Below are 914,006 nucleotides of genomic sequence, written 5' to 3'. Positions count from 1 at the left end.
TCAAGGGGTACGAGGACATCCTCTAGCCCGCACCTTTCCGGCGGGAACGGCAAGCAAAGACCCCGGCGCCGACGGCGTCAGGGTCTTTGTCGTTCCGGGGGGCGGGCCCGCACCGGCCCTGCCCGCTCCGGCCCCGCCCGTTCCGGCGCGATCCCGTTCGGGTCGCCCTGCCCGCCCGTCCCGAACCCCGCCTCGACATCCGTCCCTCCGGGCCCGCCGGACCCGCCGCCCGGCCGCAGCGCCGTGGACACGGCAAACCCCGCCCGCCGGAGTTCGGCGGCCGTGGGCAACCCTTCCTTCTGTTCGCTCCTGATGATCACGGCAAGACGCATGCTTCCCCCCGGATGCCCGGCCGTCCCTTCCGGGCGGTAAGGCGTTGTTCGATAATTATAGATGGAACGATGCGAGAATAGGAATGAGTGGGCAAAATGTCCAGTAAAAACTCACAAATTTAGCATGTAATGTCCTATTTTACTTTGAAAAATTAGTTAAATATAATTTAAAGTTTTACTATAAAAAATGTTTTATAGGCGATTCGCAATGGTGTTGCATTCATACTGCCGTCAAACATAATGCAATTGTAGTATAACAATACGTAAAAAGCCGCGTCATGCAGAGTGAGACTATGCATGACGCGGCCTGTTGCAGAGCGCTGTCTGGGTCGTCTATTGGTCCGGGGTCTTGAACACGTAGAGCGGGAGCCGTGCCTGGACATCCCAGTCGCCGTCGGTCCGCACGGCCACCTCCAGGGTGTGCCGTCCCTCGCCCTCGACCCGGAGGCCGGGCAGCTGGAAGTTCATCTTGTGCAGCATGGTCCCGGTGGGGGCGATCTCCTGCACGCCCAGGGTGACGGGTTCGCCCTGGGGCGGGACCAGGCGCAGGGAGATGGTGAACGGCTCGTCCCCCGCCCCTTCCAGGTCCCACATGCTGGCGAAGAAGATGGACGGCAGGGTGGCCGGAAACTCCGGGACCACCGCGTGTTCGATGGTCCGGATGAACGAGGTCGAGCTCGAATCCTTGTCGATGATCAGGTCCGAGCAGATAAGTGCGTAGATCAGTTCGGGCATGGTGCCTCCGTGTCAGTTCAGGTGAATGGCGCCGCCCAGGGACCGGCGCAGGTCCTCGGGCAGGGTGTGCGCCAGGTCGGGGTCGATGCCGGTCAGGAGCAGGGCCGCAGCCGCGCGCTGGCCCTCGGTGCCGGTGGCCAGCGCGGCGCGCAGGGCGGGTTCGGCCTGGTCGCCCATGCGGGCCAGGGTGTACAGGGCCATCTGGCCCATGGGCGTGCCGGGCCGGGCCAGCAGCCGGACCAGGGCGGGCGCGGCGGCCGCGCCCAGGCGCGAGAACGGCAGGTTGCGTCCCTCGCTGCCGAGCAGGGTCATTTGTCGAAATACCAGGGCCGGGTCCGGGCCGATGAGGTCCAGGGTCTCGGCCAGGACGTGGACCAGGCGCATGTCGTCGGTTCGTAGGGCCCGGATCAGGGCCGGGGCCGCGGGCAGGGCCTCGGGTCCCATGGTCCCGAGCAACCAGGCAGCCTTGGCCTGGACCGGCGGGTCGTCGCGGCCCAGCAGCCGGGCCAGGGCCGGGACCGCGTCCGGACCCATGCGGCTCAGGCACAGGGCCGCGGCCACGCGGACGTCGTTGCTCGGGTCGGCCAGCCGCCGGGCCACGTCGGGCGCGGCCAGCCCGTCCAGGCGGGCCAGGGTGTGGGCGGCCAGGGAGCGCACCGTGGGGTCCGGGTCGCCCAGGGCCCGGAGCAGGCCGTCCAGGGCCAGGCCGGGGGCGGGTTGCAGGGCCAGGCCGATGACCGCCCCGCGCCGGACCTCGGCGGAACTGTCGTCCAGGGCCGCGAGCAGGCCGGGCAGGACCGTCTGGCCGCAGCCGTGCAGGGCGGACACGCCCGTGGCCCGGACGGCCGCGTCCGGGCTGCCGAGCATGGCCGCCAGGGACCGGGCGTCCTGCCCCGCTCCCCTGGCCGTGGCCGGAAGCAGGGCCGCGGCCAGGACGAGCAGCAGGACCGGCAGGCACCGATTGTACGCAACAATGTGTCGAACGTCCAACATCGTCTCTCCTTGTCTCGAAAAATGGCTATTTCCGGGTCATGTCGCTCCAGGCCCAGACCACGTTGCCGCCGATGGCGGCACGGATGTCCCCGCCGAAGTCCCGGCCGAGCCGGAAGGTGGCGGGCGGATATTCGCGGCTGTTGTCCGAGTAGTAGATCAGCTCCACATCGTCGTCCAGCCGCCGGGTGCTGACCCGCCGGATGCGCACCGGCCCGTTCTCGCCCGGCTCCCGGACGAGCATGATCCTGCCCGCCGGGCAGGGGTCCCGGTCGTCGCGGTCCACCAGGACGATGTCGCCGGGGTGCAGGGTCGGGGTCATGGACTGTTCGCCGGGCCGGACCTCCACGGCCACCAGGTTGGAGCGGAAGCGGATGGACTCCTGGTGCCGCCAGACCAGGACCCAGCCCTCCACGCTTTCCTCGGGCACGAGGGCGGCCGAGGCGGCCACGGCCGGGGCGGCCAGTGGCACGGCCAGGTAGTCGTCGGCGCGCGGCTCGGGCGCGCCCGGCCCGGCCCTCCCCTTGTCGGGCGGCCGGAAGCAGACCTCGCGGGCCGCGTCCGCCGGTTCGTCGCAAAAGGCCAGGGTCACGCCCACGCGGTCCAGGATGTGGCCCAGGGAGTCGCTGTTCAGGCCGCGCTCCCGCTTGAGGAACCGGTTCAGCTGCGACGGGTCGACCCCGAGTTCGTCCGCCATCCGTTTGTTGTTGGAGTATCGCTTGCCCGGCCCGATCCTGTCGAGGAGCGCCTGGCGCACATTGTCGGTGAATCCCATATCAACCCCTTTTCCGTGTAATGGTTGTGCACCCTTATACATGAAAATTGGCAAATGTCTAAACAGAAATGCGGAAAATGGTTGACTAGCAAATAGACAAATGACTATACATAGTCGGAACGACTTGGTCAGAATGCAATATTTGAGGAGTAACCAATGAAAAAAGTGGACATTATTCGGTTGGAGAAAAGCGATGCGGGGACCTTCGGCGTGCTCCGTCTGGACGGTCGGGTGCAGTGCGTCACCCTGGAGCCGCCCGAGCGCGGCAACCGGGTGGGCGCATCCTGCATCCCGGCCGGGACCTACACCTGCCGCCGCGTGGACTCGCCGACCTTCGGACCGACCTTCGAGGTGGCCGACGTGCCGGGGCGCACGGCCATCCTCTTTCACCAGGGCAACGTGGTCCGGGACACCCACGGCTGCATCCTGCTCGGCAGCCGGTTCGGCCGCCTGGGGCCGGAGCGCGGGGTGCTCGACTCGCGCGCGGCCTTCCGGGAGTTCCTGGCCGACTGCGGCGACGAGCAGGCCTTTTGTTTCGAGATCGCGGAATAGGGGCGGGGGCGCGCATGTCGGAAATCTGTCTGAAAGGGGCGAAGGACATCTGCGAGGCCGTGGGCGAGAACCCGCGCAACATCACGGAGCTGGTCCGGGACAAGGGGCTGCCCGCCTGGAAGCGGGACGACAAGGGGTCGTGGCGCGCCCTGCCCGAGGATCTGCAACGGTGGATCCGCGAGCAGCGCGACCGGCACATCAGCAACTACGTGTTCAGGGAGCGGCCCGACGGGGGCCTGGGCTGACCGGCCCGGTCCCCGACCGGGGGGAGCGAGGAAGTCGTCGAGAACGAGTCCATGGCGGGCGCGGTGTACGTGACCGGCAAGCGCAGGGAGCTGCCGCCGTTCACGCCCTGGGCGCACGGGTCGCCGTCGCACGGCGGCACGGACAGGCGCAGCCCGACCTCGCTCCGCGACAGGTAGAGCCGCTCTGCCTGGGCCAGCCCGCTTTCCAGCCGGTCCAGTCTGGCCAGCAGCGGGTCCGGCTCATGGACGACGTAGGTGTGGGCCGGGACCGTCCGGCGCGGCACGGGCGCGATCCGGTTCGGGACGGGCCGGGCCGGGGCCACGGCGGCGACCGCGCGCTTCGGCGCAACGGTATGATTTTTCACGGGTATTGTGGCGGCCACGGCGACCGGTTCGGCGACCGGTTCAGCGACCGGACCGGTCCTGTTTCCTGTCTTGGGGGCCGCCTTGGCCACTGCCACTGCCTGCGGCGCGTCGGCCTGGGTCGGGCCGTCCACGGTGCGGCGCAGGGCCCCGGCAAAGGCCGCCGGGGCGGGCTCGTTCCCCTCTCCGTCCTCCAGCAGCCAGTCGAACTTGGCCAGGAAGACCTGGTCCGGGGTGCGGTCGTTGACCCCGTACTCGTAGGAGCACTCGGCCACGGTGTAGGCCGCCCCGGCCAGCTGGGCCACGGGCGGGCCCATGAGCCCGAACACGCCCAGGGCCGCGTTGGCGGCCAGGCAGCCTGGCAGCAGGGTCAGGGCTCCCAGGAGCAGGAGGCGGCGGTAACTGGCGTGGTTCATGGCCGTGCCGATGCATGGCCCGTTCCCGCCGGACCCAAGGCATGGGAAATCAGGCCGTTGCACGGCCCGGTTCCGGCCGCGCTCCGGGCCGCGTCAAAAACCGGTCGCGCCGGTCAGGGCAGGGTGTTCAGGGAGCGGACCGCGTGCAGGAGCACGCCGTCGGGCCGGGCCAGGTCGCGGAGATTCAGCCCCGGTTCCAGGGTGGTGATGACGGTCCGGCCGATGATGGCCCGCCCCTCGGTCCCGCCCCGCCGGGTCTTGAGCCCCCAGGCCGTGTGCAGGACCACGGGCTCGCCGCGCCATGAGCCGATGTAGAGCATGATGTGCCCCGGCTTGCGCACCAGGGTCAGGAAGGGCACGCTCTCCTCCAGGATGCGCGCCTTCTTGGCCGCGTCGTCCCCTCCGTCCAGGGGCTCCACCCAGCCGAGTCTGGCCTGCTGGCTCGAATTGCGCGGCAGGAAGATGCCGAAGGCGGCCATCAGGTCCATGGTCGTGGCCGAACAGTCGCGGTCCCCGTACAGCCCGCCCCAGCCGTAGGGCTGGCCGAGCATGCGGTTGGCCAGCCGGGCGAAGTTGTCCGGCGTGGGCGCGAGCGGCGCGGGCTCGGCGTCCCCGGCCTGGAGCCGGGCGTGCCGGATGACCGCCCGCCCCTGTTCGTCCCTGGCCGGGACCAGGACCGTGAGCCCGCCGTTTTCCGTTCCGCCCTCCGCGCCCCCCTGGGGCGTTTTGGCCACGGGCAGCAGGGAGCCGATGGACCCCATGCAGCGGAACACGCCGTCCTCGTCCACCAGGGGGACCCCGTCCCGGACCACGGCGGCGTAGGTCCCGGTCCGGAACCGGTCGGCGAAGTCGCCGTTCACCCAGGCGACGTCCCGGACCCGCACCCAGCCGTAGGCGAAGCGCGACTCCACCAGCACCCAGGCGCGGTCCGCGCTCTCGTGGGTGGCCAGCAGCGGGGTCCCGGCCAGGACCAGGGAGTTCTGCGCGTAGTCGAAGGGGAACCCCTCGCCCGCCTGCCGGGGGTCGTAAAACACGGGCCTGTCCGTGGGCAGCACGCGCATGGCGGTGTCGGTCACGGCGATGGCCCGGCGGTTCAGGCTCGGGTAGTCGCCCACCCGCGAGGCCTCGGCCATCTCCCCGAGCCAGGCCGGGTCGCGCTGAAGCGTGTTCTCCCCGTAGAGCGGCCGGTCCGCGAAGGCGGTCAGCCCCCAGAAGACCTTTTCCGCCGGATACTCGGGCCGGGTCCGCTCCCAGGGGTCGAAGTGGCGCATGAGCAGGTCCGACCAGGCCGTAGCCTGGACCTCCGGGCTCATGAGCAGGGCGTCCCCCGGCAGCCCGTGGTACGCACCGGCGTCCTGGGCCAGGGGCAGGGCCACGGGCTGCACGGGCCGTACCGCGCACCCCGCCCCGATCAGGAGCAGGGCCGCAAGCAGAACGGCGCGAGGCGCGGTGAGGCCGGGGCGGCGCATGGCCTAGTCCTTCTTGATGTACTTTCTGCCCATGTCGAACCCCTTGCCGACCTTTTGGCCCACGGTGTGGTAGACGCGGGTGCCGGGGGAGAAGATCAGCGGCAGGACCTTTTCCGGGTCCGGGTACTTGCCGTCGGCCAGCTTGTCCTCGTCGCACTTCACGTCCCGGATCTCGCCCACGAACATGACGTGCGCGTTCAGGTCCACGGTCTCCCGCAGCTCGCACTCGATGACCAGCGGGAACTCCTCGATGTACGGGGCGTCCACGAACTCCCCTTTGACCGGGGTCAGGCCCGTGACCGCGAACTTGTCCACTTTGTCGCCCGAGACCATGCCCAGGTAGTCCGCCTCGGCCGCCACCGCCACCGAGCTCACGGACACGGTGAACGCCTTGTGCTTCAGGATGCCCGCATAGGTGTGGCGCGTCGGGCGCACGGACACGGTCAGGCAGGCCGGGTCCGAGCCGCAGATGCCGCCCCAGGCCGCGATCATGGCGTCGGGCTTGCCGTCCTCGTCGTAGGAACCCACCGCCCAGACGGGGGTGGGCTGCGCCAGGGTATTGGGACCAAGGGATTTTTTCATGGGTATGCTCCTTGTATGGAATTATGGCCGCCGCTTGCGGCGGACCGGGGAATGGCGCGCTCAGCGCGTAAAATCGGGCAGGCCGGGGTCCGTTCGCTCGGCGATGCGCCCGGCCAGGGCCGCGCACAGGCCGCAGGCCCGGCACGCCTTGTCGCAGGCCGTGACCTGCTCGAAAAAGTCGGCGGGAAGGCCGTGGTTGGGGATGTGCACCCGGTCGGCCAGGTCGCCCATGGCGTCCATCAGGTCCAGCAGGTTGCCCACGTACCGCTCTTCCACATAGGCGGCCACCGCGCGCAGCAGGAAGTCCGCGCCCCGGTTGCGGCCGCAGATCTTGAGCCCGTGGACCAACCCCTCGTAGCGGCCCGCGTCCTCGGGCCGGATGAACGGCGAGGCCAGCATCAGCCCCGGCTCCTCGAGCATGCGCCGCACGCAGCCCAGCTCGCGGTTCAGGGCAAAGGTCCGGTCCCCGCACAGCCCCTCCACCACCAGGGCCAGGTGCGCGTCATGGGCCGGTTTGTACGGGCACTGGTACAGGCATCCCTCGTTGGCCAGCAGGAACAGGCGGACGTCCACATGCCGGGCGCGCAGCCCGTGGGCCAACGCGCTCAGTCCGTCCAGGTCGCGGTTCAGCGCCCGGTCCGCCACCAGCCTGGACGGCTGCCGGAACGCGGTCCCGGCGATCATGTCCAGCTGGGCGAAGACCTTGGCGGGCGTGTCCGGCACGGCGTTGACGCTCGGCACCGCCTCCAGCCGCTCGCACACCCCGGGCCGGGCGTCGGACAACGCCTGAAGATAATACGGGTCCGCAAAGATCACCCCGGTCAGCCCGGCCTCGTCCGCGAGCCGCTCCATGAGGTCCGCGGCCCGGTCCAGATCCGCCCGGTCGAAATAGCGCTCCGGCCGGTGCACCCGCCCGTTCATGAGCAGGAACCGGTCCACGCCCGGCAGCCGGTTCAATCCCCGGACGACCGCCTCGACGTGCTCCGTCCCGAGCCGCTGGCGGGCGTCGGACACGCGCGGGTCGCCCAGCGAGAAATGGACCGAGGCGAGCCGGTCGGACCGCTCGCGCAGGAAGGTGACATAGTCGTCATGGGGCAGAAAGGGGACGTCCAGGAGCATATCTTCTTCTCACCCCTCGGCGTGCTCGCGTCAAGCGTCCAGTCGCAACGCCCGGTCCAGGTCCGCCTTCAAATCCTCCACGTCCTCGATGCCCACGGAGTAGCGGATCAGGCTCTCGGGAATGCCCATGGCCGCGCGCTCCGCTTTGGTGCACTCCACGTGGCTCGTGGTCGCGGGCGGACCGGCGATGGTCTCCACCGCCCCCAGGTTGGCCGCGCGCCGCGCCAGCTTCAGCCGCGACAGCACCCGGCAGGCGTCCGCATAGGTCCCGCCCCTGGCCACGAAACTGAGCATCCCGCCGAAGCCGCGCATCTGCCGACAGGCGATCTCGTGCCCCGGATGGGATTCCAGGCCCGGATAAAACACCTTCTCCACCCCCGGATGGCCCTCTAAAAACCGGGCGATCTCCAAGGCGTTGGCGTTCTGCCGCTCGATGCGCAGATGCAGCGTCTTCATGCCGCGCAACAACAAATAAGCGCTCATGGGCTCCAACACGTTGCCCACGATCTCGCGGTACGAATAGATGGTCTTGATCAGCTCGGCGCTGCCCACCGCCACCCCGCCCAAGGCGTCGGCGTGCCCGCCCAGGTACTTGGTCGCGCTGTGCAGCACCAGGTCGGCGCCCAGGGCCAGCGGATTCTGGTTCACCGGCGTGGCGAACGTGTTGTCCGCCATGACCACGGCCCCGGTCGCCTTGCCCGCCCTGGCCAGCCGCTCGATGTCCAGCACCTTGATGGTCGGGTTGGTCGGGGTCTCCAGGTACAGCACCGTGCACCCCTTGGCCACCTCCGCCTCGATGGCCGCATGGTCCGTGGTGTCGCACAGGGTCACGTCCACGTTCACCCTGGGCAGAAATTCCGTGAACATCCGGTTCGTGCCGCCGTACGTGTCCTTGACCGAGACCACCCGGTCGCCCGGCTTGAGCAACGCGAACAGGGCGTTGGAGATGATGCCCATGCCCGAGGACGCGCTCGTGGCCGCCTCGCCGCCCTCCAGCAGTCGGACCTTCTCCTCGAATACCGCCACCGTGGGGTTCGTGTTGCGGCTGTAAATGTGCCCCGGCCGGTTGCCCAGGGCCACCTCCAGCCACTCGTCCATGTCCTCGTACCCGAACGAGACGCTGTGCACCACCGGCACCTGCGTGGCGTTGCCCTCGAACAACCCCTCCTCGCCGCCCCAAACCGCCTCGGTCCCCTGACCGTACTTCCGCTCCTGGCTCATAAACACTCCTGAATCGATTGAAAAATACTCGTGCAGAAATACCAGACCCGGCCATGGGAAACAAGCGCGGCCGACCGGCGAGCGGGGGAGGCCTCCGGCGGCCAAAGAACCCTTTGGAAAGGGTTCTCTGGACTCTCCCAAACTTTTTGTGTGCCTTGGGCAGGGGCGTGCGGGCGCGGGGGGATGTGCGGGTTGGATGGGGAGGAAGGATGGAGAGCGTTGGCGGAGGGATTGGTTTGGGGCGGGCAGGCGGTGTCCCGAAGGGTTCGCGCGGGACTGCCACGGGCTCCGGAGGGCCGCCCGGCGCGAACCCTTCGGGACGTTGGCCCAACGCCGCCGGGGGGCAGGCGGAACCCATCAAGCCGGTTTTGCGGCGTTGGTAGAAGGCGGGAAAAATAGTGCTTCTTGGGGCGTTATCCCCTTCTTGAAAAACAAAAACATGCGATTTCGGGCAGAAAAAACGACGTGCTTTGTTTCGTTGAGAAGCACGCCGTTTCATCCGTTTTTTCTGCCCGGAATCGCACATCGGCACGGCGGAAGGCGTCCCGCGCCGGCCTTCCGCCGCCGCACGCATCTGAGCGCAGCGAACATGGGGGTGCAGGGGGCTTTGCTCCCTGCCGGGTCCAGGGCAGCGCCCTGGTCTCCCCGAAGGGGCCGCCGGAGGCCTTCTCCGCTCCGCCCTTCCGCCGCAGCTCCCTACACGTACTGTCGGGTCCAGCCCACGATGTCGCGGGCGTTCATGGCGCCGGGTTGGCGGGCTATTTCCCGTCCGTTACGGAACAGGACGAGGGTGGGCACGGCGCGGATGCCGTAGCGGGCGGCGATCTGTTGTTCGGCGGCGGTATCGATCTTGGCCAGGCGGACCTGGGGGAAGAGGGTTTTGGCGGCGTCGGCGAACTGGGGGCCCATCATGAGGCAGGGGCCGCAGGTGGGCGAGTAGAAGTCCACGAGGGTGGGGACTTCGGATTTGGCGATATGGCGGTCGAAGGTCGTGCCGACGAGTTCGAGGGGGTGGTCTTCGAAGACCCGGGCGTGGCATTTGCCGCAGGTGGCTTCGGCCTCGCGGCCGGTGTGAACGCGGTTGACCGCCCCGCAGTGGGGGCAGACGATGAGTCGGTTATCGGTGGTCATGGGTATATTCCTCCGTGGGTTGCATACGGAGGAAAATAAGCATGAAACCGCGCGGGGCAAGGGGCGGCGGGTCAGGCCGGGCCTGGCCGGGATGGCCGGATCAGGCCAGGAGCAGGAACGAGGCCGTGGCCCTGGCCACTTCGCGGTCGTCGCTCGATACGGCGGCTTCGACGAACAGGACGCGGCCGCCGCGTTTGACCACGCGGGCCTCGCAGGTCAGGTCCGAGCCCGGCTTGACCGCGCGCAGGTAGCTGACGGACAGGTCCACGGTGGTGGTGCGCTCGCCGGGCCGGTTGCCGCCGAGCACGGCGTGGGCCATGGTTTCGTCGAGCAGGGTGGCGAGCACGCCGCCCGCGACCATGCGCGCTCCCTGGGTCAGTTCCGGGCGGAACGGCAGGCGCAGCACGGCCCGGTCCGGTTCGATGCTGTCCACGACGATGCCGAGGAAGGCGAAGAGGTTGTTCACGGTCTGGTCGGGGCGGCGGATCTCGTCGAGGTAGGCTTGGGGCATGGGTCAGTCTCTTTGGCCGGTTGTCAGCCGCGCCTCCATGTGTCGGCGCAGGGTGGTCAGCATGTGCACGGTGCCTTCCGCGTCGTCCGGGAAGGCGCCTGGTTCCAGTTCGAGGGTAATGTATCCGGCGTAGCCCCGTTTGCCAAGGCGTTCGAGGAAGGCGTCGAGGGGCAGCGCGCCCCGTCCCGGCGCGAGGTGTTCGGTGTAGCCCACGGCGTCGGAGAAGTGCACGTTGTAGAGCAGGTCGAGGGGCACCCTGTCGATGGCGTGGAGCACGTCGCGGCCGGACACGCCCATGTGGCAGACGTCGAAGGTCAACCCCACGTTCTTGTCCCGGCACTGGGCCATGAGCTTGTCCAGCGGGTCGCGGCCGAAGGGCGATCCCTCGGCCCAGGGCATGTTTTCCAGCGAGAAGCGGATGCGCCCCTTGGCGTCCAGGAGCAGGGGCAGGTCCACGGCCTTTTCGAACCAGCGGTTCTGGATCATGTTGGCCAGCCGCGAACCGGGCGGGTGCATGACGATGTGGTCCGCCTCGGGCAGGGAGTTGGCCAGGGCCGTGGTCGCCTTCCAGGCGTTGAGATGCCCGCCCCAGGCCGCCCAGTCGCGGAACGGCGCGTGCAGGCTGCGGATGGGCAGGATGTCGTGGATAGCGCCGAGCCCGGCCTCGGGCGTGAGCTTGGGCGAGTTCATGATCAGCTCCATGCCCGCAAACCCGGCCTCCCGGCCCATGCGCGCCACGAGCTTGAGCGGCAGGTGAAACAGACACCCCGCCGACAGCAGAATATGCGGGCCGCCCCGGCCGACTTCGACTTCTCCCATGCCTGCACCATACGACCCCGCCCGGTCCAGGCAATACTTTATCGGGGAAGGGCGCAATCCGGCTGGTAAACGGCAAAAAACCGCACCCGGCGTTCACGCGGTCCGAAAACCCGCCCGTCCGCCCACCGCCTTTCGCCGCCCGCGAACCGCACCCCCGCGCCCCGCCTCCCCCCTGCCGCCAAACCGGCGTCAGGCCCGGAAACCCGGCCGTGCGCGAAGAGCCAGCGACGCAATCGGCACCGTTTAATTAACTCAATTTATAATGAAAATGGATGTCGGTCGCTTGTCGACCATCATTTACTGGGGGACTTCTCGATGAGGTCGACCAGGACCAGGGCCCAGGCCATGTCGCGCTTGTTGTCCTCGGTCATGGCGTCCAGAAGCCATTCCTTGAGCGGCTTGACCGCCGCCTTGAGCCGAGCCGGGCCGCGGTCCTCCACGTGATAGGCCGCGTCGAGCGCGTTCAGGCACAGCTGGTCGAACGCCCGCCCGGACCCGTCCGCATGCCGGGCCGCGCGCAACGACGCATGGTAGGCCGCGATCTCCCGGACCTTCAACAGCCCGAAAACCACCGCCTCCAACTGCCTGTAGTCGCGGCCCCATATCTCCGCTCCCCGGATCTCCGGACGCGGCACCACCGGACCGCGCTCCTCGCGCCGATCCAATGCCCGCCGAAATTCGTCCAAGGCCACCACGTTGCCCATCAACCGCTCCTTCATCGCAATAGTCGTCCCCCTGTATCGGACATTCTTCGCGTTTCTTAAGGTATGCCCCGGCATTTCAGCCGGGAAACCGAGCCGGGAATGCCTCCGGCGGCCGGGGCGCTGCCCCGGACCCCGCTGGGGCTCTGCCCCAGGCCCCGCCAAAGAACCCTTTGGAAAGGGTTCTCTGGACTCTCCCAAACTTTTTGTGTGCCTCCGGCAGGGGCGTGCGGGCGCGGGGGGATGTGCGGGTTGGGAGGAGGTGGAAGGGGGGGGAGATTGTTCGCGGGGGAATTGGCTGGGGGCGGGCAGGCGGTGTCCCGAAGGGTTCGCGCGGGGCGGCCACGGGCCCCGGAGGGCCGTCCCGCGCGAACCCTCCGGGACGTTGGCCCAACGCCGCTGGGGGGCAGGTGGAACCCATCAAGCCGGTTTTGCGGCGTTGGTAAAAAGCGGCAAAACAGAAGCTATTTCCGCGCTATCCCCCTCCTAAAAAAATAAAACCCGCGATTTCGGGCAGAAAAAACGGCGTGCTTCTTTTCGTTAAGAAGCACGCCGTTTCATCCGTTTTTTCTGTGCGAAACCGCACACCGGCACGGCGGAAGGCGTCCCTTGCCAAGCCTTCCGCCGCACGCACCCCGAGCGCAAGCGAGGCAATGGGATTCTCAAGGCCCTCGGCCTTGAGCGGGTGCAGGGCAGCGCCCTGCCCGCCGGAGGCGCCGCCCGGCGAGGGCTCTCCCCGAAGGGGCCGCCGGAGGCATTCCCCGCTCCTCCCATCCAGCCCCGCCAGCCGTCCGCGTCACTGGAAAAAGGGCACAAAAAAAGTGCGCTGGCCGGATTACCCGGTGGTCCCTGGCGTTGATTGCCTCGGGGGTCCATGCGCACACTATGCTTTGCGGGAGCGCGACTCGGTTCGCTGTTTTATGGTTTTTGCGAGGATCAATCCACATCACCCTCCGTTACGGTTCCTGCCATATATGTCATGGGGCCGATCCCTTGCGGGCAAATCCCTTATGGCCATCTTTGGCACTATAGAAGTAAGCATCCCGGCGGCTTTGTCCAGGGGTCGGGGGGCGAAATCCGGTGTGGAGGGGCCGGATTTACGGGGCGGGGCGGGTTATTTGACCTGTTTGACGGTTGCGCCGTGCTCGCGGTCCGGGGTGAGGGCGTAGATGCGGTCGGCGGACCCGGCGAAGAGGTCGAGGGGGTGGTGGCTGATGACCAGGAGCTGGATGTCCAGGCGGGCGGCGATCTCCTGAATGAGCTTCATGAATTTGGGGATCAGGCCGGGCTTGAGCCAGCAGTCCTGTTCGTCGAGCACGAGGAAGGGGCGGTGGGCGGCCTCGGGCAGCTGGGACAGGGCGATGAGCCGAAGGCCCACGGACAGGATGTTGCAGACCGAGCCGCCCTGGCCGGTCATGATGTCCTCGACCTCGTCCTCGCGGCCCTGGTTGCGGATGAGAAAGTGGATTTGGAGACGGTTGTTCTTGACCTCGCGCTCGGTGACGACCACCCGGTCCTGGCCCAGGATCTCGCGGATGGCGTGGGTCAGGTTGGCCTCCACCTCGTCGAGGATGCGGCCGAACAGGGCGGTGGACAGCTCCTCGAGGGTGTCGCTCGCCCTGGGGGCGAGGTCCAGGAACGCGCGCACCTCGGCGAGCTTGCGGCGTACGCGGCCGTGCTCGGCGTGCCACTGCTCGCCCAGGGCGGACAGGCGGTGCAGCCTGCCCTCGGCCCGGCGGCGTTCGCGGCGCAGTTCGTCCAGTTCGTTGGCCGGGGCCATCTAGTCGCCCTCCACCGCGTTTTCCACCTGGGCGAGGTCGGCCCGCACCTGTTGGATATGTTCGCGGTACTTAGCCACAACTTCCTCGTTTTGCTGCCGTTTCTCTTCGAGAAGCCGTTGCAGTTCCTTGAGGTCGCTGGTCCCGTACTCGGCCTCGGCCTGGGTCTTGAGGGTTTCGAGCTGGTGGGTCAGCTGGGCCACGGCCTCTTCGGTGCGCACCTTGCGGTCGCGCAGCTGTTCGTATTGGCGGCGCAGGGCGTCCAGCTCCTGTTCCACCTGGGCGTCGCGGTTCGTCCCTGTTTGGTTGGGGTTGTTATTCACCGTGTATGACCTCCTCGTAGAGTTCCCAGATGAGTTTGCCTTCCGGGGTTTCGCTGCTCAGGTTTTCGGTCAGGAACTGCCTGAGGCCCGTGCCCTCGTGGGTGCGTTGCCAGGCGAGCCGTTCCAGACCCTTGATGAAATTGGATTCGCCTTCGGTCTCCTGCTCCTCGGGCGGGAGTTCCTGGTCCGGGAAGACCTGGTCGAAGGGCAGGTGCGGGACCACCCACGGTTCAAGCTCGGCGCAGCCGGGCGTCCAGACGGCGGCGGCGGGCTGACGGACCATGGACCGGCGGGAGAAGGTCAGCCGGGTGATGTTGCCGGGGTTGGCCCAGGTGGTTTGGCCCTTGGTCACGGTTGGCTGGGGGCGGTGGATGTGGCCGTTGATCAGCCAGTCGATGCCGGGCAGCTCCTTGATGGAGTAGGCCCGCTCGATGAACTCCGGGAAGCGGATGTTGTGGTGGGTCAGCCAGATGACCGTGTCCGGGTCGCCTTCCGCATGGTCGTGGCGGGCGGGCAGGGGCGCGCCGTCCGGGCTGGCGCAGACCAGGGCCGGGCCGTCCGGGGTGTCCAGGACGAACTGCGGGCCCTCCTCCTTCATGAGCCGGACCACGCCCGCGCTTTCGAGCACGGCCAGGGACACGTCGTCGGTGAAGCGCGACTGGTACTTGTCGTGGTTGCCCACCAGGGCGAACACGGTTTTGTCGCCGGTGCGGCCGCCGAACAGGCGAATCAGCTCCACGAGCATGCGGTTGGAGTTGTCGCGCGGCCAGTGGAACAGGTCGCCGAGCAGGACGAAGGCCATGCCCAGCTCGTCGGCCCGGTTCAGGCAGGCGGTGAGCTTGGCCAGAATCTGGTCCAGGTACCCTTCCAGCCGCTGGCCCGGCGGGTTGTCGGCCAGGTGCGGGTCGGCCACCAGGAACAGGCCGTTGGCGCGGATGTGCTCAAGCGCCATGGCGGCACCCGTGGTCCAGGAAGGAGTCGGTGGTCAGGTCGCCGCCGCAGACCGGGCAGCAGCCGATGGCGCGGATGCGCTCGTCCAGTCCGTCCACAACGGACCGCAAGTCCGCGTCCAGACCGTCCAGTTCGGCCTGTCGCTTGAAAATTTGTGTCGTCAGTCCGGCGAGTTGCGTGACCATATCGGTCAGCCCGCCCAGGGGCTCTGGCCGGGGCGGTTCCGCAACCTTCTCCAAGGTGGTCTCCAAGCGGGCCAGCCGGGCGGACCGGGCGCGCAGGATGAGCAGCTCGTCCACCGTGCGGGTCAGCCGGGCGGTCTCGGCCGGGGCGGGCGGACCGGCCAGCCGGGCCAGGACCGTCAGCTGGTCCGTGTCCCGGCGCAACCCGTTGCGGGTGGCGGCGAGCTCGTCGAGCAGGCGGCGCAGGGGCGCGGCGTCGGCCAGGGGCGACGGGGCATGGAGCCCGGCCAGGGGTCCGGCGGTGCGTTCGGCCCGGCCCAGGTCGGCGTTGACCGCTTCCATGGCCGCGATGTGCCGCTTCAGGCGGGCCACGTCCAGGACCGGCGGCGGGGGCTGGGTCCCCTTGAGGGCCTCGCCTGCCGCCTGTTCGCGGGTCAGGGCGCGGGTCAGGTTGCGGTATTCGGCCAGGGCCGTTTCCAGGGCCGGAATCTGCTGTTCCAACCGCACGGCGTCGGCCTCCAGGGTCTCGGCCATTTCCATGCGCAGGGCGATGTCCGGCAGGGCGGCGAGGCGGTCCAGGTCCCCGGCCGCGCGTCCGGCCTGGTCGGCCAGGTCGCGCTCCTCGCGTTTGGCGTCGCGCACGCGCATCTTGAGGGCGTTCTGCATGGCCAGCAGGTGGGCGGATTCCGTGGAGGCGGCGAAAAATTCGGCCATGACCGAGTCGGGCTGGTTGAGCAGGAAGACCGGGTCGCGCTGGTTGCCGAGGTGCACGTCCACGGCCTCCCGGCGCGTCTCGAGCTCCACCTGGTCCAGGCGCAGGGCCCTGGCCACGTCCTCGGGCACGCGCCCCTGGAGCTTGTGGTACTCCTCGGGCTCCTCGGCCCCCGGCGTCCACAGCTCGTACTTGGCCCAGCGCTTGGTGCGCACCCAGGCCACGCGCGTGCCGTCGTCCACCTCCACCTCCACGCGCGCCTCCTTGGCCCCGTGGCGGATGTACAGGGCCGGGTTGGGGCTGCGCGCCGGGTTGGTGGCCAGGCAGCGCAAGGCCTCGACCACGGCGGACTTGCCGGTGTTGTTCGCGCCGGTCAGGATGGTCACGCCCGGCCCGAGCGTCAGCTCGGTGTGCTCGTGGGCCATGAAGTTATCGATAGTGATCTTGGTAATCATTGCTTATGGATATCTCGGCTTATCCTTGAGTTTCCGATACCATGCCGCCGGGCCGCTCTCGCGCATCCGCTCGTTGTTCTTCCGCCAGATGGCGGCCAGCCGGTCCGGCAGGCCGTGTTCGTCGCAGGGGAAGCTCGCGCACTGGAAACAGTAGTCCACGCCGTGCGCCCCGGCGCAGTCGGCCACCTTGCAGGCCTGGAACAGGCAGCCCTGCTCCCGGCACCCGGTGCACGACCCCTCGGCCAGGAAGTCGAGCAGCGCGGCGAAGTCCGGGTATCCGGCAAAGGCCGGGTTCATGGCCGCGAACCGCTCGGCGTAGGCCGCGAAGTTCGGCCCGAGCCGGTCGCGCAGCTCCCCGGCGGCCCGTTGTATGGGACCATGGGCAAAGGCCGCGCAGGTGCCGCAGACCAGACCGCACGGGGCCAGCCTCGATTTGACGAAGTCGGCCTCGTCCGGAAGGTAGCCGTGTTCCCGGAGAATGGAAAGGGCGGTCTCGGCCGCGAACACGGCCATGCGGTAGCACTCCAGGCGCAGGTTCTCCCGGCGGTAGCGCGCCTGGTCGTCCGGGTCGGCGAAGTCGCACTGGATCAGCTCGAAGCAGTTGGTGGACCCGTAGCGGTCCTCGAACCGCGAGAGCAGCTCCTGGACCAGGGCGTAGCAGGACTCGTGGTCCTCGCCCGGCTCGCCGCGCCCGGCGTACAGCCCCAGGCCCATGATCGCCCCGGACACGGCCCCGCACTGGCCGCGCGAGCGCGACACGCCGCTGCAAAAGCCCGTGGCCGCGCGGACCGCGTCCCGGCATTCCCGGCCCCCGGCCTCGGCCACGACCTGGAGCACGGACTCCGCGCACAGGAATTTCCGGTCGCCGAACAGCTCCAGGAGCCGGTTTTTCACGAAATCGTTCGCCATCTACTCACCTTCTTTGGGGTTGCAGGCCAGGAACGGGCAGAATTCGAGGGCCTGGCCGCTCAGGCGGGTCCCCTTGCCCTCCCCTTCATGCAGGATCAGGGGCGGCTCCACCCGCAACCCCTGGGCGGCCGCCTTGACCGCCTCCACCAGGATCATGCGCGCCTCCTGGTCCGGCTTGCCGTGGACCAGGCGCATCCGCTTGGGGGTCAGCCCGGCCCCGGCCAGGTCGGCCAGGAGTTCGGCCAGCCGCTCGGGCAGGTGCACGAAGGTGAACCGGCCCCGCGTCTTCAGGGCCAGGGCCGCGCACCGGGCAAAGGCGGCGAAGGTCCCGGTCGCTTCGAACCGGGCGGCCCTCCGTTCCTCGTCCGCGCTTGGCCGCCCCTTGCCGAGCTTGCGGTAGGGTGGGTTGGCCACCACGAAATCCACCACCCCGTCGGGCTGCCAGTCGGCCACGTCGCCCTGGATTATCGATAACTTGTCGGAAAAGTGCAGGCTGGCCGCGTTTTCCTCGGCGGCCCTGACGGACAGCGGGTTCAGCTCCACCCCGGCGAGGCGCAGTCCTGGCTGACGAAGGAGCAGTCCCAGGGCCACCACCCCGCAGCCGCAGCCCAGGTCCAGGCCGGTCTGGCCGCGCGTGACGTTGGCGAAGGCGGCCAGGAGCAGGGAGTCCAGGGAGAAGCGGTAGCCGCCCCCGGGCTGGACCAGGCCGCGCGGGAAATAGGCGCGCCGCTCGAGGATCGCCCGGCTGTCCACGGGGCTCATCGGGTCCCCGCGAGCTTGCGCCGCATCCGGGAGCGGAACATGTCCGCGAACAGGCGGGCCTCCTTCAGACCGAGGGTCAGGGCCAGGAACATGTAGACCGCCACCCAGACCGGGATGAGCAGGACCCACCACGGGTGCCAGCTCGCGCTGAGGTAGGCGCCCCCGCCGATGAGCGCGGACAGCAGCAGGATGCGCAGGGCCGCGCCGAGCGGCATGGGCGACGTGCCGCGCTTGCGGGCCAGCAGGACATAGAGCAGCGCGAAGTTCAGCAGGGAGGAGGCGCTCACGGCCAGGGCCAGCCCCACGTGGGCCAGGAACTGCATGAGCAGCACGCCCAACCCGATGTTGGCCGCCAGGCAGAGGACCGCGATCTTGACCGGGGTGCGCGTGTCCTCCAGGGCGTAGAACCCGGCCACCAGGGGCCGCGACAGGGCGATGAACGGCAGCCCCGCGGAGTAGGCCACCAGGGCGTTGGCCGTGGCGGTCACCGCCTCGGGCGTGAACGCCCCGCGCTCGAAGAGCAGGCCGATGACCGGCCCGGCCAGGCCGATGAGCCCGGCCGCCGCCGGCAGGCTGATGAACAGGGTCAGCCCGAGCGACGCGGACAACGCCTCGTCGTACTCCTCCATCTCGCCCTTGGCCGCCAGCCTGGACAGGGACGGCAGGGCCGCCGTGCTGATGGCGATGCCGAACACCCCCAGCGGGAACTGGACCAGCCGGTCCGCGTAATACAGATAGGACACGGACCCCACCGGCAGGAACGAGGCCAGCAGGGTGCCGAGCACGATGTTCAGCTGGTACACGGCCGCGCCGAAGACCGTGGGCAGCATGAGCATGCCCATGCGCGCCACGCCCTGGTTGCGCCAGGACCACGGTCCGCGCCAGGAGAACCCGGTGCGGCGCAGGAAGGGCTGTTGCAGCAGCCACTGGGCCGCGCCGCCGACGAGCACGCCGTAGGCCATGCAGTAGGCCACGTTGAACCCCGCGAACCAGCCGAACAGGGCCGCGCCTATGAGGGCCAGGTTCAGGGCCACCGGGGCCAGGGCCGGGGCCAGGAAATGGTTGCGCGAGTTGAGGATGCCCATGCACAGGGCCACCCCGCAGATGAGCACCACATAGGGGAAGCAGATGCGCACCAGGTCCACGGTGACCGCGAACTGCTCCAGGTTGTCCAGGAATCCCGGCGCGATGGCCATGGTCAGCGGGCGCGCCAGCAGCTCCACCACCACGGTGATGGCCACGAGCACCACGGCCAGCCAGGCCATGGCGGACCGGGCCATGGCCTGGGCCGCCGCCTCCCCCTCCTCCTCCAGCAGCCGGGAATAGATGGGGATGAAGGCCATGGTCAGCGAGCCCTCGCCGAACAGCCGCCGCAGCAGGTTCGGGATGCGGAAGGCCACGAAAAAGGCGTCCGCGAACAGCCCCGCGCCCAGGGCGAAGGCCACGATGATGTCCCTGACGAACCCCAATATGCGCGAGACCAGGGTGGCTCCCGCCACCACCGCCGCGTTCCGGGCTATGCGCCTGCCGTGATCGCTCACTCGGTCCACCGTCCGATTTCGTTTCGCCGCCGTTCGAATTCCTGCACAGGGTAAACTCTAGAGAAAGTATAGAAAATTGTCTTATCCACCGGAATGACTGCCTGTTTTATCCACAGCCCGGGACGGTCCCGATCCGCCGATGCACCACTGATCGCTCCACCCGCGCCGCCGAACCCGGCCGACCGCAACCCTCTTTCGCGGACCGTTGCGGTTCGACCTCAGCGCCTGCGCTGGCATCTGGGGCAGAAGGTGGAGGTCCTGCCCGCCACGGTCACGGCCCTGAGCGTCTCGCCGCAGGCCCGGCACGGCTCGCCCTTGCGGCCGTACACGTTGAAGCTGTTCTGGAACGCCCCGGCGTCGCCGTGCGCGTTGACATAGTCCGAGATGGAGCTCCCGTTCTCGGCAATGGCCTGCCGCAGCACCGCCTGCAATGCCGTGAACAGCCTGACCGCCCGGTCCCGGCCCACCCGGCTGCCCCGGGTCTCGGGGTTGATGCCCGCCCGGAACAGGGACTCGTCCGCATAGATGTTGCCCACGCCCGCCACCACCGACTGGTTGAGCAGCAGCGCCTTGATCGCGCAGTTGCGCCCGGTCACCCGCTCGGCCAGCGCCTCGGGCGCGGTCTCCAACGGCTCGGGGCCGGCCTTGCACAGGAAATCCCAGCAATCCAGCTCGTCCGCCGCAAAACACCGCACATACCCGAACTTGCGCATGTCCGCGAAATACAACATGGACCCGTCGTCCAGATGAAACAGGATCCGGTCGTGCCGCTGCGCCGCGCGCTTCGGCCCGTGCACCACGCGCCCGGTCATCTTCAGATGAAAGGCCAGCGTGGACCCGTTGTCCAGCTCCACCAGCAACACCTTGGCCCGCCGCCGCACGTGCGTGATCGTCCGCCCCAGCACCTTGGGCACCAGGGTCTCCTCGGGCTCGCTCAAACGCGTCAGGCCAGGCACCTCCACCGACTCGATGGTCCGGCCCGTCACCGACGCGTCCAGCCCGCGCGCAATTACTTCCACTTCAGGTAGTTCCGGCATGGTTTGGTGAGTACCCGAAATCCGCCCGCCTGAAAAGCGCCCCGCCCGGTCCCGCCATCGGAAGTTCGGATGGCGGGATCGGCCGACCGGCGAGCGGGGATGCCTCCGGCGGGCCCTCGCCGGGCGGGCGCCTCCGGCGGCCAAAGAACCCTTTGGAAAGGGTTCTCTGGACTCTCCCAAACTTTTTGTGTGCCTTCGGCAGGGGCGTGCGGGATGGGAGGGGGCGGAAGGGTGGAGATGGTTGGCGGGGAGATCGGCGGGCGGCGGCAAGGCGGTGTCCCGAAGGGTTCGCGCCGGTTGCCCAACGCCGCAGGCGGGGGGGCGGAACCCGTCAAAACGGTTTTGCGGCGTTGGTAGAGGACGGCGGAACGGTCCTTTTTAGCGGGTTATTCCCTTCTTAAAAAATAAAACCCCGCGATTTCGGGCAGAAAAAACGGCGTGCTTTCTCTCGTGAAGAAGCACACCGTCCGGTCTGTTTTTTCTGCTCGAAATCGCACACCGGTACGGCGGAAGGCGTCCCGCGCCAAGCCTTCCGCCGCCGCACGCCCCCCGAGCGCAGCGAGGCGATGGGGGTCCAGGGGGCTTTGCTCCCTGGCGGGTGCAGGGCAGCGCCCTGCCCGTCGGAGACGCCGCCCGGCGAGGGCTCTCCCCCGGAAGGGGCCGCCGGAGGCATTCCCCTATCTTGACCGTGGCGGGGGCGGGGGGTTGTGTGCTATGGGGTTGGGCATGCGAAAAATAATCATGAACATATTGTCGGTCGTTCTGTTTGCGACGGTGCTGGCTGCCTGCGGGCAGGACGCGCCGGTGGTGGTCAAGAAGGGTGCGGGGTACGAGCCCGGGGCCACGGTCGTGGCCGAGCGGGCGGTGTTGCCGCGTCTGTTCGACGCCGTGGGCACGGTCCAGGCCAAGACCGACGTCCGGGTGGAGGCCCAGGTCACGGGTCGGGTGCTCGAGGTGCTGGTCCGGCCCGGCGACCGTGTGGCCAAGGGCGACAGGCTGGTGGTGTTGGACAGCCGCGCGTCCCAGACCCGGCTGGAGCGGTCCAAGCAGGCGTTGTTTTCGGCCCGCAGCCAGGTGGCCCAGGCGCGCGACGGGCTGGCCTCGGCCAAGGCCGCGTACACCAAGTCCGAGTCCACGTATCGGCGCATGAGCCAGCTTTTCGAGCAGAAGGTGGTCACGGCCGAGGAAGTGGAGAAGGCCGAGTCCGCCTATTTGCAGGCCAAGGCGGCGTTAAGCCGGGCCGAGCAGGGCGTGGCCGGGGCCGAGGCCCAGGCGCGCGAGGCGGACAAGGTGGTCCAGGAGGCCGACATCGACCTCGGGTACACGACCATCATGGCCCAGGAGCCGGGCGAGGTGGCCAGGCGGCTGGTGGAGCCGGGCGACCTGGCCTTTCCCAACAAGGAACTTTTGACCCTGCACACGGGCGGGTCCATGCATCTTGAGGCCATGGTCCGCGAGGCGCTCATCGGGCGCATCAAGCTCGGCGACTCCCTGTCCGTGATCATCACCGCCCTGAACGACAAGGAGCCGCTGGCCGGCGTGGTCCAGGAGATCGAGCCCCTGGCCGATCCCGTGACCCGCTCCTTCCTGGTCAAGGTCCGGCTGCCCGAGCGGCCCGGCCTGTATCCCGGCATGTTCGGGCGGCTCCTGGTGCCGCTGGGCGAGCGCGAGACCGTGCTGGTGCCGAAGGACGCGGTCCGCCGCGTGGGCCAGCTCGAGACCGTCATGGTCCGGAGCGGCGAAACCTGGCATCCGGTCTACGTGCGCACGGGCGAGACCGTGGGCGGCAAGGTCGAGATCCTGTCCGGCCTGTCCGGCGGCGAGACCGTGGGGCTGACCACGGAGGGAGCCCGCTGATGCAGCCCGATCAATCCAGGGTCCGGGGCGCGCTGCCGTCCTTTGTCCGCTATTTCCTGACCTCGCAGATGTCCATCATCCTGGCCCTGGCCTCGCTCCTGGTGGGCGTGGCCGCCATCCTGGTCACCCCGCGCGAGGAGGAGCCGCAGATCGTGGTCCCCATGGCCGACGTCATGGTCCAGGTGCCGGGCGCCTCCGCCGAGGAGGTGGAGAAGCTCGTGACCACGCCGCTGGAGCGGCTGCTCTGGCAGATCGACGGGGTGGAGTACGTCTACTCCACGTCGAGCAAGGACCAGACCGCCGTGACCGTGCGCTTCTATGTGGGCGAGAACCGCGAGGACTCGCTCATCAAGCTGTACAACACCATCATGAAGAACCAGGACCTGGTCCCGTCCGTGGTCTCGGGCTGGGTGGTCAAGCCGGTGGAGATCGACGACGTGCCCATCGTCACCCTGACCCTGCACGCCGACCACGACCACGCGGGCCGGTACACGGACTTCGACCTGCGGCGCATGGCCGAGGAGCTGTTCCACCGGCTGGCCGAGGTCGAGGACGTCTCGCGCGTGCGCCTGTATTCGGGCCGCTCGCGCGAGGTGCGCGTGGAGTTGCACCCGGACCGCATGGCCGGGTTCCACGTCTCGCCCCAGGAGATCGCCAAGGCCCTCAGGGGCGCGGACAGCTCCCTGGCCGCCGGGCACTTCATGGCCGGGGACAGGGACACCCCGGTGGTCAGCGAATCCTTCCTGCTGTCCGCCGAGGACGCCGCCTCCCTGGTGGTCGGCGTGTTCGACGACAAGCCCGTGTACCTGCGCGACGTGGCCGACATCATCGACGGTCCGGCAGAACCGGCCAGCTATTCGCGCATCGGCTTTTCCGACCTGTACATGACCGAGCGGGGCAAGAAGCCCGAGGACGTGTCCCGGCCCGCCGTGACCATCGGGCTGTCCAAGAAAAAGGGCGTCAACGCCGTGGGCGTGGCCGAAGCGGTCATCAATCGCGCCCATGAGCTCGAACGCGACGTCCTGCCCGAGGGCGTGACCCTGACCGTGACCCGCGACTACGGGGCCACGGCCCACGCCAAGGTCAACGACCTGCTCTCCTCCCTGCTCTTCGCCATCGTCACGGTCATCGCCCTGCTCGCCTTCACCCTGGGCTGGCGCGAGGCCCTGGTGGTCGCCCTGGCCGTGCCCATGAGCTTCTCGCTCGCCCTGTTCGTCAACTATCTCATGGGCTACACCATCAACCGCGTGACCCTGTTCGCCCTGATTCTCTCCCTGGGGCTGGTGGTGGACGACCCCATCACCAACGTGGACAACATCCAGCGGCACATCCGCATGGGGCTGCGCGACCCGCTCGAGGCCACCCTGGCCGCCGTGAAGGAGGTCCTGCCCCCGGTCATCCTGTCCACCCTGGCCATCATCGTCTCCTTTGCGCCGCTCTTCTTCATCACCGGCATGATGGGCCCGTACATGGCCCCCATGGCCGCCAACGTGCCCCTGACCGTGTCCTTCTCCACAGTGGCCGCCCTGACTGTGGTCCCGTGGATGGCCTACCTGCTGCTGCGCAACCGCAAGTTCAAGACCGCCCCCGTCTCGGACGGGGCCGCCCAAAAAGGCACTCGGCTCCAGCGCTGGTACGGCGCGATCATCACCCCGTTCCTGAACAAAACGCGCAACCGCTGGCTGCTCCTGTTCGGCATCCTGGCCGGGCTCGGCCTGTGCGGGGCCCTCGTGCTCATGCGGTTGGTGCCCCTCAAGATGCTGCCCTTCGACAACAAGAACGAGTTCCAGATCCTCGTGGACATGCCCGAAGGGACCACCCTGGAGCGGACCGACCGGGCCGTGCGCGACTTCGAGGCGTATCTTCGCACCGTGCCCGAGGTGACCGACTTCGTGACCTACTCGGGCCAGCCCTCGCCCATGGACTTCAACGGCATGGTCCGCCACTACTACTGGCGCGAACAGCCCAACCTCGCGGACATCCGCGTCAACCTGAAGGACAAGTCCGAGCGTTCCATGCAGTCCCACGCCATCGGCCTGCGGTTGCGCAATGATCTCCAGGCCATCGCCGACAGGAACCACGTGCGCATGAAGCTCGTCGAAACCCCGCCCGGCCCGCCGGTCATCGCCACACTCACGGCCGAGATCTACGGCACGCCCGGCATGGACTACCGCTCCCTGATCCAGGGCGCGCGCCACGTGGAAAAAACCATGGGGACCCTGCCCGGCCTGGTGGACCTGGACGACTCCTCCGAGACCGACCGGACCATGTACGACTTCGTCCTGGACAAGGAAAAGGCCGCGCTGCACGGCGTGACCACCGCCGACGTGGTCGAGACCCTGCGCCTGGCCCTGTCCGGCTCCACCCCGGCCAACGTGCACCTGCCCAACGAGCGCCAGCCCCTGCCCGTGCGCCTGGTCCTGCCCGTGGGGTTGCGCACCGGCCCCGACACCCTCGGCGAACTGCGCATGAAGACCGCCTCCGGGGCCATGGTCCCCCTGGCCGAACTCGGCTCCTTCCGCCAGGTCCCGGCCGAACAGCCCATCTATCACAAGAACCTCCAGCGCGTGGCCTACGTCTACGCCGAAACCGCGGGCATCCCGCCCGGAGAAGCCGTCCTGGACCTCCAGTCCATGCTCGGGAAAGACCCCCTGCAACCCGGCCTGACCACCCAGTGGGCGGGCGAGGGCGAATGGAAGATCACCCTCGACGTGTTCCGCGACCTCGGCCTGGCCTTCGCCGCCGCCCTCGTCGGCATCTTCATCCTGCTCGTGGGACAGACCGGCTCCTTCATCATGCCCACCCTGATCATGTCCGCCATCCCGCTCACCCTGCTCGGCATCCTGCCCGGCTTCTGGCTGCTCAACCTTATCGCGGGCACCACGGTCGGCGGGTTCGGCGACCCGGTCTTCTTCACCGCCACCTCCATGATCGGCATGATCGCGCTGGGCGGCATCGTCATCCGCAACTCGCTCGTGCTCATCGAGTTCATCCAGTCCGAGGTCAAGGACGGCAAACCCCTCAAGGAGGCCATCGTCCGGTCCGGCGCCGTGCGCATGCGACCCATCGTGCTCACCGCCCTGACCACCGCCCTCGGCGCCTGGCCCATCACCCTCGACCCCATCTTCTCCGGCCTCGCCTGGGCCCTCATCTTCGGCCTGGTGGCATCGACCCTGTTCACCCTGGTCGTCGTGCCCAGCGGCTATTACGCGCTGTACGGCGGCAAGGAGACGGCGAAGTAGAGGAGCGGCGTTGGGGATGGAAAATCCTGCGGGGGATGCCTCCGGCGGGCCCTCGCCGGGCGGCGTCTCCGACGGGCAGGGCGCTGCCCTGCACCCGCCAGGGAGCAAAGCCCCTTGGACCCCCATCGCCTCGCTTGCGCTCGGGGGCGTGCGGCGGCGGAAGGCTTGGCAAGGGACGCCTTCCGCCGTGCCGGTGTGCGATTTCGGGCAGAAAAAACGGACCGGACGGCGTGCTTCTTCACGAGAGAAAGCACGCCGTTTTTTCTGCCCGAAATCGCGGGGTTTATTTTTTAAGAAGGGAATAACCCGCTAAAAAGGACCGTTCCGCCGTCCTCTACCAACGCCGCAAAACCGTCAAGACGGGTCCCGCCTGCCCACCCCCGGGTAATCCCTGCGCCAACCATCTCCGCCCTTCCGCCTCCTCCCAACCCGCATGTCTCCCCGCGTCCGCACGCCCCTGCCGAAGGCACACAAAAAGTTTGGGAGAGTCCAGAGAACCCTTTCCAAAGGGTTCTCTGGTCCCCCCGACAAATCCGCAGGACAACGGATTTGGACCGCGCCTGGAAAGGCGCGACCCCGCAGGGGTGAGCCCCAGGACGGGGCGAATCAAGGGGCCGCCGGAGGCATTCTTCGCTCATCCCTCCGACGCCCCGACGGAGGCCTTCCCTGTCCCCGACCGTTATTTCACGATCATGACGGAGTTGCGGGCTTTTTCGGCGACTTCGTGGGAGACGCTGAAGCCTTTGGCGAACCAGGGTTTGAGGGATTCGGAGGCGAGGATGAGGGAGAAGTCGTAGCCGATGGTGGTGATGGTTTCGACGGGGTCGCCGACTTCGACGAGGATTTCGGCGGGGGTGGTGCCGAGTTTGCCGAGGATTTCGGCGGCTTCCTGGGCGGCTTTTTGGGCCGAGGCGAGGTCGGCCTCGGTGGGGGCCACGGACAGGATGGACACGGGGTATTGGCAGGACTGGAAGTAGCGGCTGACCATGGGGAGCATGGCCCGGGACTGGTCGGTATCCTGGACGCAGACGAGGTGGTTGCGGCCGGGTTCGAGGTTGCGGGCGAGGATGACGGAGCAGCGGACGTGGGCGGCGATCCGGAGGGCGAGGGGTTTGCGGGAGAAGAGTTTCTTGAGGCCGGTCAGGGGTTCGGGGGACGCGCCCACGATGACCACGTCGGCGTTGAACCGTTTGGCCTCGTCGGACACGGCGGTGGTCACGTCGGCGGCGGTGCGCAGGCGGAGCGAGACGAGGCCGCCGCAGGGGTTTTCGTAGTCGCGGACGTATTCGCCTGCCGGGTCGCCCGTGATTTCGCGGTATTTCCATTCGCGGCTGTGGCCGGGTTCGATCTCGCCCAGTTCCACGAGGATGTCGCGGGCGCGTTTAAGCTGGCGCAGTCCGGGCAGTTCCAGGCCCCAGTCCAGGACGTTTTCGCGGGCCACGCGCACTTCGAGGCCGCCGGAGTTGAGGCCGCTGTCCAGGGGGCGGACGTAGAGCAGGGTGATGTCGGCGCAGGAGGTTTTGCTTAGTCGGACGGCGTAGCGCAGTCCGGCGTAGGCTTCGGGTCCGCCGCCGATGCAGATGAGGATTCGCAGTTTGTCGTCCTGGGTCATGGGCAGGTTCCTAGAGGCCTATGATCGGCCAGTACAGTTTGGATGCCGTCAGGAGCACGATAAAGGACATGAGGGCCATGCGCCAGCCCACTTTCATGAAATCCGAGGGGCGCAGGTAGCCCGAGGAGTAGACGATGGTCGAGGCCGGGGTGCCGATGACGGTGAAGTAGGCGAAGGCGCTGGATATGGCGGTGACCATGCCCACGGCCAGGGGGTTGGTCTCGGTGGCCAGGGCGATGGTCAGGACGATGGGTCCGAGCACGGCCACGGCCGCGCCGTTGCTCATGGTATTGGTGATGAAGGTGGTCAGGAGCATGACGGCGGCGAGCAGGCCGAGGCCGGAGTTGAGGCCGAAGGGGGCGAGCGCGTCCATGAACATGCCCGCGACCCAGGCGGCCGCGCCGGTGTCGCGCATCTGGACGCCGAGGGAGATGGCGGCGGCGTAGAGCAGGACCACGCCCCAGTTGACGCCGGAGTTGAGGTCCTGCCAGCGGACCAGGCCGGTGACCAGGAAGAGGACCGCGCCGAGCAGGGCGATGGTGCCCATGCCGAAGCGGGAGGAGAAGCCCACCCAGCCGGTCAGGGTCAGGAGAAAGAGGGCGATGGCCACGTAGTGGCGGCCGGTCAGGGCCCCTTCGCTGCCCACCTGTTCCTTGAGTTTTTCCACGGCCGGGCCGAGGTCGTGCAGGTCGGTCCTGAAGGTGCGGCGCAGGATGAGGTGCATGAGCGGCAGCTGGATGAGGAAGATGGGGTAGGCGTAGATCATCCAGTGCAGGTAGGAGACGGAGTAGTGGAAGGTGGCCGGGTCGTCCGGGGCGTAGAAGAAGTCGCGCAGGTAGTCGATCATGATGGCGTTGCGCGCGCCGCCCGACGGGGTGCCGATGCCGGCCATGGCGCAGGCGTAGGAGATGGAAAAGAGGAAGAGCACGGCCAGGGCGCGCTGTTGGTTCTGGTCGTCGGTGGCCAGCTGGACCAGGGACAGGGCCACGGGCAGCATCATGGCGGCCACGGTGTGTTCGCCGATGAAGGAGGCGAGCAGGCCGGAGAACACGGAGATGCCGAAGGCGATGGAGTAGGTGTTGGAGCCCGTGACCCGGATGATCAGCAGGGCCAACCGCTTGTCGAGTTTCTGTTTGACCAGGGCCACGGCGAGCATGAGGGAGCCCATGATGAACAGGACCGAGTCCTTCATCAGGGACTTGGCCACCAGGGAGGAGTCCAGGCCCAGGAGGAAGACCTGGCCCAGAACGATGAGCAGGGCCACGGCGGGCAGGGGGATGGGCTCGGTGATGAACAGGATGGTCGCGCCCACGGTCATGACCAGCACGCGCCAGCCCTCGGGCGTGACGCCTTCGGGCGCGGGCAGGAGCAGCATGGCGGCCTGAAGGGCCAGGGTGAGGAAAAACCACCGTTTTTCGCGCAGAAAATGGATCACGATGGACCCACCATACACGCCCCGGAAGGTTGTTGCCAGTCGAAAGCGTTGCGGTGCCGTCGGAAAGGGGGCGGCCGGTTCAGGGCCGGGTCACGACGATGGCCTTCATGTACTTGCTGGAATTGTGGAACCGCAGGACGGTTTCCACCTCCTGCGGCGTGCAGCCGAGCAGTATCTTGATTTCACTGTCCTTCTTCAGCAGGTCCACGGTGCAGGCGATGGCCACGGGCTCGGTCGAACCGGAGCGTCCTCGCCAGACGTCGATCCCGCCGCCGTCCATGGACGCCGTGTCCGCGAGGTACCCGTAGTCCAGGGGGTAGGTCACGTGACGGTATTTCGGATGGTGCGATCCCGCAGGCCGGTCGATGACCAGCCTGGAGTTGTTGACGATCTCGTCGATCGCCCGCCAGAAGGCGGCGGGATCGTCTGCCGCAAGGGCCAGGTCCGGAACGGGTTCGGGGGGAAGGGGAGCCATGCGGGGACGATAGGTCTTCGCCGGGACACGGTCAACGACTTGCACCGGCCGTCGGGCACGGCCGGGAGCGGCTCGCAGAGATTTGCAATGGGCCGAGTATCGCGTATTGTGCTTGGGCGCGGAAACCCGCGCACGCCAACCGCAACAAGGAGATTCCCCTTGAAACGCACATTGTCCGCCCTGTGCCGCAACGAGCCCGGCGTTCTGGCCATGATGGCCCGCGAGTGCGGCAAATACGACGCCAATATCCTGTCCCTGGCCGCCGGGGAGACCGAGAACCCGCAGGTGTCCCGCATCGTGCTCTGCGTGGACGGGGATGACGAGGCCATCGACAAGGTGGGCCGCTACCTGGAGTCCCTGGACGCGGTCATCCAGCTGGACGACCTGTCGCGCAAGGACTTCGTGGACCGCGAGCTGGTCATGATCAAGGTGGCCATGGAGCCCGCCCAGACCAGCCAGCTGATGCAGGTCTTCGAGGTCTTCCGGGCCAACGTGGTCGGCATGGGCCAGACCACGGTCACCGTGGAGCTGTCCGGCGACCAGGAGCGCGTGGACGGGCTGATCAAGATGCTCGTGCCCTACGGGATCAAGTCCATGTGCCGTTCCGGGATGATCGCGCTCAAGCGCGGGGATGAGTAAGTGTCGGAATTTCAGCCCATAACCAGTTTGGACGGGTTGGTCCAGGCGGCCCTGGACCTGGGCCGGTCCGGGGACATGCCCAAGGTGGCCATCGCCCGGTCCGCCGAGGGGTTCGTGCTCCGGGCGGGCATCGAGGCCTATGAGCGCGGCGTGGCCGAGCCCATCCTCGTCGGCGACATGGAGGAGACGAAGCGCATCGCGGACGAGCGGGGCCTGGACATCTCGCCCTTCCGGCAGGTCCACGCGGCCGACGACGGGGCGGCGGTGTTCGAGGCGGTCCGGCTGTTCCGCGAGGGCGAGGCCCAGCTGATCATGAAGGGGCTGGTGCCCACGGCCACCCTGCTCAAGGCGGTGCTCAACAAGGAGACCGGCGTCCCGCACGGCGGGCGCATCCTCAGTCATCTTGCGGTGTTCGAGTCCCCGGTGGACGGGCGGCTGATGATCATGACCGATCCGGGCGTGAACATCGCCCCCTCCCTGCAACGCAAGGTGGAGATTCTCAGGAACGCCCTGGACGTGGCCCGGATGCTCGGCATGGAGGGTCCCAGGGCGGCCATTCTGGCGGCCACGGAAAAAATCAACTATCCGGCCATGCCCGCCACCCTGGACGGCGACATCCTGACCAAGATGGCCCGCCAGGGCCAGTTCGGCGACGCCCGCGTTCTCGGGCCCCTCTCCCTGGACCTGGCCGTGTCCCGCAAGGTGGCGGCCACCAAGCGGTTCGACAGCCCGGTGGCGGGCAACGCGGACATCCTGGTCACCCCGAACATCGAGGCGGGCAACGTGCTCTACAAGTCCCTGTCCACCCTGTGCGGCTGCGTCATGGCCGCCGTGGTCGTGGGCAGCCGGGTGCCGGTGGTGGTCCCGTCCCGGGGCGACTCGGACGCGTCCAAGTTTCACTCCATCGCCCTGGCCTCGGTCCTGTCCCGGAGGAGCCGCTCGTGAGCATCCTGGTCATCAATCCCGGCTCCACGTCCACCAAGGTGGCCCTGTACAAGGGCGGCGACACCCTGGCCGCCGAGGAGCTTCAGCACGCCCGCGAGGACATGGCCGGATTCGTCCGGGTGGCCGACCAGTTCGACTTCCGCATGCGCCTGGTGGGCGAGTTCCTGGGCAAGACCGGCACGGACCCGAAACGCATCCGGGCCGTGGTCGCGCGCGGCGGCCTGCTGCACTCGCTGGAGGGGGGCGTTTACGAAGTGTCGGACGAAATGGTCGACGACCTGCAAAACGCCCGGTATGGCGAACACGCCTGCAACCTGGGCGGCATGCTGGCCCTGGCCCTGGCCCGGCAGTGGGGCGTGCCCGCCTACGTGGTGGACCCGGTGGTCACGGACGAGATGATGGACAAGGCCCGGCTGACGGGGTTGCCGGGGCTTGAGCGGCGGTCCATCTTCCACGCCCTGAACCAGCGCGGGGTGGCCCGCATCGCGGCCGGACGGCTGGGCGTGGACTACGCGCGCTCGAATTTCATCGTCTGCCATATGGGCGGCGGGGTGTCCATCGGGGCCCACCGCCGGGGCCGGGTGGTGGACGTCATCAACGCCCTGGACGGCGAGGGGCCGTTCACCCCGGAACGCACCGGCAGCCTGCCCCTGGTGCCGGTCCTGGACATGGTCCACCAGGGACGGCGCGAGTACGCCGAGCTGCGCACCACCATCCTGCGCCAGGGCGGCCTGACCGCCCACCTGGGCACCAACGACCCGCGCGAGGTCCTGGCCCGCATGGACCGGGGCGACGAGCGGGCCGGACTGGTCTTCCGGGCCATGGCCTACGGCATGGCCCGGTACGTGGTCTCCATGGCCCCGGCCTTGACCGACGAAGAGGGTCGCCTGGATCTGGCCGCCGTGGTCCTGACCGGCGGGCTCTCCCGGAGCGCGGCCCTGGTGGACGAGATCACCCGCCAGGTGCGCTTCCTCGGCCCGGTGGAGGTGGTCCCCGGCGAGGTGGAGATGTCCGCCCTGGCCGAAGGCGCCTCGCGCGCCCTGTGCGGCCGGGAACCGGTCCGGACCTACCTGCGCGCCTAGCCCGCGCCCCGTTATATTCAACAATTTATACTGGCCTTGGCCCGACCATGTGCAGTAATGCTCACGCTGGGATAACGGCCCATGGACCGGGCCGGAAAACGGCGCATGAGTACATTATTCAGTAAATCCACATCGCTGCGGAAGGGCGTCAAGATCACGGACCAGGAGTTCGTGGACCTGCGCGACTTCATTTACGACAAGAGCGGCATCTATGTGGACGAGAAGCGCAAGTACCTGTTCGAGAGCCGCTTTTCCCGGCGGCTGGGCCAGCTCGGCCTGACCAGCTTCAGCGACTACGTCAAATACCTCAAGGTGGACCGGGGCCAGGAACTCCAGCGGGTCTTCGAGCTGGTCACCACCAACGAGACCAGCTTCTGCCGCGACACCAAGCAGCTCGACTCCTTCCGCGACAACCTTCTCAGGGAAATCCTGGACCGCCAGCGCAAGGCGGGCAGGCTGGAACTGAATATCTGGTCCGCCGGATGCTCGTCCGGCGAGGAGCCCTACACCCTGGTCTTCCTCCTGCTCGAGACCCTCAAGGCCGAGATCGCCCGCTGGAAGATATCCATCACCGCCGTGGACCTGTCCGAGGAGATGATCGACAAGGCCCGGGCCGGAATCTACTCCGAGTACGCCTTCAAGACCACGCCCGACGAGATCCGCAAGCGGTACTTCAAACCGGTCGAGGGCGGCTGGGAACTCGACCCGCGCATCCGCAAACTGGTCAACTTCCAGCCCCTGAACCTGAACGACGCCCTGGCCGTGAAGCGCGTGCCGCGCTCCCACATCGTCTTCTGCCGCAACGTGATCATCTATTTCGACGACGCCATGAAACGCAAGGTCGTGCAGGCCTTCTACGACAACCTCCTGCCCGGCGGCTACCTGCTGGTCGGGCACTCCGAGTCCCTGCACAAGATATCCCAGTCCTTCCGGCCGGTCCTCAACGCGGGGGCCATCGCGTACAAGAAGGAGGAATAGGCCATGAGCATGAAACGCTTGGACGAACTCAAGGCGGGCATGATCCTGGCCTCGGACCTGGTCGCCAGGGACGGCAGACTGCTCTTCCGCAGCGGCACCGAACTGGCCGACCGCCAGCTGGAACTGCTCCGGCGCACGGGCGTGACCGAGGCCGACGTGGCCCCGGACCTGTCCGACCTGTCCGAAGACGACCTGCTGGCCATCGAGGACTACGTCCGCGAATTCTTCCTGTACGTGAACCCGGACCACCCGGCCGTCATCGAGATGTTCCACATCGCCCTGGAACTGACCGCCCGCGCCGTGGCCGACGGCTGGAAACTGCCCGACCCGGACGAGCGCCGCGCCGCCAACGTCGAACACCTGGACGACATCTTCACCCAGGGCATGGGCTCCCCCGAAACCATCGTCGAGCACGAGACCGAACTGGCCAGCTTCCCGGACATCTTCTTCCGCATCAAGGAGGTCCTCGAAGACAACGCCGCCTCGGCCGACCGCGTGGCCAAGGTCGTCAGCACCGACATGAGTCTGTCCGCCAAACTCCTCAAACTCGTCAACTCGCCCCTCTACGGCTTCCCCCAGACCATCGACTCCATCACCCGCGCCGTGGCCCTGGTCGGCGGCAAGGAGCTGTCCACCCTGGCGCTCGGCATCTCGGCCATCAACTATTTCAAAGACATCCCGCCCGAACTCGTGGACATGCCGTCCTTCTGGCGACACTCCATCACCTGCGGCATCTTCGCCCGCATGCTCGCCGGGACCCAGTCCGGCCTGTCCCCCGAACGGTTCTTCATCGGCGGCCTGCTCCACGACGTGGGCCGACTCATCCTGTTCAAGAAACTGCCCTACGCCTCCACCGAGGCCATGCTCTTCGCCCGCGAAAACTGCCTGCCCCTGGTGGACGCCGAACAGACCGTCATGGAGTTCAACCACACCGACATCAGCAAACCCCTGCTCGCAGCCTGGAAATTCCCCGAAAGCCTGGCCGTCATGATCAACTACCACCACAACCCCATGGCCTACCCCAACCCCCTGGAACCCGCCGTCATCCACGTGGCCGACAACCTGACCAATGCCGTGGAAATCGCCCAGGGCGGCATGTACGTCATGCCCGGCCTCGACGAACAGGCCTGGGAACTCCTCGGACTCGACCCCGAAATCACCCTCCACCAGGCCGTCAGCCAATACGCCGCCCAAATCGACCTGGTCATGAGCGCCTTCTTCTAGACAAGCCGGGGAATGCCCCCGGCGGGCCCTCGCCGGGCAGGCGCCTCCGGCGGCCAGAGAACCCTTTGGAAAGGGTTCTCTGGACTCTCCCAAACTTTTTTGTGTGCCTTCGGCAGGGGCGTGCGGACGCGGGGGGATGTGCGGGTTGGGAGCGGGGCGGAAGGGGGGAGATTGTTGGCGGCGGGATTGGCCGGGGGCGGGCAGGCGGTGTCCCGAAGGGTTCGCGCCGGACGGCCACGGGCCTCGGAGGGCCGCCCGGCGCGAACCCTTCAGGACGGTTGCCCAACGCCGCCGGAGAGGTCGGCGGAACCCGTTTTGACGGTTTCGCGGCGTTGGTAAAAAGCGGCGGAACGGCACTTTTTAGCGGGTTATTCCCTTCTTAAAAAAACAAACCCCGCGATTTCGGGCAGAAAAAACGGCGTGCTTCGTTCGGTGAAGCAGCACGCCGTCCCATCCGTTTTTTCTGCCCGAAATCGCACACCGGCACGGCGGAAGGCGTCCCTTGCCAAGCCTTCCGCCGCCGTACGCCCCTGAGCGAAGCGAACATGGGATTCTCAAGGCCCTCGGCCTTGAGCGGGTGCAGGGCAGCGCCCTGCCCGTCGGAGACGCCGCCCGGCGAGGGCTCCCCCCGAAGGGGCCGCCGGAGGCATTCTTCCGCCGAGCCCTTGGCCGTCGTGCCGCCCCCTACAAACCGAGTTCCGCCGCCAGGTGTTCGGCCTGGCGCAGGTCGTCGGGGGAATTGACGTTGAAGAAGGAGACGTGGTGGGGGTCGCCGTGTTGGAGCAGGGCGACCGGGACTTCCTTGACCCGGACCTGGTCGAAGAAGCTGATGATGCGGAAGTTTTCCTGTTCGAGCTGGGTTTCGATGTGGGGCAGGCAGCGTCGGGAGTAGATGGCGCAGAGCGGTTCGAGGTAGCCGTCCTCCTTGCGCGGGATGATGACGTCGTCGTCGGGCTCGGCCTGGTCGAGGAGCGCGCGGACCAGACCGGGCTGGAGGAACGGGCCGTCGCAGGCGGCCATGAACCCGTGGCCGGCCCGCATGGCGCTCAGTCCCGCGTGGATGCCGGTCAGGGACGAGCGGGCGGGGTATCTGTCTTCGGCCACCGGGTAGTCATACGCGCCGTAGTCGTTTTTGTCGCGCGCGGCGATGAGGATTTCCGGGAACAGGGGGCGATACACGGCGAGCAGCCGGTCGAGGATGGTCCGGCCGTTGATGGTCAGGAACGCCTTCTTGACGTGGCCCATGCGGGTGCCGAGGCCCCCGGCCAGGATGATGCCTGCGATGTCCATGGGGGCAAAATAGAACAAGGTCCGGAAAATGGAAAGGGTGCACAAACGCGCAAGGTGGTGGTATGGTGCGCGCATGTGGACGATGTGGGACATGGTTGCGGCCGCGTTGGCGGTCTATGCGGGCATTGCGGCCTGGGTGTTCCTGACCCAGCGCGGGCTGGTCTATTGTCCGCGTCGGGCGCTGGCGGCCACGCCGGACCAGGCCGGGCTCGGGTATGAGGACGTCCGGCTGGTCAACGGGCTGGGCACGGAAATTCATGCCTGGTGGCTGCCGTGCGAAGGGGCGGAGCGCGTCCTGCTGCTCTGCCACGGCAACGGGGGCAACGTCTCGTATCTGATGGAGACGTATGGGATATTTCACCAACTCGGGCTGTCGGTGCTGGCCTTCGACTATTCGGGTTACGGGTTGAGCGGGGGCAGGCCGTCGGAGAGGGGCACGCGCAGCGACGCCTTGGCGGCCTGGGACTGGCTGGTGCGCGAGAAGGGGTTTGCCCCGCGCGACGTGGTCCTGTTCGGGCGCAGCCTGGGCGGGGGCGTGGCCGCGCGGCTGGCGGCGGACCTGACCGAGGCGGGCACGGAGCCGGGCGGGCTGATCCTGGAATCCACGTTCACCTCGGTGGCGGACATGGGCGCGGCCCAGTACCCGTGGTTGCCGGTCCGCTGGCTGATCCGTCACCGTTACGACAGCGAGCGCGCCCTGGCCGGGGTGCGGGTGCCCGCCCTGTTCCTGCACAGCCCGGAGGACGACCTGGTGCCCTATGCCATGGGCCGCAGGCTGTATGACGGATACGGCGGCCCCAAGCTGTTCTGGGCCCTGTCCGGGGATCACAACTGCGGCTTCCTGAGCACCTCGGGCTATGCCGACGGCCTGCGCCGGTTCCTGCGCGGGCTGCCCGGACCGGGCCGATGACGGGTCCGGCCCCGGCCCAGTGGGCGGACGCGGTCCTGGCCGTCCATTTCGCCGTTGCCCTGTTTCTCGTGCTGGGGCTGCCCCTGGTCTGGATCGGCGCGGCCCTCGGGTGGCGGTTCGTGCGCAACCCGTGGTTCCGCTGGACCCATGCGGGGCTCATGGGGTTCGTGCTGGCCGAGACCCTGGCCGGAAGACTCTGCCCCCTGACCGTGTGGGAGACGGCCCTGCGCCGGGCGGCCGGGCAGACGTCCGATGAACCCGTCTCGTTCGTGGCCCGCTGGCTCGGCCGGATGCTTTTTCCTGAATTTGATCCGGCCTGGTTTGCGGCGGCCTATGGCCTGTTCTTCGTCCTCATCGTCCTTACCCTGTTCCTGGTTCCGGTCAGCCGGGCGGCAAAACCTGCCGCACCGCACGACGATAAAAACGATAATATGCTGGATTAAGGGTATATTTTTTGTGGAGCACGGGTTTTGCTGTAGTTGTGGCAGACTACGCGAAGGAGACGAATATGCCCGCTATCCAATCCGTGGGGACCCAGAATGATGTCGCCGGGGTCGCCCGTGAACGCATTGAGCAACTCAAGGCCCGTGCCGGGGAAAGCCTGGACGAGGCCATGACCGCCGTGACCCGCAACCTGGGCCGCCGGGAAGCGGCCGAGGCCGACCAGAGCCTGGGCGAGCTGGGCCTGGACCTGGCCGCCGAGGGTTCGGACGCGCACCTCCTGGACCGCGCAAGGGTCCTGGACCTGATCAGCGATCCCTTCGAGGACGCCTAGCCCTTTCGGGGCGCAACACGGCCTCGGGCACCCGAAAACAGGGGTGCCCGTCTTTGTGCTTGCCTTTTGTGCGCGGGCACAATATCTTGTCATAATTGGCCTTTCCGCAAAAAGCCTGTCCCTGCCCGGTGACCCGGTCCGCCTTCCGACAAAATTGCATTTTTATCTCCAAGCCTGACCGGAGGTTGCGGCCCATGTGACGGTTTGTTCGCCGCGGCCCCTTGCGCCCCTTTTCCGGGGGGCGTATATTTGAATCAACGGTAGAGGTCCTCATGAAAATGAGGGGAACGGCAAACTCAGACGGAGGGTGGGAGGAAATAGACATCGATTTCTTCGATACCACATGTGGCGAATGGAGTCGCCCCGCTCACAGAAAGAGCACCGTGCGCCAAATATAAAAGCACCAGGCCGTCATAAAGCGATATTTTGAAATGTCAGGTCCTGATGCCCGCCGGGCCACCCGGCAAGGCGCACTTTTTTATGCCTTTTTTCCCCCTTTACACTTGAATGGAAGCGACGACGGATGCTATCAAGCCGATGAGGCGGCTTGTTGCCCGGCCGGATGCGTGACCGGCCTTTCGGAGTCCTTCAGCCCGGGAAACCCGACCATGTCCAAAAGCTCGAGCGAGATCGACCGGTTTTTCAGGACCCTGCATGAGCGCGACAATCCCCACGAGGCGGAGTGGATGGCCGTCATCCTGTTCGTGCGCAACCTGCTTCCCCGCCTGACCATCTATTCCGACGAAAAGAAATCCGAGATTCAATTCGAAATCTGCGAACAGCTCATGGAGAACGACTTCTCCGAAAATCGGCTGGACACGGTCATCGCTCTGCTCGACGGGTACCTGTTGCAGACCATCGGGGCCCTGGAGCTGGAGGAGGCCCTGACCCAGGAGAAGCGCACCGCCGGGCTGCTCATCAACGAGATGGACGAGATGATCTCGACCATGCACGGGGCCAACGAGCGCCAGGACAACCGGTTGAACACCTTCCGGGAGGAGACCGTGGGGGTCATCCGGGAGGGCACCCAGAAATCCCACATCCTGTCCACGGTGCGCGGCATGTTCCAGGAGCTCATCGAGGAGTTCCGCGAGGAGGCGCGCCTGCTCAACGCCAAGGCCGAGCACTTCCGCATGACCGCCGACTTCGACCCCCTGCTCACCGAGCTGCACAACCGCCGCTCCCTGGAGGCCCACCTCAAGAGCGTGGCCCAGGAGTTCGCCCGCACGGGCGCGCCGCTGTGCCTGATGATGATCGACGTGGACCACTTCAAGCAGGTCAACGACACCTACGGCCACCAGGCCGGGGACGACGTGCTCCGCGCCCTGGCCCGCATCGTCAATACCCACGCCATCCAGTACGACGGCTTCGCGGCCCGCTACGGGGGCGAGGAGCTGGTCGTGGTCGTGCAGGGCATGGACCTGAACCGGGCGGCGGTCAAGGCCGAGGCCCTGCGGGCCGACGTGGAGCGTTATGACTTTCGCGTGCGGACCGACGGCAAGCTCGGCGACACGCCCGTCAACTTCACCGTGTCCATGGGCGTGGCCCGCATGAAGGTCGGCTGGACCGCCTCGGACCTCGTCGGGGCGGCGGACGCCGCCCTGTACCAGGCCAAGGACACGGGCCGCAACCGGGTCTGCATCGCCCCGAAATAGGTTGGATCAGACCCGCCGCATCGGCAGTTTTCGTTAACTGACGATGGAGAATCACTTGCAAAAGTCATTGGTTACACACTTCCGATTGACGGCCGTCCTGGCCCTGGCCGGGGTGTTGTTCTGCTGCGGACCGGCCGGTGCCGCCGAGGTGCTCCTGCTCCATTCCGGGGCCGGACCCACCCCCTGGAACCAGCGCCTGGCCTCGGGCTTCATCGAGGGGCTCGGCAGCGCGGCCTCCGTGCGTCAGGCCTTTCTCTCGGCCGAGGGCACGGACGAGGACGCCTTTGACGCGGCCTACGACCGGCTCGCCGGGACCCTGGCCGGAGCCGCGCCCGACGTCGTGGTGGCCGAGGGCGCCGCGGCCTTCGCCTTTGCCCGCAAGTTCGCCAACCTCTTTCCGGACGCCCCGGTGATCTACTGCGCCATGGCCCGGCCCGACCCGGCGGACCTGTCCGAGTGCGGCAACTGCACGGGCGTGGCCATGACCTCCGCCGTGCGCCGCAGCGTGGCCCTCATCTTCGCCATGCGCCCGGAGACCCGGCTGCTGGTGGCCATTGCCGACAGGACCCAGGAATCGGCCCGGCTCATGGACCGGGTCAACGAGGCCATGCGCCTCTTCGACGACCGGGCCCAGGTCCTGTTCCCCGGCTTCGAGCCGGGCGACGACAACGGGCTCGACCTCAAGACCCTGGGCGACACCCTGGCCAGCGTGCCCTCCACGGGCGTGGTCCTGTTCCTGGGCTTTTCCGAGGACCGGGACGGCAACCCGGTCACCGACGAGGCGGTGGCCGCGCTCATCCGCGAGCGCGCCGCCGCGCCGGTCTACCTTCTCGGCGACGAGGTTTTCGGCAGCGGGGCCGTGGGGGGGTGGATGACTTCCGCCAAGGCCGTGGGCGCGGACGCGGCCAGGGTGGTCCGCAGGGCCCTCGACGGCGAGGACGTGCGCGAGCTGCTGCCTCCGCCCACCAGGCCCGTGCTGCGCTTCGACGGCACGGCCCTGGCCCGCTTCGGCCTGCGCGCCCCGGACAAGGCCGAGGTGGTCAACCCGCCCGCGGGCACGGTCGAGGAACGTCCGGTGGTGCCGGTCACCGGCCTGATCTGGGTCGTGGGCCTGGCCGCCGCCGTCGTCCTGATCGCGCTCCTGCGCCGCCGCTACAGGCCGTAGATGATCGAGGCCTGGGCCGCGATCATGACCAGCACCGCCGCGCCCGCCACCAGGGTCATGCCGCGTTTGGTCGCCTGCGCCGACCGGCACAGGTCGCGCAGTCCGGCGGCAAGGAATTCCCGCGTATAGATCCGGTGCGCGTACCAAAGCATGTCGGACTCCTTGTTGGCCTTTCGAGGAGAAAAGGCGGATGAGGAAGGCCGCTTCGCGGCGACAGTCGGGTGATTTCGCCTTGATTCGCCCCTTCCATGGGGTTCCCACTTCGGGGCGTTGCGGAAAGACCGCAACGTCCGAATCCGCTGTCCTGCGGATTTGTCGGCGGGCAGCACCAGCTCTTGGCGAGTCTTCGAGCCTTAGAGATGGCGACGGCAGCGATGGGGCTCGCACCCCTGCACCCCATGTATGCGCCTGCGGCGCGGAGTTCCTGACCGTCCGGTGGCGATTACCCGACGGCTGCGCGACTATTGGGCGTGGCGCACGTCCACGGCCAGGACCGAGAGGATGTTCCCCCCGCGGTCCTTCACGGGCGTGGCCACGGTCAGGCAGTAGTCGTCGATCTTCTTGGAATAATAGATGTTCGAGATGAAGCTTTCGCCCGTGCGCAGGGGCTCGCGGAACCAGTCGCGGTCGTCCCACCGGGTGCCGGGGCCGCCCTTGGAGGGGTCGGCCTTGCCGTGGGCCATGGCGAACTCCGTCACCTGGACGCCGCGCGGGTCGATGACCCAGGCCATCTCCAGGCTGGGGTTCTCCCGGACCACCCGCTGGAGCAGCCCGTGCTGCCTGGACGGGGTCCCGGTGATGATGTCCGGGGCCTTGGCCAGGGACTCCACCTGCTTCTGGACCACGCCCTCGCCGAGCAGCATGAACAGCCCGTAGAGCTTGGACAGGGTCTCGATCTGGCCGGTCAGCTCGCCGATGGCCCCGCCGGTCTGGGCCACGGCCTCGGCCGTCTGGGAGGAGACCGCGTCCACCTCGCTCACGGCCAGGTTGATCTCCTCGCCCGCATGGGACTGCTGGGTGGAGGCGGCGGCGATGGCCGCCACCTGGCCGGTCACGGTCTCGAAAAAGGCCATGATCTCGTTCAGGGCCTGGCCCGATTCCCCGGCCAGCCGGTTGGCCTCGTCCACCTGGGTCGCGGCCCGGTCCATGCCCTTGATATTCTCGCGCACGTCGGCCTGGATGGCCGCGATGGAGCCGCCCACCTCGCGGGTGGCGGCCATGGTCTTCTCGGCCAGCTTGCGGACCTCGTCGGCGACCACGGCGAAGCCTCGCCCGGCCTCGCCCGCCCTGGCCGCCTCGATGGCCGCGTTCAGGGCCAGGAGGTTGGTCTGGTCCGCGATGTCGGAAATGACGTTCATGACCTTGCCGATGGAGTCGGCCTTGGTCCCCAGGCTGGCCACCTGCCCCTTGAGTTGTTCGGTCATGACGTGCACGTCGCCGATGGAGTCCACCGTGCGCCGGACCACCTCGGACCCCTCCTGGGCGCGCTGCCGGGCGTTGCCCGCCTCCCTGGACGCGGTCTCGGCGTTGTCCGCCACCTCGCGGATGGACCCGGCCAGCTCCTCCATGGACGCGGCCGTGGTCTCCACCCTGGCGCTCAGGCTGTTGGCCCCCTCCATGATCCGGTCGGACTCCTGGTTCACCGTGGCCGAGGCCTCGCGCATGCCCGAGACCACGGTCTCCAACATGCCCGCGGCCTGGAGCATGCCCTCGCGCTGGGCGCGGGCCGCGTCCGTGCGCGCCCGCCGCTCGCCCTCGGCCCGGACCGCGGCGGCCTCGGCCTCGGCGGCCCGGCTGCTCGCCAGGCGCGAAGCCTCCTCGGCCTCGCCCATCTTCTCGCCCAGGTTGCGGACCATCCGCTCGATGGCCTCGGTGACCTCGCCGAGTTCGGCCTTGAACCGGCCGCGCGGCCGGGCCGCGAGATCGCCCTCGGCCACCCGGCCCGCGTAGACGCGCAGCTCCTTGAGCGGCTTGAGCAGGACCACGCGCAGGAAGAGCAGGGTGATCAGGACGATGCCCGCCACGGATGCGCCGGACACGACCAGGGCCGCGTTTTTCAGGTTGCGCACCGGGGCCAGGGCCTCGGATGCGTCGATCTTGGCCACCAGCCCCCAGTCGGTGTCGCCCACCTTGACCGGGGAATAGGCGGCCAGGACCTCGCGCCCCCGGTAGTCCACGCTGTCCATGCGCCCGCTCTCGCCCGCAAGGGCGCGTCGGGCGGGCTCGGAGCGCATGCCGCCGGACCGGGAGTCCGCAAAGGAGGCGACCACGCTGTGCCCCTCGGGGTCGGAATACAGGTCCGAGCGCATGCGCCCGTCCCGGCCCACCAGGTAGGCCTCGCCGGTCTCGCCCAGCCCGGCCCTGGTGCGCATGACCCGGTTCACGGCCTCGATGGGGATGCGCAGCACGGCCACGCCCTCGATGCCCTCGCCGTAGCGCCGGATGGGCGCGGCGATGAAGGCGCAGGGCTGCCCGTCCAGCGGCTCGTAGGGGGCGAAGTCCACGAACGCGGTCTCGCCCTTGAGGGCCTGTTTCCAGGCGGGCAGGAGCCGGCTCTTGGCCAGGGGGCCCTTGGCGATGTCCTCGCCCAGCTCCCGGCCACCGGCCAGGGAAAAGACCACGCGCCCGGTGTCGTCCAGGATCAGGGCGTCGGCATAGCCGCGCACCTTGATCCACGGCGTGAAGTCCGGGGCGACCCGCTTCAGGGCGTGGGCGTAGTCCTCGTTCTTCAGGTCCATGGGCTGGCCGGGCTGGGCCGCGTAGAAGATGATGTCACGGAGCCGGACCAGGGCGCTGTACACGTACTTGGCCTCGGAATACATGGTGATGTCCCGGTTCCACAGCTCGGTCAGGCCGTCCAGCTCGTGGGACTTGGCCTCCTGCAGGGAGACCAGCTTGCTGAAGGACTGCTCCTTCAGGCTGACCGAGGCCGTGTGCAAACTGTAACCAGCCATGCCCGCCAAGGGCACGATCCCCGCCAGCAGGCAAAACAAGATCATCTTCACGCTGAGTCGCATCATCCCCCCTGATCACGGCGCCGCCGGGCCGTGCCGGTCTGTGTGTCGGAAGGGGAGAGCCTACCCCGGGCAACGATTCGGGCGACCCGATTTGTTACAGGGGCGTCACACTCGCGTGAACATTGGAGGGATTTTGCGTTACGTTGACAATCGTAATGATTATCATGAGATGGAAAGGGTCAGGCGAGGAGGATGACGTACAGGACGGCCAGCAGCCAGAGGGCGGCGCAGGTGGTGGCCGTGACCGGGATCATCCACCACTTGAGCTGCACGGCCCGTCCCCGGAGCTTGAAGGCCGCGCAGCAGCGGAACAGGGACAGGACCATCTGGACGAGCAGCCCGGACGCGGCCAGGGCGGGCAGGGCCAGGACCCAGAACAGGGGATCGGACATCCAGTCGGCGCGCATGGTCGAATGCCGGGCTCCCGGCTAGCTCATGACCCACTCGGCCAGCAGGGGAGGCCGCCGCAGGCCGCAGATGTGCTGGAAGTGGCAGAGCGCGGTCAGTTCCACGCCGTCCTTGATGATGGACACGGGCCGGTCGGCGGACACGACCACGACCACCAGGTCCTCGTGCTCGGCGGTGAAGCGCAGGGCCGAGTTGAAGCGCGCGCCCCGGGCCCGGTTCTCGCCGGGCACGCTGCGCCCGTCCATGAGGCAGGCGAAGCCGTGCAGCTTCAGGTCCCGGCCGATGTGCACGGCCCCGTCCAGCTTGGCCAGGGAGCAGGCCAGCTTGAGGTGGCTGCTCCTGGTCAGGTCCAGGGGCTCCTCCAGGTGCTGGCCGGACATGGTGATGGGCTCGCGGCCCATGTCCACCACCAGGGTGCAGCCGTGCTTGCGGTCGCGCACCCGGTTGACCATGGTCGAGGCGATCTTGAACAGGGCGTTCTGCTTTTCCGGGGTCATGTCGCTTTCGAGCATCTGCTCCTCCAGCTGAACCAGGTTGGCCCGCAGGTTGGAGGAGCGGAACCGGCCGTCGGAAAAGCTGCACAGCAGCTGGTCGCGGATCCACAGGAACCCGTAGGTCCCGGAGAACTGGGCCGCCAGGTACGCGCCGGGCATGGGCCCGATGGCGATGCCCAGCACCGAGGTCCCGTTGGAGACCAGGACCCGGCCCGAGTCCTCCACGGCCTGCAACAGCTTGCGCACGTGCTTGAAGTTCGCGGTCTGGGGCTGTTCGTTCTGGGGGAAGCGGCAGATGAACCGGACCTGGTCCAGCTGGTTGGGCTCCACCACCACGATGCGCCCCCTGGGCGACGCCCCTTCCTCCTTGGTGGCCGACACGCCCAGGATGGCGTCCAGGAAGGGGTAGACCCGGATCTGGGTGTCCAGCCAGCCCATGCGCGAGCGCTCGTCCACGATGAAGTCGCGGATGGCGTGCACGCCGCAGTGCTGGAGCATGAATCCGGCGGTGTCCAGCCCCATGACGTTGCCGATGGCGAAGTGTTGGGAGAGCAGTTCGGCCGCGTATTCCAGCCAGCTCCGGGTGGGCCCCAGGGAGCACAGGTCCGGGTGCTCCTCGGTGAACCACATCTGGTAGCTCAGGGAGCTGGACCGCGCCGCCAGGGTGATCAGCCCGGCCAGGTCCAGGCCGACCTCCTCCTGACGGAGGACGCGCAGTCCCTCGATGAGTTCGTCCTTGCCCCGCCAGCGGTTCGAATAGAGAAAATAATCCTGCAGCTTGGGCTCGTGCCCCTCGAGCAGCCCCTGCGGGTCGCAGATGCGCGGCGGCTCGCCCCGGCCCACGGCGTAGACCACGGCCACCCGGCTCGGGGAGGAGAAGTGGGACAGCCCTTCCCGAAGGCCGTCCAGGATGTGGAATATGCAGATGTTCTCGAAGGATGCTTGCGACATGGTTCCCGCTCCCGCTGACGAATTGCTGCGCCCGACCTTGGCCCATCCCTAGACCAAAAGTCTCGAAATTGTCCAGAACAGGATGAATAAGCGACCGGTCCGGAGAGGGCCGACCGTTGACGTCGCCAGCCGGAAGGAGCACGCTTTGGTGACATCCGGCCCGGACGGTTGAACAATTGTCCGGATATCGCATAGACTGTTCCCGGCGGACCCGGTCCGGTCGGAGCCCTGTTTCCGGCCGCAAGGCCGCCGGTTTGACGATCCTGCCCGTTCAAATGGAGATCCCATGAACCAAGCGAAACTGTTTTTCTCCCTGATCCTGGTGGTGTTGCTGCTGATCTTCGGCGCCTGGCTGGTCTTTTTCTTCCAGTGGTCCGCGCCCATGCCCCGGTCGGCCACCCCGGCCACGGTGGGCGTCGCCCCGGCCCCGGCCGCCCCGGCCGTAGCGCCCGCGCCGCTCGCGCCGGTCTTCAACCCCCCGGCCCCCGAGGACGCCCCGGAGCAGATCCGGCCCATGGTCATGCTCGGCTACAAGATCATGACCGAGACCAAAAAGTACGCGCCCGAGTACGTGGGCAACGGCATGGCCTGCACCAACTGCCACTTCGAGGGCGGGCGCAGCAAGGACACCATCTCCCTGGTGGGCGTGGCGGCCAAGTATCCCCTGTACCGGGCCCGCCGCGAGTACACCGCCGACCTGGCCCTGCGCACCCAGGGCTGCTTCGAGCGCAGCATGAACGGCAAGGCCCCGGCCGCGGACAGCCAGATCATGCAGTCCCTGCTGGTCTACTACCAGTGGATATCCAAGGACATTCCCATTTACTCCACTCCGCCGTGGACGGTCCTGGCCCACCACCTGGAGAACGACCACAAGCCCGATGCCGAGGCGGGCGCGACCGTGTACAAGGACGTCTGCGCCCGCTGCCACGGCGACGACGGCCACGGCACGCCCATCGCCCCGGCCCTGTGGGGCGACGGGGCCTACAACGACGGGGCCGGCATGCACCGCATCCGGACCTTCTCGGTCTTCGCCTGGCGGTTCATGCCCAAGTCCAGCCCGAGCCTGAGCCAGGAGGAGGCCCTGGACGTGGCCGCCTACGTCCATGAGCAGCCCCGGCCCAAGTTCGTGGCCACCCACCCGAACAAGATCGAGCGGGTCATTCCGCTGCCCGGGGAGGCCAAGCAATGACCTTTCCCCTGATCCACGTTCCGGTTCTCGGCGACGGCATGACCATCGCCCTGAACGCGGTCCTGCACGTGCTCATCAGCCACGGCGTGGCCATCGGCATGACCATCCTCATCGTTCTGTTCCAGAACCTGGGGGCCACGGGCCACGGGAGCTTCTGGGAGAACGCCGCGCGCGCCCTGCTCAAGCCGGTGGTCGTCGTCACCACCTCGGTGGGCGCGGTGACCGGCGTGGGCATCTGGTTCATCACCGGCATTCTCGCTCCCGAGGGCATCGGCTCGCTCATCCACCTCTTCTTCTGGCCCTGGTTCATCGAGTGGTGGGCCTTCACCACCGAGGTGGTCTTCCTGCTCGTCTACTACTTCCTCTGGGACCGCCTGGCCCAGCGCCGCCCGCGCCTGCTCATGGTCGTGGGCTGGGGCTACGTGGCCGTGGCCCTGAGTTCCGCCGTGCTCATCTCCGGCATCCTCGGCTTCATGCTCACCCCGGACGGCTGGCCCCAGGGCGGCACCTTCACCCAGGCCTACTTCAACCCGACCTTCGTGCCCCAGTTCATGCTGCGCATCTCGGCGGGCATCGCCCTGGGCGCGCTGCTCATCCTCGGCTGGACCGGCTGGCGGTTCAAGGGCACGGCCAACGAGCGCGGCCGGGTCCTGCGCCTGACCGGCCTGGTCATGCTCGCGGCCATGGCCGCAACGGGCCTGTTCGCCTGGATCTACTTCTCGCGCATCCCCGAGACCTACCTGACCCACTGGAAGTTCTCGGTGGCCACCTCGGCCTGGTCCCAGGTGCCGTACCTGCTGCCCGCGCTGAACGCCGCGGCCGTGGCCTTCCTGGCCCTGGCCGCCGCGGCCGGGCTGCTCAGGCACCGCAAGACGACCATGCTCCTGTTCCTGCCCGCCCTGATCCTGTCCGTGGGGCTGGTGGCCGAGTTCGAGCGCGTGCGCGAGTTCGTGCGCGGCCCGTACCTCCTGCCCGGCTACATGTACGCCAACCAGTCCCGACTGGTCCGCCACGAGGCGGCCAAGGCCGAGGACCGCCCGCTCCTGGCCACCCTGGACTGGGTCAACGCGACCACGGACCAGGCCCCTGACGCCCGGGCGGGCCGCGCCCTGTTCGACGCCAACTGCGGGGTCTGCCACACCATCGGCGGGATCAACGACATCACCGTGCGGCTCAGGGGCCGGACGCTCGAGAGCGTCAACGCCCTGACCGCCATCACCGAGAGCATGGTCCCGTTCATGACCCCGTTCAACGGTTCCGAGGCGGAGCGGCTGACCATGTCCACCTATCTGTATTCCCTGGCCAACAAGGACACCCTGCCCAGACCGCAGCTCCAAGGGGAGGTCAAGTGATGACGCCCTGGAAAGACCTCTTCCTCGCGCTGCCGCTCCCCGAGCCCTGGCTGCGCACCCTGCTCTTCGTGACCTTCGGCCTGCACCTGCTCTTCGTCCTGCTCATGCTCGGCACGGCCATGCTCGGCTTCGTCTTCTTCCTGCGCGACTGCTGCGGGTCGGACCGGAGCGCCATGGACTGGAACCAGCGGGTGGTCAAACCCCACCTGGGGCTCAAGAGCCTGGCCGTGGTCCTGGGCGTGGGCCCGCTGCTGATCATCCAGGTCATTTATTCCCTGGGCTTCTTCACGGCCACCGGCCTGCACGCCTTCACCTGGCTCGCGGTCATCCCGCTGCTGATCCTGGCCTTCCTGGCCATCGAGCTGTTCGAGCACAAGATGCTCTCCAGCCCGTGGCTGCCGTTTCTGAGCGGGGTCATCGGGCTGGCCGCCCTGCTCACGGTCCCGGCCATCTTCACCGGGGCCCTGTCCCTCATGGAGCGGCCCGACCAGTGGACCGCCTTCGCGGCTAGGACCCTGTCGCCCTCGGGCGAGTACCTGCCGCACTGGCTCCTGCGCTACCTGCACGTGCTCGGCGCGGCCGTGGTCTTCGGCGCGGCCTTCCACCTGTTCTTCAGCGCGGGAAAAGACCAGGTCCGGCGGAACCGGTTGCGGGCCTGGCTGTTTGGCGGCATCCTCTTCCAGGTGGCCGTGGGCGCGCCCCTGCTGTTCACCGTGAGCGGCGTCTTCAACTGGCCCGTCATGACCGCCGTGACCCTGGGCACGTTCTCGGCCATGGTCATGGCATGGACCATGCGTCCGGCCCCGGCCCGGTCCCTGCCCGACACCTCCATCCGGGGCGGCCGGACCCTGCTCCTGCTCCTGCCGGTGGTCTTCGTGTCCATGCTCGCCGCGCGCCAGTCCATTCAGGACGCCACGCTCATGACCCTGCACCGTGAGGCCCGCGCCGAGCTGGCCAGGGAGTCCGCCGACCTCGACCGTTTCCGTGAACCGGCCCTGGAGACCTTCCGGGTCAAGCTGGCCACGGTCTACGACAACGGCGCGACCCTCTACGAGAAGAGCTGCCGGCCCTGCCACGGCGTGGGCGGCCTGGGCGACGGCCCGGCGGCCCGGCGGCTGCTCATCCGTCCCGAGGACCTGGCCGCCGTGCGCGCGGACCGCGACTACGTCCGCTCCATGGTCCTGCTCGGCGTGCCCGGCTCGGGCATGCCCTACTTCACGGTCTTCGACAGGGACAAGATCGACGCCCTGCTCGACCGGCTGGACGAGAGCTTCACCATGTTCGGCCCGACCACCGTGCCGCAACGCCCGGTCGGCGATCAGGCAAGGGACATCTGGAAGAACACCTGCGCCACCTGCCACGGCCAGACCGGCCAGCCATCGGCGTTCGGCCTGACCCTTCAGCCCGCGCCCCCGGACCTGTCCCGGTTCTCGCTCGAGCCCGAGCGGTCCCTCGCGATCATCACCGACGGCTACCCCGGCACGGTCATGCAGCCCTACCGGGCCCTGCCCGAGGACGTCCGCCTGGACCTGGTGTCCATCACCGCCAACCTGCGGCGATAACGGGCGATCAACCGACAAAAACGGCCCGCCCGGCGACATGCCGGACGGGCCGTTTCCATTGGCTGAACGGGAACCGCTATTCCAGGGTCTTGATGAAGGCGTCGGCCTCGGCGATGGACTTGTCCATCTCCTTGATGAGGGAGTCCACGTCCGTGCGGATGGAGGTCAGCTCGCCCTGGAGCGAGGCGATGGCCTTGGCGTTGAGATTGTGCTTGAGGTACAGGACCTGGTCGTGGAAGGCGCCGAGTACGGGCTGCATCTTCTTTTCCGCGTTGCGCATGGCCCGGATCAGGCCGTTGTACTTCTTTTTGGTGGCGACCAGTTTCTGTTCGCTGGACCGGCGCAGCTTGGCGCTGGAGTACTGCTTGATCTCGGTGCTCCATTCCTCGAACAGGGCGTCGGCCACGTCCTCCACGGAGTCGATGCGGCCCTTGACGTCGTCCGCCCGGTCCTTGCAGTCCTCGTATTCGTCATTGAGTTTGTCATACACTTCCTGGAGCTTGCCGCCGTCGAAGTTGACCACGGACTTGAACTGCTCCAGGGCCGAGGCGAACTGTTCCTTGGCGTCCTTCTGGGATTCGCGGGCCTTCTCCACGCGGTCGGACAGGATCTCGCGTTTGTCGTAGCCCATGGATTCCATGGTCGAGTAGTAGGCGCCGGAGCAGCCGTAGGCGAGGAAGAGGGTGAGGGCGGACAGGATCAGGGCGAACCGTTTCATGCGTGACTCCTTGAAAGGCGGCGGATGTTTTTCCGGTGCATACAACAAAGGGGTGCGATGGGCAAACCTAGGGCCGCTGGGCCAGGAGGGCGCGCGCGCCCCGGACCAGGGCCTCGGTGAACCCGGCCAGGCGGACGGATTCGAGGTTCCAGCACTGCCAGTGCAGGCGCACGGTGAAGACGTGGCCGGGCAGGAGATCGACGATCTCGCCGCGCGCCAGGTAGGGCGCGGCCTGCTGGTCCGGGAGCATGCCGCAGACCCGGCCCGTGGCGATGGCCGGGGCGAATTGCTCGGACGACGGCAGGTAGAAGGGCGCGAGCAGGGCGGGCGACCGGCCCAAGGCCCCGGCCAGCAGGACCTCATGCATGACGTCCTTGCGGTTGAAGATCAGGATCGGGGCCGCCTCCACATCCTCCAATACCGCGCCGTTCTTGTACCATTTCATTTTGTATGACGGAGTTGCATACAATCTGTAATCCATATCGCCCAGGTATTCCGCGCGGCAGCCCTGGACCGGCTCGGCGCGGTCGGCGATGCAGCCGAGGACCCCGCCGGTCTTGAGGAGGGTGAGGGTCTCGGCCTGGTCGTCCACGGACAGGTCCAGGAGTACGGGTTCGGCGTCCAGGTAGGCGTTGACGGCGGGGAAGAACCATGTGGCCAGGGAGTCGGCGTTGAGGCCCACGGCCAGGGTGTCGAACGCGGCCCCGGCCCGGCCCAGCCCGGCGTCCAGGTCCTCTTCGAGCCGCCGCACCTGTCGGAAGTGCTTGAGCATAGCCTGCCCGGCCGCAGTGGGCCGGGGCGGCGAGGAGCGCACCAGGAGCACGCACCCGGCCTGCTCCTCCAGGAGCTTAACCCGTTGGGACACGGCCCCCTGGGTCAGGTGCAGGACCCGCGCCCCTTTCTCGAACCCGCCTTCCCCGACCACGGCGGCAAAGGCCTCGACCAGTTTGTAATCCAGCATGCTTCATCATTAACATTCCTAATGAACCATGAAAACAATTAGTTTTACACACGCGCTCACCCCTCCTACAACATCTCAAACAACAACCGACCCCCCGCCCCTCTCACCCGCGAAGCGGCATCAAAAAGTTTGGGAAAAGGAGGGGGTGGGGGTCCGGGGGAAGGGGAGGAAAGAACCCTTTTCAAAGGGTTTTTCCTCCCCTTCCCCCGGCCGATCGCTGCTGTCCTCATCCGTAAGGCTCGAGGACTCGCGAACGGCTGAAGCCCGGAGGCGAGCAATGACACCATTCATACAGGGGTACGCCATGGGGGGCGGGCTGATCGTGGCCATCGGGGCGCAGAACGCCTTTGTTTTGACCCAGGGGGTCCGGCGCAACCATCATCTGGCGGTGGCGGCGTTGTGCATCCTGTGCGACGGGCTGCTCATCGGGTTGGGCGTGACAGGCGTGGGCACGGCGGTGGCGGCCAACCCGACGTTGGGCGTGATCGCGGCCTGGGGCGGGGCGGCGTTCCTGGCCTGGTACGGCCTGGGTGCGTTGCGGGCGGCCCTGCGCGGCGGGTCCATGGAGGCGCGCGGTCAGGTGGCGCGGGACTTGAAGCGCACCCTGATCCTGACCCTGGCCGTGACCCTGCTCAACCCGCACGTGTACCTGGACACCGTGGTCCTCATGGGCTCGGTCAGCGGCCATTATCCGGGCGAGGCGCGCTACCTGTTCGGCCTGGGCGCGTTCGCGGCCTCGACCACCTGGTTCCTGGCCCTGAGCCTGGGCGGCCAGGTCCTGGCCCCGCTGTTCTCCCGCGACCTGACCTGGCGCATCCTGGACGGCGCGGTCTGCCTGACCATGTGGTCCATCGCGGCCTCGCTGCTCCGCCCCGTGCTTTTCGCCTAGTGCCGGAAATCGGCTCAGAACAACAGATAGCCGACTATCTAACGAGGCGACAAAAGCAGGAAAAGGGGTGTATAATCAATCTGTTCCACTGTCGTCCGGGCGACCGTGGAGGAAGAGGCGTTCCCAATCCAGGGGGACGAGGCTGCGGCTGTTGCGCCACTGGAGGTAGGCCCAGCCCTCGGCCGGGATTGTGCGCACCAGGACGTTGTTGACGAACTGCTTGCCGTCGTCGCCGCAGCATTTGCAGGCCCAGCCGCAGATGTCGCAGGTGCACCCGCCGGTCTTAACCATCTCCTTGGCGGTCCCGGAGTTGTCGCAGCAGGCGTCGCACAGCCGCAGGTGGGGGGCGTCAACAGTCTTGCTCATACCCCGAATCTACCATCCTACCCCATCCCGTTCAACCCGCACGCCCCCCGCGCCCCTCCGGGCTTAACCCGTTCACCCCCCCCCCCCGCCCGCACGCCCCTGCCGAAGGCACCCAAAAAGTTTGGGAAAAGAAGGGGATGGGGGTCCGGGGGAGGCATTCCTTATCCGCCCTCGACCAGAAACGGCGGGTCGGGTATAGGTGGGGTGGAGGTCCTGGCATGAGCATTCGTTGCAAGACACCGGAGCGCGCGTTGCGCGGGGAGCCGGACCGGAAGGAGCCGGATGGGGGCGGGCGTGGTTCGGGCGAACGGCCGGAGGATCGGCGGGAGCCCGCGGAGTCGGAGACCGGCGGGGTGCTGGTCTGCCGGGCATGCCGCAGCCGGATCACCCGGCGCGATCTGGGCATGGAGATCAACGGCCGCCATCGGCACGTGTTCTTCAACCCGCAGGGACTGGTTTTCGAGCTGGGCTGCTTCGCCTCGGCCAGGAACCTGACGCCCGCCGGGCCCGAGACCGACGAGTTCACCTGGTTTCCGGGCCACCGCTGGCAGGTGGTCCTGTGCACGGGCTGCTCCACCCAGCTGGGCTGGCGCTTTTCGGGCGAGGAGGGCGGCTTTTTCGGCCTGATTCTCAAGGCCCTGCTGGAGGAGGAGGCCGGTATCCGCTAGGGCGCGGGCTCCCCGGATTCCTCCTGTTCCAGCATCCATCGCTGTATGCGCGCCTGTCCTTCCCGGAGGTTGCGTTCCCGCTCGGCCCGGTTGCGCTGGTCGTCGGCCCGCTGCTTGCCTGCGTAGGGCGAGGCGTTGGTGACCTCGGGCGTGTAGCCGAAGCGGAAGCTGAAATTCAGACGGATGCCCGGGTCCGCCCGCCAGTCGCGCTGGTCTTCGAAGACCAATTGCGGGATGAGGCTGGCGTAGAACCAGTCCCGCCACTGGCGACGGTACTCCACCTCGGCCGCGACGCGGTTGAGCTGGAACGGGGTGTGCGTCGAGGTCACGAATCCGTTGCGCAGCCGGTACATGAGGGCGCGGCGGGTGGTCAGGTACTGGAACAGGGTCAGGTCGAGGTCGTAGGAGGTGTCCGGGTTGTCCACCCGGAACAGGACCGCCCCGGTGGAGCGGAACAGGAACCGGTGGGACAGGGGCCAGTCCGCGTCCAGCCGGGACTTGAACTCGGCGGGTTCGTCCGTGTAGATGCGGAAGCGCTGGGTGGCCCGCAGATCCCAGTGTTTGAAGGGCCACAGCTCCACCCAGGAAAAGGTGCCGTACAGGGCCAGCCGACTGGTGCTCAGCTTGATCCCGCCCCCGGTGGACACGTTGCGGGTCTCGGTGTGCTGGAAAAAGGTGCTCAACCCGGCGTAGGCGTTGGCCTTGTCGCTGCGGTCCGTGTTCCGCTCCTCCTCTTCCAGGGTGGTGGAACCGCTCAGCGTGCCCTGGTCCGGGGAGCCGCCGACGTTCAGCAGCCACCGCTCGGTGTTGGGCAACTGGAGGCGGAGGTCCGTGTCGACCTTGAACTGCACCCCCCGGTGGTCGTAGGACGGTTTCAGGCTGAAGCGCAGGTAGGTCTTGTTGGAAGTGGTCTTGTACAGGCCGTCGTCGAAAAACGCGTCCATCCAGGTGGCCGTGGAGAGGACCTGCTCGGACCAGCTCCGCTGCGTTTCGTCCAGGGCGTCGGACGTCCGTTCCCCGGTCACCTCCTCCTCAAGAGGGATGGGCAGCCCGCCGGGGGCCTCCGGTCCGGCCTGCGCCCGGGCGAGGGACGCGCACAGGACCGTCGCGCACAGGACCGTCGCGGCCAGGGCCGCAAACAGCCCCGCCGACAGCCGTCCGGGCACTAGCGGCCCGAGCACTGCGTCCCTCTCCTGCACATGGCGGCCACGATCACCCAATACGCGCTTTTGTGTCAAACCCCATTCCTCCTGGCGGGCCGGGGCCGGTTGCGCTACAACACCCGCCATGGACGCACGCATCAGGCAAAGCCTTACGTGGCTCGTGACCTTTGGCCGGGCCCACGCGGACCGGGCCCGGGGCGGAGTGCGTCCCCTGGTCCGGCGCAAGATCGCCCACACCATGCGCGTGCTGGCCCACGTGCGCCGCATCCTCAAGGAGGAGCGGCCCGGCCCGGACCTGGCCCTGGCCGCCGTGCTCGCGGCCATCCTGCACGATACCGGGCGGTTTCCGCAGCTGGCGGACCGGCAAACCTTCGACGACCGGGCCGGGTACGACCACGGCGAGGAGGGCGCGCGCATCCTGGCCGGGAGCGACATCCTGGACGGGCTGGACGGCCATTGGCGCGCGGTGGTCATCGAGGCGGTGCGGCTGCACAACCGGGCCGGGTTGCCCGAGGGCATGAACCCGGACGCGCGGCTGGTGACCGAGATGGTCCGGGACGCGGACAAGCTGGACGCCATCCGCAACAGCCTGGGCGGCATGCTCCGCCGGACCCTGACCGGCAGGGCGGTCAAGTACGGCATCACCTGGGACGACACCGCGTTCTCGCCCGAGTCGGTCCGGTTGGCCGGGGAGGGGAAGTTGATCCCGTTCTCGGCCATGCGCTGGTCCAACGACTACGTCCTGTTCCTGTGCGCCTGGCTGAACGACCTGCACTTCGCCTACGCCTACAATTTCCTGATCCGCTCCGGCTGGTTCGAGCAGCTCCTGGGCATGCTCCCGGACCACGGTCCGTTCCCGGAACTCAAGGCGCAGTTGCGCGCGGACCTGCACCGGCTGGCCGGATCGCGGCCCGGAACGGGCCGGGGTTGACCCGCCTTCGCGGGCCGGGCTACACCGGCCCCATGCCGGACCGATACCCCATCCCCGCCGCCACCCACCGGGTGGAGGAGACCATCAGGCGCAGCCGGTTCGTGACCACCCTGGCCCACGTCCCGGACGCGGAATCCGCCCGCGCCTTCGTGGCCGCGGTCAAGGCGGAGTTTCCCGACGCCACGCACAACTGCTGGGCCTTCAACGCCGGTCCGCCGGGCGACACGGCCTTTGTGGGCGCGAGCGACGACGGCGAGCCGGGCGGCACGGCGGGCCGCCCCATGCTGAACGTCCTGCTCCACTCGGGCGTGGGCGAGATCGCGGCCGTGGTCAGCCGCTGGTTCGGCGGCACCAAGCTCGGCACCGGCGGGCTGGTCCGGGCCTATTCCGGCATGGTCAACCTCGGCCTGGCCACCCTGACCGTGCGCGACATGGTCGTGACCGTGCGCCTGGCCGTGTCCCTGCCGTATCCCTGCGTGACCCTGTTCAAGCGGCTGACGCCCGACTTCGAGGGCGAGGTGGTCGAAGAGACCTTCGGCGAGACCGCCGGGTTCACCGTGGAGCTGCCCGAGGAGCGGGCGACCGGGTTCGCGGCGGCCGTGACCGAGCTGACCGGCGGACGCGCGGAAATACATGAAAAATGATGGCGCCAGCGGTTGCGGACCTGTCGGAAAATGGGCTAGCCTAAATCAGGCTTAAGATAATCCGGGGTAACAGCAAGGCGAAAAGCAGGTTCCATGTCCACACAGAAATTGCGAGCGATCTATAAGCAACTTACCGATAAAATTGAAATTTCAAGAGAGAAGGCCCTGTTCGAGATCAAGGAGCTGAAGACAGACCTCAACGAACTCCAACGACATCTCTCCGGGCGCAAGAAGGAGACGGACATCCAGCCGGAGGACCTCATGCGGTCCGTCTACGAGATCGCCCAGTTCCTTCGGGACATGCGCAAGCGGGAGGAGATCCTGGCCGAGATGGAGGGGGTCGCGGCCGAGACCGAGGCCGAGGAATACCTGCTCTCGCGCGGGGCCAGGCTCCTGACCCGGCCCTCGGGCTGGCACTTCCAGACCTCCAAGGAGCGGTTCCTGCTGCACGGGTCCGACACGGTCAAGGCGGCGGCGGAGCTGCGCAAGCTCCTGGCCGCGGGCAAGCGCCTCAAACGGCCCGCCAAGAAGAAAAAACAGCCGGAATCCCGGTAACCGCGCCCGGACCGCCTTGACTTTCGCGCTGCCGGACGCATCTACATGCCCATGAAGACAACCCCAACCCGATCAAGGGGAAACCACGCCATGTTCAAACGATTCGTCACGGTCCTCGCGGCCCTGTTCATCGCCACGTCCCTGGCCGGCTGCGGCTACAACTCCATGCAGCAGCAGGAGGAAGAGGTCTACGGCGCCTGGGCCAACCTGGAATCCGCCCTGCAACGGCGCGCGGACCTGATCCCCAACCTGGTGGAGACGGTCAAGGGCGCGGCCGCCCATGAGAAGTCCACCCTGACCGCCGTGGTCGAGGCCCGGGCCAAGGCCACCCAGACCAAGCTCACCCCGGAGATGCTGACCGACAAGAACGCCCTGGCCAATTTCCAGGCCGCCCAGGGCGAACTCTCCTCGGCCCTGTCCCGGCTCATGGTCGTGGTCGAGCGCTATCCCGACCTCAAGGCCAACCAGAATTTCCTGGCCCTCCAGCACCAGCTCGAAGGCACCGAGAACCGCATCAACGTGGCCCGTCAGCGCTACAACGAGACGGTCAAGACCTTCAACTACTCCATCCGCAAGTTCCCGAACTCCCTGACCAACTCGCTGCTGCTCCACCTGGAGCGCAAGGAGTTCTTCGAGGCCGAGCCGGCCGCCAAGACGGCCCCCAAGGTCAACTTCGGGTCCGAGTCCTAGGCGGTACCGCCCGGTGCGCTTGCTCCCGAACCGCTCGTCAGGCCTCCTCGCGGCCCTGGCCCTCCTCATGGTCCTGGTCACGGCCGCCGGGGCCTTCGCCCTGGACGTGCCCCCGTACACCACGCGGGTCAACGACCTGGCCGGGATGATGTCCCCCGAGACGCGGCAGACCATCGAGGACCGGCTGGCCGACCTGGAGCGCACGGACTCCACCCAGGTGGCCGTCCTGACCGTGCCCTCGCTCAAGGGCGACTCCCTGGAGGACTTCTCCATCCGCGTGGCCGACACCTGGAAGGTCGGGCAGCAGGGCTTCGACAACGGCGTCATCCTCCTGGTCAGCAAGGAGGATCGCCGGATTCGCATCGAGGTGGGCTATGGCCTGGAAGGCCGGCTCACCGACGTCCTGGCCGGGCAGATCATCGACAACATCATCACCCCGCAGTTCAAGGCCGGACGGTTCGACCAGGGCTTCCTCGACGGCGTCACCGCCATCTCCGGGGCCGTGCGCGGCGAGTTCACCGCCCTGCCCAAGAAGCCCCGGAGCAAGCTGAACATCCTGGCCATCCTCCTCGGCCCCATGATCTTCTTCATCCTGCTGACCGAAAAGTTCGGGCGGCCCCGGCCCCCTCGCGGCCCCGGTTCGGGCGCGACCGGCTCCGGACAACGCGGCCCCGGCATGATCTTCCTGCCCGGCCCGCGCATCGGCGGCGGGTTCGGCGGCGGCTTTGGCGGAGGCGGCGGGTTCGGCGGGTTCGGCGGCGGCGGATTCGGCGGCGGCGGGGCCTCCGGCGGCTGGTAACAACGAGGTTTCTACCATGAGCAGCAACGCGGAAACTTTTCTCACCCAGGCCGAACAGGACGCCCTGGTCCGGTGCGTCCAGGAGGCCGAAGCCACGACCTCCGGCGAGATCGTGCCGGTCATCGCGACCATGAGCTACGACTACCCCCGGGCCGGGCTCATCGGCAGCCTCCTCGTCGCCGCCCTGGCCGCCGTGGGCTTGACCCTGGCCCTGGGCCGCGAGGACATGTGGGTCTTCCTCCTGCTCTTCCTCGCCCTGTTCCTCGGCTTCTCCCGCCTGTTCGACGCCTTTCCGGCCCTCAAGCGGCCCTTCCTGTCCAAACGGGAGATGCGCGACGAGGTGGCCGAGGCCGCCTTCACCGCCTTCCACGCCCACGGCCTGCACAACACCCGCGACAAGACCGGGATCATCCTCTACGTCTCGGTCTACGAGCGCTCGGTCCAGGTCCTGGCCGACAAGGGCATCAACGACCTGGTCAATCCCCTGGCCTGGGAGGAGGTCGTCACCCTGGTCACCGACGGCATCCGCGCGGGCAAACCCGGCGAGGCCCTGTGCGCGGGCGTGCGCCGCTGCGGCGAGATGCTCACCGAACGGTTCCCCATCAAGCCCGACGACACCGACGAGCTGCCCAACCTGATCATCGAATCCTCGGACAGGTAACGTCACCCAAGGGTCACGCGCCCTCCATACTCCCGTAACGCCGGTCTGGTCTCCTGTGCCGAACCTGGAGGTCCGTCATGTGTGCCGCCGTTCCGGTCGCGCTCCTGCTGCTCGTCGTCCTCGCCGCCCTGACCGTCCTGCGCCTGTTCAAGCCCGCGCCCAACGCCCGGCTCCTCGCCGGGCTGCTCGATGCCCTCGGCCGCACCCCCGGCCATCCCGACACGCCGCCTCCCGCTCCGACCTCCGCCACAAGTTCCGGCCCCGTCCGCACGGACGGGATCAAGACGGCCTGATTGCCCGTCCCCGCCCCGCGCCGACCCATCGGGCACCCACATTTCGGGCATGAAAAAACCCGCCTCACCGATAAGCGGCGGGGCGGGGCGTAACGTCCGTTGCCTGGGGCCTATTTGGAGCCGGTCCAGTCCGTTTCGGGCACGGCCTGGTCCACGAGCATGATGGGGATGTCGTTCCGGACCGGGTAGACGACCTTGCATTTGGGGCAGGCCAGGCCGTCGCCCGCCGGGGTGGGCGTGAGTCCGCCCTTGCACTTGGGGCAGGCCAGGATATCGAGCAGATCTTTGTTGAGGGTCATGGCGTTCTCCTTTGGATGCAAGGCAGGATAGCCTCGGGCGCGGGGATTGGCAACCGTTCCGGGCTTTACCTCGCGGCGCGGAGCCTGTACCTTCGTGATTTGCGCAACCGACAACCATACGGGACACGACCATGAGCATAGATCTGCACACGCACACCACGGCCTCGGACGGCACGCTGTCGCCCACCGAACTGGTGGAGTTGGCCGGGGAAACCGGGCTGGACGCCATTGCGGTCACGGACCACGACACCTTCCAGGGCGTGGCCGAGGCGGTCGAGGCGGGCAAGCGGCTCGGCGTGGAGGTCATCCCCGGCGCGGAGCTGAGCCTGGAGTCCCCGGAGGGCGCGGGCTGGATCCACGTGGTCGCCCTGTGGGTGCCCGAGCGGGCCGACGCCCTGCAAAAGGCCTTTGACTGGGTCATCGAGGGGCGCGCCAACCGCAACCACGAGATCGTGGCCAAGCTGCGTTCCCTCGGCGTGAACATCACCTACGAGGCCGTGGCCGCCCGGGCCAAGGGGACCATCGGCCGCCCGCATTTCGCCCAGGAGCTCATGGCGCTCGGTGTGGTTTCGTCCATGGACGAGGCCTTCAAGGTCTGGGTCGGCGACCACGGCCGGGCCTACGTGCCCAAGCGCAAGCTCACCCCCGAGCAGGCCTTCCCCATCCTGAAGGATATCGGGGCGACCTCCATCCTGGCCCACCCCTTCGCCCTCAAGCTGAGCTACCCCGAGACCGAAAAGGTGGTCCGCCGCCTCATGGACCTGGGCCTGGACGGCATGGAGGTCCTCTACTCCGAGCATTCCCCCGCGGACACCAAGGCCTTCGGCGAGATGGCCGACCGCCTGGGCCTGCTCAAGAGCGGCGGTTCGGACTTCCACGGGACCAACAAGCCGGAAATCCGGCTCGGCGTGGGCCGGGGCAACCTGAACATCCCCAACGAACTGCTGGATAAAATGAAGGCGGCCCGCCGGGCCAAGGGACTGCCCGTCTAGGCCCGGTCCCCGCATTTTCCCTTGGCGAAACCAACCCCCATCAGGTAATCCGCGACCATGCCCGACGCCCCGTTCATCCCGGAACTGCTCGCCCCTGCGGGCGACATGGAAAAACTCGAGACCGCCATCCTGTACGGCGCTGACGCCGTGTACCTGGGCGGCGAGGGCCTCAACCTGCGCGCCGGAGCGGGCGGGTTCGACCGCCAGGCCCTGGAACGGGCCGTCACCCGCGCCCACCAGGCCGGGGTCAAGGTCTACTACACCCTGAACGTCTACCCGCGCCAGTCGCACATGCGCGCCCTGCGCGAACAGCTCGACATCCTCGGCGAGCTCAGGCCGGACGCTGTCATCGCCGCCGATCCCGGCGTCATCCGGCTGCTCCGGCGCGAGCTGCCCGCCATCCCGGTGCACATCTCCACCCAGGCCAACACCTCCAACGTCGAGGCCGTGCGCTTCTGGCGCGAGAACGGGGCCAAACGCGTCAACGTGGCCCGCGAGCTGCGCTCGAACGAGCTGGGCGAGATGCTCGACGCCTGCCGCAAGCAGATGCCGACCATGGAGCTGGAGGTCTTCGTCCACGGGGCCATGTGCATGGCCGTGTCCGGGCGCTGCTACATGTCCGCCCTGCTCAACGACCGGCCCGGCAACCTCGGCCAGTGCTCCCACCCCTGCCGCTACGAGTACCGGCCCGTGTCCATGACCTTCGAGGAACGCACCCGGCCCGGCGAAAAACTCTGGGAAATCCGCGAATACGACAACCCGTTCACCGAGGACTTCACCTTCGACGCGCCCGAGGAGTTCGCCTTCTCCACCCCGGACCGCGACGGCCCGCCCTCCCAGCCACCGGCCGACCGCGCCCTGTCCGCCGCGCTCGACACCGACAACTGGACCAAGTTCTTCGCCGCCGAAGACCTCTGCCTGCTCCACTACCTGGAATGGTTCCGGCGCATGAGGGTCGCCTCCCTCAAGATCGAGGGCCGCACCAAGAGCTCCGCCTACCTCGCCCAGGTCGTGGACGCCTACAAGACCGCCCTGAACCACGCCGCCGCCGGCCGGTTCCAACCCGAACCCTTCCTGGCGGAACTGGTCAACGCCGCGTCCCGGCCCCTGACCACCGGCTTCTTCGACCCGGCCTGCCGGGGCCCCATCGCCCAGCCGCCCGACGAAACGGAAAAACGGCCCGTGCTCGCCCGCATCCTCGCCCCCCTGGCCTCGGGCCGCTGGCTCGTCCAGACAAAGGCCCGCTGGGATGCCGCCGAACCCGTCGAAGCCCTGGTGCCCGGCCTCATCCGGCCCCGCATCGCCGCCCAGGACTACGGCCTGGTGGACGAAAAGGGCCAGTCCGTGGACGTCTCCCACCCCGGCCAGCGCGGCGTCTTCATCTGCGACCACCCCGAACTCAAGACCGGCATGTTCCTGCGCAAACCCCCGCTCCCGCACGCCGCCGACTAGGCCCGGCCCACTCGTCCGCCTACTCCCCGGCCAGGGTGAACCGCCAGGCGCAGGCCCACTCCTCGGGATGGGCGTCGGGCGGGCAGCCGATGCACTCGCAACGCAGCCGGGAATCCATCTCTCGCGCAAACCCCGTGTACTCGGTCACCCCGCCGGATTTGCAGGGATAATCGGCCAGCCCGCGCCGCTTGCGGGCCGTCTGCACGCGGCAGTCCGTCATGCGGAAAACAATCGACGTCGCGGTCTCCTCGGCGAACTCCCAGCGGTTCAGCCGCCCGTACATGCGTGCCGCCAACCCGGCCTTGAGGGCCGCGATCCCGCCCCGCTCCGGCAGCCCGAGCAACGCCTTGACCCGCCGGGCCTCCAAGGGCGCGAACCGGGCCCAACACGTGTCGTTGACCCGCTTGGCCGCGTCCATGCCCGCCGCCTTCTCCACCGCCTGGAACCAGACCCCATCCGCCGCCAGCCAGCCCGTCCGCAACGCCTGGGCCACGTCCGCCAGCACCGCCGGGTCCAGCCCCTCCGCCAGTCCGCCCGGCTCACGCCCCAACGCGCGCTCCAGCTTGCCGAGCAATATCCCCTCCAGCCGGTCCCCGGCCTCGCCCTCCGCGTCCAGGGCCGCCTCCAGACCCAACTGGTGCACGCTCTCCGCCAGCCACAACCCGTAATGCGCCGCCAACTGCCGGATCACCCCGGCCAACTCCTTCAATCCGTCCGTACTCGTCTCGCTCACCACGACCTCCCGGTTTCCGCCAGCACTACACGCCAACACGCGCCCGAGGCAAGGGGCGGCGGTCGCTGTGCGGGAGGGTGGGGGATGGGGAATGCCTCCGGCGGGCCCTCGCCGGGCGGGCGCCTCCGGCGGCCAGAGAACCCTTTGGAAAGGGTTCTCTGGATTCTCCCAAACTTTTTGGGTGCCTTCGGCAGGGGCGTGCGGGTGCGGGGGGATGTGCGGGTTGGGAGCGGGGCGGAAGGGCGGAGATCGTTGGCGGGGGTCTTGGCAGGGGGCGGGCAGGCGGTGTCCCGAAGGGTTCGCGCCGGACGGCCACGGGCCTCGGAGGACCGCCCGGCGCGAACCCTTCGGGACGGTTGCCCAACGCCGCCGGCGAGGTCGGCGGGACCCGTTTTGACGGTTTTGCGGCGTTGGTAGAAGGCGGGAAAAGGCGTGGTTCTTGGGGCGCTATTCTCTTCTTAAAAACAAAACCCCGCGATTTCGGGCAGAAAAAACGGCGTGCTCACTTCGGTGAAGCAGCACGTCGTTGCATCCGTTTTTTCTGCCCGAAATCGCACACCGGCACGGCGGAAGGCGTCCCTTGCCAAGCCTTCCGCCGCCGCACGCATCTGAGCGAAGCGAACATGGGGGTGCAGGGGGCTTTGCTCCCTGCCGGGTCCAGGGCAGCGCCCTGGTCTCCCCGAAGGGCCGCCGGAGGCCTTCCCCGCGCCATTCAGTCCACGGTTAGGCTGGCGGTCTGGAAGACGCACATGTCGGAGAAGCCGTAGAGGCGGGCGAAGCGGAAGAGGTTGTTGTCGAATTGGCCCTGGTCGTTGGCGCGGACGCCCATGATTTTGGGGAGGTGGAGTCGTTTGGCTTCGGTTTTGAGCCATTCGAGGTCTTGGGCCAGGGTCCGGCGCGTGGCCGGGCCCCAGCGGCTCATGGTCAGGTGGAGTTCGAGGTAGTCGGGTCGCGGGGCGATGGCGCAGACGCCGTAGGGGCCGTCGGCGTCGGCGAGTTCGAGCCAGCGGTAGGGGCCGTTTTCCGGGAAGTGGGCCAGGGGGTCGGGGCGGGTGGTGGTTTCAGTCACGGGCATGGGTATCTCCGAACGGGTTGTAGTTATTGGCGGAGCGGGCCGGACGCGGGCCGGGTTCGGGTTGCCGGAAGCCCACGGCGAAGTAGCGGAAGCCGTCGGCGGCGTGGCTGGTCCAGTCGTGGATGGGCCGGGTGGAGAAGTCGGCGGTTCGGTCGTTGAAGGAGCGGCGGTAGTGGCGCAGGGCCTCGATGCCGGGCGCGCAGCGGGTTTCGTCGAACCAGCAGCGGGGCAGGATGGTGCGCACGGCGTTGATGCCGTCCTGGATGGGGATGTTGGCGGCGATGTCGAAGCGGATGCCCAGGGAGCGGGCGGTTTCGAGGCGCGACTTGCCGGTGCCGAGTTCGCGCACGCGGATGTCGTGGGGCGCGATGTGGGTGCCATATTTGTAGCCTTTGTCGTCGAGGATTCTGGCGTAGTGGTCGAGGCCTTCGCCGCAGGCCTCGTAGTAGTCGATGACGGCGAAGGTGCCGCCTGGCCGGGCCTGGACGAACCAGATGGAGGTGGAGTCGGACATGCCCAGGTCCCAGGCGGTGTGCACGGGCATGGACGGGTCGGCGGGCACGTCGGTCATGCGGCCCTCGCGGTCGGCGTCGGCCAGGAGCTGGCCGAAGTAGGCCCCCCGGATGGCGGCGGTGAAGGAGCATTCGAACTCCTGTTCGTATTCCTCGGGCGACATCTCGCGGGCACTGGCCTCGAGTTCCTCGACGGGCAGGATGCCGGTCTCGGAGGCGCGGTACATGGCGGCCAGCCAGTCCGGGTCGGTCTTGCCCTTTTCCCATATCTCGTACAGGGCGTTCTTGCCGCGCGGGGTGCCGATGAACATGGCCCAGCCCTTGCGGTCGGACAGGGCGGGCCGGATGACCTCGGTCCAGACGCGCAGGGGCATCTGGGCGACCTCGTCGAAGACCACGCCGTCGAGGTACATGCCGCGCAGGGAGTCGGGGTTGTTGGCACCGAACAGGCGGATGCGCGAGCCGTTGTCGAAGTCGGCGCGCAGTTCGGTCTCGTTGAATTTGACGGTGCAGCCGTCGAGGCCGAAGCCGCAGTATCGTTTGAGTTCGTCCCAGACCACGGTCTTGGCCTGGCGGTAGAGGGGGGCGATGTAGGCCCCGCGCCAGTCGTCGCGGCGGGTTTCGCGGGCCGCGTTGATGAGCCGGTTCACGGACAGCACGGTCTTGCCGAACCGGCGGTGGCAGACCAGGACCGCGAACCGGCCGAGTTCGGCCTCGATGCGGGCCTGGTGTTCCCTTGGTACATACAGGTCATTGGACATTGTTTCCTCGCTTATGTTGACGGGCGGCGCGGGCCGAGGGTATCTGACGGCCATGCGAATCCACGCCCTGATTGTTGTTGTCTGCCTGTTGCCGGCCGTGTGGGGCTGCGCCGGAAGTGAGGGGCCGCCGCCCGTTCCGCCCACCGCCGAGGAGCTGGCGGTGCAGCGCCGCGAGGCCCGTGCGGCCGAGGCGCTGGCCGAGGCCATGCAGCTTCGGCACGACGACGGATTCCTGGACGAGGACGCGGCCCTCGGCTACCTGGACCAGGCGCTGGAGCTGGACCCTGACCTGGCCATGGCCCGCTACTACCGGGCGAGCATCCTGTTTTCCCAGGGGCGGGCGGACGAGGCTCTGGCCGACGTGGACCGGGCCATCGAGCTCAAGCCGGACCACGTGCAGGCGCACTACATGCGCGGCTCCATCCTGTTGAATCAGGGGCGGTACCGGGAGGCGGCGCGGGACTTCACCGAGGTGGTCAAGGGGGACCCGTCCATCGCCGAGGCGTTCGTCCGGCGCGGGCTGTGCTATCTGCGGCTGAACCGCGACGACGAGGCCATCGACGACTTCGGCAGCGCGCTGGCCATCGACCCGGCCGACCAGGACGCCAGCTACAACCGGGGCATGACGTACCTGGCCCGGCATGACTACGAGGCCGCCCTGCGCGACCTGTCCCAGGCCTACGTGCTGGACTCGGACAACGTCCGGCTGCTCACGGCGCGGGGCCAGGCTCTGCTCAAGCTCAAGCGGTACGGGCGGGCCGCCGCGGACTACCGGCGGGCCACCGAGCTCGAGCCGGGGCAGAGCGCCCTGTACGGGTTGCTGGGCGAGGCCCTGGCCGGGGACGGGCGCATGCGCGAGGCCGTGGCGGCCGTGGAGCGGGCCCTTGCCCTGGCCGTGGCGCGGGGCGACGAGTTCCTGGCCGCCCAGTACCGGGCGCAGCTCGCCCAGTACCGGGACGCGGCGCTTCCCTAGGGCTTTCGCCGGATTCATGGCCGGGGTCATCGCAGGGCCTCGAAGAGGATGCGTCCGCCCAGGGCGGCCACGCCCGCCAGGCTGCCCCAGACCAATCGTTCCAGAAAGCGGATCTTTTCGCGGTTCCCGGCGCACTGCCGGGCCTCGTTGATCTCGCGGATGGCCACCTGGATGGCCTTGACCCGTTCGTCGATGCGCACCAGGAGGTCCTGGAGGTCCTGCCGTTCCATGGCCGTCATTTTGGACCTCCCAGGGCGTCCTTGAGGCCGCGCACCGCGCCGGGCAGGTAGTCGCCGATCTTCTTGACCCCGAGCACGGCGGCCACGATCCAGAAGGTGATCTGGAGGAACCAGTCGGGCAGGGCCTCCCAGGAGGCGATGACCCGGCCCGCGCCCTCGGGGTCCACCCCGGACCAGATGAAGAAGCCGATCCAGGCGAAGAAGAGGACGTCGTCCTTCCAGCCCGAGTTTTCGAGCTGTTTCATCTCCCAGTCGTGGTTGAATTCCTGGTCCGACCGGGCCAGCCGCACGCGGTTCTCCAAGACCGCCTTCTTGAGTTCCTGTTTGCCCTTGAAGTGGTCCGAGACCCCTTCCACCACCGTGGTCAGCAGTCCCGCCACGGCCGAAATGATAGGTATCATGTCGTTCTCCGAATCCTAGAGGGTTGCGCGAGCCACCCCGGTCTGGGGGGGAGCATAGCCCCTGATTTTCGGGAAACCGGGTTTCGGGGGAGATTGGTAGGGAAAAGCGGCCGAAAGGCATAAAAAAACATCTTGACGGGTTTTGCGCCGCCGGGGTAGCGGACCCGACCCCGGTCCGCGCGCGAAAAAATCGTTGCGGGGCTAGCCAAATGGCGCGGGAAACGTTAAGAATGACTCGGAATATCGACAGTATCCGGCCGGGCGAGGCCGGTTAACCTAAGGAGGAACACCCAATGCTGGTAGCCAACTGGATGACCAAGGACGTCATCACCATCACCCCGGAACGCTCCATGATGAAGGCCTCCAAGCTGATGAAGGACAAGGCCATCAGCCGTCTGCCCGTGGTGGACGAGAGCGGCAGGATCATCGGCATCGTCTCGGACCGCGACATCAAGGACGCTTCGCCGTCCAAGGCCACCACCCTGGACGTGCACGAGCTGTACTACCTCCTGTCCGAGATCAAGATCGCGGACATCATGACCAAGAAGGTGGTCACCATCCGCGACACCGAGACCGTGGAAAAGGCCGCGGTGCTCATGCTTGAGGGCAACTTCGGCGGCCTGCCGGTGGTGGACGAGAACGACCACGTGGTGGGCATCATCACGGACACGGACATCTTCAAGGTCCTGGTCGAGATCTCCGGCATCTACGAGGGCGGCGCCCAGTTCTGCCTGCGCCTGTCCACGGCCGCCGGCAGCCTGCGCCCGGTGCTGGCCTTTCTCAAGGATCACGGCGCGCGGATCATGTCCATCATGACCCACAACGTGCCCGAGTCCGAGGGGTTCAAGAACGTCTACATCCGCATCCGCGACATGGAGAAGCCCGAGTTCAAGCGCCTCCAGCAGGGGCTGGCCGAGAACTTCGACGTGGTCTACTGGGCCATCGACTCGGTCCACAACGTCATCTAACGCGCCGAGCGCCCGGAAAGGCCGCGCGAAGGAGCGCTTTTTTCGATAAAACTACGATAAGTTACTTGATCTATATCCGCATGTAATATAGTCATATCTTACCGACGATCTCTGCCTTTTCAAAACCAGGAGGCCGCCCCGCAATGGGGCGGCCTCCTGCCGTCTGGCGTGCCGGAAAGGGAGGGCGGATCAGGCGTTGCCGACCACGATGTCCCCGCCGGTCCGTTCCGGGGCGTCGAAGTTCAGGATGATCCGCGAGGAGTTGTCGAACACGTAGGTCGGGTCCTGGTTCGTGACGAACAGGGTCCGGCCCGCGTCGATGTTGTTGATCTCGGAGGAGCCGCCGTCCACGGTCTCGAAGGTGTTCACCCGGTTGATGGTCGTGGAGTTGTCCGCCTCCACCACCCGCGTCTCCGGGTAGGCCACGGAGGAGTATAGCTCGGTGGTCGCGTCGATCCGGGAGTTGTCCACCTCGGTCCGCTCCACGATGTGGTTTTCGGTGGTGCTTTGGCTCGCGTCCACGTTGCGCACCTCGGTGTTCTCGGTGGTCAGGGTGGTCTCGCGGCGCTCCTCGTTGGTGAAGCTGCGCGAGTTGTCCTGCTCGTTGACCACGGTGGTCTCGGTGGAGAACCGGTTGTCGCGGTTGAAGTTCTGGACGATGTCTTGGGTGTTCTCGGTGGTCCGGTCCGTGGACAGGTCCAGGTTGCGGGTGGAGGAGTTGTCGAACTCGTTCCGGGTCACGTGGCGGTCGCTGCGCTCGATGACCGAGTTCATGGACTGGTCCAGGGTCTGGTCCACGTTCTGGTTGTAGGTGGCCGTGCGGTTCTGCTCGATGTCCTGGGACTGGTCGATGCGCATGGAGTACTCGGAGCGCATGTCGATGGGCGCGCCTCGCCCCATGTCCTGGGCGAAGTCCACCTTGGGCAGGGAGAAGGGCTCGGCGTAGCCGTCGGCCGTGGGCACCCACGGGGCCATGGGCACGGAGGGCGGCACGTACGGCGCGGTGTGGCTCGAGTGGTGGAAGACGTCGTTGGGCCAGTGCTGAGTGTGGCCGAAATAGGTGCCGTGCGGGTTGGTCATGCGGTGGGCCATGATGGTCCCGGCCGGGGAGATGGGTACGAACCCGGTCAGGGTGGGCATGGAAAAGCCGACCTTCGGGGCGATGGACACGCTGCCCGCCGGGGACACGGGCTGCACCCCCAGGGCCGGGGCGATGGCCACGTTGCCCGTGGTCATGGCCACGGGCGATCCGGCCCGCTCCACGGGGCCGCCGCCCACGGGGCCGCCGGTGGACCCGCCCGTTGCCTGGGCGATGGCCGGGCGGCCGCCCTCGGTGGAGATGGGCACGTTGGCCCCGCCCGAGACCTGGCCGCCGCCGGTGCTCTGGCCGACGGCGTTGCCCGAGCCGGTCTGGCCGGAGCTGCCCATGCCGGTGACGCCGCCCACGGAGCCGCCCGAGGAGCCGCCACCGATGTGCGCGGAGGAGGTGCCCGGCGTCATGCCGCCGCCCCCGCCGCCTCCGGCCGAGGCCGCCCCCGCAAAGGCGTGGGACAACCCGCCGCCCGTGGGGGCGGCGTAGGGAATCCGGGCCATGGACGTGTCGATGGGCACGCGCGCGGGCGTGGTGTCGATGGGGACGTGGCCGGGCTCGCCGATGGAGACCTGTCCGGGCGCAACCGCCTGGAAGGAGCCTGCCGGGCCTGCGGTGACCTGACCCGGAGGGCCGGCCACGATGAAGTCGGTAACTCCCATGGACATGGGACGTTTCTCCCTGCCGAGCCGACCTTCCATGGTCCGCGATCGCCCGCTGACGGGCCTTCCGGCATATATTTACAATATACGAGGGAGAAAAAGGGCGTCAAGGGGGATATTCCGCCGCCCGCGCGGGGCGGGGAGCGGGGGGTTCGGTGTCGGGACAGTGGGGGGCGCCGCGTGGGCGGGACGTCGGCCGGAGACGGGCGGCGGTCAGGGCGTCCCCTGTCCGCCGCCGGGTCGATCCGGTCAGCCCTCGGCGGAGGACGACTCGAGCAGTTCGGACTGGGCCTCGAGCAACTGGCCCTGCAACTGCGTGAGTTCGCTCTGCTTGTTCTGGATCTGGACCTGCTTCTGGTCGTCGGGCAGGGACTCGTCGTCCTTGAGCTCCTCAATCTCCTGTTCGAGCTTTTCGATGCGGTCCTGGAGGTCCTCGATGGTCTGCTCGGTCTCGGAGGTGTCGCTGTCGTCGGATTCGGAGGAGGCCCCGGAGGCGGACGCGGTCTTGGTGCCGCCCGTGGCGGACATGGCGCCCGACAGGGCCTTGGCCTCCTCGGAGATGCTCACGGTGTCGCCCTGGTCCGAGGTTCCGTCACCGGCCGCGGTGTCGCCGGATGCGGTCTGGGTCTTGATGGACAGGGAATCCACGAAGGCCGATTGGTAGGTCAATGCTTCTATGGTCATGACAAGGCTCCTTGAAGTGTGTTCGCGTCTCCCTGCGTGGTCTATCGTCCGCAGTCCGGAAATCCTTTAGCGCGCGGCCGGTTTTTTTCGGCCGCACGAAAACGGGCGCGACGGGAGTCCCCGTCGCGCCCGTCCCGGCGGAAAATGTCGTTTCGGATCAGAAGGTCCCGGCGGTGTTGCCGAAGCCGTTGGCCCTGGTGCCGCCGCCCTCGGCCATGCCGTCGGCCTTGAGCTTGGTCTGCTGGGCCTTGAGCAGCTGGTCCCGCAGGTCCATGAGCATGTTCTCCTTCTCCTGGATCTGCGTCTGCTTGCGGTCCTCGGGCAGGTCCCCGTCCTCCAGGGCCTTGATCTCCTCCTCCAGCTTCTGGATGCGGTCCTTGAGGGAGTCGATGGTCTGGTCCATGTCCGTTTCCTGGTCGGACTCGTCGTCGGACTTGCCCAGGCTCTCCATGGCGATCAGGGCGCGGCCCTCCTCGGAGATGGTCACGGTGTCCCCCTGCTCCGGGGTGACGGCGTCCTGGGCCACCTCGGTTTCGGTCTTGACCGTGGCCGCGGGCTTGACGGTCAGCGTGTCCACGAACACGCCGGTCTGCTGCATCAGCGATTCGATAGCCATGGTGCGCACTCCTTTGTTGCCTGCATGGACATCCCCTCACGGACCCTATCGGATGTCCCATGGAAAACTTTAGGTTTGTCTATGGTTCTTGAGGTCCGACGACCGGAAGGGGAGGGCGCCGGGCTCCGGGAAACGGGCGGTCCGCGCGTCCATTCTGCGGTTGCCTCATGGCGGCAAAAGGCGCTATCCTTTGCCTAAATCGCTTCCGACACGCCACCCCAAGGAGCCACATGAGCGTCACCAACCTCGAATATCTCTTCAAGCCCACCTCCGTCGCGGTTATCGGGGCCACCAACGATCCGCGCAACGCGGGCAATATCGTCATGCGCAACATCATGGCCGGTGGATTCCTGGGGCCGGTCATGCCGGTCTCGTCCCAGGCCGAGGCCATCGCCGGGGTGCTGACCCATCCCTCGGTCCGGCACCTGCCCAAGACCCCGGACCTGGCCGTGGTCTGCTCGCCCCTGGAGGAGGTCCCGGAGGTCATCCACTCCCTCAAGGAGCGGGGCACCCGCGCGGCCGTCATCATGGGCGCGGGCTTCGCCTCCATGTCCTACGAGGAGAGCCAGGACATCAAGTCCACCATCCTGTCCATCGCCCAGCCGCCGGATATCCGCATCCTCGGGCCCAAGTCCCTGGGCTTCATGGTCCCGTCGCTCAACCTGAACGCCTCCCTGGCCCACGCCCGGGTGGAGCCGGGCAAGGTGGCCTTCATCTCGCAGTCCGACTCGCTTTTCGCCACGGTCCTGGACTGGGCCATCGACAAGGGCGTGGGCTTCTCGCACATGGTCGCCCTGGGCAGCCGCATCGACGTGACCTTCGCCGACATCCTGGACTACCTCGGCTCCGACCCCCTGACCCGGTCCATCATGCTCTACGTGGAGTCCATCAAGGACGCCCGCGAGTTCATGTCCGCGGCCCGGGCCGCCTCGCGCAACAAGCCGGTCCTGGTCATCAGGCCGGGCCAGGCCCTGGACACCGTGCTCGGCGACCTCAAGCTGCGCGAGACCGGCGACGGCCGCCATTCCGACGAGATCTACGACGTGGCCTTCCGCCGGGCGGGCATGCTCCGGGTCGAGGACATCGACGGCCTGTTCGACGCGGCCCAGACCCTGTCCACGCCCCGCCAGGTCTTCGGCCGCAGGCTGGCCATCCTGACCAACGGGACCAGCGCGGGCATCCTGGCCGCCGACCGGCTGCTGGTGGGCGGCGGCGAGATGGCCCCCCTGTCCGAGGAGACCATCAAGGGCATCGACGGGGTCCTCGGCGAGGGCAACTGGTCCCGGGCCAACCCCGTGGACATCCCCTTCAACGCCGACGGCAAGGCCTACTCCGAGGTCCTCAAGCTGCTCATCAAGGACAAGAATTCCAATGGCATCCTGGCCATGCACGTGCCCTGGGCCGCCCAGCCCGACGTGGAGGTGGCCGAGGCCATCCGCGACTCCCTGAAGCGGGTCCGGCGCATGGTCCTGACCGCCTGGCTCGGCTCGGGCAAGGCGGGCCAGGCCAGGGAGATTTTCCGCAACGCGGACATCCCCACCTATGAGACCCCCACCCAGGCGGTCCAGGCCTTCCTGTACATGGCCGAGTACCTGCACAACCAGGAGATGCTCATCGAGACCCCGGACTCCCTGCCCACGGACTTTTTCCCGGACACCTCCAGGGCGCGCGACATCGTGCGCAAGGCCCTGGACACCGGGCGCAAGGCGTTGACCGAGCCCGAGGCCAAGGACATCCTGGCCGCCTACGGCATCCCGGTGGTCGAGACGCGCATCGCCGTGTCCGCCAAGGAGGCGGTCATCGCGGCCGACGCCCTGGGCTACCCCGTGGCCCTGAAGCTGCGCAGCCCCCAGGTGCCCCAGCCCTACGACGTGGGCGGCGTGCTCCTGGACCTGGAGACCCCCGAGCGCGTCTGGGAGGGTGCGGCCTCCATCCTGGCCCGCTGCACCCGCGAGCGGCCCGACGCCTACATCGAGGGGTTCACGGTCCAGAGGATGGGCCGCCGCCCCGGCGCGCACGAGCTGTCCGTGTCCGCCCGCCTGGACCCGGTCTTCGGCCCGGTCCTCCAGTTCGGCCACGGCGGCATGGCCCGCGAGATGATCCAGGACCAGGCCCAGACCCTGCCGCCCCTGTCCATGTCCCTGGCCCGCGAGGTGGTCTCGCGCACGCGCATCAGCACCCTGCTCAAGGGCACCCCGTCCCACGTCCCGGCGGACATCGACGACATCTGCCTGACCCTGATCCAGATATCCCAGCTCATCGTGGACGTGCCGCAGATCACGGCCATCGACATCAACCCGCTCTACGCCGACTCCGAGGGCGTGCTCGCCCTGGACGCCAAGATCGACATCGCCCCGTTCGAGGGCGAGGGCGAGTCCCGGCTGGCCATCCGGCCCTATCCCCGCGAGCTGGAGGAGTGCGTCACCCTCAAGTCCGGCCGCCAGGTCACCCTGCGGCCCATCCGGCCCGAGGACGAGGAGACCCACCGCGCCTTCCTGGCCAACCTGTCGGACGAGGACCTGCGGCTGCGCTTCTTCGGCGTGGTCCAGCGCGAGTTCGACCACAAGGACATCGCCCGCTTCACCCAGATCGACTACGACCGGGAGATGGCCTTTATCGCCACGGCCCTGACCGAGCGCGGCGAGCCCGAGACCCTGGGGGTCATGCGCACCAACACCAAGCCGGACAACTCCGAGGCGGAGTTTGCCATCGTGGTCCGCTCGGACCTCAAGGGCGAGGGGCTGGGTTCCATGCTCTTTTACAAGGGCATCCGCTACACCAAGGAGCGCGGCACCAAGGTGCTCATCGGCCAGACCATGCTCGAGAACAAGGCCATGCAGGGGCTGTCCCGGAAGTTCGGCTTCGAGATCGCGCCCGATCCCCACGACCCGGACCTGGTGGACATGATCCTGGACATGGACACGGTGGACCTTTAGGCCATGAAGCTGCCCCCGGTCCATCACCACACCGGCCTGGAGGCGAGCGGCGGGGCCACCCGCGTGGCCCGGCTGCTCCTCGAAGGGCTCGGGCGGCGCGGGGTGGAGACCTGCCTGTCCTTCGAACTGGCCGAGGAGGCCGACGGCGCGGCCATGCAGCCCGAGGAGTTCGGCGCGCGCCTGCCCGAGGGCACCGTGGCCCACGTGCACTGCACCGGGGATTGGCCCGCCCTGCTCGGGTCCATCCCCACCGGGACCAAGGTGGTCGTCACCCTGCACGACTGCGAGCTGTTCACCGGCGGCTGTCCCTATCCCCTGAACTGCCCCATGCGGGAGGACGGCTGCGCCGACCCCTGCCCGCGCAATTTCCCGGACGCCGAGGGGCTGCGCAAGCGCAAGCTGGCCGAGGTCCGGCGGCTGGAGCCTGCCCTGGTGGCCCCGTCCCGCTGGCTGGCCCGGCTGGCCAGGACCCACCTGCTCCGGCCGGTCCGGGTCATCCCCAACGGCATCCCCTGGCCCACCGGGCTGCGCACCAAGAACGACGCCCGCCGGGCGCTCGGCATCCACCCGGCCGCGCGCGTGGCCCTGTTCGCGGCCCACGGCGGCATGAACGCGGCCTACAAGTCCGGCGACACCTGGCAGGACATCTGGGAGCGCCTCAAGAAGGCCCTGCCCGACCTGGTCTGCTTCGCCGTGGGCGGGGACCGCGAGGAGCGGCGCGACGACTTCATCCTCTGGCCCTACGTGGACCGCGCCAAGCTCGCCCTGCTCATGACCGCGTCCGACGCCCTGCTCTATCCCACCCGCGCCGACAACCACTCCCTGGTCGTCCTGGAGGCCATGGCCGCCGGACTGCCCGTGGTGGCCTACGGCGTGGGCGGCGTGCCCGAACAGATCGTGGACCGCCTGACCGGCATGCTCGTGCCTCCCGGCGACCGCGACCGCTTCGTGGACACCGCCCTGTCCGTCCTGTCCAGCCGCTCCCTGGTCCGCCAGCTCGGCCGCGAGGCGTTCCTGTCCGGCGGCCGGAAATTCACCGCCGAACGCATGGTCGTGGACTACGCCCGGCTGTACGCGGGGTTGTAGCTCTCCTGTCCGTTCGCCCAAGCAAAATCAGAAATAGAAGGCCGCTTCGCGGCGATTGCCGGGTGGTTTCGCCTCCGGCGGGCGAGGGTTCGCCCCCTTGCATCCCTCCATGGCGCCTTTGTCGCGGATGCGTATTCGCTTCGCGGGGAGGTGTCCGATGAAAAAGCCCCCGTACCTGTTGGTACGGGGGCTTTTCGTTCGAGTGTGTGAGGAGGGGCTAGCTGAGTTTCTTGCGCAGGTGCGAGCGGAGCATGATGGCCACCAGGTTCATGCCCAGGACCAGGGCCACCAGGACCAGCGACGTGCCGTACTGGAGGGGCAGGGTGGCCTCGGGGTCGGTGGAGGAAACGGACAGGGAATAGATCTGGTAGGGCAGGGCCATGACTTCGTCGAAGATGGAGCCCGGCAGGGTCGGGTTGTAGCTGGCCGCCGCCGTGAACATGATCGCCGCGGTCTCGCCCGCCGCGCGGGAGATGGACAGGATCGAGCCGGTCAGCACGCCGGGCATGGCCGAGGGCAGGACGACCTTGAAGATGGTCTGCCACTTGGTCGCGCCCAGCCCCAGCGAGGCCTCGCGGTAGGTGTTGGGCACGCTCCGGAGCGCCTCCTCCGAGGTGCCGATGATGACCGGCAGGATGAGCACGGCCAGCGTCATGCAGCCCGAGGCGATGGACACGCCCATGCCCAGGCCGCCCAGATCGCGCCCGGCCACGAAAAAGGCCATGCCGAACAGGCCGAAGACCACGGACGGCACGCCCGCCAGGTTGTTGATGCACAGCCGGACCACGCGCATGAACGGGCCGGGTGCGGCGTACTCGTGCAGGTAGATGGCCGCGGCCACGCCCAGCGGCAGGGCCAGGGCCATGGACCCCAGGGAGAGGTAGAACGTGCCCACGATGCACGGGAAGATGCCGCCCGCCAGGCCGCCCTCGGTGGGCTGTGTGGTCAGGAAATCCCAGCTGATGGCCGGGAATCCGTAGTAGATCATGTAGCCCACGATGATGAACAGGGCCAGGGCGTTGATGGCCACGGCGATCCGGAACAGGCTGAACCAGACCTCCTGGGTCGCCTTGCGCCGGAAGCGCAGGCCCGGGGTGTCCGGGATGTTGGAATCGTTCATGGTCATTTCGGTGCTTGCCATTTCGGTCATGTCCTTTTCCTAGAGGCTGGCCGAGCCGACCTGCTTGTATTTGTGGGCGATGTGGTCGGCCAGGAGGTTGAACAGAAAGGTGATGATGAACAGGACCATGGCGATGGCGAACAGGGCGAAGTAGTGCCGCTCCAGGCCGAAGCTGGTCTCGCCCATCTCGGCGGCGATGGACGCGGGCATGGGCCGGACCGGATCGAAGATCGAGGTCGGGATGCGCGCCGCGCCGCCCGCCACCATGAGCACGACCATGGTCTCGCCGATGGACCGCGACATGCCCAGGATGACCGCCGTGGACAGCCCGGACAGGGACGAGGGCAGGACCACGCGCCAGATGGTCTCGAACCGGGTTGCGCCGAGCGCCAGGGACCCCTCGCGGACCTCGTCCGGCACCGAGTGGATGGCGTCCTCGGCAATGGAGGTGATCGTGGGCACGGCCATGAAGGCCAGCATGATCGAGGCGTTGAGCATGTTCACGCCGAAGCGGATGTTGAACATGTTGAGCAGGATCGGGGCGACCACGACCATGCCGAAGAAGCCGATGACGACCGACGGCAGGGAGGCCAGCAGCTCGACCATGGGCTTGACGATCTCGCGCACCTTGTGGGGCGCGATCTCGGCCAGGTACACGGCGGTCATGATGCCGAGCGGGATGGCGATGAGCGAGGAGAGCAGGGTGACCCAGAAGGAGCCCATGATCAGCGGCAGGATGCCCCAGCGCGGATGCGAGGAGATGGGCTTCCACTGGGTGCCGAAGATGAAGTCGAAGAAATTCAGTCCGCTGATCTTTTCGCCCATGGCGTCGAAGCCGGTGAACGTGGGCAGCGCCTCGGAGATCAGGAAGTACATGATCAGCCCGAGGGCGATGATCGAGGCGCTGGCGCAGAGCAGGAACATGCCCCGGATGAGCTTTTCCTTGTTGGACCGTGAAACGAGCATATGCTGTCCGCCTTTGATGCGTGATCCCGTCGGGGCGGTAAGCCGCCCCGACGGGAAGTTGCGTTCGTCTTTGGTTGCCGTTCGGTCTAGTTGACGGGCACGAAGCCGACTTCGGCGATGATCTTCTGGCCGGCCGGGGACATCACGAAGTCGAAGAACTTCTTGACCTCGCCGGTGGGCTGGCCGCCGGTGTACAGGTTGAGCTTGCGGGCCAGCGGGTAGGTGCCGTCGGCGCCGGTCTTGACGGAGGGCACGATGCCGTTGACGGCCAGGCCCTTGACCTTCGGGTTCAGGAAGCCGAGGCCCACGTAGCCGATGCCGTTCTTGTTGCCGGCGATCTTGCCGGCCATGGCGGCGTTGGAGGGCATGCGGGAGACCAGGTCGTTCTCGTCTTCCTTGTCCATGACCTTCTCTTCCCACACTTCGTAGGTACCGGAGTTGGTCTCGCGGGAGAACAGGGCGATCATGCCGTCGTTGCCGCCGATTTCCTTCCAGTTGCGGACCTTATCCTGGTAGATGTCCTTGAGCTGGGCGGTGGTCAGGGCGCTGACCGGGTTGGAGGGGTGCACGATGGGCACGATGCAGTCCAGGGCGATGATGGTGCGCACGGGCTCGATGCCGTTGGCCTGGCATTTCTTGACTTCGGCGTCCTTCATGGGACGGGACATCATGCCGATGTCGGCGGTCTTGTTGATGATCGCCTTGGCGCCGTCGCCGGAACCGGTGGCGGAGATGGAGAAGTTCACGCCCGGATTGGCGGTCTGGTAGGCGGCCACCAGCTTTTTCATGGCCGGATCAACGGTGGTGGAGCCCTTGACGCGGATCTCCGCGGCGAAGGACAGAGCGGAAACGCTCAGGACGGCCAGGGTCACGAAAGCAATGAGCAATTTTTTCATCAGAAGTACCTTCCTTAAAAATTTATGAAAAAAACCATTCCTCGTCGACGTGTGCCGTAGTGATAGACCCACCGTGTTACATCTTCGTGACGGCCTATCGAAAGCTCCGTGACAGTTTTTGGGGTTGGTCTTCGGGTGGGGAGCGGCTTCCGATAGCGGGCCATCTGCATTTTTCCCAGAGGGCTTTTATCATCACGTATACCCCAAATACGCTGCGGTGAAAGCCCCCAGGAAGAAAATGCACAGCTGACCCACTCTCGAAAGCCTATTCCGAGGGCGGGGGGGGCGACGGGGGGAGAGCCGCTGTCGGGTGGCTGCGCCACCCGAATCGCTCCGGGGGGTGGTGGGGGTTGAGCGCACGGTGCTCAATGGCACCCTGTTTGCCGGGTTGACGCGAAAGTCAATGTGCCCGGTCGCGGGCCGGAATATCAAGCTCGCACCCCGCGAAGCGGCGATAAAAAGTTTAGGAAAGGATGGGGATGGGGGTCCGGGGGAAGGGGAAGGAAAGCCCTTTTCAAAGGGTTTTCCTTCCCCTTCCCCCGGGCGTCGCAGGCGCTCCTAGAACAGCGTGGTCAGTATCTCGGTTTCGTCGCCGGGGGTGATGGTCTGGCCGCTTTGCAGGACGGCGAGGCCGTGGGCCTGGGCCAGGCCGAGCATGGGCGGCACGGTCTTGCCCGCAAGAGGGGTGGCGGTCAGGGTGGAGCCTTGGATTTCGAGGGCGCACTGGACCAGCCATTCGGAGCCGGGCCGGGCGTTGATGGCCTGGGTGAATTGGGCCGTGCGCGGGGTCTCCGGGTCGGGCAGGCCGCGCAGGCGGCGGATGACCGGCAGGATGATCGCGTGGAAGCAGGCGTGGCCCGCGGCGGGCGGGCCGGGCAGGCCGAAGAGCAGGGTCTGGTTGCGCACGGCCGTGAACATGTTCCGGCCGGGCCGGATGTCGATGCGGTGAAAGACGGGCGTGAACCCGGCCTGTTGCGCGGCCTCGAAGGCGAAGTCCCGTTCACTGTTGCCCGTGCCGCCCGTGGTGACCAGGATTTCCGGCAGGTCGGGCGCGGACAGGGCGGCCACCAGCCGGTCCCGGTCGTCCGGGATGACCCCGGTGCGCTCGACCACCGCCCCGGCCGCCTCGAACAGTCCCCGTTGCAGGACCAGGTTGTCCGCCGGAAAGTGCATGGTGCCGGGGTGGTCGCCGTCGTCCTCGGCCGCGCCCGGCTTGGCCAGTTCGCTGCCCAGGGCCAGGAGCCGCGTCCGGGGTCGGGGATGGGCCGGGACGGACGCCACCCGGGTGCGGGTCATGATGGCCGCGGCCTGGGGCGTGATCGGCGCGCCCGCCGGGGTGATCACGGTGTCCCGGGCGATCTCGCCGCCCGCCGCGCGCACGTACCAGCCGGGACGCACGGGCTCGCGCACCAGGATATGACCGTCCGTTTCCTCGACGTCCTCTTCCGCGAAGACCGCGTCCGCGCCGGGCGGCACCGGGCCGCCGGTCAGCACGCGCACGGCCGTGCCCGGCTCGATGGACGGCGGGTTCGCGGACTCGGCGCGCAGGCAGCCGTTCACGGCCAGGCGCACCGGGTCCAGCGACCGGGCACGGGACACGTCTTCGCTGCGCACGGCGTATCCGTCGCGCACCGAACAGGCGTGCTCGGGCACGTCGCACAGGGCGGCCACGTTCCGGGCGGCCACCAGGCCGATGCCGTCCTTGGGCGGCACGGCGCGCGCCTCGACGGGCCGGGCGAGCCGGAGCAGTTTGCGGACCGCGTCCTGGCGGGAGATGGGTGCGGGCATGGGCGTCCTCGGGGTGTTTGCGGGTGGTCTGATGGCATAGTGTCACCCGCTACGTTTGTTGTAAAGGATTGCACCCATTGGCCCCTTAATATATGATTAATGTCTGTCGTCACGTCGTGCCCGGCGCTGTTGCGGACATCCGGGCGCTTTTCCGCATATCAACCATAAGGATCTGAAATGGCGCAGCATATACTTTGCATTGTCGGCAAGAAGAAGTCCGGCAAAACCACCTTTTTGGAGAAACTTCTGCCCGAGTTGCGCAAGCTCGGGCTGTCCGTGGGCGCGGTCAAGCACGACGCCCATTCCTTCGAGATGGACGTGGAGGGCAAGGACTCCTGGCGGCTCAAACGCGCCGGGGCCGAGACCGTGGTGGTCTCCTCGCCCGACCGCGTGGCCATGATCAAGTCCGTGGACCGGGAGCGGTCCCTGGAGGAGCTGGCTGAGACCCTGTTCGCGGACAAGGACCTTGTCCTGGCGGAGGGGTATTTCAGCGCGGACCAGCCCAAGATCGAGGTCTACCGGGCCGACGCCCATGCCCAGCCCCTGTGCGACCGCTACAACCAGCAGGCCAGGAAGCTCATCGCCATGGTCACGGACCGCGGCGTGGACGCCGACGTCCCCAGGTTCGGCCTGGATGACGCCGCCGAGGTGGCGGCCCACATCGCCCGCAAGTACTTCGGCTGGGTCTACAACGGCATGAACACGCACGACTAGGCCGCCGCACCCCGTCTTCCGACAAAAAAAGAGCCGCCCCGAGGGGCGGCTCTTTTCGTTCCGCTGCGTGCGGCCTCAGTCCTCTTCGATGGCCACGCCGTCGCAGACGAAGGAGATGCCCTGGCCCGAGGCCGTCCCGATCATGACCGCCTGGATCACCGGTACGGCCGTGTCCTTCTCGGCCTTCCACTTGACCGTGAAATTGGCCCCGGACCCGCCGGTCAGGTCCCCCTCGGACACGTAGACCTCGCGGGTGGCCATGGGCTTGATGACCACGGGCTCGGCGAAGTGGTCCTTCACCATGGTGCCGTTGTTGTCGTAGTATTTGACCGAGGTCACGGTGATGGCGTGGTTTCGGTCCACGTTGCGGATGGAGAGCAGGGCGGACAGGTTGTACGGCTTGCCCTTGGGCCCCTGGTAGATGTGGGAGTAGATGGGCACGTACACGGTCTGTCCGGTCGAGACGTTGAGCTTGCGCCCGGCCAGGGCGGGCAGGCTCAAGAGCGCCACGGCCAGAACGGCCGCGATCAGGCGAAGGAACGTGGTGCGCATGGGAGGGCTCCTTGGGTATCCGGTTTATGCGGGATAATAGGCCGGTTCGGGGCCGGAAGGCAAGAATTACAGGAAGGCGCGGAGGATCAGCCCCAGGCCGAGCACGCCGATGAGGGCGAAGACGACCCGGCGGTAGGCGGGCTCGGGCAGCCGGTGCCGGACCTTGCTGCCGACGAGGATGCCCAGGAAGACCGGGACGAGCCCCGCCACGGACACGGCGAGGACCTCCATGGAGACCAGGCCGAGGCGGTTCAGGCCGACGAGCATGATCACCGAGGACAGGGTGAAGGAGGTGTTGATGGCCTGGACCAGCTGGTCCTTGGTGATGTCCAGGGACATGAGGTAGGGCAGGATGGGCATGATCTGCGAGCCGGTCAGGCCGTTGACCGCGCCGGTGACCAAGCCCACGGCCGTGTCCAGCAGCGGGCGCTGGACCAGTTGCAGGGTGCCGCCCCACAGCCCCCAGCCGCCGTACAGGAACATGGCCGCGCCCAGGACCAGGCGGGGCGTGGCCGAGGAACTGCCGCCCAGCAGCCACAGGCCGACGAACAGGCCCGGCAGGGTGGCCAGGAGCATGAACCGGAAGCGGCGCAGGATGGGCAAGAACCCGCCCGCGTCGATCATGACCAGGGCGTTGGACAGCACGGACGGGATGATCACCAGGGGGATGGCCTGGCGCACGTCGAGGAACGCGGCCATGATCCCCAGGCAGGTGGTGGCGAAACCGAGCCCGGCGGTCCCCTTGAGGAAGGCGGCGAAGAAGAACGTGGCGAACACGAGGGCGAGGGTGAGCGGGTCCATGGCCACCGGCATACGCCCGCGTGCGGGGAGAGGCAACCACTTCCCCCTTTTCAGCGGCCCGACTCTGCGTTATGCCTGTGGTCGATTCGAAAACAGCATCCGGAGAACCCGATGAAAATACCCGTTGGATACCGCTTCGCCGCGGCGTCGGCGTCGTTCAAGAAGCCCGGCAAACTCGACCTGGGGGCCATCGTCAGCGCGACCCCGGCCGTGGCCGCCGGCGTGTTCACCACCAATAAATTCAAGGCCGCGCCCGTGCTCCAGTGCAAGGAGATGCTGGCCGACGGCCGAAGGATGTCCGGCTTCCTGGTCAACTCGGGCCAGGCCAACGCCTGCACCGGCGACCAGGGCCGTGCCAACTGCCGCGAGACCCTGAACCTGGCGGCGCAGGCCCTGGACGTTCCGGCCGACGAACTGCTGCCCGCCTCCACCGGGGTCATCGGCGCGCAGTTCGACATGCGGAAGTGGGCCGCCGTCATGCCCGCCCTCAGGGAGAGCCTGGCCACGGCCGGTCCCGAGGACACGGCCAGGGCGATCATGACCACGGACACCATGCACAAGCTGGCCGAGGCCTCCTTCGAGCTGCACGGCGGCGAGGTCCGGTTGCTCGGCATGTGCAAGGGCGCGGGCATGATCTCGCCCAAGATGGCGACCATGCTCTGCTTCGTGGTCTGCGACGCGGACGTCTCGGCGCAGGCGTGGCAGGCCATGCTGGCCGACTGCGTGGACCTGACCATCAACCGCGTGACCGTGGACGGCGACATGTCCACCAACGACACGGTCCTGGCCCTGGCCAACGGCGCGTCCGGCGTGGCCGTGGAGTCCGAGGACGATTACGTGGAGCTGCGCAAGCACCTGCTCTCGGTCCTGGAGGAGCTGGCCTACAAGATCGTCATGGACGCCGAGGGCGGCACCAAGGTGGCCTTCATCGAGGTCTCGGGGGCGAAGAACGACGTGGACGCCGAGAAGGTGGCCCGGGCCGTGGGCAACTCGCCCCTGGTCAAGACCGCGCTGTTCGGTTCGGACCCCAACTGGGGGCGGATCATCTGCGCGGCGGGCTACTCGGGCGCGGACTTCCGGGCCGAGGACCTGGTCCTCAAGATCGGCGGCGTGCTGGTCTTCCGCAACGGCACCCCGGAGCCGGGCGACATGGACCACCTGCTCAAGCCGATCATGAAGGAGCGGGACATCGTCATCCACATCGCCGTGGGCAACGGTCCGGGCTCCTCCATGCTGCTCGCCTCCGACCTGACCCGCGACTACGTGTCCATCAACGCGGACTACCGCAGCTAATAAATATACCGATCCCCTGTTCACCCACCCCGCGAAGCGGATATAAAAAGTTTGGGAAAAGAGGGGGATGGGGGTCCGGGGGAAGGGGGAGAACGAACCCTTTTCAAAGGGTTTTTCTCCCCCTTCCCCCGGCCGCCGGAGGCAACATGGCTGACATGAAAGGGCGTGGCAGGTTGACCAGGATCGTTGACTTCTTCAACGAGTGCGGGATGTTGCGCAAGACGCCGAGGACCGGGTACCAGTTTCTGGGCACGGGTTCGGAGAACGTGGCCGAGCATTCCTTCCGCACGGCGGTCATCGGTCACGTGCTGGCCCTGATGGCCGGGGCGGACGTGGCCCGGACCACGTACATGTGCCTGTTCCACGACCTGCACGAGGCGCGCACCGGGGACTTCAACTACGTGGCCCACATCTACAACAAGTCCAGGCGCACCGAGGTGCTGGAGCACGCCACCGAGGGCACGGGGCTGGGCGAGGAGATCCTCGGCTACTGGAAGGAGCTGGAGGAGACCGAGACCCTGGAGGCCAGGCTGGCCCAGGACGCGGACCAGCTGGATTTCATGCTTAATTTGAAGGAAGAGCTGGACCTGGGCAACCGCTACGCCGGGCAGTGGCTGGAGAGCGCGGTCAAGCGCGTGCGCACCGAGTGGGGCCGGGATCTGGCGCAGACCATCGTCGAGACCGACCACAAGGACTGGTGGTTCCTGGGCCCGGACCGGGACTGGTGGGCGCGCAAGAACGGCGGCCCGAACGGGAAATGAGACTTGTCGGAATCGGGAAACTATCCTGATTGTTATGATTACTATATCTAACGGTCTTGCCGTTTAGATTCATATTCGTTAATGATGCCAGAGTAGCAAGCTACGCAACCCGTGCGCCGAGGGCGGCGGGTGCGGTTGTCGGGGTCGGCGGGAGCCGCCGTTCAAGGGCGGGGAGCCATTCGTATGACGGAGAAAACACGCGGGGCGGCCGCGCCTCTGTTTCCCTGCGGGATATGCCGTGAGGTCGTGGACGAGATCGGGAGTCTGACGCTCTTTCTCCTCGATTCCATGCGGCTTGTCTTCGCGGGCCTGGGGCAGTTCCCGAAGATCGTCCGCCAGATCTATTTCATCGGCGTGCAGTCCGTGTCGGTCATCGCCCTGATCGGGCTGTTCACCGGCATGGTCATGGGCATGCAGCTTTACTACGCCCTGTCCGTGTTCGGCGCGGACGGGTTCCTGGGCACGGGCGTGGCCCTGTCCATGGTCCGCGAGCTGGCCCCGGTGCTGACCGCGATCATGCTCACGGGCCGGGCCGGGTCGGCCATGACCGCCGAGATCGGGGTCATGCGCATCTCCGAGCAGATCGATGCCCTGACCATCATGGACATCAACCCCATGCGCTACCTGGTGGCCCCGAAGATGGCCGCCTGCCTGATCAGCTTCCCCATCCTGACCGCGTTCTTCAACCTCATCGCCCTGTGGGGCGGCTGGCTGACCGGCGTGAAGCTGCTCGGGGCCAACGCGGGCGTGTACTGGTCGCGGGTGTCCGGCTCCCTGGACTGGGACGACATCGAGGGCGGCTTCATCAAGTCCATCGTCTTCGGGCTGCTGGTCTGCACCATCTGCTGTTTCGAGGGGTACAACACCCACCTGCGGTCCGGCCACGCCGGGCCCGAGGGCGTGAGCCAGTCCACCACCAGCGCGGTGGTCAAGTCCTGCGTGATCATTCTGGCCGCCGACTACATCCTGACGTCGCTGTTGTGGTAGGGGAGAGGCGTGAGCACGGCACCGAGCATACGACTGGAGGACCTGACCGTGGGGTACGGCGTCACGCCCGTGGTCAGCGACCTGAACATCGAATTTCCCGGCGGGCAGCTGTCCATGATCGTGGGCGGCTCGGGGTGCGGCAAGTCCACGCTGCTCAAGCACATCCTGGGGCTGCAACCGCCCATGGGCGGGCGCATCCTGATGGGCGGCCGCGACCTGGGCGGGATGACCGCCCGGCAGGCCCACTGCATGCGCCAGCGCACGGGCGTGCTCTTCCAGGACGGCGCGCTGCTCGGTTCGCTCAAGCTCAAGGACAACATCGCCCTGCCCCTGCGCGAGCACACCCGGCTCAAGGAGCCCGAGATCATGCGCATCGTTCAGGACCGGCTCGACATGGTCGACCTGGGGCACGCCATGGACCTGTTCCCCAACGAGCTGTCCGGGGGCATGCGCAAGCGGGCCGGGCTGGCCCGCGCCCTGGTCATGGACCCGCAGGTGCTCTTCTGCGACGAGCCCACCTCGGGGCTGGACCCGGTGCTCTCGGCCGAGCTGGACCAGCTGCTGCTGGAGATGATGTGCCATTTCGACATGACCATGGTCGTGGTCACCCACGACCTGGCGAGCATGCGCGGCCTGGCCGACTTCGTGGTCATCCTGGGCGAGCGCCGCTGCCTGTACCAGGGGACCATTGAGGAACTGGAGAAGACCACGGACCCGTACCTGCGCCGGTTCCTGGACCGGCGGGCCCCGGAGCGCGACGCCCCGAGGCTGACCATGCCGCCCATCGACGATTCCATGATGCGGATCGACTGCACCACGGCCCTGGGAGAGAAACTGACCATCCGGAAGGACGACCGATGTTCAAAATAAGGAAAGAGACCGCTGTGGGGATCTTCGTGATCCTGGGGCTGCTGGCCGTTGTCTACATGAGCGTCAAGCTCGGCAACGTTCAGCTCTTCTCGGACAAGTATTACGCGATCAAGGCGAATTTCACCGACATCTCGGGGCTGAAGGTCAACGCCCCGGTGCAGATGTACGGCGTGGAGATCGGCTTTGTGGGCGAGATCGGCCTGGACCAGGAAAAGGGCGTGGCCGCCGTGACCATGATGCTCCTCAAGGAGGTCCAGCTCACGGACGACGCCATCGCGGCCATCAAGACCAACGGACTGATCGGCGACAAGTATGTGAAGATCGTGCCCGGCGGGCTCGGCGACCCGGTCAAGCCGGGCGACACCCTGTTCAACACCCAGCCCGCCATCGACCTCGAGGACCTGATCAGCAAGTTCGCCTTCGGCTCGGTATAGCGGGCCGGGGCGCAACGGAAATAGGAAGCGTATGATTTTGAAACGAATCGCATTGGCCCTTGTCCTGGTCTGCCTCGTGGCCGTCGGCGCATCCGCCGCCGTGGCCGGGCAGTCCCCCACGGAACGCGTGCACGAAGGGGTGGACAAGCTCGTCGAGATGCTGTCCGACCCGGTCATGCAGGACCCGGCCCGGCACGACGAGGCCATTGCCCGGCTGCGCGCCGTGGCCGAGCAGTACATCGACTTCGGCCTGGTCACCATGTACGCCGTGGGACGGCCCTGGCTGGACATGTCGCCCGACCTGCGCACCCGGCTGGTGGACGCGTTCGTCAAGCTGCTCGAGCGCTCCTACCTGAAGCGCATCCCGGCCTACGGCGGCCAGGACGTGAACTACACGCGGGAGGAGATCGCCGGCAAGAACGCCAAGGTCCAGACGGAAATCATTGACAAAGACAAAAAAATAATAGTTGAATTCCGCTTGAAAATCGTTCAAGGGAAATGGATGATTTACGATGTCATCGCCGAGGGCGTGAGCCTGGTGATGAATTATCGCAGCCAGTTCGCCGAGGTCCTGAACAAGGGCACCGGCGAAGATTTGCTGAAAACCATCCAGGATCGCATCGAACAGATCGATCAGGGCAAAGAGGAAGAACCGGCATCGTGATGAGGGCTGAAGAAACGGGCTTTCGCCTGCTGGCCGTCGTGCTGACCGCCGCGCTCCTGCTGGGAGTCGCGGGGGTCTGTTTTGCCGCCGATTCCCCGGCCGGTTCCGTGCAGGTGGCCCAGTTCGGCGGCGAGCCCGCCGCCGCGCCCGACTCCAGGGATGCGGCCACCGACTTCGACGAGTTCGACGCGGCCTACGCCGACCAGCCCCTGGTCAGCGATCCGCTGTCCGGCTGGAACCGGTTCTGGTTCCAGATCAACGACTCCCTGTACCGGGGCGTGTTCCGGCCCATGGCCCAGGGCTATGCCTGGGTGCTCCCGCCCCGGCCCCGCACCTGGGTCTCCAACTTCTTCACCAACCTGCTCTTCCCGGTCCGCTTCCTCAACGACCTTTTGACCGGCAAGTGGGACGCCGCCTACATGGAGACCTCCAAGTTCGTGGCCAACACCTCGTTCGGCGTGCTCGGCCTGGGCGACGTCACCGAGGGCATGCCCAGGAACTGGGAGCCCGAGCGGCCCACGGCCGACGGCTTCGACCAGACCCTGGGCAAGGCCGGGTTCGGCACCGGCATCTACCTGGTCTGGCCGTTCATCGGCCCGAGCTCCATCCGGGGTTCCGTGGGCTGGCTGGCCGACGCCTATTGCGACCCGCTGACCTACGGCCGGTTCACCTTCGTCGAGTTCCTGGGCATCCGCGCCTACAAGAACCTGAACGAACTCTCCCTCCAGCTCGAGGGCAACGAGTACGAGACCCTGACCGAGGGCGCGGTGGACAAGTACGCCGCGGTGCGCGACGCCTACATCCGGTTCCGCGCCAAGAAGGTCGCCGAATAGCCGCTTCTCCCCCTTTCCGGACCATGCAGATCGCCGTCATTTCGGACACCCACATGGGCACGCCGCCCGCCTGGCTTGACGCGGTCTACGCCCGCTGGCTCGGCCCGTCGGACGTCCTCATCCACTGCGGGGACATCACCTCCTCGGCGGCCTGGTCCTACTTCCTGCAACACGACAATTTCCTGTGCGTGCGCGGCAACTGCGACTGGGACCCGGAACTGGCCGAGCGCCTGGAGCCCATGCTCACCGCCCAGGTGGGGCCGCTCAAGGTCGGCGTGACCCACGGCTGGGGCCCGCGCTCCCAGGTGCCGGTCCAGGTGGCCCGCGCCTTCGGGCCGGATTTCGACCTGGTCTGCTACGGCCACACCCATGCCCGGGACTGGTCCGTGGTCGAGGGCGTGCGGGTCTGCAATCCCGGTTCCCTGGGCGAGAACGGCTCCCTGGCCCTGGTCCACGTGGACCGGGACGGCGGCCTGCGTTGCGAATTCATCGACGCGCTCTAGGCCGACCCCGGAGCCGGGCCGCGTTCGTCCCCTTTTCCGGGCCGGAACGAGCCCGTTCGCCCCTTCGGAGACCCTCCCGCACCGGTTGCACTTTCATGCCAGGAATGGCATGAAGCTAGCGTGGATAAATTGAGGAAAATACTGCCCGTTGCAGCCCTGTTCGCGCTGCTCGTCGTGCTCTTGCGGCCCGCGCCGGTCCCGGCCGGGACCGAGGCGGACCGCGAGCTGGTCTTCGGCATGTCCGCGGCCTTCACCGGGGCCAACGGGGAACTGGGCATCGAGTACTACCGCGGGCTCATGGCCTACATCGAATACTACAACGCCAGGGCGGGGGAGCACGGCCGGACCATCCGGGTCAAGCCCGCCAACGACGGGTACAACCCCGCTCCCTGCTTCCAGAACACGGTCAACTTCATCGTCCGCGACCACATCTTCGCCCTGGCCGCCTACGTGGGCACGCCCACGGCCACCCACGTCCTCCCCCTGCTCCAGAAGTTCGAGGACCGGCACGTCTGCATGCTCTTCCCCTTCACCGGGGCCCAGCCCCTGCGCGCCGAGCCCTTCGGCAAGTACGTCTTCAACCTGCGCGCCTCCTATTTCGACGAGACCCGCGCCCTGGTGGACCACCTCCTCGACGTCGGCCGGGACCGCGTCGGCGTCTTCTACCAGTCCGACGCCTACGGCCGCACCGGCTGGGACGGGGTGCGCCGCGCCCTGGCCGCCCACGGCCTGCACATCGTGGCCGAGGCCGCCTACCGCCGGGGGGCCGCCTTCGGGCAGGACTTCACCTTCGAGGCGCGGCACCTCATGGACGCGGGCGTGGACGCCATCATTGTGGTCGGGACCTACGCCTCCCAGGCGGCCTTCATCCGTGACGCCCGCAACCAGGGGTGCGGCCTGCCCATCGCCGGGCTGTCCTTCACCGACAGCGACAAGATGCTCGACCTGCTCAAGGCCGAGAGCGAGCGGACCGGCACGGACTACACGCGCGACCTGATCCAGTCCCAGGTGGTCCCGAGCTATGAGGAGACCGACCTGCCCGGCGTGCGCTTCTACCGCGAGGTCATGGGCAAGTACGAGGGCGGGATCATGCCCTCGGGCGAGCCCTATTCCCCGCGCCGCTACAGCTTCGTCAGCTTCGAGGGCTTCCTGAACGGCCGGTTGCTGGCCGAGCTGGTCCGGCGCATGGGCGACAATCCGTCGCGCGAGCGCATCCCCGAGGTCATGGAGTCCATCCGCGACTTCGACCTGGGCATCGGGGTCAACGCCCGCTTCGGGCCGGGCCGTCACCAGGGGCTCGACGCCATCTATCTGACCACGGTCCGGGACGGCCGGTTCCGGTCCATCGGCAGCTGGGAGAGGTGGCGCAAATGAAGGCCCCCAAGCTGTTCGTCAAGCCGCTGCTGTTCATGGTCGTGGTCTTCGGCGTGATCGCGGTGGTCACCTCCATGACCTTCTCCCACCGGCTCAGGCGCGAGATGACCCGCGAGTACGAGTCCAAGGCCCTGGCCCTGGCCCGGTCCGTGGCCGAGTCGGACATCGCCACCATCCTCAGCCAGGACGCCGGGTCCCTTCAGGGCCGCATCGACCAGTACCTGACCATCAACGCGGTCTCCTACGTGCTCGTGGCCGATGAGAACGGCAACGTCCTGGCCCACACCTTCGTGCCGGTCATCCCGGACAGGATCATGCGGTTGGTGGCCGAGACCCCCAGGGTGGAGACCCGCGAGGAGCACATCCTGCGCGACGTGGTCCTGGACGGCAAACGGTTCCTGCACGTGTCGAGCCCCATCCTGTCGGGCCTGGCCGGGGACGTGCACATCGGCATGGACTACGCGGTCATCGACCAGAACATCCACGAGGCCGTGCTCGAACAGCAGGTGGTCATGCTCATCCTGTTCGGGGCCAGCCTGCTCCTGGTCTTCCTGTTCATCATCAACATCTCCAAGCCGCTCCGGCAGCTGACCGAGTACGCCGGACGGGTGGCGGTCAAGGACTTCGGTCCGGTGCCGTCCATCGAGTCCGACGACGAGGTCGGGCAGCTGGCCAGGGCCATGGAGGCCATGACCGGCCAGATCTCCGAGCTGGTCGGCAATCTCGAGGACCGGGTCCGGCAGAAGACCCGCGAGTTGCAGGAGGCCCGCGACGCCCTCAAGCAGAAGGTCGAGGAGCGCACCAGCGAGCTGATGCGCACCAACACCCAGCTCAAGATCGAGATCGCCGAGCGCAAGGTCATCGGCGATGCCCTGCGCAAGGCCGAGAAGAAGTACCGGACCATCTTCGAGAACGCGGTGGAGGGCATCTACCAGTCCTCCTATTCGGGCCGGTTCCAGGACACCAACCCGGCGCTGGCGCGCATCCTCGGCTACAAGTCCCCCGAGGACCTGATGAGCTCCATCTACGACATCGGCACCCAGATGTACGTGGACCCGGACCGGCGCAAGGAGTTCCTGCGCCTCATCGAGGAGCGCAACGAGGTCAAGAATTTCGTGTCCAAGGTGCGCAAGCGCGACGGCCGGATCATCTGGGTCGCGGAGAACGCGCGCAAGATCGTGGACGAGAACGGCAACATCGTCTGCTTCGAGGGGTCCATCGAGGACATCACCATGCGCAAGAAGGCCGAGGACCAGCTCAAGCGCCAGGCCTTCCACGACCCCCTCACCGGCCTGCCCAACCGCGCCCTGTTCCTGGACCACCTGCGCATGGCCATGGAGCGCTCAAGGCGGCGCAAGCACATGTTCGCGGTCCTGTACATGGACCTGGACCGCTTCAAGGTGGTCAACGATTCGCTGGGCCACGACGCGGGCGACGAGCTGCTGCGCGGGGTGGCCCGCGTGCTCGAGCAGTGCGGCCGGTCCGTGGACACCATCGCCCGGTTCGGCGGCGACGAGTTCGCCATCCTCCAGGAGGAGATCTCCGCGCCCAAGGACGCCATCGCCATCGCCCGGCGCATCCTCGAGGGCGTGCGCCAGCCCTTCACCATCGGCGGCAACGAGGTCTTCACCTCGGCCTCGCTCGGCATCGTCCTCAAGACCGACGGCTACGACCGGCCCGAGGCGCTCCTGCGCGACGCGGACACGGCCATGTACCGGGCCAAGGAGCTGGGCAAGTCGCGCTTCAAGGTCTTCAACCGCAAGATGCACGACCAGGCCCTCCAGCTCATGGAGCTGGAGACCGACCTGCGGCGCGCCGTGGACCTGCGCGAGTTCGAGGTGGTCTACCAGCCCATTGTGGAGCTGGCCACCCGGCGGGTCTGCGGGTTCGAGGCCCTGGTCCGCTGGCGCCATCCCGAGCACGGGATCATCGGGCCGGGCGACTTCATCTCCCTGGCCGAGGACACCGGCCTGATCTACGCCATCGACAACCTGGTCCTGGAGGAGGCCTGCGCCCAGGTGCGGCGCTGGCAGACCCTGGTCGGGGTCACGGACGGCGGCGAACTGACCGTGAACATCAACATCTCGGGCAAGCACTTCGGCCAGTCCATGCTCGCCGGGCAGATATCCCGCGCCCTGGACGACTCCGGGCTGTCCGCCGACGCCCTGAACATCGAGATCACCGAGTCCGCCCTCATGGACAACCCCAACGTGGCCGAGGACATACTGCAGCAGCTCAAGGATCTCGGCGTGCACATCTGCATTGACGACTTCGGCACGGGCTACTCGTCCCTGTCCTACCTCCAGCGCTTCCCCATCGACGTGGTCAAGGTGGACCGCAGCTTCATCGTGGCCGTGGACACGGACCAGGACAGCCAGGCCATCGTGCGCACGGTCTTTTCCCTGGGCGAGTCCATGGGGCTCAAGATCGTGGCCGAGGGCGTGGAGACCTCGGGCCAGCTGGAATTCCTGGAGCGGGAGGGGTGCCGCTTCGTGCAGGGCTATTTCTTCTACAAGCCCATGAGCGTGGCCGACGTGGACCACCTGCTCGAAGGCCAGCGGCGCGTCTGAGGCGCGGCGGCGGAAACGGAGGCCGGACATGCCCATACGCGACTACATCACCTGCGGGGTGGAGCCCATCGAACAGGTGCTTATGCCGTTCCATGAGTTCTTCCGCTCCAAGTCCACGGGCGGGGTCCTGCTCATCGCCAGCGCCCTCGTCGCCCTGGTCTGGGCCAACTCCCCCTGGGCCGCCTCCTACGACGGGCTGTGGCGGACCGAGTTCACCGTGGGCTTCGGCGCGGCCGCCCTGTCCAAGCCGGTCATCCTGTGGGTCAACGACGGGCTCATGGCCCTGTTTTTCTTCGTGGTCGGGCTGGAGATCAAGCGCGAGTTCCTGGTGGGCGAGCTGTCCTCGCGCAGCCAGGCCGTGCTGCCCATCGCCGCGGCCGTGGGCGGCATGGTCGTGCCCGCCACCCTCTACGCGCTGGTCAACCACGGCGCGCCCTCGGCCCCTGGCTGGGGCATCCCCATGGCCACGGATATCGCCTTCGCGCTCGGCATCCTGGCCCTGCTCGGCGACCGCGTGCCGTACCAGATCAAGATCTTCCTGACCGCCGTGGCCATCGTGGACGACATCGGCTCCATCCTGGTCATCGCCCTGTTCTACACGGCGGATATCTCGCTGACCATGCTCGGCCTGGGCGCGGCCTGCCTGGCCCTGGCCTTCGGGGCCAACCGGCTGGGCGTGCGCACTCCGGTCTTCTACGCCCTGGCGGGCTGCCTGCTGTGGTTCTTCGTGCTCAAGTCCGGAGTCCACTCCACGGTGGCTGGCGTGCTCATGGCCCTGACCATTCCGGCCCGTTCGCGCTGCGACGCCGAGGCCTTCTCGTCCAACGCCGACCGGCTGCTCGCGGACTACCGCAAGGCGGCCGGACCGGGCCAGACGGTCCTGACCAACCGCGACATGCACTCGGCCCTGCTGTCCATGCAGCGCATCGTCACCCGCGCCGAGACCCCGCTGCAACGGCTGGAGCACGCCCTGCACCCCCTGGTGGACTACGTGATCATGCCGGTCTTCGCCCTGGCCAACGCGGGCGTGGCCCTGTCCGGCGGCATCGCCGCCGAGGCCGTGCCTGCGGCCCTGGGCACGGCGCTCGGCCTGGTCCTGGGCAAGCCCGTGGGCATCGTGCTCATGGTCCTGCTGATCGTCCGTTTCTCCGAGGGGTACCCGCGCGGCGTGACGCTGCGGCACTTCATCGGGGCGGGCATGCTCGGCGGCATCGGCTTCACCATGTCCCTGTTCATTGGCGCCCTGGCCTTCGGCAATGAACCGGCCCTGCTGGCCGGGGCCAAGACCGCCGTGCTCGGCGCGTCCCTGCTGGCGGGCGCGGGCGGCTACCTGGTCCTGCGCACCGCGCCCAGGCCCGAGCCGCCGAAGGCGTAGAACGCTTCCTATCGGGCCCGATCCGTTGTATCCTTCCCGGAAGACCGCGGCCGACTCCTGTTTCAAACCCGCAAGCCACCGGACGACGAGGGACAATGCAGAGCGAACAAGGACCCATCGAGGGCGTTTTTTCCATCGAGCGCATGGCCAAGATCGGCACGGGCACCACGGCCCGGCGGGTCAGCCAAGCGGCCCTGTACTACGTCAGGGAAGTGGAGGACGAGAGGATCGAACTCCAGGGGCTGAACAACAGGCACGTGCCCTTCGGCCCGGTGGAGACCATCTCCAAGGACGAACTGCTGTCCGACTACCTGCCCATGCCCCAGCTCTTCAAGGAGGTGGTCGGCAACCTGCGCATGGTCCAGAAGTCCGTGGCCCGGGGCGACAAGTTCCGCAAGCGCGGCGAGAACTTCACCGCCGAGTACGAGTACGCCAACGCCCTGAACCTGGACGAGCAGAACGTGCGCGCCAACTTCGGCATCGGCCTGTGCCTCCTGTCCCGGGACGAGGAGGACAAGGCCAAGAAGGTCTTCGACCGCATCCTCGGCCTGGACACCGCCTTTTCCGACGACCACAAGCACCTCTTCAACGAGTACGGCATCGCCCTGCGCAAGAAGAAGCTCTTCGGCCAGGCCGTGGACTACTACCGCCGCGCCCTGGAGCTCTCCAACGACGACGAGAACCTCTGGTACAACCTGGCCCGGGCCCAGTTCGAGCGCCGGGAGTGGGGTGCCTGCGCCGAGGCCCTGGCCAAGTGCCTGGGCCTGGCCCCGGACCACGAGGAGGGGCGCAAGATGATGGATTTCCTGACCAGGAAGGGTCTGGTCTAGGGGGGCGATGGTGAGCGCGGTCAAGGGGTTCGTCATCGCCGGAACGCACAGCGGGTGCGGCAAGACCTCCATCTCCCTGGGGCTGATGGCCTCTCTGGCCCGCCGGGGCAGGCGGGTCCAGCCCTTCAAATGCGGCCCGGACTTCATCGACCCCGGCCACCACGCCCTGGCCTGCGCCGTGGACGGCCACCCCGTGCCGAGCCACAACCTGGACGGCTGGATGCTCGACGAGGCCACCAACCTGGACCTTTTCAACCGCTACGCCGCCGAGTGCGACGTGGCCGTCATCGAAGGGGTCATGGGGCTGTTCGACGGCATTTCGGGCACGGGCGACGCAGGGTCCACGGCCCAGATGGCCAAGATCCTCGGCCTGCCCGTCATCCTGGTGGTGGACGCGCGCTCCATGGCCCGGTCCGCCGCGGCCCTGGTGGCCGGATACGCCGACTTCGACCCCGCGGTGACCATCGCCGGGGTGATATTCAACCGCGTGGGCAGCCCGGCCCACGCCGAGCTGCTGCGCGAGGCCATGACCCTGGTGCCGGACGTGCCCGTGCTCGGCGTGCTCGGCCGCGACGAGGACATCTCCACCCCGTCGCGCCACCTGGGGCTGGTCACGCCCGAGCAGGACGGCCCGGACATGGACCGCTACCAGCGGCTGGCCGACTGGGTCGAGACCGGCCTGGACCCGGACGCGCTCCTGGCGCGCCTGCCCGAGGTGGAGGCCGTGCCGCCCTTCGAGCCCGTGCCCCAGCTGCCGCGCGTGACCATCGGCCTGGCCAGGGACGACGCCTTCTGCTTCTACTATGAGGAGAACCTGCGCCTGCTGCGCGAGGCGGGCGCGCGCCTGATCGAGTTCTCCCCCCTGAACGACCCGCACCTGCCCGAACACCTGGACGGCCTGTATCTCGGCGGCGGCTACCCCGAGCTGTACGTCTTCGAGCTCGGCCAGAACACGCGCATGCGTCGCGACATCAAGGAATTCTGCGAGTCCGGCCGCCCGGTCTACGCCGAGTGCGGCGGGTTCATGCTGCTCATGAACGACATCATCACCGGCCGGGGCCGCTACGCCATGGCCGGTGTCTACCCGGTGCGCGCCGAGATGAACGAGAAGTTCCGCGCTCTGGGCTACCGCGAGATCACGGCCCGCGAGGCCACCCTCCTCGGCCCGGCCGGGACCACGGCGCGCGGCCACGAGTTCCACTATTCCTCCATCCAGGACCATGACCCCGAGCTCTTGCACCCTGTCTATGCCATGGCCGGGCGCAAGGGCCCCCTTGAGGAGCCGGAGGGCTTTGTGACGTGGAATGTGTTGGGGTCTTACGTCCACCTTCATTTCGGGTCTAATCCGGAAATCCCGAAGGCATTCGTTAAGGCGTGCATGGACGTTGCGCGGTAAGCGGCTTCCGATAGCGGGCCATCTGCACATTTTTTCCGGCCGCGCCAATTCTCACGTAGACGGCTATCGCTGCTGTCGTCATCTCTAAGACCGAGCAAGCTCGGCCTAAGAGCTGATGCACGCTGCGGTTGTCGCGGCCGGAAGAAAATGCACAGCTGACCCACTCTCGATAAATCCGCAGGACAGCGGATTTGGACGTTGCGGTCTTTCCGCAACGCCCCGAAGGGGTGAGCCCCAGGACGGGGCGAATCAAAGCCTAGTGCGAGCGCGGTAAGAAAGCCGCTGTCGGGTGCTGCGCACCCGAAACGCTCAAGAAAGAATGAATACAGGACCTTTGACTCGGTGGGGGGACAGAGGCCTTTTGTTGTGAATTGCCCCGCGAAGCGGCGATAAAAAGTTTGGAAGGGGGGGCCAGGGGGGAAACTTTTTCAAAAGTTTCCCCCCTGGCCGATCGCTGCTGTCCTCATCCGTAGGGCTCGAAGACTCGCCAACGGCTGAAGCCCGGAGGCATCCCCTTAACAAACGGGGCGGGACCGGGTAAAATTTGAAAATGCGGACGTGGATACTTCATATCGACATGGATGCGTTTTTCGCTTCCGTGGAGCAGATGGACAACCCGGAGCTCAGGGGCAAGCCTGTGGCCGTGGGCGGGACTTCGGACCGCAGTGTGGTTTCGGCGGCCAGTTACGAGGTGCGCAGGTACGGGGTGCACTCGGCCATGTCCGTGGTCAAGGCGCGCAAGCTGTGTCCGGAGATCATATTGGTGCCGGGGCGCATGGGCCGGTACAAGGAGGTCTCGCACCTGGTCATGGACGCACTGCGGGAGTTTTCACCCACGGTGGAGCAGGCCAGCGTGGACGAGGCGTATCTGGACGGCACGGGATTGGAGCGGCTGTTCGGGCCGGTGGACGAGATCGGGCGGCGGATCAAGGCGCGGGTGAAGGAGGCCACGGGGCTGACCTGTTCCGTGGGCGCGGCCCCGGTTCGCTTCCTGGCCAAGATCGCCTCGGACATGGACAAGCCGGACGGCATGTTCATCGTCCGCCACGAGGAGGTCGCGGAATTTCTGCAAACCCTGCCCGTGGGCAAGATTCCGGGGGTGGGGGCCAAGCTGCTGGAGGTGCTCAAGCGGCTCGGGGTGCGCACCTGCGGGGACATCCTGCTCAAGCCCGGGGAGTACTGGGAGGAGCGGCTGGGCAAGTACGGCGCGGCCCTGTACGACCGGGCGCGCGGCATCGACCCCACGCCGGTCACGCCCTGTGAGGCGGCCAAGAGTTGCAGCGCGGAGAACACCTTCCGCGAGGACACCACGGACCGCGCCCTGCTCAGGAAGTGGCTCCTGGCCCAGTCCGAGCGGGTGGGCGAGGACCTGCGCCGCCACGGGTACAAGGGACGCACCGTGACCCTGAAGGTCAAGTACGCGGACTTTTCCCAGATCACCCGGTCCCGGAGCCTGGAGGCGCGCACGGACAACACGGCGGTGATCTTCGAGACGGCCTGCGGGCTGCTGGAGCAGGTCAAGCTGCCCAGGGCCGTGCGGCTCATCGGGGTGGGGGTGTCCAACTTCGGGGCCCGGCCCCGGCAGGTGACCCTTTTCGAGGAGGCCCCCCGGCGGCAGGAGGCCACCAGCGAGCTGGACAAGGCCGTGGATCGGGTCCGGCGCAGGTTCGGCGGCCAGGCCGTGACCCGCGTTGAGCTGCTGGGCTTCAAGAAAAAGCCAACCAATTCGGCGGATTGATCCGGCCGGGCGGGAATCGGCGGTTGCGACTTGCCAAAATTGGAGAACATTACTACATAGAAGCATTGAGGGAATGAACGCAACGCCCACCGACTGCGGGCATGTCCAGACAACAACTATTTGTGAGTATTATGGAAAATATGAAACAGCCCCGTTTGTCGGGCATCCCGGCCCTGGTGCTCGCGCTGTTGGCGCTGTGCCTGTTCGCGGCGTCCGCCATGGCCGAGGAAGAACCCAAGGGACTCATGGACGTGGACCTCTCGTCCAAGCCCGCGCCCCTGGCCGGGGACGTGGAGAAGGGGCTGGACCAGCTCTTCGCCGTGCTCGAGGACCAGTCCAAGACCCTGTCCGTGGCCGCGTTGCAGCCCATGCTCGACTTCGTGGTCAACGTGGACGCGGACCCCAAGGACATCGAACCGGCCAAGCGGTTCGGCGGCCGGGGCATCTGCCTGCGCCGCGACGTGTCCACGGACCTGACGCGCATCCTCAAGTTCTTCTACAACCCGGACATCCCCAACTACCTGCTCTGTCCGGCGGTCCTGCGCATGTCCGGCTGGCACCAGGGCTGCGAGTTCCTGACCCGGTCCAAGGGGCTGTGGGAGGAACTGCCGTCCCTGAACGAGACCACGCCCGTGGTGGTCCGGGGCCGCGAGTACGAGGTGACCACGCCCGACTCCTTTGCCGAGGCCTACTACGGCTACGACCTGAACCGGCTCATCGTCCTGGTCCGGTACCAGGGCAAGAACGTGCTCATTTCGGTCTCGCAGCAGGACGGCAAGTCCGAAGTGGGCCGCAAGGGGGCCATCCTGGACGACACCCGCTGGGATTATTTCTACTCCGGCCAGGAGGGCCTCAACCGGGGCATGATCGGCTGGATGGACACCTTCACCTACGCCTCGGGCTCGGTCCAGGTCTTCGTGGAGCAGGACGCGGCCGCGCCGCGCAGCACGGTCTTCCTGTTCAAGTGGCTCAAGGCCGGCTGGGCGGGCATGAACGTGGTTCAGCGCTCGCACATCTATGACGGCACCCTGCGCTACGTGCGCAGCTTCGCCAAGGTGGTGGAGTCCCCGGACCTGACCCCCGAGTACCTGGCCGAGGGGCTGCACACAGTGCTGACCATGCCGGACAGCCGCATGGACGGCCTGATCCGGGAGTACGCCCGCAACTTCGAGGCCCGCTTCAAGGACGCCCCCAAGCTCCAGAGCAGCGACTATGCCAAGGTCATCCGCGACGGCGGCTACGCCGAGGTCCTGGACGACAAGGCCCGCCGTTCGGTGCTGGCCCTGGAAAAGCTCAAGTCCATGCTCGGCATGGAGACCCTGATCACCCTGGGCGACGAGACCCCGCGGCCCGTGGCCCAGGCCCCGGCCGATGCCCGCCCCGTGGAAGTGGCCCAGCACCGGGCCGTGCCCGGCAGCTAGCCAGCGGCCCGGATACACGCTATATTGACGGCGCGCCGACCGGTTCGGCGCGCCGTTTTCATTGGCCGCGCCCCGGCCCAGCCCAAGGAGTAGCGCAGTGCTCGTACACGTGGATGACGCCAAGTTCCTGTTCTGTCCCCTGCTCATGACCCACGACGACCGCATGAAGATGTGTCAGGTGACCCAGTGCATGATGTGGCGCTGGGTGGACCGGGAAAAGGGCACGGGCTACTGCGGCATGGCCGGAAAGCCCGCCGGGGCGGACGCCTAGCCAGGCCGTCCGGGCACGGGGGAGCGTATGGCCAGGCCGTTTCACTTCAAGCTCGACAAGGTGCTCGACTACCGCGAGCAGTTGGAGGAGCAGGCCAGGGGCGCCCTGGCCCGGGCCCAGGTGGCCCGCGACGCCCAGGCCGACAGGCTGGCCGACCTCGAACGGCGGCTTGCGGCCCACCTGGCCGCCCAGGCCGAGTCGCGCACCTCGGCCAACGACATGTGGCTGTGGCGGCAGTACCGGGACGCCCTGTCCCAGGATGTGTCCATCGCCCGCGTGGAACTGAACGGTTTGGAACTCAAATTGCAACGTTGCCGCGCGGAGGCCGTGGAACGGTCCAAGGACAGGAAGCTTCTGGAGAAGCTCAAGCAAACGCAAGCCAAGAGGCATCATGACCAAGAAAACGCCCGCGAAGAAAAGGAAAACGACGAGATGGCAACGCTCCGGTACGAGCCTCACGATCACTAAGGTCCTTGTCAGCCTCATCTTCCTGGCCCTGCTCAAGCTCGCCGTGTTCGGCCTGTTGAGCGTCGATTCCCTGACGCTCAAGGCGGTGGAGACGGTGCTGCCCGACGTATTTTCCGGCGAGACCGCGTCGGCCCAGGACAGCGGCGCTCCCGCCGCCCCGGCCGCGTCGTCCACGCCCGTGGCCGACAAGGCGGACTCCGCGGCCAACCGCGCGGCCAAGGCCGAGACGGCCATGGATCAGGCCGCGTCCGAGAAACGCACCGAGGCGGACATGCCCTCGGAGTGGAAGGCCCTCAAGAAGAAGGAAGAGGAGCTGGCCATCAAGGAGCGGACCCTGAACGAGATGGAGGCCTCCATCAAGGCCGAGGCCGAAAAGGTCCAGAAGCTCCACGACGAGATCAAGTCCATGCTCGACGAGGCCAAGCAGATCAAGGACCAGCGGGTCAAGCAGCTGGTCGACATGCTCTCCAACACCAAGGCCAAGAAGGCCGCCGAGATCCTCCAGGACATGGACGAGGACCTGGCCGTCAAGGTCCTGTCCGGCATGCGCGGCAGGCAGGCGGGCGAGATCCTGTCCTTTGTGGAGTCCAAGAAGGCGGCCAAGCTCTCCGAGGCCCTGACCAAGCTCCAGATTCCCTTCCAGCAGTAGCGCGACTTCGTATGAAACAGGCGGGCGGTCTTCGGGCCGCCCGCCTTTTTTTGCGCCGTTGAACTGCGCACCGGGTTCACGTATAGCATGCCCATGACGCGCATCCGACTGACGCTTGCCTACGAGGGCACGGATTTTTGCGGCTGGCAGGTGCAGCCCGCGGACCGCACCGTGCAGGGCGAGGTGGAGCGGGCCCTTGCGACCATCCTGGGCCGCGCGGTCCGGGTGCACGGCTCGGGCCGCACCGACGCCGGGGTCCACGCCCTGGGCCAGGTGGTCCACTTCGACTGCCCGGACGGCCGCACCGGCTTTCCCTGGCAACGCGGCCTGAACGGCATTCTGCCCAGGGACGTGCGCGTGCTCGACGCGGCCGAGGTCCCGGACGACTTCCACGCCCGGTACGGGGCCGTGTCCAAGACCTACGAATACTGCCTGTGGCACGAGCGGGGGTTCTGCCTGCCCCAGCGCCGCCGTTTCGTCTGGAACTGCGGCCCCGTGGACTTCGCGCGCATGGAGGCCGCCGCCGGACTGCTTCTGGGCGAGCACGACTTCGCCGCCTTCCAAAATGTGGGCACGGACGTGGACTCCACGGTGCGGACCGTGACGGAGATTTCGCGCCACGCCGGGCCGACCGCGCACGAGTCGGTCTGGCGGTTCACGGCGGACGGGTTCCTCAAGCAGATGGTCCGCAATCTGGTGGGCTGTCTGGTGGCCTGCGGCCGGGGGAAGCTGGACCTGGACGGGGTCCGGGTCATCCTTGAGGCCGGGGACCGCACCCTGGCCCCGGCCACGGTGCCGCCCCAGGGGTTGACCCTGGTCCGGGTGGCCTACGGGGAAGGCTAGCGGCAGAGGATGTCGCGCTTTTCCGGGTCCCAGTAGAAGACCGGGGACGGGAGCCGCTTTTCGACCTTTTTCCGGATGGTGCCGAACTGGATCACCGTGCCGGGGTGGACGAACTTCTTCACCCGGATGGTGATGCCCTCCATCTCCTGCTGGCGGCGTTGGGTCAGGCCGTTGATTTTTTCGCTCAGGACGTCCCGGCGGCGGACCAGGGCCTCGCGGTGCTTGATGACCTCGGCCAGGGCGGCCCGCCGGGCCTCGGGCGTGCGGGCCAGGAGCGTCTCGGGCGGTTCGGTGCCCAGGGTGGCGTCGATCTTCTTGATGGACCGGACCACGCGCAGACGCTCCTCGCGCAGGTCCTCGTCCTCGGCCTCGTCGAGGAGGATGCCGACCACCGTGGCCACGCCCAGCTCGGAGCCGAGCTCGTTGACCTCGATCCCCCGGCGGGCAAGGATCTCGCCGCCCAGGACCGTGCCCTTGCCGGACAGGGCCGTGATTCGCCCGTCCGTGCGGATGGTCGAGTTCTGGACCTCGTTGGCGATGATCACGTCGTGCCGGGCCCGGATGCGCGCGTTGATGGCGTAGTTGGCGATGACCCGGCCGTCGCTGACGATCTCCCCGCCGTCGGGCATGAGGATGCCGCCCTTGACCTCCACCAGGCCGCCCGCATAGACCGTGGCGCTCTCGATGGACCCGTCCACCAGCACGTGGCGCGGGGCGGAGACCGAGAATCCGGCCTGGATCGAGCCCAGGACCTTGATCGAGCCGTGCTCCACCTTGACGTTGCCGGAGTTGAGATCCACGTTGCCCTGGACCACCAGGCACTGGGTCACGGACAGGGTGTTGCGCTCCATGACCGCCACGCCCTGGGCCTTGGCCGCGTAGGTCACGCCGTCGTTCTGCAACAGCACGTTCTCGCCCAGGTGGATCTTCAGCTCCCTGCCCGCGTGGGCCGGAATGGTCTTGCCGTAGATGTCGATGCCGCCCTCGCCCGCGGTGGGCGGGTGCAGCCTGCCGATGATCTGCCCGGTGACGACCATGGGGTAGAACCCCCGGTCGCGGAAGTCGAGCCGCCCCGAGGCGTCCTCGGTGCCGGTCTCCTCGCGGGTGGCCACCAGGGACTCCAGCCAGCCGTCGCGGCCCGGCACCGGGTGCGCGCCCTGGACCAGGACCTGGTTGGGCAGGGGCATGTTCGCGGCCGCCGCCTGCCTGAGCTTGATGAGCAGGGCCTCCAGGTCCACGGGGATGAGCACGCCCATGTCCCGCAGCTGCTTCTCGATACGCTCGGGGGTGATGGGCTCGCCCCGGAAATCCTTGTGGAAGATGGTCCCGACGATCTCCACCTCGTCGTGGGTGATGTGGGCCACGGGGTCCACGGAGACCACGTTGTCCCGGACCCGGACCATGCCCCAGACCAGGGAGTAGTAGGCCTCGGCGGCCGGGTCCCAGTCCGCGTTCTCGCCCCGTTCGACCTTGACGGGCTTGGGGGTGAAGGTGCCGTTTGGCTTGAGCGTGCGCCCGTCGATGGTCTCGCCTTCCGCGGCCTTGGTGGCCGGGCGGAACCGCAGGAAACGGTCGTCCGGGAAGACCGGGTATTCCAGATCGCCCAGGGGGGCCAGGGAGGCCTCCCTCGGCTCGCGCGGGGGGATGCCCCGGACCAGGGTGATGCCCCGGAACTCGCGCCCCTCGGTGACCGCCTCGACGATGCGCCTGGCGGCGTCCTCGTCCACGGGCAGCCGGACTCCGCAGGCGGCCACCTGGGCCCTGAGCAGGGGAACGCTCGGCTCCTTGCCCCCGTTGGGGGGAAAGTACCGGTTGACGCCGAGCTTCATGCCGTCCTCGGACATGCAGAAGCGGAAGGTTGCGTCAGGGCTGTCTTTCAGGGCCTGTTCGTCCGACATGGTTCACCGCGCGGTCGGAAAGGGAGTGCATATGGAAGCGCCACGGGGCCGGAACCGTCCGGGCCGCAGCGCATGCTTCGCCCCCAATCTAGCACGGGACCGGGCATCTGGCAATCGTCTGGAAAACCGGTGGGTTCAGGAATGATAACCGGATGCGGGAAGGGTTAGCCGCCAGTACAGCTCCTCGAGCATCCCGGCCAGGTCCGCGTAGATGCCGCCCGGCTCCGGGGGCAGGCCGAACAGGGCGCGCCGCTGCTCGCGGAGGCCCTCCTTGGAGACCGCGCCCGAGTCCGAGTGGAACACGGTCATGGCCAGCCGCTCGGCCAGGAGGTAGCCGGTCAGGCCGTTGCCGAGCAGGTCCATGAGCACCTTGAAGCGGTCGCGGTGCTCCCGCCAGAAGGCCAGGGCCGCGTCGTTCGGCTCGGCGGCCAGGGCTTCGCAGATGAGCGAATACAGGGTGTTCACGCCCGCGCCGGGGATGCCCCGCCGCCAGCCCAGAAGCCACGGGTTGCGCCAGAAGAGCAGGAAGTGGTCCGACCCGGTGCGGATGATCTCCTCCATGGTCCGGCGGGCGCGCATGAGCACCGCGTCCTCCCACAGGACCTTGCGGGCGGCCACGTCCCAGGCCGGGACCGGGCCGCGCGCGGCCACGACGGATTCGGGCTCGCGGAGGATGCGCCCGAGGATGTGCGAGAGCCAGCGGTTGGCCTGGTGCGAGGCGGGCGTCTCCAGGTGGGCGTAGCTCAGGATGACCCGGCCCCGGCCGAACCCGTTCATGGCCACCACGGGCGCGCCCTCAAGGAAGCTCGGGCTCAGGTTCACGCCGTACAGGGTCTCCCAGTCGGCCATGGTCCCCCTGGGCAGGGTGGCCAGGTTCAGGTCCGCCACCCAGAAGTCCGGGCCGGGCTCGCCGTAGCGGGCCAGGACCGTGACCGATGGGTCCACGGGGTCGAACCGGCCCGGCCACCAGACCGGCAGCAGCGCCTCGTCCATGCCGTCCGGGACCAGGTCTTGGGCCGCGTCCAGACTGGCGTGCACGTGGCCGGACAGGAAGTGATGCAGCCGGTTGCGGTACCCCTTGCGCGACCAGGGCGACAGCCCCAGGCCGAAGGGTCCGGACAGGGCCAGCCCGGCCCCGCCGCAGAAGCCGAGGTAGGTGCCGCCGCCGTTCACGTAGTCGCGGACCGCGTCCATGCCGCCCGGCCCCAGCCGGTCGGCCTTGCCCTTGGCCCGGCCGCCGGGCACGAGCAGCGCGGCCGGGACCTCGCCGAGCTTGCCAGCGAGCGCGCCATCGGCTATTTCTGAGCCGCGCACGAGCCGGTGGGGAATGTCCCAGGCCGTCAGGGCCCGGGCGGCCAGCAGCCCCCAGAAGTGCGATTCGTCCCAATATATATGTATGCTTGACATATGCGGCGCTCTTGACAAGTGTAGTCCGACGCTATCAAGCGCGGGCGTTGACCGCAAGAAAATATGGAATGATACTGCGGTGTTTCAAGCACCGCCCCGATACGAAACCAGACCCCCCGAAAACGATCCGGACTCCGCCGAAGGCGGCATAAAAAGTTTAGGAAGGAAGAGGGGATGGGGGTCCGGGGGAAGGGGAGAGGGAAAGCCCTTTGCAAAGGGTTTCCCTCTCCCCTTCCCCCGGCCGCCGGAGGCACCAATATGGCGCGGAAAGAGTTAGCCAAGGCCTACGAGCCGTGGGACGTGGAAGAAAAGTGGGAGTCCCACTGGGAAGCGGAAAAGACCTTCACCCCGGACCCCGACGGTCCGGGCGACCCCTATTCGATCGTCATCCCGCCGCCCAACGTCACCGGCGTCCTGCACATGGGCCACGCCCTGAACCTGACCCTTCAGGACATCCTCTGCCGCTTCAACCGGCAGCAGGGCAGGAACGTCCTGTGGGTGCCGGGCACGGACCACGCGGGCATCGCCACCCAGAACGTGGTCGAGCGCCAGCTCAAGGCCGAGGGCCTGACCCGCGACGACCTGGGCCGGGACAAGTTCATCGAGCGCGTCTGGGAGTGGAAGAAGGAGAAGGGCGACCACATCCTCAGCCAGATCCGGCGCATGGGGGCCAGCGTGGACTGGACCCGCGAGTGCTTCACCTTCGACGAGCAGCGGGCCAAGGCCGTGCGCGAGGTCTTCGTGGCCCTGTACGAGCAGGGGCTGATCTACAAGGGCGACTACATCATCAACTGGTGCAACCGCTGCCACACCGCCCTGGCCGACGACGAGGTCGAGCACGAGAACAAGCCCGGCCACCTGCATCACATCAAGTATTCCCTGGCCGACGGCTCCGGCGACCTGATCATCGCCACGACCCGGCCCGAGACCATGCTGGGCGACACGGCCATCGCCGTGAACCCGGACGACGACCGCTTCAACCACCTGATCGGCAAGACCGCCATCCTGCCCCTGGTGGGCCGCGAGCTGCCGATCATCGGCGATTCCTACGTGGACGTGGAGTTCGGCACCGGCTGCCTGAAGGTCACCCCGGCCCACGACATGAACGACTGGGAGATCGGCCGCAGGCACAACCTCGAGGTCCTCTCCGTCCTGGACGAGCAGGGCATGATCAACGACAACGCGCCCGAGAAGTACCGGGGCATGACCGTGCAGGCGGCCCGCGCCGCGGTCATGGCCGACCTGGAGGCCGAGGGCCGCGTGGTCGAGGTCGTTGAGCACGACCACTCCGTGGGCGTCTGCTACCGCTGCAAGTCCGTGATCGAGCCCCACGTCTCCACCCAGTGGTTCGTGTCCATGAAGCCCCTGGCCGAAAAGGCGCGCGCCGCCGTGCCGGACAAGACCCAGATTTTCCCGGAACACTGGACCAAGACCTACTACCAGTGGCTGGACGAGATCCGCGACTGGTGCATCTCCCGCCAGATCTGGTGGGGCCACCGCATCCCGGCCTGGACCTGCGAGGAGTGCGGCGAGCTCATCGTGGCCAAGGAAGACCCCACGGTCTGCCCCAAGTGCGGCTCCTCCCGCCTGGTCCAGGACGAGGACGTGCTGGACACCTGGTTCTCCTCGGCCCTGTGGCCGTTCTCGACCATGGGCTGGCCCGACGACACGAAGGAGCTGGCCAAGTACTACCCGACCTCCTGCCTGGTCACCGGCTTCGACATCCTCTTCTTCTGGGTGGCGCGCATGATGATGATGGGCCTCCAGTTCATGGGCGAGGTCCCGTTCCACCACGTCTACATCCACGCCCTGGTGCGCGACGAGCAGGGCAAGAAGATGTCCAAGTCCACGGGCAACGTCATCGATCCCCTGGACATGATCGGCAAGTACGGGGCCGACGCCCTGCGCTTCACCCTGACCAGCTTCGCGGCCATGGGCCGGGACATCAAGCTCTCGGAGCAGCGCATCGAGGGCTACAAGCACTTCATGAACAAGGTCTGGAACGCCACCCGGTTCGCCATGATGAACCTGCCCGACGTGATCCCGGACGCCGACGTGCACGAGGCCTCGGACCTGGCCGACCGCTGGATTCTGCACCGGCTGGAGGAGGTCAAGGAGACCGTGGCCTCGGCCACCAACGACTACCGCTTCAACGAGATCGCCCAGACCCTGTACAAGTTCATCTGGTCCGAGTTCTGCGACTGGTACCTGGAGATGATCAAGCCCGCGCTCTACGGCGAGGACGAGCGGGCCAAGGAGGCCACGCAGCGGGTCCTGTGGACCGTGCTCTCCGAGACCATGATCCTGCTCCACCCGGTGACCCCGTTCATCACCCAGGAAATCTGGAACGTCCTGCCCCGCCCGGCGGGCGACGACCGGAGCGAGGACATCGCCACCCTGCCCTTCCCGGACAAGCGGCCCGACTGCCGGGACGAGCGCGCCGTGGCCGAGATGGAGCTGTTCATGGGCGTGGTCTCCGGCACCCGGAACATCCGCACCGAACTGCTCATCGAACCGGCACGCAAGCTCGACCTGCTCGTCAAGACGGTCAGCGACGCGGACAAGGCGGTCCTGAATGCCAACCTGGACCTGATCAAGTCCCTGGCCCGCATCGAGAACCTGACCATCGGTCCGGACGTCAAGGGCCCCAAGGCCTCGGGCGCGGCCGTGGTCCAGGGCAACGAGCTCTTCGTGCCGCTGGAGGGCGTGGTCGATTTCGACGCCGAACTGGCCCGGCTGGACAAGAACCTGGCCAAGCTCGAAAAGACCATGAAGGGCGTGTCCGGCAAGCTCAAGAACCCCGGCTTCGTCAACAACGCCCCGGCCGAGGTGGTCGAGGGCGAAAAGACCAAGCTGGCCGAGATGGAAGAGGAAAAAACCAAGCTCACCCAGCTCAAGGCGCGGCTGGAAAGCGTGATGGGCTAGCCCGAATATCTGGAGAAGAACATGGCGAACGTATTCCTCGTCGGCGCTGGGCCCGGTGATCCGGGCATGTTGACCCTGCGGGCCAGGGAGATCATCGAGTCCTGCGACGTGATGATCTACGACTACCTGGCCAATGCCGAGTTCCTGAAGTGGTGCAAGCCCGACTGCGAGATTCTCTACGTGGGCAAGAAGGGCGGCGACCACACCCTGCCCCAGGACAAGATCAACGACCTCATCGTGGACAAGGCCCGGTCCGGCAAGATCGTCTGCCGCCTCAAGGGCGGGGACCCCTACGTCTTCGGGCGCGGCGGCGAAGAGGGCGAGGAGCTGGTCGAGGCGGGCATGGACTTCGAGGTGGTGCCCGGCATCACCGCGGGCGTGGCGGCCGCGGCCTACGCGGGCATCCCGGTGACCCACCGCGACTTCACCACCTCGGTCTGTTTCATCACCGGCCACGAGGACCCGACCAAATCCGATTCCGGCCACAACTGGGCCGTGTACGGGCAGTCCACCTCCACGCTGGTCTTCTACATGGGCGTGGGCAACCTGCCCATGATCGCGAAAAATCTCATGGACAACGGCCGCGCCGCCGACACCCCGGTGGCCCTGGTCCGCTGGGGCACGCGCTGCAACCAGACCTCGTTCGTGTCCGACCTCGAGCACGTGGCCGAGGAGGCCAAGGCGCGCAACTGGCAGGCCCCGTCCATCATCATCGTGGGCGGCGTCTGCTCCCTGCACGACAAGCTCGGCTGGTTCGAGAAGAAGCCCCTGCTCGGCAAGGGCGTCATCGTCACCCGCGCCCGCGAGCAGGCCTCGGGCCTGGTCGGCGTCCTGCGCGAACAGGGCGCGTGCGTGCGCGAGTTCCCGACCATCTCGGTGGAGCCGCTGGACGACTACGCCGAGGTCGAGACCGCCATCCTGCAACTGGCCCGCTACCAGTGGGTCGTGTTCACCTCGGTCAACGGGGTCAGATTCTTCTGGCGGCAGCTCCGGGCCATCGGCCTGGACGCGCGCATCTTCGGCGGCATGCAGATCGCGGCCATCGGCCCGGCCACGGCGGACGAGCTGCGCACGCGCGGCATCGAGCCGGACTTCATCCCGGACAAGTACGTGGCCGAACACGTGGTCAAGGGGCTGCTCGAACGCGGCATCCAGGGCTCGGACGTGCTCATCCCCCGGGCCAAGGTGGCGAGAGAGGTCCTGCCCCGCGAGCTCAAGGCGGCGGGCTGCAACGTCACGGTCCTGCCGGTCTACGAGACCCGCCTGGGCCAGGCGTCCGGCGACGAGATCATGGAGACGCTGGGCGCGGGCGACATCCGCTACGTGACCTTCACCTCGTCGAGCACGGTGGAGAACTTCTTCGAGCTGGTCCCGGCCGACGCCTTCAAGAACTACCCGGACGTGAAGATCGCCTCCATCGGCCCGGTCACCTCCGACACGGTCCGGAAATTCGGCCTGACCCCGGCCATCGAGCCCGAGGACTACACCATCCCCGGCCTGGTGGACGCGCTGCTCAAGGACGCGGGCGCCAAGTAGCCCCCGCAACACGGCAAAAAAAGAGGACCGGCTCGCAGTCTCGCGCGCCGGTCCCTTTTTTTCGGGAAAAGTCTAGGCGTCCACGATGTCCGTGGTCGGTCCGTTGGTCTTGACCGACTCGATGCCGTTTTCCATGGCCGATTTGGAGGAGTACATCTCGCTCTTGCCGATGACCTGGTGGTTGCCCGCCTTGAGCACGAAATAGGGCTGGCCGCTCTTGGACTCCTTGCGCTCGTAGCGCTCGTCCAGCGGGCTGTTCTTCTGTACGCTGGCGATGCCGTTGTCGCAGGCCGCCTTGGTGGTGTAGAGCTCGCTGGTCAGGATGACCTGGCTGTTGCCCGCCTTGAGATTGAACATCCACTGTCCGTCCTTGGCCTGTTTCCGTTCGAATTTGCCTGCCATGGAAAATCTCCTTGTGTATGCGAGGCGGGTTCGCGCCGACGCCGGGCCGGGAAGGAACGCCTCTTGTTGTCGCTAATGGTAATCCGTATCGTATCATGATTTTTTTTGCCACCTATTTAATACCCGAACGCGTTGGTCGGCCCGCCGCAGCCCGGCCGGGGGAAATCCGGCCTTGAAAAAGCGCGCGCTTTGGGCCAAATTCGGGGGCGGGGCCGACCCCGCCGTCTTCAACCATCCAAGGGAGCATCCATGGCAATGCCCATCGCCGTCCTCGTGTCCGGGGGCGGGTCCAACCTGCAATCCATCATCGATCGCATCGAAGCGGGCATGCTCGACGCCGAGATCAAGGTGGTCGTGTCCAACAGGGCGGACGCCTTCGGCCTGACCAGGGCGCGCAACCACAACATCCCCACCCGCGTGCTGCTGCACACGGAGTTTCCCTCCCGCGAGGCCTTCGACGAGGAGATGGTCCGGGCCATCCGCGAGTCCGGCGTGAACGAGACCGGCGTGGTGGCCATGGCCGGGTTCATGCGCATCGTCACCCCGGTCTTCCTGGAGACGTTCCGGGGCCGCGTGGTCAACATCCATCCGGCCCTGCTGCCGAGCTTCCCGGGCGTGCACGGCCAGGCCGACGCCGTGAACTACGGGGTCAAGATCTCCGGCTGCACCGTGCACTTCGTGGACGAACAGATGGACCACGGCCCGGTCATCATCCAGGCAGCCGTGCCGTGCCTGACGGGCGAGGACGGCGACGCGCTGGGGGCGCGCATCCTCGGGCTGGAACACCGCATCTACCCCCAGGCCCTGCAATGGCTGGCCGAAGGCCGCCTGGAAATGCGCGGTCGGTTCGTGCACCTCAAGCCGGCCAGCCGAAACCTGGCCCTGCAACCCGTGGCCGACGTGGACACCGACACCCAGGCCCTCGTCTGGCCGCCGCTGGAAGAAGGCTTTTAGAGAAGAATGCCTCCGGCGGCCAGGGGGGAAACTTTTGAAAAAGTTTCCCCCCTGGACCCCCCTTTCAAACTTTTTGTGTGCCTTCGGCAAGTGCGTGCGGGCGCGGGGAGGGAGCGGCATGAACGATATTTTTGGAGCAACCTGATAAGATTGAACCCATTCCCGAGTTCCTTCCCCGCCGAAGGCGCGCTAAAAAGTTTAGGAAGGGAAGGGGGATGGGGGTCCGGGGGGAGGGGGAAGGGAAAGCCCTTTTCAAAGGGTTTCCCTTCCCCCTTCCCCCGGCCGCCGGAGGCGCTTTATGCCCACATTGGACGACGTGCGGTTTGTGGCCATTGATTTCGAGACGGCGGATCCCAAGCGGGATTCGGCTTGTGCATTGGGCATCGTGGTGGTGGACCGGGGCGAGATCGTGGCCCGGGACTATCGACTGATCCGTCCGCCCAGGGCCAGGTTCAATCCGTTCTGCGTGCGTGTGCACGGCATCCATTGGGAGGACGTGTGCAACGAGCCGAGTTTCGGGGATCTGTGGCCCGAGCTGGAGGTCCATTTCCGGGGCGCGGACTTCCTGGTGGCGCACAACGCGGCCTTTGACAAGTCGGTCCTGCACACCTGCTGCAAGGAGTCCGGCTGGACCGCGCCGGAGCAGCCGTTCCTGTGCACGGTGCAGCTGGCCCGCAAGACCTGGGAGCTTTCGTGCAACAAGCTGCCCAACGTGTGCGAATACCTGGGCATCGAGCTGAACCACCACAACGCGGCCTCGGACGCCGAGGCGTGCGCGCTCATCGCTGTCAACGGCCTGCGCCGGAACCCGGACTTCATGAACAAGGTGCTGTGATGGCGGACGTGTATTTCATCGGGGCCGGGCCGGGCGACCCGGAGTTGCTGACCGTCAAGGGGCGGCGGCTCATCGGGCAGGTCGACCTGGTGCTCTATGCCGGGTCCCTGGTGCCCGTCGAGGTGGTGGCCGGGGCCAAGCCCGGCGCGCGGGTTGCCGATTCCGCGCCCATGACCCTGGCGGAAACGCACGAGCTCATGGCCGAGACCGTGGCCTCGGGCGGCACGGTGGCCAGGGTGCACACGGGCGACCCGTCGCTGTTCGGGGCCATCCGCGAGCAGATGGCCCTGCTGGACGCGGCCGGAATTTCCTACGAGGTGGTGCCGGGCGTGACCGCCGGGTTCGCGGCGGCTGCCGCGGCCAAACGGTCGTACACCGTGCCCGAGGTCACCCAGACCCTGATCTTCACCCGCATGGCGGGCAAGACGCCGGTGCCCGAGGGCGAGGCGTTGCGCGGGCTTGCGGCCCACGGCGCGGCCATGTGCATCTATCTGTCGGCGGGCGACCCCGAGGGCGTGCAGCGGGAGCTGCTGGCCGGGGGGCTGGACGCGGCCACCCTGGTGGTCATGGCCTGCCGCGTGGGCTGGCCGGACGAGAAGGTCGTGGAGACCGAGCTGGGCGCGCTGGCCCAGGCCGCGCGCGAAAACGGCTTCACCCGCCAGACCGTGTTCCTGGTCCTGCCCGGCCAGGGGCGCGAGGACGCGGGCACGGCCCGCTCGCTGCTCTACGACGAGCGCTTCAAGCACATGTACCGCGCCTAACGCGGGGGAGGACGCCATGGACACGTTGGAAATCCGCACCCACGACCGCGAGGAGCTGCTGGACATCACCCCGGCCGTGCGCCGGGCGATCCGCGAGAACGGATGGTCCGACGGGGCGTTGCTGCTCTACTGCCCGCACACCACCGGGGCCGTGACCATCAACGAGGGGGCCGACCCGGACGTGGTCCGGGACATCGTGGTCAACCTGCGCAAGCTGGTCCCGCGCCAGGGCGACTACCGCCACGCCGAGGGCAACTCGGACGCGCACATCAAGTCATCCATGTTCGGCTGCGATCAGCTGGTCATCGTCGAGGGCGGGGAGGTCCGGCTCGGGACGTGGCAGAAAATTTACTTCTGCGAGTTCGACGGCCCCCGCACCCGCAAGCTGTGGGTCAAGTGGCTGGGGGCCTAGGACGGGCCAGGTTGCGCGAAACGGCCGGGATGGGCTAGGCTGGGCCGGAGAACCGCAACCGGAGGAAACCATATGTCCACGGAAACCCGCGCCACCACCGTGAAGCGGAGCGAGATCCTGAAGCGCTGCATCGTCACCCTGGTCTGCCTCATCTTCTTCGAGGTCCTGACCCTGATCGTCGAGGTGGCCACCCTGTTCCAGTACGGCTACCTGCTGGCGGTGAAGAAGCGCAGCGAGCCCCTCAGGCGCTGGTGCAACGGCCTGTCGCAGTACGGCTACCGGATCATGCGCTACGCCACCCTGAACGACAACCGGCGGCCCTTCCCCTTTGCCGAGTTTCCCGGGGACGAGGATTGCGAGCCGCCCGTCAAGCAGGTACAGTTCCGCTGACATGAAAAACAGCCATCGATTCTTCTGCAACACGGACTGCGAGTACTTCCCCTGCCACAAGACCAAACGGCCGGAGCGGTTCAACTGCCTGTTCTGCTTCTGCCCGCTCTACTTCTTCGAGGAGTGCGGCGGCAACTACGTGATCCTGGATTCCGGGGTCAAGGACTGCACCACCTGCCTGATCCCGCACACGCCCGAGGGGTACGACCACATCCTGGGTCGGCTCAAGGCGCGCTTCGCCGAGATTCGGGGCGACAAGCCCGAGAACGCCTAGGCGCGCAGCGGGTCGTTGTTGATTCGGCGGGCTGAGGTCTAGGAGCGCCGGGCGCTGAAGGGCGAGTGGGTCAGGTAGAAGTTGATCTCGCGTTCGAGCCGGGCGCGTTCGCGGGCGGACCGCCGCTCCTGGGCCTCCAGGTCCAGGGAGGCGTCCTGGAACCGGGACAGGGCCACGAAGCAGTGCTTGATCCGGGCCAGCTCCTCCTGGCGGCGTTTCTTCCAGAAGTAGTAGGCCATGATCTTGGCCGCGCTCTTGACGTCCTCCTTGGAGTGGACCAGCCGCTGCTCGTCCAAGGGGAAGCTCTCGCCGTCCTCCACCAGGGCCAGGACGGGCACGACCACCTCCTTGGCCCGCTTCAGGGATTCGGGCGAGACCCGGTAGACCTTCACCTTGCGGCCCCGGCCGTGCCACCACTTGAGCCCGTAGAGCAGGATCGTCAGCACGATCACGCCAAGCCATATGTTCATGTCCAGCATCGGGTCTCTCCGGCGGGCGCGGGTCAGCGGGCGGTCAGGTAGTTCATCAGGTTCTTGCGGTAGGCCGAGGGATCGGCGCATTCCAGGATCTCGATGGGCCCGTCCCCCCCGTCCGGGGCGGTCAGGTCCACGTCACGGGTGCGGATGGGCTTCATCTCGCGGTCCATTATGATCCGGATCTTCGGGTTCAGCGGCTCGCGCGAGTTGGTCTCGAAGACCAGGGCGTACTCGCCGGTGTTCAGGCGCACGAAGCTGCCCGCCGGGAAGATGCCCAGGCACTTGATGAACAGCTGGACCTCGGTGGGGTCGAAGTCCTGGTCGCGCATGCCGTACATGATGCCCAGAGCCTTGTTGGGCAGGATGGCGTTCTTGTAGCAGCGGTCCGAGGTCAGGGCGTCGTACACGTCGGCCAGGCTGAGGATGCGGGCGAAGGCCGGGATGTCCTTGCGGGTCATTCCGGCGGGGTAGCCCGAGCCGTTGTGCCGCTCGTGATGGTGCATGACCGCGCGCAGGACCTTGGCCGGGATGTCGCTGTTGCGCTGGAGGATGTCGCAGCCGTACTCGGGGTGGCGGCGGACCTCGTCGCGCTCGGGCCGGGTCAGGGGGCCGGGCTTGTTGATGATCCGGGCCGGGACCGTGGTCTTGCCCAGGTCGTGCATCATCCCGGCCACGCCGAGCAGGACCAGCTCCTCGCGGGACATGCCGATATACTCGCCGAAGACCACGCTGATGGCGGCCACGTTGATGCAGTGGGTGTAGGTGTAGTCGTCGAACTCGGACAGCTTGGCCAGGCAGACCAGGGTGTCCGGGTTCGACACGGCCGACTCCACGATGGCGCTGGCCGTCTCCAGCGAGGTGGCGAAGTCCATCTTGCGACCGAGCTTGGCGTCCTGGACGATCTGCATGGCGTGGGCCATGGCGTCCTCGTAGGTGACCATGGCCGAGGAGATGGCCTCCCCGAAGGGGGTGCGCACGGGCCGTTCGCGGTCAAGCCTGGGTTCGGCCAGGAGCTGTTCCAGGTGGGCCTCGTCGGTCTTGCCCGCGGCCTCGTCCGTGGCCACGAAGGTTTCCCGGTAGCCCAGCTCCCTGAGCCGGGCCACCTCCTCCTCGGATTCGATGATGCCGGGTTCGGCGTACAGGTAGGGCAGGTGGTGCCAGAGGTCGTCGGCCACACGGACCACTTCCATGCCGGGCTTGAGCTCTTCGATGGGGATTTTTTTGATCATGTCGCAGGTCCGGTCGGTTGGCGCGTCAGTCTGCGCATTCTCTTCAGGTAGTTGCCTATACGTTCCTCTTCCGCCTCGTTCAGGTCGAGGAACATGGCCCCGATGGTGTGCAGGCCCTGTTCCCGTTGGATGTTGCGGACCACGATGGGCAGCTTGAGGGTGCCCTCGGTGCCCAGGTTGACGATGGCCACCAGGGTGTCGCCCACCTTGAGCCGGGCGATGGGGTCCCGCGCCCGGGCGCGGACCGAGACCTTGCACCCGGTGGCGCTGATGTTGACGATCAGGCATTCGTACTCGCCGTTCTCGGCCTGGAGCGCCCCGTCGATGTTGCACTCGGTCCGGGTGTCGCGGCGCAGCTCCACTTTTTCGATGACCGACGGATAGGCGAAGAAGACCAGGGAGGTGGGCGAGGTGACGGTGTTGTACGCGGTGGTCCGGAATCCGTAGATCGTGCCCTGGTGGATGTACTTGACGATCATCTGGCCGCCCAGGGCCAGCTGCCTGCGGATGCGGCCGGGCAGCCGGACCGAGGCGATGAGGTAGTCGTAGGGGTCGAAGCCCACGATGCGGCCCCGGTAGGAGTGGTCCGCACCCGGCACGCGGATGACCACATCCTTGCCCAGGGAGACGCGCAGCTGCACGCCCGGCATGGTCAGGACCTTGGTCTCTGCGGGGGCGATGCTGGCGGTCGTCTCTTTTTGGGCCTTGTCGGGCATGGTTGTCCTGCCTTCGGGCTGGCTGCGCTCCGGTGCGGCCCGATACTGGGCCGCACATTCATGGAACTAATCTATACACGATAATAAGTACCCCTGTCGATAGGAGATTTCTCTGCATTTCACAATTGACTAGAAGACCTCGGCCTCGAACCAGAAGATCGACGTGTCCGGGTCCCGCCAGGCGTTGGACGGCAGACCGGCCTTGAGGCAGGTCTGGGCCAGGAAGGTCTCGCGGTTCCAGTGCCACTCCACCGGCACCTGGGGCAGGAGCAGGCCGGACTGCATGCCCCGGCTCATGATCAGGCCGTGGCGGCCGACCTCCACCAGGGCCGGGTCCGGGCACGGCTCGATGGGGCTGAGGATGGAGATTTCGTATTCCAGCTCGGGGAACTCGTCCTCGGTCAGGGCCGGGAAGCGCGGGTCGCGGAAGGCGGCGGACCGGGCCATCTCCCAGACCGTGCGGTACAGTTCGCCCGATCCCTGGACGTTGCCGATGCAGCCGCGCAGCCGGCCGTGGAGCTTGAGGGTGACGAAGGCGCCCAGGTGCTCGCGCAGCTTGTCGGAAGGCGGCGCGGGCGGTCCGGACGGGCCGTCGCCCAGGCCCAGGCCAGAGGCGATGGACTGGACCACCAGCTCCTTGAGATATCCTTTTTCCCCGTCGGTCAACTCGAAACGGAAATCCGACATGATGCACTCCTTGTTGTTCTCGCCCGGCCCCGATGGCGTCAGGCCCGGTCACGCCCGGTCGCGGGTCGCCTCGGGCACGAAGAGCATGCCCGCGAGCCCGATGACGAACAGCCCGACCACGGCGGACATGCCCAGCCGCTGGCTGCCCGTGGCCAGGGTCAGCCAGCCCACCAGGAACGGCCCGAGGAACGAGGTCAGCTTGCCCGACAGGGCCATGAGCCCGAACATCTGGGTGCGCGCCTCGGCCGGGGCCGCGTGGGCCAGCCAGGACCGGCTCGACGCCTGGACCGGCCCCACGAATATACCGATGGCCAGCCCGAAAATCCAGAACAGGGTCTTGCTTTTCACCACCAGGATGGCCGCGCCCGGCACGGTCAGCCCGATCAGGGACAGGAGGATGGTCCGCCTCGGCCCGACCCGGTCGTCCAGCCAGGCGAAGGAGGCCGCGCCCAGCCCGGCCGTGACGTTCAGGCCGATGCCGAAGACGATGACCTCGCTCGAATCCATGCCGAAGGCGGCGGCCGCGTAGATGCCGCCGAAGGCGAACATGGTCGTCAGCCCGTCGTTGTAGAACATGCGCGCCAGCAGGAACAGGGCTATGTGCCGGTGGTTGCGCAGGTCCCGGAGGGAGCCGCGCAGCTGGGTCACGGCCCCGGCCACGGCCCGGCCCAGCGGGAGGCGCGCGGACGGCGCGTCCGGGGTGAACAGGAAGAGCGGCAGACAGAAGACCAGGTACCACAGGGCGGTAAGGGGCATGACCGCGCGCACGTTCAGGGCCTCCTCGCGCGGGATGCCGAACCAGCCCGGCGGCTGGACCAGGCCGTACAGGGCCAGGATGAGCAGGACCAGGCCGCCCGCGTAGCCCAGCCCCCAGCCCCAGCCCGACCAGCGGCCGATGCGCGCCTTGTCGGCCAGGTCCGGGAGCATGGCGTTGTAGAAGATCATGGCGTACTCGCTGCCGATGGTCCCGATCCCGGCCAGGAGCAGGGCGGGCCAGACCCAGACCGGGTCCGGCCGGACGCACCACAGCAGCGCCGTGGCCGCGATGCACAGGGCGGTGAAGGCGGCCAGCCACGGCTTGCGCCGCCCGGCGCGGTCGGCCACGGCCCCGAGCAGGGGGCCGCCCAGGCCGATGACCAGCCCGGCCACGCCCATCATGTTCCCCCACCAGGCCGTGCCCAGGGTCTCGTTTTCGGCCACGGCCCTGGCGAAATAGGCCGCGAAGACGAAGGTCTGGACCAGAGCGGCGAACCCGGAGTTGGCCCAGTCGTACAGGGCCCAGGAGACCAGGGCCCGGACCGGGGTGCGCGGCGGGGGGCCGCTTGCGGGGCGTGCGGCGGGGCGATCGGCATGGCTGTCGATGGACATGGGGGCACGGTAATACATGCGTCCCGGAGCCGCCACCACCGAGATGCCGGGAGGGGTGAAAAAGTTGCGGCAAAAACCGGGCGCGCGTGCTAGCGTGAGCCATGTTCCGGTTATCCGTCCCCCTTCCCGCGCTCCTCGCCCCGCTCCGGCCGTCCCTCGCGTCCGCGTTCGCGGCCATGCTCCTCGCGGTCCTCGCCGTGCTCGCGGTCCCCGGCGCGGTCCGGGCCGGGGGGCCGGTCATCCTGGTGACCGACGAATACCCGCCCTACGTCATAACCAGGGGGGAACGCCCCGGCCTGCTGACCGAGGTCGTCCGGGCCGCCTTCGCCCGTGTCGGGGTGGAGACCGAAATCCTGTACCGCCCCTGGCGTCGCTGCGCCCTGATGGTCCGCGAGGGCGAGGCCTTCGCGGCCTACCCCTACGGCCGCACGGACGCGCGCGCGGCCTACGCCCTGTTCAGCGACCCCATCTGGACCTGCCGCAACGTCTTCTTCTACCTCAAGGGGCGGCTCGGCGCCTTCGACTTCACCTCGCTGGACGATCTGCGCGGCCGCCTCATCGCCGGGACATCGGGCCATTATTACGAGGAAATCTTCAAGGAAAAAGGGCTGATGGTGGACTATGCGCCGGGCGAGGCATCGGGCGTGCGCCGGCTCTGGGAGCTGCGCGCCACCCTGTTCGCCGAGGACGAACTGGTGGGCTGGACCCTGATCAACCGCATCTTCCCCTCCCAGGCCGACCGTTTCGCCTCCACCCCCACGCCGTGGAATCTCAACCCGCAGCACCTCATGGTCTCCAGGGCCTACCCCGGCGCGGAGGCGCTCCTGGTTCGCTTCGACAAGGGGCTGGCGGCCATCCGAGGGGACGGGACCTACGACCGGCTGGTCCGGGAATACTGCGGCCCGGCCCACCGCCTGCTTGAGGGGCCCGGGGTGAAAATCCCCTAGGGCTTCTCGGCCCAGAGCACGAAAACGGGGTTCTGCGCCTTGAAGCGCAGGTCTCCGGCCAGGGAGTCCGTGGCCGAGGCCTGGAGTTGGGTCACGCCGAAGTGCCACCCCTGGGCCTGGAAGTGGTCCTTGGCCGTGTGCAGGGAGTCGAGCAGGATGCAGTGGACCACGATGCGGCCGCGCGGCCGGAGCCTGCGGCAGGCCTCGTCGAGCAGGGCGTTGTCCTGGTTGGATTCCCCGCCCAGTCCCCCGCCAATGAAGATGCGGTCCGGCTCGGGCAGCCCGTGCAGGGCCTCGGGCATGTCGCCGAGGACCACGTCCACCAGCCATGCCCCGGTGCGCCGGATGTTCTCGCGGATCATGGCCGCCCGCGTCTTGTTCCGCTCCACGGCGAAGACCCGCCCGCGCCGCGCCAGGTGCGAGGCCTCGATGGACACCGACCCGCAGCCAGCGCCCAGGTCCCAGACCGTGGAGTCCGGGGCCACGCCCAGGTGGGCCAGCCCGGCCGCGCGCACGGGCAGCTTGGTGATCAAATTCTTCTGATGCAGGTAGAAATGGTCCGGGATGCCCAGGGACAGGGGAATCTCCGGGGGGTACTGCCGTTCCAGGACCACCAGGTTGAGCGGCGAGAACTCCATGCCCCAGGTCTCCCACAGGGCCAGGGGCCGGATCTGTTCGTCCGGCGCGCCCAGGTTTTCGAGCACGGTCATGGAGAAGCAGTCCGCGCCGCGTTCGAGCAGGGCGCGGGCCACCTCGGCGGGGGTGTTTACCGCGTCGGTGAAGACCGCGATCAGGTCCGCGCGAACCAGGGCGGCGTAGAGCGGCGCGTAGTCGTCGCGCCCGTGCAGGGAGACGAAGTCCATGTCCTGCCAGGGCAGGGCCAGCCGGGCCGCGGCCAGCTGCACCGTGGACAGGCTCGGGTCGACCAACAGGTTCTCGCGCCCCAGTTCCTCGCCCAGCCGCTTGCCGATGCCGAAGAAGAGCGGATCGCCGTCGGCCAGGACCACCACCCTGCGCCCCTTGCGCGCGGCCTTGCGGATGGTCTCAATGACCGGCGCGAGGGACCCGGCGATGGCCAGCCGGTGGGCATGGGCCGGGATCAGGCTGTCCGGGCAGGCCGCGAGCAGCCGCTTGCCGCCCACCACCAGGTCGGCTTCGGCCAGGGCCGCGGCTGCGGACCCGGTCGGGGTGAGGGAGCCGGGCGGCAGCCCGACGATGTGCACGGGTTTCATCTTGGTCATTGAGCCTATGTAAACGAAAGCGGGCCTGGGGGGAAGGAGAATGCGCACTGGCTGAAAACGTGTGCCGGAGGTTTCCACTTTATTTTGTTTATGTTATGCCCGTTCCAACAACACCGGAGCATCCTGTCCGACCCCTAGGAGGAACCATGCAATTCTTTCTCGACACCGCCAACCTGGACCAGATCCGCGAAGTGGGCGAGCTCGGCCTGCTCGACGGCGTGACCACCAATCCCACCCTCATGTCCCGCGAGGGCGGCGACTGGCGCAAACAGGCCGCGCTCATCTGCGACCTGGTGGACGGTCCGGTCTCGCTGGAGGTCATCGCCACCAATCACGAGGAGATGATCAAGGAGGCCAAGGACCTGGTCTCCTTCGGCACCAACGTGGTGGTCAAGATCCCCATGATCCCCGAGGGGCTCAAGGCCCTCCGGGAGCTGACCGAGCGGGGCATCAAGACCAACGTGACCCTGGTCTTTTCACCTACCCAGGCCCTGCTGGCGGCCAAGCTCGGGGCCACCTACGTGTCCCCCTTCGTGGGGCGGCTCGACGGCCTCAGCCAGTCCGGCATGCAGGCCGTGGAGCAGATGCGGACCATGTTCGACAACTATGCCTTCGAGACCAAAATCCTGGTGGCCTCGGTGCGCCACCCCATGCACGTGCTCGAGGCCGGGCTGATCGGCGCGGACGTCATCACCCTGCCGTACTCCACGATCATGCAGCTGATGCAGCATCCCCTGACGGACAAGGGGCTGGCCACCTTCCTGGCCGACTGGGAGGCGTTCCAGAAAAACGCCTAGGCGATGAAAAAGCGGAAGGCCGTCCCTCGGGGCGGCCTTCCTCTTTTCCCGGTCTGATTAGGTCCTAGGGCTTGAGCTGGCTGAGGAGCATGCCGCCGAGCATCAGGCCGCAGCCGACCAGGCCCCGGGTGGTCAGGACCTCCCCGAGCATGATCCAGCCGCCGATGGCCGCGAAGACCGATTCCAGGCTGAGGATGATGGCCGCGTGGGCGGGCTGGGCGTCGCGCTGGGCGACCACCTGGAGGGTGTAGGCCACGCCCACGGACATGAGACCGCCGTAGGCGATGGCCGGTCCCGCCCCGACGATGCCCGGCAGGGTGATCTCCTCGGTGAGCAGCGCGCCGACAAGCGACAGGACCGCGCAGGCCGCGAACTGGATGGTGGACAGCTTGATGGCGTCCACCGCGTCCAGGCCGGGCGAGAGCTTGCCCACCAGGAGCACGTGCCCCGCCCAGAAGAACGCGCCGATGAAGACCAGCAGGTCGCCGAAGGAGATGGTCAGGTCGGAGGTCACGGACAGCAGGTACATGCCGACCACGGCCAGGGCCGCGCCGACCCAGGTGCCCCAGCCCGGACGCTGGGCCAGGAGCAGGCCGAAGATGGGCACCAGGACCACGTAGAGCCCGGTGATGAACCCGGCCTTGCCCGCGGTGGACGCCTCCAGGCCGAACCCGGCCAGCTGCGGACCGGCCAGGCCGATCTGTTGCAGGGAGGCCCCGATGAACAGGGCCAGGCCGAGCATCCCGCCGCCGATGGCCATGCGCCGCCTGTCCGCGCCGGCAAAGCCCGGCGTGCGCCGTTTCTCCAGGGCCAGGGTGAGCGGGACCAGGGCCAGGGCCCCGAGGGCGAAGCGGATGCCGTTGAAGGTCAGGGGGCCGACGTGCTCCATGCCCACGCGCTGGGCCACGAAGGCCAGGCCCCAGATGGCTGCGGTGAGGAAGAGCAGGACGTCGGCGCGAAGGGCGCGGGTGTTCACGGGGGGTCTCCTTACGGGAAAAACTTCCCCGGTGTACTGTATTCGGTGTCCGGCGGCAAGGCCGGTTCGCGCCTACTGGTCCGGCTCGTCGCCGCGCTCCGCCCTGGAGGCTTCGGCCTCGGCCTCGGCCTTGGCGGCCAGGGCCTTGAGCAGCTTGAGGAGATAGGGCTCGGCCTCGGGGGTGCCTTCGCGCGGGGCCCAGTCCGGCACGTCCTTGTCCGACTCCGGGGCGTAGGGGCCGGTCTTGCACTCGAAGACCAGGGTGTCCGGCTTGAGCGGCACGTAGGTGTGGTAGACGTGCGGGGCCACGTCCACGCCGAAGGTCTCGGTGCCGGGCTGGAGCAGGATCTGCTCGGCGATCTCGCCGTCGTCCGTGAAGCGGATGAAGAGCATGGATCCGGCCATGACCAGGACGGTCTCGTCCTTGGCCGGATCGAGGTGCCGGTGCGGCATGACGTAGGTGCCGGGCTGCATGGCGTTGAACATGCGGTGCGCCGTGGCGTCCAGGGACTTGTGCAGCTTCTGGAGCATGCGCTTGCGCGGGCTCTGCCGGGAGCGGGCGAGGAGCGTGCCCACCAGGCTGAGCGTCAGGGGGGTGACGTCGCCCGCGGGCGCTTCCAGGGCCGGGGAAGGGTTTTTTTCTTCGCTCATGCCCGCTCACTACCCTGCCGGGCGGTTTTGGGCAAGGGCGGTCCTAGTCGAGCTTGAGCCCGAGCAGGGAAATCTCGGAGTAGGCCAGGTCGATGTCCTTGGGCTGCACCCGGGCGGACTTGAAGAAGCGCGGCGACTTGATGATCTCCACCTCGCCCCCTGCGTCGTGGTTCGTGAACCGCCGGTCCGCGGCCAGGACGCACTCGTCGTCGGGCAGCAGGGCCTCGGCGATGTCCTGGATCCTGTCGGTGAACAGGGTCGGGTTGGAGCGGTAGAGCACGTCGTAGTAGACCACGCCGCCGTGTTTCACGGCCCTGGACAGGAAGAGCAGGCACTGGGTGCAGCGGGTCATGACCAGGACCGGGATGACCGGCAGCTCGTGGTGGTCGTCGAAGACGCGGATGTCGCCCTGGTCGCAGCACTGCCGGATCTTGGCCGGGTCCGAGACCAGTTCGAGGTTGTCGTACTCCTTGCCGGTGCGCCGCCACAGCAGCCGTTCCTCCTCGAGCACGCTCATGCCCAGGGTCTTGAAGAACGCGGTCTGCTTGGGGGACAGGGAAAAGACCGTGCAGGTCACCTCGGGGTCGGCGGAGGCCATCTCGACCATGGCCGAGCCCAGCCCCTGGCGGCGGTAGTCCTTGAGGATGTACCAGGAGGAAAAATTGCGGAATCGTTCGCGGTGGCCGTCGATGACCCGGTAGGAGCAGACGTGCCCGTGCACGCCCACGATGCGGCCGTTGTCCTCGGCCACGATGCCCATGTCGTGCTTCTCCCCGCACCAGGTCGGGGTGAACAACGCCCTCCAACGCCGAGCGGTGAAGTTCGGGTTCATGTTCTCGTGCAGAAGCGTGCAGACGGCGTCGATGTCCGCCGCCTTCATCGGGCGCAGTATAGCGGTCATGGCAATCCTCTGGGAAATGGTTCGAAAGGGACGGTAGATCGTTCGTTCGTCGTGTGCAAGCAGAAACCTGCTCAAGCTCTACTGAACGGGCGTTTTCGGGGGAAATCAGCCCTTGGCGGGCCAGATGGCGGCCGGGGAAACCCAGGAAGCGGCCGGATGGGCCGTGGTCGCCTCGAAGAGCGCCTCCACAAAACCCCAGGCCTCGGGGTCCATGGCCATGTGGTGGGTCAGCAGACAGGTGGGCTCCGAGGCGTCGGCCTCGCGCGTGCGCTTGTCGCGCAGGTGGTCCACCAGCAATTTCACACACTTCTCCGTACCGGCGAAGCGCACGTTCGGCTTGTCCTTCCAGTGGAGCACGTCGCAGTGGGCGTCGGCCACGCGCAGGTCGGCGGGCGGAGCGGAACGGTGCTTCTTGTAGCTGGCGGACAGTCCCCGGTAGCCCATGACCGGCAGGTAGGGCAGCAGTTCCGGGTCGATGCGGTTCCACGGCGGCACCAGGGCGGGCACGAACCGCCCCTTGAACAGCTGGGTCAGCTTGCCCATGCCCAGGCGAAGTTCGTCCAGGACCACGGACTTGGGCCGGTGGTTGCCCAGTTCCCACGCCCCGGCGCCCGACGGGGCGTGATTCTTGTGGGCGTAGCCGTGTTGCAGAATCCAGACGTGGTGGGCGTGGGTCACGGTCTTGCGCAGGGGCTCGCCCGCCCTGGCCGGGATCGTGGCCAGGCCGCAGGGCACGGCGAAGCGATCGGACAGGCGCATGAGCCGGTCCAGTTCCACGGCGGGTTCGGCCGCGTCGTCGTCGCGCCACCAGAATTCGGCGGTCTTGTCCGCGTCCTTCCAGGCGTCCAGTTCGCGCAGCAGGCTGTCCATCGGGTTTTTTGTCATGGGACGATTGTTGTAACAGAGCTCGACAATAAAAGCCACTCCCTCCGCTGGTATTTTCACGGACAATGTGGCAGGACATGCACGGAGGCCACGCGAGCATGAACGTCCCCTGCAACACCCTGATCTGGAACATGACGCGGAAATGTAATTTCCGCTGTGAATACTGCTATTTCCCCCACGACAACACCCCGGTGACCGAGACCCTGGACGCCCGCCGCATCAAGGCGTTCCTCGACGGCACGGGCCGGACCTGGAAGGTCGGCCTGACGGGCGGCGAGCCGTTCATCTACCCCGGCATCAACGACATCTGCGCCACCCTGACCGAGACCCACGTCATCGGCATCGACACCAACCTGTCCGCGTCCTCGAAGATCCGGGACTTCGCCGCGCGCATCGACCCGGCGCGGGTCCACAACCTCTACGTGGCCCTGCACATAGAGGAGCGCGAGCGGGTCAAGGGCGTGGACGCCTTCATCGGGAACGCCCGCCTGCTCCTGGACAAGGGGTTCGCCCTGATCGTCAACTACGTGGTCCACCCCACCCTGGAGGCCCGTTTCCACGACGACGTGGCCTTCTTCGCCGCACACGGCATCGCCATCACACCGCGCCCCTTCCGGGGGACCTTCGAGGGACGGCGCTACCCCGAGGCCTACGGCGAGCGGGGCAGGGCGATCTTCGCCGATCACCCGGAGCAGGGCAAAAAGGTGGCCTTCAACTTCGAGGGGCTGCCCTGCTCGGCGGGCCGCACCCTGCTGCGCATGGAGCCCGACGGCACGGTCTTCCGTTGCCCCGGCGACAAGACGGTCCTGGGCAACGTCATGGACGAGGTGCGCCTCTACGAGGGCTACCCGCCCTGCACCAAGAAGCGCTGCCCCTGCCGGGGGCTGGACCACGTGCGCCTGTCCGCGGGCCAGTCCGCCCTGGTGGAGGGCGTCCAGTACGCGGTGGTGGCCGACGACGACGCCTCGCTGACCGCCTTCGAGCGGGCCATGACCGCCGCCCCCGGGCATCCGTGCGGCGAGAACAACCTCGGCGTGCTGGCCTGGCGGCGCGGCGACTCGGCCGAGGCCGTTCGCCGCTTTGAACGCGCCCTGGAATCCCGGCCCGGCAACGCGCTCTACGCCGCCAACCTCGAAGGCGCCCGCGCCGCCGCCCCGGACTTCGATCCCGGCATCTGCCTGGACGTCAACGCCGACGTCGCCCCCCGGTGAGGCCGGGAAATCCGCCATTGCCCCGGCCCGGTTCTGGACAGAATCCACGCAAGCCTATACTGTGATCACGTGCCGGAGAAGATGGACTGTCCGGCCTTTTTTGTGACACGCGGAAACCCGATGGAATCGAAAGCCTACAATATCCTGATGTACTCCCACGACACCTACGGTCTGGGACACATCCGCCGCACCATGGCCATCGCCCGTAACCTGGTGGGGCCCGAGGTCAACATCCTCATCGTCACCGGCTCGCCCATCGTCGGCCGGTACACCATGCCCAGGGGCATCGACTTCGTGCGCATTCCCGGCATGATCAAGAAGACCAACATGGTCTACATGCCCCATTCCATCAAGGTCGATCCCAAGATCGCCATCTCCATCCGCACCAACATCATTTCGGCCACGGCCAAGAGCTTCAAGCCGGACCTGCTCATCGTGGACAAGGTTCCCACCGGCCTCAAGAGCGAGGTCCTGCCCACCCTCAAGTGGATGCGCAAGCACCTGCCCTGCTCCCGCGTGGTCCTCGGGCTGCGCGACATCCTCGACGACGCCGAGTCCACCCGCGCCGACTGGGCGCGCAAGAAATTTCCCGATGTCCTGCGCGACCTCTACTCCGAGATCTGGGTCTACGGCTCCAAGGCCATGTACGACCCCATCGTGGAGTACGCCTTCCCGGAAGACATCGCCGCCAAGACCGTGTTCACCGGCTACATCCCGCGCTTCGTGCCGAGCACCCGCAGGACCCGGCGCAAGCACAAGCAGGTCATCGTCACCATCGGCGGCGGCGGCGACGGCTACGTGGTCCTCGACACCTACCTCAAGATGCTCGAGACCAACGGCACCGTGGACTTCAAGACCCTGATGATCACCGGCCCGTTCCTCTCCCCGGAACGGCTCGACGAACTGGCCGACCGCGCCCGCGCCCTCAAGGTCCAGATCAAGCCCTTCGTGCGCAACATGGAGAAACGCATGGCCCGGTCCGACCTGGTGGTCTCCATGGGCGGCTACAACACCATGTGCGAGATTCTTTCCCTGAAAAAGCCGTCCCTGATCATCCCGCGCGACAACCCCCGCCGGGAACAGCTCATCCGCGCCCAGGTCTTCAAGGACCGCGGACTGTGCGACTACATCCCCTGGGGTCAGGTCTCGCCCGAAACCATGCGCGCCAAGATCAACGCCCTGCTCGAAGACCCCTCGCCCTACTCCTCGGCCCTGGACTCCTTCGCCATGACCGGCCTCGAAGTCATGCGCGAACGCCTTCAATTCTTCCGCGAGAACTGCTGATGCCCGCACCCGACGGACGAACGACCCTGGGCATGGTGCTCAAGGGGTACCCGCGCATTTCCGAGACCTTCATCTCCAACGAGATCCGACTGCTCGAGGAGATGGGCTTCAAGATCCACATCTACTCCATGCGCGCCCCGCGCGAGAATTTCTCCCACGAGTCCATCAAGCGCATCAAGGCCAAGGTCACCTACCTGCCCGAATCCATGATCTGGGGACTGCCCCGGCTGCTCTACCACAACATCCGCCTCTTCCTGCGCATGCCCGGCCGCTACCTCGACTGCCTCAAGATCATGAAGAAGCGCTTCCGCCTGGCCCCCAAGAAACACACCTGGGTCAAGCACATGCTCCAGGCGGGCTACATCGTCCAGAAATCCGTGCTCGACGACGGCGTGGACCTCGGCCACCTGCACGGCCACTTCGCCCACACCCCGACCACAGTGACCATGTACGCCGCCTTCCTGGCCGACGTCCCATTCTCCTTCACGGCCCACGCCAAGGACATCTACACCCAGGACCCCCGGCGCATCATGGACAAGGTCGAACGCGCCAGGTTCGTGGTCACCTGCACCCGCTACAACGAACAGTACCTCCGCGAACACGTGGCCAACGGCAACCCCATCCACTGCGTCTACCACGGGATCAACCTCGACCTCTTCTCGCCCAACGGCCGCGCCCCCGAGGCAAAACCGCCCTACAACATCCTCACCGTGGCCCGCTTCGTGGAAAAAAAGGGGATCGACACCGTGCTCCAGGCCCTGGCCGAACTGCGCGCCCAGGGACTCGACTTCCGCTACACCCTGGTCGGCGAGGGCAAGGCCAAATTCAACCGCAGGATCAAACACCTCGTCCATGACCTCGGCCTCGACGACGTCACCACCCTCACCGGCACCATCACCCACGACGAGGTCATCAGACTCCTGGACCACACCGACTGCTTCACCCTGGGCTGCCGCAAGGCCAAGGACGGAGACCGCGACGGCATCCCCAACGTCGTCGCCGAAGCCATGGCCACCGGCGTGCCCGTGGCCGCCACCGACGTCTCCGGCGTGCCCGAACTCGTCACCCACGAACGGACCGGCCTGCTCTGCCCGTCCAACGACCCCCGCGCCCTGGCGGAAATCATCCGCCGCGCCCTGACCGACAACGACCTGCGCCGGACCATCATTCCCGCCGCCGTCGAACGCGCCCACGCCGTGTTCAACAACAAGGTCCTCATCCGCCAACTCGGCGAAATCTACAAATCCCACGGCGTGCCCTGCCGGAAGTAGGGCAGGGGGAATGCCTCCGGCGGCCCCTCGCCGGACGGCCGTCTCCAACGGCCCCTTGATGCGCTCCGTCCCGGGGCTCACCCCCGCGTGGTCGCGTCTTTTCGGGCGCGGTCCGAATCCGCTGTCCTGAGGATTTGCCGGCGGGACCGGGGCACCGCACCGGGGCAGCCAGAGAACCCTCCGGAAAGGGTTCTCTGGACGCTTCCGAACCTTTTGTGCGCCTTCGGCGGGGGCGTGCGGACGCGGGAAGGGAAACGGCTACTCTCCGTCCCAGAGATTCTCGGGCGTGTACGGGGAGCCCGCCATCATCCAATGAGAGCCGTCGAGAAAACGGTAGCCCATGTCCATGGCCGCAATGACGTCCATGTCCGATGCGGCCAGTTCGAGATCGGCGGCGGCGAGGTTCTGCCGGAGCCTCTCCGGGTTGGTCGATTTGGGGATGACCGAGGTGCCCCGGGTCACGGCCCAGCCGAGCAGTATCGATGCCGGGGTGGTGCCCAGCCTGTCCGCCATGGCGAGGATATCCGGGTGGTCGAGCAGGCTCGGCTCGCCCTCCTGGTGCTGGTGGGCCGGGCGGTGTCTCGAACCCAGGGGGGCGAAGCCGGTGACGGCCATGCCGTTGTCCCGGCAGAATTCGCGCATCCGGTCCTGCTGCTGATAGGGATGCATCTCCACCTGGCTGACCGCGGGCTTGACGGAGCCGTTGTCGAGCAGGGGCCGGAGCTTTTTCGTGCTGAAGTTGGACGTCCCCAGGTGGCGCACAAGCCCGGCCCGGACGCAGTCCTCCAGGGCCCCCCAGGTCTCGAGCGCGTGCTCCGTGGTCCAGGGGATGAGGTCGTCCGGGGACTGCGGGAACATGACCGCGTGCGAGAGCTGCACGGGCCAGTGGACCAGGTAGAGGTCCAGATACTCGAGGCCGAGCGCCCCGAGGGAGCGCTCCAGCGCGGGCCGGACGTCCTCCGGGCGCTGGGCGTTGTTCCAGAGTTTGGACGTGATCCAGAGGTCCTCGCGTGGGACCGACGTTGCGGCCAGGGCTTCGCCGACTTCGGCCTCGTTGCCGTAGACGTGGGCGCAGTCGATGTGGCGGTAGCCGATGCGCAGCGCCTCGGTGACGGCGGCGGCCACTTCTCCCTTGGCCGCCTGCCACGTCCCCAGGCCGAGGGCGGGCATTTTCGCGCCGGTATGCAGCGTGAGATATTTCATGATCCACCTCGCAAGACCGGCTCCGCCAGAGTCTGACGGAGCCGGTCGTAATCATTGATGGTTGCGTATTATTGCCCAGCGCCGATGGCTGCCGGCAGCCATGTGCTGAGGAAGGGGCAGTAGACGACGATGATGATGCTTATCGTCAGGACGAGCAGATACGGCAGAACCGCCACCGAGATCCTCTCCACCGACAGGTTCGCGATCCGCGAGGCCACAAAGAGGTTCACCCCCAGGGGCGGAGTGAGCATGGCGACCTCGTTGGTGATGACCATGATCACGCCGAAGTGGATCGGGTCGATGCCGAGGCCCGTGATCATGGGCAGGAGTACCGGCGCCAGGATGATCATGGTGGACAGGGTCTCCATGAACATACCCAGGAAGTACAGAATGGCCACGATCATCAGCAGAACGATGGCCGGGTCCTTGGAGACCCCGAGGACCATGTTCGCCAGGCGCAGCGGCGCCTGCTCGTAGGTCAGGATCTTTCCGAACAGGGTGGACGCGCCCACGATGAACAGGACCGTGCCGCAGAGCATGGCCCCTTCCAACAGGGACAGCTTGATGTGCTTCCAGCGCAGGGCCTTGTTGATGACGATGCCCACGAACAGGGCCCAGACGATGGCGATGACGGACGCCTCGACGGGCGTGGCCATGCCGGAATAGATGGACCCCAGGATGATGAAGGGCGTGGCCAGGGCGAAGCCGCCTTTGGAAAGACTCTTCAGGAAGACTTTCAGGTTGAACGGCGGCTGCTCGGTGTCGGTTTTGACGCCTTCCATCTTCGCCTTGATCATGGCCATGGTGGTCATGAACACGGCCACCATGAGACCGGGCACGATACCCGCCGTGAACATGGCGGTGACGGACACGTTGGCCAGAATGGCGAAGATGATCATCGGGTTGCTCGGAGGCAGCAGGATGCCGATGGTACCGCCCGATGATGCCGAGGCGGCTGCATAGGACGGAGTGTATCCGCTGCGCACCATGGACGGGATCATCAGGGTGCCGATGGCGGCCACGGTTCCCGGTCCGGAGCCCGAGATGGCGGCAAAGAAGGTACAGGCCATGATGGTGGTGATGCCGAGGCCGCCGGGCAGGCGCCCGACGAGCTGCTTGACCACGTCGATGATCTGCTTGGTGATGTTGCCGTGCTCCATCAGGGTGCCGGCGATGACGAAGCAGGGAATGGCCAGAAGCGGGAACAGGTTCACACCATCGAACAACGAGTTGTGGATGATGGACAGCGGCAGATAGCCGCAGGTTGAGATGGCGATGATGGCCGAGATGATCAACGACATGAAAATGGGCATGCCGATGAAGAAACAGACGATCAGGGACACGATGGTTATGGCGAGGGTGGACACTATGCTTCCCCTCCGCCGATTTGGGCAAGACTCATCAGTTCATGATTCTTGACGAGATGCCAGTATTTCATGATCAGCCTCAGGTTCATCAGCAGGAAGCTGGCCGGGAGCATGGCCTCGACATAGCCCTTGACGATGCCCAGGGTCGGGGAGATCTCGGGGAATTCAAAGGCGCACTTCAGCACTTGAACGGACTGATAGGCGATGAAGAAGTTGGCAACGATCCAGATCGTATCCGTGAACATGAGCACGGCCACTCTGATTTTCGGAGGCAGGACCAGGAGCTGTGCCGTGATGCGGACGTGCTGCGTGTGCTTCACGGCCAGCACGCCGCCCATGTACACGGACCAGATGAAGCTGTATCGGGACAGTTCCTCGGTCCAGGCCAGAGACGAGCTGAGCACAAAACGCATGAATACTTGCAGCGTGAGGGCGAACACCATGGTCGCAATCAGAATCATGCAGGCGCCTTCCTCAAAGTTTGCAAAGAATTTTTTGATTATGGACATACTGGGATTACCGCCGCGGGAGATTGTGGGCGGGCCGCAGCCCGCCCGATTGCTTTCGATTCTAGTTCTGGCCCATGATCTTCAGGGCATTGTCGATCTTGTCCTTGCCGCCCACGGCGTCATAGTACTCGGGCCACAGGGCGCGCGCCTTTTCCATCCACACGTTCTCGTCGGTCAGTTCTTCGAGGACCATGCCGTGCTTCAGGCAGTTGTCCAGGGCGACCTGGTTCTGCTTGGCGACCCATTCCCATTCATACGTGCAGGACTCGGTGGCGGCCTTCATGACGAGCGCCTTGGTGTTCTCGGGGAGGCACTTGAACCACCTCTCGGAAACGAGCAGGGGACCGACCCAGAGCATGTAGTGCAGATCGGTGATGTACTTCTGCACTTCCCAGAACTTCTGGTCCTGGTTGATGGAGTGCGGGTTCTCCTGGCCGTCGGCCACGCCCTGCTGCAAGGCATTGAAGGTCTCGGACCAGGCCAGGGGATGCGGCTCCACGCCCCAGGCACGGAAGGAGTCGAGCTGAATGCGGACCTTGGGCACGCGAATCTTGAGGCCCTGCAGGTCCTCGATCTTGGTGATGCTGTGCTTGGAGTTGGTCAGCACGCGGTAACCGCCGATGAGCCAGCCCAGGGGGCGGGTCTGGCTCTGGGTGGCGACGGCGTCACCGAGTTCGGAGACGAACTGCCCATTGCCCAGAAGCGTGTAGGCGTTTTCGATCTTGGGGAAGAGATAGGGCAGGATGGTGATCGTGGCGGCCGGGGCGAAGGGCGTCAGGTTGCCCGCCGCCAGGACGGCGACGTGCAGTTCGGCGTCGCGGAGCTGCTTCACGTTCGCCTGCTCGGAGCCCATGGAACCGCCCAGGAAAAGGTTGACCCGGACATTGCCGTTGGATTCCTGCTCGACGATCTCCTTGAACTTTTCCAGCGCGACGGCGTGCAGGCTTCCGGTGGGATTGGCCGTTGCCGCCATGATCATGGTCTTCTGGTACTCTTCCGCAAAGGCGGACACGGAACATATCAACAATGCTGCGGTCATAACGAGGATCAAAGCTTTTTTCATCTTGAACTCCAGATTGACAGGTTAGAAGTAGGCCTTCCGGCTACAGGCTTGTACGGGTGATGCGGAGCATCACGGCTACCTAGTCATTCCATCGATTATCAACGTAACCCTGTTTCCGACGACCGCCTGGCGCGGGATGCGTTTGACCGCTTCTTCATTCCGGACCGTCGTCGGTGGCCATGTTCATGGCCGATCGCCTCGTCTTGGTTCGGGCTCCACACCGATGAGGAGGAGACGGAGGCTCAAGTCCGGCGGGTTCCTCAACCGCGCGAACCGAACCGGGAAGTGCAAGGAGGGTGCCTCTCTTGTGAAATCAGGAACAATACCGGACCAAAATCGGAGGTAATTTAATTAAGTGACAGTGATAACTGGATACATTATTGTCATAACGCGGCTAGAATGCAGATTTTACGCGCTGTGACGCTCAAAGAAGTGGCCGAAAACAGATTTTTTCGAAAAGACGCCCCGTCCGAAGGGTGGGGATTGTGAAATGTGGGGCAAGAGGGACAAGGCAAAAGGCTTCCCTTGTTTCAGCCCTGCAACAGACGTTGTGTCCGGCGGACCAAACAAATACTATTAATTTGAATTTATTGATTTAATATGTCTATTGTTGCGCTGTCGCAACGGTTGCGCCACGGCAACAACCCGTGGCAATCCGACTTAGCAGAGAGTGGCGGAACGGGCAACACGCGCGCCCGGAGGGCGTTCTTTCTGGCAATCGGGCGTGTTTTCCCTCCGAACGGGCAGCGCGATGGGCAAATAAAAAGGGGACGCTTTCGCGCCCCCTTGCAAAACGTGCGTGTATTCGGCCTGTTGGCTACAAACCCAGCACCTTCTGTGCATTTTTGAACATGACGGCCTCCAGGACGTCGTCCGGCAGGCCGAAGTTCTTGTACATGGCGATGGCGTCGCGAAAATCCGCGCCGGGATGGGCGCTGGCGAAGAGCAGCTTGTCGCCGATCAGGTTGATCGCCGCCTTCACATAGGATTCCCCGCCGGGGTGGCGTTCGTATTCGGACAGCTCCATGTAGACGTTTTCATTGCGCTCCGTGACCATGATGGCCTCCTCCACCCAGGGGTAGCCGCCGTGGCTGATGATGATCTTCAGCTCGGGGAAGTCGCGGGCCACGTAGTCGATGTAGCGGGGGGCGGCGTGCTCCATGACCGCGCCGGGCACCAGGGTGCCGGGACCGGTGGAGACGACGATGGGAATGTTCAGCTCGCAACACTTGGCGTAGATGGGGTAGTACTTGGCGTCATTAACGAAAATCTTGGCCAGGTACGGGTCGATGGCCGCGCCGTGCATGCCCTCTTCGGTGATCTGGCGGGTCAGTTCGTAGATGCCCGGCATGCCCTTGTGGGGATCGACGCCCATGAAGCCGAGAAAGATGTCCGGGAAGGCCTTCACAAAGGAGATCACCCCGCCGTTGTTGGCGGCCGCGTCATAGGTGGTGGAGCAGTCGCGCCCGGTGATGACGGCCTTCACCACGCTGTGTTTCTTGATCATTTCCACCACCTCGGGCACTTCCTGCGCCACTAGGTGGGTCAGGTCGATCTTGGCGAACATGCCCTTGAACATGGTGCTGTTGGTGAAGCCGTCGATGGTGGCCTGGGTGTTGGGACGGAAACGGAAATCGATTATCTGCACGGTTTTTCTCCTTGTGGTTGTGTGCATGCGATGGTGCGCCGGTTAGCAAGCGCAGTGCCATGCCCGTCCACGTCCGGCGGCCGCTTCCCCCGCCGTTTTCCGGCCCATTGCATACATCATGCGCCCGCCGGGCCGCCCCGTTTCCCCCTGTCTCCCGCCTCGCCGGACGGCCCCCCTTGTGCGCGGTTGCAACAAATCTCCGTGTGCAATCCTGCAACAGGTTTTATATCACGCTGTAATATTTTATTTTTCATGAATTTGTTGCGGTCGGGCAACGTTTGCCCCCCCCCATTCGGTCCGGGGCCGTTCGGGGGCGTTTCCAATGAATGGCGTGTTTATTCGAGATGTTATGATGTTGGCACCATAGTTGCTTATTCGTGGCCAGCGCTGTGAGCGTGTGGCTCCACCACCATTTGGTAGAAAAAAACAAACAAACGTTCATTGAGGAGAATACGAATGACCAATTATGATTGCTGTCTTTCCCCGCAGGAAGCACGCATTGCCAACAGCGTCGACACCCGTGCCGGACGTGAGCGCATCTACAAGATTTTGGATTCCTTCCACATGACCACGCCGTTCATCGACATCGAGCGCGCCCGGTATTTCACCGAGTCCATGAGGGCCACCGAGGGCCAGCCCATGGTGCTCCGCTGGGCCAAGGCGCTGAAGAATTGCGCCGAGAAGATGACCGTGTACATCACCCCCGGCTCCCTGATCGCGGGCCGCTCCGGCAAGCTCGGCCGCTACGGCATCCTGTACCCGGAGATCGACGGCGATTTCTATTCCATCCTCGGCGACCTGGACAAGCGCGAGAAGAGCCCGTTCAAGATCACCAAGGAAGAGGTGGACATCGTGGTCAACGAGATCGCCCCCTACTGGAAGGGCAAAACCTACCACGAGCACCTGAACGGGGCCATGCCCGACGACCTGCGCGGCGTGACCTACGATGACGACATGGGCCTGAAGTCCAAGTTCGTCGTCTCCGAGACCTCCTCCTACCGCTCCGCCCTGCAGTGGGTCCACGACTACGACAAGGTCCTCAAGCGCGGCTTCAACGACATCAAGCGCGAGGCCCAGGAGCGCATGGCCGAACTCGACGACCAGAGCCCGGTCCAGATGTGGGAGAAGCGGCCCTTCTACGAGGCCATGGTCATCATCTGCGACGCCATCGTGCTGTGGGCCCGCCGCCATGCCGCCCTGGCCCGCGACCTGGCCGCCAAGGAGACCGACAAGGTCCGCAAGGCCGAGCTGCTGGCCATGGCCGACCGCTGCGAGCGCATGCCCGCCGAGCCCGCCAAGGACTTCCGCGACGCCATACAGTCCCAGTGGTTCGTCCAGATGTTCTCCCGCATCGAGCAGAAGGCTTCCGCCATCATCTCCAACGGCCGCATGGATCAGTACCTGTTCCCGTTCTACGACCAGGACATCAAGGCGGGCATCCTGACCCCCGGCCAGGCCAAGGAGCTTCTCGAGATGATGTGGGTCGAGATGGCGCAGTTCATCGACCTGTACATCAACCCGACCGGCAACGAGTTCAACGAAGGCTACGCCCACTGGGAGGCCGTCACCATCGGCGGCCAGACCCCGCAGGGCGAGGACGCCACCAACGAGCTGTCCTACCTCTTCCTGGAGTCCAAGCGCGAGTTCCCGCTGAACTACCCCGACCTGGCCGCCCGCATCCACTCCTGCTCCCCGGAGCGGTTCCTGGCCGAGATCGCCGAGACCATCAAGGACGGCTCCGGCTTCCCGAAGCTGATCAACGATGAGGAGATCATCCCGCTGTACACCGCCAAGGGCGCTCCCTACGACCAGGCCATGGACTACTCCGTGTCCGGCTGCACCGAAGCCCGCATGCCCAACTGCGAGACCTACACCTCCGGCTGCGTCTACATCAACTTCGCCACCGCCATCGAGATGACCATGCACAACGGCCGCATGCTCAAGTACGGCGACCAGGTGATCGGCCTCGAGACCGGTGACGTGACCAGGATGAAGACCTGGGAGGAGTTCTACGACGCCTACCTCAAGCAGCACAACAACCTGCTCGTGAAGGCCTTCCGCCAGCAGTACATCGTCGATTCCCTGCGCCCGCAGCACTTCGCCACCCCGCTGGCTTCCGTCCTGCACGACCTGTGCATGAAGGAAGGCCTGGACCTCCAGAACCAGTTCATCCCGGGCGGCCTGGAATACTCCTACTTCGAGTTCCTGGGCTACGGCACCGTTGTCGACTCCCTGGCCGCCATCAAGAAGGTGGTCTTCGAGGACAAGAAGCTGACCATGGACGAAGTGCTCAAGGCCATCACCGCCAACTTCGAAGGCTACGAGGACGTCCGCGCGATCCTGCGCTCCGCCCCGAGCTACGGCAACAACGACAGGTACGCCGACGCCATCGCCAAGGAGATCGACGCGGTCTGCCAGCGCTATGCCCAGAAGTACTCCGAGGAACGCGGCGTGAACCTGGACGTCCGCTACGTGCCCATCACCTCGCACGTGCCCTTCGGCAAGGTCGTTTCCGCCCTGCCCAACGGCCGTGAGGCCTGGACCGCCCTTTCCGACGGCTCCTCCGCCTCCCACGGCGCGGACCACATGGGCCCGACCGCCGTCCTGATGTCCAACTACCACTCCAAGAACCGCGGCATGAAGAACCGCGCTTCCCGCCTGCTGAACGTCAAGCTCTCGCCGAAGGTCGTCGAGGGCGAGGCCGGCACCCAGAAGCTCGTCGACATGATCCGCACCTGGTGCGACCTGCACCTCTGGCACATCCAGTTCAACATCATCAACAAGCAGACCCTGATCGCCGCCCAGAAGGACCCGGACAAGTACCGCAGCCTGCTCGTTCGCATCGCCGGATACTCCGCCTACTTCTGCGACCTGTCCCGTGATCTGCAGAACGACATCATCAACCGCACCGAACACCAGCAGATGTAGCTGGTGAGACCAGGCGGGGGGCGGACGCGTCCGCCCCCCGCGCCCTGAAGCCGACCGTTTTCAACCGACGACTTTCCCCAGAGGATTCCGCCATGAGCGCCAATGAAGGCATCGTTTTCAACATCCAGAATTTCTCCGTCCACGACGGCTCCGGCATTCGTACCATCGTCTTCCTCAAAGGGTGTCCGCTCCGCTGCGCCTGGTGCAGCAACCCCGAATCGCAGCTTCTGAAGCCGCAACTGGCCTTCAACCCCATGAAGTGCCTGACCACCGAGAAGTGCACCCGCTGCATCGACAACTGTCCCCAGGGGGCCATCTCCCCCTCCGAGGATCACCTCATCGTCATGGACCCGGCCAAGTGCGTGCAGTGCCACACCTGCGCGAAGCACTGCGCGGCCAACGCCCTGAACGTCTACGGCAAGCCCATGACCGTGTCGGCTGTCGTCGACGAGGTGGAGAAGGAAGCCGCCTTCTATGCCCGGTCCGGCGGCGGCATGACCCTGAGCGGCGGCGAGGCCATGTCCCAGCCAGAGTTCGCCCTGGCCCTGCTCAAGGAGGCCAAGCGCCGCCGCATCAAGACGGCCATGGAGAGCTGCGCCTACGCCCGCTACGACGACCTCAAGGCGGCCTGCCACTACCTGGACGAGCTGATCATGGACATCAAGGCCTTTGACGACGAAAAGCACAAGAAGGGCACGGGCATCAGCAACCAGCGCATCCTGGAGAACATCCGGTGCGTGGTGGACGAGTTTCCGAACCTGCCCATCCTGATCCGCACCCCGGTCATCCCCGAGTTCAACGACACGGAGGAGGATATCCGGAGCATCGTCGATTTCATCCCGGTGCGGCCCAACATCACCTACGAGCTGCTGCCCTACCACCGCATGGGCCAGCCCAAGTACGCCTACCTGGGCATGGAGTTCCCGTACCTGGACAAGGCCCTGGGCGAAGGCGTGATGGACAGGCTGCGGCCCATCGAGAAGGCCGCCAACGAAAGATTCAGGAACGCATGACAACCGGCCCCCGCGACGGCGGGGGCAAGCCTCCCCCTAAAGAAGATGCGCCCCCGGTCTGGACATGATCGGGGGCGCATCGGCATTTCGGGGCGGCGGACGGGTCACTCGGCCTCGTATTTCTTGAGCTTGCGGAAGACCGTCGTCCGGTCGAGCTGCAGTTCCTTGGCCAGCTTGGCGATGTTGCCGACGCGCTCCATGCCGCGCAGGATGATGGACTTCTCGACCCCGTCGAGGATCTCCTTCATGGATTTTCCGGTGACCTCCATGCCGTTCGTCCCCTCCCCGGCGGAGAGGCGGACCTCGGCCGTGGTGGCGAAGGGCAGGTCGGACAGCTCGATGACGTTCTTCTTGGACGTGACCACGCAGCCGAGGACCAGGTTCTCCAGCTCGCGGACGTTGCCGGGCCAGTTGTGATTGAGCAGGGCGTTTTCGGCCTCCTGGGAAAAGGTCACGTCGCGCCGGTATTTCTGTGAGAAGAACTTCAGGAAGAGCCGGGCCAGGGACAGGATGTCCGCCTTGCGTTTCCGCAAGGGCGGAATTTCGATCACCGCCACCTTGAGGCGATAGTAGAGGTCGCTGCGGAAGCGGCCCGCCTCGACCTCCTTTTTCAGATTCTTGTTGGTGGCGGCCACGATGCGCACGTTGACCTTCAGCGGCGTCGTCGCCCCCACGCGGACGATCTCCCGGTCCTGCAACAGCCGCAGCAGCTTGGTCTGCATGAGCAGGGGCAGCTCGCCGATCTCGTCCAGGAACAGGGTTCCGCCCGAGGCCGCCTCGATGAGCCCGATCTTTCCGCCCTTGTTGCCGCCGGAGAAGGTGCCGGGCGCATACCCGAACAGCTCGGTCTCGATGAGGTTCTTGGGCATGCTGCCGCAGTCGGCCTTGATGAACGCCTTGTCGGAGCGGTCGCTGAGCCGGTGCAGCCGGCGCGCGAAGACGTCCTTGCCCACGCCGGTCTCTCCCAGGAGCAGCACCGTCGCGTCGGTTTCCGCAATGATGCTCAACTGGCCGAAGAGCTGCTTCATGGCCTTGCTCTGGACCATGGTCGGCATGTCGTCCATCGTCATGTCCAGGCTTTGCATCTTCTGGTAGGCCTTGAGCAGCTCCTGCTGCGACATCAGCTGCTCGCGCATTTCCGAAAGCTTGGTGACGTCGCGGAGATAGGTGATGACCAGCGCCACGTTGCCCTTCTCATCGAACACCGGATGTCCGTCCAGGACGAGCTTGTGACCGCTGGCCAGCTCCTGGACCTGGGTCTCGGGCTGCTTGCTGCGGAGAATGCCGGGGTTGAGGACGACGTCGAACAACCCTCGCCGCACGAGTTCGTGCACGGACTTGCCCATGAGCTCGTCGCCGGGGATGCCGGTCAGTTCCTCGTGCCGCCTGTTGGAGTAGAGAATGATGCCGTCCGGGTCGCTGATGGAAACGGCCTCGCCCAACGTCTCGATGATTTGGGACCAATACTTTCCGACTGTTTGCACATCGTGTTTTTTGATCATGTTGAAACCATTCGTTTAAGAGATGCCGGATGGATCGGCGGGGCGATGTTGCACGCCCGCAACAGCCGGGCTCACCCTCTCACAAACGATTCCGGCGGGCAAGCGGACGGATGCCGCCGGAACCGTTTGGCAGAGATATTGCTTGGCAGCGCTCCATGCATGATTCCCTGTTATTCTTTTTCGCATGGTTTTTCGCAGGGCTGGTGAACAACATCACCGGCTTTGGCGCGGCCATGGTGGCGATGCCGTTCATTGCAAATTCGGTACCTCTCGAAACGGCCGTCCCGGCCTCCACGCTCATCGTGCTGACCCTGAACCTCCAGGTGGGGTGGGCCTATCGGCGGCACATCAAATGGGGGCGGCTCGGCCACCTGTTCGTCGGCGGCGTGGCGGGAGCCGCGGCCGGGGTGTTGCTGCACCGGGCGGCGGGCAACGAAGGGCTCAAGCTCGGCATGGGGCTCTTCATGATCGGCTATGCGGCCTGTTGCCTCGCGGCCAGGGGCGGCGTCCCCCGACGGCTCGGTCCGGGGTGGGGCGTCGGGGCCGGATTCGCCTCCACGCTCCTGGGCGCGCTGTTCGGCTTCAACGGGCCACCGCTGGCCATGTACGTCGCCCGGTCGGGCTGGGCCCCGGAGGACGCCAAGGCCGTGTTCGGGGCGTGCTTCGTCATGACCGGGGCGACCATCCTGGCGGGTCAGCTCCTGGCCGGGATCCATAACGCCCAGACGGTCACCGGATATCTGGTGGGATGTCCCGGAGCGCTCCTCGGAGGGATGTTGGGACTTTTCCTTTCGCGCTTTGTCTCACAAAAAGCGTATCAAAGAGGAATCCTGGTTCTGGTCTTGGGTTCAGGCCTGCATATGGCTTTGTCCAGCCTTTGATTCGTTGGCTCCCCCCGTGCGTTGGTCGCCGACAAACGAATTCGGACAGACCCGTTCCGGAACGAACCGGATCACCTCACCTCGTGGGATGCGAACCGAGGACACAAGGGAACATCGGATGGTCAGGCAACTGTTCCTGAGGCCCTCGGTCTTGAGCGGGCCCGCCGGGGGCATCCTTACCCCCGCACCTTCTCCAGAAAGCCCGTCGTGGAGTAGCCTTCCAGCAACGGCAGGCTGAGGACCCGGCCGCCGGCCTTGGTGACGACGTCGTTGCCGACGATCTGGTCCACGGGCCAGTCGCCGCCCTTGACGAGGATTTGGGGGCGGCAGGCCTTGATGAGTTCGAGGGGGGTGGATTCGTGGAAGATGACGATGTAGTCCACGCAGGCGAGCCCGGCGAGGACGAAGGCGCGTTCCTCGGCGGTGTTGAGGGGCCGGTCCGCGCCTTTGCCGAGCATCCTGACGGACTCGTCGGAGTTGAGGCCGAGGATGAGCGCGTCGCCCAGGGCGCGGGCGCGTTGCAGCAGGTCCACGTGTCCGGGGTGGAGCACGTCGAAGCAGCCGTTGGTGAAGACGAGCCGGTGTCCGGGTTCGAAGTCCGCCTTCCGTTTGAGGAAGGTGCGGATGGACATGAGCTTGGGGTTGTCGGGCAGGGACATGGTCAGATTCCTTCGGGCCGGGTGCCCTTGCGTCGCAGGGGGACGTTTTTGGGCTTGAGTTTGCCGGTGTCCTGGAAGAGCACGAGTTCGAACCAGTCCATGGCAAAGGACAGGGCCACGTTTTCGTTGGTCAGGATGGCTTTCTGCCGTTTCTCGTCCACTTCGACGCGTTCGAAGAGCTGCATTTTTTGGATGAAGCCCTGGAACTCGTCGATCTTGTAGAAGGCGAGGATGGCCATCTGGCTGAGCTTGTCGGAGATGGGCCGGCCGAGGTGGCGGGTCCGCGAGAGGATGTTCATGTACCGGTCGTTGAAGGCGGTGTAGTCCTTGAAGCCCTGGTCCTGTTTCCAGGCCTCGCCGGTCCATTCGTCCTTTTCGAGGAACCCCTTGCAGTGGTCCTCCTTGACGATGAAGAACTGTTCGAGCACGCCGCCCTTGCCGTCGGGGCGGGTGGCGCGGCCCAGCGGGTACATGCGGCAGGCGCCGGGCCGGTCGGCGTAGATGCGGCACCCTTCGGGGGTGACGAAGGCGCAGGAGCGGCGGGCGTTGTCGAGCATCTTGAACTTGAACACCGGGAAGTTGGTGTCCGGCGCGTGGAAGCCCGTGGTGTGGACGCGCAGGAAGTCGATGGACGGCATGCTCAACGCGGCGCGCATGCGCAGGATGTCGTAGGGGGTCAGGACCATGTCCAGGTCCGAGCAGCAGGCGTTGAAGCATTCGATGCCGGGGTAGCATTTGAAGCAGTATGTCTTGCCCGCTTCCAGTTCCGGAAGCGAGTCCAGAAATTCCTTGGTCTCGTCGTGTTCCATGGTGGTTCTCCGGGGGCTTGCGCCCGTTTTGGCCGCCCGTGGGCGGCGGGCGTGAGTCCTCCTATCACTTGCGGGCGGGAAAGGCAAAGCGTGGCCGGACGCCGGGCGCGAGGAGGGTGCGCGGGTGAGTGCGAGGGGTTGGGAAAGCGGGTGGGTGTCGCACGATTGTCGCCCGGTCGTGATGGTTTTGACGGGCGGGCGGGCCGGGCTCGGGGTAGAACCTCTTCAGCCAGCACGGAAGATCAACTCCTTCCCTCCACTGCGGGGCGGGCCTCCCCATTGCAAACCCGCCCCGCAGCCTCTCCTTGCCAAACATGCCGGTTTGTGGTTCACAGAAAACGACCATGCGAACGTATATCTTTCTGCCGCCGGTCTCCAAACCGACCGGGGGCGTCACCGTGCTTAGGCAGATGGCCGACATCCTTCACCAATCAGGGCGTGAGGCCTTTCTTGTGGCCCGGGAAAAGGGCGGTTGGCGGCCCGAGGGGCTGGCCGACGCCGCGCCTGTGGTGGAGTGGGCCGACCTGAAACTGACCGAGTCGGACGCCTGGGTGGTGCCCGAGGGGTGGGTCAACGCCCTGGCTCCGGGGCTGTACGCCAACGCCCACTGCTTCAGCTACGTCCAGAATTGGGCCTACCTGTTCTCCTCCATGCCCGAGGGCGTGGACTGGCACAGCCTGCCCGTGGAGTTCCTGGCCGTGTCCGATCCGGTCTCGCGGTTCGTCAAGGAGACCACCTGCAAGGACGCCCCGATCCTGCGGCCGGGCATCGACCGGACCATCTTCTTCGCGCCCGACGCCAAGCCCGGCGGCCGGGTCAACGTGGCCTTCATGCCGCGCAAGAACAAGGCGTTGGTGGAGCAGATCAAGGCCATCCACGAGCACCGCTGCGGCACGCATCACGTCAACTGGGTGCCCATCGACGGCCTGGACGCCCACGGCGTGGCCGAGGCCCTGCGTTCGGCGCACATCTTTCTGGCCACGGGATTTCCCGAGGGGTGTCCCCTGCCGCCCCTGGAGGCCATGGCCTGCGGCTGCCTGCCCGTGGGCTTCGCCGGATTTGGCGGCTGGGACTACATGCGCCAGGTCCAGGCCGCGCCGCGCTACGTCCCGTGGATTCCCCTGCGCAAGGTCCCGTGGAAGGGCAACGGCATGTGGTGCGCCGACAGCGACGTGCTTGACGCGGCCCTGAGCCTGGGCGACGCGGTGGACCTGTTCAAGAACAGGGATTCGTCCCTGATGGCCGCCCTGGCCGCGGGCCAGAAGACCGCCAACGCCTATTCCCTCGACGCGCAGAGGACGGCCGTCCTCGAGCTGTGGGACCAACTGTGAGGCCGGACCCATGTCCAAGCACAATCGCCCCGAACCCGAATCCCTGGAGCTGCCTCCGGTAGGGGTGGACTCCCACGCCCATCTGGACCTGGAGGACTTCGACGAGGACCGCGAGGAGATTATCGCCCGGGCCCACGCTTCGGGCGTGAGCCGCATCGTCAACGTCTTTCTCGGGCCGGACGCCTACGAGCGGGGGCGGGGGCTGTTTGCGGCGCACCCGGAGATCAGCTTCATCATGGGCGTGCATCCCAACGACGCGGACCTGCTGACCGACGAGGTCATGGAACGCATGCGCGCCCATTTCAAGGCGGACCCGCGCCTCAGGGGCGTGGGCGAGATCGGCCTGGACTACTACTGGGAGCGCGTGCCCCACGACGTCCAGAAGGACGCCTTTGTCCGCCAGATCCACCTGGCCCGCGAGCTCGGCCTGCCCATCGTCATCCACTCGCGCGACGCCAACGGCGACACCGTCGCGATTCTGGAGGCCGAGGGGTTCCGGGACTATCCGCTGCTGTGGCACTGCTTCGGCGCGGGCATGGACCTGGCCGAGCGGCTGCTCGGCAACGGCTGGCACATCTCCATCCCCGGCCCGGTGACCTTCCGCAAGAACTCCGACGACGTGCAGGCGGCCGTGGCGCGCATCCCCTTCGAGCGGCTGCTGCTTGAGACCGACTGCCCGTACCTGGCGCCCGAGCCGTGGCGCGGCAAGCGCAACCACCCGGCCCTGTCCGTGTTCACCGCCCGGCGGGTGGCCCAGATCAAGGGCCGCTCCGTGGAGGACGTCTGGCGCACGGCGGGCGACAACGCCCGACGCTTCTTCGGGCTCTAGCCGCCCCTGTCCGGGACCTGGCCTCGGCCCGGGTCCGGCGTTATCGAAAAAAAGCTCTAACCCCCTTCCGCTGGCCGTTGTTTACGGCTACGGTGCCGGGTAATGTCGTATCCAGCCCACCCCACGACCCCCCCGAGGCCCGACCGCGCCGCCCGCCGCGTCCGGCAGATCCTGCTGGCGGTCCTGATCCTGTCGGCCCCGGCCCTTGCGGCGTGGCCGTCCCCGGCCCTGGCCGAACTCCACGGCATCAGCCACCGGCTGGTCTTCTCCACCTTTCCGCCGGGCGGCCTGCGCGAGCTGTTCGACCGCATCCTGACCGAGGCCTACGCCCGGATCGGCTATGAGGTCGAGTTGCAGAGCTATCCGGCCCAGCGCGCCCTGCTCATGGCCAACGATGGGCTGGTGGACGGCGAGGCGGGCCGCGTCAGCGTGGTGGAAAAGGGATACCGGAACCTCGTCCGGGTGCCCACCCCCCTGTACGTCAACCGCATCGCGGTCCTGGTCGGGGAGGCGGGCATGCGGCCCGCCGTGGACCCGGCCCGGGGCTGGGGCCAGTTCGCCGGTTGCCGGACGTGCATCCGCAACGGCTTCAAGTTCCTGGAGAGCAAGGTGGAGGGCGATGGTTGCCACAAGGTGTCCTCCTACGAAAAGATGCTCGAATTGCTCCGGAACGGCCGGGTGGACGTCGGTCTGGCCGAGTACTTCGACATCCAGCCCACCCTGGGCGCGGTGGGCCTTAAGGGGGTGCGCATCCTGGACGCCCCCATGGCCGCCAATCCCATGTACCACTACCTGAACAAAAAGCACGCGGCCCTGGTGCCCCTGATCGACGCCGAACTTCGGAGCATGGCCGAGGAGGGGCGGATGCTCGCGATCGAGCACGACATCCTGCGCGAGCACCACGTCGACCCCGCAAGTTTCCTGCCCCTGCCCGAGCTCGCCCGCTAGGCGATCCCGATTGTCCCCCGCCTGCCGGTGGCGGCCCTTGTCAGACCCGGTGCGCCGGGCGATTCCCCTTGACTCGCAAAGGAAAAGGCATAGTCTCCGGCCATGAATTTTCTGACCCCCGGCATGCGTTTCATGCTGCTCGGCACCTTCTTCTTCTCCTTCGGCTCCCTGTTCGTCAAATTGGCCGGGAGCCGGTTGCCCACCATGGAGATTCTCTTCGTGCGCGGGGTCATCGGCGTGTTCCTGTGCCTGATCATGCTGCGCAAGTCCGGGGCGGGCATGCTCGGCAAGCGCAAGGTCCTGCTGGCCGCGCGCGGCCTGCTCGGCTTCGGGGCCATGTTCGCCGACTTCTACGCCATCGTGCATTTGCCCCTGGCCGACGCCTTGGTGCTCATCTTCTCCCATCCCGTGACCGTGGCCCTGCTGGCCTGGCTGCTCATGGGCGAGACCCTGTCCAAGGGCGGCATGTTCGCCATCCTTACCTCCGTGGCCGGCGTGGCCCTGGTCTGCCGCCCGGACTTCCTGTTCGGGGCGGGCAGCCCGGACCTGGACACCTGGGGGCTGCTGGCCGCGCTGCTCAGCGTGTTCCTGACCTCCTGGGCCATCCTGGCGGTACGGGTCCTGGCCAAGACCGAACGGCCCGCCGTGGTCATGCTCTATCCGCCCATCGCCATCTCGCTCCTCTCGCCGCTCTTCGCCGACGGCGGCTGGGTCGTGCCGACCCTGGCCGAATGGGGCGTGCTCTGCGGGGTGGGGCTGTTCATGAACGTGGGACAGTTCTTCATGACCAAGGGGTACGCCATCGAGTCCGCGGCGCGCATCAGCGGGGTGTCCACCCTGGAGATCGTCTTCGCGGCCACGTGGGGCCTGATGTTCCTGGGAGAGGTCCCGGACTGGTGGACCATGGGCGGCGGAGCCCTGATCGTCTTCGGCGTGCTCGCCCTGGGACGCAGCGGGGTGCGCGAACAGGCCGCCCGGCGCGCGGCCCCGGAAGCCCCGGCGGGCTAGAACCGTTCGAAGACCCGCAGCAGTTCCTCGTCCACCTCTTCGGGATGCTCGGCGTTGAGCGTCACCAGCCGGTGCAGGAAGGTGAAGGACAGCTCGTCCATCTCCTTGAAGGCCATGGCCGCGTAGTTCCCCTTGATGCGCACGATCTCGCCGTTGACCACGATGCGGATGCCGGGCGAGAGCGGCAGGTGCAGCTCGCACTCGGTCCCGGCCACGCAGTCCTCGCAGCCGTACAGGAGTGCGCCCTTGAGGCTCAGGTTGCGGGTGGACACGGGCGTGACCACCTCGCCGATGGTGATGTAGGCCTCGAAATCGGCGTCGATGCGGGTGTTGTTGCGCTTGTTCCTGCCCATGGCGGACTCCCTTTTCGTCGACCCTACCACAACACGCGCGTTGGGCTCAATATCTCCGGGCACGGGCCGGGGACGTCCCGGGAGATCCGGCGGGGAAGGCCGCTTCGCGGCGGTGGACCGGGGAAGTCTTTTTACCATGAAAAAAGGCCGGTTTCCTGTGCGGGGACCGGCCTTTGATGATCTTGCGGGGGGCTGGGCCTAGTCGTATTCCACGGCCGAGAAGCGCATCAGCGTATCCCAGTTGTGGATGGCCTCCACGTAGCGGATGGTCCCGGTCTTGCCGCGCATGACCAGGGACGAGGTCTCGGCGCCGTGGCCGTGGTAGGCCACGCCCTTGAGGAAGGTGCCGCCGGAGATGCCCGTGGCCGCGAAGAACAGGTCGTCGGACTTGACCAGGTCGCTGACCGTCAGGACCCGGCGGATGTCCATGCCGAATTCGGCCAGGGCGTTCTTCTCGTTCTGCTTCTGCGGATCGAGCTTGGCGAACATCTCGCCGCCCATGATGCGGATGGCGATGGCCGAGAGCACGCCCTCGGGGGTGCCGCCGGTGCCCATCATGACGTCCACCTCGCAGCGCGGGTCGATGGCCATGAGCGAGCCGGTGATGTCGCCGTCGGTGTGCAGCTGGATGCGCGCGCCCGCCTCGCGGATGTCGGAAATGAGCTTCTTGTGGCGCGGCTTGTCCAGGACGAAGACCACCAGGTCGTCCACGTCCTTGTCCAGGGCGCGGGCGATGAGCTTCAGGTTGTGGCCGGTGGGGGCTTCGATGTCCACCACGTCCTTGGCGTGGGCCGGGACCACCAGCTTCTGCATGTAGAAGCTCGGGCCCGGATCGAACATGGCGCCCGCCGGGGCCACGCCGACCACGGAGATGGCGTTGGGGCGGCCGTTGGCCAGCAGGTTGGTGCCCTCCAGCGGGTCCACGGCGATGTCCACCTTGGGACCGTTGCCCAGGCCGAGCTTCTCGCCGGCGTAGAGCATGGGCGCGTCGTCCTTCTCGCCTTCGCCGATCTTGATCTCGCCCTCGATCTCCAGGGTGTTGAAGCACAGCCGCATGGCGTCCACGGCCGCCTGGTCGGCGGCGATCTTGTCGCCCTTGCCGAGCCAGCGGGCGCAGGCCAGGGCGGCGGCTTCGGTGACGCGAACCAAATCCAGTGCGAGGTTTTTCTGTGGGGCTTCCATGAGCATCTCCTAGTATTTCTCCCGGATCATCCGGGCGAAGTTCTCCGGGGTGAACCCGTACTTGTCGGACAGGACCTTGCCGGGGGCGCTGGCGCCGAAGTGGTCCACGCCGAGAACAACGCCGTTCAGACCGACATATTTATGCCACAGGGTGGTGCGGCCCGCCTCGGCCGCGGCCCGTGCGGTGACTTCGGGCGGCAATACGGCATTTTTATACGATTCGGGCTGATCGTCAAACAATTTGGCCGACGGCATGGAGACCACGCGCACTTTTCGCTGCAAAAGCTTGGCGGTTTCCAGGCAGAGGGACACTTCGGAGCCCGAAGCGATGAGAATCAGGTCCGGGGTGCCGTCGCAGTCCTGGAGCACGTAGCCGCCCTTGCGCGGGCCGTCCATGAGGGCCGGGTACTCGGCCGGGTCCAGGATGGGCAGCCCCTGGCGGGTCAGGAACAGGACCGAGGGCATCTTCTCCTGCCTGAGCGCGATGTCCAGGCAGACCTTGGTCTCGTTGGCGTCGGCCGGGCGCAGGTCGATGAGGTCCGGGATGAGCCGCAGGGAGCTGACGTGCTCGATGGGCTGATGCGTGGGCCCGTCCTCGCCCACCCAGAAGGAGTCGTGGGTGAAGACGTACAGGACCGGCAGCTCCTGGAGGGCGGACATGCGGATGGCGTTGCGGCAGTAGTCCGAGAAGGTCAGGAAGGTGGCCCCGAACGGGAGCAGACCGCCGTGCAGCTGTATGCCGTTCATGATCGCGGCCATGTTGAACTCGCGCACGCCGAAGGCCAGGTTGCGCGCGCCGTAGCCGTCCACGGCGAAGTCGCCGTAGGTGGTCCGGAAGGTGGCCGTCTGGTTGGACGGGTCCAGGTCGGCGGAGCCGCCCACCAGGGTGGGCAGGGACTCCATGACCGCGTTCAAGCACTTGCCCCAGGCCTGGCGCGTGGCCATGGACTCGCCGGGGGTGAACGCGGGCCAGTCGATCTTGAGTTCGGACCGGGACCGGGTCACGTGGGCCCACATGTCGGCGAAGGCGGCGTCGGACAGCTTGCCGTCCACCATGGCCCGCCAGTCGGCCGCGTTCTTGCGCAGGCCGTCGAAGCGCGCGCGGTATTCCGCGACCACGTCCGCGGGCACGTAGAACGGCTCCTCGGGCAGGCCGAGCTTCTTCTTGGTGGCCGCGATCTCGTCGGCCTTGAGGGGCTCGCCGTGGGTCTTGTGGCTGCCCTCCATGGTGGCGCATCCCTTGGCCATGGTGGTGTGGCCGATGATCAGGGTGGGCCTGCCGGTCTCGAGCCGGGCCGCCTCGATGGCCGCGCGGATCTCGCCGTGGTCGTGGCCGTTGACCTCGATGACGTGCCAGCACAGCCCCTCGAAGACCTTGCGGTGGTCGGTGCAGTCCGCCTTGCAGGTGGGCCCGGCCAGCTGGATCTTGTTGGAGTCGTAGTAGACGATGAGCTTGCCCAGGTGCCACAGACCGGCCAGGGAGGCCGCGCCCATGGCGATGGGCTCCTGGAAGTCGCCGTCCGAGGCGAGCACGTAGGTGTAGTGGTCCATGACGTCCGCGCCGAGTTTGTCGCGCAGGTACGCCTCGGCCGCGGCGAAGCCCACGGACATGGCCAGGCCCTGGCCCAGCGGGCCGGTGGTGGCCTCCACGCCGGGGGTCAGGTGGACCTCGGGATGGCCGGGGGTCAGGGAGCCGAACTGACGGAAATTCTTGATGTCATCCATGGAGATGAAGCCGTTCAGGTGGAGCAGGCTGTAGAGCAGCATGGACTCGTGCCCGGCAGAGAGGATGAAGCGGTCGCGGTTGAACCACTGCGGGTCGTCGGGATTGAAGTTCAGATACTCCGAAAAGAGGATGGTGGCGTAGTCGGCGGAGGACATGGCGCCGCCCGGATGGCCGGAGTTGGCCTTGGCCACGCCGTCCATGATCAGTCCCTTGACCACGGCGATGGTCTTGTCCGTCTGTGTCATTGGTGAATACCCTTTGTTGGTGAGGTTATTGGGAGACGGTGTCGATGAGATCGATGCGCCGCTGGTGCCGCTCGCCCTCGAAGCTCGATTCGAGGAAGACCTTGAGGATGCTCAGGGCCAGTCCCTGCCCGGTGACGCGCTCGCCCATGCACAGGCATTTGGCGTCGTTGTGCGCGCGGGCCATGCGGGCGTGAAATTCGTTGGTGCACAGGGCCGCCCGGACGCCCATGCGGTTGGCGGTCATGGTCATGCCCTGGCCCGTGCCGCAGATGAGCACGCCGAGCTTGTCCGCGTCCGCCTTGAGCTTGTTGCAGACCTTGGCCGCGTACACGGGATAGTCGCAGGAATCCAGGCAGTCGGGGCCCTCGTCCTCCACGCTGTAGCCCCAGTCGGTCAGGGCCTTGATGCACGCCTTCTTGAGATGATAGCCCCCGTGATCGGAGCCGATGACGATGGTCTTGCTCACTGTTCCTCCCCGTTATGCCGCGCCGCCGTCCTCACGGCGCACGCGCTTCATGCGTTCTTCGCGGTCGTTGGCCAGTTCTTCCCGGAGGGCCTCGATCTCCTCCTTGAGGAAGGCGATCTGCTTGATGCAGAGTTCCTTCTCCTCCATGCGGCCCCGGGGGGCCTCGGCGATGCGCCCGAGGATGCCATATTCCCGTTCCAGTTCTTTTTCAAGCCTGCCGACCTCGAACCGCCCCGACAGGGAGCGGGCCAGCCATTTCATCTCGGCCCACCAGGTCTTCAGGCCGAGCCAAAAGATGTCCATCACCGTTTCCTGCGGCTGCGTGCTCATTGCTTGTCCTCTCGGATCACGGGGAGTTCCCCGGTTTGCCCATCCGCATAGCCGTTGTCCAGCCGGATGGGGACGACGTCCCCGGGCAGTTCCAGGGCCAGGGACGCGGCGGGCCAGGGGGCCAGCATAGGCTCCCGTGACTTTATGTGCAAGACGCCGCGCTCCCCGTTGTCCATGGCCAGGGTCAGCTTGTCGGGCAGGGCGATCTGGTCCGGTCCGGCGTCCTCATAGCGGTCCAGGGTGAAGACCCAGCGCCCGGCGTCCTCCACGGACCGGACCGTGCGCCCCTCGAGCCGCACCGGGCGGCCCAGGCGGTCCAGGACGATGCGTTCGGCCTGCCCCCTGGAGAAGGTATAGACATAGTTCCCGCCCTCGACCGAGGCCTCGGCGTAGCGCCGGGGGGCCAGGCCGGAGAAGTCGCCCGCCAGGGCGTGGGCCAGGGTGTCCAGGGAAAAGGGAAAGGGCATGCCCAGCCGCGTGGCCCCGAGCACGGGATTCTTGTGGGCGTAGGCCCGGTTGTCCTCGGGGTAGAAGACCAGCAGCCCGGACCTGTCCTCGCGGATGTGGGCCAGCAGGGTGCCGATGGAGGCGGACACGTCGAGCCGCATGGGCCCGCCGAAGTCGCCCCACAGGGAGATCAGGGTCCGGTTGGTCCGCTTCGTGGGTTTGGTCCGCGAATAGTACAGGCTGGCCCGGACGCGCAGTCCGTCGCCCTCGGGCCGGGCGCAGTAGTGCTGCCGGAAGGCGGTCCAGGCCGCCTTGGGGGTGTCGAGCTCCATGCCCGGCGGAATCCGGGTGGCGCAGCCCGAGAGGACCGCCAGGATCAGGACGGCCAGGGTCGCCGCCGGAACGAGCGTCGGTCCGAGGCGGCTCATAGCTTCTTCAGCTTCTCCCGGACGGCCTTGGCTTCGGGCGAGTGGAACTTGAGGGCGAAGTTGTATCCCTTGCGCGCCTCCTTCTTCTTGCCCAGGGCCGCGGCGATGTCGCCGTAGTGCTCCCAGATGGTCGGGTCCTTGTCCACCACGTCCACGGCGTAGCCGATGTATTCCCAGGCCTTTTCCAGGTCCTTCCGCTTGAAGTGGACCCAGGCCACGGAGTCGAGGATGTAGCCGTTCTCCGGGTCCAGGGTGGAGGCCTTGGTCACCAGGACCAGGGCGCGGTCGAGTTCGCGGCCCTCCTCGGCCAGGGTGTAGCCCACGTAGTTCAGGGCGTTGGCGTGGTCCGGATGGGCGCGGATGACCGTCTCCATCAGGGCCAGCCCCTCGGGACGGCGGCCCATGGCCTCGTAGACCATGGCCAGCTCATAGGTCAGCTCGGGGTCGTTGGGCAGGTGCGTCAGCCCCTCCTTGAGGGAGGCCTCGGCCCCGGCCAGGTCGCCGCCGTGCTTCTTCAGCCCGGATTCGAGGATGTAGAAGATGGAGGCGTCGGGGTAGAGCTCCTTGCCCCTGGCGGCCATGGCCAGGGCCTCGTCGTTTTTGCCCTGGGCGGCCAGCAGCTGCGCCTTGAAGCGCAGGGCGTGGGGGTAGAGGCGGTCGCTTTCCTTGACCTCGTCGAGGTAGGTCAGGGCCTTGGCCGGGTCGTTCTCGCCCTCGTCGGCGATGACCGCCTTGTAGAAATAGTATTCGGCGGGCGCGGCGCCCCCGGTGGTCAGCATGTCGAGGACCGTGGACCCCTGGGCGAAGAACCCGTCGTTGATGAACATGAGCACCGCGTCCAGGATGAAGGACTTGGTCGGCGGACCGGCCAGGGCCAGGTCCAGCGCCTTGCCCGGATCGTTCAGCTTGAGGTTCAGGTTGATGAGCCGCAACCGCGCCTCGGGAAAGGAGTCGCTCTGTTCGAGGATGGAGCCGTAGATGGTCTCGGCGGACACGTAGTCCTTGGCCAGCTCGTACTGGTAGGCCAGCTCCACCAGGGCCTCGGTGAATTCCGGGTCCATGGCCACGGCCTTCTTGAGGTTGGCGATGGCCGCCTTGCGCATGCCCAGGTTCCCCTGGACCCGGCCCATGGCGTACAGGGCGTCGGCCGAGCGCTCCTTCTCGGGGATCTTCTTGAGCACGTCCAGGGCCTTGGCGTCCTGTCCGGCGTCCATGAGCATCTGGCCCAGCCGTTCGCGGGCCTCGATGTCCTGGGGGTGGCGCTCCAGGAAGCCGTTCATGATGGCGATGGCGTCGTCCGGGCGGTTGTCGGCCACGTAGGAGTTGGCCAGGTACACGGTCAGCAGCCGGTTGTCCGGGAACCTGTCCAGCCCCTCCTTGAGGGCCGCGCGGGACCGGCTGGTGCCCTCGGGATGGTTCCAGTACATGCCCGCCTTCTCCACGTACAGCTCGGGCGTGGGGGACTGGGCCAGGACGCGGTCCAGGGCGGCCACGGCCCGGGCGTGGATGTCGTTGACCTGCTCCTTGGTCAGGGTGGAGCGCTCGCCGTCCTGGACGTGCCGCTGCAACTGGTGCAGCAGGTCCTGGTAGACCAGGTAGTCGTAGTCGAGCTGCGCCGAGTCGGTCATGGGCGGCGCGGGCATGGGGCTGGTCGCGGGCGTCCGTGCGGCGCAGCCGGCCATGGCCAGGAGCGCGAACAGCGCCAGCGCGGCCAGTGCGGTGTGAGAGTCAGGCCTAGAGAATCGTTTCATCCGTGCGTCCCGATTGGCGTTGCCGCCGATTATTCGTGTTCCAGCACCCAGTCCCTGGAGAAATCCTTGACCTTGTCCGTGAGGTGCTCGCGGATCTTGGCCATCAGCCGGGCCTCGATCTGGCGCACCCGCTCCCTGGTCACGCCGAACTCCTCGCCGATCTCCCGCAGGGTCACGGGGTCGTCGGACAGCAGCCGGCGGTCGAGGATGGCCACTTCCTTGTCGTTCAGGGAGGCGCGTATCTCCCTGATGTTGTTCAGGAGCAGGTCGACGATCTGGTCGTTGGCGATGGACTCCTCCACGCCGGGCGCCAGGGAGGGCAGGAAGTCCATCCTGGTGGTGTCGGAGTCGTCGCCCAGCGGGGTGTTCAGGGACATGTCGTTCTTGGACAGCCGCTGGTCCATCTCGTCGATCTCGGCCTCGGACACGCCGAGCCGCTCGCTCAGCGCCTCGGTGGAGGGGTCGAACCCCAGGGTCTGCAGGCGCTGGCGCTCCTTGTTCAAATTGTAGAACAGCTTGCGCTGGGTCTGGGTGGTCCCGATCTTGACCATGCGCCAGTTGTCCATGATGTACTTCAGGATGTACGCCTTGATCCAGAAGGCCGCGTAGTAGGAGAACTTGATCCCCTTTTCCGGGTCGAACTTGGTCACCGCCTTGAGCAGTCCCACGTTGCCCTCCTGGATGAGGTCCAGCCCGTTCTGCATCCAGCGCCGCTGGAAGTCCATGGCGATCTTGACCACCAGGCGCAGGTGCGAGGAGACCAGCTTGAAGGCCGCGTCCTGGTCATTGTCCTCCTGGACGCGCTTGGCCAGGGCGTATTCCTCCTCCGGTTCCAGCATGGGGAACCGGGCGATCTCCTTGAGGTACAGCTGGAGCGGGTCGCGGATGCGCACCGCCTTGGACGGGGGGGCGAGCTTCAGCGCCGGCAGCCTGTTCCCCAGTCCGTCGGTCTTGGCCGGCACTCCGGCCGATATGTCGGTCACGTCGGTGTCGTCGTCGAAGCCGTCTCCGGCCAGGCCGTCTCCGTCGAAGCCGTCCCCGTCGAAGCCGTCGGCCCCGAACTCCTCGGCGTCGTCCTCGTTGAAGTCGGTCTCCTCGAAATCGTCGTCCTCGACGATCTCCGGCTCGACCACCGCGGTCGTTTTTTCAGATGTCATTGTGCAGTATGGATGCGGCGCAAGGGCGCCCGGTTCAATACAAATATAAGAGCAAGAAACCAACACTATAGATTTTGCCCGACCTTATCAATGTTTTTCAGGGAAGGGCAACATGTGCAAAACCGTGCGCTCCCCGCATCGGACGGGACCCTGGCCGAGCCAAGAAAAGGCTTGCATTCCGCCGTCTCCGCAGCTACATCAAGACATCTTGATATAAGAATACATCGGTCCGCGAGCGGCCGTCCCGCCGGGGAGGCCCCCTGCCCGGCCGCACGCCCGGATCTACGGAGGATACCCGTGCCCGACTTCAGGTCAATACTCGATGACGACAGGATCTACTATTTCGACGGCGGCTACGGCACCCTGCTCCAGAGCCGGGGGCTGCCCGCCGGGCTCTCCCCGGAGCTGTGGGGGCTCAAGGAGCCGGACGTCATCCGCGCCGTGCACCGCGACTACATCGAGGCCGGGGCGGACATCCTGACCACCAACACCTTCGGCGGGTCCCGCCCCAAGCTCGGCCTGGGCGTGGACCCCTTCGAGCTGAACCGGGCCATGACCGCCATCGCCCGAGAGGTGGCCGGGGACCGGGCCTTCGTGGCCGCCTCCATCGGCCCCACCGGCCATTTCGTCAAGCCGCTCGGCGAGATGACCTTCCGCGAGCTGGTGGACATTTTCAAGGAGCAGATCAGGGGGTGCGTGGCCGGAGGCGCGGACCTCATTCTGGGCGAGACCCACTTCGACCTGGCCGAGGCCAAGGCCGTGGTCGTGGCCGCGCGCCTGGTCTGCGACCTGCCCGTGGCCATCTCCATGACCTTCGAGGGCGAGGCCTCCCTGACCGGCACCTCGCCCATGACCTTCGTGGACACCATGCAGAACATGGGCGTGGAGCTCATCGGGACCAACTGTTCCGCCGGGCCCGAGCAGATGCGCGACACCCTGCGCGCCTGGGCCCCGCGCCTGTCGACCCCGACCTTTGCCGAGGCCAACGCGGGCCTGCCCGAGCTCAACGCCGAGGGCAAGACCGTGTTCCGCCTCCAGCCCGAACCCTTCGCCGAAAAGGCCGCGGCCTTCGTCGAGCTCGGGGCCAAGTTCATCGGCGGCTGCTGCGGGACCACACCCGAGCACATCCGCGCCCTGCGCGACAAGGTCGGCGACGCCCGCTGGCAGCGTCCGGTCAGGACCGACAACGCCCAGCTGGTCCTGACCTCCCGCTCGGTGTCCGTGCCCGTGGGCTTCGACCATCGCGGTGTGATCATCGGCGAGCGCATCAACCCCACGGGCAAGAAGCAGCTCACCGCCGAACTCCAGGAGTCGGTCTTTTCCGAGGCCCTGCGCCTGGCCGCCGAACAGGCCGAGCTGGGCGCGCCGGTGCTCGACGTCAACGTGGGCGCGCCCCTGGTGGACGAGGCCGCGCTCCTGCCCGAGCTGGTCACCGCCCTGCTGGGCCGCGTGACCACGCCCCTGGCCATCGACTCCAACGACCCGGCGGCCGTGGAGGCCGGGCTGTGGGCCTATCCCGGCTCGCCCCTGGTCAACTCCATCTCCGGCGAGCCCGGCAAGATGGAGCGCCTCGGTCCCCTGTGCAAGCTCTTCGGCGCGCCGTTCATCCTCCTGCCCATCGTGGGCCGCAAGCTCCCGGTGACCGCGGCCGAGCGCCTCAAGGTCATCGAGGACCTCCTGGCCCAGGCCGACGCCCTCGGCATCCCGCGCAGGCTGATCCTGGTGGACGCCCTGGCCCTGACCGTCTCGTCCAAGCCCGAGGCGGCCCGCCACTCCATGGAGGTCATGCGCCAGTGCCGCGACCGCTGGGGACTGCCCACGACCATCGGCCTGTCCAACATCTCTTTCGGATTACCGGCCCGCGAGCTGCTCAACTCCACCTTCCTGTCCCTGTCCATGGCCTCGGGCCTGTGCTCGTTCATCGGCAACCCCAACTCCGCGCGCATCCGGGAGACCCTGCACGCCGCCGAGGTCCTGCTCGACCGCGACCCCCAGGCCGCGCGGTACATCGACAACTTCTCCGGCTGGGTCGGCGGGGGCGGTGTCCAGGCCGCGACCAGTCAGGCCGCGCCCTCCGGGGCCGCGTCCCTGCCGCCGGTCCAGGCCGCCGTGGTCAAGGGCGACAAGGACAACGTGGTCCGTCTGGTGGAGGCCGAGCTGGACAAGGGCATGGCGGCCATGGAGATCGTCAACGACCTGCTCATCCCCGGCATTCTCATCGTCGGCGACAAGTACGAGACCAAGGAATACTTCCTGCCCCAGCTGCTGCAATCCGCCGAGACCATGCAGACCGCCTTCCAGCGCCTCAAGCCCCTGCTCGAGGAGGCCGGCGGCGCGGGCGCCCGGCCGGTCGTCGTCATGGCCACGGTGGAGGGCGACATCCACGACATCGGCAAGAACATCGTCTGTCTGATGCTCAAGAACTACGGTTTCGACGTGGTGGACCTGGGCAAGGACGTGCCCGCCGAGAAGATCGTGGCCGCCGCCGAGGAGCACGACGCCGCGCTCATCGGCCTGTCCGCGCTCATGACCACCACCATGGTGCGCATGGAGGACACGGTCAAACTGGTGGCCGAACGCAACCTCCGGGCAAAGGTCATCATCGGCGGGGCCGTGGTCACGGAAAAATTCTGCAAGGCCATCGGGGCCCACGGCTGGTCCACCGACGCCGTGGCCGCCGTCAAGCTGGCCCAGCGACTGACGCAGTAGGCCGGGCTTCCGGCTGAAGTCGAGGACCGGGCTTCCGGCTGACGCAGTGGACGCGCCTCCGGCGGCCGGGAGCACGCCGCGTCCCCGGCTGCGCCGCCCCCCGTAGGGGGCGCGGACGGGATCGGAAGGTCGCTACGCCTTGAAGCGGTAGCCGACCCCTCGGATCGTCTCGATCCAGGGGGCGTAGGGGCCGAGCTTCTGGCGCAGCCTGCGGACGTGGGTGTCCACGGTGCGGGAGTAGCCCTCGAAGTGGGTGTCCCAGACCGTGTCCAGGAGGTTGTCGCGGGTCTGGACCTTGCCCGCGCCGGACACGAGCACGGTCAGGAGCTTGAATTCCGTGGCCGTCAGGGCCGTCTCCTCCCCGTCGATGGTGATCTGGTGCGCCTCGAAGTCGATGCGCAAGCCCTCGCGCTCCCACAGCTTGGGGGCGTTGGGCTCGGGTGCGCCGTAGCGGCGCAGGATCGCCTTGATGCGCAGGACCAGTTCGCGCGGGGAAAAGGGCTTGACCACGTAGTCATCCGCCCCGAGCTCCAGGCCGACGATCTTGTCCACCTCCTCGCCCTTGGCTGTGAGCATGATCACCGGGATGCGGGCCGTGGCCGGATCGCCCTTGAGCTGGCGGCAGACTTCCAGGCCGTCGGTGCCGGGCATCATCAGGTCGAGCAGGATGATGTCGGGCTTGAAGGCGTGGGCCAGGTTCAGGCCGAGCTGGCCGTCCTCGGCGGCGGCCACGTCGAACCCGGCGGCGGTGAGGTTGTATTTCAGCAGTTCTCGCGTGTCTCTGTGGTCTTCGACCACCAGGATTTTCTGGGCTGACACTGTAGACTCCTTTCGGTGTGATGGGACTGCTATACCCCATGTCTGTAACAATCAGTGTTACATATGGGCAACAATTTCGCAACTTGGCATCCCTGCGGCATCGTTTTGGAAACAGGCCCGAAACAGGCCCTGCCCATCCCGGGGGCGACCGGCTAACCCGCCGGATTCACGGGGCAACAATCTTGGCGGCGGACATAAAGCGCCCGGCGGACCCGGCCGATAAGTAGGCAGCGGGAGAAACCATCAGGCACCACGGAGCGCGCCGCATGTATTACCACGGATTCGACAAGAAGTTCCCCTCGGGCAGCAGGTACTGGACCCTCTACGACGATCAGCTCATCGGCATGCTTTTCTCCAAGATCGTCAACAAGACCGCGAGTCTGGATGCGTCCGGAGCGAGCCGCGAGGCCATGGTGGACGAGATGGTCCAGAACCTCTTCGACCTCTGCTTCTACATCAACAAGGACTTCCACGACTGCTAGCCGTCGGCGACATGTCGAGAAGGGCCCGGTTTGCCGGGCCTTTTTCGTTGCAAGGCCGGTAATAATTGACTCGGGCCGCGACTTGGGCAAAGGTGACAACAGTGAAAAAAGCCTTGCCGATATGGTGAACCGGGGGACCCATCCATGCACATTCGAACCAAGCTGACCGCGAGCTACGTCGTCATCGGTCTCGTCGGCTGCCTGACGGCCGTCCTCGTTGCCCGGCAATGGATCCGCGGCGACTTCGAGGACTATGTCCTGCGCCAGGAATTCCGGGAGTTCCGCGCGGACCTGACGGACTACGCCGCCCGGCACGGCGGCCTGGACCGGGCTCTGCACGAAGAGCCGTTCAGCACCTTCGCGGCCCCGCTCGACGCGACCCGGCAATGGCAGGGCCAGCCGTTCCGCTTCCTGGTCATGGACCCGGACGGCACGGTCCTGTTTCCGGCCGGACGGTACAAGGCCGGGGACACCGTTCCCGGCGAGGTCCTGGCCGACGCCGAGCCCGTGACCGTGGACGGCAGGACCCAGGCCCTGGTGGCCCATACCGGCCTGGCCCGGCTGGTCAGGGAAGACGCGAATTTTCTCGGCATGACCGACGCCGCCCTGCTCGGCGGCGCGGCCTGCGCCGCCGTCCTGGCCGCGCTCCTGGGGTCGGCCCTTGCCTGGCGGCAGGGGCGGCCGACCTGCCGGCTGCTCGAATCCGTACGCCAGGCATGCGGCGAAGAGGGCGGCGCGCAGTGCATCGAGATCACCTCGGACGACGAACTGGGCGAACTGGCCGAGAACTACAACCTCATGAGTCGGGAGCTGGCCCGCTGCCGCTTCGAACTGAGCGAACTGGCCGTGATCGACCCCCAGACAAACCTGTACAACCGCCGCCATTTCGACGAGCAGGCCCGGCAGTTCTTCGAGAGCGCCAGGCGCTACGAACAGCCCATGTCCGTCATGATGGGCGACCTGGATCACTTCCGCGTCCTGAACGACAACTTCTCGCGCGAGGTCGGGGACATGGTCCTGGAAAAGGTGGCCGAACTGTTCACCAGGCACACCCGCAAGAGCGACGTGGTCGCCCGCTACGGCGGCGAGGAGTTCGTGGTCCTGTTCACCAACACCGCCCGGGACCGGGCCGCCATCGCCTGTGAAAACATCCGCCGGGCCGTGGAGGCCTACCCCTGGGACGAGTTCCACCCCGGCCTCAAGGTGACCATCTCCATGGGACTGGCCGACAACGTCGACCTGGACAGCGCCGCGTCCATGGTCTCCCGCGCCGACCAATACCTGTCCGCCGCCAAGGCCGGCGGCCGCAACCAGGTGGCCGGGACCGAGTAACTAAATCAGAAGTTGAAGGTCGCTACGCGGCGAGGGACGGGTGACTTGATTCGCCCCGTCCTAGGGCTCACCCCTTCGGGGTCGCGCCTTGTCGGGCGCGGTCCAAATCCGCTGTCCTGCGGATTTGTCGCCTCCGGCGGGCAGGGGCTATACCCCTGCACCCCAGTATGCGCCTTCGGCGCGGGACTCACACTATTCCAGGCAGATATTCACGGCCTTGATGACGTCGGCCACGTCGGCGTCGGTCAGCTTGGCCGACAGCGGCAGGCTCAGGGTCTCGCGGCCCAGGGCCACGGCGTGGGGGGTGTCCTCCAGCTTCCAGCCGTAGCGGTCCCGGTAGTAGGGGTGCTCGGGGATGGCCAGGTAGTGCACGCCCGCGCCGATGTTCTCCTTGGTCAGCCGGACCAGGAACTGGTCGCGGTCCAGCCCGCAGGCCACGGGGTCGATCATCAGGGTGTAGAGGTGCCGGGCGTGGCGGGTGTCGGGCTCCTCCGGGGCCGGGGTGCCCACGGGCAGGGCGCGGAAGGCCTCCTGGTACATGTCCCAGATCTCGCAGCGCCGCTTGAAGTTCTCCTCCACCCGCTCCAGCTGGTGGATGCCGATGGCCGCCTGGAGGTCCATCATGTTGTATTTGAACCCGGCGTGGATCACCTGGTAGTGCTTGTAGCCCTCGTCCGAGAACCGCTTCCAGGCGTCGGCCGACATGCCGTGCAGGCCCAGCACCTTGATGTCCTGGATGTCCGCCTCCTCGCGGGCGATGACCATGCCGCCCTCGCCGGTGCAGACGTTCTTGGTCACGTAGAACGAGAAGCAGCCGAAGTCGCCGAAGGTGCCCGCGTGCCGCCCCTTGTAGGTGGTCTCGATGGCGTGGGCGCAGTCCTCGACCACCTTCAGGCCGTGCTCTTCGGCAATGGCCATGATCGGGTCCATGTCGCAGGACCGGCCCGCGAAGTGCACGGGCAGGATGGCCCTGGTGCGCGGGGTGATCTTCTCGCGGATGCAGTCCGGGTCGATGTTCTGGGTGACCGGGTCCACGTCGGCCAGCACGGGCGTGCCCCCGGCGTGGATGATGGCGTTGACCGAGGCGCAGAAGGTCAGCGGCGTGGTGATGACCTCGTCGCCGGGCTGAAGCCCCAGGGCAACCAGGGAGAGGTGCAGGGCGGCCGTGCAGGAGTTGCAGGCCGCGGCGTGGGAGGCCCCGACATAGGCCGAGAATTCCTTCTCGAACCGGGCCACCTTGGGGCCGGTGCCGAGCCAGCCGGACTTCATGGAGTCCACGACCTCGTCGATCTCCTCCTGCCCGATGAGGGGCGCGCCGAAAACCAGAAAATTATCTTTGGAACGAACGGGCATGTCCGTGATCTCCTTGTATGGGTTGCGTGAGGCGTGGTTTAGCAGATTCCTGCCGGGGGGTAAACATTGACCGCCCGGCCCGGCGTCGGTTATCCGATACGGGTCGCCATCAACCCGAACAGGGGCTTCCCGTGGATTTTCTGCTCTTCCTCATGGCTGTTGTGCCGTCCGCCGTGCTGCTCTGGCTCTTCGTGTCGAGCGACAAGTATCCGGAACCGGCCGGGGCCCTGGTCTCGTCCTTTCTCCTGGGCGTGCTCATCGTCCTGGGCATCTACCTGCTCTTTCCCTTCCTGTCCCTGGTGGCCTCGGGCCTGCCTGCGGACAACCCCTACATTGTCGGCGCGAGCCACGCCTTTCTCATGGCCGCCCTGCCCGAGGAGGCCCTCAAGTTCATCGTGCTCAGGCGCTACTGCGTCAACCACCCGGCCTTTGACGAGCCCATGGACGGCATCGTCTACGGCGTGACCGTGTCCCTCGGATTCGCCACGGCCGAGAACCTGCTCTACGTCCTGGACGGCGGCCTGCACGTGGCCGTGGGCCGCGCCTTTCTGGCCGTGCCCTGCCACGCCCTGGTCGGCGCGGTCATGGGCTACCACGTGGGGCAGGCCGCCTTTTCGCGCGGCGAGCGCAGCGGGCTGTACGTCAAGGCCCTGCTGCTCTCCATCCTCTTCCACGGGCTGTACGACTTCGCGCCCCTGACCTTCCGGGCGGCCGCGTCCATGGACTACGCCATCCCCGAGCCCGTCTCCCTCGGCCTGGACGCGTTTTTCGTCGTGGTCCTGTTCGTCCTGGTCCAGTACGTGGCCGTGCTGACCCGGTCCATGAAGGCCCGGCAGCGCGAGCAGGCGCCCCCGAGCTTCGGCTTCAGCCGGGACCTGCCCAACCGGGTGGGCGCCCTGGACCCGACCGTCAGTCGCAGCCGGGTCGGGCGGTGGATCAAGGCCTGCCGGGACGAGACCGCGCCCATGGACCTGCTCTTTTCCGCCCTGTGCCTCATGGGCGTGTTCTGCGCCCTGGCGGGCGCGGCCCACATGGGCACCCCCGGCGACCCCCTTTCGCGCATCTCCCTGGCCGTGGCCGTGGTCTTCTTCGTCTACGGCATCGGCTTCGCGGCCCGGGGCATGGGCAAGCTCACGGTCAAGATGCTCCGGGAGCGGGACCGCCGATGACGATCGGGTGACGTCCGGGCGCGCAGGTTGCGCTTTGGCACGGCATTGGCTATATAGCCTGCCCCGGCCCAATCCCGGGCCGCTGAAACACATCTGATACGAGGTACCGCAAGTGATCAGACCCGATTTCGAGAAGATGAAAGGCCTTGTGCCCGCCATCGCCCAGGACGCCGAGACAGGCGAAATCCTGATGATGGCCTACATGAATGAAGAAGCCTGGAACAGGACCCTGGAAACCGGCGAGGCCCATTACTGGAGCCGCAGCCGTCAGGAGATATGGCATAAGGGCGGTACCTCGGGCCATACGCAGAAGGTGAAGTCCATCCGCATTGACTGCGACGACGACACCTTGGTACTTCTGATCGAACAGATCGGCGGTGCGGCCTGCCACAAGGGCTACCGCTCCTGCTTCTACCGCGAAATCAAGGACGGCGTGGTCAGCGAATGCGCGCCCCACGTCTTCGACCCCAAAGAGGTATATAAGAAATGAGTGAACAATTTCTCCGACTCGGCGTTCCCAAGGGCTCCCTCCAGGACGCGACCATAAAGCTTTTCGAAAAGGCGGGCTGGAAGATCAAGCTGCACGAGCGCAACGACTTCCCGGATATCGACGACAACCGCATCAAGTGCTCCCTGGCCCGCGCCCAGGAGATGTCCATGTACGTGGAGAACGGCACCTTCGACGTCGGCCTGACCGGCATGGACTGGATCCGCGAGAACAAGTCCGACGTGGTCGTGGTCGATGACCTGATCTACTCCAAGGTCAGCAACCGCAAGGCCCGCTGGGTGCTGTGCGTGCGCGGCGACTCCCCGTACCGGCGGCCCGAGGACCTGGAGGGCAAGAAGATCTCCACCGAGCTCATGGGCTTCACCAAGGAGTACTTCGAGTCCATGGGCATCAACGTGGACGTGTCCTTTTCCTGGGGCACCACCGAGGCCAAGGTGGTCGAGGGGCTGTGCGACGGCATCGTGGAGATCACCGAGACCGGCACGACCATCAAGGCCAACGGCCTGCGGATCATCGCCGAGCTGATGCAGACCAACACCCAGATCATCGCCAACAAGGACGCCTGGGCCGATCCCAGGAAGCGCCAGCTCATCGAGGAGATCAACATGCTGCTCCAGGGCGCGCTGCGCGCGGGCAAGATGGTCGGTCTCAAGATGAACCTGCCCAAGGACAAGCTGCCGGAGCTGAACGGCACCCTGCCGTCCTTGAACTCCCCCACCGTGGCCGAGTTGCAGGACCCCAACTGGCTGTCCGTCGAGGTCATGGTCGAGGAGAAGATCGTCCGGGAGTTGATTCCGAAACTTGTCGCCTTCGGCGCCGAGGGGATCATCGAGTATCCGTTGAACAAGGTTATTTAGTCGTCGTTCGCGACGGAGCGTAAAAACAGGACGCGGTCTGGTGTGACCGCGTCCTTTTTTTGCGCCTTGCGGGGGGAGAGAGCCGCTTTGCGGGCGAAGCCCGCTCGCTCCAAAGAACGCGCCTGCGGCGCGAGAGCCGTCGTGCGGGGCTGCGCCCCACACATTGCTCCATGCCCTCCCGGCGGGGTCCATTTTTTTGCTGGCCCAAAAAAATAGACGAAAAAAAAGGCCTTGGGGGGTAGCACGGCCGCCCGGGGAGGGGTCGCAAGAATCCGATCCGCTCGGGGCGGCTCCATCTGAGCAAAAGTATAGTGCGACTCCCGGAGCGGAATGGCCTCTTTTGGGGGAGACCGAGCCTCGAAGGGACAAGAGCCGCCACCCCTTCGCGGTCGGCTTCTACGCGCCCCCTCCAGGGCTGGTTGGGTGATTGAAGAGTGGCGGTGGGACGCGGGAGGGCGGGCCGGGGGGCGGGGCGGAGAGCCGCTGTCGGGTGCCGGGGGCACCCGAATCGCTCCAGTGGGCGCGGTTGGGAGGCTGTCGGATTGGAGGTAAGGCAGTAGGCGGAAATTTTCGTTGGAAGAGCCATGATAGGGGGAGGGGATGCGGGGGGCTTTCCTGAGCATCCTGCGACGCGCTTCACCTGCGTTTCGGTGGCCGTCGCCAAGGCGATCCGCCACACCCCTGTGGTGCGAGCGAGGTTAAACCAACGGCATCCCTTACAAGCGCCCACAGACGAGGCCCCCAACCTCAACCGCGCGAGCGCGGCCAACCTCACCGCCCCCCACCTCTTCGTACCCGGCCATCCGCCCCGGCCCACTCCCCACACCCGAAGAGCGGTAATCGGCGGCGGACCCTAGAGCCCGTGTCCGGCGGCGAAAGCGCGGGTTTGAGCGCGCCTGCGCGGCAGACATTCGCTCACAACCAGCGAAAGCCGCTTACGGGCTCTTGGGTCCGTCGGCGGGCGGCAGCACCGCAGCGCAGTTTTTGCTTCCTTTTTTCTGCGCCGGCAAAAAAGGAAGTCGCCGTAAAGGCGAAACACGATGTAACGAAAACAACCCAAAGCCCCGACGCGGATGCGCGGACAAATCCAAGGAGTCTCTCCCTCCCAAGCCTGCCGCAGGCGATCCGCCACAACCCCGCTCGCGCCAGCGCGGACAACTTCTCGACCTCAGACCTCTTCGTACCCGGCCATCCGCCCCGGCCCACTCCTCGCACCCGAAGAGCGGTAATCGGCGACGGACCCTAGAGCCCGTGTTCGGCGGCGAAAGCGCGGGTTTGAGCGCGTCTGCGCGGCAGGCATTCGCTCACAACCAGCGAAAGCCGCCTACGGGCTCTTGGGTCCGTCGGCGCGCGGCAGCACCGCAGCGCAGTTTTTGCTTCCTTTTTTCTGCGCCGGCAAAAAAGGAAGTAGCCGTAAAGGCGAAATGCAATGTAACGAAAACAACCCAAAGCTCAGTCGCGGATGCGCGGCCCGAACCAAGAGGTGGATCATCCACCGTCAGATGGGACGAGAGAAGGGGGGAGAAAGAAGCCGTTGCGGGCTCTCAGACGGAACCTGAGAGCCCGCGACGCAAAACTAGGCCCACCAGATGGAGCGGGCGGGGGGATTGCCGTAGGTGGTGAAGTCGTCGCCGGACTCTTTCAGTACCGCGTCCAACTCCTCGACGGTGAAATCATACCCATCCTCGGCGGCGGCGGCCACAAAGGCCTCCTTGCTGGCGATGGCGTTGTACTTGGCCTTGACGCTCTTATTCTCTCCGCCTGCGATCAGCAGACGCTCCACTTCCTTTTTGGACATGGCGATGCTCCTTGTTGGCGACACAATGGGGTAGGGCTCCAGTCGGATCAAACGAGACGGCTGGCATGGGAATGGACTCGCATGGGCCGGGCTCAGTCAATACCCTACTTTTAGCGTGGGGCTGATCGATCAGTCAAGCGTTCGCATAGGCTCGGGGTTTGCCGGGCGCGGCCGAGCGGGAGGCGGTAGCGGGAAGGGTGGGCCGGGCGGGCGATGGTCGCCGCGCGGCGGGGCAGGGGGGTCAGCTTTGGGCTGCCTGGCCCGTGGAGATGGTCCGGCCGTCCTTGGCCTTGTTCGGGTCGATGAACCGGCCGAGCATCTTCTCGACCACGGGCAGGGAGACCGTGGTGTCCAGGCAGGGGCCGTGGGGCCGCTCGTTGAGCACGCCGAAGACCGGCAGGGGGTAGGTGTCCTGGATGCCGGAGGAGAGGTCCCGGTAACAGGCCACGGCGATGATCAGCCGGGGCCGCAGCTGGACCACGATGCGCCGGGCCACGGTCCCGCCCGTGGCGATGGCCAGGTTCACGCCGTAGCGGTCGTGCAGTTCGAGCAGTCCGGCCATAGGGCACTTGCCGCAGCGCACGCAGTTGTTGATGTCGTAGGTCAGCCGCCGGTCGCAGCGGGAGTTTTGCAGGCAGTGGGGCATGAGCAGGAGGATTTCGCCGGGGGCGTACCGTCCGGCCTCGGCCAGGACCAGCTCGTTGTTCACCGAGATGAACGACAGCATGATGTGTTCCTTGCGTATGCCGATGGCCCGGCCCAGCAGGACCATGAGCGGCAGGAACAGCTTGATGGTCAGCCCCCGGAAACGGCGCGCGCCGGGCAGGGGCTTTTTGGTGACGATGTTCAGGAACAGCCCCCAGTAGGCCACGCAGACCAGGCCGATGAGGGCGATGACCAGCGCGCCGAGAACCCACTTGGCCGCCGGGTGGATGGTGTCCAGGCCGATGTACGGCACCACCCAGAGCAGGGCCAGGAACACGCACATGACCAGGCAGGAGACGCTGATCAATCCGACGAACAGGCGCTTGCGCGCCCGGTGCACGGACCGTGGCTGGTCCAGGGGGGCGACTACTTGCATTCCTTCATGTATCCGCAGGTGAAGGCCGTGGCGTCCATGCCCTTTTTGCCCTGCGGCTTGACCTCCGGGGTCAGGTATATCCTGTCCGCCGTGGTGATGGCCAGTTTGCCGTCCATCTCGCCCAGCACCGTGCCGGGCGCGACCTTGGGGGCCGACTCCTCGGAGATTTCGCCCGGCGTCACGAGCAGGCGCAGGACCTTGCCGTCCGGGTTGGTCCAGTCGAAGAACGCGCCGGGCCAGGGGTACATGGCCCGAATCTGGTTGTGGATCGCCTCGGCGGGCCGGTTCCAGTCGATCTCGCCTTCCTTCTTTTCCAGCTTTTTCGCGTAGGTGGCCAGGGCGTCGTCCTGGGGCTTGAGGTCGTAGGCCCCGGTCTGGAGCCGGGCCAGGGCCTCGCAGATGCAGATGCCGCCAAGCTTGGCCAGCTCGTCGTGGATGGTCCCCGCGTGGTCGTTGTGGCCGATGCGCAGGGCGCGCTGGACCATGACCGGGCCGGTGTCCAGCCCTGCCTCCATCTTCATGATCGAGATGCCGGTGACCACGTCGCCGTTCTCCACGGCCCGCTGGATCGGGGCCGCGCCGCGCCAGTGGGGCAGCAGCGAGGCGTGGATGTTCAGCGGCAGGATGGCCGGGATGTCGAGGACCGACTGGGGCAGGATCAGCCCGTAGGCCGCCACCACCAGGACGTCGGGCGCAAGGGCCGCCAGTTCGGCCACGTCCGCCGGGTCCTTGAAGTTGACCGGCTGGAGGACCGGGATGCCGTGTTCGAGCGCCACCCGCTTGACCGCCGACGGCGTGCACTGCCTGCCGCGCCCGCAGGGCCGGTCCGGCTGGGTGTACGCGGCCACCACCTGGGCGGCGTCGAACTTGAGCAGGATTTCAAGCGCCTCGGCCGCGAAGTCCGGGGTGCCCATGAAAACCACGCGCAGGGGCTTGAGGGCCACCGCGCCCCAGGACTCCGGCGAGCTCGTTCCGTTGGCTATCTCTTCCATCTCAGGGCCTTCTTGCGGTACATGGCTTTCTTCAGGCGGCCCGAGCGGTCGGCCAGGGTCACGCCCTCCAGATGGTCGATCTCGTGCTGCAGGATGATGGCCAGCAGGCCGCCGGTCTCCACGCAGATCTCCTTGCCCGAGCGGTTCAGGGCCTTGACCTTGACCCGCTCCTTGCGCCGGACCTTGAGGTTCAGCTCCGGGCAGCTGAGGCAGCCCTCGTCGGACTCCACCTCGCCGTCGCACTCGACGATCTCCGGGTTGATGAGCACCCGCAGGTCGCCGCGCTCCTTGGGACCGGTCTGGTCCACGCAGATCAGCCGGATGGACTGGTTCACCTGCGGGGCGGCCAATCCGACGCCGTCGGACTCGTACATGGTCTGGACCATGTTCTCGATGAGTTCGTCCAGTTCGGGCGTGATCTCGGTGATGGGTTCGGCCTTGGCCTCGAGTACCTCGTCGGGCCAGGTACATATCTCTAATCGCATCGTGGTTGCCTCCGGGCCTCCATCCTCTTCTTTTTATGGAAGTTTTATCGCGCCGCAGGGAGGATGGGTAGGGACATAGAGTCCGGTTGCGGCGTGATTGAAGTTATCTACTATCTCAATAAGTACGGAAATTCAAAAGGCCAGTTCCAAAAAGAAACCAGCCGGATTTGGTAGACTTTTCCGCGGTCCGCCCCATCCGCCGGAAGCGGGGGGCGCCGCGGGGGAAGGCGGGAGGGAAGCGGCGGGCCGCTTCCCTCCGGCACGGCGTACTATTCTTCTTTTTTCTTCTCGCGCAACCGGATGCCCAGTTCGCGGAGCTGCTTGTTCGGGACCTCGGACGGGGCCTCGGTCAGGAGGCAGGTGGCCTTCTGGGTCTTGGGGAAGGCGATGACGTCGCGGATGGACTTGGACCCGGTCAGGATCATGATCAGGCGGTCCAGGCCGAAGGCGATGCCGCCGTGGGGCGGCGCGCCGTAGCGGAGCGCGTTCATGAGGAAGCCGAACTTCTCCTCGGCCTCTTCCTTGCCGATGCCGAGCGCCGCGAACATGGCCTCCTGCTGCTCCTCGGTGTGGATGCGGATGGAGCCGCCGCCCACCTCGAAGCCGTTCATGACTATGTCGTAGGCCCGGGCGATGGCCTGGCCCGGGTCCTCCTTGAGGACCTGCATCTGCTCGGGCCGGGCCGAGGTGAAGGGATGGTGCCGGGCCACGAAGCGCTTCTCGTCCGGGTCCCACTCGAGGAGCGGGAAGTCGGTGATCCACACGGGCTTGAACTCGCCCTCGCGGATCAGGTTGAAGCGCTTGCCCAGCTCGCAGCGCAGGTTGCCGAGCGCGGCGTTGGCCACGTCGGCCGGACCGGCCTGGAAGAAGAGGATGTCGCCGGGCTTGCAGCCGGAGCGCTCGCGCAGGGTGGCGATCTCAGCTTCCGAGAAGAATTTGACGATGGGGGACTGCCACTCGCCGTCCTCCTTGACCTTGATCCAGGCCAGCCCCTTGGAGCCGTAGATCTCCACGAACTTGGTGTATTCGTCGATTTCCTTGCGGGACAGCTCGGCCCCGCCGGGCACGACCATGACCTTGACCAGTTCGGAGGAGGCGAAGACCTTGAACCCGGACTCCTTGAACACGTCGGTGATGTCGATGTGCTTGAGCTCGAAGCGCAGGTCCGGCTTGTCCACGCCGTAGTCGCGCATGGCGTCGGCAAAGGTCATGCGCGGGAACGGGTCGGGCAGGTTCACGCCGATGGTCTCCCGGAACAGGGTCCGGACCATGCCCTCGGCCATGTCCTGGATCAGCGCCTCGTCCACGAAGGACATCTCGATGTCGATCTGGGTGAACTCGGGCTGGCGGTCGGCGCGCAGGTCCTCGTCGCGGAAGCATTTGACGATCTGGAAATAGCGGTCCATGCCCGCGACCATGAGCATCTGCTTGAACAGCTGCGGGGACTGGGGCAGGGCGTAGAACTCGCCCTGGTTGACCCGGCTCGGCACCAGGAAGTCGCGCGCGCCCTCGGGGGTGGACTTGGTCAGCACCGGGGTCTCCACCTCGAGGAAGCCGAGTGCGTCCAGGTAGCGGCGGACCGACTGCGCGGCCTTGTTGCGCAGGATGAAGTTGCGGGCCAGGGAGGGCCGCCGCAGGTCCAGGAAGCGGTATTTGAGGCGCAGGTTCTCGGCCACCTCGACGCGGTCCTCGATGGGGAAGGGCGGCGTCTCGGAGGTGTTCAGCAGCTTGTAGTCCGTGACCTCGATCTCGATCTCGCCGGTGATCATGTTCGGGTTGGCCATGCCCTCGGGACGCGGGCGGACCCGACCCTTGACCGCCACCACGTACTCGGGGCGGATGGCGTGGGCGCGTTCGTGGACCGTGGCGTTGTCCTCGGGGTTGAAGACTACCTGGGTCATGCCCTCGCGGTCGCGCAGGTCCAGGAAGATCAGCCCGCCGTGGTCGCGGCGGAACTGGACCCAGCCCATGAGGCAGACCTCCCGGTCCATGTCGGCGGCGGTCAGCTCGTTGTTGTGGTGCGTGCGCCGCCAGCCAGCCAGGTCCTCTATGACGCGGAACTCGTCGTAATCTCTCTCTTGTTCGGACATTCTCTCTCCGGTGTCTCGTATTGTATGGCCTCCGGCGGCCCCTGCGGGGGGCTTGCCTCCGGCGGCTTAAGAGACCTTTTGAAGGTCTCTTAAGAATCTTCCAAAACTGTTTGTCGCGCCTTCGGCGGGCGGGGGGCGCCCTGTGAAGGCCCTAGCTCAACAACCTTGCGGCGGCGCCGCATACGGGATTCCAAAGGCCCTCGGCCTTTGGCCGCCGGAGGCGAAGTCACCCGACCCCGCCGCGCGGCGGCATCCAAATATCTCTACAGACTGGCCAGGTACAGGGCCCGGTCCAGGGTTTCCTGTTCCCGGTTCCCGGCCATGTCCTTGACGGTCACGGTCCTGTCGGCCAGCTCGGCCTCGCCCAGGATCAGGCAGGTCCCGGCGCCGGACTTGTTGGCCGCGCGCATGCGGGACTTCATGGACCCGCCCGCGAAGCTGACTTCGCCCCGGAGTCCCTTGTTGCGCAGGGCCTGGGCGAAGAGCATGGCCTCGTTTGCCGCCTCCGGGGCGACCACGGCCAGGTAGAAGTCCGGGGCCTCGGGCGCGACGTCGCCGAGCAGCAGGGCGAGGCGCTCCATACCGCAGGCGAAGCCGGTGCCGGGGCAGTCCGGGCCGTCCAGGCTCCTGATCAGCCCGTCGTAGCGGCCGCCGCCCGCCACCGAGGTCTGGGCCCCGATGTCGTTGCTGGTCACCTCGAAGCAGGTCCGCACGTAGTAGTCCAGGCCGCGCACCAGGCGGGGGTTCAGGACGTAGGCCACGCCCGCCCCGTCCAGCACGGCGCGCACGTCCGCGAAGTGGGCCCGGCAGTCCGGGCAGAGGTGGTCGGTGATGACCGGGGCGTCCTTGACCAGCTCCTTGCAGGTGGGCACCTTGCAGTCGAGCACGCGCAGGGGGTTGGTCTCCATGCGCCGCTGGCAGTCCTCGCAGAACTTCGCCTTGTCCTGGGCGTGGTAGTAGTCCACCAGGGCCTGCTTGTAGGCCGGGCGGCACTCGTGGCAGCCGAGCGAGTTGAGCTCCACGGTCAGGTCCCTGAGCCCGATGCGGCGCAGGAAGGCGGTCAGCATGAGGATCAGCTCGGCGTCGGCCTGGGGCTCGTCCGCCCCGAAGCACTCGGCATTGATCTGGTGGAACTGGCGCTGGCGGCCCTTCTGCGGGCGCTCGTACCGGAACATGGGGCCGAAGGTGAAGAATTTCGAGATGTTGCCCGGCTGATAGGTCTTGGATTCGATGAACGCGCGGACCACGCCCGCCGTGGCCTCGGGGCGCATGGTCAGGGAGCGGTCCTTGCGGTCCGGGAAGGTGAACATCTCCTTGCCGACCACGTCGGTGTCCTCGCCGATGGACTTCTGGAACAGCTCGGTCTTTTCCAGGATGGGCGTGCGCAGTTCACCGAAGCCGTAGCGCGAGAATATCTCGCGGGCGCAGGCCTCCATGAAGGTGTACTTGGCGGCCTCCTCGGGAAAGAGGTCCGCGAATCCCTTTATTTTTTGTACTTTCGCCATGTCGCGTTCAATATCCTTAGATAGATGTAGGGTCGCTGGAACCGAATCTGGTTAGACCAAACGCGTATGATTGTCAAAAAGAGTGTGGGGCGCGGCGCGGCGGGACGCCCCGGGTTGCCGACGCGGTCCCATCAGGCAGGCTGCCGAGAGGTGGCCGGCTGTCGGGCACAAGCAAAATCCAGGGTCGACGAGTGGTTGAATCCACGCGGAGGTCTGGATTTTCCGCGGCGCACCCTGGGCGTTGTACATTGGACGGCTAGGGCTCGCCCGCAATTCGCTTGACGACGCGGATGGCCGTTTGTCGGCGTCCCGCGGTCATCCGGTGGCCAGGCAGAACCCGAGGAACAGGGCGGCCAGGAGACCGGCCCACAGCCACGGGCCGGTGCGGGCGGCGGTCCGGCCGGCGGCCCAGAGGCATCCCGCCGGGGCCAGGAAGGCGAGCAGCCCTTTCGCGGCCAGGGGGAGGGGGGCCTGTATCAGGGCCGCCTGGACAAAGACGACCAGGGGCATGTGCCACAGGAAGATGTCGTAGGAGCTGGCGGACAGGGATTCCCGCCACGTCGAGGGCCGGTTCAGCCGGGATGCGGCGAGGTTGACCAGACATCCCGCGCCCGCCACGGCCGCCACGGCCCTGAGCGCGCCGTGGAGCACGGCCTGGCCCGGCGGGATCGGGGGCGGGGTGGTCATGAAGGTGCGTGCCATGACCAGGATGCCCGCCGTGGCGGCGGCAAAGGGGATCAGCCACGCCCACCATGGGCCGGGGAACGGGCGGGGACGGTCCATATGCGGCCGGGCAAGGATGCCGAATACGAACATGCCGAGGTAGACCGGCACGCGGGTGGGCTGGAACAGGACGAACGGGCCGAGCCGGGCCCAGGCCCAGTCCTGGACCAGGAGGTTGACGGCCGCGAACCCGAGGAGCACGGCCATGGCCGAGGCCGGGATGAGCAGGGTGCGCCCCACGGTGCGGGCGGTCGGGATCACGGCCCGCCACAAGGAATATCCGAGGAAGAAGATCAGGAGCAGGGAGATGAACCAGAGGTGGTGGGGCGAGAGCTTGTCCGCGTACTCGGCCCCCTGGCGCATGGTGGTGATGACCACGAACCGCCAGTCGTCGAGGGTCGCGGTCCAGTGCAGCCAGTATTGGAAAAAGTTCAGTGGTTCCGATGTCCTGCGCAGGTAGCCGACATAGACCATGGTGGGCAGGTAGAAGACCGGGAGGATGAGGACCGGCAGGCCGAGCCTGCGCAGCTTGTTGCGCAGGAAGCCCGCCGTGCCGTGGCGCTCGAACGCGCCGTGGGCGAACAGGCCGGAGATGAAGAAGAGTACCGGCAGGACAAAGCAGTCCAGGGTGAGGATGGTCACGTCGAAGAGGGGGGACTCGGCGTCCCGGGCGTGCCACCAGGGGATGCTCGGGGCGTAGGCGCAGGCCGCGTGCAGCAGCACGACGGCCAGGACCATCAGGGTTCGCAGGTTGTCGTAGGCGTGGTTTCTCGGCCGTGTGGTCATACCCCCTCCTGTTGTCTACAGGGGGGTGGTCCCCCCTTTCCCCAAGGCCTCCCGGGTTGCCCGCAGCCCGGCCATGGAGAACCGCATGATGTGCTCGATGAGCGGTTCCCTGTAGGCGGCGACGCCCGGGTGTTCCGGGTACACCCGGCTGAAGATCGGCCAGAACGCCATGTAGTAGAAAAGCTGGCCGCCCACGCTGGCCAGGGAATCCCGGACCACGGCGTGGGGCGCGTCCGGCCCGAGTATCTCCCGGATGATTCCGAACAGCTCGTCGTTGTCCGGCCGGGTGAAATTTTCCACCAGGGCGTCCAGATGCCCGGTGGGCGCGGTCATCTCCCGGAGCACGATGGCGACGACGTCCTTGCCCACGGGGTCGTCGCTGAACCCCACCTCGACCATGACGGTCAGGAACCGCCGCAGTTTTTCCTCGGGCGGGAGCCCCTCGGACGGCTGGTTCTTTTCCGTCTCCATCCGGCGGCGGCGATTCTCGGCGAAGACCACGTCCAGGATCGCCCGGTAGAGTTGCGCCTTGCCCCCGAAGTAGTAGTTCACGGCCGTGGCGTTGGCCGTTCCGGCCGCCTCGCAGATGTCCCGCACCGTGGCCCCCTCGAATCCGTGGCGGGCGAACTGGGCGATTCCCGCGAAAAATATCCGTTCCTTGGTGGACGGGTTGTCCGGCATACCCATGTCTTGACCTCTCTGAGTGCTTGCCGTGCAGTCTAGCCGCGCGTCCCGTCCGACGCAATGCGTTTGTATAATGCAACTGCATTAAATCGAAACCGCTGTCAAGGGGGCGGGCCGGGGGGTGGAAAAATGTGGGGTCGGGCATCGGCATTTACGATTTGACCTCTCCGGGCAAATTCTCCACTCTCCCGGCCAGGGGGAATGCGCATGAAGATCGTCACGGCATGCACCATGGATTGCGGCGACGCCTGTTCGCTGCTGGTGGACACCGAGAGGCGGACCGTCCGGGGCAACCCGAAACACCCGTTCACCAAGGGATTCTGCTGCAAGAAGGGCGCCCGCTACTTCCGGCGGCTGGACTCGGACGAGCGCGTGGTCGAGCCGCTCGTCCGGCGCGGAGAGGGTTTCGAGCCCACGGACTGGGACACGGCCCTCGGCCTGATCGCGGACCGTCTCGACGCGGCCCGGCGCGTGCCCGAGTCCATCCTGCACGTGCACGGCCACGGCTACCGGGGCATCCTGGGCACGGCCAGCACCAACTTTTTCGAGCGGCTGGGCGCGTCCACGGTGTACGGCTGCGTCTGCGACGACACCGGCATCGAGGCCTGCCTGCGCGACTTCGGCGTGCTCAACCACAATGACCCCGAGGACATCCTGAACAGCGACCGGGTGGTCAACTGGGGCCGGGACATGACCCGCTGCTCCGTGCACCAGCTCGCCCTGCTGAAGCAGGCGCGCAAGCACGGCACCGAGGTCCTGTCCATCTCGCCGGGCGGGGACGGCACGCCCGAGTTCTCCGACGTCAACGTGGTCATCCGGCCGGGCACGGACCGTTTCCTGGCGGCCGCCGTGCTCAAGCTCTTCCTGGAGGCGGGCGACCTCAACCCGTGGGTCCTGACCCGGACCGCGAACTGGCCCGCCCTGCGCGGCCTGGTGGACGGCCTGAAGTTCCGCGACCTGTGCGCTGCCTGCGACGTCCCGGCCGAGGACGCGGAGATGGTCTACGAGTGGTACGCCGAGCGCGGCAACACGGCCACCGTCGTGGGCTGGGGATTGCAGCGCCACCGCTTCGGCGGGGAGAACGTCCGCTTCATCAACGCCGTGGCCATGGTCTCGGGCAACATCGGCGTGCGCGGCGGCGGGGCCTACTTCAACATTTCGTCGGGCCGCAACCTCGGCTCCTGGGCGCACCTCATCGAGGGCGGCGAAACACCGGCCACGCGGCGGCGGCTGCTGTTGCAGGACCTGGGCGCGGAGCTGCGCCGGGCCGACCCGCCCGTGGACTTCGTCTGGATCGACGGCCACAACGTGGTCAACCAGGTGCCGGACGGCCTGGCCGTGGCCGAGGCCCTGGCCGCGCCGTTCACCGTGGTGGTGGACGGGTTCCTGAACGACACGGCCCTGTGCGCCGACGTCATCCTGCCGCCCGCGCTCATGTTCGAGCGGCGCGACGTGCTCGGCTCCTACGTGCACAACTACGTCAACCTCTGCGACCGGGCCCTGCCCCCGCGCGGCCTGGCCCGGCCGGATTTCGACATCCTGGCCGACCTGGGGTCGCGGCTGCGCGAGCCCGTCCGCCTGCCGGACGAGGAGACCTGCCTGCGCGAGGGGCTCAAGGCCTCGGCCGTGTCCTTCGACGAGCTGCTGGAGAACGGCTTCGCCCGGGTGAACCACCCCTTCGTGGCCTTCGAGAACCTGGTCTTCGGCCACCTGGACGGGCTGTACCGCTTCCCCGAGGCCCTGCACCCCGAGCCCGCGCCCGACCCGGACTTTCCCCTGCAGCTGCTGACCGTGGTGAGCGGCGAGTCCCTGCATTCGCAGATCCCCGAGGCGGACCAGCGCGGCGTGCCCACGGTCCGCATCGGACGGACCAATCCGGCCCTGGGTGTCCTGGACCCGCAGGGCGACGTATATCTGGTCACCGACCTCGGGGCCATGCAGGTCCGGGTGGAGGTCGAGGACGGCCTGCATCCCCGGGCCGTGCTCATGCGCCGGGGCGGCTGGATGAAATACGGCCAGGGGGCCAACGCCATCATCCACCCCTCGGTCACGGACATGGCCTTCGGCACGGCCTACTACAGCCAGGCCTGCCGCCTGGAAAATCGTCAACCATAAAGGATAGCTGAATGAAACTGCTGAAAAAGATCATTGTCGTCGCCTGCCTCCTCGCCTTCGTGACCGTCGGCCTGGGGTGCGGCGAGGAAGGGACCATGGAAAAGACGGGCAAGAAGCTGGACAAGGCCGCCCAGGACGCGGGCCAGCAGATGGACAAGGCCGCCGAGGACGCGGGCAACGCCGCCAAGAAGCTCTTCGAATAGCCATCGTCCCCCGGCGGCGGAATCGGCGCGGATTCGTCACGCCGCCGTCGGGCCGGCCCCCTTGCCAAAGGGGGTGTCCGGCGGGTAAGAGTCGGGGTATGCAAGCACGTTCCCCCAAGCCCCTGCCTGCCGCCAGGCGGGTGGCTCTCGAAGCCCTGTTCCGCTGTCTCATGAACAGGCAGGACATTCAGGCCTCCCTGGACGCGGCCCTGTCCTCGGGCGTGGACGACCCGCGCGATCTGGGGCTGGCCACGGAGCTGAGCTACGGCTACCTGCGGCTCAAGGGCCGCATCGAGTACGTCCTGTCCCGGTTCCTCAAGGACCCCGGCAAGCTCAATCCCAAGATGCGTCTGGCCATGGGCGTGGCCGCCTACGAGATCCTGTTCCTGGACAAGATCCCGGCCTACGCCTCGGTGGACTGGGCCGTGGAGTTCTCCAAGTCCAAGCCGGGCGCGCGCCTGGCCGGGCTGTTCAACGCCGTGCTCCGCCGGGTGGCCGAGCTGGACGGCGACGCCCACGACCCGGACTTCTTCCGCAAGGACGCCTCCCTGCCCGAATTTCTGTCCCGCTGGTACGCCTGCCCGCAGTGGCTGGTGGACCTGTGGTGGCGCGAGTACGGGGAAAAGACGGCCACGGACTACCTGGAGGCCCAGCTCAAGCCCCCGGCGCTCGGCTTCAACCTCTTCGGTCACCCCGAGGCGGACGCCCTGTACGCGGAGATCGCGGGCTGGCCCGAGCTGATCGACATCGAGGGCATGAGCTTCGCCCTGCCCGCGGGCACGAGCTTCGAGGGCGAGCCCGATCCGCCCCTGGCCCGGCAGTCCTTCGCCGCGCGCCAGGCCGTGGAGGCCCTGGACCCGGAGATGTGGGACGGCCCCGTCTGGGACGCCTGCGCCGGACGCGGGGGAAAGACCCGCATCCTGCTGGAAAAGGGGCTCGACGTGTTGGCCTCGGACCCGCACCGGGGCCGCCTGGCCGCGCTCTCGCGCGAGCTGCCCGGCGTGGAGATATTCGAGGCCAACGCGGCCACGGCCGAGCCGCCGCGCGTGCCCGGCACCATCCTCCTGGACATGCCCTGCTCGGGGCTGGGCGTGCTTTCGCGTCGGCCCGACACCAAGTGGAAGCGCAGGCCCGCCGACCTCGGCGACCTGACCCTGCTGCAGCGGGAGATCCTGGACAACGCCCTGGAACAGGTCCGGCCCGGCGGGCGCATCGCGGTCATCACCTGCACCCTCAATCCCGAGGAGAACCAGGGGCTGGTCGCCCGGTTCGTCGGGGACCACGAGCGGGTCGCGGTCGAGCGCGAGTGGACCACGCCGTCCGACTCGCCGCTGAACGAATTCTTTTACGCCGCTTCCTTGTCCGTCAAATAGCCTTCGGTTTGCGGCATCTTTCGGCGCGCGGCCCCGTGATCGGGCCGCGCGCCGTTGTTGTTTCGTCAGCCGCCGAGCTTGGCCCCCAGCCAGCCGGCCGGGGTCACGGACTCGGGCACGCCCTCGCGGGCGTCCACGCCGCGCGCCTCGGCCAGCTTCTCCTGGTAGGTCTTCCAGCAGGACTGGGCCAGGGCCGTGGACCCGGACAGGGGATAGGCCAGGGTGGCGGCCAGCCGCGCGGACAGGGCCTCGGACAGCAGGGCGTCGTACTTCTTGGGGTCGGTCTCGCGGCGCACGTAGGCGATGAAGATCGGGGCCTCCTCGTCGCACAGGATGATCCCGGACTGGATCTCCCAGTCCTCGACGTCCTCGCCGTCCACGCCGGTGATGGCGATGATCCGCAGGAAGTCCGTGGGCAGGACAAACTTGTACGCCCATTTCCACAGGGGGGCCGTGGTCCCGGCGGCCAGCTCGGCCTGGGCCATGGCGCAGTTCCACGGGTGGGCGCGCAGCACGGCGTCGCGCACCGCGGGCCAGCGGTGGTTGCACAGCCCGGCGGCCTTGGAGTCGTCCGTCAGGGACATGATCGCGTCCTCTCCCAGGTCCAGCAGGGCGTTGTTGCAGATTTCGATCACACTCGTTGCCATATGCGTGTTCCTCGCTTTGCTAGGGTTGCGGGCATCCCGGCCCGGCCAGCCTAGCACGGGTTTTCGGCCCGACACGGTTTCGGGAACGAATGACAAGGAAAAGCGTCCGATCGGCAGGAAAAATCAACTTGACACGGTGGCGCGGAAAAGGGGCCGGGGCCGGGCAGGCGCCCTGTCACCGGCTGTTGACAACCGCCGGCGAATGGGTTCCCATCCGGCTCGCGAAATATAATTGGCTGCGCCCGGCCGAACCGCGATGCTTCTTCCGGCCCTGCGGAAAAATACTCGAACAAAGCTCCCCTGACGGCGTGAAGGTTCCATGGAAGACGTCTCCCTCATCGACCTCGCCTGCGGCATCTCGTCCGCCCTCGACTACATCTCCCCCACGGTCACCGGCCACCATCGGCGGGTGGGGTTGGCCTCGGTCGCCCTGGGCGGACGCGTGGGCATCGGGGCCTCCTCCCTGGTGGACCTGCTCCTGGCCGGGCTGCTGCACGACATCGGGGCCTTTTCCATGGACCTGGCCCTGGACGGGCTGAGCTTCGACGCGGACCTGGAGGAGCACGCCGTGGTCGGCTATCGGCTACTCCGCGACCATCCCTTCCTGGAGCGCGCCTCGCGCATGGTCCTGTACCACCACACCAGCTGGCGGGACCTGCGGGTCATCCGCCAGGAGGGCGACCGCGAGACCCTGCTGCTGGCCAACATCGTCAACCTGGCCGACCGGGTGGACATCCTGCGCCGGGTGGGCAAGGCGGCCCATGAACGCCGGGACGTGGAACTGACCGTGGCCGGGTTCGGCTCGGACCTGTACGCCCCGGAGCTGCTGCGGGCCTTTGCGGAGCTGGCTGAGGGCGGCATCTTCTGGCCCCTGGTGGAGGAGATGGACCGGCCCGTGCGCGAGATGCTCTCCAGGGAGCTGCTCGACGTGCGCATCACTCCGGACCAGCTCATCGACTTTTCGGGCTTCTTCACCCGGATCATCGACTTCCGGAGCCGCCACACGGCCACCCACACGGCGGGCGTGGCCGAGACCGCGGTCCTGCTGGCCCGGCTGGCGGGCATGGACGAGCGGGAGCAGAAGGCCATGCGCCTGGCCGGGAACCTGCACGACATCGGCAAGCTGGCCGTGCCCACGGTCCTGCTGGACAAGCCGGGCGCCCTGGACGACGACGAGTACGTCAGGGTCAAGGACCACGCCACGGTTTGCGCCGAGGTCCTGCGGGCCATCCCGGGGCTGGGCGAGGTGGCCGACTGGGCCTGCCAGCACCACGAGCGGCTCAACGGCAAGGGGTATCCCCTGGGCCTGACCGAAAAGGACCTTTCCCTGGGCTCGCGGATCATGCAGGTGGCCGACGTGCACACGGCCATCACCGAGGACCGCCCCTACCGCAGGGGCATGACCCGCGAACAGGCCGTGTCCGTGCTCCGCTCCATGGCGGACGAGGGCTTCCTGGACCTGGACGTCGTCAACCTGGTCATCGAGAACCACGACAAGCTGGACGCGGTCCGGACCATGGTCCAGAGCCGCGCCCTGTCCGAGTTCCGGCGGTTTGCCGAAGCCTCCCGCTGACCCCTAGGCCTCTTCGAATATCTCGCGGATCGCGTCCGGGTCGCTGGTCAGCCCCAGGGCGCACATGAGCCGGATGCGGGCCTTGGGCCCGCCCAGCCGGCCGGCCAGGATGACCCCCCTGGCGTGCAGGTCGGCCCCGCCGCCGGGATAGCCGTACACGGGCCAGACCCCGCCCTCGATGCAGCGCGTGGTCAGGACCACGGGGATGCGCCGGGCCAGGCAGGCCTCGATCCCCTCGACCAGGGCCGGGGGCACGTTGCCCGCGCCGAATCCTTCGATGACAACTCCCTTTGCTCCCTCGCTTATTGCATGATCGAGAGGTTTCCGGTCAATTCCCGTATACGCGGTGATGAGCGGCACGTTGGTCTCGATGTCCGCCGGGTTGAACTTGCGCCGGGGCATGGCCAGGGAGTGCCGCCGGGCCAGGAGCACGGACTCTCCGGCCACGTAGCCGACCACGCCCGCCTCGCGCGACTCGAAGGCGTCCACGTTGAGCGAGTTGACCTTGACCGCCTCGCGGGCCGCGAAGATGCGGTCGGTCATCAGGATGCACGCCCCGATGCCGGGGGGCAGGGGGAGCAGGCAGGCGCGCACGGTGTTGGCCAGGTTGCGGATGCCGTCGTAGCCCGCCTCGGAGTAGTAGCGCATGGACCCGGTCAGGATGACCGGCTTGTCCGAGTGGACCACCAGGTCGCACATGTAGGCGGTCTCCACCAGGGTGTCGGTGCCGTGCAGGACTACGGCCCCGAGCACGGACTCCTCGCTGAGGGCCGTCTCCACGTCGCGGGCCAGCCGGAACATGTCCTCCGGGGTCATGTGCGGGCTCGGCTTGTCCGACCAGAGCACGGGCCGCAGGATCACGTCCGACTCCTGGGGCGAGAGCTGGTTGAGCAGCCCCTCGAAGTTGCCGCCGGGGGCCACGCCTTCCTTGCCTTCCACCGGGGACATGCCGATGGTCCCGCCGGTGAAGAAAATTACGATTTCAGCCTGTTGCGTCATAGTATCCCGCTTGTTGCGGTTCGTTGCTGTGTGTTGCGGTCTATTCCGTGCGCAGGGCCGCTTCCATGGCCCGGCGCAGGACGGCCTCGTCCACGGCCCCGGTGATGGGCGGCCGCCCCGCGACCACGAAGGTGGGGATGGCCGTCACGCCCGCGGCCCGCGCCCTGGCCGAGCCGTCGGCCAGCCGCGCGGCGTAGCGGTGGTCGGTCAGGGCCTCCTTGACCCCGGCCGCGTCCAGGCCGGAGCGCACGGCCACGTCCAGGACCACCTCCAGGTCCCCGATGTTCCGCCCCTCGGTGAAGCCCGCCCGGAACATGCGCCCGTGGAAGTCGTGGAACCGGCCCGCGTCCCGGGCGAACTCCGCCGCCTCCAGGGCCAGGCGCGAGTTGGCCAGCAGGGTCATGCGCGCGAAGCCGATGCCGTAGGGCTTGCCCCGCTGGTTGCAGGTCATGGTCACCTGGTCGATGTCGAAGCGGTCGAAGAGCTCGTCCACGGGCCGTCCCTCGGGCGGGGTCTCGGGGTGCAGCTCGTGGGGCAGCCAGGTGTCGCGGATGTCGAAGTCCCGGCGCAGGTGGTCGATGATGCCCGAGCCGACGAAACAGAACGGGCAGACGAAATCGGAAAAGATGGTCAGGTCGATGGGCATGGTGCATCCTCAAACTGGGGTCTGCCCACAGTCTACGGTCCGCCTTTGAAAAGTAAAGGGCTTTTACCGGGGCGCGGCCGCGTCCAGGAGGTCCCGGCGCAGGGTGTCCATGCGCGTCTCGTCCAGGAGCCGCTGCCCGTCCTGGGTGCGCACGTGGAAGACGTCGGCGGCCCGGCCCTGGATGGTCGTGATCATGGCCAGGTGGATGGACAGCCCGTGGGCGGCCAGGGTGCGGGCCATGTCGAACAGGAAGCCGATGCGGTCCGTGGCCGCCACTTCGACCACGGTGTAGAAGTCGCTGGCCCGGTTGTCGATGGTCACCAGGGGCTTGAGCTTCGGGCGGCCGCGCCCCCTGGCCAGGGGCGAGTTGCAGCGCTCGGCCAGTCGCGCGGCCAGGTCGAGCTTGCCGACCATGGCGTAGGCCACGGACCGGCCCACCCTGGCCCAGACCTCCTCGGCGTAGAGGTTTTCGGGCGGCTCGCCCACGGTGAACACGTCCACGGCCGTGCCGTCCTTCCAGGTGAAGATGTCGGCGGCCAGGATGTTCAGGCCGTGCAGGGACAGGGCTCCGGCGATGGTCGCGAACAGCCGGGGCTGGTCCACGGCCGCGATGGTCAGCCGGAAGGTCTTCTCGGCCCGGCCCGGCGCGGCCTCGATGAGGTTGACCCCCTTGCCGCCGATGGACGACGGCTTGCGCATGCGGTCCTCGGCCACGGCCGCCCACAGCCGTCTGACCAGGCGCACGTGCCCGGCCAGGGCCTCCGGGGTCAGGGCCAGGAAGGCGCGCGGCGGCATGGCCCGCAGGGCCGCGTCCACGAACTCCGGGTCCAGGTCCGGCAGGGCGGCCAGCACGGCCAGCCGGGCGTCGGCCAGCCGCCGGGCCGCGTCCGGCTCGGCCAGGGGCCCGTGGCGCAGCAGGTTGCGCACCTTGAAATAGAGCTCGGACAGCAGGGAGCGGGTCCAGCCGTTCCAGGCGCGCGGCCCGGTGGCCATGGAGTCGGCCGTGGACAGCAGGTGGAGCATGTCCAGCCGGGCCGTGTCCCCGACCACGGCGGCCACGTCCGCCACGGTGCGCTCGTCCGACAGGTCGCGCCGGGTGGCGGTCTTGGGCAGGAGCAGGTGGTGTTCCACCAGGAAGGCCGCGTCCTCGACCACCTCGGGCTTGCGGCCGTAGCGGGCCAGGACCTCGCGGGCCAGGTCCGCCCCGGCCGTGGAGTGGTCGGGCGCGCCCTTGGCCAGGTCGTGGAAAAACCCGGCCAGGACCAGCCCGACCCGGTCGGCCACGCGCGCGCCCAGCTCGCCGGTCCACTCGCCGTCCCCGCGCAGGAAGTCCGAGAGCAGGGCCACGGTGGCCAGGGTGTGCCGCCCCACCGGGTGGACGTGGTAGTCGTTGAACTGGATGAGGTGCTCGACCTCGGCGAAGGCCGGGAACAGGGCGGGCAGCAGCCGGGTCTCCAGGAGTCCGTCCAGGGCGGTGCGGCAGTGCGGGGCCAGGAATATCTCCACCAGCAGGGACAGGGTCTCGGGCCGGTCGGCCAGCCCGGCCGCGAACCGGGCCGGGTCCCGGCGGACGATGCGCCGCGCCCCCCAGGTCAGGGGCAGGCCGGTGCGCGCGGACTCCAGGAACGCGCCGAGCACGTTGTCCGGGTCGGCCTCGGACTGCCGCTTGAAGCGGATGCCCTCGGGCCCGGCGGCCAGGTTGCGGATGGACAGCTCGGGTAGGCGGCCCGTGCGCACCGGGAAGGCCTCCTGGAACAGGGCCTCGCGCATGGCCTTGATCCGGGTCATGGCTTGGTGCAGCCGGGACAGGAAGAACTCCACGGCCAGGCCGGTGTCTCCCGGCGAGGCGGTCCGGGAGGCGAAGCCCATGAGCCGCGCCGTGGGCGGCTGGAGATCGAAGTAGAGGCGGTCGGTCTTGCGTCCGGCGGCCAGGTGCAGGGCCGTGCGCACGCGGTTGAGGAAGGCCTGGTCCTCGCGCAGCCGCGAGAGCTCCTCGGGCAGGAAGATGGGGTTGCGCTTGAGGGCCTCGAGGACCCGGGTCAGCCAGGCCACCTGCTGGCCGTCGCGCAGGCCGCCCAGTCCGTTCTTGAGCTCGGGTTCGAGCAGGGCCGAGGCGTCGCCGTACTGCGCGGCGCGGGCCGCGTTGTGCTCGCGCAGGGACCCGGCGAAGGTCTCGCCGGACTTCTTGAGGACCTTGTCCGCGAAGGCCGCCCGAAAGGTCTCGAAGACCCCGGCCTGCCCGGCCAGGGGGCGGGCGTCCATGAGCGAGGCCAGGACCTGGAAGTCCTTGCGCGCCAGGGACACGCAGTCGGCCACGGTGCGCGCGCCGTAGCCCAGGTCCAGGCCCAGGTCCCACAGGGGGAAGAGCAGGGTCTTGATGAATTTCTCGGCCCCGGACGGGATGCGCTGGCGGAAGAGCAGGAGCACGTCGATGTCCGAACCGGGGCACAGCCGCCCGCGGCCGTAGCCGCCCACGGCCACGAGCACGAAGTCGAACCGCTGCGGCCCGGCCTCGCGGATGCGGTCCTCGAAGTAGTGGTCCACCAGGTGGGTGTATTCCCAGGCGAAACCGCCCACGGACCCGGCCTCGGCCCGGCCCCACAGGTCCGCCCTGGCCTGTTTCAGCCTGTGGGCGGATTCGGGGAGTTGGCTGTCCGGCGGCATGGGCGGCTCCTGGTTGACCGGCGGGGAAACGGGGGGCGGCCGGGAGAGGGAATAGCTCCCGGCCGCCGCCGGTCCGGCCGGACCGGCATCTGTTCGGGCGTGCGTCGGGACTCTCTTCCTCGCGGCCCGGATGGTTCTCGGATCGGGGCTAGATGGCCTCCACGCCGGTCTCGCCGGTGCGGATGCGGACCACCTCGTCGATGGTCGAGACGAAGATCTTGCCGTCGCCCACCTCGCCGGTGCGCGCGGCCGCGCGGGCCGCCTCGACCACCTCGGGCGCGAAGTCGTCCTCGACCACGGCCTCGATCTTGATCTTGGGCACGAAGTCCACCTGGTACTCGGCCCCGCGATAGACTTCCTTGTGGCCGCCCTGGCGGCCGAACCCCTTGACTTCGCTGACGGTCATGCCCTTCACGCCGATGCCGGAGAGGGCGGTCTTGACGTCGTCGAGCTTGAACGTCCGGGTGATGATTTCGATTTTCTTCATGTCGCTGTCTCCTTGACTACCACTGATAACCGGTCTCGGAATGCTCGGCAATGTCCATGCCCTTGTCCTGCTCCTCGTCGCTGGCCCGCATGCCGATGGTGGCGTCCACCGCCTTGAAGATGACGAAGGTCATGGCGAAGCAGAACGCCCAGGTGGCCACCACGGAGACGAACTGGACCCACAGCTGGTGGGCATTGCCCGCGATCAGCCCCTCGGCGTTGACCGTGGCCAGGAGGCCGGTGGCCAGGGCGCCGTAGGTGCCGCCCAGGCCGTGGATGCCGACCACGTCGAGCGCGTCGTCGTAGCCGAACTTGTTCTTGAGCATGATCCCGCCGTAGCAGAGCACGCCCGCGCCCAGGCCGAGGACGATGGCCCACATGGGCGTGACGAACCCGGCGGCCGGGGTGATGGCCACCAGTCCGGCCACCGCGCCCGAGGCCGCGCCCAGGGTGGTGGCCTTGCCGCCGTGCATCCACTCGGCGATGATCCAGGATAGGGCCGCGGCGGCCGTGGCCATGTGCGTGGTCACGAAGGCGTTGGCGGCCGCGCCGTCGGCGGCCAGGGCGGAGCCCGCGTTGAAGCCGAACCAGCCGAACCAGAGGATGGCCGCGCCCAGGATGGTCATGGGCAGGTTGTGCGGGATGAAGGCGGTGGAGCCGTGGCCCTTGCGCTTGCCGATGAGGATGGCGCAGCACAGGGCCGCCGCGCCCGAGCTCATGTGGACCACCGCGCCGCCCGCGAAGTCCAGGGCGCCCATCTGGCCCATCCAGCCGCCGCCCCAGACCCAGTGGCACATGGGGGCGTAGACCAGGATCAGCCACAGGGCGGAAAAGACCATGAACCCGCCGAACTTCATGCGCTCGGCAAAGGCCCCGGTGATCAGCGCGGGGGTGATGACCGCGAACATGCACTGGAAGATCATGAAGGTCAGGTGGGGCAGGTTCTCGGCCGGGGACCCCGCGTTGGTCATGCCCACGCCGTTGAGGAAGGCGAAGTCGAGCCCGCCGATGAGTCCGCCGATGTCCGAACCAAAGGACAGGGTGTAGCCGATCACGGCCCAGAGCACGGACATGAGCCCGAGCATGATGAAGGACTGCATGATGGTTGCGAGAACGTTTTTCGAACGGACCAGCCCGCCGTAAAACAGCGCCAGCCCGGGGGTCATGAACATGACCAGGGCAGCGCAGACCAGGATAAAGGCGTTGTCGGTGTAATTCATTGTTCAAACCTCCAGCGGCTCGATATGCAAGACTGAGGCCAAGGAAAAATCACGGTATTTGGGGAACATCCACACAAATGTATTTTTTTGGTTTGACAAAAGTGGTAATTTCGCCAAAATATTGTCAATATTGTTAATATATATGGCGGTAATTGTCGATTCGATCGAGCGGACGCCGGAACGGGCGTTGTTTGACCGGAAGAGGGCAAACCAGTAGGGTTTGCGGAGGAAATGGTACGGGCCTGCGGCCGGGGGAGGGTGACGGCATGACCATGAGGACCAAGAGCGCGCTGGTCGTGGCCACGGGGCTGCTGCTGTTGTTCTCCGTGATGGTCTCCTTCGACTACACGGGCAAGTACGTCAGCGACCGCTTCTTCAAGGCCCTGAAGGAGGCCCCGGCCGGGACCGGCAGGACCTTTTCCCTGGACGCCTTCATGGAATACTACGACTGGGATTCCGTGTGCCTGGTCCTGCCCGGCACCGAGCAGGACTTCTCCACCCGGTTCGGCCGCGAGTACGAGCCCAGGGGCGAGAAGCCGGGCGGCTGGAGCCTGGTCTTCCTCAAGGAGGGCAAGGTCCAGGCCGAGATCACCGTGGATCCGGCCGTGCTCGGCCCGCCCAACCGGCCCGACCCGCCCTGCCTGGAACGCTGGGCCGCCATCTTCACCCTGTCCCGCGACGGGCAGGGCAACCTCCACATGGCCTTTGCCGGACACTAGCCCATGTCGAACCACGCCCTTGCAAACGCCGCCGAGGTCCTGAAGACGGCCCGCTGCGCCATGGCCTTCACCGGCGCGGGCATCTCCGTGGAGTCCGGCATCCCGCCCTTCCGGGGGCCGGGCGGCGTGTGGTCGAAGTACGACCCGGACAAGTTCGAGAAGGGGTATTTCAAGCGCCATCCCGAGGAGGTCTGGCCCCTGCTCAAGGAGATATTCTTCGACATGCTCGGCCGGGCCCGGCCCAATCCGGCCCACCTGGCCCTGGCCGAACTGGAGGCCGCCGGGAAGCTCGCGGGCATCGTCACCCAGAACATCGATTCCCTGCACCAGGCCGCCGGGAGCCGGGTGGTCCACGAGTATCACGGCTCCACCCGGCGCATGCGCTGCCTGTCCTGCCTGACCTTCTTCGACTCCGCCGCCATCTCCCTTAAGACCCTGCCCCCGCCCTGCCCGGCCTGCGGCGGCCTGCTCAAGCCGGACTTCGTCTTCTTCGGCGAGGGCATCCCGAGCGACGTGCACGCGGCGGCCACGGACCTGGCCAAGCAGGCGGACGTCTGCCTGGTCATCGGCACGGGCGGCGAGGTCATCCCGGCCGGGCGCATCCCCCACGTGGTCAAGCAGCACGGCGGCACGATCATCGAGATCAACCTGCGGGACACCGCCTACACCTACAACACCACCGACTACTTCCTCGAAGGCAAGGCCGGCACGCGCACCCCGGAGCTGGTCCGGGCCGTGCTGGGCTGATGATCAGCCGCCGGTCTCGGCCCCGCCCCCGCCGTCCGCCGCCCGCCGGGGCCGGAGGATGAAGTCGTGCGCTGGGCGGAAGGCAAAGGCGGCCAAGAGCATCGCGTTCGCCAGGAATATGCCGCCGTAGAACAGATGGGTCGCCCCGTCCCACTGATTGAGCACGGTTTCACCCAAGGGGTATGCGGCAAGGAGGACGTTGACGGCCGCCGCCGCAATGGCCGGTTTTGCGGAGCCTGTCCGTCCCTCGATCCGGAGGCAGACATGCCGCACCAGCAGGAAGTGGGTGGCCCCCGCAGCCATGACGAACAGGACGAAGGGCCAGTTCAGGGATCGCAGTCGCGCGAAGTCGAGCGTCACCAGGTCGATGGCGGTGAAGAGCCCTACAAGAAAGACATACACGGCCACGGCGAACGCCTGGAGCGCCAGGTAGCCGAGGAGTATGATCCGAACGAGTAAGCGCATGGAATGTAACGGGGCCTAGACGCCGCCCGCCGCCCGCCGGGGCCGGAAGATGGCGTCGTGCATGGGGCGGAAGGCGATGCGTAGAAAGACCAGGGCGTTGGCCGCCGCCATCGCCCCGTGGATCGAGAGGGCGTTATCCCGCCAACTGCCTCCCAGATCGGCGAAGAAGAAATGGAGCGCCGCGAACAGCAGTACGCCGGAGTCGACCGAGGCGACGAGTCTGCCGGGCCTGAACCGGGTGCGGAGACAATAGGCGATCAGGCAGCGATGCGCCGTGAAAACGGACACGATGCCCGCGATCAATGACGCCGAGATGAGGAAAAAGGGAATCGCCTGAACGCAGAGGAAGGCCAGAAGCACCATGCGGCCCCATTCGGCGACCGGGGTGTCGAGGTCGGCGGGCTTCCCGCGCGCGGTGCTTCCATCCTTCATGGGCTACTTCTGTGGCCATTCCGGAAGAATGTCAAATATAGACTGGACGTTTCGCGGGGTCGCGGTCCACAATCCCATTGAGCCGCCCGCAGGCCGCCTACGGGGGCTCCTCGCCGGTTCGCTTGCGTGCCGAAGCGCCCCGGTCAGGACTGCATGCGGCCGATGAGTTCCTTGAGGGCGCCCGCCAGGGTGGACAGGCGGTTCAGGTCGGTGCGGGCCTCGGCCATGGCCTGGGCGGTCTCGCCGGAGATGGTGGTGATCTCCTCGGTGGCCCGGGTGACCTGTTCGCTGGTGGCCGACTGCTCCTCGGCGGCCGTGGCGATGGAGCGCACCTGGTCCGCGGTCAGGATGACGGATTGCCGGATGTTCTCGATGGACTGCCCGGCCCGGCCCGCCAGGTCCGTGGACTCCCGGATGGCGGCCACGGCGTCTTCCGTGGCCGCGACGTTCTCGCGGGTGCCGGTGCGGATGGACTCGATGGCCTGGTCCACCTCCCGGGTGGCGGTCATGGTCTTTTCGGCCAGCTTGCGGACCTCGTCGGCCACCACGGCGAAGCCGCGCCCGGCCTCGCCCGCACGGGCCGCCTCGATGGCCGCGTTGAGGGCCAGCAGGTTGGTCTGGTCCGCGATGTCGTCGATGACCTGCATGATCGCGCCGATGTCCTCGGTCTGCTTGTCCAGCCGGGTCATGGACTCCTTGAGGACCTCGGACCGGACGCCCACGCCCCGGATGGCCTCGACCACCTGGTGGACCAGCCCGGCCCCCTCCTCGGCCAGGTCGCGCATGTCGTCCGCGTTGTTCGAGGCGTCCCCGGCGTTCCGGGCCACCTCGAGCACCGTGGCGTTCATCTGTTCCATGGCCGTGGCCGTTTCCCCGGCCCGGTCGCGCTGGACGTCCGAGCCTCGGCTGGCCTCGTCCACCGTGCGCGCCAGGGTGTCGGACGCCTCGTCCAGCTCGCGGGCGATGGATTCGGCCTCGCGGGCGGCCTCACTGATGAGCTCGTGCTGGTGCAGGGCCTCGGTCTCGCTGCGCTTGATCTCCGTGGTCTCGGTCAGGATGGTGAAGGCCCCGATCATGTTGCCGTCCAGGTCCTTGATGGGCGAGATGTCCACCAGCAGGTGGTAGGGGCGGCCCTTGCGGCCCCGGCCCTCGGTGGCCTGGCCCGTGATGATCTTGTCCTGGCGCATGCACTCGCCGAGTAGGGTCGGCCGGGAGCGGTCGCCGTAGACGAACTCGGCCATGTGCATGCCGATGAATGCGGACGGCGGCTCGTCGATCTGGAGCAGGTCCAGTTCGGCCTGGTTCAGGAAGGTGATGACCTCGTCGGTGTCCACGACCACGCACGGCTGGGTCAGGCTGGTCAGCAGCCCCTGGGACATGCCCAGCCGGGTCTTGAGCTCCACGGTCATGTTCCGGACCGCGTCGATGGTCTCGCCGATGGCGTCGCGGGCCTGGTAGTCGATGGCCGCGCCGTAGTTGCCCGCCGCCACCTCGAGGGTATAGGCCGAGAGCTGGCGCAGGGGCCGGATCAGGATGCGCACCAGGATGAAGCTGCCGAGCAGGGCTCCGGCCACGCCCGCGGCCACGATGAGCGCGGCCACCAGCAGGACCCGGCGCTCGACCCCGGCCAGGACGGCCGGGTCCAGGTCCAGCCCGCCCAGGGCGTTGTCCAGCATGAGGAGGATGCCCCCGGCCAGGATCAGGGCGGTCAGGGTGACCATGACCACCACGCCGAGGATGAGCTTGAAGCGGAACGGGACGTTTCTGGGATCGATCATGCCTCATCCTCCGGGTTGCCGAAACCTGCGCACCAAAAGGCCCCACGCCGGGCGTTTTTTCTGGAAAATCTTTAAAATCTCTACGGGGGGCGGTCGATTCTGTCAATACGGCCGGATTTTCCGGCTAGAACAACACGGCCCCGAGTCCGGCCCCGGCCAGGACCACCCAGAGGATGTCCACCTTCAGGCGCAGGGCGGCGAAGGCGGCCAGGGCGAGGAGGGCCTGCCCCGGCGTCCAGTGGATGGACAGGGCGAAGCGCACGGCCACGGCGGCCATCAGCCCCACCAGGGAGATGAGGCTGCCCTTGAGCACCCGCCGGGCCACGGGCGAGCGGACCAGCCGGTCGGCGAAGGGCGTGGCCGCGCACAGGACGATGAGCGAGGGCGAGAACACGGTCACGGCGGCCACCAGGGCCCCGGCCAGGCCGGACACGGCGTAGCCCACGAAGGCCCCGGTCATGACGATGGGGCCGGGCGTGACCTGGCCCAGGGCGATGCCGTCCATGAACATGGGCTCGGTCAGCCAGCCGCGCACCTCGACCACCTCGTGGAGCATGAGCGGCACGGACACGTACCCGCCGCCGAAGGCGAAGCAGTCGATCTTGACCATGAGCAGCCCCAACCGGAACAGCTCGGGGGCGACCAGCCAGAGGACGGCCAGCAGGGCGAGGAGCGAGGCCAGGAGCAGCCCGGCGAAGCGCAGAGGACCGCGTCCGGTCCCTTCGCGGGGCTCGGGCAGCCCGCACTGCCCGTCGCGGACCAGGAACACGGCCAGGACGCAGACCACGGCCATGGCCAGGATGGGGTTGCCCCTGAGGCCGAGCCAGACGCCCGCCAGGCAGGCCAGGAGCTTGTCGGCCAGGCTGTCCAGGTAGCGCCGGGCGAAGTTCACGGCGGCGTCCAGGATCAGGGCGGTGATGACCAGTTGCAGGCCGGTGAAGGCCGCGGTCACGGCGGCCACGTCGCGGGCCGAGAAATAGAGCACGGTCAGGCCGAGCATGAGCAGCAGGGCGGGCAGGCCGAAGCCCACGTAGGCGGCCAGGGCCCCGGCCCCGCCGCGCGCCCGCAGCCCCACGTAGGCGGCCACCTGCATGGCCGTGGCGCCGGGCAGGAGCTGGGTCAGGGACATGCCCAGGGAGAAGGTCGGCTCGTCCAGCCAGCCTTCGCGCTCCACGGTCCTGGCCCGGATGAACGGGACCATGGCCGGGCCGCCGAAGGCGGTCAGCCCGAGGCGCAGGAAGACCAGAAAGATGCGGATCAAGGCGGGGCGCTGCATGGTTTCTCCCTAGTCGCCGAAGGCCAGCCGTTCGATGATCACGTTGGACACGAGCATGCCGTTCTTGGTCAGCCGCAGCCGACCGCCCGAGATGCGCACCAGGTTTTCGCGGTGCAGGGCGCTGATGAGCTGCTCCTTGCGCTTGACCAGGTCGAGGCCCGTACGCCTGCGGTACTCCTTCAGGTCCAGCCCCCTGGACGTTCGCAGGGAGAGCATGACCATCTCCTCCAGCAGGATGTCGTCGGTCAGTTCCTCGTAGTCGTTGCCGACCAGCTCGCCGCGCACATAGGCGTCGTACTCGTCCATGTAGCGCGGCACCGTGAACCGCCTGCGCCCCAGGGTGGACACGGCCGACGGCCCGAGCCCCAGGTAGTCGGACCCGTCCCAGTACCCGGAATTGTGCACCGAGGTGAAGCCCATGCGCGCGAAGTTGGAGACCTCGTAGTGCAGGTAGCCCACGGACTCCAGGTATTCGGCCCCGTACACGAACATGCGCCCCTGCTCCTGGTCCAGCGGCAGGGCCAGGTCTCCGCCCTCCCCGCAGCGCCGGGCCATGACCGTGCCCTCCTCCAGGGTCAGGTTGTAGGCCGAGATGTGCTCGGGCCGCATCTCCGAGACGATGCGCAGCTGGTCCAGCCAGACCTTGAGCCGCTGGCCGGGCAGCCCCCAGATGAGGTCCACCCCGATGTTGCCGAACCCGGCCCGCCGCGCCTGGTCGAAGGCCTGGTAGGCCATGGCCACGGAGTGCGGGCGGCCCATGACCTGCAAGTCCGCGTCCTTGAGGCTCTGCATGCCGAGCGACAGGCGGTTGAAGCCCAGGGACAGGAGCCCCCGGAAATAGCTCACGTCGTGGGCCGAGTCCGGGTTGGCCTCGATGGTCGTCTCAGCGCCCGGATTGAGGACAAAGGCCTTGCGCAGGGCGGCCATGATCCGGTCCAGCCCGGCCAGGGGGATCAGGGACGGGGTGCCGCCGCCGAAATAGACCGTGCGCAGCCTGGGCCGCTGGAGCCGCCGCCCCCACAACTCGATCTCCCTGAGCAGCAGGGACAGGTACCAGGCGAAGGTCGTCGGGTCGAAGGACTGGGAGTGGAAGGAGCAGTAGTGGCAGCGCGAGCGGCAGAAGGGCACGTGGATGTAAAGGAGCAGCCCCTTGCCGTCGTCCGCCATGCGCGCCGGGGCGGACCCGGCGTCGGGAAAGGCCGGGCGCGCGGGCACGTATTCGCCGTAGATTTTGCCCATCACGCCTCCCGGCGGCTCGACAGGACCGCCAGGGCCCCGACGACGAGATAGGCGGCCACGGCAAAGCCGATGGCGGCCACGCCGGGCGCTTGGGTCAGGCTCGACCAGGCCAGGAGCAGCCCCCCGGCCGCCTCGTAGAGCATGAGCACGGTGATGGCCCAGATGGAGATGACCCGCCCTGCCTGGGCGAAGCGGGCGATGATCCCGTAGACGACGAGGGTCAGGATGCCGAGTCCCCAGACCTCGGCCGTGCCTTGAGCAAGCCCGTTCACGACCACGGCGACGGCCTTGAGCAGCAGGAAGCCGGCGAGCGCGTGGCCGCGCGTGAACAGGAAGCGGAGCAGGGCGGTCATGGGCGGCTCATCAGCTCCCGCTTGTACCGCTCGTTTTCGCTGTACAGGCAGCCGCAGTACTGTTGGCGGTAGACACCCCACTCCTTGGAGACGTCGATGCCCTCCTGCCACCCCGCGCGGAAGTCGCGGTACAGGAATCTCGTCTTCGCCGACTCCAGGTCCCGGCCCAGCGCCGCGATCTCGTCGTGTTTCTGGTATTTCGAGTAGAGCAGGGTGGTGGTGAAACCGTCGAAGTTGCCGCGCCGGGCGATCTGCGTGGTGCGCTCCAGGCGCATGGCGTAGCAGTGGAAGCAGCGGTTGTTCTCGCGGTGGGCCACGGCCCGGAACCACTCCTGGGGCCGGTACTCGTCGTCCTTGACGATGACCTTCACGCCCAACCGCTCGGCCACGGCCAGGCAGCCGTCCCGCCGCTTCACGTACTCCGTGAGCGGATGGATGTTCGGGTTGTAGAACAGCCCCGTGACCTCGTGCCCCTCGGCCAGCAGGGTCCGGAGGGTGGTGATGGAGCACGGTCCGCAGCAGATATGCAGCAATACGTTCGGCATGGGCCGCAGTGTGCGCCGATTCGCCGTTATTTGTAAAGGGAGGATGGGCCGCCCTTCTCAATGCGGCGACCGGCGGGGCGGTTTGCCGGGTCGGCGGCAACACCCGGAAACGTTTGGTCTTTCGGACGGGCGCTGTAAAAAGATTCGACAGGATTTCCACACCGCTTTACACGCGACGCCATGGCGGGAAACATTAAGATAAGTTATTACAAACAGTTGTGGTTGAGCACGCTTTTTGCTAACCATTCTCAAAATTCAACCGCGTCCTCAAGCCCCCCGGGCCTGCGCATATTCATCCGGAGCATCCTGTGAAAAAGCATATCCCTGCCCTCTGCCTGGTCCTGCTGTTGTTCTCGGCCGCACCGGCCATGGCCGCATACATCGACCTCGGCGTGGCCGGGGAGTACAACGCGTTCATTCTCGGCGACTTCTCGAGCAGCAGCTCCGATACCCAGGGCCGCCTGGCCGTGGGGGGCAACGCCACCATGCAGTGGTACACCATCGGAGATACCCTGGCCGACGGCTACTCCGGCTACTCGCTGGTAGTGGGCGGAGACTTGACGTACAACGGCGGAGACCCGAGTTACAACGGCGGCGAAGTGAAACACGGCGACGTGGCCGTGGGCGGTTCCGCCGCTTCGTCGAACTTCACCCTTGTGGACGGGACCCTGTCCTCCGGCATCGACATCGACGGCATCATCGATTTCGAGGAACAGGCGGCCTACCTCCGGGCCCTGTCGGTCACTCTGGGCGGGTACGAGGCGACCGGCACGGACGTCCTGAGCGGGAACGTCCTGACCTTGACCGGCGACGGCACGTCGCTGTTGCAGGTATTCAACCTCGACGGCCTCGAACTCATGGGCAGCACCGAGCTGAGCCTCGACGGCGTGGCCGACGGATCGACCATCCTGATCAACGTCTCCGGCGACGTCTCCGGGCTGGTCGGCATAGGCATGGGAGATCTCACGGCCTACCGCGAGAACGTCCTGTTCAATTTCTACGAGGCCGACCTGCTGTATCTGGACAGCGTCGGCGTCCAGGGCTCCATCCTGGCCCCGTTCGCCTCCGTGAACGGCGCATACGGCGAGGGCAGCGGCTGGGGCAGCATCGACGGCACCCTCATCGCGGAGTCCTACTACGCGCACATCGAGCAGCACGACGTCCCGTTCAACAGCACCACGCCGGTGCCCGAACCCGGCACCTTCGTCATCATGGGGCTCGGCCTGCTGGCCCTGACGCTCTTCATGCGGCGGCGCGGACAGCGCGTCCAGGCGTAGACACAGGCCCCGGCCCCCGGTCCGGGGCTTTTTTCGCGCCCGGCCCGGACCCTGCCGCGTCCGCGTCCGGTTCTCCTTTCCTCCCTTCCCCGGCCATGGTAGCCTGCCCGGAAACCAAGCGAGGAGAACTCTCATGGCACGATATACCGGCATCAACCACCTGGCCATGGTCACCGGCGACATGGACGCGACCATCCGGTTCTGGCGGGACCTGCTCGGCATGCGGCTGGTGGTCGGCCTGGGCAGGCCCGGCTACCGCCACTACTTCTTCGAGATCGCCGAAAACGACATGATCGCCTTTTTCGAGTGGGACGGCGTGGAGCCGCTGGACGAGAAGGACCACGGCTTCCCGGTCAAGGGCAAGGTGGCCTTCGACCACATCTCCTTCGGCGTGGCCGCCGAGGACGACCTTTGGGAGCTCAAGGACAAGCTCGAGGCCGCCGGGGTGTGGTGCTCCGAAGTGGTGGACCACGGCTTCATCCACTCCATCTACGCCTTCGACCCCAACGAGATACCCATCGAGTTCAGCGCCCCGGTACCCGGCGTGGACATCCGCAGGACCCCGGTCATGGTCGATTCCGAACCGAGCGCCGAGGCCCGCAGGGGACCGGAGCCGCAGCCCGGCGTCTGGCCCGAGGTGACCGCGCCCACGCCGGACGCGGACAGGGCCGTGTACGAGGGCGAGGGCCACAGGATCGTCGAGGCCCTGGAGGCGCGCCGGGACGGGGAGTAGCCGGGACCGGGCCGCGTTTCCGCTGGCAAAAGCGCGGGAAATCGCCTAGAGCTTTTGATCCCGAGGAGAGACCGTGCCCAGACCCGTTGCCCGCATTCCCTTTGCCGCGCCCTGCCGCCGCGCCGCCTTTGTCCGCCGCATCAAGCGGTTCACCGTGGAGGCCGTGGCCCTGGACGGACCGGACCGGGGCGCGCTCCTCAAAGCCCACACCAACAACACCGGGTCCATGCTCGGCCTGCTCCGGCCGGGCGGCACGGCCCTGCTCTCGCCCGCGGCCAACCCGGACCGCAAGCTCCGGTACACCCTGGAGGCGCTCGATCTGGCCGGGGCCATGGTCGGGGTGAACACGCTGACGCCCAACCGCATGCTCCATGCGGCCTGGCGGGCCGGGGCCCTGCCCGAGATGGACGGCTACGAGCATTTTCAGAAGGAAGCCAAGGTGGGCGAGAGCCGCCTGGACGCGCACCTGACCGGGACGCGCGGCGATCTGTGGGTGGAGTGCAAGAACGTCACCCTGGTCGAGGAGGACGTGGCCCGCTTCCCGGACGCGATCACCGAGCGCGGCCAGAAGCACCTGCGCGAACTCATGGCCCTGGCCGTGACCGGGGCGCGCGTGGCCCTGTTCCTCCTGGTCCAGCGGCCCGACGGGCGCTGCTTCGGCCCGGCGGACTTCATCGACCCGGTCTACGCGGAACTCTTTTACGAGGCCCTGGACGCCGGGGTGGAGGCCTGGCCCTACGTGGCCGACGTGGACGAGACCGGCATCACCCTGGGGCGCAAGCTCAAGGTGGTGGCCCCGTGAGCGCTCTCTTCATCGGCGCGGTGCTGATCAGCTTTTCCTCGGTCATGGTCGTCCTGGCCGGGCTGCCCCCGGACGTGGCCGGGTTCTACCGGCTGACCGGCGGCGGGCTGGCCATGCTCGCGGTCCTGGCCCATGCGGGCAAGCTCCGGCTGTTCACCCCGCCCGTGATCAAGTGGGGCTGCGTGGCCGCCGTGTTCTTCGCGGGCGACTTCGTCTTCTGGCATCGGGCCATCGTCTTTGTGGGACCCGGCCTGTCCACCATGCTCGGCAACTTCCAGGTCATCCCCCTGGCCGTGGTCTCGGCCCTGTTCTTCAAGGAGCGTCTGTCCGGGCGCATGTACGCGGCCATCCCGCTGGCCCTGGCCGGGCTCTACCTCATGGTCGGCGTGGGCTGGTCGCACTTCACCGCCGACTACCGGCTGGGCGTGGTCTACGGGCTCCTGACCGCCTGCTTCTACGCCCTGTACATGCTCTCGCTCAAGTACGCCCTGGCCAAGGACCGCATGGACTCCCTGGTCCTGGCCTCGGTCGCGGCCCTGGCCACCGGCCTGATCCTCGGCGGCTTCGCCCTGTTCGAGGGCGAGTCCTTCGTCATCCCCACGCTCAAGTCCCTGGCCGCCATCTCCACCCTGGCGCTCGTCTGCCACGCCGTGGGCTGGTTCCTGATCACCCGGGGCATCCAGACCGTGCGCGGGGCCCTGGTCGGGTTGATACTGCTGTTGCAGCCGACCCTCTCCTTTGTCTGGGACATCCTTTTTTTCCACAAGCCGGTCAATCTGATAGAGCTATCCGGTGTGGCTCTGGCGCTCATAGGCATCTACATCGGCTCCCAGGGCGGGAAGAAGAAGCGGGTACGGTAGGCGGCTTCCGATAGCGGGCCATCCGCACATTTTTCGAAGGGGGATTTGACCGCAGTGTACACCCCGTACATGAGGATCAAATCCCCCTTCGAAAAATGCACGGCTGACCCACTCTCGAAAGCCTAGTGCGAGCGCGGAGAGCCGCTGTCGGGTGGCTGCGCCTCCCGAATCGCTCCAGAAAGAGAAAGAATATGGGCCGTTGACTCGGTGGTGGGTCGGAGGCCTTTTGGGTGTGTTCGCTCCCCGCGAAGCGGCGACAAGAAGTTTGGAAGGGGGAGTCCAGAGGGGGAAACTTTTTCAAAAGTTTCCCCCTCTGGCCGCCGGAGGCATTCAATCAAAAGGGCCGCTACAAGCGGCCCTTTTGATTGGTCATTGTTCCTGTTGGCGGCAGACCTTTTTGCCTTCCTCGAGTTCGCGTTCCTTCTTGCGCATCTCGCGGCGCAGTTCGGCTTCGCGGTAGCGGCGCTTGGCGGTCTCGGTTTCGAGCTTGAGGGGCGGGACCTCGGCGGGTTTGCCGTTGTCGTCCAGGGCCACGTAGGTCAGGTAGGCGGAGTTGGTGTGGCGGACCTCGCCGGTGCGCAGGTTTTCGGCCTCCACGCGCACGCCGATCTCCATGGAGGTGCGGCCCACGTGGTTCAGGCTGGCCTTGAAGATGAGCAGCTCGCCCATGTAGGCGGGCTGTTTGAAGGCCATGCGGTCGATGGATACGGTCACGGTGTTGCTGCGCGAGTGGCGTTTGGCCACCACGCCTCCGGTCGTGTCCACGTGCTTGAGTATGACGCCGCCGTGCAGGTTGCCTGCGGGGTTGGCGTCCTGGGGCAGGACGAGGTGGGTCATGATCACCTCGGACTCTGCTGCGGATTTCGCTTTCATATCAGTCCTCTCTGGATTTTCCGTAGTGTACGCGGGCCTCCCAGACCAGTTTCCCGATCTTGCGGCCCAGGTCGGCCTGGCGCGTCTTCATCAGCGCCTCGGCCGCCTCCTGGTTGCCCTGCTGCTTGAGCAGGGTGGCGGATTCGAGATCGCGCAAGTGGCTCTCGCATTCCCGGATTATACCCGAAAGGTTCAGAGTTTCCAATTCCTTGGGCACACGAACGCTGCGCACTTTCTTGCTCATGAAGCCACCCCCCCGGAGGTTTTCATTGTGTCATTCAAATTGATGACAGAGCGTGGCGCGGCGGTCAAGGTCCGGATTGCGGGCCGTCCGGGACGTCGGCGGGGGGTGGCACAAGGCGGCTGATGGCGGTATGGTGCGTCCTGTCGGGCCGGATTTGGCGGCCCGGAATCCAAATCGGAGCCTGCATGGAATTTACCGATCATCCCACCGGCAAACGACTGGCGGCCCTGTCCCTGGCCGCGCTGGGCGTGGTCTTCGGCGACATCGGCACCAGCCCGCTGTACGCCCTGCGCGAGTGTTTTCACGGCGAATACGGCATCGCGGTCACCCCGGAGAACGTCCTGGGCGTGCTCTCCCTGATCTTTTGGTCGCTCATGCTCATCGTCTCGTTCAAGTACCTGACCATGGTCCTGCGCGCCGACCACGACGGCGAGGGCGGGGTGCTCGCCCTGACCACCCTGGTCAAACCGCGCAAGGAGAACATGACCAGGGGGGCCTGGTTCCTGGTCATTCTCGGCCTGTTCGCGGCCTGCCTGCTCTACGGCGACGGCATGATCACCCCGGCCATCTCGGTCCTGAGCGCCGTGGAGGGGCTCGGGCACATCACGCCCCTGTTCAAGCCGTACATCCTGCACATCACCCTGGCCATCCTGATCAGCCTGTTCCTGCTGCAACGCCACGGCACGGCCAAGGTCGGCACCCTGTTCGGTCCGGTCATCCTCATCTGGATGGCCAGTCTGGCCCTGATCGGCCTGCACCAGGTGGTCAGGACCCCGTCGGTGCTGGCGGCCGTCCTGCCCTGGCACGGCCTGCATTTTCTCATCGCCAACAAGCTGCACGGCTTCGTGGTCCTGGGCGCGGTCTTCCTGGTGGCCACCGGGGCCGAGGCCATCTACGCGGACCTGGGCCACTTCGGCCGCCGCCCCATCCGGCTGACCTGGTTTCTGGTGGCCCTGCCCGCCCTGCTGCTCAATTACTTCGGCCAGGGCGCGCACCTCTTGTCCACGCCCCAGGACGCCTTCCACCCGTTCTACGCCATCGTGCCCCGCTGGGCGATCATCCCCATGGTCATCCTGGCCACCATGGCCACCATCGTGGCCTCCCAGGCGGTCATCACCGGGGCCTTTTCCCTGACCTCCCAGGCGGTCCAGCTGGGCTACCTGCCCCGGCTGCGCGTGACCCACACCTCGGCCTCGCACAAGGGCCAGATCTACGTGGCCCCGGTCAACTGGCTGCTGATGGTCTGCACCGTGGGGCTGGTCCTGGGCTTCCGCACGTCCAGCCGCCTGGCCGCGGCCTACGGCGTGGCCGTGACCGCGAGCATGCTCGTCACCGCCACCCTGTTCTACATCGTCATGCGCAAGCGCTGGGAGTGGAAGCTGCCCGTGGCCGCAGGGCTCACGGCCCTGTTCTTCACCGTGGACTTCTCGTTCTTCGCCGCGAACATGACCAAGATCACCCATGGGGCATGGTTCCCCCTGGTCATCGCCCTGCTGGTCCTGGTGGTCATGCTCACCTGGGAGCGCGGCGGCGAGATTCTGGCCGAGCGCGCCCGGGGACTGACCAAGCCCCTGGACGAGTTCCTCAAGGGCATCGCCGACGACCCGCCCAAGCGCGTGCCGGGCCAGGCCGTGTTCCTGACCCGCAGCCACAACACCGTGCCCGTGGCCATGATCCAGAACCTGCGCCACAACAAGGTCCTGCATTCCGAAGTCTATTTCCTGAACATCCGCACCGAGCAGATCCCGCGCGTACCCAACTTCGAGAAGATCGAACTGGAGCGGTTCGGCTCGGGCATCCACCGGATCATCGCCCACTTCGGCTACATGGAGGAGCCCACCGTGGCCCTGATCTTCACCCTGTGCCGGGACAAGGGCGTGAACGTGGACATGAACACGGCCAGCTTCTTCCTGGGCCGCGAAAAGCTGACCATCGGCACCCCCCCGGCCATGGCCCGCTGGCGTTCCAGCCTGTATCTCTTCCTGTCCCGCAACGGCATGGACCCGGCGGCCTTCTTCGACATCCCCTCCGAACAAGTCATCGAAGTAGGGGCTCGGTTGCAGATATAGGGGCCTTACGCGGCTTCCGATAGCGGGCCATCTGCACATTTTTTCCGGCCGCTCCAATCCTCACGTAGGCGGCTACGCTGCGGTTGTCGCGGCCGGAAAAAATGCACAGCTGACCCACTCTCGAAAGCCTAGTGCGAGCGCGGAGAGCCGCTGTCGGGTGCTGGCGCACCCGAATCGCTCCAGAAGAGTGAAAACCGAAGGCCTTTGACCGATACAGGGGCGGAGGCCTTTTTTATTGGGTTCGCTCCCCGCGAAGCGGCGATAAAAAGTTTGGAAGGGGGAGTCCAGAGGGGGAAACTTTTCCAAAAGTTTCCCCCTCTGGCCGCCGGAGGCATTAAAAAAGGTCGCGGCCCGCTTGAGCGGGCCGCGACCTTTATTGATGGTCTCAGGGGTGGTTACATGACGCGGCAGCCGTCTTCGGTGACGAGGACCTGGTATTCCCAGCGGATGCCGCCCCAGGCGGGGTCGTAGAGGCCGGGTTCGACGGTGACGACCATGCCGGGTTCGAGTTTGCCCTGGCCCGCGCGGGACAGGGAGGGCGGTTCGTGGGTTTCGAGTCCCACGCCGTGTCCCAGGCCGTGGGTGAAGAGGGCCTCGACGCCGTCCTTTTCGAAGACGGCGTAGGCGGCGCGGTAGGCGTCCACGCAGGACAGGCCGGGGCGGATGATGTCGATGGCGGCCTGTTGGGCGGCGCGCACCTGGGCCATGGTCTTTTGAAAGCGGTCGGACGGCTTGTCGCCCACCCAGAAGGTCCGGGTCTGGTCCGAGTTGTAGTCGAGCAGGCGGCAGCCGGTGTCGATGAGGACCATGTCGTTCTCGCGCAGTTTGGTGTCGCCGGGGATGCAGTGGGGCAGGGCGGCGTTGGGGCCCACGCCCACGATGGTCGAGAAGGCCAGTCCCTGGGCCCCGTGTTCGCGGAAGAATTTCTCCACCAGCCAGGCGATCTCCTTTTCGGTCCGGCCGGGGACGAGCTCGCCCTCGATGTATTCGAAGAGCTCGTGGTTCAGGCGCATGGAGGCGTCCATGCGCCGGATCTCGTCCTCGTCCTTGATGATCCGCAGGGACTCGACGATGTTCTCGGTGGAGATCAGGGTGAAGTGTTCGGCCAGCTTGTCGTAGTCGAAGAGGTGCAGGGCCTTGGGCTCGAAGCCCAGGGTGTCGATGCCGCGCCCGTGGAGGAACGCGGCGATCTCCTCGTGCTTGCGGGCGGTGTAGATGCCCAGGTCGTTCTCGTCCCAGACCTTGCGGGCCGCGTCCAGGTAGCGGGGGTCGGTGAACAGGCAGTCCCGGTCCGGGGTGACGACGAGCCAGCCGGACGATTCGTTGCACTGGGCGTCATGCAGCTCGAAGCCGCTCAGGTAATACCGGTTGGCCGCCAGGGACACGAGCATGGCGGACAGGCCGCGGGCGCGCATCTCGCTCTTGAGCTCCTCGCGGCGTTTTTCATAGACGGATGTATTCATGATGTTCAATCCACTGTGTAGGTTTTTTCGGGGGTGCCGAGGACCATGCGCTCGGCCCACTCCACGCCCTGCATGACCGAGTGGTCCATGTTGGACACCTCGTACTTCCAGCCGCCGAAGCGGCCGCGGGAGTGGATGCGCAGGGCTTCCAGGCCCGGTTGCAGGATGCGCAGCGCCTTGTCGCGCGTCAGGCTCGGCACGGGATAGCCGTAGTCCACGGCGATCTCCCAGCGGCTCAGGATGTCGTCCACCCCGTCCCCGCGCAACAGGGCGGAGTTTACCAGACCCCGCACGGTGCGGTCCATCAGTTCGTGGACGTTTTCCGGCTTGTGTTTCGAGAAGGAGGTCTCGCACATGAGGGCCAGCTGTTCGCCGGGCCGGGCCACGTTGTCGGGCGAGTAGTTGTGGAAGTTGGTCACCCGGTAGAAGGGGCTGTCGCTGTCCGGGAAATACATCCAGCAGCGGGTGTCGGGCGCGGCGCCGGGCTCTTTGTCCAGGCCGATGCCGGCCACATATACCGAGTTGTGGTCGAGGCCGTCCGCAGCGTCGCGCAGGGCGTCGGGCGCGTCGACGAGCCAGTCCCGGACCAGGAGGTCCAGGGGCGCGGTGTTGAGCAGGGTTTCGTATTCCACGGTCAGCCCCTGTTCCGTGGTGACGGTCTTGGCCTTGGCGTCGATGCGGGCCACGGACTGGCCGTACTCGATGCGGTCGGCCACCCGACCGGCCAGGCGGCGGAATATTTCGCCCGTGCCGCCGTGGAGGGGGAACCTGAAGGTGTTGTTCGGGCCCCAGGCCACGTCGTCGCGCTCCTGAATGATGTTGCGCAGGACCATCTTCAGGTCCACCACCGAGACCCGCTCGCCGATCCAGCCGAACTGCATCAGCTCGGGCGGGGTGGCCCAGACCTTGAAGTTGTACGGGTTCATGAAGTGGCGGGCGATGCCCCGGCCGAAGACGGTGTCGATCCACCGGGCGAAGTTCTCGGGCGGGGTCGTCGGGCGGTTACCGGGCAGCAGCCCCTCCACGCATTCCCAGCGGGCGTCCTTGGGCAGGTGGCGGATGTTGTTCTGGAACGGGTAGGGCACCCAGGTCCCGTTGGAGCGGACCCAGGACTCGCGCTGGTGCTCCAGCCGCTCGGCCCCGAGCAGGGAGTCCATGAGCGCGTCGAAGTAGGCGTAGTGGGAGAAGACCACGTGGCCGCCGATATCCCAGGTGAAGCCGTGGTCGTCGCGGAAGCTGGCGGCCAGGCCGCCCGCGTAGGGGTTGCGTTCGAGGACCAGGAAGTCGGCGACGCCGAGCTCCCGGAGCCGGTGGGCCGCGCCCAGGCCCGTGGGGCCCGCGCCGATGATCAGGTAGGTGGTTTTCACTGTGCGCCCTTTGTTGCGATGCCGCGATGGCAGTTTGTTCCGGTCCGGGGAACCGTATCAAGTTTGGTGCCAGCCCGCACCTTCCGCGTCAACCCCGCGTGGACGGGGGCTATTCCCAGCCCTTGGAAATAATAATTCCCCGCGACCGTCATCCCCTTGCCAAGCGCGGGTCCGAAGCTTACCTTGAAGCCATGACCAGGAAATTCGATCCGGAACTGTTGTATGTGGAATGTCACCGCTGCGGCCAGCCTATCCTCTGGAAGCGCGGCATGACCACGAAGCTCCTCAAATTGGCCAAGATCGATCCGTCCACCCTGGATGAGCGGTGCGTGATCCTCTCGGAGGGGTGCCCCGGCTGCGTGCCCGACGAGACCACCTTCACCACCCAGGTCATTCGCCTGAACCGGGAAAAGGACGAGCGGACCTCCATGCCGGCAGTGGCCAACTAGGACAGGCCGACATGCGGCGTGAAAAGCGCCTGTATTCCGTGTAACCGACCGGAATACAGGCGCTTTCGCTTTTTTTACGTGGACCGTGTCCCGCCCGGTCCGGTCCGGTCCGGGGCGAACAACCCCCTGTCCGCTTTTGCTTGTCGTTTACTGCCCGATCAGATGCCATTCTTCCCCGGAGGGTGTTTCGCGCCCCTCGGCCGCCGTATTTTCTTTGTACGCAACATCCTTGATTCGCAGGACAAGGTGAAACCGGCTCGCGGACGGCGGGGGCATCCCGGCCCGAAACGTCCGTCAAGCCGTTTTTTCATACCTCCCGGCTCCGCTCGGTACCCGATCGCCTCCCGGCCGAAAACCCGGGGCTATGCTCCTTCGCAAGCCCGGGGCGCGTCCCCGAAAACCAAGGAGCCGAGCAGACATGAGCATAGCCACCCCAGCGATCACCAATTTCACGGCGGGCGAGATATCGCCGAGGCTGGAGGGGAGGACCGACCTCTCCAAGTACTTCAACGGGTGCCGCACCCTGCTGAATTTCCACGTCCATCCCCATGGCGGGACCTCGCGGCGGGCCGGGTTCCGGTTCGTGGCCGAGTCCCTGGGCCAGGCCAAGCCGGTCCTGCTCATCCCCTTCGAGTACAGCGCGGGGCAGACCTACGTGCTGGAGTTCGCCGAGGACGCGGCCGGGCAGGGGCGCATGCGCGTCTTTTCCGGCCACGGCCTGGTCCTGTCCGACGGCGCGCCCTACGTCCGGGACATCCCCTACACGGCCGACGAGTTCGACGAGCTGGACTACGCCCAGTCTGCCGGTTCGCTCATCCTGGTCCACCCGGACCACCCGGTGCGCGAGATGGTCCGCGTGGACCACGACGACTGGACCCTGGAGGAGATGACCTTCCTGGGACAGCCCGAGGCCTGGGGGGAGAACGACTATCCCTCGGCCGTGTGCTTCTACGAGCAGCGGCTTGTCCTGGCCGCCACGCGGTCCCGCCCGGCCACCCTGTGGCTGTCGCGCACCGGGGAGTTCTCCGACTTCCGGCTGAGGACCCGCGAGGTGCCCCTGGACGGCTGGCGTGACCTGGAGATCGCCGACGCCAACGGCGACGGGCTGCGCGACGGCAAGGCCGGGGACAACGTGCTCCTTCTGGCCGGGAACGGGTTCGAGGCCCGGGACGCCCTCAAGGGGCAGCACCCGGACGGTTCCACCCGGTACTATCGCTACAAGGGGACTGGGAACTACGCCACCGTCAACAGCAACGTCACGCTGACCTTCGCGGCCGAGCCCGGCGCCAACCAGCTCGAGGCCATATGGGACGAGGACGGCGTGCTCGACGACGCGGCCTGGGACTGCTTCGGGGTGGGCGACCGGACCGACGGCCCGGCCGGGGCGGAGCCGCTGGAGGACGACGCCATCGAGGTCACCCTGTCCGGCCGCCAGGCCAACGCCATCGAATTCATCGTTCCGCGCCGCGCCCTGTGGATCGGCACGGCGGGCGGCGAATGGACCCTGAGCGCCTCGTCCAGCGACCCGCTCACCCCGTCCAACGTCAAGGCCGCCCAGGAGGGCACCGGCGGGGCGTCCGGCGTCCGGCCCGAGGCCGTGGGCTTCGCCGCCCTGTACGTCCAGCGCGCCGGGCGCAAGATCCGCGAGATGTCCTACCGCTACGAGTCCGACGCCTACGTGTCCAAGGACCTGACCCTGCTCTCGGAGCACATCACCGAGGGCGGGCTGACCCAGCTGGCCTACGTCCAGGAGCCGGACTCCATCCTGTACGGGGTGCGCGGTGACGGCATCCTGGTGGCCCTGACCTACGTGCCGGACCAGGAGGTGGCCGCCTGGTCGCGCATCGTCACCGACGGCGTGGTGGAGCGCGCGGCCTCGGTCTACAACGACGCGGAAAAGCGCGACGAGCTGTGGATCACCGTGTTGCGCACCGTCAACGGGGAGACCCGCCGGTACGTGGAGTACCTGGAGCGCCCCTTCGAGGGGACCATGGAGGACGCCTTTTTCGTGGACAGCGGCCTGACCTACCGGGGGGAGCCCGCGTCCGGCCTGTCCGGGCTGGCTCACCTGGCCGGGCGGACCGTGTCCGTGCTGGCCGATGGGGCCGTGCAGGCGGACCGCACCGTGTCCCCGGATGGCGCCCTGGTCCTGGACAGGCCCGCCTCGGTGGTCCACGCCGGGCTGCCCTACCGCTCCGTGCTGCAGCCCATGCGTCTGGACGCGGGCAGCCAGCGGGGCACGGCCCAGACCAAGAGGAAGCGCATCACCAAGGTGGCCGCCCGCTTCCACGACACTCTGGGCGGCCTCATCGGGCCGGACGAGACCCGGCTCGAACCCGTCTACTTCCGCTCCCCGGCCACGCCCATGGGCCAGTCCCCCGGCCCGTTCCGGGGGGACAAGATCGTCAATTTCCCCAAGGGCTGGGACCGCGACGGGCTGCTGACCATCGTGCAGGAGCAGCCCCTGCCCATGACCGTGCTCATGATCGTTCCGGAGCTCGTCATCAATGAATAACCAACGAACAACCGGGAAAACCCCCAACCATAAAGAGAGGATAACCATGGGAAACACCGCTTCTCCCCAGATGTTCCAACAGGGACTCTCCCTGTTCGACGACGTCACCGACTTCCTGGGCGAGCGCAACAGCGAAAAGGGTGCGTCCGATAGGGCCGAGGCCCGCGCGGGGCTCATCGAGACCGATGCCGCTGGCACGGCCCACGACCTGCGAAGGCGGGCCGAACAGGACGCCGCCAGGCTTCGGGAGGACCGGGAGCACTCGCGCTCCCTGGACAACGCCCGCTGGGGCGGCTCGGGGCTGGCCATGTCCGGGTCCACGGCGCTCGTCCGGGACGCGAACCGGCTCAAGGACCGCCAGGACGAGGAGGACGTCCTCGTCGAGGGCGAGCGGAACGCCCGTTCAGCCCTGAACTCCGCCCGCAACCAGGCGAACATGCTGCGCATCAACGAGGGCGGCTCGGCCGACAGGTCCATCCTGTCCCTGGGCTCCAAGATCTACGGGAGGAGCCGGGCATGACCATCGCCTCAACCGAAACCAAGGTCATCTACGGCGGCAACGGCTCCACCAGCGCCTTCGCCATCCCGTTCATGTTCCTGCGCAACGAGGACATCCGCGTGCTCCTCGTCGATGCCGAGGACGTGGCGTGGGTCCAGTCCGAGGGCACCGACTACGTCCTGTCCGGCGTCGGCGAGCAGACCGGCGGCGCCCTGACCATGGGCCTGCCGCCCGAGGCGGGCCAGACCCTGGTCATCCGCCGCGAACCGGCCATGGTCCAGGAGGTGGACTACGTGGAGAACGACGCCTTTCCGGCCGCCACCCACGAGGCCGCCCTGGACAAGCTGACCATGATCTGCCAGGCCCTGGCCGAGAAACTGGACCGGGCCCTGACCTTCCGGGTCTCCTCGGCCGTGACCGGGGTGAACCTGCCCGAACCCGATGCGGACCGCGTGCTGGCCTGGAACGGGACCGGCGACGACCTGGTCAACAAGGACGTCGTCGCCCTGGGCCTGGTGACCACGCCCGTGCCCATCAGCCAGGGCGGGACCGACGCGGACAATCCCACCGAGGCCCTGTTCAACCTCGGCTTCGGCGCGGTCGGCCTGACCGTGGCCGGGTGCGAGGAGGAGGCCGAGGCCCTGGCCGCCATCGGGGCGGAGCCCGCGGACGCGGCCATCCTCAAGGGCGACGTGCCGTGCCTGTTGCGGGCCGTGTACGGCGACGAACCCCAGGCCCACGCGGGCAGCGACCTGTCCGGGCTCACCGTGGCCCGCAACCACGTGGTCTGGACCCTGACGGCGGACAGCGCCTTCTCCGATGCGGCCCTGCCCTACGACGGGACCTACGTCTTCCACGTCTATCCCGCCGGGCACGGGCTGGTCCTGGCCGCGAGCTACAAGAGCGACGGCTCACTGCCGTCCCCCGATCCCGACGCCGGAGAGGTCCGCATCGTCGTGGAACAGTACAATGCGAGAAAAACCATTTTGTCCCTGCAAAATGTGGAGGCCTGACCATGCTGACCCCCAAGGAATCGGGCGTCGGAGGGAATGGGGTTTATCCCGAGACCTTACGATATTCGGCCCTGTGCGAATCCGGGTTTTCCTCCAGCGGAGCGGTGGCCGCCGACGCGACAATGGCGCTCGGTTGGAAGCCCACGGAGGTTGACAGCGCCTTCCCCCTGTGCGACCCGACTCATCACTACCTGCTGACAATTCGCAAGGCCGGGGACACCGTCACGGTCTGGAAGCAGGACGTCGAGTTGGGAAATCACGCCACCACCGCCGCGACCTACGCCGAGCTGCTGACCGAAACGCTCATTCGATACACCGGTGCTGTGAACGGATACGTCTCGCGGCTGGTCATTGTCGAAGCCGCGCTGGACCATACGACATTCTATCGGCAATCCCCCCCCGTTCCGGGGCTGTGGGTGCCAACCACTTTATAAATAAGGAGCATTATATGCCTGTTGGATTTTCAACCACCGTCCGGAACGCCCTGCTGGACCGGATCGTCGAGCTGATCGACGCCGACGAGGCCGCCGGAGCGCTGAACTTCTACGACGGCACGCAGCCGAGCAACGGCGGCGCGACAACGAACCTGTTGTGCACGGCCCCGCTGGCCTATCCCTGCGCGGAGGCAACGGCCGCCGCCGCGAGCCTGTCCCTCACGGCTCCCGCCGCAGTGCTGCCGTCCACCGCCGGGACCGCCACCTGGGCCAGGCTGACCACGAACGCGGGCACGTTCATCGCGGACCTCTCCGTGGGAGAGACCGGCAGCGGAGCGAACATCATCATCGGAGACGCCGATCTCGCGACGTCAGTGGCCGTGGACATCCAGTCCATCACCCTGACCGCCGGCAATGCCGGGGTGGTCTAACATGGTCACGCTGACACCCGTCACCGACTGCCGGACCGTGCTTGTCCTGCGGGCCGGTCCGGCCCACCGGGAATACGGCGATCCCTACGAGGTCGCGGCAACCATCATCCTGAAGCGCGGGGCGGCCTACGTCATGGGCATGTCCGGCTGTTTCCAGCGCGCCTACCTGACGGAGGGCGCATTGATCCTGCGGGCCCGCTTCGGCGTGCGCCGCCTGGAATGGGAGCGCAGGCACGGCAAGCGGATCAACCGCGTAACCATGGCGTTGGCCAGTTAGGAGGCAGCATGGAATTACTGATCGCAATGGAGGCCCGCAACGGCTACCTGGCCGGGGACGTCCTCGACGTCAAACCGGATGGTTTCCCGTGGGGGGACGAGGAGCACCTTGCCGGGAAGGCGTCCTTCCTGGTGACGACCGCGCCCGAAGCCCTGTCGCGGGAGGAGCTGATCCAACCCGTGGTCAACCTGTATCAGGATGAAGGCACGGGCGATCCGCTGTCGGTGGAGACGCTCTACAAACGGCGGTATTACATCGATCTGGCGCAGATTCCGCAGGAGACCATCGACCGGCTTCTGTCCGTGTCCTGGGAGGTCCTGTCGGCGGACGGCCTGCTGAGGAGCAGAGTGTAATGGCAACCATCACGACAACCATCAAGCCCGCGGGCGGGGGCGACTACACCAGCCTCGCCGCGTGGGACTACGCCGAGGCGGCCAACCTGGTCGGGGCGGGGAATACGCACGTCGCCGAGTGTTACGGCGGCGGCAATCTCGGACCCGTGACCCTGTCGTCCTGGACGACCGATGCGGCCAACAGGCTGGTCATCCAGGCCGCCGACGGCGAGCGGCATATGGGTGTGTACGACGAGGCTTACGCCTACGCCTCCGACAGCGGCAATCTGCTGCTGGCGGACCAGGCGGGCCTCGGCTGTCTGGATATTATCGGTTTGCAGTTCAATAAAACCGGAGGATCGTATTCCAACGGCATATATCTGCGCAGCACGTCCACATATATAGACAAATGCATATTCAAAGGCCCGGGCGGCGACTCCACGGGGGTCTGCGGCATCAACGGATCGCAGGATACCGCCACGCCCTCGTTCATAGTGACCAACACGATCTTCTATGACTTCACGGCAAGTTCCAACGCGTACACCGCCGGCATCAGGACGCAGACCGTGTCCGACGCCACGCTCTACAACTGCACGTTCATCAACTGCAGATACGGCCTCCGGGCGGATTCCGGCACCCCCCTGGTCAAGAACTGCATCTTCCGCTCCGCGCCGATCACGGGGACGCTCGATGCCGCGTCCGGCAACAACAGCACGTCCACCGGCATCGTCTTCGCCGATTACGACAATGACGACTTCGCGCTGGACGCCACGGACACCGTGGCCCGCGACACGGGGGCCGACCTGGCCGCCGACGGGACGTGGGCCTTCTCCGACGACATCCTGGGCGCCGTCCGGGAGTCCGGCAACTGGGACATCGGCGCGTTCGAGTACGTTGCGCCCGGCGGGAACAACGACGCCGTCGTCACCCTCGACGTGGCGGACGTCGTCGTCGCCCTGACCGCCGACGCCAACGCCCCCAATGCGGCCGTGGTCACGTCCGGCGTCGAGGGCATCGACATGTCCGTCACCGCGTGGCTGATCGCGCAGGGCCTGGCCGTCCACACCCTGCTGGACTTCTCGGACGCGGCCGATCTCGGCCACGACGCGTCCGGCAACGGCCACGACTGGACCCTGACCGGGGCCCGTCAGTCCGTGGACACGCCGACCAGCAACCACGCCACCCTGAATCCCATCAGGGGATTCGTCGGCAGCACCACAGGCACCCTGAGCGACGGGAACCTGACCTTCCGGTGCTATCCTAGCGAGGTCAACCGAAGCGTCTTCGGTACGGCGACGGCCGACTTCCCGTTCTACTTCGAGGTGGGCGACCCCAACCTCGGCATAGTGTACAAGACCTTCGGGGTGGCGTCCGCCGCCGCCTCCGGGCAGGAATACGGGTACGTGGTCGGCAACTTCGCCGGGTCCTGGGGGTTCCGCGTGCAGAGCGCCTCCTCGTTCCTCAAATACGCGGAGGGCGTCGGCGGGACCGACACCGGATACGCCGGGCCCTTTGCCGCGGGCGACGTCTTCGGCGTGGCCGTGGACCCGTCGGCCGGGAAAATGTGGGTCCGCCACAACGGCGCGTGGATCCTCGGCGGCAATCCAGCGACCGGGGAAAATCCCACCCTGACCTTTGCCCCGCAGTCGGTGGTTCCCGGGGTGGGCGAATACAACGGCGGCTACGTGTCGGTGGACTTCGGGCAGCACGGGTATGCGTACGCCCCGCCGGACGGGTTCCTCCCGCTGTGCGACGCCAGCAGACCCGAGCCCGCCGTCCTCGACACGTCGGCCCATGTGCTCGTGACCACGTTCACGGCCCCGGCCGGAGCACCCCGGGCCATCACCGTTGGCTGGGACGCGGAGCACACGGATTGGGGCCTGCGCCTCAAGAACCTGGATGCCGACGAGAACTGGCGGTACATCTCCACGGTCGCGGGGCTCGGGTACTCGAACGACGCCTATGCCTCGGCGAGCGGCGCCCCGAGGGTCGCACTGACCACCCCCCTGTCCGCGTCCGGCGGCGTCATCACCATTCCGGCGGACCTGCTCACGGACGGGGACACCTATGCCGTGGAGGTCCTCCGGGTCGGCCCGAAATCCGGCTTCGACATCGTGACCTACACCGGCACCGGGGCGGTGCGCACCGTGGTCCACGGTCTGGGGTCGGCCCCCTTCGCGGTCCTGATCATGCCCAACGACGCGACCGCCCACCCGTGGGTGTTCAACACCGACGCCCTGGGCTGGGGCACGAGCCTGGCCGCCCTGGCGACCGACGCGGCCACCACCTCCGCCACCTGCTGGAACGATACCGCGCCCACCGACGTGGGCGTGACCGTGGCCACCGACGCCGCGCTCAACGCGAGCGGGGACGCCTACCAGATGTGGGTCTGGGCGGACGCGGGAGTGTACCGGGAGATCGACTACACCGGGTCCGGCACCACCGGAGCCGGGGGCGCGGTCGCCCACCTGGGCGGGACGCCCGAGGCGGTCCTGTTCCTCAAGGACGCCGCCGGGGCGTACCATTGGCCCGTGCACTGGGCCGTGCGCTCGGCGAGCAACCCCGTGGACGAATACGTCAACTCCGACGTGTACAGTGCCGAAGCGGCGGACGACAAGATGGACTTCCTGTCCAACGGGTTCAAGATCATCCAGTCCGTGACCAACGGCTACAATGTGGGCGGCCACCGGCACGTCGGCATCGCCGTGGCCGGGAACGAGAAATACCGAAACGGTTATTAAAGGAGCATCATCATGTGGAGATACAATGACGGAACCATCCGGCGGACGCCCCCGGCCCGCGTCGAATACGACGGCTACGTCCGCGACTTCGCGGACCTGACCCCGGCCCAGCGCGACGAGCTGGGCTACAACGAGGCCATGCCCCTCAAGCGCGCGCCGTTCACCGTCTACCAGACCGAGTGGGTCAAGGGCGAGGACCTGGTCTGCCGGGAGACGGCGGTCAGCGCCGTGGTGGACGAGGCGGCCCGGGACGCGGCCGAGGCCGAGGCGATGCGCATGGAGCGCGACCGGCTGCTTGTCGCGAGCGACTGGACCCAGCTGGCCGACACCCCCTTGACCGACGGGGAGAAGGCGGCCTGGGCGGCCGTTCGCCAGTCCCTGCGCGACGTGCCCCAGCAGGCCGGGTTCCCGGCCGTCGTGACCTGGCCCGAGATGCCCGGAGCCTAGGCAACGAATCCCGCAGCCATCCCCATCTTCCCACCTCGACCGGGTGCGTCCCTTCCGGGGGGCGCACCCCCTTCCACGACGGATCGTCGGTGGCGAATCAAGTCGCCCGACAATCGCCGCGCAGCGGCAATGAATTTCTGATTGTTCCCCCTAAGGGGCGGTCAGCAAAAGAATCTCATCCCGGAAGTCCGGGTAGCGCGCGGCCAGGTCGGCCCGGAGGCCGTGGGCGTAGTCCGCGTATTCGAAGCCGGGGGAGACGGTGCAGCCCATGAGCGCGAAGTCCGCGCCCGGCAGCAGACGCAGTCCCTGCCAGGAGCCGCGAGGGACCGTGATCTGCGGGCGTTGTCCGGCGAGGACGTCGTTGCCCAGGACCAGGGTCTCGCCCGACCCGTCCGGGTGGAGCTGGAGCATGCGGCACGGCCCGCCCGCGTAGAAGTGGAAGGTCTCGTCGGATTGCAGGCGGTGCATGTGCGAGTACGTCTCGGGGGTGAGCAGGTAGTAGATGGCCGTGCCGTGGCGGCGGGGGCCGTCGTAGCGGGAGGGCAGGACCTCTTGGGGAAGGGTCTCGTCGGCCCGGTGGGTCTCCCGGAACCAGCCGCCCTCCTCGGGGTGGGGCGTCAGGCCCAGGCACTCGATGATTTCCCTGGCGGTGGGTGACATGGGGCTAGCCGTTGTAGTGCGGCGGCGGCACGTCCACCGGTCCGGCGTGTTCCATCTCCTCGTCCATGGCCCGGACCTTGCGGGCCAGCCGCTCCACGAGCCGGGTCAGGTCATCGATCTGCTTCTGCTGGTCGAAGAGCTGGTCGCTCAGTTTCTCCATGGTCCGGTCCTGGAGGGCGATGAGGCTCTCCAGCCGTTCTATCCTGTCGTCCATGCGGTCCTCCTTGGGAAAGACGAGTATGCGCCATGGGCGCGGTGTTGGCAACGGGGCGCGGGGCCGGTCGGGCCCGGGGATCAGGCCCGGTTGGTCAGGTACACGCCGGTGATGACCATGGCCCCGCCCACGCCCAGGGAGAGATGCACGGGTTCGCCCAGGACCAGGAAGCCGGTCAGCACGGCGAAGGCCGGGACCATGTTGATGAAGATGCCCGCCCTGGACGCGCCGATGACGCTGATGGCCCGGTAGTACCAGTAATAGGCCAGGGCCGTGGCCAGGAAGCCGAGGAAGACCACGCATCCCCAGTCCACGGGCCGGACGCGGCCGAGGTCCGCGATGAGCCCCTGGGCCAGGGCGGCGGGCAGGAGCATGAGGGTCCCGGTGAAGCTCGACCAGGCCACGGACGAGAGCGGGGGCAGCCGCTTCATGACCGCGCGCCCGCCCATGGTGTAGGCGGTCCAGCTGGCCACGCAGCCGAGGATCATGAAGTCGCCCCGGCTGACGCCCCCGGACAGCAGGGCCAGGGGATTGCCGTCGGCGATGACCACGGACACGCCCACCAGGGAGACGAGGGCCCCGAGGATGCGCAAAGGCCCGAACCTCTCGCCGCAGAACAGGGCCGAGATCAGGGCGATGCACACCGGGGTGCAGGCCACGATCAGGGCGGCCCGCCCGGCGGGGATGCTTTGCAGGCCGGTGAAGAAGAAATAGCTGTAGGCGAAGACCCCGGTGGCCCCGAGGAAGGTCACGGGCAGGATCTGGTCGCGCCGGAGCCGCGGCCAGCGCCCCTCGGCCCGTCGGCACATGTACAGCAGGATGATCGAGGCCAGGCCGAAGCGCAGCAGGGCCGCGGTCATGGGGTGCACGGACTGGGCCAGGACGCGCCCGGCCACCCAGGTGCCGCCCCAGAGCATCATGCTGACGACCAGCAGGACGTAGGTGTAGGTCGGGGATTCCTTCATGGTCGGCAGGATATACGCGCGAACCCCCGAATTATCCACCCCCCGGCCCCTGTTTTTCCCGAACCCCGTCCTCGGGAGGGACGATGGCGGAGGTGTCGCGTCCGTCGCGGGGACCGGCTAGTCCTGGCCGTCGCCCTTGCGCGTCCCGGCGTACAGCTCGTATTCGAGCAGGCGGCACTCGATCTTGGCGTTCCAGAAGACGCGGCGGCGCTTGGTGCGCAAGCCCACGCACTTGGCCAGGTCCATGTTGCCGGTGAAGATGAACCCGGACTTGCCGCCGCAGCGCTGCTTGAAGAAATCGCCGATGGCCCGGTAGACGGCCTTGAGTTCGGCCTGGTCGCCCAGCCGCTTGCCGTACTCCGGGTTGAGCATGACCACGCCCGGTCCCTCGGGTACTTCGGTCCGGGTGAAGTCGCAGACCGCGAACTCGATGAAGTCGCCCACCCCGGCCAGCCGGGCGTTGTCGCGGGCCGCCTCGATGGCCGCCGGGTCGTGGTCCGTGGCGATGATCCGTCCCTTGATCTCCGGGACCTCCGCGTCCTCGGCCGCGCCGAGCAGGTCGTCCCAGGCGTCCGGGTCGTAGCCGACCACGTGCGTGAAGGCGAAGTCGTCGCGCAGCAGGCCGGGCGCGCCGTTCATGGCCATGAGCGCGGCCTCGATGGCCAGGGTCCCGGACCCGCACATGGGCGCGATGAAGTGGCCGCCCTGACGGGCCAGCTCGGGCCAGTTCGCGGCCAGGATGCAGGCCGCGGCCAGGGTCTCCTGCATGGGGGCCTTGTGCGGCCGCTTGCGGTAGCCGCGCCGGGGCAGCGGCTCGCCCGTGGTGTCCAGGTACAGGGTCGCCCGGTTCTCGCGCCAGTGCAGGAACAGGCAGACCCCGCTGGTCTCCGGCCCGGAGTCCGGCCGCGACCCGGTGCGCTCGGTGAAGCGGTCGGCCACCGCGTCCTTGACCCGCAGCCCGGCGAAGCGCGCGTCGTTGACCGTGGTGTCGCGGATGGACGCGTCCACCCGGAAATACCCGTCCGCCGGGATGTACGCTTCCCAGGGAATGGCCTTGACCTCGCGGTACAGCTCGTCCGCGTCAAAGGCCCGGAACCGCTTCAGCTCGAAGAGCACCCGGTGGCCCGTGCGCACCCACAGGTTCAGGCGCATGCAGTCGTTCAGCGAGCCGCGCACCTCCACGCCCGCGTCCAGGGGCGTGGCCTGGGAGAAGCCCAGCCCGGTCAGCTCGCCGTGCAGGTACTCGGGCATGTCCCTGGGGCAGGTGACCAGGATCGGGGCCGTGTCGGAAAATTTCGTCATGGATGCCTCGGGGCTAGAGCGGTTTCAGGTCCCACTCGCGAACCAGATCGTCTTCGGGGCGGGCGTCGGTCGGGTCGGGGGATCGCGTCCCGTCCGGCCCGGCCAGGGGCGCGGCCCGGTACACGGACAGGGCCAGGAACAGGCCCAGCCCGGCCATGGCCCCGGTGGACGGTTCGTACAGGAGCGGCGTGGACATGCCCTGGATGAACAGGGCGGCGGCCAGGCTCGCGCCCATGCGCGTCAGCCGCCGGAAGACCAGGACGAAGAGCGCGACCAGGCAGGCCACGGGCAGGATTGCCCCCCAGCCCAGGAGGAAGCGCAGCCAGAAGGACTGCACCTGGCTCAGATACGCGCCGAACAGGGTGGGCGTGCCCGTGACCCGCTCCCAGATGGGGGCCATGTCGGGCGGGAAGGTGAAGGGCAGGGCCTGGTCCAGGGGCAGCCCGGCAATGAGCAGACCGGGTTCGCGCGAGAACAGGGCCAGGGACTTGGCCCACAGCCAGTAGTCCACGTACCGGCCCAGGTCCGAGGGCGTGAACGGCAGCCGGAAGCTCACGGCCAGACCCGCGAGGCAGGCCATGAACACCCCGGTGCGGAACCACCGTCCGCCCCGGCCGAAACAGAGGTAGATCCACCCGGCCGCGAACAGCCCGGTGCGCGACAGGGTGGCCAGCAGCCCGGCCAGGATCAGCACCCGGTAGATGCGCTTGCCCTGGTCCGGCTCGTACAGCCCGCCCTCGGCCGGACCCGGCCTGAGCGAGGCGCACAGGCAGACCAGCAGCAGCCCGGCCAGCAGGTCCGCGTCCCCGATCCAGCGCACCGACGGCGCGGCCCGGTAGATGAACACCTCCACGGCCAGGTCCGCCACGCAGAGCAGCCCGAGGACCGAGCCCCAGCGCTGGAAGGCCGCCCGGTCGGGCTGGCCGAAGGTCAGGACCCACAGCCCGCAGAAGCCGAGCATGATCACCGGGACCAGTTCGGGCACGATGGGCGTGAAATTCTCCAATTGATACAGGATGTCGCGGTGGTAGAGGACGACCACGGCCGACAGCGCGGCGAACATGCACAGCTCGGCGAAGAAGCGGGCCCGCAGCCGCTGCCCGGACCGCCGGAACAATATGGCGTGCACCGTGCCCAGGGCCGCCAGGATGACCCAGGGCAGGAACGGCGAACTCTCCGGCCCCGGCCCGGCGAACCTCGACAGCAGCGTCCCCACGGGCACCGCCGCACAGGCCACGGCCAGGGGCAGAGCCGCCAGCCTGGACCGGGTCCGTTTCTTGGGCTGTTCCTGTTCCATACGCACCGTCAATTACCTCTTTGGACAGCCCAGGTAAAGGCGGCCGTGCCCCTTGCCGCGCAGTTTTTTCAATGATTCCGGGCCACATTTTTTTCGCGCCCGGACAAAAACCGGCCTTTTCGTCGGCCTAAAAAGTCTAGATAATTTCTCGATATTATTAAGATATTTTGCGCAGGCAAAGCGGCATGCGGCAACCGGCTAAAATATTTTGCAAATATTGTCCGGCGTCGAGAAATGCTGTATGCTTGCGCCGTGTTGCCAAGCCTGGGGGGGCATGCGTGGACAGTTCGCAGTGACTGGAGAGTCCATGAAATCGGTTGCACAGACCCTGTCCGTCAAAACGGTCCTGTACGCGTTCCTCGTGCTGTTCGCGGCCGGACCGCTGTCCGGTTGCGCCGTGGTCGCCCCGCTCCTGAGCGTGGGCGGGGTGGCGTTCACGCCCCTGCAATACGTGTCCACCGCCTACACCATCGGCGAATACACCTACGAATACGCGGCCAACGACAAGACCCCCGACCAGGTCCTCGAGGCCAAGTACAACGCCATGGTCAGCGGCGAGGCCTTCGAGCTGCCCGACTACCTCCAGGCCGAACCCGCCGGACCCCAGCCCGTCCAGGTCGCCGAGGCCGCAACCCCCGAATCGCCCGCCGACCAGGACCCGGGCCTGTCCGAACAGGCCCGCCGCAAACGCATCGAAAACCTCCTCGGCCAACGCCGGACCCGGTTCGAGCGCCTCGAACTGCGCCGCATGGCCTTCCTCCAGGCCACCCAGCCCCGACGCCAGACCCTGACCCTCAACCAGCCCCCCCGGACCGCCGGCCTCGACCTCGTCCAGGCCACCAGCCCCCACGTCTCGCTGGATTGATCCCGCCGGGCCGACGGGTGGCCGGGGGATGCCTCCGGCGGGCCCTCGCCGGGCGGGCGTGAGCGGGGAATGCCTCCGGCGGCCCCTTCGGGGGGACCAAAGAACCCTTTGGAAAGGGTTCTCTGGACGCTCCCAAACTTTTTGTGTGCCTTCGGCGGGGGCGTGCGGACGCGGGGTGACGTGCGGATGAAGAGGGGTGGGGGAGGCCGCGCCACTCCACCCCGGACCGTACACTCGGACTCCGGACCTACGATATCTTCACTACCGCGATGGTCATGTCGTCCAACTGACCGGCGTTTCCGCGAAAGGCATCCAGGGCCTCGACAAGCCGCCCGATCAGTTGGGCCGAGGTGTCGCCGACTCCCTGCCGGATGACTTCCTTCAGCCGTTCCTTGCCGAACATCTCTCCGGACTCGGACTGCATCTCCCAGATGCCGTCCGTACCGATGACGATGCATTGGCCGGGCCTGAGATCTTCCCGGCTGCCCACCTCGAATGTGACGTCGTGCGTGACCCCCAGGGGCAGGCCGTCGCCCTGCAGGTCTTCGAACGCATCGGTTTCGGGATCATAGAGCATGGCGGGGTCGTGCCCGGCTCGAACCCATCGCGCTCCCCCGTTGACCAACTCCAGCAGAAAAAGGGTCATGAACCGGCCGGTCCCCTCCACATCGTCCGAGATCAACTCGTTGACGCGGGTTACGGCCTCGTCCAGGCCGGCTCCCCCGTGGAGTTGGCTGCGCAGATAGGCGCGGACGGAGGCCATGAGCAACGCGGCCTGCATGCCGTGGCCGCTGACGTCGCCCACGGCCACGACCAGGCCGTCGCCGGCATCGGTGGATCGGGGTATGAAGCCGTAATAGTCGCCGCCGGTCTCGTCACAATAGGAGCTGGTGGCCGCGACATCGACTCCGGGGAACGCCGGAGACTCCGAGGGGAGCAGGCTCTGCTGCACCTCCTGCGCGACTTCGAGAGCGTTCTTCAGGTTGACCCGTTCCTTGAGCTCCGGGATCATCCTGTTAAAGGCCAAGCCCAGTTGCCCCACTTCGTCCCTGGACCGGATCGCCGTGCGCACGTCGAAATTTCCCTTGGCGACGCTCCTGACGGCGTCGGCCAATGCGCTGATGTTCCGTGTAAGTACTCGGGAGAGCAGGAGCGATAGAATGAGAGCCGACACCGCGGCGAGAAGCACGACGTAACCGATGGTGTTGCTGTGCCGCTCTACCTGGGTCTCGACGTAGTCTCGGGCGGCCTGGGCGTCCCTGACGATATCGGATTTGGGCACGATCAAAAGCAGGACCGACCCCCGTTCATCAATGGGCGCAAAGGCCCAGAGAGCGCTTCGGCCGTTGAACGACATGCCGACCACCCCCGGCCTGGACGCCACGATCCGGGAGGTCATGATGTCGAACTGCATCTTGTCGTCGGACATAAGCCATACATTTTCCTGCGGGGCCCACCAATGACCGGGAGCGTCCGTCCTCTTGCGTTCGCTTGCCACGACCCGCACCCGGACGGCGCCGGTTTCGGCATTCTTTTCCGGACGGACCAGCATTGATTCGGCCTGGGTCGAGAACATGCCGATATGCTGGTTTTCCTTCAATATGGAGTCCACCGGTACGACCAGGGTCAGGTTGCCCTGCAGTTCGCCATGGGCCGTGCGAATGGGGGCGACGACCTCAAAGGCCATTCGTCCCGTCATGGGGTCCACCTTGGGCAGTGTCCAGGTCAGGGAATCACGCAACGGAGCCGGAGCGTCCATCGGCCCAGTCATGCCCCGCATGCCGTGCATGGTGCTGTCCACACGGGGATAGACGATATGCGAGCCTCCTCTCAGATCGACCAGCGTCCAGAGAACGAGGTCGGGATATTCCAACTTCACCGTACCGATCAGCGGCGCCAGCCTCTCCAGTACAAAACCAGGCAGTTCTCCGCGAACCCCGACACGGGAAAAATCGACCTTGAGGAGTTGTTGTCCGCCCCCCATATGCATGCGGAAATAGGCGGCGCCCAGCTCGTCCAGCGAGACGTCCGGAGGGATGAAGTCGCCCTGCTCCGGCATGTGCGAGTGGCCGGACAGCACGCCTTCGATCCGGGAAGCCAGCAGCATGGCCGTCGCCTCCAGCAACTGCCGCTCACGCTTGAGCACCCGGGCGTGGTCCTCGACAATGCGCTGCAACCCGGTGCTCGCCTTGTGCACCAGGGTATTTTCACTCCTTTCGGCCAGATTCTCTCCCAGCTTCGTCAGGTCGCGCCGGATGGTCGTCCGGACCACCAGCAAGGGGATCAGAGAAATGGACATAAGAAGAATCAACAACTTGAACTGAATGCGCATGCAACCTCACACATGATGACTTGCCCGTCCCAAGCAGCTTCCGTTCCACTTTCTGACAAGAACCTTCAATTGTGCGAATTATAATATTATACTTTTGTCCATTTTATATGATCAGGAACAGTCCTCGACTTTGCAGTTTTTTGCACATCATGTTGCACAATGCGTGCAATGGAATGTGCAATTCTGGACCTTCACGGTATGGAATTATTCTGAGTTAAATGAAAGTACATTGAAATTACAGCGAAACACAACATTGGCACGCGTATTGTTAACATTTGTTAAAAACCCGGAGCCAGGATGAACAAACACATAGCGACCATTCCCCTGACAGCGATCATGCTCGTGGCGTTGATGACGGGAGCGTACGCGGCAGAGGCGGAGATCCCCGTCGAAGACGAGGCAGCCCCTGGAAGTTACCTCGGCGACAGGAGGGAGTTGGACGATCTCAGGATGTTCCTCGTTCTGGCGGCCAAGAACAACAACGAGCTGCAGGCGGCCTTTCAGCAGTGGCAGGCCGCCATCAAACGGGCCATGCAGGCCGATACCCTGCCGGACCCCCGGTTGAACTTCGGCTACTACACCACGCCTCTGGAAACCCGCGGCGGTCCCGCCCGGTACAAGTACGGCATGTCCCAGACCCTGCCCTTCTTCGGCAAGCTCGGCTCCAAGGAGCGCATCGCCCTGCGCGAGGCGGACGGCCTCAAGGCCAAATTCGACGGCCTCAAGCTGACGACCTTCTTCGAAGTGAAGAAGATCTACTACGAATACGCCTACCTCGCCCGGGCCATCGAGATAACCAGGGAAAACATCGAACTGATGAAATACCTGGAGAGGATCGCCACCACCCGGTACACCACCGGCTCCGCCAAGCACTCCGACATCATCCGCCCGCAAGTCGAACTGGGCAAACTCGAAGACAGGCTCAACTCCCTCCAGGACCTCAAGTCCCCCCTGGCGGCCCGTCTCAACGCCCTGGTGGACCGTCCCGCCGACACAAGCATTCCCTTTCCGGACAGTATCCCGGTCATGTCCATCACCGACAGCGACGAGTCGCTGTCCGCCCGTCTTGGCGAATCCAATCCGCAACTGGCCTACTGGGAAACCGTCGCGGCCAAGGAAGAGGCCGGCAGGGATCTGGCCCAACGCAACTATTACCCCGACTTCACTTTCGGCCTGGACGTGACCGAGGTCGACAGCGCCCGCAATCCGGGCGTCATCGGCGACGGCCAGAATCCGGTCTTGGCCTCCATGTCGTTCAACGTCCCCCTGTGGTTCGGCGCACGCGCCGCGGCGGTCGATGAGAGCCAGGCCAAAATACTCGCGGCCAAACGCAGCCGGATCGGCCTGGAACGACGGCTCAAGGCGGACCTGGAACTGGCCCTGTACAAGTACCGGGACGCGGGCCGGAAAATCAATCTCTACAAGGACACCCTGGTTCCCAAGGCCGAACAGTCTCTGGGCGTGATCATGGAGACGTTCATGACCGGCTCCGGGACGTCCCTGGACCTCATCGACGCAGAACAGACCCTGCTGGAGCTTCAGCTCGCCTATTACCGCGCCCTGACCGACCAGGCGCAACGGCTGGCGGAAATCGAGACCCTGGTCGGAATCGAGCTGCCGTGCGAATTCCACGGCTCTCTGCTGAAGAGGAGCGGAAAATAGTGAAACGGACAACCTGGACAATCGTCGCATTCGTCCTGATCGCCTGCATCGCCTCGGTCATGCCGTGGGCGGCCGGACGGCTTCATGCCGAGCCGGGCAACCAGACGTCATGCCCTGTCATGGGCTTTGACATAAACAGGGATATTTTCACGGACTACAAGGCCAAACGAATATATTTCTGCTGTCCTTCATGTCCGCCCGAGTTCCGTAAGAAACCGGACTTCTACATCGCCGCGATGCAGGCCAAGGGCGTTCTCCCCGAAGACGCCCCGGTCGAGGCGTTCTAGCTCAACCAAGAGGATATCATGAACAAATTCAGAATCCCGCGGATGGTCATGGTCACCATCATCGTCGCCATCGCCGCCTTTGTTGCGGGCTACATGGCCAGAGGCGTCAACGTCGGCACCGGCGACGGAACCGCCGTGAACGCCACGGCGGAGAAGGAGCATGACCTCGATGCGCATTTCGACGAAGAGGGCAACGTGACCTGGACCTGCTCCATGCATCCGCAGATCAGACTGCCCAAGCCCGGCAAGTGCCCCATCTGCTTCATGGACCTCATCCCCCTCAGGCACGAGGAGGAAGGGGAGCGCACCAGCATCCGGGAGATCACCCTGACCGAGAGCGCCCGCAAGCTGGCGGGCATCGCCACCGATGAGGTCAGACGGCTCGACGTGGCCGTGGAGACCCGCATGGTCGGCAAGGTGGACTATGACGAGACGCGGGTCAGGAGCATCACCGCCTGGACCGGCGGCCGCGTGGACAAGATGTATGTCGACTACACCGGCGATCGCGTGAAGCCCGGCCAGCCCATGGTCTCCATCTACAGCCCGGAACTCCTCACGGCCCAGGCCGAACTCATCCAGGCGGTGAAGGCCCTGGAAGACCTCAGGAACAGCAACCTGGACCTGGTCAAGAACAGCGCGAGGCGCACCGAGGATGCCGCCCGCGAGAAGCTGCGCCTCCTCGGCCTGACCAAGGGACAGATCGACCGGGTCGTCAAGAACGGCAAGGCCTCCGACCACATCACGCTGTATGCCCCCCAGGGCGGCGTGGTCATCGGCAAGAACGTCAATGAGGGCCAGTACGTCAAGACCGGCACCTCCATCTACTCCGTGGCCGACCTCTCCACCCTCTGGGTCATTCTGGAAGCCTACGAGTCCGATCTCCCGTGGGTCGAGCCGGGCCGGCTGGTGGAGTTCCAGACCGAGGCCTATCCGGGCAAGGTGTTCAAGGGCAAGGTCGTGTACATCGATCCGCTGGTGAACGAGAAGACCCGGACCGTCCGGGTCCGCCTGGAGGTGGGGAACAAGGACGGCAGCCTGAAACCCGGCATGCTCGTGCGCGCCCGGCAGAAAAAAGGCGGCGACCGGACCGGAGGCGAATCCCCGCTCGTCATCCCGGCATCCGCGCCGCTCATCACCGGCAAACGGGCCGTGGTCTACGTGGCCAACCCGGACAAGGACGGGGCGTATGAGGGGCGCGAGATCGTGCTCGGTCCCCGCGCCGGGAACCACTACATCGTCAGAAGCGGCCTGAAGGAGGGCGAGCGGGTCGTCACCAAGGGCAATTTCAAGATCGACAGCGCCATCCAGATCGTGGCCAGGCCGTCCATGATGAATCCCTCGAGCGGAACCGAGGCCCTGCAGGACGAACTGCCGAGCCTGTTCACCTCCAAGCTGCGCCTGCTCGACGAATCCTTCGCCAGGCTGACCGAGACCGTCAAAACAGGTGAGTTGGACAAAACGCACCTCGCCTTCGGCAGCTTCAACAAGGAGTTGCGCCTGATCGACGGCTCCGCGCTGGAGGGAACTTCCGCCCTGCGCTGGAAGGAGCACGCCATGTTGCTGGGCAACGACGCCATCCTCGGCGCCGAAGCGACCGACGTCGAACGGCTGCACGGGATATTCACCGAAATGCAGGGCCACTACGCCGACCTCAAGGCGGACTTCAAACTGAGTGACGGCGAACGGTTGACCGCACCGAAACCGTTCAGGGAACAGCTCGGCCTGGTCTACGCCAGCTACGAACCCATGGCCGCCGCCCTGGCCGTGGACGACATGGAGGCGGCCAAGAAGGCCGCCGCCGAGACCTCCGCCGCCCTCCTGCTGATCAACGACTCCGACCTGAGCGGTCCGGCCCACAACGTCTGGCAGGAAGCCCTGACCAAGATGAACGACGGCCTGACCGCCATCCGCGAGGCCGACGACATCGTCGGCGTCCGCACCGGCTTCGAACCGCTTTCCGTGGGGCTGGCCCAGGCCATCCTCAAGCTCGGCATCGAGACCGGCGGCCCGCTCTATGAAATCTTCTGCCCCATGGCCTTCGACTACGCGGGAGCCACCTGGCTCCAGCGGGACCAGACAGTGCGCAATCCCTACTTCGGCACGGCCATGTCCTCCTGCGGCGAAGTCAACCAGCAGCTCAAACGATAGCAGGGCGGACAAATGGATACGAAACCCCGCATGGAAGCCAAGACCCTGACCGACAAGATCATCCGGTTCTGCCTGGAGCAGAAGCTGGTCGTCTTCCTCCTGGTCTCGGTCATTCTGGGCTGGGGGCTGGTCGTGGCCCCGTTCGACTGGAAGATCGAGGGGCTGCCTCGCGACCCGGTCCCGGTGGACGCCATCCCCGACATCGGCGAAAACCAGCAGATCGTCTTCACCCAGTGGACGGGCCGGTCCCCGCAGGACATGGAGGACCAGGTCACCTATCCGCTGACCGTGGCCCTGCTCGGCATCCCCGGCGTCAAGACGGTGCGCAGCTACTCCATGTTCGGCTTCTCCACCATCTACGTCATCTTCAACGAGGACGTGGAGTTCTACTGGTCCCGTTCCCGGCTGCTGGAAAAGCTCAACAGCCTGCCGCCCGGCACCCTGCCGCAGGGCGTCCAGCCAACCCTCGGCCCGGATGCAACGGCGCTGGGCCAGGTGTTCTGGTACACGCTGGAAGGGCGGGATGAACAGGGGAACCCCACCGGCGGCTGGGACCTGGACGAGTTGCGCTCCATCCAGGACTGGTACGTCCGTTATGCCCTGCTCGGCGCGGATGGCGTCAGCGAGGCCGCGTCGGCGGGCGGCTTCGTCAAGGAGTATCAGATCGACGTGGACCCGGACGCCATGCGCACCGCGGGCGTCACCCTGGAGGACGTGTTCTCGGCCGTGAAGCAGTCCAACCTCGACGTGGGTGCGCGGACCATTGAGATCAACAGCGTTGAATACCTCATACGAGGCATCGGTTTCGTAAAGAATCTCGGCGACATCGAAGAGGCCGTCATCAAGGTCTCCAACAACGTGCCCATCCGGGTGAAGGACGTGGCCCGGGTCACGCTCGGCCCGGCCCTGCGGCGGGGGGTGCTCGACAAGGGCGGCGCGGAGGCCGTGGGCGGCGTGGTCGTGGTCCGCTACGGGGAAAACCCGCTCCAGGTCATCAAGAACGTCAAGGAAAAGATAAAAGAGATATCTCCGGGGCTGCCGTCGAAGGTCTTGCCGGACGGCACGGTCTCCAAGGTGACCATCGTCCCGTTCTACGATCGCTCCGGACTGATCAACGAGACGCTCGGGACCCTGAACACGGCCCTGACCGAGGAAATCCTCATCACCATCATCGTCGTGCTCATCGCGGTCATGCACCTGCGCAGCTCGCTGCTCATCTCCTCGCTGCTCCCCCTGGCGGTCATGATGGTCTTCATCGGCATGAAGCTGTTCAAGGTGGACGCCAACATCGTGGCCCTGTCCGGCATCGCCATCGCCATCGGCACCATGGTCGATATGGGCATCATCATCTGCGAGAACATCCTCAAGAAATTCGAGACCGCCTCCCAGGATGAAAGTCGGCTGAAGGTGATCTTCGAAGGCGCATCCGAGGTGGGCAGCGCCATCATGACGGCGGTGGCCACGACCATCGTCAGCTTCCTGCCCGTCTTCGCCATGGAGGGGCCGGAGGGCAAGCTGTTCAAACCCCTTGCCTATACCAAGAGCTTCGCGCTCATCGCCTCCATCATCGTGGCCCTGACCGTGCTCCCGGCCATCGCACACCTCATCTATCGGCGAAAGGACACAAACGCCAAAAAGCGGATTTCCGGCCACCTTGTCGACGTGCTCTACATCGCGGGCGGCGTGGCCGCGTGCGTCTTCATCAAGTGGTGGGTCGGCCTGCTCCTGATCGCGCTCGGCCTGCGCCGGTTCTTCGGGCACCGCCTGCCCGCCGGAATGGAAAACATCTGGGCCAAGGCCGAGAACTGGGGCGTCATCGCCCTGGTGACCATCTTCCTGGCCTCCCACTGGCTGCCCCTGGGGCCGGAAAAGGGCGACCTGCGCAACATCATCTTCGTCTCGGCGCTCCTCGGCGGGCTGATGTTCTTCTTCCAGATGTTCCAGCGCGGATACAGCTCCATGCTGAGTTGGGTGCTGGACCACAAGGCGGCCTTCATGGCGCTCCCGGCTACCGTCATCCTCTTCGGCGGGCTGGTCTGGTTCGGCGGCGGCGCCATGACCTCCTGGCTGCCGGATTCCATCCGGGCGTCCGGCGCCGTCAGCGGGCTCATGCATGCCTTCCCCGGCCTGGGCAAGGAGTTCATGCCGCCCCTGGATGAAGGCTCGTTCCTCTACATGCCGACCACCATGCCTCACGCCTCCATCGGCGAAGTGCAGGACGTCCTGTCCAAACAGGACATGGCCATGCTGAACATCCCGGAGGTGGAGAGCGCCGTGGGCAAGCTCGGCCGCGCGGAAACCCCGCTCGACCCGGCTCCGGTCTCCATGATCGAGACGGTCATCAACTACAAACCGGAATACATCACCGACGAGTCCGGCAAACGACTCCGGTTCCGGTTCGACGAGACCCGGAAGGACTACTTCCGCTCCAGCGACGGCAAGCCTCTGCCCGCGGGCGACGGGCTGTCCTACCTCGTTCAGGGACTCTATCCCCGCGACGGGCACGGCAAGCTGATCCCCGATCAGGGCGGCAAGCCCTTCCGGCAATGGCGCTCACCGCTCGACCCGGACCTGAACCCCGGCAGAAGCGCATGGCCGGGCATCCGCAACCCGGACGACATCTGGGACGAGATAGCCCACGCCGCCGAGATTCCGGGCACGACGTCCGCGCCCAAGCTTCAGCCCATTGCCGCACGCATCGTCATGCTCCAGTCGGGCATGCGCGCCCCCATGGGCATCAAGGTCAAGGGACCGGACCTGCCGACCATCGAGCGGTTCGGCATGCAGCTGGAGCAGCTCCTCAAGGAGGTTCCCTCCATTCAGCCCGCGGCCGTGGTTGCCGACCGCATCGTGGGCAAGCCGTACCTGGAGATCGTGATCGACCGCGAGGCCATCGCCCGATACGGCATCAAGCTGCAAAAGGTGCAGAACGTCATCGAGGTGGCCGTGGGCGGCAAGATGCTGTCCACCACGATCGAAGGCCGCGAGCGGTATCCCATGCGCGTGCGCTACCTGCGCGAACTGCGCGACACCATGGAGGGGCTGGAAAACATCCTGGTGGCCGCACCGTCCGGGGAACAGATTCCGCTCAAACAGCTGGCCGAACTGCGTTACGTGCGCGGTCCGCAGGTCATCAAGAGCGAGGACACCTTCCTCATCGGCTACGTGCTCTTCGACAAGAAGCCCGGATTCGCCGAGGTCGACGTGGTGGAGCACGCCAGGGCGTACATCGACAGCAAGACAGACTCGGGCGAACTGACGGTGCCGAGCGGCGTGTCCTACGAGTTCGCGGGCAACTACGAGAACCAGATCCGGGCGCAGAAGAAACTGGCGGTCATCCTGCCGCTGGCCCTCATGGTCATCGTGGTCATCCTCTATCTGCAGTTCAAGTCCATCGCCACGACCCTGATGGTCTTCTCGGGCATCATCGTGGCCTGGTCCGGCGGGTTCCTCATGATCTGGCTCTACGGACAGGACTGGTTCCTGAACTTCAGCGTCTTCGGCACCCACATGCGCGACCTCTTCCAGGTGCACCAGATCAACCTGAGCGTGGCCATCTGGGTGGGCTTCCTGGCCCTGTTCGGCATCGCCTCCGACGACGGCGTCATCATGGCGACCTACCTCGACGAGAGCCGAGGAACCCGCGACATGAGCAGCATCCCGGCCATCCGCAAGGCCATCCTCGAAGGGGCCAAACGGCGTATCCGTCCGGCCCTGATGACCTCGGCCACCACCATCCTCGCCCTTATCCCGGTCCTGACCTCCACCGGCAGGGGGGCGGACATCATGGTGCCCATGGCCATCCCCTCTTTCGGCGGCATGACCATCGCCATCCTGACGGTGTTCGTCGTGCCCACGCTGTACTGCCTCGTGGAGGAGATCAAATTCCGCCACGCCCAAAAGTTCGGCATCCCCGGATCCGACAATGAATGACCATACAAACAAAGGAGATTACCGATGAAGAAATTGACCACCCTGACCCTGACCCTGGCCCTGACCCTGCTCGTTTCCGGCATGGCCTTCGCCATGCAGGGCATGGATCACGGCGACATGAAGGCAGGCGACATGACCGTTCAGCAGAGCATCAAGGTCATGGAGGACAACCTGGCCCTGATGAAGCAGGACGTGGAAACCATGAAGGATGAAACCCGGCGCGATGCGGCCATGGGGGCCATGAACACGCACATGACCGACATGCACCACGGCATGGCGGGCGTTGAGGCCCACGCCAAGATGAGCCAAAACAGCAAGATGGATGCGCTCCTGAAGCAGCTGGACAAGGAGATGATGATCACCATGAAGGGAATGGGTGTGGCCAAAAAGGACGCCGACAAGGGCATCCCCATGATGATGGACGGCATCAACAAGATGGAGAAGACCACGGCAAAGATGAAGAGCGCCATGTAACCCCGGCGGCCTTCAAGCCGAATGGCCAGGGTTGCACAATGTGCGGCCCTGGCCATTTTCATTCACGCCCGGCCCATGCATTACGGGCAATCGTCTTCCCCCTTCGCCATGCCGCCTTGCCCTCGCCTCGCTACTTGGCCCGCACCTGCAATATCTCTTCCCAGACGGTGGTGTATCGCGGGGAGCGCATGTCGCGCTTCATGCGCCAGTCGCGGGTAATGCCGGAGGCGGCGAAGGCGACGGTGTCGCGGCCCCAGCGGTGGTTGACGCGGTCCACGGCGCGCATGAGCGGGGCGTCGCCGGGGCGGTGGTCGGGGGGCAGGGCGAGGAGGTTGAGCCAGCGGCCGTGTTCGGGTTCGAGTCCGGAGAGCATGACGCCGCATTTCTTGTACTGGTAGCCGGGTTTGAAGATGCGTTCCATGGCGGTCTGGGCGGCGCGGATGAGGGTGGGGGTATGGTTGGTGGCCACGGCCAGGGGGACGGACAGGGTGTTGGCGTATTGCGGCTGGCCGAGTCTGAAGGAGTTGGTTTGCAGGTAGACGAGGATGGCGGAGGCCACGGACTGCTGCTTGCGCAGTTTTTCGGCGGCCCGGGTGGTGTACTGGGCGGTGGCCTCGAGCATGTGGTCCAGGCGCGTGACCGGGTGGCCGAAGGAGCGCGAGGAGACGATGGTCTTCTTGTCGGCCGGGCCGGAGGCGAAGTCGTGGCAGGGCAGGCCGCGCAGTTCGAGCAGGGTGTGCAGGCCGCTGACGGTCATCTTTTTTTTGACCCAGTCGCGGTCGAGCTCCCGGAATTGGAGGGCGTTGGTCACGCCCATGGCGCGCAGCCGTTTGGCGTGGCGCGGGCCGATGCCCCAGACGTCGCCGATGTCGGTCCAGCGCAGCACCCGGTCCGGGTCCGGGCTGGTGGTCAGGTCGAACACGCCCCGGCTGCGGTCCTGTTTCTTGGCGAACCGGTTGGCCAGCTTGGCCAGGGTCTTGGTCCGGGCGATGCCCACGGACACCGGGATGCCGGTCCAGGCGAGCACCGTGGCCCGCAGCCGCCGCCCGTAGGCCTCGGCCCCGCCCGGCACGCCGCTCAGGTCGCAGAACGCCTCGTCGATGGAGTAGACCTCCACGGCCGGGCAGAACCGCGTCAGGATGCGCATGACCCGGGCGGACATGTCCCCGTACAGGGCGTAGTTGGACGAGAACACGGCCACCCCGTGCCGTTCGAGCAGGGCCCGGCACTTGAAATAGGGCGTGCCCATGTCGATGCCCAAGGCCTTGGCCTCCCCGGACCGCGCGATGATGCACCCGTCGTTGTTGGACAGGACCACCACCGGCCGCCCGTTCAGCTCCGGCCGGAACGCCCGCTCGCACGAGGCGTAGAAATTGTTGCAATCCACCAACGCATAACAGGCCATACGAACCAACGCCTCCGGCGGCAGTAATTGTTCATCGGGACTTCGCGGGTCCGGCCGCCCGCCCCCATCCTATCCACCCCACCCACCGCCGCGCAAGCGCGGATCACCCCAATCGCGCTCCTCCCAGCCCCGCCGCCAGGCAACCCATCACACCCCCGCCGCGCGGCCGACGCCCGCGTCCCATCCTCTTCGTACCCGGCCAGCCGCGACGGCCATTCCCAACACCCGAAGAGCGGTAGTCGGCGGCGGACCCTGGAGCCCGTGTTCGGCGGCGGGAGCGCAGCATTGATTGCGTCTGCGGAGCAGCCATTCCATCAAACCGGCGGGAGCCGCCTACGGGCTCTAGGGTCCGCTGCCGGGCGCTCGCACCACAGCGCAGTTTTTGCTTCCTTTTTTCTGCGCCGGCAAAAAAGGAAGTCGCCGTAAAGGCGAAATACCTAGTAAGGATGACAACCCAAAGTCCGGTCGCGGATGCGCGGACAATCCCAATGAGCTATTCCTTCCTCCCGCCGCCAAGAAAGGGAATCGAACCTACCCCTGCTGGCCGTGCAACAGTAATTTCCAGCGCCGGGCCTCGTCCCAGTTGAACCCTCCCGGCACGCAGGGCCAGATGGAGTTGTTCTGGAAGAGCGGCTCCCCGGCCAGGGGGTACGGACTGGCCGCGCAGGCCGCGCCGAACATGGGCGACCCCGGAATGGGGGTGTAGTGCGCCAGGTGCGGGCGGAACCCGTAGCCGCGCACGTGGGCGACCGCCCGCTCCACGTTGCCGAGGTCCTGTCCGGGCAGGCCGAACAGGATGTACACCCCGATGTCGTCCAGCTCGAACCCCGCCGAGACAAGGTTTCTCGCCCCGGCCTCCCATTGCTCGCGGGTCAGCTTGACGTCGTGGCGGTGGTCGAAGTCCGTGGTCTCCAGCCCCAGGCGGACCGTGGTCAGTCCCGCCGCCTTGAGGCGGGCGCAGACCTCGGGGGTCAGGTGGCGCACGTGCATGGCGTTGGGCGTGTGCAGGCGCAGGCCCAGGTCTGCTGCGGTGATCCGGTCCAGGACCGGCCAGAGCCAGCGGTCCGGGTTGATGAGCAGGGCGTCGTCGTAAAAGGCGAAGTCGCGCACGCCCCGGCCGTGCTCGGATTGTATGGATTTCATGACCGCGTCGGCCGTGCCCTGCCGGAAGCGCGGATACAGGGCGTGGCTTGCGCAGTACTCGCAGTGGAAGGGACAGCCGCGCGAGCCGAGCAGGATGGAATAAGGCGGGTCGGCGTAGAGGTCGAGAGCCAATGAAAGCCCTGCGTTGCCGGATGGTTGCGGGGCATCGAAATCAATCAACCAGGACAGGCGCGACCAGTTCTCCGGGGTCTCCAGCGGGCCGGCCATGAGATGGGCGTCGGCGTGGCGCGCGGCGTGTTCCCCGCACAGGGTGGCGTAGGTGCCGCCGAGGAGGCGGGGGACGTCGGGCCACAGCTCGGCGCAGAGGTCCAGGACGTCCAGCGCGCCGGGGTACCAGTAGGTCATGATGGTCGTGACCAGCACGGCGTCCGGGGCGGGATCGAGGGCGGCCAGGGCCTCGGCGACCCGCTCGCGGGGCAGGCCGTAGCGCGAGTAGCGGCGGTCCATGAAGGCCAGCGGCGCGGGCGGCTCGATCTCCTCCTTGGGGTAGTGGCCGGTGCCGTATTTGCCGGGACGCGGCCACTTCAGGCCGAGGTCGGGGGCGGCCTCCCAGGTGGGGTCCAGGCAGTCCAGGAGGGCCACCGAGGCCCCGGCGGCGCGGAGCATGTCCAGACAGGCGAGCAGCCCGGCGGGCCGCGACCAGACGTTGAAGGCCGCGAAGTCGGTGATCCACGGGTTGACGCCGAGCACGCGCGGGCCGTTCTCCCGGCCGGGGAGGCTCGACCAGGGGATGTGCGGGAAAGCGGGCCGGGTCATGGATCAGTGGCGCAGGAAGTTGGTCAGGATGGACAGCCCGAGCATGACGATGACCACGATGAGCAGGATGTTGGTCAGCCGGTCGCGACGCGCCACGCGCTGTTGTTTGGACCGGGTGAATTGGCTGACGATCAGAAAGATCAGGCCGAGGATGATGATCAGTTTGAGGAGCAGGCTCATGGGCAGAGGTGTAGCGGATTTTTGGGGAAAAGTCTTGCGTTTGCCCGTCGGGACCGTCTATATCTGAAATGCTCTCGGCTGCTTCGGGGTGCGGACCATGTTCCCGAAGCGATCTCTTTCCCCTGCCCGGACACGCGCCGCCGGTCGCCGGTCGCGCATTTCGCCCGCCGTCTTTCGGTGCGCCCGCCGCACGCGAGGGGGCCTTTCATGCTGAGCTTCCTCAAGCGTCCCGAAGTGATCTACTGCCTGGTGGTGGCGGCCGGGTCCGTTGTCCTGTTCCCGCTCTCGGGCCTGCTCGGCGCCTATTATCTCTTTTTCTTCATCTTCCCGGTGCTCCTGGTCTCGGTCCTCGGCGTGTCGATCGCGGCGGGCGTGTTCGGCGGGCCGGGGCTCAAGGGCGCGGCCAAGTGGGGTTGGCTGACCGTGGCGGGCCTGGTGCTCGGCGTGGCCGCGGTCATGGTGGTGGGCCTGGCTCCGGGCTGGGCCGAGCGGAACCTGACCTGGGAGGACGCGTACACCTACCGGTTCATCATCGAGCTGGACACGGCCGACGGGATCAAGCGCGTGGACCGGCTGGTGCCCGTCGAGCGGAAGGCGTTTTCCCTGAGGGGGGAGCCAACCGGCGGGGTGGGGGCGCGGGACAGCCGGGACATGTCCAGCTATTTCAAGGTGGCCCGTGGCATCGACGTGGGGTTCCCCATGCACGAGAACCGCGTGTTCAGCAGCCTTTACACCGATACCCTGCGGCGGCTTAACCTGCCGCTGGACGGGGACTATGCGGGCCGGGAACTGGAGGTGGACAAGGAGCTCTTCCCCCGGATCACGGCAAGCCACCTCGCGAAGTACGACCCGGCGACCCTGGCCCTGTACCGGGATGCCCTGCGCGACGGGCGCTACCGGATTCTGGTGGAGCTGGTCGGCGGCACGCCCCAGGTGTCCAGGCCGTCGGACCAGGTCTGCCGGTACCTGCTGACGCTCGAAGTGGACACGCCGGACGGCCCCAGGCGGGCCGAGACCATGGTCCGAATCCTGCGTGACGTGAAGACGGGCGGCGGGCGGGAGTACGTCCGGGTGCGCTCCCGGTCCGGTTTCCTGAGGATTCCGCTTGCCGACGACCTGGGCATCGCGCTGCGGTTCGCGGCCGAGGAGCCGGTCACCCTGCCGCAACGGCTGCTCGCGGCCGGGGACCTGAACCGGCTGTCCGAGGGGGACCGGGTGGAGGTGCCCCGCGCGCTCATCGACGCGCAGCCTCTCGGCGGCCCGCTCCTGGTCGGCCAGGGCGTGGCCCGCGCCATCGGCAAATACCCGCTCCTGGTCGCGGGCAAGGCGAACTACGTCCTGCGCCTGGAGATGCTCGACGGGACCGTGACCCGGAACACGGACTGGAACGACCCGAAGTGGAGCCCCGGCGGCCAGGGGGGCGGCGAATGAGGGCGGGCAGGGTTCTCTTCGGCGTCTTCGCCGCGCTCGTCGGCCTGATCCTCCTGTCCCTGTGGAACCGGTCCCTGCACTGGAACCTGTGGATCGGCTTCCTGTCGCCGTGCCTCTTCCCGGCGGTCCTGCTGGCCGGGTTCGGCGGCGCGTACCGGCGCGGCGTGGAGGCCGGGCTGATCGCGGGCGAGGACGATTTCAAGCGGTTCATGAAGCGGCACAGGGCGGCCTATGCCGGGCTCCTGGGCGCGGCCATGGTCGCCCTGTGGTGGCGCGAGGGGTTCGAGGCCATTCCCTATATCCTGTTCTTCGGCCTGCCGTTCCTGATCGGCGGCCTCCTGGTGGCCACGGCCGTGATCGGCGTCCTGGGCTACTACCGCCCGGTGATCGGGACGCTTTTCGCCTGGCTCTGGCTGGGGCTCGGCGTGTGCTACGGCGCGTCCTGCCTGGCCATGGCGGCCAGGGCCTGGACCGCGATTCCCTTTCTCCTGCTGGTCGTCCTCGACCTGGCGCGCGACGGGCGCGGGCTGCTCGGGCTGTGGCGCGCCTCCCCGCCGTGGTGCCTGCTGGCGGGCGCGCTGACCCTGGGCTGGTGGTATTACGACGGATTCTGGAAATACCCCTGGCGGATGACGCGGGTTCCGTATGACCTGATCCCGTGGGCCGTTGGGGCCGGGGGTGCGCTCTGGGCGGCCCGCCGGTTCGGCGGCGGGGCGGTTCGGCGCGCGGCCGCGATCGGCGGCAAGGGGCTGGCCACGGCCGTGGTCGTGACCGTGCTCCTGTTCGCCGGGGCAGGCGGTTGGAGCTACCTGACCGAAACGTTCTTCTGGCGGGACCTGGCCAGCTACAGGGTCGTCTTTGAGGCCGAGAGCGCCAAAGGCGCCCGGCGGGAGACCTCGGTCATCACCGTGGAGCGCAAGGTCCTGGCCTCCGAACGGACGTATGCGGGGGCCTTGCGCGTGGAGGGCTCGCTCCCCTCCATGAATCTGCCGGGCAAGGGCGTCCTCCGGGCCGAGCTGCAAATGGACGACAAGCATCTCCGGGCGTTGCCGGTCATCGCCCGGAAGGCGCTCGAGGAGCGCTCCGGCGAACCGGTCCCGGTGACGGGCGCGCCCATGACGCTGGTGGGCAGGGCCCGGCCCGCCCTCTGGGTCGTCCCGGCCGACGATATCGGGTCTCGGCGCACGGTCTGGTATGAAGACAACGGCCTGGGCATCCGCTTCAGCGTCCGGATCGAGGTCCTGAAGGGCGGGGACGCCCTGAACAGGCTGTACGTCCTGCGCAAGGTGCCGGACTAGATGCGTGTTTCGCCCGGCGGCCTATAGCAGCGCGGCGGCCTCGTCGTGATGTTCCCACACTGCCCAGTCCCTGGGCACGTGGCCGTTGTTGTCCTCGATGGCCGGGTTCGCGCCCGCGTCCAGGAGCAGCTGGACGATGGCCGGGTCGCCCCGGAAGGCGGCCGCGTGCAGCGGGGTCAGGCCGGTCTTTTCCCGGGCATTGACGTGGGCCCCGCGGGCCAGCAGGTCGGCGATGAACGCCTCGGGCGCGGCCAGGCAGGCCTGGTGGAGGGGGGTGTCCCGGTTGGGGCCCAAGACGTTGACGTCCACCCCGTTGTCCAGGAGCAGGCGGGCCTCCTCGTAGCGCCGGCGGGACAGGGCGAAGTGCAGGGCGTTGGGGCTCTTGTCCGGAATCTCGGTTTTGGCCCCCAGCTTGAGGAGCGCCCTGGTGGCCTCCATGTCGCCGCTGCCGATGGCGTAGAGCAGCGGGGTGAGGTGGTCCTGGTCCACGATGTTCATGTCCGCCCCCATGGCCACCAGGGTGCGGAAGGAGGCCTCCTGGTCCGGGGCCTGGAGGGAGATGAGCTGGATGAGGATGTTCTGGCCGAAGGAATTTTTGATGTTGGCGTTGTCCGTGCGCTCGATGGCCAGGAGTATCCTGGTGGTGGTCACGTTGTCGGCCCGTTCGGCGATGGCCCTGAGTTCGGGATTTTCGGGCATGTCGGGCCGGGCCATCTGGAGCGCGTCCGCCTGGGCCCGCACCGGGGCCAGGGCCAGGAGGAGCAGGAGGAACATGTGCCAGGGGGCGCGGAAAAGTCGGTGTTGCATTGGACCCGTCCCGTAAAAGGTGATCTATATATGAATCATACATGGCCGGACGCCGCCCTGTCCACCCGGTCGCGGCAATCCGCGACGCCGAAGGAGAACCCATGCCCTTTGTGTTGATGTTCGTCGGATTTCTGGTGCTCATGATGGTGGCCGCCGGAACCGAGGACGAGTGGGAAGGGAAGATCAAGAAGCCCGTGGGCATCGCCCTGCTGGTCGTCCCGGGGACGTGGCTGTTCTGGTGGCTGGCCGACATCGCCGAAGGGACCGCCGTCATCCTCGGCTCCCCGTTGATCCTGCTGGTCATGGCCGTTCTCGTGCGGCTGTTCGCGCGCCGCGCGTTCAAGTGGTTCTGGTGGGGGGTGCTGGTCTTCGTCCTGGCCTCGGTCCTGCTCATCCCCATGGCCGGGCTGTTGGAGCGGGTCCCTTCCTGGAGCGGCTACGACGTGTCGGTGACGCTCGAGGCGGACACGCCGGACGGCCCCAGGAGCGCGTCGGGCATCTGCCGTCTCACGGGCAACCTGTTCGGGACCCTGGTCAGAGGGGGCGGCGGCGGGCATACCCTCTCCATGGACCCCCTGACCCTGGACCTGGGCGAGGGGCGGTCCGTGACCCTGACCCTCGGCCCGAATCCGGGAACGGTGTCCGTCCCCGGAAGCGGGGTGGGCGGGGCCGTCAAGCGCAGCCTCGTGAGCGGCAAGGACAGGGGCCGGTTCGTCAACGCCATGCGGCCGGTCCACACGGCCCGGAACGGGCGGGAGGTCCGGGTCATCCGGCCGCAGGACTTCGCGGCGTTCTTCGGGCCCGGCTACCGTTTCCAACGGATGACCCTGCGCTGGCCCGAGGAGTAGGCCTCGGATTCCCGGTCCTGACGAGCGGGCCGGGCGAACGTGCAATCAAAAAGGAGAAGGCGAGTCTTGGACAGGGAATACGAACATCGGCCGGAAGGGGGAGGGATCGCGCGGCATCCGATTCTCATGCTGGCGGTTTACGCCGCCACGGCCATGCTGATCCCGGCCGCGTTCGCCCTGGTGTCCAACGACCCCGTGGCCCTGTTGACGGAGGTGCCGCTTTACCTGCCTTTTCTTGGGCCGCTTTTCGCCCTTGGCCTCGCCTCGCTCCTGAAGAGTGGGAGGGACCCGCGTCCCCTGGGCGGCTGGCCGGTAAAGGTCGTCTACGCGGTGCTCGTCATCGCGTCCACGGCGGCGCAGTGGCGGGCTGGTACGATTCACGGGCTGATGCTCATCGTCACCGCCCTGGCCTGTGCCGTCGCCTGCATGCTGACGGGCATAGCCGCCTTCGCACTGGCCGACGACAGGGGGTGGAAGGGCGCTTTCGCCGTCTGGCTGTGGCTGTGGCTCGGGATTGCCGGGTATTACGCGGTCCTCTTTTTCGAGATGCGCTTCGCCGCGAAGATGGGGCTGCCGCCCCTTCTGTGCTGGTGAGCGGACCGGGCTATTTCCGGATCCAGATGATCCCGCACTGCCGTCCGGTCTGCCGGATGGGGCGGGCGCATGCCTTGCGGTAGGAGAAGAAGGTCTCCTCCATGGTCAGGGTGCACAGGTCCAGGCCGAAGATCTGCCGCTCCGGCACGCCCGCGTCCATGAGCTGGTCGCGGGTCAGCCGCCAGAGGTCCATGGTCCGTGTCTCGGGGTCGTACCAGGGCCGGAAGGCCGGGCCGAAGTCGGTCTCGAAGTTGACGAACTCGGCGGCCGTGGGGCCGAGGGACGGGCCGCGCACGGCAAAGACGTCCCTGGGTTTCAGGTCGTAGCGCTCGCAGAAGCGGCGCACGCCCGAGCCCGGAAAATCCATCCTGTTGCCGCGCCAGCCCGCGTGCAGCCCGGCCACGAAACGGCCCGAGCGGTGGGCCAGGAGGATGGGCTGGCAGTCGGCGGTCTTGATGACCAGGCCGTGCCCCGGCTCGGCCGTGGCCATGCCGTCGCCGTCCTCGCTCGCGTGGTCCTCGGGCGCGTGGGGCGCGGGGTCGAAACGGATGACGTCGCCGTGCACCTGGTTCAGCTCGCACCAGCCGGTCAGGCCCATGCGCTCGAAGACCAACCGCCGGTTGGCGGCCACGGCCTCGGGCTCGTCGCCCACGTCGAAGCTGATGTTGGCCGAGTCGTGGGGCGGCTCGGACACGCCCCCCTGGCGGGAGGTGAAGGCGCAGGCCACCTGCGGCACGTCCACGAACTCGAAGGGGAAAAAGGCTATGGCCGCCATAACTTCTCTTCGGTGCAGACCACGTGGACCGGCCTGTCCCAAGGCTGGACGGGCACGGCGTCCACGAGCTGGAATTCGTGGGCCACGCCGATGACCAGGGTGTCGCGCAGGGCGTCCGTGGCCAGCAGCCGGTCATAGTACCCGCCGCCGAAGCCCAGGCGGTTGCCCCTGCGGTCGAAGCCCACGCCGGGCACCAGGGCGATGTCCGGGCGGCACGTGGGCACGGGCGGACATTTGTCCGCGTCCGGCTCCATGATGGCGAAGGCGCCGGGCACCAGCTCGTGCTCGCCCGTTGCGCAGGCCAGGTCCATCTCGCCGGGCTGGTCCGGGCGGCAGCGGGGAAGCAGCACGCGGCTGCCGCGCTGCCACAGGTCGGCCATCAGCGGGCGCAGGTCGATCTCGCCGCGCACCGGCCAGTAGAGCAGGACCTCGCCCGCGTTCCTCCATTCGATCAGGGTGCGGATGAGCGACACGACCCCCTCGCTGGCCTCGGCCACCTCCTCGGCGGACAGGCCTGCGCGGCGCTCGATGAGCCGCTTCCGCAGCGCGTCTTTTTCCGTTTCAGGCATGGCTGCACGATACCATGGCCCGGAGCGACAATCCAGCGCCAAGCCGTGAAATCCGGGTGACGCCGACATGGGCCTTGGATTTCGGCCCGTCTTGGTCTATCGTCCGGTGTTGATATGAATTGGACAGCGCATCTGGAGACCGAATGGCCGCAAACATCCTGATTCTCGACGACGAAAAGAACTATCTGCTCATCCTGGAATCCATCCTGGAGGACGAGGGGTACAACGTGACCACCCTGTCCGACCCCGAGATGGGGTTGGCCTATCTCGAGGATTCCGAGGTGGACGTGGTCCTGACCGACATGAAGATGCCCGGCCTGACCGGCCAGGACGTGCTCGAACACTGCAAGAAGAACTACCCGCACATCCCGGTCCTGATCATGACCGCCTTCGGCTCCATCGAGGCGGCCGTGGAGGCCATGCGCATCGGGGCCTACGACTACATCACCAAGCCCTTCGCCAACGAGGAGCTGCTCCTGTCCATCTCCAAGGCCGTGCAGTACGCCGCCACCCAGCAGGAGAACATCCGCCTGAAGAAGGAGATTCGCGACCGCTACTCCAAGGACAACATCATCGCCCGGGGCAAGGGCATGGAGCAGGTCCTGGATATGGTCGACCGGGCCGCGCCCTCCAAGTCCACGGTGCTCATCCTTGGCGAGTCCGGCACTGGCAAGGAGCTCATCGCCCGGGCCATCCACACCTCCTCGCCCCGGCGCGAGGCCCCGTTCGTCACGGTCAACTGCATGGCCCTCAACCCCGGCGTGCTCGAATCCGAACTCTTCGGCCACGAAAAGGGCTCCTTCACCGGGGCCACGGCCATGCGCAAGGGCCGCTTCGAACAGGCCAACAAGGGCACCCTCTTCCTGGACGAGATCGGCGAGCTGACCCCCGAACTCCAGGTCAAGCTCCTGCGCGTGCTCCAGGAACACCAGATCGAGCGCGTGGGCGGCACCGAGACCTTCGACGTGGACATCCGCATCGTCGCCGCCACCAACAAGAATCTTCAGGACTCCGTGGCCAAGGGCGAGTTCCGCGAGGACCTCTTCTACCGCCTCAACGTGGTCTCCATCTTCATGCCGCCCCTGCGCGAACGGCGCGAGGACATCCCCCTCCTGGCCGCCCACTTCCTTGAAAAATACAACAAGGAAAACCAGTCGGCCATCACCGGCTTCACCTCGGCCGCCATGGATTACCTGACCGCCTACGAGTGGCCCGGCAACGTCCGCCAGCTCGAAAACGTGGTCGAACGCTGCACGGTCCTGGCCCGCCACGACGTCATCGACGCCGACGACCTGCCGCCCGAGATCAAGGACGAGGAGGCCCAGTTCAAGTCCGCCGTGGACCTCCTGCCCACCAAGCTCAACCTGGCCGACACCATGGACAAGATCGAAGGGGCCCTGGTCAAGCGCGCCCTGGTGCGCACCGACTTCGTCCAGGTCAAGGCCGCCGAGATGCTCGGCCTCTCCAAGTCCAACCTCCAATACAAACTGAAGAAATACGGCCTGACCGGCAAAGCGAAATAATGATCGTCCTCGATTACCCCTACGTCTCCCGCTTCCTCACGGACTCGGTCCTGGAGCTCGGCCAGGCCGTGCTCGACACCCCCCAGGCCCGCCGCCTGGCCGGGGACGCGCCCCTGCACTACATCGACGAGATCGAGTTCTCCGCCCGCCTCGCCCTGGGCGGCAAGGTCTACACCAACTCCGAGAACGGCCTCGGACACGTCCTGCGCTGCCGCTGCAACGAGGACCTCGCCCGCCAGATCGACATCTGCAAGGACAAGGCGCTCTTCCGCGAAAGCGTGGCCGCCCTGCACCCGGACTACCGGTTCCGGCGCGTGCCCTTCGAGGATCTGGCCGGGCTCGACGCCCCGGACGTGGACTATCCGTTCATCATCAAGCCCACGCGCGGCTTCTTCTCCCTGGGCGTGCACGTGGTCAACACCCCCGCGGACTGGCCCGCCGCGGTCCGGGCCATCGAGGCCGAACGCGCCGCCCTCAACGCCGAATACCCCGAGGCCGTCGTCAGCGGCGGCGAATTCATCATCGAACAGTCCATCGACGGCGAGGAATACGCCATCGACGTCTACTTCGACGCCGAAGGCAACCCCGTGATCACCAATATCCTGCACCACACCTTCCTGTCCGCCGACGACGTCTCGGACCGCCTCTACTACACCTCCGCCCGGATCATCGAGACCTGGCTGCTGCCCTTTACCGACTACCTCCGCGACGTGGCCCGCGAGTGCGGATTCCGCGACTTCGTCTCCCACATCGAGGTCCGCGTCACCGAAACCGGCGACATCATCCCCATCGAGGCCAACCCCCTGCGCCTCGCGGGCTGGTGCGTGGCCGACATCACCGCCCTGGCCTGGGGCTTCAACCCCTACGAGTGCTACTTCAAGGAGCTGCGCCCGGACTGGGACGCCATCCTGACCGAAAACCAGGGCATGGCCACCGCCATGGTCATCGGCGACCTGCCGTCCTCCCTCGACCGCACCCGCATCCGCGACGTGGACTATGAGGGATTCCAATCGCTTTTCGCCAACATCTTGGAATTACGTAAGATTGATTACCACCAGTACCCTGTCTTCGCCTTCGCCTTCGTCTCCCTGCCCGAAACCGAACTCCCGGCCCTCAAGCAGACCGTCTCCCAGGACTTCACCCGCTTCGTCGTGACGGAGTAGGAAAGGCCTCCGGCTGGCCCTCGCCGGACGGACGAGCGGGGAATGCCTCCGGCGGCCCCTTCGGGGGGACCAAAGAACCCTTTGAGAAGGGTTCTCTGGACTCTCCCAAACTTTTTGTGTGCCTTCGGCAGGGGCGTGCGGACGCGGGGAGACGTGTGTGTGGGGAGAAGAGGGCGGGGATCGGTGCGGCTTCGGTTGCGTGTGGCCGTTAGAGGAACAGGCGGCTGATGCGCATGATGGCCGGCGCCAGAAGGATGACCAGAATGACGCGCGTGATGTGGAAGGTCAGGACCAGGAAGATGTCCACGTTCAGGCCGCCCGCCATGCCGGTCATGGCCGTCATGGCGCCGGGGCTGGTGCTGATGAAGGCCGTTCCCGGGTCGATGCCCCAGAACCTGGTGAATATCACGGCCATGATGCTGCCCACGAGGATCAGCACCAGGGCCGAGATCAGGATGGGCATCGCGTAGTGCCTGAGTTGCTGGAGCATGTCCATGGAGAAACGCGAGCCGACCGTGGCGCCGACCACGATCTGGATGAAGAGCGACCACTGCCTGGGCAGGGCCAGGGGGGCCGCCAGGCACAGCTTCAGGACGATGACGCCGAGCATGGCGCCGATGATGACGCTGCCGGGCATGTTCAGGCGGCTGGCGAGCAGTCCGCCCGCGAGCGCAGCACCCATGATCAGGACGAGATGGGCAAATTGTTGCATTGTGTCACCGAAGGGCGGTGGCTTGTCCGCCGATTTTTGTTGCCCGCTCATTGCTTCAGGGCAAGGGCCGATTGCTGCCCGGGGTGCGGCGTCGGTCTCGGTTCCGGCGGCACCGGCGCGGGAGGGGGACGATCTGTAGTCCCGTCGTGCGTGGTTGGCAACCATTTTCCCGGCCCGGAACCGGGCGTCCCGGCCTCCGCCCCGCACGAAAACGACCCGGATGGAGAGAGCGGTTCCATCCGGGCCTGCGCGCCGGAGGCATTTCTGGCCCCGGCGGATCGTTCTCAGAACAGATCGATGCGGCCGTCCGTTTTTCTGTACCAGGTGAGGAAGCCGTCCACGCATTCGGGGCAGAGGAGTTTGCCGCGTTCCTCGGTGATGATTTCGGCGGCCACGGGCCGGGGCAGGGAGTCTCGGTGGGGGCGTTCGGAGATCATGGCGCAGTAGGAGTCGGCCACGGAGATGAGTCGCGCCAGTCGGGGGATTTCCTCTCCGGCCAGGCCGTTGGGGTAGCCCGAGCCGTCCCAGCGTTCGTGGTGGGCCAGGCAGACCTCGGCCACGTCGGCCAGTTGCGGGATGGGGGCGAGCAGGGCCGCGCCCAGGCGGGTATGTTCCTGGATGTGTTGAAATTCCTGTGGCGAGAGCGGGGTGGTCTTGCGCAGGACCGAGTCGCGGGTGCCGACCAGGCCGATGTTGTGCAGCCTGCCGGTGAGCAGCAGCCGTTCGAGGATGTTCTTGGGCCGGTCCAGGGCCTTGGCGATGCCGTGGGCCACGCGGGCGACCTTTTCGGAGTGGAAGGCGGTTGCTTCGGTGCGCGCCTCGGCGGCGCGGGCGATTTCGATCAGGCTGGCGAGGATGTCGGGCGGGCAATTTTCGGGTGTCATGGCGGGCTCCGGGGGCTGAACGGGTTGCTTGCCGGTCAAGTATGGGATGGCCGTTGGCAGGGGGCAATTATATTTCGCGTCTTGCCTCGCCCGGCGGCCCGGCGTAGGATTTCGGGGTGGAGAGCCCTGTCCTCGAATACGTCTCGGCCATGCTCGATTCCGAGCGCATGGCCCATCAGATAGCCCATCACCGCGTGGTCGAGGGCGCGGACGCCCGTTTCGGCGAGCCGCGCCGTCCATGGCCCGCGCCGTTGCAAAGCGCCCTGTCCCTGCTCGGCATAGAAAAGCTGTACGACCACCAGGCCGAGGCCGTGGACTATGTCCGCGCGGGCCGGCACGTGGTCGTGGCCACGCCCACGGCCAGCGGCAAGACCCTGACCTACAACCTGCCGGTCATGGAGCAGATCCTGGCCGATCCCGAGTCCAAGGCGCTGTACCTGTTCCCCTTGAAGGCCCTGGCCCAGGACCAGCTCAAGGGGTTCAACGAGCTGGCCGCGCTGCTGCCGCTCAACGGCCGGGAGGACCGGCGGCCCACGGCGGCCATCTATGACGGCGACACCTCGCCCCATTTCCGCAAGAAGATCCGCAACGCCCCGCCCAACGTGATCCTGTCCAACCCGGAGATGGTCCACCTGTCCATGCTCCCGCACCATGCGGGCTGGGCCGAGTTCCTGTCCGGACTGACGCATATCGTGGTGGACGAGGTGCACACCTACCGGGGGGTCATGGGCGGGCACATGGCCATGGTCTTCCGCAGGCTCATGCGGCTGTGCCGCTACTACGGGGCCAACCCGACCTTCGTGTTCTGCTCGGCGACCATCGGCAACCCGTCGGAATTGTGCAGGATGCTGACTGGGCTCGAGGTGCACCCCATCCTCGAATCCGGGGCGGCGCGCGGCGGGCGGCACATGATCTTCGTCAACCCGGACGGCAGCCCGTCCATGGCGGCCATCTCCCTGCTCCGGGCGGCCCTGGCGCGGGGTTTGCGGACCATCGTCTACTGCCAGTCGCGCAAGATGACCGAATTGATTTCCATGTGGGCGGCGGAGAAGAGCGGCGAGTTCAAGGGGCGCATCTCGGCCTACCGGGCCGGGTTCCTGCCCGAGGAGCGGCGCGAGATCGAGGCGCGCATGGCCGACGGCGAGCTGCTGGCTGTCATCTCCACCTCGGCCCTGGAGTTGGGCATCGACATCGGCGGGCTGGACGTGTGCATCATGGTCGGCTACCCCGGCTCGATCATGGCCACCCTGCAGCGGGGCGGGCGCGTGGGCCGCAGCCAAAGGGACTCCGCCGTGGCGCTCATCGCCCAGGAGGACGCCCTGGACCAGTATTTCATGCGCAACCCGGACGACTTCTTCGCCCGGCCGCCCGAGTCGGCCATGCTCAACCCGTTCAACCCGGTGATCATGGACCGCCACCTGATCTGCGCGGCGGCCGAGCTGACCCTGCGGCGCGGCGAGCCGTTCCTGGCCGAGCCCGAGGTGGCCCGGCGGGTGGAGCAGCTGGTCGCGGCCGGGGAGCTCTTCGAGGTGGAGCCGGACCTGCCGGGCCATCCGGTCGAGATCGTCACCCACCGCAAGCGCCCCCACCGCGACGTGGACCTGCGCGGCGCGGGCAGCCAGATGCACATCGAGGACATCACCGCTCAACTCCAATCGATTCAAAACGGTTCGAGCGCAAGGCGCGAAAATGATTCAGGCCCGCCGCGTAGTGAACCTACGCAAGGGGTTGAATCATTTGAAGCAACGAAGCGATCGGGCCGTTTTCAATCGATTAGGGCGCCGGTCATTGGCACTATTGATCAATACCGGGCCTACCGCGAGACCCATCCGGGCGCGGTCTACCTGCACCGGGGGCGGACCTTCGTGATCCGGGACCTGGACCCGGCCACCAACGCGGTCCATGCCGAGGCCCGGCGCGTGGGCTACTACACCAAGCCGCGCGGGTCCAAGGACACGGAGATACTGGAGGTTCTGGGCCAGAAGGCGAGCTTCGGCACGCGCGTCTATTTCGGGCGGGTCAAGGTCACGGAGATGATCACCGGGTACGAGAAGCGCTCGGTGCGCGGCGGCAAGCTGCTCGGCATCGTGCCCCTGGACCTGCCGCCCCAGGTCTTCGAGACCGAGGCCATCTGGTTCGAGATCGGCCACGACATCCGGCGGCGCTGCGAGGAGGAGTTCCTGCACTTCATGGGCGGCATCCACGCCTTCGAGCACGCGGCCATCGGCATGCTGCCGCTGCTGGTCATGACCGACCGCAACGACCTGGGCGGCATCTCCACGCCCCTGCACCCGCAGGTGGAGGGCCCGGCCGTGTTCATCTACGACGGCATGCCCGGCGGCGCGGGGCTGACCCGCCAGGCCTTCGAGCGGGCGGACGAGCTCATCGAGACCACGCTTTCGACCATCCGGGACTGCCCGTGCGAGCTGGGCTGCCCGTCCTGCGTCCATTCGCCCAAGTGCGGCTCGGGCAACCGGCCCATCGACAAGCGGGCCGCCCTGTTCGTGCTGGAGGCCATCCGCTCGGGCGACCCCCAATCCATAACCCCCAAGGAAATCGACGTGAACACGCTCCCCGGCATCGACACGAAGCGGCCCGCGCCCAAGCGGTACGGCGTCCTGGACATCGAGACCCGCTATTCCGCCGACGAGGTGGGCGGCTGGAACCGCGCCGACCGCATGGGCGTGTCTATCGCCTGCCTGTGGGATTCGGGCGAGGAGGCCATGTTCGACTACGAGCAGGACGACATGGACGCGCTGGTGGCCCATCTGCGGAAGTTCGACCTGGTCATCGGCTTCAACCACGTCAAATTCGACTACGCCGTGCTCGGCGGCCTGCACCCCTTCGGGTTCCGCTCCCTGCCCAACCTGGACCTCCTGGTGGAGGTCAACAACCGGCTCGGCTACCGGGTCAAGCTCGACAACATCGCCTCGGCCACCCTCGGCGCGGGCAAGTCCGCCGACGGGCTCCAGGCGCTGAAGTGGTGGAAGGAGGGGCGGCTCGACCTGATCACCGAATACTGCCGCCAGGACGTAACCGTGACCAGGGATGTGTATTTGTTCGGCCGGGAGCATGGCTATATCTTCTTCACCAACAAGGCCTCCCAAAAAGTTAAGCTGCCCGTTGAGTGGTAGGCGGCTTCCGAGAGCGGGCCATCTGCACATTTTTTCCGGTCGGGCCAATCCTCACGTAGGCGGCTACGCTGCGGTTGGCCCGACCGGAAGAAAATGCACAGCTGACCCACTCTCGAAAGCCTAAGCGGATCGCCGGGTATTGCCTGGGAATGGGGGCCGCGAGAGCCGCTGTTTGCCGCCGGGGGCGGCAAAGGCGCTCCATTGGGGTGTTATCCAAATATCGTTCGTGGGAATTTACACCGGAAAACAAGTGTATTATGGTGCGCTTCCGATGAGGCGGCGTTGTTGCCGCGCACATCGTTCGATTTTACCGGCCCCGCCCGGCGCGGCCTGAATCCCCCGACCTCCACGGAGGCCCATGCAGAACAAGGCCGCCCCTTCCCGCCACTACGGCTGGACCGTCTGCCTCACCGGGGCGGCCGTGGTCTTCGCCTGCCTCGGCCTGGGCCGGTTCTCCCTGGGCATGCTTCTGCCGTCCATGGGCGCATCCCTCAGCCTCGACTACGGGCGCATGGGGCTGATCAGCACCGGCAACTTCACCGGCTACATGCTCGCGGTCCTGCTGGCCGGGACCATCACCCAGTCCCTGGGCGCGCGTCGGACCATCGCCGCCGGGCTGGCCCTGGTGGGGCTGTCCATGGTCCTCATCGGCCGCGCCGATGGGTTCGAGCCGGTCCTGCTCCTGTATTTCGCCACTGGCGTCGGGTCCGGCCTGGCCAACGTGCCGCTCATGGGCCTCATTTCCCACTGGTTCCTGCGGGACACCCGTGGCCGGGCCGCCGGGATCATGGTCTCGGGCAACGGCGTGGCCATCATCTTCGCCGGGCTGTTCATCCCCTGGGTGAACCAGGGCTCCGGCGGCGAGGGCTGGCGCATCGGCTGGCTCGTCCTGGGGCTCATGGCCGTGGCAGTGGCCGTGCTGGCGGGCTGGTTGCTGCGCAACCATCCCCGCGACAAGGGGCTTGAACCCCTGGGCGGGGCCGCCCCCGCTTCCGCATCCCCCACCGGTCCCGCGTCCGCCGCCCGCACGCATCAGCCGGAGCGGGGCTCCCAGCGCGGGACCATGGTCCACCTGGGGATCATCTACCTGCTTTTCGGGGCCACGTCCGTGGTCTACGCCACCTTCATCGTCACCGCCCTGGTGGACGTGCATCACTACGGCGAGGACGCGGCCGGGCGGTTCTGGGCCGTGGTCGGCGGGCTTTCGGTCTTCTCCGGCCCGCTCTTCGGCTGGCTGTCCGACCGGCTCGGCCGCCGGTTCGGCATGATCGTGGTCTTCTCCCTGTTCACCGTGGCCTACGCCTTCGCCGCCCTGAACGGCTCGCCCCTGTTCCTCTACGCCTCGGTGGTCATCTTCGGCGTGGTCGCCTGGAGCATCCCGACCATCATGTCCGCGGCCGTGGGCGACTACATGGGCCCCAACCGGGCGGTCAAGGCCTTCGGTCTGATCACCCTGTTCTTCGGCGCGGGCCAGATCATCGGCCCCGTGGTCGCCGGATACCTGGCCGACCTCTCCGGCGACTTCAACGCCGCCTTCTGGCTCTGCGCCGCCCTCACCGCCTGCGCCGTGGTCCTGACCGCCCTGCTGCGGCAGCCGGAGTGAAATCAGGCGAGGAAAATCCCTTCGCGGTCCCTTGGTTTTTGACATCCACGCCGTTCCCGTATTAGGTCGGATATGGCGGTCCCGCATCCCAATACCGAGGTGACGCGCATGATCAAACGAACGATCCAGTTTTGCTTTTTCTTCGGCCTGCTCCTGGTCGGAATCCACTATTCCGCCTTTCCCGAGGTGGCCCACGACCTCAAGGCCGCGGCCCGGTCCGGCGACCCGGCGGCCCAGGTGGCCCTGGCGCGTCTGTATTTCGAGGGCGGCTTCGGCGGGCACGACCCGGTCTCGGCCGCGAAATGGCTGCAACGGGCCGCCGACCAGGGCGACCCGGACGCCATGAACATCCTCGGCCGGTTCTACCTGGCGGGCGTGGGCGTGGACCGCGACGGGGCCAGGGGGCTCGACCTGCTCCGGACCGCCGCCGACAAGGGCCAGCCCCAGGCCCAGGCCTACATGGCCTACGCCTACGGCAAGGGCGCCGGGGTCGAGCGCAGCGCCGCCCTGTTCCTGGAATGGACCCGCAAGGCCGCCCGGTCCGGCGACGCCCGGAGCCAGTTCAACCTGGCCATCCTCCAGCTCACCGGCAGCCTGGTCCCGCGCGACGTGCCCGAGGCCCGGCAGTGGCTCGAACGATCGGCAAACCAGGGGTTCACCGAGGCCCAGGTCGCCCTGGGCGAACTGCTCCTGCGCGGCGCGGACCAGCCCCCGGACCCGGTCGAGGCGTGCAAGTGGTTCGTCATCGCCGGAACCAAGGGCCACCCCAGGGCCGAACAGCGCCTGAACCAGGTCGTCGCGCACATGACCCAGGCCGAAGTAGATGAAGCCGCCCACCGGGCCAATGCGTGGCTTGAGAGCAGGGGCGGCTTCCGATAGCGGGCCATCCGCACATTTTTTCCAGTGGGCTTTCATCCTCACGTATGCCGCAATACGCTGCGGTGAAAGCCCACTGGAAGAAAATGCACAGCTGACCCACTCTCGAAAGCCTAAGCGGGTTGCGGGGGGTGGGTGAGTGAAGAGGCGGTTCGCGTTGGGGGGGGCGCGGAAACCCTTGGCGCGGCGGGGCCAGGGAAGGCGGCGGAGACGGGCTGCTTCACCAATCGGGAAGAAAATTACTAAACGACGACACGGCGGGGTTCGAGAGGGGGGCAGCCGTGCATTTTTCAGCCGGGGTTTGACCGCAGCGTAGCCGCCTACGTGAGGATCAAATCCCGGCTGGAAAATGTGCGGATGCGCCCCTCTCGGGCCCCGCCGCCGTTAGTTCATGGCGTAGCGTTCGATCTGGCTCTTGTAGGCCAGGACGCCGTCCACGATGCCGTTGGCAAGGTGTTCGCGGTACTTGTCCGAGCGCAGACGGGCGGCCTCGGTCTTGTTGGTGATGTAGCCGATCTCCACCAGGACCGAGGGCATCTTGGCGCCCATGAGCACGTAGAAGGGGGCCTCGCGGGTGCCCTTGTTGTTGATCGGGTAGGTCTTCTTCACCCGTTTGATGGTGCTGGTCTGCACGTCCCCGGCCAGGTCGCGGGACTCCTTGATCTTGGAGTTGATCATCAGGTCGGTCAGGATGAACTGGATGTCCGAGATGGCGTGCGGGTCCACGCCGTTTTCGCGGGCCGCGATGCGCACGGCCGCGTCGGTCTTGGCCAGGTTCAGGCTGTAGGTCTCCAGCCCGTTGACCTTGCGGCTGTGGTTGGCGTTGCAGTGGATGGACAGGAACAGGTCCGCCTTCTGGGCGTTGGCCATGGCCGTGCGCTTCTCCAGGGGGATGAACACGTCCGTGGTCCGGGTGTAGATGACCCGGAACCCCTTGGCCTCGAGCTTGCCGCCCAGGAGCCTGGCGAACTCCAGGTTGATGTCCTTTTCGCGCAGCCCGTTGGCCGTGGCGCCGGGGTCCTTGCCGCCGTGCCCGGCGTCGATCATGATCGTCCGGACCGTCAGGCCGAGCTGTTCGAGGAGGCTCCCGGCCATCTGCTTGCTGCCCTTGGGCGGGCGGTAGTCGGAATTGGCCGGGGTCTTGTGCGCGGGCTCGGCCGAGGCCACGGCCGGGGCGGGCGAATTGCCGTCGGGCGCGTACACGTCGATGACGATGCGGTAGGGGTTCTGCAGGGGAAATATCTTGTAGTCCTGCATGTTCAGGAAATCGAGGACCACGCGGGTGGTGTCCTTGGAGTACTGGCCGGTGCGGATGGAGCGCAGGATGCCGTCGGACACGGTGGTCGAGGCGGTCACGTCGTGGCCCAGGCGGGAGTCCTGGATGTCGATGTACAGGCGGTGGGGGCGGTTCACGGCCGGGTTGGGGCCGAGCACCTGGTAGCGGTACTTGACCTGGGCGTCGAGCTCCAGGACCACGCGGGTGTACTCGTCGCTGGAGGTGAACCGGACCACGTCGAGATGGGCCAGGCCGGACGGATCCCTGGGCGCGGCGGCCACGGGCTGCTGTTTGACCGGGGCCGGGGCCTTGGCGGCCGCCGAGGCCACGGCGTTCAGGCCGTCGCCCGACCCGCCCGAGACCTTGTTCACGGCCCACTGGTATTTGCCCAGCCGCTTCAGGGCGGCGTCGGCCTTGGCGCGCATGTCCGAGCGCGGGTAGTCCACGATGATGGTGGCCAGGTCCAGCCGGGCGGCGGTGGTCTCGTTGAGCCTGCGGGCGTAGACGTCGGCCCGCCGGAACAGACAGTCGTCGGCCCAGCCGTGGCGCGGGTACCGGGCCAGGACCCGGCCGTAGTAGTCCACGGCCTTGCGGAAGTCGGACTTGAGCCCGCTCTGCGCGCCCAGTTCCTCGTAGACCCGGCCGATGTAGTACAGGGCCTTGGGCGCATAGGGGCCGTTGGGCGCGGTCTTGAGGCAGAGGGAGAAGGTCTCCTCCACCTTCTGCCAGTTGGAGCGGTACTTGGCCTTGCGCGCGTCCTTGACCAGGGCGTGGAACTCTGCGTGGCCCGTGGTGAAGTAGGATTTGGCCGAGGCGGCGCGGGCCGGGGAAGCGCACAGCAGCAAGCCCGCCAGGGCGCAGAGCGCCAGGGCGGTCAGCAGGCGTATGTTTCCGACGTGATGCGGCTTCATGGCATATGGGACCGTTCGGGTCTTCCGCCCGACAGCGCCTTCCGAAGGGCGCGTCCGACAGGTTCATTAAGGTCGTATTTTTCAGAAGAATCTAAAAAAAGTCCAGAAAAAAAGGGGAAAGATTCCTGAATACGTGCCGCAGTGTGTCCGGAACCGGCCTAGGCCAGCCCCGTGGACAGCCAGCGCGCCCAGTCCCCGCGCCCGTTTTCCCGGGCCAGGCGGGCGGCGGATTCCCAGTCGTAGTCCACCTCCACAAACTCCGCGTCCCAGCCTCCGCCGGTGCGCCTGAGCACGGCGTAGGCCGCCCTGGGCGAGCCGCTGGCCATGACGTGGGGCGGATCGTCGTCATCGTAGGCGGGCAGCCCCACGCTGCCCGGATTGACCACGGTGACATCGCCCGCCACGGCCAGGCCCGCATGGTGGCTGTGTCCGGCCAGGACCAGGGAGCAGCCCCGGGCCTCGGGCAGGAGGTCGGCCAGGATCGCCTCGGGGGGGCGCGGTGCGGGCAGGCCCGTGGTCACGTCCTCCAGCAGGTAGGCGGCGTCGTCGCGGGGCGTGCCGTGGCAGACCAGGACGTCCGGCTCCGGGCGCAGGGTCGCGGGCAGCCCGGCCAGCCAGGCCAGGGCCTCGGGGCCGAGGGCCCGGCGCACGGCGGCCACGGCGGGCGGCGGCGCGTCGTCCAGCAGGATGCGGTCCTGGTTGCCGAGCACGGCGGGCATGTCCATGGCCCGCAGGATGCCCCAGGTTCCGGCCGGGTCCAGGGGGCCGTAGAAGGTGTCGCCGAGGTTGACGAACCGGGTCAGGCCGCGCGTCCGGGCATGGTCCAGGACGGCCTTGAGCGCGGCCGCGTTGCCGTGGATGTCGGCCAGGACGGCCAGGGGGGAGGTGTCGTGCATTGCCCGACTATGGGGGAATCGGGGCCGGATGGCAAGTGGGGCGGGCTTTACTCCGGGGCCGCCTGCATATATGGGCTGACCATGAACAACACGCTGGTCGTCGGCATCTCGGACATGAAGCTGTCCGCCAACCCCGGAGACGTCATCGTCACCTATTCCCTGGGCTCCTGCCTCGGGGTCGCGATCTACGACCCCAAGGCGCGGATCGGCGGCATGGTCCACTGCCTGCTGCCCACGGCCGCCGCGGCCAGGGAAAAGGCGCGGGCCAACCCGTTCATGTTCGTCAACACCGGGGTGGCCATGACCGTGCGCAGGCTGGTGGACCTCGGGGCGGACCGGAATCGGCTGGTCTTCAAGGCGGCGGGCGGGGCGAACATGCGCAGGGACCGCATCTTCGACACGGGCGTGCGCAACTTCAAGGCGCTCATGCGCCTGCTGGAGCACAACCACCGGCGGCTGGCGGCCCATGACGTGGGCGGAACCACCCCGCGCACACTCTTTCTGTACCTGGACACCGGTCGTGTGGTAGTGCGGGTCCTGGGGAAGGAGAGCGATCTGTGAGCCGACGAGAGGAGATCCTGGCGGCCTGCGCCAAAGTCGTGGCCATGCCGACCTGCGTGCGCAAGGCCGGGTCCCTGCTGGACGGCCCGGAGGCGGACTTCTCGCGGCTGGCCCGGATCATCGAGCACGACCCCGGCCTGACCGCCAACCTGCTCAAGGTGGTCAACGCTTCGGACCCGGTCGGAACCGGGCCGGTGCTGACCGCCCGCGCGGCCCTGGACGTCCTCAGGTCGCCCGACGTCCTGCGCTTCTTCATCTCCACGGGCGTGGCCCCGTACTACGTCCACGTCATCGCGGGCTACGACCAGGCCCCCAGCCAGTTCCTGCAACACTCCACCACCGTGGCCCTGGCCTCGCGCGAGCTGGCCCGGACCCTGGGCATGGACGCGCCCGATCACGTCTACACCGCCGGGCTGCTGTCCGGCATCGGCAAGCTCCTGCTCGGGGCCTACGTCCAGGTGGACCTGCGCGACATCCTGCGCCTGGTCTTTGACCGGGACCTGGCCTTCGACCGGGCTGAGGAGGCGGTCTTCGGCATCACTCACGCGGAGCTGGGCGCCGTCGTGCTCGAGCGCTGGGGGCTGCCCGAGTCCCTGACCAAGGTGGTCCGCCACCACCTGCGGCCGGACGGATATCCCGGCCTGGACCCGGTCCTGGACCTGGTCCACGTGGGCAACGTCCTGGCCAAGATGATCGGCCTGGGGCTCGGCGCGGACGGCCTCAACTACGAGGTCTCCAACGCTGTGGTCGAGCGGCTGGGCATCACCTCGGCGGTCCTGGACACGGTCGCGGCCAATGTGGTGGTCGAGTTGCGGTCCCTGTGGGACCTGTTCCTCGAATGTTCCGACGATTTTTGCAGCCTGTAGGCGTCCGCCTTCCCGTTACCTGGCCAGGTAGGCCTTCTTGAGGATCACGGGATTGACCGGGACGTCCTCCATGCGGCCCGCCCTGGCGGTCTTGACCTCGTTGATCTGTTCGACCACGTCCATGCCCCGGATGACCTTGCCGAAGGCGCAGTAGCCCGCGCTGGTCTTCTGGGAATAGGTGGACGCGCCGGTCAGGGAGGCGGACTGGGTGAAGTCCAGGGACGAGTTGTCCCGGACGTTGAAGAAAAATTCGCAGGTGGCCGAGTCGGGCGCGTCGGCCCTGGCCATGGCGATGGTCCCCTTGAGGTTTTCCAGGGCCGTGGACGACTCGTTGGGGATGGGCGGGAAGAGCGGGGCCTTGCGGTTCACCGGGAAGGTGTAGCCGCCGCCCTGGACCACGGCCATGCCCTGGCCGCCCTTGGCCCGGATGACCCGGTGGAAGATGGTGTTGTCGTAGAAGCCCGCGTTCACGTATTTCAGGAAGTTGGCCACGGTCTTGGGCGCTTCGGCGGGGTAGAGCATGACCATGATCCGGCCCATGGAGGTCTCCATGACCACCACCGGATTGGGCCCGGCCTGGGCCGGACCGGCGGACAGGGCCGGGAACAGGAAACAGGCCAGGAGCAGGGCGCAGGCCCAAAGGACGGGGGCGAAAAGGGAGCGGCGTTGCATGGGGATCATCCTCGTTGCTTGGGTTGTGGGGCCAGGAGCGACAGCAGCAGCCGCCGCGCCCCGGCCTCGTCCATGTCCCGCCCGGTCCACAGCCGGAACTGGGCCAGCCCCTGGTGCAGGAACATCTCGAGGCCCGAGACGGTGCGGCACCCGGCCGCTTCGGCCTCGGCCAGGAATCGGGTCCTGAGCGGATTGTACACGATGTCGTAGGCCACCGCACCCGCGGCGAATCGGGCTGCGTCCCACGGGGTCTCGCCCACCAGGTCGCCGGACATGCCCAGCGGCGTGGTGTTGCAGACCAGGTCCCAGGGAACGTCCATGCGTCCGGCCCAGTCCACGCATTTCACGCCGAAATCCCCGGCCAGTGCCTCGGCCTTGCTCCGGGTGCGGTTGGACACGGCCACGCGTTCGATGCCCAGCTCCAGGAACCCGGCCACGGCGGCCCGCGCCGCGCCGCCGGCGCCCAGCACCACGGCCGAGCGCGGCAGGGGGTCGAGCCCGCGCAGGGGGGCGACCACGCCGATGACGTCGGTGTTCTCGCCGCACAGCAGGTCCCCGTCCCAGTACACGGTATTGACCGCGCCGATGGCCAGGGCGCGGTCCGAGATGCGGTCGAGATGGGCCATGACCGCGCGCTTGTGCGGGATGGTCACGGACAGGCCGTAAATCGGCTCGGTGCGCACGCGCTCAATGAACGCGGGCAGGCCGTCGGGTTCGAGCGGCCATGCCTCGTAGCGGGCGTCCAGGCCGAGCTCGGCGAAGCCCCGGTTGTGCAGGGCCGGGGACAGGGTGTGGCCCAGCGGCCAGCCGATGATGCCGTAGGTCCGGGTCACGGGGCTACAGCTCCCCGGCCTGGGCCAGATTGCCCACGTTGAGGCCGGACCACTGCTCCGCCTCGTCGCCGAGGTTGGCCTTGAGCATCTTGAAGAGCACGCCCTTGGGCCCGACCTCGATGAAGCGGCGCACGCCGAGCGCCCACATGGCCCGCATGGTCTGGGTCCACAGGACCGAGGAGGTCATCTGGCCCTGCATGGTGGACAGGATGGCCGCCGGGTCGGGCTCGGGCAGGGCCGTGGCGTTGTGGAAGACCGGGAAGGCCGGCCCCTTCCAGTCGAGGGTCGCGAGGAAGACGGCGAATTCGTCGGCGGCCTCCCGGATGAGCGGGGAGTGGAACGCCCCGGACACGGCCAGCCGGATGGCCCGCCCCCTGGCCTCCTTGACCAGGGCTTCGGCCGCGTCCAGCGCCTCGGCCTCGCCGGAGATGACGAACTGGGCCGGGGTGTTGTAGTTGGCGATGCGCAGTTCCCGGCCGGCCTGCTCCACGGCCCGGGCCACGATCTCCTCGACCTTGTCCTGGTCCAGCTTGACCACGGCGGCCATGCCGTGCCCAGCGCCGCCGCTTTCGGCCATGAGCCGCCCGCGCAGGGTCACGGCCCGGACGCAGTCCTCCACGCCGAGGACCCCGGCCGCGCCCAGGGAGGCGAATTCGCCGAGCGAGTGCCCGGCCGTGGCCGCGGGGGAGAGCTTGTCCTTCACGGCCAGCCACAGGCTCAGGTTGACCACGGTCAGGGCGGGTTGCAGGGCGCGGGTGTCGGCCATGTCGGCCGCGTCGCCGTCCCAGTAGATTTCGCGCAGGGCCAGGCCGGACTCGCGCTCGGCGAGTTTCCAGAGTTCCAGGGCGGCGGGGTTCGCCTCGGCCGCGTCGCGGCCCATGCCCTGTTCCTGGGACCCCTGTCCGGGGAAGAGAATGCCGGTCTTGGTCATGTATGGCTCCTTGGTGCGCGCGGACGGCCCCTGGCGGCACCGGCCCGCGCGGCGGTGTCGGTTTTCGGTGGCAACGGGATAGCGCGGGGCGGAAGCCCGCGTCAAGCGTGTGCAAGGGGCGGCCGGGCGCGGTTGACACCGAAAAAGCAAAGCGGGTAGGTTCCGTGTCATGACCACCGCACCGGAATCCCTGGCCTTTCGCCGGGACGGGGCGGCAAGGGGGCGCGCATGAGAATAGTGATCATAGGCGGCGGGGGCCACGCCCGCGTGGTGGCGGACATCCTGCTGGCCGTGGAGGGCATGGAGCCCGTGGGCTTCGTCACGGCGGAGCGCGCGCCCGGCACACCCGGCCCCTTCGGCCTGCCCGTGCTCGGCGGCGACGACGCCGTGGACGACATCCCCCACGACGGCCTGGTGGTGGCCGTGGGCGACAACGGTATCCGGCGGCGGCTCTTCGAGCACTTCGCGGCCAGGGGCGAGACCTTCGTCAACGCGGTCCACCCCACGGCCATCCTCGCCCCGGACGTGGTCCTGGGCCGGGGCTGCATGGTCTGTCCGGGGGCCATCGTCAACACCGGGAGCGTCATCGGCGACGACGTCATCCTGAACACCGGCAGCGTGACCGACCACGACTGCCGCATCGGGGATCACGCGCACGTGGCTCCGGGCGCCAAGCTGGCGGGCGCGGTGCGCATCGGCGCGGGCGTGCTGGTCGGGCTGGGCGCGGCCGTGCTGCCGGGCGTGTCCCTGGGCGACGGGGCCGTGGCCGGCGCGGGCGCGGTGGTCCTGGGCGACGTGCCCGCGGGATCGACCGTGGTCGGGGTTCCGGCCCGGCCGAAAACCTGATATTTTTCCCCTGGTTCGGGGTATTTGCCCGCAATGGCGGACCTTTTCTCAATGGGCTTTACAACCATTTGAAATCGTTTCACAATTGATTCAAACAACGGTTTCAATCAGCCCCCGTCCGTCAACCGTCCGATTTTTCAGATTATATCTAGACTTCGCCGCAACCCTTGCCGCGCGTGGGTTTTCAGGAAATTGAACGAACTGACTTGATTTAACTGGATATCCCTTGTATGAATGCGAGTAACGGTCAAAAACTGTCATCGCACGACCGTGGATTCCATGCGCTTGAAACGTTTGGAATTCGGTTCCGACGGAGGGAAACGACGCATGTCCATTGTGGATTCCGAGTGTATTTTTTGCAAGATCGTGGCCGGGGAGATTCCCTGCGCCAGGATATATGAATCGGACACGGTCCTGGCCTTCCTGGACATCGCCCCCGTGCATCCCGGGCATGCCCTGGTCTTGCCCAAGGACCATTACCCCACGCTCATGGACATCCCGTCCGGGCTGGGCGAGGACCTGTTCCGGGCCCTGTCCGCCGTGGGCGGCGCGGTCATGCAGGCCACGGGCGCGGACGGGCTCAACCTCATGCAGAACAACTTCGAGGCGGCCGGACAGCTGGTTCACCACGCGCATTTTCATCTCATCCCGCGGTTCGCGGAAGACGGCCTGAAACTGTGGGGCCAGTCGTCCTACGAGAACCCGGACGACATGCGGAAACTCGCGGCCACCATCGCGGGATTGCTGAAGTAAGTTATTGAAAACCCTTTTTGGAGGCAATCGATGAGCACTCTCACCAAAGCCGGTATCGTGGACTACATCTACGAACGCACCGACAAGAACCGCGCCGAGATCAAGGACCTGGTGGAGATCATTCTCGAGATCATGAAGAAGTCCATCAAGAAGGACCACGCCCTGCTGATCTCCGGTTTCGGCAAGTTCGAGGCGTACGACAAGCGCGCCCGCAAGGGCCGCAATCCGCAGACGACCCAGACCATCACCCTGCCCCCGCGCAAGGTGGTCGTCTTCCGGCTGTCCCGGAAGTTCCGCGCCGAACTGAATCCCTAGGCCGAAGACGCGAAAAAAGGACCGAGTGACGACACCCGGCCCCGATGTTCGGCATATGCCGGACTAAGGCTTCTTCAGCACGAACCCCTTGGGGTAGTCCGCCTTCAGTTTCTCAAGGGCGGCCCCGGCCGTTGCCTCGTCAGGGAACGAACCCGCCTGCACGCGGAATAGCCCCTCGTCGGTTTTGACCATCACGGAGCCCTTGTAGCCGTCCGCAATGAGACGCTCAAGGGCTCTGTTCGCGTTCGTCACGTCCGAGAACGCGCCCACCTGCACATAGTACGGACCGCCCGCAGCCACGGCGGGAGCCGCAACCGGGGGCTCGGCCGGAGCCGCGACGGCGGCCGCGCCCGGCATCTCGGTCTCGTCGCCGATGCCGACCACCTCGTCCTCGGGGTTGGTCGGGGCCTTGACCGCCGGGGCGGCGGGGGCGGCCGGAGCGGCCTGGGCCGCAACCGGAGCCGGAGCGGCCTGGGCCGGGACAGCGGTCTTTGCCGGCGGGGTGCCCTGGGCAGCGGCGGCCTCGGCCTCGCGCTTGAGCTGGTCCGCGTCGGGCAGGGACTCCTCGGCCAGGTCGGCCTCGCCCACTGCCGGGGCTTGCTGTCCGGCCTGCTTGGCGGCGTCCACCTCGTAGACCTCCTCCACCGGCCCGTCCAGGGGCTTTTCGTCGCCGACCACGTGGGTCTCCTCGATGACGGGCTGGGCGGGCGCGGCCGTGGTCTGCGCGGGCTGGCGCACGGGCGGCGCGGATTCGATGTGCTGGCGGAAACAGCCGCCCAGGACGAGGGCGGCGGCAAGCGCCGCCAGGGCAAGTATGATTTTCTTCATGGGTCGGTCCCCCTGTTCGTTCTGTGTGGCCTGTATGTCTAGAGTATATCTAAAGTATACGTCAAGGGGGGCCTTGGCAAGCCGTCGGCGCAACGGAATCGCCCGCCCTTCCGGGACCGGGCGCGGCCGACCCCGTCAAGTTGATTTTTTATGCTTATCGGCTGTTTTTCCCTGTCATTCTCTCCCGAAACCGGGTTTGTGCGAAAACCGGGTGTAGGCTGTCCGGGACGTCCGGGGATCGGCCCCGGACACCATCCCGGTTAGGGGCGGGGACCGCTGTTCCCGCCCCGTCAGCCCAGGGTCTTGTAGCGGCTCAGGGCCAGGGCCAGGGCCGTGGACAGCTTGACCACCTCGCCGTTGGTCCGCCGGATGGTCGCGGCCATGCGCCGGGCCAGCCGCTTGAACAGGCGCACGCCCAGGGCGGGTTCACGCTCCAGGAAATCGAAGAAGCGGAGGCGGTCCGTGACCAGGAACCGGGACGGGACCAGGGTGCGCACCGTGGCCGAGCGGGTCTCGCGGTCCATGAGGGCGATCTCCCCGAAGAGGGGGTATTCGGACTGGTCCAGGGTGGCCAGGACCTTGCGCGGGCTGTCCATCTCGAGCAGGGGCAGGTGCATGCCCTCCAGGAGCATGGACTTGGTGATGCGCACGCGCCCCTCGATGAGGATGAACATCTCGTCCCCTTCCTCGCCCTCGCGGATCAGGTCCTCGCCCGCGTCCAGGGTGCGGACCTCGAAGATGGGCTTGACCTTGTCCAGGGCCGGGCCCGTGATGTCGGCGAACAGGGTGATGGCCGCCCAGTCGATGTCGGGGGTATTCATCGCGTCTCTCCGGGCTTGAGGAACAGGACCGCGTCGAAATTTTCGAGCCGCTCCGAGTCGGGCGGGTTGGCCAGCACGCGCGGGCCGGAGTCGCCCAGCCGGGTCTCCTGGCCCGAGGACTGGAACAGCTCCAGGATGAACTGGTCCAGGGCCGACCCCTGGTCCAGGACGTCCTCCAGGGAGAGCTCCCGGCTGGCCTGGGCCACGCCCAGGGGCAGGAGCCCGTCGGCCCGGAAGCGGGGCAGCAGCTCGCCCCAGGTCATCGCCTTCTCCTCCCCGGTCAGGGCCCGGACGTCCAGGCCGCCCGCGCCGCGCATGCCGAGCATGTCCTGGAGCAGGGTCCACAGGGAGGGGTTCGCGCCCATGAGGCCGAGGATGGTCGAGGTCAGCTGGCCGTGGACCAGGATCTCGTTGACCCCGGCGCGCAGCAGGTGCTTGCGGTTTTCGGGCAGGGCCACCTCGCCGTAGATGGGCACCTTGGGGGCCAGCTCGCGCAGGGTCAGGGCGCAGTACAGGGTGGCCTGGTCCGCGTCCTTGGGGTCGCAGTCGCGCGCCCCGGACAAAAGGTAGATGACCCGGGCCCGGTCGGGCTGGGCCTTGAGCAGGACCGACTCCTGGGCGGGCGAGCCCCAGACGAAGCGCAGCCGGTCGTCCATGTCGATCTGCAGGGCCAGGGTCTCGCGCTGGTCCGTGGTCAGCTCGTTGATCAGGACCAGGTCGGACTGGCCGCCCTCGCGGGTCCTGAGCACGCCCTTGTCGCGCAGGGAGTTGACGAGTTCCTGGCCGAAGTCGTTCCAGCCGATGACGATGACGTGGTTGGTCAGGTTCACCTTGAGCAGCCCCTTGCGCTTTTTGGCCTTGTGCTCCACCAGCATGGAGGCCAGGTTGCCTGTCAATGTGGAGACCAGCCCGATGCCGCAGATCATGACGATCAGGCCCATGACCTTGCCGCCCGTGGTGGCCGGGACCACGTCGCCGTAGCCCACGGTGGTCAGGGTGACCACGGCCCACCACAGGGCCCCGAAGGCGTCGTGGATGGTGCCCTTGGGATAGAGCTCGAAGAACCAGAACCCGCCGGTGGCCACCACCAGCAGGCCCGCGATGAGCAGGGTCAGTTTCCCGAAGGGGTTGCGGAACCAGCCGAAAACGGCGTCGCGCAGGGCCGGGAGCGGCCGGGGGGCTTCCACATTCTTCATGTCATCCTCTATGACGGACAACCTGTTCGGAGTCAAACGCGGGATGGACGCGGGCCGCCCCCTTGGGCTACCCTGCCGCATGCGCATCGGAAGGTATGACATACGCGGCCTGCTCGGCCGGGGCGGCATGGGCGCGGTCTACAAGGCGGCCATGCCCGTGACCGGCCGCATCGTCGCCCTCAAGGTCCTCAAGCCCGTGGAAATCCTGGAGGACCTGGTCGGTGCGGAGGCCCTGCGCGCCATGTTCTTCAAGGAGGCCTCGGCCATGGCCTCCATCAGCCACCCCAACGTGGCCGCCGTGCTCGACGTGGACGGCGGGGCTGACGGCACCTCCGTTCCCCCGCATTTCACCATGGAATACTTCTGCGGCAACCTCGGGGTGCTCATGGGCGAGACCTACGAGGTGGAGCGCGAGTCCAGGCCCCTCGGGGTGGAGACCTCCCTGGCCCTGGCGCGCGGCATGCTGCGCGGCCTGGACCGGCTGCACTACGAGGGCATCATCCACCGCGACGTCAAGCCGTTCAACGTCATGCTCGCCGAGGACCAGGGCGGGCCGGGCACGGTCAAGCTCATCGACTTCGGCCTGTCCAAGCTGCGCGGCGAACCCACCGTGCGCCACAAGGGCATGGTCGTGGGCTCGCCGTACTACGCCGCCCCCGAGCAGGAGGCGGACCCCGAGGTCGCGGACGAGCGCTCGGACCGCTACTCCGTGGGCGTGACCCTGTACCGCATGCTCACCGGCCGTCTGCCCGGCGAAAAGGACCTCCGCCCCATCCGCGAACTGCACGCCGACCTGGACCGGGCCTGGGACGACTTCTTCGCCACGGCCCTGGCCCGCGATCCCTCGGACCGCTTCCCGTCCGGCCCGGCCATGCTCGACGCCCTCAATGACCTCGAAGCCCGCTGGCTGGCCCGGCGCGAGGCAACCTGCGCGGCCCCGGACCTCCTGGCCGAGCCCGAACCCACCGTCTGCCCGCGTCCCCGGTCCGCGCCCCTCAAGGCCGGGCTGAAACAGGCGCGCGCCGCCTTCGGTCTGGACGAGCTGTGGCGGCCCGAGTGTTACGCCCACGGCGACTTCGCCGACCGGAACGACGGCACGGTCCTGGAGCGGACGCGCGGCCTGGTCTGGGAGCGGCACGGCTCCCGCTACCCGCTGACCTGGGAGCGCGCCAACGCCCACGTTGCCCGCCTGAACAAGAGCGCCTATGCGGGCCGCACCGACTGGCGGCTGCCCACCGTGGCCGAGCTGGCCACGCTCTTCACCGGCCGCACCGAGCCGGGCGAGTTCTGTCTGGAACCCGCCTTCGATCCGCAAAAGGCCCGCCTCTGGTCCGCCGACCGCAAGGCCTTCACCGCCGCCTGGTACGTGGATGCCGAACTCGGCTTCGTCTGGTGGCAGGACCTCACCTGCCGCTTCTTCGCCCGCGCCGTGGCCGGTTGAGGGGAGGAATGCCTCCGGCGGCCAGAGGGGAAACTTTCGAGAAAGTTTCCCCTCTGGACTCCCCTTCAAAGCTTTTTGGCGCCGCTTCGCGGGGGGCGTGCGGGCGCGGGTGGGTGTGCCGGGGGCGTGGTTAGTTTGTTTCGAGGAGCAGGCCGCCTCTGGTGAGCTGGCCCAGGCCGGAGGCGAAGTTGAGGGCGCGGCCATCAAAGTCGAATCCGTGGTAGATGCCGTCCGCCACGTCGTCGCGCTCCACAAACACCCCCACGTCCCGCTGGTTCAGAAAGACGAGGGCTTCATTGTCGCCAATGACGAACAGGGGGAATCGGGGCTGATCAAGCATGGTCCGGCCTCCTCTGCGGGAAGGGCGTATCTTGAGGACGATTGTCAGGAAAAAGCGGGCAAAGGCAACGAAACCAGAACCTGTTGCCGAACCGGGACAACCCCGGCGCGGCCAGAGATGGCGCGATGGTTAGTGCCAGAATATGCTTACAACAACAATTTGATATACGACAAATAGAGCAACAAAAAAGTATTTAAACTGATGGAAGCGGTTACCAACGGCAATCAAGTAACCGAATAATGTATAGACGGAGATGTTTATAGCATACGCTAGAACATCATATAGTATAATTAAAATAGAATCATATCCATATGTTGCCAAATGAATGTATGTATATGGATTTAATATGAACGGAATTTGATATGCAATTTTATTGCGTAACAAGATATCACTGATGCAACTCAGTAAAAATCCAATAGTCAAAAATGAGAGTATAAATTTTTTCATAATTAATGCTGGCGGTGGTTCCCCGCCGCCAGTGTTATTTGTCAAGAAGTTTTTTCCATTTGTCCATATATGTTGCTGGGTGAATGCCCTTTATCCCCTTAGGGGTATCCAAGCCACCTGACTCGAGTACGTCATTAACACCTTTGACACAGTTCCTATCTATCAAATCATATATGACACTATTACTTTTCTGGGCTCTATCCAGGTATTCTTTCATGTACGACTCTTGCTCTGGGGTAGTATCAAGTTCGATTGTTGAAATAGGAACCCCTGTTTCCTTTTTATAAACCCCTTTTGTCGCGCTCAATCCTTTTTCTCCGACAGGAGATTTTCCAACCGGGGTTCCCCCACCTGGAGCTACCGCGACGTGGCCTACTCGGCCGTCGTAATAGACAATATCTGTCCGAAGCCCCGCCGGATCAACCCCGTGCACCGGGTCGTCCAGGCAGTAGCCGTACCAGTCCGGGTCGCCGCCCTTGTCGCCGATGGGGTCCGGCGCGGTCCATCTGCCGGTCCGAACGTCATAATCCCGCCAGCCGAAGCGGACGAACTCCAGGTCCCGGTCGTGGAGGCCGCCCGCGAAGCCGAGGGGCAGGCGCAGGCTCGGGTTGGTGTCCTCGATGATCTCCCGAAGGGGTCTCTCGGAGCTATATCGAATCTATTCGTAATTCCTCATCGCAGCCCCCCCTGTCTGCACTATAGTTGGGCCGGATGCTGCATCTAATCTTGCCTGCATGTTCATTGAGAAAGGTCATGGGGGTATCTACTGTCAATTCCAGCGATACATCACTCCCTGCGCCGGGGAAGGGGAGATCGAATACCAGTATGGTTATTAAAGTAACCCCTCGATAAAGTGTGAGATGATTTCGTTCCGCTGGAAAGGTGAGTCCTTCTTTGATGATTTGACCTCTTGAAATGAACCGATACCTCAAAGCCCCTGGACCAACAATGCCACGATGAAAAATGTATTTATCAAGAACTCCCACATTCAATTCATAGCAAGTATTGAACTTGTGCTTGAGTGAAAAGGAAATCGTCTCCCCTTTTTTTGTCACATCGAATGGTACATCAACTATGTTCTCGTAAAAGCGGTTGTACAGGAAAAATGACTGAAACCAGTTGGAATTATAAAAAAACACGCCTCCGAGAACTAGGCAGAGAAGGAATACCTTTAACCCTTTCATAAAAATCCTTTTTCAGCCGGGAGACAATTGTCCCCCGGCTGTTGTTGCATCAGTGCTTTTCCGCAGTGCGTAAGAATCGATAACGTTCGCGCAGAGCATCGGCATAATCCTGGCAATTATTGGAGTTGCCTCCCCACTTGCACAGCTTGTAATCTCCCGGATCAAGACTCTCTTCAGCCTGTCTCATTCGTTTGTCGCCAAAGTGTGTTTCGTCAAGCGTGTATTTGGTGATATCTTGATCCCGTTTTAAACCATCTTTAAACAAACCGACATTGTCTCCCGTACCATCCTCATAGAAACCGTGCTCATGTTTGAGTTCATAGTTTCCTTTGTCTGCGGTAGAGCCGTCGGTGCCTATACCGGGCAGAATCCACAGTCCTTTTTTGCCGAATCGGAACAGCCCCAATGGATCAATTCCATTAATCGGGTCGTCCAAACAGTATCCTACCAGTCCGGGTCGCCGCCCTTGTCCCCGATGGGGTCCGGCGCGGTCCACCTGCCGGTCCTGACGTCGTAATCCCGCCAGCCAAATCGGACGAACCCCAGGTCCCGGTCGTGGAGGCCGCCCGCGAAGCCGATGGGCAGGCGCAGGCTCGGGTTGGTGTCCTCGATGATCCCGCCGAAGGGGTCGTACAGGATCTCCTTTATCACGTTGTCGTCCACGTCGGCAACCACGCGCTGGACTAGGAATGCCTCCGGGCCTTCAGCCGTTGGCGAGTCTTCGAGCCCTACGGATGAGGACAGCGGCTCTTTTACCGCGCTCGCACTAGGCTTGCGGGAGTGGTGCAGCTGTGCATTTTCTTCCGGCCGGGGCAACCGCAGCGTGCCTCAGCTCTTAGGCCGAGCTTGCTCGGTCTTAGAGATGACGACAGCAGCGATAGCCGTCTACGTGAGGATTGGCCCGGCCGGAAAAAATGTGCAGATGCGCCGCTATTGCAAGCCGCCTCCCGCACCGCTCACCGTCGCCAAACCGTTCACCTGCCCAATTTTTACCGTTCACCTAAAAAAGGAAGCGGTCCGCATGACCATTCACTAGAGGATGGGGTGTCACCGGCGGACAGCCGCCATGACTCGGCATTCCAGTGGGTTGCGGCCCGTGCCAGGCGGGCGAGGCGAAGAAACGTACAGATCAGGAGCATCTCGATGACCGAAGAAGAAAAGAAAATCGAAAGCATGCAAAAGGATGGACAGATATTTCAGCCCGACGCCTCCATGCAGGGCCAGGCGTGGATCAAGGACATGGCGGCCTACGAGGCGGACCACAAGCGGGCCCTGGACGACCCGGACGGGTACTGGGGCGAGCGGGCCAGGGATTTGATCGACTGGTTCACCGATTTCGACACCGTGCTGGAAGCGGACTACGACAAGCCCGAGTTCAAGTGGTTCGCGGGCGGCACGACCAACGTTTCGTACAACTGCCTGGACCGCCACCTGACCGACGGCCGCCGCAACAAGGCCGCGCTCATCTGGCAGGGCGAGCCCGAGGAGGACGTCCGGGTCTACACCTACCAGATGCTCCACACCGAGGTCTGCCGCTTCGCCAACGTCCTGAAGAAGAAGGGCGTCAAGCGCGGCGACCGCGTCTCCCTGTACATGCCCATGATCCCGGAGCTGGCCATCGCCATGCTGGCCTGCACCCGGCTGGGCGCGCCGCACTCCATCGTGTTCGCGGGGTTCTCGTCCATCGCCCTGCAATCGCGCATCGAGGACGCCGAGGCCAAGGTCCTGGTCACGGCCGACGCGGTCCTGCGCGCGGGCAAGACCATCCCGCTCAAGCCCAACGCTGACGAGGCCCTCAAGGACTGCCCGTCGGTGGAGCAGTGCATCGTGGTCAAGCGCGGCGGCAACGAGGTCAACATGGTCGAGGGCCGCGACTCCTGGTGGCACGACGAGATCACGGCCGAGGACATCACCTCGGACTGCGGCTATGAGGCCATGGAGTCCGAGGACCCGCTGTTCATCCTGTACACCTCCGGGTCCACGGGCAAGCCCAAGGGCGTGCTCCACACCACGGGCGGCTACCTGACCTACGCGGCCCACACCACTCAGATCGTCTTCGACATCAAGGACGACGACGTCTACTGGTGCACCGCCGACGTGGGCTGGATCACCGGCCACTCCTACATCGTCTACGGCCCGCTGGCCCTGGGCGCCACCTCGGTCATGTTCGAGGGCGTGCCGAGCTATCCCCGGCCCGACCGCTACTGGCAGATCGTGGACAAGTTCAAGATCAACATCTTCTACACCGCGCCCACGGTCATCCGCGCCCTCATGCGCGAGGGCGAGCAGTGGACCAAGACCTACGACACCACCTCCCTGCGGCTGCTCGGTTCGGTGGGCGAGCCCATCAACCCCGAGGCGTGGCTGTGGTACCACGACCACGTGGGCAACGGGAAACTGCCCATCGTGGACACCTGGTGGCAGACCGAGACCGGCGGCATCATGATCTCGGCCATGCCCTACGCCACCCCGCTCAAGCCCGGCTCCGCCACCCGGCCCCTGCCCGGCATCTCGGCCCAGATCGTTCGCCGCGACGGCTCCCGCGCCGAGCCCAACGAGGGCGGCCACCTGATCATCGACCGGCCGTGGCCCGGCATGCTGCGCAGCGTCTGGGGCGACCCCGGCCGCTACAAGTCCACCTACTTCGCCGGGTTCCCCGGGGCCTACGAGGCGGGCGACGGCGCGCGCGTGGACGAGGACGGCTACTTCTGGATCATGGGACGGCTCGACGACGTCATCAACGTGTCCGGCCACCGCATGGGCACGGCCGAGATCGAGTCCGCACTGGTGGCCCACCCCGACGTGTCCGAGGCGGCCGTGGTCGGCATGCCCCACGACATCAAGGGCGAGACCATCTACGCCTACGTGACCCTGCGCTCCGGCGTGGAGCCCACGGACGACATGGTCAAGGAGCTGAAGGTCTGGGTGCGCAAGGAGATCGGACCCATCGCCACCCCCGAATTCATCCAGTTCGCCGACGGCCTGCCCAAGACCCGCTCGGGCAAGATCATGCGCCGCGTGCTGCGCAAGATCGTCGAACACTCCACGGACTTCGGCGACACCTCGACCCTGGCCGATCCGGGCGTGGTCACCGATCTGGTGGAAGGCAACAAGGATCTGGTCGGGTAACGGCGGCTTCCGAGAGCGGCACGTCTGCGCCGGGAACTGCGCGGAGCGCTTGAAGGCCTCACCGGGACAATGACGAAAAACGGCCCCCGTACTTGCGTGCGGGGGCCTTTTGGTTTGGAGGCTTGTGGGGTATGCAGGGCGAAACCATGGAGGACGGATGAGCGCCATCGACAATCCCTTTCCGGACGGCACCTGTTTCTTTTGCGGCCCGAACAACCCGTCCGGGCTGAAGCTGACCTTCCACCGCGACGGGCAGGGCGGGGTGTACGCCGACTACACGCCCGAGGCCGTGTATTGCGGCCAGGGGGACATCTTCCACGGCGGTCTCCAGATGGGGCTTCTGGACGAGGCCATGTGGTGGGCCGGATACGAGGCCACCGGGGTCATGGAGGCGGTCACGGCCAGCGCAAGCTTCCGCTTCCTGCGGCCGGTCTACATCGGCTCGCCGGTGCGGGTGGTCTGCGCCCTGGCCTCCCGCGAGGGCGCGGCCCTCAAGCTCAAGGGGCGCATCCTCAACGCGGACGGCAAGCCCTGCACCACGGTCCGGGGCGAGTACCGGATCATCTCCCGCGAGCGCTACGAGGCCATCCTCGCGGCCCGGCCCTGACCCTCTCCGCCCCCTGCATTCCCCCGCACGCAACCGACAAGGGCGCGCCATGACCCCATGGCGCGCCCTTTTTTCGTCCCCTGCGGGAATCGTGCCCGAAAAAGCCCGTTCCCGCCAACGGTTGCGCGTTGCGTGCGGCTCGGGTCCCGAAAATCGGCACTAAATGCTATCGATTACTATTTAGCTGTGGTATGTTCCCCGGAACCATAGCCGAAAATCGGGAACTTTTCCCATGTCCTTAACGCGAACCAGGAGACAACCATGCCGAAAAGCAAGAAAAAATTGACGAGCGCTTTTGGTTGCCCCGTGGGCAACGACTTGAACACCATGACCGCGGGCGGGCGCGGCCCGGCCTTGATGCAGGACGTCCACCTGCTCGAAAAGCTGGCGCACTTCGACCGGGAGCGCATCCCGGAGCGGGTGGTCCACGCCAAGGGGGCGGGGGCCTACGGCTACTTCGAGGTCACGGCCGACGTGCGGAAGTACACCAAGGCCGCCTTCCTCTCCAAGGTGGGCAAAAAGACCGAGGTCTTCGCCCGGTTCTCCACCGTGGGCGGCGAAAAGGGCAGCGCCGACGCCGAGCGCGACCCGCGCGGCTTCGCCCTCAAGTTTTACACCGAAGAGGGCAACTACGACATGACCGGCAACAACACCCCGGTCTTCTTTATCCGCGACCCGCTCAAGTTCCCGGACTTCATCCACACCCAGAAGCGCGATCCCCTGACCAACCTCAAGAGCCCGACCATGGCCTGGGACTTCTGGTCCCTGACCCCGGAATCCATGCACCAGGTGACTATCCTCTTCTCGGACCGGGGCACCCCGGCCACCTACCGGAACATGAACGGCTACTCCAGCCACACCTACAAGTGGTACAACGCCAAGGGCGAATACTTCTGGGTCCAGTACCACTTCAAGACCGACCAGGGGATCAAAAACCTGACCGGGCCAGAGGCCGAGGCCATGCGCTCGGCCGACCCGGACCACGCCACCCGCGACCTGTTCGATGCCATCGCGCGCGGCGATTACCCGTCCTGGACCCTGGAGATGCAGATCCTGACCCCGGAACAGGCCGAGGACTTCGCCTGGGACATCTTCGACATCACCAAGGTCTGGCCGCACAAGGAGGTCCCGCCCATCACCGTCGGCAAGCTCGTGCTCAACCGCAACCCGGAGAATTACTTCGCCGAGGTCGAGCAGGCCGCCTTCAACCCGAGCAACCTCGTGCCCGGCATCGGCGTGTCCCCGGACAAGATGCTCCAGGGCCGTCTCTTCTCCTACCATGACACCCACCTGCACCGGCTGGGGCCCAACTACCACCTCATCCCGGTCAACCAGGCCAAGCACGCGCCGGAGATGAACTACCAGCGCGACGGCTTCATGCGCGTGGACCACAACGGCGGTTCCGGTCCCAACTACTGGCCCAACTCCTTTGACGGGCCCGCCCCGGACAACGTCAGCATCGAGCCCGACATCCCCCTGGAGGGCGTGGCGCAGCGCCATGTCTACACCCACCCCAACAACGACTTCGTCCAGCCCGGCACCCTCTACTCCGTGGTCATGACCGAACAGGACCGCAAAAACCTGGTCAGCAACATCGTGGGCTCCATGCAGAGCGTGCCCCAACCCATCCAGCTGCGTCAGTGCGCCCTGTTCTACCTGACCCACGAGGACTACGGCACCCGCGTGGCCAAGGGCCTCAAACTCAAACTCGCCGACGTCAGGAAACTCGCCCAAATGACCCAGGAAGAACGCGTCGCCGCGACTCCCGTTAAATAGCCTCCGGCGGCCAGGGGGGAAACTTTTGAAAAAAGTTTCCCCCCTGGCCCCCCCTTCCAAACTTTTTGGGTGCCTTCGGCAGGTCCGTGCGAACGCGGGAGAGCAGCCTGCTTTTTCTTCTTTGACGAGGACGCACGGTGTCAGGCTTTCGAGAGTGGTGCGGCTGTGCATTTTCTTCCGGCCGGGGCAACCGCAGCGTAGCCGTCTACGTGAGGATTGGCCCGGCCGGAAAAAATGTGCAGATGCGCCGCTATCGGAAGCCGCGCCCTGTAAAACCACCCCGCCGAGACAAAAAAAGGGCCGCTCCCAGGAGCGGCCCTTTTTTTGTCTCGGCGGGGTGGTTTTACAGGCTCAAGCCCATGGGCTTGAGGTAAAACTCGCCCTGGAAGGTCAGCTCGGCGGCGCCCTGGAGGAAGACCATGCCGTTTTCGAGGAACACGGTCAGGACCTCGTTGCCGGTGGTGGTCAGGTCGGCGTGATCACCGGTCAGGCCGAGGGTGTGGGCCAGGAGCTGGGTGGCGGCGGCCCCGGTGCCGCAGGCGTAGGTCTCGGCCTCCACGCCGCGCTCGTAGGTGCGCAGGAGCATGGTCTTTTCGTCGAGGACCTGGGCGAAGTTGACGTTGGTCCCGGCGGGCGCGAACCGTTCGTGGTAGCGGATCTTGGGGCCGAGGTCCATGATGTCCACGCTCTTCACGTCGTCCACGAAGACCACGGTGTGGGGCACGCCGGTGTCCGTGAAGTGCACGGTCAGCGGGCTGCCGTCCACGTCGATGACGATGTCGGTTTCGGTCCTGAGGGGCGGGGTCAGCTGAACCTTGACGCGGCCTTCCTCCGGGCCGTCCAGGAGGACCTTGGCCCGGATCGGTCCGGCGTCGGTGCCGAAGGCGAGTTCGGCCGGGGCCAGTCCGATGGCGTGGGCCAGCTTGGCGGCGCAGCGCGAGGCGTTGCCGCACATCTCGGCCCGGGAGCCGTCGGAGTTGTAGAAGTGCCAGCGGAAGGCCAGCGACGGGTTGTCGGCGTTTTCGAGGAAGAAGAGGCCGTCGGCGCAGACCCCGAAGGCGCGGGCGCACACGGCCTTGGCCCAGTCGGCCATGGCGGACACGGGCACCCCGAGTTCGCGGTTGTCGATGACGACAAAGTCGTTGCCGCACCCCTGCATCTTGTAGAAGGGCACGGACTCGGTGAATATGTTCATGGCGGAAACCTCGTGTTTTTCTGAATGGGTATACGGGCCGGGCGGGTATGGTCCAATTCTTTTTGCGTATGGATGGCGGGCGGCGCGGTCGGGCCTCGGTGCTCCGGGCCTCCTTGCCTTTCGGGAGGGGGGACGGTATCCCTTGTGAAACCGTATCCGAGGAGAACGCGAACATGTCCAAACCGTGCGTAGGCTGCGGCTGGTGCTGCCTGCAGGACCCCTGCATGGAGTCCCACCGGCGATACGGCTACATGCGACGCTGTCCCGACCTGTTCTGGGACGAGGCGGCGGGCCGGTACCTGTGCCGGTTGATGCTCGACCCCGAGACCGCCGAGCAGGTCAGGCGGTCCCAGCACGCCGGGCAGGGGTGCTACGCCCCGCTCAACGCCTGGCGTGACGACGTGCGCAATCGTGATGACGATTAGGCCCTTCTTCTTTCGCTTTCCCGCCGTTTCTGCTAAATGGTATCCTCTTTGGAGAACGTAAGACAACGGAGCAGCCAATGCGTGTGACTTTTGTCGGGGTGGGCGAGGCCTTTGACGAACGGTTGCCGAACACGTCCCTGCTGGTGGAGCACAACGATTCGTCCATCCTGCTGGACTGCGGCTTCAACGTCTCCTGCGGGTTGTGGCGGTACGCGGCCCGGCCCCTCGACCTGGACGCGGTCTACGTGTCCCACTTCCACGCCGACCACTATTTCGGGCTCCCGGCCCTGATCGTCCGCTCACTGGAGGAGGGCAGGACCAAGCGGCTGACCATCCTCGGCCCGAGCGGCATCGAATCAAGGGTCAACCGGCTCATGGAGCTGGCCTATTCCAACGCCCTGGCCAAGGCCGGTTTCGAGATTTTCTTCATCGAGTGCGTGCCCGGCGAGGACTTCAAGCACGGCGGTTTCCGCTTCCGCTTCGCCCTGAACGACCACTCCATGCCCTGCCTGGCCGTGCGCCTGGACGCCGGGGGCAAGTCCCTCTACTACTCGGGCGACGGCAAGCCCACGGACGCCACCGTGGACCTGGCCGAGCACTGCGACCTGGTGGTCCACGAGGCCTTCACCCTGGACGAGATCACCACCGGCCACGGCGACGTGGGCACCTCCCTGGACATGGCCCGCCGGTCCGGGGCCGGGGCCTGCGCCCTGGTGCACATGAAGCGGACCATCCGGCACACCATGATGGACGTCATCCGCATGGCCGTGGAGACCGAGACCTCGGTGCACGGGTTCGTGCCCGAGCCCGGGGACGTCCATGAACTCTGATTCCTCCATCCCCGAAGGCGATTTATCATTCCCTTTTGTCCTGACGCATGCCATTCTCGGCGTCGCGTCCCGGCGGTAAAGGGGCGCGCAGAGATCATCGTCGCCCGGCGCGACCAGGGGAGAACATGGCCGGTAAATACGATTCCATCGTCTACGATTATTTTGAAAAGACAAACGGTTCCATCGTCCTGATCAGCGAGGACCCGCTCTTCAAGCGGATGCTGTCCTCGACCATCTTCAAGATCATCGGCACCAAGCGCGACTGCCTGTCCGCCCTGGAGACGGTCCACGCCGGACTGAAGAAGGTCCAGGCCATGCACAAGACCGGGCAGGACTTCATCGTCTTCATCGAGCGCATGATCGGCGGCAGCACCAGCACCGACACCATCATGACCCTCAAGAGGCTGCTCCCGGACCTCAAGATCATCGTCCTGGTGGGCGAGACCAAGCGCGAGAACATCGCTTTCTTCTACGAGATCGGCGTGTCAAACGTCATCTCCAAGCCCGCGTCCATGAACAACATCATCGAGAAGCTGGCCTTCACCGTGAAGCCCCAGGGCAAGCTCAGCGAGTACATGCACCTGGGCAAGAACTGCCTGGCCGCGGGCAAGCTCATGGAGGCCATGCAGATCGCCAGGAAGGTCCTCGAACTCAAGCCTGAGAGCCCGGCCGGGCTGATGCTCAAGGGCGACGTGCACATGGCCCAGAACGAGCTGGACAAGGCGCTCGACAGCTACCACCGGGCCCATGAGAGCTCCAAGATCTACCTGGAACCCATCAAGAAGCTGGTCGAGGCGTACCGGGGCGTGGACGAGGATGAAATGCTCAAGTACATGAAGAAACTCGACCGCTTGAGCCCGCTGAACGCCCAGCGCAAGACCGAGATCGGCAAGGTCCACGCCCGGCGCCGCGAGATGGACAAGGCCGAGGTCTATTTCGACCAGGCCATCGAGACCGTGACCCGCGAGGCCATGGGCCTGATCAGCGCCGTGGCCGAGACCATCTCCGAGGCCGTGGCCGACGATCCGGGCATGTCCGAGAAGTACCTGACCAAGGTCCTGGAGGCCAAGGGGTCTCGACTGGACAAGGAGGACATCGCCCTGTTCAACAAGCTCGGCATCGCCCTGCGCGGCCAGGGCAAATGGCGCGAGGCCATCGACAACTACGCCTCGGCCCTGCGCATCTCCCCGGAGGACGAGGGGCTGCACTACAACATGGGCATGGCCTACTACGACGGCGGGGACAAGCGCCGGGCGGGCCAGTGCTTCCAGAAGGCCGTGGACCACAACCCCGACTTCTACAAGGCCAGCGAAACCGTGTCCATGAACCTCGGCTCCCTGTTCGCCGACCTGCGCGAATACGAGTACGCCATCCCCTGCTTCGAAAACGTCCTGCGTCTCAACCCCGAAAACGCCACCGCCGCCCGCAAGCTCGCCGCCCTCAAGGCCGCCGTGGGCTGATTTTGGATCTTTTCCCCTGACGCTAGGGGAAATCAGTGTCGGATGCCGCTGCGCGGCGTTTGACGGGTGATTTCGCCTCCGGCGGGCAGGGGCCCGCACCCCTGCACCCCATATGGCGCCTGCGGCGCGGGGTTTTTGTTCGCTTCGCGAAGCGGGGGCGTGGAAAGCCCTTTCCCGCCGCCGGGTTGACCGTTTTCCCCCACTTCACGTAGGGTACGGTCGTGGGCCGGAACGCCGTCCCGCCACCGCAGCCAGGGGGGGTGCCCATGCCGCCGGAAACCGCCGACGCCGTGGTCCGCAGGTTCATCGAAAAGGACGGGGGCGTCGTCGTCTACGTCTCGGACGACTACGGGTTCACCCGCGCCCTGCGCAACATGGTCTCGCGGGTCATCGGCCTGCGCGGCGAGGTCCTCCTGCCCTACACCTCCATGGACGCGGCCGTGGACAAGTGCGTGGAGCTGCGCGAGCAGGACATCCCCTTCGTGGTCTTCATCGAGCGCATGATCGACAACCGCCCGTCCACGGACTTCATCATCCGCCTGTCGCGCGAGTGCCCCGAGGCGCGCATGATCGTGCTCACCTGGGAGGCCACCCAGGAGACCGTGGCCTACTTCTTCGAGCTGGGCGTGTCCCGCGTGCTGGTCAAGCCCGCCTCGGCCAACAAGGTCATCGAGGAGCTGGCCGCCGCCATCTCCCCGCCCATGGAGCTGCGCCGCCAGATGGAGCACTGCCGCAGCCTCCTGGACGCCCACAACTATGTGGCCGCCCTGGCCGCCTCGGACCGCATCCTGTCGCTGAGGCCGGACTCGGCGCGCGGCCTGGCCATGCGCGGCGACGCCCTCATGGGCACCGGCCGGGTGGACGCGGCGGTCCAGGCCTACATGGCCGCCCACGAGGCCAACCCCATCTTCATGGCCCCCCTGGCCAAGCTGGCAGAGGCCTTCCGCGACATGGAGGACGAGCGCGCCCTGGCCTACCTCAAGGAGCTGGACACCCTCTCGCCCCTCAACCCGGAGCGCAAGATCGACATCGCCGAGCAGCACCTGCGCCAGGGCCAGCACGAGCAGGCCGAGCGCTACCTGGACCAGAGCGTCCAGGCCGCCGAGCGCGAGACCCGCTCCATGGTCGGCGACCTGACCGAGCGCATCGTGGACGCCGTGTCCGGCATCGCCCCGGACCTGGCGGTCAAGTACCTGAACCGGGTCATCGACACCAAGCGCGTGCTCGGCCGCGACGACCTGGTCCACTTCAACCGGCTGGGCATCCTCCTGCGCGGCGAGGGCCGCTGGGCCGAGGCCGTGGAGGTCTACAGGAAGGCCCTGACCATCGCCCCCGAGGACGCGGTCATCCATTACAACATGGGGCTGGCCCACTGGGAGGGGCTGGAGCGCATGACCGCCCTGGACTGTTTCGAAAAGGCGCTCGACATCGACCCCGACTTCTATGCGGGCAGCGTGGGCGCGGCCCTGAACATCGGCTCCCTGTACCTGGACCTGCGCTACCCCGACGACGCCATCCCGTTCTTCGAGCACGTCCTCTCCCTGGACCCCGAGAACGACCTGGCCCACGCCAAGCTCGACCAGGCGCGGCGTCTGGTCGCGAGCCGACCCGAGTCCTCCCGTCGCTACCGCCAGGACGAGAAGATTCTCGATCTCGACAACCTGCCCGAACCGCCCAAAAAGAAGAAGAAACGGAAGCGCAAGCCGTTCACCAACCTGGAGCTGTAGCCCGCCCGGCGGCGGGAAATCCGACCTTTCCTCCCCCTCGGGCGGCCCCGCGGGACGTCCGCCTGCCCTCCACGGCACGCCGGAGTATTCCCCGCGAGTCCTCGTCCGACCCGTTTTTTTTCAATTTTATGCTGACATTCGATGGGATTAGGTGTAATTGTGCATAGTACATCAACCGCGCTGTATTGTGTACACTCTACCTCGACCATGACCGCCCCCGCTCCACGCAATTCACTGCTGCTGCGCACCGACGCCCTCGAACAATGCCGCTACCTGGACCGGTCGCACATCCGGGTGCTTTCGGTCACGGCCCAGGCGGGTTCCGGCAAGACCGTCCTCATCTCCCAGTATGACGAGACCTCGGACACGCCCTTCGCCTGGGTGACCTGCTCGGTGCGGCACGCGGACCCCCGCGTGCTCTTCGAGGACGTCGCCCGGACCCTGGAGAAGTCCTGCCCGGCCCTTGAGAGCGAGGCCGTGCTCAACATCTTCGAGCAGCCGCTGAGCACGGACGAACTCATCGACCTCGGCGTCCACCGGCTGCGCGAGGCCCTGGAGGCCCTGGACACGCCCCTGACCCTGGTCATGGACGATGCCCACCGGCTGCTCGGGCACGACGCGGCCCTGCGGCTCATCCGTCGCATTCAGGACGACACCCCGCACTCCCTGCGGCTGATCGTCATCTCCCGCCTCCCGTTGCGGCTGGCGGGCGGGGCGCTCTTCGCGCCCGGCGAACAGCTGGTCGTGGACCAGTCGATCCTGGCCCTGAACCGCGAGGAGATCGCCAGCCTGTACTGCGGCGTGTTCGGCATCCCCGTCAGCACGAAGCACATCGACCGGCTGTTCGAGACCACCGAGGGGTGGGTCGCCGCCCTGGTCCTGCTGCGCAACACCGAGGACCCGACCATGCTCAAGTCCCCGGCCGAGGTGCGGGCCGTGGGCCGGTATTTCGATGAACTGACCGTGTCCATGGACCCGGACGCGGCGCGGGAGCTGCTGCTGGCCGCGTCCCTGGACGCCATCGTCCCGGACGTGCTGGGGGACCTGCTTTCCCCGGCCCTGCTGGACTGGCTGACCGCCATGGCGGCCAACAACCTGTTCGTGCGCTTTGGCGTCGAGAGCGGCCGGACCATCCTGCGCCTGCACCACCTCTTCCAGGCCCACCTGGCGGAAAAGGGCGGGGCGGCCGTCCCGGCCGAAGAGCGGCGGGCCTATCTGGCCCGCTGCGGCGCGGCCTTCCTGAACGCGGGCGAGGTCAGCATCGGCCTGGACTATCTGGTCGCGGCCGGTGCCTGGGTGGAGGTCGAGGGCGCGCTGAAGGCCCACGGCCTCGCCATGGTCGCCGACAATCTCCACTGGACCCTGCTCAACCTGCTCGACGCCGTGCCCGGCCCGGTCCTGGCGGCCAGCGGCTGGATGACCCTGGTCCACGGCATCGTCCTCCTGAACGTCCGGCCCAAGGACAGCGCCGATTCGCTGCGCCGGGCCATCGACCTGCTCCGGGAGGAGGGCGACCCGGTGGGGGAGCTGATCGCCACGGCCATGCTGAACACCTGCAACGTCATGATCCTGGGCCGGTTCGGGCGCCGGGCCAACCTGGTGCGCCGCGCGGTGGAGCTGTTCGAGCCCATGAAGGACCGGCTGCCGTCCCCCCTGATCAAGCTGGTCGCGCAATCCCTGTCCCTGGGCTACGCCTATCTCGAATCGGACCTGCCCATGGCGGGCCGCTACTACGAACTGGCCCTGGCGCACACGGAGGGGAAAAAGGCGGACACGGACCCCGAGCTGCTGCTCTGCCGACTGCTGCTGCTCGTGCTCGGCGGCGACGTGAACGGCGCGCTGGACGCGCTGTCCCCGTTCTTCCCGCTGTCCAACGACACCATGATCAGCCCGACCGTGCGCTACTGGCTGGACATCGTGCAGGCGAACTATCTCCTCATGGCCGGGGACATCGCCGGGTACCGGCACATGCGGGCGTGCATCGGGACCAAGTGGGGGGATAAGCCCGACCGGTCGTTCATCGCCGTCTTCCTCGTGGTCTGGGACCTGGACAGGCTCATGACGGAAGGGCGCTATGCCGAGGCCCACGCCCTGGCCGCCGGTTTCGACGCCGCCCATCCCGAGACCCTTCCGCACATGCGCAGCCAGATCCTGCACTACCGGATGCTCGCCGCCGCCCATCTGGGGAAACGGGAGGAGGCCCTGCGGGTCATGCGCGCGGCCCTTCGCCAGCGGGCCATCGGGGGCGGCATCTGGTTCAGTCTGCTGACCCGCTCCCTGGTCGGGGCCGCCCTCTCCCTGCTGGGCGAAACCCGGGCCGCCGAACGCGTCTTCCACGCCTGCCTGAAAGGCTATCGGGACAGGGACATCGTCCATCCGCATACCGTCTATGCCTACCGGGCCGCCATGCGTTTCGGGACCGGCCGCGACCAGGAGGCCTTGCGGGACCTGGGCGCCCTGCTCGGGCTCATGCGGCGGCGCCGGGTTCCGCATTTTTTCGGCTGGTCGCCCCGGATAATGGAGCGGCTGCTGTGCCGGGCGGTCAGGGATAACGTCGAAAAGCGCTACGCCCTGGACCTGGCCCGCGACCGGCTGGGACTGGACATCCTCGACGACGGGACGCCCGTCCCGCTGTTGCGCATCGAGTGCGCGGCGACCCTGCGGCTGTCCCTCGGGCCGGTGAGCCTGTCCGAGGACGAGCTGTCCCCCATGTGGCGGAAGGTCCTTCGGCTGCTGGGCGAGTCCCCCCGCCGGGTGCTCGGCGTCGAGGCCCTTCAGGAGGAGTTGTGGCCGGGCAGTTCCCCGGAAAAGACGCGCTCCAAGTTCGACACCATGCTGTCGCGCCTGCGCGCCAGGATCGGCGCGGTCTTCGGCGAGGATGCACGGCAGCGCTACCTGCAGCTCCACGGCCAGAAACTGTATCTCAGGCATTGCGCCATCGACCTGCACCAGGCCCTGCGGTACGCCGGGGAAGGCCTGGAACACGCGGCCCGGGACCGGTACTGGCAGGCGCAGACCGCGTTCACGCACATGCGCGGCCGGTTGGGCGCGGCCTACGAGCAGCCCGCGGCCTGGGCGGCCGGGCAGGAGGCCAGGGAGGTCATCATCCGGGCGCTGGTCGCCTGGTCGGCCCTGCTGGTCCGGTGCAACGCCCCGAGGCAGGCCCTGGAGGTCGTGGACAAGGCCCTGGCCCTGGACCCCATCAACGACACCGCCCAACGGCGGCGCTACGACCTGCTGGCCTCGCTCAAGCGCACTGCGGAGGCCTGGAAGAGCATCAAGCGCTATCGCACCGCCCTGGCCGAGGAGGGCTTCGACGAGCAGGAGATAGCCCAGGCCATCGACAACATCTTCGTCTCCTGAGCCTCGTCATCCCGCGCCCCGCGTCGTCTTCGGCGGGGCGCGCAAAAAAGACGGTCCGCATCGCGGGATGACCACGATGCGGACCCTGTATCCGGAAAATGCAGGCGGCGTGCGGCCGCGCGCAGTCGGCGCGGTTCGGGCGCTAGAACTTCATGCCCAGCTTGAACATGGCCCCCAGGGTGTTGTGGTACACCTGTATCCCTACCACCTCGCCGGTGGAGTAGGTGTAGGCCACGTCGAGGCCGGTGTAGTAGGTCTCGTTGATGTCGTAGTCGTAGCCGACAAAGGCGCTGAGGGTCGGGGCGAAGGTCTCGCCGCGCTCCTGGGAGCCGCCGTCGACGGAGATCTTGCCGTTCATGTAGCTGAAGCCCAGGCCCGCGCCGATGTATGGATGGATGTCGCCGTCGTTTTTGCGCGCGGCGGCCTTGATCTGGAAATCGTTCATCATGATGTCCGTGTTCATGCGCTGGGAAGTGCCGCCGGAACCGGTGGTGTGGTAGTTCATCTTGTTGGAGCGGAACGAATACGCGGCGCCCAGGGAGAACCAGTCGGCGAACATCCGGTCTTTCCACAGGTTCACGGCGCCGGTGAAGCCGTTGCCCGTGCCGATGGAACCGTCCACTTCGGTGCCGTTGATGTTCTCGTCGCGGGCGCCCGCCTCGCCGTAGTTCAGGCCGACGGCGCCTTCCAGCCGCCAGTCCTCGGCGGCCGCCAGGGCGGAGAGGGACAACACCAGGGCCAGGGCCAGAGTCAGAGTCAGAAATGTTTGTCGCATGAGCAGCTCGCTTGCAGATGAGGTTGAACAAGGGGTCGTTTTTCAGGTCCGCAGTACGTAAACCACGCCTTCATACATTTTTCTTACATAAGGAAATTAGAGGGATATCGTATCCGGGCCGGGCGCTGAAACGGCTCCGCCCCGATGCCCGCCCAGGTCCGGCGGATTGCCTTTCCCCCCGGCCTGGGCCATGATCGGGCCATGTCCGCGCCCGCCCGCCAGGAAACCAGCCACGTCGCGACCCTGCCCCTGTGGGGCGGGGTGGAGTTGTTGCGCGCGCGGTTCGTGACCCAGCGCTTTTCCCGGCACTTCCACGAGGGGTTCGCCGTGGGCTGCATCGGGGACGGGGCCATGCGTTTCCGCTATCGCGGCGAGTCCGTGGTGGCCGCGCGCGGCCAGGTCAACCTGGTGGTGCCGGGCGAGCCCCACGACGGCCAGGGGGCCGGGGAGGGCGGCTGGGCCTACCGCATGTTCTACCTCTCCCCGGCCGCGCTCATGGCCGCCGCGCGCGAGCTCAGGGATCAGCCCGACCTGCCCCATTTCCGGGCGGGCGTGCTCGACGACCCGGCCCTGGCCGAGTGCATCACCCGCACTCATCGCTGCCTGGAACAGCCGGAGACCCCGCTCATGGAAAAGGAGACCCGGTTGCTCGGGCTGCTCGCCGCCTGGATCAAGCGGCACGCGGACGACCGCCGGGGCGGGGTCCGGGCCGGGCGGGAGCACCGCGCCGTGAACCGGGCGCGGGCCGTCATCGAGGACCGCTTCGCCGAGGACCTGCCCCTGTCCGACCTGGCCCGCGAGGCTGGGCTGTCGCCCTTCCACCTGGTGCGCGTCTTCGAGGGACAGCTCGGCATCACGCCCCACGCCTACCTGACCCAGGTCCGGGTGGAGCGGGCACGCGGCCGCCTGGCCGGGGAGGGCCGCGTGGCCGACATCGCCATGGACTGCGGCTTCGCGGACCAGGCCCACCTGACCCGACTGTTCAAGCGCCAGACCGGGATCACCCCCGCCCGATACCGCAAGATGCTTCAAAACTCCTGAGCCGGACTGGGGCATGGTCCGCCCATGCCCAAACAATACCTCGCCCGTCTCAACCTCTCCCTGGCCATGATCCTGGTCGGCAGCTCCGTGGTCGCCGGCCGGATCATGGTCGAGGAACTGCCCGTGTACCTGGCCTCGGCCCTGCGCTTCGCCCTGGCCCTGGCCATCCTCCTGCCCATGCTTAACGCACGCGAGGGCGGCCTGCCGAGCCTGTGCCGGAGGACCTGGCTCAAGCTGGCCGTCCAGTCCCTGTGCGGCTCCTTCCTGTTCACCGTGTTCCTGCTCCACGGCCTGACCCTGACCGGCCCGGCCTCGGCCGGGATCATCACCTCCACCACCCCGGCCTGCATGGGGCTCATCGCCTGGCTCTTCCTCAGGGACCGGCCGTCGCGCCGGGTTCTGCTCGGCATCTGCCTGTCCGTGGCGGGCGTGCTGGTCATCAATCTGGTCGGGACCGCCGGGCCGGGCGGCGCGAACCCCGTGGTCGGCAACCTGCTGGTCCTGGCCGCCGTGCTTTTCGAGTCCCTGTTCCTGCTCATCCGCAAGACCGTGCCCGAACCCCTCTCGCCCCTGGCTGCGGCCACCGTCATCTCCCTCTTCGGCTTGGCCTGGTTCCTGCCCATGGGGGTCGTCGAGGCCGCGCGCACCGATCTCGCGGCCATCTCCGCCACCGGCTGGCTGGTGATCGGCTACTACGGGGCGTTCGTCACCGTGCTCGCCTACCTCTTCTGGTTCGCGGGCGTGACCAAAGTCCCGCCGTCCACGGCCGGGGTCTTCACCGCGGTCATGCCCGTGTCCGCCCTGGTCCTGTCCGCCCTGGTCCTCCACGAGCCCGTGGGCTGGCAGCAGCTCACCGGCTGCGGCTGCGTCCTCGCGGGCATCGTGCTGATCTCGCGCTGACGGATAGGGCGGGCCGCCGATCTCTTAGGCCGCTCTATCCGACTTCCTCCTTTCATTTGATTTTTCGTTTTGACTCTTTGTGTTACCAATTATTAATTAGTATGCAACATTCACATACTAATTTTTTTGGAGGAACAACATGTCTCGACGTATCGCCCTGCTGTGCGCGGCCCTGTGCCTGGTGGCCGTCACCGCGATCTCCGCCTCGGCCCACGAATTCATCCTGGTTCCGCAGAGTTGGAAGACCTATTCGCCGGGTCAGGAGGTGCCTTTTTCCCTGGTCTCGGCGCACGTGTTCATGAAGAGCGAGGAGCTGGAGAACCCGGCCAACGTGAAAGCCTCCTACCTGGGCAAGGACATCCCCCTGGCGGTCGACCAGGCGTTCAAGTCCTTTACCGGTACGGTCACGCTGGGCCAGCCGGGCGCGGCCCTGCTGCACGGCCACCGGCTGGGCGAGGTCTGGAGCAAGACGCCCAAGGGCGTGCTCAAGGGCGACCGCTCCACCCTCAAGGGCGTGGTCTGGTCGCGCAACTACGAGAAATTCTGCAAAACCCTCATTCCGGTGGGCGGCCGGACCCAGGGCTGGGACGTCAAGACCGGCGACGCCCTGGAGATCGTGCCCCTGAACAACCCGCTGGAGCTGAAGGTGGGCGACACCCTGACCGTGCAGATCCTGCTCGACGGGAAACCCGTGTCCCCGGACGCGGTGACCGCCACCTATGCGGGCTTCACGGACACCCCCAATGCCTACGCCTACTTCACCGAGCCCTACGGCGAGGGCAAGGCCGACATCACCATCTCCGCCCCCGGCTTCTGGATGGTCCGCGTGCAGTACGTCGTGGACGAGAAGGGCGCCAACTACGAGCAGCACGCCATGCGCAGCGTGCTGGCCTTCCCGGTGAAGTAGCATGGGCAGGACGGTGTTCGCGGCGCTGTGCGCCATGCTGCTCCTCTCCTCCCCGGCCTGGGGCCACGGCGTGACCTACGGCGTGATCCCGGACCACGCCGTGGCCGTGCGCTTCGCCTATGCCGGGGGAGAGCCCATGTCCTACGCGGAGACCAAGGTCTTCGGCCCGGACAGCCCGCCGGACCTGGAATACCAGAACGGGCGCACCGACGCCCGCGGCGTGGTCAGCTTCGTGCCGGACGCGCCGGGCACCTGGACCGTGACCGCCTGGGACGAGTCGGGCCACAAGGGCGCCCTGGAGGTGCCCGTGACCGGCTCGGAGGCGGGCCTTGCCGCCCAGGCCGCGTCCGTTCCCCAGGGCGGTGGGGCGACCCCGGTATCCGTGGGCCTCGGACTGAGCCTCCTGGCCAACCTGGCCCTGCTGGTCATGGTCCTGCGGCAGCGCAAACGGGCCGGATAACGGTTTCCCGGCACTCGAAGGCGACCAATCGGACGGCGCGCTTCTCCGCAAGGAGGGGCGCGCCGGTTTCTTCCCCCCCGCGATCCTGAAACGGGCGGGGAGCGGGAGCGGGGTCCGGGGAAGGCTCCGCTTCTCTGCTTGGATTGCGTGGGGTTTCGTGCTAGAGCGTGCCGCACGAGCTTTGTTTAAGGAGAATATTCGACGATGAGAGCGAAGATACATCTGGAAGGGGCGCTGAAGCAGGCGCTTGAGGGACTGGGCCTGCCGTGGCCGGACAAGGCGGTCATCGAGCCGCCCAAGGACAGCGCCTTCGGCGACATGTCGGCCAACGTGGCCATGCTGCTGGCCAAGGACGCCAAGAAGGCGCCGCGCGCCGTGGCCGAGGACATCAAGGCGGCCCTGGCGGGCGATGCGCTCATCGAGAAGATCGACATCGCGGGGCCGGGTTTCCTGAATTTCACCTTTGCTCCGGCCTTCTGGCGGGAGACCGTGTCCGCGATCCTGGACCAGGGCGAGGCCTACGGCTCCTCGACCCTGGGCAACGGCACCAAGGTCCAGGTGGAGTACGTCTCCGCCAACCCCACCGGCCCCCTGCACATCGGGCACGGGCGCGGCGCGGCGCTCGGCGACTCCCTGACCCGCATCCTGGAAAAGGCCGGGTACGACGTGGAGGCCGAGTACTACATCAACGACGCGGGCCGCCAGATGCGCATCCTGGGCGGCTCCATCCTGTACCGCGCCCGGCAGCTCGGCGGCCTGAACCCGGCCGAGCCCGAGGACTACTACCGGGGCGAGTACATCACCGACATCGCCCGCGATTTCATGGCCATGCGGCCCGACCTCCTGGACCTGCCCGAAGCGGACGCCGTCGAGGCCTGCAAGGAATACGGCATGGGCGTCATCCTCCAGGGGATCAAGGACGACCTGGCCGCCTTCCACGTGCGCCACGACATCTGGTTCTCGGAGAAGTCCCTGGTCAACGACGGCAAGGTGGACGAGACCTTCGCCGACCTGACCGCCTCGGGCATGGGCTACGCTGCGGACGGCGCCTTCTGGTTCAAGTCCACCCTGCTCGGCGACGACAAGGACCGCGTGCTGCGCAAGAGCAACGGCGACACCACCTATTTCGCCTCGGACATCGCCTACCACGACAACAAGTTCAAGCGCGGCTTCGACCTGGTCATCGACATCTGGGGCGCGGACCATCACGGCTACGTGCCGCGCATGATGGCCGCCTGCGAGGCGCTGGGCAAACCGGGCGGGCTGTCCGTCATCCTGGTCAACCTGGTCAACCTGCTGCGCGACGGCCAGCCCATCGCCATGAGCACCCGCGCGGGCCAGTTCGAGACCCTCAAGGACGTGGTCGACGAGGTCGGCTCGGACGCGGCCCGGTTCATGTTCCTGTCGCGCAAGTCCGACTCCAAGCTCGATTTCGACCTGGAGCTGGTCAAGCAGAAGTCCATGGACAACCCGGTCTACTACGTGCAGTACGCCCACGCGCGCATCCGCTCCCTGGACAAGAAGGCCGAGGAAGCTGGCATCCGGCCCGCCGCAGTGAGCCCGGCCTCCCTGGCCCTGCTCGACACCGAGTGGGACCTGGAGCTGCTCAAGCTCCTGGACCAGTACCCGGACTACGTGGAGGCCGCCGCGCGGACCCAGAGCCCGCACCTGATCTCCATGTATTTGCAAGAGCTTGCCTCGACGCTCCACAGGTACTATACCAATTGCCACGTGCTCAGCGCCGAGCCCGACGTGGCCTCGGCCCGGCTCATGCTCCTCGACTGCGTGGCCGGGGTGGTGGCGAACGGCCTCGGGCTGCTGGGCGTGAACGCCCCGGAATCCATGTAGGGGCGCGAACTCCGAGGGAAGGACCATGGCGGAAAATCTGGAACCGAAATACAAGCTCAAGGTGCCCAAGCTCAACGCGACCAAGCGGAAGTACGACATCTCCCTGTCCCTGCCCGGCATGATCAGCCTGACCGGGGTGGGCGTCCTGGCCCTGACCTTCTTTTTCGTCATGGGCATCCTCATCGGGCGCGGCTACCGGCCCGAGGCCGACGTGCCGCCCCTCCAGGAGATCATGCCCGGCGCCGAGCACGGCCAGACCGTGGCCGAGGCCAATCCGCCCAAGGTCCTGACCCTTGAGGAACTGGACTACCAGGACCGGCTCAAGGCCTCGCCCCAGCAGATGCTCGACAACACGGCCGAGGACGTCAAGCCGGCCCCCGCGCCCAAGCCCGAGCCCAAGCCGGAACCGGCCAGACCGACGGCCAAGCCCGCCGCCGAACCCGCCCAGCCCGCGCCCGCGGCGTTCACGCCGACCCCGGCCCAGCCCGGCGAACCGGTCTACGACTACGTCTACCAGGTGGCCTCGTTCCGCAAGGTGGAGATGGCCAAGGCCCTGAGCGGCAAGCTGGCCGGAGCCGGATTGAACGCCCGTGTGGAGTCCGGTGAGGCCAAGGGGTCCACCTGGCATCGCGTCCAGGTCCTGCACCACGGCACCCCGGCGTCCACCTCGGAGATGAAGGCGGTCCTGGCCAAATACGGCATCGACAAGCCGCTGCTCAAGAAGAAGACCGCCGCGAACTAGGCGGCGCGAGATATTCCCAAGGGCTGTGCGGTGATCCGGACAGCCCTTTTTCTTTCCCGATCCTTCCCGAAGCCGAGGAGAACGCCCATGCTCGATCCCACCGCCCGCCACCCCATGGTCCTGCCCGACGGAACGGTCGTCAAGACCGTGGTCAACCTGAACCAGGTCGTCGATCACCCGCGCATGGAGATCGGGGACTTCAGCTACTATTCCAACTTCAACCCGGTGGAGGACTACGCGGCGGCCATCGCCCCGTACCTCTTCCCCCTGAGCCCGGAACGACTCGTCATCGGCCGGTTCGTCCAGATCGCCCACGGCGTGGTCTTCATCACCAGCTCGGCCAACCACGACATGCGCGGCTTCTCCACCTACCCCTTCTGGAACTTCACCATGACCCCGGAGACCGGCTTCGACGAGGTTAAGGCCCTGTTCAACCTGCCCGGCCGCAAGGGCGACACCGTCATCGGCAACGACGTCTGGCTCGGCATGGAGGCCGTGGTCATGCCCGGCGTGACCATCGGCGACGGCGCGATCATCGGGGCCCGGTCCGTGGTCGGGTGCGACGTGCCCCCCTACGCCGTGGTCGCGGGCAACCCGGCCCGCGTCATCCGCATGCGCTTCGACCAGCCGACCATCGACCGGCTCCAGGCCGTCCGCTGGTGGGACTGGCCCCTGGACAGGATTCTGGCCCGGCGCGAGGCCATCTCCGGCGCGGACCTGACCGCCCTGGAAGGCTGATCGCCGACCGCAAAACATGGCCGTATCCAGGTCCTTTTGCCGGTTGAGAGCTGCGTAGCGACGAGCCATTGCGCCGCAGGCGCGGAAGGGGGATGCAAGGGCGCGAGTCCTTGCCCGCCGGAGGCGAAATCATCCGACGTGCGCCGCGAAGCGGCTTTCGACATCTGATTTTTCCCGTCAGGGAGTTACGGGGATAGTTCCCCAAAAAAAAGGCCGCCGGAACCTTCCGGCGGCCTTTTTGTCACGGCAATGAGTTTCCGCTAGGCGGACTGAACCTGGCGCTGCTTCTCGAACAAATGCTTGGCCAGGTAGATGAACGGGGTGTCCAGGGCGGCCACGGCCACCTTGATGATGTAGGTGGACAGCAGGATCTCCATGAACACGTCCATGGGGAACACGCCCCAGAAGGCGATGGTGCAGAAGATCACCGAGTCGAGCAGCTGGCTGACCATGGTCGAGGCGTTGTTGCGCAGCCACAGGAGGCGCTCGCCCGTGCGCGCCCGGATGGCGTGGAAGGCCCAGACGTCATGCAGCTGCGAGACCAGGTACGCGGCCATGGAGGCCAGGGCCACGCGCGGCAGGAACCCGAACAGCGCCTCCAGGTGCGGCTGGGCGAAGTCGGACGCGGCGGGCTGGAAATAGAGCGCGATCTGCATGTATCCGACCATCATCAGCAGGGTCACGAACCCGAGGAGCACGCCCTTGCGCGCCTCCTTCTTGCCGTAGAACTCGCTGAGCAGGTCCGTGGCCAGGAACACGCTGGCGTACAGCACGTTGCCGAGCGTCGTGGTCAGCCCGAACAGCTCCACGGTCTTGAGCACCTGGATGTTGCACAACAGCAGGTTGAAGACCATCAGCCCGAACAACCCCACCTTGCCGAACAACCGGTAGACCACCAGGACCATGCACAGGTCCACCAATGCAAACAGTATCCATAATGTTTCGTTCATGCAGGCTCACTTGCCTCCATTTTCGCCCGAGGTCAAGCCTCGCGGCGCGAGATGCCTCCGGCGGCCCCTTCGGGGGGACCAGAGAACCCTTTGAAAAGGGTTCTCTGGACTCTCCCAAACTTTTTGTGTGCCTTCGGCAGGTCCGTGCTGGTGCGGGGTGACGTGTGAGTTGAGGGGGTGAACCGTGGCGCTTCACAGGAGAATCGGCTGCTCACGATCGGTCGGCGTGCGGACGCAAAAAAGGCGCGGCTTGCCACGCAACCCGCGCCCGATTTCTTCTGGAGCGATTCGGGTGCGCAGCACCCGACAGCGGCTCTCTCCCCCGCGTTCGCACTAGGCTTTCGAGAGTGGGTCAGCTGTGCATTTTCTTCCAGGGGGCTTTTACCGCAGCGTAGCCGTCTACGTGAGGATGAAAGCCCCTCGGAAAAAATGTGCAGATGGCCCGCTATCGGAAGCCGCTTCCCGCTACCCTTTAGTCACCAACCCGTAGTTCTTTTTGCCTTTGCGGATGATGAGGAGTTCCCCGCCGATGAACTGGGTGTCGGTGATCTCGTCGCCGTCCTCCACGCGCTCGCCGTTGATGTACACGCCGCCGCCCAGGATGTCCTTGCGGCCCTGGCCCTTGGACTTGACCAGGCCGAGGTCCACGAGCATCTGGGGCAGGTCCGGCACGTCGCCGGGGGCGTAGCGCACGGCGGGCGCGGATTCGAACGCGGCGCGCAGGGTGCCGGGGTCGATGGCCTTGATGTCGCCCTTGCCGAAGAGCGCCTCGGTGGCCGCCAGGACGCGTTCCAGCTCGTGCTTGCCGTGGATCATGGTCGTGACCTCTTCTGCCAGCCGCTTCTGGGCCGCGCGCAGGTGCGGGGCCTCCTCGGTCTGCTTCTCCAGCTCGGCGATCTGCTCGGGCGTGAGGAAGGTGAAGAGCTTGAGGAACTTGATCACGTCCGCGTCGTCGGTGTTGATGAAGAACTGGTAGAAGGCGTAGGGCGTGGTCAGGTCCGCGTTGAGGTACACGGCGTTGCCCTCGGACTTGCCGAACTTCTTGCCCGAGGCCGTGGTGATCAGCGGGAAGGTCAGGGCGAAGGCCTCGGCCGATTCCCCGTCCACGGCGTAGCGGCGGCGGATGAACTCGCAGCCCGCGGTGATGTTGCCCCACTGGTCGCCGCCGCCGATCTGCAACCGGCAGTCGTAGTTCTTGTACAGGTGGTAGAAGTCGTATGCCTGGAGGATCATGTAGGAGAACTCGGTGTAGGAGATGCCGGTCTCCTCGCGGCCGATGCGGCCCTTGACCGACTCCTTCTGGAGCATCCAGTTGATCGTGAAGTGCTTGCCCACGTCGCGCAAAAGCTCGATGCAGGACATGTCCTTGGTCCAGTCGTAGTTGTTGACGATGTTCGGGCGCTCGCCGGTGTTGCGTTCCACGAAGCGGCGGACCTGGTGCTTGATCATCTCCAACCGCTCGTCGAGCTTGTCGGCGTCGGACAGCTCGCGTTCCTTGTCCTTGCCCGAGGGGTCGCCGATGCGCCCGGTGGCGCCGCCCATGAGGTACAGGGGATGGTGCCCGGCCCGTTTCATGCGCACCAGGCAGAGCAGGGGGACGAGGTTGCCCACGTGCAGGCTCTCGGCGGTGGGATCGAAGCCGCAATACATGGTGGCCCCGGGCTCGGACAGATAGGCGCGCACCTTGTCCTCGTCAGAAACCTGATTGATCAGCCCCCGCCATTTCAACTCGTCGTAGATATTCACTTTCTTCCTCATTCATGTGGTTGGAGAGTGGGCGAACCTAGCCGTCACGCCGAAACGTGGCCATGGATGTCGCCCTGCCGGTGGTATCATCTATGTCAAAAATCGCGCCTTGTAAAATCCCAGGACCATTGGCCGCCTCCAGTTGCCGGGGCAGTCCCGTGAGGTAGCGGTCCAGGATGATTTCCGGTTTCATGCCCAGGCAGGAATCCGCGGCCCCGCACATGCCCAGGTCGGTCAGGTAGCCGGTGCCGCCGGTCAGGACCTTGGCGTCGTTGGTCTGGACGTGGGTGTGGGTGCCGACCACGGCCGAGACCTTGCCTTCGAGGAAGTAGCCCATGGCGATCTTCTCGCCAGTGGCCTCGGCGTGGAAGTCCACGATCTGCACCGGGATGTCGGCGGGCAGCGCGTCGAGCACGGTCTCCACGGCCGCGAACGGGCAGTCGATGGGCGGCATGAAGGTCCGGCCGATGAGGTTGATGACCGCCACCGGGGGCAGCCCCGCCTTGCGGAAGACGCGCACGCCCGAGCCGGGCAGCTGCTCCGGGTAGTTGTGCGGCCGGAGGATGCGGCCGTCGTCGTCGAGCAGGGCGTAGAGGTCCTTGTACTTCCAGATGTGGTTGCCGCCGGTGATGCCGTCCAGGCCCGCCTTGAGCAACTCGTGGGCGTGCTTTTCCTTGAGCCCGTAGCCGCCGCTGGCGTTCTCGCCGTTGGCGAAGATCAGGTCGATGGACTCCTCCTCGCGGATGCGGGCGAGGTTCTGGATGACGGCCTTGCGGCCGGACAGGCCTACGATGTCGCCGAGAAAGAGAATGCGCATGACGCTCCTTGGGGTGATGCGTGAGGGTTGCCGCCTTCGGGCCGGGTGGCGGGCCGGGTGGCGGAGGGGGCGGTCAGAGCCGCTGGAAGACGGTGGGGGCCACCTGCCGGATGGGCAGGGTCATGCCGGACAGGCTCTCCGAGTGGCCGATGAACAGGTAGCCGCCGGGCTGGAGGTTTTCGCAGAACTTCCGGAAGAGCACTTCCTGGGTGGGGCGGTCGAAGTAGATGACCACGTTGCGGCAGAAGATGATGTCCTGCCGGTTCTGGAGCCGGAAGTCCTCCATGAAGTTCAGGCGCTGGAACGAGACCTTGTTGCGCAGCATGGCGTCCATCTTGACCAGCCGCTGGTCCTTGGACTTGAGCATGTACTTCTTCTTGTACTGCATGGGCACGTCCGCCACCTTGTCCATGGCGTACACGGCCCGCTTGGCCTCGGTCAGGATTTTCTGGGAGATGTCCGTGGCCAGGATGGTGAAGTCGAACCCCTGGCACCGGGCGCTCCACTCGTGGAGCACCATGCCCAGGGTGTACGGCTCCTCGCCGGAGGAGCAGCCCGCCGACCAGATGCGCAGGGCCGAGGAGCGGCCCACGCCCCGGTCCCACAGCTCGGGCAGGACCATGTTGTTCATGATGTCCCAGTGCTTGGGCTCGCGGAAGAAATGCGTGGTGTTGGTGGTGACCACGTCGATCAGGTGCATGCGCTCCTGTTCGCGTCCGGCGTCGGAGAAGACGTAGTCGCAGTATTCCTTGTAGCTGGACATGCCCAGGGCGCGCAGCCGCTTCTGGAACCGGGACTGGAGCAGGACCTTCTTGGTGGGCGGCATCTTGATGCCGAGTTCGGACTGGATGTGCTCGCTGAACCGCTTGAATTCGGCGTCGCCCATTTCCGAGCGCACCAGGTTCATGGACTGGTCCATGGCCTGCTTGAGTTTCTCCGGGGCGGGGTCCGAATTGCGGTTCATGTCTCGTGCGACTCCATAGGCTGCCGGGTGCAGTGAGGTAACCATAGAGGATCATGGTTCTCATGAGCTATGATTTTTTGCGGACGGGAGCGCGCCGGAAAGAAAAGCGCACCCGGCGGGGGGCCGGGTGCGCCTTCGGATTGCCTATTTGGCGTAGCCCACGGCCCGTTTCTCGCGGATGACCGTGACCCGGATCTGGCCGGGGTAGGTCATGTTGTTCTCGATCTTCTCGGCGATGTCCTTGCAGAGCACGTAGGTGTTCTCGTCGCCGACCTTCTCGGAATCAACCATGACGCGGATTTCGCGGCCCGCCTGGATGGCATAGGCCTTCTGCACGCCGTCGAAGCCGGTGGCCAGCCCCTCCAGCTCCTCAAGGCGCTTGACGTAGTTCTCAAGCAGCTCCTTGCGCGCGCCGGGCCGGGCGCCGGACAGGGAGTCGGCGGCCTGGACCAGGTTGGCCAGGATGGTCATGGGCGGGGTGTCCTCGTGGTGGGCGGCGATGGAGTGGATGATCTCCTTGGACTCGCCGTGCTTCTTGGCCAGGTCCGCGCCGATGATGGCGTGGGGGCCTTCGATCTCGTGGTCCACGGCCTTGCCGATGTCGTGCAGCAGCCCCGCGCGCTTGGCCTCCTTCTCGTTCAGGCCGAGCTCGGCGGCCATGACGCCGCACAGGAAGGCGACCTCCATGGAGTGCTGGAGCACGTTCTGGGAGAAGCTGGTGCGGTAGTGCAGCCGGCCCAGCAGGTTGATCAGTTCGGGGTGGATGCCGTGCACGCCCACGTCGAAGGTGGCCTGCTCGCCGATCTCCTTCAATTTGGTGTCCATCTCGCCCTCAACCTTGCGCACGATCTCCTCGATGCGGGCGGGATGGATGCGGCCGTCGTGGATGAGGCGTTCGAGCGCCTGCTTGGCCACCTCGCGCTTGAGCGGGCTGAAGGCGGACAGGACCACGGTCTCGGGGGTGTCGTCGATGATCAGGTCCACGCCGGTGGCCGCTTCCAGGGCGCGGATGTTGCGGCCCTCACGGCCGATGATGCGGCCCTTCATGTCCTCGGAGGGCAGGGTCACGGCGGTCACGGTCTGCTCGCCCGCGTAGTCGCCCGCGTAGCGCTGCAGGGCCAGGGAGAGGATCTCCTTGGCCTTCTTGGAGGCGTTTTCCTTGGCCTCCATCTCGATGTTCCGGATCATCTTGGCGGCTTCGTGACGGGTGCGGGACTCGATCTCCTTGAGCAGGTTCTCCCTGGCCTCCTCCACGGTCAGGCCGGAAATCTCCTGGAGCTTGCGCTCGTGCTCGTCGGACTTCTGGGTCAGATCCTCCTCCAGTTCGCTCAGGTGCTTTTCCTGCTTGATGAGCTGCTTTTCCAGCTCCACCACCTGAGCCTCCTTGTCGGCGACCTTCTCCCGCTTGGCGTCGAGGCGCTCCTCCTTGGAGTGGAGGCGCTTCTCCTCGCTCTTGAGCTGGCTCTCGCGGTCCTTGAACTCCCGCTCCAGCTCCTTCTTCTGGTTGAAAATCTCGTCCTGCGCCTGGAGACGCGACTCCTTTTTCAGGGCCTCGCTTTCCTTGCGCGCCTCCTCCACGATGCGCTCGGCCAGCCCCTTGGAGTCGGAGACCTTTTTGTCGGAGATGTATTTGAAGAGAATGATTCCGGCTCCGAGGCCGAGGATCAGTCCACCGCCGACCATGGCGATTTCGGCTAACATTCGGTTGCTCCTTATTTATGTTAACAGGCTTTTCAATCAGGCGGCCTGTTTCCGCCGAGCCGTGACTTGAAGAGCGCGCGACAAGACGCACTCTGCTCTGAAGAGAAGAGAGGAGGGTGGTTTCGGATATGGCTGTAGGGTATATATCGCCGCCTGAAAACGCCGGTCATGGCCGGTCAGGCGGAGGTTTAAATCCCCGGGAAGCCGTGTTGCCTGTATGTTTTGAACCTGGCATGTCCAGGTGGGCTTGGCTCGCGCGCCTTCAGGCTTCCCGGTCGGACCGGGCCTGCTCACCAGCACGCTGAAGTCGTCGCCCTTTTTCAGAGCATTGGCTCAATAACACTCCGGGCAATCACGCACGCCCCAGGGTAATTCCTTGCCGACCTCGGTCCCGTCCAGTTATCGGCCCGGGTCCGTTGAGGTCTTTTCCAAAATCTCTCCGATCTTCCCTTCCAGCCGCCTCAGCTTGGCCTCGGCGACCAGATAATCGTCCGCCAGGCTCAGGAGCAGATAGGTGAGCAGCTTTTCCTTGCTGATGTCACCAGCTCCGGCAACAAGCTCCTTGTGCTTGTTCTCGATAAACGCCTGGGCGGCCTCGATGCGGACATTGTCCGCATCCGTCTTGAAGGATATCTCGAGTCCCAGCAGGGTCAGCGTGTAGCGAGGCATCGTAACCCACTATCATTCCAGCTCGTTCTGAATCTTCTCGAGCAGCGTGTTGATACGGGCTTCGATGTCCTGGCGCAACTGCCTCTCGGACTCGGCCTCCTCCTTCAAGCGCTGATTTTCTTCTTTCAGTTCCGCAATTTTATTCAATAATCCGTTGAAACGCTCTTCAAGCTTGGCAACTAATTCCATATCTTTTATCTATGCTTTTTTCGGGTCCAAGGCAAGATTTCTTTCCACAGTTATTTAAAGGGTTTTCCACCACATCCCTAGTTTTTCTTCAGGCTCCGTCTGAGGTTGACCTGCTTGCCCCTGGCGATGCCGGTCTGGTTGTCCGGCACGTCCTTGGTAATGGTGGACCCCGCCCCGATCAGGGCGTTGTCGCCCACGCTCACCGGGGCGACCAGGGCGGTGTTGGAGCCGATGAACGCCCCCGCGCCGATCCTGGTCGTGAATTTGTTCTTCCCGTCGTAGTTGCAGGTGATGGTCCCGGCCCCGATGTTGGCCCCGGCCCCGACCTCGGCGTCGCCCAGGTAGGTCAGGTGACTGGCCTTGGCCCCTTCGCCCAGGACCGCCTTCTTCATCTCCACGAAATTACCGATGCGGGCGTTCTTTTCGAGCCGCGCGCCGGGCCGCAGCCGGGAGTACGGACCCACGGTCGCCCCCTCGCCCACGGCGGCCTTTTCGATGTGGTTGAACTCGCGGACCACGCAGCCGGGCGCGAAGGTCGCGTCGGTGATGTGGTTGTACGAGCCGAGCCGGGCCCCGGCGGCCACCCTGGACGCCCCGTAGATCTCGCAGTGGCCGAAGATCTCGGCGCCGGGCTCGATCTCGACCCTGGGCCCGATGATCACGGTGCCGGGGTTGTGGATGAGCACGCCCCGATCGATGAGTTCGTCCACGATGCGCGCCCGCAGGGTGGACTCGGCCGCGATCAGCTCGCGCGGGGAGTTGATGCCCATGAGCGAGACGTCGTTGCCCGCCTGGACGCCCTCCACGCACAGCCCCTGGTCCACGGCCAGACCGACCAGGTCGGTGATGTAGTATTCGCCGGACTTGTTGGCGTTTTCGAGCTTTTCGAGCAGGGGGCCGATGGTTGCGACCTTGAGCAGGTAGATGCCCGCGTTGACCTCGCCCGTGACCGGGCCGTGCTGGGAGAAATCGTAGTCCTTGGCCTCGACGATGGCGCGGACCAGCCGCTCCCGGTCGCGGACCACCCGGCCGAAGGCCCCGGTGTCGCGCGGGGTGATGGTCATGAAGGCCAGGTCGCAGCCCTCGCGGGCGGTCATCAGCCGTTCCAGGGCCTCCACCGTGACCAGCGGGGTGTCGCCGTTGATGACCAGGCAGTGGGTGGCCCCGGTCTTCTCGACCGCCTCCCAGGCCACCTGGAGGGCGTGGCCCGTGCCGAGCTGTTCCGCCTGCATGACGAAACGGTCGGCCATGGCCGGGAAGGCCGCGGCCACGCTGTCGGCGTCGTGGCCGACCACGGTCAGGACGTCGTCCCGCACGATGGGCGCAAGGGCCTCGTACACGTAGAAGAGCATGGGCTCGTTGAGCAGGGTCTGCAGCACCTTGGCCCTGGCCGAGCGCATGCGCGTTCCCTTGCCTGCGGCGAGCACCAGGGCGGTGGTCTTGGTTTCGGGCATTCTGATCTCCGTATTGGGTTCCTTGTACCGTTATGCCGGGCACAAATTACCCGCTCGCAAGGGAAAGAACAAGGCCCCTTTGCAAAATGGCGTCAAGTTGTCGGGGGTTGGCGTTATTTTGCCTCTGGCGGGCGTGGGGGGGGGATTGCGGCTTGCAGCCGCGCCGCTGAAGACCGCGCCTGCACCGCGCCACTGAAGACCGCGCCTGCTTCGCGGAGAGCCGCGTTGGAGCCTGCGGCTCCTCGCTCCGGGAACGCGCCATCGGCGCGGAGAGCCGGGAGGGAGCTGCGCTCCTCCCTCCGAGAGCCAGTGAGGCGGTTGCACCGCCTCAGCCTCCATGCCCTCCCGGCGGGGTCCATTTTTTTGCTGGCCCAAAAAAATGGACGAAAAAAAGGGCCCTGGAGGGGGCGCGGCCGCCCGGGGAGGGGGCGCAAGAATCCGATCCGCTCGGGGCGGCTCCATCCAAGGAAAGGTATCGGCCTGCTCCCGGAGCGGAATGGCCCCTTTGGGGGAAGACCGAGTCTCGGCGGGACAAGAGCCGCCGCCCTTCGCGGTCGGCTTCTACGCGCCCCCTCCAGGGCTGGTTCGGCGTGGGCAAGAGGTGCGGCGGGACGCGGGGGGGCGTGCCGGGGTGCGGGACAAAGAACCGCGGTCGGGTGCCGGGGGCACCCGAATCGCTCCAAGGGGCGTGGGGGAAGGGGCCGCCAGGGACGCGGGAGGGCGGGCTGGTTCTTCCTTGCTGAGAGCCTCGGAGCCTGCGGCTCCTCGCTACGATGCTGGGCCTGCTAGTAAGCCAGTCGGCCGAGGGACTTCATGATCAATGTGCAGCCCATGGCGAACATGCCGGTCAGGCCCATGCCGCAGGAGAAGCCGGCCAGCAGGACCGGGGCGTAGTGGCGCCACTTGGTCCCGTATTTTTTCAGGAAATAGAAGCGCCCGAGCAGGCCGCCGATGACCTCGAGGAGCATGCCGTGGGGCGTGGACTGGCCGAGCCCCCGGACCACGCCGTAGACCAGGAGCACGGGCAGTCCCAGGACGTTGAGGACCGAGTAGAGGATCAGCCCGAGGCCCAGGCCGGACAGGACCACCGGGCCGGACAACGCTTCGAAGAACAGGGAGTTGCCGTCCAGGGTGGAGGTCTGGAGGAGCAGGGTGTTCAGGGCCTGGAGGTGCCACAGCTCCTGGGCGAAGGGGTACTCGGGCGAGGGGATGGGCGCCAGTTGCCAGAGGAACTGGGAGAAGAACAGGGAGGAGACCATGACGATGGGGAAGACCAGGATCTCGGCCTTGATGATCCCGCGCAGGCTGGTGCCGGTCAGCTCGATCTGGCGGAACTGGACCGTGGCCTCGCCGTAGTTGTGGAACGGGATGGGCGCGTACCATATCTCGAGCCCGTGGTAGCCGAAGAACTTGGCCCCGGCGATGAACGAGAACTCGCGGACCATGGGCAGGGCCACGAACTGCCCGGCCACGCCCTCCATGCGCGCGGAGATGTACGAGATGACCGGGGTGTAGATAAAGCCGTAGAGGACGAAGAAGATCCACGGGAAGCTCGGCACCAGCCACAGGCAGAACCCGATGTAGCACAGGGTGGAGAAGACGTAGATGCCGATGGACACCCAGAAGTTGATGTCCCCGCGTCCCTGGGGCGGGTTGAACAGGGCCGAGAAGTCGAGCCCGCCGCTGGCGCTCCGGAAGGACCGGACCACATGGTAGACGCCCACCGCGCCGATGGCCAGGCCCAGCCCGATGCCGAAGCTCATGTAGAAGTCGAAATTGTTGGCGAAGACCGTCTCCACGGTGGCCATGCCGGGATGCCAGCGGTGCAGGATGCCGTGGGCGTAGAGGATCGGGTTGGCCACGATGGTCACGATCAGGCCGACCAGGCCGCCGATGACGGCCCAGAACGGCAGGACCATGCCGAGGAAGACCAGGCCGAGGTCGAACTGGATGCCCGTGGCCACGGCGGGCAGGGCGTTCTCGGTGTACTGGGTCAGCTCGATCCACGGAATGGGGATGAGACGGATGGGCTCGGTGAAGAGCAGCCCGGACAGGGCGGGCAGGAGCACGTAGAAGAAGCCGAAGGCCAGGCCGATGACCCCGCCGATGGAGAAGACCCGCCACTTCCAGCCGGTCTTCTTGTCCTCGGTGGACTCGGCCAGGGCCATGGTGCCGAGCGCGCCAACCGGGGCCATGGGGAAGGGCAGCTTCTCCACGTCCGAGGTGAGCCGGTAGAGGGAGTAGCCCAGGCCGAAGTGGTCGATGCGCTGGACCAGCTGCGCCCCGATGAGCAGCAGGATGGGGATGAGCCAGTCGCGGTGCATGAAGGTCCGCTCCAGGTAGGAGCCGGAGCCCAGGGCCGGGGCCACCCAGTGGGGGATGAACTCGGTCAGGCCGAGCATGCGCGCCGCGTCGGACTGGACCAGGTACTGGTTCCAGAGAAGCCCCTGGAAGGGTGAGGCCAGGGCCGCGCCCGCCATGTAGTAGAGCAGGAATATCTCCTGTTCCTTCAAGTGGGTGTAGGAGCGCTTGGCGATCTCGGCGAAGAGGATGATGGTCACCCAGCGGGCGGCCGGGCCGATGCCCTGGCCGATGACCAGCTGGAGGTACATGGAGCCGGGCATCATCAGGAAGCCGATGAACACGGCTCCCACGATGGTCTTCCAGTCGAACCCCTCCTCGAACTTGTCGGGCGGTTTCAGCAGGTCCCGGTATTCTTGCAGTTCCTTGTCGTCGTACATGAGTCTCGCTCCGGCGTCTCCGGCTTAACGGTATCGGTCGAGTATGGCCTTGAGGCTGCCGTCCCGCTTCATCTCCCGAAGACGGCGGTTGAACAGGTCGATGACGGGTTCCCAGCCCCGCCCCTTTGGAAAGACGAAGCGGTAGTGGGCCCGGCCCACCGGGGTCTCGTCCATGCGGAAGCGATGGGGCTCAAGGCCTTCGCGGTTTCTGAACATCCACAATATCTCCGTGCGGTTGACCAGCACGGCGTCGGCCCGGCCCAGGGCCAGCAGCTCCAGCAGGGCCTCGGGGGTGGTCGTGTCCAGGCGGATGATCCCGCCCGGCCCGAAGTGGGATTCCAGGGCCGGGTAGACGAACCCCTTGATGCCCGCCACGCGCATGCCGTGGAGGGATTCGGGCCCGTCGTAGGCGAAGGCGCTGCCCGCGCGGTAGAGGAGCACGTCCTCGTTGGGCATGAAGGTCCCGGTCCACAGGAAGCGGTCCGGCTCGGGAATCCACTCCCTGGCCGTGGCGTAGACGTCCACCCCGCCGTATTCGAGCATGTGCCAGCCCCGCTTGTCGGGCAGCCGCCGGGGGACGGCCTCGTAGCCCAGCGGTCCGGCCACGGCCCGGAGCACGTCCATGAGGATGCCCCTCCCCTGTCCGTCGGCCGTTTCCAGGTAATAGGGCGGCACGTCGGCGTGGGCGATGAACATGACCAGTTTGACGGGTGCGGGTGCCTCCCCGGCCTGGCCCGGCATGGCCCCCGCGCCCTCGGCGAGGAGCAGGATGAGGGAGAGGGGGAGTATCTTGAGGAGCAGTCGCATGGACACTTCCGTCTACAGGGGAAAGACGCTGTACGCCTGGTTGGAGAACATGCCGATGACGGCGTACACGCCGCCCATGAGGAAATCGCCGAGGATCAGGCCGATGAACAGGAAGCGGACCTTGTTGTAGAGCCGGGTGCCCCCGTAGTGCAGGACCAGGTGGTTGCACAGCCAGCCCAGGAAGAACGGGCACCACAGGATCTTCATGCCCGCGGAATAGGCCGCCAGGTAGCCGAGCGGGTGCAGGGGCCACCAGGGCAGCTTGTAGTAGCAGTAGATGAGCACGAACATGACCAGGGCCCCGAAGCCCGCGTAGGTCAGCAGCCACTCGTTCGGGCCGGTGGGCTGGTCCACCAGCCGCTGGGCGTTCTCGAAGTTGGCCAGCACGGTCTGGGTGGCCCACTCCAGGCGCAGCTCGCGCAGGCCGTAGCGGTGGCCCAGGTAGAGCATGGTCGCGAAGGCCGCGGCCAGGGCCAGGACCAGGGAGATGCCGATGGCCAGGAGGACCAGGCTGCGCCGCTCCGGCGCGGCGGACTCGCGGATCTTGGCCCCGTGGAACAGGGTCGGGGCCACGGCCTCGCGCACGTCCAGGAACAGAACCTTCTGCATGATCGCGGTGGCGGCCACGCCCGCCGAGCCGAGCACGCCCGTGCCGAACAGCCCCATGAGCCCGTCCGAGGGCGCGGCGGTCAGGGTGAAGTAGGGCAGGCCGCCCTGGCAGACCAGCCGGCTGACCACGAGCATGACCAGCATGAAGGCGAACGGCAGGAGCAGGGCCCCGGCCCAGGGCAGGCCGAACCAGCGGCACCAGGCGATCAGGAAGGCCATGCCCAGGACGAGCCCGATCAGGGGCCAGGCGGGCGGCGTCCACTCCTTGGGCGGCGCGCTGAAGCCGGTCTTGTGCAGGAGCTCTCCGCCCTTGCTGAAGGGCCGGATCAGGCAGCCCACGGTCTCCTTCAGGTGATGCCGGGCCAGCCAGAGCAGGAAGATGAAGAACACGGCGTAGGCCCCGATGGTCTGCGCGCCCTCGGGCCGGGCCAGGTCCGGGCCCAGCGTGGTCCCCAGGGCGGCCTCGGGCAGCTGCCAGCCGAGCACGTAGAGCAGACCGAAGAGCAGCCCGGCGGCCAGGTGGAAGAACCACATGGAGAAGGATATCTGCCGGGTGGTCAGGAAGGCGAAGCCGACAAAGGCCGGGATGAAGTAGAGCTTCAGCTTGTAGAACCCGGAGAACAGCCCGAACTTGGGGAAATAGGATCCGGCCAGGACCAGCGTGGGCAGCTGGGGCACGGACGGATAGTAGAAGTGCAGGCCGTTCAGCAGGTGCAGGGCCCCGGCCAGGATCAGGCCGGTGAGCAGGAAGCGGTCTGTCCACCAGGAGGAGAGCCGCCGCTGGTCCAGGGCCTCGCCCATGAGCAGGGGCACGCGCAGCAGGGGGAAGTTGACCCGCTCGTTGACCACCCACTGGCGGCCGAACAGGGCGGTCAGGCAGACCATGACGAAGTAGGCCCCCAGGATGAACAGGGACCAGACGATCAGCGGCGGCAGCCAGACGCCCCAGGGGATGGCCGACAGGACCTGGAGCGCGGACATGTCCCGGCCGCCCTTGAGCCCCTGGAAGAGCTGGCGAACGGCCTCGGCCGAGTGCGGGAACCATGATTCGGGCAGCAGCGGGCCGAGGACCTCGGTCCAGCGGTAGGCGTCCTTGGCGTAGCGCTGGGGCGCGGTGATGTTGACGAAGAAGGTCTCGGTCAGCCCGGCGTAGCCCACGGCCGTGAACAGGGTCATCATCAGCCAGACGACCAGCAGTTCCACCCCGGAGAGCACGGGCGGCCGCTTGGTCAGGCGGGAGACCCCGGCGTCCAGGATGAAGAGCCAGGCCAGGATGAAGAACGGGGCCAGGGGGAAGTGGCCGCCGCCGAGCGGCACGCCGCCCAGGACCGCGTTGTTGTACGGGGTGTAGACGCACAAAACCAGGCCGAGGAGGAGCCCGGTGAGCAGCGCGCGCAGCCTCAGTCGTCCGTTCATGCCGCGTCCTCCCCTGCCTGCGCGTCCTTGAGCCGCAGTTCCTCGGCGTCGAGGTCCTCGGCGTAGTGGTCCACGGCCTCGTTGTCCAGGGAGCGCCAGGCCAGCAGCTGCTTGCGCAGGTCGTTGATGAAATTGCGGTTCAGGTTCTCCCAGGCGGTGACTTCGCCCGCCTCGCGGTCGATGAGCACCTTGATCTGCCGGAAGCCCGTATAGACCTCCGACGGGCAGAAGACCAGCTTGACCTTCTGGCGCACGCCGAAGTCGAAGGGCGCCAGCCAGACGCGCAGGTCCATGGAAAAGCACAGGTCGTCGGGCAGGGGGATGTCGCGGCCGGCGCCGGTCAGCAGGCCGGTGGCCAGCTCCTCCCGCTCCAGGTCCAGGAAGTTGCAGCGCATGTCGTCGGTGCAGAAGGTCCCGTGGGACACGTCGTGGTGGGCCAGGTAGTACTGGCGCAGGAATCCGCCCGCCGAGCGCATCTCGTCCATCTTGATCAGGAAGGGCAGGATCACGGTCATGCGGTCGCCCTCGGCCTTGGGCATGGTCCAGGACCTGTTCACGTCCGGGATGGCGATGTTGGCCGCCACCCGGGCCGGGTAGATGGCCGAGATCAGGACCACGCCGATGACCAGGACCATGGCGGCCACGCCAGCGGTGGACGAGTAGTTGGCGGTCATGCCCGCCCACAGGGGCGTCCCGGCCAGGAAGGCGCTGGACGTCTGGGCCAGGATGTAGCCGACCACCACGGAGATGATCGCAAAGGCCAGGGATTCGGCGATGAACAGGAAGGCCACATGGGGCGGGGCCAGCCCGACCGAGGTGTAGACCGCGATCTCCGGGCGGCGTTCGTAGACCGAGCCGATCATGGTGTTGAGCACGATCAGAATGGAGATGGCCAGCGGAATCAGGATGTTGGCCACGCCCGAGTAGTTGACCGCGTCCGAGGCGTAGTACAGGGACGTGCCCTCGGGACCGCCCTTGAACAGGAGCAGGCCGAAGCGGTCGCCCAGGTCGTCGCCCACCCGGTGGCCGGTGTCGGGGTGCACGGCGATGCCCTTGAGCCGTCCGGCGGACAGGGAGAGCAGGGTCCGGGCGGGCACGATGACGGTCTCGAAGCCGGGGATGTGCTGGTAGCGGGACTCGGCGGCCATGACGTCGTCGCCGTTCTCGATGGCCTCGGCCTCCACCTCGGACAGCTGGGTGGCCGCCTGGTTGGGGAAGACGATGGGCGTGATGGGCTCGCCGTCCAGGTCCGGGTGGTCGCGCAACCCGTCGTCGCTGAACACGCCCACCAGGGTGAAGGGCACCCCCCAGAGGACCACCTTGTTGCGCGCGGGATCGTCCGGGTCGGCCCCGATGCGCTCGGCCATGCGCTGGGGCAGGAGGATGGCCTCCCGCTCGTCCTGCCTGAACCAGCGGCCCTTGACCAGGATGCGGTCCAGCCCGCTGACCTGCGGCTCCCGCCAGGACAGGCCGATGAGGCCGCGTCCCTGGGCCTCCCGCCCGTCGCGGACCACCGGGATGAGCGGGGCGCGCGACTTGTCCGAGGTGAACCCGGTGTCGTACCAGACGCGCGGGGCGACCACCCCGGTGCCGGCGAAGGCGTTGTGCATGACCGACAGGGCCTCCACCGGGATGTCCTGCCAGTTGAGGTACTTGACCATGAGCCCGTCATAGGTGGCGTGGTCGCTGAACTTGGCCCACCCGGCCTGACGCACGGACTTGACCGTGGTGAAGTTCATGATCGTGAAGGTCAGGATGACCAAGGTGGCGAAGGTCAGGAAGGTGCGCACGGGCCGCCGCTTGAGGTTGCCCACGCCCAGCACGAAGGCGGCGGTGAAGGCGGCCATGGGGCTGATCCCGGTGAGCTTGACGTGGGACGAGCGCTTTTGCAGCTCGACCATCTCGCGCTCGAAGCGGAAGAAGATGATCAGCGAGACCAAAAGCGACAAGGCCAGGATGAAGAAGGCCAGGATGACCACCAGGGGCGAATAGGTCAGTTGGAAGGCCGGGTGCACCAGGTAGATGATCCCGATTATCAGGACCAGGAAGCCGAGGAAGGCCCCGATCCGTTTCTTGATGTCCACGAAGGAGAAGAACAGCCGCTCCATGCAGTAGGCGAAGGGCACGAACAGGGCCACGTAGAAGAGCACGCCGAAGAGCACGTCGCGCTGGGTCTTGTCCACGTCGTTGTAAACCCGGCTGGCCTTGGACAGGGAGGCGCGCGAGGCCTCGACGAACTTGTCCCATTGCATTTCCTGCCGGTATTGCACGGCCTGGGCCAGCTGGGCGTCGCCCTCCCGGCGCAGCAGCCGGATGCGGTCGTTGACGATGCCCTTTTCCTCGAGGTTGTCGATGCGCGGGCCGAGCAGGGACCACATGTCCCGGGCCGCGCGGAACTCGGTCAGGGGAATGACCGGCCACTGGCGGGCGATGAAGCCCAGCCCCTCCGGGTGGGCCTTGTCCGCGTTCAGGAGCAGGACCTTCTTGTCCAGGACCGTGTCGGACAGGGTCAGCTTGACCGGGGTGTCGGGCTCCAGGAACAGGGTGCCCAAGGTGGACGAGCGGGTGTCCAGGCGGCTGTACCAGTAGCTCACGGGCGGGGCCTCGGTGCGGCCGTCGATGAGGGTCGGCCTGTACAGGTACTTGAAGGTCCTGGGCTCGAACATGTCGAACAGGGTGGTCTGGGTGCAGGCGAACAGGATCAGGTCCGTGGCCTGGACCGCGCGGGCCAGCTTCAGGCGGTAGGCGTCCTTGCCGGTCTTGGGCTTGTCGATGGCCCAGTCGGCCAGGCCGGTCTCGTCGTTGAACTTGAAGGCCTCGATGACCGCCTTGTGGTAGCTGACCTTCTTGCCCGCCAGGCCGGGGATGCGGAAGTTGCCCTGGGTGTCGACCATGCCGTAGTTGCGCGTCTGCCACTGGAAGGCCAGGACGACCAGGCCGGTGCCGGGGCGGTCCGGGAAGATCTCGCCCTTGCGCAGCAGGTTGGCGCGGCCCTCCACGGTGACGAAGTTGTTCTTGTCCCGCTTGCCCGCGTCCGCGATGGGCTCGTCGGCCAGGGCCCGGACCAGGCTGCGGACCAGCCGGGACTGCCGGGCCAGAAAACCGAAATTCACGCGGCCGGGCCGGTCGTAAGGCGTGCCCCAGGCCGGGCGCACGTCGTGGACCGTGGCCAGGGTGAAGCCGGGCAGTCCGGCCAGGGCCATGGGCTCACCGCCCAGCTTGGGCCGGTCGGGCAGATAGCTCTGCCAGGCGCGCTTGCCGGGCCGGAGCGTGTCGCGGAACAGGTGCGCGGTTTCGGGGTCGGTCGTTTTCAGCCGCTCCACCGCGCCCTTCATGACCGTGTCCAGGGGCCGGAAGAAGCCGGTCCGGTTGACGTCGGGCTTGAGGTCGATGAGCCACCCCTGGTCGAACCCGCCCAGGCCGTCGCCGTGGGACGAGAGGTACAGGGAGACGTGGGCCGCGACGGCGGTCTCGCCCAGGGCCTCGCGCACGGACCGGGCCGAGCCGATGTCGTCGAGCTGGCCGGAGCCGTCGGCCAGGATGGCCGCCTGGAGCTGTTCGGCGGGCCGGAAGAACCGTTGCAGGACCGCCCGCTCATCGTCGGGCAGGGGGTAGTCGCCCACGGTGGAGCTGATCCAGGTCAGCCGCTTGAGCTTGATGCGCTCGTCGGCCAGGGCCTGGATGCGCTGCTGGGTGGCGGCCTCCCCTTTGATGGACGGGCCGTCCTCCCCTCCGGTCAGGAGGCGCAGGCGCATGAGTTCGCCGGTGATGTCGTCCTCGCGGTTGCGGACCACGGCCTTGAGGGCCTTCTTGAGCAGGGCCGCGTCCGCCGGGTCCGCCAGGTTGGCCGGGGCCAGCGGTCCGGGTGAGCGCAGCAGGGCCAGGGTTCGCTTCGTGTCCTTGACCAGCGCCTTGAGTTCGTCGCGCCGCGCCTTGAGGACCTTGCCCTTGGTCACCAGGGCCCAGGTGAATTCGCGCATGCCCGCCTGGGCCGAGGACTTGCCCGCCGTGGCCAGGAACAGGACCGAGCGTTTGGGCCGGTGCGCGGCCAGGTCTTCGGCCAGGTCCATGAGGGCGGCCATGGACGCGCCCTCGTCCGCGCCGGGCGAGGTCCCCTCCACCAGGGCGGTGGAATCGTAGAAGGCCTCCAGGATGACGGTCTGCTTGGCCAGCTGGGGGTCGCTGCCCGGGATGCGGCAGTAGACGTTCTCGAGCCGCTCGTTGCGCCACTTGCCCTTGGAGGTCAGCGTGCCCCGGCCGAGTTCGTGGGGCCCCCGGGTCAGGAGGTCCGCGCCGAACAGGGCCTCGGCCCGCTCGCGGGAGAGCCAGAAGATGGGAAAGTCCACCGGGGTGAGCTCGAACTTGGCGTGGAAGCGGGGCCTGGGGGCCGCGCCGCCGTCGCCGCCCTCGCCCACGAAGATCAGTCCGCGCGCACCGAGCATGGCCGCGTTGTTCCAGTTCTTTTCCGAGTCCATGTCCATGAGGACCAGGGACCCCTCCACGGCCATGCCGTCGAAGTCGGTCAGGTAGCCCCGGCCCGCGTAGAGCAGCGGCCCGTTGATGCCGGGCGGGGCCACGGCGCCCGGCGACAGGGCGTTGGCCCGCAGCTGGCGCAGGGGCTCGACCATTCCGCTGGCCGCCACGGTCAGGGTCGCGCCCTCCTGGACCTGCACGGGCAGGTGGAAGGACTGGCGGCCCAGGGTCCCGTCCGGGAACAGACGCCTGAACTCGGCCTCGACCATGTCGGCGGCCTTGGCCACCCCCGGGCTGCCCGGCGACCGGTCGCCGAGTTCGCTCAACCGGCGTAGGAAGTCCGCCCCGTCGGCCAGGGCCGGACAGGCGGCCGCCGCGACCAGGAACAGGGCCAGGAGGGCGGTGAATATGTGCGGGCCGCGCCGGGTCATGGGCTAGACTCCGGGTTCCCTGTGGCCGGTCAGCTTCTCGCCGATGCCGCCGATGGAGATGTCCAGCTCCTCGCGCCGCTCGATGCGGTCCACCTGGCCGTCGCGCACCCAGACCACGCGGTCGGACACGTTGAGCATCTTGTAGTCGTGGGTGGCCGAGATGACCGTGACCCCGCGCTCCTGGGAGAGCATCTGCAACAGCTCGATGATCTCCTCGCCCGTGGACAGGTCCAGGTTGCCGGTGGGCTCGTCGGCCAGGACGATGGCCGGGTCGTTGGCCAGGGACCGGGCCACGGCCACGCGCTGCTGCTGGCCGCCGGACAGCTCCAGGGGCTTGTGCTGGAAGCGCTCGCCCAGCCCCACCAGCTTGAGCAGCTCGATGCCCTTGTCCTGGGCGTCGTCCGCGTTCATGCCCGCAAAGGTCATGGGCAGGGTGACGTTTTCCAGCGCGGTCATCACCGGGATGAGGTTGAAGGTCTGGAAGATGTAGCCGATCTTGCGGTTGCGGAGCCAGGCCAGCTCGAAGGCGTCCAGCTGGGAGATGTCCACCTCGTCGATGAAGACCTTGCCCTCGGTGGGCTTGTCCAGGCCGCCGATCATGTTGAACAGGGTGGACTTGCCCGAGCCCGACGGGCCCATGATGGAGATGTATTCCCCGGCGAATATCTCAAGGTCCACGCCCTTGAGGGCCTGGAGCTCGACCTTGCCCATGACGAAGGTCTTCTTCACGCCGATGACGCGGACGATGGTGCGTTTGCCTTCACTCATAATCTATCCTCAATGTTCCGCACGGATGGCCTTGATGGGGTCCATGCGCGCCGCCAGCCAGGCCGGGTAGAGCACGCCGAGCAGGCTCAGGCCGCAGCCCGCCAGGGTGGCCAGCCCCACGGAGCCGAGCACGGACGCGGGCGGCAGGCTTGAAAGGGACGCGAAACCGAAGCGCACGGCCCCGGTCAGCAGGGAAAACAGGCAGCCGAGCACCGCGCCCGCAAAGGCCCCGGCCAGCCCCTGCATGCCCGCCTCCAGCAGGAACAGGCGCAGGATCATGGAGTCCAGGGCCCCCAGGCACTTCATCACCCCGATCTCCGAGAACCGCTCGGTCACGGACATGAGCTGGGCGTTGACGATGCCCACGGTGCAGACCAGCAGGGACAGGATGACGATCCAGCGCTCCTTGGCCGACATGGCCACGGCCCCCTGGGCCAGGTCCACGTCGTAGCCCGCCTGGGAGAGCGCCCTGGCCGCCTCCTTGCCGCCGTGCAGGAGCATGCCCGTGGCGATGTCCAGGTTGACCAGGACGAAGCTCAGGAAGGATACGGCCAGGACCAGGCTGGAAACCGTGATCATGGAGCGGAAGAAGCGGACCTTCAGGCTCTTGTAGCTGATCTCGACGGATTTCGAGAAGGGCAGGGAGATGAGTCGTCCCGGTTTGCTCATTGATGTCCTTTCTGTTCGAACTGGCTGGATTCGTTCATTCTCAGCATACCGATTCAGGCCGCCGGAAACAAGCTGAAATAGGAATCAGTGTACAAAAATCACGCACCTGTCGTAAACGGCGTCGGGCCCGTCCGTCAACGGGGCGCGCCCTTGATCACCACCAGGGTCAGGTCGTCCTCGCGCCGCCCCGGCCCGGCGAATGCGAGGACGCGCTCGCTGAGGGCGGCGACGATCTCCCGCGCGCTGCGGTCCCGGTTGTCGCGCAGGATCTCGCGGATGCGCTCGCGCCCGAACATGGCCCCGTCGCGGTTGCGCGCCTCGCAGACCCCGTCCGTGCAGATGCACAGAATCCGGCCCGGCGCGGGCAGGTCCATGACCTGTTCGTGGTACGTCCAGTCCGGTTCCACGCCCAGGGGGATGTCCGCGCCCTTGAGCTCGTCGAAGGCATCCATGGCCGGGTCGTAGACCTGGGGCGGCGGGTGGCCCGCGTTGATCCAGGTGATCCTTTTCGTCAGCGGGTCGATGACCATGAAGAACAGGGTCATGAACCGGCCGGTGTCGCCGATGTCCCTGGCCAGGTGCAGGTTGGCCCGGCGGATGTTCTCGGCGGCCGGGCCGGGCGTGGCCGCGTTCTGGCGGATGACCGCCCGGCCCGCGGTCATGAGCAGGGCCGCGCCGATGCCGTGCCCGGACACGTCGCCCACGGCCACGGCCAGCTGGTCGCAATGGTTCAGGTCGCACTCGATGAAGTCGTAGAAGTCGCCGCCGGTCTCGTCCGAGAACAGGCTGACCCCGGCGATGTCCAGGCCCGGCATGTGCGGGGGCTTCCTGGGCAGGAAGTGCTGTTGGACCTCCTGGGCGATCCTGAGCCCCTCGCGCATGCGCATGCCTTCGCGCAGGCGCATGATCATGGTGTTGGTGTGCGCGGCGATGACCCCCATCTCGTCGGAGGTGGGCACGGGCACGCGGTGCGACAGGTCGCCCCGGCTGACGTTTTCCAGGACCCTGGTCTGGTTCTCGAAGATCATGCGCATGTTCCGGGAGTAGGAGATGACCAGGTTGGCGACCATGACGATGAGGAAGCCCATGACGATGAGGACCTCCGTCAGGATCGAGCGGCCGACCATGTCCAGGGTGTCGAGGTTCAGGGCCTGGGTGGCCAGCCAGCCCATGTTGCGGACCAGAACCAGGAGGATGACGGCCGTGGACAGGACCAGGATGAGGATGGCGAAGACCGTGAACTTGCGGGTCATGGTGCTGGGCCGGTCGGGCGGGGTGTAGAGGGCGTCGCCCGCGAGCGCCCGGCGGATGAGCTGGCGCTCTCGGGCCAGGGCCAGGTCCAGCCCGGCGAACAGGCCCGCGGCGAACATGCCCACGATCAGCATCAGCCCGCTCTGAACGAAGGGGTAGTGGTAGACCAGGGTCAGGATGGCCGCCGAGGCCAGTCCGGCGGCCAGGAACAGGGACATCTCCATCTGGAACTGGCGCAGGGCGCGGCGCAGGGGCCGGGCCCGCTCCACCACCCGGCGCTCGATGCTGCCGCGCACCAGCCAGGCCACGGCCAAGGGACCGAGGATGACCAGCCCGAGCTTCCAGGTCGGCAGGTGGGCCATGTAGGCGCAGACCTTGCCGCCGTAGACCGCGCCGCCGGCCACGGTCAGTGCGTAGTAGAGAGCGGGTCGCCATGCGGGCATGGCCGGTTCAGCTCGCATCCATCCTTCCCTCGTGGTTGCCTATTCCTTTGCCAAGCGGCATGATGTCGTTTAACCATAGGTGGTGTCCACCGTGCGGACAAGTCTTAAAGCAAGCAAAGTGAAGTACCCATGCGAAGAATACTGCTCCTGATCGTGACCCTGACGGCCCTGTGCGCGACACCCGCCCTGGCGGGCGAGGGCTTCCCCACCACCCTCGCCGGGTTCACCCTGGGCGAGTCGGTGGAGCGCTACGAGGATTACTGTCATATGGAACGGGCCATCCCCGTGTCCGACGCGCCGTTCCTGTCCGAAGTCCTGCTCAAGCCGGGTGCCCTGCCCGGCGTGCGCGGCGGCAGCCTGGCCTTCGGCAACTGCAAGAGCGAAGGGCGGCTGGTGCGCATCAAGCTCAAGTTTTATGAGCGCGGCCAGGACTTCTTCAGCCGGCTCAACGACCGCTACGAGGCCGTCTTCGGCAAGCCGGACAAGTACCTGGGCGACGCCTTCAAGAACGTCATCGCCTGGGAGTGGCTCTTCACCAACGGCAAGGGCCAGCGCGTTTCATTGGTGCTCATGTGGAGCCGCGACAAGGAGATGCGGCCCGGCGTGTCCATCAAGATGACCCAGGAGACGGACATGGACGAGGAGTACGCCTGCTTCAAGACGGAGCACGAGGAGCCCATGGAAAAGATGGGCATGAGCAAGGTCCGCTCCCTGGACGCCTACGTGCCGCACTAGCCATGCCCGCCATCGCCTGGAACGGTATCGGTCTGGCCGCGCCTCCCGGCTGGGAGCCCACGGCCGTCGAGCGTGACGGGCTCCTGCTGGCCGACACACTCGGCCCGGTCTGCGAACTGAAGTGGAACCGCGTGCGCGGTGCCTTCTCTTTCGACAAGCATATCAAGCGGTTGACCAAGGGCAACAAGGGGGCCGTGGTCCGGAGCGTGGACGACGCCGAGACCCCGGCCGCCTGGGCCGACGCCGTGGCCCGGCTGGCCGAGTCCGGCCTGCGCGCCCGCAGCTTCCTGTGGCGGGCGGACGACCGCCGGGGGCTGGGCGCGGCCCTGCACCATCCCGGCACCGGGCTGGCCTGTCTGGTCCAGTTCTTCATCCGCAGCCAGGCCGACGAGCCCGTCGCCGCCGGGGTCCTGGCCACCCTGCGCGACCACACGGCGGGCAAGACCGTGCCCTGGGCCCTGTTCGGCCTGGCCGGGCGCGTGCCCGCCGACTTCCTGCTGGACACCTTTTCCTTCCGGCCCGGCCACTACCGGGTGGCCTGGTGGCGGCCCGCCTCGGGCAAACGGCCCGAGCGCGCGCCCGTGGGCAAGGGGCCGGGCACGCACCTGGATTTCGAGCGCTTCGCTCCGGCCTCGGCCCTGCTCAGGGGCGCGACCCTGGAGGACTGGTGCCGCGAGCGGCTGGCCCACGGGCCGCCCGCCCGGGTCCCGGTGGACAACGGGCCGGGCTCCCTGGTCTGGCGCGGCGAGGTCAAAACCTCCCTGCTGCGCCGGGCCCTGCGCCGGGTGGTTCGCACCTGCGGCCGGGCCTGGACCACGGACCAGGGCAACGCCCTCCTGGCGGTCACGGCCACGGGCACCGCGCCCATGGACCCGTCCGCCTTCAACGACATCTGCGGGAGTTTCGTTCTTGTTCCGGAAGAAGCGGCCTGAACCGGCCATATCCCGCGCCGAGGCCCTGAACATGGTCCCGGTGCGCAACGAGGCCGTGGAGGTCCTTGAGCTGCCCGACGGCCCGGTCCGCCTGGCCTATCCCCTGGCGGTCAAGCCATGGTTCGGCCGGTTGGCCGACAAGGTCGGTCTGTGGGACGGCAGGCCCATGACCAAGACCGTGGAGCTGGACGAGATGGGCGCCTTTGTCTGGCGTCACATCGACGGCGAGCGCTCCGTGCGCGACATCGCCCGCGCCTTCACCGAGGCCTACCAGGTCCAGCCCCGCGAGGCGGAACTGGCGGTGACCGCCTTCATCAAAACAATAGGTCAACGCGGAATAATAGGGCTGAAGTAGCGCGGCCGACCCACTCTCCCAATCCTTTTACGGGCCGGGGAGGCAAGGAATGACGTTCGTTCGGAATCAGGATTCCTTGAGCGGGGCGGGCAGGATGTCCACCTTCATTTCGGTGGACGCGGCCTTGAGGAAGGTCTGCATCTCGCGTTTGAGGTGCGGGCTGTAGCGGAGCAGGAGAATCCCCTTGAATTTGTTGACCACGGTGAACACGCCGAGGTTGTCGTAACCCTCCATGAGGAAGCGGAAGAGGCCGATGTCGCTCGGGTCGATGCGGATGTAGGTCCGCGCGGACCATTGCGGGGGTGGGGGGCAGACCCTTTTGCGGGGTCTTCGACGCGATGGGGATGCCATGGAGGCTGTCTAGCCTCCACCAGATGAAAAGGCAAATTCGTTTTTTGGGGCGCGCCTGTGTGCCTTGCTTTTGATGAAGAGCGCGTCCGGGGCGCTGCGTTGAAGAGCGCGCCTGCGGCGCGGAGAGCCGGGGGGAGCTGCGCTCCTCCCTCCGAGAGCCAGTGAGGCGGTTGCACCGCCTCAGCTTCCCTGCCCTCCCGGCGGGGTCCATTTTTTTGCTGGCCCAAAAAAATAGACGAAAAAAAGGGCCTTGGGGGGGTAGCACGGCCGCCCAGGGAGGGGTCGCAAGAATCCGATCCGCTCGGGGCGGCTCCATCTGATCAAAAGTATAGACCCATTCCCGGTGCGGGATGGCCCCTTTTGGGAGAGACCGCGCTTCGGTGGAACAGGAGCCGCCACCCCTTCGCGGTCGGCTTCTACGCGCCCCCTCCAGGGCTCGGATGGCGCAGGGAAGAGGGGCGGCGGGCCGCGGGGGGTGTGCCGGAGTGCGGAACAGAGAGCCGCTGTCGGGTGCCGGGGGCACCCGAGTCGCTCCAGGAGGCGCGGGGTGGGGTTGAGAGCGGAAATTTGCGTCGGAAGAGCCGTGAAAGGGAAGGGAACGGGGAACTTTTCTGGGCCTCCCACGACGCGATCCACCAAAATTCAAATCTTGTCTTTTTTGAGCCGCTGCCAGTCGATCCACAACACCCTCGCCGCGCAAGCGCGGACAACTTCTCGACCTCCATCCTCTTCGTACCCGGCCATCCGCACCGGCCCACTCCTCGCAGCCGAAGAGCGGTAATCGGCGACGGACCCTAGAGCCCGTGTTCGGCGGCGAAAGCGCGGGTTTGAGCGCGTCTGCGCGGCAGACATTCGCTCACAACCAGCGAAAGCCGCCTACGGGCTCTTGGGTCCGTCGACGCGCGGCAGCACCGCAGCGCAGTTTTTGCTTCCTTTTTTCTGCGCCAGCAAAAAAGGAAGTCGCCGTAAAGGCGAAATACAATGTAGGGATGACAACCCAAAGCCCCGACGCGGATGCGCGGCCCACTCCAAGGAGCTACTCGCTCCCCAGGCCGCCGCAGGGCGATCTGTCATAAAAAAAGGGGCGCAAAGCGCCCCCTCTTCAAAAGAGCCTTCAGCAATTACAACAGAAACTTCCCGGTCACGCTCTCGGGATTCTCGATGATCTCCTCGGGGGTGCCCGAGGCCACGATTTCACCGCCGTGTTCGCCGCCGCCGGGGCCGAGATCGATGACGTGGTCCGAGGCCATGATCACGTCCGTGTTGTGCTCGATGACGATGACCGTGGCGTTCTTGTCCACCAGTTGGTGCAGCACGCGGATGAGCTTGCCCACCTCGTGCATGTGCAGGCCGGTGGTCGGCTCGTCCAAGATGTAGAGCGCACCGGGCAGGGAGCGTTTGCCCAGCTCGCGGGATATCTTGATGCGCTGGGCCTCGCCGCCGGACAGGGTGGTGGCGGGCTGGCCCAGCCGCAGGTATTCCAGGCCCACATCTGCCAGCACGTCGAGCTTGCGCATGAGCGCCGGGTGGTTGGCGAAGAACTCGCGGGCCTGGCGCACGGTCATGTCCAGGACCTCGGAGATGTTCTTGCCCTTGTACTCGACCTCCAGGGTTTGGGCGTTGTAGCGCTTGCCCTTGCACGCCTCGCAGGTCACGTAGACGTCGGGCAGGAAGTGCATCTCCACCCGAATCTGGCCGTCGCCCTTGCACGCCTCGCAGCGGCCGCCCTTGACGTTGAAGGAGAACCGGCCCGGCTGGTAGCCGCGCTTGCGCGACTCCTTGGCCCCGGCGAAGATCTTGCGGATCTCGTCGAATATTTTGGTGTAGGTGGCCGGGTTGGAGCGCGGGGTGCGGCCGATGGGAGACTGGTCGATGGAGATGACCTTCTCGATCTTGTCGACCCCCTGGATGCCGCCGATCTTGCCGGGATCGTTGGCCTTCTGGCCCTGGTGCAGGAGCAGATGCTTGTACAGGGAGTCCATGACCAGGGAGGACTTGCCCGAGCCGGACACGCCGGTCACGCAGGTCATGACCCCGAGGGGGAAGTCCACGTCCAGGTCCTTGAGGTTGTTGGTCTGGACCTTCTTCAGGGTGATCTGTCCCTTGGGCTTGCGGCGTTTCTCGGGCGGGGCGATGAACAGGTCGCCGCGCAGGTATTTGCCGGTCAGGGAGTCCGCCTTGAGCAGCTCGTCCACCGGCCCCTGGAAGACGATCTCGCCGCCGAGCCAGCCCGAGTTGGGGCCGATCTCGATGACGTGGTCCGCCTCGCGGATGGTCGGCTCGTCGTGCTCGACCACGAGCACGGTGTTGCCGCGCCGTTGCAGGGAGCGCAGGGTGTCCAGGAGCCGCTGGTTGTCGCGCGGGTGCAAGCCGATGGACGGCTCGTCGAGCACGTAGGTCACGCCCACCAGGCCGGAGCCCAGCTGGGAGGCCAACCGGATGCGCTGGGCCTCGCCGCCCGAGAGGGTGGCCATGTTCCGGCCGAGCGACAGGTAGTCCAGCCCCACGTTGACCATGAACCCGAGGCGGTGGACCAGCTCCTTGAGGAGCGGCTCGGAGATGAGCGTGTCGTGGCCGGAGAATTTCAGGTCCTGGAGCCACTCCAGGGCGCGCTGGATGGACATGGAGGTGAACTCGACCATGTTCTTGTCGGCCACGCGCACGGCCAGGGCCTCGGGCTTGAGGCGCGCGCCGTGGCAGGTCGGGCAGGGACGCGACTGCTGGAACCGGGCGGTCCAGTGGTCCCACACGCCCGCCTGTTCGCGGCCGTATTCCAGGATGGAGACCACGCCGGACCAGCCGGTCTCGCGGTCCCCGTAGAAGAGCGCCCCCCAGGCCTCGTCAGAAAACTGGTCCAGCGGCGTGTCCAGGGTGAAGCCGTGGCGCGCCCCGAGCTTCTTGAGCTGCGGCCCGTACTGGCGCTGGCGGGTGGCGTTGCTCCAGGGGATCACGCCGCCCTCGTTGAGGGACAAGCCCTTGTTGGGCGCGATCAGGTCGGGCTCGAAATACTCCACGGCCCCGATGCCGTTGCAGGTCGGGCAGGCCCCCTGGGGCGAGTTGAAGGAGAAGAGCTGCGGGGTCAGGCGCGGCATGGAGATCTTGCACGACGGGCAGGTGGACAGGGTGGACATGAAGGTGTCGCCCGCGTTTTCGCCGCCGACCACGGACACGATCATGCGCTCGTCGCCCTTTTCCAGGGCCAGCTCCACGGAGTCGGCCAGCCGCTTGCGGATGCCGTCCTTGAGGACCAGCCGGTCCACCACCAGGTCGATGGTGTGCTTCTTGTTCTTCTCCAGCTCCGGGACCTCGTCCAGGCCGTAGAGCTCGCCGCCCACGCGCACGCGCACGAAGCCGTCCTTCTTGAGCTTGGCGAAGAGGTCCTTGTGCGTGCCCTTCTGGTGCTCGACCAGCGGGGCCAGGAGCAGGAACTTGGTGCCCTCCTCCATGGCCAGGATGGTCTCGACGATCTCGTCCGTGGTCTGGGCAGCGATGGGCTTGCCGCAGGACGGGCAGTAGAACTTGCCCAGCCGCGCGAAGAAGACGCGCAGGAAGTCGTAGACCTCGGTCACGGTGCCCACGGTGGAGCGCGGGTTGCGGGTGGCGGTCTGCTGCTCCAGGGAGATGGCCGGGGACAGCCCCTCGACCTTGTCCACGTCCGGCTTGTCCATCTGGGGCAGGAACTGGCGGGCGTAGGCGGACAGGGATTCGACGTAGCGGCGCTGACCCTCGGCATAGACGATGTCGAAGGCGAGCGTGGACTTGCCCGAGCCGGACGGACCGCAGATGACCACCAGCTTTTCGCGGGGGATGTCCAGGGTCAGGTCCTTGAGGTTGTGGTGCCGGGCGCCTTCTATATGAATGGATTTGGAGTCGGTGGTGTGCATCGCCAGAGAGTAACCATTCCCGAGAGCAAGGCAAGCGGAGAGAGGTGACGAATCGGGGTCGGGACGCACCCCGGCGGGGCGGCCCGCCGGAGAGTCCGTCACGGGCCGAAGTGTTCCCGGCTGGTCCTTTACAGCTCCGCCCGCAGGGCGTATAGGCGGTAATAGAGAAACTGCCAAACCCGCCGCGAGGCGGGGACGGAAAGCCACGGGCCTCACGCAGGCAGCCGGGTTGCCTACGCTCCCACCGAGAAGACACCCCGCGCCCCGTTCGAGACCCCCGGCCTTCGGCAAGGAGAACGCATGGGCAACATCCCTTCCGCCGGCAACGGCGCACATAACGGCAAGCACGACGGAAAAGGCGACGGCCGGGGCATGGTCAAGGTCTCGCCCTTCATGGTCATCCCCTCCCGCGTGGGCGGCTTTTCCCTGTACCTGAAGCAGGGGGACCGGCTGGTCCTGTATGCGGAAAAGGGCGAACTGTTCACCGAGGAGCACAAGCAGCGGCTGACCCTGCTCGGGGTGGACCACCTCTACGTGCGGGCTGCGGACTACGACCAGTTCACCCGCTACGTGCAGGACAACATCCTGGAAATACTGGACGACGAGGCCATTCCCGTAACCGAGCGCGCCAGGGTCTGGAGCGACGCGACCACGTCCCTGGCCCGCGAGGCCTTTGACCGTTCCCTGCCCGCGCCCGTGGACAAGCGCCGTTTCCAGCGCATCCGCAAGCTCATCGCCGACTCGCTGAGGTTCCTGTCGCGCGACGACGCCCTCAAGGAGCTGGCCCGGTTCATCCGCGACGGCGAGGAGACCTTCCACCACGGCGTGGGGGTCATGGTCCTGACCGTGACCACCCTGTGCTCGTTCATGAAGGAGGACTCGGACCTGCTCGTGGCCGTGGGCATGGGGGCCATCCTCCACGACATCGGCAAGCTGGAGCTGCCGCCCGACCTCTTCACCCGGAAGTTCGACACCCTGAGCCGCGCGGACAAGGACCTGGTCAAGTCCCACCCGGCCCTGGGCGTGGGCGTGTGCTCGGCCCTGCCCCTGCCCCAGGAGACCCTGCAGTGCATCCTCTTCCACCACGAGCGCGAGGACGGCCTGGGCTACCCCTCGGGGTCCACGGGCCCGATGCTCCCGTCCTACGTCAAGGTGCTGATTTTGTGCAATGAATACGACAATCTGACGCGGCCCCGCAACGGCCGCCGCCTGACCCCGTTCGAGGCCCTGGCGCGGATCAAGGCCATGCGCAGCGCCTTTGACATGGACATGCTCCGGCGGCTGATCGAGGTCCTGGCCCGGGCCGACCTGACCTCGTGAGCGGGCGGCCTAGACCAGCCCCGAGAGGTCGTAGGTGTCGGCCTTCTCGATCTCCACGTCCAGGATGTCCCCCGGCCTGAGCGCGGTCTCGGGTGGCGCGCCCACATAGGTCACCCCGTCCACCTCCGGGGCCTGGAACCAGGCGCGGCCCACGTACAGGCCGGGCCACTCGTCCGACTCCCGTTCGATGACCACGGGCAGGGTCGCGCCCACGTATCCTTCCAGAATCTCGGCGCTGATCTCGGCCTGGAGGGCCATGAGCCGGTCGCGGCGGTCCAGCTTGACCTCGTCCGGCACCTGGCCGTCCATGGCCGCCGCCGGGGTGCCCTCCTCGGCCCAGTAGGGGAAGACGCCGAGGTGGTGGAAGCGGGTTTCCCGCACAAAGTCCATGAGGGTCCGGAAGTGGGCCTCGGTCTCGCCGGGATAGCCGACGATGAAGGTGGTCCGCAGGGCCGCCTCCGGGAAGAACCTGCGCACCCGCTCCACGACCTTTTCCGGGTTGCGGGCGAACGGGCGGCCCATGGACGCGAGCACGTCCGGGTGGGCGTGTTGCAGGGGGATGTCGAAATAGGGCAGGAACGGCGCGCCCGTGTCGCGCAGCAGGCCGAGCAGGGACTCGGTCAGCCCGGCGGGGTAGAGGTACATGATGCGCAGCCAGTGGAGGTCCGGGATGGCGGCCAGCCCCCTGAGCAGGGTCGGCAGGTCGTTGCCCGGCCCCAGGTCCGAGCCGTAGGCCGTGGAGTCCTGGCCGACCACGATGATCTCGGGCACCTGGCCCGCCAGCAGCCGCGCCTCGTTCAGCAGGAAGTCCACGGGCCAGCTCCGGTGCGGTCCCCGGATGGACGGGATGGTGCAGAACCGGCAGTTGTGCGAGCACCCCTCCGAGACCTTGAGGTAGGCGTAGGACGGGCCGGTGGACAGGCTGCGCGGGGTGTCGCCGGTCAGGCGCAGGGCCAGGGCGCGCGCGGCCATGGCGGGCCACTGCTCGATCTCCTCGGTGTTCAGCCACAGGTCCACCTCGGGCAGCTCGCTCCGGAGGTCCTCGCCGTAGCGCGAGACCAGGCACCCGGCCACGCAGATGAGCGGCCTGCGCCCGGTCCTGTCGAAGGTCTCGGCGGCCTCGCCGATGACGTCCAGGATGGTGGCCACGGACTCCTCCACGGCGGGCTGGATGAAGCCGCAGGTGTTGATCAGGACCAGGTCGGCCCCGGCCGCGTCGTCCGCCGGAACCATGTGCGGACCCAGGGCTCCGAGCAGCCGTTCGGTGTCCACGCGGTTCTTGGGACAGCCGAGGCTGACGGTGTATGTTCGCACGGCGGTGGCGGGGGTTTTCGGCATGTCATTTCCTTTGATAACGTTTCCTGAATGGGGTAGCCTTGAGTCGGTGCAAAGTCCAGCCCGGACGCGCGCGCAGATGAGCACAGGACGGGGAGGAGGTCAAATGATCGAAGGTTCCATCGTGGACGACAAACGATACATCATCGGCGTCATCGGAGACATCCCCGCGCTCCTGGCCTTCTGGGAGATGTTCAAGGACCAGGGCAACGACGAGACCCTCAAGGAGATCGGCGTGGTGGCCGTGGCCCTGCCGGGCGAGGCCGTGCTGCCCGAGGCCCACGACGCGGGCCGGATCATCCCCACCTACGCGGGCTACAAGGCCATGCTCGAGAAGCACCCCGAGATCAACATGGTCATCGAGGCCACGGGCCGTCCGGCGCTGGTCTACGAGCTGCGCAAGTACCTGCCGCCGTCCATCACCCTGGTGGAGCGCGGCGCGGCCCATTTCTTCATCAACCTGCTGGCCTCCAACCAGATGTGGGTGGCCTGCAAGGTGGACCTGCTGCAGACCCAGAACATGCTCAAGACCATCATCGACCAGATGGACCAGGAGATCCTGTTCCTGGACCGGACCGGCATGGTCATCGGCATGAACCAGACCGTGCTGAACCGCTCCGGCCTGCCCAAGCGGGTCCTGCTCGGCAGGCACTACTGCGAGATTTTCACCCGGACCAACGAGGGCGAGTGCGAGGAGTGGGAGGACCCCTTCGAGGCGACCATGCGCACCCACGCCCCGGCCGAGGCCACCACCAGCCTAGTGGACCCGGACGGCCGGGTCCAGTACTACCGGGTCTACACCAGCCCGGTGGCCGACGAGGACGGGTCGGTCAACCACGTGGTGGCCATGCGCCGCGACATCACCCAGCGGCGGGCCATGGAGAACCGGCTGCAACAGGCCGAGCGGCTGGCCTCCATCGGCGAGCTGTCCACCTACATGGCCCACGAGATCCGCAACCCCCTGTTTTCCATCAGCGGCTTCGCCAACTCGCTCATGCGCGACAAGGACGTGGGCATCAAGGCGCGCGAGAAGCTGTCCATCATCCTGGACGAGTCCCGGCGGCTGGACGAGGTCCTGCGCAGCCTGCTCAACTTCACCCGGCCCACCGAGGCCCGGGTGGCGGAGGTGGACCTGAACGAGGTGGTCTCGGCCACCATGGACGTCATGCAGCTGCCGTGCTCCAACCAGAGCGTGGAGGCGCACATCTCCCTGGACGAAGGCATGGCCAAGGTCCACGCCAACCCGGACCTGATCAAGCAGTGCCTCATCAACCTGGTCAAGAACGGCCTGGAGGCCATGCCCTCGGGCGGCAAGCTGTACGTGACCACGGCCATGAACCGCGACATGGCCATGCTCGTGGTGGAGGACACCGGGGTGGGCATCCCGCTGGACATCCGCGACAAGATCTTCAGCCCGTTCTTCTCCACCAAGGACAAGGGCGTGGGCCTGGGACTGGCCCAGATCCACAAGATCGTGGGCGAGCTGGGCGGTCGGGTGGACCTGGCCTCCATGGAGGGGTCGGCACCAAGGTGACCCTGTACCTGCCGCCCATCCTGGCGGTTGAAGATTCCGGCGAGTCCGCGTAGGTTCTTCCCCCTGAAACAACCACCGCAGGGGGAAATTCCAATGGACACCATCGTTCTGGCGACCAACAACAAGGGCAAGATTCGGGAGCTGTCCGTCATGCTCGAGCCCTTCGGCGTGGCCGTGAAGAGCCTGGCCGAGTTTCCGGAGATCGGCGACATTCCCGAGACCGGCGAGACCTTCCTGGAGAACGCCTTCATCAAGGCGCGCGCCGTGGCCCAGATCACCGGCCTGGTGGCCGTGGCCGACGACTCGGGCGTGGAGGTCGATGCCCTGGGCGGCCGCCCCGGCGTGTACTCCGCGCGCTATGCGGGCGAGCAGCACGACGACCACGACAACAACGAGAAGATGCTGGCCGAGATGCAGGACGTGCCCGAGGGCAAGCGCACGGGCCGCTACCGCTGCGTCATGGCCGCCTCCGCCCCCAACGGCGCGGAGATCCACGCGGACGGGACCTACGAGATCACCGTCGGCCACGGCTACAAGGGCCGCGGGGGCTTCGGCTACGACGTCATCGTCATCGACCCCGAGCTGGGACTGCACGTGGCCGAACTGGACCCGGAAGTGAAGAACGCCAAGTCCCACCGGGGCAAGGCCATGCGGAAGCTGCTGGAACAGTGGCCGGACTTTTGGGCGAAGGCCAACAGGTAGCCCCTCTCCGGCCCTTCCGGGGTGCGGATGAATATCGAAAAACGCCGCTCCATGTATCGCACATGGGGCGGCGTTTGTTTTTTCTTGTGGTTGGTTGTTCTTTTGAACGCGGGAAATGTGGCGAGGGAAAATACAGGAGTCGAGTCGTCCTGCGGTTCCTTCTTAGTTTTTGGGTTTCCATGGGCCTAAACATTAGTTACACCCCATGAGCAGGAGGCCTCTATGTCATGCACTAAAAATCTCCAATCTTGGTTGGACTGGCTCTATCCTCTCCGCTTTCTCGCCACATTAATCATAATTGGCTTTATTCACTTTGTACTGTGGCTTCACGTTGAAGTGCCCAATCGTCCTTTAGTCCACAAGTTCATAGCCTTCATAGGTCAAGTTGGTGGTGCAGCTATTATCTTCTATACAATCAATGGCACCCTTAATAGCTTCAAAGGGGTCAGCCTTGGTGGAATGTTTTTAGAATGGTGGAGAAAGGCTCCATGGCATCCTGGTCGTATATTCAATATTGAGTTAAGCGAAAGTGTTACAATTGGTGCCAGTATGCACACACTATTTACACCTAGTTTTACAACATTAGAGCAACGGGTAGATTTCATCCACAATAAGCTCAACGAGCTTGATGCGAAATTGTTTGAGCAAGGTCAAGATATGGATCGAAAAGTAAAGAAAGTCAAAGATGAATTAAATAAAAAAATAATAAATACATGTACATCTTTAGAAGTAAAAATTACTCAAACAGTTGAAGAAGAACTTTTGCACCAGCTGTGTGGATTTATGATGCTTATTTATGGCGTCGTTACTTCACTTGCGCTGTGACAGACTTATTCAAGTATAAAAAGCTATCCCTGAATTTTACAGCCTCATAGCACACAGATTACGTATCTCCCCGATTTGTGTTGGGGTGCGTTCGAAGGCCACTGTTAAATCGCTTCCCCGCATGCCTGCCCCGACGCAAACGCCCAGTGCAGGTTGAAGCCGCCCAGATGGCCGGTCACATCCAGGGTCTCCCCGATGACGTACAACCCCGGCACGTCGCGGGCCGCCATGGTCTTGGAGGAGATGCGGGCCGTGTCCACGCCGCCGACCGTGACCTCGGCCTTGGCGTAGCCCTCGGTGCCGGACGGGGTGACGGTGAAGCGGTGGATGGCCTCGCAGGCGGCCTCGGTCTGCGCCTTGGACAGCTGGCTGACCTGGGTCTCGGCCAGGGCCGGGGCCAGGAGCAGGGGCGGCAGCCGCTTGGGCAGGACGCGGGCGAGCAGGTTGCGCAGCTGCTGGTTGGAGGAGCGGTTGTCCGCCAGAAAATCCGTGAGCGCCAGGTCGGGCAGGAAGTCGATGGCCACGGGCCGGTTCTCCCGCCAGTAGCTCGACGCCTGGAGCACGGCCGGGCCGGAGATGCCCCGGTGGGTGAAGAGCAGGGGGTCGGTAAAGCGCATGGAGCCCGCCTCCACGGCGGCGGGCAGGGCGTTGCCCGCCATGTCCGCGCACAGGGGCTGGAGCTTCTTGGGGAAGACCAGGGGCACCAGGCCGGGCCGGGTCGGGGTGAGTTGCAGCCCGAATTGACGGGCCAGCCGGAAGCCGAGGTCCGTGGCCCCGACCTGGGGCCAGGACGGGCCGCCCAGGGCCAGGACCAGGCTGTCGCCGGTCACGGTCTCGTTGCCCATCTCGACGGTGAACGGCCCTTCGCCCGAGACCGCGCCGATCTCCCGGCCGGTCAGCAGGGCCACGCCCGTCCGGCCGCAGCGCTCCGCCAGGGCCCCCGCCACCTTGCCCGCGCCCTCCAGGGTGAAGAGCTGGCCGTGGTCGCGCTCCTCATAGCTGATGCCGTGCTCGCCCAGAAAGGCGACCACGTCCCAGGGCGACAGCCGGGCCAGGGCGGATTTGACGAAGTGGGGGTTGGCGCACAGGTAGTGGGCGGGCGAGACGTCGAGGTTGGTGAAATTGCACTTGCCGCCGCCGGACACGCGCACCTTGCGGGCGGTCTTGGCCCCGTGGTCGATGACCGCGACCGTGCGGCCGCGCGCCCCGGCGGTCATGGCGCACCACAGGCCCGAGGCCCCGGCTCCGAGGATGACGGCGTCGAAATGGTTCATGCGCCGGTTTTACGGCAAGGCCTGCGGATTGTCACCAAGCCGTGTTGACAAAAAAACGGGCGGGGCTATGATGGCGGAACCTGTATAAACTCTACCTTGGAGGAAGCAAAATGGCTGCCAAGAAAATACTGATGCTGGTCGGCGACTTCGTGGAGGACTACGAGGCCATGGTTCCCTTTCAGATGCTTCTGATGGTCGGCCACACCGTCCACACCGTCTGCCCCGGCAAGAAGGCGGGCGAGTTCGTGGCCACGGCCGTGCACGACTTCGAGGGGCACCAGACCTACTCCGAAAAACCGGGCCACAACTTCGGGGTGACCACCACCTTCGAGGAGATCAAGCCCGAGGACTACGACGCCCTGGTCATCCCCGGCGGCCGCGCCCCGGAATACCTGCGCCTGAACCCGGACGTGATCAAGTGCGTGCGGCACTTCGCGAACGCGGGCAAGCCCATCGCGGCCATCTGTCATGGCCCGCAGATCCTGACCGCGGCCGATGTCATCAAGGGCAAGACCTGCACGGCCTACCCGGCGGTCAAGCCGGACATCGACGGCGCCGGGGCCACCTGGTGCGAGGTCAACGCCACGGCCTCCAACGCCTGCGCGGACGGCAACATCGTCACCGCCCCGGCCTGGCCCGCCCATCCCGAGTGGATGGCCAAGTTCCTCAAGGTGCTCGGCACCCGGATCGAAGCCTAGCCGCCGCTCCATACGGAAACCGAAAGGCGGTCCGGGGAATTTCTCCGGGCCGCCGTACTTTCCTTCCCTCCGGGTTTCTGCTATGAGCAAGACAACAATTGCTTACATACGTGGAGGATGCGAACATGATGGGTTATTTCTGGTTTTTCCTGGGGCTGTGTCTGACCATCGCCGCGCTGGTCATGATCAAGATCAGCACCCCCAACGAGCACTAGTTTTCGCCGCGCACGCGGCATCAGGGGAATCGGCCCGGCCGGTTCCCCTTCGTTTTTTCACCCCCCTCCCTCGCGAAGCGCAACACCTTGCGCCGCAGGCGCACAAACGGGATGCAAGGGTGCGAACCCTTGCCCGCCGGAGGCGAAATCATCCGACCATCGCCGCGCAGCGGCATTCCCCTCCCGATTTCCCCTCTTTACTAGGAGAAAGCCCCATGATCATCTATTCCTGGAACGTCAACGGGTACCGGGCGGTGCTCAAGAAGGATTTCCGCGACTGGCTGGACGGTTGCGGCGGCGACGTGGTCATGTTGCAGGAGACCAAGGTCGAGCCGGACCAGCTGGCCCTGGACGAGCGCGAGCCGGATTCCTTTTCCAACCACTACTGGAACTGGTCCAAGAAAAAGAAGGGCTATTCCGGGGTGGCCTGCTTCGCCAATCCCGAGCCCATCCGCTGGGACACGGGCTTGCCCGACGACCGGTTCCGTGACGAGGGCCGGGTGCTGCATCTCGAATACCCGGACTTCCACCTGTTCAACATCTATTTTCCCAACGGCCAGATGTCGGACGAGCGGCTGGATTTCAAGATGGGCTTCTACGACACCTTTCTGGAGCACGCCCAGGCGTTGCGCCGGACCAAGCCCATCGTGGTCGGCGGCGACTTCAACACCGCGCACCGGGAAATCGACCTCAAGAACCCCAAGGCCAACAGCGAACGGTCCGGGTTCCTGCCCGTGGAACGCGCCTGGATCGACAAGTTCATCGAACACGGCTACGTGGACACCTTCCGCCTGTTCGAGGACGGCCCGCACCACTACTCCTGGTGGTCCTACCGCTTCAACGCCCGCAAGAACAACGCCGGATGGCGCATCGACTACTTCTTCGTGTCCGAGGAACTCAAGGACAAGGTCGTCCGCGCCTGGATCGAACCCGACGTCCTCGGCTCCGACCACTGCCCCATCGGCGTGGAGATCGACGTTTAAAGAATGCCTCCGGCGGCCGGGGGAAGGGGAGAAGGGAACCCTTTGAGAAAAGGGTTCCCTTCTCCCCTTCCCCCGGACCCCCATCCTCTCTTCCTTCCTAAACTTTTTATGTGCCTTCGGCAGGGGCGTGCGTCCGCGTGGGCGCGTGCGCTTTTGGTCGTTTTTAAAGCGGAGGTTGAACTTGTTGGGCGGGGAATGCGGCCAGGGGGGTGTGGATGGCTCCTTCCGGGGTGAGTACGCTCTGCCAGAGGGTGAAGTGGGGGACGGTGAAGGGCGGCCATTCCTGTGCGGCCGCAGCGTCGAGGATGGGTTGCCAGTCGCCGGGGGCGGGTTTTCTGATGCGGCCGAGGGTCAGGTGCGGGCGGAAGGGCTTTTTCTCGCGCGGGATGCCGATGGCCGTCAAGGCGTCCTCGATGGACCGGGCCAGGGTCGCGGTCTGCTCCCCGCCCTGGACCAGGCCGAGCCAGAGGACCTTGGGGCGTTTCGCGTCCGGGAACGCGCCCGTGCCCCCGGCCTGCACGGGGAAGGCGGGAAAATGGATGGCGGCCAGCGCCTCCCGGATGGCCGGAATGCGCGCCTCCTCGGTCTCGCCCAGGAACTTCAGCGTCAGGTGCCAGGTGTCGGGCCGGGACCAGTTGACGCTGGCATCGGTAAGTTTGGAAAGCCACTTCGTCAGGGCGTTGAGCGATTGCCGGTAAGTGTCCGGCAAGCCTATGCCGATGAACAGTCTGGGCATGGTCTAGTCGTGGTCCAGGCCGTCCAGGGCCTGGCCGAACAGGGTGACGTCGCCGAGGATGTCGGCCACGGCCCGGCGCAGCTCCGGGTCCAGCCCGTCGGTTTCGCCGATGGCCAGCAACTGGTCCGGGTCGATGCCGTTTTGTTCGGCCAGTTCGCGCAGTTCTTGAATGGTGGTTTCGTCCATATGCAAAGCATAGAGGACAACTCCCCCCAGCGCAACGCGCGTGCTCTCCGCGCCCGACAGGGCGTATAAACGGGATGCAAGGGTGCGAACCCTATCGCGGCTGTCATCTCTAAGGCTTGAAGACTCGCCAAGAGCTGGTGCTGCCCGGCGGAGGCGAAATCATCCAACAATCGCCGCGCAGCGGCATCCGCTATTCCAAAAAAAAGGCCGGGCAAGTTGTCCGGCCTTAATTATATGAAGCGTTGGTTCAACTAGATGTCGTACCCGAAGGAATCGACCACGAGCTTGGTGCGGGCCTTGGAGGCGATCATGCGCGCTTCGAGGTCCTTGGCGTACTGGTCGAGGTCCAGCTGAATCTGGGCCACGCCGGTGTCCATGGCGGCCTTGGCCACGGCCGGGGCGAGCCAGGTGAGAACGCGCGGGTCCAGCGGCTTGGGGATGATGTAGTTGATGCCGAACTCGAGCTTGTCCACGCCGAAGGCGTCGCAGATGTCCTGGGAGACCGGCTCCTTGGCCAGGCGCGCCAGGGCTTCGGCCGCGGCGATCTTCATCTCCTCGTTGATGGTCTTGGCGCGGCAGTCGAGCGCGCCCCGGAAGATGAACGGGAAGCCGAGCACGTTGTTGACCTGGTTGGGGAAGTCGGACCGGCCCGTGCCCATGATGATGTCCGGGCGCACTTCCTTGACCGCCTCGTAGGTGATCTCCGGGTCCGGGTTGGCGCAGGCGAAGATGATGGCGTTGTCGGCCATGGTCCTGACCATGTCCTGGTTGATGGCGTCCTTGACGGACAGCCCCAGGAACATGTCGGCCCCGACCATGCATTCGGCCAGGGTTCCCTTGTTCTCGGTCTGGGCGTAGGCCTGCTTGAACTCGTTCAGATCGGTGCGCCCGGCGTGGATCAGGCCGCGCGAGTCGAACATGAAGATGTTCTCGCGCTTGACGCCCATGTGCACGTACAGGTTGGAGCAGGCGATGGCCGCCGCGCCCGCGCCCGAGACCACGATCCTGATCTCGTCGATCTTCTTGCCCGAGATCTCCAGGGCGTTCATGATGCCCGCCGCCGAGATGATGGCCGTGCCGTGCTGGTCGTCGTGGAAGACCGGGATGCCCATTTCGGCCTTGAGCCGGGTCTCGATCTCGAAGCACTCGGGGGCCTTGATGTCCTCCAGGTTGATGCCGCCGAAGGTCGGCTCCAGCAGCTTGCAGAAGGCGACCACCTCGTCCGGGGTCTTGGCGCTGATGTTCAGGTCGTAGACGTCGATGTCGGAGAATATCTTGAACAGGACGCCCTTGCCCTCCATGACCGGCTTGCCCGCCTCGGGCCCGATGTTGCCCAGGCCGAGCACGGCGGTGCCGTTGGACACGACCGCCACCAGGTTGCCCTTGTTGGTGTAGTCGTAGACCTTTTCCGTGTCCGCGTGGATGGCGCGGCAGGCCTCGGCCACGCCGGGGCTGTAGGCCATGGACAGGTCCTTCTGGTTCCTGCACGGTTTGATGGAGATGACCTCCAGCTTGCCCTTGCGTTTGCTGGAGTGATAGTTGAGCGCTTCTTCCTTGGTGAACAATGCCATGATCAGGCCTCCCTTGATTCAGTTATGGCCCAGTCGTTGAAGAGCGGAAAAGTGGCCCACGGACCGGCGCGGCCCGTGACCGGAAACCTCCCGACAGACTGGTGTGACCGCAATACAGTTGACCATTGGTACGGGGGTTTTTCAATTTCCGTCAAGCAGTATCTCTCCTTGCACGGCAAGGGTTTGCGGGTCATTGCGGGGGGTCTGGTTGAGCGTCCAGTCAAATCAGCCGGTTGGGCCGTTTCCCCCTGCGAACGGGTCGGGGAAAAAATAGGACCTAGGGCATGAGGATGGGCGGAATCTCCACCCGGTGCTCGTCCCAGAAGCGGACCGCGCCGGGGTGCAGGGGGATGGACAGGCTGCGGATGCCGGTCTTGAGGGACATGTCCCGGGCCGCGCCGTGGGCCTGGCGCAGCTCTTCGAGCCGGGTTTCGGAAAACACCGCCTTGAGGCTGTCGTACACGATCCGGCTGTCCAGCCCGGTGCGCGCGCACCACAGGGCCGCGTCCTGGAAGGTCTGCACGGGCTCGTCCTGGCCCGTATAGGTCCCGGCCGGGATGGTCGCCTGCGAGTAGAAGGGATAGAGCTGGTAGAAGCTCGAGACCGTGGCCGCCTGGTGCAGGTCGAGCAGCCGCACCGGCACGCCCGCCGCCGCCTCGATGACCGCCGTGTTGGGCACGCCCGCCAGGACCCAGAACCCATCCACCGCGCCCGAGGCGAAGTCCGCCGCCGCCTCGGCATAGCCCACGGACCGATGCCTGATCCGTCCCCAGAGCTTGAGGTGGCGGAAGAACCGCTCGGCCGACAGGGCCGCGCCCGAGCCCGGATTGCCCACCGCCAGGACCTTGCCGCGCAGGTCGAGCACCGTGTGGATGGCCGAGTCCGCACGCACCACCAGCTGCGCCGGAGCTCCGTACAAGTAGGCCAGGGCCTGAACATCGGCGTATTTCTTGTGCGCGCAGTTCAACTTGCCCGTGCGCGCCAGAAAGGCGTCGCCCGCATTGGCGATGGCCATGTCCGCCGTGCCCGCGCACAGGGCCAGGAGATTGTCCACGCTCCCGCTCGACTGCCGCGCCAGCACGTCCAGGCCGGGCACGTCCTCGCTGATGACCGCCGCCATCTTGTTGGCGAAGTGGTTGAAGGTCCCGCCGCGCGGACCGCCGTTGAACAACAGGGTCCGAACCTTGGCGGGTTGCGTCGCGTGCGCCTCGCCCGGCATGTCCCACGCGCAGTCCGTGACCGCGAAAACGGCCAGGCAGCACAACGAAATCAGGATGACGGCCAGGCGGGACATCAGACCTCCGCAACCGAGGGATTCACGCCGCGTCGGGCGCAGCGTCCGGTTTGAACGACTTTTTGCCACACGTCGTCCGCGAATACAACGCACCACGCCCCTGCGTATGCAAATAATAATCCCTCGCGACAGTCCGCCGGGCAGGTCAGGGGTGGGGGGGCGAGGAGCGGAGCGAAGGGGATGCCTCCGGCGGCCCCTTCGGGGAGACCAGGGAACCCTTTGAAAAGGGTTCCCTGGACCCTCCCAAACTTTTTGTGTGCCTTCGGCAGGGCCGTGCGAACGCGGGGGGCGGTGTGTTGGCGGCGTGCCGGAACGGTGGTGTAAAAAATGTAATTTTACTAAATAGTACACCCCCCGCGAAGCGGCGCCAAAAAGTTTGGGATGGTGAGAGAGGGGGTGGGGGGGCCAGGGGGCATCCCGCAAGGGGCGGCTTGCCGCCCCTTGCGGGGTGATTGCGTGGGTTACGGTCAGGCCGGGGCCAGGCCGAGCAGGCGCTTCAGCGGCTTGAACCAGATGAAGCTCATGAACCAGGCGTATACGTAGACGATGACCGTGATGACGGCGAACCAGATGACGATCTGCTGCACGGAGGCGTCCAGGGAGAACGCCGGGATGTAGGCGAACAGGAACGGCGCCAGGTAGAGGAATTTAGCGAACTTGAACGAGGTGAACGCGGTCCGCCACATGTTGGCCCCGGCGATGGTCGCGCCCGCGAAGGCGGCGATGCAGACCGGCGGGGTGATGTTGGAGTCCTGGGACAGCCAGTAGACGATCATGTGCGCGGCGACCTCGTTGACCCCCAGGTGGGTCAGGGCCGGGACCGCGACCACGGCGGTGATCAGGTAGGCGGCGGTGACGGGCACGCCCATGCCGAGGATCAGCGAGGCCAGGGCGATGAGCAGGATGGTGTAGATCAGGTTGCCGTGGGCCAGCTCGATGACGATGTCGGCGAAGGTCAGCACCAGGCCGGAGTAGGTCAATACGCCGATGATGATGCCGATGACGCCGACGGTGGCGCCGATCTTGAGCGAGTTGATGGTGCCCATGCGGGACGCGACGACGAACCCGTGCAGTTCGTTCCGTTCGCCCCTGGGATAGGCGAAGACCGCCGCGGCGATCAGCAGACCGACCAGGAGGATTATTTCCTTGTTGAATATCGCGTTGAAGGACTTGGCGAATTCCGGGCTGATCATGGCCGGGACCGTGTGGACCAGGGTCATCAGGATGGAGACGCCCATGAGCGTGGCGACCACGACGAAGGTCTGGCCGCTGTCGTCCAACCGGCTCTTCTTCCGGTAGAAGAAGAACGCGGCGGCCGCGATCAGGCCGTAGAGCATGAGGATGCGGCCGGACATGAACGGCCGCAGCGCCGTGGCCGCCTCCTTGCCGCCCACCAGGCCGACCAGTTTGACCAGCCAGGGGCAGACGACCATGAAGGCCATGACGATGAGCAGGGTCGGATCGATGCGCTGGGTGTCGTCCTTGAAGGACAGGCCGATGCAGATGGCCAGGCCGACGATGGCCGAATAGCCCGGCGAGTAGCCGGCCAGCATGAAGATGGTGATGCCGATGAGCGGCAGGGTGTAGAGCCATTCCCGCTTGAAGATGGTCATGGCGTTTTCCTTGTACCGCTCGCCCACGATGTTCTCTTTCTTGGCCTCGTAGTGGACCATGACGAACACGGAGAAGAAGTACATGAACGCCGGGAAGATGGCGATGAGCATGATCTGCGAATAGGGCAGGCCGGTCATCTCGGCCATGATGAACCCGCCCGCGCCCATGATCGGAGGCATGAACATGCCGCCGATGGAGGCGGCGGGTTCGATGCCGCCGGCCACGTGGGGCTTGAAGCCCGCCTTTTTCATCATCGGGATGGTGAAGGAGCCGGTGGACACGGTGTTGGCGATGGCCGAGCCCGAGATGGACCCGAACAGGCCCGAGGCGATGACCGAGACCTTGGCCGGGCCGCCGATCTTGTGGCCCACGGCCGCCAGCGGCCAGTCGATGAAGAACCGCTGTGCCCCGCACTGCTCCAGGAAGGCCCCGAAGAGCACGAACAGGATGATGTAGGTGGCCAGCACGTTGGCCATGATGCCGAACACGCCGTCCGAGCGGTAGAAGATGGAGGTGCACAGGTCCGGGAAGCTCGCGCCCGCGTGGGCGATGAGCTCGGGCATGTGCGCGCCGTACATGCCGAACAGGAGCATGAGCACGCCGATGATGACGAAGACGTTGCCGACCACCCGGCGGGCCAGTTCGATGCCGATCAGCACGCCGATCATGGCCATGGCCTTGTCCCAGTCGTCCTCCCGGCCGATGCGGTAGTTGATGACCTCGAAGTTCAGGATCCAGTAGCCCACGGAGGTCAGGGAGGCGAGCATGAGCAGGTAGTCCACCACGCGCATGATCCGGCTCCTGGACTTGTAGAGCAGGAAGACGAGGATGTACGTAATGATCACGTAGACGCCCCGGTGGTACTGGGTCGCCGCCGGTTCGAAGATGGCCGACCAGGAGTAGAACAGGACCATGGCCACGGACAGGAAGTCGAAGAGAAACCGTTCGAATTTGTTTAATTTGTCGTACATTGCGCGCTCTCGGCCGCCCGCTGGGGGCGGGGGTTGAAAAATGTGTCGCGCCGGGCGCACGGGCCGGGGGCCGGAGGGCCGTGACCGAAGACCGGCCGGGCCGTGCGGGGCGGATCGGTTTCCTGCGCGCGGGCCCGGCGGGGACCGGAGTCCGCCGGGAACGCGCGGTGCGGGCGGGCCGTGCGGCCCGCCCGTGCACGATGTCGGGAGCGGGGGCCTACTTCAGGACGCCCATTTCCTTCCAGAACTTCTCCGCACCGGGGTGCAGGGGAGTCGCTGCCGGATTCACGCCCTTGAGACCGTCGGCCACGCTCATGGCCTTGAAGGTCTTCTTCTGCTCGACCATGTGCTTCAGGCCTTCCTCGGACCAGATGGCCTTGAGGAGCTGGTACACGTCCTCGGCCGGCACGTCGGCGTTGGCCACGAGCAGCGCGGAATCGAAGAAGGAGGGGGTGTCGTGATCCACCCCGCGGTAGGTGCCCGCCGGGATGGTCAGCTTGCCGAAGTAGGGATAGGCCTCGTAGTAGCCGGAGTTCTGCGCGTCGGCCCCGACATCCACCAGGTCGATGTCGTTGGTCTGGGCGGCCATGATCACGGCCCCGGACGGATAGGCGGTCAGCAGCCAGAAGGCGTCGAGCTGTTCGTTGCCGAAGGCCTGGGCCGCGTCGTTGTAGCCCATGGCGTTGCGCTCGATCTTGTCCCAGATGCCCAGGTGGGTGAAGAACCGCTCGCAGTTGGCGAAGGCGCCGGAACCGGCGTTGCCCACGCCGACCTTCTTGCCGGCCAGGTCCTTGGCGGACTTGATGCCCGAGCCTTTGCGGATGACCAGCTGGGCGGGCGCGCCGTAGAGGTAGCCCACGGTCAGGACCTTTTCGTACTTGTTCGGGTCGCCGGTCAGCTTGCCGTTGCGGCCCAGGTAGACCTCGCCAGCGTACACGGTGCCGAAGGCGCAGCGGCCCGCGTTGACCGTGCGCAGGTTCTCGGTGGAGCCGCCCGAGGACTGGGCCTTGATGGAAAAGTTGGGGTTGTCCTTGATGGGGGCGAAGACCTGGATGGCGTTGGCCACGATCTGGAAGGTGCCGCCGGCCGGACCGCCGCCGAAGACATAGCGCTTTTTGGCCTGCGCGTCGAAAGACATGCCGAAAAATACGGCAATGGCAAGGGCCAGGATGTAGATCCGTTTCATGTTTCCTCCTAAGGAACCACAGAAGTTAATAAGGACCGCAACTTTTTTCGCCGTGCCCACATTGCATGGGCGGCAAAACACACCCCCGGGGGGAAGACTATTCCACCCGGTATCCCCTTGTTGCACAGAATGACAAATATTTCAACGCAATTCTCCGGTGAGGCCACTCTCACTGCTTGAATTAATTATCTTTTACATAACCGGTTCTTATGTTTCCGGAGGCGGGAACCCCCGGCGCACGGGGGCTCCCGCGGGGCGCGACGGGTGTTTTGACATCCCTGGGGGGTGTGGTACATGCCTCGTCGTCAACGCCCAAGGAGGGTGCCATGCTGGATGAACTCGTGGTGGTCCTGTTCCGCCCCAAATACCCGGAGAATATCGGTTCCGCGGCCCGCGCCTGCCTGAACATGGGCGTGTCGCGGCTGGTGGTGGTCGATCCCTACAACTTCAACATGGACAAGGCCCTGCCCCTGGCCACGGCCCATGCCCGGCACATCCTCACGTCCGCGCGTATCGTGGACACCCTGGCCCAGGCCGTGGAGGGGTGCACCGCCGTCTTCGGGACCACGGCCCGCACCGGAGGCTGGCGCAAGGGGATCATGAACCCCGAGACCCTGGCGAACGTGGTGGACGACCGGCTGCGCACCGGCGGCCGGGTGGCCGTGGTCTTCGGCCCCGAGGACAAGGGGCTGACCAACGAGGAGACCTCGGTCTGCTCCGGGCTGGTGACCATCCCCACCAGCCGCGAGGACACCTCCCTGAACCTGGCCCAGGCCGTGGTCGTGGTCCTGTACGAGTGCTTCAAGCGCTCGCTGGCCGGTCCCTTCGTGCCGGACGGCCCGCCCGAGGAGCGCCCGACCACGATCAAGGAGCAGGAGGCCCTGTTCGGCAACCTCCAGGAGACCCTGCTGGCCATCGACTTTCTCAAGGACGACAACCCGGACTACTGGATGCTCCCGGTGCGCCGTTTCTTCAGCAAGATCAACCTGAAGCGCAACGAGTTCAACCTGCTCATGGGCGTCTGCCGCCAGGTGCGCTGGTTCGTGGACAAGTATGGCCCCCAGGCCGGTGGCGGCGCGAAGTAGTCCGTCCCGGACGCGGCCCGCGCCGTCCGAAAAGGCCCTGCCCGGTGTTGCCGGACAGGGCCTTTTTCGCGTCGGACGATGGCGCGGACGATAGGCGGGTGGAGGGGGGCGGACTATTCGTCGGGCTTGCAGTCGCGCCGGGCGGCCTCAACCTTTTCTCGTGTCTCCTCGGCGGTCCGGGCGGTGCGCTGCCGGAGCATCTCACGGGCCAGGGCCGCGTTCATGGGCTCGTGGAAGTAGAACCCCTGGACGCAGTTGCACGACAGGTTGAGCAGGGAGCAGAGCTGTTCCGGGTTCTCCACGCCCTCGGCGACCACGTTCAGGTCCAGCGAGTGGCCCAGGGCGATGACCGCCTTGACGATCTCCATGTTCTCCGGGTCGGTGCGCATGCGCGAGATGAAGGTCCGGTCCACCTTGAGGGTGTCCACGGGCAGTTGCTGGAGTTGGGACAGGGAGGAGTAGCCCGTGCCGAAGTCGTCGATGGAGAAGCGCACCCCGGCCTTGCGCAGCCGGTTCAGGATGCGCAGGGAGGATTCCGGGTTGCCCATGATGGAGGACTCGGTGATCTCGAGTTTGAGGCAGGACGGGGGCAGGCCGTACCGCTCCAGGGTCCGGACCACGATCTTGTCCAGCTCGATACGGGCGAACTGTTTGCTCGACAGGTTCACGGACATGAAGATGTCGTCCACGCCCGGGGTGTCGTTGCGCCACCCGGCCAGGGTGCGCAGGGCCTGTTGCAGGACCCACTCGCCCAGCTCGACGATCAGCCCGGACTCCTCGGCCATGGGGATGAACTCGGCGGGCGGGATGGCCCCCCGGTCCGGGTGGTCCCAGCGGGCCAGGGCCTCGAAGCCGACCACGTCCGAGCCGTTCAGGTCCATGATCGGCTGGTAGACCACGTGGAACTCGTCGTTGGCCAGCCCCCGGCGCATGTCGTTCTCCAGGGTCAGCTGGTCCACGGCGGTCTCGAGCATGCGCTCGGTGAAGACCTTGAAGCGGTTGCGTCCGGCCTCCTTGGCGCGGTGCATGGCGATGTTGGCGTGTTGCAGCACGTCCGGGGCCTTGCCGTCCACCACGGGGCTCAGGACGATGCCGAAGCTGGCCGTGGTCTGGACCTCGTTGCCGTTGAAGCGGAAGGGCTCGGACAGCCGCTCGCGCACGCGCTTGATGATCCGGATGGCCTCGCCGGGGCTGGACAGCTCGTCCAGGAGCAGGACGAACTCATCCCCGCCGAACCGGGAGACCGTGTCCAGGCCGCGCATCTCGCCGGACAGCCGGATGGCCGTCTCGGCCAGGACCATGTCGCCGAAGCGGTGGCCCAGGGAGTCGTTGATGATCTTGAAGCGGTCGAGGTCCAGGAAGACCACCGCGAAGAAGTAGTTCTCGCGCCGTTTGGCCCGGCGCATGGCCTGGCCCAGTCGGTCCAGGCACAGGGTCCGGTTGGCCAGGTTGGTCAGGGGGTCGTGCAGGGCCTGGTGGCGGAGCTGTTCCTCCATGGTCTTGCGGTCGGTGATGTCGCGGAAGCTCAGGCGCATGCCCAGGGGCTTGCCGCCGATGCCGGACACGGACCGGCCGACCACGCCGAGCCAGCGGACCTTGCCGTCCGCGGTCAGGATGCGGAAGTCGAGCGAGTCGCCCCGGTCCGAGTCGGCCTCCACCAGATAGGCGTCCCAGGCGTCCTGGTCGTCGTTGATGATGATCTCCCGGACCAGGCCGGGGTCCTCGAAGAACCGCTCGGGCGGGTACCCGGTGATCCGCTGGCAGGCCGGGGAGCAGTAGTGGATGGAGTTGTCCGTACCGATCCATATCTCCCAGTCGTAGCCGAAGTCCGCGATGGTCCGGTAGCGCTCCTCGCTCTCCTGGAGCACGCGGACCAGTTTTTCCCGCTGGCCCTGGATCTGGGCCTTCTTCATTTCGGTCATGCCCGCCTGGCGGACCACGTACAGGGAGAGCAGGGCGCTGGCCAGCAGGATGCCGAGGAAGATCAGGGCCACGTGGTTGCGGTACACGCCGATTTCGGCATGCACGTCGTCGGTGTACAGGCCGGTGCCGATAACCCAGCCCCAGGGGGCGAACAGACGCACGTGGGAGAGCTTGCGGGCGATGCGCTCGGGCTGGTCCTGCCACTGCCAGTAGTAGTCCACGAAGGCGTCCTGGTTGCGCCGGGCCGCGTGCAGGAACTCCATGAATATCCGCTTGCCCTCGCGGTCCCGGTAGTCGGTCAGGTCCTGGCCGTCCAGGTCGGGCCGGTAGGGGTGCATGATCATGCGCGGGGTCAGGTCCGTGATCCAGAAATAGGCCTTGGCCTCCGGGCCGTAGCGGGTGGTCTTGACGAACTCCGCGCCCAGCCGGTGGGCGTAGTCGAGGGATATCTCGCCGCGCTCGGCCATGTCGTTCAGGTGGACCAGGGTGCCGACCACGGTGTCGGTGATCTCCACGACCTTTTCCTTCTGGGCGTCGAGCAGGGCCGTCTCCACCGAGGGCAGAAGGTAGAGGAAGATGGAACCGGCGAAGAGAAGAAGCATCAGGGCCGAGGGGAGCAGGACCCTGGTGGGGGCGTATTTGAGATAGTGGGTGGTCTTGTCCTGCGCCATGGTTGCGGGCCGTCCTGTTCGGAGTGTCTGATTATCGCCCTCACCATATAGCGTAGAACCGGGAAAAAAGGAAATGGGATGGCGCGACTGTTCCCAAGGCTTCGGACCCGCCCCCGGACGGGGTCCGGGTCAGTAGGAAAAGAGCGGGACGCGGACCACGGTGACCTGGTTCCGGCCGCCGTTCTTGGACGCGGCCAGGCCCGCCTGGAGCCGCTGCATGAGGGTCTCGGCGGTGTCCTCCTCCTCGGCCTGGACCACGCCCAGGGAGAGGAACATGCGGACCTTGCCGCCGAACAGCTTGTGCCCCACGAGCATGCGGATCTTCTCGGCCACGATGGCCGCCCGGTCGATGTCCGTGTGCGGACAGAGGATGATGAACTTGCCGCCGTGCCAGCGGAACAGGAAGTCGTTGCTGCGCAGCTGGGCGTCCAGGTAGTGGGCCAGGTTGGCCAGCAACCGGTCGCCGGCGTAGTAGCCGTGGAGCTGGTTGATGGCCCGGAATCCGTCCACGTCGAGCATGATTCCGGACAGGTCCAGGCCGTAGCGCCGGACGTTGTCCAGCTCCCGGGTGATGATCTCCTCGAACTTGCCCCGGTTGTAGGCCTGGGTCAGGGAGTCCAGGACCGCCAGCCGCTCCACCAGCTCGGCCAGTTCGTCGGCGCGGGCCGCGTCCCGGCCCATGGGGGCCAGAATCTTCTTGAAGACCAGCAGCCCCTGGGCCGCGAGCACCAGGAACCCACCCGCCATGCACAGGTAGGCCAGGTGCAGGAGCCGGTCGCGGTCCGCGTCCGGATGGAGGCGCAGGCTGTAGACCACCCCGAAGCAGGCGCACAGGAGCAGGGCCAGGGCCGCGACGCTCAAGGCGTACAGCGCCTTGTGGCGCGCCGTGGGTCGTGCGGTGGCGGAACGGTCCATGGGGCGGATTATTGCAGGGCGCCTTCAAAGGTGTAGTAGAGGCTGCCGCTGTCCTTGTCGTTGTCGTAGTTCAGTTCGATGGAGAAATCGGGCCACATCCAGCCGTAGCGGAAGCCGATGCCCCGGCCCATGCCGTAGCGCTGCATGAGCATGTCCTTGAGGAAGAACTGGTTGACCCGCCCCTTGAAGGCGATGCCCACGCGGTAGAGCTTGTCCTGGCGGAAGTAGTAGGCCACGGACAGGATGTCGGCCTTGCCGAAGGTCTTGGGCTCGTCGCGTTTGAAGTAGGTGTTTTCGAAGCCGGGCTCCTGCACCGGGACCAGCCCCTGGGTCTCGGACAGGGCAGTGCCCCAGGCCAGGCCTCGGAAGCCGGTGGGGTGGGGGGCCTGGGCGTAGTCGGAGGCCATGGCCGGGATGGCCGCGGCCGCCAGGACGATCAGGAATGTCAGGGCGCGCAGTGTGTTCATTGCCGATGTCGTCTCTCTGCGGATATGGAAGCAACCGTGAACGCATTGTACGGATTTACGGGCGAAAGGCAAGGAGCGGGATGGCCGTCCGGGACCGTCCTTGCGCATTGTCAGCCCGCGAGGGGTTGTGGTATCGGAAGCCATGCGAAGGAGGCGCCCATGAAACGATTGGCTGCACTCGCCCTGGTTCTGGCCCTGTTCGCCTGCTCGGGACCCGGTCCCGATGCGGAGCGCGTGGATCGGCTGGAGGCCCAGGTCAAGTCCCTGGAGCAGGAGGCCGCCGCGCGCGACAAAGCGTTGCGCGAGGAACTGGCCCGCGTGCGCGGGAACCTCGAGGACATCCGCGCCCTGCTCGAAGCGGACAAGGATCGTTCCGGGGACGGCGGGGACGCCGGGTCCGGCGCCGCCCCCTCCGACGAGGAACTGGACGCCAAGGCCAAGAGCTTCGTGGGTGAGAATCTCGACCGGCTCATGGAACTGACCCGCAAGCTCCTGGACAAGATGGAGTCCCAGCTGGACGACACGCCCCCGGCAACCGAGGAACCGCCCGCCACGGGCGACCAAATCTGATGGAGATGAACGCGATGAAGACATATATGAAACGGCTGGTGCTTCCGGTCCTGGCCCTGGCCCTGCTGACCGCCGGATGCGCGGCGGGCAACGCGGTCAAGCTGAAATACGCCCTGATCTCCACCGACACGCCGTGCGTGGGCGAGATCACGGTCTACCGTTTCGAGGACAAGCGGCCCGCCTCGGCCCTGGGCAAGACCACGGACAAGGAGACCATCACCACCCTGTCCGACGTGGCCGAGTGGGTGGGCTGGGCCCTGTTCGACGAGCTGGAGAACGCCGGGTGCAAGCCCAAGTACCGGACCGCCACCCTCACGCCCGACGACAAGCTGGTCGTCACCGGCGAGGTCCTGGAGCTGACCCTGAACCAGACCGGCGTGACCACCTACAAGGGCCGCGTCTCGGTGCGCATCAAGGTCATGCGCGAGGACGAGACCGTGTACACCGAGAAGTACACCAGCGAGGTGGAGGACGTGGTCGTGCCCGGTTATTCCTCCGAGGCCGACATCCTGGCCGAGGCCCTGCGCGGGGTCATGTACGAGGCCATCCCGGCCATTGCCGAGGCCGCGAGGAAGTAGCCCGGTTCCGCCCGATTTTCCCCGGTCCGCCGGGCAGCCCCCCCGAGGAGCACACATGTTTGCCGACAAGGATATCTGCAAGCGCTGCGGCGCGTGTCTGGACGAGTGTCCCTTCGACCTCATCGTCGAGGACCGCGAGGGCTTTCCCAAGCTCCGACCCGCCGCCAAAAAAACCTGCATCAATTGCGGCCACTGCGTGGCGGTCTGCCCGGTGGGGGCCGTGACCCTGCCCGAGATGCCCGCCGTGACCCCGGGCCTGGCCCCGGCCCAGTGCGTCGCCCTCGACCGCGACCTGAAGCTGACCCCGGCCCAGGCCGACCAGTTCCTGGCCGGGCGGCGCTCGGTGCGCACCTACCGGGACAAGCCCGTGCCCGAGGAGGTCCTCAACCACCTCTTCTCCGTGTCCGCGTTCGCGCCCAGCGCCAAGAACGGCCAGCCCGCCCACTGGATCGTGACCCGCACGCCCCAGGCCACCCGGCGGCTGGCGGGCATGACCGTTGAGTACATGGCCACCAACTCCATCATGCCCGGCGTGGTCAAGAACTGGGCGCGCGGCGTGGACAAGATCCTGCACGGCGCGCCCCACGTGGCCGTGGCCCACGCCCCGGAGGACGGCTTCAACCCGGCCGAGGACTGCGCCCTGGCCGCCGCCTACCTCGAACTCGCGGCCCACGCCCACGGCCTGGGCGCCTGCTGGGCCGGCTTTCTCATGGAGGTCGCCGAGGGCTGCTGCAACATCCGCAGGGAACTGGGCATCCCGGAAGGACACGGGGTGTACGCCGCGCTGATGCTCGGCTATCCGAAGTACCGCTACAAGCGGATACCGACCAGGAAGACCGTCGAGATCGATTGGCTGGAGTAGTTAGGGACGGGAGGCGGCTTCCGATAGCGGCGCATCTGCACATTTTTTCCAGGGGGCTTTCATCCTCACGTATGCCGCAATACGCTGCGGTGAAAGCCCCCAGGAAGAAAATGCACAGCTGCACCACTCTCGAAAGCCTATCCCGAGGCCGGAAGTGCGGCGGGGAGAAGAGAATCGCTCCGATCCCCTTCATATTATGTGGTGCGTACACCTTGCAAAAAACAAGTGCCCTGCCCGACCATGTGTCGAGCAGGGCACTTGCCTTTTTCTTTGGTGCGTTTTCGGGGCGGAGCCCCGAACAGCGGCTCTCCCGAGCCGCTGTTGTTTCGGGCGCAAGAAATGAAAAAGGCCCCGTACGGGGCCCTTACTTCCGCAGCCGCTCGGGCTAGATATCGAGCAGCGCCGCCTTGATGTTCTTGCGCCCGAACTCGCGGGCTTGGGATTCGTCCCACATGAAGATGTCGATGCGCTGATGATAGCGCTTGTTCATGAGGTCGTTGATCTCGAAGATGCCGAGGCCCTCGATGCGGACCTTGCGGCCGAACACCCAGCCCTGGTCGAAGAGGTCGCGGGATACCGCGATGGTGCCGGTGCGGACCTTGCGCATGGACGCGGCCATGAGCGGGTCGTCGTCGCACTGGTCGGTGGAGGGATTGTAGGCGGTCACGGTCACCGTGCGAACCGGGGACATCTTGGCCTTTTGCAGGAGGCGGACCTCCTCGACCATGACCTTGCGCGCTTCGGCCGTCTTTTGGGCCAGTACCAGGCGGTGGGACAGGTCGTCGATCTTCTGTTGCTTGACGACGACCACCACGGCCATGATCACCAGGGCCGCGCACAGGACCGGGGTGATCGTGTAATTGAAGAGTATTCGCATACAGGATTGCTCCGTTGTCGTTTTCAGGTCCGAGGCATATAATGATCGGTCAAAACCTTGTCAACGCCTAAGTCTTTCCGGTGCAAGACCCGGACCCGTCACGTACAATATGCTGAATTAATGGGAAAAGTTTGAATATCGCTCTTTCGATTCCTCGCATGTGTCAAAAGAGAGACCAGGAAAAACAGCCTGTTGCGGCAGGGTGCATTTTTTCCATAAAATTATTTCTTGATATAGAAAACCGCTTTGAATATAGTGGAATCGAAATTCTGGCGGTAATCTCATTTCATCAAGGAAACAAATGGATTCGACGCTATTCAGAGTGCTCCCGGTGGACCGGGGCGAGGCCTGCCTGTTGTCCACGCGGCGTGGTGCCTATCTCTTCGACGGGGGCGGATTGACCGGGCGACTGCCCCGCCTGCTGCGCGAGCGGCGGGTGGGCAGGATTCGGGCGGCGGTGTGCACGTCCGCGTCGCCCGAGCGGCTGGGCGGCATCCTGGATCTCATGGACGCCGACTACCCGGTGGGGGAGTACTGGCTGCCCGAGGGGCTGCTCGACCTGGCCGGGGCGGCGGGCGCGTTCGACGGCGGCTTCCCGGACTGGCTGGTCCGCTGCGGCTGGCCCGTGCCCGTGGAGGCGTCCTTTCCCGTGCCCGACACCCTGCCTCCGGTGGGCGGCGGGGACCTGAGCGCGGGCGCGACCATGGCCCTGCTCGGGGCGGCCGCGTGCACGGGCCGGTTGCCGGTCCGGCCCCGGCCCCTCACGCCGGAGTCCGCCTTTGCCTCGGTCACCGAGATGCTCCTGGCCGGGACCGCGAACCGGGGGGGCGGCGAGCTTTTGTCCCTCTGCCTGGACGGCCTGAGCCGCGCCGCTGACGTGGACCCCGGTACGCGGGCCGTGCTTTGCGCCCGGCTGCTGGCCTGCCGGGCCGAGGGGCTGGCCGTGTCCACGCACGCGGCGGCCCGCGAGATGGCGGGCGTCCTGGCCCTGGCCGTGGCGGTCCAGGGACTGCTGTTCCGGGGCGGGGTCCGGGTGCGCTGGTTCCGGCAGACCGGGCGGCTCGAGGAGCGTCTGGTGCCCCGGCATCCGGTCATGTGCCTGAACGGCCTGCCCGTCCCGGAAGGCCGGGAAGGCGTTTCCGATCCGGTCCGGCCCGGCCGGGGGGAGGGCGCACCGGCCCGCGTGTCGGCCCCGGCCGTGTTCCAGGCGGTAAGGCGGCTGGGGGCGTCCGCGTCCGGCCTGGTCTTCCGCTACGGCGACGCCGAGTGCGGCGCGCTGTTGTGCGGCGAATCCAAACTTTCGTTCCTGGGGCGGCGCGGGACCCTGGCCCTGACCCGTCCCACGGTGGTGGCGGCCCCGCAGCTGGGCGGCCTGGGCGGGGAGGAGGCCTACGGCCGCATCCGCTCCGTCGCGCCCGAGGCCGACGTCTGGGTGCGTTCCCACGGCTCCCACGCCCGGCGTGTGGCCGAGGGGTTCCGGCACCAGGCGGTCCGCCTGTGCCTGCGCGGCTGCCGGGACCGCACCGTGCAGGAGATCCTGCTCGCCTTCCGCCAGGGACGCTGGGACCGGCTGTCCGGCGGGTCCTGCACCTGTCTGTAGACCGAAAGGCGCGATTTTCGGCGATCCAGCCCGGTTTTTGGGCAAAATTGCCGTCCTCGTCCCCCGCATGTCCCGGAAATCCCTTTCCAAGCCCATTCACGGATGGTACGTTGAAACGCGCATGGGGACTTGCAAGGGAAGGGGAAGTATCATGCGGGATTTGTTCGACAGCCAGCAGTTTCTGGCCAGTCTGGCCCACGACCGGGAGTTGGGCGTGGAACTCATCGACGCCTTTCTCGAGGACTGCCCCAGGCGCGTGGCCGAGCTGATCGAGGCCCTGGACGGCGGGGACGCGGTCCAGGCGACCAAGCTGGCCCACTCGCTCAAGGGCATGTGCGGCGTGGTCCGCGCCGACGTCCTGGTCGGGCTGGCCCTGGAAATGGAATATGCCGGGCGGGACGGGAACCTGGACCGGGTCCGCGAAAAGCTCGACGCGTTCACCGGCAAGCTGGACATGGCCAGGGAACGCATGCTCGATTTCCGGAACCTCGGCTGAGCCGTGTGCCGGAACGGAAAAAGGCCTGTCCACCGTGGGGTGGACAGGCCTTTTTTTGTGGCGTGTCGGGGTGGGCTATTCCGCGGCCTTGGCCGGGGCCTGGTCCGCTGCCGGAGCCGGGGCGGGCGCAGCCGCCGGAGCGGCCTGTTCGGCCGCCGGGGCCGGAGCCTCGGCCTTGGGGGCCTCGGGCAGGGAGAAGTCCATGGTGACCTTGTTCATGGCGGCCACGATGTCCTTGGTGATGTCCACGGCATCGTCGGAGGCGATCACGGCCTGCTTGCTCAGGATGGCGGTCAGCCCCTTTTCCTTGCGGTAGGTCTCCAGGACCTCGTTGAACTTGGCGTCGACCATGCCGACGATGCGCTGCTGCTCGGCGGTCATGGTGTTCTGGAGTTCACCCATGGCCAGCTTGTAGGCGGCCACGGTCTCTTCGGTCTGGTTGGCCTGCATGGCCTTGTACGCGGCCTCGGCCTTTTCCTGGAGGGGCTTGCCCATCTCCTGGAGGTGGGCCATGGCCTCGGTGGCCAGCTTGTTGTCCTTGAAGGCGGCGGCCTCGTCCACGATGCCGATCTTGGCCGACGGCTCCTGGTTGCAGGCGCTCAGTCCCAGGGCCAGGAGGGCGACGAAGAGCAGGGGAAGAATCCGTTTCATTACTATATCTCCATTAGTTTCGTTTGCTGTCACTCTGATCGCAAAGTCGCGCAAGACTACGCGCGGCGCCGGTATCTGGCAAGGGAAACATGTTCGGCCCCGGTCCGTCCGGTCCCGTCCGGCCGGGCCTCGCGGCATGGGGACCGGGCGTCCGGCAGGATGTGCCGCGCCCCGGCCGGGCTTTCCCTTCGGAAAGATAAAGTTTTCTCTGTGGCACGTCCCTTGCTCTTAATGTTTCCGAGAAGGACTTGGGAATTTCTTGCCGGGAATGGGTATCCCGGCGGTTCCCGCGCATCCGGCCCGCGCCGGATCGGAGGAAGTATGAGTTTCGGAAGCATGTACGTGGGCGCCACCGGCGTGATCGCCCACAGCCAGGGCATGTCGGTCCTGGCCAACAACCTGGCCAACGTCAACACCATCGGCTACAAGCGCTCGGACATCCTGTTCGGCGACCTCATCAGCCAGCAGGTGGCCACGGGCGGCGCCCTGTACGACAACGGCGACGTGCGCATCAACCAGATGGGCATGGGCGTGGCCGTGTCCGCCATCCGGGGCATCTTCACCGAGGGCGCCCTGTCCGAGACCACCGAGGCCACGGACCTGGCCATCTCGGGCCAGGGGTTCTTCGGGGTCAACGACCCCTCGGGGACCATCCGGGGGGCGTCGCACTACACCAGGGCCGGGGATTTCCGCTTCGACAACGAGGCCTACCTGGTCAACTCGGAGGGGTACCGGCTCCAGGGCTTCGCCTACGACCGGGAGACCGGCGAGTGGGCCACCGCCGTGTCCGACGTGCAGCTGCCCTACGAGGACGTCGACGTGGACGGCCAGACCGCCCGCGTGGTCCGCTCCCAGCCCTTCGCCACCACCTCGGTGGAGGTCGTCACCCGGCTCGACCATTCGGCCGCCAGCCAGATCTCCAACGAGGACAACCCGTTCTTCGCCATGCTGGAGGCGTACACCGCCAACCAGAGCAACGCGGCCTCGCCCTTCGGCGACGGCCTGCCGCAGTATTCCACGGCCATCGACGTGTACGACGAGGACGGCAACAGCTACGAGATGAACATCTATTTCGACCCGGTGGAGACCACCAACCTGTCCAACGCCGTGCCCGGCTACTCCTACTGGGAATATCTCATCGCCATGCCCGAGGACTCGGACGCGTCCGCGGCCTTCGGCACTTCGGCGGCCGGTCTGGCGGGGTTGGGGGTGCTGACCTTCAACGCCCAGGGTGCGCTCATCGACCAGTCCGCCTTCACCCTGGACCCGGCGGGCACCTCGGCGGCGGGCGGCACCAGCCTGTCCTCCTGGGTCCCGGCCACCTTCAGCGACGACGGGTTGCCGCAGTTCAACTACCTCTTCGGCAGCAACGGCGCGGCCACGGGCGGGGTCTCGACCATCGCCTACGATTTCGGGATCAATTCCGACACCGCCTCCTGGACCACGGGCGGGGCCAGCAACGCGGCGGCCGTGGGCACCAATGTGAACGCGCTCCCCGGCCTGGACGCCACCAACCGCGACGCCCGCGTGACCACCAGCTACGACCTGCCGTCCGCCACCCTGTACAACATCCAGGACGGCTATACCTGGGGTTACCTCAACTACGTCAGCGTGGACGAGGAGGGCATCCTGAGCGGCCACTTCACCAACGGACAGACCGAGGAGCTGTACCAGGTGGCGGTCTACAAGTTCAACAGTCCGTGGGGGCTCAGGCGCGACGGCGGGACCAACTTCGTGGCCACCGAGGCCTCGGGCACGGCCATGGTCGGCACGGCCGGGGACCGGGGGCGCGGGATCATCAACCAGAACTCCCTGGAGGAGAGCAATGTGGACATGAGCACGGAGTTCTCCAACATGATCCTGACCCAGCGCGGCTACCAGGCCAACACCAAGGTCATCACCACCGCGGATTCCATGCTGAACACGCTCATCTCCATCAAGCGCTAGGCGGAGTCATCCGAGCCTTCCGGGGCGCTGTCCGGCCGGTCCGGGCAGCGCCCTTTTTCGCGCGCCGCCTTGAATTCCCCCGGCAAACCGGATAGGCAGATCAGGATTTCCAACCAAGGAGCACGTTGTGACGGAGACATCCGACGCCCGCACCCATGGGGCCATCCTGGACCTGGTCCGGGAGGTGGAGCGGGAGGCCCCCGGCGGGGCCGAGACCCTGTACATGGCCGCCATGCTGGCCGACTCCCCCCTGCCCTACGACTTCGTCCTGTCCGTGGACGGCACCCCGCACAACCCGGCCCTGGTCAATCCGGCGGCCGCCTTTTTCGCGGCCACGGCCATCATGGACCCCCTGGTCAACCGGGGACTGGTGGAGGCGGACGCGGACGAACAGGCCTTTGCCCTGCCCGGGGACGTGCGCGCGGCCCTGCGCGCCGGGCTCGACCGCGAGCAGACGGCCGAGTGGGCCGGGCGGGCCGTCTACGCCCTGAACCTGTCCCTGCCCGACGCGGACCCGCAGAACTGGCCCCTGACCGAGTGGCTCCTGCCCCACGTCCTGGCCTGCCGCGACCTGGCCGTTGATCCCGGCGTGCCCACGGCCGCCGCCAACCGGGTCCTGCACCAGGCGGGCTTCTCCCTCCATTTCCAGGGCCGCCACCGGGAGGCCGCAGAGCTCCTGGAGGCGGCCATGGCCGTGGACGTGGCCGTCAAGGGCGGCCATCACCCGGATATCGCCGCCGACCTCGAGGGGCTGGCCACGGTCTACCGGGCCGGAGGGGACCTGGTCCGGGCCGAGGCGGCCTTCCGGGCCTGCCTGGACCTGCAGGGCGAGATCTTTACCGCCAACCATCCGGCCACGGCCCCGGTCCTGAACGGCCTGGCCCTGGTTCTCTGGGAGCGCGGCGATGCGGCCGGGGCCGAAGCCGCCCTGGACGGCTGCCTGGACGTGCTCCGCGCGGCGGGCGAGGAGCGCGGTCCGGCCCGGGCCGCCTGCCTGCACGACAAGGCCCTGCTCCTGGATGCGCTCGACCGGTCCGCCGAGGGGCTGCGTCTGGCCCAGGACTGCCTGGCCCTGACCACGGACCTGTACGGCGGGCACCATCCCGAGACCGCCGCGGCCCACGACCTGGTCGGGCGTCTCTGCCGGGGGCTGGGCCGGGACGACGAAGCCGAGACCCATTTCCGCGCCGGGGTGGACGTCCGCAGCCGCGTCTTCGGTCAGGACCATCCCGAGACCGGCCGGGCTCTGTGCGACCTGGCCCTGTTCCTGGATGAACGGAGGCGGGAGGCGGAGGCCCTGGACTGCTTCGAGCGCGGGTTCGAGGCCTGGGAGGAGTGGCTCGGCCCGGACCGCCCCCTGAGCGGGGAGGCCCTGGACCATCTGATCGCCTTTCTGGAACGGACCGCGTCCTCGGCCTCGCCCCTGCGCGAGCGGGCCCTGGCGCGTCTCAAACGGATCGTGGAGCAAGCGGGGTAGCCATGCAGCCGATACTCGCCGTGGGACTGGGGGAGATTCTCTGGGACGTCTTGCCGCAGGGCCGCCTGCTGGGCGGCGCGCCCGCCAACTTCGCCTATCACGTCAACGCCCTGGGCGGGGCCGGGGTGCCCGTGTCCAGGGTGGGCGACGACGACCTGGGCCGCGAGGCCCTGTCCCTGCTTGTCTGCCGGGGGCTGAACATCGACGCCGTGTCCCTGGACCCGGACCATCCCACGGGCACGGTGGACGCCCGGGTGGACGCCCACGGCGTGGCCACCTACGTCTTTCCCGACGACGTGGCCTGGGATTTCCTGACCCTGGACAAGGCCGCCCTGACCCTGGCCGCCAACGCGGACGCGGTCTGCTTCGGCACCCTGGCCCAGCGCGCCGAGGTCTCGCGCAAGGCGATCCACCGCTTCCTGGCCGGGGCGGACAAGGCCCTCAAGGTTTACGACATCAACCTGCGCCAGGATTTCTACACCCCGGAGCGCATCGCCGCCTCCCTGGACGCGGCCGACGTGCTCAAGATCAACGACGCGGAGCTCGACACCGTGACCCGGCTGTTCGACCTGCCGCGCGGCGAGCGGCCCGCCCTGCACGCGCTCATGGAGCGGCACGGGCTCGGCCTCGCGGTCCTCACGCGTGGCGACAGGGGCAGCCTGCTGCTCGCCCCGGACGAGGTTTCCGACCTGCCCGGCGAGCCCGTGGACGTGGTCGACACCATCGGGGCGGGCGACGCCTTCACTGCGGCCCTGGTCCTCGGCCGCCTCAAGGGATGGCCCCTGGACCGCATCAACCGCCATGCCGCCAGGGTGGCGGCCTGGGTCTGCGGCCAGCCCGGCGCCATGCCCGAGATGCCCGAGAAGCTGCGCGTGGACTAGGGGGCGTCGGCGGACGTCGCCGTATGGAAAAGACGGAAAAGGCCGCCCGGAAGGGCGGCCTTTTTTCGCGTGAAGGGTTCGGTCCCGGCTACTTGCCGAAGGGGCACTTGGGGAAGGAGCAGGTCTTGCAGTTCATGCAGAACCCGCCCTCGCCCAGCCGCGCCAGATCCTTGCGGCGCAGCTCCTGCCCGGCGAGCACGCGGGGCAGGACCACGTCGAAGGCCGTGGTCTTGTAGAACAGGGCGCAGGCCGGGACCCCGATGATGTCCGCCTTGCGGAGCTTGCCCACCAGGGTCATGGTGCCGGGCAGCATGGGCACGCCGTAGTGGTCGGCGTGCAGCCCGGCGTCCACCAGGGCCGCGCGGGTCACGTCGTCCGGGTCCACGGACATGCCCGCCGTGGTCACGATCAGATCGCACTCGCCGTTGAGCATGGCCTTGGCCGCGTTGGTGATGGCCTCGCGCTCGTCCGGCACGATGTCGGTCATGTGCACGGTGCAGCCGAGCTTGATGACCTTGGACGAGATGATCGGGATGAACTTGTCCTCGATGAGCCCCTGGAAGACCTCGGTGCCGGTGACCAGGATGCCGACCTTGGCCGCCTTGAGCGGCAGCACGGACAGGACCGGGCCCTCGCCCAGCGCGGTCAGGGCGCGCGAGAACCGGTCGCGGGAGATGTACAGGGGGATGGCCCTGGTCCCGGCCACGCCCTTGCCCTTGGGCATGAGCGAGCCGTCGTGCCGGGTGGCCAGCATGACGTCCGGGGAGAGGTTGAACCGGGAGAGGGCGTCCAGGTCGATGGACAGCATGCCGTCGCGGTCGGCGAAGAAGTTGATCTTGCCCTCCTCGGGATCGGCGTCATAGGTGATGCCCGGCCCGGCCATGCGTTTCGCGAACGCCTTGACCGCGTCGTTCTCGTGGACCCACTCGTCGCCGGGGATGGCCTCGGCGTCGTAGACGTTGAACTTGCCGATGCGCTGCAACCGGCAGACGTCGCCGATGCCGAGAATGTCGCCCGCCTTGGTGATGGGTCCCTTGGACTCGCCGGGCCGGATGCCGGTCATGTCGTGGACCGCCTTCCGGCCCACGGCCTGTTCCACGGGCATGACCTTGAGGTCCGGGGCGTCGTCGGCGCAGACGGCCCCCTCCATGGATTCATAGGGGGCCTCGCCCTGGCAGCCCCGGCAGATGGAGCCGTCCGAACTGGGGTAGGCCTCGCCGCAGACCGGGCAGACGTCGATGGTGGTCATGTGGCCGTGGCCGAGGTATTTCTTGGCGATGGTCACGGGCCGGATGGAGCAGATGGTGTCCCCGGCCTCCTCGATCTCGCGGAAGAGCCGTTCCGTGTCCTGCTCGGCCTTCGGCTTCTCCTTCATGAACCAGTCGTGGATCTCGGGCCAGAGCTTGAGTTTCTCCTGGTCGATGGCCACCCGGAACCCCTTGCCCGTGAACTTGTCGTACAGGGACACGGCGTAGCGCCCGAGCAGTTTGACCTTCATCCAGTTGTTGCCCGTGGAGCACAGGGTCAGGAGCTGGACCGCGTCGGGCAGGCACTTGCCGGACTCGACCATGGCCTCGAACAGGGTGCCCTCGGGCAGCCGGGCCTTGGCCGCCTCCACCATGTACCCGCCGATGAGCAGGCCCGGAGCGGGATAGCCGTGAAATTCCTTGGCCTTTTGCTTGAATTCCTCAAAGGTGTACTGTCCGATGTTCATGCTTGCCTCGCAGTTCGATTGAGTGCCCGGCGCGGCGCGCCGACCCCTTCCCGTATTTGCCGCCGGAAAAAGGAATGGCACTATGCCATGCCCGTGGCATTGGCGCAACACGGATCGACCTTGCGCGTTTCCGCACAATGCCTGAACAGGTATGGGACGGACCGGGCCAGCGCCGGGAAGGCGGTCCGGGCGGTGGACACAAAAAAGGGGCCGCTCCGTTTCCGGAGCGGCCCTGTTGCAGCCTTGAGCCTAGCGAGGTGACGTTGTTCGGCCAGGCTGTGCCGATCATCAGGCCTCGGCAGGGGCCTCTTCTTCGGTGCAGTCGCAGGCGTCCTCGGTGGAGCAGCCGCAGGCCATCCGCTGGGAATGGCCAACCTCTTCCTTGACGCTCGTGGCGATCTTGAAGAGCACGGTCACGATCAGCGCGCCGATGGCGTAGACCATCATGGACACCAGCAATTCCTGCGCGGTGGGCCAGTACGGCGTGACGGTCTCGAACGGGGTGGGGTTGAAACCACCGATCAGCAGGCCCAGGCCCTTGTCCAACCAGGTGGCGATGACCAGGATGACCAGGGTGTAGGGCAGCAGTTTCAGGTTGTTGCGGAACCTGGGCGTCACCAGCAGGGTGATGGAGATCGCCGCAAACGTGAGGAAGGTCCACATCAACGCCACCAGACCCGGGTCCGCGTGGGCGAACAGGTACAGGATCGGGTGCATGTGGCCCGGGATGTTCGAGTAGAACGAGGTGAAGATTTCCAACATGAAGAAGAACATGTTGATGCACATGGCGTACATGATGATCTTCACCAGGGTGCTCAGGGCGTTCTTGGCCATCTTGAAGGTCGTGACCTTCTCGGTGATCATCAGGACCAGCAAGAGGATCGCGGGACCGGAGCAGAACGCGCTCGCCAGGAAGCGGGCGGCCAGGATGGCGGTCAGCCAGTAGTGGCGGCCGGGCAGGCCCTGGTACAGGAACGCGGTCACGGTGTGGATGGAGAAGGCCCACAGGATCGATATGTAGATGAAGGGCTTGAGCCACTGCGGGTGGGGCAGGTGGACCCGGTCAGCCTGCAGGCAGGTCCAGCCCACGAGCAGGTTGAGGAACAGGTAGCCCATGAGAACCGTCATGTCCCAGAACAGAATGGAGTTCGGGGTGGGATGCAGTATGACGTTCAGCATGCGGGTGGGCTGCCCGACGTCCACGGCCACGAACAGCATGCACATGATGCAGGCGGCGATCGCCATGAATTCGCCGAAGATGACCATGTGCTTGTTGGACTTGTAGGAGTGGAAGTAGTTGGGCAGCACGATCATGACGCCGGAGGCGGCCAGGCCGACCAGGTAGGTGAGCTGGGAGATGTAGAATCCCCAGGACACGTCCCGGCTCATGCCGGTGATCTTCAGGCCGACCAGGATCTGATTGAGGTAGGCTATGGAGCCGATGCCGATGAGAACCAGGAGGAACGCGATCCAGCCGTAGTATCTCTTGGAACCTTTCAGAGCTAATTCAAGCATTCCGATTCCTCCTAAATGATGTAGTAAACACTGGGCTCAGTGCCTGCCGAGGGTTTACGACGAATGGTGAACTTCTCGCGAAGCACCTTGCGGACTTCGGAATCCGGGTCCTTCAGGTCGCCGAAGTACATGGCGCCCTCCGAGGCCTCCACGCAGGCGGGCTGCTTGCCCACGGCCAGCCGCTCGACGCAGAAGTTGCACTTCTCGACGACGCCGCGCATGCGGGTGGGGAACTCGGGGTTCAGCTTGGCCGTGTCCAGGCCGAGCCGGGGTTCGCCCCAGTTGAACGAACGGGAGCCGTAGGGACAGCCGGCCATGCAGTAGCGGCAGCCGATGCAGCGGTGGTAGTCCATGGCCACGATGCCGTCGGGCCGCTGGAAGGTCGCCTTGGTCGGGCAGACGCGCACGCACGGCGGGTTCTCGCAGTGGTTGCACAGCAGCGGGAAGACGCGCTCGTGGACCTCTTCGGCCAGGTGCGGGTTCTCCTGCTCGGGGAAGGTATGCGCATAGGTGTCGTGCCACAGCCACTTCACTTCCTGCTTGCCCTCGATCTTGGGCACGTTGTGGATGTGGTGGCAGACCGCGGCCAGCTTGTCGATGGCCTCGGCGGTGTGCAGCTTGGTGGTGTCGATGACCATGGCCCAGTGCTCGGCATGCACGGCCGTGGCGTTGGCCTTGACCGGGGAGTGTCCGCCGCTCGAGGCCAGGGCCGCTTTCGGGGCCACGGCCAGGCCGGCGGCAGCGATACCGGCAAGCTTGATGAAGGTTCTTCTGCTGTTCTTCATTATTTCAAACCCTCCGGCTGAACGTGGCAATCCCAGCAATAGGGAGAGACACCCGCGTCGTTGTGACACTTGTCGCAGAAGTCGGCCTTGCTGTTGTGGCACTTCATGCAGGTGTTCTGCAGGGAGATGGTGAACTCCTTGCCAGCGTGGTTGGTGTAGGTCCTCTTGCCGTCACGCAGGGCCCAGTCGCGCCACTCGTTCAGGAGCTGCATGTGATTGTTGCGCATCCATTCGGTGGCCTCGACGCACTCCTTCTCGCCCTTGGGCAGCTTGAGCTCGGGCTCCTTGTACTGCTTGGTCATGGTCCCGAGCGCAAACGGCGCGGTCAGCATGGCGAAGAAGATGACCAGCCCTGCGACGATCGCAAATCCATTGTACATTTTCATTTATGCATCCTCCTTGGTCGGGGGCGTCCAGTCGTCTTCTTCGTCCTCGAAGCCGGGGAGGGGTTCCTGGCGCATGTCCATGGTGCGGACCTCGCCCTCTTCGAGGACCAGGGCGTTGGCGACCAGCTCGTGGGTGCCTGCGATGGTCACGCCGGGAGCCCAGTAATCGGCCAGCGGGATCAGGGTCGCCCGGTCGATGGCGCAGATGCAGGCCATCAGGTTGACGCCGTGCTTTTCCTGCACGTAGCGCAGGGCGTTGCCGCGGGGCAGGCCGCCGCGCAGGCGGATTTCCATGATCTCGTCGGTGTTCAGGCCGGAGCCGCCCGCACAGCAGAAGGTCTGCTCGCGGATGGTCGCCGGGGGCATCTCGAAGAAGTTGTTGCACACGTGCTTGAGCACGTAGCGCGGCTCCTCGAGCAGGCCCATGCCGCGGGCCGGGTTGCAGGAGTCGTGGAAGGTCACGCGCAGGTGATCGTTGCGGCTCGGGTCGAGCTTCAGCTTGTTGTGCTTGATCAGGTCGGCCGTGAACTCGGTGATGTGCAGCATCTTGGTGGCCGCGGCGTTGTTGAAGACCGTGCCGGTGATGGGCGACTTCGGGGTGGTCATGCCGGACCACTGGTTGTCGCCGTTCATGGTGTCCATGTACTGGTGCACCACGCGCCACATGTGGCCGCACTCGCCGCCGAGGATCCATTTGCAGCCCAGGCGTTCGGCCTCGGCGTACATCTTGGCGTTGAGCTTCTTCATGACCTCGTTGTTGGTGAACGAGCCGAAGTTGCCGCCCTCGGAGGCGTAGGTGGACAGGGTGTAGTCCAGGTCGAGGTAGTCGAACAGGAGCAGGTAGCCCATGAAGGTGTAGATGCCCGGGTCGGCGAACACGTCGCCCGACGGGGTGATGAACAGGATCTCATGGCCCTTCTCGTTCAGGGGCGCCTTGACCCTCCGGCCGGTGACCTCCTCGATGTCGTCGACCATGAAGTCCACGATGTCCTTGAAGGCGTGGGGCTGGATGCCGAGGTGGTTGCCGGTGATGTTGCAGTTGGAGACCGGCTCCATGATCCAGTTGGTGTTCAGGCCGACCAGGTGCATGAGCTCCCTGGCCATCATGGTCATCTCGGCGGTGTCGATGCCGTAGGGGCAGAACAGGGAGCAGCGGCGGCACTGGGTGCACTGGTAGAAGTAGATGAACCACTCCTTCAGGACGTGCTCCTCCATGACCCGCGAGCCGGTGAACTTGCTCATGATCTTGCCGGCCAGGGTGAACTCGCCGCGATAGACCGAACGCATCAGTTCGGCGCGCAGCACGGGCATGTTCTTGGGATCGCCGGAGCCGATGAAGTAGTGGCACTTGTCGGCGCAGGCGCCGCAGCGCACGCAGATGTCCATGAACAGCTGCAGGGTGCGGAACTTCTTGAGCCGCTCGCGGAAGCCGTTGACCACGGTCTCCTTCCAGTTCGGGGGCAGCTTCCAGTCGGCGTCGGAGGGCAGCCACTGGCGCGGCTCGCCCCACAGGCCGGGCAGCTCCTTGTCCATGTAGGCGATCTTCTCGGGCTTGGCGGGGTAGCACCAATGGCCGGGCGAGAAGTCCACCGGGGTTTCCATCCAGCCGGTCAGCGGCGGATTGTAATCTATGCTCTTGAAGAGCTCGTCTGCTTTGGGAATGACGGACATATTCTTATCTCCTCGGATAAAGAAAGTATCACCGGGCGGTGAACCCTAGGCCTTGGTCTCGTCGTGCGGGACGCCGTTTGCGGGATTGTCCAGCGGCAGGCCGGCCTCGGCCATGGGCACGCCGAACTCCTCTTCGTATTCCGCGTAGGGATGGGCCTTGATGTTCGGATCGTTCCAGGGGTTCACGTGGTGCTTGGCGCGCGAGTCGTTCGGCAGGTTTCTCGTCGGGGACAGGAACACGCCCGGCATGTGCATGAGCTTGCTGAACGGGAAGTAGATCATGAGCACGCTGACCAGGAAGACGTGGATGAAGAAGGACACGGTGATGGCCTCGGGGACGACGTAGTGGAACGTCACCAATCCCATGGTCAGCTCCTTGATCGCGATGACATCGACCTTGGCGTAGTAGCGCATGTAGATGCCCGACAGGGCGATGGACAGGATCAGGAACAGCGGGAAGTAGTCCGAGACGTAGGAGATGTAGTTGATCCTGGGGAGGATCAGCCTGCGGCTCAGGAGCAGGAGCACGCCCGCCACCAGGCCGAGGTCGCTCAGGTACATGACCGGAGCGCCGATTTGCAGGATGCCGTCCACGAACTCGAGCGCGCCCACCGGGAGGAACGGGATCGGTTCGAGGAACAGGCGCAGGTGCCGCAGGGCGATGATGAAAAAGGAGTAGTGGAAGGTGATGGCGAAGAGCCACAGCCACTTGCTCGATTTGTAGGCCACCACGGGGTAGTCCTTGCCTTCGTACAGGGACACGGAGGTGTTCCTGAACAGGGAGCGGAAGGCGAAAATCTCCAGGACCATGCGGAAGAAGGTCTGGGCTCCGGTCTGGGGACAGTCCAGCTTGTTCTGCTTGAACAGCTCGGGATCGAAGGATTGGAACTGGCCGCCGGTTGTGGGGATGCGGAACGGCACGGCGCTCCGGCCCCAGGTGACGACTTTATAAATAAAGCCGAGAACGAAGATGATGAACGCCGTCGTCGGGATGCAGACACCGAAGAAAGTCCTCATGTGTGCCGCATCAACCCCGAACAACGGGATCAACACCAGGAGAAAGACGAACAGAAGTGAGTAAAGAGCATTCATCTACCGTCACCTCGCTTGAAGGTTGGACCGCCGGTTTTACCGTGACGGCCTGCCATTTTCGGGATGCCTCCGAGGGGCCGGTGCGAAGATGTTTCGAAGCTGTATGGTGAAGACGGATTCCCGCCCGAAAGGCCGAAACCCCCACCCCCTTTTCACGCTTCGCCCGGCTTCACACCGTGCGCCTCACCCGGCGCGTCCCTAATCGGCCGATTTCTCGGCCGTAACGTCCGCAACCAATCCGGCCTTCCTGAGCAGACTGCTCTGGGAGCGCTTCACTTCCTCCACGCGGAACCGGAACACCTCTTCGCGACTCTTGCAATAGATGTCGAAGGACATCATGGCCAGGTTGTCCACCTTGGCCTCGAAGCGGAGCAGCTCGTCCAGGGTGCCGTCCTTCTTCATGGCCTGAAAGAACTCGTCGCGAAGGAGTTTTTTCAGCAGGAAGACGAAGCTGATGGCCTGGGATGGCGTGAAGTCCTGCACCGCCCGGATGCGGATGAGCTTGTCCAGGCTCCGCGCGATGCGCTCCGCATCCTGCCACTCGATCAAATGATTCATCAGTTCCCCGGTGGCCTCGATGATGGCCGCCCCGACCGGGTTCTGGAATCTGTCTTTCTGTCGGGTCCAGACTTTCTGGGTTTCCTTGGGGTAGGTCCTGAGGACCAGTTCCGCCCACTTCTGCGACAGCTCGGCCTTGCGTTCGGCCAACGTGGATTCAAAAGTCATTAACAACCCGCAACAATCCGTGAAATGAGCCACTTGCGGACCCGGCCTCAAGGGCGCGGGCGGGCATTTCACGGACAGGCCTTCGATAAATTGTGAAAAACATCACGTAAAACTCAGAACCATATTCCAAACCCATGGGAAAACGTCAAGTTTTTTTCAAGGAAAAACCGGCCGATGAAAAGGGTTATCAGGGGCTGGCGGCCCCTCGGAACAGGCCGCCGGGCAACGCTTTTCCTCAGCCGCGCACCACCCGGTTCCGGCCCATGCGCTTGGCCTTGTACAGGGCCTCGTCCGCCCGGTTGAGGACATCCTCCACGGTCTTGTCCCCGGCGCATATGCGGGTCACCCCCATGGAGACCGTGAAGGTGATGGATTCGTCCCCCACCTCCACGGCGAGCCCGGCCAGGGTTTCCCGCAGCCGCTCGGCCGCCTCGGCCCCCTCGTCGATGTCGGTCTGGGGCAGGATGACCGCGAACTCCTCCCCGCCCAGCCTGCCGAAGATGTCCGAGGCGCGCAGGGTGGCCGAGACGGACGCGGACAGTGCCTTGAGGACCAGGTCTCCGGCCGCGTGGCCGTAAGTGTCGTTGATGGACTTGAAATAGTCGATGTCGAGCATGAGCACGGTCAGGGGCAGGGCGTACCGCTTGGCCCGCTGGACCTCCACCGCGCCCAGGGCGAAGAACTGGTGGCGGTTGTTGGCCCCGGTCAGGGCGTCCGTGGTGGCCAGCAGCTTCATCTCCCGCTCCAGTTCGATGCGCTTGGTCACGTCGTGGATGACCGAGTACAGGCGCTGGGACCCCTGGACCATGATCGGCCCGGAGTAGACCTCCACGTTGCGGATCTCGCCGTTGGCCAGCCGGTGGCGGAGGATGAAGTAGGCCCGGCCCTCGTCCATGGAGCGGCGCATCTCGGCGAACATCTCGTCCCGGTCCAGGGCGTTGATCTGGCTCAGGTTCATGGTCTTCATGACCTCGATGGGATAGCCGTAGAAGTCCTCGGCCGCCGGGTTGGCGTCGATGATCCGCTCGGACTTGGGATCGGTCAGGAGCATGATGGCGTGGTTGTTCTCGAAAAAGGCGCGGTACTGCTTCTCGCTCTCGCGCAGGACCTTTTCCGCCTCCATGCGCCGGGTGATGTCGCGGAAGGTTCCCTCCATGGCCACGGGCTCGTCCTGGTGGTTGAGGACCCGGTGGGCGTTGGCCTCGATGACGATGGTCGCGCCGTCCTTGCGTTTGGCGGTCAGCTGCAGGCCCCGCACGGCCCCCCTGGCGAACAGGCTCTCGCGCAGGCTCTCGCTGTCGTCGGGCCGCCGGTACACGGTGTCGATGTTCCGCCCGACCAGCTCGGACTCCTCGAACTGGAGCAGCCGACAGGTGGCCGGGTTGACCATGAGCACGGTCCCCGCCAGGTCCGTGACCATGTACCCCTCCTCGATGGTCTCGAAGATGCGCCGGAATTTTTCCTCGCTGCGCTTGAGATCGGCCTCGGCGTTCTTGCGGTCCGAGATGTCCCGGATGACGTTGACCACGCCCAGGGTGGACCCGTCGTCGCCCTTGATCAGGGAGACGGACTGGTCGGCCGGGAAGATCTCGCCGTTGCGCCGTTTCAGGGGCAGCTCGAACAGGGCGCGTTCCCCGGCCTCGAAGGCGGCCCTGGAGCGGGCCAGAAAATCGTCGTAGTGGTTCGCGCTGACGTGCAGGTCGCCCACGGGCAGCCCGGCCAGCTCGGCCTGGGTCTTCTGGAACATGGCCTCGGCCGCGGGGTTGGCGTCCAGGATCTCCATGCCGGGGGTGAGGATGAGCACGGCCTCGCCCAGGCCCACGAAGGTGCTGCGCAGCCACAGCTCCTTCTTGGCCAGGGCCTCCTCGATGGCCCGCTGCTCGGTGACGTCCGTGCCCGACACGAGCATGCCCACGGGCAGCCCGCCCCCGGTGGTCAGGAGCTGGCTCTGCCATTGGACCGTCCGCTCGCTCCCCTCGCGGGTGAGCACCCGGAAGGTGCGTTCGTCCTCTCCGCCGGCCTGGCCGGACAGGACCAGGTACAGGCAGTCGCGGATCTCGTCCCGGTCGGGCAGGGGGACCAGGGTGTCCACCCAGTCCCGGCCCAGGAGGTCCCCTTCGGCGTGCCCGAGCACGCGGCAGGCGGTCCGGTTGACCATGTCGATCCTGCCGGCGGCGTCCAGGGTGAAGACCATGGCCCCGACCACGTCCAGATAGTGGGCCGCCCGGTTGCGCTCGCGGGCCAGTTCGCGCTCCTCCCTGGCCCGGGCGGTGATGTCGTCCAGGACCACGGCGTAGCCGTCTTGGCGGTCGGAAAAATCGGCGGTCGGGGAGACCGAGACGTTGAAATGGCGCTCGCCGTGCCGCCGGGCCACGGGCACGTCCAGCTTGCAGGCCTCGACCCCCTCGCCGAGCCCCTCGGCCTCCAGGGCGCGGGCCAGCCAGGGGGCCAGTTCGGCCAGGGGCACGGGCGCGTGCTCGCCCCGGCACCAGCCCTCCAGGTCGCCGGCCCCGGTCAGCTCCACGGCCGCCGGGTTCATGACCTCCACCTCGAAGTCGGCGTTGAGCAGCAGGACCGGGGTGTGCAGGCTCAGGAACAGGGTGTGCAGCCGCGACGCCCTGGGGTCCGGGGGACAGTCGTCGCCGGACGGGGCCGCCTCGTCGTCCTCGGCCAGGACCTGCGTGCAGAAGGCCGCCCAGAACTCCACGGGATCATCGCCGTCCCGCAGGCGGGCGGCGTGCTCGCGGGCGCGTTGCCGGAGTCGATCCTCGGGGGTGGTGCGTCTGTTCTTCAAGCGCGTGTCCTCGGTGGGCGGGCGTTGTTCCAGGGCCGTGGTCCGCGTGGGCCGGTACGGGCGGACGGCATGCCGAATGCGGGCGAACACCATACTGCTTCGCGCCGCCGTTGTCGAGCCGGGGCGGGCAACATTATTTGTTACAAACGGCGGGCCCGTCGGGAGGGGAGGGCCGGGGGCGCACGGGGCGCGGGTTCCCGCCCGGCGGGGCGGAAGAAAAAGGCCCGCTGCGGGGAGCGGGCCTTGAAATGTCGGGGCTAGACCTCGAGGGCGTCGGGGTCGTCCTCCGTCACGGGGGCGTCGTCCGGGTCCTCGTCGGACAGGGCGCTGTCCGGGATGCCCTCGGGCTCGTCCCCGGGCAGGGGCTGGACCTCGGGCTGCTCCATGTACCGGGCGAAGACCAGGAAGCCGGTGTGGGCGACCATGCGGTCGTCCGGACGCAGCCGGTCGGCCACGGGCTTCCAGCGGCGGACCAGGATCTCCAGGACCTCCAGCTCGGCGAAGGGGCCGTCCTCCAGGCCGCGCAGCAGGTCGGACACCTGGTTGACCGTGGGCAGCAGGAAGCCGCACATGGCGCCGGGGATGACCGCGTCGGGGATGGCGCCGAGGTATTCCCAGGGGGTGCGCACGTCCAGGAACAGGGCGTCCGCGCCCGAGTGCAGGAAGCCGTCCTCGATGTTCCGGTTGACCTGCTCCACGCGGTGGGCCAGCCCGACGCGCTCCAGGTTCTTGCCCGCCAGCTTGTAGAAGTCGGCGCGCCGCTCATAGGTGATGACCTTGCCGGTGTCGCCCACGAACCAGGCGAGCGCCGTGGTCAGGCCGCCCGAGCCCGTGCCGGACTCGATGACCGTGGAGCCGGGGCCGATGCCCAGCTTCATCATCAGGTAGCCGATTTCCTTGGGGTACATGATTTGGGTCTGGCGCTTCACCCCCTTGATCAGGTCGTGCAGGGTGGGCTTGAGCACCAGGTACGACTTGCCCAGGTGGGTCTTGACGTACTGGCCGAAGCCGGCCTCGGCCACCTCGTCCATGAGCAGCTTGCCGTCATGGGTGTGGACCTCGCCGCCGGCCTCGAGTTTGCGCAGGTAGCGCTTGCCCTTGTGGCTGATGAGCAGAATGAGCTGTCCGGGTTCGATCATGGTTGTCAGGCCTCCTGAAAGCGATGGCCCTGAGTACGGTCCGCAAGGCCGGAAGTCAAGGAAAAGGGGCTCACGCGCCGGGCAGGGTCACGCGCAGGGTGGTCCGGTCCTCGGCGTCGGAGACCTCGAGGGCGATGGCCCCGCCCATGGCCGTGGCCGCCAGCCGGGCCGAATAGGTCCCCAGGCCCGTGCCGCCCTGTTTGCCGTGGGTGGCGTACTTGTCGAAGAAGGTCTCGCGCAGGGACCCGGGCACGGCCCCCGGATTGGCGATGACCAGGACGGTCGGGTCGCCCGGGGCGACGCGCACCGAGATCGCGCCCCCGTCCGGGGCGGCCTCCACGGCGTTGAGCAGCAGGTTGGAGACCATGGTCTCCAGGAGCAGGGGGTTGGCGGGCACCACCAGGGCGTCCCGCCCGTCGTCCGGGCGGCCGTCGAGGCTCACGGCCACGGTCTGGCCCCGGTCCGCGATCCGGCCGCCCAGGTTGCCCAGGGCCTCGCGGATCACGGCCATGAGGTCCGTGGGCTCGGGCTCGTAGGCGTAGGTCCCGGCCTCGATGCGGTACAGGGTCAGGGACAGGCCGATCAGGCGCAGGGCCTTTTCCGCCTGGTGCTCGATGAGGTGCAGCATCTCGCTCAGTTCGCCGTCCAGGCGCTCCTCCTCCATGAGCAGCAGGCGGCAGCCGTCGATGACGCCGATGATCGGCGCCTTGAGGTCATGGGTCACGATGCGGTCCACGTCCGCGCGCAGCTCTTCGAGCCGTTTCTGTTCGGAGATGTCCTGGACGCTGACCACCATGCTCTCGCGGCCGTCCACCACGGTGGAGACCATGTTCTTGAGCACCGGCAGCCGGGTGCCGTCCTTGCGGACCAGGAAGCTCTCCTCCACTTCCACGTGGCCATCCTCGGTCCGCCAGGGACATAAGTCGGTGTCCCCGCACAGGATGTCGCCGCAGGGCTGGCCCACCAGCTCCTGCCGGGTGTGGCCGCTCATGGCCAGGGCCTCGGGGTTGGCGTCAACCAGGGTGTGCCGTTTGAGATCGACCACGAAGACGCCCACGGGCAGGGAGTGGAGGATGCCCTTGAGGCGGCGCTTGGACCGGGCCAGGGCCTCGGCGCGCTCGCGGCTCTCGGTCTTGTCCAGGGCAAAGGCGTAGAAATAGTAGTTCTGGCCGTGGTGGTCCCGGGCCATGGCCATGTCCAGGCGGATCCAGCGGATGGCCCCGTCCTTGCGGCGCATGCGCACGGTCAGCCCCTGGACCGCGTCCTCGGTCCGGGCCAGGTTGACGATGCGCTCCTCGTCGGCCGGGTCCACCATGTGGGAGAAGGTGTCGCCCGCCAGGGCCTGGGCCTGGGCCATCTCCTCGGGGGAGTCGTAGCCGAGCATGCGGGCGTAGGCCTTGTTGCGCTCCACGAACCGGCCGCCCACGAAGCCGTGGGTGATGCCCACCGGGCTGTTCTCGAACAGGATGCGGCGGCGCTCGTCCGCGATGCGCCCCTCGGCCTCGGCCTTGCACCGCCGGTCCACCTCCTGCTCGAGGTCGCGGGTCCGGGCCAGGAAGTGCTCCTCCAGGTCGCTCCGGGCCCGGTCCAGCTCATCCCGGACCTCGTCCATGGTCCGGATGGACGGCAGCCAGAACCACAGCCCGGCCAGGAGCAGGATCGATCCGGCCAACTGGCCCAGGAGCTTGGCCAGGTAGATGTGCAGGTGCACGTCGCCGACCATGGCCCAGCCCGGGATGTCGAGCTTGTTGGTGATTTCCATGAAGATGCCGAAGAGGATGAGCAGGAAGCCGATCTTGATCAGCAGGAAGCCCCGGCGGCCGTAGGTCACGGTCCGGTCGGCGTGGATGAACAGGCCGAGCGCCACGGAGAGGACGCAGAATCTCAGAATTTCCAGGGTGATTTCCAGCACGAACGGTTCCTCCGGGACCAGGGGGGGCTCTGTTACACCCTATCCCGGCCGTTCCCGTGGTCCAATTATTAATTCCCCGTTTTGCCGAAACTGTCCCCCGAACTTGACAGAACGGCACGGGTACTTAATAAGCTGGCAAGGGTTAAGGACTCCTTCCAAGGAACGCGACAGGACATGGCATACAAATACGTCTTCGGCCCGGTCATGAGCGGGCGGCTCGGCCGCTCCCTCGGACTCGACCTGCTCGGCGACCGCATCTGTTCCATGGACTGCGTCTACTGCGAGGTGGGCGCCACCAGGAACCGGACCTGCGAGCGCAGGGTCTACGTTCCGGCGGCCGACATCCTCCGGGAACTGTCCCAGTGGAAGGAGGAAGGGCTGGAGCCGCCGGACATGATCACCCTCGGCGGCCTGGGCGAACCGTGCCTGAACGCGGACATGGAGCGGATCATCCTCGGGGCCAAGGCGCTCTTTCCGGGGATCCCCGTGGCCGTGCTGACCAACGCCAGCCTGATGACCGACCCCGAGGTGCGGCGCGAACTGTGCGCCGCCGACGTGGTCCTGCCCAGCATGGACTCCCTGGTGCCCGAGGAATTCACCAGGGTGAACCGGCCGGACGAGGCCATCACGCCCGAGGCCGTGGCCGACGGGCTCCTTGCCTTCAGGAATGAATTCAAGGGAAAGATATTTTTGGAAATTTTGCTTGCCGAAGGAATTAACGATTCCGACGAGAACCTCGGCAGGCTACGGATTTTCTGCCAACGGCTTGCCCCCGACCGGGTGGACGTGGTCACGCTGACCCGTCCCGGCACGGTCAAGGGGGTCCGCCCCGTGGACGGGGAGGTTTTAAGCCGTTGGCGCCTGGCGCTCGGAGGCGGGGAGACCCGCCCGGACGGGCGGCGGGCCCATGCGGGCAAGGAGATGAGCCTGGAGCGGATGACCGCTGCCGTGACCGCCTCCCTGAGCCGCAGGCCCCAGACCGCCGAACAGCTGGCCCAGGCCCTGGGCGCGGACCTCGAGAGGGTTCGCCAGGCCGTGGAAGCCCTCGAAAAAATGGGCGAAGTGACCCGCCGGGATGACCGGGGGGAGACATTTTACCACGGAACGGGCCATGTCATCGAAGACTGAGGGCGCGCCGGGATCAGACGCACACATTTCTCGTCAAGAGGTTTCCATGACCAAGAAGAAACGGCAGAAGATGTTCATCTCCGTGCTGCCGGGAGAACAGGTCGAGGTCGTCATCGCCGAGGAGGGCAAGGTCAACGAGTATTACGTTGAGATGGTCCACCAGGCCAAGACCAAGGGCAACATCTACAAGGGCTACATCCACAACATCGACAACGGGTTGCAGGCCGCGTTCATCAACTACGGGGCCGAGCGCAACGGCTTTCTGCAGATCGACGAGGTCCACCCCGAATACTACATCAACGAGGTGCCCACCAAGAAGGGCCAGCGCTTCCCGCTCATGCAGAAGGTGCTCAAGCCCGGCCAGGAGGTCCTGGTCCAGGTGGTCAAGGAACCCACAGGCAAGAAGGGCGCGTTCCTGACCTCCTACCTCTCCCTGCCCGGCCGCTGCTTCGTCTACACCGTGGGCCGCAGCCAGATCGGGGTCTCGCGCAAGATCGAGGACGAGAAGGAGCGGGATCGCCTCAAGACCGCCCTGGAGGGGTTCGAGACCGCCGAGGGCGTGGGGCTCATCGCCCGCACCGCGGCCGTGGGCCAGTCCAAGGCCGCCCTGGAGCGCGACTTCAAGTACCTGAACCGGCTGTGGACCGACATCCGGGCCAACGCCCAGAAGGTCAAGGCCCCGGCGCCGGTCTACCAGGAGCTCGGCCTGGCCGCCCGGGCCGTGCGCGACTACCTGACCCTGGACATCACCGAGATCTGGGTGGACGACAAGGAGACCTATGAGCAGGTCCACCAGTTCGTCAAGCTGGCCTTCCCGCGCAAGAACAACCTGGTCCGGCTGCACGAGGACAACGAGCTGTCCCTGCTGGAGCGGTTCAACCTGGTCAAGCAGGTGGAGGAGATCTACTCCCGCGAGGCGTCCATGCCCTCGGGCGGGCGGCTGGTCTTCGACGCCACCGAGGCCCTGACCGCCGTGGACATCAACTCCGGCAAGATCGGCGGCGAGAAGAATTTCCAGAAGATGGCGCTCAAGACCAACGTGGAGGCCGCCCGCGAGATCGCCCGCCAGCTGCGGCTGCGCGACATCGGCGGCCAGGTGGTCATCGACTTCATCGAGATGAAGAACCCCAAGGACTGCCGCGAGGTGGAGAAGGTCATGCGCGCGGAAATGAAGAACGACCGCGCCCGGACCGACGTCTCGCGCATCTCCTCCTTCGGGCTCATGGAGCTGGTCCGCCAGCGGCTGGGCTCCTCGGCCATCGCCATCTCCACCGAGCCCTGCCCCTGCTGCAAGGGCACGGGCATCCGCCGGAACATGGAATGGCAGGCCCTCCAGGCCCTCAAGGACATCCACCGCGACCTGCGCAAGCCCGGCTCCGACGAGGTCCAGTACGACTGCGAGGAGGAACTGGCCATCTACCTGCTGAACAACAAGCGCGGCATCCTCGCGGACCTGGAAAAGCGCTACGAAAAGACCATCCACATCGACATCGAGTACGAATACGACGAGTAGCCGTCCCCGGACAAGCAACGAATGCCCCCGCCCCGAATCATCGGGACGGGGGCGTTGTTTTTTCGGGGCGGCGAGCCTGGACCGGGCCGTCGTTCTGCCGCCGGGTAATACCTGGCCATTCCTTGGCAAATGGGTGGCCCAACAGTTAAACCGTCTGGTCCTCATCTTTCTGCGGCCGCCGCAAATACCAAGCAACCAAAGGGAGTGCGACGCCGATGGCGACAAGGAGATAGGCCGTCCACAAGGGTTGGGGGTAGCCATATACACCAGCCTTGCCTGCGCCTATTTCCAACGCACCGACTCCGACAAGCAATTCCCCCAACAGAATTTCAGACAATTTCACTCTCATTGTTTACTCCACTCATAGGCCTTGTTCACGGCGTATCCGGCTATACCCGCCTTGGTCATCGGCGGAGGCCCTGGGTCGAACGCTCCGGTTGCAAAATCAGTTGCCGCCTTGGACGCGACAGCCAATCTTTCCGGATGCTGCATGGCGGCTCCGATGGCCGCCGGCACCACTGCCGAGCCTGTCGCCGCCACGATGGGGAGAGCCCCCGCACCTAAGGCGATCGCCGTATATTTTTGCAAATCCTTGTTGGTGGCAAAGGCGTCCGCCGTTTTGCTCAATGCCTTGCCAGCCCCCTTCACGCCCTTGGTAACGGCCTCACCGATACCGGCCGGGGCCTTGTCCCACAGCTTGCCGAAGCCCGCTTCGATTTTCTTCACGCCATCCCAAAATCCGCCTTCCAACCCCGCCGGATCAACCCCGTTCACCGGGTCGTCCAGACAATACCCGTACCAGTCCGGGTCGCCGCCCTTGTCCCCGATGGGGTCCGGCGCGGACCATTTGCCGGTCCTGACGTCGTAATCCCGCCAGCCGAAGCGGACGAAGCCCAGGTCCCGGTCGTGCAGGCCGCCCGCGAAGCCGATAGGGGTGAAGAAACGCCCTGGAAATATGGTTCCCAGGGCGTTTCCTACCGTTATTTTTGTTTATTCCGAGTTGGTGACCGGAGGAACCAAGCCAGGACGGGGATCAACACACCTCCCCCCAGAATAATGTATTCAACCCAGGAGTATACGGGAAATCCCTTAAAGTAGGAATAATCATTCGTTATGCTCAGCAGGCTTGTTACTATCATCGCGGCACTCAGCACCATTTCCACCGGTTTTACTCTCATAATCACTTCTTTTTCTTGTGGATATCTTTCGCTTTTCCGAGTAGCCCTCCGAGATAGCCGGGCCAGGAAGGCGGCGGCGGGCCTTCGTCGAAGTATCCATTCGCAAAATCGACAGTCGCTTTTGACATGGTTGCGAGCGTGTCCGGGTGCTGCATGGCGGCTCCGATGGCCGCCGGCACCACTGCCGAGCCTGTCGCCGCCACGATGGGGAGAGCCCCCGCACCTAAGGCGATCGCCGTATATTTTTGCAAATCCTTGTTGGTGGCAAAGGCGTCCGCCGTTTTGCTCAATGCCTTGCCAGCCCCCTTCACGCCCTTGGTAACGGCCTCACCGATACCGGCCGGGGCCTTGTCCCACAGCTTGCCGAAGCCCGCTCCGATTTTCTTGACCCCATCCCAAAACCCGCCTTCCAACCCCGCCGGATCAACCCCGTTCACCGGGTCGTCCAGACAATACCCGTACCAGTCCGGGTCGCCGCCCTTGTCGCCGATAGGGTCGGGCGCGGTCCAGCGGCCGGTCCTGACGTCATAGTCGCGCCAGCCGAAGCGGACGAAGCCCAGGTCCCGGTCGTGCAGGCCGCCCGCAAAGCCGAGGGGCAGGCGCAGGCTCGGGTTGGTGTCCGCTAAAATTCCGCCCGACACTCGCCACAACAAATCAAACACGCCCGAGGCTTTTTCCTCGGGCGTATCGGTGAGTCTACAAGGAAGACAGGAAGATCAACGTCGCAAATGCACCAATGATTATACCTATTATTCCGTTGACAAGCTTTTCAAGGGGGTTCAGCCCTTCATCTCTGTTGAACCAACGTTTCCATGAAAATGGGCGAAGGTCTGTATGCCGGGTATAGTACCATTCTCGGATCAAAAATAACCCGCCAATGATGCATACTGCACCTGCAACAAACATGAAGACAATGCCTAACATCACTTTCCTTATTTTTGCTTGTCCAAAGCCTTGTTGAGCCAGTCGTCAGTCATCTCCGTGCCGACAGTTGAACTCACAACACTTCCAAGATTGCTCGCATCCTTGAGGGGTTTGGGGGGGATCGTCATGGAAGGTGTAATCCTGCCGAAGTTCTTTCCGACGCTCTTGCCGATCTTCCCGGCAGCCCCTCCGATTACTCCGCTCCCAGCAGCTGCAGCAACTTTCCCAACATCATCGACTTTGCCTGTCCTGATGTACTGGTTCCCAACTTCGTTCAAGGCGGCAGAGCCGCCACCAAGCAGAAGGGTTGAACCTATACCCCCGCCCATGGTGCTCACTGCGCCGGTTACAGCTCCCAGGCCAACGGATGTGGCATAGTCGCCTGTGCTCATCTTGCCGCTTCTCCAATCATCCCAATTGTCATAGGCATTGGAGCCTGCACCAATCGCGGCTCCTGCCAGCGGGATCCAAGCAAACAACCCCATGGGGTCATGCATGTTCACCGGGTCGTCCAGACAATACCCGTACCAGTCCGGGTCGCCGCCCTTGTCCCCGATGGGGTCGGGCGCGGTCCAGCGGCCGGTCCTGACGTCATAGTCGCGCCAGCCGAAGCGGACGAACCCCAGGTCCCGGTCGTGGAGGCCGCCCGCGAAGCCGATGGGCAGGCGCAGGCTCGGGTTGGTGTCCTCGATGATCCCGCCGAAGGGATCGTACAGGACCTCCTTTATCACGTTTCCGTCCACGTCGGCAACCACGCGCAGGGAGCCGACCTGGTCATATAAGAGCCCGGCCACGGTCCCGTCGTCCCGGCGCATGGCGTAGGGCGTGCGCTCGCCCTCGCGGTAGGCGAACTCGTAACCGTGCCGCCCGTCGTGGAACGCGGCCAGACGCACGAAGTCGAGCCACCGGTAGGCCTCGACCAACTGCCCGTTCAGGTACTTGGCCGAGCGCCGCCCGTCATCGTCGTGGTCAAAGGTCAAGGCCTTGTTCCGGCCCTCCTCCTCGGCCTTGAGCAGCCGGTAGTCCGGGCTGTACTCGTACAGGGTGTACACGCCCCTGTCCGACCAGATGGACCGGAAGCCGCGCTCGTCGTGGGAATACTGCCCGGACCCGGCGCGCATCAGCCGGTTGTCCTGAGTATACTGGTAATCCCGATAATTCGCCCCGGCCGTGGCGGGCAGATAGTCCCGCACCCGGCGGCCCTCCCGGTCGTACCAGCACTGGCAGATGACCCGCCCGTCCAGTTTGGCCTCGGTCAGCCGTCCGTCCCCGTCATAGGCGTAGGCCCAGACGGACTTCCGCCCCCTGACGGTCTCGGTTTTCTCCACAATGCGCCCGTCCGGGCCGCGCCTCGTCTCACACATATACGGTGCTGCCATGGCAACCTCTCTGGCTTCGTCCCCGAGGCCCATCCCCGGGAATCCGAACCAGCATACCCCCGGTTTTCGCCAACACCCTGTTTTGTTGAAGAATGACGCCCAAAAGCGCCCGATAAGCATAAAAAAGCAACTTGACAGGATGCGGGGATGCCCCCTGGACCCCCTTCAAGCTTTTTGTCGCAGCTTCGCGGGGTGGGCACCCCCAACAAAAAGGCCTCCGACTCAACATAGAGTCGAAGGCCCTGTCTTACCTCTTTGGAGCGATTCGGGTGCGCAGCACCCGACAGCGGCTCTCTCTCCCGTGCGCGCACTAGGCTTTGATTCGCCCCGTCCTGGGGCTCACCCCTTCGGGGCGTTGCGGAAAGACCGCAACGTCCAAATCCGCTGTCCTGCGGATTTGTCGAGAGTGGTGTAGCTGTGCATTTTTTCCGGTCGGGCCAACCGCAGCGTAGCCGTCTACGTGAGGATTGGCCCGGCCGGAAAAAATGTGCAGATGCGCCGCTATCGGAAGCCGCTTATTGCATCGCAGGCAAAGTAAATATGAAGGTGGAGCCTACGCCGACTTCGGACTCGACCCAGATGCGGCCGCCGTAGTGCTCGATGATCTCGCGGCAGATGGTCAGGCCCAGGCCGGTGCCCTTGGGCTTGTTGACCATGGTGTCGTCGGTGTGGGTCTGGTGGAACTTCTCGAAGATCTGGGACTGGTCCTCGGGGTGGATGCCGGTGCCGGTGTCCACCACCTCCACGCGCAGCTGGCTGAAGCGCGGGAAGGCGCGCAGGGTGACCGAGCCCTTTTCCGTGAACTTGGAGGCGTTGTTGAGCAGGTTGATGAGCACCTGCTGCATGCGGTCGCGGTCGGCCACAATGTGCGGCAGGCCCGGCTGGATCTCGGTGCGCAGCTCCAGGGTGGTCTGGGCGAACATGCCCGAGACCGAACTGGCGGCCACCTCGATGACCTCGTTCATGTCCAGCTCCTCGTCGCGCCAGCCCATGGAGCCGGACTCGATCTTGTTCAGGTCGAGGACGTCGTTGATCAGCCGGGTCAACCGTTCGCCCTCGTGGCTGATGATGGCCAGGTTCTCGCGGATGCGCTTGCCCTTGCGCGCCAGGGCGCCTTCCGGGCTGACCAGGGGCAGGAAGTTGCGCGTGAACTCCTTGTTCAGGAGTTTGGCGAAGCCCAGGATGGAGGTCAGGGGTGTGCGCAGCTCGTGGGAGACCGAGGAGAGGAAGGCGGACTTCATCTCGTCCAGTTCGCGCAGCCGCTGGTTGGCCTCCTCCAGCTCGCGGGCCTTGTTGACCAGGTCCTCGGTGCGCTCGCGGACCAACTGTTCCAGGTGGCGGTTCAGGTCGGCCAGGTCCTGCTCGGCCTTCTTGCGGTCGGTGATGTCCTCGAGGATGCCGTCCACGAACACGAAGTTGCCCCGCTCGTCGTGGATGGCCCGGGCGTTGAGGGAGCCCCAGATGGTCTTGCCGTCGCGGCGGTAGTACTCGGCCTCGAACCGCTTGACCTCGCCCTGGTCGCGCACGCGGTCGAAGAACCCTTGCATGTGGTCCGGGTTGACCATGATCCGGGAGCTCAGGGAGCGGACGTTGGACAGGAACTCGTCCAGGGAGTCGTAGCCGAAGATGCGGGCCATGGCCGGGTTGGCCCGGCGAAGCACGCCGTCCGGGGTGGCCTGGAAGATGCCCTCGATGGCGTTCTCGAAGATGGACCGGTATTTCTCCTCCGCTTCCTGGAGGGTCTTGTTCATGGTCTGGAGCTTGTTCTCGCGGCCCTCGATCTCGATGGACATGCGCCGGAATCGCTTGGCGATCTCCAGCAGTTCCGCGTGGTAGACCTCGCCGAAGTCGTAGGAGAAGTCGCCTTTGGCCACGCGGGCGATGCCGGACTGGAGGACCATGAGCGGCTTGTTCAGGAAGACGCGCAGGAGCAGGCCGGTGATGGCCAGGATGACGGAGATGGAGACCACGATGATGATGATCGAGACGAACATCTGTTCGTCCAGGCGCTTCTTCTCGCGCTCCAGGGTGAAGTCGATCTCGGCCCGGCCGATGGTGCGGCCCTCGAAGACGATGGGCCGGACCTGGCTGAAGTCCGCGGGCGTGCCCGAGAACTTCTCGTGGGCGAAGACCACCTCGTTGCGCGAGCCGTAGATGCGGATGCCCTGGACCATGTCGTCGTGGGTGTAGACCGAGCCGATGAGCCGGGCGTTGTCGTAGTCCAGGTTCCAGATGGGCACGGCCAGGATTTCGGCCACCGAGGAGATGGTGTCCTCGCCCTTTTTCTCGGCCGTGGCCCACATCTCCTGGGACTGCTGCCAGTAGATGAACCCGCCGAGGGCCGTGGCGATGATCATGACGATGACCACCAGGCTGAAGGTCAGGTCCCGCGAGATGGACCTGCTGGTCAGGAGAGGCCGTTTTCTCTTGGGGTTGTCTGCTCGCATCTGCTTTCCGGAAAAAATGGGGGGAAGGGGGCTCCCGAATCGTGCATCCTCCCGACAGCCTGTACACGACTCACCGCACCCTGTCATCACGGTTATAGGGGGTACTTGTCCCGCAGCCGGGCCACGCTCCCGTCCTCGATGAGCCGGTCCAGGGCCGCCTTCAGGCGGCCGCGCACGTCCTCGGGCAGCCGCCTGGACGCATAGACGCGCATGTCGTCCCGTCCCAGGACCAGCGGCTCTCCCAGGAAGCGGCGGCGCAGGCCCAGCCGCCCGGCCTCGGCGGTCAGCCCCTGGAGCGGGCCGAGCACGGCGTCCACGCGCCCGGCCATGAGCATCTTGAAGCCGAGCTCGTGGTTCTTGCACGGGAAGGGGATGAACTTGAACTTTTTGGCCTGGTCCAGCTCGTGCCGCGAGCCCCGGATCACGGCCACGGTCTTGCCGCCCAGGTCGCGGACGTCGCGCAGGGGGGTCTCCACCCGCGCCCAGGCCACCATGGTCACGGGCTTGACCCGGCCGATGTCCTCGGCCAGGTCGGCGATGTCCGCTTCCGGCGGCATGATGATCATGTCCGCCGCGCCCGAGGCGATCTCGTCCAGCCCCCTGGCCAGGGGCACGAGATGGTTGACCGGCTCCATGCCCGCCGCACGGGCCAGGATCTCGCCGAGTTCGTAACAGAACCCGACCGGGCGACCCTTTTCCAGGTGCCCGCACGCGCCCAGCTCCAGGGTCGCGATGCGCAGCCGCAGGGCCTGGGCCTGGGCCGGGACCGGGAGGGCCAGCAGGAACCACAGGAAACAGAGCAGCAGGGGCGGTTGATGGGAGATACGTGCCGAATCGCGGAACATGGCGCAATTTAGAACGCATTTCCCGAAAAAGCAACGTGCTGCGGGCGTTTCCGCCGGGAAACGGGCTTGCCATCTTCCCGGCTCTCCCTTATCTGTGCCGGAACCGACCATGCGCACGATCATCATCCTTCTCCTGGCGAGCCTGTGTTGTCCGGCCCTGGCCCCGGACCGGGCCGAAGCCCACCCGCACGTCTACGTGGACGTGTCCCTGACCTTCCGCCTGGACGACGCCGGGCTGTCGGGCGTGCACCAGAGCTGGCTCTTCGACGAGATGTTCACCCGGGCCATCCTGAGCGACCTGGGCCTGGACGCGGCCTCCCTGGCCACGCCCCAGGGCCAGGCGGCCGTGCGCGACGGGGCCTTCCAGTACCTGTCCAACTACCACTATTTCACCCTGGTCGAGGCCGGGGGCGAGCGGCTGCCGGTCCGGGTGGAGCACTTCCGGGCCGGGCTGAAGGGCAACCGCTTCGTCTACGACTTCGACGTGCCCCTCGACCTGCCCGTGGACCGGCTGGCCGACTTCCGCATGGCCGTGTTCGACAGGGACTATTATACGGACATGATCTACGCCGAGAACGGCGTGCGCTTCGACGTCCAGGGCGGCATCGCGGTCAGCCACGCCATGCGCCCGGCCAGGGACCAGACCTACTGGCGCTATATCGTGCCCGACGCCGTGCACCTGTCCGTGAGCGCGATCCCCGGCGCGTCCCCCGCCGTGGCGGAAGGGGAAACGGACGAGCCCGGCCTCCTCGCCCGGTTTATGGGCTTGGTCCGGTCCGCCCAGAAGGCGCTGACCGCGCGGCTCGACGCCTTCGGAGTCCAACTTGCGGACGACCCGTGGGGCCCGGCCCTGTGGATGTTCCTGGGGCTGTCCTTCGTCTACGGGGTGGTCCACGCCGTGGGGCCGGGGCACGGCAAGGCCGTGGTCTGCTCCTGGTTCCTGAGCCGCCCCGGATCGCTCATGACCGGCGCGCTCATGGGCAACGCCATCACCTTCGTGCATATGGGCTCGGCCGTGCTGGCCGTGGGCGCGGCCTATCTCGTGTTCTCCACGGGCATGGGCGGGTTCGCGGCCGCCAGCCGGGCCATCCAGCCCGCCGGGTACGGGCTCCTCGCCCTCATGGGGCTGTTCCTCCTGGTCAAGGCCGTGTTCGACCTGCGCCGGGGCGGGCTCCTCGCGGCCGACGCCTGCGCCCGCGCCGAACCCGAGGGCGAAAACCTGCGCTCCATCCTGGCCGTGTCCTTCGTCACCGGGCTGATCCCCTGTCCGGGCGCGGCCGTCATCCTGGCCTTCGCCATCGGCCTGAACATCCTCTGGACCGGCCTGGCCGCCCTGGTGGTCATGGCCCTGGGCATGGGGCTGACCACCACCCTGTTCGCCTGGTTCGCGGTCTCGGCCCGCAAGGCCGCCCTGACCCTGTCCGGCCGCAACCGCCGCCTGTTCAACGTCCTTCACGCCGGACTGTCCCTGTGCGGGGCCGCCGCCATCTGCCTGCTCGGCACGGTCCTGCTCGTCGGCTCCCTGACCGTCTGATCGCGTCCCGCGACGCGCCCCGGGGCCGCCGTCGGGCCTCGCCCGAACCGCCCCGGCAATCCCCCTCGCCACCGTCCCGGAATCGCCCTGCGGCACGCCCCGGAACCGCTTTCCGGGACCGGGCCCCTACCGCCGGGCGCACGTCGGAGGGACAGCCTTGTCCCGTTTTGCTGATGGCAAAAAATCATTGACAAGATTTTTTACTTTTAGGTAAAAAGAACCCTGTCACGCTTTCCAAATCGAAAATATGGACTGACAAAAATGAAAAACGAATTGGATTCCCAGGACAAGCGGCTGGTTGCCGAACTGACCCGCGACGGCCAGCTGTCGCCCGGCAAGATCGGGGCGGCCACGGGCGTGACCGCGCCCACGGTGCGCTCGCGGGTCAAGAACCTGATGCGCGCGGGCGCGCTCAAGGTCGCGGGCATGGTCAATCCCATGCGCGTCAAGGGGCTGACCGTGGCCCTGGTGGGCATCAGCCTGATGAGCCACGAGCAGCTCGGCGAGAAGCTCGACCAGATCGGGGCCCTGCCCAGGGTCAACTGGGCGGCCGTGGTCACCGGGCGCTACGACATCATCGTGGAGATCATCTGCCAGGAAGGCATGGACGATCTCTACCAGTTCCTGGATCAGGATCTTTCCAAGGTCGGCGGCATCAACGCCTCCGAATCGTTCGTCGTCATGAAATCACGGCGCAAGTGGCTGTTGTTGCCCGACGCTGTGATCGAAACCTTCACCAAATAACGTAGGGCCGCCGGAGAGGGCGGAGAGCTTTGCAAAGGAGCAACAGATGATTATCGGTATCCCCAAAGAAATCAAGACGTTGGAAAACCGCGTGGCCATGACCCCCGGTGCGGTGGAATCCCTGGTCCGCAAGGGCAACGAGGTGCTGGTCGAGGCCGGCGCCGGTCTGGGCAGCGGCCTGACCGATGAGGAATACGCCGCCGCGGGCGCCAAGATGGTCACCGCCGAGGAGGCCTGGGCCGCCGAGATGGTCATCAAGGTCAAGGAGCCGCTTCCGAGCGAGTTCAAGTACCTGCGCAAGGACATGATCCTGTTCACCTACCTGCACCTGGCCGCCGCTCCCGAGCTGACCAAGGCCCTGCTCGACGCCGGGACCACCTCCGTGGCCTACGAGACCGTCAAGTCCGCCGACGGCACCCTGCCCCTGCTGACCCCCATGTCCGAGGTCGCCGGCCGCATGGCCACCCAGGTGGGCGCGCACTACCTGGAGAAGACCCAGGGCGGCCGCGGCATCCTGCTCGGCGGCGTGCCCGGCGTGTACCCCGCCGAAGTGCTCGTCCTGGGCGGCGGCGTGGTCGGCACCAACGCGGCCCGCATCGCCATGGGCATGGGCGCGCGCGTGACCATCCTCGACCTTTCCCACCAGCGCCTCCAGTACCTGGACGACGTCTTCCAGGGCCGCATCACCACCATGATGTCCACCGAGCCCAACATCCGCCAGATGGTCCAGCGGGCCGACCTGGTCATCGGCGCGGTCCTGCTGCCCGGCGCCAAGACCCCGAACCTGATCACCCGCGACATGCTGCCCCTGATGAAGGAAGGCGCGGTCATCGTCGACGTGGCCGTGGACCAGGGCGGCTGCATCGAGACCACCCACGCCACCACCCACGACAACCCGACCTACGTCATCGACGGCGTGGTCCACTACGGCGTGGCCAACATGCCCGGCGCGGTGCCCCGCACCTCCACCTTCGCCCTGGTCAACCAGACCGCTCCCTACGCCCTGCGCCTGGCCGCCAAGGGCGTGGCCGCCCTCAAGGAAGACCCGGGCCTGGCCCTGGGCCTGAACACCTGGGACGGCAACCTGACCTGCCCGGCCGTGGGCGCGGCCCTGAACATCGAGTCCATGACCCCGGAAGAGGCCCTGGCCCAGATGTAGCCCTTACGGTACACGGAAAATGAAAAGGCCCCGGTCGCACGACCGGGGCCTTTTTTGTTGGGCGAAACAGGATCAGCCCAGGGGCGCGACCAGCCGCCGCGTGACCTTGACCACCGGGGGACTGGCCAGGAGCCAGGCCAGCAGCACGGCCGCTGGTATCAGGAGCCAGGCCCTGGAGCCGAGCACGCCGTAGGCGCCGGGCCACAGGCGGTAGGGCACGAGCAGCAGCGTGTGCAGCAGGTAGACGTGCAGCGAGTGGCGGCCGATGCGGGTCAGGGGGCTCTCGGCCCCCGGCGTCAGGGCCAGCGCGCCCAGTCCCAGGCCGAAGGCCGCCGCCAACTGCACGGCGCGGGCGGCAAATCCCACGCCCACCCCCGGCCCCAGGGCGGCATACGGCCCGTTGCCGTACAGCATGGGCTGGAAAGCATACCCGGAGAGCCATGCGGCCAGCAGCAGTCCGGTCGCCACCAGCGCCCCGCCCGTCAGTCGGCCGAACACGGCCGTGGGCGAGACACCCTTTTCCCTGAGCCGGTGCCCGGCCAGGAAGAACGGCAGCAGCACCAACGTCCGGGACAGGCTCAAATCCAGGCCGATGAACGGCACGAATCCCGCCGCCAGGGCCAGCGCGACGGACAAGGGCAGGGCCAGCGGCACGCGTCGCGCATAGGGCAGGACCATGCGCCAGCAGAACAGGCTGAGCAGGTACCACAGCCCGTACAATCCCTGGAGAAAGGGGTAGGGCTCCTGGCCCATGAGCCGCAGGATGAGCGCGTGCAGCGCCACGAAGATCACGTACGGGGCCAGGAGCAGTCGTCCGTTCCGGACCAGCGCCGCCCACCCCGTCTCCACCCGCGACAGCCAGCCCGAAATCAGGGCGAACATGGGCATGTGGAACAGGTACGCGAAGAAATACAGGCCGTCCGCCGGCCGGTCGCCGCTCGGCACCGGCCAGACCAGGTGCCCCAGGACCACCAGGATGATGAGCACGCCCTTGGCGTTGTCGATGCGCGCGTCACGTCCGGTCATGAACCCCTTGTACCAGGATCGCCCCGGCCGGGGAAGCCGCACCGCTCCACGGACAATTCTTGCATCCCGGTGCGCAGTTTGCGTGCGCAAGCCGTTGCGCACGTAAAAATTATTCCATTATTCCAAGCTGATGCGTCTGGCACACCCTATGCTCTCTTCCCATCGAGAGCAAGGCCGAGCGGCCGAAACAAGGAACGGCCCGCAAGGCTGCAAGGAGGAAAAAACCATGAAGAACGCCCTACTCAAGACCACTACGTCGCTGTTGCTGATGCTGACCCTGCTGGCGGGCTGCCAGACCACCCAAACCCAGAACGCCGCCGGGATCGGCACCCTGGCCGGGGCCACCCTCGGCGCGCTGACCTTCAAGAACAAGATCTCGGGCGCGGCCATCGGCGCGGGCGTGGGCCTGCTCGCCGGATACATCGTGGGCAATGAAATGGAAAAGGCCGACCAGGCGCACCTGGCCAATACCCTCGAATCCACGCCCTCGGGCTACGCCAACGAGTGGGTCAACCCCGATACCCGCACCCAGTACGAGGCCATCCCCGAACCGCCGCGCGAATACAACGACGGCCGCGTCGAACGCGACGTGACCATCCATGCCCGCATGGCCGACGGCTCCCGACAGACCGTCTACGCCAAGGCCTACCGCCAGCCCGACGGCTCCTGGCAGCTCGTCCAGTAGCTCGCCGATACCCCCCCCATACGAACGAGGCAGGGCCGTGAAGGTCCTGCCTCGTTGGCGTTGGCAAGGGTGTGGCGTGGGTGATGCCTCCGGCGGCCCTTCCGGGGGGCCCCTTCGGGGAGACCAGGGCGCTGCCCTGGACCCGCCAGGGAGCAAGGCCCCCTGGACCCCTTCGCCTCACTACGCTCGGACGTGCGGCGGCGAAAGGCTTGGCGGGGGGCGCCTTCCGCCGTGCCGGTGTGCGATTTCGGGCGGGGAAAACGGGTGGGAGAGCGTGCGTCTTCACGAAAAAGCACCCGCCGTTTTCCCCGCCCGAAATCGCGGGGTTTTTTTATTGAAGAGGGAGGAGAACGGGAATGATTGCGGGTTTGCCGCCGTTTCAGAACGCTGCGAACACTTCGGGACACCGCCGAGCCCGCGCCCGGCCCATCCCCTCGCGCTCCCACCTTCGCCGCAGGCGACCCAGGGATTCCAAAGGGGGCTCGCCCCTTTGGCCGCCGGAGGCGAAATCACCCGACCCATCCCGCCGAAGGCGGTTTCCCTACTGCTTTTTCTTCCCGAGCAGCCGTCCCAGTCCCCACGGCCTGAAGCCTGCGGTGCGGCGTTGGGCGTAGAGCAGGGCGCAGGCGGCGAGCATGGCGGCGTCGCGGAGGAAGGCGTGGAGGGGGCCGGTGGGGGCGTTGTCGGTGTTCTTGGGGTTGCCGAAGCAGCCGCAGTCGGCGTCGAGGCCGAGGTACATGGCGTAGAGCAGGACGACCATGAACCCCAACAACTGTGCGACAATGATCGCCAACGCGCCGCGCACGTCGAGGATCAGGCCGAGCCCGGACAGGATCTCCACGGTGGGGATGGCGTAGGACAGGAAGCCCGCCATTTTCCAGGAGACCAGCCCGTAGATGTTGATGGTCACGGCGAACCCTTCGGGGTGCATGAGCTTGAGCGTCCCGGCGTAGACGAAGAGCAGGCCGAGGCACACCCTGACCAGGGTGTAGAGCGTTTTGGAGCCGAGCAGTGATTGCATGTGCGTATCCCTTTAAGCCTGTCCGCCGGGGCGGCCACGCGACCATAAGGCGTTCCGCGCCCGAGTGCAAATCGGCTGCGGTCGTGGGCATTCTCTGTAAAAAGTCTAGAAAAATTCAAGAATATCAACCACAACAGGTTGCGGTTGGTTGTTGTTTTGAAAAATCTGTGTGAAATGAGTATGATGGAATCCGTTTTTTCTTGTCGGGAATCGATATTTCCGCTACTCCAATGAAAAACAACAAGGACCGCAAGCAAGCCAAGGGAGCGCGACATGACTGGCAAGAAGGTGTTGTCCGTGGCCGAGATCGCCCGCGAGCTCGACCTGCCCGAATCCACGGTGCATTACTGGAAGAACCGGTTCGCCCAGCATCTGCCGAGCGTGGGGCGTGGCCGCCAGAAGCGCTTCAAGCCCGAGGCCGTGGAGATTTTCTCGACCATTTCCCGGCTGCTTAAGGAGGGCCACACGGCCCGCGACGTCATGGAGCAATTGTCCCAGGACTATCCGTTGCAGGCGGACGCGGTGCCCGTCGCCGCCAGCGCGGCCGCGCCGGTCCAGGCGGCCGGGTCCATGGACCAGGTCATGGGCATGGCCGCGGCCATCGGGCTGGAGATCGCCCGGTCCGTGGGCGAGGGCATCCGTTCGGTGCTCGACGCCGGGAACGCGGACGGGCCGGACGTGTCCGAGGTGCGCCGGGGGCTGGAGGAGGCCGCCTCGCGCATCGGCGTGGCCGTGGAGGCCACCGAGGCGCTCCGGGCCGAGAACCGGGAGCTCAAGGAAAAGCTTGCGGTCATGGAGGCCGAGATGATCCGTCTGCGCAAGGATCGGCGCGAAATGGAAAAGTACCTCCTTGACAAGATCAAATCCGTATCTACTTAGAACAGGTTCCCGGGACGCCATTCCCGAACATACTCTCTCTATGAAAAAGTCCCGCCGGGTGCGCGAGAGCCGCGTACCCGGCGGGCGCACGTCATTCCTACGGAGGTATTTTTCATGGGCAAGAAAACCACCCATAAATTCAAGGCGGAAGTCAGCCAACTTCTCGATATCCTGGTACATTCGCTGTACACCAACAAGGAGATATTCCTTCGCGAGCTGATCTCCAACGCGTCCGACGCCCTGGAAAAGGCCCGGTTCAAGACCCAGGCCGAGGGCGCGGCCGACGAGCTGGCCCCGGAGATCCGCATCACGGCGGACGCCGAGGCCAAGACCCTGACCGTGACCGACACCGGCATCGGCATGACCCGCGACGAGCTCATGCGCAACATCGGCACCATCGCCCACTCGGGCACGGCCGAGCTGGCCCGGCTTGCCGAGGAGGGCAAGGAGTCGCTGGATTCGCTCATCGGTCGGTTCGGCGTGGGCTTCTATTCCGTGTACATGGTCGCCGACGAGGTGGATGTGACCACCAAGTCCATGGACGCCGCCGCCAAGGCCATCACCTGGACCTCGGACGGCCGCACCGACTACAAGTTGCAGGAGCTGGACGAGGACCGTCCGCACGGCACCGAGATCACGGTCCACCTGAAGGAGGACGTGGCCTCCCAGTTCACCAACCTGGCGCACATCAAGCAGGTGGTCAAGAAGCACTCCAACTTCATCAATTTCCCCATCTTCGTGGGCGACGAGCGGGTCAACACCATCCAGGCCCTGTGGCGCGAGCCCAAGTTCCAGATCAAGCCCGAGCAGTACGCCGAGTTCTACCAGTTCCTGACCTTCGACCCGGACGAGCCCTTCGACACCCTGCACACCTCGGTGGACGCGCCGGTCCAGTTCAACGCGCTCATGTTCATCCCCAAGCACGGCGACGATCCGTTCGGCCTGGGCCGCGAGAACCGGGGCCTGGACCTGTACGTGCGCCGGGTGCTCATCGAGAAGCAGAACAAGGACCTGCTCCCCGAGTACCTGGGCTTCGTCAAGGGCGTGGTCGACACCGAGGACCTGCCCCTGAACATCTCGCGCGAGACCCTGCAGGACAACCTGCTCATGCGCAAGATCAGCTCCACCCTGGTCAAGCAGGTGCTCGACCACCTGACCAAGATGGCCAAGGACGACGCGGACCGCTACGCCGAGTTCTGGCGCGCCCACGGCGAGCTGTTCAAGGCGGGCTACATGGACTTCCTGAACAAGGACAAGTTCGCCGGGCTGGTGCGCTTCAACTCCTCGGCCCTGGACGACGACAAGGCGCTGACCTCGTTCGCGGACTACATCACGCGGGCCAAGGAGGGGCAGAAGGAGATCTACTACGCCTACGGCCCGAGCCGCCAGGCGCTCAGCCTCTCCCCGCACCTGGAGGTCTTCCGGCGCAAGCACGTCGAGGTCCTGTACCTCTATGAGCCCATCGACGAGTTCGTCATGGACGCCATGCGCGAGTTCGACGGCTGCACCCTGGTCTCGGCCGAGCACGCGGACATGGCCAAGCTGGACAAGTTCGAGGACGTGGAAAAGGCCGAGCGGCCCGAGGCCCTGTCCGACGAGCAGAAGACCGAGCTGGACACCCTGCTCAAGCGCATGAAGGACGTGCTCGGCGACGCCGTGACCGAGGTCAAGGCCTCCACGCGGCTGTCCGAGTCCCCGGTCTGCCTGGCCAACCCGGACGGCAACGTGACCTCGTCCATGGACAAGATCATGCGCGTCATGAGCAAGGACACGTCCATCCCCCAGAAGGTCCTGGAGATCAACCCGGACCACCCGCTCATCCGCAACATGCTGACCATCTTGGAGAAGGACGAGAACGACCCGTTCATCGACCAGGCCGCCAACCAGCTCTACGAGTCGGCCCTGCTGCTTGAGGGCTACCTGACCGACCCCCACGCCCTGGTGGGCCGGGTCCAGGACCTGCTGACCAAGTCGAGCGGCTGGTACGTGGCCACCAAGTAGCTCCGGCGAACCATACGAAAAAGCAAAAACGGATTCGGGCGACCCCGAGTCCGTTTTTTTTTGCGCGCAGGGAAGTCGGGAGCGAGATTATAACATCCCTGTCGATCCCGGCATGCTATAATTCCGGTAATAGTTAAACCCTTACCTATGGAGAAACGACATGCCCAACATGGATTACCCCGGACCCTGCCCGAGTTGCATGGGAATAGACGGGTGTCCCACCGAGGCCGGAAAGGCCGAGGCGGTCGCCCACTATTGCAAGGGCCTTGAAATGGAAGTGAACGCATGGAAGGCGCGGCTGTACGACGTGCTCGCCTCGGACAAGAGCGAGGACCTCGCCGACGAAATCCGGCTCATCAAGTCGCTGGTCAGGGAAATCGAAGCCCTCGCCGCGGACATGCAGGCCGTCTGCCCAACGAGCCTGGGCAGCCAGGAAAAGATCGTCGGTTCCAAGCTTGCGGACCTGAGAGTCCATTACACCAAGGCGCTTGAGGTCATCTCTCCCGGCTGGTTCGGGGGCTGATGGAGATTCCCTGTCCGCATCCGTCACGGGAAAGGGTCTCCTCTCGGGAAACGGTCGGTCCCGGCGCGCCGTCGGGGCCTGCCGTTTTCTCGTCCAGCGCGGCGTCCTAGTACCCCAGGCCGAGAAACTTGCGGCACAGGTCCGTTGCGTAATTGTCGGTCATGCCGGAGATGTAGTCCACGATGGCCATGATGATCTTGTAGTGGCAGGACGTCTTGTCTTTCTTGATGATTTCCACTTTGTCCCTGCCGAGCAGCCGTATGATTTTTTCCTTGTTGGTGGATTCCTCGTCGGTGCAGACGCGGCTTGCCTCGGCCATGATCTGGTCCAACAGCACGCTGATGGCGTTGCCCGCCCCGATTTCCAGGATGGCCTTCCGCCTGGAATAGAAGAGGTCGTCGGAAAGCTCCTTGTAGACGGAATGAATGGTCTGGCAGACGCCCTGGGAGAGTTCCATCAGGCTCGCCTTCGGGTCCAGCGCGCCCGTCATGATCGCATCATGGTTGGCGGTGAACAACTCGACGACTTCCTCCGTGGCCAAGCCGATGAGCTTGGTCCGAATGCTGCTGTTGCGCTGTCTGTAATGGCGTCGGGCGTACTTTTTGTATTCGGCTTTGCGGGGGGACCATTCCAGAGCGGCCGCAAACTGCTTGAGCATGAAGTCTTCGGAAACGATACCCAATTCCGTGGCATCTTCCATGTCGATGGTGCGGTAGCAGATGTCGTCAGCGGCCTCGGCCAGAAAGGCAAGCGGGTGGCGCGCGAAGCGGTCGCCAAAAGCGATCAAGCCGAGTTTTCTGGCTGCCGCCTGGACGAGCTTTGCCTCCGTCTGGAAAAAACTGAATTTGTCTTTGCCCACATCGTAGGAGGAGGGCCAGGGATATTTCAGAGACGCTCCAATGACCGCATTGGTAGGGTTGAACCCCTCGCGATAGAACCCCGTATTGAGCAGGATGCGGATGGCCATGGCGTTTCCGTCGAATTTGGTGAAGTCCGAGCGGCAGTTGACCGGCAGCGGTGTGAGGGAACCGGGGTGGCCTTGAAACCAGTCCTTGATGGCGGATTCGCCGCTGTGCCCGAAGGGCGGGTTGCCGATATCGTGGGCCATGCAGGCCGCCTGGACGATCTCGCCGACACGTTCCGGCTGCATTCCCTCTGGGAGTTCGCCGATATCCTGGAGGAAGTTGCCGATGTGCACCCCCAGGCTCCGGCCCACGGAAGCCACTTCCAGGCTGTGGGTCAGTCGGGAATGGATGTGATCATTTTCATTGAGTGGGTGGACCTGCGTCTTGCGGGACAAACGGCGAAAGGCATCGCTGAAGGTGATGCGGTCGATATCTCTCTGGAATGGGCTGCGGACGTCCTTGCTCGGTTTGTTTTTTTTGTCCGGTTTGTCGATTTTCGGACGCGTGGCGTCGAGCAGCCTGTTCCAATCCATGCGGGGTGCGGAGCCCATGGGCGTTCCTCCGGTGGGGCGGTTTTTCGTGGTCTTCCGCAACTCACCAGATATTCATGGCCGGGTCAACCTCGCGGAGTCATGGCGGAAAATTAACGAGCCACGCCGCACCTGATCCCTCTTCCAAAAACAATGCGCCCCCCAGACGCAACAGGGCCGGAGCGGGACGTTCCCCGCTCCGGCCCTGCGTGCCGGGGTGTCGTGGCCTAGAGCGTCGGGTCCATGGCCGAGGTCAGCAGCCGGGCGATGTCCATGACGTCGGGCTCGTACCGGCCGGAGTTGACGGCCTCCTTGAGCCGGGCGATCTTGCGCGCCCGCTCCTCGGCGGTGTCCCTGTGGCGGCCGGTCTCCACCTCGTCGAAGCCGTCGAACACGCGCTCGGTCTCGAGGTGGGATGCGGCCTGTCCGCGACTGTCTTCATGCCCCTTCATTAACCCCTCCCTGGGTTATTGAAGTCAATGGGAAGGGCGCGCGTCGCACCCTCCCCAAGGTCTCCCCTCATCCGCTGCGACAGCCCTGATCGCGTCCCTGCGACCTTGTTCCACCGCAACCGTGCGGATGCGTTTCCCGACTCCCGGACCGGGTCCGGGGCGCTTGGTTGCTACTCTTATCGGACGCGGAACACGAATGCTTAGGGTTGATGGTCGGATTTCCTGGAATAATATTATCCTGTAATACTGAATGGATATAGGTTCGGCGCCGACCGCGTTGCCGGCCGCAAAGCCCCGCGCCGCAAGGGTTCCCGCCCGGTTTCGCATGGGCCGCGACCGGGGGCCGCGCCACCGGATCGTCACCCGTTCGCCATGACCGGAACCCGGCGGGTCGGGCATGTTGTATCTAGACTTTCTCGTGAAAACTGGTCATGGTTTGCCTAATGGTCATGAACCTGTAGCGGAGGCGCACAATGAAATTGATTCGCTGATTCCCGGCCACGGGAGCCACGTCGTGAGATGCACAGGAATCAACTCAAACCGCCGGACGGGGGATTATGGCCCAGAAGCACTTTGTCCTCGACACCAACGTCCTCATTGAAAACCCCAAATGCATCATCGCCCTGCGCAACGGGGTGGAAAACCAGATATACATTCCCTACACCGTCCTCGATGAGCTGGACGGCCTGAAAAAAGACCCGCGCATCGGCCACATCGTCTCCCAGGCGGTGCGGGCCATCCTCGAAGACGACGCCGTCAACATCTTTCCCCCTGACTTCGCCATGACCCTCACGGACACGATCATGGACGACCGGATTCTCAAGGAAATCCTCCACGTGGGGCCGGAAGAGGCGACGCTGATCACCAACGACCGCATCCTTCAGATCAAGGCCAAGTGCTACGGCATTCCGAGCGAGGAATACCGCGATTCCGACCCGTTCCGGTCCGAGTCCCAGCGCTACACCGGGTTCGTGGAGGAGGGCGAGGAGCCCGTGCGCAACTGTTTCCGGTGGGAAAACGGCATGCCCATCTTTTACGGGCCGGAGGGCCCCAAGGAGATCGCCTACACCCACGAGATATGGGGGGTGCGGCCGCGCAGCGTGTACCAGAACCTGGCCCTGGAGCTGATGCTCTGCGACGGCATCGACCTGGTCTCCATCCAGTCCGAGGCGGGCTACGGCAAGACCTTCCTGTCCCTGGCCGCGGCCCTGTACCTGATGCTCGAGCGCAAGGACAACCCCTACCGCAAGATCTACCTGGTCAAGCCCGTGGTGGAGATCGGGGCCAAGATGGGCTACCTGCCCGGCGACATCGAGGAGAAGATGCTGCCATACATCAAGTACATCCAGGACCTGCTCATCAAGCTGCACGACATCCGGCCGTGCAACCGCATCTGGCTCGACCCCCAGAGCGACTCCTTCAAGTTCAACCCCAAGAAGTTCGAGGTCCAGCCCGTGGCCTTCCTACGCGGCATGAACATCGAGAACGCGGTGGTCATCGTGGACGAGATGCAGAACCTGTCGCGCGGCGAGACCCGCGCCCTGCTGACCCGCATGGGCGAAGGGGTCAAGTGCATCTGCCTGGGCGACACCCGGCAGGTGGACAACCCGTACCTCAACGAGTCCAACAACGGCCTGAACTGGACAGTCCGCAAGCTCAAGGGGTACAAGAACTATGCGCACATGGTCCTCAAGGGCGACCGCTCGCGCGGCCCCATCACGGACATCGTGTTGAAATCTAAACTGTAATCGGCCGACGGGGGACCTCCCCCGCCCGGCCTCGACGGGAGCATACATGCCCAGGCGGCAGCCCGCTTTCCCGCTTGTCGCGGGACTGATCCTCTTCTGCTTCGCGCTGCTCGTCCCCGCGCCGTCACGCGCCGGGGACATCGAGATGCTCGCGCCCATGCAGACCGCCGCCTTCCCGTCCCTGGAGTCGGCCATCCGCATCAAGGGGCCGCTCAACTTCTGCGGCGAGTTCGTGCCCCTGCACCTGCCCGAGGTGCGCGAGCGGTTGGAAAAGGAACTCCTGCTCATGCTCTGGGACCGCGCCCAGGTCATCCTCTGGCTCAAGCGCACGGGCCGCTACTTCCCGCACATCGAGACCGTGCTCCGGGGCGCGCGCATGCCCGACGACCTCAAGTACATTGCGGTCATCGAATCCGCGCTCAAGCCCAAGGCTGGTTCCAGCCAGGGCGCGCGCGGCATCTGGCAGTTCATCGCCTCCACGGCGGGCAACTACGACCTGACCGTGGACCGCTTCATCGACGAGCGGCGCAACTTCTACTTCGCCACCAGGGCGGCCGTGTCCTATCTCAAGGACCTGCACGACCGGTTCGGCTCCTGGACCCTGGCCTGCGCGGGCTACAACATGGGCGAGCAGGGGTTGGAGAAGCAGATCGAGATGCAGGAGGTCAAGGACTACTACCACCTGCACCTGCCCGAGGAGACCCAGCGCTACGTGCTCCGGGCCATCGCGGCCAAGCTCATCCTGACCGACCCGGCGCGCTACGGCTTTGACCTGCACCCCGATGACTACTACAAGCCCGGCCGTTTCGACCGGGTCAAGCTGCGCGCCAAGTACCCCACGCCCCTGACCCTGGTGGCCAAGGCCGCGGGCACCTATTACAAGACAATCCGCGATCTGAACCCCCAGTTTCTGGGCGAGATCATCCCGCCCGGCCAGCACACCCTGTTTTTGCCCGAGGGCTCGTCCGGGGAGTTTGCCGAGCGGTATCATCCGCTCATGGCCAAGTACCGGGAGACGCTCAAGCCCGAGACCTATGTGGTCAAGCAGGGGGATTCCTTGACGGAGATCGCCCGGCAGCACGACATGAGTCTGTATCAGCTGTGCAAGCTGAACAAGCTGAGCAGGCGCGCGACCATCCACCCCGGGCAGAAGCTTCTGGTCCAGTAGCCGGAGGCCCTGGCCCATTCCTTTCTGAGAGAGCCGCTTTGCGGGCGGAGCCCGCCCGCTCCAAAGAACGCGCCCTCGGCGCGAGAGCCGCCGTGTGGAGCTGCGCCCCACACATTGCTCCATGCCCTCCCGGCGGGGTCCATTTTTTTGCTGGCCCAAAAAAATAGACGAAAAAAAAGGCCTTGCGGGGGGAGCGGCCGCCCGGGGAGGGGTCGCAAGAATCCGATCCGCTCGGGGCGGCTCCATCTGAGCAAAAGTATAGTGCGTCTCCCGGAGCGGGATGGCCCCTTTTGGGTGAGACCGAACTTCGGTGGAACAGGAGCCGCCACCCCTTCGCGGTCGGCTTCTACGCGCCCCCTCCAGGGCTGTGACGGTGCGAGGAAGAGGTGCGGGGGGACGCGGAGGGGCGTGCTGGGGTGCGGGAAAGAGAGCCGCTGTCGGGTGCGGGGCACCCGAAGCGCTCCAGGGGACGCGGGGTGGTCGCCGTTGAATCGGGGGTAAGGGCCGAGGGCGGGAGTTTGCGTTGGAAGAGCCATGAAAGGGGGAGGGAATGCGGGGGCTCTTCAATCTTCGTCAGAATTTTCTTTGCAATCGGTCGCGAAAGCGCGGCTCAATCCAACAGCGTCCCGCCTCTTCGTACCCGGCCATCCGCACCGGCCCACTCCTTCCACCCGAAGAGCGGTAATCGGCGGCGGACCCTAGAGCGCGGGTTTGAGCGCGTCTGCGCGGCAGACATTCGTTCACAACCAGCGAAAGCCACCTACGGGCTCTTGGGTCCGTCGCCGCGCGGCAGCACCGCAGCGCAGTTTTTGCTTCCTTTTTTCTGCGCCAGCAAAAAAAGGAAGTCGCCGTAAAGGCGAAATACAATGTAACGAAAACAATCCAAAGCCCCGACGCGGATGCGCGGCCATTCTCTCGCGCGCCCGCAGGGCGATTCACCCAACGCCGCATCGCGCAAGCGCGGCCACCATTTTCGGCCCCGTCCTCTTCGTACCCGGCCAGCGGCGTTGGCCCACACCTCGCACCCGAAGAGCGGTAGTCGGAAGCGGACCCTAGAGTCCGTGTTCGGCGGCGGAGCGCAGGTTTTATTGCGTCTGCGCAGCAGACTTTCCATCAAACCAGCGGGAGCCGCCTACGGGCTCTTGGGTCCGCTTCCGGGCGGCAGCACCGAAGCGCAGTTTTTGCTTCCTTTTTTCTGCGCCGGCAAAAAAGGAAGTCGCCGTAAAGGCGAAATACAATGTAGGGAGAACCACCCAAAGTCTGGTCGCGGATGCGCGGACAAATCCAAGGAGTCTTTCCTTCCCAGGCCCGCCGCCGGGCGATTCCCGTCAGCGACCGTTCTTGCGGGGGGCGGTGAAACCGCATTCCCCTGCCGCCGCGAGAGCCTGGGCAGACCCCAGCCCGGCCAGGGCGGCGCGGGCCTCCTCGGTGTTCCGGGCGACCGCGCCGTAGACCGGCCGCACGGCCAGTTCGGGGGGCAGGTCCACGATCGCCAACCCCGGATACCTGGCCAGGGCGTCCAGGGCCGTTGTCCGGTAACCCAGGAAGAGATCGACCTTGCCCGCCCGGAACAGTTCGATCACGGGCGACCCCGTGGGTGCGGTCGCGGGCGGCAGGCCGCCGCCGACCACGGAGCGGGCGCGGTCGCGGAGCATGGCCCGGCTGCCCGGCCGGACCCGTTCTGCCCGGTCGAAGACGGTCAGCGCGTAGTCCCCGCCGGGGTCCGCGCCGGGGGTGGACATGCCCAGGCGGCCGTCCGGGTCGAGCATGGCGCGCAGGGCGTCGCCCTCGGCCAGCAACTCCCGGCGGCCGAATAGGCAGACCAGATTCTCCAGGAAGGGCGCGGCCTCGCCGTAGTCGGCCAGCCGGGCCACGGCCCGGACGTGGCTCATGCTCGCGGACAGGAACAGGTCCGGGCGCAGGCCGTCCTCGATGCTGTTGCGCAGCAGCCCGGCCGGGCCGAAGCGGACGTCCAGGGCGAGCCCGGCGGCCTCGGCCATGGCGGGCAGGGCCTTGCGCAGGCTCCCTGCGGCCAGGACGGTCAGGGTCATGGCGTCACCCCCCGCACGGTGCAGATGGTCTTGCCGTTGTCCAGGCGGTGGATGTCCACGCCCAGGCCGTAGAGGGCGGACAGGGCCTCGGGGGACAGGACGTCCCCGGTGTCGCCCACGGCCTGGAGCCGCCCTCGGGCAAGCAGGGCGGTCTGGTCGGAGATTTCGAAGGCGTGGTCCGGGAAGTGCGTGGTCATGACCACGGTCAGCCCCCGGTCCGCCAGGGAGCGGATCAGGGCCAGGGTCCGGGCCTGGTTGCCGAAGTCCAGGTGCGAGGTGGGCTCGTCCAGGAGCAGGATGTCCGCGCCCTGGGCCAGGGAGCGGGCGAAGAGGATAAGTTGGCGCTCGCCGCCGCTGGTCTCGCTGTAGTCCATGTCCGCCAGATAGGCGATGCCCATGGTCTCCATGGCCGCGAGGGCCGCGTCGAGGTCCTTTTGGGACGGCGAGGCAAAGGGGCCCAGGTGGGGCGTGCGGCCCATGACCACCACGTCCAGGGCGCGGAAGGCGAAGACCGGCGCGTGGGTCTGGGGCACCAGGGCGATGGCCCTCGCCGTGCGGCGGCGCCCCAGGGTGGCCAGGTCGACGTCGCCCGCCAGGACCCGCCCGGAGCGGGGCGTGAGCAACCCGGCCAGGCAGTGCAGCAGGGTGGACTTGCCCGTGCCGTTGGGCCCGAGGATGGACAGGACCTCGCCGGGCCGGGCGGTCAGGGTCACGTCGGACCAGACCGGCTTGCGGCCGGGATAGGCGAAGCCCAGGGCGTCGGCGTGCAGGATCAGGCCCATCCGGTCCGTCCCCTGCCGAGGAGAATGGCGAAAAACGGCGCGCCCACGGACGCGGTCAGGATGCCCAGGGGAATCTCCATGGCCGTCAGGTTCCGGGCCAGGCCGTCGATGAGCACCAGGTAGCACGCCCCCAGGGCCAGGCTGGCCGGGATCAGGCGACGGTAGTCCGGGCCGACCAGCATGCGCGCCAGGTGGGGAACCACCAGTCCCACCCAGCCGATGATGCCGCTGACCGAGACCGCGCTGGCCGTGATGGTGGTCACGGCCACGATCACGCCCAGCCGCAGGCGGCCCGCCTCCACGCCCAGGGTCCTGGCCTCCTCGTCGCCCAGGGACAGGACGTTGAGCTGCCAGCGGACCAGGAGCAGGCCGAGCACGCACACGCCCATGGGCAGGACCACGGTCAGCAGCCGCTCCATGGTCATGGAGGACAGGGAGCCCATGAGCCAGTAGACGATGACCGGGAGCTTGTCGTCCGGGTCGGCCGTGTACTTGACCAGGGAGAGCAGGGACTGGAAGAACGCGCCGACCACCACGCCGGCCAGGATGATGATCATGGGCCCGGCCGAGCGGTACAGGCGGCTCATGGCCCAGGCCGCGGTCACGGCGAGCATGCCGAAGAAGAAGGCCGACCCCTGGATGAGCCAGGGGGAGTTCCACAGCAGGATGCCGAGCGCCGCGCCGAAACCGGCCCCGGAGGCCACGCCGAGGATATACGGGGAAACAAGCGGGTTGCGGAACAGCCCTTGGAAGGCCGCGCCGGATACGGACAGGCCGCCGCCGATGAGCATGGCGGCCAGCACGCGCGGCAGACGCACCTGCATGACCACGGTCTCCAGCACCCCCGGCCAGTCGGGCTCCACGGGCAGCCCGGCCGCGTGGGCCAGGATGCGCAGGAGCTCCCGCAGGTGCACGGGGTAGCGGCCCCAGGCCAGCCCGATGCAGAAGACGGCGGCCACGCCGCCCCACAGCGCCAGGGCGCTGAGGGACGGGCGCGGCCGCGCTGGATAAGGCTTATTCGGCAAAGGGAATCCCGTAGAATTCCTTGTAATAGGACTGGACCATGGCGTCCAGGTCCACGTCCTTGAACTTGTCCGGGTAGAGGGCCTTGGCCATCCACAGCTCGCCCAGGGCCATGGACTCGGGCAGGGCGTGCCCCCACGGCTTGACGTATTCGGGGGTGATGTAGAGCCGCCCGTTCTTGATGGCCGAGACCTGCTGCCAGGACGGGTCGTTGCGCAGCTCGTCGGCGGCGGAGCGGTGCCGCCACTGGATGAAGACCACCTCGGGGTTCCAGCGCAGGACGTCCTCCATGGTCACTTCCTTGAAGCCGGTGACTTCCTTGGCGACCACGTTGACGCCGCCCGCGCGCTCCATGATGACGCTGGTGTACTTGCCCGCGCCGTAGGTGTGCAGGTTGTTGCGGGCCATGTAGCACTTGATCCGCTGGTCCTCGGGGATGGTCCCCAGGTGGGACTTGAGGACGGCCTGGTTGGCGTCGACCACCTGCATGAGCCGCTCGGCGCGCGCCTGCTTGTTGCAGACCTCGCCGAGGAGCAGGACGGCGTCCCGCAAGCCCTTGTTGTAGGCCGCCTGGGCGTCCGCCAGCTCGGGGTTGAGCTTGGCGGCCTCCTCGCTGGCCGCGTCGAACAGGGAGACGGCCACCACCGGGATCTTGGCGTCGCTGATCTGCTGGATCATCTCCTTGGGCGCGTAGTGGGTGACGATGACCAGGTCGGGATTCAGGGCCAGCAGGGCCTCCATGTTCACGGTGTCCAGCCCGCCGGGGGTGGGCATGGAGCCGATGTTCGGCATGGTCTTGGCCGCGCCGGGCAGGTACTTGTCCCACTTTTCGAGCACGCCCACGACCTTGTCCTGGGCCCCGAGCTGGATCATGACGTCCAGGGACTGGTGCTGGAGGACGACCACGCGGGAGACTTCGTCGGGGATGGTCACGGTCCGGCCGAGCTGGTCGGTGACCGTGCGTTCGGCCAGGGCCGAAGAGAACAGCAACAGCACGAAAAGACAGGCGAGCAGGGGCGCTTGCAGGATTTTTTTCATGAAACAAACCTCTCCTTGAGATGGGGTGCAGCCCGGACGGCCGGCCTGCGCCCGCAGGGGGCGCAACGGTTCCGGCCCTTGGGGGCCAAAAACACACCATACCCGTCCGCAATATATTCGCAAAGAAAAAGGTGAACAGTCACGCAAAGTTGTATTCGCGTGATTGTTCAAAACAGGAAAATGCATCGAGGGGAAGGCAAGACGTTATCGGGCGGCCGTAAACGGCCCGTGCCGCGGGCGCGAAGAGGGGATGCAAGCGGTCGTCAAATCAGCCGAAAATCATCACGAAGCGGCCTTCGGCTCCCGATGCTGTCCGGAAGCCCGAGCGGCCGGGCTTCCTACACGTACTTCGGGTAGTCGGTGCAGAGCAGGTGCAGGGGAGCTTCGTCCTCGTCGATTTCGGGGAACCGGGCCTGGGGTTCGTGGAAGCGGTTGTCGGTGTTGTCGTCGTTGACGGACGAGACCTCGCCCACCAGGACCTTGCCCTTGCCGGGCTCACCGTAGAAGCGGTGGTACATGCCCTGTTCCAGGAAGATGGACTCGCCGGGGGTGAGGACGATTTTGCCGCCGGGCTGGACGATGCGCGTGAACCCGTCCACGGACACGGCCAGGGGTTCGTTGCCCAGCTCCTCGGCGGGCGTGGAGCCGTACAGTTCGATGACCAGGTTGCCGCCGCCCCGGTTGATGATGTCCTCGGTCTTGGACCAGTGGAAGTGCATGGGGCAGATCTGGTTTTCGCGGACGATCATGATCTTTTCCGCGTACTTTTTGGGGTGGCGGGCGGCCAGGTTACCGTTGCGGATGGTGAACAGGATCAGGCCCCGGCGGTCGAAGTCGCCGGCCCCGTAGTCGGTCAGGTCCCAGCCGAGCTGGTTGCGGACCACCTCGGAGTCGCCCTTGCCCTTCCACTGCTCCGGGGCCCAGAAGGCCCACGGCGGCAGGGCGAACCGGAAGGAGGCGAAGAAGTCCTTGGCGTCCTGGATGAGGGCGTTGATCTCGCTGCGTTTCATGCCCCCTATCTAGGTGAGCCGGTGGGGCGCGTCAAGGGGGGAGCGGCGCTGGACGACGCGTCCTTGCGGGACCGGCGGCTTCGGCGCAGGGCTCCGCCATGCGGGCCGGATGCCGGAATAGTCCAGCCCTTCCGGACGGTTCCCCTTGGGAAAAAAAAGTGGCTTTCGGCACCCGCCGGGTATATAGGAAACTCCTGCTCTGCTGTCAGGACCGCAACACGGGACGGCCTCGGCCGTCCGGGAAATGAACGAGGAAGACGATATGGGTCTCTTTTCCAGCAAGAACACCAAGGAAAACTCCGAATTGAACGCCTTTCTGGGCGTGGGCACCGAATACAGGGGCAAGCTCGAATTCGTCGGCACGGTGCGCATCGACGGCCGGTTCGAGGGCGAAATCTCCACCGAAGGCGTGCTCATCCTCGGGCGCAAGGCCTTGGTCGAGGGCGTGGTGCGCGTGGGCCAGCTCAACTCCTGCGGCGAGATCATCGGCGAGGTGCACGCCAAGGAAAAGGCCGTGTTCGAAAAGACCAGCGTGCTCAAGGGCAGCCTTGACACACCGGTCCTAGTTGTGGAAAAGGGCGCCGTGGTCGAAGGGACCATCAGCATGACCAGGGCGGCGGCGAGCGACGTCAAGCCCAAGGTCGTGTCCGCGAATTTCGGCGGCGTCGCGGCCAAGCCCGCCGCCAGGGAACTTGAGGTCGCCAAGACCGGCTCCGACGACAGCGGGGCATAACGGAGGTTTACCATGTTTGAACTGGTTATCGAAGACAATGGCAGGGAATACGTCGCGGCCCGGACCGAAGACGCCCGCGAGGCGGAACTGCTCCGCCAGCGCCACGTGCGCTCCCTGACCGACGGCCTGGCCTACATCCGCGAGACCAAGCCCGAAGACGAGAAGAAGTAACCGGCCCCGCCGGTTGCCCGAAAAGATCAGCCCGCCGACGCTGCTGCGCCGGCGGGCTGATCTTTTACGCCCTGTAATCGCGGCCGCCTAGACCACGTCGCGGGAGCGCATGCCGAGCAGGAAGAGGATGGCGTCCAGGCCCAGGGTGGAGATGGCCTGGCGCGCACCCTGCTTGACTTTGGGCTTGGCGTGGAAGGCGATGCCCAGGCCCGCCAGGTTGAGCATGGGCAGGTCGTTGGCCCCGTCGCCCACGGCGATGACCTGTTGCAGGGAAATGCCCTCCTGGTCCGCGATGGACTGGAGCAGCTCGGCCTTTTTCTGGGCGTCCACGATGTCGCCCACGGCCTTGCCGGTGAGCTTGCCGTCTTTGATCTCCAGCTGGTTGGCGTAGACGTAGTCGATGCCGTAGCGTTTGCGCAGGATGTCGCCGAAATAGGTGAACCCGCCGGACAGGATGGCGATCTTGTAGCCCACGTTCTTGAGGTTGGAGATGAGCTTCTCCGCGCCCTCGGACATGGGCAGCCGCTCGGCCACCCGCTTCAGCACGGACTCGTCCAGACCCTCGAGCAGGGACAACCGTTTGCGCAGGGACTGCTTGAAGTCGAGCTCGCCGCGCATGGCGGACTCGGTGATGGCGGCCACCTGGTCGCCCACGCCCGCCTCCTTGGCCAGCTCGTCGATGACCTCGGCCTGGATCAGGGTGGAGTCCATGTCAAAGGCCACCAGACGGCGGTTGCGGCGGAAGATGTTGTCCTCCTGGAAGCCGATGTCCACCATCATGCGCGAGGAGATGTCCAGGAACTGGGCGCGCAGCTCGGCCACGTCCCGGGGCGTGCCGCGCACGGTGAACTCCACGCAGCCGCGCGCGCACTCGTAGTCGTTGCAGTCGAGCGGCACCCGGCCGGACAACCGGTAGATGGTGTCGATGTTCAGTCCGGCATCGGAGACCACCTTGGTGATGGCCGCGATCTGCGCGGCCGAGACCGAGCGGGCCAGCAGGGTGATGATGTAGCGCGGCCGGTGCGCCTCGCCCACCCAGGACGTGTATTTCTCCTCGTCCAGGGGGTGCAGGCGCATGGTCACACCGAGCTCGTGGGCCTTGAAGAGCAGGTCCTTGAGCACCGGCTGGGAGTTGGCGGGCAGCCGGATGAGGATGCCGAGCGTCAGGAAGTTGTGGATGACCACCTGCCCGATGTCGAGCACGTCCACGTCGTATCCCGCCAGCACGCCGGACAGTTCGGCCGTCAATCCGGGCCGGTCGCCGCCTGTAACGTGCACTAAAATGATCTTTTCCATGAATTGGGCTCCCAGGTAAAACTTGGGCGGACCTTCTCATATATTGCCCGAACAGTAAACTGTGGGGGGATGGGGGGGCGGGGGGCGGCTTCCGATAGCGGCGCATCTGCACATTTTTTCCGGCCGGGCCAATCCTCACGTAGACGGCTATCGCTGCTGTCGTCATCTCTAAGACCGAGCAAGCTCGGCCTAAGAGCTGAGGCACGCTGCGGTTGGCCCGACCGGAAGAAAATGCACAGCTACACCACTCTCGAAAGCCTTGTGCGAGCGCGGGGGAGAGAGCCGCTGTCGGGTGCTACGCACCCGAGTCGCTCCATTTGTGGAAGAAGAAGGGAGGGGAGACCGGGATTATCGTGTTCGCAGCCCGCGAAGCGGCACCAAAAAGTTTGGGAGAGGCCAGAGAACCCTTTTCAAAGGGTTCTCTGGCCGCCGGAGGCGCCCGCCCGGCGAGGGGCCGCCGGAGGCATTCGTTCGCCGGGGCATCGTCACACAAGTGGGCGTTGTCTAAAACGGGGCGGGCTGGTAAGGAGGCGGATAGATTCGAATCCTTGCAGTTTTTTCAGGAGGGGCCATGTTCGAGAGCGGCAAGCCGTACACCCTGGATTCCGTGGTGCGGATGGTATTGGGGGCCGGGTTTTTCATCGGCATGGTCTGGCTGCTGGACTATCTGTCGGGCGTGCTGGTGCCGTTCGTGGCGGCCCTGCTGGTGGCCTATCTGCTCAATCCGCTGACCTGCTGGGTGGAGCGGCGGGTGGGCAATCGCGGGGTGGCCGTGCTGCTGACCATGCTGCTTCTGCTGGCGGCGGTGGCCGGGGTGGTCCTGTTGGTGGTGCCCATGATGGTCAAGGAGTTCGCCCACATGGGCCAGGTCCTTTCGCGACTGGTCTCCAACACGGAGTTCGCGGACAAGGTGGCCGCGCATCTGCCGCCGGACATCTGGGCCTGGGTGCGCGAGACCGCGCAGTCGCCCGAGGTGCGGGACCTGTTCACGGCCCAGGGCGCACTGAACGCGGCCAGGACCGTGCTCGGCAACGTGGTCCCCGGCATCCGGGGCGTGGCCGTGGGCGCGATCAACGCGGCGGCCGGGCTGTTCGGGGTGTTCGTCATCCTGCTCTACGTCATCTTTCTGCTGGCCGATTTCGGGCGCATCAAGGCCGGGTGGCAGGACTACCTGCCCGCGTCGTATCGCGAGGGCGTGGTCGGGTTCCTGGACGAGTTCGAGAGGACCATGGGGCTCTATTTCCGGGGCCAGATCATCGTCTGCCTGCTGGTGGGCGTGCTCATGTCCGTCGGCTTCGTGCTCATCGGCCTGCCCCTGGGACTGGTCATGGGCATGCTCATCGGCATCCTGAACATCGCGCCCTATCTGGGTGTGGCCGGGGCCGTGCCGGTCCTGTTCCTGGCCGGGCTGAACTCGCTGGAGGCGGGCGAATCCATCTGGCTGGGCATCGGCCTGGCCGTGCTGGTCATGGGCGTGGTCCAGGTCATTCAGGACGCGGTTCTGGTGCCGAAGATCCAGGGCGAGAGCCTGGGCTTGTCCCCGTGGCTCATCCTCCTGTCCCTGTCCATCTGGGGCCGCCTCCTCGGCTTCCTGGGCCTGCTCATCGCCCTGCCCATGACCTGCCTGTGCCTGTCCTACTACCGCCGCCTCCTGGCCAGGAAGGCGGCCGCGCTCGCACCGGAACGGGCTGTGGAAGCGGACTGATCCGCCGTCAAGGAAAGCATCGCGCCCCCGGACCGGCCTGGTCCGGGGGCGTTTTTGTTTGGTTCAGGGACCGGCGATCGTCCGGCGGGAAAAAACGTGAAGCGGCCTTCCGTTACGCCCGCTTCAGCGCCGCAGTCAGGATCCCCGCGCCGATCAGGGTGGTGCCGCCGATGCGGTTGATGGTCTTCATGGACCGGGGGTTGGCCACGATGCGTCGGGCCTTGACCGCGAGCAGGGCGTAGAACAGGGCCACGACCATGGTCAGGGCCTGGACGGTGATTTCGAGGAGGAGCAGCTGGGGCAGCTGGGGCCGGTCCGGGGCGATGAACTGGGGCAGGAAGGCGCACAGGAAGACGATGGCCTTGGGGTTGGTGGCCGTGACCAGACAGGCGTTGAGCAGGTGGGTCCGGTTGCTGGCCGGGCGCACGCAGTCCGGCCCGGTCCCGGCGGCGGGGTCGGCCCGCCAGGCCTTGACGCCCAGGTACACGAGATAGGCCGCGCCCGCCCACTTGAAGACCGCGAACAGCTCGGCGGACGCGGCGAGCAGCATGCCCAGCCCGGCCAGGGAGGCCACGGCGGCCACGAAGTTGCCGAGCCCCACGCCCAGCGCCAGGGGCACGGCGGCGCGCCGTCCCTGGGTGAGCGAGCTGCCCACGACCATCATCACGGTGGGGCCGGGAATGAGCAGCACCACCACGGTGGCGGTCAGAAAGACCAGATAGGTATCCAAATCCATGCGGGCTCCGGGGCTGAAGTGGGGTCGACTTGCGATTGGACAGGACCCGCCCCCGCTTGTCAAGCGGACACCCCCCCGCTCTTCTTCGCGCCCCACCCCTAACAACCAACAACCGCCCCTCCCCCAAACGCCCAGACCGAGGCTTGTGAGAGTGGGTTGGCTGTGCATTTTCTTCCAGGGGGCTTTCGCCGCAGCGTAGTGGGCCTACGTGAGGACGAAAGCCCCCTGGAAAAAATGTGCAGACGGCCCGCTATCGCAAGCCGCCGCCAACAAAATTACGTCTGCTCGAAGGGCAGGACAAAGGAGAACGTATTCCCGTCGGGGGTGTGTTCGTAGGAGACCTTGCCGCCGTGCAGCTCGACCACCTGGCGGACGAAGTAGAGGCCGCGTCCGGTGCCGGACTTGTGGGCCACGTTGCCCGCGCGGAAGCCGGGCTTGAACACGTCCATGGGCTCGTTCAGGTCCAGGGCGGCGCCCGAGGAGGTGATCCACAGCCGGATGCCGGGCTTGCCCGGGCCGAAGAAGTCTTCGAGGACCTTCCAGCCGTAGGTGGCGCGCTTTTCCTTCCGGCCTTCCGGGATGACAACCTTTTCCGTGTATTTCAGGGCGTTGGACAGGAGGTTGTCGAGGACCTGGGCGATCAGGCCCCGGTCCAGGACCAGGCGGATGACCTGGTCCTCGGCGCACTCCGTGGCCAGGATCAGGCGGATGTGCTGTTCCTCGAAGCGGTGGCGGAAACGCTCGATGACCGGATCGATGACCGTGGTCCGCAGGTTCACGTCCCGCTTGTCGAGCACGTAGCGGCCCTCCTCGAAGTGCCGCCGCCTGAGCAGGGTCTCCAGGAACATGGAGGTGGACTCGTAGTGGGAGTAGATCTCCTGGTACTGGGCCTCGATGCCCCCGGCGATCTCGGCCAGCCGGTTGCCCTCGGCGACCAGTTCCGGGCTGGCGCCCTTGTTCAGCTCGCCCAGGATGGAGGTGGTGGTCAGGTGCAGCTGCTCGATCTTGCGCTTGAGCCGGTTGAAATAGAGCTTGAAGTACATGTTGGGCACGATGACGTTGTGCCCGATGTCCTGGACCATGGACTTGATGAAGGCGATGTGCTCGCGGTTGCGGGCGCGGATGATCCGGTGGTGCAGTTGGTAGCCCACGCGGTTGACGTACTTTTCGAGGAAGAGCCGGGCATGGCCGGGCATGCCCGCGCAGGGGCGCATGACGAAGCTGCCGAGCACGTTGTGGGGCGGCTCGAAGGCGAGCATGTCGTTGAATTCCGGGTTGCCCCGGATGGGCACGTACATGCTCTCGCCCCGGATGGTCAGCCGCTCGTTCATGACGTCGCTCCAGGGCTGGGTGGACTCCTTGTCGCACTTGCCCGAGGAGCAGGCGGCCAGGGCGAAGGTCTCCTCGTCCTCGAGGATGTACATGGTCGATTCGAGGTTGAACAGGGCCAGGGGGATGGCCATGCAGACCGCGTAGAACATTTCGCGGCCGCGCATCTCCTGGGCGAGTTCGAAGAAGATGTTCAGGGCGAGGGTCTGGCGCCGGGAGAAGTCGTAGCCGTCATAGTCGAGGAACTTGGCCTCGATCCGTTCGACCACGCGGGCGATGCGCTCGTCATCGGTGAGTTCCAGCAGGTTGCCGCCGGTGAGGGCGTGTTCCTTGTCGAGGTCGTTCATGCGCACGTCCGGGCCGTTTGAGTATGCCGATTTGCCATATGCATACGCCGTTAGGGCAAATATGACAAGGAATCGGCCCGAAAAGACCGGATAAGGCGCGGCCTGCCCCAAAACGGGGAAAGGGCCGCTTGCGCGGCCCTTTCGAGGGGTTAGAGGTCTGCTTTTGAGGAGGGGTTTGAGGTTAGAAACTGCTTTTCAAGGGAGGTATGGTGTATGCTAGATGACCCGGTCCCTGCGTCGTTTCACCCGGACGGGATGGGGGGTTGTCGTCCGGACGGGCACGGGGACCCCGGCCGTGAAGCCTGAATCTTCCTCCACTTCCCGGACGCCGGGGTCGGCGTCCGGGTCGGTGAGGAGGGGCCGCCGCAACAACACGGCGACCAGGATGATGAGAGTGACGGTAACTGCATCAATCATGACCTGCTTTTAGCACAGGGCGTGCCAAACACTTGAAGTCAATGATTTCGGTGCGTTATACATTCGTTGCATGTTCAACATTTGTGCAATGTGATGTGCATTGCACAAATATTTGTGCAGCGTTGCACAAACCCGGACGGGATCAGTGCATGATCAGGGCGTAGACCGCGCCCACCAGGGCGATGGTCAGGCTGCGGGAGACCTGGTTGTAGAGGATAAGCTTGAAGGCCATGCGCGGCCGGAAGATGCCCGCGTAGTAGGGGAACTGGTGGCGGAAGGCGCGCACCGGGGAGGAGAGCACGTTGCCGAGCATGAGGGCCAGGATGACCTGCACCTGGGTCAGGGAGGTGTCGGCGATCAGCGCGCTGGCCACGGCCAGCCCGGCGGTGAACTCGGCGGCCATGTGGAAGGCCACGATGGACAGGGCCTCGGGCGGCAGGAAGGTGAACAGGGGAATCCCGCCCGCCATGGCCGACTGGAGCCAGGCGAACAGGCCGAGCTGCTTGAGCACGAAGAACAGGGCGTAGATGGGGCAGGTCAGGTAGAGGATCTTGGGCAGCCGTTTGGTGAACCGCTTCCAGGCCCCCCTGAGCGCCCGGGACAGGGTGGCGGCCAGCCTCCGGCCGAGAATGCGCAGGACCGGGCCGGGCCTCCGGCGCAGGCGGACCCAGGTGATCTTGACCCGGTGCCCGTTCCAGCGCTTGTCGATCTCGGCCAAGCGGCAGGGCAGGCATCCCTCGGGCAGGGGCGGGAGCAGGAACTTGCCCGCCAGGACGATGCCCATGGTCCGCAGGACCGAGGCCAGGGCGGTCAGCCCCACGTAGGTGTAGGCCGCCGAGCCGATGAACGGGCTGGCGATGAAGAAGATGGTCGGCAGGTGCAGGAAATAGGTGGGCAGGGAGTTGAACAGGTTGGACAGGACCAGCTCCCGGTCCGACAGTTCACCCTTTTCGTGGGCCTCGGCGAGCATGGTGTTGGCCGTCAGCCCGGAGAAGAAGGCCATGGTGAAGCTGGCCGCCGAGATGTCCTTGAGCCGGGCGCGCCGGGCCAGGGGCTCGGCCAGCTTGGCCGCGTAGCGGGTCCAGTTCAGGGACTCGATGAGGATGCCCACCATCAGGGCCACGGAGATATAGAAGGTCAGCCTGATCAGCGGCCAGAACAGGCCGTTCCAGAGGACCGGCCAGGAGAGGTCGAGGGTCATCTACTTCTTCTTGGGTTTGACCTTGATCTTGCGGACCTGCGCCAGTTCGGCCTCGGGCATGTAGAAGGTGTTCTTGTCGCCGGGGAAGGTGGTCTTGCGGACCTCGGCGCAGTACATCTCCACGGCCTTGCGCGAGGCCTCGCCCAGCTCGGCGAAGCGGCGCACGAACTTGGGCGTGAAGCGGTCGAACAGGCCGAGCGCGTCGTGGTAGACCAGGATCTGGCCGTCGGTCACGTTGCCCGCGCCGATGCCGATGGTCGGGATGGTCACGGCCTCGGTGACGAGCCGGGCGGCCTCCACGGGCATGGCCTCCAGGACCACGCTGAAGGCCCCGGCCTCCTCCACTGCCTGGGCGTCCTCGATGAGCACGCGGGTGGCCTCGGCGGACTTGCCCTGGGCCTTGAACCCGCCGAATTTGGCCACGTGCTGCGGGGTCAGCCCCACGTGGGCCATGACCGGCACGCCCGCCTCGACCAGGGCGGTGATCTGCGGGACCACGGCCCGGCCGCCCTCGAGCTTGACCGCCCGGGCCCCGCCCTCGCCCATGAGCCGGTGCGCGGTGCACAGGGCCCGCTCCACGGTGGCGAAGGACATGAACGGCATGTCGGCCACCAGCAGGGCGCGCCGGACGCCCCGGGCCGCGGCCCGGGTGTGGTGGACCATCTCGTCCACGGTCACGGACAGGGTGTCCTCGCGGCCGAGTACGACCATGGCCAGGGAGTCGCCCACCAGGACGAGGTCCACGCCCGCCTGGTCCACGATGAGCCCGGACGGGTAGTCGTAGGCGGTCATGCAGCAGATTTTTTCGCCGCCCTTCATGGCCTGGATGTCGGGCGCGGTGACGGGCTTGGCCTTGGCCTCGGTGGTGGTCTTCTTGGGGGTGCTCATGGCACGGAGAGTAGGGCCGCTTGCGCTTTCAAGTCAAGGGGACATGCGTCCGGGTGCGTTCCCCGCGCGTTTCGGGCGCAAAAAAAGGGCCGCCCGTTGTCCGGACGGCCCGTTTTTTCGTCTGACGAGGCCGGAATCCGCGCCTCGGCCTACATGGGGGCGAGGTTCTGCAGGACCCAGATGACCCGGCCCACGGTGCGGGCGTTCATCTCTTCGGCCGGGATGGTCAGGTCGGAATACTGGTCGTTGTCCGCCTTGAGCAGGAAGGTGTCCCCCTGGTGGAAGACCCGGCGAATGGTCAGGCCCTGGTGCGGGAAGTGGACCGCGCACAGGTCGCCGTCGGGATGCTCGCTCTGGTCGCGGTCGATGCCCACGAAGGCGCCGCGCGTGATGACCGGGTCCATGCTCGCGGAGTCCACCTTGACCACCAGCAGCCTGGGGCGGCAGAAGGACTCGGGCACGGACAGCTCCTCGATGGACTTGGGCTCCCAATCGGCGGCGTCCTTGTCCGCGCCGGCCATGGTGGAGACCGGCACCAGGCGGCCGCGGGAGTTCATCCGGCCGTAGGGGGCCGGGGTCTCGCGCAGCAGGGTGTCGGCCGGGACCTTGGCCTTGTCCGCATTGATGTACACGGGCTCCACGCCCTCGGACAGCCAGTCCGGGTCCAGACCGTGGCTGCGGTACAATTTCAAAAACCAGTCCGCGGGGATTGAGCATCGGCGCTTGGCGTCGGAAATGCTCGACTGTCTGACGTCGAGCACCTCGGCCAACTGGACCTGGGTACGGGCCCCGGTCGCCTTCTTGATGCGCTCAAGCGCTTCCTCGAACCACTTGAGCTGCGCTTCGTCACATCTCCGTTTCTTCTTGGGCATAGTCGCTCCTTAACGAGTGATGACGGCATGGGGGAGGCCTTCCCTATTATCGGGATATGGCAATCCTTGTATGTCCGCCATTATATTTTATCAAAGGGGGTAACCCCCGTACCAAACGACAGGTTCCACCGACAAAAAAGGTGCCGGGAAAATCTCCTGGCGACTTTGGGAGAATCTCCCGATAATGTCAATGATATCGTTTAAGGTTATTTTTGGCAAAAGAAAAAGGATGTGGCCCTCATGTGACCACATCCTCATCTTATGGTCTCGTCGTCTTTCTATTGCAGATGTTTCAGGAAGGGACTTTTCGGGGTCAGGATGAAGCGGGTGTTCTTGTCGAAACCGCGCCGGTAGGCGTCCAGGCTCCGGGTGAATTCGTAGAAGTCGGGATTTTGCCCCAGGGCCTGGGCATAGACCTTGGTGGCCTGGGCGTCGCCCTCGCCGCGGATGATCTCGGCCTGCTTCTGGGCGTCGGCCAGGATGATGGTCCGTTCCTTGTCCGCGTTGGCCTTGATCTTGGCCGAGGCCTCCTGGCCTTCGGAGCGGTACTGCTTGGCCTGGCGCTCACGCTCGGCCTTCATGCGCCCGTAGATGGACCGGGCGTTCTCCGCGGGCAGGTCCGTGCGCTTGATGCGCACGTCGAGGACCTCGATGCCGTAGGGTTCGAGCAGCTCCTTGGAGCGTTTGGTCACCGCGTCCATGATCTCCTGGCGCTTGTGCGAGACCACCTCGATCAGGGTGTAGCGGCCCAGCGCCACCCGGAGCTGCGAGCGGACGATGTCGTCCAGCCGGGCCCGGGCGCCCTGGATGGTGCGCACCTTGGTGTAGAAGGTCAGCGGGTCGATGATCCGCCACTTGGTGTAGGAGTCCACGTTCATGTACTTCTTGTCCGTGGTGGTGATCTCCTCGGGCTTGGCGTCGAAGTCCAGGATGCGCGCGTCGAAGAAGACCACGGTCTGGACCACGGGCAGCTTGAAGTGCAGGCCGGGGCCGAGCTGGCCGCTGACCGGCCGGCCGAGCTGGATGACGATGGCCTGCTGGGTCTGATCCACGGTGAAGGCCGCGGAGGTCAGGGCGAAGGCCCCGAGGACGATGACGATGCCGAGTATGATGGTCGTTTTCTTCATGTCGGACCTCCCCCTTTACTGTGCTTCCTTGGGAGCGGCCGGGCGCGGCTGCTTGTCCAGGGGGAGATAGGGTACGGATTGCTTGAGGGCGTCTTCGGACATGACCAGCTTTTCGGTGTCCGGGTTGGCCAGGATGGCCTCCATGGTCTCCAGGTACAGCCGCTCGCGGGTGATGTCCTTGGCCTTCTCGTACTCTCTGAGCACGGACAGGAACCGGGCCGCGTCGCCCTCCGACTTGCGGACCTTGGCCTCCTTGTAGGCCTGGGCCGCGTTGGTGATGCGGGCGGCCTCGCCGCGCGCCTTGGGCAGGATGTCGCGCTGGTACGCCTCGGCCTCGTTGATGTAGCGGCTCTTGTCCTCGCGGGCGGAGGCCACATCCTTGAAGGCCTCGATGACCTCGTCCGGCGGATGCACGTTCTGCATCTGTACCGCGACCACGGACAGGCCGGTCTTGTAGTTGTCGAGGATGCGCTGCATGAGCTCCCTGGTCTGGACCTGGATCTCCTGCTTGCCCGTGGTCAGGGCGTCGTCGATCTTGCCGTTGCCGATGACCTCGCGCATGGCCGCCTCGCCCGCGTGGGCCAGGGTCTGCTCGGGGTCATTGACGTTGAACAGGTAATTCTGTGCATCCTTGATCATGTACTGGACGATGAACTGTACGGAGACGATGTTCTCGTCGCCGGTGAGCATCAGGGACTCTTCCTTGACCTCGCGGCTGGACCCCTGCTGGAAGCTCTGCGTGACGGGCCCCACGGACCGGAAGCCGAACTCGATACGCCGGATCTGCGTCACCTTGGGGGTGAGCACGCTTTCCACCGGGTAGGGGATGTGGTAGTTCGGACCCGCGGTGGTGACGCGGTTGAACTTGCCGAACTGCTTGACCACGCCCACCTCGTCGGGCTCCACGATGTAGAACCCGCTGGCGATCCAGAGGAGGATGAAAATAGGAATGACGAACTTCCAACCGGGCAGCTTGAACTTCTTCAGTTTCTCGAGCTGGTCCTGGAAATCGTCGAAGCTCGGCGGCTTGCCGCCGGGGCGCCCCTGTTGCTGCTTTTGTAATTTGTCCCAATCCCAATTCATAATGACCCACAAGTAGGCATATTGCGTGTTCAGGTCAAGAAAAGCCGGAGGAAAATGCATGCGCGTCACCCCTTGGGGCGGCATCCGGGAGCGTCGGGCGTGAACCCGCTCGACTGGCTCGCCGGCCTCGACTCCCCGACCGGCCTGTTTCGCCGTTTCCGCTCCCGCGTCCTGCGCCGCGAGGTGGAGGTGGTCGGGCGGTGCACCCTGTGCGGCCGCTGCTGCCGGTCCGTGCTCCTGCGCGACCGGGGGCGCTGGCTGCGCAGCCTGTCCCAGTTCGAGCGGCTGGTGGCCGAGGCCCCGGAACACGCCCGGTTCCGCCCGAAAAAACGCAATGCGGACGGGTACCTGCTCTTCGACTGCGCCCTGCTCGGCGAGGACAACCTCTGCACCGATCACGACACCCGGCCCGCTTTGTGTGGAAATTATCCGTCCAAGTCGCTATATTACCATGGCGGCCGGTTGCCGCAGGGGTGCGGCTACGCCTTCAGGGCCGTGACCTTCCGCGACGTGCTCTTCGGCCGCAGGCCGTTCAAACCCGCTGATTTTTCCGCCATGCTGCGCCGGGAAATCGAACAGGAACAAGACAAGCAGACATGAAGAAGCTCATATTCATCCTCATCGCCGCGCTCCTCACCGGAGGCGGCGTCTGGTACTTCACCGCCGGACAGTCCACGGACAGGATCAAGGTTCTCAAGACCGCCAAGGTCGCCAGGGGCAGCGTCTCCAAGGTTCTGGAGGCCACCGGCATCGTCAAGGCCCAGGTGGGCGCCCAGGTCAAGATCGGGGCCCAGGCCACCGGCGTGCTCGAATCCGTGCCCGTCAAGGTCGGCGACCACGTCCGGAAGGGCGACCTCGTGGCCCGCATCGACGCCCGCGAGCTCAAGGCGCGCATCAGTGAGGCCAAGGCCAACCTCGACCTGGCCCAGGCCAAGCTCCAGTACATGGAGAAGAACCTGCCCCGCCAGCGCACCCTGGTCCAGAAGCGCCTGGAGGCCCAGGACTCCCTGGACGTGGCCACCCAGGACGCCCAGATGGCCCGCTTCAGCGTGGCCGCGGCCAAGGCCAAGCTCGACACCCTGCGCGTCCAGCTGTCCTACACCAGCATCTACTCGCCCATCGACGGCGTGGTCAGCCAGGTGGCCGCCCAGGAGGGGGAGACCATCGTCTCCGGCCTGTCCGTGTCCAACCTGATCACCGTGCTCAATCCGGAAATGCTCGAGATGTGGATCTACGTGGACGAGACCGACGTGGGCCGCGTCAAGGCGGGCCTGCACGTGCGCTACACCGTGGACGCCTACCGCGAAAAGGTCTTCGAGGGCGTGGTGGACCGCATCTACCCCGAGCCGGAAATCCGCGACAACATCGTCTACTACCGCACCCTGGTCAAGGTCACCCGCGAACAGGCCGACTTCCTGCGCCCGGAGATGACCACCCAGTGCAAGATCATCGTCCGGACCAAGGACGACGTGCTCGTCGTGCCCAACAACGCCCTCAAGTGGGTCAAGGACCGCCAGGTCTGCTTCCGCGTGACCGACCCCGAAAAGCAGCCCGAGGAGGTCACGCCCAAGCTCGGCCTGGTCGGCCTGGAGACCTCCGAGGTCCTGGACGGCCTGTCCGAGGGCGACGTGGTCGCCACCCAGCTCGTCCTGCCCGGCGCCAAGGTCGGCAAGAAGGGGCTGTAATGGAACCGGCCATCTCCCTGAACGGGATCACCAAGACCTTCCTCCAGGGCAAGGGCGACGAGTCCGACCCCGGCATCAAGGTCCTCAAGGGCATCACCCTGGACGTGGCCCCCGGCGAGTTCATCGCCCTGCAGGGCACGTCCGGCTCGGGCAAGTCCACCCTGCTGCACATCATCGGCCTGCTCGACCGGCCCACCTCGGGCGTCTACCATCTGCTCGGCCGAGACGCCTCCAACCTCGACGACGACCAGCAGTCCGACCTGCGCAACAAGGCGCTCGGCTTCGTGTTTCAGTCCTTCTACCTGATCTCCTACGCCACCGCCCTGGAGAACGTCATCCTGCCCGGCCTCTACTCCGGCAGGCCGCGCGCCGAACTGCTCTCAAGGGCCGAGGCCCTCCTCGAACGCGTGGGCCTGGCCGACCGCATGCACTTCAAGCCCTCGCGCCTGTCCGGCGGCCAGCAGCAGCGTGTGGCCATGGCCCGGGCCCTGCTCAACGACCCGCGGATACTCCTGGCCGACGAACCCACGGGCCAGCTCGACTCCAACACCTCGGCCGAGATCATGAAGCTCTTCCACGACGTGCACCGCGCCGGGCAGACCATCGTCCTCGTCACCCACGACGAGGACGTGGCCCGCGAGGCCGACCGCATCATCCGCCTCCACGACGGCCGCATCGCCGAGGACGTGAAAACAAATGCCTCCGGCGGCCAGGGGGGAAACTTTTGAAAAAGTTTCCCCCCTGGACACCCCTTCCAAATTTTTTATGTGCCTTCGGCAGGGGCGGAGGGAAGCGGAAGGACGGAGAGGGTATTTGGATACCCGGCATGAATTTTTGATAAGTTGATATATTTGTAATGTAAAAACAGACAAAAAACCGGCTCACCCTCCCGCGCAGCGGCGCCAAAAAGTTTGGGAGGGTGAGAGGGGATGGGGGTCCGGGGGAAGGGGAGAGAGGGAACCCTTTCCAAAGGGTTCCCTCTCTCCCCTTCCCCGGCCGCCGGAGGCGACACACGAATGATGCGGACTGTTGGCAGGGTGGTGAGCATGGGCTTGGAGGCGGTATGGGCCTTCAAGTTGCGGTCCGTTTTCGTGGTCTTGGGCGTGGCCTTCGGCATCGCCTCGCTGACGCTGATCGTCACGGCGGTGGACGGGGCCAACCGCATGGCCGTGGAGATGGTCGACATGTTCGGCCCGGACGCGGCCCTGGTCTTCGGCGGCAATTTCCAGAAGCGGGCGGTGGGCATGCGCACCCTGACGCTGAGCCGCGAGGACGCGGACCGCATCCGTGATTCCCTGCCCGGCGCGTACCAGGTGCTGCCCATGCGGGCCAAGAGCGGGCAGACGGTCAGGGCGGGCAGCCGCAGCTACCAGGACGTGACCATAGTGGGCACCACCCAGGACTACTCCAAGGCCTGGAACTGGCCGCTGAGCGAGGGGCGCGACCTGTCGGCCGAGGACGAGCGCATCGGGGCCAAAGTCGCCCTGCTCGGCGACACGCCGTCGCGGGAGCTGTTCGGCGACGAGTCGCCCGTGGGCCGGGTCCTGTACGTCTCGGGCATCCCGTTCCAGGTAGTCGGCAAGCTGTCCTATCGCGGCGTGACCTCGGGCGGGGGCGGCGACGTGGACAACCGGATCATCATCCCCCTGTCCACCCTGGTCCAGCGCTACAACATGGACCGCAAGTATTTCCGGGCGCTGCGGGTCAAGTTCGTGGAGCCGGACTACATGGCCGCGCACACCGAGAACCTGCGCTCCCTGCTCCGCCACCTGCACCACCTCAACCCCGAGGATGACGACGACTTCTCCATCCTGACCGCCGACGAGGTCCTCAAGTTCCTGGCCTTCTTCAAGGGCGGCCTGACCCTGTTCCTGGGCGTGACCGCGGGCATCGCCGTGCTCGTGGGCGGCTTCGTCCTGGCCAACCTCTTCTCCATCTCGGTTTCGGAGCGGGCCGAGGAGATCGGCCTGAAAAAGGCCATGGGCGCACGCAACTCCGCCATCATGCTGCAATTCCTGGTCGAGGCCTGCGCCCTGACTCTGCTCGGCGGCGTGCTCGGCCTGTTCCTCGGTCTGGGACTCGGCCAGTTCCTGTCGCGCCTCGACATCCTGACCATCAAATTCTCGTGGAAGGCCTTCTTCATGGCCCTGGCCGGCTCCCAGGCCGTGGGCCTGGTCTTCGGCCTCAAGCCCGCCCGTCAGGCCGCGTCCCTGGACCCCATCCAGGCCCTGCGCGGCGAAGGCTAGCCCCGTCCCGACCCGACAAGCGCGGGCGGCCCCCTTCGCCCTTGCCTGAAACCCGCCCGCACGATAGAAAGCGGAAATGCGTCGCATCACCATCCCCCGAGTGCACGGCTCCACGCACAGGGAAAAGCTCATCCGCTCCCTGGCGCTCATCCTCGTCTTCGCCGCCGTCATCTGGGCGTTCATGAAGAACAACGAGCACGTGGTCGAGGTTCTGAACCAGCAGAGCGCCGTCTACGACGAGACCAAGACCCTGACCAGGGACCAGAAGAAGATGATCGTCTCCTTCACCCAGACCCTGCGCGAAAAATGGGGGATGGACTGCAAGATCCAGATCTACGGCGGCGACTTCGTGGTCCCGGAACTGAACGACAAGACCATGTACATGGGACTCGCCCCGGCCATCAACGCGGCCGAACTGCGCTTCCCCCCGCTCATGCGCACCGCGCTGGGCCCGGAATTCATCGACTCCCTCAAGACCACCTTCCTGCTCCCGTCCTTCGACGACGGCGAGTGGCCCCTGGCCATCCAGGAGGTCCTGGTGGAAATCCTCAAGAAACTCGACTCATTGAACAAGGAGAATGCGCGTGAGTGATCGCGTGACCATGTATACGGACGGCTCCTGCCTCGGCAACCCCGGCCCCGGCGGCTACGGCGCCATCCTCATCCACGGCGAATACCAGGGCGAAAACGGTGCCAATTACAAGGAACTTTCCCAGGGCTACAAGCGGACCACCAACAACCGCATGGAGCTCCTCGCCGTCATCGTCGGCCTGTCCTCCCTGACCCGCCCCTGCACCGTGGACCTCTGGACCGACTCCAAATACGTCCAGCAGGCCATCACCCAACGCTGGCTCAAGAACTGGCAACGCAACGGCTGGAAAACCGCCGCCAAGAAACCGGTCAAGAACCAGGACCTCTGGCAACGGCTCATGCCCCTCATCGAAGAACACGACGTCACCTTCCACTGGGTCAAGGGACACGCCGGTCACCTGCTCAACGAACGCGTGGACGACCTGGCCAGAGGCGCCGCCTCGGGCAGAGGCCTGCTCGTGGACGAGGGCATGGAGTAGAAGAAGCCTCCGGCGGGCCCTCGCCGGGCGGGCGTCTCCGACGGCTGGGGCGCTGCCCCAGGCCCCGCCAGAGAACCCTTTGAAAAGGGTTCTCTGGACTCTCCCAAACTTTTTGTGTGCCTTCGGCAGGGGCGTGCGGACGCGGGATGGCATCCGGTTGGGTTGGGTGCTGCTTGGTGGAGGGCCTGGCTGTGCGCGGCCATGCGGCGTCCCGAAGGGGCCGCCGGAGGCATTCCCCGCTCGCCCTTTCACGCCCCCTTGCTACTTCGTCACGCCGAGCAGCCCGTTGATGGCGGTCATGACGGATTGTCCCTTGATCTGGTCGCGGTTGCCCTGGAAGTGGTATTTTCGGGCGCGTATGCCGTCGGGCCAGGCCCAGGCGATCCAGACGGTGCCCACGGGTTTGTCCGGGGTGCCGCCGGAGGGTCCGGCGATGCCGGAGATGGCCACGGACACGTCCGCGCCGATGGTCTTGAGCGCGCCCCGGGCCATGGCCAGGACGACGGGTTCGGAGACCGCGCCGTGTTCTTCGAGGGTGGCGGCGGGCACGTCCAGGAGTTTGTTCTTGACCGTGTTCGAGTAGGCGACCACGGACCCGGCGAACCATTCGGAGCTGCCGGGGGTATCGGTCAGGGTGCTGGCGAGCAGCCCGCCGGTGCAGGACTCGGCGGTGGCCAGGAAGTGATTTTGCGCGCGCAGGCATTCGCCGAGTTCGGCCACGGCCCGCGCGATGAGATAGGTGTCCATGTTTGTCCTCCGTGTTCCGGTTTTACAAAAACCCGTAATGGGTTGCAATGACGGCGAGGTCGTTTGTATGGTCGGGCGGGAGGAGTCATGGCCGTCACGCCGTCGTCGTTGTTTGCGCTCGCGTTGTCGAGACACCGCCAGCCGTGGAACTGGAGCCTGCATGCGGCGGCCCTGGTCCTGTTCGGCCTGGCCCTGTTCGCGCACGGCTATCTGTTGCTGGCCGCCTCGCTGATCCTGCTGGGCGCGGGATTTTTCGAGCTGGACCTGCCCGCGCCGCCGGAGAACTGGTGGTTCGGGCTGGCCCGCCGGGGCGTGGAGTGGGAGAAGAACTGGTCGGCCGCGCCGTGGAACCGGGTCAAGTGGTCGCGGCTGCTGGGCGCGCTGCTGCTGGCCGGGGTGCTGGTCTGGGGACTGTGGGTGCGCGAACTGGCCGCGCTGGGGCTGCTTTTCGGCTTCGCGGTGCTGGTCTGGGTGATGCGCCGGAACCGGGAGGACGGCATTGATCCGTAAGAGGCTGGACAGAACTCCAAGTGATACTTATTATCAAAAAATGGACAACACACTTTTGGAGGAAATATGAGCGACGACACCAACGCATGCAGGCAGTGGCTGAACGAAGTGAACTGGGACATGATCCACGAGGATGCCGTCACCCTGTACCTGGAATGGGGCAACAACAACTATCGCGACGCCATGCGTTCGCCGGTGACCACGTCCGGGGAATATTCGGTATATTTCGCCATGGACACCTGGGGTGAGCCCAAGGTGGTGCTCATGCGCATGGACAACTACGGATCGACCATCCTGTGTTCCAAGAAGATTCCCGAGGACCTGGCCAAGCAGCTGCTCGAAGACATCAAGGGCATCAAGGGCATCCTCGAGTTGACCCCGCCCATCAAGGAGTGGTTGATGAAGGAACTGGAGGCCTAGTCCCTTCGTTTGAAGAGGTGAAGGGCCGTTCCCCTGCCGGGGAGCGGCCCTTTTTTATGAAGAAGTGGGGCGCTTGAATATGGCCGCGCATCCGCGTGGGGGCTGATGACTGTCATCCCTACATCGTATTTCGCCCTTACGGCGACTTCCTTTTTTGCTGGCGCAGAAAAAAGGAAGCAAAAACTGCGCTGCGGTGCTGCCGCGCGTCGACGGACCCAAGAGCCCGTAGGCGGCTTTCGCTGGTTGTGAGCGAATGTCTGCCGCGCAGACGCGCTCAAACCCGCGCTTTCGCCGCCGAACACGGGCTCTAGGGTCCGCCGCCCATTACCGCTCTTCGGGTGCGAGGAGTGGGCCGGAGCGGATGGCCGGGTACGAAGAGGTCTGAAGTCGAGAAGTTGTCCGCGCTTGCGCGGCGGTGTTGTAGTGGATCGCCCTGCGGCGGGCCTGGGAGGGAGAGACTCCTTGGATTTATCCGCGCATCCGCGTCGGAGCTGAGGACTGTCATCCTCACATCGTATTTCGCCTTTACGGCGACTTCCTTTTTGCCGGCGCAGAAAAAAGGAAGCAAAAACTGCGCTTCGGTGCTGCCGCCCGCCGACGGACCCAAGAGCCCGTAGGCGGCTTTCGCTGGTTGTGAGCGAATGTCTGCTGCGCAGACGCGCTCAAACCCGCGCTTTCGCCGCCGAACACGGGCTCTAGGGTCCGCCGCCGACTACCGCTCTTCGGGTGTGGGGAGTGGGCCGGGACGAATGGCCGGGCACGAAGAGGCGGGGTGAGAAAAATTGGGCCGCGCTCGCGCGGTGGAGGTTGGGGGGCCTCGTCTGTAGACGGGCTTGAAAAGAGCACAGCGGGTTTGGCCGCACTCGCGACAGGGGGGTGGCGGACCGCCTTGGCGGCGGCCCTGGGAAAAATTGGGGACTCAGGAGAAACGCGTCGCGGGAGGTGTAGGAGCCCCCACATTTCCTTCCCTTTCATGGCTCTCCCAACGCAAACTCCCGCCTTCAACCCCCATCCCCAAGCCCACACTCCCCCAACTCGCACCCACTGGAGCGACTCGGGTGCCCCCGGCACCCGACAGCGGCTCTCGGCCCCACCAAAACGCACGCCCCGCCGCGTCCCCCCCCGCACCTCTTCACCGCACCGTCACAGCCCTGGAGGGGGCGCGTAGAAGCCGACCGCGAAGGGGTGGCGGCTCTTGTCCCTTCGAGGCTCGGTCTTTCCCAAAAGGGGGCATTCCGCTCCGGGAGTCGCACTATACTTTTGCTCAGATGGAGCCGCCCCGAGCGGATCGGATTCTTGCGCCCCCTCCCCGGGCGGCCGCTCCCCCCGCAAGGCCCTTTTTTTCGTCTATTTTTTTGGGCCAGCAAAAAAATGGACCCCGCCGGGAGGGCATGGAAGCCGAGGCGGTGCAACCGCCTCGCTGGCTCTCGGAGGGAGGAGCGCAGCTCCATCCCGGCTCTCCGCGCCGCAGGCGCGCTCTTCAGCGCGGAGCCGCAGGCTCCATCCCCCATCCCGCCTCTCATGTCATTGACACTCGATAATCGTACTCGTAGGCTCGGCGCATGCCGAATTACGCCACCTCCCTGACAGACGCCCACCGGGCGTTCCTGACCGATCTCTTCCCCGGCGACGGGTGCGTCCTCGACACCGAGGAAATGAACGCCTTTTCCACGGACGCGAGCCGCGAGCGGTCCATGCCCTGGGCCGTGGTCCGGCCCGAGAGCCGGGACCAGGCGGCCGAACTCCTGCGCTGGGCCGACGCCGAGCGCATGCCGCTCTATCCGCGCGCACGGGCCACCGGGCAGGTGGGCAACACCGTGCCGCTCCTGCACGGCGTGACCGTGTCCCTGCTACGCATGAACCGCATCCTCGACATCAGCGAACGCGACTTCGCCGCCGAGGTGGAGCCCGGCGTGATCACGGCGGACTTCCAGCAGGCATGCGCCGCGAAGAAGCTCTTCTATCCCCCGGACCCGGCCAGCGTGAAGATCTCCACCATGGGCGGGAACATCTCCACCTGCGCGGGCGGGCTGCGGGCCGTTAAGTACGGCGTGACCCGCGACTGGGTCCTGGGCATCGAGGCCGTGCTCCCCGGCGGCAAGGTCCTGACCATGGGCGGCCGGGCCCAGAAGGACGTGGTCGGCCTGGACCTGAAGCGCCTTTTTGTCGGCGCGGACGGCAAGCTCGGCCTGATCACCCGGGCCACGGTCAAGCTCATCCCCCTGCCCGAGACCTCCAGCTCCGTGCTGGTGGGCTTCGCCGACCTGGACGGGGCCATGAACGGGGCCATGGCCGTCTTCGGGGCCGGGCTCCTGCCCTGCGCCTGCGAGTTCATGGACGTGACCACCATCAAGGCCGTGCGCCTGGGCGGCGACATCCCCCTGGCCCCGCAGGCCCAGGCCGCGCTGCTCTTCAAGTTCGACGGCACGGCCGAGGGCGTGGCCGCCGAGATCCGACGGCTCGAGGCGGCGCTTGCGGCCGTGGGGCCGGTCTCCCTGGAGGTGGGCGAGGGCGAGGCCGAGGAAGCGGTCTGGGCCGCCCGCCGGGACATCTCGCCCGGCTCCTACCGGCTCCGGCCCGACAAGCTTTCCGAGGACCTGGCCGTGCCGCGCGGCCGCGTGCCCGAGCTGGTGCGCATCGCCCAAAAGGCCGGGGCCGACGCCGGGCTGCCCGTGCTCTGCTACGGCCACCTGGGCGACGGCAACATCCACACCAACATCATGCACGACGCGGCCCACCCCGAGGAGGTCCGCGCCGCCCACCAGGTCAAGGAGCGGCTCTTCCGGGCCGCCGTGGAACTGGGCGGGACCATCTCGGGCGAGCACGGCACCGGCCTGACCAAGGCCTCCTTCGTGCCCGAGCAGCTCGGCGCGGACCAGCTCCATTTCATGGAGACCGTGCGCCGCGTCTTCGACCCCCACGAGATCATGAACCCCGGTAAGGGGTGGTAGGCGGACCATGGCCGACCCCGTTTCCGAACACGTCTCCCACTGCATCCTGTGCGGCAAGTGCCTCCAGGCCTGCCCGCTGCTCAAGGCCACGGGCCGCGAGGAACTCGGGCCGCGTTCCAAGTCCGACCTCTGCCGGGTCCTGGCCGAGGACCCGGACAAGCTGTCCGAGACCGACGCCGCCCGGCTGGCCGGGCTCTGCCTGGGCTGCGGCCGGTGCCGCGAGGTCTGCTCCCAGGGTCAGGACGTGCCCGGCCTGGTGGCCGCCCTGCGCGGTGCGCACCCGAATTTCAAGTCCTGGCTGTGGAAGACCTGGCTGACCCGCGCCCGCCAGCTCTGGTCGCCCAGCTCCAAGGCCGCCGCGCTCATCCCCGAGCGGTTCCGCACCGAGAAGCTCGGGCCCATGCTCAAGATGCTCGCGGGCATGACCGGCGGGCCGGGCCTCGATCCCTTCCTCACGCCCAGGGCCTTCCCCGACGACTGGCGCGGCGAACGCATGCTCCTGTTCGCGGGCTGCACGGCCAACTACGTGCAGGGCCGCTGGCTCACGGCCGCCCTGCGGCTGCTGGACGGCCTGGGCGCGGACGTCCTGCCCGGCGACTTCGCCTGCTGCGGCTCGGGGCTGAAGGGGGCCGGGTTCGCGGACGAGGCCGGGGAGATGGCCCGGCGCAACGTGGCGGTCTGGCGCGAGGCCGGGCGGCCGCGCGTGGCCGTGTTCTGCGCCTCCTGCCTGGCCGGGCTGCGGGCCTACGACGCCTTCGAGTCCGACGGGGAAAAGGCGCAGTGGAACCAGGCGCTTTTGCCCTTGTCGGTGGCTGTACGGGGCATAGAATTTATGATATCCGACAATGCACCGGACCGGCTCGGCTACCACCACCCGTGCCACGCGGGCAAGGACGACCCGGACCGGACCTGGCTCCGGGCGCTCCTGGGCGACCGGCTGGTCAGGGTTACGGACGAGCAGTGCTGCGGCTTCGGCGGGGTCATGCGCCTGGCCGCGCCCGGCCTGACCGAACCGGTCAACCGCGCCTGCTGGGAGGCGCTCAAGGGTGCGGACGTGGTCCTCTCGGGCTGCTCCGCCTGTCTGGCCCAGCTCTCGGCCACGGCCCCGGACCGCGTGGAGGTGGGCCACTGGCTTGAAACCATAAGGTAGGTACTTGTGGCGGGAGACAGGATATCGCCCCTGGAAGTGGCCGTGGACGCCCTGCGGCTCATGCGGTTGCGCGGGCGGGTCTATCTGGGCGGGGCGCTGGGCGTGCTCGCGGCCGGGGCGCCCTCGATCTATCTTTCCGGTTCCGTGGATCCCGCCCAACCGTTCAACGGGCTCACCCTGACGGTCTGGCTCCTCTCCCTGCTGGCGGGGGCGGCCGTGTACGTGGTGGTGCTGCACGACTCCCTGTCGGCCCTGCGCGAACGCCCCGGCCTGTTGCCCGACCATTTCCTCGGCCGGTACCTGCGCTTTCTGGGCCGGGGGTTCCTGCTGATGTTCATGGTCATGGGGGCGGGCATGCTGTGCGGGGTCGTCATGGTGGCGGCGGTGGTCATCCTGTGGCCTGCGCCGGAAGGGGCGGAGCCGTCCTTCGCCATGACCCTGCTCACCGTGGCGGCGGTCATGCTGCCCCTGGCCTTTTTCTCGGTGCGCTGGTGGCCGGTTCTGCCCGCAACGGTCATGGGCGACGAGTCCTCCTTCCGGCTCTCCTGGCGCATGACCCGGGGCCATTCCCTGCGGATGCTCCTGTTCACCCTGCCGTTCCTCCTCCTGAATGGGGCCATGCAGGTCGTCAACGGCCCGGCCGTGGAGGCCCGGACCTTCGATCCATTCTCGCCCGCGAACCTGGGGTTCATGGTCGCGGGCACGGCCGTGATGTGGTTCACCTTCGCGGCCTTCATCATCTGGTACGAGAAGCTCCGCCTGCGCGCCGCCGGGACGCCGACGGACGCGCAACAACAGACCGCCGGGGAGGAATAGACATGTCGAACAAGATCTCGCCGTGGGCCGTGGTCAGGGAGTCCGTGGCCCTGAGCTGGAGGCGGAAATGGGCGTTCCTCGGACTGCTCCTGGTCAGCCTGGTGCTCCTGCCGACGGTCACGGTCCTGCCCGCGCTGGCGCGTTCCTGGTACGGCCCGGCCGTGGCGCTGTCCGTGGTCCTTCACGTCCTGGTCACGCTCTTCCTGATGACCGCGTCCAACCACCTGGCCGTGACCATGCAGCGGGGGGCGGGCACGGTCCTGCCGCAACCCTTCTGGCCCGCCATGGGCCGCGTCTTTGTCCGTGGCCTGATCATCGTGGCCGTCATGTTCGGCGTCATGCTCGCGGTCGGGGTGCCGCTGGCGGCCGTGGCCTATGCGGTCCTGCCCCACGATCCCGCCGATCCGGCCGGGTTCAACCCGTCCCTGCTCGCGCTGTTCATGGTCGCGGGGGTCGTGGTCTATGCCTTCGTCGTCGGCCTGATCCTGCGGCTCATGGTCATGATCCCCGGCGCGGCCGTGGGCCACGTGGTTGGGGTGCGCGAGGCCCTGGCCCTGACCAGGGGCCACGCCTGGCGTATGTTCTGGTCCATGCTGACCGTGGTCCTGCCGGTCATGATCCTGACCGGGCTCTTCGAGGTCGCCGTCATCGGTTCCGCCATGAAGGACGGGGGCGGGGGGATCGGCGCGGGGACCGCCGTGTCGTTCCTGGTCCTGCTGGTCCTCGACCTGTTCTCCTGGATCGTCCTGCTGGTCATGAACGCGGTCTGGTACGAGAAGCTCCGCCTGCGCGCGGCCGCACCGGGCGTCGGTTCCGGGGCCGCATTCCGGTTCTCCGCCGAGCCCGGAACCGCCCCCGGCCCGGCGCGCGGAGCGGGCGTGGGGCCGTACGCGGACCTGCCGGAGGACAGGTAGGCGGTGACGAATCCGTCCCCGTGGGTCGCGGCGCGACGCGCCCTCACGCTCCTCGCCGAACGCCGGCGGCTGCTGCTCGTCCCGTTTCTCCTTCTGGCCGCCATCGGCCTGGTCCGGGACTCCCTCGACTGGCTGCGGCCCGATGCCGACCTGCTGGAATGGTTCGTGTACGGCCTGCCCTTTTCCATCCTGCTCATACCGGTGGAGGTGGCCCTCCTGCACGCCCTGCTGCACGGGGAGGGCGACGCCCGCCGTCTGCCGCGGGCGTTCCTGAAAAAAGTTCCTGTTGTACGGGCTGTACTCGGCGGCGGTCTTCGCCCTGGTGGGCGTCTTCGCCGTCATTCTGACCCTCGCGGGCATGGCGGTCCTGGGGATGTTCCTGGACACGCCCCTTGCCGACGTGGGGTTCGGGACGCGCCTGGTGGTCACGGCCGTGTCCTGCCTGCCCGCCGTCTGGCTGGCCCTGCGCCTCATTCTGGTCCCGGCCGCCGTGGTGGACGGGCGCAAGTCGCCGCTCGAACGGTCCTTCCGGCTGACTCATGGGCGGGGCCTGGCCATGCTGCTGTCCGGGCTGCTTCTCCTGGGGGCGCCCTTCGCCCCGCTGGCGGGGCTGGACTGGGGCATGGCGCAGTGGTTCGCCTCCCCCGGCCCCCTGGCCTGGACCGTGGCCCTCTCCCTGCTGACCTCCCTGTTCGTCCCGCCGCTCTTTGCCCTGACGGTCGTGTGGTATGCCATCGCGGTCCGCGAAGACGCGGCGTCGAGTCCGGCGGAAGGGGGTTGAGCCCGTGTCCATCCCCTGGTTTCTGCAGGCCGAGGATGCCTGGCGGGCGTCCCTGGGGCGGATCGGCGGGGTCCTTTGCATGGTTGCGGGACGGTTGCGGGCCGACCCGTCGTTCTATGCCGTGAGCGCCGCGTGTCTGTACCTGTGGGCGCTCGCCTTCAAGCTGGTGCCGTTGGAGCGAATGACCGGGGTTCCGCTCTCCGTGGCGGCCGGTCGTGGTCCATACTGAGGATGTTGCTGCACCTGGGCCTGCTCGTGGTCGTGGCGAACGCCGTGCTGCACGGGGAGGGGGAGCGTCGGTTTTTTTGTCCGGACTTTTCGCGTCGGTTCCTGCGGGCGCTGCCCTACGCCTTCTGTTATTATCTCTGCTTCGACCAGGCCTGGGGACTGCTCGGCCGGGGTGTGCAGTGGCTGGCCGGGCCATTGTTCGACATGAACGTCTATCCGCTTTGGGCCGCCTCCTACCACCTGGCGGCCATGCCGCTGCTGCACCTGCTCGTCCGCTTCGGGTTCACCCTGGCGGGCGCGGCCGTGGGGGACCGCGTGTCCTTTCGGCGCTCCTGGGCATTGTCGCGCCCGGTCGCCGGGACGTTGTTCCTGACGGCGCTGCTGTGGTGGGCGGCCCGGCGGCTGCCCATGGATATCCCGCACACCGCGGCTCCCATGAGCCCGGTCACCGAATTCTATGCCCGGTGGCTCCATCTTCCGGTCCAGTGCGGCGTGTCCGTCCTGGGTTGGGCCGTGGGCGCTGCCTGGTACGTGCGCCTGCGCGGGGCCGCGTCCGTGGTGGACGGCGACCGCCCGGCCTGATTTCCCGCCCGGACCGGCCCTTTTACGCCCGACCCGGTTTGTGCTATCCCTGTTCGCGCCGGGCGAAAAGGGGCTTTGTCACGCGATTGTCGCGTTGACTTTCCCCTCCCCGACGTTATCTTGCACTACAGCGTTCGCGGCCGCGCTCTCCCCGGCCGCCAAAGATTTTCTGGAGAACCCATACATGTTCAAAAAGATCTTCGGTTCCAAGAACGACCGATACCTCAAGAAGCTCACGCCGATCATCGCGCGGATCAACGCGCTCGAACCGGAGATGGAGGCCCTGGCCGACATCGATTTTCCGGCCAAGGTCGCGGCCTGGAAGGGGCAGGTGGCTGCGGGCGAGAAGACCCTGGACGACCTGCTGCCCGAGTGCTTCGCCCTGGTCCGCGAGGCGGGCAGACGCGCCTTCGACCCGCCCATGCGCCACTTCGACGTCCAGCTCATCGGCGGCATCGTCCTGCACCAGGGCAAGATCGCCGAGATGAAGACCGGCGAGGGCAAGACCCTGGTCGCCACCCTGGCCGTGGTCCTCAACGCCCTGTCCGGCAAGGGCGTGCACGTGGTCACGGTCAACGACTACCTGGCCCGGCGCGACGCCGAATGGATGGGCCAGCTGTATAATTTCCTCGGCCTGACCGTGGGCGTCATCGTCCACGGCCTGAACGATCAGGAGCGCCAGGAGGCCTACCGGGCCGACATCACCTACGGGACCAACAACGAGTTCGGCTTCGACTACCTGCGCGACAACATGAAGTTCTACAAGGAGCAGCTGGTCCAGCGGCCGCTCAACTTCGCCATCGTGGACGAGGTGGACTCCATCCTCATCGACGAGGCCCGGACCCCGCTGATCATCTCCGGCCCGGGCGAGAAGTCGTCGGGCCTGTACCGCCGCGTGGACGCCATCGTGCCCAAGCTCGTCAAGTCGAGCCCCACGGACCCCGAGGACAAGGACGCCGTGCCCGACGGCGACTTCGTCCTGGATGAGAAGACCAAGTCCATCACCCTGACCGACGCGGGCGTGGAAAAGGTCGAGGGGCTGCTCGGCCTGGACAACCTCTTCGACCCGCAGAACATCGCCCTCCAGCACCACGTGCTCCAGGCGGTCAAGGCGCATCACTGCTTCCAGCGCGACGTGGAGTACATCGTCAAGGACGACCAGGTGGTTCTGGTGGACGAGTTCACCGGCCGCCTCATGCCGGGCCGCCGCCTGTCCGACGGTCTGCACCAGGCCATCGAGGCCAAGGAGAACGTCAAGGTCGAGGCCGAGAACCAGACGCTGGCGTCCATCACCTTCCAGAACTATTTCCGCATGTACGAGAAACTGGCGGGCATGACCGGCACGGCAGACACCGAGGCCGTGGAGTTCCAGCAGATCTACGGGCTGGAGGTCATCGTCATCCCGACCAACATGCCCATGGTTCGCGAGGACAACCCGGACTCCATCTACAAGACCCAGGAAGAGAAGTACAAGGCCATCGCCGAGGACATCGAGGACTGCCACCGGCGCGGCCAGCCCGTCCTGGTGGGCACGGTCTCCATCGAGAAGTCCGAGCTGATCTCCAACCTGCTGAAGAAGCTCAAGGTCCCGCACAACGTGCTGAACGCCAAGCAGCACGAGCGCGAGGCCGAGATCGTCCTCGAGGCGGGCCACAAGGGCAAGGTGACCATCGCCACCAACATGGCCGGCCGCGGCACGGACATCAAGCTCGGCGAGGGCGTCTGCGAACTGGGCGGCCTGCACATCATCGGCACCGAGCGCCACGAGTCCCGGCGCATCGACAACCAGCTGCGCGGCCGCGCGGGCCGTCAGGGCGACCCCGGCTCCTCGCGCTTCTACCTGGCGCTGGACGACGACCTCATGCGCCTGTTCGGCTCCGACCGCCTCAAGGGCATCATGGAAAAACTGGGCCTCGAAGACGGCATGGCCATCGAGAACAAGATGGTCTCCAACGCCATCGAGAAGTCCCAGACCCGCGTGGAAGGGCACCACTACGAGATCCGCAAGCAGCTCCTCGAATACGACGACGTCATGAACCAGCAGCGCGAGGCCATCTACGGCCTGCGCCGCGAGCTCATGGAGACCAAGGAAGTGGAGTCCATCGCCCGCGAGTACGCCGACGACCTCCTGGAGGACATCCTCGAGGCCGCCCTGGACGTCAAGGGCGGGGCGGACAAGGAGACGGTCGAGTCGGTGCGCGCCCGCCTGGAGGAGGTCTTCAATTTCGAGCGCTTCCCGGAGTGGGCCAAGTCCGGCCTGCCCGACATGGACCAGGCCCACAAGTGGGTGGACGACATCTTCGCCTACCTGCGTGCCTCCACCGGCGAGCACTACCAGGAGATTCTGCGCTATTTCCTGCTCGACTCCCTGGACCGCAACTGGAAGGAGCACCTGCTGAACATGGACCACCTGCGCGACGGCATCGGCCTGCGCGGGTACGGCCAGAAGGACCCCAAGCAGGAGTACAAGCGCGAGGGTTTCGAGCTCTTCTCCGAGCTGGTCTACACCATCAAGGAGAACGCCCTGCGCGCCTTCTCCCACCTGCGCATCCAGGCCGAGGTCAAGGACGACGAGTTCAAGCACGAGGACACCGACGACCTGCAGTACACGGACTCCGGGTCCGCCCAGGACAAGAAGCCCGTCACCGTGCGCAAGGACGCCAAGATTCCGCGCAACGCGCCCTGTCCCTGCGGCAGCGGCAAGAAGTACAAGAAGTGCTGCGGGGCCTGATCCCGCAGCGCGCAAGACGCATGTCCAGGCCCGGTCCGGCGCACGCCGCACCGGGCCTTTTTGCGCCCCGCGCCCGAGGGGGCGCTATTGCCTTCGCCAGGGCGACGGTGTATTTCTCGCCGCATGTTGCGCGCCCTCGTCATCCTCCTGATCCTGCTCGGCAGCGCGCCCTGCGCCCTGGCCGACACCGACCTGTCCATGGGCAACGAGCCCGGCTTCCTGGTGGCCGCGCCCACCAACGTGAATCAGGACCTGCAACTCCAGGCCGACCTCGGTTTCGTGGGCAATGCGGATTTCACCAACGGGCTGGGCAGCGTGACCGTGAACCGCGCCTCCATGTCCGCCGACTACTCCATCTTCCACCTGGCCTACCAGATCGACTATTTCGAATGGACCGACAGGGCCGCCCTGGCCCGGCGGTTCGGGGCCTCGGGCACGATCACCCCGTGGGATTCGCTCCAAAACATCTCGGTCCAGGCCCGGATGTTCAACAACCGGCTGGGCGACAATTGGCGGTACTGGGTCAACGGGGCGCTGGACTGCTCCTACGAGGACGTGGCCCCGGGAGCCGTGGGCGTGGGTTTCGACGGCGGGGTGGCCTATGACTTCTGGGACGGCTGGATGCTCGGCATCACCGCCCGGACCCAGGCCGTGTCGGCCCTGAGCAGCGACCTGTTCGGCGACCTGGAGCTCGGCCTGGCCGTGGCCGTGTCGCAGAAGACCCTGCGCCGGACCCTGGAGGCCGTGGGGCTGGTCAGGAACAGCAAGCCCGGCTCGGAGAACATCGGCCTGAACTTCGTCCTGTCCACCCAGGAGAAGACCTACCGGCTGTCCTCGGACAACCCGCTCTACGGCAGCGGCTACCTCGGCGTGGTCCGCTCCAAGATAGGCATCTACCTGGACTACCTGCCCAACAAGGCCCTGACCTTCAGCATCGGGCCGGAATACAACTATAATCGGAAGTACAAGCTGTACAACAAGGCGGGCACGTACAAGTCGTCCCACGACCTGGACAGCGCCCTGGGCGGCTACGCCCGGATTCTCTGGCGGTTCTGAGCCGGGACTAGTCCGTCGGGGCGGAATGTTCGCCGCCCATGGTGGTCAGCCGCCAGCGGGCCGCGCTCATGGGCCCGGCCTCGCTGCCCATGACGTCGCGGGCCAGGGTCCAGACCTCGTCCATCTCCTCGGGGGCGAGGGCGTAGCCCCGCTCCCGGATGTAGGTCTCCATGGCCGGGCGGTCCGTGAGGGTCATGGCCTTCCGGATCATGTCCGGGTCGGCCAGGGCGTCGCCCAGAAGCCGCGATAATTCGTCCCTGCTCATGACATGCTCCCCGTCATTTGACCCTGACGCAGGTGATGCTGTTTTTCGGCGAGCCCTCGACCACGCGGTCGCTGTAGACCATGTACACGAGGACGTCCCGCTTTTTGTCGTAGAACCGGACCACCTGCATGGACTTGAAGACCAGCGAGGTGCTCTTCTTGAAGACCTTTTCGCCGTCGGCCTTGCCGCTCGACACCCGCTCGGGCACCGAGATGTCCCCGGTGGCGATGCACATGATCGAGGCGTCGGACGGGTCCTCGGCCACGCCGATCATGCCCTTGACCCCGCCCTTGCGCGCCCGGCTCAGATAGCAGGTCACGCCGGACACGTCCGGGTCGTCGAAGGCCTCGACCACGATGTCGTCGTCGCGCGAGAACATGTGGAAGACCGTGTCCACGGTGCCGATGACCTCCGAGGCCACGGGCGCGGGAAAGGCCGCGCACAGCAGCAGGGCGAGCAGGAGCGCGCCCGGCAGGCGGGAAAAGGAGCGTCGTCTGTGATGGGGATGACCGAGTTTTCGCATTGGGGCAGCTGTAGCAAGGGGCTGCAAGAAATGCAAGAAGGAACTATTCCTGGCCCGGTCCCCGCCGCGCCGGGGCCGGTTTCCGGCGCTCGGCCCGGCCTCAGGAGCGGAAGATGAAATAGACCGCGCCGAGCAGGCAGCAGGCGGCCCAGAGGTAGTCGAGTTTGAGGGGCTGGTGCATGTACAGCAGGCAGAACGGCGCGAACACGGCCAGGGCGATGACCTCCTGCATGATCTTGAGCTGCGGCAGGGTCATGGCCGTGTAGCCCAGCCGGTTGGCCGGGACCTGGATCAGGTACTCGAACAGGGCGATGCCCCAGCTGACCAGGGCGGCCACGTACCACGGCCGCTGGTTCAGCTCCTTCAGGTGGGCGTACCAGGCGAAGGTCATGAACACGTTGGAGGCGGTCAGCAACAGGGCGGTGAACAGGGGGATGCGCATGGGTACCTCGGAGAGGAAGGGTGCCCGGCGGACCGGGCCCGGCCGAAAATAGGGCGGACCACCCCCGCCGGTCCAGCGAAATCCGTGCGGTGCGGCGATTTTTCCCGGACCCAAAAGCCTCGACGAACGGTCCGGCGCATGATACGGAACCCGAAAAAAGAGAGGGGCTTTCCGGTTTCTCCCTTTTCCCCGCCCGGCATACCCTGACTGTGTTGGTCAAGGCCATTTCCCACCGGGCGGTTTTTCCTTTGACGACCGGGAGCGTGTTTCCATGGACAAGTACGACAAGCAGGCGTTGCAGGTGGCCAAGGAAGTGGTCATCAAGTTCATCGAGGTGGGGCGCATCTCCCCCTCCAATTTCGGCCAGAATTTCGACGTCATCTACAAGGACATCATGCGCACCATCACCGGCGTGACCGCCGGGGACGGCTCGCGCGACGTGATCATCGAGGACGAGGCCGAATAATGGCCCGCCCCGAATGCGCGTCCCAAACCGGGGCCTCCACCCCCGCCGAGCACGGCAGGCGGGTGGCGGACATGTTCGGCCGCATCGCCGGGTGGTACGACTTTCTCAACCACGCCCTGTCCGGGGGCCAGGACATCTACTGGCGCTACCGGCTGGTCCGGGCGGCCCGTCCCGAGCCGGGCGGCATGGTCCTGGACCTGGCCGCCGGGACCATGGACGTGTCCGTGGAGCTGCTCCGGCAGTACCCGGACTGCAAGGTGGCGGCCCTGGACTTCACCCTGCCCATGCTCGAGAACGGCAAGGCCAAGAAGCTGAAGAACGGGCGCGAGGAGCGCATCTTCCCGGTCCAGGCGGACGGCCGCAACCTGCCCCTGCCCGACGAGTGCATGGCCGCGGCCACCATCGCCTTCGGCATCCGCAACATCCTGCCCCGCGCGGAGGCCTACGCCGAGTTCCTGCGGGTCCTCAAGCCCGGCGCGCGGCTGTGCATCCTGGAGTTCGGCACCGGCTCGAAAAAGGTCTGGAAGGGGCTGTACAACTTCTACCTGGACAAGGTCCTGCCGTTCCTCGGGGACCGCATCTCCGGCGATCCGGGCGCGTACCGCTACCTGGCCGAGACCATCAAGAGTTTTCCCGACGAACGGGCCCTGGGCATGGAACTGCTTGAAGCGGGCTTCGAGCGGGTCTACAACGTGCCCATGATGTCCGGCATCGTCTACCTGCACGTGGCCGAGAAGCCGGGCGGCGAGCGGACCGGGTCCGTGCCGGAACCGGCCCCCGAAGCGGAACCCGCCGCGCCGGAGGCCCCGCAAGGGGCGTCCCCGAAGAAAGGCGCCTCGAAGGCCGCCGGGACCGGGCAGGCGAAAAAGGGCTAGGGCCCGGCCTTGCCGGCGCGCCGCGCCCGTTCTGGACGCCCGGCCGTTAAAGGGATAATGAGCGGCCGAACGAGATGATCAGCAGGCCGAGGATGATGGCCACCAGGCCGACGAAGCGCAGGAATTTGGGCGGCTGGATCGCCAGCCGGGCCAGCAGGCCCGGCATGCGCTCGGCGAACAGGAAATAGGGGATGCCCTCGAAGACCAGGGCCAACCCCACGGCGGCGATGAGAAGCGACCAGTCGATGTTCATGCCGCCCAGTAAGCCACAGAACCCGATGGGTGTCCACCCGGACCCATGGTTAGGGAGTATATATGAGCATGATTACCTTTGATCGGCTGCAAAGCAGGGAAGACGCCATCGCCGTGGTCGGCCTGGGCTATGTTGGCCTGCCCCTGGCCGTGGCCCTGGGCCGCCATTTCAGGGTCCTGGGCGTGGACGTGTCCGAGCGCCGCGTGGACGAGCTGCGCCGGCGCATCGACCGGACCCACGAGGTGGATTTCGCCACCGTGGGCGACGACGTGGACCTGACCCTGACCTCGGACCTCTCCGACCTGGCCAAGGCCCGGCTCATCCTGGTGGCCGTGCCCACGCCCATCGACGAGTTCCGCACCCCGGACCTGCGCCCCGTGCGCGGGGCCTCCATCTCCGTGGGCAAGTACCTCCAGCCCGGCTCCGTGGTGGTCTACGAGTCCACGGTCTACCCCGGTCTGACCGAGGAATTCTGCGTGCCCCTGCTGGAGGCCGAGTCCGGCCTCAAGTGCGGCCCCGATTTCTGCGTGGGCTACTCGCCCGAGCGCATCAACCCCGGCGACAAGGTCCACCGCCTGGAGACCATCACCAAGGTGGTGGCCGGACAGGACGAGCCCACGGGCAGGCTGCTCCAGCAGGTCTACGGCTCCGTGGTCAAGGCGGGCACTCACCTGGCCCCGAACATCCGCACGGCCGAGGCGGCCAAGGTCATCGAGAACACCCAGCGCGACCTGAACATCGCCCTCATGAACGAGCTGGCCCTGATCTTCGAGACCATGGGCATCGACACCCTGGACGTGCTCGAGGCGGCCGGGACCAAGTGGAATTTCCTGCCCTTCCGGCCCGGCCTGGTGGGCGGCCACTGCATCGGCGTGGACCCGTACTACCTGACCTTCAAGGCCCAGGCCCTGGGGCTGCATCCCCACGTCATCCTGGCCGGCCGCGAGATCAACGACAACATGGGCAAGTTCATCGCCGAGGCGACCATCAAGAAGCTGATCCGGAGCGACTGCAAGATCATGGGCGCGCGCGTGGGCGTGCTCGGCCTGACCTTCAAGGAGAACGTGCCCGACCTGCGCAACACCCGCGTGGTGGACATCCTGGCCGAGCTTGCGGACTACGGCGTGGAGGTCCTGGTCAACGACGCCCAGGCCGACCCCGAGGAGGCCGAGCGCGAGCTGGGCGTGACCCTGCGGCCCCTGGACGAATTCCGCGACCTGGACGCCCTGATCCTGGCCGTGCCGCACGAGGCCTACCGGGCCATCGCGGTCCGGGAGCTCAAGGGCTGGTTCGCGGACCCGGCCAGGGCGCTGGTGGTGGACGTCAAGGGATTCTTCGACCGGGCCGAACTCGCGGCCGAGTCCGTGGCCTGCTGGCGGCTGTAGGGGCGGCTCCGTGCTCCTGGTCATGACCGCCACAGCCAACGAGATGCGGGCCGCCTTTCCCGGAGGGCCCGTTCCGGCCCAGGGCGGGACGGCCGCATACGAATTGGGCGGCCATGCACTGCTTCTGGCCGTGTCCGGGGTGGGGCTGGTCAACACCGCGCTCATGGCCGGATGGCTGCTCGGGCGGGCGGACGTGGCCGGGGCGGTCAACCTCGGCATCGCCGGAGGGTATGACCTGCAGCGTACGCCGCTGCTGCGCGCCTGTTTCGCCGAGGGTGAGGTCTGGCCCGAGTACGGGCTGCTCGGCGCGGACGGCCTGGCCGACGCCCGAGGCATCGGGTTCGCCCAGGGCCGTGTCCGGGGCGAGCAGGTCTGGGACCGCCTGGAGCTGTCGCCGCGCGAGGACGCCGAAGCCATGAACCTCGGCCTCGGCGCGGACTGGACGCCCGTGACCGGCGTGACCGTGTCCGGCGTGTCCGGAACCCCGGAGCGCGCGGCCCTGCTGCGCGAGGCCCGGGGCGGAGGCATGGAGAGCATGGAGGGATTCGGCCTGGCCTATGCGGCCGCCCTGGCCGGGAAGCCCTTCCTGGAGGTGCGGACCATCTCCAACCTGGCGGGTTCCCGGGGGGCCGGGGACTGGGACCTGAAAGGCGCGCTGCGCGCCCTGGCCGGGGCCACGGCCACCCTGTTCGCCGCGCAATCCGGGGCTTGCCCCGCAACCAGCAACCTGACATAGTACGCACATATGGACGAACTTCTGCGCTATTTTCAACGGGAACTTCCCGGAATCAATGACTTTCTCGACCGTGAAGCCGATCAGCTGAACGGTCTGGTCCGGGACGTCGCCAAGCACATCCTCGGGTCCGGCGGCAAGCGCATCCGGCCCCTGTTCACGCTCCTGTTCGCCCGGGCGCTGGGCTATGCCAAGGACGACTACCTGGCCATCGCCTGCGCCCTGGAGCTGCTCCACTCCGCCACCCTGCTGCACGACGACTACCTGGACGACGCCGAGCTTCGGCGCGGCAGGGCCGCGTCCCATCTGGTCTTCGGCCGGACCGAGACCATCCTGGCGGGCGACGCCCTGCTCGCCCTGGCCAACGAGATGGGCGCGCGCTACGGCAATCCCCGGCTGTCCTGGCTGCTGGCCAAGGGCATCATGGAGACGGCCACGGGCGAGATCGAGGAGATCGAATTTTCGCGCGCCCCGTCGCTGAACCGCGAGACCTACATGCGCATCATCGTCGGCAAGACCGCGCGGCTCATCGAGTGCGCCTGCCGGTGCGGCGCGGCCCTGGCCGGGGCCACCCCGGAGCAGGAGGACGCGGCGGGCGAGTTCGGCCTGAACGTGGGCATCGCCTTCCAGCTGGTGGACGACGCCCTGGACTATGCCTCGCCCACGTCCGAGACGGGCAAGCCCGAGGGCGGCGATCTCAAGGAGGGCAAGGTCACCCTGCCGCTCATCCTGCTCATGGAGGAGGGCGACGAGGCCGGGGCCGAGGTCCTGCTGGAGGCCCTGCGGGACGGCTCCCTGAGCGAGGCCCAGAGCCGCGACGTCCTGGAGCAGGTCCGGGAGGGCGGCTATTCGGAGAAGACCCGCGAGGAGGCCGCCCGGTATATTGAAAAGGCCAAGGCGTGCCTGGACGGCTACGAGCCCGGCGGGGAACTGACCGTGCTCAAGCAGGCCGCGGATTTTGTGTTGACCCGAACCAAGTGATTTTCAAGGCCGGTCGCCCCCAAGCGGGACCGGCCTTTCCGCTTTTTCATATCGAGAGGAGAGACCAGATATGCTTTGTCGTGTGATCGTTGGACTGAAGGAAGGCGTCCGGGACGTGCTCGGCGAGAAGATCGCCCGCAAGATCAGGAGCGAACTCGGCATGGACGTGCGCGACGTCCGCATCGTCAACGTCTTCACCCTGGAGGGCGTGACCGGGGAGCAGGTGGACCTGGCCATCGAGCGGGCCGCCCTGCACGACCCGGTCCTGCACGAGGTGTCGCTCGCGCCCCTGGCCCGCGACTTCGACTGGATCATCGAGGTCGGCTTCCGGCCCGGCGTGACCGACAACGAGGGGCGGACCGCCCGCGAGACCCTGGGCGTGGTCCTGGGATTGACCCGGGCCGAGCGCGAGGGGATCAAGGTCTACACCTCGCGGCAGTACCTGATCCAGGCCGACATGGACGAGGCGGGCGCGCACCGCATCGCCAAGGACCTGCTGGCCAACGAACTGATCCAGCGCTTCGAGTACAAGTCCGCCGCCCAGTGGGCCGAGGACCCCGGCTTCGCGGCCAAGGCCGCACGGGTCACGGGCCAGGCCTCGGACGAGGTCGGGATCATTCCCCTGTCCACCATGACCGACGACGAGCTGACCGACTTTTCCCGTGCCAACACCCTGGCCCTGTCCCTCAGGGAGCTGCACGACATCCGCGCCTACTTCGCGGACTCGGCGGTCCGGGCGGAGCGCGAGACCATGGGCCTCGCCGCCGATCCCACGGACGCCGAGATCGAGGTCCTGGCCCAGACCTGGTCCGAGCACTGCAAGCACAAGATCTTCTCGGCCAAGATCGAATACGAGAACACCGAGACCGGCAAGACCGTCGAGTATTCGAGCCTGTACAAGACCTTCATCCAGAACTCCACCAAGCAGATCCGCGCGCGCAACGCGGCCTCCCGCGAGGGCGGCGACTACTGCCTGTCCGTGTTCAAGGACAACGCGGGCGTGATCAAGTTCTCCGAGTCCATCAACGTCTGCGTCAAGATGGAGACCCACAACTCGCCGTCCGCCCTGGACCCCTACGGCGGGGCCCTGACCGGCATCGTCGGCGTGAACCGCGACCCCATGGGCACGGGCATGGGCGCGAACCTTTTGTGCAACACCGACGTGTTCTGCTTCGCCTCCCCGTTCCACGAGGGCGAGCTGCCGCCCAGGCTGCTGCACCCGCGCCGCGTCTTCGAGGGCGTGCGCGAGGGCGTGGAGCACGGCGGCAACAAGTCCGGCATCCCGACCGTGAACGGGTCCATCGTCTTCGACGAGCGCTACCTGGGCAAGCCCCTGGTCTACTGCGGGACCATCGGGACCATGCCGGTCATGGTCTCCGGCCATCCGTCCTATGAGAAATGCGCCCTGCCCGGCGACATCATCGTCATGTCCGGCGGCCGCATCGGCGCGGACGGCATCCACGGCGCGACCTTCTCGTCCGAGGAGCTGCACGAGGGCTCCCCGGCCACGGCGGTCCAGATCGGCGACCCCATCACCCAGCGCAAGATGTACGACTTTCTCATGCGCGCCCGCGACCTCGGGCTGTACCACGCCATTACCGACAACGGGGCGGGCGGCCTGTCCTCCTCCGTGGGCGAGATGGCCGAGGACTCCGGCGGCTTCGACATGGACCTGAAAAAGGCCCCGCTCAAGTACGACGGGCTGCGTCCCTGGGAGGTCCTCATCTCCGAGGCCCAGGAGCGCATGACCATGGCCGTGCCCCCGGACAAGCTCGACGAGTTCATGCGCCTGTCCGAGGAGATGGACGTGGAGTCCACCGCCCTCGGCACCTTCACCGAGTCGGGCAAGTACCTGGTGCGCTACGGCGACAAGCTGGTCACCTGCCTGGACATGGACTTCCTGCACCACGGCGTGCCCCAGATGGAGCTCAAGGCCGTCTGGAAACGGCCCGAGATCGCCCAGGACGCCGTGCCCGTTGCCGACGACCAGAACGCACTGCTCAAGGCCATGCTCGGCCGGCTGAACATCTGCTCCAAGGAATACGTGGTCCGGCAGTACGACCACGAGGTCCAGGGCAAGTCCGCGGTCAAGCCCATGGTCGGCGTCAAGGCGGACGGCCCGTCCGACGCGGGCGTCATCCGGCCCGAGTACGGCTCGGACAAGGGGCTGGTGGTCTCCCACGGCATCTGCCCGCAGTTCTCGGACTACGACACCTACTGGATGATGGCCAACGCCATCGACGAGGCCGTGCGCAACGCCGTGGCCGTGGGCGGCGACGTCTCCTACATGGCCGGCGTGGACAACTTCTGCTGGTGCGACCCGGTCCAGTCCGAGTCCACCCCGGACGGCCACTACAAGCTGGCCCAGTTGGTCCGGGCCAACCAGGCCCTGGCCCACTACTGCCTCGGCTTCGGCGTGCCCTGCGTGTCCGGCAAGGACTCCATGAAGAACGACTACAAGGGCGGCGGGCGCAAGATATCCATTCCCCCGACCGTGCTCTTCTCGATCATCGGCGTCATCCCGGACGTGAACAAGTGCCTGACCTCGGACTTCAAGAAGCCCGGCGACCTGATCTACCTGCTCGGCCTGACCCGGCCGGAGATGGGCGGCAGCGAGGTCGCGGACGAGCTCAAGTTCTCCGACGCCCGCGTGCCGCAGGTGGACCTGCTGACCGCGAAGAAGCGCTACGAGACCGTGTTCGCGGCCGCCCAGGAAGGGCTGATCACCGCCTGCCACGACTGCTCGGACGGCGGCCTGGGCGTGGCCCTGGCCGAGATGTGCATCGGCGGACGGCTCGGCGCCGAGGTGGACCTGGACCAGGTCCCGGCCTGTGGCGAGCTCAACCTGACCGGTCTGCTCTACGCGGAATCGGCCAGCCGCCTGCTGGTCACCGTGGCCCCGTCGAACCGCGACCGGTTCGAGGCCCTGTTCGCCGGACAGGCCTGCGCCTGGATCGGCGACGTCTCGGAGGAACCCGCGTTCATCGCCACCCTGGCGGACGAAAAGGTGCTGGATGCGCCCGTGGACGGGCTGGCCGCCGCCTTCAAGGAGACTTTGGCCTGGTAAAACATCGAGAAGGTCGATCCCCCAAGCTCCAACCCTTTACCAAAAGTGAATATTTCTCTATGGTGACGGCGTATTTGACCAGGCCGGGTTAAGGGTGCCCGGCCGGTTGCGGCACCGGGCTATATAGCTATGGGGGTTGGTTCATGTTCAACAGATCGTTGTGGATCAAGGGCTGCTGTGCGCTTTCGCTGGCAGCCCTTGTCGTTTTCGCGGTCCTGGCGGAGTCCGGTCGGGCAAATTCCGGCCGCTACGTCGGGTCCGAATCGTGCAGCGAATGCCACGAAAAGGAATACGGCAATTACAAGAAATTCGCGAAAAAGGCCCACTCCGGAGAGTCCGTCAAGATCATGATGGGCGACCTGACCAAGGAGGAGTTGGCCGAGTGTTACGGCTGCCACATGACCGGGTACGGCAAGCCGGGAGGATTCGTCAGCTTCGAGCAGACACCGAACATGGCCCAGGCCGGGTGCGAGGTCTGCCACGGGCCGGGCTACGACCACGTGGAGTCCGGGGGCGACCCGGACCTGATCAAGCGGAACCTGACCCTGGACGACTGTACGGTCTGCCACAATCCCGAACGGGTCGAGGCCTTTGACTTCAAGCCGCTGTTGTACGGCGGGGCGCACTAGGAGGGCGGCATGGACAATTTCATCACGCGCTCGCTGGGCGTCAAACTCATCCTGCTCTCGTCCCTGCTGACCATCCTGGCCTTTGCCGGGCTGTTCGCCTACACCTCCATCACGACCAAGGACCACACCCTGCATGAGGTGGCCGTGGCCGCGGAGCGGGTGGCGGACATGCTCTACATCGCCATCGAGGACCCCATGGCCAAGGGCGACAACGAGGGCACGGAGATCAAGTTCCTCCAGATGGCCGAGCGCTATCCGGACATCCAGGTCTACCTGACCGACTACAAGGGCGAGATCACCTATTCCACGGAGACCGAGGCCGAGCGCAAGAAGATCTTCGAGGTCATGCCCGAGGCCGGACTGCCCGACCTTGTGGCCCGGGGGCTCGAGGAGAAGGTGGCCGAGGGCAAGATGGAGGAGGTCGGCGGCAAGCGCCACTTCGTGGAGGTCAAGTCCATCGGGAACAACCCGTTCTGCTACCACTGCCATGGACGCAGCCGGGAGATTCTCGGGGCCATGGTCGTGGCCGTGGACATCAGCCCGCAGTACGGCGCGCTCAAGGACAACCAGTTCAAGTCCGCGGGCATCTCCCTGCTCGGGGTCCTGGCCCTGCTGGCCGCGCTGATCATCTTCATGCGCAAGGCCATCGTCAACCGCATCACCTCCATCGCCACCACGGCCAAGGACGTGGCCCACGGCAACCTGGACGCCCAGTTCACCGTGTCCGGGTCCGACGAGCTCGGCTCCCTGTCCCGCTACCTGGGGGCCATGGTCAACCAGATCAAGGACCAGCTCGAATACAACCAGAGCGTACTCGGCGGCATCGTGGTCCCGCTGTTCGTGACCGACGCCAAACAGACTCTGCAATTCGTCAACCCGCCCCTCCAGGCCATCCTGGACCTGACCGAGGACGAGCTCAAGGGCCGTGCCGTGGCCGAGGTTTTCGCCTGCGAGTCCGAGGACGGTTCCGCCTGCAACGCGGGCGAGGTCATCGCCCTGGGCGAACCCCTCAACGGGCGTTTCCTGTTCACCCGCCGGGACGGCACCACCTTCCCGCTCCTGTTCGAGGCCTCGCCGCTCAAGGACGCCGAGGGTGAGACCGTGGGCGTCATCTGCGTGCTCATCGACCTGACCCGCGAGGAGGAGGACAAGAAGAGCATCGAACTCCAGCGCCAGAGCCTCCTGGAAGTGGCCAACGAGGTCACCCAGGTGGCCAACAGGCTCAACGAGGCCTCCAACGTGCTGTCCACCCGGATGGACCAGCTGGCCAGCGGGGTGGACACCACCGCCGACCAGACCAGCCAGGTGGCCACGGCCATGGAGGAGATGAACGCCACGGTGCTGGAGGTGGCCAAGAACGCCGCCGAGACCGCCGAGGCCTCGGACCAGGCCAACAAGGTGGCCGCCTCGGGCGGCGTGGTGGTGGGCAAGACCGTGGAGGAGATCAACTCCGTGGCCGACATCACCGAACACCTGGCCGAGGCTCTGGCCTCCCTGTCCAGTCGGGCCGAGAACATCGGCAAGGTCATGGCCGTGATCAACGACATCGCGGACCAGACCAACCTGCTGGCGCTCAACGCGGCCATCGAGGCGGCCCGCGCGGGCGAGGCCGGCCGAGGCTTCGCCGTGGTCGCGGACGAGGTCCGCAAGCTGGCCGAGAAGACCATGGACGCCACCAAGGAGGTGGAGGGGGCCATCTCGCTCATCCAGCAGTCCACCACGGACGTGGTCAAGGAGATGGACACCGCCAAGAAGCGGGTCCTGAACACCTCGGGCATGGCCCAGGAGGCGGGCGGCGTGCTCGACGAGATCGTCAGGCACTCCAACTCCATCGCCGACATGGTCAACGGCATCGCCACCGCGGCGGAACAGCAGTCCTCCACCTCGGACGAGATCAACACGCGCGTGACCCAGATCAACCACCTCTCCCAGGAGGTCCTGTCCGGCATCCGCGAGTCCAACCGGGGTATCCAGGAGGTCTCGGAACTGGCCGGGGAACTGGCCGAACTGGTTTCCAAGTTCCGCGACTAGCGGCCCAACGCATGACGGGGCCCGGCTTCGGCCGGGCCCTTTTCCCTGCTCCGGGCGCGGCGCGCCGTCCGTGACGGGCGTAACTTGTCCAGCAAATCAAAGGTACTGCGGTCGACACAACCGGACCATTTGCAGTATTTTGTTTTCTGGGCTAATACGCCATGATTCCGCCTGCACGGATTCCTCTTGACAAGAATGGACCAGGGGAATAGTAATTGTTATCAAATATGGAGGACGTCCATGGCTCAGGAAATGGGTTTCAGGCTTTCCAAGCAGCGGAAAGTGATATTGGAAGAGTTGCGGAAAGTGAAGACGCACCCCACGGCCGACGAGGTTTACGACATGGTGCGCAAGATCATTCCCAGGATCAGCCTGGGCACCGTGTACCGGAATCTCGAGTTCCTGTCCTCCAAGGGACTGGTCCTCAAGCTGGGTGCGCCCGGCGAGCAGAAACGGTTCGACGGCACTCCTGAGCCGCATCCGCACATCCGCTGCGAGATCTGCACGGCCGTGGTGGACGTGGAGTGCGACATCGACATCCCGGACATCCCGGAGAGCTGCGCCGGCGGCTTCAAGATCCTGACCACCAACGTGGAATTCGTGGGCATCTGCCCCAAGTGCCAGGCCGCGCGGCAATAGACATTTCGGAAAATATCCGCATCCGCGGCGCAAGGCCGGTTGCCTCTCGGGGCAACCGGCTTTATTTTTTGATTCTATGGCCCGCACATCGCTTGACAGGGAGCGGGTTTATAATTAGTAATAATTCCCATCTTGGCAATAAGCCAATGCGCCGCCAGGATAAACGATGAAAGAACGAAAGACGCAACACCTTCTCACGGAATAATGCGACAAGCCCCCTGTTTTCGTGTACGGTGGCATCTGAATCGGAACACCAAGGATCCATTCCACAAGGAGGAATAATGTCCCTGAAAGGAACCCAGACCGAGAAGAACCTGATGTATGCATTCACCGGCGAGTCCCAGGCCCGCAACCGGTATACCTACTACGCCAGCGTGGCCAAGAAAGAGGGCTACGTGCAGATTTCCAAGATTTTCGAGGAGACCGCCGGACACGAGAAGGAACACGCCAAGCGGTTGTTCAAGTTCCTGGAGGGCGGCACCGCCGAGGTATCCGGCACCTTCCCCGCCGGGGTCATCGGCAACACCCTGGAGAACCTCAAGGCCGCCGCGGCCGGCGAGCACGAGGAGAACACCGAGATGTACCCCGGGTTCGCCAAGATCGCGCGCCAGGAGGGTTTCAACGAGATCGCCGCGGTCATGGAGAACATCGCCGTGGCCGAGCGGTACCATGAGGAGCGCTACAAGGCCCTCATCAAGAACATCGAGACCGACCGCGTCTTTTCCAAGGACGAGGAGATCGTCTGGCGCTGCCAGAACTGCGGTTACAATCACAGGGGCACCACCGCTCCCGTGAAGTGCCCGGCCTGCGACCATCCCCAGGCCCATTTCGAGATCAAGGACACCAACTGGTAATTTTTACGTCATCCAAGGAGGATTCGACATGGCTATCAAACTGGGCGAAGTGTACAAGTGTAATATCTGCGGCAACATCGTCATGGCCATTCACGAAGGCGGCGGCAGCCTGGTCTGCTGCGGCGAGGAGATGGTCCAGATGACCGAAAACACTGTGGACGCCGCCAAGGAAAAGCACGTCCCCGTCATCGAGAAGGACGGCGACAAGGTCACCGTCAAGGTCGGTTCCGTGGCCCATCCCATGGAGGAGAAGCACTACATCGAGTGGATCGAGCTCCAGGTGGGCGACGTGGTCCTGACCAAGATGCTCAAGCCCGGCGAGAAGCCCGAGGCCGAATTCTGCATCTGCGGCCTGTCCGGCCCGCTCAAGGCCCGCGAGTACTGCAACATTCACGGTCTGTGGACCGCCTCCGCGTAGGCGATCCCCTGTGCCGCGACGCCGCAGGGCGCGCGTGAGAGACACCCCGGGGTGGGCCGCAAGGCCCGCCCCTTTTCCCCCAGGGAGGCGACATGGCCCTGCCCGAAGAGATGTATCAGTGCCAAACCGTGAACTGCGGCTATATCTACAACCCGGACAAGGGCGACCGGAAGGGCAAGATCCCCAAGGGCACCCGGTTCGAGGACCTGCCGGACGACTGGCGCTGTCCCATCTGCGGGGGCACCAAGAAGTGTTTCCGCCCCCTGGCCGGTCCGGGTTCGACCCGGACGGATTGTGAATTGCCCGTTGAAACCGACCCCAAGAAGTTGACAGCGGCCGCCGCTGCTGCAAAAATACAAGTCCAAAAGGAGACCGATCCCATGCAGAAATACGTGTGCGAGATTTGTGGCTATGTTTACGACCCCGCCGAGGGTGATTCCGATGCCGACATCCCGGCCGGGACCAAGTTTGAGGACCTGCCGGACGACTGGACCTGTCCGGTCTGTGGTGCGGGCAAGGACAGCTTCGTACCCGAGGGTTAATTTTCGGCCCGACCAGCGGCCAGGGAGCGCGCACCCACGGTTCGCGCTCCTTTTTTTACCATAGCGGTTGAGCAACCGCTCAATGTGGAGAAGACCATGAGACCTGTTGAAATCAAGAAGGGCATTTACTGGCTGGGCGCGGTGGACTGGAACCGTCGCGACTTCCACGGCTATTCCAAGGCGCACAAGGGCACCACCTACAATAATTTTCTGATCGTGGACGAGAAGGTGACCCTGATCGATACCGTGGACGAGAGATTCTGGGGCACCCTGCAGTGCAACATCGCCCAGGTGCTCGGCGACCGGAAGATCGACTACGTGGTGGCCAACCACCTCGAGCCCGACCACTCCGGCTGCCTGGCCAAGGTCGTGGAGAAATACCAGCCCGAGAAGGTTTACACCTCGCCCATGGGCCAGAAGGCCATGAAGGCCCACTTCAAGTACACGGACTGGCCCGTGGAGGTCGTGCCCACCGGCACCGAGATCAAGATCGGCGCGCGGACCCTCTCCTTTGTCGAGACCCGCATGCTGCACTGGCCCGATTCCATGCTGACCTACTGCCCGGAGGACAAGATCGTCTTCACCAACGACGCCTTCGGCCAGAACTGGGCCACTTCCGAGCGCTGGGCCGACCAGGTGGACCGCTACCGGTTGGAAGAGCTCATGGCCAACTACTACGCCAACATCGTCCTGCCGTACTCCCCGGTGGTGCTCAAGACCCTGGCCGCCATCAAGGAGATGGGGCTGGAGATCGACACCATCTGCCCGGACCACGGCCTGCTCTTCCGGGGCGACGACTGCAACTGGGTCATGGAGACGTACCAGGGGTACGCCGAGCAGAAGCCCAAGAACAAGGCGGTCATCGTCTACGACACCATGTGGCACTCCACCGAGAAGATGGCCGAGGCCGTCGCCGCGGGCCTGGCCGACGAGGGCGTGTCCGTGCGCGTCATGTGCATGAAGAACAACCACCACTCCGACGTCATGGCCGAGGTCTTCGACGCGGCCGCCGTGGTCGTCGGGTCCCCGACCCACAACAACGGCATCCTGCCGCTCATGGGCGACATGCTGACCTACATGAAGGGTCTGCGCCCCCAGAACAAGATCGGTTCCGCCGTGGGCTCCTTCGGCTGGTCCGGCGAATGCGTCAAGATCCTGACCCAGTGGCTCGAGGACATGGGCATGGAGATGGTCGAGCCGGTCAAGAACCAGTATGTGCCCGACCATGAAGTGCTCGGCAAGTGCTACGAGCAGGGCAAGCAGATCGCCGCCGCGATCAAGGCGAAGTGGGGCTTCTAGTCTCCTTCTCATTATGCAATCAAGGCCCGGTCTCTTGGAGACCGGGCTTTTTTTGTGTGAAGCGGCTTCCGAGGACGGAGGTGCGGCGAAGAAGAGCCGCTGTCGGGTGCTGCGCACCCGAAACGCTCCAGGAAGAGGGAAGAGGGGGCTTCCGGTCGGTTTATTGGGCGAAGGCGGTGAAGCTGCAACCCTCCCCGCGAAGCGGCGACAAAGAGTTTGGGAAAAGGAGGGGATGGGGGTCCGGGGGAAGGGGAGGAAAAACCCTTTTCAAAGGGTTTTTCCTCCCCTTCCCCCGGCCGATCGCTGCTGTCCTCATCCGTAAGGCTCGAAGACTCGCCAACGGCTGGAGGCCCGGAGGCATCCTACTTCGTATTCCTGGTCAGGAAGCGGTCGAGTTGGTTGGTGAAGAGTTGTTTGTCTTTGGACCCGAGGGGGGCGGGGCCGCCGGGGGCGAGGTTGGCGGAGCGCAGTTCCTCCATGAGGTTGCGCATGCGCAGGAGGCTCTTGACGTTGTCTTCGGTGTAGAGTTCGCCGCGCGGGTTGAGGCCGGTGGCGCCTCGGGTCACGACGGCGTCGGCCAGGGGGATGTCGGCGGTGACAACCAGGTCGCCGGGTTGGACCCGGCGGGCGATCTCGTCGTCTGCCGCGTTGAAGCCCGCGCCCACCTGGATGGTCTCGATGAGCGGGGAGGGCGGCACGCGTAGCGGCATGTTGGCCACCAGGGTCATGGGGATTTGGCGGCGCAGGGCGGCCTTGAACAGGATTTCCTTGACCGTGTTGGGGCAGGCGTCGGCGTCCACCCATATGCGCAGGGCCACGGTCAGTCTCCCTGCTCGAGGATGGCCTTGACCCGGCCCACCCGGCCATCGGTCAGGCGGACCTTGATGCCGTGCGGGTGGGTGGGGGATTTGGTCAGCAGGGCGGCCACCGTGCCGCGGGTCAGCCTGCCGGTGGGCTGATCCTGCTTGAGCACGATGTCCACCAGCTGGCCGGGGTGGATGTCCTTGCGGGTTCTTCCGTCCATGTCTGTACTTCCTCGGGAGGTTGCCGGTTCCGGTGGACCCGCATCATGCGGGTCCGGGCCGGGTTTGTCCAGCCGCTACATGGGGATATCCACATTGTCCCGGATCAGGGTGCCGGACATGTTGCGCAGCCGGGTGAGGTATTCGGCGCTGAAGTCGATGGACAGTTCCACCCAAAGGGGCAGGTGGTCGGAGACCTGGAAGGTCCGCCAGGTCGTGAGATAGTAGTCCCTGAGCCCGGCCGGGTCGGCCAGCAGGGCATCGAGTTTGGCGATGCGCCTGTCCAGGGTGTCCGTGTCCTTGTGTCCGGCCAGGGCCTCGGCGCGTTCGGTCCGGGCCTTGTCGAGCTGACCTCGGACCGTGGCCTCCACGGCCTGCCGGTAGTCCGGGAAGCGGTCTTCGTCCATGACCGCCGAGAGCACGTCCAGGACGCCCTGGTTGCGGGCCGAGCGGGTCTGGCGGACCGTGCCCTTGCGCGGCAGCCAGGAGATCTGGTCGTAGAACTTGGTCCTGTCCGCGTTGGAGCCCACGTTGTTCTGGGCGGCCTGGAAGCCGTTGCGGATGAGGGCGTTGCCCGAGGGATCGCCCATCTTGTCGATGTTGAAGTCGCCCACCAGGATGTAGCTGCACGGCTCCTTTTCGGCGCGGGCCGCGATGTTGGCGGCCACGGCGTCGATCTCGGCCACGCGCCGGGCGTATTCCGGGGACCCCTGGCTCTCCTTGCCGAAATAGATGTGCACCGTGGTGAACAGGAAGCGGAACCAGCCCGCCTGGAACTCGCAGCCGAAGGGCGAGCGTGCGGGCTGGAGGTGTGCGTCGCCGTGTTCGATGAGGTCGCGCACCGGCAGGACCATCTCCCCGGCCACGCCCTTGAACCGGACCTTGGCCCGGTTGTAGATGAAGCCGAGCCGCTCCCGGTTGCCGCCGTCCTGTTCGGCCACGTCGGTGACGATGTAGTCGTACTGTGGGCCGAGCAGGCGCATGAGCTGGCGCAGGGGGCCGAGGTCGCGGCAGAGTTCCTGCACGGCCAGAACGTCGAAGGCCGAGATGGTCTCGGCCAGGAAGTACATGGCCTCCCTGATGCGCGGGCCGTGGCCGAAGCGGTTGTCGTCGAAGTTGCGGATGTTCCAGGTGCCGAGCACCAGGGTGTCGTGCAGGGAGGGCTCGGGCATGGCCTCGCCGATCAGCTTGCGCAGGCAGCGCAGCCCGTCCACGGTGCGGCGGCGCATGTCCGGGGTTTCGTACTTGAGCGGCCAGTAGTTGATCATCGTCGCCCCCTTGGCGGAAGGTGGCCGGCCGGGCGTTCCCGGACGGCGGGGATCAAACCCTGTATAGAATGGCGGCGCGCTCCTGGCAACCCGGCGCGGCCCCAGGCCAGGCGGGCGATGGGCGGACGATGGACGTGCGTCGAGAGCGGTGCGGACCGCCGGGGGAACGGGGAGCGGGTCGGCCTACTGCCAGGTGCCTTTCTTGTAGCTGAATATCTGGCGGTTGGGGATGACGGTCACGGGGGTGAACTCGGCGGCCCGGCAGGCGGCCGGGGACTCGCCCGTGGCCTCCATGACCAGCTCGCAGAAGCGCATGACGCCCACGAAGGGGATGGTCTTGGACTTGGAGCGGCTGACCTTGGTGACGATGGAGTCCATGTCGATGGCGTGGTAGCGGGCCAGGAAGGAGCCGTCGGCCTGCTTGATGATCTGCATGCGCGAGCGGGCCAGGCGGTGGTTCCGGTCCAGGGCCTTGGCCCGGACCCGGGCGAACTTGCTGAAGTCCGCGTTCTTGGCGACCAGCCCCTCGTCGAGGTAGAGGGGCATGTTCTTGGTGTTGATGTGGGTGGTGGCGTCACCCGGCGCGATGGCTGCGACGTCCTGGGCCCGGCAGGGCAGGGCGGAGGCCGCAAAAAAAGCCCCGGTCAGAAACACGGCCAACGTGGCATAAACGGTAAATTTGTGCATGGCGTTGAGTCCTTCCAACCAGAGCAGGAGGTTGGGCGGCGGCAGGGCACCGCCCAACCTTGATTTCCTATAGCGCTACTTGGTCTGGATTTCAACCCTGCGGTTCAGCTTGCGGCCTTCCTTGGTGGCGTTGTCATACTTGGGCGCGAGTTCGCCGTAGCCCTTGGCTTCCAGGCGGTCGGCGCTGACGCCGTTGTCGGTCAGCCACTTCATGACGGAGTTGGCGCGGCGTTCGGACAGGCCCTGGTTGTAGGCCTCGGTGCCGGTGGAGTCGGTGTGGCCGGAGATCTCGTAGGTGGCTGCGGTGTCTTCCTCGAGGATCATCTTGGCCTGTTCCAGCACGGGGACCATCTCATCGGTGATCTGGTACTTGTCGAAGCCGAAGTTCAGGTTGAAGGTGACCACTTCCTTGGCCGGGGCCGGGGCCACGACGACCGGAGCCGGGGCCGGAGCGGGCTCGGCCACGTCCTCATAGAAGACGGCCTTGGCGTACTGGTTCAGGGCGGTGGCGTCGGCGAAGGTCGCGCCGTTGGCGGCCACGGAGCACGGGAAGGCGGCGCGGATGCCGTCGACCACGGCCTGACCCTCGGCGGTGTCGGCGTAGCTGACCACGTGGACGCAGAGGTTGGAGCCGTACTTGGCGTACAGGTTCTTGGCCACGGCCACCGGGTCGGTGCCGTAGTTGGACTCGCCGTCGGTGAAGATGATCAGCGCGGTCTTGCCGGACATCTGGCCGACCACCTGGTTGATTTCATCAAGACCGGCGCCCATGGGGGTGCGGCGGTTGAAGATCTGGTACTCGGAGTCGATGGCGTTGACCGCGGCGGCCACGTTGGCGTCGGAATACGCCTTGGGCGCGCACTGGACTTCGAAGGGGGCGAACAGGACCACGGCCGAATTGTAGTCGAGCGCCGGGATAGCGGCGTTCAGGGCGAGCATGTCGCTCTTGGCCTTTTCGATTTTCTTGATGCCGTCGGCGTTGCGCATGGCCATGGAGCCGGACTGGTCAACGAAGAGGATGAAGTTATCGACTTTCTTGACCATCTTGGCATTTGCCGTGGCGGCGAACGCGAAGGAGAAAGTCAACATCGCGGCCAGCATGAACAAAAGCAGTTTTCTAGATTGTGTCATGATCTCACTCCTTTAGAGATTTCAGGCAAAGCATGGGTTCCTTATATGGGGACCATTAACTACCATATACGCAAAACGTATGTCCGCCGCAAGGGCGGACAGGGCAAATAGTAACAGAATGCGAAACGCTGTCCAGAAAAAGGGGCAACTCCTTGCGGTTGCGTCTCGACCTTGAACACAGTATGTAGAAGCGTTTGCGCCCCCGGGCGTCATCCAGGCAGCAAGGAGAAGCCATGTACATTGTCACCGGCGGCGCGGGATTCATCGGCAGCGCCATGGTCTGGAAGCTCAATACGATGGGCATCGACGACATCCTGGTGGTGGACAACCTGTCCACCAGCGAAAAGTGGAACAACCTCGTGGGGCTGAAGTATCAGGACTACCTGCACCGCGACCAGTTCCTCAAGTTCATCCTCGAGGGCGACGACCCGTTCGAGACCGAGGCGGTCGTCCACATGGGGGCCTGTTCCTCGACCACCGAGCTGGACGCGGACTTCCTCATGGAGAACAACTACCGCTATACACAATACGTCTGCCGGTTCTGCCTGGGTCACAACGCGCGCTTCGTCAACGCCTCGTCGGCGGCCACCTACGGCAACGGCGAGTTCGGCTTCGACGACAACGAGGCCGAGATCGGCCGGCTGCGCCCCCTGAACATGTACGGCTACTCCAAGCAGCTCTTCGACCTCTGGTCCAGGGACGCGGGCATCCTCGACCAGATCGTCTCCCTCAAGTTCTTCAACGTGTTCGGGCCCAACGAGTACCACAAGGACGACATGAAGTCGGTCATCTGCAAGGCCCACGCCCAGATCCTCGAGACCGGCAAGCTCAAGCTCTTCAAGTCCTACCGCGAGGAATACCCCCACGGCGGGCAGAAGCGCGACTTCGTCTACATCAAGGACTGCGTGGACATCATGGCCTGGTTCCTGGAGCACCGCGACAAGGGCGGCATCTTCAACGTCGGTACGGGAACTGCAAGGACCTGGAATGATTTGGCGAACGCGGTGTTTGCCGCCATGAACCGCGAGCCGGAGATCGAGTACATCCCGATGCCTGAGGTGATTCGTGATAAATACCAGTATTTTACCCAGGCGAATATGGACAAGCTCAGGGCGGCTGGCTGCACCGTCAAAATGACGAGCCTGGAGGATGGGGCCAAGGACTACGTCCAGAATTATTTGGACAAGGATGACAAGTACCTCCGGTCCAGGTAGCCGAAGGACGCTTTCTTGAGACGCAAGCTTTCGCGCATATCGCTGGCCGCCGGGACCCTGCTGGTCCTGTCGCTGTGCCTGCCGTGGACCATCATCGGCAAGACGCCCGACCGCAACAAGGTCAGGAAGTACGTGCCGGATGCGCCCGTGCAGGCCCCCGCGCAGGACGAGTGGACCTTTTCGGCCGACCGGGTGGTGGGCGACCACACAAGCGAGTACGTGGAGGCCTTCGGCAACGTCTCCCTGAGCCTGGGCGAGGACCAACTGCGCGCCGACTTCGCGCGCTACTACCAGGCCACGGGCTGGGTCTTTCTCAAGGGCAACATCCGGGCCCACTGGGGCGGCGACTTCCTCCAGGCGGACGAGGGCGAGTTCGACCTCAACAACATGACCGGCTGGCTCAAGAACGGCAAGCTGTTCATGGCCAAGCCCCACGTCTACGTGGAGGCCGAGCGCGTGGGCAAGGCCGTGGGCGACACCTACACCTTCAAGAACGCCAAGGTGACCTCCTGCTCGGGCGAGAAGCCCGCCTGGTCCGTGACCACGGAGGAGGGCGACGTGACCATCGACGGCCGCATCCACCTGTACCGCTCGGCCTTCCGGGTCAAGGACGTGCCGGTCTTCTACTGGCCGTACATGGTCCTGCCCGGCAAGGGGGACCGGCAGAGCGGCTTCCTCATGCCCTACGTGTCCAGCTCGGACAAGCTCGGCCTCCAGGTCAATCTGCCGTACTACTGGGTCATCAACGACGAGATGGACGCCACCTTCTACCAGAACTACATGAGCAAGCGCGGCTACATGCAGGGCGTCGAGTTCCGCCACACCGAGGACGCCTCGTCCAGGGGCATGTGGCAGGCGAACATCCTGAGCGACAAGGTCCGGGCCACCAGCGAGTCGGACGAGTGGGCGGACTACCAGGAGGACGGCCTGACCCGCTCCAACCGGGACCGCTGGTGGGTGCGCGGCAAGTACGACGGCTGGCTTGGCAGCCCCCAGTGGAAGATCAAGCTCGACCTGGACGTGGTCTCGGACCAGAACTACATGCGCGACTTCCAGTACGGGCCCGACGGGTACGAGAAGACCCGCGAGGAATTTCTGGACGTGTTCGGCCGCGACATAGAGAACAAGGACTCCCTGCACCGCTTGAGCAAGGCCTACGTCAGCCGCAGCTGGGACCGCTTCGGCGTGGTCGGCCTGACCCAGTACGACGAGAACCTGGCCTACCGCAACGGCAACAACCCGAGCAGCGAGGACCCGACCATCCAGATTCTGCCCGAGCTGAACGCCTACGCCTGGCAGCAGTCCCTGGGAGCGGGCTTCGAGGGGGCCGTGGACGCCAAGTACGACTATTTCCACCGCAACTACGGCGATTCCGGCCACCGTCTGATCCTCTCGCCCGAACTCAAGTACCCCCTGAAGAGCCGCTTCCTGACGGTCATCCCCTCGCTCTCCATGCAGGAAACCGCCTATTCCCTGAGCTCCCGCGAGGCCGTGGGCGACCTGGACGTGGTCGGCACGGGCGGCCGGGATTCGGTCATCGACACCACCAAGATCAAGGACGGCTTCCAGACCCGGACCCTCTGGACCGGCGGGTTCACGGCCTTTTCGGAGATGACCCGGACCTTCGCCCTGGGCGAGGCCCCGGCCGCGGACCCCGGCCTGGCCGGGACCTCCCGCTGGACCAGCCTGAAGAACTCGATCATGCCCCGGCTGGACTACACCTACAGGAACAACCTCACGGGCCAGGAGAAGCTTCCCTACTTCGACACCGACGACCGGGTGGAGGGGCTGAACCAGGTGACCTACTCCCTGACCAGCGTCCTGGACCGCCGCCGCGAGCGGGTGGTGCTCTCGCCGGGCTCGGACGGCGAGCCCGCGGCCCGGGTGGCCAAGGACTATCTCGACTTCCTGCTCTTCCGGGTGGAGCAGTCCTACGACATCCGCGAGGCCCAGCGCAACGACGAGCGCGACCTCTACGCGCGCAGGCCGTTCTCCGACGTCATGGCCGAGCTGAAGATCAAGCCCGCCAACTTCATGGAAATCCTGACCCGCAACTGGTTCTCGCCCTACATGGGCGACATGACCCAGAGCGAGAACACCCTGCGCTTCTACAAGGACGGACTGGGCGAGTTCTACGTGGGCTACGATTTCCTGAAGAGCCTGGACGAGTACAAGCGCACCCGCGACAACGACATGTCCATCATCAAGATCGGGGGCGAGTGGCAGGTCAACAACGCCGTCACCCTGGGGGCCCGCTACCGCCACGATTTCGTGGACGAGCAGGACCTGGAGCGGACCCTGTACATGGACTGGGCGGCCGAGTGCTACACCCTGCATTTCTCCTACAGCCAGAAGCCCGGCGACAACCGCTTCGAGGTCGGCTTCGACCTGCTCAACTTCTAGCCCGCGGCAACGCTTTCCGTGCCGCCGGGGTTGTGCCGCCCGGGCGGATGGTTATACTGAAGGGATATGACCGCATTGCCTGAAATCCGCGTACTGCCGCCGGGGCTCAAGAACCAGATCGCCGCGGGCGAGGTGGTCGAACGCCCGGCCAGCGTCGTCAAGGAACTGGTGGAGAACGCGCTCGACGCCGGGGCCACCCGCGTGGACGTGACCATCGAGCAGGGCGGCCGCGCCCTCATCGTGGTCCAGGACAACGGGTCCGGTATCCCGGCCAGCCAGCTGGCCCTAGCCGTGACCCGCCACGCCACCAGCAAGATCCGCGACTTCCACGACCTGTCCGACATCGGCTCCTTCGGTTTCCGGGGCGAGGCCCTGCCGTCCATCGCCTCGGTCTCGCGCTTCACCATGACCTCCCGCGCCGGAGGGGTGGAGGGGCCGGACGAGGGTCCGGCCGAGGCCGCCTTCATCGAGGTCCGGGCGGGCGAGGTGACCGCCACCGGCCCGGCGGCGCTGGCCTCGGGCACCCGCGTGGAGGTCCGCGACCTGTTCGCCGCCACCCCGGCCCGGCTCAAGTTCCTCAAGGCCGAGACCACCGAGAACCGGCGCTGCCAGGACGTGCTCATGCGCGTGTCCCTGGCCCACCTGCACGTGGCCTTTTCCCTGACCGTGGGCGGCCGCGAACTCTTCCGTCTGCCCCCGGACCAGACCCTGGCCGACCGGCTGGCCGCCTTCTGGCCCCCGGCCGTGTGCCAGGGGCTCAAGCCCTTCGACTGCGGACGCGACGGCTACCGGGCCCACGGCGCGGCCGGTTCGCCGAACACCGCCCAGGGGCGCGGCGACCGCATCCTGCTCTACGTCAACGGTCGCCCGGTCCAGGACAAGCGCATGCTCGCGGCCGTGCGTCAGGCCTACAAGGGCATGCTCCTGTCCCGGGAATATCCGCAGATCGTCCTCTTTCTGGACCTGCCCCGCGACCAGGTGGACGTCAACGTGCACCCGGCCAAGCTGGAGGTCCGCTTCCTGGACGAGCACCGCGTGTTCTCGGCCATCCGTTCCGGCGTGCTCCAGGCCCTGTCCGGGCCGGACGGGGAGATCGCGTCCGGCTGCGTCTCGCCCGAACGGCAGGACCAGGCCCCGTCCGCCTTCGGTCCCGGCCCCGCGTTCCCGCCGGACCGCGACCCCGCGGAACCGGCCCGGTCCACCCACCGTCCGGCCGCCTTCGCCGACGCCAAGTTTTCCACCTACCGCGCCTTCCGCGAGGACCGCGCCCGCGCCCTGGACCTGCCCGTGACCCCGTCCGGATTCCCCGCGCCGGGCCGACCAGGAACGGCCGAGCCCGCGCCCACCCTGGCCCGCGAGGCCGGTCCCGACGGGCCGAGGTTCGAACCGGCCGGGCCCGAACCCGCGCGGCCCGACGCCCTGCGCCCCGCCTCCCTGGCGGGCGGCGGCTACACCTACCTGGGCCAGATCGCGGACACCTACCTGGTCCTGCGCCGGGGCGAAGACATGCTCCTGGTGGACCAGCACGCGGCCCACGAACGCATCTTGCTGGCGGCCATGCGCGACCAGCGCAAAAAGGGCGACTCCCAGCCCCTGGCCCTGGCCCTGGAACTGCCCCTGCACCCCAGCGAGGCCGAGGTCCTGGCCGATCTCCGCGAGGACCTGCGCGCCATGGGCTTCGTCATCGAGCTGGACGGCCCGGCCAAGGCGCTGGTCCGGGGCATCCCCCCGACCCTTGAAACCGGCGAGGCACGGGAGTATCTGAAGGACGCCCTGGCGGAAAAGGCCAGGGGGCTGGACGACCTGTGGACCATGATGGCCTGCAAGACCGCCATCAAGGCCCGCCAGCCGCTGGCCGTGGACGAGGCCCTTGCCCTGCTGGAAACCTGGCTTGTCACCCCCGAACGCGAGTTCTGCCCCCACGGCAGGCCCGTGGTCCTGCGCTGGACGCCGGGGGATCTCGAAAAACTGTTCAAGAGAAAGTGATGATCGACTACAACAAACTCCGCGTGCGCATCCACCTGGACAACCTGCGCCACAACTACCGCCTGTTCACGAAGATCCACGACCGCGTCATCCCGGTGATCAAGTCCGACGCCTACGGCCACGGCCTGGTGGAGGTCGCCTCCGCCCTGGAAAAGGACGGGGCCGACACCTTCGCCGTGGGCTTCGTCCACGAGGCGGCCAAGCTGCGCCGGGCCGGCTGCGACAAGCGCATCCTGGCCCTGCTCGGGCCCATCTCGGACGAGGACATCCAGTCCCTGTGGACCGACCGCATCCTCACGCCCATCTCCCACTGGGCCCAGCTCAGGCGCGTCCTGGCCGCGTCCGAGCAGAACGGGCCCCTGGACATCGGGCTCAAATTCGACACCGGCATGCGCCGCCTGGGCTTCCTGCCCGAAGAGGCGGGCGAGGTGGCGGCCCTGCTCAAGGGCGGCAACGTCACGCCGGTCATGGCCACCTCCCACCTGGCCCGGGCCGATGAGCCCGGCCGGGAAAAGGATGTGGCCCTCCAGGCCCGCCGCTTCCAGGCCGCCCTGGACGGCCTGGCCGGGGCGGGCTTCGTGGTCGAGGCCAACCTGGCCAACTCGGCGGGCGGCATGGTCCACGAGAACTGCCGCATGGATTCCATGCGGCTGGGCATCGGCTTGTACGGCTGCGACCCCCTGGAGGGCGCGGGCGAGGAACGGCTGCCCGGCAAGCTTTTGCCCGCCATGGAGGTCACGGCCCCGGTCATGCAGGTCCACCCCCTGAAGCGGGGCGAGTCCATCAGCTACGGCTGGACCTTCACCGCCGAGCGCGACGCCATGGTGGCCATCGTCGGCGTGGGCTACGCCGACAACTACAGCCGCGCCCTGTCCAACCGGGGCGAGATGGTCCTGCACGGCAGGCGCGTGCCCATCCGGGGGCGGGTCTGCATGCAGATGACCGCGGTTGACGTGACCGAACTTATGGGTGAAGGGATAGAGGTCCTGCCGGGCGACGAGGCCTGGCTTCTGGGCGGTCCGGGCGAACACCCGGTCACCCCCGAGGACCTGGCCGAGTGGGGCAACACCATCACCTACGAGGCCTTCTGCCTGCTCGGGCAGAACCGCCGGGAATACGTGTAGGTTTTTTCGACAACGAACAAAGGGGCCGCCGGGCGCGAGCGCGGCGGGCCGGGGAGCAAGGATATGCCTGCTGTACAAGACGATGAATGGGTCGTGGCCGAGAGCTATCCCGTCAGGGAAATGGAGGCCAATGGCGTGACCCCGAAGTGGGTCGAGGGCAAGTGGCTGGACGTGGCCGAGGACATGGCCCTCATCCCGGAGAACAACGTCCGCCTCATCGTCGAGGACGGCGTCTGCCGGGTGGAGGTCTCCACCTACCTCATGGAGTGCATGCGCGGCTTCTAGGCGGCGCGAAACGGGTTTTCCGGCCCGGTCCCGAGCGCGCAATCGCGTGCCGGACCGGGCCTTTTTCGCGGCCGGAAGGGGACGACCATTTTGTCGGCCTCTCGTATCGCCGCCGACAATTTTGCCGGTCCGCGCAACAAGTCCGCAGATCGCGCGGTCGGCGCGCCGTATGCATCCCCCTCCCCCCACAACGGCCGCCGACAACTCGGCGCGGCTCTTTGCATTTCCCTATAAAGTCAATTATTCCACAAAAGTGTAGCCGCCGTTTCCGCACCCGTCGGGGCCCCGCGCGGCCCGGTTTCCCCCGCTTTTCCTTGCCTTTTCCGGGTGCCTTTGTCACATAACTGTAACACTGCGAAACATTACAATTCGGTTACGATTGTGTTACACAGCGCACGCGTTCGGCGAAAGAGGTACTTGATCTCGTCGATCAACATGTAACCGCTGAACGCGCCATCAAGGACGGGCAATGAAACTGCGCTCTTTTCAGATGCGGATCCTGTTGTGGACCTGGGGGCTGCTCCTCATGGCCATGGCCGTGGTCTTCTTCTACTCCACGAGCATCGTCGGCGACGAGCTGGTCACCGAGGCGGAGATCCGCACGCGGCACCAGATCGAGGCCATCGAATGGCTCATCCAGGACCACTCGCCGTTCACGTCCCCCCAGGACTTCGCCGGGTGGCTCGACGCCCTCGCCTTCAAGCTCAATTCCCGGATCACCTACATCGTCGAGGGCAAGGTCGTGGCCGACTCCGAGGTCCCCTTCGCCGACCTGGGCCGTCTCGACGACCACAGCCACCGGCCCGAGGTCCTGGCCGCCCTCAAGGGCGAATGGGGCGTCAACGTCCGTCACTCCGATACCCTGGGCAAGGACATGCTTTACGTGGCCCGGAAGTTTTCGGGCGTGCCCGCCGTGACCGGGGGCATCCTGCGCATGGCCGTGCCCTTTTCCCACGTCAGCGCGCGGCTCGACCTCCTGCGCACCAACCTGGTCTGGCTCTTCCTGGGCACCTTCGCCCTGGCCGTGCTCCTGAGCGTGGTCATGTCCCACAACATGAGCCGCGACATCCGCGCCTTTTCCGAGCTGGCCCGGTCCATCGGCGAGGGCGACTACGCCAAGCGGCTGCGCGTCCTGCCCGGCGGCGAGTTCAAGCCCCTGGCCCAGTCGGTCAACGCCATGGCCCAGTCCATCGAGCGCAGCATCGAGCTCATCCAGGACCAGAAGGGCCAGCTCCAGGCCGTGTTCGGCGGCATGCGCGAGGGCGTGTTGACCCTCGATTCCCACGGTCGGGTGGAGTCCTTCAACAAGGCCCTGGACGAGATGTTCAACCTGCCCGCCACCACCGTGGGCCGTTCGCCCATCGAGGTCATCCGCCGCTTCGAGATCCAGGACCTGGTGGACCAGGTCATCGCCGAACCCGAGGCCGGGCCCAGGTCCATCCAGATAGACATCATGGACACGCGCTCCGTGGAGGTCACGGCCGAGCGCTTTCTGGACCAGAACGGCGTGCGCAAGGTCATCCTGGTCTTCTACGACATCACCGAGATGAAGCGCAGCGAGAAGAGCCTCCGCGATTTCGTGGCCAACGCCTCCCACCAGCTGCGCACCCCGCTGACCTCCATCAAGGGATACACCGAGACCCTGCTGGACATGCCGCCGGAGGACCCCGCGTCCGCGCGCAAGTTCCTGGAGACCGTGCTCAAGAACGCGGATCACATGGACAAGGTCATCTCCAGCATGCTGGCCCTGGCCAAGTCCGAACAGGCGGGCAAGCAGGTCAAGCTCGTGCCCCTGTCCGGCCGCGAGCACCTGTCCAGGGCCATCGACGACCTGGCCGTGTGGGCCGCCGAGCGCGACATCACCTTCCGCACACGCACCCCGGACGACGAGATGACCGTCATGGGCGAGACCGACGGGCTGCTGCACGTCTTCCACAACCTGCTCAACAACGCGGTCAAGTACAGCCCCGACGGCGGGGTCATCACGGTCAGCGCCGAGGACGACGGCGAGTCCATCGTCTTCTGCGTGGAGGACCAGGGACCGGGCATTTCCCGTGAACATTCCACCAAGGTGTTCGAACGCTTCTACCGGGTGGACGAGAACACCATCGACGGGTCGGGCAGCGCCGGGCTGGGCCTGGCCATCTGCCGCCGCATCGTCAAGAACCTGGGCGGGGAGATCTGGCACGACGGCTACGGCGAGGACGTCCGCGGAGCGCGCTTCTGCTTCCGCCTGAACAAGCCGGGGGATTCGGCCTTGTAACCTTCTAACCAATTCCCTCGGAAGAGGGTCTATACGATGGATATCTACGATCTGTTCCTATACATGTCCGTGGGGGCCGGGTTCCTCATGGCATTCAACCTCGGGGCCAACGATGTGGCCAACTCCATGGCCTCGGCCGTGGGGGCCAGGGCCATCACGGTCAAACAGGCCGTGTTCATCGCGGGCATCCTGAACTTCGTGGGCGCGGTCTTCCTCGGGTCCCACGTGACCGCGACCATCAGCAAGGGGATCATCAACCCCGAGGTCATCTCGGACCCGAAACTGATAATGATCGGCATGTTCGCCTCGCTCCTGGCCGCCGGACTGTGGGTCCTTGTGGCCACCCTGACGTCGCTGCCGGTCTCGTCCACGCACTCCATCGTCGGGGCCATCACCGGGTTCGGCCTGGTGGCGGGAGGCCCGGACGTGGTCAACTGGCTGAAGATGGGCGGCATCGTCCTGTCCTGGATCATCTCGCCCTTCTTCGCCGCGGCCATCGCCTATTTCATCTTCACCCACATCCGGCGGTACATCCTGTTCCAGCGCCACTTCGTGCATCAGGCCAAGAAGTGGGCGCCCATATGGGTGGCCGTGACCCTGTCCATGATCTCCCTGTCCTTCCTGTACAAGACCCCGGCGGGCAAGGCCCTGCACCTGCACTGGCTGGTCTCGCTGGGCATCGCCGCGCTGCTCTCCCTGGTGGCCTGGGCCGTGTCCCGCTACTTCGTGGGCAAGATCGTCCTGGACGAAGAGGAGGGCGCCGAGGGCGTGGAGCGGGTCTTCCGCAAGATGCAGGTCGGCACCTCCTGCTACGTGGCCCTGTCCCAGGGGGCCAACGACGTGGCCAACGCCATCGGCCCGGTGGCGGCCATCTATCTCATCGCCAAGGAACACGTGCTCCTGTCCAAGGCGGACGTGCCCTGGCCCATGCTCGTCCTGGGCGGCTTCGGCATCGCCGTGGGCATCGCCGTGCTCGGCCACAAGGTCATGGCCACGGTGGGCGAGAAGATCACCACCCTGACCAACACGCGAGGATTCGCCGTTGACTTCGGCGCCGCCTCCACCGTATTGATCGCCTCCAATCTCGGCCTGCCGGTGTCCACCACCCACGCGGCCGTGGGCGGCGTGGTCGGCGTGGGCCTGGCGCGCGGCTTCTCGGCCGTGGACTTCCGGGTTCTTCTGCGCATCGTCGCCTACTGGGTGGCCACCGTCCCCATCGCGGCCCTGACCAGCATAGTTCTCTTTGTGCTGCTCAAATGGTTGTGTTACAGCTAGGTTACAACACTCGAATCAACCCTTTTCAGTAGAGGTTATCATATGTTTTTCAGAATCCCCTTCTTCGGTCTGCTCGGCGGGCGCTCTCCCATGGACGGGCTGGTTGAACACTACGACAAGATCGCGGAGTGCATCGCCGCCATCGACGAGTCCCTGGAGTGCTATGTGTCCGGCGGGGTCTGCCGCGAGTTCAAGGAACTGACCAAGACCATCGACGAGATCGAGAACCACGCCGACTCCATCAAGCGGAACATCCGCAACCACCTGCCCAAGGGGTTGTTCATGGCCGTGGAGAAGCACCTGTTCCTGTCCTACACCAAGAGCCAGGACAACGTGCTCGACGCGGCCCAGGACGCCCTGCACTGGCTGGCCATCCGCCCGGTGGTCATCCCCGAGGACATCCAGAAGGACATGATCTACCTCCTGGACTCCGTGTCCAAGTGCACCGTGCTCCTCGGCCCGGCGCTGAAGTCCACCATCGGCCTGCTCAACGGCGAGTCCCTGGACCGCGAGGGCACCAAGGAGTGCTACCGCAAGGTCCGCCGGGAGCGCGACGAGGTCCGCCGCCGCAAGAACGCCCTGGAAAAGAAGATTTTCGAAAAGGACATCGACTTCAAGGACATCTATCAGCTCATCCACTTCGTGGACTGCCTCGACAACATGGGGCACAACACCGAGAACTGCGCCGAGCTGCTGCGCTCCATGATCGCCCGATAGTCCGGATGCGGGCCGCGCGCCCGTCCCGTTCGACCGCGAAAAAGGCCCGACGCCATGCGCCGGGCCTTTTCTTTCGCCTTGCGGCCCGCTAGCGCCGGACCATCCTGACCTGGATCGACACGGGGTCGTCCCCCTGGGCCAGGGGGTTGACCCGTGCGGCCCCGGTGAACAGGACCTGGCCCTTGAGCTCGATGCGCGCGTTCAGGGAGTAGGTCAGCCGCGAGTCGATGCGCCTGGGGTCGAAACGGACCCTGGCCGTGAAGGGCGGGGCCGCCTTGACCGGGATGAAGGCCGTGGCCACGGTGCCCTCCGCGCGGTTGAGGCTGGAGATGTTCTCCAGGGTCAGGAACAGGGTGCAGCCGGGCGGCAGGGGCATGCGTTCGGCGTAGGCGACCTCGGCACGCAGGTCCGTGAGCGGGGTCACGGTCGAGGCCGAGGGCGCGGCCCGGCGGGCGGGCGAGCACGCGGCCGGGAGCAGGGCGGCCAGCAGTAGGACGGCCCCGATGAGGGCGAGGGGCCGGGCCATGGGCCGTGTCCGGCGGGACCGTGCCGGGCGGGTCCGTACCTGAACGAAAGAGGGACAGTGCATCGGCGACTCCGTGTTTGCGGCATGCTACGCAATTTCCCCCGGCACCGCCAGCCGCGTCCCGGCCGTGCCGTCGCGCGGCCGCCGTCCGCGAAGCGGCGGCGGACAGTCCAGGAGGGTGCGAGGAGGGGCCGGTGGCGGGGGGACGGCAAAAAAGAACAAGGGCCCGGAGGCGCGTGCGCCTCGGGCCCTTGTCATCTCAACTTCTCGACTACGCCTTGGGCGGGTCGGGGAGGGCGAGGATGGGGGCGATGATCTGTTCCATGGCCTTGCCGGTGGCGGTGTCGCGGTGGACCTTCATGAAGGGGAAACCTTCGTCGCCGGACTCGGCCACGGCGGGGTCCAGGGGGATGCGGCCGAGGAACTGAACGCCCGATTCCTTGGCCAGCTCCTCACCGCCGCCGGTCTTGAAGATGTAATGCACCTTGCCGCAGTCGGGGCAGGCGAAACCGGACATGTTCTCGACGATGCCGAGCACGCGGTTGCCGACCTCGCCCACGAAGGACACGGACCGGCGCACGTCGTCCACGGCCACGCCCTGGGGGGTGGTCACGATGACGGCCATGGCCGTGGGTCCCAGCGTCTGCAGGGTGGACAGGGGCTCGTCGCCGGTGCCCGGAGGGCAGTCCACGATGAGGAAGTCGAGGTCGCCCCACATGACGTCCTCGACGAACTGCTTGATCAGGCCCATCTTAACCGGGCCGCGCCAGATGACGGCCTGGCGGTCGTCCTGAAGCAGGAAGCCGAGCGACATGACGGACAGGTTCTTGCTCCACGGCACCGGTTCCATGACCTGGTCGCCGATATGGGGCTGCTGGCCCTTGAGGGAGAGCAGGCGGGGCACGCTCGGGCCGTGCACGTCCACGTCGAGCAGGCCGACCTTCTTGCCGGCCAGGGACAGGGCTACGGCGATGTTGGCGGCCACGGTGGACTTGCCCACGCCGCCCTTGCCGGACATGACCACGATCTTGTGTTTGATGCGGCCCAGGGTCCTTTTCAGTTTCTGATCTTCGGGCTTGTCGCAGCCCGTGCTGCTGGTACAGGTTCCGTCAGGCGAGGCGGAGGCACATCCTTCACAACCACTCATACTGTTCTCCTGAAAAATGGCGACCCGAAGCCGCCCTAGAGGTAGATGCGGAACCCGACCGGCGAACGCCCGCGGCCGGGTTACTGACAAATAACCATAGTCGGGGAAATGTCAAACCGAGGCCCCCGGCATGGTCAGTTCGTCCAGGCCGCCGCGCAGGAATCCGTCGAGGACCTGCCCTTCGGTGCCGGTAAGCCAGGGGATGACCGTGATCCCGGCCCGTTCCAGGGCATGCCGGGTGCGGTTGCAGATGGCGCCGCACAGAAAAATGGTTACCCCGCAGGCCAATATGGCGGATGTCCTGTCCATAGGGTCCTTTGAGGGAAGGGATAGGAGGCCTGCGGGGTAAGATTTGTCGTCGCGTATTTCAAAAAGCTTGTATCCGTCCGCGTTCTCGCACACGGAGGCCAGTCGGTCCTGGTAGCACGCCAGGCAGATCAGCTTGGCGGAATCCGTTTTCATCGTCGCTCTCCAAAAAGTCCGGCAGGACCCGAACCGGTTGCTTCTTTTAAAGCATGGAGCGTGCCAAATAAAATATCAATTTAAATAAGGTGGTTGGCTGAGGCTGGAACAAACAAAAGGGCGATTTTTCCGCCCTAATGGAGCGAAGTGGGGCGAATTATTCGCCCTTGCCGGGCTCGGCCAGGAGGCGGCGCAGGGTATCCTTGGTGATGCCCAGTTCGCGGCAGGCGGCCATGCGCCTGCCGTTGTTGCGGCGCACGGCCTGGCGGGCGGCGCGGCGCTTGATGGCGTCCATGGTCCCGGACAGTCCGGCGGACCCGGCGCGGCGTCCGGCCTTGGGCAGGAGGTATTCCGGGAGGTGCTCCACCTGGATGAACCCGTCCGGGCAGAGGATGAAGGCGTATTCGAGGATGTTTTCCAGTTCGCGCACGTTGCCGGGGAAGTCGTGGCGCATGAGCACGTGCATGGCGTCCTCGCTGACCCCGAGGATGGCCTTGTTGCGCAGGGCATTGAATTCCGCCAGGAAGTGGTCGATGAGCAGGGGCAGGTCCTCCTGGCGCTCGGTCAGGGGCGGCAGGGTCAGGGTGACCACGTTGAGGCGGTAGAACAGGTCCTGGCGGAAGCTGCCTTCGGCCACGGCGTCCTCGAGGTTGCGGTTGGTGGCGGCCACCACGCGCACGTCGGCCCTGACCGGGGTCACGCCGCCCAGCGGCTCGAAGGTCTTTTCCTGGAGGAAGCGCAGGAGCTTGACCTGGAGGTTCTGGGGCATGTCGCCGATCTCGTCCAGGAAGACCGTGCCGCCGTCGGCCAGCTCGAACCGGCCCGGCTTGTCCGTGCGCGCGTCGGTGAAGGCGCCCGCCTTGTACCCGAACAGCTCGGATTCGAGCAGGGTGTCGGGCAGGGCACCGCAGTTCACGGCCACGAACGGCCCGTCCTTGCGCGCGCTCAGGGAGTGGATGGCCCGGGCGAAGAGCTCCTTGCCCGTGCCGCTCTGGCCGAGCAGCAGGGTGGTGGCCTCGGACTGGCTGATCTGCGGCAGGATGCGGAAGATCTTGTCCAGGGCCTGGGAGCGGCCCACGATGTTCTCGAAGCGGTAGATGTCCTTGGCCTGCTGGCGCGAGACGTGGATGTCGGTCAGGTCGCGGAAGGTCTCCACCCCGCCGACGACCACGCCGTCCTTGTTCTTGAGGGGCGAGGCCGAGATGGAGATGGGCAGGGTCGTGCCGTCCGAGCGGACGATGAAGATGGACTTGTTGACGATGCGCCCGCCCTTGCGGATGCAGGACTTCACGGCGCACTGGCCGTCGCACAGGGACGAGCGGAACACGTCCCAGCACTTGCGCCCCAGGGCGTCTGCCTGGGAGATGCCGGTGATGCGCTCGGCGGCCTCATTGAAATAGGTCACGTTCCACTCGGCGTCCACGGTGAACAGTCCGTCGGCGATGGAGGCGAACACGGCCTCAAGGGGCAGGTCTCTGGGAAACGGCATGGGTCCACCCTACCCCGCCGTCCACGAGAAGCCAATCAAAAAGGGCGAAAAATTAGCCCACGACAAATATCAAACATTGTAAGATGCAGTGTTTTAAAATATCTATTATTTTGTGTGAGAATATGATAAAATTATAATTAAATTGAAGTACACACTCCCATAAGATAAATGAGCAGTTGGCACGGAGGAGAACATTTGCTAATAAATACAAAAAAATAAAACAGAGGAATCCCAAATGCCGCTTATAGATGAAATTGAGCAACATTCCGCAACAGTCTCTGCGGACTCTTATTCAATGTCGATCAATGAATTGGTCACAATGTATAAGGACAAAGAAATAGATATTCACCCAGAATTCCAAAGATTTTTCAGATGGGAGCTGGAGCAAAAGTCCAAGCTAATCGAGTCATTTCTTTTGGGAATACCAATACCACCCGTTTTTGTTGCTGAAAAAGAGGATTCAAAATGGGAGGTTATTGATGGTCTTCAAAGGTTGTCAACTGTTCTAGAGGTGATGGGCGAGTATGTGGATGAAAACGGCAATAAGAAGCCACCCCTTACTTTAGTAAAGACAAGATATCTCCCTGACTTAGAAGGAAAGAGGTGGAGTGTCGAAGAAAATGATGATGACAACATTGAACTTCCAGAAGCAGCAAGAATTAAAATCAAACGATCAAGAATTGATATATCGATAATAAAAAAATCAAGTGATGCTATTGCAAAGTACGAAATATTTCAAAGATTGAATACTGGCGGCTCAAACGCAACCGATCAAGAAGTTAGAAATTGCATAATATTGATGACGAATAAAGACGCCTTGACTTGGATGCAAGACATGGCCAGCTTGGATGCTTTTAAGGGCTCATTCCTGTTCTCGGAAAAACAGATAAATGAATCATATGACCTTGAATTGGTAACACGATTTATTGTCTTGGCATTATCATCTTACGAGGATTTAGCAGGTATAAGCGAACTTGGCGACTATTTAACAACTGCAATATTAAAAATCATAAATGATCATAACCAATTGCATAGTGTGCTGGATGTGTTTACCAAAGTGTTTACATTTTTAGATGCAGCCTTGGGGGAGAATTCATTCCGCAAATACAATCCAGATAAAAAAGTGTATTACGGTGCTTCGTTAATATCAATTTTCGAAGTTGTCGCCATAGGGTTAGGGATTCACATCCTTCGTGGAGGTAGTGAGCCTAATATCGATGAGTTCCAGGAAAAGCATAAAGAGCTTTGGGGGAAGATAACAGAAGGACTTGGTAAGTCTGTGGGATCAGGCGTAAGAGCTTCAACAAGAATACCTCAGACAATTGCGTTTGGGGTAAGTCTTTTCCAACAATGAAAATAAGATCGCTAGAAGAGTTAATTAATTGTTTAGCAGCAAATAGTGCTAAACGGAAAAAAGAATTAATAACTCACAAAAGCCTCATTTCTGATGGAAGGGTTGGATTTCGTCAGTTCTTTTTTAGGTCTTCTGTTGTGTTCGCCTATGCACACTGGGAAGGTTTTATTAAACATAGTGCAATGTCATACTTGACATATCTCACACATTTAAAACCAGCAGTTTCAGACATGACCGATAATTTTCACGCAATTTGTTGTAAAAATAAAATTAATACATCTGTTTTGGCTACCAAGCGTATTGCCCCTCATCTTGATTTGATCCGATTTTATAAATCGGAGGTACTAGAAGGGTTAAAATACTCAGAGGCACCTGCGATTGATACAGAATCAAACCTTAACTCCGACGTTTTTGAAAACATATGTTCAATTATTGGAATGGAGTACTCCGAACATTGGTCACAACGAGCACCCTTTATTAATGAACTCGTAATGAATAGGTGCGCAATCGCTCATGGCGAACTGATAGACATACCCCAAAGGTATGCGATCGAAGTTGTTGATTTTGTCTATTCCTCCATAGATCGCTTTGGTGCTGATATCGAAAACACAGCTGTCCAGCAGTTATATTTGAGGGCAAAGTATGACAAATATAAAGGCATTCGGCCCTAAGTTGATTTTGTCAACCCTGGCAACCAGCCCTCCGTTAGAGTCTTGCCTCCACAGCTTAATGCAAAACAACAGAAAACCGTCAAAGACGGCTTTCTGTTATTGACTTTTAGCCATTTCAACATGGCGCAATTGTATGTTTTCTCGACTATCAGTCGACCATAGAGTTAGTGTCACTATGGACGGATTGAATTGCGACGGAAAATTTTCTCTGCTTACAGTTTCTCGGCGCGCTTCTCGCGCAGCCAGGCGTACCACTGGTCCATGTTCTCGCCGGTGCGGGCGGAGATGGGCATGACCTGGATGTCCTTGTTCAGCTTCCTGGCGTGGGCCTCGGCCTTTTTCAGGTCGAAATCCACGTAGGGCAGCAGGTCCACCTTGTTCAGGAGCATGACCGCGGAGATGTGGAACATGAACGGGTACTTCTCGGGCTTGTCGTCGCCCTCGGTCACGGACAGCAGGGTGACCTTGTAGTCCTCGCCCACGTTGAACTCGGCCGGGCAGACCAGGTTGCCCACGTTCTCCACGAACAGGATGTCCAGGCCGTCGGTGTCGATGGCCTTGAGGGCGTCCATGACCATGCCGGAATCCAGGTGGCAGCCGCCCTCGGTGTTGATCTGCACGGCCTGGGCCCCGGTGGCGGCCACGCGCTGGGCATCGTTGTCGGTCTGCAGGTCGCCCTCGATGACGGCCATCTTGAATTCATCCTTGAGGTCGGTCAGGGTCCGTTCGAGCAGGGTGGTCTTGCCCGCGCCCGGCGAACTCATCAGGTTCAGGCAGAGGATCTTCTTGACCCGAAATTTGTTCTGGAGCTCTTCGGCCAGACGGTCGTTGGCCTCGAGGACGTTGCGGACTATGGTCACTTCCTTGGACATGGTCACTCCTTGTCGTTATTGCTGGTCGTCCACTTCGATGGAGTCGATGAGCAGTTCCTTTCCTTCCAGCACCGTGTGGCCCAGCAGGGCTTCGCACTTGGGGCAGGGCATGCACCGGGTGTGGTCCGGGCGAAACACCTCGCCGCATTCGCCGCAGGCCACCTTGACCGGCACCTCGATGATTTCGAGTTCGGCCCCGTCGAATTCGCCGCCGGGAATGAGCGCCTCCCAGGCGAATTGCAGGGACTCCGTGACCACCCCGGCCAGCTGGCCGTTCTTGAGGGTCACCTTCTTGAGCTTCTGGCCGTCGTATTTGACCATCTCTTCGCGCAGGATGCCGAGGATGGATTCGACAATCGACATTTCATGCATGGCTGTGAGCACTACACGGAAAAGCGCGGGGGAGCAAGGCGGCCGGGCCGTCTTTTTGAGCCGTCGCCCCGCCCTCGACGCTTTTCCCGTTCCTGGAAACGTCCATGTCTTCGGCCGGTTGCGCCCCGTCCCCCGGCCGGTCCCGGAAAACCCCTATGAAATGTGCCGGTATTGGTTGACTTCCCGGTCAGTTCGGTCTTATGCCTAGGGCAACTTGTTCTCAGGGCGGGGTGGAAGTCCCCACCGGCGGTGATCCGGCTTTGCCGGTGAGCCCGCGAGCGCCCCTCCGGGTGGAGGGGGTCCAGCAGACCCGGTGCGAATCCGGGGCCGACGGTAACAGTCCGGAGTGAAGAGAATGAGGCAGTCCGGCGTCCCCTTGCCAGCGCGACCGCGCGAGCGAGACGGCGTCACGACGGGCGCGCTTGCGTCCGTCCGCCTGTCCAAGCGCCCTGATTCATTCATAATCCTGTAAGGAGATTCATGATGGATCAGCCAATCCTCAAACAGTTCGGTGGCCCGATTTCGCGGGTCGAAAAAGCGCTCAAGGCCCTGCGCAAGGGGCAGGGCGTGCTGGTCACGGACAATGCCGACCGGGAGAACGAAGGCGACCTCATCTTCGCCGCCGAGACCCTGACCGTGCCCCAGATGGCCATGCTCATCCGCGAGTGCAGCGGCATCGTCTGCCTCTGCCTGACCGAGGCGAAGATCAAGTCCCTCGGCCTGCCCATGATGGTCGAAAACAACACCAGCGCCTACAACACGGCCTTCACCATCTCCATCGAGGCGGCCGAGGGCGTGACAACGGGCGTGTCGGCGGCCGACCGTCTGACCACGATCAAGGCGGCCATCGCGCCCGACGCCACCCCGGCGAGCCTGAACAGCCCGGGCCACGTGTTCCCGCTGGCGGCCAGGCCGCGCGGCGTGCTGGAGCGCGGCGGCCACACCGAAGCCACGGTGGACCTGACGCGGTTGGCCGGGCTTGCGCCCTGCGGCGTGCTCTGCGAGCTGACCAACCCGGACGGGACCATGGCCAAGCTGCACGAGATCGTGGCCTTCGCCATCAAGCACCAGATGGCCATGTGCACGGTCCAGGACATCATCGCCTACCGCGAGCACATCGGCGACATCGACGCCGAGATGGTCGTGCCCGAGAACACTTCGGCCGTAACCAAGCCCACGCGCATGTTCCCCAGCGGCACCTTCTCCTCGAGCCGCTAGAATAGATCGCAGACCGACACCCTCAACCTTCTCCTCCTAAGAGAAAAAACGAGGCCCCGGCAGTTTTCGCCTGCCGGGGCTTTTTTCGTTTGCGGAGCGGGAAAAGTCGCGCCGAAGGCGCATATATGGGATGCAAGGGTACGAGCCCTTGCCCGCCGGAGGCGAAATCACCCGATAATCGCCGCGAAGCGGCCTCCAAAACCTGATTTTCTTTTCCAGAGGTAATAAGGTCGAAGCCTCACCCGTCAGCCCGCCACTCCTCTGCCCGTGACCCAGCCCGCATACAACGGGACGTGGGTAAAGGTGGTCACGGGCTGGAGCTGGCCGAGCTTGGCGTTGACGTCGTAGAGGTCCAGGAAGGACGCGTAGTCGTTGAACCACTGATGGGTGGGGCTGAAGGAGTGGACCAGCAGGATGGCGGCCCGGGCGTGGTAGCGCGCGGCCTCCATGAGGGCCGAGCCCGTGCGGTGCAGGAGCTGGTAGCGCACCGTGTCCGGCAGCCTGCCCGGCAGGGCCAGGACGGATTGCAGGTAGGCCAGCCGCCGCTTGCGGCCCGGCGAGGCGTCCTGCCGCCAGCGGCCCAGGGGCTGGCCGAAGGTCTCGGCCGTCTTGCCCTCGACCATGATGACGACCAGCCCGGCCCGGCCGTGCGCCAGGACGAAGAGGTCGTTCTGCGTCGGCCTGCCGCCGCCCGGCAGGTCCACCGTGTACTCGGGGATGGCCAGGGCCATCTCCAGGTCCGCGAACTCCGGGTGGCCGGCGAACAGGTCCGCGATCTCCGGGGGCCACCCCTCGGCCCGCTCCCAGGCATAGGCCAGTTCCTTGGCCGAGTGGCCGTTTTTCCAATGTTTTTCAGGGGCTGCGAGAAATTCGCGCCAGTCTTCTGGGGAGTGGGTGGGCTTGAAAATCCGGTTCATGTGGTGTGCTCCTTGGGAAGATGTCACGGTCCTTCCTTATATAGACGTCTGGGAGCGCCGAAATGAGCGCAAAAAAATTCAGAAAAATGAAAAAAGTTGACAGGCCGCCCTGATCGGTAGTGAACTGACTGCCCGAATTTCCGTAACCCGAGAGGTATTTCGATGCGTAGCAAGAAGATGACTGGTGGATTGGAGAAGGCCCCGCACCGTTCGCTGCTGTATGCGGACGGGCTGACCAGGGAAGAAATGGACAGGCCGCTCATCGGCGTATGCAACGCCCAGAACGAGATCATTCCCGGGCACATTCATCTGGACACCATCGCCGCAGCCGTCAAGGCGGGCATCCGCATGGCGGGCGGCACCCCCATGGAATTTCCTGCCATCGGCGTATGCGACGGCCTGGCCATGAACCACGAGGGCATGAAGATGTCCCTGCCCAGCCGCGAGATCATCGCCGACTCCGTGGAGATCATGGCCACGGCGCATCCCTTCGACGCCCTGGTCTGCATTCCCAACTGCGACAAGATCGTGCCCGGCATGCTCATGGCCATGCTCCGCCTGAACATCCCGGCCGTGATCGTCTCCGGCGGCCCCATGCTGGCCGGACACAAGCGCACCTCGGACCTGATCACCGTGTTCGAGGGCGTGGGCAAGGTCCGCGCGGGCCAGATGACCGAGGAGGAACTGGAGGCGTACACCGCCGGGGCCTGCCCCACCTGCGGCTCCTGCTCGGGCATGTTCACGGCCAACTCCATGAACTGCCTGTCCGAGTCCATCGGCCTGGCCCTGCCCGGCAACGGGACCATCCCGGCGGTCATGTCCGCCCGCATCCGGCTGGCCAAGAAGGCGGGCATGCAGGTCATGGAGATGCTCGAACGGAACATCCGTCCGCGCGACATCGTTACCGAAAAGTCCGTGCACAACGCCGTGACCATGGACATGGCGCTGGGCTGCTCCACCAACACCACCCTGCACCTGCCCGCCCTGTTCGCCGAGGCCGGACTTGATCTTTCACTACAGATGTTCAATGAAATCAGTATGAAAACGCCGAACCTGTGCAAGCTGGCCCCGGCCGGTCCCCACTATATGGAGGAGCTGGAAGAGGCGGGCGGCATCCCCGGCGTCATGTCCGAGCTGGCCAAGCGCGACCTGCTCAACCTGGACGTCATGACCGTCACCGGCAAGACGCTGGGCGAGAACCTGAAGGACCTCAATGCGCACGTCTCCAACCACGAGATCGTCCGGCCCATCGACAACCCCTACTCCGAGGAGGGCGGCATCGCCATCCTGTACGGCAACATCGCCCCCGAGGGATGCTGCGTGAAGCAGTCCGCCGTGGCCCCGGAGATGATGCACAACACCGGCACGGCCAGGGTCTTCAACAGCGAGGAGGAGGGCGTGGCTGCCATCCTGGGCAACGAGATCAAGCCCGGCGACGTGGTCGTCATCCTCTACGAAGGCCCCAAGGGCGGCCCCGGCATGCGCGAGATGCTCACCCCCACCTCGGCCATCTCCGGCATGGGGCTCGGCGGCTCCGTGGCGCTGATCACCGACGGCCGGTTCTCCGGCGGCACGCGCGGCGCGGCCATCGGCCACGTCTCGCCCGAAGCCGCTGCGGGCGGCCCGGTGGGACTGATCCGCGAGGGCGACCGCATCGAGATCGACATCCCGGCCCGCAAGATCACCCTGCTGGTGGATGAGGCCGAACTGGCCGAACGCCGCAAGACCCACAAGCCCGTGGTCAAGGAGATCAAGTCGCCGTTCCTGCGGCGCTACGCCAAGCTGGTCACCTCGGCCTCGCGCGGCGCGGTCTACGAGAAATAACCGGGCCCGCCAGGCCCGCGACAGAGCCGGTTCGGGGTTGCCCGGACCGGCTTTTTTGCGCCCGAAAAACGCCCCGCGCCTTTTTCGAAACCTTCCCGTCCCCCAAAACGAGAAAGGCCTCCTTGCGGAGGCCTGTGACTTTCTCGGTGCAAAAGAAGGAAGATGCCTATCTTATTGCACTGGCCGTGCCAAATCTCGAAAGGAAAGTAATAAAATTTTTTTGTCATATTATTCAAGTATGTTGCACGCACAGTTGCCAGCCACAGAACCCGGTCGTTGGGACGGACATCGGTACAAGAATTTAAACTTTTTCCAGGGAAGGGGGGCGCAGGGCCAAATTTTTCAACCCGCGGGCGCGCCTCCTCGTGGGCCGGTTCATGCCCTCTATAACGCGTCGGCGTGATCTTTATAAATTTGATGGGTTCCTTAAGGAATAATGGCGCAGGCGTGACAAATATGCATATATGATTGATACGGACTATAAACCAAGGGGGATATCATGAAGTTTTCCAATGTCGGGATCGGACAGCGGCTGGTGGCCATGCTGGCCCTGTTCATGCTGGCCCTGGTCGTCTTTTTCCTGATTTCCGTATCCATCGGCACCAAGGACCTGACCCTGTCCATCGTGGACAAGACCCTCAGCCAGAACACGCGCAGCGTCACCGCCACCCTGGACGGCTGGATCGAGGACCGCATGCGCTTCCTCGGCCTGGCCGCCACCTCGGCCGAGGTCATCGAGGCCGCCGCGGACGGCGACTGGCAACAGGCCGAGGCCTGGCTCCAGAGGGCCAAGGCCCAGGACCCCATGCTCGAATCCCTGTTCGTGCACGACGCCAAGGGCATCAGCGTGGTCACCACCAACAAGGACGGCCGGGGTCAGGACTACAGCTCCCGGCCCTATTACAAGGCGATCATGACCGACGGCCAGGACGAGTTCATCTCCGAAGTGAGCCTGTCCCCGGCCACCAACAAGCCGCGCGTCGCCTTTGTCCGCGCGGTCAAGCGCGACGGCCGGACCGTCGGCTACGTGGGCATGTCCGTCCTGGGCGAGGCCTTCTCCGACTACCTCGCGCCCATCAAGGTCGGCGACAACGGCTATTGCTACATGTATGACTCCACCGGCAAGATCCTGGCCCACCCGGACGCCTCGCTCATCTTCAAGGACCTCTCCGACAAGAGCTTCATCCAGGAAGGGCTGCGCCAGAAGAACGGCTTCATCCAGTACGAATGGCAGGGCGCGGTCAAGTACATGGCCTTCGGCCAGGTCAAGCGCACCGGCTGGATCGTGGCCCTGTCCGCCGAGCGGTCCGACTTCCTCCATGAGGCCGAACAGCTCCAATACCGCCTGATCCTGGCGGGCGGCGTGGCCCTGATCGTCATCCTCGCCCTGGTCTTCGTGATCATCCGCAGGCTCGTGTCCAAGCCGCTCGGCATCATCGTCGAGAAGTCGGAGCTGGTCAGCCACGGCGACCTGTCCGTGGACTTCACCGGCCGCTTCAGCGGCGAACTGGCCCGGCTGCGCGATTCGTTCGAGGCCATGGTGGACAGCATCGGCAAGGTCGTCGAAGACATCCAGTCCGGCAGCGAGAACGTGGCCTCCGGGGCCGAGGAACTGTCCGCCACCGCCGAGGCCCTGGCCCAGGGCGCCACCGCCCAGGCCGGAGGCGTGGAACGGCTGTCCAGCGCCATCGAACAGATGAGCTCCAGCATCAACGCCACCGCAGCCAACGCCAAGGAGACCGAGGCTCTGGCCGCACAGGCCGCCAAGGACGCCCAGGAGGGCGGCGAGGCCGTGGCCGAGGCCGTCAACGCCATGAGCGACATCGCCGAAAAGATCTCCATTATCGAGGAGATCGCCCGCCAGACCAACCTCCTGGCCCTCAACGCCGCCATCGAGGCCGCCCGCGCCGGTGAACACGGCAAGGGCTTCGCCGTGGTCGCCGCCGAAGTGCGCAAGCTCGCCGAACGGTCCGGCATCGCCGCCGCCGAAATCAGCGAGCTGTCCGCCTCCAGCATGACCGTGGCCAACCGCGCCGGAAAGATGCTCGAACGGCTCGTCCCGGACATCAAGAAGACCTCGGACCTCATCCAGGAAATCACCGCCTCCACCCAGGAACAGAATTCCGGGGCCCGGGACATCAATACCGCCACCACCGAACTGGACCGCGTCATCCAGCAGAATGCCGCCGCGTCCGAAGAGACCTCCTCCACCTCCGAGGAACTCTCCGGACAGGCCATTCAGCTCCAGCAGACCGTGGCCTACTTCCAGCTGCGCCGGGACGCCAATTACGCCCGGTCCGCCAAGCGCACCGTGGCCACCCGTACCCCCGCCCCGGCCCTGACCGCCTCTTCCGGCGGGTCCGACCAGGACGACTTCGAACACTTCTAACCCCAGCCTCCCCCTCGGGAAAACCAGGCGCGCCCCGGCAACGGGACGCGCCTTTTTCGTGTGGAAAGCGGGAGAGGGGGGAGGTGTTGCGCGGAGGAATCGGCGGGGGGCCGCCCGGCGTGAACCCTTCGTAACGATTGCCCACGCCGCCGGGAGGGACGGGGGACAAGGAATTTGTCACGGCGACGTGTTGGAACGGTGGGTGGAAGAGGGTGCTCTTGCGCGCTATGACCCCGCGTAGCGGCGACAAAAAGTTTAGGAAGGAATGGGGGATGGGGGTTCAGGGGAAGGGGGAAAGGAAAGCCCTTTGCAAAGGGTTTCCTTTCCCCCTTCCCCCGGCCGTCGGAGGCGAAAAAAAAGGCGTGGACGCGCAACACGCGTCCACGCCTTTTTATTGTCGAACGGCTGCTATTTGAATTTGGCCATGGCGGCGGTGAAGCCGGGCTGGGAGCGGGGGATGATCTTGTCCTCCACGGAGAAGGACAGGCGGAAGAAGCCGGGGTAGCCGAAGCCGGAACCGGGCACGGCCAGGACCTTTTCCTCCGTGAGCGCGGCGCAGAACTTGATGTCGTCGCCGCCGGGCGCCTTGGGGAAGAAGTAGAACGCGCCTTTGGGCATGGTGTATTCGTAGCCCGCGTTGTCCAGGACCTGGGCCATGGCCTTGCGGCGGCGGTCGTAGATGGAGATGTCCACGCCGGAGCCGAGCGCCTTGGCCATGAGCTTCTGGGCCAGGGCCGGGGCGTTGACGAAGCCGAGGATGCGGTTGGCCAGGGTCACGCCGCCGACCACGGTGGCCATGTCCTCCATGGCCGGGTTGACCAGGGCATAGCCGATGCGCTCACCGGCCATGGACAGGTTCTTGGAGAAGGACGAGCAGACCACGGTGTACTTGTAGATGGGCAGCAGGCTCGGCACGACCGCGCCGTCAAAGGCCAGGAACCGGTAGGGTTCGTCGGCCAGGATGTAGATGGGCCGCTCCCGTTTGGCGTTGTGTTTCTCCAGGATGGCGGCCAGCGCCTCCAGGGAGGGTTTGTCGTAGACCGCGCCCGACGGGTTGTTGGGCGAGTTGAGCATGACCACGCGGGTCTTGTCGGTGATGGCCTTGTCCATGGCCTCCAGGTCGAGCTGGAAGGTCAGGGGCTTGGCCGGGACCGGGGTGAGTTTCGCGCCGTGGTTCTCGCAGTAGAAGGCGTACTCCACGAAGAACGGGGCCGGGGTCATGACCTCGTCGCCGGGTTCGAGCACGGCCCGGAAGAACGAGTTGAGCGCCCCGGCCGCGCCGCAGGTGATGACCAGGGCCTCGGGCGGCACGTCCACGCCCTGTTCCCTGGAGACCGCGTCGGCCAGTTTGGCGCGCACGTCGGGGTAGCCGAAGTTGGGCATGTAGCCCATGAAGAACGGCTTGTCCGCCTCCTCGGCAAGCTCCAGGAGTCCGGCCTTGATGGCGGGCGGCGGCGGCAGGTCCGGGTTGCCGAGGCTGAAGTCGCAGACCGCGTCCTCGCCGTACTTTTTCTTCAGGGCGATGCCCTCTTCGAACATCTTGCGGATCCAGGAGGACCGCTCCATGTACCCCGCTATCTGGCTGGAAATGACTTGCATGGGAAACTCCTTGGAATTCGGGTGAAGCCATGACCCTACGACAACGTCCCGCCACTTGCAACACGAGATGGAGGGGGAATCGCTTGGCGGCGGGCCTGGGGGGGGGCGGGAGAATGGCCGCGCGTTCGCGACCGGGCTTTGGGTTGTCATCCCTACATTGTATTTCGCCTTTACGGCGACTTCCTTTTTTGCTGGCGCAGAAAAAAGGAAGCAAAAACTGCGCTGCGGTGCTGCCGCGCGCCGACGGACCCAAGAGCCCGTAGGCGGCTTTCGCTGGTTGGGAGCGAATGCCTGCCGCGCAGACGCGCTCAAACCCGCGCTTTCGCCGCCGAACACGGGCTCTAGGGTCCGCCGCCGATTACCGCTCTTCGGGTGCGAGGAGTGGGCCGGGGGGGATGGCCGGTTACGAAGAGGTCTGAGGTCGAGAAGTTGTCCGCGCTGGCGCGAGCGGGGTTGTGGCGGATCGCCTGCGGCAGGCTTGGGAGGGAGAGACTCCTTGGATTTGTCCGCGCATCCGCGTCGGGGCTTTGGGTTGTTTTCGTTACATCGTGTTTCGCCTTTACGGCGACTTCCTTTTTTGCCGGCGCAGAAAAAAGGAAGCAAAAACTGCGCTGCGGTGCTGCCGCCCGCCGACGGACCCAAGAGCCCGTAAGCGGCTTTCGCTGGTTGTGAGCGAATGTCTGCTGCGCAGACGCGCTCAAACCTGCGCTTTCGCCGCCGGACACGGGCTCTAGGGTCCGCCGCCGACTACCGCTCTTCGGGTGTGGGGAGTGGGCCGGGGCGGATGGCCGGGTACGAAGAGGTCTGAGGTCGAAAAGTTGTCCGCGCTGGCGCGGCGGGGTTGTTGTAGCTCGCCTTGCAGCGGGCCTGGGAGGGAGAAACTCCTTGGATTTGTCCGCGCATCCGCGTCGGGGCTTTGGGTTGTTTTCGTTACATCGTATTTCGCCTTTACGGCGACTTCCTTTTTTGCTGGCGCAGAAAAAAGGAAGCAAAAATTGCGCTGCGGTGCTGCCGCGCGTCGACGAACCCAAGAGCCCGTAGGCGGCTTTCGCTGGTTGTGAGCGAATGTCTGCCGCGCAGACGCGCTCAAACCCGCGCTTTCGCCGCCGGACACGGGCTCTAGGGTCCGCCGTCGATTACCGGTCTTCGGCTGGAAGGAGTGGGCCGGTACGGATGGCCGGGTACGAAGAGGCGGGGTGAGAAAAATTGGGCCGCGCTAGCGACAGGGGTGTGGCGGAGCGCCTTGGCGGCAGCACACTGAGACTCAGATGAAGCGCGTCGCGGGAGAAGTAGGAAAGCTCACCGCATCCCATCCCCCTTTCAGGGCTCTTCCAACGCAAACTTCCGCCCTCGGCCCGCATCTCCGACCCCACACTCCCCCAACTCGCGCCCACTGGAGCGATTCGGGTGCCCCCGGCACTCGACAGCGGCTCTCGGCCCCGCCAAAACGCACGCCCTCCCGCGTCCCACCGCACCTCAATCTCCCAACCAGCCCTGGAGGGGGCGCGTAGAAGCCGACCGCGAAGGGGTGGCGGCTCTTGTCCCACCGAAGTTCGGTCTCACCCAAAAGGGGCCATCCCGCTCCGGGAGACGCTCTATACTTTTGATCAGATGGAGCCGCCCCGAGCGGATCGGATTCTTGCGACCCCTCCCCGGGCGGCCGCTCCCCCCGCAAGGCCCTTTTTTTCGTCTATTTTTTTGGGCCAGCAAAAAAATGGACCCCGCCGGGAGGGCATGGAAGCTGTGGCGGTGCAACCGCCTCACTGGCTCTCGGAGGGAGGAGCGCAGCTCCCTCCCGGCTCTCGCGCCGCAGGCGCGCTCTTCAAGCAGTGCCGCAGGCGCGCTCTCTGGCAGCGCCGCAGGCGCACTCATCAGGTCGCGGCGAGGCCGAATCGCCTACCTCGTAACCCCGCCCTCCCAGACGTAGCAGAACCCCGCCCTGGGCGGCAGCACAAACCCCGCATCCACCCCCAGCAGACTCGGCTTGTACGGCTCCGCCGAGTCCAAGGTGTTGTAAGGGTTGTCGTCGGGATACATGTCCCGCCGATAGGTGACTACCTTGCACTCCGGGTCGAGCCCGGCCAGGTCGCGCGCCTTGGCGAACGCGTCCTGGACGTAGCCGATCTGGTCGATGAGCCCGATGGAAAGGGCCTGGCTCGCGGTGAACACGCGGGCGGTCTTGACCGTTTCGAGGTGCGCCGGGGTCAGGTGGCGGTGCTCCTGGACCAGGGCGTAGAACCGGGCGGCCATGTCGTCGATGATGCCCTGGAACAGGGCCTCCTCCTCGGGGGTGGTGGGCCGGAAGGGCGAGCCCATGTCCTTGTCGCGGCCGGACTTGGAGACCTCCACGTCCACGCCGACCTTGTCCATGAGCCCGTTCAGCTTGGGCCGCATGAAGACCACGCCCACGGACCCGGTGATGGTCGTGGGGTGGGCCACGATCCAGTCGGCGGGCAGGGCCGCGTAGTATCCGCCCGAGGCGGCCACGTCGAACATGGCCGCGACCACGGGCTTGCCGGTGCGCTGCTTGAAGGCGGTCAGCTCGTGGTAGAGCACGTCCGAGGCGGTGGTGGTCCCGCCGGGCGAGTCGATGGCCACGACCACGGCCCCGACCTGGTCGTCCGCCTCGGCCAGCTTGAGGTTGTTGACCAGCTCCTGGACCGCGCTGGGCTGGGAGCGGAGCATGCCCTGGGCGGGCTCGGTGGACAGGAAGCCGCGCAGGTGAATGAGGGCGATCTTGCCCGGTCCCTCGCCGTCCACCACGTATTCCTTGAGGGGCTCGGTGGCCTGGGAGGCGAATATCTTGATCTTGGGCGCGCAGCCGGGCAGCACGAGGAGCAGGGCCAGGAACAGGGCGGCCAGGGGCAAGCGTCGGGTGGTCGGGGACGAAAGGCGGGTCGGCATGGAATCCTCCGGGATGTCAGTTTACGATGGCATCCTATCGGGGAGGGGGATTCTTGCCAAGGAGAGATCGGCCCCGGCACGCATCTCTCTCCTCCCTGAGGGAGATGGTGTCGGGCGGGCCGTGCAGGCGGTCCGTAGCCGTTTGCTAGGCCTCCATCTGGGCCTGGTAGGCCTCGCTGGCCAGCCGCTGGATCAGGGCCGAGGACCCGCCGTCCATGTTCTGGAACAGGGCCTGCACGCTGGTGTCGCCCTGGTTCAGGGCCTGCATCAACTCGTCCAGGGTGACCACGCCGTCCTCGTTGAGGTCGTACTGGTCGTACTCCTCGTCCGAGGACTCGTCGCTGGAGCCGGAGCCGGAGGACGACTGCGAACCGGCGGAACCGCCCATGGCCATGCCCGCCATGCCGGTCGGCGCTTCGGACATGTGTTCCTGGGCGTCGGCGCTCAGTTCGTCGGCCGAGATCAGCCCGTCGCCGTCGGCGTCGATCTCGTTGAACCGGTCCTCGTCCAGGGGCGTTTCGGCCAGGCTGAGGAAGCCGTCGCCGTCCTGATCGTCCTTCTCCACGATGGACGCGGCCATTTCATCCGGGTCCGGCTCCTTGCGCCGCACCTGCATCATCTCCGCCAGCCCGAAGGAAGAGCTGGAACCGCTCACTGCCGAGATGCTCATGCTGTACTCCTTTGGTTGAAGGTTGAGGGTGGCAAGAATTGCCCATGGCAACTCAACCGTGGGAAACAGCAAGGCGCGGGCCGGAATCGGCCTTCGATATATTAAGAATTATAAAGATGCGTCCGACGGGCGCGGGGACGGGTCACATGACCAGGGCGAAGCCGAGTCCTGCGGCCAGTTCGCCGAGGATCACGGCGCAGCCCAGGAAGTCGCCGTTGGCCCCGCCGACCCGCTCGGCCAGGCGGTACAGGCCCAGCAGCAGCAGGGTGGCGATGACCGTGGACGCCAGGGTGGCGGCGAATCCGGCCATGAGCCACCCGGCCGCGAAGGTGAACAGGGTGGCGATGAGGGCCACGCCCAGGGTGGCCCCGTCGATGTACAGCTTGCCCAGCCCGGGGCGGACCAGATGGCGCACGTGGTAGGCCAGCCAGACCGCGGCGGCCCGGCCCAGGACAAAGGCCCAGGCCGCGGCCCAGTACTGGCCCCTGGCGAGCATGGCGTGGAACAGGATGACCTGCCCGGCCAGGGCCATGACCAGGCCCATGGCCCCGAAGGCCCCGGTGCGGCTGTCCTTGACCACCTCCCAGAACCGGGCGGGATCGGCATGGGTGGTCACCGCGTCGCAGACGTCGGCCAGGCCGTCCATGTGCAGGCCGCGCGTCAGGTAGATGGAGGCCGCGACCAGGAGCCAGGCCTGAATCCAGGGGGAGTCGGCGAACAGGCCCAGGCGCAGGGGCAGGGCGATGACCAGGCCGAGGACCAGTCCGGCCACGGGCATCCAGCGGATGCACCGGTTCATGGCCGTGTCCGGGATGACCCGGGCCGGGGCCAGCCGGGTCAGGAAGCCGAGGGTATCGAAAAAGTCGCGCGGCATGTCACGCCTCCCAGGCCAGTTCCACGGGGTCGCCCATGGACAGGCCGAATCGTTTCGCGGCGGACCGCTGGTTCACGGCCAGTTCCAGGAAGCCCTGGCTGCCTTCGAGCAGGCCGGGCTCGCCCTCGGGCATGTCCGCGTACTTGACCGCATAGGCCAGGGGCCCGCCCGACGGGGATTCCATGCGCAGACCCGCCGGGGTGCCCAGGCTGCCCGCCTCCAGGTTGAGCACGCAGTTGCCGAAGCGGTCGATGTGGACCACGTGGCCCAGGGCGCGGCCCGCCTCGATCACGGGGTGGGACCAGGTCTGGGTGACCAGGTCGGCGGGGTCCAGCTCCGCGCCCACGCCCTCGGGCCTGCCGCCCAGGGCGAGCCAGGCGGCCAGGGGCGCGAACACGTCGCGGCCGTGGAAGGTGTGCGAGACCTTTCTGGGCGCGTCCATGGCCTTGGTCAGGTCATAGGCCCGGACCTCGGACCAGGTGCGGTTCAGGGCCAGGGTGAGCAGGCCGTTGTCCGGGGCCAGGAGCAGCCGGTTGCCGATCTCCAGGCAGGCGATGCGCCGGTCCGTGCCCACGCCGGGATCGACCACGGCCAGGATGATGGCGTCCTTGGGGAAATGCTCGTAGCTGGCGGCCAGGAAGAACCCGGCCTGGGCCACGTTGAACGGGGCCACGCCGTGGGATATGTCCACCACCGGACAGCCGGGGGCCTTGCGCGCCAGGACCGCCTTGACCTGGCCCACGTAGGGGTCGGTCAGGCCGAAGTCGGTGATCAGTCCGATGGTCCGGGGCGGCCGGGTCTCCTTTTTCTCGGACGAGAAGATCATCTAGTACACCTTCCTCGACGAGAAGCCCTGGCCCTGGACGTGGAAGCGCGAGCCCATGATGAAGAAGGCGTCCGGGTCGATGGTGTAGACCAGCTCCTCAAGCTCCTTGAGCTGCATGGACGAGATCATGGTCATGATCACCTTGCGCGGCTCGCCGGTGTAGCCGCCCGTGCCCTCCAGGATGGTCACGCCCCGGTCCAGGTCGGTCAGGATGGCCGCGTTGATGGCGGCGTGGTGGTCCGAGACGATCAGGACCATCTTGCGCTCGGAGAACAGGCCGAGCACGTATTCGATGCCGAAGGCGATGACGAAGGTCATGGCGATGGAGTAGAAGACGATGTTCATGTCCAGGTAGACGAAGCCGCCGATGAAGCCGAGCATGTTGAACCAGAACTCGAAGGAGCCCATGGACATGTTGAACTTTTCCTTGCAGATCACGGCCAGGATGTCGGACCCGCCGGTGGAACCGAGCGAGCGCAGGGCGATGCCCACGCCCGCGCCCATGATCCCGCCGCCGGTGATGACCGCGAGCCAGATGTCCTGCATGTGCAGGGCGTAGGGGATGGCGTCTATGAACACGGACGAGGCGACCATGCCGTACAGGGAATAGAAGAAGAACCGCTTGCTGACGAAGACCCAGCCGAGGACGAACACGGGCAGGTTCAGGGCGAAGTACCACTGGCCCGTGGTCAGCCCGCCGAAGGCGTAGTAGCACAGCAGCGAGATGCCGGAGATGCCGCCCGTGAGCAGGCCATGGGGCACGGCCACGGCCTTGACCGAGAAGGCGATGAGAAAGGAGCCCAGGGTGAGCAGGGCGATATTCCACGGCACCCCGAAGGTCATGCCGCGCAGTTTGTCCTTGAACGTGTTGGTCATGGTCGTTCTCCGCCCCATGTTCTAGCGGGTTTTGGCCGGACTGGAAACCAAAATCCGAGGCGCATGCGTCCCTTGCGAAGCCCGGCGATTCCCGGTAAACGAGGTAGGATTTTACGCCAGAACAACGTTAACGGGAAGTTTCGCATGACGCTCAAGGATCTCGTACCGGAAGAGGAACTGGTCAGGCTGCAGCAGGACCTGCACGACCGCTTCGGCCTGAACGCGGACATCATGGACGGGGAGGGCCACCGGCTCTTCGGCTCCACCTGGGGCAACGATTTGTGCCGGGCGATCCGCGACGACGACAAGGGCTTTTCGGCCATCTGCGCCACGGCCGGGCAGATGTTCACCCAGCTGCTCAAGGAGGGCGAGCCGTTCGTGGAATACTGCGACGCGGGCATGGTCAGGGTCGGCGTGCCCGTGGTGGTCGACGGCGAGGTCATCGGCGGCGTGGGCGGCTGCGGCCTGGTCCCGGCCGACGAGGAGGTGGACGAGTTCGCCATCGGCATGATGAGCGGTCTTTCCGAGGACGCCATCGCCGCCAAGGCCCAGACCGTCAAGCCCGCCGACGAGGCCCGCCTGGCCGAGATCCAGGCCTTCATCGCCGAGCGCCTGAAGCAATACCTGCCCTAGCTCCGCCCGCCGGACGTCATTTCTCAAGCCGCCTCCGGGCGGCTTTTTTGCGGGCGGGGAGCCGGGCCGACTGGTCCACCGCCTCGTCCTGCCGGGTGAAGCGGTCCTACCCGAACCGGCACTCCGGCTGCTTTCGGCCGATGGGCGTGAACAGGAATTGCCAGAGCTGGATGTCCCGCGCCCGGAAGGCCCCGGCGCAGGATTGGAGGTAGTATTCCCACATGCGCTTGAAGCGGTCGCCGTAGGCGCCGCGCAGGCTGGGCCAGGCGCGGCGGAAGTTGCGCAGCCAGCTCATCAGGGTGCGGTCGTAGTAGGGGCCGAAGTTGTGCAGGTCCTCCATGACGAAGTGTTTCTCCGTGGCCTTGGCGACCTCGGCGATGGACGGCAGGCAGCCGTTGGGGAAGATGTAGGTGGCGATCCACGGGTCCAAACCCGGTCCGCTGGTGTTGCTGCCGATGGTGTGCAGCAGGAACAGGCCGTCGGGCTTGAGGCAGCGGGCCACGGTGCGCATGAAGGTGGCGTAGTTCTTGGGGCCCACGTGCTCGAACATGCCCACCGAGACGATCTTGTCGAAGGACTCGTTCAGCCGCCGGTAGTCCTGCTCGCGTATCTCCACGGGCAGCCCGGCGCAGAACTCGCGCCCGAAGGCGATCTGCCGTTTCGAGATGTTCACGCCCACCACGGAGCAGCCGCGCTCCTCGGCCATGAACCGGGCCAGGCCGCCCCAGCCGCAGCCGATGTCCAGGACCCGGTCCCCCGGCTGCAGGTCCAGCTTGTCGCAGATGAGGCGCATCTTGGCCTCCTGGGCCGTTTCCAGGTCACGGGCCACGGCCTCGTCCGACTGGTTGTCCGGGCTGCCGTCCATGCCCTTGTAGTAGGCGCAGCTGTATTGCAGGTGGGGGTCCAGGAAGGCCTGGAACAGGTCGTTGCCCAGGTCGTAGTGACGCCTGGCCACCACCCTGGCGCGGGACAGGCTCTGCAGGTTGCAGACCAGGGCGGGCAGGGCCTTAACCACCAGCCGCCAGGAGTCGCGCACCCGGTTCTCCGCGCCCGTCCTGAGCACGCGGCAGATGAACTCGTCCACGCGGTCGCAGTTCCACCAGCCGCGCATGTACCCCTCGCCCAGCCCCAGGTTCTTCCTGAGCAGGATATCGTGAAAAAGGCGCTCGTCCGAGACCCTGATGTCCCAGGGATGATCGCCGTCCACCGCCACGCCGGCCTCGGTCAGCAGGTCGGCCAATACCGCTTTGCTCGCAGACATGTCCAAGACTCCTTACGCATGCGCCCGGCGCGACCTCCGGCCGGGCGTGGATTTTACGTTTGGGGCAAACGTATCACTTCAATGCCATTGCAACAAGGGGGGCGCAGAAAATAGACGATTGCTCGGCAAAGCCGCCGGAAAAACGGTTTGTTTTCGGCCGGAACCCGAATTCGGACCAGCCCGGACCCGATTTTTCGTCTTCGAACGTGGCCCATATATATTGGACAGGCGGGTGCAAATGCCTTACAAGACCATTCCGACGCCCGGAGGACTGGGGTCTTATCCCCTGCCCGGCGGAAATTCCCATTACCAATGGAAATCATGAGCAAGATCGATAAAATACGCAATTTCAGCATCATCGCCCACATCGACCACGGCAAGTCCACCCTGGCGGACCGCATTCTCGAGATCACCGGCATGGTCGGCGACCGCGAGAAAAAGGACCAGTACCTGGACAAGATGGAGCTGGAGCGCGAGCGCGGCATCACCATCAAGGCGCAGACCGTGCGCATCCCGTACACCGACCACGACGGGACCAAGTACATCCTCAACCTCATCGACACGCCCGGCCACGTGGACTTCTCCTACGAGGTCTCGCGTTCCCTGGCGGCCTGCGAGGGCGCGCTCCTGGTGGTGGACGCCACCCAGGGCGTGGAGGCCCAGACCCTGGCCAACGTGTACCTGGCCCTGGATCACGACCTCGAGGTCATCCCGGTGCTGAACAAGATCGACCTGCCCAGCGCCGACCCCGAGCGCATCGCCCGCGAGATCGAGGAGGTCATCGGCCTGGACTGCTCCCACCCGATCATGGTCTCGGCCAAGACCGGCAAAAACGTGGGCGAGGTCCTGGACGCGGTGGTCAACCTGCTGCCGCCGCCCAAGGGCGATCCGGACGCGCCGCTCAAGGCCCTGATCTTCGACTCCTGGTACGACTCCTACCAGGGCGTGGTGGTCCTCTTCCGGATCATCGACGGCACCCTGAAGAAGGGCGAGCGCATCATGATCTTCTCGAGCGGCAAGAAGTTCGAGGTCACCCGGCTGGGCGCGTTCATGCCCGAGGCCAAGGACATTAAGGAGATGGGGCCGGGCGAGGTCGGCTTCCTGTGCGCCTCCATGAAGGAGCTCGGCGACGCCCCGGTGGGCGACACCATCACCCTGGCCGACAACCCGGTGGACAGGCCGTATCCCGGCTTCAAGCCGGTCAAGCCCATGGTCTTCTCCGGCCTTTACCCGGTGGAGCCGAGCGAGTACGAGACCCTCAAGCTGGCCCTGGAAAAGCTCCAGCTCAACGACGCGGCCTTCACCTACGAGCCCGAGACCTCCCAGGCCTTGGGCTTCGGCTTCCGCTGCGGTTTCCTGGGGCTTTTGCACATCGAGATCATCCAGGAGCGGCTCGAGCGCGAGTTCGAGGCGCGGTTGATCACCACGGCCCCGTCGGTCATCTACGAGGTCCTGACCGTGACCGGCGAGGAGCTGACCATCGACAACCCGTCCAAGCTGCCCGACCCGACCCGCATCAAGGCCATCCGCGAGCCCTACGTGCGCCTGGAGGTGCACGTGCCCAACGAGTTCGTGGGCGCGGTCCTGGCCCTGTGCGAGGAAAAGCGGGGCATCCAGAAGAACATCGCCTACCTGACCTCGACCCGCGTGGTCATCACCTACGAGATGCCCTTCGCCGAGGTCATGTACGACTTCTTCGACAAGCTCAAGTCCTCCACCAAGGGCTATGCCTCCCTGGACTACGAGGTCATCGACTATCGCGAGGCCGACCTGGTCCGGCTGGACATCCTGATCAACGGCGACCCCGTGGACGCCTTCTCCTGCATCGTGCACCGTGAGAACTCCGCCCGCATCGGCCGCTCGCTCGCGCTCAAGCTCAAGCGCAGCATTCCGCGCCAGATGTTCGAGGTGGTCATCCAGGCCGCCATCGGCAACAAGATCGTTGCCAAGGAACGCAACGCTCCCTTCCGCAAGGACGTCACCGCCAAGTGCTACGGCGGCGACATCACCCGGAAGCGCAAGTTGTTGGAAAAGCAGAAGGAGGGAAAGAAACGCATGCGCCGCATGGGCAACGTGGAAATCCCCCAGGAAGCGTTCCTGTCCGTACTGAAAGCCGACGAGGACTAGTCGGCCCTCCCAACAAGGAATCCCATGACTCAAAGTTCGCTCAAATCGTTTCGTGACACCCTTGAGGCCATTGTCGTGGCCCTGCTGCTGGCCTTCATCATCCGCGCCTTCATCGTCCAGGCCTTCAAGATCCCGTCCGGGTCCATGCTCGACACCCTCCAGATCGGCGACCACCTGCTGGTCTCCAAGTTCGCCTACGACGTGCGCCTGCCCTCGGACATCTGGCTGGACACCACGGACGGCAAGGTGCTGATGAAGACCGGCGACCCGCAGCGCGGGGACATCGTGGTCTTCCTCTTCCCGGAGGACGAGTCCAAGGACTTCATCAAGCGCGTCATCGGCCTGCCGGGCGAGACCCTGGAGGTGCGCAACAAGGTGGTCTACATCAACGGCCAGCCGCTCGACGAGCCCTACGTGCTGCACACCAAGGCGGACACCCTGCCCGTGCGCGACAACTTCGGCCCGGTGGTCGTCCCCGAAGGCACGTACTTCGTCATGGGCGACAACCGCGAGGGCTCCTACGACTCCCGCTGGTGGGGCCCGGTCAAGCGCCAGAAGATCGTGGGCAAGGCCCTGGTCATCTACTGGTCCTGGGGCTCCCTGACCGACATCCGCTTCAACCGCATCGGCACCATGCTGAACTAGCCGACGGCGACCGACGGAAGGAAAAAAGCCGCTCTTCGGAGCGGCTTTTTCGTGCGGACTTGCCAACCCGGCCCGCATGCCTTACTTCGTCCTTGCGTGCCCCCGACGCGGGAAGGGATATGAACAACGCCATACGGACCATATTGGTGGACGACGAGCCGCCGGCACAGGACGAGCTGAACTACCTGCTCTCGGCCCACGACGACATCGACGTGATCGGCGTGGCGGGCAATGCCGCGGACGCGGTCAAGGCCATCGCGGCCAAACGGCCGGACCTGGTCTTCCTGGACATCCAGATGCCGGGCCGCGACGGGTTCTCCGTGCTACAGGACGTCATGGCCATGGAGCACCAGCCCCTGGTCGTCTTCGTCACCGCCTTCAACGAGTACGCCATCCGCGCCTTCGACGAGAACGCGGTGGACTACCTGCTCAAGCCCGTGGACCCCAAGCGGCTGGCCGACAGCCTGGAGCGGGTGCGCGGACGGCTCGCGGCCAGCGAGACCAGGGATTCGAGCGAGGTCCTGCGCAGGCTCCTGGCGGGCGTGGGCATCAAGCCGGGGCTGACGCGCATCAGCGTGGAGCACGCGGGCCGCAACATCCTCCTCTCCCCCCAGGAGATCGTCTATTTCAACTACGAGGACCGCCGGGTCCATGCCGCGACCCGCAACGCGGTCTATCCCTGCGCCTGCGACCTGACCCTGGACCGCCTTGAGGAGCGCCTGGCCGGGTTTCCCTTTTTCCGGGCCAACCGCTCCCAGTTGGTCAACCTGGCGTTGGTTCGGACCTACGCCCCGTGGTTCAACGGCAAGTACGTGCTGACCATGCGCGACGAGGCCGAGACCGAGATCACGGTCAGCAAGGCCCGGGTGCGGCCCTTCAAGGACGCCATGGAGCTGTAGGAGAGCGCGTTGAACACCTATGAAATCATCCTGACCCTGGCCGAGCGCTTCGGGCTCATGGTCGGCGTCGTCTTCCTCTTCCTGACCACCATGCCGGTCCGGCGCATGCACTTCACCAGCGAGAGTTCGCGGCTGCGCACCGTGCTGGTGACCATCCTCTTCGGCCTGCTCGGCATCCTCGGCACCTACACCGGCAAAGCGGTCTTCGACTCCGTGGCCAACCTGCGCGCCATGGTGGTCATCTCCGGCGGTCTGTTCGGCGGGCCGGTGGTCGGCATCGGCGCCGGGCTCATCGCCGGGGTGCACCGCGTGATCTTCGACCTGCACGGCTTCAGCGCCTACCCCTGCGGCCTGGCCACGGCGCTGGAGGGTTTCGCGGCGGGCATGATCGCCTGGAAGTATGGCGAAAAGGCCATGAACTGGCGGATGGCCTCGGCCCTGGCCCTGGCGGGCGAACTCATCCACATGGGGCTGCTTCTGCTCATGTCCAGGCCGTTCTCCGAGGCCTGGGAGCTGGTCAAGCTCATCGCCCCGCCCATGGTCCTGGTCAACGCCTTCGGCGCGGCCCTGTTCGTGGAGGTCATCAACCTGTTCTCCCGCGACCGCGAGCGTCGCGAGTCTCTGCACGCCCAGATCATCCTGGACATCGCCAACATGGCCGTCAGCTACCTCCGCCTGGGGCTGTCGCTGGAGACCGCCGCTGAAACCTCCGCCTAACCGTCCCGCAACCGGTACGAAGGCATTGCAATAGAAAGGGCCCGCTCCACTGGGGAGCGGGCCCTTTCGCGTGGAAAAGTTCCCCGCGGGCAGGACCGGGCGCCGGACCCGGCCTAGCGCCGGATGTCCAGTTCGCGCTTCTTGGTGTAGATGAAGCGGACCATCTCGTACTCGAAGGGCGAGCCCGTGGAGTGGTAGCTGAAGGCGGTGTTGGCGCGGATGTTCAGGCCGCGCAGGACCAGGTCGGTCAGGTCCAGGGGGCTGCTGTCTTCCATGCCCGCGGCCTGATAGATCATGTCCACCTCCACGTACAGGATCAGGATGTCCCCGCCGAAGCCGACCGCGTCGCGCACGTTGGACGGACCCATGATCGGCATGACGAAATACGGCCCCGAGCCCAGTCCCCAGTAGCCCAGGGTCTGGCCCACGTCCTCGCGCTGGCGCGGCAGGCTCTTGTTGCGCGAGGCCAGGTCGCGCACGCCGAGCAGGCCGAAGCTCGAGTTGATCAGGAAGCGCACGAAGGAGATGGCCGCCTTTTTCATGCGTCCCTGGAGCACGCTGTTGAAGGCCGTGGGCATCTCGTTCAGGTTGTTGTAGAAATTGCGTATTCCGGTGCGAATGGGCTCGGGGATGAAGACCTTGTACAGGGTGGCCGCCGGGTACATGACGTACTTGTCCAGGCTGGCGTTGATCTCGTACAAGTTGCGGTTCATGGGCTCCCAGGGGTCGTCCACGTCCAGGAAGCGCAGGGAGGGCGAGTCGGCCTCGGGCCAGTGGTGCACCGTGGTTTTGAATCCGGTGGGCGCGAGCCCGGCCTGCGGGTCGGTTACGTCCGTCACCTTGGGCCCGCACCCGGCCGTCAGGAGCAGGACCAGCATGACCGGCAGGAGGAATATGCCCGCGCGCGCGTTCACAGCCGCACCATGTCCTTCAGCGCCCGGACGAAGGCCGGGTGCATCATGTTCCCGCAGTGCCCGCCGTGCTCGAAGAGCATGGACCGGCCGCCGGGGAAGACCGTTTCCAGGAATTGTTCGTCCCCGTGGCTCAGGATGACGTCGTCCCTGGTGCCCACCACCACGACCTTGGTCGTCTTTTCGAGCCACCCCCGGATGGACTCCAGGGTGGACCGCCGGATGACTTCGTCCCGCGTGACGGTCGGGTCCTCGTAGCGCAGGTAGGGCAGCAGGAATTCGTCCAGGTACTGCTCGAAGGAGACGTCGAAGGCCTGCCGGGCATAGGGCAGAAGGGGGCTGGCCGTCTTGAGCGGGTAGTGGCTCGGCGGCACCAGGTACTCGGCCTGTAGGCAGACGTCCGAGCTGAAGATCATGGACGCGGACGAGACCCGGAAGGCGGCCCCGATGAGCGTCTTGAAGTCGCGCTCGGTCAGCCCGATGTCGGTGATCATGTCGTACAGGAAGTCGTCGTCCAGGTCGGTCACGTCCGCATGCAGGTAGTAGTCCGAGAAGCGGTCGATGAACCCCTCGATCTCGTGGTGCACCGTGGTCCGGCCCAGGTTCTCCCTGGTCACCCAGGAGTCCAGCCGCGTCACCGAGCGGTACAGGGAGACCGGCGGGTTGATCAGAAGCACGTGCCGGAAGTCGAACTCGTGGGTCTCGGCGTCCCGTTTGGCCAGAAAGGCCGCGTGCAGCCCGCCCAGGCTGTACCCGGCCACGCTGTACCCGGTGATCTCGCACTCCTTGGCCAGCTCCTCCCGAATCCAGCCCATGACCCGGTCCAGGTCGTCCACGTCATAGGGCACGTATCCCGCCACCCCGTGCTGCGAGGCGCTGACGACGAAGTTCATGTGCGTGGGCGAGGACAGGGCGACCACGTGGTACCCGGCCTCGTGGAAGACCTGGGTCAGGAAGGACATCTTGCCCGAGTTGTGCTCCGCGCCCGTGCCCGCGATGACGAACATGAGCGGGGCCGCGTGCTTCTGCAACGCCGTGGTGAAGAACAGGTCCCGGCTGTACGAAAAGACCTCGGGCACCTGCCGCCCTTCGATGCGGAAGGCCCGCACGTCCGGCAACACCGGGTCCGCGAACTGGTAGCGCACCTTGGCGGGCGTGCCCAGGACCGTGGCCCGGTATGGGTCCGTGAAGGGATACGGCGGCTCCTCCCCGGCCGTGGCCACGGGCGGCAGGAGCATGAGGAAGAGGAGGATGTAGGCGCAGATCGTTCGCATGCGGTCACCGATGCCCGGCGCACAGGCCCGGCAATGCAGCCTATTAGCCCGCCCCACCGGGAAAAGCAACGCTTCCCCCAATACCCGGAGTACCGGCCGAAGGGGCGCCTCCGGCGACCGGGGGAAGGGGAGAGGGGGACCCTTTGAGAAAAGGGTCCCCCTCTCCCCTTCCCCCGGACCCCCATCCCCTCTCCCCTCCTAAACTTTTTGTGTCGCTTCGCGGGGAAGTTCGCGAGGCCCACAGCTTTCCTCGTCCTGGAGCGATTCGGGTGGCGCAGCCACCCGACAGCGGCTCTCTCTTCAGCCGCCAAAGCGTCCTCGGGATAGGCTTTCGAGAGTGGTGCAGCTTTGCATTTTCTTCCAGGGGGCTTTCACCGCAGCGTAGCCGTCTACGTGAGGATGAAAGCCCCCTGGAAAAAATGTGCAGATGCGCCGCTCTCGGAAGCCGCCCCCCTAGCCGACAGGCTCCACTTGGACCTTATTGCAGTGGAAGGCGCAGGTGTTGCCCATATCGGTCAGGCGTTGGCTGGTCAGCTGGTTGGAGCCCTGGCCGGGGGTGCCGTCCACCCGGTGCAGCCCTTCGGCCACAAGCAGCTCGGGCCGGGTGTCCTCGGTGATCTCGGCCCGGGCGGTGTTCCGGCCTCGGGCGTTGAACACGCGCACGGTCATGCCCTGGGTGATGCCCCGCGCGGCGGCGGTTGCGGGGTGGATGAGCACCTTGGGGCCGCCGATGCGTTCGCGCAGGGTCTCGATCTCGTTAAAGGCGGAGTTGAGCAGCATGGGGTGGGGCGGGGTGATGTATTCGAGGGGGTATTCCTCGCCGCCCTCGGGGTCGCGCACGGGCGTGCCGTCGGGCAGGGGATCGAGCCCCTGGTCGGCCATGGATTGGGAGAAGCACTCGACCTTGCCGGACGGGGTGTCGAAGCCGCCGGCAAAGGGGTTGGCCGGGATGTTCAGGCGCACGGGCTCGCCCCGGCGCAGGGCGTCGAGGTCCACGCCGTCGAGATAGGGCGAGTCGGCCTCGTCCAGGATGCGCTCGATGCACTGGGCTTCGCTCAGGGAGAAGACCTCCTCGGTGAAGCCGAGGCGGCGGGCTAGGTCCTGGAAGATGTCCAGGGTGGACCGGCTGTCGCCCACCGGGTCGATGACGGGCCGGGCGATCTGGACGTGGTTGTGGCCGTAGGAGCGGTAGATGTCGCCCACCTCGAGGAAGCTCGCGCCGGGCAGGATGATGTCCGCGAACCGGGCGGTGTCGGTCATGTACAGCTCGTGGACCACGGTGAACAGGTCCTCGCGGGCCAGCCCGGCCATGACCTGGGCCGACTGCGGGGCCACTGCCGCCGGGTTGGACAGGTAGTTGTAGAGGAGCATGACCGGCGGGTCGGCGAGCTCGGTCAGGGCGCGGCCCAGGTGGACCATGTTCACGGTGCGCGTGCCCGCCGGGCGCAGGTCCTCGCGGATGAGGGACGGGGCCTTGCCGGGCGCGCCGCCCAGGGACCGGGTGATGCCGCCGCCGGGTTTGCCGAAGGCGTTGACCAGGGCCGGGAGCAGGGAGATGGTCCGCATGGCCATGCCGCCCGCCAGCTGCCGGGCCGGTCCCCAGCCCGTGCGGATGTAGGGGGCGCGGGCGCGGCCGTAGGCGCGGGCGAAGGCGACGATGTCCGGCTCGGCCAGGTCGCAGATTTCGGCGGCCCGGGCGGGCGGCCAGTCCAGGACGCGTTCCTTGAGCCGGTCGAAGCCGATGGTTTGCGCCGCGATGAACTCGTGGTCCACGAGGTCCTCGGTGACGAGCACGTGCATGACGGCCAGGGCCAGGGCCGCGTCCGTGCCGGGCCGGAGCATGAGGTGCGCGTCCGCCTCGCGGGCCGTGGCGTTGCGGTAGGGGTCGATGACGATGATCCTCGCGCCGTTTTTGCGGGCCTTGAGGAAGTGCGGCCAGGCGTGGACGTTGGTCACCAGGGTGTTGTTGCCCCAGATGACGACAAGGTCGGACTGCGCCGCCTCCTGGATCTCGGTGCTCGGGCCCTTGCCCAGGGTGGCCTTGAAGCCCGCCGTGGCCGCCGGGCCGCAGATGGTCGCGTCCAGGCGGCTGGCCCCGAGCTTGTTGAACAGGGCGTGGCCCGCGTACCGGTGGACCATGCCCATGTGCCCGGCGTAGGTGTAGGGCAGTATGGCCTCGGGCCCGTAGGCGTCGGCCACCCGCCGGATGTTGGCGGCCACCTCGTCCAGGGCCTCGTCCCAGGAGATGGGCGCGAAGGCGCCGCTGCCCTTGGGCCCGGTGCGTTTGAGCGGCGTGGTCAGCCGGGCCGCGCCGTGCACGTGCTCCGGGAACCGCGCCCCTTTCCCGCAGAGGAACCCCCGGGTGTAGGGATGGTCCGGGTCGCCCTTGACCGAGGTTATCCTGCCGTTCTCCACCTTGACCAGCAGGCCGCAGGTGTCGGGACAGTCCTTGGTGCAGACCGCGCGTTTCCACATGATGCTATCCGCCTTGGCATTGAAGATGTCTTGAAATGCGCCCCGCCGGACAAAGGCGACGGAGCGCCCGCGAAGGGTCGCACAAACCAGGAATGATTGCCAGGGGGAATATGGACGGGGCGGGACGAACGCGCCGCTGCCCTTTGCAAGTGGACACCCGCCCGCTTTGCGCGTATTCCGATGAAAAGTCTTGAATTTCTCTACAGTTGACCGGCGGATAGCGGATTTTTATGGATAAGCAGAATCTTTTCGCGGGGATACCCGAGGTGCTGGACGAGCGGAGATTCGTCCATGGAGGGAACCGGCGGCGCATGGCCGAGACGGCCGGGTGCGCGCCGGACGAGATCCTCGATTTTTCGGCCAACGTGAACCCGCTGGGGCCGCCGAAGTGGCTCGGGCAGGTGGTCGGCCAGGCCCTGCAGGGGGTGGACGCCTACCCGGACTCGGACTGCACCGGGCTGGTCATGGCCGCCGCCGAGCGCTACAAGGTCTGGCCCTCCCAGGTGGTCGCTGGCAACGGCGCGTCCGAACTGCTCTTCGCCATCGCCGGGCTCAGGGGGTTCCGCCAGGCGGTGGTCCCCGCGCCGACCTACGTGGACTACGCCAGGGGGTGCGGCGCCCACCGGCTGCCCGTGGTCGAGCCGCCCCTGAACGACGACTTCACCGTGAATTTTCCGGCCATGGGGCCGCTCCTGGCCACGCCCTCCCTGGTCTTCCTGTGCTCGCCCAACAACCCCACGGGCACCATGGTCCCGGCCAACGACCTGCGCGAGGTGGCGGCCATGTTCCCCCAGTCCACCTTCGTGGTGGACGAGTCCTTTGCCGAATTTCTGCCCGAGGACGCGGACCGGCTGACCCGCGACCGGCCGTCCAACGTCATCACCGTCCTCTCCCTGACCAAGACCTACGCCATTCCGGGCCTGCGGCTGGGGCTGGCCTTCGCCGACCCGGACGTGATCCCGCGCATCCGCCGGAACATGCCCGCCTGGTCCGTCAACGCCCTGGCCCAGAAGGTCGGGGAGCGCTGCCTGAAGGACGCCCTCTACCTGGCCGAGACCCGCGAGCAGACCCGGCTTCTGCGCGAGTCCCTGGCCTCGGGGCTCAGGCAGGTGCCGGGGATCAGGGTCCTGCCGTCGGCGGCCAACTATCTTCTCTGCCGGGTGGAACGGGTGGGGCGGGACGCGGTTTCGCTGTGGGAGCGGCTGCTCCGGGAGCACCGCATCGGCATCCGGCTGTGCGGCAACTACACCGGCCTGGACGACCGCTGGTTCCGGGTGGCCGTGCGCAACCGCGAGGACAACGAGACCCTGATCCGGGCCATGGAGGCGGTGGCGGGCACGGCGCGCGGCCCTGTGGTCCGGCGCGTCCGCCGCACCCCGGCCCTGATGATCCAGGGGACCAGCTCCAACGCGGGCAAGTCCGTGCTGGCGGCGGCCTTCTGCCGCATCCTGCTCCAGGACGGCTTCGACGTGGCCCCGTTCAAGGCCCAGAACATGTCGCTCAATTCCTACGTCACGGACCAGGGCGGGGAGATGGGCCGCGCCCAGGTGACCCAGGCCATGGCCTGCCGCCTGAACCCGGACGTGCGCATGAACCCGGTTCTGCTCAAGCCCGGCTCGGACACCGGCTCCCAGGTCATCGTCATGGGGCGGCCCGTGGGCAACATGAGCGTGCGTGAGTACGTGGAGTACAAGCCGCGCGCCTTCGACGCGGTCAAGGCGGCCTACGACTCCCTGGCCAACGAGCACGAGGTCCTGGTCCTGGAGGGGGCGGGCAGCCCGGCCGAGGTCAACCTCAAGCACCACGACATCGTCAACATGGCCATGGCCGAGTACGCGGGCGCACGGGTGCTCCTGACCGGCGACATCGACCGGGGCGGGGTCTTCGCCTCCATCGTCGGGACCATGAGTCTGCTCACGCCGAAAGAGCGCTCCCTGGTGGAGGGCTACGTCATCAACCGCTTCCGGGGCGACGCCTCGCTCCTCGACCCGGCCTTCGGCCAGATGTTCGAGCGCACGGGCAAGCCGGTCCTGGGCACGGTGCCGTACATCCACGGGCTCGGCCTGCCCGAGGAGGACTCGGTCTCGTTCAAGGAGGGGTTCCGGCCCGAGGGCGACAAGCTGCCCGAGGCCGACTGCGTGGACGTGGTGGTCCTGGACCTGCCGCGCATCTCGAATTTCAACGACATCGACCCGCTGTACCGCGAGCCGGACGTGCGCGTCCGCGTGGTGGCCGACGCCCGCGACGTGGGCGCGCCCGACGCGGTGATCATCCCCGGCTCCAAGTCCACGGTGCCGGACATGCGCGCCCTCAAGGGCACGGGCATGGCCGCGGTCCTGCGCGGGCTGGCCGAGGGCCGGACCCGCATCGTGGGCATCTGCGGCGGGTTCCAGATGCTCGGCCGCATCGTGGACGACCCCTACGGCCTGGAGTCCGAGACCACCCGGGTGGAGGGCTTCGACCTGCTGCCGGTCCAGACCACCCTGGCCCCGGAAAAGACCCTGACCCGGACCTTCGGCACGCACTCGGCCTCGGGGCTCGCCGTGCACGGCTACGAGATCCACCACGGCCGCACCGAACCCCTGTCCGGGGAGCTGCGCACGGCCCTGCGCGACAACGCGGGCGAGCCGCTGGGCTACATGCGCCCGGACGGGCGGGTGCTCGGCACCTACCTGCACGGGCTGTTCGACGCGGACGGGTTCCGCCGCTGGTTCATCGACCAGCTGCGCATGGACAAGGGGCTCTCGCCCCTGGAGACGGTCCAGACCGTCTTCGGCCTGGAGGACGCCCTGGACAACCTGGCCTCCGTGGTCCGCGAGGCCGTGGACATGGACGCGGTCTACCGGGCCCTGGGGCTGTCGGGCTGCTGCGCCCAGGCCCCGCTCTTCCGGCGCATGGGCGGCTGACCCGGCCGGGGCGTCAGGCGTCGGCGCAGCGCGACGAGTCGGCCATGGTGCAGGTGCTCTTGCCCATGTGCTTGGAGGCGTACATGGCCTGGTCCGCCTTCTGGACCAGGAGCTCGGCGGACGCGCCGTTCTCGGGATACACGGACACGCCCACGCTGGCGCTGATGGTCGCCGTGCCCGTCTTGAGGACGATGGGCGCGCGCAGGGCGGAGACGAGCTTTTCGCCCACCAGGGCCGCGTCCCCCAGGTTGGTCACCTCGTTCAGCATGACCACGAACTCGTCGCCGCCCAGCCGGGCCACGGTGTCGGACTTGCGCACCGAGCCGGTCAGCAGCTTCCCCACCCGCCTGAGCAGTTCGTCCCCCGCCGCGTGCCCCATGGTGTCGTTGACCACCTTGAACCCGTCCAGGTCGATGTAGAGCAGGGCCAGCCTGCGGTCGTACCGGACGGACAGGGCCAGGGAGGCCTCCAGCCGGTCGAAGAAGAGCTTGCGGTTGGGCAGCCCGGTCAGGGCGTCGAACATGGCCGCGGCCAGGAGCTGTTCCTGGAAGAGCCGCCGCCGGGACAGGGCCAGGGAGAGGTGCCACGCGCCGAAGGCGAAGAGCGCCAGGAGCAGGCCCCCGCCGAGGAGCAGCTTGAACAGCAGGGTCCGGGCGTGGCGGTCCAGGGTCGCGGCCGGGACCTGGGAGACGAGCATCCAGAAATAGGCCGGTTCCGCGCCTTGCGCCCCGTCCTGCGCGGCGCCGTGCAGCCGGGAACTGAAGGCCTGCATCTCGGCCATGGGGCGGACCGTGGCGAAGGTGAACAACCCGTTGTCCGTGCGGAACTGTCCGCGCTCCAGGTCGAGCATTTGCCGCCACTCGTCGGGCCGTTCCGTGGCGAAGCGGAGGTCCTCCGTCTCCGGGGCCGTGAACCCCCATTCCCTGGTCTCGTCCGGGGCCAGGAGCCAGTAGCCCCGGCCGTTGAGGAGCATGGTCAGCCCCTCGGCCGAACTGCCCGTGCGCAGGATGCGGTCCAGCAGGGTCCGGGCGTTGTAGTTGATCAGGATGATGCCGCGCTTGCGGCCCGCGGCGTCGAAGACCGGGGTGCCGATGCGCAGCATGGGCCGGACCGGCTGCTCCACCAGCCCGTCCTCGACGTTCAGGTCCATGGGCGAAAGATAGATGCCGCCCTTGTCCAGCCCCAGGCATTGCCTGAAGTAGTAGCGGTCGCTCCTGTCCCGCAGGCCGCTTTCGGGCACGGCCGAGGTCCGGCCGTTGCGGCTGTTGACCCGGACCCGCTCCAGGCCGTCGGCGTCCAGGTAGCGGACCTGGTCATAGTCCTCGCGGCTGTCGGCCAGCTCCAGGTATTCCCGCTCCATGGCCCTGGCCGCCTGCGCGTCGCCGCCGTCCAGGAGCCGGATGAGTTCGTTCTGCCGGGACAGGAACAGGACGTCGGCCACGATGTGGTCCAGCTCGCGGGCGATGGTCGTTTCCTGCAATGTCAGGGAGGTGCTTTCCGTGGTCCGAAGCCCGCCGAGATAGTTGCCGTTCTCGATTAAGTGGATGACGGCCCCGCCGCCGGTGAGCAGAACCCCGATGATCAGGAGCAGGACGATGAATATGCGGATGGCCCCGAGGAGGATCCTGGGGTCGTCCTCGGGCAGCCTGCCGATGAGGTTCGGGTAGTGCATCTTGAAAAACATGTTCCGGTTCCCCCTGGCGCGATCGTGGTTTCCCCTTTATGAAATGTGCCCTGAAAATCAGGAAAGTCAAGCGTCGGGGGGATGTTGACCTACGGGTGGATGGTTGGCGGCGGGTTTCCCGGCCTGGCGACGTGCGGGAAAACGCCGTCCAAACAAGCGTTTGAGTATTGACTTGTCGTTTGAAAACGGGTTTGCAGGGTATTCCTGGGCAAACTGCGCCGCTCACGGTTTGAATTGCGCCGTTCAATGAAAACGTGTATCGAACCGGGACGAATCCATGCCATTTACGCAACACAGAGCACGTGGTGCACTGCCAAGGAGGAATACATGTACGTCGGACTGAAAATGCTGCGCGACTTCGTCAAGGTCACCCCCCAGACGCTGGTCAAGGACGCCCAGAAACAGCTTGAGGACAACAAGCTCTGGATGCTCCTGGTGGTGGACGACGCGGGCAAGCTGGTCGGCTACGTGCGTAAGGAGGATATCTCGGCGGCCCTGCCCAGCATCATGACGTCCCTGGAGAAACACGAGATCAGCTACCTGATGAGCAAGCTCACGGTGGAGAAGATCTTCCGCACGGACATCAAGACCGTGGCCCCGGAGACCGAGATCGAGGGCGCGGCCGACATGATGTACGAGATGAACCTGGCCGGGCTGGCCGTGGTCGATTCCGACGGCGAGCTCATCGGCTACATCAACCGCAACGTCATGCTCGACGTGCTGGCCGAGGAGATGGGCTACCGCGAGGGCGGCAGCCGCCTGACGCTTGAGGTGGAGGACCGTTCCGGCGTGCTCTACGAGATCGCCGGGGTCATCGCCAACATGAAGATCTCGATCATCTCCACCGGCACCTTCTTTTACAACGGACGCCGCATCGTGGTCGTCCGAATAGATACCGAAGACCCGTCCACGGTCGCAGCCGCGCTCGAGGACCGGGGCTACAAACTGGTCACTCCCGAGGATTTCGAGGAGGAGTGGACCTAGGGGCTCCAAGGGCCATCCGACAGCATATGGACCCGGGCGGTGTTTCGGCATTCACCGACGGGCCGTGCGGACGTCGTTTGGGACCAGGGGGTTCCGAGACCATAATGGAACGATTATGGCCTATCTCGACGTCCGCGACGTTACGCTCACCTTCAAGGGCATCGCCGCGCTCATGGGCGTGTCCTTCTCCGTGGAACAGGGGACCATCGCGTCCCTGATCGGCCCCAACGGGGCCGGCAAAACCTCCATGCTCAACTGCATCAGCGGCCGCTACACCCCGGACGGGGGCGCGCGCGGCGCATGTTCCATCTCACTGGACGGCGAATGTCTGCTCTCCCTGCCCGCGCACAAGCGCACGGAGCTGGGACTGTCCAGGACATTCCAGAACATCGCCCTGTTCAAGGGCCTGTCCGTCCTCGACAACCTCATGGTCGGGCGGCACGGCCGCATCGACTACGGGTTGCTATCCGCCATCCTCCGCTTCGGCCGGACCGTGCGCCTGGAGCGCCGCCACCGGCGCCGGGTGGAGGACGTCATCGACTTCCTGAACCTATCCCCCTACCGCCACCAGCACGCCGGGCGACTACCCTACGGCGTGCGCAAGCGGGTGGAGCTCGGCCGGGCGCTGGCCGCCGAGCCCAAGCTCATCCTCCTGGACGAGCCCATGGCGGGCATGAACCTCGAAGAGACCGAGGACATGGCCCGATATATCCTGGACATAGCCGAGGAGTGGGGCGTCACCGTCCTGCTGGTCGAGCACGACATGGGCGTTGTCATGGACATCTCCCACAAGGTCGTGGTCATCGACTTCGGTTCCAAGATCGCCGAGGGCACCCCGGACGAGGTGCAGGCGAACCCGGACGTCATCAGGGCCTACCTGGGCACCGAGGACGCCGCGTTCATGGGAAGGTAGCCCGCGCAGGCCCCGAGCGGGGCGCGCGAGGCGACTGCGGGGGGGACCGGGGATCGGTCCCGCCGGACACGTTGGGAAGGCCCGGCCGAACGCCGGGAAACGAGGACGTTGCATGGCCAAACCGTATATGACCACGCTGCCGAGACTGCTCGTCCGGCAGGCCGGGGACCGGCCCGGCAGGACCGCCCTGCGCGAAAAGGAGTGGGGCGTCTGGCAGGCCGTTTCCTGGGAGGACTCCCTGCGCATCACCGCCGAGTTCGCCTGTGGCCTTGAGGGCCTGGGCATCGGCCGGGGCGACATCGTCATCCTCATCGGCAACAACCGGCCCGAGTGGATCTGGGCCGAGCTGGCCGTCCAGGGGCTGGGCGGCATGGCGCTCGGCCTGTACCAGGACTCCCCGGCCGAGGAGATCGAGTACGTCTTCGCCCTGACCGAGTGCCGCCTGGTGGTGGCCGAGGACCAGGAGCAGGTGGACAAGGTCCGCGCCATCCGGCGGCGGCTGCCCGAACTGGCGAACATCGTCTATCACGACCCCAAGGGGCTCAAGCCCTACGAGGCGCGGGTGCCGGGGCTGCGGAGCTTCAACGCCGTGCGCCGCCTGGGCCGCGAGCGGGGCGGGGACTGCACGGCCAGGTTCAAGGAGGCCGCCCGGGCCACCAAGCCCGGCGATCCCTGCCTCATCGCCACCACCTCGGGCACCACGGGCCGCCCCAAGCTGGCCGTGCTGTCGCACAAAAATCTCCTGTCCATGGCCCACAACCTGGGCAAGTACGACCCCAAGTCGGCCTCGGACGAGTTCGTCTCCTTCCTGCCCCTGGCCTGGATGGGCGAGCAGATGATGGCCGTGGCCTCGGCCCTGCTCTTCGGTTTCTGCGTCAACTTCCCGGAGACCCCGGACACGGCCTCTGCCGATTCGCGCGAGATCGGCCCGCACTTCATCTTCTCCCCGCCGCGCGTGTACGAGTCCATTGCGGCCAAGGTGGCTGGCGACATCATGGAGACCACCCCGCTCAAGCGCTGGCTGTACAACCGCTGCCTGCCCGTGGGCTACGAGTTTGTTGACGCGGTCTTCGCGGGCGGGACCCCGTCGCCCTGGCTCAGGTTCAAGTACCGCCTGGCCGACCAGGGGCTGTTCCGCGCCCTGCGCGACCGGCTGGGCTTCTCGCGCCTGCGCAGCGCCACCACGGGCGGGGCCGCGCTGGGGCCGGACGTGTTCCGCTTCTTCCACGCCATGGGCGTGAACCTCAAGCAGATCTACGGCCAGACCGAGATCGCGGGCATCTCCTGCATCCACAAGGAGGGCGAGGTGGACTTTACCTCCGTGGGCTCACCCATCCCCGAGACCGAGGTGCGCATCTCCGAGACGGGCGAAATCCTGTCCCGGTCGCCCGCCGTCTTCCTGGGCTACTACCGCAACGAGGCGGCCACCCGCGAGACCCTGACCGAGGACGGCTGGCTGCTCTCGGGCGACGCGGGCTACTTCGACGACAACGGGCGGCTGGTGGTCATCGACCGGTTGAAGGACGTCATGCACCTTGCGGACGGCACCCGGTTCTCGCCCCAGTTCCTGGAGAACAAGATCAAGTTCTCGCCGTTCCTGCGCGAGTCCGTGGTCCTGGGCGACGGCCGGGACTTCGTGGCCGCCATCCTGTGCATCGACATGCCCATCGTGGGCCACTGGGCCGAGTCCAAGATGATCACCTACACCACCTACCAGGACCTGGCCGCCAAGGACGAGGTCTACGCGCTCATCCGGGAGGAGGTGGCCAGGACCAACGCGACCCTGCCCGAGGAGACGCGCATCCGCCGGTTCTGCCTGCTCTACAAGGAGCTGGACCCGGACGACAACGAGCTGACCCGCACGCGCAAGGTCCGGCGCGGGACCATCAACGAGCGCTACGGCGCGCTCATCGAGGCGCTCTACACCGACGCCTGCGCGCTCGGCCTCGAAACCGAGATCACCTACCAGGACGGCCGCGTCCGCCGGATGTGCGGCGACATCCGCATTCAGGACATGGAGGGCTAAGTGGAATACTACCTGCAACTCATCGTCAACGGCCTGGTGGTCGGCTCCATCTACTCCCTGGTGGCGCTCGGCTTCGTGGTCATCTACAAGGCCACCAAGGTGGTCAACTTCGCCCAGGGCGAGCTGGTCATGGTCGGGGCCTACGTCTGCTTCGCCCTGACGGTCCAGTTCCACATCCCGTTCATCTGGGCCTTCCTCATCACCCTGGTCTTCTCGGTCCTGCTCGGCCTGGCCATCGAGCGCATGGTGCTCAGGCCGCTCATCGGCGAGGAGCACATCTCGGTCATCATGGTCACCATCGGCATGAGCTCGGTGCTCAAGTCCCTGGTCCAGCTCTTCTGGGGCACGCAGATCCGGGTCTACCCCCAGGTCCTGCCCACCGAGCCGGTCATGATCGCCGGGCTGCCCGTGGCCCCGGTGTACATCGCGGCCTTCATCCTGTCCGCCGTGCTCTTCGCCGTGTTCTCCGCCTTCTTCAAGTACTCGCGCACGGGCGTGGCCATGCGGGCCACGGCCTTCGACCAGCAGGCCGCGCAGTCCATGGGTATCGGCATCAAGAACATCTTCGCCATGAGCTGGTGCATCGCCTGCATCGTCTCGGCCGTGGGCGGGGTCATCCTGGGCAACATCAACGGCATCAACGCCCACATCGGCCACCTGGGGCTCAAGGTCTTCCCGGCGGTCATCCTCGGCGGGCTCGACTCCCTGCTCGGCGCGGCTCTGGGCGGCCTGATCATCGGCGTGCTCGAAAACGTCTGCGACGGCGCGGCCCGGCAGTTCCTCGGCCTGGGCGGCTTCCGGGAGGTCGCGGCCTTCATCGTCCTGGTGGTCATCCTGATGATCAAGCCCTACGGCCTGTTCGGCACCAAAGAGATCGAGAGGGTCTAGCCATGCAGGGAAAATGCGGACTCTTCTTCACCACCTACGAGAGCGAGGCCCAGGTCTTCCCGTCCGGGTTCCAGAAGCTCATGGTCGGCCTGTTCCTGGCGGCCCTGTGCGCGGCCCCGTTCGTCCTGAACACGCACCTGACCTCCATCGTCAACCTGATCTTCATCTCGGTCATCGGCGCGGTCTCCCTCAACCTCCTGACCGGCGTGTGCGGCCAGATATCGCTCGGCCACGGCGCGTTCCTCGGCGTGGGGGCCTACGCCGCCGGACAGTGCTCCCTGCACGGCGTGCCGTTCCTTCCGGCCATCCTGACCGGCGGCCTGATAACGGCCCTGGTGGGCATGGTCTTCGGCGTGCCGTCGCTCCGGCTCAAGGGCATCTACCTGGCCATCGCCACCCTGGCCGCCCAACTCGTGCTCGAATACGTCTTCCTGCACGGCGGGGTCCTGACCGGCGGGTCCAACGGGCTGCTCCTGGAGCCGCCTTCCATCCTCGGCTTCTCCTTCGACACCGAGGTGCGCATGTACTTCCTGCTCCTGGCCTTCGCCGCCGGGGCCCTGCTCATGGTCACCAACATCATGCGCAGCAAGTACGGCCGGGCCTTCGTGTCCATCCGCGACTTCTACCTGTCCGCCGAGATCGTGGGCGTGAACCTGTTCCGCTACAAGCTCGCGGCCTTCGGCATCAGCTCGTTCCTGGCGGGCGTGGCGGGCGGGTTGTGGGGCCACTACACCGGCTACATCTCGGCCGAGCAGTTCAATATCGGCCTGTCCATCTCCTACCTGGCCATGATCGTCATCGGCGGCCTGGGCTCGGTGCTCGGCTCGGTCTTCGGGGCCGTGTTCATCGTCCTCCTGCCCGAGATCCTGAACGCGCTGGCCAACGTCCTGGCCGGGTCCTGGCCGGACGTGGCCCAGTACATCGTGGCCCTGCGCGAGGGCGTGTTCGGGCTCACGCTCATCCTGTTCCTGATCTTCGAGCCCGAGGGACTGGCCCACCGCTGGCGGCTGGTCAAGGCGTACTGGAAACTCTACCCGTTCGCCCACTAAGGGCGGCGGTTGGATATAAACGGCGTCCCGACGGGCGCGCAACTTCAACCTCGAGGAGTTCGACATGAGGGTTGGAAACATCATAACCGCAGCCTGCATCCTGCTCCTGGCCGGGTGGATGCTGGCCGGCTGCGGAGGCGGGGACGAGAAACCGGCCGCAACCTCCAAACAGGAGGCCGCGCCCATCCGGGTCGGCGGCCTGGTGGACCTGTCCGGGCCCACCTCGTCCGTGGGCTCGCCCTACGCCGAGGGGCTCAAGGGCGGGATCGAATACGTCAACCGGCAGGGCGGCATCAACGGCCGTCCCCTGGTCTTCGACCTGCAGGACACCGCCTACAAGGTCCAGCAGGGACTGTCCCTGTACAAGAAGATGGTCAACACCGACCACGTGGTCTGCATCCAGGGGTTCGGCTCGGCCGTGACCGAGGCGTTGGTGCGCACCCTGGCCAAGGACAAGGTGCCCAACCTGTCCGCGTCCTATTCGGCCCACCTGACCGATCCCAAGGTGGCCCCGTACAACTTCTTCATCGCCTCGGACTACACCACCCAGCTCCGGGCCGCGCTCAAGTACTTCAAGGACAACTGGACCGATACGCGCCCCCCCAGGGTGGCCTTCATCTACCCCGACCATCCCTACGGCCTGGCCCCCATCGCGGGCGGCAAGGAGTATGCCGCCGAGATCGGCTTCGAGATCGTGGGCGACGCCAACGTGGCCCTCAACGCCATCGACGCCACCACCGAGCTCCTGCCCCTCAAGGAGAAGTCGCCCGACTTCTGCTGGATCGGCGGGACCACGCCGTCCACCTCCGTCATCCTCAAGTCGGCCAAGAACATCGGCATGGAGACCGTGTTCTTCACCGACATCTGGGGCACGGACGAGACCCTGCCCCAGCTGGCGGGCACCGACGCCGAGGGCTCCTACTCCAACCAGGCCGCCGCGGTCTACGGCCAGGACGTGCCGGGCATGAAGGTCATCAGGGAGATCACCGGCGACCAGCCGCAGATGACCCACTACACGCGCGGCTTTGTGTCCGTCCTGGTCATGGCCGAAGGCATGAAGCGGGCCCTGGCCAACGGCGAACTGACCGGCGAGAGCCTCAAGACGTCCCTGGAGACCCTGCGGGAATACGACCCCATGGGCCTGGCCCCGCTCATCTCCTTTTACCCAGACGACCACCGCCCGAACATGGCCGTGTTCCTCTACACCATCAAGGACGGCAAACTGACCTTCGTTAAGGAACAGATCCTCGAACGCCGGGAAGAGTGGCTCGGTCATTAGTTGTGAAAGAGAACCGGGGGAAACCTCTTGAGAGAGGCTTCCCCCGGACCCCCTTCCGGAATTTTTTGGCGCCACCCGCCAGGAAGGGGGCAGGTCATGAAAGTATGACACGGCGGCGTGGAAGGTGCGAACGCGGCAGGCCGACCGCTGCCCGGCAAGCCTCTCGCCGCCTACGATATGAAGGCGTCCGCATAGAGGTCCAGCGGCGCGCCAAAAAGTTTTGGAGATTCCCAAGAACCTTTTTCAAAAGGTTCTTGGGCCGCCGGAGGCATCTTGAACGATATCCTGAGAGTCGAGAACCTGGAAGTGGTGTACAACGACGTGGTCCTGGTCCTGAAGGGCTTGTCCCTGGCCTGTCCCGAGGGGCGGATCACGGCGTTGCTCGGGGCGAACGGCGCGGGCAAGTCAACGACGCTGAAGGCCATTTCGGGCCTGTTGCAGTGCGAGGACGGCGAGGTCACGGACGGGGCGGTGGTCTACCGCGGCCAGCCCATCCAGGGGCTGGTGCCGGAGAAGATCGTGCGCCGGGGCGTGTTCCAGGTCATGGAGGGGCGGCGCATCTTCGAGGACCTGACCGTGGAGGAGAACCTGCGTTGCGGCGCGTTCACCCGGCCCGGTTCGGAGATGGGCGACTCCCTGGCCCTGGTCTACGACTATTTCCCGAGGCTCAAGGAGCGGCGGCGGCAGTTGGCGGGCTACATGTCCGGCGGCGAGCAGCAGATGTGCGCCATCGGCCGGGCGATCATGGCCAAGCCGAGGCTGCTTCTGCTCGACGAGCCGTCGCTGGGGTTGGCCCCGCTTCTGGTGGAGGAAATCTTCGACATCATCAAGCGGTTCAACGAGAAGGAGGGCGTGACCATCCTGCTGGTGGAGCAGAACGCCCGCGCGGCCCTGTCCGTGGCCGAGACCGCCTACATCATGGAGAACGGCCGGGTGGTTATGGACGGCACGGCCAGGGACCTGCTCGACAACCCGGACGTCCAGGAATTCTACCTCGGCATGGGCAGCGCCGGGGACAAGAAGAGCTACCGCGACGTCAAACACTACAGAAGAAGAAAGCGCTGGCTCGGGTAGCGGCTTGGGATAGCGGGCCATCTGCACATTTTCCGAGGGGGGATTTGATCCTCATGTACGGAAGAGTACACTGCGGTCAAATCTCCCCTCGAAAAATGCACAGCTGACCCACTCTTCCAGGCCTTTTCCGGGGGCGGGGGAGGGGAGTGGGAGGAGGATGGTGGAAAAAATGCGGCATCTGTCGTAGGGTTCAGGGCAAAGACAGCGGCAGGATTTTTCACACGCGGCAAGGCGGCGACAATGTTCCAACGGGATTCGGGAGGCACGCAGCATGTACTACACCGAGTATGAGACGGAGCCGCGCGAGAAGCGGATGAAGCGCAAGTGGAAGGGCGTGAAGGACGTGCTCGCGGCGGCCGAGGCCGGGTCTGGCGAGTTCCGGGAGCGGCTGGGGGCGTTGGGAGCGTGCGCGCGCGATTTCAAGGACTGGGACGACTACGCCAAGATTCCGCCCCTGCGCAAGAAGGACCTCATTGAGTGGCAGCGGGAGCACGGCATCGGCTGGTTCCTGAACGGCAGGCCCGGCGAACTGCGGCGCATCTACCAGTCGCCCGGCCCGATCTATGATCCCGAGGGGCGCGAGCCGGACTACTGGGCCTGGTCCGAGGGGTTCTTCGCGGCCGGGTTCCGGCCCGGCGACCTGGCGCAGATGACCTTTTCCTACCACATGACCCCGGCCGGGCTCATGCTGGAGGAGCCGCTCCGGGACATCGGCTGCGCGGTCATCCCGGCCGGTCCGGGCAACACCGAGAAGCAGATCGAGTTCCTGACCGAGCTGCCGGTCAACGCCTTCATCGGCATGGCCAGCTACCTGAAGGTCATCGGCGAGAAGGCCGTGGCCTTGGGGCTCGACCCGCTGGCGGATTTCCATTTGGAAAAGGCCTACGTGGCGGCCGAGCCCCTGCCCGAGAGCCTGCGCCGGGAGGTGCAGGAGATGTTCGGCATCACCGTGCGCCAGGGGTACGGCACGGCGGACGTGGGCTGCATCGCCTACGAGTGCCGCGAACTGGGCGGCATGCACCTGTCCAACTACCGGCACGTGGAGATCTGCGACCCGGCCACCGGGCTGCCCGTGCCCGACGGCGAGGTGGGCGAGGTGGTGGTCACCCCGTTCTTCACCGACTATCCGCTGGTCCGCCTGGCCACGGGCGACCTGTCGTCCATGGACCTGAGCCATTGCGCCTGCGGCCGCACGGCCAGAAAGCTTACCGGATGGAAAGGGCGGGCCGACGACACAACCAAGGTCAAGGGCCAGTTCATCTATCCGGGCCAGGCCGCGACCGTCTTTTCACGATACCCGGCCATTTCAGGCTGGCAAATACGGGTGAAACATGTTAGTGGCAGGGACGTACTCGTGGTTGTGGCGGAAACGGCGCAGCCTTTCGATACGGAAAGCTTCGAGGCCGACTTCCAGGCCACGATGAAACTGCGACCAGTCGTCGAGACCTGCGTCCCCGGCACCCTGCCTGAGAACGCCCCTCGTCTCGTCGATGAAAGGACTTTCGATTAAACCCGGCTGTCAGGGCCGGGATTGCGGTCCTAATCGAAGTGGGCGGTGCCAAGCGAGCACCGCCCTTTTTCTTTGGGGGAGGAGGCTCGGGCGCGGCTTGCGAGAGCGGGCCATCTGCACATTTTTTCCGGCCGCGCCAATCCTCACGTAGACGGCTACGCTGCGGTTGTCGCGGCCGGAAGAAAATGCACAGCTGACCCACTCTCCCAAGCCTGATGGCGAGGGGCGCGGGGGAGCGGCCCCGTGGCCGGGGTGCGTTGTGCGGAACAGCGTGCTGGCGCGAGAGCCGCTGTTCGGGTGCCGGGGGCACCCGAAGGCGCTCCATGGGGGATGGTGGGGTGTGGTTTTCCGTTTGAAAAGCGAAACGCGATATGGTGTTTCGCTTTTTATATGGAAAGATTCCTGGCGGCTTTTTGCCTTTCCCGATCCGATGACGTCGACAGCCCGCGACTGCGGGCGTCCCCGACGCGATCCGCCCAATCCCCTTGGCGGGAGATGGGCTGGCTGGCGAGACGGCGTCAGCCGCAAGGCGCAAAAAAAGCCCGGGACCGAAGCGTATCTTAATACGCGAGGGTCCGGGCTTTTTGAAGCAACGCAGCGGATCGCCGCTTATCGCGGCCTAGCAGCCGCAGGAGCCGGTGCCGCAGGAGGAGCATCCGCAACCCCCGCCGCCGATCTGGTTCTCGGAAGAGACCTGGAAGCCGTAGGGGGTCATGTCGATGGAGACCGCGCCCGAGGCCTGGGCCAGTTCCTCGTTGATCAGGAAGGTGAAGGCTCCCTGCTCCACGGACTTGTCGCCTTCGCGCACCTCGTCCAGGGCCAGGGACAGGCGCGGACCGGCGCAACCGCCGTCGGCCAGGTGCACCCGGATGGGCTGCACGTCCTTGTCCTCGAAATATTTGGTCAGTTCATTCTGGGCCGATTCGGAAACTGTGATCATATGATTCTCTCCTGGATGGGGTTCGTTCCCCAAGACAATAAGGATCATCTATCCGATGTAAAGAGAAAAACGATGCACAACCCGATCCGGCCGCCCCAACCCGCCGTAATCCCGACTGAAAAAATCTGAAATTTCATCCCCGGAAATCCGCTCGCCCCAAGCCGCAACCAGGCGAACGACCGCCCGCACCCCGCCTCGCCCGATTTTATATAATGGAAATGGCCCAACTCGTGAGACGGCGTCAGCCGCAAGGCGCAAAAGGGCCCGGGGGCGAAGCATACCAAAACATATGCGAGGGTCCGGGCGCGTCCCGCCCAATTCCCTTGGCGGGAGATGGGCTAGCTGGCGAGAAGTGGTGAGCCGCAAGGCGCAAAAAAAGCCCGGGACCGAAGCGTATCAAAACATACGCAACAGTCCGGGCATTTTTTCTTACCGCCTCAACGTGCGAGAGCCAGCTGTCGAGACGGCGTCAGCCGCAAGGCGCAAAAAAGGCCCGGGGCCGAAGCGTATCTTCATACGCGAGGGTCCGGGCCTTTTGCAGCAACGCAGCGGATGGCGTCGTATCGGCAGCTGGCGGCTAGCAGCCGCAGCCGCCGGAGCCTGCGGAGGAGCAGGAACCCGAGGAGGAGCAGGAGCAGCTGTCGCCGCCGCCGCTGACCGGGTTCTGGGACTCCACGACGAATCCGTAGTAGGTCATGTCGATTCTGATATCGCCGGTCTGGGCCAGCAGGTCCTTTTCCACGAGGAAGGTGAATCCACCGGCCTCGGACACGTCGTCCATATCGTTAGGCTCATCCAGAGCCAGGGTCAGGCGCGGGCCCGCTCAGCCGCCGGCCGCGAGATACACGCGGATCGGGGACGCTTCCTTGTCCTGGAAGTAGCCTTCGAGCTGCTTCTGGGCAGCTTCGGTGACTTCGATCATTATAATGCCTCCTAATTTGGGTCGGGAATAGAAGAGGTAAGATCAATAGTACCCTTTGTCAAATCGAAACTTTCCATGAGGTGCGGCGGAGTTGACCGTACATGGGGGATGGGCTAGTTTTCTACGTTCCTTCAACCGCCAAGCACCGTGAGGCCGAGATTATGAAAGACTGCGGCACCATATTGTCCGAAAGGGAAATGAGCCGGACGCTCGAACGGCTGGCCGTCGAGATATACGAGCGGCGGGGCGACGACGCGTCCCTGGCCATCCTGGGCATCCAGCGGCGGGGCGCGGACCTGGCCGAGCGGCTGAAGAAGCTGCTGGACGCGCGGCTCGGGCGCAAGGTGCCCCTGGGCAAGCTGGACATCAACCTCTACCGCGACGACTGGACCACCAACCTGGAGCTGGCCCCGACCATCAACTGTTCGGAGATCGGCTTCGACGTGGAGGGCAAGTCCATCGTGCTGGTGGACGACGTGCTCTACTCGGGCCGGACCATCCGGGCCGCGCTGGAGGCCATCCTCGATTACGGCCGCCCCAGGCGGGTGGAGCTGCTGGTCCTGGTGGACCGGGGCCACCGCGAGCTGCCGATCCAGGCGGACTACGTGGGCAAGAAGCTGGACACCCTGGGCAACGAGCACGTCAACGTGCTGGTCGTTGAACGGGACGGCGAGGACCGGGTCTGCCTGGTCCGGGGCGAGTAGGCATGGCCTTCACGCCGATCCAGCGCGACGAGGTCAGCCGACCGTGCATCACCCTGGTGGGCATGGCCGGGGCGGGCAAGTCCACCCTGGGCGAACTCCTGGCCCGGCGGCTCGGCTGGGGCCAGCTCGACACGGACAGGTACATGGAGTCCTACTACGGGCTGAGCCTCCAGGCGATCATGGACACCTACGGCCTGGAGGATTTCCTGCGCATCGAGGAGCGGCTGGTCTCGGAACTGAACCTGACGCGCACGGTCATCTCCACGGGCGGCTCGGTCATCTACGGGCCCGAGGCGGTCCGCCGTCTCAAGGAGCTGGGCCCGGTGGTCCTGCTCGACATCGACGAGGCCACCTTCCTTGAGCGCGTGGGCAGCGGCGAAAACCGCGGCCTGGCCATCGGGCCGGGCAAGACCATGCGCGACCTGTACAACGAACGGCTGCCCCTCTACCGCGAGGCCGCCGACCTGACGGTCCGCACCGACCAATGCGCTCCCGAGGAGTGCGTGGACCAGATCCTCCAACATATCCAGATAGCATGAACAAACTGACCCCCAAGGCCGCCTTCCGCAAGCTGGCCGCCATATACGACAAGATGGTCGCCCGCTACGACGAGGTGGCCGGGCCCATCGGCATGACCTGCGAAGGGTGCGCCGACAACTGCTGCCTGTCCTTTTTCCAGCACCACACCTACGTGGAGTGGGCCTACATGTGGGAGGGGCTGAACCGGCTCCCGGCCGACCGGCTGGAGGATATCCAGGCCAGGGCTCGCGACTACGTGGACCGGGCCCAGGCGGCCCTGGCGCGCGGCGAGCGGCCGCACCTCATGTGCCCGCTGAACATCGACGAGAAGCAGGGCATCTGCGGCCTGTACGACCACCGGTTGATGATCTGCCGCATGCACGGCGTGCCCAACCTGCTGACCCGCCACACGGGCCAGGAGGTCCGCTTCCCCGGCTGCTACCGCTGCCAGGACCTGACCAAGGACATGGCCGAGGTCCCGTTCGTGGACCGCACCCCCATGTACAAGGACCTGGTCCTGCTCGAGATGCAGTTCGTGGGCAAGAACCTGTGCGCCCTGCCCAAGGTGGACCACACCATCGCCGAGATGATCGTCATCGGCCCTCCGCGACTGAAGTGATTTTCGCGTCCGAAAAATGGAAGGCCGCCGGGTGAGTCCCGGCGGCCTTTTTTGCATGCGGTGGGAGGCGGCTAGACGCTGAGCGGAAACCCGGCCCTGGCAAAGGCGAACTGGCCCGCCTGGAGCAGGGCGATCTCGTTTTCGCGGGCCGATATCTGGAGTTCCTTTTCGTCGTCGGGCAGGGCGGAGCCCCAGATGTGGGCGATCTCGGCGCGGACCACGCTGATGCGCGCCTCGAGCCGGTCCAGGGAGAAGGTGCCGTGCTTGATGGGCTCGATGGCCGCCTCGCGGAAGGCGCGCACGGCCTCTTCCGAGATGTCCACGACATCGCCGGGCCAGACAGGTCCCTGTTCCCGTCCGTCCGCTCCGGGCCAGGGCTCGAACCCCGACCCACCCTGCACCTGGCTGGTATCCCAATCGATGTACATGACCTTCCTCCGTGATGGTCGCGTACACCTCTTATCGGACGCCGCTTAATAAAACTTGATGTTCAATACGCCGCGCCGCAAAAGCCAAATGGAGGACGGGGCGAATCCAGTCACCCGACATAGCCGCGAAGCGGCCGTCCCCACCTGATTTCAGTCCTCGGAAAGCCGCCGTTGGGTCAGTCGTCGACCCCTTGCAGGAAGCCGATGAAGTCGGTGACGCCGCGTTGGCGGGCGGCGACGTAGTTGGCGGTCCAGCGGGCGAAGGTCATGTCCCGGCCGTAGACCCGGTATCGGCGGTCCGGCCCGGCGAAGTCCCAGCCGAAGAAGGCGGCCACGGACGGGTGGATGGGCTGTTCGAAGTCCGGGAACGGCTCGCCCAGGGCGGCCAGGGCGGCGGGGTCCGGTGCGGGCAGGCCGAGTTCGCGCAGCACGCCGCGCGCAGCGTGGTCCATGAGCAGGGCGCCGGGGTGGTTGACCGTGGCGAAGAGCTGTCGGCTGCCGTGGAGTTCCTCGATCAGGGACATGTACTTGATCGGGGTGTGGGCCTCGCGTTCGCGCTCGCGGCGCAGGGTGCCCTCCATGAGCGCGGCCAGGTCGAACTTGGCGGCCAGGTCGGCGCGCAGATAGAGCAGCACGGCCTCGTCCGCGGTCAGCCCGGCGTCGATGTAGCCGTCGAGCAACTCGCAGCGGTAGTCGAACCCGGCCCGGCCCGACCAGGTGGGCCAGTACCCCTTGAAGAACATGTTCGGCACGCACAGGGCGCGGGCGCGGTCCGGCAGCCGTGCGATCAGCGACGCCGAGGCCAGCTCGCCCCAGGTGGGCCCGAGCTGCTGGTACAGGAAGAGGGAGCAGCGCGTCAGGTCGGCCTCGGGGAGGGGTTCGCGCACGTAGTTGGTGTACAGGCGGCACTCGTAGCGCTCGCGGAAGGCCGGGCAGCAGGCGAGCCGGGCCAGCAGGGGTTCGCCCTGGCAGTTGGCGTGGATAAGGCAGAGTTCCCGGGCCATGGACATCCTCGTTATTGAACAGAATCGCCAAATTTTTCCGAAAGATAGCACGTAGAAGCCGACGTCGCAACGGGTCTTGCGGGTTTACAGCCGCCCATTGCCCGGTGTATGGCTCCCGGACCGAAAACACCACCAAGGAAGACTCCCATGGAAGCAGCATTCAAACGCATACTCGACGACATCTCCCCCGTGGACCGCACCCCCGAAGCCGAGGGCCGGGCCCATCTCGACAACCTGACCAAGCCCGTGGGCAGCCTCGGCCGCCTTGAGGAACTGGCCCTGCAACTCTATCTCATCCAGGGCGGCGAGCCGCCCCAGGCCGATCCCATGCGTATCTACACCGTGGCCGGGGACCACGGCGTCAACGCCGAGGGCGTGTCGCCCTATCCCCAGGAGGTCACCCGCCAGATGGTCCTCAACTTCCTGGCCGACGGCGCGGGCATCAACGTCCTGGCCAAGACCGTGGGGGCCGGGCTCTTCGTGGTGGACGCGGGCTGCTGCGGCGGCCCGTTCGACGACCATCCGGCCCTGATCCAGGCCAAGATCGCGCCCGGCACCGCCAACCTGGCCCAGGGCCCGGCCATGACCCGCGAACAGTGCCTTGAGGCCCTGCTGCTCGGCGTGTCCCTGGCCGACCGCGCCCACGCCGACGGCGTCAGGGTGCTCGGCACCGGCGACATGGGCATCTCCAACACCACTCCGTCCACGGCCCTGTACGCGGCCTACCTCGGCCTGGACCCGGCGGGCCTGACCGGTCCCGGCGCGGGCCTGGCCCCGTCGAGCCTCCCGGCCAAGACCGCCGTCATCCGGCGCGGCCTGGACGCCAACCGGGACGCCATCGACTCCGGCGATCCCGTGGAAATCCTGGCCGCCCTCGGCGGACTGGAGATCGCCGCTCTGGCCGGGCTCGTCCTGGGCGGGGCCAAGAACCACCAGCTCGTCTGCGTGGACGGCTTCATCTCCACCGCCGCCTGCCTCGCGGCCTGGAAGATCCACCCGGCGGTTCGGGACTACTGCCTGCTTAGCCACGCCTCGGCCGAACCCGGCTACGCCGCCGTGACCGAAACCCTGGGCGTCACCCCCTACCTCCACCTCGGCTTCCGCCTCGGCGAAGGCACGGGCTCGGCCTGCGCCATGTTCCTCGTCCGCGCCGCCGCCAATGTCTTCAACCAAATGGCCACCTTCGCCTCCGCCGGAGTGTCCGGCAGCAAGTAAGCGCCTCCGGCGGCCGGGGGAAGGGGAGAGGGAAACCCTTTGAAATAAACGGGTTTCCCTCTCCCCTTCCCCCGGACCCCCCATCCCCTCTCCCTTCCTAAACTTCTTAGCGCCGCTTCGCGGGGCGTTTCACATTTCAAGACCTTCGATCTCAGTATAAACCAAGGGCCTTACATTTTTCAAAGCCGGAGCAATTCGGGTGCGCCGCACCCGACAGCGGCTCACCGCGCTGGCACTAGGCTTGTGACAGTGGGTCAGCCGTGCATTTTCTCCTGGGGGGCTTTCACCGCAGCGTAGCCGTCTACGTGAGGATGAAAGCCCCCCAGGGAAAATGTGCGGATGGCCCGCTATCGCAAGCCGCCCCCCACTGCGCGCCGCTCATCCGAAAAAGAGTAAGGGCCGATCAGTCTTCTGATCGGCCCTTACTCTTTTTCGGATGAGTCGGTGCGCACGCTACGCATCCCCCAAGTCGGTGGAGACGGCTTGGACTATGTCGCCACGCGTGTTGTACGTGCCCGTGGATTCGACCTTGACGAGCTCGCGGGCCATTTCGGGGTTCTCCAGCACCTCGCGCTGGAGCCGAACCTTGCGGATGGACTTCATCTGTTCGGACAGGTTGGGTCCCTGGGCTTCAAAACCGGCAATTTCCATGATTCGTACCTCCTTCCATGGAGTGTTGAACATATTTCTTGCCGTTTTTATCGGTGAATATGGAGAAACCTTTAGGGGCTTGAGCGGGCCGCGCGGCTGACGCTCTCCGAACAGCTTTATTTTATTAATCTTTTTCATATAAAGAAAAATAAAGATTTGTCGTTGAAGGTTGGGCCGGGCCGGGTTCGGGCTACCGGGTCTCCCGTGCGTAGACCGCGTCCAGGATGGCCTTGCCGCCCGCTTCGAGCACCTGTCCGGCCAGGATCATGCCCAGGTCCCAGGCGTGGGCCACGTTGCCCTCGACCATGCGCCGGATGGGCGTGGAGCCGTCCACCTCGGCCACGTAGCCGGTCAGCCGCAGGGTCTCGCCCTCGATCACGGACCAGGCCGCGATGGGCACCTGGCAGCCGCCGTCCAGCCCGGTCAGGAAGCCGCGTTCGGCCAGGACCTGGTGCTTGGTCGGGGCGTGGTCCAGGAAGGCGAGCAGGTCGCGGACCTCGGTGTCGGCCGAGCGGAACTCGATGCCGAGCGCGCCCTGGGCCACGGCGGGCAGGAACTCGGGCGGGCTCAGGATCTCCTGTTTGGGGGCGGACATGGCCAGCCGCTTGAGCCCGGCGGTGGCCAGGACGATGGCGTCGTACTCGCCGTTCAGGAGCTTGTTCAGCCGGGTGTCCAGGTTGCCGCGCAGGGTCTCGATCTTGAGGTCCGGGCGCAGGGCACAGAGCTGGGATTGGCGGCGCAGGCTGGAGGTGCCGACCACGGCCCCCTCGGGCAGCCCGGCGAGGCCGTCGTACTTGACCGAGAGCAGGGAGTCGGTGGCTTCCTCGCGCTCGGGGATGATGCCGACCTCGAGGCCGTCGGGCAGCTCGGTGGGCACGTCCTTCATGGAGTGGACCGCCAGCTGGGCGCGGCCGTCCAGCAGCGCCTCCTCGATCTCCTTGACGAACAGTCCCTTGCCGCCGACCTTGGCCAGCGGCACATCGAGGATCTTGTCCCCCTTGGTCTTGATCTTGAGCAGGTCCACGGACAGGCCGGGGTGTTCGGCCTCGAGCCGGTCCTTGATGTGGTTGGCCTGCCACAGGGCCAGGGCGGAGCCTCGGGTGGCGATGGTGAGCTTCTTCATGCTGTGTGCAACCTTGGTCTGAGAAGGAAAGGGGCTAGCCGCAGCTGGAGCAGTTGCCGCCGGAGCAGCCCGCGCAGCCGGACGAGGGCGCGCTGGGCGCGGCCGGGCCGGAATCGCCGCCCGAATCCGGGCGGAAGCCGCCGACCTTGGACCGGACGGCGCTCATGAGTTTGCCGGTGTCGGTGGACTGGCATTTGGGGCAGGGGGGGCATTCGTCGCGGTCGAAGACGAGTTCCTCGAATTCGTTGCCGCATGCATTGCACTTGTATTCGAAAATGGGCATGGCGTGCTCCGAAACGGTGTTGTGATGGACCGGGCGTTCCCGGCAGAGGGTTTCCATAGCCGAAAAGGGCCGGACTGGCAACGTCGCCCCCGGCCCGGCCATAAGGTAAGTCTCCATCGCCCTGTGTCCACCCCTTCGGCGCGGCCAAATCCGGGCTTTACACCGCGCCCCGCGCCCGGCTAAGAACAGGGATGTGTGAAATAGGGGCTTTCCGCCCCGCCCAAGCCGCTGCCGAGGGTCCATGCAAGACGAATTTTTCGCGCTCCATCTCGATGCCGGGGACGGTGACGCCGCCTCGGTCTGTCCGTTCGGCCGGGACTTCATGGCGGACGGCCGCGTCCGCTGCGTGTTCTCGGCCCTGACCCCGGTGAAGATGGGCATGGGCGCGAGCAGCCGCACCCACGAGAGCCTGACCTTCCGCTTCGTGGAGCAGACCGGCGAGGACGATTTCGCCAGCCGTCTGCTCAGCGACCGGCACCTGCCCATAGGCGAGGCCGAACTGATCACCCTGGACGAACTCGTCGAGGACTACACGCCGGAACTGGCCTACTTCGAGGAGCAGGTGGTCCCGGCCCTGCTCGGCCGGGGCGCTCCGGAGGATGTCCTGGCCGCGACCGTGGACGCGCACGCCTTCAACGGCCTGTTCGGTCTGGGCCTGGTCTACCTGGAGCACGACGAGACCGCCCGCGCCTCGGCCCTGTTCACGGACCTGGCCCGGATCAGGGCCGGGTTCGAGGGCCGCGACCAGTTCCTGTTCAACGACTTCGGCATCATCCTGCGCAAGTGCGGCCGCTACGACGAGGCCATCGCCTTTTTCCTGCGCGCCCTGGACTTCGTCTCGGATGACGAGAATCTCTTCTACAACCTGGCCCGCGCTCACTACGAGAACGACGACTGGACGCGTTCCCTGGACTACCTGATCCAGTCCCACAAGTTCAATCCGTCACTGCCCGTGACCAAGAACCTGCTCGCGCTCATGGTCGGCCTGGAAGGGGACGAGCGGCGGCTGACCCGCTACCACAAACCCCCCGTGCCGCCCGCCGTGGCCGCCCGCGCCCGCCAGCTCCTGGCCGCCGGGTCCGGTCGGCTCAAGCTCGACGACACCCTGGTGGGCCGGGCCGTGGAGCCGGGCCGCGCCCGCTCCGGCGGCGTGGGGCTCGTGGAGTTCAAGCGCCACGGTAGCGACGAATAGCCCGCACCCGTCCCCGTGCGCCGGTTTGCCCGGTTTCGCCAAGGAGGAGCCCGCCGCGAAGGTCCCGCGCCGGTTTTATGAAAAACACCGCAAGCATCGAATTTTCCACTAAAGCCTTTGGCGCGCCGGGCCGATAAGATTCGGGTGAACGGGGTGGAATAGGACGTCCGGCAAGGGCCGGACCGGTTTCCACACAACGCGCCTGGTGACTGCGGGAGCCCACTGGACGGCGCAGGGGAAGTGTCATGCCGGGAAACGGCGGCAGGGTTGGTCGGCGCGGGGGGAACGCGCGGGCCGGATCGCCGGGCCGGGCATGGCCGCTCCCTCTGCAAAGGGTGACCCATGAGCAAGGATACGCACGTTTCCCTCGACGGCAGGAATCGGTCGGGCCGCACCTCCAAGGGGTGCGTCGGCCCGGTCTGCTGCATCTTCTCCACCGCTAAATCCAGGAATCCCGGCAAGGGCACCACCCTGCGCGGCCAGGGCCGCGTCCACTACTGGCTCGTGCGCCAGGTGGGCGAGGACGGCTACGCCGTGCGCGGCGTGGACGGCGACTTCCTGCCCTTCGGCGAGGAATCCCTGATCTCCGCGGACGACCTCATCAACCACTACACGGCCGAGGTGGCCGTGTTCGAGGAGCGCATGCTGCCCTCGGCCCGCCGCCACAACTACCAGCTGGTGGGCACGGACCGGGCCCACGGCTATCGTCGCTCCCTGCTGGCCATCGACGAGGCCAACGTGCGCGGCCTGTTCGAACTGGGCCAGGAATACATCATCGCGCGGCGCATGGCCAAGGGCCGCGCCCTGCTCGGTGAGCTGCTGCGGGTCAAGACCCCGTTTCCGGGCAAGGACCAGTTCCTGTTCAACGAGTTCGGCATCAGCCTGCGCAAGCTAGGCCACTTCGAGGGCGCGGTGGTCTGCTACCGGCGGGCGCTCAAGTACACGGACCGCGACGACCACCTGTTCTACAACCTGGCCCGCGCCTACTACGAGCAGGGCCAGTGGTGGGACTGCATGAACGAGCTGTCCCACTGCTTCGGGCTCGACCCGGACCTGCCCGTGGCCCGCGACCTGGTCATCCTCATCCACGCCCTGGCCGGCAACACGGCCCTGCGCCTGCGCTACAACAAGCCCCCCATCCCCGAGGGCGTGGCCCGGCGCGCCGCCGTGCTGTGCGAAAACCTCTTCGACGCCGACGAGCAGGCCCACGCCCGCGCCCGGACCCAAACCCTCCGGACCGAGGAAAAGAACGTGGAGGGCGCGGAGCACGCCGCCGACGAGCGGCGCGACAAGGGCCTCTGGCTTCCTGGCCGCGATGCGGTGGGGATGTGATCGCACGATTAGCGGCTTTCGATAGCGGGCCATCTGCACATTTTTTCCGGCCGGGCCAATCCTCACGTAGGCGGCTACGCTGCGGTTGGCCCGGCCGGAAGAAAATGCACAGCTGACCCACTCTCGAAAGCCTATTCCGAGAGCGGGGGGGGAGCCGCTGTCGGGTGGCTGCGCCACCCGAATCGCTCCAAAGATTGAAGAAGAAAGGTTCCCGACTCACATTGGTCAGGAACCTTTTTATATGTTCCCGCCCCGCGAAGCGGCGACAAAAAGTTTGGGAAAAGGAGGGGATGGGGGTCCGGGGGAAGGGGAGGAAAGAACCCTTTTCAAAGGGTTTTTCCTCCCCTTCCCCCGGCCGCCGGAGGCCCAAAAAAACGGGGCCGCCGGTGGCGGCCCCGTTGGGGTATCGGGATGCGGTGGGGGTTATTTGGCCTTGGCCAGGGGCCAGACCTCGTCCACCTTTTCGATGGTTTTGATGGTGATGCGTTTGCGCAGTTCGTCCGGAATCTCGGCCAGGTCCTTTTTGTTCTGGGCCGGGATGAGGACCTTTTTCATGCCGCGGGACACGGCGGCCAGGATTTTTTCCTTGATGCCGCCCACGGGCAGGACGCGGCCGCGCAGGGATATCTCGCCGGTCATGGCCAGGTCCGGGGAAACCGGGGTGTCGGTCAGGGCCGAGAGGAGCGCGGTGACCAGGGTGACGCCCGCGGACGGGCCGTCCTTGGGAGTGGCCCCGGCCGGGACGTGCACGTGGATGTCGCGGTTGTCCGCGAAGTTCGGGTCGATGCCGTAGAGGTCCGCCCGGGCGCGCGCGATGGACAGGGCGGCCTGGGCCGACTCCTTCATGACGTCGCCGAGCTTGCCGGTCAGGATGAGCTTGCCCTTGCCCGGCATGGTCGTCACCTCGATGTGCAGGATCTCGCCGCCCACCGGGGTCCAGGCCAGGCCCACGGCCACGCCCGGAGGCAGGGTCGGTTCCTTTTCGTCGTCCAGGAAGCGCGGCGGCCCGAGGAGCTTGTACAGGTTGTTGACCGTGATCTTGAACGGCCCCTTTTCGCCCTCGGCCTTCTTGCGGGCCATCTTGCGGCATAGGGTGCCGATCTCGCGTTCCACGTTGCGCAGGCCCGCCTCGCGGGTGTACTCGCGGATGACCTTGGCCGCCAGCTTGTCCGAGATGACCAGCTCGCCCTCGTCCAGGCCGTTCTCCCGCAGCTGGCGCGGGATGATGTAGCGCCGGGTGATGACGGTCTTCTCCTGCTCGGTGTAGCCGGGGATGCGGATGACCTCCATGCGGTCCATGAGCGGGCCGGGGATGGAGTCGAGCATGTTGGCCGTGCACACGAACATGACCTTGGACAGGTCGAAGGGCACGTTCAGGTAGTGGTCCGTGAACGAGAAGTTCTGTTCCGGGTCGAGCACCTCGAGCAGGGCCGAGGACGGGTCGCCCCGGAAGTCCGAGCCGAGCTTGTCGATCTCGTCGAGCATGATCACCGGGTTGCGCGTGCCGCACTGCTTGATGGCCTGGATGATCCGGCCCGGCATGGCCCCGATGTAGGTCCGCCGGTGGCCGCGAATCTCGGCCTCGTCGCGCATGCCGCCGAGCGACATGCGGTGGAACTTGCGCCCCAGGGACCGGGCGATGGACCGCCCGAGCGAGGTTTTGCCCACGCCCGGAGGCCCCACGAAGCAGAGGATCGGGCCCTTCATCTTGGGGTTCAGCTTGCGCACGCTCAGGTACTCGAGGATGCGCTCCTTGACCTTTTCCAGGTCGTAGTGGTCGGTGTTGAGAATCTCTTCGGCCTTCTTGATGTCCAGCCGGTCGCGGGAGAGCTTCTTCCACGGCAGGTCGATCATCCAGTCGAGATAGGTGCGGATGACCGTGGCCTCGCTCGATTCGGCGTGCATGGTCTCCAGCCGCCGCAACTGCTTGAACGCCTCCTTCATGACCTCCTTGGGCATGCCGGACGCGGCCAGTCCCTTGCGCAGCTCCTCCATCTCCTCGGACTCGTCGCCTTCGTCGCCGAGCTCGCGCTTGATGGCCTTGATCTGCTCGCGCAGGTAGAAGTCGCGCTGGGCCTTGTCCATGCCTTCCTTGGCCATGGTCTGGATCTTGTTCTGCATGGAGGCCACCTCGACCTCCTTGAGCAGCTGCTCGTTGACCAGCTCCAGCCGCCGGATGGGCTCCACGCACTCCAGAATCTTCTGGGCCGCGTCCACCTTCATGCGCAGGTTGGAGGCGATCAGGTCCGCCAGCCTGCCCGGATCGGACACGCTGTTCAGCACCGACATGATGTCCGCGCTGGAAATGCCGCGCAGGGTCAGGATGCGCTCGGACAGCTCGCGCGAGGAGCGCACCAGCGCCTCCTGCTCGGCGGTCAGCGATCCGGCCTCGGGCTCGATGATCGGGGTCAGCTCGGCGATGTGGTACGGGTCGTTGGACGTGAACCGCCGGACCTTGGCCCGCGCCAGCCCCTGGACCAGGACCTTGAGACGGCCGTCGGGCATCTTCAGCATGCGCATGATCATGCCCACCGTGCCGGTCATGTACAGGTCGTCCGGCCCCGGGTCCTCCACGCCCTCGTCCTTCTGGGTCAGGATGAGGATGTAGCGGTCGCCCGCCAGGGCCGCGTCCACGGCCTTGACCGACTTCTCGCGGCCCACGAAAAGGGGCAGGATCATGTAGTTGAAGACCACGATGTCGCGTACCGCCAGAACCGGCAACACCTGCGGAATGTCCGCCGGATTGTGCCCGGTCATGTCGTCGCCGTCACCGAACAGCGTCGCGCCCGGACCGGCCGTCAACGCCTCGATGATCTCGGGAATGTCCTCTCCGCCCTCGTCGCCCTTGACGGGCTTCGGGGTCTTATCGATCTCCACGTCCTCCTTCCGGCGCTTGATGCGCGAAGGACGGATGGGAGTTTTCTGCTTTTTCTGACTCAAGTGCGTATCCTCTGATTTGTGTGCAAACAGATGGTGCTACCCTACATATGTCGCCAAATCCGGTTGGCAAGTCCATTATTATGGTAAATCCACCCCTTTCGCCCTGGTGGGCGTCCCAAGGGGCTCCCCGCGGGGGGATGCCTCCGGCGGGCCCTCGCCGGGCGGGCGCCTCCGGCGGGCAGGGCGCCGCCCTGCACCCGCTCAAGGCCGAGGGCCTTGAGAATCCCGTCGCCTCGCTACGTTCGGGGCTGGACGCGGGGAGGGGGCGGGCTATGCGGGGGGATTGGCGGGGCGCGGGGAGGCGGTGTCCCGAAGGGTTCGCGCCTGGCGTCCACGGGCCCCGGAGGGCCGCCCGGCGCGAACCCTTCGGGACGTTTGCCTACGCCGCCGGGGAGGATGGCGGACAAGGAGATTCATCAGGGCGGCGTGTCGGGACGGTGGGGAGAGGAGGGGGGCTTCCGCGTTATGACCCCGCGAAGCGGCGATAAAAAGTTTAGGGGGGAGAAGGGGATGGGGGTCCGGGGGAAGGGGAAGAGGGGACCCTTTCCAAAGGGTCCCCTCTTCCCCTTCCCCCGGCCGCCGGAGGCATCCGCCGCGCGTCAGCGGCGCACGCTGAAGTCTGTGAGAGGGGTGTCGGTGGTGGTGCGGCGGGATTCGATGGTGGTGACGCGGGCGAGCGGGGGGCCTTGCCAGAGACGGTCTTCGAGTTGGTCGAGTTGTTGGTCGGTGCCGTGGGCCAGGACCTGGACGGCCCCGTCGGGCAGGTTGCGGACCCAGCCGGTGACGCCGAGGTCGCGGGCGGTTTCGCGTGTCCAGCCCCGGAACCAGACGCCCTGGACCTTTCCCCGGATCACGGCGGACAGCTCGCGCATCTAGAGCCTCCCGAACTCGTTGAAGCTGTAGTAGTCGTGGTCGGTGACGATGATGTGGTCGCGCACGGCGATGTCCAGGCTGGCGCAGGCCTCGACGACCTTGTCGGTCAGCAGGATGTCCGCGCCGGACGGGTCGCTGCCGCCGCCGGGGTGGTTGTGGACGAGGATGACGTTGGTGGCTTCGAGCTTGAGGGCGGCGGCCGCGATCTCGCGCGGGAAGATGGCCGTGGCATTGGTGGTGCCCTTGCTCATCTGTTCCCAGGCCATGACGCGGTTCTTGGTGTCCAGGAACACGGCCCAGAACTCCTCGGTGTCCTTGTGTCCGAGCCGGGCCATGGCCGCCCTGGCCAGGCTGTCGGGGCCGCTGACGGTCTGGCCGCGCCGGGCTTCGGCCTCGCCCAGGCGGGCGTGGAGTTCCTGGAGGAGCGCCCATTGGGACTGGACGGCAGGGCCGAGGCCCGTGATGCCGTCGAGCTGATCGGGCCGGGCCAGGACCGCCTCCTTGAGGGAGCCGAAGCGTTCGATGAGGGCCTTGGCCGGGGGCTTGGTGTCGCGGCGGGGCAGGGTCAGGGCCAGGAGCAGTTCGAGGATTTCGTAGTCGGCCAGGGAGCGCGGGTTGTCCTTGAGCCGGGCCTTGAGGCGCTGGCGGTGGCCGGTATAGTGCGGGGCGGTCTTGGGCGCATCGGGCATGGTCAGTACCGGCGGGCCTGGGTCTTGGGCTGGAACAGGTCGATCAGCCCGGCCATGAGCATGTCCAGGGCCTCCTCGTACTTGCGTTCGCCGGTCTTGAGGGAGAGTTCGGCCTCCATGGCCAGGTCGATCATGCGGGCGATGCCGCGCGCGCCGAGGCGCTTGGCCACCGGGGCCTTTTTCTGGAGCATGAACGGGCTGCCCGCGGCCTTGCCGCCGTGGGCCAGGAGCCAATACATGCGCGCCTGGCTGGCCAGGAAGCCGATCAGGTTGAAGAGCATCTGGTCCTTGGCGGATTTGTCGTGGTCGTCGAGGACCCGCTTCCAGACCGAGGCCTCGGCGCCGGGTCTGCCCAGCGCGTCCATGAGGTCGAAGAAGGGCATCTCGCCCGTGGGGGCGACCAGGGAGACGTGCTCCTTGCGCACGATCCGGTCGTCTCCGGCGGCCAGCTCCATCTTGTCCAGCTCCAGGCGGGCGGCCACGGCGTCCGTGGGCAGGGCCATGGTCAGGGCCTGGCCCGCGCCCGGCTCGAAGGTCAGCCCGGCCTTGGCGGCCCAGGCCTTGACGAAGTCGGTCAGGGAGCGCTGGTCCAGCCCGGCGGATTCCCAGACCCAGCCCGCGTCGCGCGCCTTCTTGTAGAGATTGCGCCGGGACAGGGCGGGCGGGATGGGGGCTTTCTTGGCCTTCCATTCCCCTTCGAGGCAGAAGATCGGGTAGACGTCGTCGCCCACCCCCCGTACCGAGGCGTCGAGCTTGTCCCACTGGTCCGCCTTGAGGGCGTGGGCGCGGCGCACGATGAGGGCCTTGGGTTGGGGGAAGAGGGACTTGATGGTCAGGTCGGTCCAGAAGGTCGGGGGCAGGGGCTCGTCGTCGTCCCCCCAGAAGGGCTTGAGCGCCCAGCCGTCCTGGCCGGACTGTTTAAGGCGCTCGTCGATCTGCCCCTTGATCAGCTGGGGGTCGGGGCAGATGAGAAAGAGGTATCGGGGGCGGTTGGCCATGGTCCTTCCGTGTCTAGTAGTCCTGGGTCATGCGGTCCGCCAGGACCTGGATGCCGCGCCGGGTGACCTCCATGTCCGCCTCCTGGCCGCTGCCGTAGTCGTAGGGCCAGTGCTCGGTGATGCTGCCCGAGTTCCAGAGCTCCGAGTCGTCCGTGGCGGACCGGATGGTCGCGTTGAAGCGGAAGACGGCCTCGGTCAGCAGGGTACGCTCGTCGGCATCCTCCACGGCGGTGGGCCGGTAGTAGCGTTCGACGTCGATGGTGATCAGGGCGTCGGCCTTGTCCTTGTCGTCCACCCAGGTGATGGTCCCGCGATTGTGCAGCTCGTCGCGCAGGAGTTTTCGCAGGCGCGGCTCGAGCCAGGCCAGGGTGGTCGGGTTGTGGATCTCGTCCACGGCCACGGTGCGGTACTGCGGGGCGAGCACCGAGGTGCCGCCCTCGCCGAAGGAATAGCCGCAGCCGGCCAGGGCCAGCAGCAGGAAGAGCGCCATGTATCGAAGCAGGGACATTGGTTTCTCCAGGGGTTCGATGATGCCGAACGATAAAGGGATTCGCGGCAAAGGTCCAGCCGCCCGGCGGCGGGGCCCGGAGGTGCGGGGCCGGTTGGCCCCGTCCGCCATGGAAGCTGCGTATCGGGCTGAAATTCTGATCGATCCCCAGACCGCGCGTCGTCGGCAACGGCAAATAAATGCCCGGTCGACCCTAAACAAAACGGGCCGTCCTCCGATACGGAGAAGGGAGCACCGGGACCTTTCCGGGCTTCGCGAAACGCATCACGAGGGGCGGCATCGCCCCGCCAACCCCCGCATGGACGCGGGAGGGAGACAACGCTATGGCCATGGACGGCGATATGCTGTTTTCTATCATAACGCCCACGGCCGGGAACCGGCCCAACGCCCTGCGCAACGCGGTGGCGTCCGTGGAGCGGGCGGCCCGGTTCGCCGGGCTGGCATGCAACCAACTGGAAATCCTCCTCGGCTTCGACGGGGTCCGGGGCGCGGCCCCGGACTGCGCCTACCCGGTGCGGACCTTCAGCCTGCCGGGCGACCGCAACCGGGGCTGCGGGGTGCGCGACACCCTGCTCAAGTTCTCGGGCGGCGAGAAGGTCATCTTCCTGGACGATGACAACGAACTCAAGCCGTGCAGCCTGAGCCGGTACCTCCGGCACCGGGACGCCGAGATGGTCATCGGGCGCATCGACGCCCAGCTCGCCCTGGACCAGCCCTGGCTGCCCGCCTTCGACGACGGGCCCCTGGTCCGGCCGGGCAACCTGGACCTGCTCTGCCTGTGCCTGTCGCGCAGCCTGGTGGTGGACCGCTGCGGCGGCTGGCGGCACGGTTCCGCTCCGGACTCCTGCCTGCGGAACATGGCCGAGTGGCGCCGCCGGGCGCGCAGCGTGACGGTCATCGAGGAGGTGGTCGGCATCTTCGACGCCGGACGCAGCCTGGACCGCGCGGCCCTGTCCTCGCGCCAGGAGGCCCTGCTGGACGGGCTCGTGTCCGGGCGCGCGTTTCCGGCCCGGCCCGTGCTCCGGTCCGCGCCGGGCCTGGCCCTGGCCTGACCCGGACCGCCGGGCCTGTTGCGACGGCCGTCCCGGCGGGCGGCCGTCATGACTTCGGACCTCCCGGCCGGGCCACGGCGGGGCGCGCCCTCTTTTCTTTTTTCGCGATCCGCGTAGAATGCGGTCACCCTATATCAGCGAACAAAGGAAGCCCCGCATGACCCAGACCAGCAAGAGCCTTCTGCGCAGCCAGGCGTGGCGGATTTTCCTGCTCCAGTGCGGCCTGTCCGTGGCCGTCGTCGTCCTTGCCCTGCTCCCGGTCTCCCTGCTTCCGGCCCGTTCCTGGGCCGTGGCCGCCCTGCTGACCGGCTCGATTCTGGTCCTGGCCATCGCCCTGTTCTGCGCCTCGCGGTTCATGCGTCTGCTGGAGGGGGCCAACGACAAGATCGCCGCCCTGACCACCCACGACGACCTGACCGGCCTGCCCAACCGGAACTGGTTCTTCGACCGGTTGGACCAGGAGATCAGCCGCGCCGGGCGGTACGGCAACAGGCTCTCCCTGGTCATGGTCGACCTGGACCGGTTCAAGGGGGTCAACGACGCCTTCGGCCATCCCCTGGGCGACCAGACCCTGGCCGAGGTGGCCCGGCTCCTGGCCGCCAACATCCGCGCCTCGGATGTGGCCGCGCGCTACGGCGGCGAGGAGTTCATGATCATCCTGCCCGAGACCTGCGCGGGCCAGGCCGCCCGGGCCGCCGAAAAGCTGCGCATGGTCGTGGAGGTCAACGACATCAGCCTGGAGGGCCCGGAGGTCAAGGTGACCATCTCCTGCGGCGTGGCCGACCTGGCCTCGGTCCGTCCGGGCCGGGGGACCCTGCGCGACGCGTTGGTCGCGGCGGCGGACCGGGCCATGCACCGGGCCAAGCTGAACGGCCGCAACCAGGTGGCCGTGCACGCGGTCGAGCACGAGCGCCAGCTGACCCTGGTCTGACCGGACGGGTGACGGCGTCCCGCGCGGCAGATCGCCCGCGGCGGGGGGGACGGCCGGAGCCGGACGCGGACCTTCCGTTTCATCGATTCTACAACCATCTGATATACATACGCTTTATCTGGGGAATTTTCCCCTTTCCCCGCGCAGCCATTTACGCTAAGTACATTGGTTCCCCGCCGGATGGCGCCGGGCGCGTATTTTCCGCGCCCATCAGGGTAAATCATCATCGAGGTAACAGCATGTCCCTTTGCAAGATCGAAGAAGCCATTGAGGATATCCGCCAGGGCCGCATGGTCATCATGGTGGACGACGAGGACCGCGAGAACGAGGGCGACCTGGTCTGCGCCGCCGAGGCGGTCACGCCCGAGGCGATCAATTTCATGGCCACCTACGGGCGCGGGCTCATCTGCCTGCCCATGTCCAACGACATGGCCGACGCCCTGGGCCTGGAGCTGATGACCAAGAAGAACGAGTCCGGCTTCGGCACCAACTTCACGGTTTCCATCGAGGCGCGCGAGGGCGTGACCACCGGCATCTCGGCCAAGGACCGGGCCACCACCGTGCTGGCCGCAGTGGCCGACGGGGCCGGGCCCGAGTCCATCGTCACCCCGGGCCACATCTTCCCCCTGCGGGCCAAGGACGGCGGCGTGCTGGTCCGCGCGGGCCAGACCGAGGGCGGCAGCGACATCGCCCGCTTGGCCGGGTTCAAGCCCGCCGCGGTCATCTGCGAGATCATGAACGAGGACGGGACCATGGCGCGCATGCCCGACCTCGAGAAATACGCCGCGAAGCACGGGCTGAAGATCTGCTCCGTGGCCGACCTGATCGCCTACCGCATGAAGTTCGACGGCAAGTCCGTGACCAAGGTGGGCGAGGCGCACCTGCCCACCCGCTGGGGCAACTTCGAGTCCGCGGCCTTCTATTCCGAGGCCGACGGCAAGACCCACATCGCCCTGTACATGGGCGACATCCACCCCGACCAGCCAACCCTGGTCCGGGTCCACTCCGAGTGCCTGACCGGCGACGTGTTCGGCTCCCTGCGCTGCGACTGCGGTCCCCAGCTCCAGGATGCCATGTGCATGATCCGCAACGAGGGCAAGGGCGTGCTCGTGTACATGCGCCAGGAAGGGCGCGGCATCGGCCTGGGCAACAAGATCCGGGCCTATCACCTCCAGGACCAGGGCCTCGACACGGTCGAGGCCAACGTCAAGCTGGGCTTCCCGCCGGACATGCGCGAGTACGGCACCGGCGCCCAGATCCTGGTGGCGCTCGGCGTGTCCAAGATGCGGCTCATGACCAACAATCCCAAGAAGATGGTCGGCCTGGAGGGCTACGGCCTGGAGGTGGTCGAGCGCGTGCCCATTGAGGTCGGCGCGTGCGAGCTCAACGAGCGCTACCTCAAGACCAAGCGCGACAAGATGCACCACCTCCTCAAGGTGGACGGGAAGTAAACGCCCCAAGTTGACTTTTGGGGAAGCGATAACATATTACACCGCTATATATTTCATACAGTAGGGAGAACAGAACATGTCCGTGAAGACCATCGAAGGACTGCTGGACGCCAAGGGACTCAAGATCGCCATCGTGGCCGCCCGGTTCAACGACTTCATCGTTGACCGCCTCATCTCCGGGGCCGTGGACTACCTGGTCCGCCACGGCGCGGCCGAGGACGACCTGACCCTGGTCCGCCTGCCCGGCGCCTTCGAACTGCCCATCGGTGCGCAGAAGCTGGCCCGGTCCGGCAAGTACGACGGCATCGTCGTGCTCGGCGCGGTCATCCGGGGCGCCACCCCGCACTTCGACTACGTGTGCAGCGAGTGCGCCAAGGGCGTGGCCCATGCCACCATGGAGTCCGGCGTGCCCATGGGCTTCGGCCTGCTGACCTGCGACTCCCTGGACCAGGCCATCGAACGGGCCGGTTCCAAGGGCGGCAACAAGGGCGTGGAGGCCGCGTCCGCCGTGCTCGAGACCATCCGGGTGTTGGAGCAGCTCTAGCCCATGACATCGAAATCAAAGGGCAATCGGCCCGGCATACGCAGGGTGGGGCGCACCCTGGCCTTTCAGGTGCTCTACTCCACGCATTTCCTAGACAAGGAAAACCCCCTGGACATGGACACCCTGTTCGACCTCAACCCCATGGTCGTCGAGCAGGAGTCCGAGACAGCGCGGGCCTTCGCCCGCGACCTGGTCCGGGGCGTGAGCGTGAACCTGCACGACATCGACAGGACCATCGAGGAACACTCCCAGCACTGGAAGATCGAGCGCATCGCCATGGTGGAGCTGTCCATCCTGCGCCTCTCCCTGTACGAGATGCTCTTCACCGACATCCCGGTCAAGGCGGCCATCAACGAGGCCATCGAGCTGTCCAAGACCTTCGGCGACGACAAGTCCCGCTCCTTCGTCAACGGCATTCTGGACGGCGTGGCCAAGACCCGGAACCGCAACTGACCGCCCCCACAACCCGGCGCGGCCCGGCCATCCGGCCCGCCTCCGGGGACGAAACGATCCAAGTAGGAAAGATCACCATGGCATTAGGCAAATATTCTCCCGAGGACATCGAGAAGAAATGGCAGGCCATCTGGAAGGAGTCCGGCTGCTTCCAGGTGGAGACCGACCCGTCCAGACCCAAGTACTACGTGCTGGAGATGTTCCCCTATCCGTCCGGCAAGATCCACATGGGCCACGTGCGCAACTACTCCATCGGCGACGTGGTGGCGCGGTTCAAGACCATGCAGGGATTCAACGTTCTGCACCCCATGGGCTGGGACGCCTTCGGCCTGCCCGCCGAGAACGCGGCCATCAAGCACGAGACCCATCCGGCCACCTGGACCTACCAGAACATCGCCGAGATGCGTGCGCAGCTGAAGCGGCTGGGCTATTCCTACGACTGGCGGCGCGAGATCGCCACCTGCCGCCCCGAGTACTACAAGTGGGAGCAGATGTTTTTCCTCCGGTTCCTGGAAAAGGGGCTGGCCTACCGCAAGGACTCCCCGCAGAACTGGTGCCCGACCTGCAACACCGTGCTGGCCAACGAGCAGGTCGAGGACGGCCTGTGCTGGCGCTGCGACACCGAGGTGGAGCAGAAGGACATGGAGCAGTGGTTCCTGCGCATCACCGACTACGCCGACGAGCTGCTGGCCGACCTCGACTCCCTGGAGGGCGGCTGGCCCGAGCGCGTGCTGACCATGCAGCGCAACTGGATCGGCAAGTCCTACGGCGCGGAGCTGACCTTCCAGGTCAAGGACATGGACGCGACCATCGACGTCTTCACCACCCGGCCGGACACCCTGTACGGCGCGACCTTCATGTCCGTGGCCGCCGAGCATCCCATGGTCGAGAAATTCATCGCCGACGCCCCGAACAAGGGTGAGATCGAAGCCTTCGTGACCAACATCCGGAACATGGACCGCATTAAGCGCGGGGCCGACGACCTGGAGAAGGAGGGCGTCTTCACCGGCAAGTACTGCGTCAACCCGGTGACCGGCAGGGACCTGCCCATCTACGTCGCCAACTTCGTGCTCATGGGCTACGGCACCGGCGCGGTCATGGCCGTGCCCGCCCACGACCAGCGCGACTTCGAGTTCGCCACCAAGTACAAGCTGCCCATGCAGGCGGTCATCAATCCGCCGGAACTCCAGGCCAAGGGCGAAAAGCTCGACGCCGCGAACCTGACCGAGGCGTACACCGCGCCCGGCTTCCTGATCCACTCGGGCGAGTTCGACGGCATGCCCAACGAGGACGCCAAGAAGGCCATCGTCGAGCACCTGGACAAGTCCGGCAAGGGCAAGATGGCCGTCAACTACCGGCTGCGCGACTGGAACGTCTCGCGCCAGCGCTTCTGGGGCGCGCCCATCCCGGTCATCTATTGCGACGACTGCGGCGTGGTCCCGGTGCCCGAGAAGGACCTGCCGATCCTGCTGCCCGAGAACGCCCAGGTGCGCAAGGACGGCAAGTCGCCCCTGCCGACCATGGAGGAGTTCGTCAACTGCACCTGCCCCAAGTGCGGCAAGCCCGCCCGGCGCGAGACCGACACCTTCGACACCTTTTTCGAGTCCTCCTGGTACTACATGCGCTACTGCGACCCGCGCAACGAGACCGAAGCCCTGGGCGCCGAGCACCTGAACTACTGGATGAACGTGGACCAGTACATCGGCGGCATCGAGCACGCCATCCTGCACCTGCTCTACTCCCGGTTCTTCACCAAGGCGTTGCGCGACTGCGGCTATGTCACCAACAGCGAGCCCTTCGCCAACCTGCTGACCCAGGGCATGGTCCTCAAGGACGGCGGCAAGATGTCCAAGTCCAAGGGCAACGTGGTCGACCCCAACGCCATGATCAACCAGTACGGCGCGGACGCCACCAGGCTGTTCATTCTCTTCGCCTCCCCGCCGGTCAAGGAGCTGGAGTGGTCCGACCAGGGCATCGACGGCGCGTACCGCTTCCTGTCCCGGCTGTGGCGGCTGGTGGAGGAGCTGGAGGACGTGCTCACGCCCATGATGCCCGGCTCCCACGACAAGCCCGCGAACGACGCGGCCAAGGGGCTGCGCTTCAAGGAGCACGACACCATCCGCAGGACCACCCGCGACATCGAGAACGAGTTCCAGTTCAACACGGTCATCGCGGCCATCATGGAGCTGGTCAACGAGCTGTACCAGGTCAAGGACGAGCTCAAGGAGACCGACCCGGCGGCCCTGTCCTCGGCCATCGCCACGGCCGTGACCCTGCTCTCCCCGGTGGCCCCGCACATCTGCGAGGAGCTGTGGGCCGCGCTCGGCCACACGGTCCACCTGACCGCCCAGCCCTGGCCGACCTTCGACGAGAAGGCCCTGGTCCTGGACGAGGTGACCCTGGTCGTCCAGGTCAACGGCAAGGTGCGCGGCAAATTCGAGGCCCCGAACAACGCCCCCCAGGCCGAGGTGGAGAAGCTCGCCATGGACCTGGAGAACGTCCAGAAGTTCATGGAGGGCAAGACGGTCCGCAAGGTCATCGTCATCCCCAACAAGCTGGTCAACATCGTGGTCGGCTAACCGCCGCCAAACGCGAATGAAAAAAGGGCCGGGAGGGTGAACCTCCCGGCCCTTTTTTCATTCGCGCCCGGCAGCGAGCTTAAGAGGGAGTAGCTTGTTGGTCGGGCCGCGCATCCGCGACCGGGCTTTGGGTTGTCCTCCTTACATTGTATTTCGCCTTTACGGCGACTTCCTTTCTTGCCGGCGCAGAAAAAAGGAAGCAAAAACTGCGCTTCGGTGCTGCCGCGCGCCGGCGGACCCAAGAGCCCGTAGGCGGCTCCCGCTGGTTGTGAGCGAATGTCTGCTGCGCAGACGCGCTCAAACCTGCGCTCCCGCCGCCGAACACGGGCTCTAGGGTCCGCCGCCGACTACCGCTCTCCGGGTGTGAGGGGTGGGCCAGGGCGGATTGCCGGGTACGAAGAGGGGCTAGCGCGGTTGGGGTGGGCCGCGCATCTGCGGCTATGTGCGGAGGAAATCCAGATGATGGGCTGGAGAAGGGACTGCATTCCCCTCCCATTTTTGGGGCTCTTCCAATATGAATTTACGTCTTTGGCCCGTATCCACAATTGAGAGCCTGCAAATCGCGCTGTTGGTGCGAGTAGGGTGCTTCAGGCACCCGATAGCGGCTCTCTGTCTCGCATTTCAGCCCGCTCCTTCGCGTCCAGCAGCACCTCTTCTCCGCACCGTCTCAGCCCTGGAGGGGGCGCGTAGAAGCCGACCGCGAAGGGGTGGCGGCTCTTGTCTTGCCGAAGCTCGGTTTTCCTCAAATGGGGCCATCCGGCTCCGGGAGCCGCACGATACTTTTGCTCAGGTGGAGCCGCCCCGAGCGGATCGGATTCTTGCGCCCCCTCCCCGGGCGGCCGCGTACCCCGCAAGGCCCTTTTTTTCGTCTATTTTTTTGGGCCAGCAAAAAAATGGACCCCGCCGGGAGGGCATGGAGCATCGTGCGGGCGCAGCCAGCACAGCGGCTCTCCTCGCAGGGCAAAAGGCTCTCGAAGCCTCTCCCGTCAGGACCACGTCTCCACGAAAACCGCCCTCTTTCTTCCCCAACAAAAAAGGCACGCCAAGGCGTGCCTTCTCCTGCCCCACCGCAGGGGGCTATCAAAAAAACTCCGGCTAGAAGCCGTTCTTCCGCAAAAACTCCATGGTGATGCCGCCGGACGTGCCGCCTCCGGCGGCGTCACCCCCGCCGGTCCACGGTTGGACCATCCGCTCCACATACTTGCCGATGACATCGGTCTCCATATTGACCTTGGTGCCGGGCGACCAGCCCGAAATGGTCGTCACCCGCTGCGTCTCGGGGATGATGTTGACCTCCAGCCAGGTGGGGGCGCAGGCGTTGACCGTCAGGCTGATGCCGTCCAGGGCCACGGACCCCTTGGGGATGACGTAGCGGCCGTGGGCCGCGTCGAAGGTCAGGCGGTAGATCTTCGATTCGCCCGCCGGGCGCACCTCGGCCACTTCGGCCAGACAGTCCACGTGCCCGGCCACCATGTGGCCGCCGAAGCGCTCGCCCAGGGCCAGGGCCCGCTCCAGGTTGACCGTGCCGCCGGGGCGCAGCCCGCCCAGGCTGGTCACGGACAGGGTCTCGCGGCTGGCGTAGCAGGTGAACCAGTGGTCGCCGAAGGTCTCCACGGTCAGGCACACGCCGTTCACGGCGATGGATTCGCCCAGTTCGATGTCGTGCAGGTCGAACAGGGCCCGGATGCGGAAGCGCGTCTCCGAGCCCCTGGCCTCGGCGGCCTCGATGCGGCCCATGCCCAGTATCAGTCCGGTGAACATGGAATAACTACCTCGTTTTGTTGTTCGGCCCCGTTGTAGCAGGCCGGGGGGCGGGTGTAAATCCGGGCGCTAGCGCAGGTAGGCGTCGAGCAGCCGTTGGTAGGCGGGCCGGGCCTTGACCCGGTCCAGGGCGGCCTGGAAGGCGGCCACCACTTCGGCGGGCGTGTCCGCGCGGAAGGCGTAGTAGACCGGCGTCTCCCGCAGGACGTAGACGGTCTCGAACGCATCGGGGTCCAGATCGTGGCGGGCGGCGATCTTGCGCCAGGAGGTCTCCTCGTAGGCCACCAGGTCCAGGCGGTTGGTCATCAGCTTGCTGATGTTCTGGTGCATGTGGGCCACGGGCTGGATGCTGGCCGTCCCCCGGTAGTCGGCGAGCAGGGTGTCCGAGATGTCCTCGCGCAGGGTGCCCACGGAAAGCCCCTTGATGTCGTCCAGGCTGTCCATGCGGACGTGGCGGTCCTTGCGGGCGATGAGCGCGAAGCGGACCTGGGCGATGGGACCGGCCCAGCGGAAGGCGTGCTCGCGCTCCGGGGTCCGGGCCATGCAGAAGAGCACGATGCCGGGCTCATGCTCCATGCGCTCGAAGGCCCTGGCCCAGGGCATGGACTCGATGGTCTGCGGGGGAATGCCGAGCTCGTCCCAGACCATGCGCAGGAGGTCCGCCGAGACCCCCTTGATGCGGCCGTTCTCGGTGTAGTTGAACGGGTAGTATTCCTCGGTCAGCCAGGTGTAGCCCATCAGCGCCACGGCCGGGGAACCGGCCCGGCCCGTTGCCGGGAGCAGGAGCAGGGCGCAGAGGAGCAGGGCCGCGAGGGGGCCGGGACGCGATGCGCCGGGCGCGTTGGCGGAGGGATGGGCGGAAAAAGGTTGACGGGCGGGCATGATCCGACCTGTAGCAGGAGAAGCCGTGGCTGTAAATCGGTTAACCCGTTCGGGACAGCGGGTGACCGCCGACGGCGGGGGGGCTAGCGGCGGCGCAGGGTGAGCATGATATCCGTGCCCACGGGCTCGAAATCGGCGATGCGGAAGTCCAGGGCCTCGGCCATGGGCACGTTGTCCCGGCCGGAGTAGGCCGACGGGGCGGCATCGTCGCCCAGGATGCGCGGGGCCACGAAATGAACGAGCTCGTCGGCCAGTCCCTGCTCGATGAGGGCCAGGGCGAACCGGCCGCCGCCCTCGCACAGGGTGTAGTGGCAGCCGCAGTCGTAGCGCAGCCGCTCGAAGCCGCAGGCCAGGACCAGGGAACCGGCCCGGCCGGGCATGGGCCAGACCGAGGTGCCGCGCCGTCGCAGGACGTCGGCCTGGGGGCTGTGGGCCGCGGTCTTGGAGGTCATGAAGATGGCCCGCTCCGGCCGCTCGCGCAGCAGGGTGAAGCGGCTCGGGTCGTCGGGCAGGCGCGAGGTCACGATCACGCCGAAGGGCTGGACGAAGTCCGGGGGCAGGTCCTTTTTCCGGCAGGTCAGGCTCGGGTTGTCGGCGTAGAAGGTGTTGCCGCCGACGATGACCGCTCCGGCCAGGGCGCGCAGGTCGTGGACCCGGGCGAGGGACTCGGGGCAGGACACCGGCTCGGGCCTGCGCGCGGCGGCCGCGATCTTGCCGTCCAGGGTGGCCGCCATCTTGACGATGTTGTAGCAGGAGTGGGTGTTCTGCCAGAGCAGGAAGTCGGCGATGAGGTCCCGGCAGGGCTGTTCGAGCACGCCCACGGTGACCTCGATGCCGTGGGCGCGGAGTTTCTCCACGCCGCCCGCGGCCACCGGGTTGGGGTCGCGGGTGCCGACGAAGACCTCGGCCACGCCCGCCTCGATGAGGGCCTCGGTGCATGGCGGGGTCTTGCCGTGGTGGTTGCACGGTTCGAGCGTGACGTACATGGCCGCCCCGCGCGGGTCCACGCCCTTGCGCCGGGCGTCGGCCAGGCACTCGCGCTCGGCGTGGAGCCTGCCGAATCGGGTGTGCCATCCCTCGGCCACGATGACGCCGTCGCGGACCAGCACGGCCCCGACGCACGGGTTCGGGGCCGTGGCCCCCCGGCCGCGTCCGGCCAGTTCCACGGCCCGGGCCATGAAGCCCTCGCTAGCTGAAGTCGCCTTCCATGAAGACATGGTTCACTCCGGCTTCCTGAAGCATGGCCTCGGACAGCTCGTCGGGGTAGTTTTCGGAATAATAGATGTTCTGCACGCCGCAGTTGATGAGCATCTTGGTGCACAGGATGCAGGGCTTGGTGGTGCAGTAGATGTCGCACCCCTTGAGGTCCAGGTTGTTGGTGGCCGCCTGGATGATGACGTTCTGTTCGGCGTGCAGCCCCCGGCACAGCTCGTGCCGTTCGCCCGAGGGGATGCCGAGCTGGTCGCGCAGGCAGCCGACCACGTCGCAGTGGGCGATGTTGGTGGGCACGCCGTTGTAGCCGGTGGCCAGGATGCGTTTGTCGCGCACGGCGATGGCCCCCACCGCGCGGCGGGTGCAGGTGGAGCGCTGGGCCACCAGGTGGGCGATGCGCATGAAATATTCCGGCCAGGGCAGTCTGTTGGACATGGGGTGCCTCGTGCGTTCGAAGTGGAGTTCGTTCGGACCACCTATCACTTCTCGCCCCGAAAGGAAACGTCCGCCCCCCATACCGCCTCGCGGCGGGCTTCCGGACCTGGATCCTTTTTCGTCGCGCAAAAAAACGGCCGCGCGAACGCGGCCGGGGGGTCGTGAAAATGGTGCGCCCCGACCGGGGCGCGTGGGTCAGATGCCTCAGCCGCCGCCCGAGCCGCAGCTCGATCCGTGCAGGGCGTCGAGGTTGGGCCCGCCGCCGTCCACCTTGGTGGCGCAGGCGCTCATGAGTTTTTCCGTCTCCGTGGACCCGCACTTGGGGCAGACCACGGGTTCTTCGGCATTGAACACGAGTTCCTCGAATTCGCGGCCGCACTGTTTGCAGACATATTCATAGATGGGCATGATCGTGCCTCCAGGTCCCATATGGTTGGTCGATGTGCTGTAGGTTGTGCCGGACAGCGGTTTTGTCAAGGGACGACCCCTTGCACTTTGCACTAAATGTGTGCAAAATACATGCAGAAAATTGCACAAAAATGTTTGAATGGGTGGGAATTGTAACAAAAAATATCATGCTATTTCAATCTGTTGCGAGTTTGGCACGGCGCGTGCTTAATGGTGGGCAAGAAGATCACACACTCTCTTCTTCGTTGCATGAAAGATTAACCCCCAGGAGGCAACCAATGTCCAAGAAGCAAGTTTCCATCTCCGCCCTGGCGGCGGTACTCGTCCTGAGCATGGCCGCGTTCGCCGTGGCCGGTCCCGGTCAGGGCCGCGGCTACAACGGCGTGTGTCAGGGCTTCGGCCCCGGCTCCGGTCCGGGCGCGGCCTACAGCCAGCTGACCCCCGAAAAGCAGGCCGAGGTCAAGGCCGTCTTCGACAAGTACGAGCCGCAGTTCGAGGCCGTGCGCAACCAGATGTGGGCCAAGCGGTCCGTGCTCCAGGCCATGGTCAACGGCGGCAACGCCGACGAGAAGGCCATCACCAAGCTGGTCAACGACATCTCCGAGCAGCGCAACAAGATGCGCGACCTGCGCGTGGCCATGTCCGATGAGCTGGTCAAGACCACCGGCATCGCCGCCTTCGGCACCTGCCCCGGTCCCGGCTACGGTCGCGGCTTCGACGCCGACGACGGTCCCGGCCAGGGTCGCGGCATGTACGGCCGCGGCATGGGTCGCGGAATGTACTAGGTCGTTGAACTCAAGCGATATTTCCGATAACCCGGAAAACAGGATATTGCGGGACAGACGGCGTGGGGTCGTCTGTCCCGCAAATGATCATCTGCAGGCAATGGCGGGCATGCAGGGGATTAGCGGCAACGCTTCACTTTTCGAGGAGGTCCTTGGATGTTCCGGAAAATCACGTCCCTCACCGCGCTTCTTTCGTTCCTCGTCACGCTCATTACCAGCGTGATCCTCTACATCGTCCCCGAGGGCCGCGTGGCCTACTGGGCCGACTGGCACCTGCTGGGCATGACCAAGACCCAGTGGGGCGACGTGCACACCACCGTGGGCACCCTCTTTCTCATCGCCCTGATTCTGCATATCTGGCTCAACTGGAAGCCGATCATGAACTACATGAAGAACCGGGCCCGCGAGCTGGTGGTCATGACCACCCCCATGATCGTCAGCTTCGTCCTGGTCTTCCTGGTCTTCGCCGGCACCCTCGTCGGCCTGCCGCCCATGAGCACGCTGCTCGACTATGGCGCGCAGATCAAGGAGGACGCCACCGAGACCTACGGCAACCCGCCCTACGGTCACGCCGAGACCAGCCCGCTGAAGAAGTTCTGCGGCTTCCTCGGCCTGGACGTGGACAAGGCCCTGGCCGCCCTGCACGAGGCGGGCTTTGACCCGTCCATCAACGGGGAGACCCTGGTCAAGGACATCGCCCGGTCGCGCAACATGAGCCCGCAGCACGTCTACGACATCATCCGCGCCAAGCAGGGCGGCGATCCCTTCGCCCTGATGCCCGTCCAGCCGCCCGAGGGCACCGGCAAGCTCACGGTGGCCGTCGTGTGCAAGACCTACGGCCTGGAATTGGAAGAGGTCCTGGCCCGGCTCAAGGGCGCGGGCATCGACGCCACCCCGGAGAGTTCCTTCAAGACCCTGGCCTCCGAGCACGACATGTCGCCCAAGGACATCTACGCCATAGTCAGGGGTCAGTAGCTCGGTCATGGAGGTTGTCCATCCGGAAGGCAGGGAGAAGGGTCCCCTGGTCGCCCTGGTCCTGGCGCTCATCGTGCTGGGACTGGGCAGCCTCTACCTGACCTGGCAGTCCATCGCCCAGCAGCGCAAGATTGTCGAGGACCACATGGTCATGACCGGCAACTCCATCCTGCGCGGCGTGGACAACAACATCTTCCGCATCGCCAGGACCCTCCGCATGGGCGGCCAGTCCTCGGCCCTGTTCCGGACCATGACCGAGGAGCTGTTCACCGAGCTGGCCAAGTCCGAGGACATCGAGTTCGTCACCCTGTTCGACAGGGCCGGGCATCCCATCGTGACCTCGGTCAAGAAGGACAACCACCCCATCTTCCAGCTGCCCGACGCCGTGGCCGAGGACATCGAGCCCGGCCGCGCCTGGCACGTCATGGCCGAGGTGGACAAGACCAGCGTGCTCCTGTCCGGGCTCCAGGTCCGCGCGGGCATCGCCTCGCTGCTCGGGGTGGAGCCCGAGGCCGGGTCCCAGGAGCGGGGCCAGGGCCGCAACGGCATGGGCCGGGGCATGGGCCCGAACATGGGCTCGAACATGGGCTCGAACATGGGGCCGGGCATGATGTTCGACGACGACGCCCAGTCCAGGGTCTACCTGGTGGTCGGCCTGAACGCCGAAAAGCACATGCGCCAGTTCCGCCAGTACCGCCAGGCCGCCACCTACCAGACCGGCTACGTCTTCTTGGCCGCCGTGGTTCTCTGGTCCCTGGCCTTCGCCTACCTGCGCCGCCGGGGCGCGAGCCGCAAGCTCGTCCGCCTGGAACGGTTCCAGAACAAGCTCCTCGACAACATGCCCGACGGCCTGGTCACCCTGGCCGAGGACGGCGAGATCCTGGCCGCCAACCGCTCGGCCCTGGAGCTGCTCTCCCCGGTGCCGCAGGCGGAGCCCGACGACGGGCCCGGCCCGGAGGCCGCCCCGGAAGCGGGCGACAAGGCCGAGACCGCCAAGCGGGACAAGGGCGGGAAAAAGGGCGCGGACAAGCCCGTGCCGCCCGAGATCGTCGGGGCCAACTGGCGGGACTTCGACTTCGGCCGCCAGACCAGCGAGACCCCGCCGTCCGGGCCGGTGGACTGGGAACAGTTCGACTACCAGGGCCGCCAGCTGGAGATCCTCTTTCTGCCCTTCCTGGAGCATGACGAGGACGAGGCCCCGGAGCAGGCCCAGCGGTTGGTGCTCATCCGCGACCGCACCGAGATTCGCTCCCTGGAGGAGGACCTGAACGAGGCCAAGCGGCTGGCCGCCATCGGCTCCCTGGCCGCGGGCGTGGCCCACGAGGTGCGCAACCCGCTGTCCTCCCTGCGCGGTTTCGCCCAGCTCTTCGCCACCAAGCTCAAGGGCCAGGCCCCGCTGGACCAGTACGCCGCGGCCATGGTCCAGGAGGCGGACCGCCTCAACCGCGTGGTCACGGACCTGCTCTACCTGGCCAAGCCGCGCCGGCTGGACCCGATGTTCATCGACATGTTCAAGGCCGGGGACTCCCTCCGGCAGCTCATGCGCTTCGACTTCGAGGACAAGCAGATCGAGCCGGAGTTCGACTTCGGGCCCGAGCCGGTCTGGGCCGATCCCGACGCGCTCCGCCAGGTCCTGCTCAATCTCATTTCCAACAGCCTGGACGCCCTCAGGGGATGCGCCGACTGCGACAAGCCTAGCCACGTGCGGCTGGTCTCCATGCGCGGCCACAAGGGCACCTGGATCATCGTGGCCGACAACGGACCGGGCATGGACCCGGAGATCCGCGACGACGTGTTCAAGCCCTTCGTCACGGGCAAGAAGACCGGCACCGGCCTGGGGCTGGCCATCGTCCAGAACATCATGCGCGCCCACAAGGGCCGCGTGATCATCGAATCCGAACCGGGCCGGGGGACCGAGATGAAGCTGTTCTTCCCCGATCCGCTGCCCACGGCAGACAAGGAATAGCATCATGAACGAAGAACGTATCGCGCTGATCGTCGATGACGAGCCGGGCCATCGGATGATGGTCCGCGCCGTGCTCGAGGACGACGGCTGGACCGTGCTCGAAGCCGAATCCGGCGAGCGCGCCCTGACCGTGCTGGCCGAGGAAGCCGAGTCCGACACCTACCCGGACGTGGCCATGGTGGACATGAAGATGCCCGGCATGGACGGCATGCAGCTGCTCAAGGAGCTCCAGGTCCGGCGGCCCTCCATGCCCGTGGTCCTGCTGACCGCCTTCGGCTCCGTGGGCAGCGCCGTGGACGCCATGAAACGCGGGGCCTTCGACTACCTGACCAAGCCCGCCGACAACGACGAGCTCACGGCCGTGCTCGGCAAGGCCTTCGAATACCACAAGCTTTTGGACGAAAACGCCCGGCTGCGCGCCGAGGTGGGCGGCGAGCCCGACTTCATCGGCGTGAGCCCCGGCATTGAGCGGGTGCGTGACCTCATCGCCCAGGCCGGGCCCACCGAGGCCACGGTGCTCATCCTGGGCCAGAGCGGCACCGGCAAGGAGCTGGTGGCCGAGGGACTGCACCGGGCCAGCCAGCGGGCCGACAAGCCGCTCATCAAGGTCAACTGTGCGGCCCTGCCCGACGACCTCCTCGAATCCGAGCTCTTCGGCTACGAGAAGGGGGCCTTCACCGGGGCGGTCAAGGACAAGCCCGGCCGGTTCCAGCTGGCCGACGGCGGCACCCTGTTCCTGGACGAGATCGGCGAGATGCCCGCCGCGCTCCAGGCCAAGCTCCTGCGCGCCCTGCAGGAAAAGACCGTGGAGCCGCTCGGCTCGGTGCGCACCATCCAGGTGGACACCCGGATCATCGCGGCCACCAACCGCAACCTCAAGCGGGAGGTCGAGGCGGGCCGTTTCCGCGAGGACCTCTACTACCGGCTGGCCGTGCTCGAGATCCGCATCCCGCCGCTCTGCGAGCGCAAGGAGGACCTGCCGCTCCTGGTCAGCTTCCTGCTCCGGCGGCTGGGCAACAAGAACAACAAGATCATCCGCACCGTGACCCCGGCCTTCCTCGACGCCCTGTCCGGCTACGACTGGCCCGGCAACGTGCGCGAACTGGAGAACGTCCTGGAACGCGCCCTGATCCTGTCCCGTTCCGATGCGCTGGGCCCGGACCTCCTGCCGCCCCAGATCACCGGGGCGCGCGAAAACGTCATCGACATGGAATTCACCCACGGCGGCCGTCCCGCCCCCACCCCCGCCAACCTCGAAGAGGCCGAGAAACAGGCCATCATCCAGGCCCTCGAGGAAAACGGCAACCACCGCGAGCGCACCGCCGAGGCCCTCGGCATCAGTCGCAGGACCCTTCAGTACAAGTTGAAAAAATACGGACTGACAAGACGTTAGGGGGGCTCCCTTCGGAGAACGGGGGGGCGGCTTGCGATAGCGGCGCATCTGCACATTTTTTCCGGCCGGGCCAATCCTCACGTAGACGGCTACGCTGCGGTTGCCCCGGCCGGAAGAAAATGCACAGCTGCACCACTCTCGCAAGCCTAGTGCGAGCGCGGGGGAGAGAGCCGCTGTCGGGTGCTGCGCACCCGAATCGCTCCAAAGAGGTAAGACAGGGCCTTCGACTCTATGTTGAGTCGGAGGTCTTTTTGTTGGGGGTGCCCACCCCGCGAAGCGGCGCCAAAAAGCTTTGAAGAGGGGTCCAGGGGGGAAACTTTCTCGAAAGTTTCCCCCCTGGCCGCCGGAGGCATTCCTACTCCCTGTCAAGTTGCTTTTTTATGCTTATCGGGCGCTTTTGGGCGTCATTCTTCGACAAAACAGGGTGTTGGCGAAAACCGGGGGTATGCTGGTTCGGATTCCCGGGGATGGGCCTCGGGGACGAAACCAACGGAGGCCGAATGAGCATACCGTATACCCTGGAATTGAGGCGCGACCCGGACGGGCACATTGTGGAGAAAATCGAGACCGTCAGGGGGCGGAAGTCCGTCTGGGCCTACGCCTATGACGGGGACGGACGGCTGATCGAGGCCAAACTGGACGGGCGGGTCATCTGCCAGTGCTGGTACGACCGGGAGGGCCGCCGGGTGCGGGACTATCTGCCCGCCACGACCGGGCCGAATTATCGGGATTACCAGTATACTCAGGACAACCGGCTGATGCGAGCCGGGTCCGGGCAGTATTCCCACGACGAGCGCGGCTTCCGGTCCATCTGGTCGGACAGGGGCGTGTACACCCTGTACGAGTACAGCCCGGACTACCGGCTGCTCAAGGCCGAGGAGGAAGGCCGGGGCAAGGCCTTGACCTTTGCCCACGACGGTGACGGGCGGCGCGCGGCCAAGTACCTGAATGGGCAGATGGTCGAGGTCTACCATTGGCTCGATTTCGTGCGCCTGGCCGCGTTCCACGACGGGCGGCACGGTTACGAGTTCGCCTACCGCGAGGGCGAGCGCACGCCCTACGCCATGCGCCGCGACGACGGGACCGTGGCCGGGCTGTTCTATGACCAGGTCGGCTCCCTGCGCGTGGTTGCCGACGTGGACGGAAACGTGATAAAGGAGGTCCTGTACGATCCCTTTGGCGGGATCATCGAGGACACCAACCCGAGCCTGCGCCTGCCCCTCGGCTTCGCGGGCGGCCTCCACGACCGGGACCTGGGCTTCGTCCGCTTCGGCTGGCGCGACTATGACGTCCGGACCGGCCGCTGGACCGCGCCCGACCCCATCGGGGACAAGGGCGGCGACCCGGACTGGTACGGGTATTGTTTGGACGACCCGGTGAACGGGGTTGATCCGGCGGGGTTGGAAACCAAGGGAAGCGGCATATCCGCATCTCTGGACGGATTTGGCGGAAGCATAGGAGGGGGAGCAGCCTATGTAACTGACGAAAAGGGAGCTTCCGGTGTCGAGCTTTTCATGGACTATGGGGCATCATCCGGGTGGAATCTGTCAGGAGAAGCCTTTCATCAGAAAACGAATGCTTCCGACATAGGCCAGTTGGAAGGAACGTCGAACAAAGCAGGTGGGAAAGTCGTTGTTCCCATTTTGGGATTAAAGCCTGAAGTGGGCGGGGAAGCGGTCAAGGGAGATGGCTATACCGGAAAATCTGCCAGCCTCGGGGTAAGTGCGGGCTGGTCGCCTCCGATGGAGACGCATGTGAAACAAGAGAAAAGCATCGTCATCGAGAATCCGTTTTCAAAATTTGGCGATTGGTATGACGGCCAAATCCGGAAAAGAATGGACGAACGCTTTGGGACTAAACGAGGTATTCGCTAAAGAGTAAAGAAGGCCGGGAGAAATATACTCCCGGCCTTTGGAGGAAAAATGCAAGAAAAAGCCCGCGTTCTGTTTTCAATTTGGTTTTTTAGGATATTTCTTTTCGCTTTCGGGACGAGTTGCCTTTTCTTTGGGGTATTTATATTGCCGACGACTCCTCTTGCAATCCTTTTCATCCCTATTGGCATCTTTATACTCCGTTTTTTTGCCCGTATAGTCCTTCCAGAAAGCTTTCGCCACGATTGCATTGAATACAATTCATTGTTCGGGAAAGGAAGAATATTATTCAATGAGATACGCTACGCCAGGATATGGCAGGCTAGCTACACGGACATGACGATAAAAAATGTAATTATTGTACTCCCCGGATTTTTGAATTTTTACTATCTGCTGAGCACAAAAGAAAACAACTTGGTCAAGGAACTGAATATGCGTGGCATCCAAAAAAGATCGATGCTTTTTTCTTCGGAGGTACACTTGGAATAGCTATCCAGGCCGTCAGCAAGGGCTTCGCGGGCGGCCTGCACGACCGGGACCTGGGCTTCGTCCGCTTCGGCTGGCGGGATTACGACGTCAGGACCGGCAAATGGTCCGCGCCGGACCCCATCGGGGACAAGGGCGGCGACCCGGACTGGTACGGGTATTGTCTGGACGACCCGGTGAACGGGGTTGATCCGGCGGGGTTGGAAGGCGGATTTTGGGATGGCGTGAAGAAAATCGAAGCGGGCTTCGGCAAGCTGTGGGACAAGGCCCCGGCCGGTATCGGTGAGGCCGTTACCAAGGGCGTGAAGGGGGCTGGCAAGGCATTGAGCAAAACGGCGGACGCCTTTGCCACCAACAAGGATTTGCAAAAATATACGGCGATCGCCTTAGGTGCGGGGGCTCTCCCCATCGTGGTGGCGGGAGCGGTCGAAGGGGCCCCCGCTGTTTTAGGGGCGGCCATGCAGCATCCGGATAAGCTCGCGGCCGGTGCAGATTTCGTATCCGGTTTTTTTGATCCGGGTCCTCCTCCGCAAACACCTGCAGGAGTGGCGGGAAGTGGTGTTAGGAAAGGAGTAGAGGAAATTGTGGATGTATGGAGGAAGAGACGGTGAAGCGAATCAAGTTGTGGGAAATAACCATGGCAACCCTCTTTGTCTTTATCGGAGTGGCCGGTGTGTCCAAAGGGGAAATGTATCGTTGGGATGTCCCTGTCCTGTATCCTCGACTGTTTGGCGGCTCACTCATCGTCATTGGCGTTGGGATTCCCATCCTGGCTTGGATTCTCCGTTCTCCATCCCGCAATCGGGGAAATAACAAATAATACAACCGCCCTGTCAATCCGGCAGGGCGGTTAAATCGCCTGCCCATCGGCTTCGCGGGAGGTCTCCACGACCGGGACCTGGGCTTCGTCCGCTTCGGCTGGCGCGACTATGACGTCAGGACCGGCCGCTGGACCGCGCCGGACCCCATCGGGGACAAGGGCGGCGACCCGGACTGGTACGGGTATTGTCTGGACGACCCGGTGAACGGGGTGGATCCGGCGGGGCTGTGGACAAACGAGTATGGGGAGCAAATCTCAAAAGGGAGAACGATAGTGGAAGTGCTGCCCGACCCGATCGCAACACCGTTAATGGGGCATTACACCAAGAAAAAAATCAAACAAGGGCTACGGGAGCGAAAGAGTGAATATACAGATGAGAATGATTGGAAAATGAGGAAAAATCTTGATGATGAAGCAGATGGCTTTGGCCTTTGGGATGGCATCATGAGTACTTATAGGTTCAGTACTGATAAAGACACCATAGACTATCACCACAACAAAGCTAAAAATAAGATTGGGAAATAGCCTGCACTGAGAGCGTGGGGACAATATTTGTCCCCACGTCAAATTGTATGGAGTAGCTATGAGATCACTATTATACATTATCATCATTTTGTCATATGTCATTACTCAGATTTTAAAGTTAACACAATTCCATGAACACCTTGTATTATTTGCAGCCTCAGCTGCAAGCGTTGTTGTTTTCTCCACGGCAAGCTATTTTACTTGGAAAAAAGTCCGTTTTTTTCGGTTTATCACTAGTGGATACCTAGCCTTTGCCGGACTTTTCATGCTGTCTTTGTTTATCTCCCCCGTTATTGATTCCGTTGCATTGCGCATTCTTTTTGTACTGATGGGTCTGTTCTGGATCGCATCTTCCATCTGGATTCTGAAAGAATACTCTGTAAAATAATTAAGTTAGGCATGGCCTTCCGCTCCTTGGCGACAAGGGCGGTGACCCGGCGATCCCGGTCAGCTCAGGGCATGCGCCCGGATTTCGTCCAGGCGGGCCAGGTAGTCGGCTTGGTACAGGGGGCCGTTGGCGGTGAAGGCCTCGGCGGCCGGGCGGTGGGTGTCGCAGAAGGTGGCCAGGAGCGGATTTTTGAAGATGCGGCCGTAGGCCCGGATCATGTGCAGGGTGTTGTGGCACACGGGCATGAACTCGCCGGACGCGGCCAGCAGGGGGGTGCGGTCGCGCGCGAGGTCCATGAAGAAGCTGCCCACGGCCTCGGCCCAGGGGTAGTTGCGCTCGCTGGCGAAGCGGTCGATGACCGCCTCGTCGTCCAGGACCGAGGGTTGCCATGGCCGGTTCCACTCGGGCGGCACGGTCTCGTTCGCCGCGTAGCGGATTTCCCCTCCCTCCGCGAAGGCCACGACCTTGCGGGCCAGCCCGGCCCACAGCGGGCCCACGTGCTCCACGTCGCGCGAGGCGCGCAGGCCGATCACCGCGCCGTCCCGCTCCGTGAGCTCGATCTTGAGGAACGGGCAGTGCGCCTCGATGCCGTCATCCGACTCCCGCCAGATGCCGCCGAACACGCGGTTCGCGTCGAGCACGCGCACGCCCAGCTCCCGCTCCCAGACCGCGTAGTGGGCCGGGGCCTCGCGGCTCAGGGCCGCCCAGTTCTCCAGGTAGGAGTAGGGTGCCGGGCCGAAGGCCGGGTAGTGGCCCAGGCGGGTGACCAGGAGCATGGGCGTGGCCGGGAAGCGCTCGCGGAGCAGGGCCAGGAACCGGCCGAACCGGGTCAGGTAGGTGGCCGGGTTGGGCGCGATGGCGCGGCAGCGGGCATCCATCCGGGCGGCCAGGGCCGGATCGTCGCGCCAGGCCGCCGGGTTCATGTGAAAGATGAAGCCGTCCTCCGTGTGCAGGAAGAGCGGGGCCGTCTCGTGGAACAGGTTCACGACCAGCAGGGCGGGCGGCTCGTTTTCCCGTCCGGGCACGTCGAACCGGCCGAACTGGTATTCCGGCTGGCGGCCGTTGAACGCGTCGTCGAGCCGGTGCTCGCGGACCATGCTGGCCAGGGCGGGAGGGACCCCGTCCGGGTGGCTGGCGTGGGTCATGGGCGAGGCCAGCTCGAAGTGGGCCACGGACGGGCCGAGCCCGGCCACGGAGCGGGACAGGAAATCCATTTGACAGTTGCCCAGGAAGTACAGCATGCTTATCCTTGCGAAATCGTTAACGTCATCTTCTGCATACGCGGACAGGCGGAACAGGGCAAGCCATGGCCAGACTGACCATAGAGACCTTCATCCTCGGACCGGACGAGACCAACTGCTACCTGGTCTCCATGGGCGGCCGCGCCGTGGTCGTGGACGTCGGCCTGGAGCCGGGCCGGTTGATCGAGCGCATCAAGGCCCTGGGCCTGGCCCTGGAGGGCGTGTACCTGACCCACTTCCACCTGGATCATATCGGCGGGGTCAAGGAACTCCTTGAGGCCCATCCGACCCAGGTCTTCGCCAGCGCGGAGGACGAGTTCCTGCGGGACCTCTCCTTCGAGGCGGGCGGCAACCGGGAGTTCGCGCCCTACATCGATTTCCCCTACGCCGCCCTGGAGCCGGGGCGGCGCACCGTGCTCGGCCAGCCCATGCTCGTCCTGGACACGCCGGGACACACGCCGGGCGGGCTGTCCTACTTCTTTCCGGCCGCGGGGTGCGTGTTCGTGGGCGATGTGCTGTTCATGATCGCCGTGGGCCGCACCGACCTGCCGCGCGGCGACTCCTCGGCCCTGCTTTCCTCCATCCGCTCGCGCATCTTCACCCTGCCCGACGACACCCGCGTCTACTCCGGGCACGGGCCCATGACCACCGTGCGCCATGAAAAGGCGAACAACCCGCATTTCATCTTTTGACGGACTCCGGAAAAAGGGTGCGGCAGGCCCCTGCGCGGCGCGGCGGTTGCCGCGCGAAGACCGGTGAGTATCGGCAATCATGTTTTCCCGGCTTGATCCTTTGGGCAATCGGGGGCATACAAGAGGACAGGCTTTCGCCCCGCCAGGGGCGTCCGTCCCGGTTTCAACGCTTCAACCAAGGAATGTCGCCGTGTCCGTGAAATGTTCGCACCTTGTCCTGGCCTGCCTCCTGTCCCTGGTCCTCGCCCAGCCCGCCCTCGCCGCCGAGGAGAAGACCGTCTCCCCGTACGGCACGGTCACGGGCCAGGCGCGGCTCTACTATTTCACCCAGCGCAACAAGGGCACGGGCCAGGAGTTCGACGTCATCAAGGAGTCCCTGGCCCTGGGCGGCTGGCTCAAGTACGAGACCCCGTGGCTTGAGGACCACCTCGGCCTGGGCGTGGCCCTGTACGGCACGGCCCCCCTGACCGGCGAGCTGAACCAGCCGGACCAGGGCGGCACCGGCCTGCTCACCTCGGACAACGAGGGCTTTGCGGTCGTGGGCGAGGCCTACGTCAAGGCGCGCTATGAGAAGACCGAGGCGCGCATCTGGCGGCAGCGCATCGAGACCCCGTTCATCAACAGCAACGACAGCCGCATGCTGCCCCAGAGCTTCGAGGCCTACGGCCTGAAGTCCGGCGACATCGACAACCTGGAGCTGTCCGTGTTCTGGGTGGACAAGGAAAAGAAACGCGACAGCGATACGTTCAAGTCCATGAGCAATGTGGCCGGACTCACGGACGTCAACCGGGGCGTGTTCATGACCGGGGCCGACTGGAAACCCTTGGCCAACCTGCCGACGCGGTTTTGGAACTACTACGCCCCGGACTTGGACAACACCTTCTTCACCCAGTTCAAGTACACCTTCGGCGATCCCGAGGGCGTCGAGTACGCGGTGCTCGTACAGGGCGTGAGCCAGAACAGCGTGGGCGAACAGCTGGCGGGCAGCTACAACACGGGCGAGCTGGGCCTCATGGGCACCGTCAAGTACAGCGGGTTCACCTTCGACCTGGGCGCGTCCATCGTGGACGACTCGGTGGGCATCCGCAACTCCTGGGGCGTCTATCCCTTCTTCAACAACCTCATGAACTACTCCTTCAACCGGGCCGGGGAGAAATCGCTCCTGCTCGGCGTTGCCTACGACTTCTCGCGCATCGGCTGGGACGGCTACCGGGCGGACATCAAGGCCGGTTTCGGCGACACCCCGGACACGGGCTTCAATGCCACCTATGATCGCAGCGAGTACGACCTGGACATCTATTACGACTTCGACGGCGACCTCAAGGGAATGTCGCTGCTCAGCCGCTTCTCCTACCAGGACGCGGACGAGAGCATGGGCGGCAGGGACGGCTACCAGGTCCGGCTGCGGCTGCAATACAACTTCCAGCTGCTCTAGATCGTGTGCCTCCGGGGCAAAAAACGCTTCATATTCTACGTGCTTTCTATTATGTTGCTGACGGCTGGCTTCCATAACCACTGAGGATCTACTGATGGCAGAAGAAAGCTCCCGGGTGAAGGCCGAGACCGCGATTGCGCCCGAAGCCCTCGAAGCGGCGAAGAGACTGCTGACCAAGCGGTTCAAGTTCATCAAGAAACCGGACGACTCCCTGAAACGGCTGGCCCGTCTCGGAGTCAGGCGCGTGGCCCGCGACATGGCCGCGAACCCGCACCGGTACGAAGTGCTCGAGGCCGAGTCGCCCCTGCCCGAGGTCCGGCCCCTGGACCCGCTGGACATCCTGCGTCACGACCACCAGCTCCCGGCCCTGCCGCAGGTCTTCCTTGAACTGCAACAGGCCATCGGCTCCCGGTCCACCTCGGCCGACGACCTTGCCGAGATCATCGGCCAGGACCCCGGCCTGACCGCCTTCCTGCTGCGCATGGTCAACTCCGCCTTCTACTCCCTGCCCATGCAGATCGACACCATCTCGCGGGCCGTGACCGTGGTCGGCGTGAACCAGTTGTCCACCCTGGCCGTGGGCACCTCGGTCATGTCCCTGTTCAAGGACGTGCCCGCCGACGTCATCGACATGGAGCAGTTCTGGAAGCACTCCATCTGCTGCGGGCTGATCGCCCGCCGCCTGTGCCGCATGACCGGCAAGGGCGACCCGGAACGCGCCTTCGTCTCCGGCCTGCTGCACGACATCGGCCAGCTCATCCTGCTCCAGGTGGAGCCGGAACGGGCCACGGCCGTGCACGCCCATGCCCGGGCCAAGGACGTGGTCCTGTTCGCCGAGGAAAAGGTCCTGCTCGGGTTCGACCACGCCACCCTGGGCGGCATGCTCCTGCGCAAGTGGAATTTCCCCTACATCCTGGTCTCTGCCGTGCTCGAACACCATCAGCCCAAAGCGGGCCACAAGGAGCCCGAGCCGCTCCTGGTCCACTGCGCCGAGACCATCGCCACCGGCCTGGGCGTCGGCTCCAGCGGCGAGTTCTTTGTCCAGCCCCCGTCCGCCGAGGTCTGGGCGTCCATGAACTTCACCCCGGACCAGATGGACGAGATGGTCGAGGACCTGGACGAGGAGCTGGACGAGGCCTTCGCCATCCTCCTCGACCGCTAGCCGGGCCGCCGGAAACCGCGTCCCCATCCTCCGCAACGACACGCCGCGCGCGCCGGGTTTGACAACTCGCGCGCCAGGCCGTAGATGTTCCGTCCGAACCCGAATGAACGGAGGTTTCGTCATGCAGAAGAAAGTGGAAGCCGTGCTCGACAAGGTCCGCCCCATGCTCCAGGGCGACGGCGGCGACGTGGAGCTGGTTGAGGTCACCGACAACGGCATCGTCAAGGTCCGCCTGACCGGGGCCTGCAAGGGCTGCCCCATGTCCCAGATGACCCTCAAGAACGGTATCGAACGGATCATCCTCAAGGAAATCCCCGAAGTGAAGGGCGTCGAAGCCGTTTAGTAAGGAAGATGCCTCCCCCGGCCCCCCATCCCTCCGCTCCCCCCGAAACTTTTTGTGTCGCTTCGCGAAGGGGAGCGGTTTTCGTGGGGACGGTGCCCGGCATCCCGAAGGGCGGGGCACGGATGCGGGCCGACGCACGGCCCTGCCGAAGGCACAGAAGAAGTTTTGGAGATTCTCAAGAACCTTTTCCAAAAGGTTCTTGAGCGGGTCCAGGGCAGCGCCCTGGCCGCCGGAGGCATCCCTCGGGGAGCGTCGGCGACCCATATATTTGTAATGATCGCCGCGTTCGCACCATCCGCGAAGCGGCGCCAAAAAGTTTTGGAGATTCTCAAGAACCTTTTTCAAAAGGTTCTTAAGCCGCCGGAGGCATTTCATGAGCAAAGTCGTTTCCCGTTTCGCGCCGAGCCCCACGGGGTTCCTGCATATCGGCGGTGCGCGCACCGCGTTGTTTTCCTGGCTCCTGGCCCGGTCCATGGGCGGCGAGTTCCGCCTGCGCATCGAGGACACGGACCGCGAGCGCTCCACGCAGGCCGCGACGGACGCCATCATCGATTCCATGCGCTGGCTGGGGCTGGCGCACGACGGCGAGATCGTCTTCCAGTCCGAGCGGGCCGACCGGCACAACGAGGTCATCGACCAGCTGATCGCGTCCGGCCACGCCTACTACTGCGACTGCAGCAAGGAGGCGGTGGACGCCATGCGCGAGACGGCCATGCGGGAGGGCCGCAAGCCCAAGTACGACGGCACCTGCCGGGACAAGGGGCTGACCTCGGGCGTGGTCCGGCTGAAGGCCCCGCTGGAGGGCGCCACCGGGTACAAGGACATGGTCAAGGGGTTCATCTCGGTGGAGAACGCCGAGCTGGACGACATGATCCTGCGCCGTTCCGACGGAACGCCGACCTACAACCTGGCCGTGGTGGTGGACGATCACGACATGGGCGTGACCCACGTGCTGCGTGGCGACGACCACGTCAACAACACCCCGCGCCAGATCCTCATCTACCGCGCCCTGGGCTGGGACGTGCCGGAGTTCGGCCATGTGCCCATGATCCTGGGTCCGGACAAGAAGAAGCTTTCCAAGCGCCACGGCGCGCTGTCGGTCATGGAGTACGAGAAGATGGGCTACCTGCCCGAGGCCGTGACCAACTACCTGGCCCGGCTGGGCTGGTCCCACGGCGACCAGGAGCTGTTCACCATGGACGAGATGGTCGCGCTGTTCACCACGGACGGCCTGGGCAACTCGCCGTCGGTCTTCGACCTGACCAAGTTCGAGTGGGTCAACGGCCAGTACATGCAGAAGGCGGACCCGGACCGTCTGGCCGGGCTGCTCTGCGACTTCCTGGCCCGCGAGGTGGGCGAGGAGGAGGCCAAGTCCGTGAGCCGCGCCCGGTTCGCCAAAATCGCGCCGCTGCTCCAGCCCCGGTCCAAGTCCGTGCTCGATATGCTTGAACAGGCGCGCCCGTTCATCGTGGACGCCTCGTTCCTGGCCTACGACGAGGCCGCCGTGCAGAAGTTCCTGACCGCCGAGACCAAGCCCATGCTTGAGGAGATCGCCGAGCGCATGGAGGGTTTGGCCGAGTTCACCGAGCCCGCCCTGGAGGAGCTGCACAAGGCGTTCATCGAGGAGAAGGGCATCAAATTCAAGGTCATCGCCCAGCCCATCCGCGTGGCCATCACCGGCAAGACCCAGTCTCCGGGCCTGTTCGAGACCATGGTCGTGCTCGGCAAGGAGCAGAGCCTGGCCCGCATCCGGCGGGCGGTCGAATTGTAGGCCGCGCGCCGATCCAGAGAAAAGGGAAGGCCCCCGCCGGAAACGTTCCGGCGGGGGCCTTTACATGGGGAGGTGTGTATGTCCTAGCTGTTGCCGAGCTCATCCTTCATGGCGCGGTACGTCTCCCGGTCGATCTCGCCGGAGGCGTAGCGGCGCTTGAGGACATCCTGCGGCGTGCCCGGTCCCGAGTGTGTGGCGGGTCTGCGGAACAGGCGCACCGTGAAATAGACGATCAGGCCGAGGATCAACAGCTGGATAATTCCTCCGAAGGGAAAACCGAAGCCCATGCCCATGGACCCGGCCCAGCCCCCGAACCCTCCGCCGTGCCACAGTCCCGGACCGGGACACCAGTTCCCGAATGCAGTGAAATAATCCATGATGCCTCCAGAGCGTGTTTGCCCTGGGAAAAGCATGGAGCGTGCCAAATGGGTTAAGCTGTTATTTCAGGGTGTTGATTGAAACAGGCGATGACGGGAAAAGTGCAAATGTGCAATCATTTGCGCCCCCGGCCGGAAAAATTCTGCACAGGGAGAGGTGGGGCCGGGCGAGTCGGGGATGGGAACGGCGGAGCGGCGCGATGCGTCGGGCCGCGCCGGTCACGGGACGCAAAAAAGTTGCCGCCGATTCGTGTCGGCGGCAACTTCTTGCACTCGAAAAGTGTGGCGGCCTAGGATTCGGTCGTCTTGTTGGCGACGGGCTTGACCACGGCGCCGTTGCGGATGCAGCGGGTGCAGGCCTTGATGGACACGACCTGGCCGGACTCAAGCTGGTGGCGCACCTTCTGCAGATTGGGCATGAAGCGGCGCTTGGTCTTGATGTGGGAGTGGCTGACGTTGTTGCCGGTCTGGGGACCCTTTCCACAAATATCGCAAACCTGGGACATTGCGACCTCCTGGTGTATTCTTAAGGAAATAGTTCGTTTTCGTTTGTTCAGCGTCGCCGGATCATGGTAGCTTCTCCGAGCGGCGGGAGAGAATCCTTACCGAGCCCCGCGACAAATGGCAAGGGTTTTTTTCTTGACAGGGGATTTTATTACCATATAGGAAGCACCGGTTGTCCGGCCTCGGAGCCGGGCGGTGAACACGGAGAACATCATGGTCGAGAACTGGCTGACGATCAGCGATATTGCCGCAGAGGGCAAGGACTTCACCTTCGACGATCAGGACTTCTGGCGCGATGCGTGGCGTCGGTTCAAGCTGGACCTCAGGCCCGGCCGCGACCTGGTGGCCGAGTTTTCGGTCCTGCCCCAGTCCGACGACGGGGCCCTGGTGCGCGGCACGCTCACCGGCTCCGTGCAGCTCGCCTGCGACCGCTGCGCCGAGTATTTCGACTACGCCATCGAGGCGCAGTTCGACGCCTTCGAGCAACTGCCCGACGGCGGGGAGAGCGATGGCGAGCCGCGCATGCGCGTGGAGAACGGCCTCCTGCAGCTCGACATAGGCGCCATCCTCTGGGAGGAGTTCGCCCTGGCCCTGCCGTTCAAGCCCCTGTGCTCCGAGGAGTGCGCGGGCATCTGCCCCGGCTGCGGCGCCAACCTCAATACCGGCCAGTGCACCTGCCAGCCGGAAGAGGGCGACGAAAGGCTTGCGGTTTTCCGCGACTTGAAGATAAAGTAACGCCCCTTGCCCGGAGTCATGCTTCGCGGCATATGGTTGAGAACAAATCAATACGAGGTATATATCATGGCTGTCCCCAAGAAAAGAACGTCCAAGTCCCGCAAGGGAATGCGCCGCGCCCACGACAAGGTCGCCACTCCGAACGTCATCTACTGCGAGTGCGGTGAACCCACTCTGCCCCATCGCGCCTGTTCCGTCTGCGGCACCTACAAGGGCCGTCAGGTGATCGACGGCGAAGATGCCTAGCAACGAGCCGATTCTGGCGCCGCGCATCGCCGTGGACGCCATGGGGGGCGATTACGGGCCCCGCATCGTTGTGCCCGCCGCGGTGGCCGCCGCGCGCGAAGGCATCTCCATCGTGCTCGTCGGCGACGAGGAGCGCGTCCGGGCCGAGCTGGACAAGCTCGACGCCAAGGGGCTGGACATCGAGATCGTCCATGCCTCCCAGGTGGTCGAGATGGACGACAAGCCCGCCGACGCGCTCAGACGCAAGAAGGACTCCTCCATCCAGGTGGCCTGCCGCCTGGTCAAGGAAGGCCGCGCCCACGGCGTGGTCTCGGCCGGACATTCCGGGGCCACCGTGGCCTGCGGCATGTTCGTCCTGGGCCGCATTCCCGGCGTCCTGCGCCCGGCCCTGGCGGGCATCATGCCCACCGAGAAGAAGCCCGTGGTGCTCATCGACGTGGGGGCCAACGTGGACTCCAAGCCCCAGCACCTGCTCCAGTTCGGCCTCATGGCCGACGTCCTGGCCCGGCACGTCCTGGGCTTCGACAACCCGTCCGTGGGCATCCTGTCCATCGGCGAGGAGGAGGGCAAGGGCAACGCCGCCGTGCGCGAGGGTTTCGAGCTCTTCAAGCGCTCCCAACTGCGTTTCATCGGCAACGTCGAGGGCCGCGACATCTTCACCGGCGAGGTGGACATCGTGGTCTGCGACGGCTTTGTGGGCAACGTGGCCCTGAAGCTCTCCGAGGGGCTGGCCCGCTCCCTGAGCCGCATCCTCAAGGACGAACTCAAGTCGAGCTGGCTGTCCATGCTCGGCACGCTGCTCTCCTTCGGGGCGTTCAAGCGGTTCAAGAAGCTCGTGGACTACGCCGAATACGGCGGAGCGCCCCTGCTCGGCCTGCGCGACATCGTCATCGTGGCCCACGGCAAGTCCAACGAACTGGCCGTGACCAACTGCATCCGTATGGCCGCCACCAGCGTGCGCAACAATGTCCACGGCCACCTGGCCGAGGGGCTGGCCGCCCACAAGGAACTGGCCGCCAAGCCCGACAGGAACGCGGCCTGACGCCTCCCGCACCCCGCGGGATGTGAAAAATCTTGCGCAGCTTGACCGCGCCTTACCATTGGCATAAACACCCATCCCATGACCAGTTTCATCCTTCGCGGCTTTGGCCTGTACGCACCTGAAAAGGTCCTGACCAACGCCGATCTTGAAAAGATCGTAGACACCTCGGACGAGTGGATCACCACCCGCACCGGGATCAAGGAACGGCACGTGGCCGCCGAGGGCGAGGCCTCTTCCGACATGGCCTTCGAGTCCTCCAAGCAGGCCCTGGCCGAGGCGGGCATCGACCCCTCGGAGCTGACCCACATCCTCTGCGCCACCTTCACTCCGGACTCCATGATCCCGTCCGCCGCCTGCCGGTTGCAGGAGAAGTTCGGCATCACCGGGCAGATGTGCATGGACGTGGCCGCCGCCTGCTCCGGCTTCCTGTACGCCCTGCAGACCGCGCGCGGCCTGCTCTGCCTGGAGCCCAAGGCCAAGATCCTGGTGGTCGCCAGCGAGGTCGTCACCCGGCGTATGAACTGGGAGGACCGGGCCACCTGCGTCCTGTTCGGCGACGCCTCCGGGGCGGCGGTCCTGACCGCCGGCGAGCCCGGCGACGGCCCCGAGGTCCTGGACATCATGCTCGCCGCCGACGGGTCCCTCGGCGACCTGCTCACGGTCAACGGCGGCGGCTCGGCCTACTCCTACAAGCTGGGCGAGGCCGTTGGGCCGGAATATTTCGTCGAGTTCCAGGGCCGCGAGGTCTTCAAGCACGCCGTGCGCAGCATGACCGACATCTCCGAGGCCATCCTCGAACGCAACGGGCTCGCGAAGTCCGACGTGGACGTGCTCCTGCCGCACCAGGCCAACTACCGCATCATCGACGCCGTGGGCCGCCGTTTCGACATCCCCGAGGAACGCGTCTTTTCCAACATCCACAAGTACGGCAACACCTCCGCCTCGGCCATCCCCGTGGCCCTGGCCGAAGCCGTGCACACCGGTTTCATCAAGCCGGGCAACCTGGTCCTCATCCCGGCCTTCGGCGGGGGGTTCACCTGGGGCGCGGCCCTGATTCGGTTCTAGGATTTTGAAACACCTGTTTGTTTGCTTTTTGCGGGCGGATGGGGAATAAACTTTCTGGTTACGATCCGAAGGCCAATTTGCAGTCCGTGACCAATTGGTATATTGGGTCCTGACCACAAGCGAACGACACGAGGGTATTCGATGAGCGATCTTCCCAATGTCGCCCTGGTTACGGGCGGTTCCCGAGGCATCGGCCGCACCGTGGCCGAGAGGCTGGCCGCCGACGGCTTCGAGGTCTATCTGACCTACGTGAGCCGTCCCGAGGCCGCCGAGGAAGTGGTCAAGACCATCGAGGCGGCGGGCGGCAAGGCCCGCGCCTTCCAGCTCGATTCCGGCGACCGCGAGGCCGTGGCCGCCTTCTTCGCCGACGAGATCAAGGGCAAGGTCGAGCTCGCGGTCCTGGTCAACAACGCGGGCATCACCCGCGACGGCCTGATGATGCGCATGAAGGACGAGGACTGGGACAAGGTCATCGAGATCAACCTGACCGGCTGCTTCGTCTTCCTCAAGGAGGCGTCCAAGATCATGGGCCGGCAGCGCTTCGGCCGGATCGTCAACATCACCTCCGTGGTCGGCCAGATGGGCAACGCGGGCCAGGCCAACTACGCCGCGGCCAAGGCGGGCCTCATCGGCCTGACCAAGTCCGCCGCCCGCGAACTGGCCGGGCGCAACATCACGGTCAACGCCGTGGCCCCGGGCTTCATCGAGACCGACATGACTGCGGCACTGCCCGAAAAGGTGGTCGAAGCCATGCTCGAACAAATTCCATTAAAAACCCTCGGGCAGTCCGGGGATATCGCGGCCGCCGTCTCCTTCCTGGCCGGCCCCGGAGCCGGGTACATCACCGGCCAGGTGCTGGGCGTGAATGGCGGCATGTACATGTAATCAAGAAAAAAACTCATTTGTGTAGTGGAGGAAATCATGTCCGACGTAGCAACGAAAGTGAAAGAGATCATCGTGGATCAGCTGGGTGTGTCCGAAGACGAAGTCGTCGAGAGCGCCGCGTTTGTCGAAGACCTGGGCGCCGATTCCCTGGACCTGACCGAACTGATCATGGCCATGGAAGAGGAATTCGACCTGGAGATCGATGACGAAGAGGCCCAGAAGATCCTCAAGGTCGGCGACGCCATTTCGCACATCGAAAAGGCCCTGTAGGCTTGACGGAACCAACGTCCATATCATTGTGAGCGTCTTACGCACCATGGCGGTGTAAGACGCTCCTTTTGTTGTACAAAATAGATTTAACGGGCAGGTACTATGAACAGGGTAGTTGTTACCAGTGTTGCCGCCGTCACGCCGCTTGGCAATGACGTCGAGACCAGCTGGCAGAACCTCCTGGCCGGAAAATCCGGCATCGGCCAGATCACCAAGTTCGACACCACGGACTACGCCACGACCATCGCGGGCGAGGTCAAGGGATTCGATCCCGAGCAGTACATCGGCAAGAAGGAAGTCAAGCGCATGGAGACGTTCACCCAGTACGCGGTGGCCGCCTCGCGCATGCTCCTTCAGGATGCGGGCTGGACCATTCCCGAGGAGGAGCGCCCCCGCGTCGGGACCATCATCGGCGTCGGCCTCGGCGGCCTCGAAAGCATCGAGGAATGCCACGAGAAGCTGCTGAAGCGCGGCCCCAAAAAGGTGTCGCCCTTCTTCATCCCCATCATCATCGCCAACATGGCCGCCGGGCAGGTGTCCATCGAGACCGGCGCCATGGGGCCGAACATCTGCACCACCACGGCCTGCGCCTCCGGCACCCACGGCATCGGCACGGCCTATACGGACATCGCCATGGGCCGCGTGGACGCCATGATCTGCGGCGGGGCCGAATCGACCATTTCCCACCTGGCTGTGGCCGGGTTCAACGCCATGAAGGCGTTGTCCGTGCGCAACGACGAGCCCGAAAAGGCCTCGCGTCCCTTCGACAAGGACCGCTCCGGCTTCGTCATGGGCGAGGGCTGCGGCCTGCTGCTCCTGGAGTCCCTGGAGCATGCCCGGGCGCGCGGCGCCAGGATTCTGGCCGAAGTGGTCGGCTACGGCGCGTCCGGCGACGCCTACCACATGACCGCCCCGCCCGAGGACGGCTCCGGCATGGCCTACGCCATGGCCGCCGCCCTGCGCGAGGCCAAGGTCGATCCCTCGGCCATCGACCACATCAACGCCCACGGGACCTCCACCTATCTGAACGACCTCTGCGAGACCCGGGCCATCAAGAAGGTTTTCGGCGACCACGCCTACGACATCAAGATCTGCGCCAACAAGTCCCAGATCGGGCACCTGCTCGGCGCGGCGGGCGGCGTGGAAGCGGTCTTCGCGGTCAAGACTCTGGCCGAGGGCATCATCCCCGGCACCATGAACCGCGACAACCCGGACCCCGAATGCGACCTCGACGTCTGCGCCGACGGACCGCGGGAGATGCAGGCCGAATACGCCCTGTCCAACTCCTTCGGCTTCGGCGGCACCAACGCCTGCGTCCTGTTCAAACGGTTCGCCGGATAACCGACGATCATCGATCGCAAAAGGGCCGCTCAAGCGGCCCTTTTTTGTTGGAGTCTCCGGCGGCGGGGTGAAGGAAATTCGGATTTTGGTCCAAACGTTCTTGCCTAACCGTCTATATGCCGGATACAAGGGGCGGGCGTAAGGGTGGCCGCCGCACCCCGCGAAGCGGCGATAAAAAGTTTTGGAGATTCTCAAGAACCTTTTCCAAAAGGTTCTTGAGCGGGTCCAGGGCAGCGCCCTGGCCGCCGGAGGCATTCCTCCCTCCCGACGGCACAACCGGGACAGCTTGAACGAGTGTTCCGTATTGATATAAGGACGGATCTCCAGTGCACGGGGCACGGCGGGAGCGCCTGCCGGGAGCGGTGAAAAAGCCGTGACCGTCGAGGTGGCGCGAGGATCGCCCGAGTCCCCGCTTGGGCTGGGAAGCCATTCGCATCCACATTTTACTCAACGAGGATATCACCATGGAAGAGCTGTTTATCCAGGACCCGGCGGTTGCTGCCGCCATTGCCGACGAGATTGACCGCGAGGTCTCCAAGCTGGAGCTCATCGCCAGCGAGAATTTCGTGTCCACGGCCGTGCGCCAGGCCCAGGGGTCGGTCATGACCCACAAATACGCCGAGGGGTATCCGGGCAAGCGGTGGTACGGCGGCTGCGAGTTCGTGGATGAGGTCGAGGACCTGGCCCGCGACCGCGCCAAGGAGCTGTTCGGCGCGACCTACGCCAACGTCCAGCCCCATTCCGGCTCCCAGGCCAACATGGCCGTGTACTTCGCGGCCTGCAAGCCCGGCGACACCGTGATGGGCATGGACCTGTCCCACGGCGGCCACCTGACCCACGGTTCCCCGGTGAACTTTTCGGGCAAGCTCTTCAACATGGTGCACTACGGCGTGGACCGCGAGACCCAGACCATCGACTACGACGCGGTCGAGGCCCTGGCCAAGGAGCACCGGCCGACCATGATCATCGCGGGCGCTTCCGCCTACCCGCGCATCATCGACTTTCCCCGGTTCCGGGCCATCGCCGACGAGGTCGGGGCCAAGCTCATGGTCGATATGGCCCACATCGCGGGTCTGATCGCCGCGGGCGAGCACCCGTCCTGCATCGAATACGCCCACTACACCACGACCACGACCCACAAGACCCTGCGCGGCCCGCGCGGCGGCATGATCCTGAGCTCCGAGGACCTGGGCCAGGAGTTGAACTCCAACATCTTCCCCGGCATTCAGGGCGGCCCGCTCATGCACGTCATCGCGGCCAAGGCCGTGGCCTTCGGCGAGGCCCTGTCCCCCGGTTTCGTGGAGTACCAGCAGCAGGTGGTCAAGAACGCCAAGCAGCTGGCCACGTCCCTGACCGAGGCGGGCTACAAGCTCGTTTCCGGTGGCACGGACAACCACATGATGCTGGTTGACCTGTCCGAGAAGGACTACACCGGCAAGGACGCCCAGATCGCCCTGGACAAGGCGGGCATCACGGCCAACAAGAACACCATCCCGTTCGAGACCAAGTCCCCGTTCCAGACCTCGGGCATCCGGCTGGGCACCCCGGCCCTGACCACCCGCGGCATGATCGAGGAGGACATGATCGTGGTCGCCGAGGCCATCGTGGCCGCGCTCGACAACATGAACGACGACCAGGCCCTGGCCGGCATCGCCGAGGAAGTCGAGGAGTTCGCCCGCGAATTCCCGCTCTTCGCCTGGTAGATCGCGTCCCAACGCAATGACAAAGCCCTCCCCGTCGGCCGACGGGGAGGGCTTTTTGTTGTCCCGGGCGGGACTACTTCAGGGTCTGGCCCAGGAACTGCGTGAATCGGGCCCAGGACTTCTCGTCCGCGTCCTTGCGGTAGCGGTCCGAGCCGAAGACCGTGAAGGCGTGGGGTGCGCCGGAGTAGGTGGTCATCTCGTGGGGGATGTGCGCGGCCTCCAGCTCGTTGGTCAGGGCCGCGAACTGGCTCATGGGCACGGACTGGTCCGCCGAGCCGTGGAAGACCAGGATGAATCCCTTGACGGCCGTGTAGTCCTGGCCCTCGGGCGTGGCCAGGCCCCCGTGGAAGGGCACGAAGGCCTTGAGGTTCACCCCGGACCGGGCCAGCTCCAGGACCGCCGTGCCGCCGAAGCAGTAGCCCATGGCCACGGCGTCGGACAGGTTGGCCCCCAGGTCGGCGGCCTTGTTCAGCCCGGCCATGAGCCGCGTGCGCATGAGCTGGCGGTCCGCGTACAGCGCGCCGGTCAGCTTCTTCTTGTCGGCGGTCTCCGTGGGTCGCACGCCCTTGCCGAACAGGTCCACGGCGAACACGGCGTAGCCCAGGTCCGCGAGCATCCTGGCCCGCTTGACCTCATAGTCGGTCAGCCCGTCCCAGTCGTGAACCAGGAAGACCAGCGGGGCCTTGTCCGCCGGGCTGACGTAGTATCCTTCAAAGGTCTGTCCGTTGATCTCATAGTCCACCGATTGACCGGACGCGGCCAGGGCGGTGTAGGGAATCAGCAGCAACGACAATATGATGAGGAATTGCTTCATGGCGTTCTCCTTGGTTTGAACAGAGTCCAATGCCCGGAGAATAGCACATATCGGGTGCCGGGGGCGAGAAAAAGCGGCGGGGCTGCCCTCCGCTTCGCCAAGGGCTAGGGCGCGGTCGTTTCCATGCCGCAGCCAGCGCACCGGGCGCAGCCGTTGGGGGAGCAGCCGGGGGTGACGCGGGCTTCCTTGGCGCGCTCCCATTCCTTCCACAGGTGTTCGCGCCGGACGCCGATGTCCACGACCTCCCAGGGGAAGGGCTCGTCCCGGCCGCGCTCGCGGTCGAGAATCGCGGCGGGGTCGCCGTCCCACAGCTTGAGGGCCTTTTTCCAGCCGCCGTGGTCGGCGGCCAGGAGGATGAACCCGGCCAGCTCCTCGCCGCCGCGCGCGAGCAGCCCCTGGAGCCGCGCCTGGAACGGGTCGTCGTGTTGCAGGGTCACACCCCTGTACGGCTTGACCAGCTTTTCCAGGGACTTCATGCGCGCGTTCAGGGCGTCCTCGGAGAGCATGGGGGCCCACTGGAACGGGGTGAAGGGCTTGGGCACCAGGGAGCTGACCCCGATGGTGATGCGCATGAACTGCTTCTTGCGCCCGCCCGGTTCCTCGGAGCGGATGCGCACGATCTCGCCGAGGAACCCGGCCAGCTCGGCGTAGTCCTCGTCGGTCTCGCCGGGCCAGCCCGCGATCATGTAGATTTTCAGGTGGTTCACGCCGTACCGGGCGCACAGCCGGACCGCGTTGAGAAAGTCGTTCGGATCGAGCTTCTTGCTCATCATCCGGCGCAGCCGCTCCGAGGCCCCTTCGAGGGCCAGGGTGACGGTCCGGATGCCGCGCTCGCGCAGGTAGACCAGCAGCTCCTCGGTGACGCCGTCGGCGCGCATGGACGAGAGCGAAAATTTCTTTTTGCGTTCGTGCAGCCACTTGAGGAAGGGGAGCAGGTCCGGCCAGTCGGTCAGGGCCGTGCCCACCAGCCCCACCTTGGGCGGGTCGGCCAGCTCCACGATGCGTTCGAGCTCGGCCAGCTCGGCGTGGCGGGGCGGGCGGTAGATGTAGCCCGCGGCGCAGAAGCGGCAGCCGTAGGGGCAGCCCCGGTTGACCTCGAGCAGCAGGGTGTCGCGGAAGGCGGCCCGGCCCGAGATGAAGCAGGAGAAGGCGGGGTCGGTCAGCACCCCCGGCCCGCCCGAGACGATGCGCTTGACCGGAGTCCTGGAGCGGCCCGGCGCGTACACGCCCGGCATGTCCTTGACCGCGTCGAGGATGGCCTCCTTGTCCGCGCCGTCAAAGACCATCCTGCGCAGGGTTTCGAAAAAATCGAGGAAGCGCTCCTCGGCCTCGCCCACCCAGAAGCAGTCCACGAAGGGGGCGATGGGCGCGGGGTTGAGAAAGGCGATGGGCCCCCCGGCCACGACCAGGGGCAGAGATGGGCGTTCCGCCGCAAGCGGCGGAACGCCCGCTGCCCGGAGCGTTCGAGGAAGGCTGAGGAAATCCTCCTCGAACGTGATGCTCCAGGCTATTACAGGGAATGAGGATAGTGGGCTGTTGGATTCGCGCGTCCGGGGCTCCTGTCCCTCGGTGGTTCCCAGCTTGTCGGGAAAGACCCGCTCCACGGCCAGTCCGGGCGCCTCGGCCAGGGTCCGGTACACGGACTGCCAGCCGAGCGCGGACAAAGCCGCCTTGTCGCCTCCGGGGACGGCCAGCGCCACGGGCAGCCGTCCTCCGAGGTCGGGAGCCTTGGGCTCCGACTCGCCATGATACAGGGTACGGGTACCGATGGGGGCACCCCCTTACACGCGCCGCATCATGCGTCTAGTCCACGTTCTTGCGGATGAACGCGGGGACGTCGAGGTTGTCTTCCTCGAAGATGAATTCCTCCTCGCCGGGGCCGGCCATGGCCGCCCGCTGGGAGACCTGCCGGGTGGGCAACTCCGTGGTGTTCAGTTCGCCGCCCGCCTTGCGCAGGTAGGCCGGGATGTTGCGGTCCGTGTTCAGGACCCGCTGGTGCCCGGCGCGGCGCGGCTGCTCGGCGACCTTGTTCGCGCCCCGGGGTCCGAGGAGCAGCAGCTTCTGCTGTTCGGCCTTGGACATGACCGGTTCGGGTTCCTCCATGGCGGGCTCGATGCCCGTGGCGATGACCGTGATGCGCATCTCGTCGCCCGCGTCCGGATCGAAGACCGTGCCGAAGAAGATCTCGGCGTCGTCGTGGGCTTCCTTGTAGATGATGTCGGCGGCCTCGGAGACCTCGTCGATGAGCATGTCCGGGCCGCAGGTGATGTTGATCAGCACGCCCTTGGCACCCTCGATGGACACGTCCTCCAGCAGCGGGGAGGTGATGGCCTTCATGGCCGCCTCCTTGGCCCGGGACTCGCCCGAGGCGATGCCGGTGCCCATGAGGGCCATGCCGGAGTTGGACATGGCCGCCTTGACGTCGGCGAAGTCCAGGTTGATCAGGCCGTGCACGGTGATCAGGTCGGCGATGCCCTTGACCGCGTAGTACAGGACTTCATCGGCCTTCTTGAGCATGTCGGAGAAGGACGCCTTCTTGGCGGCCAGCTGGAGCAGACGGTCGTTGGGGATGGTGATGATGGAGTCCACCACGTCGGCCAGCGCGCGGGTGCCTTCCTCGGCCTGTTCCAGGCGGCGTTTGCCCTCGAAGTAGAAGGGCTTGGTGACCACGCCCACGGTCAGCGCGCCCAGTTCCTTGGCCACCTGGGCCACCACCGGGGCGGAGCCGGTGCCCGTGCCGCCGCCCATGCCGGCGGTGATGAAGACCATGTCCGAGCCCTCCAGGGCCTCGCGGATCTGGTCCATGGACTCCATGGCCGCGGACCGGCCGATCTCGGGATTGGCGCCCGCGCCCAGCCCCTTGGTCAGCTTCTCGCCGATCTGGATCTTGTGTTCGGCCAGGGACTTGTGGATGTCCTGGGCGTCGGTGTTGGCGACGATGAATTTCACGCCCTTGAGCGCGGACTGGATCATGTTGTTGACGGCGTTTCCACCGCCGCCGCCGCAGCCCACGACCTTGATCTTGGCGTTGGATTCATGCTCGATTTCGAAATATTCCATTTCCGTGTCCTCCTCAGTTAGTTCCCTGTTGCGTGTTTCCCTGTATCCTCGAAATCATTCCTCGTTTATGCGATGTCCGAGAACCACTTCTTCATCCGGCCGACGATGCGGTCGAAGCCGGAATCGTCGCGGATCTTGAAGGGCCGGACCTTCTTGTGCAGTCCTTCCTCCTCGGCCCCGTGGAGCAGCAGCCCCACGGCCGTGGCGTACTTGGGGCTCTTGACTTCCTCGGCCAACCCCCCGATGCCCTCCGCGGGCACGCCGATGCGAACGGGCAGATCGAAAATCTGCTCGGCCAGCTCCTGCATGCCGTCGATGAGCACCGTGCCGCCGTTCAGGACCACGCCGGCGGCGATCATGTTCTTGAACCCGGACTTGATCAGCTCCTGGTCCACCAGGGCCAGAATCTCCTCGCACCGGGGCTCGCATATCTCGGCCAGGACGCGCTTGCTCATGCGCCGTGACTCGCGGCCGCCCACGCTCGGGACCTCGATGATCTCCTCGCTGGTGACCAGGTCGGCCATGGCGCAGCCGTAGTCCATCTTGATCTTCTCGGCGGACATCATGGGCGTCCGGAGGCCGTAGGCGATGTCGTTGGTCAGGTTGTGGCCGCCGAGCGCCAGCACGCTGGTGTGCTTGATGGAGTCCTTGGAGAAGACCGCGATGTCCGTGGTCCCGCCGCCGATGTCCACCAGGGCCACGCCGATCTCCCGTTCCTCGGCCGACAGCACGGCCTTGCTCGAGGCCAGCGATTCCAGGACGATGTTGGACACGTCCAGGCCCGAGCGGTTGCAGGAGCGGATGATGTTCTGGGCCGAGGTCACCGCGCCGGTGACGATGTGGACCTTGACCTCCAGCCGGACACCGGCCATGCCGAGCGGGTCGGCGATGCCGCGCTGGTCGTCCACGATGAATTCCTGGGGCAGGGTGTGCAGCACCTCGCGGTCCATGGGGATGGCGATGGCCTTGGCCGCCTCGATGACCCGGTCCACGTCGCGCTGGGTCACTTCGCCGCCCTTGACCGCGATGACCCCGTGGGAGTTGAACCCCTGGATGTGGCTGCCCGCGATGCCCGCGTACACGGTGCGGATGTCGCAGCCCGCCATGAGTTCGGCGTCCTCCAGGGACTTCTTGATGCACTGGACGGTCTTCTCGATGTTGACGACCACGCCCCGGCGCAGCCCCGTGGAGGGGGCGGTGCCGATGCCGATGATGTCGACGCCGTTGTCCGAGGCCTCGCCGACCACGGTGCATATCTTGGTGGTGCCCACGTCCAGGCCCACGATGAGATCGTTTCTAGCCATGCTGACTCCTCTGTTGTTCCCTGTGAAATATGGTTTTGCGCCTAGCCCGCTGCCGGGTTCTCGCGCTTCTGTATCCAGATCTTGTCGCCGCTGGCCGCGATGATGGCGGCCTGGTCGAATTCGTTGCGCCGCATGAGGTCGCGCCAGACCACCTTGAGCCGTTCCAGCTGGACCTCCCAGCGGTCCATGGACAGCTTCACGGTCAGCCCCCGGCCTTCGCCCGCGCCGTCGAGGTATATCTCGAGATCGTGGGCGCTGGTCAGCTTGATCCAGGCGGTCTGGGCCTGGGTGAAAGGGGTCCCGCCCGAGGCCATCTTTTCGAGGATGCCGGACAGCACCTTGGGCCCGTCGGGCAGGTCCTCGGCCACGCTCAGGATGGGCAGGGAGGCCTGCTCGCCTGGGTGCATGGGCGCGATGACCCGGCCGCGCGCGTCGGCGAAGTACAGCCCGTCGCCCTGGCGCACCCAGAAGGTCGGGACCTTCTCGCGCACGTCGATGAGCAGCCGGTCGGGCAGCTCGCGGCGCACGGTCACGGAGTCGATCCACGGGTTGGCGTCCAGCCGGTTCTTGACCTCGCCCACGTTCATGTCCAGGCAGTTGAGGCCCGGCTGCACGCCCGCGGTCTTGAGCACGGTCTCGTAGCTCAGTCGGTCGTTGCCCGCCACGCGGATCTCCTTGAGATCGAAATAGGGGTGGGCTGTGATGTAGCGGTACCCGTAGAGCAGCCCCACGCCGAGCACGGCGATGAGCGACAGGACCAGGCTGAGCATGACCATGCGGATGATGAACTGGCCCGCTCCGACCAACCTGCGCGGGGCGTTGTCCCGCATGAGCAGGGGGTTGGCGGGTTTCCTGCGCTTGCGGGTGTTGCCGCGCGCGGCGCGCTTTCCGCCGATGTTCAGACGGCTCTGTTTGCCCATGGTCAGGGTGCTCACAGTACGATGACCTCCGGTTCGAGAGTTATGCCGAATTGTTCCTCCACGCGCCGACGGCCCATGTCCATGAGCTCCAGCGCGTCGGCGGCGATGCCGCCCCCGAGGTTGACCAGAAAATTCGCGTGCACGTCCGAGAAGGCCATGTGCCCGAGCCGGACGCCCTTCATGCCCGCCTTGTCCAGGAGTTTGCCCGCGCTCTTGTCCGGCGGATTCCTGAACACGCAGCCAGCGCTCCGGGCCGTGACCGGCTGGGTGGCCTTCTTCTTCCTGTAGACGTCGCGCATGGCGGCGCGGACCGCCTTGGGCTCGGACTCGCGCAGGGCCAGCTCCACCTCCCAGACCAGGCACTTGCCCGGCCGCTTGACCGGGGAGAAGTGGCGGTAGTCGAAGATGCACTGGTTGCGGTCCAGCCAGGCGAGCCCGCCGGACGGGGTCCAGACCCGCACCCGGGTGATCAGGTCGCCGAACTCCACGCCGTAGGAGCCCGCGTTCATGGCCACGGCCCCGCCCACGGAGCCGGGGATGCCGGTCAAGCCTTCCAGGCCGCTGAAGCCCGCCTTTTCCGCCCAGCCGAGCAGGCCGGGCAGCCGGACCCCGGCGCCGCAGCGGACGATCAGGGTCGAGCCGTCCCGTTCCACCCGTTCCGGGCCCGGACAGTCGGCCACGCGGACCAGGGCCAGCTCCAGGGGACCGTCCGTGGCCAGCAGGTTGCTGCCCGCGCCGATGACGAAGGGTGGCAGGGTCTCGCGGACCAGAAAGGCGGAGAGATCGTCAAGGTCCGCCTCGCCGCGCACCACGGCCTCGACCACGGCGGGGCCGCCGAGGCGCAGGGTGGTCCGCTCCGAGAGCAGGGGGTTGGCGGTCAGTTCCAGGGCCATCTACAGCTCCTCGTCTCCGTTGCCGGTTTCAGGCGCGTCGGCCTGTTCGAGCCAGTTTTCGCCGATCTTCCAGATGGAGCCCGCGCCCTGGGTCATGAACAGGTCGCCGGGCTGGAGGAGGTCCTTGAGCCGCTTTTCCAGGGACTCGAAGTCCGGGAAGAACTGGACCTTGGTCTCGGAGACCTGCTTGATGCCCTGGGCCAGGGACAGGCCGGACACGCCGGGAATGGGCGACTCCGAGGCCGGATAGATCTCGGTCAGGAGCAGGATGTCCGCGTCGCCGAAGGCCTTGCAGAATTCGCCGAACAGGGCCTTGGTGCGCGAGAAGCGGTGAGGCTGGAAGGCGACCACCAGCCGTCGGTCCGGGTAGCACTCCTTGGCCGTGCGCAGGTTGGCCATGATCTCGGCCGGGTGGTGGCCGTAGTCGTCGACCACGATGACGCCCTTTTTCTCGCCCTTGCGCTCGAAGCGCCGCCCCACGCCGCCGAAGTTGCCCAGCCCCTGGATGATCTCCTCCTTGTCCAGGCCGACCTCCAGGGCCACGCCGATGCAGGCCAGCGCGTTGAGCACGTTGTGCGTGCCGGGCTGGGCCACGGTGACCTCGCCCCACTCCTCGCCGTCCAGCCAGACCTTGAACAGGGAGCGCAGGTGGGAGCTGACGATCTCGCCCCGCAGCTTGTTCTGCTTGCCCAGGCCGTAGGTCAGGTAGGGCCGCTTGATCAGCGGGAGCAGCCGCTGCACGCCCTCGTCGTCGCCGCAGACCACGTTCATGCCGTAGAAGGGCGTGGAGTTCATGAAGCGCATGAACGACAGGTCGATGGCGTCCTGGTTGTCGTAGAAATCCATGTGGTCCTTGTCGATGTTCGTGACCACGGTGATGATCGGCGCCAGCCGCAGGAAGGAGCCGTCCGACTCGTCGGCCTCGGCGATGAGGTAGTCGCCCTCGCCCAGCCGCGCGTTGGCCCCGTAGGTGTTCAGCCGCCCGCCGATGATGACCGTCGGGTCCAGGCCCGCCTCGGTGAAGATGGTCGCCAGAAGCGAGGTGGTCGTGGTCTTGCCGTGGGTCCCGGCCACGGCGATGCCGGTCTTCAGGCGCATCAGCTCGGCCAGCATCTCGGCGCGCGGGATGATCGGGATGCCGCGCTCGCGGGCCGCCACCAGCTCCGGGTTCCGGTCCGGGATGGCCGTGGACTTGATGAGCACGTCCGCGTCGCCCACGTTGTCGGCCCCGTGGCCGATGTAGACCGTGGCCCCGAGTTTTTCGAGGCGACGGACCGCGGCCGAGGCGGCCAGGTCCGAGCCGGTCACGTTGAAGCCCATGTTGATGAGCACCTCGGCGATGCCGTTCATGCCCGAGCCGCCGATGCCGACCATGTGGATGTTGTTCACCCTGGCCCGCATGGCGGGGCAGGCTTCGCCGCCCACGGTGAGATAGGGTCCCTGTGCTGCCATAATTATGACTCCTGCCCGCCGGCCATGGCGGCCAGCCCGGCCACGATGTCCCGGGCCGCGAATTGCCGGGCCATGGACCGGGCCGCTGTTTCCATGGTTGTCAGCCGCTCGCGGTCGGCCAGCAGGCCGAGCACGCGGTCGGCCAGCGCCGCGCCGCTCAACCCCGACTGGGGCAGCAGCACGGACGCGCCGATGTCCGACATGGCGCGGGCGTTCATTGTCTGGTGGTCGTGGGTGGCCTGGGGGAAGGGCACGAAGATGGCCGGGGCCCCCGCCGCCGCTATTTCGAAGACCGTGGACGCGCCGGACCGGCAGACAACCAGGTCGCAGGCCGCGTACTCGGCCCCCATGTCCTCGATGAATTCCCGGACCTGCGCCGGGTCCGCGCCCGCCGCCTGATACGCGGCGCGCACGCGGGAAAAGTCGATTCGGCCCGCCTGGTGGACCAGGGTGATCCCGGCCTCCATGAATGTCGGCAGGGCCTCGATGACCGCGTCGTTGATGGGCCGTGCCCCCTGGCCGCCGCCGAAGACGAACAGCCGCTTGCCGGGCGTCCGGCCGCGCCGCCGTTCGCCCGCCTTGAAAATCTCGGGCCGCACCGGATTGCCGGTCAGGAAGGTCTTTTGCGGGGGGAACACGCCCATGGTGTCCGGGAAGCTCAGGAACACCCGCCGGACCATCCGGCCCAGGACCTTGTTGGTCACGCCGGGCACGGAGTTCTGCTCGTGCACGGCCGTGGGGATGCCGAGCACGCGTCCGGCCAGCACCGGGCAGAAGCCCGCGTACCCGCCGAAGCCGATGACCGCGTCGGGCCGGAAGCGCCAGACCTCGTAGAGGGCCTTGGGGATGCCCGTGCCGAGCCAGCCCAGGCCGGAGAGCACGCCGGTGACGCCCTTGCCCATGACCCCGCTGGCGGGCAGCTCCAGAAATTCCAGGCCGTTCTTCCGGGCCAGGTCGCCCTCGGGGCCGGGGCCGCCCATGAACAGCAGGCGCGCGCCGTGGTTGTACTCGCGCAGGGCCGTGGCCACGGCCAGGGCCGGGAAGATGTGGCCGCAGGTGCCGCCGGTGGTCAGGATGACGCGGTCCAGGGTCATGCCTTCACCCTCCGGGAGAGGTTCAGCAGGATGCCCGCGCAGATGAAGGACACGGTCAGGGAGGAGCCGCCGTAGGAGATGAACGGCATGGCCACGCCCTTGGGCGGCACCGTGCCGAGGACCACGGCCAGGTTCAGGATCATGCCCAGGGCCAGGATGCAGGTGGTGCCGAAGGCGGTGAAGCGGTCCTGCAGGTCCTCGAGCTTCATGGCCACGCGGAAGGCGCGGTACAGGAAGAAGGCCACCAGGAGGAAGAACAGGGACATGCCCACGAAGCCGAGCTCCTCGCCAACCACGGCCATGATGAAGTCGTTGTGCGCCTCGGGCAGGAAGAAGAGCTTGCGCTGGCCCGCGCCGATGCCGGTGCCGAAGATCTTGCCCGAGCCGAAGGCGTACAGGGACTGGACCAGCTGGTAGCCCTCGTTCTGGGCCGAGGCGAAGGGGTCCAGGAAGGCGGTCCAGCGCTTGAAGCGGTAGGGCGAGGACGAGATCAGCATCCAGCCCGCGCCGCCCGCGAAGATCAGCGAGATGAACAGGTAGCTGAACCGGGTGCCGCCCACCAGGCACATGAAGAAGAGCAGGCCGCACATGACCACGGCCCCGCCGAAGTCCGGCTGGAGCAGGAGCAGGCCGCACAGGAAGCCGGTCACCAGGAAGGGCGGCAGGAAGCCCACGGAAAAGGTTCGGACCAGGTCCTGCTTGCGGGCGAAGAAGTAGGCCAGGTACAGGACCAGGGCCACCTTGGCGTATTCCAGGGGCTGGACGTTGAACGGGCCGAAGCGCACCCAGCGGGTGGCCCCGTTGACGCTGGCCCCGAGCGGAGAGATGCACAGGGCGAGCAGGACGATGGCCAGGCCGACCCAGAGGTAGGTCAGGGAGTAGATGGCCTTGGGCGGGATGCGGATCAGGACGATCATGGCCAAGAGCCCCGCGCCCGTGAACATCAGCTGGCGCTTGAAGAAATAGTAGGTGTCGCCGTAGATGCGCTCGGCCATGATGCCCGAGGAGGACAGGACCATGATCAGGCCGAACCCGGCCAGGACCAGGGTGGCGGTCAGCAGCCAGTAGTCCATGCGGCCCGGGGTTCCGGCCTTCCGGCCGTTCAGCGTGTTAGTCATGGAGTCCCTCCACCGCGCGTTTGAAGTCCGCGCCCCGCTCGGCCATGTTGTGGTACTGGTCGAAGGAGGAGGTGGCCGGGGAGAGCAGGACCACGTCGCCGGGCGCGGCCAGACCGGCCTGCCGTCTGACGGCCTCGGTCAGGGTCTCGTCCCAGGTCACGGAAAAATGTCTGGCCAGCTCCGGCTCCAGGATCTCGCGCGAGCCGCCGAACAACCCCACGGCGGCCACGCGGCCCTTGATGCCCTCGGCGAATTTGGCCACGTCGCCGCCCTTCCACACCCCGCCCATGAGGATGCGCACCGGGCGCTCGAAGGCGTGAACGGCCGCCTCGGCCGCGTCCAGGGTGGTGGCCTTGGAGTCGTTGACGTAGAGCACGCCGTTCCTCTCGGCCACGGGCTCGATGCGGTGGGGCAGGGGGCGGAAGTCGCGGATGGCCTCGGCGGCCTGCTCCTCGCTCACCCCGAACCGCTTCACGGCCTGCCAGGCGGCCTCCACGTTGGAGCGGTTGTGCTCGCCCAGGAGGTGCGGGGCCTCGAACCGGTTCGTGGGTCCGAACCACTCGATGTGCGCCTCGGTGAAGGACCGTCCGTCCAGCAGCGGGTGCAGGGACTCGTGCAGCAGGGCGATGTCCTCCGGACCCATCCGGCTGAACAGGTGCAGCTTGGCGTCCAGGTATTCGTCCAGGTCCGCGTGGTAGTCCAGGTGGTTGGCCGAGAAATTCAGGAACAGGCCGACGTGCGGCTTGAACCGGAGGCAGTTCTGGAGCTGGAAGCTGGAGACCTCGAGGACGATGATCTCGGCCGGCTCCATGTCCAGGAGGTACTCGCACAGGGGCACGCCGATGTTTCCGCCGGTGAACACGCGGCGTCCGGCCTTCTCCAGGATCTCGGAGATGAGCGTGGTGGTCGTGGTCTTGCCGTTGGACCCGGTCACGGCCAGGATCGGGGCCTCGATGAACCAGGAGGCGAACTCCAGCTCCGAGACCACGTTCCGCGCCGGGACGCCTTCGAGCACCGGGGCGAGCTTTCTGACCGGCACGCCGGGCGAGAGGACGATGACGTCCGCGTCCGCGAAGTGGCCTTTCTCGTGGGGGCCGACCACCAGCTCCGCCTTGCCCGCCAGGGGACCGAGCTTCGCCTCGGTGACCGACTCGTCGCGGTCGACCACGCGCACCCGCGCGCCGAGCACGTCCAGCAGCCGGGCGGCGGCCAGGCCGGACTTGCCGGTGCCGACCACCACGGCCTGCTTGCCGTCGAGAATGGCCTCGTTGATGAATTTGCGGACGATGCGGTTCACGGTGCTACCTCAGTTTCAGCGTGGACAGGGCCATCAACGCCATGAGTATGGACAATATCCAGAAGCGGACGATGATCTTGGATTCCGGGATGCCCTTGAGTTCGAAGTGGTGGTGCAGGGGGGCCATCTTGAAGATGCGCTTGCCGCCGGTGAGCTTGAAGTAGCCCACCTGGAGGATGACCGACAGGGTCTCGAAGACGAACACGCCGCCCACGATGGCCAGCAAAAGCTCCTGCTTGGCCAGCACGGCCACGAAGCCCAGCGCCCCGCCCAGGCCGAGCGAGCCCACGTCGCCCATGAAGATCTGGGCCGGGTGGGCGTTGAACCACAGGAAGCCCAGTCCCGCGCCGACCATTGCCCCGCAGAAGACCGTGACCTCGCCGATGCCCTGGATGTTCTGGACCTGGAGGTATTCGGCCATGGTCGCGTGGCCGGACACGTAAATGAAGATGGCGAAGCAGGCCATGGCCACGACCATGGGCCCGATGGCCAGCCCGTCCAGGCCGTCTGTCAGGTTGACCGCGTTGCTGGTCCCGACCATGACGACCATGGCGAATGGCAGGTAGAACCAGCCGAGGTCCGGATTGAAATTCTTGAAGAACGGCACGGACAGCCGGGTGGAGTAGGCGGGCTCGTGGATGAGCATGGCGATGGCCGCCGCCGCCACCAGGCATTGCAGGGTGAACTTGGCCTTGGGCGACAGCCCCTCGTTGCGCCGTTTGACGACCTTGATGTAGTCGTCGGTGAAGCCGATGGCGCTGAACCCGGCGAAGGCCAGCAGGGTCAGCCAGACGTAGACGTTGGTCAGGTCGGCCCAAAGCAGGGTGGACACGGACACGGAGAACAGGATCATGATCCCGCCCATGGTCGGCGTGCCCTGCTTGGCCTGGTGTTTGGGGCCGTCCTCGCGGATGTACTGGCCGCACTTGACCCGGGTCAGCCAGCGGATCATGGCCGGGCCGAACAGGATGGAGATGATCAGGGCGGTCAGCAGGGCCCAGACCGAGCGGAAGGTGATGTACCGGAAGACGTTCAGGACGCCCAGGTCCGAACTGTACGGAACGAGCAGGTTGTAGATCACTTGCCGCCTCCTTGGGCTTCCGCGTTCACTTCGCGGCACAGGGCGTTGGCGTAGAGCTCCATGCCCAGGGAGCGGGAGCCCTTGACCAGGACCGCGCCCTCGGAGATGCACAGCTCGCGCCAGGCCTCGAGAAATTCGTCCACGTCGCCGGCCCGGCGCATGAACCCGCCGAAGCCGCGCTCCACATCCAGGAAGTGGTCGCCCTTGTAGAAGACCATGGCGGGCGCGGTCTCGCGGATGACCCGGCCCAGCTCCTCGTGGCGCAGGACCGCCTCGGCGCCCAGCTCGCGCATGTCGCCCAGGACCAGGACCAGGGGGCGCTCCCCGGCCAGTTCCCTGGCCGTGCGCAGGGCGTTGGCCATGGACAGGGGGTTGGCGTTGTAGGTGTCGTCGATGACCGTGATCCCGCCCCCGATCTTGCGGCAGAAGCGCTGGGGGTCGGCGGCCATGGCCTGCACGCCGCCGACCACGTCGTCGCGGGTCAGCCCCAGGCAGTGGGCCGCGGCGGCCACGCAGGCCAGGTTCTCGGCGTAGTGCCTGCCGCAGAACGGCGCGGTCAGCTCGCCGTCGCCGTCGGGGGTGCGCAGCCGGAACCGGCCCCGGCCGTCGGGCAGGGCGCCCAGGAAGGCGGCGGAAAAATCGCTCTCGGCGTCGTCCCGGCCCGAGAAGCCCACGGGCGCGTCCACCAGCTCCAGGGCCGCGTTCCAGAGCAGCGGATAGTCCCTGGAGATCACGGCGCGGCCGCCCTGGCGCAGGTAGCGCAGCAGGGCGGTCTTGGCGCTCGCCACGCCCGCCTCGTTGCCGAGCCCTTCCAGGTGGCCGGGCCCCACGTTGGTGATGATCGCCAGGTCCGGGCTGGCCACCGGGGCCAGCTCCTCCATGTCGCCCCGCCGGGAGATGCCGAGCTCCATGATCCACAGCTCCTGGTCGGCCGAGGCCTTGAGCATGGACGTGGGCAACCCGATCTGGTTGTTGAAGTTGCGGTAGTTCTTGGCCGTGGCGAATTTTTGCGAGGCCACGGCGAAGAGCATCTCCTTGACCGTGGTCTTGCCCGCCGTGCCGGTTACGGCCACGAGTTTCGCCCCGCAGGTGTCGCGCCAGCAGGCGGCCAGCCGGCCCAGGGCCGTACGGGTGTCGCGGACCATGATGACCGGCGCGTCGATCTCGCCGATCATGCGCGAGGCCACCACGGCGCAGGCCCCTTTGGCGGCGGCCAGGGCCGCGAACTCGTGCCCGTCGAAATTCTCGCCCGCGATGCAGAAGAAGAGGTCGCCGGGCTCGACGGTGCGGGAGTCCGTCTTCACCTCGGTGACCACGGTCTCCTCGAAGCCCTCGTCGGCCAGGGTGCCGAGGCAGCGTGCGACTTCAGCCAGGGTCAGGTTCACGAATACACTTCCTCGATGGCCTTGAGCGCGGCTTCCTTGTCGGAAAAGTGCCGCTTGGTGGTGCCGATGATCTGGTAGTCCTCATGCCCCTTGCCCGCGATGAGCAGGGCGTCGCCCGGCTCCATCTCGGCCACGGCCATTTTGATGGCCTCGGTCCGGTCCGGGTTCTCCATGACCCTCTTCGCCCCGGCCAGTCCGGGGCGGGCGTCGTCCATGATCGCGGCCGGGTCCTCGGTGCGCGGATTATCCGAGGTCAGCACGGCCACGTCGGCGTAGCGGGCGGCGGAAGCGGCCATGAGCGGGCGCTTGGTCCGGTCGCGGTCGCCGCCGCAGCCGAAGACCGTGATCAGCCGCTTGAAGTCCAGGGCGGCCAGGGTCCTCTGCACGTTGTCCAGGGCGTCCGGGGTGTGGGCGTAGTCCACGAAGATGTCAAGATTCTTGTCGTTCATGACCCGTTCGAGCCGTCCGGGCACGCCTGGGAAGGTGGACAGCCTGCGCATGTCCTTGCAGTTCAGGCCGAGCTGCAGTCCCACGGCCTGGGCGGCCAGCAGGTTCAGGGCGTTGAACGAGCCCACCAGCGGGGAGCGGACCACCCAGGTCTTGCCCTTCCACGAGGTCTCGATCTCCATGCCCTGGCCGGTCATGGACAGGATGCGCCCCTGGACCAGGGGCTTGTCCCCGACCTCCTGGCGGACCAGGGAGGCGTCGCCGATGCCGTAGCCGATGCCGCCCTGGCACTCGGCCAGGAGACGGCGGCCGTAGGGATCGTCGTAGTTGAGCACCGCCGCCTTGTTCAGGCGCGGGTACTCGGAGAAGAGTTTGGCCTTGGCCCGGAAATAGGTCTCCATGTCGCCGTGGTAGTCCAGGTGGTCCTGGGTCAGGTTGGTGAACACGGCGGCGTCGAAGTCCAGTCCGGCCACGCGGTACTGGTCGAGCGCGTGGGAGGAGACCTCCATGACGGCCACGTCCACGTCGGCCTTCTTCATGTTGAAGAGCAGCTCGTGGATCATCCAGCAGTCCGGGGTGGTCAGGGGGGCGTCCATCATGAAGCCGGGCCAGCGGTAGTTGACCGTGCCGAGCACGCCCACCTTGAGCCCGCTCGAGGCCAGCAGGTGCTCGATGATGTAGGAGGTTGTCGTCTTGCCGTTGGTCCCGGTGATGGCGACCAGCTTGAGGTCGCGGTCCATGACCTGGAAATGGGCGCGGGCCAGTTCGCCCAGGGCCACGGCCGGGTTGTCCACGTACACGGCCACGGCCTTCTTCTCGACCACCGGGGCGACGAGGTCGCGGGCCGCCTCCGGGGCCACGATGTAGCGCGCGCCGTTGTCCAGGGCGTTCGGGATGTAGTCGAGGCCGCGCACGGCCGTGCCGGGCATGGCCACGAAGCACTCGCCGTCCTGGATCTTGCGCGAATCCGTGCGCACGACCAGCCCTTTTTTCGCCTTTTCCAACAGGGTCTCGAATTGCATGACGCCCCGTACCTTTTCCTTTTCGCTATGAGAGCCAGAGAACAAAAACATCATCCGTTCCCTCCTTGGCGCGGTTGCCGGGCCAGGGCTGCCCGGCCGCGGGCTCCTGGCGCTTGACCGTCATGCCCTGTCCCTTGATCACGGGGACGATCCCCATTCTGACCAGGGTTTCCAGGGCCCGGCGGACGGGCATTCCGGCCACGTCCGGGACCTTGCCGTCGTCGGCCGGGACCACGGGGGCGGGCACGGCGGCGGCCAGGGGTTCATCCGTTGCGTCGCCGACCACGGGGGTGTCCTCGGCCTCGGCGTGCAGGGTCTCGGACAGTTGGTCGTGGTAGGCCAGGGTGCGCACGGTCACCTCGCGGCAGACCGGGGCGGCGACCATGGAGCCGTAGTTGGCCTTCTGGGGCTCGTCGATCATGGTGATGACCAGAAGCTCCGGGGCCTCGGCCGGGACCAGGGCCACGAAGGAGGACAAATACTGGTCGCCGTATCCCCCTTCCTTGGAGGCCTTCTGGGCCGTGCCGGTCTTGCCCGCCATGCGGATGCCCTCGATGCGCGCGCTGCGCCCGGTGCCGTCGTCCTGGACGACCTCTTCCATCAGCTTCAGGACCGTGGTCGCGGTCTCGGGGGAGAAGACCTGGATGGAGGCGTTCTTGCGCTCGCTCTTGGGGGACAGGATGAGATTCAGGTCGCGGGTGGCCCCCTGGTTGGCCAGGCAGAGGAAGCCGCGCGCCAGCTGCACGGCGGTCACGCCGATGGACTGGCCGAAGCTGATGCAGGCCAGGTCCACGGAGCTCCAGGCCCCGGCGGGGCGGAGGATGCCCGTGGACTCGCCCGGCAGGCCGAGGTGGGTCTTCTCACCGAAACCGAGTTTGGTCAAATAGTCATGGTAGACCCCGGCCCCGAGGTTCATGCCGATCTTGGCCGAGCCGATGTTGGACGAGTAGCGCAGGACCTTGCGGGCGGGCAGCCAGCGCTCGGGGTGGGTGTCGCGGATGATCCGGCGGGCCACCTTCCAGCGGCCGTTCTCGCAGTCGATGAGCGTGTCCGGGGTGATGGTCCCCTCCTGGAGGGCGGCGGCGAACAGGAACGGTTTCATGGTCGAGCCGGGCTCGTAGATGTCGGTCAGGGGCCGCAGCCTGCGCTGGGACGGCTTGGAGGAGCGCACGGTGTTCGGGTTGAAGAACGGCTCGCTGGCCATGGCCAGGATGTCGCCGGACTTGACGTCCACCACCAGGACGATGCCCGCCCTGGCGTCGTACTTGGCGATGGAGTTGGCCAGGGCCTGTTCGGCGGCGTGCTGGATGTGGGTGTCGATGGTCAGCTGCACGTCCTTGCCGTTGACGTCCACCTCGCGGCCGTGGGCGTCGAGGTAGAGCAGGTGGCCCGTGGCGTCGCGCTGGACCTCGAACTCGGCCCTGCTCGGGGCGAGCAGCTTGTCGTAGACGCGCTCGACGCCCTCGCGGCCCCGGCCGTCGATGTCGGTGAAGCCGAGCAGCTGCCCGGCCAGGTGTCCGTTGGGGTAGATGCGGGCGTGCTCGGTGGTCAACCGGACGCCCTTCAGGTCAGCCCGGTCCAGGGCGGCGGCCTCGCGGTCCGTGACCTGCCGTTTTATCCAGACGAATTTCTTGCGGGACTTGAGCTTGGCGTAGACCTCGCGGCGGGACAGCTTGAGGTCGCGGGACAGGACGTCGGCGGCCACGTCCACGTTCTCGATCTCGTGCGGACGGGCGAATACGGACCGAGCCTCCACCGAGGTGGCCAGCATGGCCCCGTTGCGGTCGAGGATGCGGCCCCGCTCGCCGTATTCGTATTCGGCGGCCAGGCTCTGCCTGGAGGCTTGATCGGCCAGGTCGTCGCCCTCATGGAGCTGCACCCAGCCGGTGCGTACCCACAGAGCACCGAGCGCAATCGAGAAGAGGGCCATGACGAACCCCATCTTGATCCCGCTGTGATCCGTGCGCCTTGCGTTGTCCTGTGCCATCGTATTCCCTGTTTCCCACTATGGCGGCGCGCTGTATGGCGTAAAGCGCGTCGCTATTGCGAGGCAATGCGCCGTATCTGGCCCGGCGCCGCCACTCCCAGGCCGAGTTGGCCCGCGAGCTTTTTCAGCCTGTAGGGCGAAACCAGGTTGTTCCTCTCAACCGTCAGTTTCGCGGCCAGATCCTCTTTCCGGCCCAGGCTCTGCTCCATCTTGCGCAGGTCGTATGCCAGGTCCATGCGCTCGATGTTCAACCAGACCGCCCCCAAACCGAGGAACAGCGCCATGCCCAGCAGGCCCAGCACCATCCAGAGGAGCGTCTTGTCGGTCTTGCTCATGCTTCTTCTCCGTCGGGACCGAGCCGTTCCGCCACCCGGAGCTTGGCGCTCCTGGCGCGGGGGTTCGCGTCCCGCTCGGCGTCCGAGGCGGCCACCGGTTTCCTCGTCAGCACCTTCATCTCGGGTACGCCGCCGCAAGTGCAGTGGAGTTGATGCGGGGGGCATTTGCACCCTTTGGCGGCATCCCGAAATGCGTGCTTCACGGCCCTGTCCTCCAGGGAGTGAAACGAGATTATGGCCAGCCTCGCGCCCGGTTTCAGGCGTCCGACTATGGTTGCAAGGTAATGTTCAAGTTCCTCAGTTTCCCTGTTGACCGCTATGCGCAGTCCCTGGAAGGTCCGGGTCGCCGGGTGGTTGCGCGCGGTGTGCCGCATCTTCGGCGGGTAGGCCAGCCGCACTATCTCGGCCAGCTGGAGCGTCCTCGTGATCGCCCCTTTTTCCCGTTCCCTCACTATCGCCGACGCGATCTTCCCGGCCAGGGGGTCTTCCCCGTACACCCGGATGATCCGCGCCAGTTCGCCGTGTTTCAGCGTATTGACCAGTTCCTCGGCCGAAGGGCCGGAGTCCGGGTCCATGCGCATATCGAGGGGGCCGTCGTGGATGAAGCTGAATCCTCTATCAGCCTCGTCCAGTTGCAGGGAGGAAACGCCGAGGTCCAGGACCGCGCCGTCGATCCGCTCCCAGCCGACTTCGTCCAGGGCTTCCTCGAACCGGGAGAAGGGCAGGTGGAACAAATGCACGCGGCCCGCAAACGGCTCAAGCCGCCTGGTCGCGAGCGCCAGCGCCTCCTGGTCCCGGTCGAGCCCCACGAGCTCGGCCCCTTCGCCCGCCGCTTCGAGAAGCGCCAGGCTGTGGCCGCCCATGCCCAGGGTGCCGTCCATGTAACGGCCGCCGGGGCGGGGCTGAAGCCACCGAACCACTTCATGTAAAAGAACCGTGGTGTGGAGCGAGGCGGGACTGACCTCTCCGGACTTCATTTAGAAGGGCAGGGAGACGTTGTTTTCCGCCAGCTCCGAGGACACGTCGTAGTCCTGGTCGAGCAGGTTCTCGAAGGCCTCGGCGGACCAGATCTCAAGCCGCCGCCCGGCACCGATGACCACCACGTCCCGGTCGAGCTTGCCGGACTTGCGCAGGTGCGCGGGAATGGCGATGCGCCCCTGCTTGCCCACCGGGGTCTCGGTGTACCCCAGGTTCAGCAACCGGATGGTGTTCTGCAGTTCGCGGCTGGGCGACTTGATGGACTCCAGTTCGCTTTCGAGCTTGTTCCACTGTTCCGGGGTGATGCCGATGACGTGTTTGTCGAAGATGGTCAGCACGATGACCCCGTCCGGCAGCTCCGAACGGATCGTGTCCCGGAACTCGGGCGGCAGTATGAGCCGACCCTTGTCGTCCAGGCTTCTGTGTGCGTGACCTCTGAACTTCATCAAATCCCCCGGAAACCCATCATGCTCCACATCTTTACACCATGTCTACACTAAATTCCACTTCTTCCCACCTCTGCGCGAAATTCAAGGGAAAGTCAACCGTTCTCCGGGAAATGGTCGGCGAAATTCACCGAGTATCATTGATTTTTTGACGGCCCGCGCCTAGACTTGCACCAATCTTGAACGAGTGCCCTCGGCAATTGTTCTGTAAATCCACATGCAAGACGAGCTTCGGCCCGCGCCCCGCCGGGGTGCGATCCGGGGCGGGGAGGCTGTCATGGACAGACATATAAAGATCATCGCCACCCTGGGCCCGGCCACCGGGTCCTATGAGGCGGTCAGGGAACTGGTCAAATCCGGGGCCAAGATATTCCGGCTCAATTTTTCCCACGGCGGCAAGGAGTTCTTCGCCCAGATGGTCCAGATCATCCGCCGCCTCGAAGAGGAGACCGGCCTGACCCTGACCGTGCTCCAGGACCTGTCCGGGCCCAAGATCCGGACCTGCGACGTGGGGCTGGGGGCCTTCGAGGTGACCAAGGGGACCGAGGTCCTGCTCGGCACCCCGGACAAGGCCGAGGGCGTCAAGGAGCCGTTCATCTGCCTGGACATCCCCGAGATGTTCCACGGCCTGAAGGTCGGCGATCCCGTGGCCCTGTCCGACGGCATGATCCGCTTCAACGTGGTCGCCGTGGAGGACGAGCACCTCATCCGGCTCCAGGCCACCAACTCGGGCATGTGCCCGCCGCGCAAGGGCATCACCTTCCCCGGCACCAAGACCCCGCTGGCCCCGCTGACCGACAAGGACAAGAAGGACCTGGCCTTCGGCATGGAGCTGGGCGTGGACGTGGTGGCCATGAGCTTCGTGCAGAAGCCCGAGGACATCCGCAACCTGCGCCGGGAGATGGCCCAGCACGGCAAGCCCCTGCCCATCATCGCCAAGCTGGAGCGCACCGCGGCCCTGGAGTGCCTGGACGAACTCATCCAGGAGGCGGACGGCATCATGGTGGCGCGCGGCGACCTCGGGCTGGAGCTGGACCTGGCCGAACTGCCCGTGGCCCAGAAACGGATCATCAAGTCCTGCAACGAGGCGGGCAAGCCGGTCATCGTGGCCACCCAGATGCTCCTGTCCATGGTCAACTCGCCCATGGCCACCAGGGCCGAGACCACGGACGTGGCCAACGCCATCCTGGACGGCGCGGACTGCGTCATGCTCTCCGAGGAGACGGCCATCGGCAACTACCCCGGCGAGACTGTGCGCTTCATGCGCAAGATCGCCTACGAGATCGAGGCCTTCATGTTCGAGCCCGGCCATACCGAGCTGGACCGGGGCAGCGCCAGGGACCATCCCTCGACCTTCCTGGCCTATGCCGCGGCCATGCTCGCGGGCAAGACCAACGCTCGGGCCATCGTCTGCCACTCCACCTCCGGGGCGACCTCGCGGCTGCTCTCCTCCTGCCGTCCCGCGCAGTCCATCTACGCCCTGTCCTCGGACCGCGTGGTGCGCCACTTCACCAACCTGTCCTGGGGGGTCATCCCGGCCGTGCCCCTGGACGTCATCCACGACCACCAGGAGCGGGCCGAGGTTTTCGTCCGCCAGTGCACGGACTTCGTCGAGGGCGACATCGTCATCATCACGGCGGGCCAGCCCGAGCGGGGCAAGTCCACCACCCAGACCAACGTGGTCAAGCTGTACGAGAAATTGAGCAAGGAAGAGGACTAGCCGATCCATGCGAGCCGACCAGAAGCACGACATCCCCGACGGGCTCAACGAGGAGTACTACCAGGTCAGCGCCGACATCCTGGGCAGCTTCAACAAGTACCGTCCCCCCCTGAACATCTTCACCTTCAAGGAGGACGTGGCCAGGGTCATCCCGTACTACCGGGTGGGCGGCAGGCTGTCCAACGAGCAGGTGGCCGAACTGGCCGACCTGACCGGCCAGGGGCTGGTCTTCGTCTCCCGCGAGGACCATCCTGTCTACGTCAAGCACATCAGCTACCAGCTGGACCTGGTCCTGGTGGACGGCAACCTCAAGGAAAAGGAGATCGCCGACATCTTCACCCAGGCCCTGACCCGCAGGCTGGCCGAATTCTTCGAGCAGCCGGTCAAGGCGGTCTTCGAAAAGCTCTGGGTGGACCTCATGGTCCTGGCCGAATACCTCTACGCCGACATCCGCCGCGCCCGCGCCCTGGTCCGGCGGCTGCACAAGGAGCACACCCTGGAGAACCACTCGGTGAACACCGGCTTTCTCGGCCTGGCCCTGTGGGGCAAGATCAAGGAGAAGGGGTTCGCCGAGGGGGTCAAGCGGGCCACCTTCGACCGCGTCCTGGCCGGGCTCTTCCTGCACGACCTGGGCATGGCCAAGGTGCCGCCGTTCATCCGTACCAAGGACAAGCCCCTGACCGGCGATGAGCGCGCCAAGGTCAACGCGCACACCAAGGTGGGCTTCGAGATGCTCGGCAAGCTCGGCCTGCGCTACCCTGAGATGGACCAGTGCGTGACCGAGCACCACGAGCGCATGAACGGCTCGGGATACCCGCTCAAGTCGGTCAAGCAGGAGTTTCCGGGCCGCCTGACCGCCGTGGCCGATTCCTTCTGCGCCATGGTCGTCAAGCGCCCCTACGCCGAGCCCATGGGCTACATCCAGGCGGCCACGGTCCTGGCCCAGGACCCGCGCTACGACCAGGAGATCACCAAGGCCCTGCAGATGCTGCTCCTGATCGACCTGAAGATGAAATAGGCCGCGCCCGTCCCGCAAACCGAATCACGCAAAAAAGGCGGCCCGCTCCATATGGGGCGGGCCGCCTTGTTGCGTCTTGGGGGGGATCAGCCCTTGAATATCTGGACCATGTCGCGGGTCATGTCGCGGTACACGTCGGTCACGTAGACCACGCCCATGACCTTGTCCGACTCGACCACCAGGGCCCAGTCGCGGCGGGACTTGAGGAACACGTCCAGGACCACCAGGATGGGGTCGTTGGGTTTGAGCAGGGGCGGGTTGGGGATGATGTATTCGTCGAGCCGGAGCTGGGTGCAGATCAGGCAGGCGTTGGCGAACTGCTGGTCCCAGTCCACCTCGCCGTCCAGGGTCAGGTTCTCGTCCTTGAGCACGGACTGCTTGACCGCCTTGAACAGCTGCCACAAGTTGATGGTCCCCTTGAGCCTGCCGCCCTTGGTCTTGACCACCACCACCTGCGAATCCGGGGCCTCGACCATGGCCGCGCGCATGACGCGGATGGCTTCGGCCAGGCTGGCGTCCTCCTGGACGGTCGGGTATTCGTCGCGCATCATGTCCCAGGCGCGCTTTCTGAGCATCATAGGGGCTTTCCTCCGGTAACTTGCTGTTGGTCAGGGCCTCTCTCTGCCCTACGTAGCGCGTGTGCGTGGATTTGTCCATAACAACGGCGTGGTTAGAGGGCTACTCCTTGACTTGTCCCGCAGGAATGGCGAATATGGTGTATGCGTGGAATACTCCTGGCCGCCTTGCTGGCGGTCCTCCTGGCCGTGCCCGCAAGGGCCGACGAGACCCCGCCCCCGGCCTTCGGGCCGGGTGAGCGCATGTACTACGACATCTACTGGACCGTGATCCATGCGGGCAAGGCCGAGCTGCTCTGGCGGGAGGACGCCGAGCTGGACGGGCGTCCGGCGCGCTACTTCTTCGCCAAGGCGCGGACCCTGGGCTGGGTGGACAACTTTTACAAGGTCCGCGACACCATGGAGGCCTGGACCGACATGGGCCTCAACTACGCGCTGCTCTACAAGAAGGACCAGAACGAAGGGTCCTACCACAAGAAGGTGGAGCTGGTCTTCGACAAGGAGGCCAACAAATCCTACCGCTACGCCCGGGGCAAGTTGCAGCACACCATCGACCAGCCCGAGAACGTCTTCGACCCCATGTCCATTCTGTTCGCCTTCCGCAAGCACGCGCTCTACGAGGGCATGGAGTTCGACGCCAACGTGTCCGACGGCAAGGTGTCGGTGGTGGGCAGGGCCTTCGTGGAGGGGCGCGAGACCGTGGAGACCGGCATCGGCGACGTGGACGCCTTCCGCGTGCGCCTGGACATCCAGCACCTGTCCGGGGTGTTCAAGAAGTCGAAGGACGCCCAGCTCTACGTCTGGTTTTCGGCCGACGAGCGGCGCATCCCGGTCAAGGTCCGCTCCAAGGTGGTGGTTGGCTCCTTCATCATGACCCTGCGCGAGTACCATCCGCCCGCCGAGGGCTAGCGGGGCCGCGCCTCTTCCCCGTCGTCCACCAGCAGGTGGACCTTGTTGGACCGGGGAAACTCCCGTTTGAGCGCCCCTTTGAGCCGTTTCCTGAGTCCGTCCGCGTCCTCCAGGACGGTCTCGTCGCGGTAGCCGAACTCGCGGACCTCGAAGCCGTCGTCCACCCGGCGCACGGCCACGCCCCGGTCGCGCTTGAAGGTCAGCAGGGTCAGGACCGCGCCGTCGGGCAGCGTCTTCAGCCGGGAGAGGGCCGTGGGCAGGGCCGCGCCGAGGTCGATCATATGACCTTGCGCCCCGTGGGCAGATCGTCGCCCTCGGCCGCGCCCAGGTCGTAGACCCGGAGCTTGGTGGACCGGGGAAACTCCCTCTTCAACAGGGTCTTGAGCAGCTTTTTCAGGTCGGCGGCCGGGACCCGGAACGTTTCCCGGCGGAAGCCGTCCTCGGTCACGTCATAGCGGTCCGCGCCCGCGCGCCGGACGAGCACCGAGCGGTTGCGCTTGTAGGTGCGCAGGTCCAGGGCGTGGCCCACGGGCAGCGTGTCGAGCCTGCGCAGCAGGACGGGCAGGGCGGTGGCCTTGTCGAGCATGGCATAACCATAGACAGGCGGGGAAATCCGTGTCAAACCCCCAGCGACCAATCATTGTATACCGCGTCCCGGTGTGCCATTCTGTGGGCGAACCGGAACCGAGGAGGCTCCCGTGCCCTTGCAGAAAGACGACGTCATAGAGTGTTCCATCGAGTCCCTGGCCTTCGGCGGCCGGGGCGTGGCCCATGTGGACGGCATGGCCGTGTTCGTGGCGGGCGGCCTGCCCGGCGACACGGTCACGGCCCGCGTGGTCAAGGCCAAGAAGCGGTTCGCCGAGGCCGTGCTGGAGCGCGTGACCGCGCCCTCGCCCCATCGCGTGGAGCCGAAATGCGCGCACTTCGGCTCCTGCGGCGGCTGCGCGGTCCAGGACCTGGACTACGCCGAGCAGGTGGCCCAGAAGGCCGCCCAGGTGGAGAACGCCCTGCGGCGCATCGGCGGGGCGGCGGACTTCGTTCTGGACCCGCCCGCGCCGTCGCCCGCGGTCTGGAACTACCGCAACAAGATGGAATTCGCCTTCGAGCAGGGCGAGGACGGCCCGCGTCTGGGGCTGCGCGCGACGCTCCCGGCCGGGGACAAGGGGCTGGCCCCGGTCCTGGACATCGAGGAGTGCCATCTGTGCGCCTCGCGGGACGTGGACATCCTGCGCGCGGCCCGCGACTTCGTCCGCGCCTCGGGCCTGTCCGCCTACGATCCGGCCGACAACACCGGGTTTTGGCGGCATCTGGTGGTCCGCCACACCGCCCTGAACGAGATCATGGTCCACCTGATCACGGCCGAGGCCCCGGACGACTACGGCCAGGCCGAGGCGCTGGGCGAGTCGCTGGCCGACCGCTTCCCGGACCTGACCTCCTTTGTCCACTCCTCGCGCGCCCGCCGCTCCCTGGCGGCCACGGGCGAGAAGGCGGTCTTCCGCCTGGGCGCCCGCACCGTGACCGAGGAGGTCGCGCACGGCGACCGCACGGTGCGCTACCACCTCGGACCCAACGCCTTTTTCCAGACCAACACCGCCGGTGCGGGCGAGCTCTTCGGCACCGTCCGCGAGTTCTGCGGCCTCACGGGCGTCGAGACCGTGCTCGACCTCTACTGCGGCTGCGGGGCCATCGGCATCTTCCTGGCCGACCAGGCGCGCCGCGTCGTGGGCGTGGAGGTCAGCGAGGAGGCCGTGTCCAAGGCCTGGGCCAGCGCCAAGCTGAACAAGCTGACCAACTGCGAATTCACCGCCGCCTCCCTGGACAGCCCGGCGGCCCTCAAGGGGCTGCCCAAGGCCGACGTCCTGGTGGTGGACCCGCCCCGCGCGGGCATCCACGAGAGCACGGCCCAGGCCATTCTGACCCTGGCCCCGAAAAAGATCCTGGCCGTGTCCTGCGACCCCACCACCCTGGCCCGCGACGTGAAGCGCTTCTCCGAACACTACACCCTCACCCGCGCCCGCGCCGTGGACATGTTCCCCCACACCCACCACATCGAGACCGTGACCCTGCTGGAACGCAAGTAGGCGGACCGGCCCCCTGACGGGGGCGTAGAGCCCCGGCCGTCAGCCGGTCCGGTGGCAGGGGCAAGGTGGGCCGGTGCGCTCTCTATAGCCGAGCGCCCCGCGATATTCCGGAAGCTGCCAGGACAGTCAAATTACAATCAAGGCCTTGGTTGACACATTGTCAGCCAAGGCCTTTTTGCTGCCGTTTGGACGGTTTTCATTACGCTTGCTGTTGTCGAACTGGGGTATACTCTAGATGGATGGAGATTTATTCTCTTTGGGGCCTTCTTTACTACCCTTGCATTGCTCCTTGCATGCTTTTATTAGGTGAGATATCGATTGACGATATTCAAAGTAAGGAGCGGAGGCAGACAAATGGAGATGGTTGATTATGTCAGGAGCATTTTTATAGGAAATTCCGTTGCTGAGTACGATGATGCTCTTGATAAATATTTCGTCGAAACTGAGGCGTTCAGGGCGTTGATAGAGGGGCGGGTTGACGTCATTGCTGGGGATAAAGGAACGGGTAAAACCGCACTCTATCGAATGATTATCAGTCGACAACGGCAATTGCCCGAACTCAAAAACATTGAGATTTTAACCGCTTTTAATCCCACAGGAAGTCCTGTCTTTCAGAAATTGACACAGGATAAGCCCCTGACTGAGGGGCAATACAAAAGTATTTGGAAGGTTTACATCCTGTCTCTTGTTGGGAATTGGGTTTTATCGATTGCAGATGGAGAAGGTTCCAAAAAATTTGCCAAACTTGATTCGATATTAAGAGATTCTGGATTGCGTTTGGACAGTGATTCTCCAGCAACTGTGTTTGGTAAGCTCGCTAATTTGGTGAAAAGGTTTTTGCACCCTGATTCAGTAGAATCTAGCCTGACTTTTTCAGAAACAGGGGTGCCGATTTTTGTACAGAAATATGAATATAGCAACAATAAAAAAGAAGAATATCAAGAGGTTTCACATGAGGATGCTCTTCGTATATGCAACGAATGTGTAAAAGAGCTTGGTGTGACTGCGTGGTTTGTCCTTGATAGATTGGATGAGGCATTCCAAGGATATCCAAATATAGAAGTTCCTGCACTGAGAGCATTGCTTAGAACTTGTCTTGACATGCTTGAATTTTCGAATATTAAAATTAAACTATTTGTCCGATGTGACCTTTTTCGAAAAATTATAGGGGATGGGTTCGTTAATCTAACGCATATTAATGCAAACAAGACAGAGATCGTCTGGGATGAGGAAGATTTACTTAACCTGTTATGTGAGAGGTTAAAAGAAAACCAAGAATTAATATCGTCATTAAAGCTAACGGATTCCACTAATGACAAAATTTTTAATAGGGTTTTCCCAGAACAGGTTGATGTGGGAGATAGGAAGCCAACATGCTGGAATTGGATAATGTCACGAATTCGAGACGGGAATAATATAAAACCTCCCCGTAATTTGATCGATTTGGTTTTCCTTGCTAGGGAGGCTCAGTTGCGTCGTGAAAATAGAGAGCCTAGACTCTATTCTGCGGATTATCCCATAATTGAATCTGATGCGATACGGCGTGCATTGTCAAAGCTTAGCCATACACGTGTTGAAGATACGCTAATGGCAGAAGCAGGGGAGTCTGTCGCATTAATATACAAATTTGAGGGCCAAAAGAGCGAGCACAATATAGAATCGTTATCGGTGTTGCTTGGAAAAGAAGGCGGGGAATTACTGCTAGCTGTTAAACAGTTAGAAGAAATTGGTTTTCTTGAAAAGTTTGGACAGTCATATAAAGTGCCCATGCTCTACCGAGAAGGTTTGTCGATAATCCAAGGTAAAGCATTTAATGTGTAATTCATTATGAAATATGAAGGTCGCTTCAATGGCGCCGCAATTTGTGCTTATTGTGACCTTTTTACGAAAATAGTAAGGAGGTTAGGTGGTCTGCATTTCACCACATTTTCACTCCCCGCGTTCATTGACAGGCCGGAAACGGTGATCAGTTTAGCAACCCAAGCCGGTTAATATTCCAGAAAATATGCCGGAAGAACACCCGAATATTCAATTGATCCCGGTATGTCTTTTCTAATTCGATTATCATTTTAAGCCCCTCAATTAGAGGGGCTTTGCTTTTCGCCCGCTAGTCGAAATCCGCCAGCAGGGCGCTGACCTGGACCCCGGCAACGATCGGGTGTTCCTTGTATTTGAGCTGGATGCGATAGAGGGCGTGGTGGAGCTGGTCCGAGGAGATGCCGTTCTTGAGGGCGGTGTGGGCCTCGATGTAGGCGGCCAGGGCGTCCGAGACCTTGAGCAGGGGGCCGTCCTTGGGGTCCAGGGTGTCGTGGTTGTAGCGCCCGGCCAGGTCGGTCTCCGAGGCCTCGGAGACCACGCCGTCCAGCATCACCGTGGCCTTGAACTCGCTGCCCACCGCAAGGCCCAGGAAGTACTCCAGGCGCTCGGTGATGTCCGTGTAGCCACCCTCCTTGAGGGGGTTCAGGACCACCCGGTTCAGCTCCAGGATCTCGTATTCGTGGATCAGCTCGCTGATGTCCTGGGAGGCCCCCTTGACCGGGGAGATGATGTCCCGGGTCAGCAGCTCGGGCAGGTCGTGGAACAGGCCGGAAAAGAAGTTGTTCTGGCTGCGCGCCCGGCAAGCCCCCACCTCCATGGAGAAGAACCAGGAGTAGGCGGCCACGATGAACATGTGGCCCAGGACCGAGGTCTCGGGCACGCGCGGGGTCTGGGACCAGCGCTTCTGGAACCGCAGCCGCCCGCACATGCGCGCGAACCCGCCGAGCACCGTGCCGTCCTCGTCGAGCAGCTCGGCCACGCCGTTCAGGTCGCGCATGGCCTCCAGCCGGTCGATGAAGCTCTGCTCGATCTCGAGCAGCTCGTGGTCCATGCGGTTGATGGACTTGAGCAGCTTGAATTCCGAATAGCTGGCGTACAGGTGGGCGGCGTGCAGGATGCGCCGGGCCAGCCCCTTGTCCTCGGGGTGCATCAGGTACTCGCCCATGCGCCGGATGAAGTCCTCGCCCAGCGGCATGATGCGCGGGGTCAGCTCCCGGAGGACCCAGGCCGTCAGCGTCCGGTAGTCCTCGGCGTTCTCCTTGATGCGGTAGAAGACCGGCGGCTTGATGTCCGTGATGACCAGCCGGTACAGGTAGTCGAAGATGCCGCCCTCGATGATCGACTCGCCGAGCGCCCGCTTGCGGGCCACGTCCATGTCCCGCGAGTTGAGCAGGAAGAGCAGCCAGGCCACGATCATCTTGTGCCCCTGCTTGTCCACCTCGACCAGCTCCATGGGCCGCAGCTTGTCGTTCCAGCGCTTCATGAACGCGCCGGAGAAGATCAGTTCGAGCAGGCTCTTTCGGATGATGACGGACATGGTTGCTCCCTTGGGTTGCCGTGCGCACCCAGAGTGCCGAAATCGGCCGGGGAAGGCAACCGCCCCGCGCGCCCGGACGGGTGCAAACACTGCTTGAAAAATAGGCCCGGTAGGTGTATACAAATTTTAAATTGTTAACACGCTGGCGAAATTTCCCCGGAAATCGAGGGGTTGGTTCGCCCGCGATGACGCAAAGCGGGTCTTATGCACATATCGGAAGGCGTCCTCTCGGGGCCGGTGCTCCTGGGCGGGGCGGTCCTCACCGTGGCCGGAACGGCCATCGGCCTGAGGAAGATCGACTACGACCGGATCATGTCCGTGGCCATCCTGTCCGCCACCTTTTTCATCGCCTCGCTGATCCACGTGCCCATCGGCCCGTCCAGCGGGCATCTCATCCTGGGCGGCCTGCTCGGCGTGGTCCTGGGCTGGGCGGCCTTCCCGTCCATCCTGGTGGCCCTGACCCTCCAGGCCGTGCTCTTCCAGTACGGCGGCCTGACCTCGCTCGGGGTCAACTGCTTCAACATGGCCGCGCCCGCCGTGCTCTGTTGGTATCTGTTCCGGCCCGTGCTCGTGCGCGGCGCGGGCAGCCGGTTCGCCGCCGCCTTTGCCTGCGGCTTTCTGGCCATGCTCCTGAGCGCCACCCTGACCGCCGGGGCCCTGGCCCTGTCCGGCGACGAGTTCGTCGAGGCGGCCCAGGTGCTGTTCCTCGCCCATCTGCCCATCATGGTCATCGAGGGCGTCATCACCGGCTTTGCCTACGCCTTCCTGGCCAAGGTCAAGCCCGAGGTCCTGAGCTGCTGACCCGCGCATTGCACCCGACAAACCGAGGAGTTGTCATGAACCGCCTGATCATCGCCGTGTGCCTGGCCCTGGCCGCGACCCTCTGCCTGGCCGCCGTGTCCGAGGCCCACAAGGTGAACATCTTCGCCTACGTGGACGGCGACCGCATCGTCACCGACAGCGGCTACAGCCGCACCAGCCGCGTGCACCAGGGCGAGGTGGAGGTCTACGACGCCGCCACCGGAACCCTGCTCCTGAGCGGCAAGACCGACGACCAGGGCCAGTTCGCCTTCGTCATCCCCGCAGCCGCCCGCGAAAAGAAGATGGACCTGCGCCTGCTGCTCAAGGCCGGGCAGGGCCACCAGGCCGAATGGACCGTGCGCTACGACGAGTTCGCCGACGCCCCCCGGCCCGCGTCCGACATGGTCGCCGAGGAGGAGCCCGCCGTGGAATCCGCCCCGGCCGCGCCCGTCGCCGTCGCCCCGGCCGCCGTCCCGGCGGGCGGCCTGACCGCCGCCCAGGTGGAGTCCATCGTCCGGCGCGAGGTCGAGCCCCTCAAGCGCATGGTCGCCGAGCTGCACGACAGCGGGCCGTCCATGGTCGAAATCCTCGGCGGCATCGGCTGGATTTTCGGCCTGTTCGGCGTGGCCGCCTACGTCAGGAGCCGCCGCAACCCTTAGCCCGCGCGGCCTTGTGGAAAATCAGACCCGAAAGGTCGCGATTGTTGTCGCGGCCTTTTTTTTGTGCTAATTCCCCTACGGAAACATTCTGAATTGTCCTGACGGGCTTTCCCGGCGGGGCGTTCATGGGACCCGTTGCGGGGCCCCGTCGGTTCCTGTGCAGGGACCGACGCCCCTCGGGACTGGCCGAAACCGATTGGACCGCAAACCACACCACAGGGGGCCACACATGAAACTGACCACACGGAGCCGCTACGGGACCCGCATGATGCTCGACATCGCCCAGCACGGGAAGGACGGGCCGGTGCGTATCCAGGACATCGCCGACCGCCAGGGCGTCTCGGCCAAGTACCTGGAAAAGCTCATCCGCAAGCTCAAGGACGTGGGTTTCGTCAAGTCCAAGCGCGGCCCGCGCGGCGGGCACTCCCTGGCCAAGCCCGCTGCCGAGATCCCCATCGGCGAGGTGGTCCACGCTCTGGAGGGAGACGGCTCCCTGGTGGAGTGCCGCTCCGGGGACAAGGGGTGCTCGCGCATGAAGGAGTGCCTGACCCGCCGCCTGTGGCAGGAGGCCGCCGACGCCATGTACGAGCGCCTGAACACCTTCACCCTGGCCGACCTGATCAACGACGCCGAGCAGTGTCGGAGCGCGTCCGTGGAGCCGTGGAGCCGGGGCGGGTTCTGATCGGGGAGCACATTCCGGCTCGTCGGGGGCGCCGTGAAACACTTGTTTGACGCGCGCAAGTGTGCCATGCTGAATATGGCTGAAATAGCCGAGGAGCCGTCATGACCTTATCCCTTCGCGACCCGGTCAGCGGGTTGACGCATTGCATCGCCGCGGCGCTGGCCGTGCTCGGCACGGTCCTGCTCATCGTTCGCGCCACCGGCCCGGCCCTGCCGTGGCACATCGTCACCTTCTCCATCTTCGGCGGGGGCATGATCCTGCTCTTCACCGCCTCCACCCTGTACCACTGGCTGCCGGTGAACGACCGCTGGGTCCGCGTCCTGCGCCGCGTGGACCACTCCATGATCTTCTTCTACATCGCGGCCACGTACACGCCCATCTGCCTCATCCCCCTGCGCGGTCCGTGGGGCTGGTCCATCTTCGGGGTCATCTGGGGGCTGGCCATCGGCGGCATCGTCATGAAGGTCTTCTGGATCACGGCCCCGCGCTGGCTGTCCACGGGCATCTACCTGGCCATGGGCTGGCTCGTCCTGGTGGGCGTCTACCCCCTGGTCCAGGCCATGTCCCCGGCCTCCCTCATCTGGCTGGTGGCCGGCGGTCTGGTCTACTCCCTGGGTGCCGTCATCTACGCCCTCAAGTGGCCCAACCCCTTCCCCAGGCACTTCGGTTTCCACGAGATATTCCACATCTTCGTCATCGGCGGCTCGTTCTGCCACTACGTAGTCATGTACTGGTACGTGTAGGGGGCGCGGCGGCTTCCGATAGCGGCGCGTCAGCACATTTTTAGAGGGCGCGGCCGATCCTCACGTATGCTGCAATACGCTGCGGTCGGCCGCGCCCTCGAAAAATGTACTGCCACACCACTCTCGAAAGCCTTGCTGCGTCGGGGGCGTCGGGGCGCTTCGCTGCCGACGCTGAAGGGCTGGGAGGCGGGGTGCCGGGACTGCTTTTCGGGGCGGTGGTTCAGGGGTGGGTTATTGGGCCTGGATGTTGCGCATGCGGCGCTGCACGCGTTCGTCTCCGGTTTCCACGGGAGGGGCCGGTTCGGCGGGACGCCTGGAGAACACGGCCTTGAAGCCGCCGGGGCCGCAGGCGGCCGAGGCCAGGAGCGGGGCGATGAGCAGGGCGTCCAGGGGCATGGCCTTGCCGAACGAAAATTCCAGGACGCGGGGCAGGACGAAGATCACGTTCAGGTACAATGCCGCGTGAATCCAGAACCGTTTCCGCCGCGCCCCCTTGGGCAGGTCGGCGTACCGGACGCCCGGCCGGGACACGGTCAGCCAGTGGAGTATCCACAACCCCAGGCAGACCTTGGCCAGGAAAAGCAGGATCAGGGCCATGTTCATGTACCTGGGCCGGACCAGCATGGTCATCAGCAGCCATCCGGCGTAGGGCGCGCCCATGTACAGGCCGATGAAGGGCAGCCACAGTCCCGGGCCTTCCGCGTCCGGCGGACGCCTCACCTCGCCCGGTTCGGACCGCTTCCCCGGCGCATGGAGCATGCCCAGAAAGATCAGGACCGGCATGGCCAGGGGCAGGAGGTACAGGCTCGATCCGGCCTGGAGCAGCTGCAGCACGGGCATGAGCACCAGCCCGATGTACAGGACCAGGTACAGGACCCAGCGCATGCCCCGGCGCGCCCTTGACACGAAGGCGAACCGGCCCTGCGGCCGGAAAAGCACCAGGTGCAGGCTCATGACCGCAAAGAGCAGGGCCAGTGCGGCCTGGACACCGGCCTGGACGTCGAGCCTGTCCGCCCACCGCGCAAGCAAAACGCAGGGCAGGTAATACCCGGCCAGGGCAAGGAGATAACGCTTCAGGAACATGACCTTCTCCATGGGCGACGCGGCGCGCCATGACGGAATCCGGAAGCGAAAGGGTATCGGGCTAGATGCACGAAAGGACCTTTCGTGCCAGAGCAGATCTCACAAATACCAACCCCCCGGACCGCTTGTCAACACTCCTTTCCCCAACCCTCCGCAAACAGGGGGGATGTGACGATTTCGCGTATTCCCGCCCCGGACGGTAGTCTTCTTTTCATTTTCCGCCGAATCTGTATTATTCCCCTTTGAAATCCCCAAAGGAGGGTCCCATGAAAACTATCGATAAAGGCATGAATCCGTATCTGGCCGGGGCGCTGACCGGTGTGCTCCTGGCCCTGTCCGTGCTCCTGGTGGGCAAGTACTTCGGCGCGTCCACCTCCTATGTCCGCTCCGTGGGTCTGGTCGAAATGACCCTGGCCCCGCAGCACGTCCAGGCCACGGACTATTTCATGAAGTATTTCGGCAAGAACAACGGTATCGACTGGCAGTGGCTGTTCGTCCTCGGCATCTTTTTCGGCTCCTACCTGTCCGCCAACTTCTCGGGCTCCTACGCCTGGAACTCCCTGCCCGACAGATGGCAGGCCCGCTACGGCGCGCGGCCCGGACTGCGCTTCGTTCTCGCCTTCGTCGGCGGCACCGTCGCCCTGTTCGGCGCACGCATGGCCGGAGGCTGCCCCAGCGGGCACGGCCTGTCCGGCATGGCCCAGCTGACCATCAGCGGCACCCTGGCCATGATCGCCTTCTTCGCGGGCGGGGCCGTTGCCGCCCGGCTGCTCTACGGAGGGAAATAGCATGACGCTCGCATTCGGCCTCTTCACCGGCGTCCTTTTCGGCGTGCTCCTGCAACGCGCCCGCGTCCTGCGCTTCGACAAACAGCTCGGCGCGCTCCTCTTCAAGGACATGACCATCGTCAAGTTCATGTTCTCGGCCATCGTGGTCGCGGCCATCCTCATCCATCTCTTTCTCGACCTCGGCATGCTCTCCCTGGAAGTCAAACCCACTTCTCTTGGTGCGCAGCTCGTGGGCGGCACGCTATTCGGTGTCGGCTGGGCCATGCTCGGCTATTGTCCAGGTACCGCATGGGGTGCGTTCGGCGAAGGACGCTTCGACGGCCTCTGGGGCATCCTCGGCGGCTGGTTCGGCGCCGCCCTGTACGCCGAAGCCTACCCGGCCATGAAGACCTCGGTTCTCGCCTGGGGCGACTACGGCAAGCTCACCTGGGGCTCCCTGCTCGGCGTCAACCACTGGATTCCCGTCATCGTCCTGGCCGTCGGAGCCGTCCTGCTCTTCCGGTTCTTCGAGAAAAAGGGACTGTAGACGACCGGCCCGCACGGGGCCTCCGGCGGCCCCTTCGGGGAGACCAGGGAACCCTTTGAAAAGGGTTCCCTGGACCCTCCCAAACTTTTTGTGTGCCTTCGGCAGGGCCGTGCGGACGCGGGATGTCGGAGGGGTGGGATGTGGGGAAAAGAAGTAGGCCTTTTCGCCATGCCGCACACTCCGCGAAGCGGCGACAAAAAGTTTAGGAGGGAGAGAGAGGGGTTGGGGGGTCCAGGGGGGAAGGGGACAAAAAAAGGGGCGCTCCGCGAGGAGCGCCCCTTTTCGTTTGCGTCGGTTACTGTCGGTTCCGTCTGATGGCCAGGCGGATGCAGTAGGCTGCGCCGCCCCAGGTGACGCCGAGGCCGACGAGCATCATGATGATAGCGGGTACGGACATGGTCTGCTCCTTAGTGTTGGCGGGCGAAGCCGTAGGCGGCTTCCCGTCGGCTCAGGGCCAGGGCGAGGACGAAGGCCACGGGCAGCAGGGACCAGCCGAGCAGGGCGAGGTCGGATTGCGCGTAGCCGCCGTAGGGGGTGCCCAGGTCGGTGACGATGTTCATGACGAAGGTATAGCCGAGCACGGCCACGGTGACGAGCTTGAGGCAGAGCCGCCAGGCGGTGCCGACCTTGAAGTCGGAGACCGCGTTGACGTGTGCGTTGAGATCGTCCAGGCCGACGATATAGCTCATGAGGACGATTTCCACGAGGGCCAGGCCCAGGATGCACAGGTTGTTGATGAAGTGGTCCACGATGTCGAGGATGAGCAGTCCGCCGCCGGTGGTGAAGGCGACGGTCATGAGGTAGCCGAAGCCGCAGACCAGGGTGGCGGTCCGTTTGCGGTCCATGCCGAACTTGTCGATGAACGACGAGCTGACGGCCTCGACGATGGAGATGTGCGAACTGACCCCGGCCATGGTCAGGCAGAGGAAGAACAGGGTGCCCACGAACACGGGCGCGGGCATGGTGTTGATGGCCGCGGGGATGGTGATGAAGGCCAGGCCCACGCCCGCTCCGGCCACGTCGGACACTTCCTGCCCTGTGGCATGGGCCATGTTGCCGAGCACGGAGAAGATCATGATGCCCGCGAGCAGGGAGAAGCCGCAGTTGATGAACACGGTCATGGCCGCGTTGTTGCTGATGTCCGAGTCCTCGGGCAGGTAGCTGGAGTAGGCCAGCATGATGGAGAAGCCGATGGACAGGGAGAAGAAGATCTGGCCGTAGGCGTCGGCCCAGACCGAGAAGTCGGCCAGTTTGGAGAAGTCGGGGTGGAACAGGTAGTTCAGGCCGGTGATGGCGCCGGGCAGGTTGACCACCCGGGCGATGAGCGCGATGACCAGGATGAAGAGCAGGGGGATGAGTATCTTGCAGGCCCGTTCGATGCCCTTGCGCACGCCCGAGGTGATGGCCAGCCAGGTGATGCCCCAGGCCAGGGTGCAGGCGGCCAGGATGGGCCAGCGGATGGAGCCCAGGTGCAGGGGCGCGTCGCTCAGGCCCAGGTAGTCGCCGAAGAAGAATGCCTTGGGATCGGCCCCCCAGGACAGGTTCAGGGCGAACCCGGTGTAGTTGATGGTCCAGCCGATGACGGCCACGTAGTAGATGGAGATGATCAGGGCCACGACGACTTGCATCCAGCCGATCCACTCCCATTTTTCGCCCAGGGCGCGGAAGACCTTGGGCGCGGAGCCCCGGTATTTCTGGCCCATGCCGAATTCCAGGATCATGAAGGGGATGCCTGCGGTCAGCAGGGCGAAGATGTACGGGATGAGAAAGGCGCCGCCGCCGTTCTCGTAGGCCATGTAGGGGAAGCGCCAGATGTTCCCCAGACCGATGGCGGACCCGACCGCGGCCAGCACGAAGCCGACGCGGGAGCCCCATTGTTCACGTTGAGCCATATTTCACCTGCGTTGTGTTGACGTGTGCCGCGCGGCCTGCGCGCGGTTCCGCTGCGGGCGTCGGGACGGGCGGACCCGTCGTGCCCCGGAGTGGAAAAGAGAATGGGACCCCCCTTGCGGGTGTCCCTTCCCTTGGTCCGCGAACGGATTTCGCTGTAAAAGCGAAAAAAGGCTTAAGCCAAAATTTCGGGGATGTCCACTTCGGAAACCCGGTTTTGCCGGGTGAAATTCGATATTTTTGGCGAATCGGTGAATATTTTATGGGTTTTCCCCGGGAAACGCCGAAAAAAACGCGGTGGGTCCCCTCGCGTGCGCGGCGGGTCGCGCCGCGCACGCGTTTGAGGCGGCTAGAAGGTCAGGATGGTGTAGCCCTTGTCCATGTAGGCGGCCATGGACGGGTGGCCGGACATGTCGGCGAGCAGGGGCAGCCCCGCCTTTTCCACCGCGTCGAGCACGCCGAGCTTGGCCGAGCAGGCCTTGCAGGCCCCGGCGATCAGGCCCGCTTTCCTGGCCTTTTGGTACAGGGCGTGGAACGGGTTGTCCGCCTTTTCCAGTTCCGGCACGAGTTTCACGGCCATGCCCTCGAAGACGATGATCGCCTCCTTGCCCTTTTCCTTCATGTCGAGCGCGTTGAGCAGGACGTGGACGAAGCACATGAGCTCGCCGTTGAATGCGTAGAGACAGTACATGATGGCTCCTTGTGTTGGTGGACCCCCAAAAGAACAGGCCCCCCGACCGTAGCCGGAGGGCCCGCGTTGCGTCAATCGGGCGTCGTTTAGTCGAAGGCCATGGAGACCTTCCACGCCTCCCAGACTTTGCCCACCAGGGACGGGCCGGGGTTGAGCACGGGCTTGCCGGGCTTCCAGCCCGAGGGCGTGGCCTTGGTGCCCTTGGACTCGCGCACCAGCTGGAAGGCCTGGATCTGGCGCAGGGTCTCGCTGACGTTGCGGCCCACGGGCGGGGTCAGGACCTCGAAGGCCTGGATCACGCCGTCCGGGTCGATGAGGAAGCGGCCGCGCACGTCCACGCCGCCCGCCTCGTCGTAGATGCCGTACTGCGTGCCCACCGCGCCGCCGCCGTCGGACAGCATGGGGAAGGGCACCCTGCCCGAGGAGACCATCTTGGAAAGTTCGTGGTCCACCCACATCTTGTGCACGAACATGGAGTCCGTGGACATGGACAGGACCTGGACGCCGAGCTTTTCGAATTCGTCGTTCTTTTCCGCGACCGCGGAAACCTCGGTCGCTCAGACGAAGGTGAAGTCACCGGGATAGAAGCACAGAACCACCCATTTGCCGAGGTACTCGGACAGGGTTACGGAACCGAACTGACCGTCGATATAGGCGGGAGCGGTGAAGTCGGGGGCCTTCTGGCCGACGCGGATCATGACGCCTCCTTTGGGTTTGCTGGTTGGGGTCGGGGCCTGTTCCTCGGCCGGGGGCGCCGCCACCTTGGGCGCGGGCCGTTCGCACGAGGGATCCTGGATTTCAGGCATGATTGCCTCCTTGTTCAGTAATTGGTCAACCTCGTAGGATTGATGGATTCAATAATAGGTACTGTTATGCGAAGATCAAGCAATTTCTGAACATGTGCGTAATCGTCATCGGATGGACACGGGCGACGAGGCCCGGTCAGGGGGCGGAGAAGGGGGGAACCGGCCGGGCGGCGGGGGTTATTCGGCGGCGCGCGCCTGGAGAAATTCCGAGTATTTGGAGTCGGACCGGCTCATGTGCTCGGTGGTCCAGTCGCGCAGGAAGACGTAGACCGACAGGTCCAGGCAGGCGGGGTCTTCCCGGTAGCGCTCGATATACTCGTGAACCTGGTCGGTCAGGGCCGCGTGCTCGGCCCGGTGCTCGGTCAGGAGTTCGTCGGGGTAGCCGTGCAGGTGGAGGAGTCCCTCCTCATGGGTGAAGTGGTACACGGCGTAGTCGGCCAGTTCGTCCAGGACGTCGCCCAGGGCGGTTTCCCCGGTTTCGTCCATGATGGCCAGGAAGAGGCGGTTGGTCAGGGCCACGAGCCGTTTGTGCTGTTCGTCGATGGACGGGACGCCCACCGAGTGGGAATCATGCCATTCTATCTGGTGCATGCGGCCTCCGTGCCCGGAATCGCGTCCGGCGGCAATGGTCGCCCGGGCGTTGTCCGTTTTCCGTTATTCCCGTTCCTTCCCCTGCAATTGAAGGGGATTCACCGCCTTAGGATAGGTCGGAACCGGGTGGAAAGGCAAGTTTCGGATCCAAAAGGCCCCGGACCGGAGTCCGAGGCCTAATGTGGCTGGTCGGGGCGAAGGGATTTGAACCCCCGGCATCCTGCTCCCAAAGCAGGCGCGCTACCAGTCTGCGCCACGCCCCGTCGTCAGATGGCTGAGGATTCCCCCTGGCTGCGTTGCTGCGAATGATTCAGACCCTTGCGTATTAAGATACGCGGCGGTCCTGAATCATTCTTGCACCTTGCCAGGGAAAATCCTCAGCCATCTGACAAGGTTGCGTTGCGGCAAAAAATCCGGACCCTTGCGTATCGAGATACGCGGCGGTCCTGGGCTTTTTTGCGCCTTGCCGGGAGAAATCCTCGATCTCCCGGCCCGGTCCGTCGCTTCGGGCGACGGTCGCGCAAGGGTGTGCATACCTACTGAAAAAGCGGGCGGTTTGCAAGCCGGTCAGCCGAGGTCCACGCCGTCGATGGCCCGGCCGCAGGCCGCGCACCTGCCGTCGCGGATGCCGTGGACGCGGGCCGAGAACCCGGTCCGGTCGATGAGCGTCCGGCCGCAGCCGGGACACAGGGTGTCCTGCTTGTCCGAGCCCGGCACGTTGCCGATGTACACGTACAGGAGCCCCTTGGCCTTGCCCATGGCGTAGGCCGTCTCCAGGGAGTTCCCGGACGTGACCGGGGCGTCGGTCATGCGGTAGTCCGGATGAAAGCGCGAGATGTGCCACGGGGTGTCCGGGCCGATCTCGCCGGCCAGGAAGTCCGTCAGCCGGTCCAGCTCCTCGGGTGAGTCGTTCTTGCCCGGAATGAGCAGGGTGGTCACCTCGAGCCACCACTTGAGCTCGTGCTTGATCCGCTTCAGGTTGTCGAGCACGGGCTGAAGCCGCGCCCCGGAGATGTCCTTGTAGAACTCCTCCGTGAAGCACTTCAGGTCCACGTTGATGGCGTCGATGTCCGTCCCCAGCGCCTCCAGGCACTCGGGGCTCATGAACCCGTTGGAGACCATGATGTTCTTGAGCCCGGCCCCGTGGGCCAGTCGGGCCGTGTCCTGCATCAGCTCGAAGAAGATGGTCGGCTCGGAGTAGGTGTAGGAGATGGACGCGGCGCCCAGGCGCACGGCCTCGTCAACCAGGGCCTCGGGCGTGGCGTTCTGGCCCCGGATGGGCGCGCCGTCGCGCGGCGGTTGGGACAGGGACCAGTTCTGGCAGAAGGTGCACGACAGGTTGCAGCCCATGGTGGCGAAGGAATAGGTCATGGAGCCGGGCTGGAAATGGTAGAGCGGCTTCTTCTCCACCGGGTCGAGGTTGAGCGCCGCCACCTTGCCGTAGTTCAGGGCGTACAGCGTGCCCTCGATGTTCTCGCGCACGCCGCATTGGCCGCGTTCGCCCGGCTTGATCATGCAGAAATGGTTGCACAGGCGGCATTGCACCGCACCGTTCTTGAGCGGCTTCCACAGTCTTGCTTCGATCATGACGAAAACCCTCCTGATGGTTTCGCGGCGGCAGGGCCGGGCTTTGTCATGGAGACGGTCACTCCCTCACGGGCCATCTCACGTCGGGGTCGACGGCGATGATCACCTTGTCGTACCAGTCCGTTTCCTCCTTCTTGGGCTGATGCGAATCAATGGTCGTGTCGCCCGCCTCGTTGGTGCCGAAGGTGGTCACCGGCCCCTCGCCCTCCGTCGTCCGGGTGCCGAATACGTTGTCCTGCCGGTTCTTGGCCGTGTCCTCGTTCTTGAACTTGTTCTGGGCCAGGCCGGAGGTCGGCGTCAAAAGGACGGCCGCCAGGAACAGGGCGGCTATGAGGCTGAAATGGCGCATGGTTTCCTCCTCGGCATTGCGGTACTGCCACGTATCTCTACTATAGGCACGGGATACCCCCTTGGCAATGCAAATGGCGCGCCGCACACTTGTTGCTTGAACTTGGCCCGCCTTCCATCTATAAGCGACCAAAGTCGATGGAGGAGAAACCCATGAGCGACAGCGCCAAGCGATCCCAGGCCTATACTTCGGCCGGTGTGGACATCGAGGCGGGCAACGAATTTGTCCGCCGCATCAAGGACATGGTCAAGTCCACCTTCACCCCCGGCGTGGCCACGGACATCGGCGGCTTCGGCGGCCTGTTCAAGCCCGAGATAGCCGGCATGGAGGCCCCCATGCTCGTGGCCGGGACCGACGGCGTGGGCACCAAGCTCAAGCTCGCCTTCATGTTCGACAAGCACGACACCGTGGGCATCGACCTGGTGGCCATGTCGGTCAACGACGTGCTCGTCCAGGGCGCAACCCCGCTCTTCTTCCTCGACTACTTCGCCACGGGCAAGCTCGAACCCGGCGTGGCCGCCCAGGTGGTCTCCGGCGTGTGCGAGGGCTGCCGCCAGTCGGCCTGCGCCCTGCTCGGCGGCGAGACCGCCGAAATGCCCGGCTTCTACCCGGACGGCGAATACGACCTGTCCGGCTTTGCCGTGGGCATGGTCGATACCCCGAAGCTGGTCACCGGCAAGGAGATCACGCCCGGCGACGTGCTCATCGGCCTGGCCTCCTCGGGCGTGCACTCCAACGGCTGGTCCCTGGTGCGCAAGCTCCTGGCCCAGTCCGGCCTGGACCATGACGACACCTTCCCCGGCACGGACCGGACCGTGGCCGAGGTCCTCATCGAGCCGACCAGGATCTACGTCAAGCCCGTGCTCGAACTCATGGAGTCCATGACCATCAAGGGCATGGTCCACGTCACCGGCGGCGGCTTCTACGACAACATTCCGCGCGTGCTGCCCGAAACCGTGGCCGCGTCCATCAATTTCGGCTCCTGGGCCATGCTGCCCGTGTTCGACTGGATCAAGGCCCAGGGCGACCTGTCCTGGCCCGAGATGCTCCAGATCTTCAACTGCTCCATCGGCTACATCCTCATCGTGGACCCGGCCCACGCCGACGAGGCCCTGGAAAAACTCGACGCCCGCGAGGACGTGGAGGCCTACCGCATCGGCGAGATCGTCAAGCGCCAGGAGGCCGCCGAACAGGTCGAGGTGGTCTTCCCGTAGACCGCCCCCCGCAAGGTAGACAAAACCCCTGCCGCGCACCCGCGGCAGGGGTTTTTTACTTGTCCACCCCGCCCCTGCCGCGCGCGGCGGTTTACCTGGGCGGGCCGGTGGGGTAACGATCACGGTGTCCGCGCGCCGCGCCGGGTCCGGGCGGCGGACCCCGCGACAGTGTTCCACCCGGCGCCCATCGCCGTCACAACGAGGTTTGCCATGAGCCGGAAGTCCTCCCCCCACCCGTCGGCTTCGCCGAAGCCCAGGCCCAGACACGTCTGCCAGATATGCGGGCAGAGCAAGGCGAACATGCTCCCCGCCTCGACCATCCGGCCCGCGATCCTGGCCGAGATCGTCAAGGAACGGCCGGACTTCACCGAGTCCAGCTACATCTGCACGGACGACCTGAACCAGTTCCGGTTCAAGTACGTGGAAGACATCATGCTCTCGGAAAAGGGCGAACTGAGCGAGCTGGACCAGGAGGTCCTGCAAAGCCTGCAACGGAACGAGCTCCTGTCCAGCAACCCCGAAGAGGAGATGGACCGCACGCGCACCCGAGGCGAACGGCTGGCCGACCTCATCGCCGACTTCGGCGGCAGCTGGAAATTCATCATCCTCTTCGGCGCGTTCATCTTCGTCTGGATTCTCGTCAACACGCTGCTCCTGATCTTCAAGCCCTTCGACCCCTATCCCTTCATCCTGCTCAACCTCATGCTCTCCCTCCTGGCCGCCATCCAGGCCCCGATCATCATGATGAGCCAGAACCGCCAGGAGGACAAAGACCGCGCCCGGGCCGAGAACGACTACAAGGTCAACCTCAAGGCCGAACTCGAAATCCGCCACCTGCACGAAAAGCTCGACCACCTCATCTCCAACCAGTGGGAACGACTCCTGGATATCCAACAACTCCAGGTGGACCTCATGACCGAAATCATGTCCGCCCGCAGCGGCAAGACGGGCAAGTAGCCGCGCCTGCGCCTCCGGCGGCCAGGGGGGAAGGGGAGAGAGAGGGGACCCTTTGAGAAAATGGTCCCCTCTCTCTCCCCTTCCCCCCTGGACCCCCAACCCCTCTCTCACCCCCCTAAACTTTTTGGTGCCGCTTCGCGGGGTGTGTAGCTCATTTAAAAGGCTGATTTTTTCTGCCGTCGCTCCAACACGCCGTCCGGCAGCGCCCGACCAGGCTCCCCGCGAATCCGCACCCAGCTCCGTTCCATCGCCCACACCCCAACCCTCCGGCAACGCGCGTCCGCACGTCGTTGCCGAAGGCACACAAAAAGTTTGGGAGGGTCCAGGGAACCCTTTTCAAAGGGTTCCCTGGCCGCCGGAGGCGCCCGCCCGGCGAGGGCCCGCCGGAGGCATTCCCCGAGCTCGTCGGGGCGCGGTTATCTAGCCCAGGTACGGGTTGAAGTAGCCGTATTCGAGCCAGGGGAGGGCTTTTTTGAGTCGTTTCTTGAAGTTGTTGAAGCCCATGGAGGGCGAGTGGCCGAAGGGTTCCATGAGGCGGAGGTAGAGTTCGGGGTCGAGGTTGAGGTTGCGCAGCTGGATGAAGTCGTAGCGGCAGGCCTCGCCCAGTTCGACGAGGGCGTCGAATTCCTCTTCGGTATCGGTGATGCCGGGGAAGAAGAGCAGGTTGAGGGAGACGAACAGGCCGACGTCGTGGGCCTTGCAGATGGTTTCGCGCACGTCCTCGAAGGTATAGCCGTGGGGCCGGTAGTAGGCCTCGTAGGGTCCCTTGCGGGCGGAGTTCAGGCTGACGCGGATGGAGTTGACCCCGGCGATCTTGAGGGCGGGCATGGCCTGGTGCCGCGAGCCGTTGGTATTGACGTTGACCGTGCCGGTGCCGCCTTCGTGGCGGTATTTGGCCACGGCCTCGCAGATGAGTTCGGCCTCGAGCAGGGGTTCGCCTTCGCATCCCTGGCCGAAGGAGAAGATGGGTCGGCGTTCGCGCGATTCGTGGCGGCGCATGATCTGGACGATCTCGTCGGCGGTGGGCCGGAAGGCGATGCGGCACTGGGGCGAGGGGAAGCCGGAGTCCGGGCGCTGGAGGGAGATGCAGCCCACGCATTCGGCGTTGCAGGTCCGGGAGGTGGGCAGGGGGCATTCGAACCGGCCGAGCGCCAGGTTCTTGGCGGCCGGGCAGCCGCTGGTCAGGGCGCAGCCCGCCAGGTGGTTGACCAGGCGGTTGTCGGGCATGGCGGAGAGCAGCTCGTGGGCCCCGGCCTCGATGCGGTCGGGCGCGATGTGGCAGAAGACCTGGCGCTGGTCCTCGTCCACCTTCTTGGCGCAGACCCAGAACCTGCCGTTGGCGTAGCCGATGGCCGCGTAGGAGAGCAGGGGCAGCACGGGCGCGTCGTCGTCGGACTCATAGGCGGCGATGCCGGTGACGGTGTGTCCGGGGCAGACGAAGGCGGCCACGGCCAGTTCGTCCATGACCTCGGCCTGGCCGTCCTCCTGGCTGTAGCCCATGGCGTGGCGGCCGGGCAGCATGAAGAATTCGGACTCTTCGGGCAGGGGGATGATCTCGTCGGGCCTGGGGAGGCCGAACTCGTCGCCTCTGCGGACCATGAGCAGCAGGTCGGGGTGGTCGAAGATTTCGCCTTCGGGCGAGGCGAAGAGCATGCGCGGCTGTGGTTTTTTCTTGGCTGTCATGATGGGGGCATCCTAAGGGCAAAACAGGTGTCGGGGCAAGGAATGAATGGCCGGAGAGGGGGCTCCCGGGCGGGGCAACGTGAAAAGGCCGGCACCTTTCGGTACCGGCCTGAATGGTCTGGTAGATCCAGTTCGGCTTAACGCTTGGAGAACTGGAAGGAGGCGCGGGCGCCGCGGAGGCCGTACTTCTTGCGTTCCTTCTTGCGGGCGTCGCGGGTCAGGAGACCGGCGGGCTTGAGCACGGAACGCAGCTCGGGGTCGAGCTCGCACAGGGCGCGGGCGATGCCGTGGCGCAGGGCCTCGGCCTGGCCGGACACGCCGCCGCCGGTGCAGTTGGCCTTGACGTCGAAGCGCTCGAGCATCTTGACCAGCTTCAGCGGCTGCTGGACGACCATCTGCAGGGTCTTGCGGGGGAAGTAGTCCTCGAAGGGACGGCCGTTGACGGTGATCTGGCCGGTACCGGCGTAAAGGCGGGTCCGGGAGATCGCATTCTTACGTTTGCCAGTGGCGTAGGTGAAATCGCTCATGATAATCCCCGATTAGAAATCCAGAGGTTTGGGAGCCTGGGCCGCGTGCGGGTGCTCGGGACCGGCGTAGACCTTCAGCTTCTTCAGCTGCTGGGCGGCCAGCTTGTTCTTGGGCAGCATGCCCTTGACGGCGGCGGTGATGACGTTCTCAGGCTTGATGTCCAGCATCTGGCGGAGAGTCTTTTCCTTCAGGCCGCCGGGATGGTTGGTGTGCTTGTAGTACATCTTCTTGTCCATCTTCTGGCCGGTCACCTGAATCTTGTCGGCGTTGATGACGATGACGAAGTCGCCCATGTCCATGTGGGAGGCGAACTCAGGCTTGTGCTTGCCGCGCAGACGGTTGGTGATCTCGGTGGCCAAGCGGCCCAGGATCTTGTCCGTGGCGTCGACGATGAACCACTCGCGGTTCGCGTCTTCCGGCTTCGGGCTATATGTCTTCATAAAAATGCTCCTTGCAAATTCTCAAGAAGGGGACCTTTACGGGCATCTCGCCCGCGTGTCAACCCATTTCAACTATATATGAGTAGCCACGCGATCAGGCCGCCTGACCCAGGAGAACGGGGTTGTAACGGGTTGTTCTCGGGGGCCGGTGGTGCAGACCGGGAAGAGGTACTTACATGAAAAGAGAGAGGCCCACAAGCTTTTTGTTTGGCTCTCCCGGCGCGGACGGTCCGGTGGGCCCGATCCGCGCGGACCGGCCAACTAGCGCTTTCCCTGGCGGGCGGGGCGTGGTAAGGCAGGCGCGTTCCGAGGGACATCCCGTCCCGCTCAAAGCCGCATGCCACCGGGCATGATGCGATTTCACATGCAAACCAATTCCGCCGCCGTGCTCTTCTCCCTGTCCGTATCCATCGGCGTGACCATGGTCGGGCTCGGCATTGTCTGGCCCATCCTGCCGATCCTCGCCGCCCAGATGGGCGTCGGCGGTTTCGTCGTCGGCACGATCATCGCCAGCTTCAACGTCTCCCGCACCGCCTGCGCGCCCTTTGTCGGGCGCTTCTCCGACCGCATGGGGCGCAAGTCGTTCATCCTCATCGGGCTGGTGCTCTACGCGGCCGTGTCCTGCGCCTACCTGGCGGCCCACTCCGCCGAGGCCCTGATCGCGGTCCGCCTGGCCCACGGCTTCACCTCCCTGCTGGTGGTGCCCATCGCCATGGCCCTGGCCGCCGACATCGCCCCCCAGGGGCAGCTCGGGAACTACATGGGCACCCTGAACATGGCCGCCATGATCGGCCTGGGCGTGGGCCCGACCCTGGGCGGCGTCATCCAGGAACACTTCGGCATGCCCGCCGCCTTCTACGCCCTGTGCATCGTCTCCCTGGGCACGGCGGCCTTCGTGATCTTCTTCGTGCCCCCGGACCGGGAGAGCGGGGCGGTCACCCGTCGGACCGGGACGGCCACCTTCCGCCAGATCCTGGCCGACCGCACGGCGTTCGCCATCGTCCTGATGCGCTTCTTCAGCGCCTCGGGCCAGGGCGCGGTCTACACCTTCCTGCCCATCTACGCCCACCAGATCGGCATGTCCGGCTCCCGGTTCGGCATCCTGCTGTCCGCCAACGTCTTCCTCATCGCCCTGATGCAGCGGCCCGTGGGGCGGCTGGCCGACCGGACCAACCCCAAGCGCGTGGTCATCCTGGGCATGTTCGGGGTGGCCGTGGCGGTCTTCTGCATGCCCTTCAGCACGGACTTCTGGCGGCTGCTCGTCCTGAATATCCTCATGGGCACGTCCACCGGCTTCATCCTGCCTGGCAGCCTGGTCATCACCGGCTACCTCGGCCGGACCATGGGCATGGCCTCGCTCATGAGCGTGACCGACGCGGCGTACAGCTTCGGCATGATCGTCTCGCCCATCCTGTCCGGGGTCATCTTCGACGCCCTGGGCATCTCCTGGGTATTCACGGCCGGGGCCAGCCTCATCGCGGTGGGCGGCGTGATCGTGGCCGTGCTGCTCAGGAACTACAGCCCGCCGCTGGACGAAGGGCGGTAGGCGCCGCCTTCGGCATTGCCGGAGCCGCACGAAAAAAGGGTCCCCGCATCGGTGCGGGGACCCTTTTCTTATTTGTATTGAACGCGCGCCTAGCCCGCGATGAGTTCCCGGAGTTTGGCCAGGGCCTTGTCGATGCCTTCGGGATTGGAGCCGCCCGCGCGGGCCAGGTCCGGGCGGCCGCCGCCCCCGCCGCCGACTTCGCCGGCCACGGGCTTGATCAGGTCGCCGGCCTTGAACCGGGAGTGCAGGTCCTTGGTCACGGACAGGGCCACCGAGACCTTGCCGTCCTCGTGCGGGGCGATGAGGCAGATGACGCCGGAGGGCAGCTTGGAGCGCAGGGCGTCCATCTGTTCGAGCATGACGCCCATGTTCGGGGCGTCCACCTTGACGGCCAGGACCTTGACCCCGTTCAGCTCCTCCACCTCGCTCATCATGTCGCGGCCCGCGCCCGAGGCGAGCTTGGCCTGGAGGGACTTCATCTCCCTGTTCATGTCCTTGACCTGCTGCTGGAGGTCCCGGACCTTTTTGGGCAGGTCGGCGGGCTGGGCCTTGAGCATGGCCCCGGCCTCGGAAGCGGCCTCGCGGCGCTCGTTCAGCCAGGCCACGGCGTTGTGGCCGGTGGCCGCCTCGATGCGCCGGATGCCCGCGGCCACGCCGGACTCGGACGTGATCACGAAGGACCCGGCGATGCCGGTGTTGTCCAGGTGGGTGCCGCCGCAGAATTCCATGGACACGCCCGGCACCTCGATGACCGAGACCGTGTCGCCGTATTTTTCGCCGAACAGGGCGGTGGCGCCCTTGGCCTGGGCCGCCTCGATGGACATGACCTCGCGGGTCACGGGGATGGCCTCGAAGATTGCCTGGTTGACCAGCTTCTCGACCTCGGCGATCTCCTCGGGAGACAGGCCCTTGATGTGCGTGAAGTCGAAGCGCAGCCGGTCCGGGCCCACCAGGGAGCCCGCCTGCTTGGCGTGGTCGCCGAGCACCTTCTGCAGGGCGGCGTGGAGCAGGTGGGTGGAGGTGTGGTTGCGCATGGTCGCCAGCCGCTGCGAGCGGTCCACGTTGAGGAAGGCCGCGTCGCCGGGCTTGAGCACGCCCTCGGAGACGACAATCTTGTGCGCGGTCAGGTTCTTGGACGGCTTGACCGTGTCGAGCACGTCCGCCTTGCCGTTCCGGGCCGCGATGGCCCCGGTGTCGCCCACCTGGCCGCCGGACTCGCCGTAGAACGGGGTGACCTCGGCCACCAGCCAGCCGGACTCGCCCGCCTTGAGTTCGTCCACGACCTCGCCCTCGGGGGTCAGCACGTAGGCGATGGCGGACTGGTCGGCCATGGTCTCGTATCCCGAGAACTCGCTGGTCACGTCCTGCTCGAGCAGGGTCTGGAACACGGAGGCCACGTCCTTTTCGCCGGAGCCCTTCCAGGCGGCCTTGGAGCGCTGCTTCTGTTCCTGCATGAATTTGTCGAATTCGGCCTCGTCCACGCCCATGCCCTGCTGTTCGGCCACGTCGCGGACGATGTCGATGGGGAAGCCGTAGGTGTCGTAGAGCTTGAAGGTGGTCTCGCCGGGGACGATGGCGGCGCCCGCCTTCTTCAGCTCGGCCAGCTCCTCCTCGAGCATTTCCAGCCCCTTGTCCAGGGTCTTGGCAAAGGATTCCTCCTCGCCGCGGACCACCTCGACCATGAAGTTGCGGGTCTCCTCGAGTTCCTTGTAGTGGCCGCCCATGTCGTCGATGACCTTGGAGGCGGTCTTCCACAGGAAGGTGCCGGTCAGCCCCATGAGCTTGCCGAAGCGGTAGGCCCGGCGGATGAGGCGGCGCAGGATGTAGCCGCGCCCCTCGTTGGAGGGCAGGACCTGGTCCGGGATGAGGAAGGCGATGGCCCGCGAGTGGTCGGCGATGACCTGGAGGGCGGTGTCGATCTCCTCGGATTCCCGGTACTTTACGCCCGCCAGGTCGGCGGTGTACTTGATGATGCTCTGAAAGAGGTCGGTCTCGTAGTTGGAGTGCACGCCCTGGACCACGGCGGCGATGCGCTCGAGCCCCATGCCCGTGTCGATGCTGGGCCGGGGCAGGTTGGTGCGGGTGCCGTCCTCGGCCTGGTCGTACTGCATGAAGACCAGGTTCCAGATCTCCAGGAACCGGTCGCAGTCGCACTTGCCGATGCCGCAGTTGGGGCCGCAGCCCACTTCCTCGCCCTGGTCGTAGTGGACCTCGGAGCAGGGGCCGCACGGGCCGGTGTCGCCCATGGACCAGAAGTTGTCCTTCTCGCCCAGCCGGTAGATGCGCTCCTCGGGGACCCCGGCCACCTTCCGCCACAGCTCGCCCGCCTCGTCGTCGTCCTTGTAGATGGTGATGTACAGGCGGCTCTTGTCCAGCTTCAGCTCCTCGGTCAGGAACTGCCAGCAGAAGCGGATGGCGTCCTCCTTGAAGTAGTCGCCGAAGGAGAAGTTGCCGAGCATCTCGAAAAAGGTGTGGTGGCGGGCGGTGCGGCCCACGTTTTCCAGGTCGTTGTGCTTGCCGCCCACGCGCAGGCATTTCTGGGCCGTGGTGGCGCGGATGTAGTCGCGCTTTTCCTGGCCCAGGAAGAGCTTCTTGAACTGGACCATGCCCGCGTTGGTGAAGAGCAGGCTCGGGTCGTCCTTGGGGGTCAGGGGAGAGGATTCCACAATGGTGTGGCCGTTCCTCTCGAAGTACTCAAGGAACCGTTGACGGATTTCGTTGGCTTTCATCGGTTGATTTTCTCCAAAGGGATGGTCTTGCCGAAGAAAAGCGCCCCTGGGCCCTGGGCCCGGGGCGCTCGTTTCGGGCTGAAAAAGGGGCTATTCGCCGGAATCTCCGGCGTCCGGGGTCGGCGCGGCCTCGTCCTCGGGCACGTCGCGGAAGCCGAGGTGGGCCATCAGGGCCTCCTCGATGGCCTCGGCCAGGTCCGGGTTGTCCTGCAACAGGGCGCGGACGTTCTCCTTGCCCTGGCCGAGCTTCTCGGAGCCGAAGGCGAACCAGGAACCGGACTTCTCGATGATGCCGTTCTCCACGCCCATGTCGATGATCTCGCCCATGCGCGAGATGCCCTGGCCGTAGAGCACGTCCACCTCGGCCTGGCGGAAGGGCGGGGCGACCTTGTTCTTGACCACCTTGATGCGGGCGCGGATGCCGTAGGCCTCCTCCTTGTCCTTGAGGGTCTGGATGCGGCGGATGTCCAGACGGCAGGAGGCGTAGAACTTGAGCGCGTTGCCGCCCGAGGTGGTCTCGGGGTTGCCGTAGCCGGTCATGCCGATCTTCATGCGGATCTGGTTGATGAAGATGACCACGCAGTTGGACTTGTGGATGGTGCCGGTCAGCTTGCGCAGGGCGTGGGACATGAGCCGGGCCTGGCCGCCCACCTGGGTCTCGCCCATCTGGCCTTCGAGTTCGGACTGCGGGATGAGCGCGGCCACGGAGTCGATGACGACCACGTCGAGCGCGCCGGAGCGCACCAGCAGGTCGGCGATCTCCAGGGCCTGCTCGCCGTAGTCGGGCTGGGAGATGAGCAGTTCGTCGGTCTTGACCCCGAGGCGTTTGGCGTAGTTGGGGTCGAGCGCGTGCTCGGCGTCCACGAACGCGGCCGCGCCGCCCCGCTTCTGGGCCTGGGCGATGATGTGCAGGGCCAGGGTGGTCTTGCCCGAGGATTCGGGACCGAAGATCTCAATGACCCGGCCGCGCGGCACGCCGCCGATGCCGAGCGCGATGTCCAGGCCGATGGACCCGGTGGGGATGAACGGGATGGAATGGGACGCCTCGTCATCCAGGCGCATGATAGAGCCCTTGCCGAACTTGCGTTCGATGGTGGTCAGGGCGGTGCCCAGCGCTTCCTTGCGCAGGGCGTCGGGGTCAACGGCTTTACGGGCCATGGGGTCTCCTCCGGAATTTGGCTGGCGGCAACAAACGAGCAACACGTTCCGATACCAGATACGACCTTCGCGGGCAACACCCATATATATGGAGGAAAGGGGAGGGGACGGACCCGGCCAGGACCCGCGCGGGACGTCCTGCTTGCGGATTTTCCCCGACGTGGGCTATATGCACGGATGGACGCATAGTATCGGAGGCATGATGAGGAAGAGACCCACAAAGTGGGCCGCTGCGTTGTCGGCGGCCGTGCTGGTCGTTTGCCTGACGGCCGGGTTCGCCCGCGCCCGGGGGCCGGTCCTCGAGGTGGGGGCCTACCTCCTGCCGCCCCTGGCCGAACTGGACGAGTCCGGGGTGTTGCGCGGCCGGAGCGTGGACGGGATCGCGCGGGTCCTCGCGGCCATGGGCTATGAGCCGAGGTTCACCGTCCTGCCCTTCAAACGCTGCCTGGCGGGCATGCGGGAGGGCTCTCTGGCCCTGATGCTCCCGTGCGTGTCCACGGACGAGCGGCGGGTCTACATGCGTTTTTCCGAGCCCGTGGACTACATGCACACCGTGCTCTGGAAACGGGGGACGGCCCCGGCCGACTGCTGGCAGACCCTCGACGACCTCAAGGGGCTGCGCATCGGCACCATCCAGGGCTATTACTACGGGCCCAAGTGGCAGGAGGCCCTGGCCGCCGGGACCTTCGTGGTGGAGAGCGCCATGGGGCGGGACCCCAACAGAGGGAATTTCCTGATGCTCATCGAGGACCGCATCGACATGTTCGTCTGCGACCGGCGCATCGGAGAGTATTTGAAAAAGGAGAATTCCCCCCGGTTCGACGACGTCCATGCCTGTCCCGGCGAGGTCGGCGAACGGATTCCCCTCTGCGTCCCGGTCTCGCTGCGCTATTTCCGCGAACACGACCTGTCCCCCGAGACGTTCCTGGCGCGCTTCAACGGGCTCCTCGCCGGTTTCGCCGCCCCCTAGGCGCGCGTCAGGGGGGGCTTGCCCTCGGCCGCGATCTCACATAAGGGTCCCCCCCATGACGGAACGAAAACAGTACGACGCGCTGGCCCTGCTCTCGGGCGGCCTGGATTCCCTCCTGGCCATGCGCACGGTCATGGACCAGGGGCTGACGGTCCTGGGGCTGCACTTCGTCACGCCCTTTTTCGGCAAGCCGCATCGGATCCCATTCTGGCGGGACCGCTACGGCGTGGAGGGCGTGGAGGTGGACATCCGCCAGGCCTACGTGGACATGCTCCTGGACGGCCCGTCCCAGGGGTTCGGCAAGTGGCTGAACCCGTGCGTGGATTGCAAGATCATCATGCTCGAACACGCCCACGGCCTGATGGAACGCTACGGCGCGAAGTTCCTGATCTCCGGCGAGGTGGTCGGCCAGCGGCCCATGAGCCAGCGCGAGGACGCCCTCAACCTGATCACCAAGCGGGCCGGGGTGCGCGACGTGCTCCTGCGTCCCCTGTGCGCCAAGAATCTTCCGCCCACGCCCATGGAGGCCTCCGGCCTGGTGGACCGCGAGCGGCTGCACGACTGGCACGGCCGGGGCCGCAAACCGCAGTACGTCCAGGCCGAGCACTACGGGTTCACCGAGATCCCCACCCCGGCGGGCGGCTGCTGCCTGACCGAGGCCCACGGCGCGGCCCGGTTCGTCCAGCTCTTGACCCACCGCGACCGGCCCGCGCCGGGCGACTTTTCCCTGGTCCGCATCGGGCGGCAGGTCTGGGCCGGGCCCCACTGGCTGGTCTTCGGCCGGACCTCGTCGGACAACGACCGGATCGAGGCCATGGCCGCACCCGACGACTACCTCTTCAGGCTGACCGACTTCCCCGGCCCCCTGGCCCTGGGCCGACCGCTCAAGGGCGACTGGAGCCCGGAGGCGATCCGGGACGCGGCCGCGCTCATCAGCTCCTATTCGGGCAAGGCGCGCAAGCGGTTCGAGGCCTCGGGAGCGCCCGTGCGCGTGACCGTGGAGCGCCGTGGCGCGGCCGAGACCGTGTCCGTGGTCCCGGCCCGCGAGACCGCGCTCGGCTGGACCGAGCCCCGGCCCGAGATCGTCCGCGAATGGAAGCGGGAACACGCGCAGGCTTGACTTGCGCCCGCCGACACCTTCCCTTAAAGTCCGCCAATGTTCATAGACATCGTCTCCTTCGCCGTGTCGGCCCTGCTGCTCTGGTTCGGGGCCAACTGGATCGTCGCCTCGGCGGCCCTCATCGCCCGCAAGTACAACGTCTCCGAGCTGGTCATCGGCCTGACCATCGTGGCCATGGGCACCTCGGCCCCGGAGTTCCTGGTGACCGTCAACGCCGCCTTCCGGGGGCAGAACGACATCTCCCTGTCCAACGTGGTCGGGTCCAACATCTTCAACCTCGGCTTCATCCTCGGGCTCATGGCCATGATCAAGCCGCTCGTCTCCAACCGGACCATCGTTTACCGCGACGGGCTGCTCCTGTTCCTGACCACGGCGGTCATCCTGGCCGTGTCCTTCACCGGCGTGCTGGGGCGGGTCTTCGGGGCGTGCCTCGTGGCCCTGCTGGCGGGCTATCTGGTCTACCTGGGCGTGAAGCGCGAGAACGTGGGCGAGGAGGAGTTGGAGGAGACGCGGGGCAAGACGGCCACCTGGCGCGACTGGATCTGGCTCGCGGCCGGGTTCGTGGCCATCGCCGCGGGCGGCGACCTGATGGTCTCGGCGGCCACCTCCATCGCCACCACGCTCGGCGTGTCCTCCTGGGTCATCGGCGTGACCATCGTGGCCGCGGGCACGAGCCTGCCCGAATTGGTCACCTGTCTGGCGGCCTCCATCCGGGGCAAGAACGAGATGCTGCTCGGCAACCTCATCGGCTCGGATTTCTTCAATTTCGCGGGCGTGCTCGGCCTGACCTGCCTGCTTAAGCCGCTGCCGGTCTCGCCCGAGGCTCTGTCCGGCCTGATTGTCCTGGTGGGCATGGTCGGCCTGGTCCTGGTCATCCTGCGCACGGGCTGGAAGGTCCGCCGCTGGGAAGGGGCCCTGCTCATCACCATCAATCTGGTCCGCTGGGCCCACGACTTCATGCATTAGGCCGGGCGGCACAGGCTCCGGCCGGTCGCCCGCCGCCGCGGCGGCCCCCTAGTAGACCATCCCCATCCGCTCCTTCACCTCGGCCAGGGTCTGGACGCCGATCTCCCGGACCCGGTCCCGGCCCTTGTCCAGGACCTCGCGCAGGAAGCCGGGCTCCTTCTCCAGCTCCCTGCGGCGGGCCCGGATCGGCTCCAGAAAGGCGTTGACGGCTTCCGCCAGGGCGGGCTTGAAGACCCCCATGCGCTCGTTGGGCTCCACACCGAACAGCCTGCCGTACGTGAAGAGGGCGTGTCCTTCGCCGGAGTACGCCTTTTTGATCTTGTCGTTGACCGTGGGCTCGTCGTCCGTGAGGTTGATGACGTTGCCCAGCGATTTGGACATCTTGTTCTTGCCGTCGAGTCCCGGAAGGCGGGGGAAGGCGGAGACCCGGTACTCCGGGATGGGAAAGACCTCGCCGAAGAGGGTGTTGAACCGGTGGGCGATCTCCCTGGTCTGCTCGATGTGCGGGATCTGGTCCTCGCCCACGGGCACCAGGTTCGCCTTGGGCAGCAGGATGTCGGCCGCCTGGGACACCGGGAAGGCGAGAAAACCCAGGTTCATGTGCTCGTAGCTGGTCCCGGCCTGTTCCATCTCCGCCTTGACCGTGGGGTTCCGCTTGGCCCGGCCCACGGTCACCAGGAAGGAGAAGAGCATGGTCAGCTCGGCCAGTTCCGGGATTTCGCTCTGCACGAAGAAGTTGACCTTTTCCGGGTCCAGCCCGGCGGCCAGGTTGTCGAGCAGGGCCAGGTGGACGTTGGCGCGGATGGCCTTGCCCTTCTCGTCGCCCAAATGGTCGTAGAGGACCTGCATGTCCGCCAGGATGATGAAGGTCTCGTATTCGTCCTGCAACTCGACCCGCGATTGCAGCGAGCCGAAGTAGTGGCCTATGTGCAGGTTGCCGGTTGTCCGCTCCCCGGTCAGAATTCTTTTCATGGGTTCGTCTCCTTTTCGTGTCTTCGAATGTGGATGAAGAAAGGGCTGCCGGAAATGCCGACAGCCCTGAAAAAAAGACGATGCCGCCGGCCATGCATGCCGACAGCGCCTGATACCTTACGTATTATGCTGGGGGCATGCTCCGTAAAGCCTGCCGCCACCAGCGGCGTGTTTCCGTATGGGATTCCGATAAATGCATGGGTTCCTTGTAGCGGGGCGTCCCGGTCGGTGTCAAGACACGGTCCGTCCGGGATCAGGCCGACGGCTTGTCCCAGATGAGCAGGTCGATCTTGTAGTCCGTGCGCTCCACGAACCGGCCCGGCTCCTCCTCGAAGGCGGCCAGGTAGCTGAGCAGGTGCCGCCGCTCGGCGGTCACGCCGTACTGGGACAGGAAGGTGGCGCAGGAATCGGCCAGCTTTTCCAGTGGGTTGGAGACCACCCAGGTACCCTCCACCGGGTGGGCCTCGTAGGGGATTCCCTGCTCGTCCAGCCAGTCGCACATGTCCGTGCCGTTGGCGAAAACCCGGGGCGTGACCCCGTGGTGGGCGTACAGCCCGGCCATGACGTTGGAGCGCATGCGTCCGGCAAAGCCCATGAACACGGTCTTGCCGTGGGCGTGGCGCAGGAGCTTGCGCCGGGAGGCCTCGCTCTGGATGGCCGGGGTCATGGAGCAGAAGACGATATCGAAGGTCTCGTCTCTCTCGAAATCCATCCACTCCGAGCGCACGTAGTCGATGTTGTCGAGCTTGAGGGCTTCGGCGTCCGCGCGCAGGATGTCCAGCATCACGTCCGACACGTCGAGGGCGGTGACCCGGCGCGCCTCCCTGGCGATGCGGATGGTGTACATGCCGCTGCCGCAGCCCACGTCCAGGACCGTGGCCCCGCGAAAATCCACGCCGTGCGCCCTGATCTCGCGCATGACGCCCGCCTCGTAGTTGTCCTCCCCCTCCTCGAACCGGGGGAAGGTCCGGGCGTGCTCGTTCCAGTATTCCTTGCTCACGGGTGGGGTCTGTCGGCTTGGTTCCATGGGGACTCCGTCGGTCCGGCCCGCCGTTCTCCGGCGGGGTAGCGGATAATGTGATGGGAAAAGTGGCACGATCCACATTCGATTTAATGGGCAGTATTCACCAATCCGCGCCGTTTTTCAAGGGGGGCCCTGTGGAACGGACGGTGATCGGCCGCTGTATCCGTTATTATTTCACAGTAAAATCAAACAGATCGCCTGTAACGGATTTGTCACCGGGTCGTGACCCGTTGTTCGTCCGGTCACATGGTTCCGTAACCTTCCGGGGGTAGATACTGGGGCTTGAAACAACGCAAACAAACCTGAGGAGGTTTGACATGTCGAACGTGCAGAAACTGTTTGTCAGGTGCGCCCTGGCGCTGGCCCTGGCCATGGTGTTCATGGCCGGTTCCGCCTGGGCCAAGGACGCGAAATACGTATTTTTCTTCATCGGCGACGGCATGGGGCTTCCCCAGCGCGCCGCCAGCTCCGCCTACCTCGGCCATAAGCTGGCCATCGACGCCATGCCCGCACAGGGCATCACCACCACCTTCGCCAACGACCGGTTCATCACCGGCTCGGCCGCCTCGGCCACGGCCCTGGCCACCGGCATGAAGACCAACATCGACTACATCGGCGTGGACCCGGACTTCAAGCCGGTCAAGACCATCGCCGAGATGGCCCGGGACAAGGGCATGAAGGTCGGCATCGTCTCGTCCGTGTCCGTTGACCACGCCACCCCGGCCGCCTTCTACGCCCATGTCAAGAACCGCTCCATGTACCACGAGATCGACCACGCCCTGGCCGACTCCGGCTTCGACTTCTTCGCGGGCGGGGGGCTCAAGGACCCCTCGGGCAAGAAGTCCAAGGCCCCCATGGGCGACGCCCTTGAAAAGGCCAAGGCCAACGGCTACAGGGTCGTCACCGACAAGAAGGACTTCATGGCCCTCAAGCCCGGCGACGGCAAGGTCATCGCCTGGAACGCCTGGCTCCAGGACGACCAGGCCCTGCCCTACGCCATGGACATGACCGACCGGGACATCACCCTGCCCGAGTTCACGGGGAAGGCCATCGAGATGCTCGACAACGACAAGGGCTTCTTCCTCATGGTCGAGGGCGGCAAGATCGACTGGGCCTGTCACGCCAACGACGCGGCGGCCTCCATCGACAACACCATCGCCTTCGACAAGGCCGTGCAGCAGGCCATGGCCTTCTGCGAAAAGCACCCGGACGAGACCCTGATCGTGGTCACCGGCGACCACGAGTGTGGCGGACTGACGCTCGGCTTCGCGGGCACCAAGTACGGCTCCCACTACGACATCCTCAGCCACCAGAAGGTCTCCTTCCAGAAGTTCACCGCCGAGACCCTGGCCGATTTCAAGAAGCAGGGCGGGGACTTCAACGCCATGAAGCCGATCATCACCGCCGACTTCGGCCTGAAGTTCGAGGGTGACGCCAAGGCCGATCCCATGGTCCTGGCCGACTACCAGGCGGCCGACATCGAGCAGGCCTTCCGCCGCTCCATGGCGGGCGAGAAGATCAAGGGCGGCGACTACCTGCTGTACGGCGACTATGACCCGCTGTCCGTGACCCTGACCCACGTGCTCAACCAGAAGGCCGGCCTGGGCTGGACCTCCTACAAGCACACCGGCGTGCCGGTCTCCACGTCCGCCATGGGCGTGAACTGCCAGGCCTTCAACGGCGGCTACGACAACAAGGACGTGGCCACCAAGATCATGGCCGCCATGGGCCTGCCCGCCCGGGCGGTGTACGCCGACGCCGGGTCCGTGCGCGTGGCCGCCAACTAGACGACTCCATCCTCCAACCTCCGGCGGGCGGGCCTTCGCGGTCCGCCCGCCCCCCTTTTCAGGAAACCCATGCACCCACTCAGCAAGACGTCCCGCGACTGGCTTTTGGTCCTCATCTTCATCGTCGTCTCCGTCGGCCTCTACTACCTGCCCACCGGCTTCGAAACGAACAAGGACCGGGACGCGGTCCACTGCACGGGGCGGGTCACGGCCGTGGACGACGCCAACGTCATGAGCCTGGGCATGATCCGCGCGGGCGAACAGACCGTGACCCTGGACATCCTGGACGGGCCGTTCAAGGGCGAGACCTTCACGGCCAACAACCAGCTCCTGGGCCAGCTCGACCGCGACAAGCTCTTTAAGGCCGGTGACACGGCCTACGTCATCCTGACCCTGAACAGCGACGGCCAGGTCATCTACGTCAATCCCCAGGCCCACTACCGGCTGGGGCTCGAACTGTTCCTGCTCGGCCTGTTCGCCGCGCTGCTCCTGCTCTTCGGCGGGCTGACCGGGTTCAAGGCCCTGTTGTCCTTCGTCTTCACCGGGCTGATGCTGTGGAAGGTCCTGGTCCCGCTGCTGCTCAAGGGCACGGACCCGGTCTGGTTGACCCTGAGCGTGGTGGCCGGGCTGTGCGCGGTGATCATCTTTCTGGTGGGCGGACTCAACCGCACCGGCCTGACCGCCTTTCTCGGGGCCTTCCTCGGGGTGGCGGCCAGCTGCGCCCTGGGCATCTATTTCACCGGCAGGTTCCACGTGCACGGGGCGGTCATGCCCTTTGCCGAGACCCTGCTCTACGCGGGCTACGGCCACCTGAACCTGACCCGCGTGTTCATGGCCGGGGTGTTCCTGTCCTCCTGCGGCGCGGTCATGGACCTGGCCATGGACGTGGCCGCGGCCATGAGCGAGGTGGTCGACAAGAAGCCGGGCATCTCCCGCGTGGAGGCGGTCTGGTCGGGCATCCGCGTGGGCCGCGCCGTGGTCGGGACCATGACCACGACCCTGCTGCTGGCCTACTCGGGCGGGTTCGTGACCCTGCTCATGGCCTTCATGGCCCAGGGCATCCCGCTGGACACCACCTTCAACTTCATCTACGTGGCCGCCGAGGTCCTCAAGACCCTGGTGGGCAGCTTCGGGCTGGTCACCGTGGCCCCGTTCACGGCCCTGGTGGGCGGCCTGCTCCTGACCGCAGGCGAACACTCGGCCGGTGCGCTCCGCCATTGACGAACGCGCCGGGATGGGCCAATAGCATGCCAGCAAACCAAGCATAAGGAGTGTCCATGCTTTCGTTCCTCGGCAATCTGATCTGGTGGCTCATCGGCGGCGTGTTCATGACCATCGGCTGGCTCTTCGCGGGCTGCCTCTTCGCCATCTCCATCGTGGGCCTGCCCTGGGCGCGGGCCGCCTTCGTCATCGCCGGTTTTTCGCTCATGCCCTTCGGCCGGACCCTGGTCCGGCGCGACGTGCTCACCGGGCAAAAGGACATCGGCACCTCGGACTGGGGCACGGTGGGCAACATCGTCTGGTTCGTGTTCGCGGGCTGGTGGCTGGCGCTGGGGCACATCCTGTCCGCGCTGGGCTGCTTCATCACCATCCTGGGCATCCCGTGGGGCTGGCAGCACCTCAAGCTGGCCGCCGTCACCCTGGCCCCCATCGGTCTGACCGTGGTCACGACGGAGCAGGCCGAGCGGCTCTACGGCGTGCGCGTGGACCGCTAGGTTCCGGGGGGTTGTGCAATTTCGTGCATCCCCTTGCCTTGGACCGTAAAGCTGATTAGATAGAAGCAGCGTCCGGGAGATTCCCGGCCACAAGCACGTCATCAATTCGGAGGAATACCAATGACTCAGTATCCCAGCATGCAACGGACGGAGACCTCCAGAGCCGAGGTCCTGAACGCCTTCATGCGCGGCGTCTACGGCTGGATGAGCGCGGGCCTGGGCCTGACCGCCCTGGTGGCCTTCGCCACCCTGACCGTCCCGGCCCTGACCAACCTGGCCTTTGTCTACAATCCGCAGACCGGCATGTACGCCCCGACCATGCTGCCCATGATCGCCCTGCTGGCGGCCTTCGGCATGGTCTTCTTCATGAGCTTCAAGATTTCGACCATGAACCCGAGCACGGCCACGGGGTTGTTCATGGCCTTCAGCGCCCTGAACGGCTTCTCCCTGGCCCCGATCCTCTTCGCCTACACCACGGCCTCGGTGGTCACGACCTTCATCACCACCGCAGGCATGTTCGGAGCCATGTCCGTCTACGGCATGGTCACCAAGAAGGACCTGACCAGCTGGGGCAGCCTGCTGTTCATGGGCCTGATCGGCATCATCATCGCCATGGTGGTGAACATGTTCCTGCAAAGCCCGGGCATGTCCTTCGCCATCTCGGTCCTCGGCGTGATCATCTTCGTGGGCCTGACCGCCTACGACACCCAGAAGCTGAAGACCATGGGCGAGACCGTGCCCCTGGGCGACACCGCGGCCGTCCGCCGCGGCACCATCCTGGGCGCCCTGACCCTGTACCTGGACTTCTACAACCTCTTCCTCATGCTTTTGAGGTTGATGGGCGACCGCAGGTAGTCCCGGCACCATAGCCACCCAAGGGCCGCATCCACCAGGGTGCGGCCTTTTTTACCCCCTCCCCACAACCCACCCCGCGAAGCGGAACCAAAAAGTTTAGGAAGGGAGAGGGGATGGGGGGCCGGGGGAAGGGGAGAGGGAAAGCCCTTTTCAAAGGGTTTCCCTCTCCCCTTCCCCCGGCCGATCGCTGCTGTCCTCATCCGTAAGGCTCGAAGGCTCGCCAACGGCTGGAGGCCCGGAGGCATCTTCCCCCCTCCTCTTGCCACGCCGGTGCGGGGGACGTATGGTTCTTCAATGACGAATCTTTTCCCTGGAGTCCCATGTCCGAGACCGTGACAAACCTGCAACGCGTCCTGTATCCGCTGCTGCGCCCCTTTGCCTGGGTGTACGGCGGAATCATGCGCGTGCGCGCGGGGCTGTACCGCCGGGGGCTGCTGCCCGGTTGGGAGCCGCCCGCGCTGACCGTGTCCGTGGGCAACATCGGCTGGGGCGGCACGGGCAAGACCCCGGTGGCCGACTGGCTGCTCGGCTGGGCCGAGTCCAGGTCCATCCCCGTGGCCCTGCTGACGCGCGGCTACCGGGCCAAACCGCAGCATCTGCCCTACGAGGTCAAGCCGGGCGCCCTGGCCGAGGAGGCGGGCGACGAGCCGCTCATGCTCGCCCGCGCCCACGACAGTGCCCTGGTCCTGGTGGACCCGAACCGCACCCGGGCGGGCAAATCGGCCATGCGCACGAAAAAGCCCGAGCTGATCATCCTGGACGACGGTTTCCAGCACATGGCGGTCCGGCGGCACGTGAACCTGGTGCTGCTCCGGCCCGACGACCTGCGCGAGGGCTGGAACCGGGTCATCCCGGCGGGCTCCTGGCGCGAGCCCGAGGCGGCGCTCGGCAGGGCCGACGCCTTCATGATCAAGGCCGGGCCCAAGGAATTTTCCCAGCTCAAACCGCGCATCGAGGAGCGGTTGAAGCGGTTCGGCAAGCCGGTCTTCAGCTTCCGGCTCATGCCCACGGGCGTGCGCCGGGTCATCGGCGGGGAGCGGGCGGCCGACTTCGGGGGCGCACCGTACCTGCTGGCCACGGGCGTGGGCGATCCGGCCCAGGTCCGGGCCACGGCCGAGGGGTACCTGGGCTACGGGCCAAAGGCGCACCGGGTGTTCCGTGACCACCACGCCTACTCCAAGCGGGACGTGGAGGACCTGGTCCGGGAGGCCGCGCGGCTGGGCTGCACCGCGATTTTGTGCACGCCCAAGGACGCGGTCAAGCTCGGGGCCATGTGCACCGACCAATTTTGGCAATTCGATCTGAGCCTGGAGTTCGGGCCGTCCACCATGGGCGAGCGGACCACGTTCGCCGCCTGGTGGGACCGGCGCTACGATTCCTTCAGGCTGCGCCGCGCGGACCGCGCCGAGCACGCGGCGGACTACACCATGCGGCACGGGGGAGCCCCGTCCGACAAGGGAGACGACAATGGTTAAGAAGAAACGCAGTCAACCCAGGCCCTCCACGCCGCCCCTGTCCCCGGCCGCGCTGCTCAAGCTGTTCAAGGAAATGAAGCGGCCCATGTCCAGGGCCGAGGTCATCCGCCAGCTCAAGCTCAAGAAGAAGGACAAGGCCGAGGTCAAGGACCTGCTGCGCGACCTGGTCCAGAAGGGCAAGCTGGTGCGCATCCGGCGCGGCTACGGCCTGGCCGAGTCCATGCACTGCATCACCGGGCGGCTGGAGATTCAGCGCCAGGGCTACGGCTTCGTGGTCCCCGAGGACTCCCGGCGCAAGGACATCTTCGTCAACCAGCGGGACCTGAACGACGCCTGGCACGGCGACCGTGTGGTCGTCTCGGTGCTGGGCGAACCCAAGGCCGGGCGCAACGCCGAGGGGCGCATCGTGCGCATCCTGGAGCGCGGCCGCAAGGTCCTTCCGGTCAAGGTGGTCAAGAGGATGACCGGCGGCGAGTGGCTCTGCCGCCCGTCCGACCCGAGGTTGAATTTCGGGATCATCGCCACCCTCAAGGACCCGTCCGTCAAGGTCGCGCCCGGCGAGATCGCCCTGTGCGCGCCCGGCGAGCGCATCGACCCGACCATGTGGGAAGGGGAGATCACCCAACGGCTGGGCGAGGAGACCGACATCTCCGTGCAGGAGGCGATGGTCAAGTCCAACCACAACATCCGCACCCGGTTCCCGTCCGGGTCCGCGAGCCAGGCCGAGACCCTGCCGGACGCGCCGTCGGGCAAGGACTTCCAGGGCCGCCGCGACCTGACCGGCAAGCCGTTCGTGACCATCGACGGGGCCACGGCCCGCGACTTCGACGACGCCGTGCTGGTGGAGCGCCGCCAGGGCGGCTACCGGTTGTGGGTGGCCATCGCCGACGTCTCCCACTACGTGCCCGAGGGCTCGCCCCTGGACCGCGAGGCCTTCGAACGCGGCAACTCCTACTATTTCCCGAGGTCCGTGGAGCCCATGTTTCCGGAGAAGCTGTCCAACGGGCTGTGCTCCCTCAACCCGGACGTGCCCCGCCTGACCATGGTGGTCTGCATGGACACCGACCCCGAGGGGCGCACCCGGCAGACCCAGGTCTTCCCGGCGGTCATCCGCAGCCACGCCCGGCTGACCTACACCCAGGTCTTCGAGGCGATCATGGAGAAGCGGGCCGAGGCGCGGGAGAAGCTGACCCCCGAGCTGATCGCCATGCTGGAGCTGGCCGAGGAGCTGGCCCGCAGGATCAACACCCTGCGCGCCAAGCGCGGGTCGCTGGACTTCGACCTGCCCGAGCCGGAGATATTCTTCGACGTGCACGGCGAGACCTCGGACATCCGGCCCCGGCAGCGCAACTTCGCCCACCAGCTCATCGAGGAGTTCATGATCGCGGCCAACGAGGCCGTGGCCCACTTCCTGGTGGAGCGCGACCTGCCCTGCCTGTTCCGCATCCATCCCGCGGCTGACGAGGAGAAGCTCAAGAACCTGTTCCGGCTGCTGTCTCGTACGGACAAGTCCGTGGTCATGCCCAAGGAGATCACCCCCAAGAAGCTCCAGATGCTGGTGGCCTCCATGGCGGGCACGGACAAGGAGTACATCGTCAACCGCATGCTCCTGCGCTCCATGAAGCAGGCCAAGTACTCGCCGGACAACGAGGGCCACTTCGGCTTGGCCTCCGAGGAGTACGCCCACTTCACCTCGCCCATCCGGCGCTACGCCGACCTGGTGGTCCACCGGCTGGTCAAGGCCGCCCTGCATGAGGGCGAGGGCGTGCCCGCGCCCGTGCCGGGCCACAAGAAGCTGCTCAACGTGGCCGACCATCTGTCCGGCCGCGAGCGGGTGGCCATGGACGCCGAGCGCGAGATCCTCAAGCGCGTGACCGTGCTGTTCATGCGCGACAAGGTGGGCGAGACCTTCGACGCGGTCATCTCGCACATCACCGACTTCGGCTTCTACGTGGAGCTGAAGGAGGTCATGGCCGAGGGGATGGTCCGGCTGTCCACCATGGACGACGACTACTACACCTACTGGCCCCAGCGCGAGATGCTCGTGGGCGAGCGCACCGGCCGGTCCTTCTTCCTGGGCCAGGCCGTGGAGGTGGTCCTGGATGAGGCCAGCGTGGAGCGGCTGGAGCTGAACTTCAGCCTCAAGTCCGTTGTGGCTGCGGCCATGGACTACAAGGACCTGATCTAGGTCCGGGAAGCGCCCGGCCCGGCGGCGCGTCCGCCCTGTTCCCCCCGTTCTCCGCAGGAGGAAGGCGATGCCTTCCCTGTATTCCTTTTTGTGCGCATCTAGTGGACAAAAATGTTTTTGTAATTGACAGTACGGTTAATCGATAGTAAACAATTGTCCAAGCAACATTCATTAACCAAGGCGCAACGATGAGCAACGGATTTGAAGCGTTTTTCAAGCGACTCTGTTCCGAGACGGAGATCAGGAACCAGTCCCAACTGGCCCGCGAACTGGACGTGGGTCGGGCCGCCGTGTCCCTGGCCAAGCGCAAGGGCGCGGTGCCCGCGCGCTGGATTCTGGACCTGTCGGCCCGGTTCGGTTTGAACCCGCTGTGGCTGGAGCAGGGCAAGGGATTCCCCCGGCCCGAGGCGGCCCTGGCGGCCGCGGCCGAGGACGGGGCGAGCTACGCGGAGATCCCCAAGGTGCGCGCCCGTCTCTGCGCGGGCGGCGGCTCCTTCGAGACCGAGGGACAGGTGGAGGGATACTATTCCTTCCGCTCCGACTGGCTGACCCGGCGGGGCAATCCGGCCAACATGGTCCTGATGGAGGTCATCGGCAACTCCATGGAGCCCGAGATCAAGGAAGGGGACATGGTCCTCATCGACCAGTCCCGGACCGACGTCCTGTCCGGCGGCATCTACGCCGTGGGCGTGGAGGACACGGTCATGGTCAAGCGCGTGGAGCGCCTGCCCGGCACATTGGTGCTCAGGAGCGACAACGTGGACTATTCGCCCGTCCACCTGTCCGGCGACGAACTAGACAACGTGCGCGTCATCGGCCAGGTCCTGTGGGCCTCGCGGGAATACCGCTAGCCCTTCTTGGAAATCGCCATGAAAGCCCCCGCAACGATCGTCGTTGCGGGGGCTTTTCCGTATCATACTGAAATAGCGCATGATTCTCTGATGTTGTCTGTTGTAGAATAAAGGACAACATTTTGTAAAATATTAGTTGACAAAAAGACCGAAGACTGTTTATTAAAAAGTCACGTTCAGTCAACGAATAGGACACACGCCCCCCCGGCGCGATACAAGGCAAGGAGAGAGAGTCATGCAGGAACGTTTTTGCAAGTGCGGTCACCGGCTGATGGTCCAGTACACCCTTGACGGTTTCATCCCCTGGGAAGCGGTCATCCGCGACGACGAGGGCAAGGCCACCCCGGTCAAGGTCTGTCCCTGCTGCGGCAGCTACCTGTCCATCCATTTCCTTCGCTAGTCCGTTCTTATTTCCCCAGTTCCTCGCGGCCGCCCGAACCTTGCGGACGGTCGCCATCATCCCTGTTGGAGGGCCGTGCCGAGCTTCCCCCCGGAGCCGCACGGCCCTCCGCCCTTTGTGGCGGCCGGGGGATTGCCGCGCATGCCTCGTTTGGGGAGGGCGGATTGCGTGGGTTGTCCGTCTTGGGGCGGAAACGGGGTCCGCGAGGGGCGTACGCCCATCACCCGCAAGGACCGGTGTCACGGTGCGGTGTGGAGGAGGAGCCCTGCGCCGTCCCCCGAATCGACGGGATACGCGGCGTTGCGGGGCGATGCGATCAAGCTCGCGGCTTGCGGGTCAAGGGAAACGGGGGAGGGCGGTCGGGAGCAGGGGGGACGAAGTCCCCATTTTTCGGCCTACTGCTGCCGCAGATGGCCGGTTTCGGGCAGGTGGATGGATTCGGTGCGGTTCCGGCCTGACAGCTTGGCCTGATACAGGGCGCGGTCGGCGGCCTGGACGAGGTGCGCCGGGGTGATCTCGCAGGTGGGCACGGTGGCGGCCGCGCCGATGGACACGGTCACGGTGCCGGCCACCTGGGAGTCGGGGTGGCGGATGCGGGATGCGGCCAGGTTGGCGTGGATGTTCTCGGCCACCACGCGCGCCCCGCCGAAGTCGGTGTTGGGCAGGATGATGGCGAACTCCTCGCCGCCGTACCGGGCCACCAGGTCGCCGGGCCGGTTGGTGGCCATGCGGATGGCCTGGGCCACGTCGCGCAGGCAGGCGTCGCCGTGCACGTGGCCCAGCGCGTCGTTGTAGGCCTTGAAGTGGTCGATGTCGATCATCAGCAGTCCCAGGGGATGATCCTCGCGGCCGTTGCGCACCCATTCGCGGATGAGCGTATCGTCGAAGCAGCGCCGGTTGGCCAGGCCGGTCAGCCCGTCCTGGTTGGACATGCGCTCCAGCTTGCGGGCCAGCCGCTCCAGTTCGCGCTCCCGGAGCATGCGTTTGAGCATCTCGCGGCGCAGTTGCAGGGCGGAGCGCACCCGGGCGCGCAGCTCGGTGCGGCCCACGGGCTTGACGATGTAGTCCGAGGCCCCGGCCGCGAAGGCGCGGTCCAACTCCTCCGAGTTGTCGTTGGCGGCGATGGCGATGATCGGGATGTCCTCGAATTCGCGGTGGGACTTGAGGGTCAGGATGGCGGCGATGCCGTCGGTGTCGTGGATCTCAAGGTCGATGAGCACCAGGTCCACGGGCGTTTCCCCGGCTGCGGCGCGCTGCATTGCGTGCAGGGCCCGGTCCAGGGATTCCACGTCGGACACGTCGGAGTGTCCCGCGCCCATGAGCATGTCGGTCAGCTGGGTCGCGGACCCCCTGGAATCGTCGATAATGAGTATCTTCATGCGAGGTGTTTTCTAGCAGATATTCGCAGTGATTGCGAGATGCCATATGCCCGGCCCGGCCGTTCCGGCATGTTCGGTCGGACGCGCCGCATCGGCCCGCGACGCGGGTTCGCGGGAGTTTGCCGCACGCCTGGCCGTGGTGATGTTCCCCGTTAAATTTTTGCAAATAACGCACGGGCCGTGTATCCTCCGGATGAGGCGCTGATACGTTGTCACGTCGCCACCCCGAACCAACCCCCGGAGGACCGATGAACCGGCCATGTGTTTTCGTTGCCCCGCTGCTCGCCTTCCTGCTCCTTTTCGCTCCCCTCGCCGGGACCGCCCAGGCCGCCGGATCGGTCCTGGCCGTGTACAACTCAGGCCGGGCCCAGGTCACCGAATCCCGCGTGGTCACCCTGCCCGAGGGCGCGGCCGCCGTGGTCTTCACCGACATCCCCGCGACCATCGACCCGTCCTCCATCCGGGCGACGGCCCCGGACATGACCGTGGATGACGTCCAGTACGCCTACCGGCCCATCACCGCGGCCAACCTGCTCGACGCCTACGTGGGCAAGGAGCTGTCCGTGATCCTGCCCGACCCGGCCGACGCCAACGCGCGCATCCTGCGCAAGGCCAAGCTCCTGTCCAATGCGGACCGGCCCATCTTCGCCATGGGCAATGAGGTCTACGTGGGGTCCTACGAGGCCCTGCTCCTGCCCGAGATGCCCAAGGGGCTCGACGCCGAGCCGACCCTGACCCTGACCACCCGCAGCGCGACGGCCGGGCGCAAGAACGTGGCCCTGAGCTATCTCATGGACGGCCTGGGCTGGCGCGCGGACTACAACCTGACCGTGAACCAGACCGGCGGCAGCGGCGACCTGGACGCCTGGGCCACGGTGACCAACGATTCGGGCCACGCCTTTACCGGCGCGGACCTGCGTCTGGTCGCCGGGGACGTGCAGCGGGCTGCCGCACCCAAGATGCTCGCGCGCGGCAACGTCATGATGGCCGAGGCCGCGTCCATGGACGCCGCCCCGGCCCCCGCCGCCGAGGAATCCTTTTCCCAGTACCACGTCTATGATCCGGGCCGGTACGTGTCCATCCCGGCCTCGGGCTCCAAGCAGGTGGGGCTGTTCTCGGTCGCGAACGTCCCGGTGAAGACCGAGCTCTCCAGCCGCTACCACAGCGGCCCCAACCAGCGCACCGGCAGGATCGACCAGTCCGTGGAGTCGGCCCTGCTCTTCACCAACACCAGGGAAAACAACCTGGGCATGCCCATGCCCGCGGGCGTGGTCCGGGTGTTCATGCCCGTGTCGGACGGGGCCAAGCTCCTGGCGGGCGAGGCCCGTCTGGGCCACGTGGCCGAGGGCGGGGAGGTCCGGCTGGTCATCGGCCGCTCCTTCGACGTCACCGTGGAGCGCGCGCAGACGAGCTTCAAGCGCATCGGCAAGAACGCCGCCGAGGTCGGCTGGCGCATCACCGTGCGCAACGGCTCGTCCGAGCCCAGGGACGTCAAGCTCCTGGAATCCCTGTCCGGCCAGTGGACCATACTCAACGCGAACACGCCGTACACGGCCGAGGACGCGGGGACCATCGAGTTCGACCTGAAGGGCGTCGCGCCCTCCGCTGGCAAGGGGGGAACGGTGGTCGAATACACCGTGCGTTTCGAATACTAGAAGGAGGGCCGATGGCCGGAATCGAACACGTCGCACCCGAGACACTGAAGGATTTCTACGCGCTCATGGCCGCTTCCGCCGCTGTCCGGCGGCGGGCCGTGACAGCGCTGCTCGACGGCAGACCCGTGGACGAGGACATTCCGGCCGCGCTGTCCAACCTGCTGGCCTCCCTGGAGGAAATCCCCGAGGAGGAGGGCCGCAAGCGCCTCGCCCTGGACCATGGCCGGACCATCGGCCTGGACATGGGCTACGAGATCGACGAGGCGCGCAAGGACCTCTTCTACCTGGAGGAGGGTGAGGACGCCTTCCTGGACATGCTGGCCGACTTCCATCCCGGCTTCGACGAGTTCGTCGGCCGGGGACGAGAACTGCTGCGCGGGGCGCGGCTGGACTGCCTGGTCACGGACCGTGACGGCACGGTCAACAACTACTGCGCCCGCTACCTGACCTCGGTCCAGTCCGTGTACAACGCGGTCTTCCTGACCCGCTTCGCCCGCGCCCACGCGGCAAACCCGGTCCTTCTGACCTCCGCCCCCCTGGACGGGTTGATCCAAATCTCGGTCAACCCGGAGGGCGCGTTCCATTACGCCGCCTCCAAGGGGCGCGAGTGCCTGGACCGCGACGGCCGGGTCCGGCGGCTGGCCATCACCCCGGACAAACAGGCGGCCATGGACGCCCTCAACGCCCGGCTGACCCTGCTGACGAAGCGGCCCGAGTACGAGAAGTTCACCCTCATCGGTTCGGGCCTGCAATTCAAGTTCGGCCAGTCCACCGTGGCCCGCCAGGACATCGGCGGGTCCATCGACGCGGCCGAGTCCGGGGCCTTCCTGGCCACCCTCGAGGCCCTGGTGGCCGAGCTGGACCCGCAGGGGCGGAACTTCCGCATCGAGGACACCGGGCTGGACGTGGAGATCATCCTGACCGTGGAGACCGCGGGCGAGGGGCTCAAGGACTTCGACAAGGGCGACGGCGTCCGGTTCCTCAACGACGAGCTCTCCCTGGGCATGGCGGGCGGCCGCAACCTGATCTGCGGCGACACCGGCTCGGACGTGCCCATGCTTCGGGTGGCCCTGGAGCTGTCGCCCGGAACCAAGACAATTTTCGTAACCGAAAACAAGGAGTTGGAAGAACGGGTAACCGGCCTGACCGACGCGGCGCTGATCGTGCCCGAGCCGGACATGCTCGTGACCATTCTGGGTACCCTGTGACCCGGACACCGGAGAATCAACCATTCAAAGGAGTGATCCGTGGCAGCAATCACACTCAAGGGCGTGGTCTTCGACCTGGACGGCGTCATCACCCGGACGGCAAAGGTGCACGCCCAGGCCTGGGAGGCCTCCTTCAACGAATTTCTCAAGCACCAGGCCGAGGAGACCGGCACCCCGTTCGAGCCCTTTGACCGCACGAGCGACTACCAGAACTACGTGGACGGCAAGCCGCGCTTCGAGGGCGTGCTCAGCTTCCTCAAGTCCCGCAACATCCGGCTGGCCCCCGGCGAGCCGGACGACCCGCCGGGCTACGACACGGTCTGCGCCATCGGCAACAAGAAGAACGCGCTTTTCCAGGAAATCCTCAAGGAGCAGGGGCCCGAGGTCTTCGACTCCTCCGTGGCCCTGGTCAGGGAGCTCAAGCGCAACGGCGTGCTCGTGGCCCTGGCCACCTCCAGCCGCAACGGCATGCTCGTTCTGGAGCTGGCCGGGCTGACCACCCTGTTCGACGCCCACGTGGACGGCGTGGTCTCGGCCGAACTCGACCTCAAGGGCAAGCCCGATCCCGACATCTTCGTGGCCGCCGCCGAAAGGATGGGCCTCCATCCCGGCGAGTGCGCCGTGGTCGAGGACTCCCTGTCCGGCGTCCAGGCCGGATGCGCGGGCAACTTCGGCCTGACGCTCGGCATCGCCCGGAACATCGGCGGCGAGATGCTGAAGCGGTTCGGGGCCGACATGGTCGTGTCCGACCTGGGCGAGATCACCGTGGACGACCTCATGGAGTGGTTCGAGTCCGGCATGGCCACGGACGAATGGTTCCTGACCTACCACGGCTTCGAGCCGGGCGACGAGAAGCTGCGCGAGACCCTGACCTGCGTGGGCAACGGCTACCTAGGCTCGCGCGGGGCCTACGAGTGCGAGTGCTCTTCCTACTACTTCTACCCCGGCACCTACGTCTCGGGCATCTTCAACAAGACCCCCAGCGACGTGGAGGGGCGCGAGATCTGGAACAACGACCTGGTCAACTGCCCCAACTGGCTGCCCGTGGCCTTCAAGATCGGCAACGGCGAGTTCGTCTCGCCCCTGTCCATGGAAATCCTCAGCTATTCCCACCGCCTGAATATGCGCGTGGCGGTCATGGAACGCCACCTCGTGGTCCGCGATCAGGTGGGCCGCATCACCCGCATATCCTCCCGGCGCGTGGCCTCCATGGCCGACCCCCACCTGCTCGCCCTGCAATTCGACTTCACCCCGCTTAACTACGCCGCCAAGCTGACTTTCCGTTCCTCGCTGGACGGCAACGTCAGCAACGAGGGCGTGGCCCGTTATGCCAGCCTGAACACCCGCCACCTCAACCGGGTGGGCGGCGGCAAGGCGGGCGACGGCATCTATCTGCACGTGGAGACCTCCCACTCGCGCTACCAGATCGTCATGGCCGCCAAGACCCGCCTGCTCGAGGACGGCAAGCCCATCGAGGTGCGCAAGGAGGTAGTCCAGGACCGGGCCAGGGTCTCCGAGGAAATCTGCGTCCAGGTCAAGGAGAACCACTGCTACGGCCTGGAAAAGTTCGTCCACGTGCGCACCTCTCTGGATCGCGAACCCGGCGACCTGCGCGACCTGTGCCTGGATGGGCTCAAGGGCGTGAAGACCTTCAAGGGCGTCTTCGGCCCCCACGCCAAGTCATGGAAAAACCTCTGGCAAAAGGCGGACATACGGGTCAAGGGCGACCGCTTCGTCCAGCGCGTGCTGCGCCTCCACGTCTACCACCTGCTGGTCACGGCCAGCCCGCACAACGTGGGCCGCGACGCGGGCATGCCCGCCCGTGGCCTGTCCGGCGAGGCCTACCGGGGCCACATCTTCTGGGACGAGGTCTACATCCTGCCCTTCTTCGACGCCAACTTCCCGGACATCTCGAAGGCCCTGCTCATGTACCGCTACAACCGCCTCGACGCGGCCCGCGAATACGCCCGCGAAAACGACTATACGGGGGCCATGTTCCCCTGGCAGACCGCCGACGACGGCAGCGAGGAGACCCAGGAAGTCCACTACAATCCCGAGTCCAAGACCTGGGGGCCGGACCTGTCCCGCCGCCAGCGGCACGTGTCCATCGCCGTGTTCGTCAACGCCTGGCGTTACGTCTCCTGGACCGGCGACCAGGCCTTCCTGCGCGAATACGGCGCGGAGCTGATGCTCGACATCGCCCGCTTCTGGGGCGACATCGCCACCCTCGACGAAACCTCCGGCGCCTACCATATCGACGGGGTCATGGGCCCGGACGAGTTCCACGAAAAACTGCCCGGCTCCGACGAGTCCGGCCTGCGCGACAACGCCTACACCAACATCATGGTCGTCTGGCTCCTGGAAAAGGCCCTGTCCGTGCTCGAAACCCTGCCGCCCCGCCTGAAGAAGCAGATCACCGCGCACATCGGCCTGACCGACGAGGAGGTCGCCAAGTGGCGGGATATGACCACCAGGCTCAACGTCATCGTCTCCGAGGACGGCATCATCAGCCAGTTCGACGGCTACATGGACCTGCCCGAGCTGGACTGGGATTCCTACCGCCAGCGCTTCTACTCCATCCACCGCATGGACCGCATCCTCAAGGCCGAAGGCGACTCGCCCGACAACTACAAGGTCGCCAAGCAGGCCGACACCCTGATGACCTGGTACATCCTCGAACCCGACGAGGTGGCCCGCATCCTGCGCAAGCTCGGCCACGACGTGCCCGACCCCCTCAAGCTGCTCAAGGACAACTACGACTTCTACGAAAAGCGGACCAGCCACGGCTCCACCCTGTCCAAGGTCGTCCACGCCGTCATCGCCCGGTACATCTACCCGAGCAACGTCTCCTGGGACTGGTTCATGGAGGCCATGCAGTCCGATATCTACGACACCCAGGGCGGCACCACCGTGGAAGGCATCCACACCGGCGTCATGGCCGGGACCCTCGAAGTCCTCAAACAGGACTACGCCGGGCTCAACCTGTCCGCCACGCCCATGCGCATCGACCCGGACCCGCCCGTACACTGGGGCGAAATGCGTCTGTCCTTCATCTGGCGGTCCATCTGGTTCGACCTCGTCGTCGAACAGGACCGCGTCAACATGACCGCCTTCCACCAGGGCGACAAGATCGTGCCCGTGGAAATCTTCGGCCAACCCTTCGAACTCAAGCCGGGCAAGACCATCGAGGCCCGACGGCCAAGGGGAGGGGAGAGCGGATAGGGGGGCAGGGCGCTGCCCTGGACCCGCTGAAGGTCGAGGGCCTTGGGCATGGTCGCGTTCCTTATCCGTGACTGTCCGGTCTTGCTTCTTGTTTTCAACGGGTTGCAGGCAGCCGCCCGCAAGCCGTCTTGTCGTCGTGTGTAAACCGCATGGGTGAAAAACTGTCAGGCGACTTTTTCATCCTCCTTGCGGCGTTCCCGTTCGTCGCGGAACACGGGGCCTTGCCGAAGCCGTCCGGCAACCGCCGGGCCGTCGGTTTGGTCCTCTTGTCGTGCGGCTTCGAGTCCGCACGGTCCAGCCGGTAGTCCCGCCGAAGGTCCTGCGAGTCCGGCAAGGCCATGTCGCCCGTCGCTTCCAGTCCCTGTTTCTTTTCGGCGTTCTCGAAACCGCCCGCCAACTCGGCCAACCCCTCAGTCTGGTCGCACCGGCGCCTTTGACTTAAGGAATCGGAGACATCACCGGAAAAGACGTGTCTCCGGGGCGATCCGGTTTGCGGATCTGGAGAGGACCGAAAGATGGCGCAGGGCAAAAAGCATCTGAGGTACGGGCACGAGTTGTGGTCGTTTTGAGCAAAGAAGACGTTGTCTTTTGATCCGGGCTCGGTTTGCGGGAAAAGGGAATCCCCCTTCCGGCCATCGGAAGGGGGATTGGTGGTGCGCCGGATTGCGGTGCGGGAATGCGGCCGGCTTCGCCGGGCGGCTTCGGCCTAATCCGACGCATCCAGCGCGGTGAGGACGGTTTCCCTATTTTCGTCGAAAGCCAGAGCATAGGATCTGCCGTGCTTCAGCAGAAAATCCTTTTCCGCGATAAACGGGATTTCCCGCACGCTGATCCGTTCGTCCTCATCTTCAGGCTCGTCCAGCCCCAGGCCGAGCCGGATCTTGCTGTTGCAGCCGCATCCGGCATTGTACTCGCGCAGGCGCACGCAGGTCTCCGGGTCTTCCTCCGCCAACAGGGCGCGAAGCTTTTCGAGAAGCTCTTTCGTCGTATCCACTGTGAACATGTCTTCTCCTTTTCGCGCTTGCGGGGATGGCCCTCTGCCGCGCCGACGCCGCAGCCGGTTCCGGTCACGCTCCCGCGAGCGCGTTCAAGACCATTTGCTGGTCTTCGTTCAGGGTCAATTCGTAGTTTCCGCCGTGATTCAGCAGAAAGTCCTTTTCGGCGATGAACGGGACGCCCTTCACGTCGATCCGTTCGTCGTCCTCCTCATCGGGTTCGTCCGTGCCTAGACCAAGCACGACCTTGCTGTGTCATCCACCGCCGACGCTGTATTCGCGCAGGCGGACACAGACGCCTTCGTCCTCGTCCTCAAGTATCTCGCGGAGCCTTTCGAGAATGGCGTCCGCCGCGTTCAGGGTAAACATGCGTTCCTCGTTTTTTTTATCCGCTACACGACGACCGGCCTGAGGCCGTGGCGCAGGAAGCGTTCGTTGATCGCCTTGAACTCATCGGGTTCGTACTGACGCACGAGGGGTAGAGCCCGATTCAAGGCGAGATATTTGTTGCGGCCGAAAAAGTGGCAGGGCATGACCTCGACTTCCCGGAGGCCGAAGCCCCCCAGGAAATCGGCCATGGCCGCCAGGTTTTCCTCCGTATCGTTCAGGCCGGGCATGAGCGGCATGCGGATGCGCACCGGCGTGTCGGAGCTCAGGGCGTTGCGAAGGTTCTTCAGGATGAGCGTGTTGTCCTGCCCGGTCAGTTCCCTGTGCCGGGCGGGGTCCATATGTTTGCAGTCGAAGAGCAGCAGGTCCGCCAACTCGATGGTTTTCCGGAAGCGGTCCTCCGGGCACTGGCCGCAGGTGTCCACCGTGCAGTGGTAGGCCTCGTTGTGCGCCTGTTCGAGCAGGGAGAGGAAGAAATCCCCGCCTGCCGTGGGTTCTCCGCCGCCGAAGGTCACGCCGCCGCCGGAGTTGAGGTAGAACGTCCCGTCCTTGCGAACGACCTGCATGACCTCCTCGACGGTCATCGGCCTGCCCGACATGTCGCGCGCGCCGCTGGGGCACACGGACGCACAGGCGCCGCAGTCCGTGCATTGCTCCGGATCGCGTCCGAACTTGCCGTTCCGCAGCCGGGTCACGGCTCCGTTCGGACAGGCCGTTTCGCAGGCGCCGCATCCCGTGCAGAGATTTTCGAAATACATCAGCTGCGGGGTGAACGCCTGGGACTCCGGGTTGCTGCACCAGAGGCAGCGCAGCGGGCAGCCTTTCAGAAAGACGGTGGTGCGCAGCCCCGGTCCGTCCTGCACCGACATGCGCTGGATGTTGTAAACCATTCCTTTCAACATGGATCGCTCCCGATCGTTTGTGGATCAAGGGGGGGTGCGCCGCCGGGAGGTTGGGGGCGGCGCACCCCCTGAGGTAGTGGAGCCCTAACAGGCCTGCGAGTATTCGGTACGCTTCACGATTTCATCCTGGACGCCCTTGTCCAAACGGGTGAAGTAGGCGCTGAAGCCCGCCACTCGGACCACGAGATCCTTGTATTCCTGGGGGACCTCCTGAGCCTTCTTCAGGGTGGCGGACGTTACCACGTTGAACTGGATGTGCGAGCCGCCGAGATCACAGTATGTCTTGAGCAGCGAGCTCAGCAGACGCGTGCCGGCCGGGCCTTCAAGGGCGGCGGGGACCAGCTTGACGTTGAAGTGGTTCGCGCCGTAGCGGACGGTGTCGATGGCCGTCGCGCCGGCCTTGATCAGGGCGGTTATGCCCTCGTGGTCCGTGCCGGGCATGGCCGAGACCGAGCCGTCGGTGAGGGCGACACCCGCCTTGCGGCCGGTCGGAAGCGCTCCCATGAGCGCGCCGAAGTAGTTGTGGTACGACAGGGAGTAGGCGTCGAGCGGAGTGCGGTAGCCGAAACAATCGGGGCCGATGGAATTGTGGATTTCGTCCACGTCGTGGTAGTACTGCTGCACGAATTCCTCGATCTCCGGATAGTCGTTGCCGTGCTTGGGCGCGTCGTAGCACATCTTGCGGATGTCCTCGTATCCCTCGAAGTTGGCCTTGATGGCCGTCATGAGCTGCTCCATGGTGATCTTTCTGGTGTCGAAGACGAGGTGCTTGATGGCCAGCAGCGAGTTCGCCGCGTCGATACCGGCGGTCATGATCGGGTTGACCTGCGGATAGCGGGTTCCCCCGGCCTCCTCGCACATGCCCTTTTCGATGCAGCCGTCGTACATCACCGAGCGCAGCACGCTGGGAACCACCTGGAGGCGGGCCATCTGCGACAGGTCGGAATGCTTGCGCGAGACGGTGAAGAGGTGCTTCAACTGGCACTTGTAGGCGTCGTACAGCTCATCGAAGCTCTGGAACGAGGTGATGTCGCCGGTCTCCACGCCCAGTTGCTTCTTGGTCCGCGGGTCCTTGCCGTTGTACATCACCATTTCTATGATCTTGGCGAGACAGGGCTGGTCCTCCTGGGTGATGAAGCTGCCCTTGCCGCAGATGCCGGTGGATACGCAGCCGTAGTTGCCGCAGTTGCGGGCGTCCTCCAGGGTGATGCCGTCCTTGTATTGGGCGAAACGGGCCAGGGTGCGCTCGATCACGGCGGTGTTGTTGAGGATCTGGGGCTGGCCCGAGCCGCCGCGGATGCACTGCACGACCTTGCCCATGTAGGACTCGGACAGCTTCGGATGATAGAGCAGGGTCAGGGTCGGCTGGATGCCGCGCGCTTGGATCTGGGTCTCGAGCAGCAACACCTCGAGTTCGGTGCTGGCGTCGCGTCCGTCCTTGTCCAGGCCGCCGATGGTCATGGTCTGGCCGGTGTGGCCGGAAAGGGTCTTGGCGTAGGAGCCGCCCTGGTACTCGGCCAGCTCCATGTGCTTGATCCATTGCAGCTTCAGCAGGGCCACGACCTGCTCACGGTTCAGCTTACCCTCTTCGATGTCCTTCTTGTAGAAGGGATACATGTACTGGCCGAAACGGCCGGGCGAGGTGGCGCAGGCCATCTGCTCGGTCTCGATGCACACGTGCATGAACCAGAAGGACTGGATGGCCTCGCGGAAGTTGCGGGCCGGGAATTCGGGCACGCGGCGGCAGATCTCCGCGATCTCCAGGAGTTCGGCCTTGTTCTTGGGGTCGGTCTCCTCGGCGGCGGCATTTTCCACCAGTTCGGCGTAGCGGTGCGAATGGGCGATGACGGCCTCGCAGACCACGATCATGGAACGGTAGAGGTCGAAACGCTCCTTGTCCGCCAGCGTGGTGGGACAATTGCGCAGGCGCTCCTTCAGGTCGTCGAGAACGGCGCGCATGCCGTGGTTCAGGACCTTGGGGTAGTCGGCGATGCCGGAGCCGCTGGCCACGCTGACGTTCTCGTAGAACATGCCGGCCTTGTGGTAGGGGTGCGAATCGAACCCGAACATATCCTTGAACATCTTGTTGTTCAGGTCGATGCAGGTGCGTCCCTTCCATTCCTTGTAGGTCTGCTTCAGCAGGTCCTCGGTCTCCCGGGGAATCTTCATTTCGCCAAGAGACGTCATCTTGGCCATCTGCATCTCGTCCTTGATCCACTGGACGTTCCACTCCGGATAGGGATAGACGCCGCAACGCGTGCCCGTGAGGGTGCCGACGATGGGGTTGCCGTCGAGAAAAATCTTCTTCTGGGTCAGCACCCGCTCAAGCAGCCTGGCGCGGATGTATACAACGGGCTCACCGTTGTACTCGGTGTATACATCGTGCAGGAACTGGAGGCGCTCCGGGTCCATCACCTGAGGCGCTTCCATTAAAAAGTCCTTGTATTCCTTGAACCTCGCGTTAATCGTCTCCCAGTTGATCTTGTACGCCGTGGGGCCTGTGGCCACCTTTGTCATGTCGAAAGGCATGCTCGCCACTGCATCTATGGCCTGCTTCTTGGAGTTGTTGGACTCGATTTGCGTCATAGCGATTTCTCCCGGTTTGGGTTTTGTACATTTACGCCGCAAATGGGGCGAATACCTTGCCGGGTAGCACAAGGCGTGCCAGTCGGGTGTTTTGCTTAACATCCTTGATTTTTGGGACTATTTTAGAGAAAACCCCGATGAGGGAGAGCAATATCTCTTTGCGATTAGGAGGAAATCTTTCTTTTAGAAAAGATTCCTTTCGCCCGGCCGCCGGGGCGGGTCGGTGGTGTCGGCGAAGGCGGCTCAGTAGCCGTCGGAGATGTCGAGCGTCTTGATGCGGTACCGAAGGCCAGCCGCCGTCATCCGGAAGATGCGGGCGGCCTTGGCGACGTTGCCGCCGGTCACGCGCAGCACGTTCTGGATGCAGTGGCGCTCATAGTCGTTCAGACATTGCTTGAGGGGGACGACCTCGCCGCGCTGCACCTCGGCGTAGTCGAAATAGGACCTGACGGCGCTCGCTTCGACCGGAACGGACGCGGTGGAGGCCGCCGGTGCGGCAGCGTGTTCCGCATGCATGTGCGCCTTCCGGAAGTGCGGCGGCAGACACGAGTCGGTGATGACGTCCGCGGAACCGAGCATGACCAGACAGCATTCGATGACGTGCGCCAACTCGCGGATGTTGCCCGGCCAGCTGTATTCCAGGAATTGCTGGAACACGTCGTCCGAGAAACGGATCGACTTGTGATCGGCGCGCAGATCCGAGACCTCGACGAAGGAGTGGGCCAGGATGGGGATGTCGTCCTTGCGCTCGCGCAGGGGCGGAATCTCCAGACCGACCACGGCCAGCCGGTAGAAGAGATCGAGGCGCAGGATGCCGCGCTCCACGGCGGCCAGGGGCGGCTCGTTCAGCACGCTGACGATGCGGACATCCACCGGAATCTCCGAATAGGAGCCGAGGCGGCAGACGCGTTTTTCCTGCAGAACCCGCAACAGCTTGGTCTGCAGGGTCAGGGGCATGGAGTTCAGCTCGTCGAGCAGGAGGGTGCCGCCGTCGGCCTTTTCGAAAAGGCCGGCCTTGTCCGTGGCGTCGGTATAGGCTCCCTTGACGGTGCCGAACAGAATGCCTTCCAGCAGGTTCTCCGGAATGGCCGCGCAGTTGACGGGGATGAACGGCTTGCCGCTTCGCTCGCTTTCGGAGTGGATGCCTTGGGCGAAAACCTCCTTGCCCACACCCGATTCTCCCCAGATCATGACCGATGCCGAGGTCTTCGCGGCGGCCTTGGCCGCATGGATGACGTCAAGCAGCTGCGCGTTGCGGCCCACGATGCTGTCAAAGGTATAGAGGCCGGAGGTATGGCCGGAAAAGGCCGGGGCCTTGCATCTGTCCCGTTTGCCATTGATCAGGGTGGGGCCGAGCCAGATGATGAACGCGATGCAGCCGTCTATTTCGCCGTTGTCGAAGAGAGGGAAAAAATCGGTGACCGTGCTGGCCAGATAGTTGTTCGTGGTCTTGTACCAGTAGGCGCGTTTCAGCAGGGGGGCCTTCTTCTGGAGGCACTCCATGGTCGGAATGAGATCGCGTTCGTGGGGGAGATAGAGGTTCGTGATGTGTTGGCCCACTACGTTGATGTGGGTGAACCCATCCGTGCGGCGCTGTATGGAGTTCATGTATTCGCAGACGCCCTGGGCGTTGACCACGGCTACCCCTACGGCCATGGATTCCCATAGGGCCTGCATTTCTGGTGTCAAAACGATTTTTCGGCTGACGTTACGCAGTGTGCCTATGTCGAAGTCCTTCATCGTTCATTCTCTCCATTCGCTTCTCACGTCCGGTTATGGATTTTTGGCCGATTGTTCAACGAATTGCAAGGAGATGGCCAGACAGAGAGGATCAGGGCTCCTCCCATGAGACAGGCGATGCCGACGACCGCATGCGGCGTGACCGCCTCGTTCAGGCAAAGGAAGCCGAGCAGCGCGGCGCAGAGCGGTTCGGCCAGTCCCAGGGTGGCGGCCGTCGGAGCCGGAGTGGTGCGGAGCCCGCCGAGCATGAGCGTGAACGCGAGAGCGGCCGTGACCAAGCCGAGGTCCAGCGCAACGGCAATGCCCGTGCCCGAGGCCAGCCAGCGCATGGGCGACAGGAAGAGAAACGGCGAAAGGCAGAGGCCGCACAGCAGACAAACCTCCATGATGCCGGTTTCCGGGGCGTAGCGCAGCAATGGCTTGCTGAAAACCACGTAGACGGCGTACGCGAACCCGGCCCCGATGGAAGGCAGCAGGGAGCGAAGCCGGTCCGGCGAGCCGTCCGTCCAGTTCAGGAGCACCAGGCCGAACAGGGCGACGATGGTGGCCGGATACCACGCTCGCGCCGGTCTTTCCGCGTTGACGATCCAGTTCAGTACGGCGACGGCGATGGGCGAGATGCCGATGCTCATCACCGTGCCCAGGGCCACGCCCGCCGTATTCGTTCCCTTGAAGAAAAGCAGTTGATAGGCGGCCAGGGCAAGGGTGGGCGGCAGCAGGTCCCGCGCGCTCCAGCTGCCTCGTTTCGGCAGGATGCCCCGCCAGGCGCACCAGGCTGCCAGTGCCGCGCCGCCGATCAGCATGCGTACGGCGCCGACGGCGAGCACGGAGGCTCCGTCGGCGACCACCAGCGCGGAGGCGAAGCCCGTGGTGCTGAAACAGAGCGCGCCGGAGAGGATGAGCAGCGGCCCGCCCGCATGGATGGATTTCCGCAACATGAGTGTTCCGGCAATCGGCCTGGCCCCCCCGCCGGGTGGGGCGGGGGGGATGGCCGATAGGGGCTAGTCGGCGGGGACGGCGATCTCGGGGTTTTTGGCCCCCTTGAAGAACACCTTGATATCTTCCGTTCCGAGGATATCCCGCCGAAGTTCCGGCTCGGGCATTTGCGACCAGACCTTGCGGCTGGAGAAGTAGAAGCTGATGCCCATCGCGACCCAGACGACCAGGCACCACGCCGGCGCTTCGGCGATGGCTGCGGGCGAACCCGGGATGCAGAGCAGGAGCAGGCACAGGATGGAGGTCAGTGCGCCAACCGTGCAGTAGAATCGCTTCAGTCTGGCGCCCGCCTCGTTGACATGCCACAGCATGCGGTAGGCGGCCAGGCAGGTGAACAGGTAGCCCACGGCCGTGCCCACGGCGCTCATGTCCACGGTCCAGCCGACGGCGGAGCGACCGGCGTACGGGGTCAGGAGCACGATGATGATCGTGAATATGATGGCCTTGTACGGGGTGTGGAACTTCGGGTGGATGTCGCCGAACCAGGAGGGCAGAATCTTGCTGCGCGCCATGGCGAGCAGCAGGCGGGTGGAGGCGACGTAGAAGCCGTTGATGCCGGTGCAGACCGCGCCCAGCACGGCGCAGGCGAGAATGGCGGAGCCGAGCTTGCCGAAGGCCATGTTGGCCGCCGCGGCGGTGGCCCAGGCCGTGCCGCCGGCCATCTTCTCGGCCGCCATCTGCTTGATCATGTCGGGATAGGGAATGGCGAGGCCGACGGACAGCGTCACCAGGCTATACAGGACCATGCCCACGAGGATGGCGATGAGCATGATGTTGCGCGACTTCGAGGGATTGAAGGCGAATTCCTCGGCCGTCTGGGGCACGGTGTCGAATCCGACGAAAAGGAAGGGAGAGATGGCGAAGACGATGAGGACGCAGGTGAACGGGGACTTGCCCTCGGCAAAAAGCGGGGTCAGGTTCGAGACGTGGGCGGTCTCCAGCGCGTTGACGCCGAAGAACAGCGAGAGGATGCCGAAGGTGAGCATGAAGGCCAGGACCACCTGCAGCTTGCCGGCGGCGCTGACGCCGCGATAATTCATGACCCCGAAGGCGATGACGGCGATGCTCATGACGAGGACCTCGCCGGTGTAGACCTTCCAGCCCGCCAGGGTGTAGAGGCTGCCGAACTCGAGGAAGCCCGGCATCAGGAACCGGCAGATCAGGGACAGGGCCGAAATGTTGATGGCGATGATGGCGATGTACCCGATGATGAGCGCCCAGCCGCAGATGAACGAGGCGGTGGGGCCGAACCCGATGTAGGCCCAGGCGAACTCGCCGCCCGCCACCGGCGCGTATTTGATCATGTAGCTGTAGGCGATGGCCACAAAGCTAATCAGAAATGCGCCGACCGCAAAACCGATCAGAGTGCCCATGGGGCCGGCGTTGGGCAGGAAAACGTCGCCTGGGAGTACGAAACAGCCCCACCCGACGATGGAGCCGAGCGCGAGTGCGCAGACCTGAATTGGAGTAAGCGTTCTTGCTAACTGGGTTTCCGTGGACATAGCTCTCCTAACCTCCTCGATTAGGTAAATGGTGTGTTCCCCACAAGTCCTTTTCCGCACTCCCGCGTCCGGAAAGGCCGGGCGATTGCGGGAGTCGGGCGTGGACGTCACGACTGCGCTGAAATTTGCAACGCATGTGCCAGAGAACAAACACGAGCATAACCTATCGATATATAGAGATAATAATAGAAAATTGTCTTAGTAATCATCCTCCAAAAGAAAAAAAATCTTCTTTTCGGATAGATTTTTTCCCGAATGCAAATTTTTCTTGATGGCTGCGCATGGAACCGTCTTGCACTTTCGTCTCCACGTTGATGTAATTGACTTAAATAAATGATTTTTTGATGAATCGCACGATATCGGCCCCGGCCTTGCATACCCGGCTGCACTCATTGGAGCAACAAGAAGGAGCCGGGCATGGTGACACGCATGGATCTATTGGCGGAAGTGGTCGAGTGGGAACTGGGTATGTTCCAGAGGGTTCACAATCGAGGCGGCCGCGCCGACTGCCAGGAGAGGCCGGAGGCTTTCCGGCTCATGCGCGAGATCACCCACGCCGTGCTTTCCGACGCCTTTGTGGAGAGCTATGCGCAGGACCTGCGGCGCGGCGAAGCGGAGGGCCGAAATTTCATGACCGAGAAATACGCGGTGATGGAGGGCCAGATCACGCCCTTCAACCCCGATCCCCGCATTTCCGACATCGCGCGCACGGAGAGCGCTTGGCGCGACGCCGTGGCCTCCGACTTCCCCCACGTCGTAGCGCCGGATGGCGGCGACGCCTTTCGCCGTTATCTGTTTGCGGAACTGCAAACCTATTCCTCGGCCACCATCGCCGCCTATGCGGACTGTGTTGCGGCCGCACGGCGCGAAGATCGGAATCTTGCCATGGAGCGCTATGAGCTGCTGATGCGCAAACTCGACTTCGGCTCCCTGGCGCAACGCGAGGCCGCCATCCGGGAAGCTGGAAACGCCGGGGCTCGCGGCTGATCGCACCCGGACGGATCCGGTTCACAACCGCGCCGCAGGCGTTGTCCGGCCGGAGGCGGTTTCGTCTTCGGGGGACATCCGAAATTGTCGCCGACTCGGGAGAGGAGCGCATTTCCCGGTCGGATGCAGAGACGAGAGAGAAAGTGCATGGATACTAATGTCATCGTGGTTATGAGCGCGTGGTTCGCGGGCGGGTTCATCTCGGGCGCGAGCGGTATCGGCGGCGCCATGTTCGCCGTGCCCATCGCCGCGCTTTTCCTTCCCATTCAGGACGTCATCGTGCTCAGCTGCATCCTCAACATGGCCATGGACGGCTCGATCATGCTCATGCATTTTCGTTTTTGCCGCGTATCGGCCCTGTTGCCCATGCTCGCGGGAGCCGTGCCAGGGTCCGTGGCGGGGCTGTTCGTTTTGTTGCTGCTTCCCGGAAACATCTTGCAGGCGTCCGTTGGCATATTGTTGGTGTTTTTCGTGTGCTGGCAGCACTTCTTCCACGTGCGCCGGGTTGGCGGGGATTCCTGGAAGGCCGGTGGTGCGGCGGGATTCCTGTCCGGGTTGCTGGGGACGTCCATTTCCTTCGATGGTCCACCTGTCGGCGCCTACGGGCTGTATGCCGGATGGGAGCCGCGCGAGTTCCTGGGCACATTGGGCGTCTTCTTCATCGTGCGCGGGGCCATAACCTGCGGCCTGCAGGCGTATTCCGGCTATTATACGCCGGATATTCTTCACTATGCCCTCTACGGCTTTCCTCCCACCATGCTGGGCTCGCTGTGCGCCTTTCCCCTCGTGAAAAGGATCAATGTCAATGCGTTCCGAAGGATTCTCCAACTCATTATCGTCGCCGCCGCCCTGGTCTGTCTGGCCCACGCGTTTCTATAAACGCGCATACCGGTCCGTACTCCCCGCGTGTTGAGGATTGCGCCTCCTTCCCTCTCCGTTCAACCCGCCGTCATCGCGCGTCCGCACGTCTCCGGAAGGTACCCGAAAAGTCTGGGAGAGTCCGGAGGACCCGTTTCAAAGGGTTCTCCGGCGGGTCCAGGGCAGCGCCCAGGTCCCCCCGAAGGAACCGCCGGAGGTCTGCCATTCCCCGGCCTTGCCTCAGGGCGTGAAGACGGGTAAGGAGAGGTCCGCGCCGGGAGGAGTCGTTCCGGCAATCTTTTTTTTTCGGGGAGTTTTCATGTCGCTGAGTATAGGAATTGTCGGTCTGCCCAACGTGGGCAAGTCCACGTTGTTCAATGCGTTGACCAAGGCCCAGAACGCGGAGAGCGCGAACTATGCGTTTTGCACCATCGAGCCGAACAAGGCGGTGGTGCCGGTGCCGGACATCCGGCTGGACGTGCTGGCCGGTCTGGTCAATCCGCAGCGGGTGGTCAATTCCACCGTGGATTTTGTGGACATCGCCGGGCTGGTGGCCGGGGCGAGCAAGGGCGAGGGGCTGGGCAACAAGTTTCTGGCCAACATCCGCGAGACCCAGGCCATTCTGCACGTGGTCCGTTGTTTCGACGATGACGACGTGATCCACGTGGCCAATTCCGTGGACCCGTTGCGGGACATCGAAGTGATCGAGACCGAGCTGATCCTGGCGGACGTGCAGGTGCTGGAGAACCGCATCGAGCGCATGGAGAAGATGCTCAAGGGCGACAAGGGGCTGGCCCCGAAGATCGAGGTGGCCAAGCAGCTCATGGCCCATCTGGACCAGGCCCATCCGGCGGCCACCTTCCAAAGCGATTCCAAGGCGCTGCCCGACCTGCTCAATGAACTGCGCCTGATCACGGCCAAGAACGTCATCTACTGCGCCAACGTGGACGAGGACGGGCTGACCGAGGACAACGACTACATCCGGGCCGTGCGCGGCCTGGCCGAGAAGCGCGGCGCGGAGTTCGTCAGGATATCCGCGCGCATGGAAGAGGAACTGGTGGGGCTCGAGGACGAGGACTACCGGGAGTTCCTGGAGTCCTACGGCATCACCGAGTCCGGCCTGGACCAGATCATCCGCACCGGGTTCCACACCCTCGGGCTGATCAGCTATTTCACCGCCGGGGAAAAGGAGGTCCGCGCCTGGACCATCCACGACGGCGACAAGGCCCCGCGCGCGGCGGGCGTCATCCACACGGACTTCGAGCGCGGCTTCATCCGGGCCGAGGTCATCGCCTACGACAACTTCGTCAAGCACGGCTCCGAGGCCAAATGCCGCGGCGAAGGCGTGCTCCGCGTGGAAGGCAAGGAGTACGTCATGAAGGACGGCGACGTGGTCCACTTCCTGTTCAACGTCTAGGTCGCGGGGAGAAGGGGCGGGAGCCGCGTCCCCGAACTCCCGATAGGAAAGGACATCTCCCGATCCCGCACCATCCGCGAAGCTGCGATAAAAAGTTTAGGAAAAGAAGGGGATGGGGGTCCGGGGAAGGGGAGGAAAGAACCCTTTTCAAAGGGTTTTTCCTCCCCTTCCCCCGGCCGCCGGAGGCAACAAAAAATCCCGCCCGGGTGTACGGGCGGGATTTTATTTGTTTGTCACGCGGACGGCGGTTAGTCGTCGAAGTGGCCCTGGGGGCCCTTGTCGGTGTCCATGGCGGCGGCCTTGGCCTTGATCTTTTCCTCGGTCCATTCGGCCGGGTCCTCGAACTGTTCGGCCTTGGGGCCGAGGTCGTAGGAGCCCGCCTTGAGGATCAGGTCGCAGGCCAGGGGCGCGGTGTCCTTGGCGTTGAACACGTTGACCAGCAGGTCGTAGACGAAGTCTTCGACGGCTCCGGCCATGCGGTTGCGCACGGTTTCGCTCTGTCCGAGCCAGCGGCGTTCGAAGACGAGGTTGAGTTTCTTGTAGTTGCCGCCCTTGATGTTGTTGGCGTCGGCGTAGGCGACCATCTCGTCCCAGAGGGCGTCTTCCACGCCCTGGCCCGGGACCTTGGCGAACTTGTCGCCGTCCATGATGGCGTTGCCGAAGTCGTTGACCTTGACGCCCCAGGAGATCATCTGCAGGGCGGTGGCCACGTTGGCCTTGGTGGTGGCGGTCCTGGCGGCGATTTCGCGCAGGCGGGCGGAGTCGTTGCCCGAGGTGCCATGCTGGGCGCCGGAGGTGCCGTAGGGCTTGAGGGCCTTGTGGATTTCGGCGGTCAGGTCCACCTGGATGCCTTCGCCCGAGGCCTCGATGCCGTGGGTGGTGCCGTTGTTCAGGGCGATCCAGTCCGGGCACAGGCCGTGGGCGTTGAGGCCCTGGATGAGGTACTTGGCCTCCACCGGGCTGGACAGGCCGAACTCGCCCTTGATCTCGCCGATCTCGGTCTCGTAGCCCGCCCAGGACGGGATGGTCGGGGACACGGCCAGGTTGCCGAGCAGGTTGAGGTCGTCGGTCATGTGCGAGGCGTCGATGGCGATGGAGGTCACGCCGGAGTCGAACACGGACGGGATTTCGGCCTTGGCCTCGGCCACGTCGTCCCACTTCTTCATGAAGTAGTGATCGGCGTGCACGGCCACGGGCACGGTGATGCCGAGCTTGTTGCACAGGTAGTCCACGCGCCGGGCCACGTTCCACAGGGTGGTCGGGCAGTAGGTGGACTCGGAGCGGGCGATCTCGATGATGATGGCGGCGTTGGCCTTCTGGGCGGCCATGAGCGCGCCTTCGATGACGAAGATGTTCCGGCCGTTGGCCGCGATGGTCATGCACTGGCCCTTGGCCAGCATGGCGCGGTCGATGACCTTGCCGCTGACGATGAGCGCCTGCGAGTTGGGGAAATTTCTGACGACGTTCGGCGGACGGCCGACGGCGAGTGCTTTTTTGAATGTATCTTGGGACATGCCCTTCCTCCTTGGAGCGTTGGATTGCTTTGGACAGTAGAAACCAATCATTGGGCAAAGTCAAAATGAAAGGGGCGCCGGGCAGGTTCCGCACGCACCACTGCCCGGGCATGACGCGCACGTCCCGGGCAGTGTGTCGGCCTGCGGGATGCGGCCGGTCACATGGTCGTTTCCTGTTCGCGGACGCGGCGGTGCCTGGCGCCCTGTCCGGCGGGCCGGATGGCGTCGAGCGGCCTGAGGGTGTAGCCCAGCTCCCTGGCCATGAATTCGAGGATCGAGATGTTGTGCGTCGCCTTGAGGATGTCGAACATGGTCTCGGCCCCGAGTTTGGCGTGGGCGTCGAACGGGTTCAGCTCCCGGAGCAGCGTGGAATACGGCTTCTTGATCACTCGGGACACCTCCTTGGCCGAGATGCGTCCTTCCAGAACGATGTCCTGCATTTTCTTGGTCAGATTTTTTTCGAACATGGTTGGCCCCCCACATGTTGGATATTCTGCCTAGTACGAGAAGTTAGCCCGTTTTTTCCTTTTTCGTCAACGAAATTTGGAAAAGTGGGGGAAAAAACGACCGCAACGCAGGCTTGAAGCCGGTTTGTGGGGCGGAAAGGGGTGATTTTTCGAGTTGTTGGCCTAATTCACCACGGCACGGCGGGTTTTATCCCCTGTGGGTGGTCACGGCGTGCACTTGCCCATGAACTGCATGGCCAGCATGGTGATGTCGTCGGACTGTTCCGCGCCGCGCGCGAAGTCGTGGATGGCCGCGCCCACGTCCTTGACCAGCTTGGGGGCGAAGGGCTCGCTCTCCCCGGCCAGCAGGCGGGTCAGGCGCTCTTCGCCGAACAGCTCGCTGTCCGGGTTCATGGCCTCGGTCACGCCGTCGGTGTAGACGAACAGCAGGTCGCCCGGCTTGAAGGTCATGGTCCTGGTGGAGTAGCGCATGCCCTCCATGATGCCCGCCACGGGCTCGCCCAGGGGCGGGACGAGTTCGGGCTCGCCGCCGCAGGGCAGGAAGATGGGCGGGTTGTGCCCCGCGTTGGCGTAGCGGGTCTCGCCGGTCTCGATGTCCAGGATGGCCAGGAACAGGGTCACGAACATGCACGATTCGTTTTCCGAGGACAGGTCGGCGTTGACCCTGGTCAGAATCTCGCCGGGGTCCAGGCCGCGTTCGGACACGACCTTGAGCAGGGTCTTGGTCACGGCCATGAAGAAGGCGGCGGGCACGCCCTTGCCGGACACGTCGCCCACCAGGAAGCAGAAGTGGGTCTCGTCCACGAAGAAGAAATCGTACAGGTCGCCCCCCACCTCCTTGGCGGGCTCGATGGAGGCGAAGACCTCGAATTCGCGGCGGTCCGGGAAGGCCGGAAAGAGCTTTGGCAGGATGCCCATCTGGATCTCGCGGGCGATGCGCAGTTCGGACTCGATGCGCTCCTTGGCCGCCGTGGTGGCGGTCAGATCGTGGATGAACTCCTTGAGGGAGGTCTTCATGTACTTGAAGGAATCGGCCAGGTCGCCGACCTCGTCGTTGGCCCGCTTGTCCGGGAGCATGAGGTCCAGGTTGCCCGAGGCGATCTCCCGGGCGGACGCCGACAGCTCGCGCAGGGGGTGGGTGATGCGACGGGCGATGCCCACGGTGACCAGGACCAGGAGCACGAAGCCCACCGCGCCGATGACGACCATGGACCGGGACAGGCGGAAGACGTCGGCCAGCATCTCGTCGCGGGGGAAGACCACGCCCAGCGACCAGCCGGCATACTTGAGCCGGTCGTTGAACATGTAGCTCTCCGTGGGCGCGAGGAGCGTGCCCACCGGGGTGAAGGCGGCCTCGCCCGAGAGCATGCGCTGGCCCAGCTCGCGCAGCTCGTTCGAGCCGCGCTCCTCGGCCAGGGAGAAGATGGTCTGGTTCATGACCAGGGCCTTGTCCGGGTGGGTGATGAAGGTGCCGTGCCGGGACAGGAGGAAGGCGTAGCCCGAGTCGTACAGGCGCACGGAGCCGACCAGCTGTTGCAGCCAGCTCAGGGAGATGTCCGCCGTGACCACGCCCGCGAACACGGCCCTGCCGTCCACGGTGCGGTAGAAGGGCACGGAGTAGGTGGCCATGGGCACGCCGCCGCCCCCCTCGTCGAAGTACGGCTCGGTCCAGGCGCTGCGGCCCAGTTCCTTGGGAATCTGGTACCAGTCCATGTAGAAATAGCGGTACTTGGCGTCGCCGAGCATGGTGAAGCCGATGCGTCCGCCCGAGCGGTAGTGGTAGGGCGCGAAGTAGAGCTTGTCGTGTTGCAGGAAGTACGGCTCGAAGGCGATGGCCATGCCGTAGATCTCGGGGTTGTTGGCCAGGACCCGCCGGTTGAGGTCGAGGATCTCCTGTTTGGTCAGGGTGGCGTCCTCCAGGGAGAAGGCCACGTTTTCGGCCACCTTCTGCACCCCGGACAGGACCGAGTCGATGCGCCCGGCGGTCCCGGCCACGAGCAGCCGGGAGTTGTCCTCGGCCTGACGCAGGATGATGGCCCTGGAGGAGACGTAGTTGTAGGCCACGATGGCGGCCACGATGACCAGGGCGCAGGACAGGATCAGGAAGGTCAGCTTGAAGGCGATGGGGTACCGTTTCACTGCGCCTCCCCCTTGTAGAAGTCCTCGTAGCTCGGCGGATGGTCCACGAACCTGGTTTCGGTCAGGGCCCGGACCACCCGTTCGTAGTCCTCTCGGCGCAGCACGCCCATGGGCACGCCTTCGGGCATGGTCACGTCCTCCATGCGTTCGAGCATCCAGCGCTGGTGCGCCCGTCCGGCCGGGACCCTGGCCGCCTCCATGTGCCGGAGCACGATGTCCAGGGCCTCGTCCTTGTGCTCGAAGGCCCAGCGCCAGCCCTTGAGGGTGGCCCGGACCAGCCCTGCACAGACCTCGGGCCGCTCGCGGGCGGTCTTGTCCAGGCAGTAGATGCCGTCCTCGGGAAAATTCAGGCCAGCGTCGGTGAAGAACAGGGGCTGGAGGTCCGTTTCATCCAGGCCGTAGGTCAGCAAGGTGTGGTATTCGTTGTACCACATGCCCGAACAGGCGGCCACGCCGCCGCGCATGAACAGGTCCAGGGACGAGGTCTGCGGGACCACGGTCACGTGGATGTTCTCGCGCCGGAACAGGGCCCGGGGCTGGATCTGGAATTCGTTGGCCCACAGGCCGACCTTCCGGCCGTCCAGGTCGTGGAAGGTCTTGATGCCGGACGAGGTCCTGGCGATGAGCATGAGCGCGGAGTGCTGGACGATCTGGGCTATGTTGACCAGGGGCAGGGACTCGTGCCGTTCGAGCCCGGTGGTCAGGAACAGGGTGGCGAAGTCCGCCCTGCCGTCCTCCAGCTGTTCGCTGGCCAGGATGTCCGGTCCGCCGGGCCGGATGGTCAGGTCGATGCCCTCCTCGGCGTAGAACCCCTTGTCCAGGGCCACGAAGTAGCCCGCGAACTGGGCCTGGGGCAGCCATTGCAGGACCAGGGACGCCTTTTCCAGGGCCCGGGCCGGGCCAGGGAGCAGGAATACGAGGCACAGGGCCAGGGCCAGGGTTGGGACGGCGGACGGTTTCGGAAAGGCGCTGCGCATGGCTACTTGTTCCTGGCGTTGTTGAATTCCCGGACCTTGTCCCGCCACAGGGCGGTGCCCAGCTCGCCCTTCCAGGCCAGCCTCGGGTCCACCTGGACGATGAGCATGTCCTGCATGAGCGCATGCACGGCATAGCCCAGCCCGGATAGTTTGTCCATGGAATTGAGGAGCATGGGCTTGCCGATGCCGGTCTCCGCGCCGAGCCGGTCCATGTCGATGACTACGTAGTTGTTGAACTTGACGTTGGCCAGGAGGTAGCTGATCACGCGCCGGTCCGCGTTGTCCAGGCGCTGGTCGGCTGTGAGCCGGAGGAGCATGGCCTGGTCGCTGATCACGGTCCGGTCGGCCTCGACCACCGGGCGGACCAGGGCCGGGTCACCGGCGATGGCGCGGACGCCGCCGTCCAGGAACCCGTAGTCGAAGTAGTCGTAGGCCTTGAGGAAATAGTGCAGCCAGCCGACCTGTTTGCCCACGGCGTCGAAGAAGAGCAGCCGTTTCTCGGTCCAGATGCGCGAGGTCACCAGGTCGAGCAGGGCGTCCAGGGGGATGGCCCGGATGCCCGGCAGCCGGGGGACGACGTCCCGCTGGAACGGGTCGCGGATGTCGATGACCAGGGTGCCGGGTTCGCGCGCCTGCCGCTCGAACTCCTCGTGGCCGAGCATCCGCCGGTCGAGGGATTCCCTGGACAGGACTCGGTCCCGGCGCGCCGGGGTTTCGCCCATGAGCGTGGCCTTGTCCGGGGCGGCGGTGATCCAGTCGAAGATGCCGCCGTCATAGGCGAAGACCTGGCCGAATCCCAGGGACAGGGCCAGCTGGGCCGCTTGGTAGCTCTTGGCGCAGGCGTGGCCGTTGCAGTAGAAGACCAGCGGCTCGGGTCCGTCCTTGGGGCGCAGGGCCTCGAGCTTGCGGGCGAAGTCCTTGTCCGTCAGGGGCAGGAGCACGGCCTTGTTGATGTGGGCCACCTCGTACTCCAGGCGGGAGCGGATATCGACCACCACGGCCGTGTCGTATCCGGCCAGGAGCCGGTCCGTGGAGATGGGCGGCACCTCGGGGTAGTAGGGCCGAAGGGGAAACCCCTCGGCCCGGACCGGGGCGACCGCCAGGGCCTGGACCGCCAGGGCGGCGCACAGCGCCAGCAGACCCAGGACCCGGCGGCCGCGGGTCATGCGTGTTGCTCCAGGTCCCGTTTCGTGCCGGCCAGGAACCGGGCGAACAGGACGCACAGGGTCTCCGTGGACCCCTCCAGGCGGTGGCCGTCGCGGAGCATGTGCAGGGTCGCCTTGTGGGTCCGGGCGAAGCGGATGGTGTTGTCCGCCGGGACCACGTCGTCGTCCCAGCCGTGGACCACGGTCACGCGGTCGGGCAGGTCCGGAAAGACGTGCACGGCGTAGCCGGGGAAATAGAAGGCCGGGGCCAGCAGGAACAGGGACTGGACCGGCGTGCGCAGGGCCGTGGCCGCGGCCACGTAGCCGCCCATGGACGATCCGGCCAGGATGACGGGCCGGTCGTCCCCGGCCAGGAGGGTCAGCAGGCGCTCCACCCGGTCGTCCGGGCCCGCGAGGTCGCTGAAGTCCGGGCCCTCCATGACCAGGCCGAACTCCCCGGCCAGGTCGGCCAGGGCCATGCTCTTGGTTCCCCAGGGACGGCTCAGGGAGCCGTGACACCACAACAGACGACAATCGGACAGATCAGGCATGATCCGTTTCCTCCTCTTGATCCGTTTTTCCCGCGGCCAGCCTGCGGATGGTCGCGAACAGGGCGCTCTTCTTGACCGGCTTGGGCAGATGGGAATCGGCGCCGGCCTCCAGGCAGCGCCGGGCGTCGTCGTCCATGGCAAAGGCGGTCATGGCCACGATGGGCACCGGATCGAGCCCCTGCGCGCGCTCCCATTCCCGGATGGCGCGGGTGGCCTCGAAACCGTCCATGACCGGCATCTGAATGTCCATGAGGACCAGATCCCAGCCGCCCTTCTTGAACAATTCCACCCCGGACCGGCCGTCTTCGACCACGGTCATGCGGCAGGGGGTGCCTTCGAGATAGGTCTGGGCCACGAAGGCGTTGTACCGGGAGTCCTCGAACATGAGGACGTTCAGGGGCGGCAGGGGGTCCTCTTCGGGCGGCCGGACCGGTTCGGGCACGGGCACGTCCTCGGGCCGGGCCGTGTCGAAGCGGGCCGTGAAATGGAAGGTGCTGCCCTTGCCGGGCGTGGACTCGGCCCAGATGCGGCCGCCCATCATCTGGACCAGCTCCTTGCTGATGGCCAGACCCAGGCCGGTGCCGCCGAACTGGCGGGTGGTGGAGCTGTCCGCCTGGGTGAAGGCCTCGAAGATGGCCCCGAGCTTGTCGCCGGACACGCCCACGCCCGTGTCGGTGATGGAAAAATGGAGGACCACGCCCTCGTCGTCGCGCGAGGCGATGTCCACGTTCATGGCCACGGACCCCGCGTCCGTGAACTTGATGGCGTTGCCCAGCAGGTTGAAGAGCACCTGGCGCAGCCGGGTGGGGTCGCCGTTGATCCGCGCCGGGACCTCCGGGGCGGCCACGCAGCTCAGGCCGAGGCCCTTTTTCGAGGCCTTGGTCTGGATCACGCCGCAGGTCCGGTCCAGGATCTCGGTCAGCGGGAACCAGGTCTTTTCCAGGGTCAGGTGCCCGGCCTCGATCTTGGACAGGTCCAGGATGTCGTCGAGGATTTCGAGCAGGTTCTCGCCCGCGGTGCGAAAGACGTCCACGTAGCGCGCCTGGTCCTCGGACAGTTCGGTCTCCCAGAGGATGTCGGCCATGCCCAGGATGGCGTTCATGGGCGTGCGGATCTCGTGGCTCATGGAGGCCAGGAAGCTGCTCTTGGCCGCGTTGGCCACCTCGGCGGCCTGCTTGGCCCGCCGGACCTGCTCCAGGGCGCCGTTCAGGGAGTCGTTCTTGCGCTTGAGTTCCTCGGTGCGCTCCTTGACCGTGCTCTCCAGGCTGTTCTGGTGGTTCTGGAGCTTGGCGTTGGCCTCCTGGAGGTCGCGGATCAGGTGGCGCACGGACTGGCGCATGTCGTCGATGGCCCGGGCCAGGCTGCCCAGCTCGTTGGAGGCCGAGGTGTCGATGGGCGCGTCCAGGTTGCCGTCGGCGATGGTCGTGGCCGATTCCTCCAGGTCCATGAGCGGGGTCAGGAAGTGCTTGCGCATGTAGCGCACCGCGGCCAGGGTCAGGGTCAGGATCAGGAGCCCGGCCAGGGCGAAGGTCAGCCCCACGTACATGGCCATCTCCTGGACGTAGCCCTCGGTGGTCACGGCCAGGTTGAAGGAGCCGATCCAGTCGCCGTACTTGCGGATCTCCACGGACTTGGTGATGAACCGCCGATCCTTGGTGAAATAGTCGTAGCCGTGGCCGGTGAAGCGGGGTCGGCTCTTGGCGGCCATGACCTCGCGCCCGGTGACCACCTGGGCGAAGGCCACGGTGTCGTCCTGGAGCACGGCGTCGATGAAGTCGCGGGCCGAGGCGTAGTCCACCTGCCAGACCGCGCTGGCCAGGCTGGTCCGGGCCAGGTGGGCGATGCTGTCCGCGCGTTCGGACAGGCGCACGTGCAGCCGGTAGGCGTTGAACAGGATGAGCGCGCAGGAAAAGACCAGGACGATGGCCGAGATGAAGGCCAACTGGGCCAGCTTGGCCCGGCGGCTGAGGGAGTCTGCCCTGGGCAGCCGGGCTCTATGTTGCATGGTCATGGGTCGCGCGTCCGTCCTCGGGTTGGAGAATACCTTTGTATTTCTAAGCCGAACGGACGATATTGGCAAGAAGTCAGGGTACTTTCCCGCGCCGTGCGCACCCCGAAAAAAAAGGCCGGGCACGGGGCCCGGCCGAAAAGCGGTCCGGAACAGACTAGGCGTTGCCGGTCTCCAGGCTGAAGCCCATCTCGGCGGCCATGAACTGGAGCGGGCGGATGTCGTGGGTGACCTTCATGATTTCGAGCAGGGTCTCCGCACCCAGCTTGGCACTGGCGTCAAAGGGATTGATTTCCCGCATCAGGGTCGAATACGGCTTGTTGATCTTCTGGGCCACGACCTTGGCCTGGATTCCGCTGTCGAGGATGCAGTCCTGGACGACCTTGGGTACGTTCTTCTCAAACATTGTGCCCTCCCGCAGTGTCTGAAGTTTTTGGCGAATCGTTAAGCACTATAAAGCAACCGGCGTGCCAACATGGCGTTATTTGTATTATAATCTGCCATTCCCATAGGTTATAAAAAGTCTAAACAATTCATTCCGTCGCGGGTTGTGTCGCATGAGTGTCGCACATGTCGCGCTATGCGACACAATGCGACATAAATGTTGCATATGCGACACCGCCTCGGGGCTGTCCGCCGGTCACGGGGCGCAAAAAAAGGGAGCCGCTTGCGCGGCTCCCAGATACCCGGCCGAGGCCGGGGTGTCCGAAACGTATCTATCAGGCTGTCAGGTGTGGGTTGCGGTCCATTTCTGTGCGCCTTAGGAGGTGTTGATCCGTTCGGGACTAAGGGTGCTGTCTCTTGGCCCAGTCGTTCGACCAGGACTTGAAGGAATCCATGTAGTTCAGCCAGGCACGGCTGCCCAGTATGATTTCCAGTATTCTTGCGGCGGTAAGGTTCTTGAACATGTTCGTTACCTCGCTTCCTTTACAAATTCGTTGTCGGTCCGTTTCGCTGCACCAACGACATGCCAGGGGATTTTCAACAGCCGCCCTGGCCGGGGCTGACGGTGATGCTGCGTTCCACGTGATTGATGGTCTCGGCGAACAGCCCCGTCGACTCGTAGGGGGACAGGAGGCTGGTGCGGACGGAGCCGACGATGTTGCCGTAGATGATCAGCGCGGTCTGTTCCAGGGGCAGGGAACGGATGGTGCCGTCCTCGATGCCCAGGGCAACGCAGCGTTTCAATTCGTCAATGAAGATGCTGAACTTCTCCATCACCTTGGCGCCGTCCACACCGGGCTCCATGTGGCTGAAGGGGGAACAGCGCAACAGGACGGGGAAGCCGGTCCTGTGCTCTTCGGTGAAATCGAAGTACGCGGTCATGTAGGCCCGGATGGCCTCCATGCCGTTTTTGGCCTTGGCGGTGGCCTCGCTCAGGCGGAGGACCAGCCGGTCGGCCATGTCGAATCCGGCGGCCAGGAACAGGTCCTGCTTGCTGCCGAAGTAGTGGGAGACAAGGCCGAAGGAAACGTCGGCGCGACCGGCCACGTCCTTGACGGTGGCGGCGTGGAACCCCAGTTGCCCGAAGGCCTCCTGGGCGGCGCAGAGTATGGCTTCCTTCTTGGTCATGACTTCTTGTATCCCGCTTTCGATTGACTGTCCAATCATATATCGATTGATTGTGCAATCAGTCGTTGGGTCAGCTATAGATTGATTGAGCAATCAATGTCAAGCGGGAAATATTGATTTTAAGGCCGGGGCGGGCGGAGGGCATGAAAAAGGCCGCGCAGGGCGGCCTTATTCTTGATGATTTTCGTGCGCGGCTAGCTGGATTTTTTCTGGATCTTGGCCCAGGTGTCGCGCAGGGTGGCGGTCCGGTTGAAGACCAGGGCCGTGCCGGTCCTGTGGTCGCGGGAGTCCGCACAGTAGTAGCCCGTGCGCTCGAACTGGAAGTTCGCGCCGGGTTCGACTCCGGCCATGGCCGGTTCCACCTTGCAGCCCGGGACGATCTCCAGGGAGTGGGCGTCCACGTAGTCGATGAAGGTCTTGCCCTCTTCCACGGCGTTGGGGTTGTCCGTGGTGAACAGGGGGCCGTAGTTGCGTACCTCGGCGTTCAGGGCGTGCCGGGCCGAGACCCAGTGCAGGGTGCCCTTGACCTTGCGGCCGCCCTCGACCCAGCCGCCCTTGGACGCGGGATCGTAGGTGGCGCGGATCAGGCTGATCCTGCCGTCCGCGTCCTTTTCATAGCCGGTGCAGGTGACGTAGTACGCCCCGCGCAGCCGGACCTCGCGGTCCGGGCCCAGGCGGAAGAACTTCTTGGGCGGCTCCTCCATGAAATCCTCGCGCTCGATCCAGATTTCCCGCGAGAAGGGCACCTTGCGGGTGCCGTAGGACTCGTCCTCGGGGTTCAAAGCAATGTCGAAAACGTCCTCCCCGTCCTCGGGGTAGTTCTCGATGACCATCCTGACCGGGTCCATGATGCCCATGTAGCGCGGGGCGCGCTTGTTCAGGTCCTCGCGCAGGCAGGCCTCGAGCAGGGCGTATTCGACCATGGAGTCGGCCTTGGCCACGCCGATGCGATCGCAGAAATCGCGGAGGGATTCGGGCGTGAAGCCGCGCCGCCGGAAACCGGAGATGGTCGGCATGCGCGGGTCGTCCCAGCCCAGGACGTGGCCCTCCTTGACCAGCTGGATGAGCTTGCGCTTGGAGAGCACGGTGCCGGTGATGTTCAGCCGGGCGAACTCGTACTGCCGGGGGCGGTCGATGAAGCCGGGCAGCGCGGCCAGTTCATTGTAGATGGCCGCGTTCTCGCCGAACAGCTCGGGCCGTTTCAATCCGTCCATGAGGGTGTCCACGCACCAGTCGTACAGCGGGCGGTTGTTCTCGAACTCCAGGGTGCAGATGGAGTGGGTGACGCCCTCGATGGCGTCGGACAGGCCGTGGGTGAAGTCGTACATGGGGTAGATGCACCAGGCGTCGCCGGTCCGGTGGTGGGAGGCGTGCTTGATGCGGTACAGGGCCGGGTCGCGGAGCATGACGTTGGGCGCGGCCATGTCGATCCTGGCCCGCAGGATGCACGCGCCGTCGGCCATCTCGCCCGCGCGCATGGCGCGGAACAGGGTCAGGTTTTCCTCCACGGTCCGGTCGCGGTACGGGGATTCCTTGCCGGGCTCCTTGAGAGTGCCCCGGTTTTCGCGGATCTCGTCGGCGGACTGGTGGTCCACGTAGGCCTTGCCCATCTTGATGAACAGCTCGGCGATGAAATAGAGCCTTTCGAAGTAGTCCGAGGCGTAGAAGTTGTTGTCCCAGTCGAAGCCCAGCCAGTGGACGTCCTCGCGGATGGAGTCCACGTATTCCACGTCCTCCTTGACCGGGTTGGTGTCGTCGAAGCGCAGGTTGCACTTGCCCTGGTAGTCGCGGGCCAGCCCGAAGTTGAGGCAGATGGACTTGGCGTGCCCGATGTGCAGGTAGCCGTTGGGCTCGGGCGGGAACCGGGTGTGCACGCGGCCGTGGTAGGCGCCGCTCTCCATGTCCCTGTCGATGATCTGGCGGATGAAGTCCTTGCCCTTTTCCGGGGCCTCGGGTTTGGTGCTCATGAAAAACCTCGTTGTATGAATTGACCGGATTTCGGTCGAACCGTCGCAAATCGGGCAAGATTTCCCATCCTGCCCGTGGCACGGAAATACGGGAAAACCGCTTGACGGTCAACGCAATGCTTGCCTGCAAGGGGGCAAGCGGACAGACTGTATGGACCAACCCCGGGAGGACCGACATGGCATTGTTCATCATCGACGAGACCCGCTGCAGGAGGGACGGCCTGTGCGCCGCCGACTGCCCGGCCGGGTGCATCGTCTTCGAAGAGGGCGGATTGCCCGAACCCCACGAGAAGAAGCAGGCCTACTGCCTGGACTGCGGCCACTGCATGGCCGTCTGCCCGGCGGACGCCATCCGGCTGACGCGCTTCGACCGGCCCGGCGAGCCTCTGGACCGGACCCTGGCCATCTCCCTGGACCAGGCCGAACAGTTTCTCAAGGGCCGCCGGTCCGTGCGCGCCTTCCGCGACGAGCCCGTGGACCGCGCGCTTCTCGAGCGGCTCCTGGCCGTGACCGGCTACTGCCCCTCGGGCCACAACGCCCGGCCCACCCGCTGGGTCGCGGTCTCGGGCGCGGACAAGGTCGCCGGCATGGCGGGGGGTGTGGCCGCCTGGATGCGCGCCGAGGCCGAGGCCGGGACGGACCTGGCCGCCGCCCTGCACCTGACCGGCATCGTCCGTGCCTGGGACGCGGGCGCGGATCTCATCTGCCGCCATGCCCCGGCCCTGGTCGCGGCCGTGGGGCCGAGGCAGGGCATCACTCCGCGCGAGGACGGGGTCATCGCCACCGCCTACCTGGAGCTGGCCGCCTCGGCCGCCGGGCTCGGGGCCTGCTGGTGCGGCTACCTGCTGGCCGCCGCGGCGCACGACGCCGGGGTGCGGGCGCAGCTCGGCGTGGCCGACGGGGAGGCGGTTTACGGGGCGCTCATGCTCGGCCGTCCGGCCCGGCGCTACACGACCCTGCCTCCGCGCCCCGAACCCGAAGTGAACTGGCTGTGACCGTCCGTCTCCGGCTGGACTCCCTCCCGGACTCAAGGTAGGGTCCCGGTATGCGTGGATTTCGTTCCCTCCTGGCCTTGGTCGTGTTGGCCGTCGTACTCTGCGGCTCGGTCGCGGCCAGCGCCCAGGCGGTCCGGGTGGGCGTCGGCTTTTCCATCGCGCCCTACGCCATCCGCACGCTGGACGCCGGCCTCGAGGTGGACCTCATCCGGGCGGCCTTCCGTGCGGCCGGGGTGGAGACGCAGTTCGTCTACCTGCCCAACCTGCGCCTGCCCCTGGCCTTCGCCGAAGGGGACGTGGACTGCCTGGCCATCAGCCTGGGGTACGACCTGGCCGGGCGCACCGGACGCCGGGTCTTTTATTCGGCGCCGACCCTGACCTTCCAGAATTACGCCGTGAGCCTGGCGAGCCGGGACCTGACCATCGCTTCCATCGGGGATCTGGCGGGACACGCGGTCCTCGGGTTTCAGGACGCGGCCCAGTACCTTGGCCCCGAATTCGCGGCCATGGCCCGGGACAACGGTTCCTACGCCGAATTGTCCGACCAGTCCCTCCAGGTGCGCATGCTCTTTTCCGGGCGGGTGGACGTGGTCATCTCCGAACTGCGCGTCTTCCGCTACTGGCGCAATCGGCTCAAGTCCTCCCCGGTGGCCCGGTCCGTGGACCTGAACCAGGACGTGTGCTTCAGCCGGATCTTCCCGGAACAGGAACGGCAGGTGGCTTTTGCCGACGAGACCCTGTGCGGGCGGTTCGACCGGGGATTGAAGGCCATCCGCGACGGCGGGAAATACGAGCGCATCGTCCGGTCCTACGACCGGGCCGAGGACGCGCAATAACCGGCAGCCGGGCGGCTGTCCGCCCGAAACATCTGTGGAGCACGGCATGGCGGATGCCCATTTTGCCTTTGGTTCGGTTCAGGTGGCGATCAATTTCGAGGCCATCGACGCCCTGTTCGAGCGGGCTCACGCCCAGGGACGCGATTCCCTGTTCGAGTACGAGGTCTACGACCTGCTCAAGGCCTCGGGCGCGGAGACCCCGCCCGGTTGCGTGCTGCTGGAGCGGAGCGGACGGTTCACGGACGAGCAGCTTGCGGTCCTGCCCGGCGACAGGGTGGTTCTCAAGATCGTCTCGCCCGCCATCGTGCACAAGACCGAGGCGGGCGGAGTGCGCGTGGTCGAGAACCGGCCCGACGCCATCCGCTCGGCCGTGCGGCGCATGCTCTACGAGGTCCCGGAGAACTACGCCGCCGCCCTGGAGCGCGATCCCGGTTCCGCGCCCGCGCCCTATCGCGGGCTTTCGGGAGAGCCCCTGGTCACGGCCGTGTCCCGCGATCTGCGCGGGGTGCTCATGGTCCAGTTCATGGAGCCGGACTCCACGGCCTTCGGCAACGAGCTGCTGGTGGGCATCCGCAAGACCCGCGAGTTCGGCATGGTCGTCACCGCCGGGCTGGGCGGCACGGACACCGAGCTGTACGCCGAGCGGTTCCGCAAGGGCCAGGCCCTGACTATCGCCTCCACGGCCCTGACCGACGGCGTCCGCTTCTTCGAGCTGTTCCGCAAAACCATCTCCTACCGCAAGCTGGCCGGGCTGACGCGCGGACAGCGGCGCATCGTCACCGACGAGCAGCTCATCGAGTGCTTTTCCTCCTTCATCGACATGGCCAACCACTACTCCCCGGACAATCCGGACGCGCCCTTCCACATCGAGGAGCTGGAGATCAACCCGTTCGCCTATGCCGACTACCTCATGGTCCCCCTGGACGGGCTGTGCCGCTTCTCGGGACCGACATCGGTCCGCGCCCCGCGTCCGGTGGGGCGCATCGCCGACCTGCTCAAGCCGTCCTCCATCGGCATCGTCGGGGTCTCGGCCTCGCGCATGAATTTCGGCCGGATCATCCTCAAGAACGTGCTCGAGGCGGGCTTTCCGGCCGGCAACGTGCGGCTGGTCAAGCCGGGCGAGACCGAGATCGACGGGGTGGCCTGCGTCCCGGACCTGAAGTCGCTGGACCGCGTGCTCGACCTGTTCGTGGTCGCCGTGGGCGCGGACCAGGTCCCGGCCCTGGTGGACGAACTGGTGGCCCTGGACTGCGCCCGGTCGGTCATGCTCATCCCCGGCGGGCTGGGCGAGACCGCGGAGAGCCGCGAGCGCGCCGCCGGGGTGATCGCCCGCATCGACGCGGCCCACGCCGTGGGCGCGGGGCCGGTCTTCCTGGGCGGCAACTGCATGGGCGTGGTCTCCCGGCCCGGCCGCTACGACACCTGGTTCATCCCCGAGGAGAAACTGCCCGCCCTGGCCCCGGGCGGCCACCACCGGGCGGCCTTCATCTCCCAGTCGGGCGCGTTCATGCTCACCCGGCTGTCCCAGTGCCCCTTCCTCAACCCGGCCTACATGGTCTCCATGGGCAACCAGACCGACCTGACGCTCGGCGACATGGTCGCGCATTTCGCCGGGGCCGACGACGTGGACGTCATCGCGGTCTACGCCGAGGGGTTCAACGACCTGGACGGGCTGAATTTCTGCCGGGGCGTGCGCCGGGCCGTGCGCGCGGGCAAGGACGTTGTCTTCTACAAGGCGGGCCGCACCCCGGAGGGCAAGTCCGCCACCAGCGGCCACACCGCCTCCCTGGCCGGGGACTACGCGGTCTGCGAGGCCTGCGTGCGCCAGGCCGGGGCCATCGTGGCCCACTCCTTCACCCAGTTCGAGAACCTGTTCATGCTGGCCGAGCGGCTGAACGGCAAGACCATCGGCGGCAACCGGCTGGCCGCCGTGTCCGGCGCGGGCTTCGAGGCCGTGGGCATGGCCGACTCCATCCAGAGCGACGACTACTCCATGACTCTGGCCCCCCTGGCCGACGGCACCCGCGAGGCCCTGCGCTCGCTCGTGGCCGCCAACCGGCTGGCCGGGCTGGTCACGGTGACCAACCCCCTGGACATCACCCCGGCGGCCGACGACCAGGTCCATGCCGAGGCCGTGCGCATCCTGGCCTCGGACCCCGGCGTGGACGCGGTGGTGGTCGGCCTGGACCCCATGTCCCCGGTCATGCGCACCCTGGCCGACCCGGACACCCCCCTGACCATGGACAACGAGCGGTCCATCGCCGCGCTCCTGGCCGACCTGCTGCCCCGGCTCGACACCCCGGTCATCGGCGTGGTGGACGGCGGCCGCCAGTACGACCCCCTGGTGGATCGGCTGAAACAGGCCGGGCTGTGCACCTTCCGTACCTCGGATCAGGCCGTGGCCGCCCTGGCCCAGTACATGGACGGGCGGCTCAACGCGGCCCGCATCCGGACGAACTGACCGGCGTGCGCGCACAAAAAAAGACCCCGGACCGGTCCGGGGTCTTTTTTTGTGCGCTCCGTCGCCCGTCAGTACATCAGCCTGGGCAGGAACAGGATGATCTGCGGGAAGATGAACAGCAGGCCGATGCCCACGATGATCGAGAGCATGAACGGCAGGATGCCCTTGAACACGTCCTCGAGCGTCACGTCCGGGGCGATCTTGCGGCACATGCCGTAGACCACGTAGACGTTGATGCCCACCGGCGGGGTGATCACGCCCATCTCGGTGACGAGCACGATGATGACGCCGAACCAGATGGGGTCGAAGCCCATGTTCGTGACCACCGGGTAGAAGACCGGGATGGTCAGCATGATCAGGGCCAGGGAGTCCATGAAGCAGCCGCCGATGAAGTAGATCAGGATGATCGTGCCCATGATGGCGAAGGGCGGCATGTCGAAGGCGGAGACCCACTCGGCGATGTCGAAGGGGATGCGCGTCACGGCCAGGAACTTGCCGAAGACCACCGCGCCCGCGATAAGCACCAATACCATGCATGAGGTGCGCAGGGTCTCGTACAGCGAGTTGACGAAGGCCTGCCAGGTCAGCTGGCGTTTGACCAAAGCCAGGACGAGCACGCCGATGACGCCGATGGAGGCGGCCTCGGTGGGGGTGAACAGCCCCCAGAACAGGCCGCCGATGACCAGGGCGAAGATCAGCAGGGTGTCGATCAGGTTGGCCAGGGACGAGAGCTTTTCGGCCCAGGTGAAGGAGTCGCCCTTGGGTCCCAGGGCCGGGTTGATCCGGCACTGGATGTAGATGCCGACGATGAACAGGAAGGTCAGCAGGATGGCCGGCAGGATGCCCGAGACGAACAGCGCCCCGATGGACTGCTCGGTCAGCACGCCGTAGATGATCAGGACCACCGAGGGCGGCATGATCATGCCCAGTCCGCCGCCCGAGGCCACCGAGGCGGCGGCCAGGGAGTTGGCGTAGCCGTAGCGCTTCATCTCCGGGATGCCCACCGTGGACATGGTCGCGGCCGTGGCCGGGCTGGACCCGCAGACCGCGCCGAAGGCGGTGCAGGCCGAGACCGTGGCCATGGCCAGCCCGCCCCTGGTGCTGCCCAGGAAGCGGTAGGCGGTCTGGTAGAGCCGCCGCGAGATGCCGCAGTTGAAGGCGATCTGGCCCATGAGGATGAACAGCGGGATGGTCGAAAGCTCGTAGGAGGCGAAGGCGTCGTAGATGTTCCGGCTCATGAGGTTGAGCCCGCCCCTCCAGGAGGTCAGCAGGGAGAAGCCCACGAACCCCACGAGCATCATGACGAAGGCCACGGGCATCCTGGTCATGAACAGGAAGACCATGATGCAGATGCCGATGACCCCGGCGGTGGTCGGATCCATGGCTAGGCCCCCCGTTTCCTGAAGAATTTGACCACGTCCGCGAGCAGGCAGAGGGCGTAGACGAAGAAGCCGAAGGCCAGGACGTAGACCACGTAGTATTCGGGCAGCTCCAGGTTCATGGAGACCTCGCCCGACTCGGCCAGGGTTCCGGCGTACAGGAACATGCGCCAGGTGATGATTCCCACCAGGAACAGGGTGGCCAGGGTGGTCAGCAGTTCGAGGGGCTCGCGGACCCGCCGGGGCAGGCGGCGGACCAGGATCTCCACGCCGATGTGGCTTTTCTGGTAGTGGGCGTAGGGCAGGGCGAAGCCCACCGCGATGACGCCGAGGATGGCCACGATCTCCTCGCAGCCGAAGATGGGGGTGTTGAACGCGCCGCGCAGGAACACGTCCGCGCCGGTCATGGCCGCCATGCCCACCAGGGAGATCGCGGCGATGATGCGCATGATCTTCTCGGTGATGAGCAGCGGTCCCTTGACTTCTTCCATGAATACGATCCTTTGCACGATGAACGGGGCGGGTGTCTGGCCCGCCCCGTCCGGTAATGGGTTATTGCAGGGTGGACTGGGTGAAGGCCAGTACGGTCTTGCCGTCGAGGCCCTTGTCGTTCAGTTCGGTCACGTAGTTGTCCAGCACGGGTTGGGCCGCCTTGGCCCAGGCCGCCGATTCCTCGGCGCTCAGTTCGACGATCTCGCCGCCCTGGTCCAGGAAGAACTGCCGCCCGTCCGCGTCGGCCGCGTCCCAGGCGGCGGCGTGTCTGCCCGCCCACTCCCGGTTGATCTCGCGGATGATCTTCTGCGACTCGGGGTCGATGGCGGCCCACTTATCCTTGTTCATGACGATGAAGAAGACCGTGGTGTAGGCCACGGAAAAGTCGTCCGTGCCGAACTTGCAGACCTCGCCGAGCTTGAAGGAGCGGTTGGACTCGATGGGGTGCATGGAGCCGTCCACCACGCCCTTTTGCAGCAGCTGGTAGTTCTCGGACATGGGCTTGGCCACCGGGGTGCCGCCCAGGGCCGCGACCAGCTTGGCCGAGTTGCCCGTGGCCCGGATCTTCTCGCCCTGCATGTCCGTAAGCGTCTTGATGGGCTTGCTCACGGTGAACAGCAGGCCCGGGCCGTGGCCGTTGAAGTACATGGGCTCCACGTCGGCCAGCTCTTCGGGCTTGAAGTGCTCGTAAACCGCGTTGGCCGTTGCCGTGGCCTGGGCCGCGTCCTTGTAGCCGAGCGGCAGGTCCACGGCGGCCATGACCGGGAAGCGCCCGCGCGAGTAGGCCAGGCAGGACAGGCCGATGTCGGAGATGCCCTCGACCACGCCGTCATAGCACTGGGCGGCCTTGGACAGGGTGCCGCCGGGATAGTATTCGATGACCACCTTGCCGCCGGTGCGCTTCTCGACTTCCTTGCACCACGCCTCGGCCAGCTGGGACTGGTGGTTGGTGGGCGGGAAAAAGTTGGAGTAGGTCAGCTTGACCTCGGCACGCGCCTGGCCGGACAGCCCGATGCAGAGCAGGCCCACGGCCAGGACCGTGGTTAAAAGTTTTTTCATTGTCTCCCTCCGGATGGTTGCTTGGGTTCCGAGGAGGAGCCGCGAGGGCTCCCCCCTTGTATATGAAATGTCCTACGGACTTTTGGTCATGACCTCCTTGATGAACTCGACCACGGCCTTGCCGTCGACGGACTTGCCCTCGCCGTCGGCGTAGCCGTCCAGGACCGGCTGGGCGGCCTGCACCCAGCGGGCGGCCTCGGCGGGTTCGAGTTCATAGAAGTCGCCGCCCTTGGAGGTCAGGAACTCGCGTCCCTCGGCGTCCGAGTCGTCCCAGGCCTGGCCGTGCTTGACCGACCACTCCTGGTCGATCTGGCGGATGATCTCTTGGTTTTCCGGGGAGATCTGGTTCCACTTGGCCTTGTTCATGACGATGAAGAAGGTGGTGGTGTAGCCCACGCAGGCGGACAGGGTGCAGTGCCTGACCACCTCGCCGAGCTTCCATCCCTTGTTGGACTCCATGGGATGGATGGAGCCGTCCACCACGCCCTTTTGCAGGGACTGGTAGGCTGCGGGCATGGGCTGGGCCACCGGGGTGCCGCCCAGCGCCTCGATGAGCTTGGCCGAGTTGCCGGTGGAGCGGATCTTGAGGCCCTTGAGGTCGGCCAGGGTGTGGACCGGCTTGTCCACGGTGAAGAGCAGGCCCGGCCCGTGGGCGTGGAAGTACATGGGCACCACGTCGTCGAACTCGGCGGGCGAGAACTTGTCGTAGACCGCGTTGGCCACGGCCGTGGCCTGGACGCCGTTCTTGTAGCCCATGGGCAGGTCCACGGCGGCCATGACCGGGAAGCGCCCGCGCGAGTAGGCCAGGGCGGACTGGCCGAGGTCGGAGATGCCCTCGACCACGCCGTCGTAGCACTGTTTGGCCGGGCTGAGCGTGCCGCCGGGGTAGAAGTCGATGATGACCGCCTTGCCGGTGCGCAGCTCCACCTCGTCGCACCACTGCTGGGCCAGTTTGGACTGGATGTGGGTGGGCGGGAAGAAGCTGGAATAGGTCAGCCGCACGGATTCGGCGCGGGCCGGGGAGGCCAGGCCGGCGGCGATGAGGACCAGGGCCGTCAGGGTCAGCAAAATCTTACGCATGGGGTATCTCGCTTGTAATGAAGTGATATGGTCGCAGCGGGACTCAGTCCCGCCTGGTGCCGTTCTTGACGGCCAGGGCGATGGCCGCCTCGCGCACCTCGCCGAGGGTCAGGGTCTCGGTGCCGAGTGCGCGGTGGATGAGGAAGCCCTCGAACAGGGCGGTGTTCAGGGCTCCGATCTTCTCGGGGGGGAAGTCGGATGTCACGTGGTTGCGGACCAGGTCGGCGAAGACCCGGTCGGACAGGCGGTAGTCGGACTTGTTCAGGAGCCTGCGCAGGTTTTCGTTGGTGGCCGCGTGGATGGTGAACTCCAGGAAGATGGCCGACCAGTTGCGGTCCGCCACGATGGTCTCCAGGAAGTCCCAGATGATGTGCATGGCCGCTTCGAGGTCGGCGGCCTTCTGCACCCGGTCGTGGCGGGTGGCCCGGTACTGCTTGAACTTCTGCTCCACGATCTGGAGGAAGAGCTCGTCCTTGGAGTTCCAGTGGCGGTAGAAGCTGCCCTTGGCGTAGCCCGCGTGCTCGGTGATCTCGGCCACCGAGGTGTTGGCGAACCCCTTGGTGCCGAACAGCTCGATGGCCGAAGCCATGAGCTCCTGCATGGTCTGCTGGGATTTTTCCTGCTGTCTGGTCGCCATCTTCCGCCCCCATCTCCCGGAATCGCTGATTTTTTATTGTGACCCATGGTCAACTTGCGACTTGCGGTCAAAAAGTGACCGATGGTCACATCAAAGAAATCAGAGGTAGCAGGGGGCCGGTGAAGAGTCAACCCCGCCCGAGCGAAAAACAGGAAAAGACCGGGGGGATAATAAAAAGCACACTACTTCGCGCACCCCGCGAAGCGTACTAAAAAGCTTTGGAAAAGGATGGGGAAGGGGGTCCGGGGGAAGGGGAAGGAAAGAACCTTTCTCGAAAGGTTTTTCCTTCCCCTTCCCCCGGCCGCCGGAGGCTATTTCTTCCAGTACGGGTGGGAGATGTCCTCGAAGGCGGACATGGCGGCCACGGAGCCTTCGCCGATGGCGGTGACGATCTGTTGCAGGCCGCCGGTCAGGTCGCCGCAGGCGTAGACGCGCGGCACGTTGGTGCGCTTGTCCGGGCCGGCCTTGACGTAGCCCTCGGTGGTCAGCTCCACGCCCATGGCCTTGGCCAGCTCGGTGGCGGCCTTCTGGCCGATGGCCATGAACACGCCGTCCAGGGGCAGTTCGGTCTCGGCCCGGGTCATGAGGTTGCGCAACTTGAGGGCGGTGACCTTCCTCCCGTCGCCCTCGATCGCCTCGACCACGGTGTTCCACAGGACCGGAATCCCCTCGCGCTCCACGGAGTCGATGAGCGGCTTCTGGGCGCGGAACTGGTCGCGGCGGTGGATGAGGGTCACGTCCACGCCGAGGTTCTTGAGGTGCAGGGCGTCGGTCAGGGCGGTGTTGCCGCCGCCCACGATGGCCACGGTTTTGCCCTTGTACAGGTAGCCGTCGCAGGAGGCGCAGTAGTTGACCCCGCGCCCGAAATAGGTCTCCTCGCCGGGCACGCCGAGCTTGCGGTAGCTCGCGCCCGTGGCCAGGATGACCGCCTTGGCCGGGTACTCGCCCCGGGCGGTGGTCACGGTGATGGGCTCGTCCTTGGCCGGGTCGCCCACGGTGATGGACTCCACGCCCTCGCCCTCGTGCACGGGCACGTACTGGCGGGCATGCTCGCTCATGATGTCCATGAGCTGCTTGCCGGGCACGGCGGTGAAGCCGGGGTAGTTCTCGACCACCGGGGTCAGGGCCACCTGGCCGCCGACGATGGACTTCTCCAGGACCACGGCCTTGAGTCCGGCGCGCACGGCGTAGATGCCCGCAGTCAGCCCGGCCGGGCCCGCGCCGATGATGACCAGGTCCACGGCGCCCGGCTCGATGGTCCCGTAGCCCGTGGCGGTCTGCTTGCCCTCCACTCCGGGCAGCTTGCCCTCCTTGAGCAGGTCCTCGGCGGACCTGAGGTGGACCATCTCGACCACGAAGCGCTCCTCGGGCATGAGGCCCAGGCCGTCGTGCTCGCCCCGGTTGAAGACGGTGTGCGGCACCGAGCCCACGTTGTAGTGCTCGGTCAGCTCGCGGTTCTCGTTCATCTCCACGCACTCGGCCTTGACCAGGCCGGGCCGGGCGATGGCGGACTTGATGGCGTGCATGGCCTGGCCCGGACAATAGGGACAGGACGGCGAGACGAAGACCTGGACCAGGCGCTCCGTGTCCAGGGGGTCGAGCAGGGAAAGGGATGCCTCGGACAACCCGCTGGTGCGCAGGGAAACGAGCATGATGGCGGTGATGAAGGTCTTGCCCTCCTCGCCCAGCGGCGCCCCCAGGAAGCGGATGTGGTAGTCGTCCGGGTTGAGGCACAGGGTGGGTGAGGCGGTCACGCCCAGGGCCTGGGCGCGGTCGGACGGGATGTCGTATCGGGCGAAGGTGATCCTGTCGTCGAGTCTGGCCAGGTCGGCGCAAAATTTGGCGGTGTAGTCGGAAAATTCGTCGTTGACCCCGGATTGGGCGAAGAGTTCGAGGGAGACCGGCTCCTTGAGGGCCTTGAAGGTCTCGGTCAGCTGCTTGCGGACGTCTTCGGGCAGGAACCAGTCGTGGTCGTCTTTCTTGAACAGGGACATGGGGAACCTCGCAGGTGATGACGGTAATCGTTATCGCAAAAGGTAGGAAGGCGAGGTCGCCGAGTCAAGGGGTCAGAGCACCATGACCCGGTTTCGGCCGTTGCGCTTGGCCTGGTACAGGGCGTCGTCGGCCCGCTTGAGCAGCCCTTCGATTGACCCGTCCTCGGGGCGCAGGGCGGTCACGCCGATGCTGATGGTGAAGGTGATGGTCTCGCCGTGGGTCTTGACCTCGCACCGCTCCACGCGGCGGCGCAGCCGCTCGGCCGTGTTCTCGCCCGCGCCGATGCGGGTCTGTGTCAGGGCGGCCTGGAACTCCTCGCCGCCCACCCGGCCGAAGAGGTCGGTGGTGCGCAGGGTGGACCGGCACAGGGCGACCAGTTCCTTGAGCACGTCGTCCCCGGCCGGATGGCCGAAGGTGTCGTTGATGCGCTTGAAGTGGTCGATGTCCAGGGAGAGCAGGACCAGGGAGGTGTTGTACCGCTTGCAGCGCTCGAACTCCTCGCTCAGGCGGGACATGAACTGGCGGCGGTTGCTCGCCCCGGTCAGGGGGTCGGTGGAGGCCAGGGTGCGCAGCTCGTCCTCCATCTTGCGCTGCTCGGTGACGTCCATGCTGATGCCGATGAGCCGGATGGGCATGCCCTTGTCGTCCACCTGGACCAGCCCCTCCAGGCGGATGTGCCGAGTGACGCCGTCCGGACGGACGATGCGGAATTCCAGGTACAGGGGCTCCTTGGTCTCGATGGACCGGGCCAGCTGGTACTCGGTGGCGGCCAGGTCGTCCGGGTGGATGCAGCTGCGCCAGTAGTCGAAGAGCTCCCGGGAGGGCATGGGCTCGGCCTGGTACAGGTCGAACATCTTGTGGTCCCAGAGCAGGTCGTCGGTGCGCAGGTCCCACTCCCAGATGCCCAGGTGGGCGGCGTCCGTGGCCAGGTCCAGCCGTTCGGCGATGGCCTTGAGGTCCTCCTCGCTGCGCTTGAGGTCGGTCATGTCCCGGGCCTCGAAGGACACGTAGTCCGTGTCGTCGCCCTCCACCTTGACCGGCTGGTAGGTGATGGACATGTACCGCTCGCCCTGGTCGGGCAGGTGCAGCCAGGTGGCCTCGGTCAGGGTCTCGCCTTCGAGGGCCCGGTCGATGGCGGGCCGGAACTGCTCCTCGAAGGCCTGGGTACCGAAGAGGATGCCCACGGGCTGGCCCACGATGGACTCCCGCGCAAGGCCGAAGATGCGCGTGTAGGACTGGTTGACGATGACGTAGCGGTAGTCGCCGTCGATGAGGGAGATGAGGTCCGGGTTGGTCTCGATGATCCGCTGGTAGCGCATCAGCTCGGTGCGGGCCTGTTCGCGCTCGCTGTCCTTTTTCATCAGTTCGAGGTTCAGCCCGGCCAGTTCGCGGTTGACCTGTTGCAGCCGGTCCGTGCGCCGCCGGACCTTTTCCTCGAGTTCGGCGTGGGCCGCGCTCAGTTCCGCACGGGAGCGGCGCCGCTGGACGATGCGCCAGGTGCCGTTCATGATCAGTTCCATGTGCCGGACGTCGTCCTCGGTGAAGTCGCCGGGCTTGTTGCCCACTCCGGCCAGGAGCACGATGCGGTCCTCGTCGAAGACAGGCACGCCCAGGTGGTTGCGGACCGGGATGTGTCCCTCGGGATAGCCCCGCTTGTCCGTCAGGCCGGGGTAGTCGTTGGTCAGCACCGGCCTGCGCAGCCTGACGGGTTCGCCCCACAGCCCGGTGTCCTGGAGGTGATAGATCTCGGGCACGTCCTTCAGGGTGCACTGCCCCATGACGCCCTTGGACCAGGCGTGCAGGGTCAGCACGGACTCGTCCTCGTTCAGCCGGTAGATGTAGCCGATCTCGCTGCCGGTCACCTCGGTGATGGCCTCCAGGGCGAAGTCGAGGATGTCGCTCTCCGAATGCTGGGTCATCTCGGACAGGGCGTAGAGCTTTTCGAAGCGGATTTCGTCCAGCTCCAGCCTGCGCAGGGCCTCGCGGTGTTCGGTGATGTCGGTGAAGGAGATCAGGTTGGCCCGGATGCCGCCGTAGTCGATGGACCGGGCGCTCAGGCTGGCCCACATGGGGGTGCCGTCCAGTCGGCGCATGGGCACGGGAAAATTGCGGATGAGCTGCTGATCCCGGAGCAGGGCCAGGAGGCGGTTGCGGTCGTTGACATTGACGTAGAAGGTCTCGGCGTTCTGGTCGCCGTCCTGCTCGGACAGGCCGAGGAACCGCTTGGCCTCGGCATTGGACAGAAGGATTTGTCCCTCCTCGGTGATGATGGCCATGCCGCCGGGCGCATTCTCGAAGACCAGGTGGTAACGGTCCTCGCAGGTCGCCTCGGCGGCATGCTCAAGGTCGGCTTCGAGCTCCGCGATGCGTTGTCGCGCCTTTTTGAGCTGCCCGCGCAGGGTCGTATCGTCCATTCGAGTCTCCCTCCGGAATGTCCGGCGCCATCCGCTTGCCAATATCGCGTCTTTTCAGCGGAAGGTCAATGCGCGGCTCGCGGCCGCGTTCGGGCGGGAACGAAAAGGGGGGCGCGGACGCCCCCCGAATCGGTCTGCCGGTTGCGGGCCTACTTCTTCCCGAAGATCTGCGCCGGGCGGGTGGTATCGCCGGTGGCGTTGGGGAAGTCGGGGTAGCGGTAGGCCTTGGTGTTGGTCTCGATGAGGTGGCGGGCCTCCTCCATGAACCGGTTGTAGCGGTGCTTGCACTCATAGAAGCCGTGCCACCAGGCGTAGTCCGGGGCCATCATGGCCGTGCCCATGCGCGCCCGGCGTCCCTCGTGGTGCCACAGCTCGTAGAACTCCACCTCCAGGTGCTCGTCGAAGTACTTGGTCTTGTCGAGCAGCCCCTTCTCGTACAGTTCGTCCATGGTCTTGCGCGCGGGCGCGTAGTAGACCTCGTTGTACTCCTTCACCGAGGTGTCGAGCTGGGTGTAGAAGTCGTCGATCCAGGACTGGCCGTGGCACTGGCCGCAGATGTTCTTCATCTTGTCGCGCTCCACCTTCCAGTCCGTGGCCGCGGGCAGCGGCTTGAACTCGGACGGGCGGACCGTCAGCGGGGCCTGGGTCTCCCAGGATATCCGTTCGGTCACGTCGTGGGTGGTGGCCACGTCGCCCGAGCCGGACATGTGGCAGGCGGCGCAGGTCGGGGCGCGGTAGTCCACGCCCGGGGTCCAGGCGCCGGGGGCCGAGTCGAAGTTGTATTCCTGCTTGAAGGCCTGGTAGATGTCGCCGTGCTTGGATTCGTTGAAGATCTCGATCTGCGGGTGGTCCGGGCCGAGGTGGCACTGGCCGCAGGTCTCGGGCTTGCGCGCCTCCATGACCGAGAAGCGGTGCCGGGTGTGGCAGCTGGTGCACGAGCCGAGGGAGCCGTCCATGTTCAGGCGGCCGACGCCCACGTTGGGCCAGGTGTCGGGATCGAGGCTGCCGTCCTTCATGGACAGCACCGTGCCGTGGCAGTAGAAGCAGCCGGTCTTGCGCTCGTTGTCCGAGTTCATGCCGCCGTTGAGCCACGGGTCGAGCTTCCAGATGATCTCCAGCGTGTTGGCGTGCTTGCTGACCGAGTACTGTTTGGCCTCGTCCGGGTGGCAGCGGGAGCAGTCCTTGGGCGTGACCGCCGAGGCCACGGGCACGAAGTACTGCTTCTCGCCCATGGGCAGGTTGCCCATGGAGTAGTACTTCTCATGGGACACGCTGATGTCCTGCTCGCCGGGCTGGGCCTGGTGGCAGTCCAGGCAGGTGATGCCCGCGGCCGCGTGGCGGCTCATGGCCCAGTCGGCGAAGATGCCGGGGGTCTCCTGTTTGTGGCACTCGATGCAGGCCGTGCCCTGGGGCGGTGTGGCCCGGTCCATGCGCAGCTCGCGGACCTTGGGGAAATTCTGCGCGCCCGCCGCGAGCGCGGTCAGGGCGATGACGGCCAGCGTCGCGGCCAGGGTGAACGTCACTCTGCGATACATACACTACCTCCTAGATTCCCAGGTTGGGCAGCCCGCCGGCCCGGTAGGGGGCGCTGAACTGCTTGTACTCGAAGAACTGCCTGTCGTTGTGGACCAGGTGTCGGTGGCAGTCGGTGCAGCGGTACTCCGTGCCTCCCCCGGCGTAGAGCACCCTGCGGTGGGCCAGCATGGCCCCGCGCTTGCCGGGCATGTTCAGGATATTCCGGTGGCACTTCATGCACTGGTCGTTCTTCATGGTCGCCCAGACGTGCTCGCGCATGACCTTCCTGTCGTAGGTCTCGTCCCCCCCTGTGAAGTGGGAGAAGACGTCCTTCATCCCGTGCATGGTCTTGGTGAAGAAGAAATCGACGGTGTCATGGGGCGCGGGCAGGTGGCAGTCCATGCAGTCGGCCACGAATCCCTGCCCGTTGTTGACGTGCGTCGAGCTCTTCCAGGCCATGACCGCCGGGCGGATCTCGTGACAGGTCCCGCAGAACTCCGGGGTCGAAGTCCTGACCATGGTGTAATAGGTCATGCTGAACAGGGGAAAGGCGATCAGGATGCCGAACAGGACCAACAGGATCGACTTGGCTTTTCGCTCCATACCTCCTCCCGGTTGTTTCCCCTCCATCCGGACCATTGCCCCCGGTCCGGATGGAGGGGAGGGTTTAATCCCCCATTAGCAGAAAAATGGGAAAAGAGGCAGAGGGAAACCGTTATATTTTGCGTTCCGTCGCGGATTTTTGCCTGTGGGGCGGAAAATCGGGCGAAAAAAAGGCCGGAAAGCGATTTCCGGCCCGAAAAGGGGTTCAAGACCCGCCCCGGCTACAGCTCGCACTCCGCCCTGGGGAAGGCGATCTCGAAGCAGGCGCCGCCCTCCTCCCAGGCGTCGGCCTTGATCTTCCCGCCGTAGTCGGTGACGATGCCGTAGGAGATGGACAGGCCGAGCCCGGTGCCCTTGCCCACGCCCTTGGTGGTGAAGAACGGCTCGAACAGACGCTCGCGGATGGCCGGGGGGATGCCCGCGCCCGTGTCGCAGATGCGGAAGACGATGCGTTCGTGTGTGCTGAAGGACTGGAGCAGGATGCGCTTGTCCGCGTCCTTGACGCCCTTCCAGCGGTCCTCGATGGCGTCGCGGGCGTTGAGCAGCAGGTTGATGACCACCTGTTCCAGCCGGTTGGAGTCGGCCATGATCAGGGGCAGGTTCTCCTCCAGCTCCCAGACCACCCGGATGTTGTGCACCTGCAGCTGCTGGCTGAAGAACTCGAAGCCGCGCTCCAGGACCTCGTTGACCTGCACCGGCATGGTCCGCAGGTCGGACTTGCGCCCGAACTCGCGCATGTGCTCGATGATCTTGGCCGCCCGGTCCACATGGGTGGAGATGCCCTCGGCCATTTCGCGCATGATCTCGGGCGAGACCTCCCGGTTGTGCTCGATCTTGCGGGTCAGCAGGTTGGAGATGGCCTGGAGGATGGTCAGCGGCTGGTTCAGCTCGTGGGCCACGCCCGTGCTCATCTCGCCCAGCGTGGTCATCTTGCTGGCCTGGATGAGCTGCTGCTCCACCTCGACCTTGCGGGTCACGTCCGTGCAGGTGACGATGAGGGTGTCGTTGCCCTCGAACCGGGCCGGGGAGATGCTCAGGAAGACGAAGAACGGCTTGCCGGACTTGTCCACGTGGGTGCACAGCTCGATCTCGGCCTGGGTGCGCACGGCCTCCTCCCAGTCCCCGGCCTCGTCCTCGCGGAAGAAGGCCATGAACGAGCGGCCGCGCATCTCCAGCTGGCTCCAGCCGTACATCTCCTGGGAGGACTCGTTGCAGTTGAGGATCTCCAGCGTCTGGCGGTCCAGGACGAAGACCGCGTTGGGGATGGAGTCGAAAATGGCGTGGTAGCGGTGCTCGGACGCGGCCAGCTTGGACTCCAGCTCGCGGCGGTGGGTGATGTCCACCATCATCTCCATGGCGGCCACGACCTTGCCCGTCTTGTCCTTGACCGGCGAGGTGTACACGATCCAGTGGATGCGCCGCCCGTCCTTGGACATGCCCGACTCCTCGGACATGTGCGAGCGGCCGTCGCGGAAGGTCCGGTCCACCGGGCAGACCGCGCACTTCTCGAGCCGCCCCTTGTTGACCTGCCAGCAGCGCTTGCCGTCGGGCAGGCCGAAGTGCCGCTCGTAGGCCGAGTTGTGGCGGATGATCCGGTAGTCGGCGTCCACCACCGAGACCAGGCAGGGCACGTTGTCGAACAGGTTGCGGTACTCCTCGCGCTGGTCGAGCAGCTCGCGGTGCTTGTCCGAGACCCGCTTGCCCATCATGTTGAAGGCCTGGCCCAGGGTGCCGATCTCGTCCACCTGTCCGATGTCGATGTCCGTGTACTCGGAGGCGCCGCTGATCCCCCGGGTGGCCGTTATCAGCCGCTTGATCGGCCGGAAGATGAACCGGTAGGTGAAGGCGAACAGGGCCAGGAAGGTGGCCGCGAAGACCACCACGGAGATGCCCATGTTGGCCCGCTCGAACATCCGGATCATGGAGTTCTTGGCGTCCATGTTCACGGTCACGTCCAGCAGGCCGAGGACCTGCTCGTCCTGGGAGTGCACGTGGCACGGACCGGGCGAGCACCCCTCGGAGTTGGCGATGGGGGTCATGATGGCCATGAGCTGGCGGCCGTCCGTCTCGATCATCCGGGTGCGCCGGGACAGGGGCAGGGCCGGCGGCGGCGGGTTGTAGCGGTGGCAGGCCCGGCAGGCCGGGGTCTCCTTGCCGATGACCGTACCGATCTCGTCCGGGATGTTGGAGAAGACGATGCGCCCCTCCTTGTTGTAGACCCGGATGTTCTCGATCTCCTCCTGCTTGGAGATGTTGTTGATGTTCTCTTTGATGTCCTCTTCGTTGTCGAGCATCATGGCGTAGTGCAGGGCGAGCATGATCGTGTCCGACACCATCTCGATGTCGGACATGACGTTGGAGACCACGTTGCTCTTGAAGTAGTAGACATTGAACCCGGTCCACAGGAGGATGCACAGGGTCAGCGTCACGCCGCCCGACAGGATCATCTTGGCGATGAGGCTTTCGCGGAACCGCTTCAGCACCTTGTCACCATCCTTTCGGGCGGACCGGCCGGTCGGCCTAGTCGCCGCGCCTGGGCGGGTTCACGGGACACAGGTAGGCGTCCTTCATCAGGTCGGCCAGGGAATAGGAGTCGAGCATGCGGTACATGGCCAGGGACGCGTCGTCCCAGATGGACCGTTTGAGGCAGACGGCCGCTCGCGGGCAGGTGGACGGGTCGCCCTCGCAGCCCAGGACCTGCTCCTCGCCGTCCAGGATGCGGGCCACCTCGCCGATGGAGATGTCCTCGGGCGCGCGCACCAGCACGTTGCCGCCGTTGGGTCCGCGCTTGCCCTTCACGTAGCCCGCCTGCTTGAGCATCTTGATGAGCTTCTCCAGGTACTTCAGGGACAACCCTTCGCGGTCGGCCGTATCCTTGCTCGGGACCGGACTGCCGTTCTCGGAGTGGAGGGCGATGTCCAGGAGCAATCGGGTGCCGTAACGGCTGCGTGTGGTCAGTTTCATGGTCGTGTCCCCGGCGGTGAAAGTGGTGGGCGCGCGGTGCGCGTCCGGGAAGCATAGGGAAAAACACCGCGACAATCAATCGGGCCCCGCCGTCCGCTTCCCGATCGGGCGGCATGCTCCGGCCCCTATCCGGCTTCCTGTCCGGTTTTTTTGCCGGTCCCCTGTCCGGTCCGGTCGGGCAGGGTGATGATGAAGGTCGAGCCCTCGCCCGGCGCGGACTCCACCCGGATGGACCCGCCGTGCTGCTCGATGGTCTGGTTGGAGATGAACAGTCCGATGCCCGTGCCCCGCTTGCCCTTGGACGAGAAGAACAGGGTGAAGATCTTGTCCCGGGTCTCCCGGTCCATGCCCATGCCGTTGTCCGACACGGTGACCACCAGGCCGCCGTCCGTGCGCCGGGCGCTCAGGGTCAGCCGTCCGTGGTCCCGGCCCTCGCAGGCGTCCACGCCGTTTTCCAGGAAGTTGACCATGGCCGCGGACAGGGCGGCGGTGTCCGCCTGGATCGCGCCCAGGTCGTCCGGGATGTCGCGGACGAACTCCACCTGGTGCGCGGCGGCCCTGGCCGCGCCCACCTCCGCCGTGTCGTTCAGGAACTTGGCCGCGTCCACGGCCTCGGTCTCCAGCTCGCGGGACTTGGCGTAGTAGAGGATGTCCAGGACCATCTTCTTGACCCGGCCGATCATGGACTTGAGGGTCTTGGTGGCCGCGTCCACGCGGTCCTTGTCGCCCTTCTTCAGGCCGGACTCCAGCCGGTAGATGCCGCCGTCCAGGGAGGTCAGCATGCCCTTGACGCCGTGGGACATGGAGCCGAGCATGATGCCCAGCGAGGTCAGGTGGTCCTGGAGCCTGCGGATCTCGGTGATGTCCGTGGACAGTTCCATGGCCTGAAAGATGCGGCCCGAGGCGTCGTGCAGGGGCGCGGCCTGGACGAGCATGTGCTTCTGCTCGCCGGACAGGGTGGTGACCACGGTCTCCCGCTGCCGGGACTCGCCGTCCAGCAGGGTCTTGTCCACCAGGCACCCCTCGCAGGGCTCGTCGCGGTGCTTGTACGCCTCGAAGCAGAAATGTCCCTCCACCTCGCCGAAGTCCCGCTTGAACAGCCGGTTGGCCTCGACGATGTTCAGGTCCGCGTCCTGCACGGTGATGTAGCAGGGGGCCTCGTCGAACAGCCGTTGGTACTTGTACTGGGTGGTGTACAGTTCATCCTGGAGGCGCTTGAGCTCGGTCATGTCCACGGAGATGTCCAGGACCAGCTCGATCTCGCCGTCCTTGTTGGGCAGGGGCGCGGTGTAGACCGTGACCGGAATCTCCTCGCCGTCCTTGCCCAGGAAATTTTCCTTGCTCCGCTGGCCCTTGCCCGTGTTGAAGGTGCGCTGCACCGGGCAGGCGTTGCCCGGCGAGGTGCGGTCGGAGTAGATGTCGAAGCTGTTGTTGCCCACCTGGTTGCCCAGCCGCTCCTCGAACAGCCGGTTGTGGGCCACGATCTCGAGGTAGCGGTTGTGGATGGACACCAGGCAGGGCAGCTCGTTGAACAGCCCGTAGCCGGTCTCCACCTCCTGGGCCGCGTCGGACAGGGCCGTGGACATGCCCTGGACCACCTGGCAGGCGGCGTTCTGCCGCTCCAGCTCCACGATGCGGTCGGTCTTCTCCTGGACCAGTTTTTCCAGGTTCTCGGTGTACTCGCGCAGCTGCAGCTTCATGCTGTAGCGTTCGCGGGCGCGTTCGAGCGAGACCTCGAGCACGTCGTTGTTGATCGGTTTGGTGATGAAGTCCGAGGCGTCGAACTTGAGGGACTCGATGGCCAGGTCCATGTCCCCGTGACCGGTGATCATGACCACCTCGGTGTCCGGGGAACGCTCCTTGATCGCCTTGAGCAGGTCGATGCCGTCCATGACGGGCATCTTGATGTCGGTGAAGACGATGTGGGGCCGGAAGGAGTCGAAGAGGTCGAGGGCTTCCTGTCCGTTGGCGGCGGTTTCCACCTCGTAACCCAGGTCCATCAGGGAGAGGCCGAGGAATCGGCGGACGCCTTCCTCATCATCCACGAGCAACAGTCGCTTGAAATCCATCACACCCTCCGGGAGAGTCGTCCCGCCGGCCGTCGGCCGCTTCCCTGCGGGGACCTCTTCGGTCCAGGATTGCGGGCCGGGTTATTCGCCCAGCGCCTCTCTAACGATCTGGATCACATCCGCCGGGTCGAAGGGCTTCTTGATGGTCGCCACGGCCCGCCGTATGGCCAGATGGATTCCCGACAGTCCGGAGATGACGATCACCGGGATGTCCGAGAACTCCTTCTCACTGGTCAGCCGACGGTAGAAACGCGGTCCCCACTCGTGGGGCATTTCGATGTCCAGCGTGATGAGGTCAGGCTTTTCGGCCATGGCCACCTCATACGCGGAGACTCCGTCGGAAGCGCGGCAGGTGTCGTATCCGTGGTCTTCGAATACGCTGACGAGGTAGTCGACGATGTCCGGATCGTCGTCCACCACCATGATTTTTTTTGGCATGAGCTCAACCTGGTTTCGAGTGGCGGGGTATTCCCGCTACGCCTGCAAGGGTATACTCAACCTGCGCGCGAGTTCAAGTCGGAAAATTCGGCCCGCGAACCGTGTTCGGCTCGCGGGCCGACGGATCCTGTTCCAGTGGCGTCCCGCTAGCCGATGGTGTCCTTGACGATCTTCAGCAGCTGTGCGGGTTCGAACGGCTTCGTCAGGCTTGCGACGGCCTTCGGAATGGCGTATTGAATCGCGTTGAGACCACTGATGACCACCACCGGCGTGCGCTTGAGGGCGTCGTCCTGGCTGATCTTGCGATAGAACCTCGGACCCCACTCGTTGGGCATTTCCAGGTCCAGCGTGATCAGATCGGGCTTTTCGGTCTTGGCGATCTCGACGGCCTCGGCGCCGTCGTTGGCGGTCACGGTCGCGTAACCGTTGTCGCCGAGCAGTTCGGACAGATACGAGCGGATTTCCTGGTCGTCGTCGACGATGAGAATCTTCTTGGACATAACGTACCTCCTGGTACTCGCGAATCAATCTGTTTGATTCCTGATTTGCCGCAGTCGCTCCCGCCAAGGCCGGCTGCGGCATTTATCGTTCTCAAGGCGCGCCCGGCACACGCCGGGACGCGCCGTTCAACTCATCATACCTTGTCCGGCTTGCTCACGCTGACCACCGGGCAACCGGCGCGCAGGATGACCTGCTCCATGGTGGAGCCGATGCGCGCCTTTTCCGGGTCCAGTTCGCGCGAGTGGTGGGCCACCACGATCAGGTCGGCGCTGCGTTCGCGGGCGATCTTGACGATCTCCACGAAGGGCACGCCCTCCCAGACCTCGATGTCGAAGTCCTTGAAGTCGCCCATGAGCGGCACGTAGGTCTCGCGGATGCGGGCCCTGGCCGCGATCAGCCCGTCCTCGATGGCGTTCTGGTCCAGGACCTTGCCGCTGATGTCGAGCGCGTGGAACAGGGTCAGGTCGCAGCCGAGTTCCTTGGCCGAATTGAGCGCGAACTTGAAGGCGCTGTCCGCCTGCTTGGAGAAGTCGGTGGCGAAGACGATGTTGCCGAACCCGCCCCAGTAGGAGGCGGTCTCGCGGTGCACGGTCATGACCGGGCAGCGGGCGGCCTTGGCCACGCGCTGCAGGGTGGAGCCGGGGTAGCCCTTGCGGTAGGCCGACGAATCGCCGGAGCTGGCGCCCATGACGATGAGGTCCACGTCCTCGTCCCGCGCGGCGCGCAGGATCTCGCGGCTGGGCACGCCCGTGGTCAGGGTGATCCGGGCGTACTTGACCGACTCGATTTGCTTCTCGAAGGTGGATTTGAGCTCCTCCTCGACCCAGGCGCGGTATTCGTCGTCGACCTCGATTTCCTCGCCGGTGCGCACGTCGTTGACCACCTGGGAATAGGCCTTGGTGGGCACGCCCATGACGTGGAAGACCACGACCTCGGCCCCGTAGCGCTTGGCCATGTCGAAGGCCACCCGTGCGGCGCCGAAGGTGGACGGAGCACCGCTGGTCGCCAGTAGAATCTTCTTGAACATAGTTCACCTCGTCCTTTGGTTACTCGTCCTTGGGCAACAGGTGCTCGGGCACGTCGAGCATGCCGATCACCAGCGGTTTGAGGAAGGACCAGCGGATGCCGATCTTGTACACTTCCTCCAGATCGCGGATGGCGTCCCAGCAGTTGTGGCAGGGGGAGATGACCAGCTTGCAGCCGGTTGCGACTATTTGTTCCATCTTCATGCGCAAGGCCACGTTGCGCTGCTCGCGGTACAGGCCGATGCCGTTGAATCCGCCGCCGCCGCCGCAACAGTAGTTGTGCTCCTTGTTCGGGGCCATCTCCACGAAGTAGCCGGGCTCCACGATGTAGCTCAGGATCTCCCGGGTGACGTTCTTCAGTCCCTGGTTGCGCACGTAGTTGCAGGAATCCTGGAGGGTGACCGGCTCCTTGATGCGCTTGGTCGGGTCGATCTTGAGCTTGCCGGTGCGCAGGGCCTCGGCCAGCCACTCCACGTAATGCATGTACGGTACGGGCGGCTGCCCGTCCTCTCGGCCCGCCCAGTAGGGACCCTCGATGACCGTGGCGCGGTGGGCGTGGCCGCATTCGGTGCCGATGGCCCGCTTGGGCTTCAGGCGCTCGATGGCGGAGTATACGTGCTCGACGTTGTCCTTGCAGCATTCCCAGTCGCCGGCGAACATGGACAGGGAGGTCTGCTCCCATCCATTGGAGGGCACGGTCCAGTTCTCGCCCGCCACGTGGAACAGGATGGCCGCCTCGGCGACGTCCTCGGGGTAGTGCTTGGGTTCGCGGGCGTTGCAGGTGTACATGATGTCCGCGCCGACCTTGTCGATGGGAATCTCCAGGCCCGGCCATTCATCTTCGTTCTCCTCGGCCATCCACTCGCAGGTCTCGACCCAGTCCTCGTTGGTCACGTCCATCTGGGCGCGGTACACGCGGTGCATGCCCGAGCCGATCTTCAGCTCCCACGGCACGAAGCCCTGGGAGTAGAGCAGGCCGCGCAGGTAGCTGAACATGACGCCGGTGTCGATGCCGTGCGGGCAGTACATGCCGCAACGGTTGCAGCAGGTGCACTTGGACCAGGCGGTCTCCATGCACATCTGCATGAAGGCGTTGTCGACCTTGCCCTTCTTTTTGACCATCTCGCCGAGCGTTGACTGGATCTTGTAGGACGGGACCTGGTCGGGCGACCGGTCGTTGGCCAGATACAGGAAGCAGGACTCGGCGCACAGGCCGCAGTGGGCGCAGATTTCGAGCCAGGTCTTGGTCCTGGACTTCATGGTCTTCTGGATGGAGGCCCAGAGCTTGTCCGTGTCCACGTCCAGGTTGTTCATCTCTTCGTAGTATTGCTTGCCGCCCTTGTCGCCGAGGGTCGCCTTGAGCTGTTCCTCGGTGTTGATCGGCGTCTTGTTGCAGAAGATTCCTTCAGGCATTTCGGTTCTCCGTGTGATAAAGCTGAAGCCCGGTTACCAGGCCATGTCCGTACCCTTCATGCCGCCGCGCTTGATGCCGTAGTCCATGCCCAGCTGCATGCGGGACATGAAGAACAGCGCCACGTGGCTGAGCTTGGTGAAGGGCAGGGCCAGAAGCCAGATTTCGCCGCTGATGATGTGCGCGGCCAGCCAGAAGTCGTAGTTCCCCATCTCGTAGCGGGCGATCAGGCCGGTGATGAACGGCATCACCGTGATGACCAGCAGCAGGTAGTCGTAGACGGTGGTCAGGATGCGCACTTCGGGGAAGGCGATGCGCCTGAGCAGCAGGAACAGGGCGCCCACCAGGCAGACCCAGGCCAGGCCGTCCGCCACCCCGGTGGGCAGGGCGGGCAGGCTGAAGCCGAAGGCGTTCCTGAACATCACGTTGTGCGCCTCCAGGAAGACCGGGGTGACCAGCAGCCCGATGTGGAAGGCGAAGAAGATGAGGGTGAAGCCGGGGCGGGTCTGCCACAGCCGGGCCTTGAACGGGATGATGAAGGCCAGGATGGAGCGCACGCCCCCCCGGATGCCGTATTTCATGTTGGGACGGTACGCCACGCGGTCGAGCTGCCAGTTGAGGCCCTTGACATACATCACGGTGCGAACGAGCAGGCCGCCCAGGCTGACGATGAACGTCGCCCAAAGCATCGGCCCGGTCAGGAAATCGTACATTTCCGCTACTCCTTGATCGTCAAATCGTTGATCTTGAAACGATGGCCCGTGAGGCTAGTCGTCCTTCTTATTGCCGCCCATGAGGAAGCGCCAGTACAGCGTCGCCGCCACCAGGATGCCGCCCATGAGCAGGTACACGGTCCCCTTGGTGAAGGTGTAGTAGTCTTGGAGAGTGTAGAATTCCATGGCAACCTCCTAGTGTTCGCCCTTGTAGTCGGGATGCTCGTAGAAGATGGGCATCCTGGTGCTGATGAACCGGAAGGCCAACACGCCGATGGTCACCACGAACAGGGAGATGGTGATCTCGCCCCAGCTCGGGAAGTACCGCTGCGCGGCCGGGAGCTGCCAGTTGAAGGCGACCATGGAGATGTTGAACCGGTTGACGATGATGCCGAGCACGGTCAGGCCCGCGGCCCAGCGGATGATGGTCAGGTTCCTGTCCCGCGCGCCCACGGCGTACAGGAAGGACGGCAGGGCCACGAAACCGAGCATCTCAACCAGGTACCACGCGCCGTAGCCGGTGGTCAGGTAGTGCCAGTTGTTGTCGTAGGCCAGGCCGATGACCTTGATGGCGAAGTACCCGAACAGCACGAGGGAAGTGGCCTTGCCGAAACCCAGGATCAGGCCGTCGTGGTTGTCCAGGTACTCCTTGTCCATCAAGTGGTGCATGGGCTTGTGGGAGAGGGTGCCTTCGAAGATGACCATGGACATGCCCGCGCAGATGCTCGACACGAAGAAGAACACCGGGAGGTACAGGGAGTACCACAGCGGGTGCAGTTTCGAGGGCACGATGGTGTACAGCGCGCCCAGGGAGGACTGGTGCAGCGTGGACAGGACCACGCCCAGGATGGTCAGGGCCAGGGTCATCTTGACCACGATGTTGCGGATCTTCCTCATGCCCAGCCACTCGAACATGGCGGGCGTGAATTCGATGAACAGCACGGTCAGGTAGATCATGACGCAGAGGCCCACCTCGAAGAGCAGGGACGTGGTGCCCTGCTGGACGAAAATGGGATAGGGCAGCCGCCACGGACGGCCCACGTCGTAGCCCAGGGCGAAGACCACCAGGGCGTAGCCCAGGAAGGCGGTCAGGATGGCCGGGCGCACGCCCGCGTGGTACTTCTTCAGGCCGAAGAGGTAGCAGGCGGCGGAGGTGGTGTAGCCGCCCGCGGCCAGGGCCACGCCGCACAACAGGTCGAAGCCGATCCAGAGGCCCCAGGGGTTGTTCTGGTCCAGGTTGGTGACGGACCCGAGTCCGCCGGTGAAGCGCATCACCGTGACCACCAGCCCGGCGGCGAGAATGACCGCTGCAATGAGATTGAACGGCGTGAAGAGGGATTTCTTCGCGACCGCAGTGGTTTCGACAGACATCTAGGACTCCTCCTCGTTGGTTCCGGCGTCCTCTTCCTTGGGAGCGAGCGCCTCCTCGACGGCCTTCTTGACCTCGACCTCGATGCGCCGCTGGCTGGCCTGCTCGGCCTTGCCCAGCTCCTCGTGAAGCTTCTTTTCGGCCTCTTCGCCCGCCTTGGTCAGGGCGTCCTTGACCGCCTTGACGCGTTCGGCGTTGGCCACCTTGGCGTTGCGCTGGCTGACGGCGTAGATGCCGCCCAGGAGCACGGGCCACAAGCCCACGACCATGGGCACGGTGGCCAGGGGACCGGCGGTCAGCTCGGGGGCGGACGCGGTGCCCAGGTCCTCGCGCATGCCGATCTCGCTGAACGGCACGCTGGACAGGTACATCCAGCTGGTGCCGCCCATCTCGTGCTCGCCGTAGATGTGGTCCACGTAGCGCTCGGGGTAGGTCTCGATGCGCTTGCGGGCGATCTGGATCAGGTCGGCGCGCAGACCGAAGGTCAGGGCCTCCTTGGGACATTTCTCCACGCAGCCGGGGAGCTTGCCCTCCTGAAGGCGCGGGTAGCACATGGTGCACTTGCGCACCCTCGGGGTCAGGGGCTCGTCGTATTCGTAGGCCGGGATCGAGAACGGGCAGGCCACCATGCAGTAGCGGCAGCCCACGCAGACCGAGGCGTCGTAGGTCACCGCGCCGTTGGGCTGCTTCTTGAAGGCCTTGACGAAGCAGGCCGAGGCGCAGGCCGGCTCCAGGCAGTGGTTGCACTGGGTCTTGCGGAAGACCGGGCCCTTGGAGGTCTGGTACTTGTTGACCACGGTGAAGGTCTTGTCGTCGGTCCGGCGCTCGGTGTCGAGCACGGTCAGGTCGTCGAACGGCCGGGCCGGGGCGGGCAGTTCGTTGACTTCGTTGCAGGCCTGCTCGCACTGGCGGCAGCCGATGCAACGGGTGGCGTCAAAGAGCACGCCGTGGGTGTCGGGGTGCGGGCCGAAGTGCTTGTTCGCGGCCTTGGCCGGGGTGGCCAGCGCTGCGCTCGCGCCCGCGGCGCCCAACAATCCGAGGAAGGTTCTGCGTAACATCGTGTACTCCTTCGGCTAGTTGGTTTTCTTCTCGTGGCACGCGACACAGTTGGTGGCGGCGGGCTTTTCGAGCTTCATTTCTTTGTGACAGGTCATGCACTGGCCGTGGTACGCGGCCTTGAGGCCGGGCTTGCCTTCGGTCTCGAAGGGCTTGCCGTGGCAGGAGGCGCACTTGGGCGGCGTCAGACTGGCCGGGGCGTTGTGGTGGCAACCGGCGCAGATGGCCTGGGGAGTGGTGTGGAAGGTCGCGGCCAGCTTGCTGCCCCGCATGCCCTTGTACAGGGTCATGACGATCTTGCGGTGGGGCATCTTGCTCGGCTGGTACTTGTCGGCCAGCCCGGCGATGGTCACGAACTCGGGGATGTCCCGCTCCGCGACCACGGCCTGGGTCTCGGGACGCTGCGCGATGACCCTGGCGGCCTCGGCCGCTTTCTCATCCTTGGACATGGCGGCCGGGTTCAGGGGCGCGGCGGCCATGAGCAGGCCGGACTCGGCCTTGACGTTGTGGCAGGTGGCGCAGGCGTCCTGGGACAGCGCCTTGGCGGCCGGACGGGCCGCGTGGCAGCCCGCGCATTCGGGCTTCTGCTGTTCCTGGACGTGGCAGCCCACGCAGGAGGCCGGGTCGGCCACGTCGTGCAGGGCTTCGAAGGAGGGGGCCAGCTTGGCGTTGACGCCGTCCTTGTGGCAGGTCAGGCAGGACGCGGTTTCGGCCTCGTGCAGCTTGTGGTCGAAGGCCACCGGGGCCATGCCCACGGGCTTTTCGTTCACCGCCTCGGGCTTGGTCTCGGGGGCCAGGAGCGCGGCGTCGGGCTGCTTGCGCGGCAGGCGCGGCAGGGTGCCGCCCATGGCCTTCAGGTTTTTGGCCAGCTCCACCGCGCGCGCGGCGGTTTCCGTCTCGCCGTGACAGCCGGCGCACTGCACCGGGCCGGTCCGGTCGGCCTTGGCCTCGGCGAAGCGCTCATGGCAGGTCACGCACTGGCTGTGGAAGACGTCCTTGAGGGGCTCGGTTTTGGCCGCCTCGGAGAAGCGCCAGGAATCCTCTTCGCCCGCCTTCTTGTGGCAGGCCTGGCAGTTGGTCTCCTTGCCGGGATCGGCCGGGATGACCTTGGAGTCCCAGTGGACGAAGTGGAGCGCGTTGTCCATGCCCGCCGGGACCCGGTCGGCGGCTTCGGGCCGCTCCTGGTGACAGCTGCGGCACTCGCCCGCCTTGGGGCCGGACTTGAAACCCTTGTCCGCGCTCTCAACGTGGCAGGAAATGCAGCCGTTGTGGTACAGGTCCTTGAGCCCGGACGCGGTCGTCTCGGGGGACGCCCCGTCCGCCCGCCGGTCGAAGGTCAGGGCCAGGTTCCCCTTGTCGTCCTTCTTGTGGCAGGATTCGCAGCTCATGCCCTGGTCCTTCAGGGCCTTGGTGTGCGCGTCGTGCCGGAACACGGCCGCGGGTTGCTCCAGTGTCTCCAGCCCGGCGATGGTGTCGATCATGATCACATCCGGCCGTCCGGCGGCCTGGTCCGCGGCGTCGAGCATGCCCATGGCTTCCAGCTGGAAGCCGAGCACCCCGGCCAGCGCGATCACGATGGCGGTCAATCGCAGTATCCGTTTACCGTTTGCCATGTGTCGATCCCTTTCTCAAAAGCGTTGATGGCAATGAACCGGCCTCTTCGGCCCGTTCTCCTGGGCCCGTTTCCGGGCACCTCCGGCCCCCCATGGCGCGGCATCTTCCGCCGCGCGGAAATCCGGTCTTAAAATCCCCCGGTTGGGTAGGTTAAAATACCTACTCAACTACGAGGTATTAATACCTACTTGCCCGGTATGTTAGATGCGAGGGCTTCGTCAAGCAGAAATGACGAGGTGGGAATTGTTCCCAAATACCATTCAACATGCTGGAACAAATGAGGAACCAGTTGAGTAGGTTATTTGAAAATCGTTCTCAGGACAGGGGGCTAGGCCAGGGCTGGCAAGGGCTTTGCGAGAAATTTCACATGCCCGGTGCGGGGACGGAAAAATCGAAAAAAAACGGACACGGAGAGAGAGCCGACCACTATTCCGCTCGGGTGAGGGTGGTCCGGACTGGGCTTGGGGGGTGCGGAGCAGGGGGGGGAGGACGGGTCCGGCCGAAGGGTCGGCCCCGCCCGCCGAGAGGGGGCTAGGGCTTTTTCACGATCTCATGGACCCAACGGTTTTCCGAGACGCGCTCGGAAACCACGTAGCCCTTTTCGCGCAGGAAGCGCATTTTTCGGCCGCCGTCGCCGGTGGAGAAGAGCCGTTGGCCGACCTGGTGTTGGGAAAGAAACTTCATGGCCGCTTTTTTGTAATTGGTGAAGAAACCGAACATTGAAAAAACCTCCAATCTTGCCGGGGAATGCAACCTAGCACCGACATACTATCCAGTCCACCATAACTTGCCGGGCCTTTCAAGCCTTTCCAACACCTTTTCATCATTAAAAAAAGGGGAGCGGTTTTGGCCGCTCCCCGCAAAGGTCGCCCGGGTTTGCTCCGGTCATTTCAACCGGATGGAGCCGAGGATCGCGTCGTTCACGAGCACGTGGACCCAGAGTTTGCCGGTGACGCCCTTCAGGGTCGCCGGGACCACGAGCACGGGCCAGGAACGGCCGTCCGCGTAGAACATGGGCGAGGCCGCCTTGCGGTCCGTGCCCTTGCGCGTCTCGTTCGGGGAAAGGGCCACCTGCACCGGGGTGCCGGGCGGCAGCTGGTCCAGGAAGTGGACCATGATCAGGTACCGTCCGCCCTTGGCAGCGGCCGCCTGGTACTGCCCCTCGGGCACGGCCCGGCCCCGGATGGCGGGCAGGCTGTCGAATCCCTTGAGGTAGGTGTCCGGGGCGTTCCGGCCGTAGGTCTCGTCCAGGAGGTGGATCTCGTAGCGCGGGGTCTCGGCGTACAGCGGCGTGGAGGCCAGGATCTGGAAGGTCTGGACGGGCGTGGCCGCGGCCATGGCCATGGCGGTCTGCGGGGTGAGGGCCCCGTCCGCGCGCAGCCCGTATTGGTTTTGGAAATCGGTCACGAAGCGGGCCATGGCCTGCCGCATGGCCGGGTCGTTGCTGCGCATGGCCGCCACGTAGGCGGAGCGCAGTTCCTCCGCGCGGCGGTTCAGTTCGCTGTTTTCGGGGTCGAACAGGGTGTAGACCGCCAGGTCGAGGAAGGCGGCCCGTCGGCCCAGGCCGTCCTCGTACCGCCGGGCGGCCTCCAGGGCATAGAGCCCGTCGCCCAGCTGGTCGGCGCCGGTCACGGCCCGGTCCGTCTCCCGGAAGCCGGCCGGGGCCGGGGCCAGGGCCACCGTGGCGTCCGGGGCCATGGTCACCAGCGGACCCGAGGGCAGGATGCCGTTGCGCGCCAGGTCCAGGGTCACGGCGGCCAGCAGGGACCGGCCATCCAGGTCCACCTGCCGGGGTTGATAGATCCGCTTCTCCCGCCCGTCGGCATTGGCGGCTGAAGATGCGGAAGAGGAAGAGGCGGAAGCGGCCGAGGTCGATCCGGAGCCCGTGACGCACCCGGCAGCGGCCAGGGTCAGGCAGAGCAGGGCGCCCGCGAGAAGCATGGATGTCTGTCGCATGGTCGCCTCCTTACCGGGCCGCGCGCGCGGTCCTGCCCACCTGCACCATGAGCACGGTATAGGCGTTGCGCGGGGTTATGGTCCCGCTGGTGATCTGGCCCTCCAGGACAATGGCCATCTGGCGCACGGAGGTCGGCATGTTCAGGGTCTCGTCCCAGGCGAAGGTGGAGACCAGCAGGCTGGCGTGGACCTCGTCCTCGGGCATCAGCACCGACCCCGGCAGGTCCTCGGGGGGCAGGCTCCGGAGGTGGGCGGCGAGGGCCGCCACGGCGGACTCGTGGTTGTTGATGGCGTTGGCGTACCCGGCAGGGGTCGTGGTCGGCGCCGGGGCCGCCGGAGTCTGGGCCGTGGTGCCGAAGGCGTCGGCCAGGGACTGGCGGTTGTCCGGGTTGTGAGTGTAGCGCGCCGGGTCCTGGGCCGAGGACGCGTCCTGGTCGTGCCCCGCGGCGGGGGCCTCACCGCCCCACGTCTGCGGGTTGCGCCGGTAATCCCCGATCATGTAGATGAGCAGGACATGCCGGGCCTGCGTGTAGGTCAGGTCGCCTTCGGCCACCATGCAGTCCAGGATCAGGCTCAGCCGCTGCACGTTGGGGCTGACCTGGTCCATGTCGAACAGGTCCGCCTCGCTCATGGGCATGGGCCGGGCCGGGGCCTGCTCCGTGACGCCGACGCATTGATTCGTGTAGGTCGAGGTGGCGCCGATGGTCGCCCCGCCCCCCGAGCGCGGCGGCCCGCCGACGTCGCCCCCTCCGCCGTAGGCAAAGGCGAGGATCGGCGCCAAGAGCAGGCAGGCCGTCAGGACGGCCGCCCGTGCATGGATTTTCGTGGTCATGTCGTCTCCCTTTGTCTGCCGCCTGTTTGCTCCCCCCTTCGTCTCCCTTTGCCTTTCCGGTAGCATGTTTTTCGCGTTTGGTGAATGCAAACCCCGATCCGTGGAGGTCGAGGGCGATCCCCTTGTCCCCCCGTCGGCGCCGGGTATTCATTCCCGATAAAGTATGAATATTGACTCAATCGTTCAAATATAACAATGAGGAGAGACCACTACCCACAGGAGGTTCGCATGGAAAAGATTCTCATCATCGGATGCCGGAATACCATGGACGACGTCTGCATCGGCTGTTCCCGCTGCCTGGTGGCCTTCAACCGGCGCGAGGGGCAGTTCGCGCGCTACAAGGACAAGGAGGCCGAGGTCCTGGGCATCCTCAACTGCGGCGGCTGTCCGGGCGCGTCCATCGTTCAGCGGCTGGCCCAGGTCAAGCTCTGGAACGTGCCCCTTCAGGAGCAGCCCACCGTGATCCACATCGGCCCGTGTCTGTCAGACCACTGCACCCACGCCGACGACGTGATCACCAAGATTCAGGCCAAGTCCGGCCTGGAGGTCGTCGAGGGCACCCACCCGTACATGCCCGAAAAGATCTGGTCCTGATCCCGGCTCGGAACGCACCGAAAAAAAGGCGGCCGCCGGAACCTGGTTCCGGCGGCCGCCCTTGCGTGCGTTGGCGTGGTTTGTCAGCGCCTGTTCCGGCGGCGGACGCAGCCCGCCAGGCCCAGCAGCCCGGCGGCCAGCAGGGCGAAGGTGGCGGGTTCGGGCACGGGCGTGGCCGTGTTGCGGGTCGTCGCCGTGAAGTCCTTGTAGCGCACCGCGGTCTGCGAGAAGTTGTAGAAGCCGAATTCGCCCGCCTCGAAGGAACCGGTCAGGGAAAAGATGAGATCGCCGTTGACCGTGACGGTCAGGCTGTTCGCGGAGTAATCCAGGACAATGGTGTTGAGCGCGTTGTCGAGCCAGCCCATGTCCTCGCCGTAGGCCGTGGCCAGGACCTCGATGCCGCTGCCGGTGTGGGACCACAGGTTGACGTCGCTGCCCGAGATCTTCGAAAGGGTGAATCCCTCAATGGCCAGCCCCAGGGAGGAGGACAGCTGGGTCGTCTGTTTCCAGTCGAGCAGGTAGTAGTCGTTCAGGCCGTTCCAGCCGAACACGAACCCGATGTAGTCGTCGTCGGCGGTGGTCTCCACCCCGAAGCTCCCCTGGAACAGGGTGTCGATGTAGTCGATGCCGCTCACGAAGTACGTGGCGTCGCTGTTGACGCTCTGGTACACGCTGGTGCCGTCGGACGAAACGGTCCAGTCCCCATTGGCGGCGACTCCCGCCTGCGACCATGAGTTCAGGTTGATGACCGTGGCATGACCGGTTCCGGCCAGGCCCAGGGTCAGCACCAGCGCCAGCAACACTCCCGCAATCCGTTTCATTCCAGCCTCCGCGTTTCGTGTACGATCCCGAAACCGCATGCAAGCGGCATTCCGGGAACAAGATTCAATGAAATCGGCATGTTGGTTGACGCGAGAAGAAGAAAACCGTCGGTTTGCTTTACAGGTTGGGGAAAGTTGTCAGATTTATCGACAGGTTATGATCGCCGCTATGCCTGGACGCGGCCTGCGGGCGAACCGTGACCGGGACGGGGCCGGACCCGGAAAATCCGTCCGGAACAGGGGGTTGGCCATTCTTGTCGGACAGCATGAACCGGCCGGTTCACGCCGCCGACCCTCCCTCTCGCACATGCGGCCCGTGGTGCGGACGGGGGCGCTCCCGTCCCGTTCCATCCGCCCCCCTCCCGTCCGGCCTCCGGCGAGCGGAACGCCATTCGGCTGTCCCGGCGTCCCGTCCGACCTCCGTTCGGGAACAACGCGGCCCGCCCCGCGTCGGGATTTCCCGGCATCAATGAAAAAGGCCCGCATTGAGCAGGCCCTTGAGTTCGGTTGGCGGAAGCGTACAGGAGTCGAACCTGCCCGTGACATCACTGCCACACATTGGTTTTGAAGACCAAGCGACACACCGGTGCCGAAACGCTTCCGCAAATTTTTGCGTAGGCACGCCATCTGCTGCGTTGCTGCGGAAATCGCAGACCCTTGCGTATTAAGATACGCGGCGGCCCTGTGATTTCCTTGCGCCTTGCAGCTGGCGCACCTACGCAAAAATTTGCTCTTGTGCGCCAGTGGGGCGTTGCTGCGGGAATCGCAGACCCTTGCGTATTGAGATACGCGTCGGTCCTGTGATTCCTTGCGCCTTGCATCCGGCGCACCTACGCGAAAAATTCGCTCTTGTGCGCCAGTGGGGCGTTTGCGCGATGCGGACCCTTGCGTATGGGAATACGCGGCGGTCCCGCAGTGCTCAGTTCCGCAGTCGGTCCGAAGGGGGGCGGTTGCGCCCCGTCCTCGGGCCGGACAGACGGTTGCCTACCGGAAGAAGACCCCTACCAAGTTTGCTCCGGCGGGACAAGGAGATTGTGTTTGGGCGTGGTTTTGCACCGGGTTAGGGGAACGGGGGCGGCGGTGGCGGGGGCGGCAGGCGGAAGATGCCGAAGGGCTTCTCCCGGTTGCGCTTGATCAACTCGTCCAGTTCGGCCTGCTGCGTCTCGGTCAGATGGCCCTTCACCCGCTTGATGCCGTCGGCGATGATGGCCTCGGCCTTGGGGCGGAGCGCCGCGTGCACGCCCTCGATCCGGTCCAGGGTGGCGATCACCTCGGTGCGCACGGCAAGGGCGGCCTCGTCGGTCAGGTCCAGTTCGCGCGACAGGGTGTCGGTCAGCCGCTCGGTGACCTGCGCCCGGAAGGCCTCGCGGTCTTTGGGCGGGGCGAAGTGGAGCCGGAGGAACAGGCCGGTCCCGGCCACGCCGGACAGGGCACCGGCCAGGAACACCGCCAGGAAAGCGGTCCATATCTTCCATTTCTTCATGGCCGGCTCCTCAAATGCCCAGGCCGGGCAGGCCGTAGTGGAGGGCCTGGCTGGTCAGGGCGGACAGGATCTGGCCGGACAGGTCCCGGAGGACCCAGAAGGCGGTCAACAGGCTCACCCCGGACACGGCCGCGGCGGCCACGGTGAAGCGCGGGGCCAGCCGATCCAGGTCCAGGTTCATGGCCGAGGCGTGCAGCCGGGCCGCATCGAGCAGGACCGCGTCGCGCCAGGAGCGGTCCGGTTGCCAGGCCGGGCGGGCCGCATGGGCGCGGCGGAGCAGGGTGTGAAAGGTGTCGGTGATGATTCTACGCTTCATGCTCCTCTCCTTGGATGCCGTAGCGTTTGAGAAAGCCCTTGAGTTTCCGTTTGGCCCGGAAGGCGCGCACCTTGACGTTGGGCACGCTGATGCCGAGCATCTCGGCCGTCTCACTGGTCGGCCGTTCCTCCAGATAGCTTAAGGTCATGACCATGCGGTCCATGGGTGAAAGCATGTTCAGGACCGCGTCCAGGACCTCGCCCAGTTCGCGTTGCCGGGCCAGGGTCTCGAAGGCCTCGGTCGAGTTCGCGGCCAGGGCCGTGTCCAGCCAGCGCTGCCCGTCCTCGCTCAGGTCGCACACCGGAGCTTCCCTGTTCCGGTATTCCCGCCGCCAGTAATCCTTGCAGCAGCGCAGGGTCACCGTGGTCAGCCAGTTGCGGAACGGCTTGATCGGCCGGTACCCCGGCAACCCCCGGTAGGCGCGGATGAACGCCTCGTGCGCCACCTCGGCCGCCTGGTCCGGGGGGACGTGGGCGGCCACCAGCCGGGAGACGTGGCTCTCGTGCCGCCTGAGCAGGAGCGCAAACGCGTCCCGGTCGCCATCGAGGATGCGCTCGATGACCTCTTCGTCGTCCATGTGTACGGGCATTTGACCCTTTATCGTTGAGGTGCCATCAATGTCCGCAGCATGCCTCATGCGGCGCGATGTCACAAGCGGGACCGCGCCCTGTTTCCATTGCGGGGCCGCGCTGGGCGCGGCCCCGGGGGAGATCGATCCCCCTGCGGGACGGAGCGGGAGACGTTGTCCCGTTCCGCAGGGATTGGCGGATCGAAAGAGCCGGGTCTCCGGCCGGAGGGAGGGGGCGCCGCGTCCGGCGTCGGTCCGTCCGGAAACCCGTGGGTCGGGAAACGCACCGCCCACAGTGGTAACATCGCGGTTCGCCCGACGGCGGTTACACGGATTTTTCCCACTCCCCGAAAATCGCGTTCCGTTGGTTGCCCGCCCGGCGGCGGTGGGCTACCCTGACCCGGCCCGGCCGGGGAAATGGCCCCGGCGCAACCAAGGAGTTTCAGATATGGCAAAGACCTACGTAACGGCCGTGATCACGGCCAGGGAGGGCTGCGCGGCGGCCCTGGAAAGCGAACTGCGCAAGGTGGTGGACGCGGTCCGTGCCGAACCCGGCTGCCTGCGCTACGACCTGCACCGCGCGGGCGGCGTCTTCCTCTTCTATGAAATATGGGCGAGTCCGGCCCACCTTGAGGCCCACGGCCGCACCCCGCACATGGCCGCCATGCATGCGGCCACCGCGGACCTGACCGCCCGTCCGTCCGAGGTCGCCCTCTGGGAGGCGGTCGAGACGGCCGGATAGGGCCGTGTCCGGGTGGTCCATAGCATTTGTCTATACGTCGGCCGCGATGAATAGTGGATAACGATTTTTCGGCCCCTCCCGATTCCTATAGGGTCTGGGCATTGGTGGAAAAGTCCTGCATGAACCTCAAGGAGTTGGAGTTGACCATGCGCACATTCAAGTTCGCGGCCCTGGCGGCCGCCCTGATCGCGGCGGTCTGCCTGAGCGCGGGCGCGGTCCGGGCCGAGGAAAAGAAACTGACCATGTACGTTGCCTACGGCGGGCCCGAGATCATCGCCCAGCAATTCGAGGCGGCCACCGGCATCAAGGTGGAATTTCTGACCATGTCGTCGGGCGAGGTGCTCACCCGGCTGCGGGCCGAGAAGGCCAATCCCGGCGCGGACGTCTGGTTCGGCGGCGGGTCCGACGCCTTTATCCAGGCAAAGAAGGAGGGGCTGACCGCGCCCTTCAAGGCCCCCAACGCGAGCCGCGTGGACAAGGCCTTCAAGGACCCGGACGGCTACTGGACCGGCGTGTCCCTGGTGGTGGTCGGCTTCCTGGCCAACAAGGACCGGCTGGCGGGCAAGGGCCTCGAAGTCCCCATGACCTGGGACGAGCTGGCCTCGCCCGACTACCGCGACGAGGTCTCGGCCTCCAACCTGAACACCTCGGGCACGGCCTACACCACGGTCTCCGGCATCCTCCAGATCAAGGGCGAGAAGGCGGGCTGGCCGTTCCTGGACAAGCTCTACGCCAACATCCCGTTCCTGACCAAGTCCGGTTCGGCCCCGGGCAAGATGGCCCTGTCCGGCGAGTTCGCCGTGGGCATCGCCCCGGATCCGCACATCCTGGCGAACAAGAACCCGGACGCGCCCCTGGCCGTGGTCTACCCGACCGACGGCGTCCTGGCCTGGCCCTCGCCCGTGTCCATCGTCGCGGGCGCCAGGCATCCGGAGAACGCCGGGAAGTTCGTGGACTGGTGCCTGAGCCCCGAGGGCCAGAAGGTCCTCATGCAGGCCTCGCCGCGCGTGCCGACCACGGACGTGGAGCCCCTGCCCGGCGTGCCCCGGCTGTCCGACCTCAACCTCGTGGCCTACGACATTCTGCACTGGGGCAACGAGCGCGAGCGGGTGGTCGCCGAGTTCAACAAGCGCTTCCCCAAGTATCAATAGCCCGGCCTTGCGGGCCTCCGTCCTGCGGACGGAGGCCCGTTTCCGCAGCCGTGGAGGATTGACCCGGACATGTCCGCGCCCAGCGCCGTTCTTTCCCGCAACAGGGGGTATGCGATCTCCTGCGCGGTCTTTGCCGTGCTCCTCCTGCTGGTGGGCTATCCGGCCCTGACCGTACTGGTCGAGAGCCTGCGCCCCGGCGGGGAGTGGGGGCTGGCCGCCTACGCCCGGCTGTGGGAGGGGCCGCGCCTGCGGGCCATGGTCGGGTCGAGCCTGGGCGTGGCCCTGGCCGGGTCCCTGGCCGCCTCGCTCATGGGCGGGGCCCTGGCCGTGGTCGTGGCCAAGACCGACGCGCCCCTGAAACGGCTCATGGGGGCCACGGCGCTCCTGCCCATCATCCTGCCCGGCTTCGTCACCTCCATCGCCTACATCTTTCTCTTCGGGCGCAACGGGCTGATCACCTACCGCTGGCTGCACATCTCCTGGGACGTGTACAGCTGGAAGAGCGTGCTGGTCCTCCAGGCCCTGGACCAGACCACCACGGCCTTTCTCCTGTCCCTGGCCGCCCTGCGCCACATCGACCCCGCCCTGGAGGAGGCCGCCGGGAGCCTGGGGGCCGGGCCGTGGCGCGTGCTGCGGACCATCACCCTGGCCCTGGCCTCGCCGCTCGGCGCGGCCGCCTTCCTGCTCAACTTCATGCACTCCATGTCCGACTTCGGCACCCCGCTGGTGGTCGGCGGGCCCTTCGACACCCTGGCCTCGGCCTCCTACACCCAGCTCATCGGGCGCTACGACGCGGCCTCGGCCTCGGCCCTGAACGTGATCCTGCTCGGCTTCTGCCTGCTGGCCTATTCGGGCTACGGGGCGCTGGAGTCGCGCTTCGGCCGCGACCGGGTCATGGATCAGTCCCGGCCCGTGGCCCGGCTGGACCTGGGCTGGCCGGGCCGGGCGGTCTGGGCCGTCTGTCTGCTCTTCTCCGTGTACATGCTCGCCCTGCTCGGGGCCGTGCTCCTGGCCGCCTTCACGCGCAACGCGGGGAATTCGTTCGCGCCCACCCTGGAATACTTCCAGACCGTGTTCACGCGCGGCTTCGCCAGTACCCGCAATACCCTGGTCTTCTCCCTGGCCGTGGGCGCGCTGTCCGCCCTGGGCGGGCAGGTCCTGGCCTACCTGGTCAAGCGGGTGCGCATCCCCGGCGCGCGCCTGCTGGACGTCATGGCCACCCTGCCCTTCGCCGTGCCCGGCACCTTCATCGGCGTGGGCTACGCCCTGGCCTTCAACCGGCCGCCGCTCATCCTGACCGGCACCTGGGCCATCGTGGTCCTCAACCTGGTGGTCCGCAAACTGCCCATGGGGCTGCGCGCCGGGGCCTCGGTCCTGGCCCGCCAGAACCGGGCCCAGGAGGAGGCCTCCCTCTGCCTGGGCGCGTCGCGCACCCGGACCTTCCTGCGCGTGGTCCTGCCCTCGGTGCGCACGGCCATGCTGGCGGGCGGGCTGTACGCCTTCGTCACCTCGGTCCAGGCCCTGGGGTCCATCATCTTCATCATCACGCCGGGCACGCGGCTCTTGTCCGTGGACGTGTTCGAGGCCGTGGTCCGGGGCGAAGTGGGCCAGGCAGCGGCCTTTTCCACCATCATGCTGGCCATGGCGGGCGCGGGCGCGGCCCTCATCGTCCTGGCCTCAACCCGAAACAGGAAGCGCAATGAACTCGACGACCGACTCCCGTTCCCCGGCCGGGGCTGACATCGAACTGGCCGGCGTGACCAAGGCCTACGCCGGGACCCCGGCCGTGGCCGATCTGACCGTGCGCCTGGCGCCCGGCGAACTGTGCTGCCTGCTCGGCCCGTCCGGGTGCGGCAAGTCCACCACCCTGCGGCTCATCGCCGGGCTGGAGGCGCCGGACGCTGGGACCATCCGCATCAACGGGCGCGACATGCGCGGCCTGCCCCCGCAGCGGCGCAACCTCGGCTTCGTCTTCCAGAACTACGCCCTGTTCCCGCACATGGACGTGTTCGACAACGTGGCCTACGGGCTGCGCAGCCGGGGCGGCATGGACGGGGCGGCGGTCCGCCGGGCCGCCCTGGACGCCCTGGCCATGGTCCGCCTGGACGGCTACGCCGACCGCCGTGTGCACGAGCTCTCGGGCGGAGAACAGCAGCGGGTGGCCCTGGCCCGCGCCCTGGTCACCGGCCCGGACGCGCTCCTCCTGGACGAGCCCTTCTCCAACCTGGACGCCCGGCTGCGCGAGGCCATGCGCGGCGAACTGGCCGAGCTGCGCCGTCGGCTCGGCATCACCACGGTCTTCGTCACCCACGACAAGGAGGAGGCCTTCGCCCTGGCCGACCGCATCGTGCTCCTGCGCGACGGGCGGCTGGAGCAGCAGGGCCCGCCCGAGGAACTCTACCGCCGCCCGGCCTCGGCCTTTGCCGCCGGGTTCCTGGGCAGCGCCAACTGCTTTGCCGGGGACGGGTGGCCCGACCGGCTGGAGCGCCTGTTCGGCCCTCTCGACGAAAATGCGCGCGGCGGCCTGGTCGTCCTGCGCCCGGAGCGGGTCCGCCCGGAACCGGACGCGGACGGCCCCTTTGTGGTGGCCGAGGCCCTGTTCATGGGCCCCTATGTGCGCTACCTCCTGCGCCGTGCCGGGGACCCGGACTTCCCGCCCGTGGAGGCCCACTGCCCGGCCTTCGGGCCGCGCCTGACGCCGGGCGCGCGGGTGGCCGTGCGCCTGCTCCCGGAACCGGCCTGATCCGCTCCGGCCCCGCGCTCCGTACTGTGACGATTCGGTGACGGTTTGCGCCGCCGCCCGGAGCCTCAGGCCGATCACCTGTGAAACGAGCCCCTTGCCGCCCATCGGCCGGACCCGCCCGACAGGCCGTCCGCCGGGTCCCGTCCCTTTTCCAAAACAGGCCATGTGTGCTATGGTTGCCGGTATCGGTTGCGTTCCGCCCGCCGTGTCGCGGACGGACGCCGACCCGGCCCGGCCGGGTCCGTCGGCCCGCCATCGCCGCACGCCGCCGATGAACACGCAACGCAACCTGCCGCGCGGCAGGCGTTTCATAGCGGAGGACACGACCATGGCCACACCCACCACGAACGCCAACGAACAGGATTACCAGAGCCCCGAAGAGGTCTTCGCGGCCCAGCACTCCGGCCCCCAGGGGCTGGACGGGGCCGAGACCGCCCGGCGTCTGGCCCAGTATGGGCCCAACGCCCTGGAGGAGCACAAGGTCAGCCCATTGATGCAGTTCCTCGGCTACTTCTGGGGGCCCATCCCCTGGATGATCGAGGTGGCCGCCATCCTCTCCCTGGCCGTGCGCCACTGGGCGGACTTCGCCATCATCCTGGCCCTGCTGGTCTTCAACGCGGTGGTCGGGTTCTGGCAGGAGTACCAGGCGGGCAACGCCGTGGACGCCCTGAAGAGCAAGCTGGCCCTCAAGGGCCGGGTCCTGCGCGACGGCGAGTGGCGGAGCGTCGAGGCCCGCGACCTGGTGCCCGGCGACGTCATCCGGCTGCGCATGGGCGACATCATCCCGGCCGATTGCCGCCTGGTGGACGGCGACTTCCTCAGCGTGGACCAGTCCGCCCTGACCGGCGAGTCCCTGCCCGTGCAGAAGGGCGTGGGCAACCTGGCCTATTCCGGGGCCGTGGCCCGCCAGGGCGAGATGGAGGCCGTGGTCACGGCCACGGGCGCGGAGACCTTCTTCGGCAAGACCGCCCGGCTGGTGTCCGACGCCAAGGCGGTCTCGCACTTCCAGAAGGCGGTCATCCGCATCGGCGACTACCTGATCTTTCTCAGCCTGGCCCTGGTGGCCGTGCTCATCGTGGTCCAGCTCTTCCGGGGCACCCCGTTCCTGGAGCTGGTCCAGTTCGCCCTGATCCTGACCGTGGCCTCCATCCCGGTGGCCATGCCCGCCGTGCTCTCCGTGACCATGGCCGTGGGGGCCCTGGCCCTGTCCAGGGAGAAGGCCATCGTCTCGCGGTTGGAGTCCATCGAGGAGATGGCGGGCATGGACATCCTCTGCTCGGACAAGACCGGCACCCTGACCCAGAACAAGCTCAGGCTCGGCGAGCCCGTGGTCTTCGCGGCCACGGACGAGGCCGACCTCGTCCTGGCCGGGAGCCTGGCCTCCAAGGTCGAGAACGAGGACGCCATCGATATCGCGGTCATGGACGGGCTTGCGGACAAGGGGGTCCTGTCGCAATACGCCCAGGAGAAGTTCGTGCCCTTCGACCCGGTGAGCAAGCGCACCGAGGCCCTGGTCAAGGGGCCGGACGGCGCGGAGTTCAAGGTCAGCAAGGGCGCGCTCCAGGTCATTCTGGACCTGTCCTGGGTGGACGAGGCCATCCGGGCGAAGGCCGAGGAGGCCTCCCAGGGCTTCGCGGTCAAGGGATACCGGACCATCGGCGTGGCCCGCAGCGACGAGGACGGGCAGTGGCGCTTCCTGGGCATCCTGCCCCTGTTCGACCCGCCGCGCGAGGACTCGCGGGAGACCATCGAGCAGGCCGGGAAGCACGGCATCGAGGTCAAGATGGTCACGGGCGACAACCTGGCCATCGCCAAGGAAATCTCCGGCCAGCTGAACCTGGGCCAAAACATCTCCGTGGCGGGCAAGTGGCTCCAGGCCGACGCGGACAACCCGGCGAGCCTCCGGGACGCCGCCGGGGAGGTCGAGAAGTCCGACGGCTTCGCCCAGGTCTTCCCGGAGCACAAGTACAACATCGTCAAGCTGTTGCAGTCGCGCAACCACATCGTGGGCATGACCGGCGACGGGGTCAATGACGCCCCCGCCCTGAAGCAGGCGGACATGGGCATCGCCGTGAGCGGGGCCACGGACGCGGCGCGCATGGCCGCCGACCTGGTCCTGACCGCGCCGGGCATCTCGGTCATCATCCACGCGGTGGAGGAGGCCCGGCGCATCTTCGAGCGCATGGACAGCTACGCCATCTACCGCATCACCGAGACCATCCGGATCATGATCTTCGTGGTCCTGGCCATGATCGCCTTCAACTTCTATCCCATCACGGCCATCATGATCATCCTGCTGGCCTTCCTGAACGACGTGCCGATCATCACCATCGCCTACGACCGCACCTGGCTGGACCCCGACCCGGTCCGCTGGGACATGCACCGGGTCCTGTCGGTCTCCCTGGCCATGGGGTTGACCGGGGTGTTCGGCAGCTTCCTGATGCTCTACCTGGGGCTGACCTGGCTGCACCTGTCCATCGGCGAGGTCCAGACCTACATCTTCCTGAAGATGGCCGTGTCCGGGCACCTGACCCTGTTCGTCTCGCGCAGCCGGGGGCACTTCTGGGAGCCGCCGTATCCCGCGCCGGTCATGGTCTGGTCCGCCGTGGGCACCAAGCTCCTGGGGACCTTCCTGGCGGCCTGGGGCTTCGGGCTCATCGCGCCCATCAACTGGGGGGCCATCGGCCTGGTCTGGGCCTACTCCCTGGTCTGGGCCTTCCTGACCGACTACGTCAAGGTGTACATCTACCGGCACACGGGCGAGGGCTCCGCGCGCAACCGGACCTTCCTGTGCCGGGTGCGCGAGTCCCTGCACTCCGGCTGGTGCCGGGGGCGCTGACCTGGCCCTCCGGGCCTCGAATTCCCGTAAAAAAGCGTCGGCCCGGCAGGGGCCGGGCCGACGGTATGGAGGTGTACGCGCCCCCCGGCGGGGACGCGCCGAATCGTCAGGAACGCATGGTCCGCGCGCGGGCGCCCAGCCCGGCCAGGAACCGCTTCCGGGACATCTTGTCCGGCATGGCGTCCGAGGCGTCCGACTCCAGGTACTTGGAGTAGCTGTCCGGCGAGACGCCCGCCAGGTAGATGACCCGCGTGGAGTCCGGGTCCACCAGCATGGCCTTGGGATACTTCTTCTTGGCCGCGGCGAGCCGCTCCTGGCCCAGCTTGAGCATGTCCTCGCGGTCGCCGAAGTTCATGGTCCCGGTGGGGCAGGCCTGGACGCAGGCCGGGAGCTTGCCCGCCCGGACCCGGTCGATGCACATGTCGCACTTGTTCACGACCTTGGTCACCGGGTCCACCCGGGGGATGTCATAGGGGCAGGCCATGCGGATGGACTCGCCGTCCTCCTTGGCCGTCAGTTCGGTGTAGACCACGGCCCCGGTCTCGGGATCGTGGATGATGGCCTCGGGGTTGTCCGGCACGGTGGAGCAGGGGGCGTCCACGCAGTGGCGGCACTGCTCCGGGAAGAACAGCCAGAACAGCTTGCCGTCCTCCACGGCCTCCTCGAAGCGGACCAGCCGGATGGTCGTGGACGACAGGTCCTTGGGGTTCTGGTACGAGCCCCAGTTGGTGGTCTTCTCGGCCGGGAGCTTCTTCCATTGCTTGCAGGCGATCTGGCAGCCGCGGCAGGCGGTGCAGCGGGTCAGGTCCACCAGGAATGATTTACCGTTCATTGCGTTCTCCTTACATCTTGCGGACGTTGGCCACGAAGACCTTGGTTTCGGGGATGCCCGTGTTGGGGTCGCCCACGGCCGGGGACAGCAGGTTGGCGGAGTCGCCGCCGCTGCCGTCGTGGGGCATCTGCCAGCCGAAGCACCAGGGCAGGCCGATCTGGTACACGGTCCTGCCCATGACCGTCAGCGGGTGCATCCGCTTGGTCACGATGGCGATGGCCCAGATGCTGCCCCGGATGGACTCGACCGTGACCTTCTCGCCGTTGGCGATGCCCTTTTCCCTGGCCAGCTCCTCGCTCATCTCCACGAAGATCTGCGGCATGGTTTCGAGCAGCCACGGGGTGTGGCGGGTCATCAGGCCGGTCTGCCAGTGCTCGGTCACGCGGTAGGTCGTGACCACGTAAGGATACTTGGGATCGGCCACGGCCATGGGTTCGTGGGCGAAGCGCAGGGCGGTGGGGTTGTTCAATTGGGCCGAGAACTCGTGCGTCTTGAACAGGGTCTCCATGGGCTCGTAGTGCTCGGGGAAGGGGCCGTCCTGGCGGCCGGGGCCGAAGATGCGGCCGTGGCCGTGGGGCTGCATGATGAAGGCGTACTTGGTGCCCGGGGCCCATCCGCCGTCCGGCACGTCGCCGACCCACTTCTCGCCGTTCCAGGTGATCACCGGCTTCTGCGGGGCGTAGGGCTTGCCCGTGTTGTCGCAGGAGGCGCGGTTGTAGATGATCCGCCGGTTCAGCGGCCAGCACCAGGACCAGTTGGGGAACAGCCCGATCCTGGCCTGCTCCGGGGTCTGCGCGGTGCTCCGGCGCGCGCCCATGTTGCCCTGCTCGGTGTATGAGTTGCAGTACAGCCAGTTGCCCGAGCTGGTGGAGCCGTCGTCCTGGAGCAGGGTGAAGCTCGGCACCAGCGTGCCCTTCCTGTAGGTCGTGCCCTTGATGGTCACGTCCCTGAGGAAGTAGCCGTTGATCAGCTTGGCCACTTGGTTGGAGTCGTACTGCCCGTCCTTCTTCCACATCTCCACGGCCAGATTACTGATGGGCTCGGGGAAGGCGCCGCCCTCCTTGGCGTACAGGGCGCGGACGGCCTCGAACAGCTCGGTCATGATGTGGCCGTCGGACTTGGACTCGCCCCTGGGGTCGGGCCCCTGGTAGCGCCACTGCATCCAGCGGCCTGAGTTGGTGATGGACCCCTCCTTCTCGATGGACACGCAGCAGGGCAGGAAGAAGACCTCGGTCTTGACCTTCTTCGGGTCCACGCCGGGCCCGCGCCAGAAGGAGCCGGTCTCGTTGTCGAAGATGTTGACGTTGACCATCCAGTCCAGGTTGGCCATGGCCCGCCGGTTCTTGCCCGCGTTGGCCCCGCCGCAGGCCGGGTTCATGCCCCAGGCGAAGAAGCCGGTGAAGGCCTTTTTGTCCATGGCCTCGAAGAGCTGGAGCCAGGTGTAGGTCGTGCCGTCCTCGGCCTTGGGCAGCCAGGCGTAGGCCTGGTCGGCCGTGGCCTCGGGGTACATGGCCTTGAGGAAGCTCGACATGTATTTCGGGTAGTACTGCCACCAGGCCGCGCTCTTGGGGTCCTTGGCCCCTTGCAGGTGCGGCTTGGCCTTGGCGGCGACGTATGCCTCGTAGGTCGAGAGGGAGGCGTTGGGCATGGCCAGGTAGCCGGGCAGGATGTGCCACAGCAGACAGTGGTCCGTGGACCCCTGGACGTTGGACTCGCCGCGCAGGGCGTTGACCCCGCCGCCGGACACGCCGATGTTGCCGAGCAGCAACTGGACCATGGACATGGTCCGGATGTACTGCGTGCCCACGGTGTGCTGGGTCCAGCCCATGGCGTACATGATGGTCCCGGCCCTGTCCGGCTTGCCCGTGGCCGCGAAGCTCTTGTAGAATTCGAGCAGCCCGTCGCGGTCGATGCCCGAGGCGCTGACGACCTTGTCCACGGTGTAGCGGGCGTAGTGCCGTTTGAGCAGGTTGTACACGCACCGGGGGTCGGTCAGGGTCTCGTCCCGCACCGGCAGCCCCTGGGCGTCCGTCTTGTAGGCCCACTGGGACTTGTCGTAGGCCCCCGCGTAGTCCGCGTCGTCGCCGTTCTTGTGGTAGCCGCTGAACAGCCCGTCATGGAAGTCGTACTTGTCGCCGACCACGAAGGTCGCGTTGGTGTGGCTGACCACGTAGTCCTTCTGAATCAGGTCGTTGTCCAGGATGTACTTGATCAGCCCGCCGAGGACCGCGATGTCCGAGCCCGCACGGATTTGGCAGTAGAGGTCCGCCTTGGCCGAGGTGCGGGTGAAGCGCGGGTCGATGTGGATGAGCTTGGCCCCCCTGGTCATGGCCTCGGTCACCCACTTGAAGGAGATGGGGTGGTTCTCGGCCGCGTTGCTGCCCATGATCAGGATGCAGTCGCTGTTGGCAATGTCGTTCCAGTGGTTGGTCATGGCCCCGCGTCCGAAGCTCTCGGCCAGGGCCGCCACCGTGGAGCTGTGGCAGATGCGCGCCTGGTGCTCGATCCAGACCAGGCCCAGGGCGCGGAGCATGGCCTGGTAGGTCCAGCACTCCTCGTTGTCGATGGCCGCCGAGCCCACCGAGGCCAGGCCGTTGCAGCGGTTGACCACCTGCCCCTTGGCGTTCTTTTCGGTGAAGCTGGCGTCGCGCGTCTTCTTGACCCGCTTGGCGATTTCACCCAGGGCCCACTCCCAGGAGACCTCCTTCCATTCCGTGGCATGGGGCGCGCGGTACATGGGGCGCTTCGGCCGCAGGTCGTTCTCGGCCAGCTGCCAGATGGACGCGCCCTTGGCGCAGGTGGCCCCCTCGTTGATGGGATGGTCCGGGTCGCCCTCGACGTTGACGGCCCGCTTGGTCTTGAGGTCGGTGTTGACGATCAGGCCGCAGCCCACGGCGCAGTAACAGCAGACCGAGGTCGTCTGTTTGCTCCACTGGGGCTGGAGCATGGCGATCCGGTCCACGGCCAGGGCCTCGGACCCGAATCCCAGCCCGCAGAACGCCGACGAAACGGCGGTCACTGCGGCCAGTTTGAGAAAGCTTCTTCTGTTGACGGTCATACCCACTCCTTTGGTTTGGTGTGTCATCCGGCCCGTGGTTCCCGGCAAAGACGGCGCAGCAGGTCGTGGCGACGGGCCCCGGCGGGTCCGGGGACCGGCCGCAGGGCAGGGGCGGTCTCCGGGTCGGGGCGGGCGTATCGGGCCACGGCCTTCACCGCCGCCATGGCGTGCCCGAGTCCCGAAAACGGGACACAGGCGGCCGACGGGAGGGATGACGGCTTGTTACGGATGGATGCGGACATGGATTCCTCCATCGACGGTATGGTGAAACCCGCCATGGCGGGTTGCTCTCGGGACAGGCGGGGAGGACGAGGAGGCGTCAGCGCGCGGCCGCACCGGCCTTCGACCGGGCGCGGGGCGAGACGGCGCGGGGCGAGGCGGCGCTTGCGGGAGCGGGGATCGAAGGGAACCGGACCTGGTGCCCATGGGCTCCCCCTCAGCATCGCCGGGCCGGGAACGCCGGCTCGGCGGGCTTGTTCTGTGGGACGTGTTTCGCGTGTCGGACTGCGAGCATACCTTCCCCTGCATTGCGGCCGATCCACACGGGCCAGCCTCCCGGAGCCCTTCCCCGGAAGGCGATCCCGCACCCGTTCGTGACGGCGTCGCCGCCGCCCGGCCGAACGGGTGGACTTTTGGTTCATTCTCACCCTAGATAACGGGAAAAAACCGGGCAACAGAACAAAACAATACAATGATTCCACACAATTATGTCAATATAGACATAATGCCGGGGCGGCATGGGCGCTTCGATATTCGTGTGGAATTAGGGAGGGCCAGGCCGCGCGTCCGGGGGGCGGGCAGGCTAAAAGGCTCTGCGAGCCGCGCGGGGCCGTGTGCTTCCCATGAAATAAAGGACAGGAAAAAGCCGATCGTACCCCACGCCCATCCTGACGCCATACCCTCCATACCGTCCCGGACTACCCGCCGTGACGCTGTCGAAGCAGCGCCGACGCCCGCAATTTCTCCCCGCTTTTCCCGTAAGTTGCGCATAGTGGTGGGGCCAACTCCGCCGCTGATTGCCAATCGTTCTCAAAATGCGTTAAGACTCGGGCTGCCGATCAACATTCCCGTATCACGACAAAGGAAACTCATGCCGGATCTCAGTGTAAAACCGGACAGCCATCCCGAAGAAAAAATCCTGGCCAATTACTTTGAAGAACTTCCCGGGATTGTCTGGCGAATCGACGTGGTCAGCAACGAGATCACGTTCCTGAACAAATACGCGGCCTCCCCCGAGGGGGAACGGATCAGGGCCGTGCTGCAGAATCCGCAGATTCCCCAGGAGGTCATCCTCCCCGAGGACAGGCAGCAATTCCGCTCCTGCCATCAGCTGATCCTCAGCCGCAGGAGAACGGCCTGTTCCTTCCGGGTGCGCACGGAATCCGGGCAGATGAAATGGTTCAAACTGATGGGCATGCCCGACCCGGCCTACCCGCGTTGCTCCCTGGGGATTCTCATGGACATCTCCGTCCATGCGGAAACCATCCTCAAGGCCTCCGGGAGCCCCAAGCTGGCGGACAGGATCGACTTGGTGGACGACCCCGTCCTGCTGGTCCGTTTCGTGGACCGGACCGTCCATCTGGCCAACCAGGCCGCCCGGCAATTCCTGGGGCACGACGACCAGGCCTTGTCGCGCCTGACCCTCCAGGACCTGCTGCGCGACAATCCGGACACCGCCCTGTATCAGATTTACGAGGAACTCATCTTTTCGGACCACTGGAACGGGGGGTTGCTCATAACCGACGCGCTGGGCCAGAGCCATCTCTGTACCGCCCACATCCAGGCCATCGCGCGGCAGGAGGACAATCTCCTCTGGATGACGCTGTACCATCACAACAACTGCACGGCCTGCAAGGGATTGCCCGTGAGGGGCAACGACACCGTGTCCACCGGATTTTCCGTCGCCTCCCTGCGGCGCTGCGCCTCGGTCAAAACGCTGCTCAAGGCCCTGCTCAAGGCCCTCCCCAGGCGCTCCCCCACCAACGGCCTGCTCCTGTCGCGCATCTTCATCAACAGGAACGTCGTCTCGGTCACCGGCGTGGGCGCTCCGTTCGACAAGGACCCCGAAGAACTCGCGCATCCCTATGAGGGGTCCATCGCGGAGAGCATCCTGCGTTTCAACCAGCCCTGCCATGTGGTGGCGGAGACATCCAAGAGCATCAAGGCCATCGACTGGGCCCTGTTCATCCCCCACGGCATCCGCTCCTATTACGCACAGCCGTTTTTCACCGACGGCGAATTGGCCTACGTGCTGATCTTCTGCTCGACCGAGCCCGACAGCTATGATCCGGATTCCGACGCCCCGCTGAAGGAACTGCACCAGGAATTCCTCGTCAACCTGGAACGCTGCCTGGCCCGAAAGCGCTGATTCTGGCCCAACCACCTCGGCCCCTCCGATTGTTTCCGTTCCGTAACCGGAGCGGACGCCGTTTTTTCGCGTTCTCCACGGACAATCGGTTTTTTCCCATAATTCCATAGAAAATTGAGGCGGTTCACGAAAAATGTCCCGCTTTTCGATTTCTTGTTCTCAAATCTGGTTGGACCAGTTTGAAACATTTTTTTGCGTTTACCCTTGCCATATACATTTTTGAAGCCGTAATGCTGTTTTAAAACAGTGAGTCGAAAGTCGTAACCTCAAACTGGTTGGGCCAGATATGCAGACAACAACACAACGACCCATTATTTGCCGCAAGATGGTGGACATGCTCAACGGCGGGGCCTTTTCAATCGGCGACAAGCTGCCCGGGGAACGCCGGCTGGCGACCATGTTCGATACAAGCCGGAACACCGTGCGCGAGGCCCTCTGCAACCTCGAATCCATGGGCTATCTCGAGATTCGGGAGAAGAGCGGCTGCTACCTGAAGAGCCTGGAGGGTCGCCTGAACTGGGAAAGCCTGCGCGTCCGCACGAACGCGACCGCGTTCCGTCAGGTGATCGAGGCGCTGAGCATGATCGCGCCCGGCCTGGCGCGCTCCCAGGCGGGCAAGCTCTCCGCCCCGGACATCGCCAGGCTGGAGCAGGCCACGTCCGACATCGGCCAGACCATCGTCAACTCGGACCTGCCGACCATCGGACACCGCTTCATCTACTTCTATCTCGCCCTGGCCGAGATCGCGTCCAACGACTACCTCACGCTGTTCCTCAAGGAGCTGGGGATGGCTTCCGCCACCCTTTCGAACAGCGGGGGAGGGCTCGCCGAGGTGCAGGTGGACTCCCTGTTCGCCTACCATGTCGAGCTGTTCAACGCGCTCAAGGGCGGCCAGGCCGACAGCGCCGAACAGCTCGCCAAGGAGTGCGTGCAGGCCCTGCGTCGGCTGGTCCTGCCGGAATACTGATTTCCCCGCTCGAACGACGGACCGGGTTGCACGATGAAACGAAGAGAATTTTTCAGCCGATTGATGCCGTTCGGTGGCCAGACGGGGGAGCGACTCCGGGGCACTGCACAATCAACGGAAACGACCGCGCCCTTGACGGAAAAGGAGCTGTTCCTCCGCGCCATGGCCATGGGCATCGATCCGGCTACCGTTACCCTTGAACAATTGGAAACCATGATTTCGAAATCTGCCCCCACAACAACATTGTAACAAGCAGAGTTACGGCTCGGGGACCGATCACCCCCGACCGGCCAACTTGGGTAGGAGTGTAAAATGGACAGCAGTAGTGTCAGCTACCTTGAGAGTCGGAAGCTGGTCAAACGTTGGAGCGGGCCTATCCCCGCGCTGGTGAATACGATCGTCATCCTCGCCTTTTTCTACGCCACCTGGTGGATATTCCAGGATCCGCGCGGGCTCATGCGCATGTATACCCCCTATGTGGGCTACATGGTCTGCCGCTGGCTCCTCATCCTCTTCATCTGGGTCGCCTACATTTTCGATTTCTGGCCCTTCAAGCGGTCCTGGCTCAAAAACACGCATCCCCTGGTCAAGGGTGCGGTGCTCACGCTCGTCAGCGTGGCGGCCATGGTCATCCTCATCAAGGGCTTCTTCGTCGAGATCCTCGGCAACTTCGGCATCGCCTACTTCAACCCGGCCAGGCTCGAAGCCATGGGCATCACCGACTTCTATTCCATTGAATACGCGGCCGAGGCGATCATGATGTTCGCCGCCATCGCCTCCTGGCTCTCGCCGAGCTGGGTGGTGGCTTGCGAAAACGCGCCCTGGCAGAAGCTGGAACAGCCCGCCCGCGGCATCACTATCGCGGTGGTCACCTTCTTCCTGAGCAAGATCGTCTACTTCCTGACCATGCATTCGCATATGGCCATCCTCTTCTACCCCTGGCAGAAGTTCACGGCCATCTGTCCGCCTTATTGGGAAAAATTCGCCAACACGGTGTCCGGCAACTTCCACATCGCCTGGATCATGTGCTGCACCGTGGTGGTCTGGCTTTTCGAGACCATATGGGAACGCTATCCCTTCAACCTGATCAAGAACAACGCCCTGCGCAGGATCGCCTCCTTCTTCGGCATCATCGCCATCGCCGTGTGCCTGTGCTTCTTCCTGTACTACGCGCAGGATCTGGTCTGGGGCGAGACCATCCGCGGCACCCGCCGTCTGATGGCTCCGGACTGGCGCTGGCTGCACGTCGGCGAAATGGCCATCTTCTGGCTCGTGCCCTCCCTGTACCTGACCTTCTACTGCAACAACTGGCCGACCAAGTTCAGCCGCCCGGTCAACGTCTGCATCCGCACCCTGTTGAGCGCCGCCCTGGCCGCCGTTGTCTACATCATCTACTACAAGACCTCCCACCTGTTCCTGGGAACCCAGAAGGGATTCTCCCATCCCCAGCAGTTCCCCATGATCCCGATGATCTGGCTGATCAACATCTTCCTGATCAATGTCTGGTTCATGGACGGCTGGCCGGGCTGGAAGGCCGTGCCCAAGACCGAAATCGAGCTCGAGGAGGTCGAGGAAGAGGTCGTGGCCCACGATGTCTTTTGGACGCCGGGCCTGGCCAAGGGGCTCGCCGTGGGGTTGTGCGCCGGGGTGCTGTTCTACTTCGTCATCATCAGCGCCCTGCCCTGGGTCGGTGCCAACTTCACCGTCATCAACTAAGCGGGGAACAAGGAGAATATAATGAGCAACGACAAGAAAAACATCAGCAGACGCGACTTCGTGAAGGGCGCCGCCACCGGCCTGGTCGCCGGTGCGTTCGCCAGCATGGGGATGTACTCCTATACCTCCTCGGCATACAACCGGCTGCCCAAGGTCGAAAGAAAGATGCAGGACTTCGGCGCCTGCCGTAGCGTCCGGGTGACCAACATCTCCGAGACGAGCTGGTTCAACAACGCCCACCTGATCGGCGACATCCACGAGGCCGGCGGCCTGCTGGTCAACCAGTACACCCTGAACTGGGCCCCGTTCGCCAACGGCAAGGGATCGGCCAAGGGCTCCTACGACGAGGGTATCGCCTCCATCAAGGAACTCCTGCCCAACGACCTGCAAAAGGCCTGGGATCTCCAGAAGAAGCTGGCCCTGCACCCGGAGAACCCGGGCGGCTATTCCTGCCTGCTGGAGGTCGAGGACCTGGACGGCACGATCCACAAGTACCTGCTGGATACCGGCTGGTCCTACGAGTGGATGGAAAACAGCTTCAAGCGCGAGGGCATCGACAAGATGCTCGAGGAGCAGCAGATCGAGGCCCTGTTCATCTCCCATGAGCACTGGGATCACTTCTGGGGCCTGCCGGTCACGGTCAAGTACGACAACCGCATCCCCCTGTACGTGCACGACGGCTTCTACAAGGAAGGCCTCCAGTACATCAAGGACTGCGGCTACAAGGGCGAAATGACCATCGCGGACAAGCCCATCACCCCGATCATCCCGGGCATGGCGCTGCTCAAGTTCGACGTGCCCATCATCAACCGCGTGTTCGGCGAGACCTCGCTGGCCTTCAACATCAAGGACAAGGGGCTGCTGCTCATCTCCGGCTGCTGCCACCAGGGCATCCTCAAGTTCGCGGACTTCGCCCACGCCAACCTCAAGTACGACAACGACCGGTTCTACGGCATCTACGGCGGGCTCCACATCTCTCCCTTCGAGGATTGGGACCCCAAATACGACGACCTGGTCATCTCCCTCGGCCAATGGGGCTTCGAGCGCATCGGCTGCAACCACTGCACCGGCCACCTGACGGCCAAGAAGTTCATCGAGGCCGGTTATCCGGTGGTGCGCGGGACCGCCCGTTTCCGCTCGGCCTCCAAGGACTATCTCGGCAACGGAGACAAAATCAGCTTCGGCTGCTGACCGGCACGGACGAAAGCGACAACAGGATGTGCGAAAGAATGATCCGCCGGACGCGAAACCCGTTCGAGGCCGACGCGGCCTCGCGGCGGATCGCCCTTCGCCCACACCCTGGGAATACCCGTATCTAACCTCCACCCCATCAGGCCCGGTCCGCCGTCTCGGCGGGCCGGGCCGCCCCAACGAGGTCGCGCCATGCAACTCACAGCCGTACTGCCGAATCAACACAGCCCGAACAGGCGGATCGACCTGCCCGGAATGCTGACCAACTGCCTGCTGGCGGCCTGCCAGTACCGGGAGTTCAAACGGCTGGTCGGCTGGAAGGGCATGGCCGTGTGCCCCAGGGCGCCCCAGGGCTGGACGTTGAAGATCCACGCCCGGCCGGGCGTCTTCGGGCTGGCCACGGAAAGCGCCTGGGCGGACGATCAGGGACAGCACGCCCGTCTCGGACTGTACTATTTCCCGGCGGCCGACGAATCGCTGCTGGAGTCCATGTCCCTGGCCGCGAACATGGCCGCCGTCCAGCCGGACTATCTCGAGACCGTCCGTCGCTTCACGGCCATGGGCGAATGGATGGCCCCCTTCCGCATGGGCGGGCTGTCGGCCTCGCTCACCCCGGAGGAAAAGGGGCTGATCCTGCAATGCAGCGCGTTGAACCGGAAACTGAGCATCGCCGGGGACGGCGTGCGGACGCCGGACAACCAATGGGTCATTTCCCCCGGCGAGGCCGAGGAGGACTACCCGGCCCATGCGATCAGCCTGGATTTTCTTTTGCTGCTGGGCGCGGCCGTGACCCGGAGCCTGGAAGAGCCGCCGTGCCGGGTCGGACGCATCCGCAGTGCGGACCACGGCATCGTCTTCGACGGCGCGGGCAGGCGGACGCCCCTTGACGACGGCATCGAGCGGATCACCGACATGCTCTGCTGGGGCGACCCGGAAACACCGGCCGCCATGGCCGCGTTCGCCCCGGCCCGGTGCGAAACGGCCGCCGGGCCCGCATCCAGGGACACGCTGCCGCCCCCGCTGGACGACGCCCTGTTCTGGAAGACCCACGACCTGCGGGCCCTCTCCCTCGACCAGGCCTATGCCCCGGCCTTTGACAGCCGCCCCGGCCTGATCGTGCTCAGCGGCTTCCTCGGTTCCGGGAAAACCACCTTCCTCAATCAACTGCTGGAATACCACGCGGCCCGCGATGAACTGGTCGCCATCATCCAGAACGAGATCGGCCGGACGGGCGTGGACGGCAGGCTGCTGGAAGGCGACGATTCCATCGTGGAGCTGGACGAGGGGTGCGTCTGCTGCACCCTGGCGGGCAACCTCTCCAAGGGCATCGAACAGCTCAAGGCCCGGTTCTCCCCCAAGGTCATCGTGCTTGAGGCCACCGGGCTGGCCAATCCATTCAATATTCTCAACGAGCTGGAGACGCTGCGTCCCCTGGTGCGCCTGGACTCGATCACCACCCTGGTGGACGCGGCCAACGCCCCGAAACTGCTCGCCGACAACGAGATCGCCCGCGACCAGGTCGCGGCGGCGGACATCATCCTGCTGAACAAATGCGACCTGGCGGACAAGGAGGAACTGGCGGCCCTGCGCACGACCCTTCGCCAACTGAATCACCGCGCCGTGGTGGTGGAAACGGAATTCGGGGCCGTCAACCCCGGCCGCCTCTACGACACGGACCCGTTCGAGCAGCGCCCGGAGCTCCTGCCCGCCAGGCCCCACGCGCACCGCCACGACCACACCCACGAGGGCTTCACCTCGCAGCGGTTTCTCTATCCGGCCGCCCTTGACCGGGGCCGGCTTCTGCAGGCCCTGGACGGCCTGCCGGAATCCGTGTTTCGGCTCAAGGGGATAGTCCACCTCGCGGACTCTCCGCAGCCCGTGGTGGTCCAGTATGTCTGCGGCCGCCACGAGCTCTCCTCCCTGGGCGACGACTTCGACCAGGAGGGATTCCTGGTGGCCATCGGCAAGAACCTCGTCAACCTTCCCCAATTGGAAGGACTGCAAGGAGCGGACGCATGAGTCTTCTGCAACTGGGCGGCTTCATGATGTGGCCGCTGCTCATCCTGTCCGTGGCGGCCCTGGCCGTGATCCTGGAACGCCTCGTGGTCTTCACCACCCGCCGTTTCCCCTCCGGCCAGGCGCTGGACACCCTGCTCGAAACCTTCCGCACGCAGGGCAGGGCGGCCGCCATGGACGGCGTGGAGGAAACGGCCCCGACCTTTGCCCCCTTTTTCGCGGCCTGTTTCTCCCCGGACAGGGCGCACCGCGAGGCGGCCATCCAGGCCGCCGGTGACGAGGTCCTGTTCGGGTTCAATGCCCGGCTCGACTTTCTGTCCACGGCCGCGGCCACGGCCCCGCTCATGGGACTGCTGGGCACGGTGCTGGGCATGATCAACGCCTTTTCCCGGCTGGCGTCGTCGGCGGACGTGGATATCACCGTGCTGGCGGGGGGCATCTGGCAGGCCCTGCTGACCACGGCCGCCGGGCTGTGCATCGCCATCCCGGCCGTGCTGGCCCATCGCTGGTTCTGTCGTGAATACGATAAGATCGCCCATGCCATGCAGCACGCGGCGCGCCTGATCCCCGTTCCGGATGCGGAGCCATGATCGACTTCAAACACAACGCCCCCAGGCCCGCCTCGCCGGACATCACCCCGCTGCTGGACGTGGTGTTCATCCTGCTCATCTTCTTCGTGGTCTCCGCGGTCTTCACGGCCAAGGGGGTGGACATCGAACTGCCCTATGCCGAGACGGCCCGGGCCGTGACCGGCAGGTCCATGGAAATCGAACTCAGGGAAAACGGCGACATCCTCTGCGATACCGCGCAGATCACCCTGAACGATCTGACCCACCTGCTGCAAAACACCTTTGAGCGGCCCGTTTCCCTGCAACCGGACCACATCCTGCTCAAATCCGCGCCCCGGGCGCGGGTCGAGCGGTTCGTGCGGATCATCGACATGGTGCGCAAGACCGGGTTCAACAACCTGATCATCGCGACCAACACCCGTCAGAGCGAAACAGGCGGCACGGATCAGTGACCTCCCGGCAGACGATCTGGACCTGCCTGGTCATCTCCCTGTTCCTGCACTGGCTGTTGCTGGAACAGCACTGGCATCGGACCCCGGTCCCTTCCGGCGAGACCATCGTCGTCCCGACGAACTTCGATCTCTCGGTGTCCACGCCGGGGACCATCGGCCTCTCCCTGGAGCAGGGGGTCTCCGGCGACCAGGAAAAGACCGACCATGAGGACGCGGCCAGACGCCTTCGGCAGCAGGCCCTGAAACGATTCCTGGCCCAGGTGCACAGCGCCGTTGAGCACAACAGGCGTCCGCCGGGCAGCGACCTGGACGACCTGATCGGCAATGCCCGCTACCGGTTCCGCATCCTCCCGGACGACACCTTCTCCGGCATCGTCATGCTCCACTCCTCGGGCAACCCCAGGCTCGACGCCGCCGCCCGAAAGGCCATCCAAGCCGCCAGCGGCAACGTCAAGCGTCCCGCCATCCTCCAGGGACAGTCCTGGACCATCGCCATCACGGTCAAATACCAGTATTCGCTCTGAGTGCGCGGAAGCGGGGCCGCAAGGCGTGTCCTCCCTGCCGCCGGGAAGCCCCGGATGCGGCCCTGGCCGATGCGGTCGGGAACTGATCCAGGAGCAATGACGCTCGCGGGTGCCGCGTGAAAAGGAAAAGGCCTTACGCAATCTGCGTAAGGCCTTGTGTTTCCTTGGCGTCCCCAAGGGGATTTGAACCCCTGTTAACGGCGTGAAAGGCCGTCGTCCTGGACCAGGCTAGACGATGGGGACGCGGGGCGCGGAGTCCGTGTCGGCCGGGACGTGCCCGTTCGGTCGGTCCGTTCTGCTCGCGGAACGGGCCTTTTGGCATACATCGTCCCGCAGGGCAAGCCTTTTCACGTCCGAGGCCCGCCGGGGGAGCGTCCCCGCTCACGGGGACAGGGCTTATGTCGATTTTTCACAAGCGCGGCGGCTCCACGGGCCCGGTTCGGGGATATTGGCGAAAATAATGTGAAATTAGGAACATGCTTACTATGATGCGGCCTCCGCGGTTGTCAGCGGATAAATTTGTGTTAGGGTGGAGCGTCATGGCCCGTGCCTGCGCCCAGGTACCCATTCATCAAGAGTCGGCGGCCGCGCCAGAGAGCCGTCCCATCATCCGGAGAGCATAGACGATGAGCATCAAGTACAAAGTCCTGTTGCCGACCATCCCGCTGGTTCTGCTGATCGGCGTTATCGGGTTCTTCCTGCTGACCGGCCGGTTCGGCGAACTGCGGGCCTCCTTTGCCGGGATGCTGGTGGGCAACGCGGCCAGGACCCTGGAGCAGAACACCGAGGAGGCCGCTGTCCGGGCCGAGGAGGAGGCCTCTCTGTTCAGCCGCATGCCCGGCGTCATCCGGGCCTTTTCCCTGGCCCACCAGGGCGATCTCGGCAATGAGAGCGATCCCGTGGTGCAGAATGCCCGCGAGGCCCTGCGCGCCGAACTCGCGCCCGTCCTGGCCGGGTACCGGGAGGCCATGGGCGAAAAGCTCCGTCTCCACTTCCATCTGCCCAACGGGCGCAGCCTGGCGCGCATGTGGCTCGACAAGCAGGCCAAGCGCAACGGCAAGTGGGTGGACGTGTCCGACGACATTTCCAGCTTCCGCAAGACCGTCCTGGACGTGAACCGCGACGGCAAGCCGCGCCGAGGCATTGAGCCCGGACGCGGCGGCTTCGCCATCCGGGGCGTGGTCGCGGTCAAGGACGCGGAGGGCCGCCAGCTCGGCTCGGTGGAGGTACTCAAGAGCTACGGCGACGTCTTCAAGCTCTTCCGGGACGACGAGGGCAGCTTCTATACATTGTATATGGACGCCTCCCTGCTCCCGACCACCACCAACCTCCAGGACCCCGCGAAATATCCCCTGGTCGGCAAGGCCTTTGTCCGCGTGGCGGGCAAGGAGAACGCCGAACTGGACAGCCTCGTCACGGCGGACCGGCTGCGCAAGGCCGTTGACGGCCGGTACGTGACCGTGGACGGGAACTACGCCGTGGCCTACCTGCCGGTGAAGGACTACCAGGGCAAACCCATCGGCGTGATCACCCTGGCCCGCGACATCTCGATCCAGAATGCGATCATCGACGGCGCGGTGGCCCTGGTCCTGATTCTCTTCGGGCTGGCCGTGCTCGTGCCCCTGCTGACCCTGCTCGGGGTCATGCGCTACGCCGTGTTCCGGCCTCTGGAGCGCATCCGCGCCCTGGCCGAACAGGTCTCGCGCGGCAACCTGACCCAGGGCGAGCCCGTGACCGGCCGCGACGAGATCGGGGCCATCCACCGCTCGGTCAGCTCCATCCCGGTCAATCTCTCTGCGCTCATCGACGACTGCGAGGCCACGGCCCGCGAGGTCGCACGGGGCGTGGTCCGGGCGCGCGGCGACGCGGGCCGGTACGAGGGGGCCTACGCCCAGCTCATCCACAGTATGAACCGGGTGGCCGACACCTACACCGCCACCTTCGACTCCTTCCCCTTCCCGATCTTCACCGTGGACCGCGACCACAACCTGCTCTTCGTCAACAGGAACGCCGAGGAGATCGCCGGTCGCGACGGCGCCGAACTGCTGGGCACGCCGTGCAGCAGCGTCTTCAACACCGACATCTGCCAGACCGACAGTTGCGTCTGCACCCAGGCCATGCGCTCCATGGACCGCGTCGTGGGTTCCACCCGGGGCAAACTCGAGGCGGGCGAGGTGGACATCAAGGGGTACGCCAGCCCCCTGTACGACGCGGAACGCAGGGTGGTCGGGGCCCTCGAAGTCATCGTGGACCAGACGGACATCCTCGACTCCCAGCGCAAGATGCTGGATGTGGCCGACCGGGCCGGCAGGCTCTCCGAGCGCGTGGCCGGTGCGTCGCAACAGCTCTCCGAGCGCGTGGAGGAGTCCCGCGACGGGGCAGAGGAGCAGAGCGCCCGCGCCACCGAGACGGCCACGGCCATGGAGGAGATGAACGCCACCGTGCTCGAAGTGGCCCGCAATGCCAACGAGGCGGCGCGCAACGCGGAGCAGGCCGAGGGCCAGGCCCAGGCCGGGCGCGACGTGGTCGTTAAGGTGGTCGGCTCGGTCAACGAGGTCCAGGAACTGGCCTCCCTGCTCCGGGACAACATGAGCGAACTCGGCCGCCAGGCCGACGACATCGGCCGGGTCATGACCGTCATCAACGACATCGCCGACCAGACCAACCTGCTGGCCCTGAACGCGGCCATCGAGGCCGCCCGCGCGGGCGACGCCGGGCGCGGCTTCGCTGTGGTCGCGGACGAGGTCCGCAAGCTGGCCGAAAAGACCATGGTCGCCACCACCGAGGTGGGCAGCGCCATCGGGGCCATCCAGTCCATGGCCCAGCGCAACGTCAACGAGACCGACAAGGTCGCCCACGTGGTCGAGACCTGCACCTCCCTGGCCGAAGAGGCGGGCGAGTCCCTGACCGAGATCGTGGATTTCTCGCGCGACTCCGTGCGCCAGGTCCAGGGCATCGCCGCCGCGGCCGAGGAGCAGTCCGCCACCTCGGAACAGATCACTCGGGCCACTGAGGAGATGCACCGCATCTCCGAGAACACCAGCCAGGCCATGAGCCAGTCCGCCCAGGCCTGCCGGGAACTGAACGCCGTGGCCCGCGAACTCGACGCCCTCATCGGCGAACTCGCCTCCGCCTAGCGGCGGGGGCGCGGCCTCCTGCGGCCGGGGGAAGGGGAGAGGGAAACCCTTTGAGAAAAGGGCTTTCCCTCTCCCCTTCCCCCGGACCCCCATCCACTCTCCCTTCCTAAACTTTTTGTGGCCGCTTCGCGGGGTGCGGGCGCGGGGGGGGGCGGGCTGTCTTGCGTGGAGTGGGGTGAGGAGACGAGGGGAGGGGGCTTGCGCATGTACTCCCCGGCCCGACCGTGGTATGCCTGTGGTACAGGAACCCTGCGAGGTCGGACACCATGGCATTGCGCGTCATCGAAATCGTCACGCCCCGTTCGGACAAGGACGAGGTCAGGAAATCACTGGAGGAGCACCAGCCCGACGCGGGCTACGTGTTCTGGGCCACGCCGCTCGACGACGGCGAGTTCCTGTCCTTCCGCGTGGTCCTGGACGTGGCCGAGACCGGCAACGTCCTGGACGAGCTGGAGGAACTCTTCGCCTGGACCTCCAAGTACCGCATCGTGGTCTATCCCGCCGAGGCCACCCTGCCGCGCCTGGACAAGCTGGCCAAGGAAGAGGAGAAGGCGCACGCCGTCTTCCCCGAGGAGAACAAGGGCGGCAGCGGGTCCATCAGCCGCGAGGAACTGTACGACGACGTCCTGGACACGAGCCTGCTCTCCAAGAACTACGTCATGCTCGTGCTCTTCGCCTCCCTGGTCGGCATCATCGGGCTGCTGCGCGACAACGTGGCCATCATCATCGGAGCCATGGTCCTGGCCCCGCTGCTCGGACCCAACGTGGGCCTGGCCCTGGCCACCACCCTGGGCGACGCCCGCCTGACCCGCGAGGCCTTCAAGACCCTGGCCGTGGGCGTGGGGCTGTGCTTCGCCCTGTCCGTGGGGGCCGGGCTGCTCCTCGGCGTGCCCGAGGCGAACCACGAACTGGCCATCCGTAGCGTGACCGCCTATTCCGACATCGTCCTGGCCATGGTCTCGGGCGCGGCCGGGATCATCACCGTCACCCTGGGCGTGCCCACCTCCCTGGTCGGGGTCATGGTCGCCCTGTCCCTGCTCCCGCCGCTCATCGCCTGCGGCCTGTTCCTGGGCGCGGGCTTCCTGGCCCAGGCGGGCGGGGCGGGCCTGCTCTTCGCCGTGAACATCATCTGCCTCAACCTGGCCGGGGTCGGCACCTTCCTGGCCCAGGGCATCCGCCCCCTGTCCTGGTGGGACAAGGAACGCGCCAAAAAGGCCACCCTGCGGGCGGCCCTGGCCTGGACCGCGCTCCTGGCCGTGCTCGTCGGCCTGATGATCCTCCGGACCCGCTGACCGCTCCCTCCCCGTTTTCCTTCGTGACGATTTCCCGCCCCGGTTGACGCGGCGCGCCGACTCGCCGTGGCTGAAACGACCGCTCCGGCGATGTCCCGCGACGGGGAGGGCTGAGGCTAGGCCGCCGCCCGCAGACGCGGTTGGGCCGTGCGGAACAGTTCGATGATCTTTTTCGCGAGCTGTTCCGTGGTGTACAGCGAGCTGTCCAGGGTCAGGTGATAGCCGGTCACGTCGCGCCAGTTCCCGCCGGTATATTTCAGGCAGTAATTGGCCCGTTCATGGTCCATCTGTTCCAGGTCCTTGGAGGAATAGGAGGCGGGGGCCTTGTAGTCGTCGACGATCTTCCGTTTGCGGTACGCCTCGTTCGCGTGGATGAAGATGTTGAAGCAACTGGGGTTGTCCTTGAGGACGAAGTTGGCGCACCGTCCGACGATGACGCACGGCTGCTTGGCGCTGACGTCCCGGATGATCTTGCTCTGGATAAGGAAGAGCAGGTCCGTGGGCGGCAGCTTGTCCTGCACGTAGGCGTAGTTCTGGGCGTAGAGTTCGTGGAGCAGGGAGTTGCTGATCTTCTGCTCCCGGTCCTTGATGTAGTCCTCGGTGAAGCCGCTCTGTTGGGCGGTCAGGTCGATCAATTCCCTGTCGTAAAAGGTGAAGCCCAGTTTCTTGGCGATCTGTTGTCCGATCTCGTGGCCGCCGCTCCCGTATTCACGGGAGATGGTGATGACCGGGAAGGTCCCGTAGACGCCCGCCGGGGCCTCGGCCGGGGACTCGGTCCGGCCGCGGGCTTCGATCCGGGCGGCCGCCGCCCGCAGAAGCCTGTTCAAGAGCTGTATGAGATAACCGACCAGCAGGGCCGCGATGATGGTTCCCTCACGTATCCCGGCCACTCTGCCCGAGAGGAGCAGGGAGCTCGACAGGCCGATGACGACCATTGAGCTGTCGAAGCACATCTTCGTTTTGCCGAAATCCTTCTTGAAGGTATCGGCGATGACCACGATCAGGCCGTCGCCCGGGATGTAGGTCAGGTTCGCCTTGACCACCAGGAACACCCCGAGTGCCAGCAGCGCGCAGCTGACCAGCAGCCAGAGCAGCTGTTCCAGGTAACTCGACGGCTCGATGCCGGAAACCAGGCGGTAGGTGAAATCGATGCAGTAGCCCAGGATGACGACCGCTGGCAGTTGCAGGAGCTGGATGGGCGAATACCGTTTTCGCAATATGGCCATCTGCCCCAGGATGAAGAAGATGTTCATGAAGATGGTCATTTCGCCCAGGGTGAACGGCGTGCTCAGGCTATAGACGTAGGGCACGCAGGAGATGGGGGTGACCCCGAGATCCGCCCTGACCGAGACGGATACGCCCAGGGCCATGATGAGCAGGCCCAGGATCATGGTCAGCACGTCGATGAGTTTGCGGGTGGAAAGCACTGTTGTAATCCTATGATGAGGTTGAAGCCGGTACGCGGCGCGGCCGGGGGGGCCGGGGTCGGGCCCGGACCGCGATGAAACGGAAGTGCCGACGGCGGCCACACGGCGACGCGCCGATGCGGAAGGCCGTCGGGAGGCGGCTCCGGCGATCAGGGGGAGGTCGGTGCGCCCATGTTGTCGATCACCCGGTCCAGCATGCGCAGGAACAGCGCTCGTTCTCCCTCGTCGAAGCCGTTGAACAGGGCCTCCTTCTGCTGCGTCAGGATGCCGAGGATGTCGCCGCACAGATCCCGCGTCCTGTCGGTCGGGAAAACGTGCTTCCCTCGTCTGTCCGCAGGGTCTTCCCGGCGCTCGATCAGACCGTCCCTCTCCAGCCGTTTCAGGGCGCGGGCCGTTGCTGCCCGGTCGATGGACAGCAGTCTGGAGAGGTCTTCCTGGATGACGCCCTCTCGGCACAGCACCTCCATGACAAAGGGGAAGGTGCCCCGGGCGATGCCGATGGCCGAAATGGGCCCGGCCAGGGAATTCATGTTCAGTCGGCTCAGTCTGGATATACGGCGGATGGGCGAATCCTGTTCAAACCGTATGACGTCTTTTGTCTGCATGGCGCGCTCGATCGTTGACTTGTCAATGATTCGAAAGTCAATAATGGGACCGGATGGGGTTGTCAATCCTCTGATGGGCGGCCGCCGTAGGGTCCGGGCGCGCCCGAAAAAGGCCTCGCGCTCGAAGCGTGAGACCTTTGCTGGTCGATATGGCGTCCCCAAGAGGATTTGAACCCCTGTTGACGGCGTGAAAGACCGTAAACAATCAACCGGAAGGTCGCTTACCTAGGTTGTTTCAATGGGGTGAAAACGCCATGTTCGCCACAAAAACCATAGTTGCCGCTGAAAATGACACTTGGGTGACACGCGGGGAGATGGAGTTGGAGGAAGGGAGAAAACGGGACTTGTTTGGGAAAAGCGGTCTTGGCTTTTCGGGGTGTCTTTGCGCAAGACACATAAAATGAATCGGTTGCGGAATTCCCTCCCTCTCGTTGGTGAATTGTCGCCCCTTTGAGGAACGCATGAATTTCGAGTAGATGTCGCTGACAGTGGGTGGAAGTGAAAAGGTCATGGGCGTTTTTGAGCGTGTTGGACATACGCCTGCATGTTGCGATGACTTTTACATTCAGACGGTTTGCATAGGACGCCTCCGCATCCACTTGAGACCCTCCCAAAAGGCGAGGAAGACGCCTGCTGCGGCCAGAATGTAGAGCCAGTCAACAATGCCGATGGGGGCGAATCCCAGGAAATCGTTTATGCCGGGGGCGTGGACCGCAGCAAAGCTCTGCACGGCGGAGATGATGATTGAAGCGAGCAGGATTTTGTTGGTCAGAATGTTGCTGTTGAAAATCGAGACGTTTTGGTATCGGCGCGAAAGGATGTTCCCGAATTGACAAAAGGCCATGGTCAGCCAAGTCATCGCGCTGGCCCTCGCGTATTCGATCGTGCCGATGGCGTCCTGCCCAAGCGTCAGGCCGTGACGGTGCATGTAGAGAAAAAAGTTGGCCACCGACAGCGCCCCGATGAGGGAACCGAAGAAGCCGACCTCAATCCCGGTTGCCGCATTGAGAATATGGTCGCTGCGGTTTCGAGGCCGCCGCTTCATGTCATCCGGCGTGGGTGGATCGAAACACAGGAAAGTCAAAGGCAGAATTTCCGCCATGAGGTCGATGGCCAGGATCTGGATCGTCAGCATGGGGATTGCGTAGTTGCCCACGGCGATCCCGACCAGGCCGAAAAGGACGGCAAGGAGTTCCGCGACGTTCGTCGTCAGGGAGGCGAGCACCACCTTGCGGATGTTGCTGTAGATGCTCCGACCTTCCTCCACGGCATCCACGAGGGTGGAGAAATTGTCGTCCAGCAGCACGACCTCGGCAATCTCCTTGGCCACATCCACGCCGGTCTTCCCCATGGCCACGCCAATGTGTGCCCGCTTCAGGGCCGGAGCATCATTGATGCCGTCTCCGGTCACGGCCACGACCCGTCCCTGCTCTCCGAGCAGGCGAACCACCCGCAGCTTGTGTGCCGGTTCCACCCGGGAAAAAATCAGGGCCGAGTTGCTGCGCATCATGTAGGCAAGTTCCTCGTCGCCGAGGCCCGCCATTTCCTTTCCCCGGACGACCCGAACCGTACGCCCGTCAGCGCGAGCCAATCCGATGTCCCGGGCTATGGCCGCTGCCGTTGCCGCGTGGTCGCCGGTAATCATATAGGTATCTATGCCCGCGTTGTGGCATTTCGCCATCGCCTCACGCACGCCGCGCCGGGGAGGATCGATCATGCCGACGAGGCCGAGGAAAACCATGTCCCGTTCGGTTTCCTCAAGCGAAGCGGATTCGAAATCGCCGTTCAGCGGACGGTAGGCAAGGGCCAAGACCCGCAGGGCCTGGTCGGAGGATGCTATGTTCCAGTCTTCGATACGCTCCCTATCCCCCTGTGTCATGGGCTGAACGCCTCCGTCCTTCAACATGGAAACGCATACGTCGAGAATCGAGTCGGTAGCCCCTTTCATCATTACGCAGTCACCTTCGGGCAACCGTCTGATAAAGCTCATACGTTTCCGGCCGGGGTCGAAAGGAAAGCTGCGCAATTTCGGCGATTCCTCGATTTTACCATCAAACGCTCCCGCTTTCATGGCCATGACCACCAGGGCGGCCTCCGAGGGGTCTCCCACCGCGTACCAGTTCTCGTGCTGGTCGTCCGGCGGGTGAACGGTGCCTGCCGACGCGAGGATGGCGGTCCGGAAGAGAAGAGACAAAGCCTGAAGATCTTCCTCCGACACCGGATTCCCGGCTTCGTCCAACACCTCGCCCTCAGGCTGGTAGCCGACGCCGGTTAATTCCAACTCCCGTTCATTGCTCCACGCCCGGGTCACTGTCATTTCATTGCGGGTAAGGGTCCCCGTCTTGTCGGTGCAGATGACGTTGGTGGAGCCGAGCGCCTCCACGGTGGGCAGGCTTTTCACAACGGCATTTTTTCTGGCCAGGTGCTGGCTGGCGGAAGACATGGCCACGATGAGTTGCGCCGGAAGGGCCTGGGGGACACAGGCCACGGCCACGCCCAGTGCGTAGGTCACGGCCACAAGCCACCCCAGCCCCAGCCACAAGGCCAGGACAAGCAGGACTCCCGAGACGGCCCCGGCCACCACGGTCAACCGCACTGCCAGCACATTGAGCTCGTCTTGCAGCGGCGAGCGGACCTCGATGGTCTCCTCCGTCATCGTCGCGATTTTTCCCAACTCGGTGCGCATGCCGGTGAAAACCACCACGCCCATGCCGCTTCCGCTGGCGACAGAGGTCCCGGCAAACGCCATGTTGCGGCGGTCAGCCACGGTCAGGTCGGCGGCAAACCTTTCGGTCGTTTTGTCCACCGGCATCGATTCGCCGGTAAGGCTGAATTCGTTGGTTTGCAGGTTGTTGGATTCGACGATGCGCAAATCGGCCGGGATCTTGTCCCCCTGCTCAATATCGATCACATCGCCGGGCACCAGAGTCTGAAGCGGGATTTCCGTAAGCCTTTTGTCGCGGATTGCCCGGGCAGGGGAGAAAATGAGCGTGCGGAGCTTACGCACTATCCGGCTGGCGTTGTATTCCAAACTGAACCCGAGGGCCGCGTCGGCGATGACGATGAGAAAAATGATCGTACCGCTTCTGTAGTTTTCCCATGAGTTTTCCACGAGGGCGATACCAAAGGAGATGAATCCTGCCACGATCAAAACGACTACCAGCAGATCCTTGAACTGCGAGAATAAAATGGCAAGGCGGGAGCGAGACTTGGCCGAAACGAGGTCGTTGGAACCATGGACGCGGAGCCGACGCGCAGCCTCCTGTGAGGAAAGTCCCTGCATGGAAGAATTCAATGCGGCGAACGTTTCGTCCACTGACAAGGCATGGAATGCAATTTCGTCCATGGCCCGCTCCTTTTCCAAAATTTGATCCCGATCATCCATAGCATGACTATGCGAAACGGCGTGTTATTTATTCGTATCCCTTACCCGTCTCTTCTGTCATATCCGAAACCGCTCGTTCCGCCTCCAATGGCTCGCCCCCGGAGTTCGGCCAAGCAGAAGCAGCCATCCCTGGCTGGCCGCAAGCGTCGAACGACGGGGATTCCCCGGGTCTTCACAAACCGAGGACCCTGCCGTGGCAGGGCCCTTCCATTTCCGACAATTCTCTTTTGTCGTCTTTCGTCACGCTTGCGGCAGGGTGTTCTTCGGCGGGGGCTTCAGGTAGATGCTCGGCTCGGCGCTCTTTTTCCTGTCGATCTCCCGGCTCATGTCTCTGGCTTTCTGAAGAAGCACCTCCTTTCCCCCGAAGGTGATGGCGTCGGTCATGCACGCCTCCAGGCAGACCGGGTGCTCCCCGGCCACGATACGGTCGGAAGCCGAGCCCGGAAAGGCGCCAATGCCGCAGACAACGAAAAAGGCCTCACGCTCAAAGCGTGAGGCCTTTGCTGGTCAATATGGCGTCCCCAAGGGGATTTGAACCCCTGTTAACGGCGTGAAAGGCCGTAAACAATCAACTGGAAGGTCACTTACCTACGTTATTTCAATGGGTTGAAAACACCATATTCACCACAAAAAACATTGTTGCCGCTGAAAATGACACTTGGGCGATACGTAGAACCTGCCGGGGAGAGGAGAGAGGAACGGATGCTGGCCCAGTCGTCGGTTTTCAGCTCAGAAGTAGTACACGCACCGAAGTTCGCCCCTGGCTGCGTTAAGCTTGTTGCCGAACTCGGTGTCGGAGCCTCCGATCGGCAGGATGAGCCGGGGCCTCAACTCGAAGTTGGACGTGAGCATGTAGGATGCTTCGGGGTTGAAGGAGAGGCTTCCATCCCCGAGGTTCATGATCACGGTCGCTGTCGTGTTCAGGTAGAGGATATCGAAAGGTTCTTTTTGGGACACGCGGAAATACAGATAGTCCTGTCCGACGCTGCTCTGGTTGTAATAGGACGATACCTGTTTGCTTTTATTCAGGTCGGCGGCGTTCCCCGTGGCCTGATACGTGTCGTACGCCGTGTGGACATAGTCGTAGTAGGTTTCCAGTTGCGAAGCGGTGTACCCCTCTCCGTTGTGGTAATATTCTAGGAGATAGGTCGTTTCGTCCTCGGTCAGGTAGCGCGCGCCAAGAAGAAAGCTCCAGGCGTCGTATTCGTCGACGCTGCGGGTTCCGTCATCGTGGAGCACCGTTTTCTCGTAGCCCAACCGGACCGCCGTTTCGCCGTGGATGGCGAAATTGTCGGTGAGATTCATGGCAAAATCGAAGCCGAGGGACGTATCGTAATAGTCTCCGGCCATGGCCATGACGTCCATGTCCACGTCGGCAATCAGGAAGTAGAGCTTCCCCCCGTAGAGAACGCTTTCATCCGATGCCAACCCCGTGTTCACCCGCTCCCATACGGGAACGATCACCGGCGTGAACGCCAACGTCTGCAACGGTCCATCGAAGCTGAAAATGGCGTCGGCGACGCCCATGACGTAGCCTTCTCGGGTCTGGTCCGGGTCATCTACGTCCTTGGGACGGCTGGCGAAGCTCACGGGATTCCATGCATATCCCTTGCCCCATTTGAGGACCTTTTTCCCTGTTTCAAGCGTGAATCTCGGGTCCGGTCTCCAGGCGGCAAACCCTTCCTCAAGCATGATATCCCCCGCCCAGTGCTGGTCGTTCTTGAAAAAACGCTCCGACGGTTCATCCGGCTCACTGGAGGCCGACAGGGGCAACTGGCTCCACCCGACGTCGGCACGTGGACGGGCATAGAATCCGAACTTCTCGTATTTCAGGGACATTTCGGGCTTGATCTGGAGCAACAGGTCCGCTTGGAGTTCATCCTGCCGGGAGTTGTAGAAGCGTTGCTCGTAGACCGCAGAGTCCCTGTTCAGGAGCCGTTCGTACATTCGGAATTCGGCCTGGCCCCAGAACTCGAAGTGCTTTTCCTCCGCCGTAGGAATGTCGAAGTCCGCATCATACAGGGGCTCATCCTGGGCCAGGGCCGAAGCCGAGGCAACCAGGATAAGCGCCATGCAGAAGAACAGTCCGAGCTGGACGCCGGCTTTCGTCATTCCCTTTCCCGCAATCACTGACGGAGGGTTTCTATCCGCGGCAGGTAGTTGAGGGTAAAGACTTCATCCGAAAAGTCCCTGGCCTTCATCCGGGCGAAAATCATCACCGAGAGGTACCCCTTGTGAAGCGGGCTGTCCGTCTCGACAATGGCCGGACGGATGAATCCGTCGCCGAAGTCTGTCATCTTCTTGAAATGCAGTGTCTTGATGAGCATTCCGGACGCCGCGAGACACTTGATTTCCGTCGGGACCAGTTGGTCCTTCGCCACCAGCATCTCCAGCCTGTCATAGGCCACGTCGTTGGTCTTCGCCTTGAGGCGGAGAACGTAGGCGTCGCCGCTTTCTTCCATGGACTCCGGCGCATATTCGACGCTGTAGTCGAGCCGCATGATGTCGGCGTTATTGAAGATGCCGCCCGTTACCGATTGCAGGCTGGTTATCCTGACCGGCTTGGCCACGCTCGGAATGTGGAGCCACATGTTGTCGCCCAGGCGCAGGGTCGCACGGCCCTTTTCGCTGGAAGGCTCCAGGAAGACGGAGGCCACCATGTCCTGCCCTTTCTTGATGGTGTACAGGACGTATTCCCGCTTGCTCCCGTCCGGCTCGATGTTGATGAGCTTGCGGTAGGATTCGTAGCTGACCGGGGCAAGGTTGCGGTCCACTGCCAGCAGCACTTCCCCGGCATCCATGGCGAACACCTGGCCGCAGCCAAGGAGGAGGCTGAAGGCGACCAGGATGAGAATATGTCTTACGTTATGCATCGCATTTGTCCTCATGGGGTTATACGTGGCCGAGCGCATCGACGGGTTCCATCCGGCTCGCCTTCCACGCGGGTTGCAGCGCGGCCAGGGCGGATGCCACCAGGACGATGGCCGACAGGAAGAGCATTTCACTGGGGTTGATGTCCGGGCGCACGATCAGGTTGTCCATTCGCCCGAAGGAGAAGGCCACTCCCGCCGCCTTGAAGGCCAGCAATCCCCCCACGCCCAGGATCAGGCCGAGTACCGTCCCCAGTATGCCGAGGAGCACGCCTTCGGCCACGAAAAGCGACATGATCGTTCCGGGGGACGTGCCCATGGCCGCGATGGTCCCGATTTCCCGTACGCGCTCGAAGACCGACATCAGCATCACGTTGAGCACGCTGATGAGGACGATGGCGACCATGACGATCTTCACCGTGACCAGCATCAGGTCGATCATGTTCGCTATGTTGGAGAACGGCGACAGCTTGTCCCAGGTGTGCAGTTCAAAGGCGGGCTGTCCCTTCTTGTTCTTGACCTGTCCGAGCGTTGCCGCGAGCGACGCCGCGACGGGCTTCAGCTTGTTGAAGTCGGACACCCTGACCACGATTTCCGTAACTTCGCCCGGTTCGGTGCGGAGTAGGCTGCGGGCGTCTTCGATGTGCATGTAGGCGTCCTTGCCGCCCGGTCCCATGATGTCCTCGATGATCCCGGAAATCTGAAATTCCATGCCGTTGACGGAACCGTCCTTGTTGGTGGCGACCAGCACCACGGAGTCGCCGGGCTTCATCCCCAGGCTCTTGGCCACCTTTTCGGGAACCACGACCTGGCCCTTCTTGAGCAGATCCTCGCCGGGACCGGGGGCGCCCTGCTTCATCCTGCCCGCCAGGGATGTGCAGACGGCCGTTTCCCGTTTCGGGTCGATGGCCGAAAGTCTGACGTTGGTACTTTCCATGTAGTTGCTGAGGACCGCACCGAGCTTCAGCCTCGGTGCATACGCCTCCACGCCGGGAGTGGCATCGAGGGTTTCCGCAATTTTTTTGTATCCCTGTCCCTTCATGTTCAGATTGAGGGGCATGGTGTCGATGGACGAAAAGTAGCCCTTGCGGTGGATCTGCAGGTGGCCGATGCTCGAATCCGTGATGATACCGATCATCATGGACTTGAATGACCCGGCGAGGCCCGAGAACATGACCACCATGCACACGCCGATGACGATGAGCAGGGAAGTGAGGGCCGTGCGCCGTTTGTAGCGCGCCAGGTTGCGCAGGGCGATCTTGAAGATGTTAAGCATGGTCCTTGCCTCCCTGAATGAGGGGATTCCCGTTCAGCAGTTTGCCGTCCTCGATGCCGTGCACCACGTCGGCGTGTTCGACGATACGCGGGTCGTGGGTGGAGAAGACGAAGGTGGTCCCATAGGTGTCCCGCATCTTTTTCATCAGATCGATGATCTTGTGGGCCGTGTCATGGTCGAGGTTGGCGGTTGGCTCATCCGCCAGCACAACCTCCGGGTTGGTCACCAGCGCCCGGGCCACGGCCACGCGCTGTTTCTGGCCGCCCGAAATCTGGTCCGGTCGCTTGTCCTTCTGGTCGGTCATGCCGACGGCCTCCAGCACGGCCATCACGCGTTCCCGCCGCTCGACCGCGGGAGTCCGGGTGATCATGAGCAGGGGATATTCTATGTTCTCGTACACGCTCAGGACCGGGATAAGATTGAATGACTGGAAGATGAAGCCGAGATGCTTGCCGCGAAAATGGGCTGCTTCCTTTTTCCCCAGGGTATCCACCCTGGTGCCGGTCACCCGGACCTCTCCGGACGATGGCTTGTCCATGCAGCCGATGATGTTGAGCAGTGTTGTCTTGCCGCTTCCCGAAGGTCCCACGAACGTTACGAGTTTTCCTTTTTCGATGGAGACGGTGATCTGTTTCAAGGCTTCGGTTTCGACCTGCCCTGTCAGATATTTTTTCGAAATGCCGTTCAGTTCGATCAGCGACATGGTTTTCTCCTGTCCGCATGGCCTGGGGTTTTCCCGGCCGTGCAATTAATTCCAACCCGGATTTCCCCCGGCCATTGCCCCAAATCCTGGCCCACGGCCGCCGTAATTCTGAATCGCCTGTATCAGCCCTGAAAACTGATCCGGCCGCAACACGGCCTTTTCGTGGAGCAGAAGGCGAAGCACCTCGTCTTTCATTCCACCCTGATTCATAAGAATCTTTTGCTGAATGGCCCGGATCGCTTTTTCGTCGGCAACGGGTTCGGCCAGCAACTCCAGCATTCGCGTTCTCAGTTGCATCGTTTCCCGGCGGATACGGTCCGCGTTGGTCTTGAAGGCCAGGGCATAGGGCTCCAGTTTTTTCCATTGTTCGGGAGTCACCTGCACGCCTTCATACCGCGCCGCAAAAAATCGGTCTCCTGAAGGACGGGAAGCCTCCAACGGAGTCGAATTTTGTCCGGGGAAATACTGCATGCCCCAGAACAGGACAAAGGCGATGTTCAATCCCAGCGACAGGGCCAGCAACGACCGCTTCAGATAATGCATGACTACAACCTCCCCCCGCCGTCGAATCCGGCTAGCACCGCGGCCTCGATAGACCCGCCGGGAGCCGCACTCAGGGACGCGAAGACTACATTCTCGGTCCGCATCATGGCCCGTTCAGAGATAGATCCGCCATGGCTGTTCCACCCGAGCAAACCTCCCAGAAGCAGGCCGACGGCAAGGGCGGATGCCGTGACCGTCATCCCCAGCCCTCTGCGGACAATCTCCCGGAAGCGGCTTTTGGCCGGGGAATCGAAATACTCTCGTGAAGCCCGGGCCATGATCCGGAATTCCAGATCGCCCGGCATCGCCGGAGTGTCCAGGGAGGCAAGAGGTGCTTCCAGAGCCTCCAGCTCGGCAAGGCGCGCGCGGCAGGCCGCGCACCCATCGAGATGGCGTTTCATCTCCCGCAGTTCCCGTTCGGGCAGTTCGCCGTCCAGGTAGGCGGAAAGACGTGTATGGCAATTTCGGCAATGCATGTTTGCTGACCTCGTTATCATTAAACGACTCAAGTAGGGAAAACCCCCGCCTTCGAACAAAAAAAGTTCAACGCGATGCCAATTCCGTGCGCAATGCCTCGCGTCCCCTTGACAGTAGCCGCTCGACTCCCTTGCGCGACGTTTCGAGCACGGTGGCCATTTCATCGTAGCCGAGTCCTTCATAATAACGCAGTACCAAGGCCATGCGTTGTTTGGGGGGGAGGGTATCCAATGCCAGGCGCACGCGCGTCGCGTCCTGGCTCGCCATCAGCGCCTCCTCCTGTCCGGGGGATGGATCGGCCAATTCCAGATAATCATCCGACGGTCCGGGCTTTTTCTTCTTGGCATGATCCAGACAGAGCCGGGATATGATGACGTGGAAAAACGTCTTGAAACGAGCGGTTCGGCGATAGCGGTGTGATGCGGCAAGCAGCTTGATGAAGGCGGCCTGGACAATGTCCTCGGCCTCGTCCTTGGAGCCAAGGAAACGATAGGCCACACCCCAGGCCCAGGACTGGTGCCGCCGGACCAGTTCGCCGAAGGCCTGTCGGTCCCCGTTTCCCGAGGCTTCCAACAGGGCCTCGTCCGGGAGTTGCGATTGCGATCGATCAGGCAACCCACCGTCTCCCGGTGTTGTTGAGGCTTGCCTGGAATGGTCCGAGCTCGGATAGCCCCCCCCGCTCCGCGGCAAACGAGATGCTATCCACGGCCTGTACTCCGTCGAACTGCTTGCTTGGATCTTCCATGCCTTCATTTCCCATCAGGCCCGGCCTCCCGCGTCAGCTATCCGTTTCTATTTGACGACGGGGATTCCCCAAGGGGGGAACCCTCTGTCGTCTTCGTAAGAAGTGAAAGAGGGCAGTATTAATATTGTTTTGTCAATCTAGCGCATTCGTACAAATTTCAAAAATCATTTTGCACATAAGAGATCGGACTGGGTGTTCGGACAGTTCGATGGAAAAAATAAAGTGGGCTTGGAATTAGCGATGGCACCCAATGCGCTCCCCATCCCTTGAGCCGGAGTCGAAGCCGCCATCCCTCTCGCCGTCGCCTGCGCGGATGACGACGCAAGCAAAGTCGTCGGGGCCAGGCCGGACCGCGAAGCGTCCGCCCGAAGGGCTTGGCCTTGCCTTGACGGCTGCTTGCGTCACGCTCGCAGGGAAAACGGCGGGAGGTGAAGAATCCGTGCCGCCGGAGCTTGCGCGGCGATTTCCCGAGATGATACGACAGGGCATAACCAGTCAGGTTGAGTAACCGGAAGGAGGTAAAACGCATCCAAGGCGCGTTTATCAGTTTAGACTTCGTTAAAACTTATGAACGCTTATGTTGGCACTAACATTCCGTAACACCAAATACTTCTCTGCCGTTTATTTCCAAACGGCCCGCTTTTACATCCAAACGCCAGGCTGGAACACAGCACCCTCGCCGGACAAACGACAGGTATCTAGAAATCTGCCGTTGTCGAAATTCCCCCACGACCACCGCTTTATGCGCAGGATGAACGAGCCTGCGTGGTAGCACCCCTTATTGAATGGATTCTCAGAATTTTTCCTTCTGTGGGAAACGGACATTGATTTTTCCCGTGTCGGTTGTTGTGTGGCGTATTCGCGTCATGGGCAGATCATTTTCCGGCAAACGGGAAAAGTCCGACCAGCTTTGTCCCGGGGCGCTGCCCCGAATTTCAGGAAGGAGATTCACATGAAATCCATCAGTCTGGTACTGGGCGCGAACAGGGCAACCCTGTCCGGCCCGCGCTCGAAGCAGAACAGGGTCCGTCAGAATGCCCGAGCTTTTGCCAAGCGGCTTCGCCGTGCAGGGTTCGGGGTTCGCAAATGGACCAATGTTACGAACAAGCATTTTTCGGCTGTTGCCCGGCAAATGCAGGAAGAAGGCAAGGGTGACGGGCGCATCGCCGAAATCTTTTCGGCGGCCCGTGACCTTTGCAAGGCCTATGGGAATACCGGCATCAGCCCGACCAATGACGTGTTCGACGTTCGGCCGGGCAGCATTGCCAACGCCAACAGCAAAGCGGTTGCCCCCGCCTTCGTGCAGGGGGCAATCGACAAGCTGGGAAAAGAGCTTGCCCATGAATACGGTCCCCGGTGTGCCGCCCAAATCCGCCTGCAATGGGAACTGGGCGTTCGCCGAGAAGAATCGGCCAAAGTCGATCTGGACACGGACTGGAACAGGGAAGGCCGCAGCCTGCTCGTCCAGTATGGGACGAAGGGGGGACGGCCCAGGACGCTGGCCAATCTGTCCGACAAGCAGCAGGACGCTCTGGAACGGGCGTTGCCATATATCAGCCAATCCAACAGACCGGGGGTACATAATCTCATGCCTGAAGGGATGGGCGACAAGTGGCAGGAAAAGCTTTCGTACGCGGCCAGGCTTTGCGGGTTCACCAAGAAGGAAAGTGGGTGGACACTGCACAGCAACCGTCATGAACGGTTTCACCGCCTGTACGTTGAGCACACGGGCTTTCAGCCGCCCAATCAGCACCCTTCAGTAAAAGTCTTCCAACAAACGGCCTATGACGTGGCAGGGGATGAATGGCATCGGCTTGACGCCGAAGCCCGTGACGAAATCGAAGTGACCGCAGGACATTCCGGAGGAAGGCGGGATGTGTCCGATGCCTACCTTGGCAGCTGTCAGTGACAGGACCCCGCTTCGGCGGGGTTTCCTTTTGGGCGTGAGGTTCCATGGGTGAGAGAGATCGCCTGGGCGATTTCTCTCACCCATGGAACCGTCCTCCCCGCCCATCGGTTCAAACCGATGGGCGGGGAGGACTTTCACTGGGCAGGAGCAATACTTGTAAAAAAACAAAAATATCCGTTTCCGGTTCCTTGCTCTCAAAGATACCGGCGTGCTTAAACTGAAGGGTTGGCTGGGAGTCCCGCACCGGGACAATCCCTTTCAGCATGTGGACAGGTTCCCCGAGGATCGCCACCCGCGCTATGTCCCGCCGCTGGACGATTTCCGCAAGGTGCTGGACCTGGCCGGGCCTCGTCGTCGGCAACTGCTGTTGCTGGCCTTCCATACCGCGCCGCGCAGGAGCGAGCTCTGGAAGCTCAAGTGGAGCGAGGTCGACTTCGGATTAGGGCTTGTCGGCTACTGGACACGGAAGCGTCGAAGCGGAAACGCGGAATTCGATGAGCTCCCCATGTCCGCAGGGCTTCGAGCCAAGCTGGCCGAATGGAAGCTGGTGTCCGGCGCCGAGGATCTGGTCTTCGGCAGCCGGTTCAACGGTCTTCTGGACCCGAACAACCGGTGGTTGAAGCGGTTGTGCGCCGAAGCAGGGGTGAAGCCGTTCGGCTTTCATGGCATCCGTCATCTGGCGGCCCGAGTGGCCATCGACAACGGTGCGACCATCATGGAAGTGAAGCACTTGCTCAGGCACAAGTCCATCGCCACGACCCAGCGCTACATCGGACGAAGAAGACCACCGGCGCCGTGGAAGCCCCGGATGCGGCCCTGGCCGATGCGGTCGGAAACTGATCCAGGAGCAATGACGCTCGCGGGTGCCGCGTGAAATGGAAAAGGCCTTACGCAATCTGCGTAAGGCCTTGTGTTTCCTTGGCGTCCCCAAGGGGATTTGAACCCCTGTTAACGGCGTGAAAGGCCGTAAACAATCAACCGGAAGGTCGCTTACCTATGTTATTTCAATGGGTTGAAAACGCCATATTTACCACAAAAACCATAGTTGCCGCTGAAAATGACACTTGGGCGACACGTGAAGTTGTCAAAGATAGACAGAAATTAGAGCCGCTCATATCAACCGAGAAGTGGCTTTTGGGGATAGAGTTAGAACATGTGTTTTTATGAAAACAAGGGACTGTGTATTCCTTGTTGAATGATGTCTTTTAACTTTTCTCTGGAGGGGCCTCCTGTTATATGATTACCAATAGTTGAATAAGAATCATAGATTCATTTTCGATTTGAAGCCCTCGGACAAGGGTTAAACACACAGGAACAGTTGAGACATGACCAAGACTGAGGCCCAAACTCGTTCGGAGCTGATTGACAATCGTTTGGCTGACGCTGGCTGGAATGTCAAAGATCCAGGTCAGGTAATAGAAGAATTTGATATTTTAACCTCTCTTCCAGAAGGTGTCGCTGAGCCTCGTACACTCTATGAAGGTCACCAGTTCAGCGACTATGTCTTGCTTGGCAAAGACCGCAAACCCATGGCGGTTGTTGAGGCCAAGAAATCCAGCAAAGATGCAGCAATAGGTCGAGAGCAGGCTAAGCAATATTGCATTAATATCCAAAAGCAACTGGGTGGAGAACTCCCATTCTGTTTCTACACTAACGGGCATGACATCTATTTTTGGGATCTGGACAACTATCCACCTCGCAAGGTTGTAGGCTTTCCAACGCGAGATGATTTGGAGCGGTTTCAGTACATCCGTCGTAATCGTAAGCCGCTGACCCAAGAACTCATCAATACCGCCATTGCCGGACGAGATTATCAAATCCGGGCCATACGTGCCGTTCTTGAAGGCATCGAACAAAAAAAACGTGACTTTTTGCTAGTTATGGCGACCGGTACCGGCAAGACTCGAACCTGCATAGCGACGATTGATGCCCTGATGCGGGCCGGGCACGCTGAAAGAGTGTTGTTCTTGGTTGACCGTACCGCATTGCGTGAGCAGGCGTTGGCCGCTTTTAAGGAACACCTGCCCAACGAGCCGCGCTGGCCCAACGTAGGCGAAAAGCTCCTCGCCAAAGACCGCCGTATCTACATTTCGACCTACCCCACCATGCTCAACATTATTCGGGACGAGTCGCAGAACCTATCACCGCACTTCTTTGATTTCATAGTGGTCGATGAAAGCCACCGCTCCATTTACAACACCTATAAAGAGGTGTTGGACTTCTTCAAGACAATCACCCTGGGCCTGACGGCCACGCCCACAGACATCATTGACCACAACACCTTTCAGCTCTTCCATTGCGAAGAGGGCCTCCCCACTTTTGCCTACACTTTTGAAGAGGCGGTTAACAGCGTGCCGCCCTATCTGAGCAGCTTTCAGGTAATGAAAATCCAGACCCGCTTCCAGATGGAAGGCATCAGTAAGCGCACAATCTCGCTGGAGGATCAAAGAAAGCTGCTTCTGGAGGGGAAGGAAGTCGAAGAGATCAACTTCGAGGGATCACAGCTGGAAAAGCAGGTGATCAACAAAGGGACCAACACCCTAATTGTCAGGGAATTCATGGAGGAGTGCATCAAAGACCACAACGGTGTGCTGCCCGGCAAGACCATCTTCTTTTGCTCTTCCAAGGCCCATGCCCGACGGATGGAAGAAATTTTCGACAAGCTTTACCCCGAGCACAAAGGCGAGTTGGCCAAGGTTCTGGTTTCCGATGACCCCCGTGTCTACGGCAAGGGCGGACTGCTTGATCAATTCACCAACAGCGACATGCCTCGGGTCGCCATCAGCGTCGATATGTTGGACACCGGTATTGACGTTCGCGAAATAGTCAATCTTGTCTTTGCCAAGCCAGTGTACTCCTACACCAAGTTTTGGCAGATGATCGGGCGTGGCACCCGTCTCCTGGAAACCAGCAAACCTAAGCCCTGGTGCCTAGAAAAGGATGTATTCCTAATTCTCGACTGCTGGGACAACTTTGAATATTTCAAATTGCAGCCAAAGGGCAAGGAGCTCAAGCCTCAACTGCCCCTGCCTGTGCGGCTTGTCGGGTTGCGCCTTGATAAGATTGAAAAAGCCCTCGACCTGGCACAGGAACAGATCGCCAAGCGCGAAATAGACAAGCTGCGTTTTCAAATCAGCCAGTTGCCGCAAAATTCAGTAGTCATCAAGGAGGCGGCGGCCTGTCTGGGCAGGGTGTATGAAGGGAACTTCTGGATAACGCTAAGCCGCCAGAGATTGGAATTCCTGCGCTCCGAGATCAAGCCGCTCTTCCGCACCGTTTCCGAGGCTGACTTTAAGGCCATGCGCTTTGAGCGGGATGTTCTAGAATATTCACTCGCAAGGCTCAGCAACGAAAAGGAAAAGGCTGAAACCCTCAAGGAGGGGCTTATCGAGCAGATCAGCGAACTGCCGCTTTCCGTCAACTTCGTTAAAGCAGAAGAACAGTTGATTCGCGCTGCCCAGACAAACCATTATTGGTCCGTAAGTGATGTCAACGCACTGGAGGATGCTCTTGACGAATTGAACACCCGCCTCGGCCCGTTGATGAAGTTTCGCGAGTTGCAGACTGGCCCGGGCCCTGTGCACCTCGACCTAACCGACGTGCTACACAACAAAGAACGGGTAGAGTTCGGCCCGCAGCACGAATCGGTCAGCATCAGCCGCTACCGCGAAATGGTCGAGACGATGATTGCCGAACTTACTGACCATAATCCCGTCCTGCAAAAAATCAAAAACGGCGAAAATGTTTCTTCGGCAGAGGCTGCCGATTTGGCAGAAATGCTCCATGCCGAACATCCGCACATCACCGAAGACCTCCTGCGCCAGGTCTACAAGAATCGCAAAGCACATTTCATCCAGTTCATTCGCCATATTCTTGGGATAGAGGTTCTCAGAAGCTTCCCCGAGACGGTTAGCGAGGCGTTTGATCAGTTCATCGGTCAGCACAGCAACCTTTCCAGCCGCCAGTTGGAATTCCTGAATCTGCTTAAGGGGTTCATCATCGAACGCGAGAAGGTCGAAAAAAGAGACCTCATCAATGCTCCCTTTACGGTGATCCATCCGCAAGGTATTCGAGGTGTCTTTGGTCCGGCAGAAATTAACGAAATACTGCAACTAACCGAACGTTTGGCGGCCTAGGAAAAGCGATAGCCCATAAGGAATCATTACGTGCTTCAAAATAATCCCGAACTCAAAAGCAAGATCAGCCAGCTCTGGAACAAGTTTTGGGCTGGCGGCATTTCTAACCCGCTCACCGCCATTGAGCAGATCACCTACCTTCTATTCATGAAGCGCCTCGACGACTTGGACCAGAAGAAACAGGCTGATGCTGAATGGACCGGCGAACCCTATACATCGAAATTTGAGGGGTTGTGGATTCCTCCTGAATTCCGAGGCAAAGAAGACGAAGATAAGTACGCTGTCGATAGGCACACCCTGCGCTGGCGCGAGTTCAAACATATGCAGGCCGAGGAGATGCTCCAGCACGTCCAGACCAGGGTCTTTCTTTTTCTTAAGGATATGAACGGGGCAACGTCCAACTTCACCCGCCACATGGAAAATGCTGTCTTCATCATCCCCAAGCCTGCCCTGTTGGTAGAGGCGGTGAAGACCATCGACGAGATCTTCGAGATCATGGAGAAGGATTCGCAGGAGAAGGGCCAAGCCTTTCAGGACATCCAGGGCGATGTCTACGAAATGCTTCTCTCCGAGATCGCCACGGCGGGCAAAAACGGCCAGTTCCGCACTCCACGCCACATCATCAAGCTGATGGCCGATTTGGTGCGTCCGCAACTGGGCCATCGCATCGCCGATCCGGCCTGCGGTTCCGGCGGCTTCCTGCTTGGGGCCTACCAGTACATCGTCACGGAGTTGGCGAAAAAGGCCGGGGCCAAGGATCTACAGCCCGACGAAGACGGTTTTGTCCGTACCTCGGTGGCTGCGGGGCTCACCGAAAAGGCTCAGGCCATCCTGCAAGCTTCGCTCTTCGGCTACGACATTGATGTCACCATGGTGCGCCTGGGACTAATGAACCTGATGATGCACGGCATCGACGAGCCGAACATCGACTACAAGGACACCCTCTCTAAGAGCTATCTTGAGGAGGGTGAATACGACATCGTCATGGCCAACCCGCCCTTTACCGGCAGCATCGACAAGGGCGATATTAACGAGAACCTCACGGTAGCCACCACCAAGACCGAGTTGCTTTTTGTCGATAATTTTTATCGTCTGCTGAAAAAAGGTGGCACTGCCTGCGTCATCGTTCCGCAGGGGGTGTTGTTCGGCTCGGGCAAGGCCTTCAAGGCCCTGCGCGAGATATTGGTGGACCGTTGCGACCTCAAGGCTGTGATCACTATGCCAAGCGGCGTGTTCAAGCCCTATGCCGGGGTCAGCACCGCAATCCTGCTTTTTACCAAGGTATGGGGGCCGAAAGAAAAAGTGACGCAAGCGGCCACGGAGCATGTCTGGTTCTACGAGATGCAGGCCGACGGCTACTCCCTGGACGACAAGCGCAGCAAACAGGAAGGATATGGGGATTTGCTGGATATCGTCGCCCGGTTCCATGAGCGGAATACGGAGAAGGATATAGATCGCACCGCGAAATGGTTTATGGTGCCGCGAGCTGAAATCGCAGACGAAAAGAACGGCTATGACCTTTCTATGTCGCGGTACAAGAAGGAGGTGTTTGAGGAGGTCAAGTATGATGCGCCGGGGGTAATTCTGAAGCGGCTTCTGAAGGAAGAAGTCGGCGAGGTGGAAGACGAGAGCTTAGGCAAAGTTAAAAGTGGGATTGTTCGGGAACTGCTGGGACTGAGGGAGATGATTGGATGACCTGGGGCTTTCGTACACTTGATGCACTACTAGATAAATCCGGTACCGATAGAGCCGGTAAGCAGGATCTCCCAATTCTTTCAATCACAATGAGTGATGGGCTTGTCGACCAATCGGAAAAATTCAAAAAGCGTGTCGCAAGTCGAGACACAACCAAATATCGGATTGCTCACCGAAATGAGCTAGTTGTTGGCTTCCCAATAGACGAAGGGGTTCTGGGGTTCCAAACAAAATATCCGGCTGGGATTGTAAGCCCAGCATATGACATTTGGAAGCTTAAGTCCCCAAATGATACTTTTATACCATACCTTGAAAGATATTTGCGTTCTAATCAGGCCCGCCAGATTTACGCATCAAAGATGAAGGGTGCTGTCGCTCGTAGAAGAAGCCTTTCCAAAGTAGATTTCTTAGGGTTAGAGATCCCATTCCCTTCGTTCGACGACCAAAAGCGTATTGCCCATCTGCTCGGCAAAGTAGAAGGACTGATCGCCCGGCGCAAGCAACACCTGCAACAACTCGACGACCTGCTCAAAAGCGTGTTTCTGAAGATGTTCGGCGATCCCGTGAGGAATGAGATGGGGTGGGAGACGGAATTACTTGGAGAACTAGCAACAATTGAGCGAGGTCGGTTCTCGCCACGCCCACGGAATGACCCGAAATTTTATAATGGGGCCTATCCATTTATTCAAACTGGAGACATAAGTCGATCGAACGGACGGCTTCGAGAATATACCCAGACGCTTAACGAGCTTGGCATCAAAGTCAGCAAAAAATTCGATGTCGGCACGATTGTGATCGCAATTGTTGGCGCGACAATCGGCGAAACAGCCATTCTTCAAATTCCCACCTATGCCCCTGACTCCGTCATCGGCATTACTCCAAAGTCTGCAACCAAAGAAACAGAATCTGTTTTCATAGAATTTTTGCTCCGTTTCTGGAAACCAGTGCTCAGAGCTAGAGCGCCTGAAGCGGCAAGGGCAAACATTAATATTGAGACATTACGCCCTTTGCCCGTTATCTGTCCTCTGGACAAAGATCGAGAAAGGTTCGCCACAATCGTTGAAAAGGTCGAAGACCTCAAATCTCGCTATCAGCAAAGCCTGGCCGATATGGAATACCTCTATGGTGCCTTGAGCCAGAAGGCATTCAATGGTGAACTGGATTTGTCTCGAATTGTTCTGCCCGATGAGCAACAAGATGCTATGGCCGAAGAGTATCAACCTCAGGAGATACAAGAAGACAATACAGCCATTAGGTCTCTGGAACTTTCGACTCCAGACATTGAAGCATTACTGGAGTTGGCGACGCCCGATGGGCGCAAGCCGACCATTGAGCAGTGGTTAAAAGAATGCATCGGGCAGATGAGGGTTGGTGAGACTTTTTCTGCTCAACTATTTCTGGAGAAAGTTCTGAACAAGATGATTGAGTTGGATCATGATGGGTTGTTTGAAGATTGGGGACGAGATGGGGAGCCCAAAATAACTATTGCAGACTACGACAGCCTGAAGGACATGATTTTTAAACTTATAGAAAACGGCACCTTGATTCAGGCTTTCGCTACTGGAATTAATTCTTTGCAAGTGGCTCCCGCCTAACGCTGAACACCATGAAGTTGCTTTATATCAAGATCACTGATCCCAAAGGGTTTCGCAGCCTTCAGACGGGATTCGAATACCGCTTTCGTAGCGAATGGGATTTGGAGGAGGAGCAAGGATTCGCTCCTTTTGTCTGTGCGGGGCCCAATGGCAGTGGCAAATCAAATCTGCTGGAAGTGCTTGCGGCGATTTTTTATCATATGGAATGTATTTATTTGGCAAATAAGCCAGATAGCTTTGTTTATGACGAAGAGGCAAACCCCAATGGATTTCAAGGGTCAGTGTCTACGCCAGATGCTTTTGAACTTACATATAGATTTAATCTGATAGACAAGAATTACTATACCCCTGCATCCGCAGGAGTCGCTCAGGCTGGCAGAACATTAGCCGGAGTAACAGAATTCCGAGATCGTATACGCCCGGTGGAGATACATATATCCAAAGAACTGGGGAAACATCCCGTGGTCACCCAAACCGACCTCAAAACCGGAGAACAAGAAGAGCTGATTGACGGACAAAAAATTCGTAAAATTCTACCCGAATTTGTACTGGGTTATTCGTCTGGGGAAAATGAAATCCTCAGCCTGCCATTTTTTAAGATGCGCTTTGTTCAGTTCGACGAATATTGGGACGCACTTCAAAACCAATTAGACTATCCCGGCCGTCCGGAATCACGCCTGGCTTACCTAGATAGCAACTTCAGCCAAGCAATTTTACTTTGTAATTTACTCTATCATGATCGGGAGACCCTCAAGCCGTTTCGTGAAGATGTCGGAATTGAAGAAATAATAAAATTTCGTATTATTATTCGTCTAAGTATCGAGGTCAGCCTGGACCAGGCGCTTGGATTTAGTCGAGGCGAAAATCCAAGACCTCGGAAGATGCAAGAGGTCGGGCTAAACCATCCTGCAATCGAGATAACAGAAACAGGAGATGAGTCTAGATCAACATACAGAGCAAATTTAATAGAATTGCTCGAAGGTGAAGAAGAATCAGATAAGCTGATTAGTCGATTGAAGCGCTGTGCAACGTGTTCATATGAAGACGAAGCAACAGATTCACTTTATCTGGACTATTACGTTACAGAAGAAACAAAGCAGGCTTTTTCTAATAATTTTGACTTTGAGGTTAACAAGTCTCCCATAGCCCTTTTTCAGGCGTTTCAAGTCCTTTTGATGCTTAATCTTTTCTCGGTAAGCGACACTCTCAAGTCGGATCTTTATCAATCAGACAGCCTGTATGTTTCGGAAACCGTCCCAACGTTGGCGTCAGATGAACGTATTGTCCGTTTTAAAGATTTTTGGCTCAAGAAGGAAGGAGTGGAAGAGCCCGTTCTTCTTAAGTCCCTATCTGACGGTGAACACCAATTGTTGCATAGCCTTGGCCTTTGTTTGTTGTTTAAGAATACCCAAAGCCTCTTTTTGCTTGATGAGCCGGAAACGCACTTTAACCCGAACTGGCGTTCAAGTTTTATATCCCGGCTACACGACTGTTTTAAGGGGGCTGGCGATAACCACGAGATGCTGATTACCACTCACACACCGTTTTTGATCTCAGACAGTAGCCCAGACAAGGTGTTGGTATTCAATAAGACCAATGGGATAGTTTCCGTGATCCGTCCCGACTACAATACCTTGGGTTCGTCCATCAACAAGATCACCATGGCTACCTTTGACAAACGTGAGACCATTGGCGGTCATGCTCAGTCGCAGCTAGACGCCCTCCGCCGCCGGTTTGAAGAAGGTGAGGATAAAGATCAGGTAATTGCGGAGATCAATCGCCAACTAGGCGATTCGGTAGAAAAAGTTCTGCTCATCAAGACCATTCTCGACAGTATGGAAGGACAGAGTTAATGCTGTTCGCCTACACCTATGTCCCCCATGCGATGGAAAAAATGCAAGAATTCATCGATTACATTTTTTCCGAAGTGTGGTGTAAAGCACCAATTGGATTGGATTTCAGTCTTGACCTGTTTGACGATAAGCCAGACTTAAGAGAAGTTCTCTCCTCTTTCGGCTTTGCCGCAAGGGCCCCCGAGCGGGGTAAACAATTCTATAGTGATATCAAATTAATTTATGAACTTTTTGCTGATTTGACATCACCCCAGATTAGCCATCTGAAACAGTGGTATCAGGCCAACAACGACATCGAAAAAATATGTGCCAATGCCCCTGCTGTCCAGATCGTTCGCTATGCAGATATTTCTGTCATCCATCCCATCCTGGGCGAGCAATTGGCTTCTTTTTTTAAGGGACTTTATTCTCAGGGCTTGCTTGGACTTGTGGCGCTACGGGAAAAAATCGGCGATATTGATGACCACTATAAGGCTTTTATTCACGCTAATACTACCGGGAAATGTCCTTTTTGTGGCCTCGGTGATATAAAAGGCATGCACCACACCAGGCGTGAGGCTTACGATCACTATTTCCCCAAGGCTCTATATCCATTCAATTCTATCAATTTTCATAACTTGGCCCCGGCCTGTAACGAATGCAACAGCACCTATAAACTCAGCAAAGACCCTGCATACAATACGGTCGGGCGACGTAAGTCTTTTTACCCCTATGCGACGGGTGGTCACCGAATTGAGATTGCTGTCGATCTACACAGCCCAGATATTGATCGTCTGATGTCCACCGACATTCAACTCACGTTCGGCCCAGCTGCCATCCATGAGGAGATTGAAACCTGGAAAGAAATGTACGGCATCGAAGAGCGTTACAAGGCAAAATGTTGCGGTAGTGATGCCAAGGACTGGTTGGAGCAAGTTCGTATTATGCAAGACCGTGGAATTGTTCCTGCCGACTCGATAAATGACATCAAACAACAAACGGCAAAGTCTCCGGTTGCCAACAGTAACTTTCTCAAATTGGCTTTTCTCGAAGGCTGCCAGAGGGCAGGGATTTTTGAGGTTATGACCCCTTAACCTCCGTCCTTGAATACAAATATGACCAAACGTTCATTCAATGTAACGAACTCACTCTTTTCCTAAGATCCTATCCCAAGCCGCAATGTGGTTTCGGAATCCATAATCGATCATCTCAAATTTTCTGCCCAACTGCTTGGCTGCGACCCTCAGAGTTCCGGTGCCTGAAAAGGGATCAAGAATCGTGTCGCCTTCTTTGCTCAATGCGGAAACCAGGTTTTTGATTACCTCCAGAGATTTTTGAGTGGGGTGAAGGGCCTTGGAGCCTTTTCCCTTTGTCCACTCTTCATCTGGGTCAGGCATTATCCGTTCCTTTCCCGATGTTTTCCCTATGACGGTATGATTTTTATAATAATTCCCCATGTCGAAGTATGAATCGTCCGAGCAGGCATGTAGCCCGAGTTCAAAGCTTTCCTGAAACATACCTTTGTTGTACCCGACTGAATCAGGCTTGCACCAAGCATACTTGCGCAACTTGGTGAAGTAGCGGGAGAGTTCTCGATACCAGGTGCCGAATTGAAAGTCCGAGCAGAAGACAAAAACATTGCCGCCAGGTTTCAGGACCCGATGAAACTGGTAAGCCAGGACGTCGATCTGTAGCTCTTTACAATCCCATTCCTTGCTTGCAATTCCGATTTCGTAAGGTGGGTCCGTGATTATGGCTTCGTACCGATGGGCAGGACAATTCCCCAGAAACAGGTAGGCGTCATTGTTGTGGATGTCGCCGTCTTCCGACGATGAGGTCACCCCCAGATAGTCTTGTTTCCGAAGGTCTTTCAAGCGTCACCTGCCATCGGTTTCCCGTATTCCGGTTTTTGGTTTTTCAAGATGAATGTTCGCATCCGGTCAAGCGACTTTGAGCTCAGCCCCGGATTGAGGGCTTTACGTCGTTTGGCTTGTAGTTTCGGATCGTTCGTCGAGTGGCACTGCTCAGCTGCATGAGCCATTTCCGGGTCATTTTCCAGTATGCTCATCAACGCCTTATACGTGTCGTTGTGCATGGTGACGAGAACGATACGAACGAACTCCGGTATGGGGAGGTCATAGGCCAAGGAAAAGTCTAGGACCCGATCCAGTGGAATGGGAGCGCGCCCTTTCTCGATCTGGGATATGAACGAGCTGGAGTATCCCAACTTCTGGGCAACCCATCTGAGGGGCTTATGCCGATTCTCCCGGACAATCTTCAGATAAAGCCCGACTTCTTCCTTCAACAATTGTTCCGGGGTCTTCACGGGGGTGAGGTCAACGTCATCATCTTCAGCCATGGTTAATCAACCACCTTATTAACAGTGTTAAGCAACTAATTGCTTAACCCTGTTAATAAATAAGTTGCTAATCAGTAGCAAGGGATTTGTTGCTTTTTTGGGGTGGATGCGTGAGCAGGGATCTGAGGATATCCCTTGAGCCGGAGTCGAATCCGCCATCCCTCTCGCCGTCGCCTGCGTTGATGACGACGCAAGCAAAGTCGCCGGGGCAAGGCCGGATCGCGAAGCGTCCGCCCGAAGGGCTTGGCCTTGCCGTGGCGGCTGCTTGCGTCACGCTCGCTGGAAAAACGGCGGGAGGAGCAAATATCCCTTCGCAGAAGCTTGCGCGAAAGTTTCGTGGCGTCATATGGTTGGGCATATCCACCGGATAAATCGGTCACCAGAAGGAGGTAAAACGCACCCAAGGCGCGTTCATAAGTTTTGACGCAAGTCTAAACTGATGAACGCTTAAGTAGGCACTAACATGCCGTAACGCCAAAGACTTCGCTGCCGTTCATTTCCAAACGGCACGCTTTCACATCCAAACGCCAGGCTGAAACACAGCACCCCCGCCGGACAAACGACAGGTATCTACAAATCTGCCGTTGTCGAAATTCCCCCACGGCCACCGCTTTATGCGCAGGACGAATGAGCCTGCGTGGTGGCACACCTTATTAAATGGATTCCTGAATTTTCCTTCAGTGGGAAACGGACATTGATTTGTCCCGTGTCGGTTGTTGTGTGGCGCATTCGCGCCATAGGCAGGTCATTTCCCGGCAAACGGGGAAGGTCTGACCTGCTTTGTCCCGGGGCGTTGCCCCGAATTTCAGGAAGGAGATTCACATGAAATCCATCAGTCTGGTACTGGGCGCGAACAGGGCAACCCTGTCCGGCCCGCGTTCGAAGCAGAATAGGGTCCGTCAGAATGCCCGAACTTTTGCCAAGCGGCTTCGCCGTGCAGGGTTCGGGGTTCGCAAATGGACCAATGTCACGAACAAGCACTTTTCGGATGTTGCCCGGCAAATGCAGGAAGAAGGCAAGGGTGACGGGCGCATCACCGAAATTTTTTCGGCGGCCCGTGCCCTTTGCAAGGCCTACGGAAATACCGGCATCAGCCCGACCAATGACGTGTTCGACGTCCGGCGGGGCAGCATTGCCAACGCCAACAGCAAAGCGGTTGCCCCCGCCTTCGTGCAGGGGGCAATCGACAAGCTGGAAAACGAGTTTGGCTATGAATACGGTTCCCGGTGTGCCGCCCAAATTCGCCTGCAATGGGAACTGGGCCTTCGTCGAGAAGAGTCGGCCAAAGTCGATCTGGTCAAGGACTGGAATAGGGAAGGCCGCAGCCTGCTCGTCCAGTATGGGACGAAAGGGGGACGGCCGAGGACGCTGACCAATCTGTCCGACAAGCAGCAGGACGCTCTGGAACGGGCGTTGCCATATATCAGTCAATCCAACAGACCGGGGGTACATAATCTCATGCCTGAAGGGATGGGCGACAAGTGGCAGGAAAAACTGTCCTACGCGGCTAGGCTTTGCGGGTTTACCAAGAAAGAAAGTGGGTGGACGCTGCACAGCAACCGTCATGAACGGTTTCACCGCCTGTACGTTAAGCACACGGGCTTTCAGCCGCCCAATCAGCACTCTTCAGTAAAAGTCTTGCAACAAACTGCCTATGACGTGGCAGGGGATGAATGGCCTCGGCTTGACGCCGAAGCCCGTGACGAAATCGAAGTGACCGCAGGACATTCCGCAGGAAGGCGGGATGTGTCCGATGCCTACCTTGGCAGTTCCCGTTAGAAGAAGCCCCGCCATTCCCGGTGGGGTTTCCTTTTGGGCGTGAGGTTGCCTGGAGATGAATCGCCTGAGCGATTCATCTCCAGGCAACCGTCCTCCGCGCCCGTCGGCTTGTGGCCGATGGGCGCGGAGGACTTTCACTGGGCAGGAGCAATACTTGTAGAAAAAGTGAAAATATCCGTTTCCGGTTCCTTGCTCTCAAATATACCGGCGTGCTTAAACTGAAGGGTTGGCTGGGAGTCCCGCACCGGGACAGGTGTTTAACCTTTTGGTTTAGGTCGCATGTCGAACGCATTGAAGGTCAAGGATGTCGCCCGAATCCTGAATTGTTCGGAAAGCCTGGTCAGAACTCCGGCCATGCTTGCCGCGCTGGGGGCTTTTCGGATTGGGAAACGGGGCATCCGATTTCACCATGATCTGCTCAAGGCGTACATCGCCAGGGGACAGGTCGGCCATGCAGAAAAGACGCCAGTCACGGACGAAGGCGGTAGCCGGTCAGATTTGACGGATCGTCATGGCATTTGGTAACTTCAATACTGGTAAGCGACCTTCCCTGCAGGAGAAAATATGCCTTACAAGGAAGGAAAACGGTGGAGGGGCGTGGTGCGTTTCGCCCCGACACATGGTCCGATCATCAGGCGCACGAAGTTCTTTGAAACCAAGAGACAGGCAGAGGATTGGGAAGGCGAAACCGTCAAGGCATTGAAGGTGGCCGATCAGAGAAACCCTGCCAAGGCCGATGTGATTGGCCGGGCTCTGACCGTGACGGAATGGGCGAATCGTTACCTCGATCACGTCGAGGCCACGATGTGCCGGAAGACCTACAACGAAAAGCGGTTGGCTTTCCCGCGACTGGGGTCTTTCCTCAGGGACGACCGGTCGCTGGTCGGGCGAATCAGCCTTCACGTGGCTCTGGAACATCTGGCCAGGGTTTCCAAGGCGGTATCCGGAAATTCGGCGAACAAGGATCGCAAGAACCTTGCCGCAGCCTGGGTGTGGGGGATCAAGTACCTCAATCTGGACCGGGACAATCCCTTTCAGCATGTGGACAGGTTCCCCGAGGATCGCCACCCGCGCTATGTCCCGCCGCTGGACGATTTCCGCAAGGTGCTGGACCTGGCCGGGCCTCGTCGTCGGCAACTGCTGTTGCTGGCCTTCCATACCGCGCCGCGCAGGAGCGAGCTCTGGAAGCTCAAGTGGAGCGAGGTCGACTTCGGATTAGGGCTTGTCGGCTACTGGACACGGAAGCGTCGAAGCGGAAACGCGGAATTCGATGAGCTCCCCATGTCCGCAGGGCTTCGAGCCAAGCTGGCCGAATGGAAGCTGGTGTCCGGCGCCGAGGACCTGGTCTTCGGCAATCGATTCAACGGTCTTTTGGACCCTAACAATCGGTGGCTGAAGCGGTTGTGCACCGAAGCCGGGGTGAAGCCGTTCGGCTTTCATGGCATCCGCCACCTGGCGGCCCGAGTGGCTATCGACAACGGTGCGACCATCATGGAAGTGAAGCACCTGCTTCGGCACAAGTCCATTGCCACGACCCAGCGCTACATCCTCCGGGTGAAGAAGACCACCGGTGCCGTGGATGCCCTGGATGCGGCCCTGGGCGATGCGGTCGGGAGCTGATCCCGGAAAAATGACACTTGCGGGTGACACGTGAAAAGGAAAAGGCCTTACGCGGTGTGCGTAAGGCCTTGTATTTCCTTGGCGTCCCCAAGGGGATTTGAACCCCTGTTAACGGCGTGAAAGGCCGTCGTCCTGGACCAGGCTAGACGATGGGGACGCAGGTGGCTGGGCTGCAAGGACTCGAACCTTGATTAACGGAGCCAGAATCCGTCGTCCTGCCAATTGAACGACAGCCCAACAGCGAGAAGTTGATTTAAGGGTTGGCCCCTTTTATGTCAACTTCTTTTTTGCACAATTTAGACGGCCCGGGCGAGCCGACGGGTGCGCTTCTTCAGCTTGGTGATCTGACGGCGGATGCGATCGCGCTGGGTACGGTCCTCGGTCGCGCTCTTCTTCTCGCGCAGGGCGCGGATCTGCCGCTTGATCTCGTGGATCTGCTTCTTGTAGGGGGAGATCTGCTCCTCTTCGACGATGCCGAAGACTTCCTTGATCTCCTGGACCAGCACTTCCTTTTCCTTGCCGGAGGCGCCGGAGATCATGGGGAGCTTGTCCATGCACAGGGCACGCAGCTCCTTGGCGGTCATCTTCTCAAGGGGCTTGGTCAGGCCAAGCTCGTCAAAGGAAATCTCTTTTACTTCTTCGCTCATGGTGTACTCCTTAAAAAAATACCTGAAGCGGAATTGTGTTACGAGTCGTCAAACATTCGCTGGTAGGCCCGGTAGCACCTGCCAACAGGCGAATCCGGGTCCAGCTGCTCATTCAAGCTGCCTAACTTCTCAGGTTTTTTAAGTTTCCTCGGAGGCTTAGGGGCCTCCGGCCGGATCACTCCGTCCAAAGGAACTCTGCCGTTTAGCAGTTCGAACACCACTTTGTCAAAGACTTCCTGTCCCAAAAATTCATTGACCTTTTTGAGGATCATGGGGCCGAGATACTGGGCCTCCTGCATGACGATGGGATCGCCCGCGGCCAGGACCAGCCTGCCGCCGCGATGACCCACGGGCCGCGCCATGGCGGCCATGTCGCCGAGCAGCTCGTCCCAGGCCCGCCACAGCATGACCAGCCTGCGGCCGCCCGCCCGGTCCAGGCCGTCCAGCAGGCCCGGCAGGGCGTCGCCCACGCTCTGGGCCTTGTTCCGGCGCTTGGGCCGGTCCGTTGTGCGTCGGTAGGCCATGGTCATATCCCCGTGCCCTTGGGCGTCAGCCGGATGGTCACGATGGACGGTTCGAGCACGTAGGCCTCGCCGCTGCGCTCCTGCTCGTCCACCTCCCTGGCCGTTTCCGCGGCCACGGCCTCGGGGTCGCCGCCCTTGATGATCCCGGAGATGACCCCGTCGCGGATGGCGCGGTCCGGTTTGAACTCGCGGCGCACCACGACCTCGACCTGCTCGTACCCCTCCTTGACGATGGTCAGGAGATGGTCGGACCGGCGGTCCAGACGGACCGAGCAGGGCGTGGACCCGCAGGCCCTGTCGCCGTCGGCGTACACCACGGCGCCCAGCGGGTCGGTGGACACCGGAATCTTCTGTTTGGGCACGCCGCAGCCGAAGGCCGTGAGCAGGCAGGCCAGGGCGGCCAGGGCGCAGAGGGTTCGGGCCATGGTCGCTCCTAGATGCACGTGCGCGCGCGGTAGTTGACCAGGATGGCCGGGCAACCCGGCGACAGCGCCACCTGGATGGTGGTGGACCCCACCGAGGGCTTGGCGTGGTCCTCGCTGGACGAGTACTGGGCCATGATGACCACGTCCGCCTCCTGCCAGCGGGCCTGCTTGAGGATTTCCACGTAGGGCAGCCCCTCCCAGCAGTGGAACTCGTGGTCGACGCCGTCCAGGGCCCGGGCGTAGCGGCTGTGCATGCGGGCCAGGGCCTTGTCGATGAAGACCTCCATGGACTGCATGTAGTACTCGGGATTGGGCGTGACCTGGCCCACGTCGAGCACGTGGAAGATGTCCAGGTGCGCCCCGAAGGAGGCGGCCATCTGCACCGCGTAGCACAGGGCCGAATCCGACGGGGTGGAAAAGTCCGTGGCCATGACGATGCGCCTGATGGACGCCCCGGCGGGCATGGGGTTGGTGACCACCATGACCGGGCAGAACACGTTGGCGCAGACCTTGCGGATGGTCGTGTCCACCACCCCCCACATGCGGTCGGCCCGGTGCGGCGGCCGGGTGTGGTGACCCATGATGATGAGGTCCACGCCCTCGGCGTGGATGATCTTGAGCATCTGCTCGTGGGCCACGCCCGTGGTCACCCGGATGGAGTGCCTGACGTCCTTGAGGTCCTCCTGGAAGAACTCGGCGATCCTGGCCTCGGCCGAAGCCAGCAGCCGGTCCCGGTCCGCCGGGTCGTCGAAGGCGCACCACGCGTCCTGCGCAATGGGCAGGGCGTGGAACAAAATGACTTCCGCATTGCGCGAACGGGCCAGGTCGAAGGCCGCCTTGGGCGCGGTCTGCGTGTCGATCTGCGGTGTCACCGCCAACAAAATCTTCGTGAACATTGTCCTGCTCCTTGTCCGGCCGGTAGAGTCCCCGTGGCGCTTCGCCCACCGGCTTGGCGAATGTCCTAGGGTACTATCGCAAAAATTCGTCGTCCTCCGCAACCATAATCCCATTTGGCCCCGGTGTGCAAAAAAAGTGGAGGGGAGGGCGGTCCGGCCGCTCGGACGGCCGTCCAGAAGGGCAGCGCGGGGCGATCCGACGTCCCGTTGCCGGAGACGGGCGAAAAGATGTAACGCAAAAGAGCGGTGCGGCGCGGCGGCGTATTCTATAGGATCGTGGTCCGGCGGGCCGCGGGTCCGGAACCGCACCCTTCTATATGGACTGCCGACTATTATTGTCGTATTAAGCGTGATCCCTCGGAGGCAGGTACAAAGCCCAACATAACAAAAACATGGGTGTCCGCCGCACGAGAGGAAGGGACGTCCGGGGCTCGCCTCAGAGACGTCCCGAGGGTTCCCGCCAATGCGTCCGGCGACGGTTTGCCGGCTTGCCGGTTTGGACGTCGAGCATTTGATGCACGCCCAAGCGCTTGAGGCTGGATTCGGATGTACTTCAGCCCCAAGGGCAGTGAGAGCAGATGGATAGACAAACAGTTGTAAAATGGGGACAGGCCCTTCTTTCCCTGTCCATTCTCGTCGGCCTCGGCGCATATCTATGGAATCATCGGGGTACATTCGCGGGGACGTTGTCGCTGCCGTACTGGCAACTCGTCGCGATGGCGGCCCTTGTCCTGCTCAACTGGACGGCGAATTCCATTCCGCTGCTGGTTTTCACTCGGCTTGCCGGGAAGCGTATCGGGTTCTGGGAGAATTTTTTCGTCATGACTGCGGGAATGCTAGGGAACTATCTTCCCATGAGCCTCGGCACGATTGTGCGGATGCGTTTTTTTAAGAATGTCGTGGGGATGGACTATTCAGCCTTTGTCGGGATAATGATGGCCCGCACTATGTTGCTCGCTCTTATCGCGAGCTTTTTCTGTTGCCTCGGGTTGGTGGGTCTGAAGCTGGGGGGATATTCGGTGCCCGTGGCGGTTTACTGTCTTTTCGCCGGAGTGTTCATTGCGGCCCTGGCGGCATTCTTTTTCCCCGTTGCCAAGATCTCCGTCCGCAATCGCTTCTTGCAAGGGCGGTTGGAAAAACTGACGCAGGCCCACAGGACCATGCGCCAGACGCCGAAGGCCCTGTTGACCGTCCTCGGCTGCATTTTGTGCCAGGAGATATTCTTCAGTCTTCGCCTGTACATTTCCTTTACGGCCTTTGGTGTCGCCGCGCCCATCTGGCTCTACCTCATCGTGGGGCCCGCTTCCTCGGTGCTCACCTTCGTCACCGTGACGCCGGGCAATCTGGGCGTCAGGGAGTGGGTCATCGGCGTTCTCGCTGCATCCACGGGATTCAATTTCCAGGCGGGCTTTTTTGCCAGCACCCTGGATCGCGGCGTCATGCTGGGGCTGACCTTTGTGCTGGGAGGCATCGGTATGGTCCACGCCTTGCGCCGGTCGGCGCAGGGGACCCGAATCCCGGCACGGGAGGCAGGCGCGGGCGAGTGACCGGCGGGGGCGCGTATCATTTGATTGTATGTATTAGTTTCGTTTTACTTGATGATTTATTTGAGATAGTGCTCTTTCGACGAGACGTGTGACAAGCCCCGGGGCGAATCCGAGAGGAACATTCGGCCGTTCGGCCCGGAGGAGGGCGACGCGGGCGGGGACTCCCCGCATCCACCCCGTCGCGGCCAGGGAACGCACCCGGCGGGAAACGGCGTTTTTTCCCGCTTTCCCCTGCCCAACGTCCGCAAACGGCCGAGTTCCGGGAGATGCGAAGAGGTTTCGATGCGTGAGGCAACGGTTTTGAAAGAAGACGCCCGCGGGCGGCGATACGCGTTGTATGGCTGCCTCCTGTTCCTGGTCGCCCTGTCGTTGCTCTTCCGCTTCCTCACTTCGGAACTCGTCGAGGACGGCGGCGACGCCGTCTACAAATGGATGCTCGTCAAGCAGTACGTGCTCTTCGGGGACCTTCCGGCCAGCTGGAACCACCATGCGTGCCGCTGGGCTGTCAACATTCCTGTCTTTTTCATCCAGAAATGGTTCGGCACCGCGCCCACGGTCTACTATGTCTGGCCCTTTTTCCTGTCCACCCTGACGGTGGTCTTCGGGTTCCTGCTGCTGGCAAGACTCCGGTCGTGGCGCGTCGGCCTGGTCGGCGGCATCCTGATCGTCCTGTCCCTGCCCATGATCCGGCTGGGAAGCCAGATTCTGCCCATGGGGGCGGTCATCACCTATCTGCTCGGGGCGCTCTATTGCCTGACCCGCTGGCGGGACGACGGCGGCATGGCGAACATGATCGCCAGTGCGCTGTTCTTCTCCCTGGCCTACGGGGCCAAGGTCACGTCCATCTACTATCTGCCCGCCTTTCTCCTCCTCATCTGGATGCTGGCGGACGGCATGGGCGCCCGGGTCCGCTACGTCCTCTGTTTCCTGGGGGTGTTCCTCGTCGTCTACGCCGCCGAGACCGCCGTCTTCGACCTGCTGACCGGGGCGTCGCTGGGCCGCCTTGAGCTGATCCAGCATTCCCATCGCCCCATCCGCACCATTGATGCCGCCGTCCGGAACTGGCAGTCCTATTCCGTCTCGCTGACCGAATACCTCGCCAATTTCCTGGTCTACTTCCGACATCCGGGCGGGTTCGTCTCCATCCTGCTGTACGGCACATTCCTGGTCTCGGTCTCCGCCCTGCTGAGGAAATGGCGGAACATCTATATCCCGGCCGTGCCGTTTCTCTTCGGGTTCCTCGGCCACGCCTACGCCATCACCTCGGTGTTCCCCTTCAACAGGCCGGAGCGGATGCTTTTCCGCTACCAGTTCGTCGAGTTCGAACTGGCCATCCTGATCATGATGCTCTTCCTGTCCACCGTCCGTTTCGAAGGACTGGCCCGGAAATGCCGGTTGCCGGTCCGGCTGGGGGAGCGGGGCATCCGGGCGGTCCTTTTCGCGGCCCTGGTCCTGCTCATCGCCAGGTACGCCGTCCCGGCCGTGCATGCGGACACCGGCTGCATGCGGACCGCCCGCGTCATGGAGACCGTCCGGCAGGCCCGCGCCGAAGGGCTGCCCGTGTTCATCCCCGAGGGGGAGGACGAGAAGCATACCGTCAAGGGCATCCACAAGTACCGCGCGCTCTATACGGAGATCAGGTATCATGGGAACGTGCCCTATTACGACCGGTCCCATGGCCTCAGCCTGGAGGATTTCCCGGCGCTGACCAGGGACGGGAAGACCTATCTGTTGATGGAGCGGAACGGGTTCGCGGGGGAGTGGGATGACCGCGCGGTGATCCTGACGGAGTATTGAGGACCGGGAGGCCGCATGGCCGCCGGGATGTTTTCGCGCCGTGGGGCGGCGCCGCGGGAGTTTGCAACGGCCGGGCGGATCGGCTGGAATCCGGAGCGCGGATAGGCTAGGGTGCCCGCATCCGGTTCGCGCCGGTTGCAAGGATACGTTTGACAGTTGCCGGATCGGACAAGTCCGTCATGCGGGGCGGGGGCCGGAAGGGACCCGCCCGGCGCAATATTCGAGATGTACGGCGAAGACGACATTTCTTTCGACGTTCAGCATGGAGTCACAGCATGAAGTTGATCATTCAGGTCCCGTGTTACAATGAAGAGAAGACGCTGGGCATTGCGCTCGCCGAACTCCCGCGCACCGTCCCCGGATTCACGGAGGTCGAGTGGCTGGTCATCGACGACGGCAGCCGGGACAATACCGTGGAAGAGGCGAAGCGGCACGGCGTGGACCACGTGGTGCGCCATTCCAAGAACAAGGGGCTGGCCGCGGCCTTCATGACCGGCCTGAACGCCTGCCTGTCCCTCGGGGCGGACGTGATCGTCAACACGGACGCCGACAACCAGTACAACGCGGGCGACATTCCCGAGTTGGTCCGGCCCGTTTTGGAAGGCAGGGCGGACCTGGTCATCGGGGAGCGCCCGATCACCTCCATCGAGCACTTCTCCCCGCTCAAGAAGCTGTTGCAGAAGCTGGGCAGCTGGGTCGTGCGCGTGGCCAGCCAGACCGACGTGCCGGACGCGCCCAGCGGTTTTCGCGCCATGTCCAGGGAGGCGGCGCAGCAGCTGATGGTCTTCAACAACTACACCTACACGCTGGAGACCATCATCCAGGCGGGCCAGAAGGGCATGTCCGTGGCCTCGGTCCCGGTCCAGGTCAACGAGGACCTGCGGCCCTCCCGGCTGGTCAAGGGCATCCCCTCGTACATCAAGCGCAGCATCTTCACCATTGTGCGGATCTTCGTCGTCTACAAGCCGTTCCTGTTCTTTTCCCTCATCGCGGCGATCCTGTTTTCCGCCGGAGCCCTCATCGGGGTTCGCTTCCTCTTCTACTATTTCACCAGCGGCGGCAGCGGCCACGTCCAGTCCTTGATCCTGGCCGGCTCGCTGGCGGGCATGGGTTTCCAGACGTTCCTGATCGCCTTTGTCGCGGACCTGCTCTCGGCCAACCGGCGGCTGCTCGAGGAGATCCGCTTCCAGCAGCGGCAACGGCCCTTGCCCGAGAACGCGGACACGGCCGAAGAGCACGATTCCAAATAGGGGGCACCCCATGCGCGTTAGTCTTGTCGGTCCAACGCATCCCTATCGGGGCGGCATCTCGCACCACACGACGCTGCTCTGCGAGGCCCTGAAAAAGGATCACGAGGTCCAGTTCATCTCGTACAAGCGGCAGTACCCGGCGATCCTGTTCCCCGGAAAGTCGGACAAGGACCCCAGCGCCGACGGACTGCATGTGGAGGGCGTGGATTTCCTGGTGGATTCGGTCAACCCCTTCACCTGGCTGCAAACGGCCAGGGCCGTGGTGCGCTTCAAGCCCGACCTGCTCGTCCTGCCCTGGTGGGTGGTCTTCTGGGCGCCGCTCTACCTGGTCCTGATCACCTGGGTGCGGTGGTTCCTGCCCACCCGCGTCGTTTTCCTGTGCCACAACGTCCTGGAGCATGAGCCGTCTGCCCTCAAGCGGGCGATCACCCGCCTGACGCTGTCCCGCGCGGACCGCATCGTCACCCAGTCGCAACAGGAGAGCGAAAAGGCGAAGGCCCTGCTGGGCGCGGATTTCCCGGTGGTGACCGGGTTCCATCCCACCTACGTCTCCCTGGCCGGGGGGAGCATGGACCGCGAACAGGCCGTCCGGGAACTGAATCTCTCCGGGAACGTCCTGCTGTTTTTCGGTTTCGTCCGTCCGTACAAGGGGCTGGACGTCCTGTTGGAGGCCATGCCCTCGGTCCTGGCGTCCCGCGACGTGACCCTCATGGTCGTCGGGGAGTTCTGGAAGGACAAGGACGCGTACCTGGAACAGCTGGACCGCCTGGGCCTCGGCGAACACGTGCGCCTGGTCGATGAGTACGTCCCGAACGAGCACCTGGGCAGGTACTTTGCCGCCGCCGACCTGGTCGTCCAGCCGTACCGCTCGGCATCGGGCAGCGGCGTGTCCCAGCTGGCATACGGGTTCGGCAAGCCCGTGGTGGCCACGCGCGTCGGCAATCTGGCGGAAGTGATCGAAGACGGCCGCAACGGGTTGCTCGTCCCCCCGTCCGACGCCGCCGCGTTGGCGGATGCGCTCGTCAGGGGGCTGGACGGCCCGAAGCTGGCGGAGCTGACCGATAACGCCCGGCTGACCAAGGAACGGTTTTCCTGGGACCGGCTCGTCGCACTCATCTGCGACGCCCCCTCCGGCTAGAAGGGCCGGGATATTCCCCGGCCGCCATGGCCGCCGAACGCAGCCGCGCCCGGCCTGGACGGCGACCGCTACGGCCCCACCGTCCTTGTCCCCGCCGCGTGTCGTTGCGCGTCGATACACGGCCCTTCCGGGACCGATGCCGCGATCTCCGATCCCCCACAGAAAAGAAAAAGGGCCCCGCGCGAGCAGGGCCCTTGGATGATCGCGCGGCGAAAGGCGGCGGTTATTCGGCGGACTGGCTGCTCGAGCCCTCGGCGCCCTCCAGGAGCTTGATGGCCTCGAGTCCGGCCTCCACGGGATTGACGTGGACCCCGACACTGGCCTTGGTGCTGGTGGTGGTCTGCGTGTAGGAGCCGTCGCTGTTGTGCGAGGTGGAGGTGTGGCTGCTGCCCCATTCCTTGTCCGTGCCCACGGTGGGGGCGGCCACGGCGGCGCCTTCGAGCACGGCCTCGGCCTCCTTGGCCGGATCGTCGGCCACGGCGCTGCCCAGGGTGGCGGGCTCGGTGGTCGAGACGTCCCCGGTCCGGCTCTCCTCCAGCCGCTTCTGGTCGGCCGGGTCGAGCTGGTCGGACGAAATGACCACGGGCGCGTCGGCCTGGGCCACGGCGGGCTGGCCGTTCACGGGCTCAAGCCGGACCACCACCGAGGCGGGCGAGAGCACGTAGGCGTCGCCGGATTCCTCCTCGGCCCCGACGCTCATGAGGGCGTTGGCCACGGCCCCTTCGGTGTCGGCCCCGTTGGAGCTCTGCCACAGGCCGGTCTGGGCCGCGTCGCGGGTCACGCCCGCGGTGTCGTATTTGCGGGTGATCTGGACGTCCACCTGCCGGTAGCCGTCCTTCTTGACGGTCAGGATGTGCGGCTGGGTTTTTTCCAGGGTCACGTTGCACGGCGTGGTGCCCACTGCCTGGCCGTCGGCCAGGACCTGGGCCCCGTCGGGATTGGAGCTGACCGGGATGTTCTGGGTCGCGGCGGAGCAGGCGGAAAGAAGGAGACAGGCCAGAAAAGCGAGATACAAAGGTTTCATGGTAACTCCTGTGCGGTTGTTTCCCGCCCTATACGCAAGGGGCCGGGCAGGTGCAATTATTAACTTTGGTTTTCTTCTTCTTTTCAGAGAGTTACTTGCAATGACCGAACGGGGTGAACCGGGCCGTGGGCAGGGGAATCGGGTCGCCTGGCTCGGTCGCGTCCCGCGCCGTTCCCCTCTGCCGTCGGTCAGACCGTGGACGGACGTTCAGAAGGTCCGCGTGGACGTGAATCACCGCCGCCCGCAGGGAAACGCCCTGTTGCCCCTGAAATGGCGGGCACCCCTTTGCGTCCCGGACGATAAACCCGGAAGCGAGTGAATGATGCGGCTTGACCGGTGGCCCCTTCTTATGTAGGTAAGAGCTGTTCCGTATATCAAGATATCCTGATATAGAGCGAATCAAATGGAAATAATAAAGTATTGCAAAGCGTTGTCTGACGAAACCCGGGCGCGCCTGGTCAATGTCCTGCTGGAATACGAGCTCAACGTGGGCGAGATCGTGCAGGTCATGGAGATGGGGCAGTCGCGGATTTCGCGGCATCTCAAGATTTTGTCCGAGTCCGGGCTGGTGCACGTGCGCCGCGAGGGCCTGTGGGCCTTTTACCGGGCCAGCGAGGACGGACAGGGCCGCGCGTTCCTCAACGGCGTGCGCGAACTCATGTCCGGCGAGCCCGAGCTCAAGCGGGACCGCAACCGGGCCGAGAAGGTCATCCTGGAGCGCACGGCGGCCACCCGCCAGTTCTTCGACGACATCGCGCCCGAGTGGGACCGCATGACCGCCGAGGTCCTGGGCGACCTGGACCTGGGCCGCGAGATCCAGGCCCGGCTGCCCGAGTGCGACTGCGCAGCGGACATCGGCTGCGGCACGGGCGACATGCTCGAGATCCTGTCCCGCTCGTCGCGCTCGGTCATCGGCGTGGACAACTCGCCCAAGATGCTCGAGCTGGCCGAGGAGCGCTTCTCGGGCAACGGGCGCATGTCCCTGCGCATCGGGGAGATGACTCACCTGCCCCTGCGCGACTGGGAGGCGGACTGCACGGTCATGTCCCTGGTCCTGCACCATCTGGCCATGCCGCTCGACGCCATCCGCGAGGCGGGCCGCGTGCTCAAGATCGGCGGCCGCCTGATCATCGCCGAGTTCGACCAGCACCAGAACGAGCTCATGCGCTCGGAGTACGGGGACCGCCGACTCGGCATCCCCCGCGAGAGCATGTGCGGCTGGCTGGAGGAGGCGCGCTTCGACATCCGCTCCGTCACGGAATTCAAGGTCAACATGGGCCTCGTCGTGGTCCTGTACGAGGCCGAAAAACGATAACAACCCCATCTTTGGAGGAAACCATGTCCAAAAACGTCACGCCCGTCGATCCCGCCTGCGAGTACAAGGTGGCCGACCTCTCCCTGGCCGAGTGGGGCCACATGGAAATGCAGCTGTCCGAACGCGAGATGCCCGGCCTCATGGCCATCATCGAGAAGTACGGCACGGAAAAACCGCTCAAGGGCCTCAAGGTCACCGGCTCCCTGCACATGACCATCCAGACCGCCATGCTCATCAAGTGCCTGCACGCGCTCGGCGCGGACATCCGCTGGGCGTCCTGCAACATCTTCTCCACCCAGGACCACGCCGCCGCGGCCATCGCCGACTCCGGCATGGCCAAGGTCTTCGCCTGGAAGGGCGAGACCCTGGAGGACTACTGGTGGTGCACCGAGCAGGCCCTGACCTGGCCCGACGGCTCGGGCCCGGACCTCATCGTGGACGACGGCGGCGACGCCACCCTGCTCATCCACCAGGGCGTCAAGGTCGAGGCCGACCCGTCCCTGGCCGACAAGGAATACGACGTCCACGAGTTCCAGATCATCATGGACCGCCTGGGCGCCTCGGTGAAGGCCAATCCGACCAAGTGGACCGACATCTCCAAGAAGGTGCGCGGCGTGTCCGAGGAGACCACCACCGGCGTGCATCGTCTCTACGAGATGCAGCGCGCGGGCGAACTCCTGTTCCCGGCCATCAACGTCAACGACTCCGTGACCAAGTCCAAGTTCGACAACCTGTACGGCTGCCGCGAGTCCCTGGCCGACGGCATCAAGCGCGCCACCGACGTCATGGTGGCGGGCAAGGTCGTGGTCGTGGTCGGTTACGGCGACGTGGGCAAGGGCTGCGCCCAGTCCATGCGCGGCTTCGGCGCGCGCGTCCTGATCACCGAGATCGACCCCATCTGCGCCCTGCAGGCCGCCATGGAGGGCTTCGAGGTGACCACCATGGACGACGCCGCCCCGCGCGGCGACATCTTCGTCACCTGCACCGGCAACTACCACGTGGTCACCGGCGCCCACATGGAGGCCATGAAGGACGAGGCCATCCTGTGCAACATCGGCCACTTCGACTCCGAGATCGAGATGATCTACCTGGAGAAGACCAAGGGCTGCACCAAGAAGACCGTCAAGCCCCAGGTGGACAAGTGGACCCTCACGTCCGGCCGGTCCATCATCATCCTGGCCGAAGGCCGCCTGGTCAACCTCGGCTGCGCCACCGGCCACCCGAGCTTCGTCATGTCCAACTCCTTCACCAACCAGGCGTTGGCCCAGATGGACCTGGCCAAGAACGACTATGAGCCCAAGGTCATGATCCTGCCCAAGAAGCTGGATGAAGAGGTCGCCCGCCTGCACCTGGGCCGTCTCGGCGTGAAGCTGGAGAAGCTGACCCAGAAGCAGGCCGATTACATCGGGGTCGATGTCGAAGGCCCCTACAAGCCCGACCACTACCGCTACTAGGCGGGAAAGCGCGGAATAAAAAAGGGCGGCCCGAGCGGGCCGCCCTTTTTTTCGCGCTTTCCCGCCTAGTAGGTGCGGCTTCCGATAGCGGGCCATCTGCACATTTTTTCCGGGGGGGCTTTCATCCTCACGTAGACGGCTACGCTGCGGTGAAAGCCCCCCGGAAGAAAATGCACAGCTGACCCACTCTCGAAAGCCTGACTGCGTGCGGGCGCGTGGGGGAGAGCCGCTGTCGGGCGGCTGCGCCGACCGAATCGCTCCAAGGGGGAGGGGGGGGGGGCGAATCGCCACGGGGGAGGGGCTGTCGGTCGGGCTGCGCCGACCGAGCCGCCCCGGTGGGGGGCGGCGCCGTGGGGAGCGCTTTTTATACGGGACGGATTCCGACGTGTTGTGGTAGAGAGGGCGTCATGCGAAATGTTCGTCTGGTGGCCTTGGGGCTGATGGTGTCGGGCGTCCTGTTGTGGGGCGGGGCGGCTTGGGCGTTGAATGTGGACGTCCGGGTGTCCAGCTTCAAGGTGGACTTGGGGCTCGAGTACGCGCCGGGGAACCTCATGGACGGGGACCCGGCCACGGCCTGGGCCGGGGGGAGCATCTCCTCGGGCGAAGGGCAGTGGATGGAGTTCGCCTTCGACGTGCCCGTGCGGGTCACGGGGCTCGGCATCTACAACGGGCACCAGGGGCCGGGGCAGTTCGAGAAGTTCCGGCGCATCCGCTCGGGCCGGGTGGTCTATCCCGACGGCTCGGAGTTCCCCTTTTGGCTGCGCGACGAGCCGGGCGAGCAGGTCGTGAAATGTCCGGGCAAGCCGTTCAAGTCCATCCGCATCGTGGTGGACTCGGTCTTTCCCGAGGGCGTGCCCCTGGCGCGCATGAAGCTGGCCGTGTCCGAGGTCAAGCTGTACCTGACCCTCATGCCCGCGCCGGACGACGGGACCGCTCGGGGCGGGAAATTCGTGCCCCAGGCGCCGCCCGCCGACACGACCAATGCCGTGCCCGACGAGATCAAGACCCTGCTCCGGGACTTCTACGTCAAACAGACCTCCCTGGACGACGACTACTACCTGCTCTTCGCGTCCCACGTGCGCGACCGCTTCGACTTCCAGTTCGAGGTCTTCAAGGAGATCCAGCGCCAGCGCGGCACCTTCAAGCTCCTGCGCTCGGCCAGGGTGGACCCCTCCGGCCTCGGCTTCGAGCTGGTCTACCTGGACAAGGACGTGGCCGAGGTCCGCGCCTTCGGGACCTACCGCGTGCAGGTGGGCAAGCTGGACAAAAACCTCGAGGACGACTCGGTCTTCGTGCTCATGAAGGGCAACGAGGGCTGGAAGATTCTGGAACTCGACGGCCAGGAAGAGGATTTTTAATCGAATGTCAGTCTGTTCAAGACGTTAAACGATCCAGATATCAACCAACGCGTCGGCGTAGAGCCCCTCGGAATCGGCCGGGATGGTGGCCAGCCCATGGGCCTGGACAATGGTCCGCAGCAGCCCGGACTTGCCGAGCACCGGGTGGGCCAGGGGCGGTTGGCCGGGGCGTTCCTCCAGCCGGATGCGCACGTAGTCCTCGCGACCCGGCTTTGAGGCCACGTTGCGGGCCAGCTGCGCCTTGCGCAGGCAGCGGCAGGTCGGGGAGAACGCGGCCGGATCGCCCTGGAGATGGCGCAGGAGCGGTAGGACCAGGACGTGGACCACCACCAGGGCCGAGGTCACCTGGCCGGGCAGGCCGAGCACGGGCTTCTTGCCCACGCGGCCGAGGATGGTCGGCTTGCCGGGGCTGATGGCCACCCCGTGGGCCAGAATTTTCGCGTCCTCCATGGCCTCGATGGCTTGGACCGTGAGGTCGCGCACGCCGATGGAGCTGCCCCCGGACAACAGGACCGCGTCGTTCTCGGCGATGGCCGTGGCCAGGGCTCGGCCGAGGCTCTCCAGGTCGTCCTTGATGATCCCGTAGGGCACGGGCAGGCCGCCCGCCTGTTCCACCAGGGCGGCCACGGTGTGGGTGTTCACGTCGCGCACCTGGCCGGGCCTGGGCGTGGCGCCGACCTCGATGAGCTCGTCGCCCGTTGACAGGATGCCCACCCTGGGCCGTCTGACCAGTGAAATTTCCTCGAAGCCCAGGGCAGCGGCCAGGCCGATCTCCTGGGGCCGCAGGACCGTGCCCGCGGGCAGGGCGGTGGCGTCCTTTCTGGCGTCCTCGCCGCGCTGCATGACGTTGTCGAACGGGGCCGCGCTTTTGCGGATCTCGATGGTCCCGCCCACGATCTCGTCCTGCATGGCCTGGGTGTGCTCGACCATGACCACGGCGTCCGCGCCCTCGGGCAGCACCCCGCCCGTGGCGATGCGCGCGCACTCGCCGGGGTTGAGGACGATGTCCGGCAACTTGTCGATGGACAGGGCGGCCACGCATTCCAGGTAGCCGGGATTGGACTCGCCGGCCCCGAATACGTCGCGGGCGTTGACCGCGAAGCCGTCCATGCACGACCGGGCCAGCAGGGGCCAGTCGTGGGGGGCGATCAGGTCGTGGGCCAGGACGCGCCCGGCCGATTCGGCCAGGTCCACGGTCTCGGCGTCCAGGGGGGCGAAGCCTCGCAGCAGGGCCTCGAACTCGGCGCGGGAGATGATGGTGAAGAATCCGTGCATGGGCCTAGTAGATGATCTCGGTGCCGATGCCGGATTTGGTGAACAGTTCGAGCAGGATGCAGTTCTCGACGCGGCCGTCGATGATGGCCGATTTCTCCACCCCGGCCACGGCCTCCAGGCAGCACTTGATCTTGGGGATCATGCCGCCGGTGACCACGCCCGAGCGGATGGCCTCGAAGGCCTCCTTGGCGCTCAGGGAGGTGACCAGCTGGCCCTCGGCGTCGAGCAGGCCGGGCACGTCGGTCAGCAGGTAGAGGCGCTTGGCCCCCAGGGCGGTGGCCACGGCACCGGCCACGGAGTCGGCGTTGATGTTGTAGGTCTCGCCCGCCTCGTCCACGCCCACGGGCGCGATGACCGGGATGAACCCGTCGTTCAGCAGGGAGTGGATGAGCTTGGTGTTGACCGAGGTGACCTCGCCCACCTTGCCCAGGTCGATGATCTCGGGCGGGGCGTCCTTCTTCTCCACGGCCAGTTCCTTGGGCTCGGCCGTGATCAGCCGCCCGTCCTTGCCGGACAACCCCACGGCCTGGCCGCCGTGCAGGTTGATCAGGTTGACGATCTCCTTGTTGACCTTGCCCACCAGGACCATCTCGACCACGTCCATGGTGGCCTGGTCCGTGACCCGGTACCCCTCGCGGAAGCGGGACTCGATGTTCAAGGCCTTGAGCATCTTGCCGATCTGCGGCCCGCCGCCGTGCACGACCACCGGGTTGATGCCGATGTACTTGAGCAGGATGACGTTCAGGGCGAAGGCGCGCTTCAGGTCCTCGTCGATCATGGCGTTGCCGCCGTACTTGATGACGATGGTCTTGCCGTAGAATTCGGTGATGAACGGCAGGGTCTCGATGATGGACTTGGCCTGAAGCTGATACCGCTTCATGTCCCGCTTGCTGATGGACTCGTGTTTCATGGTGGCTCCTGTTGCCGGAAACGTACCGGAATCGGGCCGAATTGTCGGGGAAAGGGGGCGGGAAGTCAACCGGTAGCGTTCGCCGGGGTCGGTTGTGTCCCCGCCGCGCTCCGGCCCCTAGGTGGTGGACCGGGCCGGGGTCTTCCGCTGGAGCCGCCGGATCAGGTTCCGGGCCGTGCGGATGCTGTCGTCGATGTCGTCCCGGAAGCCGGGGGACTGGTCGCCGAGGTTGTCCCTGGCCTGCAGCAGCAGGGACAGGGCGGTCTCCGCCGTCTTGCCGTCCCCGCCCATGGAGGCGATGGACAGCTGGGCGTTGCCGATGTTGTAGAGGGTCATGGCCCATTGCAGGGGGTATCGCTCCCTGGTCCAGACCGCCTGCACGGCGCGGTAGGTGGCGATGCCCTGTTCAAGGCTGCCGGTCTTCCGCGTCAGTCTGCCCTGGAAGCACAGGAGATTCGCGTAGTTGTTGCTGACGCGCGCCCACCGTGCCGGGTCCTGCTCGCGGTTGAGATGGTCGAGTGCGGCCTGGAAGTGGGTCCCGGCCTCTTCGGCCATGGAGACGTCGTCGAGCTGCGCGGCCTTGCGCTTGAGGGTCATGCCCAGGTCGCTTTGGGTGTCCACCCACAGTTCCGGGTTGTCTTCGAGCCGGATCGCCGTCAGCACGGTGGAATACGCCCCGATGGCCTTGTCGTAGTCGTCGATGCTCCTGTAGTGGTCGGCCAGCCTGGCGTAGGCCATCCCCTTCACGGCCACGGTGTTGAGCCAGTCGGCGGGGTGGGCCTTGTCGGCAAGGTCTTTCTGCGCCTCGTCCAGGCGCGCCAGGGCCTTGACGTAGTGGTCGGCCTCGGCCAGCCGGTCTCCGAGGTGGAGGAGGCACCGGGCGATGTAGATGTTGCACCGGGCCGTCGCCAGGCGTTCGTCGTGACCCCGGAAGTGGTCCAGGGCCTTGGTGAAGGCGGACAGCGCCTTGTCCAGCGATTCGACCTGGGGCGTTCTCGCCGTGAGGGAAAGATAGCTGCGCCCCTCCTGGAATCGGGCCAGGGCGCATTCCTCCTCGTCGCCCGACCGCGCGAACAGGGCCGCCGCCACGGCGTAATCCTGCCCGCTCCTGTCGTAATATTCCGGCAGGCTTTCGCGCTCGCCGAGTTGCGCGAGCACGTACCCGAGCCGCTTGTAGGTATAGGGCCTCAGGTCCAGGTCGTCGTCTGGCAGCTTGCCGAGGGTCTTGTCGTACCAGGTCGCGGCGGTCTCGAACTGTACGGCGTCGTCCCCGGTCTCGCCCAGCTGCTCGTGGGCCAGCCCCAGCCAGAAGGACATCTCGGACCAGTCCAGGCCCTCCGCCTCCGCTCTGGGCACGGCCTTGTCGAGCAGGGCGGCGGCCTCCTGGTACGGCTCGGGCGTTCCGGTCTCGTCGCCGAGGCTGACCAGGCTGCGCCCCAGGGCGACCTCGGTGGCCAGCCATCGGCTCGGATAATCCCGCAGGGTGAAGGCTTCCAGGGCCAGCCGCAGGTTCTTGTTGGCCCGCCGCCGGTTGTCCACCTGGTCCTCGATGTCGGCCAGGCCGATCAGGGCGCAGGCCCGGTTGACCTGGGCCATGCCCCAGCTCCAGGGGTATTCCCGCCTGTCGAAATTTTCGATCGCCCGGTCGAAGTGCCCGATGGCGTCCTTGAAGAGCCTGGGGTCCCCGGTGGCGCGGGCCATGTCCATGCCGTTGAGGCCGAGGTCGGAGTGCATGTCGCCCCGTTGCCGGTTCGGGCCCTTGGGCAGCAGGTCCAGGGCCCGCATGAAGTCGTCGCTGGATCTCCGGTACAGTCCGTTGTCATCGCGCAGTTGCGCCAGCCGCCGCAGGTTTTCCCCCTTCTGGGCATAGGTCCACGACGCGGTCTCCGCGTCCTCCCCGGTCTCGGGGAACGCGAGCACGGCGTCGCAGTCGGCCACGGCCCGCAGCAGGGCGGCGGGGTCGTCGTAGCGGTCGCCCAGGCGGGTGTTCAGGAGGATGGACAGGGACCAGACGTAGCCGCGCGTGTCGGGGTTGTCCTTTTCCGAGGCCAGCAGGGGCGCGAGCCGGGTCATGACCTCCTCGAGCACGAAGCGGTCCTCCACCTCCCAGTCCAGCTCCATGAGGGTCTCCACCACGGCCAGGCGCAGGGCGTAGGTGTTGCCGGGGGAGCGGAAGAACGGGCTGTCCTTGAGCCCGAGGGCCGTCTTGAGCCTGTCCGCGTGGCGGGAGAGCCGGTAGGCCCGGTTGTCCATGTCCTCGTCGTCCACGAAGTCGCGGGCCGCGTTGATCACGGCCCGGCCGATGTCGCGGGCCAGCCGGTCCATCTCGGCCGGATCACCGGGGCGGTAGGCCGTCAGCTCGTTGGGCGAGTCGTCGTAGTCGTAGCCGGGGTAGATGCCCAGGACCAAAAGGTCGCCGTCCTCCCGGCCGAACAGGACGTATTCCGCCTGGGTCCGGGCGAGCCAGCCGTCGCGCCAGGCGGGCTCCAGCCACTTGGAGACGCCCGCGTACCGCCCGGGGCCGTTCAGCAGTTCCGGCGGCTCCACTACGCGGAACCCGTTGGCCGTCAGGAGCGCCTTGAGCGCGGCCCGGTGCGCCTTCCCGGCGGTATCCGGGGTCTCGAACGGGGCCAGCAGGACGGTGAAGTGCACGGGCGCGGCAACGGCGGGCGTGGCGGCGGGGCCGATGGCCAGCCAGAGGAGGGCGGCGCACAGGCACCATGCGGGGCGGAGTGGGGTCGAGGGGTGTCTCATGGTCGTGTTTTCGGGCTGCGTGTCGGGGAAAAGCGGCAACCAATATTTGATGATATGTGCAGGGTTCACGCCCTGTCAATGTCCGCGCAACGCGGTTTCGGGTGATGGTATCGGCGGATTGCATGACATCCATAGAAAAATATGGTGAAAAAGATCGCGGGAAGTCAACAGATTGCGGTTGCATCCATTGTACCGAGTTTGTTAAATCCTCCTAAAGTGCTAGGAAATTAACCAGGGGATAGCCGTATGCGACTGAGTTTCAATCGGATGGAATGGGCGGGCTCCATGGGCGACCTGGGCACGCTGCTGCCGCTGTCTTTCGGCATGATCATGATCAACGGCCTGTCGGCCACCGGGCTCTTCCTGACCGTGGGGCTCATGTATCTCCTGGCCGGATTCTACTACCGGGTGCCCATCGCGGTCCAGCCCATGAAGGTCGTCTCGGCCTACGCCATCGGCCTGGCACTCTCGCCCCAGATGATCACCGCTTCGGGCATCCTCCTGGCCGTGATGCTCCTGTTCCTCGGGACCACCGGCCTGGTGGACCGCGTGGCCCGCCTGGTGCCCCGGCCGGTCATCCGGGGCGTGCAGCTGTCCACCGGCATCCTGCTTCTGTCCAAGGGCGTCCACCTCATCGTGGGCAAGAACCCGCTTCAGCTCATGAATGGGATGTGCGAGCCGTTTCTGCTTGTCCAGTCCCTGGGCCCGGTGTCCATGTCCGTGCTGTCCGGCGTGCTCTTCGGCCTGATCGCCCTGCTGCTCCTGCGCAGCAACCGCTTTCCGGCCGGGCTGGTGGTGGTCGTGGCGGGCGCGGTCTTCGGCACCCTGTTCGGGGCCTGGCGCGAGCTGGTGGACATCCGCGTGGGGCTGCACATGCCCGAGATCCTGCCCTTCGGCATCCCGACCATGGCGGACTTCGGCTTCGCCCTGGTCGCCCTGGTGGCCCCGCAGATTCCCATGACCATGGGCAACGCGGTCATCGCCAGCCGGGACCTGAGCTTCGAATACTTCGGCAACGACAGCCGGAGGGTCACGGACCGCGCCCTGTGCATCTCCATGGGGCTGGCCAACGTCTTCGCCGCCCTGGTGGGCGGCATGCCCGTGTGCCACGGCGCGGGCGGCCTGGCCGCGCACTACGCCTTCGGGGCGCGCACCGCGGGCTCCAACGTGATCATCGGCCTGCTCTTCGTGGCCCTGGCCGTGCTCCTGGGTTCCCAGTCCATCAATGTCCTGCACCTCCTGCCCATGGGCGTGCTCGGCATGCTCCTGTTCTACGCCGGGGCGCAACTCGCCCTGACCATCCAGGACGTGCAGACCCGCTCGGGCCTGTTCGTCATGATGGTCATGCTCGGCATCACCATGGCCTCCAATCTGGCCTGGGCCTTCGGCGTGGGCATCTGCATGACCTGGATCATCAACAAGGGGCGGATCTCCATCTAGGCATGATGCTCAACCTGGCGCGATTCCAAGCGGCTTGCCATTTTTCCACCGGCAGGTACAATGTATGACAATTCATAAACACACCTGGAGGACACCCGCATGGGCAAGCTGATCAAGGAAAAGGACGCCAAGGGCAGACTGCATATCGACACCCCGCTCATGGGCGAGTCCCTGGTGGACCGCAACGTGCTCAAGGGCACCGAGGCGAGCGAGTACTTCCGCATGCAGCCGGACGTCAACGTGCTCAAGATCGGCGGCCAGTCCATCATGGACCGCGGGGCCAAGGCCCTGTTCCCCATCCTCAAGGAACTGGTCAAGGCCAAGGAAAAGCACAAGATTCTGCTCATGTGCGGCGGCGGCACCCGGGCCCGCCACGTCTACTCCATCGGTGTGGACCTGGGCATGCCCACCGGCGTCCTGTCCAAGCTCGGCGACAAGGTCTCGGCCCAGAACGCCGAGATGCTCTCGGTCCTCCTGGCCAAGCACGGCGGCGCCCTCATCGGCCACGGCGACCACCTGGAGCAGCTGCACATGTACTGCCAGCTCGGCTACCTGCCCATCACCACCGGCATCCCGCCCTACGGCTTCTTCGAGCACCCGGCCGAACACGGCTCCATCCCGCCCCACCGCACCGATTCCGGGGCCTTCCTCCTGGCCGAAAACATCGGCGCGCGCTCGCTTATCTACCTCAAGGACGAAAAGGGCATGTTCGACGGCGACCCCAAGAAGGCCAAGAACCGCGACGCCCTCAAGTTCTACGACAAGATCCACGTGGACGAACTGATCAAGCTCGACCTCGACGACCTCATCGTCGAACGTCCGGTCCTGACCTTCCTCAAGAACGCCAAGACCCTCAAGTCCTTCCAGATCATCGATGTCCTCCGCCACCCCGAACACCTCCACGCCGCCCTGGACGGCGAACACGTCGGCACGATCATCTACAAGGATTAGCAAGGAATGCCTCCGGCGGCCGGGGGAAGGGGAGAGGGAAACCCTTTGTAAAGGGCTTTCCCTCTCCCCTTCCCCCGGGCCCCCATCCCCTCTCCTTTCCTATACTTTTTATTGCCGCTTCGCGGGCCAAAGAGCACAAAAAGGCCTTCGACTCTGTATCGAGTCGAAGGCCTTTTTCTTCAAAAAACTGGAGCGATTCGGGTGCGCAGCACCCGGCAGCGGCTCTTCTCCCGCGTTCGCACGAGGCTTTTGAGAGTGGGTCAGATGTGCATTTTCTTCCGGGGGGGCTTTCGCCGCAGCGTGGCTTACCACGTGAGGACGCAAGCCCCCCGGAAAGAATGCGCAGATCGCCCGCTATCGGGAGCCGCTACGCGGCCTTCTTCTTCCCCTCACTCCCTTCGCCGTCACGGGGGAGGTAGACGATCTCGGCACCCGTCTGTTCGGCCAGCTCCTTGAGCTCGCACCGGCGGATGCGCTTGGCGTAAATCTTCAAATCCCCGCCCTGGATGCCGACAACGCGGTATCTCGGCTTCCTGGTCCCTTCCTCGGCCCGCATGCGTTCACGTACGAAAATCTTCATGATTGTCTCCTTGGCTTGTGCCTTAATGGACATTGGTCTATACTGTATATATATCCTTAAAGCACCTATAGTCAAGAAGGACATTGCACTCATGTCGAAAAAAGTGGGCGGCTCCAAGCCGCAGCGGTACGTACAGCCCTCCCTGCTCATGGCCCTCAAGGCCGGGCCTTCCTACGGATACCAGCTCATCCAGTCCATCGGGGACTACGGCTTTTTGCGGGACGACGCGCCTCCGGGCATGATCTATCGCCATCTGCGTCAGATGGACGAGGAGGGGTTGGTCACCTCCAACTGGGATGCCGAGGGCGACGGCCCGGCCAAGCGGGTCTACTCGGTCACGCCCGAGGGCCTGGAGGTTCTGGAGGCGTGGATTCTGCACATGGAGAAGCAGCGCGACCGGCTGGACGCGTTCATCCGGCGCTACCGGGAGTCGTAGCGGGCCGGGGGGGCCCGGACTTCGATCAGGACAGGATGCGCCGATACAGGACGCGTTCCCAGCAGCTGGAGACCATCAGGGCGGGCCGATGGGCCAGACCCAGCGAGCGAAGCCTGCAGTAGACGTGCAGGGGGTTGAGCCTGTGTTGCAGGCGGGAACGGAGGGACGTCATGCTGTCTTGTCGATGTTCCCGGCCGGGTGCTGAGGGGCGTTGTGGTCGATGTTGACGATGCAGAAGCGGGCCAGGAGCAGGATGGCCACGGCGCAGGCGAACCCGCCCGTGTACACGGCGTTCATGCCGCCCATGGCGTAGAGCCCGCCCATGATCATGGGGGCCACGGTCTGGGCCAGGCGCAGGAGCAGGCCGTTGGCGGCCATGAATGCGCCGCGCTGTTCCATGGGCGCGATGGTCGTCAGCATGGTCATGACCGTGGGGATGTTCAGGCCCTGGGCCAGGCCGAAGCAGATGACCGGTGGGATGGTCAGGAGCAGGGACGGGGCGTGGGGCGTGAAGAGCATGCACAGGCCGTAGAACACGGCGGCCGCCGAGAGCAGGGTGCGCTGCCCGAAGCGCTGGGTCAGCCGCCCGAGCTGGAACGAAGCCAGCCCGGTGAAGCCCGAGGCGGCCAGGAAGACCAGCCCGATGGTCGCGGACGAGGCCCCGAACCGGTGGCTGAGCAGGATGGGCAGGTAGGTGATCAGCGGGCCGTACAGGATGATGAAGGTCAGCAGGGTGGTGGCGAACAGGCTCATGGCCTCGCGTGTCTTCATTCGCCGGTAGGCGGCCGCGAAATATTCCTTTATGCTGCCGGTCTTCTGCGGCTCCGGGGTCTGCATGAAAAAGAGGATGGCCAGCCCCAGGGGCACGGCCAACAGGGGGAGCAGGAAGGGGTAGTTCCAGCCGAGCAGGGCCAGTACGCCTCCCACGGCCGGATAGCCCGCCGTGCCCATGGCCAGGACCGAGGCGTTGTAGCCCATGGCCTGGCCGCGCTCCGGGCCGGTGTACAGGTCGCCGATCATGGTCGAGTAGAGCACGCCCAGCGGGGCCGCGCCCACGCCCTGGAAGAAACGCAGGACCAGGAGTTGCTGCACGGTCTCGGCGAAGAAGCAGGCGAACCCGAACCCGCTGAAGACGAACAGCGAGGGCACCAGGAGCACCTTGCGGCCCACGCGGTCGGCCAGGATGCCGACCAGGGGCGAGAAGAGCACGCCGGGCAGGGTGAAGGCCGAGATGACCAGGCCGATCCGCTGCGCGTCCAGGTGGAGCCCCTTCATGATGTCGGGCAGGGCCGGGATGATCGACGACACCCCGAGCACGGCCATGAGCGTCACGCCGAAGACGTACTGGAGGTTGCGGTCGAGGTAGAGCCTGCGCATCAGATGGCCGCGTCCAGGAGCATGTTGTCGCGGTGTACGGCCTCGTCCGAGACCGTGGGCCCGATGATGGCCGCCAGTTCGTCCGTGCGCTTGCCCTTGATGCGGCAGAGTTCGTCGGCGGAATAGTTGGTCTGGCCCACGCCGAGTTCCACGCCGTCCGCCGTCTTGATGAAGATCAGCGCCCCGCGTTCGAAGCAGCCCTCCACCCCGGTGATGCCGATGGGCAGCAGCGACGTGCCCTTGGTCAGCAGGGCGTTGGCCGCGCCGCCGTCCACCAGGACGGCCCCGGACGGGTCGTCGTGGTAGGCCAGCCAGAATTTTTTGCTCGAGACCACGCGCTCGTCGGGCAGGACCAGGGTGCCGCCCTGGTCTCCGGCGAGCACGGCCGGGATGTCGAAGGCGCCCTTGCCCGTGACGATCAGGGTGGGCACGCCCAGCTGGGCCGCCCGCCGGGCCGCGCGCAGCTTGGAGTACATGCCGCCTGTGCCCACGCTGCTCTTGCCGTCGCACATGGCCTCGAGGTCCAGGGCCGCGATGTCCTCAATGAGCGGGATGGGCCTGGCCTCCGGATCGCCGTCCGGGTTCCGGTCGAAGACCCCGTCGGCCGAGGTCATGTTCACGAACAGATCCGCGCCGACCAGCCCCAGGCACATGGCGGCCAGGGTGTCGTTGTCCCCGAACTCCAGTTCGCGGGTGGACACGGTGTCGTTCTCGTTGATGATCGGGATGACGCCCCATTCCAGGAGCCGTTCCAAGGTGTTGCGCGCGTTCAGGAAGCGGTCGCGCAGCTTCAGCCCGCTGCGGGTCAGCAGGACCTGGGCCGTGACCTTGCCGTGCCGGGCAAAGGCCTCGTCGTAGTCGTGCATGAGCCGTCCCTGGCCCACGGCCGAGGCCGCCTGCCGGGAGACCATGTCCTTGCCGTTGCGGTGCTTCTTCCGGGTCCGCTCGTAGATGCGCTGTCTGCCCGCGGCCACCGCGCCCGAGGAGACCAGGACCACGTCCAGCCCCCGGTTCGACAGTTCCGACAGCTGGTCCGCCAGCCGGTTGATGGCCGCGCCGTTCAGGCCGTCGCGGGTGGTCAGCACGGCCGAGCCTACCTTGATCACCACCCGCCGGACGTTGTCCAGCAGGGTGTCTCGGGTAATGGGCGATTTCGTCATGGGGCGCACGGTACTCCAACTGGTTCCGGGCCGCAAGGAGGGACTTGCCCGCGGGGGCGCGGGCTTCCGGCCGGGGGCTCGGGTCAGGGGCGCTCCGGGGCCAGCTGGTCGAGGAAGGTCGCCAGGGCCGGGCCGTGCGGACCGTCGCGGGCGATGAGGTGGAACTCCAGCTCCGGCGCGGCCACGGCGAAGGGGATGAAGGCCACGTCCCGGCGGCCCGTGTCCGCCGTGGACCGGGGCACGGGCGACAGGCCCAGCCCGGCGGCCACCAGGGCCACGGTGGCGTGCTTGGTCAGGACCTCCTGGGCCACGCGCAGCCGGGCCCCGTGCCGGGCGAAGAGCGCGGTCCACCGGTCGTGCAGGGCCGGGTTCAGGGCGCGCGGGAACATGATCATCGGCTCGTCGTCGAGCATCGCCGGCGCGATGGCCGTTTCCCTGGCCAGCCGGTGGGCGGCGGGCACGGCCAGGACGTAGGTCTCGCGGTGGTAGACCCGGTGGATGAGCCCGTCCCGTCCCGTCCCGGACAGCCGAACCACGGCCGCGTCCAGCCCGCCGCCGCGCACCAGCTCGGCCAGCTCGGGCGTGGACTTCTCGGTCAGCTCCAGGGTGATGCCCGGATGGCTCTCGCCGAACCGCTTCAGGTCCGGCCCCAGCGGACCGTCGATGGCCGGGCCGATGAATCCGACGCGCAGCCTGCCCACGCGGCCCAACCCCGTGTCCACGGCCCGCCGCTCGGCCGCGTCCACGTCGGCCAGGATGCGGCGCACGTCCTTGAGCAGGCACGCGCCCGCCTCGGTCAGGGCCACGGACCGCCGGTCGCGCACGAACAGCGCCACGCCCAGCTCCGCCTCGAAGGCCGCGATCTGCTGCGACAGGGGCGGCTGGGTCATGTGCAGCCGCTCGGCCGCCCTGCGGAAGTGCAGGGTCTCGGCCACAGCCAGGAAATAGCGCATCTGTCGGGTATCCATGGCTGATATGTAAACCATATCACAGCGCGTTAAAAGCGATATTGGACGTGTCACAGCGCCGGGGCCAGGGTTGGGAAAAAGGAGGTTGTCATGGACAACGAACGGTTTGAACGCGGCATGGAGATGCTCGCCCGCGTGGACGGCGAGCAGGGCGACAGGGTCATGGAGGCCCTGGGCGACGTGGCCCCGGACCTGGCCAGGCTGATGGTCGAGTACGGGTTCGGGGACGTCTATTCCCGACCCGGCCTGTCCCTCAAGGAGCGGGAGCTGATCACCATCGCGGCCCTGGCCGCCAAGGGCGGGTGCGAGCCGCAGCTCAAGGTGCATCTGCACGGGGCGATGAACGTGGGCTGGACGCGTGAGGAGATCGTCGAGACCTTCCTGCAGATCTCGGTCTATGCGGGGTTCCCGGCGGCCCTGAACGCGGTCTTCGCGGCCAAGGCGGTCTTTGCCGAGCGGGGGAGCGGAGAGGACTAACCCTCGTCGTCGAGTTGGGCGAGCTGCCGCCACATGGCCGCGAGCAGCTCGTCCACGCCCTCGCCGGTCAGGGCGGAGATGAAGTAGATCGTCTCGCCCGAGGCGGCGACCTTGGCCTTCATGTCGGCCAGTTCGTCCTCGGACAGGGTGTCGATCTTGTTGATGACCTTGATCTGGGGCTTCAGGGCCATCTCGGCGTTGTACTCGCGCAGTTCCTGGTTGAGCATGGCGTAGCCGTCCACGGGGTCGTCGCGGTTGACGTCCTCGGCGGCCAGGATGTGCACCAGGAAGCGGGTCCGCTCCACGTGCTTGAGGAAGGTGATGCCCAGGCCGCGCCCCTCGCTGGCCCCTTCGATCAGGCCGGGGATGTCGGCGATGACCATGCGCTTGAAGTCGTCGTTCTCGATGACCCCGAGGTTGGGCACCAGCGTGGTGAACGGGTAGGCCGCGATCTTGGGCCGGGCGGCCGAGACCTTGGAGATGAAGGTGGACTTGCCCGCCGAGGGCAGGCCGAGGAGCCCCACGTCGGCCAGGATCTTGAGCTCCAGCCGGAGCAGCTTTTCCTGGCCCGGAAAACCGGGTTCGGCGTAGCGCGGAGTGCGGTTGATCGAGGACTTGAAGTGCAGGTTGCCGCGTCCGCCGTCGCCGCCCTTGCAGATGACGATCTGGGTGCCGTCCTCCACCAGGTCGGCCACCAGCTCCTCGCGGGTGGTGCCGTCCTCTTCCTCTATGATCTCGTAGACGAGGGTGCCCACGGGCAGATCCACGATCAGGTCGTCGGCGGCCTTGCCGTAGCGGTCGCGGCCCATGCCGGACTGGCCGTTCTTGGCCGTGTAGTGGCGCTTCAGGCGGAAGTCGTACAGGGACATGAGCCGCTCCGATCCGCGCAGGATCAGATCGCCGCCCTTGCCGCCGTCGCCGCCGTCCGGACCGCCCTTGGGCATGTTGGCCTCGCGCCGCAGGCTGGCGCAGCCGTTGCCGCCCTTGCCGGACGCCACCTTGATGGTCGCTTCATCCACGAATTTCATGTTTCCGTCCTCACCCTTGGAGTTTCCGCAGCCCCGAACGCAAAAAACGGGCAGGGAGCATGACCGCTCCCTGCCCGGCAACTATGCTTGCGCTATCGGGAACTAGGCCTCGGGGGGCGTCACGCTCACGCGGGTCTTGACGACCTTCTTGCGGGTGTACTTCTCGTACTTGACCACGCCGTCGACGAGAGCGAACAGGGTGTAGTCCTTGCCCATGCCCACGCCTTCGCCGGGATGAAATCTGGTACCGAGCTGACGCACGAGGATGTTGCCGGCGAGCACTTCCTGCCCGCCGAAGCGCTTCACGCCGCGCCGCTGACCGGCGCTGTCGCGACCGTTTCTGGAGCTACCACCAGCTTTTTTATGAGCCATGTTATCCTCCCTTCCAGGCGCTAGGCCGTGATGGAATTGACTTTCAGTTTGGTGTAATCCTGGCGGTGGCCCTGCGTCTTGCGGGAGTCCTTTTTGGACAGCTTGTGGAAGACGACGACCTTCTCGCCACGCAGGTGGCCCAGGACTTCGCACTCGACCTTAGCGCCTTCGACATAGGGGGCGCCGATCTTGGTGTCGCCGTCCTTGTCGACCAGGAGAACGGAATCGATGCTCAGCGCGTCGCCGGCATCGGCCTTCAGCAAATCTACATTGAGTTCAAGACCTTCTTCAACGCGGTATTGTTTCCCGCCGGTCTCGATAATAGCGAACATAGTGTGAACCTCCAATTCGTAAGAGGAGGCAACCTAGCCGCAACCACGCGTGGAAGTCAAGCCCCGAGTCCGGTTTTTTCGCTTTTTTTGCCAACTTTTCGTCCGCCCGGCCAATACATACATTATATGGACTCGGTGGGCTCCCGCTGGGTCCGGGCCAGGACCAGGACGTCCAGCCCGGTGCAGCCCGCCCGGAGCAGGGTCCGGGCGCACTCGTTCAGGGTCGAGCCCGTGGTGTACACGTCGTCCACCAGGAGCAGCCGCCTGCCCCGGACCAGGGCCGGGTCCGCCGCAAAGGCCCCCTTGATGTTGGCCTGCCGCTCCCTGAGCCCGAACCGGGTCTGGGGCGGGGTGTTGCGCGTGCGCGTCAGCCCGTGGACCAGCAGGGGCCGGTCCAGGTGCCGGGCCAGGCCGCGCGCGATCTCCAGGCTCTGGTTGAAGCCGCGCCAGGCCAGCCTCCGGCCGTGCAGGGGCACCGGGACCACCGCGTCCGGCACCAGTCCGCCGCGCGCCTCGAAGGCGGCCACGCCGAGCGCCCCCAGGAGCCGGTCGCGGTCGAACCGGTCGCGGAACTTGTAGCCCAGGATCAGTTCGCGCAGGAGCCCGGTGTACCGGCCGTGGAAATAGAGCCGGTCCCAGGGCGGCGGGTCCAGGCGGCACTCGGGGCACAGGGTGGGCGGGTCCTCCTCCCGGCCGGACATCCCGCCGCAGGCCGGGCACAGGCCGCCGGTGCGCAGGGGCAGCTCCCCGGCGCAGGCCGGGCACAGGGTCCGGGACCCGTCGGCCATGACCGAGGCGCAGACCGGGCATCGTCCGGCCCGCAAGCCCAGGGCGCGCGCGAGGTTCAGGACCGGCCGGAACATGCGCCTAGTCGGCCGTTTCCCAGGCCGTGCGTCCCAGGGCCAGGATGCGCGCCTCGAAGTCCGCCTTGGTCCGCAGGTCGTTGCGGGTGTCCACCCCCCGGAGGGTCAGGGGGGCGGCCAGGTCCATCCCGAAGTTGTGGACGAAGTACTTGAGGGTCAGGCGCGCCCCGTCGAAGAGCTTTTCGCCCGTGGGCTGGCCAGCCAGGAGCACGGCGTGGGCCGTGCGCGGCGGCAGGTCCGCGATCCACGGCTCATTGTCCAGCCGGGCCCGCCAGAACTGCTGGCCCCGGTCGATCCAGGTCTTGAGCCGCGAGGGCAGGTGGTAGAAGTAGATGGGCGAGGCGAACAGGATGGTCCGGGCGGTCAGGCAGGGGGCGAACAGGTCCCAGGCCTGGTCCGTGGGCCCGAGCACGCAGCGCTCCCGGCCCGTGCGCTCCGGCGCGTCGCAGTATCCGCAGGCCAGGCAGGGCATGACCTCGAAGTTGCGCACGTAGTACACGTCGGCCGCGCCCCCGGCCCGGCGCACGCCCTCGGCCAGGAGTTCGGCGGCGTGGTCGGTGTTGCCGCCCCGGCGGTGGGAGCAGGCGAAGACGGCGGCGCGGGTCATTTACGGCTCCTTGTCGTAGAGCGGTTTCCTGCGGGTCATGACCGCCCGGGCGTGGTCCTCGAGCTCCACGACCTCGAAGTTCCAGTCCGGGAAGATGTGTTCCTCATGACGCACCTGGGCCGCCCCCTTGAGGGAGACCAGGGCCTCGATCCGGTCGGTCCGGGCGAAACGGAGGTACCAACCTACCTCCAGTCCCACCCCTCAACACTTGTCGCGGATATCTATGCTGACGGGCTCGCTCATCAGAATCCCCCGAAGAACGGGTTGTGGTTTTTCTCGTCGCCCACCGAGGTCTCCGGTCCGTGGCCGGAGAGCAGCCGGGTCTCGGGCGGCAGGGTGAAGATGTGCTCCGTGACCGAACGCTTGAGCGCGTCCAGGTCCCCGCCGGGAAAGTCCGTGCGCCCGATGGACCGGTAGAAGATCAGGTCGCCCACGAAGGCGGCCCCGGCATCCGGGAAATAGAAGGTCAGGCTGCCCGGCGAGTGGCCCGGGGTGTGGAAGACCGTGCACCCGGTCCCGGCAAAGACGGTCTCGCCCGGCTCCAGGTTGGTCCAGGTGTAGGGGGGCACCAGGGGCAGCCCCATGTCGCCGCCCCGGCCCAGCCAGGTGTCCATGAGGTAGCCGTCCGCGTCGTTGGCCAGGATGTGCGCGCCCGTTGCCTCGGACAGGGCCTTGTTGCCCGCGGTGTGGTCGAAGTGCAGGTGCGTGTTCAGGATCACGCTCAGGGTCAGCCCCCCGGCCTCCAGGTGGCGGAGCAGGGGGGCGGGATCGCCGCCCGGGTCCACGACCACGGCCTGGCCGTCGTTGGCCAGCACGTAGCAGTTGGTCTGGAGGGGACCCAGCGGGAAGGTCGTTATATCCATTACAATTTCTCCAGCAGCAGTTCGTCGAGTGGTTTGCGCGAGGATTTGCCCGGCTGGTCCGGGCGGCCCAGGGCCAGCACGGCCTCAAGCTCGTAGTCGGCCCCGGACAGGCCGATGGCCGACAGGGCGGCGGCCTGATCGTTGACGATCTGGCCCAGCCAGACCGCGCCCAGGCCGAGGACGTGGACGGCCAGGAGCATGTTCTGGATGCACGCCCCGGCCCCCTGGTGGTCCTTCATCTCGCTGTACATGGCCGACCTGTCGAGCAGGACGCAGATGCAGGCCGCCGCGGAGCGGACGATGCGGGCGTACTCGGTGCACGCGGCAAGCCTCTCCATGCGCGGGTCGTCGCGGGTCACGACCAGGAAGCGCCAGGGCTGGTTGTTCTTGCCGCTGGGGGCCCACTGCCCGGCCTCGAGGATGGCGGTCAGCTGTTCCTTCGAAACCGGCTCGGCGGTGAACCTGCGGATGGACCGGCGTTCGCGAATGGCCCGAAGCACCGCATTGTCGCGGGGATCCATGATTGTTATCTCCTATGGTCTGCGTGTATGGTGATAGCCTAGTACGCATCGCCGGGCAAGAGTCTGTGACCCGGACGGGTCCTGGTGCGTATAACTAGGTGCAGATGAGTTGCGGCCCGTTGACGGGGCCGTTGGGATGGCAATGAAAGAGAAACGCGAAGCGGAAATTGTACGGAACATACTGCTGGGCGATGTCCAGCTGTACGGCACCCTGGTACGCGAGTACCAGCGGCCCGTGTACAATCTCATGCTGCGCATGGCGGGCGACGCGGACATCGCGGCCGACCTCGCCCAGGATGCCTTTGTCCGGGCCTACGAGAAGCTTGAGTCCTTCAACCAGCGCAGACGGTTTTTCCCATGGCTGTACACGCTGGCCCTGAACGTGGCTCGGGACTGGCTCCGCAAGGACGGCCGGGACAGGCACGTGTTCGTGGAAGACGCGGCGGTCATGGTCCGCGAACGGGACAGACGGGACGAGCCCAGGGTCATGAACGACCGGCTCGACGGGGCCAAGGCCTTCGAGGCCGTCATGGACCTCGACCCGAAATACCGCGAGGCGCTCATTCTCCGCTACCGGCATGACTTCACCATGCAGGAGATTGCGGGCACCCTGGGGATCAGCGTCAGCGCGGCCAAGATGCGACTGAGCAGAGGGCTGGACATGGTCCGGCAACAATTCGATGGGGGGAACAACCCATGACGAAAAAGCAATTCGACACCCGCATGGAAGATGTCATCATCCATGCCGTGCAGACGGCCCACGAGGCCGATCCGCCGGCGGACCTGACCAACCGGATCATGGCCCGTCTGCATCCCAAGCGGCCGACCCTGTGGACCCGGCTGCGCCTGTGGTTCCTGCGCCCCAGGGTCCTGACGGTGCGGCCGATCACGGCCATCCCGGCCATGACCCTGGCCGTGGCCCTGCTGGCCCTGGCCTTCGTGACCACCCAGAAACCCGTGGAGAATGTCGGCCCGAGACTTGCCACCGTGCGCTTCATCCTGCACGATGCGGACATGCACGCCCGCAAGGTCTCGGTCATCGGGTCCTTCAACAATTGGCGGGCGGAACGCTCGGTCATGTGGTACAGTTCGGACGCGCAGGCCTGGGTACTCGAAGCCCAGCTGCCGCCGGGCGACCACGAATACCTGTTCCTGGTCAACGGGAACCAGCTCGTGCCCGATCCCAACGCGCCCATGACCAGCGACGACGGGTTCGGCAACCGGAATTCCATAGTTTTTGTGAATGGAGAACATGAACAAACGCTATAACCTCCACACCCTGGTCCTCCTGCTGGTGCTGTGCCTCACCTTCCTGGCACGCCCGGCGGGAGCCGGGGATGCAAGCCTCGCCACCCTCGCCGACCGCGCCCGTCAGTGCGGCGTCTTCTCCGAAACCGTGGACCGCGTCCGCGCCGCCGTGGCCTCGGGCGACCTCACCGAAGCCGACGGGGCGAGCCTGCTCGCGCCGCTCGTCGAGGCCTGCGACCGCAAGCTCCCCCTGGCCCCGCTGGAGGACAAGCTTGAGGAGGGGCTGTCCAAGCACGTCAGGCCCGCGCTCATCGTCCACGCCCTCAAGGTCCGCATCAACGACTACGCCTTCGTGGCCGGGCTCCTGCCAGGACCATCCGGGAAGACCGATGCCCGCGTCCTGGTGGCGCTCGGCGAAGGCCTCTCCAAGGGGGCCACGCGCGCGGACGTGGAGGCCTACGTCAACGAGTTCGGCGGGCAACAGCCCGACCCCTTCCTGACCGGCGCCGAGATGGTCTCCCTCCTTGGCCAGGCCGGGTTCGACTACGCCCTGACCCGGACCGTGCTCAAGGCCGGGTTCGACGCGAACGCCCTGACCCCCGAGTGGCGCTACCTCGTCCGGCTGGTGCTCATCGCCCGGCAGCGGGGGGTGCGCGACCCGGAGATCGCCGAGAACGCGGTCGCCGTGCTCGGGGACGGCGGCACCCTGGGCGACCTGTCCATCCGCCTGGGCTTCACCTCCCGCAGCCTGACCGGGCGCACGATCTCTAATTAACATTTCCTTATTTCTGTGTGACCCTGTTCCCCTGATCACGGTATATCCTACTGAGGGGTCGAGAGGCCCGGAAACCCATGGGAGTCTTTGAGTGAAGAAGTGCATCGCGATGCTGCTGATCGCATCCGTCCTGGCCGCCGCCGGATGCGCCAAAGTGATGGGGCCGTACTACCTGGAGCAGGAACAGTACGAGGAAGGGATCAAGGTCATGGGCGGGCAGCTCAAGGAAAATCCCGAGGACGCCGCCTCCGCCTATTACGTGGGCCGCTACTACCTGGCCCTGAACAAGCCCAAGGACGGCCTGCCCTATTTGAATGAGGCCGTTCGACTGGCCCCGGACAACGCGGATTACGTCTTTTGGACCGGGGTGGCCTACTGGGCCATGATGGATTTCGACCGGGAAAGGGCGGCCTACGAGAAGGCCATCAGCCTGGACCCGAAGCATATTTCCGCCCACCTGTACCTGGGACACGGCTACATCGACCGGGGACAGTGGGCAAAGGCCCTCAAGCAGTACGACGTGGTCCTCGAATTGGACCCGTACAACCCGGAGGCGCTGTACAACAGGGCCCGGGCCTTGGGAAAACTTGACAAGAAGAGCGATGAGATCGCGGCATGGAAGCAGTTCCTGGAGTTTTATCCCGACGGGAGCATGGCCATGACGGCCACGGAGCAACTCAATCTGCACGGGGACTTCACCTACCGCAATTACATCATAGGAAAACGGAACGTCACGCTGCGAGGCATGACGTTCAAATCCGGGACCAGTGCTCCGGATGCCGATGACAGGGCCTCATTGGAAGTGCTCAGCGCGATGATGCAGGCCAACAAGTCGCTGGCGGTGAATATGATCGTGTACGTCAAGGGGAACGCTTCCCTTGCCAAGGCCCGCGCCATCGCCATGCGCGACTACATGCTCAACGGTCATCCGGACGTGGATCGGAACAGGCTGCCTCTGAGTTGGTTCGGAACCGCCGAACGGGTTCAGGTGGGCGACAAGACCTTCGCCCTGGACCAGTCGGTGAACTTTATCACCGAAGTTAGGTAAGCAAACTGGAGAACAATGTTATGTCTACCAAGTTGAATAGATTGAGTTTTTGGTTCGTCGTCCTGCTTCTCGCCCTGGTGGTCGCGGCTCCCCGCGCCATGGCGCAGACGGATGATCCCACCGGCGACCCCACCGGCGAGGTGACCGGCGATACCGGCGACACCGGAGATACTGGTGACACCGGTGACACCGGCGACACCGGCGATACCGGCGATACGGGCGACACGGAAGCGGAGGCTCCGTCCTTCTCCAATCCGGCCCAGGCCGCCAAGGCCGAGGCCCTGGCTGAAGCCGCTGCCGCCGCCTCGTCCCAGGCCGTGGCCGACGCCGAGCAGGCCGTGAGCGACGCCGAACAGGCCGTGGCCGACGCCGAGAAGGCCGTGTCCGACGCCCAGGCCGCCGAGGACGAAGAGGCCGAGGCAGCCGCCCTGGCCCAGCTTGAAGCCGCCCAGGCCGACCTCGAGACGGCCCGGACCAGCGCCGAACAGACCGTGGCCGACGCCGCATCGGTCTCCCTGGATACCATCGCCTCCATGCGCGCCGACGACATGGGCTGGGGCGTCATCGCCAAGGAACTGGGCGTGCACCCGAGCACCCTCGGTCTCGGGCACCGGAACCAGTTCCAGCACCAGACCATGGCCGAGACCAAGAGCCGGGGCGAGCGTCAGACCATGGCCGCCGTGGCCGCCCAGCCGGGCAACGCCACGAGCCGCGACGTCAAGACCGGCGTGTCCAAGACCCCTGGCGTGAGCGGCGGCAACGGTTCCAAGGCTGTCGGCCTGAGCCGGGCCTCGGACAAGGCCAAGACCGGGGCCAAGAACTCCAGCTCCTCCAAGGACAACGATTCCTCGGGCCGTGGCAACTCGAACTCCAATGCCGGCGGCAACGGCAAGAGCAAGAGCAACTCCTCCAATGCCGGCGGCAACGGCAAGGGCAAGAGCAAGTAGCCTGCCGCGCGATACCAGCCACCACCAGGCGGGTCCCGATACCGGGACCCGCCTTTTTTATCCCCGGGAACCGTTCCGCCCCTTCAAAACAGGAGAAAATCCGGGTATGGGTCGGTGACTGGCGGACAACATTTAAGGTGAATGCATGGCTGAACATCCCGATTCCGGTGCCCTTTCCGAAACCTACCTCCAGATCAGTCCCAACATTCTGGCGAGTTTTCCCAAGTTCCGGCCGCCCGTGGACCTGTACGTCTTCGACCCGTCCGTGGGCCGCACGGGCCGGTACATCCGGGGCGGCGAGCGGCTCTCCCGCGACGGCCAGGCCGAGGTGGCCCGGTACGCCGAGGAGGGGCTGCTCTACCTCCTGCGCGACGACTACCGCATCTACGCCGAACATCTGAGCCGGAAGCTCGGCCTGCTGCTGGTGGAGGAGGGGTTTCAGCCCCAGGAGGTGGCGGAGATATTCTTCATCGCCCTGCGCAACCGCATGGCCGAGTTCCTGAACCAGCCCACGGAGGATACCCTGGAGGCCTTGCGCACGGACGTCGCCATCCTGGCCGAATACATCTGGATCGATCCCGGCCGGGTGGCCTTCCTGACCCACACCCTGGAGCGGGACTACGACCTGGCCGTGCACTCGGTGAACACCATGCTCATCGGCCTGGCCCTGTACCTGCGCCTGACCGGGGGCAAGGTGGAGAAGACCGTGCTCATCAGCCTGATCCTCGGGCTGCTGCTCCACGACCTGGGCATGGTCATGGTTCCGAAGTTCATCCGCGACAAGGAGCGCTACCTGGTCCGCCGGGACCGGGAGTCCATCGAGCGGCACATCGAGGCAGGGCTGAACATGGTCCGTCGGCTCAAGATTCAGGACCCGATCATTCTGGAGTGCATGGACCAGCACCACGAGCGGCTGGACGGCTCGGGCTACCCGGCGCGGCGGTTCGACGGGGGCATCTCGACCACGGGCAGGCTGTGCGCCGTGGCCGACTCCTTCTCGGCCATCGTCGGGGACAGGCCCCACCGCTCGGCCAGGGACACGGCCGAGGCCGTGCGCATGCTCGCCGGGGACGGCAAGCGCTACGACCAGGCCCTGACCGCGCTGCTGGCCCAGGTCATGGCCGAGCGCGTCACAGCGTGATGTAGCCCCTGGCCGCGGCCCCCTCGGGGTCGTCGCTCAGGGCCATGGCCGTGAGCATGGGGTGAAAGCCCAGGCGGGCGTAGAACGGTTCCTTGCCCGGCACGGCCCAGAGCACGCAGCTGGGCGTGCCCAGCCGCTCAAGCATGGCCCGCATCATCCGCGTGCCCAGCCCCTTGCCCTGGTATTCCGGGAGCATGCACAGGTCGTAGATGACCGATTGCACCGTCCGGTCGCTCAGGGCGCGGGCGATGCCCACCAGCCGTTCCCCGTCCCGGGCGAAGCAGGTCAGGTCGCTGTTCTCGAAGGTCCGGCGCAGGGTGTCGGGTTCGCGGGTGCCCAGCGGGGCGCGCTCGAAGATTGCGGCCGCCTCGGCCCAGTCCACGCCGTTCGTGTCGAAGCGCAGGCCGATGTCCGCGCTCACGGCCGTTTCCACCAGGAGCGCATGCGCACGACCTCGCGGCCGTCCGACGCCCTGGTCAGGCTGTGCAGGAAGGTGTCCAGACCCTGGTCCGGCTCGTCCGGGGCGCAGGCCGAGACAAGGGCGTCGCCGGGGAAGGTCTCGCTGCGGAACTGGATGTCCACCCCGTGGCAGCGGTGTTCGCCGATCCACTCGACGGGCACGGCCTCGAAGCAGTATTCCAGGTATTTCACGTTGTTCACGTGACCGTTGATGTCCACGTCCGAGCGCCGGGCGGTGAGGTCCGCGCGGTGCTCGCCCTGCTTCAGCCGGGTCACGGCCTTGGTCGGAAAGGTCAGGGCGTGCTGGCGGTCCGGGATGAACCGTTCGTTGAGCACGGTGTCGGGCGCGTCCGGGCGGTGGGTACGGGTGTTCATGGTCACCCAGGAGGTGGTCGCCCGGCCCATCGCCCCGTCCTCGTCGAAGACCAGGAAGTCGCGCAGGGCCACCAGCCGCTCGTTGCCCGAGGGCCAGGTCAGGATGCTCGTGCGTCCGCCGAAGCCGGGCAGCCGGTCCACCATGAGGTGCAGCCGGGCCAGAATCCAGAAGTGGCCGCTCTGTTCCAGGTCGTGGTGGCCGAAGCCGAGGCGGTCCGCATGGCGCGAGGCCGCGTCCTGCAACTGGTTGCAGATGGCGGTCACGGACACGCGGCCGTCGGGGCGCGGTTCGTAGGAGCGGATGTCATAGCCGTGTTCGAAGGTCAGGGGTGAATCGGTTGTCATGGCAACCAATTTTTAGGGCAGTTCGCGCCGGGTGTAAAGGGGGTGACGTCAGCGCGGGCGGATGTCTCCGAGGATGCGGTCGATCTCGCCGGAATCGTGCATGGCCCTGAGTTCGCCGGTGATCCGTGGGACCAGGTCGGCGTGGCTGTTGTTCAGGTAGTGGTAGAGCGGCACGACGATCACGGGCGGTTCGTTGATGCGCAGGCATTGCATTCCCGGCTTGGCCAGCTCGCTTTCGGCCCAGGCGCGGTCCACCAGCAGGGCGTCCAGCCGTCCCTCCAGGAGCAGGATCATCAGCCGGTCCTCGCGCGGCAGGCGGACCACGTCGGGCATGCCGTCGGTCAGCATCTCGGCGTAGCGGTTGCCGATCTTGATGCCCAGGTGCAGCTTGCGCACGGCCTCCATGGTGACGTGCTCCAGGCGGGAGTTGCAGGTCACGACGACCCCTTCCAGCCGGTTCACCGGCACGTCGATGCGCAGAAGATGGGGATACTCCTCCTCGATGGCCCGGATGCGGTTGACCTCGCCGTCCACCAGGCCGCCCTCGGCCATTTCCAGGGAGCGGGCCGCAGGCATCTGCCGCCCCTCGATCGTGATGCCGAGACGCTTGTAGGCCTCCTTGAGCACCTTGAGCGAGTTCTCGGACAATGCGCTGCCGCCGTAGCCGAAGACCAGATGGTCCTGGGCCCAGGCCGGAGCGCCCAGGAGCAGAGCGAAGATGCAGAACAGGATGATGCGCATGCCCTGAACATACACCCGGATCGCCCCCGGGTCCATGTTCGGAGGGGGGAGGTCATTCGGCGGGGCGCTGGTGCGCGGCACCGGCCCCGGCGCGCAGACGGGCCATCTCGCCGTTGATCCGCATGCGTTCGAGCACGGCCTCGAGCCGGGGCACCAGGTCCGCGTGGCGGCGGTTCAGGTAGTGGTACAGGGGGACCCGCCAGCGCACGGGCCGGATGACCCGGAGGCGCTCGGCGCCGGGGTGCCCGGCCTGGGTGCGTTCGATGCCGTCGTAGCCGATGATCACGTCCAGGCGGCCGAGGTAGAGCAGGTGGAAGAGCTGGTCCCAGTGTCCCTGGGTCACGCGGTCCAGTCCCTGGACCAGCTTGTCGGACAGCCGGAGGCCGGTGTGCACGCCGATCCTGAGGGGCACGAGGTCGCGCCGGTCGCGGATGGTCAGGTCCGGGTCGCAGGTCACGGCCACCCCCTGGACCGAGACGATGGACGGCCGCACCTGGATCAGGTTGGGCAGCTCACTGCCCAGTCCGCCCATGCGCGCGGCCTCACCGTCGGCCCCGCCCGCGTCGGCCTCGGCCAGTCCGCGTCGCGCCGGGTAGTCGCGGAAGATCACCTGGATGCCGAGCCGGGCGTAGGCCTCCCGGAGCACGGCCATGCCCTCGATTACGGGTTCGGCCGGGGCCGCGCTCAGGACGAGCGCGTCGCGCGCCTGAACGGCCTTGGCGGGCCAGGCCAGCAGAGCGGGGATCAGGGTCAGGAGCAGGGGCAGGAGCGGGAGACGGGGCATGGGGCGACGATAGGCCCGAAATCGGGGCCCGTCCATGGGGAATCGGCCCGACTCAGGACATGAAATTGCGCACGCCGGTGAAGGCGATCTGGGCGGCCATGGCCGACAGGACCAGGCCGGTGATCTTGGTCAGGACGTTGAGCCCCATGCGCCCGATGACCCGCTTCAGGGAGGAGGCGGAGAACAGGATGATGCCCACGGACAGGCAGGCGCAGACCAGGGCGCCCGCGCCGGTCAGCTTCTGCTCCGGGGTGGACAGCTCCGCGCCCAGGATGAGCAGGGTGCCGATGGTCGCCGGTCCCACGGTGATGGGCATGGCCAGCGGAACCACGGCCACGTCCGCATCGTCCTCGGGCTCGGGCCGCTGCTTTTTGCCCGAGACCAGCGACACCGCCGACAGGAAGAGCAGCGCCCCGGCCCCCACGCGGAACCCGTCCAGGGTGATCCCCAGGGTGGAGAAGATGGGGTTCCCGGCGAAGTAGAGCACCAGCGAAATGACCAGCACCGCCGTGGTGGTCCGGATGGCCAGCCGATGCTGCGCCCGCTTGTCCATCTCCTCGGTCAGGGACAGGAACACGGACAGCACGAAGAACGGCGTCAGCAGAAAGAACCACTTTATGTAGAGCGAAATGAACAGATTGGTCACGACCACCCCCGCGCGCAGCGCGCGCAAAAAGTTTAGGAAAAGGAGGGGATGGGGGGCTGGGGGAAGGGGAGGAACCAACCCTTTTCAAAGGGTTTTTCCTCCCCTTCCTCCAGCCGCCGGAGGCATCCTCCGTCCTACTTGCACAATTTCTCGGCCAGGGCCGCGCCCTGTTCACCGCCTCCGGCCATGCGGGCCAGCTCGCACTTGATGTCGCCGCCCTCGAGCCGTTCGCACCGGGTGTAGGTGGCGTTGTCCACGACCTCCTTCTTGATGAGGAAGTGGCGGTCGGCCATGCGGGCCAGTTGCGGCCAGTGGGTGATGAGCAGCATCTGCTGGCGGTCGGCCAGGTTGCGAAGCTTCTTGCCCACGGAGTTGAGCGTCAGGCCGCCGATGCCCGCGTCCACCTCGTCGAAGATGAGCGAGGGCCGGGCGTCCTTGGTCTGTCCGTCCTGGTCGCCGTGGCCTCGCATGGTCACCAGGGCGAGCAGGAACCGGGAGAGCTCGCCGCCCGAGGCGATCTTGTCCAGGGGCTGGGCGGGCTGGCCCGGGTTGGGCACCCACATGAGCCGCCCGCGCATGTCCTCGCAGCCGGGGTAGAGCTCCCGGGCGTCGAATTCGAAGTGGACCTTGACGTGCTCGGAGAAACCCAGGTCGGTCAGCTCGTCCACTATGCGGATGGCCAGCTCTCCGGCCGCCTTTTTCCGCGCCTTGTTGAGCTTTTCCAGGACCTCCCGGAGACCGGCGGCGGCCTTGTCCTCCTCGCGGCCCAGGCTCTTCATGTCCAGGGCGCAGGCGTCGAGGAAGGAGAGGCTTTCGTCGATTTCGGCCTTCATGTCAACGATTTCGTCCAGGCCGCGCCGCAGCTTGCGTTTGAGCCGGGCCAGGGCGAACAGGCGCGCCTCGATGTCGTCCAGGGACATGGGATCGTCGTCGTCGAAATCCGAGGGGCCGCGTCGCAGCCGGTTGTCCAGGTCGTGCAGGCGCATGCGGAAGGTCTCCACGGCCTCGCGGTCCTCCTCGAAGCCGGGGAAGAGCCGGGCGATGATCTCCATCTCGCGGTTGAGCAGGGTCATGGCGTCGAGCATGCCGACCTCGCCGTGCAGGATGTCCAGGGCGTTCTGGAGGCACTCGCCCGCCCGCTCGCGGTCCTTGAGGATTTTCTTGCGCTCCTCAAGGTCGTCCTCCTCGTCCGGCTGCGGGTCCACGGACTCGATTTCCTTTTTCTGGTATTCCAGGAACTCGCGCTGCTTCTGGAGGTCGTCGAATTTCTCGGACAGGCGCCGCTTGCGTTCGAGCACGTCGTTGAGCACGGCCAGCCGGTCGTTGCGCTCGGCGAGCAGGGACGGGTCCGGCAGGAAGGAGTCCAGGATCTCGGCCTGGAAGGCCGGGGAGAGCAGCTTCTGCTGCCCGTGCTGCGAGGTGTGGATGACCAGCTGCGCGCCCATGTCGCGGATGGTCGGCTGGGAGGACAGGGCGTCGTTGACGTAGACCCGGCTGCGCCCGGTCTCGGCGGACAGCTCGCGCCGGATCACGGCCTCGCCCTCTGGCAGGACGAAGAGCGCCTCCACCGTGGCCTTTTCCGCGCCGGGCCGGACCAGCTTCTTGTCCATGCGCTCGCCCATGAGGAAGTCCACGGCGCGCATGATGAAGGACTTGCCCGCGCCGGTCTCGCCGGTCAGGGCGTTCAGGCCGGGCGAGAACTCCAGTTCAGCGTCCTCGATGAGGGCCAGGTTTCGAATGCGCAGCAGTTCGAGCATGTGGTGGTGCCTCCGGCGGCCGGGGGAAGGGGAGAGGGAACCCCTTTGAGAAAAGGGGTTCCCTCTCCCCTTCCCCCGGACCCCCATCCCCTCTCCTTCCCTAAACTTTTTGGTGCCGTCTTCGGCGGGTCGGCAGGGGGCGGTCCGTGTAATCGTTTCAGTATGCTATGAAGGACGGCTGGCGGGCGAGGGTCTTCGCATCCAGCGCGTCCAGATAATCGAGATAACGGGTGTCTTTATACACCAGAGCCGCGCGGCGGAAAAGGGGAACGTACGGGTGGGGGTCGAAGTCGGGTTCGGACGCGCCGTTCATGGGGCGGTCCTGGGCCAGGAACGGCCCGGCGTGGTCCAGGGCCCGGCGGATGGACTGGCCCGTGGCCGAGGCCCAGCGGTACAGGTCCAGGCCGCACCGCTCGCCCACCGCGGCCAGGACCATGAACGCCTCCAGGTTGAAGAAGGTGTAGTGGCGCGGCCGGGTGCGTTCGAGCTCACGCGGCATGGTCCCGTCGGGCAGGATCTGGGTGGAGATGCGCCGGTTGCCGGTCAGTCCGGCCACCTCGCGGGCCAGCTCGCGGTCGCCGCGAAACAGGGCGAAGACCGCCACCTGGGCGTCGAACCAGGTGCCGTGGTTGTTCAGGGAGGCGGCCTCGGCCCGGCCTGGGTCGCTCCGCAGGAGCCAGCCCAGGTACTGGCCGAACCACTCCCGCAGGCGGCGGGTGTCGGTTCGGGTCCAGGCCTGGGAGGGCTCCAGGAGCCGGACCGCGTCGCACACGGGGATGAGCGTCGCCGTCTCGATGATCCCGGTGCGGTTGCCCTGGTCGAGGCCGGGGCGCATCTGGGCGTGGTCCAGGTCCGGGATCATGCGCGTGGCCGGGTCGCAGAACCAGGCCCGCACGTGGGCCGTGGCGCGCGCGGCGTAGCGCTCGTCGCCCGTGAAATACCAGGCCAGGGCCAGGGTGCGCACCGTCCGCGCCATGCGCGTCAGCCGTCCCCGGTCGTAGCGGTCCGAGTCGGCCTCGGGGTTGCGCTCGCCGTCGCGGCGCACGTAGGGCAGGCCGTTTTTCGCCTGCGGGTCGGGCCACCAGTAGGGGGACAGGGAGCGGTAGGCGCGGGTCATGCGGTTCCCACCGGGTTCGGGCCTGGCCGGGACGGGCTCCACCGCCGCCTTCATGGCCGAGTCGGCCCGGGCCGTGAGCGCGGCCACGGCCCGGCCCACCGTCCGGTCCCGGGCCCAGGCCTGCTGGCGGGCCCGGTTCAGGACCTCGGGCGAGAGCACGATGGTCTCGGGCAGCTCGGTTCCGGCCAGGGCCGGACGCGCGGTCGCCAGGGCGAGCAGGCAGATCAGCAGGCAGATCGGGAAGGGGAAGATAAACGTTGTCGGGCGGCGCATGGTCACGCCCCCGTCGGGGGGAGCGCCTTGACCATGAAGTGGACGCGCTCCCCGGCCAGGTGGTTGGCGGCGGTGTAGGTCCGCTCCACGGCGTAGCCCCGTGCGCGGTAGAAGGCCGCCGCCTTTTCGTTGCGCTGCAGGCAGTCCAGGGTCAGCCGGCCGTATCCTGCCCGGGCGGCGTCCGCCTCGGCATGGGCCAGCAGGGCGGAGCCCACGCCCCGGCCCATGTGGTCCGGGTGGGTCCAGAGGTGGTCCACGTAGTCATCCCTGCGCAGCAGCGCGCCCGCCGGGACGCCGTCCGCTTCGGCGATGAGAAAGTCCGGGCCGTTGGCCTCGGCCACCTGGGCCGGGCGGTCCATGTCCATGAGCCGCTGGAACACGGGCGCGGGCAGGAAGCGGGCGTAGGAGGCCAGCATGGAGTCGCGGATGATCCCGGCGATCAGGGCTTCCTCGCCGGGGCGGGCCTGGCGGATGCGGATCACTGCTTGAGCCTCGGGTCGAGGAGGTCGCGCAGGGACTCGCCGAGCAGATTGTAGCCGAGCACGGTCACCAGGATGGCCATGCCGGGGAAGACCGACAGCCACCAGGCGATGCCCAGGACCTCCTTGCCCTCCATGAGGATGTTGCCCCAGGAGGCGTCGGGCGGCTGCACGCCCAACCCCAGGAAGGAGAGCGAGGACTCGGTCAGTATGGCCCCGGCCACGCCCAGGGTGGCGGAGACCAGCACCGGGCCGAGCGCGTTGGGCATGATGTGGCGGAAGATGATCCGTCCGGCCCCGGCCCCGGCTGCGCGGGCGGCCAGGACGTAGTCCCGCTCGCGGATGGTCAGGGTCTCGGCGCGGACCAGCCGGGCCACGCCCATCCAGCCGGTCAGGCCGATGACGATCATGATGTTGGTCAGGCTCGGCTCCAGGAAGGCGATGACCGCCAGGATGAGGAAGAACGACGGGAAGCAGAGCATGACGTCCACCCCGCGCATGATGATCTCGTCCACCACGCGCCCGAAGTAGCCCGCCACCAGGCCGAGGACCACGCCGATGGAGGTGGCGATGCCCACGGCCACGAATCCGACCCACAGGGACACGCGCCCGCCGAACAGGATGCGCGAGAACACGTCGCGGCCGAGCGCGTCCGTGCCCATGAGGTGGGCCGCCGAGGGCGGCAGGAGCAGGGCGTCCACGTTGATGAAATTGGGGTCGTAGGGCGCGATGAGCGGGGCGAAGACGGCCCCCACGGACATGACCCCGACGATGAGCGCGCCGAGCACGAGCAGGGCGTGGCGCGCCCAGGGCGAGACGCGCTTGAGCGGGCGGCGTTTCATCGATCCCTCCCGCTGCCCACGCGGATGCGCGGATCGGCCAGGCCGTAGCCCACGTCGGCCAGCAGGTTGCCCGCCAGGGTCAGGACCGCGCCGAGCACGAGGGAGCCCATGATCAGCGGGTAGTCGCGGGCCATGACCGCCTGGTAGAAGAGCTGGCCCAGGCCGGGCAGGGCGAAGATGGACTCGATGATCACCGACCCGCCGATGAGGGCCGGGACCGACAGGCCGAGGATGGTGATGACCGGCATGAGCGCGTTGCGCAGGGCGTGCTTGAACAGGACCACGCGGCTGGACAGCCCCTTGGCCCGCGCGGTCATGATGTAGTCCTGGCGCAGGACTTCGAGCATGGACGAGCGCATGAACCGGGACATGCCCGCCCAGGAGCCCGAGGTGTAGATGAAGATGGGCAGGATCAGGTGCTTGGTCACGTCCCACCACTGTTCGGGGCCGGACATGGACGCGAAGCCCATGGAGGTCAGGCCGGAGATGGGCAGGATGGGCCAGGCTATGCCCAGCCAGAGCATGAGCAGCAGGGCCAGCCAGAAGCCGGGCATGGCGAAGCCGATGAAGACGATGACCGTGGAGATCTTGTCGAAGGCCCCGCCACGCCACCAGGCCGCGGCCACGCCGATGGGCACGGCGATGAGCAGGGTCAGGATCAGGGAGGCCACGTTCATGCCGAAGGTCAGGGGCAGCCGCTCCTTGATCTTGTCCCAGACCGGCCGGTGGTCGCCGGACATGGACTGGCCGAAATCGAGGCGCACCAGCCGCTTCAGCCAGCCCACGTACTGCACGTGCAGGGGCTGGTCCAGGCCGTAGAGCTTTTCGAGCTGCAGCCGCGCCTCCACACCCGCCTCGGGGTTGAGCGTGGTCTGCAGGTCCGTGGGCGAGCCCGGGGCCAGATGGATGACCCAGAAGCTGATGACCGTGATCCCGAGAAAGACCACGCCCACCCAGAGCAATTTGATGACGATTTTTTTGAGGACCTGGCCCATTGATTCTCCCAATGATTCCGACCAGCCTCAATTCCTACCGCAAGACCGCGCCCGAATCAATCCACAAGACCGGGCGTTGATTTTCCGGTTGACAACCGTCCGCCCCTTGGATAATTACCCTCCACCCAACGACGTGGGGCTGTAGCTCAGTTGGGAGAGCGCTTGAATGGCATTCAAGAGGTCGTGGGTTCAATTCCCTCCAGCTCCACCACACGAAAATTAAGGGCTTCGGAAATCATCCGGAGCCCTTTTTCTTTGGCCCCAGCGGGAAATAGCCTGGAAACGGGGCTTTTCCGAAATACTTCTCCGTGCGCATCGTATCCCGTGTCGTGTTTTCCCCATTTGAAAGGCGGGACCGAGGCCTGTTCGCTTGTGGGAAATCCCGCATCGACATGCCCCCCCCTTGCAGACCCGAAGTGGAAAATCCTTGCGCAGCCCTTGGCGAGGGAGGCTGCTCGGACTCCGGGGATACGGTGGGCGGTGGCGACCGACGCGTGCAGTCCCTTTCGGGCAGTCTACCTGTAGGCCGCCAGCATGGATTCCATTTTTTCCGCAATGGCCTCCCGCAGTTCCGCCGGTTCCAGGATTTCGGCCAATTCGCCGAAACCGAGGACCCAGGCCAGGACCTCGGACCGGCTGGTGGCGCTCATGGCCAGGTCCAGAGAGCCGTCCTTGCGGAGGGTCACGGCCTGGTCCTCGCTCCAGACCCGTTCGGACACGTAACGGGCCACGCTCTCGTCGAACCGGACGACCACGCGGAATCTCGTCCCCGGCATGAAACCGAAGCTGCCCGCGCCTTCCTCGACCGGCGGGAAATCGTGGACGTCGGCGGTGACCGCGATGTCCACCAGCCGCTGCACCGCGAGGGTTATGGTGTGGCGGATCTCCCACGGGCTCGACGGTGAGACCACGTGCCCCAGGACGTAGAGGGCGTCGTGGAAACAGACCAGCCGCATGGGGGCGAAATGGTACGACTTGGGTTCGGACGCGTTCGCCGCATGGTAGGTCAGTTCGCAGATGTTGCGTCCGTGAACGGCCGCCAGCAGCGCCTCGAGCCGGTCCTGGAACGACGCGTAATCGACCTTCCCCTTTGTCCTGGACGCGGCCACGGGGCGCAGGGCCTCGGCCCGCCGGGACAGGTCGGGCAACATGACGCCCGTCTTGGACAGCGAGTTCCCCACGCTCTCCCGGAGCGAAGGGGGCAGCAGGTGCAGGACGAGATCCCTGCACAGGGCCAGCTTCTGCATCTCCTCCGGGGCCAGCGACAGTTTCGGTCGCTGCTCGGGAAGCACCATCCGGTACCAGCGCTGCCCGCCCTTGCGGAAGGATTCGATGCGCGCCCACGATCCGGCCTCAAGGGCGTCCACCAGCCGCAGGATCGTCTGCTTGGAACAGTCGAGATGCCGGGCCAGACCGGTCAGGGAATAGGTCCGCCCGGTAAACAGCAACAGGCTGTACAGGCTGATCAGCTTCTGCGCCGACGTGGTCGTCGGGTCCAACTTCGGGGGCATGGCGTCACTCCTTGCACTGAAGATATCGGCTCCGTATTCCGTATTCTGGAATTTGCGTCAACGATAATCCTGAAATTGTTCCTGGATAGTTAAAAAGCATCATGTTATCGCCATGTTGAAAATACAACTCGTTGAACGGGAAATCGATGTGTCCCCAACGGCCGCACAGGACGGCGGGTACGTCCGCCGGGACGACAACGCGCACCGGCGGCGCGGAACAGGTGAAACGGACATCGGTCGCAGAGGTTGAATATGGATCTGATTGTTGGCCCCCAGTACGATTCCGGGGCATGGCCCGATGCCCTCGCTGGCAGGGACGCGGCCGAAGGCGTCGCAGTGGTCGGTCCCCTGGGACTCGTTTCGGTCCTGGAGACCCGTTTGGGAATGGCCCCGCAACGGCACAACCAGACGCATCGAATCGCCCAGTTCCAACGGGGGCTGAAGGCCTGCGACGGCAGTCCGGAACCCTTCTATTCGCAGTCGCTCAAGGCCGACGCCTGGTCCACGGCCCGGCATCTTCTCGCCGAACTGGACGGGTTGCGCATGGCGGGCTGGGACGGTTCCGCCGAGACGACGGGCCGTCTGCGGGAGCTGCGCGACGCAGCCCGGGCCGCGGAACTCTCCCCGGGGCTCGCCGAACGCATCGACGCGATCGGCGCGCGCATCGCCGATTGGGGGCTCGGCGGGTTGTCCTCCCTGACGCTTGAGGCGGAACTCCGCCTGTGGCCTTCGGCCTGGCGGCGGCTCTTCGCCCGGCTCGAGGAGGCCGGAGTCCGGTTGATCGAACAGGACGGGGTGCTTCGGGGCCAGGGCTTCCCGGAAGGGAACAGTCCGGCTGTCCGGGTCCTCCGCACGACAAGTCTCGAAGAGGCCGGGGAACTTCTCGCCTCCTGGCTGGACACGCATCCGTCTCCGGAGGACGTCGTGCTCCTGGCGGAAAGCGACGGCCAGTCACTGGACACGGCGCTCAGGCGCCAGGGGCTGCCCGTGACGGGGCAATCCGCGCGGTCCGCGCAGCGGACGGCCTTGCAGTTGTTGCCCATCGGCCTCGCCCTGCTCTGGAAACCGTTTTCCCCCTCGGCCCTGATCGACCTGCTGACCGCCCCCCTGAGCCCGATCCATCCGGTCCTGGCCCGGCATCTCCTGGACGCCCTGACCGCCCATCCCGGCCTCGGCGGCCCCCGGTGGGAAAAGGCCCTCGCGCGGTGCGCGGAATGGGCCGCCGGACGGGAGAACGGCCGGGATCTGCTGGAGGAGGTCGCCTTCTGGACCGGCCTTTCGCGCCACGACCAGCGCAGCCCGGTGGACGCGGGGGCCGTGACGGCCGTCTGCGGGCGGCTTTCGGACTGGGCGGGGAGGATGGCCGCGCCCGATCGGGCGGACGTGCTCGCCGCCGTCTCCGCCATGGCCGGAGAGATGGCCGAGACCCTCGCCCTGACCGGCATGGATGCCGTGACCAAGGCGCAGTTGAGCCGAATCCTCGACAGCGTGGTCGGCGGGGGCGTGAAGGGGCCGGAACGGGCCGAGGCCGCCCCCTGGGCGGTGGTCTCCCGGCCCGGACAGGTCCGGGGACCGGTCGGGACGCTGGTCTGGTGGAATTTCTCCGAGACGCAGCCCCCGAGGCTTTTTCTCCCCTGGACCGGGGACGAACGCGCGACCCTCGGACGGGGCGGCGCGGACCTGCGGGACTTCGACCATGCCCGGCAAATGGAGGTCCGTTCCTGGAAAGCGCCCCTCCGCCATGCGGAGTCCGTGCTCCTGGTCCTGCCGGACAGCGTCCGGGGGCAGGCGGTCGCGCCGCACCCCCTCTGGGACGAGCTGACGGCCGCCCTGGGCGAGGCGGTTCTGGAGGCCGGGACCATCCGCGCGGCGGACGTCCTGCTCGATCCCGCGCCGGAACTGCTCGGCTGCCCGCTGAGCCTGACCGACGTCCGGCCGGGGAACCCGGTGGCCCCCCTCGCGGACTGGCGGCTTCCCCAGGGTCCGGCCGCACGGCGTCCTCGCGAATCACCGTCCGGCCTGATCAATTTTCTCGGCTGTCCGCTGAGCTGGTTCCTCAAGTACATCCTGCGCATCAGACCCGGAAATCTGGCCGAACCGCCCGAGGGCGGGCAGCTCTACGGCAACTTCTGCCATCGCCTGGTCGAGTTGCTGGTCGGGGAGAAGACCGACTGGACGCCGTCCGAGGCCAGGGCAAGGGCGGACAGGCTGTTTGACGCGCTCGTCGCGCAGATGGCCGCGCCCCTGAATGAACCGGGCCGCGAGACCACCCTGCTGGTCTTTCGCGAAAAGGCCCTGGACGCCGTCGAGTGCCTGTTCGCCAGGATTCTTAAAGCGGGACTGAGCATCCACGCGTCCGAACAGGAGAACGTGCGCCGTGACCAGGCGGGCCAGGAGTTCGTAGGATATGTGGACCTGGTGCTCAAGGACGGACACGGCGCGGAGATTCCCTGGGACATGAAGTGGTCGAGCACCAGCCGGCACCGCCGGGAGGAGATGGAGCAGGGGCGCGCCCTCCAGCTCGCGGCCTATTGCTGGCTCCTCGGCGGGGACGGGAAGGACGCGGCCTATTTCATGCTGAACCAGCGGGAGTTGATCAGCACCGACGCCCCCTGGGCCGAGGAACGGGAGTCCGTGGCCGCGGACCTGCCCGGCCTCTGGACCGAAGCGCTCGAGGCCTACCATGCGGGCCAGGCCTCGCTCGATGCGGGCACCTGTCGCGCCCGGGGACTGGACACGCCGGACGAGGCGCCGGGACTGGCCGGGCTGACCGTCAATTGCGGCTTCTGCGACTACGCGGTCCTGTGCGGGAGGGAACATGCCGAATGATCTGACCATACTCAGCGCCAGCGCCGGTTCGGGCAAGACCTACACCCTGACGGGGCTCCTGGCGGGTCTGCTGGACCAGGGCGTCCGGCCCGACGGCGTGGTGGCCACGACCTTCACCAGGAAGGCTGCCTCGGAGCTCTCGGCCAGGGTCCGCTCCCGGCTGATCGCCGCCGGAAAGGCGGACGCGGCCCAATGCATCCAGGACGGATACATCGGCACGGTCAACGCCGTGTGCGGGGCCATCCTCGGGGACTACGCCCTGGAGGCGGGCCTTTCCCCCAACCTGGACGTCCTGCCCGACGGCGAGGATTCGGCCGTGTTCCGTGCGGCCGTGTCCGAGGTGCTGCGCCTCAACACGCCGCCGCTGACGCCCGTGTTGCGGTCCCTCGGCCTGTTCGATCTCCGGGAAAGCTGGGACAAGCCGGTCAAGCGCATCATCGACGCGGCCAGGGCCAACCGGATCGACCGCGCCGAACTCCTCGCCTGCGCCGAAAAATCCTGGGAATCCTTCCGGCAGCTTCTGCCCGAACCCCTCTCTCTCCAGGACGGCCGACGGCTCGACGACGAGTTGCGGCGGGCGGTGGACGAGGCCCTGCGGGACCTCCCCGCTCCTGGAGACGGAACCAAGGCCACGGAAGGGGTCCGGGACCGGCTCCGGATCATCCGGAACAACATGCGCAACGGCGCGCCCGGATGCTGGGGGGACTGGATCTCCCTCGCCAAATTCGCCCCCGGCAAACAGAGCCGGGACATCGTCCAGCCGATCACCGAGCTGGCGGAGCAGGTCCTCGGCCACCCGCGCCTGCACCACGACGTCGAGACCTACATAAGGAAAATGTTCGAATGCGCGTCGGACGCCATGGGCCGGTACCAGCAGTACAAGAAGGATCTCGGCCTGATCGACTTCACCGATCAGGAGGCGCTGACCCTCAGTCTCCTCGAAAACGACGACATCGGGCAACGGCTCCGGGAGCGGCTGGACCTGCTCATGGTGGACGAGTTCCAGGACACCAGCCCCATCCAGCTGGCCCTCTTCCTGCGCCTTTCGCAGGTCGCGGGCAAGTCCGTCTGGGTGGGCGACCAGAAACAGTCCATCTACGCCTTTCGCGGGACCGATCCCGGTCTCATGGACGCCGTGGTCGAAAACGTGGACCGCGTCGAGGTCCTCGGGGAGAGCTGGCGCTCCCAGCCGGACCTGGTTCGCTTCGCCAACGCCTTTTTCGGCGCGGCGATGCGGCCGCACGGCATCCCCGCCGCACAGGTGGAGCTGGTCCCGAAGGTCGTCGAGCTCGAAACGGACGACCCGCACCTGATGTGCTGGCGGCTTCAGGCCAACAACAAGACCGTCGAGGCCGCGTGCCTGGCGAGCGGGATCGTGGACCTGCTCTCGTCGGCCGGGCGTCATGCGGTGCTGGACAAGGCCACCGGCGGGGCGCGTCCCCTGCGGCCGGGAGACATCGCCGTCCTCTGCCTGAAGAATCACGAGTGCGAGCTTGTGGCCGAGGCCCTGAATGACCGGGGCATCCGGGCGGCGGTCCCCCGTCCCGGATTGATGGCCCAGCCCGAGACGCAGCTCGCGCTGGCCGCGTTCCGCTACCTCGCGGACGAGAGCGATCTCCTCGCCGTGGCCGAGATGGCCCGGCTCCTCGCCGGGGAGGAAGGCCCGGACTGGTGGCTCCCTCTGGTACGGCCGGGCGACCTGGAGGCGGTCAAGGAACGGATTCCCGCAATACACAGGCTGGATGCGGCCCGGTCGAACCTGGTCCAGTTGACCGCCGTGGAGACCCTGGACCTCGCCGTCAGCCTCGTCGATGCCCGGCCCGTGGCCAAGTCCTGGCCGCACCCCGGCAACCGGCTGGCCAATCTCGACGCCCTCCGGGGTTATGCCCTGGCCTATGAGGACGCGTGCGGCGCTTCGCGGTCCCCCGCAACGTCGGCCGGACTCCTCGCCCATTTCTCGCGCCTGGCCGCCGACAAGGAGGACAAGCAGGCCGAAGGGGGCGGGTCCGATGCCGTCCAGGTGCTGACCTATCACCGTTCCAAGGGGCTTGAATGGCCGCTGGTGGTCCTGACCGGCATGGACTCCGTGGACAACCCCCGGATTTTCGGCCTGAACGTCTGCTCCGATTCCGAGACCTTCGACATGGACAATCCCCTGGCCGGACGCTGGCTGCGCTTCTGGCCCTGGCCCTTCGGCGCGGGCCGGAGGATTCCCGCCCTGGAGGAGGCCCTCGAAGGCACCGCCGCCCAGCGGCGGGCCGAGGCCATGGAGCGGCGCGAGCGGCTCCGCCTGCTGTACGTCGGCATGACCAGGGCCCGCGACCATCTCGTCCTCGCCGCCCGGATTCCGGGCAAAACCGACGGCACCACCAGTTGGCTGGACGCCTGCGTGGACGAGACCGGGGAAAAGGTGTTCGTCTTTCCCCTGGAGCCGGGTGTCCAGACCATCCGGGTCGGGGCCGACCACCAGGCGCGTATCGATGTGGGCTCCTTCGCCCCGGAGTCGGAAGGCGCGGTCCCGCCGCCTGGAGTCCCGCGCACTCCCGCGCTTCCGGTCGAGCCGGCCGGGCGGGAACCGGCCCGTTTCGCCTTGGGCGGGTACCCGTCAAACGGCACGGTGAGGACCGAGGCCGTCCGGATCGGACCGCCGTACCCCATCGGGAAACGAGAGGACCCGGCCCGCCTGGGCAGTGCGGTGCATGCCTTTCTGGGGGCGGTCCCCGGCGGGCTGGATCGGGCCGTCCGGGAGACGCGGGCGCAGGCCGTCCTGGCCGACTGGGAGCTGTCCGAGGTCGATGCGGCGACCCTGTGCGAGATGCAGGACCGCCTGGCGGCCTTCATCGGGGAGCGGTTCGGCGACCCGGGCGTGCGCACGGAATGGCCGGTGCACCTCCGTCGCGGCCCGGCCAGCGGGGCGGGCTGGGTGGACATGCTCCTCGGCCTGCCCGAGGCCGACGTGATCATCGACCACAAGACCGCGACCGGCTCCGCGGACCGCCTGGAAGCCAAGGCGGCGTCCTACGCCGGGCAGCTTTCGGCCTATGCCGAGGCCATGTCCAAGGCGAGCGGCCGTCCCGTCCGCGAGACCTGGATACATTTCCCCCTGGCGGGGCTCATGGTCAACGTGACCGTTTCGGATGAATAGATTCCCGTCGAGGGACAAGCAAAGGATATGAACATGAGCACGGAAAAGAGGACATACTGGTTTGTCGGCGCGGCCTGGAGCAAGGGCGACCAGGCCGACCGTTTTCTCTCCGAGGGCATCTGGGAAAACGGCTACGACGACAAATACACCGACCATGTGAAGGCCATGAAGCCCGGGGAGCGCATCGCCATCAAGGCCAGCTACACGCGCAAGCGCGACCTGCCCTTCGACAACCGGGGCAGGCCTGTCTCGGTCATGAGCATCAAGGCCGTGGGAACCATCACGGCCAACGACGGCAACGGCAAGACCGTCCAGGTGGACTGGACCCCTGTCGACCCCATCCGCGAATGGTACTTTTACACTTACCAGGGGACCATCTGGAAGGTGGTCGAAGGCTCGTCGTGGATGGCGGACGCCCTGATCGCCTTCACCTTTGACGGCAAGGGGCAGAATTGCGCGCAGTTCCGCAACGAGCCGTACTGGAAGGACCGCTACGGTTCGGACGAGGAACTGGACGCCGACGAGGCCCCCCCGGTCCTGGACCTTTGGCCCGCCAACAAGCAGTTCAAGGGCATAGCGGCAACGAACGGGTACGTGGACGGCTACCGGGAAGCTATCGGCATGACCATCGGCGGCATCGACAAGGAGGAGTTTGCCGAGGTCCTGCGCAACGGTGATTTCTTCAGCCAGTACACCCCGCAGTCCTGTCGAAGCATTTTCAGTATCTTGAAACGGCTGGGCCTCATCGAGCACCGGGGCGGCGGCCTGTGGCATCCCAGCGAGTTGGGCGAGCAGTTCCTCGAATCGGAGCTGCCTGACCTGCTCGTGAAGCGGATGGTCGAGTCGGTATTCGGCTTCGCCCACATCCTGCGCCTGCTCGAACAACAGCCGGTCATGGCCAAAAAGGCGCTCCACGAAGACCTGCGGAAGATCTACCCCCAATGGACCACCGACTTCGCGCCCAGCTCCCTGGGGGCCTGGGCAAAGGGGCTCGGGCTCATCAATGAGGAGGACAAGGAATACAGCCTGACCGACTACGGCCGCTACTGGGCCTCGGCCCTGCCGGAGAGCATCCCCACCCCGTCCCTGCCCGTACAGCAACCGCCCCGGCACGTCGAAGAGGAAGAGGAGGAAGCGGTCTCCTGGCCCTCCCTCCAGGATATCGCCGAGCGCTTCGCCACCGATCCGGAGCTGAAGAAATACGTCTTTTCCGAGAACCAGCTCAATTCCCTCCACCTCGCCTGGCATTGTCTGGACAAGAAGCGCTTCGTCATCCTCTCCGGGCTGTCCGGTACGGGAAAGACCGCGCTGTTGCGGCACTACGCCCGCATGTACTGCGATCTGGCGGGGGTCGATCCCGAAGAGCACATGGCCGTGGTCGCGGTCTCCCCGGACTGGCGCGACCCCTCGGGGCTGCTCGGCTATCTCAACGCGCTGCACGCCGACCCGACCTTCCAGGCGGAGCCCGGACTGCGCGTCGTGCTCGGGGCGGCCCAGCACCCGGACCAGCCCTACTTCCTCATCCTCGACGAGATGAACATGGCCCGGGTGGAGCGCTATTTCGCCCCCTTCCTGTCGGCCATGGAGATCGACGGCGCATTGAGCCTCCACGCCAACGAGGACTACGTCAACGACGTGCCGCCCTCCATCCCCTGGCCGCGCAACCTGTTCGTGGGCGGGACCGTGAACATGGACGAGACCACCCATCCCTTCAGCGACAAGGTGCTGGACAGGGCCTTCACCTTCGAATTCTGGGACGTGGAGCTCGAGGGCTTCTTCGACCGGCAGCCCCCGGAGCGGCGGATGCCCGAGGTGGAGAAGCTGCTCATCGCCCTGCAGGGTGAACTGAAGGCCATCCGCCGCCACTTCGGCTACCGGGTCGCCGACGAGATGCTCGCCTTCGTGGGCAGTTGCGCGAACAACGGCCTGACCGACCAGAGCGTCGCCACCGAGCTGCTCGACCAGGCCGTCTTCTCCAAGATCCTGCCGAGGTTGCGCGGCGAGGAGAGCCCGAGCCTACTCAATGCCCTCGGGAACGTGCGGCACATCTGCCAGGAGAACGGCCTGACCAAGAGCGCGGCCAAGATCGAGAGCATGACGGAACAGCTTTCGGCCACCGGCGTGACGAGATTCTGGGCATGATCGAGTGCAGCGTGTTCTGCGCGGGCGAACGCATCGGCCCCGAGTTCGGCAGCCTGCGCCTGGAGGAAAACGCCTCCTACGAGGTCGTCGTCGAGACCGGCCCGGATGCCCGGCTGTGGCTCGACCACCTGCCGCTTCCGGCCGTTGCCGCCGGGCGCTTCGCCCTGACGACCGGCTTCTGGGTCGGCGACAGCCTGCTGCGCGTCGAGTCGGAAGGGGAGCGGGCCGAGTATCCGGTCCGCGTCCGGCCGTCGGGATACAAATTGCTCCAGGGCGAATGGCAGGCCATGCTGGCCGACGTCGAGACCTGGCTGAGCGGGGCGAGCGTCGGCATGGAGGGCGGCCAGGGCGGCAGCGCCGACGTGCACGGCGGGGCGTCCCCGCAGTTCCTGACCGTGGCGCTGCTGCCGCTCGTCCGCGCCCTTGTCGAGAGCCTGACCGCCATCTGCACCTCGCCCCGGACCAAGGACGCGGGCTACTGGGCCGACGTGGAGCTGCGGCGCATGCGCAAGGCGGGCCGCGAGGCCGTTTCCTGGGTCAGCCGCCACCCCGAAGTCGGGGCCTGGCTCGACCCCTGGAAGCGGCTGGAGCTGCTCGGCGACGAACCGCTCGTGCCGCTGCGCCGGGTCCAGGAGACCATCGACCATCCCGCCAACCGCTATGTGCTCTGGCTCGCCGGGCGCGCGGCCAGGCGGCTCGAGTCCGTGTCCACGGCCCTGCGGGAGATGGCCGAACGCTATCCGGGCAACGACAGCGCCCCCTGGTGCCTGGCGCGATCCTCGGCCATGGAAGCGGCCGCAGCCTCCGTGCGCCGGGCGATCCGCCGGTCCCCCCTGCGCCACCTGACCCCGCGCCCACCGAGTGAAGCCGCCCTGCTCGTGGTCCTGGACGACCCCGTCTACGCGCGCTTCCACAATCTCGGCCGGTTGTTCTGTTCGCCGCGTTTCAACCTCGACGGCAACGCCGCCCAGCTGGGCGCGCCGGTCCGGCCGAGTTTCGAACTGTACGAGATATGGTGCTTCCTCTCGGTGGTCGAGGGGTTGCGTAACGCATTGCCCGGCTGGTCCTGGATCACGCGCGGGTACGGCAGGATCCTCGATCTCGGCAGTTCCGGCGCGGGCGCGGCGGCGTGCGGCGTCGCCCCGGACGGGACGCGGGTCGAGGTCGAGTTCAACGCCGTCTTCCCGGGCTTTTTCGCCCGCTCAAACGCCAAACGCTGGTCCCTGTCGTCCGAACGGCGGCCCGACATCGTCCTGTCGGTGCGCCGTCCGTCCGGCGACGGGTGGTGGGCTTGCCTGGACGCCAAGTACCGGGTGGGCCGGGCCAACCTCGGCAACGCCTTCGCCTCGGTCCACATCTACCGCGACGCCCTGGTCTGGGAGGACCTGGGCGGGTCGCCCGTCTGGTCGTTCCTCCTTTCGCCCAAGGCCGGGGACGACACGCGGGAGTGGTTTTCGCCCGCCTTCCGCGAGACCTTCGCGCGCGGGGTCTGGGAGCTTCGGCCCTCGGCAACCAATGACCGCGAACTCGAGGCATGGCTCGCCTCGGCCGTCGGGCAACAGGACGGGCCCCCCTGCGTCCCCCCGGCGCCGACCAACCCCGCCGACCACGTCCCGCATCAGGAGGGGTGACGGAGGAGAGGGGATCGCGGGAAGGGCATGCAGGAGGTCGCGGGTTCGATTTCCTGCGGCTCCGTCACGGAAAGACAGAGGGCTTCGGATACGTATCCGAAGCCCTCTGTCTTTGGAGAATTTTCATAACCACGGCCCCCGACGGGTCCCCGGAGTCTTCCCGGCGGTCGCCGGAGCCTTTCGCTCGGCTAGGCGTCCAGGAGGCCTTCCCGCTTGATGAAGGCGATGATCTCGTCCAGGCCCTGTTTCGTCTTCATGTTGCTGAAGACGAACGGCTTGTCGCCGCGTTGGGTCCGGGCGTCGCGGGCCATGACCTCGAGGGACGCGCCCACCAGGGGGGCCAGGTCGGTCTTGTTGATAACCAGCAGGTCGGTGCGGGTGATGCCGGGGCCGCCCTTGCGCGGGATCTTGTCGCCCGCGGACACGTCGATGACGTAGATGGCCAGGTCCGCCAGCTCGGGGCTGAACGAGGCGCTCAGGTTGTCGCCGCCGGATTCGACCATGACCAGTTGCAGGGCCGGGAACTGCGCGCACAGCTCCTCCACCGCCGCCAGGTTGGCCGAGGCGTCCTCGCGGATGGCCGTGTGCGGGCAGCCGCCGGTCTCCACGCCCCGGATGCGCTCCGGGGGCAGGGCCGCGCGGCGGGTCAGGAACTCGGCGTCCTCGCGGGTGTAGATGTCGTTGGTGACCACGGCGATCTCGTAGTCGTGGCGCAGGGCCAGGCAGAGCTGTTCGATGAGCGCGGTCTTGCCGGAGCCGACCGGGCCGCCGATGCCGAGACGAAGGGCTTGGGACATGTCCATGTACCTCGAAAGACGCGGACGGCCCGTCAGGAACGGAACAGCCGCGTGCGTTGGATTTCGTGCAGGGCCGAGGCCATGACCTGGCCGGGGGCCGTGCCGCCGACCTCGGCGTCGGGAAGTTCCAGGGCCAGCTCCACCAGCCCGGGAATCAGCCCGGCCGCCCCGGACAGGATGCGCTGTCCGGAGGTCTGGCCCAGGGGGACCAGCTTGATGGCCGCGGCCGCCTGGTTTTCGGCCCAGGCAAAGAGCAAGGCCGCGCTCAGGTCCCCGGTTTCGATCCCCCAGCGGGCCCCGGCCAGGGCGAACAGGGCGGCGAAGGTGCGTCGGGGAAAGGTCGTCCACGCCCCGGCTTCGTCCAGGTCCAGGTCGCGCAGCAGCCGGGCCAGGGCCGCCCCGGTCTGCAACTCCTCCTGCCGCAGCTCGGCGGTTTCCCGCGAGGCCAGGAGGCGGGCGGACCAGCGGCGGACTTCGGCCTCGTCGTCGTCGAGCCAGGCGCGGTGCATGCGGATCAGGCAGGGCAGGTCCAGGCGGGCCGGGCCGTGCTCCATGACCCCGAAGATCCAGGATGCGGCCGCCGCCTCGTCTTCCAGCCCGTGTTCCGCGCCCCATTCGAGCCCCTGGGAATAGGCAAAGGCGCCCACGGGCAGGGCCGGGCTGGCCAGTTGCAGCAGGCGGAGCAGCTGGGGGGACGGCCTCATGGGCGGCTCCCGACGTACACGGGTTCGCAGTTCAGCCGGATGTGGGGCATGTGGTAGGCCCCGGCCTCGGGATGGAACGGCCCCATGAGCGCGGTCACGGCAAAGCCCATGGTGCGGAGCATGTCGTCCACCACCGGATCGTGGATGTAGCGGATGCGGCCGAGGCCGATCTCCAGGGGCACGTGCCGGTTGCCCAGGTGGAAGCAGGCCATGGCCATGGCCTGGCCGTCCGCGAAGCACGCCTCGGACAGGGGCTCGATGTCGGCCCGGACCAGGACCCTGCAGCCGTCCTCGGCCAGCAGGACGTCCCCGTCGCGCAGCACGGTGCCGCGCGGCAGCAGCAGCCCGGCCTCGCGCCCGGAATCCAGGCGCACGCGCTGGCGGGACCGCGCCCGCAGGTGGTGCGGGAGGGTCAGGGCGTCGTCGGTGCGGCCGTCCGGCGCGGCCAGGATTTCGCGGATGCGCAGCATGGCTAGAACAGGAAGTAGCGCTGGGCCAGGGGCAGGACGGCCGCCGGTTCGCAGGTCAGCAGCTCGCCGTCGGCCCGGACCTCGTAGGTCTGCGGGTCCACCTCGATGGTCGGGGTGTAGCCGTTGTGGACCATATCTCTTTTTTGCACCAGACGGCAGCCGGAGACCGGGGCCAGGCGCTTGGCCAGGCCGTACCTGGCCCCCACGCCGAGTTCCAGGGCGGCCCGGGACACGAAGGTCAGTGAGGTGGCGGCCAGGGCCCGGCCGAAGGTCGCGAACATGGGCCGGTAGTGGACCGGCTGCGGGGTCGGGATGGAGGCGTTGGGGTCGCCCATGGGCGCGGCCGCGATGACCCCGCCCTTGATGACCATGTCCGGCTTGACCCCGAAGAAGGCCGGGTTCCAGAGGACGATGTCGGCCAGCTTGCCGACCTCCAGGGAGCCGACCTCCTGCTGGATGCCGTGGGCCAGGGCCGGGTTGATGGTGTACTTGGCGATGTACCGCTTGGCCCGGAAGTTGTCGTTGCGGTCCGAGTCCTCGGGCAGGGGCCCGCGCTGGGCCTTCATCTTGTGGGCCGTCTGCCAGGTGCGGGTGATGACCTCGCCCACCCGGCCCATGGCCTGGGAGTCCGAGGCGATCATGGAGAACGCGCCCAGGTCGTGCAGGATGTCCTCGGCCGCGATGGTCTCGCGCCGGATGCGCGACTCGGCGAAGGCCACGTCCTCGGGGATGGAGGCGTCCAGGTGGTGGCAGACCATGAGCATGTCCAGGTGCTCGTCGGCCGTGTTCACGGTGTAGGGCCGGGTCGGGTTGGTGGACGAGGGCAGCACGTTCTGCTGCCCGCAGGCCTTGATGATGTCCGGGGCGTGGCCGCCGCCCGCGCCCTCGGTGTGGTAGGCGTGGATGGTCCGCCCACGGAAGGCGGCCAGGGTGTTCTCCACGAAGCCGGACTCGTTCAGGGTGTCGGTGTGGATGGCCACCTGGACGTCGTACCGTTCGGCCGCGTCCAGGCAATTGTCGATGGCCGCCGGGGTGGTGCCCCAGTCCTCGTGCAGCTTGAGGCCCATGGCCCCGGCCTCGAGCTGTTCGTTCAGGGAGCCGGGCAGGGAGGCGTTGCCCTTGCCCAGCCAGCCCAGGTTCATGGGCAGCCCGTCCGAGGCCTGGAGCATGCGCATGATGTTCCACGGGCCGGGCGTGCAGGTGGTGGCGTTGGTCCCGGCCGCCGGGCCGGTGCCGCCGCCTATCATGGTGGTCACGCCCGACATGAGCGCGTCCTCCACCTGCTGCGGGCAGATAAAATGGATGTGCGAGTCGATGCCGCCCGCCGTGGCGATGAGCCCCTCGCCCGCGATGGCCTCGGTGCCGGGGCCGACCACGATGTCCACGCCGGGCTGGGTGTCGGGGTTGCCCGCCTTGCCGATGGCGTGGATGCGGCCGTTTTTGAGGCCGATGTCCGCCTTGACGATGCCCCAGTGGTCCAGGATCAGGGCGTTGGTGATGACCGTGTCCACGGCCGTGTCGTTGGCCGCCTGGGACTGGCCCATGCCGTCGCGCAGGACCTTGCCCCCGCCGAACTTGACCTCTTCGCCGTACACGGCGTGGTCCGCCTCGACCTCGATGATCAGGTCGGTGTCGCCCAGCCGGACGCGGTCGCCCGTGGTCGGGCCGAACATGTCGCCGTAGGTCCTTCTGTCGATCTTTGCCATGCCGCCCCCCTAGTCCAGCTTGCCCATGACTTTGGCGTTGAATCCGTACACTTCCCGTTTGCCCGCCAGGGCCACCAGCTCCACGTCGCGGGTCTGGCCCGGCTCGAAGCGCACGGCCGTGCCCGCCGGGATGTTCAGGCGGAAGCCCCTGGCCCGGTCGCGGTCGAAGACCAACCCCTCGTTGGTCTCGAAGAAGTGGTAGTGCGAGCCCACCTGGATGGGCCGGTCGCCCGCGTTGGCCACGGTCAGGGTCACGGTCGCGCGGCCCGCGTTCAGTTCGATCTCGCCGTCGGCGTAGAGGATTTCTCCGGGAATCATGGCGCGCCTCACAGGATGGGGTTGTGGACGGTGACCAGCTTGGTGCCGTCCGGGAAGGTGGCCTCCACCTGGACCTCGCGGATCATCTCGGGGATGCCGTCCATGACGTCCTCGCGGGTCAGCAGGGTGGTGCCGTAGTCCATGAGTTCGGCCACGGTCCGGCCCTCGCGGGCGCCTTCCAGGATGGCCGAGGCGATGAAGGCCATGGCTTCGGGATAGTTGAGTCGGAGGCCCCGCTCCTTGCGCTGGGTGGCCAGCATTCCGGCGCAGAAGATCAGCAGCTTGTCCTTTTCTCTGGGAGAGAGCTTCATGCCCGCGCTCCTTGGTTTACGTGTTCCAGACCCTGGGGGGGCAGGCCGCCCGGCCCAGGCGTTCGAGTCGCATGGCGTCCCAGGCGGCGGCGAGCAGGCCGCGCACCCGGAAGGCGTTGTCGCCCATGACCCGGCAGACGGTCAGGCCGTCGAATCGGGTCAGGGAAAATCGTTCGTCGCGGACCTCGCGCGCGGCGCGTTCGCGGATGCGCTCCGCCAGGGCGGGGTCGTCCACGGTCCCGGCCAGGGTGCCGAAGACCGTGTGCCCGCAAAGCCCCCACGGCTCGCGCAACAGGGCGGAGCCGCCCTCGAAGCGCGCCCGTTCGAGCAGGACCGGCTCCCCGTCGCGGTATATCTCCAGGGTCTGGACGAAAAACCCCCGGTCGAAGGGGGCGTTCGACGCGGGCAGGCCGAGGCAGATCACCTCCCAGCCGAAAAAGGCGGCGTCGCCCGCCAGGTCCACCCTGGTAGAGAGCCGGGCGTCGGCACCGGGGTAGACGATGGTCTCGAGGGGCAGCCAGTCCAGGGCCCCGCCGGGGGCCACGGCCAGCCGCTGTTCCTGGACGGCCGCCGGACCGGCCGTGCGGTAGAACTTGCCCGCCGAGGGCGTGGTCACCAGGCCGTGCGCGCCGCTTTCGGCCCGCACGTCGAACAGCAGCCGGTCCCCGCCGACCACGCCGCCTGGCGGGTGCAGGGCGTAGACGTGGCAGACGTCGCGCTCCGGGTAGAAGGGGCGCTGCATGGCCAGGGGCCCGCGATGGCGGCGGCGGGCCGGGACGGTCCGCCCGCCCGACCGGGCGAAGTCGAAGCCGAGCTCCGCCTTCCAGCCCGAGGGAGCGGCGGATTCCGGGCGGGCGACGGGCCGGATCAAAAGACCATCCCTCCCCGGAAGAGCGCGGCCTGTTCCTTGGCCCATTCGTAGAACTTGCGGATGGCCACGCGCTTCAGGCTCGACTTGGGGCAGGCCAGGTAGAAGCCGTCCTCCAGGGTGACCTGCTCGAAGGGCCGGACCAGCCGCCCGGCGGCCAGGTCGTCGGCCACCAGGGAATAGCGGCTCAGGGCCACGCCCTGCCCGGCCAGGGCGCTCTCGCAGACCATGGCCAGGGTGCTGAAGGCCGGTCCCGCGCCGTCCTGGGGCAGGGACATGCCCAGGGCCGCGAACCAGGCGTCCCAGTTGGTGCTGTAGATGGCCTGGGGCACGGAGTCGTGCAGCAGGTAGCCCCCGCGCAGGTCCCTGGGGGTGTTCAGGGCGTGCTCGCGCATGAAGTCGGGCGTGCACACCGGAAAGATGGCGTCGTGGAACAGGAAGCTCTGGTCCCATTCGGGGTGGTCGGTCTTGCCGTAGGTGAAGGCCACGTCCACCCCGTCGTGCAGGAAGTCGGGCCGGGCCAGGTCCGCATCGACCACGATGTTCAGCTCCGGGGCCCACTGGCGCAGCTTGATGACCCTGGGCAGCAGCCAGCGGGCGGCGAAGGACGGCAGGGCGCGCACGGTCATCTGGGCCAGCTGGCGCGTGTCGTCGAGCTCCTGGAGGGTCTGCTCGATGCGCCCCAGCCCTTCGCGCACGGCGGTCCACAGCCGGGCCCCCTTGTCGGTCAGGGCCAGCCCCCGCGCGCGGCGTTCGAAGAGCCTGAAGCCGATCCCGGCCTCCAGCTTGGCCACCTGCTGGCTGACCGCGCTCTGGGAGATGCCCAGCTCGGCGGCGGCGCCGGTGAAGCTCAGGTTGCGCGCGGCGGCGGAAAAGAAACGCAGGCTGTCCAGGGACTTGAGTTTTTCCATATCAGCTCAACCCCGCGTTGCGCTCGGCCCAGGTGGAGAGGAAGGCCTGAAGGCGCGGGCTCTTGGGGTGCTCGAACAGCTCGCTCGGCGGCCCGGACTCCTCGATGACCCCGTCGGCCAGGAACACGACCTTGTCTGCCACCTGGGCCGCGAAGCCCATCTCGTGGGTGACCACGATCATGGTCATGCCCTCGTCCGCCAGGTCGCGCATGACCGCGAGGACCTCGCCCACCAGCTCCGGGTCCAGGGCCGAGGTGGGCTCGTCGAAGAGCATGATGGACGGCTCCATGCCGAGCGACCGGGCGATGGCCACGCGCTGCTGCTGGCCGCCGGACAGGCTGGCCGGGTACTGGTGTTCCTTGCCGGTCAAACCGACCTTGCCCAGAAAGTGCAGGGCCTTCTCCTCGGCCTCTCGCCGGTCCATCCTCTTGACCAGGACCAGGGGGGTCATGACGTTCTTGAGCACGGTCATGTGCGGCCACAGGTTGAACTGCTGGAAGACCATGCAGACGTTCTTGAGGGCCGCGCAGCGGTCCTGCTGGACCTTGGGCGTGGTCGGGTCCGAGGCGGACAGGGCGCTGAAGACCTCCCCGCCGATGATGATCTTGCCCTCGTCGAAGATCTCTAGGGAGTTGATGCAGCGCAGCATGGTGCTCTTGCCGGACCCGGAGCCGCCGATCAGGCAGACCACCTCCCTGTTCTTGACCTGCAGGTCGATGCCCTTGAGCACGGTGTTGTCACCGAAGGACTTCCACAGGTTGATGAGCTGGACTTCACAGGTTTCGTCTACGGTCTTCATGGCTTTTCCGGGGCTTGAGGTTGACGGGCGAGATAGACCATCTGCCGGGCCTCCCAGGCCCGGCCGCCCATGGAGATGCCCTGGACGATGAGCCAGTAGGCCGCGGCCAGGAGCAGGTAGGGCTCGACGATGGAGAAGGTCGTGGTCGAGACCTTGACCGCCGCGGTGGTCAGCTCGGGCACGGTGATGATGGACAGGATGGCCGATTCCTTGACGATGATGATCGCCTGGTTGGTCAGGGGCGGCAGGATCAGGGTGAGCATCTGGGGCAGCTGGATGTGCCGGACGATCTGCCACCGGGACAGGCCCAGGTCGCGGGCCGCCTCGATCTGTCCGGGGGGGATGCTCTGGAATCCGGCCCGGTAGATCTCGGCGAAGTAGGCCCCGCCGTAGGCGGCCAGGCCGAGGATGCCCGTGGCGATGGCCGACAGGCGCAGGCCGAAGAGCGGGCCGCCGTAGAAGAGCAGGAAGAGCTGGACCAGGAGCGGGGTCCCCCGGAAGATGTTCACGTAGAGGCGGCAGGCCGCGCGCAGGAACTTGAGGTTCGCGCGCCCGGCGGCGTACAGGACCAGCCCCCAGGCCAGCCCGCCGAGGATGCCCGCGGCGCAGACCAGGACGGTGTAGACCAGCCCCTTGAGGAAGAGCGGGTAGTATTCGAGGATGATGGAGACGTCGAACATGGTGCCGCCTATGTCCTTTTCAGCCTGCGCTCGAGCACGACGCCGAGGTGGCTGATGGAGTAGGTCATGACGAAATACATGGCCCCGGCGGCCAGGAAGAACTCGATGGGCCGGAAGGTGGTGGAGGCCAGGGTCTGGGAGATGCGCATCAGGTCGGTCACGGCGATGGTCGAGATGAGCGCGGAGTTCTTGAGGATGTCGATGGACTCGTTGACCAGGGCCGGGAGCGTGGCCCGGAAGACCTGCGGAATCTGGATGTGCAGGCGGATCTGCCAGGTGGTCAGGCCCAAGTCGCGGGCCGCCTCGATCTGCCCGTGGGGCATGGACTGGAACCCGCCGCGCAGGATCTCCGACTGGAAGGCGGCGGTGTTCATGGACAGGGCGATGATGGCCGCGGCCACAGAGGGGATGAAGATGCCGAACAGGGGCAGGAAATAGAAGATGATGGCCAGCTGGACCAGCAGGGGCGTGCCCCGGAAGAAGCTCACGTAGGCCGTGATGGACCGCTTGAGCAGGCGGTGCTCGGAGAACCGGCCGAAGCAGAGCAGGTGGCCGATGACGAAGCCGATGATGATGGACACGAAGGATATCCAAAGCGTCCGCCAGGCCCCGACCATGAGCTCCGGGATGTGTCCCCATATGATGGTGAAGTCGAACATGCCTTGCCTTTCGTCGCGTTGAAACGTTGCGGCTCCCCCGGAGGGCGGGCTGCCCTCCGGGGAGGCCGGTTGCCTGCTAGTTGACCGGTTCCGGCACCTTGTCCATGGGCACGTCCATGGTGAACCCGAACCACTTCTTCTGGAGCTCGGCCATCTTGCCGTTCTCGTTCAGCTTGCGGATGCTGTCGCTGAAGAACTGGACCAGGGAGGCGCTCTCCGCGTCCTTGCGTCCGGCCCAGGCGAAGTAGGTCGGCGGGCCGAAGGGCGGCATGACGATCTCGAAGACGTCCGGGCGCTCCTTGACCAGCGGGGCCAGGTTCGGGACGGTGTTGATGACCGCGTCCACCCGCTTGCCGGCCAGGGCGGCGTAGGCGTCGTCGCTGGAGATAAACTCCTGGAGCTCGGCCACGCCCTTGCCGTACTTGGGAATCAGGACTTCCTTCTCGTAGTCCTTCAGGGCGGTGAAGTAGGGGGCGGCGCCCGCCTGGATGCCGATGATCCGTCCGGCCATGTCCTCGCCGGACTTGATGGAGTCGTCACCGGCCCGCTTGACGATGGTCAGGGCGGCGGTGGAGAAGGGCAGGGTGAAGGCGTACTTGGCCGCCCGTTCCTTGGTGATGGTCAGCGAGGTGCACACGAAGTCGTACCGCTTGGCGACCAGGCCCGCCAGGATGCCCTGGTAGGGGAGGTCCAGCTGGTTGAGTTTGACGCCGGGCAGATCCTTCATGATCTCGTCCAGCAGGTCCTTGCTGTAGCCGACGATCTTCCCGTCCTTGAGCATCTCGAACGGGGCGAAGCGCGCTTCGGTGGCGACGACCAGTTCGCCGCGTTCCTTGACTTCGCTGAGCAGATCCTTGGCCTGGGCCTGTACGCCCAGCATCAAGAAGCATGCCAGCATGAGGGCAACGAATTTGAATCCACGAATCATGACAACTCTCCTGTAAAACGGTTTCTCTCTCATAGGGTTCTTGGCAAAGGTCGATTACTTCCTCGGTCTGGCCGATGATCCGGCCCACGCCCGGCGGCGTCCGGCGCAGAGGTTGGCGAAGAGCGGGCGCAGGGAGTCCAGGGACCCGACCACGGCCCCGCCCGTGACCAGCACGACCGCCGCCCCGTGCAGGACGGTGAACGGCCTGCCGTTCACGGCCACGAGCAGCAGGGTGGACAGCATGGGGGTCAGGTAGGCCAGGGCTCCGATCATGCGCGGATCGCCCCGCTTCATGGCCGCGTCCCAGGTGTAGAAGGCCGCGCCCATGGGGCCGCAGCCGAGCAGCAGGACGATCAGCCAGTCCCCGGACGACGGCGCCGGTCCCGGCCCGTCGGTGGCGAAGTGCAGGGCCAGGGACAGCAGCCCCGAGACCAGGCAGAAGCCGCCCACCGCCGACGACGGGAAGGGGGGCAGCCGCTTGGTCCCGAGGGAGTAGCAGGCCCAGATCACGGCCGCGCCCAGGGCGCAGAGGTAGCCGGGCAGATACTCCATGCGCAGCCCCAGCCGTCCGCCGGTGACGATCAGCCCCGCGCCCGCCAGGCCGAGGGCCGCGCCGAGCAGGTGGCCGGGCGTCAGCCTGTGGCCGGGCAGGAACAGGGGCGTGAACAGGACGATGAACAGGGGCCAGAGGTACTGGATCATGTTCGCCTCCACGGCCGGGGCTCGCCCGAAGGCCGCGAAGAGCAGGAAGTGGTATCCGAAGATGCCGCCCACGCCCACGAGCCACGTGGCGGGCGAGACCTTCCAGTGCCGCAGGCGCACGGCTCCGGCCAGCCCGCACACGGTCAGGACCAGTCCCACCGAGAGGAGCGGCGGGAGGTGCGAGATCCGGTCCGTGAGCAGGGCCAGGGAGCTCCACATGAGGATGGTTGCGAGGGCGGGCAGGGCGGCGTTCATTTCGGTGTTCCGGGCGGGTTAGGCCTTGATGATGTTGTGTTCCGGGCCCGTGGGGAAGCCGGTGATGTCGCGCGCGCCGTCCTCGGTCACGACCAGGATGTCGTGCTCGCGGTAGCCGCCCGCGCCGTCCTCGCCCTCGGAGATGGTGATCATGGGCTCCATGGAGATGACCATGTTCGGTTCGAGCACGGTCTCGATGTCCTCGCGGATCTCCAGCCCGGCCTCGCGGCCGTAGTAGTGGCTGAGCACGCCGAAGGAGTGGCCGTAGCCGAAGGTCCGGTTGGCCAGCAGGCCCTTTTCCGCATACATCTCGTTGAGTTCGGCGGCGATGTCGCAGCAGCGGACGCCCGGTTTGATCAGGGTCAGCCCCTTGCGGTAGACCGCGCAGTTGAACTCCCACAGTTCCAGGGCGCGGGGCGAGGGCTCGCCGAAGAACAGGGTGCGCTCCAGGGCGGTGTAGTAGCCCGCGATCATGGGGAAGCAGTTCAGGCTGAGGATGTCGCCCTTCTGGATGCGGCGGCTGGTCACCGGGTTGTGCGCGCCGTCGGTGTTGATTCCGGACTGGAACCAGGTCCAGGTGTCGCGCAGCTCGCCGTGCGGCACCCGGCGGGCGATCTCGCGGACCATGGCGTTGGTGGAGGCCAGGGCCACCTCGTGCTCGGGCACGCCCTCGCCCACGGCCGCCGCGCAGGCCGCGCCGCCGATGTCGGCCACGTTGGCCCCGATGGTGATCAGGTCGATCTCCTCCTGGGACTTGATCATGCGCATGCGCATGACGCCCTCGCTGATGTCCACGAATTCCGCGCCCGGGAAGATGGCGTCGAGCTTGCTGCGGTTCTGCACGGAGATGTGGTCGAACTCGATGCCGATGCGCTTGCTTCCGGCCAGCAGCTTCTTGATCGCCTTGAAATAGTTGTCCTTGCTCCAGTCCGTGTAGACGATGTTCTCGCCGAAGCTGCGCCGGTAGGGCTGACCGTAGTCGATGTTGGCGCTGATGGTCGTGGAGTTCGTCTGGGTGACGGTCAGTCCGAAGAACCGGCCGAAGGAGGTGTAGAGAAAGTCACTGTAGTAATTGATATTGTGTATGGAGGTGAAGAGGATGGCGTCCACGCTCTCCCTGGCCATGTAGGCCCGCAGGGAGTCCATGCGGCGCTGCATCTCGGCGCTGGAAAAGGTCCCCTTGACCCTGTTGCCGTTCTTTATCTCCAAAACATCGACCATATCCATTTTCGGTTCCTCCAGGTATTTGTTGCGGGCGGATGCGCCTGCGTTTGCCCCCTTCTCTGCAACGGGCAGGCCTGAACCCCGCGGAACCGGGGCCGGATTTGCCGACTGTAAGCCATAAGCAATCACAACATACTGATTTAATTCATGTAGTATTTTACTTTTCCGGAGATGTTCCGAGCGACTGTGCAACGGTGCGCGCCCGTAAAATAAGTTTTACTTATGACTACATCAGCAACACCGTTGGCTGAGGGCGCGCGATGGGCAGAATTTACATTTTGCGGCAATAAGCCGGATGAAAAATGCCAAAAATGGGACAATACTTTCCATTTTTGATAAATAATTGGCTGCCGATGGCGAACGGTTTTCGCTTGCTTATGGCTTGTGCGGTCGTCCGGGGCGCTGGGCGTGGATCGCAGAAGAAAGTCTTATGGATTTGGCCGGGGCGGTTGACGATTCGGTGCAGCCGCCGGTCCGGCCCGGCGTTCCCGGTGGCGGGGCCTCGGGCCGGGGCTCACCATGTCCGCTTGCGGCCGAAGAACGGGGCGCCGCGCAACCAGTCGGCCGTGCGGTCGAGCACTCCTCGTTCCGCGCCGCCTTCGAGCAGGAGGAGCACGGCGCGGGCCATGAGCAGGTAGCCCGCCTCGAGGTTCAGGGCGGCGGCGCCGCGCAGCAGGCCGTTCTGGACGGCGTCGGCCAGCCGCCGGACGATGGGGTGGTTCTCGATCATGGTCAGGGCGTTTTCCGACAGGTTGCTCTGCACGCAGCGGCCCACGTCCACCGAGTTCCAGCCCCGGCAGGCCAGGGGACGGGCGGGGTAGACCGAGCATCCGCCGTTTTCCAGGAACAGGCAGGGTAGCCGGTGCCGGATCATGCCGATGTCCTGCCAGCTCTTGCCCTTGAGGTCCTCGACCAGGGCCCGCGTCCGGGTTTCCAGGTCCAGGAGCCGCCCCCTGTCGCGCGTTTCCAGCAGATATTGGCCCAGGAACAGGGCCTCGGGTTCGGTCAGGGCCACCTGGTTGCAGCAGCAGTGGACGCACCCCGCCTTGCAGGCCAGGGGCGGGTCCAGGGTCAGCTCGGCGAACAGGGCGTCGAGCCGGTCGTAGGCGTCGCGCACGGCCAGGCAGAGGTCCTTGATCCGGGGGCCGGAGCCCTCGTCCGGACCGCCTTCGCCCTCCAGCAGCAACCCCGGAAGCAGGGCCGAGGCGAAGCGCTCCATGCGCTCCCTGGCCACGGTGTCGGCCAGGTCGTCGAGCTGTGCGGCGGGCGGCGGCGCGGACAGGGGCGGGACGCCGTGAACCACGCGTCCGGGATGGCGTCTTCCGCCGGGTCGGGATCGGGAACGAGCGGCCATGGCATACCTCGACTGTCCATGGGTTTCGACGAGGAACCGCAGAATTCATCCATCGGGCCGGAAAGGGCTCGTTGTCAAGGGAATGTTGGCGGCTCGGGGCGGGAAACGGTGATATGCGCCGGGATGCGGGCGTATCCGCCGTCTCGCGGCGGGGCGGAAAGGAACCGGTCAGGGCGCGGCTGTCAACGACGAGGGGGAGAGCGGGGCCGGGGCTAGGGCGGCCTCGCGGACCATGGCCCGCATGCCCTCGGCCAGGGACGCGCCGGTGTCGGCGTAGCCCGGCACGGCGGCGAGGTCGTCGAAGATGCGCGCCGCGCCGGTCCAGTCGCCCTCGCCCCAGCGCAGCTCCCCGGCCAGGAGCAGGAGGGCTCCCCGCAGGCGCTGCACGGTCCGCCCCGGATCGGCGGCAGGGGGACGCGCCGACGCCAGCAGCCCGTCCACGGCCTCCCCGGTGCGGCCCAGGTCCCGGAGGATGCGGCCGCGCAACAGGGCGGCCCGCAGGACGTCCTCGGGGGTGACGGTCGGGCCGGTTGCGGTGTTTGCGGCCCGCTCCCGGTCGAACCGGTCCAGGGCTTCCAGGGCCTCCCGGTTCCGGCCGTTCAGGCGGAGCAGTTCGGCCCGGCGCAGGGTTGTGCCGGGCTCGTCGGCGGCGGCCAGGCAGCGGGCCGCCTCGGCGTGGGCGTGGCCCAGGGCGTACAGGGCGGCCAGCTCACGGTATTCGTCCGGCGCGGCCCGGCCGTCGGGGCGCAGGGCGCGGGCGGTCTCCAGGGCGGACGCGGCCGCGAGCGGGTCGCCGTGGCGGGCCAGGACCCGGCCGAGCAGGGACCAGGCCGCCGGGTCGCGGGGATGGCGTCGGGCGCAGGCGCGGCAGCGGGCCAGGGCCGCGTCCGTTCTGTCCAGTCGCAGGCAGCAGTAGGCGGACATGGCGGTCCAGGACACGGGCGCGGCGGGCTCGGTGGTCTCGGCGCGGTCCAGCAGGCCAAGGGCCTGGGGGAAGCGGTGCATGCGGGCCTGGGCCGATCCGGCCATGGCCAGCAGGGTGGGCTCGCGCCCCTCCTCGGGTTGCAGGCCGTAGGCCCGTTCCAGGGCCGGGGCCGCCTCGGCGAACCGCTGGCGGTTGAACAGCAGGATGCCCAGGTTGCGCGCCGTGCCGGGGTCGTTCGGGTAGAGACCGGCGGCCCTGCGGTAGGTGACCAGGGCCGCGTCATGGGCACCGGCCCGCTCCTGGGCCCAGGCCAGGTGGTCGAGGACCACCAGGGGCGGGCGCGCCTCGTCGGCCACGGGCAGGAGCCGCTGCGCCGCTCCGGCCGGGTCGCCCTGTTCCATCAGCTCCCGCGCCTCGGTCACGGCGGCATACTGTGCCGGGCCCAGGCGGTCGTCCCGCGCGCGGCCCGCCCGGGCCGGACCGGGCAGGCCCAGGGCGAGGCCCAGGCACAGGACCAGGGCCAGGGCGAAAGGCGTGAGGGCGGCGTGGCGGCGGGGGCGGGTCATCGGTCCAGCCTGAAGCGTATGGGGATGTCGATGCGCACGGCCACGGGCTCTCCCCGGCGCCGGGCCGGGGCAAAGGTCCAGCCGCGCACGGCCTTGAGGGCCGCCTCGTCGAACACGCCCGCCGGTTCGGACTCGACCACCTCGGTCTCGGTCACCCGGCCGTATTCGTCCACCAGGGCCCGGACCAGGACGTGGCCCTGGGTGCCGGTGCGCCGGGCGGACGCCGGATAGTACGGGTCCAGCCGGGTCAGCACGCGCGGCGGCTGGTCGAAGACGGGGTCGCCCGGCCCGGCGGGCACGGCTCCAGGCCCCTCGGGCGCGTTCATGGACAATCCCAGGGACTCGGGCTCCCCTTCCAGGGCCGGGAGGGGCATGTCGGACGGTCCCTGCAAGGCTGGCAGGGTCAGGGGCGCGGCCGGTGTCCGGGGCGCGCTCGGCAGGGCGCGGGCCATGCTGCCCGGCGCGCCCGCCTCGGTCGGATGTCTTGTCTCGGGCGGCATGGCCGCCACGGGCACGGGGTCGTCCCGGAGTATGGGGGCGTCCGCGTGGCGCACCGTGCCGAGCAGGGGGATGAGCAGGCAGAAGGCCAGGGTCACGGCCGTCGCGCCCGTCAGGGCGATCAGCGGCTTGCCCATGGTCATGGGGCCGCCCCGGCCGGAGCGTATCCGTCCTTCACGGCCCGCGCCCCCAGGCTGACCGAGCGCACCCCGGCCAGACGGCAGGCGTCGAGCACGCGCACGGTGATGCCCGTGGGGCAGTCCCGGTCCGCGACCACGACCACGGGCCCGCCCGGGCGTTCGGCCACGAACCGCTCCATGCGCGGGCGCAGGGCCCGGATGTCCAGCCGCTCGCCCTCGATGGACAGCGCGCCCTGGGCGGTGACCCCGATAATCAGGGCCTCGTCCGCCGAGGTCTCGGCGCTGGCCGCCGCAGGCCGCTGCACGTCCACACCGCTCTCGCGCACGAAGCTGGCCGTGGCCAGGAAGAAGATGAGCAGGATGAAGATCATGTCCACCATGGGGGCGACGTTGATGTCCACGGACTCGTCGCGTTGGGCGCGGCGCAGGATTCTCATGGCGCGACGCCTCCGGTCACGGCGTGGACGGCGGGGCGTGCGCGTTCCGGGCGGATGTGCAGGCGCAGGGCGCGGCGGCGCAGGAAATACACGGCGATGAGGCCGGGCACGGCCACCACCAGGCCGGTCTGGGTGGAGATCATGGCCTGGCTGATGCCCGAGGACAGGACCTGGGGCGAGGCCGAGCCGAAGCGGGCCACGCCGTCGAAGGTCTCGATCATGCCCGTGACCGTGCCGAGCAGGCCGAGCAGGGGGGCGGCGGCCGCGAACACGGCGGCCAGGGAGAGCCTGCGCCGGGTACGGGCGCGCACGCCCTCGGCCAGGGCGTCGGCCAGGTCGGCGTCCCCCGGACCGGGGCCGGGGCAGAGCCGGGCGAAGGTCTGTTCCAGCTCGGCCCGCAGGCCGCCCGCCGATGCGGGCAGGAGGTCGAGCCAGGCGCGCAGGATGAGATACCACATGGCCAGGCAGCACAGCAGCAGGGGCGCCATGGTCGCGCCGCCCGCGTGGACGAAGTCGAGCACGGTCCGCAGCAGGCCGGTCATGCCGCGCCGTCCTTGTCCGGGTTCGCGGCGAGCAGGGCCTGGAAGGCCGCGCACTGCTGCTCCATGTCCGAGGCCAGCCCCTGGACTCGCTGCTTGAGGAACTGGTGCAGGAGCATGGCCGGGATGGCCACGCCGAGGCCTGCCTGGGTGGTGATCAGCGCCTCGCTGATGCCGCTGGACATGATCCGGGGGTTGGCCGTGCCGAACACGGTCACGGCCTGGAAGGAGTCGATCATGCCCGTGACCGTGCCGAGCAGGCCGAGGAGCGGGGCCACGGCGGCCATGACCGCGATGAAGCCCAGCCCGCTTTCCAGCCGGTGCAGCTCGGCCAGGAACCCCTCCTGGAGCCGTTTGTCCCGGAGCTCCGGGTCGGCGTCGGGAGCGGCCCAGAGCAGGACCCGCGCCGCCGGGGTGCGCGGCAGGGATTTCAGCAGCCGGGTCAGACCGGACGGGCCGTCCGCGTCCCAGGCCGTGCGCAACCGCAGAGCGAAATCCCTGGGGCAGGGCCGGGCCAGGAACAGGCGCGCGCCCTTGTAGAAGACCACCAGCAGGGCGGCCAGGCCGATGACCAGGATGGGCCACAGGAGCAGGCCGCCGCCCTGGACCCAGTCGTCCAGGGTGCGCCGGGCCTGAAGCAGGGACAGGGCCGCGCCGTGGGACGGGTCCACGGGCAGGACCTGCCCCGCGCCGTCGGCCCAGGCGGCCATGGCCTTTTCCGCCTCGCCGGGCGTGGCGGCCACGGCCTGCGGCGGCGTGGAGCCGGGAGTCAGCAGGCAGGTCCGGCCGTCCTCGTCGCGGGCTCCGAGAAACAGGCTGCCCGCGCGCAGCAGGCCGCCGGTCCGCGTCCGGCCGTCCGGGCCGAGGAAGGTCCCCGGCCGCGTCTCGGCGGTGGCTCCGGAGCGGATCTCGTCCAGGAGCAGCCCTCCCAGACCGGTGATGGTCGGGAGGCCGGGAAAGTCGCGGGACCGGGCCACGCGGTCCAGGGGGGCCAGGCGGTCCGGAACCAGGGAGGTCAGGGCGCTCGCCGCGAGCAGGGTGCGGGCCTGGGCCGCGTTGGACCGGACCGCGTCCTCCACCGCGCGCATCTCCCCGGCCACGGCGTCGTATCGGGCGGCCAGCTCCGCGCGCTCGCCGCGCAGCCGGGCCAGTTCGGCCACGGCCTTGTCCAGCCGGGCCCGCTCTGCGTCGCGGGCCTTGCGCAGGGCGGCCACCTTTGTGCGGAGTTGATCGCGGTCCAGGTCGAGGAGTTTGTTCACGGCCCCGGTCCGGGCCGTCATGTCCCGGGCCAGGCCGTCCAGGCGGGCTGTGGCGTCGTCCGCCGCGCGAGCCGTTCGGGCCAGGACCGGAACGGCCACGGCGAGACAGAGGAGCAGCCACAGGGCCGGGCAGAGCCGCAGGCGGAGGATCGGAAAAACAATCGGGCGGCGGGCAAGGCGGATCATTGCGCCTCCCCGGTCTGTGCGGTTTGGGCGGCGGACTGCGATTCGGTCGGCTGGGCTCCGTGGCCCACGGGCAGGTAGATCAGCTCCGCGATGCGCTGCTTGCGGGCTATCTGCACCGCCTTGACCAGCTCGCGGCCGTCGGCTCCGGGCAGTTCGACCCACTCGGCCGAGGCCGGTTCGAACCGTTCGACCCACGCGCCCGAGGCGGGCATGCGCAGCAGGGCCAGCCTGCCCGCGCGCAGCACGGTCACGGCCATGGGCGCGCCGCGCACCTGCATGACCGCGTCCTCGGCCTCCACGTCGAGGCTGTAGCCCGCCTCCATGCGCAGGGCCTCCAGCAGACGGCCGAGCTTTTCGCCGGACGGGGCGTCGGGGTCGTCCAGGGTCCGGCGCAGGGCGGCCAGCCTGGCCCTCCGCTCGTCCTCGGCAAAGGGCAGGTCCCGGTCACGCGCCCGGACCAGGGCCGCGTAGAGGGTCTCCATGACCCGGTCCAGATCGCGCCGGGTGGCCAGGGCCGCGTCCGTGCGTTCCCCGAGCTCCTTGATGTCCGCCCGTTCGCGGGCGATGTACGCCTCCTGCCGGGCCACGGCGAAACGGTCCGCCTCGGTGTCGTAAAGCAGCTGGCGGGCCTCGTCGAGCAGGCCTTCGCGCTCGGCGGCCCATTTCTCGGCCCGGACCCCGGCGGTCCCGGCACGGCGCGCCGAATCCTCCACCCGCGTCCGTGCGGCCGGGATAGCCTCGTCCCCAGCGTGGGCGGGGCGCTCGGCCAGGACTCCCGCGCAGAGCGGGAGCAGGAGGAACAGAGCGGCGAACAGGCGGAGGCGGGTCTTCATGGCACATCCTTGCGGGCTGGGGCCGGGCTGCGGCCGTTGACTCAGTAAATCTTCAATTCCTTCTTGTGCAGCAGGCGCATGGTCCCGTTCCCGTTGTCGGGGCGGGCCAGGAGCACGGCCTGGCCGTGGCGGCGGATGAGCTTGATCTGCTCCTGGAGCAGGACCGGGGTCTCGTCGGCCAGGACCGCGTCCGCCTCGTCCTGGACGTGATGGGCCCCGCACAGCCGGGCGACCTCGCCCGCGGGCATGACCGTGCCGTCGGGCCCCAGGTGCATCCAGCTCCGGTAGCGGCCGTCCTGGCCGCCCATGCGCAAGCCCACGCCCGCCAGGGCGCCGACCACGCCGTCGCCCGTGCCGCCGTGCTCGGACAGGTGCACGCCCAGCTCACCGGCCAAGCCGTAGGCCAGTCCCTTGTTCAGCACCGTGCACTTGGCGTCGTTGCCGAAGCGGATGAGCCGCTCCCTGGCCTCGCCGGACAGGGTCTCGGGGACCAGACACAGGCCGGGGTCGGAGCCGGGCGCGCCGTTGCGTTCGAGGAAGGCCTGCATGTAGCGGATGACCGCCTCGGGGTCGCCGCACTCCTCCATCTCCATGCACATGGAGCTGTTGTGCGAGGTGTAGGGCACGTCCTCGTGGACGAAGAGCTGGTGGCGGCTGATGGCCGAGAACGAGCCCAGCCCCAGGTCCTTCATCTCGTTGCAGGCCTGTTCGGCCAGCCAGCCGGTGCCCTTGGTCTCCAGGTTGTCGGTGTCGTCGATGCAGAGATAGTAGCGCATGTCAGCCTCTTGGTTGTGGGGTCGCGGGGAGAAGGCCCCGTGCCTTGAGTTTACGGATGATGGGTGCGACGGCCAGGCCGCCCAGCGCCCCGAACAGGGCGCCGCCGAGGGTCTTGAGGAAGGCGTGGGCCATGATGATCTCGGGGTCCATGCCCACCAGCCAGTCCGTGACCGCCACGCCGATGATGCGGGTGGCGGCCGCGATGAATCCGACCAGGGCGCAGAAGAGCAGCGAGCCGCCCAGGCCGGGAAAGAACAGGAAGGCCAGGTCCACGCACAGGGACGGGAACAGGAACTTGAGCAGCAGCAGGGGGCCGCCCTTGCCCATGCCGAGCAGCACCGAGGCCAGGCCCGCCGCCAGACCCGTGGCCGTGGCCGCGAACTTCAGCCCGGTCACCGCCCTGGGCAGGATCAGGAAGAAGATGGTGAAGAACATGGCGTGGCCCGGAATGCCCAGGTTCAGGCGCAGGACCATCTTGGTGGCCAGCAGGAACAGGGCGCAGAAGCCCATGAGCAGGGTGTCCCGCAGGGCGGTGGAGGGACCGTTGTAAGGGGCGTTGTCGGTCAAGGGAGGGACTCCTCTGCGGCGGCCTCGGCCTCCGCGTGGCGTTGTGCTTCGTCAAGGGGCCAGGCCGTGCGGTTGCCGCGCATGGAGAACCCCCTGGCCTTGGCGCTGTCCGCGATCTCCGTGGCCAGCTCGATGCTTTGCAGCACGGCGGGCAGGCCGATGCAGGACACGGCGTCGGGCCAGTTGCGCGGGTTGAGCAATTCGCGCGGCAGCACCCGCGCCCCGCGTAGGACCTGGGCCTCGTGGATGACGCGCACGCGTTCGATGAGCAGGGGGAAGAAGCGCAGGCAGCAGGCGGCCACGAAGGGCAGGTTGCCGGGCAGGATGCGCTTGAGGATCCGTTCCAGGGCGGCCGGGGGCACCAGGCGGACGGTCAGCATGCCCGGCACGAAGACCAGGATCAGGCGCAGGGACACGTCCAGTCCGCCGCGCCACTCGCCTGGGCCGAAGCGCAGGCAGTACAGCCCCGTGACCACCGCGATCTGCCAGAAGCAGGCCATGGCCAGGCGCAGCAGACGGCGCGGGCCGGGCCGCGAGATCAGCAGCAGCCCGCCCTCGATCACGGCCAGGACCGGCATGGACCACGGTCCGTGCCAGACCACGGCCAGGAGCGACAGCACCGGGCAGAGGATGAGCATGAGCCAGGCCGGGGGCCTGAAGCGGGCCGGGCGCGCGGACGGTTCAGGCCACGGGTTCAAGACGGCCCCCTGAAATCCGCAGCTCGCGGGTATAGAAATCGGCGAAACGAAGGGAAGAGGTCGGGTTGTGACCCGTGACCAGCACGGCCATGCCGCGCCGGGCGCGCTCCGCGTCGAGCACGCCGTGGACCCGCTCGCGGGCCTCCCGGTCCAGCCCGGCGAAGGGGTCGTCCAGCAGGAGCAGGTCCGGCTCCTGGGTCAGGCACGCCCCCAGGGCGGTCAGCCGCTGCTGGCCGTAGCTGAGCAGGAACGGGGCGCGGTCCAGCAGGTCGCTGATGCCCAGCGCCTTGGCCGCGCACCGGGCCCGGCCCTCGGGGTCGTCCAGTCCCTTGCGCCGGGCCGCGTAGGCCAGCTCGCGCAGGACCGTGTCCTCGAAGAGCTGGCTGGAAGGGCTTTGCAGGACCAGGCCCACCCGGCCGCGCAGCCGGGCCGGGGCCACGGGCTGGTCGAACAGGGTCGCGGTGCCCGCGTCCGGGGCCAGGAACCCGGCCAGGATGCGGGTCAGGGTGGACTTGCCGCTGCCGTTGCCGCCCTCCACGTGCACGGCCTCGCCCGGCCGGATGGTCAGGTCGAGGCCGGAAAAGACCTGGTGGTCCCCCCGCCGGAGGGACAGGTCCCAGACCTCCAGCAGGGCCGGTCCGGTCCCGTCGGTCGGCCGGTTCGCCGCGCGCGGCGGCGGGGCCGGGGCGAGGACCGGCTCGGACGGGCGCAGCCCGTGGTCCTCGATGCGCCACCAGTGGGTGATGTGCGCCGCCAGGGGATCGGGCCGGTGCTCGCACAGGAGCACGCCGCCGCCCCGCTTCAGGACGGCGTCCACCACCCCGGCCACGGCGCGGCAGCCGTCCGGGTCGAGCTGGGCGCAGGGCTCGTCGAGCAGGAGCAGCCCCGGTTCCGTGACCAGGGCCCCGGCCAGGACCAGGCGGTACTGGCGTCCCATGGACAGGCTGGAGGTCGGGGTGTGGGTGGGCACGGGCAGATCCGCCTCGGCCAGGGCGCGGGCGACCTTGTCCGGCATGGCGGCGGGATCGACGCCCGCGTTCTCCAGGGCGAAGGCGGTCTCAGGACCCACGTGGTCGAAGAGGATCTGGGTGCCGGGATTCTGGAACACGGTGCCGGCCCGTCCGGTGCGCTCCATCGCCCCGTTCAGGGCCTCGGGGGGGAGCAGGCCCGCGGCGGCCAGCAGGAGGCTGGACTTGCCGCTTCCGGTGGGACCGACGATGCAATGGCATTCGCCGGCCCCCACCGAGAGATTGACTCCGGTGAGGACCGGCGGTGTTCGGTCGTTGAACCGTATGCTCAGTTCCCGCAGGCGCAGATGTGCCGACATATGCTCCTGGACGCTCCCCGGCGGGCTAGAACGTGTAGTCCAGCCCCGTGTAGACGACGCGCCCGGGCCGGGCGAAGCCGTAGGACTCTTCGTAGTCCACGTCGAACAGGTTGTCCGCGCCGACGTAGACTGACAGGGCGTCCGTGAACGCCTGGCTGATCTTGATGTCCACCAGCCCGTAGTCGGGCATGTGCTTGGTCTCGGACCCTTCGATGGTCCACTGGTCGGAGAAGAAGCGCCACCCGGCGAAGATCGTGGTCTTCGTGGGGGCCACCCAGGTGCCTTGGGCGGTGATCTTGTGGCGCGGCCGGTATTGCAGCTTGTGCGTCTGGGCGTCGTCCGAGAGGTTCTGGCTGTCCAGGTAGGTGTAGCCCAACTGGGTGGACAGTCCTTCCGCCAGGCGGGAGGACAGGGTGGTCTCGAAGCCCTGGAAGAGGTACTTGTCGTGGTTCTGGTAAACGTCGCCCACTTTTTCGATGTAGTTCTCGGAATCGTTCCGGAACACGGTGAAGTCCAGGGTGGAGGCCAGGGGCAGGGCCTGGGAGATGCCCACCTCGTACAGCCAGTTGATCTCGTTGGTCAGATCGGCGTTGCCCGCGACGGAGTCATACAGGTTCTGGATCGAGGGGTTGCGGATCTTGCGGGCCTGGGAGGCCTTGATGTTGGTGCCCTCGAAGAGCTGGTAATTGGCCGCCAGCACGTAGGAGTAGGTGTTCAACGTCTTGTAGCTCCGGGCCTGGCCGTTGAGGCTGAGGCCGAGGGAGACCTGGAGGTCATTGAGCGGCGACACGTCGTCCTGGAGGGCGACGACGTAGTTGCTCAGGGTCTCGTCGGCGTCGAGCGGCCCGGACGTGGTGTTGTTGATCCGGGTGAAGCCGTTCTCGCTCCAGTTCTGGCGCTCGCCGATGAGGCCCAGGACGAACCGGCCGAAGGAGTCGGTGTTGTAGCCCCACTGGTTGTTCAGGCCCAGGGTGGTGGACGTGGACTTGCTGTGGAACGAGCCCTTCTTGGTCTGGGTGTCGTAGTTGTCGTCGTCGTAGCGCGAGGTCTCGTTGTACTCGCGGCTGGCGTAGATCATCAACCGGGTGTCCACGGTCTTGTTGAACTCGTGGTTCATGGCCAGTTGCGCGTCCGCGCCGCTGTAGTCCAGGACGCGCTCGTACTTGGGCGTCTTGGCGAACGGGTCGGTGGCGCTGCCCTTGATGGTGGACGGCGGCTTGCCGTACTCACCCTCGAACAGGTTGAGGACCGCGCCGAAGCTGGTGCTGTCGCTGGCCTGGTAGGTCATGTTGCCGAGCACGTTGACGTGTTCGCGGTCGCTGTTTTTGCGCAGGTCCGAGTCCTGGTAAAGGGTATTGTCGAAGTCCGAGGAGACCGGGTAGCCGTTGCGCGTCAGGTAGCTGGCCCCCATGTAGTAGTCCAGCTTGTCCATGCCGCCCGCGATGGTGGTCTGGAGCTTGTAGAGATCGCCCTGGCCGGCCATGGCGCCGGCCGTTCCCTTAAAATCCTTGGTACCCTTCTTGGTGATGATGTCGATGACGCCCGCGTTGCCGTCGTTGCCGTAGAGCACCGAGGACGCGCCGCGGGTGATCTTGATGCGGGCGATGTTCTCCACCGGGATGGCGTCCGGGTCGAACTGGCCGTCCAGCACGGACTGGAACGGGATGCCGTTGAGCAGCAGCTTGATGTTCCGGGTGCGCATGCCGCGGATGTCGATGCGGCAGGTGCCGTCGGCCGCGGTGCGGGTGGTCACGCCGGGCACCATCTTGAAGGCGTCGGCCAGGGTCAGGGCCCCGGCGTTCTTCAGTTCCTCTCCGGTGATCTCCGTCACCGTGGTCGATTTCTCCAGGACGCTGGACGAGTCGCTGACAACGACTTCACCGAGGGTGTACTCGGCCTTGTCCTGGGTTTTGCCGTCCCCGTCCTGGGCGAGGGACGGCGTGGCGCAGAGCGCGACGAACAGTCCGATGAGCAGCAGCAGTCGAGAGCATTTCATTCCGGTTTCCTCATGAGCATGGGCAGACCGGCCGCGTGTCCGGGATAACCGCGCGGCCCCCCATGACCTCGCGGAACGCGACCGTGCCGCATCCAGCAGCAGCGTTGCGAACGGTGGAATAGCAGAACATCCCAGACAGAAGGTTCTATTATTATGCTCGACAGGACATGTCAATTATTATGCTCGATTGAACATACCAATATACATCGGAGCATTCTATTGATCGATGTATTCTCATCAGCGGAAGGGGGCGGAACTGCCCCGGACGGCGGCGCCATGGTCGGGCGGCCTTCCTTTCCGGCAAAGGGTGGCGCCGAATGGGTTCGCCCGGCAATTCCGGGACCAGCCGCACGGTCCGGCGGCGAAGGCGGGGCGTTTTCTCCCGGTATGGTCGGGAATATTACGTAAATCAAAGATGTTGGCGAACCGTGCCGGACCGGGACAACCGGGGTGAATCGACCGCTTTTGGCCGCCGCTCGGCGGGACTCCTGGGGTCATGTGCCCCGTTTCGGGGGTACCGCCGGATCAGAATGACCCGGCGGTCTAACGGACATGCGGGAATTGCGCGTTTTCCGGAGTTCCTGTAGGACCATCTGTCTGTCCGGCGTGCCGGGTCATATCGACAACCAGGAAGGAACAGGAATGGGCAAACACATCATCGAAGAGGCGGCGCGCTGCCTCCAGTGCAAGAAGCCGTTGTGCAGCAAGGGCTGTCCCGTCTCCACCCCGGCCAACCTCATGGTCGAGGCCCTGCTCGCGGGCGACATGCGCAAGGCGGGCGCGCTGTTGTTCGACAACAACCCCCTGACCGCGGTCTGTTCGCTGATCTGCCCGCACGAACGGTTCTGCGAGGGACACTGCGTCCTGGGCAGAAAGGGCGCGCCGGTCCAGGTCAGCAGCATCGAACAGTACATCTCCCGCTACTACCTGGAGCAGTTCCAGCCCGAGCGCCCGGCAAACGGCAACAACAGCAAGCGCATCGCCATCATCGGGTCCGGCCCGGCCGGGATCACCGTGGCCATCATCCTGGCCCGCCAGGGGTTCGACGTGACCCTGTTCGAGTCCAAGGAGAGGATCGGCGGGGTGCTCCAGTATGGCATCCCGGACTTCCGCCTGCCCAAGGACATCCTCGAGAAGCTCAAGGAAAAGCTCCTGGGCCTGGGCGTGAAGATCCGGCCCAACACGCTCATCGGGCCGGTCATCGGCATCGACGACCTGTTCCGCGACGACTACCGTGCGATCTTCATCGGCACCGGGGTCTGGAACCCCAAGCCGCTGCGCCTCAAGGGCGAGACCCTGGGCAACGTGCATTACGCCATCCACTATCTCCAGAATCCCGGCGTCTACAACCTGGGACCGAGGGTCGCGGTCATCGGCGCGGGCAACGTGGCCATGGACGTGGCCCGGACCGCCCTGCGCAAGGGCGTCCGCGAGGTCACCGTGCTCTACCGCCGGGGCGAGGCGGACATGACCGCCACCAAATACGAATACGAGTACGCCAAGGTGGACGGGGTCCGCTTCCGCTTCCACACCTCCCCCGAGGAACTGACCGAACAGGGCGTGATCTGCGTGGAAACGCGGGTCGTGGAGGGCGAGGACGGCCGCAACCGCGTGGAGCCCGTGGAGGGCTCGGAGTTCCTGTTCGAGGCCGACTCGACCTTCATCGCGGTCAGCCAGGCCCCGCGCTCCAACCTGGTGGGCCTGGAGGTGGGCAAGACCGGCCTGATCATCACCGACGAGGACGGCCGGACCACCCGCGAGGGCGTGTTCGCCTCGGGCGACGTGGTCACCGGGGCCAAGACCGTGGCCGAGGCCGTGAGCCGCTCCAAACGTTCGGCCCAGGCCATCATGGACTACGTGGCGGGTCTGGACTGATCCGGGCATCGGGCGGCGGAACGTGCGCCGCGGGGGGCACGGCCGCGGCGTTCGTGCCAAGCCGTGCCACCCGGCCGGGACCGGTCCCCGGGTCCGGGCACGAAGGGAATTTTGTTGCGGGGCTTGTCTTCGGCGGGAATCGAATACATACTTTATTCAGAGGGCTATGATTCAGCCCCGAAGGAGGACGCCATGTGCAAGGACTGCGGTTGCAACACCGGCAAGGACAAGGTGGCCCACAAGCACGCCCACGGTGACAAGGGCGGGCATATGCACGAACATGAGCACGAACACGCTCACGTGCACGAGCACACCCACGAGGATGGCACCACCCATACCCATGAACACTGCCACGTGCACAGCCATGAGCATGAGCACGGGCATGAGCACGGGGTCGAGGGCGAGCACAAGCACGGCCACGGCACCCACAGCCACGACGAGGGCCACGCCCACGACGGCGGCGACGGGCACGGCCACAGCCACGATTAGGCAACGGGCGCGACGGCCCGGCGCGGACGAAACCGACGGCCCGGAAGGATGACCTTCCGGGCCGTTTTGCGTCCGGGCCGGGGACGGGGCCTCCTTGCCCTTTGCATTTGGCCGCCCGTTGGTCCACAACAGGGGGACGTCCGGGAGGAAGCACATGACGGATCACGCGACCATGGAAAATGTACGGCTGGCGGCCGGGATGGCGGCCGGGATGAAGGACGGGCTCATCGCCCGGCGGCGGGACCTGCACCGGTATCCCGAGACGGCCTGGACCGAGTTCCGGACCGCCTCCCTGGTGGCGCGGGCCCTGGCCGAGGCCGGGTACGCGGTGCGCCTGGGCGGGGACGCGGTGCGCCGCGAGTCCATGTTCGGCGCGCCCCCGGCCCGGGAGCTGGCGGTCCACATGGACCGGGCCGTGGCCCAGGGCGGCGATCCGGACCTCATCGCACGCATGGCTGACGGCCTGACCGGGGTCGTGGGGGAACTCGACTGCGGCCCCGGCCCGGTGGTGGCCCTGCGCTTCGACATGGACGCCAACGATCTGGACGAGGCCCGCGACAACGGCCACCGGCCCCACCGCGTGGGGTTCGCCTCGGTCAACGCGGGGGCCATGCACGCCTGCGGCCACGACGGGCACACGGCCATAGGGCTGGGTGTGGCCGAACTGCTGGCCGAGCTCCGGGACCGGCTGCACGGCACGGTCCGGCTGATCTTCCAGCCCGGCGAGGAGGGCGTGCGCGGGGCCGGGCCCATGGTCGACGCGGGCGTGCTCGACGGCGTGGACTACCTCCTGGGCGGGCATATCGGCCTGCGCGCCCCCCGGACCGGGCAGCTGGTCTGCGGCGTGGAGGGGTTCCTGGCCACCACCAAGTTCGACGTTGCTTTTACCGGGGTGGCGGCCCATGCCGGGGCGGCCCCGGAGCAGGGGCGCAACGCCCTGCTGGCCGCGGCCAACGCGGCCCTGAACCTGCACGCCATTCCGCGCCACGGCCAGGGGACCTCGCGGATCACCGTGGGCACGCTGCACGCGGGCCAGGGGCGCAACGTCATCCCGGCCGGGGCGGTGATCGAGGCCGAAACGCGCGGCCGGACCACCGAGATCGACCGGTTCGTCTTCGAGCGGGCGCGGGAGGTGGTCGCCGGGGCGGCCATGATGTACGGCGTGGACCACGAGATCACGGTCCAGGGTCGGTCACCGGGCGGCCGGAGCGACCCGGAGGCGGCGGCCGTGGTGCGCCGCGCGGCCGAGGCCATGGGCCGCTTCACCGACATCCGCGACCGGGCAGACATGCGCGCCAGCGAGGACTTCGCCCTGATGCTCGACGCGGTCCAGGCCCAGGGCGGCCTGGGGGCGTACCTCATGCTCGGCAGCGACCTGGCCGCCGGGCACCACAACCCCCGTTTCGATTTCGACGAGGCCTGCCTGGCCCCCGGGGTGGAGCTGTTCGCCCGTTGCGCCCTGGCCTGCCTGGACCTTCCCCGGCGACGGGGCCGACCGACGACGCATCCTCCCCTCGCGGGCGGGCAAAGCAAGGAGTGCGCATGACCGGAAGACATGCGGGCGGCTGCCTGTGCGGGGCCGTGAAATTCGAGGTGGACGGGGCGTTCGAACAGTTCTTCCTGTGCCACTGCGAGCGCTGCCGTAAGGACACGGGCTCGGCCCACGCGGCCAACCTGTTCTCGTCCACGGCCCGGCTGCGCTGGCTGTGCGGCGAGGGCCTGGTGCGGACCTTCGACTTCGAGGGCGGCGGGCACGTCAAAAGCTTCTGCACGGTCTGCGGCTCGGCCCTGCCGAACCTCCAGATGGACGGCGCGCTCCTGGTCGTGCCCGCCGGGAGCATGGACACGGCCGTGCCGGTCCGGCCCGACGGCCATATCTTCTCCGCCCGCCGGGCCGACTGGGACCACGACCTGGACGCGGTGCCGGTCCTCGACGGACTGCCGGACCAGGAGTGAACCGGCTCCCCGCCGGTTTTGCCGTTTTGGGCATTTGAACCGCGTCCGTGTGACATTGTTGTAGACGGTCCGGCCCGGCCGGGGACGACGAAGGAACGCGGCCGGAGCGGTCTTTGTCCGGGCGACGCCTTGTCCCGGGGCACCCGGCCGGGTATGGTCGGGGAGCCCCGGCGCGCGGTCCCGTGGCCGGGGACCGGGCTGGAACGATTTTCGCACGGAATCGAGTCGTTCGTCCCGGAAGCGATCCCGTGCAACCCCGAACCCCAGGCCGCCATGTATGCCGTAACCCTCGACAGCGTGACCCACGAATACGCGGACCTGCGCAGCCTGCTGGCCGCTGCCTCGGCCCCCAAGTCCGGGGACGAACTGGCCGGCATCGGGGCGCGCTCGGCGCATGAGCGGGCCGTGGCCCGGCTCTGCCTGGCCGAGGTCCCGCTGTCCGCCTTTCTCGAGGACCTGGTCGTCCCCTACGAGGACGACGCCGTGACCAGGCTCATCGTGGATACCCTGGACCGCGAGGCCCTTTCGCCCGTGGCCGGGCTGACCGTGGGGGCGTTCCGCGACTGGCTGCTCACTGCCGGGGCCGACGGCGACGCGCTCAAGGCTTTGGCCCCCGGCCTCATGCCCGAGATGGTCGCGGCCGTGTCCAAGCTTATGCGCGTCCAGGACCTCATCCACGTGGCCTCAAAGGTCCGCGTGGTCACGCGCTTTCGCACCACCGTGGGGCTGCCCGGCACCCTGGCCGCGCGGCTCCAGCCCAACCACCCGGCCGACGACCCGGCGGGCATCGCGGCCTCGGTCTTCGACGGGCTCATGTACGGCAGCGGCGACGCCTGCATCGGCGTCAACCCGGCCTCGGACAGCACGGCCTCGGCCGTCCGGCTCCTGGAGCTCCTGGACCGGTTGCGCCGGGAGTACGACATCCCCACCCAGACCTGCGTGCTGACCCACGTGACCAACACCATCGCGGCCGTGGAGCGGGGCGCGCCCGTGGACCTGGTCTTCCAGTCCGTCGGCGGCACCGAGGGCGTGAACAGGAGCTTCGGCGTGACCCCGGACCTCCTGCGGGAGGGGCTGGAGGCCGGGTGGTCGCTGAAGCGCGGCACGGTCGGCGACAACGTCATGTATTTCGAGACCGGCCAGGGCTCGGCCCTGTCCGCCGGGGCGCATCACGGGGTGGACCAGCAGACCCTGGAGGCGCGGGCCTACGGCCTGGCCCGGCGCTACGACCCGTTCCTGGTCAACTCCGTGGTCGGGTTCATCGGCCCGGAGTACCTCTACGACGAAAAGCAGATCGTCCGGGCCGGGCTGGAGGACCACTTCTGCGGCAAGCTGCTCGGCCTGCCCATGGGCATGGACGTCTGCCACACCAACCACGCCGAGGCGGACCAGGACTCCATGGACAGCCTGCTGACCCTGCTCGGCGTGGCCGGGTGCAACTACATCATGGGCGTGCCGGGCGCGGACGACATCATGCTCAACTACCAGTCCACCTCCTTCCACGACGCCCTGTACCTCCGCCGCCAGCTCGGCCTGGCTCCGGCCCCGGAGTTCGCGGCCTGGCTCGAGCGCACCGGCATCTTCGAGCACGGCGCGCTGAGGGCTCCGAAGAGCGCCCTGCGCATCCCCGACAAGGAGCGGCTCCGTGGCCTGTCCTCCTGAATCCGATTTTTCCGGCGGCGACCTGGCCGCCGCCGATCTGGTGCCCGAGGACTTCTGGGCCGGGCTGCGCGCCTGGACCGACGCGCGCATCGCGCTCGGCCGGGCCGGGGTCGGCCTGCGCACCCGCGACGTGCTCGCCTTCCAGCTGGACCACGCCAGGGCGCGGGACGCCGTGCACCAGGTCCTGGACCGCGAGGCCGCCTTCGGGGGGATCGAATACCTGGAGGTCATGAGCCGGGCCCCGGACCGGGCGACCTTCCTGCGGCGGCCCGACCTGGGGCGGCTGCTCGCCCCGGAGAGCGAGGCCATGCTCACGGCACGGGCGGGCAAGGGGTGCGACGTGGCCTTCCTGGTCTCGGCCGGGCTGTCGTCCACGGCCATCGAACGGAATTTCCGTCCCTTCCGGGACGAACTGCGCCCCCTGCTCGACGGTCTCGGCCTGCGCATGGGCCCGCTCTGTTTCGTGGAGCAGGGCAGGGTGGCCCTGGGCGACCGGGTGGCCCTGGCCCTCAGGGCGCGCATGGCCGTGGTCGTCATCGGCGAGCGGCCGGGGCTGAGTGCCCCGGACAGCATGGGCGTGTACATGACCTACGGGCCCGCGCCCGCCACCACGGACGAGGCGCGCAACTGCATCTCCAACATCCGGCCCGCCGGGCTGGACTACGCGCGGGCGGCCCGGACCCTGTGCGCGCTCATGCGCGAGGCCTTCCGGCGCGGGCTGTCCGGCGTGGACCTCAAGGTGGACGACGCCCTGGCCCTGGCTCCGGGCGGGGACGCGGAAACCCTCGCCGGAGCGGCCCGGACCGCAACGAAGACGATAAGTTAATGCGTTTGTAACACACCGATATTGCGCAACGGGCCGGATGGCTGTAACAAACGTTTGAATCAACCCAACACGTGCAAACGGAGACGATGATGAAACGGATTTTCGTGGTATTCATGCTGGCAATGTTCGCCTTCGCCGGGACGGCGCGGGCCGAGACCCTCAAACTTCTGACCTGGAAGGGGTATGCCCCCCAGAAGCTCGTGGAACAGTTCGAGCAGGAGACCGGCATCAAGGTCGAGGTGACCTACTCCAACAACGAGGAGATGATCGCCAAGCTGCGCGCCACGCGCGGCGCGGGCTTCGACCTGGCCCAGCCCTCCCAGGACCGCATCTCCTCGGTCCAGGAAAAGTTCAAGATCTACCAGCCCATGGATTACGCCAAGATCGACGCCCCCCTGTTCATCCCGTCCATGCTCGACGCGGTCAAGAAGAACACCCTGGTGGACGGCAAGTCCTACGCGGTGCCGTTCTGCTGGGGCACCTCCGGCTTGGTGGTCAACAGCGACAAGGCCTCGGGCGTGGACTCCTACAAGGCCCTGATCGATCCCAGGTTCAACGGCCGGGTCAGCTACCGCCTGAAGCGGCCCACCCTGATCGCCATGGGCTTCGCCCTGGGGTATGACCCGTTCGCCCTGTACGGCGACGTGAACGGCTACAAGGCCATGCTCGACAAGGTCGCCGAGGTGCTCATCGCGGGCAAGCCCATCGTCCAGAACTACTGGGCCAACGGCGACGCGCTCATCGAGTCCATGCGCTCCGGCGAGGTCTTCGTGGCCATGGCCTGGGACGCGGGCGGGTGGAAGCTGCACGCCGAGAACCCGGCCATCGACTTCAAGGCCCCCAAGGAGGGCGCCCTGGGCTGGATCGACACCTTCGCCATCCCGGCCAAGGCCGAAAACCCGGCCGCGGCCTACAAGTGGATCAACTTCATGATGAAGCCCGAGAACAGCGGCTACTTCACCTCCCAGGAGAAGTGCGCCACCGCCTCCAAGGACGCGCTCAAGTACACGGACGAGGCCGTGGCCGCCAACTTCAGCCGCTCCTTCCCGCAGGAAGCCATCGACAACATCAAGTGGTATCCGCCGGTCCCGGCCCAGCTCGAGAGCCTGGAAGGCAAAGTCCTGGACAAGATCAAGGCCGCCAACTAATCTGGCCGGGTGCATGACGACAGCACGGGGCGGGGAGCCGGCGAGGCTCCCCGCCTCATTCCGTACACAACCGGTTGACGCCTATGACCAATGATCTCTCTGTCCGAGCCCTGGTGAAGCGCTTCGGCGAATTCACCGCCGTGGACGACGTCTCCTTCGACGTGCCCGACGGTTCCTTCTTTTCCATCCTCGGCCCGTCCGGCTGCGGCAAGACCACGCTCCTGCGCATGATCGCCGGGTTCGAGAACCCCACCTCCGGGACCATCGAGATCCGCGGCCGCGACATGCTCGGCGTGCCGCCCAACCGGCGGCCCGTGAACCTGGTCTTCCAGCACCTGGCCCTGTTCCCCATGATGGACGTGGCCGAGAACGTGGCCTTCGGCCTGAAGCGGCGCGGCACGGCCTCGGCCGAGGTGCGTCGGCGGACCGAGGCCATCCTGGAGCGGGTCGGGCTGCCCGGCTTCGGCCCCAAGCGCGTGGACCAGCTGTCCGGCGGCCAGAAGCAGCGCGTGGCCATCGCCCGCTGCCTGGTCCTGGAGCCCTCGGTGCTTCTCCTGGACGAGCCGCTGGGCGCGCTGGACCTGAAGCTGCGCGAGCAGATGAAGGTGGAGCTCAAGAAGCTCCAGGCCAAGGTGGGCACGACCTTCGTCTACATCACCCACGACCAGTCCGAGGCGTTGGTCATGTCCGACCACGTGGCGGTCATGCACAACGGCCGGTTCGAGCAGGTGGGCACGCCCCAGGAGCTCTACGGCTCTCCCGAGACCCCGTTCGTGGCCGAGTTCGTGGGCGACAACAACCGCTGGCGCGGGTCCGTCACCCGGACCCTGGACAACGGCGAGGTGCTCATCACCACGGACGAGGGCTACGCCTTCCACACCCGCGCCCACCGCTCCTGCGCGGGCAGTTCCCGGGTGGACCTCTTCCTCCGGCCCGAGGCCATGCGCATCGAGCCCAGGGAGTGCACCGGCCTGAACCTCTTCGACGTGACCGTCCGGTCCATCCTCTTCGACGGGGCCAACAGCCGCCTGCTCACGGTCACCGGGGAGGACCGGGAACTGATCGTCACCCTGCCCCAGAACCGCAGGTTCGACCATATCCGGCCCGGCGACACGGTCTGCGTGGGCTGGCACCCGGAGTCGGGCATCTGCTTCCGGGCGGAGGACTAGCGCCGTGGCCCGGTCGCGCCTCGCCTTCTGGATTTTCCTGGCCCCGGTGCTCATGTGGCTTCTGCTGCTCATCATCCTGCCGCACATCGACCTGCTGATCATGAGCTTCCGGGGCGAGAACGACTACGGCGACATGGTCTGGACGGCGCAGAACTACCTGAATTTCTTCACCGAGCCCGTGTACTGGCTGACCTTCGTGCGGACCGCGCTCTATGCGGTCGTGACCACGGCCATCACCTGCGTCCTGGCCATGCCCGTGGCCTTCTACATCTCCAAGCTGGCCCGGCCCAGGGTTCAGGGCGCGCTGATGATCCTCATCCTCCTGCCGTTCTGGGTCAGCGAGCTGGTGCGCATCTACGGCTGGATGATCCTGCTGCGCGAGTCCGGGGTGCTCAATTTCTTCCTGGTCAAAATCGGCCTGCTGCACAAGCCCGTGGAGATGCTCTACAACGACGCCACCATGATCATGGGGCTGGTCTACACCTCCATGCTCTTCATGATCGTCCCGCTGGTCTCGGTCATGGACAGCCTGGACGACAGCCTCATCGAGGCGGCCCACGACCTGGGGGCGCGCAAGACCGCCATCTGGCGGACCATCATCATCCCGCACTGCAAGCCGGGCATCACCTCCGGGGCCATCGTGGTCTTCATGCTCACGCTGGGCAACTACCTGACCCCGAACCTCATGGGCGGCAAGAACTCCCTGTGGTTCACCGAGCAGATCTACAACCAGTTCATCGCCAGCTTCAACTGGAACCAGGGCTCGGCCTTCGGCTTCCTGCTCCTGGTCCTAAGCTCCCTGATCATCTGGGCGGGGCTCAAGCTGTCGGGCCAGAAGCTCGGGGAGGTGGCCTCGTGATCCGCTCCCTGCCGCGCTCCAAGGGGTATGACTGGGCCTTCAACGGGTTCATCGTCCTCTATTTCGTCTTTCTCTTCGCGCCGCTGGTGGTCACCTGCGTGCTGGCCTTCAACAACTCGGACTTCCCGTCCCTGCCGTGGCAGGGGTTCAGCCTGGACTGGTTCCTGGCCGACGGCCCGGACCGGGTCGGCCTGTTCCACGACCAGCAGAATCTGCGGGCCATCCTGACCAGCTTCGAGACCGCCTTCTTCGTCTCCATCCTGAGCGTGGTGGTCGGCACCTGCGCGAGCTTCCTGTTCGAGAAGGAGCACTTCCGCTTCAAGGGGCTGCTCTATCTGCTCATGCTCGCCCCGCTGGTCATCCCCGGCGTGATCCTGGGCATCTCGCAGCTGCTCGCGGCCAACACGGCGGGCACCTTCTTCGACGAGACCTTCGGCCTGGACTTCGACGTGTTCCGGCCGAGCTTCTGGCTGGTCGTCCTCGGCCAGTTCTCGTTCATCTCGACCTTCGTCACCCTGGTGGTCTCGGCCCGGCTACGCAAGTTCGACGTCTCCCTGGAGGAGGCCGCCCTGAACCTCGGGGCCACCCCCTTCGGGGTCATCCGCCACATCACGCTCAAGTTCCTGCGGCCCGCCATCGTCGGGGCCGGGGCCGTGGCCTTCCTGATGAGCTTCGAGAACTTCAACACCACGCTTTTCCTCGTGGGCTCGGAACCGACCCTGCCCATCAACCTCTATCTCCAGGTGCGCGACGGCTCCACCCCGGTCATCAACGCGGTCTCGCTGATGCTCATCGTGGGCACCTCCCTGCTCGCCCTGGTCAACTTCTATTTCAACAGGAAGACGGACTGATGTTCTTCGATCACCTGCCGAAGAGCGGCTATGTCTGCGCCCATCGCGGCGTGCGTTCCCTGGCCCCTGAAAACACCATGCTGGCCGCCGAGCTGGCCCTGGTGCTGGGCGCGGATTTCTGGGAGATGGACGTGCAACGCACCAGCGACGGCGAGCTTGTGGTCTTTCACGACGACGACCTGGGCCGGACCACGGACGTCTCCGCCCGGCCCGAGTTCTGCGAGCGCGCGCCGTGGCCCGTGCACGCCTTCACCCTGGAGGAGCTGCGCTCCCTGGACGCCGGGACCTGGTTCGCCGCCCAGGACCCCTACGGGACCATCGCGCGCGGCGAGGTGCGCGAGGCCGACCTCGGGCGCATGCGCGGCCAGCGCATCCCCACCCTGGAGGAGACCCTGGCCTTCATCCGGCGCAACGACTTCCCCATGAACCTGGAGATCAAGGACCTGATCCACGCTCCGGGCGACCTGTCCATCGTCTCCCAAGTCCTGCGCAAGGTCCGCGAGGCCAGGGCCGAGGACCTCGTCCTGATCTCCTCCTTCAACCACGACTACCTGGCCGAGATGCGCCGCCTGGCCCCGGAGATCCCCGTGGCCGCCCTGGTGGAGGAGCGCCACCCCGAGGACATCGAGGGGTACCTGCGCGACCTGGGCGCCGTGGGCTACCATCCGGACGAGGCCATCCTGGACGAGGACACGGTCCGCCGCCTGGCCGAAGCGGGCATCCGCGTCTCGCCGTACACGGTCAACCATATGGACCGCGCCCTGTCCCTGCTCGACGCGGGCTGCTTCGCCATCATCACCGACTACCCCCAGACCCTGAAGTCCAGATTGGCCGGGCGCTAGCCGCCCGGTCCGCACCGCCGGTCCGTACCGCCGCTACAGGAGTTCCGGCCGCGCCGGAATGAATACTTGCCATATCCCGCCCGGCCGAATATCCTGCAAGAGTAGGGAACTCTCTCGGGAACCGGTCAAGCGGGGGTCGCCATGTCGGACGCGGTCAGGGAGCTTGTGGAACGGTACATGCCGGAATTCGATGTCCGGCGCTGCGGCAAGGTGTTCACGGACACCACCCAGTTCATGGACATCAACCACGGTGACGTCATCGAGCTGGCGGGGTCGCACTATCTCGTGCTCAAGGACGAGAGCGAGCGGCGCTTCGGCATGGAGGACCCCAAGTACTGGGTCAAGCGCTGCCGGGAGCTGGAGAGCGGCCAGCCCAAGATTCTCAAGCTGGTCTTTTTCGAGCGCTTCCCCCTCAACGTCGGGGACTTCGAGGTCCTGTGCTACCGCAGCCCGGAAAAGGAGTCGCGTATCCTGGACCTGGTGGCCGACGACCATCGCTTCATGCACGGCGTGACCCGTCGGGACGACCATGACAACCCGGTGCGCATCCTGGACATCGTCCAGGGCCGGGAGATCGGCAAGTACGTCTACGCCGTCAAGGCGGACCACGAGACCTATTTCCACGAGCACTTCCCGGCCATCCTCGACAACTTCATGGGGGCCTGCGAGGCCATCGCCTCCCTGCACGCCCAAGGCGAAAAGCACGGCGACATCCGGCGTGACCACCTGTTCATCGAGTACGGCACGGGCGCCTACCGCTGGATCGACTTCGACTACACCTTCGACTTCCACGAGAACCCGTTCGGCCTGGACATCTTCGGCCTGGGCAACATCCTCATCTACTGCGCGGGCAAGCAGGTCTGGAACCTGGGCAACCTGGACCAGGGCGGCTTTTCCGCCGAGGTCCTGAACGGCCTGGACCGGGGCGACCACTCCCTGGTCATCCGCAACCGGGTGGTCAACCTGCGCAAGCTCTTCCCCTACATCCCGGCGGCCCTGAACAACGTGTTCCTGCATTTTTCGCAACAGGCCGAGGTCTTCTACGACACCGTGGAGGAACTGCTCGACGAGCTTCGGCCGTGCCGCGCGCTCCTCGGCTGAACCGGGCGGCCCGCGCCATCAACCTCAGCCCGAAGGGGGCGGTCATGGATTTCAAGAAGGTGCTCATCGCGGTGGACGGTTCGGAGAATTCGCTGCGCGCCGTGCGCTACGCCGCGGCCATCCTGGACGGCGGCCGGGGATACGACGTGCTCCTGGTGCACATCGAGCGGCTGCCGGAGCGGGACATGTTCCCGGACGAGACCAGCTGGTCCGGACAGTGCAGGGAGCACTCGCAGGCCATGCGCGACTTCCTTGATCGGGCGGCGGCCGAACTGGAGGCGGGCGGCCTGTCCGCCGGGGAGGTCTGCAGCCAGTACATCGACAGCTGTGCGGCCCGGCCCGAGGGCGCGGAGGATTGCAGCCACGGCCGGAACATCGCCCTGGAGATCCTGTCCATCGCCGAGGAGGGCGGCTACGGCACCCTGGTCATCGGCCGCCGGGGCGTGTCCAAGGCCGAGGAGTTCCTGTTCGGCAGCGTCTCCAACAAGCTCATCCACCACGCCAAGGACCGCACCGTCTGGGTCGTCTCCTGAGCCGGTTGCGGGCGCGCGTTCCGTCGGGCGTCGGGCTATTCGTGTGCGGGCGGCGGGGGCACCTCGGGGAAGCGGATGATCAGCTCCCTGTCGGCGACGTAGATCGAGTAGTACGGCGTGCGGACCACGGCGGGGGGCAGGCTGGTGGCGGTGGACGCCTCGAAGGCCAACCCCGCCACGCGCCGGCTGTAATACTGGAGCTGCATGTAACCCCACCAGCTTCTTCCGTCGAGGGTGGCGGGGTTGAGCCGTTTCATCGTCGGATAGATCCCGTACACATTGGCGAGCGCCGGAGAGACTCCCGTTGTTCCCTGTATGTCCAACGACGCCAGGTCGTTGTACTTGTCGAGGCAGGAATCCACGTCAAAGACCAGATGGTTCAGGATGTACGTCTCGTATTGGACCTGGATTTTCGAGATGTATCCATAGAGGGAGACGTACAGGGCGGAATGGATGCAGATCAGCACCACGACGACGCCCAGGACGTTGCCCAGCAGCCTGGAGCTGATCCTGGGCAGGGCGAAATAGAGGGCCGTGACCAGGACGCTGCCCGCCACCAGGACCCGGTAATGCCACACCGGTTTTGCCAGAAGCAGTTGGACCCCCCCGATGACGAGCACGCAGAGGGGAATGATGGCGAGCGTGACCAGGTAGAGCGGTGTCCTGGTCGGGCGATCCTTGCCGATGTACAGGAAAGCGCCCAGCAGGAACAGCAGGATGAACGCCAACATGAGGTAACCAAACGGCGTGCCCTGCCAGTCGGAACGCAATAGCGAGATGTATTGGCCCGTGTTGACAAGGAATCCGCTGAGCAGGTCCCTGATACCGAAAAGCCCTTTGTGGTTCTCGGCGTACCAGGCAAGAGGCATGAAGGACAAGATGATCTTGTACAGGGACAGTGCGCAGATGGATGAGACGGCTGTCTGCGACAGTATTCCGCGAATGCTTTTCCCCAGCAGCAGACGGTTGAACATGAGCAAAAGGGCCAGGAGAACGTAGACGCCGAAGGTCGGCTGATACAGGCACAGGGAGCAGCCGATGAAGAATACCTGCAGGGTGACCCCGGCCAGGAAGCCCGTTTCCAATGTCAGGGTCAGGGCGGAAAGCGTGGCCGTCAGGACGCCGATGGCATACCAGGGGGAATCGAACGCGTAGGAGGCGATCTGGATGATGAAGGGCGACATGCCGATGGGAAAGATGTAGATGACGTTACGTAACGACTCTTTCCGATTGAACATTCTGACAATAATCACGCCCACGAAAGACATGACGGCAAAGAACAGGAGATGGCTGATGGGCGATATGTTGAACGGGGAGGAGGACAGATAGAGGCTGCGGCTGAGGATGTCAGCGAGAGGACGGCCTCCGGTTCTCCAGAGGTCGTAGTTCCTGATGGACCTGCCTATGTCGTCTATGTAGAGCCTGCCGGAAAAGATGTACGTGGAAAAGACGAGAAACCATGAAATCGTCAGTATGATGCATGTCGGGTAATTCCTGACGACCACATCGCGCAGGACGTCGTACAACGTCCTGCATGCCTTGATACACTGCATCATTGACCTCACTGACGGATTCTGCCCGTATTGCTGTCGTGGCGGCATGGACGGATCGTCATCAAAACCTCTGTCGTATTGAACCGTGTCGCGCGGCATCGTTCATGCCGTGCCAAAATCCATTTGCCCGCATGGGGCACCCTCGGGCCCGCGCCTGGCTGGTTTTTTCGGTATCCGGCCGCTCCATGGCGGGGGGACGTGGTCCCGCCGACGTCCGCGGCGCCGCTAGGCCCCTCTGGAGACGATGACCACGCCGATGATTATCAAGGCCGCCCCCAGGCACTGCATGGCGGAGGTCTTTTCCCCGAACCAGAACACGCCGATGAGGAAGACGAGCATGATCGAAAGCCCCGTGTATATCGGGTAGAGCGTGCTGATCTGGATCACCTTGAGAATGTAGGAGTAGTAGAAAAAGATGAAGCCGTAGATGGCCAGGGAACAGCCCACGGCGATCCAGTTGGAAAGGAAGAAATCGACGACCCCGTTGCTCTTGTGTTGCGAGGCGTACTTGAGCAGGGCGTGGGAAAAGGCGAGCAGCGCGGACAGGAATAATGCATTCACCACAGTGCCGCTGTGGACGAGCTTGTCAATCATCGAATCCCCTCTTGTACTTCACGATATAATTGGGACGTCCCTTGACCTGATTGAAAATCCTGCCCACGTATTCGCCGATGATGCCGATGCCCACGAGCTGGATGCCGCCCAGGAACAGCATGACGATCAGCAGGGAGGCGTAGCCCGGAACGTCCACCCCGAAAAACAGGGTCTTGATCAGGGTGAACAGGCCGAACAGGAAGGCGACGGCGGAGACCCCGGCCCCCACATAGGTCCAGATCCGGAGGGGGACCGTGGAGAAGGCCGTGATGCCGTCCAGGGCGAAGTTTCACAGTTTCCAGTAATTCCAGGTTGTTTTTCCGCCCTGCCTCGGCTTGTCCTCGAAGTGGACCGTGTCCACCTTGAAGCCGACCCAGGAGAAGAGCCCCTTCATGAACAGGTTGTTTTCCGGGAGCTCCCGGATGACGGAGACGACCTGCTTGTCGAGGAGCCGGAAATCGCCCGCGTTCTCGATGAGCGGTATCTCGCTGATCTTGTTGATGGACTTGTAGAAACCCTTGGTGATTTTCTTCTTCAGGAAGCCCTCGTCCGACCGCTTGTCCCGGACGCCGACGACCATGTCGGCCCCGCGCTCCCACTTGTCCAGCATTTCCCATACAAGTTCCAGGGGATGCTGCAGATCGGCATCTATGGGGATGACGGCGTCGCCCGTGGCGTGTCTGATGCCTGCAGACAGGGCCGCTTCCTTCCCGAAATTGCGGGAAAAGGAGATGTATTTGATGTGGTCCGAGGCGTCCGCTTGCGCCTTGATCAGTGCCAGAGATGCATCCCGGCTTCCGTCATCAATGAAGAGAACCTCGAAGTCATACTTCTCCGCATCGTTTTTCTTCAGAATTATATCATCGAGTCTTGTGAAGAAAAGGGGCAGGGATTCTTCTTCATTGTACACGGGGACAACAAGTGAGATCGATTTCATTTCCGTACCGCAGGTCTTGCTGTTTGTCCGGCCTTGCCGATGCTGCCAGTAATTACGGAACGAAACCTAACGTGTTTTATTGTATAGTTCAACAGACTAATCCGTGAAATTTCCGAGCCGAAATCCCGTTCGGCAACAGGCTGCGGCTGCCGTACGTCCCTGCCCGGGGTGACGGTTTTCCCCGGCGGGGGGAGGATGGCAGGCCGGACGCTGGGGCTATTTGCGCGGCAGGGTGCAGGAATTGTGGAACAGGGTGCCGAGATATTCGCAGTCCAGGTCCGGGGTCCTTTCGATCCGGGACATGATCAGCACCAGTGTGACCGTGGCCGCGAGCATGAACAGGGGGCTGAACAGCCAGAAGATGAGCGGCACCAGGAAGTAGTAGGCGCGCATGCCCATGTGGAAATAGCCGCCCGCCTTGTTCAGCTCCATGGCCACGAAGGTGATGGACGCACCGTAGCTTCCTTCCTCGGGCGGGGTGTTGATCAGGAAGCCCACGTGGCTGAACAGCCGGATGGCGAAGGAGAAGTTGAAGAAGGCGATGAACAGGTTGCCGAGGATGATCAGCAGCTTGAGGGTGATGGTGCTCTCGGCGCGGGAGCCGAAGAGGTTCATGGCGTGCCAGGTCTCGCCCAGCTTGTCGGCCTGGCCGGACAGGGTCAGCAGCCCCACGGCCAGGAGGATGGAGGTGGAGGCCAGGAAGGTGGCGGCCATGGTCGAGTTGCGCAGGGTCTGCACGGCCAGGATGTCGTTCTTCTCCTCCATGACGTTGACCACCCAGGCGGTGCGGGCGATGGTCGTGGCCCCGTACAGCGAATAGGTCGGGTTGGCCTTGAGCTTGTGGCGCACGTACAGGTGGTAGAACGTGAACAGCCCGGCCGACACGGCCAGGCAGAGCAGGTCCAGCAGGTGCGGGGCGAAAAAGTCATGCATGGAAAACATCCCTCCGGAAACGGGTCGTCGCTTCGGCGGCGAGGATAGCCTGTTTGGACGGGAAAAGCCACCGCCGACTCGGTCCGGCCGGTCACTTGCGGGAAACGTTGTAGCGCTTGAGCAGGGCGTAAAGGCGGGCCCGCGACAGACCGGAGACGGTGCAGGAGGCGGCCATGTCGCCGCCGGTGATCTCCATCAGGTTCATGAGGTAGCGCTCCTCGCTCCGGGCGATCTGCTGGTCGCGGTAGGTGCGCATGTCCGGAAAGGCGTCCGGCGGCGCGATCTCGTGGTGGTGGGCCGGTTTGGCGGCCTGGTGCTCGGGCCTCATGGACCGGCGGGCGATCTGGGCGCGGATGGCCTTGGGCAGGTGGCGGGGGAAGAGGACCGCGTCGTTGCCCGCCCGGGACAGGGCCTGCTCCAGGGTGTGGATCAACTCCCGGACGTTGCCCGGCCAGTCGTAGTGCATGAGCGCGTCCAGGAAATCCGGGGAGAACCCCTTGGTGGACAGTTTGAGTTTTTCGCAGTGGCGCTGGATGAACTTGCAGGTCATCTCGTTGATGTCCTCGGCGATGTCGCGCAGAGCGGGCAGGCGGATGTGCATGCCGCGCAGCCGGAAATAGAGGTCGCGCCGGAATTCGCCCTGCTCGACCATTTCCTCCAGGTCCCGGTTGGTGGCCGCCAGCAGCCGGAAGTCGCTGGTGATCTCGCGGGCGGAGCCCACGGGCCGGAAGCTGCGGCCCTCGAGCACGCGCAGGAAGACCTTTTGCAGGGGCATGGGCAGCTCGCCCACCTCGTCCAGGAACAGGGTGCCCTGGTCCGCCTGCTTGACCAGGCCCACGGTGGGGGCGTCCGCGCTGGTGAACGCGCCCCGCGCGTGGCCGAAGAGCAGGCTCTCGGCCAGGGTGTCGGGCATGGCCGCACAGTCCACGACCACGAAGGGCTTGTTGCGGCGGGCGGAGTTCTTGTGGATGGACCGGGCGAAGAGCTCCTTGCCCGTGCCGGTCTCGCCGATGAGCAGGACGTTGATGTCGCTGGTGGCGGCCTGGGCCACGGCGTCCAGGCAGGAGAGCATGGCCCGGCTGTTGCCGATGATCCCCTCGCGCCTGAGCGACACGGGGCAGAACCCGGAGTGGACCTTGGTGTGGTAGGTGATGACCCGCTCCAGCAGGACCAGGAGCCGTTGCAGGTTCAGGGGCTTGGTGATGTAGTTCCAGGCCCCGGACTGGATGGCCCTTTCCGCCATGTCCGGGTCCCGCCTGCGGGTGATGATGATCGCCTCGGGAAAGGAAGGTACCTCGCGGATAAGGGCCAGATAGTCCACCACGTCCCCATCGGGCAGATCGTCCCCGAGCAGGACCGCCTTGAACGTGCCGGTGTGCAGGATGCCCAGCGCCTTGGACAGCGAGTCGCAGGCATTGGTCGGAAAGCCGTGCTCCAGAAGCGAAGCGGCCAGCCGTTCGGCAAAGACCGCATCGCCGTCCACGATGAGAATGTCTGTCATGGGGTGCCCCCTCCCCTTGCAGCATGAATGATGGCTCACACGTAGCATAATTTTCGGTTCGTGGGCAATGCCTTTTGGTCTGTGAAATCCTTGAAAAAATGTCTCTGGATTTCCGCCCTCGCCGCTCTGGTATCTCGTCGCGCAAGACCGTTTTCGGCCGAAAATCCTCTGGAGACAAGGAGAGTCGGGCCTTGCGCAAGGGGGCTGAAACTCCCGATGAAAATGATTCTCGACTCTCCTGGCCGACTCCCGTCGTCTTGCCGGGCAAGAACCGTCTTGCGCGACGAGACAAAAAATCTCCGTTTTTCATGGGGTTTATGCTGCCGTATTGAACATGTCTATCCATTATCATCTTCATATTCCTCTCTATGTTTGAAACGGCACGCATTTTGACTAGGAGAGAAAGTGAGTTGCCCGCACAGACTGGAAGTCCATGCTGATGTTTGTAGATTTCGTCTTCCAATTCGGATGGTTGGCCATGAAAGCAGGGTGGGACGACCGACGGCGGAGGAGGTGACCGGACTCACCGGCTCTCCTCGGGAGAACGGCGGCAGTGGCGAGACCGGGAAGATCGGCAGGAGGTTCGGCGGATGAGAAGAAAGTGGGATTCCAAGACCAAGGCCAGGATCGTGCTGGCGGGATTGATGGGCGAGTGCGTCAACGATCTCTGCCGGTCCAATGATCTGCGGCCGGGCCAGTACTACAAGTGGCGGGGGCATTTTCTGGAGAACAGCTACCGCGTGTTCGAGAAGCCGCCCCTGGCTCCGAACGACATGGAGCTGGCGGCCGAGAACGAGGAACTCAAGAAGCTGGTGGGCGAACTGACCCTGGAACTGACCAGCGGCAAACCCACCCGTTGACCACGGATTGCATGGAGGATGGGACATGTCCAGAAAGATCGGTGTCTATGTCTGTCATTGCGGGTCCAACATCGCGGGCAAGGTGGACTGCGAGGGGGTGGCCGAGTTTGCGGGCGGTCTCAAGGACGTGGTCGTCTCCCGCGACTACCAGTTCATGTGCTCGGACCCCGGCCAGGAGATGATCATCCGGGACATCCGGCAGTACGGCCTGGATCGCGTGGTGGTCGCCTCCTGTTCGCCCCGGCTGCACGAGAAGACCTTCCAGAAGGCGTGCGCCCGGGCCGGGCTCAATCCGTACCTCATGCAGCACTGCTGCATCCGCGAGCACTGCTCCTGGACCACGGCCGATCCCGATGAGGCCACGGCCAAGGCCCGGCACATCGTCGAGGCGGCGGTGGAGCGGGTGGCCGACCACCAGAAGCTCTACTCGCGCGAGGTCGGGGTCCTGCCCGACGTCATGGTCGTGGGCGCGGGCATCGCTGGCATCCAGGCCGCGCTCGACATCGCCAAGTCCGGGCACAAGGTCCACCTGGTGGAGAAGAGCCCGTCCATCGGCGGGCATATGGCCCAGTTCGACAAGACCTTCCCCACGCTCGACTGCGCGGCCTGTATCTCAACGCCCAAGATGGTCGCGGTCAGCCAGGAGCCGAACATCAACCTGATGACCTGGTCCGAGGTGGAGGAGGTCACCGGGTTCGTGGGCAACTACACGGTCACGGTCCGGCACAAGCCGCGCTACGTGAAGGAAGACGTCTGCACCGGCTGCGGGGCCTGCCTGGAGAAGTGCCCGACCAAGGCCATCAGCGAGTTCAACGAGGGGTTGGGTTTCCGCAAGGCCATCTACCGCAACTCGCCCCAGGCCGTGCCCAACACCCCGGTCATCGACGGCGACGCCTGCAAGATGATCACCAAGGGCAAGTGCGGCGTGTGTCAGAAAATTTGTCCCACCGGGGCCATCGACTACGACATGAAGGAGTCCCGCGAGGTCTTCCACGTGGGTTCCATCGTCCTGGCCACGGGCTACGACACCATGGACCCGACGCCCATGCGCGAATACGGCTTCGGCCGGTACGACGAGGTCTACACCGCCCTCCAGTTCGAGCGGCTGAACAACGCGGTCGGCCCCACCGAGGGCAAGATCGTCATGAAGAACGGCAGGAAGCCCGAGTCCGTGGCCATCATCCACTGCGTGGGCTCCCGCGACAAGAACTACCATGAGTACTGTTCGCGGACCTGCTGCATGTACGCGCTGAAGTACGACCATCTGATCAAGGACAAGGTCGGCCACGACACCAAGGTCTACAATTTCTACATCGACATGCGTTGCTTCGGGAAGGGGTACGAGGAGTTCTACCGGCGGGTCCAGGACGAGGGCGTGACCTTCATCCGGGGGCGGCCCGCCGAGGTGGTGGAGGAGGACGGCAGGCTCGTGGTGGTGGGCGAGGACACCCTGCTCGGGGTCAACGTGCGCCTGCCCGTGGACATGGTCATCCTGTGCACGGCCATGGAGCCCCGGCCCGACGCCACCGAGGTGGCCCGCGTCTTCGGCATCGCCCAGGGCTCGGACGGCTTCTTCCTGGAAGAGCACCCCAAGCTCGGGCCGGTCTCCACTGCCACGGACGGGGTCTTCCTGGCCGGCACCTGCCAGGGACCCAAGGACATCCCGGACGCGGTCTCCCACGCCTCGGGCGGCGCGGCCCAGGCCCTGGCCCTGGCGGCCAAGGGCACGGTCTCCATCTCCCCGACCACGTCCTGGATCAACCCGGACATCTGCGTGGGCTGCCGGGTCTGCGTGGGACTGTGCGCCTACTCGGCCATCGAGTTCGACGAGCGGCGCAACGTGGCCGTGATCAACGAGGCCATGTGCAAGGGATGCGGCTCCTGCGCCGGGTACTGCCCGAGCGGCGCGGCCCAGATCAAGCACTTCAACGAGACGCAGATATTCAACGAAATAGACGGACTGCTAGGGATGGTCCCCGGCTGGCTGCCGCCCGAGGCGGGCGGGGCGCATCCGGTGGACATCCCGGTTACGCGGGTCGTCGAGGAGGCACGTCATGAGTAACGAGTTCGAACCGACCATCCTGGCCTTTGTCTGCAACTGGTGCACCTTCACGGCGGCGGACCTGGCCGGGACCTCGCGCATGATCCAGCAGCCCAACCTGCGCATGGTGCGCATGATGTGCACCGGCATGGTGGACCCCAAGTACATCGTCAAGTCCCTGCTCTCCGGGGCGGACGGGGTCCTGGTCTCGGGCTGCCATCCCGGTGACTGCCACTACATCAACGGCAACTACAAGGCCCGGCGGCGGGTCAAGCTCCTGAACGAGATTCTGCCCCAGTTCGGCATCGAAAAGGAGCGGGTCAAGCTGACCTGGGTGGGGGCGAGCGAAGGCAACGAGTTTGCCGCGACGGTCAATAACTTCATCAACGAAATCAGAGAACTCGGCCCCATGGAAGCGCGTTCCATGGCCGTGATCTAGGGCGCGGGAGGCGAGCTATGGCAACCACGGCGAAGATCCAGATCGACGGGGGCAACCCGATTGCGGCGGTGCAGGGGTTCCTGCGCGGCCTGATGGAGAACGAGAGCATCGGCGGGGTGCTGGTGCCCATGCACCTGTTCGGCAAGGGCATCCCCATGCCGACCCTGGTCACGGACCCGGAGCAGCTCTCCGGAGCGGACCCGCTGGCCCCGGCATTTCCCATGAACAGCGCCAAGCTCCTGGCCCGGCTCACCAGAGGGCAGTCGGGCGAGCGCATCGCCGCGGTCCTGCGGCCGTGCGAAATCCGCGCCTTCGTGGAGCTGGTCAAGCTCAACCAGGGTTCCATCGACGACATCATCCTGGTCGGCCTGGACTGCATGGGGGCCTTCGACAACACCGGGTACAAGGCGTTTCTGGGCGACCGCGATCCCTTCGAGGCCACCATGGACTTCCACAGGCAGGTGGGCAACGGCGGGGCGGACATCGCCTCGGCCTGCCGGGCCTGCGAGCATCCGGCCCCGGAGAACGCGGACATCGTCCTCGGCCTGGCCGGGGCGGACCTGTCCGGGCACATTCCGGTCACGGCCTCCAGCCCGCGCGGCGAGTCCCTGCTCCTCAGCCTGGGGCTGCCCGAGGCCGAGGCGGGCGGCGGCCGCGACGAGGCGCTCAAGGCCATGATCGAGGTGCGCACCGCCAACCGGGACGAGATGTTCGAGCGCACCCGGGCGGTCACCGGCACCCTGACCGACCTGGCCGAGTACCTGGCCTCCTGCGTCAACTGCTACAACTGCCGGGTGGCCTGCCCGGTCTGCTACTGCAAGGAGTGCGTCTTCAACACCGACGTGTTCGAGCACAAGCCGTGGCAGTACATGGGCTGGGCCAAGCGCAAGGGCTCGCTGAAGATGCCCACGGACACGGTCTTCTACCACCTCACGCGCATGGCCCACATGTCCATGGCCTGCGTGGGCTGCGGCCAGTGTTCCAACGCCTGCCCCAACGACATCCCGGTCATGGAGCTGTTCCGCACCGTGGCCGCGCGCACCCAGGAGAGTTTCGACTACGTGCCGGGCCGCAGCCTGGACGAGGCCCCGCCGCTGTCGGTCTTCAAGGAAGACGAGTTCCAGGACGCGGTTTCGCACATGGCCTGATTCATTGGAGGACAAAATGAGAAAGCAATACGGCGCATTGGTGGTCGGAGCGGGCATCGGCGGCATCCGCGCGGCCCTGGACCTGGCCGTCACCGGGCACAAGGTGGCCCTCATCGACCGCAGGCCCAGCCACGGCGGGATACTCGCCCAGCTGGACCACCAGTTCCCCACGGACCACTGCGGCATGTGCCGCATGCTCCCGCTGATGTCGCGCGACTCCTCCAGCCAGTACTGTCTGCGCAAGGGGCTGTTCCACGACAACATCGACCTCATGCTGTCCACCGAGGTGGAGACCCTGGAGGGCGAACCGGGCAAGTTCCTGCTCTCCCTCAAGCGCAAGTCCACGCTCATCGACCCGGCCAAGTGCATCAGCTGCGGCCGGTGCGCCGAGGTCTGCCCGGTGCGCGTGCCCAGCGAGTTCAACGCCGGGCTGACCGAGCGCACGGCCGTGCACCTGCCCGTGCCCTACGCCATCCCCAACCACTACGTGCTGGACCTGGACAACTGCATCCGCTGCTGGAAGTGCCACGAGGCCTGCCCCACCGGGGCCATCGACTTCAAGTTCGAGGATCGCAGGGACTTCCACATCCTGGTGGCCGACCGCGACCCGGACGTGAAGGCGATGATGGAGGCGGAGCTCAAGGAGCAGAACTTCCCGCTGCACTTCGCGCAGAGCGGACGCGAGGCCGTGGACCGGCTCGCCTCGGAGGAGCCCGTGGGGCTGCTCCTGCTGGGCATGGGGCTGAACGACATGGATGCGGAACGGGTCCTGACCCGCGCCAGGGAGCTCAGGCCCGACCTGCCCGTGGTCGTCCTGGCCGATCCGGGGAGCGAGGAGGCGGCCGCGGACCTGGTCATGCAGGGCGCGCGCGAATACCTGGTCAAGCCGCTGAGGCGGAAGCGCTTCGTGCCCTGGCTCGACAAGCTCTACGTGCGCATCCTCTCGGACTCCACGGTCAAGCTCGAGGTCGGGGCCGTGGTCCTGGCCGGGGGCTTCGACTGCTACACCCCGGACATGGACCCCGAGGGCGGGGCGGACGTCTGGGCCTACGCCCATCCGGGCGTGCTCACCGCCGTGGAGTTCGAGCGGCTGCTCTCGGGCACCGGGCCCACGGGCGGCAGGCTGCAACGATCCGACGGCGAGCCGGTCAGACGCATCGCCTGGCTGCAATGCGTGGGCTCGCGCGACGTGCACAAGCATGCGGACTTCTGTTCCGGCATCTGCTGCATGTTCTCCATCAAGGAGGCCCTGCTGGCCAAGAAGGTCGCGGGCGAGGGCCTGGATGCGACCATCTTCTACATGGACATGCGCACCTCGGGCAAGGAGTACCAGCGCTACCGGGTCGATGCCGAGAAGAAGCACGGCGTGCGCTTCGTGCGCAGCCGTCCGCACACGGTCCTGGCCGCCGACGACGGCAAGGGGCTGAAGCTCGAATATCTGAACGACGCGGGCGAGCTGATTGCCGAGGAATTCGACATGGTCGTCCTGGCCGCCGGGGCGCGGCCGCCCAGGGGCACGGACAAGTTCGCCCTGACCATGGGCGTGGACCTGAACGAGTGGGGCTTCGTGGACACCCTGCCGTACCGGCCCGAGCGGACCAGTCGCGTGGGCGTGTTCGCGGCCGGGGCCTTCGGCGAACCCCGCGACATCTCCGAGTCGGTCATCCACGCCGGGGCCGCGGCCCAGGCCGCCTCGCGGATCATCAAGGCCTACGACGTCCTGGCGGGCATCGAGGGCGAGCCCGAACCGTCCTACCCGGACGTGTCCAGGGACCCGGCGCGGACCCTGGTCACGGTCTGCACCTCCTGCCCGACCCTGGAGCAGGCCGTGGACCTGGACGACCTGGCCGAGCGCATGCAGCGGGTCCATTCGGTCTGCAAGGTCATGCGCGTGGGCAGCGCCTGCACCCCGCAGGGCTGGAAGGACATCGAGGCGGCGGCCCTGGAGTACAAGCCCAACCGTATTCTCATCGGGGCGTGCATGCCCTACGCCTACATCCCCAGGCTCAAGGAGCTGGGCCGGACCATCGGCCTGAACCCCGCGCTCATGGACGTGGTGGACATCTACACCGCCACGGTGGGCGGGGACGGCGACGGCCGCGTGGAGCGCGAGATATACGCCTCCCTGGCCACGGCCGTGGCCCGGTTGCAGGGCGCGGACCCGTCCGGCCCGGCCGTGACCGTGGACGTGGTCCGCTCGGCCCTGGTGGTCGGCGGCGGCCTGGCGGGCATGGTCGCCGCCATGTCCATCGCGGACCAGGGCTACGGGGTCTGCCTGGTGGAGGCCGAGGAGGAGCTCGGCGGCACGGCCATGCGGCTGCATACCCAGCTGGACGGCACCGACCCGCACGCCTACATGGAGGAGCTCATCGCCCAGGTGGAGAAGCACCCGAACATCAAGGTCTTCAAGGATTCGCGCGTGGTCCTCTCAAGGGGCAGCGCGGGCCACTTCCGCTCGGCCATCGCCAGCCCGCGGGGGGTCTTCCCCCTGGAGCACGCGGTGACCATCCTGGCCACGGGCGGGCACGAGGCCAAGGTCTACGAGTCCGGCCTGTGTGTGCACAAGTCGGTCATGACCCACCTGGCCCTGGAGGAGCAGCTGGCCACCGGCCGGCTCGACGCCAAGGCCCTCTCCTCGGTGGTCATGATCCAGTGCTGGCGCAACGACGGCGAGGACCGGACCTATTGCAGCAAGGTCTGCTGCCCGGAGATGCTCAAGAACGTGCTCGCCCTCAAGGAGCGCAACCCGGACCTGCCCATCTACGTCTTCTACCGCGACATCATGACCCAGGGGTTCCTGGAGACCTACTACACCAGGGCGCGCAAGGCGGGGGCCATCTTCATCCGCTACGACCACCTGACCGTGCCCCAGGTGACCTTCGAGGAGGGCAGGCCCGTGGTCCGGGGGTACGACCCGATCCTGCGGGGCCAGGTGGAGCTGCGTCCGGACATCCTGTCCCTGGCCAGCGGCATCGAGCCCAACGACGTGGAGGACCTGCTCGAGGTCTTCGACGTGGAGGTGGACGAGCACGGCTTCTACCGCGAGGCGGACTTCAAGTGGCGGCCCGTGGATTTCCTCAAGCAGGGCATCTACATGTGCGGCATCGCCCTGGGTCCCCGGCGCATGCGCGAGACCGTGGCCACGGCCAAGGCGGCGGCCCAGCGGGCCCTGCGCATCCTCAACGCCGAGAAGATCCCCCGCGAGACCGTGGTGGCCACGGTGCGCCACTCCCTGTGCTCCCTGTGCCAGGCCTGCGTCAGCGCTTGTCCCTACGGGGCCCGGGCCGTGGACACCACCGAGGAGAAGATCATCGTGGACGAGATTCTCTGCCAGGGGTGCGGCGCCTGCGCCGCGGTCTGCCCCAACAGCGCCACCGTGCTCAAGGGGTTCCACGACGGGCCGATGCTGTCCGTCATCGATGCGGCCCTGGAGGAACCGGCCTAGGGCCGGGCAACAACATTGCCAAGGAGTGAGGGATCATGAACGGAGCTGTCAGGGAAACGTGGAGCCCGGCCTCGGAGGCCGACCAACTGGTGCTCAAGGAGTTGAGGGAAACCGTGGGGGCGTGCATGCAGTGCGGCACCTGCACGGCCTCCTGTCCCAACTGGCACGCCATGGACATCACCCCGAGGGCCATGTGGCGGATGATCCAGTTCGGCATGCTCGACAAGATACTGGAAAGCAAGACCTTCTGGATGTGCTCGGCCTGCTACATGTGCACGCTGCGCTGCCCGCGCGGGCTCAAGCTGACCTCGGCCATGGCCGCCCTGAAGCGGCTGGCCGGGATCGCGGACGGCCCCCACGCGCGCAGGAACCTGGCCTTCTACCGGGCCTTCATGGACGACGTGGAGGTCCACGGCCGGGTCCAGGAGACGAGCATGATGCAGCGGTACTTCCTCAAGGCCCGCGACCCCATGCTGCCGCTCTCCTACCTGCCGCTGGGCGTGCGCATGCTCGGCAAGGGCAAGGTGCACATGCCGGGCAAGGGGCGGGGCGACGTGCTCCGGCCCCTGTTCGCCAAGGCCCGCGAGATGGAGGGACTGTCATGAAGTACGCCTATTATCCCGGATGTTCGCTGACCGAGAGCGCCCGCGAGTTCGACGTCTCGACGAGGCTGGTCCTGGAGCGGCTCGGCTGCGAGCTGGTCGAGATTCCGGACTGGACCTGCTGCGGGGCCAGCGCGGCCGAACCGGTCAGCAAGCTCATGAACCACGTCCTGCCCGCGCGCAACCTGGCCATCGCGGAGCAGGAACTGGGCGGCCTGGACGTCCTCGCCCCGTGTTCGGCCTGCTACCTCAACCTGTTCAAGGTCAACCGCGAGGTGGTCGGCGACCGGCATCTGCACGGCCGGGTCAACGAGGTCCTGGCCGCCTCCGGCCTGCACTACCGGGGCGACGTGAAGGTCCGCCACCTGCTCGACGTGCTCAAGAACGACGTGGGCGCCAAGATCGTGGAGCAGAAGATCACCGACGGGCTTCAGGGCATGCGGGTCGCGCCCTACTACGGCTGCCAGATCCTGCGCCCCTACCCGGTCTTCGACGAGCCTGGCAGGCCGGTCTCCATGGAGCCGTTCATCGAGGCCATGGGCGGCGAAGTCCACCACTGGGACATGGCCAACCGCTGCTGCGGGGCCTCGCTCATGGTCGGCCACCCCGAGGTGGCCATCCGCTCCGTGGCCGAGATCCTGAACGACGCGGCCGGGGCCGACGCCATCGTCACGGTCTGCCCGCTCTGCCAGATGAACCTGGAGGCCTACCAGGCCAGGGTGCGCAAGGCGGGCGGCACGCCCGTGCCCGTGCTCTACCTGACCCAGCTCATGGGGCTGGCCATGGGGCTGACCGAGCGGGACATGCGGCTGGCGGACAACCTGACCATGACGCCGAAGGTCAGACGGGACATTGCAACCAGGGCGTGGGCCGAGCCCGCGCCCATGGCGGAGGAAAACGAGGAAGAAACGGCGGGTTTGAACGGATAAACCAGAAAGGAAAGGGGGCTAGTCATGTTTAAGGACATCATCGTGGGCGTCACGCCCACCGGCATCGATGCCTGTGCGGTCAAGGCGGCGGTGGAGTTCGCCGTCAAGTTCGAGTCCAAGCTCTACCTGACCCACGTGGCCGGGATGGAACAGGGCTGGGGCTCCATAGAACACCTCGCGCCCTCGGGCGAGACCGAGCAGCTCGGGGACAAGATCCGGGAGATGTACGACGAATACCTGAAGGAACTCCCCAGCGCGCAGATCGTGGTCGTGCCGGGCATCCCGCACAACGAACTGCTGCGCCTGGCCCGGGCCAAGAACTCGGACCTCATCGTCATGGGGCCGCACACCAAGGAATACGAGGAGAAGCGGGCCAAGATGTGGGGCATGGCCGGCAGCACGCTCGAGCGCGTCAGCCAGCGGGCCCGCTGTCCGGTCATGATCGTTCACAAGGAGATATCCTGCCGCGAGCCGCTGTTCTCGAACATCGTGGTCGCCACGGACTTCTCGGACCAGGCCGAATGCGCCGTGTCCTACGGCGGGCAGATGGCCCGTCAGTACAAGGCCAACCTGGTGGTCATGCACGTGGCCGAGCCCGGTGGACCGGGCCGCAGCGAATGCACGGCCCGGCTGGAGGACGCCTACGGCAAGCGCCTCGACGGCATCGCCGACTGCGCCTTCCGGGCGGAGATGGGTGAACCGGCCATGGAGATCCTGCGCACGGCCCGCCAGGGCGACGCGGACCTGCTGATCATGGCCCACCACTCCAAGGAACGCGATCCCGAAAAGGCCTTCCTGGGCTCCACCGTGACCCAGGTGGCCCTGAACGCGCCGTGTCCGACCATGAGCGTCAACCGGCACTTCGACCTGCGCTGCGGCCTGATGTACGACCAGACCGGCCAGGTGGTCGAGGCCGAGGCCCTGGCCTGATCCGAGCTGAAACGAAACCGGTTCCGGGGGCGGACGGTCGCCCCCGGAACGACGCGCGCCGCGGGGAACGTCCGGCGGCGTCCATGCGCGAAAGGAGTGAACCATGGGCGAAGCGGCACAACTGCTGATCGAACCGAAACACTCGGCATTGGTGGACAAGGTCAAGGAACTGCTGCCCGAGGGCGGCAACCTGAACATGTGCCTGGCCTGCGGGGCCTGTTCCTCGGGCTGCCCGGCCACGGGCATGCACGGCATGGACCCTCGCAAATTCCTGCGCCTGGCCCTCTACGGCCAGGAGGAGGAGATCCGGTCCACGCCGTGGGTCTGGCTGTGCACCATGTGCCGGCGCTGCGTCCACGCCTGCCCCATGGAGGTGGACATCCCGCAGCTGGTCTACCACTGCCGCCAGTCCTGGCCCAGGGAGGAGCGCCCCAAGGGCATCCTCGGCTCCTGCGAGCAGGCCCTGTCCACGCCGGGCAACAGCGCCATGGGCGCGTCCAGCGAGGACTTCAAGTTCGTGGTCGAGGACGTGCTCGAAGAGGTCCGCGAGACCCAGCCGGGCATGGAGAACCTCGAGGTCTCCATCGACCGCAAGGGGGCCTACTACTTCCTGAACCAGAACTCGCGCGAGCCGGTCACCGAGCCGGACGAGATGGTCCCGCTGTGGAAGATCCTCAACCTGGTGGGCGCGGACTGGACCTACTCCACCAAGGGGTGGGCCGCCGAAAACTACTGCATGTTCCTGGCCGACGACGAGGCCTGGGAGAAGGTGGTCCGCAACAAGGCCGCGGCGGTCGAGGACCTCGGGTGCAAGGTCTGGCTCAATACGGAGTGAGGACACGAATTCTACGCGGTCCGGGCCGGACTGCAACGGTTCAACGTCGAACACAGCTTCGAGATGGAGTCCATCATCCGCCTGTACGCCAGGTGGATTCGCGAGGGGAAACTGCCGGTCAATTCGGACTGGAACAAGGACCTGGGCGTGACCTTCACGGTCCAGGACCCCTGCCAGCTGGTCCGCAAGTCCCTGCACGACCCCGTGGCCGAGGACCTGCGCTTCGTGGTCAGGTCCGTGGTCGGCGAGGAGAACTTCATCGACATGTGGCCGAACAAGTCGAACAACTATTGTTGCGGCGGCGGGGGCGGGTTCCTGCAATCCGGGTTCGCCGAGGAGCGGCGGGCCTACGGGAGGATCAAGCTGAACCAGATCCTCAGGACCAAGGCCGACTACTGCATCGCCCCGTGCCACAACTGCCATTCTCAGATTCATGATCTGAGCGAACATTACGAGGCCGGGTTCCCCGTGGTCCACCTGTGGACGCTCATCTGCCTCTCCCTCGGCATCCTGGGGGAAAACGAGCGGGAATACCTCGGCGAAGACCTCAAGAACGTGGGGTTGTGACCGTCCCGAGGCGGCGGTCCGGCCCGGGCTCCCGTGGAGCCCGGCGCCGCGCCCCGCGCGCAGGGAACCCTTCTCCGGGAGCGGATGACGCTCCCGGAGAACCGACGGGCGCGGTTGCGCGCCGGGGCCTAGCTCTCCTCGAAGGCGCGCAGCTTGCGGTACAGGGTCTTGCGTCCGATGCCCAGGATGCGTGCCGCCTGGGTGCGGTTCTGGCCCACGTGCTCCATGACCCGGAGGATGTAGCGCTTCTCCTGCTGGTCCAGGGTGGGCAGCGGGGCGCAGCACTCGCCCTCGTCCAGGGAGCGGGCTATGTCCGAGGGCAGGCACTTGGTGGTGATCAGGTCGTTCTCGGCCAGGATGATGCCCCGCTCGATGACGTTGCGCAGTTCGCGGACGTTGCCCGGCCAGTCGTAGGCGATCATGCTCTCCCCGGCCCGCTTGGACAGCCGGTAGGGCGGCCGGTCCGGGTAGAGGTTCTCCAGGAAGTGCCCCACGAGCATGGGGATGTCCTCCTTGCGTTCCCGCAGGGGCGGGATGTCGATGCGGAAGACGTTGAGGCGGTGGTACAGGGCCTCGTGGAAGCGGCCAGCCTCCACCTCCGCGGCCAGGTCGCGGTTGGTGGCGAACAGGAAGCGCACGTCCACCGAGCGCTCCTCGCGGTCGCCCACGCGGCGGTACCGCTGGGACTCGAACACGCGCAGGAGCATGGCCTGGACCTCCAGGGGCAGCTCGCCCACCTCGTCGAAGAACAGGGTGCCCTTGTCCGCCTGGGCCAGGACGCCCTCCTGGGTGGTCTCGGCCCCGGTGAACGCGCCCTTGCAGTAGCCGAACAGCTCGCTGCGCAGCAGCTCCTTGTTGAAGGCGCCGCAGTTTTTGACGATGAGTGGCATGCTCGCCCGCGAGCTGCGGGCGTGCAGAACGTTGACGATGACGTTCTTGCCCACGCCGCTCTCGCCGGTGATGAGCACGGGCGCGTCCGTGGGCGCGACCTTGTCCACCAGGAAGGCGATCTCGCGCATGGGCGCCGAGGTCCCGATGAACCACTGCCGAGGCTTGCCCCCCTTGTCCCGGCGCAGGGTGCGCAGCTCCCGCTGCATGACCCGGCGCTGGTAGGCCCGGTCGATGAGCAGGTTCATGCGGTCCAGGGAAAAGGGCTTGGTCACGTAGTCGTAGGCCCCGGCCTTCATGGCCTCCACCGCGCTGTCCACCTCGGAGTAGCCGGTGATCATGATGACCTCCACGTCGGGCAGGGTCTCGCGGAAATGCTCCAGCAGCCGGTTGCCGTTGCCGTCGGGCAGCCGGACGTCCAGCAGGATGACGTCGAAGTCGCCCCGCTTGACCAGGCGCTGGGCCTGGGCCGCCGTGGCCGCGGTGGTCACCTCCCGGCCGGGCAGGGCCAGCTCGCGTTCGGCCAGCTTGCGGATGAAGGGCTCGTCGTCCACCACCAGGACGCGGTTGATCTCCGTGTTCGCCATGGGCTCATTCCTCAAGCAGGGGCAATATGACCTCGAAGACCGCGCCCTCGCCGGGTTCGCTCGAGGCGGTGATCTCGCCGCCGTGCTTCATGATGATGTTGTAGCAGGTGGACAGGCCGATGCCGATCCCCTGGCCCGCCGGTTTGGTGGTGAAGAACGGCTCGAAGAGCTTGTCCACGTCTTCGGGCGCGAAGCCGCCGCCCGTGTCCGAGACCCGCAGCAGAACCATCCTCCCCTTCACCCGCGTGGAGATGTCGATGGTCCCGATGTCGCGCACCTCGTACAGGGCGTTGAGGATCAGGTTCAGGGCCACCTGCATCAGTTCGCCGGGGTGGCCCATGACGCAGGGCTCCTCCTCGGACAGGGCGAGCTTGATGATCCCGGACGGCAGGATGGACAGCCTGGGGTGGAGCAGCTTCAGGCAGTTGAGGATGATGTTGTTGATGTTGACGATGGACATGGCGCGCACGTCGCGGTGGCCGAAGCTGAGCAGGTTGTGGACGATCTCGGAGCAGCGGTTGCACTCCTTGAGCACTATGTCCAGGTACTCCTCGAAGGTTTCGAGCAGGTCCGTGCACGGCTCGCCGTCCTTGAGGCAGACGCCCAGCCGGTCCAGGTGGCCGTACAGGGCCTCGGCGAACCCCCGGATGGAGGTCAGGGGGTTGTTGATCTCGTGGGCCACGCCTTCGGCCAGCACGCCCACGGTGGCCATGCGTTCGGCCTGGAAATACTTGGCCTGGTACTGCTTCTCCACGGTCACGTCGCGGTGCAGGAGCAGGACCTTGCCCGGCGAGTCCCCGGTGCCGGGCATGAGCGCGGCCGAGCACTCGATCTGCCGGTTCTCGCCGTCCACGTTCATGATCTGCAGTTGGCGGCAGACCTTGCGGCCCTCCTCCCTGGCCATGACCAGGGGGCAGGGCGAGCACGGCCGCTTCGAGTTCTTGAAGACCTTGTAGCAGGGCAGCCCCAGGGGGTCGCGCTTGCCGTAGGTCTCGGAAAAGGCGCTGTTGACCGAGAGCACGCGGTAGTCCGGAGAGACTACGGCGACCACGTCCGGGATGCCGTTGAGGATGTCCTGGACGTCGCGCCGCTTCTGCTCGAGTTCGATGTTCGAGGCCTTGAGCTCGTTGATGGTCTTCTGGACTTCCTTGAAGAACCCGAGCTTGATGGACTCGATGCCGATGATGTCTTCGAGCCGGGCATTGCCGCCGGTGTCGCCGCCGTTTCCCTGGGTCATGTCACCACATCTCGTAGTAGATGTTCAGGATGTCCTTCCAGTCCGCCGGCCGGGGGTTGGTCAGTAGGCAGATGTCCTTGACCGCGTTGTGGCTCGCCTGAGGGAGCATGGTCCGGTCCGGCAGAATCTCGCGCAGGCGGCCGGGGATGCCGATCTCGCCTCGCAATTGCTCCAGGGCCTCGATGCCGGCCAGGGCCGTGGCCTCGTCGGTCTTGAGCCGCTTACCGGTGATGACCTCGCCGATCTTGGCCATCTTGGCCTCGCAGACCGGCAGGTTGTAGCGCATGACGCTGGGCAGGAGCAGGGAGTGGGCCGTGCCGTGGACCACGTCGTGCATGCCGCCCAGGGCGTGGGCCAGGGCGTGGCCGAGCCCCACGCTGGCGTTGGTGAAGGCCATGCCCGACGAGGTGCCCGCGATGGCCAGCTGTTCGAGGTCCTCCAGCCTGCGGTGTTCCAGGGCTGGTCGGATGTGCCGCATGAGCAGGTCCAGCCCCTTGAGGCTCCACGCCTCGGTGAATGGGTTGGCGATGGGCGAGACGTAGGACTCCACGGCGTGGGCCAGGGAGTCGAACAGCGGCGGGATGATCTGGTCCCGGTTCAGGGTCTCGAGGAGCAGGGGGTCGGTGATGGAGATGTTCGGCACCAGGGTCCGGCTGATGACGGTCATCTTGACCCGCCGCTCCACGTCCGTGACCACCGTGAACTGCGAAATGTTCGATTCGCTGCCCATGGTGGTGGGGATGAAGACCATGGGGGGCAGGGGTCGGGAGACCATGTTGGCCCCCTCGTAGTCGGCGATGACGCCCCCGTTGCTGACGATCAGGGCGATGCCCTTGGCCGCGTCCATGGGGCTGCCGCCGCCCAGGGCCATGACCACGTCCGCCTCTTCCCGGCGGTAGAGCTCCGCGCCGTTGTGGACCTGGAAATCGCGCGGGTTGGGCACCACGTCGTTGAAATAGACGAAATCGAGATTTTCCTGGCGCAGGATGTCCAGCAGAGCCTCCACCCAGCCCGCCTCCTCCACGCCTGGGTCCGAGACCACGAAGATCTTGGAGGCCCCCAGGCGTTTGGCGCAGATGCTGGCATATTGCAGGCTTCCCCGGCCGAAAATCACTTCGGGAATAGCGAACTTGAATATGTCCACGGTATTGTCCTTTGGTTCGATTGTATCGTCTTGCGCATCCTCTATCAAGGCACTTGCCGCAATAATTTCTTTCCCCTTGGGCGGTTGGCGTATTCGATCGCGGTGTTGCTTCGGGGCGGCCCCCTAGGCGCGGTGGGACAGCCCCTTGGCCATGCGACGCATGAGGAAGTACTTCTCGTCGAAGCCCATGGCGCGCATCTGCTCGTACAGCTCCGGGGCGATGCCCCGCGTCAGGAGCATTTGCAGGTAGATCAGGTCGTCCACGTCGTGCTCCAGGGTGTAGGGCGGCGGCGGTTCCGTCCCGAGCCAGTAGTCGTCGTCGATCAGCCCGGCCTCCCTGGCACGGTCGTACTGGGCCGACGCCGGGAGCAGAGTGTTGATGCCCATGATGGGCATTGTCGCCGGGCGGATCTCGCGGATGAGCTCCACGGTCTCGCCGATGGTCTCCGGGTTCTCGCCGGGGTTGCCGACCATGAGGAAGCAGCACGGCTCCATGGCCGCCTCGTGGGTCAGGGCGAAGGCCCGGCGGACCTGCTCCACGGTGAATCCCTTGTTGGCGGCCTTGAGCACGCGCGGGCTGCCGGACTCCACCCCGTAGTAGATGCGGTAGCACCCGGCCTTGTACATCCAGCCGAGCAGCTCCTCGTCCACCAGGTCCACACGGGTCTCGGCCATCCACACGAAGTGCAGCTTGCGCGTGATGATCTCCTTGCACAGGGCCAGGACGCGCTCCCGGTCCAGGGTGAACAGGTCGTCGGAGAAGTACAGGTGGCGGACGTGCAGGTCCTCGATGAGGCGTTCGATCTCGTCGGCCACGTTGCCCGGCGAGCGCCTGGCCCAGCGCCCCTCGAAGAACCGGTTCACCGAGCAGAAGCCGCAGTGGAACGGGCAGCCGCGCGAGCTGAGCAGGTGGGTTCCGGTCAGGGAGCGGTATTGCTCCGGGATCTCCGGGGACTTGTACTGGGCGAGGTTGAAGGCGTCGTAGGCCGGGAAGGCCAGCCCGTCCAGGTCCGTGGTCCGCGTCCTCGGCGGGGTCAGGAAGATCCCGTCCTCCGAGCGCAGGGCCAGGCCGGGGATGTCCTTCAGGTCGCCGCCCGCATCGAGACGGGCGACCAGTTCCACGATGGTCTCCTCGCCTTCGCCCAGGACCACCGTGTCCACGGCAGGGTTGGCCAGCATGTGTCCGGGGAAGAAGGTGGCGTGCGGCCCGCCCATGACCACGTGGGCCTCGGGCAGGACGCGGCGCGCCTCGACGGCCAGGCGCTGGGCGTTGGTCCGGCCCAGGGTGAAGCAGCTGATGCCGACCACGTCGGGCTGTTCCCGGCGCATGAGGGCGGCAGCGGACGGCCAGGACTCCTCGTGCAGGTCGCGGTAGACGGTCTCCACGCCCTGGTTTCGCAGGGCGCTGGTCAGATAGGCGATGCCCAGGGGCACCCAGGTCTTGGGCGGCAGCAGGTCCTCTTCGGCAGTGGCCGGATTGCGCAGCCTGGGGGCGGGCGGGGTCAGGAGCAGTACCTTCATCCTTTCTCCTTATCGTAAAACATGCGGGCGGTCTGTTAAAACCGGATATGCCCCGGCCCCCCCGGGAAGGACTTTGGGGGGACCGGGGACTCTGGACGCCCCTGTCACGGAGGTGGACCAGGAACGGTTGCGGTCGCTACGCGGGCAGCTTGAAGGCCTCCTTCTCGAACTTGGCCAGTTCCTTGTCCATGCCCAGGCGCTTCATGAGCCGCCGGGTGGGCATGCCGGTCTTCGGGTCCCATTCCATCAGCTTGTAGTACTCGTCCTTGACCGCCTCGAAGTTCTCCCGGATCAGCGGGGGATGCGGCGGATCGGCCGGCGGATAGCTCGGCAGCAGGCGCGTCTCCACGGGCGTGAAGAAGTGATCGGGCAGTTGGTCGTGCTCTTCACGCAGGTTGACCTTCCTGCCTCCGCCCCATTCCATGGCGGTCAGCAGCCGGTGCAGGACCCAGATGCGGGCGGCCCGGTCGTCCAGGGCCTTCTGGGTCATCTTCTCGCCGGTGACCAGTTCGAAGAGCTTGTACTCCACGGAGATGTCGCCGGTGTACTCGCGGTCCTTGCGTCCGCTGGTCATGATCGGGAAGACCCAGTCGCAGACCGTGATGCTGTCCTTGATGCAGCCGCGGTAGTGGATGAACTGACCCAGGTAGGCGTTGGCGTAGGCCGACTTCTCGCCGTTCCAGGTCAGGGCCACGTCGCGCTTGCGGTGGATGTCGTTGAGCCCGTTCTCGGCGATCTCCTCGCCCCAGTGCCGCACGGCCACGGGCATGGCCTGTTCGAAGGACAGGCCGGTCCACTCCACCAGGTTGGTCATGGAGTGGCGGTTGGGATCGCGATTTTCCACCGCGAAGTTGACCGCCCAGTAGTAGCCGAAGGTGCGCGGGTCGTAGTGGGCCGACATGCCCCAGCCGCCGTTGCCGCCCACGACGCCGCCCATGATGCCTTCCATGTTCACGAAGTTCATGGTCTTCTGGGCGGCTTCCTTCATGTGCATGGCGGTGAACTTGTCGGCGACGATGTCCACTGCCCGGCGGAACCCTTCGGCCAGGGCGTCGCCCAGGAAGCCCTGGCGGTAGGCGATCATGTTCATCAGGGTCTCGAGGCCCACGGTGCTCAGGTCGCCCTCGGGCGGATAGTGGCCCTGTTCCAGGCCGGCCAGGATCTCGTTGCTGACCAGCTTCTTCTCATTGAGGAGGCGCAGCAGGCTCTTGCCGTCGATCTTCTCGTCCTGGAGGTGCCAGACGAACTGGATCATGGGGAACATCTCGAAGGTGTCCACGCCGAGCTTGTTGGCCAGTTGGTTCGCCAGGAAGGTGGCCTTGTCGCGGTTGCCCATCCAGGAATAGAACCACTGGGTGCAGCTGACCGCGCCGCCGCCCATGCCGTCCACGTTCATGTAGGAGTAGCAGCCCTGGGGGCAGGAATAGCAGGACTGGGACTTGACGTGGTACTTGTTCAGCCACGGCGCGCAGCTCTCGGTCTGGTCGAAGCGCAGGGCCTGCTTGTTGATGTCCTTGGGGTCCACGTACTTCTCGGTCCAGCTGAGCGGGCCGGTGGACAGCGGGGTGGAGCCCAGGGGGCCGGGCTGGAACTCGCGCACGCTCTTGACGTACTTGATCAGGTTCTTCTTGTCCGCCACCTGCACGCCACTGGTGCCGCGCACGGCGATGGCCTTGAGGTTCTTGGAGCCCATGACCGCGCCGAAGCCGCCCTGGCCCGCCGCGTTGCCGATGCGGTGCAGGATCGGGGCGATGCGCACGAGCCGCTCGCCCGAGGGGCCGATGACCGCGATCTGGGTCTTCTCGTCGCCGGTCTTGGCCTTGATCATGTCCTGGGTCTCGAAGGTGTCCTTGCCCCACATGTCCGAGGCGTCCTCGATGGTCACCTCGTCGTTGACCACGTTGATGAACACGGGCTTCTTGGCCTTGCCCTGGACGATCACCGCGTCGTATCCGGCGAACTTCAGTTCCGCGCCCCAGTAGCCGCCGAAACCGCTGCGGCTGACAAGGGGCTTCTTGGACTTGGGCGCGTAGACGTGGGGTGAGATCGAGATGACCTCGGAACGCCCGGTGGAGGGCGCCAGGGAACCGGTCATGGGGCCCACCGCGAAGATGATCCGGTTTTCGGGGTCAAAGGGTCCGGCCTGGGGCGCTTCGTCAAAGATGACCTTGTAGCCGATGCCGATGCCGCCGGTGTATTCCAGGTACTTGGACGTGTCTTCCTTGGTGATGGAGCCGTTGTCCAGGTTGATTCGCAATATTTGTCCAGCCCATCCGTACATAGTGCTGTCTCCTTGCTTTGTGGGTTAGCCGAGTTGGATGAACTTCAGCGCGTCAGCCGGGCAGAACTTGACGCACATGGGGTCGCCGCCGCACAGGTCGCACTTGGAGAAGATGCTCTTCTCCTTGTTCTCCACGATCATGTCGTAGGGGCAGGCGGCGAAGCATTCGCCGCATCCCTGGCACTTGGCCGGGTCGATGATCCGGGCCCCGGTCTTCTTGTCCAGGACCAGCGCGTCGTATTCGCAGGCCAGGTAGCAGTCGGCCATGTTGCACTGACGGCAGACGTCGGGCATGACCGCCAGCTTGACCAGCTTGTGCTGGGGATCGTAGGTGGTGTGGATGCGGGCCAGGGCGGGCCGGCAGACGTCGTCGTGGGCCAGCGAGCAGATGATCTCGCAGGTCCGGCAGCCCACGCAGGTGGTCGGGTCGGAGACCAGCCAGGCCCGGGTGTTGGGCAGCTGGTCCGGGGATATCCCGCGGTTGTAGTTTTCGGGCTTGAAATTCTTCGGGGCGGCCATGGCCACGCCGGCCAGGGTCCCGGCGGCCACGACCTGGACGCCCAGGAAACCGAGCATCTTGCGTCGGCTGATGCCCTCGCCCTTTGACGGTAACGTTTCTTCCTGGACCGCCACGTAATCGGTGGCCGTCTCTTCTACCGATGCTTGGTCCGTTGTCTTGATGGTGCTCACGGAAGCCTCCTGTTGGTTTACGCATTGAACCGCATGCCCTCCCATGAGCAAATCCGGGACCAGCCCTTGCGGGGCGGGGCTTTCGGACCTATTTTGTGCAGGATTTGGGCATAATACTAGCTGTGCAAAACCACTCGGTTGAGAAAAATGCAGGAATTTTTCCGTGAGGGGGAAATGGTCCGAAAAGGGGTACGGGCGGGGGGTTCTTAACGTTTCCTTATGACCCAAACGCCGAAATTTCTCGGGTCGGAATGACCCGGATTTTGAGGGGGGGTGGCGCGAAGTTGATTTTTTGCACCGTTTGGGGCGAAAGTACCCGTTGTCCCCGGCAGCCTTGGCCCGCACGTGCGGCCGAACGCCCCGCCGGGTGTTGTGGAAACCCTTGGAGCCGGTATGCAGTCGTTGAAGATCAAGGTCCTTCTGGTGGTCGTCGCCTTTGTCCTGTTCATGCTCCTGACCATGGGCATGTACTGGTGGAACATCGTGGCCTTCCGCGAGCGGCTGACCGTCATGGACGAGTTCCACGACGTGGTCTCGGACATCCTGGAGACCCGGCGCTACGAGAAGAACTTCATGTTCTACCCCGAGCCGGGCAGCCTGGGCGAGGCCCTGGTCTATCTGGACCGCGCCGAGCACACCGTGGCCCTGCTCCAGCCCAAGATCGTGGAGATCGCGGGCCGGGACGTCTACGACGGCCTGCTCGACGACATTGCCGCCTACCGCACGCTGCTGCACGCCCTGGCCAACGGCGACAGATCCGTGGCCGACGACACCCGGCAGCACGGCACCCGGCTGGTGGAGGGGGCCCAGTCCCTGCTGGCCACCAAGAAGCAGGCCATCCACGACGCCCTGGACCGCATCCTGTTCATGCCCCTGGCGGTCATGTCCCTGATCCTCATCTCCATCACCGCGGTCTACCTGTGGCAGGCGCGCAAGATCCTGGACCGCCTGGACTACGTGCAGCGGGCCGCCGAGGGCGTGGCCAAGGGGGACTACGAGGCCATCCAGCACCTGACCAGCCAGGACCCCATCTCCGAGATGATGCGCTCCGCCTTCCAGTCCATGGCCGCCCAGCTGGACGACCGCCAGGAGCAGCTCATCGAGGCCCGCAAGCTGGTCTCCATCGGCACCCTGACCTCGGGCATCGCCCACGAGCTGAACAACCCGCTGAACAACGTCTCCCTGACTGCCGACACGCTTCTGGAGGAGTTGGACGACCTGCCCGAGGCCGAGGTTCGCGAGCTTCTGGGCGACATCATCAACGAGACCGGCCGGGCCTCGGAGGTGGTCCGCAACCTTCTGGACTTCTCGCGCGAGGAGGAGCGGCCCCTGGCCCGGCTGAGCATGAACAACGTCATCCGCCAGACCCTCAAGCTGGTGGGCAACCAGCTCTCCCTGAACGGCATCAAGGTGGAGGCCGACCTGCCCGAGGGGCTGCCGGACATCCACGGCGACATGCACTACCTCCAGCAGGTCTTCATCAACCTCTTTCTCAACGCGGACCAGGCCATGGAAAAGGGCGGCACCCTGGGCGTGAAGGTCCGCAGGGACCACGACCGGCTGTGCGTGGACGTGTCCGACACCGGCTGCGGCATGGACAGGGACACCCTGAGCCGCATCTTCGATCCCTTCTTCACCACCAAGCCCGTGGGCAAGGGCACGGGGCTTGGGCTGTCCATCATCTACGGCATCCTCAAGAAGCACGGCGGGGGGATCGACGTGCAGAGCGAGGAGGGCGTGGGCACGACTTTCACCGTCTGTCTGCCCGTGCTGGCCGACGAAGCCGCCCCGGCCGCCGGGACCGGCGAGGAGGCGGCGTGATGCGCTTCCGGGCGGCGGTCATCGACGACGAGGCCCAGGCCGCGAAGATGGTCGGCAGGGCGCTCGGCAAGCTCGGCTTCGAGGTGGAGACCTTCGGGCTGGGTCACAATTTCCTGGCGCGCATGGCCGAGGACCCCTTCCAGCTCGCCTTCATCGACCTGAAGCTGCCGGACATGGACGGCATCGAGATCCTGGAGGCGGTCAAGACCGGGTTCGAGAACGTGGAGGCCGTGATCATCACCGGCCACGGGTCCATCGCCTCGGCCGTGGAGGCCACGGCCAAGGGCGCGGCCAACTACATCGTCAAGCCCTTCCGGCTCCAGGAGATCCGCACCGTGGCCCGGGAGGCCATGGAGAAGCTCGAACTGCGCGCGGAGAACCGGCGGCTCAGGGAGGCCCTGGACGAGGCCCCGCCGCTCAAGGACTTTCTCGGGGCCGGCCAGGCCATGCTCGACGTCTTCGCCATGATCCGCAAGGTCGCGCCGGTCAACTGCACGGTCCTGCTCCAGGCCGACACGGGCACGGGCAAGGAGCGCGCGGCCAAGGCCATTCACGACCTCTCGCCTCGCAGGAACAAGACCTTCGTCTCCTTCAACTGCGGCGGGTTCACCGAGGAACTCATCTCCAGCGAGCTGTTCGGCCACGAGAAGGGGGCCTTCACCGGGGCCACGGCCACCAAGATCGGCCTGCTCGAATCGGCCAACGGCGGCACGGTCTTCCTGGACGAGATCGGCGAGATGCCCCTGAACATGCAGGTCAAGTTGCTCCACGTCATCCAGGACCGGCGCATCCTGCGCGTGGGCGGTACCCAGCCCATCGACCTGGACATCCGCATCATCGCGGCCACCAACCGCGACCTGGAGGAGGCCATGGCCGCCGGGCGGTTCCGCGAGGACCTGTTCTACCGCCTCAACGTGGTCCGCATCTACCTGCCCACCCTGGCCGAGCGGCGCGAGGACATCCCGCTCCTGGCCAACCATTTCCTGGCCGCCTTCAACGCCCGGTTCGGCAAGGACGTGACCGCCATCTCGCCCCAGGCCATGGAGGTCCTGACCCAGTACAACTATCCGGGCAACGTCCGCGAGCTGGAGAACATCGTCCAGCGCGCCGTGGCCCTGGCCGACGGCGAGGTCATCGGCCTGCGCGAGCTGCCTCCAGACCTGCTCAACCTGACCTTCAGCAACCTGGGCACCCCCGGCCTGCTCCCCCTGGAGGAGGTCGAGAAGCGCCACATCCTCCGCGTGCTCGAGGCCACCGGCCACAACAAGGGGCTGGCCAGCTCCATCCTGGGCATTCCCCGGACCACCCTGTGGCGGCGGCTCAAGAAATTCGGCCTGGCCGGGGACGAGGACTGATCCGTCCGCGGTGCGCGGGCGGAAGATGCGCCGCTTCGTCGGCAACCCACTGTTTTCCTGACCTTTCCCCATGCCGGGCCTCGGCCCCTGTCCGGTGTGCGCGCCCCTGACTTTCTTCGAAAAGACGACTCTCCGGCCATTTTTTTCGGGAAAATCCGCACAAGCCCAGACCACCCTCCGGACTCGCTCCGGACCGCCTGTTCATTTTGAAACACGATTCGCGTGAAAAGCGGTCTCGGGCACCCGTCGTCCTCCATGGGTATTTCAGAATGAAACATGTTTTTCGCCCTCCGCACGCCCGCTCCGGGCGGGCATGATTCTATTATCGCATGATATTCAAGCAGGTTATCAGGCAAGCTTCCGGACAGCTTCCGGTTCGTGCCGGGTGACGTCCGTCTTCCGGTCAGCTGTTCATTTTGAAACATGAATCGGGCCGAAAGTCTGTCCAAAGCCGCACAACGGAAAATAAATTACATATATATCAACATATTGAGATGTTGCTGCCCGCCGCCGTCCTGGCACCGCCCTTGCTCAAGGGGGTGCCGACGGAAGGAAACAATGAAGAACGTACTGATCGTAGTGGACAAATCGGAATCCAGCCTGTGGCTCGCCTATTACGCCATGGGACTGACCCGGCGCATGGCCGTCAACGTCTCCATCCTCATGGTGGTGGACGAGGAGTTCGACGGCATCGAGGACGACGGGGAGTGGATCGGATCGCCCGAGAAGCGGCTGGAATCGATCCTGGCCGAAGGCCGCTCCGAGGGCGCCCGCCTCGATTACTACGTGGTCCGCGGGCGGATGGAGGAGGAGATCCCCAAGTTCATTCGCGAGAACAACGTGACCAAGCTCTTCATCGGAGCCCCTCCGTCTGGCCGCCAGTCCCTCTATTCCAAGCTGATGAAGGTGATTGACGCGGTGAACACCACCACCCGCTGCGAGGTGGAGGTGGTGCAGAAGGTGTCCGCGCACGGCAAGCGCAAGTGATCCGCCTCCCGAAGGGGGCGAGGCGGACCGCCTACGGCACGGACCCGGCGGGTCCGGTCCGGCAGAAGGATTTCAACCTGTGGAGGAGTATCGATGTTTCATATGTATCTTCCCATCGCCGGGAACAGCGTCAACGTGTTCCTGGTGTTCGCCCTGGGAGGGTTCGTCGGCCTGCTGTCCGGCATCTTCGGTGTCGGCGGCGGGTTCCTGATGACGCCGCTGCTGATCATGTTCGGCATCCCGCCGACCGTGGCCGCGGCCTCGGATTCCAACCAGATCGTGGGCGCGTCCACCTCGGGCTGCCTGGCCCACTACCGGCTGGGCAACGTGGACTTCAAGATGGGCATCCTGCTCCTCGTCGGCGGCGTGCTCGGCGGCTTCGGCGGCGTCCAGGTCATCAAGGTCCTGAAGGCCATGGGCAACGCCGACTTCCTGATCAACGTCACCTACGTGCTCATGCTCGGTGGCGTGGGCTCGTACATGTTCATCGAGTCCGTGCAGAGCCTGCGCAAGAAGGAGCCCGAACCGGGCGCCGCGGCCAGGCCGGTCAGGAAATCGCGCTACGCGGTCATGATGGAGAAGCTCCCGTTCCAGACAGACTTCGTCAAGTCCGGGGTGCGCCTGTCCATGCTCATGCCCCTGGTCCTCGGCGTCCTGGTGGGCGTGCTCGCGGCCATCATGGGCGTGGGCGGCGGCTTCATCATGGTCCCGATCATGGTCTACCTGCTGCGCATGCCCATGCACGTGGTCGTCGGCACCAGCCTGTTCCAGATCCTGTTCACCTGCATCAACGTGACCATCCTGCAATCCTACACCAACCACACCGTGGACTTCGTCCTGGCGGTCCTGCTCCTGCTCGGCTCCACCCTGGGCGCGCAGTTCGGCACCCGCATCAGCCGCAAGCTCAAGGGCGAACAGCTCAAGATCCTGCTGGCCACCCTGGTCCTGGCCGTCATGGTCAAGATGCTGCTCAACCTGCTGGTCACGCCCGACGTGCTGCTGGCCATCGCCGGAGGTCACTAGTCATGCCCAAGTTCGCATCCCTTTGCGCGGCCCTTGCCGCCGTCCTGTTCCTGGCCCTTCCGGTCCATGCCGAGACCCCGGTCAAGATGACCCTGCGGCCCAACCTGGTGACCATCGGCACCGGCTTCAACGGGACCAGGGTGACCATCACCGGCACGGTCCCCCAGGGCTCCAGCGCGGTCATCCGCCTGCTCGGCGAGCCGCACGACAAGACCTTCAAGAAGAAGGGCAAGGCGCTCGGCCTGCTGTGGATGAACCTCGGGGCCGTGGAGATCCGGGGCGTGCCCGACGTCTTCCTCATGGGCACCGACGGCGCGTCCGAGGCCGACTGGGAACACTCGGACCTCGCCTTCGCCTCGGTCAAGGGCGATACCGAAGACTGGATCTATGACGAGTTCATCAAGCTCATGGAGCAGGACGGCTTCTACGAGGTGGAGAACGGCGTGGTCCAGTACACCGGCGAGGAGGGCGGCGTGCGCTCCTTCCGGGCCGAGCTGTCCATCCCCTCGGCCATGCACCAGGGCGTGTACCGGGTCGAGGTCCTGGCCGTGAAGGACGGCAAAATCGTGGACATGGCAGCCGAGGAGCTGCACACCAAGCTCGTGGGCCTGCCCGCCTTCCTGGCCAAACTGGCCTTCGATCATTCGCTGCTCTACGGCGTGGCCGCCGTGATCATCGCCATCCTGGCCGGGCTGTTCATGAGCGTGGTCTTCCAGGAACGCGGGAGCGCCCACTAGGGCGGGGGGACCGGCCATGTTCGGCTTGCTCGATCACATCCGCACCAGGCTGCTGCGCAGGCGGCGCAGGGAACGCGTGTCCCTGGCCGCCCTGTTCCGGCAGTTCCAGCAGGTGCTCGAGTTGAACAACCGCATCCTCACGGCCATCGCCTCCATGCACGACAAGCTGGGCGGGGACTACATCTTCGACGTGCAGTACCTGCGCACCTCGAAGCAGTTCATCGTGGATACGGTCCGGGAGCTCATCGACGCCTTCGACGCCATGGCCCCGGGCCGGTATCCCGGCCTGTACGCCATCTTCCGCGACATCCGCCACAAGCTGGAGAGCGAGATGGAGCGCAGGCCCGTGCTGCCCGACGTCATGGCCATGGCCTTTGCGGACATCCGCCTGAAGGACATGGACGCGGCAGGGGCCAAGTCCACCCGCCTGGCCATGATCGCCGAGGCCTCGGCCGGGGCCGTGCCGCCCGGTTTCGCGGTGACCACCTCGGCCTACCGGCTGTTCATGGAACTCAATGACATCGAGGAGGAGATCGTCGGGCTGGAGGGGGCCTGGCGCGACGGGACCATGACCGTGCAGGAGGCCTCGGGCAAGATCCGCTCGCGCATCCTGGCCGGGTCCATCCCGCCGCGCGTGCGCCGGGCCATGGGCCGCGAACTCGACAACCTGCGCCGGGGAGCCGGGGAGGGCGCCCTGCGCCTGGCCGTGCGCAGTTCGGCCTGGGGCGAGGACGGGGACCTGTCCTTCGCCGGGCAGTACGACAGCTTCCTGAACGTCCGGCCCGAGGACCTGCACGACGCCTACCGCAAGGTCCTGGCCTCCACCTATTCCCCGGCGGCCATGGAGTACCGGCGCGAGTACGACTTCAAGCCGGACGAGGTCTTCATGGCCGTGTCCGTGCAGGCCATGGTCGAGGCCCGGACCAGCGGGGTGGTCTATTCCCTGTCCCCGGTCCGGTCCGGCGAGAGCGGCATCGAGATCGCCGCCGCCTGGGGGCTCGGCTCCCCGGTGGTCGCGGGCGAGGTCGAGGCGGACCGTTTCCTGGTCTCGCGCGAGCCCGCCCACGCCCTGCTCCGGGAGAGCGTGGCCCACAAGAAGACGGCCCTGCTGCCCGGCCCCGAGGGGTCCGTGTTCACCGGGGAGGTGGAAGCCTCCCTGCGCGACCGGCCCAGCCTGTCGCCCGCCGAGATCCGGCTGCTGGCGGACACGGCCATCCGCCTGGAACAGTATTTCAAGAAGCCCCAGGACATGGAGTTCGCCTTTGACCGCGACGGCGCGCTCATCGTGCTCCAGTCCCGGCCCCTGCGCATGGAGGTGTACGACGATCCGCACTCCCCGGACCTGAGCGACGTCCTCAAGGGGTATCCGGTGCTCCTCAGCGGCGAGGGCGACGTGGCCCAGCAGGGCGTGGGCTCGGGCCCGGTCTTCGTGGCCTGGGAGGGGCGCGACCTGGAGGAATTTCCCGTGGGCGCCATCCTGCTGGCCCACCTGTCGTCGCCCCAGTACGCCGCGGTCCTGCCCAAGGCCTCGGGTGTCATCACCGACATCGGCTCGCCCCTCGGGCACATGGCCACCATCGCCCGCGAGTACCGGGTGCCCGCCCTGCTCAACGTCAGCCGGGCCACCCTGGTCCTCAAGGAGGGCGACGTGATCACCCTGGATGCCGAGCAGAAGACCGTCTACCAGGGGCTGGTCCGCGAGCTGCGCCTGCACGACTTCATGAGCGACCGCATGGAGGAGACCTACGAGTACCGGCTGTTGCGGCGCATGCTCAAGCTCATCGAGCCCCTCTACCTGGTGGACCCCGAGGACGGCGGCTTCACGCCCCAGGGATGCCGGACCATGCACGACATCGCCCGGTTCATTCACGAGAAGGCCGTGGAGATCCTGACCGAGCTGCCGACTTCGTCCGGGGCCGGGGAGGCCTGTCCCGGCGGGCGGCTGGAGCTCCCGGTGCCCCTGGACCTGGTGGTCCTGGACATCGGCGGCGGCCTGGACGCGTCCTGCGCCGGGGACGTGGACACGCCCAGCCGCAGGCGGACCGTCCGCCCGGACCAGGTCCGCTCCGAGACCCTGCGCGCCTTCATCGACGGCGTGACCTCCGAGGGGGTCTGGCAGTCCAGCCCCGTGCCCGTGGACTTCTCGAGCTTCATGTCGAGCATGACCCGGACCTTTTCGGCGGACTCGGCCGGGGTCAAGCGCATGGGCCAGAACCTGGCCGTGGTCTCGGACCGTTACCTGCACCTGAGCCTGAAGCTCGGTTACCACTTCACGCTCATCGACTGCTACCGGAGCGAGGACGACTCGCGCAACAGCGTGCAGTTCCGCTTTGCGGGCGGGGTGACCGGGGCGGTCCGGCGGTCGCGCAGGGCGCGCTTCCTGGCCGAGGTCCTGAACGGCTTTGACTTCTCCGTGACCGTCAAGGACGACCTGGTGGTGGCCCGGGCCAAGGGATGGATGGCCCGCGACCTGGGACGGCTCATGCGCATCCTCGGGCTGCTGGTGGCCTACACCCGCCAGTTGGACGTCTCCATGGTCAGCGACGCCGTGATTTACGAGCATTGTCAGGAGTTTGAACACATCGCCGAAGAGGCGGTGGGCAATTAGCATTGGAGGTTGGCACCATGACCGCCACATCGAAGACCAGTATTCTCATTCTCGACGACGAACCCATCGTCAGCAAGCGGTTGCAGCCCGCCCTGGAAAAGAGGGGCTACGAGGTGGAGAGCTTCTACGAAAGCGCCAAAGCCATGGCCCGCATCCGCGAGCGGACCTTCGACATCGTCGTCACCGACCTCAAGATGGAGGGCGTGGACGGCATGCAGTTCCTGGCCGAGGTCAAGACGCTCTCGCCGCGCACCGAGGTCATCGTCATCACCGGGTTCGCCACCATGGACACGGCCAAGGAGTCCATGCGCAAGGGCGTGTTCGACTTCCTGGCCAAGCCGTTCAAGCTCGGCGAGATCCAGGAAGTCATCAGGAAGGCCGAGGAACACATCCGTCTCGGCCGGTGAGGGAGGGAATCCATGAACCAGACAACAAGCGAGGTGCGCCCATGGACATGCTGAAAGCCCTTGTCCCCGTGGAAATGACGTTGGCGTCCAATGTGGCCCTGCGATACCTGTGCCGGAAGGCGGAACTGCTCGGCATCGCCGTGCAGCCCGTCCACGTGGAGGAGCCGGACCACAAGCCGCACTCGTCGGAGACCGGCTGGATACGCCGCTCCTGGGAGTCGGGCCTGCGTCAGGCCGGGCTTGAGGAGGTGCAGCGCATCCTGAACAGCGAGAAGCTCGACTGCTTCATCCTGCCCAACCCCATCGTCCGCGTGGGCGACCGCGAGGACACCCTGCTCGAGGAGCTGCGCCTGGGCGGCTACGACTTCTTCGTGGAAGGGGAGGTGGCCAACTTCAACACCGGGGCCTTCCGCAAGCGGCTGCGCTCCAAGCTCTACCGCCAGATGCCCTGCCCGGTCCTGCTGGTGCGCAACATGATCCAGTCCGACCGGCTGGTCCTGCTCCTGGACGAGAAGACCGACGTGGACTCCCTGGCGGGCCGCTTCCATCACCTGTTCGGCTCCCGGGCCGTGGATTTCGACCTGTGCGCCTACGCCATGGACGACCTGCACCGGGACCCGCACCCGGACGAGCTCCTGGCCGAGGGCCGGGAGCTCCTCGGCAAGCTCGGCCACGCCCCGGCCCGCGCCTTCACCCTGCTGGGCGCGCCCGAGACCGCGGCCCGCAGCCTGGGCGACTACGGCATGATCGTGGCCCACATGGACCGCAGGTCCAACCGCAAGTCGCCCCTGACCGAGGTCCTGGGCCTGGTCTCCAGCCCCATCCTCATTTGCTGGTAACCGTACCAAGGGAGAGTTGACATGAAGATTCTCGTCGCCGTGGATGAAAACGCCTACAGCCGGTACGCCGTGCGCCAGGCCGCCCGCCTGGCGGCCAACACCTGGGCCGACGTGGTCATGCTGGCCATCGAAAAGAGCCGTTCCTACATCGCCGAGGAGGAGCTGGACCCGAGCCACGCCCATCCCCGCCTGCGGCTGCTGGGCCGCTACCGGGAGGACTTCCTCGAGGCCCTGGGCCCCGGCGCGGACCTGTACGACCGGCGCGCGGACGCCCCGTGGATGCGCCGGGGGGACAAGGTCCTGGAACAGGACCTCTCCGGGCGCAAGGCCTTCAAGCTCCACCTGCGCGGCGGGGACCCGGTCAAGGCCATCACCACCGAGGCCCGGGCCGAGGGGTGCGACCTGATCATCCTCGGCTGCGGCCACCACGAGGGCGGCTGGGGCCGGGGGTCGGACGTGCCCGGCCGGGTGGCCGACGCGGCCGACTGTTCGGTTTTCGTCATCCGCGAGGAGCCGGCCACCTCGCGGGTGGTCTGCTGCCTGGACCACGCGGACATCTCTCAGGAGTCCCTGGAACTCATCAACCAGTGGGTGACCATCTACGCCGCCGGGCTGGAGGTGGTCGGCGTGCTCAGGAAGGGCGAGCTGCGCGAGCCCGTGGAGGTCAGTATGGGCGAGGTCCTGGACTACTACCTGAAGCGGGACGTCCACGCCCTGATCCGGGTGGTGGACGAGGACTCGCTCGAGACCTTCATCGAGTCCGGGCGCAAGGACGACCTCATGGCCCTGTGGCTCAAGCACAAGTCGCCCCTGGAACGAATCTTTCACTCCAAAAGGGTCAATGCGTTGGTTAATCACGCCTCCTCATCCATGCTTATCCTGCGCTGACCCGCGAACCGAACCGGAGATGGAGCCGCCCGCGACCCTGCCGGGCGGCTCCATCGCCAACCCCTCTCCGCATCCCCCGCGATCCGGCCCGGCCGGGAAGGACCGCAACCGCCCCGTTTCCGTGACCTCCTTGCCGCTTGTGAAAAAACGGCGCAACACTTGTCCCTTCGAAGCCGACATCGTGCTTGATTCAGCATAATGCAGCGCGCGGAATTTCACGACGGGCCCTCCCCTTGACCCCCGGTCCTGCCGGGGCATAGCGGGAGGACGCCGGTCCGGATTCCGTTCGTTCCGGCATCGTGCACAACCATCAATCCGAAAGGAGTACCATCATGTCGTACAGGGAAATGCAGGAAATCCTCATGCGCGAGCTACGGCTCTATCACTACCCCGTGGCGGTCAAATTCTTCTTCGACCAGGCCGAGCTGGACGCCTTCCACGCGGCCGCGCCGGAGATCTACACCCCGGTCAAGGCCATGACCTTCTGTCAGTGGGAGATCGGGGCGCGCATGAAGGGCCAGATCGTCTATTCGGGCGAGGCCGGGCTGGGCTGCGGCAACGCGCGCTACGGCTTCGGCTGGAAGGAGCTGGACGAGGGCGAGATCAAGGGCCACGCCAAGTACACCAGGGACCTGGACCAGGCCGAGCGGTTCGTGCGCTCCAAGGCCCGGCTGCCCCAGGGGCTGCTCGGCATCGCCGTGGCCCCGCTGGGCGCGGTGGACGGCCTGTACGAGCCCGACACCGTGCACTTCTACTGCGACAACATGCAGGCCTACCACCTGGCCGTGGACTACATGGCGGCCACGGACACCCACCCCCTGCACTCGACCATCACCATGAACTCCTCGGCCTGCGGCGGCAACGTGCACTCCTACCTGGCCCGCGAGTTCAACATGCTCCCGGCCTGCTCGGGCAGCTACAACGCGGGTAAGACCGAGCGCGGCGAGATCAACGTGATCATCCCCGGCGTCCAGTTCGGTGCGGTCTTCGACCGGCTCATGACGCGCATCAAGGCGGGCAGCAGCTCCATCACCCGGCCCGGCGACGGCTTCCCCGGCGCGGACGTGTGCAAGAACTGCCCGCTGATCGTCTTCAAGAAGGAGCAGTAGGCGGGATTCCCTGCGACCCGTCCGCGCCGGTGGATGGTGCGGTTCCCGGCGCGGACGGTGACGAGGGTGGCGGCCCGGGTGGCGAGGGCCGTCAGATTGACGGACGGGAGGAGGTAGCCCGCCGTCAGGCGTCGATTCTTTCGCCGGCCACGGCCAACTCGTGGCGCCTGCGGTAATGCGAACAATATTGCATGCGCATTTCGTGCGGCATGGTGTTGCGCGAACAGCCGTTGAAGTTGCGCGATGCGCCGGGCGCGGCCTGGCTCACCAGCAGGCGGGCCAGCTCCTGGGCCCGGCCGAGGAGCGGATATTCGTACATGTCCAGTTCGAGCCAGGGCATGCCCGAGGCTTCGACCATGTCGCGGGTGAAGGGCGAGCCGGGGGCGTCCGTCTCCGGGGAGTGGATGAACAGAGCCCTGGGCCAGCGGCCGCGCGCCGGACCCGCGTAGGGCTCGGTGAAGGCCCGCCGGGGGAAGGGGGCCAGGAGCGAGGCTGTGTCCTCGCCGCACTCCAGCCAGTTCAGCGGCCCGGACACGAACGGGGCGACCTCGGTGGATTCGCTGTTGCCGTCGATGGCCGCGGCCAGGTCCTCGGGACAGACCTCCATGAAACTCCTGCCCGGTTCGGGCAGCACGGCGTCCCAGAAGATCAGGGTACGCACGGCCGTGGGCAGGGCCTCGGCCAGGGCCGGGCCGAGCAGGCCTGACCAGCCCGAGCAGACCAGGGCCACGTCGCGCAGGTTCTCTGCCTCGAAATAGCGGACCAGGTTATCCAGGGCCGCCTTCGACGGGCTGTCCGCGTTGTCCGGTCCGAAGGGCAGGGTGCGCCCGGCGAAGCTCGGGGTGTGGACCTCGTGGCCGAGGTCGCGCAGCTCGCGGGCCGTCTGGCGCCAGACCCAGCCGCCTTGAAACGCGTCGTGCAGGAGTACGAAGAGTGCCATGTCTCACCTCATCCGGGTTGTGCATCGGTCGGACGGGCGCGGCTCAGGGCCACGGGCGCTTCGGGATGCCGTTTTCGCGATAAAAATTCCTAGCTTCCGGTCTCCTCCAGGGCGCAGGCCGCAAAGCGGTCGTCGCTGCGCCGGGTGGTCGCGTTGCACGACTTGCCCTCGAACCAGCCTACGCGGTCGGCGGGCCAGACGTCGAAGTCCGGGACATAGGGCTTGATGTCGATGACCGGGGTGCCGTCGAGCACGTCCACGTTGTTCAGGATGATGCCCTCCTCCGAGACCCCGCACAGGGACATGACCGACAGCCCCAGCGGGTTGGGCCGCTTGGGCGAGCGTGTGGCGAAGATGCCGTGCGGGCTGTTGTCCAGGAAGGGGATCACGGTCAGGTCCTGCCCCTCGATCTCGTGCAGGTGGTAGAGGATGATCAGGTGCGAGAACCCCTCGATGTCCCGCAATCCCTCGCGGAACTCGGGCAGCACCTGGATGGTCCCCTTGACGCCCTGGGCCCCGGAGGGCTGGATGGGCATGCCCGTGGTGTTCTTGTGCGGGGTGTGGAAGTAGCCGATGGGTCTGTAGTGAATTTGCATGGATTATACCTTGTTTGGTGTGTTGTGTCCCGTAAAGCATACAATATGCCAACGGCTAACTCCCATAATTTCAATATGTTGTCAAAACTGCGCCGACGACATTTTGTGCATTTACGTACAAATTTGAAATTAATTAACTACAGAATTGTCAGTCCGTGGTGTGCGACAGGGGGGTTCGCATCGGCGCCGGTCCTGTCCGGTGGAGGAGGGCGCTTTCCGAGTGTTCGCGCGCACGCACACTCGTGATTTTACTGTGCGGCATGCCGCACAAATTTCGCCGGAATCCGTCGGGGCTGAATTTTATAATATATTGCAATAAAACGATAAAATAGCAAAAAGGGGGCTTGGTACGCTTCTTGTTTCCCGGAGAGGCAGGTTGTCCATAGGACGTTGTAATCAGCTTTTCAGGAAACAGGGATATGCAACACACATTCAGACTACTGGCCCTTGCCCTGGTCCTGCTCCTCGCCCTGCCGGGCGCGGGGGCGGCCGCAACCGATCCGCACGGCCTGTCGCCGTCGGCGGACATGACCTTCCTGCCGCACCTGGCGGGGTTGCGCAACAAGGTCTACAAGAACCAGCTCGGACAGAAAAAGAGCCTGACCGAGGCCATCGTCCTGCGCGGCAGCGAGATCGCCGACGGCGCGGCCACGGTCCCGGCCGGCGGGCTGTTCTACCTGTCCGAGACCTCCCACGACGCCCGGCCGCTCCTGCGCGACCCGTTCCTGGTCCTGGGCGAGCACACCTACCTGGTGGACCTCAAGACCGCCACGCGGACCTACCGCGACGTGGCCCTGAACAAGGGCGACCGCACGCCCCTGGGCGACTCCGGCTACCGGCTGTGGTTCGACTATTCCACGGACCACTACGACGTGCCCTACGCCGAGTTCGCGGTCATCTCGCCGTCCGGCGGCTTCCCCCTGGAATTTCCCATCGCCACGCGCTTCCCCAGGCGCGAGGAGGTCCGGGACATCCATCTGCAGGAAGGGCTCAACCCGCAGCTCGAAAAGTTCTACCTGGACAACACCTACTACTTCGGGGCCAGCAAGTACGTGGCCCGCGACGTGGACTTCGACACCGCCGAGTTCGCGTCCATCGAGTTCCCGGAGATCACCGAGGCGACCTTCTCCATGCAGCGCCCGGTCATCCTCGAGGTGCGCCAGGAGGACTATCGCTACTATTTCAACAAGCGCATCTACGCCTTCCGGCGGCCCGACGGCTTCCTGGTCCGGATCACCAACTTCACCGGCAGCGAGGTCCTGGCCGAGAAGCTGGTCAAGCCGACCACGGCCCAGGAGTACAAGACCCGCCCGGCCGAACTGGACAAGTACCAGCTGACCGTGCCGGAGCTGGACATGCGCGTGGAGATCGTCATCGACCCGGCCTTCCTCAAGGACTCGGACTTCGTGCCCTGGTCCACGGGCAAGGCCCACGGCTACTCCTCGGGCAACTTCTCCTTCGTCGTCTACCGCGACCTGGTCACGGTCAAGAACGGTCAGCCCTGGCCCCTGGACAAGCGCTACAACGTGGTCCTGGAGCCCAACCTCAAGACCGGCATGCTCCACCGTCTGCTGCTCGAAAACAACCAGCCCGTGGTCTTCGACAAGGACCACGACGCCTTCGACGGCCCGGTCAAGTACTCGGACGTCTGGAACCGCCCGGCCTTCAAGGTGGTCGCGGGCGGCCTGGACGGGGGCGTGGTCCGCGACCTCTACGTCCGCGACTACTACTTCATGCGCACGGACAACATGGTCATGTGGCCCGGGGAAGGGAAGAACAACCTCGACTTCTTCCTCGGCTCCTCGCCCGTGCTCGAACCGATCATCGAACGCTCCTTCCTGACCCGGCTGGCGGATTCGTCCTACGGCACCGTGGTCGAGGAGTCCAGGTTCACCTCCTATCCCAAGGTCATCCCCGACGCCTCGTTCTACGAGCCCGACCACACCGCGCCCTTCGTGCCCCGGCTCAAGGGGCTCATGCGCAAGGTCTCGCGCAACCGCAAGGGCGAGCGGCTCCTGTCCGCCGAGGCCATCGTGGTCCGCGGGTCCTACGTGGACTACCGCAACAACCGCGTGGTCATTCCCCCGGCCGGGCTGTGCTACACCTCGCGCAACGCGCGCAACATCCGCACCCTGGCGGGCGAAAGCTTCTTCCTGCTCGGCAGGCGGGCCTACCTGACCACGTTCTCCTCCGGGACCTACGTGCGCAAGGACTTTGACCTGGACTTCTGGAAGAACCAGCCCATGGGCGACGGCAACCTGATGTACTGGCAGGACGAGCTGCTCGGCGTGCGCAACAAGGCGCTGCGCTACACCGGCATGTCCTACCTGGACGACCGGCCCGTGGCCTCGCTCTCGCTGATGAAGTACTCCGGCAACCGCTGGGGCGCGCACTTCTACCTGGCCCAGGGGTTCAGCGAGGACAAGTCGGCCCATGACCGCTACTTCATGCCCGACCTCTTCTCCGAGGGCGCGACCTACATCCAGCCCGAGTACATCGGCTCCAACTACGTCAAGATCAGGGAGTTCGGCACCCCTTCCCTGCAGAGCATCAGCTACACCTACAGGAAGCCCGGCGAAAAGGCCCTGGGCGCGGGCGACACGGCCAAGCTCGGCGGATACGTGCTGCGCTGCGACGGCCTGGACGAACAGGCCGGGACCATCGGTCTGTCCCTGCTGGACAAGGCGGGCAAGGTGGTCGCCGAAAAGACCGTGGGCCCGCTCAACGCCGAGACCCGCAAGCTCCTGCCCCAGCACCAGGACACCGCCCGGATGATGCAGTTCAAGGTCGGCTCGGTCCTGGCCGAGATGGACCTGGAGACCCCGTTCAAGGACGGCAGGGCCAACCTCTGGCTGTATACCGGCATCCAGGAGCTGGAGCGCGACACGCCGTTCGAGTTCGACCCGCGCTTCATGGTCCGCCCGGACGTGTGCGGCCACTGCTACCAGCTCAACGAGGTCCTGCTCGACAACCCCGAGGCCATTGTCCTGGACCGTGAGCACCCCGTGTACGAGGGGCCGAAGAATGAGAAGGGCGAGCCTCTGTTCCGTCTGGTCCTGGACAGCTTCGACGGCGAGATGGTCATGGCCTGGCACATCGAGACCGGGTCCGGGGACGAGGTCGAGAAGACCGACAACCTGGCCTTCCGCCCGCGCAACAACGTGGACGTGCTGGTCGGGGTCAACGGGACCATCGAGGGCTTCCTGAGGCTGTCCATGCTCCCGCGCCTGGGCTTCATGGACCACTGGCGCGTGGGCTCCAAGGCCCCGAGCGAAAAGGTCAGCGGCTCGGTCAACACCGGCGGTTCCGCCCACATCCGCCGCTAGCGGCCCAAGACATCACGAGGAAAAGCAATGAATACCCAAAGCATGGCAATACACTACGAGCTGGGCCGCAAATCCTGGTTCAGCGCACTGTATGACCTGAAGGCGGTCCTGCCCGGACTGCTGGCGATGTTCTTCATCGCCATCTTCAGCAACAACCTGGCCGGGGTGCCCAACCCGTTCACCCTGCAAAACCTGTTCGCCTGGCTGGACGGGGTCATCGGTCCGGTGCACCACCAGTCCCTCTTCCAGGTCCTGAACTCCAACTTCGTCTGGAACCCGCTGCTCGTCGGCCTGATCATCGGCAACGTCTTCGGCGTGCCGGACTCCTGGAAACGCGGCCTGTCCTACATCCACATGCTCATGCCGCTGGGCATCATCATGCTCGCCCCGCACTTTATGCTCGGCCACGCCTTAAAGCTCGGCGCTGCCCCGATCCTGATCTGCACGGCCTCCCTGTTCCTGACCGCGACCCTGACCCTGTGGATTGCGAAGCTGTTCAGGCTCGACGACCGCCACGGGTCCATCATCGCGGGCGGCCTGGCCACGGGCGACCCCCACGCCTGCGCCATCCTCATGCCGCTGATCAAGGCCAAGGGCGGCCAGGTGGTCCACGCAACGGCCTGCGTCATCGGCTTCGGGCTGGTCTCCATGTACCTGCTGCCCGTGCTCGGGGAGTGGGTCGGACTGACCCCGCAGGCCCTGGGCCTGGCCTCGGTGGTCGGCGTGGGCAACGGGGCCCAGGCCCTGTTCGCGGCCTTCGGGTCGAGCTACGAGGCGGGCCGCTGGGCCACCTGGTTCGACGTGGGCCGCCACGTCATCATGCCCGCGGGCTTCCTGTACGTCTTCATCGTCATGTTCGTGCGCAAGCTGCGCCGCCGCGACGACGAGACGGTCATGGCCACGCGCGGCATCAAGACCTTCCCGCTGTGGCTCGGCGTGTTCGTCTTCCTGTGGGCCCTGGCCTGCCTGCACCTGTTCAAGGAGCCCGCCCACCACGCCATCTTCGCCATGGTCAAGTGGGACTTCTCCCTGGCCGCGGCCGCGCTCGGCCTGTCCGTGTCCTTCCGCGAGATCACGCAGCACGGCCTCAAGGGGGTCCTGGTCACCCTGGCCGCCGGGCTCCTGCGCATCGCCCTGCTCCTCGCGGCCCTCGTCATCTGCGTCAAGACCGGCCTGTTCGCGGCCTAGGAGGATTGACATGAACAGACATCCGCACACCACCGACGAAACCGGCTTCGACTTCATGGCCAACCAGGGCGTGGAGGAACAGGACAGGGACACCCTGGGCATCGTCTTCGCCCTGGCAGTCATGGCCGTCGTCACCGTCAGCCAGTACCTGGGCCTGCTCTAGGAGGAGATCATGCACGGCATCTACTACGTCATCCTGCCCCTGTTCGCGGTCCTGCTGGTCCTGCTGACCACGGCGGCCTTGTACCTGGGCGTGTTCAAGGCGGGCCGCGACACGGCCTCGACCTTCCGCAAAACCGTTTCCGGCATCGCCAGCGGAGTCCTCTCCTGCGTGGCCTGGTTCTTCATGTACAGCCATCACTATCTCGGCTGGTAAATTCAAAGGAGTATCGAACATGAAAAAGATCTGCCTCATCCTGGCGTTCGTCCTGGCCCTGGCCCTGTCCGCGCAGGCATCCTTCGCCGCGGACAACAGCGGCAAGCTCAACCTCAACGTGGCCACCGTGGAACAGCTGGAGGCCATCGACGGCATCAGCCACGAACTGGCCGAGGAGATCGTCAAGGCCCGCACGGAGAACGGGGAGTTCGTGGACATGTCCGAGCTGCTCGACATCGACGGCGTGGACAACGCCCTGCTCAGGAAGCTCGAGAAGGTCATCTACATAGAGCCCGCATCGGACTGCAACTGCTAGCCGGGAGAACGCCATGAACCGCCTTCTGCTGATCGTGGCCGTCGCCTGCTTCCTCCTCTCCCTGGCGGCGGCCGCGGCCCATGCCGAACTGTTCGGCGACTACGTGGGCTACACCGCCTGCGAGGAGTGCCACGCCGACGTGGTCAAGGGATGGAAGACCACCCCCCACGCCAACGCCTTCGAGGATTTGAAGCAGCAGGGCGAGGAGAAGCAGTCGGTGCCCGGCTGCGTGCGCTGCCACGTGGTGGCCATGGACGCGGACGGCGGGTTCATCGACATGGACCTGACCCCGGAACTCAAGGACGTGCAGTGCGAGAACTGCCACGGCCCCGGCCGGAAGCACGTGGCGTCGCAGGACCCGGCCGACATCGTCGCCAGGCCCGACGAGGCCCTGTGCCGCACTTGCCACACCGAGGGCCAGGACAAGAACTTCGACTACAAGGTCAAATCCCGTTTCGTGCACGGGGAACAATAAGGAGCCGACAATGCGTTTCAGATCCATTGCCCTGGCCTGCGCCCTGGTCGCCTGCCTGGCGGCCGGAGCCTGGGCCGGACCCCTGTCCGTCAGCCAGACCACCGTGGACTTCGGGGCCATGACCGAGGGGCCGGTGGCCCGCCAGACGATCACCCTGACCAATACGGGCGACCGGGCGCTGACCATCGAGAACGTGACCACGTCCTGAAGCTGCACCAGCACTGCTCTCGGGAAGAGCAGCCTCGAACCCGGCGAAGCCACGGAAATGATCATCAACTACAACACGTTCAAATATCCAGGCAAGTTCGACAAAACCGTCACCGTGTTCACCGGCAAGGGCAAGGAGGACGCCCAGGTCATCCACATCGTGGGCTACGTCGAACCCGTGCCCATGGGGGTCATGGAGGTCAACCCGCGCAAGGTGGACCTGGGGACCCTGGCGGCGGGCAAGGCCAATGCCGTGACACTGACCGTGCGCAACGCGGGCGACGCCCCCATGCTGGTCACGAAGGTCGAGTCGCAGAAGTTCAGGAAGACGTACTGGCAGGGCGAACTGACCGTGCCCGCCGGGCAGTCGGCGGCCATCGCCCTGACCCTGGACGGGCTCGAACCGGGCCGGTTCCTGGACATGATCCTGGTCCACTCGGACGCCCGCAACGATATCGGCAAGGGCTACAAGGCGGTCCTCATCGGCGCCGTGCCATAACGACGTTCCCGGAGAAAAGCGTTGAACCGACGCATTGTCCACCTCCTCTCACCGTACTCCCCCGGCATCCCTCCTGCCGGGGGACGTCGGCGTTTTTCGGCCCCGCCGCTTCGGCGGTGGCGCGACGGCCCGCTTTGCGCTAGGCTGGCGATCATGCGCCGCGCCGTCCTTATCCTCATCCTCTGCCTCGGGTTCCTCCCGGTCCTGGCGCATGGGCGGGCCCTGGCGCGGCCGGTTTACCACGTGGGCACGCGGGCCCTGTCCCCGCCGTTCTCCTTCCTGGCCGTCAAGGAGGGCAAGCAGGGCGTGCGCGGCTACTCCGTGGACGAGATGGTCATGCTGGGCAGGATCATGGGCGCGGACATGGAGTTCCGGCCCATCCACGACCTGGGCAAGCGGCGGGAGCTTTTCCTGAACGGCTCGGTGGACATCCTGGCCCACGACTCGCAGGAGACCGCCGACGAACTGGACGCCATCTGGATTCCCGTGGGCATCAGCCTGCGCCACCACCTCTACGTCAACGAGAGCTGCCGCTCGGTGACCTGCCTGCGCGACCTCGCCAGCAAGAAGGTCGTGGCCATCACCTCCGCGCCCTACAGCGCCGAGATCAACCTGCCCGAGGACGTGGTCTGGCTGAGTTCGCCCATGGAGGCCCTGAACATGGTCAGCCAGGGGGTCATGGACGTGTTCGTGGCCCCGTCCGAGCGCGTGGCCGACGACCTCATCGACCGCTACCAGATCCCGAACATCCTCAAGAAGGGCGTGGTTCTCGGCGAGAGCCCCCTGGGCATCATCGTGCCCCGGAGCCGGCCCGCGCTGGCCGAGGATATCCGGGAGGCCTTCCGCCACCTGCGGGAGAGCGGCATGGCCGCCCAGCTGCGCGACAAGTGGTTCGGCAAGCCGACCATCACCGACGACCTCCGCCACTACGCCAAGTACGTGGCCGTGGGCTCGGGCGTGGCCGGGGTCATCTTCGTCGCCATCGTGGTCTGGAACGTCTCCCTCAAGCGGCGCGTGGACCGGGTGACCCAGGACCTGCGCCGCACCGAGCAGCGTTACCGAGACCTCATCGAATCTTCGCCGGACATGATTTTTCTGGTCAACGAGGAGGGCAGCGTGCTCCACGCCAACGAGCGCGCCCGCGACTCCCTGCGCTTCCCCGGACCCGTGAACGAGGTCAACCTGCGCCAGTTGGTCACCCGCGAATACGCCGACGAGATCGACGCCTTTCTGAAGAAGGTCTTCAACGACGGCTGCGACAAGTTCGAGTTCCAGATGGTCGAGAGCGCGGGCCACCCCATGGAGGTGGAGGTGGCCGGGCGGATCATTCAGGGTCCGGTCCGGACCCAGCTCCTGGCCTGTCTGTTCGCCCGCAACGTGACCGAGCGCAACCGCATGGAGGAGGAGCTGATCCAGTCCGAGCGCCTCGGCATCATCGGCAAGATGGCCGCCTCCCTGGCCCACGAGATCAACAACCCCCTGGGCGTCATCCAGGCCAACGCCGAGGACCTCATGTTCGAGGAGGGGCTGGTTCCGGACGTCAAGGACGGCCTGTTGGCCATCCAGCGCAACGCCATCCGCGCGGGCGAGATCACCAAGGGGCTGCTCGAGGCGGCCACGCCCAAGCCCATGAGCATGGAGACCGTGGAGATCGGCGCCCTGGTCCGCGACGCCCTGTCCCTGCTCGGCAGCCGCCGCAAGCAGGAGCGGGTGGAGGTGGACCTGCCCGACGAGCCCCTGTACATCCGGGGCGACGACCGCGCCCTGCAACAGGTGCTCATGAACCTGGTCTTCAATTCCCTGGCCGTGACGGGCGAGGACGAGCGCATCCTCATCCGCGCCTGCCGGGCCGGGGAGGGCGAGGACGAGACCGTGCGCCTGGAGGTCAGCGACAACGGCACGGGCATCGAGCGGCACAACCTGACGCAGATCTTCGAGCCGTTCTTCTCGTCGCGCAAGGGCGGCTTCGGCCTGGGGTTGTTCATCACCCGCCGCATGGTGGAGCGGCACGACGGTCTGATTTTCGCCGAATCCGAGCCGGGAAGGGGCACCTGCATGTTCCTGGAATTTCCGTCGGTCCACGACGAGGAGGCCTGAGCCATGCCCGAAAAGATATTGCTGGTCGATGACGAGCAGGAGCTGCTCGCCGTGCTGAAGCGGTCCCTGGGCCGCCAGGGATACGTGGTGGATACGGCCTCCACCGGCCAGGAGGCCTGGAAGGCCTTGTCCGAGACCGCCTACGACCTGGTGGTCAGCGACCTGGCCATGGAGCCCATGAGCGGGCTCGAACTGCTCAAGCAGATCCGGACCATCGACCACATCCAGCCGTTCATCATCATGACCGGTGCCGGGACCATCGAGACCGCGGTGGAGGCCATCAAGCTCGGGGCCTACCACTACATCACCAAGCCGTTCAAGACCCAGGAGCTGGCCCTGCTGGCCCGCCGGGCCATCGAGTACGGCCGCCTGCACCGCAAGCTCGAGACCTTCAGCGAGCGCGAGCAGCAGGCGGATTCCGGGGCCATGGTCATCGGCAACAACGCCCTCATGCAGCAGATGATGACCATGGTCGAGAAGGTCTCGGACTCGGACGTGTCCATCCTCATCCAGGGCGAGACCGGAACGGGCAAGTCCCTGTTCGCCCGGCGCATCCACAACGCCAGCTCCAGGGCCGACAAGCCGTTCTTCACCATCGACTGCGGGGCCCTGTCCGAGAACCTCCTGGAGAGCGAGCTGTTCGGCCACGTCAAGGGCGCCTTTACCGGGGCCATCCGGGCCAAGCGCGGCCTGCTCGAGGAGGCCCAGGGCGGGACCATCTTCCTGGACGAGATCGGCGAGCTGACCCCGTCCACACAGGTCAAGCTCCTGCGGGCCATCCAGGAGAAGGAGATCAAGCCCGTGGGCGGCAACACGCCCATCACCGTGGACGTGCGCTTCCTGTCGGCCACCAGCCGCAACCTGGAGGAGGCCGTGGAGGCAGGGGAGTTCCGCAAGGACCTCTACTACCGGCTGGCGGTCATCCCCCTGCACCTGCCCGCCCTGCGCAACCGCCAGGAGGACATGGTCCTGTTCGTGGGCCATTTCGTGCACAAGTTCAACGTCCGCTACAACAAGAAGGTCCAGTCCCTGACCCCGGGGGCCATGCAGACCCTGCGCGACTCCCCGTGGAAGGGCAACATCCGCGAGCTGGAGAACGTCATCGAGCGGGCCGTGCTCCTGGCCGAGGGTCAGACCATCAGCGTGGAGGACCTCTGCGCCCACCCCATCTGCTTCCCCGAGACCGAGGGCGGCGAGGAGGGCGCGGTCTCCCTGAAGCAGGCCGTGAAGAACGCCGAGATCAAGGCCATCCGCCAGGCCCTGGCCGCCGCCGAGGGCAACCGCTCCAAGGCGGCCAAGATCCTCGGCATCGGCCGCCGCACCCTGTACGACAAGATCGAATCCTACGACATTTAGGCCCCGTGGCGCGGGTGCGAAACAAGGGCCGGTCCTCGCGGACCGGCCCTTGCCGTTTCCGGGCGTCCCGCAGCTCACCCGGACCGCGCCCGCCATCCGTTCCGGCTCCGGCCGGGGGAGGGGCCGTCTGTGCGGAGGGCGGCACAGTGTGTGCGTGAGAGCGCATGCACAGAGGCGCATGCGCACGGTCAACTGGATGACAACCAATTGAATTACAATATGTTTTTTCCGCCTATCACAGTGGCATGAAACTTGGTTGGTCCATGCTGCCAACCGCGCGGCCCGTGCCGGGCGGCCGCCTCCCCCGCCAGAGTGACCGGGAAGGGAGCGCGGCCGGTGCAGGGTCGGGCGGGAGGCTCGTGTGGCAACAACAGTATTTGTAACAGGTAAGGAGGAAAGAGTGCTCAAACTGCAACGCTGGCATATGGCGCTTCTGTTCGGGATCTCCGTGATGGTCCTGAGTTCGGTGGCGTTTGCCTACGAGGCCATCACCGGGCCCACCGGTGTGCTGTACTACAATCAGGCCATGGCCTATCAGGGATACACCCTGTTCGACCCCACGGTGGCCTGCAAGACCACCTATCTCATCGACATGCGCGGCAACATCGTGCACACGTGGCAGAGTGAATACACCGCCGGTCTGCACTCCGTGCTGCTGCCCAACGGCCACCTGCTGCGCGGCGGCGTTCTGCCGTACAAGAAGGAAATCGGCTACTGCGGCATCGGCGGCGCGGCCGGCATCCTGGAAGAGTTCGACTGGGACGGCAAGAAGGTATGGGAATACAAGATGTTCATCCCCAACAAGGAAATCCAGCATCACACCTTCTGCCGCATGCCCAACGGCAACACCATGATCCTGGGCTGGGAAACCCTGACCAATGACGAGGCCCGCAAGCTGGGCCGCAATCCCCTGACCATCCCGACCAAGCCGGTCATGTCCAAGGGCATCCCCCACGACCGTTTCTGGGTGGATTTCGTCCGCGAGGTCAATCCCGAAGGCAAGACCGTCTGGGAATGGCACATCAAGGATCACATCGGCACGGGGCCCAAGCAGTTCGACATCAACTACGCCCTGCCCATGCCCATGGGCGAGATGTACGCCACCTACGACTGGTCCCACTTCAACACCGTCAACTACATCCCCGAGACCGACACCGTGGTCCTGAACTCGCGCAACCTGTCCGAGTTCTACTTCATCAACCACAAGACCGGCGAGATGGAGTACCGCTGGGGCAACCCCTCGGCCTGGGACCCCACCGCCAAGAAGCCGAGCTACTGGAATGACGGTTCCCAGCAGATGTTCGGCAACCACTGCGCCACCCCGCTGAAGAACGGCCATGTGCTCGTCTTCGACAACGGCTCCGAGCGTCCCCAGGACCGCCGGTCCCGCGCCATCGAGGTCGATCCCAAGACCGGCAAGATCGTCTGGGAGTTCAAGACCCGGCACACCAACAGCTTCAACTCCCACCGCCAGGGCGCGGTGCAGCGGCTGAAGAACGGCAACACCCTGATCACCTCCACCCACGGCGGCCACATCTTCGAGGTCAACCCCGAGGGTCGGCTGGTCTGGGAATTCGTCAACCCGATCTCCGCTGGCAAGGCCAAGGCCGTGTTCCACAACATCGACGGTCTGCCCTTCGAGGCCCACATCGACGGCATGGCCAACATGGTGCACCGGGCCTACCGCTACGGCGAGGACTACCCGGCCTTCTACGGCAAGACCCTGACCCCGCAGGGCTACATCGCGGGCGACGACGCGCCGCGTTTCTTCCGCGACTACCACGAGGGCGCCGGTTTCGGTGCTCCGGCGGCGGCTCCGGCCGCTGCGGCCAAGGCTCCGGCCAAGGCCCCGGCGGAGGACGACGGCAGCGACGGTCCGACCATGAACGCCTACTAGAGAGTGCATCCAGCCCGGGACCGGAGGGCCGGTCCCGGATCAACAGACTTCAATCCGCGTCGCACGAAGCGAGCGACAAAGGAGAAAGTACATAATGAAGAGACGTGAATTCCTTACCGGTGCAGCCGTGGCAACCGCGGCAACGCTGGTCAATCCCCTGAAGGCCTTGTCCTTCCCCACGGTCTTCCCCCACGGTACGACCATCTACAAGCCCGAGAAGTGCTGGGGCGGCTACACGGTCTTCGGCACCGAAGTGGAATCCGAGGGCACCGTGCTCATCGATATGAACGGCAACGTGGTCAGGCAGTGGAAGGACATCTGCCAGGCCGAACATCCGCCCAAAATGCTCAAGGGCGGCTACCTGGCGGGCTCCAAGCGCCCGGCCCCGGACAAGAAGGGCCGCGTCTGGGACGACCCGGACTCCACCGACCTGGTGGTCGTGGACTGGAACGACAAGGTGGTCCGCAGCATTCCCCGCGCGGGCATGCACCACGACTACCAGTTCGAGGGCAACCCCGTGGGCTACCACGTCCCGGGCATGCCGGTGGCCAACTACAAGGGCAAGATGCTCATCCTGTCCCACAAGTTCGTCCACAACCAGTTCATCTCCGACAAGGAACTCTACGACGACTACATCGCCGAGGTGGACGCCGACGGCAAGATCATCTGGGACTGGCTCGCCTCCGAGCACTTCGACGAGATGGACTTCCCCCTGGACTTCAAGAAGACCATGTACAAGTATCCGACCTTCTCCATGACCCGCACTCCGGGCCGCAAGGGCGGCGACTGGATTCACGTCAACGCCGCCTCCTATCTCGGCCCCAACAAGTGGTGGGACGAGGACAAGGAGAAGTACGCGGTCTTCAACCCGGACAACATCATCATCTCCTGCCGCCAGACCAACACCAGCTTCATCATCGACAAGGCGACGAAGAAGGTCGTCTGGCAGGTGGGCCCCGAGTTCTACGGCGATTCCATGTGGACCTTCGGCGGCAAGGAGTACAAGCGCGCCCTGTCCAAGCTCGAACAGATCATCGGCCAGCACCACACCCACATGATCCCCAAGGGTCTGCCGGGCGAGGGCAACATCCTGATCTATGACAACGGCGGCTACGCTGGCTACGGCAAGCGCAACCCCGGCGCGCCCGTGGGCTGGTCCGACGCCCGCCGCGACTACTCCCGCGTCATCGAGTTCGACCCGCGCACCCTGAAGATGGTCTGGGAGCACTCGGCCAAGCAGATGGGCATGCGCAACAAGTACCAGTTCTACTCCGACTACGTGTCCTCGGCCCAGCGGCTGCCCAACGGCAACACGCTGATCACCAACGGCGCCGTCGGACAGTTCCAGGAAGTCACCCCGGACCACGAGATCGTCTGGGAATACATCAGCCCGTACTACACCCAGAACGGCAAGTACAACCTGGTCTACCGCGCCTACCGCGTGCCCTACGACTACGTGCCGCAGCTCAAGAAGCCCACGGAAATCAAGGTCACGCCTCCGGACAACACCACCTTCCGGATCAAGGCGGGCTAACCGATACCAAACCCCATGGGCGGGGCGGCCCAACCTCCGGACCGCCTCGCCCGCTCCCAAAACGCATACAAGGACAACGACATGCAGAAGATCATCCTCTCCATCACCCTGGCCGCCGCCTGCCTGTTCTTCGCGGCCGCCGCCTTTGCCCAGGACGGCGTCGTCAGCTTCAACAAGGCCTCGGTCCAGGAACTCATGGCCATCGAGGACATCGACATCCCCGAGGAGCTGGCCAAGGCCATCGTGGACTACCGCAAGGCCAACGGTCCCTTCAAGTCCGCCGAGGACATGCTCAAGGTCCCGGGCATGACCCAGGACTTCATGGAGGAGCTCAACCCGCAGGTGACCGACGACGGCGACGTGATCTACGACCCGGACGCCGAGCCCGCCCTGGCGCCGTCCAAGTGCTAGACCGGGGGGCCTTCGGGCCGTCCCCCGGAAGCAGCGCACCGGGACCGTGACCCGTCCGTCCGAGGACCGGGTCTCGGGCCTCGGCTGTTTCCGGGATGAAGAACAATGAAAATGGAGGCTTGCACGCTTTGCGCGCAGGCCTTCTTTTCGTCTGGATTACCGGCATGATCCCCATTATGGTAAAGACTCCGCGCGCCGGGGCCGGTCGGACGGCCCGCGCGCAACCCCGACAACACGCAAGGTGGACCTGACATGGGCCTGGCCACGGACATCATCCTGATCATCGTCTTCGCCTTCTTCTGCGGCCTGGCGGCCCAGCGCTTGAAGCAGCCGATCATCCTCGGCTACATACTGGCCGGGGTGCTCCTCGGGCCGTACACCGGCGGGCTGACCGTGTCCGGGACCCACGAGATCGAGCTGCTGGCCGAGATCGGCATCGCGCTCCTGCTCTTCGCCCTGGGACTGGAGTTCTCCTTCAAGGACCTCAAGCCGGTCAAGTTCGTGGCCCTCATCGGCACCCCGATCCAGATGCTCCTGACCATGGCCCTGGGGTACGCCGTGGGCCAGATCATGGGCCTGGACTGGAAGTCCTCCCTGTGGCTCGGGGCCCTGGCCTCCTTTTCGAGCACCATGGTCCTCCTCAAGACCCTGATGAACCAGGGCTGGCTCGGCACCCTGTCCTCCAAGGTCATGATCGGCATGCTCATCGTCCAGGACCTGGCCGTGGTGCCCATGATGATCGTCCTGCCCGAACTGAACGACCCGGTGGTCGGCCTGCCCAAGCTCGGCTTCGCCCTGGTCAAGGCCGCCGTGTTCCTGGCCTCCATGATCCTCCTCGGCACCCGGCTGCTGCCCTGGCTCATGGCCCGCATCGCCCGCCTCGGCTCGCGCGAGCTCTTCCTCCTGGCCATCGCCGCCATCGGCCTGGGCGTGGGCTACCTGACCTACCTGGCCGGGCTGTCCTTCGCCTTCGGGGCCTTCGTGGCGGGCATGGTCCTGTCCGAATCGGACTTCGGCCACCAGGCCCTGTCCGACATCATCCCCCTGCGCGACATCTTCGGGCTGCTCTTCTTCTCCTCCGTGGGCATGCTCTTCGACCCCATGTTCCTGGTCCACCACTTCCGCGAGGTCTGCTGGCTCCTGGCCGTCCTCTGCGTGGGCAAGGGGATCATCTTCGCCGTGCTCTCCCGGCTCTTCGGCTACCGCAACGTGGTCCCTCTGGCCGTGGGACTCGGGCTGTTCCAGATCGGCGAGTTTTCCTTCGTCCTGGCCCGCCTCGGCCTGTCCACCGGGTCCATCGACCAGGACCTCTACGCCCTGATCCTGACCGTGACCATCATCTCCATGGTCCTGACCCCCATCGTCTCGGGCCAGACCGCCCGGCTCTACAACCTGCGCAAGCGCTGGTTCCGCCATGAACAGCTCGAATCCTCGAACATGCCCCGAAACGGCCTGAGCGGCCATGTCATCATCCTCGGCGCGGGCCGCGTGGGCCTGGAGATAGCCCAGATCCTCAAGCGCTTCGACATGACCCACGTGGTCGTGGAACTGGACCACCGCCGTTTCGAACAGGCCAAGAAGGCGGGCATCCCCGCCGTCTACGGCGACGCCAGCCAGGAGATCGTCCTCGAGGCCGCCGGACTGCGCGACGCGGCCCAGCTCATCGTCACCGTGCCCGACCTGGTGACCACCCGGGCCATCATCCAGAACGCCAAGCGCGACAATCCGAACCTCGACATCATCGCCCGGTCCACCACCCGCGAGCACCTCCACGACATGAAGGAACTCGGGGCCGACGAGGCCGTGCTCCCGGAACTCGAGGCCAGCCTGGAAATGTCCCGCCAGTCCCTGCTGCGCCTGCACAAGTCGCCCGTGGAAATCCAGCGGCACACCGACCGCATCCGCCAGGAATTCTACTCCGTGCTGGCCGACTCCTCCGACGAATACCGCGAACTCGTCCAGTTCCGGGGCGCGGAACAACAGTTCGACCTGCAATGGATCAAGGTCCCGCCCACCAGCCCCCTGGCCGGGAAATCCATCGGCGAAAGCAACATCCGCAAGGCCACCGGCGCGTCCGTGGTCGGCGTGGTCCGCAACGGCCTGCTCAAGACTAACCCCGACGCCGCCTACGTCCTTGAATCCGGCGACCTCGTGGCCTTCATCGGCAGCGACGAGGATCGCTCCCGCTTCTGCCGACTCTCCCGCACCGAGGCCGGGGTCACCGCCGACTGCGTGGCGTAGGGCCCTCGCCGGGCGGGCGTCTCCGACGGCCGGGGCGCTGCCCCGGACCCCGCCAGAGAACCTTTTGGAAAAGGTTCTCCGGACTCTCCAAAACTTTTTGGCGCCGCTTCGCGGAGGCCATGTACTGTTATTCGTGCCATATCCAAGGCCGAGTTTTCAGCCCTGAATTTGTCCGGCAAAAACGCACGGCAAAGCGCGCCCTTCGCACCCGCGAAGCGCACAAAAAAGTTTGGGAAAAGAGGGGGATGGGGGTCCTGGGGAAGGGGGAGAAACAACCCTTTTCAAAGGGTTTTTCTCCCCCTTCCCCCGGCCGCCGGAGGCATTCTTATCTGCCCAACCTGAGCACGCGGCCGGAGGGAGTGGAGGTGGCCGGGGTGTCGGGTCCGTGGACTACGGTGCCGTTGATCATGACCAGGTCGATGCCGGTGGGGTGTTGGCGCGGTTCGGTGTAGGTGCCCTTGTCGCGCACGGTGTCCGGGTCGAACAGGACGATGTCGGCGTGGTAGCCGGGTTTGAGCAGGCCGCGCTTGTCGATGTGGAAGGTCTCGGCGGGCTTGCCGGTCATCTTGCGGACCGCGGTTTCCAGCGGCATGACCTGTTCCTCGCGCACGTATTTGCCGAGCACGCGGGGGAAGGCCCCGTAGGTGCGCGGGTGGGGCGTGCCGCCGAGCAGGCCGTCGGTGCAGACGTTCATTTCCGGTCTGGCCATGAACGTCTTGACGTGTTCCTCGAGGCCGTAGAAGTCGACCATGCCGACGGCGTTCTCCTCCTGGAGCAGGAGGTCGAGGGCGGCCACGAGGGGCGGCTTGCCGCGCATTTCGCCGAGCTGGACCAGGGTCTTGCCGATGGCGTCTTCGTTGGCCGGGGTGCGCACGCTGGTGACGAAGATGCCGTCCACGCCCGCGAAGGCCACGAAGTTGTCCCAGCCGAGGATGCCGTCGCGGATGTCGCGGAGCATGCGGGTGCGGGATTTCTCGTCGGCCAGCCGTTCCAGGAGCTTGTCCGTGCCGCCCGCGTGGGCCCAGGGGGGTAGGATGGCCCCGAGCATGGTCGAGCCCGCCACGTAGGGGTACTGGTCGATGGTCACCTTGAGGCCCTCGTCGGCGGCCTGGTCGAGCAGGCCGAGGACGCGGTCGAGCTTGTCGGCGTTGTACTTGCCGCAGATCTTGAAGTGGGAGAAGTGCACGTGCACCCCGGTGTGCCGGGCGATGTCGAGCACCTCGGCCATGGATTCGAGGATGGTATCCGCCTCGGAGCGCTGGTGGATGACCAGGGGGCGGTCGAACTCGGCGGCCACCGAGCAGAGGGCCTCCATTTCGGCCTGGTCCGCGTAGGTGCAGGGCGGGTAGATGAGCCCGGTGGACAGGCCGAAGGCCCCGGCCTCGAGTTCGCGGCGGAGCACGGCCTTGAGCACGGTCAGGTCGCCGAGCCCGGCCGGGCGGCCGTCCAGGCCCATGGCCTCCATGCGCACGTTGCCGTGGGGGGCCAGGTAGCCGACGTTGGCGCCCACGCCGGTTCCTTCCAGGCGCGCGAGGTAGCCGTCGGTGGTCTCCCAGGTCCAGTCCAGGGTGTCGGACTCGCCCTCCAGGCCGCTCAGGTTCTTGCGCCAGGCCGGGATGTGCCGGATGGGCAGGGGGGCCATGGAGATGCCGTCCTGGCCGAGGATTTCCGTGGTCACGCCCTGGCGGATCTTGGGCCAGATGAACGGGTTTTCCATGACCACCAGGTCGGAGTGGGAGTGGGTGTCGATGAAGCCGGGGCAGACCACGCGCCCCTGGGCGTCGATGGTTTGGTCCGCCTCGGGCGGGTTCGGGCCCACGTGGGTGATGACCCCGTCCTCGACGCGCACGCCGCCCGGCATGGCCGGGGAGCCGGTGCCGTCGATGATGCGGGCGTTTTCGATGCGGATGCTCATGATTTCCCCCTGGCTACTCGCAGGCGAGCAGGGCTTCGATGATCGCCTTGTAGCCCGTGGTGACCTTGTGCAGCTGGTCCACCTCGACGTGTTCGTCGATGGTGTGGGCCAGGTTTTCACGCGACGGGCCGTAGCCGATGGTGCGGATGCCCGCCTCGCCCGCGTAGTGGGAGCCGTTGGTGCAGAAGGAGTAGTGGGACAGTCCGGGTTCGAGCCCGGCCTCGCGGAGTCCGGCCAGTGCGGCGGCCACGAACGGGGTCTCGGGGGCGAACAGCCAGCCCGGGAAGAAGCGCTCGCCCTGGATGTGCACGCCGGTGTAGCAGGTCTCGTACCCCTTGGCGAAGTAGGCCTTGGCCTTGAAGTCGGGGTTGGCCTGGGCCAGGCGCGCGATGGCCTCGTTGATGGGGGCCAGGACGGATTCCGGGGTCTCGCCCACCAGCAGGCGGCGGTCGTAGGTGGCCCGGCAGCCGCTGGGGACCACGGACGAGCCGGGGTAGGGCGTGGACTTGATGTCCGTGAGCACGCAGATGCCCTTGCCCAGGACCGGCTGTTCCGGGGCCTCGATTTTATCGATCTCGCGGATCAGGTCGGTCATCAGGTGCACGGCGTTGACGCCCTTGTCCGGGTTGGCCGAGTGGGCGGGCACGCCCATGGTCTCGACCACGATCTCGGCCCGGCCGCGCTGGCCGATCTTGACGTTCAGCTCCGAGGCCTCGCCGATGATGACGAAGTCCGGCTTGACCGCCTGGGAGATTTCGCGCGCGGCGATGCCCTCGAAGAGTTCCTCGTGGACCACGCCCGCCACGCAGACCTCGCCCGCGAACTTGCCCCTGGTCTCCTTGGCGAACCAGGCGGCGGCCCCGACCATGGCGGACAGGGCGCCCTTCATGTCCGAGGTGCCCCGGCCGTAGATCTTGCCGTCCACGATGTCGCCGCCGAAGGGGGCCTGGGTCCAGGCGGACGGATCGGGCACCGGAACCACGTCCATGTGCCCGTCGAACAGGACGCACGGGCCGGGCTTGTTGCCCTTGATGCGCCCCAGGACGTTGCCGTAGCGGTCGGTCGTGACCTTGTGGAAGCCGTTGGCCTCCATGGTCGCGGCCAGGGCCTTGGCCACGTCGCCCTCCTCGCCGGACAGGCTCGGCAGGGAGACCAGCTCCTGGCACAGGGCCACGCTCAGATTGCAGTACTTTTCCTTGTTCGGCATGGTCGCCTCCCTAGCCCTCGAGCAGGCCGGTCTTGGCGTTGAAGGCGTCGATCAGCTTGTCCACCTCCGGGGCGAGCCGCTGGATGTTTTCCCAGTAGTGCTCGTCGTACCACTGGGCCTGGATGTCGGCAAAGGCCATGCCCTGCTGCTCGATCCAGGTGTAGTACTTGAGGTTGTGGATGCGCTTGCGGTCGTAGTAGCCGAGCTCCTCCATGTTGTCGATGGTCGTGGCCGCGAGCATGCCGCGCGAGTAGGCGGCGTCCTGCTCGTCGTACGCGCCCTTCTCGGCGGTCAGTTCGGCCAGGCGGCTCTGGTACATCTCCATGGAGTCCGTGGCCACGCTCAGGACCACGTCGTCCTCGCCCAACTCGTAGTACTTGGCGAACTTGACGGCCGAGATCATGTTGGCCACCGAGGAGATGCCCAGCAGGTGCAGGTTGTCGGCGATCTCCGCCGGGACGCCGTGCTCCTTGAGGGCCGCGACGCCCGCGGGCTCGTTGAACAGCCGGATGAGGTTCATGGGCACCTCGTCGTCCACGGCGATGACCATGTCGGTGTTGCGCACGTTGTGCACCCAGGGCACGTGCTTGTCGCCGATGCCCTCGATGCGGTGCGCGCCGAACCCGTTGTTCAGCAGGGTGGGGCACTGCAGGGCCTCGCAGGCGGCCACCTTGACGTGGGCGTACTGCTGCTTGAGGTAGTCGCCGCTGGCCAGGGTGCCGCCCGAGCCGGTGGACAGGACCACGCCCTTGAACCGCTTGTCCGCGTCGTCGGTCAGCTGCTCGATCAGCTCGACCATGGCCCGGCCGGTCACGGTGTAGTGCCAGAGGTAGTTGCCCATGTCGTCGAACTGGTTGAAGATCATGATGTCGTCGCCGGACTTGCGCAGCTCCCAGCACTTGTCGAAGATCTCCTTGACGTTGGACTCGGAGCCGGGGGTTTTGATGGTCTCGCCCGCCACGGCGGCCAGCCAGTCGAAGCGCTCCTGGCTCATGCCCTCGGGCAGGATGGCGATGGACTCGCAGCCGAGCAGGTTGGAGTCGTAGGCACCGCCCCGGCAGTAGTTGCCGGTGGACGGCCAGACCGCCTTCTGTTTGCGCGGGTCGAACTGGCCGGTGACCAGGCGCGGGGCCAGGCAGCCGAAGGCCGCGCCGACCTTGTGCGCCCCGGTGGGGAACCACTTGCCGACGAGCATGACGATGCGCGCCGGGACCCCGGTCAGGGAGGAGGGCAGCTCGATGTGGTTCACGCCCGCGTACTTGCCGCCGCTGACGGCGGGCTCGTTCTTCCAGGTGATGCGGAACAGGTTCAGGGGGTTGAGGTCCCACAGCCCGACGGAGCCGAGCTTCTCCCGGATGGCGGCCGGGATCGTCTCCGGGTGGCACATCTGTTCCAGGGTGGGGATGATGATATTCTTCTCGCGCGCGCAGGCCACGGCGCTTTCCAGGCCCTGCGGGTTGATGGTCAGGTCAAGCATGGTTGTCCTTCCTTTATCGGTTATGATTCTTGGTTTCGCGTGGCGGTGTTCATGGCCTTGTCCAGGGCGTCGAGGGTCGGGGCGATGACCCTGGGCTCGGCGGCGCAGGCGCGGATGGTCGCGTCCACGTCCTTCAGCCCCGAGCCGGTCACCAGGAGCACGCAGACGGCGTCGCTGCGGACCAGTCCCTGGTCCACGGCCGCGTGCAGCCCTGCCAGGGGCGAGGCCCCGGCGGGCTCGGCGAACACGCCGGTGGCCCTGGCCAGTTCGGGGATGGCCTGGAGGATGGCCTCGTCGGACACGCGCAGGAACGCGCCGCCCGTGTCGGTCACGCTCTCCATGGCCTTCTTGCGGTCGCGGGGCAGCCCCGCGGAAATACTGTCGGCCACGGTGTGGGCCCGGATGGCCGGGAAGGTCACCGGGTCGGCCCCAGCCTTCCAGCAGCGGTACAGGAAGTCGCTGCCCTCGGCCTGGACGCCCATGAGCCGGGGCAACCGGTCGATCCAGCCCAGGCGGTACATGTCCAGGAACCCCTTGTGCAGGCCGGAGATGATGCAGCCGTCGCCCACGCCCACGAAGACCGCGTCCGGGCAGCGCCAGTCCAGCTGCTCGCAGATCTCGAAGGCGGCGGTCTTCTTGCCCTCGGCCATGTACGGGTTGAAGCCGGTGTTGCGGTTGTACCAGCCGTACTCGGCGGCGGCCTTGAGGCACAGCTCGAAGGCGTCGTCGTAGCTGCCGTCCACCAGGAAGACCCGCGCCCCGTAGGCCAGGAGCTGGGCCACCTTGGCCCTGGGGGCCGAGCGGGGCACGAAGATGGTGCACGGCATGTCGCTGGCCGCGCACATGCCCGCCAGGGCGGCGGCCGCGTTGCCCGTGGAGGCGGTGGTGATCATGTCCGCGCCGGCCTCGCGCGCCTTCATCACGGCCAGGGCGCTGGCCCGGTCCTTGAGGGAGCCGGTGGGCTGGCGCGAGTCGTCCTTGACGAACAGGGTGTCGAGGCGCAGGGCGCTCGCCAGGCGGGGGCTCTCGTAGAGCGGGGTCCAGCCCACGGCGGCGGCGGGCGCCGGGGTCTCCGGCAGGACCGGCAGGAGCGGGCGGTAGCGCCACTGGCTGCACGTCTTGTCCCGGGCCAGGGTCTGGGGGGAAATCTGTCGCCCGATGGCGTCGTAGTCGTATTGGATGTCCAGGATGCCTTCGTTGCCGTGGTCGGGGCAGACGTAGTCCACCTCGCCGGGGAGGTAGGTCTTGCCGCAGATGGTGCAGCGCATCCCTGTGACGTGATCGGGTCGGGGTGTCTTGTTCATGTCGTCGTAGGCTGAGGTTGAATGGCCGGGCGGCGGGAAGTCCCGCCGCCCGGCGTCATGGTCTTGGATCGGGTTACTTGGAGGCCTCTTTGATGGCGTCCAGGAAGGCGTTCAGCATGGCCTTGCCTTCGTCGCCGAAGTTCTCTTCGAGGTACTTCAGGACGACCGGCTGGGCGGCGGCGCGGAAGCGCTCCTTCTCGGCCTCGGGCAGGGTGTAGATCTCCATCTTGGTGGACAGGAAGGGCAGGCCGCGGTCGGACGCCTCGATGGCGTTGGCGATGCCGCGGGAGACCACGATGGCGGTCTTGGCGGCGCTCTCGACGACGGTGCGCTCGGCCGGGGTCAGGGAGTTGTAGAAGTCCATGTTCATCAGCCAGACGTGGGGCGCGAACAGGTGGTTGGAGATGGTCAGGTACTTCTGGACCTCATACAGCTTGGCGAACTCGACGATGGGCACCGGGTTCATCTGGCCGTCGGCCACGCCGGTCTGCAGGGAGGTGTAGACCTCGGACCAGGCGATGGACACGGGCTGGCCGCCCAGGGCGGAGACCAGCATCTTGTGGGTGTCCAGGCCCATGGTGCGGATCTTCAGCCCCTTCATGTCCTCCAGGGTCTTGATCGGCCGCTTGGAGTTGGTGAACTGGAAGAACCCGCCGGAGTCGGAGAAGCCCAGGCACTTCATGCCGGTCTTGCCGGTGATGTCGCCCGCCAGCTTCTGGCCGAAGGGTCCGTCGAAGACCTCATAGGCCACGGCGTGGTTGGGGAAGGCGAAGGGCACGTCGAGCACGGAGATCATGGGGTAGACGCTGCCCACCGCGCCCACGGAGTGCACGCCGAGCTGGATGATGCCGTCCTTGACCTGCTGGACCACTTCGGCGTCCTTGCCGAGCTGGCCGCTGGGGAAGATCTGGACCTGGACGTCGCCGTTGGTCCCGGACTCCACCAGGTTCTTGAAGACCACGGCGGCCGCGCCGGACGGGTTGTCGAAGGCGCCGTTCTTGTTCAGGTGATGCATCTTGATGACCTTGGCGGCCAGGGCGCCCTGGGCCGAGCACAGCATCAGCGCCGCCACGGCGAGCAGCACGATCACTTTTTTACCGATTCTCATACGATCCTCTCTCATGGTTTGTTCCGCTACATGTCGAGCAGAAGTTTGGGGAAAAACATGGCCAGGTCCGTCCAGAAGGTGGTTATGACGAGCACGCCCACCTCCACGAGTATGAACGGCCACAGGGAGGCGCTGATGCGCTCTATGCGTTCGCCTGTGACCGAGGAGAGCACGAAGATGCAGGCCCCCACGGGCGGGGTCATGAGCGATATGTTCAGGGTCAGGACGATCATTACGCCCGCGTGCACCGGGTTCATGCCGATGGCCTGGGTCAGGGTGCCGAGCATGGGCGTCAGGATGATGAGCGCCGCGTTGATGTCCATGAACATGCCGATGATCAGGAGCATGACCAGGATCATGGCCTTGATCATCCACGGGGTGGTGGACAGGGTCAGGAACGCGTCCGCGATCTGCTGGGGAATCTGCATGAAGGTCATCCACCAGCTCAGGATCGAGGCCGAGGCGATGATCAGGAAGACCACGCCCGTGATCCGGGCCGTGCGGATGAGCATCCCCAGGATGTCGTTGAAGGTCAGGTTGCGGTGGACGACCACGCCTACGAACAGGGCGTAGAAGACCGCGATGGCCGCCGCCTCGGTGGGGGTGACGATGCCGCCGAGGATGCCGCCCAGGATGATGGCGGGCATGATCAGGGCGAGCAGGGAGCCCTTGAAGGCGGAGAGGATTTCCCGGAGCGACGGGCTGCCCTCCTTCTTGGGCAGGCCGAGCTTGCGTCCCAGCGCCACGATCAGCGCCATGCACACCAGGCAGATGAGCAGGCCGGGCAGGATGCCCGCCGCGAACAGCCCGGCGATGGACACGCCCGCCAGCGAGCCGTAGATGACCATCAGGTTGGACGGCGGGATGGTCGGGCCGATGATCGACCCGGCGGCCGTGACCGCGCAGGCGAAGGGCCGGGTGTAGCCCTGCTTGACCATGGCCGGGACCAGGGTGTTGCCGAAGGCGGCGGCATCCGACACGGCCGCGCCGGTCATGCCCGCGAAGAGCACCGAGGCGAGCATGTTCGAGTGGGCCAGGCCGCCGCGCATGTAGCCCACCAGGGCGTCGGCCAGGTTGGCGATGCGCTGGGTCATGCCCACGCGGTTCATGATCTCGCCCGCCAGGATGAAGAAGGGCATGGCCATGAAGGTGAACAGGTTGAGCCCCTCGAAAAACCGCTTGGGGGCCATGACCAGGAAGTTGTCCCCGCCCACCTGGACCAGGCCGACGACGCCCGCGATGCCGAGCACGAAGCCGATGGGCACGCCGATGAGCATCAAACCGAAGAAGACGATGGCGACGGTCAGCATCAGGCGGCCTCCTTCCTGGCGAACATGGGTGTGATCCGGGCGGCGTCGCGGATCATGACCGCTCCGATCTGGATGACCGTCAGCCCGGCGGTGATGGGCACGGCGGTGAAGGGCACGAACATGGTCATGCCGAAGATGGTCGCGAACTGGTTCGCGCCCGACTTGGCCATGGTCACGCCGTAGTACGCCAGGAACAGAAAGAAGCACAGGCCGAGCAGGTCGAGGACCATGCGCGCGGGCAACTGCCAGTTCAGCGGGAGACGGGAGAAGACCAGGTCCAGGCCGATGTGCTCGCGCCGGTAGGCGCAGCAGGGCACGGCCAGGAGCGCGGCCCAGATCATTATGTAGCGGGCCAGCTCCTCGGTCCAGGTGGCTCCCAGGGCCAGGGCGTAGCGCTCGACGATGCCGAACCAGACCACGCCGATCATGGCGGCCACCAGGAGGGCGCAGAGCCGCTCCAGGACGTAGTTCAGCCGGTAGGCGAACCGCTCGACGGCGGCGGCCAGGCTGACGAATGGGGTTGTTTTCTGTGTTTGCATAGTATGGTGGGTTGAAGTGATACCCTTGTGCAAGGACACCCATGCGAAGCAGATACCGTGCCAGTGTTCACGTCCGCCGCGCACTTTTTTGCCGTTTTGGTGTTTTGGTCAAAAGTCATTGTATGCCTGACAATTGGGTGAATCCTTGCGACCCGTCGCACCGGATGGGAACCGCGCAATAACGCTTGAACACCGGGCTGATTACGTTTATGTCACAGGTGTTTTCATTTTGATACCGGCGGCCGTCTTTCCCTGCCGCCGGGCTAAAACGACGCGATGCCGGGTTGTTGCGATCCTCCGCCAATGGTTGCGGCGCAATGTCGGTATCGTTCTGATACGGGGGGTGACGGGACCCCATTGGAGTTGGTGGACGATGGAAGTGAACGTGGAGAACGTGCCCCAGGACCTGTGGGACATCAGCGGGGCGGCCACCCAGTACGCGGCGGTCATCTCGCGGGTGCTGCGCGTGGACGTGGAGATCGTGGACGGCAACCTCTACCGGGTGGCCGGGACCGGGCGGTTCGCCTCTCTGGTGGGCAAGCAGATGTCCTCGGCCAGCGGCGTGTACCGCCAGGTGCTCAAGACCGGGCGGCCTCTGGTCATCCGCGAGCCCGGCTTCTCCGAGTTCTGCGCCGACTGCCCCAACTGGCAGGCCTGCGACGAGACCTTCGAGATGAGCACGCCCATCCTGTACCAGGGCACGGTGGTCGGGGTCATCGGCTTCGTCTGCTTCACCGAGGAGCAGAAGGCCCACATCCAGGACAACTTCGAGGTCTTTTTCGACTTTTTGGCCCAAATGGCCGACATCCTCGCCTCCAAGGTGGTCGAGTCCATGGAGTTCGCCCGCAGCCGCGCCCTGGGCCAGCTGCTCGAGACCGTGGTGGACAAGGTGGACGAGGGCGTGCTCCTGCTGGCCAAGGACGGGCGCATCGTCCGCTCCAACCGCGCCGCCCAGCAGATCCTCGACTTCCCCCTGGAGGGCCAGGACGCCATCACCGTCCGCCTGAAGCGCGGCGAAAACCGGCTGCTCCAGTACACCGAATACACCGTCAGCCTCCTGGGCCGCTCCCACGACGTGGCCGGGAACGAGTACCGCCTCCAGCACGGCGAGAGTTCGAGCATGTTCATGTTCCGCGACGCCCAGCTCATGCACGACGACGCCCTGCGCCTGGCCTCCAGCCACGAGCGTCTCGGCCTGGACGCCATCCTCGGCACCTCGGACGTCATCGTCACCCTCAAGGAACAGGTGGCCCGGTTCGCGGACTCCAACTCCTCGGTCCTGGTCACCGGCGAGTCCGGCACGGGCAAGGAGCTCGTGGCCCGCGCCCTGAACGAGGAGGGCGGCCGCAAGGAGGGCCCGTTCGTTGCCATCAACTGCGGGGCCATCCCCGAGACCCTGCTCGAAAGCGAGCTCTTCGGCTACGTGGGCGGGGCCTTCACCGGGGCCAACCCCAAGGGCAAGATGGGCCGCTTCGAGCAGGCCAACACCGGCACCCTGTTCCTCGACGAGATAGGCGACATGCCCCTGCACCTCCAGGCCAAGCTCCTGCGCGCCCTGGAACAGCGGGAGGTCACCCGGCTGGGCTCCACCCAGCCCACGGCCATCGACGTGCGCGTGGTTTCGGCCACCAACCGCAACCTCGAGGAGATGGTCCACAACGGCACCTTCCGCGAAGACCTCTACTATCGTCTCAACGTCATCCCCATCCACATCCCGCCCCTGCGCGAACGGCCCCGGGACATCCACCTGCTGTCCAAGGTCTTCCTCGAACAGAGCATGGACCGGCTGGACAAGGAAATCCTGACCATCAAGGAGTCCTTCTGGACCGCGGTCAGCGAATACCACTGGCCCGGCAACGTTCGCGAATTGCAGAACTCCATCGAATACGTGGCCAACGTGGTCGATTCCCCGGCCGTCATCACCCGCGAGTCCCTGCCCCTCAAGGTCCGCTCCGGCGCGCGCGAATCCGAATACGCCGACTACAACCTCGAAACCATGGAACGCACCCTCATCCAGCAGGCCCTCAAGGCCTTCGGCGACGAGACCGGCACCAAGGCGGCCAAGGAACGTGTGGCGAACAAGCTGGGCATCGGCATCGCCACGCTGTACCGCAAGATCAAGAGGTACGGGCTGGAATAGGGGGCGGCTTCCGATAGCGGGCCATCCGCACATTTTCTCCTGGGGGGCTTTCACCGCAGCGTAGCCGTCTACGTGAGGATGAAAGCCCCCCAGGAGAAAATGCACGGATGACCCACTCTCGAAAGCCTAGTGCGAACGCGGTAAAAGAGCCGCTGTCGGAATCGCTCCAAAAGGAAAAGACAGGGGGCTTGCCGCGGCCGCACGCCCTTGCCGAAGGCACACAAAAAGTTTGGAAGGGGGGTCCAGGGGGGAAACTTTTTCCAAAAGTTTCCCCCCTGGCCGCCGGAGGCATTCCAAAACGAAACGGCCGACGCGATCCAGGATCGCGTCGGCCGTTTCATTTCGGGCATGCCTGCGTCAGCTGTGGCAGGGGGGGATGCGTTGGCGCGGGGGGCGGGGGATGAATCGGCCCTGGCCGGGGTTGCTGGTGACGAGGTCGTTTTCGAAGACCACGTCGCCGTTGAGGATGGTCAGGGTCGGCGAGCCGGTGAAGGTCATGCCTTCGAAGATGCTGTAGTCGATGGCGTGGCGGTGGGTCTTGACCGACACGGTGTGTTGTTTTTTCGGGTCCCAGAGGACCACGTCGGCATCGGCGCCGGGCGCGACGACTCCCTTGCGCGGATGGATGTTGAAGATTTTCGCGGCATTGGTGGAGGTCACGGCGACGAACTGTTCCGGGGTGAGGCGGCCCTTGGCCACGCCTTCGCTGAAGACGATGCGCATGCGGTCTTCGAGGCCGGGCGCGCCGTTGGGAATCTTGGTGAAGTCGTCGAGGCCCAGGTTGCGCTGGGCCTGGGTGAAGGTGCAGTTGTCGCTGCCGATGACCCGGATGTGGCCGTCGGCGAGCCCCTGCCACAACGCTTCGCGGTGTTCGGCGGAGCGGAAGGGCGGGCTCATGACGTAGCGGGCGGCGATTTCCGGGTCATCGTTGAAGTACACGGACTCGTCCAGGAGCAGGTGGCCGCACAGGGACTCGGCGTAGACCTCCTGCCCGGCGGCTTGGGCGCGGACGACCGCGTGCAGGGCGTCCTCGCAGCTCATGTGCACGATGTAGATGGGCGCGCCCGCGATTCTGGCCAGGGCGATGGCCCGGTAGGTGGCTTCGCCCTCGGCGATGGGCGGGCGGGACAGGACGTGGCCCCTGGGCTGAGTGATGCCCTTTTCCAGGAGCTTGCGCTGCATGTAGGTGATGATCTCGTCGTTTTCGGCGTGCACGGTGCAGAGCGCGCCCAGCTCGCGGGCCAGGGCGAAGCTGGCGAGCATCTGCTCGGGCTCGAGCATGAGGGAGCCCTTGTAGGTGGTGAAGTGCTTGAAGGAGTTGACCCCGCGTTCCTCCACCAGGGTGCGCATCTCCCGGGCGACCTCGTCGTTGAACCAGGAGACCGTGACGTGGAAGGAGTAGTTGCAGGTGGCCTTGGCGGCCCGCTCCATCCAGACGTCGTAGGCTTCGAGGTAGGACTGGCCGTACTTGGGGTTGACGAAGTCGATGACCGTGGTGGTCCCGCCGGACAGGGCCGCGCGGCCGCCGTTGTCGTAGCCGTCGGCGGTGCGGGTCACCGGGGTGGGCATCTCCAGGTGGGTGTGCGGGTCGATGCCGCCGGGGATGACCATGAGGCCCCCGGCGTCGATGACGCGGAAGTCCGGGCCCGCGGCCAGGTCCGCGCCCACTTCCCGGATGGTTTGGCCGTCGATGAGCACGTCCGCGTGCTCCGAGCGGTCGGCGTTCACGACCAGGCCGTTTTTGATGAGTATTTTCATTGTGTTGCCTCGATGTCCGGTCAGGCCTGCACGGAGCGCCGCCGGAACCATTCGCTGATCACGATGACCAGGATGTTGAAGAAGACGATGAGCATGGCCAGGGCGTTCAGGCTCGGGGAGAGGTGGAACCGGAAGTCCGAGGCGACCAGTACGGACAGGGGCTGGGCCCGGCCGCTGGTGAAGTAGGAGACGGTGTATTCGGCGTTGGACAGGACGAAGGAGATGAACGATCCGGCCAGGATGCCGTTCTTCATCAGGGGGAGCGTCACCCGGCGGAAGGTCTGCCAGGGAGTGGCCCCGAGGTCGCCGGCGGCCTCCTCCAGCCGCTTGTCCACGCGGAACAGGACCGAGGCGATGATCACGGTGACGAAGGGCAGGATGATCATGGCCTGGGAGATCCACACGGTGTAGAGGCCCTTGGGGATGCCCACGTCGTTGAGGAAGGTCACCTGGGCGATGGCGAAGATGAGCTTGGGCACGAAGAAGGGCAGCACGAGCAGGGCCAGGAAGGCGGTCTTGCCCTTGAACTTGTGGCGGGTCAGGACCAGGGCGGCCATGGAGCCGAGCACCGTGGTGATGATCGTCACCGGGAAGGCCACGGCCATGGTCGTCACGAGTCCCTTGAAGATGCGGCCGTCGTGGAGGATCTGGTTGTACCAGTCCAGGGTGAAGCCGGTCAGGGGGAAGGCGATCATGTCCGAGGAGTTCAGGGAAAAGAGGCCCATGAGCATGATCGGCAGATAGACGAAACCGTAGACCACGAAGGTGTAGCCGCGCAGGGCGGCCCATCCGGAGAGGCGCATTATTTCGCCCCCCTGATGCCGCGTCCCCAGGGGGACTTGTAGAAGAGATAGACCGTGGCCGTGATGAAGGCGGCCATGGCGGTCAGGAGCACCCAGGCCAGCGCCGAGCCGGTGGGCCAGTCGAAGGCCGCGCCGAACATGTCGTGGATGGCGCTGGTCACGGTCACGCCCGAGGACCCGCCGATGAGCTGCGGGGTCAGGTAGTCGCCGACCACCAGGACGAAGACCATCATGAAGCCCGCGATGAGTCCCGCGCCGGTCAGGGGCAGGACCACCTTGAAGAAGGTGGCCATGTGGCGGCAGCCCAGGTCCATGGCGGCTTCGAGATAGGAGTTGTCCATGGCCTCCAGGGCCGCCCACAGGGGCAGGACCATGAAGGGCAGGTAGTTGTAGGTCAGGACCACCACCGTGGAAAAGGGGGAGAACAGGAGCACCCAGATGGGCTCCTTGATGATCCCGAGCCACATGAGCAGGGAGTTGAGCACGCCCTCGGCCCCGAGGACCACGCGCCAGGCGAAGATGCGGATCAGGTCGCCGGTGTACAGCGGGATGAGCAGCAGGGTCAGCAGGGCGGCCTTGTAGACCTTGACCTTTTTCGCGATGAAGAAGGCCAGGGGGTAGGCGATGACCGAGCACAGGGCCGCGATGCCGATGCCGTAGACCAGGGCCTTGACCACAAGGCCTCGGTAGGTCGAGCTTTCGAGGACACGGCCGTAGTTGGCCAGGGTGGGATCGCGCACGATGGCCACGAAATCCACCTGGAAAAAGCTGTAGCTGAAGAGCACGGCCAGGGGGGCCACGCAAAAGAAGGCCAGGAACAGGACGTTGGGCCCGGTCAGGGCCAGCAGGGTCAGTTGCCGGACGCGGTCGATGCGCTTCAGGCTCATAGCGCGCCGCCTCCTTCGGGGGGCGTGCCGTGGACCACGCGCAGCCGGTGGCTGGGCACGGCCAGGTCCAGGGAGTCGCCGGGCTCGGCCGGGACGTCGTGGGACAGCCGGGCCACGATGCGCTGGCCCGCCACCTCCACCTCGACCATCTTGACGCTGCCCTGGAAGACCACGTGGGTGACCGTGGCCCTGAAGGCCATGGACCGGGTCTCGGGCGCGCCCACGGGCTGGGTGTCCTCGGCCCGGATGCACAGACAGGCGGGCTCGTTCACGGCGACCTTGGGGCTGCACGCGGCTTCGACCTTGCCGAGCACGGTCTCGATGACCGCCGTGCCCGCTGCCGCGTCCACCGAGGCCACGTTCCCCCGGACCAGGTTCGCGCCGCCGATGAAGTCCGCCACGTAGGCGTTGACCGGGGCGTGGTAGATCTCCTCGGGGCAGGCCGCCTGCTCGATGCGCCCGCCGTTCATGACGATGATCACGTCACTGAGGGCGAAGGCCTCCTCCTGGTCGTGGGTGACGTAGAGGAAGCTCATGGCCAGGCGCTGCTGGAGGTCCTTGAGCTCCACCTGCATGTGGCGGCGCATTTTGAGGTCCAGGGCGCCCAGGGGCTCGTCGAGCAGGAGCAGCTTGGGCTCGTTGACGAAGGCGCGGGCCAGGGCCACGCGCTGCTGCTGGCCGCCCGAGAGCTGGGACGGATAGCGCCCAGCCAGGGACTCCATCTTGACGGTCTCCAGGGCCTTGTCCACGCGGCGCCTGACCTCGTCCCTGGGGAGCTTGCGCAGGTTCAGGCCGAAGGCCACGTTGTCGGCCACCTTGAGGTGCGGGAACAGGGCGTAGTTTTGGAAAACCGTGTTGATCGGGCGCTCGTAGGGCATGACGCCCATGAGGGGCTGGCCCTGGAGCACCAGGGAGCCGTCGGTCACGGACTCGAACCCGCCGATCATGCGCAGGATGGTGGTCTTGCCGCAGCCGGACGGGCCCAGGATGGTCACGAAACAATTGTCCGGGATGTCGAAGTCCACGCCGTGCACGGCGCGGAACGACCCGTAGTTCTTGGTCAGGCCCCGGGCCTCCAGCAGGACGCTGGAGGCCGGGGTCGTTGTGCAATGGCGGTTCATGTACTAGCTGGCCTTGACTTCGTTCCAGATGCGCACCCACTTGCCGTAGTCGGCCGGGTTCTCCTTCCAGACGAAGCTGTCCATGACGCCGATGTCCTTGATGAAGATGCGCTCCTGCTCCTCGGGGGTCAGCCTGTCGCGGGCCGTGGAGGTGGAGATGGCGTAGGGGCCGTCCAGGGCGAGCTTGTAGCCGTAGTCGGGTCCGATGACGTAGTTGATCAGTTCGTGGGCCGCGGCGGCTCCCTCGGGGGAGGCGTCCTTGGGGATGGCGCAGGTGTCGCACCAGCCGATGACCCCTTCCTTGGGCTTGGCCATGCCCATGTTGATGCCCTTGGCGCGCAGGTCGTAGTAGGGCGGGACCCAGGAGAAGGCGCAGACCACCTCGCCGGTGGCGAACAGGTTGGTCAGGTCGGCGATGGAGTTCCAGTAGGTGCGCAGCAGCTTCTTCTGGGCGATGCAGGCCTTCTTGCACTCGGCCAGCTCCTTGTCGTCCATCTTGAAGATGCGCTCGCGGGGGATGCCCACGTACATGGCGGCGATGGCGATGGCCTCCAGGGCGTAGTCGCGCATGGCCAGGCGGCCCTTGTACTTCTCACCCTCGAACAGGGTGGACCAGTCGGGCTCCTTGTCCATGAGGTCGGCGCGGTAGACGATGGGGTTGATGCCCCAGTAGAAGGGCAGGCCGTAGACCTGGCCGTCCTTCTTGCCCAGCGGGGTGTTCATGAACGGGGCGTACCGCTTGGCGGCGTTGGGGATCTTGGAGAGGTCCAGGGGCTGGAGCAGGTCGGCGGCCACGTAGAGCTCGACCTTGTCCAGTCCGGGGGTGATCAGGTCCCAGTCGGCCCCGCCGCCCGCGCGAATCTTGGCAAACTGCTCGTCATCGGAGCCGATGAACCCCTTTTCAATGGAAATGCCGGTGGATTTGGTGAAGTCGGCCACGTACTTGTCGTAGGCCAGGTTTTCCCAGGTCAGCCAGTGCACGGCTTTGTCGGCGGCCCATGACAGGCCCGGAACCGTGCCGAGCATGGTGCCCATGGCGCCCATGGCCGAATATTTCAGGAACTCCCTTCTGCGCATATGTCCTCCTTGTGTGGCGCTGCTCGGATGGCAGACGTGCGTTGTTGATATGCACAACATGAGCAATATGCGTACCAGCGCGACGGAGTTAGATGTCTAAGTTCTTCAAAATGTAAAAAACGATCATTCAATTATGGCATGCATCATTCTGTTTTGCCGTTATTGCAAAAATCGGCAACCCTTGACCCGCCTTGCTTCCGGCCGTTTTCGCCCCGGTTCGACCAGACCTCGGCCGGGCCGGGAGCCGGTCCCGGATCCGTCCGTCCACGGTCCGAAAGGGACGTGTCGGGTTACCCTTTGGCGGGGCATCGTTTGTATCATTTTGAGAACATGCGGTGGGGCAAATGGCTGCGGCCAAGTTTCAACCCGTTGATATGGCGACTTTTCGCGCCTTCGCTCAAGAAGAAAGGGGGGCGTTATCGGATTGATACTGTGGTTGACAATTATGTGGCATACAAAGGGGCGGGGAGTGGGAAAAGGGAGCGATTTGTCCTTGCGCAGGATGCCTCCGGGGGGTATGTTGCCTCCTCCGTCGGCACGCCGGGCGCGCCGGGTCCCGGTGGCCTCGTCCCGGACCGTCAACCGCCGCAGGGCGGCAAACGGTTGGCCAGCAGATCCGCCGGACCGGGAATCGGCCTCGAAAACCGTCAACGCAACCTCAACCCCATGCATCTTCCGTCATGAAAGCCAATCTCTCCGAACTCACCCCGCTCTCTTCTTTCGGCATGGCCGCCGCCCAGGCTGACGACCGTGAAGTCTTCAAACCCGAAAACGTCTGTTCCAAGCTGATCCGCTACAAGGTCGAGGACGGCTGCCTGACCCGCCTGCAATTCACCGGCGGGTGCGACGGCAACCTCAAGGCCATTGCCGCCCTGCTGGAGGGCATGCCCGTCGAGGAAGTGATCGACAAGCTCAAGGGCATCACCTGCGGCAGGAAGAACACCTCCTGCGTGGACCAGCTCTGCGTCGCCCTGCTGGGCGATGCCCACTGATCCGGAGCGTCTTTCGTTCGGGCGGTTCGTCAGGCCGCCGGAGCCCGTTTCTTCGCGCCCCAGGGGCAGACCTTGATGCACACGCCGCAGATGGACGTGCCGATGTTCTCCATCTTGGCGCAGACCTCGCGCACGTGGTGCACGCAGCGCTCGAAGTGCAGGGCCTCCTCCCGTGACGCGTAGTGGGACTCCGTGTTCACGTTCCGGATGGCCCCGGCCGGGCAGGCGTCCGTGCACCGGGTGCAGCTCCCGCAGCGGTTCTTGAGCGGTTCGTCCGGGGTCAGGTCCGCGTCCACCAGTATGGAGACCAGGCGGATGCGCGGGCCGTATTGCGGGCTGACCGTGAGCAGGCTCTTGCCCTGCCAGCCGATGCCCGCGGCCACGGCCACGGCCTTGTGCGACAGGAAGGACATGTTGTTGCGCACGTCCAGCACCTGGCTGGCGGGCAGGGGCATGGCCCGGCCGCCGAGCTCCTCGACATAGCGGGAAACCCGCAGGGCCGCCTCGTCCAGGAGCGCGTTCACCCGCTGATAGTGCGCGGCGTAGATGGGCGTGGGCCGGTCCGTGATGGTCTCGATGATCGGATCGCTCAGGGCCACGGCCAGGGACACCGCGTAGCGGAATCCGTCCAGGAGGTCCGGGGGCATGGTCTCGATCCCCCGCAGCCTCGCCAGGTCCGCGATGCGGGCCACGGTGGCGCCCGCGCTCACGGCGTACTGCTTGAGTATTTCGCTGTCCATGGGGACAGGCTACCAGCGCCCGCCCAGCCTTTCAAGCGCTCCCACGCAGCGGTGGGCGCTTCCGTCGATTCCCATCCATGGTTCCGCCCCGCGCCCATTTGTCGGCATTTTGCCCTTGCCGTTCTTGTCTCCGTCCATTTCTTTTCGGCCTGCACATTCCCATTTACTTCCCTATTCCCTTCCCTCACCCCCCCGGTCTGCACGTTTCCACTCCCTGTGGTTTTTCTTTCGCCCCTCTGAGCCTTACGGCTCCTTTCCCGCCTGTTCCCCCTCTCACCCCCAGGCATCCCTTTCCTTCCGCGCTTCGGACGTGAATACGCCGTTTCGGATGCGCAAGGCCCATGGCAATGGTTTGGCAATATCGCGCCAGCAAAAAGGATATCTGGCAACACGATATTTGCGACAGATCACGCAAGTATAATTATCTAATAATATCAATCAAGTGAAAAAAATATTTTGATTTGGCCCCCTCCGGCATGCCCTATGCAAAGTGGAGAAACAGAAAACGCGACCAGCCAAAAGGAGTATGGATAATGGAAATAATTTTTAGCGCACACGGTCATTCTTGTGACCTTGCCCTGCATCCGGTTTCCGAGAAGACGGCCCGCACCATCGAGAAGTACGGCCCCGACGTCTATTCCATGAAGGCCTTGGAATGGTGGCGCAAGGGCAACACCGCCACCTGGGGCATGCGCATCGACGACATGTGCAATATCCAGGTAACGGTGGATGGCAAGCCGGTGGAGTTCGATTACGGCAACATCATCGCCCACCCCCTACAGATTCGCCGACGCATGTTCCTGGACAGCCGGGCAAAGTATCTCTGCGTGCTCGGCTTCGACAACGAAATTTGCAAGTTTTCCTGGAAGTGGAGCAATGTCTCCGAGTACGACCCCTCCAAGTTCGAGTTCATGGTTCACCAGTGGGACCGCATCATGGGCGAAGAGGGCTACTACATTCTGGACGAAATCCGCTACGGCAACGAGTTCGCCACCAGCCACGACTGGTGCGACGCCTCGGGTTTCACTCTGGTGGCTCCGCGCATCATCGACCTCGACGAGGTCCGGCGCGAGTTGGCCCAGGGCGGTCCGGAGCACATGGGCCCCGCTTTCCCCTCCCCCCAACACACCACACCTTCTCCCAAGTCCCCGGAGTAAGTCCGGGCACTCCTCTTCCCGTCAGGGGCATCCGCAAGCCCCGCAGGGCTGGCCCCGTGCACTTCCTGTGCGCGGGGCCTTAGCTTTTCCAGCGGGCCTGGCGTGGAAGGTCCCGGCCCGCCGGTTCGCATCGTGCCGGACGGCCGCTGACGGCATGTCCGGTGTCGTGTCGGGGCAGGCTCGGCGTGCGCCCGGGCCGAGCGAAGGGTCCGGCGCTCCCGGAGCGCCCGGCGGCACGCATCGACCATGCTCCCAATTCCCGGCTGCGGAGACCTCGAACCGCCGCCGCGCCGGGCCCTGAAACGCCGGAACCCCCGTGCCGTGTGGCGCGGGGGTTCGCTGCTTGGGGTGGGGGAGGGGTCTAGGTATCGTTATCGGCCTTCACGGGCGGGTGGTCCACGTCCATGGCCGGTTGCAGGTGCAGGGTCACGGTGGTGCCCTTGCCGGGGCGGCTGGCCAGGGTCACGCTGCCCCCGGACTCCTCGATGATCTTCTTGATCAGGGGCAGTCCCAGGCCGTTGCCGTCGGCCTTGGTGGAGTAGAAGGGGTTGAAGGCGCGGTCCAGCTCGGTCTCGCTCATGCCCGTGCCCGTGTCGATGATGCGCACGACCACGTCGCTCTTGCCCATGGTCAGGTCCACGACGATCTGGCCGCCGCCGGGCATGGCCTCGATGGAGTTCTTGATGATGTTCACCAGGCACTGCTTGAGGGCGTCGGCGTCCCCCTGGACCGCGGGCAGGTTCGCCTCGGGCCGGACCAAGATGTTGTAGCCCTGGCGTCCGTAACCCACGTCCATGAGCTCGGCCACGTCGCGGCACACTGCCACCAGGTCCACGGCCGCGCCGGGACCGGGCGCGGGGCGCACGAAATTGAGCATGTTGGTCAAAAGCTTGTCCAGACGGAGGGTCTCCTCCACGATGATCTGGACCTTTTCGCGCTCCTGTTCGTCCAGCTTGGGCGAGCGCAGCAGGGCGTTGGCGAACCCGCCCACCGCGTACAGCGGGTTACGGATCTCGTGGGCCAGGTAGGTGGATATCTCGCCGATGATGGCGAACTTGTCCTGCTGTTGCTGGTACTTCTCGCGCTGGGTCCGCTCGGTGATGTCGCGGTGCATGACCATGATGTGGGACATTTGCCCGCGCATGTCGAAGATCGGGTAGGCATAGAGCCGGTAATACTGGAGCAGGCCGCTGCCGTTGACCCGGGTGACCATGGCCTCTTCCTTGCGGCCGCTGAGCAACGTCTTGTGGAAGGGGCAGACCGGGTCCAGTTGGTTGCAGAAGGGGGAGCCGTCGCGCAGCCGGGCGGCCTCCCAGCACGGCTTGCCGAGCAGCTCCTTGCGCGGTACGCCCGCCCGCTGCCAGACCGTGCGGTTCAGGTCCTGGATGTCGCCGCTCTTGTCCAGGAGAAAGATGTCCTCGCGGATCTCGTCGATGATGGACTGGATCAGGGTGCGCTGGTGGTCCAGGCTGGTCATGTAGTGGCCCTTGACCACGGCCATGTCGTGCAGCCCGCACAGGAAGACCAGTTCCCGGTGGTCGATGAGCGAGACGGAAGCGGGCAGCTCGTGCCGCAGCCGGGCCGCCACGCCCCGGTCGCCGGTGATCTCCACCACCAGGTTGATCTCGGGGTGGGCGTCGAGCATCTCCCGGTAGGTCGGATAGATGGGACAGGTCTCGCAGTCCTCGGGCAGGGTTTCGCCGGGGCCGGTGTCGCTGATGGCCGCCAGGCACATCTCGGGCAGAAATTCGCGGAAGGCCTCGTTGTAGATGATGTCGAGCAGGACCCGGAGCATGGAGCCGGTGCCCACCACGCCCACGTTGAACGGGCCGAGCGATCCGTTCCAGTAGCAGATGCCGAGGTTCTCGTATGCGAAATCGTCCATGAAACCCTCCCGGGCCTTGCGCCGGGTCCGGCGGCCTAGCGCCCTCCGGACCCGTCTATCAGTTCCGACACGCCGATCTCCCCGTGGCGCAGCAGCTTGCGCTCCAGGGCCCGCTGCACGGTCTCGATAATCTCCGGCATGGACGCGGGCTTGAGCAGGTAGTCGAAGACCCCGTTGTGCAGCAGCTTCATGGCGTCGCTGATGGAGGTGTGTCCGGTCAGGCAGACGGTCTCCACGTCGAAACCCTGGAGCTGTATTTCGTTGAAGGTCTCCGAGCCCGACATGCCGGGCATCTTCATGTCCAGCAGGACCACGTCGAACTCGTTCGTGGCCAGTTTGTTCAGGGCGTCGAGCCCGTTTTCGGCCGCGTCCACGGTATAGCCCTCCGCGCGCAGCAGACGGCACAGGGACTGCCGGAACCGGTCCTCGTCGTCCACAACGAGGATTCTCGCCTTATTGGTCATGATACACCTCTTATCGTTTGATGGGAATGCGCACGGTGAACGTGGCGCCCTTGCCCGGAGCGGAGGCCACCTGAATGTCCCCGCCCAGTTCGTTGATGATTCGCAGACTGACCGACAGGCCGAGCCCGGTGCCCTGGCCGGGGGCCTTGGTGGTGAAAAACGGGTTGAAGATGCGCTTGCGGTTCTCCTCGGAGATGCCCGGCCCGGTGTCCCGGATTTCGGTGTAGGCCATGTTCCCCTCGCGATGGGTGGTGATGAAGATGTCGCCGTCCTTGTCCACGGCCTGGATCGCGTTGATCAGCAGGTTGAGGATGACCTGGCGCAGCAGCGGCGGGTCCGAGATGACGGTGGGCAGATCCTGGCTGAGCCGCCGGTGGAGATGGATTTCCCGGGGGCCGGCCTCGCGCTCCACCAGCTCGAGCATGTCCTCCACCAGCCGGTTGATGTCCGCGGGTTGGGACACGGGCTTGCGGTTGCGGGCCAGGTCCAGGAGCTTGTGGGTGATGTCCGAGCAGCGCGAGACCTGGGCGTAGATGACGTCCAGGCTGGACCGGACCTCCTCCATGGTCTCGGCCGTGGGGGCCAGGGCCAGGTCGTAGCGCATGAGCTCGGCCTCCTGAAGGATGATGTTCAGGGGGTTGTTGATCTCGTGGGCGATGCCCGTGGACAGTTCGCCCAGGGCCAGGACCCGCTGGGACTGGATGAGCTGTTCGCCCATCTCGTCGCGTTCGGCCTCTGCCTGGCCCAGCCAGTGCGACGAGGCGAAAAGCAGCAGCCACATGCCGCAGACGATGGCCAGGGCCGCGGCCAGGGCCAGTCCGTCCCCGGTGCGCCCGTGAAACCAGGCGGCCGCGCCCACGGCCAGGCAGGACACGGGGTAGGCCGAACGGCCGAGCATGATCACCCGTCGGGCGTAGGTCAGACTCATTGCGGTTCCCGCCTCTCGATGCGCAGCTTGAGGTGTTCGTTGGCCGAGCGGATGCGCCCGAGCAGGTTGTCGATGGAGAACGGCTTGAGGATGTAGTCGTAGGCCCCGAGGCTGATGCCCTCGATGCCCGATTGCAGGGAGCCGTGCCCGGTCAGCATGATGACCTCGGTGTCGCGGAACCGCTTGCGGATCTCCTTCAGGGTGTCGATGCCGGACAGCCCCGGCATGCGCACGTCGAGGATGACCACGTCCACCGGATTCTCCCGGAGGAAGGCCAGGGCGGCCTCGCCGTTGGTCACGGTGTCCACGTGCACGTTCCGTTTGGTCAGCCGCCGCTGGATGAGCTTCAGGAAATCGGGTTCGTCGTCAACCACAAGTACGCGTATCTGGGTCATGCTTCCTCCTTGGCGCTCGTGAATCGCGGACCGGTGAGGGGCAGGTGGATGGTGAAGGTCGTGCCCTGTCCGGATTCGCTGTTGACCTTGATGGTCCCGCCCAGCTTGCTCAAGGTGCTGTAGACGATGGACAGCCCCAGACCGGTCCCTTCGCCGGTGGGCTTGGTGGTGAAGAACGGGTCGAACACCTTTGCCAGGTATTCCTTTGGGATGCCCGGCCCGCTGTCGGCGATGTTCAGGACCACGCCCATGTCGTCCGTCCGGGTGATCACCGTGATCTGGCCGTCGCGGTCGATGGCGTCGATGGCGTTTTCGAGCAGGTTCAGGATGACCTGCTGTATCTGGTTGGCGTCGGTGGTGATCAGCGGCAGATCCGGGTCCAGCTCGGTGACGACCTCGATGTTCCGGTGCCGGGTCTCGTTCTCCAGGAAGGAGGCGGTCTGGTTGGCCAGCATGTTCAGGTCCACGTCCTCCTGGAGGGGCTCCATGCGCCGGGCGAAGCCGAGCATGCGGTGGGTCACGGTCCGGGCCCGCTCCACGTGGCGGTCGATGTCGGAGACCGCCTCCTGGAGTTCGTCCACGGCCGGGCCTTCGCCGAGTTCGCCGTCGTTGATGATGTCCCGTATCCAGCCCGCGCTCTCGCGGATGATGGATAGGGGGTTGTTGACCTCGTGGGCCACGCCCGCGGCCAGCTTGCCCAGGGACGCCATCTTGCTCGACTGTATGACCGCCGCGTCCATGGCCGCGCGTTGGCGGTCCGAGGCCCGCAGCCGGGACACGGCCGAGGACACGGTCACGTAGGCCCCGACGAAGATCATCAGGCCGCAGCCGGCGAACAGGGCGTAGATCAGCGAGCGGGTGCGAATCAGCGGGGAGAGCTCCTCCTCGGGGTTCTCCATGATGACCAGCCGCCAGTTGGTGTTGGGCAGGGGAGTGATCCCGGCGATGATCGGAACGCCGTCCCGCCGCCAGGACTGTATCTCCACACCCTCGCCCTGCGGGTGCACGGGCAGGACGACCCTGGTCAGGGCCTTGCCGCCGAAGCGCGACGGGGTCTGGAGCACGTCCTTGTCGTTGACGATGTAGGCGTCGCCCTGCTTGCCTGTGCGCACGTTGCGCACCAGCGAGGTGAACACCTCGGAGTCGATGGTCGCCCGCAGAATCCAGGTCCGGCCCGCCTCCTGCCGCTTCACCGCGATGATGAAGTGCGGGAAGTTGCGGAAGCCCATGAACACGTCGCTGATATACAGCCCCTTGAGCATGACCTGATGGAACCACGGTTCGTCCTTGTAGTTGACCTGCATCAGGTCGAAGGGCCCGCAGTAGGCCTCGTGGCCGCCGTTCTGGCCGATGACCCCGATGTCGAAGAAGGAGCTGGACGTGCCGTGGATGGCGTCGAAGACCTTGTTCAGGTAGGCCTGGTCCGACATCTCGCCGAAGGTGTGGATGTCGGCCAGCATCTGGAGCTGGACCACCCGCTCGTTGAGGAACATGGAGATGGCGTCGCGGCGGTTGGCGACCATCAGCCGCAGGTTGTCGGTCAGCTTCTCCTCGTAGGTCTGCCGGAATTCGTTGTGGATGAAGTAGCCCAGGGCGAAGAGCGGGACCAGGGAGAACCCCATGATGATCAGCACCAGGTACCACTTGAGTCGGGAGTAGGTGGAGGAACTCATGCCGCGCACCCCGCTTCCCGCAGCTCGCCGGGCAATCCTTCCAGCAGTTCCTCGATGTCCGCCTCGAACTTGTCGCGGTAGCGGACGACCATGGCCGGGTCGGCCATGGACATGTCGATCTGCCGGGTGTGCATGAGCAGGTAGCCGAGCATGGCCATGGCCTGCTCCACCACCGGGCGGCCCACGCCCTCCAGCCGCGCGAACAGGGAGTCCTCGCGGATTTCGGCGATGAAGCCGCGCTTTTCCAGGACCTCGGACACCAGGCGCGCGCGCAGGTGGCGGCGGTCCATGCTCGCCCCGCCTCCCTTGAACTGGAACAGGGCGTAGTTGACGTTGGGGTCGTCGCCCGCGAATCCCTCGATGGTGCAGAAGTGGAAGCCGAACCGGGATTGCAGGTTGCAGTAGTGGCCGCCCACGATGAAGTAGTTGCGCTCGCCCATGTCGTTGCGCGCCCCGGCCACCAGGGCCGGGTTCTGGGCCGCGTTGGTCATGACCGACATGAACCCGTCCATGCGCGGGGGCGGCGGGCCCTCCCAGGGCACGGCCATCATGCCGTACCACAGGGCGCGCATGGGGCTGGACCGGACGTCCTCGATGGTGATGTTCCGGCGGGACCCGTTCCCGTCGGCGCCCGCGGTGCCTCCGCCGATGTCCACCAGCCAGTACTGCATGGCCTGCTGTCCGGCCAGCCTGCGCGCGCCCGTCACGGGTCGCTCGCCCGGGGTGAACATCTCGTGGACCGCCTTTTCGTGGCAGAACCTCGTTATGTCGTGCATGGACCGGCACCCCTCGGGCCGGAAGTCCGGGGACTCGGGGTCGGTCAGGTTGAGCGGGGTGATGAACTTGAGGACCCGTTCCAGGGCCAGCCCCACGTCCGTGGTGCGCATCTTGGCCGCCGGGCGGGCCTCCCGCTCGATCATCCGCTTGCGCCGTCCCAGGTAGATGGTCCCGTTGGTCCCGTTGACCGTGATCACGCCAACGCCGGACAGCCGCTCCACCGCGCCGGGCGCGCCGATGAGCGCGGGCACGGCGTATTCCCTGGCCACGTTGGCCAGGTGGCCCACGGAGCTGCCGAACTCGGCCACCAGGGCGGCGGCGCGCGGCAGCAGGGCGGACAGCTGCGGCCGGGCGTTGCGGGCCAGCAGGACCGCGCCGTCCGGGAAGCGGAACATGTCCTCGTCCGTCTCGACCTTGACCACGTAGCCCGCGGCAGCGCCCGGGCTGGCCGGGATGCAGCCGGACAGGATGGCCAGCCCCCGGCTCTCCTCGTCCTCGGCCGGAAGCTCGGCCGTCTCCTCGCAGATGGTCAGGGGACGGCACTGCAAAATGACGATCAGCCCGTCGCGGTCGCGGGCCCACTCGATGTCCTGGGGGTGGCCGAAGTGCTCCTCGATGCGCAGGGCCAGGGCGGCCAGCCGCTCGGCGTCGTGGTCCGAGATGGCCGGTTCCAGTTCGCGGCCGCCGTAGAGCTTTTCCTTGCGCACCTGTCCGCCCGAGGTCAGCACGAAGCGGATTTCCTTTTCGGCGATGTCGCGGCTCACGATCCTGCCGGTCCCTCGGTCCACGGTCCAGGAGTCGGCCAGGGAGCTGCCGTCCACCACGGCGCAGGGCAGGCCGGGCACGGCGTTGATGATCAGCGTGTCCGCGTCGCCGCCCACCGGGGGCCGGGTGTAGACCACCCCGCCGGCCACGGCGTTGATCATCTCCATGCATCCGGCGGCCATGACCATTTCGTCCTCGCGCAACCCCCGGTTGCGCACGTAGGTGATGGCCGTGGCCGAATACATGCTCGAGATGACCGCGCGGTAGGCGTCGGTCACCTGGGCGGGCTTGATGCCGAGCTTGGAGATGAACTGTCCGGCGAACCCGGTTTGTTCCGAGTCCTCGCCCAGCGCGCTCGAGCGCACGGCGAAGCGGATGTCGCCCAGGCGGGCGCACTGTTCGCGCACGGCCTCTTCCAGTTCGCGGGGCATGGGGGCCATGTCGATGGCCTGGCGGATGCCCGCGGCCAGATCGCTCAGCTCCTCCAGGGTGGTCCCGTCATGAATCTGGATGAGCCGGTTGATCTCGTCGTCCAACCCCGTGGACTGCATGAATAGGCGGAAGGCCGAGGCCGTGATGGCGAAGCCGCGCGGCACCACCGCGCCGAGTTCGGCCCGGATCTCGCCGAGCATGGCTACCTTGGAGCCGGTCTCGGGCAGGTCGATGGCGCGCACGTCGCGCATGCGGATGACCGGGGGACCGAGCGGGCCCTTGGCCGGGCCGGAAAAGGCCTGGTCCATGTCCCGGACGATCTCGTTGAAGGCCTCGCGCAGGCCATCGTACCGGCCGGGGGCCATGCGGCAGAGGCGTTCGATCATCTGGCGGACGCTGGAGGCGACCATGACGCTGAACGCCCGCACCCGGGTGATCCCGGACGGCTGGCCCGACCGGGCCGCGTCCGTCATCTCGGCCATGAGCTCCAGGGCCTTGCCGTTGGCCGAGAGCAGAAGTCGGAAGTCTTCGGACTTGTTGAGGAACTTTTCAACCGCTTCACGCTTTCCCTCGGGATTGCCGTGGATGAAGTGGAACAGGGTCTTGAGCGCGGTCTTCATGGCGAACCTCCGGGTCTACGGTTGGCCGCGACGGCGGGTGCGGACGGCGTCCAGCACCTTGAAATAGAGCTCGTCGGTGCCCACGGGCTTGAGCAGGAAGTCGAAGGCCCCCATGTCCATACCCTCGATGAGCACCCGGGAATCGGCGTGGCCGGTCAGGATGATGACCGGCAGGTCCGGCTTGATGGCTTTGAGCCGCCGCAGGGTCTCGAGCCCGCTCATGCCCGGCATCATCACGTCCATGACGACCACGTCGAACTCGTCGTCGCGGACGAGGTCGATGGCCTCCTGGCCGCTGGCGGCCAGGGTGGTCTCCACGTTCCGGCGCGCGAAGCGGCGGGCGTAGGCGTTCAGGAAATCGGTTTCGTCATCGACCAGGAGCAGACGAATCTTTTGCATGGCGGTCCTCCCGTGTGCGTCCTCCCGTCCGGAGCCGGGGGCGGGGGCATGCCCCCGGCCGGATGGGGAGGGTAAGGAATGCATCTCGCGCGCTGCCCGCAGCGCGGGGTGACTCCTAGTGGAACAATTGCTTCAGTTCGACGATCATGGGCGCGGCGCTCCAGAAGAAGAGGAGCAGGACCACGGCGGTCAGGATGATGAGCAGGGCCGCCCGGACCTTGCCCACCCCGGCCGCCTTGTGCAGGCCCACGCCGATGAGCACGGCCCGCACCGGCTCCATGACGATGGCCAGGCCCGGTATCCAGGAGATGACCATGACCGCGCCGCTGGCGTATGCGTAGATGTTGAAGATGCGTCCGAAGGGCACGCGTTCCTGACCGGTCATCCCGATCAGGATGAAGGTGATGACCGCGCCGAAGGCGGGCATGAGGATGGCGTTGAGCATCATGACGATGCCCATGGCCAGGGAGTTCTCGAAGAAGTAGGCCATGCTCACCGAGCAGTAGAACAGGCCCGAGATCATCAGGAAGATGAGCGCCCGCCGGGAGCCCGGCTCGGCCGCGACCCGCTCGAAGTAGCGCGCGGGCGAGCGCATGACGTCCATCAGGGTTTCAAAATATTCCCGGATCCCCATCCGTGCGGTATTTTCGCTTGTTGCTTCCATGGTTTGCCCCCCATGTGTTGCAGGTCGGTGTGTCTAGAACAGAATCCCGGCGTATTCCACGATGCCCCAGACCAGCATGGCCATGGTCATCAGGAACAGGACGCGTCGTTCGGTCCGCTTGCTGAAGTAGGTCACGCCGTTCTTGTGGACGAATGCCTGTTTGCGGTCGGTGGTCTCTTCCATGTTCATGTTCACTTCCTTTTGTGGACCGGCGGCCCGCCCGAGGCGGGCCGCCGGGTTGGATGGTTATGGTTCAGGGTCGTCAGAATGCAGGCAGGTTGCCGAACCCGATGCCGCTCCAGTAGACCGCCGTCAGCAGGACGATGACGATGTTGGCGACGAACCACATGGGGATGCCCACACGCAGGTAGTCCTTGGGCTCCAGGTAACCGGAGGCGTAGACGATGGCGTTGGGCGGGGTGCCGATGATCAGGCAGTAGGCGAAGGAAGACGCCACTGCGGTGGCCATGGCCATGAAGGGCAGGAAGGTGGTGCCGGGGTGCACGATGCTGGCCATGTTCAGGGTGATGGGACCGACCGCGGCGGCTGCCGGGCCGTCGGCCATCAGGTTGGTCAGCACGGCGGTCAACCCGTTGGAGGTGAGCATCAGCGGGATGCCGTGGCTCATGCCCAGCGGGGCCAGCAGGTCGATGACCGACTGGGCCAGCCAGAAGGCTGCGCCGGACTTGTCCAGGGTACGGCCGAAGATGATCGCGCCCGCGTACAGCCAGACAACGCCCCAGTCGACCTTTTCCTGGTAGTCACGCCAGTTGACCACGCCCGCGAGCAGGTAGGCCACAGCGCCCGCGACCGCGATGACGCCGATGCCGAGCCGCACGGGGTAGATGCCCATGTTGTAGAACTCCTTCTCAGTGAACCAGCCGAAGACCATGACGACGAAGATGATCATCGCCCAGATCTGGCTCTTGTTCCACTTGCCCATCTTGCTGATTTCGCCCTCGAGGTGGCGCATGGCCGGGGCCAGGGAGCGGATGCGGGGCTTGAAGAGCATGTTGGTGACGAACCAGGTGATCGGGATCATGACGATGATGAACGGCATACAGTACATCATCCACTGGGCGTAGCCGATGTCCATGCCGAACATGTCGGTCAGGTAGGTCATCATGATGACGTTGCGGGCGCCGCCGGACGGAGCGCCGGGGCCGCCGATGTTGCAGGCCATGGCGATGGCGATCATCAGCATCTTGGCCAGCTCCTTGTCCTCGGGAATCTCGTCGGTCAGGCTGTTCTGGTAGAGCAGCATGCCGATGGGCAGGAACATGGCCGCCAGCGCGTGGTCGGAGATGAACGCCGCCAGCGGGGTGATGACGATGAAGAAGATCAACGTGATCCAACGGACGTTGGGTACGGCGAGCTTCTTGAACATCATGAGGCACATGCGCTTGTCCACGCCGGTCTTTACGAAGGCGGCGGCGAACATGAGCGAACCCATGATGAACCAGCAGGCGTCATCCCAGTACAGCCCGGCCACCGCGCTTCGCGAGACGACGCCGGTGAAGACCAGGATGAGGCCGATGCAGAATGCCACGCCCGGCAGGGGCATGCACTCGGTCATGAAGCAGAAGACCACGAACACGACCATGGCGATGGAGACCTTGATGTCCCATGCGCCCTTGGTTGCGCTCTTCTGGTCCTTTTCCGACAGGTTGTCGTACTTGAGCCCCTTCATGCGCAGGTCGAAGGCGCTCTTCATCAGGGTCAGGTAGGCATCGTCGGGCACGTTGTCCTTGACGTACTCGATGGCCCGCTTGAAGTTGGCCGAATCCACGGGAATCTTGTAGGTCTTGGCCCACTTCTCGTTGCGCTTCATCAGCCGCGCCTTGGACAGCGCGCCCATGCGCATGTTCTGCTCCATCATGCGGGCGGTCAGGATCTGCCACTGTTCGCAGTCGGAGCTCTTTTTCTGGAAGAGTTGTTCACAGAGATAGTTGGACACCACCTTGGGTCCGACCGAATATTGCATGCCTACGTCCTTCATGCCTTGCGGCACGGGAAGGGCAAGGATCACAGCGAAAAGTACCACCGGAATTATGAGCAGCTTCCAGTTGACGTACTTGTCGTAACCGGTTGCTTTCTTCTTTGCTTGAGCCATGTTGTAACCTCGCTCTCGGACTTCGGGTTAGCTGGACGAAATGATCTTGGCGATTTCGTAGAAGAGTTCCTGTTCGCGGACGATGCCGATGTCCTCGTTGCCCGCCCTGACGAGCATGCGTCGGGCCGGGAGCGTGATCATGTTGTTGGCCACGTCCATGAGGTTGGCGTCGGCGTCGATGACCGGCAGGGTGTCGGACATGATGTCGCGAACGGGATTGTTCATGACTTCCTTGACGCGCGAGGAGAACAGCCCCTGCCAGAACATGGCCGAGTATTGCAGGCTGTCCGCCATGGACGGTTTGGGCGCGGACAGATAGCCGGGCCGGATGGCGTCGATCAGGTCGAGCGGGCTGAGCAGGCCGGCCACGCTGCCGTCGGTGTTGGTGACGACCACCGAGCGGTGACCCGTGTCCATGAGCCGGTCCGTGGCCATCAGGTGGCGCATGGAGTCCTCCAGGGCCTTGATGGCGTCACGCACGGTGCTGTTCAGGGGGATCTGGGTGTATTCCGCCAGGGGGATCATGATCCCTCTGGCCAGTTTTTCGACGTACGGTGCCTTGGTGGCGTACTCGAAGGCGTCCTGGAGCTTGGTGCTCAGGAGATCCACGTCGCAGGGCTTTGCCAGGTAGTCGAAGGCTCCGGTGTCCAGCGCCTTCTTGGCCCCGGGCATGTCGCCGTGCCCGGTGAGCATGATCACCGGCAGCTCCGGCATCTTTTCCTTCATCAATTTGAGCGTCTCGTGACCGTCGAGCCCACCCATCTTGACGTCCAGAACGACGACGTCCGGCCGTTCGGCCAGTTTTTCCAACGCCTCTTCCCCACTGGCCGCCAGGATCGTGTCGAATCCTTTGCGGGCCAGTATCTTCGCAGTGGTGGTGCGGAAGCGCTCCTCATCGTCTACCATGAGGACCTTGATTTTAACCATTACAACCTCCTTGAAGTTAGCTAGCGCAGTTCACCCTGCCCGGCTGACTCGGCCATACGGGCAGAATGTATCTTTTGTTTTTGGAGCGTGACCTTTTCGAAGGCCTCCTCGGCCTTGCTCAGAAAGTCCTTCATGCTGACGGGCTTGATCAGGTAGTCGAGAGCGCCGAGCTTGAGGCCTTCCACCGCTGTCTCCATGGTGGCGTGGCCCGTGAGGATGATGACCTCGCTGAGGGGGTATTCCTTCTTGATGTGCTGGAGCGTCTCCATGCCGTCCATCCCGGGCATCTTGATGTCGAGGAAGATGACATGCGCTTCATAGGTCTTCAGCACCTCCAGGGCGTCGGCCCCCGAGGTGGCCGTGCGCGCCTCGATGCCGAGCTTTTCGAAGAGCTTTTTCGTGGTGCTGAGCAGGCGCTCTTCATCGTCCACGAGCAGGATTTTCATCTTTTCCATGATGTCACCGTTGGGTTGATCGGTTGTTATTCCGCAATAGCTGCCCGAACTTAGCAACTCGCATGCCAAGCATAATCACTTGAATATTAAGTATATATTCTTGCAAAAATGCTTGCGCGACCGCTTTGCAAGATCGCTTTGCGCGCAAAACGGGGGATGGCGAGGCCGGGCGCGGCATGACAGAAAGCCTTGCGGGGAGAGGGCAAAACCCTACAGCCCCAAGGGATGGCAGGAAAAATTGGATTTCGGAGGGCACTTGGCGCATGACGGCAGGCATGGATACTGCTAGGATATGTTACGATTATGTGACAATGTGAGTCGTTGCGAACAGGGGGATAGGGACTCATGCCTTCTTTGTATTACGATAAGAATGATTACAAACTGCTGGAAATAGTTGAAGATGTCTTGAACCGTGGCGTGGACAAGGCGCAGTTCAAGACCCTGCTCGAGCCGTACCTGAAGCCGCATGGCATCAAGGAACTGGCAGCGGACCGGGGATTGCGCATCGCCTATGCCATCATGCATTTGCTCGAGTCCCTGAAGTCGGATCAGGCCTCGGACCGGACCAAGGCGCTCATCGCCCTGCGGGACGAAACCCTGACCGCGGCCAAGGGGGCCATGCGCAACAACCGGGCGCGGGTCCTGCTCCAGATCGGCAAGGAGCTGGTCCGGGCCAAGGGGGACCGCTGCCGTCAGCTGGCCCTGGCCCACGACTTTCGCTGGGCCGCGGCCGGCAAGATCGGCTTCCTGCGCGAGCAGATGCGCCGCTATCACCTCCTGGAGATGCCCGAGGAGTGGAACCAGATCGCCTTCGACGACCGGGTCCACGACGCCAACAGCAAGGGCCGCAAGTCCGCCACCCACCTGGTCATGGACGCCTGGATCCAGGGCATCCGCTACCTGACCGTGGTCTACTACGACTGCGTGGACCTGCCCGTTGCCAGGGAACTGCTCGCTTCGGCGGCCATCCTGGGCATCAAGGTGCGCATCGGCATCGAATACCGGGCAATGCACCGGGGTCGGTTCGTCAAGATCGTCTGGTGTCCGGGCGGATTGCGCGACGACTGCGACATAGAGGGGCTGTTTCGGGTGGACGCCGTGCGCGAGCTCATGGAACGGGGCCGGGAGGTGCACGCCGCACGGTCCGCATACGTCCGGGCCGTGATCGAGGCCTTCAACACCCGCCACCGTCAGTCCATTCACAAGGAATTCGGGGTCCTGCTCCCGCCGGTATCTTATGATGAAATGGCTGCCTCCGCAGGCGTGGAGCAGCCGTCCGTGCTGCACCTGGGCAACTACATCCACTGCCTGGCCATGCCGCTCTTCGAGGAGCGGGTGACCGCCCTGCGCCGGGGCTTCGACGAGGCCGACTACGACGCCAAGGCGGCCATCGCCATGCAGGTGGAGTCCCTGGACGCCCTGGACGTGGACACCCTGGTGGCCCGCTACCTCTCCCCGGAGGAGAACACGGACATTCCGAACCCGGACGCGCCGCGGGCCGGGGGCATGCCCGACCTGCTCTCCCTGACCCCGGCCGAGCTGTCTTCAAGGCTGCGCAAGGCCGCCCACTCCAGCCACCTGACCCTGATCCTGGCCGACCTCGAACTGGAGGACGCCCTGGAGATTCTGTTCCAGTGCCAGGGGCGGATCACCCACCTGGAGGTCTTCAACACCAAGCATCTGGAGCCGGGACAGACCCTACTGCGCATGCCCTTCAGCCAGTTGCAGCAGGCCCTGAACGAGCAGAACGCGGTCAAGCTCAAGCGCCTCATCCGGGGGTGCATGGACTCCGTCCGCGAGCGGGGCGGGGAAGAGTCCGAGGACAGGCTGCGCGTCCTCGAAGGCATCCTGGAGCGGTTCGACCGGCTCCTCGAATTCTACAAGCGGCTGCCCCTGGGCACGAGCATTGGCTCGGGTTCCACCGGGCGTTCCACCCGGACCCACGGCATGGGCTTCGCGGTCCTTGAGACCCTGCCCCTGCGCGCCCAGCGCGAGGCCGCCCGGCTGCGCCCCGCAGACCGCATCCCGGTGCAGGGCACGGCCATCCGGTCCAACGAGTACGTCATGCCCCGGCAGGGCCGGGGCTGGTGGAGCGGGCTGGTCCACATGGCCGCCCAGGTCTCTGGCCTGCGAAGGCTGGTCTGCCGTACGTGCAGCCGCTGGCGCGTGGACGGCTATGCCGTGACCGAGGCGGGCGGCAACGTCATCGCCCTGGGCGGCAAGCGGCGGCAGGGCAACGGGCTGTCCCTGTTCGAGCCCGAGGATTCCTGCAAGCGCCGTCCCTCCCTCGGCCACCTGAACACCGGGCTCAAGAACGTGTTCAAGATCCTGGCCGGGTTCATACCCGCCTTCCTGACCTTCTACCTGACCAAGGATTGGTGGGTCCTGGCCTATTTCGGGGGGATCATCTGGTTCTCCATCACCGGCCTGCGCAACGTCATCCAGTCCGTGCTTGGCGGGGGCGGGTTCCGGCGCTCGGCCTACCTGGCCTGGAACGATTATCTGGACTGGGAGCGTAT

General features: G+C 65.7%; 827 protein-coding genes, 8 tRNA genes, 1 other RNA gene, 5 pseudogenes and 2 riboswitches (2 of these 843 cut by a window edge). Of the genes and pseudogenes, 393 read left to right on the top strand and 448 right to left on the bottom strand.

Going from position 1 to position 914,006, the window contains the following annotated elements:
• Positions 1–26 carry the 3' portion of a 2-amino-3,7-dideoxy-D-threo-hept-6-ulosonate synthase gene (locus DND132_RS10825; protein WP_014322783.1) on the top strand. The gene continues 778 nt to the left of window position 1, outside the view, so 26 of the gene's 804 nt are visible here — the last part of the coding sequence; its start codon lies off the left edge, out of view; it ends in the stop codon at positions 24–26.
• A gap of 639 nt (positions 27–665) precedes the next feature.
• Here the strand turns inward: DND132_RS10825 and DND132_RS10815 are convergent.
• The 3 genes from DND132_RS10815 to DND132_RS10805 are packed head-to-tail and all read right to left on the bottom strand — an operon-like array spanning position 666 to position 2,832.
• Positions 666–1,067: a hypothetical protein gene (locus DND132_RS10815; protein WP_014322782.1), complete on the bottom strand. Its 402-nt coding sequence runs from the start codon at positions 1,065–1,067 to the stop codon at positions 666–668.
• 12 nt (positions 1,068–1,079) lie between these two features.
• Positions 1,080–2,060 carry a HEAT repeat domain-containing protein gene (locus DND132_RS10810; protein ID WP_014322781.1) on the bottom strand — a complete coding sequence of 327 codons (981 nt, stop codon included), beginning with the start codon at positions 2,058–2,060 and terminating at the stop codon, positions 1,080–1,082.
• A gap of 25 nt (positions 2,061–2,085) precedes the next feature.
• Positions 2,086–2,832, bottom strand: a complete 747-nt coding sequence (locus DND132_RS10805) for a S24 family peptidase (RefSeq protein ID WP_014322780.1) — start codon at positions 2,830–2,832, stop codon at positions 2,086–2,088.
• 156 nt (positions 2,833–2,988) lie between these two features.
• Here DND132_RS10805 and DND132_RS10800 point away from each other — a divergent pair, with 156 nt between their 5' ends.
• A complete protein-coding gene (locus tag DND132_RS10800; RefSeq protein ID WP_014322779.1) occupies positions 2,989–3,384 on the top strand; it encodes a DUF5675 family protein in 396 nt (131 codons plus the stop codon).
• Positions 3,385–3,398: 14 nt separating this feature from the next.
• Positions 3,399–3,629 carry a MerR family transcriptional regulator gene (locus DND132_RS10795; RefSeq protein WP_014322778.1) on the top strand — a complete coding sequence of 77 codons (231 nt, stop codon included), beginning with the start codon at positions 3,399–3,401 and terminating at the stop codon, positions 3,627–3,629.
• On the opposite strand, the gene DND132_RS10790 is transcribed toward DND132_RS10795, so the two are convergent.
• The 17 genes from DND132_RS10790 to mutM form a co-directional block, all read right to left on the bottom strand.
• Complete coding sequence (locus tag DND132_RS10790; protein WP_014322777.1) at positions 3,590–4,408, bottom strand: hypothetical protein; 819 nt, start codon at positions 4,406–4,408, stop codon at positions 3,590–3,592. The genes DND132_RS10795 and DND132_RS10790 overlap by 40 nt on opposite strands.
• A gap of 113 nt (positions 4,409–4,521) precedes the next feature.
• Entirely contained in the window at positions 4,522–5,877 is a 1,356-nt protein-coding gene (locus DND132_RS10785) for an SH3 domain-containing protein (protein ID WP_014322776.1), read from the bottom strand.
• A 3-nt stretch (positions 5,878–5,880) separates the two neighbouring features.
• Positions 5,881–6,459 carry a flavin reductase family protein gene (locus tag DND132_RS10780; RefSeq protein WP_014322775.1) on the bottom strand — a complete coding sequence of 193 codons (579 nt, stop codon included), beginning with the start codon at positions 6,457–6,459 and terminating at the stop codon, positions 5,881–5,883.
• 60 nt (positions 6,460–6,519) lie between these two features.
• Complete coding sequence (locus DND132_RS10775) at positions 6,520–7,578, bottom strand: hypothetical protein (RefSeq protein ID WP_014322774.1); 1,059 nt, start codon at positions 7,576–7,578, stop codon at positions 6,520–6,522.
• A gap of 30 nt (positions 7,579–7,608) precedes the next feature.
• Complete coding sequence (locus tag DND132_RS10770; RefSeq protein WP_014322773.1) at positions 7,609–8,799, bottom strand: cystathionine gamma-synthase family protein; 1,191 nt, start codon at positions 8,797–8,799, stop codon at positions 7,609–7,611.
• Between the two features lie 696 nt (positions 8,800–9,495).
• Positions 9,496–9,930 (bottom strand): thioredoxin family protein, encoded by a 435-nt coding sequence (locus DND132_RS10765; protein WP_014322772.1) that lies wholly within the window; start codon positions 9,928–9,930, stop codon positions 9,496–9,498.
• Positions 9,931–10,030: 100 nt separating this feature from the next.
• Positions 10,031–10,441: a PaaI family thioesterase gene (locus tag DND132_RS10760; protein WP_014322771.1), complete on the bottom strand. Its 411-nt coding sequence runs from the start codon at positions 10,439–10,441 to the stop codon at positions 10,031–10,033.
• Positions 10,442–10,444: 3 nt separating this feature from the next.
• On the bottom strand, positions 10,445–11,260 hold the full coding sequence (locus tag DND132_RS10755; RefSeq protein WP_014322770.1) for a sugar phosphate isomerase/epimerase family protein: 816 nt from the start codon (positions 11,258–11,260) through the stop codon (positions 10,445–10,447).
• A gap of 293 nt (positions 11,261–11,553) precedes the next feature.
• Entirely contained in the window at positions 11,554–11,964 is a 411-nt protein-coding gene (locus DND132_RS10750) for a hypothetical protein (protein ID WP_014322769.1), read from the bottom strand.
• 1,111 nt (positions 11,965–13,075) lie between these two features.
• Positions 13,076–13,741, bottom strand: a complete 666-nt coding sequence (locus tag DND132_RS10745; protein WP_014322768.1) for a hypothetical protein — start codon at positions 13,739–13,741, stop codon at positions 13,076–13,078.
• On the bottom strand, positions 13,742–14,062 hold the full coding sequence (locus DND132_RS10740; protein ID WP_014322767.1) for a hypothetical protein: 321 nt from the start codon (positions 14,060–14,062) through the stop codon (positions 13,742–13,744).
• Positions 14,055–15,014 carry a metallophosphoesterase family protein gene (locus tag DND132_RS10735; RefSeq protein ID WP_014322766.1) on the bottom strand — a complete coding sequence of 320 codons (960 nt, stop codon included), beginning with the start codon at positions 15,012–15,014 and terminating at the stop codon, positions 14,055–14,057. Before DND132_RS10735 ends, DND132_RS10740 begins: the two co-directional genes overlap by 8 nt.
• Entirely contained in the window at positions 15,004–16,362 is a 1,359-nt protein-coding gene (locus tag DND132_RS10730) for an AAA family ATPase (protein WP_014322765.1), read from the bottom strand. The genes DND132_RS10735 and DND132_RS10730 overlap by 11 nt, the downstream gene beginning before the upstream one ends.
• 3 nt (positions 16,363–16,365) lie before the next feature.
• Complete coding sequence (locus tag DND132_RS18030) at positions 16,366–17,271, bottom strand: C-GCAxxG-C-C family (seleno)protein (protein ID WP_014322764.1); 906 nt, start codon at positions 17,269–17,271, stop codon at positions 16,366–16,368.
• Positions 17,272–18,033 carry a tRNA1(Val) (adenine(37)-N6)-methyltransferase gene (locus DND132_RS18860; protein WP_014322763.1) on the bottom strand — a complete coding sequence of 254 codons (762 nt, stop codon included), beginning with the start codon at positions 18,031–18,033 and terminating at the stop codon, positions 17,272–17,274.
• Positions 18,030–19,574, bottom strand: coding sequence for a murein biosynthesis integral membrane protein MurJ (murJ, locus tag DND132_RS10715; RefSeq protein ID WP_014322762.1), 1,545 nt, complete (start codon positions 19,572–19,574; stop codon positions 18,030–18,032). Before murJ ends, DND132_RS18860 begins: the two co-directional genes overlap by 4 nt.
• A gap of 218 nt (positions 19,575–19,792) precedes the next feature.
• Positions 19,793–20,611, bottom strand: a complete 819-nt coding sequence (mutM, locus tag DND132_RS10710; RefSeq protein WP_014322761.1) for a bifunctional DNA-formamidopyrimidine glycosylase/DNA-(apurinic or apyrimidinic site) lyase — start codon at positions 20,609–20,611, stop codon at positions 19,793–19,795.
• A gap of 741 nt (positions 20,612–21,352) precedes the next feature.
• Between mutM and DND132_RS10705 the strand changes: the two genes are divergently transcribed.
• Complete coding sequence (locus DND132_RS10705; protein WP_238528162.1) at positions 21,353–22,468, top strand: efflux RND transporter periplasmic adaptor subunit; 1,116 nt, start codon at positions 21,353–21,355, stop codon at positions 22,466–22,468.
• A complete protein-coding gene (locus DND132_RS10700; protein ID WP_014322759.1) occupies positions 22,468–25,710 on the top strand; it encodes an efflux RND transporter permease subunit in 3,243 nt (1,080 codons plus the stop codon). Before DND132_RS10705 ends, DND132_RS10700 begins: the two co-directional genes overlap by 1 nt.
• A gap of 679 nt (positions 25,711–26,389) precedes the next feature.
• Here DND132_RS10700 and DND132_RS10695 read toward each other — a convergent pair.
• From DND132_RS10695 to DND132_RS10685, 3 genes are all read right to left on the bottom strand, one after another.
• Positions 26,390–27,322, bottom strand: a complete 933-nt coding sequence (locus tag DND132_RS10695) for a universal stress protein (protein ID WP_014322758.1) — start codon at positions 27,320–27,322, stop codon at positions 26,390–26,392.
• A 10-nt stretch (positions 27,323–27,332) separates the two neighbouring features.
• Positions 27,333–28,757: an SLC13 family permease gene (locus tag DND132_RS10690; protein WP_014322757.1), complete on the bottom strand. Its 1,425-nt coding sequence runs from the start codon at positions 28,755–28,757 to the stop codon at positions 27,333–27,335.
• 79 nt (positions 28,758–28,836) lie between these two features.
• Positions 28,837–29,232: a hypothetical protein gene (locus DND132_RS10685; RefSeq protein ID WP_014322756.1), complete on the bottom strand. Its 396-nt coding sequence runs from the start codon at positions 29,230–29,232 to the stop codon at positions 28,837–28,839.
• Positions 29,233–29,391: 159 nt separating this feature from the next.
• On the opposite strand from DND132_RS10685, the gene ilvN reads away from it, so the two are divergent.
• The 5 genes from ilvN (at position 29,392) to DND132_RS10660 (ending at position 34,100) form a co-directional block, all read left to right on the top strand.
• Positions 29,392–29,871, top strand: a complete 480-nt coding sequence (gene ilvN / locus DND132_RS10680) for an acetolactate synthase small subunit (RefSeq protein ID WP_014322755.1) — start codon at positions 29,392–29,394, stop codon at positions 29,869–29,871.
• Positions 29,872–30,816 carry a phosphate acyltransferase gene (locus DND132_RS10675; protein WP_014322754.1) on the top strand — a complete coding sequence of 315 codons (945 nt, stop codon included), beginning with the start codon at positions 29,872–29,874 and terminating at the stop codon, positions 30,814–30,816.
• Positions 30,813–31,898, top strand: a complete 1,086-nt coding sequence (gene buk, locus DND132_RS10670; RefSeq protein WP_014322753.1) for a butyrate kinase — start codon at positions 30,813–30,815, stop codon at positions 31,896–31,898. Before DND132_RS10675 ends, buk begins: the two co-directional genes overlap by 4 nt.
• Positions 31,899–32,003: 105 nt before the next feature.
• On the top strand, positions 32,004–32,876 hold the full coding sequence (locus DND132_RS10665) for a CheR family methyltransferase (protein ID WP_041915775.1): 873 nt from the start codon (positions 32,004–32,006) through the stop codon (positions 32,874–32,876).
• A 3-nt stretch (positions 32,877–32,879) separates the two neighbouring features.
• Positions 32,880–34,100: an HDOD domain-containing protein gene (locus tag DND132_RS10660; protein ID WP_014322751.1), complete on the top strand. Its 1,221-nt coding sequence runs from the start codon at positions 32,880–32,882 to the stop codon at positions 34,098–34,100.
• A 684-nt stretch (positions 34,101–34,784) separates the two neighbouring features.
• On the opposite strand, the gene mobA is transcribed toward DND132_RS10660, so the two are convergent.
• Positions 34,785–35,390, bottom strand: coding sequence for a molybdenum cofactor guanylyltransferase (mobA, locus tag DND132_RS10655; RefSeq protein ID WP_014322750.1), 606 nt, complete (start codon positions 35,388–35,390; stop codon positions 34,785–34,787).
• Positions 35,391–35,463: 73 nt separating this feature from the next.
• Here mobA and DND132_RS10650 point away from each other — a divergent pair, with 73 nt between their 5' ends.
• From DND132_RS10650 to DND132_RS10630, 5 genes are all read left to right on the top strand, one after another.
• Positions 35,464–36,300 (top strand): alpha/beta hydrolase, encoded by an 837-nt coding sequence (locus tag DND132_RS10650; protein WP_041915774.1) that lies wholly within the window; start codon positions 35,464–35,466, stop codon positions 36,298–36,300.
• The gene (locus DND132_RS10645; protein ID WP_014322748.1) at positions 36,297–36,743 is read left to right on the top strand and encodes a DUF2784 domain-containing protein; all 447 of its coding nucleotides are present in this window, start codon (positions 36,297–36,299) and stop codon (positions 36,741–36,743) included. Before DND132_RS10650 ends, DND132_RS10645 begins: the two co-directional genes overlap by 4 nt.
• 65 nt (positions 36,744–36,808) lie before the next feature.
• A complete protein-coding gene (locus DND132_RS10640; RefSeq protein ID WP_014322747.1) occupies positions 36,809–37,075 on the top strand; it encodes a hypothetical protein in 267 nt (88 codons plus the stop codon).
• 608 nt (positions 37,076–37,683) lie between these two features.
• Positions 37,684–38,730, top strand: a complete 1,047-nt coding sequence (locus tag DND132_RS10635) for a GGDEF domain-containing protein (protein WP_014322746.1) — start codon at positions 37,684–37,686, stop codon at positions 38,728–38,730.
• A 55-nt stretch (positions 38,731–38,785) separates the two neighbouring features.
• Positions 38,786–39,895, top strand: coding sequence for a hypothetical protein (locus DND132_RS10630; RefSeq protein WP_148266981.1), 1,110 nt, complete (start codon positions 38,786–38,788; stop codon positions 39,893–39,895).
• On the opposite strand, the gene DND132_RS18515 is transcribed toward DND132_RS10630, so the two are convergent.
• The 4 genes from DND132_RS18515 to DND132_RS10615 form a co-directional block, all read right to left on the bottom strand.
• Complete coding sequence (locus DND132_RS18515; RefSeq protein ID WP_014322744.1) at positions 39,883–40,047, bottom strand: hypothetical protein; 165 nt, start codon at positions 40,045–40,047, stop codon at positions 39,883–39,885. The genes DND132_RS10630 and DND132_RS18515 overlap by 13 nt on opposite strands.
• Positions 40,048–40,356: 309 nt before the next feature.
• Complete coding sequence (locus DND132_RS17690; RefSeq protein ID WP_014322743.1) at positions 40,357–42,912, bottom strand: methyl-accepting chemotaxis protein; 2,556 nt, start codon at positions 42,910–42,912, stop codon at positions 40,357–40,359.
• 179 nt (positions 42,913–43,091) lie between these two features.
• The gene (locus DND132_RS10620; protein ID WP_014322742.1) at positions 43,092–43,319 is read right to left on the bottom strand and encodes a hypothetical protein; all 228 of its coding nucleotides are present in this window, start codon (positions 43,317–43,319) and stop codon (positions 43,092–43,094) included.
• A gap of 21 nt (positions 43,320–43,340) precedes the next feature.
• Positions 43,341–44,765, bottom strand: a complete 1,425-nt coding sequence (locus tag DND132_RS10615; protein ID WP_014322741.1) for a DNA integrity scanning protein DisA nucleotide-binding domain protein — start codon at positions 44,763–44,765, stop codon at positions 43,341–43,343.
• Between the two features lie 286 nt (positions 44,766–45,051).
• On the opposite strand from DND132_RS10615, the gene DND132_RS10610 reads away from it, so the two are divergent.
• From DND132_RS10610 to DND132_RS10600, 3 genes are read left to right on the top strand one after another with little or no spacing between them, the layout of a single operon-like run.
• Positions 45,052–45,954 carry a c-type cytochrome gene (locus DND132_RS10610; protein WP_014322740.1) on the top strand — a complete coding sequence of 301 codons (903 nt, stop codon included), beginning with the start codon at positions 45,052–45,054 and terminating at the stop codon, positions 45,952–45,954.
• A complete protein-coding gene (locus DND132_RS10605) occupies positions 45,951–47,306 on the top strand; it encodes a cytochrome ubiquinol oxidase subunit I (protein ID WP_014322739.1) in 1,356 nt (451 codons plus the stop codon). Before DND132_RS10610 ends, DND132_RS10605 begins: the two co-directional genes overlap by 4 nt.
• Positions 47,306–48,868: a cytochrome c gene (locus DND132_RS10600; RefSeq protein WP_014322738.1), complete on the top strand. Its 1,563-nt coding sequence runs from the start codon at positions 47,306–47,308 to the stop codon at positions 48,866–48,868. The genes DND132_RS10605 and DND132_RS10600 overlap by 1 nt, the downstream gene beginning before the upstream one ends.
• Positions 48,869–48,944: 76 nt before the next feature.
• Here the strand turns inward: DND132_RS10600 and DND132_RS10595 are convergent, their stop codons facing one another.
• Positions 48,945–49,586, bottom strand: a complete 642-nt coding sequence (locus DND132_RS10595) for a DUF2959 domain-containing protein (RefSeq protein WP_014322737.1) — start codon at positions 49,584–49,586, stop codon at positions 48,945–48,947.
• Between the two features lie 67 nt (positions 49,587–49,653).
• Entirely contained in the window at positions 49,654–50,547 is an 894-nt protein-coding gene (locus DND132_RS10590; protein ID WP_014322736.1) for a LysR family transcriptional regulator ArgP, read from the bottom strand.
• Positions 50,548–50,824: 277 nt separating this feature from the next.
• On the opposite strand from DND132_RS10590, the gene DND132_RS10585 reads away from it, so the two are divergent.
• On the top strand, positions 50,825–51,436 hold the full coding sequence (locus DND132_RS10585; RefSeq protein ID WP_014322735.1) for a LysE/ArgO family amino acid transporter: 612 nt from the start codon (positions 50,825–50,827) through the stop codon (positions 51,434–51,436).
• Positions 51,437–51,511: 75 nt separating this feature from the next.
• Here the strand turns inward: DND132_RS10585 and DND132_RS10580 are convergent, their stop codons facing one another.
• Positions 51,512–51,802 (bottom strand): hypothetical protein, encoded by a 291-nt coding sequence (locus DND132_RS10580; RefSeq protein WP_014322734.1) that lies wholly within the window; start codon positions 51,800–51,802, stop codon positions 51,512–51,514.
• 218 nt (positions 51,803–52,020) lie between these two features.
• On the opposite strand from DND132_RS10580, the gene DND132_RS10575 reads away from it, so the two are divergent.
• Positions 52,021–52,470 carry a cereblon family protein gene (locus DND132_RS10575; protein ID WP_014322733.1) on the top strand — a complete coding sequence of 150 codons (450 nt, stop codon included), beginning with the start codon at positions 52,021–52,023 and terminating at the stop codon, positions 52,468–52,470.
• Here DND132_RS10575 and DND132_RS18290 read toward each other — a convergent pair.
• Positions 52,467–53,651 carry a hypothetical protein gene (locus DND132_RS18290; protein ID WP_014322732.1) on the bottom strand — a complete coding sequence of 395 codons (1,185 nt, stop codon included), beginning with the start codon at positions 53,649–53,651 and terminating at the stop codon, positions 52,467–52,469. The genes DND132_RS10575 and DND132_RS18290 overlap by 4 nt on opposite strands.
• A gap of 106 nt (positions 53,652–53,757) precedes the next feature.
• Between DND132_RS18290 and DND132_RS10565 the strand changes: the two genes are divergently transcribed.
• The 7 genes from DND132_RS10565 (at position 53,758) to DND132_RS10535 (ending at position 58,206) form a co-directional block, all read left to right on the top strand.
• Positions 53,758–54,564, top strand: coding sequence for an HD domain-containing protein (locus DND132_RS10565; protein WP_014322731.1), 807 nt, complete (start codon positions 53,758–53,760; stop codon positions 54,562–54,564).
• A 32-nt stretch (positions 54,565–54,596) separates the two neighbouring features.
• Entirely contained in the window at positions 54,597–55,208 is a 612-nt protein-coding gene (locus DND132_RS10560) for a YigZ family protein (RefSeq protein WP_014322730.1), read from the top strand.
• 93 nt (positions 55,209–55,301) lie between these two features.
• Complete coding sequence (locus DND132_RS10555; protein WP_014322729.1) at positions 55,302–55,763, top strand: hypothetical protein; 462 nt, start codon at positions 55,302–55,304, stop codon at positions 55,761–55,763.
• A 90-nt stretch (positions 55,764–55,853) separates the two neighbouring features.
• Positions 55,854–56,453, top strand: a complete 600-nt coding sequence (locus DND132_RS10550) for a LemA family protein (protein WP_014322728.1) — start codon at positions 55,854–55,856, stop codon at positions 56,451–56,453.
• 13 nt (positions 56,454–56,466) lie between these two features.
• Positions 56,467–57,252, top strand: a complete 786-nt coding sequence (locus DND132_RS10545) for a TPM domain-containing protein (RefSeq protein WP_014322727.1) — start codon at positions 56,467–56,469, stop codon at positions 57,250–57,252.
• A gap of 16 nt (positions 57,253–57,268) precedes the next feature.
• Positions 57,269–57,913 (top strand): TPM domain-containing protein, encoded by a 645-nt coding sequence (locus tag DND132_RS10540; protein WP_014322726.1) that lies wholly within the window; start codon positions 57,269–57,271, stop codon positions 57,911–57,913.
• Positions 57,914–57,990: 77 nt separating this feature from the next.
• Positions 57,991–58,206 carry a hypothetical protein gene (locus DND132_RS10535; protein WP_014322725.1) on the top strand — a complete coding sequence of 72 codons (216 nt, stop codon included), beginning with the start codon at positions 57,991–57,993 and terminating at the stop codon, positions 58,204–58,206.
• Positions 58,207–58,316: 110 nt separating this feature from the next.
• On the opposite strand, the gene DND132_RS10530 is transcribed toward DND132_RS10535, so the two are convergent.
• Positions 58,317–58,505, bottom strand: coding sequence for a Trm112 family protein (locus DND132_RS10530; protein WP_014322724.1), 189 nt, complete (start codon positions 58,503–58,505; stop codon positions 58,317–58,319).
• Between the two features lie 131 nt (positions 58,506–58,636).
• Here DND132_RS10530 and DND132_RS10525 point away from each other — a divergent pair, with 131 nt between their 5' ends.
• The gene (locus tag DND132_RS10525; protein WP_014322723.1) at positions 58,637–59,497 is read left to right on the top strand and encodes a PHP domain-containing protein; all 861 of its coding nucleotides are present in this window, start codon (positions 58,637–58,639) and stop codon (positions 59,495–59,497) included.
• A 57-nt stretch (positions 59,498–59,554) separates the two neighbouring features.
• A complete protein-coding gene (locus DND132_RS10520; RefSeq protein WP_014322722.1) occupies positions 59,555–60,949 on the top strand; it encodes a peptidase U32 family protein in 1,395 nt (464 codons plus the stop codon).
• Between the two features lie 19 nt (positions 60,950–60,968).
• On the opposite strand, the gene DND132_RS18855 is transcribed toward DND132_RS10520, so the two are convergent.
• The 3 genes from DND132_RS18855 to DND132_RS10505 all read right to left on the bottom strand — a co-directional run bounded on the left by DND132_RS18855 (position 60,969) and on the right by DND132_RS10505 (position 64,030).
• Complete coding sequence (locus tag DND132_RS18855; RefSeq protein ID WP_014322721.1) at positions 60,969–61,682, bottom strand: DUF6125 family protein; 714 nt, start codon at positions 61,680–61,682, stop codon at positions 60,969–60,971.
• A 712-nt stretch (positions 61,683–62,394) separates the two neighbouring features.
• The gene (locus DND132_RS10510) at positions 62,395–62,757 is read right to left on the bottom strand and encodes a hypothetical protein (RefSeq protein WP_014322720.1); all 363 of its coding nucleotides are present in this window, start codon (positions 62,755–62,757) and stop codon (positions 62,395–62,397) included.
• Positions 62,744–64,030, bottom strand: a complete 1,287-nt coding sequence (locus DND132_RS10505) for a terminase large subunit domain-containing protein (protein ID WP_014322719.1) — start codon at positions 64,028–64,030, stop codon at positions 62,744–62,746. The genes DND132_RS10510 and DND132_RS10505 overlap by 14 nt, the downstream gene beginning before the upstream one ends.
• A 52-nt stretch (positions 64,031–64,082) precedes the next feature.
• Here DND132_RS10505 and DND132_RS18285 point away from each other — a divergent pair, with 52 nt between their 5' ends.
• Entirely contained in the window at positions 64,083–65,003 is a 921-nt protein-coding gene (locus tag DND132_RS18285; RefSeq protein WP_190275279.1) for a tetratricopeptide repeat protein, read from the top strand.
• Positions 65,004–65,029: 26 nt separating this feature from the next.
• Here DND132_RS18285 and DND132_RS10495 read toward each other — a convergent pair whose 3' ends face one another.
• Together DND132_RS10495 and DND132_RS10490 are read right to left on the bottom strand one after the other, a co-directional pair.
• Entirely contained in the window at positions 65,030–65,242 is a 213-nt protein-coding gene (locus DND132_RS10495) for a hypothetical protein (protein ID WP_014322717.1), read from the bottom strand.
• Positions 65,239–65,643 carry a hypothetical protein gene (locus DND132_RS10490; protein ID WP_014322716.1) on the bottom strand — a complete coding sequence of 135 codons (405 nt, stop codon included), beginning with the start codon at positions 65,641–65,643 and terminating at the stop codon, positions 65,239–65,241. The genes DND132_RS10495 and DND132_RS10490 overlap by 4 nt, the downstream gene beginning before the upstream one ends.
• A gap of 293 nt (positions 65,644–65,936) precedes the next feature.
• Here DND132_RS10490 and DND132_RS10485 point away from each other — a divergent pair, with 293 nt between their 5' ends.
• The gene (locus tag DND132_RS10485) at positions 65,937–66,611 is read left to right on the top strand and encodes a CBS and ACT domain-containing protein (protein ID WP_014322715.1); all 675 of its coding nucleotides are present in this window, start codon (positions 65,937–65,939) and stop codon (positions 66,609–66,611) included.
• A 189-nt stretch (positions 66,612–66,800) separates the two neighbouring features.
• Here DND132_RS10485 and DND132_RS10480 read toward each other — a convergent pair whose 3' ends face one another.
• The 3 genes from DND132_RS10480 to DND132_RS10470 all read right to left on the bottom strand — a co-directional run bounded on the left by DND132_RS10480 (position 66,801) and on the right by DND132_RS10470 (position 69,663).
• Entirely contained in the window at positions 66,801–68,369 is a 1,569-nt protein-coding gene (locus DND132_RS10480; protein WP_014322714.1) for a hypothetical protein, read from the bottom strand.
• 243 nt (positions 68,370–68,612) lie between these two features.
• A complete protein-coding gene (locus DND132_RS10475; RefSeq protein WP_014322713.1) occupies positions 68,613–69,047 on the bottom strand; it encodes a hypothetical protein in 435 nt (144 codons plus the stop codon).
• Positions 69,048–69,204: 157 nt separating this feature from the next.
• Positions 69,205–69,663 carry a hypothetical protein gene (locus DND132_RS10470; protein ID WP_014322712.1) on the bottom strand — a complete coding sequence of 153 codons (459 nt, stop codon included), beginning with the start codon at positions 69,661–69,663 and terminating at the stop codon, positions 69,205–69,207.
• 230 nt (positions 69,664–69,893) lie between these two features.
• Between DND132_RS10470 and DND132_RS10465 the strand changes: the two genes are divergently transcribed.
• Positions 69,894–72,599 (top strand): bifunctional acetate--CoA ligase family protein/GNAT family N-acetyltransferase, encoded by a 2,706-nt coding sequence (locus tag DND132_RS10465; RefSeq protein WP_014322711.1) that lies wholly within the window; start codon positions 69,894–69,896, stop codon positions 72,597–72,599.
• A gap of 3 nt (positions 72,600–72,602) precedes the next feature.
• Complete coding sequence (locus DND132_RS10460) at positions 72,603–73,685, top strand: glycosyltransferase (RefSeq protein ID WP_014322710.1); 1,083 nt, start codon at positions 72,603–72,605, stop codon at positions 73,683–73,685.
• Between the two features lie 217 nt (positions 73,686–73,902).
• On the opposite strand, the gene pstA is transcribed toward DND132_RS10460, so the two are convergent.
• The 4 genes from pstA to DND132_RS10440 form a co-directional block, all read right to left on the bottom strand.
• On the bottom strand, positions 73,903–74,835 hold the full coding sequence (gene pstA / locus DND132_RS10455) for a phosphate ABC transporter permease PstA (RefSeq protein WP_014322709.1): 933 nt from the start codon (positions 74,833–74,835) through the stop codon (positions 73,903–73,905).
• A gap of 9 nt (positions 74,836–74,844) precedes the next feature.
• Positions 74,845–75,771 (bottom strand): phosphate ABC transporter permease subunit PstC, encoded by a 927-nt coding sequence (gene pstC / locus DND132_RS10450; RefSeq protein ID WP_014322708.1) that lies wholly within the window; start codon positions 75,769–75,771, stop codon positions 74,845–74,847.
• 86 nt (positions 75,772–75,857) lie between these two features.
• The gene (locus DND132_RS10445; protein WP_014322707.1) at positions 75,858–76,667 is read right to left on the bottom strand and encodes a PstS family phosphate ABC transporter substrate-binding protein; all 810 of its coding nucleotides are present in this window, start codon (positions 76,665–76,667) and stop codon (positions 75,858–75,860) included.
• A 558-nt stretch (positions 76,668–77,225) separates the two neighbouring features.
• Positions 77,226–78,455, bottom strand: coding sequence for a molybdopterin molybdotransferase MoeA (locus tag DND132_RS10440; RefSeq protein ID WP_014322706.1), 1,230 nt, complete (start codon positions 78,453–78,455; stop codon positions 77,226–77,228).
• Positions 78,456–78,632: 177 nt separating this feature from the next.
• On the opposite strand from DND132_RS10440, the gene mobB reads away from it, so the two are divergent.
• Positions 78,633–79,169, top strand: coding sequence for a molybdopterin-guanine dinucleotide biosynthesis protein B (gene mobB / locus DND132_RS10435; RefSeq protein WP_014322705.1), 537 nt, complete (start codon positions 78,633–78,635; stop codon positions 79,167–79,169).
• A 75-nt stretch (positions 79,170–79,244) separates the two neighbouring features.
• Here the strand turns inward: mobB and DND132_RS10430 are convergent, their stop codons facing one another.
• Together DND132_RS10430 and DND132_RS10425 are read right to left on the bottom strand one after the other, a co-directional pair.
• A complete protein-coding gene (locus DND132_RS10430; protein ID WP_014322704.1) occupies positions 79,245–79,721 on the bottom strand; it encodes a DUF3124 domain-containing protein in 477 nt (158 codons plus the stop codon).
• Positions 79,722–79,787: 66 nt separating this feature from the next.
• Positions 79,788–80,522, bottom strand: a complete 735-nt coding sequence (locus tag DND132_RS10425) for a sulfite exporter TauE/SafE family protein (RefSeq protein ID WP_148266977.1) — start codon at positions 80,520–80,522, stop codon at positions 79,788–79,790.
• Positions 80,523–80,633: 111 nt separating this feature from the next.
• Between DND132_RS10425 and argJ the strand changes: the two genes are divergently transcribed.
• From argJ to truA, 19 genes are all read left to right on the top strand, one after another.
• On the top strand, positions 80,634–81,815 hold the full coding sequence (gene argJ / locus DND132_RS10420) for a bifunctional glutamate N-acetyltransferase/amino-acid acetyltransferase ArgJ (protein ID WP_014322702.1): 1,182 nt from the start codon (positions 80,634–80,636) through the stop codon (positions 81,813–81,815).
• 146 nt (positions 81,816–81,961) lie between these two features.
• A complete protein-coding gene (locus DND132_RS10415; RefSeq protein ID WP_014322701.1) occupies positions 81,962–82,576 on the top strand; it encodes an HD domain-containing protein in 615 nt (204 codons plus the stop codon).
• A 183-nt stretch (positions 82,577–82,759) separates the two neighbouring features.
• Complete coding sequence (locus tag DND132_RS10410) at positions 82,760–83,563, top strand: MlaE family ABC transporter permease (RefSeq protein ID WP_014322700.1); 804 nt, start codon at positions 82,760–82,762, stop codon at positions 83,561–83,563.
• 9 nt (positions 83,564–83,572) lie between these two features.
• A complete protein-coding gene (locus DND132_RS10405) occupies positions 83,573–84,433 on the top strand; it encodes an ABC transporter ATP-binding protein (RefSeq protein WP_014322699.1) in 861 nt (286 codons plus the stop codon).
• The gene (gene mlaD / locus DND132_RS10400; RefSeq protein WP_014322698.1) at positions 84,421–84,867 is read left to right on the top strand and encodes an outer membrane lipid asymmetry maintenance protein MlaD; all 447 of its coding nucleotides are present in this window, start codon (positions 84,421–84,423) and stop codon (positions 84,865–84,867) included. The genes DND132_RS10405 and mlaD overlap by 13 nt, the downstream gene beginning before the upstream one ends.
• Before the next feature lie 31 nt (positions 84,868–84,898).
• Positions 84,899–85,531, top strand: a complete 633-nt coding sequence (locus tag DND132_RS10395) for a Tgt2/MlaC family protein (protein ID WP_014322697.1) — start codon at positions 84,899–84,901, stop codon at positions 85,529–85,531.
• Positions 85,531–86,364: an MlaA family lipoprotein gene (locus tag DND132_RS10390; RefSeq protein ID WP_014322696.1), complete on the top strand. Its 834-nt coding sequence runs from the start codon at positions 85,531–85,533 to the stop codon at positions 86,362–86,364. The genes DND132_RS10395 and DND132_RS10390 overlap by 1 nt, the downstream gene beginning before the upstream one ends.
• A 23-nt stretch (positions 86,365–86,387) precedes the next feature.
• Positions 86,388–86,867, top strand: a complete 480-nt coding sequence (locus tag DND132_RS10385) for a metallophosphoesterase family protein (RefSeq protein WP_014322695.1) — start codon at positions 86,388–86,390, stop codon at positions 86,865–86,867.
• Positions 86,868–86,987: 120 nt separating this feature from the next.
• A complete protein-coding gene (locus DND132_RS10380; protein WP_014322694.1) occupies positions 86,988–88,241 on the top strand; it encodes an ABC transporter substrate-binding protein in 1,254 nt (417 codons plus the stop codon).
• Positions 88,238–90,811, top strand: a complete 2,574-nt coding sequence (locus DND132_RS10375; RefSeq protein WP_014322693.1) for an EAL domain-containing protein — start codon at positions 88,238–88,240, stop codon at positions 90,809–90,811. Before DND132_RS10380 ends, DND132_RS10375 begins: the two co-directional genes overlap by 4 nt.
• A gap of 28 nt (positions 90,812–90,839) precedes the next feature.
• Positions 90,840–92,186, top strand: coding sequence for a Na+/H+ antiporter NhaA (gene nhaA / locus DND132_RS10370; RefSeq protein WP_014322692.1), 1,347 nt, complete (start codon positions 90,840–90,842; stop codon positions 92,184–92,186).
• Between the two features lie 95 nt (positions 92,187–92,281).
• A complete protein-coding gene (locus tag DND132_RS10365; protein ID WP_014322691.1) occupies positions 92,282–93,016 on the top strand; it encodes a tetratricopeptide repeat protein in 735 nt (244 codons plus the stop codon).
• A 7-nt stretch (positions 93,017–93,023) separates the two neighbouring features.
• Positions 93,024–94,412: a cobyrinic acid a,c-diamide synthase CobB gene (locus tag DND132_RS10360; RefSeq protein ID WP_014322690.1), complete on the top strand. Its 1,389-nt coding sequence runs from the start codon at positions 93,024–93,026 to the stop codon at positions 94,410–94,412.
• Positions 94,413–94,962: 550 nt separating this feature from the next.
• Positions 94,963–96,150, top strand: a complete 1,188-nt coding sequence (locus tag DND132_RS10355) for a DNA polymerase IV (protein WP_041915769.1) — start codon at positions 94,963–94,965, stop codon at positions 96,148–96,150.
• A 140-nt stretch (positions 96,151–96,290) separates the two neighbouring features.
• Positions 96,291–97,571: a hypothetical protein gene (locus DND132_RS10350; RefSeq protein WP_148266976.1), complete on the top strand. Its 1,281-nt coding sequence runs from the start codon at positions 96,291–96,293 to the stop codon at positions 97,569–97,571.
• 97 nt (positions 97,572–97,668) lie between these two features.
• On the top strand, positions 97,669–97,842 hold the full coding sequence (locus DND132_RS18510; RefSeq protein WP_014322687.1) for a hypothetical protein: 174 nt from the start codon (positions 97,669–97,671) through the stop codon (positions 97,840–97,842).
• A 27-nt stretch (positions 97,843–97,869) separates the two neighbouring features.
• A complete protein-coding gene (gene fliJ / locus DND132_RS10345) occupies positions 97,870–98,310 on the top strand; it encodes a flagellar export protein FliJ (RefSeq protein ID WP_014322686.1) in 441 nt (146 codons plus the stop codon).
• Positions 98,234–98,959: a MotE family protein gene (locus tag DND132_RS18505; RefSeq protein WP_190275278.1), complete on the top strand. Its 726-nt coding sequence runs from the start codon at positions 98,234–98,236 to the stop codon at positions 98,957–98,959. Before fliJ ends, DND132_RS18505 begins: the two co-directional genes overlap by 77 nt.
• A gap of 93 nt (positions 98,960–99,052) precedes the next feature.
• On the top strand, positions 99,053–99,802 hold the full coding sequence (gene truA, locus DND132_RS10335; RefSeq protein WP_041916070.1) for a tRNA pseudouridine(38-40) synthase TruA: 750 nt from the start codon (positions 99,053–99,055) through the stop codon (positions 99,800–99,802).
• On the opposite strand, the gene DND132_RS10330 is transcribed toward truA, so the two are convergent.
• Both DND132_RS10330 and DND132_RS10325 read right to left on the bottom strand, forming a co-directional pair.
• On the bottom strand, positions 99,799–101,700 hold the full coding sequence (locus DND132_RS10330; protein WP_014322683.1) for a FapA family protein: 1,902 nt from the start codon (positions 101,698–101,700) through the stop codon (positions 99,799–99,801). The two genes, truA and DND132_RS10330, sit on opposite strands and share 4 nt — an antisense overlap.
• A 135-nt stretch (positions 101,701–101,835) precedes the next feature.
• Positions 101,836–103,107, bottom strand: a complete 1,272-nt coding sequence (locus DND132_RS10325; protein WP_014322682.1) for a BPL-N domain-containing protein — start codon at positions 103,105–103,107, stop codon at positions 101,836–101,838.
• A 258-nt stretch (positions 103,108–103,365) separates the two neighbouring features.
• Between DND132_RS10325 and DND132_RS10320 the strand changes: the two genes are divergently transcribed.
• Positions 103,366–106,032: a valine--tRNA ligase gene (locus tag DND132_RS10320; RefSeq protein ID WP_014322681.1), complete on the top strand. Its 2,667-nt coding sequence runs from the start codon at positions 103,366–103,368 to the stop codon at positions 106,030–106,032.
• A gap of 21 nt (positions 106,033–106,053) precedes the next feature.
• Positions 106,054–107,568 carry a uroporphyrinogen-III C-methyltransferase gene (gene cobA, locus DND132_RS10315; RefSeq protein ID WP_014322680.1) on the top strand — a complete coding sequence of 505 codons (1,515 nt, stop codon included), beginning with the start codon at positions 106,054–106,056 and terminating at the stop codon, positions 107,566–107,568.
• 72 nt (positions 107,569–107,640) lie between these two features.
• Here cobA and DND132_RS10310 read toward each other — a convergent pair whose 3' ends face one another.
• Positions 107,641–107,970, bottom strand: a complete 330-nt coding sequence (locus tag DND132_RS10310; protein ID WP_014322679.1) for a YegP family protein — start codon at positions 107,968–107,970, stop codon at positions 107,641–107,643.
• A 249-nt stretch (positions 107,971–108,219) separates the two neighbouring features.
• Between DND132_RS10310 and purN the strand changes: the two genes are divergently transcribed.
• From purN to DND132_RS10280, 6 genes are all read left to right on the top strand, one after another.
• Positions 108,220–108,924: a phosphoribosylglycinamide formyltransferase gene (purN, locus tag DND132_RS10305; protein WP_014322678.1), complete on the top strand. Its 705-nt coding sequence runs from the start codon at positions 108,220–108,222 to the stop codon at positions 108,922–108,924.
• 298 nt (positions 108,925–109,222) lie between these two features.
• Positions 109,223–109,759: a 3'-5' exonuclease gene (locus DND132_RS10300; protein ID WP_014322677.1), complete on the top strand. Its 537-nt coding sequence runs from the start codon at positions 109,223–109,225 to the stop codon at positions 109,757–109,759.
• Positions 109,759–110,520, top strand: a complete 762-nt coding sequence (gene cobM, locus DND132_RS10295; RefSeq protein WP_014322676.1) for a precorrin-4 C(11)-methyltransferase — start codon at positions 109,759–109,761, stop codon at positions 110,518–110,520. The genes DND132_RS10300 and cobM overlap by 1 nt, the downstream gene beginning before the upstream one ends.
• A gap of 16 nt (positions 110,521–110,536) precedes the next feature.
• Entirely contained in the window at positions 110,537–110,932 is a 396-nt protein-coding gene (locus tag DND132_RS10290; RefSeq protein WP_014322675.1) for a secondary thiamine-phosphate synthase enzyme YjbQ, read from the top strand.
• Between the two features lie 72 nt (positions 110,933–111,004).
• On the top strand, positions 111,005–111,322 hold the full coding sequence (locus DND132_RS10285; RefSeq protein ID WP_014322674.1) for a DUF4389 domain-containing protein: 318 nt from the start codon (positions 111,005–111,007) through the stop codon (positions 111,320–111,322).
• Position 111,323: 1 nt separating this feature from the next.
• Positions 111,324–111,596 (top strand): cysteine-rich small domain-containing protein, encoded by a 273-nt coding sequence (locus tag DND132_RS10280; protein ID WP_014322673.1) that lies wholly within the window; start codon positions 111,324–111,326, stop codon positions 111,594–111,596.
• A gap of 38 nt (positions 111,597–111,634) precedes the next feature.
• Here DND132_RS10280 and DND132_RS10275 read toward each other — a convergent pair whose 3' ends face one another.
• The 5 genes from DND132_RS10275 to DND132_RS10255 form a co-directional block, all read right to left on the bottom strand.
• Positions 111,635–112,066 carry a hypothetical protein gene (locus DND132_RS10275; RefSeq protein ID WP_238528160.1) on the bottom strand — a complete coding sequence of 144 codons (432 nt, stop codon included), beginning with the start codon at positions 112,064–112,066 and terminating at the stop codon, positions 111,635–111,637.
• A 32-nt stretch (positions 112,067–112,098) separates the two neighbouring features.
• Positions 112,099–113,301 (bottom strand): HD-GYP domain-containing protein, encoded by a 1,203-nt coding sequence (locus tag DND132_RS10270; protein WP_014322671.1) that lies wholly within the window; start codon positions 113,299–113,301, stop codon positions 112,099–112,101.
• Entirely contained in the window at positions 113,298–114,017 is a 720-nt protein-coding gene (locus tag DND132_RS10265; protein ID WP_014322670.1) for a flagellar brake protein, read from the bottom strand. The genes DND132_RS10270 and DND132_RS10265 overlap by 4 nt, the downstream gene beginning before the upstream one ends.
• 129 nt (positions 114,018–114,146) lie before the next feature.
• Positions 114,147–114,704 (bottom strand): AmmeMemoRadiSam system protein A, encoded by a 558-nt coding sequence (gene amrA, locus DND132_RS10260; protein ID WP_014322669.1) that lies wholly within the window; start codon positions 114,702–114,704, stop codon positions 114,147–114,149.
• Between the two features lie 48 nt (positions 114,705–114,752).
• Positions 114,753–116,090 (bottom strand): MFS transporter, encoded by a 1,338-nt coding sequence (locus DND132_RS10255; RefSeq protein ID WP_014322668.1) that lies wholly within the window; start codon positions 116,088–116,090, stop codon positions 114,753–114,755.
• A gap of 83 nt (positions 116,091–116,173) precedes the next feature.
• Between DND132_RS10255 and DND132_RS10250 the strand changes: the two genes are divergently transcribed.
• Complete coding sequence (locus tag DND132_RS10250) at positions 116,174–117,019, top strand: substrate-binding periplasmic protein (protein WP_014322667.1); 846 nt, start codon at positions 116,174–116,176, stop codon at positions 117,017–117,019.
• On the opposite strand, the gene DND132_RS10245 is transcribed toward DND132_RS10250, so the two are convergent.
• On the bottom strand, positions 117,016–118,260 hold the full coding sequence (locus DND132_RS10245; RefSeq protein ID WP_014322666.1) for a bifunctional cobalt-precorrin-7 (C(5))-methyltransferase/cobalt-precorrin-6B (C(15))-methyltransferase: 1,245 nt from the start codon (positions 118,258–118,260) through the stop codon (positions 117,016–117,018). The genes DND132_RS10250 and DND132_RS10245 overlap by 4 nt on opposite strands.
• 146 nt (positions 118,261–118,406) lie before the next feature.
• On the opposite strand from DND132_RS10245, the gene fsa reads away from it, so the two are divergent.
• Complete coding sequence (gene fsa / locus DND132_RS10240) at positions 118,407–119,057, top strand: fructose-6-phosphate aldolase (RefSeq protein ID WP_014322665.1); 651 nt, start codon at positions 118,407–118,409, stop codon at positions 119,055–119,057.
• A 64-nt stretch (positions 119,058–119,121) separates the two neighbouring features.
• Here the strand turns inward: fsa and DND132_RS10235 are convergent, their stop codons facing one another.
• The 4 genes from DND132_RS10235 to DND132_RS10220 all read right to left on the bottom strand — a co-directional run bounded on the left by DND132_RS10235 (position 119,122) and on the right by DND132_RS10220 (position 122,470).
• Entirely contained in the window at positions 119,122–120,033 is a 912-nt protein-coding gene (locus DND132_RS10235; RefSeq protein ID WP_014322664.1) for a DMT family transporter, read from the bottom strand.
• A gap of 72 nt (positions 120,034–120,105) precedes the next feature.
• The gene (locus DND132_RS10230) at positions 120,106–120,684 is read right to left on the bottom strand and encodes a WbuC family cupin fold metalloprotein (protein ID WP_014322663.1); all 579 of its coding nucleotides are present in this window, start codon (positions 120,682–120,684) and stop codon (positions 120,106–120,108) included.
• A 43-nt stretch (positions 120,685–120,727) separates the two neighbouring features.
• Positions 120,728–121,585 carry a GNAT family N-acetyltransferase gene (locus DND132_RS10225; RefSeq protein WP_014322662.1) on the bottom strand — a complete coding sequence of 286 codons (858 nt, stop codon included), beginning with the start codon at positions 121,583–121,585 and terminating at the stop codon, positions 120,728–120,730.
• A 105-nt stretch (positions 121,586–121,690) separates the two neighbouring features.
• The gene (locus DND132_RS10220; protein WP_041915768.1) at positions 121,691–122,470 is read right to left on the bottom strand and encodes a polysaccharide deacetylase family protein; all 780 of its coding nucleotides are present in this window, start codon (positions 122,468–122,470) and stop codon (positions 121,691–121,693) included.
• A 98-nt stretch (positions 122,471–122,568) separates the two neighbouring features.
• Between DND132_RS10220 and DND132_RS10215 the strand changes: the two genes are divergently transcribed.
• From DND132_RS10215 to DND132_RS10205, 3 genes are all read left to right on the top strand, one after another.
• Positions 122,569–123,681 (top strand): radical SAM protein, encoded by a 1,113-nt coding sequence (locus tag DND132_RS10215; protein WP_014322660.1) that lies wholly within the window; start codon positions 122,569–122,571, stop codon positions 123,679–123,681.
• A gap of 120 nt (positions 123,682–123,801) precedes the next feature.
• Complete coding sequence (locus DND132_RS10210; RefSeq protein ID WP_014322659.1) at positions 123,802–124,965, top strand: glycosyltransferase family protein; 1,164 nt, start codon at positions 123,802–123,804, stop codon at positions 124,963–124,965.
• The gene (locus DND132_RS10205) at positions 124,965–126,236 is read left to right on the top strand and encodes a glycosyltransferase (protein WP_014322658.1); all 1,272 of its coding nucleotides are present in this window, start codon (positions 124,965–124,967) and stop codon (positions 126,234–126,236) included. Before DND132_RS10210 ends, DND132_RS10205 begins: the two co-directional genes overlap by 1 nt.
• Before the next feature lie 258 nt (positions 126,237–126,494).
• Here the strand turns inward: DND132_RS10205 and DND132_RS10200 are convergent, their stop codons facing one another.
• The 5 genes from DND132_RS10200 to DND132_RS10180 all read right to left on the bottom strand — a co-directional run bounded on the left by DND132_RS10200 (position 126,495) and on the right by DND132_RS10180 (position 132,026).
• Positions 126,495–127,439, bottom strand: a complete 945-nt coding sequence (locus DND132_RS10200) for an aldo/keto reductase (protein WP_014322657.1) — start codon at positions 127,437–127,439, stop codon at positions 126,495–126,497.
• A gap of 68 nt (positions 127,440–127,507) precedes the next feature.
• The gene (locus DND132_RS10195; protein WP_014322656.1) at positions 127,508–128,806 is read right to left on the bottom strand and encodes a TRAP transporter large permease; all 1,299 of its coding nucleotides are present in this window, start codon (positions 128,804–128,806) and stop codon (positions 127,508–127,510) included.
• On the bottom strand, positions 128,806–129,267 hold the full coding sequence (locus DND132_RS10190) for a TRAP transporter small permease (RefSeq protein WP_050813969.1): 462 nt from the start codon (positions 129,265–129,267) through the stop codon (positions 128,806–128,808). Before DND132_RS10190 ends, DND132_RS10195 begins: the two co-directional genes overlap by 1 nt.
• 109 nt (positions 129,268–129,376) lie before the next feature.
• Positions 129,377–130,378: a TRAP transporter substrate-binding protein gene (locus DND132_RS10185; RefSeq protein ID WP_014322654.1), complete on the bottom strand. Its 1,002-nt coding sequence runs from the start codon at positions 130,376–130,378 to the stop codon at positions 129,377–129,379.
• An 817-nt stretch (positions 130,379–131,195) separates the two neighbouring features.
• A complete protein-coding gene (locus tag DND132_RS10180; protein WP_014322653.1) occupies positions 131,196–132,026 on the bottom strand; it encodes an amidohydrolase family protein in 831 nt (276 codons plus the stop codon).
• A gap of 456 nt (positions 132,027–132,482) precedes the next feature.
• Between DND132_RS10180 and hpsG the strand changes: the two genes are divergently transcribed.
• Both hpsG and hpsH read left to right on the top strand, forming a co-directional pair.
• Positions 132,483–134,954 (top strand): (2S)-3-sulfopropanediol dehydratase, encoded by a 2,472-nt coding sequence (gene hpsG / locus DND132_RS10175; RefSeq protein WP_014322652.1) that lies wholly within the window; start codon positions 132,483–132,485, stop codon positions 134,952–134,954.
• A 92-nt stretch (positions 134,955–135,046) separates the two neighbouring features.
• Positions 135,047–135,967 carry a (2S)-3-sulfopropanediol dehydratase activating enzyme gene (hpsH, locus tag DND132_RS10170; RefSeq protein WP_014322651.1) on the top strand — a complete coding sequence of 307 codons (921 nt, stop codon included), beginning with the start codon at positions 135,047–135,049 and terminating at the stop codon, positions 135,965–135,967.
• 104 nt (positions 135,968–136,071) lie between these two features.
• On the opposite strand, the gene DND132_RS10165 is transcribed toward hpsH, so the two are convergent.
• A complete protein-coding gene (locus tag DND132_RS10165; protein ID WP_238528159.1) occupies positions 136,072–137,451 on the bottom strand; it encodes a sigma-54 interaction domain-containing protein in 1,380 nt (459 codons plus the stop codon).
• A 173-nt stretch (positions 137,452–137,624) separates the two neighbouring features.
• Between DND132_RS10165 and DND132_RS10160 the strand changes: the two genes are divergently transcribed.
• Positions 137,625–138,350, top strand: coding sequence for a sulfite exporter TauE/SafE family protein (locus DND132_RS10160; protein WP_014322649.1), 726 nt, complete (start codon positions 137,625–137,627; stop codon positions 138,348–138,350).
• Positions 138,351–138,526: 176 nt separating this feature from the next.
• Here the strand turns inward: DND132_RS10160 and rfaE2 are convergent, their stop codons facing one another.
• Together rfaE2 and DND132_RS10150 are read right to left on the bottom strand one after the other, a co-directional pair.
• A complete protein-coding gene (rfaE2, locus tag DND132_RS10155) occupies positions 138,527–139,009 on the bottom strand; it encodes a D-glycero-beta-D-manno-heptose 1-phosphate adenylyltransferase (RefSeq protein WP_014322648.1) in 483 nt (160 codons plus the stop codon).
• Between the two features lie 2 nt (positions 139,010–139,011).
• A complete protein-coding gene (locus DND132_RS10150; RefSeq protein WP_014322647.1) occupies positions 139,012–139,818 on the bottom strand; it encodes a YkgJ family cysteine cluster protein in 807 nt (268 codons plus the stop codon).
• Positions 139,819–140,162: 344 nt separating this feature from the next.
• Here DND132_RS10150 and DND132_RS10145 point away from each other — a divergent pair, with 344 nt between their 5' ends.
• From DND132_RS10145 to DND132_RS10130, 4 genes are all read left to right on the top strand, one after another.
• The gene (locus DND132_RS10145) at positions 140,163–141,149 is read left to right on the top strand and encodes a glycosyltransferase family protein (RefSeq protein WP_014322646.1); all 987 of its coding nucleotides are present in this window, start codon (positions 140,163–140,165) and stop codon (positions 141,147–141,149) included.
• 10 nt (positions 141,150–141,159) lie between these two features.
• The gene (locus DND132_RS10140) at positions 141,160–141,978 is read left to right on the top strand and encodes a TatD family hydrolase (RefSeq protein WP_014322645.1); all 819 of its coding nucleotides are present in this window, start codon (positions 141,160–141,162) and stop codon (positions 141,976–141,978) included.
• 102 nt (positions 141,979–142,080) lie between these two features.
• The gene (locus DND132_RS10135) at positions 142,081–142,926 is read left to right on the top strand and encodes a substrate-binding periplasmic protein (protein WP_014322644.1); all 846 of its coding nucleotides are present in this window, start codon (positions 142,081–142,083) and stop codon (positions 142,924–142,926) included.
• A 102-nt stretch (positions 142,927–143,028) separates the two neighbouring features.
• A complete protein-coding gene (locus DND132_RS10130; RefSeq protein ID WP_014322643.1) occupies positions 143,029–143,934 on the top strand; it encodes a DMT family transporter in 906 nt (301 codons plus the stop codon).
• Here the strand turns inward: DND132_RS10130 and DND132_RS10125 are convergent.
• The 8 genes from DND132_RS10125 to DND132_RS10090 all read right to left on the bottom strand — a co-directional run bounded on the left by DND132_RS10125 (position 143,931) and on the right by DND132_RS10090 (position 152,019).
• The gene (locus tag DND132_RS10125) at positions 143,931–144,287 is read right to left on the bottom strand and encodes a PilZ domain-containing protein (protein ID WP_014322642.1); all 357 of its coding nucleotides are present in this window, start codon (positions 144,285–144,287) and stop codon (positions 143,931–143,933) included. The two genes, DND132_RS10130 and DND132_RS10125, sit on opposite strands and share 4 nt — an antisense overlap.
• 198 nt (positions 144,288–144,485) lie before the next feature.
• Positions 144,486–145,469, bottom strand: coding sequence for a class II fructose-bisphosphatase (glpX, locus tag DND132_RS10120; RefSeq protein WP_014322641.1), 984 nt, complete (start codon positions 145,467–145,469; stop codon positions 144,486–144,488).
• Positions 145,470–145,478: 9 nt separating this feature from the next.
• Positions 145,479–147,440, bottom strand: a complete 1,962-nt coding sequence (gene tkt / locus DND132_RS10115) for a transketolase (protein WP_014322640.1) — start codon at positions 147,438–147,440, stop codon at positions 145,479–145,481.
• A 25-nt stretch (positions 147,441–147,465) separates the two neighbouring features.
• A complete protein-coding gene (gene rpiB, locus DND132_RS10110; RefSeq protein ID WP_014322639.1) occupies positions 147,466–147,906 on the bottom strand; it encodes a ribose 5-phosphate isomerase B in 441 nt (146 codons plus the stop codon).
• 12 nt (positions 147,907–147,918) lie between these two features.
• The gene (locus DND132_RS10105; protein WP_238528158.1) at positions 147,919–148,209 is read right to left on the bottom strand and encodes a hypothetical protein; all 291 of its coding nucleotides are present in this window, start codon (positions 148,207–148,209) and stop codon (positions 147,919–147,921) included.
• A 23-nt stretch (positions 148,210–148,232) separates the two neighbouring features.
• Positions 148,233–149,111, bottom strand: a complete 879-nt coding sequence (locus tag DND132_RS10100) for a hypothetical protein (protein ID WP_014322637.1) — start codon at positions 149,109–149,111, stop codon at positions 148,233–148,235.
• Entirely contained in the window at positions 149,108–150,862 is a 1,755-nt protein-coding gene (locus DND132_RS10095) for a tetratricopeptide repeat protein (RefSeq protein ID WP_014322636.1), read from the bottom strand. The genes DND132_RS10100 and DND132_RS10095 overlap by 4 nt, the downstream gene beginning before the upstream one ends.
• Before the next feature lie 29 nt (positions 150,863–150,891).
• Positions 150,892–152,019 carry a sigma-70 family RNA polymerase sigma factor gene (locus DND132_RS10090; RefSeq protein WP_014322635.1) on the bottom strand — a complete coding sequence of 376 codons (1,128 nt, stop codon included), beginning with the start codon at positions 152,017–152,019 and terminating at the stop codon, positions 150,892–150,894.
• Between the two features lie 297 nt (positions 152,020–152,316).
• On the opposite strand from DND132_RS10090, the gene DND132_RS10085 reads away from it, so the two are divergent.
• Entirely contained in the window at positions 152,317–154,728 is a 2,412-nt protein-coding gene (locus DND132_RS10085) for a homocysteine S-methyltransferase family protein (RefSeq protein WP_014322634.1), read from the top strand.
• Positions 154,729–154,860: 132 nt separating this feature from the next.
• On the opposite strand, the gene DND132_RS10080 is transcribed toward DND132_RS10085, so the two are convergent.
• Positions 154,861–155,547 carry a response regulator gene (locus tag DND132_RS10080; RefSeq protein WP_014322633.1) on the bottom strand — a complete coding sequence of 229 codons (687 nt, stop codon included), beginning with the start codon at positions 155,545–155,547 and terminating at the stop codon, positions 154,861–154,863.
• A 266-nt stretch (positions 155,548–155,813) separates the two neighbouring features.
• Between DND132_RS10080 and DND132_RS10075 the strand changes: the two genes are divergently transcribed.
• Both DND132_RS10075 and DND132_RS17685 read left to right on the top strand, forming a co-directional pair.
• A complete protein-coding gene (locus DND132_RS10075) occupies positions 155,814–156,029 on the top strand; it encodes a hypothetical protein (protein WP_014322632.1) in 216 nt (71 codons plus the stop codon).
• 144 nt (positions 156,030–156,173) lie between these two features.
• Positions 156,174–157,361 (top strand): GGDEF domain-containing protein, encoded by a 1,188-nt coding sequence (locus DND132_RS17685; protein WP_014322631.1) that lies wholly within the window; start codon positions 156,174–156,176, stop codon positions 157,359–157,361.
• A 192-nt stretch (positions 157,362–157,553) separates the two neighbouring features.
• Here the strand turns inward: DND132_RS17685 and DND132_RS10065 are convergent, their stop codons facing one another.
• Entirely contained in the window at positions 157,554–158,714 is a 1,161-nt protein-coding gene (locus DND132_RS10065; protein WP_014322630.1) for a DegT/DnrJ/EryC1/StrS family aminotransferase, read from the bottom strand.
• A gap of 131 nt (positions 158,715–158,845) precedes the next feature.
• Between DND132_RS10065 and DND132_RS17680 the strand changes: the two genes are divergently transcribed.
• The 3 genes from DND132_RS17680 (at position 158,846) to hisG (ending at position 161,248) form a co-directional block, all read left to right on the top strand.
• Positions 158,846–159,883, top strand: a complete 1,038-nt coding sequence (locus tag DND132_RS17680; RefSeq protein ID WP_014322629.1) for a PrsW family glutamic-type intramembrane protease — start codon at positions 158,846–158,848, stop codon at positions 159,881–159,883.
• A gap of 112 nt (positions 159,884–159,995) precedes the next feature.
• The gene (gene hisI / locus DND132_RS10055) at positions 159,996–160,373 is read left to right on the top strand and encodes a phosphoribosyl-AMP cyclohydrolase (protein WP_014322628.1); all 378 of its coding nucleotides are present in this window, start codon (positions 159,996–159,998) and stop codon (positions 160,371–160,373) included.
• Positions 160,370–161,248: an ATP phosphoribosyltransferase gene (hisG, locus tag DND132_RS10050; RefSeq protein WP_014322627.1), complete on the top strand. Its 879-nt coding sequence runs from the start codon at positions 160,370–160,372 to the stop codon at positions 161,246–161,248. The genes hisI and hisG overlap by 4 nt, the downstream gene beginning before the upstream one ends.
• Positions 161,249–162,824: 1,576 nt before the next feature.
• Here the strand turns inward: hisG and DND132_RS10045 are convergent.
• The 8 genes from DND132_RS10045 to DND132_RS10010 all read right to left on the bottom strand — a co-directional run bounded on the left by DND132_RS10045 (position 162,825) and on the right by DND132_RS10010 (position 171,395).
• Positions 162,825–163,046 carry a Nif11-like leader peptide family natural product precursor gene (locus DND132_RS10045; protein WP_014322625.1) on the bottom strand — a complete coding sequence of 74 codons (222 nt, stop codon included), beginning with the start codon at positions 163,044–163,046 and terminating at the stop codon, positions 162,825–162,827.
• Between the two features lie 241 nt (positions 163,047–163,287).
• Complete coding sequence (locus DND132_RS10040) at positions 163,288–164,127, bottom strand: DUF116 domain-containing protein (protein WP_014322624.1); 840 nt, start codon at positions 164,125–164,127, stop codon at positions 163,288–163,290.
• On the bottom strand, positions 164,118–165,119 hold the full coding sequence (fmt, locus tag DND132_RS10035; RefSeq protein ID WP_014322623.1) for a methionyl-tRNA formyltransferase: 1,002 nt from the start codon (positions 165,117–165,119) through the stop codon (positions 164,118–164,120). Before fmt ends, DND132_RS10040 begins: the two co-directional genes overlap by 10 nt.
• On the bottom strand, positions 165,107–165,604 hold the full coding sequence (def, locus tag DND132_RS10030) for a peptide deformylase (RefSeq protein ID WP_014322622.1): 498 nt from the start codon (positions 165,602–165,604) through the stop codon (positions 165,107–165,109). Before def ends, fmt begins: the two co-directional genes overlap by 13 nt.
• Before the next feature lie 269 nt (positions 165,605–165,873).
• Complete coding sequence (gene aspS, locus DND132_RS10025) at positions 165,874–167,694, bottom strand: aspartate--tRNA ligase (RefSeq protein ID WP_014322621.1); 1,821 nt, start codon at positions 167,692–167,694, stop codon at positions 165,874–165,876.
• 263 nt (positions 167,695–167,957) lie between these two features.
• A complete protein-coding gene (hisS, locus tag DND132_RS10020; protein WP_014322620.1) occupies positions 167,958–169,199 on the bottom strand; it encodes a histidine--tRNA ligase in 1,242 nt (413 codons plus the stop codon).
• A gap of 315 nt (positions 169,200–169,514) precedes the next feature.
• Positions 169,515–170,708: an acyltransferase family protein gene (locus DND132_RS10015; protein WP_014322619.1), complete on the bottom strand. Its 1,194-nt coding sequence runs from the start codon at positions 170,706–170,708 to the stop codon at positions 169,515–169,517.
• Positions 170,709–170,723: 15 nt separating this feature from the next.
• Entirely contained in the window at positions 170,724–171,395 is a 672-nt protein-coding gene (locus tag DND132_RS10010) for a TetR/AcrR family transcriptional regulator (RefSeq protein WP_014322618.1), read from the bottom strand.
• Positions 171,396–171,599: 204 nt separating this feature from the next.
• Here DND132_RS10010 and DND132_RS10005 point away from each other — a divergent pair, with 204 nt between their 5' ends.
• From DND132_RS10005 to DND132_RS09995, 3 genes are all read left to right on the top strand, one after another.
• Positions 171,600–173,507, top strand: a complete 1,908-nt coding sequence (locus tag DND132_RS10005; protein WP_014322617.1) for a molybdopterin-dependent oxidoreductase — start codon at positions 171,600–171,602, stop codon at positions 173,505–173,507.
• A gap of 11 nt (positions 173,508–173,518) precedes the next feature.
• Positions 173,519–173,710 carry a hypothetical protein gene (locus DND132_RS10000; protein ID WP_014322616.1) on the top strand — a complete coding sequence of 64 codons (192 nt, stop codon included), beginning with the start codon at positions 173,519–173,521 and terminating at the stop codon, positions 173,708–173,710.
• 98 nt (positions 173,711–173,808) lie between these two features.
• Positions 173,809–175,083, top strand: coding sequence for a transcription antitermination factor NusB (locus DND132_RS09995; RefSeq protein ID WP_014322615.1), 1,275 nt, complete (start codon positions 173,809–173,811; stop codon positions 175,081–175,083).
• A 65-nt stretch (positions 175,084–175,148) separates the two neighbouring features.
• On the opposite strand, the gene DND132_RS09990 is transcribed toward DND132_RS09995, so the two are convergent.
• A complete protein-coding gene (locus tag DND132_RS09990; protein ID WP_014322614.1) occupies positions 175,149–175,730 on the bottom strand; it encodes a phage connector family protein in 582 nt (193 codons plus the stop codon).
• A 319-nt stretch (positions 175,731–176,049) separates the two neighbouring features.
• On the opposite strand from DND132_RS09990, the gene DND132_RS09985 reads away from it, so the two are divergent.
• Positions 176,050–177,303: an HD-GYP domain-containing protein gene (locus DND132_RS09985; protein WP_014322613.1), complete on the top strand. Its 1,254-nt coding sequence runs from the start codon at positions 176,050–176,052 to the stop codon at positions 177,301–177,303.
• 3 nt (positions 177,304–177,306) lie between these two features.
• Here DND132_RS09985 and DND132_RS09980 read toward each other — a convergent pair whose 3' ends face one another.
• The 5 genes from DND132_RS09980 to DND132_RS09960 all read right to left on the bottom strand — a co-directional run bounded on the left by DND132_RS09980 (position 177,307) and on the right by DND132_RS09960 (position 183,318).
• Positions 177,307–178,302: an asparaginase gene (locus tag DND132_RS09980; protein ID WP_014322612.1), complete on the bottom strand. Its 996-nt coding sequence runs from the start codon at positions 178,300–178,302 to the stop codon at positions 177,307–177,309.
• Between the two features lie 40 nt (positions 178,303–178,342).
• A complete protein-coding gene (locus DND132_RS09975) occupies positions 178,343–178,948 on the bottom strand; it encodes a DsbA family oxidoreductase (protein WP_014322611.1) in 606 nt (201 codons plus the stop codon).
• A gap of 63 nt (positions 178,949–179,011) precedes the next feature.
• Complete coding sequence (gene glnD / locus DND132_RS09970) at positions 179,012–181,612, bottom strand: [protein-PII] uridylyltransferase (protein ID WP_014322610.1); 2,601 nt, start codon at positions 181,610–181,612, stop codon at positions 179,012–179,014.
• Between the two features lie 148 nt (positions 181,613–181,760).
• Positions 181,761–182,099 (bottom strand): P-II family nitrogen regulator, encoded by a 339-nt coding sequence (locus DND132_RS09965; RefSeq protein WP_014322609.1) that lies wholly within the window; start codon positions 182,097–182,099, stop codon positions 181,761–181,763.
• A gap of 16 nt (positions 182,100–182,115) precedes the next feature.
• Positions 182,116–183,318, bottom strand: coding sequence for an ammonium transporter (locus tag DND132_RS09960; RefSeq protein WP_014322608.1), 1,203 nt, complete (start codon positions 183,316–183,318; stop codon positions 182,116–182,118).
• A gap of 266 nt (positions 183,319–183,584) precedes the next feature.
• On the opposite strand from DND132_RS09960, the gene DND132_RS09955 reads away from it, so the two are divergent.
• Positions 183,585–184,037, top strand: coding sequence for a hypothetical protein (locus DND132_RS09955; RefSeq protein WP_014322607.1), 453 nt, complete (start codon positions 183,585–183,587; stop codon positions 184,035–184,037).
• 3 nt (positions 184,038–184,040) lie between these two features.
• On the top strand, positions 184,041–184,784 hold the full coding sequence (locus DND132_RS09950) for an SIR2 family NAD-dependent protein deacylase (protein ID WP_014322606.1): 744 nt from the start codon (positions 184,041–184,043) through the stop codon (positions 184,782–184,784).
• A gap of 3 nt (positions 184,785–184,787) precedes the next feature.
• Here the strand turns inward: DND132_RS09950 and DND132_RS09945 are convergent, their stop codons facing one another.
• The 7 genes from DND132_RS09945 to DND132_RS09915 form a co-directional block, all read right to left on the bottom strand.
• The gene (locus DND132_RS09945; RefSeq protein WP_014322605.1) at positions 184,788–185,249 is read right to left on the bottom strand and encodes a hypothetical protein; all 462 of its coding nucleotides are present in this window, start codon (positions 185,247–185,249) and stop codon (positions 184,788–184,790) included.
• A gap of 15 nt (positions 185,250–185,264) precedes the next feature.
• Entirely contained in the window at positions 185,265–185,681 is a 417-nt protein-coding gene (locus DND132_RS09940) for a hypothetical protein (RefSeq protein ID WP_014322604.1), read from the bottom strand.
• 143 nt (positions 185,682–185,824) lie between these two features.
• Entirely contained in the window at positions 185,825–187,459 is a 1,635-nt protein-coding gene (locus DND132_RS09935) for a methyl-accepting chemotaxis protein (RefSeq protein WP_014322603.1), read from the bottom strand.
• A gap of 124 nt (positions 187,460–187,583) precedes the next feature.
• Positions 187,584–188,735, bottom strand: coding sequence for a chromate efflux transporter (gene chrA, locus DND132_RS09930; protein WP_014322602.1), 1,152 nt, complete (start codon positions 188,733–188,735; stop codon positions 187,584–187,586).
• A gap of 9 nt (positions 188,736–188,744) precedes the next feature.
• Positions 188,745–189,974 carry a radical SAM family heme chaperone HemW gene (gene hemW / locus DND132_RS09925; protein ID WP_014322601.1) on the bottom strand — a complete coding sequence of 410 codons (1,230 nt, stop codon included), beginning with the start codon at positions 189,972–189,974 and terminating at the stop codon, positions 188,745–188,747.
• Positions 189,974–190,327 carry a hypothetical protein gene (locus DND132_RS09920; RefSeq protein WP_014322600.1) on the bottom strand — a complete coding sequence of 118 codons (354 nt, stop codon included), beginning with the start codon at positions 190,325–190,327 and terminating at the stop codon, positions 189,974–189,976. Before DND132_RS09920 ends, hemW begins: the two co-directional genes overlap by 1 nt.
• A complete protein-coding gene (locus DND132_RS09915; RefSeq protein WP_014322599.1) occupies positions 190,324–190,872 on the bottom strand; it encodes an epoxyqueuosine reductase QueH in 549 nt (182 codons plus the stop codon). The genes DND132_RS09920 and DND132_RS09915 overlap by 4 nt, the downstream gene beginning before the upstream one ends.
• 308 nt (positions 190,873–191,180) lie before the next feature.
• Between DND132_RS09915 and DND132_RS09910 the strand changes: the two genes are divergently transcribed.
• The 4 genes from DND132_RS09910 to DND132_RS09895 all read left to right on the top strand — a co-directional run bounded on the left by DND132_RS09910 (position 191,181) and on the right by DND132_RS09895 (position 194,544).
• Positions 191,181–192,149: a choice-of-anchor A family protein gene (locus tag DND132_RS09910; RefSeq protein WP_014322598.1), complete on the top strand. Its 969-nt coding sequence runs from the start codon at positions 191,181–191,183 to the stop codon at positions 192,147–192,149.
• 133 nt (positions 192,150–192,282) lie between these two features.
• Positions 192,283–192,882: a VOC family protein gene (locus DND132_RS09905; protein WP_014322597.1), complete on the top strand. Its 600-nt coding sequence runs from the start codon at positions 192,283–192,285 to the stop codon at positions 192,880–192,882.
• Positions 192,883–192,955: 73 nt separating this feature from the next.
• Positions 192,956–193,684 (top strand): DNA/RNA nuclease SfsA, encoded by a 729-nt coding sequence (gene sfsA, locus DND132_RS09900; RefSeq protein WP_014322596.1) that lies wholly within the window; start codon positions 192,956–192,958, stop codon positions 193,682–193,684.
• Entirely contained in the window at positions 193,681–194,544 is an 864-nt protein-coding gene (locus tag DND132_RS09895; protein WP_014322595.1) for a DMT family transporter, read from the top strand. The genes sfsA and DND132_RS09895 overlap by 4 nt, the downstream gene beginning before the upstream one ends.
• Positions 194,545–194,913: 369 nt before the next feature.
• On the opposite strand, the gene DND132_RS09890 is transcribed toward DND132_RS09895, so the two are convergent.
• Positions 194,914–195,417, bottom strand: a complete 504-nt coding sequence (locus DND132_RS09890) for an acyl-CoA thioesterase (protein ID WP_014322594.1) — start codon at positions 195,415–195,417, stop codon at positions 194,914–194,916.
• 1 nt (position 195,418) lies between these two features.
• Positions 195,419–195,661 carry a hypothetical protein gene (locus DND132_RS09885; protein ID WP_014322593.1) on the bottom strand — a complete coding sequence of 81 codons (243 nt, stop codon included), beginning with the start codon at positions 195,659–195,661 and terminating at the stop codon, positions 195,419–195,421.
• A gap of 185 nt (positions 195,662–195,846) precedes the next feature.
• On the opposite strand from DND132_RS09885, the gene DND132_RS09880 reads away from it, so the two are divergent.
• Positions 195,847–197,730 carry a potassium transporter Kup gene (locus tag DND132_RS09880; RefSeq protein WP_014322592.1) on the top strand — a complete coding sequence of 628 codons (1,884 nt, stop codon included), beginning with the start codon at positions 195,847–195,849 and terminating at the stop codon, positions 197,728–197,730.
• Between the two features lie 395 nt (positions 197,731–198,125).
• Here DND132_RS09880 and DND132_RS09875 read toward each other — a convergent pair whose 3' ends face one another.
• Complete coding sequence (locus DND132_RS09875) at positions 198,126–199,193, bottom strand: M24 family metallopeptidase (protein ID WP_014322591.1); 1,068 nt, start codon at positions 199,191–199,193, stop codon at positions 198,126–198,128.
• A 5-nt stretch (positions 199,194–199,198) separates the two neighbouring features.
• Positions 199,199–200,560, bottom strand: a complete 1,362-nt coding sequence (locus tag DND132_RS09870; protein WP_014322590.1) for a protoporphyrinogen/coproporphyrinogen oxidase — start codon at positions 200,558–200,560, stop codon at positions 199,199–199,201.
• A gap of 269 nt (positions 200,561–200,829) precedes the next feature.
• Here DND132_RS09870 and DND132_RS09865 point away from each other — a divergent pair, with 269 nt between their 5' ends.
• The 10 genes from DND132_RS09865 to DND132_RS09820 all read left to right on the top strand — a co-directional run bounded on the left by DND132_RS09865 (position 200,830) and on the right by DND132_RS09820 (position 209,698).
• A complete protein-coding gene (locus tag DND132_RS09865) occupies positions 200,830–201,009 on the top strand; it encodes a hypothetical protein (RefSeq protein ID WP_238528157.1) in 180 nt (59 codons plus the stop codon).
• Positions 201,010–201,427: 418 nt separating this feature from the next.
• Positions 201,428–203,524, top strand: coding sequence for a phage tail protein (locus DND132_RS09860; RefSeq protein ID WP_014322588.1), 2,097 nt, complete (start codon positions 201,428–201,430; stop codon positions 203,522–203,524).
• 46 nt (positions 203,525–203,570) lie between these two features.
• Positions 203,571–204,044, top strand: a complete 474-nt coding sequence (locus DND132_RS09855; RefSeq protein WP_014322587.1) for a hypothetical protein — start codon at positions 203,571–203,573, stop codon at positions 204,042–204,044.
• Positions 204,041–205,036: a hypothetical protein gene (locus DND132_RS09850; RefSeq protein ID WP_014322586.1), complete on the top strand. Its 996-nt coding sequence runs from the start codon at positions 204,041–204,043 to the stop codon at positions 205,034–205,036. Before DND132_RS09855 ends, DND132_RS09850 begins: the two co-directional genes overlap by 4 nt.
• A 2-nt stretch (positions 205,037–205,038) precedes the next feature.
• Positions 205,039–205,470 (top strand): hypothetical protein, encoded by a 432-nt coding sequence (locus DND132_RS09845; RefSeq protein ID WP_014322585.1) that lies wholly within the window; start codon positions 205,039–205,041, stop codon positions 205,468–205,470.
• 14 nt (positions 205,471–205,484) lie between these two features.
• A complete protein-coding gene (locus DND132_RS09840) occupies positions 205,485–205,901 on the top strand; it encodes a hypothetical protein (protein ID WP_014322584.1) in 417 nt (138 codons plus the stop codon).
• Between the two features lies 1 nt (position 205,902).
• Positions 205,903–206,178, top strand: a complete 276-nt coding sequence (locus DND132_RS09835) for a hypothetical protein (protein ID WP_014322583.1) — start codon at positions 205,903–205,905, stop codon at positions 206,176–206,178.
• An 8-nt stretch (positions 206,179–206,186) separates the two neighbouring features.
• Positions 206,187–206,531 carry a hypothetical protein gene (locus tag DND132_RS09830; RefSeq protein ID WP_014322582.1) on the top strand — a complete coding sequence of 115 codons (345 nt, stop codon included), beginning with the start codon at positions 206,187–206,189 and terminating at the stop codon, positions 206,529–206,531.
• Complete coding sequence (locus tag DND132_RS09825; RefSeq protein ID WP_014322581.1) at positions 206,531–209,251, top strand: DUF7483 domain-containing protein; 2,721 nt, start codon at positions 206,531–206,533, stop codon at positions 209,249–209,251. The genes DND132_RS09830 and DND132_RS09825 overlap by 1 nt, the downstream gene beginning before the upstream one ends.
• A gap of 12 nt (positions 209,252–209,263) precedes the next feature.
• Complete coding sequence (locus DND132_RS09820) at positions 209,264–209,698, top strand: tail fiber assembly protein (RefSeq protein WP_014322580.1); 435 nt, start codon at positions 209,264–209,266, stop codon at positions 209,696–209,698.
• A gap of 150 nt (positions 209,699–209,848) precedes the next feature.
• On the opposite strand, the gene DND132_RS09815 is transcribed toward DND132_RS09820, so the two are convergent.
• The 5 genes from DND132_RS09815 to DND132_RS09795 form a co-directional block, all read right to left on the bottom strand.
• Positions 209,849–210,358 carry a cupin domain-containing protein gene (locus tag DND132_RS09815; protein ID WP_014322579.1) on the bottom strand — a complete coding sequence of 170 codons (510 nt, stop codon included), beginning with the start codon at positions 210,356–210,358 and terminating at the stop codon, positions 209,849–209,851.
• Between the two features lie 4 nt (positions 210,359–210,362).
• On the bottom strand, positions 210,363–210,572 hold the full coding sequence (locus DND132_RS09810) for a SlyX family protein (RefSeq protein WP_014322578.1): 210 nt from the start codon (positions 210,570–210,572) through the stop codon (positions 210,363–210,365).
• Positions 210,573–210,652: 80 nt separating this feature from the next.
• Positions 210,653–211,537: a DMT family transporter gene (locus tag DND132_RS09805; RefSeq protein ID WP_014322577.1), complete on the bottom strand. Its 885-nt coding sequence runs from the start codon at positions 211,535–211,537 to the stop codon at positions 210,653–210,655.
• A 117-nt stretch (positions 211,538–211,654) separates the two neighbouring features.
• Positions 211,655–212,839: a THUMP domain-containing class I SAM-dependent RNA methyltransferase gene (locus DND132_RS09800; protein ID WP_014322576.1), complete on the bottom strand. Its 1,185-nt coding sequence runs from the start codon at positions 212,837–212,839 to the stop codon at positions 211,655–211,657.
• A gap of 13 nt (positions 212,840–212,852) precedes the next feature.
• Positions 212,853–214,136 (bottom strand): hypothetical protein, encoded by a 1,284-nt coding sequence (locus tag DND132_RS09795; protein ID WP_041915765.1) that lies wholly within the window; start codon positions 214,134–214,136, stop codon positions 212,853–212,855.
• Between the two features lie 307 nt (positions 214,137–214,443).
• Between DND132_RS09795 and DND132_RS18850 the strand changes: the two genes are divergently transcribed.
• Positions 214,444–215,001 carry a hypothetical protein gene (locus tag DND132_RS18850; protein ID WP_014322574.1) on the top strand — a complete coding sequence of 186 codons (558 nt, stop codon included), beginning with the start codon at positions 214,444–214,446 and terminating at the stop codon, positions 214,999–215,001.
• A gap of 247 nt (positions 215,002–215,248) precedes the next feature.
• Here DND132_RS18850 and DND132_RS09785 read toward each other — a convergent pair whose 3' ends face one another.
• A complete protein-coding gene (locus tag DND132_RS09785; RefSeq protein ID WP_014322573.1) occupies positions 215,249–217,333 on the bottom strand; it encodes a PP2C family protein-serine/threonine phosphatase in 2,085 nt (694 codons plus the stop codon).
• Positions 217,334–217,630: 297 nt separating this feature from the next.
• Between DND132_RS09785 and DND132_RS09780 the strand changes: the two genes are divergently transcribed.
• From DND132_RS09780 to DND132_RS09760, 5 genes are read left to right on the top strand one after another with little or no spacing between them, the layout of a single operon-like run.
• Positions 217,631–218,995: a TolC family protein gene (locus tag DND132_RS09780; protein WP_014322572.1), complete on the top strand. Its 1,365-nt coding sequence runs from the start codon at positions 217,631–217,633 to the stop codon at positions 218,993–218,995.
• On the top strand, positions 218,995–219,282 hold the full coding sequence (locus tag DND132_RS09775) for a YHS domain-containing protein (RefSeq protein WP_014322571.1): 288 nt from the start codon (positions 218,995–218,997) through the stop codon (positions 219,280–219,282). Before DND132_RS09780 ends, DND132_RS09775 begins: the two co-directional genes overlap by 1 nt.
• A gap of 18 nt (positions 219,283–219,300) precedes the next feature.
• Positions 219,301–221,430, top strand: a complete 2,130-nt coding sequence (locus DND132_RS09770; RefSeq protein ID WP_014322570.1) for an efflux RND transporter periplasmic adaptor subunit — start codon at positions 219,301–219,303, stop codon at positions 221,428–221,430.
• Positions 221,431–221,442: 12 nt separating this feature from the next.
• Positions 221,443–225,363: an efflux RND transporter permease subunit gene (locus tag DND132_RS09765; RefSeq protein WP_014322569.1), complete on the top strand. Its 3,921-nt coding sequence runs from the start codon at positions 221,443–221,445 to the stop codon at positions 225,361–225,363.
• Between the two features lie 24 nt (positions 225,364–225,387).
• Complete coding sequence (locus DND132_RS09760) at positions 225,388–225,837, top strand: hypothetical protein (RefSeq protein ID WP_014322568.1); 450 nt, start codon at positions 225,388–225,390, stop codon at positions 225,835–225,837.
• Positions 225,838–225,967: 130 nt separating this feature from the next.
• Here DND132_RS09760 and DND132_RS09755 read toward each other — a convergent pair whose 3' ends face one another.
• The 3 genes from DND132_RS09755 to DND132_RS18500 all read right to left on the bottom strand — a co-directional run bounded on the left by DND132_RS09755 (position 225,968) and on the right by DND132_RS18500 (position 229,342).
• A complete protein-coding gene (locus DND132_RS09755) occupies positions 225,968–227,242 on the bottom strand; it encodes a Y-family DNA polymerase (protein ID WP_014322567.1) in 1,275 nt (424 codons plus the stop codon).
• Positions 227,243–227,773: 531 nt separating this feature from the next.
• On the bottom strand, positions 227,774–229,162 hold the full coding sequence (locus tag DND132_RS09750; protein ID WP_014322566.1) for a B12-binding domain-containing radical SAM protein: 1,389 nt from the start codon (positions 229,160–229,162) through the stop codon (positions 227,774–227,776).
• Between the two features lie 3 nt (positions 229,163–229,165).
• Positions 229,166–229,342 carry a hypothetical protein gene (locus DND132_RS18500; RefSeq protein ID WP_014322565.1) on the bottom strand — a complete coding sequence of 59 codons (177 nt, stop codon included), beginning with the start codon at positions 229,340–229,342 and terminating at the stop codon, positions 229,166–229,168.
• A 207-nt stretch (positions 229,343–229,549) separates the two neighbouring features.
• Between DND132_RS18500 and DND132_RS09745 the strand changes: the two genes are divergently transcribed.
• Positions 229,550–230,773, top strand: coding sequence for a hypothetical protein (locus DND132_RS09745; RefSeq protein ID WP_014322564.1), 1,224 nt, complete (start codon positions 229,550–229,552; stop codon positions 230,771–230,773).
• Entirely contained in the window at positions 230,770–232,071 is a 1,302-nt protein-coding gene (locus DND132_RS09740) for a hypothetical protein (RefSeq protein WP_014322563.1), read from the top strand. Before DND132_RS09745 ends, DND132_RS09740 begins: the two co-directional genes overlap by 4 nt.
• Before the next feature lie 21 nt (positions 232,072–232,092).
• Here DND132_RS09740 and DND132_RS17675 read toward each other — a convergent pair whose 3' ends face one another.
• A complete protein-coding gene (locus tag DND132_RS17675; protein ID WP_014322562.1) occupies positions 232,093–232,878 on the bottom strand; it encodes an ankyrin repeat domain-containing protein in 786 nt (261 codons plus the stop codon).
• A gap of 101 nt (positions 232,879–232,979) precedes the next feature.
• Here DND132_RS17675 and DND132_RS09730 point away from each other — a divergent pair, with 101 nt between their 5' ends.
• Together DND132_RS09730 and DND132_RS09725 are read left to right on the top strand one after the other, a co-directional pair.
• Positions 232,980–233,726 carry a hypothetical protein gene (locus DND132_RS09730; protein ID WP_014322561.1) on the top strand — a complete coding sequence of 249 codons (747 nt, stop codon included), beginning with the start codon at positions 232,980–232,982 and terminating at the stop codon, positions 233,724–233,726.
• Positions 233,727–233,792: 66 nt separating this feature from the next.
• A complete protein-coding gene (locus DND132_RS09725; RefSeq protein WP_014322560.1) occupies positions 233,793–234,320 on the top strand; it encodes a hypothetical protein in 528 nt (175 codons plus the stop codon).
• A gap of 10 nt (positions 234,321–234,330) precedes the next feature.
• Here DND132_RS09725 and DND132_RS09720 read toward each other — a convergent pair whose 3' ends face one another.
• Together DND132_RS09720 and DND132_RS09715 are read right to left on the bottom strand one after the other, a co-directional pair.
• The gene (locus tag DND132_RS09720; protein WP_014322559.1) at positions 234,331–235,095 is read right to left on the bottom strand and encodes a purine nucleoside phosphorylase YfiH/LACC1 family protein; all 765 of its coding nucleotides are present in this window, start codon (positions 235,093–235,095) and stop codon (positions 234,331–234,333) included.
• Positions 235,083–235,664 carry a 5-formyltetrahydrofolate cyclo-ligase gene (locus DND132_RS09715; RefSeq protein WP_014322558.1) on the bottom strand — a complete coding sequence of 194 codons (582 nt, stop codon included), beginning with the start codon at positions 235,662–235,664 and terminating at the stop codon, positions 235,083–235,085. Before DND132_RS09715 ends, DND132_RS09720 begins: the two co-directional genes overlap by 13 nt.
• Before the next feature lie 143 nt (positions 235,665–235,807).
• Between DND132_RS09715 and DND132_RS09710 the strand changes: the two genes are divergently transcribed.
• Together DND132_RS09710 and DND132_RS09705 are read left to right on the top strand one after the other, a co-directional pair.
• Entirely contained in the window at positions 235,808–237,187 is a 1,380-nt protein-coding gene (locus DND132_RS09710) for a sigma-54-dependent transcriptional regulator (protein WP_014322557.1), read from the top strand.
• Positions 237,187–238,350, top strand: coding sequence for an ATP-grasp domain-containing protein (locus DND132_RS09705; RefSeq protein ID WP_014322556.1), 1,164 nt, complete (start codon positions 237,187–237,189; stop codon positions 238,348–238,350). Before DND132_RS09710 ends, DND132_RS09705 begins: the two co-directional genes overlap by 1 nt.
• Before the next feature lie 208 nt (positions 238,351–238,558).
• Here DND132_RS09705 and DND132_RS18495 read toward each other — a convergent pair whose 3' ends face one another.
• Positions 238,559–239,062: an AbrB family transcriptional regulator gene (locus DND132_RS18495; protein WP_014322555.1), complete on the bottom strand. Its 504-nt coding sequence runs from the start codon at positions 239,060–239,062 to the stop codon at positions 238,559–238,561.
• 284 nt (positions 239,063–239,346) lie between these two features.
• Positions 239,347–239,946, bottom strand: a complete 600-nt coding sequence (locus DND132_RS09695) for an HD-GYP domain-containing protein (RefSeq protein WP_014322554.1) — start codon at positions 239,944–239,946, stop codon at positions 239,347–239,349.
• Between the two features lie 116 nt (positions 239,947–240,062).
• Between DND132_RS09695 and DND132_RS09690 the strand changes: the two genes are divergently transcribed.
• From DND132_RS09690 to DND132_RS17670, 3 genes are all read left to right on the top strand, one after another.
• Positions 240,063–243,080 carry a DEAD/DEAH box helicase gene (locus tag DND132_RS09690; protein ID WP_014322553.1) on the top strand — a complete coding sequence of 1,006 codons (3,018 nt, stop codon included), beginning with the start codon at positions 240,063–240,065 and terminating at the stop codon, positions 243,078–243,080.
• Positions 243,081–243,438: 358 nt separating this feature from the next.
• Positions 243,439–244,683, top strand: a complete 1,245-nt coding sequence (locus DND132_RS09685; protein ID WP_014322552.1) for an MFS transporter — start codon at positions 243,439–243,441, stop codon at positions 244,681–244,683.
• Between the two features lie 108 nt (positions 244,684–244,791).
• Positions 244,792–245,562 carry a tetratricopeptide repeat protein gene (locus DND132_RS17670; protein ID WP_014322551.1) on the top strand — a complete coding sequence of 257 codons (771 nt, stop codon included), beginning with the start codon at positions 244,792–244,794 and terminating at the stop codon, positions 245,560–245,562.
• A gap of 381 nt (positions 245,563–245,943) precedes the next feature.
• Here the strand turns inward: DND132_RS17670 and DND132_RS09675 are convergent, their stop codons facing one another.
• On the bottom strand, positions 245,944–247,746 hold the full coding sequence (locus tag DND132_RS09675) for an N-acetylmuramoyl-L-alanine amidase (protein ID WP_014322550.1): 1,803 nt from the start codon (positions 247,744–247,746) through the stop codon (positions 245,944–245,946).
• Between the two features lie 158 nt (positions 247,747–247,904).
• On the bottom strand, positions 247,905–248,642 hold the full coding sequence (locus DND132_RS09670; RefSeq protein WP_014322549.1) for a metallophosphoesterase family protein: 738 nt from the start codon (positions 248,640–248,642) through the stop codon (positions 247,905–247,907).
• Between the two features lie 81 nt (positions 248,643–248,723).
• Between DND132_RS09670 and DND132_RS09665 the strand changes: the two genes are divergently transcribed.
• Positions 248,724–249,203 carry a chemotaxis protein CheD gene (locus tag DND132_RS09665; protein WP_014322548.1) on the top strand — a complete coding sequence of 160 codons (480 nt, stop codon included), beginning with the start codon at positions 248,724–248,726 and terminating at the stop codon, positions 249,201–249,203.
• On the top strand, positions 249,200–250,069 hold the full coding sequence (locus DND132_RS09660; protein WP_014322547.1) for an HDOD domain-containing protein: 870 nt from the start codon (positions 249,200–249,202) through the stop codon (positions 250,067–250,069). The genes DND132_RS09665 and DND132_RS09660 overlap by 4 nt, the downstream gene beginning before the upstream one ends.
• A 15-nt stretch (positions 250,070–250,084) precedes the next feature.
• Here DND132_RS09660 and DND132_RS09655 read toward each other — a convergent pair whose 3' ends face one another.
• Genes DND132_RS09655 through DND132_RS09645 form a run of 3 tightly spaced genes read right to left on the bottom strand, consistent with a single transcriptional unit; the run spans position 250,085 to position 252,505 of the window.
• Positions 250,085–250,741 (bottom strand): peptidylprolyl isomerase, encoded by a 657-nt coding sequence (locus tag DND132_RS09655; protein ID WP_014322546.1) that lies wholly within the window; start codon positions 250,739–250,741, stop codon positions 250,085–250,087.
• A 5-nt stretch (positions 250,742–250,746) separates the two neighbouring features.
• Complete coding sequence (aroE, locus tag DND132_RS09650; RefSeq protein ID WP_014322545.1) at positions 250,747–251,574, bottom strand: shikimate dehydrogenase; 828 nt, start codon at positions 251,572–251,574, stop codon at positions 250,747–250,749.
• A gap of 4 nt (positions 251,575–251,578) precedes the next feature.
• The gene (locus DND132_RS09645) at positions 251,579–252,505 is read right to left on the bottom strand and encodes an ACP S-malonyltransferase (protein WP_014322544.1); all 927 of its coding nucleotides are present in this window, start codon (positions 252,503–252,505) and stop codon (positions 251,579–251,581) included.
• Positions 252,506–252,733: 228 nt separating this feature from the next.
• Between DND132_RS09645 and DND132_RS09640 the strand changes: the two genes are divergently transcribed.
• From DND132_RS09640 to DND132_RS09630, 3 genes are all read left to right on the top strand, one after another.
• A complete protein-coding gene (locus DND132_RS09640; RefSeq protein ID WP_014322543.1) occupies positions 252,734–253,351 on the top strand; it encodes an acetyltransferase in 618 nt (205 codons plus the stop codon).
• Positions 253,352–253,678: 327 nt separating this feature from the next.
• On the top strand, positions 253,679–254,104 hold the full coding sequence (locus tag DND132_RS09635; RefSeq protein WP_014322542.1) for an HIT family protein: 426 nt from the start codon (positions 253,679–253,681) through the stop codon (positions 254,102–254,104).
• 30 nt (positions 254,105–254,134) lie between these two features.
• Entirely contained in the window at positions 254,135–254,419 is a 285-nt protein-coding gene (locus DND132_RS09630) for an integration host factor subunit alpha (RefSeq protein WP_014322541.1), read from the top strand.
• Positions 254,420–254,482: 63 nt separating this feature from the next.
• Here the strand turns inward: DND132_RS09630 and DND132_RS17665 are convergent, their stop codons facing one another.
• The 3 genes from DND132_RS17665 to DND132_RS09615 form a co-directional block, all read right to left on the bottom strand.
• Positions 254,483–255,247 carry an SPOR domain-containing protein gene (locus DND132_RS17665; RefSeq protein ID WP_014322540.1) on the bottom strand — a complete coding sequence of 255 codons (765 nt, stop codon included), beginning with the start codon at positions 255,245–255,247 and terminating at the stop codon, positions 254,483–254,485.
• A 290-nt stretch (positions 255,248–255,537) separates the two neighbouring features.
• Positions 255,538–256,068, bottom strand: coding sequence for a cyclic nucleotide-binding domain-containing protein (locus tag DND132_RS09620; RefSeq protein ID WP_014322539.1), 531 nt, complete (start codon positions 256,066–256,068; stop codon positions 255,538–255,540).
• Positions 256,065–257,264: a potassium channel family protein gene (locus tag DND132_RS09615; RefSeq protein WP_014322538.1), complete on the bottom strand. Its 1,200-nt coding sequence runs from the start codon at positions 257,262–257,264 to the stop codon at positions 256,065–256,067. The genes DND132_RS09620 and DND132_RS09615 overlap by 4 nt, the downstream gene beginning before the upstream one ends.
• Positions 257,265–257,343: 79 nt before the next feature.
• On the opposite strand from DND132_RS09615, the gene DND132_RS09610 reads away from it, so the two are divergent.
• Positions 257,344–258,705: a protein kinase domain-containing protein gene (locus tag DND132_RS09610; protein ID WP_014322537.1), complete on the top strand. Its 1,362-nt coding sequence runs from the start codon at positions 257,344–257,346 to the stop codon at positions 258,703–258,705.
• A 130-nt stretch (positions 258,706–258,835) separates the two neighbouring features.
• On the opposite strand, the gene DND132_RS09605 is transcribed toward DND132_RS09610, so the two are convergent.
• The 6 genes and pseudogenes from DND132_RS09605 to DND132_RS18730 all read right to left on the bottom strand — a co-directional run bounded on the left by DND132_RS09605 (position 258,836) and on the right by DND132_RS18730 (position 261,339).
• Positions 258,836–259,045: a hypothetical protein gene (locus tag DND132_RS09605; protein WP_014322536.1), complete on the bottom strand. Its 210-nt coding sequence runs from the start codon at positions 259,043–259,045 to the stop codon at positions 258,836–258,838.
• 481 nt (positions 259,046–259,526) lie between these two features.
• A complete protein-coding gene (locus DND132_RS18275) occupies positions 259,527–259,709 on the bottom strand; it encodes a hypothetical protein (protein WP_148266975.1) in 183 nt (60 codons plus the stop codon).
• A gap of 249 nt (positions 259,710–259,958) precedes the next feature.
• Positions 259,959–260,087: pseudogene (locus DND132_RS18740) on the bottom strand (RHS repeat-associated core domain-containing protein); the annotation flags it as partial.
• Between the two features lie 52 nt (positions 260,088–260,139).
• Entirely contained in the window at positions 260,140–260,676 is a 537-nt protein-coding gene (locus DND132_RS18005) for a hypothetical protein (RefSeq protein WP_081475919.1), read from the bottom strand.
• 49 nt (positions 260,677–260,725) lie between these two features.
• The gene (locus DND132_RS18735) at positions 260,726–261,112 is read right to left on the bottom strand and encodes a hypothetical protein (protein WP_238528156.1); all 387 of its coding nucleotides are present in this window, start codon (positions 261,110–261,112) and stop codon (positions 260,726–260,728) included.
• Positions 261,113–261,120: 8 nt separating this feature from the next.
• On the bottom strand, positions 261,121–261,339 hold the full coding sequence (locus tag DND132_RS18730) for an RHS repeat-associated core domain-containing protein (RefSeq protein WP_238528155.1): 219 nt from the start codon (positions 261,337–261,339) through the stop codon (positions 261,121–261,123).
• 480 nt (positions 261,340–261,819) lie between these two features.
• Here DND132_RS18730 and acs point away from each other — a divergent pair, with 480 nt between their 5' ends.
• From acs to DND132_RS09585, 3 genes are all read left to right on the top strand, one after another.
• Positions 261,820–263,805, top strand: coding sequence for an acetate--CoA ligase (gene acs / locus DND132_RS09595; RefSeq protein WP_014322534.1), 1,986 nt, complete (start codon positions 261,820–261,822; stop codon positions 263,803–263,805).
• Positions 263,806–263,962: 157 nt separating this feature from the next.
• The gene (locus tag DND132_RS17660; protein ID WP_014322533.1) at positions 263,963–264,412 is read left to right on the top strand and encodes a PaaI family thioesterase; all 450 of its coding nucleotides are present in this window, start codon (positions 263,963–263,965) and stop codon (positions 264,410–264,412) included.
• A gap of 261 nt (positions 264,413–264,673) precedes the next feature.
• Positions 264,674–266,188: a catalase gene (locus DND132_RS09585; RefSeq protein ID WP_014322532.1), complete on the top strand. Its 1,515-nt coding sequence runs from the start codon at positions 264,674–264,676 to the stop codon at positions 266,186–266,188.
• A 343-nt stretch (positions 266,189–266,531) separates the two neighbouring features.
• Here DND132_RS09585 and dapF read toward each other — a convergent pair whose 3' ends face one another.
• A complete protein-coding gene (gene dapF / locus DND132_RS09580; protein WP_014322531.1) occupies positions 266,532–267,383 on the bottom strand; it encodes a diaminopimelate epimerase in 852 nt (283 codons plus the stop codon).
• Between the two features lie 173 nt (positions 267,384–267,556).
• Between dapF and DND132_RS09575 the strand changes: the two genes are divergently transcribed.
• The 5 genes from DND132_RS09575 to DND132_RS09555 all read left to right on the top strand — a co-directional run bounded on the left by DND132_RS09575 (position 267,557) and on the right by DND132_RS09555 (position 275,188).
• Positions 267,557–267,808 (top strand): hypothetical protein, encoded by a 252-nt coding sequence (locus DND132_RS09575; RefSeq protein WP_014322530.1) that lies wholly within the window; start codon positions 267,557–267,559, stop codon positions 267,806–267,808.
• A gap of 77 nt (positions 267,809–267,885) precedes the next feature.
• Positions 267,886–268,638 (top strand): MBL fold metallo-hydrolase, encoded by a 753-nt coding sequence (locus tag DND132_RS09570; protein WP_014322529.1) that lies wholly within the window; start codon positions 267,886–267,888, stop codon positions 268,636–268,638.
• A gap of 125 nt (positions 268,639–268,763) precedes the next feature.
• Complete coding sequence (locus DND132_RS09565) at positions 268,764–270,098, top strand: tetratricopeptide repeat protein (protein WP_014322528.1); 1,335 nt, start codon at positions 268,764–268,766, stop codon at positions 270,096–270,098.
• A 266-nt stretch (positions 270,099–270,364) separates the two neighbouring features.
• A complete protein-coding gene (locus tag DND132_RS09560; protein WP_014322527.1) occupies positions 270,365–271,825 on the top strand; it encodes a tetratricopeptide repeat protein in 1,461 nt (486 codons plus the stop codon).
• Positions 271,826–272,032: 207 nt separating this feature from the next.
• Positions 272,033–275,188 (top strand): AAA family ATPase, encoded by a 3,156-nt coding sequence (locus DND132_RS09555; protein ID WP_014322526.1) that lies wholly within the window; start codon positions 272,033–272,035, stop codon positions 275,186–275,188.
• A 142-nt stretch (positions 275,189–275,330) separates the two neighbouring features.
• Here DND132_RS09555 and DND132_RS09550 read toward each other — a convergent pair whose 3' ends face one another.
• On the bottom strand, positions 275,331–275,963 hold the full coding sequence (locus DND132_RS09550; RefSeq protein ID WP_014322525.1) for an outer membrane beta-barrel protein: 633 nt from the start codon (positions 275,961–275,963) through the stop codon (positions 275,331–275,333).
• Positions 275,964–276,164: 201 nt separating this feature from the next.
• Between DND132_RS09550 and DND132_RS09545 the strand changes: the two genes are divergently transcribed.
• The 7 genes from DND132_RS09545 (at position 276,165) to DND132_RS18845 (ending at position 282,599) form a co-directional block, all read left to right on the top strand.
• Entirely contained in the window at positions 276,165–277,004 is an 840-nt protein-coding gene (locus DND132_RS09545; protein WP_041916051.1) for an AraC family transcriptional regulator, read from the top strand.
• A 24-nt stretch (positions 277,005–277,028) separates the two neighbouring features.
• On the top strand, positions 277,029–277,904 hold the full coding sequence (locus DND132_RS09540; RefSeq protein ID WP_014322523.1) for a DMT family transporter: 876 nt from the start codon (positions 277,029–277,031) through the stop codon (positions 277,902–277,904).
• Between the two features lie 139 nt (positions 277,905–278,043).
• On the top strand, positions 278,044–278,811 hold the full coding sequence (locus tag DND132_RS09535; protein WP_014322522.1) for a DUF4198 domain-containing protein: 768 nt from the start codon (positions 278,044–278,046) through the stop codon (positions 278,809–278,811).
• Between the two features lies 1 nt (position 278,812).
• Positions 278,813–279,271: a hypothetical protein gene (locus DND132_RS09530; protein ID WP_014322521.1), complete on the top strand. Its 459-nt coding sequence runs from the start codon at positions 278,813–278,815 to the stop codon at positions 279,269–279,271.
• 204 nt (positions 279,272–279,475) lie between these two features.
• Positions 279,476–281,119 (top strand): arginine--tRNA ligase, encoded by a 1,644-nt coding sequence (gene argS / locus DND132_RS09525; RefSeq protein WP_014322520.1) that lies wholly within the window; start codon positions 279,476–279,478, stop codon positions 281,117–281,119.
• 25 nt (positions 281,120–281,144) lie between these two features.
• Positions 281,145–281,861, top strand: a complete 717-nt coding sequence (locus DND132_RS09520) for an SPOR domain-containing protein (RefSeq protein ID WP_014322519.1) — start codon at positions 281,145–281,147, stop codon at positions 281,859–281,861.
• Between the two features lie 87 nt (positions 281,862–281,948).
• A complete protein-coding gene (locus DND132_RS18845) occupies positions 281,949–282,599 on the top strand; it encodes a CatB-related O-acetyltransferase (RefSeq protein WP_014322518.1) in 651 nt (216 codons plus the stop codon).
• 260 nt (positions 282,600–282,859) lie between these two features.
• Here the strand turns inward: DND132_RS18845 and DND132_RS09510 are convergent, their stop codons facing one another.
• The 16 genes from DND132_RS09510 to DND132_RS09445 all read right to left on the bottom strand — a co-directional run bounded on the left by DND132_RS09510 (position 282,860) and on the right by DND132_RS09445 (position 304,715).
• A complete protein-coding gene (locus DND132_RS09510; protein ID WP_014322517.1) occupies positions 282,860–283,549 on the bottom strand; it encodes a queuosine precursor transporter in 690 nt (229 codons plus the stop codon).
• Positions 283,550–284,014: 465 nt separating this feature from the next.
• Positions 284,015–285,295: a tyrosine--tRNA ligase gene (gene tyrS / locus DND132_RS09505; protein ID WP_014322516.1), complete on the bottom strand. Its 1,281-nt coding sequence runs from the start codon at positions 285,293–285,295 to the stop codon at positions 284,015–284,017.
• Between the two features lie 37 nt (positions 285,296–285,332).
• Positions 285,333–286,112, bottom strand: a complete 780-nt coding sequence (locus tag DND132_RS09500) for a TIGR00282 family metallophosphoesterase (RefSeq protein ID WP_014322515.1) — start codon at positions 286,110–286,112, stop codon at positions 285,333–285,335.
• Between the two features lie 73 nt (positions 286,113–286,185).
• Positions 286,186–287,076: a CheR family methyltransferase gene (locus DND132_RS09495; RefSeq protein ID WP_014322514.1), complete on the bottom strand. Its 891-nt coding sequence runs from the start codon at positions 287,074–287,076 to the stop codon at positions 286,186–286,188.
• A 144-nt stretch (positions 287,077–287,220) separates the two neighbouring features.
• Positions 287,221–288,777, bottom strand: coding sequence for a ribonuclease Y (gene rny / locus DND132_RS09490; RefSeq protein WP_014322513.1), 1,557 nt, complete (start codon positions 288,775–288,777; stop codon positions 287,221–287,223).
• A gap of 189 nt (positions 288,778–288,966) precedes the next feature.
• Positions 288,967–289,150: non-coding RNA, 6S RNA (ssrS, locus tag DND132_RS18000), on the bottom strand.
• A 26-nt stretch (positions 289,151–289,176) separates the two neighbouring features.
• Entirely contained in the window at positions 289,177–289,446 is a 270-nt protein-coding gene (gene zapA, locus DND132_RS09485) for a cell division protein ZapA (protein WP_014322512.1), read from the bottom strand.
• 12 nt (positions 289,447–289,458) lie between these two features.
• The gene (locus tag DND132_RS18490) at positions 289,459–289,635 is read right to left on the bottom strand and encodes a hypothetical protein (protein ID WP_014322511.1); all 177 of its coding nucleotides are present in this window, start codon (positions 289,633–289,635) and stop codon (positions 289,459–289,461) included.
• Between the two features lie 77 nt (positions 289,636–289,712).
• Entirely contained in the window at positions 289,713–291,089 is a 1,377-nt protein-coding gene (glmU, locus tag DND132_RS09480; protein WP_014322510.1) for a bifunctional UDP-N-acetylglucosamine diphosphorylase/glucosamine-1-phosphate N-acetyltransferase GlmU, read from the bottom strand.
• Between the two features lie 785 nt (positions 291,090–291,874).
• Entirely contained in the window at positions 291,875–293,830 is a 1,956-nt protein-coding gene (locus tag DND132_RS09475) for an OPT family oligopeptide transporter (protein WP_014322509.1), read from the bottom strand.
• A gap of 24 nt (positions 293,831–293,854) precedes the next feature.
• The gene (locus DND132_RS09470; protein ID WP_014322508.1) at positions 293,855–294,637 is read right to left on the bottom strand and encodes a substrate-binding periplasmic protein; all 783 of its coding nucleotides are present in this window, start codon (positions 294,635–294,637) and stop codon (positions 293,855–293,857) included.
• A gap of 12 nt (positions 294,638–294,649) precedes the next feature.
• Positions 294,650–296,662: a DUF6785 family protein gene (locus DND132_RS09465; protein ID WP_014322507.1), complete on the bottom strand. Its 2,013-nt coding sequence runs from the start codon at positions 296,660–296,662 to the stop codon at positions 294,650–294,652.
• Positions 296,659–301,566: an FtsX-like permease family protein gene (locus DND132_RS09460; RefSeq protein ID WP_014322506.1), complete on the bottom strand. Its 4,908-nt coding sequence runs from the start codon at positions 301,564–301,566 to the stop codon at positions 296,659–296,661. Before DND132_RS09460 ends, DND132_RS09465 begins: the two co-directional genes overlap by 4 nt.
• 3 nt (positions 301,567–301,569) lie before the next feature.
• The gene (locus DND132_RS09455; RefSeq protein ID WP_014322505.1) at positions 301,570–302,334 is read right to left on the bottom strand and encodes an ABC transporter ATP-binding protein; all 765 of its coding nucleotides are present in this window, start codon (positions 302,332–302,334) and stop codon (positions 301,570–301,572) included.
• A 9-nt stretch (positions 302,335–302,343) separates the two neighbouring features.
• Positions 302,344–303,003, bottom strand: a complete 660-nt coding sequence (locus tag DND132_RS09450) for an ABC transporter permease (protein WP_014322504.1) — start codon at positions 303,001–303,003, stop codon at positions 302,344–302,346.
• A gap of 134 nt (positions 303,004–303,137) precedes the next feature.
• Positions 303,138–304,715, bottom strand: a complete 1,578-nt coding sequence (locus DND132_RS09445; protein WP_014322503.1) for a PP2C family protein-serine/threonine phosphatase — start codon at positions 304,713–304,715, stop codon at positions 303,138–303,140.
• Positions 304,716–304,826: 111 nt separating this feature from the next.
• Here DND132_RS09445 and DND132_RS09440 point away from each other — a divergent pair, with 111 nt between their 5' ends.
• From DND132_RS09440 to DND132_RS09430, 3 genes are read left to right on the top strand one after another with little or no spacing between them, the layout of a single operon-like run.
• Positions 304,827–305,432: a hypothetical protein gene (locus DND132_RS09440; RefSeq protein ID WP_014322502.1), complete on the top strand. Its 606-nt coding sequence runs from the start codon at positions 304,827–304,829 to the stop codon at positions 305,430–305,432.
• Between the two features lie 2 nt (positions 305,433–305,434).
• Entirely contained in the window at positions 305,435–306,364 is a 930-nt protein-coding gene (locus DND132_RS09435) for a hypothetical protein (protein ID WP_014322501.1), read from the top strand.
• Positions 306,342–306,719: a PqqD family protein gene (locus DND132_RS09430; RefSeq protein ID WP_014322500.1), complete on the top strand. Its 378-nt coding sequence runs from the start codon at positions 306,342–306,344 to the stop codon at positions 306,717–306,719. Before DND132_RS09435 ends, DND132_RS09430 begins: the two co-directional genes overlap by 23 nt.
• 66 nt (positions 306,720–306,785) lie before the next feature.
• Here the strand turns inward: DND132_RS09430 and DND132_RS09425 are convergent, their stop codons facing one another.
• The gene (locus tag DND132_RS09425) at positions 306,786–307,070 is read right to left on the bottom strand and encodes a DUF4911 domain-containing protein (protein ID WP_014322499.1); all 285 of its coding nucleotides are present in this window, start codon (positions 307,068–307,070) and stop codon (positions 306,786–306,788) included.
• A 1,121-nt stretch (positions 307,071–308,191) separates the two neighbouring features.
• A complete protein-coding gene (gene uvrA, locus DND132_RS09420; RefSeq protein WP_014322498.1) occupies positions 308,192–310,954 on the bottom strand; it encodes an excinuclease ABC subunit UvrA in 2,763 nt (920 codons plus the stop codon).
• 162 nt (positions 310,955–311,116) lie between these two features.
• Positions 311,117–311,191, top strand: a riboswitch (cyclic di-GMP riboswitch).
• Between the two features lie 63 nt (positions 311,192–311,254).
• Between uvrA and DND132_RS09415 the strand changes: the two genes are divergently transcribed.
• Positions 311,255–312,274 (top strand): HD-GYP domain-containing protein, encoded by a 1,020-nt coding sequence (locus DND132_RS09415; protein WP_014322497.1) that lies wholly within the window; start codon positions 311,255–311,257, stop codon positions 312,272–312,274.
• A gap of 9 nt (positions 312,275–312,283) precedes the next feature.
• Here DND132_RS09415 and rimO read toward each other — a convergent pair whose 3' ends face one another.
• A complete protein-coding gene (rimO, locus tag DND132_RS09410; protein ID WP_014322496.1) occupies positions 312,284–313,612 on the bottom strand; it encodes a 30S ribosomal protein S12 methylthiotransferase RimO in 1,329 nt (442 codons plus the stop codon).
• Between the two features lie 103 nt (positions 313,613–313,715).
• Here rimO and DND132_RS09405 point away from each other — a divergent pair, with 103 nt between their 5' ends.
• From DND132_RS09405 to DND132_RS18265, 3 genes are all read left to right on the top strand, one after another.
• Positions 313,716–315,143 (top strand): two-component system sensor histidine kinase NtrB, encoded by a 1,428-nt coding sequence (locus DND132_RS09405; RefSeq protein ID WP_014322495.1) that lies wholly within the window; start codon positions 313,716–313,718, stop codon positions 315,141–315,143.
• A 93-nt stretch (positions 315,144–315,236) separates the two neighbouring features.
• Positions 315,237–315,845, top strand: coding sequence for an RdgB/HAM1 family non-canonical purine NTP pyrophosphatase (gene rdgB / locus DND132_RS09400; protein WP_014322494.1), 609 nt, complete (start codon positions 315,237–315,239; stop codon positions 315,843–315,845).
• A gap of 222 nt (positions 315,846–316,067) precedes the next feature.
• Positions 316,068–316,670: a hypothetical protein gene (locus DND132_RS18265; protein ID WP_014322493.1), complete on the top strand. Its 603-nt coding sequence runs from the start codon at positions 316,068–316,070 to the stop codon at positions 316,668–316,670.
• A gap of 104 nt (positions 316,671–316,774) precedes the next feature.
• Here the strand turns inward: DND132_RS18265 and DND132_RS09395 are convergent, their stop codons facing one another.
• On the bottom strand, positions 316,775–317,944 hold the full coding sequence (locus tag DND132_RS09395) for a BaiN/RdsA family NAD(P)/FAD-dependent oxidoreductase (RefSeq protein WP_014322492.1): 1,170 nt from the start codon (positions 317,942–317,944) through the stop codon (positions 316,775–316,777).
• A 110-nt stretch (positions 317,945–318,054) separates the two neighbouring features.
• Here DND132_RS09395 and DND132_RS09390 point away from each other — a divergent pair, with 110 nt between their 5' ends.
• Positions 318,055–318,642 (top strand): DJ-1/PfpI family protein, encoded by a 588-nt coding sequence (locus DND132_RS09390; protein WP_014322491.1) that lies wholly within the window; start codon positions 318,055–318,057, stop codon positions 318,640–318,642.
• Positions 318,643–319,072: 430 nt separating this feature from the next.
• Positions 319,073–319,840, top strand: a complete 768-nt coding sequence (locus DND132_RS09385) for an exodeoxyribonuclease III (RefSeq protein ID WP_014322490.1) — start codon at positions 319,073–319,075, stop codon at positions 319,838–319,840.
• Positions 319,841–320,003: 163 nt separating this feature from the next.
• On the opposite strand, the gene thpR is transcribed toward DND132_RS09385, so the two are convergent.
• From thpR to DND132_RS09355, 6 genes are all read right to left on the bottom strand, one after another.
• The gene (thpR, locus tag DND132_RS09380; RefSeq protein ID WP_014322489.1) at positions 320,004–320,576 is read right to left on the bottom strand and encodes an RNA 2',3'-cyclic phosphodiesterase; all 573 of its coding nucleotides are present in this window, start codon (positions 320,574–320,576) and stop codon (positions 320,004–320,006) included.
• A gap of 3 nt (positions 320,577–320,579) precedes the next feature.
• On the bottom strand, positions 320,580–320,762 hold the full coding sequence (locus DND132_RS09375; protein WP_014322488.1) for a fructose 1,6-bisphosphatase: 183 nt from the start codon (positions 320,760–320,762) through the stop codon (positions 320,580–320,582).
• Positions 320,763–321,013: 251 nt separating this feature from the next.
• On the bottom strand, positions 321,014–322,333 hold the full coding sequence (locus tag DND132_RS09370; protein ID WP_014322487.1) for a malic enzyme-like NAD(P)-binding protein: 1,320 nt from the start codon (positions 322,331–322,333) through the stop codon (positions 321,014–321,016).
• A gap of 277 nt (positions 322,334–322,610) precedes the next feature.
• Positions 322,611–323,627, bottom strand: coding sequence for a TAXI family TRAP transporter solute-binding subunit (locus DND132_RS09365; RefSeq protein ID WP_014322486.1), 1,017 nt, complete (start codon positions 323,625–323,627; stop codon positions 322,611–322,613).
• Positions 323,628–324,094: 467 nt separating this feature from the next.
• Complete coding sequence (locus DND132_RS09360; protein WP_014322485.1) at positions 324,095–326,212, bottom strand: TRAP transporter permease; 2,118 nt, start codon at positions 326,210–326,212, stop codon at positions 324,095–324,097.
• A gap of 217 nt (positions 326,213–326,429) precedes the next feature.
• The gene (locus tag DND132_RS09355; protein ID WP_014322484.1) at positions 326,430–327,398 is read right to left on the bottom strand and encodes a TAXI family TRAP transporter solute-binding subunit; all 969 of its coding nucleotides are present in this window, start codon (positions 327,396–327,398) and stop codon (positions 326,430–326,432) included.
• 326 nt (positions 327,399–327,724) lie between these two features.
• On the opposite strand from DND132_RS09355, the gene DND132_RS09350 reads away from it, so the two are divergent.
• Positions 327,725–328,483: an RNA methyltransferase gene (locus DND132_RS09350; protein ID WP_014322483.1), complete on the top strand. Its 759-nt coding sequence runs from the start codon at positions 327,725–327,727 to the stop codon at positions 328,481–328,483.
• 113 nt (positions 328,484–328,596) lie between these two features.
• On the opposite strand, the gene DND132_RS09345 is transcribed toward DND132_RS09350, so the two are convergent.
• The 3 genes from DND132_RS09345 to DND132_RS09335 all read right to left on the bottom strand — a co-directional run bounded on the left by DND132_RS09345 (position 328,597) and on the right by DND132_RS09335 (position 332,459).
• Complete coding sequence (locus tag DND132_RS09345; protein WP_014322482.1) at positions 328,597–331,077, bottom strand: EAL domain-containing protein; 2,481 nt, start codon at positions 331,075–331,077, stop codon at positions 328,597–328,599.
• 129 nt (positions 331,078–331,206) lie between these two features.
• Entirely contained in the window at positions 331,207–331,992 is a 786-nt protein-coding gene (locus DND132_RS09340; protein WP_014322481.1) for a GGDEF domain-containing protein, read from the bottom strand.
• Positions 331,993–332,000: 8 nt separating this feature from the next.
• On the bottom strand, positions 332,001–332,459 hold the full coding sequence (locus DND132_RS09335; protein WP_014322480.1) for a hypothetical protein: 459 nt from the start codon (positions 332,457–332,459) through the stop codon (positions 332,001–332,003).
• 159 nt (positions 332,460–332,618) lie between these two features.
• On the opposite strand from DND132_RS09335, the gene DND132_RS09330 reads away from it, so the two are divergent.
• From DND132_RS09330 to DND132_RS09320, 3 genes are read left to right on the top strand one after another with little or no spacing between them, the layout of a single operon-like run.
• Positions 332,619–333,029: a hypothetical protein gene (locus DND132_RS09330; protein WP_014322479.1), complete on the top strand. Its 411-nt coding sequence runs from the start codon at positions 332,619–332,621 to the stop codon at positions 333,027–333,029.
• A gap of 14 nt (positions 333,030–333,043) precedes the next feature.
• Positions 333,044–333,607 carry a hypothetical protein gene (locus DND132_RS09325; RefSeq protein ID WP_014322478.1) on the top strand — a complete coding sequence of 188 codons (564 nt, stop codon included), beginning with the start codon at positions 333,044–333,046 and terminating at the stop codon, positions 333,605–333,607.
• A 55-nt stretch (positions 333,608–333,662) separates the two neighbouring features.
• On the top strand, positions 333,663–334,469 hold the full coding sequence (locus DND132_RS09320; RefSeq protein WP_014322477.1) for a nitroreductase family protein: 807 nt from the start codon (positions 333,663–333,665) through the stop codon (positions 334,467–334,469).
• Positions 334,470–334,854: 385 nt separating this feature from the next.
• Here DND132_RS09320 and DND132_RS09315 read toward each other — a convergent pair whose 3' ends face one another.
• A complete protein-coding gene (locus DND132_RS09315) occupies positions 334,855–335,346 on the bottom strand; it encodes a 3D domain-containing protein (protein ID WP_014322476.1) in 492 nt (163 codons plus the stop codon).
• Positions 335,347–335,647: 301 nt separating this feature from the next.
• On the opposite strand from DND132_RS09315, the gene DND132_RS17655 reads away from it, so the two are divergent.
• Entirely contained in the window at positions 335,648–336,946 is a 1,299-nt protein-coding gene (locus DND132_RS17655) for a hypothetical protein (protein WP_014322475.1), read from the top strand.
• Positions 336,947–337,097: 151 nt separating this feature from the next.
• Complete coding sequence (locus DND132_RS09300; protein ID WP_014322474.1) at positions 337,098–337,442, top strand: Hpt domain-containing protein; 345 nt, start codon at positions 337,098–337,100, stop codon at positions 337,440–337,442.
• A 75-nt stretch (positions 337,443–337,517) separates the two neighbouring features.
• On the opposite strand, the gene DND132_RS09295 is transcribed toward DND132_RS09300, so the two are convergent.
• Complete coding sequence (locus DND132_RS09295; RefSeq protein WP_014322473.1) at positions 337,518–338,093, bottom strand: OmpH/Skp family outer membrane protein; 576 nt, start codon at positions 338,091–338,093, stop codon at positions 337,518–337,520.
• 321 nt (positions 338,094–338,414) lie between these two features.
• Here DND132_RS09295 and DND132_RS09290 point away from each other — a divergent pair, with 321 nt between their 5' ends.
• From DND132_RS09290 to DND132_RS09280, 3 genes are all read left to right on the top strand, one after another.
• A complete protein-coding gene (locus tag DND132_RS09290; RefSeq protein ID WP_014322472.1) occupies positions 338,415–340,040 on the top strand; it encodes a flagellar hook protein FlgE in 1,626 nt (541 codons plus the stop codon).
• A gap of 127 nt (positions 340,041–340,167) precedes the next feature.
• Complete coding sequence (locus DND132_RS09285) at positions 340,168–341,517, top strand: tetratricopeptide repeat protein (RefSeq protein ID WP_014322471.1); 1,350 nt, start codon at positions 340,168–340,170, stop codon at positions 341,515–341,517.
• 2 nt (positions 341,518–341,519) lie between these two features.
• Positions 341,520–342,398, top strand: a complete 879-nt coding sequence (locus tag DND132_RS09280; protein ID WP_014322470.1) for a carbohydrate kinase family protein — start codon at positions 341,520–341,522, stop codon at positions 342,396–342,398.
• 88 nt (positions 342,399–342,486) lie between these two features.
• Here the strand turns inward: DND132_RS09280 and DND132_RS09275 are convergent, their stop codons facing one another.
• The 10 genes from DND132_RS09275 to DND132_RS17650 all read right to left on the bottom strand — a co-directional run bounded on the left by DND132_RS09275 (position 342,487) and on the right by DND132_RS17650 (position 356,132).
• The gene (locus DND132_RS09275; RefSeq protein ID WP_014322469.1) at positions 342,487–344,112 is read right to left on the bottom strand and encodes an FmdE family protein; all 1,626 of its coding nucleotides are present in this window, start codon (positions 344,110–344,112) and stop codon (positions 342,487–342,489) included.
• Positions 344,113–344,400: 288 nt separating this feature from the next.
• Positions 344,401–345,627, bottom strand: coding sequence for a sulfate reduction electron transfer complex DsrMKJOP subunit DsrP (dsrP, locus tag DND132_RS09270; RefSeq protein ID WP_014322468.1), 1,227 nt, complete (start codon positions 345,625–345,627; stop codon positions 344,401–344,403).
• Between the two features lie 11 nt (positions 345,628–345,638).
• Positions 345,639–346,412, bottom strand: coding sequence for a sulfate reduction electron transfer complex DsrMKJOP subunit DsrO (gene dsrO, locus DND132_RS09265; protein WP_014322467.1), 774 nt, complete (start codon positions 346,410–346,412; stop codon positions 345,639–345,641).
• Positions 346,412–346,792 carry a sulfate reduction electron transfer complex DsrMKJOP subunit DsrJ gene (gene dsrJ, locus DND132_RS09260; RefSeq protein WP_041916047.1) on the bottom strand — a complete coding sequence of 127 codons (381 nt, stop codon included), beginning with the start codon at positions 346,790–346,792 and terminating at the stop codon, positions 346,412–346,414. The genes dsrO and dsrJ overlap by 1 nt, the downstream gene beginning before the upstream one ends.
• Before the next feature lie 6 nt (positions 346,793–346,798).
• On the bottom strand, positions 346,799–348,469 hold the full coding sequence (dsrK, locus tag DND132_RS09255) for a sulfate reduction electron transfer complex DsrMKJOP subunit DsrK (RefSeq protein ID WP_014322465.1): 1,671 nt from the start codon (positions 348,467–348,469) through the stop codon (positions 346,799–346,801).
• Between the two features lie 45 nt (positions 348,470–348,514).
• Positions 348,515–349,561: a sulfate reduction electron transfer complex DsrMKJOP subunit DsrM gene (gene dsrM / locus DND132_RS09250; protein ID WP_014322464.1), complete on the bottom strand. Its 1,047-nt coding sequence runs from the start codon at positions 349,559–349,561 to the stop codon at positions 348,515–348,517.
• Positions 349,562–349,759: 198 nt separating this feature from the next.
• On the bottom strand, positions 349,760–350,287 hold the full coding sequence (locus DND132_RS09245) for an RsbRD N-terminal domain-containing protein (protein ID WP_014322463.1): 528 nt from the start codon (positions 350,285–350,287) through the stop codon (positions 349,760–349,762).
• A 235-nt stretch (positions 350,288–350,522) separates the two neighbouring features.
• A complete protein-coding gene (locus DND132_RS09240; RefSeq protein ID WP_190275277.1) occupies positions 350,523–353,081 on the bottom strand; it encodes a PAS domain S-box protein in 2,559 nt (852 codons plus the stop codon).
• 257 nt (positions 353,082–353,338) lie between these two features.
• Positions 353,339–354,220 carry a tRNA (adenine-N1)-methyltransferase gene (locus tag DND132_RS09235; RefSeq protein ID WP_014322461.1) on the bottom strand — a complete coding sequence of 294 codons (882 nt, stop codon included), beginning with the start codon at positions 354,218–354,220 and terminating at the stop codon, positions 353,339–353,341.
• 70 nt (positions 354,221–354,290) lie between these two features.
• Positions 354,291–356,132 carry a sensor histidine kinase gene (locus tag DND132_RS17650; RefSeq protein ID WP_014322460.1) on the bottom strand — a complete coding sequence of 614 codons (1,842 nt, stop codon included), beginning with the start codon at positions 356,130–356,132 and terminating at the stop codon, positions 354,291–354,293.
• Between the two features lie 174 nt (positions 356,133–356,306).
• On the opposite strand from DND132_RS17650, the gene DND132_RS09225 reads away from it, so the two are divergent.
• A complete protein-coding gene (locus tag DND132_RS09225) occupies positions 356,307–357,260 on the top strand; it encodes a radical SAM protein (protein WP_014322459.1) in 954 nt (317 codons plus the stop codon).
• Positions 357,261–357,306: 46 nt separating this feature from the next.
• Entirely contained in the window at positions 357,307–358,773 is a 1,467-nt protein-coding gene (locus DND132_RS09220; protein WP_014322458.1) for an Rne/Rng family ribonuclease, read from the top strand.
• A 145-nt stretch (positions 358,774–358,918) separates the two neighbouring features.
• Here the strand turns inward: DND132_RS09220 and DND132_RS09215 are convergent, their stop codons facing one another.
• The 7 genes and pseudogenes from DND132_RS09215 to DND132_RS09190 form a co-directional block, all read right to left on the bottom strand.
• On the bottom strand, positions 358,919–359,122 hold the full coding sequence (locus tag DND132_RS09215; RefSeq protein WP_041915761.1) for a hypothetical protein: 204 nt from the start codon (positions 359,120–359,122) through the stop codon (positions 358,919–358,921).
• On the bottom strand, positions 359,119–359,499 hold the full coding sequence (locus tag DND132_RS18260; protein WP_148266973.1) for a hypothetical protein: 381 nt from the start codon (positions 359,497–359,499) through the stop codon (positions 359,119–359,121). Before DND132_RS18260 ends, DND132_RS09215 begins: the two co-directional genes overlap by 4 nt.
• A gap of 81 nt (positions 359,500–359,580) precedes the next feature.
• Positions 359,581–359,670, bottom strand: a pseudogene (locus DND132_RS18925) (RHS repeat-associated core domain-containing protein); the annotation flags it as partial.
• Positions 359,671–359,953: 283 nt separating this feature from the next.
• Complete coding sequence (locus DND132_RS18715; RefSeq protein WP_014322456.1) at positions 359,954–360,613, bottom strand: RHS repeat-associated core domain-containing protein; 660 nt, start codon at positions 360,611–360,613, stop codon at positions 359,954–359,956.
• Between the two features lie 270 nt (positions 360,614–360,883).
• Complete coding sequence (locus DND132_RS18710) at positions 360,884–362,254, bottom strand: RHS repeat domain-containing protein (protein ID WP_014322455.1); 1,371 nt, start codon at positions 362,252–362,254, stop codon at positions 360,884–360,886.
• Between the two features lie 515 nt (positions 362,255–362,769).
• Positions 362,770–364,701, bottom strand: a complete 1,932-nt coding sequence (locus DND132_RS09195; RefSeq protein ID WP_014322454.1) for a sensor histidine kinase — start codon at positions 364,699–364,701, stop codon at positions 362,770–362,772.
• A gap of 92 nt (positions 364,702–364,793) precedes the next feature.
• Positions 364,794–365,546, bottom strand: a complete 753-nt coding sequence (locus tag DND132_RS09190; protein WP_014322453.1) for a substrate-binding periplasmic protein — start codon at positions 365,544–365,546, stop codon at positions 364,794–364,796.
• Between the two features lie 109 nt (positions 365,547–365,655).
• Here DND132_RS09190 and DND132_RS09185 point away from each other — a divergent pair, with 109 nt between their 5' ends.
• The 3 genes from DND132_RS09185 (at position 365,656) to ald (ending at position 368,983) form a co-directional block, all read left to right on the top strand.
• The gene (locus tag DND132_RS09185; protein WP_014322452.1) at positions 365,656–367,080 is read left to right on the top strand and encodes a HoxN/HupN/NixA family nickel/cobalt transporter; all 1,425 of its coding nucleotides are present in this window, start codon (positions 365,656–365,658) and stop codon (positions 367,078–367,080) included.
• A gap of 261 nt (positions 367,081–367,341) precedes the next feature.
• Positions 367,342–367,824: an Lrp/AsnC family transcriptional regulator gene (locus tag DND132_RS09180; RefSeq protein WP_014322451.1), complete on the top strand. Its 483-nt coding sequence runs from the start codon at positions 367,342–367,344 to the stop codon at positions 367,822–367,824.
• Between the two features lie 46 nt (positions 367,825–367,870).
• On the top strand, positions 367,871–368,983 hold the full coding sequence (ald, locus tag DND132_RS09175; RefSeq protein ID WP_014322450.1) for an alanine dehydrogenase: 1,113 nt from the start codon (positions 367,871–367,873) through the stop codon (positions 368,981–368,983).
• A gap of 72 nt (positions 368,984–369,055) precedes the next feature.
• Here ald and DND132_RS09170 read toward each other — a convergent pair whose 3' ends face one another.
• Entirely contained in the window at positions 369,056–370,009 is a 954-nt protein-coding gene (locus DND132_RS09170) for an acyltransferase family protein (protein ID WP_014322449.1), read from the bottom strand.
• A 226-nt stretch (positions 370,010–370,235) separates the two neighbouring features.
• Between DND132_RS09170 and DND132_RS09165 the strand changes: the two genes are divergently transcribed.
• The gene (locus DND132_RS09165) at positions 370,236–370,694 is read left to right on the top strand and encodes a glycine zipper domain-containing protein (protein WP_014322448.1); all 459 of its coding nucleotides are present in this window, start codon (positions 370,236–370,238) and stop codon (positions 370,692–370,694) included.
• A 541-nt stretch (positions 370,695–371,235) separates the two neighbouring features.
• Here the strand turns inward: DND132_RS09165 and DND132_RS09160 are convergent.
• Positions 371,236–371,715: a DoxX family protein gene (locus DND132_RS09160; RefSeq protein ID WP_014322447.1), complete on the bottom strand. Its 480-nt coding sequence runs from the start codon at positions 371,713–371,715 to the stop codon at positions 371,236–371,238.
• 273 nt (positions 371,716–371,988) lie between these two features.
• Between DND132_RS09160 and DND132_RS09155 the strand changes: the two genes are divergently transcribed.
• The 3 genes from DND132_RS09155 to DND132_RS09145 all read left to right on the top strand — a co-directional run bounded on the left by DND132_RS09155 (position 371,989) and on the right by DND132_RS09145 (position 375,118).
• On the top strand, positions 371,989–372,594 hold the full coding sequence (locus tag DND132_RS09155) for a MerR family transcriptional regulator (protein WP_014322446.1): 606 nt from the start codon (positions 371,989–371,991) through the stop codon (positions 372,592–372,594).
• Positions 372,595–372,708: 114 nt separating this feature from the next.
• Positions 372,709–374,595, top strand: a complete 1,887-nt coding sequence (htpG, locus tag DND132_RS09150; RefSeq protein ID WP_014322445.1) for a molecular chaperone HtpG — start codon at positions 372,709–372,711, stop codon at positions 374,593–374,595.
• 160 nt (positions 374,596–374,755) lie between these two features.
• Positions 374,756–375,118, top strand: coding sequence for a hypothetical protein (locus DND132_RS09145; RefSeq protein WP_014322444.1), 363 nt, complete (start codon positions 374,756–374,758; stop codon positions 375,116–375,118).
• 106 nt (positions 375,119–375,224) lie between these two features.
• Here the strand turns inward: DND132_RS09145 and dgt are convergent, their stop codons facing one another.
• Entirely contained in the window at positions 375,225–376,574 is a 1,350-nt protein-coding gene (gene dgt, locus DND132_RS09140; protein WP_014322443.1) for a dGTP triphosphohydrolase, read from the bottom strand.
• 206 nt (positions 376,575–376,780) lie between these two features.
• Positions 376,781–377,005 (bottom strand): flagellar biosynthesis anti-sigma factor FlgM, encoded by a 225-nt coding sequence (locus DND132_RS09135; RefSeq protein WP_014322442.1) that lies wholly within the window; start codon positions 377,003–377,005, stop codon positions 376,781–376,783.
• 557 nt (positions 377,006–377,562) lie between these two features.
• On the opposite strand from DND132_RS09135, the gene DND132_RS09130 reads away from it, so the two are divergent.
• Positions 377,563–378,753 (top strand): PhoH family protein, encoded by a 1,191-nt coding sequence (locus DND132_RS09130; RefSeq protein WP_014322441.1) that lies wholly within the window; start codon positions 377,563–377,565, stop codon positions 378,751–378,753.
• A gap of 46 nt (positions 378,754–378,799) precedes the next feature.
• Positions 378,800–379,921 (top strand): lytic transglycosylase domain-containing protein, encoded by a 1,122-nt coding sequence (locus DND132_RS09125; protein ID WP_014322440.1) that lies wholly within the window; start codon positions 378,800–378,802, stop codon positions 379,919–379,921.
• 1,328 nt (positions 379,922–381,249) lie between these two features.
• Here DND132_RS09125 and DND132_RS09120 read toward each other — a convergent pair.
• The 5 genes from DND132_RS09120 to DND132_RS09100 form a co-directional block, all read right to left on the bottom strand.
• The gene (locus DND132_RS09120; RefSeq protein WP_014322439.1) at positions 381,250–381,972 is read right to left on the bottom strand and encodes a substrate-binding domain-containing protein; all 723 of its coding nucleotides are present in this window, start codon (positions 381,970–381,972) and stop codon (positions 381,250–381,252) included.
• On the bottom strand, positions 381,969–382,754 hold the full coding sequence (locus tag DND132_RS09115) for an ABC transporter ATP-binding protein (protein ID WP_014322438.1): 786 nt from the start codon (positions 382,752–382,754) through the stop codon (positions 381,969–381,971). Before DND132_RS09115 ends, DND132_RS09120 begins: the two co-directional genes overlap by 4 nt.
• Positions 382,745–383,779: a FecCD family ABC transporter permease gene (locus tag DND132_RS09110; protein WP_014322437.1), complete on the bottom strand. Its 1,035-nt coding sequence runs from the start codon at positions 383,777–383,779 to the stop codon at positions 382,745–382,747. Before DND132_RS09110 ends, DND132_RS09115 begins: the two co-directional genes overlap by 10 nt.
• On the bottom strand, positions 383,769–384,815 hold the full coding sequence (locus DND132_RS09105; RefSeq protein ID WP_014322436.1) for an ABC transporter substrate-binding protein: 1,047 nt from the start codon (positions 384,813–384,815) through the stop codon (positions 383,769–383,771). Before DND132_RS09105 ends, DND132_RS09110 begins: the two co-directional genes overlap by 11 nt.
• Before the next feature lie 338 nt (positions 384,816–385,153).
• Positions 385,154–385,825, bottom strand: coding sequence for a D-lyxose/D-mannose family sugar isomerase (locus DND132_RS09100; protein ID WP_014322435.1), 672 nt, complete (start codon positions 385,823–385,825; stop codon positions 385,154–385,156).
• 262 nt (positions 385,826–386,087) lie between these two features.
• On the opposite strand from DND132_RS09100, the gene DND132_RS09095 reads away from it, so the two are divergent.
• Positions 386,088–386,558: a bactofilin family protein gene (locus DND132_RS09095; RefSeq protein WP_014322434.1), complete on the top strand. Its 471-nt coding sequence runs from the start codon at positions 386,088–386,090 to the stop codon at positions 386,556–386,558.
• A gap of 12 nt (positions 386,559–386,570) precedes the next feature.
• Positions 386,571–386,729: a hypothetical protein gene (locus DND132_RS18485; protein ID WP_014322433.1), complete on the top strand. Its 159-nt coding sequence runs from the start codon at positions 386,571–386,573 to the stop codon at positions 386,727–386,729.
• Positions 386,730–386,816: 87 nt separating this feature from the next.
• Here DND132_RS18485 and serB read toward each other — a convergent pair whose 3' ends face one another.
• A complete protein-coding gene (serB, locus tag DND132_RS09090) occupies positions 386,817–388,025 on the bottom strand; it encodes a phosphoserine phosphatase SerB (RefSeq protein WP_014322432.1) in 1,209 nt (402 codons plus the stop codon).
• Between the two features lie 571 nt (positions 388,026–388,596).
• Here serB and DND132_RS09085 point away from each other — a divergent pair.
• Positions 388,597–389,730, top strand: coding sequence for an AI-2E family transporter (locus DND132_RS09085; protein WP_014322431.1), 1,134 nt, complete (start codon positions 388,597–388,599; stop codon positions 389,728–389,730).
• Positions 389,731–389,842: 112 nt separating this feature from the next.
• Here DND132_RS09085 and DND132_RS09080 read toward each other — a convergent pair whose 3' ends face one another.
• The 8 genes from DND132_RS09080 to hflK form a co-directional block, all read right to left on the bottom strand.
• Positions 389,843–390,466 (bottom strand): LysE family translocator, encoded by a 624-nt coding sequence (locus DND132_RS09080; protein ID WP_014322430.1) that lies wholly within the window; start codon positions 390,464–390,466, stop codon positions 389,843–389,845.
• A gap of 275 nt (positions 390,467–390,741) precedes the next feature.
• Positions 390,742–392,142 (bottom strand): sensor histidine kinase, encoded by a 1,401-nt coding sequence (locus DND132_RS09075; RefSeq protein ID WP_014322429.1) that lies wholly within the window; start codon positions 392,140–392,142, stop codon positions 390,742–390,744.
• Positions 392,143–392,358: 216 nt separating this feature from the next.
• Complete coding sequence (locus tag DND132_RS09070) at positions 392,359–392,559, bottom strand: hypothetical protein (RefSeq protein ID WP_014322428.1); 201 nt, start codon at positions 392,557–392,559, stop codon at positions 392,359–392,361.
• Between the two features lie 142 nt (positions 392,560–392,701).
• On the bottom strand, positions 392,702–393,760 hold the full coding sequence (locus tag DND132_RS09065; protein WP_014322427.1) for a membrane protein: 1,059 nt from the start codon (positions 393,758–393,760) through the stop codon (positions 392,702–392,704).
• Positions 393,761–394,648, bottom strand: a complete 888-nt coding sequence (gene panB, locus DND132_RS09060; RefSeq protein WP_014322426.1) for a 3-methyl-2-oxobutanoate hydroxymethyltransferase — start codon at positions 394,646–394,648, stop codon at positions 393,761–393,763.
• A 149-nt stretch (positions 394,649–394,797) separates the two neighbouring features.
• Complete coding sequence (locus DND132_RS09055; RefSeq protein ID WP_014322425.1) at positions 394,798–395,520, bottom strand: LexA family transcriptional regulator; 723 nt, start codon at positions 395,518–395,520, stop codon at positions 394,798–394,800.
• A gap of 278 nt (positions 395,521–395,798) precedes the next feature.
• The gene (gene hflC / locus DND132_RS09050) at positions 395,799–396,647 is read right to left on the bottom strand and encodes a protease modulator HflC (protein WP_014322424.1); all 849 of its coding nucleotides are present in this window, start codon (positions 396,645–396,647) and stop codon (positions 395,799–395,801) included.
• A 15-nt stretch (positions 396,648–396,662) separates the two neighbouring features.
• Positions 396,663–397,730, bottom strand: coding sequence for an FtsH protease activity modulator HflK (gene hflK, locus DND132_RS09045; protein ID WP_041915760.1), 1,068 nt, complete (start codon positions 397,728–397,730; stop codon positions 396,663–396,665).
• A gap of 99 nt (positions 397,731–397,829) precedes the next feature.
• Here hflK and DND132_RS09040 point away from each other — a divergent pair, with 99 nt between their 5' ends.
• The 6 genes from DND132_RS09040 (at position 397,830) to rnhA (ending at position 402,731) form a co-directional block, all read left to right on the top strand.
• Complete coding sequence (locus DND132_RS09040) at positions 397,830–398,330, top strand: YkgJ family cysteine cluster protein (RefSeq protein WP_014322422.1); 501 nt, start codon at positions 397,830–397,832, stop codon at positions 398,328–398,330.
• Entirely contained in the window at positions 398,327–399,415 is a 1,089-nt protein-coding gene (locus tag DND132_RS09035) for an efflux RND transporter periplasmic adaptor subunit (RefSeq protein ID WP_014322421.1), read from the top strand. Before DND132_RS09040 ends, DND132_RS09035 begins: the two co-directional genes overlap by 4 nt.
• Positions 399,415–400,143, top strand: coding sequence for an ABC transporter ATP-binding protein (locus tag DND132_RS09030; protein WP_014322420.1), 729 nt, complete (start codon positions 399,415–399,417; stop codon positions 400,141–400,143). Before DND132_RS09035 ends, DND132_RS09030 begins: the two co-directional genes overlap by 1 nt.
• A 288-nt stretch (positions 400,144–400,431) precedes the next feature.
• Positions 400,432–401,661, top strand: a complete 1,230-nt coding sequence (locus DND132_RS09025; RefSeq protein WP_041915759.1) for an ABC transporter permease — start codon at positions 400,432–400,434, stop codon at positions 401,659–401,661.
• Positions 401,662–401,737: 76 nt separating this feature from the next.
• The gene (locus DND132_RS09020; protein WP_014322418.1) at positions 401,738–402,253 is read left to right on the top strand and encodes a hypothetical protein; all 516 of its coding nucleotides are present in this window, start codon (positions 401,738–401,740) and stop codon (positions 402,251–402,253) included.
• The gene (rnhA, locus tag DND132_RS09015; RefSeq protein WP_041915758.1) at positions 402,240–402,731 is read left to right on the top strand and encodes a ribonuclease HI; all 492 of its coding nucleotides are present in this window, start codon (positions 402,240–402,242) and stop codon (positions 402,729–402,731) included. Before DND132_RS09020 ends, rnhA begins: the two co-directional genes overlap by 14 nt.
• Positions 402,732–402,992: 261 nt before the next feature.
• Here rnhA and DND132_RS09010 read toward each other — a convergent pair whose 3' ends face one another.
• The gene (locus DND132_RS09010) at positions 402,993–403,478 is read right to left on the bottom strand and encodes a CinA family protein (RefSeq protein ID WP_014322416.1); all 486 of its coding nucleotides are present in this window, start codon (positions 403,476–403,478) and stop codon (positions 402,993–402,995) included.
• A gap of 123 nt (positions 403,479–403,601) precedes the next feature.
• Between DND132_RS09010 and DND132_RS18480 the strand changes: the two genes are divergently transcribed.
• From DND132_RS18480 to DND132_RS08955, 11 genes are all read left to right on the top strand, one after another.
• Positions 403,602–403,988 (top strand): hypothetical protein, encoded by a 387-nt coding sequence (locus DND132_RS18480; RefSeq protein WP_238528154.1) that lies wholly within the window; start codon positions 403,602–403,604, stop codon positions 403,986–403,988.
• A gap of 66 nt (positions 403,989–404,054) precedes the next feature.
• Complete coding sequence (locus DND132_RS09000) at positions 404,055–404,408, top strand: DVU0772 family protein (protein WP_014322414.1); 354 nt, start codon at positions 404,055–404,057, stop codon at positions 404,406–404,408.
• A 1,562-nt stretch (positions 404,409–405,970) separates the two neighbouring features.
• Positions 405,971–407,359, top strand: a complete 1,389-nt coding sequence (locus DND132_RS08995; protein WP_014322413.1) for an FAD-binding oxidoreductase — start codon at positions 405,971–405,973, stop codon at positions 407,357–407,359.
• Positions 407,360–407,366: 7 nt separating this feature from the next.
• Positions 407,367–408,509 carry a (Fe-S)-binding protein gene (locus tag DND132_RS08990; protein WP_014322412.1) on the top strand — a complete coding sequence of 381 codons (1,143 nt, stop codon included), beginning with the start codon at positions 407,367–407,369 and terminating at the stop codon, positions 408,507–408,509.
• 6 nt (positions 408,510–408,515) lie between these two features.
• A complete protein-coding gene (locus DND132_RS08985; RefSeq protein WP_014322411.1) occupies positions 408,516–409,325 on the top strand; it encodes a hypothetical protein in 810 nt (269 codons plus the stop codon).
• 2 nt (positions 409,326–409,327) lie between these two features.
• The gene (locus DND132_RS08980) at positions 409,328–410,239 is read left to right on the top strand and encodes a hypothetical protein (protein WP_014322410.1); all 912 of its coding nucleotides are present in this window, start codon (positions 409,328–409,330) and stop codon (positions 410,237–410,239) included.
• Positions 410,240–410,525: 286 nt separating this feature from the next.
• Complete coding sequence (locus DND132_RS08975) at positions 410,526–411,020, top strand: hypothetical protein (RefSeq protein ID WP_014322409.1); 495 nt, start codon at positions 410,526–410,528, stop codon at positions 411,018–411,020.
• A 4-nt stretch (positions 411,021–411,024) separates the two neighbouring features.
• Positions 411,025–411,249 (top strand): hypothetical protein, encoded by a 225-nt coding sequence (locus DND132_RS08970; protein WP_014322408.1) that lies wholly within the window; start codon positions 411,025–411,027, stop codon positions 411,247–411,249.
• A 2-nt stretch (positions 411,250–411,251) separates the two neighbouring features.
• Positions 411,252–411,830 carry a hypothetical protein gene (locus DND132_RS08965; protein ID WP_014322407.1) on the top strand — a complete coding sequence of 193 codons (579 nt, stop codon included), beginning with the start codon at positions 411,252–411,254 and terminating at the stop codon, positions 411,828–411,830.
• A gap of 184 nt (positions 411,831–412,014) precedes the next feature.
• Positions 412,015–414,561 carry a preprotein translocase subunit SecA gene (gene secA, locus DND132_RS08960; RefSeq protein WP_014322406.1) on the top strand — a complete coding sequence of 849 codons (2,547 nt, stop codon included), beginning with the start codon at positions 412,015–412,017 and terminating at the stop codon, positions 414,559–414,561.
• 123 nt (positions 414,562–414,684) lie between these two features.
• Positions 414,685–415,617: a hypothetical protein gene (locus DND132_RS08955; RefSeq protein WP_014322405.1), complete on the top strand. Its 933-nt coding sequence runs from the start codon at positions 414,685–414,687 to the stop codon at positions 415,615–415,617.
• 7 nt (positions 415,618–415,624) lie between these two features.
• Here DND132_RS08955 and DND132_RS08950 read toward each other — a convergent pair whose 3' ends face one another.
• From DND132_RS08950 to DND132_RS08940, 3 genes are all read right to left on the bottom strand, one after another.
• Positions 415,625–415,882, bottom strand: coding sequence for a hypothetical protein (locus DND132_RS08950; RefSeq protein WP_014322404.1), 258 nt, complete (start codon positions 415,880–415,882; stop codon positions 415,625–415,627).
• 13 nt (positions 415,883–415,895) lie between these two features.
• A complete protein-coding gene (locus DND132_RS08945; RefSeq protein WP_014322403.1) occupies positions 415,896–416,405 on the bottom strand; it encodes a CreA family protein in 510 nt (169 codons plus the stop codon).
• Positions 416,406–416,505: 100 nt separating this feature from the next.
• On the bottom strand, positions 416,506–416,847 hold the full coding sequence (locus tag DND132_RS08940) for a DMT family protein (RefSeq protein ID WP_014322402.1): 342 nt from the start codon (positions 416,845–416,847) through the stop codon (positions 416,506–416,508).
• Between the two features lie 271 nt (positions 416,848–417,118).
• Between DND132_RS08940 and DND132_RS08935 the strand changes: the two genes are divergently transcribed.
• Together DND132_RS08935 and DND132_RS08930 are read left to right on the top strand one after the other, a co-directional pair.
• The gene (locus DND132_RS08935) at positions 417,119–417,313 is read left to right on the top strand and encodes a hypothetical protein (RefSeq protein WP_014322401.1); all 195 of its coding nucleotides are present in this window, start codon (positions 417,119–417,121) and stop codon (positions 417,311–417,313) included.
• Positions 417,313–418,188: a ubiquinone/menaquinone biosynthesis methyltransferase gene (locus DND132_RS08930; RefSeq protein WP_014322400.1), complete on the top strand. Its 876-nt coding sequence runs from the start codon at positions 417,313–417,315 to the stop codon at positions 418,186–418,188. The genes DND132_RS08935 and DND132_RS08930 overlap by 1 nt, the downstream gene beginning before the upstream one ends.
• A 46-nt stretch (positions 418,189–418,234) precedes the next feature.
• Here DND132_RS08930 and DND132_RS08925 read toward each other — a convergent pair whose 3' ends face one another.
• On the bottom strand, positions 418,235–418,441 hold the full coding sequence (locus DND132_RS08925; RefSeq protein WP_014322399.1) for a DUF2065 domain-containing protein: 207 nt from the start codon (positions 418,439–418,441) through the stop codon (positions 418,235–418,237).
• Positions 418,442–418,503: 62 nt separating this feature from the next.
• Here DND132_RS08925 and DND132_RS08920 point away from each other — a divergent pair, with 62 nt between their 5' ends.
• The 12 genes and pseudogenes from DND132_RS08920 (at position 418,504) to DND132_RS08870 (ending at position 431,019) form a co-directional block, all read left to right on the top strand.
• A complete protein-coding gene (locus tag DND132_RS08920) occupies positions 418,504–419,826 on the top strand; it encodes a nucleotide sugar dehydrogenase (RefSeq protein WP_014322398.1) in 1,323 nt (440 codons plus the stop codon).
• A 10-nt stretch (positions 419,827–419,836) separates the two neighbouring features.
• The gene (gene mqnB, locus DND132_RS08915; RefSeq protein ID WP_148266971.1) at positions 419,837–420,562 is read left to right on the top strand and encodes a futalosine hydrolase; all 726 of its coding nucleotides are present in this window, start codon (positions 419,837–419,839) and stop codon (positions 420,560–420,562) included.
• Between the two features lie 9 nt (positions 420,563–420,571).
• Positions 420,572–421,540 (top strand): polyprenyl synthetase family protein, encoded by a 969-nt coding sequence (locus DND132_RS08910; protein ID WP_014322396.1) that lies wholly within the window; start codon positions 420,572–420,574, stop codon positions 421,538–421,540.
• A gap of 70 nt (positions 421,541–421,610) precedes the next feature.
• Positions 421,611–424,607, top strand: coding sequence for a phosphoribosylformylglycinamidine synthase subunit PurS (locus tag DND132_RS08905; protein ID WP_014322395.1), 2,997 nt, complete (start codon positions 421,611–421,613; stop codon positions 424,605–424,607).
• A gap of 143 nt (positions 424,608–424,750) precedes the next feature.
• Positions 424,751–425,236: a cytochrome c family protein gene (locus DND132_RS08900; RefSeq protein ID WP_014322394.1), complete on the top strand. Its 486-nt coding sequence runs from the start codon at positions 424,751–424,753 to the stop codon at positions 425,234–425,236.
• 9 nt (positions 425,237–425,245) lie between these two features.
• Positions 425,246–427,267, top strand: a complete 2,022-nt coding sequence (locus DND132_RS08895; RefSeq protein ID WP_014322393.1) for a methyl-accepting chemotaxis protein — start codon at positions 425,246–425,248, stop codon at positions 427,265–427,267.
• A 240-nt stretch (positions 427,268–427,507) separates the two neighbouring features.
• Positions 427,508–427,906: a Fur family transcriptional regulator gene (locus DND132_RS08890; protein WP_014322392.1), complete on the top strand. Its 399-nt coding sequence runs from the start codon at positions 427,508–427,510 to the stop codon at positions 427,904–427,906.
• Positions 427,907–428,187: 281 nt separating this feature from the next.
• Entirely contained in the window at positions 428,188–428,760 is a 573-nt protein-coding gene (gene rbr / locus DND132_RS08885; RefSeq protein WP_014322391.1) for a rubrerythrin, read from the top strand.
• A gap of 28 nt (positions 428,761–428,788) precedes the next feature.
• Positions 428,789–429,178, top strand: a complete 390-nt coding sequence (locus DND132_RS08880) for a desulfoferrodoxin (RefSeq protein WP_014322390.1) — start codon at positions 428,789–428,791, stop codon at positions 429,176–429,178.
• 92 nt (positions 429,179–429,270) lie between these two features.
• A pseudogene (locus tag DND132_RS18835) lies at positions 429,271–429,483 on the top strand (rubredoxin); the annotation flags it as partial.
• Positions 429,484–429,558: 75 nt separating this feature from the next.
• Complete coding sequence (rd, locus tag DND132_RS18700; protein ID WP_238528379.1) at positions 429,559–429,720, top strand: rubredoxin; 162 nt, start codon at positions 429,559–429,561, stop codon at positions 429,718–429,720.
• Between the two features lie 96 nt (positions 429,721–429,816).
• Positions 429,817–431,019, top strand: coding sequence for an FprA family A-type flavoprotein (locus DND132_RS08870; RefSeq protein WP_014322388.1), 1,203 nt, complete (start codon positions 429,817–429,819; stop codon positions 431,017–431,019).
• 362 nt (positions 431,020–431,381) lie between these two features.
• On the opposite strand, the gene DND132_RS08865 is transcribed toward DND132_RS08870, so the two are convergent.
• The 5 genes from DND132_RS08865 to DND132_RS08845 form a co-directional block, all read right to left on the bottom strand.
• Positions 431,382–431,831: a YaiI/YqxD family protein gene (locus tag DND132_RS08865; RefSeq protein WP_041916034.1), complete on the bottom strand. Its 450-nt coding sequence runs from the start codon at positions 431,829–431,831 to the stop codon at positions 431,382–431,384.
• Between the two features lie 8 nt (positions 431,832–431,839).
• Positions 431,840–432,043 (bottom strand): YwbE family protein, encoded by a 204-nt coding sequence (locus DND132_RS08860; RefSeq protein ID WP_014322386.1) that lies wholly within the window; start codon positions 432,041–432,043, stop codon positions 431,840–431,842.
• A gap of 75 nt (positions 432,044–432,118) precedes the next feature.
• Complete coding sequence (locus DND132_RS08855; RefSeq protein WP_014322385.1) at positions 432,119–433,309, bottom strand: endonuclease/exonuclease/phosphatase family protein; 1,191 nt, start codon at positions 433,307–433,309, stop codon at positions 432,119–432,121.
• A gap of 183 nt (positions 433,310–433,492) precedes the next feature.
• Positions 433,493–433,996 carry a hypothetical protein gene (locus tag DND132_RS08850; RefSeq protein ID WP_148266970.1) on the bottom strand — a complete coding sequence of 168 codons (504 nt, stop codon included), beginning with the start codon at positions 433,994–433,996 and terminating at the stop codon, positions 433,493–433,495.
• A 75-nt stretch (positions 433,997–434,071) separates the two neighbouring features.
• A complete protein-coding gene (locus tag DND132_RS08845; protein ID WP_014322383.1) occupies positions 434,072–435,127 on the bottom strand; it encodes an OmpA family protein in 1,056 nt (351 codons plus the stop codon).
• A gap of 233 nt (positions 435,128–435,360) precedes the next feature.
• On the opposite strand from DND132_RS08845, the gene rfaD reads away from it, so the two are divergent.
• The 8 genes from rfaD (at position 435,361) to DND132_RS08805 (ending at position 446,394) form a co-directional block, all read left to right on the top strand.
• Entirely contained in the window at positions 435,361–436,341 is a 981-nt protein-coding gene (gene rfaD, locus DND132_RS08840) for an ADP-glyceromanno-heptose 6-epimerase (RefSeq protein WP_014322382.1), read from the top strand.
• Between the two features lie 15 nt (positions 436,342–436,356).
• Positions 436,357–438,744, top strand: coding sequence for an LPS-assembly protein LptD (locus DND132_RS08835; RefSeq protein ID WP_014322381.1), 2,388 nt, complete (start codon positions 436,357–436,359; stop codon positions 438,742–438,744).
• 66 nt (positions 438,745–438,810) lie between these two features.
• Complete coding sequence (mutL, locus tag DND132_RS08830; protein WP_014322380.1) at positions 438,811–440,730, top strand: DNA mismatch repair endonuclease MutL; 1,920 nt, start codon at positions 438,811–438,813, stop codon at positions 440,728–440,730.
• A complete protein-coding gene (gene alr / locus DND132_RS08825; protein ID WP_014322379.1) occupies positions 440,730–441,854 on the top strand; it encodes an alanine racemase in 1,125 nt (374 codons plus the stop codon). The genes mutL and alr overlap by 1 nt, the downstream gene beginning before the upstream one ends.
• 63 nt (positions 441,855–441,917) lie before the next feature.
• Positions 441,918–442,139: a hypothetical protein gene (locus DND132_RS08820; RefSeq protein WP_014322378.1), complete on the top strand. Its 222-nt coding sequence runs from the start codon at positions 441,918–441,920 to the stop codon at positions 442,137–442,139.
• 469 nt (positions 442,140–442,608) lie between these two features.
• The gene (locus DND132_RS08815) at positions 442,609–444,402 is read left to right on the top strand and encodes an ATP-binding protein (RefSeq protein WP_014322377.1); all 1,794 of its coding nucleotides are present in this window, start codon (positions 442,609–442,611) and stop codon (positions 444,400–444,402) included.
• Positions 444,403–444,438: 36 nt separating this feature from the next.
• Positions 444,439–445,677: an inorganic phosphate transporter gene (locus DND132_RS08810; RefSeq protein WP_014322376.1), complete on the top strand. Its 1,239-nt coding sequence runs from the start codon at positions 444,439–444,441 to the stop codon at positions 445,675–445,677.
• Positions 445,678–445,719: 42 nt separating this feature from the next.
• Positions 445,720–446,394 carry a DUF47 domain-containing protein gene (locus tag DND132_RS08805; RefSeq protein WP_014322375.1) on the top strand — a complete coding sequence of 225 codons (675 nt, stop codon included), beginning with the start codon at positions 445,720–445,722 and terminating at the stop codon, positions 446,392–446,394.
• A gap of 88 nt (positions 446,395–446,482) precedes the next feature.
• Here DND132_RS08805 and DND132_RS08800 read toward each other — a convergent pair whose 3' ends face one another.
• The 4 genes from DND132_RS08800 to DND132_RS08780 all read right to left on the bottom strand — a co-directional run bounded on the left by DND132_RS08800 (position 446,483) and on the right by DND132_RS08780 (position 450,018).
• Positions 446,483–446,920: a YbaY family lipoprotein gene (locus tag DND132_RS08800; RefSeq protein WP_014322374.1), complete on the bottom strand. Its 438-nt coding sequence runs from the start codon at positions 446,918–446,920 to the stop codon at positions 446,483–446,485.
• A 271-nt stretch (positions 446,921–447,191) separates the two neighbouring features.
• Entirely contained in the window at positions 447,192–448,067 is an 876-nt protein-coding gene (locus tag DND132_RS08790) for an Mrp/NBP35 family ATP-binding protein (RefSeq protein ID WP_014322373.1), read from the bottom strand.
• 111 nt (positions 448,068–448,178) lie between these two features.
• Positions 448,179–448,376 (bottom strand): NifB/NifX family molybdenum-iron cluster-binding protein, encoded by a 198-nt coding sequence (locus tag DND132_RS18695; protein ID WP_238528153.1) that lies wholly within the window; start codon positions 448,374–448,376, stop codon positions 448,179–448,181.
• A gap of 310 nt (positions 448,377–448,686) precedes the next feature.
• The gene (locus DND132_RS08780) at positions 448,687–450,018 is read right to left on the bottom strand and encodes a sigma-54 interaction domain-containing protein (RefSeq protein ID WP_014322371.1); all 1,332 of its coding nucleotides are present in this window, start codon (positions 450,016–450,018) and stop codon (positions 448,687–448,689) included.
• Positions 450,019–450,253: 235 nt separating this feature from the next.
• Here DND132_RS08780 and DND132_RS17995 point away from each other — a divergent pair, with 235 nt between their 5' ends.
• Together DND132_RS17995 and DND132_RS18235 are read left to right on the top strand one after the other, a co-directional pair.
• Positions 450,254–451,372 (top strand): DUF262 domain-containing protein, encoded by a 1,119-nt coding sequence (locus DND132_RS17995; RefSeq protein WP_014322370.1) that lies wholly within the window; start codon positions 450,254–450,256, stop codon positions 451,370–451,372.
• Entirely contained in the window at positions 451,369–452,043 is a 675-nt protein-coding gene (locus DND132_RS18235) for an MAE_28990/MAE_18760 family HEPN-like nuclease (protein WP_014322369.1), read from the top strand. The genes DND132_RS17995 and DND132_RS18235 overlap by 4 nt, the downstream gene beginning before the upstream one ends.
• Positions 452,044–452,255: 212 nt before the next feature.
• Here DND132_RS18235 and hypB read toward each other — a convergent pair whose 3' ends face one another.
• Both hypB and DND132_RS08770 read right to left on the bottom strand, forming a co-directional pair.
• Positions 452,256–452,915: a hydrogenase nickel incorporation protein HypB gene (hypB, locus tag DND132_RS08775; RefSeq protein WP_014322368.1), complete on the bottom strand. Its 660-nt coding sequence runs from the start codon at positions 452,913–452,915 to the stop codon at positions 452,256–452,258.
• Positions 452,916–452,930: 15 nt separating this feature from the next.
• Positions 452,931–453,278 (bottom strand): hydrogenase maturation nickel metallochaperone HypA, encoded by a 348-nt coding sequence (locus DND132_RS08770; RefSeq protein ID WP_014322367.1) that lies wholly within the window; start codon positions 453,276–453,278, stop codon positions 452,931–452,933.
• A 221-nt stretch (positions 453,279–453,499) separates the two neighbouring features.
• Positions 453,500–453,648: riboswitch (FMN riboswitch) on the top strand.
• Between the two features lie 122 nt (positions 453,649–453,770).
• Between DND132_RS08770 and ribB the strand changes: the two genes are divergently transcribed.
• Positions 453,771–454,505, top strand: a complete 735-nt coding sequence (ribB, locus tag DND132_RS08765) for a 3,4-dihydroxy-2-butanone-4-phosphate synthase (protein ID WP_014322366.1) — start codon at positions 453,771–453,773, stop codon at positions 454,503–454,505.
• A gap of 245 nt (positions 454,506–454,750) precedes the next feature.
• Here ribB and DND132_RS08760 read toward each other — a convergent pair whose 3' ends face one another.
• The gene (locus tag DND132_RS08760; RefSeq protein WP_014322365.1) at positions 454,751–455,422 is read right to left on the bottom strand and encodes a DUF6946 family protein; all 672 of its coding nucleotides are present in this window, start codon (positions 455,420–455,422) and stop codon (positions 454,751–454,753) included.
• Between the two features lie 162 nt (positions 455,423–455,584).
• On the opposite strand from DND132_RS08760, the gene ilvD reads away from it, so the two are divergent.
• Positions 455,585–457,246: a dihydroxy-acid dehydratase gene (ilvD, locus tag DND132_RS08755; RefSeq protein WP_014322364.1), complete on the top strand. Its 1,662-nt coding sequence runs from the start codon at positions 455,585–455,587 to the stop codon at positions 457,244–457,246.
• A gap of 499 nt (positions 457,247–457,745) precedes the next feature.
• Positions 457,746–459,635 carry a methyl-accepting chemotaxis protein gene (locus DND132_RS08750; RefSeq protein WP_014322363.1) on the top strand — a complete coding sequence of 630 codons (1,890 nt, stop codon included), beginning with the start codon at positions 457,746–457,748 and terminating at the stop codon, positions 459,633–459,635.
• Between the two features lie 408 nt (positions 459,636–460,043).
• On the opposite strand, the gene DND132_RS08745 is transcribed toward DND132_RS08750, so the two are convergent.
• From DND132_RS08745 to DND132_RS08720, 6 genes are all read right to left on the bottom strand, one after another.
• Positions 460,044–461,234, bottom strand: coding sequence for a pyridoxal phosphate-dependent aminotransferase (locus DND132_RS08745; protein ID WP_014322362.1), 1,191 nt, complete (start codon positions 461,232–461,234; stop codon positions 460,044–460,046).
• 1,896 nt (positions 461,235–463,130) lie between these two features.
• Positions 463,131–464,138, bottom strand: coding sequence for a signal peptide peptidase SppA (gene sppA, locus DND132_RS08740; RefSeq protein WP_014322361.1), 1,008 nt, complete (start codon positions 464,136–464,138; stop codon positions 463,131–463,133).
• Positions 464,139–464,283: 145 nt separating this feature from the next.
• Positions 464,284–464,808: an EF-hand domain-containing protein gene (locus DND132_RS17645; RefSeq protein ID WP_014322360.1), complete on the bottom strand. Its 525-nt coding sequence runs from the start codon at positions 464,806–464,808 to the stop codon at positions 464,284–464,286.
• A gap of 142 nt (positions 464,809–464,950) precedes the next feature.
• Positions 464,951–465,682, bottom strand: a complete 732-nt coding sequence (locus DND132_RS08730; protein ID WP_014322359.1) for an adenosylcobinamide-GDP ribazoletransferase — start codon at positions 465,680–465,682, stop codon at positions 464,951–464,953.
• A 1-nt stretch (position 465,683) separates the two neighbouring features.
• Positions 465,684–466,508 (bottom strand): SAM hydrolase/SAM-dependent halogenase family protein, encoded by an 825-nt coding sequence (locus tag DND132_RS08725; protein ID WP_014322358.1) that lies wholly within the window; start codon positions 466,506–466,508, stop codon positions 465,684–465,686.
• Positions 466,509–467,384: a YitT family protein gene (locus DND132_RS08720; RefSeq protein WP_014322357.1), complete on the bottom strand. Its 876-nt coding sequence runs from the start codon at positions 467,382–467,384 to the stop codon at positions 466,509–466,511. It lies immediately after the preceding gene.
• A gap of 144 nt (positions 467,385–467,528) precedes the next feature.
• On the opposite strand from DND132_RS08720, the gene DND132_RS08715 reads away from it, so the two are divergent.
• A complete protein-coding gene (locus DND132_RS08715; RefSeq protein WP_014322356.1) occupies positions 467,529–468,017 on the top strand; it encodes a PocR ligand-binding domain-containing protein in 489 nt (162 codons plus the stop codon).
• 106 nt (positions 468,018–468,123) lie between these two features.
• Here DND132_RS08715 and cfa read toward each other — a convergent pair whose 3' ends face one another.
• The gene (gene cfa, locus DND132_RS08710) at positions 468,124–469,278 is read right to left on the bottom strand and encodes a cyclopropane fatty acyl phospholipid synthase (RefSeq protein ID WP_014322355.1); all 1,155 of its coding nucleotides are present in this window, start codon (positions 469,276–469,278) and stop codon (positions 468,124–468,126) included.
• A gap of 321 nt (positions 469,279–469,599) precedes the next feature.
• On the opposite strand from cfa, the gene lepA reads away from it, so the two are divergent.
• The 4 genes from lepA to DND132_RS08690 all read left to right on the top strand — a co-directional run bounded on the left by lepA (position 469,600) and on the right by DND132_RS08690 (position 473,666).
• On the top strand, positions 469,600–471,405 hold the full coding sequence (gene lepA / locus DND132_RS08705; RefSeq protein ID WP_014322354.1) for a translation elongation factor 4: 1,806 nt from the start codon (positions 469,600–469,602) through the stop codon (positions 471,403–471,405).
• Between the two features lie 24 nt (positions 471,406–471,429).
• The gene (lepB, locus tag DND132_RS08700) at positions 471,430–472,050 is read left to right on the top strand and encodes a signal peptidase I (protein WP_014322353.1); all 621 of its coding nucleotides are present in this window, start codon (positions 471,430–471,432) and stop codon (positions 472,048–472,050) included.
• 119 nt (positions 472,051–472,169) lie between these two features.
• Positions 472,170–472,949 (top strand): LytR/AlgR family response regulator transcription factor, encoded by a 780-nt coding sequence (locus DND132_RS08695; protein ID WP_014322352.1) that lies wholly within the window; start codon positions 472,170–472,172, stop codon positions 472,947–472,949.
• Positions 472,950–472,958: 9 nt separating this feature from the next.
• Positions 472,959–473,666 carry a LytS/YhcK type 5TM receptor domain-containing protein gene (locus DND132_RS08690; protein WP_050813965.1) on the top strand — a complete coding sequence of 236 codons (708 nt, stop codon included), beginning with the start codon at positions 472,959–472,961 and terminating at the stop codon, positions 473,664–473,666.
• A gap of 113 nt (positions 473,667–473,779) precedes the next feature.
• On the opposite strand, the gene DND132_RS08685 is transcribed toward DND132_RS08690, so the two are convergent.
• The 3 genes from DND132_RS08685 to DND132_RS08675 all read right to left on the bottom strand — a co-directional run bounded on the left by DND132_RS08685 (position 473,780) and on the right by DND132_RS08675 (position 478,326).
• On the bottom strand, positions 473,780–474,580 hold the full coding sequence (locus DND132_RS08685; protein WP_014322351.1) for an MlaA family lipoprotein: 801 nt from the start codon (positions 474,578–474,580) through the stop codon (positions 473,780–473,782).
• The gene (locus DND132_RS08680) at positions 474,577–475,851 is read right to left on the bottom strand and encodes an alpha/beta fold hydrolase (RefSeq protein WP_014322350.1); all 1,275 of its coding nucleotides are present in this window, start codon (positions 475,849–475,851) and stop codon (positions 474,577–474,579) included. The genes DND132_RS08685 and DND132_RS08680 overlap by 4 nt, the downstream gene beginning before the upstream one ends.
• 453 nt (positions 475,852–476,304) lie before the next feature.
• Positions 476,305–478,326 carry a molybdopterin-containing oxidoreductase family protein gene (locus DND132_RS08675; protein WP_014322349.1) on the bottom strand — a complete coding sequence of 674 codons (2,022 nt, stop codon included), beginning with the start codon at positions 478,324–478,326 and terminating at the stop codon, positions 476,305–476,307.
• 230 nt (positions 478,327–478,556) lie between these two features.
• On the opposite strand from DND132_RS08675, the gene DND132_RS08670 reads away from it, so the two are divergent.
• Positions 478,557–481,232 carry a cobyric acid synthase gene (locus tag DND132_RS08670; RefSeq protein WP_014322348.1) on the top strand — a complete coding sequence of 892 codons (2,676 nt, stop codon included), beginning with the start codon at positions 478,557–478,559 and terminating at the stop codon, positions 481,230–481,232.
• Between the two features lie 13 nt (positions 481,233–481,245).
• Here the strand turns inward: DND132_RS08670 and DND132_RS08665 are convergent, their stop codons facing one another.
• On the bottom strand, positions 481,246–482,916 hold the full coding sequence (locus DND132_RS08665; RefSeq protein WP_014322347.1) for a sensor domain-containing diguanylate cyclase: 1,671 nt from the start codon (positions 482,914–482,916) through the stop codon (positions 481,246–481,248).
• A gap of 327 nt (positions 482,917–483,243) precedes the next feature.
• On the opposite strand from DND132_RS08665, the gene DND132_RS08660 reads away from it, so the two are divergent.
• From DND132_RS08660 to DND132_RS08625, 8 genes are all read left to right on the top strand, one after another.
• Positions 483,244–483,900, top strand: coding sequence for a CBS domain-containing protein (locus DND132_RS08660; protein WP_014322346.1), 657 nt, complete (start codon positions 483,244–483,246; stop codon positions 483,898–483,900).
• A 115-nt stretch (positions 483,901–484,015) separates the two neighbouring features.
• Complete coding sequence (locus tag DND132_RS08655; RefSeq protein ID WP_014322345.1) at positions 484,016–484,813, top strand: ABC transporter ATP-binding protein; 798 nt, start codon at positions 484,016–484,018, stop codon at positions 484,811–484,813.
• Between the two features lie 112 nt (positions 484,814–484,925).
• The gene (locus DND132_RS08650; protein ID WP_014322344.1) at positions 484,926–486,839 is read left to right on the top strand and encodes an AMP-binding protein; all 1,914 of its coding nucleotides are present in this window, start codon (positions 484,926–484,928) and stop codon (positions 486,837–486,839) included.
• A complete protein-coding gene (locus DND132_RS08645; RefSeq protein ID WP_014322343.1) occupies positions 486,840–487,727 on the top strand; it encodes a branched-chain amino acid ABC transporter permease in 888 nt (295 codons plus the stop codon).
• A 2-nt stretch (positions 487,728–487,729) separates the two neighbouring features.
• Positions 487,730–488,776, top strand: a complete 1,047-nt coding sequence (locus DND132_RS08640) for a branched-chain amino acid ABC transporter permease (RefSeq protein ID WP_014322342.1) — start codon at positions 487,730–487,732, stop codon at positions 488,774–488,776.
• Between the two features lie 64 nt (positions 488,777–488,840).
• On the top strand, positions 488,841–490,055 hold the full coding sequence (locus DND132_RS08635; protein WP_014322341.1) for an ABC transporter substrate-binding protein: 1,215 nt from the start codon (positions 488,841–488,843) through the stop codon (positions 490,053–490,055).
• A 273-nt stretch (positions 490,056–490,328) separates the two neighbouring features.
• Entirely contained in the window at positions 490,329–491,129 is an 801-nt protein-coding gene (locus tag DND132_RS08630) for an ABC transporter ATP-binding protein (RefSeq protein ID WP_014322340.1), read from the top strand.
• Positions 491,130–491,400: 271 nt separating this feature from the next.
• Positions 491,401–492,639, top strand: coding sequence for a phenylacetate--CoA ligase family protein (locus tag DND132_RS08625; protein ID WP_014322339.1), 1,239 nt, complete (start codon positions 491,401–491,403; stop codon positions 492,637–492,639).
• Positions 492,640–493,258: 619 nt separating this feature from the next.
• Here DND132_RS08625 and DND132_RS08620 read toward each other — a convergent pair.
• Positions 493,259–493,579, bottom strand: a complete 321-nt coding sequence (locus tag DND132_RS08620; protein ID WP_014322338.1) for an IscA/HesB family protein — start codon at positions 493,577–493,579, stop codon at positions 493,259–493,261.
• 577 nt (positions 493,580–494,156) lie between these two features.
• On the bottom strand, positions 494,157–494,501 hold the full coding sequence (locus DND132_RS18690) for an IscA/HesB family protein (RefSeq protein WP_014322337.1): 345 nt from the start codon (positions 494,499–494,501) through the stop codon (positions 494,157–494,159).
• 161 nt (positions 494,502–494,662) lie between these two features.
• Here DND132_RS18690 and pyrR point away from each other — a divergent pair, with 161 nt between their 5' ends.
• The 3 genes from pyrR to DND132_RS08600 are packed head-to-tail and all read left to right on the top strand — an operon-like array spanning position 494,663 to position 496,343.
• A complete protein-coding gene (gene pyrR, locus DND132_RS08610; protein ID WP_014322336.1) occupies positions 494,663–495,205 on the top strand; it encodes a bifunctional pyr operon transcriptional regulator/uracil phosphoribosyltransferase PyrR in 543 nt (180 codons plus the stop codon).
• A gap of 2 nt (positions 495,206–495,207) precedes the next feature.
• Positions 495,208–495,744: a homoserine kinase gene (gene thrB, locus DND132_RS08605; protein ID WP_014322335.1), complete on the top strand. Its 537-nt coding sequence runs from the start codon at positions 495,208–495,210 to the stop codon at positions 495,742–495,744.
• Positions 495,741–496,343 carry a hypothetical protein gene (locus tag DND132_RS08600; protein ID WP_014322334.1) on the top strand — a complete coding sequence of 201 codons (603 nt, stop codon included), beginning with the start codon at positions 495,741–495,743 and terminating at the stop codon, positions 496,341–496,343. Before thrB ends, DND132_RS08600 begins: the two co-directional genes overlap by 4 nt.
• 71 nt (positions 496,344–496,414) lie before the next feature.
• On the opposite strand, the gene DND132_RS08595 is transcribed toward DND132_RS08600, so the two are convergent.
• Both DND132_RS08595 and DND132_RS08590 read right to left on the bottom strand, forming a co-directional pair.
• Positions 496,415–496,771: a hypothetical protein gene (locus tag DND132_RS08595; protein WP_014322333.1), complete on the bottom strand. Its 357-nt coding sequence runs from the start codon at positions 496,769–496,771 to the stop codon at positions 496,415–496,417.
• 176 nt (positions 496,772–496,947) lie between these two features.
• Complete coding sequence (locus DND132_RS08590; RefSeq protein ID WP_014322332.1) at positions 496,948–497,775, bottom strand: WcbI family polysaccharide biosynthesis putative acetyltransferase; 828 nt, start codon at positions 497,773–497,775, stop codon at positions 496,948–496,950.
• A 147-nt stretch (positions 497,776–497,922) separates the two neighbouring features.
• On the opposite strand from DND132_RS08590, the gene cobT reads away from it, so the two are divergent.
• Complete coding sequence (gene cobT, locus DND132_RS08585; RefSeq protein ID WP_014322331.1) at positions 497,923–498,990, top strand: nicotinate-nucleotide--dimethylbenzimidazole phosphoribosyltransferase; 1,068 nt, start codon at positions 497,923–497,925, stop codon at positions 498,988–498,990.
• Between the two features lie 453 nt (positions 498,991–499,443).
• Here the strand turns inward: cobT and DND132_RS08580 are convergent, their stop codons facing one another.
• The 3 genes from DND132_RS08580 to DND132_RS08570 all read right to left on the bottom strand — a co-directional run bounded on the left by DND132_RS08580 (position 499,444) and on the right by DND132_RS08570 (position 501,047).
• A complete protein-coding gene (locus DND132_RS08580) occupies positions 499,444–499,641 on the bottom strand; it encodes a hypothetical protein (protein WP_014322330.1) in 198 nt (65 codons plus the stop codon).
• 190 nt (positions 499,642–499,831) lie between these two features.
• Positions 499,832–500,764: a hydroxymethylbilane synthase gene (gene hemC / locus DND132_RS08575; RefSeq protein WP_014322329.1), complete on the bottom strand. Its 933-nt coding sequence runs from the start codon at positions 500,762–500,764 to the stop codon at positions 499,832–499,834.
• Positions 500,765–500,798: 34 nt separating this feature from the next.
• Entirely contained in the window at positions 500,799–501,047 is a 249-nt protein-coding gene (locus tag DND132_RS08570; protein WP_014322328.1) for an FmdB family zinc ribbon protein, read from the bottom strand.
• A gap of 241 nt (positions 501,048–501,288) precedes the next feature.
• Between DND132_RS08570 and DND132_RS08565 the strand changes: the two genes are divergently transcribed.
• Together DND132_RS08565 and DND132_RS08560 are read left to right on the top strand one after the other, a co-directional pair.
• Complete coding sequence (locus DND132_RS08565; protein WP_014322327.1) at positions 501,289–502,239, top strand: tetratricopeptide repeat protein; 951 nt, start codon at positions 501,289–501,291, stop codon at positions 502,237–502,239.
• A 342-nt stretch (positions 502,240–502,581) separates the two neighbouring features.
• Positions 502,582–503,571, top strand: a complete 990-nt coding sequence (locus DND132_RS08560; RefSeq protein WP_014322326.1) for a tetratricopeptide repeat protein — start codon at positions 502,582–502,584, stop codon at positions 503,569–503,571.
• A 423-nt stretch (positions 503,572–503,994) separates the two neighbouring features.
• Here the strand turns inward: DND132_RS08560 and lon are convergent, their stop codons facing one another.
• The 5 genes from lon to lptE form a co-directional block, all read right to left on the bottom strand.
• Entirely contained in the window at positions 503,995–506,511 is a 2,517-nt protein-coding gene (gene lon / locus DND132_RS08555; RefSeq protein ID WP_014322325.1) for an endopeptidase La, read from the bottom strand.
• A gap of 599 nt (positions 506,512–507,110) precedes the next feature.
• Complete coding sequence (locus tag DND132_RS08550) at positions 507,111–507,365, bottom strand: acylphosphatase (RefSeq protein WP_337998564.1); 255 nt, start codon at positions 507,363–507,365, stop codon at positions 507,111–507,113.
• 18 nt (positions 507,366–507,383) lie between these two features.
• Positions 507,384–508,073, bottom strand: coding sequence for a RadC family protein (radC, locus tag DND132_RS08545; RefSeq protein ID WP_014322323.1), 690 nt, complete (start codon positions 508,071–508,073; stop codon positions 507,384–507,386).
• Between the two features lie 2 nt (positions 508,074–508,075).
• The gene (locus tag DND132_RS08540) at positions 508,076–509,071 is read right to left on the bottom strand and encodes a DNA polymerase III subunit delta (protein ID WP_014322322.1); all 996 of its coding nucleotides are present in this window, start codon (positions 509,069–509,071) and stop codon (positions 508,076–508,078) included.
• Between the two features lie 13 nt (positions 509,072–509,084).
• Positions 509,085–509,579, bottom strand: coding sequence for an LPS assembly lipoprotein LptE (gene lptE, locus DND132_RS08535; RefSeq protein WP_014322321.1), 495 nt, complete (start codon positions 509,577–509,579; stop codon positions 509,085–509,087).
• Between the two features lie 341 nt (positions 509,580–509,920).
• Between lptE and DND132_RS08530 the strand changes: the two genes are divergently transcribed.
• From DND132_RS08530 to leuS, 6 genes are all read left to right on the top strand, one after another.
• On the top strand, positions 509,921–510,631 hold the full coding sequence (locus tag DND132_RS08530) for a glycosyltransferase family A protein (RefSeq protein WP_238528367.1): 711 nt from the start codon (positions 509,921–509,923) through the stop codon (positions 510,629–510,631).
• A gap of 157 nt (positions 510,632–510,788) precedes the next feature.
• Positions 510,789–511,562 carry a GGDEF domain-containing protein gene (locus DND132_RS08525; protein WP_014322319.1) on the top strand — a complete coding sequence of 258 codons (774 nt, stop codon included), beginning with the start codon at positions 510,789–510,791 and terminating at the stop codon, positions 511,560–511,562.
• Positions 511,563–511,801: 239 nt separating this feature from the next.
• A complete protein-coding gene (locus DND132_RS08520; RefSeq protein WP_014322318.1) occupies positions 511,802–513,013 on the top strand; it encodes a bifunctional 3,4-dihydroxy-2-butanone-4-phosphate synthase/GTP cyclohydrolase II in 1,212 nt (403 codons plus the stop codon).
• Positions 513,014–513,089: 76 nt separating this feature from the next.
• A complete protein-coding gene (gene ribH / locus DND132_RS08515; RefSeq protein WP_014322317.1) occupies positions 513,090–513,557 on the top strand; it encodes a 6,7-dimethyl-8-ribityllumazine synthase in 468 nt (155 codons plus the stop codon).
• Between the two features lie 3 nt (positions 513,558–513,560).
• Positions 513,561–514,010 carry a transcription antitermination factor NusB gene (gene nusB, locus DND132_RS08510; RefSeq protein WP_014322316.1) on the top strand — a complete coding sequence of 150 codons (450 nt, stop codon included), beginning with the start codon at positions 513,561–513,563 and terminating at the stop codon, positions 514,008–514,010.
• A 77-nt stretch (positions 514,011–514,087) separates the two neighbouring features.
• Positions 514,088–516,589 carry a leucine--tRNA ligase gene (gene leuS, locus DND132_RS08505; RefSeq protein ID WP_014322315.1) on the top strand — a complete coding sequence of 834 codons (2,502 nt, stop codon included), beginning with the start codon at positions 514,088–514,090 and terminating at the stop codon, positions 516,587–516,589.
• Positions 516,590–517,684: 1,095 nt separating this feature from the next.
• Here the strand turns inward: leuS and DND132_RS08500 are convergent.
• From DND132_RS08500 to DND132_RS08480, 5 genes are all read right to left on the bottom strand, one after another.
• Positions 517,685–518,350, bottom strand: a complete 666-nt coding sequence (locus tag DND132_RS08500) for a riboflavin synthase (RefSeq protein ID WP_014322313.1) — start codon at positions 518,348–518,350, stop codon at positions 517,685–517,687.
• Positions 518,351–518,419: 69 nt separating this feature from the next.
• Positions 518,420–519,232 (bottom strand): substrate-binding periplasmic protein, encoded by an 813-nt coding sequence (locus tag DND132_RS08495; protein WP_014322312.1) that lies wholly within the window; start codon positions 519,230–519,232, stop codon positions 518,420–518,422.
• A gap of 83 nt (positions 519,233–519,315) precedes the next feature.
• Complete coding sequence (gene ribD / locus DND132_RS08490) at positions 519,316–520,449, bottom strand: bifunctional diaminohydroxyphosphoribosylaminopyrimidine deaminase/5-amino-6-(5-phosphoribosylamino)uracil reductase RibD (RefSeq protein ID WP_148266968.1); 1,134 nt, start codon at positions 520,447–520,449, stop codon at positions 519,316–519,318.
• Entirely contained in the window at positions 520,421–520,879 is a 459-nt protein-coding gene (locus tag DND132_RS08485; protein WP_014322310.1) for a deoxycytidylate deaminase, read from the bottom strand. The genes ribD and DND132_RS08485 overlap by 29 nt, the downstream gene beginning before the upstream one ends.
• A 204-nt stretch (positions 520,880–521,083) precedes the next feature.
• On the bottom strand, positions 521,084–521,287 hold the full coding sequence (locus DND132_RS08480; RefSeq protein ID WP_014322309.1) for an FmdB family zinc ribbon protein: 204 nt from the start codon (positions 521,285–521,287) through the stop codon (positions 521,084–521,086).
• A 278-nt stretch (positions 521,288–521,565) separates the two neighbouring features.
• Between DND132_RS08480 and DND132_RS08475 the strand changes: the two genes are divergently transcribed.
• From DND132_RS08475 to DND132_RS18205, 10 genes and pseudogenes are all read left to right on the top strand, one after another.
• Entirely contained in the window at positions 521,566–522,072 is a 507-nt protein-coding gene (locus DND132_RS08475) for a Spy/CpxP family protein refolding chaperone (protein WP_014322308.1), read from the top strand.
• Positions 522,073–522,228: 156 nt separating this feature from the next.
• Entirely contained in the window at positions 522,229–523,047 is an 819-nt protein-coding gene (locus DND132_RS08470; RefSeq protein WP_014322307.1) for a DUF4405 domain-containing protein, read from the top strand.
• 7 nt (positions 523,048–523,054) lie between these two features.
• Positions 523,055–525,013 carry a two-component system sensor histidine kinase NtrB gene (locus DND132_RS18830; protein ID WP_014322306.1) on the top strand — a complete coding sequence of 653 codons (1,959 nt, stop codon included), beginning with the start codon at positions 523,055–523,057 and terminating at the stop codon, positions 525,011–525,013.
• 4 nt (positions 525,014–525,017) lie between these two features.
• Entirely contained in the window at positions 525,018–526,406 is a 1,389-nt protein-coding gene (locus DND132_RS08460) for a sigma-54-dependent transcriptional regulator (protein WP_014322305.1), read from the top strand.
• 500 nt (positions 526,407–526,906) lie between these two features.
• On the top strand, positions 526,907–528,280 hold the full coding sequence (locus DND132_RS18680) for an RHS repeat domain-containing protein (RefSeq protein ID WP_014322304.1): 1,374 nt from the start codon (positions 526,907–526,909) through the stop codon (positions 528,278–528,280).
• A gap of 48 nt (positions 528,281–528,328) precedes the next feature.
• Positions 528,329–528,766 carry a hypothetical protein gene (locus DND132_RS18475; protein ID WP_041915752.1) on the top strand — a complete coding sequence of 146 codons (438 nt, stop codon included), beginning with the start codon at positions 528,329–528,331 and terminating at the stop codon, positions 528,764–528,766.
• A pseudogene (locus DND132_RS18900) lies at positions 528,649–528,954 on the top strand (RHS repeat-associated core domain-containing protein); the annotation flags it as partial. The gene DND132_RS18475 and the pseudogene DND132_RS18900, both read left to right, overlap by 118 nt.
• Positions 528,955–528,987: 33 nt before the next feature.
• Positions 528,988–529,374, top strand: a complete 387-nt coding sequence (locus DND132_RS18215; RefSeq protein ID WP_148266967.1) for a hypothetical protein — start codon at positions 528,988–528,990, stop codon at positions 529,372–529,374.
• Positions 529,375–529,622: 248 nt separating this feature from the next.
• Positions 529,623–529,799: pseudogene (locus DND132_RS18820) on the top strand (RHS repeat-associated core domain-containing protein); the annotation flags it as partial.
• A gap of 57 nt (positions 529,800–529,856) precedes the next feature.
• Positions 529,857–530,108 (top strand): hypothetical protein, encoded by a 252-nt coding sequence (locus tag DND132_RS18205; RefSeq protein ID WP_148266966.1) that lies wholly within the window; start codon positions 529,857–529,859, stop codon positions 530,106–530,108.
• Positions 530,109–530,555: 447 nt separating this feature from the next.
• Here DND132_RS18205 and DND132_RS08435 read toward each other — a convergent pair whose 3' ends face one another.
• Positions 530,556–531,737, bottom strand: a complete 1,182-nt coding sequence (locus DND132_RS08435; protein WP_014322303.1) for a hypothetical protein — start codon at positions 531,735–531,737, stop codon at positions 530,556–530,558.
• A 65-nt stretch (positions 531,738–531,802) separates the two neighbouring features.
• Between DND132_RS08435 and DND132_RS08430 the strand changes: the two genes are divergently transcribed.
• The 5 genes from DND132_RS08430 (at position 531,803) to gltX (ending at position 537,140) form a co-directional block, all read left to right on the top strand.
• Positions 531,803–532,429 (top strand): MBL fold metallo-hydrolase, encoded by a 627-nt coding sequence (locus DND132_RS08430; RefSeq protein WP_014322302.1) that lies wholly within the window; start codon positions 531,803–531,805, stop codon positions 532,427–532,429.
• 190 nt (positions 532,430–532,619) lie between these two features.
• Positions 532,620–533,864, top strand: a complete 1,245-nt coding sequence (locus DND132_RS08425; RefSeq protein ID WP_014322301.1) for an OprD family outer membrane porin — start codon at positions 532,620–532,622, stop codon at positions 533,862–533,864.
• A 94-nt stretch (positions 533,865–533,958) separates the two neighbouring features.
• Positions 533,959–535,026, top strand: coding sequence for an HDOD domain-containing protein (locus DND132_RS08420; RefSeq protein ID WP_014322300.1), 1,068 nt, complete (start codon positions 533,959–533,961; stop codon positions 535,024–535,026).
• Between the two features lie 121 nt (positions 535,027–535,147).
• On the top strand, positions 535,148–535,369 hold the full coding sequence (locus DND132_RS08415) for a NifU family protein (protein WP_014322299.1): 222 nt from the start codon (positions 535,148–535,150) through the stop codon (positions 535,367–535,369).
• Between the two features lie 373 nt (positions 535,370–535,742).
• Entirely contained in the window at positions 535,743–537,140 is a 1,398-nt protein-coding gene (gene gltX, locus DND132_RS08410) for a glutamate--tRNA ligase (RefSeq protein ID WP_014322298.1), read from the top strand.
• An 83-nt stretch (positions 537,141–537,223) separates the two neighbouring features.
• Here gltX and DND132_RS08405 read toward each other — a convergent pair whose 3' ends face one another.
• Positions 537,224–537,517, bottom strand: coding sequence for an SHOCT domain-containing protein (locus DND132_RS08405; RefSeq protein WP_014322297.1), 294 nt, complete (start codon positions 537,515–537,517; stop codon positions 537,224–537,226).
• A gap of 290 nt (positions 537,518–537,807) precedes the next feature.
• Complete coding sequence (gene rpmB / locus DND132_RS08400) at positions 537,808–538,023, bottom strand: 50S ribosomal protein L28 (RefSeq protein WP_014322296.1); 216 nt, start codon at positions 538,021–538,023, stop codon at positions 537,808–537,810.
• Positions 538,024–538,216: 193 nt separating this feature from the next.
• On the opposite strand from rpmB, the gene DND132_RS08395 reads away from it, so the two are divergent.
• The 8 genes from DND132_RS08395 to glyA all read left to right on the top strand — a co-directional run bounded on the left by DND132_RS08395 (position 538,217) and on the right by glyA (position 545,308).
• A complete protein-coding gene (locus tag DND132_RS08395) occupies positions 538,217–538,756 on the top strand; it encodes a YceD family protein (protein ID WP_014322295.1) in 540 nt (179 codons plus the stop codon).
• A 66-nt stretch (positions 538,757–538,822) separates the two neighbouring features.
• On the top strand, positions 538,823–539,002 hold the full coding sequence (rpmF, locus tag DND132_RS08390; RefSeq protein ID WP_014322294.1) for a 50S ribosomal protein L32: 180 nt from the start codon (positions 538,823–538,825) through the stop codon (positions 539,000–539,002).
• Positions 538,995–540,044: a phosphate acyltransferase PlsX gene (plsX, locus tag DND132_RS08385; RefSeq protein WP_014322293.1), complete on the top strand. Its 1,050-nt coding sequence runs from the start codon at positions 538,995–538,997 to the stop codon at positions 540,042–540,044. Before rpmF ends, plsX begins: the two co-directional genes overlap by 8 nt.
• A 78-nt stretch (positions 540,045–540,122) precedes the next feature.
• Positions 540,123–541,109: a beta-ketoacyl-ACP synthase III gene (locus tag DND132_RS08380; protein WP_014322292.1), complete on the top strand. Its 987-nt coding sequence runs from the start codon at positions 540,123–540,125 to the stop codon at positions 541,107–541,109.
• Positions 541,110–541,250: 141 nt separating this feature from the next.
• Positions 541,251–541,994 (top strand): 3-oxoacyl-[acyl-carrier-protein] reductase, encoded by a 744-nt coding sequence (gene fabG / locus DND132_RS08375; protein ID WP_014322291.1) that lies wholly within the window; start codon positions 541,251–541,253, stop codon positions 541,992–541,994.
• A 36-nt stretch (positions 541,995–542,030) separates the two neighbouring features.
• Positions 542,031–542,264, top strand: a complete 234-nt coding sequence (locus DND132_RS08370) for an acyl carrier protein (RefSeq protein ID WP_014322290.1) — start codon at positions 542,031–542,033, stop codon at positions 542,262–542,264.
• Between the two features lie 102 nt (positions 542,265–542,366).
• On the top strand, positions 542,367–543,605 hold the full coding sequence (gene fabF, locus DND132_RS08365) for a beta-ketoacyl-ACP synthase II (protein ID WP_014322289.1): 1,239 nt from the start codon (positions 542,367–542,369) through the stop codon (positions 543,603–543,605).
• A 464-nt stretch (positions 543,606–544,069) separates the two neighbouring features.
• Positions 544,070–545,308, top strand: a complete 1,239-nt coding sequence (gene glyA / locus DND132_RS08360; RefSeq protein ID WP_014322288.1) for a serine hydroxymethyltransferase — start codon at positions 544,070–544,072, stop codon at positions 545,306–545,308.
• A 73-nt stretch (positions 545,309–545,381) separates the two neighbouring features.
• On the opposite strand, the gene DND132_RS08355 is transcribed toward glyA, so the two are convergent.
• The 17 genes from DND132_RS08355 to DND132_RS08275 all read right to left on the bottom strand — a co-directional run bounded on the left by DND132_RS08355 (position 545,382) and on the right by DND132_RS08275 (position 564,941).
• Positions 545,382–546,122: a dienelactone hydrolase family protein gene (locus tag DND132_RS08355; protein ID WP_014322287.1), complete on the bottom strand. Its 741-nt coding sequence runs from the start codon at positions 546,120–546,122 to the stop codon at positions 545,382–545,384.
• 104 nt (positions 546,123–546,226) lie between these two features.
• Positions 546,227–547,891, bottom strand: coding sequence for a radical SAM protein (locus DND132_RS08350; RefSeq protein ID WP_014322286.1), 1,665 nt, complete (start codon positions 547,889–547,891; stop codon positions 546,227–546,229).
• Between the two features lie 34 nt (positions 547,892–547,925).
• Entirely contained in the window at positions 547,926–549,182 is a 1,257-nt protein-coding gene (ftsZ, locus tag DND132_RS08345) for a cell division protein FtsZ (RefSeq protein ID WP_014322285.1), read from the bottom strand.
• 65 nt (positions 549,183–549,247) lie between these two features.
• Positions 549,248–550,486, bottom strand: coding sequence for a cell division protein FtsA (gene ftsA / locus DND132_RS08340; protein ID WP_014322284.1), 1,239 nt, complete (start codon positions 550,484–550,486; stop codon positions 549,248–549,250).
• 41 nt (positions 550,487–550,527) lie between these two features.
• A complete protein-coding gene (locus tag DND132_RS08335) occupies positions 550,528–551,421 on the bottom strand; it encodes a cell division protein FtsQ/DivIB (protein WP_014322283.1) in 894 nt (297 codons plus the stop codon).
• Positions 551,418–552,299 (bottom strand): UDP-N-acetylmuramate dehydrogenase, encoded by an 882-nt coding sequence (gene murB / locus DND132_RS08330; protein WP_014322282.1) that lies wholly within the window; start codon positions 552,297–552,299, stop codon positions 551,418–551,420. The genes DND132_RS08335 and murB overlap by 4 nt, the downstream gene beginning before the upstream one ends.
• Positions 552,300–553,700, bottom strand: a complete 1,401-nt coding sequence (gene murC / locus DND132_RS08325) for a UDP-N-acetylmuramate--L-alanine ligase (RefSeq protein ID WP_041916015.1) — start codon at positions 553,698–553,700, stop codon at positions 552,300–552,302.
• A 53-nt stretch (positions 553,701–553,753) separates the two neighbouring features.
• A complete protein-coding gene (murG, locus tag DND132_RS08320; RefSeq protein ID WP_041916014.1) occupies positions 553,754–554,839 on the bottom strand; it encodes an undecaprenyldiphospho-muramoylpentapeptide beta-N-acetylglucosaminyltransferase in 1,086 nt (361 codons plus the stop codon).
• 2 nt (positions 554,840–554,841) lie between these two features.
• Positions 554,842–555,963: a putative lipid II flippase FtsW gene (gene ftsW / locus DND132_RS08315; protein ID WP_014322279.1), complete on the bottom strand. Its 1,122-nt coding sequence runs from the start codon at positions 555,961–555,963 to the stop codon at positions 554,842–554,844.
• A complete protein-coding gene (murD, locus tag DND132_RS08310) occupies positions 555,956–557,260 on the bottom strand; it encodes a UDP-N-acetylmuramoyl-L-alanine--D-glutamate ligase (RefSeq protein WP_014322278.1) in 1,305 nt (434 codons plus the stop codon). Before murD ends, ftsW begins: the two co-directional genes overlap by 8 nt.
• 4 nt (positions 557,261–557,264) lie before the next feature.
• Complete coding sequence (gene mraY / locus DND132_RS08305) at positions 557,265–558,341, bottom strand: phospho-N-acetylmuramoyl-pentapeptide-transferase (RefSeq protein ID WP_014322277.1); 1,077 nt, start codon at positions 558,339–558,341, stop codon at positions 557,265–557,267.
• Positions 558,338–559,726, bottom strand: coding sequence for a UDP-N-acetylmuramoyl-tripeptide--D-alanyl-D-alanine ligase (locus tag DND132_RS08300; protein WP_014322276.1), 1,389 nt, complete (start codon positions 559,724–559,726; stop codon positions 558,338–558,340). The genes mraY and DND132_RS08300 overlap by 4 nt, the downstream gene beginning before the upstream one ends.
• On the bottom strand, positions 559,723–561,246 hold the full coding sequence (locus DND132_RS08295) for a UDP-N-acetylmuramoyl-L-alanyl-D-glutamate--2,6-diaminopimelate ligase (protein ID WP_014322275.1): 1,524 nt from the start codon (positions 561,244–561,246) through the stop codon (positions 559,723–559,725). Before DND132_RS08295 ends, DND132_RS08300 begins: the two co-directional genes overlap by 4 nt.
• On the bottom strand, positions 561,221–563,182 hold the full coding sequence (locus DND132_RS08290) for a penicillin-binding transpeptidase domain-containing protein (protein WP_014322274.1): 1,962 nt from the start codon (positions 563,180–563,182) through the stop codon (positions 561,221–561,223). The genes DND132_RS08295 and DND132_RS08290 overlap by 26 nt, the downstream gene beginning before the upstream one ends.
• Positions 563,183–563,235: 53 nt before the next feature.
• A complete protein-coding gene (locus DND132_RS08285) occupies positions 563,236–563,517 on the bottom strand; it encodes a hypothetical protein (RefSeq protein WP_014322273.1) in 282 nt (93 codons plus the stop codon).
• Entirely contained in the window at positions 563,514–564,494 is a 981-nt protein-coding gene (rsmH, locus tag DND132_RS08280; RefSeq protein WP_014322272.1) for a 16S rRNA (cytosine(1402)-N(4))-methyltransferase RsmH, read from the bottom strand. Before rsmH ends, DND132_RS08285 begins: the two co-directional genes overlap by 4 nt.
• On the bottom strand, positions 564,495–564,941 hold the full coding sequence (locus tag DND132_RS08275; RefSeq protein ID WP_014322271.1) for a division/cell wall cluster transcriptional repressor MraZ: 447 nt from the start codon (positions 564,939–564,941) through the stop codon (positions 564,495–564,497). It lies immediately after the preceding gene.
• Between the two features lie 277 nt (positions 564,942–565,218).
• Between DND132_RS08275 and pyk the strand changes: the two genes are divergently transcribed.
• Positions 565,219–566,661: a pyruvate kinase gene (gene pyk, locus DND132_RS08270; protein ID WP_014322270.1), complete on the top strand. Its 1,443-nt coding sequence runs from the start codon at positions 565,219–565,221 to the stop codon at positions 566,659–566,661.
• A gap of 7 nt (positions 566,662–566,668) precedes the next feature.
• Entirely contained in the window at positions 566,669–567,679 is a 1,011-nt protein-coding gene (locus tag DND132_RS08265) for an HD-GYP domain-containing protein (protein ID WP_014322269.1), read from the top strand.
• Between the two features lie 86 nt (positions 567,680–567,765).
• Here the strand turns inward: DND132_RS08265 and DND132_RS08260 are convergent, their stop codons facing one another.
• Complete coding sequence (locus DND132_RS08260; RefSeq protein WP_014322268.1) at positions 567,766–568,257, bottom strand: CBS domain-containing protein; 492 nt, start codon at positions 568,255–568,257, stop codon at positions 567,766–567,768.
• A 141-nt stretch (positions 568,258–568,398) separates the two neighbouring features.
• On the opposite strand from DND132_RS08260, the gene DND132_RS08255 reads away from it, so the two are divergent.
• Positions 568,399–569,163, top strand: coding sequence for a DUF3108 domain-containing protein (locus tag DND132_RS08255; protein WP_014322267.1), 765 nt, complete (start codon positions 568,399–568,401; stop codon positions 569,161–569,163).
• Here the strand turns inward: DND132_RS08255 and DND132_RS08250 are convergent.
• Positions 569,160–569,444 (bottom strand): hypothetical protein, encoded by a 285-nt coding sequence (locus tag DND132_RS08250; protein WP_014322266.1) that lies wholly within the window; start codon positions 569,442–569,444, stop codon positions 569,160–569,162. The two genes, DND132_RS08255 and DND132_RS08250, sit on opposite strands and share 4 nt — an antisense overlap.
• The gene (locus DND132_RS08245) at positions 569,441–569,749 is read right to left on the bottom strand and encodes a hypothetical protein (protein WP_014322265.1); all 309 of its coding nucleotides are present in this window, start codon (positions 569,747–569,749) and stop codon (positions 569,441–569,443) included. Before DND132_RS08245 ends, DND132_RS08250 begins: the two co-directional genes overlap by 4 nt.
• A gap of 112 nt (positions 569,750–569,861) precedes the next feature.
• Between DND132_RS08245 and rlmD the strand changes: the two genes are divergently transcribed.
• Entirely contained in the window at positions 569,862–571,244 is a 1,383-nt protein-coding gene (gene rlmD / locus DND132_RS08240) for a 23S rRNA (uracil(1939)-C(5))-methyltransferase RlmD (RefSeq protein ID WP_014322264.1), read from the top strand.
• Positions 571,245–571,598: 354 nt separating this feature from the next.
• Complete coding sequence (locus DND132_RS17980; protein WP_014322263.1) at positions 571,599–573,065, top strand: P-loop ATPase, Sll1717 family; 1,467 nt, start codon at positions 571,599–571,601, stop codon at positions 573,063–573,065.
• Between the two features lie 286 nt (positions 573,066–573,351).
• On the opposite strand, the gene DND132_RS08235 is transcribed toward DND132_RS17980, so the two are convergent.
• Positions 573,352–574,599, bottom strand: coding sequence for an HD domain-containing protein (locus tag DND132_RS08235; protein ID WP_014322261.1), 1,248 nt, complete (start codon positions 574,597–574,599; stop codon positions 573,352–573,354).
• A gap of 204 nt (positions 574,600–574,803) precedes the next feature.
• Here DND132_RS08235 and cbiM point away from each other — a divergent pair, with 204 nt between their 5' ends.
• The 4 genes from cbiM (at position 574,804) to trhA (ending at position 577,484) form a co-directional block, all read left to right on the top strand.
• A complete protein-coding gene (gene cbiM / locus DND132_RS08230) occupies positions 574,804–575,400 on the top strand; it encodes a cobalt transporter CbiM (RefSeq protein WP_014322260.1) in 597 nt (198 codons plus the stop codon).
• Between the two features lie 35 nt (positions 575,401–575,435).
• Positions 575,436–576,059, top strand: coding sequence for a hypothetical protein (locus DND132_RS08225; RefSeq protein ID WP_014322259.1), 624 nt, complete (start codon positions 575,436–575,438; stop codon positions 576,057–576,059).
• Between the two features lie 229 nt (positions 576,060–576,288).
• Positions 576,289–576,741, top strand: a complete 453-nt coding sequence (locus tag DND132_RS08220) for an RrF2 family transcriptional regulator (RefSeq protein WP_014322258.1) — start codon at positions 576,289–576,291, stop codon at positions 576,739–576,741.
• 101 nt (positions 576,742–576,842) lie between these two features.
• On the top strand, positions 576,843–577,484 hold the full coding sequence (gene trhA, locus DND132_RS08215; protein WP_014322257.1) for a PAQR family membrane homeostasis protein TrhA: 642 nt from the start codon (positions 576,843–576,845) through the stop codon (positions 577,482–577,484).
• 231 nt (positions 577,485–577,715) lie between these two features.
• On the opposite strand, the gene DND132_RS08210 is transcribed toward trhA, so the two are convergent.
• On the bottom strand, positions 577,716–578,567 hold the full coding sequence (locus tag DND132_RS08210) for a hypothetical protein (protein ID WP_014322256.1): 852 nt from the start codon (positions 578,565–578,567) through the stop codon (positions 577,716–577,718).
• 266 nt (positions 578,568–578,833) lie between these two features.
• Here DND132_RS08210 and DND132_RS08205 point away from each other — a divergent pair, with 266 nt between their 5' ends.
• Positions 578,834–579,355: a YeeE/YedE thiosulfate transporter family protein gene (locus DND132_RS08205; protein WP_014322255.1), complete on the top strand. Its 522-nt coding sequence runs from the start codon at positions 578,834–578,836 to the stop codon at positions 579,353–579,355.
• A 1-nt stretch (position 579,356) separates the two neighbouring features.
• Positions 579,357–579,881 carry a YeeE/YedE thiosulfate transporter family protein gene (locus DND132_RS08200; RefSeq protein ID WP_014322254.1) on the top strand — a complete coding sequence of 175 codons (525 nt, stop codon included), beginning with the start codon at positions 579,357–579,359 and terminating at the stop codon, positions 579,879–579,881.
• 295 nt (positions 579,882–580,176) lie between these two features.
• Here DND132_RS08200 and DND132_RS18200 read toward each other — a convergent pair whose 3' ends face one another.
• The 8 genes from DND132_RS18200 to DND132_RS08160 form a co-directional block, all read right to left on the bottom strand.
• Complete coding sequence (locus DND132_RS18200) at positions 580,177–580,278, bottom strand: MetS family NSS transporter small subunit (protein WP_014322253.1); 102 nt, start codon at positions 580,276–580,278, stop codon at positions 580,177–580,179.
• A 10-nt stretch (positions 580,279–580,288) separates the two neighbouring features.
• Positions 580,289–581,773 (bottom strand): sodium-dependent transporter, encoded by a 1,485-nt coding sequence (locus tag DND132_RS08195; RefSeq protein ID WP_014322252.1) that lies wholly within the window; start codon positions 581,771–581,773, stop codon positions 580,289–580,291.
• Positions 581,774–582,120: 347 nt separating this feature from the next.
• Positions 582,121–582,462 (bottom strand): DsrE family protein, encoded by a 342-nt coding sequence (locus DND132_RS08190; RefSeq protein ID WP_014322251.1) that lies wholly within the window; start codon positions 582,460–582,462, stop codon positions 582,121–582,123.
• A gap of 86 nt (positions 582,463–582,548) precedes the next feature.
• Complete coding sequence (gene prxU, locus DND132_RS08185; protein WP_274377777.1) at positions 582,549–583,268, bottom strand: thioredoxin-dependent peroxiredoxin; 720 nt, start codon at positions 583,266–583,268, stop codon at positions 582,549–582,551.
• A gap of 177 nt (positions 583,269–583,445) precedes the next feature.
• On the bottom strand, positions 583,446–583,859 hold the full coding sequence (locus DND132_RS08175) for a bacteriohemerythrin (RefSeq protein WP_014322248.1): 414 nt from the start codon (positions 583,857–583,859) through the stop codon (positions 583,446–583,448).
• A gap of 186 nt (positions 583,860–584,045) precedes the next feature.
• Positions 584,046–584,122 (bottom strand) — tRNA-Pro (locus DND132_RS08170).
• A gap of 304 nt (positions 584,123–584,426) precedes the next feature.
• Entirely contained in the window at positions 584,427–585,446 is a 1,020-nt protein-coding gene (gene amrS, locus DND132_RS08165; RefSeq protein ID WP_014322247.1) for an AmmeMemoRadiSam system radical SAM enzyme, read from the bottom strand.
• A gap of 58 nt (positions 585,447–585,504) precedes the next feature.
• Positions 585,505–585,795, bottom strand: coding sequence for a hypothetical protein (locus DND132_RS08160; protein ID WP_014322246.1), 291 nt, complete (start codon positions 585,793–585,795; stop codon positions 585,505–585,507).
• A 152-nt stretch (positions 585,796–585,947) separates the two neighbouring features.
• Here DND132_RS08160 and purM point away from each other — a divergent pair, with 152 nt between their 5' ends.
• Positions 585,948–587,009: a phosphoribosylformylglycinamidine cyclo-ligase gene (gene purM, locus DND132_RS08155; RefSeq protein ID WP_014322245.1), complete on the top strand. Its 1,062-nt coding sequence runs from the start codon at positions 585,948–585,950 to the stop codon at positions 587,007–587,009.
• A 210-nt stretch (positions 587,010–587,219) separates the two neighbouring features.
• On the top strand, positions 587,220–587,966 hold the full coding sequence (locus DND132_RS08150) for a DUF1003 domain-containing protein (protein WP_014322244.1): 747 nt from the start codon (positions 587,220–587,222) through the stop codon (positions 587,964–587,966).
• A gap of 420 nt (positions 587,967–588,386) precedes the next feature.
• Here DND132_RS08150 and DND132_RS08145 read toward each other — a convergent pair whose 3' ends face one another.
• The 3 genes from DND132_RS08145 to rplM form a co-directional block, all read right to left on the bottom strand.
• Positions 588,387–589,649 (bottom strand): radical SAM family protein, encoded by a 1,263-nt coding sequence (locus DND132_RS08145; protein WP_014322243.1) that lies wholly within the window; start codon positions 589,647–589,649, stop codon positions 588,387–588,389.
• Positions 589,650–589,786: 137 nt separating this feature from the next.
• Positions 589,787–590,176 (bottom strand): 30S ribosomal protein S9, encoded by a 390-nt coding sequence (gene rpsI, locus DND132_RS08140; protein WP_014322242.1) that lies wholly within the window; start codon positions 590,174–590,176, stop codon positions 589,787–589,789.
• 12 nt (positions 590,177–590,188) lie between these two features.
• On the bottom strand, positions 590,189–590,617 hold the full coding sequence (rplM, locus tag DND132_RS08135; protein ID WP_014322241.1) for a 50S ribosomal protein L13: 429 nt from the start codon (positions 590,615–590,617) through the stop codon (positions 590,189–590,191).
• 364 nt (positions 590,618–590,981) lie between these two features.
• Here rplM and DND132_RS08130 point away from each other — a divergent pair, with 364 nt between their 5' ends.
• Complete coding sequence (locus DND132_RS08130; protein WP_148266964.1) at positions 590,982–592,163, top strand: MFS transporter; 1,182 nt, start codon at positions 590,982–590,984, stop codon at positions 592,161–592,163.
• Positions 592,164–592,252: 89 nt separating this feature from the next.
• On the opposite strand, the gene alaS is transcribed toward DND132_RS08130, so the two are convergent.
• Positions 592,253–594,892, bottom strand: a complete 2,640-nt coding sequence (gene alaS / locus DND132_RS08125; protein ID WP_014322239.1) for an alanine--tRNA ligase — start codon at positions 594,890–594,892, stop codon at positions 592,253–592,255.
• A 90-nt stretch (positions 594,893–594,982) separates the two neighbouring features.
• Entirely contained in the window at positions 594,983–596,050 is a 1,068-nt protein-coding gene (recA, locus tag DND132_RS08120) for a recombinase RecA (protein ID WP_014322238.1), read from the bottom strand.
• A 202-nt stretch (positions 596,051–596,252) separates the two neighbouring features.
• Between recA and DND132_RS08115 the strand changes: the two genes are divergently transcribed.
• Genes DND132_RS08115 through DND132_RS08105 form a run of 3 tightly spaced genes read left to right on the top strand, consistent with a single transcriptional unit; the run spans position 596,253 to position 599,106 of the window.
• Complete coding sequence (locus DND132_RS08115) at positions 596,253–597,020, top strand: substrate-binding periplasmic protein (RefSeq protein ID WP_014322237.1); 768 nt, start codon at positions 596,253–596,255, stop codon at positions 597,018–597,020.
• Positions 597,021–597,075: 55 nt separating this feature from the next.
• A complete protein-coding gene (locus DND132_RS08110) occupies positions 597,076–598,140 on the top strand; it encodes a hypothetical protein (RefSeq protein WP_014322236.1) in 1,065 nt (354 codons plus the stop codon).
• Between the two features lie 36 nt (positions 598,141–598,176).
• The gene (locus DND132_RS08105; RefSeq protein WP_014322235.1) at positions 598,177–599,106 is read left to right on the top strand and encodes a calcium/sodium antiporter; all 930 of its coding nucleotides are present in this window, start codon (positions 598,177–598,179) and stop codon (positions 599,104–599,106) included.
• Between the two features lie 48 nt (positions 599,107–599,154).
• On the opposite strand, the gene trpS is transcribed toward DND132_RS08105, so the two are convergent.
• Together trpS and DND132_RS08095 are read right to left on the bottom strand one after the other, a co-directional pair.
• A complete protein-coding gene (gene trpS / locus DND132_RS08100) occupies positions 599,155–600,078 on the bottom strand; it encodes a tryptophan--tRNA ligase (protein WP_014322234.1) in 924 nt (307 codons plus the stop codon).
• Between the two features lie 253 nt (positions 600,079–600,331).
• Positions 600,332–601,105, bottom strand: coding sequence for a class I SAM-dependent methyltransferase (locus tag DND132_RS08095; protein ID WP_014322233.1), 774 nt, complete (start codon positions 601,103–601,105; stop codon positions 600,332–600,334).
• A 314-nt stretch (positions 601,106–601,419) separates the two neighbouring features.
• On the opposite strand from DND132_RS08095, the gene DND132_RS08090 reads away from it, so the two are divergent.
• The 8 genes from DND132_RS08090 to DND132_RS18470 all read left to right on the top strand — a co-directional run bounded on the left by DND132_RS08090 (position 601,420) and on the right by DND132_RS18470 (position 610,373).
• The gene (locus tag DND132_RS08090) at positions 601,420–602,889 is read left to right on the top strand and encodes an alkaline phosphatase (RefSeq protein WP_014322232.1); all 1,470 of its coding nucleotides are present in this window, start codon (positions 601,420–601,422) and stop codon (positions 602,887–602,889) included.
• Between the two features lie 69 nt (positions 602,890–602,958).
• On the top strand, positions 602,959–604,110 hold the full coding sequence (locus tag DND132_RS08085; protein ID WP_014322231.1) for a YibE/F family protein: 1,152 nt from the start codon (positions 602,959–602,961) through the stop codon (positions 604,108–604,110).
• Positions 604,111–604,166: 56 nt separating this feature from the next.
• On the top strand, positions 604,167–604,604 hold the full coding sequence (locus DND132_RS08080) for a YccF domain-containing protein (protein WP_014322230.1): 438 nt from the start codon (positions 604,167–604,169) through the stop codon (positions 604,602–604,604).
• A gap of 120 nt (positions 604,605–604,724) precedes the next feature.
• Positions 604,725–605,459: a Bax inhibitor-1/YccA family protein gene (locus DND132_RS08075; protein WP_014322229.1), complete on the top strand. Its 735-nt coding sequence runs from the start codon at positions 604,725–604,727 to the stop codon at positions 605,457–605,459.
• A gap of 320 nt (positions 605,460–605,779) precedes the next feature.
• Complete coding sequence (gene lpxK, locus DND132_RS08070; protein ID WP_014322228.1) at positions 605,780–606,934, top strand: tetraacyldisaccharide 4'-kinase; 1,155 nt, start codon at positions 605,780–605,782, stop codon at positions 606,932–606,934.
• Positions 606,927–609,122, top strand: coding sequence for a ribonuclease R (rnr, locus tag DND132_RS08065; protein WP_014322227.1), 2,196 nt, complete (start codon positions 606,927–606,929; stop codon positions 609,120–609,122). Before lpxK ends, rnr begins: the two co-directional genes overlap by 8 nt.
• A gap of 188 nt (positions 609,123–609,310) precedes the next feature.
• Positions 609,311–609,973: a LexA family transcriptional regulator gene (locus DND132_RS08060; protein ID WP_014322226.1), complete on the top strand. Its 663-nt coding sequence runs from the start codon at positions 609,311–609,313 to the stop codon at positions 609,971–609,973.
• 235 nt (positions 609,974–610,208) lie between these two features.
• Positions 610,209–610,373, top strand: a complete 165-nt coding sequence (locus DND132_RS18470; protein ID WP_014322225.1) for a hypothetical protein — start codon at positions 610,209–610,211, stop codon at positions 610,371–610,373.
• 395 nt (positions 610,374–610,768) lie between these two features.
• On the opposite strand, the gene DND132_RS08055 is transcribed toward DND132_RS18470, so the two are convergent.
• Positions 610,769–611,752 (bottom strand): diguanylate cyclase, encoded by a 984-nt coding sequence (locus DND132_RS08055; protein ID WP_014322224.1) that lies wholly within the window; start codon positions 611,750–611,752, stop codon positions 610,769–610,771.
• A 248-nt stretch (positions 611,753–612,000) separates the two neighbouring features.
• On the opposite strand from DND132_RS08055, the gene DND132_RS08050 reads away from it, so the two are divergent.
• The 3 genes from DND132_RS08050 to DND132_RS08040 are packed head-to-tail and all read left to right on the top strand — an operon-like array spanning position 612,001 to position 617,837.
• Positions 612,001–613,407: a DUF4139 domain-containing protein gene (locus DND132_RS08050; RefSeq protein ID WP_014322223.1), complete on the top strand. Its 1,407-nt coding sequence runs from the start codon at positions 612,001–612,003 to the stop codon at positions 613,405–613,407.
• Between the two features lie 11 nt (positions 613,408–613,418).
• Complete coding sequence (locus DND132_RS08045; protein WP_014322222.1) at positions 613,419–614,615, top strand: hypothetical protein; 1,197 nt, start codon at positions 613,419–613,421, stop codon at positions 614,613–614,615.
• Positions 614,616–614,654: 39 nt separating this feature from the next.
• Entirely contained in the window at positions 614,655–617,837 is a 3,183-nt protein-coding gene (locus DND132_RS08040; protein ID WP_014322221.1) for an HAD-IA family hydrolase, read from the top strand.
• A gap of 706 nt (positions 617,838–618,543) precedes the next feature.
• Here the strand turns inward: DND132_RS08040 and DND132_RS08030 are convergent.
• The 7 genes from DND132_RS08030 to DND132_RS08005 all read right to left on the bottom strand — a co-directional run bounded on the left by DND132_RS08030 (position 618,544) and on the right by DND132_RS08005 (position 626,945).
• Positions 618,544–618,840 (bottom strand): ErpA-related iron-sulfur cluster insertion protein, encoded by a 297-nt coding sequence (locus DND132_RS08030; protein ID WP_014322220.1) that lies wholly within the window; start codon positions 618,838–618,840, stop codon positions 618,544–618,546.
• A gap of 64 nt (positions 618,841–618,904) precedes the next feature.
• Positions 618,905–619,201 carry an ErpA-related iron-sulfur cluster insertion protein gene (locus tag DND132_RS18195; protein ID WP_014322219.1) on the bottom strand — a complete coding sequence of 99 codons (297 nt, stop codon included), beginning with the start codon at positions 619,199–619,201 and terminating at the stop codon, positions 618,905–618,907.
• A gap of 23 nt (positions 619,202–619,224) precedes the next feature.
• Positions 619,225–620,121 carry a glycyl-radical enzyme activating protein gene (locus tag DND132_RS08025; protein WP_014322218.1) on the bottom strand — a complete coding sequence of 299 codons (897 nt, stop codon included), beginning with the start codon at positions 620,119–620,121 and terminating at the stop codon, positions 619,225–619,227.
• Between the two features lie 84 nt (positions 620,122–620,205).
• Complete coding sequence (locus DND132_RS08020; RefSeq protein WP_050814013.1) at positions 620,206–622,650, bottom strand: glycyl radical protein; 2,445 nt, start codon at positions 622,648–622,650, stop codon at positions 620,206–620,208.
• 300 nt (positions 622,651–622,950) lie between these two features.
• Positions 622,951–624,363, bottom strand: a complete 1,413-nt coding sequence (locus tag DND132_RS08015; RefSeq protein ID WP_148266963.1) for a sigma-54 interaction domain-containing protein — start codon at positions 624,361–624,363, stop codon at positions 622,951–622,953.
• Between the two features lie 107 nt (positions 624,364–624,470).
• Entirely contained in the window at positions 624,471–625,385 is a 915-nt protein-coding gene (locus DND132_RS08010) for a DMT family transporter (RefSeq protein WP_014322215.1), read from the bottom strand.
• A gap of 63 nt (positions 625,386–625,448) precedes the next feature.
• Positions 625,449–626,945, bottom strand: a complete 1,497-nt coding sequence (locus DND132_RS08005) for an APC family permease (protein ID WP_014322214.1) — start codon at positions 626,943–626,945, stop codon at positions 625,449–625,451.
• Positions 626,946–627,362: 417 nt separating this feature from the next.
• On the opposite strand from DND132_RS08005, the gene DND132_RS08000 reads away from it, so the two are divergent.
• The 3 genes from DND132_RS08000 to ychF all read left to right on the top strand — a co-directional run bounded on the left by DND132_RS08000 (position 627,363) and on the right by ychF (position 630,207).
• Positions 627,363–627,932: a DUF4125 family protein gene (locus tag DND132_RS08000; RefSeq protein ID WP_014322213.1), complete on the top strand. Its 570-nt coding sequence runs from the start codon at positions 627,363–627,365 to the stop codon at positions 627,930–627,932.
• Positions 627,933–628,079: 147 nt separating this feature from the next.
• Positions 628,080–628,811, top strand: coding sequence for a sulfite exporter TauE/SafE family protein (locus tag DND132_RS07995; RefSeq protein ID WP_014322212.1), 732 nt, complete (start codon positions 628,080–628,082; stop codon positions 628,809–628,811).
• Positions 628,812–629,109: 298 nt separating this feature from the next.
• Positions 629,110–630,207 carry a redox-regulated ATPase YchF gene (ychF, locus tag DND132_RS07990; RefSeq protein ID WP_014322211.1) on the top strand — a complete coding sequence of 366 codons (1,098 nt, stop codon included), beginning with the start codon at positions 629,110–629,112 and terminating at the stop codon, positions 630,205–630,207.
• A gap of 248 nt (positions 630,208–630,455) precedes the next feature.
• Here ychF and DND132_RS07985 read toward each other — a convergent pair whose 3' ends face one another.
• The 10 genes from DND132_RS07985 to DND132_RS07940 form a co-directional block, all read right to left on the bottom strand.
• Positions 630,456–631,721 (bottom strand): class II fructose-bisphosphate aldolase, encoded by a 1,266-nt coding sequence (locus tag DND132_RS07985; RefSeq protein WP_014322210.1) that lies wholly within the window; start codon positions 631,719–631,721, stop codon positions 630,456–630,458.
• A 158-nt stretch (positions 631,722–631,879) separates the two neighbouring features.
• Positions 631,880–632,188 (bottom strand): phage regulatory CII family protein, encoded by a 309-nt coding sequence (locus tag DND132_RS07980; RefSeq protein ID WP_014322209.1) that lies wholly within the window; start codon positions 632,186–632,188, stop codon positions 631,880–631,882.
• A gap of 204 nt (positions 632,189–632,392) precedes the next feature.
• Complete coding sequence (locus DND132_RS07975; protein WP_014322208.1) at positions 632,393–634,327, bottom strand: SpoIIE family protein phosphatase; 1,935 nt, start codon at positions 634,325–634,327, stop codon at positions 632,393–632,395.
• Complete coding sequence (locus DND132_RS07970; protein ID WP_014322207.1) at positions 634,324–635,304, bottom strand: ABC transporter substrate-binding protein; 981 nt, start codon at positions 635,302–635,304, stop codon at positions 634,324–634,326. Before DND132_RS07970 ends, DND132_RS07975 begins: the two co-directional genes overlap by 4 nt.
• 2 nt (positions 635,305–635,306) lie before the next feature.
• Positions 635,307–636,470, bottom strand: coding sequence for a rhodanese-like domain-containing protein (locus tag DND132_RS07965; protein ID WP_014322206.1), 1,164 nt, complete (start codon positions 636,468–636,470; stop codon positions 635,307–635,309).
• Complete coding sequence (locus DND132_RS07960) at positions 636,467–637,000, bottom strand: alpha/beta fold hydrolase (RefSeq protein WP_014322205.1); 534 nt, start codon at positions 636,998–637,000, stop codon at positions 636,467–636,469. Before DND132_RS07960 ends, DND132_RS07965 begins: the two co-directional genes overlap by 4 nt.
• The gene (locus DND132_RS07955; RefSeq protein ID WP_041916007.1) at positions 636,993–639,005 is read right to left on the bottom strand and encodes an ATP-binding protein; all 2,013 of its coding nucleotides are present in this window, start codon (positions 639,003–639,005) and stop codon (positions 636,993–636,995) included. Before DND132_RS07955 ends, DND132_RS07960 begins: the two co-directional genes overlap by 8 nt.
• A 160-nt stretch (positions 639,006–639,165) precedes the next feature.
• The gene (locus tag DND132_RS07950) at positions 639,166–639,414 is read right to left on the bottom strand and encodes a phage regulatory CII family protein (protein WP_014322203.1); all 249 of its coding nucleotides are present in this window, start codon (positions 639,412–639,414) and stop codon (positions 639,166–639,168) included.
• A 575-nt stretch (positions 639,415–639,989) separates the two neighbouring features.
• Positions 639,990–640,580, bottom strand: coding sequence for a TetR/AcrR family transcriptional regulator (locus DND132_RS07945; protein ID WP_014322201.1), 591 nt, complete (start codon positions 640,578–640,580; stop codon positions 639,990–639,992).
• 194 nt (positions 640,581–640,774) lie between these two features.
• A complete protein-coding gene (locus DND132_RS07940; RefSeq protein ID WP_014322200.1) occupies positions 640,775–642,547 on the bottom strand; it encodes a glutamine--tRNA ligase/YqeY domain fusion protein in 1,773 nt (590 codons plus the stop codon).
• Positions 642,548–642,723: 176 nt separating this feature from the next.
• On the opposite strand from DND132_RS07940, the gene DND132_RS07935 reads away from it, so the two are divergent.
• From DND132_RS07935 to DND132_RS07925, 3 genes are read left to right on the top strand one after another with little or no spacing between them, the layout of a single operon-like run.
• On the top strand, positions 642,724–643,542 hold the full coding sequence (locus DND132_RS07935) for a nitroreductase family protein (RefSeq protein WP_014322199.1): 819 nt from the start codon (positions 642,724–642,726) through the stop codon (positions 643,540–643,542).
• Positions 643,543–643,592: 50 nt separating this feature from the next.
• Positions 643,593–644,378 carry a substrate-binding periplasmic protein gene (locus tag DND132_RS07930; protein ID WP_014322198.1) on the top strand — a complete coding sequence of 262 codons (786 nt, stop codon included), beginning with the start codon at positions 643,593–643,595 and terminating at the stop codon, positions 644,376–644,378.
• Between the two features lie 46 nt (positions 644,379–644,424).
• Positions 644,425–646,839, top strand: coding sequence for an acetate--CoA ligase family protein (locus DND132_RS07925; RefSeq protein ID WP_014322197.1), 2,415 nt, complete (start codon positions 644,425–644,427; stop codon positions 646,837–646,839).
• A gap of 68 nt (positions 646,840–646,907) precedes the next feature.
• On the opposite strand, the gene DND132_RS07920 is transcribed toward DND132_RS07925, so the two are convergent.
• The 24 genes from DND132_RS07920 to DND132_RS07805 form a co-directional block, all read right to left on the bottom strand.
• The gene (locus DND132_RS07920; protein ID WP_014322196.1) at positions 646,908–648,221 is read right to left on the bottom strand and encodes a TRAP transporter large permease; all 1,314 of its coding nucleotides are present in this window, start codon (positions 648,219–648,221) and stop codon (positions 646,908–646,910) included.
• Between the two features lie 2 nt (positions 648,222–648,223).
• Positions 648,224–648,709 (bottom strand): TRAP transporter small permease, encoded by a 486-nt coding sequence (locus DND132_RS07915; protein WP_014322195.1) that lies wholly within the window; start codon positions 648,707–648,709, stop codon positions 648,224–648,226.
• Positions 648,710–648,770: 61 nt separating this feature from the next.
• Positions 648,771–649,769 (bottom strand): TRAP transporter substrate-binding protein, encoded by a 999-nt coding sequence (locus DND132_RS07910; protein ID WP_014322194.1) that lies wholly within the window; start codon positions 649,767–649,769, stop codon positions 648,771–648,773.
• Between the two features lie 72 nt (positions 649,770–649,841).
• Entirely contained in the window at positions 649,842–650,849 is a 1,008-nt protein-coding gene (locus DND132_RS07905) for a TRAP transporter substrate-binding protein (protein WP_014322193.1), read from the bottom strand.
• Positions 650,850–650,892: 43 nt separating this feature from the next.
• Complete coding sequence (locus DND132_RS07900; protein ID WP_014322192.1) at positions 650,893–651,486, bottom strand: TetR/AcrR family transcriptional regulator; 594 nt, start codon at positions 651,484–651,486, stop codon at positions 650,893–650,895.
• Between the two features lie 311 nt (positions 651,487–651,797).
• The gene (locus DND132_RS07895; RefSeq protein WP_014322191.1) at positions 651,798–653,480 is read right to left on the bottom strand and encodes an FAD-dependent oxidoreductase; all 1,683 of its coding nucleotides are present in this window, start codon (positions 653,478–653,480) and stop codon (positions 651,798–651,800) included.
• A 72-nt stretch (positions 653,481–653,552) separates the two neighbouring features.
• Entirely contained in the window at positions 653,553–655,895 is a 2,343-nt protein-coding gene (locus DND132_RS17640) for a diguanylate cyclase (protein ID WP_014322190.1), read from the bottom strand.
• 149 nt (positions 655,896–656,044) lie between these two features.
• The gene (locus tag DND132_RS07885; RefSeq protein ID WP_014322189.1) at positions 656,045–657,430 is read right to left on the bottom strand and encodes a multiheme c-type cytochrome; all 1,386 of its coding nucleotides are present in this window, start codon (positions 657,428–657,430) and stop codon (positions 656,045–656,047) included.
• A 10-nt stretch (positions 657,431–657,440) separates the two neighbouring features.
• Positions 657,441–658,013 (bottom strand): NapC/NirT family cytochrome c, encoded by a 573-nt coding sequence (locus DND132_RS07880; protein WP_014322188.1) that lies wholly within the window; start codon positions 658,011–658,013, stop codon positions 657,441–657,443.
• A gap of 221 nt (positions 658,014–658,234) precedes the next feature.
• Positions 658,235–660,496, bottom strand: a complete 2,262-nt coding sequence (locus DND132_RS07875) for a PAS domain-containing protein (RefSeq protein ID WP_014322187.1) — start codon at positions 660,494–660,496, stop codon at positions 658,235–658,237.
• Between the two features lie 37 nt (positions 660,497–660,533).
• A complete protein-coding gene (locus DND132_RS07870; protein ID WP_014322186.1) occupies positions 660,534–660,977 on the bottom strand; it encodes an RrF2 family transcriptional regulator in 444 nt (147 codons plus the stop codon).
• 125 nt (positions 660,978–661,102) lie between these two features.
• On the bottom strand, positions 661,103–663,046 hold the full coding sequence (locus DND132_RS07865) for a response regulator (RefSeq protein WP_014322185.1): 1,944 nt from the start codon (positions 663,044–663,046) through the stop codon (positions 661,103–661,105).
• Positions 663,047–663,127: 81 nt separating this feature from the next.
• Positions 663,128–663,484 carry a DVU0259 family response regulator domain-containing protein gene (gene divK / locus DND132_RS07860; RefSeq protein WP_014322184.1) on the bottom strand — a complete coding sequence of 119 codons (357 nt, stop codon included), beginning with the start codon at positions 663,482–663,484 and terminating at the stop codon, positions 663,128–663,130.
• A 146-nt stretch (positions 663,485–663,630) separates the two neighbouring features.
• The gene (divK, locus tag DND132_RS07855) at positions 663,631–663,984 is read right to left on the bottom strand and encodes a DVU0259 family response regulator domain-containing protein (RefSeq protein WP_014322183.1); all 354 of its coding nucleotides are present in this window, start codon (positions 663,982–663,984) and stop codon (positions 663,631–663,633) included.
• Between the two features lie 134 nt (positions 663,985–664,118).
• The gene (locus DND132_RS07850) at positions 664,119–665,012 is read right to left on the bottom strand and encodes a universal stress protein (RefSeq protein WP_014322182.1); all 894 of its coding nucleotides are present in this window, start codon (positions 665,010–665,012) and stop codon (positions 664,119–664,121) included.
• Between the two features lie 19 nt (positions 665,013–665,031).
• Positions 665,032–666,423, bottom strand: coding sequence for a sulfate respiration complex iron-sulfur protein HmcF (hmcF, locus tag DND132_RS07845; RefSeq protein ID WP_014322181.1), 1,392 nt, complete (start codon positions 666,421–666,423; stop codon positions 665,032–665,034).
• Between the two features lie 33 nt (positions 666,424–666,456).
• Positions 666,457–667,134, bottom strand: a complete 678-nt coding sequence (gene hmcE / locus DND132_RS07840) for a sulfate respiration complex protein HmcE (protein ID WP_014322180.1) — start codon at positions 667,132–667,134, stop codon at positions 666,457–666,459.
• Positions 667,135–667,188: 54 nt separating this feature from the next.
• Complete coding sequence (hmcD, locus tag DND132_RS07835; RefSeq protein WP_014322179.1) at positions 667,189–667,320, bottom strand: sulfate respiration complex protein HmcD; 132 nt, start codon at positions 667,318–667,320, stop codon at positions 667,189–667,191.
• A 9-nt stretch (positions 667,321–667,329) separates the two neighbouring features.
• Positions 667,330–668,505: a sulfate respiration complex protein HmcC gene (gene hmcC / locus DND132_RS07830; RefSeq protein WP_014322178.1), complete on the bottom strand. Its 1,176-nt coding sequence runs from the start codon at positions 668,503–668,505 to the stop codon at positions 667,330–667,332.
• On the bottom strand, positions 668,506–669,561 hold the full coding sequence (gene hmcB, locus DND132_RS07825; protein WP_014322177.1) for a sulfate respiration complex iron-sulfur protein HmcB: 1,056 nt from the start codon (positions 669,559–669,561) through the stop codon (positions 668,506–668,508). It abuts the gene before it with no gap.
• A gap of 15 nt (positions 669,562–669,576) precedes the next feature.
• On the bottom strand, positions 669,577–671,172 hold the full coding sequence (hmcA, locus tag DND132_RS07820; protein WP_014322176.1) for a sulfate respiration complex hexadecaheme cytochrome HmcA: 1,596 nt from the start codon (positions 671,170–671,172) through the stop codon (positions 669,577–669,579).
• 532 nt (positions 671,173–671,704) lie between these two features.
• Entirely contained in the window at positions 671,705–671,893 is a 189-nt protein-coding gene (locus DND132_RS07815) for a hypothetical protein (protein ID WP_014322175.1), read from the bottom strand.
• Between the two features lie 165 nt (positions 671,894–672,058).
• Entirely contained in the window at positions 672,059–673,129 is a 1,071-nt protein-coding gene (locus tag DND132_RS07810) for a hypothetical protein (protein WP_014322174.1), read from the bottom strand.
• A 10-nt stretch (positions 673,130–673,139) separates the two neighbouring features.
• The gene (locus tag DND132_RS07805) at positions 673,140–673,961 is read right to left on the bottom strand and encodes a hypothetical protein (protein ID WP_014322173.1); all 822 of its coding nucleotides are present in this window, start codon (positions 673,959–673,961) and stop codon (positions 673,140–673,142) included.
• 228 nt (positions 673,962–674,189) lie between these two features.
• Here DND132_RS07805 and DND132_RS07800 point away from each other — a divergent pair, with 228 nt between their 5' ends.
• Positions 674,190–674,555 (top strand): CGGC domain-containing protein, encoded by a 366-nt coding sequence (locus DND132_RS07800; RefSeq protein ID WP_014322172.1) that lies wholly within the window; start codon positions 674,190–674,192, stop codon positions 674,553–674,555.
• Positions 674,556–674,638: 83 nt separating this feature from the next.
• Here DND132_RS07800 and DND132_RS07795 read toward each other — a convergent pair whose 3' ends face one another.
• The 5 genes from DND132_RS07795 to DND132_RS07775 all read right to left on the bottom strand — a co-directional run bounded on the left by DND132_RS07795 (position 674,639) and on the right by DND132_RS07775 (position 677,764).
• Complete coding sequence (locus DND132_RS07795; protein WP_014322171.1) at positions 674,639–675,376, bottom strand: PEP-CTERM sorting domain-containing protein; 738 nt, start codon at positions 675,374–675,376, stop codon at positions 674,639–674,641.
• 508 nt (positions 675,377–675,884) lie between these two features.
• Positions 675,885–675,978: transfer RNA gene (locus DND132_RS07790), tRNA-Sec, on the bottom strand.
• 458 nt (positions 675,979–676,436) lie between these two features.
• Positions 676,437–676,859: a hypothetical protein gene (locus DND132_RS07785; RefSeq protein WP_014322170.1), complete on the bottom strand. Its 423-nt coding sequence runs from the start codon at positions 676,857–676,859 to the stop codon at positions 676,437–676,439.
• Between the two features lie 10 nt (positions 676,860–676,869).
• Positions 676,870–677,175 (bottom strand): hypothetical protein, encoded by a 306-nt coding sequence (locus tag DND132_RS07780; protein WP_014322169.1) that lies wholly within the window; start codon positions 677,173–677,175, stop codon positions 676,870–676,872.
• Positions 677,165–677,764 carry an RNA polymerase sigma factor gene (locus DND132_RS07775; protein ID WP_014322168.1) on the bottom strand — a complete coding sequence of 200 codons (600 nt, stop codon included), beginning with the start codon at positions 677,762–677,764 and terminating at the stop codon, positions 677,165–677,167. Before DND132_RS07775 ends, DND132_RS07780 begins: the two co-directional genes overlap by 11 nt.
• Before the next feature lie 427 nt (positions 677,765–678,191).
• Between DND132_RS07775 and DND132_RS07770 the strand changes: the two genes are divergently transcribed.
• The 5 genes from DND132_RS07770 (at position 678,192) to DND132_RS07750 (ending at position 685,218) form a co-directional block, all read left to right on the top strand.
• Complete coding sequence (locus tag DND132_RS07770) at positions 678,192–678,485, top strand: putative quinol monooxygenase (RefSeq protein ID WP_014322167.1); 294 nt, start codon at positions 678,192–678,194, stop codon at positions 678,483–678,485.
• Positions 678,486–678,631: 146 nt separating this feature from the next.
• Positions 678,632–679,636, top strand: coding sequence for an ABC transporter substrate-binding protein (locus tag DND132_RS07765; protein WP_190275301.1), 1,005 nt, complete (start codon positions 678,632–678,634; stop codon positions 679,634–679,636).
• A 69-nt stretch (positions 679,637–679,705) separates the two neighbouring features.
• Positions 679,706–681,376 (top strand): ABC transporter permease, encoded by a 1,671-nt coding sequence (locus DND132_RS07760; protein ID WP_014322165.1) that lies wholly within the window; start codon positions 679,706–679,708, stop codon positions 681,374–681,376.
• Positions 681,336–682,379: an ABC transporter ATP-binding protein gene (locus DND132_RS07755; protein WP_014322164.1), complete on the top strand. Its 1,044-nt coding sequence runs from the start codon at positions 681,336–681,338 to the stop codon at positions 682,377–682,379. Before DND132_RS07760 ends, DND132_RS07755 begins: the two co-directional genes overlap by 41 nt.
• A 328-nt stretch (positions 682,380–682,707) precedes the next feature.
• Positions 682,708–685,218 (top strand): plasma-membrane proton-efflux P-type ATPase, encoded by a 2,511-nt coding sequence (locus tag DND132_RS07750; protein WP_014322163.1) that lies wholly within the window; start codon positions 682,708–682,710, stop codon positions 685,216–685,218.
• 106 nt (positions 685,219–685,324) lie between these two features.
• On the opposite strand, the gene DND132_RS07745 is transcribed toward DND132_RS07750, so the two are convergent.
• Positions 685,325–686,050: a 4Fe-4S dicluster domain-containing protein gene (locus DND132_RS07745; protein ID WP_014322162.1), complete on the bottom strand. Its 726-nt coding sequence runs from the start codon at positions 686,048–686,050 to the stop codon at positions 685,325–685,327.
• A gap of 10 nt (positions 686,051–686,060) precedes the next feature.
• Positions 686,061–689,108, bottom strand: coding sequence for a formate dehydrogenase-N subunit alpha (gene fdnG / locus DND132_RS07740; RefSeq protein WP_014322161.1), 3,048 nt, complete (start codon positions 689,106–689,108; stop codon positions 686,061–686,063).
• Positions 689,109–690,198: 1,090 nt separating this feature from the next.
• On the opposite strand from fdnG, the gene DND132_RS07735 reads away from it, so the two are divergent.
• From DND132_RS07735 to DND132_RS17635, 9 genes are all read left to right on the top strand, one after another.
• The gene (locus tag DND132_RS07735) at positions 690,199–691,476 is read left to right on the top strand and encodes a PAS domain-containing protein (protein WP_014322159.1); all 1,278 of its coding nucleotides are present in this window, start codon (positions 690,199–690,201) and stop codon (positions 691,474–691,476) included.
• Positions 691,477–691,762: 286 nt separating this feature from the next.
• A complete protein-coding gene (locus DND132_RS07730) occupies positions 691,763–692,443 on the top strand; it encodes a FadR/GntR family transcriptional regulator (RefSeq protein WP_041915744.1) in 681 nt (226 codons plus the stop codon).
• A 33-nt stretch (positions 692,444–692,476) separates the two neighbouring features.
• Positions 692,477–692,692, top strand: a complete 216-nt coding sequence (locus DND132_RS07725) for a hypothetical protein (RefSeq protein ID WP_014322157.1) — start codon at positions 692,477–692,479, stop codon at positions 692,690–692,692.
• A gap of 63 nt (positions 692,693–692,755) precedes the next feature.
• Complete coding sequence (locus tag DND132_RS07720) at positions 692,756–694,159, top strand: hypothetical protein (protein WP_014322156.1); 1,404 nt, start codon at positions 692,756–692,758, stop codon at positions 694,157–694,159.
• Between the two features lie 21 nt (positions 694,160–694,180).
• On the top strand, positions 694,181–695,350 hold the full coding sequence (locus DND132_RS07715; RefSeq protein ID WP_014322155.1) for an MBL fold metallo-hydrolase: 1,170 nt from the start codon (positions 694,181–694,183) through the stop codon (positions 695,348–695,350).
• A 192-nt stretch (positions 695,351–695,542) separates the two neighbouring features.
• Positions 695,543–697,369 (top strand): CobW family GTP-binding protein, encoded by a 1,827-nt coding sequence (locus DND132_RS07710; RefSeq protein ID WP_014322154.1) that lies wholly within the window; start codon positions 695,543–695,545, stop codon positions 697,367–697,369.
• On the top strand, positions 697,366–697,956 hold the full coding sequence (locus DND132_RS07705; protein ID WP_014322153.1) for a MotA/TolQ/ExbB proton channel family protein: 591 nt from the start codon (positions 697,366–697,368) through the stop codon (positions 697,954–697,956). The genes DND132_RS07710 and DND132_RS07705 overlap by 4 nt, the downstream gene beginning before the upstream one ends.
• Positions 697,953–698,387: an ExbD/TolR family protein gene (locus DND132_RS07700; RefSeq protein ID WP_014322152.1), complete on the top strand. Its 435-nt coding sequence runs from the start codon at positions 697,953–697,955 to the stop codon at positions 698,385–698,387. Before DND132_RS07705 ends, DND132_RS07700 begins: the two co-directional genes overlap by 4 nt.
• Positions 698,384–698,911 carry a TonB family protein gene (locus tag DND132_RS17635; protein WP_014322151.1) on the top strand — a complete coding sequence of 176 codons (528 nt, stop codon included), beginning with the start codon at positions 698,384–698,386 and terminating at the stop codon, positions 698,909–698,911. Before DND132_RS07700 ends, DND132_RS17635 begins: the two co-directional genes overlap by 4 nt.
• Positions 698,912–699,076: 165 nt before the next feature.
• Here DND132_RS17635 and DND132_RS07690 read toward each other — a convergent pair.
• Positions 699,077–699,154: transfer RNA gene (locus DND132_RS07690), tRNA-Glu, on the bottom strand.
• Between the two features lie 383 nt (positions 699,155–699,537).
• Here DND132_RS07690 and DND132_RS07685 point away from each other — a divergent pair.
• Together DND132_RS07685 and DND132_RS07680 are read left to right on the top strand one after the other, a co-directional pair.
• Positions 699,538–702,048 carry a methyl-accepting chemotaxis protein gene (locus DND132_RS07685; protein WP_014322150.1) on the top strand — a complete coding sequence of 837 codons (2,511 nt, stop codon included), beginning with the start codon at positions 699,538–699,540 and terminating at the stop codon, positions 702,046–702,048.
• 266 nt (positions 702,049–702,314) lie between these two features.
• The gene (locus DND132_RS07680; RefSeq protein WP_014322149.1) at positions 702,315–703,340 is read left to right on the top strand and encodes a TIGR00341 family protein; all 1,026 of its coding nucleotides are present in this window, start codon (positions 702,315–702,317) and stop codon (positions 703,338–703,340) included.
• Positions 703,341–703,456: 116 nt separating this feature from the next.
• On the opposite strand, the gene DND132_RS07675 is transcribed toward DND132_RS07680, so the two are convergent.
• The 12 genes from DND132_RS07675 to DND132_RS07630 all read right to left on the bottom strand — a co-directional run bounded on the left by DND132_RS07675 (position 703,457) and on the right by DND132_RS07630 (position 715,241).
• Positions 703,457–704,767, bottom strand: a complete 1,311-nt coding sequence (locus DND132_RS07675; RefSeq protein WP_014322148.1) for a cytidylate kinase family protein — start codon at positions 704,765–704,767, stop codon at positions 703,457–703,459.
• A 149-nt stretch (positions 704,768–704,916) separates the two neighbouring features.
• Positions 704,917–705,372 (bottom strand): MarR family winged helix-turn-helix transcriptional regulator, encoded by a 456-nt coding sequence (locus DND132_RS07670; RefSeq protein ID WP_014322147.1) that lies wholly within the window; start codon positions 705,370–705,372, stop codon positions 704,917–704,919.
• Positions 705,373–705,937: 565 nt separating this feature from the next.
• Complete coding sequence (locus DND132_RS07665) at positions 705,938–708,718, bottom strand: cation-translocating P-type ATPase (protein WP_014322146.1); 2,781 nt, start codon at positions 708,716–708,718, stop codon at positions 705,938–705,940.
• 279 nt (positions 708,719–708,997) lie between these two features.
• Positions 708,998–709,141, bottom strand: coding sequence for a hypothetical protein (locus tag DND132_RS18190; protein ID WP_190275300.1), 144 nt, complete (start codon positions 709,139–709,141; stop codon positions 708,998–709,000).
• A 129-nt stretch (positions 709,142–709,270) separates the two neighbouring features.
• Positions 709,271–709,354, bottom strand: a tRNA-OTHER gene (locus DND132_RS18185).
• 132 nt (positions 709,355–709,486) lie between these two features.
• A complete protein-coding gene (locus DND132_RS07660; RefSeq protein WP_014322145.1) occupies positions 709,487–710,869 on the bottom strand; it encodes a hypothetical protein in 1,383 nt (460 codons plus the stop codon).
• 14 nt (positions 710,870–710,883) lie between these two features.
• Positions 710,884–711,630, bottom strand: coding sequence for an outer membrane lipoprotein-sorting protein (locus DND132_RS07655; protein ID WP_014322144.1), 747 nt, complete (start codon positions 711,628–711,630; stop codon positions 710,884–710,886).
• 19 nt (positions 711,631–711,649) lie between these two features.
• Positions 711,650–712,903, bottom strand: a complete 1,254-nt coding sequence (locus DND132_RS07650) for an ABC transporter permease (protein WP_014322143.1) — start codon at positions 712,901–712,903, stop codon at positions 711,650–711,652.
• A complete protein-coding gene (locus DND132_RS07645; protein WP_014322142.1) occupies positions 712,896–713,606 on the bottom strand; it encodes an ABC transporter ATP-binding protein in 711 nt (236 codons plus the stop codon). The genes DND132_RS07650 and DND132_RS07645 overlap by 8 nt, the downstream gene beginning before the upstream one ends.
• Before the next feature lie 45 nt (positions 713,607–713,651).
• Entirely contained in the window at positions 713,652–714,149 is a 498-nt protein-coding gene (locus tag DND132_RS07640) for a Spy/CpxP family protein refolding chaperone (protein WP_014322141.1), read from the bottom strand.
• A 2-nt stretch (positions 714,150–714,151) separates the two neighbouring features.
• Complete coding sequence (locus DND132_RS17975; RefSeq protein ID WP_014322140.1) at positions 714,152–714,625, bottom strand: anti-sigma factor; 474 nt, start codon at positions 714,623–714,625, stop codon at positions 714,152–714,154.
• Between the two features lie 67 nt (positions 714,626–714,692).
• Positions 714,693–715,241 (bottom strand): RNA polymerase sigma factor, encoded by a 549-nt coding sequence (locus DND132_RS07630; RefSeq protein WP_014322139.1) that lies wholly within the window; start codon positions 715,239–715,241, stop codon positions 714,693–714,695.
• Positions 715,242–716,323: 1,082 nt separating this feature from the next.
• Here DND132_RS07630 and DND132_RS07625 point away from each other — a divergent pair.
• Positions 716,324–717,280 (top strand): integrase domain-containing protein, encoded by a 957-nt coding sequence (locus tag DND132_RS07625; protein WP_014322138.1) that lies wholly within the window; start codon positions 716,324–716,326, stop codon positions 717,278–717,280.
• A gap of 208 nt (positions 717,281–717,488) precedes the next feature.
• Positions 717,489–718,154: a tyrosine-type recombinase/integrase gene (locus DND132_RS07620; RefSeq protein WP_014322137.1), complete on the top strand. Its 666-nt coding sequence runs from the start codon at positions 717,489–717,491 to the stop codon at positions 718,152–718,154.
• Positions 718,155–718,199: 45 nt separating this feature from the next.
• Here the strand turns inward: DND132_RS07620 and DND132_RS18180 are convergent.
• A tRNA-Glu gene (locus tag DND132_RS18180) sits at positions 718,200–718,283 on the bottom strand.
• A 322-nt stretch (positions 718,284–718,605) separates the two neighbouring features.
• Here DND132_RS18180 and DND132_RS07615 point away from each other — a divergent pair.
• The 5 genes from DND132_RS07615 to DND132_RS07595 are packed head-to-tail and all read left to right on the top strand — an operon-like array spanning position 718,606 to position 727,632.
• Positions 718,606–721,416, top strand: a complete 2,811-nt coding sequence (locus DND132_RS07615; RefSeq protein WP_014322136.1) for a type I restriction endonuclease subunit R — start codon at positions 718,606–718,608, stop codon at positions 721,414–721,416.
• Positions 721,417–721,446: 30 nt separating this feature from the next.
• Complete coding sequence (locus tag DND132_RS07610; protein ID WP_014322135.1) at positions 721,447–723,111, top strand: type I restriction-modification system subunit M; 1,665 nt, start codon at positions 721,447–721,449, stop codon at positions 723,109–723,111.
• Positions 723,108–724,706 carry a restriction endonuclease subunit S gene (locus DND132_RS07605; RefSeq protein ID WP_014322134.1) on the top strand — a complete coding sequence of 533 codons (1,599 nt, stop codon included), beginning with the start codon at positions 723,108–723,110 and terminating at the stop codon, positions 724,704–724,706. The genes DND132_RS07610 and DND132_RS07605 overlap by 4 nt, the downstream gene beginning before the upstream one ends.
• A gap of 11 nt (positions 724,707–724,717) precedes the next feature.
• Positions 724,718–726,559 (top strand): restriction system-associated AAA family ATPase, encoded by a 1,842-nt coding sequence (locus DND132_RS07600; RefSeq protein WP_014322133.1) that lies wholly within the window; start codon positions 724,718–724,720, stop codon positions 726,557–726,559.
• Entirely contained in the window at positions 726,559–727,632 is a 1,074-nt protein-coding gene (locus DND132_RS07595) for an HNH endonuclease (RefSeq protein WP_014322132.1), read from the top strand. The genes DND132_RS07600 and DND132_RS07595 overlap by 1 nt, the downstream gene beginning before the upstream one ends.
• A 51-nt stretch (positions 727,633–727,683) precedes the next feature.
• Here DND132_RS07595 and DND132_RS07590 read toward each other — a convergent pair whose 3' ends face one another.
• Together DND132_RS07590 and DND132_RS07585 are read right to left on the bottom strand one after the other, a co-directional pair.
• Positions 727,684–728,412, bottom strand: a complete 729-nt coding sequence (locus DND132_RS07590) for a DNA-methyltransferase (protein WP_014322131.1) — start codon at positions 728,410–728,412, stop codon at positions 727,684–727,686.
• Positions 728,409–728,897, bottom strand: coding sequence for a helix-turn-helix domain-containing protein (locus DND132_RS07585; protein ID WP_014322130.1), 489 nt, complete (start codon positions 728,895–728,897; stop codon positions 728,409–728,411). The genes DND132_RS07590 and DND132_RS07585 overlap by 4 nt, the downstream gene beginning before the upstream one ends.
• 822 nt (positions 728,898–729,719) lie before the next feature.
• Between DND132_RS07585 and DND132_RS07580 the strand changes: the two genes are divergently transcribed.
• The 3 genes from DND132_RS07580 (at position 729,720) to DND132_RS07575 (ending at position 732,296) form a co-directional block, all read left to right on the top strand.
• Positions 729,720–730,676 carry an integrase domain-containing protein gene (locus DND132_RS07580; RefSeq protein WP_014322129.1) on the top strand — a complete coding sequence of 319 codons (957 nt, stop codon included), beginning with the start codon at positions 729,720–729,722 and terminating at the stop codon, positions 730,674–730,676.
• Positions 730,677–730,955: 279 nt separating this feature from the next.
• On the top strand, positions 730,956–731,201 hold the full coding sequence (locus DND132_RS18175) for a MerR family transcriptional regulator (RefSeq protein ID WP_014322128.1): 246 nt from the start codon (positions 730,956–730,958) through the stop codon (positions 731,199–731,201).
• Between the two features lie 39 nt (positions 731,202–731,240).
• Positions 731,241–732,296, top strand: a complete 1,056-nt coding sequence (locus DND132_RS07575) for a tyrosine-type recombinase/integrase (protein WP_014322127.1) — start codon at positions 731,241–731,243, stop codon at positions 732,294–732,296.
• A 79-nt stretch (positions 732,297–732,375) separates the two neighbouring features.
• Here DND132_RS07575 and DND132_RS07570 read toward each other — a convergent pair.
• The 6 genes from DND132_RS07570 to DND132_RS07545 form a co-directional block, all read right to left on the bottom strand.
• Positions 732,376–732,453 (bottom strand) — tRNA-Glu (locus tag DND132_RS07570).
• Between the two features lie 5 nt (positions 732,454–732,458).
• Positions 732,459–732,533, bottom strand: a tRNA-Gln gene (locus DND132_RS07565).
• 59 nt (positions 732,534–732,592) lie between these two features.
• Positions 732,593–732,943, bottom strand: coding sequence for a hypothetical protein (locus DND132_RS07560; RefSeq protein ID WP_014322126.1), 351 nt, complete (start codon positions 732,941–732,943; stop codon positions 732,593–732,595).
• A 38-nt stretch (positions 732,944–732,981) separates the two neighbouring features.
• Positions 732,982–733,467, bottom strand: a complete 486-nt coding sequence (locus DND132_RS07555; protein WP_041915742.1) for a DciA family protein — start codon at positions 733,465–733,467, stop codon at positions 732,982–732,984.
• A 2-nt stretch (positions 733,468–733,469) separates the two neighbouring features.
• Positions 733,470–733,892, bottom strand: a complete 423-nt coding sequence (locus DND132_RS07550; protein ID WP_014322124.1) for a PEGA domain-containing protein — start codon at positions 733,890–733,892, stop codon at positions 733,470–733,472.
• A gap of 8 nt (positions 733,893–733,900) precedes the next feature.
• Positions 733,901–734,788, bottom strand: coding sequence for a universal stress protein (locus DND132_RS07545; RefSeq protein WP_014322123.1), 888 nt, complete (start codon positions 734,786–734,788; stop codon positions 733,901–733,903).
• Positions 734,789–735,366: 578 nt separating this feature from the next.
• On the opposite strand from DND132_RS07545, the gene DND132_RS07540 reads away from it, so the two are divergent.
• From DND132_RS07540 to DND132_RS07525, 4 genes are all read left to right on the top strand, one after another.
• On the top strand, positions 735,367–736,335 hold the full coding sequence (locus tag DND132_RS07540; protein ID WP_081475908.1) for a lysylphosphatidylglycerol synthase transmembrane domain-containing protein: 969 nt from the start codon (positions 735,367–735,369) through the stop codon (positions 736,333–736,335).
• Positions 736,336–736,635: 300 nt separating this feature from the next.
• On the top strand, positions 736,636–738,132 hold the full coding sequence (locus DND132_RS07535; RefSeq protein WP_148266961.1) for an ArnT family glycosyltransferase: 1,497 nt from the start codon (positions 736,636–736,638) through the stop codon (positions 738,130–738,132).
• Between the two features lie 275 nt (positions 738,133–738,407).
• On the top strand, positions 738,408–739,382 hold the full coding sequence (locus tag DND132_RS07530) for a glycosyltransferase family 2 protein (RefSeq protein ID WP_014322120.1): 975 nt from the start codon (positions 738,408–738,410) through the stop codon (positions 739,380–739,382).
• A 10-nt stretch (positions 739,383–739,392) separates the two neighbouring features.
• Positions 739,393–740,520 (top strand): glycosyltransferase, encoded by a 1,128-nt coding sequence (locus DND132_RS07525; RefSeq protein ID WP_014322119.1) that lies wholly within the window; start codon positions 739,393–739,395, stop codon positions 740,518–740,520.
• Positions 740,521–740,743: 223 nt separating this feature from the next.
• Here DND132_RS07525 and DND132_RS17625 read toward each other — a convergent pair whose 3' ends face one another.
• Positions 740,744–741,544 carry a PEGA domain-containing protein gene (locus DND132_RS17625; RefSeq protein WP_014322118.1) on the bottom strand — a complete coding sequence of 267 codons (801 nt, stop codon included), beginning with the start codon at positions 741,542–741,544 and terminating at the stop codon, positions 740,744–740,746.
• Between the two features lie 403 nt (positions 741,545–741,947).
• Here DND132_RS17625 and DND132_RS07515 point away from each other — a divergent pair, with 403 nt between their 5' ends.
• The 3 genes from DND132_RS07515 to DND132_RS07505 all read left to right on the top strand — a co-directional run bounded on the left by DND132_RS07515 (position 741,948) and on the right by DND132_RS07505 (position 745,671).
• Positions 741,948–742,859: an ArsR/SmtB family transcription factor gene (locus tag DND132_RS07515; RefSeq protein WP_014322117.1), complete on the top strand. Its 912-nt coding sequence runs from the start codon at positions 741,948–741,950 to the stop codon at positions 742,857–742,859.
• Positions 742,860–742,882: 23 nt separating this feature from the next.
• Entirely contained in the window at positions 742,883–744,313 is a 1,431-nt protein-coding gene (gene ahcY / locus DND132_RS07510) for an adenosylhomocysteinase (RefSeq protein ID WP_014322116.1), read from the top strand.
• 407 nt (positions 744,314–744,720) lie between these two features.
• Complete coding sequence (locus DND132_RS07505) at positions 744,721–745,671, top strand: discoidin domain-containing protein (protein WP_014322115.1); 951 nt, start codon at positions 744,721–744,723, stop codon at positions 745,669–745,671.
• Between the two features lie 24 nt (positions 745,672–745,695).
• On the opposite strand, the gene DND132_RS07500 is transcribed toward DND132_RS07505, so the two are convergent.
• The 3 genes from DND132_RS07500 to DND132_RS07490 form a co-directional block, all read right to left on the bottom strand.
• Positions 745,696–746,946, bottom strand: coding sequence for a molybdopterin molybdotransferase MoeA (locus DND132_RS07500; protein ID WP_014322114.1), 1,251 nt, complete (start codon positions 746,944–746,946; stop codon positions 745,696–745,698).
• Between the two features lie 4 nt (positions 746,947–746,950).
• Positions 746,951–747,826: an acetylglutamate kinase gene (gene argB, locus DND132_RS07495; RefSeq protein WP_041916000.1), complete on the bottom strand. Its 876-nt coding sequence runs from the start codon at positions 747,824–747,826 to the stop codon at positions 746,951–746,953.
• 147 nt (positions 747,827–747,973) lie between these two features.
• A complete protein-coding gene (locus DND132_RS07490) occupies positions 747,974–750,610 on the bottom strand; it encodes a tetratricopeptide repeat protein (RefSeq protein WP_014322112.1) in 2,637 nt (878 codons plus the stop codon).
• 246 nt (positions 750,611–750,856) lie between these two features.
• Here DND132_RS07490 and DND132_RS07485 point away from each other — a divergent pair, with 246 nt between their 5' ends.
• Positions 750,857–752,050 (top strand): putative sulfate/molybdate transporter, encoded by a 1,194-nt coding sequence (locus tag DND132_RS07485; RefSeq protein ID WP_014322111.1) that lies wholly within the window; start codon positions 750,857–750,859, stop codon positions 752,048–752,050.
• A gap of 99 nt (positions 752,051–752,149) precedes the next feature.
• Entirely contained in the window at positions 752,150–753,001 is an 852-nt protein-coding gene (locus tag DND132_RS07480) for an amino acid kinase family protein (RefSeq protein WP_014322110.1), read from the top strand.
• A 367-nt stretch (positions 753,002–753,368) separates the two neighbouring features.
• Here DND132_RS07480 and DND132_RS07475 read toward each other — a convergent pair whose 3' ends face one another.
• The gene (locus DND132_RS07475) at positions 753,369–753,581 is read right to left on the bottom strand and encodes a hypothetical protein (RefSeq protein ID WP_014322109.1); all 213 of its coding nucleotides are present in this window, start codon (positions 753,579–753,581) and stop codon (positions 753,369–753,371) included.
• A 91-nt stretch (positions 753,582–753,672) separates the two neighbouring features.
• Here DND132_RS07475 and DND132_RS07470 point away from each other — a divergent pair, with 91 nt between their 5' ends.
• Positions 753,673–754,017: a PadR family transcriptional regulator gene (locus tag DND132_RS07470; RefSeq protein WP_014322108.1), complete on the top strand. Its 345-nt coding sequence runs from the start codon at positions 753,673–753,675 to the stop codon at positions 754,015–754,017.
• Positions 754,018–754,042: 25 nt separating this feature from the next.
• Here the strand turns inward: DND132_RS07470 and DND132_RS18465 are convergent, their stop codons facing one another.
• The 4 genes from DND132_RS18465 to DND132_RS07455 form a co-directional block, all read right to left on the bottom strand.
• On the bottom strand, positions 754,043–754,189 hold the full coding sequence (locus DND132_RS18465; RefSeq protein WP_014322107.1) for a hypothetical protein: 147 nt from the start codon (positions 754,187–754,189) through the stop codon (positions 754,043–754,045).
• On the bottom strand, positions 754,186–755,394 hold the full coding sequence (locus tag DND132_RS07465; protein ID WP_014322106.1) for an MFS transporter: 1,209 nt from the start codon (positions 755,392–755,394) through the stop codon (positions 754,186–754,188). The genes DND132_RS18465 and DND132_RS07465 overlap by 4 nt, the downstream gene beginning before the upstream one ends.
• The gene (gene proB / locus DND132_RS07460) at positions 755,394–756,554 is read right to left on the bottom strand and encodes a glutamate 5-kinase (protein ID WP_014322105.1); all 1,161 of its coding nucleotides are present in this window, start codon (positions 756,552–756,554) and stop codon (positions 755,394–755,396) included. The genes DND132_RS07465 and proB overlap by 1 nt, the downstream gene beginning before the upstream one ends.
• An 83-nt stretch (positions 756,555–756,637) precedes the next feature.
• Complete coding sequence (locus tag DND132_RS07455) at positions 756,638–757,522, bottom strand: LysR family transcriptional regulator (RefSeq protein WP_041915739.1); 885 nt, start codon at positions 757,520–757,522, stop codon at positions 756,638–756,640.
• Positions 757,523–757,612: 90 nt separating this feature from the next.
• On the opposite strand from DND132_RS07455, the gene DND132_RS07450 reads away from it, so the two are divergent.
• Complete coding sequence (locus tag DND132_RS07450; RefSeq protein ID WP_014322103.1) at positions 757,613–757,999, top strand: carboxymuconolactone decarboxylase family protein; 387 nt, start codon at positions 757,613–757,615, stop codon at positions 757,997–757,999.
• Here DND132_RS07450 and obgE read toward each other — a convergent pair.
• From obgE to DND132_RS07410, 8 genes are all read right to left on the bottom strand, one after another.
• Complete coding sequence (gene obgE, locus DND132_RS07445; RefSeq protein WP_014322102.1) at positions 757,996–759,027, bottom strand: GTPase ObgE; 1,032 nt, start codon at positions 759,025–759,027, stop codon at positions 757,996–757,998. The two genes, DND132_RS07450 and obgE, sit on opposite strands and share 4 nt — an antisense overlap.
• A gap of 102 nt (positions 759,028–759,129) precedes the next feature.
• On the bottom strand, positions 759,130–759,399 hold the full coding sequence (gene rpmA / locus DND132_RS07440; protein WP_014322101.1) for a 50S ribosomal protein L27: 270 nt from the start codon (positions 759,397–759,399) through the stop codon (positions 759,130–759,132).
• 20 nt (positions 759,400–759,419) lie between these two features.
• Positions 759,420–759,731, bottom strand: a complete 312-nt coding sequence (rplU, locus tag DND132_RS07435; RefSeq protein WP_014322100.1) for a 50S ribosomal protein L21 — start codon at positions 759,729–759,731, stop codon at positions 759,420–759,422.
• 122 nt (positions 759,732–759,853) lie between these two features.
• Positions 759,854–760,594 (bottom strand): ComF family protein, encoded by a 741-nt coding sequence (locus DND132_RS07430; RefSeq protein ID WP_014322099.1) that lies wholly within the window; start codon positions 760,592–760,594, stop codon positions 759,854–759,856.
• A 4-nt stretch (positions 760,595–760,598) separates the two neighbouring features.
• Positions 760,599–761,201: a flavodoxin family protein gene (locus tag DND132_RS07425; protein WP_014322098.1), complete on the bottom strand. Its 603-nt coding sequence runs from the start codon at positions 761,199–761,201 to the stop codon at positions 760,599–760,601.
• Positions 761,202–761,399, bottom strand: coding sequence for a hypothetical protein (locus DND132_RS07420; protein ID WP_014322097.1), 198 nt, complete (start codon positions 761,397–761,399; stop codon positions 761,202–761,204).
• 44 nt (positions 761,400–761,443) lie between these two features.
• Entirely contained in the window at positions 761,444–762,064 is a 621-nt protein-coding gene (locus tag DND132_RS07415) for an MBL fold metallo-hydrolase (RefSeq protein ID WP_014322096.1), read from the bottom strand.
• A complete protein-coding gene (locus DND132_RS07410; RefSeq protein ID WP_014322095.1) occupies positions 762,064–762,585 on the bottom strand; it encodes a nitroreductase family protein in 522 nt (173 codons plus the stop codon). Before DND132_RS07410 ends, DND132_RS07415 begins: the two co-directional genes overlap by 1 nt.
• A gap of 142 nt (positions 762,586–762,727) precedes the next feature.
• On the opposite strand from DND132_RS07410, the gene DND132_RS07405 reads away from it, so the two are divergent.
• The 6 genes from DND132_RS07405 to DND132_RS07375 all read left to right on the top strand — a co-directional run bounded on the left by DND132_RS07405 (position 762,728) and on the right by DND132_RS07375 (position 767,744).
• Positions 762,728–763,285, top strand: a complete 558-nt coding sequence (locus tag DND132_RS07405; protein ID WP_014322094.1) for an RNA polymerase sigma factor — start codon at positions 762,728–762,730, stop codon at positions 763,283–763,285.
• On the top strand, positions 763,282–763,854 hold the full coding sequence (locus DND132_RS17620; protein ID WP_014322093.1) for a glycogen-binding domain-containing protein: 573 nt from the start codon (positions 763,282–763,284) through the stop codon (positions 763,852–763,854). Before DND132_RS07405 ends, DND132_RS17620 begins: the two co-directional genes overlap by 4 nt.
• Positions 763,838–764,608, top strand: coding sequence for a hypothetical protein (locus DND132_RS17615; protein ID WP_014322092.1), 771 nt, complete (start codon positions 763,838–763,840; stop codon positions 764,606–764,608). Before DND132_RS17620 ends, DND132_RS17615 begins: the two co-directional genes overlap by 17 nt.
• 109 nt (positions 764,609–764,717) lie before the next feature.
• Complete coding sequence (locus DND132_RS07385) at positions 764,718–765,656, top strand: tetratricopeptide repeat protein (RefSeq protein WP_148266959.1); 939 nt, start codon at positions 764,718–764,720, stop codon at positions 765,654–765,656.
• A 20-nt stretch (positions 765,657–765,676) separates the two neighbouring features.
• Positions 765,677–766,603: a hypothetical protein gene (locus DND132_RS17610; protein WP_014322090.1), complete on the top strand. Its 927-nt coding sequence runs from the start codon at positions 765,677–765,679 to the stop codon at positions 766,601–766,603.
• 145 nt (positions 766,604–766,748) lie between these two features.
• Complete coding sequence (locus DND132_RS07375) at positions 766,749–767,744, top strand: HD-GYP domain-containing protein (protein ID WP_014322089.1); 996 nt, start codon at positions 766,749–766,751, stop codon at positions 767,742–767,744.
• On the opposite strand, the gene DND132_RS07370 is transcribed toward DND132_RS07375, so the two are convergent.
• The 10 genes from DND132_RS07370 to DND132_RS07325 all read right to left on the bottom strand — a co-directional run bounded on the left by DND132_RS07370 (position 767,734) and on the right by DND132_RS07325 (position 776,557).
• Positions 767,734–768,165: a GNAT family N-acetyltransferase gene (locus DND132_RS07370; protein WP_014322088.1), complete on the bottom strand. Its 432-nt coding sequence runs from the start codon at positions 768,163–768,165 to the stop codon at positions 767,734–767,736. The genes DND132_RS07375 and DND132_RS07370 overlap by 11 nt on opposite strands.
• Positions 768,162–768,923 carry an acyl-[acyl-carrier-protein] thioesterase gene (locus tag DND132_RS07365; RefSeq protein ID WP_014322087.1) on the bottom strand — a complete coding sequence of 254 codons (762 nt, stop codon included), beginning with the start codon at positions 768,921–768,923 and terminating at the stop codon, positions 768,162–768,164. Before DND132_RS07365 ends, DND132_RS07370 begins: the two co-directional genes overlap by 4 nt.
• 48 nt (positions 768,924–768,971) lie before the next feature.
• A complete protein-coding gene (locus tag DND132_RS07360) occupies positions 768,972–769,664 on the bottom strand; it encodes a substrate-binding periplasmic protein (RefSeq protein ID WP_050813958.1) in 693 nt (230 codons plus the stop codon).
• 52 nt (positions 769,665–769,716) lie between these two features.
• Entirely contained in the window at positions 769,717–770,448 is a 732-nt protein-coding gene (locus DND132_RS07355; protein WP_041915735.1) for a substrate-binding periplasmic protein, read from the bottom strand.
• Positions 770,449–770,500: 52 nt separating this feature from the next.
• Positions 770,501–771,094, bottom strand: a complete 594-nt coding sequence (locus DND132_RS07350) for a MarC family protein (protein ID WP_014322084.1) — start codon at positions 771,092–771,094, stop codon at positions 770,501–770,503.
• 134 nt (positions 771,095–771,228) lie between these two features.
• The gene (locus tag DND132_RS07345) at positions 771,229–772,851 is read right to left on the bottom strand and encodes a DNA repair protein RecN (protein ID WP_041915734.1); all 1,623 of its coding nucleotides are present in this window, start codon (positions 772,849–772,851) and stop codon (positions 771,229–771,231) included.
• Positions 772,852–773,008: 157 nt separating this feature from the next.
• Positions 773,009–774,241: an alginate lyase family protein gene (locus DND132_RS07340; RefSeq protein ID WP_014322082.1), complete on the bottom strand. Its 1,233-nt coding sequence runs from the start codon at positions 774,239–774,241 to the stop codon at positions 773,009–773,011.
• A 2-nt stretch (positions 774,242–774,243) separates the two neighbouring features.
• A complete protein-coding gene (locus DND132_RS17605) occupies positions 774,244–774,723 on the bottom strand; it encodes a GNAT family N-acetyltransferase (protein ID WP_014322081.1) in 480 nt (159 codons plus the stop codon).
• Complete coding sequence (locus tag DND132_RS07330) at positions 774,720–775,562, bottom strand: ABC transporter permease (RefSeq protein ID WP_014322080.1); 843 nt, start codon at positions 775,560–775,562, stop codon at positions 774,720–774,722. The genes DND132_RS17605 and DND132_RS07330 overlap by 4 nt, the downstream gene beginning before the upstream one ends.
• Positions 775,559–776,557 carry an ABC transporter permease gene (locus DND132_RS07325; protein WP_014322079.1) on the bottom strand — a complete coding sequence of 333 codons (999 nt, stop codon included), beginning with the start codon at positions 776,555–776,557 and terminating at the stop codon, positions 775,559–775,561. Before DND132_RS07325 ends, DND132_RS07330 begins: the two co-directional genes overlap by 4 nt.
• Before the next feature lie 135 nt (positions 776,558–776,692).
• On the opposite strand from DND132_RS07325, the gene DND132_RS07320 reads away from it, so the two are divergent.
• Positions 776,693–776,768, top strand: a tRNA-Ala gene (locus DND132_RS07320).
• Between the two features lie 304 nt (positions 776,769–777,072).
• Here DND132_RS07320 and DND132_RS07315 read toward each other — a convergent pair.
• Positions 777,073–778,068, bottom strand: coding sequence for a helix-turn-helix transcriptional regulator (locus DND132_RS07315; protein WP_014322078.1), 996 nt, complete (start codon positions 778,066–778,068; stop codon positions 777,073–777,075).
• Positions 778,069–778,320: 252 nt separating this feature from the next.
• Here DND132_RS07315 and DND132_RS07310 point away from each other — a divergent pair, with 252 nt between their 5' ends.
• The 4 genes from DND132_RS07310 to DND132_RS07295 are packed head-to-tail and all read left to right on the top strand — an operon-like array spanning position 778,321 to position 787,815.
• The gene (locus tag DND132_RS07310; RefSeq protein ID WP_014322077.1) at positions 778,321–780,897 is read left to right on the top strand and encodes a PD-(D/E)XK nuclease family protein; all 2,577 of its coding nucleotides are present in this window, start codon (positions 778,321–778,323) and stop codon (positions 780,895–780,897) included.
• Positions 780,887–784,042 carry a UvrD-helicase domain-containing protein gene (locus DND132_RS07305; protein WP_014322076.1) on the top strand — a complete coding sequence of 1,052 codons (3,156 nt, stop codon included), beginning with the start codon at positions 780,887–780,889 and terminating at the stop codon, positions 784,040–784,042. The genes DND132_RS07310 and DND132_RS07305 overlap by 11 nt, the downstream gene beginning before the upstream one ends.
• Before the next feature lie 33 nt (positions 784,043–784,075).
• Positions 784,076–786,184: an McrB family protein gene (locus tag DND132_RS17600; protein ID WP_014322075.1), complete on the top strand. Its 2,109-nt coding sequence runs from the start codon at positions 784,076–784,078 to the stop codon at positions 786,182–786,184.
• Positions 786,181–787,815, top strand: a complete 1,635-nt coding sequence (locus tag DND132_RS07295; protein WP_014322074.1) for a nuclease domain-containing protein — start codon at positions 786,181–786,183, stop codon at positions 787,813–787,815. The genes DND132_RS17600 and DND132_RS07295 overlap by 4 nt, the downstream gene beginning before the upstream one ends.
• Positions 787,816–788,003: 188 nt before the next feature.
• Here the strand turns inward: DND132_RS07295 and ureG are convergent, their stop codons facing one another.
• The 26 genes from ureG to DND132_RS07165 all read right to left on the bottom strand — a co-directional run bounded on the left by ureG (position 788,004) and on the right by DND132_RS07165 (position 811,249).
• Complete coding sequence (gene ureG, locus DND132_RS07290; RefSeq protein ID WP_014322073.1) at positions 788,004–788,612, bottom strand: urease accessory protein UreG; 609 nt, start codon at positions 788,610–788,612, stop codon at positions 788,004–788,006.
• 32 nt (positions 788,613–788,644) lie between these two features.
• On the bottom strand, positions 788,645–789,316 hold the full coding sequence (locus DND132_RS07285) for an urease accessory protein UreF (RefSeq protein WP_014322072.1): 672 nt from the start codon (positions 789,314–789,316) through the stop codon (positions 788,645–788,647).
• Positions 789,313–789,786: an urease accessory protein UreE gene (gene ureE, locus DND132_RS07280; protein ID WP_014322071.1), complete on the bottom strand. Its 474-nt coding sequence runs from the start codon at positions 789,784–789,786 to the stop codon at positions 789,313–789,315. The genes DND132_RS07285 and ureE overlap by 4 nt, the downstream gene beginning before the upstream one ends.
• A 2-nt stretch (positions 789,787–789,788) precedes the next feature.
• The gene (ureC, locus tag DND132_RS07275; RefSeq protein ID WP_014322070.1) at positions 789,789–791,492 is read right to left on the bottom strand and encodes an urease subunit alpha; all 1,704 of its coding nucleotides are present in this window, start codon (positions 791,490–791,492) and stop codon (positions 789,789–789,791) included.
• A gap of 9 nt (positions 791,493–791,501) precedes the next feature.
• Positions 791,502–791,810 carry an urease subunit beta gene (locus tag DND132_RS07270; RefSeq protein WP_014322069.1) on the bottom strand — a complete coding sequence of 103 codons (309 nt, stop codon included), beginning with the start codon at positions 791,808–791,810 and terminating at the stop codon, positions 791,502–791,504.
• 8 nt (positions 791,811–791,818) lie between these two features.
• Positions 791,819–792,121 (bottom strand): urease subunit gamma, encoded by a 303-nt coding sequence (gene ureA, locus DND132_RS07265; protein WP_014322068.1) that lies wholly within the window; start codon positions 792,119–792,121, stop codon positions 791,819–791,821.
• A gap of 16 nt (positions 792,122–792,137) precedes the next feature.
• Positions 792,138–792,992 (bottom strand): urease accessory protein UreD, encoded by an 855-nt coding sequence (locus DND132_RS07260; protein WP_014322067.1) that lies wholly within the window; start codon positions 792,990–792,992, stop codon positions 792,138–792,140.
• On the bottom strand, positions 792,989–793,900 hold the full coding sequence (locus tag DND132_RS07255; RefSeq protein WP_014322066.1) for a LysR substrate-binding domain-containing protein: 912 nt from the start codon (positions 793,898–793,900) through the stop codon (positions 792,989–792,991). The genes DND132_RS07260 and DND132_RS07255 overlap by 4 nt, the downstream gene beginning before the upstream one ends.
• Position 793,901: 1 nt before the next feature.
• Complete coding sequence (locus DND132_RS07250; RefSeq protein WP_014322065.1) at positions 793,902–794,699, bottom strand: amino acid ABC transporter ATP-binding protein; 798 nt, start codon at positions 794,697–794,699, stop codon at positions 793,902–793,904.
• Positions 794,696–795,379, bottom strand: coding sequence for an amino acid ABC transporter permease (locus DND132_RS07245; RefSeq protein ID WP_014322064.1), 684 nt, complete (start codon positions 795,377–795,379; stop codon positions 794,696–794,698). Before DND132_RS07245 ends, DND132_RS07250 begins: the two co-directional genes overlap by 4 nt.
• Positions 795,380–795,387: 8 nt before the next feature.
• On the bottom strand, positions 795,388–796,038 hold the full coding sequence (locus DND132_RS07240) for an amino acid ABC transporter permease (RefSeq protein ID WP_014322063.1): 651 nt from the start codon (positions 796,036–796,038) through the stop codon (positions 795,388–795,390).
• Between the two features lie 76 nt (positions 796,039–796,114).
• Complete coding sequence (locus tag DND132_RS07235; protein ID WP_014322062.1) at positions 796,115–796,966, bottom strand: transporter substrate-binding domain-containing protein; 852 nt, start codon at positions 796,964–796,966, stop codon at positions 796,115–796,117.
• Positions 796,967–797,020: 54 nt separating this feature from the next.
• Positions 797,021–797,923, bottom strand: a complete 903-nt coding sequence (locus DND132_RS07230; protein ID WP_014322061.1) for a DMT family transporter — start codon at positions 797,921–797,923, stop codon at positions 797,021–797,023.
• Between the two features lie 18 nt (positions 797,924–797,941).
• Entirely contained in the window at positions 797,942–799,150 is a 1,209-nt protein-coding gene (locus DND132_RS07225) for an aminopeptidase P family protein (protein ID WP_014322060.1), read from the bottom strand.
• A gap of 511 nt (positions 799,151–799,661) precedes the next feature.
• Positions 799,662–800,450: a YkgJ family cysteine cluster protein gene (locus DND132_RS07220; protein ID WP_190275299.1), complete on the bottom strand. Its 789-nt coding sequence runs from the start codon at positions 800,448–800,450 to the stop codon at positions 799,662–799,664.
• A 219-nt stretch (positions 800,451–800,669) separates the two neighbouring features.
• Positions 800,670–801,992, bottom strand: a complete 1,323-nt coding sequence (locus tag DND132_RS07215; RefSeq protein ID WP_014322058.1) for a tetratricopeptide repeat protein — start codon at positions 801,990–801,992, stop codon at positions 800,670–800,672.
• A complete protein-coding gene (locus tag DND132_RS17595) occupies positions 801,989–802,633 on the bottom strand; it encodes an energy transducer TonB (protein WP_014322057.1) in 645 nt (214 codons plus the stop codon). The genes DND132_RS07215 and DND132_RS17595 overlap by 4 nt, the downstream gene beginning before the upstream one ends.
• On the bottom strand, positions 802,630–803,067 hold the full coding sequence (locus tag DND132_RS07205) for an ExbD/TolR family protein (protein ID WP_014322056.1): 438 nt from the start codon (positions 803,065–803,067) through the stop codon (positions 802,630–802,632). The genes DND132_RS17595 and DND132_RS07205 overlap by 4 nt, the downstream gene beginning before the upstream one ends.
• Positions 803,064–803,609: a MotA/TolQ/ExbB proton channel family protein gene (locus DND132_RS17590; RefSeq protein WP_014322055.1), complete on the bottom strand. Its 546-nt coding sequence runs from the start codon at positions 803,607–803,609 to the stop codon at positions 803,064–803,066. The genes DND132_RS07205 and DND132_RS17590 overlap by 4 nt, the downstream gene beginning before the upstream one ends.
• Entirely contained in the window at positions 803,606–805,051 is a 1,446-nt protein-coding gene (locus tag DND132_RS18665; RefSeq protein ID WP_014322054.1) for a MotA/TolQ/ExbB proton channel family protein, read from the bottom strand. Before DND132_RS18665 ends, DND132_RS17590 begins: the two co-directional genes overlap by 4 nt.
• Positions 805,048–805,884 (bottom strand): DUF3450 family protein, encoded by an 837-nt coding sequence (locus tag DND132_RS07190; RefSeq protein WP_014322053.1) that lies wholly within the window; start codon positions 805,882–805,884, stop codon positions 805,048–805,050. Before DND132_RS07190 ends, DND132_RS18665 begins: the two co-directional genes overlap by 4 nt.
• Before the next feature lie 41 nt (positions 805,885–805,925).
• A complete protein-coding gene (locus DND132_RS07185; RefSeq protein ID WP_014322052.1) occupies positions 805,926–806,660 on the bottom strand; it encodes a hypothetical protein in 735 nt (244 codons plus the stop codon).
• A 1-nt stretch (position 806,661) separates the two neighbouring features.
• Positions 806,662–807,228, bottom strand: a complete 567-nt coding sequence (locus tag DND132_RS07180; protein ID WP_014322051.1) for a hypothetical protein — start codon at positions 807,226–807,228, stop codon at positions 806,662–806,664.
• Positions 807,225–807,926: an energy-coupling factor transporter transmembrane component T family protein gene (locus DND132_RS07175; RefSeq protein ID WP_041915732.1), complete on the bottom strand. Its 702-nt coding sequence runs from the start codon at positions 807,924–807,926 to the stop codon at positions 807,225–807,227. Before DND132_RS07175 ends, DND132_RS07180 begins: the two co-directional genes overlap by 4 nt.
• Positions 807,910–809,253 (bottom strand): ABC transporter ATP-binding protein, encoded by a 1,344-nt coding sequence (locus DND132_RS07170; RefSeq protein ID WP_014322049.1) that lies wholly within the window; start codon positions 809,251–809,253, stop codon positions 807,910–807,912. Before DND132_RS07170 ends, DND132_RS07175 begins: the two co-directional genes overlap by 17 nt.
• A gap of 25 nt (positions 809,254–809,278) precedes the next feature.
• Complete coding sequence (locus DND132_RS07165; RefSeq protein WP_014322048.1) at positions 809,279–811,249, bottom strand: TonB-dependent receptor; 1,971 nt, start codon at positions 811,247–811,249, stop codon at positions 809,279–809,281.
• A gap of 642 nt (positions 811,250–811,891) precedes the next feature.
• Here DND132_RS07165 and DND132_RS07160 point away from each other — a divergent pair.
• The 13 genes from DND132_RS07160 (at position 811,892) to DND132_RS07100 (ending at position 824,560) form a co-directional block, all read left to right on the top strand.
• Positions 811,892–813,124: an NAD(P)-dependent oxidoreductase gene (locus DND132_RS07160; RefSeq protein WP_014322047.1), complete on the top strand. Its 1,233-nt coding sequence runs from the start codon at positions 811,892–811,894 to the stop codon at positions 813,122–813,124.
• 192 nt (positions 813,125–813,316) lie between these two features.
• On the top strand, positions 813,317–813,613 hold the full coding sequence (locus DND132_RS18170) for a hypothetical protein (RefSeq protein WP_014322046.1): 297 nt from the start codon (positions 813,317–813,319) through the stop codon (positions 813,611–813,613).
• A 154-nt stretch (positions 813,614–813,767) separates the two neighbouring features.
• Positions 813,768–815,159, top strand: a complete 1,392-nt coding sequence (locus DND132_RS07150) for an amidohydrolase (protein WP_014322045.1) — start codon at positions 813,768–813,770, stop codon at positions 815,157–815,159.
• The gene (locus DND132_RS07145; RefSeq protein ID WP_014322044.1) at positions 815,156–815,569 is read left to right on the top strand and encodes a GFA family protein; all 414 of its coding nucleotides are present in this window, start codon (positions 815,156–815,158) and stop codon (positions 815,567–815,569) included. The genes DND132_RS07150 and DND132_RS07145 overlap by 4 nt, the downstream gene beginning before the upstream one ends.
• 273 nt (positions 815,570–815,842) lie before the next feature.
• Positions 815,843–817,231: an ethanolamine ammonia-lyase subunit EutB gene (locus DND132_RS07140; RefSeq protein ID WP_148266958.1), complete on the top strand. Its 1,389-nt coding sequence runs from the start codon at positions 815,843–815,845 to the stop codon at positions 817,229–817,231.
• Complete coding sequence (eutC, locus tag DND132_RS07135; RefSeq protein ID WP_014322042.1) at positions 817,215–818,057, top strand: ethanolamine ammonia-lyase subunit EutC; 843 nt, start codon at positions 817,215–817,217, stop codon at positions 818,055–818,057. The genes DND132_RS07140 and eutC overlap by 17 nt, the downstream gene beginning before the upstream one ends.
• 89 nt (positions 818,058–818,146) lie before the next feature.
• On the top strand, positions 818,147–819,205 hold the full coding sequence (locus DND132_RS07130; RefSeq protein WP_014322041.1) for an extracellular solute-binding protein: 1,059 nt from the start codon (positions 818,147–818,149) through the stop codon (positions 819,203–819,205).
• An 83-nt stretch (positions 819,206–819,288) separates the two neighbouring features.
• Complete coding sequence (locus DND132_RS07125; protein WP_014322040.1) at positions 819,289–820,374, top strand: ABC transporter ATP-binding protein; 1,086 nt, start codon at positions 819,289–819,291, stop codon at positions 820,372–820,374.
• Positions 820,375–820,378: 4 nt separating this feature from the next.
• Positions 820,379–821,233: an ABC transporter permease gene (locus DND132_RS07120; protein ID WP_014322039.1), complete on the top strand. Its 855-nt coding sequence runs from the start codon at positions 820,379–820,381 to the stop codon at positions 821,231–821,233.
• On the top strand, positions 821,230–822,084 hold the full coding sequence (locus DND132_RS07115) for an ABC transporter permease (protein WP_014322038.1): 855 nt from the start codon (positions 821,230–821,232) through the stop codon (positions 822,082–822,084). Before DND132_RS07120 ends, DND132_RS07115 begins: the two co-directional genes overlap by 4 nt.
• Entirely contained in the window at positions 822,084–822,926 is an 843-nt protein-coding gene (locus DND132_RS07110; RefSeq protein ID WP_014322037.1) for a glycerophosphodiester phosphodiesterase, read from the top strand. The genes DND132_RS07115 and DND132_RS07110 overlap by 1 nt, the downstream gene beginning before the upstream one ends.
• A gap of 141 nt (positions 822,927–823,067) precedes the next feature.
• Positions 823,068–824,027, top strand: a complete 960-nt coding sequence (locus tag DND132_RS07105) for a hypothetical protein (RefSeq protein WP_014322036.1) — start codon at positions 823,068–823,070, stop codon at positions 824,025–824,027.
• A 44-nt stretch (positions 824,028–824,071) separates the two neighbouring features.
• Entirely contained in the window at positions 824,072–824,560 is a 489-nt protein-coding gene (locus tag DND132_RS07100) for a universal stress protein (RefSeq protein ID WP_014322035.1), read from the top strand.
• A gap of 35 nt (positions 824,561–824,595) precedes the next feature.
• Here the strand turns inward: DND132_RS07100 and DND132_RS07095 are convergent, their stop codons facing one another.
• From DND132_RS07095 to DND132_RS07075, 6 genes are all read right to left on the bottom strand, one after another.
• Positions 824,596–826,113 carry a glucosyltransferase domain-containing protein gene (locus tag DND132_RS07095; protein ID WP_014322034.1) on the bottom strand — a complete coding sequence of 506 codons (1,518 nt, stop codon included), beginning with the start codon at positions 826,111–826,113 and terminating at the stop codon, positions 824,596–824,598.
• Positions 826,114–826,338: 225 nt separating this feature from the next.
• On the bottom strand, positions 826,339–826,707 hold the full coding sequence (locus DND132_RS17580; RefSeq protein WP_014322033.1) for a DMT family transporter: 369 nt from the start codon (positions 826,705–826,707) through the stop codon (positions 826,339–826,341).
• Positions 826,700–826,936, bottom strand: a complete 237-nt coding sequence (locus tag DND132_RS18615) for a hypothetical protein (RefSeq protein WP_202945502.1) — start codon at positions 826,934–826,936, stop codon at positions 826,700–826,702. The genes DND132_RS17580 and DND132_RS18615 overlap by 8 nt, the downstream gene beginning before the upstream one ends.
• A gap of 60 nt (positions 826,937–826,996) precedes the next feature.
• Positions 826,997–827,644: a glycosyltransferase family 2 protein gene (locus DND132_RS07085; protein ID WP_202945501.1), complete on the bottom strand. Its 648-nt coding sequence runs from the start codon at positions 827,642–827,644 to the stop codon at positions 826,997–826,999.
• Between the two features lie 216 nt (positions 827,645–827,860).
• Complete coding sequence (locus DND132_RS07080) at positions 827,861–828,577, bottom strand: DUF599 domain-containing protein (RefSeq protein WP_014322032.1); 717 nt, start codon at positions 828,575–828,577, stop codon at positions 827,861–827,863.
• 91 nt (positions 828,578–828,668) lie between these two features.
• Positions 828,669–830,078 carry a sigma-54-dependent transcriptional regulator gene (locus DND132_RS07075; RefSeq protein WP_014322031.1) on the bottom strand — a complete coding sequence of 470 codons (1,410 nt, stop codon included), beginning with the start codon at positions 830,076–830,078 and terminating at the stop codon, positions 828,669–828,671.
• A gap of 590 nt (positions 830,079–830,668) precedes the next feature.
• Between DND132_RS07075 and DND132_RS07070 the strand changes: the two genes are divergently transcribed.
• From DND132_RS07070 to DND132_RS17970, 9 genes are all read left to right on the top strand, one after another.
• Positions 830,669–830,938, top strand: a complete 270-nt coding sequence (locus tag DND132_RS07070) for a transposase (RefSeq protein WP_014322030.1) — start codon at positions 830,669–830,671, stop codon at positions 830,936–830,938.
• A gap of 25 nt (positions 830,939–830,963) precedes the next feature.
• Positions 830,964–833,000, top strand: coding sequence for a CoB--CoM heterodisulfide reductase iron-sulfur subunit A family protein (locus DND132_RS07065; RefSeq protein ID WP_014322029.1), 2,037 nt, complete (start codon positions 830,964–830,966; stop codon positions 832,998–833,000).
• Complete coding sequence (locus tag DND132_RS07060) at positions 832,993–833,418, top strand: hydrogenase iron-sulfur subunit (protein ID WP_014322028.1); 426 nt, start codon at positions 832,993–832,995, stop codon at positions 833,416–833,418. Before DND132_RS07065 ends, DND132_RS07060 begins: the two co-directional genes overlap by 8 nt.
• 17 nt (positions 833,419–833,435) lie before the next feature.
• Entirely contained in the window at positions 833,436–834,566 is a 1,131-nt protein-coding gene (locus DND132_RS07055; RefSeq protein ID WP_014322027.1) for a Coenzyme F420 hydrogenase/dehydrogenase, beta subunit C-terminal domain, read from the top strand.
• 16 nt (positions 834,567–834,582) lie between these two features.
• Entirely contained in the window at positions 834,583–838,011 is a 3,429-nt protein-coding gene (locus tag DND132_RS07050) for a 4Fe-4S binding protein (RefSeq protein ID WP_014322026.1), read from the top strand.
• A gap of 35 nt (positions 838,012–838,046) precedes the next feature.
• Positions 838,047–838,616 (top strand): 4Fe-4S dicluster domain-containing protein, encoded by a 570-nt coding sequence (locus DND132_RS07045; protein ID WP_014322025.1) that lies wholly within the window; start codon positions 838,047–838,049, stop codon positions 838,614–838,616.
• Positions 838,613–839,542, top strand: coding sequence for a CoB--CoM heterodisulfide reductase iron-sulfur subunit B family protein (locus tag DND132_RS07040; protein WP_014322024.1), 930 nt, complete (start codon positions 838,613–838,615; stop codon positions 839,540–839,542). The genes DND132_RS07045 and DND132_RS07040 overlap by 4 nt, the downstream gene beginning before the upstream one ends.
• A gap of 24 nt (positions 839,543–839,566) precedes the next feature.
• Positions 839,567–840,472 (top strand): universal stress protein, encoded by a 906-nt coding sequence (locus DND132_RS07035; protein WP_014322023.1) that lies wholly within the window; start codon positions 839,567–839,569, stop codon positions 840,470–840,472.
• 103 nt (positions 840,473–840,575) lie between these two features.
• Positions 840,576–841,874 carry a (Fe-S)-binding protein gene (locus DND132_RS17970; protein WP_014322022.1) on the top strand — a complete coding sequence of 433 codons (1,299 nt, stop codon included), beginning with the start codon at positions 840,576–840,578 and terminating at the stop codon, positions 841,872–841,874.
• Between the two features lie 128 nt (positions 841,875–842,002).
• Here DND132_RS17970 and DND132_RS07020 read toward each other — a convergent pair whose 3' ends face one another.
• The 6 genes from DND132_RS07020 to DND132_RS17570 all read right to left on the bottom strand — a co-directional run bounded on the left by DND132_RS07020 (position 842,003) and on the right by DND132_RS17570 (position 850,222).
• Positions 842,003–843,349 carry a sigma-54-dependent transcriptional regulator gene (locus tag DND132_RS07020; protein WP_014322021.1) on the bottom strand — a complete coding sequence of 449 codons (1,347 nt, stop codon included), beginning with the start codon at positions 843,347–843,349 and terminating at the stop codon, positions 842,003–842,005.
• A 4-nt stretch (positions 843,350–843,353) separates the two neighbouring features.
• Positions 843,354–844,586 carry a two-component system sensor histidine kinase NtrB gene (locus DND132_RS07015; protein ID WP_014322020.1) on the bottom strand — a complete coding sequence of 411 codons (1,233 nt, stop codon included), beginning with the start codon at positions 844,584–844,586 and terminating at the stop codon, positions 843,354–843,356.
• A gap of 1 nt (position 844,587) precedes the next feature.
• The gene (locus DND132_RS07010; RefSeq protein ID WP_014322019.1) at positions 844,588–845,730 is read right to left on the bottom strand and encodes an iron-containing alcohol dehydrogenase; all 1,143 of its coding nucleotides are present in this window, start codon (positions 845,728–845,730) and stop codon (positions 844,588–844,590) included.
• Between the two features lie 123 nt (positions 845,731–845,853).
• The gene (locus DND132_RS07005) at positions 845,854–847,251 is read right to left on the bottom strand and encodes a B12-binding domain-containing radical SAM protein (protein WP_014322018.1); all 1,398 of its coding nucleotides are present in this window, start codon (positions 847,249–847,251) and stop codon (positions 845,854–845,856) included.
• 136 nt (positions 847,252–847,387) lie between these two features.
• Positions 847,388–849,508, bottom strand: a complete 2,121-nt coding sequence (locus tag DND132_RS17575) for an aldehyde ferredoxin oxidoreductase N-terminal domain-containing protein (protein ID WP_050813955.1) — start codon at positions 849,506–849,508, stop codon at positions 847,388–847,390.
• A 48-nt stretch (positions 849,509–849,556) separates the two neighbouring features.
• Entirely contained in the window at positions 849,557–850,222 is a 666-nt protein-coding gene (locus DND132_RS17570; RefSeq protein ID WP_014322016.1) for a 4Fe-4S dicluster domain-containing protein, read from the bottom strand.
• Between the two features lie 393 nt (positions 850,223–850,615).
• Here DND132_RS17570 and DND132_RS06990 point away from each other — a divergent pair, with 393 nt between their 5' ends.
• The 10 genes from DND132_RS06990 to DND132_RS06945 all read left to right on the top strand — a co-directional run bounded on the left by DND132_RS06990 (position 850,616) and on the right by DND132_RS06945 (position 861,996).
• Positions 850,616–852,043, top strand: a complete 1,428-nt coding sequence (locus tag DND132_RS06990; protein ID WP_014322015.1) for a sensor histidine kinase — start codon at positions 850,616–850,618, stop codon at positions 852,041–852,043.
• Positions 852,043–853,398 (top strand): sigma-54-dependent transcriptional regulator, encoded by a 1,356-nt coding sequence (locus DND132_RS06985; RefSeq protein ID WP_014322014.1) that lies wholly within the window; start codon positions 852,043–852,045, stop codon positions 853,396–853,398. The genes DND132_RS06990 and DND132_RS06985 overlap by 1 nt, the downstream gene beginning before the upstream one ends.
• Positions 853,399–853,956: 558 nt before the next feature.
• The gene (locus tag DND132_RS06980; protein WP_014322013.1) at positions 853,957–854,385 is read left to right on the top strand and encodes a universal stress protein; all 429 of its coding nucleotides are present in this window, start codon (positions 853,957–853,959) and stop codon (positions 854,383–854,385) included.
• A 93-nt stretch (positions 854,386–854,478) separates the two neighbouring features.
• Positions 854,479–855,408, top strand: coding sequence for a sulfite exporter TauE/SafE family protein (locus DND132_RS06975; RefSeq protein WP_014322012.1), 930 nt, complete (start codon positions 854,479–854,481; stop codon positions 855,406–855,408).
• Between the two features lie 2 nt (positions 855,409–855,410).
• A complete protein-coding gene (locus tag DND132_RS06970; protein ID WP_014322011.1) occupies positions 855,411–856,145 on the top strand; it encodes a TIGR02186 family protein in 735 nt (244 codons plus the stop codon).
• Between the two features lie 16 nt (positions 856,146–856,161).
• Positions 856,162–858,753, top strand: a complete 2,592-nt coding sequence (locus DND132_RS06965) for a PEP/pyruvate-binding domain-containing protein (RefSeq protein WP_014322010.1) — start codon at positions 856,162–856,164, stop codon at positions 858,751–858,753.
• A 17-nt stretch (positions 858,754–858,770) separates the two neighbouring features.
• The gene (locus DND132_RS06960; RefSeq protein ID WP_014322009.1) at positions 858,771–859,160 is read left to right on the top strand and encodes a response regulator; all 390 of its coding nucleotides are present in this window, start codon (positions 858,771–858,773) and stop codon (positions 859,158–859,160) included.
• A gap of 41 nt (positions 859,161–859,201) precedes the next feature.
• The gene (locus DND132_RS06955) at positions 859,202–859,999 is read left to right on the top strand and encodes a universal stress protein (RefSeq protein WP_014322008.1); all 798 of its coding nucleotides are present in this window, start codon (positions 859,202–859,204) and stop codon (positions 859,997–859,999) included.
• A 21-nt stretch (positions 860,000–860,020) separates the two neighbouring features.
• Positions 860,021–860,887, top strand: a complete 867-nt coding sequence (locus tag DND132_RS06950; RefSeq protein ID WP_014322007.1) for a universal stress protein — start codon at positions 860,021–860,023, stop codon at positions 860,885–860,887.
• Between the two features lie 332 nt (positions 860,888–861,219).
• Positions 861,220–861,996, top strand: a complete 777-nt coding sequence (locus DND132_RS06945; protein WP_014322006.1) for a DUF169 domain-containing protein — start codon at positions 861,220–861,222, stop codon at positions 861,994–861,996.
• Between the two features lie 124 nt (positions 861,997–862,120).
• Here the strand turns inward: DND132_RS06945 and DND132_RS17565 are convergent, their stop codons facing one another.
• The gene (locus DND132_RS17565; RefSeq protein ID WP_014322005.1) at positions 862,121–862,936 is read right to left on the bottom strand and encodes an alpha/beta fold hydrolase; all 816 of its coding nucleotides are present in this window, start codon (positions 862,934–862,936) and stop codon (positions 862,121–862,123) included.
• A gap of 89 nt (positions 862,937–863,025) precedes the next feature.
• Complete coding sequence (gene tsaA / locus DND132_RS06935) at positions 863,026–863,532, bottom strand: tRNA (N6-threonylcarbamoyladenosine(37)-N6)-methyltransferase TrmO (RefSeq protein WP_014322004.1); 507 nt, start codon at positions 863,530–863,532, stop codon at positions 863,026–863,028.
• Positions 863,533–863,951: 419 nt separating this feature from the next.
• On the opposite strand from tsaA, the gene DND132_RS06930 reads away from it, so the two are divergent.
• The 13 genes from DND132_RS06930 to DND132_RS06870 all read left to right on the top strand — a co-directional run bounded on the left by DND132_RS06930 (position 863,952) and on the right by DND132_RS06870 (position 879,455).
• Complete coding sequence (locus DND132_RS06930; protein WP_014322003.1) at positions 863,952–866,858, top strand: hypothetical protein; 2,907 nt, start codon at positions 863,952–863,954, stop codon at positions 866,856–866,858.
• A gap of 42 nt (positions 866,859–866,900) precedes the next feature.
• Positions 866,901–868,046, top strand: a complete 1,146-nt coding sequence (locus tag DND132_RS06925; protein WP_202945500.1) for a putative sulfate exporter family transporter — start codon at positions 866,901–866,903, stop codon at positions 868,044–868,046.
• 10 nt (positions 868,047–868,056) lie between these two features.
• Positions 868,057–868,209 carry a hypothetical protein gene (locus DND132_RS18460; protein WP_014322001.1) on the top strand — a complete coding sequence of 51 codons (153 nt, stop codon included), beginning with the start codon at positions 868,057–868,059 and terminating at the stop codon, positions 868,207–868,209.
• Between the two features lie 9 nt (positions 868,210–868,218).
• Positions 868,219–868,422 (top strand): hypothetical protein, encoded by a 204-nt coding sequence (locus tag DND132_RS06920; RefSeq protein ID WP_014322000.1) that lies wholly within the window; start codon positions 868,219–868,221, stop codon positions 868,420–868,422.
• Positions 868,423–868,441: 19 nt separating this feature from the next.
• Positions 868,442–868,738: a ComEA family DNA-binding protein gene (locus DND132_RS06915; protein ID WP_014321999.1), complete on the top strand. Its 297-nt coding sequence runs from the start codon at positions 868,442–868,444 to the stop codon at positions 868,736–868,738.
• A gap of 13 nt (positions 868,739–868,751) precedes the next feature.
• Positions 868,752–869,213, top strand: coding sequence for a cytochrome c family protein (locus DND132_RS06910; RefSeq protein WP_014321998.1), 462 nt, complete (start codon positions 868,752–868,754; stop codon positions 869,211–869,213).
• Positions 869,214–869,223: 10 nt separating this feature from the next.
• Entirely contained in the window at positions 869,224–869,919 is a 696-nt protein-coding gene (locus tag DND132_RS06900) for a DUF1573 domain-containing protein (protein WP_014321997.1), read from the top strand.
• A 153-nt stretch (positions 869,920–870,072) separates the two neighbouring features.
• The gene (locus tag DND132_RS06895; RefSeq protein ID WP_014321996.1) at positions 870,073–872,016 is read left to right on the top strand and encodes an ATP-binding protein; all 1,944 of its coding nucleotides are present in this window, start codon (positions 870,073–870,075) and stop codon (positions 872,014–872,016) included.
• 3 nt (positions 872,017–872,019) lie between these two features.
• A complete protein-coding gene (locus DND132_RS06890) occupies positions 872,020–873,372 on the top strand; it encodes a sigma-54-dependent transcriptional regulator (RefSeq protein WP_014321995.1) in 1,353 nt (450 codons plus the stop codon).
• Positions 873,373–873,772: 400 nt separating this feature from the next.
• Positions 873,773–875,269, top strand: coding sequence for an aryl-sulfate sulfotransferase (locus DND132_RS06885; protein ID WP_014321994.1), 1,497 nt, complete (start codon positions 873,773–873,775; stop codon positions 875,267–875,269).
• A 94-nt stretch (positions 875,270–875,363) separates the two neighbouring features.
• Positions 875,364–876,803 (top strand): aryl-sulfate sulfotransferase, encoded by a 1,440-nt coding sequence (locus DND132_RS06880; RefSeq protein WP_014321993.1) that lies wholly within the window; start codon positions 875,364–875,366, stop codon positions 876,801–876,803.
• Between the two features lie 81 nt (positions 876,804–876,884).
• Positions 876,885–877,214, top strand: a complete 330-nt coding sequence (locus DND132_RS06875; protein ID WP_041915970.1) for a ComEA family DNA-binding protein — start codon at positions 876,885–876,887, stop codon at positions 877,212–877,214.
• A 252-nt stretch (positions 877,215–877,466) separates the two neighbouring features.
• Positions 877,467–879,455, top strand: coding sequence for a monovalent cation:proton antiporter family protein (locus DND132_RS06870; RefSeq protein WP_014321991.1), 1,989 nt, complete (start codon positions 877,467–877,469; stop codon positions 879,453–879,455).
• Positions 879,456–879,780: 325 nt separating this feature from the next.
• On the opposite strand, the gene DND132_RS06865 is transcribed toward DND132_RS06870, so the two are convergent.
• The 7 genes from DND132_RS06865 to DND132_RS06835 form a co-directional block, all read right to left on the bottom strand.
• Positions 879,781–881,370 (bottom strand): N-acyl-D-amino-acid deacylase family protein, encoded by a 1,590-nt coding sequence (locus tag DND132_RS06865; protein WP_014321990.1) that lies wholly within the window; start codon positions 881,368–881,370, stop codon positions 879,781–879,783.
• 13 nt (positions 881,371–881,383) lie between these two features.
• Positions 881,384–882,577, bottom strand: a complete 1,194-nt coding sequence (locus tag DND132_RS06860; protein WP_014321989.1) for a YgeY family selenium metabolism-linked hydrolase — start codon at positions 882,575–882,577, stop codon at positions 881,384–881,386.
• 10 nt (positions 882,578–882,587) lie between these two features.
• Positions 882,588–884,054, bottom strand: coding sequence for a pyridoxal-phosphate dependent enzyme (locus DND132_RS06855; protein WP_014321988.1), 1,467 nt, complete (start codon positions 884,052–884,054; stop codon positions 882,588–882,590).
• A gap of 20 nt (positions 884,055–884,074) precedes the next feature.
• Complete coding sequence (thrC, locus tag DND132_RS06850; protein WP_014321987.1) at positions 884,075–885,358, bottom strand: threonine synthase; 1,284 nt, start codon at positions 885,356–885,358, stop codon at positions 884,075–884,077.
• Between the two features lie 73 nt (positions 885,359–885,431).
• A complete protein-coding gene (locus DND132_RS06845; protein ID WP_014321986.1) occupies positions 885,432–886,466 on the bottom strand; it encodes a TRAP transporter substrate-binding protein in 1,035 nt (344 codons plus the stop codon).
• 26 nt (positions 886,467–886,492) lie between these two features.
• Positions 886,493–887,776: a TRAP transporter large permease gene (locus tag DND132_RS06840; protein WP_014321985.1), complete on the bottom strand. Its 1,284-nt coding sequence runs from the start codon at positions 887,774–887,776 to the stop codon at positions 886,493–886,495.
• Positions 887,776–888,315 carry a TRAP transporter small permease gene (locus tag DND132_RS06835; protein WP_014321984.1) on the bottom strand — a complete coding sequence of 180 codons (540 nt, stop codon included), beginning with the start codon at positions 888,313–888,315 and terminating at the stop codon, positions 887,776–887,778. Before DND132_RS06835 ends, DND132_RS06840 begins: the two co-directional genes overlap by 1 nt.
• A gap of 373 nt (positions 888,316–888,688) precedes the next feature.
• Here DND132_RS06835 and DND132_RS06830 point away from each other — a divergent pair, with 373 nt between their 5' ends.
• On the top strand, positions 888,689–890,455 hold the full coding sequence (locus tag DND132_RS06830) for a sigma 54-interacting transcriptional regulator (protein ID WP_014321983.1): 1,767 nt from the start codon (positions 888,689–888,691) through the stop codon (positions 890,453–890,455).
• A gap of 357 nt (positions 890,456–890,812) precedes the next feature.
• On the opposite strand, the gene hydA is transcribed toward DND132_RS06830, so the two are convergent.
• The 5 genes from hydA to DND132_RS06805 are packed head-to-tail and all read right to left on the bottom strand — an operon-like array spanning position 890,813 to position 896,101.
• Complete coding sequence (hydA, locus tag DND132_RS06825) at positions 890,813–892,213, bottom strand: dihydropyrimidinase (protein ID WP_014321982.1); 1,401 nt, start codon at positions 892,211–892,213, stop codon at positions 890,813–890,815.
• 20 nt (positions 892,214–892,233) lie between these two features.
• Complete coding sequence (locus tag DND132_RS06820; protein WP_014321981.1) at positions 892,234–893,016, bottom strand: ABC transporter permease; 783 nt, start codon at positions 893,014–893,016, stop codon at positions 892,234–892,236.
• On the bottom strand, positions 893,016–893,903 hold the full coding sequence (locus tag DND132_RS06815; protein WP_014321980.1) for an ABC transporter permease: 888 nt from the start codon (positions 893,901–893,903) through the stop codon (positions 893,016–893,018). The genes DND132_RS06820 and DND132_RS06815 overlap by 1 nt, the downstream gene beginning before the upstream one ends.
• Entirely contained in the window at positions 893,900–895,024 is a 1,125-nt protein-coding gene (locus DND132_RS06810; protein ID WP_014321979.1) for an ABC transporter ATP-binding protein, read from the bottom strand. Before DND132_RS06810 ends, DND132_RS06815 begins: the two co-directional genes overlap by 4 nt.
• A 3-nt stretch (positions 895,025–895,027) precedes the next feature.
• Positions 895,028–896,101: an ABC transporter substrate-binding protein gene (locus DND132_RS06805; RefSeq protein WP_014321978.1), complete on the bottom strand. Its 1,074-nt coding sequence runs from the start codon at positions 896,099–896,101 to the stop codon at positions 895,028–895,030.
• A gap of 680 nt (positions 896,102–896,781) precedes the next feature.
• On the opposite strand from DND132_RS06805, the gene DND132_RS06800 reads away from it, so the two are divergent.
• A complete protein-coding gene (locus DND132_RS06800) occupies positions 896,782–897,093 on the top strand; it encodes a TIGR03905 family TSCPD domain-containing protein (protein ID WP_014321977.1) in 312 nt (103 codons plus the stop codon).
• A 29-nt stretch (positions 897,094–897,122) separates the two neighbouring features.
• Here the strand turns inward: DND132_RS06800 and DND132_RS06795 are convergent, their stop codons facing one another.
• Positions 897,123–897,833, bottom strand: a complete 711-nt coding sequence (locus tag DND132_RS06795) for a 4Fe-4S double cluster binding domain-containing protein (RefSeq protein ID WP_014321976.1) — start codon at positions 897,831–897,833, stop codon at positions 897,123–897,125.
• A gap of 533 nt (positions 897,834–898,366) precedes the next feature.
• Here DND132_RS06795 and DND132_RS06790 point away from each other — a divergent pair.
• Entirely contained in the window at positions 898,367–898,990 is a 624-nt protein-coding gene (locus tag DND132_RS06790) for a hypothetical protein (protein WP_014321975.1), read from the top strand.
• Positions 898,991–899,351: 361 nt separating this feature from the next.
• Here DND132_RS06790 and DND132_RS06785 read toward each other — a convergent pair whose 3' ends face one another.
• The 12 genes from DND132_RS06785 to DND132_RS06735 form a co-directional block, all read right to left on the bottom strand.
• Positions 899,352–900,875: an ATP-binding protein gene (locus DND132_RS06785; RefSeq protein ID WP_014321974.1), complete on the bottom strand. Its 1,524-nt coding sequence runs from the start codon at positions 900,873–900,875 to the stop codon at positions 899,352–899,354.
• A 35-nt stretch (positions 900,876–900,910) separates the two neighbouring features.
• Positions 900,911–901,339, bottom strand: coding sequence for a response regulator (locus DND132_RS06780; protein WP_014321973.1), 429 nt, complete (start codon positions 901,337–901,339; stop codon positions 900,911–900,913).
• Between the two features lie 10 nt (positions 901,340–901,349).
• Positions 901,350–902,267, bottom strand: a complete 918-nt coding sequence (locus DND132_RS06775) for a sensor histidine kinase (protein WP_014321972.1) — start codon at positions 902,265–902,267, stop codon at positions 901,350–901,352.
• Positions 902,264–902,662, bottom strand: coding sequence for a sigma-54-dependent transcriptional regulator (locus DND132_RS06770; RefSeq protein WP_014321971.1), 399 nt, complete (start codon positions 902,660–902,662; stop codon positions 902,264–902,266). The genes DND132_RS06775 and DND132_RS06770 overlap by 4 nt, the downstream gene beginning before the upstream one ends.
• Complete coding sequence (locus DND132_RS06765; protein WP_014321970.1) at positions 902,659–904,335, bottom strand: sensor histidine kinase; 1,677 nt, start codon at positions 904,333–904,335, stop codon at positions 902,659–902,661. The genes DND132_RS06770 and DND132_RS06765 overlap by 4 nt, the downstream gene beginning before the upstream one ends.
• A complete protein-coding gene (locus DND132_RS06760; protein WP_014321969.1) occupies positions 904,332–906,929 on the bottom strand; it encodes a PEP/pyruvate-binding domain-containing protein in 2,598 nt (865 codons plus the stop codon). The genes DND132_RS06765 and DND132_RS06760 overlap by 4 nt, the downstream gene beginning before the upstream one ends.
• Before the next feature lie 15 nt (positions 906,930–906,944).
• Entirely contained in the window at positions 906,945–907,328 is a 384-nt protein-coding gene (locus DND132_RS06755; RefSeq protein WP_014321968.1) for a response regulator, read from the bottom strand.
• 115 nt (positions 907,329–907,443) lie between these two features.
• Positions 907,444–907,932 (bottom strand): YIP1 family protein, encoded by a 489-nt coding sequence (locus DND132_RS06750; RefSeq protein ID WP_238528364.1) that lies wholly within the window; start codon positions 907,930–907,932, stop codon positions 907,444–907,446.
• Between the two features lie 93 nt (positions 907,933–908,025).
• A complete protein-coding gene (locus DND132_RS18455; protein ID WP_014321966.1) occupies positions 908,026–908,181 on the bottom strand; it encodes a hypothetical protein in 156 nt (51 codons plus the stop codon).
• A 73-nt stretch (positions 908,182–908,254) separates the two neighbouring features.
• Positions 908,255–909,976, bottom strand: coding sequence for an SLC13 family permease (locus DND132_RS06745; protein WP_238528363.1), 1,722 nt, complete (start codon positions 909,974–909,976; stop codon positions 908,255–908,257).
• Positions 909,977–910,132: 156 nt separating this feature from the next.
• Entirely contained in the window at positions 910,133–911,032 is a 900-nt protein-coding gene (locus tag DND132_RS06740; protein WP_014321964.1) for a response regulator, read from the bottom strand.
• Between the two features lie 20 nt (positions 911,033–911,052).
• A complete protein-coding gene (locus DND132_RS06735; RefSeq protein ID WP_041915726.1) occupies positions 911,053–911,487 on the bottom strand; it encodes a response regulator in 435 nt (144 codons plus the stop codon).
• A 345-nt stretch (positions 911,488–911,832) separates the two neighbouring features.
• Between DND132_RS06735 and DND132_RS06730 the strand changes: the two genes are divergently transcribed.
• Positions 911,833–914,006, top strand: partial view of a hypothetical protein gene (locus DND132_RS06730; protein WP_014321962.1) — the 5' portion only. The gene runs 922 nt beyond the window's last position; the window shows 2,174 of its 3,096 coding nt (coding positions 1–2,174); the start codon lies at positions 911,833–911,835; its stop codon lies beyond the right edge, outside the window.

Source organism: Pseudodesulfovibrio mercurii, assembly GCF_000189295.2.
GTDB lineage: Bacteria > Desulfobacterota > Desulfovibrionia > Desulfovibrionales > Desulfovibrionaceae > Pseudodesulfovibrio > Pseudodesulfovibrio mercurii.
This window is presented reverse-complemented; position numbering and strand designations above follow the sequence as displayed.

Coding starts and splice junctions, on each gene's coding strand:
- DND132_RS10815 (WP_014322782.1), bottom strand. CDS start 1,067: ATGCCCGAACTGATCTACGCACTTATCTGCTCGGACCTGATCATCGAC.
- DND132_RS10810 (WP_014322781.1), bottom strand. CDS start 2,060: ATGTTGGACGTTCGACACATTGTTGCGTACAATCGGTGCCTGCCGGTC.
- DND132_RS10805 (WP_014322780.1), bottom strand. CDS start 2,832: ATGGGATTCACCGACAATGTGCGCCAGGCGCTCCTCGACAGGATCGGG.
- DND132_RS10800 (WP_014322779.1), top strand. CDS start 2,989: ATGAAAAAAGTGGACATTATTCGGTTGGAGAAAAGCGATGCGGGGACC.
- DND132_RS10795 (WP_014322778.1), top strand. CDS start 3,399: ATGTCGGAAATCTGTCTGAAAGGGGCGAAGGACATCTGCGAGGCCGTG.
- DND132_RS10790 (WP_014322777.1), bottom strand. CDS start 4,408: ATGAACCACGCCAGTTACCGCCGCCTCCTGCTCCTGGGAGCCCTGACC.
- DND132_RS10785 (WP_014322776.1), bottom strand. CDS start 5,877: ATGCGCCGCCCCGGCCTCACCGCGCCTCGCGCCGTTCTGCTTGCGGCC.
- DND132_RS10780 (WP_014322775.1), bottom strand. CDS start 6,459: ATGAAAAAATCCCTTGGTCCCAATACCCTGGCGCAGCCCACCCCCGTC.
- DND132_RS10775 (WP_014322774.1), bottom strand. CDS start 7,578: ATGCTCCTGGACGTCCCCTTTCTGCCCCATGACGACTATGTCACCTTC.
- DND132_RS10770 (WP_014322773.1), bottom strand. CDS start 8,799: ATGAGCCAGGAGCGGAAGTACGGTCAGGGGACCGAGGCGGTTTGGGGC.
- DND132_RS10765 (WP_014322772.1), bottom strand. CDS start 9,930: ATGACCACCGATAACCGACTCATCGTCTGCCCCCACTGCGGGGCGGTC.
- DND132_RS10760 (WP_014322771.1), bottom strand. CDS start 10,441: ATGCCCCAAGCCTACCTCGACGAGATCCGCCGCCCCGACCAGACCGTG.
- DND132_RS10755 (WP_014322770.1), bottom strand. CDS start 11,260: ATGGGAGAAGTCGAAGTCGGCCGGGGCGGCCCGCATATTCTGCTGTCG.
- DND132_RS10750 (WP_014322769.1), bottom strand. CDS start 11,964: ATGGGCAACGTGGTGGCCTTGGACGAATTTCGGCGGGCATTGGATCGG.
- DND132_RS10745 (WP_014322768.1), bottom strand. CDS start 13,741: ATGGCCCCGGCCAACGAACTGGACGAACTGCGCCGCGAACGCCGCCGG.
- DND132_RS10735 (WP_014322766.1), bottom strand. CDS start 15,014: ATGGCGCTTGAGCACATCCGCGCCAACGGCCTGTTCCTGGTGGCCGAC.
- DND132_RS10730 (WP_014322765.1), bottom strand. CDS start 16,362: ATGATTACCAAGATCACTATCGATAACTTCATGGCCCACGAGCACACC.
- DND132_RS18030 (WP_014322764.1), bottom strand. CDS start 17,271: ATGGCGAACGATTTCGTGAAAAACCGGCTCCTGGAGCTGTTCGGCGAC.
- DND132_RS18860 (WP_014322763.1), bottom strand. CDS start 18,033: ATGAGCCCCGTGGACAGCCGGGCGATCCTCGAGCGGCGCGCCTATTTC.
- mutM (WP_014322761.1), bottom strand. CDS start 20,611: ATGCCGGAACTACCTGAAGTGGAAGTAATTGCGCGCGGGCTGGACGCG.
- DND132_RS10705 (WP_238528162.1), top strand. CDS start 21,353: ATGAACATATTGTCGGTCGTTCTGTTTGCGACGGTGCTGGCTGCCTGC.
- DND132_RS10700 (WP_014322759.1), top strand. CDS start 22,468: ATGCAGCCCGATCAATCCAGGGTCCGGGGCGCGCTGCCGTCCTTTGTC.
- DND132_RS10695 (WP_014322758.1), bottom strand. CDS start 27,322: ATGACCCAGGACGACAAACTGCGAATCCTCATCTGCATCGGCGGCGGA.
- DND132_RS10685 (WP_014322756.1), bottom strand. CDS start 29,232: ATGGCTCCCCTTCCCCCCGAACCCGTTCCGGACCTGGCCCTTGCGGCA.
- DND132_RS10665 (WP_041915775.1), top strand. CDS start 32,004: ATGAGTACATTATTCAGTAAATCCACATCGCTGCGGAAGGGCGTCAAG.
- DND132_RS10660 (WP_014322751.1), top strand. CDS start 32,880: ATGAGCATGAAACGCTTGGACGAACTCAAGGCGGGCATGATCCTGGCC.
- mobA (WP_014322750.1), bottom strand. CDS start 35,390: ATGGACATCGCAGGCATCATCCTGGCCGGGGGCCTCGGCACCCGCATG.
- DND132_RS10650 (WP_041915774.1), top strand. CDS start 35,464: ATGTGGACGATGTGGGACATGGTTGCGGCCGCGTTGGCGGTCTATGCG.
- DND132_RS10645 (WP_014322748.1), top strand. CDS start 36,297: ATGACGGGTCCGGCCCCGGCCCAGTGGGCGGACGCGGTCCTGGCCGTC.
- DND132_RS10640 (WP_014322747.1), top strand. CDS start 36,809: ATGCCCGCTATCCAATCCGTGGGGACCCAGAATGATGTCGCCGGGGTC.
- DND132_RS10635 (WP_014322746.1), top strand. CDS start 37,684: ATGTCCAAAAGCTCGAGCGAGATCGACCGGTTTTTCAGGACCCTGCAT.
- DND132_RS18515 (WP_014322744.1), bottom strand. CDS start 40,047: ATGCTTTGGTACGCGCACCGGATCTATACGCGGGAATTCCTTGCCGCC.
- DND132_RS17690 (WP_014322743.1), bottom strand. CDS start 42,912: ATGCGACTCAGCGTGAAGATGATCTTGTTTTGCCTGCTGGCGGGGATC.
- DND132_RS10620 (WP_014322742.1), bottom strand. CDS start 43,319: ATGCGCGCCGACTGGATGTCCGATCCCCTGTTCTGGGTCCTGGCCCTG.
- DND132_RS10615 (WP_014322741.1), bottom strand. CDS start 44,765: ATGTCGCAAGCATCCTTCGAGAACATCTGCATATTCCACATCCTGGAC.
- DND132_RS10610 (WP_014322740.1), top strand. CDS start 45,052: ATGAACCAAGCGAAACTGTTTTTCTCCCTGATCCTGGTGGTGTTGCTG.
- DND132_RS10605 (WP_014322739.1), top strand. CDS start 45,951: ATGACCTTTCCCCTGATCCACGTTCCGGTTCTCGGCGACGGCATGACC.
- DND132_RS10600 (WP_014322738.1), top strand. CDS start 47,306: ATGACGCCCTGGAAAGACCTCTTCCTCGCGCTGCCGCTCCCCGAGCCC.
- DND132_RS10595 (WP_014322737.1), bottom strand. CDS start 49,586: ATGAAACGGTTCGCCCTGATCCTGTCCGCCCTCACCCTCTTCCTCGCC.
- DND132_RS10590 (WP_014322736.1), bottom strand. CDS start 50,547: ATGCTGGATTACAAACTGGTCGAGGCCTTTGCCGCCGTGGTCGGGGAA.
- DND132_RS10585 (WP_014322735.1), top strand. CDS start 50,825: ATGACACCATTCATACAGGGGTACGCCATGGGGGGCGGGCTGATCGTG.
- DND132_RS10580 (WP_014322734.1), bottom strand. CDS start 51,802: ATGAGCAAGACTGTTGACGCCCCCCACCTGCGGCTGTGCGACGCCTGC.
- DND132_RS10575 (WP_014322733.1), top strand. CDS start 52,021: ATGAGCATTCGTTGCAAGACACCGGAGCGCGCGTTGCGCGGGGAGCCG.
- DND132_RS10565 (WP_014322731.1), top strand. CDS start 53,758: ATGGACGCACGCATCAGGCAAAGCCTTACGTGGCTCGTGACCTTTGGC.
- DND132_RS10560 (WP_014322730.1), top strand. CDS start 54,597: ATGCCGGACCGATACCCCATCCCCGCCGCCACCCACCGGGTGGAGGAG.
- DND132_RS10555 (WP_014322729.1), top strand. CDS start 55,302: ATGTCCACACAGAAATTGCGAGCGATCTATAAGCAACTTACCGATAAA.
- DND132_RS10550 (WP_014322728.1), top strand. CDS start 55,854: ATGTTCAAACGATTCGTCACGGTCCTCGCGGCCCTGTTCATCGCCACG.
- DND132_RS10540 (WP_014322726.1), top strand. CDS start 57,269: ATGAGCAGCAACGCGGAAACTTTTCTCACCCAGGCCGAACAGGACGCC.
- DND132_RS10535 (WP_014322725.1), top strand. CDS start 57,991: ATGTGTGCCGCCGTTCCGGTCGCGCTCCTGCTGCTCGTCGTCCTCGCC.
- DND132_RS10530 (WP_014322724.1), bottom strand. CDS start 58,505: ATGACCCTCAACAAAGATCTGCTCGATATCCTGGCCTGCCCCAAGTGC.
- DND132_RS10525 (WP_014322723.1), top strand. CDS start 58,637: ATGAGCATAGATCTGCACACGCACACCACGGCCTCGGACGGCACGCTG.
- DND132_RS10520 (WP_014322722.1), top strand. CDS start 59,555: ATGCCCGACGCCCCGTTCATCCCGGAACTGCTCGCCCCTGCGGGCGAC.
- DND132_RS10510 (WP_014322720.1), bottom strand. CDS start 62,757: ATGCCCGTGACTGAAACCACCACCCGCCCCGACCCCCTGGCCCACTTC.
- DND132_RS10505 (WP_014322719.1), bottom strand. CDS start 64,030: ATGTCCAATGACCTGTATGTACCAAGGGAACACCAGGCCCGCATCGAG.
- DND132_RS18285 (WP_190275279.1), top strand. CDS start 64,083: ATGCGAATCCACGCCCTGATTGTTGTTGTCTGCCTGTTGCCGGCCGTG.
- DND132_RS10495 (WP_014322717.1), bottom strand. CDS start 65,242: ATGACGGCCATGGAACGGCAGGACCTCCAGGACCTCCTGGTGCGCATC.
- DND132_RS10490 (WP_014322716.1), bottom strand. CDS start 65,643: ATGATACCTATCATTTCGGCCGTGGCGGGACTGCTGACCACGGTGGTG.
- DND132_RS10485 (WP_014322715.1), top strand. CDS start 65,937: ATGCTGGTAGCCAACTGGATGACCAAGGACGTCATCACCATCACCCCG.
- DND132_RS10480 (WP_014322714.1), bottom strand. CDS start 68,369: ATGTCCATGGGAGTTACCGACTTCATCGTGGCCGGCCCTCCGGGTCAG.
- DND132_RS10475 (WP_014322713.1), bottom strand. CDS start 69,047: ATGACCATAGAAGCATTGACCTACCAATCGGCCTTCGTGGATTCCCTG.
- DND132_RS10470 (WP_014322712.1), bottom strand. CDS start 69,663: ATGGCTATCGAATCGCTGATGCAGCAGACCGGCGTGTTCGTGGACACG.
- DND132_RS10465 (WP_014322711.1), top strand. CDS start 69,894: ATGAGCGTCACCAACCTCGAATATCTCTTCAAGCCCACCTCCGTCGCG.
- DND132_RS10460 (WP_014322710.1), top strand. CDS start 72,603: ATGAAGCTGCCCCCGGTCCATCACCACACCGGCCTGGAGGCGAGCGGC.
- pstA (WP_014322709.1), bottom strand. CDS start 74,835: ATGACCGAAATGGCAAGCACCGAAATGACCATGAACGATTCCAACATC.
- pstC (WP_014322708.1), bottom strand. CDS start 75,771: ATGCTCGTTTCACGGTCCAACAAGGAAAAGCTCATCCGGGGCATGTTC.
- DND132_RS10445 (WP_014322707.1), bottom strand. CDS start 76,667: ATGAAAAAATTGCTCATTGCTTTCGTGACCCTGGCCGTCCTGAGCGTT.
- DND132_RS10440 (WP_014322706.1), bottom strand. CDS start 78,455: ATGCCCGCACCCATCTCCCGCCAGGACGCGGTCCGCAAACTGCTCCGG.
- mobB (WP_014322705.1), top strand. CDS start 78,633: ATGGCGCAGCATATACTTTGCATTGTCGGCAAGAAGAAGTCCGGCAAA.
- DND132_RS10430 (WP_014322704.1), bottom strand. CDS start 79,721: ATGCGCACCACGTTCCTTCGCCTGATCGCGGCCGTTCTGGCCGTGGCG.
- DND132_RS10425 (WP_148266977.1), bottom strand. CDS start 80,522: ATGGACCCGCTCACCCTCGCCCTCGTGTTCGCCACGTTCTTCTTCGCC.
- argJ (WP_014322702.1), top strand. CDS start 80,634: ATGAAAATACCCGTTGGATACCGCTTCGCCGCGGCGTCGGCGTCGTTC.
- DND132_RS10415 (WP_014322701.1), top strand. CDS start 81,962: ATGGCTGACATGAAAGGGCGTGGCAGGTTGACCAGGATCGTTGACTTC.
- DND132_RS10410 (WP_014322700.1), top strand. CDS start 82,760: ATGACGGAGAAAACACGCGGGGCGGCCGCGCCTCTGTTTCCCTGCGGG.
- mlaD (WP_014322698.1), top strand. CDS start 84,421: ATGTTCAAAATAAGGAAAGAGACCGCTGTGGGGATCTTCGTGATCCTG.
- DND132_RS10395 (WP_014322697.1), top strand. CDS start 84,899: ATGATTTTGAAACGAATCGCATTGGCCCTTGTCCTGGTCTGCCTCGTG.
- DND132_RS10390 (WP_014322696.1), top strand. CDS start 85,531: ATGAGGGCTGAAGAAACGGGCTTTCGCCTGCTGGCCGTCGTGCTGACC.
- DND132_RS10385 (WP_014322695.1), top strand. CDS start 86,388: ATGCAGATCGCCGTCATTTCGGACACCCACATGGGCACGCCGCCCGCC.
- DND132_RS10375 (WP_014322693.1), top strand. CDS start 88,238: ATGAAGGCCCCCAAGCTGTTCGTCAAGCCGCTGCTGTTCATGGTCGTG.
- nhaA (WP_014322692.1), top strand. CDS start 90,840: ATGCCCATACGCGACTACATCACCTGCGGGGTGGAGCCCATCGAACAG.
- DND132_RS10365 (WP_014322691.1), top strand. CDS start 92,282: ATGCAGAGCGAACAAGGACCCATCGAGGGCGTTTTTTCCATCGAGCGC.
- DND132_RS10360 (WP_014322690.1), top strand. CDS start 93,024: ATGGTGAGCGCGGTCAAGGGGTTCGTCATCGCCGGAACGCACAGCGGG.
- DND132_RS10355 (WP_041915769.1), top strand. CDS start 94,963: ATGCGGACGTGGATACTTCATATCGACATGGATGCGTTTTTCGCTTCC.
- DND132_RS10350 (WP_148266976.1), top strand. CDS start 96,291: ATGAAACAGCCCCGTTTGTCGGGCATCCCGGCCCTGGTGCTCGCGCTG.
- fliJ (WP_014322686.1), top strand. CDS start 97,870: ATGGCCAGGCCGTTTCACTTCAAGCTCGACAAGGTGCTCGACTACCGC.
- DND132_RS18505 (WP_190275278.1), top strand. CDS start 98,234: ATGACCAAGAAAACGCCCGCGAAGAAAAGGAAAACGACGAGATGGCAA.
- truA (WP_041916070.1), top strand. CDS start 99,053: ATGACGCGCATCCGACTGACGCTTGCCTACGAGGGCACGGATTTTTGC.
- DND132_RS10330 (WP_014322683.1), bottom strand. CDS start 101,700: ATGTCGGACGAACAGGCCCTGAAAGACAGCCCTGACGCAACCTTCCGC.
- DND132_RS10325 (WP_014322682.1), bottom strand. CDS start 103,107: ATGTCAAGCATACATATATATTGGGACGAATCGCACTTCTGGGGGCTG.
- DND132_RS10320 (WP_014322681.1), top strand. CDS start 103,366: ATGGCGCGGAAAGAGTTAGCCAAGGCCTACGAGCCGTGGGACGTGGAA.
- cobA (WP_014322680.1), top strand. CDS start 106,054: ATGGCGAACGTATTCCTCGTCGGCGCTGGGCCCGGTGATCCGGGCATG.
- DND132_RS10310 (WP_014322679.1), bottom strand. CDS start 107,970: ATGGCAGGCAAATTCGAACGGAAACAGGCCAAGGACGGACAGTGGATG.
- purN (WP_014322678.1), top strand. CDS start 108,220: ATGGCAATGCCCATCGCCGTCCTCGTGTCCGGGGGCGGGTCCAACCTG.
- DND132_RS10300 (WP_014322677.1), top strand. CDS start 109,223: ATGCCCACATTGGACGACGTGCGGTTTGTGGCCATTGATTTCGAGACG.
- cobM (WP_014322676.1), top strand. CDS start 109,759: ATGGCGGACGTGTATTTCATCGGGGCCGGGCCGGGCGACCCGGAGTTG.
- DND132_RS10290 (WP_014322675.1), top strand. CDS start 110,537: ATGGACACGTTGGAAATCCGCACCCACGACCGCGAGGAGCTGCTGGAC.
- DND132_RS10285 (WP_014322674.1), top strand. CDS start 111,005: ATGTCCACGGAAACCCGCGCCACCACCGTGAAGCGGAGCGAGATCCTG.
- DND132_RS10280 (WP_014322673.1), top strand. CDS start 111,324: ATGAAAAACAGCCATCGATTCTTCTGCAACACGGACTGCGAGTACTTC.
- DND132_RS10275 (WP_238528160.1), bottom strand. CDS start 112,066: ATGAACATATGGCTTGGCGTGATCGTGCTGACGATCCTGCTCTACGGG.
- DND132_RS10270 (WP_014322671.1), bottom strand. CDS start 113,301: ATGATCAAAAAAATCCCCATCGAAGAGCTCAAGCCCGGCATGGAAGTG.
- DND132_RS10265 (WP_014322670.1), bottom strand. CDS start 114,017: ATGCCCGACAAGGCCCAAAAAGAGACGACCGCCAGCATCGCCCCCGCA.
- amrA (WP_014322669.1), bottom strand. CDS start 114,704: ATGTCGGATTTCCGTTTCGAGTTGACCGACGGGGAAAAAGGATATCTC.
- DND132_RS10255 (WP_014322668.1), bottom strand. CDS start 116,090: ATGTATTACCGTGCCCCCATGTCCATCGACAGCCATGCCGATCGCCCC.
- DND132_RS10250 (WP_014322667.1), top strand. CDS start 116,174: ATGTTCCGGTTATCCGTCCCCCTTCCCGCGCTCCTCGCCCCGCTCCGG.
- DND132_RS10245 (WP_014322666.1), bottom strand. CDS start 118,260: ATGACCAAGATGAAACCCGTGCACATCGTCGGGCTGCCGCCCGGCTCC.
- fsa (WP_014322665.1), top strand. CDS start 118,407: ATGCAATTCTTTCTCGACACCGCCAACCTGGACCAGATCCGCGAAGTG.
- DND132_RS10230 (WP_014322663.1), bottom strand. CDS start 120,684: ATGAGCGAAGAAAAAAACCCTTCCCCGGCCCTGGAAGCGCCCGCGGGC.
- DND132_RS10225 (WP_014322662.1), bottom strand. CDS start 121,585: ATGACCGCTATACTGCGCCCGATGAAGGCGGCGGACATCGACGCCGTC.
- DND132_RS10220 (WP_041915768.1), bottom strand. CDS start 122,470: ATGACAAAAAACCCGATGGACAGCCTGCTGCGCGAACTGGACGCCTGG.
- DND132_RS10215 (WP_014322660.1), top strand. CDS start 122,569: ATGAACGTCCCCTGCAACACCCTGATCTGGAACATGACGCGGAAATGT.
- DND132_RS10210 (WP_014322659.1), top strand. CDS start 123,802: ATGGAATCGAAAGCCTACAATATCCTGATGTACTCCCACGACACCTAC.
- DND132_RS10205 (WP_014322658.1), top strand. CDS start 124,965: ATGCCCGCACCCGACGGACGAACGACCCTGGGCATGGTGCTCAAGGGG.
- DND132_RS10200 (WP_014322657.1), bottom strand. CDS start 127,439: ATGAAATATCTCACGCTGCATACCGGCGCGAAAATGCCCGCCCTCGGC.
- DND132_RS10190 (WP_050813969.1), bottom strand. CDS start 129,267: ATGATTCTGATTGCGACCATGGTGTTCGCCCTCACGCTGCAAGTATTC.
- DND132_RS10185 (WP_014322654.1), bottom strand. CDS start 130,378: ATGAAAAAAGCTTTGATCCTCGTTATGACCGCAGCATTGTTGATATGT.
- hpsG (WP_014322652.1), top strand. CDS start 132,483: ATGACCAATTATGATTGCTGTCTTTCCCCGCAGGAAGCACGCATTGCC.
- hpsH (WP_014322651.1), top strand. CDS start 135,047: ATGAGCGCCAATGAAGGCATCGTTTTCAACATCCAGAATTTCTCCGTC.
- DND132_RS10160 (WP_014322649.1), top strand. CDS start 137,625: ATGCATGATTCCCTGTTATTCTTTTTCGCATGGTTTTTCGCAGGGCTG.
- rfaE2 (WP_014322648.1), bottom strand. CDS start 139,009: ATGTCCCTGCCCGACAACCCCAAGCTCATGTCCATCCGCACCTTCCTC.
- DND132_RS10150 (WP_014322647.1), bottom strand. CDS start 139,818: ATGGAACACGACGAGACCAAGGAATTTCTGGACTCGCTTCCGGAACTG.
- DND132_RS10145 (WP_014322646.1), top strand. CDS start 140,163: ATGCGAACGTATATCTTTCTGCCGCCGGTCTCCAAACCGACCGGGGGC.
- DND132_RS10140 (WP_014322645.1), top strand. CDS start 141,160: ATGTCCAAGCACAATCGCCCCGAACCCGAATCCCTGGAGCTGCCTCCG.
- DND132_RS10135 (WP_014322644.1), top strand. CDS start 142,081: ATGTCGTATCCAGCCCACCCCACGACCCCCCCGAGGCCCGACCGCGCC.
- DND132_RS10130 (WP_014322643.1), top strand. CDS start 143,029: ATGAATTTTCTGACCCCCGGCATGCGTTTCATGCTGCTCGGCACCTTC.
- DND132_RS10125 (WP_014322642.1), bottom strand. CDS start 144,287: ATGGGCAGGAACAAGCGCAACAACACCCGCATCGACGCCGATTTCGAG.
- glpX (WP_014322641.1), bottom strand. CDS start 145,469: ATGGAAGCCCCACAGAAAAACCTCGCACTGGATTTGGTTCGCGTCACC.
- tkt (WP_014322640.1), bottom strand. CDS start 147,440: ATGACACAGACGGACAAGACCATCGCCGTGGTCAAGGGACTGATCATG.
- DND132_RS10105 (WP_238528158.1), bottom strand. CDS start 148,209: ATGGACATCTTTTGGCTCGGCCTGAAGACCTGGTGGGCCGAGATGAAA.
- DND132_RS10100 (WP_014322637.1), bottom strand. CDS start 149,111: ATGAGCCGCCTCGGACCGACGCTCGTTCCGGCGGCGACCCTGGCCGTC.
- DND132_RS10095 (WP_014322636.1), bottom strand. CDS start 150,862: ATGAAACGATTCTCTAGGCCTGACTCTCACACCGCACTGGCCGCGCTG.
- DND132_RS10090 (WP_014322635.1), bottom strand. CDS start 152,019: ATGACATCTGAAAAAACGACCGCGGTGGTCGAGCCGGAGATCGTCGAG.
- DND132_RS10075 (WP_014322632.1), top strand. CDS start 155,814: ATGTATTACCACGGATTCGACAAGAAGTTCCCCTCGGGCAGCAGGTAC.
- DND132_RS17685 (WP_014322631.1), top strand. CDS start 156,174: ATGCACATTCGAACCAAGCTGACCGCGAGCTACGTCGTCATCGGTCTC.
- DND132_RS10065 (WP_014322630.1), bottom strand. CDS start 158,714: ATGCCCGTTCGTTCCAAAGATAATTTTCTGGTTTTCGGCGCGCCCCTC.
- hisG (WP_014322627.1), top strand. CDS start 160,370: ATGAGTGAACAATTTCTCCGACTCGGCGTTCCCAAGGGCTCCCTCCAG.
- DND132_RS10045 (WP_014322625.1), bottom strand. CDS start 163,046: ATGTCCAAAAAGGAAGTGGAGCGTCTGCTGATCGCAGGCGGAGAGAAT.
- DND132_RS10040 (WP_014322624.1), bottom strand. CDS start 164,127: ATGCAAGTAGTCGCCCCCCTGGACCAGCCACGGTCCGTGCACCGGGCG.
- fmt (WP_014322623.1), bottom strand. CDS start 165,119: ATGGAAGAGATAGCCAACGGAACGAGCTCGCCGGAGTCCTGGGGCGCG.
- def (WP_014322622.1), bottom strand. CDS start 165,604: ATGCGATTAGAGATATGTACCTGGCCCGACGAGGTACTCGAGGCCAAG.
- aspS (WP_014322621.1), bottom strand. CDS start 167,694: ATGTCCGAACAAGAGAGAGATTACGACGAGTTCCGCGTCATAGAGGAC.
- hisS (WP_014322620.1), bottom strand. CDS start 169,199: ATGGCGAAAGTACAAAAAATAAAGGGATTCGCGGACCTCTTTCCCGAG.
- DND132_RS10015 (WP_014322619.1), bottom strand. CDS start 170,708: ATGACCACACGGCCGAGAAACCACGCCTACGACAACCTGCGAACCCTG.
- DND132_RS10010 (WP_014322618.1), bottom strand. CDS start 171,395: ATGGGTATGCCGGACAACCCGTCCACCAAGGAACGGATATTTTTCGCG.
- DND132_RS10005 (WP_014322617.1), top strand. CDS start 171,600: ATGAAGATCGTCACGGCATGCACCATGGATTGCGGCGACGCCTGTTCG.
- DND132_RS10000 (WP_014322616.1), top strand. CDS start 173,519: ATGAAACTGCTGAAAAAGATCATTGTCGTCGCCTGCCTCCTCGCCTTC.
- DND132_RS09995 (WP_014322615.1), top strand. CDS start 173,809: ATGCAAGCACGTTCCCCCAAGCCCCTGCCTGCCGCCAGGCGGGTGGCT.
- DND132_RS09990 (WP_014322614.1), bottom strand. CDS start 175,730: ATGGCAACGAGTGTGATCGAAATCTGCAACAACGCCCTGCTGGACCTG.
- DND132_RS09985 (WP_014322613.1), top strand. CDS start 176,050: ATGGAAGACGTCTCCCTCATCGACCTCGCCTGCGGCATCTCGTCCGCC.
- DND132_RS09980 (WP_014322612.1), bottom strand. CDS start 178,302: ATGACGCAACAGGCTGAAATCGTAATTTTCTTCACCGGCGGGACCATC.
- DND132_RS09975 (WP_014322611.1), bottom strand. CDS start 178,948: ATGCCCATCGACCTGACCATCTTTTCCGATTTCGTCTGCCCGTTCTGT.
- glnD (WP_014322610.1), bottom strand. CDS start 181,612: ATGCCGCCGGACAGCCAACTCCCCGAATCCGCCCACAGGCTGAAACAG.
- DND132_RS09965 (WP_014322609.1), bottom strand. CDS start 182,099: ATGAAGAAAATCGAAATCATCACCCGGACGTTCAAGCTCGACGACGTC.
- DND132_RS09960 (WP_014322608.1), bottom strand. CDS start 183,318: ATGAATTACACCGACAACGCCTTTATCCTGGTCTGCGCTGCCCTGGTC.
- DND132_RS09955 (WP_014322607.1), top strand. CDS start 183,585: ATGACCATGAGGACCAAGAGCGCGCTGGTCGTGGCCACGGGGCTGCTG.
- DND132_RS09950 (WP_014322606.1), top strand. CDS start 184,041: ATGTCGAACCACGCCCTTGCAAACGCCGCCGAGGTCCTGAAGACGGCC.
- DND132_RS09945 (WP_014322605.1), bottom strand. CDS start 185,249: ATGCGCTTACTCGTTCGGATCATACTCCTCGGCTACCTGGCGCTCCAG.
- DND132_RS09940 (WP_014322604.1), bottom strand. CDS start 185,681: ATGAAGGATGGAAGCACCGCGCGCGGGAAGCCCGCCGACCTCGACACC.
- DND132_RS09935 (WP_014322603.1), bottom strand. CDS start 187,459: ATGATCGATCCCAGAAACGTCCCGTTCCGCTTCAAGCTCATCCTCGGC.
- chrA (WP_014322602.1), bottom strand. CDS start 188,735: ATGCAGCGCCCCGCCTTGATCCGCATCTTTCTGGTCTTCCTGCGCCTC.
- hemW (WP_014322601.1), bottom strand. CDS start 189,974: ATGGGCAAAATCTACGGCGAATACGTGCCCGCGCGCCCGGCCTTTCCC.
- DND132_RS09920 (WP_014322600.1), bottom strand. CDS start 190,327: ATGACCGCCCTGCTCCGCTTCCTGTTCACGCGCGGCCACGCGCTCGCC.
- DND132_RS09915 (WP_014322599.1), bottom strand. CDS start 190,872: ATGCCGAACGTATTGCTGCATATCTGCTGCGGACCGTGCTCCATCACC.
- DND132_RS09905 (WP_014322597.1), top strand. CDS start 192,283: ATGGCACGATATACCGGCATCAACCACCTGGCCATGGTCACCGGCGAC.
- DND132_RS09890 (WP_014322594.1), bottom strand. CDS start 195,417: ATGAAAGCGAAATCCGCAGCAGAGTCCGAGGTGATCATGACCCACCTC.
- DND132_RS09885 (WP_014322593.1), bottom strand. CDS start 195,661: ATGAGCAAGAAAGTGCGCAGCGTTCGTGTGCCCAAGGAATTGGAAACT.
- DND132_RS09880 (WP_014322592.1), top strand. CDS start 195,847: ATGGAATTTACCGATCATCCCACCGGCAAACGACTGGCGGCCCTGTCC.
- DND132_RS09875 (WP_014322591.1), bottom strand. CDS start 199,193: ATGAATACATCCGTCTATGAAAAACGCCGCGAGGAGCTCAAGAGCGAG.
- DND132_RS09865 (WP_238528157.1), top strand. CDS start 200,830: ATGACCACGAAGCTCCTCAAATTGGCCAAGATCGATCCGTCCACCCTG.
- DND132_RS09860 (WP_014322588.1), top strand. CDS start 201,428: ATGAGCATAGCCACCCCAGCGATCACCAATTTCACGGCGGGCGAGATA.
- DND132_RS09855 (WP_014322587.1), top strand. CDS start 203,571: ATGGGAAACACCGCTTCTCCCCAGATGTTCCAACAGGGACTCTCCCTG.
- DND132_RS09850 (WP_014322586.1), top strand. CDS start 204,041: ATGACCATCGCCTCAACCGAAACCAAGGTCATCTACGGCGGCAACGGC.
- DND132_RS09845 (WP_014322585.1), top strand. CDS start 205,039: ATGCTGACCCCCAAGGAATCGGGCGTCGGAGGGAATGGGGTTTATCCC.
- DND132_RS09840 (WP_014322584.1), top strand. CDS start 205,485: ATGCCTGTTGGATTTTCAACCACCGTCCGGAACGCCCTGCTGGACCGG.
- DND132_RS09835 (WP_014322583.1), top strand. CDS start 205,903: ATGGTCACGCTGACACCCGTCACCGACTGCCGGACCGTGCTTGTCCTG.
- DND132_RS09830 (WP_014322582.1), top strand. CDS start 206,187: ATGGAATTACTGATCGCAATGGAGGCCCGCAACGGCTACCTGGCCGGG.
- DND132_RS09825 (WP_014322581.1), top strand. CDS start 206,531: ATGGCAACCATCACGACAACCATCAAGCCCGCGGGCGGGGGCGACTAC.
- DND132_RS09820 (WP_014322580.1), top strand. CDS start 209,264: ATGTGGAGATACAATGACGGAACCATCCGGCGGACGCCCCCGGCCCGC.
- DND132_RS09815 (WP_014322579.1), bottom strand. CDS start 210,358: ATGTCACCCACCGCCAGGGAAATCATCGAGTGCCTGGGCCTGACGCCC.
- DND132_RS09810 (WP_014322578.1), bottom strand. CDS start 210,572: ATGGACGACAGGATAGAACGGCTGGAGAGCCTCATCGCCCTCCAGGAC.
- DND132_RS09805 (WP_014322577.1), bottom strand. CDS start 211,537: ATGAAGGAATCCCCGACCTACACCTACGTCCTGCTGGTCGTCAGCATG.
- DND132_RS09800 (WP_014322576.1), bottom strand. CDS start 212,839: ATGACGAAATTTTCCGACACGGCCCCGATCCTGGTCACCTGCCCCAGG.
- DND132_RS09795 (WP_041915765.1), bottom strand. CDS start 214,136: ATGGAACAGGAACAGCCCAAGAAACGGACCCGGTCCAGGCTGGCGGCT.
- DND132_RS18850 (WP_014322574.1), top strand. CDS start 214,444: ATGAAATCGGTTGCACAGACCCTGTCCGTCAAAACGGTCCTGTACGCG.
- DND132_RS09785 (WP_014322573.1), bottom strand. CDS start 217,333: ATGCGCATTCAGTTCAAGTTGTTGATTCTTCTTATGTCCATTTCTCTG.
- DND132_RS09780 (WP_014322572.1), top strand. CDS start 217,631: ATGAACAAACACATAGCGACCATTCCCCTGACAGCGATCATGCTCGTG.
- DND132_RS09770 (WP_014322570.1), top strand. CDS start 219,301: ATGAACAAATTCAGAATCCCGCGGATGGTCATGGTCACCATCATCGTC.
- DND132_RS09765 (WP_014322569.1), top strand. CDS start 221,443: ATGGATACGAAACCCCGCATGGAAGCCAAGACCCTGACCGACAAGATC.
- DND132_RS09760 (WP_014322568.1), top strand. CDS start 225,388: ATGAAGAAATTGACCACCCTGACCCTGACCCTGGCCCTGACCCTGCTC.
- DND132_RS09755 (WP_014322567.1), bottom strand. CDS start 227,242: ATGGCCTGTTATGCGTTGGTGGATTGCAACAATTTCTACGCCTCGTGC.
- DND132_RS09750 (WP_014322566.1), bottom strand. CDS start 229,162: ATGACCCGGCCCGCTTTCCCGCACATCCCCTGGTCGAGCCTCCCCGGC.
- DND132_RS18500 (WP_014322565.1), bottom strand. CDS start 229,342: ATGAGCCTGCTCCTCAAACTGATCATCATCCTCGGCCTGATCTTTCTG.
- DND132_RS09745 (WP_014322564.1), top strand. CDS start 229,550: ATGCTGAGCTTCCTCAAGCGTCCCGAAGTGATCTACTGCCTGGTGGTG.
- DND132_RS09740 (WP_014322563.1), top strand. CDS start 230,770: ATGAGGGCGGGCAGGGTTCTCTTCGGCGTCTTCGCCGCGCTCGTCGGC.
- DND132_RS17675 (WP_014322562.1), bottom strand. CDS start 232,878: ATGCAACACCGACTTTTCCGCGCCCCCTGGCACATGTTCCTCCTGCTC.
- DND132_RS09730 (WP_014322561.1), top strand. CDS start 232,980: ATGCCCTTTGTGTTGATGTTCGTCGGATTTCTGGTGCTCATGATGGTG.
- DND132_RS09720 (WP_014322559.1), bottom strand. CDS start 235,095: ATGGCGGCCATAGCCTTTTTCCCCTTCGAGTTCGTGGACGTGCCGCAG.
- DND132_RS09715 (WP_014322558.1), bottom strand. CDS start 235,664: ATGCCTGAAACGGAAAAAGACGCGCTGCGGAAGCGGCTCATCGAGCGC.
- DND132_RS09710 (WP_014322557.1), top strand. CDS start 235,808: ATGGCCGCAAACATCCTGATTCTCGACGACGAAAAGAACTATCTGCTC.
- DND132_RS09705 (WP_014322556.1), top strand. CDS start 237,187: ATGATCGTCCTCGATTACCCCTACGTCTCCCGCTTCCTCACGGACTCG.
- DND132_RS18495 (WP_014322555.1), bottom strand. CDS start 239,062: ATGCAACAATTTGCCCATCTCGTCCTGATCATGGGTGCTGCGCTCGCG.
- DND132_RS09695 (WP_014322554.1), bottom strand. CDS start 239,946: ATGACACCCGAAAATTGCCCGCCCGACATCCTCGCCAGCCTGATCGAA.
- DND132_RS09685 (WP_014322552.1), top strand. CDS start 243,439: ATGCAGAACAAGGCCGCCCCTTCCCGCCACTACGGCTGGACCGTCTGC.
- DND132_RS17670 (WP_014322551.1), top strand. CDS start 244,792: ATGATCAAACGAACGATCCAGTTTTGCTTTTTCTTCGGCCTGCTCCTG.
- DND132_RS09675 (WP_014322550.1), bottom strand. CDS start 247,746: ATGAAGCCGCATCACGTCGGAAACATACGCCTGCTGACCGCCCTGGCG.
- DND132_RS09670 (WP_014322549.1), bottom strand. CDS start 248,642: ATGCACGACACCTCCCCCCTGGCCGTCCTGGCCGACATCCACGGCAAC.
- DND132_RS09665 (WP_014322548.1), top strand. CDS start 248,724: ATGAACAACACGCTGGTCGTCGGCATCTCGGACATGAAGCTGTCCGCC.
- DND132_RS09655 (WP_014322546.1), bottom strand. CDS start 250,741: ATGCAACGCCGCTCCCTTTTCGCCCCCGTCCTTTGGGCCTGCGCCCTG.
- DND132_RS09645 (WP_014322544.1), bottom strand. CDS start 252,505: ATGACCAAGACCGGCATTCTCTTCCCCGGACAGGGGTCCCAGGAACAG.
- DND132_RS09640 (WP_014322543.1), top strand. CDS start 252,734: ATGAGAATAGTGATCATAGGCGGCGGGGGCCACGCCCGCGTGGTGGCG.
- DND132_RS09635 (WP_014322542.1), top strand. CDS start 253,679: ATGTCCATTGTGGATTCCGAGTGTATTTTTTGCAAGATCGTGGCCGGG.
- DND132_RS09630 (WP_014322541.1), top strand. CDS start 254,135: ATGAGCACTCTCACCAAAGCCGGTATCGTGGACTACATCTACGAACGC.
- DND132_RS17665 (WP_014322540.1), bottom strand. CDS start 255,247: ATGAAGAAAATCATACTTGCCCTGGCGGCGCTTGCCGCCGCCCTCGTC.
- DND132_RS09620 (WP_014322539.1), bottom strand. CDS start 256,068: ATGAATACCCCCGACATCGACTGGGCGGCCATCACCCTGTTCGCCGAC.
- DND132_RS09615 (WP_014322538.1), bottom strand. CDS start 257,264: ATGAAGAATGTGGAAGCCCCCCGGCCGCTCCCGGCCCTGCGCGACGCC.
- DND132_RS09610 (WP_014322537.1), top strand. CDS start 257,344: ATGCGCATCGGAAGGTATGACATACGCGGCCTGCTCGGCCGGGGCGGC.
- DND132_RS09605 (WP_014322536.1), bottom strand. CDS start 259,045: ATGCTTGATCAGCCCCGATTCCCCCTGTTCGTCATTGGCGACAATGAA.
- DND132_RS18275 (WP_148266975.1), bottom strand. CDS start 259,709: ATGAAAGAATACCTGGATAGAGCCCAGAAAAGTAATAGTGTCATATAT.
- DND132_RS18005 (WP_081475919.1), bottom strand. CDS start 260,676: ATGAAAGGGTTAAAGGTATTCCTTCTCTGCCTAGTTCTCGGAGGCGTG.
- acs (WP_014322534.1), top strand. CDS start 261,820: ATGACCGAAGAAGAAAAGAAAATCGAAAGCATGCAAAAGGATGGACAG.
- DND132_RS17660 (WP_014322533.1), top strand. CDS start 263,963: ATGAGCGCCATCGACAATCCCTTTCCGGACGGCACCTGTTTCTTTTGC.
- DND132_RS09585 (WP_014322532.1), top strand. CDS start 264,674: ATGCCGAAAAGCAAGAAAAAATTGACGAGCGCTTTTGGTTGCCCCGTG.
- dapF (WP_014322531.1), bottom strand. CDS start 267,383: ATGAACATATTCACCGAGTCCGTGCCCTTCTACAAGATGCAGGGGTGC.
- DND132_RS09575 (WP_014322530.1), top strand. CDS start 267,557: ATGTCCAAACCGTGCGTAGGCTGCGGCTGGTGCTGCCTGCAGGACCCC.
- DND132_RS09570 (WP_014322529.1), top strand. CDS start 267,886: ATGCGTGTGACTTTTGTCGGGGTGGGCGAGGCCTTTGACGAACGGTTG.
- DND132_RS09565 (WP_014322528.1), top strand. CDS start 268,764: ATGGCCGGTAAATACGATTCCATCGTCTACGATTATTTTGAAAAGACA.
- DND132_RS09560 (WP_014322527.1), top strand. CDS start 270,365: ATGCCGCCGGAAACCGCCGACGCCGTGGTCCGCAGGTTCATCGAAAAG.
- DND132_RS09555 (WP_014322526.1), top strand. CDS start 272,033: ATGACCGCCCCCGCTCCACGCAATTCACTGCTGCTGCGCACCGACGCC.
- DND132_RS09550 (WP_014322525.1), bottom strand. CDS start 275,963: ATGCGACAAACATTTCTGACTCTGACTCTGGCCCTGGCCCTGGTGTTG.
- DND132_RS09545 (WP_041916051.1), top strand. CDS start 276,165: ATGTCCGCGCCCGCCCGCCAGGAAACCAGCCACGTCGCGACCCTGCCC.
- DND132_RS09540 (WP_014322523.1), top strand. CDS start 277,029: ATGCCCAAACAATACCTCGCCCGTCTCAACCTCTCCCTGGCCATGATC.
- DND132_RS09535 (WP_014322522.1), top strand. CDS start 278,044: ATGTCTCGACGTATCGCCCTGCTGTGCGCGGCCCTGTGCCTGGTGGCC.
- DND132_RS09530 (WP_014322521.1), top strand. CDS start 278,813: ATGGGCAGGACGGTGTTCGCGGCGCTGTGCGCCATGCTGCTCCTCTCC.
- argS (WP_014322520.1), top strand. CDS start 279,476: ATGAGAGCGAAGATACATCTGGAAGGGGCGCTGAAGCAGGCGCTTGAG.
- DND132_RS09520 (WP_014322519.1), top strand. CDS start 281,145: ATGGCGGAAAATCTGGAACCGAAATACAAGCTCAAGGTGCCCAAGCTC.
- DND132_RS18845 (WP_014322518.1), top strand. CDS start 281,949: ATGCTCGATCCCACCGCCCGCCACCCCATGGTCCTGCCCGACGGAACG.
- DND132_RS09510 (WP_014322517.1), bottom strand. CDS start 283,549: ATGAACGAAACATTATGGATACTGTTTGCATTGGTGGACCTGTGCATG.
- DND132_RS09500 (WP_014322515.1), bottom strand. CDS start 286,112: ATGCGCATTCTCTTTCTCGGCGACATCGTAGGCCTGTCCGGCCGCAAG.
- DND132_RS09495 (WP_014322514.1), bottom strand. CDS start 287,076: ATGAACCGCAATTCGGACCCCGCCCCGGAGAAACTCAAGCAGGCCATG.
- rny (WP_014322513.1), bottom strand. CDS start 288,777: ATGTTAGCCGAAATCGCCATGGTCGGCGGTGGACTGATCCTCGGCCTC.
- zapA (WP_014322512.1), bottom strand. CDS start 289,446: ATGCCTCGCTACACGCTGACCCTGCTGGGACTCGAGATATCCTTCAAG.
- DND132_RS18490 (WP_014322511.1), bottom strand. CDS start 289,635: ATGGAATTAGTTGCCAAGCTTGAAGAGCGTTTCAACGGATTATTGAAT.
- glmU (WP_014322510.1), bottom strand. CDS start 291,089: ATGCCCGAAACCAAGACCACCGCCCTGGTGCTCGCCGCAGGCAAGGGA.
- DND132_RS09475 (WP_014322509.1), bottom strand. CDS start 293,830: ATGTACGACGACAAGGAACTGCAAGAATACCGGGACCTGCTGAAACCG.
- DND132_RS09470 (WP_014322508.1), bottom strand. CDS start 294,637: ATGCGACTGCTCCTCAAGATACTCCCCCTCTCCCTCATCCTGCTCCTC.
- DND132_RS09465 (WP_014322507.1), bottom strand. CDS start 296,662: ATGAACGGACGACTGAGGCTGCGCGCGCTGCTCACCGGGCTCCTCCTC.
- DND132_RS09460 (WP_014322506.1), bottom strand. CDS start 301,566: ATGACCCGGCGCGGCCCGCACATATTCACCGCCCTCCTGGCCCTGTTC.
- DND132_RS09455 (WP_014322505.1), bottom strand. CDS start 302,334: ATGAGTGAAGGCAAACGCACCATCGTCCGCGTCATCGGCGTGAAGAAG.
- DND132_RS09450 (WP_014322504.1), bottom strand. CDS start 303,003: ATGAGCAAACCGGGACGACTCATCTCCCTGCCCTTCTCGAAATCCGTC.
- DND132_RS09445 (WP_014322503.1), bottom strand. CDS start 304,715: ATGCGAGCTGAACCGGCCATGCCCGCATGGCGACCCGCTCTCTACTAC.
- DND132_RS09440 (WP_014322502.1), top strand. CDS start 304,827: ATGCGAAGAATACTGCTCCTGATCGTGACCCTGACGGCCCTGTGCGCG.
- DND132_RS09435 (WP_014322501.1), top strand. CDS start 305,435: ATGCCCGCCATCGCCTGGAACGGTATCGGTCTGGCCGCGCCTCCCGGC.
- DND132_RS09425 (WP_014322499.1), bottom strand. CDS start 307,070: ATGGCATCCCCATCGCGTCGAAGACCCCGCAAAAGGGTCTGCCCCCCA.
- uvrA (WP_014322498.1), bottom strand. CDS start 310,954: ATGCACACCACCGACTCCAAATCCATTCATATAGAAGGCGCCCGGCAC.
- DND132_RS09415 (WP_014322497.1), top strand. CDS start 311,255: ATGGGCAACATCCCTTCCGCCGGCAACGGCGCACATAACGGCAAGCAC.
- rimO (WP_014322496.1), bottom strand. CDS start 313,612: ATGCCGAAAACCCCCGCCACCGCCGTGCGAACATACACCGTCAGCCTC.
- DND132_RS09405 (WP_014322495.1), top strand. CDS start 313,716: ATGATCGAAGGTTCCATCGTGGACGACAAACGATACATCATCGGCGTC.
- rdgB (WP_014322494.1), top strand. CDS start 315,237: ATGGACACCATCGTTCTGGCGACCAACAACAAGGGCAAGATTCGGGAG.
- DND132_RS18265 (WP_014322493.1), top strand. CDS start 316,068: ATGTCATGCACTAAAAATCTCCAATCTTGGTTGGACTGGCTCTATCCT.
- DND132_RS09395 (WP_014322492.1), bottom strand. CDS start 317,944: ATGAACCATTTCGACGCCGTCATCCTCGGAGCCGGGGCCTCGGGCCTG.
- DND132_RS09390 (WP_014322491.1), top strand. CDS start 318,055: ATGGCTGCCAAGAAAATACTGATGCTGGTCGGCGACTTCGTGGAGGAC.
- DND132_RS09385 (WP_014322490.1), top strand. CDS start 319,073: ATGATCATCTATTCCTGGAACGTCAACGGGTACCGGGCGGTGCTCAAG.
- thpR (WP_014322489.1), bottom strand. CDS start 320,576: ATGCCCAGACTGTTCATCGGCATAGGCTTGCCGGACACTTACCGGCAA.
- DND132_RS09375 (WP_014322488.1), bottom strand. CDS start 320,762: ATGGACGAAACCACCATTCAAGAACTGCGCGAACTGGCCGAACAAAAC.
- DND132_RS09370 (WP_014322487.1), bottom strand. CDS start 322,333: ATGGCATTGTTCACCAAGGAAGAAGCGCTCAACTATCACTCCAGCAAA.
- DND132_RS09365 (WP_014322486.1), bottom strand. CDS start 323,627: ATGTCCCGCCTGGCCGTCATCCTGATTTCGTTGTGCTGCCTGGCCGTT.
- DND132_RS09360 (WP_014322485.1), bottom strand. CDS start 326,212: ATGTACGACAAATTAAACAAATTCGAACGGTTTCTCTTCGACTTCCTG.
- DND132_RS09355 (WP_014322484.1), bottom strand. CDS start 327,398: ATGAAACGGATCTACATCCTGGCCCTTGCCATTGCCGTATTTTTCGGC.
- DND132_RS09350 (WP_014322483.1), top strand. CDS start 327,725: ATGCTGGATGAACTCGTGGTGGTCCTGTTCCGCCCCAAATACCCGGAG.
- DND132_RS09345 (WP_014322482.1), bottom strand. CDS start 331,077: ATGGCGCAGGACAAGACCACCCACTATCTCAAATACGCCCCCACCAGG.
- DND132_RS09340 (WP_014322481.1), bottom strand. CDS start 331,992: ATGGACCGTTCCGCCACCGCACGACCCACGGCGCGCCACAAGGCGCTG.
- DND132_RS09335 (WP_014322480.1), bottom strand. CDS start 332,459: ATGAACACACTGCGCGCCCTGACATTCCTGATCGTCCTGGCGGCCGCG.
- DND132_RS09330 (WP_014322479.1), top strand. CDS start 332,619: ATGAAACGATTGGCTGCACTCGCCCTGGTTCTGGCCCTGTTCGCCTGC.
- DND132_RS09325 (WP_014322478.1), top strand. CDS start 333,044: ATGAAGACATATATGAAACGGCTGGTGCTTCCGGTCCTGGCCCTGGCC.
- DND132_RS09320 (WP_014322477.1), top strand. CDS start 333,663: ATGTTTGCCGACAAGGATATCTGCAAGCGCTGCGGCGCGTGTCTGGAC.
- DND132_RS09315 (WP_014322476.1), bottom strand. CDS start 335,346: ATGCGAATACTCTTCAATTACACGATCACCCCGGTCCTGTGCGCGGCC.
- DND132_RS17655 (WP_014322475.1), top strand. CDS start 335,648: ATGGATTCGACGCTATTCAGAGTGCTCCCGGTGGACCGGGGCGAGGCC.
- DND132_RS09300 (WP_014322474.1), top strand. CDS start 337,098: ATGCGGGATTTGTTCGACAGCCAGCAGTTTCTGGCCAGTCTGGCCCAC.
- DND132_RS09295 (WP_014322473.1), bottom strand. CDS start 338,093: ATGAAACGGATTCTTCCCCTGCTCTTCGTCGCCCTCCTGGCCCTGGGA.
- DND132_RS09290 (WP_014322472.1), top strand. CDS start 338,415: ATGAGTTTCGGAAGCATGTACGTGGGCGCCACCGGCGTGATCGCCCAC.
- DND132_RS09280 (WP_014322470.1), top strand. CDS start 341,520: ATGCAGCCGATACTCGCCGTGGGACTGGGGGAGATTCTCTGGGACGTC.
- DND132_RS09275 (WP_014322469.1), bottom strand. CDS start 344,112: ATGAACATCGGACAGTACACCTTTGAGGAATTCAAGCAAAAGGCCAAG.
- dsrP (WP_014322468.1), bottom strand. CDS start 345,627: ATGCTTGAATTAGCTCTGAAAGGTTCCAAGAGATACTACGGCTGGATC.
- dsrO (WP_014322467.1), bottom strand. CDS start 346,412: ATGAAGAACAGCAGAAGAACCTTCATCAAGCTTGCCGGTATCGCTGCC.
- dsrJ (WP_041916047.1), bottom strand. CDS start 346,792: ATGTACAATGGATTTGCGATCGTCGCAGGGCTGGTCATCTTCTTCGCC.
- dsrK (WP_014322465.1), bottom strand. CDS start 348,469: ATGTCCGTCATTCCCAAAGCAGACGAGCTCTTCAAGAGCATAGATTAC.
- dsrM (WP_014322464.1), bottom strand. CDS start 349,561: ATGAATGCTCTTTACTCACTTCTGTTCGTCTTTCTCCTGGTGTTGATC.
- DND132_RS09245 (WP_014322463.1), bottom strand. CDS start 350,287: ATGACTTTTGAATCCACGTTGGCCGAACGCAAGGCCGAGCTGTCGCAG.
- DND132_RS09235 (WP_014322461.1), bottom strand. CDS start 354,220: ATGATCGAACCCGGACAGCTCATTCTGCTCATCAGCCACAAGGGCAAG.
- DND132_RS09225 (WP_014322459.1), top strand. CDS start 356,307: ATGGCATACAAATACGTCTTCGGCCCGGTCATGAGCGGGCGGCTCGGC.
- DND132_RS09220 (WP_014322458.1), top strand. CDS start 357,307: ATGACCAAGAAGAAACGGCAGAAGATGTTCATCTCCGTGCTGCCGGGA.
- DND132_RS09215 (WP_041915761.1), bottom strand. CDS start 359,122: ATGAGAGTGAAATTGTCTGAAATTCTGTTGGGGGAATTGCTTGTCGGA.
- DND132_RS18710 (WP_014322455.1), bottom strand. CDS start 362,254: ATGGCAGCACCGTATATGTGTGAGACGAGGCGCGGCCCGGACGGGCGC.
- DND132_RS09195 (WP_014322454.1), bottom strand. CDS start 364,701: ATGCGAGCAGACAACCCCAAGAGAAAACGGCCTCTCCTGACCAGCAGG.
- DND132_RS09190 (WP_014322453.1), bottom strand. CDS start 365,546: ATGTTCCGCGATTCGGCACGTATCTCCCATCAACCGCCCCTGCTGCTC.
- DND132_RS09185 (WP_014322452.1), top strand. CDS start 365,656: ATGCGCACGATCATCATCCTTCTCCTGGCGAGCCTGTGTTGTCCGGCC.
- DND132_RS09180 (WP_014322451.1), top strand. CDS start 367,342: ATGAAAAACGAATTGGATTCCCAGGACAAGCGGCTGGTTGCCGAACTG.
- ald (WP_014322450.1), top strand. CDS start 367,871: ATGATTATCGGTATCCCCAAAGAAATCAAGACGTTGGAAAACCGCGTG.
- DND132_RS09170 (WP_014322449.1), bottom strand. CDS start 370,009: ATGACCGGACGTGACGCGCGCATCGACAACGCCAAGGGCGTGCTCATC.
- DND132_RS09165 (WP_014322448.1), top strand. CDS start 370,236: ATGAAGAACGCCCTACTCAAGACCACTACGTCGCTGTTGCTGATGCTG.
- DND132_RS09160 (WP_014322447.1), bottom strand. CDS start 371,715: ATGCAATCACTGCTCGGCTCCAAAACGCTCTACACCCTGGTCAGGGTG.
- DND132_RS09155 (WP_014322446.1), top strand. CDS start 371,989: ATGACTGGCAAGAAGGTGTTGTCCGTGGCCGAGATCGCCCGCGAGCTC.
- htpG (WP_014322445.1), top strand. CDS start 372,709: ATGGGCAAGAAAACCACCCATAAATTCAAGGCGGAAGTCAGCCAACTT.
- DND132_RS09145 (WP_014322444.1), top strand. CDS start 374,756: ATGCCCAACATGGATTACCCCGGACCCTGCCCGAGTTGCATGGGAATA.
- dgt (WP_014322443.1), bottom strand. CDS start 376,574: ATGGGCTCCGCACCCCGCATGGATTGGAACAGGCTGCTCGACGCCACG.
- DND132_RS09135 (WP_014322442.1), bottom strand. CDS start 377,005: ATGAAGGGGCATGAAGACAGTCGCGGACAGGCCGCATCCCACCTCGAG.
- DND132_RS09130 (WP_014322441.1), top strand. CDS start 377,563: ATGGCCCAGAAGCACTTTGTCCTCGACACCAACGTCCTCATTGAAAAC.
- DND132_RS09125 (WP_014322440.1), top strand. CDS start 378,800: ATGCCCAGGCGGCAGCCCGCTTTCCCGCTTGTCGCGGGACTGATCCTC.
- DND132_RS09120 (WP_014322439.1), bottom strand. CDS start 381,972: ATGACCCTGACCGTCCTGGCCGCAGGGAGCCTGCGCAAGGCCCTGCCC.
- DND132_RS09115 (WP_014322438.1), bottom strand. CDS start 382,754: ATGGGCCTGATCCTGCACGCCGACGCCCTGGGCTTCGCCTATCCCGGC.
- DND132_RS09105 (WP_014322436.1), bottom strand. CDS start 384,815: ATGAAAAAAATCCTGCAAGCGCCCCTGCTCGCCTGTCTTTTCGTGCTG.
- DND132_RS09100 (WP_014322435.1), bottom strand. CDS start 385,825: ATGAAACGCAGCGAGATCAACGCCCTCATCCAGGACGCCAAGGACTTC.
- DND132_RS09095 (WP_014322434.1), top strand. CDS start 386,088: ATGGGTCTCTTTTCCAGCAAGAACACCAAGGAAAACTCCGAATTGAAC.
- DND132_RS18485 (WP_014322433.1), top strand. CDS start 386,571: ATGTTTGAACTGGTTATCGAAGACAATGGCAGGGAATACGTCGCGGCC.
- serB (WP_014322432.1), bottom strand. CDS start 388,025: ATGGAAAAGATCATTTTAGTGCACGTTACAGGCGGCGACCGGCCCGGA.
- DND132_RS09085 (WP_014322431.1), top strand. CDS start 388,597: ATGTTCGAGAGCGGCAAGCCGTACACCCTGGATTCCGTGGTGCGGATG.
- DND132_RS09080 (WP_014322430.1), bottom strand. CDS start 390,466: ATGGATTTGGATACCTATCTGGTCTTTCTGACCGCCACCGTGGTGGTG.
- DND132_RS09075 (WP_014322429.1), bottom strand. CDS start 392,142: ATGAACGACCTCGACAAGGAACACGCCCTCACCGGCGGCAACCTGCTG.
- DND132_RS09070 (WP_014322428.1), bottom strand. CDS start 392,559: ATGATTGATGCAGTTACCGTCACTCTCATCATCCTGGTCGCCGTGTTG.
- DND132_RS09065 (WP_014322427.1), bottom strand. CDS start 393,760: ATGACCCTCGACCTCTCCTGGCCGGTCCTCTGGAACGGCCTGTTCTGG.
- panB (WP_014322426.1), bottom strand. CDS start 394,648: ATGAGCACCCCCAAGAAGACCACCACCGAGGCCAAGGCCAAGCCCGTC.
- DND132_RS09055 (WP_014322425.1), bottom strand. CDS start 395,520: ATGCCCAAGAAGAAACGGAGATGTGACGAAGCGCAGCTCAAGTGGTTC.
- hflC (WP_014322424.1), bottom strand. CDS start 396,647: ATGAAGAAAACGACCATCATACTCGGCATCGTCATCGTCCTCGGGGCC.
- hflK (WP_041915760.1), bottom strand. CDS start 397,730: ATGAATTGGGATTGGGACAAATTACAAAAGCAGCAACAGGGGCGCCCC.
- DND132_RS09035 (WP_014322421.1), top strand. CDS start 398,327: ATGAAGAAGCTCATATTCATCCTCATCGCCGCGCTCCTCACCGGAGGC.
- DND132_RS09030 (WP_014322420.1), top strand. CDS start 399,415: ATGGAACCGGCCATCTCCCTGAACGGGATCACCAAGACCTTCCTCCAG.
- DND132_RS09025 (WP_041915759.1), top strand. CDS start 400,432: ATGATGCGGACTGTTGGCAGGGTGGTGAGCATGGGCTTGGAGGCGGTA.
- DND132_RS09020 (WP_014322418.1), top strand. CDS start 401,738: ATGCGTCGCATCACCATCCCCCGAGTGCACGGCTCCACGCACAGGGAA.
- rnhA (WP_041915758.1), top strand. CDS start 402,240: ATGCGCGTGAGTGATCGCGTGACCATGTATACGGACGGCTCCTGCCTC.
- DND132_RS09010 (WP_014322416.1), bottom strand. CDS start 403,478: ATGGACACCTATCTCATCGCGCGGGCCGTGGCCGAACTCGGCGAATGC.
- DND132_RS09000 (WP_014322414.1), top strand. CDS start 404,055: ATGAGCGACGACACCAACGCATGCAGGCAGTGGCTGAACGAAGTGAAC.
- DND132_RS08995 (WP_014322413.1), top strand. CDS start 405,971: ATGCCGAATTACGCCACCTCCCTGACAGACGCCCACCGGGCGTTCCTG.
- DND132_RS08990 (WP_014322412.1), top strand. CDS start 407,367: ATGGCCGACCCCGTTTCCGAACACGTCTCCCACTGCATCCTGTGCGGC.
- DND132_RS08980 (WP_014322410.1), top strand. CDS start 409,328: ATGTCGAACAAGATCTCGCCGTGGGCCGTGGTCAGGGAGTCCGTGGCC.
- DND132_RS08965 (WP_014322407.1), top strand. CDS start 411,252: ATGTTGCTGCACCTGGGCCTGCTCGTGGTCGTGGCGAACGCCGTGCTG.
- secA (WP_014322406.1), top strand. CDS start 412,015: ATGTTCAAAAAGATCTTCGGTTCCAAGAACGACCGATACCTCAAGAAG.
- DND132_RS08955 (WP_014322405.1), top strand. CDS start 414,685: ATGTTGCGCGCCCTCGTCATCCTCCTGATCCTGCTCGGCAGCGCGCCC.
- DND132_RS08950 (WP_014322404.1), bottom strand. CDS start 415,882: ATGAGCAGGGACGAATTATCGCGGCTTCTGGGCGACGCCCTGGCCGAC.
- DND132_RS08945 (WP_014322403.1), bottom strand. CDS start 416,405: ATGCGAAAACTCGGTCATCCCCATCACAGACGACGCTCCTTTTCCCGC.
- DND132_RS08940 (WP_014322402.1), bottom strand. CDS start 416,847: ATGCGCATCCCCCTGTTCACCGCCCTGTTGCTGACCGCCTCCAACGTG.
- DND132_RS08935 (WP_014322401.1), top strand. CDS start 417,119: ATGGACAAGTACGACAAGCAGGCGTTGCAGGTGGCCAAGGAAGTGGTC.
- DND132_RS08930 (WP_014322400.1), top strand. CDS start 417,313: ATGGCCCGCCCCGAATGCGCGTCCCAAACCGGGGCCTCCACCCCCGCC.
- DND132_RS08925 (WP_014322399.1), bottom strand. CDS start 418,441: ATGAACATCGACTGGTCGCTTCTCATCGCCGCCGTGGGGTTGGCCCTG.
- DND132_RS08920 (WP_014322398.1), top strand. CDS start 418,504: ATGAGCATGATTACCTTTGATCGGCTGCAAAGCAGGGAAGACGCCATC.
- DND132_RS08910 (WP_014322396.1), top strand. CDS start 420,572: ATGGACGAACTTCTGCGCTATTTTCAACGGGAACTTCCCGGAATCAAT.
- DND132_RS08905 (WP_014322395.1), top strand. CDS start 421,611: ATGCTTTGTCGTGTGATCGTTGGACTGAAGGAAGGCGTCCGGGACGTG.
- DND132_RS08900 (WP_014322394.1), top strand. CDS start 424,751: ATGTTCAACAGATCGTTGTGGATCAAGGGCTGCTGTGCGCTTTCGCTG.
- DND132_RS08895 (WP_014322393.1), top strand. CDS start 425,246: ATGGACAATTTCATCACGCGCTCGCTGGGCGTCAAACTCATCCTGCTC.
- DND132_RS08890 (WP_014322392.1), top strand. CDS start 427,508: ATGGCTCAGGAAATGGGTTTCAGGCTTTCCAAGCAGCGGAAAGTGATA.
- rbr (WP_014322391.1), top strand. CDS start 428,188: ATGTCCCTGAAAGGAACCCAGACCGAGAAGAACCTGATGTATGCATTC.
- DND132_RS08880 (WP_014322390.1), top strand. CDS start 428,789: ATGGCTATCAAACTGGGCGAAGTGTACAAGTGTAATATCTGCGGCAAC.
- rd (WP_238528379.1), top strand. CDS start 429,559: ATGCAGAAATACGTGTGCGAGATTTGTGGCTATGTTTACGACCCCGCC.
- DND132_RS08870 (WP_014322388.1), top strand. CDS start 429,817: ATGAGACCTGTTGAAATCAAGAAGGGCATTTACTGGCTGGGCGCGGTG.
- DND132_RS08860 (WP_014322386.1), bottom strand. CDS start 432,043: ATGGACGGAAGAACCCGCAAGGACATCCACCCCGGCCAGCTGGTGGAC.
- DND132_RS08855 (WP_014322385.1), bottom strand. CDS start 433,309: ATGATCAACTACTGGCCGCTCAAGTACGAAACCCCGGACATGCGCCGC.
- DND132_RS08850 (WP_148266970.1), bottom strand. CDS start 433,996: ATGCACAAATTTACCGTTTATGCCACGTTGGCCGTGTTTCTGACCGGG.
- DND132_RS08845 (WP_014322383.1), bottom strand. CDS start 435,127: ATGACACAATCTAGAAAACTGCTTTTGTTCATGCTGGCCGCGATGTTG.
- rfaD (WP_014322382.1), top strand. CDS start 435,361: ATGTACATTGTCACCGGCGGCGCGGGATTCATCGGCAGCGCCATGGTC.
- mutL (WP_014322380.1), top strand. CDS start 438,811: ATGACCGCATTGCCTGAAATCCGCGTACTGCCGCCGGGGCTCAAGAAC.
- alr (WP_014322379.1), top strand. CDS start 440,730: ATGATCGACTACAACAAACTCCGCGTGCGCATCCACCTGGACAACCTG.
- DND132_RS08820 (WP_014322378.1), top strand. CDS start 441,918: ATGCCTGCTGTACAAGACGATGAATGGGTCGTGGCCGAGAGCTATCCC.
- DND132_RS08815 (WP_014322377.1), top strand. CDS start 442,609: ATGAAACTGCGCTCTTTTCAGATGCGGATCCTGTTGTGGACCTGGGGG.
- DND132_RS08810 (WP_014322376.1), top strand. CDS start 444,439: ATGGATATCTACGATCTGTTCCTATACATGTCCGTGGGGGCCGGGTTC.
- DND132_RS08805 (WP_014322375.1), top strand. CDS start 445,720: ATGTTTTTCAGAATCCCCTTCTTCGGTCTGCTCGGCGGGCGCTCTCCC.
- DND132_RS08800 (WP_014322374.1), bottom strand. CDS start 446,920: ATGGCCCGGCCCCTCGCCCTCATCGGGGCCGTCCTACTGCTGGCCGCC.
- DND132_RS08790 (WP_014322373.1), bottom strand. CDS start 448,067: ATGAGTGGTTGTGAAGGATGTGCCTCCGCCTCGCCTGACGGAACCTGT.
- DND132_RS18695 (WP_238528153.1), bottom strand. CDS start 448,376: ATGGACAGGACATCCGCCATATTGGCCTGCGGGGTAACCATTTTTCTG.
- DND132_RS08780 (WP_014322371.1), bottom strand. CDS start 450,018: ATGCCGTTTCCCAGAGACCTGCCCCTTGAGGCCGTGTTCGCCTCCATC.
- DND132_RS17995 (WP_014322370.1), top strand. CDS start 450,254: ATGCCGCTTATAGATGAAATTGAGCAACATTCCGCAACAGTCTCTGCG.
- DND132_RS18235 (WP_014322369.1), top strand. CDS start 451,369: ATGAAAATAAGATCGCTAGAAGAGTTAATTAATTGTTTAGCAGCAAAT.
- hypB (WP_014322368.1), bottom strand. CDS start 452,915: ATGTCCAAGGAAGTGACCATAGTCCGCAACGTCCTCGAGGCCAACGAC.
- DND132_RS08770 (WP_014322367.1), bottom strand. CDS start 453,278: ATGTCGATTGTCGAATCCATCCTCGGCATCCTGCGCGAAGAGATGGTC.
- ribB (WP_014322366.1), top strand. CDS start 453,771: ATGGATCAGCCAATCCTCAAACAGTTCGGTGGCCCGATTTCGCGGGTC.
- DND132_RS08760 (WP_014322365.1), bottom strand. CDS start 455,422: ATGAACCGGATTTTCAAGCCCACCCACTCCCCAGAAGACTGGCGCGAA.
- ilvD (WP_014322364.1), top strand. CDS start 455,585: ATGCGTAGCAAGAAGATGACTGGTGGATTGGAGAAGGCCCCGCACCGT.
- DND132_RS08750 (WP_014322363.1), top strand. CDS start 457,746: ATGAAGTTTTCCAATGTCGGGATCGGACAGCGGCTGGTGGCCATGCTG.
- DND132_RS08745 (WP_014322362.1), bottom strand. CDS start 461,234: ATGCAAGTCATTTCCAGCCAGATAGCGGGGTACATGGAGCGGTCCTCC.
- sppA (WP_014322361.1), bottom strand. CDS start 464,138: ATGCCGACCCGCCTTTCGTCCCCGACCACCCGACGCTTGCCCCTGGCC.
- DND132_RS17645 (WP_014322360.1), bottom strand. CDS start 464,808: ATGAGCATCTCGGCAGTGAGCGGTTCCAGCTCTTCCTTCGGGCTGGCG.
- DND132_RS08730 (WP_014322359.1), bottom strand. CDS start 465,682: ATGCCGCGCGACTTTTTCGATACCCTCGGCTTCCTGACCCGGCTGGCC.
- DND132_RS08725 (WP_014322358.1), bottom strand. CDS start 466,508: ATGATCTTCTCGTCCGAGAAAAAGGAGACCCGGCCGCCCCGGACCATC.
- DND132_RS08720 (WP_014322357.1), bottom strand. CDS start 467,384: ATGACCAACACGTTCAAGGACAAACTGCGCGGCATGACCTTCGGGGTG.
- DND132_RS08715 (WP_014322356.1), top strand. CDS start 467,529: ATGACGCTCAAGGATCTCGTACCGGAAGAGGAACTGGTCAGGCTGCAG.
- cfa (WP_014322355.1), bottom strand. CDS start 469,278: ATGTCTGCGAGCAAAGCGGTATTGGCCGACCTGCTGACCGAGGCCGGC.
- lepA (WP_014322354.1), top strand. CDS start 469,600: ATGAGCAAGATCGATAAAATACGCAATTTCAGCATCATCGCCCACATC.
- lepB (WP_014322353.1), top strand. CDS start 471,430: ATGACTCAAAGTTCGCTCAAATCGTTTCGTGACACCCTTGAGGCCATT.
- DND132_RS08695 (WP_014322352.1), top strand. CDS start 472,170: ATGAACAACGCCATACGGACCATATTGGTGGACGACGAGCCGCCGGCA.
- DND132_RS08680 (WP_014322350.1), bottom strand. CDS start 475,851: ATGCGAACGATCTGCGCCTACATCCTCCTCTTCCTCATGCTCCTGCCG.
- DND132_RS08675 (WP_014322349.1), bottom strand. CDS start 478,326: ATGTGGAAACGCGCGGTCTGCACCAAGGACTGTCCCGACACCTGCGGC.
- DND132_RS08670 (WP_014322348.1), top strand. CDS start 478,557: ATGGATAAGCAGAATCTTTTCGCGGGGATACCCGAGGTGCTGGACGAG.
- DND132_RS08665 (WP_014322347.1), bottom strand. CDS start 482,916: ATGTTTTTCAAGATGCACTACCCGAACCTCATCGGCAGGCTGCCCGAG.
- DND132_RS08660 (WP_014322346.1), top strand. CDS start 483,244: ATGTACGTCGGACTGAAAATGCTGCGCGACTTCGTCAAGGTCACCCCC.
- DND132_RS08655 (WP_014322345.1), top strand. CDS start 484,016: ATGGCCTATCTCGACGTCCGCGACGTTACGCTCACCTTCAAGGGCATC.
- DND132_RS08650 (WP_014322344.1), top strand. CDS start 484,926: ATGGCCAAACCGTATATGACCACGCTGCCGAGACTGCTCGTCCGGCAG.
- DND132_RS08640 (WP_014322342.1), top strand. CDS start 487,730: ATGCAGGGAAAATGCGGACTCTTCTTCACCACCTACGAGAGCGAGGCC.
- DND132_RS08635 (WP_014322341.1), top strand. CDS start 488,841: ATGAGGGTTGGAAACATCATAACCGCAGCCTGCATCCTGCTCCTGGCC.
- DND132_RS08625 (WP_014322339.1), top strand. CDS start 491,401: ATGTACTACACCGAGTATGAGACGGAGCCGCGCGAGAAGCGGATGAAG.
- DND132_RS08620 (WP_014322338.1), bottom strand. CDS start 493,579: ATGATCACAGTTTCCGAATCGGCCCAGAATGAACTGACCAAATATTTC.
- pyrR (WP_014322336.1), top strand. CDS start 494,663: ATGAAAGACTGCGGCACCATATTGTCCGAAAGGGAAATGAGCCGGACG.
- thrB (WP_014322335.1), top strand. CDS start 495,208: ATGGCCTTCACGCCGATCCAGCGCGACGAGGTCAGCCGACCGTGCATC.
- DND132_RS08600 (WP_014322334.1), top strand. CDS start 495,741: ATGAACAAACTGACCCCCAAGGCCGCCTTCCGCAAGCTGGCCGCCATA.
- DND132_RS08595 (WP_014322333.1), bottom strand. CDS start 496,771: ATGTACATCGATTGGGATACCAGCCAGGTGCAGGGTGGGTCGGGGTTC.
- DND132_RS08590 (WP_014322332.1), bottom strand. CDS start 497,775: ATGGCCCGGGAACTCTGCCTTATCCACGCCAACTGCCAGGGCGAACCC.
- cobT (WP_014322331.1), top strand. CDS start 497,923: ATGGAAGCAGCATTCAAACGCATACTCGACGACATCTCCCCCGTGGAC.
- DND132_RS08580 (WP_014322330.1), bottom strand. CDS start 499,641: ATGGAAATTGCCGGTTTTGAAGCCCAGGGACCCAACCTGTCCGAACAG.
- hemC (WP_014322329.1), bottom strand. CDS start 500,764: ATGAAGAAGCTCACCATCGCCACCCGAGGCTCCGCCCTGGCCCTGTGG.
- DND132_RS08570 (WP_014322328.1), bottom strand. CDS start 501,047: ATGCCCATTTTCGAATACAAGTGCAATGCATGCGGCAACGAATTCGAG.
- DND132_RS08565 (WP_014322327.1), top strand. CDS start 501,289: ATGCAAGACGAATTTTTCGCGCTCCATCTCGATGCCGGGGACGGTGAC.
- DND132_RS08560 (WP_014322326.1), top strand. CDS start 502,582: ATGAGCAAGGATACGCACGTTTCCCTCGACGGCAGGAATCGGTCGGGC.
- radC (WP_014322323.1), bottom strand. CDS start 508,073: ATGCCCGATGCGCCCAAGACCGCCCCGCACTATACCGGCCACCGCCAG.
- DND132_RS08540 (WP_014322322.1), bottom strand. CDS start 509,071: ATGGCCAACCGCCCCCGATACCTCTTTCTCATCTGCCCCGACCCCCAG.
- lptE (WP_014322321.1), bottom strand. CDS start 509,579: ATGTCCCTGCTTCGATACATGGCGCTCTTCCTGCTGCTGGCCCTGGCC.
- DND132_RS08530 (WP_238528367.1), top strand. CDS start 509,921: ATGCTGTTTTCTATCATAACGCCCACGGCCGGGAACCGGCCCAACGCC.
- DND132_RS08525 (WP_014322319.1), top strand. CDS start 510,789: ATGACCCAGACCAGCAAGAGCCTTCTGCGCAGCCAGGCGTGGCGGATT.
- DND132_RS08520 (WP_014322318.1), top strand. CDS start 511,802: ATGTCCCTTTGCAAGATCGAAGAAGCCATTGAGGATATCCGCCAGGGC.
- ribH (WP_014322317.1), top strand. CDS start 513,090: ATGTCCGTGAAGACCATCGAAGGACTGCTGGACGCCAAGGGACTCAAG.
- nusB (WP_014322316.1), top strand. CDS start 513,561: ATGACATCGAAATCAAAGGGCAATCGGCCCGGCATACGCAGGGTGGGG.
- leuS (WP_014322315.1), top strand. CDS start 514,088: ATGGCATTAGGCAAATATTCTCCCGAGGACATCGAGAAGAAATGGCAG.
- DND132_RS08500 (WP_014322313.1), bottom strand. CDS start 518,350: ATGTTCACCGGACTGATACTGGGCATGGGCCGCATCGAGGCCGCCGAG.
- DND132_RS08495 (WP_014322312.1), bottom strand. CDS start 519,232: ATGCCCGCCCGTCAACCTTTTTCCGCCCATCCCTCCGCCAACGCGCCC.
- ribD (WP_148266968.1), bottom strand. CDS start 520,449: ATGTCTTCATGGAAGGCGACTTCAGCTAGCGAGGGCTTCATGGCCCGG.
- DND132_RS08485 (WP_014322310.1), bottom strand. CDS start 520,879: ATGTCCAACAGACTGCCCTGGCCGGAATATTTCATGCGCATCGCCCAC.
- DND132_RS08480 (WP_014322309.1), bottom strand. CDS start 521,287: ATGCCCATCTATGAATATGTCTGCAAACAGTGCGGCCGCGAATTCGAG.
- DND132_RS08475 (WP_014322308.1), top strand. CDS start 521,566: ATGTCCAAGAAGCAAGTTTCCATCTCCGCCCTGGCGGCGGTACTCGTC.
- DND132_RS08470 (WP_014322307.1), top strand. CDS start 522,229: ATGTTCCGGAAAATCACGTCCCTCACCGCGCTTCTTTCGTTCCTCGTC.
- DND132_RS18830 (WP_014322306.1), top strand. CDS start 523,055: ATGGAGGTTGTCCATCCGGAAGGCAGGGAGAAGGGTCCCCTGGTCGCC.
- DND132_RS08460 (WP_014322305.1), top strand. CDS start 525,018: ATGAACGAAGAACGTATCGCGCTGATCGTCGATGACGAGCCGGGCCAT.
- DND132_RS18680 (WP_014322304.1), top strand. CDS start 526,907: ATGAGCATACCGTATACCCTGGAATTGAGGCGCGACCCGGACGGGCAC.
- DND132_RS18475 (WP_041915752.1), top strand. CDS start 528,329: ATGCAAGAAAAAGCCCGCGTTCTGTTTTCAATTTGGTTTTTTAGGATA.
- DND132_RS08435 (WP_014322303.1), bottom strand. CDS start 531,737: ATGCTGTACTTCCTGGGCAACTGTCAAATGGATTTCCTGTCCCGCTCC.
- DND132_RS08430 (WP_014322302.1), top strand. CDS start 531,803: ATGGCCAGACTGACCATAGAGACCTTCATCCTCGGACCGGACGAGACC.
- DND132_RS08420 (WP_014322300.1), top strand. CDS start 533,959: ATGGCAGAAGAAAGCTCCCGGGTGAAGGCCGAGACCGCGATTGCGCCC.
- DND132_RS08415 (WP_014322299.1), top strand. CDS start 535,148: ATGCAGAAGAAAGTGGAAGCCGTGCTCGACAAGGTCCGCCCCATGCTC.
- gltX (WP_014322298.1), top strand. CDS start 535,743: ATGAGCAAAGTCGTTTCCCGTTTCGCGCCGAGCCCCACGGGGTTCCTG.
- DND132_RS08405 (WP_014322297.1), bottom strand. CDS start 537,517: ATGGATTATTTCACTGCATTCGGGAACTGGTGTCCCGGTCCGGGACTG.
- rpmB (WP_014322296.1), bottom strand. CDS start 538,023: ATGTCCCAGGTTTGCGATATTTGTGGAAAGGGTCCCCAGACCGGCAAC.
- rpmF (WP_014322294.1), top strand. CDS start 538,823: ATGGCTGTCCCCAAGAAAAGAACGTCCAAGTCCCGCAAGGGAATGCGC.
- plsX (WP_014322293.1), top strand. CDS start 538,995: ATGCCTAGCAACGAGCCGATTCTGGCGCCGCGCATCGCCGTGGACGCC.
- DND132_RS08380 (WP_014322292.1), top strand. CDS start 540,123: ATGACCAGTTTCATCCTTCGCGGCTTTGGCCTGTACGCACCTGAAAAG.
- fabG (WP_014322291.1), top strand. CDS start 541,251: ATGAGCGATCTTCCCAATGTCGCCCTGGTTACGGGCGGTTCCCGAGGC.
- DND132_RS08370 (WP_014322290.1), top strand. CDS start 542,031: ATGTCCGACGTAGCAACGAAAGTGAAAGAGATCATCGTGGATCAGCTG.
- fabF (WP_014322289.1), top strand. CDS start 542,367: ATGAACAGGGTAGTTGTTACCAGTGTTGCCGCCGTCACGCCGCTTGGC.
- glyA (WP_014322288.1), top strand. CDS start 544,070: ATGGAAGAGCTGTTTATCCAGGACCCGGCGGTTGCTGCCGCCATTGCC.
- DND132_RS08355 (WP_014322287.1), bottom strand. CDS start 546,122: ATGAAGCAATTCCTCATCATATTGTCGTTGCTGCTGATTCCCTACACC.
- ftsZ (WP_014322285.1), bottom strand. CDS start 549,182: ATGGAATATTTCGAAATCGAGCATGAATCCAACGCCAAGATCAAGGTC.
- ftsA (WP_014322284.1), bottom strand. CDS start 550,486: ATGGCTAGAAACGATCTCATCGTGGGCCTGGACGTGGGCACCACCAAG.
- murB (WP_014322282.1), bottom strand. CDS start 552,299: ATGGCCCTGGAACTGACCGCCAACCCCCTGCTCTCGGAGCGGACCACC.
- murC (WP_041916015.1), bottom strand. CDS start 553,700: ATGCGGGCCAGGGTGAACAACATCCACATGGTCGGCATCGGCGGCTCG.
- ftsW (WP_014322279.1), bottom strand. CDS start 555,963: ATGACTAACACGCTGAACGGCCGGAAGGCCGGAACCCCGGGCCGCATG.
- DND132_RS08295 (WP_014322275.1), bottom strand. CDS start 561,246: ATGTTTTTGTTCTCTGGCTCTCATAGCGAAAAGGAAAAGGTACGGGGC.
- DND132_RS08290 (WP_014322274.1), bottom strand. CDS start 563,182: ATGGCACAGGACAACGCAAGGCGCACGGATCACAGCGGGATCAAGATG.
- DND132_RS08285 (WP_014322273.1), bottom strand. CDS start 563,517: ATGAGCAAGACCGACAAGACGCTCCTCTGGATGGTGCTGGGCCTGCTG.
- rsmH (WP_014322272.1), bottom strand. CDS start 564,494: ATGAAGTCCGGAGAGGTCAGTCCCGCCTCGCTCCACACCACGGTTCTT.
- DND132_RS08275 (WP_014322271.1), bottom strand. CDS start 564,941: ATGAAGTTCAGAGGTCACGCACACAGAAGCCTGGACGACAAGGGTCGG.
- pyk (WP_014322270.1), top strand. CDS start 565,219: ATGGACAGACATATAAAGATCATCGCCACCCTGGGCCCGGCCACCGGG.
- DND132_RS08265 (WP_014322269.1), top strand. CDS start 566,669: ATGCGAGCCGACCAGAAGCACGACATCCCCGACGGGCTCAACGAGGAG.
- DND132_RS08260 (WP_014322268.1), bottom strand. CDS start 568,257: ATGATGCTCAGAAAGCGCGCCTGGGACATGATGCGCGACGAATACCCG.
- DND132_RS08255 (WP_014322267.1), top strand. CDS start 568,399: ATGCGTGGAATACTCCTGGCCGCCTTGCTGGCGGTCCTCCTGGCCGTG.
- DND132_RS08250 (WP_014322266.1), bottom strand. CDS start 569,444: ATGATCGACCTCGGCGCGGCCCTGCCCACGGCCCTCTCCCGGCTGAAG.
- DND132_RS08245 (WP_014322265.1), bottom strand. CDS start 569,749: ATGCTCGACAAGGCCACCGCCCTGCCCGTCCTGCTGCGCAGGCTCGAC.
- DND132_RS17980 (WP_014322263.1), top strand. CDS start 571,599: ATGGAGATGGTTGATTATGTCAGGAGCATTTTTATAGGAAATTCCGTT.
- DND132_RS08235 (WP_014322261.1), bottom strand. CDS start 574,599: ATGTCCGTCATCATCCGAAAGAGCCTGCTCGAACTGATCTTCTCCGGC.
- cbiM (WP_014322260.1), top strand. CDS start 574,804: ATGCACATATCGGAAGGCGTCCTCTCGGGGCCGGTGCTCCTGGGCGGG.
- DND132_RS08225 (WP_014322259.1), top strand. CDS start 575,436: ATGAACCGCCTGATCATCGCCGTGTGCCTGGCCCTGGCCGCGACCCTC.
- DND132_RS08220 (WP_014322258.1), top strand. CDS start 576,289: ATGAAACTGACCACACGGAGCCGCTACGGGACCCGCATGATGCTCGAC.
- trhA (WP_014322257.1), top strand. CDS start 576,843: ATGACCTTATCCCTTCGCGACCCGGTCAGCGGGTTGACGCATTGCATC.
- DND132_RS08210 (WP_014322256.1), bottom strand. CDS start 578,567: ATGTTCCTGAAGCGTTATCTCCTTGCCCTGGCCGGGTATTACCTGCCC.
- DND132_RS08205 (WP_014322255.1), top strand. CDS start 578,834: ATGAAAACTATCGATAAAGGCATGAATCCGTATCTGGCCGGGGCGCTG.
- DND132_RS08200 (WP_014322254.1), top strand. CDS start 579,357: ATGACGCTCGCATTCGGCCTCTTCACCGGCGTCCTTTTCGGCGTGCTC.
- DND132_RS18200 (WP_014322253.1), bottom strand. CDS start 580,278: ATGTCCGTACCCGCTATCATCATGATGCTCGTCGGCCTCGGCGTCACC.
- DND132_RS08195 (WP_014322252.1), bottom strand. CDS start 581,773: ATGGCTCAACGTGAACAATGGGGCTCCCGCGTCGGCTTCGTGCTGGCC.
- DND132_RS08190 (WP_014322251.1), bottom strand. CDS start 582,462: ATGTACTGTCTCTACGCATTCAACGGCGAGCTCATGTGCTTCGTCCAC.
- DND132_RS08175 (WP_014322248.1), bottom strand. CDS start 583,859: ATGCACCAGATAGAATGGCATGATTCCCACTCGGTGGGCGTCCCGTCC.
- amrS (WP_014322247.1), bottom strand. CDS start 585,446: ATGATCGAAGCAAGACTGTGGAAGCCGCTCAAGAACGGTGCGGTGCAA.
- DND132_RS08160 (WP_014322246.1), bottom strand. CDS start 585,795: ATGCGCCATTTCAGCCTCATAGCCGCCCTGTTCCTGGCGGCCGTCCTT.
- purM (WP_014322245.1), top strand. CDS start 585,948: ATGAGCGACAGCGCCAAGCGATCCCAGGCCTATACTTCGGCCGGTGTG.
- DND132_RS08150 (WP_014322244.1), top strand. CDS start 587,220: ATGAGCCGGAAGTCCTCCCCCCACCCGTCGGCTTCGCCGAAGCCCAGG.
- DND132_RS08145 (WP_014322243.1), bottom strand. CDS start 589,649: ATGACAGCCAAGAAAAAACCACAGCCGCGCATGCTCTTCGCCTCGCCC.
- rpsI (WP_014322242.1), bottom strand. CDS start 590,176: ATGAGCGATTTCACCTACGCCACTGGCAAACGTAAGAATGCGATCTCC.
- rplM (WP_014322241.1), bottom strand. CDS start 590,617: ATGAAGACATATAGCCCGAAGCCGGAAGACGCGAACCGCGAGTGGTTC.
- DND132_RS08130 (WP_148266964.1), top strand. CDS start 590,982: ATGCAAACCAATTCCGCCGCCGTGCTCTTCTCCCTGTCCGTATCCATC.
- alaS (WP_014322239.1), bottom strand. CDS start 594,892: ATGAAAGCCAACGAAATCCGTCAACGGTTCCTTGAGTACTTCGAGAGG.
- recA (WP_014322238.1), bottom strand. CDS start 596,050: ATGGCCCGTAAAGCCGTTGACCCCGACGCCCTGCGCAAGGAAGCGCTG.
- DND132_RS08115 (WP_014322237.1), top strand. CDS start 596,253: ATGAGGAAGAGACCCACAAAGTGGGCCGCTGCGTTGTCGGCGGCCGTG.
- DND132_RS08110 (WP_014322236.1), top strand. CDS start 597,076: ATGACGGAACGAAAACAGTACGACGCGCTGGCCCTGCTCTCGGGCGGC.
- DND132_RS08105 (WP_014322235.1), top strand. CDS start 598,177: ATGTTCATAGACATCGTCTCCTTCGCCGTGTCGGCCCTGCTGCTCTGG.
- trpS (WP_014322234.1), bottom strand. CDS start 600,078: ATGAAAAGAATTCTGACCGGGGAGCGGACAACCGGCAACCTGCACATA.
- DND132_RS08095 (WP_014322233.1), bottom strand. CDS start 601,105: ATGGAACCAAGCCGACAGACCCCACCCGTGAGCAAGGAATACTGGAAC.
- DND132_RS08090 (WP_014322232.1), top strand. CDS start 601,420: ATGTCGAACGTGCAGAAACTGTTTGTCAGGTGCGCCCTGGCGCTGGCC.
- DND132_RS08085 (WP_014322231.1), top strand. CDS start 602,959: ATGCACCCACTCAGCAAGACGTCCCGCGACTGGCTTTTGGTCCTCATC.
- DND132_RS08080 (WP_014322230.1), top strand. CDS start 604,167: ATGCTTTCGTTCCTCGGCAATCTGATCTGGTGGCTCATCGGCGGCGTG.
- DND132_RS08075 (WP_014322229.1), top strand. CDS start 604,725: ATGACTCAGTATCCCAGCATGCAACGGACGGAGACCTCCAGAGCCGAG.
- lpxK (WP_014322228.1), top strand. CDS start 605,780: ATGTCCGAGACCGTGACAAACCTGCAACGCGTCCTGTATCCGCTGCTG.
- rnr (WP_014322227.1), top strand. CDS start 606,927: ATGGTTAAGAAGAAACGCAGTCAACCCAGGCCCTCCACGCCGCCCCTG.
- DND132_RS08060 (WP_014322226.1), top strand. CDS start 609,311: ATGAGCAACGGATTTGAAGCGTTTTTCAAGCGACTCTGTTCCGAGACG.
- DND132_RS18470 (WP_014322225.1), top strand. CDS start 610,209: ATGCAGGAACGTTTTTGCAAGTGCGGTCACCGGCTGATGGTCCAGTAC.
- DND132_RS08055 (WP_014322224.1), bottom strand. CDS start 611,752: ATGAAGATACTCATTATCGACGATTCCAGGGGGTCCGCGACCCAGCTG.
- DND132_RS08050 (WP_014322223.1), top strand. CDS start 612,001: ATGAACCGGCCATGTGTTTTCGTTGCCCCGCTGCTCGCCTTCCTGCTC.
- DND132_RS08045 (WP_014322222.1), top strand. CDS start 613,419: ATGGCCGGAATCGAACACGTCGCACCCGAGACACTGAAGGATTTCTAC.
- DND132_RS08030 (WP_014322220.1), bottom strand. CDS start 618,840: ATGTTCACAGTGGATACGACGAAAGAGCTTCTCGAAAAGCTTCGCGCC.
- DND132_RS08025 (WP_014322218.1), bottom strand. CDS start 620,121: ATGTTGAAAGGAATGGTTTACAACATCCAGCGCATGTCGGTGCAGGAC.
- DND132_RS08020 (WP_050814013.1), bottom strand. CDS start 622,650: ATGCCTTTCGACATGACAAAGGTGGCCACAGGCCCCACGGCGTACAAG.
- DND132_RS08015 (WP_148266963.1), bottom strand. CDS start 624,363: ATGGCCGTAGGGGTAGCCGTGGTCAACGCCCAGGGCGTCTGCGAATAC.
- DND132_RS08010 (WP_014322215.1), bottom strand. CDS start 625,385: ATGTTGCGGAAATCCATCCATGCGGGCGGGCCGCTGCTCATCCTCTCC.
- DND132_RS08005 (WP_014322214.1), bottom strand. CDS start 626,945: ATGTCCACGGAAACCCAGTTAGCAAGAACGCTTACTCCAATTCAGGTC.
- DND132_RS08000 (WP_014322213.1), top strand. CDS start 627,363: ATGGTGACACGCATGGATCTATTGGCGGAAGTGGTCGAGTGGGAACTG.
- DND132_RS07995 (WP_014322212.1), top strand. CDS start 628,080: ATGGATACTAATGTCATCGTGGTTATGAGCGCGTGGTTCGCGGGCGGG.
- ychF (WP_014322211.1), top strand. CDS start 629,110: ATGTCGCTGAGTATAGGAATTGTCGGTCTGCCCAACGTGGGCAAGTCC.
- DND132_RS07985 (WP_014322210.1), bottom strand. CDS start 631,721: ATGTCCCAAGATACATTCAAAAAAGCACTCGCCGTCGGCCGTCCGCCG.
- DND132_RS07980 (WP_014322209.1), bottom strand. CDS start 632,188: ATGTTCGAAAAAAATCTGACCAAGAAAATGCAGGACATCGTTCTGGAA.
- DND132_RS07970 (WP_014322207.1), bottom strand. CDS start 635,304: ATGCGCAGCGCCTTTCCGAAACCGTCCGCCGTCCCAACCCTGGCCCTG.
- DND132_RS07965 (WP_014322206.1), bottom strand. CDS start 636,470: ATGACCCGCGGCCGCCGGGTCCTGGGTCTGCTGGCGCTGTGCGCCGCC.
- DND132_RS07960 (WP_014322205.1), bottom strand. CDS start 637,000: ATGCCTGATCTGTCCGATTGTCGTCTGTTGTGGTGTCACGGCTCCCTG.
- DND132_RS07955 (WP_041916007.1), bottom strand. CDS start 639,005: ATGCAACATAGAGCCCGGCTGCCCAGGGCAGACTCCCTCAGCCGCCGG.
- DND132_RS07950 (WP_014322203.1), bottom strand. CDS start 639,414: ATGTTTGAGAAGAACGTACCCAAGGTCGTCCAGGACTGCATCCTCGAC.
- DND132_RS07945 (WP_014322201.1), bottom strand. CDS start 640,580: ATGACCAAGAAGGAAGCCATACTCTGCGCCGCCCAGGAGGCCTTCGGG.
- DND132_RS07940 (WP_014322200.1), bottom strand. CDS start 642,547: ATGAGCACCAAACCCGAGGCCCCGGAAAAGGGCAAGGACTTCATCCGC.
- DND132_RS07935 (WP_014322199.1), top strand. CDS start 642,724: ATGGCATTGTTCATCATCGACGAGACCCGCTGCAGGAGGGACGGCCTG.
- DND132_RS07930 (WP_014322198.1), top strand. CDS start 643,593: ATGCGTGGATTTCGTTCCCTCCTGGCCTTGGTCGTGTTGGCCGTCGTA.
- DND132_RS07925 (WP_014322197.1), top strand. CDS start 644,425: ATGGCGGATGCCCATTTTGCCTTTGGTTCGGTTCAGGTGGCGATCAAT.
- DND132_RS07920 (WP_014322196.1), bottom strand. CDS start 648,221: ATGGATCCGACCACCGCCGGGGTCATCGGCATCTGCATCATGGTCTTC.
- DND132_RS07915 (WP_014322195.1), bottom strand. CDS start 648,709: ATGGAAGAAGTCAAGGGACCGCTGCTCATCACCGAGAAGATCATGCGC.
- DND132_RS07910 (WP_014322194.1), bottom strand. CDS start 649,769: ATGAAAAAACTTTTAACCACGGTCCTGGCCGTGGGCCTGCTCTGCATC.
- DND132_RS07905 (WP_014322193.1), bottom strand. CDS start 650,849: ATGCGTAAGATTTTGCTGACCCTGACGGCCCTGGTCCTCATCGCCGCC.
- DND132_RS07900 (WP_014322192.1), bottom strand. CDS start 651,486: ATGGCGACCAGACAGCAGGAAAAATCCCAGCAGACCATGCAGGAGCTC.
- DND132_RS07895 (WP_014322191.1), bottom strand. CDS start 653,480: ATGTCCCTGTTCAAGAAAGACGACCACGACTGGTTCCTGCCCGAAGAC.
- DND132_RS17640 (WP_014322190.1), bottom strand. CDS start 655,895: ATGGACGATACGACCCTGCGCGGGCAGCTCAAAAAGGCGCGACAACGC.
- DND132_RS07885 (WP_014322189.1), bottom strand. CDS start 657,430: ATGTATCGCAGAGTGACGTTCACCCTGGCCGCGACGCTGGCCGTCATC.
- DND132_RS07880 (WP_014322188.1), bottom strand. CDS start 658,013: ATGGAGCGAAAAGCCAAGTCGATCCTGTTGGTCCTGTTCGGCATCCTG.
- DND132_RS07870 (WP_014322186.1), bottom strand. CDS start 660,977: ATGAAACTGACCACACGCAGCCGTTACGGCACCCGATTGCTCCTGGAC.
- DND132_RS07865 (WP_014322185.1), bottom strand. CDS start 663,046: ATGGATTTCAAGCGACTGTTGCTCGTGGATGATGAGGAAGGCGTCCGC.
- divK (WP_014322184.1), bottom strand. CDS start 663,484: ATGCCAAAAAAAATCATGGTGGTGGACGACGATCCGGACATCGTCGAC.
- divK (WP_014322183.1), bottom strand. CDS start 663,984: ATGTCCAAGAAGATTCTCATCGTCGACGACGACCAGGAAATCCGCTCG.
- DND132_RS07850 (WP_014322182.1), bottom strand. CDS start 665,012: ATGTTCAAGAAGATTCTACTGGCGACCAGCGGTGCTCCGTCCACCTTC.
- hmcF (WP_014322181.1), bottom strand. CDS start 666,423: ATGCCTGAAGGAATCTTCTGCAACAAGACGCCGATCAACACCGAGGAA.
- hmcE (WP_014322180.1), bottom strand. CDS start 667,134: ATGTACGATTTCCTGACCGGGCCGATGCTTTGGGCGACGTTCATCGTC.
- hmcD (WP_014322179.1), bottom strand. CDS start 667,320: ATGGAATTCTACACTCTCCAAGACTACTACACCTTCACCAAGGGGACC.
- hmcC (WP_014322178.1), bottom strand. CDS start 668,505: ATGTCTGTCGAAACCACTGCGGTCGCGAAGAAATCCCTCTTCACGCCG.
- hmcB (WP_014322177.1), bottom strand. CDS start 669,561: ATGTTACGCAGAACCTTCCTCGGATTGTTGGGCGCCGCGGGCGCGAGC.
- hmcA (WP_014322176.1), bottom strand. CDS start 671,172: ATGGCAAACGGTAAACGGATACTGCGATTGACCGCCATCGTGATCGCG.
- DND132_RS07815 (WP_014322175.1), bottom strand. CDS start 671,893: ATGTTCGGTTTCTTCACCAATTACAAAAAAGCGGCCATGAAGTTTCTT.
- DND132_RS07810 (WP_014322174.1), bottom strand. CDS start 673,129: ATGCGACAGACATCCATGCTTCTCGCGGGCGCCCTGCTCTGCCTGACC.
- DND132_RS07805 (WP_014322173.1), bottom strand. CDS start 673,961: ATGACCACGAAAATCCATGCACGGGCGGCCGTCCTGACGGCCTGCCTG.
- DND132_RS07800 (WP_014322172.1), top strand. CDS start 674,190: ATGGAAAAGATTCTCATCATCGGATGCCGGAATACCATGGACGACGTC.
- DND132_RS07795 (WP_014322171.1), bottom strand. CDS start 675,376: ATGAAACGGATTGCGGGAGTGTTGCTGGCGCTGGTGCTGACCCTGGGC.
- DND132_RS07785 (WP_014322170.1), bottom strand. CDS start 676,859: ATGAAGAAATGGAAGATATGGACCGCTTTCCTGGCGGTGTTCCTGGCC.
- DND132_RS07780 (WP_014322169.1), bottom strand. CDS start 677,175: ATGAAGCGTAGAATCATCACCGACACCTTTCACACCCTGCTCCGCCGC.
- DND132_RS07775 (WP_014322168.1), bottom strand. CDS start 677,764: ATGCCCGTACACATGGACGACGAAGAGGTCATCGAGCGCATCCTCGAT.
- DND132_RS07770 (WP_014322167.1), top strand. CDS start 678,192: ATGGCAAAGACCTACGTAACGGCCGTGATCACGGCCAGGGAGGGCTGC.
- DND132_RS07765 (WP_190275301.1), top strand. CDS start 678,632: ATGCGCACATTCAAGTTCGCGGCCCTGGCGGCCGCCCTGATCGCGGCG.
- DND132_RS07760 (WP_014322165.1), top strand. CDS start 679,706: ATGTCCGCGCCCAGCGCCGTTCTTTCCCGCAACAGGGGGTATGCGATC.
- DND132_RS07755 (WP_014322164.1), top strand. CDS start 681,336: ATGAACTCGACGACCGACTCCCGTTCCCCGGCCGGGGCTGACATCGAA.
- DND132_RS07750 (WP_014322163.1), top strand. CDS start 682,708: ATGGCCACACCCACCACGAACGCCAACGAACAGGATTACCAGAGCCCC.
- DND132_RS07745 (WP_014322162.1), bottom strand. CDS start 686,050: ATGAACGGTAAATCATTCCTGGTGGACCTGACCCGCTGCACCGCCTGC.
- fdnG (WP_014322161.1), bottom strand. CDS start 689,108: ATGACCGTCAACAGAAGAAGCTTTCTCAAACTGGCCGCAGTGACCGCC.
- DND132_RS07735 (WP_014322159.1), top strand. CDS start 690,199: ATGCCGGATCTCAGTGTAAAACCGGACAGCCATCCCGAAGAAAAAATC.
- DND132_RS07730 (WP_041915744.1), top strand. CDS start 691,763: ATGCAGACAACAACACAACGACCCATTATTTGCCGCAAGATGGTGGAC.
- DND132_RS07725 (WP_014322157.1), top strand. CDS start 692,477: ATGAAACGAAGAGAATTTTTCAGCCGATTGATGCCGTTCGGTGGCCAG.
- DND132_RS07720 (WP_014322156.1), top strand. CDS start 692,756: ATGGACAGCAGTAGTGTCAGCTACCTTGAGAGTCGGAAGCTGGTCAAA.
- DND132_RS07715 (WP_014322155.1), top strand. CDS start 694,181: ATGAGCAACGACAAGAAAAACATCAGCAGACGCGACTTCGTGAAGGGC.
- DND132_RS07710 (WP_014322154.1), top strand. CDS start 695,543: ATGCAACTCACAGCCGTACTGCCGAATCAACACAGCCCGAACAGGCGG.
- DND132_RS07705 (WP_014322153.1), top strand. CDS start 697,366: ATGAGTCTTCTGCAACTGGGCGGCTTCATGATGTGGCCGCTGCTCATC.
- DND132_RS07700 (WP_014322152.1), top strand. CDS start 697,953: ATGATCGACTTCAAACACAACGCCCCCAGGCCCGCCTCGCCGGACATC.
- DND132_RS07685 (WP_014322150.1), top strand. CDS start 699,538: ATGAGCATCAAGTACAAAGTCCTGTTGCCGACCATCCCGCTGGTTCTG.
- DND132_RS07680 (WP_014322149.1), top strand. CDS start 702,315: ATGGCATTGCGCGTCATCGAAATCGTCACGCCCCGTTCGGACAAGGAC.
- DND132_RS07670 (WP_014322147.1), bottom strand. CDS start 705,372: ATGCAGACAAAAGACGTCATACGGTTTGAACAGGATTCGCCCATCCGC.
- DND132_RS07665 (WP_014322146.1), bottom strand. CDS start 708,718: ATGGACGAAATTGCATTCCATGCCTTGTCAGTGGACGAAACGTTCGCC.
- DND132_RS18190 (WP_190275300.1), bottom strand. CDS start 709,141: ATGACCGACGCCATCACCTTCGGGGGAAAGGAGGTGCTTCTTCAGAAA.
- DND132_RS07660 (WP_014322145.1), bottom strand. CDS start 710,869: ATGACGAAAGCCGGCGTCCAGCTCGGACTGTTCTTCTGCATGGCGCTT.
- DND132_RS07655 (WP_014322144.1), bottom strand. CDS start 711,630: ATGCATAACGTAAGACATATTCTCATCCTGGTCGCCTTCAGCCTCCTC.
- DND132_RS07650 (WP_014322143.1), bottom strand. CDS start 712,903: ATGCTTAACATCTTCAAGATCGCCCTGCGCAACCTGGCGCGCTACAAA.
- DND132_RS07645 (WP_014322142.1), bottom strand. CDS start 713,606: ATGTCGCTGATCGAACTGAACGGCATTTCGAAAAAATATCTGACAGGG.
- DND132_RS07640 (WP_014322141.1), bottom strand. CDS start 714,149: ATGCATTATCTGAAGCGGTCGTTGCTGGCCCTGTCGCTGGGATTGAAC.
- DND132_RS17975 (WP_014322140.1), bottom strand. CDS start 714,625: ATGCATTGCCGAAATTGCCATACACGTCTTTCCGCCTACCTGGACGGC.
- DND132_RS07625 (WP_014322138.1), top strand. CDS start 716,324: ATGAAATCCATCAGTCTGGTACTGGGCGCGAACAGGGCAACCCTGTCC.
- DND132_RS07615 (WP_014322136.1), top strand. CDS start 718,606: ATGACCAAGACTGAGGCCCAAACTCGTTCGGAGCTGATTGACAATCGT.
- DND132_RS07605 (WP_014322134.1), top strand. CDS start 723,108: ATGACCTGGGGCTTTCGTACACTTGATGCACTACTAGATAAATCCGGT.
- DND132_RS07600 (WP_014322133.1), top strand. CDS start 724,718: ATGAAGTTGCTTTATATCAAGATCACTGATCCCAAAGGGTTTCGCAGC.
- DND132_RS07595 (WP_014322132.1), top strand. CDS start 726,559: ATGCTGTTCGCCTACACCTATGTCCCCCATGCGATGGAAAAAATGCAA.
- DND132_RS07585 (WP_014322130.1), bottom strand. CDS start 728,897: ATGGCTGAAGATGATGACGTTGACCTCACCCCCGTGAAGACCCCGGAA.
- DND132_RS07580 (WP_014322129.1), top strand. CDS start 729,720: ATGAAATCCATCAGTCTGGTACTGGGCGCGAACAGGGCAACCCTGTCC.
- DND132_RS18175 (WP_014322128.1), top strand. CDS start 730,956: ATGTCGAACGCATTGAAGGTCAAGGATGTCGCCCGAATCCTGAATTGT.
- DND132_RS07575 (WP_014322127.1), top strand. CDS start 731,241: ATGCCTTACAAGGAAGGAAAACGGTGGAGGGGCGTGGTGCGTTTCGCC.
- DND132_RS07560 (WP_014322126.1), bottom strand. CDS start 732,943: ATGAGCGAAGAAGTAAAAGAGATTTCCTTTGACGAGCTTGGCCTGACC.
- DND132_RS07555 (WP_041915742.1), bottom strand. CDS start 733,467: ATGGCCTACCGACGCACAACGGACCGGCCCAAGCGCCGGAACAAGGCC.
- DND132_RS07550 (WP_014322124.1), bottom strand. CDS start 733,892: ATGGCCCGAACCCTCTGCGCCCTGGCCGCCCTGGCCTGCCTGCTCACG.
- DND132_RS07545 (WP_014322123.1), bottom strand. CDS start 734,788: ATGTTCACGAAGATTTTGTTGGCGGTGACACCGCAGATCGACACGCAG.
- DND132_RS07540 (WP_081475908.1), top strand. CDS start 735,367: ATGGATAGACAAACAGTTGTAAAATGGGGACAGGCCCTTCTTTCCCTG.
- DND132_RS07530 (WP_014322120.1), top strand. CDS start 738,408: ATGAAGTTGATCATTCAGGTCCCGTGTTACAATGAAGAGAAGACGCTG.
- DND132_RS07525 (WP_014322119.1), top strand. CDS start 739,393: ATGCGCGTTAGTCTTGTCGGTCCAACGCATCCCTATCGGGGCGGCATC.
- DND132_RS17625 (WP_014322118.1), bottom strand. CDS start 741,544: ATGAAACCTTTGTATCTCGCTTTTCTGGCCTGTCTCCTTCTTTCCGCC.
- DND132_RS07515 (WP_014322117.1), top strand. CDS start 741,948: ATGGAAATAATAAAGTATTGCAAAGCGTTGTCTGACGAAACCCGGGCG.
- ahcY (WP_014322116.1), top strand. CDS start 742,883: ATGTCCAAAAACGTCACGCCCGTCGATCCCGCCTGCGAGTACAAGGTG.
- DND132_RS07505 (WP_014322115.1), top strand. CDS start 744,721: ATGCGAAATGTTCGTCTGGTGGCCTTGGGGCTGATGGTGTCGGGCGTC.
- DND132_RS07500 (WP_014322114.1), bottom strand. CDS start 746,946: ATGCACGGATTCTTCACCATCATCTCCCGCGCCGAGTTCGAGGCCCTG.
- argB (WP_041916000.1), bottom strand. CDS start 747,826: ATGAAGCGGTATCAGCTTCAGGCCAAGTCCATCATCGAGACCCTGCCG.
- DND132_RS07490 (WP_014322112.1), bottom strand. CDS start 750,610: ATGAGACACCCCTCGACCCCACTCCGCCCCGCATGGTGCCTGTGCGCC.
- DND132_RS07485 (WP_014322111.1), top strand. CDS start 750,857: ATGCGACTGAGTTTCAATCGGATGGAATGGGCGGGCTCCATGGGCGAC.
- DND132_RS07480 (WP_014322110.1), top strand. CDS start 752,150: ATGGGCAAGCTGATCAAGGAAAAGGACGCCAAGGGCAGACTGCATATC.
- DND132_RS07475 (WP_014322109.1), bottom strand. CDS start 753,581: ATGAAGATTTTCGTACGTGAACGCATGCGGGCCGAGGAAGGGACCAGG.
- DND132_RS07470 (WP_014322108.1), top strand. CDS start 753,673: ATGTCGAAAAAAGTGGGCGGCTCCAAGCCGCAGCGGTACGTACAGCCC.
- DND132_RS18465 (WP_014322107.1), bottom strand. CDS start 754,189: ATGACGTCCCTCCGTTCCCGCCTGCAACACAGGCTCAACCCCCTGCAC.
- DND132_RS07465 (WP_014322106.1), bottom strand. CDS start 755,394: ATGCGCAGGCTCTACCTCGACCGCAACCTCCAGTACGTCTTCGGCGTG.
- proB (WP_014322105.1), bottom strand. CDS start 756,554: ATGACGAAATCGCCCATTACCCGAGACACCCTGCTGGACAACGTCCGG.
- DND132_RS07455 (WP_041915739.1), bottom strand. CDS start 757,522: ATGGATACCCGACAGATGCGCTATTTCCTGGCTGTGGCCGAGACCCTG.
- DND132_RS07450 (WP_014322103.1), top strand. CDS start 757,613: ATGGACAACGAACGGTTTGAACGCGGCATGGAGATGCTCGCCCGCGTG.
- obgE (WP_014322102.1), bottom strand. CDS start 759,027: ATGAAATTCGTGGATGAAGCGACCATCAAGGTGGCGTCCGGCAAGGGC.
- rpmA (WP_014322101.1), bottom strand. CDS start 759,399: ATGGCTCATAAAAAAGCTGGTGGTAGCTCCAGAAACGGTCGCGACAGC.
- rplU (WP_014322100.1), bottom strand. CDS start 759,731: ATGTTCGCTATTATCGAGACCGGCGGGAAACAATACCGCGTTGAAGAA.
- DND132_RS07430 (WP_014322099.1), bottom strand. CDS start 760,594: ATGTTCCGGCCGGTCCTGAACCTCGCGCGCGCCCTGGGCTTGCGGGCC.
- DND132_RS07425 (WP_014322098.1), bottom strand. CDS start 761,201: ATGACCCGCGCCGCCGTCTTCGCCTGCTCCCACCGCCGGGGCGGCAAC.
- DND132_RS07415 (WP_014322096.1), bottom strand. CDS start 762,064: ATGGATATAACGACCTTCCCGCTGGGTCCCCTCCAGACCAACTGCTAC.
- DND132_RS07410 (WP_014322095.1), bottom strand. CDS start 762,585: ATGGATCCCCGCGACAATGCGGTGCTTCGGGCCATTCGCGAACGCCGG.
- DND132_RS07405 (WP_014322094.1), top strand. CDS start 762,728: ATGAAAGAGAAACGCGAAGCGGAAATTGTACGGAACATACTGCTGGGC.
- DND132_RS17620 (WP_014322093.1), top strand. CDS start 763,282: ATGACGAAAAAGCAATTCGACACCCGCATGGAAGATGTCATCATCCAT.
- DND132_RS17615 (WP_014322092.1), top strand. CDS start 763,838: ATGAACAAACGCTATAACCTCCACACCCTGGTCCTCCTGCTGGTGCTG.
- DND132_RS07385 (WP_148266959.1), top strand. CDS start 764,718: ATGCTGCTGATCGCATCCGTCCTGGCCGCCGCCGGATGCGCCAAAGTG.
- DND132_RS17610 (WP_014322090.1), top strand. CDS start 765,677: ATGTCTACCAAGTTGAATAGATTGAGTTTTTGGTTCGTCGTCCTGCTT.
- DND132_RS07375 (WP_014322089.1), top strand. CDS start 766,749: ATGGCTGAACATCCCGATTCCGGTGCCCTTTCCGAAACCTACCTCCAG.
- DND132_RS07365 (WP_014322087.1), bottom strand. CDS start 768,923: ATGACAACCGATTCACCCCTGACCTTCGAACACGGCTATGACATCCGC.
- DND132_RS07360 (WP_050813958.1), bottom strand. CDS start 769,664: ATGCGCATCATCCTGTTCTGCATCTTCGCTCTGCTCCTGGGCGCTCCG.
- DND132_RS07355 (WP_041915735.1), bottom strand. CDS start 770,448: ATGCCCCGTCTCCCGCTCCTGCCCCTGCTCCTGACCCTGATCCCCGCT.
- DND132_RS07345 (WP_041915734.1), bottom strand. CDS start 772,851: ATGCTCGAACTGCTGCGCATTCGAAACCTGGCCCTCATCGAGGACGCT.
- DND132_RS07340 (WP_014322082.1), bottom strand. CDS start 774,241: ATGCGCCGCCCGACAACGTTTATCTTCCCCTTCCCGATCTGCCTGCTG.
- DND132_RS07330 (WP_014322080.1), bottom strand. CDS start 775,562: ATGAAACGCCGCCCGCTCAAGCGCGTCTCGCCCTGGGCGCGCCACGCC.
- DND132_RS07325 (WP_014322079.1), bottom strand. CDS start 776,557: ATGGGCCAGGTCCTCAAAAAAATCGTCATCAAATTGCTCTGGGTGGGC.
- DND132_RS07315 (WP_014322078.1), bottom strand. CDS start 778,068: ATGCCCCCGAAGTTGGACCCGACGACCACGTCGGCGCAGAAGCTGATC.
- DND132_RS07310 (WP_014322077.1), top strand. CDS start 778,321: ATGGATCTGATTGTTGGCCCCCAGTACGATTCCGGGGCATGGCCCGAT.
- DND132_RS07305 (WP_014322076.1), top strand. CDS start 780,887: ATGCCGAATGATCTGACCATACTCAGCGCCAGCGCCGGTTCGGGCAAG.
- DND132_RS17600 (WP_014322075.1), top strand. CDS start 784,076: ATGAGCACGGAAAAGAGGACATACTGGTTTGTCGGCGCGGCCTGGAGC.
- DND132_RS07295 (WP_014322074.1), top strand. CDS start 786,181: ATGATCGAGTGCAGCGTGTTCTGCGCGGGCGAACGCATCGGCCCCGAG.
- ureG (WP_014322073.1), bottom strand. CDS start 788,612: ATGTCCCAAGCCCTTCGTCTCGGCATCGGCGGCCCGGTCGGCTCCGGC.
- DND132_RS07285 (WP_014322072.1), bottom strand. CDS start 789,316: ATGAGGCCGTCCCCCCAGCTGCTCCGCCTGCTGCAACTGGCCAGCCCG.
- ureE (WP_014322071.1), bottom strand. CDS start 789,786: ATGCTGCGCATCCGCGAAATCCTGGCCGCGCCGGACGGCCGCACCGAC.
- ureC (WP_014322070.1), bottom strand. CDS start 791,492: ATGGCAAAGATCGACAGAAGGACCTACGGCGACATGTTCGGCCCGACC.
- DND132_RS07270 (WP_014322069.1), bottom strand. CDS start 791,810: ATGATTCCCGGAGAAATCCTCTACGCCGACGGCGAGATCGAACTGAAC.
- ureA (WP_014322068.1), bottom strand. CDS start 792,121: ATGAAGCTCTCTCCCAGAGAAAAGGACAAGCTGCTGATCTTCTGCGCC.
- DND132_RS07255 (WP_014322066.1), bottom strand. CDS start 793,900: ATGGAAAAACTCAAGTCCCTGGACAGCCTGCGTTTCTTTTCCGCCGCC.
- DND132_RS07250 (WP_014322065.1), bottom strand. CDS start 794,699: ATGAAGACCGTAGACGAAACCTGTGAAGTCCAGCTCATCAACCTGTGG.
- DND132_RS07245 (WP_014322064.1), bottom strand. CDS start 795,379: ATGTTCGACGTCTCCATCATCCTCGAATACTACCCGCTCTTCCTCAAG.
- DND132_RS07240 (WP_014322063.1), bottom strand. CDS start 796,038: ATGTTCGACTTCACCATCATATGGGGACACATCCCGGAGCTCATGGTC.
- DND132_RS07235 (WP_014322062.1), bottom strand. CDS start 796,966: ATGATTCGTGGATTCAAATTCGTTGCCCTCATGCTGGCATGCTTCTTG.
- DND132_RS07230 (WP_014322061.1), bottom strand. CDS start 797,923: ATGAACGCCGCCCTGCCCGCCCTCGCAACCATCCTCATGTGGAGCTCC.
- DND132_RS07225 (WP_014322060.1), bottom strand. CDS start 799,150: ATGGATATGGTCGATGTTTTGGAGATAAAGAACGGCAACAGGGTCAAG.
- DND132_RS07215 (WP_014322058.1), bottom strand. CDS start 801,992: ATGACCCGCCCCCGCCGCCACGCCGCCCTCACGCCTTTCGCCCTGGCC.
- DND132_RS17595 (WP_014322057.1), bottom strand. CDS start 802,633: ATGACCATGGGCAAGCCGCTGATCGCCCTGACGGGCGCGACGGCCGTG.
- DND132_RS07205 (WP_014322056.1), bottom strand. CDS start 803,067: ATGAGAATCCTGCGCCGCGCCCAACGCGACGAGTCCGTGGACATCAAC.
- DND132_RS17590 (WP_014322055.1), bottom strand. CDS start 803,609: ATGACCGGCCTGCTGCGGACCGTGCTCGACTTCGTCCACGCGGGCGGC.
- DND132_RS18665 (WP_014322054.1), bottom strand. CDS start 805,051: ATGATCCGCCTTGCCCGCCGCCCGATTGTTTTTCCGATCCTCCGCCTG.
- DND132_RS07190 (WP_014322053.1), bottom strand. CDS start 805,884: ATGAAGACCCGCCTCCGCCTGTTCGCCGCTCTGTTCCTCCTGCTCCCG.
- DND132_RS07185 (WP_014322052.1), bottom strand. CDS start 806,660: ATGCGCTACTATCTCTGCATCGACGACACCGACAACCTGGAGACCAAG.
- DND132_RS07170 (WP_014322049.1), bottom strand. CDS start 809,253: ATGTCGGCACATCTGCGCCTGCGGGAACTGAGCATACGGTTCAACGAC.
- DND132_RS07165 (WP_014322048.1), bottom strand. CDS start 811,249: ATGAAATGCTCTCGACTGCTGCTGCTCATCGGACTGTTCGTCGCGCTC.
- DND132_RS07160 (WP_014322047.1), top strand. CDS start 811,892: ATGGGCAAACACATCATCGAAGAGGCGGCGCGCTGCCTCCAGTGCAAG.
- DND132_RS18170 (WP_014322046.1), top strand. CDS start 813,317: ATGTGCAAGGACTGCGGTTGCAACACCGGCAAGGACAAGGTGGCCCAC.
- DND132_RS07150 (WP_014322045.1), top strand. CDS start 813,768: ATGACGGATCACGCGACCATGGAAAATGTACGGCTGGCGGCCGGGATG.
- DND132_RS07145 (WP_014322044.1), top strand. CDS start 815,156: ATGACCGGAAGACATGCGGGCGGCTGCCTGTGCGGGGCCGTGAAATTC.
- DND132_RS07140 (WP_148266958.1), top strand. CDS start 815,843: ATGTATGCCGTAACCCTCGACAGCGTGACCCACGAATACGCGGACCTG.
- DND132_RS07130 (WP_014322041.1), top strand. CDS start 818,147: ATGAAACGGATTTTCGTGGTATTCATGCTGGCAATGTTCGCCTTCGCC.
- DND132_RS07125 (WP_014322040.1), top strand. CDS start 819,289: ATGACCAATGATCTCTCTGTCCGAGCCCTGGTGAAGCGCTTCGGCGAA.
- DND132_RS07110 (WP_014322037.1), top strand. CDS start 822,084: ATGTTCTTCGATCACCTGCCGAAGAGCGGCTATGTCTGCGCCCATCGC.
- DND132_RS07105 (WP_014322036.1), top strand. CDS start 823,068: ATGTCGGACGCGGTCAGGGAGCTTGTGGAACGGTACATGCCGGAATTC.
- DND132_RS07100 (WP_014322035.1), top strand. CDS start 824,072: ATGGATTTCAAGAAGGTGCTCATCGCGGTGGACGGTTCGGAGAATTCG.
- DND132_RS07095 (WP_014322034.1), bottom strand. CDS start 826,113: ATGCAGTGTATCAAGGCATGCAGGACGTTGTACGACGTCCTGCGCGAT.
- DND132_RS17580 (WP_014322033.1), bottom strand. CDS start 826,707: ATGATTGACAAGCTCGTCCACAGCGGCACTGTGGTGAATGCATTATTC.
- DND132_RS07085 (WP_202945501.1), bottom strand. CDS start 827,644: ATGAAATCGATCTCACTTGTTGTCCCCGTGTACAATGAAGAAGAATCC.
- DND132_RS07080 (WP_014322032.1), bottom strand. CDS start 828,577: ATGCATGACTTTTTCGCCCCGCACCTGCTGGACCTGCTCTGCCTGGCC.
- DND132_RS07075 (WP_014322031.1), bottom strand. CDS start 830,078: ATGACAGACATTCTCATCGTGGACGGCGATGCGGTCTTTGCCGAACGG.
- DND132_RS07070 (WP_014322030.1), top strand. CDS start 830,669: ATGAGAAGAAAGTGGGATTCCAAGACCAAGGCCAGGATCGTGCTGGCG.
- DND132_RS07065 (WP_014322029.1), top strand. CDS start 830,964: ATGTCCAGAAAGATCGGTGTCTATGTCTGTCATTGCGGGTCCAACATC.
- DND132_RS07060 (WP_014322028.1), top strand. CDS start 832,993: ATGAGTAACGAGTTCGAACCGACCATCCTGGCCTTTGTCTGCAACTGG.
- DND132_RS07055 (WP_014322027.1), top strand. CDS start 833,436: ATGGCAACCACGGCGAAGATCCAGATCGACGGGGGCAACCCGATTGCG.
- DND132_RS07050 (WP_014322026.1), top strand. CDS start 834,583: ATGAGAAAGCAATACGGCGCATTGGTGGTCGGAGCGGGCATCGGCGGC.
- DND132_RS07045 (WP_014322025.1), top strand. CDS start 838,047: ATGAACGGAGCTGTCAGGGAAACGTGGAGCCCGGCCTCGGAGGCCGAC.
- DND132_RS07040 (WP_014322024.1), top strand. CDS start 838,613: ATGAAGTACGCCTATTATCCCGGATGTTCGCTGACCGAGAGCGCCCGC.
- DND132_RS07035 (WP_014322023.1), top strand. CDS start 839,567: ATGTTTAAGGACATCATCGTGGGCGTCACGCCCACCGGCATCGATGCC.
- DND132_RS07020 (WP_014322021.1), bottom strand. CDS start 843,349: ATGGCGAACACGGAGATCAACCGCGTCCTGGTGGTGGACGACGAGCCC.
- DND132_RS07015 (WP_014322020.1), bottom strand. CDS start 844,586: ATGACCCAGGGAAACGGCGGCGACACCGGCGGCAATGCCCGGCTCGAA.
- DND132_RS07005 (WP_014322018.1), bottom strand. CDS start 847,251: ATGAAGGTACTGCTCCTGACCCCGCCCGCCCCCAGGCTGCGCAATCCG.
- DND132_RS06990 (WP_014322015.1), top strand. CDS start 850,616: ATGCAGTCGTTGAAGATCAAGGTCCTTCTGGTGGTCGTCGCCTTTGTC.
- DND132_RS06985 (WP_014322014.1), top strand. CDS start 852,043: ATGCGCTTCCGGGCGGCGGTCATCGACGACGAGGCCCAGGCCGCGAAG.
- DND132_RS06980 (WP_014322013.1), top strand. CDS start 853,957: ATGAAGAACGTACTGATCGTAGTGGACAAATCGGAATCCAGCCTGTGG.
- DND132_RS06975 (WP_014322012.1), top strand. CDS start 854,479: ATGTTTCATATGTATCTTCCCATCGCCGGGAACAGCGTCAACGTGTTC.
- DND132_RS06970 (WP_014322011.1), top strand. CDS start 855,411: ATGCCCAAGTTCGCATCCCTTTGCGCGGCCCTTGCCGCCGTCCTGTTC.
- DND132_RS06965 (WP_014322010.1), top strand. CDS start 856,162: ATGTTCGGCTTGCTCGATCACATCCGCACCAGGCTGCTGCGCAGGCGG.
- DND132_RS06960 (WP_014322009.1), top strand. CDS start 858,771: ATGACCGCCACATCGAAGACCAGTATTCTCATTCTCGACGACGAACCC.
- DND132_RS06955 (WP_014322008.1), top strand. CDS start 859,202: ATGGACATGCTGAAAGCCCTTGTCCCCGTGGAAATGACGTTGGCGTCC.
- DND132_RS06950 (WP_014322007.1), top strand. CDS start 860,021: ATGAAGATTCTCGTCGCCGTGGATGAAAACGCCTACAGCCGGTACGCC.
- DND132_RS06945 (WP_014322006.1), top strand. CDS start 861,220: ATGTCGTACAGGGAAATGCAGGAAATCCTCATGCGCGAGCTACGGCTC.
- DND132_RS17565 (WP_014322005.1), bottom strand. CDS start 862,936: ATGGCACTCTTCGTACTCCTGCACGACGCGTTTCAAGGCGGCTGGGTC.
- tsaA (WP_014322004.1), bottom strand. CDS start 863,532: ATGCAAATTCACTACAGACCCATCGGCTACTTCCACACCCCGCACAAG.
- DND132_RS06930 (WP_014322003.1), top strand. CDS start 863,952: ATGCAACACACATTCAGACTACTGGCCCTTGCCCTGGTCCTGCTCCTC.
- DND132_RS06925 (WP_202945500.1), top strand. CDS start 866,901: ATGGCAATACACTACGAGCTGGGCCGCAAATCCTGGTTCAGCGCACTG.
- DND132_RS18460 (WP_014322001.1), top strand. CDS start 868,057: ATGAACAGACATCCGCACACCACCGACGAAACCGGCTTCGACTTCATG.
- DND132_RS06920 (WP_014322000.1), top strand. CDS start 868,219: ATGCACGGCATCTACTACGTCATCCTGCCCCTGTTCGCGGTCCTGCTG.
- DND132_RS06915 (WP_014321999.1), top strand. CDS start 868,442: ATGAAAAAGATCTGCCTCATCCTGGCGTTCGTCCTGGCCCTGGCCCTG.
- DND132_RS06910 (WP_014321998.1), top strand. CDS start 868,752: ATGAACCGCCTTCTGCTGATCGTGGCCGTCGCCTGCTTCCTCCTCTCC.
- DND132_RS06895 (WP_014321996.1), top strand. CDS start 870,073: ATGCGCCGCGCCGTCCTTATCCTCATCCTCTGCCTCGGGTTCCTCCCG.
- DND132_RS06890 (WP_014321995.1), top strand. CDS start 872,020: ATGCCCGAAAAGATATTGCTGGTCGATGACGAGCAGGAGCTGCTCGCC.
- DND132_RS06880 (WP_014321993.1), top strand. CDS start 875,364: ATGAAGAGACGTGAATTCCTTACCGGTGCAGCCGTGGCAACCGCGGCA.
- DND132_RS06875 (WP_041915970.1), top strand. CDS start 876,885: ATGCAGAAGATCATCCTCTCCATCACCCTGGCCGCCGCCTGCCTGTTC.
- DND132_RS06870 (WP_014321991.1), top strand. CDS start 877,467: ATGGGCCTGGCCACGGACATCATCCTGATCATCGTCTTCGCCTTCTTC.
- DND132_RS06865 (WP_014321990.1), bottom strand. CDS start 881,370: ATGAGCATCCGCATCGAAAACGCCCGCATCATCGACGGCACCGGCTCC.
- DND132_RS06860 (WP_014321989.1), bottom strand. CDS start 882,577: ATGCCGAACAAGGAAAAGTACTGCAATCTGAGCGTGGCCCTGTGCCAG.
- DND132_RS06855 (WP_014321988.1), bottom strand. CDS start 884,054: ATGCTTGACCTGACCATCAACCCGCAGGGCCTGGAAAGCGCCGTGGCC.
- thrC (WP_014321987.1), bottom strand. CDS start 885,358: ATGAACAAGACACCCCGACCCGATCACGTCACAGGGATGCGCTGCACC.
- DND132_RS06845 (WP_014321986.1), bottom strand. CDS start 886,466: ATGAGAATCGGTAAAAAAGTGATCGTGCTGCTCGCCGTGGCGGCGCTG.
- DND132_RS06840 (WP_014321985.1), bottom strand. CDS start 887,776: ATGCTGACCGTCGCCATCGTCTTCTTCGGTTTGATGCTCATCGGCGTG.
- DND132_RS06835 (WP_014321984.1), bottom strand. CDS start 888,315: ATGCAAACACAGAAAACAACCCCATTCGTCAGCCTGGCCGCCGCCGTC.
- DND132_RS06830 (WP_014321983.1), top strand. CDS start 888,689: ATGGAAGTGAACGTGGAGAACGTGCCCCAGGACCTGTGGGACATCAGC.
- hydA (WP_014321982.1), bottom strand. CDS start 892,213: ATGAAAATACTCATCAAAAACGGCCTGGTCGTGAACGCCGACCGCTCG.
- DND132_RS06820 (WP_014321981.1), bottom strand. CDS start 893,016: ATGCGCCTCTCCGGATGGGCCGCCCTGCGCGGCTACACCTTCGTGGTC.
- DND132_RS06815 (WP_014321980.1), bottom strand. CDS start 893,903: ATGAGCCTGAAGCGCATCGACCGCGTCCGGCAACTGACCCTGCTGGCC.
- DND132_RS06810 (WP_014321979.1), bottom strand. CDS start 895,024: ATGAACCGCCATTGCACAACGACCCCGGCCTCCAGCGTCCTGCTGGAG.
- DND132_RS06805 (WP_014321978.1), bottom strand. CDS start 896,101: ATGCGCAGAAGGGAGTTCCTGAAATATTCGGCCATGGGCGCCATGGGC.
- DND132_RS06800 (WP_014321977.1), top strand. CDS start 896,782: ATGAAAGCCAATCTCTCCGAACTCACCCCGCTCTCTTCTTTCGGCATG.
- DND132_RS06795 (WP_014321976.1), bottom strand. CDS start 897,833: ATGGACAGCGAAATACTCAAGCAGTACGCCGTGAGCGCGGGCGCCACC.
- DND132_RS06790 (WP_014321975.1), top strand. CDS start 898,367: ATGGAAATAATTTTTAGCGCACACGGTCATTCTTGTGACCTTGCCCTG.
- DND132_RS06785 (WP_014321974.1), bottom strand. CDS start 900,875: ATGGACGATTTCGCATACGAGAACCTCGGCATCTGCTACTGGAACGGA.
- DND132_RS06780 (WP_014321973.1), bottom strand. CDS start 901,339: ATGACCAATAAGGCGAGAATCCTCGTTGTGGACGACGAGGACCGGTTC.
- DND132_RS06775 (WP_014321972.1), bottom strand. CDS start 902,267: ATGAGTCTGACCTACGCCCGACGGGTGATCATGCTCGGCCGTTCGGCC.
- DND132_RS06770 (WP_014321971.1), bottom strand. CDS start 902,662: ATGACCCAGATACGCGTACTTGTGGTTGACGACGAACCCGATTTCCTG.
- DND132_RS06765 (WP_014321970.1), bottom strand. CDS start 904,335: ATGAGTTCCTCCACCTACTCCCGACTCAAGTGGTACCTGGTGCTGATC.
- DND132_RS06760 (WP_014321969.1), bottom strand. CDS start 906,929: ATGAAGACCGCGCTCAAGACCCTGTTCCACTTCATCCACGGCAATCCC.
- DND132_RS06755 (WP_014321968.1), bottom strand. CDS start 907,328: ATGCAAAAGATTCGTCTGCTCCTGGTCGATGACGAAACCGATTTCCTG.
- DND132_RS06750 (WP_238528364.1), bottom strand. CDS start 907,932: ATGGACGTCATGCGCTCGCCCGCGCGCTACTTCGAGCGGGTCGCGGCC.
- DND132_RS18455 (WP_014321966.1), bottom strand. CDS start 908,181: ATGAACATGGAAGAGACCACCGACCGCAAACAGGCATTCGTCCACAAG.
- DND132_RS06745 (WP_238528363.1), bottom strand. CDS start 909,976: ATGCAATATTCGGTCGGACCCAAGGTGGTGTCCAACTATCTCTGTGAA.
- DND132_RS06740 (WP_014321964.1), bottom strand. CDS start 911,032: ATGGTTAAAATCAAGGTCCTCATGGTAGACGATGAGGAGCGCTTCCGC.
- DND132_RS06735 (WP_041915726.1), bottom strand. CDS start 911,487: ATGGAAAAGATGAAAATCCTGCTCGTGGACGATGAAGAGCGCCTGCTC.